Source organism: Aeromonas sp. FDAARGOS 1417 (assembly GCF_019046985.1).
In the GTDB taxonomy this organism is placed as follows: domain Bacteria; phylum Pseudomonadota; class Gammaproteobacteria; order Enterobacterales; family Aeromonadaceae; genus Aeromonas; species Aeromonas veronii.
In genome coordinates, this window is record NZ_CP077221.1 from 346,029 (window position 1) to 1,268,774 (window position 922,746).

A 922,746-nucleotide genomic window follows, 5' to 3' on the forward strand; every position below is an offset into this window, starting at 1 on the left:
TCGGTGGCGGTTGCCACCGAAAAGGCGACCAAAATGTTGGGTAGGGTAGGGCTCTCCCATCGCTTGAACCACCGTCCCTCCGAGCTTTCTGGTGGCGAACGTCAACGTGTAGCGATCGCCCGGGCGCTGGTCAACGAACCGAGCTTGGTGCTGGCGGATGAGCCCACCGGTAATCTGGATCACGCCAGTGCCACCGCGGTGTACGAACTGCTGTGTGAACTGAATCGTGAACTGGGCACTGCGTTTGTGGTGGTGACTCACGACTTGAGCCTGGCGGCCAAGCTCCATCGCCGGGTGACCCTGGTGAGCGGCGTGATGGCGGAGGTTGCCTGATGTTCAAACCGCTGCCCCTCTTTTTGGGCCTGCGTTACAGCCGCTCCCGCCGTCGCAACGGGTTTATCGCCTTTATCTCTGCCTCTTCTCTGATCGGTATCGCCCTCGGGGTGATGGCGCTGATCCTGGGCCTCTCCGCCATGAACGGTTTTGAGCGGGAGCTTAAAGATCGGGTGCTCTCGGTCGTGCCGCAAGGTGAGCTGGACGCCGTCGAGCGGCCGCTGCCGGATTGGCCACGTCTGCGTGACTACCTGCTGGCCCAGCCGGGCGTTGAGGCGGCCGCGCCGGTCATTCGCCTCAATGGCCTGCTGGAGCATGGCTCTGCCCTCAAGGGGGTGCAACTGCGCGCCGTGCTGCCTGAACTGGAAGCCAATCTGTCGGATGCCGGCAAATACATGACGGGCCGTGGTCTGCGTGAGCTGCAACCGGGTGAACGTGGGGTGATCCTTGGCAAGACCATCGCCGACAAGCTGGGGGTCAAGGTGGGGGATTCGGTCGCCCTGCTGCTGCCGCAAGGGGGTGATCAGGCGGGGATCAAGAATCCTCGGCGCGAAGCCCTGACCGTGGTGGGGCTGCTGGAGATCGGTGGTCAGCTCGACGGTCTGCTCGGCTTTATGCATCTGGCCGATGCGCAAGCGATCACCGGCATGGGCAGCGGCGTGGAGGGCTTCAGCCTACGGGTGAGCGATGTGCTCAAGGCGCAATCCATCACCGTAGCCGCCGCGCAGCAGTTCCCTCATCACGTCTATATCCGCAGCTGGATGAACAGCCAGGGCTACCTCTATCAGGACATCCAGATGGTGCGTACCGTCATGTATGTGGTGATGCTGATGGTGGTGGCAGTGGCCTGCTTCAACATCGTCTCCACTCTGGTGATGGCGGTGAACGAGAAGCGCAGCGAAATCGCCATCCTGAAGACCATGGGGGCGAGCCCCGGCCAGATCCGGCTCACCTTCGTCATTCAGGGGATGGTCAACGGCGTGGCCGGTGCCCTGCTCGGCGCCCTGCTGGGTGGTCTGCTCTCCAGCAAGCTGACCCAGATCCTGAGCGTTGTCGAAAAGCTCATCGGTCACCGCTTCCTCAATCCGGATATCTACTTTATCGACTTTTTGCCGACCGAGTTGCATATGCAGGATCTACTCATCGTGACGGGCGCCGCCATCCTGATGAGCCTGGTGGCGACCCTCTATCCCGCCTGGCGGGCGAGCGGTCTGGTACCCTCCCGCGAGCTGGGTCACTGATGCGTTGCATCTAATGCGCAATAAAGAACGAAGGGCCCGCTGGTGCAAACCGGCGGGCCCTTCTGTTTTCAGGTCATGTAGACTGGCTTAGTGAGCGTTAAGCTCATCGAGTGGCAGGGAGAAGCTGGCTACGAAGGTGTCGATAAAGTAGCGCATCTCATCGCTCATCCGGGCTGCCAGCATGGCTTCAAGGCGCTTGCGAGCCGGTTCGAACTCCCGGTTGCCCGCGTTGATCTCCTCCAGACACTTGGTATAGGCGCAGAGTGTGTCGGCATCCTTGACCAGCCTGGCCAGCCCGTCATCCTGGGCTGCCGAATCGAGCAGGGGGCGAAAGTCCTCCACCAGTTCCGGCGGCAGCATGCCAAGTAGACGCTGCTCGGCGGCCAGTTCTATCTTCTTGTACTCGCGGGCAATTTCGGGGTTGAAGTATTTGACCGGGGTAGGCAGATCGCCGGTCAGCACTTCACTGCTGTCGTGGTAGAGGGCCATCACGGCGGCGCGGTCGGCATTCACGCTGCCGCCAAACAGCCGGTTTTTGATGATGCCGAGGGCATGGGCCACCATGGCCACCTGCAGGCTGTGCTCGGCGATGTTTTCCGGCTGGATGTTGCGCATCAGGGGCCAGCGGTAGATGAGTTTCATGCGGGCGAGATTGGCAAAAAAATGGCTGGGTAACATGATGGCCTCAACAAAAGAGAATAGAAAAGGGCAGACCCTAGTCTGCCCTTTTTTTCGTTGCAGGGCAGCGTCTGCCCGCGCATTTCCCGTGTTTAGCGGATATAGCGGCCCGATTCCGCCTCCTGGTTGGTCACAATCATCTGGCCGATAGGAGCCAGACTGATGAGTGCCAGCTTGAGGTGCTGGATACCGAACGGGATACCGATAATGGTTACGAAGCAGGCCAGCGCGGAAGCGATGTGGCCGATGGCCAGCCAGACACCGATCAGCACAAACCAGAGGATATTGCCAATCAGTCCCAGAGTGCCGGTGCCGATATCGCTCTGGCCGGTCATGGTCTTGCGATTGACCGCCTGCTTGCCAAACGGGAAGAAGGTAAAGGTGCCGATCACGAAGCAGGCACGTCCCCAGGGGATGCCGACCAGCGAGATAAAGCAGACAAGACCGGCCAGCCACCAGGCCAGGCCCATAAAGACACCTCCCAGTACAAACCAGAGCAGATTGAACAAGAAGCGGAAAAAGGCCATGTGAGTGACTCCAGATCATCAATTTGGTTGCCACCATAACGAGGGAGGGGTAGGGACGCAATGGTTGATTGGTTCAATCGTCATTTGGCTGGTCAAATTGAGTCGCCGCCCGCAACGGTGGGCTGTTTTTCGGCGAAAGATGGGCAATAAAGCGGCGTTCGGATGAAAAAAGGTGAGCAAACGCAAAATTATTGCCATCGGATAGTTGAAGTCTGGCACCTCTCTCCCCATATAAAGGGCAGTTTTGCACGAATTGTGCTTGCGCGCCGCTCAATGTGGGGGATGTGTAGCTCGACTCGACCAAAGTGCGCCGCTATAATGCCGCGTCATATTTTCTCATCACAAAGACATATCGTTGTCTTTATAAACAGGAAGACTCCGGGCTTTGCCCAGGGGCAATAAAGGGTCAGCACACAGTGCTGAGTTGAACGAGGTAGAAGAATGCAAGTTTCTGTAGAGACAACCCAGGGTCTGGAACGCCGTCTTACCATCACTGTACCGGCCGCTACCGTAGACGCCGCTGTGCGTAAAGAATTGAATGGCCTGGCCAAAACTCGTCGCATCGACGGTTTCCGTCCTGGCAAGGCTCCGGTTGCCATCATCAAGAAGATGTTCGGCGCCATGGCTCACGCCCGCGTTGCTGATGAAATGATGCAGAGCAACTTCATCAAAGCCATCATCGAAAACAAATTGAGCCCGGCCGGTGCCCCGACCATGGATCCGAAAGAGATCAAAGAAGGTCAGGATTTCGAATTCACCGCCACTTTCGAAGTGTATCCGGAGTTCGAAGTTGCAGGTCTTGAGACCATCAAGGTCGAGAAGCCGGTTGCGACCGTGAAGGATGAAGATCTGGCCAACATGATCGACACCCTGCGCAAGCAGCACGCTACCTGGGCTGATGCCGATGTTGCCGCTGCCAATGGCATGCGTGTGACCATGGACTTCGTCGGTTCCATCGACGGTGAAGAGTTCGACGGCGGCAAAGCTGAAGGCTTCAACCTGGTGCTGGGCGCTGGCCGCATGATCCCGGGCTTCGAAGACGCCATCCTGGGCAAGAAAGCGGGCGACGAGTTCACCATCGAAGTGACCTTCCCGGCTGATTACCACGCTGAAAACCTGAAAGGCAAAGAAGCCAAGTTCGCTTCCAAGCTGATCAAGGTTGAAGAGCAGATCCTGCCTGAGCTGACCGAAGAGTTCGTGAAGCGTTTCGGTATCGAAAGCGGTTCTGTTGAAGAGCTGAAAGCTGAAGTGCGCAAGAACATGGAGCGCGAACTGGCTCAAGCCCTGAAAAACAGCGTGAAAGAGCAGGTTCTGAACGGTCTGGTTGAAGCCAACCAAATCGACCTGCCGAAAGCAGCTGTTGCTCAAGAGATCGACGCACTGCGTCAGCAGGCTCTGCAGCGCTTCGGTGGTTTCCAGGGCGGTAACGCTCCCGAGCTGCCGGCTGAACTGTTCCAGGCTCAAGCCGAGCGTCGTGTACGCGTAGGCCTGCTGCTGGGTGACGTGATCCGCACCAACGAGATCAAGGCTGACGATGCCCGTGTAAACAGCATCATCGAGTCCATGGCGACTGCCTACGAAGATCCGAAGGAAGTGATCGAGTACTACCAGAAGAACGAACAGATGCTGAACGGCGTTCGTAACCTGGCAGTAGAAGATCAAGCCATCGACCTGATCCTGTCCAAAGCGCAAGTGACCGAAAAAGAAGTTGCCTTTGACGAAGTGATCAACAAGTCTGGCGCCGCTGCCTAAGAACATTTGACTTAAGGTCAAGACTGTTAAGTATAATGGCTCGTGTGATCTCCACTCGGGCCATTTTATTTTAGGGACAATGCCTTATGTACAAGAACTATAACGATATGACCGATTCTCCCAGCAATGCGCTGGTCCCCATCGTGGTCGAACAGACTGCCAAGGGTGAACGTTCCTACGATATTTACTCCCGTCTGCTGAAAGAGCGGGTGATCTTCCTGACTGGTCAGGTTGAAGATCACATGGCCAATCTGGTGGTTGCCCAGTTGCTGTTCCTCGAGTCCGAGAATCCGGACAAGGACATCTATATCTACATCAACTCACCGGGTGGTTCGGTGACTGCGGGCATGTCCATCTATGACACCATGCAGTTCATCAAGCCGGATGTCAGCACTGTGTGCATGGGGCAGGCCTGCTCCATGGGTGCCTTCCTGCTGGCTGGCGGTGCCAAGGGCAAGCGTTTCTGCCTGCCTAATGCCCGCGTGATGATCCACCAGCCGCTGGGTGGCTTCCAGGGGCAGGCATCTGATATCCAGATCCATGCCCAAGAGATCCTGAAGATCAAAAATACCCTGAACGAGCGCCTGGCGTTCCACACCGGTCAGGACATGGCTACCATCGAGCGTGACACCGACCGCGACAACTTCATGTCCGCCGAGCAGGCTGTGGCCTATGGTCTGGTAGACGGTGTCCTGAGCCAGCGTAGCTGAGCAGGGTGTCCCGGTCTGTTGTAAACTCAACAGGCCGATCCATCCTCTATTGATAAAACGAGGTTGCTGAATGACAGAGAAACGCAAGGGTGAGGGCGATAAGCTGCTCTACTGCTCTTTTTGCGGCAAAAGCCAGCATGAAGTGCGCAAGCTGATCGCTGGCCCTTCCGTCTACATATGTGATGAGTGCGTCGAGCTGTGCAACGACATCATCCGCGAAGAGATCCGCGAGATCTCGCCCAAGCGCGATGGTAACGAGCTGCCGACCCCTCATCAGATCCGCGCTCATCTCGATGACTATGTGATCGGGCAGGAGTACGCCAAGAAGGTGTTGGCCGTTGCCGTCTACAACCACTACAAGCGTCTGCGCAACAGCGGCGAAAACAGTGGTGTGGAGCTCGGCAAATCCAACATTCTGCTGATTGGCCCGACCGGTAGCGGTAAAACCCTGCTGGCCGAGACTCTGGCTCGTCTGCTGGATGTGCCGTTTACCATGGCCGATGCGACCACTCTGACCGAAGCCGGTTATGTGGGCGAGGACGTGGAGAACATCATCCAGAAGCTGCTGCAAAAGTGCGACTACGACGTGGAGAAGGCCCAGCGTGGCATCGTCTATATCGACGAGATCGACAAGATCTCCCGCAAGTCGGACAACCCCTCCATCACCCGGGATGTCTCCGGGGAAGGGGTACAGCAGGCACTGCTCAAGCTGATCGAAGGGACCATCGCTTCCGTGCCGCCGCAAGGTGGTCGCAAGCATCCGCAGCAGGAGTTCTTGCAGGTTGATACCTCCAAGATCCTCTTCATCTGTGGCGGTGCTTTTGCCGGTCTGGACAAGGTGATCGAGCAGCGTTCCGTGAAGGGAACCGGTATCGGTTTTGGCGCCGAGGTGAAATCCAAGGATGCCAAGGCCACCCTGAGCGAAACCTTCGCCAAGGTGGAGCCGGAAGATCTGATCAAATATGGTCTGATCCCCGAGTTCATCGGCCGTCTGCCGGTGGTCGCGACCCTGACCGAGCTGGACGAGTCTGCCCTTATCCAGATCCTGAAAGAGCCGAAAAACGCGCTGACCAAACAGTACGCTGCGTTGTTCGATCTGGAAGGGGTTGAGCTGGAGTTCCGTGACGACGCGCTCAACGCCATTGCCCGCAAGGCGATGGAGCGTAAAACCGGTGCTCGTGGTCTGCGTTCCATCGTGGAAGCCGTGCTGCTGGATACCATGTATGACCTGCCTTCTCTGGAAGGGGTCAGCAAGGTGGTGATCGACGAAACCGTGATCAAAGGGGACTCCGCGCCCTTGATGATCTACGAAAATCCCGAGACCCAGGCTGCTGCATCAGAGTAAATGTCTGATTTTTAATCAAATGGAAGGGGCTTTTTGCCCCTTTCATGCTTTTTACGGTTTCGGCGATTGAATCTCATCTCAGCGCCCCCATATACTCAGCCAAGCGCTTTGCCAACGGTATAACAAGCCGAGAGGACATATATGAACCTAGAGCGTTCAGAACGCATCGAGATTCCCGTCCTGCCTCTTCGTGACGTGGTGGTTTATCCCCACATGGTCATTCCACTCTTTGTGGGGCGGGAAAAATCCATTCGCTGTCTGGAAGCGGCCATGGAGCAGGACAAGAAAGTTCTGCTGGTGGCCCAGAAGGATGCGTCAACCGATGAGCCAACGGTGGAGGAGATCTTCACCGTCGGGACAGTGGCCAATATTCTGCAGATGCTCAAGCTGCCGGACGGCACCGTCAAGGTGCTGGTAGAGGGTGGGCAGCGTGCCCGCCTGGAGCGGATGATCGACGACAAGGATTTCTTTGTCTGCGAGGCTCAGTACATCCCCTCCCAAGCCATTGAGGAGAAGGATCAGGAAGTACTGGTTCGCTCCGCCATTGGCCAGTTTGAAGGCTATATCAAGCTCAACAAGAAGATCCCGCCCGAGGTACTGACCTCGATCTCGGCGATCGACGATGCTGCGCGTCTGGCTGACACCATGGCGGCCCATATGCCGCTCAAGCTGGAAGACAAGCAGAAGGTGCTGGAGATCGTCTCGGTTTCCGAGCGCATCGAATTCCTGATGGCGATGATGGAGTCGGAAATTGACCTGCTGCAGGTCGAGAAGCGCATCCGTACTCGCGTCAAGAAGCAGATGGAAAAGAGTCAGCGCGAGTATTACCTCAACGAGCAGATGAAGGCCATCCAGAAAGAGCTGGGTGAGCTGGAAGATAGCCCGGATGAGTTTGAAGCCCTCAATCGCAAGATTGAAGAGGCTGGCATGCCGGAAGATGCCCGTGAAAAGGCCCAGGCCGAGCTTGCCAAGCTGAAGATGATGTCTCCCATGTCCGCCGAGGCTACCGTGGTTCGCAGCTATGTGGACTGGATGGTACAGGTGCCGTGGAAGGCGCGCTCCAAGGTCAAGAAAGACCTTGGCAAGGCGCAAGAGGTGCTGGATGCCGATCACTATGGCCTCGAGAAGGTCAAGGATCGCATCCTCGAATATCTGGCGGTACAGGCACGGGTGAACAAGCTCAAGGGCCCCATCCTCTGTCTGGTTGGGCCTCCCGGTGTGGGCAAGACCTCGCTGGGCCAATCCATCGCCAAGGCGACCGGCCGCAAATATGTGCGGATGGCTCTGGGTGGGGTGCGTGACGAAGCGGAGATCCGTGGTCACCGCCGTACCTATATCGGTTCCATGCCCGGCAAGCTCATCCAGAAGATGGCGAAAGTCGGCGTCAAGAACCCGCTGTTCCTGCTCGACGAGATCGACAAGATGAGCTCGGACATGCGTGGCGATCCCGCATCCGCCTTGCTGGAAGTGCTGGATCCGGAACAGAACAACAGCTTCAACGATCATTATTTGGAAGTGGATTATGACCTGTCGGACGTGATGTTCGTGGCCACCTCCAACTCCATGAACATTCCGGGTCCGTTGCTGGACCGGATGGAAGTGATCCGTCTCTCCGGTTACACCGAAGATGAGAAGCTCAACATTGCCAAGCAGCATCTGGTTGCCAAGCAGATCCAGCGCAACGGCCTGAAAGAGTCCGAGATCACCATCGAAGATTCTGCCCTGGTCGGAGTGATCCGCTACTACACCCGCGAGGCGGGGGTGCGGAGTCTGGAGCGCGAGATCTCCAAGATTTGTCGCAAGGCGGTCAAGCGCATCCTGCTGGACAAGAGCATCAAGCATGTTCAGGTCAATCAGGAGAACCTCAAGGAGTTCCTCGGGGTGCAGCGTTTCGATTACGGCAAGGCCACCGACCAGAATCAAGTGGGTCAGGTGTGTGGTCTGGCGTGGACCGAAGTGGGGGGCGATCTGCTCACCATCGAGACCACCAACATGCCGGGCAAGGGCAAGCTCACTTATACCGGTTCCCTCGGTGACGTAATGCAGGAGTCGATCCAGGCGGCCATGACGGTCGTACGAGCCCGTGCCGAGAAGCTGCGCATCAACGCCGACTTCTACGAGAAGCGCGATATCCACGTGCACGTACCGGAAGGGGCCACCCCGAAAGATGGTCCGAGCGCCGGTATCGCCATGTGTACCGCCCTGGTCTCCAGCTTGACCGGTAATCCGGTTCGTGCTGATGTGGCGATGACAGGGGAGATCACCTTGCGCGGCGAAGTGCTGCCCATCGGTGGTCTCAAGGAGAAGTTGCTGGCAGCCCATCGTGGCGGCATCAAGCGAGTGCTTATTCCGAAAGAGAACGAGCGTGACCTTGAGGAGATCCCGGCAAACGTCAAACAAGACCTTGAAATTTATCCGGTTCGCTGGATTGACGAGGTGCTGGAATTGGCGTTGCAGGACAATCCACAGGGGTTTGAGCGCGTTTCTGTCGTGTAAATGTTGATGCGCCGCAAATTTGGCGCATTCGGCGGGTGGTTAAGGCTTGCATGCGCCCGATAACGGAAGTAGCCTTGACCACCGATCGGGTACTCGTGATGAGTCGCAATGCGTTGTGTGGCGCGGGTTTGCGCCAGATTGTCACTTGCAACTGATCAGGAGGCTTGCTATAAAACCTCCACTTGTTGTGGCCAGGGAAATCAGCGCCGCAGCGGTGTTTGATAAAAGGGGAATATAAGAGTGAATAAATCTCAACTGATTGACAAGATTGCAGACGGTGCCGATATCTCCAAAGCTGCCGCTGGCCGTGCGTTGGATGCCTTCATTGATGCTGTTGGTGAAGCGCTGAAAGAGGGTGACCAGGTTGCTCTGGTTGGTTTCGGTACTTTCGCTGTACGCGAGCGTGCTGCCCGTTCAGGCCGTAACCCGCAGACTGGCGCGACCATCGAAATCGCTGCTGGTAAAGTTCCTGCCTTCAAAGCCGGTAAGGCCCTGAAAGACGCTGTTAACTAAGTCGGTCGCTGATATCCGTCGGCTACCGTCCTTGGTCGCAGACCAGACAAGTTAGAGAGTCTTCTCTCATACTGATTGACCAAGGCGCATCGCAATCGGTGCGCCTTTTTATTGTTTACGCCCATCGAGTTCGGGAGCATAAGTACAAACATGATGTTGGATAAACTACGCGAAGGGGCGCAGGGCAAGGTAGCCAAGGTTATCTTGGGCCTGATCATCCTCTCCTTTGCCTTGGCTGGTGTAGGTAGTTACCTGAACGGCCCGGCCCGTACCGCCCCCGCCACCGTCAATGGCACCGAGATCAGTGCTGCGGCACTGGAAAATGCCTACCGTAACGAGCGCGCCCGCATGGAATCCCAGATGGGAGAGGCATTCAGCCAGCTGGCCGCGAACCCCGATTACATGAAACAGTTCCGTCGCGGTGTGCTGGATCGCCTGATCGATCAGGCTCTGCTGGACAGCAAGGCCCGTGAACTGGGTCTGCGTATCAGTGACGAACAGATCAAGCAAGCCATCGTGGCCATGCCGGAGTTTGCCGAAAACGGCAAGTTCAACAATGACCGCTATCTGCAACTGATCCGTCGTGCTGGCATGACTCCCGAAATGTTCCGTGACTCCCTGCGTCAGGACATGGTGCGTCAACAGTTGATGAGCGCCCTGCTGGGCACCGAATTCTCCCTCAAGGGTGAAGCGGAGCAGCTCGACAAGCTCTACAACCAGACTCGCGATCTGCGTCTGGTGCGTCTGGCTGCCGCCAACTACATGGCTGACGTTCAGGTCTCCGACAACGAGCTGGAGCAGTACTACAAGACCAATGGCGCCCGTTTCATGAACGACGAGCAAGTCAAGGTCGACTATCTGCTGCTGGACGCCGCCAACCTCGCCAAGGATATCAAGGTCACCGAGCAGGATGCCCAGGATTACTACGATCAGCACCAGGATCTGTTCCAGCGTGCCGAGCGTCGCCACGTGGCTCACATCCTGATCCCGTTTGGCAAGGATGAGAAAGCGGCCGAGCAGAAAGCAGAAGCCGTGCTGGCCAAAGCCAAGGCGGGCGATGATTTCGCTGCGCTGGCCAAGGCTGACTCTTCCGATACCTTCTCTGCCAAAAAAGGCGGCGAGCTGGACTGGTTCGAGAAAGGGGTGATGGAGCCGGCCTTCGAGAAAGCCGCGTTCGCCCTGAACAAGGCTGGCGATCTCTCCGGCGTGGTGAAGAGCCCGTTCGGTTTCCACATCATCAAGCTGCTGGGGGTTGAAGCAGCCCAGACCAAGCCGTTTGCCGATGTGAAAGAAGAGACCATCACTCGTCTGCAAGCTGACAAGGCCAAGGAGAAGTTCTTCGCCGAGCAGCAGAAGATGGCTGACAACAGCTTCGAAAACCCGGACTCGCTGGATCTGACCGCTGATGCCATGGGGATGAAGGTTCAATCTTCCGATTTCTTCACCCAGGCGACTGCTCCGGCTCCGCTGAACGATCCCAAGGTGCTCTCTGTTGCGTTCTCCGAACAGCTGCGCGATGACAATACCAACTCCGATGTGATCGAGCTGGCTGACGGCAAGGCGCTGGTGCTGCACATCACTGGTCACAAGCCCAAAGCGGTCAAGCCGCTGGCCGAGGTGAAAGAGCAGGTGATTGCCGCCATCAAGCATGACAAGGCCAGTGAAGTGGCCCGTGGCAAGGCCCAGGGCCTGCTGGACAAGCTGAAAGTCGGTGAGAGCATCACAGCCGATCTGACTGCACTCGGTCTGAAAGTGGAGACCCACCAAGGGGTTGCCCGCTTCGATCGCGAGCTGGATCAGAACCTGATTGCCCAGGCGTTCACACTGCCCCATCCGATCGACGGCAAGCCGAGCGTGGCTCTGGTTGCCGAGACCAATGGCGACCGTGTTGTGGTTGCGCTGGACAAGGTCAACGTCCCTGCCGCCGCATCCGGCATGGCCGCCATGCTGCAAGCTCAGCTGGGTCAGGGCAAAGCCCAGGTGGATTACAAGTCTCTGATCGACGAGCTGCGCAAAGCAGCCAAGATCGAGTACTTCACCAGTGTGGAAGCGACCGTCGAGTAATCGGCACTGCGCAACCCATTGAAAACGGCTCCTTGATGGAGCCGTTTTTTTATCTGTGGGCAAAAGAGGGGGATACTCAAGCTCTGCTCTCTGCTCTCTGCTCTCTGCTCTCTGCTCTCTGCTCTCTGCTCTCTGCTCTCTGCTCTCTGCTCTCTGCTCTCTGCTCTCTGCTCTGTGGCGTGTAGTCACACCACTGCTATATGCCATCTCAGTCGTCTAAATACGGGATATAAAAAAACCGGCACCTGAGTGCCGGTTTTGCATTGCGCACTTGCGCAGGAGCGGGGTTATACCACGCCCTGGGTGCGCAGGTAATCCTCGTAGGTGCCGCCGAAGTCGCGGATACCATCTTCGGTCAGTTCCAGGATACGGGTCGCCAGAGATGAGACGAACTCGCGGTCGTGGGAGACGAAGATCAGGGTCCCCTGGTAGAGCTCCAGTGCCATGTTCAAGGATTCGATGGATTCCATGTCCAGGTGGTTGGTCGGCTCATCCATGATCAGGATATTGGGGCGCTGCATCATCAGCTTGCCGAACAGCATGCGACCCTGTTCACCACCGGAGAGCACCTTGACCGGCTTCTTGATGTCGTCCTGAGAGAAGAGCAGACGGCCCAGTATGGAGCGTACAGCCTGCTCGTCTTCGTTCTCCTGTTTCCACTGGGCCATCCAGTCGAACACGTTGAGATCAGTGTCGAAGTCTTCGGCGTGATCCTGAGCGTAGTAACCGATCTGGGCGTTCTCGGACCACTTGATGGTGCCGGTATCCGGTGCCAGTGCGCCGACAAGGGTCTTGATCAGGGTGGACTTACCGATACCGTTGGTACCCAGAATGGCGACCTTCTCGCCCACTTCCATCATCATGTTGAGGCCCTTGAACAGGGGTGCCTCGCCATAACCCTTGGATACACCTTCCACTTCCAGGATGTTGCGATAGAGCTTTTTGTCCTGCTCGAAGCGGATGAATGGGTTCTGGCGGCTGGAGACCTTGACGTCCTCAATCTTGATCTTGTCGATCTGCTTGAGACGAGAGGTCGCCTGACGGGACTTGGAGGCGTTGGCGCTGAAACGGGAGACGAAGGATTGCAGATCGGCGATCTGGGCCTTCTTCTTGGCGTTGTCAGCCAGCAGGCGCTCGCGCGCCTGGGTGGCGGCCAGCATGTAGTCGTCGTAGTTGCCTGGGTAAACGCGCAGCTCGCCGTAGTCCAGATCCGCCATGTGGGTACAGACGGAGTTCAGGAAGTGACGGTCGTGAGAGATGATGATCATGGTGCTTTCACGTTCGTTGAGCACCTGCTCCAGCCAGCGAATGGTGTTGATGTCCAGGTTGTTGGTCGGTTCGTCCAGCAGCAGGATGTCAGGGTTGGAGAAGAGGGCCTGTGCCAGCAGCACCCGCAGTTTCCAGCCTGGGGCCACTTCGCTCATCGGGCCGTTGTGTTGCTCGAGCGGAATGCCGACACCCAGCAGCAGCTCGCCTGCACGTGCTTCGGCGGTGTAGCCGTCATACTCGGCAACCAGACCTTCCAGCTCGGCGGCCTTCATATAGTCTTCGTCGGTGGCTTCGAGGTTGGCGTAGATGGCATCGCGCTCGGCGATGGCTGCCCACAGCTCGGTGTGACCCATCATGACCACGTCCAGTACGCGCATCTCTTCGTAGGCGAACTGATCCTGACGCAGCTTACCGATGCGCTCGTTGACGTCCAGGCTCACATTACCGCCAGTGGGCTCCAGATCACCACCGAGGATCTTCATAAAGGTGGACTTGCCACAGCCGTTGGCGCCGATAAGGCCATAGCGGTTGCCGCCGCCAAACTTGACGTTGATGTTCTCAAACAGCGGCTTGGCGCCGAACTGCATGGTGATGTTGTTGCTACTTAACAAGGTATGTGTCCCGATTGGTCTGTCAAATGGCGCGCATTATGGCACAGATCCCCCGAAAGTTTTAGCGAGAAGTGTGATCTTGATCGGGGCAAGCGGGGCGTGCAGCCGATTGATGGGCAATAAAAAAAGCCGGCATGAAGCCGGCTTGGAAGTATGAACTTGATCTGTTAGTGGGAGGTGGCGCCAGAGGCACCCAGCCCGGTTTGGGAGCGAACGAACTGCGGCAGGAACTTGGCGTGTTCGTCGGCGGCGTTCTGGGAGCTGTCAGTGATGGAGAAGAACCAGATCCCGACGAAGGCCAACCCCATGGAGAAGAGGGCAGGGTATTCGTAGGGGAAGATGGCCTGGGCATGGCCCAGCACTTTCACCCACACGGTCGGGCCCAGGATCATCAGGGTTACGGCGCTCACCAGTCCCAGCCAGCCACCGTAGACGGCGCCACGGGTGGTCAGGCGTGACCAGAACATGGAGAGGAACAGCACCGGGAAGTTGCAGCTGGCGGCGATTGAGAAAGCCAGACCCACCATGAAGGCGATGTTCTGCTTCTCGAACAGGATCCCCAGACCAATGGCAACTACGCCCAGCACCAGAGTCGTCATCTTGGAGACACGCAGTTCATCGGTCTCGTTAGCCTTGCCCTTCTTCAACACGCTGGCATAGAGGTCATGGGAGACCGCAGAGGCACCGGCCAGGGTCAATCCGGCAACTACCGCCAGAATGGTGGCAAATGCCACGGCGGAGATGAAGCCGAGGAACAGGCTGCCACCGACCGCATTGGCCAGATGGACTGCCGCCATGTTGGTGCCGCCCAGCAGGGCGCCGGTGGCGTCCTTGAAGGCAGGGTTGGTGCTCACCAGCAAGATGGCGCCAAAGCCGATGATGAAGGTGAGGATGTAGAAGTAGCCGATAAAGCCGGTGGCGTAGAACACCGATTTACGCGCCTCTTTGGCATCGCTCACGGTGAAGAAACGCATCAGGATATGGGGCAGACCGGCGGTACCGAACATCAATGCCAGACCGAGCGAGATGGCGGAGATGGGGTCAGCAACCAGGCCACCTGGGCTCATGATGGCGATCCCTTTCTCGTGCACCTTGACCGCTTCGCTAAACAGGGCACCGATATCGAAGTTGACCGATTTCATGACCATGATGGCCATGAAGCTGGCACCGGAGAGCAGCATCACTGCCTTGATGATCTGCACCCAGGTAGTGGCCAGCATGCCGCCAAACAGCACGTAGAGCACCATCAGGATACCGACCAGCACCACGGCCACATGGTATTGCAGGCCAAACAGCAGCTCGATCAGTTTGCCGGCACCGACCATCTGGGCGATCAGGTAGAGGGCGACCACCACCAGCGAACCACAGGCGGAGAGGGTACGCACTTCAGTCTGCTTGAGACGATAGGAGGCGACATCGGCAAAGGTATATTTGCCGAGGTTGCGCAGCCGCTCGGCGATCAGGAACAGAATGATGGGCCAGCCCACCAGAAAACCGATGGAGTAAATCAGGCCATCGTAGCCGGAGGTGTAGACCAGCGCGGAGATCCCGAGGAAGGAGGCGGCGGACATATAGTCACCGGCGATGGCCAGACCGTTCTGGAAGCCGGTGATACGGCCACCGGCCGCATAGTAGTCGGAAGCCGAGCGGTTGCGCTTGGAGGCCCAATAGGTGATGAACAGGGTGGCGGCCACAAAGACCACGAACATCACGATGGCCGATACATTGAGGGGTTGGCGTTGTACCTCGCCGGTCAGCGCATCCGCTGCCAGCAGGGGGGAGGAGGCCAGTGAGGCCAACAGCAGCCACTTGCCTTTCATGCTTTTTGCGCTCATGACTGCACTCCCTTGAGGATCTTCTGATTCAGCTCGTCAAACTCGCCGTTTGCCCGAAACACATAGATGCCGGTCAACACGAAGGAGGAGAGGATCAGTCCCACCCCGACCGGAATGCCACGGGTAACGGTTGTGCTGTCGCTGAGCGGGGTGCCCAGCCAACCGGGGGCAAAGGCGATGAGCAGAATAAACGCCAGGTAGAGTCCCAGCATCAGAGCCGAGAGGGCCCAGGCAAAACGCTGGCGCTTGGCGACCAGCTCCTGGAAGTTGGGATCTTGCTGGATCCTCAGATAGCTTTGCTGTTCCATTGCAGTTCTCCATGACATGAGTGTCAGCGGTGGATGGGGTAACCCCGACGAGCAGGGGATCTGCTCATGTAAGCAAAATGTGAATTAAATGTTATTTGTCGACAATTAGACTTTGGGATAAGCCAGCGGCGAGCCGCAGGTCAGGCGCAGGTAGATGAGCGCGGCCGTGGTGGCATCGGCAAGGGCATCATGGGCGGGCAGGGAGGGGAGGGCCAAGTGACGGCAGATGGCATTCAAGTGGAGGTCAATGGCCGCATCGGGATAGCGGCGATAGAGGTGGTCGTGATAGAGCTGGCTCACCTCGATCCCTCGCTGGGGCAGGGTCAACCCCCACAATTTCTGGCAGGCGAGATTGAGAATACGCAGATCGTAGGCGATGTGATAGCCCACCAGTTCACGGGGGCCGATAAAGTGAAGCAGCAGGCGCAGCGCGGCTTCCAGCTCCATTCCCTGTTGCAGATCCTGATGGCGCAGACAGTGGATCACCACAGATTGGCTGGTCAGGCTGGCCGGTGGCTGTACCTTGATGGCGAGGGCCTCGCCGGTCAGCAGCCGGTTGCCCTGAATGCGCACCGCCCCGATGGAGACGATCTCGGCCTGCTCGGGATCGAGACTAGTGGTCTCGAAATCGAGGGCGATCCGTTCATCTTCCGGTGGGGTGGCAAAGAGCGGCGCGAAATCGCCCGTTCGGAACGCACGGCCATACCAGTAGCGTCGAACGCGGCTCAACATGGCTATTGTCTCAGACGAAAGTGCAAGGTGAGCCACTGCTGGAACTTCTTCACCTGATGCAGCGCCTGACGCAACAGATCCCGCTCGCTGTGGCTAAGCTCGCTTGTCTGCACCCGACTATTGCCCCCCTTGAGCTGGCTGCGCAGCCTAAGCCGGATAAAGAGCCGGAACGCCTCTGCCAGATTGCTGCCATAGTCGGCACTGAGCCGATCGGCGGCCACCAGTGCGTCGATACGCCCCAGGGTCGAGGTCTCCAGAATGCCTGCCTCAAGGGCCAACATGCGGATGCCGTGCACCAGCGGGAACAGGCCACCCCGTTTCAGATCCAGCCCTTCCGGTGGCTGTTCCAGCCGGCCAAAGAGGGTGAGCGGGGCATGAAAGGCCACTGCCGGTCGCACCATCTCCGCCAGCAGATCCCGTCTGTCTGCCAACTGCTCGCGCAGCGCTCTGGCAACCGGCAGATGGAGCTGTCGATCCCCCGCGATTGGGTGAGCATCGGCCAGGGTGGCGAGCCACAGCAGCTCATCCTCTTTTGCCGTGGTGCAGGCGCTGGCAATAGCGCTTTGCCACTCGCAGCCTGTTTTTACCCAGGCCGGATTGTTCACCATCACCTGCCCGGGGCAGAGGGGGTAGCCGAGGCGCTCCAGCAGGGCGCTGAATTCGGCCAGATCGGCTGTCTGGGTGGGCCATGTCAGCCCCTCTGGCAGGATCAGGGCGTTGTCCTGATCGGTTTTGAGGATCTGCTCGCCGCGCCCCTCCGAGCCCAGCATCAACAGGCAGATTCTATCCTGCACCTCGGGGGGGATCACCAGCGCAAAGGCTTTGGCGATCAGCTGTTCGTTGATGGTGGCGATCAGCTTCATCAAAAAGGCGGTGTGGATCCCTTGGGCAAACAGCGAGCGGGTCAATTGTTGCTGCTCGCGGGCGACCGCCTCTAGTGCCGGCAGGCTGTCGGCGCGGGCGATACGCAACGTCAGCACGTGGGAGTGGGTCGAGAAGAGCCCGAGCACCTGGGTCAGTTGCAAGATGCCCGCTACCTCGTTGCCGCGCCACACCACCAGTCGCTTGATGCGATGGCGGGTCATCAGCAGCAGGGCATCAAACAGATAGCTCTCCAGCAGCAGACCAATCAGCGGGGTAGGGGTCAGCACCGAGAGGGGGGCCGTCAGCGGCAATCCCTTGAGGGTCAGGGCATGGAGCAAGGTCTTGCGGGTTGCCAGCGTGAGGGAGCCGTCGTGGGCCGGGTAGAGCAGGCAATCGGTCCCCTTGCTCACCATGGCTTCGGTCGCCGCCAGCAGTGACAGCTTGCTGTCGACGATAAGCGGTGCCTGCAGGTGGCCGGGTTCGATGCGGGTCAGGATAAATTCCGCCAGATTCTTCTGACCCAGTTGTTCGCGTTGCTCCTGCTGGCGCTGGCGTTCGGCCAGATTGGCGGTGAAGTAGCTGGCAAACTGCGGATCCTGCTCACAGAGCGCCAGAAAGGTGTGGCGAGGGATGAGCTGACAGAGGCTATCTTCCAGCGCGGTGAAGCGGTGGCGGCAGCGGCCATCAAACTGGGCGCGCACATCGAACAGATCATCAACCCCGTAATCACCAAAATGGTGGTGAGGGGCAGACTCTTCCACCGCCCCCTTGATGATGAGATAGAGGCCGGGAGGCTCGTCCCCCTCTTTTAGCAGCAGCTCCCCGGCCCGAAAATAGCAGAGCGAGAGGTGACGGGAGAGCCGCTCGCGCGCCTCCTCGCCCAGTCGGTCGAACGGTGGTCTGGCAAAATTGAACAGGGTTGACATGACAGCGTCCTCTGCTGGCTTGCGGCACTCATGCAGCTCCCAGTGTGACAAAGGGAGGGGGAGGCGACCAGCCGACTTTAGTCTCAGCTGTACCGCCTGTTCACACTCTGATAACGTAGTGGTATGACCAGTGAGTCAGTTTCAGGGATCAAGGAGAGGACAAGGGAGATGGAAAAACCAAGGATCAAGTGCGAGATCCACGACGGGATTGCCGAAGTGATGCTGACGCGGGGGGACAAACTCAATGCGCTGGACAGAGCCATGTTCAGCGCCATCGACGAGACGCTGACGCAGCTCGCCCGGCACAAGGGGCTGCGGGCGGTGATCCTGCACGGCGAGGGGCGGGCCTTCTGCGCCGGGCTGGATGTGAAATCCATGCTGAGACAGCCGGTGGCGGCGCTCGATATTCTCAAGCGTGAAGCAGACGAAGCGACCAATCTAGCCCAGCGGGTCGCCTATGGCTGGCATCAGCTGCCGGTGCCGGTGATTGCGGTGACCCAGGGAGTCTGTTTTGGCGGTGGTCTGCAGATTGCGCTCGGCGCCGATTTTCGCTTCAGCACCCCCGATTGCCGCTTCTCGGTGATGGAGATCAAGTGGGGCATCATCCCCGATATGAGCGGCAGCGTCACCATGCGCAATCTGATGGGAGTGGATACCGCCATGGAGCTGGCCATGAGCGGGCGCGAACTGGATGCCGTCGAGGCCAAATCTCTCGGGATGGTGAGCCGGGTCTGCGCCGATCCGCTGGTGGAGGCGCGGGAGTTTGCCCGCACCCTGATCACCAAGTCGCCCGATGCGCTGGCGGGGATCAAGCAGCTCTACAGCCAGGCCTGGGCCCGCAGTGACGAGGCGATGCTCAAAGAGGAGACCCGGCTACAAAAGCAGATCCTGGGGCGACCCAATCAGTGGCGGGCCACCCTTAACAGCCTGTTTCGTTGGCGGCTGTCCTTCGGGCCGCGCCGCAATCCGCTCTGACTGCGAGCGGCACGAGCGATCTACGGTCTGCCCGACTACTTGGGTGGCCTGCAGTCGGCTTTGCTTAACCAGGATGCCACCCTGTTTCGGCGCAAATACTTCCTCAACGGCGCCCACATGGGCTTCATCTTCTACGCCACCGACCCGAATATGGGCGACGACACCGAGGAGGAGATGAAGGAGATGATTGCGAGCAGCAAGGGGGTGGGGAACTTCCGCTCCATGTTCGTCAACATCCCGGACGGCAAGCCCGATGGTATCAAGTTGATCCCGGTGGGGGATATCGCCACCAAGGACGAGTTTGCGGCTATCAAGGGGATCACCGCCCAGGATGTATTGACCAGCCATCGCTTCCCGGCGGCGCTGGCCGGTATCATCCCGACCAATGGCGGGGGCGGGCTCGGGGATCCCGAGAAGTACGATGCCACCTATGCCCGCAACGAGGTGCTGCCGCTCTGCGAGCTGGTTCAGGATGCCATCAACAGCGCGGGACTCCCTCGCTCCCTTTGGGCCGATTTTCGGGAGAATATCAGTTCGACTGTATAAACAAACAGTGTTTGCTGTGGCAAGATAGGCTGTTGATTTGGATAGAAAAGGGGGCGTAATGCGGGTTTATTGCAAAGTGTGTGGCCAGCGGGGCCGCATTACCAAGACCAACCGACTGAGCGATGATGTCTCGGATCTCTACTGCCAGTGCACTGACGCAGAATGCGGCCACAGCTGGGTGGCCACCCTGTCGTTCGCTCACACCCTAAGCCCCTCGGCCAAGACCACCAACCAGCTGGTACTGAGCTTGATGGGATCGCTAACGCCAGAGGGGCGGCAGCTGGTGCTGCAAGGATTGAATGGATCGTAACAAGATGGATTTAAGTGCCGCAGACGCATGACATCATTCATCGAATATCTATTAGTTGTCAGGACTGACAGGGCAAGCAACATAAGCGAGTATTGTTACAAGGACCTTATGTGCCGCGAAATATCGTAAATAAGTCCCCACCACCTATGTATGAAGTTTTGTTTTTCCTAGCGTTCAAGCCCGCTTAGGTGGGCTCCCCCCATGGCTGTCTGTTGCGAGCGTCCAGTGCTCACCAGAGGTTCATAGTGGTAGGGTTGGCCAGCCCAGCCCTTCATCACCTAGCGCGCAGTCAAGGCCCAGTTTCGCCAGCCCGCTTTATGTGTGGAAAATCACGCTGGTGAATTATGGAGGGCAGGGAACGGTTCCCACGTTAAGAACTGGCCACACACTTGGACCCTGATCCTGTTTGTTATCCCTCACTTTCTGTCAGAGCCTTTATTGTTTAATAAGATATCTCTGTTTGGGTTGCAAAGTCATTCTTGTTCAGTGTTATATCGTTGTTGTATATCTTAATAAAAGTAACTTCGAACAAAATTTTTCTGGTGAGGGTGGTTGTCATTTGGTACCATTTGGAGTAGTTTTAATTAAATATTATGCGAGATGGTTAAGTTAGGAGACTATATTCTATTTATAAGTTCAATTAATTATGAAATATAAGGAAAGGTGTATTATATACATCATCATTTTTATGAATGCGCTAAAGATAGTCAGGTTTTATTTTGAGACCATTGATTATTCTTCTCATTTTTATTAAAAAAGGGTGGCGGAGTGAAAATACAACAACTCTATGAGCAGATTTATAGAGAACTACTCAAGGTATACCCAGAAAAACCTTGGCTAAAAATAATGTCAAAAATGTCAGCAGACAAAAATATCGCAATCAATAAATATGGCGAGAGAATTATAGCCTATGGATTATATCTATGGGAAAGTAAACGCTTTCATAGGTGCGATCAATATGAAAAAAATGCAATTGCGGAAGCGTTTTTTTATAGTGCAAAATTCTTGGAATTATATGTAAAAATGTCCGCTAGTGAACAGGGTATATTAAAGCCGAGATTTGGTTCTGCCATTAAAGAGTCAGAGGACATGAGGGCGTTAATATTCGAAGTTTTCACAAATCACTATCTAGTCAAACTCGGATACTCAGTTGAAAACATGGATATGAGCGGTTCTGGTGATACATATGATTATTTGGTAAGAAAAAATGGCCATGAGGTTCAAGTAGAATGCAAGTCATTTTCTTATGATAAAGGACTAAATATTAGTGCTGACGAAGCGCAGAAGTTAAGCGCTCTTATTTTGGAGCGAGGATTAAATCCCAAGCAACCAACTAAAAATGCAGTCACATTTGTTACCGTTGGACTTTTAGTCGAATTTCCAGAAGAAAAATGTGAACAAGATCTGTTGTTGGATGAAATATTTCATTGTCTAGAGGATAAATGTTTTTGTTCAGACAAAATCACATTGTACACTGAGACTTTTGAACATGTGGAAAACATTGATGAAAATGAGTGCTGGGAAAAACTGAAAAATAATGGTGATGAGATTGAATTGGCCTTTTCTATTTCAGAGCCCGTAGGTGAAAATAGTAGGGTGGCATTGAGCATTACTGCTAATTTAAAAAAATCTTTACTTCGCGAGTTTGAGAATAAATGTAAGGATGTTACAAAGAGACAATTTAAAGTTGATAGGCCGGGGGTGATTTTTGTTCATATTTCACATATAGATACATATAGAGCGTTAAAATCCAGCACACAATTTGAAAATAAAATAAAAAATATTTTTTCTCAGTCACACATATATGGTTTACTTTTGGTGTCTAATATCGGCGCTCTAACGCAGAAGGACTATCCTTTTTTTTACATAGCACCATGTTTAAAATTCTATAAAAATGAGGCTAGTACATTTAATAACATTGCGCTCTCATTTAAAAATGGATAATTGTGGCACTATAGGACAAATCCCTCAACTAAAAAGATATAGATAACTATATATTATTCGTTAGTTATTCCTAAGGTTATGGGGGAATTCAATAACGTTCAATATAATAGCGAGGGCCTATGGGCCTATGGGCCTATGGGCCTATGGGCCTATGGGCGGATGCGGTGGCACAGGCCACCGTATTCTGTTTGTCCTGTAGCATCCCCACCCATTGGTTGGTCGAGTTGGCTGGCCAGCGTTGCTGGAGAATGCAGGTCACCCGATTATCTAAGCGGCGATACTCTTCTCGGCTTACGGTCTGTTTGCTGTTCATGTCCACTCCTCGCTGTAGTCGTTCTGTCCTTGTAGCCATTCCTGAGTATCCAATCCCTCCAGCACCCGCCACATCTCCGACTGATATGGCTCCGGCAGCATCTCGATCCAGCGGTGTGCCCCGGCGTGGCCTTGTGCTTGGTAGACCTCTCTGCACAGCTCAACCAGCATCGGCCAGTCCGGATCCCCTTCCGGTACAGCATACTCATCCGGCTGGCCCTGTTCGGCTGGCTGTAGTTCCTCCAGCTGCAAATCCGGCTCACTTGGGAGTGCGCAGCCTGACTGCAGCTGGCCGTTTTCAAGCCAGAGGGTGTAACCATCTATCCTTACGCTGGCCCCAGCCCGCAAACGGTCTATAGAGAAGGGTGACAACCCCCATTGTTCCCTCATGATCTGGTCTGTGAAGGCATCAGGATCCGGCCGCGTACAGTTATTGTCAGAGCTCCAAGGTGCCGGGCTGTCGCCCGTCTTAACCCCAATCCCCCTCGCTGCAGCCTCGGCGGCTTTCCTGGCTTCATGGGTGCCGGCAGGCACAATTTCCCACCCTTGCAGTCGGGTCTTGATGCCAAGGCGAGCGGAGGTAATGCCCATCAGGCGCTTGATGTCTTCGCCATAGCTGTTGGCCTGCTCCTCGATAAGGTGGGCCAGTTTGATGGGATGTTCGGCGCGGGTCGCCAGTGCGCCACCCATGGCGTGCAGGTAGCAGCGAAAGATGCCGTTATCTGCGGCAAAGCGGGCTGCCTCAAAGCGCGGGTCTTGCAGCACGGGCTTGGGTGGGCCAACCAGATCGGCATGCTTCTTGGCGTTGCTGATGCGGCGCAGCTCGCGCCATACCCCGACCGGCGCGCCGCCGATCTGCTGGAAGGTGCGAATGCCCCACCAACTGGCCCAGGCCACTGCATGCAGGGCGCCCTCATCGGCAGCGGTGCCGGCCTCTTCGTCATCGTCCAGGTAGGCGCCGTCGATGTTCTTGGCAATGTATTTGGCGATATAGCCCGCGGCATCCCCCTTGGCCGGGTCTATCTCCTTCCAGTCAAAGCGGGGTGTAAAGTCGGTAAAGGGTGGGGCGCCCTTGATATCCCGTACCAGCTCGTCGTGGTCATCGGTCAGGGCATAGCGTTGCAGGATGCCGATCACCCGGTTGCGATCTTCCGGGCGCATAAATAGCAGCAGGTGCCAGTGCGGGGTGCCGTCGTGGTGAGCCTCGCAAACGCGAAATCCATAAACGGGGGCGTTCCACCGTTTGAGGGCGGCCACTTGATATTTCATCAGACGATGACCTATGCCCACTTTGCACCGGATTATCTGAATGATGCGGTCCGCTTTAACCCGCTGGAAAACCATCTTAAACCAGCTTGTTCTCCCCTGGGAATGGGCAGAAAAAAGTGTCCACATTTTGCCAATTTTGGTGTCTTTTCACGTCCCAAAGTGTCCCCTTTTGTGGCACTTAACTCCTTGATTTAAATCTGACTAGTTGAAATTAAAGAAATAAAAATGGCAGCCGAGGCTGCCATTTTTATTGATGTCTTATGTCGTTCTGGTTCAGGAGGTCTTGCGATCCTGATCCGGTTCGAACTGATGGCCTGATTTCTCCCGCTCCAGGTTCTCTTCGGAGCGTTTGCCCACCCAGTAATCGGCGTTCTTGATGCCGAGCTTCTCCGGGTGGAATACGGGGTCAATCCCTTGTGCCTGCTGCGCTTCATAATCCTTCAGACAGGTGAAGGCGGTCTTTTGCAGCAGCAGAATGGCGATGATGTTGAGCCAGGCCATCAGGCCAACCCCGATATCACCCATGCCCCACGCCAGATCTGCAGTCTTGACGGTGCCGTAGACAGTGGCAGCCATCAGCGCAATCTTCAGCAAGAAGGTGAGCCAGGGGCGATTTATCTTGCGGTTGATGTAGGCGATGTTGGTTTCGGCGATGTAGTAGTAGGCAACGATGGTGGTGAACGCGAAGAAGAACAGCGCGATGGCCACGAAAATGCTGCCAAAGCCCGGCATCATGCTCTCCATGGCGGTCTGCACATAGCCCGGGCCTGCTGCGATACCGGCAATACCCGTGTAGATGGCGGCGCCGTCCGGCCCTTGTACGTTATAGAGGCCGGTGATCAGCAGCATAAAGCCGGTGGCAGAGCAGACGAACAGGGTGTCGATATAGACGGAGAACGCCTGCACCAGACCCTGCTTGGCCGGGTGGCTCACTGCCGCAGCAGAGGAGGCGTGCGGCCCGGTACCCTGACCGGCTTCGTTGGAGTAGACCCCGCGTTTTACCCCCCACATGATGGCCAGACCAAGAATGGCACCGAAACCGGCATCCAGACCGAAGGCGCTCTTCCAGATCAGCAGGATCACGCCCGGCAACTGGCCGATATTGAGGGCGATGATGACGCAAGCCACGATGATGTAGCCCAGCGCCATAAAGGGCACCACGGTACTGGCGAAGCTGGCGATACGCTTGACGCCGCCGAAGATAATAAAGCCGAGCAGCAGCGCCAGACCGGCGGCGGTGACGTTCGGATCGATATTAAAGGCGGTCTGCAGGCTAGAGCCGATGGAGTTGGCCTGCACGCCCGGCAGCAGCACGCCGCAGGCGAAGACGGTAGCGATGGCAAAGGTCCAGGCGTACCACTTCATGCCAAGCCCTTTCTCGATGTAGAAGGCCGGGCCGCCGCGGTATTCACCGTTGATCTTCTCTTTGTAAACCTGACCCAGGGTGGACTCCACGAAGGCGGAGCTGGCGCCGAGGAAGGCGACCATCCACATCCAGAACAGGGCGCCCGGGCCACCGAAGGTGATGGCGGTGGCCACACCGGCGATGTTACCGGTACCCACGCGACCGGCCAGGGTCATGGCCAGCGCCTGGAAGGAGGAGACACCGGCATCGGTGCTCTTGCCATCAAACATCAGGCGCACCATCTCTTTGATATGACGCAGTTGCAAAAAACGGGTGCGCAGGGAGAAGTAAAGACCGACCCCCAGACACAGGTAGATGAGCGCAGGGCTCCAGATTACACCATTGATGGCATTGACGATTTCATTCATGTACAACAACTCCTTTGTTGTGTTTGTGGCGCTGTCTTGGCGAGATCTTGGCCTCGCTCTCTGTCACTGTTTTCGGCCCTGTTTGTTAACAATCCAGTTAACAAATGAGCGCGAGGTTGAGGGGTTAAGCAGAGCGCAAACACGCGCCATGCATGGCTTGTAACATATCGAGTTGTATCGGTGCTTCCCAGCGAAAAATGTTGTCTTGTTGCAAATTTGTGAATTGACAAGGGTGGGGGGATAATGGCAGGCAGCGTTTTCTATGAGTAAAGATGAGATCCTCCTTGTTGATCTGCGCCAGACAATGTGACGGGCGTAACACAATGGAAAGCAAACATGAGGCCAACAATGAAAATTGACCCTGACACTTTGACGATCCGTCCCCCTGAGGCCGACGACGGGAGCGCCATCGCCCACCTGTTCACCCAATTGGGGTATCCTGCCGAAGCGATGGCGCGGGCCGCAGGTTGCACCCAGCTGGAGCTATCCAGCAGTCTCAAGCGCGAGGCGGCCCACCGTTTCTATCTGGCGCAGGATTATCAGGAGCGGCCGAAACGGTTCGTCAAACTGCTGTAACCTGTTTTTTGCATCAAAAGAAGGAGTAAGCGTGCTGGGATGGTTCAAATGGCTGGGTGGTCGCCCGCAAACGCCCATGAGTGAGGATGAGTTGGCGCTGTGGCGTCAGGCGCTGGCAGCAGTGCCCATCTTGCAAGGGCTCAGCGATGCCGAGCAGACGACGCTTATCGGCTTGGGGCAACAGCTGCTCAAGCGCAAGACCCTGACCCTGATCGGGGTCGAGCTCAGCCGCCGTCAACAGGCGGTGCTGGCGTTGCAGGCGGCGTTGCCCATTCTTCATCTCGGTATCGACTGGTATCGCGGTTTTCACGAAATCATCATCATTCCCGAGCCCGTCACCCGGCGCCAGGAAGTACAGGATGAGTTCGGGCTGGTGAGCGAGTTTGAAGAGGAGAACGCCGGCGAATCCTGGCCGCAAGGGCCGCTGGTGCTGGCCTGGAGCGAGCTGCAGCAAGATGGCGACTGGGACGGCTTTAATCTGGTGATCCACGAGCTGGCCCACAAGCTCGATATGCTGGGCGGTGAGGCGGACGGTGCGCCGCCGTTGCCGGGGCAGATGAGCAGCCAGCTGTGGCAACAGGCCTTTCAGAGCGCCTTCGATACGCTCTGCCAGCAGCTCGACCGGGACGAAGTGACCGATATCGATCCCTATGCTGCAGAACATCCCGCCGAATTTTTTGCCGTCAGCTGCGAGTGCTTCTTTACCGATCCGCTCCGGCTGCAGCAGGTCTATCCCGACGTATACCGGCAAATGAGCCAGTTCTTTAGCCAGGATCCAGCACTGCGTTTCCCCGTGACCCGCTTGCTGGCGGGGGAGGCGGACGCCGGGTCACTTACCTGATAACCGATCGGTTGAATGGTTATTCGAAATAGCAAAAAGGCACCCGAGGGTGCCTTTTTCACAATCTGAGTGGCTTGCCTATCAGGCAGCGGCTTTCAGCTGTACTGCGGCGGCTTTCTTGTGATCGCCGATCGGCATTACGGTGCGGCCGAACTGCTCGTTGATCACGGTGGCCATGGCCAGGTAGATGGCGCTGGCGCCACAGATGATGCCTTCGAAACCGGCGATGGTGCCGATCAGGGTGCTGCCGGTGAAGTCACGGGCGGCCAGCAGGAAGAACAGCACGGTCAGGGAGGCGAACACGAACTGCTTGGCGCGCGGGTAGTTGATGGTGCCAACCAGCATGAACAGGGTGAACATGCCCCACATCAGCAGATACCAGCCCATGTAGGCGTGCGGAGTGGCTTCGGCCAGACCCATGGTCGGCATGATCAGCAGGAACACCAGGCTCAGCCAGAACAGGCCGTAGGAGGTGAACGCGGTCACACCGAAGGTGTTGCCACGCTTGTACTCCATGATGCCAGCGATGATCTGGGCGATGCCGCCGTAGCACAGGCCCATGGCCAGGATCATGGCGCTGATGGGGAAGAAACCTGCGTTATGGATGTTCAGCAGGATGGTGGTCATACCGAAACCCATCAGACCCAGAGGGGCAGGGTTGGCCAATTTTTCGCTCACGTGGCGTTCTCCAAAAATAGAGGTGGGGGTTAACAAAAGACGCGCGATTTTAGGCAGGCTGTGGCGCGCCCGCAAGGGGGCAAGGGGGATAAATCGTAAAAAAACTACGTGATTATTTGCATCAGTGGCCAAATGCTCACCAAGACAGGCTGTTTGGTGAGCAAAAGGTGTCAAAATAGTTGAGGGGTTGTATTTTTCTTACGCTTTTGCGCAGTGCGGCGGCCTTACTGATCCAGTGTCAGGATCACTTTGGCTTCCTTGTCCTCTTCCTTGACCTGGCTGTCGAGCACGAACAGCCGCTCCGGGGCGATCCCCTGGCTGTCGACCAGAAACTCCTTGGTATTTTGCGCCCGGCGCATGGCGAGATTGCGCAGGGATTTGGCAGTGATGAGCTGCTGATCCCGCAGCAGGATCACCGCCTGGGCCCGCAGTGCCGCGCTCTCTTCATCCAGATGGAGGCGATCGGCCAGATCTTCCAGATCTTCGCCAAAGCGCTCTTCATAGGCCTGGGCCAGCGCCTCTTGCAGGGCGGGGTCCTGTTCCAGCAGGTCGAGATCCGCCTGATTGCCGGTGAGCTTGGCCAGTACCCGTTCCAGCTTTTGCCGTTGCAGGATGGGGCGCTCCTCGTTGAAGTTGACCTTGCCGCGAATGTTCATGCTGAGCTTGGGTCTATCCTTGAGGGCCTGCGCCAGCTTGACCAGTTTCTCCTGCTGGGTGGGGGTGAGATCGGGATCCCCCGGCAGGAAGGGGAGCTCGTCGAGATCTTCGGTGCCATCGGCCAGCGAGGCGAGCAGGGAGAAGGGGGAGGTGATCGCCTTGCTCAGGGTGTTGCCCAGCACATCCCAGAAGATATTGCCGATGCTGAAGTCTGGTTGATCGAGATCGCCCTTCACCTTGAGGTTCATCTGTATCACCCCGTTGGCATCGCTCAGCAGGGCGATGGCCAGCCCCAGCGGCAGATCTTTGGCCTGATCGCTCTTGATCTTCTCGCCCAGTTGCAGCTTCTTGATGGTGATGTCGTTATCCCCCTCCAGCCGGTTGCCCTCCAGCTTGTAGTGCAGCTTCATGGAGAGCTGCCCCTTGTCGATGGCATAACCGGCATAGGTGCCCGAATAGGGGGTGAAGGTGGTGAGCTCCAGATTGTGGAAGGCCACCGCGATGTCGAGGATCGGGTTGGCCACCAGCAGGTTGGTGCCGCCGCGAATGGTCACCGGCGCATAGCGATCCACCTTGCCGTTGAAGGCGAGATCGGAGCGTTGCCCCGGAATATTGCTGATATGGCGACTTTGGCCGCCCAGCGAGGCGATATCGGCCACGAAATCCTGACTCAGGCTGCGATCGGCAAAGCGCAGGTTGCCCTGCTCGGTGCGCAGCTGATCGATGGTGAAACGAAAATCGGGAGCCTTGCTGCCGGTCGCCGCTTGAGTACTTTTGGTTGCCGCCGGTTGTGGCAACAGCAGCTGTTGCAGGTTGGTGGTGCCATCTTCGTTGATCTCGATGCGGGCGAAGGGCTTGTTCAGGGCAATGTCCTTGATCCGCATCTGCTGGCTGATGCCGTCGTACGTCAGACCGGTGAGAGCCAGGGTGTTGAACTCCAGCAGCCGCTGATTGTCTGCCCGATCGACCACCTTGAGCCCGTTGACATCGAGCCCCCCCTGCAGGGTCAGCTTGCTCAGGTCTCCCTGGGCGGTGGTGGCGAGATCAAGGCGGGTCTTGCTGCTCAGCAGCCCGTTTTGCACCTTGATACGCACCAGATCGGCCAGATAGGGCTGTGCCAGCGTGAGGGGCAGCCCCTGCTGGTTGATGTCGCCGCTTAAGGTGAAAGGAGTCAGGGTCAGTTGGCCATCAAAGGCGAGGGGGCTGCTCTGGTTGAAATGGGTGGCCAGAGTCAGTTTGCTCGGTTGCTCCCCCTTGCTGCCCAGTGGCCCCAGCGCCAGCTTGAGGCCGGAGAGCTGGCGTGCCTGCGGTTTGCCGCTGCTCGATTCGGTGAGGGTGAGATCGCCCTTGTCGATAAGGATCTGCTTGATCTGCCACTGCCAGGGTTTGTCTGGCACCTGTTTCTTGCCGTTACCGGCTGTCTTTGCTTGTTGTGCCGATTTGGGCGCCGCATTGCTGGCCACCTCGTTTGCGGCGTTGGCTTCTTTGACGGGCTTGGCGGGGGCCTGTTCAATCAGCAAGTCAGCCAGATCCAGTTCCTGCTGTGGGTTGAGGGTGGCCTTGAGCAGGGGCTGTTGCAGGGTCACCTTGCCGATCTGGAGCGACTGTTTCTGGCTATCGACCGCCAGATCGCTAAGGGCCAACTGGCCGAAGCGGGCAAATTCGTCGCCCTTGTGTTTTTTAAGCTGCCAGTTGTCCAGCGTCAGCTTGCCTTTGGACAATTGCCACAGCACTCCTTGCTTGCCCTCTTTAAGCTGGTACTCCACCTCTGCATTGGCGTGGCCCTTGGCCAGATCCAGCTTGAGATAGGGTGCCCAGAGCGGGGCGAAGGGTTTCAGGTCGACCTGTTTGAGGCTCGCTTTGCCCTGACCCATGCCGCTCATCACATCGAGTTTGCCGTGGGCAGCGAGGCTGCTTTTGCCGTTGATGGCGGCGTTCAGCTGATAGGCGGTCGGGTGATTTGCCTCGGTGCGCAGGTTATCGAGCTTGAGGGTCATTTTCTCCAGATTGAGAGGCGGCAACCAGCCGGGTTCGCTCTCCTTGCGCTGATCCTGATAGCGCACATGCCCGTCAGTGACATTGACGCTGGCAATATCGACCAGCAGCGGGGCGCTGGCTGTTTCGGGCTCGGGGGAGGGGGCTGGGGCGAGCAGGGTGGCCAGCGCATCGGTCAGGTTGAGTCGAACATCTCCTTTTTTATCTGTCAGCCGTTGCAGCAGCACCACGGGTTTGGTCAGGGTGACGGTGGAAAGCACGACCCCTCTCTGCTGCCAGCTGGCTTGCAGGTTTGGGGTGATAAAGAGCTGCTCAAAACCGATGATGGGCTGCTGCTTGGCATCGAGCAGGGCAGTCGCGCCGAGGGTGAGAGAAGGGTTGCGCAGCCCTACGTCAATCTCTCCCAGCGTCAGTTGCAGGCCATAGTGCTCAGCCAGCCAGCCGGGCAGATAGCGCTGGACCAGACGGGGGGTTTGCCACAGCAGCAGGGTCATCAGGATAAGAAACAGCAGGAAAGCGTAGGCAAGGTAGCGCAGCAAGCGGAGCTTGGGGGACGCGGGCTCGGTGGTGTTCATTTGGTGCACTCCCATTTGGTTCCCGCCATGGTACAGAAAAGCTGGATAGTAATCATGGGGTTGCGTGCTGTTGTACGCCGTACTTTGTCCAAAGGCGATCCAGTTCACCCTGTTGTTGCAGCGCTGCCAGCCACTGTTCCAGCTGGGCAGGGGTAATGGGGGCCTCAGGGTGAAGGATGGCGCGGTGTTGATACTGTTGATCCCATTTTTGCGAGATCAGCAGCTGGTCGGCTGTGTCGGGATTGGCCTGCAGATACTGGTTAAGGTAGGAAACGTTGAGAATGGCTACCTCGCCGCGCCCTTTGAGTAGCGCTTGCAGGGCGCTGACGTTGTCTTTGACCAGGGTGATATTGAGCTTGCGCTGCAGGTAGAGGGGATCGGCATTGAACTGGCCGACGCCGTAGTGATAGCCGGTCACCCCGATGAGGTGATGGCTGGCAGGATCGTCAAAAAAACGCTGATCCCGGCCCGCTTTGTTCAGGGCCACATAGACCTCGCCACCACCGAGGAAGGGTGCTGTCATCTTGAATTTATCGGTGTCCCAGCCCCACTTGGTGTCTTCAAACAACATCAGCGAGAAACGGCCCAGATCGAGCGCCTTGTAACGGTTGGCGGCCGAGGTGGGGACAAAGACGAAGGTCACCTCTTTCTGTACGGCATTGAGCTGGTCGATAAGCTCCAGGGTCAGTCCTTCATAGCGGGAATCGGGGAGTTTGACCACGAAGGGGGCATAGGGGTATCCACCAACCTTGATGAGGGGATGGCTCCAGCCAGAGAGGCTGAACAAGAGCAAAAACCAGCACCAATATCTCATGGGATCCCCAGGGCAAAAGCTTGCTCCCAGATTCGGTTAATCTGCGCCAGTTTTCAAGCTGTTAAGGGAATTAACACAGCGCTGTTCGGCGGCTTCCAGCTCGGCCATCACCATCTGGATATCCTCCAGTTGCTGGCGCAGGGCGCCGCGTTTTGCCTCGATCAGCTGGATCATGGAGTGGAGCTGGGTTTTGCTCGATTTGTCGGTGTCGTACATATCGAACAGCTCGCGGATCTCGGCCAAGCTAAACCCCAGCCGTTTGCCGCGCAGGGTCAATTTGAGCCGGATCTTGTCCCGGTGGCTGTAGATGCGGGTTTGCCCCTCCCGCAGCGGGGTGAGCAGCCCCTCATCCTCGTAGTAGCGGATGGTGCGCGGCGTGACATCGAATTCGTGGGCCAGCTCCGAAATGCTGTAGGTGATCTCCTTGCCGGGCAGGGAACGGGACATGGTCATGACTCCTGTTGCTGGGCGTGTGGCTGGCAGAGGCGGGCACGCAGCCGCTCGGCATTGGCGTGCAGGGCCTGACCGACCCGCGAGCCGTTGGGGCGAGCGAGCTGCTCGCTCACCCACTGGCCGGTGGCCGCCAGTTTGTCGAGATCCACCCCCGTTGTCATGCCAAGGCCGTGCAGCAGGTAGACCACCTCTTCTGACGCCACATTGCCGGAGGCGCCCGGGGCATAGGGGCAGCCGCCAAGGCCCGCTACCGAGCAGTCGATGGTGCGAATGCCGCGCTCCAGCGCGGGTAGCAGGTTGGCCAACCCCTGGCCGTAGGTGTCGTGAAAATGGACCGCGAGTCGCCCCGCCGGGATCTCGTGCAGCACCGCATCCAGCATGGGCGCCACCGTGCCCGGGGTGCCAACGCCTATGGTGTCCCCCAGCGAAATTTCGTGGCAGCCGAGATCCAGCAGTTGCTCGGCCATGGCAGCGACCCGTTTCGGGCGGGTCGGGCCATCGAACGGGCAGGCGATGACGGTGGAGAGGTAGCCGCGCACCTTGATGCCGAGTCGGTGCGCCTCCTGTACCAAGGGGGCGAAGCGCACCAGCGACTCCTCCACGCTGATGCCGATATTGGCGCGGGTAAAACCGTCGGAGCAGGCGGTGAAGAGGCCAATCTCATCGGCGCGGGCGGCAATGGCTGCCTGCAAGCCTTGCAGATTGGGCACCAGAGCGCCGTAACGGGTTGAGCCCTTGCGCGGCAGTGCCTCGAACAGCGCTGCGGAGTCCGCCATCTGCGGCACTTTTTTGGCAGAGACAAAGGCACCCACCTCGATGCGTTGCAGGCCGCTGTCGGTAAGGCGCTGGATCAGCTCCAGCCGCTGTACCAGGGAGAGGGGCGCAGCTTCATTTTGCAGGCCATCTCGCGGCCCCATCTCCACCAGACTGACCCTGTCGTCACGGACGTCCTGTGATCGGTTCATGGGTGTTCCTCCTGTGAAGCAGTCTCTTCGGCAAAGCGCACCAGCACGGTTCCCTGGCTTACCTGTTCGCCCTGTTTGCACTGTAGGGCTTCAATTACCCCGTCCCGCTCTGCACGCAACTGGTGTTCCATCTTCATCGCCTCCAGCACCAGCAGGGGTTGCCCCTTGCTGACTGTTTGCCCCTGCTCGATCAGCACGGCTACCACTATGCCGTGCATCGGGGCGATGGCGCCCTGCGCCTTCTCGTTTGCCTGCTCATGGTGGTGGCTGTGCTGCCGATCATCGGCCGCGAAGCGGATGCGCTGGCCCCCCAGGGTCATGAGGAAGGTTGCCTCCGGGCCTGCGACCGTCTGAATGGGGATCTGTTGCCAGCAGCCACCCTGCTGCAGCCAGATATTATCGCCACCTCTCTGGTAGCAATGAGTCTCCCCTTGCCACTCAAACTGGCCGCCATGATCGTTAAGGGTCAATACCCGGTGCTCATCACCGATGCGCACCGCCGCTGTCCAGCAGCGATCCGGCCCTAGCCGAAATCCGCAGGCTTGTTGCCAGGGGGAGGTGCCCGCAGGGCGGCTCGCCAGCCAGAGGGCGGCCAGCGGCCAAGCGAGATCAGGAATGGGCCGTGCTGTGGTGGGAATGGGCCACTGGGTATGGTGGCCCATGGCCAGGACGTCAGGCTCTTCACACAGGCGCAGCAAGAGCGCGCCGTTGTGCACCAGCGGGCCGAGATCCAGCGCAGCCAGCGCATCGGCAAGTTTGGCGAACGCCTCGGTGCGGCTCTGGCCGTGGGCGATCAGCTTGGCGATCATGGGATCGTAATAGGGGCTGACCTCATCGCCAGCGGTGACGCCAGTGTCGATGCGCACGCCAACGGGCCAGTGGAGCCAGTGGATAGGCCCGCTGGCAGGCAAAAAACCGGCCGCCACATCCTCGGCGTAGAGGCGCGCCTCCACCGCATGGCCGCGCAGCACCACTTCCTCCTGAGTGAGTGGCAGTGACTTGCCCTCGGCCACGGCCAGCTGCCAGGCCACCAGATCCTGCCCGGTCACCGCTTCGGTGACCGGATGCTCTACCTGCAGCCGGGTGTTCATCTCCATAAAGAAGAACTCATCCTTGCAGAGCAGGAACTCGATGGTGCCAGCCCCCTGATAGTGGATGGCCTTGGCTGCGGCCACGGCTGCCTCCCCCATGGCGCGGCGCAGAGCCGGAGGGATGTCGGGGGCGGGCGCCTCTTCGATCACCTTCTGATGGCGTCGCTGCAAGGAGCAGTCCCTGTCCCCAAGATAGATGGCGTTGCCGAGGCTATCGGCAAAGACCTGTACTTCCACATGGCGAGCTTGGGGCAGATAGCGCTCCAGCAGCACCAGATCGTTACCAAAGGCGGCCTTGGCTTCCCGTTTGACTGCCGACAGCGACTCGTCAAAGTCGGCCAGCTGATCGACCCGGCGCATCCCCTTGCCACCGCCGCCACTGGCCGCCTTGATAAGTAGCGGGAAGCCAATCTGGCTCGCCTGATCGCGCAAGAAGTCCGGTCGTTGATCCGTGCCGTGATAGCCGGGCAGCACAGGAACACCGGCTGCCTGCATCAGCGCCTTGGCGCCCGATTTGTCGCCCATGGCGAGAATGGCGGCGCCGCTTGGGCCGACAAAGCGCAGGCCGCGCTGTTCGCAGGCGGTGGCAAAATCGCTGTTTTCCGACAGAAAGCCGTAACCGGGATGGATGGCATCGGCGCGCGCCTCTTTGGCAATCTTCAGCACCTTGCCGGTGTCGAGATAGCTCTCTCTGGCCGGTGCGGGCCCCAGATGCCAGGCCTCATCGGCCAGACGGGTGTGCATGGCATGGGCGTCGGCATCGGAGTAGAGGGCGATGGTGTGAATGCCGAGGCGTTTCGCCGTTTTGATGATGCGCACGGCGATTTCGCCGCGATTGGCAATCAGCAGACGTTTAATCGGGGTGTGATAGTTCATGTCTCATCCTTGAAACGGGGACGCCAAGCGGGAGGGCGTTTGTCAAAGAAGGCCTGCATCCCCTCCTGTGCTTCGAGCCCCACCCGAACCCGGGCGATGGTCTCGACGGTTTTCTCTTCGTGCAGGCGGGAAGGATGGGCCTCTATCGCCGCCAGCAGTCGTTTGGTCTCTTTCATCGCCTCCGGCCCGTTGCGGCACAGACGAAGGGCCTGCGCCCGTCCCTCCGCTAGCAGTTGATCCGGCTTGCAGAGTTGATGTGCCACATTGAGCCGACAGGCGGTGATGGCATCGAACGGCTCGGCAGTGAGCATGTAGCGGCGCGCCTGACGCATTCCCATGGCACGTACCACGTAGGGGCTGATCACCGCAGGCACTAGCCCGAGGCTTACCTCTGAGAGGCAGAAGCGGGCATCGTCGCTGGCCAGCACCAGATCGCAGGCACAGATGAGCCCCAGCGCCCCGCCATAGGCGGCCCCTTGTACCAGTGCCACCGTGGGGAAGGGGAGCTCGTCGAGGGTCTGCATCAGCCGCGCCAGTACCCGGGCATCTTCGCGATTGTGCTCAAAATCGGCGTGGGCCAGATTGCGCATCCAGTTGAGATCGGCACCCGCGCAAAAGTGTTTGCCCTCTGCCCGCAGCAGCAGGGCGTGGGGGCGTTCGGCAAGATCATGACCATGGAGATGGGCCAGATCATCGAGGCAGTCGAGCAGCCCCAGCATCAGGTCGGCATCAAAGGCGTTGTGGCGGGCCGGGCGCGACAGCACCAGCTCGGCCAGCGGGCCGTGCCGCTCCAGCCGAAACGGGGTCTGTGTTGAAGAGCCAAGTGCTGAGGAAGTAAGTGGATCTGACATGGGTTTGCTCCTTACATCCGGAAGATGCCGTACTGCTCGGGGTCAATGCGGGCACCCTGACAGGCGGCGAGCGCCAGCGCTAGCACGGTGCGGCTCTGGGCCGGATCGATAACACCGTCATCCCAGAGGCGGGCGCTGGCGTAGTAGGGGTGACCCTGGCGCTCATACTGCTCGATCACCGGGGCACGGATGGCGGCCGCCTCCTGCTCGCTCAAATCCTTGTCCTCGGCAGTCAGCTTGTCGCGACGCACCTGCACCAGCACTCCGGCAGCTTGTTCGCCACCCATGACAGAGATACGGCTGTTGGGCCAGCTAAAGAGAAAATCGGGCTCATAAGCGCGGCCACACATGCCGTAGTTGCCAGCGCCAAAGCTGCCGCCGACGATCAGGGTGATCTTGGGCACCCGGCTGCAGGCCACTGCTGTGACCAGCTTGGCGCCGTGCTTGGCGATCCCCTCTTTTTCTGCGCTACTCCCCACCATAAAGCCGGTGATGTTCTGCAAAAAGAGCAGCGGGATGGCACGCCGGTTACAGAGTTGGATAAAGTGGGCCCCCTTCTGGGCACTGTCGCTGTGCAGCACGCCGTTGTTGGCGAGGATACCCACTTCCATGCCGCAAATACGGGCAAAGCCGGTCACCAGTGTGGTGCCGAACAGCGCCTTGAACTCGTCAAAGTCAGAGCCATCCACCAGTCGGGCAATCAGTTCGCGGGCGTCGTAAGGGCGTTTGAGACTGGTGCCCACCAGACCGTAGAGCTCCTCGATCGGGTAGCAGGGGGGCTCGTAGCCGGGGCTGCTCTCTATCGGCTCGTTACCCAGATGAGTAACCAGCGTGCGGGCGATGGCCAGCGCGTGGGCATCGTCACGGGCCATATGATCAGCAACGCCGGAGTGGGCGCAGTGCACCTCGGCGCCGCCGAGGGCTTCTGCGCTGATCTCCTCGCCGGTGGCGGCCTTGACCAGCGGCGGGCCGGCCAGAAAGATGGTGGCCTGCTCCCTGACCATGATCGATTCATCAGCCATGGCGGGCACGTAGGCGCCGCCTGCGGTACAGAGCCCCATCACCACCGCCAGCTGTGGGATGTTCTGAGCCGACATGCGGGCCTGGTTGTAGAAGATGCGGCCAAAGTGATCCCGGTCGGGGAACACCTCATCCTGCATCGGCAAGAAGGCGCCACCGGAATCCACCAGATAGAGGCAGGGGAGGCGCAGCCGCTCGGCGATGGCCTGGGCGCGCAGGTGTTTTTTCACCGTGAGCGGGTAGTAGGTGCCGCCCTTCACGGTGGCGTCGTTTACCACCAGCATGCAGAGCCTGCCCGAGACCCGGCCGATGCCGGTGATGATACCGGCGGCGGGCACCGGCTCGTCATAGACCTGCCAGCCAGCCAGTGCCGACAGTTCGAGAAACGGGGAGCCCGGGTCCAGCAGCTGATTGATGCGCTCGCGGGGCAGCAGCTTGCCACGGGCCTGATGGCGGGCGTTGTTGGCCGCGCCGCCCCCTAGCGCGATCTCGGCAATGCGGGCGTGGAGATCGTCGACCAGCCCCTGCATGGCGGCCCGATTGGCCGCATATTCCGGGCTCGCCGTGTCGAGGCGGGAGTGGATACGACTCATGCATTTTCTCCCATCAGCTCGCGGCCGATGAGCCAGCGGCGGATCTCCGAGGTGCCGGCGCCGATCTCGTAGAGTTTGGCGTCCCGCAGCAGGCGGCCTGTGGGGTATTCGTTGATGTAACCGTTGCCGCCGAGCAGCTGGATAGCGTCGAGGGCCATCTGGGTGGCGTTTTCGGCGGCAAACAGGATGGCTGCGGCGCAATCTTTACGGCTGGTGCGACCCTGATCGCAGGCGCTCGCCACCGAGTAGACCAGCGCCCGGCTGCTGGCGAGGCGGGTATACATGTCGGCGAGCTTGCCCTGCACCAGCTGGAACTCGCCGATGGCTTGACCAAACTGCTTGCGCTCACGCACATAGGGCAGCACTACATCCATGCAGGCCTGCATGATGCCAAGGGGGCCCGCAGCCAGCACCACCCGCTCGTAATCGAGCCCGCTCATCAGCACCTTGACCCCGCCGTGCAGGGTGCCCAGCAGGTTTTCCTGCGGCACTCGGCAGTTGTCGAACACCAGCTCGCAGGTGCTGGAGCCGCGCATCCCCAGCTTGTCGAGCTTCTGCGCGGTAGAAAAACCGGGAGTGCCGGCTTCAACGATAAAGGCAGAAATTCCTTTGGGGCCTGCACTGGCATCTGTCTTGGCATAGATGACGAAGGTGTCGGCATCCGGGCCGTTGGTGATCCACATCTTGTTGCCGTTCAGCACGAAGTGATCGCCCTCGCGCTCCGCGGTCAGGCGCATGCTGACCACATCGGACCCGGCTCCCGGCTCGCTCATGGCCAGTGCCCCCACATGCTCGCCGCTCACCAGCGGGGGGAGGTAGCGTGCTTTCTGCTCCGGCGTGCCGTGGCGGTGGATCTGGTTGATGCAGAGATTGGAGTGGGCGCCGTAGGAGAGGCCGACCGAAGCGCTGGCGCGGCTTACCTGTTCCATCACCAGCACGTGGGCCTGATAGCCGAGGTTCACCCCGTCATACTCCTCCGCCACCGTGATGCCGTGCAGCCCCAGTTCACCCATCCGGGGCCAGAGATCACGGGGAAAGGCGTTGCTCTGATCGATCTCGCTGGCGCGCGGGGCGATCACTTTCTGGCAGAAGGCCGCAACCTGTTCGGTCAGGGCATTCAGGGTCTCATCCATCTGCATCCATGCTCTCCTTGCGGATATGACAATCGGGTAGGAAGGTGGGTTCGACCGGCTGACTCGGCGTTACGGCTGGCAGTGGTCGGTCCATTTTGTACTTCACTTCTGCCACAAGTTTACGTTAGCGTAAACGTAAATCAATTGTTAATCTGTTGTGTGTCGATAAAGCCGTGGTAGTGAAAGCGTCATCAGCTACCACGACAACAGCGCTATAGTGGCAGATCCGAATGACGCAGCGTGTGGGCGCTGCGTCATAAAGCGCTAACTCAGGAAAATAAGCGCGGGGCAACAAGGGAGAGAACGACAAGATGGATTTTACCCTGACCGATGATCAACAGGCGTATGTGGAGGCGGCCGCCGCCTTTGCCGATGAGGCGCTCAAACCCCATGCCGCTCGCTGGGACAAGGAGCATGAGTTTCCGATCCCGACCATCAAGCAGGCGGCCGGGCTAGGTTTTTGTGGCCTCTATACCCCGGAGCAGTTTGGCGGATTGGGGCTACCTCGCCTCGATGCGAGCCTCATCTTCGAGCGCCTCGCCATGGGGTGTACCTCGACCACGGCGTATTTGACCATCCACAACATGGTGAGCTGGATGCTGGGTAGCTGGTTGCCCACCGAGGTTGCCAAGGAGTGGGTGCCCAAACTGGCCAGCGGCGAGCTGCTGGGCTCCTATTGCCTCACCGAACCGGGGGCAGGCTCAGATGCGGCGGCACTCAAGACCCGGGCGGTGCGCGAGGGTGACAGCTACCTCATCGAGGGGACCAAGGTCTTTATCTCGGCGGCAGGCTGCAGCGATGTGCTGGTGGTGATGGCCCGTACCGGTGGTGAAGGTGCGAAGGGGATCTCTGCCTTTATGGTGCCGGCTAATGCCCCCGGCGTGAGCTATGGCAAGGCAGAAGAGAAGATGGGCTGGAACAGCCAGCCGACCCGTGAGGTTGTCTTTAATGGGGTTCGCATTCCTGCCTGCTATCGGTTGGGCGAAGAAGGGGAAGGGTTCAAGTTCGCCATGCAGGCCCTCGATGGGGGGCGCATCAATATTGCCACCTGTTCGGTGGGCACCGCCCAGCAGGCGCTGGACGATGCGCTGGCTTATGTGCAGCAGCGCCAGCAATTTGGTCACCCGATCAGCGAATTCCAGAGCGTGCAGTTTCGCCTGGCCGATATGGCGACCGAGCTGGCTGCCGCCCGTTTGCTGGTACGTCAGGCCGCCGACAAGCTGGATCGCGGGGCACCGGACAAGAGTGCCTGGTGTGCCATGGCCAAGCGTTTTGCTACCGATGTGGGTTATCGAATCTGTGATGAGGCTCTGCAACTCTTTGGCGGCTATGGTTATATCCGCGAGTATCCGCTCGAGCGCTATCTGCGCGATACCCGGGTACACCGCATTCTGGAGGGCACCAACGAGGTGATGCGACTCATCATCGCGCGCCGCCTGCTGGCCGATCCCGGTTTGTCGCTGGGCTAACCGGTGGTCGCATCAAGGGTGTGTTGCCTGCCACCCGATTTGCACCATGCCATGCCGGTTTCGGCTTTGTGAGCCAGCCACAGGTTGGTGTCATTCAAGCCTGTCATCATGGCGGCAGCTTCATCGACAAGGACAATGTTATGACAAGGATCAGACTCGAATATCATGGCCACGTGGCCTATATCACCCTCGACCATCCCCCTGCCAACACCTGGACCCTTGCCAGCCTGCAGGCCTTTTTGCAGATGATGGTGGAGCTCGACAGTCGTCCCGACGTGGTGGCGCTGGTGATCCGTGGTGCGGGCGACAAATTTTTCTGCGCCGGTGCCGACCTCAATATGTTTGTCGAGGGGAATGTCGAGCTGGCCCGTGAAGTAGCCGAGGCCTTTGGCAAGGCCTTCGAGGCGCTGGCCCGTTTTCACGGCGTCAGTATCGCCGCCATCAATGGTTATGCCATGGGCGGTGGCCTGGAAGTGGCGCTGGCCTGTGATATCCGCATCGCCGAGCAGCAGGCGTTGCTGGGACTGCCGGAAGCCTCGGTGGGCTTGCTTCCCTGTGCCGGTGGCACCCAGCGCCTGACCGAGCTGGTGGGGCCGGGCTGGGCCAAGCGGATGATCCTCTGCGGTGAGAAGGTGAGTGCCTCGCTGGCCTACGAGATGGGGCTGGTGGAGGAGGTGGTGAAAACCGGTCAGGCGTGGGAGGCGGCGCACCAGATGGCCCATCTGGTGGAGCGCCAGAGCCCGAGCGCCCTGCGCGCCTGCAAAACCCTGATCAATCAGGGGCGCAGTGGCCCACGGGATGCCGCCTTGCCCCTTGAGCGAGCGCTGTTTCTCGATCTCTTTAGCGATGCCAATCAGCGTGAAGGGGTGGCCGCCTTCCTGGAGAAACGCTTACCGCGCTGGCAATATGGCCCAACAGAATAAATCCATATGGAGCTGTTTATGAGTGCGCCGGTCAAGGTTAGCTGTTATCCCACCGAAGATGGTCATCAGGTCGGGGTGTTGACCCTCGACAGCCCTGCGTCTCTCAACGCATTGAGCCTGCCGATGATCCAGATCCTGCAACAGACGCTGACCCGTTGGGAGCAGGATCCCGCCATCGTCTGTGTGCTGCTGCAGGGGGCGGGTGAGAAGGCATTTTGTGCCGGTGGCGATATCCGCTCCTTCTATTACCGCAAGCAGGAGGCGAGCGGATCGGAACTGTTCGAATATGCCCGCGACTTTTTCGAGCAGGAGTACCGGCTCGACCACCACATCCACTCTTACCGCAAGCCCCTGATCTGCGTGGCGGACGGTATCTGCATGGGGGGCGGCATTGGCCTGTTTGCCGGTGCCGATTTTCGGGTGGTGACCGAAAAGAGCCTGTTCGCCATGCCGGAGGTGACCATAGGCCTCTACCCCGACGTGGGGGCAAGCTGGTTTTTAAGCAGAATGCCGGGGCGGCTGGGGCTCTGGCTTGGTCTGACTGGCGCCCGCTTCAACGGGAGTGATGCCATCGGTATTGGGCTGGCGGATCACGCCATCGCCAGTGGCGAGCGCAGTGCGCTGTTGTCACGCCTCGCCGTACTCGACTGGGCTGGCAGTGGTGAGCCCCGTGAGCAGATCGACCTGCTGCTCAGGGGATTGCACCGTGAGGTAGCGGCCCGGTTGCCAGCGCCTGTATTGCTGCCCCATCAACAGAGGATCGGTGCCCTGCTGGCGGGGCGCACGCTGCAAGGGGTATTGGCGCGGTTGTTCGAGGCTCAGTTCGATGAACAGGAGACGGTACTCCAGCAGGCGCAGCAGCTCTGCCGCACCGGCAGCCCCATCAGCCGCGCCATTTTGTGGCGTCAATATTGGCAGGCTCGCCGCAACTCACTGGCAGAGGTATTTGCCGAGGAGCTGACCCTCTCGGTCAACTGCGTGCTGAAGGGGGATTTTGTGGAAGGGGTGCGGGCACTGCTGATCGACAAGGATAAAGATCCCCGCTGGCAACAGTTGCCACCGGAGGGGGAGTGGCTGAATGAGTTCTATCGCTGGCCGCAGGGGCGCAATCCGTTGGCCTGCAAGGAATAACATCTTGGCAACCGGCGGAAGCCGCCATCAGCAACGCAAGGAGCAAGCGGGATGACAAGGATAGGGTTTATCGGGCTCGGCAACATGGGGGGCCCCATGGCGGCCAATCTGGCCAGGGCCGGGCACAGGGTGCAGGTGTTTGATCTGGTTGCCCAAAACATTGAGCGCGCTATCGCCGCTGGCTGCATCGCCGCGGGGGATGCCCGTGAGGCGGTGACCGGCTGCGAGGTGGTGATCAGCATGCTACCTGCGGGGGAGCATGTGCGCGACCTTTGGTTGTCTGAGGGGCAGGATCTGCTGGCAGCCCTGCCGGTTGGTGCACTGGTGATCGACTGCTCCACCATAGATGTCGACTCTGCCCGTCAGGTCGGGGAGGCGGCCCGCGCACGCGGTTTGCGCTTTATTGATGCCCCCGTATCGGGCGGTGTCGCCGGTGCGGCCGCCGGGACGCTCACCTTTATCGTTGGCGGCAACGCGGCGGATTTCGAGGCGGCGAAACCTCTGCTCGCCTGCATGGGTCAGAACCTGTTTCACGCCGGGGCGCTGGGTGCCGGGCAGATCGCCAAGATGTGCAACAACATGCTGCTTGCGATCCATATGGCGGGCACTGCCGAGGCGCTGGCCCTCGGGGTGAAGGAGGGGCTGGATCCCGCCGTGCTCTCCACCATCATGGGCAAGAGCTCCGGCAACAACTGGAGTCTGGAGCGCTACAACCCCTGGCCCGGGGTGATGGAGAATGTCCCTGCCGCCCGCAACTATCAGGGGGGCTTTATGACCCGTTTGATGGTGAAAGATTTGGGATTGGCCATGGCGCTGGCCGAGCATGGCCACAGCGCTGTGCCGATGGGGGCGCTAGCCCGCAACCTGTTCAACCTGCATGCCGCTCAGGGGCAGGGGAGCCGCGATTTCTCCAGCATCGTCGAACTCTATCTGGATAAACAGGATCCCGCCTGACGGGCCACCTCTCTTCAAGGCATCTCTCTTCGACCAGCTACAAGGAGCATTGATGGATATCAAAGATAAGGTCATCGTTATTACCGGCGCTGGACGTGGCTTGGGACGGGCCATTGCGCTGGCCCTGGGCGCACAGGGGGCGACGCTGGCACTGCTCGACATCAATCGCGCAGATCTGGAGGCGACCGTAGATCTGGTGCGCAGTCAGAATGGTCAGTGCGATCAAGATAGCCAGTGCGAGCTGTTTGTCTGCAATGTGGCGAGCGAAGCCGAGGTTGAGTTGGTTTTTGCTGGCATCAAGGAGCGTTTTGGCGTGCTGCACGGTCTTATCAACTGCGCCGGCATTTTGCGCGATGGCATGCTGATCAAGGTGAAAGAGGGTGAGCTGGTGGAGAAGATGACGCTGGCCCAGTGGCAGAGCGTGATTGACGTCAACCTCACTGGTACCTTCCTCTGCGGTCGCGAGGGGGCGGCGCTGATGGCGCAAGGGGGGCAGGGGGGCGTCATCATCAACATCTCTTCCATTGCCCGCGCCGGCAATATCGGCCAGAGCAACTATGCCGCCAGCAAGGCGGGAGTTGCCTCGCTGGTGGTGACCTGGGCGCGGGAGTTGGCGCGCCATGGCATTCGGGTTATGGGGATTGCCCCCGGGGTGTTTGCCACCGACATGACGGCGGCGATGAAGCCAGAGGCGATGGCGCGGATGCAGCAGGCCATTCCGGTCGGCACCCTTGGCGAGGCGCAACAGCTGGCCGAGACGGTGAGCTTTATTTTTGCCAACGACTATCTGTCGGGAAGGATGATAGAACTGGATGGCGGTTTGCGTTTATAGGGATTTACATAATGGGCCCCGGTGTTTCCACCGGGGCTTTTTTATGCAGATTATTTATACAGAGAGTGCCTGAATGGCAATGCATAGGAACCATGCGAGTCAGGTTGTGTTGGCAGAAAAATGAGAAATATCAATGGGTCTTGGTTAATTTGAGCCAGCTCACAGGCCATATGGGTCAGTGCTGTAAAATTGCGCGCGGTCAAGGCGGTGCATGATTGACGAGACGAGGGATTGCGGTCGGAATAGTCATGCAATATAGTTGCCGCCTTTTTCACGGGGTCAGGATTCCCAGCCCCTCCCATATTGCGCGCAGTATGAATACGGACGCTCTGCCGCCGCCTAAATAAACAGGATTGAAATGGACAAGAAACTAGGGCTGGGCGCCCTCATTTCGCTGGTGATCGGCTCCATGGTCGGCGCCGGGGTCTTCAGTCTGCCACAAAACATTGCTGCGCATGCCAGTGCCGGGGCGGTCGCCCTGGGTTGGGCCATCACCGGTCTTGGCATGATCTGTCTCGCGCTGGTCTATCAGAACCTCTCCATGCGCCGCCCCGATCTCGATGGCGGTATCTTCAGCTATGCCAAGGCCGGTTTCGGCGATTTCATCGGTTTCAACGCCGCCTGGGGTTACTGGCTCTGCCAACTGCTGGCCAACGTCTCCTACGCCATCGTAGTGTTTAGCGCCCTGAGCTACTTCTTCGATACGCCGGACAACGTCATCTTCGGTGACGGCAATACGCCGGTGGCCATCACGCTGGCCTCCATCCTGATCTGGTCGGTGCATGCGCTGGTGCTGCGCGGGGTACAGGTTGCTGCACTGGTGAATATCGTCACTACCATCGCCAAGATGGTGCCGCTCATCGTCTTCTGTGTTGCGATCCTGCTGGCCTTCAACATGGATACCTTCACTCTGGATATCTGGGGCCAGAACAACATGGAGCTGGGCTCCGTGATGGATCAGGTCAAGTCCACCATGAAGGTGACCCTCTGGGTCTTTATCGGGATTGAAGGGGCCGTGGTGGTCTCTGCCCGTGCCCGTCATCGCAAGGATGTGGGCCGAGCTACCGTGCTGGCGTTGCTCGGCGCCCTGACGCTTTACGTGATGGTGACCCTGTTCTCGCTGGGTGTCATGAGCCAGCCGCAACTGGCGGCGCTCAAGAACCCTTCGACCGCCATGATCCTCGAAGCCGTAGTCGGCCCCTGGGGCGCCTGGCTTATCAACATCGGTCTGGTGGTGTCGGTGATGGGGGCTCTGCTCAGCTGGACCGTGCTGGCCGCTGAAGTGCCCTACATCGCAGGCAAGACCGGCGTGTTCCCGGGCTGGTTTGCCAAGGAGAACAAGAACGGCTCGCCGCAGGTGTCCCTCTGGTGCTCCACCTGTCTGGTGCAGATCTTCCTGATCATCATCTACTTCCAGAGCAGCACCTATCTGGCGCTGGTCAACATCGCAACCTCGGCGGCGCTGGTGCCTTACGTCTTTTCGGGCGCTTATGGCCTGAAGCTGGCATTGAAAGGGGAGACCTATCAGGGTCAACCCCATCAGCGCAAACGTGACCTGCTGCTGGCCCTGGTGGCGACGGTTTACGGCTGCTGGCTGGTCTACGCAGCCGGTGTGGAGTACCTGTTGCTGGTGGCGCTGCTCTACAGCCCGGGCATCTTCATCTACTGGAAGGCGCGTCAGCATCACGGTCTGCGCGGCCTTAACCGGTTGGAGCAGGGGATGACGGCGGCCCTGCTCGGCTGTGCCGTGCTGGCCTTCTACAAGGTGATGGACGGTACCATTCCACTGCACTAACCGGCACAATGAAGAGATGGCCCTCGCGCCATCTCTTTTTTTTTCATGCAGATATCCACTGTTGCCCGGCCGTGTTGGCCAGTTTTTGTTTAACACAGGAATTTTTATGCTGTTTATGGGTTACCTCCTGCTGGGCGCCTTTGCCGGTATGCTGGCGGGACTGTTCGGGATCGGCGGCGGTCTTATCATTGTCCCCGTGCTGGTCATGACCTTTCGCGCCCAGGGCATCGACCCTGAAATCATTACCCATCTGGCCCTCGGCACCTCGTTGCCCACCATGATCTTTACCGGATTCAGTTCGCTGCGGGCCCACCGGGAGGCGGGCGCCGTCGATTGGGTGATGATCCGCCGACTCGGCGCCGGCATGCTGATCGGGGGCTGGCTTGGCGGCATGACCGCCAATCTGCTCAGCACCAGCACCCTCAATATCATCATCGGTTGTTTCGCCTGGAGCATGGCGCTACAGATGGGGCTTAACCTTAAACCCAAAGCGGAGCGCCATATGCCGGGGCCGCTCGGCACAGGCATTGCCGGTACCATCATTGGCTGGATGTCAGCCCTGTTTGGTATTGGCGGTGGCTCGCTCACGGTCCCTTATCTGAGCTGGAACTCGGTGCCAATGCGCAATGCGGTAGCGGCCTCTGCAGCCTGCAGCATGCCCATCGCGCTGGCGGGGAGCCTCAGCTACCTCTATGCGGGTTGGGGTCATGCCGATCTGCCCGAGTGGAGTGTGGGCTACATCTATCTGCCCGCCCTGCTGGGCATTGTGCTGACCAGTACCCAGTTCGCACGCCTTGGCGCCAAGCTGGCACACCGCCTGTCACCCACACGCCTCAAGCAGGCCTTTGCCCTGCTGATGCTGCTGGTGGGGGCGAAATTTATGCTGTTTAGCTGATTCATTCGGCAGATTGTTGAAAAATAAGGCAAACGATCTGTTGGAGGGTAGAAAGCCGTTGCATTGAACGCCCAGTTTGCCTATTCTCCTCGCCGGTGGTCCTATTGGTCCTCTCGCATTGATAACCCGTCGACCTGGTCAGGACCGGAAGGTAGCAGCCAAGGCGGGGGACTCGAGTGCCGGGATGTGGCTGGTAGGGCCACCACTTGTTTCTGCTATTCTGTCGTCTAAATCATAAGTTGACATATCCAAAGCATAAGCTGACATGATCTTGCATCATAAGCTGACATAGCCTAAACCTGTAGTAAAGTAACAACAGGTTGGTGGTGTGTTATGTACCGTCGGCATCTCAAGCACTCCCGCGTCAAAAACCTCTTCAAGTTCGTCAGCGCTAAAATGAACTGTAGTGGTCTAATCATCCCGGACACCATTTTAGGTGGTACAGTCGCCACCATGACCTGAGGTGTTCAATGACAAGATTACGTCGCTCATTTACTGCCGAATTCAAACTCGAAGCCGCATCCCTGGTACTCGACCAGGGATACTCTGTCCCTGAAGCCAGCCGTTCACTGGATGTCGGTGAAACCGTACTGCGTCGCTGGGTTCAGCAGCTCCAATCCGAACGCTGCGGCACAACCCCAATCAGCAAAGCACTGACTCCGGAGCAGCAGAAAATTCAGGAGCTGGAAGCCCGCATCAACCAGCTCGAACGTGAAAAGGACATACTAAAAAAGGCTACTGCTCTCTTGATGGCGGACGAGTTCACACGTACGCGCTGATAGACCGATTAAGGGAGCAAGCCCCCATCACTCTGGTCTGCTGCGCTTTCGATGTTCCCACCTCCTGTTTTTACGATTATCTGGCTCGCAGGCGGACGATTAACCGTGAACGTATGCAACAGCGCTGTGAGTTGCGCCGTTTGTTCAAAGAAAGCCGGAACTCAGCGGGCAGCCGCGCCTTGATGTCGATGATGCGGGAGTTGGGGTATCAGATTGGTCGATTCAAAGTACGTAACCTGATGAAGGAAGCCGGTCTGGTATCCAAGCAACCGGGCGCTCATCGCTATCAGGTCGCTCGGTCTGAACGACCGGACATTCCCAATCTGCTGGCCCGCGAATTTGATGTCCAGCAACCCAATCAGGTGTGGTGTGGCGATATCACCTACGTCTGGGCAGGTGGTCGTTGGCGTTACCTGGCAGCGATTCTTGACCTGTACACCCGGCGGGTCGTGGGCTGGGGGATGTCTGATAAGCCTGATGCAGAGCTGGCCATCAAAGCACTTGAGATGGCGTATCAGCAACGAGGTTGTCCGTCAGGCGTGCTGTTTCACTCTGACCAGGGCAGCCAATATGGCAGCCGGGCATTTCGGCAACGACTGTGGCGCTATCGCATGACCCAGAGCATGAGTCGGCGTGGCAACTGCTGGGATAACGCCCCGATGGAGCGACTGTTCAGGAGCCTGAAGTCAGAGTGGCTTCCGGCTATGGGATATATGAGCTTGCGAGAGGCGAAGCGGGATATCAGTTATTACCTGATGGATTACTACAACTGGCGGCGTCCACATCACCACAATGACGGGATACCGCCAGCAAAAGCCGAGGTTCGGCCTAACCAAGTGTCCGGATTTAGTTGACCACTACAAACAGAGCTTTCTCCAGAACCTCAGATGCCGACATCAGTTTGTCGTCAAGGCTGTATTGATCGCTTTTAAGTCGCTTACCAGTTGGCTCATGAAACTCCAAGAAGGAAGACTCATACCTCAACAGAGTTCGTTCTGATGTGAGCAGTGCCTCATGAATTGCCACATCTCGTCCTGATACACGCTCAAGGCTAAAATGAGCAGCTAAGACTTCGCATTGATCTTCGCTAAGCAGGGCTCCAGATGTTGCGTTGAGCGCCGCCTCGATCACATCCTGCCCACCAATGGACACCTTGAAATCACTTGGTGGCAATGAAGATCCGGAAGGAATTGATGGCGCAATGGCTAGCAAGGCGTTGGGATAACCAGAAATAGTGCCGAATAGCCCTGCCACTGCATCACGCAAGACGTTTTTAGCGTCAAGGGCTTGAGTGTATCCGTTGCGTAGTTTTCGACTACCGAATGGTCCTTTTTTGAATCCAGTTGCCGTTAACACCGCCTATAACGGGCTGTTTGTATCCCTTAGCTTCAATGACAAGCGTAGTTGTGCCAGAGAAGACTACAACATCAACCTGACGCCCATTAACGTTGAAGTTTGCGAATATGCAGGCCCATTTAGAGCCTTTTTCTAGAGCGTTGTAAACGGCAGCCAAAACCTCGCGATCCGAGGCGTGTTCGATGCGTTCACCGAGGAAGAGACGAATGTTGTTTCTTTCGTGCCGTGTTGTGCCCATTAGTTTGGATCATCCATCAGATTTCCGACTTCGTAGTCAATATTTTGGTATTCCGAGCAGTTGCTCTTGTCTGGGGCTTGTAAAGGGTGCCAAACAATACACAACGAAGTTCGCTGAGATGCGTCCGGCCTTGAGTAGCCCTGTCCCGTGAAGAACGAGTCCATAGCCCGCGCTTAAAGCAGCCCTTGCTAAGATGCCACGGTGGAGCGGAATACTTCTGTGAAGTGCGATGGAAAATCACGTAGGATCACTTCGATGTCATCCGGATACTGCCTGATCAACTTGCGGGCACCATTTCTGGATCTAGCAGACTCCCAGATCATCCCCTCTGATAAGGCCTGTGCAATCACTCGTTCCGAAAATCCTGCCTCGTAATACGAGATGCTGTCTTGATCTGGAAGCCCGTACTTCAGCCTCTTCTGTAGAAGGTCAAGGTGGCCCGTGAGCGACTTTCCTAGCTCTTCCGTCGTCCGTGCAACGAACGACTCTTTGACCGACGCAAGCAACAACGAAAATTCAAAACCAAAGGTCTGCTCACAAAGATCAACAACCAAATCCAAATCGAACGATTTTTTGTACTTTCCGTATGAATATGAGGTGTCTAGTAGATTGAGTTCTTGCAGAAGAGTTGCGAAGGAGCGACCAGCCAGCCATCCATCGGCCAACGCTTTGAGTGCACCCTCAGGCACGGTATCAATCAGTCGTTTTTCAGAAGATAGTTGGGCCAAAAGGGGCCACAGCAGATCAAACAAGTCATCTGCCGATTTCGATACCCCAATCGCACTCTCGTTCTCAATCACCCAAGCTTCAACTACCAAGGCCTGGTCGATTCCCAAGAGTGTGCGCCCGAAGCGATGCTGGTCTTCCGTATTGGGAACACGTACTTCGATGCGCCGTGCCACGGATTCAAATATCCCCGCCAACAGCGCCTGTTGTTCTTGGTCCGCAAGAGAAAACGCCAACGTTTCGCTTGCCAAATCCTTCGCGTTGGCAATGAAATTCTCGGTATCGACATCGCTGCGATAGGTCATCAAGAAACTTTCAATGGCCTCGACAATCTTCTTTTTGGCGCTGAGCTGCTCTCGCAACGATCCAACGGAGAACTTCTTGCTTTGAAGCTCGGTAGATATGTTTCCGATCGCCTCATACAGCTCCTCCCAATTATCGACGATCATAGTCGCGAACTCGGCTTGCCCAACGTTCGTGTTCCCGTCTCGTTTTTCATTGGATCGAAGAGCGAAAGTAGCGTGCTTCCAGTTGGTTCGGCGTTGTCGGGGTTGATCAGATTGACGGAGTTACTCCAGCGACGTGATTCTGTATCTCGCTCATCGTACAGGCGGTGGTCTGTGAAGATCACGGTGCCTTCACCATATATCCCCGCGCGTCCGGCGCGACCCATCAGGTTATGAAAATCTCGCGCCTTAATAAGCTCACGGCCCTGCATGGCGCTCGTCACAAGTAAATATCGGATAGGGAGGTTGACGCCCTGCGCAAGGGTTGAAGTGCACACGATCAATCGAATGAGCCGCTGCCGCATCGCGTATTCGATTGCAACCCGAATCCCTTGCGGTGTATTTCCATGGTGGGCAAAGATCCCGAGGGCAGCGCCCTTCGTCAGATAAGCGTCGGCACCAAAGTTCTTTGAGTAGAGGTTTACGAAGCGTCTAATTTCCTCAGGGTCGCTGTGCGCTGATGGCGGCTCTAGTGAAATTCCGCGCCGGAACGTTTGTTCGACCGCATCTCTCACGATTTTTGCTGCGGAGGCCTTTCGGCCCGCATAAATCGCGACACCTCCATTTTTCAGAAGGCGTAAGCCAAGGTACAACGCGATAGAGCCGCTTTCTTTTGTCGGGAAGTATCGGTCCGTCTTTTCTCTGGGAAGACGTGGCTGCAGCTCTGGAATGATGACGCGGGGAACGAAAAAAACCTGCTCGCTGTCGGACGCGACATTGAATTGAAGCTGGCCATCTCTGCCCTGAGGGAGGCTTGCAAACGCGATCAGTCGCCTGGCTTGCAAGGACTTGTCGGAAACTACCCTTGACTTATCCTTGAGGAGCTATTTGGCAACTACTGCCGCGTTCTGTATGACTGCAGAGATCAGTACGCTCTGGGCCGAGTCAGGCAACAGCCTTTTGATTGAGGTTAGTAATAGTTCGTAAGTCACGCCACGCGTGCCGGTGTCGAACTGGTGTCCCTCGTCATAAACCACGAGACCGGTCCTCTGAACGATGTCGGGTTCCTGCCGCAGGGTGTAGAGGAGCTTCTCCGGTGTTAGCACAACAACCTGGGGTGCCGACTCGATCGACACGTCGAAGATATCGAACTCGATGTCCGGTTGCAGCGCGTCGCTCAATTGGTTGACGTTGTATCCATCGTCCCTGAATGCTCTTTCAAGGTCGCTAGCTATCTCTTGGCACAGAGCGCGGAACGGTGCGATGACCAAGGCCAGTTTGGTCCTCGCAGACAAGAATGCCGACCGAATGACAAGTTCGGTTGCCCTGGACTTCCCGGCGCTTGTAGGCATCTGAACTACACCCGATTGTCCCTTGTAGAGGCCGGCATCGCCTACCATCCGTTGGGACGGCCACATCTCTTTGATTGACGTGGGCCGAGATAGGTAGGGCCGCCAGTTGTTTCCGCTCAGTTCACTGTATTGCGGTAGCAAGGTCCAAGCCGAATTTGCGATGCGTGTCGCGCTTATCGCGCCGAGCAAATCCGCCATCAGCAGTTCGTGCGCAGAAGCGTTGGCATAAGACCAATTGCGCAACTTCCTGATCGCTGCGGTAGCCCTGTCACCCCCGCCACCGGTCTTGAAGTGATCGCCTAGCGCACCAAGAAGGTCTGCCACATAGGACGAATTATCAATGTTGCCTGTCTGGTCCCATGGTTTGTCCATAGCGGTCTTTGCAGCAAGAGCCAGCGGGTCGCTTTCAGGGCTTGCGAGCTGCGAGAGCTTGGATATCTGCACCGCAGCATTCCCTGGCACGTCACCGAGGTAGAAGCCTGCCGCGGCTAACAAGCGCAGGTTGAAAGAGAGATCCTGGTTGAGTAGCGAATCATCAAACGCTTGAAGAACCTGGGCCGAGAAGATGACCTCGTCGCGTGTCGTGCGCGCGTCGCCTTCCGCGCCAATAGCCTTTGCTACGGTTTCAGACGCAAAGTCGCCCACGGTTCCGACGGCCATGGGAAACTGCATCTCCAGGTCCAGCCCTTCTGGAAGCGCAATATGATCGTCTTCTGGCACACCATACTCGTACATCTTGCCCTTCGAGAGCGTGATCGCTGCTGCGAAACGAGTGCGTCGTTCAGGCTTCATTGGCAGCCCTTTCATAGAGGGTATGAACAAACGCCATCAGCGTTGCGGAATGCACAACTACCAGCATGAGGTTGTCCACGTTTTCATGTCCCGTGCAGTCGGTCTTCGATATCTGGTCAGAGTCGTAGACGCTGGAGCAAAAGATGGCCGCTGCTCCGGACATCCGGAGGTAGGGCACCTCAATTCCATCTTGGAACCGCTCCACTCGGTCCGCGCCTTCATCGTCCGCCCGCGCAATGAGGCGACGTTTCATCGCATTGAGCGACTCTGATATCCGGTACACGTCTTTGGCTGAGTCGTTGACCGCATCTTGCAATCGTGCCTTCGCCTTTTTTCCGCTGAGCTGCGCTTTGGACTCGAAGGAAATCAGGGTATCCTTTTTGGACGGTTTGGAAGGACCAACTCCGCCGAATTTAAACCCGAGCACATCGGTGCCTTTCGGCGACTCATTTCGTACCAGCTTGTCATCGTAGCGAGTACGTGGTGTCCAAAAGCTCAATTGACTCTCAATAAGATCACAGATCAAAATTTCTGCGAAGTCTCCAGAGCGCGTAGCTGGTCCAAAGTCATCTAATTTGTCCGGGAAAACCAAGTCCGTCAAATACTGTGCTCGTGACTTCCTAGTTCCTTTCCTCAGGCGATCAATCTGGGCGTCGAGGCAGTAGTGCTCACGAAAGTGTTTTGCCCACATCGTGAGCGCCGGGCTGTCAGTGTGGTCGACGTTGAGTTCATACACAGCAATTGCAATGCCATCCGCTGTTTGAACTTTGGCTCCGGTTTTCTTTAGCCATGTGGTATGTGTTGTGGTCTTTGTCATTCCTGCTCTTCTCTTCTGTCTCCGTTCTGCAAGCAATCTAGGTCACAGTACAATCAGGTCATCGTTAGCAAACATTTGCCTCTGGTGGGAAACGTTCATTCATCGTCGTTTCCAGTGGTTCCGTCGAGTTCCTGTAGAACCTGTTCTAGAAGTTGCTTGGTCTCGCGAGAACTTTCGCCGGTATACGCCAACGTCAGTAGCGTGAGCGGGTGAACTTCCATCACTTCGCACAGTTATTTTCCTCTAAACTGGCTCGAACACAGGCAAGTGATTGCGATGAAATTGCTCTATGCCGAACTGGCGCAAGGTCTCCAGCCAACGTTCGGCGACCGTGCGGCCAACCTTAAGCTCTAGCGCGGCCTCACGCAGTAACAAGAACTCGGTACGCAGTGTGGTCGGCATAATGCCGGGGTCATCGGTATTAACCAGCACGCGCACTGGACCTCGGCGCAGGCCGTAAAGGTTGGCCGCAGCGCCGTGTTCCAGCATCGATTCGTCCGGCGGATACCAACGAAAAATCGGGTGTTCGGCGTGTGACTGTAATCGGGCGATATAGACATTGGAGGTCGGATTGGCTTCGATGATCAGCCCCAGCTTGTCGTATTCAGTCAGTAGCCAGTCCTGCAGCGCGTGCATAAAATCCAGCTCAGCTGGGGTGTCCACATCTTCTAGAATCCCTCCATCAGCCTTGCGACCAACTTTGGTACTCCCTTTGGGCACAAACCCGACATGGGCCGACGCTTCGTCACCCATGCGCACAATCACAAGAGGTGCTTCTGTAACCTTAGACAGCCATGTATGCCGAGCCTGATACAGCTGGCTGGCCAATGAGAGTTGCTCGTTCAATTCTTGATGATCTGGCAAAGCGGACAGCTCGCGCGAATCGACCGGCCAGGCACCACTCAAAGACTTCAGACGGAAATGGCAATTACGCCGCAAATACCAAGCCTGATAGAGATCGTTCGGAGTGGCATCACGCAAAGAGGCATGCTCGAAATTTGCTAGCGGATCTATAGACTCATTGCAGTTATCATCGGCCATCAAGTCCGGCACCTGCCACCAGGTCGACCAGCGCCAGAAACGGGCAATACGCCGCTCGAACAAAGGCAATACCTGCTGCGCCAGCGGCAGTACGCCGCTCAGAACACTGGCGTGATGCCACAGCCAGACCAGATTATCCAGATGCTCATCGAGTGGCAGCATCATTTCACCCTGTCCTGCGGCCCACTGTTTCGGCACGATGCCGAGTGCCAGTGCATGTCCCAATCGATCGCCTTCGCGCATCTCACAAAAGCGTACCGTCTCATCGATATGGCGCATGCCCGATGCCGGATGGGCATAATCCTCACCAGCATGAATACTCAGGTGAAAACCAGTGCTGGCACGTTCGCCATCCGACTGTGGCTTGAAGCCGCTACGCAACCAACGTAGCACCGGCGCAAACCACTCGATCTTCAGCGCGTTTTCATCCCCCGCCACATCCAGCCCACGGAACCACCTGGCGGGCTGAAAATGGAAATTGGGGTTCAGCGTGCCCCCAAGTAATTTAGGGATTGCCCAACTGGATGCACGACACTGAGTCTCCATTACCAATTCAGCCTCTTGCCACAACTTTTTGCTGTTTGGTTTAGAGCGCTGGTTTTGGTTGTGGGGTTGTGATCGCGAGAAATGGCCACAGAATTGCCAGCGTTCCATCGCTTGTATGCTGGCTAGGGTCTTGCCATCCAAAGGAATTTCATGCTCACCAAAAATAAATGGCGGTGGCGGTAATTGCAGTTTGGCTTTTTCCACCAGTTCCGTAGCAATCTTTGTAGCAAACTTCTCATTAAATAATGGTTTAATCCCATTAGGGGCCTTGTCATCAAACGAAGTGAGGTTGCTTTTGACTTCAGCTACATCATTCGCGCCAGACCAGACTATTCCGACCTTATGTGCATCTCCACCTGTTGGACTAACACCTTTCTTAAAAGCTGAATTTGAATACTGTTCAACAAAACGAGTCAATCCTTGCCCATCCATGATAAGGCCGCGGCGTAACTGGTTAACATTTTGCCAGAAACATAAAATGGCTGATCGTTTTTTAGGATTGGTAGTTTGTTGCAAATAGCAACGACACAAATAGATATAAAGCCACAGCCAACGATTCGAATGCTGTTTGCCCATAGCATTTGCAAATTCACCCAGCAACCAATCGGCGCTGCCAACACTGGCCGTACGTTGGCTATCTTGTAGCGAAGGTAAATCTGGCCAGTGACCCTTTGCATCAATAGGGTCTGTCGCTAGTTCATGAATAACAGTCCAATCCAAATTTTGGTTCAGCAATAAAACCAACAAGCGACGGGCTTGTTTTAATAACGGGGGTAAGGAGTTTACCCGTTCATTCTGCTTTTTCTCTTTATTGGATAAAGTCTCAAATATCCTAGCGTCCAGAATGGCACTATCTGCCGAAATGCCCCCCCAATGCACATGGCCCTCGGCAAACGGCAGCGAGGGGTTGCCCGGGGGGGCGAAAAAGGCGGTTTGGGCCGAGACAACGCGACGAATATCATGAGCGTCAGGGCGTGGAATCTCGTCTAGCCACTGCGCCAAGTGCCAACCGGCAAGTAGCGTCGGATCAAGTCCCGCAGCAAGACGCACATACGCCTGCACCTCCCCCTCGCGGTAGCAGAGCAAATCGCCATTGCGCTGCAATAGCCGCTGTTGCAGCTCGTCCAGCCAAGGCAGGGCGGGGGTCAACAGCAAATGTCCATCGAGCATCCGTCCCATCAACTGGCGTACATCGGTCAGCCGGTGCTCGCGCGGATAACGCGCCTCCACCCTCTCTACCAGCAAATGGTAGAAGTCTGCTTGCAGCTGATGCCAACGATCAGACTCCAGCTCGTTGGCAGGCTTTAGTAAGTTGTTCCACAGCCATGCAGCCAACTCTTTATCGCCGAAAAAACACTCGGCGGCATGTTCAGTTAGGGTGCGATGGAGCATCAGGATTGCTCAGAAAATTTTTGCTTGATTGCATTCGCCAGAGTCTTTGCATCTGCTTTTTTATAAAGTTTAATCATCTCTTTCAGCAAAGAGTCACATTCAGGTTTACTCATACTACCTAATGCCTCTTTGATTTTTTTTGTAGTGAGCAGCTTTGGGACCGGGTCTATACTTAATTTCCGACACAACCATTCTTTCGAGCCTCCATCCTGAGATTTTCCTGATGGATTGGGAAGTAAAAAATCAACACCCATTGGCTGATGAATATTAACAGCCTCATCAATCCATTTTTTTAACGGGTGCTTCGATAACACAATACTTACCGAATTCAAAGAATTATCATTATCAAAGGCATCCAACAATGGTTTGATATTGACATTAAATTGATCATTGTTTGTGTAATTATTTAATTTTTCCGGATTGATATTGGTCGTAGCTATCACATTAGGCAAGCCAAACAGTTCCCCTTTTTCAAAGCTACCAAAGGCAAACCAGGTCGCGTAGAAAGCATACGCAGCCATGTTTAGCGCCCAATCTATATCTTTAATAAAACCAGGAAATTTATTGCCACTCGCTAGCTGGCTGTAGACCTTATTAAATACCTTGTAAACCAGCCACGGGGATAGTTCAATTCTATCAACGCTATGAGTTTGACGCCATGAATTAATTTCTTCGCAGAGCGTACGGATCAATTCACTAGAATCATGACCGTCAACAGAATCTGCTTCCGCAAAGTGATCCTCGCTAGTACTAGCCGCCGCATCCATCAATTTAGCTGTAGTATCCATTAATATTGTTTTGGTTGGAGCCAATGCAGCAGCAGAAAAGAAAGGTGCACGACTCAATATGGCATGAATAGCTTCTTGCGAGAGCGGGCCAGAAATACTAGCAATAATTAGTTCAAAAATTCGCCCAATATTGAGCAGCATAGTCTGCTTTGCATTGGTATAGAAATTATACTGCGCCAGCAAATCAATTAAAAAAATTGCCTTTTTTTTCTTTTCATCATCCAGATTATCTATCGTGAGCTGATTAATTTCCTTGGCATAATCCCACTTCTTACTTGAATTAACACCAATTTCGGCAAGAGGATATGGCAAAATAGTTTTTTGTGATTTGATGCCTGACAGCCATTCCTCCGGCAAGCGCTTTGCCAAAGATATCGCCCACGCAGAAAGGTCGTTCGCCTTGTCGAAAAGCTCAAAGGTGGCAGCTGCCTGCGTTAATGGTTGGAATAATGGGGTATCGAAAATGCTGCCACGTTGGTTGGATGACTGAGAGGTCACAACCATTTTCCAATGCTGTTTGGCCATAAGTAACAGATAAACAGCGCCGGCCTTTGGTTCATAGCAAAAATAATCTGCCAGCCGCTGAACCATGGAATCTCTGTTCGATGATGCCATAACATCTTGTTGAGGCAGCATTTGCCAATTTTTGCGAACATCTAGCTCGCTGTTCACTGAACGAATTGATTCTGGCAATTGAGGAATGAAGTCACTGCAATGCCTCACTAGCTGCGTTAAAGCGCGAATGGACGGTATCGGCAACGTCAACTGACTACCTTCTAACCTATTCACAGGCCCAGCCAGAAAAATCTCCAACCAAGCAATAAAATTGCGCAGCGGCATCACTTCGGTTTGTTGACCATTACGCAAGTAGATATCGCTCTGTTGCCAATATTTGCCAACTGACGGCATAGTCAAACGGCGCGGGAACGGCAAGATCTTGCGCTGATACTCTGCCGCCAACTCTATAGCTATTCCATAGGCCTCTTGGCGACGATAACTGGAATCTTTGGTCAGGCGGCCATGGAAATCACGCCAAGTCACATCGTTGTAAAGCTCACGGTCGCCACAGACGATGGGCAAAACATGAGGCGTGGCCAGATAGCGCCGTACGATTTCAAGATTTTCAAAGGCACGATTCAACGAGGTATCGACGTCGTCAATCGGCAGGATCAGCAACTGTTTGCCTAGCAAGCCAAGCACTTCACGGAAGAAATCCTGCACGCAGTCGGCCAACTGCTTATTGCTGTACATGGCGCGTACCTTGTCCATGCCGTGACGGTCTTGTTGTGTTTCGACCGATTCTAGCGACTGAGCGAGTTTATCCAGCGTCTGGTTCAGGCTGCGAGCTTTGTTGGGTTCTTTTCTTTGTGCTTCTTTCACCTCGTTGTCGTGCAGCACGGCGGCGACGATGATGTGCAAAAATAGCGATTCGCCATTTTCCAGCAAGGTCGGGTCTACCGGGTCGAGGATATGAACTTTGTTAAGGATGTCCTTGTGCTTATCCTGAGCCAGATAGCTTTTCAGGTTGACCAATACGGCCGTTTTACCGGTACCGCGCGCACCGTCTATCGAGATGGCGTTATGTTCGCGCAGCTCATTCAGTGATCTTCCTTTGGCTGCGTCAGCCTTCTTCACAGCGTCAATAATCATCTGCGCCAGCGGTTCGTACACTTCCGCGCGTGGCAACAGGGTATTGGCGTCTGGCAAGACGGCGGATTCTCCGGCATTAAGGGGGATATATCGCTTGTTGTGGCTCATGATCGGTACCTAGCTAGCGGCTAGCGGATTTCTATAGGGCAAAGTAGGGACTCATACTATCACGATAAATACAAAATCCATTTACCATGGCAGGTGCAACTTTGAAACTTATGCGAGCTTTGTGTTCTCGGTGGAACGGAAGCTTAAAGATGCTGCGAACAATTCCCTGATGTGAGCTAGAACGTCATGTATCGCTTCAAACAGCTCATTGGATCTAAGTTGATCTTGCACAGCTACAACGTCCAAGTTGGGATATCTTGGCTGGGGTGCTAGTAATGAACAGTAGTCTTGGTCTACCCGGTCGACAGCCGATCAACTAAGAAGCAACAGAGGGTTGGGGAACTGCTATCCAGCCTTGGAGTTGATCAACAACGCCTCAAGCACGGTGAATGTGAAACAGGTAATTGCACGTGAATCTTTAGATTTGGATTGTTTTCTGTGTAGTAAAATTACTAACCAAGATGATGCAGTAGGGAGACGAGTGTTTCTCTATGTCAGCTTATGGTTCATTTTTATGTCAACTTATGGGTGAAAATCGGCTTGTAAAATATTGATTTTATTGTGGTCTTTATGTCAGTTTATGGTTATAACGACATATTCAATAAGTTACAGCTAATAGCCCCCCTTCAGACCTCTTGGTAATCCACTTTGTGTGGATGAATCAGGAGTCTTCTCTGTGAATCTCTGGCTCAGTCCTCAAGGTATCTGGTACTACCGCAAGGTGACAGTGCTCCCCTGTGGTCGCCGCAAAGACATCAAGAAATCTCTCCGTACTCGGGACAGTGCCCCCCTGAGCCCTATTCACTCTTCGCTGATTACTGGTGGCTTTATCGATTTCGTGCAGGAAAGGGCAGGGGGACGTTTGTTCCCTGAGTTACCTCATCGACAAGACGGTTACAGTCATCTTTGGGGGCAGTTGTTAGTCGTCATCGCCCGGTAGACATAGACTTCCATAGCCTGCGTTATACCGTGGTGGCAATAGAGTTAACGTATCAAGGTGTACCGCTTCAGTATGCGGTGGCGATCTTGGGGCATACCAATGATGCCATCAGTGAGCGAAAATTCGATCAATGTTATATCCTTGATGGCTTTTTATTACAGGGTAAATAACTACCGGACTATCAATGTCGTGACTCCGCCACTCTGATGCAGTTACGGCCGGATGATTTGGCGGTATAGAGCGCAGCATCAGCCAGTTTTACCAGTTCAGATGGCTGCCAGTGACTCGATGGTCTGAGGCAGGCAACACCCATGCTAACGGTCACCAGACCGGTGGCATTTCGTGCGTGTGGCTGCGCGAGTGCAAAAATCAGCCGCTGGATATGTTGGGCAATTTCATAGGCGGATTGACGCTCGACATGTGGCAACAGGATGACAAATTCCTCTCCGCCGTAGCGAGCCACCAACTCCCCCGAGCGGCGCCCGGATTGCGCCAGGGTATGGGCCAGCAATCGAAGGCACTCGTCACCGGCAACGTGGCCATAGAGGTCGTTGAACTGCTTGAAATGATCGATGTCGAGCATGATGAGCGCAATCGGCATCTCTGTCTGAATACAGTGCTCCCAGGCTTGGTTCAATGAGTTGTCGAACAGACGACGGTTGCCGATATTGGTTAGCCCGTCGGTATTGCTGAGCGCTTCCAGTTTCCGGTTCGCTTCCGCCAGCTCCCTGGTTCTGAGCTCGATAATGAGTTCCAGCTCATGTTGGCGCTCCTCCAGACTGGTCATCGGGTAAATTTCGCTTTCCCGAGCCGCACTGTAAGGGATGGAGATACTGCTGTGAGCAATTTTCCACGCCATGGCTTCGTGTCGAAAAATCAATACCAGTCTGGCGGTTCTGCGGGAGAGGATAGGTTCTGATTTCGGTAGATGGATATGAAAGAAGGCGGTGACCGCCACCACATCAGCGGCCAGATCTTGCAGGGTTACATCGAGTATTTCCAGGCGGATCCTGCCCGGGATCTGGGCAAAATCGCGGCGGGTTATCCGGATCCACTCATCCCTATCGGTAACCAGAACATCACTGCTGCCGGCAAAACCGCTGAAATTGTCGCTAAACCGCGTGGTGAGCCGATCATCCCGTGATGAATACAGCTCGATGTACTCATCAAACAGTGAGCGGATCAACTGTTCCCGTTCAGTGGTCATTGCGCTGGGCCCATGTGAAGTGGTCACGTTTTTCAAACGTTCGATTGAACTATAGTCAATTATGTCATTTTAATTGGCTATCTACCTTGATTTTTCTCGTTTTTTTGTTCAATTCCCGCACTTGGCAAGTGTCCGTAGGGCCAGCCAGAATCAAGGCTCCATGGCGTGGTTATCAGAGGCAGTCAGGGGGAGGCTTCTCTCTGCAACGGCGGCCGCTGCGGGCTGCATTTCACGAGCTGAGCAGGGCTGTCAACGAGTTCGATCAGGCAAGGTAGTGGCTGGAGCCACTGCTCGGCTGATGATTAACACGCTTATCGTTTGTCATGTTCATCGTCATCCCAACTCATTTTTTGGGGTTGCCATTGAACAAGAATAATTATCATCTATATCGATGGAGATGGATATTTACGCTCTGGTTAATTACGCAGGGTGACGTGAAGGTAAATAGTGTGAAGGTGGGCGGTAACATCTGTAACTGGGTGAGCGAATGCATCGCGAGTTAAATATGATCACTATGTTTCAGGCAGCCTTCCACCTTGCCTTTTCTCTCACCATTAATTTGAATGCAGATTCACGATGATGCGTAAACATATCCGTGAGTGCGATATTTTACTCACCCGCATCCAAGACAATAAAGAGTGGGGGGGAGCGTATTGATATGCATACCTCGGCGGCATCTTTTCATTAAGCGGTGTTAAACGGCAGGGAGGCCAAGCGGGGTTGTGCTGTATGGGCTCGCAGTAGAGCGTGTCGCACTGAAATGCAAACTGAAACCAAGCGACATGCAGGTAAATCGTGCCGTGCAGGCCGTGCTTGCTACCGTTGGCAGCTGGCCGTGAGACCGCTCTGGTGTGGAGAGGCAAGTCAGGAGGTTGTCCCGTGGATGACTGTATGGAATATGCAATGGAATGAGTAAAGATATATTCAATGGAACATTTATTGTTGTGGGGAATTATTGTGAAATGAGCGGTATAGTCAAGATTTCAATCATGTTAATTTGGCTCACAGTGAAAGAGAGGATATGCGGTGATTAATTATTTAATATCCAATTAAGTTCATAAAATTTACGGGGATGCCAAATATCTCTTTAGGGGTAATTAATTTCATTTGTGATGTGGCTCGCTATGAAAATAGGGGGAAGCCGGTCGAAATTGATAGAGATCAATACTGCAGGGTGGGTGAGTCCTTAGCATTTCCGCTATTAAGCATTTATCAAACAAGTGCTCACTACGGGAATAAGAAGAATGGTCGAGGATAATTTTTTATCGGCTCATGGGATTAATCGCCGTGATTTTATGAAATTGTGTGCCGGGATGGCCGCAACCCTGGGATTAAGTCAGCATGCCGTAGCCAAGATGGCCACTGCGCTCACCAGCCCCGAACGGCCGCCGGTGATCTGGATTGGGGCGCAGGAGTGCACCGGTTGTACCGAATCGCTGCTGCGGGCCACCCACCCCACCATCGAGAACCTGATCCTCAACACCATTTCGCTGGAGTACCACGAGGTGCTCTCGGCGGCCTTTGGTCATCAGGCGGAAGAGAACAAGCACAACGCCATCAAGCGCTATAAAGGCAAGTATGTGCTGGTGGTGGATGGCTCCATTCCGCTCAAAGATGGTGGCGTCTACTGCATGGTGGCCGGTGAGCCTATCGTCGACCATATTCGCCGTGCTGCCGCCGACGCGGCTGCGGTGATCACCATCGGCTCCTGCGCCGCCTGGGGCGGTGTGCCTGCCAGCGGTGGCAACCCGACCGGCGCGGTCAGTCTGGAAGAGGCGCTGGGCAATATCAGCACCCCGATCATCAATATCCCGGGCTGCCCGCCCAATCCCCACAACTTCCTCACCACGGTTGCCTACTACATCACCTACGGCAAGCTGCCGGCGCTGGATAGCAAGAAGCGTCCGCTGTTTGCCTATGAGCGGCTGATCCACGAGAACTGCGAGCGTCGTCCGCACTTCGACGCAGGGCGTTTTGCCAAGGAGTTTGGCGATGAGGGTCACCGTCAGGGTTGGTGTCTCTACCATCTGGGCTGCAAAGGGCCGGAGACCTATGGCAACTGCTCGACCCTGGAGTTCTGCGATGTGGGCGGCGGCATCTGGCCGGTCGGCATCGGTCACCCCTGTTATGGCTGCAACGAGCAGGGGGTCGGTTTTAGCAAGGGGATCTTCCAGCTCGCCAAGGTCGAGAACCCGACCCCGCGGGTGGATAAACCAGATGTGAAGATCCAGGAGGGGGGCTATACCTCGCCCACCGCGACTGGCCTTATTGGTGGCGCCCTCGGGGTGCTGGTAGGGGTGAGTCTGATGACGGTGCGTGAACTCGGTCGCCAGCAGAAGCGCCACGAAGCCGGGCAGCACCCATCACGGGAGGAGTAACCGTGAACAGACGAAACTTCCTCAAATTTGCCTCCGTCGGTGCACTGGCGGCGGGCACAGCCGTACCCGGCACCGCACTGGCGGCGGCCAAGAACAAGCCGCCCATTCCCAGCGCGCTCGGCATGCTCTACGACTCTACCCTCTGCGTCGGCTGTCAGGCCTGTGTGGCGGAGTGTCAGCGCCTCAACGGCAATCCGGCCAATCCAGCCGGGGCGCAAACCTGGTCCAACAACGACAAGCTGACCCCCTACACCAACAACATCATTCAGGTGTGGAAGAGCGGCACTGGCGAGCACAAGGATCAGCTGGTGGATGGCTACGCCTACATCAAGAAGCAGTGCATGCACTGTGTCGATCCCAACTGCGTCTCTGTCTGCCCGGTGCAGGCCCTTAAAAAAGATCCCAAGACAGGCATCGTTCACTACGACCCGAGCGTCTGCACCGGTTGCCGTTACTGCATGGTGGGCTGCCCGTTCGACGTGCCCAAATATGACTATGACAACCCGCTGGGGGCGATCCACAAGTGCGAGCTCTGCAACCAGAAAGGGCTGGAGCGGATTGATCAGGGCAAGTTGCCCGGCTGCGTCGAGGTGTGCCCCACCGGCGCCGTCATCTTCGGCACCCGCGAGGAGCTGATGGCCGAGGCCAAGCGTCGTCTGCTGGCGACTCCGGGCAGCGAATATGCCTATCCGCGCCAGACCCTCTCTGCCAACGACCCTTACCTGCACGAGGTGCCCAACTACCAGCCTTACGTCTATGGCGAGAAAGAGGGGGGCGGCACCCAGGTGCTGGTGCTGGCCGGGGTGCCCTATACCAAGCTCGACATGCCCGATCTGCCGGAGCTCTCCTCCGGTGCCCGCTCCGAGCATATCCAGCACACCCTCTACAAGGGGATGGTGCTGCCCATGGTGGTGCTGACCGGCCTCTCGGTGCTCATTCGCCGCAACACCAAGAATGGTCACGATCATCATCACGATGATGGCCATGATCAGGGGAGTGCGCAGATCAAGGGTCAGGGCACCACAAAGGGAGGCAAGGATCATGAGTAACCACAAGGCGTATCCCCTCGGCGGCAAGCTGGTCAGCTGGCCTGTGCTGGTGCTGGCCCCCTTTGCCGTGCTGTGCGGCATGTTGATCTTGAAACGCCTCGTCTTCGGGCTGGGTTCGGTCACCGATTTGAATGGCGGCTACCCCTGGGGGCTCTGGATCTCGTTCGATCTCTTGATCGGTACCGGTTTCGCCTGCGGCGGCTGGGCGCTGGCCTGGGCTGTCTATGTGTTCAACCGGGGCGAGTATCACCCGTTGGTGCGACCGGCCCTGCTGGCGAGCCTGTTCGGCTACTCGCTGGGCGGTCTCTCCATCACCATCGACGTGGGGCGTTACTGGAACCTGCCGTACTTCTACCTGCCCGGTCACTTCAACACCTCCTCGGTGCTGTTCGAGACGGCGGTCTGCATGACCATCTATATCGGGGTGATGGCGCTGGAGTTTGCGCCCGTGCTGCTGGAGAAGTTCGGCTGGAAGGCGTCACTCATTCGCCTCAACAAGATCATGTTCTTCGTGCTGGCGCTGGGGGCTCTGCTGCCCACCATGCACCAATCCTCGATGGGGTCGTTGATGATCGTCGCGGGGGAGAAGATCCATCCGCTCTGGCAAAGTTACGAGCTGTTACCGGTCTTCTCTTTGCTCACCGCCTTTATCATGGGTTTCTCCATCGTGGTGTTCGAGGGATCTCTGGTGCAGGCGGGATTGGCGGGGCGGGGCCCCAACGAGAAGTCGCTCTTCTACAAGCTGACCCAGGTGATCGATATCTTCCTGATCCTGTTTGTGGCGCTGCGCTTTGCCGAGATCGTCATCCACGACAAGTCGGAGTATCTCTCCGAGTTCAATCGCTTCTCCATCATGTTCTGGAGCGAGATTGCGCTGATGATCTTCCCGCTGCTGGTGTTCCACTGGGACAAGAGCCGCCGGGATTCGCGCATGTTGTTCCTGGGGGCCCTCAGCATGCTGCTGGGCGCCGCCCTCTGGCGACTGGATTACTCCCTGCTCGCCTTCAACCCCGGCAATGGCTACCACTACTTCCCCTCTGCGGAGGAGGTGCTGATCTCTCTGGGCTTTGTTGCCATCGAGGTGTGTGCCTATTTGCTGTTGATCCGGCTGCTGCCGGTACTGCCATCACTTGAACGTGTTCACCAAGATTATCAGGCCCGAGGGAAAGCCAACGTATGAGCCAACGTATCACCATAGACCCCATCACCCGCATTGAGGGGCACCTGCGTATCGACTGCGAAATCGAAGGCGGTAAAGTGACCAAAGCCTGGTCGTCCGGCACCATGTGGCGCGGGATGGAGGAGATCGTCAAGGGCAACGACCCGCGCGATGCCTGGATGATAGTGCAGCGCATTTGCGGGGTATGTACCTCCATTCACGCCATCGCCTCGGTGCGGGCTGTGGAGAATGCCATCGGCGCCAAGGTGCCGGTCAACGCCCAGTTTATCCGCAACCTCATCATCGCGGCCCACAACATCCACGATCACATCGTCCACTTCTATCAGCTCTCCGCGCTGGACTGGGTGGACATCACCGCGGCCCTTGAGGCCAATCCGCAAAAAGCGGCGGACATGCTCAAGGGTGTATCAACCTGGTCCCTCAACAGTGCCGATGAACTGACCAAGGTGCAGGACAAGATCCGCGCGCTGGTGGCGAGCGGCCAGCTCGGCATCTTTGCCAACGGTTACTGGGGTCACAAGGAGATGAAGCTGAGCCCGGAGGTAAACCTCATCGCCGTGGCCCACTACCTGCAGGCACTGGAGTGCCAGCGCGATGCCAACCGCATTGTCGCCATTCTGGGGGGCAAGAGCCCGCACATCCAGAATCTGGCGGTGGGCGGCGTGGCCAACCCCATCAATCTGGATGCGCCGAGCGTGCTCAACCTCGAGCGGCTGCTCTATGTGAAGAGCTTTATCGACCGGCTCGGCGAGTTTATCGAGCAGGTCTACAAGGTGGATGCCGCCATCATCGCCGCTCACTACCCCGAGTGGCTGACACTGGGGCAGGGGGCCAAGCACTACCTGAGCGTGCCGGAGCTCCCCACCGACGCCAACGGTGGCAGCTTCCTGATGCCGGGTGGCTATATCGAGAATGGCAATCTGGCAGGTTATCGCCCCATCGAGAGCCATCAGGACGCCTGGCTGATGGACGGTATTGCCGAGAGCAACAAGCACGCCTGGTACAAGGATGACGAGCCCCTCAAGCCGTGGGAGGGCAAAACCGAGCCCAACTACACCGGCTGGCAGGATGACGGCAAATACTCCTGGGTCAAATCCCCCACCTTCTACGGCAAGGTGGTGGAGGTGGGGCCGCTCGCAGACCTCTTGGTCAAGCTGGCCGCCAAACACCCGGAGACGGTGGCGCATTTCGATCAGCTGAACGGCATCTACAAGGCGCTCACCGGCTCTGCCATCAAGACCGAACAGCTGCACTCCACCATGGGCCGCATCATCGGTCGCGCGGTGCGCTGCTGCGTGCTCAAAGACACCCTGGCGCACCAGTGGAAGGCGCTGGTGGACAACATCGGCAAGGGGGACACCACCGCCTACATCAAGGCGGAGATCCCGGCGGATAAAGAGTTTCGCGGAGTGGGCTTTGAAGAGGCACCACGCGGCATGCTCTCCCACTGGATCGTCATCAAGGGCGGCAAGATCGAGAACTATCAGGCGGTGGTGCCATCGACCTGGAACTCGGGCCCGCGCAACTTCAATGACGAGCCCGGCCCCTACGAGCAGGCGCTGGTGGGCACCCCGGTGGCGGATCCCGCCAAACCGCTGGAAGTGGTGCGCACCATCCACTCGTTCGACCCCTGCATGTCCTGTGCGGTCCACGTGGTGGATACCCAGAATGGCGAAACAACTCAGGTGAAGGTGTTGTGATGAACATCCTGATCCTGGGCGTCGGCAACCTGCTCTTGAGCGATGAGGCGGTGGGGGTGCGCATTGTCGAGGCGCTGGGGCGCAACTACCGTTTCGCCCCCGGCATCGAGCTGCTCGATGGCGGTACCGCCGGCATGGAGCTGCTCGAAGCGATGGCCAGTCGCGACCACATCATTCTGGCGGATGCGGTGCGCAGCGGTAATCCGCCGGGCACCGTAGTGACTCTGAAAGATGAGGAGATCCCGACCCTGTTTGGCCGCAAGATCTCCCCCCATCAGCTGGGGCTGGCGGACGTGCTCTCGGCGTTGCATATGACGGGGGAGTCGCCAAAGCGGCTCACTCTGATCGGGGTCGAGCCCGAATCCCTCGAACCGCGTATCGGCCTCACCCCTGAGGTGGCGGCTGCCATGGGGGAGGCGACGGATCGGATTTTGACCCTGCTGGCCAGTGTCGGTGCCCCCGCCATCCCGCTCTCTGAGCAGGAGAAAGCTGAACAAGCGCGGGAGGGCCTATGGCGCAGTCCCATTTAAGCGAGGCTGAGAGAGTGCTGGAGAGAGTACCGGAGACGGCACAGGAGTTTGCCGGTTTTGCCACCAATCCCGCGCCCTTGCTGGTGGCCCAGTACGAGCGGATCGCTAGGGAAGAGATGCAAGGACTGCCCTTCTATCACGCCAGCATGCCAATCGTTGCGGAGTGCGTGCTGTTTGAAGGTCAGTGGCTCGGCTGTGTGCTCACCCCCTGGATGCTGAGCGTGGTGGTGCTGCCGGGGCCGGATCAGCTTTGGCCGGTGCGCAGCAGCGATCGACTCGCCCTGCAGCTCCCTTGCGGCAACATGACCTTTATGGTGGGTGAATTGCCAGAAAGTGGCCAGTTGCTGGCCTGCTCCCTGATGTCGCCGCTCGAACCCCATCTCGGTGCCGGGGAGGGGCGCTCACTGGTGAGCAGCACCCTCAAGATGCTGCTCTCCTTGCCGGTGCAGCAAGGGGCTGGCGGCGTGGATCTGGGCCGCAGACGGCTATTCGGTGCCCGGCGCGGTCAACAGGCATAGTCGCTAGGTTTCACGCGAAATCAAGTTTAGAATAGGGGGCCATTTTGGCCCCTCACTCCCATGTTCAGACACGCATTGCGCCTCTTTTTTGAGTGATGATCCGTGAGTGGTACAAAACAAGAAGGAGCCCCATGACTGTTTCTCGCAATTCCCTTCGCCATTACGCCAGATCCAGCGCTACCGCCCTGTTGACCCTGCTGCTGGGCACCGTTTCTCACGCGGCGCTGGCCGCTGCCCAACCTGTGCCTGCCGAGCTCAAGCTCGCCATCGGAGCCGAACCCACCGAGGGGTTTGACCCTCTGCTTGGCTGGAGCCACGGCAGCTACCTGCTGCTGCACAGCCCGCTGCTCAAGCAGAACGCCGATCTCAGCTGGCAAAACGTGCTCACCCAAGCGGTGACCCCGAGCAAGGATGGCAAGGGGTGGCTCATTACCCTCAAGCCTGACCTGAAATTCTCCAACGGCGCGCCGCTCACCGCCGAGGATGTGGCCTTTACCTACAACAGCGCGGCCAAAGGTGGCGGCAAGATCGACATGGGCAACTTTGTCTCGGCCAAGGTGCTCTCGCCCACCGAGGTTGCCATCACCCTGAGTGCCCCCCAGAGCACCTTCGTCAACGTGCTGGGCTCGCTCGGTATCGTGTCGAAGCAGGATTACGACGCAAAAGCGTATGCCCAAAAGCCGGTCGGTGCCGGCCCCTACCGGCTGGTGAGCTTCCTGCCCGGCCAGCAACTGGTGGTAGAGGCAAACCCCTATTACGCCGGCGGCAACAATGACTTCAAACGGCTGGTGTTTGTCTTTATCGATGAAGAGAGCGCCTATGCCGCCGCCCAGAGCAGCCAGCTCGATGTGGTGCGCATTGCCCCGTCACTGGCGCCCACCGTGCCTGCTTCCCTCAAGCTCTGGGTGCGGCCGAGCGTGGAGAACCGCGGCATCGTCTTCCCCATTCCGCCTGCGGGCGGCAAGGATGCCAAGGGTTATCCCATCGGCAACGACGTGACCTCGGACGTGGCGGTGCGCCGCGCCATCAACTACGCCATAGATCGCAAGCTGCTGGCCGACCAGCTGCTGGAAGGGCACGCTATCCCCGCCTACAGCGCGGTAGAAGGGTTGCCATGGCTGAACAAAGCCACCGCTTTCAAGGACGGGGATGCGGCCCACGCCAACGCCCTGCTCGACGAGGCAGGCTGGAAGATGGGCAGTGACGGCATTCGCCACAAGGGCAATCTGCGCGCCGCCTTTACCCTCTGGTACACCAGTGGCGACAGCACCCGCCGGGATTTGGCGGAAGCGGTGCGGGCCATGCTCAAACCCATTGGCCTCGAAGTGAGCCTCAAGTCCGGCAGCTGGGAGCAGGTGGAGCGGGAGATGCACGCCAACCCGGTGCTGATGGGGTGGGGGAGTCTGGATCCCATGGAGCTCTATCACCACTACCAGAGCGGCTCCGGTGGCGTGGAGTTCTACAACCCGGGCTACTACAGCAACCCTGTGGTGGATGGCCACCTCAAGCAGGCGCTGGATGCCCCGAACTGGCAGGCGGCCGTGCCGTTCTGGCAGCAGGTGGAGTGGGATGGCAAGACCGGCGCCGGAGTGCAGGGAGATGCCGCCTGGGCCTGGCTGCTCAACGTGCAGCATACCTATCTCGCCAACCGCTGCATCGACCTTGGCAAGGGGGCGCCGGAAATTCACGGTAGCTGGTCCCTGCTCAACAACCTGCAGGATTGGCGGTGGACGTGCCGCTAAGTTCGCCCTTGAGTCATTCAGGTTCTCTGTTGCTAAAAGCCCTGCTGCGTCTGGCAGGGCTGTTATGTCTGGTCTCGGTCGCCACCTTTGTGCTGCTGAGTTACTCCCCCATCGACCCCATCAAGGCCTATATCGGGAGCGATCTGCTCCATGTGCCGCCGGAGCAGTACGCCCGCATCGCCGCTCGCTGGGGGCTGGATCAACCGCTCTGGCTGCGCTACTGGCACTGGTTTACCCAAGTGCTGCAGGGGGATCTCGGTTACTCCATGCTCTACAACGCGCCTGTGGGTGAAGTCATAGGCCAGCGCTTTGCTGCCTCTTTCCTGCTGCTGGCGGGCGCCTGGCTGCTCTCCGGCTTTTTCGGGATTTTGCTGGGCCTCTGCGCCGGTCGCTATCTCAACCGCTGGTCGGATCGCCTGATTTGCCGTTTTGCCTACCTGCTTGCCTCTCTGCCCACCTTCTGGGTCGGCCTGTTGCTGCTGGCGCTGTTTGCGGTGCACTGGCCGCTACTGCCAGTCTGCTGTGCCTGGACGCCGGGGCTTGCTGCCGATGAAGCGGACTGGTTGATGCGATTGCGCCATCTGTTGCTGCCGGTGGCTACCTTGGCGCTGCTCGGGCTTGGCAATATTGCCCTGCACACCCGAGCGCGGGTGGCCGAGGTGCTGGAGAGCGACTTTATCCGCTACGCCCGCGCTCAGGGGGATGGCGGCTGGCCCATGCTGCGTTTTCATGTGCTGCGCCACGCCCTGACCCCGGCGCTCTGCCTGCAGTTTGCCTCACTCGGTGAGTTGATTGGCGGATCGCTGTTGGCGGAGAAGGTCTTCTCCTATCCGGGGCTCGGCCAGGCCACCGTGGATGCGGGGCTGCGGGGCGATATCCCCCTGCTGATGGGCATAGTGCTCTTCTGCACCCTGCTGGTCTTTATTGGCAACACGGTGGCCAGTTTGCTGCTGGCCCGCATCAATCGGGGTTGGGAGGGGGAGCATGCTGTTTAATCCGTTTCCCTCCATACTGCGGCTGGTTTTTGCCCTGCTCGGATTGGCACTGCTGGCCACTTACGGCTGGAGCCTCTCTCATCAGGATGTGCCGATGGATCTGCTGGCCCGCCAGCAGCCACCCTCGTTGGTCCACTGGTTTGGCACCGATCAGATGGGGCGGGATCTCTGGTTGCGGGCCTTTCAGGGCTCCCTCACCAGTCTGGAGTTGGGTATCAGCACGGCGCTCTGTAGCGGGCTGCTGGCCATGGTGGCGGCAAGCGTGTCGCTCATTCACCCCAGATGTGATGTGGCGGTGCGGCTGCTCATCGACGCCATGCTGGCGCTACCCCATATGCTGCTGCTGATTTTGATCTGCTTTACCGTGGGGGGCGGTATGCGCGGGGTGATCCTGGCGGTGGCCCTCACTCACTGGCCCAAGCTGGCGCTCATTCTTTGCGCAGAAGCGCGGCGGATCGCCTGCAGCGACTATGTGGTGCTGGCCCGTTGTCAGGGGATGGGGGCGCTGCGTCGCTGGCGCATCCACCTGCTGCCGGGGCTGTTGCCCCAGTGGTTTATCGGCACCTTGCTGATGTTTCCCCATGCGGTGCTGCACAGCGCGGCCTTGAGCTTTCTCGGCTTTGGTCTGGCGGCCCACGAGGCCTCCCTTGGCCTGCTGCTGGCCGATGCGCTGCGTTATCTGGCCGGTGGCGGCTGGTGGCTGGCCCTCTTCCCGGGGCTGATGTTGCTGCTGCTGGTCCTGCTGTTTGATCAGGCTACCCGCGCTCTGCAACAGCTGCTGTGGCACAGGAGTGAACCATGCTGAGTTTTGATCAGGTGACCATAGAGGCGGCCCACTATTCCTGGCTGGGGCGGCGCAGCTGGCAGGCTTTGCTGACCGATATCAGCCTGCAACTGGCGCCGGGGGAGATAGTGGCGCTGGTGGGGGGGAGCGGCGAGGGCAAGAGCCTGCTGCTGCAAAGCGCCCTGACATTGCTGCCGGACAATCTGCGAATGCGCGGCACCCTCTCCCTCGATGGCGTGCCCCTGTGCGACGCCAGCCGGGCCCGTCTGCGCGGCCACACCCTCTGTTATGTGCCGCAGGGGGTGAGTGCCCTCAATCCGCTGCTGACGGTGGAGCGCCAGCTGGGGCGGGCGGCACGCCTCTGCGGCCAGAGCGGTTCTCGCGAGCGGCTCGGCGAGCAACTGCTGCGCTACCAGTTGCCCGCGACCACCTTGGACAGATTCCCGCGCCAGCTCTCCGGCGGCATGGCCAAGCGCATTCTGGCCTGCACTGCAGCCCTCGGCGGCGCCCGTTACATTCTGGCAGACGAGATCACCGCCTGGCTCGACGAGGAGCTGGCCTGTCTGCTGCTCGTTCAGCTGCGTGAATTGGCCAATCAGGGCAGCGGTATCCTCTGGGTCACCCACGATCTGGCGCTGGCGGCCCGCTTTGCCGATCGCATAGTCGCGCTCCATCAGGGCCAAGTGAGCGATACCTTGAGCAGCCTCCATCTGCGCCAGGGGCAGGGGAGCGAGATGCTCCGTGCCCACTGGCAGGCGCTGCCGGAGTTCAATGCGCTTTTCTCTGTGCCGGAGGTTTCCTGATGTTTGAAGTACGAAATCTCACCATCGCCCAGGGGGAACGTCCCCTCTGGCAGGGGTTATCGCTGACGGTGAAAGCGGGCGAACGGCTCGGCATCTCCGCCCCGAGCGGCCATGGCAAGACCACCCTGGGGCGGGTATTGGCGAGTTGGCAACCGGTTGGGGCCGGCGGGCAGATCCTGCTGGATGGGCAGCCGGTGCCTGCACAGGTAAAAGGTTATAACCCCATCCAGCTGGTGCCCCAGCACCCGGAGCTCACCTTCAATCCCTATCGCACCACCGGCCAGGCGTTGTGGGACGTATGGCGCCCCGATGAGGCCATGCTGGCCCGCTTTATGGTCAAGCCTGAATGGCTCGGTCGTAAACCAGGTCAACTCTCCGGTGGCGAGCTGGCCCGCATCGCGCTGCTGCGCGCCCTCGATCCCCGCACCCGGTTGCTTGTCGCCGATGAGGTGACCGCCCAGCTGGATCCGCAAATCCAGCGCCAACTCTGGCGGGAGTTGATGCGTGAGTGCGAGCAGCGCGGGCTTGGCATGGTGATATTCAGTCACCAGCAGGCGCTACTGGGCCAGATCTGCCATCGGGTGCTGCGCTTTGGTGAGGTGCCTGCGGAGCAGGAGGCGATGGCTCGTAGCGTGGCCTGAGGATTGGCTTCCCCCTCATCCCCAGCCCTTCTCCCGCAAGGGGAGAAGGGGGCAGACGGTGCCATCTCGCCACGCTCGGGGTTTGGGAAACTGGGCGGGTTGTTATGCCCACAGACTTTCTGGGTGGGGGCGAATATTTCGAGCATATTGCCAGCATCCACGCATAGGTTTCCCTTTCCCTGTTGAGACAGAAGAGAAGAATGCGATATCCACCAACCGGTTCCCTCTCCCTGGGGAGAGGGCCAGGGTGAGGGGACGCGAGTATGAAACGCTGGCCATTCTGTAAAGAGAGAGCCGTTGGCAAAGTGCGCAGATAAAGAGAGGGAGGCATCAGCCTCCCTTTTTTGTTTGCTACCGTTATCAACGGCATTTAACCGGTTGATCTCAAGCACTGGCCAGCCAGTTGAGCCAGGCATCCATCCCTTCACCGGTAGTGGCGCTGACCTGGATCACCTGAATATAGGGGTTGACCCGTTTGGCGTTCTCGATGCAGCGGGCCATGTCAAAGCTGACGTAGGGCAGCAGATCGATCTTGTTGATCACCATCAGCTGGGCGGCGGCGAACATGTCCGGGTATTTCAGCGGCTTCTCTTCCCCCTCGGTGACGGAGAGGATCGCCACCTTGTACTTCTCGCCGAGATCGAAGCTGGCGGGGCAGACCAGATTGCCGACGTTCTCGATAAAGAGGATGCCCCCTTCATTGGCGGGCAGCTGGTGGCAGGCGTCGTGAACCATTTTTGCGTCAAGATGGCAGCCCTTGCCGGTGTTGATCTGCACGGCAGGAACGCCGGTGGCACGGATACGATCCGCGTCGGCACTGGTCTGCTGATCCCCTTCGATCACCGCGCAGGGGCGCTTGTCGGCCAGCTGGCGCAGGGTTTCGCACAGCAAGGTGGTCTTGCCTGAACCCGGGCTAGAGACCAGATTCAGCACCAGCTGGGCTGCTTCGTCGAAGTGTTCGCGGTTGTGGGCCGCCAGCGCATTGTTCTTGGCCAGCACATCCATCTCGATGGCGATCAGCTGACGCTGCCCCATGCCGGGCACCGACAATCCCGCTTCCCCTTTGCCATAGTGCAGATCACCCTGCTGATGGTCATGGTCATGGTCATGGTCATGGTCATGGTCATGGTCATGGCTGTGGTCATGTGGATGAGCGTGGGAATGCCCGTGGTCATGGGAATGGCCATGATGATGTGGGTGGGCATGATCATGATGATGGTCATGGGGGTGATCATTACCCTCTGCACTCATGGGGGCCCGGACGCCGTGGTAGTGGTGATGGACATCCCCCTGATGGTGATAGTGGTGGTGAATGATCAGGGTGCGCGGCGCACTCTGCTCGTGGTCATGATGGTGATGGGCGTCATGAGCATGATGATGGTCGTGCTCATGACCATGTTCATGATGATGTTCATGTTCGTGATGATGCTCATGGCCGGCGATCCGCGCCTGGCCGCATCCGCATACGCTACACATATCAACTTACCTCGATGTCGGTGATGCGCAGGCTATCACCCTGCGCGACTCGTAATTTGTATCCGCCACACTCGGGACAGGCCTGCCCGCGCTCGGTGAGGGTGACCGTCTGGTTGCAGTCGTAACACCAGGCCTCTGCCGCCTGATGCTGAAAGTGCAGCTGGGCGCCCTCGACGGCGGTGCCCTTGGCGGCCGCCTCGAAACAGAACGCTATGGTGTCCGGGTCAACGCAGGAGAAGCTGCCGACCTCGAGCCAGAGGGCGGTCACCTTGTTAAAGCCCCGCTGGGTGGCCTGTTCGGCCGCCAGATCGATGGCGGCCATGGCCAGAGACATTTCGTGCATGGTGGCTCCTTAACCGATATGGGGAGGAGCAGTGACTCCTCGCTGTAATTGACGGAACGGCATGGCCGCTCAACAGATCCGCGGCAGCAGCTCCCCTTGCGGCAGCTCCAGATAGCGGCGGCTGCCCCAGGGGTTGTTGAGGATCACCTTGTGGCGATCGCTCGCCTGCACCAAGCCGATCTGGCTGGCGGCGGGGTTGAATTGCCGCAAGATACCCAGCGCGTCCTGTGCCTGTCCGGCAGGCAGGGCCAGCACCATGGTTCCCTCGTTGGCGAGATCATGGGGCTCGAAGCCATAGAGCTCGCACAGGCCACGCACCGGATCGCACACCGGAATGGCGGACTCCTCCAGCTCGATGGCCACCTGGGAGGCGCTGCTCCACTCGTTGAGCACGGCGGCAAGGCCACCGCGGGTGGCATCGCGCAGGGCGTGGGGGGTAATACCCGCTTTTAGCAGCGCTTCTACCTGCGGCCAGAGGGTGGTGCAGTCGCTTTTCAGATCAGATCCCAACTGCAGGGCGTCGCGGGCCATCAGGATGCAGGCGCCGTGGCTGCCGATATCCCGCGACACCAGAATGGCGTCACCGGCCTTGAGGTTGCGTACCGAGATGCCCCGGCTTTGCTCAGGCAGCGGGAAGGTGCCGACCCCGCTGGTGTTGATAAAGATCTTGTCAGCTGCCCCCTTGGGCACCACCTTGGTGTCGCCGCAGACGATGCGGGCGCCGCTCTTGGCAAGCTCAGTGGCCATCGATTCGACGATGCGGGCAAGATCGGCGTAGGGGAACCCCTCCTCGATGATAAAGCTGGCGCTCAGATACTCGGGCTTGGCCCCCATCATGGCGAGATCGTTGACCGTGCCGGCGATGGCCAGTTTGCCGATATCGCCCCCCTCAAAGAAGAGCGGCGAGACGGTAAAGCTGTCGGTGGTGAAGGCGATGGGCCCCTCTACCGGCAACAGGGCTGCATCTTCACCGCGCAGCAGGATCTCGTTGCCAAAGTGGCGAAAGAAGAGCTGATTGATCAGCTGGTTCATCTCGACACCGCCGCCGCCGTGGCTAAGTTGGATTTCTCTCATCGTTCCTGGATCCCCATATATCGGTAGTAGGCATTGCAGGCCCCTTCGGAGCTGACCATGCAGCTGCCCATGGGCTGGGTCGGGGTGCAGCCCCGGCCAAAGACTTTGCACTGGTTAGGCTTGGCAAGGCCGCGCAGGATATCGGCGCACTGGCACGCCTTGTGGTCATCGATGGGGGTCTGATTGAGCGCGAAGTGACGCTCCGCATCGCGCTTGGCAAAGGCATCGCGCAGGCGCAGGGCCGAGGCGTTGATATCCCCCAGACCCCGCCAGCGAAAGTGCTCGCGGGTCTCGAAAAAGCGCTCGACCAGCCGCTGGGCGGCTTTATTGCCGCTGGCGGTGACGGCGCGGCTGTATTGCACCTCCAGCGCGTAGCGACCCTCCACCTTCTGGCGCACCATCATCAAGAGCGCCTCCATCACATCCACCGGCTCGAAGCCGCTCACCACCACAGGTACCTGATAGCGATCGACGATGGGCAGGTAGATATCGGCGCCGGTGATGACGCTGACGTGAGAGGGGCCGATAAAGGCGTTCACCTTGGCCACCCCGTCGGCCATCACCGCATGAATGGCGGGGGGCACCAGCACATGGTTGATATGAAACAAGAGGTTCTCGACCCCTTGCTCTTCAGCCGCAGCCAGCAAGGCGGCGGTCATGGGGGTGGAGGTCTCGAAACCGATGGCGAAGAAGACCACGGTTTTCTCAGGGTTCTCACGGGCGATACGCAGGGCATCGAGGGGGTCATAGACCGGGCGGATATCGCTCCCCTTGGCGCGCTGCTGGGCCAGCGTGCCTTTGGAGCCAGGCACCCGGATCATGTCCCCCAGGGTGACCAGAATGACATTCGGTTGACTCGCCAGCTCGATGGCCTGATCGATGCGCTCTTTGGGCATGATGCAGACCGGGCAGCCGGGGCCGTGAACGAACTCGATGCTGGTTGGCAGCAGCTGGTGCAGGCCGTACTTCATGATGGTGTGGGTATGGCCGCCACACACCTCCATCACCCGCAGCGGCTCGGGCAAATCCTTGGCCAGTTCTGTAATTTGGGCGGCGAGGGCACGGATCACCTCGGGCTGGCGAAAGCCCTGAAAGAGATCATTCAAGGTCAGCATGGCAAGATATCCTGTTTGGGCATCAGGGCCACCATCTGGCGGAAGCTCTCGAGGCTGGCCTGCGCCTCTTCCTGGTCAATCTTGCTCATCACAAAGCCGATATGGAGCAGCACATAGTCGCCAATGTTGAGAGGCTCTTCGAGCAGCATGCAGCTGACGCGCCGCTGCACTCCCAGGGTGTCGACGGTGACGCAGTTATCTTCGGGGTGCAGCTGCACCACCTGAGAGGGGATGGATAGACACATGAATTTCAGGACTCCGACAAGGTGGCACAACCGGTGGTGACAGGCTGATGCGTGGCAAGATGGTGGATGGCAAACCAGAGCTGACCGGCGGCGATGCCACCGTCATTGAGCGGCAGGGTTTCGCTGGTCAATACCTGCCGCCCCGCCGCTTTGAGCGCGGGCACCAGCTGGTCCATCAGCACCCGGTTTTGAAAGACGCCGCCCCCGAGCGCCACCGGATAGCCGGGGAAGCGTTCGGCAAGGGCGATGACCAGATTGCTGATGGCGCGGATAAAACCGGCGGCCAGGCTGGCGGTGGCGGTGCCTTTTCTCTGCTCGCTGACAAGGGTATGGATCAGCTCGGCCCACTGGATCTGCAGTGGTCCCTCTGTTGATTGGCTGAGATCAAAGGCGAGGGGGAAGGGCAATTCATCGGGGGCCAGCTGCAAGGCGGCTGCCTCCAGCAGGAGTCCCGCTTCGCCCTCGTAATCGGGGGTATCGATCACCCCCAAGAGCGCCGCCACCGCATCGAACAGCCGACCGATGGAGCTGGTGTAAGGGGCGTTGCGACCGAGATGCCAGAGCTGGTGCAGATTGCTGATCAGCTTAAGGGGCAGTTGCTTGATCAACGGAATATCGAGGGCGCTGATCTGCTCAGGGCTGTACGATTCAAACAGCAGCCCCAGCAGCTGACGTATCGGCTCGCGGATGGCCGCTTCGCCGCCGATCAGCTTGAAGGGGGCAAGGTGGGCAACCCGCTCAAATCCCTGAACGTCTGCGATCAGCAGCTCGCCACCCCAGAGGGTGCCGTCATCCCCAAGGCCGGTGCCATCGAAGGCAACACCCAGCACCGGGCCCGTGATGTCGTGCTCGGCCATCACCCCCAGCAGGTGGGCGTGATGGTGCTGCACCTCGAGGTGGGTCGCACCCTGATCGCGGCAGTAATTCTTGGCCCACTGATGGCTGAGGTAGCCCGGGTGGCGATCCGAGACCAGAACTTCGGGGTTGAGATCGTAGAGCTCGCGAAAGGTGGCCAGGGTCTGCTCGAAGTGCTCCTGCATCGGCAGGCTGTGCAGATCGCCGATATAGGGGCTGTAGATGCGTTGGCGACCGAAGGCGAGCGCCAGCTGGTTCTTCTGCTGCGCCCCGACCGCCAGCAGCGGCACCTTGACCGCCTCTTGCAGGCTGGGGGTGCAGGGGGCATAACCCCGGGCCAGCCGCAACGTCTGGCGCCGCCCGCCTGCCCACTGCACCAGACTGTCGTCGCACGGGTGCAGGATGGGGCGGTTGTGATCCAGGATGCCGTCAATCTCGCTGCCGAGTTCCCTGACCACCGCCTCGCAGTCGATAAGGATTGGGCTGCCGCGACCATTGGCGCTGGTGGCCACCAGCGGCATGGCACAGACGTCCAGCAGCAACTGGTGCAGCGGGGTATAGGGGAGCATGATCCCAAGGTAGGGGATGCCGGGGGCGATCCCCTCCGCCAGCGGCGCGGTTGCAAGTAGGGATTCTGAGAGCCGATCATCGTTAATGCGCTTGCGCAGCAAGGTGATGGGTCTGGCCTGAGAGGCGAGCAGCTTCCACTCTGCTTCGCAGCCGGTGACATGCAGTTTGGCCTCGGCAAGGGAGCCCATCATCACCGCCAGCGGCTTGCGTTCGCGCCGTTTGAGCATTCGTAATCTGGCAACACTCTGTTCATTGCGGGCATCACATATCAGGTGATAACCCCCCATCCCCTTGACCGCAATCAGCGCCCCCGCCTGCAGGGCGCTGGCAGCGGCCTGCAGGGCATCCTCGCGCTCGGCCAGGGCATCGCCGAGGCCGCTGCGCCAGGTCAGATGCGGCCCGCACTCGGGGCAGCTCACCGGCTGGGCGTGGTAGCGTCTGTCCAGCGGGTCTTCATAGGCCGCAGCGCAGCGCGGGCACATGGCAAAGCCCGCCATGGCGGTGTGGGGGCGGTCGTAGGGGAGGCTGCGGATGATGGTGTAGCGCGGGCCGCAGTGGGTGCAGTTGGTAAATGGGTAGTGGTGGTGGCGATCTGCGGGATTGGCCACGTCCGTGGCGCACGCCTCGCACATTCCCTGATCCGGCGAGATGGCGACCGTGGCGGCGCTCTGCTGCTGGCTCGCTTTAATTCGAAACTGGCCATGAAATTGGCCATCGAAGTCGGGATCATGAGCGAGGGGCAGTTCCCGCTCGCTGAAGTGATCGATACGGCTAAGCGGCGGCGCTAATTCCCGCAGTTCGCAGGCAAAGCTGGCGAGCTGCTCAGGCGATCCTTCGGCGCCAATAGTGACGCCGTTGGCATCGTTCAACACATAACCGGCAAGGCCATGGCGCAGCGCCAGCCCATAGACGAAGGGGCGAAAGCCGACCCCTTGTACGATGCCGTCGATATGAAATTCGCGGCGCAGCCGGTTGGCCACAGGATTGGAAGAGGCAGAGGGGGCGATGGTGGCGCTCATGCCGACTCCATCTCATCTTGAGTCTGCGGCAAACGCAGCACCCGGCGCTCATTCTCCTCGCGCCGCACCCAGCCATCCATCTCCATGCGCAGGCAGAACGGAATGGCGTATTTGCGCGACAAACCGGTGATCTCCTTGAGGGATGCCATGTCGATCAGATCTCCCACCTGCTGGCCCGCCAGCACGGCGGCGACCATCTGGTTGTAAAGCACTGCGTCGTAGTAGATGGGGCCATCGAGCTGCACCAGATACTTGAGTCGCGCCAGGTTGCGCAGCTGCTTTTGCAACGCGCCTTTTTGCTGCAAGCCCTGTTGCAGGGCGACGGGCAGCTTGCGGGTGATAAAGGGATCCAGCTCCACGCCGCCGGGGCCCAGTTTACCGGGCTCGTAACCCTCCTTGCCTTGATCTCGCACCACCTTGAGTACCAGCTGCGCCTCTTCCCCCAAATCATCTTCCGACTCGCCGCTGCCCGGCTGCCACTTGTCATGGTGCAGGCGAATGTGCTGCTCGCTCTTGAGCTGCTGGAGCAGGGCCTGAGTGACCGGCAGGGCGATGCCAAAGCGGGTCGCCAGCTCGGCGGCGCTCAGCGGTTCGTTTGCCAAGGTAGCGAGCAGCTGGTCGCGGCTTTGGGCCAGCCAGCAGTTATCCAGCAGCCACTCACCGAGGGGGGTGACCTGCTCTGGCTGCTGGTCAAAGCGGCTGGCCAGCACATAGCCGTTGAGCCCCAGTTGTAGGGTGGCTGGGTTGTAGTGCTCGAGCTCATCTGGCAGCTCACCCAGTAGGGCGTGCAGCGCCTTGCGTCTGGCGGGATGGATGTCGCCGCACCAGACTATGCGGGCGCCGTGCAGCAGTTCGCTGCTGCCGTGGCGAATGATGGCGAGCGGCTGGCCAAAGAAGCAGGGGATGGGGCTGGTAAAGATCAGCCGCGCCAGCCGGGTATCCTTGATCGGCACAAAACGGGCCCGCCCATGCCAGCTGCCGAGGGCCACCTCGACCTCCTTGTTGTGCAGAGAGGGGCGTAGCGCCTTGTCTCTCAAGCTCTCGGCGTTGAGTCGCACGATAAGGTGGGTGGCCGCCTCGCACTGACCGGCGGCGCTGGTGAGGCAGTGACCGCGTGCCACCTCCTTGTGAGGCACTTTTTTAAGTCCCACCGCCACCCGGCAGACGGCGCCGATCTCGTCGACGCTCTGGTGATAGGCCTGCAGGGAGCGCACCTGCACCTCCCGATCGGCGGGGTAGAGGCGCAGCTTGTCCCCCACCCTGAGGCTGCCCTGTTGCAAGGTTCCGGTGAGCACGGTACCGGTGCCATTGGCGGTAAAGACTCTGTCTACATACAGTCGCGGGGCGCTCTGCTCGCGGGCAGCGTGTGAGGCCGGCAGATCGGCAAGCTGGCGCACGATGGCGGTGTGCAGGGCAGTCATATTCTCGCCGGTTTTGGCGCTGACGCTGACGATATCGGGCACCATGCCGCTCTCGTCCATCACCCGCTCCAGCAGGCTCTCTTCCAACAGCAAAAGCTCGTCGGGGGAGACCAGATCGCACTTGTTGATGCAGACCAGGAGGCGCGGCACCCCCATCGCCTTGAGCAGGCGCAGGTGATCGCCGGTCATCGGCATCCACCCCTCGTCGGCGGCAATGACCAGCAGCACCAGATCCAGACTCCAGAGCCCCGCCACCATATTGCGGATATAGCGCTCGTGGCCGGGCACGTCGATGACACCTATGGTGTTGCCCTGACCGTCATCGAAGTGGGCAAAGCCGAGATCCTGGGTCATGCCGATGGCCTGCTCATGGGCGCGGGCCGTGGTGATGCCGGTGAGGGCCTTGATCAGCAGGGTCTTGCCGTGATCCACGTGGCCGGCAAGACCGATAACGGCGCGATAGGGGGTCATGGGATCAGGGCTCCTCGGTCGCATTTGTTGCATTGAACGGGGCGGGCCGCAGCAATTCCTTGAGTTGGGCGATCAGCAGTTCCATTTCGGTCGGCAGCAGGGTGGCCATATTGAGCAGCACCTTCTGCTGGCGCACGGTGGCGATGACCGGCACTGGCAGTTCGCGCAAATCGTCGAGCAGCTGCTGAGCCGGGCGCGGGTCGGTGCATTCGAGCGCAGGGGCCGGGTAGAACTCATCCGGCAGGGTGCCGCCGCCCACCACCAGCTGGGCGGGGACCGGCACAAAACAACCGGGCAGGGCGGCCATCAGCTGATCGGCTCTTGCCTCCATGGCGGCCGGGTTGCTCAAAGTCCGTTGGGCGATACCCTCGCCGACGGGAGATTTGTTGAGCTTGTGGATGAGCAGCCGTTCGAGCAGGGAGTAGACGATGCGGCTCGGGCGGAAGGTACGCATCATGGGGTGTTTTTCCAGCCGCTTGATAAGATCGCTGCGGCCACTGATGATGCCCGATTGCGGGCCGCCCAAGAGCTTGTCGCCTGAGTAGCAGACCAGATCTGCCCCCGCCTTGATGTACTGGCGCACCGAGGTTTCATCCGGCGCAAACTCTTCGGTGGTCAAGCCGGAGCCCTGATCCACCGCCAGCACTACATGTTCGGGCAGGGCGCGGGCCACCTCGCCGATATCGGGGGATTCGGTAAAGCCGCGAATGGCGAAATTGGATCTGTGCACCATCAGCACCAGCGCGGTCTGATCGGTGATGGCATCGAGGTAATCCTTGGCGGTAGTGATATTGGTGGTGCCCACCTCCACCAGTTTGGCACCGGAGAGCGCCAGAATATCGGGGATGCGAAAGCCGCCGCCAATCTGGATCTGCTCGCCGCGCGAGACGATCACCTCGCGCCCCTTGGCCACCTCCTGCAGCAGCAAAAAGAGCGAAGCGGCGTTGTTGTTGACCACCAGCGAATCCTCAGCCTGGGTGAGGCAACCGAGCAGGGGAGCGATCAGCCCCTTGCGCCCGCCGCGTTTGCCGGTGGCGAGATCCAGCTCCAGATTGTTGTAGCCGATGTTGAGGTCACGCACCTCGTCCCACAGTTCGTGACTTAATGGCGAGCGCCCCAGATTGGTATGCACCAGGGTGCCGGTGGCGTTGATCACTCGGGTCTGACGCTGGCGCAACTGCTGCCGGCAGCGTTTGGCAATCAGCGCCTCGATCTGCTCGGGGGCGACGCCATGCTGGCGAAAATATTCGCTCTGGCGCAGTTCGCTGAGGGTGTCGCGCACCGCCTGAGTCACCAGCGGGCGGCTCAGCGCCTCGATAAACCCGGCGAGAAAAGGTTGTTGCAGCAGCTGTTCTACTTGTGGCAGACAGCGGGTTTGTTGCTGGCCGGGCTGTTGCTGTGAATCTGGCAGTGAATCGTCGGCAGCCTGACCTGATGCGGGCTGGCGGTGGGGGATGGCTGGCGCGTGAGACGAGTTCGGCATGGGATTACCAGTGCAGTGCGTGGGTTCGGGATGCGCACCGGTTTGCCGATAGAGAGGCCGAGCTGACGGGTTATGGCAGTGCTGGCGATTTGCGGATGAGTGCAAACTGGATGCATCAATGAGCGGGTATAAATTAATGCTGCATCGATGCTGATAAATTAATTTTTGGCCAGCGAGATAACCTGAGTTCGGATTATATTGGCAAGCGGCAAGCACCTTTTTTAAGGTATTACTTCAAACATATTGAACAAACAATGGAAATAACATTCAGGCCGAAAAATTCAGCGGGAGAGTATTTGTTCAATAGATAAATTTGGCGGAAGAGGCAGGAATCGAACCTGCCAAAGCCTTCTCGGCTCACATCGGTTTTGAAGACCGAGGAGGCCACCAGACCCCATCAACTTCCGTAACGGCCGCCATTTTGTGGCAAATTTCTGTGACTGGCAACGCTTTTTTTGTCATAAAAAAGCGAGAGTTAGCGATTTTTTGAAAAAATCAAAGAACCTTGTTTTATATCAAGTTCAGCACAATTAGCCCGATGTTTTTAATTTAACATCGGGCCTCGATCACATTGCTGGAACCGTCGGTCAATAACGGTCTTTAACAACTCGATAAATAGTTATCGCTCGGCGTTGGCAATATTCCAGCTGTCCAGTTTATCTATTAACAAGCCGGTATCTTTGGCTGCATCAAGATGCTGATAAAGATAATCCATCGCCTCGCTCACCATCTCGGTCATCGGGAAGGAGAACGCCATGATGGCCGGTTGTACCCCGACAAAGATCACTTCGGGGACAAAGGTCTTGAGCTCGTCGATCAGGAAATTGAGCGGCATATTGTGGGTCGAGAAGATAAACATCTCGGCGATGGTCTCGGGGGGGATCACCTGCAGGGTTCCCGCCTTCTCGCCGATCTCGGCGGCATCCACCAGCACCACCCGCTCAGGTTGCAGCTCCCGCACCTTGTAGACCACATTTTCCGGCGCGATGCCGCCGTCGATATGGATCCAGCCGGGCAGGGGGGCGGCCTGCAGCTTGTCGGCGAGATAGGGGCCGGCACCGTCGTCCCCCATCATGGCATTGCCCACGGTCAACACGAGATTGCAGCCCATCAGCGGCTCCTTACCATCAGGTACATATGGGGGTCGTTAAAGAGGGCGGTGAGCTGATCCATAAAGGTGTTGGTCCAGCCCAGCTCCTGCTCATCGAGCAGATTGTCGGCTTTGCGCAGTCGGTCGAAGGCGCAGGCCAGCATATGGCAGTGCTCGCGATAGATGGTGATCTCGCCAAAGGTGAGAAATCCCTCCATCTTGCGGCGCGCTTCACTTCCCTCTGGCAGCTTGGCCACCCAGTCGCGATAACCGATCAGCGAGCAGACCAGGTCTGCTCGCAGGCAATCGACGATGCCGAGGTGATGGCCGATGGCGAGGCTGTAGTACATCACCTCCCTGGCCTCTTTCGGCACGTCGAACTGCTCGTCGACGAACTTGCGCGAGAGGCGGTAGAAAAAAACCTCGTCAGCCATGTACCGCCTCTCCCTTGCCGGCCGCCCGGTTGAGGCAGGCGTTTGCGAGGTTGTTGACGATCTCCGAGAGACGCGGATCGTCGTGCTGATCGAGGTAGCTCTGGATGCGCAGATCCACATCCTGCTGGGTCGCCCCTTCGAGCAGGGCCATGAATTCGTCGGCAATGATCCGCCCCTGACGATAACCGGCCATGCGGCGCGCTTCGCGCTCGATCATCACCCGGATTTCATTGGGGATGCCGGTGTGGCGCAGCTCGACCCGCTCACCCGGTTGCACCTCGTGGCTGGTGGCTTTGAGTTTCTGCTCAAGCAGACCGAGCGCCACGGCAAAGCCGTAGATGGTGGCCGCCGGTGTCGGAGGGCAGCCGGGGATATAGACATCCACCGGCACGATCTTGTCGGTGCCGCCCCAGACGCAGTAGAGGTCGTGGAAGATGCCACCGTCACAGCCGCAGGCGCCGTAGGCAATGCAGATCTTGGGATCGGGTGCCGCCTCGTAGGCGCGCAGGGCGGGTACCCGCATCGCCCGGGTTACCGCGCCGGTAAAGAGCAGGATGTCGGCGTGGCGGGGGGAGGCGACCACCTTGATGCCGAAACGCTCGGCATCGAACAGCGGGGTGATGGTGGCGAAGATCTCGATCTCGCAGGCGTTGCAGCCGCCGCAATCGACCCGGTAGACATAGGCCGAGCGGCGAATGTCTTTGAGCAGGGTCTTCTTGAGTTTGGTGATCTCGGGATCCTGTGCCAGCGGCACGGCGCGGGTATGGGCATGGCCGACAACCGGTTCTATGCCTTTGATCTTGCTCATCACATCCACTCCTGTTGTGTGGCTATCGGTGTGATCAGGGCCGAGTCAGGCTGGCTCAGCATGCTCTGTTTTCGTTTGCAGTCGGGGCAGTGGTGCAGCCACTCCGGGGTGCTCAGCGGTGTGCCCGCCTGCTTGAGGGTGTCCTCCACCAGCGCCACCAGCTTGCTCGGGGCAAAGTAGGTGCCGCACAGGGTGCAGGGGGCCAGCGCGAAGCGGGCCTCCTCATAGAGATCGGCCTTGTTGGTTACCGCCAGTTCGAACTCGGGGGAGAGGGCGATGGCGCGGGTCGGGCAGACCTCTTCGCAGCGGCCGCAGAAGATGCAGCGCGCCATGGAGATCTCCCAGCGCCGTTCGCCGGTCTCCATGTCCACTTCCATCACCAGCGCATTGGCCGGGCAGGCCTTGGTGCAGGCGGCGCAGGCGATGCACTGATCCGCCTGATATTTGGGTTTGCCGCGAAAATCCCGGTTCACCTCGTAAGGGGCGAAGGGGTACTTGGCGGTCGGGGTGCCAGCCTTGAGGATGGTCTTGAACAGCTTGATCATGATGACCCCTTATTTCAGCGGAGAGTTTTTGCGATCGATGCCGTAGCGCTCGATCTCCTTGTAGGAGACCACGGTGGATTTGCCCTTCTTGGGGTCGACCAGGGTGACCCGGTCGGTACAGGAGTAGCAGGGATCCAGACTGCCGATGATGAGCGGTGCATCGGCCACGGTATTGCCGCGCAGCATGTAGCGCAGAGCAGGCCAGTTGGCGTAGGTGGCGGCGCGGCAGCGCCAGCGGAACAGCTTCTGGTTGTCTCCGGTCATGCTCCAGTGGACGTTCTCGCCGCGAGGCGCCTCGGTAAAGCCCAGCGCAAACTTGCCCGGCTGGTAGGTGAACCCTTCGGTCAAAAGCGGCCCCTCCGGCAGGTGCTCAAGACCAAACTCAATCATGTCGAGGGAGTCGTAGAGCTCGTGGATCCGTACCAGCACCCGGGATTGCACATCGCAACCCGCCTTGGTCTGGATCTCCATCGGCAGCTCGCGGTAACCGGCAAAGTCGTGAACCCGGCGCACGTCACGCTTGAAGCCGCTCGCCCGCACCATGGGGCCGACGCAGCTGAAATCGCGGGCAATCTGCGGGTCGAGCTTGCCGATACCGATGAGGCGGGAGGAGATGTTGGCGGTATCCAGCAGCATGGCCACCAGGGGTTTGAGCTCATCACGCAGCTCACGCACCAGCTGGGCACCCTTGATGCGATCTTCCTTGAAGATGTCGCGGCGCACCCCGCCAATCAGGTTGAGACCGTAGGTCTTGCGGGCGCCGGTCAGCAGCTCGGCCAAGGTCATGGATTTCTCCCGCACCCGGAAGAACTGCATGAAGCCGGTGTCGAAACCGGTGAAGTGGCTCGACAGGCCGATGTTGAGGATATGGCTGTGCAGGCGCTCCACTTCCAGCAGCACGGCGCGGATCATCTTGGCCCGCTCGGGCACCGGAATGCCCATGGCGTTCTCTACCGAGGTGGTGTAGGCGACGCTGTGGGTAAATCCGCAGATGCCGCAGACCCGGTCGGTCAGAAACGCCACTTCGTTGTAGCCCATGCGGGTTTCAGCCAGCTTCTCCATGCCGCGATGGACATAAAAGAGGCGGTAGTCGGCATCAATGATGTCTTCGCCATCGACGAACAGACGAAAGTGGCCCGGTTCGTCCGAGGTGATGTGCAGCGGGCCGACCGGAACGATGCGGTTGGCATCACTGCCCAATTCGTTGACGAAGGGGTAGGTCTCGGTGTCGGTGGTGGGCATCGGGCGCTGGCGATAATCCATGGCGTCCTTGCGCAGGGGGTGGATATCCTCCGGCCAGTCGTCCGGCAGTACCAGACGGCGTTCGTCCGGCAGGCCGATGGCGCGCAGGCCGTACATGTCGCGGATCTCCCGCTCGCCCCACACCGCCGCCGGAATGGTCGGGGTGATGGAGGGGTACTCCTGGGTATCGGCATCCACCAGCACCTTGACGGTGATCCAGCACTTGGTGTCGCCCTCCATGGAGAAGACGTGGTAGACGGCGAAGTGGCCGTTGAGGCTGCGCTCGTCATTGGCAAAGGAGAGCGGAAGCCAGCCCCCCAGCTGATGGAAGATCAGGCTGGCCGTTTCGACCAGACTGGTGGGCTTGACGGTGATTGTGGCCTGATCGGCGGTTTGCCACTCCTCGTCGACGATGGCGTGGGGCAGTTGGGCTCGCACCTGCTGGATGTAGTCGCAGCCGATGCGATCCGAAATGGCGATGGTCATGCAGTTCTCACTTTAATGTTCGGGAATGAGCATTCACAAATGATGAAATCGGAAAAAATTGCTGTGCTGGCGGGCATGATTCAGATCCCGACCAGATAGGCGAGTAGCGCCAGCAGGGCCAGCCCCAAGCCGTAGCGGGTGAGCTTGTGGGTGCGCACGAACTGGGTGCGGGCCATGGCGTTTTCGATGATGCCGGCCAGAAAAAAGGCCACCAGCAGCTTGCAGGCGAGGATCAGCGCCGCGCCGATGAGCGCCGGCAGACTCCAGTTGGCCGCCTTGCCAAAGGGGAGGAAAATCACCAGAAAGAGCTGCACCACCACCAGTTGCTTGAGGCCGATGGAGAGCTTGAGCAGGGCGAGGCCCGCACCGGAATACTCGGTGAGCGGCCCCTCCTGCAGCTCCTGCTCGGCTTCGGCGCAGTCAAAGGGCAGCTTGCCCATCTCGACAAACACCGCGAAGGCGCAAGCGGCACCGGCCAGCAGGGTGGCGATGGGCGCGGCCAGTGGCTGGGTCGCCACATAGCGGCTGATATTGCCCAGATCCGAGCTGCCCACCATCATCGCCATGATGAAGCAGGCGAGCACCAGAATGGGCTCCACCAGAATGCCCAGCGTCAACTCGCGGCGGGCACCGATCCCTGCAAACATGCTGCCGCTGTCGAGCCCCGAGAGGGAGAAGAAGAAGCGGAAGATGGCGAACAGATAGATGTCGGTGATGAGATCCCCGGCGATGGGGAAGGGGGACTCATGAGTCAGGGTCGGCAGCGCCATCCCCACCAGCAAGAGGGCGGCGATGAGCAGCGCAGGCATCAGGTTGAAGATGATGCCGGCAGGTTCGGGAGTTACCTCCTGGCGGCGCAGGAGCTTGGCGATATCCCGGTAATCCTGCAGCAGGCCCGGCCCCTGACGGGAGTGCATCTTGGCCCGCAGCACCCGGTTGAAACCGGTGGCGAGCGGCGCCAGCGCCAGCATGGCGATGGCCTGGGTCAGGGCGAGGGCAACCATGCCCCAGCTCGGCATTTCAAGAACAGGCATATCAGACTCCTACAGCCATCAGGATAAAGAGCGCCAGCACAACGCCATTTATTAAAGAGAGCAGCGGCCAGCCGGTGTTGCCGTTGGTATCGCTCACCCCGTGCAGGGCGCTGGCCAGATCGAGCTGGGGCTGCTTGCGATAGAGCGGCGCGCAGAGTTGGCGCAAGGTGTGGGTGACACCGCCGGAGGTGAGGCTCATGCGCTCCTCATAGGCGTAACCACAAGCCCACGGGGTGCCAGCGTGACGACGACCCAGCTTGGGGCCCTTGAAGATGGCCAGTACCAGCAACGGGATGAGGAACAGACCCAGCAAGGTGATGGCGATAACGGGCGGGGAGAGGATCGCTTGTGAGCTGTCGAGTGGCAGCAGGGTGGCGCCGGTGGCGACACTCATCTGGCTGGCAACGAGTGCCTGACCATAGCTGGCGATATGGGGGGCAATCCAGGGGGCGCCCAGACCCAGCACCAGACAGACGGCGGCCAGCAGCAGGGTGCCAGCCACCATGGCGCCCGGCACTTCGCGGGCGTGGCTCGCGTGTTCGCTGCGCGGGGCGCCGCAGAAGCAGATGCCGTACACCTTGACGAAACACATCACCGCCATGGCGCCGGTCACCGCCAGCATCACTACCGCGAGCGGCGCGACGACCGAGGTGCCGAGTTTGGTCATGGAGAGCAGCGACTGATAGATAAACCACTCGCTGACAAAGCCGTTGAGGGGCGGCAGCGCCGAGATGGCCATGGCACCGATGAGGAACGCCAGCGCGGTCCAGGGCATCAGTTTGGCCAGCCCCCCCATCTTGTCCATATCACGGGTGTGCAGACGGAACATCACAGAGCCGGTGCCCATAAAGAGCAGGCTCTTGAAGATGGCGTGGTTGAGCAAGTGATAAAGCGCGCCGAGTAGCCCCAGCACCACCAGTGCCGGTTGCTGGTTGGCGATGCCGATCATGCCGATGCCCATCCCCATCAGGATGATGCCGATGTTCTCCACCGTGTGGTAGGCGAGCAGCCGCTTGAGGTCATGCTCGGCCAGCGCAAACAGCACCCCGAGCACCGCCGAACAGGCACCGAAGATCAGCACCACATAGCCCCACCAGAGCTGGCTGGCGCCGAGAAAATCGATACTGACCCGCAAGATGCCAAAGAGACCCAGCTTCACCATGACGCCGGACATCAGCGCCGAGATATGGGAAGGGGCGACGGGCTCGGCCACCGGCAGCCAGCCGTGCAGCGGCACGAAACCGGCGCGCAGGCCAAAGCCGCAGAAGCTGAGTAGGAACACCAGGGATGCCAATACGCCCGCCAGATGATGCTCACGCAGCGCGGCGAACTCCAGCGAGCCGCTTTCGCGGCAGAGCAGCCAGAAGGCGATCAGCACCAGTGCCATGCCGATATGGTTCATCACCAGATAGAGACGGCTCTGTTTGGCGGCCTCGGGGTTGGTCTTGACCAGCCAGTAGGTGGTGAGGGTCACCAGCTCGTAGCAGAGCAAGAAACCGAGCGCATTGTCGGCCAGTACCATGCCCACCATGGCAAACAGGAAGAGGTTCATCAGCGCGCCGATGGCCACATCCCCCTTGCCCTGATATTCGCGGATATAGGCAAAGGAGTAGAGGGCGACGGCGACGCCGACGGTGCTAATCACCAGCAGCATCAGCGCGGAGAGCATATCGAGGTGCACTGAGCCCAGCAGCCAGAGCTGGCCATCGACGGGGGCGCCTTGAGCAAAGATCTGGATGGCGGCGACCAGACCCGCGAGTGAGCCCAGCAGGGCAAAGCCACTGTTGAGGCGGTTGGCCAGTGCGGGCAGCTTTTGCAGGAGCAAACCGGCGGCAGCGCCCAGCAAAAAGAGCAGGAGCGTAGCCATAACAAGGGGGGACAACATCAGCGAACTCCCTCTGTGGTGGATAAATCGGATACAGGGAGCGCCGTGGCGGGCGCCGAGAAGGCAGAAGCCCCTTGCGGGTTGGTGTCGGCCGCTTGCTGGCGACGGATACGGGCGGCGCGTTCGGTGTCGCCGTCATTGACCAGCTTCAGTGCCTGGGAGGGGCAGGCTCCGACACAGGCCGGGCCATCGGCGCGAAACTCGCACAGGTCGCACTTGACGGCGATGCTGCGCACCCCCGGCTCCCAGCTCAGCAGATCCTCGCCAAAGCAGCGCAGGCCGGCAGAGGTGGAGGGGTTGCTGGAGCGGATGGAGCAGGGGATATAGGTGTCGTAACTGGTGGCTACGGCCACCGGACGGCTGCCGCCGCTCTGGATGGCGCCAAAGGGACAGGCCACGGCGCAGAGATTGCAGCCGATGCAGAGCGACTCGTTGAGTTGCACGCAATCGCCGGTTTGGCGAATTGCCTCGACCGGGCACACCTTGATGCAGGGGGCATCGTCACAGTGACGGCACTGAACCGGCATGGTCGCCTGCTCGTGTCGCATAACGGTTAAACGGGGGGCTTGCTGCAAACCTTGTGCCTTGTGTACCTCGCTGCAGGCCGCCATACAGGTGCCACAGCCGATACAAAGCTTGGGGTCAGCGATAACGAAGCGGTTCATAGCCTACCTTGTCGTGTCGCGAACGGAGAAAGTAGGGGCAGGTTGGCAAGATACGGGCCAGATTGGTTTTTGCAGCGAAATTGGTCTTAAGTTTCTGTTTTTAAATAAATAAAAATCTGTATGCAGTCGAGTTGAAGCGCTGATGTGACTGTCGAACTGTGACGTTCGTCACTTGTGACGAAGCCGCTGGGAGGGTTCGTCACCCCCGAACAACGGCGTCGACACGGCTGAATGCGGGGTCGTGATACGGGGAGAAAGGGTGACTCGTCTGCGGTAGGTAGTAGGTTGCACAGTGTAGTAATCAAAGGGATGGAGCAACGGTTCCATCCCTGCATTTTGCTTTTCCGCCATAGGCGCTCTGGTTTGCTAGCGATGATATGACCGGGGGCTAGTCCGGGCTGATCACCTCGGCATCCTTCACCTGAGCCCGGCAGAAGTGGATAAAGTGGCGCAGGGAGGTGGAGTGGTACTTCTGCTTGTGCCAGATAAGGGAGAGCTGGCGCGGGAAGCGGCGGGAGAGGGGCAGGGCGATCAGCCGCCCATCTGCCAGGCGATCCGAGGCTGCCAGCCGGGAGATAAAGGAGATGCCAAGCCCCTTCTCCACCGCCAGCATCACCGCCTCCAGGGTGTTGAGTTCAAGCCCTGGTTGCCAGCGGGGCAGCTCGGGCTGGATCTGCTGGATAAATTGCTCGCGGCTGCCCGATTGTGCTTCACGCAATACCCAGGTTTCGCCCCCCAGTCGGGAGAGGGAGAGCTCCTTCTTGCTGGCAAGCGGGTGACCGGGTGGCGCCACCACCAGCATCTCGTCCTGCAGCCAGGGTTCGGCGAGCAGGTCGGGGTGGTGGTTCTCCCCCTCGATCAGTGCCATATCCAGCTCGAAGTTGGCCAGCGCATGACAGAGCAGGTGAGTGTTGTTGATGGTCACCTTGGGGGGGAGTCCCAGCTCCTGTTTGCTGCTGGCGAGCAGGGTGGGGAGCAGGTAGTTGCCGATGGTCTGGCTGGCACCAAGGCGAAGCTGGCCGCTCGGCTCGGCATCGGGACTGAACAGGTTCTCGATATCCTGCATCCGGGTCAGCAGCTCTTCGGCGGCCGGTTGCAACAGGCGCCCCTCGTTGTTGAGCTGCAATCTGGGGTGAATGCGGTCAAACAGCGGGGTGGAGAGCTGGCGCTCCAGCTCCTGCAGCGACTGGGAGACGGCCCCCTTGCTCAGGCAGAGCTCGTTGGCGGCAAGGCCAAGGTTTCCATAGCGGGCAATGGTGGCGAACACTTTCAGCTGCTGCAGGGTCAGTTTCATCGTGTTTGGTTTTCCTGAATGATTGATTTAATTCATTTAGATATCGTAAACGATAAGGGACCATTATCCTATCGCCATAGTCATCAATAGAAAGGTGTCATCATGATCGCAAGAACCCGTAAATCACTGGCTGCCGCCCCAACCCCAATGGCGGGTCTGGCGCTGGGCATCGCCAGCCTTGGTTGGTGTTGGGAAAATGCCGGTCACTTCGATGGCCGGATGCAACTGCTGGGCGCTGCCATTGCGGCTGTGCTGCTGGTGATCCTGACCTTCAAGTTTCTGCTTCACCCCCGCCTGCTGTTGCAGGATCTCGCTCACCCCGTGGTGGGCAGTGTGGTACCGACCTATGCCATGGGCACCATGGTGGTCTCCAAAGCGCTGGGTATGATTGCGCCGCAAGCGGGCGAGGCCCTCTGGCTGTTTGCCGTGGCGGTTCACCTGCTGTTCCTGGCCACCTTTATCTGGCATCGCGCCAAAGAGTTTGAAATTCACCACATGGTGCCGAGCTGGTTCGTGCCGCCAGTAGGCATCATCGTGGCTGACGTCGCCTTCCCGGGGGGTCAGTTTGCCCCGCTGGCCAACGGTCTGCTCTGGTTCGGGATCATCTGCTATGGCCTGATGCTGCCGCTGATGCTCTATCGCCTGATCTTCAGCCATGAAGTGCCGGATGCCGCCAAACCGACCATCGCCATTCTGGCTGCCCCTGCCAGTCTCTCTCTGGCCGGTTACCTGACCGTCAGCCAGGAGCCGTCACTGCTGCTGGTGGCCGTGCTGTTGGGGATCGCCATCCTGATGACCGGCATCATCTATCTGGCCTTCATCAAACTGCTGCGTCTGCCCTTCTCGCCGGGTTATGCCGCCTTCACCTTCCCGCTGGTGATCGGTGCCACCGCTCTGTTCAAAGTGGCCCATTTGGTTGAAGGGTTTGCGCAAGGCAGTCACTACGTCGAGCAGATCAGACTGCTGGCCCACTTCGAGCTGGGGGTGGCTACCGTCATCGTCGGGTATGTGGCACTGCGTTACCTGATGTTTTTTCTGCCGCAGCGTGATACAGAAATGAACAACGGCATGGCCCGCCAGGGTGCTCACCGTTAAGTCTTGAAGAAGATGTGACATCGGGAAATGGATAAGCAGTGCGCTCCGAGAGCGACGGGATAAACGACCAGTCATACGATGGATGGACAAAGAGCCTCCACCCTGGTTGTGTAACGAGCAAAATGCCCCGCAGTGCGGGGCATTTTTTTATGGTTTTTTGATGTGGCGCCCGTGGCGGGCTATTTGCCATGGATTTAACTGGTATTACCTGTCAGGACGACTACAATGCAGCACCACTTTTTCGCTCGACCCCAATACATGTCGTCCCAAGATCCCGTATTTGACTCCTCCTTTGAAGCCCGTTTTCTGCATCCCCGCTACTGGTTCAGCTGGCTGGCGCTCGGTGTGCTGATGCTGCTCGCCTTTGTGCCGGTGCGATTGCGCGACCGTTTGGCCGAAGCCTTGGCACCGCTGGTGTTTCGTATCTCGAAAAAACAGATCTATATCGCCAGAACCAATCTGGAGATCTGCTTCCCGGACAAGAGCCCGGAAGAGCGGGATGCCATTGCACTGACCTCGATCCGGGTCGGCCTCAAGAGTCTGTTGGGATTTGGCGAGTTCACCATGCGCAGTCAGCGTTATCTGATGAGCCGGATGCAGGTGATCGGTTGGGAGCATATCGAGGCGGAGCGGGCGGCCGGCCGTCCGGTGATCCTGGTGGTGCCCCATACCTGGCCGGTGGATGCCGCCGGTTACTGCTTCACCCAGCGCGGGGTGCCGATGTGCACCATGATGAAACGGGCGCGCAATCCGGTGTTTGATTGGCACCTCAACCGTGCACGAGCCAAGAACGGTTGCCGCGTCTATGAGCGCAGCGCCGGGATCAAGGCGGTGATCAGGACCATCAAGAGCGGTCGCAGCTTCTTCTATCTGCCGGATCAGGATCATGGCCGCGAGAAGAGCATCTTCGCCCCCTTCTTTGGCTATCCCAAAGCGACCCTGCCTGCCTTGCCCCGTCTGGTGCAGGTCAGTGGCGCCAAGGCGGTGCCGCTGCTCGCCTGCTATGACGAAGAGAACCACTGCTACCGACTGGAGATTGAGGCACCGTTCGACAACTATCCCACCGAGGATGTGATGGCCGATACCTGTCGCATGAACGACATGGTGCAACAGCAGCTGATGCGCCATCCGGGCCAGTACATGTGGTTCCTCAAGATCTTCGATACCCGTCAGGATCAGGAGGGGCGGGATGGCCTTTACGAGGCGGGGATCCAGCGGATCCGCAAGGGATTGTCGCCCCACGGTTGACACAGAATTTGGATTGATTGAAATGGCCCCAGGTGGGCCATTTTTTATGATAACTAGTCTGATCAGTGCCTTGCGGGTCGATGGCCAGCCTCCCCAGGGTAGAAAAAAATGTCAGGATAACTACAATAACCGTTTGTTTTTGATGACTTGATGGCCGCCATGTCTGCGTTAGATCCGGTATTTGATACCTCATTTCATAGCCGCCTGCTGCATCCCAAATGGTGGGGCAGCTGGTGTGCGCTGGGCCTGCTCTCCCTGCTGGCATTTATCCCCGCGAGATTGAGGGATCGCTTTGCCGATCTGGTTTCGCCGACCCTGCTGCGTTTTTCGAAAAAGCAGGCCTATATCGCCGATACCAACCTCAAGATCTGCTTTCCCGAGCTGGATGCCGCTGCACGGCAGGCGCTGCTGCTCAAATCGATCCGGGTCGGGCTCAAGACCTTTATGGGCTTTGGCGAGCTCAGCTGGCGCAGCAAGGCGCGGCTGACCCGCCGCATCAAGGTCACCGGCTGGGAGCATGTGCAAGCGGAGCAGGCTGCAGGCCGCCCGGTGATCCTGGTGGTGCCTCATACCTGGGCGGTCGACATGATTGGCCGCTACTTCTCCATGATGGGCATCGAGATGTGCACCATGATGAAGAGCCCGAAAGATCAGGTGTTCGACTGGTACATCAACCGCGAGCGGGCCAAAGGGGGCAAGGTCTATGAGCGCAGCGCCGGGATCAAACCGGCGATCAAGTCGATCCGCGCCGGTGCCAGTTTTTTTTACCTGCCGGATCAGGATCACGGCCGCGAGGCGAGCGTGTTTGTTCCCTTCTTTGGCCGCCCCAAGGCAACCCTGCCAGCCTTGCCCAAGCTGGTGAAACTGACTGGCGCCAGGGCCGTGCCCATCTTCGCCAGCTATGACGAGGATGCGGGACGATATCTGCTGGAGATTGAGCCGCCGTTTGACCCTTATCCCACCGCCGATCTGCTGGCAGACGTCAATGCCATGAACCGGGTGGTGGAGATGCAGGTGGCCCGCCATCCCGAGCAGTACATGTGGTTTCTCAAGATCTTCGAAACCCTGGAGCATCAGGAGGGGGATGACGGTCTCTATGAAGCGGGGATCCAGCGTATTCGTCAGGGCTTGCCGCCCGAACCTTGAAAATTGGCCCGCTTGCGGGCCATTTTTGTTGGCACAGGCGCCTTTCGTATTTGGTCTGCTGCTGGTGGTTTTTAAGGCGAACGGGTGGACAAAAACAGCGCAAACAGGGGATAACAGGGTGTCTTATGAAAGGGAGAGGCAGGTGAGCGTGCGCGGAGCTATCTTCGAGAGCGGAAATAGGGTAAAAGGGCGGCCATGAAAATTCCAAATCGAATCCAACCTCTGGTTGATGACGGCCTGGTCGATGAGGTCGTCAGCCGGTTGATGAGCGGCAAAGAGGCCGACGTCTATGTGGTGCGCTGCGGCGACGAGATCCGCTGCGCCAAAGTCTATAAAGAGGCGTCCAAGCGCAGCTTCAAGCAGGCCGTGGTCTATCAGGAGGGGCGCAAGGTGCGTAACAGCCGCAGCGCTCGCGCCATGGAGAAGGGCTCCAAGTACGGCCGCAAACAGCATGAAGAGGTGTGGCAGAACACCGAGGTCGACGCCCTGTTCAAGCTGGCGGCGGCCGGTGTGCGGGTGCCACAGCCCTATGTCTGCCTCGATGGTGTCCTCTTGATGGAACTTATCACCGATGAGGATGGCAATGTCGCGCCGCGCCTCAACGATGTGGCGCTTACCCCCGAGCAGGCGGTCATCGACCATGCCAAGGTGATCCGTTACGTGGTGCGGATGCTCTGCGCCGGTCTTATCCACGGCGATCTCTCCGAGTTCAATGTGCTGGTGGATGAACAGGGCCCGGTCATCATCGACCTGCCCCAGGTGGTGGATGCCGCCGCCAACAACCAGGCCAAGGCGATGCTGGAGCGGGACGTCAACAACATGCGCAACTACTACGGCATGTATGCCCCCGAACTGCTCAAGACCCGTTATGCCCAGGAGATGTGGGCGCTGTTTGAAGATGGCAAGCTCACCCCCGAGAGCGAGCTGACCGGCCACTTTGAAGAGAGCCGCGCCGCCATCGATCTCGATTCGGTGCTGCAGGAGATTGAGAGCGCCGAGGAGGAGGCCTATGCCCGTCAGGCCCGGATGAAGGCGGAGCAGGAAGACAGCTACTAACGGTCTTGCCACGTCCGCAAAAAGAGCGCCTTCGGGGCGCTCTTTTTATTACTGCTGCGGCTATGGTCGGCTGGGGCAGGGGGCTAGCTGATACATCTCCAGCCAGTTGCGATCCCCCGGATGGAAGTGCCGCCCCAGCAACACGCCACCGGCTGCCGTAATGACCTTGCGGGAGGCCAGATTATCCTGGTCACAGCAGATCAGCACCGGCGCTGCCAGCACCTGTTGTTGTACCCAGCGTAGCAGCACGATCGCGGCCCCTTCGCCACGGTGAGAGGGGCGGGTTTCGTAACCGATATGACCCAGCCACTGGCGGGTTGCCTCATTGTCACCGTGACGAAGACGCAGGGTGGCGATGATCTCCTCGCCATCGAGGGCAAAATAGGTGGTGGTCGGCAGGTATCCACTGGGCAAGTTGCGCCCTTTGGCGTGATCCAGCAGGCTCTGTAGCCAGCCGTCCGGGTCAAATTGTGCCACCTGATAGAGCGGCTGTCCGTCTTTGGCGCATTCGGTGACATAGCGCCGGTAAGCCGGGGCATCTGCCAGCCTAGCCGGTCGGCACTGCAGAGCGAGCGCTGCGCTCATGACAGGAGCGCACAGGGCGGCAGCGGTTGCGGCTCGTTGTGGTGGAGCTCCTGCACGCAGGCCCGTTGCCTTCCAGCCTGTTTGGCGGCGTAAAGAGCCTGATCCGCTCGTAGGTAGGCCGCTTCAAACCCCTCGTCAGGGTGCAGCGAGGTGAGGCCGATGCTGAGGCTGATGGGGCCACCGGCCAGCGCCCGGGTCGCCTCGGCGATCTGCTGTTGCAGACTGTGGCAGTAGTCGGGCAGGGTCTGCGGGTCCGCCATCAGCAGCAGGGCCAGCTCATCGCCACCAAGCCGACCGGCCATGCCCTCGGAAGGCAGGGTATTGGCGATCACCCGACCCACGGCCCGCAGCATGGCATCACCGGCGGGGTGGCCGTGGCGGTCGTTGATCTGCTTGAAGTTGTCCAGATCGATCAGCAGCAGCTGGCTAGGGCTAGCCATCTCGCGGGCACGCAGGGCAACCTGGCGTTCGAAATAGTGGCGGCTGAACAGGCCAGTCAGCTCGTCCTGATTGGCGCGCCGCTCCAGCTTGCGCTGGGTGACCAGCAGGGCTTGCTGTTGGCGGGTGTGGACCAGGCTCAGCAGCAGATAACTGCGGGCGATGGTAAAGAGCAGGCTGAGCAGGATCACAGGCCCGAGCAGCGGGTCGGTGAAGGAGTTGGCCGCCAGCTCCGGCTGCCAGAGATGTTTGGCGATCCGCAGCAGTTGTAACAGCAGTTGCAGGCCGAGCAGCAGAATGGCAAAGCGCAGCACCCGATAGACGGGGGCCAGCCGCTGGTAGCGCCAGAGCTGCCAGATAAGCAGCGCAATCTGCAGCGAGAGCACGCCGGAGAGCACGATGATCCGGCTATGCACATCAAAGAGGGGTTGCTGCAGGGCGGTCAGGGCAAACAGGACGAAACCGCCGAGGGTAACGGCGGGCAGCAGCCAGCCCAGTTGGTCGGCTTCACGGCGAAAGAAGTGGCGCATACCCCGTTCATAGAGCAGGGTGGTCGACATCAACAGCAGGTTGGTGCAGAGAATATTGGCAAGGGATGCATTTCCCTCAAGGGGGCGCAGCAGCAGGCAGCAAAAAGCCCCCGCGATAACCAGTTCCCCCGCTGACCAGTAGATCAATGCCCTGATCTGGCGATGGGTGTGCCACATGGCGGCGAAAATGGTGGCGACCCCCACATGTGACAGCGTGACGAACAGCACCAGACTCAACAACTGGGCCGAGGAAAACAGACTTGGCATCAAGGGGCTCTCTGGGAAGTCACCTGTGAACGAACAGGCGATGGGGTATCGCCCGCTGGCAGTGGCCGATCACAACATGAATCCAACCTATTATCAATGGGTTAAATGGCCGAATGTGCTCACCTCCGACTTCTTGCACGATGGCAACTGCTGACTCGATTTATCAGAGCGCAAGAGGGCATTTTATTGTCTTGTCAGTCAATTTCGCTGCGTGAAAGGTGGTTGTGTTGGCGGCAGGGTGAACCCAACCGCCAGACGTCGTGCTAATCGCAGGTTGCAGCAGGCAAGCGCATTACGATGGCCTCCCTGTCCAGATGGGTCAGCAGACGGCGCACGTCGTCGAGGCGGATGATCAGAGTAGCGGTGTTGACCAGCGGATGGCACTGCACCTGTTCGGCCTGCCAGATGGCCTCGTCCACCACCAGCTCTACCGCTTTTTCCCTGTCGCGCACCATGGCGAGCAGGGTCACCGATCCCGGGGTAAGGCCGAGCACCGCATCGAGCCGCTCGGGGGAGCCAAAGCTCAGCCGCTTGACGCCGAGCATGGCTGCCAGCGCCTTGAGATCGACCCGGCGCTCCTCCGGACTCACCACCAGAAACAGCCGCTCGCTTTTCGGATCGCGCAAAAAGAGGTTCTTGGTCTTGGCGGCGGGCAGGTCGGGCAGCAGCCTGCTCGCTTCCTCACAGGTAAACACCGGGGGATGGTCAAAGCGCTGGTAGGGGATAGCCAGCTGATCCAACAGGGAATAGATTGCCACAAAGACTCCTTTCGTCGGCGAAGAGTGGTAAGAACGGGATGGGCGGGAATAACGACCGGATCGAGCTTACCAGTTTGACTCTCGCCTCGCAGCCAGCGTGACGATTGCGAGCAGGCACTGTATGAACGTACAATAGTCCCATTCTCGGACAGCCCCTTTACGCTTCATGACTGCAACCCAGCCCACCGTACCCGCCACTCCGCCCCTCGACGGTTTTATCCTGACCCGCCACGGTCGGGACGTGCGCGGTCGCAACGGGCAGCCTGCAACCACCGAAATCGTGATGTGGCTCTGGAGCGCGCAGGGGCCGGTGCGGGTGGTGGTGCCGGGGCAGGAGCCGGTGTTCTTTTTGCCACAGAGCCACATGGTAGAAGCCGCCGAGCTGTTCAAAGGGGCCGGGGTGAGCGGGCGGTTTCGCCGCCTGCCGATGCACACCTTCGACGGTCGCCCTGTGGTGGGCTGCTATTTCACTACCCTGAGCGCCTTTCACCGCGCCATCGAACTGCTGCTCATTCGCGGACTGGAGCACTTCGAGGCGGATATCCGGCTGCCGGAGCGGTTTCTGATGGAGCGTTTCATCACCGCTGGCGTGCGCTTTGATGGCCGGGCGGTAAAAAAGGGGGGCAAGCAGGGCTACTGGGAGGTGAACGAGGCGCGCTGCGCGCCGCAGGCGGTGACGCCAACCCTCTCCTGGGTGTCGCTGGATGTGGAGTGCGCCATGGACGGGGCCCTCTTCTCGGTCGGTCTTTATAGCGAGCAGGATGCGCGGGTCATCATGATTGGCACCCCGGAAGCGGATGCCGAGAGCTGGGGCACCCAGGTCCAGTGGGTAGAGGACGAGAGCGCCCTGCTGAGTGCGCTGGAGAGCTGGTTCAGCCTGCATGACCCTGATCTGGTCATCGGCTGGAACGTGGTCAATTTTGATTTTCGCCTGCTGCTACGCCGCGCCGAGCTTAACAAGCGGCGGCTGCGGCTCGGGCGGGGGCGCGAGCTCTGTTTCTGGCGCTCGTCACGGGGCGATCCCCAGACCGGTAACGTCATTATCCCCGGACGCATGGTGCTCGATGGCATCGATACCCTGAAAAGCGCCACCTGGCAGTTTGCCAGCTACAGCCTGGATGCGGTGGCGAGCGAACTGCTCGGCCGTGGCAAGGATATCGCGGACGTGGCCAATCGGGGGGAGAAGATCACCGAGCTGTTCCACTCCGACAAGGAGGCGCTGGCCCGCTACAACCTGGAAGATTGCAAGCTGGTGTGGGAGATCTTTGACTACTGCCACCTCATCCCTTTTGTCATTGAACGCGCCTCCCTCACCGGCCTTGAGCTGGACAGGGTAGGGGGCTCGGTGGCGGCCTTTACCAACCTCTATCTGCCGCGGCTGCATCGTGGCGGCTACGTGGCCCCCAATCTGCCGGCCGACGGTGGGCTAGCAAGCCCCGGCGGCTATGTGATGGACTCCAAACCCGGTCTCTATCGCCACGTGCTGGTACTCGATTTCAAGAGCCTCTACCCCAGCATCATCCGCACCTTCTGCATCGACCCCATGGGGCTCATCGAGGGGCTGCTGCATCCCGAGCACGCCATTCCGGGCTTTCGCGGTGCCATGTTTTCCCGCGAGCGGCACTTTTTGCCGGATCTCATCGCTACCTTGTGGGCGGCGCGGGATCGGGCCAAGGCCGCCAGCAACAAGGCGCTCTCCCAGGCCATCAAGATCATCATGAACTCTTTCTACGGCGTGCTGGGGTCGGGGGGCTGCCGTTTCTATGATCCGCGCCTGGCCTCATCTATCACCCTACGTGGCCACAGCATCATGCAGCAGACCCGCGAGTGGATTGAAGAGAAGGGGTTCGAGGTGATCTATGGCGATACTGACTCCACCTTTGTCCATCTGGGGCGCGAGACCAGCCCCGATGAGGCGGACGAGATCGGCCAGCGACTGGCTCAAATGATCAACGATAACTGGGCTGCACTGATCAGGCGCGAGTTCGGCCTGCCGAGTTATCTCGAGATCCAGTACGAGACCCACTATCGCCGCTTTCTGATGCCCACCATCCGCGGGCTGGAGAAGGGCAGCAAGAAGCGCTATGCGGGGCTGGTTGGCAAGGCCAGTGAGGGGAGTGAACAGCTGGTGTTCAAGGGGCTCGAATCGGTGCGCACCGACTGGACCATGCTGGCCAAGCAGTTTCAGACCCGCCTCTACGAGCTGGTGTTTCACGATGAAGATCCCAGCGGCTATGTGCGCACCATGGTGGATGAGACCCGCGCCGGTCGCCACGACGATCTGCTCATCTACCGCAAACGGCTACGCCAGAAGCTCGAAGAGTATCAGAAGAATGTGCCGCCCCATGTGCGGGCGGCGCGGCTGGCCGATGAGGAGAACCTGCGCCGTGGTCTGCCCCAGCGCTATCAGCATCGGGGCGCCATCGCCTATCTGATGACCCTTAATGGCCCCGAGCCGCTGGAGTACAGGCGCAGTGCCATCGATTACGAACACTACATAGACAAGCAGTTGCGGCCCATTGCCGATGCCATCCTGCCCTTTATCGGCGAGTCGTTCGACCGGATCTGTGGTCAGCAGCTGGATCTTTTCTGATTGGTGCAAGATGGCACTTTACTTCCCATAAATACTGTATAAAAATACAGTTATAAATAATGGAGAAGTTTCCTATGCGTCTTGAAATCATCATCGACAGAAAACATCAGATCCCGACCTCGACCATGGAGGCGCTGCGTCAGGAGCTGCTCAAGCAGCTTGGCGAAAAATTCCCCGACATCCATGTGCGGGTCGCGCCGGGCAGTGCCATGGCCCTGACCGTCAGCCGTGCCAGCAAGGAAGACAAAGAGCTGGCCGAAGCCATGGTGCAGGAGGTGTGGGAGAACGCCGAGAGCTGGATGCCGGAAGAGAACGTCGCCTCCTGATCCCGCACGGTCAGTGGATAACTCGGACGTTGGATAAATGGGTTGTGGATAAACGTGCATGCCCGCTAATGCACTGCTGATACCCATACAACAAAAACGCAGCCAGGTGGCTGCGTTTTTGTTGGTGATGAGTTCGCGATGGCTTGTCTGGCTCTGGGTTGAGCCATGCCGTTACAACCCTGCCCAGCTTTTCAGGCTCTGCTGTTGCACCCGGCGATTGGCTTCGCGGATCTCCCCTTTGGCACGCAGATCGGCCAGTGCGATAGGCAGTGCGGCGCGGATCTCGTCACTGCTCATTCCGGCTTTGATGGCCGGGTGATAGGCTATCTTGAGCAGCACATAGTCCAGCCCGGTCAAAAAGCTGTCGATGCTGTTGTCATTGAAGATGGAGGGAAACACCTTGTCCGAGTCGTTGGGCAGCCCCATCACCTGGGTGAACTCCTCCACCACGCAGTCGAGAAAGCGTCCCTTGGCCCGGCTGTAGTCTACCGGAATGATGATGGTGGCACGGCTGATCTCGTGTTTCGCATTGGTTGCGAAGTTGGCAAGGCAGAGCCCCTCCTTGAGCGCCATCTTGACCGATGGATCGCCCCCCATGGTGCGGTTGGCCCAGCTCTTCATCTTGCTGTAGTCGGTCATGATCAGGGTGAGGTTGGGCTTTGCGGCCACCATGCTGATGGGGTGGCCGGTGATGCGGGCCAGATGGGCTGCCTGTACCTTCACCACGTCGGCCTGCAGCGGCTTGTCACCCGACTCGTTGATAAGTTGCAGCCGGATCGGCTGCTGCCAGCGGGCAAAACGGGTCTGCCTGGCTTCGCCATACTCCCGCTCCATGGCGATGGCCATAAAGCTCTCGACCAGATAGCTGTCGCTCTGCCAGCGCTCATCGGCACGGGCGCTGTGGCCCGCGAGCAGAATCAGCAGGGCCAGCAGCCCGCGTAACGTGAAGCGGGGATAGTCAGCGCGGCCCAAGCTGGCCATTACCAAAGTGGCAATAAAGCGGGTGGCACCAAAGGGGATGGCGGCAAATGGCATGTTTCCTCCCTGAAACGGTTGTCAGCCTAGCGGTTGGCCTTGTCGATATCGCGCCAGGTGAGCCAGAGCCTGAGATCAAACTCCAGTTGATGATAGTCGGGCTCCATATGTTGGCAGAGCTGATAGAAGCTCTTGTTGTGATCCTTCTCTTTGATATGGGCCAGCTCGTGCGCAACGATCATCTTGAGAAAGGGGGCGGGTGCCTCCTTGAACAGGGCGGCGATGCGGATCTCGTTCTTGGCCTTGAGCTTGCTGCCCTGCACCCGGCTGACGTAGGTGTGCAGGCCGAGGGCATCCTTGATCACGTTGATCTTGCCATCGAACACCACCTTTGACAGGGGCGCCGAGCTCTTGAGGTAGCGGTTCTTCAGCTCCATGGTGTAGGCGAGCAGCGCCTTGTCGCTCTGGATCTGGTGGCTCTCCGGATAGCGTTTGGCCAGCATCTCCCCCAGCTTGCCCGCCGCAATCAGCTGTTGTACCTGTGCCTTGAGGGGGTCTGGATAGCCGCCCAGATAAGTCAGTTCCGCCATGGTGTCACTCGTTACATCAAAAAGAGCGTCATTGTAGTTATCTCGGGCGGGCTTGCCTACTGCGGGCCGCTGCTGCAAGGGGTTCTGGCGCAAGAAAAAGGGCGGCCATTGCAACAATGGCCGCCCTGCGGGGCGTATTGACGATCAGCGTCGGCGATAGAGACCCGGATCCACCTCTTCGTAGTGGCTGGTCAGGTATTGATAGAAGGCGAGATGGGAAGGGGTGCTCGGTTTTTTCAGCTCCTCGCTCACCCGATCCGGCTTGGCGATGATGAACTTCGGATTCTGGCGCTGGATATCGGCCAGCACTCGCTCGCGCACGTCATAGGGCGGATTGACGTTGGCAAAGAAGAGGTAGGCGGACGCTGGCTGGCGATCGGTCCAGAGATAATATTGCGGCTGGATGCCATCGACCCAGATCTTGTCGCTCGGGACTGTCTCGGCCTTGATGCGATCAACCCGTACCTGCGCGGCCGGATTGAAAGGGCGACCCTTGAGGGTGCCTTCCCAGGCGTTGTTGATCATCAGCAGCAGCATGGCCAGCGTTGCCAGCCAGGGGGTGGCACTGCGCACATCCCAGGCGCGCCACAGGGGGATGAGGATCAGCACCGGCAGCGCCCACAGCAGGCTGGTGCCGAGCACCTCGTTGACCCGCTCGAGGGACCACTCCTTGGTGCTCCAGCCAAAGGCGAGCTGCTGGGCCAGCAGCCAGCTGGCGGTGAGCACCACCAGCGAGATGCAGAGCAGCCCGATGGCATCTGCCTGCTGTTCGCTGCGATCCAGCAATACCGCCAGCGGCAGCACCGCCAGTTGCAGATAGAGCACGTCATAGTGATCGAACACATGGCCGGAGACCGAGTTGGCGATCAGGGTAAACAGCACCCCAAACAGGGTCGCCAGCAGGGCGGGCAGATACCACTCCTGACGGCGGCTCAACATTAGAATGATGAAGGCGGGCAGCAGCATGATAAGGCCGGTGCGCAGCAGGCCGACGGCGCCCACCATGGGGGAGAAGCCGTTGCCATAGCTCCCCTCGAAGAAGATGTCGAAGGCGTAGTATTTGAAGGCCGCCAGCAGATCATGCTGCTGGAAGTAGGCATAAAGCGGGCCGCCAATCAGCGCCAGTCCCAGCAGGCTGGAGATGAGCAGCAAGATGGCGTCACGCCACTTCTCATGCAGACACCAGTGGTAGAACAGCACCAGATACCAGGCCCCCCAGAAGGCGCCGTTGTTGGTGCGCATCCAGGCCACGATGGCGAAGGTGAGGGCCGCAACCAGCGCCGGCCACCAGCGAAATCCCTTGTCCAGCAGCAGGGTAATGAAGGCCCACTGGGCGATGAGGGCGAGGTGGAAGGTCCAGTCCTCGGTCATGTTGCCGTAGTAGTAACGGGTGCCGTAGAGAGCCAGCACCGCCAGCATGGCGCCAAGGCGCGCCTTGAACGAGAGTCCGAGCTGGGCAAAGGCCTGCCAGCTGGCCAGCAATCCGAGCCAGCAGAGCCCCCACTCCAGTGTCCAGATCCCGACAAATCCCCCCATTCGATAACCCAGCGCGTCGAGAGCGAAGATCATCGGCCCCTTGATGTCGATCATGTCGCGATAGAGCACGCCACCTTCGCTCCACATCTTGCCCATCACCGCGAACAGCGAGGCATCAAAGCCCGGCGCCATGGAGTGGAAGAGCGGGTTGCGCAGACAGAAGAGCAGCGCCAGCAAGGCGGTCAGCAGCACAATGGCTGGCTTGATACCCGGGTTGACGCGAGGGGGAGTGAAACGGATGGAGTGATTCATGAAGTCGCCTGTTCCTGCAGCTGGTCTTGAAAGCGGGCCTATCTTGCCGAGCTAGTGAGTGCGATGCAATGGGGCAGGCCCGTGTGGGGCAAATATTCTCGAAAAAGCCCGGTTCTTGCAGGGAACCGGGCGCTGGCTGCGGCAATATTGGCCGTCAGGGGGATGTGGCAAAGCATCCCTCCGATATCAACTGAAGTACTCAACCAGGGGCGGCTGCGCTTCCAGTGTCGGCAGGTGACGGGCCCAGCGGATAAAGGCGTCGGCCAAGGTGATACCGAGCTCCTGATTGTGCTGGGTCAGGGTGCGCGCCAGTGCGGTGTAACCCTCCTTGCCGGAGGCGGTATAGGCGCTCGACACCCCGCGATAGACCTGTTCGGCATTGACCGCTTGCCACTTGCCGGGGGCGGCTTCCCACTCCAGTCGGGTGATGCGCTGACCCTTGGGCCGATCGGCCTGATAGGTGAATCGCACCCCTGCGGTGTAGGGGAAGCTGCCGTTGCCATTGCCGACCACGCCGTTGTTGGTGGCGTTGTCGATGGCATTCTCCAGCGCCTCCGCCAACTCGTGACCGTGCACCCGATAGAGGGTGAGGGGAATGGCAAACGGCAGCAGGCGACCGGCGATATCTGCTTCGCTCAGGGGGCCCGGCTCCAGCGAGCAGCGCACGCCGCCAGCATTGTGCAGGGCAAAGTCCACCTCGCCTACCTGTTCACGGGCGGCGGTCAGCATGGCGCGGGCCACCAGCGGGGCGAGCTGGCTGCCGTGGGGCAGGGTGGCATCCGGCAGTCGCTGATGGGGCAGGGGGGCCACCAGTCGGGTGACGATGCGCTGGCTCATGGTTTCAATCTCCGGCCGGTAGCGTTTGGCCAGATGTTGCTCCAGTTGTGGGTCCGGCTCGCAGAAGGTGAGCCCGACAGGTGGCGTGGAGGCAAATGGCCAGGGCTGCCAGGGGAGCCACTCCAGCTGACCCTGACTCTGCACGACGCGGCCCGCCTCATCGAAGGTGAGCTCGCAGACACCGAGGCAGAGGGCGCTGTGGCCAGCATGCAAAATGGCCACCCCGTTGTTCATCAGCGGATAGCTGCCTTCACTTGGCAGACCCAGCGGCGCGAGATCCCCCAGCAGGCTGTGGGTATGGCCACCGATGATGAGGCTGAGCTCGGGGAAGCGCTCGGCCAGCAGCTTGTCCTGATCCAGCCCGAGGTGGCTCAGCAGCACGATATGGTGGATCCCTTCGCGCCTGATCTCCTGCAACACTTTAGTGAGGGTCTCGGCGACCGCGTGGAAACGGGTGTGGGGATCCGGGTTGGCGATGGCAGCCATCTGGGCGAGGGTGATGCCGAGCAGCGCAAAGGGAACGCCGTCGATCACCCGACGGTGCCAGGGCTGATGGGCGTCGTAGAGGTGGGGAATATCCCACAGTCCGAGGGCTGTGTCGGCAGGCTCCTGACTGTTGTCCAGATTGGCGGCCAGCACCGGAAAATCGAGCTGGCGCAAGAACTCCACCAACGGGCCATTGCCCAGATCGAACTCATGGTTGCCAAGTACCATGGCATCGGGGGCCAGCATGGCGAGCAGGTCGGCGTTGGCGCGCCCTTTGAAGCGGTTGAAATAGAGAGAGCCCTGAAAGGAGTCGCCACCGTGCAGAAACAGAAAACGCTGGCCGGCTGCTGTGGCTTTGGCACGCAGTTGGGTCAGTCGGGCCAGGATCCGGGCATAACCGCCGCACTGGGTGCGCCACTGGCCTTCACCGGCAGGGGAGAAGCTCATGGGCGCGCCATCGAAGTGGGAATGGCAATCACTGAAATGGGCAAGTTGAACCGTAATACTCATCTCGGTCCTCCTTAGGGGGAAAATGAGCACCGAGTCTACTGCAAAGGGGGGGGAGGATACCAGCCCGGCAGGGTGCCGGGCTGGTCAGCGATCAGGCGGGTACCATGATCTGGGTGGCGACGATCACCACCAGCAGGCCGACGGCGACCGGCATACTGGTGCGCTTGACCACCTCAAACGGCGAGAGCTTGCCCATCCCGGCACAGGCGACCACCACCCCGGAGACCGGAGAAATGGTGCGACCCAGGTTGGAGGCTTGCAGCATCGGGATTACCAGATAGGCCGGGTTGATGCCAAGGCTGCTGGCCAGATTGGGGATCAGCTCTACGAAGGCGTAGAAGGGAGCATTGCCCGAGCCGGTGGTGAAGGCGGCCAGGGTGGTGATCACCACCAGTGACAGCATCATGATCAGACCACCCGAACCGAGATCCTGCGCGTGAGCCAGCAGGGTGTCGATAAAGCCGATGGTCATCAGACCCTGGGCGAAGACACCGGCACCGACCAGCAGCATGACCACACCGGCAAAGGCATCAGCCATGTTGCGCCAGCAGACCTGCAGACCGTCCAGCAGCTCCTTGCCATTGCGGATACGCACAAGTTCCAGCAGGCTGGCCAGCACCATGCACATGACGATGATGGTGACGATATCCAGCTGCGGACCCCATTTGCCGTCAAACACCAGCACCCCGATGATGGGGGTAAAGGGCAGGATGGCGTAAAAGGCAGGCGCAGTCGTCACCAGGTCACCCGGGGCGACCGGCTCGTTGTGCTCACCGGATTTTTGATCAAGGTAGCGCTGCCAGAAGAAGTGGGTCACCGCCATACAGGCGATCGCCACCAGCGAGATGGGCAGGGTCAGCTTGAAGGCAAAATCCAGCAGCGGCATGTTGGCGGCCTGGGCGGCCATCACCACGTCCCCTGAGGTCGGTGCCAGAATAATGGCGGCTGGCGAGGCGCACACGGCTGCAGCCGCGCCACGGGAGATCCCCATGTTGACCATCAGCGGAAACAGGGTTGCCATCAACAGCACGCCGAGGCCGGTAGCGGAGCTGACCGCCAGCGACATGGCGCAGGCCACCAGATAGGCAGCCACCAGCAGGATATAGGGGGACTTGATGATGCCGAGCGGTTTGCTGGCCAGCTTGACCAGAATGGTGTTGGCACCGATGTGGCTCATGTAGCCGGCGAAGCCGCACAGCACCATGATCAGCATCCCCAGTCCACCGCCACGGTCATTGAGCAGGAAGCGGACGTATTCGAAGATATCGGTTGCGATATAACCGGTGCTGACCACCTTGCTCGGTAGTACCGGCTTGCCCATCATGGCGGTGATGACCAGCAGCAGCAAGCCGCCGCTCAGCAGCACCCCGGTCGCGGAGTATCCTTTGAAAATGGCACGGCCCACCACCAGGGTGACCAGGGTGCCAACGATGAGTTCCAGCATATGTTGCCTTCTGATTGGATGAGAGTGGAGGGAGTCTATTCCGATAGGGGTAGAGTGGCGACTGGAAACAGGATGTTGTGTGAGCTAAATCAACGTTTAACCCCATGAACAGAATTAAAGAAAGGTAAAGGTACTTTACCCAGCGGGTTTGGCTGCCTACCCTTGCCAGCCTTGGTTGTCTTTTGAGGCTTTTATATGGCGATTGGTGACTTTTTAGGCATTAAACGCTCTATTTTCCTTCTTGCGATGCTATTTTCACCTACTTGCGTGTTTGCAGTAACCAATGACGGTTTTCATCAAACCGGTCCTCATCAGGCGGTCGCCATGCGGCGTCTCATGGCTCCTCACTCTTACGGCGTACTGGTGGTTGCCGAGGGGAACAGACCCCGTTTTGCCGCGCTGGCATCCAAAACCACGGAAGCAAGCTGCCTGGCCCGTCATGCCATCCGGGTAGATGGGGTCGCGCTGCTGGTCACTCCGAGATTCTATGCCAGAGAGGGAAAACGGGGACTTTGCGAGCTGTGGCTCAATGAGGGGGCAGATCAGGACTTTTTTGCCAACCGCCTTAAAAATGATCATTTTATTCAGATAGATGGTCATGACATCAATGTGAAAAACTATCACCTCGACTGGCAGCGCATCAGCCGTCATGCTCAATAAAAATACAGTTTTGGCCTTGTGCCATACTCTGCTCACGCAAGCTGTGAGCGTGCTCTGATTTCTGGGTGCATCATTGTATTGCGCCGCCTCGTCGTCACACATAGGCTATACCCGTCATCTGTGTGGCGGTGGGGTTCACCAAGGTTGGTACTCCGCCCGTGCAATCAAGGAAGGTAGTCTGGCATGGTCAGCAAGGTTTATGGAGTAGTGGGGGTCGGGTTGTTGCTGTTGCCCCTGATGAGTCAGGCTCAGCCGAGCCGGCCGCAAGTGGTGCCAGAGTCCCGCATCAATGTCCGTTTTTATGAGGTCAATGCAACCAGTCCGGAGCAGCTTGCCCGGGCGATTGCCCAGAGTGCTCCCAAGGTGAATGGCAAGCCCGTACTCGGCAAGGCGAGTTATCAGGTGGACTGGCAGCTGGATACCGAGCAGTTGCCGGGGCGATGCCAGCTCAACCGGGTGACGGTGACCACCAACGCCACCGTGCTGCTGCCCCGCTGGCGTCAGAGCGCGAACAGTAACGATCCTGCCCGCCAGCGCTGGGGGCGGCTGCTCTCCAGCATGTTTGACTACGAATCCCGCTTCAAGGAGATGGTGCTGCAAGGGGCCAATCAGGTGGGCGGGGCGATTGCGGGATTACCCAGTCATGCAGATTGCCAGGCGCTGCGCTATGCCGCGTGGGCAGCAGGTAGTGGCGAGCTGAACAAGATTAAGGGACGGCTCGACGGATTCCAGCGTCAGACAGGTTACGGCGAACAGCTTGGGGTGCACTGGCCCAAGTGAGCGCTATCTCAAGACGCAATATCCAGCATCGCACGATTTGATAAATAGAATGGCCGCCTGATGGGCGGCCATTCTATTTGTTTGCAGAGTCCGGTTCAGACTAGCGCTTTGCCCTTGAGCAGCTTGCGTACCCAGTAACGGGCAGGGTGGAGCGCTTCCAGCAGATCGGCGGCCAGCGGCAGGGGCTCGCCGCAGATCTCGCTGGCGAGCAGCTCGCCACAGAGCGGCGCCGAGCAGAGACCCCGAGAACCGAGCGCCCCCAGCACATAGAGGCCGGGGTGAAGGGGGAGTGGCTGGACGTTGTGTTGATCATGCTGCAGCTGCGCATAGTGATCCGCCAGACCTTGCAATCTGGCCACTGGCCCTACCACCGGCAGGTGATCCCGACTGGCACAACGAACCCCTACGCGTGCCTCGTTGTCACTCACATCCACCTCGGCGGGCCAGGTTTGCTCCGGCAGGCAGACTTGCAACCGCACCTGATTCAGGATTTGCTCCTCGGCACGTAATTCAAGGCTGCTCTGGTTGCGGCCATAACTGGCGCCGATGCAGTGTTGATCGTTGTGCATCGGCGTGAGGTAGCCATCGTAGCAGAGCACTGTGCTGAGCTGACGCAAGCTGGCCGTGGTCGGCACATGGCTCACCTGACCGCGCACCGGATAGAGGGGCAGCTCGGCAAAGGGGAGCAATGTTGGCAACTGGTGACCGGCAGCGACCACCAGATTGGGAGCCTGCCAGTGGCGGCCATCCTGGCTTTCTACTTGCCAGCCATCGGCCTGCTCGGCAATGGCGACTACCTCGGTGTTGAACACCACCTCCAGCAGGCCGCTGGCTTGTGCTTCTTTGATAGCGGCGCGGGTGAGATCGGCCGGACAGAGCCAGCCCCCCAGCGGGTAACTGACGCCGCTGTGGCCGCAGGGCAGGCCGACTACTTGTTCTACTTCCGCTGTCGATAGGGGTTGCATCAGTTCGGACGGGAAGGGGCCCTGACTCATCTTGGCCAGCTTGGCTGCCGATTTGTCGTCATAACCGAGCTGGGTTACCCCGCACAGTGCAAAAGCGATGGGGTGGCGTTCGGCTAACGCCAGCAGCCGTTGGCGGGCATAGCCAAAGGCGAGCGAATAGAAGCGTGACAGCGCATCGTGCTCGCCGTTAAGCAGTGGATAGAGGGCTCCTTGGCGGTTGCCCGAGGCGCCGGTGGCCGGTTCGCCATCTGCACACAGCAACGTCACCTTGCGACCCCGCTCCACCAGAGAGAGCGCCGTCATGGCCGAGGCGATGCCGCCGCCAATGATCACCACCTCGCCAGCGCGTCCGGAAGGACGGGCATACCAGGGGACTATGGTCTGCTGCGGCTGCTTGTCGGTGCGATCCCCCACCAGCATCTCCCGCTTGCTACCGTGGCCCTTCACCTTCTTCATGGCAAAACCGGCGGCAATCAGGCCACGACGGACAAAGCCGGCACAGGTAAAGGTGGCGATGGAGCAATCGGGACGGGCGAGGCGAGCGAGACCATCAAACAGCTCCTGTGTCCACATCTCTGGGTTCTTGGCCGGGGAGAAACCATCCAGATACCAGGCGTCCACCAGACCTTCTGCCCGGTGAGGCACCTGCGGCAGCATATCCTTGATGTCGCCAAACCAGAGATCGAGGCGAATGCGGCCACCCGCAAAATGCAGGCGGTGGCAACCGGAAACCGGCAGCGGCCATTGGGCGACAAGATCCTGACTCAAGTGGCCAAGTTCAGGCCAGGCGGCCAGCGCCTTGCGCAGATCGTCTTGGGTCAGGGGGTATTTCTCGAAACTGATGAAGTGCAGACGGGAGCCGTTACCGGATTGGGGCGCCTGTTCCAGGAAGGCTTGCATTGTCGCCAGAAAGTTAAGACCTGTGCCGAAACCTGTTTCACCTATCACGAAACTGTCACTATCGTGGTGCGAAAATCGCGCAGGTAGCCGGTTTTGCTGCAAAAAGACGTAGCGGGTTTCACTTAGACCGTTATCATTGGAAAAGTACACATCCCCGAAGTCACTGGAGACAGGAGTTCCCGCTTCATTCCAGTCCAATCGGGCATGATGTAAGGATGTTTGACTCACGTTTTCCTCGGCTCGCGTCACAAAATCGCGGGCATTCTACGTGAAAGCAGACCAGTTTGGCAGCCGAAAGCGGGTAGACTTGGCGCCAGTTTTTCCAGACGAGATGAATTAATGAGAAGAGCAGTGATCACCGGTATCGGCGTCATCTCCAGTATCGGCAACAACAAGGAAGAAGTGCTGGCCTCCCTGAAAGCAGGTAAATCCGGCATCACCTATTCCGAGCAGTTCGAGCAGCACAACCTGCGCAGCCGTGTCTGGGGTAACATCAAACTCGATCCGTCTGAACTGATCGACCGTAAAGTCATGCGTTTCATGGGCGACGCTGCGGCCTACGCCTACCTCTCCATGCAGCAGGCCATTGAAGATGCCGGTCTGGCGGAAGATCAGGTCTCCAACGAGCGTACCGGCCTGGTGGTCGGTTCAGGTGGTGCCTCCGGCAAGAACACCTCGGAATCTGTGGACATCGCCCGTGAGAAAGGGGTCAAGCGTGTGGGCCCTTACATGGTGCCGCGCACCATGTCTTCCACCACCTCTGCTTGCCTCGCGACCCCGTTCCAAATCAAGGGTGTCAACTACTCCATCAGCTCCGCCTGCGCCACCTCTGCGCACTGCATCGGTCACGCACTTGAGCTGATCCAGCTTGGCAAACAGGATGTGGTCTTCGCCGGTGGCGGTGAAGAGCTGGACTGGTCCTCTACCATCCAGTTTGACGCCATGGGCGCCCTCTCCACCAAGTACAACGACACGCCGGAAAAAGCGTCCCGTACCTATGATGCGAACCGCGATGGTTTCGTTATCTCCGGTGGCGGCGGCATTCTGGTGATCGAAGAGCTGGAACATGCGCTGGCCCGTGGTGCTCACATCTATGCCGAGCTGACCGGTTACGGTGCTACCTCCGATGGCTATGACATGGTCGCGCCGAGCGGTGAAGGCGCGGTGCGTTGCATGAAGATGGCGATGCAGGGTGTGGGCAAGGTTGATTACATCAACACCCACGGCACCTCCACTCCGGTCGGTGATACCAAAGAGCTGGAAGCTATCCAGACTCTGTTTGGCGCCAACGGTCCCAAGATCTCTGCCACCAAGGCGATGACTGGTCATGCGCTGGGCGCTGCGGGCGTGCACGAGGCTGTCTACTCCCTGCTGATGATGGAACACGGCTTTATCGCCCCCAGCATCAACATCGAGACCCTGGACGAGAAAGCCGAAGGCCTGCCCATCGTGCGCGAGTACGAAGCGGCCGAACTCAACACCGTCATGTCCAACAGCTTCGGCTTTGGCGGTACCAACGCCTCCCTGGTGTTCAGCAAGTTCAAAGCTTGATCATCCGGTTGATATGAAAAAAGCGCCTCAGGGCGCTTTTTTTGTCTTCGGGATCTGCCATCACTCATTGCAGAGCAGAGCAGAGCAGAGCAGAGCAGAGCAGAGCAGAGCAGAGCAGAGCAGAGGCCATTGTGGAATAGGAAGAGTGGGTTAGTGGCAGATTTCAGCGCAGATGGTGGGGGAGGTGACGCCACACCAATGAGCCGGATCTACATCTCTTTAGTGGAGTCGATAGCAAGAAGGGAGCCTGAGGCTCCCTTCTTTGTTAGCGGTAATGTGATGGCTGTTGGCTAGAACCAGAAGCCTATAATAAAGGAGCCCGCCAGGGTCAGCATCACGTTGGCCACCGCATAGGTACCGGCATATCCGAGCGCCGGAATGGAGCTGTTGGCTGCCTCGTTGACCACATCCATCGCCGGGGCACAAGTACGGGCACCTGTGATGGCACCGAGCAGCAGCGCCGGGTTCATCTTGAGCACCCAGACCCCGAACAGATAGCCTACCAGCACCGGCAAGGTGGTCACCAGCATGCCGGAGAAGAGCACTACCGTACCTACCTCGCTGAGGTGGTCGAGGATGCCGCCACCGGCTTTCAGGCCCGTGCTCACCATAAAGACCGCCAGACCGAGATCCTTGGCCAATCTGAGCGCGCCGGGCGGCACATAGCCGACCGTCGGGTGGTTGGCCCGCAGGTAACCCATCAGAATGCCTGCCAGCAGCAGGCCGACGGCGTTGCCGAGACCGAATTCGATCTGACCGAACACCAGCGAAACGGAGCCGATCAGCAGGCCGAGTACGAAGAAGGTGGTGAAGGCCACCAGATCCGTGGTCTGGCTGTGGATGCTGATAAAGCCGATCTTGTTGGCCAGCAGTTTGACCCGCTGTTTCTCGCCACTGATCTGCAGCACGTCGCCCTTTTGCAACATGATGTTGCGATCGAACGGCATCTCGATCTGGGAGCGCACCACCCGGTTGAGGAAGCACCCTTTCTCGGTGAGGTTGAGCTCCACCAGATGGCGGCCGACCACGGAGTCATTCTTTACCACTATCTCTTCGGTGACGATCTGCAGGTCGAGCAGGTTGCGGTCGAACACCTCTTTACCGTTGCGGTAGTTGACGTCCAGCTTCTCGTGGCTCTCGGGATAGCCCACCAGAGCGATCTCATCCCCTTCCTGAATAACGGCATCGCCATCGGGACTGGCCAGAATGCCGTTGCGGCGGATCCGCTCTACATAGCAGCCGGTATGGGGATAGATGCCGGTCTCCCGCAGGGTACGGCCACCGATCCAGGCTGCCAGTTCGGGGCCCACCCGATAGGCGCGGATGATGGGCAGATAGGTCTTGCGACTCTCGCTGTCGGAGAGACCCCGCTCACGGGCAATTTTTTGCGCTTCGGTATTGAGGTCGAGGCGTGCCAGTGAGGGGAGGTAGCGCACCACCAGCATCAGGCCCACCAGACCCACCAGATAGGTCAGGGCGTAGCCGATGCCCATATTGTCCAGCACCGCCTGCATATCAGTTTGATGGGGCAGGTTGAGCAGACCGCTACGCAAGGCATCCTGGGCACCCACCAGCGCCGGGGTCGAGGTGAGGGAACCCGCCAGGATCCCCGCCGCCATGCCCGGCCCCAGATTGAAGAACTTGGCCAGTCCCACCGTCAGCAGCAGGGCGGTCAGCAAGATCACCAGAGTCAGGGTGATGTAGTGGATGCCGTCGCGCAGGAAGACGCTGAAGAAGTGAGGGCCCGCTTCGATCCCCACACAGAAGATGAACAGCATAAAGCCGACGTTTTCAGTGGTGGCTGCAAATTCGAAGCCCATCTGGCCGAACAGCAGGGCGGTAAACAGCACACCTATGGTGTTGCCAATCTGAAAGTTGCCAATTCGAACCTTGCCAAGCAGCAGGCCGAAGGCCAATACCACGAACAGCAGCAGGGAGTCGCTTTGATGTAGCAGTGTCACGAAATCTATGGTCATGCCCGGAAAAACCGAGGAAAAAAGTGGGGTCGATATTGTGCCGGATCTATCCCCAATAAAGAAGCGCAAGGGAGCGATTAATCGGACGTTATCGGACGCTATTTGTGGAGCCGGCGGCGTGATAGGGAGACAAGCGGATGAAATCTGGCAATTTTTGCTGTAACCGCCGTTGTCAATTAGTGAAATCTGCTGCCCGCGACCGAAGTGCTCTGGCGCAGGCCGATTTTTTAGATTCTGCTGTCCCGCTGCTTGGCGGGGATCAGTTTCAGCAGATTCAACCGATGGCCGCCATGGTGGATAGAGGGGCAAGTCAGCTTGATATTTGCCCGTTCGCCCACGGGAAAAGGGTTGGCAAAAAGATGCTTCTGAAAAGTGCCAATAGAGCCTGTCACCCCGCTGTTCCTGAGGGGGCAAAAAACAGCATAAAATCAGGTTGGCCAGCAAAATGACTCTTTGCCGGAGGCCATCAAGGGCAATCCCGCGTCCTGACAGGGCTTGCTGCACTTACCCACAGAATCTGTGGATAACCCTGTTCATGAAACTTGTTCATCGCCCTGAAAGCCGCACCAGCACTGGGATGCAAGGGCTGTTCAAAAAATACCAGAAGAAAAATGTTTGTATAAAAATCAAATAGTTAGGTGCGACAGGAGAAAACTCTGTCGAGTCGGGACGGGTAACAAAAGGGAGCGTCAGCAGCAAGAAGGATCTTGTGCATTAAAATTGGCAGGAGAGGGCACTAAAGTGGATAACTTGCACCGAGATGGTGAGGAATTGGCTCCCCCGACTGGACTTGAACCAGTGACATACGGATTAACAGTCCGCCGTTCTACCGACTGAACTACGGGGGAACATCAGGCAAGGAGGAGCATCATACAGAAGGTGTCCTGGGTGGTCAAGCCATTCGCGGTATGATGGCACGGGTGTACCGCTGCCAGCCCCTCGGTTACACTGCTCCTCTGCTGTTTTGTGTCGGGAGTGTTCATGAGCAAATTGTTCAAGTTAGCCAGCCAGTTTCAACCCGCCGGGGATCAGCCCACGGCGATTGCCCAACTGCTGGATGGCATCGAGTCGGGGCTGGCCCATCAGACCCTGCTCGGGGTGACCGGTTCGGGCAAGACCTTCACCATGGCCAACGTCATCGCCACCCTGAACCGCCCGACCATGATCCTGGCTCCCAACAAGACCCTGGCCGCCCAGCTCTATGGCGAGATGAAGGAGTTCTTCCCCGACAATGCGGTGGAGTATTTCGTCTCCTACTACGACTACTACCAGCCCGAAGCCTATGTGCCGACCACCGACACCTTTATAGAGAAGGATGCCTCGATCAACGATCACATCGAGCAGATGCGATTGTCCGCCACCAAGGCGCTGCTGGAGCGGCGCGACGTGGTGATCGTTGCTTCGGTGTCGGCCATCTATGGTCTGGGGGATCCCCAAGCTTATCTGAGCATGATGCTGCATCTCAAAGTGGGGGATGTGATTAACCAGCGGGATATCCTGCGCCGTCTCGCCGAGCTGCAGTACACCCGCAACGACATGGCGTTTCAACGCGGTACTTTCCGGGTGCGCGGTGAAGTGATCGACATCTACCCTGCCGAATCGGACAAGCTGGCCTTGCGGGTAGAACTCTTTGATGAAGAGGTGGAGCGCCTCTCCCAGTTCGACCCGCTGACCGGCGCCATCGAGCAGACGGTGGTGCGCTATACCATCTACCCCAAGACCCACTACGCTACACCGCGGGAGACCATTCTGGGGGCTATCGAGCATATCAAGGAGGAGCTGCGCAGTCGCCGCGAGCAGCTGTTGTCCCTCAACAAGCTGGTGGAGGAGCAGCGCATCAGCCAGCGTACCCAGTTCGACATGGAGATGATGCAGGAGCTGGGTTACTGCTCCGGCATAGAGAACTACAGCCGCTACCTCTCCGGCCGTGCGCCGGGGGAGCCGCCGCCCACCCTGTTTGATTACCTGCCGGGGGACGGCCTGCTCATCATCGATGAGTCCCACGTCACGGTGCCGCAGATTGGCGCCATGTTCAAAGGGGACCGCTCCCGCAAGGAGACCCTGGTGGAGTACGGCTTCCGGCTCCCCTCGGCGCTCGACAACCGGCCGCTCAAGTTCGACGAATTTGAAGCGCTGATGCCGCAGACGGTGTTTGTCTCGGCGACTCCCGGCCCCTACGAGCTGGAGAAGTCCGGCGGCGATGTGGTGCAGCAGGTGGTGCGCCCAACCGGCCTGCTCGATCCGGAGATCGAGGTGCGTCCTGTGACCACTCAGGTGGACGATCTGCTTTCCGAGATCCGCAAGCGGGTCGCCGTCGAGGAGCGGGTGCTGGTTACTACCCTGACCAAGCGGATGGCGGAAGACTTGACCGAGTATCTGGCGGAGCACGACGTCAAGGTGCGCTACCTCCACTCCGATATTGATACGGTCGAACGGGTGGAGATCATCCGCGATCTGCGCCTTGGCAAGTTCGATGTGCTGGTGGGTATCAACCTGCTGCGGGAAGGCCTCGACATGCCGGAGGTGTCGCTGGTGGCGATTCTGGATGCGGATAAAGAGGGCTTCCTGCGTTCGACCCGCTCGCTGATCCAGACCATCGGCCGGGCGGCGCGTAACCTCAACGGCAAGGTCATTCTCTACGGCGATACCATCACCAACTCGATGAAGGTAGCCATTGAGGAGACCGAGCGGCGCCGCGCCTTGCAGCATGCCCATAACCTCAAGCATGGCATCACCCCCAAAGGGCTCAATAAGTCCATTGGTGATGTGATGGACATGGGCGGCAGCCGCACGGCAGGCAAACCTGGCAAGGGGATGCGCAAGGCGGCCGAGCCGCAAGGGGAGTACCATGTCCGCTCTGCCAGCGAGATTGCCAAAGAGATCAAGCGGATGGAGGAACAGATGTTCCAACATGCCCGGGATCTGGAGTTCGAACAGGCGGCAGCACTGCGGGATCAGATCCAGCAGTTGCGCAGCGAGTTGATCGAGTCATGAGCCGCAAACGCTGGCTGATTTGGCAACGACTTCGTCGTCTCTATCAGGGCTTTCGCCATCCCGGTACCCCTTGGTGGGCGAGGGGCCTGGTGATCCTTATCCTGCTCTATGGCATCAGTCCGGTGGATCTTATCCCCGACGTGGTGCCCTTGCTGGGTTGGTTCGATGATGTGACCCTGCTGCTTGTGTTGCTATGGGGTTGGGAGCGTTGTCTTCCCCCTGCAGTGCGCAGCGAGCTGGAACAGGCCTCCTAGTTCACCTTTTCAACACCACGCTCGGTATCTCTCTTTGTGCTCCCACCCTCGAAGGAAGCGGAAAAACGGTTTCATTTGAAGGTGGGCGCTGCGGGATGAAAAAGAGGCAGGCCCGGTGATTGTCGCCCGGATGGCATTGGCGTAGACTCCACGCCGTTCACTTTATGGGTATGGAAAAAATGGATCTGATCCTCTTTGCAATCGACTTTATCCTGCACGTTGACGTGCATTTGAAAGAGCTGTTCGAGAACTATGGCGTTTGGGTTTACGCCATCCTGTTTCTCATCATCTTCTGTGAAACCGGGTTGGTAGTGACGCCGTTCCTGCCGGGTGACTCCCTGCTGTTTGCCGCCGGTGCGCTTACCGTGGGCAGCGTGCTGGACGTCCATACCCTGGCGGCCGTGCTGATCATCGCTGCCGTGCTGGGCAACGTGGTCAACTACACCATTGGTCACTTCTTCGGCGAGCAATTGTTCCGCAACCCGGACTCCAAAATCTTCCGCCGCGACTATCTGGAGAAGACCCACGCCTTCTATGCCAAGCATGGTGGCAAGACCATCATCATCACCCGCTTCCTGCCCATCGTGCGTACCTTTGCGCCGTTTGTGGCAGGGATGGGGGCCATGACCTATCCGCGCTTCCTGGCGTTCAACCTGGTTGGCGGCCTGCTGTGGGTACTCTCCTTCGTCTATGCCGGCCACTTCTTTGGCAATCTGCCGGTGGTGCGTCATAACTTTACCCTGCTGATCTTCGGCATCATCGGTATCTCCCTGTTGCCCATGGTAATTGGCGCGGTCAAGGCCAAGATGAGCACGGCCAAGGCGTAACCAGAAATACGGTCAGCCAGAACGAGAAAGGGGGAGCCATGATGGCTCCCCCTTTTTATCTCCAAGCGGGTATGACACTCAGTTGCAGCAACGCCCTTTCACCAGATTGCCGATGGCCACCACGGTGAAGACCAACAGGTAAGCGGCGAAGATGACAACCAGCCACTGGGGCATGGAGTAACCGAAGAACTGCCAGGTGATCTGGGCACAATCCCCTTCCGGCATAAAAAGCCAGGGGAGCCACTGATCGAGCGGAGCCCAGCTCGGGAAGTCGGCAAACGGGCTGCAGACGTTGAACGGGGAGGGGTTGACCTGATAGTCCACATGCTTGAGGGCCAGCTGGAAGCCGCGGAAGGCACTGTAGCCCCATAGCAACATGGCACTCCAGCGAACATACCACTTATCCGGCGCCACCATGCCGAGCAGACCAGCGGCCAGCACACCCAGGGTCGCCAACCGTTCGTAAACGCACATCACGCACGGGGAGAGGCCCAGCACATGCTGGAAGAAGAGGGCACACAACTCAAGGAACAGGGCTGATGCTGCCAACAGACCCCAGGCCAGCCGATGGGCGACGATACGGCGGAGAAACTCGATCATCTCATTGATCTCTCAGAAAAAACAGTGGCTGAATTAGAGCAGAGCGGGGCAGAAAAGAAAAGGGCCCTGAAAGGGCCCTCGGGTTCAGTTGCTGCGGATTAATGCAGCGCCGGCTGTACCGCTGGCAGCGCACTCTCCATCACCAGCCATCCGTGCTGATAGAACCACTCGGTGGCAGGACCAAGCAGCAATTCGACAGAGAAAAAGCCGATCAGCCCCAGCACCAGGGTGTAGGGCAGCGCCATCCAGACCATGCGGCCATAGGAGAGACGCAGCAGCGGCGCCAATGCCGAAGTGAGCATAAACAGGAAGGCGGCCTGACCATTGGGGGTGGCGACCGACGGCAGGTTGGTACCTGTGTTGATGGCTACCGCCAGCAGATCGAACTGGGCGCGGTCGATGGCACCATTGAGCATGGCCGTCTTCACCTCATTGATGTAGACAGTGCCGACAAAGACGTTGTCACTGACCATGGAGAGCACCCCGTTGGCCAAATAGAAGAGGGCCAGCTGGTTCTCCGGTTTGGCTGCCAGTACCAGCTGGATCACCGGCTTGAACAGCTGCTGATCGATGATGACGGCGACCACGCTGAAGAAGACCGCCAGCAGGGCGGTGAAGGGGAGTGCCTCCTGGAAGGCTTTACCCAGCGAGTGCTCCTCGGTGATCCCGGTCAGGGAGGTGGCCAGCACGATAACCGAGAGGCCAATCAGGCCAACGGCTGCCAGGTGCATGGCCAGGCCGACAATCAGCCAGATCGCAATCAATGCCTGAACGATCAGCTTGGCCTTGTCTTGGGGGCTGCGTTTTGCCTCTTCGTAGCGGTTGTACTCCTCCATGATGGCGCGCACCGTGTCCGGCAGGCGGGCGCCATAGCCAAACCAGCGGAACTGCTCCACCAGCACGCAGGTCAGCAGACCGCAGATAAAGACGGGGACGGTGACGGGGGACATGCGAATGGCAAATTCAGCGAAGTTCCAGCTGGCTTGCTCGCCGATGATGAGGTTTTGCGGCTCGCCCACTAGGGTGCAGACACCACCCAGCGCGGTACCGATGGCGGCATGCATCATCAGGCTGCGCAGGAAGGCACGAAAATCGTCGAGATCCTGGCGATTGAGCTCGGCGACTTCCTTATCATCGGTATGGTCATGGCTGTGACCAAACTCCTTGCCGGACGAGACCTTGTGATAGATGGCATAGAAACCGGTGGCAACACTGATCACCACGGCAATCACGGTCAGGGCATCGAGAAAAGCCGACAGGAAGGCGGAGACCAGACAGAAGGAGAGGGAGAGCAGGATCTTGGAGCGTACACCGATTAGCAACTTGGTGAAGACATAGAGCAGCAGCTGCTTCATGAAATAGATGCCTGCCACCATGAACACCAGCAACAGCAGCACCTCGATATTGGCGACCAGCTCGTGTTTGACCTGATCGGCGGAGGTCATGCCGATCAACACGGCTTCGATCGCGAGCAGACCACCCGGTTGCAGAGGGTAGCACTTGAGGGCCATGGCCAGGGTGAAGATAAACTCAACGACAAGTAACCAGCCCGCAATGAAAGGATCAAGGTGGAAGGCGATCGGATTGATCACCAGAAATAGCAAGATGGCGCTTTTATACCACTGTGGTGCATTGCCCAAGAAGTTCTTGGCGAATGCCTGCCCTAGGCTTATTGGCATGATAATGGGTCTCAACTTTGTTGTTAGGATCTGCTTCTATGCAGTCAAGGATGATTCGACCTGTGCCTCCGGATGTTGGCCTTTATCTGTCTGATTCCTCGTGATTTTAATCAAAAAGCGTGACGATTATAAATGATAGCCGATGGATCTCTGCCCATCTGTCTGTTTTATAACCACCTTGTCGGGGTTGGCTGGCTCCCTCGTGGCGATTAGATACATATTCCCAACACTATATTTGCCATATGTGAGCAGAGGACTGACCTTATGCTTGCCAGCCATCATCGCTTTGATATCATTCGTCAGCCTTTTTACGCATTACAACAGAGTCAATTCATGGTTATAAAAGCGCAGAGCCCAGCTGGGTTTGCCGAGGAATACATCATCGAGTCCATCTGGAACAATCGCTTTCCTCCCGGATCTATTCTGCCCGCCGAGCGTGAATTATCCGAGTTGATCGGGGTGACGCGGACTACCTTGCGCGAAGTGCTGCAGCGACTGGCCCGTGATGGCTGGTTGACCATACAGCATGGCAAGCCGACCAAGGTGAACAATTTCTGGGAAACCTCCGGCCTCAATATTCTGGAGACGTTGGCTCGTCTGGATCAGGACAAAGTACCTGATCTGATAGCTCAGCTGCTCTCCGCCCGTACCCATATCTGCACCATCTTTATCCGCGGGGCGATCCGCCACAATCCGGAACAGGCCGCCGAGATCCTGCGTGGCGCCGATGGGGTCGAGAACAACGCCCAGGCTTATGCCGAGTTCGATTATCGCCTGCACCACCAGCTGGCGTTTGCTTCCGGCAATCCGATCTACGCTTTGATCCTGAACGGTTTCAAAGGGTTGTACAGCCGGGTCGGCAGCTACTACTTCTCCGACAAGCAGGCCCGCGAGACCGCAGACGCCTACTACAAGACCCTGCTCAATCTGGCGGAGACCAAGAACCACGAAGCCGTGTTCATGACGGTGCGTCAGTACGGTATCGAGTCCGGCAAGCTGTGGACCCGCCTGCGTCAGGACATGCCAAGCGATCTGTGCGACAACTGATCCCTTGCCTGTGCTGTCCAAGAAACGCGCCATCCGGCGCGTTTTTTTATTCTGCCGTGTTTGTGTCTATCCTTGATTGGTGGTGGTAATTGCTTGAACTGCATGGATATTTGGCCAAAAAGCTTGATCCAGCGCAAATGAACCCTGCATTTATCACTTTGGTGGCATAGGACCCAACCGCTGATTGAGGTCAAATGGAGGCATCAAGAGCGGAGCCAATATCCGCCAGAAGGAACACACCTTTCACCGGATGAAGGACACAACAATGAGTCTTCTTGAACACACCATCTGGACAGTACTGGGATATGGGGCCATGCCCTTTATCTTTCTGAGCGGATTCGTGGCGGTGGCAGTGACCTGTTGCATGCTGCTGAATGCGTTCGGGGTACAGTCCGCCGAGAAGTGAGTCGCTTCTCCATGCCGCCAAATGCCAGTCTTCGGACTGGCATTTGTTTTTTGTGTCTTTTAAAGCACTTATCCCGGCAGGGAAGGGGAAATCTTTGGTCAGGATGGTCGAACCTGCCGCCGATTTTGATTACACTGGCGCCCGTATTTCCCACTCACCCTTCTCTTATCAGGTGTTCAAGGTTTTCTATGGCTCTCAAGGCAACCGTATTCAAGGCCCAGATCAGTTTGTCTGATATGGATCGCAATCTGTATCAGGACTTCTCCCTCACGCTGGCGCGCCACCCCTCCGAAACCGATGAGCGGATGATGATCCGGCTGGCGGCCTTTGCCTGGCACGCTGCCGAGCGACTGGAATTCACCAAGGGATTGAGCGCCGATGATGAACCCGAGCTCTGGTGCAAGAACTACTCGGACGAAATAGAGCTCTGGATCGAGCTGGGCCAACCCGATGAAAAACGGCTGAAAAAGGCCTGTAACCGCGCCCGTCAGGTGGTGCTCTATCTCTACGGTGGTCGTGGCACCAGCGTTTGGTGGAAGCAGAACCAGGGCAAGCTGAGCCAGCATGACAACCTCAGCATCATCGAACTCTCCGACAGCCAGACTCTGCCGCTCACCGCCATGGTCGAGCGTACCATGCAGCTCACTTGCACCATTTCCGATGGTCAGCTCTGGGTCAGTAACGGCGCACTGGAAGTGACGCTGGATCCGGTAGTGCTGATGGGCAAACCGGCCCGCGAACTGTAACGGACGCCGCCCATGTTCAGCGCCCTGCTCAATATCGTCATTCCGGTGTTCGGTGTGGTCGGGCTCGGCGCCCTCTATGGTCGATTGCGACCGGGGGCCGCGCTCGGTTACGTCAATCGGGCCAATATCGAGCTGTTTACCCCGGCGCTGGTCTTCTCCGCGCTGGTCAAGTATCCGCTGGCGCTGGCGGAGCATATGCCGCTGATTGCGGCGGGGGCGCTGGTTATTCTGTTACCCGGTCTGCTGCTCGCACTGCTCAAACTCAAAGGAATTGAGCGGGCAGCCCTGATCTTGCCCGCCATGTTCCGAAATACCGGCAATCTTGGTATCCCCTTGATGGTGCTGGCGTTTGGCGAGCAGCAACTGGGGGCCATCGTGATCCTCTTTGTGCTCTCCAATCTGCTGCACTTCTCGGTCGGTATGTTTATTCTCTCGGCCAATACCTCCCGCTGGCTGTGGCTGCGCAGCCCTGTGTTGTGGGCCGCACTGGCCGGTTTGCTGGTGGCCAACCTGCACATTACGCTGCCGGAATATGTGGTGACCACGGCCTCGCTGCTCGGCCAGATCTCGGTGCCCCTGATGCTCTTTGCGCTGGGCATTCGCCTGATGGAGGGAGAGCTCGATCACCTGGGCCTCGCGCTCAAGTGCAACCTGCTCTATCTGCTGGCGGGGGGATTGTCGCTACTGCTGGCGATCTGGCTGTTGCCCCTCAAGACGGAGTGGATCCCGCTGTTGATGTTGTCGGTTTCCTTGCCACCTGCGGTCTTGAATTACATGCTCTGCGAGCAGTATCACTGTCAGCCGGACAAGGTGGCCAGTATCGTGCTCGGCGGTAATGCCCTCTCCGTGCTGGTGATCCCGCTGGCGGTCTGGTTGGCACTTCATCTGCCCGGCTAAGCCAGATTGCATCGGTGCGGCGGTGCAACTCACTGTTCAATTGCTTGATCGAACCAAGTCACAGTAGTTCGCATCTCATCCATGTCATCTCTATTCATCATTGCCTCCGTGATATATCTGTCGTCCCCCTATCCAACCCTGAGCCCCGGGCCTAACGGCGACAGCTATAGTATGAAAAAGAGCTGACTGACACTGTTTAACCAATGCCAGTGAGGGAAACCGGATGGGCACAAGTGAGCAATCTGATCCTGTGGGGCAGGCAAAATCGCGCTATGACCCGGCATTGCCTACCGGTTATGACTGGCGCAGACACCGCCGTTTTATCCTCAGTGGCGGTGGTTACAAGGCAGAATGCAGCCGTCGCAACTGGTTTTTGGAGTTGCTCAACCCGGTGCCCTATGTGGTAGTGCGCGACATAGCCATCGGCGGCATCGGTATTCTGGGGGCCATACGGTTGAAAGAGGGGGATGAGCTGGTGATTGCCATTCCCTCTGGCGAGAAACTGCGCGGTCTGGTCGTGAGATCCCAGCCAGACCCACTCTTTCCCAAACTCTATCGCACCGGTATTCGTCTGCATCGTTATCCAACGGCCGAGCTGTTTGCCCGCTGGCAAAGTTACATTCAGCCGCAAGATAAAGCGGATTTCGACCATGAGTGCCAAGTCTTGAAACAGGTACGCGGCGCGTGAGCCAGATGCCATTTCAGTGGCTGTTTTCCCCACCTTCAGCATGATTTGTCGATGGATTCCGCAGATCAGCAGGCTTGGCTGTCCCGAGTGGTTTATCTTGCTGCATGTGTTTTCATCTTCATGTTTTTATTGAATTTTATCTGTGCCTCTGAAGTCACGGAGGATACGGATCATTTTCCCTTTTCGTGATCCCCCCCGAAGTAGTTCCCCCTGATATCCCTTAGTATCTGGCCAGCATGACTCCCTTTCGGGGGAGGATAACAAGAACAAAAAGGAATGATGGATGAGATCCGTGAGCAACCAGTGTCTGTTGATGCAGATCCAGCCGACCATCTTGCGCTTTGCCAAGATGCTGGCGAGTGTGCTGCAGCTTGAGGTCGAAATTGTGGATGCCGATATGGTTCGGGTGGCTGGCACCGGGCCCTATGGCAAGTTCTTCGGACGTCAGCTGGAGGGCGACTCCCGCCTGCTGCGCTATGTGATTGATAACCAGCGGGAGAAGATCGTTACCCACACCAGCGATGATCCGGTGTGTGACGGTTGTACCTGCAAGGAGAGCTGCCGTGAGCGCGCCTTCCTCGGGGTGCCCATCATGGTGGACGAGCGCTGCATCGGCGTGATCAGTCTGGTGGCCTTCAGCGACGAGCAGCAGGCGCGCCTCAACAACAATCTGCAGGATGTGTGCGACTATGTGCGCCACATTTCCACCATCTTTGTGGCCAAGTTGCTCGATTCGCGCGGGTTGTCGGACGGGGTCAACAAGGTGTTCCTCAATCTGATGACCAACATGGATCAGGGCTGCCTGCTGCTCGATGACAAGAGTCAACTGCTCTACGCCAACGAGGCGGCGCTCCATCATCTGGGTTGCCAGCAGGAACAGCTGCAGGGGCGCGAAGTGGGGATCCGCCCGCTCACCTTCACCCAACAGGGGCTGAGTGGTCATCTTCAGCACATCATCACCTTTGAAGGTCGTCAGGAGCTGATCATCGGCCAGCTACATCATGTGCAGGGGCAGCAGCTCTTTCTGATGGCCTTTCACCAGTCACACTCCGGTCAGGTTCAGGAGCCGGATCCGGATGTGCGGATCGATCAGCTGATCGGCGAGAGCAAGCCGATGCGCACCCTCAAGCGACTGCTGCACCGCATCGCCCAGAGCCCCTCCAGCGTGCTGATTTGTGGCGAGAGCGGCACCGGTAAAGAGGTGGTGGCCCGCGCTGTCCATCGCCTGAGTCCCCGTCAGGACAAGCCTTTTATTGCCATCAACTGTGCCGCCATTCCCGAACAACTGCTGGAGAGCGAGCTGTTTGGCTATGTGAAGGGCTCCTTTACCGGTGCTTCCAGCGGTGGCAAGCAGGGCCTGATCCAGGCAGCCCATCAGGGCACCCTGTTCCTTGACGAGATTGGCGACATGCCGCTCACCATGCAGGCCAAGCTGCTGCGGGTGCTGGAGCTGCGGGAGGTGACCCCCATCGGGGCCAGCCGACCGGTGCCGGTGGATATTCGCATCATCGCCGCCACTCACCAGCATCTCGATCAATACATCGCCGAGGGGAAGTTTCGTGAAGATCTCTACTACCGCATCAACGTCATCCCCCTCAACCTGCCGCCACTGCGGGAGCGGGAAGGGGACGTGGAGCTGCTGACCCACTACTTTCTCAACCTGCACACCAGCCGCATTGGCATCGTCTATCCCGGTCTGGCACCCGAGGTGATGGCGCTGCTCAAGGGGTATCGCTGGCCGGGCAACGTGCGCGAGCTCAGCAACCTCATCGAATATCTGGTCAACGTCAGCCAGGCGGGCGAGGTGATTGACGCCAGCCTGCTGCCCCCCAACATCATCCGCAATCAGGAGCCCCATCGTGTGGCGGCCCAGTCGATCCCGGTGACCAATCTGGATGCGGCGTTCAATGTGCCTGCCACAGCTCCACTCGCCGCCACGCCGGAGAAACTGCCTGAGCCCGTTCCGGGTGAGAGCGGCCTTGAGAGCATGGAAAAACAGATGATAGAAGAGACCCTGCAGCGGCTTGGCAACAAAAAACTGGCCGCACAGGCGCTGGGGATTGGGATTGCCACCCTCTATCGCAAGATAAAGAAGTACGAGATTGCCGTGCAGAGCTGAGGCGCTGGCGGCATCTATCCGGCCCGTGTCGTTTATCAGACGACACGGGCTTTTTATGGGAACAAGGCTCTGCGCCATTGCCGAATTGTGCTGAACGGATTGGCGGGGCAGGGGAGTGGCTAAATGGCAGAATGCAAAAAGCCCGCTCGATGAGCGGGCTTTTTTAATCTGGTGCGTCCTAGTGGATTCGAACCACCGACCCCCACCATGTCAAGGTGATGCTCTAACCAGCTGAGCTAAGGACGCAGGGTGCGCAATGCGACTTTTATTTCTTTATGCAGAAGTGGTGGGTTTAATTGGATTCGAACCAACGACCCCTACCATGTCAAGGTAGTGCTCTAACCAACTGAGCTATAAACCCACATCTGGAATATCTGCAAAGTTTTGAAACTGAATGGTGCGTCCTAGTGGATTCGAACCACCGACCCCCACCATGTCAAGGTGATGCTCTAACCAGCTGAGCTAAGGACGCATAATCAGTATTCTGTAATGGTGCGTCCTAGTGGATTCGAACCACCGACCCCCACCATGTCAAGGTGGTGCTCTAACCAGCTGAGCTAAGGACGCATCACAGAAAGGTGGTGGGTTTAATTGGATTCGAACCAACGACCCCTACCATGTCAAGGTAGTGCTCTAACCAACTGAGCTATAAACCCACTTTCTCACGCCAGCGCTGCTGACGTGGTCGGCATACTACCCATGCCCCCCAAGGCTGTCAACAGGCCATATGCACAAAGGAGACTGTTTGCCCAGTTCTTGCGCAGCCTGTTGATTTTGCAGGCGAGTTGTCGCTTGCCAAGCCCTGTTACTGGGCTCGCGACAGGCTAGTGCAGGCCTCCGGAGTGGCAAAACGGCCATAGATGTAGCGCAATCTCGCCCCCAGCATCAGGGCCGCACTGGTGAGGCCGACGATAAAGCCGATCCAGAAACCCTGCGGCCCCATCCGTGGCACCAGCCAGTCGGTGAGACCCAGGATCATGCCGGTGGGCAGCCCCAGTCCCCAGTAGGCGACGATGGTGACGTAGAAGATCGCCTGGGTATCCTTGTAACCGCGCAGCGCGGCGGCCGCGACCACCTGCACCGAGTCGGAGATTTGATAGATGGCGGCGAAGAACAGCAAAATGGCCGCCAGGACGATCACCTGCTGATCATCGGTATAGATGGAGGCGATCTGTTCGCGCAGCAGCACCGTCATGGCCGCAGTGGCAGCAGCGATGGCCATCCCCAGCATCAAGCCGGTGCGAGCAGCTACCCGGGCGTGATGGGGCTGCCCTTCACCGATGCTGTGGCCAACCCGGATGGTGACACCCACCCCGATGGAGAGGGGCAGCATAAACACCAGGCTGGAGAAGTTCAGCGCAATCTGGTGACTCGCCACCGTCTCGGCACCGAAGGGGGCCAGCATCAGGGCCACCACGGTAAACAGGGTCACCTCGCAGAAGATCGCCATGGCGATGGGGAAGCCCAAGCGAAACAGTCGCCAGATCCGGCTGCCGTTGGGGCGAGCCAGCTGGGAGAAGAGGTGGATCTCGGTGAAGTGACGTGAGAGCTTCACATAGAGGATCATCGCCAGCAGCATGGCCCACAGCACGATTGCCGTGGCCACGCCACAACCCACCCCGCCCAGTTTCGGCATGCCGAAGTGGCCGTGAATGAAGATGTAGTTGGCGGGAATATTGACCGCCAGCCCGACAAAGCCGATCACCATGGTGGGCATGGTGTGGGAGAGCCCCTCACTGAAGTTGCGCAGCACCTGGAACAGCACGAACGCAGGCAGACCCCACAGGATGGCATGCAGATAGCCAGTGGTCTTGGCCGCCATTACCGGCTCCACATCCATGAACTGCAACGCCAGCGGGCTGTAATAAAGCGCAATCATCGCCAGCGGGGTGACGATCAGAGCCAGCCAGAAACCCTGATGAACGGCCGGGCGAATTGCCTCTCGTTTACGGGCGCCATTGAGCTGGGAGACGATGGGGGTGAGCGCCATGATGATCCCCTGCACCAGCAGGATCACCGGTAGCCAGAAGCTGGACGCCACCGACACGGCGGCCAGATCGACCGCACTCACCTGACCCGCCATCACGGTATCGACGAAGTTCATGGCGACCTGGGCGACCTGGGCGACCAGAATGGGGCTGGCTAGACGGACGAGCTGCTTCGCCTCGGACCAATAACGTTGCACTGACACCTCCGAGTGGATCAGATAAGAGTAAAAAAGAGCGGAAATCGGGAAGAGCCTTTGCACTTTCGGACGAAAGTGCAAAGGGTGGGGGAGGCATTCTAGCCTGAAATTCAGCCAGGACGAAATAGTTGCCACCCCAAGGGGCAGGATCAGGCGTCTTCGTGATCGCTGATCAGCAGGTTGGCGGCAGCATAGGCAGCCTGTTCACGCAGCTCGGCGGGTACCCGCTCATCGGCGGCGACCGCGTTGAGGGCGCGGATAGTAGCGGCGATGGCGTTTGGCACATAGCCCTGCTCGCCGGAGCCAATCTGGTTATAGGCGATACGGATCGCTTCACAGCACTCATAAACCATCATGATTTGCTTCCTTGAAAGTAAAAAGGCGAGCAAATATAGCGGTTTTGCTCCCATTTTGTCAGTCTCGCGGTTGTAATTTGCGGCAAGCCCGTTAGTTTGGTTACCCCCTTTTCCTGTTTCGGCCTCTTTGATGCTGTTCTCTTCGCGCAACTCACTGGCGATCTTTCTGACGCTGTTTGCACTTCTCGCCCTGACGCTTAAGGATGGCGCGGACAAATATCTGGTACTCCATGGCTACTCCGTGATGGAGATGGTCTGGTTTCGCTTCTTTGTTCCTTTCCTCGGTCTGCTGCTGTTGTTGCCAAGGCGCACCATGTCGGCGCTGCTGGCGGTGGATCGCTGGCTATTGTTGCGCTCGCTGCTGTTTCTGGTCTGTGCGCTGGTCTCGGTGATTGCGCTGGCCCATGTGCCGCTCAACGTCTACACCATCATTTGCCAGCTCGGTTCGCTGGCCTTCGTGGTGGCGGGCGTGCTCTTTTTCAGGGAGCGTCTGACCCGGGCCAAGGTGGCGGCCGTGCTGTTGGGGTTGTTTGGCGTGCTGGTGGTGACCCATCCCGACGGGGGCGACGCGAACCTCTACTATCTGCTGCCACTGGTCATTGTACTGGCCAACACCGGCTACAACCTCATCACCAAGCTGGTGGATCCACGTTTGACCACCCTCGATATCCTGATCGTCACCTGCTTCATGCTGGGGATGGTGGCAATGGTCGCACTCTGCTGGCAGCCTGCATTGTGGCGCTTCCCTGGGCTTGCCGACTGGCCCTATCTGCTGGCGCTACCGGTGGTGACCTTGCTCTCCCAATATTGCCTTATCAAGGCGATGCAGTATGCGCAGGCCTCTACTCTGGCGCCCTTCTTCTATTTCCAGATCTTTTTTTCTACCCTCTGCGGCTATCTGATGTTTGGTGAAATGCCGACCCTCAGTAGTATGGCGGGGTGTCTACTCATTGTGCTGGCTGGCATAGTGGTCATCCATTCCCAGCGCCGGGCTCGTGTGCTGGCGCGGTCTGAGGCGGCGGAGCAGGTGTGACAGTTTGTACGAAACGAATTGTGTAAAAACGGATTATGTAAAAGAAGCGGCCACAGGCCGCGATAAAAAACAGAGCGTGTTACCAGAAACAAAGAGGTGATGATGTTTACCGGAATTGTGCAAGGTGTGGCCGAGCTGGTCGCCATGGAAGAGAGTGCTTCATTTCGTACCCACGTGATCCGCATGCCCAGCCGGGAGTGGGGGGAAGGGCTGGCCCTCGGCGCCTCAGTCGCTCACAACGGCTGCTGCCTGACCGTTACCCGGGTCGAGGGGGAGCTGGTCAGCTTCGATCTGATGCAGGAGACCCTGCGCCTGACCAACCTCGGCAAGCTGCAGGTGGGGGACAAGGTCAATGTGGAGCGGGCTGCCCGCTTTGGTGACGAGATCGGCGGTCATGCCATGTCAGGCCATATCATCGGCATGGCAGAGGTTACCTCGGTGATCGACACCCCCAACAACCGTCAGGTGTGGTATCGCCTTGCTCCCGAGCTGATGAAATATGTGCTGACCAAGGGGTACATCGGCATCGACGGCATCAGCCTGACCATCGGCGAGGTGCGCGAGCGGGAGTTTTGCGTCCACCTGATCCCCGAGACCCTGGCCCGCACCAACCTGGGTTGGGTCAAGGCTGGCTGGCAGACCAATATCGAGATCGATCCCCAGACTCAGGCCATCGTCGATACGGTGGAGCGGGTACTGGCGGCGCGCACGGGTAACTGAAAGGAAACGGCTCGGTGTCAATCCCCCCATAAACAAGGGCCTGCAGTGTGCAGGCCCTTGTTATTTACATGGTGAAAATATCCACTCAACTTTCTATGGCTCGCAGTCACAACATCTGCTCAGCTCTTTGCGACTTGCAGGCAAAACAGTTGCTCGGCCTTTTGTGACTCGTAATCAAAACAGTTGCTCGTCGTCTGCATCCACAAACAGCTGCAAGCAGTCGCGGGTTTCGTCGCGGTGAAGCCGCAGGTGGATCGGATTGCAACAGGCCATGCAATCTTCGTAAAACTCCTGATCACCTTGGCTGGCATCCAGCTCGACTCGGGTATGGTGGCCACAGTGAGGGCAGACGATGCGCTTGCTGGTGTACTCGATCATGATAACCTCCTCGGGCCCTGAGGCCGCCTTTCTACCCTGATTCTAGTCGGGCTGCTGGGGGTTAACCGCGAGCAAACGCACGTTTATGACAGAGATCAAGCCTGAGGGATGGCAAGGTGAAACCGGCTGGACTGGTCGTGTGCGATAAGCACAATCCGGTTGTGATTGACGGGTGAAAAGAGGGGAATTGTCAACGGTTGTTTGGCAATAACAGGGGGCTGGAGCCCCCTGCGGATATGAGAACGCGAGCGCAGCAAGGCGCCGATAGGCGCTATTTGACCCAGCTGGCCAACATGTCGGCATTGAGTTCGGCCAGCGAGCCGAGCTGGTAGTTGGCGATGGCCAAGCGTGGGTCGCCCACTAAAGCGGGATCCGGCACGATCAGCGCTGTCATGGAGGCCGCCTTGGCCGCCAGCAGGCCGGTAAAGCTGTCTTCGATGGCCAGACAATGAACCGGCTCTACCCCCAGTTTCTCGGCGGCGTGGATATAGACATCCGGGTGCGGTTTGCCGAAACGCTCCACCTCTGCGGAGTGCACCGCCATAAAGCGATCGCGAATGCCGAGTTTGCCGAGCACCGCTTCTACCATCGCAAAGGGGGAAGAGGTGGCCAGACCCACTTTCAGGCCGCGGGCCTCGATAAGGTCGAGCGCCTCCAGCACACCGGCTTTGGCCTCACCTTCGGAGAGGATCAGGGCGTTGACCCGATCCAGAATGCGCTGTACCACCTCTTCCTGAGTTGGGCCGCTCCACGGGCGCAGGCGATACCAGTGGGCAACCAGCTGATCGATGCGCACGCCGATGGTCGATTCACAATCCTCGACGGTGTGGGGGTGACCCAGTTCGGAGAAAACGGCGATCTGGGCCCGTTGCCAAAAGGGTTCCGAGTCGATCAGAACACCATCCATATCGAAGATCACGGCAGCTAACATCTTGTACTCCTGACAAATTTGAAGAGGAGATTATAAGCCTGACGGGGAAATGCAAAAGGGGCATTGCCATGCCCCTTGCGCCCGATCACATCGGCAAACGTTTGTTTTGTTATGGCAAAAAAGCCCTTAGAACAGTACATCGACCTTGGCGGCCACGGCTTTGGCTTTCTCTACCGCATCTTGGCAATCCTCTGCGCGGGCCAGCGCCACGCCAAGACGGCGGCGACCGGCGATCTCCGGCTTGCCAAATAGCCGCAGCTGGGCGCCCGGCACCAGCGCCAATGCCTCACCAATTCCCTGATAGCGGATATCCTGGCTGTGCCCTTCGCGCAGTACCACGGCAGAGGCGCTCGGCCCGTACTGGGTGATGGTGCCGACCGGCAGCCCCAGAATGGCGCGCACGTGCAGGGCGAACTCGGAGAGATCTTGCGAGATCAGGGTTACCATGCCGGTATCGTGGGGACGCGGCGATACTTCGCTGAACCACACCTCATCGCCCCTGATAAAGAGCTCGACTCCGAACAGGCCGTAACCACCGAGCGCCTCGACCACCTTGGCCGCTACCTCTTTGGAGCGGGCCAGCGCCAGTTCGCTCATCACCTGTGGCTGCCAGGATTCACGGTAGTCGCCATCTTCCTGCCGGTGGCCGATAGGGTCGCAGAAGTGAATGCCATCGACGGCGCGTACCGTGAGCAGGGTGATCTCGTACTCAAAGGGAACGAAGCCCTCGACGATCACCTTGCCACGACCGGCGCGGCCACCCTCCTGGGCGTAGGTCCAGCTCTCATCCAGCTTGGCGAGATCGCGCAGCACGCTCTGTCCCTTGCCGGACGAACTCATCACAGGTTTCACCACGCAGGGCAGGCCGATGGCTTCAACTGCGGCGACAAACTCCTCCTTGCTCTGGGCAAAGCGGTAGGGGGAGGTGGGCAGACCCAGCGTCTCGGCGGCGAGGCGGCGGATCCCTTCCCGGTTCATGGTGAGCTGGGTAGCGCGGGCGTTGGGCACTACCTTGACCCCTTCTTGCTCAAGGGCAGCCAGCGTATCGGTGGCGATGGCCTCGATCTCGGGGATGATGAGGTCGGGTTTGATCTCGGCAACCAGGGCACGCAGGGCGTTGCCATCGAGCATGTCCAGCACGTGGGCAGCGTGCGCCACCTGCATGGCGGGGGCATTGGGGTAGCGGTCGGCGGCGATCACTTCGATCCCGAAGCGTTGCAACTCGATGGCGACCTCCTTGCCAAGTTCGCCGGAGCCCAGCAGCAGGGCACGGGTGGCGCCGGGGCGGGTTGCGGTTCCAAACATACGATCTCTCCTGATGTCGATGGTCATTATTGATGATCGCTATTACACAAATAGCGGACAAAAAAAGAGGCACGCATGGCGTACCTCAGGAAACGGGTTTGTGAGCGCGCTGCTCCAAATGGGTCAGCAAGGTAATGGCGCCAATGATGATAGCGGCGCCAAGCCACAGACGGCCGGGGGGCGCCCAGCCAAATACCAGCCAGCCCGCTAGCACGTTCATCGGCAGCTTGGCAAAATCGAAAGGTTGTACGAAGGAGGCCTCCGCCACGCTGTAGGCGCGCGCGATGGACATCTGGGCCAGTGCCGTCAATACGCCGGAAGCGGCTACCAGCAGCCACTGGCTCTCGCTTGGCCACTGCCACTCCGGTAGGGCCAGCATGACGTTGAACGGGGTACTGAAGATAAGCAGATACACCACTATGGTGTGGGATGATTCGTTGGCCGCCTGATAGCGTACCATCAGGGAGTAGCCGGCCCAGAACAGCGCCGCTGCCACCGGCAGCAGAGATGCCCAGTTGAACTCGTCAGTCCAGGGGGCGAGGATCAGCATGGCGCCGGCAAAGCCCGCCAGGGTGGCCAGAATGCGGGGGCGGCTCACCTGCTCCTTGAGCAGCAGGGCGGAGCCCAGGGTGGCAAACAGCGGTGAGGTCATCAGCAGGGCGATCCCCTGCCAGATGGGGACGGGGTACGCCAGTGCCCAGAGCCAGAGCTGGATGCCGATCACCGCCAGCAATACCCGCAACAGGTGCAACCGGAACTGATTGGTCATCAGGGATTGGCGCAGGCCATGGCGGACCAGCCAGGGCAGCAGGCAGATCAGGGCGATCAGGTATTGATGGAAAGCGACCTGAGTCGATGGGAGGCCAAGCTTGAAGCTGACATACTGGCTCAGGCTGTTGACGGCGGCGAAGCAGAGTCCTGCCACCATCATCCAGACTGCACCGGCCAAAGGAGAGTGCCTGCGCGAGGGTATCATGGGATCCGGGTCGCTGGAAAAAAGTGCGGCGGATCATAACGGCAATCGTTTGTTCTGCCAAGGGTTGAAGCGCGGTCGCAAGGCTGGCTGGCGAGGAAGTGGCATTGCATCAAAAAATTTGAACAAGTTGAGCATCTATTTTCGCTATCAGCAAATAAGCACAATGTTTAGAGTGACCTCCATCGACAGCAACGCTGTTCAACCGACAACCAAATGGAGTTTCACCATGGCCAATATCCTCGTACTCAAATCCAGCATCCTGGGTCAATATTCCCAATCCAACGCCCTGATCGACGGCTTCCTGGCTGACCATCAGGATGATGTCGTCACCGTGCGTGATCTGGCAGCACTCAACCTGCCGGTGCTGGATGGCGAGCTGGCCTCCGGCCTGCGCGGTGGTGATAACCTCAATGAGCGTCAGTTGGCGGTGATCGCCCAGTCCGACGAGCTGATCGCCGAACTCAAAGCGAGCGACTTGGTGGTAATTGCGGCCCCCATGTACAACTTCAACATCCCGACCCAGCTGAAAAACTGGATCGATCTGGTGGCTCGCGCTGGCGTCACCTTCCGCTATACCGAGACCGGTCCGGTCGGTATGGTTGAAAATACCCGTGCGCTGGTGATCAGCCCCCGTGGCGGCATGCACGTTGGCAGCGCCACCGATCTGGTCACTCCCTACATGCGTACCGTGCTCAGTTTCATCGGTATCAAAGAGGTAGATTTCATCTACGCCGAAGGGATGGGAATGGGTCCGGATGCCCAGAGCAAGGGGATGGAAGCGGCCAAAGCGCAGCTTGAGGCTCTGGCTATCTAAGGGCTCTCTCTATAAGGGCTATCTATCCCGTCAGGGGTTATCTCTCTCTAGGGGTTGCCCCGCGAGATACAAGAACGCAGCCATCAGGCTGCGTTTGTTTTTGGGCTAGATATGATTGCGACAGATGTTGCTGCTACAGAGAGTATCGCGGCAAGCGGTCGGTATAGACGCTCTGGCGGAGTCACTACTCCATCATAAAGCGGCGACAACCGCGTACCAGCAGCAGCGCCACCGCGACCAGCAGGCCAAGCAAGAGGGTGGTCAGCCACTGTTCGGTACTTTGCGGCAAGTGGGGCGTGAAGAGGCTGATCATCAACAGGGTACAGAGCGTGATCAACAGGCTCTGTCGGGTCATCAATATCATGGGGTCATCCTTGGTTTGCTCACCTGAAACGATTTTAATGCCCTCTTGTGACAGGGTGATGTATCCGTGCATCACTCTGTTGGGGCTCTTCAGACCATATCAGGTTTTTACCGCAGAGCCAGCGCCATCACTGGCGCTGTGATCCCGATCCCGCTAGCTCTCTTTATCTGAACTGTTTCTGCGCTGGCTGGTAGTGAAAATCGCCGCTGGCGAGCCGCGCTTCCAGTGCAGCCTGATCGATCTCCTGCGCCTTGCAGAGATCATCCAGATCGTCATAGCGATCACGCAGCTGCATATTGACGACGCTCAGCAGCATGTTGATGTCCATGGTGGCGAACTTTTTCAAATCCATGATTATTTCTCCCGATCCAGTGATTGCAGCTGCTCGATGGCGGCGCTGACGCTGTGCAGATGCTGGCGGATCGCCTCGCGGGATTCGCTCGGCAGATAGTCGGTCAGGGTGTGTTGCCAGCTGCCCGCTTCACTCTTGAGCTGCAGGAAGAGGGCGAGCCCGGCATTGGTGAGGGAGACCAGGCTGATGCGTTTGTCCTGCTCGCTGCTCTCGGTAAAGATGATCCCTTTTTCGACCAGACGGCGGATCTCGCGGGAGATGCGCACCTTGTCCATGCCGCTCGCCTCGACCAGCTCTTTCTGGCTGATGGGGTAGTTGGGGCCGAGCACCATCATCAGGCGCCATTGCGGCACGGTCAGCTGGTAGCGCTGTTCATAAAACTGTTCGAAGGTATCCCGTAGCATCTCGGCGGCATGTACCAACTGATAGGGCGGGTAGTGAGCGAGTAACGCTATGATTTTTGACATATTACACCCTGCTGTGACGGCTGCATCAGATGCAGTTTCTTTTGATACTTTGACATTGATGATACGAAACTCAAGCTGATTTGTCTGACCCGGTTGCGATGAAATGTGCGGTGGCGCACGCCCTCAAGGAAAAACCGGGTCTGACCGACGGGATTTTAAGCCAACGCTGTTCAGCCTTTACGCAACCAGATGAGGGCGTTCTGCTTGAGCCAGGCCTCGCGAGTGTGGATAGCGTAGAGCGCGGCCTCGTCGCGGCTGCCCGCTTGCCAGCTTTGTGGCTCCTGTTTGGGCAGCTTGCGCTGACCCAGCAGGCAGGCCGGAATGTGCGGATTGGCCTCGATGGCGACCAGCAGATGGGGCTTGGCTGCCTCGGCACCCTCGGTGGCAAAGACCATCAGCGCCTTGTTGTAGAGCAACCAGCTGGAAGCTTCATCAAAGCGCACCAGCAGGGCGGCCAGCGTCTGCCAATCCCCTTGCAGTGCATAGAGGGTGGAGAGGTTGTAGCGGCAACCCAGCTCATCGGCCACGCAGAGTGTCAGCAGCGCCAGATACTCCGCTTTGGCCTCGCCCAGCTTGCCAAGGCGCAGCAGGCAGTCGGCGCGGCCGGCTCTGGCAGCCAGCAGAGGACGCAGCTCGGGGGCACTCCAGCCGTGGCCGGCGATTTGCTGCCAGAAGACTTCATCAAACAGCGGAGTGGCATCGGCGATGATCTTCTCGAACCAGCCGAGGCGGGCCTGATGATCGCGGCTGCTGTCGGCCAGTTCGAACCAGGTCTGCCACTGTTGGGCCTGCTCGCCATTGAGGGCCACATCAGCGCTGGGGGCGGCCTGGTACTGGTCGAGGTTGAGCAACTGGTTGAGGGCGGTTTTCATATTCTGGCGCTGTCGTTTGCAGAACTCGACAAAGGGGAGTTCGCTGGCGGCAGCGCTATAGAGCATCTGGGCCATCTGCTTGTCGCGAAACAGGCTCAGCTCGGCGGCCAGACTGAAGCGGTACTGGGTGGTCGGGTCGTTCAAATCCTTCGGCTTGGGCCAGGTGGCAAAACCCATGCTGAAGCCATAACACCATTGACCGAGGGGGTGGCTCTGTTCGAACACCTGCTCGGGGTTATCGCTGGGCAGGCGGCACTGGCTGGGCAGGGCCAGCTGGGCGTTGTCGGCTTGGGATTCCAGCTCGGCGATCAGGTGGTTGAGGGCTTCTGCGCTTTTTTCATCCAACTCGGCATCCTGTTCCAGCAGACCAACCAGCGGGCGTTGCCAGTCAGGGCTTTCCGGCCCCACCAGACGAGCACAGAGAAAACCGTGCAGGGCCGGGTAGGTCATGTCCTGATCGCTGTGGCTCTGGATCCATTGATTAAGATGGCGGGTACGAGTGGATGGGTTCATCGACAGTTCCTCTGGATTTGAACAGCCGCGAAGTCTACCTAAAAGTGGGGTTATTTGCAGCAAATGGCCGCCTGTTTGGCGATTTAATCACCATTGGCGGATAAGATAGGGGCGAAAGGGCGGCTCGTGGTGGCTTGGGGACTAGGCCGGATCACCGCTCTTGAGGTAACATGCGCGCCCATAGGGGCCATGTTCAGTTGGCCCATCCGGGTAATGAAAAAAGAGAGCACCATGATACAGATTGGCAAGATGAACACCCTCACCGTTGTTGAACTCGAAGACCGTGGCGCCTGGCTTGCGGCCGATGAGTACGGTGAACTGCTGCTGCCCAAGCGTCAACTGCCGGAAGGGGTGAAAGAGGGGGATAGCGTGCAGGTCTTCCTCTATCTGGATGCCGATTGCGAGCCGGTGATCACCACCGACAAGCCATTTGCCATGGTGGACGAATTTGCCGGTCTGAAAGTGGTCAATGCCAACAAGATTGGTGCCTTCCTCGACTGGGGCATGAAAAAGGATCTGTTTGTGCCCAGCCGCGAGCAGAACAAGCCGATGCAGGTGGGCCACGTTTATCTGGTGCGTCTGCAACTGGATAACGAAGGGCGCATGGTCGGCACCAGCCGCATCGAGCGTTTCCTGACCCCGGCCGGCAGCAACTTCAAGGTTGGTGACGAAGTGACCGCGCTACCGGGGGAGCACTCGCCCCTTGGCATCAAGGTGATCGTCAACGGTCAGTATCCCGGCATGCTGTTCAAGAACGAAGTGTTTGGCCGAGTGATGACCGGTCGGCCGCAAACCGCCTGGGTCAAGCAGGTGCGCGAGGATGGCAAGCTCGACCTGACCCTGCAAAAGCCGGGTCTTGCGCGGGTTGATGACGCTGGTGAGCGCATTCTGAGCCGGATGAAAAAGCAGGGCGGCAGTCTGGCGGTGGGTGACAAGAGCGAACCCGAGCTCATCTACAAGCTGTTCAGCATGAGCAAGGGTACCTTCAAGAAGGCGATCGGCGGCCTCTACAAGCAGGGCAAGATCGTCATCGAAGATAACGCCATCACTCTGGTGGCCACAGAGACCGACTCGGCCGTGGATAGCGAATAAGATGCCGAGTCCCTGTGTTGGCCTCTGCAAGGCGAAAGACGGGCTTTGCCTTGGTTGTGGCCGCACCCTGAGCGAGATCGGCCACTGGTCGGCGATGGATAGCAAGGCCCAGCTGGCGGTGATGGCCGAGCTGAATGGCTCGAAAAGCACCCACCGCTGCCCGGGTTGTGGTGAACCGGCCTATTGCGCCGTCTCTGCCGGTCAGACCATTGCGCAGTGCTGGTGCAGCCAGTTGCCGGTATTGCCGATGCAGGAGGCCAGCGCTTGCTGGTGCCGCCGCTGTCTGGCCAAAGCCATCGCGGCGCAGGATTAGCAGAGAACAGCAATAAGAGTGCACAGAAACAAGAAAGGCGCCGATGGCGCCTTTTTTATGCCTGCTGCTGGCGATGCCAGCGCACATGGACTTGATCTTCGGTCAGCAGACGGGGCAGCAGGAAGGTGGCGAAGATCACCTCAAACTCATCCTGATGATCCAGTAAACCGACCCACACTTCGACCCAGCGCTCCATATCGACCGGCTCACCCAGCTCGGTCGACCAGTCGGCATTGGGCAGGGTCGCCTCCACGGCGCCACGCTGCTCAAACTCCAGGGTGATGTCGACTATTTGTTCGGGGGCCAGCATATCGGCGGCCTGCTCAAGAAACTGATCATAGGCCCATTCGACCAGCTGATCCGGGGTACGCTGTTCCATGAAATCACTCCAGATACATCGAGGTTCGCTACTGTAACAATTATTGACTGTGGCGGCCAGACCAGTACGCCGGGCGTGGCTGGCCTGTCCAAGTTGCCGTTGGGGGAGTATGGTTAAGGCGCGGATCATCTGGCAGGGAGTGAGGGGATGAAGCAGCGGGGACGGCGGCAACAGATCAAGCGACGGCGCGAGGCCTGGTGGTGGCACTATCTGCCGCTTCACCGCGAGACGGTGGGCGGCCATCTGGGCCCACCGGAGAAACCCGATGAGCCCTGAGGGTCAGTCGGCCTGATGCACCCGATTGAGGGTGATCTGGCCCAGTTGCCCCATTTGGCGGCGGATCCAGACCGAGCGCTTCTGCACATAGGGTGAAGGGGGCTTGACCCGATAACGCCACGGATTGGGCAGGGCGGCGGCCAGCAGGGATGACTCGTAGCGGGTCAAGCGGCTGGCCGGTTTGCCAAAGTAGGTGCGGGCGGCGGCTTCGGCGCCATAGATGCCGGGGCCGAACTCCACGATATTGAGATAGACCTCGAGAATGCGGGCCTTGTCCCAGCCCAGCTCCATCAGCAGGGTAAACCAGGCCTCCAGCCCCTTGCGCAGGAAGCTGCGATCACTCCACATAAAGAGGTTCTTGGCGGTCTGCTGGCTGAGGGTGCTGGCACCGCGCACCCGTTCGCTGTGCTGGTTGTGCTTGAGGGCCGCGTTGATGGCATCCATGTCAAAGCCGTTGTGATCGGCAAAGCGCTGATCCTCGGCGGCAATCACCGCCAGTTGCAGCTCCTTGGAGATGGACTCCAGATCTACCCATTGATGGCGCACCTGGGTGATCTTGGCGGGCGGAAAGAGGGCCCGCTCGATACGCCAGCTCCACATCGGCGGATCGATAAAACGTAGCAAGGCGACCGAGCCGACCGAGCAGAGCAGCCCGGCCAGCGCGATCTTGCCTGCCCACCTCAACACCCGGCGCCCAAACGATGCAGATGCGCGCACTGGGGCCACGGCGTCAGGGCCAGACTCCCACTGATAGTGGCTGGGATCATCGGGATCCGGAATTATTGGGGCAGCCATTCGATGTGGCAGAACTTCTCGTCAACACGGCGGGAGAGCAGCATGCGGGCAAACAGATGCTCATACTCTTGTTCTTCATTGCCAAGGCCAACCCAGATTTCGGCATAGTCGGTATCGCTCACCGCAAATCCCACGTCCGCTTCCCAGTCATCGGCCGGGTCGGTTTCGGCCAGCAGGCCGCGGTCGTTGAACTCCTGATTGAAGCGGGCGATCTCCTGCTCCGGCAGGTTGTCAGAGGCCAGCTCCATAAAGAGTTCGAGGGCGGTATCGAGCAGTTCCTCGACGCTGTGCATTTCGTCATTCATAGACATAAGCGGTCTGTTCCAGAAAAGAGAAAAAGGTGCCAGCGCAGATCACTGCCTGCGGGGCGGCGCTATTCTAGCGGTCGGCAGGCCCCTTGGCGAGATGAGGCGAGCCGCTGTGACCTGTTTTTGTGCCAATAAAAAACCGGATCCAGTGACAGGATCCGGTCTTCATTGGGGGAAGGGGTCACGCATAGGGCGTCAGCTCATCCCTTCTTGTCATCGGCGAAGGTGATGTTGAGCTCCAGTACCGACAGCTCATCACTCTTCTGATCCAGTTGGACGGTTATCTTCTCCGGATCAATGTTGACGTATTTGCGGATCACATCGAGGATGTCCTGCTTGAGCTGGGGCAGGTAATCCGGCCCCCCTCTGGATGAACGCTCGTGAGCAACAATGATCTGCAACCGCTCTTTGGCCAGTTGTGCGGTGTTCTGTTTCTTGTTGGAACGAAAATAATCCAATAATGACATGTTTAACTCCCGAACAGTCGGCTAAAGAAGCCCTTCTTCTCTTCTTCCAGAAAACGAAATTCCTTGGCATCGCCCAGCAGGCGGGACACCGCATCTTCGTAGGCCTGACCGGCATCGGACTCCTTGTCCAGAATAACCGGTTCGCCGGAGTTGGAGGCGCGCAGCACCGCCTGGGACTCCGGGATCACCCCGAGCAGCGGGATGGCCAGGATCTCCTGCACATCCTGCACGCTCAGCATGTCGCCGCGGTTGACGCGGGTCGGGCAGTAGCGGGTCAGCAGCAGGTGCTCCTTGATGGGGTCTTCGCCACGCTCGGCGCGACGGGACTTGGAGGCCAGGATGCCAAGGATGCGGTCGGAGTCACGCACAGAAGAGACTTCCGGGTTGGTGGTGACGATCGCTTCATCGGCAAAATAGAGTGCCATCAGTGCGCCCGCCTCGATCCCCGCCGGGGAGTCGCAGACGATGTAATCGAACTTCATCTCCGCCAGCTGATCCAGGATCTTCTCGACCCCCTCACGGGTGAGGGCATCTTTGTCCCGGGTCTGGGAGGCGGGCAGGATAAACAGATTTTCCGAGCGTTTGTCCTTGATCAGCGCCTGATTGAGGTTTGCTTCCCCATTGATGACGTTGACGAAGTCATACACCACGCGCCGCTCGCAGCCCATGATGAGATCCAGGTTTCTCAGACCGATGTCAAAGTCAATGACCACTGTCTTGTGACCACGCTGGGCTAAGCCGGTGCTCAGGGCCGCACTGGTTGTGGTCTTGCCAACGCCACCTTTACCCGATGTAACGACTATGATTCGCGCCATTCTCGCTTCCTTGTAACTCTATTTGATACGGTCTATTCGGAGTTGTTCGTTGTCCAGCCGGACGTGTACCGGTTGCTGGATCAGGCCTGCCGGCAATGCATCGCTCAGCTGGAATGTGCCCGCGATGGAGAGCAGCTCGGCCTGTAATTGCTGGCAATAGATCCGGGCCTGGGTGTTTCCCCGGGCACCGGCAATGGCTCTGCCACGCAGGGTGCCATAAATATGAATGCTGTCGTCGGCGAGCACTTCAGCTCCCGGACTGACGGACCCCAGCACCACCAGCGAGGTGCCGGCGGCGTAAATCTGCTGGCCGGAACGAACCGGTCCCACATGTACCTTGCTCGGGATCAAGGGGGCGGGTTCGGGCTCGGGAACCACCTCAGGGGCGGCTGGCGCGGGGGCAGGCTCGGGTTCCGGTTCGCTCTTGCGACTCTTGCCCGAGGCCATCACGGCCAGTCCCACCGCCTTGGCGGCTGTCTTCATCTCTTCACTGCGCGCCCCCGTGATGCCGACCAGCACAAACTCTTCGGACTCCACCAGCTCCTTGAGCTGTTCGAAATCGGGAATATGTTCCAGTCGGGAAACATTGATCACCAGCGGCGCACAATTAAAAAAGTAAGGTGCCTGGGCCACTTTTTCGGCCAACAACTGACGTATCCGCTCAGGCTCGCCATCGCTGATATGCAACACAGAAATAGTGAAGGTGGTCCCTTTCAATTCGTTATCGCGCTCAACCATGAATCTTCCCCGAGGCAGAGATGCTAATCCGTTATTGTTATTCAATTCCTGATGTTATAGTTTGCCCCCATCAGAGGCAATAAACTCGTCGGATTATATCAATTTCCATGTTGTGTGCAGTCTATAAAAGTCGCAAAAAAGCCGAGACCTACCTTTTTGTTGAAAAAAGAGAGGATTTTTCCCGCGTTCCCGAGCCACTGCTGAGCGCATTCGGGCGTCCCGAGCTGGTGCTGATGACCAAGCTGGATCCGGCCAAGCCCTTGGGATTGGCTGATGTCGGCAAGGTGATGGCCGCGCTGACCAACCAGGGCTTCTACCTGCAGGTACCGCCGCCCCCCGAGAATTTGCTGGAGCAGCACAAGGCCAGCCTGAAACAGCCATCCTGAATATCCAGCCCCGTTGTGTGTTCTGCCCAGCGGGGCTAATTCTTTGTGACTCTGCATGACGCATTCCGGCCCCGGTGAGGTGGCCTGCGATAATCCCGTGACAGGATCTGGCCAAATTAAACCCTCCCTTTGGTGATATTCACTTTTCGCTGTTTAAATAGAAAGTCAATCTGCTCCCAACACCATATCCTCAACCTTTGCTGGCGCTCACAAAAATAGCGAGTGGCGCGTACTCATATCCGCCATTTCAACGGCTATTGGCCCATTCATCGATTATTTTCAGCCCCTTCTTTGGGCGCTTTTTGGGCCTCCACTGCTCGATGCGTTTTACATCAAATAGGGCGTAAAGAGGGCGGTGATAACTGTACTAAAACCAGTTTGCGCGATGCGCTGTGGCCAAAATGATGAGCTAACCCCCTGTTTGTGTACTTGATTGTTTGCCCTGATCACGAAGGTGCAACACAGATGGCTATCAGCATGTAATTCGCAAGGGAGAGCGGTAACCGCATTTTGCCAAACAAGGGTATACCCAAAGTGGAGGGGATTGAGCTAAGGGACCATCTCGATATCGATTAGTTGTGAAATTGTGACTGGGGCAAGATAGCAGGTACAGGTTTCGTGTAGGGGCGTAATGTCCCTTTCAATGCATTGAGAAGAGTGAATCAAGGCATGTTATTAGAGAGGCATTTAGATAAGGCAATCAGCATTGCTGTGGCGTAGCAGGGACATATCAGCGACGCCCTACAGTGAAATGGTCGGTATGTCGATATAAGTGCCCGGCATCCCATTCGGGAATAAAAAAGGCGGGATATCCCGCCTTTGTTCAGATAAGGGTCGCAACCCCTATTTATTCGCAAGCAACCTGCATCACCTTGATGGCCAGACCGCCACGGGAGGTTTCACGGTACTTGGAGTCCATGTCCTTGCCGGTGATGTACATGGTCTCGATCACCTTGTCCAGGGAGACGCGCGGCTTGGAGGTACGACGCAGGGCCATACGGGAGGCGTTGACTGCCTTCATGGCTGCGATGGCGTTACGCTCGATGCAAGGCACCTGTACCTGACCGGCAACCGGATCACAGGTCAGACCCAGGTTGTGCTCCATGCCGATCTCGGCAGCTTCGCAGACGTGCTCCGGGCTACCGCCCATCAGCTCGGTCAGACCGGCAGCGGCCATGGAGCAGGAGACACCCACTTCACCCTGACAGCCCACTTCGGCGCCGGAGATGGAGGCGTTCATCTTATAGAGGATGCCGACGGCACCGGCAGCCAGATAGAAACGGGTGTACTCGTCGCGGCCAACCGGCTGTATGAACTTGTCGTAGTAGGCCAGTACGGCCGGGATGATACCAGCAGCGCCGTTGGTCGGGGCAGTGACCACGCGGCCACCGGCAGCGTTCTCTTCACTCACGGCCAGAGCGAACATGTTGACCCAGTCAACGATGTTCATCGGATCGCTCGAAAGGTTCTCGTTGGTGTTGAGCTGACGGTAGAGCGGCGCGGCACGACGGGGTACGCGCAGCGGGCCGGAGAGTACGCCTTCGGTACGGCAGCCGCGCTCGATACCTTCACGCATGGTGTTCCAGATCTTGCCGAACTTCTTGTAGATCTCTTCCGGAGTGTTGAAGCACTTCTCGTTTTCCATCATCAGGGCAGAGATGGAGAGACCGGTCTGGCTGCAATGGGCAACCAGCTCAGCGGCGCTTTTGAACGGATAGCGTACGGACATGTCGCCGCTGTCAGCCTTGCCGAAGTTCTCTTCGTCAACGATGAAGCCACCACCGATGGAGTAGTAGGTCTTGCTGTAAACCACTTCATCTTCAATCAGGGCAGTCAGCTTCATGCCGTTTTCGTGCAGCGGCAGGGCTTCGTCGTGGAATACCATGGCGTCACGCGGGAAGCTGACGGTGTGGCAGTGCAGGCCGATCGGCAGGCGCTCGGTCTGCTCAACACGGGAGATAAACTCGGGGATGGCATCGATATCGACATTTTCCGGCAGGTTGCCAGCCAGGCCCATGATGATGGCGGTGTCGGTATGGTGGCCTTTGCCAGTCCAGGAGAGGGAGCCGTAGACGTCGACATTGATCCGGGTTACATCGCGGATCTTGCCGCCCGCGCGCAGCTCGTCAACAAACTGTTTGGCCGCTTTCATCGGGCCAACAGTGTGGGAAGAAGAGGGGCCTACACCGATTTTGAAGATATCAAAAACGCTGATCATGTCACTATTACCTCAGGGTAGAAGGGGGCGGCATGCCCACTCACAGAAATTTGGGAGATCCATGGAACGCGCTTGTCAGCGCAGGTCACAGAACCAGATAACCGTAGTGTAACGGCTCCAGACCTAAAAAAAGTTGAAATAGATCTATTTTTGTTGAATCTGAGGCGCGAGTATAAAATTTATTTTTGTGCTTATCCATTTTGTTAAGCGTTTGCCCATAAAAATACCCGGCGATGCCGGGCATTTAGGAACCAAATGGAGTCATTTGCCGTTTTTTAACATTCGGTAATGTTAACGGCGAGGCCGCCACGGGCCGTCTCCTTGTATTTGGTCTTCATGTCGTTGCCGGTCTCCCACATGGTCTTGATCACTTTGTCGAGCGACACCTTGTGCTCACCGGTGCCGCGCAGGGCGAGGCGGGCGGCATTGATCGCCTTGACCGCCCCCATGGCGTTGCGCTCGATGCAGGGCACCTGCACCAGTCCGCCGATGGGATCGCAGGTGAGGCCGAGATTGTGCTCCATGCCTATTTCGGCGGCGTTCTCCACCATGGCCGGGCTGCCCCCCAGCAGTTCGGTCAGCGCGCCAGCCGCCATGGAGCAGGCGACACCCACTTCCCCCTGACAGCCCACTTCGGCGCCGGAGAGGGAGGCGTTCTTCTTATATAAGATGCCGATGGCAGCCGCGGTGAGGAAGTAGCGGATCAGCGTCTCGTCATCCACCTTGTGCACGAAGCGATCGTAGTAGTGCAGCACGGCGGGGATGATGCCCGCAGCGCCATTGGTGGGGGCGGTCACCACCCGGCCACCGGCGGCGTTCTCTTCATTGACGGCCAGCGCAAACAGGTCGACCCACTCCATCACCATCAGCGGATCCTTGTTGAAGTTGGTCTCGCAGCTGAGCTGGCGGAACAGCCCCGGGGCGCGGCGCCGTACCTTGAGGCCGCCCGGCAGCACCCCTTCGCTTTTGCAGCCTCGCTCGACGCAGCCCTGCATCGCCTGCCAGATCTTGCGCAGCCCCGCTTTTATCTGCTCATCGCTGCGAAATACCCGCTCATTGGCGAGGATAAGTCCCGAGATGGAGAGGCCGCTCTCCTGACAGTGGGCCAGCAGTTGGGCGCCGCTGTCAAACGGGTAGGGGACTGGGTGCTCGGCATCAGACTTGGCAGCCTCTTCTTTGGCCGTAGCAAAGTGGCTCTCTTCAATGATGAAGCCGCCCCCGATGGAGTAGTAGGTCTGGCTGAAGCGCAGGTTTTCCTCTTTATCAAAGGCCCGCAGAGTCATGCCATTGGTGTGGGCCGGCAGGGTTTTGCGGCGGTTGAAGATGATGGCACCGGTGCGGGGAAAATGGCTTGGTTGCTCGCCTGCCAACTGCAGGCTCTGCTCCTTTTCCACTCGAGCCAGAATGGCGGGAATCACATCGATATCGACCGATTCCGGTTCAAAGCCCGATAACCCCAGAATGATCGCCTTGCCGGTACCGTGCCCTTTGCCGGTCTGGCCCAGCGAGCCGTAACACTCCACTTCGACCCGCGTGACCAGTGGCAGATGCCCTTGCAGCTTGAGCTGCTGGACGAAGGCGTAAGAGGCACGCATGGGGCCGACGGTATGGGAAGAGGAGGGGCCAATTCCGATGGAAAACAGGTCAAACACGCTGATCATGACATCAATCCGGTGATGGTTTATGTCTGTTTATTCTAGGATTTTTGCCATGGATAGGAAGCGGGGATGTGCGGTGCTGTGACATGGACACAGATAATGGGGCTGGGGGGACCAAGAAAGTTGAAGGGGCTGATCCCCTTCAACCGGCCTGATCAGTCGAGAAATTCGCACAGGTAGGCGGTGGGGGTTTTCACTTCCAGTTTGAAGGAGGAGTGACCGGCCACCAGGAAGGATTCACCCTGGCTGTAGGTGTGCCACTCATCTTCATCAGCCAGCTGGATGGTGAGGGCGCCCTTGATCACTGTCATCCGTTCGGGGGCGGCGGTGTTGAACAGGTAGTCACCGGCGTTCATCACCCCGACGGTTGATTTCTCGCCTTTTTGTTCGAAACCGATGGATTTTACATTTCCGTCGAAATACTCGTTAACTTTCAGCATCTTTACATCCCTGTGTGTACGTTTGTGCAGCCAAACTAGCACAATCTTTTGCCAGTTGTCATGGGGGATGAGGTAAAAATCGCCGAGACCGCTTTGAATCTTCACTTTTTCGCAAACTTATTAATAGCCAAGGTTAATGATTTGCTGATTTAAAACAGCAATTAAATGTGAGATAACACGCGCAAACAGGGGAATGGGCAGCCGCTCATTCCCCTGTTTGGTTAATTGCACTGGGAAAAGTGTGAATTTTGCTACATAAAGGAACATATTGTGTTAACTAAAGGACTCATTAAAAACATCGGCTTCCAGGTTGTGGTCGCCATGGTACTGGGCGCAGTGGTCGGCGCGTTCATGGGTGAACAAGCCACCGTGTTTGCACCGCTCGGTACCCTGTTTATCCAGCTGATCAAGATGCTGGTGATCCCGCTGGTGGCGGTTGCCATCCTCTCCGGCGCCGCCAATCTGGGCGCCAGCCCGGCTGCGGGCAAGATCGGTGCGGCTACGCTGGCCTTCTTCCTCGTGACCTCAGCGTTGGCCGTGTTGCTGGCGCTGGTGATGGGGCAGATCTTCAAGCCGGGTGTCGGGGTCGATTTCGCTTCCGTTGCCTCCATGTTTGGCGGTGACTATGCCGATAAAGGGGCGTTGCCGGATGCAGTCGCCACCTTGCTTGGCATGATCCCCACCAACGTCTTCAACTCCCTCAACGAAGCGAACATCCTGCAGATCCTGGTGTTCTGCATGTTCCTCGGCATTGCGCTGGCCAAACAGCCGCGCGAGCGGGCCAAGCCACTGGTCGATGGGCTCAATACCCTGGTGGATGCCTTCGTCTGGATGATCAACAAGGTGATGATCATCGCGCCGCTCGGGGTGTTCGGTCTGATGGCGGAAGCCATCGGTACCTATGGCTTCGATGTGCTGACCCTGGTACTCAAGCTGTTCGTGGTCTATGTGGCTGCCATCCTCATCTTCGGCTTCGTGGTCTATCCGCTGCTGGTGATGATGTTCTCCAACACGCCGGTGATGAAGTACCTCTCTGCCATGAAGAAGCCGCAGATCGTGGCCTTCTCCACCGCCTCTTCCATGGCGACCCTGCCGGTCAATATGGAGACCTGCGAGCATGATCTGAAAGTGACCAACGCGACCGCCTCCTTCGTGTTGCCGCTGGGTGCGACCATCAACATGAGCGGCAACGCCATCTATTACGGTCTGGTCGCCATCTTCTTCGCGCAGGTTTACAACATCGATCTGAGCGTCGGTGCCTGGGCGGCCATCATTGTGACCTCCACTCTGGGCGCGATCGGTCAGGCCGGTGTGCCGGGCCCAAGCTTCCTGGTGGTTGCCGTGCTGCTGGCGGCCGGGATCCCCATCGAAGGGTTGCCGCTGCTGTTTGCGCTGGATCGACTGTTCGACATGATCCGCACCTCCCTCAATATCACCGGCGATGCGGCCTGTGCTGTCATTGTTGACCGCTTTAGCCCGGAATATGACCCAGAGCGCTGGAACAAGGCATAATTGCTTTGAGCTGGGCTGAGATATAACAGCCCTAAGCTGACACTGCGTAACGCGAGCCCCTGCCATGATGGCGGGGGCTTTTTTATATCTGCCGGACAAGTATCAGAGCAAAGGTGTGCACAAGAGATTGCTGACAGATTTAGCTGTGTTGAATGGAGAGTACAGGAGGGGAAAACATCAGTTGTGGGCATGGGCCGTATGGCGTCAACCGGCCTGTTGTAGATGCCGGGGTAGGGGATTGTCAAACGGCGGGTAACAAAAAGGGGAGCCTCGCTCCCCTCGGATATGATTTGCTGCTGGTTCTACTCCATCAGGCCATATGGTTAAACCATCCTGGTTACACCCTTGTGGCGAAAGAAACAGCGTCAACGTGATGAAATCATATCTATGTTGACCATCTCGGCATTATTGCTGAAAAGCGCCAGTTGGTGGCGATTAAACAGACATGGCAAAGAGGGTCGGTCCGGATTGATGCCTCTCTATCCGGCTCAGAACTGTGACAGTGAGGGCAGAGAGACAGCAACCAGGGTGAAAAACACCGTGAAAACGGCAGTAACGACAAACTCTTTCATTTTTCTCTCCCTAAGTTGTTGGTTGATGTAGTCAAGATACCATAACAAGGGGGTAAAACAAGGTGTAAGTTGATAAAATAGCTGCTTTATGTGCGTGGTTGGTTGAGATGGCTATTTTTGTCATATTGAGATGATTTTATCACCTGCTATTGTATGTTAGGCATTCAAGATTCTGTTTTTATGGTTATTTCATTTAAATTCAATTGGTTGGTGAGCTGTTGGCTGGTTTGGTGAAGGGTTTCGTATGGAGCTCAAGTGGCGTTTTATAAGTTTTCACCCTCGTAATAGTGTCATTGAGGCCATAAAAAGTGCGCAAGGCAATGACTTGACGATTCCTGACGTAGATAGCCCATCCAAAAGAAGTCTATGGAGAGAGTCTGGTTGCCAACTCTTGTCACACCATCACTTTATCAGTCCAGAGTCTCCGCATTTTTACAGCAATACACTGGGTTCATAGGGAGGAGAGCCGTGCATCGGGGGATACAGTGTGGCAGATGGCTGTTTTATCACCGCCAATTTTCCCGTCGGCCTCGGAATAGACATGGCCGCAGCAAGAGTGAGATGCGCAATAGAGCAGAGGCGTACTCTCTGGCTGGGCTGGGCTGGGCTGGGCTGGGCTGGGCTGGGCTGGGCGCGAGTAGCGATCCGCGTGGCCGGTGCATCTGCGTGAGTCATGTGAGTGCAATACGAGTGCAGCGCCGGAGCATGGTTGGGTAAGATATCTGAATCCCTTCTACAAGATTGAGATATAAAAAGCGGTGTATGACGAGGAGGCTGAACAAGCTCGTTTCAGGGTCGACAGAGCGCAGTTCAACGCAATCCGGTTCGCAGTGATAAAACATCCACGACGATACCGGAACTCTGTTCGTAGGCTGATGCCGGTTGGTGTGAGGAGGGGAAGGTTTGTAGTGGTCTAATCATCCCGGACACCATTTTAGGTGGTACAGTCGCCACCATGACCTGAGGTGTTCAATGACAAGATTACGTCGCTCATTTACTGCCGAATTCAAACTCGAAGCCGCATCCCTGGTACTCGACCAGGGATACTCTGTCCCTGAAGCCAGCCGTTCACTGGATGTCGGTGAAACCGTACTGCGTCGCTGGGTTCAGCAGCTCCAATCCGAACGCTGCGGCACAACCCCAATCAGCAAAGCACTGACTCCGGAGCAGCAGAAAATTCAGGAGCTGGAAGCCCGCATCAACCAGCTCGAACGTGAAAAGGACATACTAAAAAAGGCTACTGCTCTCTTGATGGCGGACGAGTTCACACGTACGCGCTGATAGACCGATTAAGGGAGCAAGCCCCCATCACTCTGGTCTGCTGCGCTTTCGATGTTCCCACCTCCTGTTTTTACGATTATCTGGCTCGCAGGCGGACGATTAACCGTGAACGTATGCAACAGCGCTGTGAGTTGCGCCGTTTGTTCAAAGAAAGCCGGAACTCAGCGGGCAGCCGCGCCTTGATGTCGATGATGCGGGAGTTGGGGTATCAGATTGGTCGATTCAAAGTACGTAACCTGATGAAGGAAGCCGGTCTGGTATCCAAGCAACCGGGCGCTCATCGCTATCAGGTCGCTCGGTCTGAACGACCGGACATTCCCAATCTGCTGGCCCGCGAATTTGATGTCCAGCAACCCAATCAGGTGTGGTGTGGCGATATCACCTACGTCTGGGCAGGTGGTCGTTGGCGTTACCTGGCAGCGATTCTTGACCTGTACACCCGGCGGGTCGTGGGCTGGGGGATGTCTGATAAGCCTGATGCAGAGCTGGCCATCAAAGCACTTGAGATGGCGTATCAGCAACGAGGTTGTCCGTCAGGCGTGCTGTTTCACTCTGACCAGGGCAGCCAATATGGCAGCCGGGCATTTCGGCAACGACTGTGGCGCTATCGCATGACCCAGAGCATGAGTCGGCGTGGCAACTGCTGGGATAACGCCCCGATGGAGCGACTGTTCAGGAGCCTGAAGTCAGAGTGGCTCCCGGCTATGGGATATATGAGCTTGCGAGAGGCGAAGCGGGATATCAGTTATTACCTGATGGATTACTACAACTGGCGGCGTCCACATCACCACAATGACGGGATACCGCCAGCAAAAGCCGAGGTTCGGCCTAACCAAGTGTCCGGATTTAGTTGACCACTACAGTTAGTAATCTGTCCGATGGCGCAAGGCTTGGGGATCAGGCAACCCATATGGTGAGGGCCACACAGCGTACCGATGCCCCCGTTTTTGTAAAATATTAAAAAACCCTCCGATGGAGGGTTTTTGTCATCAACAGCCGGTAAAAAGCCGCTTGGCTTAGAACAGGGTGGTGGAGAGGTTGTACAGCTCCTGATCGAACGGACGCTTCATGTTCTCGATGCAGTCGATGATGTCGTGGTGTACCAGCTCGTTGCGCTGGATACCGACGCAACGACCACCGTGACCAGCCAGCAGCTGCTCAACGGCGTAAGCACCCATACGGCTGGACATGATGCGGTCACGGGCAGTCGGGGCACCGCCACGCTGGATGTGGCCCAGGATGGTGGCGCGGGTTTCACGACCGGTCAGGGCTTCGATGTCTTTAGCCAGTGCGTTCACGTCGGTTACGTGCTCACAGATGGTGATAATGGCGTGCTTCTTGCCCTTGGCTTCGCCTTCCTTGATCTGCTTGAGCAGCTTCTCTTTGTCGAAGGCCACTTCCGGCACGATCACATATTCGGCACCACCGGCAACGGCGGCAGACATGGCCAGATCGCCACAGTGGCGACCCATGATCTCGACCACTGAGATACGGTGGTGGGAACTGCAGGTGTCGCGCAGGCGGTCGATGGCGTCAACCACCACGTTCAGGGCAGTATCAAAGCCGATGGTGAAGTCGGTACCGGCGATGTCGTTGTCGATGGTGCCCGGCAGGCCGATGCAGGGGAAACCCTCTTCGGTCAGCTTCTTGGCACCCATGTAGGAGCCGTCACCACCGATGACGACCAGCGCATCGATACCGTGCTTTTTCAGGTTTTCGATCGCTTCGGCGCGCACTGCGGGGTCTTTGAAGGCAGGGAAACGGGCGGAGCCGAGGAAAGTACCACCACGGTTCACCACGTCGGAGACGCTGTGACGCTCCAGCTTGACGATGCGATCCTGGTGCAGACCGAGGTAGCCATCATAAATACCGTAAACTTCCAGGCCATGATGCAAACCGGCGCGAACCACGGCGCGAATGGCTGCGTTCATACCCGGTGCGTCGCCACCACTGGTCAAAACACCAATACGTTTGATTTGTTTGGTCATGAGTGCCTCTGGATCTGAGTTGTCAAATACGAATGTTTAAATAGACAAGCCACTTTTACTATATCGGCTTTCATATGGGATGCGGGGGCCACCATAGGAAAAGCGATACAAGAGAGGGGACGAGCCCCTCTCTTTGCCGTAATCAGCGATTACTTGGCAGCGCCAGCGATGATCTGGGAGAAGTCGTCCACTTTCAGGGACGCACCACCGACCAGGCCACCGTCGATGTCCGGCTGACCGAACAGGTCGGCAGCAGTGGCGCCAGTGACGGAACCGCCGTACAGGATCTGTACTTTGGCAGCAACGGCGGCATCAAAACCGGCCAGGTACTGACGGATGTGAGCGTGAACGGACTGAGCGATCTCCGGAGTGGCAGTCTTGCCAGTACCGATGGCCCATACCGGCTCGTAAGCGATAACGGCGTTGTTGAAGGAGGCGATGCCGCAACGGTCGATAACGGCTTTCAGCTGGGTCTCAACCACGTTCTTGGTCACGCCGGCTTCGAACTGCTCCAGAGTTTCACCGATGCACAGAACCGGGATCAGGCCGCCTTTCTGAATGGCTTCGTACTTGGCAGCAACCACGTCGTCACTCTCTGCGTGCAGGGTACGACGCTCGCTGTGGCCAACCAGAGAGTAGGTGCAACCAAAGGCTTTCAGCATGGAGGGGGCGTTTTCGCCGGTGAAGGCACCAGACTCGTGAACGTCAGCGTTCTGGGCACCGTAGGCAATCTTGCTGCCAGCGGTCAGTTGCTCAACCAGACCCAAAAAGATAACCGGCGGGCAGACGGCGACTTGCACAGAAGGATGAGCGGCAGCAGCCGGGGTCAGTCCTTTGATCAGAGCTTCAACAGAAGCCTTGGTGCCGTTCAGTTTCCAGTTACCCATTACCAGGTGCTGTCTCATCTTGTATATCTCCTAGGCATTTGATTGCGCGACATTATATGAATTGAACCGAGCCCAAGATAGCTGACCCGGCGGCAAATGACGTAATTTTTTTTCGCTTTCCTGATCCAAATCAGGAATGAAACGCTTGATCGCTCATTCGTTAACCTGCCCCCGCAAGCGAGCCCACCATACCCCAATCCATTCGTGGATAGCAGCTTCGGAATACATCAGATAACGCCCTTTGGGTAAATAACTGTAGAGGGGCTGGGGTACCTGGCTCTGCTTGGCGGTGTAATCGGTGGGGGCCGGCACGGCATTGAGTCCCTGACCCTGATAGAGGGCCATGGCGCGTGGCAGGTGGGTGGCAGAACTGACCAGCGCCACCTCTTTTCCTTTCATATGGCGGCTGATACTGACCGCCTCATCATGAGTGTCTTTGTTGTTTTCAAACAACGTCATCCGCGAACGGGGTATGCCGAGGCTTTCGGCCATCCGGGCATTGACCTCGGCATTGGAGAGGGTATCCCCCGACACATAGCCGGAGAGCACCAGCTCGGCGTCGGGATAGGCCTGGGCAAGGCGAACCCCCTCTAGAGTCCGTGCCAGCGAGATATTGTTTTGCCAGGAGCGCTCGGGCACCGCCGGGTCGCTGACATGGCAGTTGCCGAGCACCACGATGGCCTCGATGTTGGGATGCTGGCTCACCTCGAACGGCGGGTAGGTCTGCTCCAGCCCGCGGGCCAGTTCATAGCTCACCGGCCGCATCCCCATCAGCGCCACAATGAGCAGCGAGAGGGTGGCCAGCAGCTTGCCGGTTTTCTGAAATCGGGTGAACCAGAGCAGCAGCAGGGCGACCAGCAGCAGGGAGAGGGAGAAGGGGAGCGGCATCAACAGCTGACCCAGCCACTTTTTGAGCACAAACACGACAGACACTTCCTTGAGTTTTCAGCAAATTCGGGATGTGACAGAATACCTCTCTTTTTTGGGATGGCCACAACCCTGTGGCGCTAATGTTGAGTTTCTCCTTGAAGCACGATCAGAGTTTTGACGGGCGCGCCGACAAGTTCGCCCGCAACATTTACGACTCCACCAAGGGGCGCATCCGCACCACCATTGTCTGGAGCGACATCGAAGCCTGCCTGGCCCGCCTTGGCAACCGACCGCTGCGCATCCTCGATGCAGGGGGCGGTTTTGGCTATTTCGCCCAGAAGCTGGCGGCCATGGGCCATCAGGTAGAGCTGTGCGATCTGTCAGCAGAAATGCTGGAGCTGGCTCGCAGCCAGATCGCCGAGAAGGGACTGGAAGACAAAATTCGTCTCATCCATTGCCCCATTCAGGATCTGAAGCAACACGTGACCGGGACCTTTGATCTGGTGCTCTGCCATGCGGTGCTGGAGTGGCTCGCCGAGCCGCGCCAGACCTTGCTGGGTCTGTTCCCTTTCGTCAATGCCGGGGGCATACTGTCGCTGCTTTTCTACAACCGTCATGGTTTGCTGTTCCAGAGCCTGGTGGTGGGCAATTTTGACTATGTGCGCCTTGGTCTTCGCAAGAAGCGCCAGACTGCGCTTACGCCCACCAATCCCCAATTGCCGGAGCAGGTCTATGACTGGATTGGTCGCGGGGGGCTGCGCATCATCGGCAAGACCGGAGTGCGGGTGATCCACGACTATATGCGTCACAAGCAGGATCAGGTGGAGAAGTTCGACGATCTGCTGGCCATGGAGCAGCAATATTGCCGTCAGGAGCCTTTTGTCGCCCTCGGTCGCTATATCCATGTGATGGCCCAGAAGCCGGCCAGCTGATTGCTCGCGGTTCACTTAAATGTGAACCATGTTTTCGATGCTACCGGATGTAGCCGCGCGCACGATTTTGCGCCCAATACAACAACGAGATGACAACATCATGATGAGTACATCCCGTACCCTGCCAGAGCGTTCTTTGCCGGAGCTAGTAGGGTGGGTCAGGCAGGAGGGGTTGGCGTTGAGCCTGCCGACCGACCGGCTGGCCTTTCTGATTGCAATCAAGACGCTATCCGAAGATGAGTCGGACCTGTCGGAAGCGGCGCTGCACGATGCCTTTGGCTATGTCAGCAGCGCCTTCGGCCAGATGGACGAGACCCTCACCGGTCGCGCCAACAACGCCATCAACGATCTCATTCGCCAGCAGCTGCTGTCGCGCTTCAATACCGACATGGTGGCGGGGGAGAGCCTCTACCGCCTGTCTCGCTTGGGGGTGAGCATTGTCGACTTCTTTATGGATCAGCGTCAGGTTGACTCCATCAAGCTCTCCATTCTGCTCGAACACCTGGCTGCCGAGCTCGACACCGCCCGCAAGGCGGCGCTCGAGACCAACACCCGCGAGCAGTGGGATGCGGAGGTGCTACCGCGCCTCACCTTCTCGCTGGAAGAGACCCTAGGGCGCATCGATCTCACCCAGCGCGCCATGGATGAGCAGCAGAATCAGGTCAAAAGCGAAATCGCGGCCCTGCTGACCCAGAACTGGGTCGATGCCATTCACAGCTGCGAAAAACTGCTGCACGAAACCGGCCAGACCCTGCGCGAGCTGCAGGATACCCTGGACGCTGCCGGCCACCGCCTGCAGGCGGGGCTGCTCAACATTCAGGAAGCGGCGCAGGGGCGCGACGATCTGTTCCACGTCGAGGAGCTGACTCACGCCTTGCAGGGGCGGCTGGATGTGATCACCAGCTGGGGTCAGCAGTGCATCGAGCTCTGGTCCCGCTACGACAGGCACGTCCACAAATTTATCCGCAACGCCATCGATATGGACAAGAACCGCGCCTTCAGCCAGCGGCTGCGCGAGTCCATTCGCAACTTCGAGCAGCACAACTGGCAGCTGCGGGTGGCCGAAGAGCCCCGTCTGCTGGAGCTGCGCGATGAAACCATCGCCATCCACGACGAGGAGGTGACCGGTGAGGTGCCACTCGAGATGGAGTACGTCGAGATGGTGGACATCAACCAGGAGCTGGCCGAGCGGATCGAGCGCTATCTGGCCCGCTACCCCGAGCAGGGCCAGCAGCTGGATCTGGCCGATGTGCTGCGGGAATACCTGCTGGACTACCCGGCCCATGCCCACTTCGATGTGGCGCGTCTTCTGATCGACCAGGCCGTGCGCCTGGGCCATGCCAGCGGCGAGCGCGAACTTCATCGCCAACCCGCATGGAAACCCATTAACCAAGCTGGATCCAAGGTTCAGGCCTATGTCATTGATCAATACTGAGTTTCCCTTGCCGCTGCGGCTTGCAGAGGCGATTGCCAACCCCTTGTTTCCGCGCATCGACACCGCCTTGCGCTCCGGTCGTCACATCAGTGCCGACGAGTTCGAGCAGCACTCGGCGCTGGTCGAATATCACAGCGAGCTGGAGATCTTCTACGGCCGCTATCAGGTGGAGCTGATCAAGGCGCCGGAAGGCTTCTTCTATCTGCGCCCGCGCCCGAGCTCCGACATCGGCACCACTGTGCTCTCCGAGCTCGATATGCTGGTGGGCAAGGTGCTCTGCTACCTCTACCTGAGCCCGGATCGTCTGGCTTCCGAAGGGGTATTCGCTATGGCCGAGCTGCAGGAGGAGGTGCTGAGCCTCGCCGACGAGAAGCAACTGCTGCGGATGGTCAACAGCCGCTCTGGCGGTACCGATCTCGACAAGAAGAAGTTGCTCGAAAAGATCCGCACCTCCATGCGCCGTCTGCGTCGCCTTGGCATGATCACCGCCCTTGGCAACGGGGATAAATTCCGGGTCAATGAATCGGTGTTCCGTTTTGCCGCGGATGTGCGCTCCGATGAAGATCCGCGCGCCGTCCAGCTGCGGATGATCCAGGAGGGTGAAGCCATCTTCCACGACGACGAAATGCCGAGCAGCGACTCGCTCTTTGATGACATCGAGGCGGATCTCGATGAAGAACAACTGGATCTGGAGGTATAACCGGTGCGAGGCAAGTTCAAATCCCTGACCATGGTCAACTGGAACGGCTTCTTTGCCCGGACCTTCGATCTCGACCAGCTGGTCACTACCCTTTCCGGCGGCAACGGCGCGGGCAAGTCCACCACCATGGCGGCCTTTATCGCGGCGCTCATCCCCGACCAGTCGCTGCTTCACTTCCGCAATACTACGGAAGCGGGATCGAGCAGCGCCTCCCGTGACAAGGGGCTCTACGGCAAGCTGCAGCGCGGTCACTGCTATTCCCTGCTGGAAGTGATGAATAGCCGCGAACAGCGGATCTGGGTCGGCGTTCACCTTGAGCAGGTGGCCAACCGTGACAACAAGGTCAACATCACTCCGTTTGCGCTGGTGGATGTGCCGGAAAATCTGGCGCCGACCGATCTGCTGTTGGAGAAGCTTGATGGCGGCAAGGGGCGGGTGCGCGCCTTTACCGATCTGAAAGGGGCGGCCGCCGAGCTGGGGGCGCTGAAAGTCGCCAAATTCAATACGGTGACCGACTATCACAACTTCATGTTCGAGTTCGGCATCACCCCGAAGAAGCTGCGTGATCAAAAAGATCGCGGCAAGTTCTACCGCCTGATCGAAGCCTCCCTCTACGGCGGCATCTCCTCGTCCATCAGCCGTTCCCTGCGCGAATACCTGCTGCCGGAGAACTCCGGGGTGCGCAAGGCGTTTGCAGACATGGAGGCGGCCATCTATGAAAACCGCCGCACGCTGGAGGCCATCAAGGAGACGCAAGGTCAGCGGGATCTGTTCAAGAACCTGATCACCGAAACCACCCACTATGTGGCGGCTGACTATGTGCGCAACGCCGCCGAGAAGAGCCGCCTCTCCGAGCTGGCCCTCAAGGCGCGCCAGGAGCTGGCCGACAAGCGCCGCATTCTGGCCGAAGAGAAACAGCGCGCCATCTATCTGGCCGACGAGGTGGAGCAACTCACCAACCGCGAAAAACTGCTGACCGACGAGCTGGAGTCTGCCTCTGAGCATCTGGCCAAGGTGATGGCGGCCGTCAGCTTGCAGAAGAAGATCGAGATGTACCGCGCCGATCTGGCGGATCTCTCTGACAAACTCGAGCAGCAGCAGGCGGTAGTGGAAGAGATCCACAGCCAGCTGCTGGAGGTGGAAGAGCGCAAGGAGCTGGCGCAGGCAGAAGTAGACAGCCTCAAGACCCAGCTGGCCGACTACCAGCAGGCGCTCGATATCCAGCAGACCCGCGCCATCCAGTACCGTCAGGCGGTGCAGGCCCTCGATGCTGCCCGCGAGCAGTGCGAGCTGCCGGGGCTCACCGCCGAACAGGCGAGCGACACCCTGCATCAGTTCCGTAGCGCCGAGCAGAGCCTCACCAGCCGGGTGCTGGGGGCCGAGCAGCAGCTGGCGCTGGCCAAGGCGGCAGTGGCCGAGCACGAAGCGGCGCTGGCGCTGCTGCTCAGCATCGCTCCGGAAACAGTGCGCGAGGCCGCCTGGCCCACCGCGCAGGCGCTGCTCAAGCGTCACATCGAAGACAAGGCTCGCATCGCGCAGGGTCAGGGGCTGCGCGCCGCGCTGGCTCGCCTCGAGAAAGAGAGCGAAAGCCAGAAGAGTCTCTTCAAGCTGCGCGATGAGCTGCAGCAGGCCTCCGGCCAGCTGATTGCCAGCAGCGATGAGCTGGAGATCTTCCTCGAAGCCCAGCGTACCCGTCAGGAGGAGCTCTCCGAGCAGCAAGCCGAGGTGAATCAGCGCCGTGCCAGCCTCGAACATCAGGGCACCCAGCTGGGTCGCGATATTGCGGAGCTCACCAAGCTGGCGCCGCGCTGGCTCAAATCCTTTGAAAAACTCGAGCAGCTGCGTGAGCAGAGCGGTCTGCCGCTGACTACCGCCGAAGAGCTTTCGGCCGGTATGCAGACAGTGCTCGACAAGGAGCGCGAGTTCGAGCAGGAGAGCAACCGCATCGCGGCGCAGAAACAGGCGCTGGAGCTGCAAATTCGCAACCTGCAGCTGGGGGCTGGCGAGGCGGATCCCCGTCTTGCCCGCATCGCCGAGCAGGTGGGGGGCGTGCTGCTCTCCGATGTCTACGACGATATCTCCATCGACGATGCCCCTTACTACTCCGCGCTCTACGGCCCGGCTCGCAGCGCTCTGGTAGTGCTCGACCTTGAAGGCGCCATCGAGCGGCTGAAAAAGCTGGAGGATTGCCCGGAAGATATCTACCTGATTCAGGGCAACCCCGACTCCTTTGACGAGGATCTGGTGGAAGCGGACGAGCTGGGGGACGCCGTGCTGGTGCGCACCAGCAAGCGTCAGGTACGCTTCTCCCGCTATCCCGAGCTGCCGCTGTTTGGTCGCGCCGCCCGGGAAAAACGGATCGAGCAACTTGATCTTGAACGCGAAGGGCTGATCGAGGGTTACGCCAAGGCGGCCTTCGAGCAGCAGAAGTACCACCGTCTCTACGGTCACTTCCGCGACTTTATCGGCCAGCATCTGGATATCGCCTTCCGCCCCGACCCCGAAGCCGAAGTGCAGGCCAAACAGGCCGAGCTGCGCGCGCTGCAAGGTGCCATCGGTGAGTGCGACAAGCAGCTGAGTGATGCCAAAGCGGCCGCCGCCCAGCTGACCCGCCATATCCAGCTGGTGCAGGGGATGCTGCCCTTTGCCCACCTGTTTGCCGAGACTGATCTGGCGGCCCGCCTCGAGGCGGCTCACGCCGATGTGGAAGCGCTGAAACAGGCCGAAGCCTTTATCGCCAAACACGGTAAGTCGCTGGAAAAACTGGAAACCATGGTGCAGGTGCTGCGTCAGGATCCGCAGGATCTTGCGGCGCTGCAGGCAGCTTACGATGAGGTGAGCGACCTGCTGGCCGAGCAGAAGCGACGTTGTTATGCCCTCGATCAGCTGGTGGCCCGTCTGCCGCACTTTGCTTATCAGGATGCGCAAGACCTGCTGGGCAAGGCGTCCGAGATGAGCGAGCGACTCAAAGAGAAGCTGAAAGCGGCCGAGCTTGCCGCCCGCACCGCCGGCGAGCAGCACAAGCAGATTGCCCAGCGTCACACCGAGGCGTTGCAACTGCGCACCGCCCTCAACTCCAGCGTCGAGGCCAAGCGCCAGACCCTGACCGAGTTCGAGCAGGAGCTGGCGGCCATGGGCCTGACCCTCTCTGACGATATGGAAGAGAAGGCGCGCGCCCACAAGAAAGAGATTGAAGAGCTGCTGATCCGCACCCGTTCCCGTCGCACCAGCGCCGAGGCCCAGTTACAGGTAACCAAGCGCGAGATTGAATCCCTCGGCGGTCGTCTCAAGCTGGAAGGCAAGGATTATTACAGCGCCCGTAAATCCCTGGTGGGTCACAAGGCGAGCTGGTCGCGGGTGGTGCGGCTGGCGCGGGAGACCGACGTCGAGAAGCGCCTCAACAAGCGCGAGCTGGCGTACCTCGACAGCGACGAGCTGCGCTCCATGTCGGACAAGGCCCTCGGCGCCCTGCGGGTGGCGGTGGCACACGACGAGGCCCTGCGCGATGCGCTGCGTCTCTCCGAGGGCAACCGCAGCACCGAGCAGAAGGTCGCCTTCTACGTGCAGGTCTACCGTTACCTTAAAGATCGCATCCGCAACGACATCATCCGCTCCGATGACCCGGTGGAGGCGATCGAGGAGATGGAGATCGAGCTGGCGCGTCTGGCAGACGAGCTCAAGCAGCGGGAAACCCATCTGTCGCTCTCCTCCCACGAGGTGGCGGCCAAGATCACCAACATCATCCGCCGCGAGCAGAACCGCATCCGGGTGCTCAACCAGGGCTTGCAGAACATCGCCTTCGGTCTGGTGCGCGGGGTGCGCCTCAACGTCAATATCCGCGAGGCTCACACCCGTCTGCTGACGGCGCTGGCCGATCAAACCGCCATGCACAACGACCTGTTCGCTGACAAGGAGCTCAGCTTCTCCGAGGCGATGGCCAAGCTGTTCCAGCGCCTGAACCCGCAAGTAGAGCAGGGGGATCGCAGCTATCAGGTGATGGGCGACGTGCTGCTCGACTATCGCAACTATCTGGAGCTGGAGATCGAGGTGCAGCGCGGGGCCGATGGCTGGCTGCGTGCCGAGAGCGGTGCGCTCTCTACCGGTGAGGCGATCGGTACCGGTCAGGCCATCCTGCTGATGGTGCTGATCAGCTGGGAGGAGGAGTCCCGCCGTCTGCGCGGCAAGGATATCGCCCCCTGCCGTCTGTTGTTCCTCGACGAAGCGGCCCGTCTGGATGGCAAATCCATCGCCACCCTGTTCGAGCTGTGCGAGCGGCAGGATATGCAACTGCTTATCGCGGCGCCCGAGAACATCAGTCCCGAGAAGGGCACCACCTACAAGCTCATCCGCAAGGTACAGGGCAAGCACGAGCATGTGCATGTGGTAGGCCTGCGCGGCTTCGGCTTTGCCGATGACAAGCTGATTGCCTGAGAAGTCTCTGGCCCATCCGACACGGGATGACCGGTAACTAGTTGAAAGGGAGGCATTTGCCTCCCTTTTTACATGGAAGATATGGCAAAGTAGCCGCACCGTCGCTGCTGCCTGACAACAAGGCGAGTAACATGGTGAGTGCCTTGGAGCTATGGCAAGGTGAGAGCTCCCGCCTACAAGCGTGTCGCCAACGTCACCGGCCGTATCGAAGAAGAAAAATAGCGCAGAGTGGAAAGAAGAAGAGAGGAGAGGGGAAAGGTGCAACATATCCAGAAAGGGCTGCTGTTATCTCTTTGCCTGCTGCTGGCGGCATGTAGTAGCCGTTATGACGAGAGTCACGGCGGCAGCTGGCGCGGCTATAGCGAGACCGGCTATGCCAGCTATTATGCCGACCGTTATCATGGCAAAAAGACCGCCAGCGGCGAGCGCTATCGCAACAACCTCAATAGCGCCGCCCATATGGAATTGCCCTTTGGCGCCATGGTGCGGGTTACCAACCTCGCCAATGGCAAGAGTGTAGTGGTCAAGGTCAATGACCGCGGCGCCTTTAAAAGCGGGCGTATTATCGATCTCTCCAAATCAGCCTTTAGCGCCATCGGCAATATTCGCGACGGGATTATCAAAGTAAAGATAGAGGTGCTCTAGGCTGGGTGAACCTGTTTATACACGAAAATGGATGTTGATGAATGATATTGGAAGGCTGACATCGACCAGTCAGCCTTACGGTAGATAAAGATATAATATTGATATGGATCAATGTTTAATTCAGCTAAAAATGGATTTGTTATCAATGGAAAAAATCGATGGTCTTGATTGATATTTATTTTAGCCTATCTCGCCTGTTCGGCCTTACTATATGGCAAACGGAGGGATTAGTGATGATTATCTATGGTAAATATGGTGGTGCAGCGCTGAGAGCTGTTCATCTGATGGTACAGAATAATTACGGTCATGTCACCGCCTGGGATATGGCTATTGCTGAAGCATTTGGTGATGATATCAGCACAGGAAAATTTAAAAATAATCCAAAGGTAACTTTTCTGACTCTTTGCAGTCTTGGTTGTATCAGTTGCATCATGCCAGTTCATTATGTAGCTGCGACCAAAACCAGAGCATATGTGTTGGCTGCCATTGATTTATTGTCACACAAGGATATTACCAAACCGATTAATCCCGAGCAGTTATGGCTGGAAGTGATCTCGGCCTGTAAGAGCGGCAAGCTTGTGAAGCATAACAATCAGATGGATGTCATTCTGACACTTTGGTATGCCGGTGTGCTCAATCCCGAGTGGGATAGGGATGCCATCAGGATAGATTATCGACGAATATAAAAAAGCCAAGGTAATGAATACCTTGGCCATGAAACATCAATTGGTTTTGGTCAAGGATGCACTATCGGAGTGTGCGAATGGCTTGCCATACACCATCAGGTTGGTGGTTTGACTGTATTTGAGGAGATTTTTCTCTGAGAAGTCCAGAGTCATCGAGAAATCCGTGGTGGAATCATTAATGGTCATATAATTGCTTTCCGCAATACCGCGCTTGCCCGTCTTGAACTCGATTTTGTTACCCGCTTTGCCTTCAGTGACCACACAGACTGCACGAGGTATACAGTATGAGTTGTAAACAAGCTGATTGGTCTTGTCATAAATCAGATAACCGCGTTGGTCATGAAATTTCCCATTATCACTTTTTCTGAATACTTCCTGCTTGTAATACATGGCTACCAGATATTGTTCACTGGCATTTTTAGCATCGGCAGCCGGTTCAAAAGTAATGACTTCGTAAAAGGGTTCCACTGCCGGCCCCCCTTTGCCAACTTTGCTACCCTCCTGGCCGGGTGCTACATCTACACCACCAGTATCGGTGCTTTTCCATGTGCCAGCCAACTGAGCTAATGGACCAAAATCCAGACCGTTGATAATAGTGCTGGACTCTGCGTGAGCGAGCGTGGCACAGGTAATTAATGCTATGGGTAAGATAACTTTATTCATTGTGATAACTCCATCACTAATAATGACTTGCGAATAATATGTTCAGCAAAGTAATTGTTATAACGGACCAAGGATGTGGTCAATGATATTGAGTGATGGTGGTTCGTTTTTGTGAGGTATGATTTGCTTTTCCGTGGCTAAATAAATTGAATTTGATATAAGACAATGTTGTATTTTTTCATCGCGCTTCCTCAGATATATCGTGATAGAGATAAAGGATCATTGACATGATGCGATGATCATTATGTCTCCGGCGTGAATATTTCACTCAGCCCCATCAATTGAAGGCGATAGCCACTAACTCTGCGGCACCCTGACCCCTTTATCGAGATAGAGGCTACTGTAGTGGGCGCGGTGGGTGACAAACATCACCTGATGGCGGCTGCCGTCGGAGAGGATAAGGAAATCGCCCGCCTGAGCGGGGCTCTGCAAGGTGATCTCCTTCTCGGGGGCGGTCAGGCGATCGACATCATCCTTGAAGGTGAGGGTGTAAGAGAACATATGGCGCTCCACTGCTGGCTCATATCAAACACTCCGTTGAAGGTAGTTGCTGGCATGGACACGCGCGGCGCCCGATTGGCGCTGTTAGACCAAATAGCTGAGATGGGAAAGCGCGTGGTTTCAGTCGGGCTGTTTTGCTGAGGTGTGCTTGAGGCGTTTACATTAAGGCCATCGGTATCAAAACGATGGTAAAGGGGCGAAAGGGGGATGAAAAAACCGCCAGCTGGCGGTTTCTCTTATGCGATGGGCCCTACTTCAGGGCCTTCTTCAGCTTCTTGATCTTGCCTTCATGCTTGGCAATTTTCTCAAGACGAGCGGCGATCTTCTTCTTGATCTCTTTCTTGCATACTTTGGCCATAGGTGGCGCTCCTTTGCAGTGGGGACACATCAGGTGTCAGTGTGGGTCTTCCCTTTGACGTCCCAGAGTGCCACAGGGATACCTTGTGAACCAACACTCTGTTGCTTTAATAGCCACTCGCTATAACTGTAAGGGGCTGAGCCAGCGCAGCAGTTGCTGGCCAACCTGTGGGCTGGCCAGCAGGGCCATATGGCTGGTGCGATAGACAATCAGGGTATGGGCAGGAAGAAAAGCCAGCTGATGGCGCGCTTCGTTGTGCTGACCGAGGGCGCTGCGTAGCGGCACCAGTCCATCGCCAATCAGCCGGTCGGCCAGCAGGCTGCGCTTGGTGGCAGTGGTCGCGGCGATGGCATAACAGTTGACGCTGCAGGGCAAGGGGAGTGGAACGCGGGAATCGCGCAAGGGCACGGCGGGGTCGGGTTGGGCCACTTCGTCGATCACCTTGCCGTGGCGCAGATCCTTGATGCCAATACTGCGCAGCCGCGCTAGCCTGACGAAGGGCTCGCTGTAGGCGGTGGCGGGCAGCAACTGCTCCAGCCAGTGACCGGCATGTTCGAGCGGCGCGCCGTGGTGTGGTGTGCCGAGAAATATCAGGTTGGCAAGGTGCGCAGGCCAGGTGAGCCAGGCCACGTCGGCATGGTGGCAGGCGCTGCGGGCAACCAGTCCGCCCATGCTGTAGCCCATTATCGTTATCTCTTTGAGCTCTCCCGGCCAGTGGGCGAGCAACTGCTCCAGCAACAGGGCAAGTTGCTGCCCGTTTTGTACGATGGGCAGGCCCGAGTTGTAGCGCAGGTAAAGAGGCTGATAGCCAAGCGCGTTGGCAAGTTGCTCCCCGTGATTGACCGGCTTGCCTTGATGCTCGGTCTGCCACTGCAGATCGTTCATGCAGAGGCCATGGATCATCAGCAGCACCCGTCCCTCGCGGGGTAGATCCTTTGGCATCGCCTGCCAATCGAGGGGCTTGCCCCGATAGCGCAGGGTCATGGGGGTGGCGAGGGCATTGTGGTGCTCGACCAGCTTGTCCCCCAATACGCCGTTGAGGGTGGCGATCAGGGCTGCACGTTTCGGGGTTTCGGGGATCTGGTGGGGCGGCGGAGTGGCTGGCAGGCGGCTGAGCAGATGGTTGATGCCGCTGCTTAGGTTGTTGGCGGTGCCATGTACCCCCTTGTAGACCAGCCCGGTGATCCCGGCTGTTTTTCCCTCATCCCGTCCCTTGAGCCCCATACCGCTCAGTACCGCCTGATGTACCGCTTCGGTGATCTCTACCGCGGCGGGCAGCGCCAGAGTCAGCAGTTGCGCCAGCTCGCGGATATCCGAAAGATGCCAGGAAGAGGATGGCGAGGGGTCTGTGGCGTCGGTCATGGCAAGCCCTTGTGAAAGCGGGTATCGCGTTGTCGTGCCGCGAAGAGCGCAGCGTATCTCTATATCAAACCAGCTTGCGCCCTTTGTGGCGGGTTTACCAGTAACGGGCCATGCATGGCGGGGCTGATAAGAACCGCTTGCGAAGCCGGTCACGGTAATGACAGGGAAAATCACCTCTACTTCGTCATATGAAGCCACATGGAGAGGTGATGATGTCGCTGTTTGATGAGGTGCGGGTACAGGATTTGTGTGCACGGTTGTTCGATAGCCAGAACGGAAAGGGCTGCTCCCTTGAGAGTCGGCATGGCCGCGAGTTGAAGGATCTGTTGCAGGCAGTAGCCGGGATCACGCCGGTTGGCCGAGGTGCTCATTATGTGTTGACCGACGCGGGGCGGACTTTTCTGACCGGACAACTGGCTCGGGCAGCGCCCCCCGAACCGGACAAACGTAAGCAGCTGCGACGTCTGGGAGTGAGTTTGCCTGCACGGCTTAATCAGGCCTGCTTTTATGCCCTCTGGCATGGGGATAGCAAGCATCCGCGGTCAGCACCCCTTGCAGCGCCAATGCTTGCGGACTTGACGCTCACGCAGGATGAGGTGATCCGCATCCGTACCCTCGAACCGTTCTCGCTGGTCGATCGGCAGGGTCAGCAGCACGATATGACGGCAATGATGGTGCTGCTGGGGGAGTTGGCGTTGCCGGAGCGGACTCTGGGCACGCTGGCGGCCATCGGCTGGCAAGGGGAGCGGGTCATTACGGTGGAGAACAAGGGAGCCTTTGTCGACTACCCGCTGCAACCCGGGCAACTGCTGCTTTTTGCCCCCGGTCGCAATACCACCCTGGCCAAACAGCTGATCCCGCTGCTGCCTGCGGGCGTGCAGTGGGCCCATTTCGGTGATCTCGATCAACGAGGTATCGATATTGCCATCGAGCTGGCGCGCGAGCTAAATCGACCGGCCATGCTCTGGCTTCCCTGTGAGTTGCAACCTTATCTGGATCACTATGCCCGTCCGGTACGCACCTTTGCGACGGACAGTGGCAAGGTGCCCTGGCGTGTGACGATGCAGGCTGATCAGGTCGATGGTCATGGCGCGTCGGCAGGCATTCCCTGGCTCGATAGACTGATCACAGACGGGACTTGGCTGGAACAGGAGGTATTGATTCTGGCCCCTCACTGGCGGAGCTGGTCATTGGAAGAGATAGGCAATCAGGTGTGAAACGGGGAGCTCGCGCTCCCCGTCATTTCGTGGTCAGCTGCTTACTTGGCGTTGATGGGCCCCTTGGTGCCGGCATCATTATCGACCCAGCCATCTTCACCCTTGATGCGGCGATCCCCCTGAATGGTGTAGATGACCATGCCATCCTTGAACACCAGCGCGCCATCGGATTTCTTGGCATTGACCTTCTTGTCGTTGACCCACACCTGATCCTTGCCATCGATGCGGATATTGGCCACGGTGGCGCCGGTTTGGGGGAAGGTGGCGATCCAGTTGCCCGCATAGGGGCTGCTGCTGGTTGCCGCGACCGGAACATTGCCAACACCGGCAGCTGCGTTCTCAGCCTTGGTTTTGTTGATATCGCAGCCATTAAGCTCGCTCACCTGAGTGCAGCCCGAGCGCTCCAGCTTCTGCTCATAGCTCAGATTCAGACCGCCCTCCGCGGCCGGGGCGGCCGTGCCAAATCCCGCCTTGGCATTTTCCGCTTTGGTTTTGTGAATGTCACAGCCCTGCGCCTCGGTAACCTGGGTACAACCGGATCGCTCCAGCTGCTCGGCATATTTGGCACTGATGGCGTGGGCTGGGGCTATACCGAGCAGGGTCAGGGTGATGAGCAGAGCACAGCATTCCTGGACATAGATAATCCCTCAAAGATGTAAGTCATGCAGGTTCTTCCGCGCAGTTGCGGTCGTGAACATCGGCCTCTTCTGAGCATCCGAGGCAGATGCGCAGCTGGCGTATTCACGTTAGCACCTTGGGCCAACCGCGCCCAGCGATGTGGCCGGAAGATAAGGCGAGAGGTGATACGGGAGTGCAGGGGGGGCGAGATAGCAGCCGTGTCAACGCTGGAGAGATCATTCCAAGAGAAAAGGTGTTGCGGGAATTATCATAATGATAACGACAGCCCCGCTGATATCATTTCAGCCCTTGAAACTGACCTTTGATGATAATTCTCACCGATGCCGAGATATCGTCTCTGATTATTATCACCTTGCTATTTTTTGGCTTGGCTGAACCGCTCATCTTTTTATTGAATAAACGGCTGAAATAGCCGCTGATTTTGTGGGTGGCATCACACACTTTCGCCATTTATTAATATCTGCCTGCATTTTATTGGTTTGGCACGGTTATTGATTGCCTCATATCGACGCTAACCGACGCGCTCACCCACAACCGGGATGCTGGTGACATCGTGAGTGAAAGGGGAGCTATCCATATCTCATCCAATGATTGGGGCGAACGATGAAAGCAGTTAACGAATTAATCAAAGAGATCAGAGCACTCAAATCCAACCTGCATGAAAAAGATTTTCTGCTGACTTGGGAGCAAACGCCCCAGGAGCTGGAGCTGGTATTGAAACTGGCCGAATCCCTCAAGACCCTGCGCGCCGAAAATATCTGCACCAAACTGTTTAACAGCGGGCTCGGTATCTCGGTTTTCCGCGATAACTCCACCCGAACCCGCTTCTCTTACGCCTCTGCCCTGAACCTGCTCGGTCTGGCCCAGCAGGATCTGGATGAGGGCAAATCCCAGATCGCCCACGGTGAGACCGTCCGTGAAACCGCCAACATGATCTCCTTCTGCGCCGATGCCATCGGGATCCGTGACGACATGTTCCTCGGTGCCGGCAACGCCTATATGCGCGAAGTGGGCGCCGCATTGGATGAAGGATTCGAGAAGGGCGTACTGCCCCAGCGTCCGGCGCTGGTCAACCTGCAGTGCGACATTGATCACCCGACCCAGTCGATGGCTGATCTCGCCTGGTTGCAGGAGCACTTCGGCAGCCTGGAGAGCCTCAAGGGCAAGAAGATTGCGATGACCTGGGCTTACTCCCCCAGCTACGGCAAGCCGCTCTCCGTGCCCCAGGGCATCATAGGTCTGATGACACGCTTTGGGATGGACGTGACCCTGGCCCATCCGGAAGGGTATGACCTGATCCCGGACGTGATCGAAGTGGCCAAAGAGAATGCCAAGGCCTCCGGCGGCAGCTTCCGTCAGGTCACCTCCATGGAAGAGGCGTTCAAAGATGCCGATATCGTCTATCCCAAGTCCTGGGCTCCCTACAAGGTGATGGAGCAGCGCACCGAGTTGCTGCGCGCTAATGACCACGCCGGCCTCAAGGAGTTGGAGAAACATTGCCTTGAGCAGAACGCCAAGCACAAAGATTGGCACTGCACCGAGGAGATGATGACGCTCACCAAGGGTGGCGAAGCGCTCTATATGCACTGCCTGCCGGCCGATATTTCCGGAGTCTCCTGCAAAGAGGGCGAAGTAACCGAAGGTGTATTCGAGAAATACCGTATCGCCACTTACAAAGAGGCGAGCTGGAAGCCCTATATTATCGCCGCCATGATCATGGCCCGTAAATTCTCCGCCCCGGCAGAAACCCTGGAAAATCTGATTAAAGAGGCGCAAAAGCGGGTGAAATAAATAACGGCAGGGCAGGGTGAAGATTCATCCTGCCCACACTGTCGAACCCATTATTTTGAGTTTTCTCTCCGTGGTATCTGAATAACGGATCTCCCGGCGAGGCAGCTCTTTGTCAGGTAACGCCTAGTGAGGTAAGCATGTCCCAATTTTCGCTGAAGATGGATATTGCCGATAACCGCTTTTTTACCGCCGAGCCATCTCCGCTGTTTTCTCGCGCCGAAGCACAAAAGGCTCGCGCTTTTCATAAAAAACTGGCCGGTTATGAACCGACCCCATTGTGCGACCTGAAAGATCTGGCCGCCTATGTCGGGGTGAAAAATATATTGGTCAAAGACGAGTCAAAGCGCTTTGGCCTCAATGCCTTCAAGATGCTGGGTGGCGTTTATGCCATCGCCAACCTGCTCTGTGAAAAATACGGGGTGGCCATCGAGGATTTCTCCTTCGATCTCATCAAACGCACCATCAAGGAGCCGATGACTTTCGCCACCACCACAGATGGCAACCACGGTCGTGGCGTCGCCTGGGCCGCCAAGCAGGTGGGCCAGCATGCTGTGGTCTACATGCCCAAGGGCTCCGCCCAGGAGCGGGTTGACCACATTCTCAATCTCGGTGCCGAGTGCATCGTCACCGACATGAACTACGACGACACCGTGCGTCTCACCATGAAGATGGCCGAAGAGCGCGGTTGGCACATAGTGCAGGACACCGCCTGGGAGGGGTACACCAAGATCCCGACCTGGATCATGCAGGGTTACTCCACTCTGGCCGACGAAGCGGTCGAGCAGATGCAGGATATGGGCATCAAGCAGCCGACCCACGTGCTGCTGCAGGCAGGGGTCGGGGCGCTGGCGGGCGGGGTGCTCGGTTATCTGGTGGACTGCTTCGGGGCGAAAAACCTGCACAGTATCGTGGTCGAGCCGGATCAGGCCGACTGCATCTATCGATCCGGCGTGGCGGGGGAGATGGTCAACGTGGGGGGCGACATGCGCACCATCATGGCCGGTCTCGCCTGTGGCGAACCCAACCCCCTCGGCTGGCCGCTGCTCAGAAGCTGCACCACCCAGTTCATCTCCTGTCACGACAAGGTGTCGGCGCTGGGCATGCGGGTGCTTGGCAACCCCCTTGGCAATGACCCCCGAATCATCTCCGGCGAATCCGGCTCGGTCGGTACCGGTGTGTTGGCGGCAGTGCGTCACCACCCGGATCGCGCGGCGCTGATGGCGCGCCTCGGGCTGGATAGCAACTCGGTCGTACTCATCATCAACACCGAAGGGGACACCGATGTGACCCACTACCGGGAAGTGGTGTGGGAAGGCAAACATCCTGCCTGCGATTAACCCCGGCTGTGAGTAAGCCCTGCGAGAGCAGAGACACGAATTGAAGAACTGATCGCGCCTCGCCAACGGGGCGCGGTAACGGGCACAGGGCGCTGCCGATGAACAGGCCGCGCACTCTCAGTTGTTATGGAGAATCACAATGAGCAAGCAAATTCCGTTTGAAATGGTGTTGGAGAAGGCCTACCAGTACAAGGCCGAGATGAGTCAGTTCCTGCGCGACATGATCGCCATCCCGAGCGAGAGCTGCGATGAAGAGCGCGTCGTACTGCGCATCAAGCAAGAGATGGAAAAAGTCGGCTTTGACAAGGTCGAGATTGACCCTATGGGCAACGTGCTGGGTTATATCGGCCACGGCCCGCACCTGATCGCCATGGATGCCCACATCGATACCGTGGGCGTTGGCAACATGGCCAACTGGAAGTTCGACCCCTATGAGGGGATGGAAGATCACGAGATCATCGGTGGCCGTGGCGCCTCCGATCAGGAAGGGGGCATGGCCTCCATGGTCTACGCGGGCAAGATCATCAAGGATCTGGGGTTGGAAGATCAGTACACCCTGCTGGTGACCGGTACCGTGCAGGAGGAGGATTGCGACGGTCTCTGCTGGCAGTACATCATCGAGCAGAGCAAGATCCGCCCCGAGTTTGTGGTCAGTACCGAACCCACCGACTGCCAGATCTACCGTGGCCAACGCGGCCGCATGGAGATCCGTGTGGAAGTGCAGGGGGTCAGTTGCCACGGCTCTGCGCCGGAGCGCGGTGACAACGCCATCTTCAAGATGGGCCCGATCCTCGGCGAATTGCAGGAGCTGAGCCACAACCTTGGCAACGACGACTTCCTCGGCAAGGGTACCCTGACCGTCTCCGAGATCTTCTTCACTTCGCCAAGCCGCTGCGCCGTGGCGGATAGCTGCGCCGTCTCCATCGACCGTCGCCTGACCTGGGGCGAGACCTGGCAAGGGGCGCTCGACGAGATCCGTGCCCTGCCAGCGGTGCAAGCCGCCGGTGCCGAGGTCTCCATGTATCAGTACGACCGTCCGGCCTACACCGGTCTGGTCTACCCGACCGAGTGCTACTTCCCGACCTGGAAGGTGGAAGAGGATCACATCACCGTCAAAACCCTCTCCAAGGCTTATCGCGAGCTGTTCAACAAGGAGCCGGTAGTGGACAAGTGGACCTTCTCGACCAACGGGGTCTCCATCATGGGTCGCCACGGTATTCCGGTCATCGGTTTTGGCCCGGGTAAAGAGCCGGAGGCCCACGCACCGAACGAGAAGACCTGGAAAGAGCATCTGGTCAAGTGCGCCGCCATGTACGCCGTGATCCCCATGCTCTATCTGGCCGAGCTGGACAAGTAAGGGGACTGCCGGGTGGTGACTGCCATCGCCGCCCAGCTGTTGAAAGTGCCCCGTCTCCATTGAGGCGGGGCCTTGCTGTTTGAAGGCAAAAAGCATTCGAGGTGGTGGGGATGAAACGGCTGATCAAAAACGGTGTGTTGGTCGATGCGCAGGGTGAATATCGTCAGGATCTGCTGATCGAAAACGGGGTGATCCGCGCCCGTGCCGCCGATATCCAGCCCGATGGCGAAACCGAGGTGATCGATGCCAGCGGCTGCTATGTGATGCCAGGTGGCATCGATGTCCACACCCACTTCAACATCGATGTGGGGATTGCCCGCAGTTGCGATGACTTTTTCAGCGGTACCCGTGCCGCCGCCTGTGGTGGCACCACCACCATCATCGACCACATGGGATTTGGCCCGGCGGGGTGCAATCTGCATCACCAGCTGGCCCGCTATCACGATTACGCCGCCGATCAGGCGGTGATCGACTACAGCTTTCACGGCGTGATCCAGCATGTGGATGACGCCATCCTTAATGAGATGGCCGCCATGGTGCAGGAGGAGGGGATCAGTAGCTTCAAGCTCTATCTCACCTACCAGTACAAGCTGGGGGACCATGACGTGCTGCGCGCCTTGGCCCGCCTCAAAGAGGTGGGGGCGCTCGCCACCGTCCATCCCGAGAATGATGCCGCCATCGCGGCGCGCCGGGCGGCCCTATTGGCCGCCGGTCACCATGAGCCCTGGTATCACCCGCAAAGTCGCCCGCTGGAGTGCGAGGCGGAGGCGATCGCCCGGATGATCAATCTGGCGGGGCTCGCTGGCAATGCGCCGCTCTATATCGTCCACCTTTCAAACGGACTGGGGCTGGAGTATCTGAAACTGGCGCGCCGTCAGGGCCAACCGGTCTGGGTGGAGACCTGCCCGCAATATCTGCTTTTGGATGATTCCTGCTACTACCGGGAGAACGGGGTCGACTATCTGCTCAGCCCGCCGCTGCGTGGGCGCAGCGAGCAGGACAAGCTGTGGGTCGGCATCGCTGCGGGCGACATCGACACGGTGGCGACCGATCACTGCAACTTCTCCCACGCTCAGCGCATGACCCTCTCGGGCGGCGATTTCAGCCGCTGCCCCAACGGCTTGCCCGGGGTCGAGAACCGGATGTTGCTGCTGTTTGCTCACGGGGTGCTCGGCGGGCGCATCTCGCCGTCGCGCTTTGTGGCCCTCACCAGCGCCAATTCGGCACGCCTGTTTGGCCTCTGGCCGCGCAAGGGCAACTTGCAAGCGGGGTCTGATGCCGATCTGGTGCTGATGGATCCCCGTGGCGAGACCCTGATCCGCCATGCCGCGCTGCATGACAACGGTGACTACAGCCCCTACGAGGGGATGCGTTGTCCCGGCCAGATCAGGATGACCCTCAGTCGCGGCGAGATAGTCGCTCGCGACGGCGAGTTTCTGGGGCGGCGTGGCCACGGCCGTTTTCTGGCCAGAGCACCCTTTGATCCACTGCTGGGCGAAGCGGTCAGAGAACAGCAATTAGCACAGTGATAGACAGAACAACCGAGTCGGTATGACACCGGCCCACCTTTATCATCGGAGAGCACAAGATGAAACAGCGTATCGTACTGGCCCTGGGGGGCAATGCTCTGGGCAATAACCTGCCCGAGCAGATGAAGGCGGTGCAGAGCACGGCGGGCACTATCGCCGACCTTATCGCCCAAGGGCACGAGGTGGTGGTCACCCACGGCAACGGGCCGCAGGTGGGGATGATCCAGCAGGCGTTCGAAGTGGCGGCCCGCCACGAGCCAAAATCCCCCCATCTGCCGATGTCGGTCTGCGTGGCCCTGAGTCAGGGCTACATCGGTTATGACCTGCAAAATGCTTTGCGCGAAGCCCTGCTGGAACGCGGCATCCACAAGCCGGTTGCTACTCTGGTGACCCAGGTGGAGGTGGATAAAAACGATCCCGCCTTCCTTGACCCGAGCAAGCCCATCGGCGGCTTCTTCAGCAAGGAGGAGGCCGAGGCGCTGATGGCCAAGGGCGAGCGGCTCAAAGAGGACGCCGGTCGCGGCTATCGCCGGGTGGTCGCATCTCCCAAACCCATCGACATCATTGAGAAGGAGACCGTCTCTGCCATGCTGGCCGCCGGTCAGGTGGTGATCACCGTCGGTGGCGGCGGCATTCCGGTGCTGCGCGAAGGTAATCACCTGCGCGGTGCCAGCGCGGTGATCGACAAGGATTGGGCCAGTGCCAAGCTGGCGGAGCTCATCGATGCCGACATGTTGATCATCCTCACCGCGGTGGAGAAGGTTGCCATCAACTTCGGCAAGCCCGATGTGCAGTGGCTCGATACCCTGAGCGTCGCCGATGCCAACAGCTTTATCGCCCAAGGGCAGTTTGCCAAGGGATCCATGTTGCCCAAGGTGGAGGCGGCGCTCTCGTTTGCGACGTCCATGCCGGGACGCAAATCCCTCATCACCCTGTTGGAGAAGGCCGCCGAGGGGATCGCTGGCAAGACCGGTACCGTGATCAGCCTGTAATCATGCGTACTGATCCACAGGGGCATCCGGCCCCTGACAGAGTGTGGAGCCTTGGCTCCACACTCTGTTTTATTGGGATGGCGGTGACGGATCATCACTGTCGATCGTGTTCTGCAGGCCAGATGAACCGCTCTGTGCGAGTGGTAATGGGGCTAGTTGGAGTGGCAGCCGGTTTTTGTGGATGGCAGAAACCTGTAGAGGCCGATACCAGCGAGCAAACCAATCATCGCCAGCAGCAGCCAGATGACTGTGGTGGGGCGGCTGCCTGCGTCCCCCAGCATAAAACCGATGAGCAGGTTGCCAAAGAGCGCCATGCAGCCGCCAGCGCTGGCATAGAAGCCGTAGTAGCTGCCGAGCTGCTCGGGAGGGGCGTAGCGGGGTAGTTGGGCGGCAAAGAGCGGGAAGCAGAGAATGGATCCGAGCGATAGCAGGGCTACCTGCGTCAACACGCCTGCCGTCGGCCAAGGTGCCAGCAGCGGTAGAGCCAGGTAGCTCAAGCCCATTATCCCGATACCCAACCCCATGGCGAGCGGTACCCCAAGGCGCTGCTCTACCAGACGGGAGGCTGGTAGCTGGAGCAGGACGCCGATCACCGCCGAGAGGGTAAAGACGCCGCCGAGCAGGTGGGTGGCATCCGGCAGACTCTGGATATGGGCGGGCAGGGCGAGATAGAGCTGGTGGAACAGGATCTGGTAGCTGCCCGCCAGCAGGGTAAACACGATAAAAGGGCGCTGGCGCACTATCTCTCTCCATTGGCGCAAAATGGCGCCACGCGGACTCTGGTGGCTCACCGGGCGTTTGGGCAGCACCCGGTATTGCAGCACGCCGAGCAGGGCGAACAGACTCGCCGCCAACAAGCCGGTCAGGGTATAGCTCTGCTGGGTCAGTGTCAGTCCGACCAGGGGCCCGAGCAGCATGCCCGCCTCGCTGGCGAGATTGTGCAGGGCAAAGGCGCGCTGACGCTGGCTCGGGTTGTGGCATTCGCTGGCAAGATACGCCTGGGCGCAAGGGGTGAACAGGGCCCCCGCAAAGCCGGTGAGGGCGGCGGCCAGCAGCAGGATGGGCAGGGACTCGGCCCAGCCGAGCAACACGAAGCCTATGGAGCGCACCAGGCAGCCCCAAACGATGGCGGGGTGATAGCCGATGCGATCCCCAAGGGTGCCTCCCAAGAGAAAGAGCCCCTGCTGGCTGAAGACCCGCATCCCCATGACCAGGCCACATGCCCAACCGGCGAGACCCAGCCCGCTACCCATGTGCTGGGCGAGGAAGGGCATCATCATGTAGAAGCCGAGGTTGAAGGCCAGCCCGTTGGTGATAAGCAGGCGGGCAGCCGGGCTCATGCCCTGCCAGTCCCGCCAGTAGGAGGCGCCGTTCATGTGCGCCTCCCGCCAGCGCGTGGGTAGGTGGTTGCAGGGGGGGCGCAGCGCTGTGTCATGGGGCCTTTCGCACGGTTCTGAGGAAGGGGATGCCGCTCTGATCATGGCTTATCTCCACCGGCACATGGTAGAGGCGCTCGATGAGGGCCGCGTCGAGCACCTGGGCGGGGGTGCCGAAGGCCTGTAGATCGCCCCCTGCCAGCACGATCAGCTGATCGGCAAATTGGGCTGCGAGGTTGAGATCGTGCAGCACCACCAGGGTGATCCACTGCTGCTCGCGGGTCTGCTGACACAGGTGCTCCATCAGTTGCATCTGGTGGTGCAGATCCAGGGCGCTGACCGGCTCGTCCAGCATCATGATGCGGGGATCGCGCAGCAGCACCTGGGCAAACAGCACCATCTGCCGCTGGCCGCCGCTCAAGGAGTAGAGGGGGCGATCCGCCAGATGGGCGATACCAAGGGCCTGCAAGGCGCGGCCCGCCGCCAGGATGTCCTCGTCCGCCAGACGCATGGAGAGGCTGTCGAGGCGCCCCAGCACCACCACTTCGATGACGCTCAAGTCCAGCTCCAGCTGGATGTTCTGGGGCATGTAGCCAAACTGCTGGCGCCACTTGGCCTGCGTCATCTGGCGGGCACTCTGGCCCCCCAGGCGGATATCGCCGCCATCCGGGGTCAGTTCACCAAACAGGGTGCGCATCAAGGAGGTCTTGCCGGTCCCGTTCGGGCCGATGATCACGTGGACTTGACCCGGATGCAGGGTGAGGTTGAGCTCTCGCAGCAGGGTCTGCTGGCCGAGGGAGAGGGAGAGTCGGGATATTTCAAGCACGTTTACGCCCCCTGCCGAGGATCAACCAGATGAAGAAGGGCACGCCAATCAGAGCGGTGACGATGCCGATGGGAAAGAGGGCCCCCGGAATAATGGACTTGGAGAGCACCGAGGCCGCCGAGAGCATGCAGGCGCCGCACAGGGCCGAGAGCGGGATCAGAAAGCGCTGATCTTCCCCCACCAGCATGCGAGCGATATGGGGAGCCACTAGGCCAACGAAGCCGATGACACCGACGAAACTGGTGGCGGTGGCGGTGAGCAGGGCGACCAGGATCAGGGTCTTCATGCGCAGCTTGTCCACGTTGACCCCGAGGCTGCGGGCGCGGGCTTCCCCCAGACGCAGGCTGGTGAGGGCCCAGGCATCCCGGTAGATGAGCAGGGTGCAGATCAGGGTGACGGCGGCGGTGATGATCAGGGAGTCCCAGGTGGTGCGCATCAGGCTGCCAAACAGCCAGAACAGGATCTGCTGGTTGAGTTCGGGGGAGGAGAGAAACTGCAGCAGGGAGAGCAGGGACTGGAACAGGAACAGCAGGGCGATGCCCGCCAGGATCAGGGTCTGGCTGCTGACATGGCGCATCATGGCAAGGCCAAATAAAAGGCTCGCAGCAAACATGCAGAGGATGAAGGCGCCAGCCGGAATGGCCACAAGAGGAGGGAGTCCAAGACCGCCGGTATAGAGCGCCAGTGCGGCACCGAGCCCCGCTGCGGCAGCGAGCCCCAGGGTGTAGGGGCTGGCCAGCGGATTGTCCAGCAGAGTCTGCATCTGGACGCCGCCAAGGCCCAGCGCCGCACCGACCACCAGCGCCATCAGGGCGATGGGCAGGCGCATGTCATGGACTATGGTGCGGGTCATGGGATCGGCCTGGGCGGGGGCGAGCAGGGCATCGACCACTTCGCCCAGTGGCAGCAGGGAGGGGCCGGTGGCGATGTCGAGCACCAGGGTAATGCACAGCACCAGGGTGAGCAGCAGGAGCCAGTGCCCACGACGGCGCTCCCGTTGCCGCTGGCGGGCGAGGGTCTGCTGCAGGGCAGCCAAATCATTCATGATGACAATCCTGAAACGGGCGCCATGAGAGGCGCCCACAAGGGTGAAAGAGGGATGAAGAGGGCTTTGCCTAGATAGGCAAAGCCCGAACGACCGGATTCAGTTTGCGTCACCCTGCTTGATGCCCAGCATAAAGGTGCCCTGGGGGCGGATGGGCAGATAGCGCTGGTAGAAGCCCTGATAGGTGGCCAGGGGATCGAGATCCTGGAACAGATCCGGGTAGAGGGCCTTGGCCATGAACTCGATGAGAGCTGCATCCATGATGCTGCGGGTTGCGCCGTGATAGACCGCATAGAGGCGTTCCTGCTGCACCGCGGGCAGCTCGCTCCAGCCCGGACGGGCGGCAAAGCCCTGTAGACGCTGGCGCACCGTCTCTGCCGACACATCCTGGCCGACCTGCATCGCCTCTGCGCTGCTCACGCTCTCGTAGCCCGCCATCAGGATGACCTCGGGTTTGCTCGCCAGCAGTTGCTCAGGATGGATGGGACCCCAGCGCTCGACGAAGGGAGCCGCGACGTTGTCACCCCCGGCCAGCAGGGCCATCGCGCCCCACATGTCCTTGCCATAGGTGTAGCTGTATTCGGCAGGTCCCTTGTCGCCCAGCTCGATATAGACCCGAGGGGGCTGGCGCTTCGCGTTGGCAACGCGGGAGGTGATGATGTCAATCTTGGTCTTGTATTCGTCGGCCATCTGTTGGGCACGAGCTTCCTGACCTGTCACCTTGCCCAGCAGCAAGGTGCTCGCCATGTGGCGCTCTAGGGTCTGGGCGTTGTAGTCGATGACCACCACCGGGATCCCAGCCTGTTCGAAGCGTGGCAGATCCGGGCCGAGAGCCTCATATTGCCACTTCGCCAGGATCAGCAAATCGGGCTTGACCGCCAGGGTCTTCTCGATGGAGAAGCTCTGATCCTGCACATTGCCAAGGTCAGGCACCTTGGCCAGTTGCGGCAGGCTGGCGACATAGAGCGACCAGATGGCAGGGCGGGACTTGACGAACCAGCCACGGGACATGCCCACCAGCCGATCGGCGCCGCCTTCACCAGCCACGGCCAGATAATCCTCGGGATAGAAACCGAGCACGATACGGCTGGCCGGTAGGCTGAGGGAGACCTTGCGGCCCATCACATCTTCTACTTCAACCGGGGGATTTGCCTGCGCCATCCAGCTCATCAGGGCGAGCTGACCGAGCAGCAGCAACTTTGCCAGGGGGTGACGAAACATCTTGTGAAAACCTTGAACGGATTTTGGGGTGAGAAGTATTAGCATTTGCGTTTAGTGATGGCAATCGATTTTACCAAGGGTCAGATAAGGGACGTATATAGCGTATTAGTCGTTCGAGGCCCACCTTGGCAAGGTTCTTCGTCAACGCCCCTCTTCAGGGGGCGTGCACGTTTGGGCTGTCGGCCCCCACAAGAGTAAGATGGTCCTTTTCGGGGCTGGTTAGCCCGGCATGCAGGCGCACAGGCGCCAAAAAGGCAGAGTAATGAGCACAAAGATCAATATGGCGGCGCTGGTGGGATTGATCCTGCTCACCGCCATCTGGAGTTACAGCTGGATCGTAATGAAGCAGGTGATGCTCTACGCGGGGGCGTTCGAGTTCACCGCCGTGCGCTGCTTGTGCGGTTCATTGGTGTTGTTGCTGGTGCTGGCCCTGCGTGGCCGCCGTTATCTTAAACCCACCCCGTTTCGCTATACCCTCGCCATCGCCCTGTTCCAGACCTGCGGCATGGTGGGGTTGGCCCAGTGGGCGCTGATCAGCGGCGGGGCGGGCAAGGTGGCTATTCTGAGCTACACCATGCCGTTCTGGGTGGTGATCTTCGCGGCGCTCTTTCTCGGCGAGCGGATGCGCAAGCTCCACTATCTGGCGGTCGGGGTGGCGGCCTGCGGGTTGCTGTTGGTGATCCAGCCCTGGCTGCTGCATCTTGAGTCCCTCAAGAGTGCGCTCTTGGCAATCCTCTCCGGCATCTGCTGGGGGATCAGCGCCATCATCGCCAAGCGGATGTATGCCCGCCACCCTTCGGTGGATCTGATGTCCCTCACCACCTGGCAGATGATCTACGCCACCCTGGTGATGACGCTGGTGGCGGCGCTGGTGCCGGAGCGCCCCATCGACTGGCAACCCTACGTGATGGGGGCGCTGGCCTATAGCGCCATCTTCGCCACCGCCATCGCCTGGAGTCTCTGGCTGTTTGTGCTGAAAAAGCTGCCTGCGGGGATTGCCAGCCTCAGCACCCTGGCGGTGCCGGTGACCGGTGTGCTGCTCTCCTGGTGGCTGCTTGGGGAAAATCCGGGGCCGGTGGAGGGGAGCGGCATCGCCCTTATCGTACTGGCGTTGTTGGTGATTAGCCGCAAGGGCAAGCGCTCCGTGGTATCGGTGGCGGGGGAGACCCGCATCAAGCACGGCTGAGCCGATTGCCAGCGAAGAGATAAAAAGGGCCCGCCATCATGGCGGGCCCTTCTGGTTTTAAGAACACTCTCTTATCTGCGCTGGGCCAGATGCATCATGGCTTCCAGCACGGCGCCGCCGATGGCGCGTGCCTTGTCAGAGACGGTGGTGGCATCGGCGCGCTCGCCACGCGGGTCGATATCGCCAATCTTGAAGCCGACTGGCACCTCGATGCCATCGCTGAGCAGCCCCCGCACCATGCCAGAGAGCGGCGCGATAATGGGGGCATCCCCTACATAGGCGATCACATCTCCCTCCTGCACCAGATCGCCGAGCTTGATAAGGCTCTTCATCACCCCGGGGGCGGGGGCGCGCACCACCCGGCGGGCGGAGTGCCCCTCGATCACCCCGGGAATGCCGGTATTGGGCTGGGCGGGGCCCTGATAGATGACCCGGCCCAGATGGTGGCCACGGTTGGTCTCGATCACCGCATCGCAGTCGCGCCCCGCCTCAAAGCCCGGGCCAAGGGCGACCGTAATGGGGGCCATCTCCTTGTGGGTGCCGAGGTTCTGCTTGGCGAGGATGGCATCCACCAGATAGCGGGGTTTGAGCTCGGCGAGGGTGGCGCAGTCGGGGTCAACCAGCAGCGGAATGATGCCCCGATCCAGCTGCTCGAACGCCTGCTCGACGCTCTCGACCCGCTTGGCGCGCACACCCTCGACACTGGTTTCACCGTCGAACATCCCCTGGGCGAAGGCGACGGTGCGGCGGATCACCGTGGGCTTGTCGAGATCCAGCATCACCACCTTGAAGCCGGCATTGTGCAGTCGCAGCGCCACCCCGGTGGCGATATCGCCTGATCCACGCATCACCACCAGCTGATCCCGCTTGAGGCGCACATCATCCTGCATCAGTCCACCCGCTTTGCCATTTTTCACCTGCAGCAGCTCGGCGAGGATGCTGATGGCGATCTCCTCGGGGGTTTCGGCACCTATGTTGTAACCGATGGGGGCGTGCAGCTGCTGCAGTTGGGTCTGGCTCACCCCTTGCTGGCGCAGCGCCTGGGTGAAGGTCTGTACCTTGCGCTTGCTGGCGAGCAGCCCCAGATAGGCGAGGGGGCGGTTGATGAGCCGCTCCAGCGCCTCCTTGTCCTGATGGTTGGTGGCGATGATGACGAAGTTGGCGGGCTCGATGGCCAGTTTATCGATCACCGCGCTGATGGTATCGGCCTGCACCAGATGGGTACCGGCGGGGAAGAGGTCAGGGTTGAGGCTCCCCTCGAAGCAATCCCCTACATGGACATCAAAGCCGAGCGGCGCCGCAGCATGGGCCACAGCCCGGTTGACGTGGCCGGCGCCGATCAGTACCAGACGGGGGCGCAGGCCATAGACATCGATATAGACCGACATGGCGCCGCCACAATCCGACCCGACCGCATGTTCGCCGTTGCGCGCCATCCGGCCGTGGAAGATGCGCGGCTTGCGCTCGACAATGGCGGCCATCGCTTCCTCGATCACCAGCCGCTCGATCATGCCGCCGCCGATGGTGCCGAGGATCTGGCCATCGGCCATCACCAGCATCTGGGCCTGATGACGGGGGGTGGAGCCACGGCTCTCGATGATCTGCGCCATGGCAAAGGGAGTGTTCTCCTGTTCCAGTCGGGCTGCGTGTGAAAACAGATTCATAAGGTACCTCTTCTTATCCTTAAACCATCATGGGCGAGGCGGCTGAGCCTCATCCTGAGCGAAGTAACCGAGTGCGTGGCGAATGGGCTGTGGCTCGCGAACCGCCCCCTGCCAGATGGCATGGATCTCGGGGTGGCGGCTATGCAGCTTTATCAATTCATCGAGCCATGACGCCTCATTTTGATAATCCCCATTGATAAACCAGATCCGGCGCGCCCTGGCCGGGGTGCCCTTGAACAGCCCCTCGGGGTGGGAGAGCAGCTGGTGAAACAGGGCCAAGTCGAGGGGGTCACCGGCCTCTATCCCGCACAGGGCCTGAAGCTCTGCCCAGCGGTGGATCTGCTGCGGGTCGGCCTTGGCCCCCACCATGGCGCCGCCCGTCAGGGCGATCACCCAATCACTGCTTTGGGGAATGCAAGGTTCGTGCAAAGCGGGCACTTTCAATAACTTGTGATGGGCGCCATCCGCTTCGACCAGGATCAGATCGAAGCGCTGCTGCCCCTTGATGAGATCAATCTGTTGGGGCGTGGGGCCCGCCACCTTTCCAGTGCGCTCGTCGAGATGGCTGAACAGGGCAACCAGCGCCGGGCCATCCGGTAGCGTCTGACAGCGGGTAAGTTGACGAACGGGATCCGTCTCGATAATCAATTCCCGATAGTGTGACGGGGCAGGCAGAAACATCCGGGTGGTGGTGGTAATTAGCACCCTTTTACCCTGTTGATAAAAATATTCCGCCAGCCAAAACAGGGTGCTGGTTTTTCCACCGGCGCCGCAGAGGCTAATTAAGGTGGTATGGCTATCAATATTTTTGGTGAGCGAGTTTAATAGTGGATCTATATCTGGAAATGCGACAGCAACAACGTGTGGTAGCGACATAATGACGACCAAAATAAATATCGAAGGGAGTAGAAAACAACGTTGCCAGGAACAAGTGCAGTGTGACTGTATAATAACGGCGGCGGGTTTATCTTCCCGAATGGGTACCTGGAAAATGATGCTACCTTATTGCCAGGGGACAATGCTTGATGCAAGTCTCAAAAATGCCCTGGTTTTTTGTCAGCGCGTTATTCTGGTGGTGGGCCATCGTGGCGAGGAACTTCAAGCGCGCTACGGATCACGGCCGGATATTGTTGTCGTCCACAACCCCGACTATCGGCAGGGGCTGGGCAGCTCCATCCGCTGCGCCCTGGCGGCCAGCGATGCTGACTACCTCTTTATCAGCCACGGGGATCTCCCCTGTATCCCGCGTGATGTCTATCAACAGCTCTGGCAGGCACGGGGCTGTGAGACACTCTTTCCCACCTGGCTGGGGGAGGCGGGCCATCCGGTGTTGCTGCCAAAATCCCTTGCCCGCGAGCTGGCAGCAGCCCCGGTGCAGCCGTCGGTACGGCGCTGGTTGCAAGGGCATCCGCACCGTATGGTGCCCGTCGACAGCGCCGCCATCCTGTTTGATGTGGATACCCCGGAGCGCTATCAGGCGCTGCTGGGTGGCATTCTTGAAAATGAGAGCGAGCCCACGAAATAACCCAGTTTAAAAAGATAACGGGGAGATAAATGGCGTATCAAAGTGATATTTCTCGCACTTGATCTGATAGGGCGAGTTCTTTTTGAACTGCTCGTTAAGTAAATTTCAGAGTGATTGATAACTACTCGCAATACCCATAATGGTGGCATCGTAAATTCTCTCCATTAATTGGAGCTGCTTCACGCTTTCACCCTAAAAAATAGTTTTGTAACTCGTTTTGTAACTGTAGTGGCCTGATTGTTGCTCTTCTCCTTGCCAAGGGGGAACACCCGTGCGGGATACCCCATTTATTCATGCTGCCAATGGGCAGAACAGCTGCAAGGAGATAGCCATGGGCGATATTATGCGACCCGTTCCGTTCAAGAATCTGCTGATCCGTATTTTCGCGGAATATAAAGAGAGTGAGAGCATTTTCGGTATTCCCGCCGCGCAATTCTATCGCAAGCAGGACGAGCGCAAGATCAAGGTGTTCGGTGAAACCTGCGAGACCCCCATTGGCCCGGCAGCTGGCCCCCATACCCAGTTGGCCCAGAATATCGTCACCTCCTGGCTGACCGGCGGGCGCTTTATCGAGCTCAAGACGGTGCAGATCCTGGACCGTCTCGAACTGGAAAAGCCCTGCATCGATGCCGAAGACGAGTGCTTCAACACCGAGTGGTCTACCGAGTTCACCCTGCCCAAGGCATTCGACGAGTACCTGAAGGCCTGGTTTGCCCTCTATCTGCTGGAGGAGGTGTTTGACCCGCGTCTCGACGGGGAGGCCAAGTCCTTCATCTTCAACATGAGCGTGGGGTACAACCTCGATGGCATCAAACAGCCGCCGATGCAGCAGTTTATCCACAGCCTGATGGATGCAAGCCAAAGTCCGAAGTTTGCCGAGTACCAGCAAGTGCTGCGCGAGCTGGTGGCCGATGAGCAGTTTATCGCCGAGCTGGGACTGGGTGCCCGCCGCGATCGCCTGCAACAGCTGGTGGAGCGCATCCCGGCCAATCTGGTTCACGGCGTCACCCTCTCTACCATGCACGGCTGCCCGCCCAACGAGATTGAGGCCATCTGCCGCTACATGCTGGAAGAGAAGGGACTCAACACCTTCGTCAAACTGAACCCGACCCTGCTGGGCTACCCGCGGGTGCGCGAGATCCTCGACACTTGCGGCTTTGATTACATTGGTCTGAGCGAAGAGTCGTTCGATCACGACCTCAAGCTGGATCAGGCCAAGGCGATGCTGACCAGATTGATGGCGCTGGGGGCCGAGAAGGGGCTCACCTTCGGGGTCAAGCTGACCAACACCCTGGGCACCATCAACCGCAAAGGGGCGCTGCCCGGCGATGAGATGTACATGTCCGGCCGTGCGCTGTTCCCGCTCTCCATCAACGTGGCGGCCGTGCTGTCTCGCGCCTTCGATGGCAAGCTGCCCATCTCCTACTCCGGTGGTGCCAGCAAGTTCAACATCGCCGAAATATTTGAGACCGGCATTCGTCCCATCACCATGGCCACCGACCTGCTCAAACCGGGTGGCTACCTGCGCCAGATTGAGTGTCTCAAAGAGATCGATGCCTCCGACAGTTGGGGCATGAGTCAGGTGGATGTGGCCAAGCTGGAAGCGCTTGCCGCCAAGGCCCTCACCATGGATTACACCCAGAAGGAGTGGAAGTCCGAGGATCGCATCGAAGTGGGCGGTGGTCTGCCGCTGACCGACTGCTACGTGGCACCCTGCGTCACCGCCTGCGCCGTGCATCAGGATATCCCCGAGTACATTCGCCTGATGGGCGAGGGGGAGTATGTGGCAGCCCTTGAGCTGATTTATCAGCGCAACGCCTTGCCCGCCATCACCGGCCATATCTGCGATCACCAGTGCCAGTACAACTGTACTCGTCTGGATTACGACAGCGCGCTCAATATCCGTGAGCTGAAAAAGGTGGCGCTGGAGCGCGGCTGGGAAGGGTACAAGGCCCGCTGGCACAAACCGGCAGGCAGTGGTGACAAGCACCCGGTTGCGGTTATTGGTGCCGGCCCCGCCGGTCTCTCCGCCGGTTACTTTCTGGCCCGTGCCGGTCATCCGGTCACCGTGTTCGAGCGCGAAGCGGATGCCGGTGGCGTGGTCAAACACATCATCCCCGAGTTCCGCATCCCGGCCGAGCTTATCCAGCACGACATCGACTTTGTCGCCGCCCACGGGGTCAAGTTCGAGTTTGGTTGCGATCCGGCGCTCACCGTCGACAAGCTGCACGCCCAGGGCTTTACCTATGTCTTCGTCGGCATCGGCGCCGACAAGAATGGCGGCATGCGCCTAGAAGGGGGACATGATCGGGTCTACAAGTCCTTCAACTTCCTGCGCAGCTTCAATCAGGGCAAACCGCTGCCGCTGGGCCGCCATGTGGCGGTGATCGGCGCCGGTAACACCGCCATGGACTGTGCCCGCGCTGCCCTCAAGGTGCCCGGTGTCAGCGATGTGACCGTTATCTACCGCCGCAGCGAAAAAGAGATGCCCGCCTATCGCGAGGAGGTTCTGGAAGCGGTGGAGGATGGGGTACGTTTCTGCTTCCTCACCAATCCGGAGCGCTTTGACAAAGATGGTAAGCTCACCGTGCGGATGATGGCGCTGGGGGATCCTGACGAGCAGGGCCGCCGCCGTCCGGTGCCCACCGAGCAGACCGAAGTGATGCAGATGGATGCGCTGATCACCGCCATCGGCGAGCAGCCTGATTGCGAAGTATTGAAAGCGATGGGCATTCCCCTTGGCAGCGATGGCTGGCCCGAGGTGGATAGCCAGACTGGCGAAACCAGCCGTCGCAACGTCTTCCTCATCGGTGACGTGCAGAGCGGCCCGTCCTCCATCGTCGGTGCCATCGGTGGCGCCCGCCGCGCCGCGGATCTGGTGCTATCTCGCGAGCATATCGCCAGCCAGCAGAGTGAAGTGACCATCCAGCCGTCGGGCAAGGATGAGATCTACCGCCGCAAGGGGAGCATCGCTGTCACCCTGGTCGACAAGAACGAGCGTGATGCCTTCGTGGCGCAAGAGGCGCACCGTTGCCTCGAGTGCAACTACCTCTGCAGCAAGTGCGTGGATGTCTGCCCCAACCGGGCCAACATCGCCATCCCGGTACCGGGCTTCAAAGACCAGTTCCAGACCCTGCACTTGGATGCCTACTGCAACGAATGTGGCAACTGCGCCCAGTTCTGCCCGTGGCAGGGCAAGCCCTATCAGGACAAGGTCACCATCTTCAGCCTGCCCGAGGATTTCGACAACAGCCGCAACCCTGGTTTCTATCTGGCGGATGGTGGCGAACTGCGGGTGCGTCAGGATGGCGAGACCTATCGCCTGACCATCGATGCCCAGAGCCGGATCAAGGATGCGCCAGCGGCCCTTGGCGACATGTGCCGCATCATCAGCCATGTCCACGCTCATCACCACTACCTGCTGGGGGCCGTCGAGGCCTGAACGAACAACGAATAAGCGAAGGAGCAAACCATGTTTATTCTGAAGAACGTCACCGCCGTCCAGCTTGAGCCGACCCGGGTGCTGGAAGGGGTGGATATCGCCATCGAAGGCACCCTTATCAAAGCGGTGGGGCCCAATCTGCGGGCCCTCTACCCGGAGGCCAACTATCGGGAGATGGGGGGCAAGCTGGTGATGCCGGGCATCGTCTGTGCCCACAACCACTTCTACTCCGGCCTGTCGCGGGGGATCATGGCCAATATCGCCCCCTGCCCGGATTTTATCTCCACCCTGAAAAACCTCTGGTGGCGGCTCGATCGGGCGCTCGATGAGGAGTCCCTCTACTACAGCGGCCTCATCTGCTCGCTGGAAGCGATCAAAAGCGGTTGCAGTGCGGTGATCGACCACCACGCCTCGCCCAACTTCATCAAGGGCTCGTTGAATGTATTGCGCAGAGGGTTTGTGGAGGTGGGCCTGCGCGGCATGACCTGCTTCGAAACCACGGATCGCAACGGCGGTCTCGCCGAGCTGCAGGCCGGGGTAGAGGAGAACATCCTGTTCGCCCAACAGATCGATGCGGCCAAGGCCAAGGGGAACGAACCCTATCTGGTGGAGGCTCATATCGGTGCCCACGCCCCCTTCACCGTCCCCGACGAGGGGCTGGCCATGCTGCGCGAAGCGGTGCAGGTCACCGGTCGCGGCCTGCATATCCATGTGGCGGAAGACAGATACGACATGGCCCACGGTCATCACCACCATGGCAAGGAGCCCATCGCCCGGCTGGACGAGTTTGGCCTTATCGACAGCAAGTCGCTTGTCGCTCACGGCATCTACCTGAGCCCGGCCGACATCGAGCTGCTCAACAGCCGCGATGCCTTCCTGGTGCATAACGCCCGCTCCAACATGAACAACCATGTGGGCTACAACATGCACCTGCCGGAGTATCGCAATCTGGCGCTTGGCACCGATGGTATCGGCTCCGACATGCTCGAAGAGCTCAAGTTTGCCTACTTCAAACATAAGGATGCCGGTGGTGCCCTGTGGCCCGACAGCTTTGCCCGGTTCCTGTGGAACGGCAACACCTTGCTGGAGCGCAACTTCGGCGCCAAATTTGGCCGCCTGGAGCCGGGCTACAAGGCCGACCTCACCATTTGCGACTACGGCGCACCGACCCCGCTGGCGCCGCGCAACCTCGGTGGCCATCTCGCCTTCGGCATGGGATCTGCCTGCGTCAACAGCGTGATGGTGGAGGGGCGCATGGTCTATCAGGATCGCGAGTTCGCCTTTGACGTCGCGCCCATTTACGAGCAGGCCAGCAAGGTGGCGAGCCGCCTGTGGCAACGGATGGATCAGCTGGCCTAAGGCCACCTTCCACAGTTTTGGACCGGATTGCCCGCCCTGTGGATTTTCCCGGCGGCGGGCAGCAAGAGTAAGGACGACACATGATTGAGCAATTCTTCCGACCCGAGCAACTGGGTCAGGCTTTGGAACTCAAGGCCAGTTTCGGCAACGACGCCGTCTACATGGGGGGCGGCAGCAAGCTTAACGCCGCTCCGACTCGCACCGACAAGAAGGTCGCTATCTCACTGGACAAGCTGGGACTGAACCAGATAGAGCAACAGCATGGCCAGCTCCATATCGGCGCCACCGTCACCCTGCAGACCCTGAAAGATGATCCCCGTACCCCGGCCGCCCTGTGCGACGCGTTGGGGTTTGTCTACTCCCGCCATCTGCGCAATCAGGCCACCCTCGGCGGCGAACTTGCCTGCCAACAGCAGGATTCCCCCTTGCTGCCGGTGCTGCTGGTACTCGAAGCGGTGGTGGTGCTGGAGAACAACCTGCTGCAACCCATCGACGCCTATCTGGCGGGGCAGCGCAATGCCCTGGTGCTGGGGATTGTGCTGCCGGAGCCTGAACTGCGCTGCGCCACTCGCCGCATCAGCCGCAACGCCGATGGCTTGGCGGTAATGACCGCCGCCGTGGCCCTTGACAGCATTGGCGAGATGCGGGTGGCCGTCGCTGGCGTCACCCCGCAGCCGATGCGCCTGCGTGATCTGGAGCGCCGCGAACTGCACGATGCCGCGCTGGAGGCCGCCGTAAGCGAGCTGATTGCGCCCCGTGAAGATCTGGCGGGCAGCATAAGTTACAAGCGGTATATCACCGGCGTATTGGTGGCGGATCTGCTGGTGGATTGCCAGCAGCAGGAGGTGCAAGCATGATGGAACTCAACTTTACCCTGAACGGTGCCCTGCGCACCGTCATCTGCAAGGCCGGTGACAATGCCCAGCGGGTGCTGTTCAACCAATGCCGGATGCACTCGGTGCGCAACAGTGACGACGGCTTCGGTTTTGCCGGCTCCGACGCCATTCTCTTCAATGGCAAGGTGATCAACGCCTCCCTGCTGATCGCCGCCCAGCTGGATGGAGCAGACGTGCGCACCGCCGAGTCGCTGGGCAGCTGGAACCAGCTCAGTCTGGTACAGCAGGCAATGGTGGATGTGGGCGTGGTGCAGTCCGGCTACAACGATCCGGCCGCCGCGCTCATCGTCACCGACCTGCTTGATCGCCACCCCGAGCCTACCCGTGATCAAATCGACGATGCCCTCTCGGGCCTGTTTCACCGCGATGGCGGTTATCAGCAGTTTTATCAGGCCATCGAGCTTGCCTGTTCACGGATGAAGGATCCCGATTACCTGTGCCAGATCGCCCCCGAGTTTCGCGACGATTTGCGCCATATCGGCAAGAGCTGTCCAAAAGTGGACGCCGCCAAGATGGTGCAGGCCAAGCCCTGCTACGTGGAGGATCGAGTTACTGAAGATGCGCTGATCATCAAGATGCTGCGCAGTCCCCATCCCCATGCGGTGATCACCAAACTCGATGTGAGCCGCGCGCAAGCGCTGCCGGGCGTCGTGCATGTCATCACCCACCTCAACTGCCCGGATGTGTTTTACACCCCGGGTGGTCAGAGTGCGCCCGAGCCGTCACCGCTCGATCGCCGCATGTTCAGCCGCAAGGTGCGCCACGTAGGTGACAGGGTCGCCGCCGTGGTGGCCGAGAGCGAAGCGGTCGCGCTGGCGGCGCTGAAACTCATCGAGGTCGAGTATCAGGTGTTGCCTGCGGTCATGAATATCGATGAGGCGATGGCCCCCAATGCCCCGCTGGTCCACGACGAACCCATCATCTACATGGCCGGTGCGCCTGCGGATCTCGAGCAGCAGAACGCCTGCTCGGTACGCCGTGGCGACGAGCACATGATCATCAACTTCCCCATCGGCTCTCGCCCGCACGAGAACCTGGCCGCCAGCGTCCATGGCCAGATCGGTGATGTGGCAAAAGGCTTTGCCGAGGCGGACGAGATCGTCGAACGGACATACGAATCGACCCAGGCCCAGCAGTGCCCGACCGAACCGCACATCTGCTTTACCTACATGGATGGCGATCGTCTGGTTATTCACGCCTCCACCCAGGTGCCGTGGCACGTGCGCCGTCAGGTCGCGCGCATTGTGGGCCTCAAGCAGCATCAGGTGCATGTGATCAAGGAGCGGGTAGGGGGCGGCTTTGGCTCCAAGCAGGATATCCTGCTGGAAGAGGTGTGCGCCTGGGCGACCAAGGTCACCGGCCGTCCCGTCACCTTCCGCTATACCCGTGAAGAGGAGTTCATCAGCAACACCTCCCGCCACGTGGCCAAGGTAAAGGTGAAAGTGGGGGCTAAAAAAGATGGCACCATCACCGCCATCGACATGGATTTTCGCGCCAACACCGGCCCTTACGGCAACCACTCATTGACGGTGCCGAGCAACGGCCCGGCGCTCTCCCTGCCGCTCTATCCGTGCGACAACGTGCGCTTTACCGTCAACACCTACTACAGCAACATCTGTCCGACCGGGGCCTATCAGGGTTACGGCGCGCCCAAGGGCAACTTTGCCCTGACCATGGCCATTGCCGAGCTGGCCGAGAAACTGGGCATCGATCAGCTCGACATGGTGGAGCACAACCGAGTGCACGAAGGGGACATCCTCAAGGTGCTGGGTGCCATCGGCGAGGGCAAGATGCCTACCTCTGTGCCCCATGCGGCCAGCTGTGCCCTCGAACCCATCCTCAAACAGGGTCGCGAACTGATTGCCTGGGATAGCCCCAAACCCGCCGACGGGGATTGGCGCATCGGCCGTGGCGTCGCCATCATCATGCAAAAATCGGGGATCCCGGATATCGATCAGGCCAACTGCATGGTCAAGCTGGAATCGGACGGCACCTTTATCGTCCACTCCGGTGGCGCCGATATCGGCACCGGCCTCGATACCGTGGTGGCCAAGCTGACCGCCGAGGTGCTCGGTTGCCCGCTCAGCGATGTGCATGTGATCTCTGGTGACACCGACCATGCCCTGTTCGACAAGGGGGCTTACGCCTCGTCCGGTACCTGCTTCTCCGGCAATGCGGCCAAGATGGCGGCCGAGAACCTCAAGGCGAAGATCCTGTTCCACGGCGCCGCCATGCTGGGTGAGCCGGTGGAGGATGTGGAGCTTGTTCATCCGGGCATAGTGCGCGGCAAGCAGGGGGAGGTGAGCCTCGCCAAGCTGGCCCACAAGGCGGAGACAGGTACCGGCTTCGGCATTCTGGTGGGCACCGCCAGCTATATCACCTCGGAACTCGCCTTCCCGTATGGCGCCAACTTCGCCGAGGTGGCGGTCAACGTCAGAACCGGCGAGATCCGTCTCGACAAGTTCTACGCCCTGCTCGACTGCGGTACCCCCATCAACCCGGAGCTGGCCCTCGGCCAGATCTACGGGGCGACCATGCGGGCCATCGGCCACACCATGACCGAAGAGATCTGCTACGACAGCAAGGGCATCCCGCTCACCCGGGATCTGAAGAGCTATGGTGCGCCCAAGATTGGCGACATTCCCCGCGACTTCCGGGCCTTCCTGGTACCGAGTGATGACAAGGTTGGCCCCTACGGCGCCAAGTCCATCTCGGAGATCGGGGTGAACGGCGCGGCACCGGCCATTGCCACCGCCATCCACGACGCCTGCGGTGTCTGGCTGCGCAAGTGGCACTTCACGCCGGAGCAGATCCTGCGCGAACTGGGCAAGCTGGAGCAAAAAGTGTCGGCATAACAAAAGAAAAGGTGAGGGGCGGGCGCCAGCTCGCCCCCAGCGCCTGACGGCGGAATGAGTACTCCGCCTACATTCTGTGTGATGGGACAAACACGATGTCTAAAACAACACGCAAGCACTCGGATCTCATTTACGAGCTGGAAGACAAACCCCCGTTTTATCAAACCCTGATGGGCGCAGTGACCCATCTGCTGGCCATTTTTGTCCCCATGGTGACCCCGGCGCTGATCGTCGGTGGCGCCCTGGGCCTATCCACCGAGATCACCGCCTATCTGGTCTCCATGGCGATGATCGCCTCCGGTATCGGCACCTGGTTGCAGGTGAACCGTTATGGCCCCATCGGTTCGGGGCTGCTCTCCATCCAGTCGGTCAACTTCTCCTTCGTGACCGTGATGATCGCGCTCGGCGGCGCCATGAAAAAAGATGGCATCCACGAGGAGCTGATCGTCTCGACCCTGCTCGGGGTCTCCTTTGTTGGTGCCTTTCTGGTGATGGGCTCCTCCTTCGTGCTGCCCTACCTCAAGCGGGTGATCACTCCGACCGTGAGTGGGGTAGTGGTTTTGATGATTGGTCTTAGCCTTATCAAGGTAGGGATCATCGACTTTGGCGGCGGTTTCTCCGCCATGAGCAGCGGCACCTTTGGCAAATACGAGCACATCGGGCTGGGGCTGCTGGTGCTCTGCGTCATCGTCGCCTTCAACTGCAGCCGAAGTCCGCTGCTGCGGATGAGCGGCATTGCCATCGGCCTGATGGTGGGCTATGCGGTGGCCCTGATGCTCGGCATGGTGGATTTCTCCGCCCTTGAGAACCTGCCGCTTATTACGGTACCGATCCCGTTCAAGTACGGTTTCTCCTTCGACTTTCACGCCTTTATGCTGGCGGGCACCATCTATCTGTTGAGCGTGCTGGAGGCGGTGGGGGACATCACCGCCACCGCCATGGTTTCCCACCGGGATATTCAGGGCCCCGAGTTTCAAAAGCGGCTCTCCGGCGGCGTACTGGCGGACGGTCTGGTATCGGTGATCGCCTCGGCCCTCGGCTCTTTGCCACTCACCACCTTTGCCCAGAACAACGGGGTGATCCAGATGACCGGGGTGGCCTCGCGCCATGTGGGCAAGTTTATCGCCGTCATCTTGGTGCTGCTGGGGCTCTTCCCCGTAGTAGGGCGCTTCTTTACCACCATACCGTCACCTGTGATGGGGGGCGCCATGGTCATCATGTTCTCCATGATCGCCATCGCCGGTGGTCGCATCATCATCAGCCACGGTTTCGATCGGCGGGAGACCCTGATCGTCGCCACCTCGCTGGGTCTTGGGCTCGGGGTCTCCTATGACCCGAACGTCTTCAAGGTGCTGCCGGCGGGTATCTACATGCTGGTGGAGAATCCCATCTGCGCCGGCGGCATCACCGCCATCATCATGAATCTGGTGCTGCCGCAAAGCCGCAAACGCAAGGCGGCCGTCAGGGATGCCGAGGCGGTGGAGGTGATCCAGCTGAGCGACAAGCCGGATGTGATCTTTACCGCCCGCAGTGCAGGCCAGCCATCGGCCAGCAAGGGGGAGGGTTCACCAGAGCCAGTGCCCGGGCAGGCGGTGGCGCCACAAGTGGAACGGATCTGACGGTTAAACCGGCAAAAAACGTCAACAGAACAAGAAAAACAGGGAAACGGTTATGAAAAACGACAACTCTGTCAAAGCGGTACGCGGCAGCTTCTTCGACATCACCCGGGTGGTGGATCAGCCCGAGGAGATTGAGTCCAACGCCCGTCTTATCGAGGATGGTCTGCTGATCATTCGCAACGGCTGCATCGACTGGTTCGGTGAGTGGGAGGAGGGGAAGGATCGCATTCCGGCCGAGGTGCGGGTGCGCGATTATCGCGGCAAGATGATAGTGCCTGGCTTTGTCGACACCCACATTCACTATCCCCAGAGCGAGATGGTGGGGGCCTATGGCGAGCAACTGCTGGAGTGGCTCAACCGCCACACCTTCCCGGCCGAGCGGCGTTACAACGATCTCGAGTATGCCCGCGAGATGTCCACCTTCTTTATCAAGCAGCTGCTGCGCAACGGCACCACCACGGCGCTGGTGTTCGGCACCGTTCACCCCGAGTCGGTGGATGCGCTGTTCGAGGCGGCCAGCCGCATCAATATGCGGATGATCGCGGGCAAAGTGATGATGGATCGCAATGCCCCCGATTATCTGCTCGATACCGCCGAGAGCAGCTATGTGCAGAGCAAGCAGCTTATCGAGCGCTGGCACGGCAATGGTCGACTGCTCTATGCCATCACACCACGATTTGCACCCACTTCGACACCCGAGCAGCTGGCGATGGCGCGGCGACTGCGCGAAGAGTTTCCCACCACCTATCTGCACACCCATCTGTGCGAGAACAAGGACGAGATCGCCTGGGTCAAATCCCTCTTCCCGGCGCACAAGGGTTATCTCGATGTCTATCACCAGCATGGGCTCACCGGCCACAACTGCGTCTTTGCCCACTGCGTCCATCTGGAAGAGCAGGAGTGGGATTGCCTGAAGGAGACCGGCTCCACCATCGCCTTCTGCCCCACATCGAATCTTTATCTGGGCAGCGGCCTGTTCAAGCTGCACAAGGCGTGGCGCAAGCAGGTGAAGGTGGGGATGGGCACCGACATCGGCGCCGGCACCACCTTCAACATGCTGCAGACCCTCAACGAGGCCTACAAGGTGATGCAACTGCAGGGCGAGCGGCTCTCCGCCTATCAGGCCTTCTATCTGGCGACCCTGGGCGGCGCCCATTCGCTGGGGCTGGATGAGAAGATCGGCAGCTTTGCGGTGGGCAAGGAGGCGGACTTCGTGGTGCTCGACCCGGTCGCCACCCCGCTGCAGCAGCTGCGTTATGACAACTCCACCACCCTGCGGGACAAGCTCTTTGTGTTGCTGACCCTGGGGGATGACAGATCCATCTACCGCACCTATGTGGATGGCCAACTGGTGCATGAACGGGGGTAGGGGCTGGAGTGGGCTGACGCGGCGCAGCCCCAACGAATACGGCGGCTGGCGTGCCCCACAGGGGCGCCAGTCTTGCCGCACCACAGGGGATCTCCCCGCATAGAACGTGAAATGGCCCGGTTTTTTTGACCAGCAAGGCAAACGTTTGAGTCAAGGCTGCCTGCCCTGGTCTGTCTGTCGCATCTTCTGCCACCATCGCCTGTTTTTCACCAGACAGGCGCTCGGCAGACCCGCAGATCCTGTCGCCATTTCGTCATGGAACATTCAGGCGCGTGTGAAGGAGTTGGGTATGACCCAAGCAAACAGCAGGACAAACAGCGTGGAACAGCTGGCCAATGATGACGCCAGCCAGAGCGCACGAAAGCAACAGCCGCTCACGGCTCTTGATCGCTACTTTATGATCAGCGAGCGGGGCAGCAACGTCAGACAGGAAATTCTGGCGGGCCTCACCACCTTCCTTGCCATGGTCTACTCGGTGATCGTGGTGCCAAGTATGCTCGGCAAGGCGGGCTTTCCTCCCGGCGCCGTGTTTGTCGCCACCTGTCTGGTGGCGGGGTTCGGTTCGCTCTTGATGGGGCTCTGGGCCAAGTTGCCGATGGCCATCGGCTGCGCTATTTCCCTCACGGCGTTTACTGCCTTCAGTCTGGTGCTGGGGCAGCAGATCCCCATTCCGGTGGCGTTGGGCGCCGTCTTCCTGATGGGGGTGCTGTTTACCGCCATCTCGGTGACCGGGGTGCGTAGCTGGATCCTCGACAACCTGCCGATGGGGATTGCCCACGGTACCGGCATCGGGATCGGTCTCTTTCTGCTGCTTATCGCTGCCAACGGGGTGGGGCTGGTGATCAAGAACCCGCTCGAGGGGTTGCCGGTGGCGCTGGGGGCCTTCACCTCGATGCCGGTCATCATGTCCCTGATCGGCCTTGCGGTGATCTTCGGGCTGGAGAAGCTGAGAGTACCGGGGGGGATCCTGCTGGTGATCATCGCCATCTCCATCTTCGGCCTGATTTTCGATCCGGCGGTGAAGTATCAGGGGCTGTTCGCCCTGCCTAGCCTCTCGGACGATCAGGGCAAGTCCCTCATCTTCAGTCTGGATATCATGGGGGCGCTCTCGCCGCTGGTGTTGCCCAGCGTGCTGGCGCTGGTGATGACGGCGGTATTTGATGCCACCGGCACCATCCGGGCGGTCGCGGGGCAGGCCAACCTGCTCGATAAAGATGGTCACATCATCAACAGCGGCAAGGCGCTCAGTGCCGACTCGGTCAGCAGCATCTTCTCCAGTCTGGTGGGGGCTGCCCCGGCTGCCGTCTATATCGAATCGGCAGCAGGCACGGCGGCGGGGGGCAAAACCGGCCTGACCGCGACTGTGGTCGGCGGCCTGTTCCTGCTGATGCTGTTCCTCTCGCCGCTCTCCTATCTGGTGCCGGCCTATGCCACCGCACCGGCCCTGATGTACGTGGGGCTCTTGATGCTGAGCAACGTCACCAAGCTCGATTTCGATGACTTTGTCGGGGCCATGTCCGGGCTGGTATGCGCCGTCTTTATCGTACTCACCTGCAATATCGTCACCGGCATCATGCTCGGCTTCAGCTCGCTGGTGATCGGCCGCATCTGCTCCAAGGAGTGGCACAAGCTCAACGTCGGCACCGTGGTCATCGCCCTGGCGCTGGTGCTCTTTTATGCTGGGGGGTGGGCTATTTAGGGATAACCCGCCCGTTTGGGGTCGCTCTGGCGGCCCCATTTTTATGCCTGTTATTTTTAGCCCGCCCACGCAGGCATCACGCCTTGGTCTTCTCCGTAGTTGGGGCGCATCGCGATACCATTTTGATAAATCCCCCTACCAGATTGATAGGCTCCCACCCTTGCTCTCCTCGCTCTGCCGCTTTTTTCACCGCTGATGTGCCCCGTTTGCTCAGGGGCTGCCCCTGGCTTGTCGCTAAAGCGGGCTAGATGGGATCCCCTTCACACTTCTCCCCATTCTTCTGACGATGGCGGGAAACAGGCGCATATCTTGCTGTTTTTTATGCCGGTTCCAGATTTTTCCATTCGAAAAAGGACTTGCATATGTCCATAGGATTACCGCTCAAGCGGGTGGATGCCGAGGCCAAGGTGACCGGCAGCGCCCGCTATACCGATGACAACATCATGCTCGGGATGCGCCACGCCAAGTATGTGCGCAGCAATATCGCCCACGGCAAGGTGCTTGCCATCGATGCGACCGAGGCGCTGGCCCTGCACGGGGTCGAAGCCGTGTTTACCCATGAGGATGTGCCCACCACCTGTTTTCGCACCGCCGGTCACGCCTGGTCTCTCGATGAGGCCAAACGGGATGTGAAAGACCGCCGTCTGCTCACCGACCATGTACGCCACTTTGGCGATGGGGTCGCCATAGTCGTGGCCCGTGATCCGCTGGTGGCCGAGAAGGCTGCCGCGCTGGTCAAGGTGACTTACGAACCGCTGCCGGTGATGACGGATGCCGAAAGTGCGCTGGCCGAGGGGGCCTATCCCATCCACCCGAGCGGCAATCTGCTGCGCCAAAGCCAGCTTCGCGCCAATGACCCGGAGCAGGTCATTGCGGCGGCCGATCTGCAGTTTCAGGGGCACTACCGGACGCCGGTGGTGCAGCACTGCCATCTGGAGACGGTGACCTGCTACGCCTACATGGATCAACCGGACCACATCATCGTCGTCAGCAGCACCCAGATCCCCCAGATAGTGCGCAGCCGGGTCGCCAAATCTCTCGGCCTGCCCTGGTCGAGCGTGCGGGTGATCAAGCCCTATATGGGCGGCGGCTTTGGCAACAAGCAGGATGTGCTGGAAGAGCCGATGGCCGCGTTTCTGAGCTACAAGCTTGGCGGTGTGCCGGTCAAGGTGACCCTGAGCCGGGAGGAGTGCTTTTTTGCCTCCCGCACCCGCCACGGCTTTGCCATCGATGGCAAGATAGGCCTCAACCGCGATGGCACCCTCAAGGGCTATCAGCTCGACGTGCTCTCCAACACCGGCGGCTATGCCTCTCACGGCCACTCCATCGCCAGCGCCGGGGGCAACAAGATCAGCTACCTCTATCCGCGCAGCGCCTTCGGTTATGACGCCAAAACCTTCTACAGCAACCTGCCTACCGCCGGTGCCATGCGCGGTTACGGCGCGCCGCAGGCGATTTTTGCCCTCGAGTGCATGCTGGACGATGCCTGCGCTGAACTCGGGTTAGACCCGCTCGATGTGCGGATCGCCAACGTGGCGCGGGAAGGGGATGTCAATCAGGTCAACCAGAAGACCATCTACAGCGCCGGGTTGCCGGACTGCCTGCTGCGTGGCCGTGAGATGTTCGAGTGGGATCGGCTCAAGGCCGAATGCTTGGCACAGGATCCTGCCAGCCGGGTGCGGCGCGGCATTGGGGTGGCCTGTTTCAGTTACGGCTCCAACACCTATCCGGTGGGGGTCGAAATTGCTGGCGCACGCATGCTGCTCAATCAGGATGGCACCGTCAATCTGCAGATCGGCGCCACCGAGATAGGGCAGGGATCGGATACCGTCTTTGCCCAGATGGCAGCCCAGACGTTGGGCATTCCGTTTGAGCAGATCCGGGTCATTTCGACTCAGGATACCGACATCACCGCCTACGATCCGGGTTCTTTCGCCTCGCGCCAGAGCTATGTGGCGGCTCCAGCAATCCATCAGGCGGCGCTGCAGCTGCGGGCCCGCATTTTGTCGCTGGCGGCCCAACTCTGCCATCAGGATGTAGGATCGCTGACCCTGATCGACGGCTACGTGGTGCTGGCCGGTGCGCCGGAGAAGGTGTTGATCAGCGTCGCCGAGGTGTCGGTCAACGCCTACTACCACCTCACCATCGGCGGTCAGATCACCTCCGAGGTCTCCCACAAGACCACCACCAACCCGCCCAGTTTCGGCTGTACCTTTGTCGATCTCAGCGTTGATATCGATCTCTGCAAGGTGACCATCAATCGCATCATCAACCTGCACGATGCGGGCAAGATCCTCAATCCACAGCTGGCGGAGGGGCAGGTGCACGGCGGCATGGGGATGGGGATCGGCTGGTCCCTGTTCGAGGAGATGATCATCGACGCCAAAACCGGCGTGGTGCGCAACCCCAACCTGCTCGACTACAAGTTCCCTACCATGCTGGATTTGCCCGAACTTGAATGCGACTTCGTGCAGACCTACGAGCCCCAGTCGGTCTATGGCCACAAATCCCTGGGGGAACCGCCCATTATCTCGCCGGGCCCGGCCATCCGTAACGCCATTCGCATGGCGACCGGGGTGGCCATCAACGAGCTGCCCATCACCCCCAAAACCCTGTTCCGGGAGTTTGTCGCGGCGGGTTTGATTGGCGAGGGATCAGGGGAGGAGCAACACCATGTTTGATATTGCCCGTTACTACAAGGCGCACAGCGTGGCCGAGGCGGTCGCCCTGCGTCAGGCTGATCCCGAGGCGCGTCTCTTGGCCGGTGGCACCGATGTGATGATCCAGCTGCATCACCTCAACGCCGCCTATCGCCATATCGTTGATATTCACGACTTGCCCGAACTCAAAGGGGTGTGCGAGTTGCCTGATGGGTCGATCCGCATCGGCTCCGGCACCACCTTTACCGAGCTCATCGAAAACGAGCTGGTGCAGCGCCGCCTGCCAATGCTGGCCGAAGCCTCTGCCACCATCGCCGGCCCGCAGATCCGCAACGTCGCCACCTATGGCGGCAACATCTGCAACGGCGCCACCAGTGCCGACTCGGCGGCGCCTACTGTCGCGCTGGAAGCAGAGCTGGAAATCGCCGGGCCCAATGGTACGCGCCGCATCCCCATCGCCGGTTTTCACACCGGCCCCGGCAAGGTTGCGCTGCAACCGGCGGAGATCCTGGTGGCGTTTCACTTTGCCCTGGACTCGCACCCCCATGTGGGCTCCCACTACTTCAAATACGCCATGCGCGATGCCATGGATATCGCCACCATCGGCTGCGCCGCCTACTGCCAGATTGAGGATGGGCACTTCAAGAGTTTGCGGCTGGCCTACGGGGTTGCGGCCCCGACCCCGGTGCGCACGCCTCACGCGGAAGCGGCGGCCGAAGGGCAACCCCTGACTCGCGCCACACTGGCAGCGATTGCCGAGGCGGTGGTGGCCGATGTGGCGCCGCGATCCTCCTGGCGGGCAGAGAAGGAGTTTCGCCTGCACCTTATCAAAACCCTGGCGCAGCGGGTGGTCGCCTGCGCAGTCGAACGTGCCGGAGGCAAGATCCTATGATGCAACCGCAAAGCTGTCCCGCCGTGGAGATCCAGTGCGAGATCAACGGCAAGCCTTACTCCTATGCAGTGCCGCCCACCATGTCGCTGCTCCACTTCCTGCGCGGGCAGGGGCTTATCAGTGTGAAAGAGGGGTGCAGTGTCGGTGAGTGCGGCGCCTGTACCGTGCGGGTGAATGGTACGGCTATCGACAGCTGCCTCTATCTGGCGGTGTGGGCCGATGGCAAATCCATTCGTACCGTGGAGGGGGAACGCAAAGGCAATGAGCTCTCCGACGTGCAGCAGGCCTTTATCGACGAGGGGGCGGTGCAGTGCGGTTTTTGCACCCCGGGCCTCGTGATGGCGAGTGCGGCCTTGCTCGACAAGACCGAACGCCGTCCGCTGACTGAGACGGAGATCCGCCGCGGCCTTTCAGGTAACCTCTGTCGCTGTACCGGGTATCAGAACGTGGTGCGGGCGGTGAAGAAGTGCTGCAAGGGTTGAGCCGCCGTTTGCCCCTGAGGTGACGAAAGCCGCGTAACAAGCGATAAACCAAAGGCCCGTCTCGCAAGAGGCGGGCCTTCACTCTTTGTCAGTAACCGAGGTGATTACCCTTTTTGCGGTTCGATCACCAATTTGCCATCCTTGACCGGAATGGTGGCACCGGGGGCTTGCTTCATGCGGATCACCCCCTCCTGACCTGCGAGGCGATAGGTCACGTCATAACCTATGGTGTTGACGCTAGTATCCTGCACGGTTTTGCAGCGCTGTTCGGTGGTGGTGTAGGTATCCCCCGCCTGCATATTGCCCTGCACCTGATTGCCGGCATAGCCACCCGCGACCGCCCCGGCTGCGGTGGCCACCTTCTTGCCGCTGCCGCCGCCAAACTGGTGGCCAACCACGCCACCCAGCGCCGCGCCAACCACTGTGCCGAGGATCTTGTGCTCATCCTGTACCGGCTTGCGGTGGGTCACGGTGACGTTGCGACACTCCTGTCGGGGAGTCTTGATGGTCTCGGTGATCGGCTTGCTGGCGATCACCTCGGCAAAGGTGGGTTGGGGTGTAAAGAGGGAGCCGCTGGCCGCCGCCGAGAGTGCCAGGGCCGAGGCGATGCCAATACCGATACCTGTCATCATGGTTCTGTTCATTTTATGGTTCTCCTGCATACCCATACGGGCTGTTCCAATCTGGCGCCATCTTGTCATAACCGGTTGGCCGGACAAGGCGAGGGGGATGGGCTTGCGACAGGCACTGGCAAGGTCAAAAAATAGCCACCATGAAAAAGTGTCTGGCTTTGGCGACAACGGACTAAAAGTGACCAGTTTCCGACGCATGGCGGGCTTTGCTTTTGTGATAAGGGGCAATTCGAGTCGCAATTTGCAAGGCGGGCGGTGAGCAGAATGCCAGAGTGGCAAAGTGCTGACGGGGACAGGTCAAGGGAGGTCTTGAACAAGGGCTCTGTTCGTTGAGATGGCCACGCAAGTGGTTGAGAAATGGCTCCAGCCCCATCGGATGTTGGCCGATAAGAGATCACGGCAAGCATTTTGCTTTGATTGGGTGAAGCAGAGGGTGAACGGGTCGGCAGACAACGGCGTAAGACCTGAAATGAAGATGTTCACCCGAGATCACCGGATCAACGAGGGGGAGATATGTCAATGTTACCCAGCTGGATCACCCCGGCCATCCAGGCCAACATCATCACGGTGCAGCAGGCCGAACGTCTGCTCTCATCCCTCTACCGACCTCTGGCCGAGCAGGGAGAGGAGCTTCCCGCCGATATCGCCGACATCAGCCTTAAACTCTACTGCTTCCGCCAGCAGGGGCGGGTACGCCACTAAGGCTGACAAAAGAACACCCCGCGCCAGGCACGGGGTGTTGTCACTCATGTATCACAGGCCCATCAGGCCAACATCACTTGCGCCACCAGCATCAGGGCGCCAAATCCCAGCACAAAGCCCACCATGGGCAGCACGAACTTGACCCACTTGTTGAACTGGATGCCGAGCATCTGCAAAGTGACCAGCACCAGTCCGGTGGGGGCCAGGAACAGCATGGCGTATTGCCCCCAGTTGTAGGCCGACACCACGATATAGCGAGGGATCATCACGGTATCCGCCAGCGGCGCCATGATGGGCATGGAGAGCACCGCGAGCCCCGAGGATGAGGGCACCACCAGCCCCAAGAGGGTGAACACCAGCATCTGCGCCACCGCGAATACGGCGCCATGCATGCCGGAGACCAGATCGGAGGCGTAGGCCAGAATAGTGTCCGAGATCATCCCCTGATCCAGTACCAGATTGACCCCCCGCGCCAGCCCGATGATGAGGGAGACGGCCACCAGCTCCGACGCCCCCTGAGTAAAGGCCTCGACCGCCTCTTTCTCTTTGAGACCCGAGATAAAAATGATGATGATGGCGATGGTCAGGAAGGAGGCCGCCATCTGCGGAAACCACCAACCGGCCATGGAGACGCCCCACACCATCAGCGGGAAGGCGAGGATAAACAGGGTCAGAATGATCTTGCGGCGCAGGGTGAAGGGCACCCCTTCGTCCATAGAGCCCTCTTTGAGAAAACGGGCGCGAAAACTCTCTCTGTCCTCATAGGTGTAGGAGAAGGCCGGGTTGGCCTTGATCTTCTTGCAGTACCAGTAGAGATAACCGATCACCACCAGGGTACCCACCAGACAGCCAATGGCGCGAAAGATCAGCCCCTCGGTAAAGGGAATGCCGGCGGCATTGGAGGCGATTACCACCGAGAAGGGATTGATGGTGGAGAAGGTGGTGCCCATGGAGGCGGCGAGGAAGATGGCCCCTACGCAGACGATGGAGTCATAGCCGAGCGCCAGAAAGATGGGCACCAGTATGGGGTAGAAGGCGACCGCCTCTTCCTCCAGTCCGCAGGTGGTGCCTCCCAGCGCCATTACGAAGCAGACCAGCGCCACAAACAGGAACTCGTTGCCCCGGGTCTTGCGCGACAACGCCACCAGCCCTGCACTGAAGGCACCTGTCTTGTTGATGACGCCGATCAGCCCCCCGAGCACCAGAATAAAGACGATGATATCCGCCCCCTCTATGGTGCCCTTGACCATGCTGACTGCCACGTCACCGAGCCCCTTGGGCGCTTGCTCCAGCCGTGCATAGGTGCCGGGAATGGCGATGGGCTTGCGGATGGTGCCGTTGGTAAATTGCTCTACCGCAATATTGATATTGAGTTTTGCCAGGGCATCCTGGGTTGCGGGAAGTCGGCTTATTTCCCCCTGTGGGCTATTGACCATCAGGCTTTCACTGGCCGGATTATAAGAGAGTTTGGCATAGGCGCCCGCCGGAATTATCCAGGTCAGCGCAATGGCCAGCAACATAATAAGAAACAGAATGGTAAATGCAGTAGGGAATTGTCTGCGTGGTGTGGTATTCGGCACGGCACACATAAAATGCTCCTTGATAAAGCAGGTTTGGGCTCGGCGGAATATCGGGTCGATAGGGTTTCTGCGTCATACATCCAAGGTACGCAAATTCACTGTGTATTGCGTAGTGATTGGCGAGAAATCTGGCCTGATATTGAACATCCGGTGGATTGTTTCACGTTGTAACCGTAACCCGTGTGCGGCTGGATGAACATGGTGCCATGCTCGCTTTATGGGATGGCTCACAAAATTTATTTTCCATGGATTTAACAGCTGATATGAAATAAAAGTTATTATGCAATAACTATTTCAGTTTTCGATTAACGTGAGTTGCCTTAAATAAATGCCATGAAAATAGTGCGCGCCGAGATGAATGGAGTGGCATATAAAGCAGTTTTGACGGAATAATATTCCACTATCGTCATTTTTCGTTTTTCGCCAAAAAAAGCCTGTGAAAAAAATGGCACGCTTTCCAGTAACGAAATATTTTTTGCAACGAAAACAGGGGCCCCTGTTGGCAGGCGGCAGCTCCTGTCTAAGACGTTTTGCTAATACCTGCCGCTGCAGGCTCGCTGTTAGGCTGTCATCCCCATAAGAGACCAGTGACGGGCAGGATGCCCATGTCGCTTGCTGATCTCTGAATCATCCCGAAACTGCCCGTTTTGTGCCACCTGTGAGGAAGGAACCCGATGACAGTGCAGAACATCTATGAGCGCGACCTTGCCAAAACCGCCGCCAATTTCCAGGCCCTGACCCCCATCAGCTTTTTGGGGCGGGCGGAGCGGGTCTATCCCGACTATCCGGCGCTGATCCACGGCCCGCTGCGCCAGAGCTGGGGCGAGACCGCCCGCCGTTGCCGCCAGCTTGCCTCGGCCCTGCGGCTTCGCGGTATCGGGGAGGGGGATACCGTCTCCATCGTTGCGCCCAATATCCCGGCGATGTTTGAAGCACACTTCGGGGTGCCCATGAGTGGCGCTGTGCTCAACACCATCAATACCCGGCTCGATGCAGAGTCGATGGCCTTTATCTTCCAGCATGCCCAGAGCAAGGTGGTGCTGGTGGACAGGGAGTTCGGCTGTGTGGTGCGTAAGGCGCTGGATCTGCTGGAGTGCCAACCGCTGGTCATCGCCATCGACGATCCCCTCTACCGGGAAGGGGCGCTTGTCAGTGAACTGACCTATGAGGCCTTTATTGCCACTGGTAACGGCGATGAGCCCGGCTGGCTGCCGCAAGATGAGTGGCAGGCCATCTCCCTTAACTACACCTCCGGCACCACTGGCAATCCCAAGGGGGTGGTCTATCACCATCGCGGCGCCCACCTCAACGCCATCAACAATGTGCTCTCCTGGGAGCTGCCCAAACATCCCGTCTATCTCTGGACCTTGCCGATGTTTCACTGCAACGGCTGGTGTTTCCCCTGGACGCTGGCGGCCACCGCTGGGGTGAGTATCTGCCTGCGTCATGTGCAGGCCGCCGCCATTTATGAGGCGCTGCACGAGCACAAGGTGAGCCATTTTTGTGCGGCGCCCATCGTGCTCAATATGCTCAATAATGCCGATCCGGCGCTCAAGCAGGGGCTGGATCACCCCATCAAGGTGATGACCGCTGGCGCTGCGCCCCCCGCCACCGTGATCGCCGGGATGGAGGCGATGGGGATCGCCGTGACCCACGTCTATGGCCTGACCGAAACCTATGGCCCTTGCGTGTTGTGCGAGCCGCAAAGAAGCTGGCAGGGGCAGGATGCTACGGCGCTGTCGCGCCTCAAGGCGCGGCAGGGGGTTGCGTCGCCTCTGCAGGGGGAGATGCGGGTCATCAATCCGGTCAGCGGCGAGCCGGTTGCCAAGGATGGCAAAACCATGGGGGAGATAGTGCTGCGCGGTAATGTGGTGATGAAGGGCTATCTGAAAAATCCGGCGGCCAGCGCTGAGGCGATGGCGGAGGGGTGGTTTCGCAGTGGCGATCTGGCGGTATGGCACCCGGATGGTTATGTGGAGATCAAGGACAGATCCAAGGACATCATCATCTCCGGCGGGGAGAATATCTCCAGTCTGGAGGTGGAGGACGTGCTCTATCGCCATCCCGATGTGGACGAAGCTGCGGTGATCGCCATGCCCGATGAGAAGTGGGGGGAGGTACCCTGCGCCTTCGTGAAACTGAAAGAGGGGCGAGAGACTACCCAGGCGGAGTTGATCGCCTTTTGCCGGGAGCAGATGGCCCACTTCAAGGCCCCCAAACGCATCATCTTCACCCCGCTGCCGAAAACCTCGACCGGCAAGGTGCAAAAATTCGTGCTGCGCAAACAGCTGGGGTAGCAGTCTGTTCATAAGGATCCAGCACAGACTTTCATAGAAGGGAGAAACGAGGGAGCATGGAGGGCTGCTGGCCCTCCCGTTGTATGGCTAGGGGGTCTTGCAGGCGACGCAGTTGCGGCCGCTCTGTTTGGCCTGATAGAGCATCTGATCGGCGCGGGCATAGAGGCTCTCCATCAGCTCCCCTTCGCCATTTTCCACCAGTCCGGCGCTGATGGTGATAACCAGCTTATCCCCATCGGGCAGGGGCAGCGGGCTTTGCATCACCTGCAGGCGCAGCCGCTCGGCCAGAGATGCGGCGGCCAAGAGGGTGGTGTTGGGCAGCAAGATGGCAAACTCGTCACCGCCGATGCGGGCCAGCACATCTTCGCTGCGCAGCACCGACTGCATCACCCTGCCAAGATGCACCAGCGCGCTATCCCCAAGGGGATGACCGAAGCGATCGTTAATGCACTTGAACTGATCCACATCCAGCACCATCAGCACCGAGGTAAGGTGGTGGCGCATGTCCAGACTGAGGTTCTTCTCGCACAGTTCGAAAAAGAAACGGCGGTTGTAGAGACCGGTGAGGCCATCGCGCACCGACTGCTGGTGCAGCTGCTCCTTGAGCTGGTGCAGTTCGGTAATGTCGGAGGAGATACCGATCAGGGTCGGGGTGCCATCCCCCAGCAGAAAGGGCACCTTGACCGACCAATAGTAGTGCTGATTTCCCTCGGGATCGGTCAGCATCTCTTCCCCGGCTTGTAGCTCGCCGGTTTCGAATACCCGATTGTCCAGCCGCCACAGCTGGCAGGCGCTGGCCGCGGGGATCACCTCGTCATCGCGCCGGTTGATGATCTGCTCGGCAGGAAGGCCCAGCAGATCGGCGACCTTTTGGTTGACGTAGAGAAAGCGGTGCAGGCTGTCCTTCATATAGATATGGGCATCCACGTTGGCGAGGATGATTTCCAGCAGCTGATGCTGCTCGGCTATGCGGGCCTCAATCAGCTTGTGTTCGGTGATATCGGTGGAGATGCCGCACAGGCCGATCAGGTTGCCATCCTTGTCATGGATGGGCTTTTTAACGGTCCAGTAGCAGCGCTTTTCCCCGGTGGATTTGAGGTAGTTGATCTCCTCCTGGGCGATGGCGAGTTGCTGCTCCAGTACCAACCGGTCGTTGCGTTGAATGGTGTCGGAGAATTCGAGATCAAAAAAGGCCCGATCATCCTGCCCCTGCAACTCGGCGAGGGTGCAGCCAAAGAGATCCAGCACCGCCTGATTGGCATAGGTGTAACGGCCCGCCAGATCCTTGGTAAACATGTAGGCGTCCGTCTCGTTGAAGATGGCTTTGAGGTGATCCAGCTCATGCTGTAACTGGATAGAGAAGGGTTCATCCTTCATGGGGCTAGCCATCCTTGGGTCGCTACGATGGGTCGGTTGAACAAGACGCGCAACAGAGATCAACAGCTTTAAATAAAGCACCGAACAGGTCAGGTTTCGTGTTTATTTCCGCAAGTTCTGCGCCATGTCACACGATTGTCATCGTTGGTGTGGTCAAAGGAAATCGACTGAGTCTGTGGCTGTGCAGATCACCCTGTTTCCCCCTTTATCGGCCCAGCATTATTGGTTAGCAGCAGAGAAATTAATCGGCAATCAAATACGCCACCCCGAGCGGCAGAAAGGGCAACAAACAGGTCTTTAATCAAACTATTTTCACTGTGCCCCTGATATCATCCTCAGCAACGCAATATGGAGAGATACGAGATGGCAGTGGCACCGTTTAATTGGGATGACGCAGTTCAGTGGGACGGGCCGGGGGCCATTGCGGGTAGCGAAGAGATCTTGAGTGCTGATCGGCTGGATCGCGCCCGCTATGCCGAGTTTCTGACCAACTACCTCGCTGCCGAAGGCAAGCAGCGCAATTATGTGCTCAACCTCAATGCCGAATGGGGGGCAGGGAAAACCTGGTTTATCAAGCGCTGGTATATGGAGCTGAAAGCGCACTATCCCACCGTCTATATCGATGCCTGGCAGCAGGACTTTTCCGACGATCCTTTATTGACGGTTATTTCGTCGATTATCGACCAGTTAAAAATGATTGCGGGAAAAGAAAACCCGATTCCAGAAGGAATGCGTCAGCGGCTGCTTGGATTATTTAAGGTCGGCGGCAAACTGGCATTGAAAGCGGCAATCAAGAAGGCTGGATTGGAAGAAGATGATTTTTCGCTGGAAGAGGATGATGCCAATCAGCTGGTCGATGCCTTATGCAATAATCAGAAAGAGCGTTATGAATCTATCCAGTATCTTAAACAAGAGATCCGGCAATGGGTGGAAGGGGCTGTTGGTTTAAGTGAAGGAGAGCTGGATTATCCCGCATTTATTTTGATAGATGAGCTTGATCGTTGTCGTCCTTCCTATGCGGTAGAGATGCTGGAGACTATCAAGCATATATTCGACATTCCTAAAATTGTTTTTGTATTGGCAACAGATACCGAGCAGTTGCAGCATGCTATCAAGGTAATTTATGGGGAAGGATTTCATGCCTCTGCTTATCTAAGACGTTTTTTCAGGCGGCAATTTGCATTAAAGGAAATATCAAAAGCATCATTCATTGAAAGCTACATGACTCTTGATGATGCATCATGTGAGCACCTTTTCCCAAGATTTAAAACAATAAGCGAATTCTCATTGTTGCTATCCGTGCTCGCAGATGCCTTTGGTCTTCAGCTTAGAGATATTGAGCAATACATAGACAAAGTAAAGGCGGCAATATCAAACTTCAGTGATGATTTTGATTTAGTGATTTTTTCCATACTTCTTTTAGCCAAAGAGCATGAGCCTGACTTATATAGGCAGATAGTGAATTTAGAACTATCACTTCGAAATGATCAGAAAAAGCCAATATCTAATGTTGGGTTTTACGAACGATTTAAAGTGAATAGTATATTATGTTTTAACTTACCTTCAGAGAGTAATGGGGGCGAGTTTTTAAACGTTGCAATAAGTATATCTAAATATACAGGCTGTTTCTTTTACTCTATAAGGAATAAAGCACAATTAGTCGCAGAAAGGAACGCAATTGCAATAGGTGGGGTGTTAGGTCAACATTATATAGATACATTCACTATTGCTAGCAAAGAAGAGACATTATTGGCTTATCACTTGGCAAATCAGAGTGTCAATATTCATGATTATCAAGATCTTGTTGAGTTAGCATGCAATTTAAAATAGAAATGGGCATAAGCCCATTTCTAAACATGAATATTATTTTTGATGCCGCTTATAAAGCCGCTGAACGACATCCTGTAATCCCAGCCCCTCGTTTTGCAGCAGCACGGTCAGGTGGTAGAGCAGATCGGCGGATTCGTTGATGAGCTCCTCCCGATCCTTGGCCATGGCGGCCAGCGCCACTTCCACACCTTCCTCACCGACCTTCTGGGCGATGCGCTTGGTCCCTTTGCCGTAGAGGCTGGCGGTGTAGCTGGTGGCCGGATCGGCCCCTTTGCGGGCGGCCAGCACCTGCTCCAGCTCTGCCAGAAAACCGAGCGGTGGCAGCGGGTGGCCGTTAAAGCAGGAGGTTGTGCCCTTGTGGCAGGTGGGGCCGACGGGGTTGGCGGCAATCAGCAGGGAATCCTGATCGCAGTCGGTGCTGATGGCCACGAGTTGGAGCACATTGCCCGAGCTTTCACCCTTGGTCCAGAGCCGCTGTTTGCTGCGGCTAAAGAAGGTGACCTGACCGGTGGTCTGGGTCTTTTCCAGTGCCTCACGAGTCATAAAGCCCTGCATCAGCACCTCGCCACTGGCGGCATGCTGGACGATGGCGGGGATCATGCCATCGCATTTTTCCCAGTCGAGCTGTTCAATTAATAAGTTGGAATTATGCACGGGTATCGGCTCCTCTATTATCAGACCGGCACTCAGGGCGGGGGATCATGGCGCATTTACATTTTTCCCAATCGAGCTGCTCGGCAAGAGGGCGCGCGCTGGCGGTTGTTTGTGCATTTTCAGAGAAGTTATTCACGGATGGCGACTCCTTCGGTTTTCAGCCAGCGTTTCAATTCGGGAATGGGGATAAGGCCCTTGTGGAACACAGAGGCGGCCAGCGCCCCGTCCACATCGGCGAGGGTAAAGGCATCGCGAAAGTGCGCCATGGCACCCGCGCCGCCGGAGGCAATCAGCGGCACCTTGCAGACGCTGCGCACCAGCTTGAGCTGCTCGAGATCATAACCCTGACGCATGCCGTCCTGATTCATCACGTTCAGCACGATTTCGCCCGCGCCGCGTTTTTGCACCTCCTGCACCCAATCGATGGTGTGCCAGGCGGTAGTGCGGGTGCGACTCTCGTCGCCGGTAAACTGTTTGACCTGATAGTGGCACGTGTCGGCGTCGAAGTAGGAGTCAATGCCCACCACCACGCACTGCACGCCAAAGCGCTCGGCCAGTCGGCTGATAAGGGTCGGATCGGCCAGCGCCGGAGAGTTGATGGAGACCTTGTCGGCGCCAAATTCGAGGATCTGGCGGGCATCCTCCACGCTCTTGATGCCACCGGCGACGCAGAAGGGGATGTCGATCACCTCCGCTACCCGGCTCACCCAGCTCTTGTCTACCACCCGGGCATCGCTGGAGGCGGTGATGTCATAGAACACCAGCTCGTCAGCGCCCTCTTCGGCGTAGCGGCGCGCCAGCTCGACAATGCCGCCCATCACCTCGTGGTTGCGAAATTGCACCCCTTTGACCACCACGCCATCTTTTACGTCGAGGCAGGGGATAATGCGTCTTGCCAGCATCAGTTGCCTCCTGTGGTATCGGCTGCGGGGGCTTGCCAGCAGGCGATGGCGTCACCTACCGAGAACTTGCCCTCCAGCAGGGCGCGGCCAAGGATGATCCCTTTGACGCCGGAGCCCTTGAGCGCCTCGATATCTGCGATGCCGCCAATGCCGCCAGAGGCTTGAAAGGCGACGCTCGGGTAGCGGGCGCAGAGATCCCGATAGAGCTCGACGTTGGTGCCAGCCAGGGTGCCGTCACGGCTGATGTCGGTACAGAGCACATGCTTGAGCCCGGCGGGGAGGAAGCGCTCGATCAGCGCCTCGATGGTCACACCGCTGTTCTCCTGCCAGCCTGCCACAGCGATATGGCGATTGCCCTGCTCATCGATATTGACGTCCAGCGCCAGCACGATCTGCTCGGGGCCATATTTCTCCATCCAGCTGGCCACCAGATCCGGGGATTTGACGGCGGTGGAGCCAATCACCACCCGGCTGGCACCGGCGGCCAGCAGATCTGCCACATCCTGCTCGGTACGCACGCCGCCGCCGACCTGCACCGGTGCTTCGGTGGCCGACAGCAGCTGGGTCAGCAGGGGGAGCTGGCGCGCCTTGGCATCCTTGGCACCGTCCAGATCCACCAGATGGAGCTGCACCGCCCCCTGGGAGACATATTCATCGAAGCGGGCTTGCGGGCTGCTGCTGTATTCGGTCTTCTGGTCGTAGTCCCCCTGATAGAGGCGAACCACCTGACCGTTGATAAGGTCAATTGCGGGAATGATCATTCATAGCTCCAGAAAATTTTGCAGCAAACGGGAACCGGCTGCGCCTGAACGCTCCGGGTGGAATTGGGCGCCAAAGAAGTTGTCACGGGCGACAATCGCGGTAAAAGGCTTGCCGTAGTCGCAGGTCGCCAGCGTCGCTTCGGTTACCTCCAGCGCATAGGAGTGCACGAAGTAGAAGTAGCTGCCGCTCGGGATCCCCTTGAGCAGAGGATGGCTCTCATCATGCTCAATCTGATTCCAGCCCATATGGGGCAGGCGCAGATTGTCCACCACCATCAGCCGGATCTTGCCCGGCACTATGCCAAGGCAGTCGATAAGCCGCGCTGACGAGTCATCCGTACCCATGCTCTCTTCGGAGGCCTCCGCCAGCATCTGCATGCCGAGACAAAAGCCCAGCAGCGGCTGCTTGGCGGCGCGAATAAGGGGCACCAGCCCCCGTTCGTTGAGGTTTTTCATGGCGGCCACCGCGGTGCCGACACCGGGCAGGATCAGCTTGTCCGCCTGCTCGATATCGGCCGCCTGGCTGGAGACCAGCGGCCGCACGCCGAGGCGCTCGAACGCCATTCTGACCGAGGCCAGATTGGCGCAGCCGGTATCGATAATGACCAGCTTCTGCTTGCTCACATCCATCACAGCACTCCCTTGCTGGAGGGAAGTTCGCTCCCTTCCACCCGAATGGCCTGACGCAGGGCGCGGCCAAAGCCTTTGAACAGCGCCTCCACTTGATGGTGGGTGTTGCCGCTGCCCACCTTCATCTGCAGTGTGATGGCCATGGCATCCGACAGCGAGCGGAAGAAGTGGGGCACCATCTCGGTGGCCATCTCGCCCACGTTGTCGCGACCAAAGCCGCTCGGGCAGTCAAATACGAAGTAGGGGCGACCGCTGAGATCCAGCGCTGTGCTCACCTCCTGCTCGGTCAGCGGGCGCGCATCGATCACCGCCTGTACCTCGTCCATCGCCAGCACAAAGCCGAAACGGCCGATGCCGCGCTTGTTGCCAAGGGCCTGACGCAGCGCCTGACCCAGCGCCAGCCCCACATCTTCCACCGTGTGGTGATCGTCGATATGCAGATCACCGCTGACGTTCAGCTTGAGCTGGAAACCGGCGTGGGTCGCTATCTGATCCAGCATGTGATCAAAAAAGCCGATACCGGTGGAGATCTGGTTGCCGCCGCTCTTGTCTAAGTCCAGCGCCACCTGAATGCGGGTCTCCTTGGTGTAACGCTCCACCGAGGCCGCACGCCCTTTGGACAGCAGCTGATCACGGATGGCGAGCCAGTCGTGATCCTGCGGGTGGTAGCGAATACCGCCAATGCCCATATTCTCGGCAAGCTGCAGATCGGTCTGGCGATCGCCAATCACGAAGGAGTTGGCAAAGTCGATACGACCGGAGGCGAGGTACTCCTTTACCAGCCCGAGGTGAGGCTTGCGGCAGCTGCAGCCGTCGGTAGGGAAGTGCGGGCAGATCAGCACCTGTTCCCACTTCACCCCTTGCGATTCAAACAGGTGCATCATCAGGTCGTGGGGTGGCTGGAAGTTCTCCAGCGGCAGGCTGGCGGTGCCCAGCCCATCCTGATTGGTCACCATCACCAGCGCGTAGCCAGCGGCCTGCAACTCGCGCAGCACCGGAATGACCATGGGCTCGAAGCGTAGCTTGGCGAGGCTATCTACCTGCTTGTCGGTCACCGGCTCTTCAATCAGGGTGCCGTCGCGGTCGATAAACAAAAACGGGGTCTTCATCGCTACATCCTTGTCTTACAAAGTGGGAGAGGGCAGATCACGCAGTACCGCCAGCACGGCATCCATCTCGCCCTGATAGCCGATGGTGACGCGAATGCTGTTGTCCAGACCCGGCTTGCTGGAGAAATCCCGCAGTATGATGCCGGCGGCCTTCATGGCAGCAAAGACGGCGGCGCCATCCACAAAGCGCACCAGCACGAAGTTGCCCTTGTCTTCGAATACTTCCTTCACGCAGGCAAGCGTTGTCAGCTCTGCCTTGAAAGCGGCTTTTTGCTTGTTGAGCTCTACCACTCGCTCGCGCATCAGCTCCAGCCCCATGGGGGAGAGGGCCTGCGCCGCGATCTGGGCGATGGGCTCGGGGATGGGATAGGGGGCGATCACCTTGGCCAGCATAGCGATCACCTCGGGGCTTGCCAGCGTAAAGCCGCAGCGGATCCCCGCCAGGGCAAAGGCTTTGGAGAGGGTGCGGGTCACCACAAGATTGGGGAAGCGGGTCAGCAGGTCCACCACGGACGCATCAGGACAGAACTCGATATAGGCCTCGTCCACCACCACGATGGCGCGATCCCGCGCTTTCTCCAGCAGGGCGATAAGGCCGTCGCGCCCCACCAGATCCCCGGTGGGGTTGTTGGGGGAGCAGAGAAACACCAGTTTCACGTCGGACAGGCGATCGGCGATGGCGGGCCAGTCCGGTTGGCGGCTGGCGGTCAGCGGCTGTTCGACGATGCCAACGCCACAGGTCTCGGCGCTGATGGCGTACATGCCGTAGGTGGGCGGGCAGATGAGGATCTGATCTTCACCCGCTTCGCAGAAGGTGCGAATAAGCAGCTCGATGGCCTCGTCGGCGCCACGGCTCACCAGCACCTGATCGGGATTGACTCCAGCGTAGGCGGCATAGCCGTTCACCACCTCGGCCGGTTGGCACTCGGGGTAGCGGTTGAGGCGGCTTCCCTCGATGGTGAAGGGATAGGCCAGTGGCGCCTCGTTGGCATTGAGCCAGACGTGGCCCTTGCCGCCGATGCGGCGGGCGGATTGATAGGGGGTGAGGGCCCGCACCACGCGGCGCGCCAGGTTGGCAATGCTCATGACAAATCCTTCTGCTGTGCTGTTGGTTGGGGCGCGGCGGCCAGGGCGTTCAATCTCAGCGTCACGGCGTTCTTGTGGCCATCGAGCCCCTCGGCCTGGGCGATGCGCTCGACGATGGGGCCAAGGCCCTGAATGCCGCGCTCGCTCAGTTCCTGCACCGTGTAGCGGCGCTGATAATCCGCGAGACCAAGGCTGGAACAGGTGCGGGCATAGCCATAGGTAGGCAGAGTGTGGTTGGTGCCGCTGGCGTAATCGCCGACTGACTCGGGGGTCCATGCTCCCAGAAAGATGGAACCGGCATTCTCAAGCTGGTCCAGCAGCTCGCGGGGTGCGCGGGTCTGAACGATCAGGTGCTCCGGCGCGTAGGCGTTGGAGATGGCACATGCCTCGGCCAGATCGTCACAGAGGATCACCAGACTGCTGCCGAGCGCCTGGGCGGCGATATCGCGGCGGCTCAGCTTGGCCAGCTGGCTCTTGATTTCCCCTGCGATGGCATCGGCCAGCAGCGGCGAGGTGGTCACCAGCACTACCTGACTGTCTGGGCCATGCTCGGCCTGGGAGAGCAGATCCGCCGCCACGAAGGCCGGGTTGGCGCTCTCGTCGGCAATCACTAGCACCTCGGAGGGGCCGGCGGGCATGTCGATGGCGGCGCCGCGCCAGTCGCGGGATACCTGCCCCTTGGCTTCGGTCACATAGGCGTTGCCCGGGCCGAAGATCTTGTCCACCTTGGGGATGCTCTCGGTGCCGTAAGCCATGGCGGCGATGGCCTGGGCGCCGCCGATGGCGAACACCTTCTCGACGCCGCAGGCGCGGGCGGCAAACAGGATCTCGTCGCTCGCCGGAGACGGGGTGCAGAGCACCACTTCACGGCAACCGGCGATAGCTGCTGGAATGGCCAGCATCATCACGGTGGAGGGGAGCGGCGCGCTGCCCCCCGGCACATAGAGGCCGACCCGGCTGATGGGCTGGGTGCGCAGCTCGCACACCACCCCGGGCTGGGTTTCCACCCGCACCACCGGCTGCAGTTGTGCGGCGTGGAAGGTGCGAATATTGGCAATGGCCGCTTCGATGGCATTTTTGATCTCGTCATCCAGCCGCGCACAGGCGGCTTCAATCTCATCTTCGCTGACGCGCAACTGCTCACGGGGGGCGCGCTCGAAGCGCAGGCTCAGCTCGCGCAGGGCCTCATCGCCACGGCTGCGCACCGCGGCGATGATATCCCGCACCACGAGGCCGATATCGGCCTCGTCACTCAAGGCCGGTCGGGTCAGCACGTCGGCTTGCTGGGCGGGGGAGAGGGTCTTCCAGATCAGGGTCTGCATGATGTCCCTTCCTTATTCCATCATTTTTTCGATGGGCAGCACCAGAATGGAGCTGGCACCCAGAGCCTTGAGCTGCTCCATGGTCTCCCAGAATAGGGTCTCGCTGGAGACGACGTGCAGCGCCACCTGATTGGTGTCACCGGCCAGTTGCATGATGGTGGGGCGCTCGGCACCCGGCAGCAGATCGGTGATGGCATCGAGCTTGTCTTTGGGGGCGTGCAGCATGATGTACTTGCTCTCGCGGGCCTGCTGCATCCCCTGAATGCGGGGCAGCAGTTTGTCGATGAGCTTCTGCTTGGCATCGGACAAGGGGTTGGGGGCCTGTACCAGTACCGCCTTGGAGCGGTAGATCACCTCCACCTCTTTGAGGCCATTGGCTTCCAGGGTCGCGCCGGTGGAGACCAGATCGCAGATGGCATCGGCCAGACCCGCACGGGGGGCCACTTCCACCGAGCCGCCCAGCATCACGCTCTTGAAGCCAAGACCCTTTTCATCAAAGAAGCGTTTGAGCAGCCCGGGGTAGGAGGTGGCGATGCGCTTGCCGGCAAGGCTCGCTGGCCCTGTGTAGGTCACATCTTCCGGCACCGCCAGCGAGAGGCGGCAGCCACCAAAGTCCAGCTGCTTGAGGGTTTTGACCTCGAAGGGGAGGCCTTGGGAGGCACGAATAAGCTGCACCTCTTCCAGCACGTTCTCGCCGATGATGCCAAGGTCGACCACCCCTTCCATCACCAGACCCGGGATATCGTCATCACGCACCCGCAGGATATCGATGGGCATGTTCTCGACATGGGCGATGAGGCGCTGCTCGCGCAGGTTGATTTTCAGGCCACAGCTCTTGAACAGGGCCTGGGAGTCCTGGCTCAGACGACCGGACTTTTGCATGGCGATACGCAGACGTTGTGTTTCCATTTGCTCGATTTCCTTCTAGTCAAAAACGAAAAAACCCTCGGAAGTGTGTGCTTCCGAGGGTTTATGAATCTTGCGGTCCTTTTGGAAGTCACCAGTTAAGTGTCTTCCAGCAGTCAACCTCCTGAAAGACTAGTCGGGATGATGATGGTGGTGATGAGTCTTCAGGGTGGTGAACTTCATGTAATCAATCCTTTACAAAATAAGATGTCGTAATTGACGCCTGATTTAAACTACCTGCCTTGACAGAAAATGCAACCCGAAATTGTGATTTGATCGATTTAAGTGGCGAAAACGGTTTTCTGGTCGATAACTAGACAATAACCCTGCAGGAGTCGCCATCATGCCCAGCCAGGACCTGTTGTTCCCCATTTTGCCCCGGGCACCCGCCGCGCCCGGCAGCGAAGAGATCAAGCGGGAAGTGAACCAGATCAGCAAGAAGCATCAGCTGCGCAAGACCAGCACTGACAACAGTGACTCCCAGCAGCGCCAGCAGGCGTATAGCACGCCCGCCAAGCGTGATCAGCCCAAGGTAGAGGAGGACGATCACAAGCCGGACCCCGAGCATCAGATCGATCTGTTCGTCTAGGCAGATTATCTGTCCCGCTTTTGCCGCGCTTTTGGCATAATGGCCGCTTTTGCTGCGGGACGCCCTTTTGACCATCCAGACCCTGTTCAAGCCAGATGGCCCTCTGGCCAGCCATATCGACGGTTTCAAAGCCCGCGCTCCCCAACTGGAGATGGCCGAAGCGGTCGCGCGCGCCATCAAGAGTGGTGGCCGTCTGCTGGTGGAGGCAGGAACCGGTACCGGCAAGACCTACGCCTATCTGGTCCCTGCGCTGGAATCCGGCAAGCGGGTGGTGATCAGCACCGGCTCCAAGAACCTGCAGGAGCAGCTCTTCTATCGGGATCTCCCGACCATCACAGGGGCGCTCTCCTACACCCCGCCGGTGGCCCTGCTCAAAGGGCGCAGCAACTATCTCTGCATCGAGCGGATGAACCGGCTCTTGAGCGAATCCCATCTGCAAAAGCCTGAAATCCTGAACGATCTGGTGAAGGTCAAATCCTGGTCCACCGCCACCGATAACGGCGATGTGGGGGATATTCCGGGATTGCAGGAGAACGCTGAGATCCTCGCCCACGTCACCAGCACCAACGATAACTGTCTCGGTCGCGACTGCCCCTATTACGACGACTGCCATCTGGTGGTGGCCCGACGCCGCGCCATGGATGCCCAGGTGGTGGTGATCAACCACCACCTATTCTTCGCCGATATGGCGGTGAAAGACACCGGATTTGGCGAGTTGGTGCCGGAGGCGCAAGTCTATGTCTTTGACGAGGCACACCAGCTGCCGGAGATCGCCACCAACTACTTCGGCAAATCGGTGGGCAGCCGAACGATTCAGGATCTGGCGCAGGATATCCAGCTGGCCTATCGGGCAGAGGCCCACGACATGGCCCAGCTCGGCAAGGCGGCGGACCGGCTCGCTATCGCCAGTCAGGACTTGCGTCTCGCCTTCGGGGTGGATGGCGGTCGCGGCAATACCCGCGACATGCTGCGCCAGCCGCTTTGGGGTCAGGCCTTGGCTCGTCTTAACGATGCCATCGGGCTTTGCTACGAGGTGCTGAAACTGGCTCTCGGCCGTGGCGAGCAGCTGGATCACGCCTTCGAGCGCATCAGTGAACTGCGCACCCGCCTGGGTGAAGTGCTGGCGGTCAACCAGACCGGTTTCTCCTACTGGTACGACTGCTCACGGCTTCATTTCACCCTCAATCTGACGCCGCTGTCGGTGGCCGAGCGATTCAGTGCCGAGGTGCAAAGACCGGAAGTAGCCTGGGTCTTCACCTCCGCCACCCTGACGGTGGATATGCGTTTTGATCACTTCAAAGCCGAGCTGGGGCTGGCGGGCAGCGCCGAGCTGATCCTCGACAGTCCGTTCGACTATGGCGAGCAGGCGCGGCTCTGTGTGCCCCGTTATCTGCCGGAACCCAACGCCTTTGGCCGTGGCGAGCAGCTGGCCAATCTGATGATCCCGCTTATCAACAAGACACCGGGGGGCTGTTTCTTCCTCTGCACCAGCCATCAGGTGATGCGTCAGGTGGCCGAGGTGCTGCGCCGGGAGATTGGCCGCACCGTCTTGTTGCAGGGGGAGGACAACAAGCAGCGGTTGCTCAAGGAGTTTGTCGAGAATGGCCGCGCCGTGCTGGTGGCGACCAGCAGCTTCTGGGAGGGGATCGACGTGCGAGGGGCGGCGTTGTCGTGTGTTATCATCGACAAGCTGCCGTTTGCCAGCCCCGATGATCCGCTGCTCAAGGCGCGGGTGGATGATTGCAAGCTCAAGGGGGGGGATCCCTTCGCCGAGCTGCAGTTGCCCAAGGCGGTGATTGCCCTCAAACAGGGGGTGGGGCGGCTTATTCGTGATCGCAGTGATCACGGCGTGCTGGTGATCTGTGATCCCCGAATGGTCAACAAACCTTACGGCGCCACCTTTATCAAGAGTCTGCCCGCCATCCCTCGTACCCGGGAGTTGGGAACGCTGGGGAGCTTTTTCGATCGCGGTGAATAAGTTTGCCGCCAGCTAACAGATTTGAACAACGGGTGAGCATATCTCGCTTGCCGGTTATGTAATTGACTGATTTTATAGAGATTGGAAAGCATGAACGAGTTGAAGATCCTGGCCGTAGATACCGCCACCGAAGCCTGCTCCGCCGCCTTGCTGGTGGGTGACAAGCTGTTCTCCCGCTGGGAGGAGGCGCCACGGGATCACACCCGAAAAATCCTGCCCATGGTTCAGGCTGTGTTAGAGGATGCCGGGATAAGTTTGAGTGACCTCGATGCCATCGCGTTCGGCCGCGGCCCGGGCTCCTTTACCGGCGTGCGGATCGGCATCAGTGTGGCGCAAGGTTTGGCGTTTGGCGCGGGAGTGCCGCTGATTGGCATCTCGACCCTGGCCGCCATGGCGCAAGGCGCCTATCGACTGGATGGCGCCGAGCAGGTGCTGACCGCCATCGATGCGCGGATGAACGAGGTCTATTTCGGCCGCTATGAGCTCATTGATGGCCGCATGCAGCTGGTGGGGGACGAGGTGGTGAGCGAACCCGCGGCACTGGTTGACGCCCGTGGCAAGATGGAGGGGCGTGTGACCTGCGTCGGCACCGGTTTTGAAACCTATGGCGAGACCCTGAGTGGTTTGGCCGATGAGCTGGCGGTGAGCCAGGTACGTTTCCCGGCGGCAGAGGACATGCTGCCGCTGGCCCGCGCCGCCTGGCTGGCGGGGGAGGCGGTGCCTGTGGAGCAGGCGACGCCGGTCTATTTGCGTGACAAGGTGACCTGGAAAAAACTGCCGGGTCGCGAATAAGGGCAGGAGCGCTGACAGCATGTCGCTCTTGCCGCTCATCAGCTGCAACACCAGCGGGTGGCCCCGACGGGCCACGCCGGCAACAGGAGAGTGACATGATGCGTAATACCAAGAGCGACATGATGAAACGCACTATGGTGGTCGGGGCGCTGGCCCTGCTGCTCGGGGCCTGCAGCTCGGTCCCCAAAGAGCTGGCCTATGAGCCCGAAAACCAGCTGGTGGCCTATCAAGTTGCCCTTGGCGGGATGGAGGGCAAACCTGCCCGCTGGAGCGGCGTTATCTCGGCGGTGCATAACAAGGCGGATCAGAGCGTCATTGAAGTGGTCTATCTGCCGCTCAAGTCCAACGGTGTGCCAGAGCAGACCGAGCAGAGCCCGGGCCGTTTTCTGGCCATCATGAAGGGTTTTGTCGATCCGACCCTCTACGCCAAGGGGCGCAGCCTGACGGTGCTTGGCACCATAGGCAAACCGGTTGATAGCCAGATTGGCGAGCACAAGTACCGCTTCTCTGTGCTCAATGTGACGGGCAGCAAGCTGTGGCCGCCAGTCAAGGAGGTGGAGGTGCGCTATATGGACCCCTACTTCTACGACCCCTTCTATGATCCCTTCTGGCCGAGACGGCCGCTGCGTCGCTAAGGCTTGCCATGATCAACAGCATCAAAAGCACCATGCACGAGCGGCTGCTCACCTTGGTAGATGGGCGGCGGGTAGCCCTGCTGGATAACCAGTCTGCGGAGCATGATCAGCAGGGCAAACCTCTGCTGATCGCCTTGCATGGCTGGCTCGACAACAGTGCCAGCTTCTTGCCGCTGGCGCCGCATCTGGGGGATTTTCACCTCATCTGTGTCGATCTGCCGGGACATGGTCACTCCGATCACAAAACCAACCCTTATGTCTTTGTCGACTGGCTGGACGATCTCTACCAGATCGTGCAGGCGGCAGGGTGGGCACGCTTCACTCTGCTCGGTCACTCCCTCGGGGCGTTGATCGCCTCGGCCTATGCCGGAGTATTTCCCGAGCAGGTGGAGCGGTTGATCATGCTGGAGGGGCTGGGGCCGCTGAGCCAACCCGATGAGGAGGTACCTGCCCAGCTGCGACGTGCGATTTTAAACCGCAGTCGCACCCGGGAGCGCAGTGCCAACGGCTTTGCCTCCATCGATGAGGCTGTCGCCGCCCGTTGCAAAGTGGCGGATATCACGCCGCAGTCGGCGCGTCTTATCTGTGAACGGCAGCTTGAAGAGCGGGCAGGGCGCTGGCACTGGCGCAGCGACCCCCGTTTGCGGGATCTGTCGCCCCTGAGAATGAGCGAAGGACAGGCTCGTGCATTGATGGCGGCTATCTGCTGTCCGGTGCTGTTGATTCAGGGGGAGCAGGGCTTTGCTGCGCTTGAAGCCCAATGGCAGGCCCGTCAGGATGCCTTCCAGCAGATCGAGCGGGTCATATTGGGTGGAAACCACCATTTTCATATGGAAAATTCGGTTGATACGGCCGTTTGTATCGTAAAGTTTTGTCAAGTTCGGTAGAATCGCCAGCTTTCAATAATTCCAGGTTTGTTTTCTCCCTCACATTTTTCTGTTGTTAATTTGCTGTTAATTGATGTTGCGCTGTGTAAATATGTGCGGCATTAGAGCATCAGCTTAAAACAACCGATTAAAATGGATGTGAACCGGGACGGAGGCAACAAAGTGAGCGCACAGGTGCTAGTTATGCAGGAGAAGTTTGTGGAAAAAGTCTGGCTGAAACGTTATCCGGAAGGGGTCCCTGCCGAGATCAATCCAGACCAATACAGCTCCCTGGTCGAGATGTTCGAGTCCTCGGTAACCCAGTTTGCCGATCAGCCCGCCTTCGTCAACATGGGCCAAACCATCACCTACCGCCGGCTGGAAGAGCAGTCCCGCGCCTTTGCTGCCTACCTGCAAAACGAGCTGAAGCTGGAGAAAGGGGATCGGGTTGCGGTGATGATGCCGAACCTGCTCCAATACCCCATCGCCGTGTTCGGCATCCTGCGCGCCGGCATGATCGTGGTCAACGTCAACCCGCTCTATACCCCGCGTGAGCTGGAGCACCAGCTCAAAGATTCCGGTGCCAAGGCCATCGTCATCGTCTCCAACTTCGCCCATACCCTGGAAAAAGTGGTCTACGACACCCCGATCAAGCACGTTATCCTGACCCGGATGGGGGACAATCTGGGGCTGGCCAAGGGCACCCTGGTCAACTTCGTGGTCAAGTACGTCAAGAAGCTGGTGCCGAAATACAATCTGCCCCACGCCACCACCATGCGTCAGGCCCTCTCCAAGGGGCGTTTCCTGCAGTACATCAAACCGGAGATCACCAACGACGATCTCGCCTTCCTGCAGTACACCGGCGGCACCACCGGTCTCTCCAAAGGGGCCATGCTGACCCATCGCAACATGATTGCCAACGTCGAGCAGTGCCTCGGCGTCTACGGCCCCATGCTGGAGCGTGGCAAGGAGTTCGTGGTCACCGCGCTGCCGCTCTACCACGTTTTTGCCCTGACCGTGAACTGCCTGCTGTTTATGCGTATCGGCGGTTACAACCTGCTGATCAGCAACCCGCGCGACATCCCGGGCTTTGTCAAAGAGATCAAGAAGTACCCCTTTACCTGCATTACCGGCGTGAACACCCTGTTCAATGCGCTGGTCAACAATGAAGAGTTTCAGGGGATCGCCTTTGACAAGCTCAAGCTGACCATCGGTGGCGGCATGGCGGTGCAGCGCGCGGTCGCTGAGAAGTGGAAGACACTGACCGACACCCCGCTGCTGGAAGGCTATGGCCTGACCGAGTGTTCGCCACTGGTGAGCGTCTGCCCCTACGATCTGACCGATTACAACGGCTCCATCGGTCTGCCGGTCTGCTCTACCGAGATCCGGCTGGTGGATGACAACGGTCAGGTGATCCACGCCCTCGGCACCCCGGGCGAGATGCAGGTGCGCGGCCCGCAGGTGATGGTGGGCTACTGGCAGCGTCCCGAGGCGACCGCCGAAGTGATGCAGGATGGCTGGCTCTGTACCGGTGATATCGCGGTGTGCGACGAACAGGGCTTCTTCAAGATCGTTGACCGCAAGAAGGACATGATCCTGGTCTCCGGTTTCAACGTCTATCCGAACGAGATCGAAGATGTCGTTGCCCTGCACCCGAAAGTGCTGGAAGTGGCCGCCGTCGGTGTGCCACACAAGGTCTCCGGCGAGTTGGTGAAGATCTTTGTGGTCAAGAAAGATGCAAAATTGCAGGAGGACGAGATTATTGCCCACTGCCGCAAACATCTGACTGCCTATAAGGTGCCGAAACTGGTAGAATTTCGTGACGAACTTCCCAAGACCAATGTGGGCAAGATCCTGCGCCGCGTACTGCGCGACGAGGAGATTGCCAAGCAATAACCGGACAGCGGCTGCAGAATCTTCTGCAAACCAGCACCGTCGTTATGCAGAACCGTGGGTCATCCCACGGTTTTTTCTTTTTGGCCCTGATCAACCGCGCAGGCACAGATGCACTATCAACTTATCACTCAGCAAGACGAACTTGAGCAGTATCTCGCTTCTCTGGCCGACGTTCCCCTGGCTATCGATACTGAATTCGTTCGCACCCGTACCTACTATCCCCAGCTTGGCCTGTTCCAGATCTATGACGGCGAGCATCTGGCGCTGCTGGATCCGCTTACCCTGGATCTCTCCGCCCTCTGGCAACGACTGGGCAGGGAAGGGCAGATCGCCATCCTGCACGCCTCTGGCGAAGATCTGGAGCTTATCCAGCATCAGGCGGGCCACCTGCCCAACCAGATGCACGATACCCAGCTGGCTACTGCCTTTCTCGGTTACGGCGTCTCGGTCGGCTTTGGTGCGCTGGTGAATGAATTCCTCGGTGTCGAGCTGGAAAAAGATCAGGCGCGCACCGACTGGCTGGCCCGCCCGCTTACGCCGCGTCAGCTCGAATACGCGGCGGCGGATGTCTTCTACCTGATGCCGCTCTACGAGAAGGTGATGGCCAAACTGCGGGAAAGCGGCAAGTTTGCCTGGTTCGAGCAGGAGTGCCAGAACCACTCTGCCCGCAAGACTCAGGGTAGCGATCCCCGTCAGGCCTATCTCGATATCGTCAACGCCTGGCAACTGGGGCGCCGCGAGCTCGCCATTCTGCGCGAATTGGCCGCCTGGCGCCAGCAAGAGGCGGTGCGCCGCGATCTGGCCCTCAACTTCGTGGTCAAAGAGCTGCACCTGTTCAAGGTGGCAGAGCGTCGTCCTGCCTCCCTGCGGGATCTCAACGAGCTCGGCCTCTCGCCCATCGAGATCAAGATCCACGGCAAGCGGATGCTCGATATTGTCGCCAAGGCGCAGCAGAGCGATCCTGACAGTTGGCCGGAGCCCATTCGCCGGCTGGTGGACTTTCCCCAGTACAAGGCCGAGCTCAAGCGCATCAAGGCCATGGTGGAAGAGAAGGCCAAGGCGAGCAATATTCCGCCCGAGCTGATTGCCAGCAAGAAGATCATCCACCAGTACTTCACCTGGAGCTGGCGGATGAACGACGAAGAGCGGGCCCGCAGCGACAAGCCGATGCTGCTGCAAGGGTGGCGTCATGAGCTGGTCGGTCACCTGCTGGCACAATAAGCCACCAGACGGTTGCACCTATAAATCAATCCTCACCCTCGGGTGGGGATTTTTTATTGGACGAAAGCTAGAAATGGGTTCGCCGATCGAGGGGGGTATTGCGGTACCATATTCCAGTCAATCCACCGTATCTACTGGATAGGAAACAGGAAAATGCAATTTATCCCCAATGGCCCCGATATTCCCAATGAGCTGCTGCATGCCCATGAAGAGGGACGTGTGTTGTTTTTTTGTGGGGCGGGCATTTCCTATCCAGCGGGTTTGCCTGGATTCGGTGAGCTCGTTATTAGGATGTCAAAGCATGCAGGCGAGCCATTAGATAGGTCTGAGCAAGACATGGTCACACAGGGTGGATTTGATCGCGCAATCGGACATTATGAGAAGCGCATTCAAGGCGGGAGAGCTGCGGTACGTCGTGGTTTACCATCCTGCCTGACTGCTGATTTATCAAAGCCACGAGCTCTCACTACTCATCTTGCTTTGCTGACTCTTGGCAAGGATAAAAAAGATAACCTGAAACTCGTTACCACTAACTTCGATACCTTGTTTGAAAAGGCGGGGAAATCACCGATAACCATTCATCAGGCCCCACCCTCCCGATCCCGTTGGAATGGAGTGGTGCATTTGCACGGACGTATGCCAGATTCAGCCTCAGAAGAAGACCTTGATCAGCTGATCTTGTCTGATGGCGATTTTGGACAGGCATATCTTACTGAAGGTTGGGCAGCTCGGTTTGTCGCTGGCCTATTCAGAGATTACACACTCTGTTTTGTCGGTTACAGCATTGATGATCCTGTATTGCGATATATGACCGCCGCCCATGCATTGGATGGTTCACGGAAGATTTTTGCTTTTGCATCCTATAAACGTGATGAATTGGATATCACGAAGCAGAAATGGCAAGACAAACATGTCATCCCCATTATGTATGACGATGTAAATTATCATCGCATGTTACATCAGACTTTGCATGTATGGGCATCTATATATCGTGATGGTGTAAGGGGCAAGGAGCGATTAGTTGCTCGGTATGCATATAAGCAACCCAATCAGAGTTCGTCACAAAACGACTTTGTTAGTCGAATGCGATGGGCTTTAGCCGATCCATCAGGCTTGCCCGCCAAATGCTTTGCCCAGCTTAATCCGACTCCATCACTGGACTGGCTTGATGTATTTACCAGCAAATGTTTTGGTCACAATGATTTAACATGTTTTGGTGTGCAACCGCAGGGTAAAATAAATGAAAGCTTGAGCTTTAGCTTGCTACAACATCCTGCTTCCTATATGTCTGCGCCAGCCATGAGTGTGGTTACAAATGGCTTGTCAGGCGATTGGGATGAAGTGATGCCACCTTTGGCATATTGGCTTACTCGCCACTTGGGGAACCCAAAATTACTACTTTGGTTTGTCTCAAATGGAGGTCAATTGCATAGACGATGGCGGAGGTTAGTGGAAAATGCCTTATCCCGCTTTGATTCAATGATGTGTGACGATCAGTTTATCGAAATTGACGAAGTCAAGGATCAGTCACAGTATGCAATTCCAGACCCTATGATGCGCACCTTGTGGCGTCTGTTGCTGCTTGGTCGGATAAAGTGTTCAGATTGTGATAGAAATATTTTTCAGTGGATGTCGCGCTTGGGAAGAGAACCATCAAATGTGATGTTACGTTTGGAATTGCGGGAGTTACTTGCGCCTAAAATAGCGTTGAGAAAACCATATAATTTAAGTAGTAACAAAACGGACCAAGAACCAATAAATGTTCGGGATCGGGTAGATTGGGAACTCGTGCTTGCCGCAGATAATGTGAGATATGTGATTTCACATGATGTAAATAATCAACAATGGAAAACAGCCTTACCTTATTTTCTGGACGAACTCCAACAACTGCTCCGCGATGCACTGGATCTGCAGCGTGAACTGAATGATGCCAGCGAGTATCGAGACTTTTCTTATTTGGCACTGCCTTCCATTGCTCTATATGACTCCCATAGTGGTCATTATGACTGGCTTGTTCTTGTTGAATTACTGCGCGAAGCTTGGTTAATGGTACTGAAAAGTGATCGAGTACAAGCAATCAATATTGCGCAATCTTGGTTCTCTTTACCTTATCCCCTCTTTAAACGTTTAGCCTTATTTGCAGCCAGCCAGGATGACTGCATCTCATCTGAACTGTGGTCGGAATGGCTACGCTCTGATAATGGACGGTGGCTTTGGGCCAGCGATACTGAGTCCGAGATGTTAAACTTATTTGAAGCGCAAGGAAAGTTACTGACAGGAAATGCTCAAGCACAGCTGGAGGCGGCTATTTTGGCCGGGCCACCATCTGAGTTGGAATCAACACGAATATATATCGAACACTCCATTTGGCAGCTATTGGCAAAGTTGAATGATTCAGGGCTTGTGTTGGGAAAAGAGGCAGCAGAACACTTCGCCATACTATCCAACCTTCATCCCGAATGGGGGGCAGAGGAAAGTAACGGCTTCGCTAGTGATCGCGGAGATGATGATATTGTTCCCCGAAAGCGTAAGTTATTGGTCGACTGGATGAAGCAACAATCATCTGGAAGGATGGATTCTTATCGAGATGGATGGCGTGATGTGTGCCGCACCCGTTTCTTTCACACCCTGCTAGCTCTGTATGACCTTTCGCAAGAGGGGGAGTGGCCTGTCGACCGATGGCGAGTCGCTCTGCAATGTTGGTCTGATGAAAAAATGCTGCTTCGTTCATGGCGATTCGTTGCTCCATTAGTGCTAACAATGCCCGAGCCTGTGTTGCTACAAATAATCCATGCAGTAACTTGGTGGATAGAGAGGGCAAGCACCCAAGAGCATAACGACAAATCCATCATTGCCATTTGTCGTCGTATATTGGTGCTTCCAATGGAGGTCGATGCTGGGAGTCGTACCATTCGTAATGGAATTGAGGTTGATGATCCACTTGGTTCTGCCATTAACCATCCCGTTGGGCATATTACTCAAGCATTATTGAACCAGTGGTTTAAACAGCAGCTGAACGATAATGACGGACTGCCTGCCGATTTGGCTCCAATATTTACAGAGTTATGTGATACCACTGTTGCGGTATTTCGTCATGGTCGCATAGTACTCTGTTCTCGATTGATTACATTTTTCCGTGTGGATCAAGAATGGACGACTCAAATCCTGTTGCCTCTGCTCGATTGGGAGAATCAAGCTGATGCCAATGCATATTGGCAGGGTTTTCTCTGGTCACCCCGTCTTTACCTTCCTTTATTAATGGCCTTTAAACCACATTTGCTCGCCTGTGCTGGCCATTACAATCAACTGGGCGAACACAGTCAGCAATTCGCAACATTTATGACGTATGGCGCCTTAGCACAAGCTGATGGTTATAAACCAGAAGAGTTCCGTGCAGCGATTGAAGTGATGCCACCTGAGGGATTCCAAAGTGTTTTGCATGCACTGGTTCAAGCGCTTGATGGCGCGGGTGAGCAGCGTGAGGAGTACTGGATAAACCGAGCCAAGCCTTTTTGGCAAAATATCTGGCCTAAATCCAACGCATTCTTCACGAGTAAAATCGCTGAAACTTTGGCCAGATTGGTCATTGCCGCTCGCGGTGAGTTTCCGGATGCATTAGCGACAGTTCATGCTGGATTACAGCCGATTCAAAACACTCATTACGTTATACACCTTTTGCATCAATCAGGCTTATGCAAACAATTCCCTACACATGCATTGTCTTTGCTGAACGCTATTATCGCTGAGCCGCAGTGGGTATCAGACGAGTTGAGTTTATGTCTGACAGCGATTGTGCAAAGCGATCCGCTTCTTGAGGAAAATCGTGATTACCAGAGGCTTCTCGGTGTCGTCCGGATAAAGACATTGTGAGTGATACGCACCAGGGGATTGCAGCGTAACGAATTGAAAAGGCAGCGGCTAATACCGCTGCCTTTTTTGATCACCAGATAGGCTGGGTCAGGTAGGGGTTGCTCACCTTCTCGCGACCGAAGGTGGAGCTGGGGCCGTGGCCCGGGATAAAGACGATTTCGTCACCCAGCGGCAGCAGGGTCTCGGTGATCGACTTGATCAGCGTACAGTGATCCCCACGGGGAAAGTCGGTGCGGCCGATGCTGCCGGCAAACAGCACATCGCCAACCCAGGCGAGTTTTTCGGCCTGACTCAGCAGCACGATATGGCCCGGGGTGTGGCCGGGGCAGAAGTAGACATCCAGCTCGCACTGGCCAAGCTGCACCTTGTCACCCTGCTCAAGCCAGCGATCCGGCGTGAAGGCGGGGGTATGGGCGAAGCCGAACATCTGGCTCTGCTGGGGCAGCATGTCGAGCCAGAAGGCGTCCTCCTTGTGGGGACCGGTAATGGCGACGCCGGTCTTTTCCCTCAGCTCGGCGGCGGCACCCACATGATCCAGATGACCGTGGGTCAGCAGTATGTGGGTCAGGGTCAGGCCGCGCTTGGCGATGGCGGCCAGCAGTTTGTCCGCTTCGCCGCCCGGATCGATCAGGGCCGCCTGATGGGTCTCGTCACACCAGATGAGGGAGCAGTTCTGGGCGAACTGGGTGACCGGGATCACCTCGAATTTCAACATAGAGTTCCTCTCTTGGGATGGGTCAGCCGCGCAGTGCGCTGGCATGCTGCTCGGCGAAATAGTCGAGGCAGGCCTGCTTGTCACCGCGAAACACGATGCGCTCCTGCTTGTTGCCAAGCTGGTAGAGATACATGGGATCGTAGTAGCGGGTCAGCAGCAAGGTGATCCAGGCCAGATGCAGCCCGGTATCGCCGCTCTTTTCCTGCTCGGTGAGGGCGGTCTGCATCAGGGTATCCAGCTCGCGGTGGGCCAGATCGCCGAGGCGGCGCTTGAGGCGGGCCAACGCATCGGTGAGGTAGGCGGCAAACAGCGGCCATCCCTCTTCCTGGCCATACATGGCTTGATAGCGCAGCCAGAGATCGTGCACGTAATCTTCGCGGATCTGCTCGGCGCGATCGATCTGCGGTACATCTACCACCACCAGCGGTGCCTGACTCATGGCCTCATGGAGGGAGAGGGGCAGGCAGCAGCGGCCAATCAGGCGGCTCTCGTCCTCGACCACGAAGGCATGCTCGCCCTGATGGCGGCGCTTGAGCAGTTCGATGGCCATGTTGTTTTCAAAGTTGATGTTGCTGGGCTGGCCGCCGGGCAGCTGACCAAACGACGAGCCCCTGTGATGGGCGTGTCCTTCCAGATCGAGCGCTTGGGCCACGTGGTCCAGCATATGGGTCTTGCCGGAGCCGGTCATGCCGGTCAGTACAGTCCAGCGGCACTCGGCAGAGGCCTTGTCCTGGGTGTCGATCAGGAAGCGGCGCAGCTCCTTGTAGCCACCGGCGACGCGGGGGCGAGTCACCCCCGCTTCAGCCAGCCACTGTTGTACAGTTTGCGAGCGCAGGCCGCCGCGAAAGCAGTAGAGCAGGGCATCGGGCTGCTTGCGCAACTGCGCCAGCCAGCCTTCGAGTCGTTCGGCACGTACTGCTCCCCCCACCAGCTTGTGTCCAAGCTCAATGGCGGCGGCCTGACCCTGCTTCTTGAAGCAGGTCCCCACCTGGGCGCGCTCATCGTCTGTCATCAAGGGCAGGCTGGTCGAGCAGGGGAAGGCCCCCTCCTTGAACTCGATGGGGGCGCGCACATCAATCAACGGTACATCGCCTAAAAAAATCTGGGCGTAGTCCGTGGCCAGTGGCAATTCACTCATTGGACAATCTCGATAAAGCGGGAGCCCTCAAGGGGCTTGATCTGACCGATGGGCGAGAGTTCTAGCCCAGCTTCTTGTGCGATGGCGAGCAGCTCGGCTTCGCTCTCTTTACCCACGGCGACCAGCAGGCCGCCGCTGGTTTGCGGGTCGCACATGATGTTGCGGGTGCGATCGTCCATGGCATCCAGCTTGTGGCCGTAGGAGTCGTGGTTGCGCAGGGTACCGCCCGGTACGCAGCCCTCGGCGAGGTAGTAATCCACCTCATCCAGCAGCGGCAGCGCCTTGAAGTCGAGGCGGGCGCTGACGCCAGATCCTTCACACATCTCCAGCAGATGACCGGCCAGACCAAAACCGGTCACGTCGGTCATGGCGTGGACACCCGGCAGCTCGGCAAAACGCTGGCCAATCTTGTTGAGGGTGCACATGGCGTTGGGGGCCAGCTGCTCGTGTTCAGGCTTGAGCTTGCCCTTCTTCTGGGCGGTGGTGAGGATACCGATACCGAGGGGCTTGGTCAGATAGAGGGTGTCACCCACCTTGGCGGTGTCGTTCTGCTTGATGGCGTCCAGGGGCACGATACCGGTGACCGCAAGGCCGAAGATGGGCTCGGGGGCATCGATACTGTGACCACCGGCCAGCGAAATGCCCGCTTCGTGGCACACCTGACGGCCGCCGTCGATCACCTGCTGGGCCACTTCGGCGGGCAGGGTATTGATGGGCCAGCCGAGGATGGCGATGGCAACGATGGGCTTGCCACCCATGGCGTAGATATCGCTGATGGCATTGGTGGCGGCAATGCGGCCAAAGGTGAAGGGGTCATCGACGATGGGCATGAAGAAGTCGGTGGTGGAGACAATGCCCTGACCGTTGCCGATATCGACCACGGCCGCGTCATCCTTGCTGCTGTTGCCAACGATCAGGGTCGGGTCGTTGAAGCCCGGGATCTGGCTCTTGAGGATGGTGTCGAGTACCTTGGGAGAAATTTTGCAGCCGCAGCCAGCGCCGTGGCTGTATTGGGTCAGACGAATGGAAGACATACTTACCCCTTTTATTTGCAAACAGAGCAGAGGCTCTGTGGAGCCGTCTTGGTCAATGGGCGGCCTTGTAGAGAGGAAGACAAGAAGCCGCAAATATGGGTGGCCTCGGTGCCAACAGGGGCAGCGATGACTGGCAGTTATGAAGGACCGCCAGGCCGGACGGGGAAGAAAAGGGCGACAAGGTGCGCCAGCGCAGCCCCGCCAAGGGCCACAGGACGGGGCATTATGCCACATTTGCCCCTTGGGGTTCGAACAGGAATTCACATAAACAGCAGGGAATTGCCCGCACTTGCCTGTCATCTGTCTGGATCCGGCGCTGACTGATTGATTGAAGTACAGATGCAGCAAAAAGAACGCCAAAGAGACCAAAAGCATGCAACCGCCGATCTACAACAGGAGAGCTTGGTGACCACCACATTTTTGGTTAACCACCCCATCACCACGGCGCAGTTTGCGGCGTTGTTGGCGCAGACCTCGCTGGGGGCGAGACGGCCGCTGGACCATCCGGCCATCCTGCAGGGCATGCTGGATAACGCCAATTTGCTGATCACCGCCTGGCAGGGCGAGACCCTGGTCGGTGTGGCCCGCTCGGTGACCGATTTTCATTTTTGCTGCTACCTCTCGGATCTGGCGGTGGCCGAGTCGGTGCAGGGGCTGGGGATTGGCAAAGCCCTTATTCGCGAGACGTTTTTGCAATTGCAGCCGGGCTGCAAGCTGATCCTGCTGGCCGCGCCGCAGGCGGTGGCGTACTACCCCAAGCTTGGATTTAGCCAGCACCCGAGTGCCTGGGTGATGAGCGGTCTGGATGAACTGGTGCTGGATGAGTTGGCATAAGCCCGTCAACTCATCCAGACAGGGCGAGATTAATTTATCCGGCTTGCTCCAGCGCCGGTTGCCGTGACTTGCCCCAGCGGCGCAGGCGCCGTTGCAGTGGCCGCTCCAGCAGGTTGTAGCTCAGCGACGAGAGCCCGATCAGCACCGCCAGCATCAGCAAGGTGGCCACCACCCCCAGCAGCGGGTTGGTCTGGCCATACCACCACTCGGTGAGCCCTGGCGCCAGATAGTGGATGAGCTCGCAGCCGGTGAGCAGGACCAGCGCATGGAGCAGGTAGATGGAGTAGGAGAGATCCCCCAGCCAGTTGGTGAAGCGGTTATCCAAAAGGCGCAGCAGCGGGCTCTGGCGCTCCCCCTGGGCGGCGGCAATCCAGATCAACAGCACGTAGGAGCTGATCAGCAGCAGGGTCAGCTGCGGCGTCATGGCGAACTGCATCAGCGCGAAGGGCAGCACAAAGGCGATCAAGAGCGGCAGATCATGCTTCATCATGGGCGAGCTTTTCGCGGCCTTCACCCTCGGCAGCAGCCAGAGGCCGAGCACAAACTCACTCACCCCGCGTCCCACTGCAAGCGCGCCGCTGGTGACATCCAGGGTGCCGCGACTGTGCACGATAAAGGCCAGCACCGTCAGCGCCAGCAGGGGGGCGAGATGGCTCCAGCGACTGCGGGTGACCGCCAGCGGAATCAGCAGCGGGAACAGCAGGTAGCTGATCCACTCCACGCTGAGCGACCAGGCGGCGAAGTTCCAGGTCAGCCCGTGATCGGTCACCACCTGCAGCAGCAGGAAGGCACTCGGCAGCGCCTCGGCCGGGGTGAAGGGGGAGCCGAAGGGGGGCATCCCTTCCCACTCCCACATCTTGAACAAGGGGCCGGCGTAGAAGCCCACCCCGTGCTGCGCCTTGTAAAGCTCCCAGCCGACCAGCAGCAGCAGGGTCACCAGATAGAGGGGGTAGACGCGGGTCAGCCGCAGCCAGAGAAAGCGGCCATAACCGATAGTGCGGGGAGTGCGGGTGAAACCCTCCCCATAGACATGGGCCAGCACCACGCCGCTCAAAATAAAGAACAGGTCGACCCAGAGGTAGCCGTTCTCGATGAGTTGGGTGTGGCCTGCGATCGACTCCATCCACTGGGGAAAGAGCAGCAAGCGGGCATGGAACAGCACCACCATCAGGGCAGCGATGCCCCGCAGCGGCGTTAACAGCGGCAATGATTGATTCATATCGGGATCCCTTGTGATGTTCAGCTTGGCCTGACATCGGTTTTTGTTGTTGTACCGTCCATCAATCCTGATGGGTCGGTTGCCCCGGCTTGGCTGCCGCAGGCGGGATCACACTACGGAAAAGAGAGTCATACGGATGTGATTTAAATCATAAATGTGCAGTTATTGTGCAAAGTAATTTAAACAGAGAAGAAGTGGGGCGCTGGCAGGGAAAGAGGAGGAGAGGAAACACCAATAAAGCAGAGAGGGGGAATCGGGGCGAGCCTCAGGCACCATACGATGCAAAGCAATAAGGCCCACAAGGGGCCTGATTGATCACAAGGGGAGGGTGGTTGCCGATCAGCGGGCGCGTACCACCAGTCCCTTGAGGTAGAAGCCTTCCGGATAGGCGGTACCGATGGGGTGATCGGAGGCCTGGGAGAGCAGCTCCAGGATCTGGGCATCGCGACCGGCATCAAGCGCCGCATCGGCGACGATCTTCTGGAACAGGCTCTGCTCCATCAGGCCGGAGCAGGAGTAGGTCAGCAGCACGCCACCCGGCGCCAGCAGCTGGAACGCCAGCATGTTGATGTCCTTGTAGCCTCGGCAGGCACCCAGCAACTGGGCCTTGCTCTCGGCGAATTTGGGCGGATCCAGCACGATGACATCGAACTTCTCGCCCTTCTCGCGGTATTCACGCAGCAGCTTGAATACGTCGTGACGGACAAACTGGGTGTTGCTGGTATCCAGCCCGTTCAGCTCGGCGTTCTGGCGGGCGATATCCAGCGCATTCTGGGAGAGATCGACGTTGACCACTTCCTTGGCGCCGCCCTTGAGGGCATAAACGCCAAAACCGCCGGTGTAGCAGAAGCAGTTGAGCACCCGCTTGCCTTCGGTGTACTTGGCGGCAGCCTGACGGTTGTCACGCTGATCCAGATAGAAACCGGTTTTGTGGCCGTTGCGAATGTCTACCAGGATCTTGACGCCACCGTTCTCCTCGATGACCACCGGCTCGTTCGGGGTCTCGCCATAAATGACGCCGGTGCGCTCTTTCAGCCCTTCCTTCTTGCGTACCGCCACGTCGGAGCGCTCATAGATGCTGCACTCGGGGTAGAGGGTACGCAGTGCTTGGGTGATCAGCTCACGCTGGAACTCGGCACCGGCAGAGAGGATCTGGCACACCAGAAAATCGGCATAACGGTCGATGGTTAGACCCGGCAGGCCGTCGGATTCGGCGGCGCAGAGGCGATAGCCGGTGAGACCCTGACGCTTGATCAGCGGATCGCGAGACTCTTGAGCATATTTGAGGCGACGGATAAAGAAGTCGAGATCGACGGTCTCATCCTTGTCGAAGGTCCAGACTCGGGCTCGGATCTGGGAGCTGCCTGACCAAGCGCCACGGGCGAGCCACTTGCCATCGTTGGCATAGATCTCGACGGTATCGCCGTCAATGGGGTTGCCCTGAACCCGCTCAATCCCCTTGGAGAAGATCCAGGGGTGGCGACGCAGCAGGGATTTTTCGCGGCCTTTGACGAGATAGATGGAAGCGCTCATGGATGTTTGCCGATGGTAGAAAGAAAAGGGGCCACATTCTATGTGCAATAGTGCGGCTAAGCCAGCCTTTGCTGGTATATGGCAGAGTGACGAATTGTACGTCTGGACAACGCCCGAGTGTTGCATATGCAAGATTTGCAGAATCTCAATGTTGGCGTTTCACGCTGTTTATCTTATATGTCACAGTTGGTTGTGCTTTTTTTTTGTTCAGCGCTGGTCGCTATATGTGCACAATGTAGCCAATAAAGCGTTTTAACCTTACTTTATAGTGATTTTCGCTAAAGAGTCATTTGATGATGTCGATAGTGGGGAAGACCATTTTGAATCTTTCCTGTATCGAGCTGTCCATGTTCCTCTCCATCGCTACCAATATTTCTGCCCTCAATGCTTCTCGCCATCTTGGTCAATCATCCAACACGCTGGATTCGGTATATCGACGACTCTCATCCGGCTTGCGCATCAACAGTGCCGCTGATGATGCAGCAGGCTTGCAGATCAGTAATCGCCTCACCAGTGAAGTGAACGGGATCAACACCGCTATTCGCAACGCCAATGATGGGATCTCGGTGATCAACATCGCCGATGGGGCGCTTGATGAGTCGGTGAACCTGATGCAGCGGATGCGCACCCTGGCACTGCAGTCGGGAAGCGGTGCCAATACAGCAGAGGATCGCGTAGCCCTGAATGCTGAGTTCAAGCAACTGCAGTTGGAGATGGACCGGATTGCCACAGGTACCCGGTTTGCCGGACAGGACCTGCTGGCGGGGAGTTACGAAGGTATCTTCTTGGTCGGTGCCTATGCAGGACAGAATACCGTCATTACCGATCTCAATGCCCAGACCAAAAATCTGGGGGAGATGGAGTGGCGAGCGCGCAGTCCGGCAGGAAGCAAGCCTGGGGCGTATGACATTGCTGATCTCAAGCTTTCATCTCAGCCTATCACCCTTAATGGCGTCACTTTTGACAAGGACTATTCAACCCTGGAAGCGTTCGTGGCAGATATTAATGGCACCACCTTTCCCAATAATCAGGGGCCGGTACAAGCGCAACAACTGCCATTTTCAGTCGCCTCCGCGGTCGATTTATCCGCATTACCCTCCTATATCGATGTGGCGGGTCACTCTGTGGATTTGACCACAGGCATTGATATGACCGGATGGGATCCGGTCAATCCGACAGCAAAAAATAGTGCCATCATGGCAACCGTGGTTCAACGCATCAACAGTACTGCGCAATCGGCAGGTCTGGGTTTTTATGTGAGTGCCTCCAACAACAGCAATCCCGCCAGCAATGCATTGACCATGCATAGCGCTCAGGGCAACAGCCTTGCGCTGGCCAATGGCACAACCCCCCCTCCGCAACCAGCACCACCGGCGCCTCCGGTGATCAGTAGTTCCTCTCTGAGCTCTCTGTTACCCGATGTTACATCGACGACGTATATCGGTCAGATGGAGCTGCGCTCATCAGGCGACAAGTATTCCAATATTGATATGCAGGGAGCGAGCTTGCATGCGCTTGGCTTTTATCAAGAGGACAAGAAGAAATATACCGTTGATAATATTGATGTTCTTAGTGAAGACAACGCCAGCAGGGCCATCAAAACCCTGGATGTGGGTATGAAACAGCTGGGTGTTCAGCGTTCTCGGCTCGGGGCCCAAGCCAACGCGCTGGATTCACGGGTACGCAATCTGGCCAATGCCAATGAGAACCTCAGCGCTGCCCGTTCAAGGATCCGGGACGCCGACATGGCGGTAGAATCGGCGCGTTTGGTCAGCACTCAAATCTTGCAGCAGGCGAGTGCTTCGATTTTGAGTCAGGCAAACAGTCGCCCCAATGCGGCCCTGAGTTTGCTGCAATCCTGAGCGGGGCTGCCAGCCAGCATAGCAATTGGTCGCTATCATTCATGGTCACTATCCATACAGACAAAGAGGCCACCCAATGGGTGGCCTCTTTTCTTATTGCTTCTTGTTGCCGGATGCTATTCGGCAGCGTCAGAGAGTGATCCCCTTGAGTGCCTGGGTCAGTTCGCTGGCGGTGGCTTTAAGCCCCTGCGTACCGGCTACCGAGGCGCTGGCAGACTCCTCCACCTGCGCCGCTTCATGGCGCACCTGATCCAGATTGTGGGTGATCTCGGCGGCGACCGAGCTCTGCTCTTCGCTCGAGGTGGCGATCTGGGTGCTCATCTCTAGCACCGCATCGCTGTGGTTGCTCAGCTTTTCGATATCGAGCCCCACTTCGCTGATGAGCTGCTGGCTGCTGGCGGCGCGCCCCACGGTTTTCTCCATGATCTCGTTCAGCGCGCCGGTACCGGTCTGCAGCTCTTCGATCATCTGCTGGATCTCCACCGTCGCCTGCTGGGTACGGCTGGCGAGGGTACGCACTTCATCAGCTACCACCGCAAAGCCGCGACCCTGCTCACCGGCCCGTGCCGCTTCGATAGCGGCGTTGAGGGCCAACAAGTTGGTCTGCTGGGAGATAGCGTTGATGACGTTGATCACCTCGTTGATCCGGTTGGCGTTGTGGGTGAGCCGCTCGACCGCGCCGGAGGCGTTGCCAATTTCGTCGGCCAGGGTGCGGATCGCTTCGATGGTGCGGGCTACCCGGTTGGCGCCATTGGCTGCCTCTTCGCTCGACTGGCGGGTTTGTTGCAGGGTGTCGTTGGCATTGCGCGCCACTTCGCGAATGGCGGCTGACATCTGCTCCATGGCAGTGGCCAGCGAATCCATGTGCTGGCGCTGGGAACGCGCCATGGTCTCGCCTTCGCGTGCATGGTCACGAAACTCATCGGCGGCCATGGTCAGCGCTTCGGCAGACTCCTCCACCAGTTTGACGATCTGGTGCTGGCGGTCGGTAAAGCGGTCGATGCTACCCGCCAGGGTGGAGAACTCGTCCCGCACCGGGAAGAAGTTGAGTCGGAAGGTGAGATCCCCGTCCGCCACGGTTTGCAGCGCCTTGTTGGTGGAGTAGAGCGCACCGGAGACAAAGGTCATCATGTAGTGGATCACCAGCGCCATCAGGGCGGCCAGCGCGCCGATCAGGAGCAGGGTCGAGCCCTGACCCTCCCACATGGAGAGGTTGCCGGTATCGAGATCACCGGTGACGTAGCCCGCCTGACCCGCTGGCGCGCTAAAGAGGTAGTGATCTCCTTGCTGCTGCAACCCGCTGCTGCCTTGCCGGGTCAGACGCAGATCAGCAGGCAACACCAGAGTGGGCTGCTGGCTGACCAGCTGCGCCGTGGTTTCGACCCGTTGTTGCAACTGCGCTACCCGCAGGGAGATCTCCTGCTGATGGCTGGCTGCCAGCATATACCAGCTGAGAAAGGCGATGATGAAGAGAGGTAACCAGAACGCGATATGGAATTTTTCACTGATGGTGAGGTGAATGAGATAGCGGTCAACCCACCGGAATTTAACTTCTTTCATAATGGAGCTGCATCCTGCAGAGATAGAGTGTCGGGCACATTATCGTCTCGGGAATTTTTTTCTTAAGCGGAAGGTGTGAGAAATGGGAGAGCAATCGTTTGTCATTCGGGTTTGGGGGCAGGTGCAGGGGGTGGGATTTCGCTATTTCACCCGTGAGCGGGCGCTGCAACTGGGTTTGCGGGGCCATGCCTACAACCTGGAGGATGGCTCGGTGGAGATCCTCATCAGCGGCCCCGCGCAGGGGGTGCAGATGATGCTGGGTTGGCTGGAGCATGGCCCGCGCACCGCTCGGGTGACCCGGATGGAGTATGAAGAGGCGCTGCCGCCCACTGGTCAGGGCTTTCACACCAACTGAAGGGGCGGAGACGAGATGGACGCGGACAAGGAAGGTCTGTTGCTGACTCAGGCAACAAGCTGGGTCGCCCGTTATCAGGAGGCGGCGCGGGCGGTGCGCGAAGAGGCCAGCGAACCGGCCGTGCATGGCTACCGTATCGCGGCGCGCCGCTTGCTGGCACTCCTCGCCCTGTGGCGGCCACTCACCTATCATCCCGAGCTGGAGCGGCGTCTGCTGCGCTCGGTCGGGCGGCTTTCAGCGCTGCGGGATGCTCAGGTCTACGCCGAGCGTTTTGGCAAGCCGCCTGCCAGCACGGGCAATACTCATAAATCTGCCTGTCGCGTACCCCTGTTGTCACGGCGACTGGCCCGCTGGCTCGCGGCGGTGGTGCAGGTGCAGGATGCGCGGGCATTGGCGTTCTTCTATCAGCAGCATCTGGCCCTGCGCCTTGATGAGGCGCAGAGCGCTCTCGATGAACCTATTCCCTGCGTCGAGAAATCTGCCGGTTCCCGTCAGCAACAGTTGCGCCGCTGGCATCGGCTGCGCCTCGAGATCAAGCAGGCCCGTTATGGCGTGGAACTGTTGCTGGATCTGGGGAGTGGGGATCCCGGTTGGTTGAGCACCCTGACTCACTGGCAGGAGCGACTCGGCCAGTTGCAGGATTGGCGTCAATGGCGGCGGAGGTTGCGAGCAGAGCAGGGGAACACCTGCAAGCAGATGAAACTGCGGCAGCAGTTGAAGGGGAAGATCACCACCCGATTGCGTCAACTGGACTGCCAGCAGGCGGAGCTGGTGGCGCTCAAACTGGCGATGCAGGCAGGCCACAACATGGATGACATGGCAAGTCGGGTGGTCAGGTATTCAGAACAAAATGTATCGCCCGCGAATCCCGGTGGTGGATAGCCCCGAGACCGCAATCTGCGGACGTCATCCGCGACCAGCATCTACAAAAACTATCCAGGCCAAACAGGTGAGACAAAAAAGAGAGGCCGTTTGGCCTCTCTTCTCTATCTGGCTGTGGTCGCAGTCAGCGATACGCTTACTTGACGCGCATACCCGGCTGGGCGCCTTCCTGCGGCTCCAGGATCCAGAGATCCTTGCCGCCCGGGCCTGCAGCCAGCACCATGCCTTCGGACATGCCGAAACGCATCTTGCGCGGCGCCAGGTTGGCCACCATGACGGTCAGCTTGCCTTCCAGATCTTCCGGGTTGTAGGCGGACTTGATACCGGCAAACACCTGACGGGTCTCGCCGCCGATATCCAGTTGCAGCTTGAGCAGCTTCTCGGCTTCCGGTACCGCTTCGGCCTTCTTGATCAGCGCGACGCGCAGGTCAATCTTGGCAAAATCGTCATAGGTGATGGTTTCGCTGATGGGGTCATCAGCCAGCGGGCCGGTCACTTTCGGTGCCTGCTCCTTGGCCAGGTCTTCCTTGGATGCCTCGATCATGGCTTCAATCTTCGCCGGCTCGATGCGGGAGAAGAGGGCCTTGAACGGCGCAACGGTGTGATCGACCAGCGGCATCTCGATGCCATCCCAGCTGAGGGTTTCGGCCAGGAAGGCTTCGGCACGTTCGGCCAGCAGCGGCATGACGGGCTTGAGGTAAGCCATCAGCACGCGGAACAGGTTGATGCCGACGGAGCAGACAGCTTGCAGCTCAGCATCAGCGCCTTCCTGCTTGGCGATAACCCAGGGAGCCTTGTCGTCCACGTAGCGGTTGGCCTTGTCGGCCAGCGCCATGATTTCGCGGATGGCGCGGCTGAATTCGCGGCTCTCATAGGCTTCCGCAATGGCGGTACGGGCGTTGGCGAACTCGGCGTAGAGCTCGGGTTCGGCGCAGGTGGCAGCCAGCTTGCCGCCAAAGCGCTTGGCGATAAAGCCGGCGTTGCGGGAGGCAAGGTTGACCAGCTTGTTGACCACGTCGGCGTTGACGCGCTGCACGAAATCTTCGAGGTTCAGGTCCAGATCATCGATGCGGCTGTTGAGCTTGGCGGCGTAGTAGTAACGCAGGCACTCCGGATCAAGGTGGTTCAGGTAGGTAGATGCCTTGATAAAGGTGCCCTTGGACTTGGACATCTTGGCGCCGTTGACGGTTACATAGCCGTGCACGTTGACCTTGGTCGGCTTGCGGAAGTTGGCACCTTCCAGCATGGACGGCCAGAACAGGCAGTGGAAGTAGGCGATGTCCTTGCCGATGAAGTGGTAGAGCTCGGCGTCGGAGTCCGCTTTCCAGTAGCTGTCAAAGTCGATGTCGCCACGCTTGTTGCACAGGTTCTTGAAGGAAGCCATGTAACCGATGGGGGCATCCAGCCAGACGTAGAAGTACTTGCCCGGGGCGCCGGGAATTTCGAAACCGAAGTAGGGGGCGTCGCGGGTGATGTCCCACTGCTGCAGGCCGCTCTCGAACCACTCCTGCATCTTGTTGGCCATCTCTTCCTGAATGGCGCCGGAGCCGCGCACCCACTCAGAGAGCCATTTTTCAAACTGCGGCAGGTCGAAGAAGAAGTGCTCGGAGTCCTTCATTACCGGAGTTGCGCCGGAGACAGCAGATTTCGGTTCTATCAGCTCGGTCGGGCTGTAGGTAGCGCCGCAGCTGTCGCAGTTGTCGCCATACTGCTCCGGAGACTTGCACTTGGGGCAGGTCCCCTTGACGAAACGGTCCGGCAGGAACATGGATTTTTCCGGATCGAACAGCTGGGAGATGGTGCGGCTCTTGATAAAACCACCATTTTTCAGACGGCCATAGATCAGCTCCGCCAGCTCGCGGTTCTCGTCGCTGTGGGTGGAGTGATAGTTGTCAAAGCTGATGTTGAACCCGGCGAAATCGGCCTGGTGCTCCTTGGAGACAGCGGCAATCATCTCTTCCGGGGTGATCCCCATCTGCTGTGCCTTGAGCATGATCGGGGTGCCGTGGGCATCATCGGCACAGATGAAGTGCACCTGATGACCGCGCATTCGCTGATAACGAACCCAGATATCGGCCTGGATGTGTTCCAGCATGTGGCCAAGATGGATGGAGCCATTGGCATAGGGGAGGGCGCAGGTTACCAGCATTTTACGAGGATCAGTTGCCATATTACGTTCTTGATGTGCTTGTTGGGATGATAGAGTGCCGTGCATGTTACCCGAATTAGGGGTAGCCTGCCTAGGGTTGTGGCTGTGCCAACCTTGGCAGCACCTGCTGTTACGATGGCAGGCAAGCCACTGATTTGTGTGCGGTAACCGTTCACCTCAAGATAATGACAAGATAATGAGGAGTTAATGGTGATTGATTCAGTAAAACAGATCCTCGCCGAATTTAAGCCAGCAGGCTGGCACAAGAATCTGGTGGATGCCGGATTCGTTCGCGAGATCATCAATCAGGGTCAGGGGCTTACTATCCGGTTGGTATTGCCGTTTGCCGGTCTCTCGCTGCTCGATCAGCTCAAAGAGAACTACGATGCCAGGCTGAGCAGCGCCACCGGCGCCGCCCGCATCGACTGGGCATTGGAGATTGACGTCGCCAGCATGCCGAGGGCGCAGGGCCTCAATGCCGTGCAGGGCATTCGCAACATCATCGTGGTCGCTTCCGGCAAGGGGGGGGTGGGCAAATCCACCACCGCGGTCAACTTGGCGCTGGCCCTGCAAAAAGAGGGGGCGCGGGTCGCTATTCTCGATGCCGATATCTATGGCCCTTCCATTCCCACCATGATGGGCACCCTCACAGAGCGCCCGGTCAGCCATGACGGCAAGCTGATGGAGCCGGTGATGGCCTGCGGCCTCAAGAGCAACAGTATCGGCTATCTGGTCTCCGAGCAGGATGCCACCATCTGGCGTGGCCCGATGGCGAGCAAGGCGCTGGCGCAGATCCTTCACGAGACCCGCTGGGGCGAGGTGGATTATCTGGTGGTAGACATGCCGCCGGGCACTGGCGATATCCAGCTCACCATGGCCCAACAGGTGCCGACGTCGGCGGCAGTGATCGTCACCACCCCGCAAGATGTGGCGCTGGCCGATGCCCGCAAGGGGATCGCTATGTTCAACAAGGTCAATGTGCCGGTGCTTGGCATCATCGAGAACATGAGTTACCACGTTTGCAGCGCCTGTGGTCATCATGAGCCGCTGTTCGGTACCGGTGGCGGTCAGAAGATGGCAGAGCAGTATCAAGTGGCGCTGCTTGGCCAGTTGCCGCTGCACATCGACATCCGCCAACACATGGATGATGGCTGTCCGACGGTGTTCGGCGCACCGGAAGGAAGCCTGGCTCAGGCCTATTTGAAGCTGGCACGCAGGGTAGGGGCTGAACTCTTTTTCAGCGCAAAACCGATTGCGACCCCCCTCTATGCCATGGCGCTGGATGAATAATCGGCGGTCGGTCACTTGAAAGGGAATTGAGGGTGGGCATGACCCACCCTTTTTTATATAATGGATCGGTTTAAACCATCCCCACTGCTCTTCTCTTTTAGGTATTTGTCATGTCTGATACTCAACATTCGTGTGTGATCATCGGTATTGCGGGCGCATCTGCGTCTGGCAAAAGTCTTATAGCCCAGACCATTTATGAAGAGCTGGTGGCCGAACTGGGCGCAGGTCAGATTGGTGTGATCACCGAAGATTGCTACTACCGTGATCAGACCCACCTGACCATGGAAGAGCGGGTCAAGACCAACTATGACCACCCCAACGCGCTGGATCACGACTTGCTGGTACAGCATTTGAGCCAGCTGGTCAAAGGTGACGCGGTTGCCATTCCCCAGTACTCCTACACCGAACACACACGGATGAACGAAGTGACCCCGTTTGCGCCGCGCCGGGTGATCATTCTGGAAGGGATCCTGCTGCTGACCGACAGCCGTCTGCGGGATCTGATGGATGCCTCCATCTTTATGGATACCCCGCTCGACATCTGCCTGCTGCGCCGTCTGGTGCGTGATGTGCAAGAGCGTGGCCGTACCATGGACTCCGTGCTCAAGCAGTACCAGAAGACGGTACGTCCGATGTTCCTGCAGTTTATCGAGCCGTCCAAACAGTATGCCGATGTGATCGTGCCCCGTGGTGGCAAGAACCGCATCGCCATTGACATGCTCAAGGCGCGTATTCGCCACATGTTGATTGGTTAAGATGAAACAAGCCGGGTGATGCCCGGCTTTTTTAAAAGCACAATTTGTCAGGAGAGTCGCCCAATGCGTCTGTGTGATACCGATATTGAACGCCATCTGGATGAAGGCAAGATCGTCATTGAGCCACGGCCCGGGGTAGAGCGGATCAGTGGTGTCAGTGTCGATGTGCTGCTGGGTAACGAGTTTCGGGTGTTTCGCGATCATACCGCGCCCTATATCGACCTGAGCGGCCCGAGCAGCGAGATGGCCGATGCCATCGATCGGGTGATGAGTGACGAGATCCATATCCCCGATGGCGAAGCCTTCTATCTGCACCCGGGTCAGTTGGCGCTGGCGGTGACCTACGAATCCGTTACTCTGCCTGCCGATATCGTTGGCTGGCTGGATGGCCGCTCTTCACTGGCGCGCCTGGGTTTGATGGTGCACGTGACGGCGCACCGCATCGATCCGGGTTGGTCCGGTCGCATCGTGCTGGAGTTCTACAATGGCGGCAAACTGCCGCTGGCGTTGCGTCCGAAGATGAAGATCGGCGCCTTGAACTTCGAGATGCTCTCCGGCGTCGCGGCCCGTCCCTACAACAAGCGGGAAAATGCCAAGTACAAGAGCCAACAGGGCGCCGTTGCCAGTCGTATCAATCAGGACTGATAACTGGCAACACGGCAACGATTCAAGGGAGCACAAAGTGCTCCCTTTTTGCATCTGGAATCAAACGGATATGGGGTTGATGGTGCTGGTCGGATGAGATTGGCAGGGCAGGGACATTTTATCACCACTTCTGCCTGCTTTTCTGTCATAAAAACGTCATAAAAATGAAATTATTGGCTTAATTGTCAGCTATTTTTGCCCTTTCCCGCAATCATTGATGGCTTTAATTAATCGATGGCAAGCCGCATGAGGACTGGCTCTAGGATATTTTTTTCCAAAAAGCTCTTTTTTTTTATGGCTGAAATATTTCAATGGTGGCTATGGTGTTGGCCGCCATCTGGCATAATCCGCCGCAACTCATAAACAGGCTTTTTTTTATGTTTGAAATGTTTAGTGGTTTGGGTTTGTGGTGGTCAATCGGTTTGGTATTGGCCGTTTTTTTTGTGCTTGCCTATGAATTTATCAACGGCTTTCACGATACCGCCAACGCGGTAGCAACGGTTATCTATACCAAGGCGATGCCAGCTCACCTGGCGGTCGTTGCATCGGGGATCTTCAACTTTTTTGGTGTCATGTTCGGCGGTCTGGGTGTGGCCTATGCCATTGTCCATCTGCTGCCCATCGACCTGCTGCTTGGGATGGACTCCACCCAAGGGTTGATCATGGTCTTCTCCTTGCTGTTTTCCGCCATCGTGTGGAACTTGGGCACCTGGTTCTTCGGGATCCCGGCCTCCAGTTCACATACCTTGATCGGTTCCATTCTGGGGGTAGGCGGCGCCTATGCCTGGATCACCCATAAACCGGTGACAGAAGGGATCAACGTGGGCAAAGCGATCGACATCATGCTTTCCCTCATCATCTCTCCCACCATCGGCTTCATCATCGCTGCGCTGCTGCTGCTGGCGATGAAGCGCATCTGGACCAGCAACAAGATCCACAAAACACCGGAAGAGCGTCAGCTGGTGGATGGCAAGAAGCACCCGCCATTCTGGGCGCGTCTGACCTTGGTGGCCTCGGCCATGGGCGTCAGCTTCGTGCACGGCTCCAACGATGGCCAGAAGGGTATCGGTCTGGTGATGCTGGTGCTGATCTGTATGGCGCCTGCCTATTTCGCACTGGACATGAACAGCCGCGCCTATGATCTGGACCGGACCCAGGATGCCAACCAGCGCATCATGGAGATCTACCAGCGCAACCAGTCCGCCCTCTCTGGCGTCATCAACTTCTCTGCACCGGCAACGGCTCAGGAAGAGCTGATGACTCACTGCTCCGCCGATGGCGTGCTGCAGGCGATGGCCACCCTGGATGCCCGTCTGGGTGCCGTGCGTACTTATGATCAGATGAGCCTGACCGACCGCCGCGAAGTGCGTCGTCTGCTGCTCTGTATCGATGACACCGCCCGCAAGGCTGCCAAGCTGCCGCTGCCAGCCAAGGAGCTGACCGATCTGGCCAAATGGCGCAAGGATCTGACCGCGACCGCTGAATACGCACCGACCTGGGTGATCGTCTCCATCGCGCTGGCGCTCGGTTGCGGCACCATGGTGGGCTGGCGTCGTATCGTCCATACCGTGGGCGAGAAGATCGGCACCACCGGCATGACCTACAGCCAGGGCATTGCGGCCCAGATCACGGCTGCTACCTCCATCGGGGTTGCCAGTCTGACCGGTATGCCGGTATCGACCACCCACATTCTCTCCTCTGCGGTGGCGGGTACCATGGTGGCCAACAAGTCAGGCCTGCAAAGCCAGACCATCAAGACCATCCTGATGGCCTGGGTGCTTACCCTGCCGCTGACCATGTTGCTCTCCGGCGGCCTGTTTATCGTCAGCCACCATCTGTTTGGCGGATAACATCGTTACCTTTCTAAGGGCCTGCGGGCCCTTTTTTCATATCTACGATTTGATCACCTCTGGTTTTCTAAACACTCTTTTGCTGAAAAATAAACAGCTTTTCAATCTCTACCGGCGGCGGTAGTGGTCAACTAAATCCGGACACTTGGTTAGGCCAAACCTCGGCTTTTGCTGGTGGTATCTCGTTACTGGGAGCCACTCTGACTTCAGGCTTCTGAACAATCGCTCCATCGGGGCGTTATCCCAGCAGTTTCTGGGTCATACGATAGCGCCACCGTCGTTGTCGAAATGCTCGGCTGCCATATTGGCTGCCCTGGTCAGAGTGAAATAGCACACCGGATGGGCAACCCCGCTGCTGATAGGCCATCTCCAGTGCTTTGATTGCCAATTCTGCATCAGGTTTATCAGACATCGCCCACCCCACGACCCGCTAGGTGTGCAGGTCAAGCACCGCTGCCAGGTAATGCCAACGACCACCTGCCCAGACGTAGGTGATATCGCTACACCACACTTGATTGGGTTGCTGGACATCAAATTCGCGGGCCAGCAGATTGGGAATGTCCGGTCGTTCAGACCGTGCCACCTTATAACGGTGTGCGCCCGGCTGTTTGGATACCAGCCCGGCTTCTTTCATCAGGTTACGTACTTTGAATCGACCAATCTGATACCCCAACTTCCGCATCATCGACATCAAGGCGCGGCTGCCCGCTGAGTTCCGGCTTTCTTTGAACAACCGGCGCAACTCACAGCGCTGCTGCATGCGCTCACGGTTAATCGCCCGCCTGCGGGCCAGATAGTCGTAAAAACAAGAAGTGGGCACATCGAAAGCGCAGCAGACCAGGGTGATGGGGGCTTGCTCTCTTAATTGGTTTGGTGGCGACTGTACCACCGAAAATGGTGCCCGGGATGATTATACCAAACAGCATCAACCGCCAAGTCTGCCTCATGAATGGCTTCATTGAATTTAATCCTTAAAAAGGTTATCCGAATAACTCCCTCATATGCCAACAAACAAGAGTCTAAACTAACAATATCAATTGGCATGATGCTGAACATAAACGCTTTCAATAGGTACTCTCGGGGATATTCAAAGCGCAAGCACGAGTGGGATCTGGGAACAGCAAAAAACAAATAACAGAGGGAGGGCGTGACTCTCGCCGAGGGGCTCGTTGGAGTTATAAGAGGATAGGGAAGAGAGAAATAAAAAAGCCACACCGGTTGGTGTGGCTTTGTTTAGGGGGCAACCCGGGTTGCTTAGGGGCGACCGGCCGGGCAGGTGGCCACGCTGACGGCGGCTGTGCTGCCACCATGACGACCTGATGTGCTCACTTCGTTGCGTACCAGCGGCGGGTAGTTAACCGGCTCACGAGCAGGCAGGGCAGGGGCTTCGGCAGGGGTTGCCATCGGCGCGGATGCTTTGCGGGCACGAGCCAGCAGGCCGGCACCGTGAGATACCTGTTTGGTAACGACCGGAGTCTCTTCCACTACAACCGCAGCCACGGCAGCCGGGGTTTCGATGACAGCAGCAGGAGTTTGTGTTTCAACGACAGCGGCGACAGGTGCGGCTTCCACGACTGGGGCTGTTACGGCTGGTGTTTCTTCAACAACCGGAGCCGTTTCAACCATGGTGGCGGTGACCACTTCGGCAGCCGGCGAAGCTACAACAGCAACTTCTGGCTCTGCTGCAACCACGACTTCTGCAACAGCTACAACAACCGGGCTAGCGATCACATCGGCTTGAGTTGCTTCGACCTGGGCAGCAGCCTGCTCGGCAGCTTCTTCAGCAACGGCTTCGACAACCACATGTTCGGTCAGCGCAGCAGAAGCTTGCAGGGCAGCAGCGACGGCTTCAGCGCTCGGGATGGTAACAACAGGCACTACCGGCTCTTCAACCTGCGCTTTGGCAATATCTGCCTGGGCGGCGGTAGTCAGAGTAGGCTCAGCTTGTTGCTCTTCATCACGCTGGCTACGTGCTTCTTCATTAATACGCTTGCGACGTTGGCCTTCGATGCGCTGGCTGCGCGGAGTACGGCGTGAACGGCGCTGGCCTTCACTCTGCTCTTCCTGCTCGTTACCCACGGTGGCATCGATCACTTCAGCTTGCGCTGGTACTTCTTCAACCGGCAGGGCAGGGGTGTCAGCAGCGGCGACATCGACGCGGATCTGCTTGCGCAGTTGGCGACGTTCGCGGCGCTCGGCCACTTTCAGCTCTTTCTCCTGACGTGGCTGGACGGCAGCTGCATCAACGGTGTCTACCGCGTCAACAACGACTTCGGCGCGCGGCTCACGGGGAGCACGAGGTTCACGGGCAGGACGTGGCGCACGTTCCTGCCGCGGTTCGCGAGGCTCGCGCTCCTGACGGGGTTCACGTTCCATGCGCTGTTCGCTACGCACTTCGCCACGAGCTTCACGCTCCTGACGAGGCTCGCGCTCTTTACGTGGACGGCGATTGCGGTTTTCACCAGCTTCGCGGTTGCCAACTTCACGCTTCTCGCCTGCTTCCGCATTGTTGCGGTTGCCACGATTGTCGTCACGACGAGGACGCTGACCACGGCCACGGCCTTCTTCGCGCTGGTGACGTTGACCTTCATCCTTGCGTGCTTCACGAGCTGCAGGTTTCTCGGCGGGCGCTTTCACATCGGCAGGGGCTGCATCGCTGCTGAACAGGCCGGTAATGCCTTTGATCAGCTTGCTGAAGAAGCCGGCTTCGGTAGGGGCCGCAGTAACGGGAGCCGCCGGCTGTTGCGGCGCAACAGGGGCAGGTTGTGTCGGTTGGGCAAAGCCTTGCAGCAGCGGTTGCTCACGCTCGATCACCTGAGCTTGCTTCGGTTGGTAGACCGGCTTGGCAATCTCGGTTTTCAGCTCGTAGCTGGCCGCTTCCGGGATCTCGTTCTGACGAATGCGAGTCACTTCGTAGTGCGGGGTTTCCAGATGCTGGTTCGGAATGATGTAAACACGCACATCATTGCGCTGTTCCAGACTGGCGATGGCGGCACGCTTCTCGTTAAGCAGATAGGCGGCAACATCCACCGGCACCTGGCCGTGAACCTGCTCGGTGTTGTCCTTCATGGCCTCTTCTTCGATGAGACGCAGGATGGACAGGGCGAGGGATTCGTTGTCACGGATCACGCCTTGACCCTGGCAACGGGGGCAGATATGGCTGCTGGACTCGTTGAGGGAGGGGCGCAGACGCTGGCGAGACATCTCCAGCAGACCGAAACGGGAGATCCGGCCAAGCTGGATGCGGGCACGATCCTGATGCACCGCTTCACGCAGACGGTTTTCCACTTCGCGCTGATGGCGAACCGGGGTCATGTCGATGAAGTCGATTACGATCAGGCCACCCAGGTCGCGCAGACGCAATTGACGGGCAATTTCGTCGGCCGCTTCCAGGTTGGTTTGCAGCGCAGTCTCTTCGATATCGCCGCCCTTGGTGGCGCGGGAGGAGTTGATATCGATGGAAGTCAGTGCTTCGGTCGGATCGATAACGATGCTGCCGCCGGAGGGGAGGCGCACTTCACGCTGGAAGGCTGATTCAATCTGGCTCTCAATCTGGAAGTGGTTGAACAGGGCAACTTCACCCTTGTACAGCTTCACACGGTTGAGGAAATCGGGACGTACCAGCTCGATATGGGCCTTGGCGCGTTCGAAAATCACCGGATTGTCGATCAGGATCTCGCCCACATCGCGACGCAGATAGTCACGGATGGCACGCACGATGACGTTGCTTTCCTGGTGGATCAGCACCGGCGCGGCACGCTCCTGAGAGGCCTTGTGGATGGAGTCCCAGTGGTTGAGCAGAACGTTCAAATCCCACTCCAGCTCTTCCGGAGACTTGCCCACACCGGCGGTGCGCACGATCAGGCCCATGCCTTCCGGCACGGTCAATCCGCTCAGTGCTTCTTTCAGTTCAGTCCGCTCATCACCCTCGATGCGGCGGGAGATACCACCGGCACGGGGGTTGTTGGGCATCAGTACCAGGTAGCTACCTGCCAGGCTGATAAAGGTGGTGAGGGCTGCACCCTTGGTGCCACGCTCTTCCTTGTCGATCTGGACGATAACTTCCTGACCTTCGCGGACCACTTCTTTGATGTTGGGACGACCCTGATAGGAGTAACCGGAGGGGAAGTAATTGCGGGCGATCTCCTTCAACGGCAGGAAACCGTGGCGCTCGGCGCCGTAGTCGACAAAAGCAGCTTCAAGGCTGGGTTCTACGCGGGTGATCTTACCCTTGTAAATGTTCGCTTTCTTCTGCTCGTGTCCCGGACTTTCAATATCCAAATCGTAGAGCTGTTGTCCGTCAACCAGCGCTACGCGCAACTCCTCTTCTTGAGTTGCGTTGATAAGCATTCTTTTCATTGAGTTCTCATTATTGTGTCATTTTGATTTCCTCCATCTGGGTCCTGCCAGCGCCGGCCTCGGGTCTTCAGCATACTGGGGCAACCTCCCGGTTGGGGTATGCATGAGGCGCAAACTAAGGGCGTTCTGGTCATCACTTCTCGAGAAGGAATGAATAAGGATGCCGAAATGGAGACAAATAAACGGTGATGTTTGTGTTCTCCATGCGTTGTACCTCGCACCCGGGAACCGTCATGTTCTTGTATACACGGTGTTTCGGGATTGGGTGGCATACTTTTTGGCCACTTAGTACAAGGCTTGAACACAATGACAAAACCTTGTTTATTATCCCATTTAAACCTCTTTTATAGCAAGGCGCCATTTTTCAACAAACCATGCAGCCAAGGGGCGCGGGCAGTGTTAAAATCCGCGCCATGACACAGATACAACAACAAGTGCAGCTGCTCACCATCGAAGCTGAGCATGACGGGCAGCGCATCGACAATTTTCTCAAGACTCAGCTAAAGGGCGTCCCCAAGAGCCTGATCTATCGCATCCTTCGTAAAGGCGAAGTGCGAGTAAACAAAAAGCGCATCAAACCGGAGTACAAACTCTGCGCAGGCGATGAGGTGCGGGTGCCCCCCGTGCGCGTTGCCGAGAAGAATGAGCTGCCTTCGGCAAACCTCGGGGTTATCCAGCGTCTGGAGAGCCAGATCCTGTTTGAAGACGATGCCATGATCGTGCTGAACAAGCCCTCCGGCATGGCAGTACACGGTGGCAGCGGCCTGAGCTTTGGCGTTATCGAGGGGCTGCGCGCACTGCGTCCGGAAGCCCGCTTCCTCGAACTGGTTCATCGACTGGATCGTGACACCTCTGGGGTATTGCTGGTTGCCAAAAAACGCAGCGCCCTGCGCAGCCTGCATGAGCAGTTGCGCGTCAAGACCATGCGCAAACAGTATCTGGCGCTGGTGCGTGGCAAGTGGCAGGCTCACGTCAAGGTGGTTAATGCGCCGCTGCGCAAAAACGATCTGCAATCCGGTGAACGGGTGGTGCGGGTCAGTGCGGATGGCAAGCCATCGGAAACACGGTTCCGCATCGTGCGTCAATTTGCCGAAGCGACCCTGGTCGAATGTAGCCCCATCACGGGCCGTACCCACCAGATCCGCGTGCATACCCTGCATGCCGGTCATCCGATCGCCTGTGACGATAAGTACGGTGAAGCGGCGTTTGACGAGAAAATGCGCAGCCAAGGGCTGAAACGGCTCTTTTTGCATGCCTGGAAGCTCAGCTTCACCCATCCGGCCGATGGTCGCGAGATGCAGGTAGAAGCACCGCTGGCACCTGAACTCGACAACTTCCTCAACGGCTTGCCACGCTGATGCAGGATATCCGGCTCGCCATTTTCGATTGGGACGGTACCCTGATGGATTCGGTGGGCCGGATTGTGGCCTGTGTGCAGGGGGCCGCCAGAGATTGTGAGCTGGCGGTTCCTGCTCCAGCCCAGATCCGGCAGATCATCGGATTGAGCCTCGATGTCGCCATGTCCCGCCTGTTCCCTTTGCGTAGCGACAGTGGCACCGCCATTGATGAGCGCCAGATTACCATGCTCATCGATCGCTATCGTCATCACTATCTGCACGACACCACCCCCAGCCCGCTGTTTTCCGGGGCAGGGGAGCTGCTGCATGACTGGCAGTCACGGGGGCTGCAACTGGCCGTCGCTACCGGCAAATCGCGCCGTGGGCTGGATCGGGTATTGGATGAGACCGGGCTGCACCCGTTGTTTGTGACCAGTCGTGGGGCCGATGAGGCTCGCTCCAAGCCTGATCCGCTGATGCTTGAGCAGATCCTGGACGAGCTGAGGCTGTCACCCCGGCAGGCGGTAATGATCGGCGACTCTGTTCACGATATGGCGATGGCCGAGGCGATCGCCATGCCGCGTATTGGTGTCACCTGGGGGGTGGATAGCCGCGATGCCCTCAGTCGTCACGGGCCAGTGGCGGTGGTGGATTCTATGGCGGCTCTTCGCGGGCTGTTATAGACGCCTCTCTTTAAGAGACGTCGATCTGATTGATAACAGAAGCCCGGTCTATTGACCGGGCTTTTTATATGCTCGATCTAGCTTATCTATTCGTCCGCGATCAGGGCAGGGCAATACCGTGGCGCTCCAGCAGCTCGATCAGGCCGATCAGCGGCAGACCGATCAAGGCGTTAGGATCGCGCCCTTCCAGCCCCTTGAACAGCACGATCCCCATCCCTTCGCATTTGAAACTGCCCGCACAATCGAGGGGCAGTTCAGCCTCTACATAGCGGCGAATGGCTGATTCGTCGAGATCGCGAAAGTGGACCGTAAACGGTTCAATCAATTGATGACTCTCATTGGTTGCAGCGTTAAGTACGCACAGCCCGGTGTAAAAGGTGACGCTGCGACCTTGAGCCGCCATCAGCTGGGCGATGGCATTGTCGATGGTGCCCGGTTTGCCGAGGATGTGATTATTGCAGACACACACCTGATCAGATCCGATGATCAAGCCGTGATCACGATGTTGGGCGACAGCATCAGCCTTGGCACGAGCCAGTCTGGCCACCAGCGCCTCGGCGGATTCGCCAGCCAGCGGGCGTTCATCCACATCGGGCGCGGCACATTCAAAGGGGAGGCCGAGCTTCTCCAGCAGGGCTTTGCGATAGCGAGAAGTTGAGGCGAGGATCAGATTCTGTGGCATAATCGAGTTACCGATGAAAGCAAGTACCGGCATTCTAGGGACTTGTGACGTTAAAATCATCGGCGGTAAGGACTTTTTCCTTTGACTATCAGTTGTTGGACCTATATTATTCGCGCCCTATGCAAAAGGTGAAGTTGCCCGTTAAGGTTGATCCAGTCCGTAGTGCCTTGAAGCTGCTCGATTACATCGGGATAGTGGAAAAGTCGCAGATGCCCAGGCTGGAGGAATCAACCGCTGGCTTGCAGAGTGATATCGATGTATCACTGCACTTTGGCAAAGATGTCCAGAAGTTGACCGTTATGAAAGGCACTGCCCATGCCAAGGTTGACCTGGTTTGCCAACGTTGCGGAGAGACATTCGAACACCTCTGTGAAGCTGAATTTATCTACACTCCGCTGTTCGAAAGAACAAACGAGGAAGAACTGCCGGAAGCTTATGAGCCCATTGAGTTGGACGAAAACGGCGAGATAGATCTTCATCAAATCCTGGAGGATGAACTCATCCTCTCGTTGCCTCAAGTCGCAATGCATTCTCTGGATGCATGCCCGAGAGGAAACATGGAGATGACCTGGGGTGAAATCGAACCTGCTGATGAGCGGCCGAATCCCTTTGCAGTTCTTGAAGAGCTTAAACGTAAGTGAATTTAGGAGTTAGCCTACAATGGCCGTACAACAGAACCGTAAAACCCGTGCCAAGCGTGGCATGCGTCGTTCCCACGATGCGCTGACCACCGCTGCCCTGACTGTTGATCAGACCAGTGGCGAAATTCATCGTCGTCACCACGTGACTGCCGATGGTTTCTACCGCGGTAAAAAGGTAATCGCTTAAGGATTGCCTTTGTCTACGCAAACTGTCGCGCTAGACATCATGGGGGGAGATATTGGCCCCTCGGAAACAGTGCCTGCCGCCGTGCAGGCACTGTCTCTTTTACCCCAGCTAAAACTGATCCTGGTCGGCGACCAGCACCAGACCTCTTCTTTGCTGCAGCAACATGGCTTGCTGAATCATCCCCGTGTTCGTTTCGTACATGCATCCCAAGTGGTTGGCATGGGTGATAAACCGATCGTGGCGTTGCGAACTCTGAAAGACTCCTCCATGCGGGTGGTACTCAATTTGGTGAAAGCCGGTGAGGCCGATGCCTGCGTCAGTGCCGGCAATACCGGTGCGTTGATGGCGATGGCCAAGTGCGTGCTCAAATCCTTGCCCGGGGTCGATAGGCCGGCACTCATCAAGGCGCTGCCGACATTGAGCGGCAAACGTACCGTGATGCTGGATCTCGGTGCCAACGTCAGTTGCGATGCGGATACCTTGCTTCAATTTGCCGTGATGGGCTCCGTGGTAGCCGAGAAAGTCGAAGGCATCGCTTCTCCTCGTGTTGCCTTGCTCAACATCGGGGAAGAGGAGATCAAGGGGAACGATCTGGTGCGTCACAGTGCCGAACTGTTGCGCCAGTGCAACGCGCTCAACTATGTCGGTTTCATTGAAGGGGATCGCATCTTCAGCGGCGAGTGTGATGTGATCGTCTGCGACGGTTTTGTTGGCAATGTCGCCCTCAAAACGGCCGAGGGGGTAGTGCGGATGATGGCTCAGCTGGCCGGATATCCCCGCAAGAAGCGCACTTTTCTTGGCCGGATCGCCGGATTTATGTTCAAACGGCGTTTTTCTTACCTGAACCCCGACCAGTATAACGGGGCAAGTCTGTTAGGATTGCGCGGCATTGTGGTAAAAAGTCATGGGCGGGCCGAACGGCGCGCTCTGTGTAATGCGATCCTGCTGGCCGCACAAGAGGCCAAACATCAACTTCCACTGCAAATAGCAGATCGCCTTGAAGCTGTCTTCTCTGACAGGGATCTATAAGAACTCTATGCATAGCAAAATTCTGGGTACTGGCAGCTACCTGCCGAGTTCAGTGCGTACCAACGCCGATCTCGAGCAGATGGTTGAGACCAGTGATGAGTGGATCGTGGAACGCACCGGTATCCGTGAGCGCCGTATTGCCGGTGCTGACGAGACCGTTGCTACCCTCTCTTACCAGGCCGCCCTGCGTGCCCTGGATGCAGCAGGTCTGACCGCTGCCGATCTCGATATGATAGTGCTGGCCACCACCAGTGCTGAAAATGCCTTCCCGGCTGCTGCCTGCGAGCTGCAGGGGCTGCTCGGCGTACCGGGCATTCCTGCCTTTGACGTGGCTGCAGCCTGCGCAGGTTTCACCTACGCGCTCTCCATTGCCGATCAGTTCGTCAAATCCGGCGCCGCCCGCCATGTGCTGGTTGTCGGGGCCGATGTGCTCTCCCGCATGTGCGATCCGCAAGATCGCGGCACCATCATCCTGTTTGGTGATGGGGCAGGGGCCGTGATTGTCGGTGCCAGCGAGACGCCGGGCATCCTCTCTACCCATCTCCATGCCGATGGCCGTTATGGCGAGCTGCTCAAGCTGCCGCACCCTCGTCGCGGCATGCCGGGTGCCGAGCTCGAAGCCTACATGTACATGAAAGGCAACGATGTCTTCAAGGTCGCGGTCACCCGTCTGAGCGAGATCGTCACCGAAACGTTGGCCGCTGCCGGTATCGAACCGAGCGAGCTGGATTGGCTGGTGCCTCATCAGGCCAACTTCCGCATTATCAGTGCCACCGCCAAGAAGCTCGGTATGAGCCTCGATAAAGTGGTACTGACCCTCGACAAGCACGGCAACACTTCTGCTGCGTCCGTCCCTGTTGCCTTCGATGAAGGGGTGCGGGATGGCCGGATCAAACCGGGTCAGCTGGTACTGCTGGAAGCCTTTGGCGGCGGTTTTGCCTGGGGCTCGGCGCTGGTTCGCCTCTGATCTTCGGCGGGATGGTGCGCCCATCATCCCGTCACCGATTTCATTTTTGTCTTATCTAAAAGGAATCAATGATGACCCAATTTGCCATTGCCTTCCCGGGACAAGGTTCCCAGTCCGTTGGCATGCTGGCCGAGCTGGCCGAACAACATGCCGTGATCAAGGAGACCTTCGCCGAGGCGAGTCAGGTGCTGGGTTATGACCTGTTTGCCCTGGTGATGGATGGTCCGGTTGAAGATCTGAACAAAACCTGGCGCACCCAGCCTGCACTGCTGACTGCCTCTGTCGCCCTGTGGCGCCTGTGGCAACAGCAGGGTGGGGCAACCCCTGTCGTCATGGCGGGTCACAGCCTGGGTGAGTATTCCGCGCTGGTTTGCAGCGGCGCACTCGATTTTGCCGATGCGGTCAAACTGGTCGAGCTGCGTGGTCTGGCCATGCAGGAAGCGGTACCGGAAGGCACCGGCGCCATGGCGGCCATCATCGGTCTGGATAACGAATCCATCGCCGCCAATTGCGAAAAAGCGGCAGAAGGGCAGGTGGTCTCTCCGGTTAACTTCAACTCCCCGGGCCAGGTGGTTATCGCCGGTCACAAAGAGGCCGTTGAGCGAGCCAACGTGCTGATGAAAGAGTCGGGCGCCAAGCGTGCACTGCCGCTGCCGGTCTCCGTGCCATCTCACTGTGCGCTGATGAAACCTGCTGCAGAAAAACTGGCAGCTGCGCTGGACGGGATCGAGATCAAGGTTCCAACCATCGCGGTCATCAATAATGTCGACGTATCCTGTGAACAGGACCCGGCCGCTATCAAGCAAGCGCTGGTACGTCAGCTGTTCAGCCCGGTTCGTTGGACCGAGACTGTCGAGCGGATGGCCAATGAGGGGGTTACCCTCGAGATCGAGATGGGACCGGGCAAAGTGTTGACCGGGCTCGCCAAGCGCATCGATAAACGCGTGGAAGGTATTCACGCCAACGATGCAGCCTCTTTTGAGCAGGCGCTGGCCCAGATCAAGTAAACAGGAGCAAGTGATGAGTTTTACCGATAAGGTTGTGTTGGTGACCGGTGCCAGTCGTGGCATCGGACGTGCGATTGCCGAAACATTTGCGGCCCGTGGCGCAAAAGTGGTCGGTACGGCGACCAGCGAGAGCGGAGCCGAGGCGATCAGCGCCTATCTGGGCGACCATGGTTGCGGCATGGCACTCAACGTGACCAGCCAGGAATCCATCGAAGCCGTTTTCGCCGCCATAAAGGCGCGCTTTGGCGACATCGACATCCTGATCAACAACGCGGGGATCACCCGTGACAACCTGTTGATGCGGATGAAAGATGACGAGTGGAACGAGATCATCGATACCAATCTGACCTCGCTTTACCGTCTGAGCAAACCTGTGTTGCGTGCCATGATGAAGAAACGTCACGGTCGCATCATCAGCATTGGCTCCGTGGTGGGAACCATGGGCAACGCCGGTCAGGTCAACTATGCTGCCGCCAAGGCCGGTCTGGTTGGTTTTACCAAATCGTTGGCGCGGGAAGTGGCATCCCGTGGTATCACAGTGAACGCGGTTGCTCCCGGTTTCATCGAAACCGACATGACCCGTGCCCTGAATGACGATCAACGTGCCGGCATCATGAGCCAGGTGCCTGCCGCCCGTTTGGGTGATCCAAAAGAAATTGCCGCAGCTGTGGTATTCTTGGCTTCTGATGAAGCAGCCTATATCACCGGCGAAACCCTGCATGTTAATGGCGGGATGTACATGGTGTAATCAATTTGTCGTGAGATCTGTTCAAATTTGCGATAGTACGCCGAAGTTTGGCACATTTCGTGGTTTGACCAGCGGCAAGCTACTTGCAAACTCACGTCAATTGAATAAACTACCCCAACCAGACGCAAATAGCGTATTTTTAAAGGAAAATTCAGGTCATGAGCAACATCGAAGAACGCGTAAAGAAAATCATCATCGAACAACTGGGTGTTAAAGAGGAAGACGTTAAGAACGCTGCCTCCTTCGTCGACGACCTGGGCGCTGACTCTTTGGATACCGTTGAACTGGTAATGGCGCTGGAAGAAGAATTCGATACCGAAATTCCTGATGAAGAAGCCGAGAAGATCACCACTGTTCAAGCGGCTATCGACTACATCACCGCTAATCAGGAATAAGTTCCTGTTCTGAAAGAAGCGGCCCAAGGGCCGCTTCTTTTGTATCTGTTCCTTTTCAAAACACCTCTCGGAGACTACCTCAGTGTCAAAACGCAGAGTCGTGGTGACCGGCTTGGGGATGCTTTCCCCGGTGGGTAACACTGCCGAATCCAGCTGGCAAGCACTGCTCAACGGGCAGAGCGGCATTTCCCTAATCGAACACTTTGATGCCAGCGAGTTTGCAACCCGCTTCGCAGGCTTGGTCAAGGATTTCGATCCCGAGCAATACGGTATCAACCGTAAAGACGCTCGCAAGATGGATCTCTTCATTCAATACGGCATCGCGGCCGGTATGCAGGCGCTGGATGATTCCGGCCTGACCATCAATGAAGAGAATGCCGAACGTGTCGGCGTGGCGATTGGCTCCGGTATCGGCGGTCTGGGTCTGATTGAACAGAACCACGAAAGCCTGGTCAACGGCGGCCCGCGCAAGATCAGCCCCTTCTTCGTTCCGTCCACCATCATCAATATGGTGTCCGGTCATCTCTCTATCATGAAAGGTCTGCAAGGGCCGAACATCGCCGTGACTACCGCCTGTACCACTGGAACCCATGCCATCGGCATGGCGGGTCGGATGATCGCTTACGGTGATGCCGACGTGATGGTCGCCGGCGGTGCCGAGAAAGCCTCCACTGCGATGGGGATGGGTGGTTTTGCTGCCGCCAAGGCACTCTCCAACCGTAACGACGAGCCGCAAAAAGCGAGCCGTCCGTGGGATAAAGATCGCGATGGTTTCGTGCTGGGCGACGGTGCCGGTGTACTGGTGCTGGAAGAGTATGAACACGCCAAGGCCCGTGGCGCCAAGATCTACGCCGAGCTGGTCGGTTTTGGCATGAGCGGTGACGCGTACCACATGACTGCGCCTCCCGCAGATGGCAACGGTGGTGCTCGTGCCATGAAAAATGCCATCAAGGATGCGGGCATTGCCCCCGAGCAGATTGGTTACATCAACGCGCACGGTACCTCCACCCCGCTGGGTGATGTGGCCGAGCTGCGTGGTATGAAGTCGGTGTTTGGTGAGCATGCAAAATCCCTGATGGTGAGCTCCACCAAGTCCATGACCGGGCACCTGCTGGGTGCCGCCGGCGCTATCGAGGCGATCATCACTGTGTTGGCCCTGCGTGATCAGGTGGCTCCGCCGACCATCAACCTGGATAACCCGGATGATGAGTGCGATCTGGATCTGGTGCCTCATGTGGCCAAGCCAGGCAGCTTCGAGTACGCCCTTTCCAACTCGTTTGGTTTTGGCGGCACCAATGGCTCACTGATCTTCAAACGCGTATAATTTGCCGCAGGGCAAAGACACAGGCCCGATACTGCCGGTATCGGGCCTTTTTTATCGGAGGGATCCCTTTGCTTATCAATGGCATGAAGCTTGATACCATCTCGGCCCATGATCGGGGGCTGGCTTATGGTGACGGTCATTTCACCACCATGGCGGTCAGGGAGGGTCGCGTGTTGCAGTGGCCTGCGCATCTGGCACGGTTGCAGCTGGCCAACAACCGGCTGGGATTGGTTGAACCGGACTGGGATCTCCTGACCCGGGAGGTTGAAGAGATGGTGGCCGAGCAGCCACAATGCGTGGCCAAGGTGATCCTGACCCGCGGCGAGGGGGGGCGGGGCTATGACGGCAGCGGATGTCAGCACACAACCCGGATGGTCACTCTGGCCCCATTTCCGACTCACTATGGCCAGTGGCAACAGGAGGGGATCGAGATGGTGGTGTGCCGCCAGCGGATCGGTGATGCCCCCATGCTGGCCGGGCTTAAAACCTTGAATCGTCTGGAGCAGGTATTGCTGAAAAGCGAACTTGTCAGCCGAAATGCAGTCGAAGGGATAGTGCTTAACAGTCGTGGTTTTCTGATTGAAGGGGTCAGTGCCAATCTGTTTTGGCGTCGGGGCAAGACGGTGTTTACGCCCGATCTCGCCCGCGGTGGTGTCGATGGCATCATGCGTCGCCAGGTGATGGCGATGTTGAAACAGATGAGTATTGAGTTGCGTGTGGTAGAGGCTCCGCTGGAGTCACTATGGCAGGCGGAAGAGGTGTGGCTCACCAATACCCTTATGGGGGTCGTGCCGGTCAATGGCATCGAGGATATTCACTATCCCCCAGCGGTATTGAGTCGCCGTTTACAGGAGCGTTTGGTCATTGAAGTTTAATCGGCTTTACACCCTGCTCGCGGGGGCGGCACTGACGGTAGCCGCTGCCGGGGGCTATGTACATTACAAATGGCAACAGGTAGAGACGCTCACCAACAAGGGGCCGACCCGGCTCTTTACGGTGGAGAAGGGCGCCCATGCGGCGCGCCTCATTGCCGAACTGGGTGAGGGGGAAACCAGCCCCTGGGCGGTGCGGCTCTGGCTGCGCAGCCATCCCGAACTGGTGGCCATCAAATCGGGCACCTATGAAATCAAGGAAGGGGCCCCTCTCAAGGAGACCCTTTCTCTGTTCGCATCGGGCAAGGAGTTTCACTTCAGCCTCACCTTCGTCGAAGGTTCCCGTTTCGAGGATTGGCAGAAGCAGCTCTCCAGTGCCCCATACCTTGAGCGATTGACCGTCGAGCAATCCGAAGCCGACCTGGCGCAGGAGCTCGGCATCGAGAATGGCAAGCTGGAGGGGTGGTTCCTGCCGGAAACCTATGCCTATACCACCCATGCCAGCGATCTCTCGATCCTGCGTCGCGCCCATCAGGATATGGAGACTTTCCTGCAGCAGAGCTGGGAGAAACGTCAGGCCAACCTGCCTTACAAAACGCCCTATGAGGCGTTGATCATGGCTTCCATCATAGAGAAAGAGACCGGCCAGCCGGACGAGCGGGCGCAGATCGCCTCGGTGTTTGTCAATCGACTACGTCTGGGCATGAAGTTGCAAACCGATCCCACCGTCATTTACGGGGTGAAGGATCGCTACGATGGCAACATTCGCCGCAGCGATCTGACCGACAAGAATCCCTACAACACCTATGTGATCGACGGCCTGCCGCCCACGCCTATTGCCATGCCGGGCAAGGCCTCCATCGAAGCTGCGCTTAACCCCAAATCGACCGACTATCTCTATTTTGTCGCCAAGGGGGGCGGTGCCCACTATTTCTCCAAGACCCTCGACGAACATAATCGGGCGGTTCGCGAATACATATTGAAGAAACCCTAATGTCTAAATTTATTGTGATCGAAGGATTGGAAGGGGCAGGGAAGAGCTCGGCCGTGCGTTATGTGACCGACTATCTGCAGCGCCACGGCATCAACCGGATCGAGTGCACCCGCGAGCCGGGTGGTACGCCACTGGCCGAGCGGATGCGGGCCATCGTCAAAGAGGTGCACGACGAGCGCCTCACCATCGAGGCGGAATTGCTGCTGATGTATGCCTCCCGGGTACAACTGGTGGAGACACGCATCAAACCCGCACTGGCCGATGGTGTCTGGGTGGTGGGGGATCGCCACGATCTCTCCTCCCAGGCCTATCAGGGTGGCGGCCGTGGTATCGATGCCCAGCTTATCGGAGCCATCAAGCAGGCGGTGCTCGGCAACTTCAAGCCGGATCTCACCCTCTATCTCGATATCGATCCTGCCCTTGGCTTGCAGCGCGCCCGCCATCGCGGCGAGCTGGATCGCATCGAACTGGAGCAACTGAGCTTCTTCGAGCGTACCCGAACTCGTTATCTCGAACTGGCCGCCAAGGATGATTCAATTGTGGTGATCGATGCGGCGCAAACGCCGGAACAGGTCAAAGCTGCCATCGAGTGTGCATTGGATCACTATCTGTCGAACGAGCCGCTATGTATCCCTGGCTGATCCCTGACTGGCATGCCCTGAGCCAGACGGCCCAGTCCGGTCGTCTCGGCCACGCCTGGTTGTTGTTGGGCGATCCCGGTCTTGGCAAGGAGCAACTGGCCGAGCGGCTGGCGCGTTTACACCTTTGCCAGCAACCGGATCGCGGAGAGCCGTGCGGTCAGTGCCACTCCTGCCAGCTGTTTGACAAGGGTAACCACCCGGATCTCGGCACCATAACTCGCGACAACAAGACTATCGGGGTCGAGGCCATTCGCGAGATCTGCACCCGGCTGCAGGGCTCTGCCCAGCTCGGCCGTGGCAAGGTGGTGATCATTCCAGATGCGGAGCGGATGACCGAATCGGCGGCCAACGCCCTGCTGAAAACCCTGGAAGAGCCGGCCGGCGACAGCTTGCTGTTGCTGATCGCCTCCCAGGTTTCCCGGTTGCTTCCCACCATTCTCAGTCGCTGTCACAAACATGTCTGTCAGTTGCCTGCGGAAGGGGAAACAGTACGCTGGTTGGCCGAACAGGGTCATCAGGCCACTCTGGCTCAGGTGCGGATCTGTCAGGGGGCCCCGCTGCGGGTACTCGACTATATCGAGCAGCAACAGGACGGTACTCGCCGCGAACTGCTGGAACAGTTTGTCGCCCTGAGTCAAAGTCCGGTCAAGGCGACGGCATTGTGCAGCCAGCTTGGTCAGGAGACGCAGGTCAGGTTGCACTGGTTGCAGCTCTTCTTGTGCGATGCCCTGAAAACCCAGGCCGGATGTGGTCACCATCAGCTGGCAATGCCTGATCTGGCCATCTTGAGTCAACGGTTGGCGGAGCAGCACTCCAGCGAAAAACTGTTGGCAGCAGAACAAGATCTGGTTGCCCTGAAAGCGGGATGCCAGCCGGGTCAGCTCTCCAATCCCACCATCCATCTGATGAACTGGCTCAGTCGCTGGTTATAAGTACCGACAAGCAGAAAGGTTTTATATGTTACTCGTTGATTCCCACTGTCATCTCGATCGCCTCAGCTATGGCAGCAAGCAGACCAGCATGGCTGATGTACTGGCCAAGGCCGCGAAACTGGACGTGGGATATTTTCTCTGTGTCAGTGTGACTCAGACACAGTTCCCGACCATGCTCGAGGCGATCGCCCCCTATCCCCAGGTATTTGCCTCTTGCGGGGTACACCCGCTCAATCAGGAACCCGGGGTGGATGCAGCCTTGTTGCTGACACAGGCTGCGGACGAAAGAGTGATCGCCATCGGCGAAACCGGTCTCGATTACTTTTACTCGCCCGAGAACAAGGAAGTTCAGCAAGCCTCTTTCCGCGAACATATCCGGGTTGCTCGCGCGCTGAACAAGCCGCTGATCATCCATACCCGCGATGCCCAGCAAGATACCTTGCAGATCATGCGTGAAGAGGGCGCTAATCAGGTTGGCGGTGTGCTGCACTGCTTCACTGAATCCCTCGAAATGGCAGAAGCAGCAATGGCGATGGGGTTCTATATATCCATCTCCGGGATCGCCACCTTCAAAAATGCGTCTGCATTGCAAGAGGTGGTCAAGGCTCTGCCCCTCGACAGATTGCTGGTCGAAACCGACTCGCCCTATCTTGCCCCCGTACCGCATCGGGGGAGGGAGAACGAACCCGCCTTTGTGCGAGACGTTGCGCAGTTTATTGCCGATCTGCGTCAGATTCCGCTTAATGAATTGGCAGAAGCCACCAGCCGGAATTTCTTTGAACTATTCAAACTGGCGAAAAAATAATCCCCAAGCCCCGTTGCTCGGGGCTTTTATATTTCAAATACCAAGCTGATTACCCACCTGAATATAAACACCGAGCTGCGTTATCTCTCACATCATCCTGCCAATTTTACTTTTTCGCTTCTGCTAAACTGGGTCGAATGATATTCCTATGTTTCCTTTATTCAGTGTGGTCAAAGGGTATTGAAATAAGATGTTCTAAGTATCGATAATATTCATTATCGATACTTGATGTATGAGAAGGATCCTGTAAGATCCTCTCAAACTTCATATGAATCATAGAGTTCCGTGGCATATCCATCCTTGTCCAATCCAGCTCATCAGTCACTGCAGACTGTTTTCGATGCACAGCTAAATAGTCGGGCACGCCGCTTTTTACGCAGTGCAAAAGCGGATTCCACCCTCAATGCCTATCAGGCGGATACCCGTATTTTTGTCTTCTGGTGTCAATTGCACGGGCTGGATCCGCTACAAACGACCCATCACGACATCATGAATTTTCTCGCTGATCAGGCCGACGGCGTATTGGCCGACTGGATATGGCTGGATAAAGAGGAAGGGAAGGGAGAACTGCGTAATGGCGAGCCTCGTAAACCGGCAACCCTGGTGAGACGGCTGGCGGGGATCCGTTATGCCTTCAAGCAGAAAGGCATTCACCCCACGCCCACCGAACATCCCGAAATCAAGGAGATGATGCGCGGTATTGTCAGGTTGGGGGATAACCGTAAACGCAAAACCGGCGCCCTGACGCTGCAACCATTGACCCAGGTGCTGGATGGCATCGACACCCATGATCTGGCGGGCTTGCGTGATTACACCCTGCTGCTCTTGATGTTCAGTGGCGCCTTGCGCCGCTCGGAAGCAGCTCGAATTGAGGTGAGCGATCTCGATTTTGTGGGGCAGGGGCTCCGCCTTCGCCTCAAACCGAGCAAACATCAGCTGCATGAAACCGAGATCGCCCTGATCCCGGGCAAACACTATTGCCCCGTGTCGGCACTGCAAAAATGGCTACACAAAAGCCGGATCAGCGAGGGGCCGCTGTTTCGGCGCATGAACCGCTGGGGCCAATTGATGGCTGAACCACTCGGCCCCCAGGGCATCAATCTGATGATCAAGCGGCGAACAGGCCAAACCATAGACGATCTCTACGTCAGTGGCCACAGCCTGCGCCGTGGATTTATCACCTCGGCGGTGACTGCCGGCAAACCGATGAACAAGATCATAGAAGTCACTCGCCACAAGGATATGCGAACCCTGCAGGAGTACTTCGATGATGCCCATAAATTCTCCGATCATGCCCTTGATGGCTTGCTTTGATACAACTGCGTCACTTCATTTTTTATGTTAAATGATATCTTGTTGATCTGATGATATATTTGCCGTACAGCCAGCAGCCCAAAGGGGAAGGGCCATCTTCCAATGGATAATGGCATTTAATGAGAGATAACAAATCCGAAAATGGAACATCGCAAGGACATATGAGCCAAGAAATGACAGTGCGTGAAGAGCAAGAGGCGGTGTCCCAAAACAATGCCGAGCGGCAGCGCCAACATGTAAAACGCAAGCAGGAGACCCATACCCGGCTGCAATGCTGGATCAGCAATCGCCACGCCGAACGATTGGCCGCACTGGGTCTTCATCTCGAAGACAGTCAGGCATCACTCATCGAGCAGGCGATCGATCTGCTCTACCAACATGAGCTGGGTAGAGAACCTCCGTTTGAAAACAGAGTCGCCACACAGGTCGAAGAGACCGTTGAATAGACACAAGAGTGAAGTAACAGCGATACGTGAAGAGATAAAAAAAGCCAGGTACGAATTCCTTGTACCTGGCATAGGGGAATTGGCTCCTTGCAGAGCCGTGCGCTAACTGGTGTTCGGATTGCCTTAAGCTTAGACAAGGCTCAAGGCTTTTCAAGATCCGAAGAAAAGTTCAACCAGAGTGTGGGTATTTCAGACTCGTTCAAGTGCTTATGCACCGAACGGCCCTACGTATTGAACAGATTGTTGTCACGCACCAGCTCGCGGGGGAGGGCATTCTTGACCCGACTACCCACCCATTTCCCCATCCCCAGGGTATGTCCCTGATAGCGGACGATCACCTCGCCAGTGCCCGCATCCTGTTCTGGCCAGACGTCCCGCCCCATCATGAATTCCCGCGCATTGGCGCTATCAAGCTCAACCACGCCCTTGCTCGCTTTATCGCCATAGGCCAGTGCCCACTCATGAGTGAGGCGATAACCTTTCTTGAAGGTCTCGGCCAACTTGATGCCGATGCGATCGAAGCGCAGCTTGCCCTGCACCTGATCAAACAGCTGGGGGAAGAGCCAGATCTCGTCATTGCGGCCAAACAGTTGACCCTGCGGTGCCACCCCGAAGTTGGCTTCGATCTCGCGCAACATGGGTTCCGCCTCTTTGGCAGGAAGCGGCGCAAAAGGGAATTTACCCAGCTTGCCAGGCTTGAACATGGTGTTGGGCACCGAGTGATGCTTGCGCAATCTGGCGACGAAAAAGCCTTCACTATCGAAGATCTGGGGCCAAACGTGCAGGTATCCTTCGTATGTACAGGCCTGCTCTGCATGGGGGAACAGGTCTGCCAGCGAGTCAAAACTCAAGGCATCGCCAAACTTGTCCAGCAGGGATTGACAGACCGCCTGATTCTCCTGTTCACTCAAGGTACAGGTGGAGTAGACCAGTACGCCACCCGGTTTCAAGGCATGGAAGGCACTCTCCAGCAGCCCCTGCTGCACCGCCGCGATCTCGTCGATGCTCTCGATACTCCAGTTGCGCAGTGCATCTTCATCCTTGCGCACCGTACCTTCACCGGAGCAGGGGGCATCGAGCAGGATGGCGTCGAAGGTCTCCGGCAACCACTGGCCAAATACCTTGGCATCAAAATGGGTCATACCTACATTGGTCACGCCGCAGCGCTGGATATTGGCGCTAAGCACTTTCAACCGGCTGCTGGAAAACTCGTTGGCAACCAGCATTCCCTGATTGTTCATCAGAGCCGCGATCTGGGTGGTCTTGGAGCCGGGGGCCGCCGCCGCATCCAGCAACATGCCATCCGCTTTGATCTTGTCGCTGGCAAAGAGTGCCGTCACCGGCAGCATGGAGCTCGCTTCCTGAATGTAGAAGAGCCCGCTCAAGTGCTCGGCGGTGTTGCCAAGGGGGACAGTTTCATCGCTGCGGGTCAGCCAGAAGCCGGTATCACACCAGGGCACAGGGTCGAGCTGCCAACCCAGTGGCTCCATCAGGGCGACGAAATCCGAGACGGCGATCTTCAAGGTGTTGACCCGAATGCTGCGGCGCAGCGGACGTCGACAACTGGCCAAAAAGTCTTCCATCGAGAGATGGGCCGGCATGATGGCCGCAATGTGGCGTAAAAAGTAATCGGGAAGGAAGGTGTTGTCGTGCACTGTGCCGTCTCGTTGACCGAAAAAGAGGGGCGATATCCTACCACAAGGCTAAGAATATTCTGAATCTGAACCCTATCAACAGGCATCGGAATATAAAAAGCCCGGCACTGTGCCGGGCTTGGATGAGATACAAAGGGAAGAGATCAGGGCTGGATACGAGGGCTCCACTCCAGCCACTCTTTCTCGGCCTTGCCGTAGAGCGGATAGCTGTGTCCTGCCTTGACGGTGGGACCCATCTCTTTCTCCGGCGTATTGAAAGCAATGCCGCCGGCCAGCAGGCTCTGCAACGTCTCCACTTCGATAGTGCCGCCGGTCAGCCCGATATCCGCCTTGACCCCGGAGACATTCCAGAAACGGGAGTTGGCTCGCACCAGATGGGCATACTCCTGATCCACGTTAACGTCGATCACCACCTCGCTGCCATCCCGAGCCAGCGCCACCTTGGTGACACTGCCCACCACCATCTTGCGAAACAGCAGCGGACTGCCGACGCTCAGGCCATTGACGGAGGGGCTCTTGAGGGTCAGGGCCAGACCCAGAGGACCGGTCTGACTCAAAGGGAAAAGCTCTTTGCCAGCGCCTTTACCGGGTTGTGCTTCTACAAACGCCCCCTTGATCAGGGTATCGAGGTGAGCGACACCGCCCAGCCCCAGCTTGGCCTGCACCAGAGTAAAGCGGGCGCCGGACTGCAGGAAACGCTCGGCATAGTGGCCATCGAGTTCCGCCTTGAAGATCACCTGACCCAGTGACGGCTCCAGCTCGATCGCTTCAATTTTGCCGATATCGACCCCACGATAGCGGATCGGGCTGCCAATCCCGAGCCCCGGGTTACTCTCTGCCACCAGTGACAGCTGGCGCACTTTGGCCTTGGCTTGCTCCCTGGAATCGAACAGTTGATGACTGCTGCGGCCATTGGCCAACCGATCGAACTCGATGGCACCGCGCAGCAAGGTACCGAGGTTGCCCACCTTGACCTGCACCCCATCGACCCGCACCTTGGTGTCGATGGCCGGTTTTTTCCAGAACTGGGGTTGCTGGGCGAGGAGGGGAGCATAGACCCCATCAATCTCGAGTTCGATCTCGACCCCCTCTTTGGCGGCGCGCAGCTGTTTGACCTTGCCCGCTTCCAGCCCCAGATAGAGCACAGGTGAGCCAATACCGATGCCATCGGCCTGATCTGCCTTGAGCAACCAGCGCTGGGGCTTGGCATCACGGGTGCCGAGCAGTGCCAGCTCCTGACTCGGGTAGAGACGGTTAATCCGTTCGCCACTGCTGGCTTGTACCAGCTTGATCCCGCCCCCCAACCAGGCACTGGCCGGACTGGTTTCTACTTTGATGCCGCTCAGATCGGCATCGATCTGCAACGGGGCGGCGCGATAGAAACGGGCACGGTTGAGCAGATGGCCATAGTTCGGCGCCATCACCAGCTCGACGCTGGCATTGCCGCGCGCATCCAGGGTGAGCTGGCTGATGCGGCCCACCTGCAATCCCTTGTACCAGACAGGGGCATCCTGATTGAGCCCCGCCAGATCGTCAGCCTGCAGCGTCACCTTGGTGCCGCTTTGGGGGGCGCGATCGGTCAGGGTCATCTTCTGTACCGGTTTGCCCGCTACATAGTCGAGGCGAATGGCCGGGCCGGAGAGCAGGCGATCTGCATGCTGCACGCCGGTCGCGGAGAGGGAGACGCTCTCCCACACCAGTTGACTCTTGTCGGTAATGCGGTAAGCCTGCTCCGGGTTGATCAGCGCCGTCACCACCCGGCCTTTGTCGGTGAGACGAATGGGGTCGATACGACCGATCTCGATCCCCTCATAGAGGATGGGCATCCCCTCCTTGACCGGGAGATCGCCAGCCGCAATGTCGATACGCTCGCCACGCGCCGCTTCCGCCAGCCCTTTATAGAGGACGAAAGTCTGTCCCTTCTCCGGCTCCGGTGAATCTTTGGGCGAGTCAAAGGCAATGCCGCCGCTCAGGATGGAGGTAAGGCTGCCAGCCTCCACGCTCACCCCGGCCAGACTGAAGGAACCCTTGATACCGCTGATATTCCAGAAGCGGGTATCGGCTTTGACCAGATGTTCGAAACGCGGCTCGATCACCAGATCCAGAATGACTTTCTGGTTGTCCTGACCCAGGCGGGTATTGATGACGCTGCCCACCTCGATACCGCGGAAATAGAGCTTGGCGCCAATCCCCACCGAGCCCAGCGAATCGGCGGTCAGGTGCAGCATCCGCCCCTGAGCCTGATAGCCGGGGGGAGGGCCCTCCAGTGCATCAAAGGTCTCCTCCAGCGGATTGCTTTCACGCCCCGGTTGCAGGTTGATGTAGTTGCCGGAGACCAGGGTATCGAGTCCGGAGATCTCGGTGAGCGACGCTTTGGGGCTCACCAACCAGAAGTCGGATCCCTTGCGGATCAGCGGTCTGGCACGGCTGTCAATCTTGGCCATCACCGCAATCTTGCGGCCATCTTCAGCCAGCTCCAGCTCTTGCACCACGCCGATAGCCACCCCCTGATAACGCACCTGGGTTTTACCCGGCAAGATGCCGTTGCCCTGGGCGAAGTTGATCTGGATAAGCTGGCCACGGCTCAATACCTGCTGATAGAGAAAGCCACCCGCCAGCAGCAGGGCTATCAGGGGTAACAGCCAGACCGGCGATAACCAGCGACGCTTTTCGATGACGGGTTCAGACCCGATCATAGTGACTCCTTATTGGCTGGATTAAACAGCACATCAGACAAAAACAGAGAAATCATCAACGGGCCGCCTTGTCCCACAGTAAACGGGTATCGAGCATGCGGGCCGACATCATGGTCAGCACCACCACACCGGCAAAGGCGGTGGCCCCCGGGCCTGCGCGGACACTCAGCAGCACACCCCGATCGACCAGTGCCACCATCAGCGAAATCACGAACAAGTCCAGCATTGACCAGCGACCGATGAAATCGATCACCCGATACGTCACCAGCTGGCGCTTGCGCCGCACCGGCTTGGCCCGCTGCAATTGCCAGCAGATCCAGCCCAGACCCAATATTTTGCCCACCGGCACCAGTATGCTGGCGGTGAGGACTATGGTGGCAATCCCGCTCATTTTGCTGCGATAGAGCATCATGATACCGCTGAAGATGGTATCTGACTGCAGCAACCCCTTGTTGTAGAAATGGGTAATGGGCAACAGATTGGCAGGCAGCAACATGAAGGTGGCGAGCGCCAGCAAGCCCCACGACCAGGCGAGGGAGTGGTGAATGCGCACCTGCAATTTGCTGCTGCAACGGGGGCAGACTGCCCCGGCTTGATAACGCACCAGCAGACCGCAGGTATGGCAGCGGCAGAGCCCCATCTCACGGGCGCTGGTCATGTTCCGGCTCCTTTAACGGGATCCGCGCCCAGTAGGGGGCGGGGTCAAACAGGATCAGCAGGGTCATGTTGAGCAGCATCAGAATACCGAGGCTGAGCAAGCCGCCACCGAGGCGCACATCGGCGATGTCGATCAGTTTGAACAGGGCAACCAGCAGGCTGACGATATAGACCTCCAGCATGGCCCAGTGGCGAAACACCTCGACCAGCTTCAAGGTGACGGGAAGAATGTGCCAACGTTTGGCCAGACCCGAAGCCAGCACAAAGATCCCCGCCAATAACCCCACCGGCGCCAACACGGCGCACCAGAGCACCAGGCTGGCTACCCACCATTCACCTTCGCCAAACAGTACCAGGATACCGCGCAGCAGGTCGGCGTCGGTGTTGACCCCCGCCAGCCGCAGATAGATCAGCGGCTCAAAAAATGCGGAGGGCAGCAGCAGAAATCCGGTGATGGTCAGGGCCATCAACTGGGAGGGACGAAAGGCATAACGGCCATAGAGATGCTGGTGACATCGCGGGCAGTGGGCATGGCGACGCAGCGGCAGCGCTTTGCGCTGGATCAGCAAGTCGCACGCCGGACAGACAATCACGGAACCGGGCTCCATCATACAATTCAACCTGTTGAAGGAATTGGTGAAATTTACCCTAAAACCGGTTTCCTGTCTTGCCTGCGGCCGGAATGTTACGAAAGTATAATTGACGTTAACGTAAACGTGATATTAGATAGCCAGACTAGACAGGTGAAAGGAGTCATGATGTCCAGTTTGCCCCCCTCGGCAGGCCTGCGCTTTCGCACCGCCCTTGCCAATGAACATCCCCTGCAGATCGTCGGCACCATCAATGCCTATATGGCGCTGATGGCCGAACGCAGCGGCTTTCAAGCTCTTTATCTCTCCGGCGCCGGAGTGGCCAATGCCTCCTACGGCTTGCCGGATCTCGGCATGACCTCCCTCAACGATGTGCTGATCGATGCCGAGCGGATCACCGCCGTAACCCGTGTGCCGCTACTGGTCGATATCGATACCGGCTGGGGCGGGGCATTCAATATCGCCCGCACCATTCGCGCGTTCGAGCGGGCCGGGGTTGCCGCCGTGCACATGGAAGATCAGGTGGCCCAAAAGCGCTGTGGTCATCGTCCCAACAAGGCAGTGGTCACGCTTGAGGAGATGTGCGATCGCATCAAGGCCGCAGTGGATGCCCGTGAGAATAGCGAGTTCGTCATCATGGCCCGCACCGATGCACTGGCGGTGGAGGGGATGGAGTCTGCTCTTGAACGCACCGCTGCCTATGTGGCCGCCGGGGCCGACATGATCTTCGCCGAGGCGGTGACCGAGCTTGCCCAGTACGACCAGTTCAAGCAGGCGGCCAAAGTGCCGATCCTCGCCAACATGACCGAGTTCGGCAAAACCGAGCTGTTTGACAAAGAGCTACTGGCCGCCCACGGGGTCGACATGGTGCTCTACCCCTTGAGTGCCAACCGGGCCGCCAATCAGGCCGCCCTCAACGTCTATCACCATATTCGCCAGGATGGCCATCAAAGGGCCGTCGTGGAGACCATGCAGACCCGGGAGTCGCTCTACGACTTCCTCGGATATCACCACTACGAGCAGACACTGGATCGTCTGTTTACAGCCAAGGAATAGGAGGCAGCTTATGGGACAGCAAAAACCGTTGGGTGGGGCAGGTCTGCGCGGGCAGAGTGCGGGGGAGACCAGTATCTGCACAGTAGGCAAGAGTGGCACCGGTCTTACTTATCGCGGCTATGACATCAAGGAGCTGGCCGATAGCGCCCAGTTCGAAGAGGTCGCCTATCTGCTGCTCAAGGGGGAGTTGCCCGGTGAGCAGCAGCTTGACGCCTACAAGCGCGAGCTGCGCCGCCTGCGCAGCTTGCCCCAGCCGCTGCTGGAAGTGCTGGAGCGGATTCCCGCCGATGCCCATCCCATGGATGTGCTGCGCACCGGCTGCTCCATGCTTGGCGATCTGGAGCCGGAAGATGGTTTCGAGCACGAACACGAAGTGGCGGATCGGCTGCTGGCCGCCTTTCCGGGCATTCTGATCTACTGGTACAAGTTCAGTCACGAGGGCGTTCGCATCGCCCTCGACAGCGACGAGGAGTGTATCGGTGGCCACTTTCTGGCGCTGCTGCACCAGAAGGCACCGAGCGAGCTGGAGCGGCGGGTGATGCATGTCTCTCTCATCCTCTACGCCGAGCATGAGTTCAACGCCTCCACCTTTGCGGCGCGGGTCTGCGCCTCAACCCTTTCCGACATGTTTTCCTGCATCACCGCCGCCATCGGTACCCTGCGCGGCCCGCTCCACGGCGGAGCCAACGAGGCGGCCATGGCGATGATTGAAGATTGGCAGGATGAAGCGCAGGCAAGGCGCGAACTGCTGGCCAAGCTGGCGGCCAAGGAGAAGATCATGGGCTTTGGCCACGCCATCTACCGCACTTCTGATCCGCGCAACGTCATCATCAAGGAGTGGTCGGCCAAGCTTGCCGAGGCGGTGGGGGATGATCGCCTCTATCGCGTCTCCTGCGAGGCGGAGAAGGTGATGTGGGAGGAGAAAGAGCTCTTTCCCAACGCCGACTTCTTCCACGCCAGCACCTATCACTACATGGGGATCCCGACCAAGCTGTTCACCCCCATCTTCGTCTGCTCGCGGGTCAGCGGCTGGTGCGCCCACGTGATGGAGCAGCGCGAGCACAACCGGATCATCCGCCCGAGCGCCGATTATGTCGGCCCGGCCCCCCGTCACTTTGTCTCTCTACAACAACGATAAGGAAATCACGATGTCCGCCAACGTCGACGTCAACCACAGACCAGACCCTGATCAGGTGCTGGTCGATATTGCCGATTATGTCTGCAACCACCCAATTACCAGCGAGGCGGCCCTCGACACTGCCCGCTACTGCCTGATGGACACGCTCGGCTGTGGCCTATTGGCCCTGCGTTTCCCCGAGTGCACCAAGCACCTTGGCCCCATCGTCCCCGGCACGCTCGTACCCCACGGTGCCCGGGTGCCCGGCACCCAGCTCTGCCTCGACCCGGTCAAGGCGGCCTGGGATATCGGCGCCATCATCCGCTGGCTCGATTACAACGACACCTGGCTGGCCGCCGAGTGGGGTCACCCATCCGATAATCTGGGGGGCATTCTGGCCACTGCCGACTGGCTCTCCCGTACTCGCGTGGCCGAGGGCAAGGCGCCGCTCACCATGGCCGATGTGCTGGTGGCCATGGTCAAAGCCCACGAAATTCAGGGTGTGCTGGCGCTGGAGAACTCCTTCAACCGGGTTGGTCTCGATCACGTGGTTCTGGTCAAGGTCGCCAGCACCGCCGTGGTGACTCACATGCTGGGGGGCACCCGCGATCAGATGATCGATGCGGTCTCCCAGGCCTGGGTCGATGGTCAGAGCCTGCGTACCTACCGCCATGCCCCCAATGCGGGTTCCCGCAAGAGCTGGGCGGCGGGGGATGCCACCTCGCGCGCGGTGCGCCTCGCCCTTATCACCATGAGTGGCGAGATGGGCTATCCAGGCGTACTGAGCGCGCCCAAGTGGGGTTTCTACGACGTGCTGTTCAAGGGCAATCAGTTCGCCCTGCATCAGGGGTACGGTAGCTATGTGATGGAGAACGTGCTGTTCAAGATCTCCTATCCCGCCGAGTTCCACGCCCAGACAGCTGTGGAGTGCGCCATGAAGCTGCACGCTCAGGTGAAGGGTCGGCTGGATGAGATTGACCGCATCGAACTCACCACCCATGAGTCGGCCATTCGCATCATCAGCAAGGTGGGTGCCCTCAACAACCCGGCCGATCGGGATCACTGCCTGCAGTACATGGTGGCAGTGCCGCTGATCTTCGGTCGCCTGATCGCCGAAGATTACGAGGACGATGTCGCCGCCGATCCCCGCATCGACGTGTTACGCGGCAAGATGGTGGTGCAGGAGGATAAACGCTACAGCCGCGAATATCTGGAGGCGGACAAGCGATCCATTGCCAACGCCATCCAGATCTTCTTCAAGGACGGCACTCACACCGCCAAGGTGGAGGTGGAGTACCCGGTCGGCCATCGTCGCCGTCGGGAGGAGGGGATCCCGCTGCTGGTGGAGAAATTCCAGCACAATCTGGCCACCCGCTTCCCGGCCAAACGGGTCAACGACATTCTGGCCCTCTGTCAGGATGGGCCGCGCCTTGCCGCCACCCCGGTACACGCATTTATGGATCTGCTGGTGATCTGACCGATATCTACCGGCAAACAGTGATAAACGAAAAGCGGGCTCATCGGCCCGCTTTGTTATTCTGGCGGCTTATCCCTCGATAAGCATCACCCCAGCGCACTGCTGTCGTCGTTAAAAAGCGCCGTCATGATGGCCGTTTCGCGACTGGCGATGGTTTCGAGAAACTCGTTGGCACGCCCCATCTGATGACACACCTGATAACCACGCTCGACAAAGGAGAAGAGCTCGCCAAGCCCAGCCAGATAGGCGGGCCCTGACACCAGCTTGAGGGTTGCCCCCAGCAGTGGCTTTCTCGCCAATCTGTCCAGCGTCATCCCAAGCTCGCTCACCAATGCAATCTGATGTTCACGGCGCGCCTGTTCACCCACGGCACGATAGGCGATGGTGTAGTGGTCCGGCGTGATGGGATCAATGCCATCAATGCGCCGCAGCGCCACCACCATCAGGTAGTCCAGCTCCTCGGAGAGGGCATCAAGCTCGATCGCTTGCGCCAGCACCTTGAGGCCGGACTCCGGCAACAGCCGCTCGGCGGTTGGCATCACCCGCATCACGTCCGCATCGCGGCGGGCACAATCCCCCGGGCCATAGAGATCGGTCAGGAAAAACTCGGCGGCAGGGCCATAGCGGTCACTCTCCAGCAGATCACGATGGGTTCGCCCCAACCGGTCGGCCTGCCACTGGCGTAGCCGATCCCGATCCTGCTGATCTTCCGGGTGGGCACGCATCTGCTCGCGCAAGGCTGCAACCCGCTTGAGCTGGCGGTAGAGCCGACCCAGGGTGCTATCGTCGTCGTGGGCATGTTCTTGATGCGTCATCTACAGCTCTCTGGCCTTGGGCCCATTGATGGGGATTGGGTGATACGAAGATACAAGTGAATGAAAAACAAGCAGCTTTTGCTGACCGTTCCGTGACAAGTGTAGCGCGCACGGGGGAGGGAATAAATGCCATGTCCCGCTGATGGCCTGCATCCCTCTCGACTCTGTTAAGTGAGTCCCATTTATGTGAACCATCCTTTCATTTGTTGTGAACATGTGTTTAATATCAATAACTAACTTATGACCCAGAGTAACGACCATGTTCTTCAACTCGCTCGCTGGCAGCAGCGCACTCTCTATCATCCAGATCAGCCGTCAGCATCCGCTGGGACTGGCCGCCGCCCGGATCGCGGCCGAAGCCATCGCTGCGGACATGAGCGAGAGCTATCAACTCGATTGCGAATGGGCAGATGAAGAGGAGACCGAGCTTCGTTTTCGCGGCTCAGGGGTACATGGCACTCTCACCCTGGACGATGAAACCTTGGAACTGGAAGTGCATCTTGGTTTGATGCTGTTGCCGGTACGCAGCGTACTGGAGCAAGAGATCCTCGATTATGTCGACAATCGCTTACCTTGCCCCAAACGTGTTTGAAACTCTTCGTTGCACTGGTTTTAAATAAACCAGCTGTAAACGATGGCTGTTTGAAATAAGTTGGCAAGCCATATGGTTTGTCAGATTTATTATCCAGCGAGGTCTTGATTCTATTTGTCAGTAATCTTTCATCTTTATTTCATATTTCGGGTCGGCACTCATTAAAGTCATTCTGATTGCATCAAGTCTTCATCCGGATATGAGGACAGGAGCAATTTGCCGTCTCGGTAAATTCATTTTGTAGGGAAACAACCATGCCACTGAGTGAATTTATCTCCTGCGTCGATACCGCCTGGTTACGCATGGACAGACCCAACAACCTGATGCAGATCATCGGTGTCCTGATGTTTGAAGGAGAGCTTGATGAAGCGCGTCTGCGGGCCGGATTGCGCCACACCATTTCGGTGCAACCCCGCTTCCACCAGCGGGCCGTGCTGGAGGGGGGATCCTACTACTGGCGCCATGATCCCGATTTCGATCTCGATCAGCACCTCAAGCGAGTGATCCTGCCGGGTGAAGCGGGCAAGCTGGAGCTGGAGAAGCTGGTGGCCGATCTCGCCTCGACGCCGCTCAACCACCAGCGCCCCCTGTGGGATATGCACCTGACCGACACGTCGCTGGGTGGGCAAGCGCTGGTGGTGCGCATTCACCACGCCATGGGCGACGGCTTCTCGCTGGTGCGGGCCATGCTGACCATGATGGATAACACCCCGGAAGGGGCGCCGCGACTACCGTCACCGGAGCCACTGGATGACAGCGATGACGAGGATGAGGAGGATTGCCATCAGGGCAGCCGTTTGGTGCGGGCCGGCCTCAAGCTGACCGGTAGCCTCTGGTCCAAATATGTCGAAGTGGTCACCCATCCCACCAAGGCGGTGGATTACCTCAAGACCGGGCGGGATGTGGCGAGCGAGCTGTGCAATATCGCCACCCTTGGTGATGATTCACCCTGCCGCCTGCGTGGCAAGACCACCAGCACCAAGCGGGTGGCCTGGTCGGAGCAAATTGATCTGCCGGATATCAAGGCAGTGGGCAAGGTTCTGGGCTGCTCGGTCAACGATCTGCTGATCGCCGCCACCGCAGGGGCGTTTCGCCACTACCTGCAGGAGAAGGGGGATGATGCCAACAAGGTCAAGATCCGCGCCCTGGTGCCAGTCAATATGCGAGCACCGGACGATGAGGGGGCTCTTGGCAACCGCTTCGGGCTGGTGGCCCTGGACTTGCCACTGGATGTTGAACACCCGTTGCAGCGGCTCTATACCGTACGTGACCGGATGCAGGCGCTGCGCACCTCGCTGCAACCCGTGGTAGTGCTCAACCTGTTACATGCCCTTGGCATGGCCCCCAATGCGGTGCAACAGCAGGCTGTCGAGCTGCTCACGGCCAAGGCCAGCGCGGTGATCACCAATGTGCCTGGCCCGCAGCAGACCCTCTATCTGGCTGGAGCAAAATTGCGTCAGCCGCTGTTCTGGGTGCCGCAATCGGGGGATATCGGCGTCGGCGTCTCCATCCTCTCTTACGATCACAAGGTGCAACTGGGCCTAATCACCGACAAGAAGCTGGTACCGGATCCGGATCGGGTGGTCGAGCGGTTTGCGGTGGAGTTCGAGCAACTGCTATTGCTGGTGCTGATGGAGCCGGAGCTGTTGTTTGACCCCAACGGACTGGATGCGCTGCTCGGTTGAGCGTGCACTTGAGCGACCAGTGACGGCGTAGCCAGCCGGTCTGCCCCCATCATAAAAGAGGCCAACCCGCGGGTTGGCCTCTTGTTTTGTTGTCTATCCGTGGCAAGAGTGGCGGTTAATCCGCCAGCTCTTCGCGCGCAGCCTCCACATCGAGGCGCTCCATGGCATCCATGGGTTCGCACTCGGCCGCTTCAGCATAGAGGGCTTCGGCTGCTTTCAGGCGGCTCTTGCCGTGCAGCATCACCTGAGCGTTGGCGTACTCCATGCGAGCGATAGCCGATTCGGGGATCAGCGCCAGCGCCTCCTTGAAATGACGCTCGGACTCCTCCTTCTTGGCGCCATAGGTGAGGCCGCCGATCATGGCCCCCAACTTGTCGACGATCTCGGCGTGCCAGGCGCCAAAGGCAATATGGGCCTCGGCGTGATCTGGCGACAGCTCCAGCGCCTTCTCAAGGCTTGCCTTGATCTTGTCGCCAATTCCTTGCGAGAGGGCCTTGGAGATGGAGATCACCTGGCTGTAGCGCCCGAGGGCCAGAGCGTGGAAATACCAGGCGTTGGCGTTCTTGGGTTGGCGCTTTTGCAGCTTCTCGGCATGGCTGGCCGCCCGCTCGAAGGCGGCGCGCTTGGCATACTTGTCTTCCAGCAGATAGCTGGCGTGGATCACCAGCGCCTTGTTTGCCACATTGAGGCCCGCCTCACCGGCCGCTTCGCCAAGGGCGACGGCCCGGGCAAAATCCCCGGCATGATAGGCCCGCCAGGCATCCTGTACCTGCTCATCCTCGGGCCAGGGTTCGGCATCCCCCTGATGGAGACGCTCCCAGTTGTCCGCCAGCTTCTGGCCAGTATACTCATAGGCCGCATCCGCGTAGGGGAAGGGGACAAATTCGAGTTGTGAAGTGGTCATGCTTGTTCTCCCTGTAGCATGTGAATCAAACCTTGTCGGTGTAGTGGTGGGCGAGGGCGCCCAGATGAGCGCGGGCATCGGCCCGCAAATAGGGTGCGACCAGTTGCATCACCTGAAAGACGCCGAGGGCGATATCGGCGTCCGCCTTGGGGTGCAGTGCCCGCTGGTAAGAGATCCAGAATGTGCCCACCAGCGCCACATTGGCTGCCAGCGTGCGCATCTGTTGCGTCGTGCCCTCCATCAGCCCGACCGTTTGCAGATGGTTGCAAATGGCGATGGCGGTCTGCTCCTTGCGGCGCAGCAGGGCGGAAAAGCGCTGTTCCACCTGATGATAACCACTCATCAGGGTCGCGATATCGTAGTAGAGGAAACGGTACTGCCAGATGGCTTCAAACATCAGGTGGAGAAAGAGCCAGATATCTTCGGGCTCATCGGACGGGGTGCTGACCGCCTCCAGCAGGCGATCCATCTGCTGTTCAAATTCGCAGAACAGGGCGTTGACGATCTCCTCCTTGTTGTGGAAGTGGTAGTAGAGATTGCCCTGGCTGATCTCCATCTCGGCCGCAATGGCCGAGGTGGTGACGCTGGGTTCCCCTTGTCGATTGAAGCAGGCGAGGGCAGTGGTCAGGATCCGCTCCCGGGTACGACGTTTGGGTTTGCGATCCATGCTACTCCTTTGGTGATGAACGGCGCACGCCGTGGCGATAGCGTTTGGCAAGCCAGTGCTGCAACTGCTCCAGCGACTTGTCGAGGGCGGCGACCGAGCCAATGCCGGGGGCCAGCAGGGTGCGATCTTCATCGGCCAGCGCGGCCAGATTGAGCTCGAGGCCATGCTTGGCCAGCACCGGCGCCAGCTCGTTACGACGCTGCCAGAGATCGCGGCGGGTATGCTGGTAAGCGTGCTCGCAGAGACGGCGGCGATCCCGATAACTGAACACATTGGTGAAGAACATCTCGCCATCGGCAGAAGAGGGCTCAAACAGCAGGGCGTCAGCGTCGGGATATTGGTGTTTGTAGCGATCCATCCCCACATGCATGCGGGAGTGGATGATGGCGCGAAAGGTTTGGGCCAGTACCACCGGCAGACCGCTGTCCACCAGATTGGTCGGCGCGCCGGCGGCCATGTCCGCATCATAGGGAACCAGCGGATTGATGCAGAACACCAGATCCGCCCCCTCTTCCAGCGCTACCGAAGCGTGCAGAGTCTTGATCAGCGCCCCGTCCACATAGTAACGACCGTTGATCAATGAAGGGGGAAAGAGGCCGGGCAGGGCGGCCGACGCCTGTACCGCCGCCGAGATAGGCACGTCATCGAGCCCCGGGCTGCCGAAGGCGACCGGATGGCCGGTATCGAGTTCGGTGGCGACCACAAACAGTCGACTGCGCAGCTGGCGAAAATCGTTGCTGCGGCCGGGACGAGAAAAAAACTGGGTCAGGGTGCGATCCACCCCGCGGTTGTCGAACAGTCCGGTCGGAATGGCCTTGGAGAGTCCCTGCAGCGATTCAAACAGGCTGCGCTTCCAGGGCGCCGCCAGATAGTAGGTCAGGCTCTGCCACGCCAGTGGCGGGATCGAGGTCAGGCGGTCGGCATATTCACGAAAGGCGGGTCGCAGCAAGGTAGCCGGGTCAAACATCTCCCCCGAATCATCGCTGAGCAGGATCCGCACCAGCTTAGCCGGCGAGATGCCGTTGGCCAGCGCCGATGCCACCACGGCCCCCGAACTGACGCCAACATAGATATCGGCATGGTCAAGGCGCAGGCCGTTGATGCTGTCAGAGAGGGCTGCGCAGGCACCGATCTCGTAGATGCCGCCGAGCGGCCCGCCGCCAGCAAGGGCAATTGCGATGGTACTCATAGCGTTGCCTCCCTATCCATGACATTCACCATGACAAGACCGGCCCAGCGCAGGGCATGGGCCGGTATCAATCACCTTCCGTCACCGCGAGGGATCAGGGCAGGACGCTCTCTGCTTTGGCCTTCACCTCTTTCACCGCGTCTTCAGCGGCGGAGAGGAGATCGGCGGCCTGCTCAACCACGGCCTCTTTAGCCTTGGCTACCGGCGCCTTCTTTACCGGAGGCTTGCGGGCAGCGGGCTTTTTGGCGGCAGCCGGTTTGGCTTCTGCGGCCGGGGCTTCCTCTTCCTGTGCATCCAGCAGTTGCTGGACCACATCGGTCAGCTCGGCCATGCGCTTGGAGAGCTTGTCGATATCCTTGCGGGTCGGAATGCCGAGGCTGGCCACAGCGCGGGCCACGCGATCTTCAAACACCTGCTCCAGACGACCCCAGGTATTGGCGGTCTTGTCGGTCACAGCGGCAATCTTCTCATCTGCGCTCTGACGGGTTTTTGCCTGCAGCGCTTCACCTTCCTGCACCAGGGCTTCAAAGATCTTGCCACCCTCTTCCTGCGCCTTGGCATAGGCACCCAGACCCGCCAACCAGATCTGCTGGGTGGACTCCTTGATGGTGGAGGTGAGTTGGTTGTCGGTCACTGACCCTGCCAGCGCTTTCAATTTCTTAGCCATGATCTTCTCCTTGAATAACGACAGTTAAATGTAATGGCGACAACGAAACTGCAATCGGGTTGTGGCATTACTGATTTTTCAACTTCAGTCTAGGGAGAAAAAATAGAGGGTTCTACCTAATAACGGAACAGGCACACCACCGAAATTAGGGTTTGCTCACGAACCGACAATCAAATTGCGGATTCCCATATGAATCGTGATATATCTAACAACCTAGTAACACCCTAATCAGTAGCAGGATTCTCTTTATGAACTATTTCATTACTGGCGGTAGTGGTTTTATCGGGCGTCGATTGATCAAAAAGTTATTCCAACAGCATCCCGACTGTATCGTCTATTTTCTGATGCGCGCCTCTCATCAGGATAAATTGCCGGAGTTATTTGCATTCTGGAATGTGGATGAATCGCGCGCAGTCCCGGTTTTTGGCGACATGACGCAACCGCTGCTGGGGGTATCGGTCGAGATGCAGGAGCAGTTGATCGGCAAGATCGAGCATTTTTTCCATCTCGCGGCCATCTATGACCTCAACGCCAAGGCAGGGATCCAGCAGCAGGTCAACACCGAAGGGACCCGTCAGGCTGTTCAACTTGCCGAGCGGCTAGGGGCAGGGCAGTTCCACCACTGCAGCTCCATCGCTGCAGCGGGCCTGTTTGACGGTCTGTTTCGCGAGGACATGTTCGATGAGGCCGAACACCTCGACATGCCTTACTTCCAGACCAAGCACGAAGCGGAAGGGATTGTGCGAAACGAGTGCACCATTCCGTGGCGAGTCTATCGACCGGGGATCGTTGTCGGTGACTCCAATACCGGCGAGATGGACAAGATTGACGGCCCTTACTACTTCTTCAAGACCATCCAGAAGCTGCGTCGCCTGCTGCCGCCCTGGATGCCCGCCATCGGGGTTGAGGGCGGGCGCATCAACATAGTGCCTGTCAACTTTGTGGTCGATGCCATGGTGCATATTGCCCATCAGGAGGGAGAGGAGAACAAAACCTTCCACCTGACCGACCCCAACCCGATGCGGGTCGGCGACATGCTGAGCACCTTCTCCCGCGCCGCCCATGCGCCGGAGCCTGCGATCCGCATCAATGCCTCTCTCTTTAATTTCATTCCCCGCCACCTGACCGCCATGCTGATGACCATGGCGCCGGTGCGCCGCATCCGCGATGCCGCCATCGCCGATCTGGGTCTGCCCAAGGATGTGTTCCGCCTTATCAGCTATCCCACCCGTTTCGACAGTCGCGAAACCCAGCGGGTACTGAAAGGGACAGGCATCGAAGTGCCACCGCTGCACAGCTACGCCTGGCGGCTGTGGGATTACTGGGAGCGCCACCTCGACCCGGAGCTCTTCATCGATCGCTCCCTGCGTGGTCGGGTAGAAGGCAAGGTGGTGCTGGTGACCGGGGCCACCTCAGGCATTGGCCGTGCAACCGCGCGCAAGCTGGCGGGGGCGGGGGCCAACGTCGTTACCATTGCCCGCGACGAGCAGAAGATTGCCGAGACTAAAGCCGAGTTTGCCGAGCTGGGGCTGACCATCGAGATCTATCAGGGGGATCTCTCCAATCTGGCTCAGGCCGAGGAGATCACCGCTCGCATCGTGGCCGATCACGGCGGCGTCGATATTCTGGTCAACAATGCCGGCCGCTCCATCCGTCGCTCCATCGAGGACTCCTTCGATCGCTTCCACGATCTGGAGCGCACCATGCAGCTCAACTACTTTGGTGCGCTCAAGGTGATCATGGGAGTACTGCCCACCATGATCGAGAAGAAAAAAGGGCACATCATCAACATCTCCTCCATCGGGGTGTTGACCAATGCGCCGCGCTTCTCCGCCTATGTTGCCTCCAAGTCGGCCCTCGATGCCTGGGTGCGTACCGCCGCCTCCGAGTTTGCCGATAAAGGGGTGAGCTTCTCCATCATCAATATGCCGCTGGTGAAAACGCCGATGGTCGCACCGACCAAGGTCTATGAGCAGGTACCGATGATGACGCCGGAAGAGGCTGCCGATCTGGTGTGCGATACCATCATCAACAAGCATGTTCGTCTGGCCACTCGCCTCGGGGTATTTGGTCAGGTGGTTCACGCTCTGGCGCCGCGTGTCGCTCAGGTCATCATGAACACCAGCTTCCGCACCTTTGCTGATCCCAAGGATGGCGACAAGTCCAAGGCCACTGCCGATCAGGTTGCCGTCTCGACCCTGATCAAGGGGATCCACTTCTAACCTGATGATGGGATAAAGAGATCAACAGGGGCCTGAGCAATCAGGCCCCTGTTTTATTTGGAATAACAGTTGAAGGACGAATAAGGAGGGTCAGACTCGGGACAGCAGATCAAGCAGCAGATCTGTCGTACGACGGGAGTAAAGCAGAGAGAGATGACCAATGGCAGGCAACTCGATATCTTCCATTCCCGCCAATCGTTGCCTCTCCTGCGGCATCACCACATTGTCGTGACTGGTGCGCACCGAGATGCCGGGCACGCAAAGCGGCACAGAGGCAAAACGCTGCAACCAGCCGGAACCGGGCTCCATCTCGCGGGCATTGGCTCCAAGCCCAAGGGCGGCCAGCTGACTGCCCTGATGAGGCGTAGCCAGGGTGATCAGACGTGCGACCTTGTCACCACCATGGATAGCCAGATAGTCGCGGCAGACTAGCCCGCCCATACTGTGGCCGACCAGCACCAGCTTGTCAGCCCCGGTCTGCGCCAGCACATCGTCAATCCGGGTGGCCAGCAGCGGCACCATCTCATCGATATGACCAAATGGTGGCATCAAGGTAATGGTGGCGACCACATGGCCTGCGGTCTCCAGTCGGGTGCGCTGGGTACGCCAGATCCCGCGACTGCAACCGTAACCATGCACCAACAATACGGGGCGCTGGCATGGACGCAGCCGATCGGGTGCCATCAGCAAAGGCTCAAACGGTAACAACCAGGTGAAGGTGTAAAGGTAGGCCAGCATCTCCTGCGCCATCATCTTCACCCTGCGCCAGGGGCCGATAGCCGGGGAGGGGTAGAAGCGGGTAAACAGCCAGCTGCCGAGTACCACCAGACAACGCAACCCAAGCAGGGCAAACACGACAAACAGCAGGGTCAGCAACCAGGGGAGTCCCACGACCAAGTGGGCGATACTCCCGAGGAGCAGCACCTCTACCATCAGCAGGATAAACAGGTGTCGTACGATCGTCATAAGGCCATGATCCGACCAGTCAGGCGTGGAAGTCAAATGGCACTTTGAGACAGCTTGATCCAGCGCGGCTTTTGTCGCTAAACCCCGGCGAACTCTTTTCCGGAGAGGTTATTTGCAATACTGTATATCCATACATATACTCTATCCATCATCACCAAGAGGAGGCCATCATGGCTGTCGAGATCAAATATGTGGTTGTTCGTGGGGGAGTGGAAAAAATGACCTTTGCCAGCAAAAAAGAGGCCGATGCCTATGACAAGCTGCTGGATACGGCCGATGAGTTGATGACCCTGTTGGCTGGCGCCCCGATCGAGCTGGCCCCAGAGCAGCAAGAGAGTCTGGCATTCTACCTGGCAGAACAACGCGATGTGCTGCAAACCCTGCTGCGCGGCGGCAAGGTTCAAGCAGGCACGAAAGAGGAAGAGGCCCCAGCAGCCAAGCGCAAGGAGAAGCCACTAAAGCAGGTGGCCTGATTGCACAGACCTGCTATTTCTCGGGATAAACAGCTCGCTTCATTCACTTCATTTGCATTTAAAACCATTTTTACGGCTATTTACCCCGAGAATTTTCTAACAACGGTGCATATCCAATGCATAACTGAATAGCGTGCACCACTGAGCAACATCAGTCAGATCTATGAGGAAATAATGAGCAAACAGTGGAGAGAACGTTATCCAGATCGCTCCTGGTGACCTTAATCAGCAACAACAAGAGGCAGTACCAATCCCAATAGAAGCCGCATTCATGTATCACGAGCCCTTTTCTAGCAACTCGGCTCACAGGCTCATATCGACTCATCTCAGCATCAACAAGCAACACCATGACTCAACAACCATTATCCTTGCCGCCAGCCATGCCGCTGTTTGACAGCCTTATCTATCTGGAGGCCGGTAACCCACAGGTCAATCAGTACCTTGCCAACCTCAGCCTCAACGATGTACCCGATGCCGGTCTGGTTTACGAACTGGCGGTCGATTGGCTGCTGGAGCAGCGCAACAGCGAAAACAACTACAAAACATATCGCAGCGAACTGACCACTTTTTTGCACTGGTGCTTTCGCGAGGCGGCCATCAGCCCGAAAGATCTCACTCGCCGCATCATGATCCGCTATCTCGACTACTGTCAGTCCCCCCCTGACGAGTTGATCGCCTATCGCAACGTGGCGCAGTTTATCCTCGACAAGGAGTGGGGGGAGCGGTTGCCCAATCCGCAATGGCGACCGTTTCTCGGCAAGCGGGAGCTGGGCCGCACCTTGCCCTATCGTCTTAGCGAGCAGGCGATGAAGACCAAGCTCGCCATCCTGTCGGCCTTCTTCCAGTTCCTGATCCAGGATGAGTACATGGACAGGAATCCCGCTCAGCTACTGCAGCGGGTCAAACGGCCGCAACAGCAGGAGACCGATGATCAGGTGCAGGCCTTCAGCGAGTTGCAGTGGTCATACGTGATGCAAGCTGCCGATACCCTTGCCAACGACCATCCGGAGCAGCATGAGCGCAGCCGTTTTCTCACCATTCTGATGTACGCCTGCTATCTGCGGATCTCTGAGGTTGCTGCCCGGCCGGGCTTTACACCTGTGATGGGGCAGTTCAGGCGGGATCGCAAAACCGGCGTCTGGGGCTACTTTATTCCGCAAAGCAAAGGGGGTAAACGGCGTACCGTAGCGGTATCCCAAGCGCTGTTGGCGGCACTCGAACGCTACCGCCGTTTCCTCGGTCTCTCTCCCTTGCCGACACCGGATGAACAGACGCCACTGTTCGTTCGTCATAAAGCGGCAGCCCACGGCCGCGAGCAGGGCGAGCTAAACGCCAATCTCGGTATTCGCCAGTTACGGGATTTGATCATGGTGATCATCGGTAAAGGCGCAGAATTGGCAGAGCAGGATGGATTTGTCCAGGATGCAGCCGAAATGCGGCAACTCTCTCCCCATGCGATCCGCCATACCGGGATCACCCATGACATCAACCTGCATGGGAGACCGCTTTCCCACGTACAGGCCGATGCAGGGCATGACAGCATCGACACCACTTCGAAATACCTGCACACCAGCAATAGTGAACGACATGAGAGCGCCCAGCAAAAGCCGCTGGACCGATTGAACCAACATATGAGAGATAACATTCACAAGAACTAACAAACAACGTGACATGACCCTGATTTGTATTGACTGCTCTTAGAACACAGAATGGCTTGTTTGGGATGTCATAGAAGTTGGTGCGGCGATGTTGTACTTCTCTGGATGGCAATCGGTTCAGGAAATATTTTTGGCTCACATGGATGATTCAGAACAGGCTCCTTGCCATCTGCGGCATACATATTTATCCCGTAGCAGAGAAGCAAAAAACGGAATTGTTTGCTGAAACACCGAGAACACCCGATGCCGAAAGCTAAGTAACATGCCGGAAGCAGTCATATTCGGTTGAACAGCGCCTTGTTATCACACTTGCATATCCAGTCATCATTGGTGATATTGATATCAATATTAACAAGATACCAAGGAGCGGGTATGCAAGTGGCAGTGGTGGAAAAGACCTTCAGGATCGTTGGCAAAGGGTCTCTCATAGCCCAGTTCACCTTTATCTCTTCAGGCACGCTGCATATCTGGTTTCCGGATGTGGGCCTGCAGATGGAGGCCCACTGCAAAGAGTTGCGTATCGAAGATTGCACCATTATCTATACCAATGGCCTCCATCACGGCCAGCCCCGAGCACTCTGGTCCTTAACCCTCCATCCCGATGATATGAACGAGCTCAAACGCATATTGCAGCAGTTCAACAGCAACCTCTACTTGACCTGCCAGCCATCCACATTGGCCATCGCCAAACGTGCCTTGAATATGAATTGACCCAACTTCCAAAATGAAATGGCGAATACTCTTCAAGCCGAATAAGCCGTGACGATTTAAGGGGAGGGGAGTCTATCGCGATAGTCGGCATTTTTTATGGCTGTTTTACAAGAAGGAGTATCAATATTTCCAGAGAGAGACCTCTCAAGTAGGGGACAGATATTTCTAAGAATATTCATTGTAATAACGAGGATTATAACTGTGAAAATCAAACATAATGTTCAATAAGTGAGGGGGATTCCGCACAACGTCTTGATTTAATAGTGGACTCTTGTCTCAAAATGGGACATTTCGGTGATGTGGGGCAGGGCGGTTGACTGTGTTATTCTGTTGTCGCTGCAAGAGCATCTGCAGGGGGAATCAACCAGATATCGTCCTTCTGCTTTGGGCAGTCAGATCGCTGGAGGTCTGTGTGTAGCCTCGATCCTGATCGATTTCCGAACCTTTAAGCTAAGGAAAAGCTGCGGGCTACTGCTTTCAACAAGCCTTGTTATCTCTCACAATGATGCCGATAACCCTATTTATCGGCATTTCCATCATGTTGATCACTTGAATCCGTACTTCTTTATCACCATCTTCACTTTGCCTATTAATTCCTCAGGGAGAAACCTCGAAATGGCATATAACATCGGTGATGTGGTTTATCTGAACAGCGGCAGTCCATATATGACTGTCACGTACCTGAATCCTCGGGAAGACGAAGTGCATTGCAAGTGGTTCTTCAATGGCCAGCAGTGCCATGGAAATTACCCATCCGCAGCACTAACGCTAAAATCAGAAGATACAGAGGCTGAGGCGGGATCGGTTAAGTTGTGGGATTAATGCAATCTCAGATTTCTTTCCCATAATCTGGACCCCAATCTATTTCACCTGGTGACGTGGCATTGGGGTCACACTGAGCCAACAGTTCTTCCAGCGTGTAGCGCGGCTGACCATTCAGTTTTACGCGAGCACGTTCTACATCATCCAACGCAGCTTTCGGCAGCGCCGGATCACCATCTTCAAGAGCTGCCTGCAGATAGGCAACCATGTCGGCCTCGGTGGCCAAGGCGTCAGCCACATCAAAACGGCTCCATTGCTCAGTTCTCTTCATTCCGTCCTCCTGCATCCGTCATTGCGCATAATGTCTGGTGGTTATGTTGAGTGGTTTTTCCCCTGCGACAATCCCGAAGGGGCAGGGGAACGCGACTAGGCAGGAACGTGGGCCCGCTTGCGGGCATCGTTTCAACACCGGAGCGCCCGTAACATAACCCGCATTATGCGAAATCTTTTTGTCTTAGTTACTTTAATGCTTGTGCATTTTGTAACCGTTGCTATACTAATTAAAGCAACAGTGACAAAAAGGAACTTCGTCATGGACTACAAGCAATACATCGCAGACCTTCGTACCCGGTACAACAGCCTCCTTGCTGCTATTAAGCAGCCCGACCTCTACGGTATTATTGAGTCTCTTGAGGCTCTTGGTATGACACCAGCTGACTTGCCTCTTGATGAGCCTGTGTGGCCTTCCAGAGCTATTCCTCTGCGTCGTGCTATCGAGGCTCTTATGATTGAGGCCGACATGGAAGCCGATAAATTGGAGAAGCAGTTGGTCTCTATGCCTCCAAAGCCATCTCAGCCTGTTTTCATTCCATCACTGCATGATTCCGCTAAGGTCTTGCGCGATGGTCTTGAACGGATTACCGCCAAGAACGACGCGATGATTGCCGATACGTTGGCCCGTCGTGCATCCCTCTCACCAGTAACCGCTCTGGCCGAGCCACAAACAGAGGTAACAGTGACTAAAAGAAAAGCGCCCACTAAAAAGCCCAAGCAGGAAGATTTGGCAACAGTTACCGAAACAGTCCAAGAATCGCAACCCGTCGAGCCTGTTGAATTGGTAACAGTTACACAAGTTGAGCCTCAACCCGAGCAGGCCAAGCCGAAACGCCCCCGGGGGAGACCTACTTTAGGTGATCGCCCCATGACTTCAGCTGAAAAGCAGGCCGCTTATCGTGCCCGCCATAAGATGAAAAAAGTAACTGTCACCTTTGACCGTTCTGATGCTGATGAGCTGCTTACCTATATGACCGCTGTTGCAAGTGGCATCACTTTTCCCCTTGATAAACAACTTGCTACACGGCTCCGTGATGCCTGTCAGTCGGCTTGGGTTGTTCAGCTTGTTTCTGATGCTACGTCATCCACCGATGCATAACGGTTACGTAATCAGGGGCGCAAGCCCCTACAAGCCGCCCACTGCTGCCCGTGTTGGCCACCACCGTTTCGCGGCGGAACACGCCCATCTGTCCCAGAGACTGGGACACCCCCCTTCCTGCTAAACCGGTCTTTAATGCCCGGGAACGTAGGCCACCCTCGTGTCCTCGTGTCGTAGACAAAAGACTGTCGACTTCTTGCACCTCTTTAGGCATTAAAAAACCCCAGCCATGGGGCAGGGGTCTTTTGGGGCCTCTCGGAGTCCGGGGGCCAGTAACACCCGGACTTTACCGCACTAACCTGCGGTAACCTCTGATCTACTTCGCTTTCTTTTTGTTTATGTAGGCTATGTAATCCTCTTCCTTGATTTCCTGTAAACCCTTCAAAATCAATAGCTTGAGAACTTCCGTATCCTTCAGGCTTGTTTTGGTCGCGACGACGGCCTTGACCGTCTCGGTCTCCACCTTCCTCCACGTGTTGTCATCGATGTGTTTAGTCGGCATGGGTCAACTCTTTGTTACTTCTATCAACTGGATATTCATAGTTTAACCCTCTTTGAATCTTAGAAATGATATTTCTTGACAACTTAGAACTTGGATTCTAAGGTTCTCACATTATCCTAATTTCTGAGAAAATTAGATGTTTTTCGACTGGCTGACCATAGAACAGGATTTCGGGTTTCAGCTGCCGCTTCTGGATGGCAACGCTTATGCCCGTCTTGTGATAGAGGAGGGGGAGGTTGTGGAAACTGGTTCTTTGACCGCTCCGGCGTTCTCTCACAAAGGCTCCTTTTGCGACAGCGTTCTGATTAAGGTGAACGGGTCGTCTATTCGCATGTCTGGCAACCCCTCCCGCTGGGGCCGCCTCGAGAACTTGTGGGGCTACCGCTCCATTGATGCGATGGTCTGCGTTTACAACTCAATCCTGAGGGATATTTATGGTAACTGTGACCGAATCCCGCAATTCAGCAAGTGCACCAAGCTGTATTATGCGCAAGGCTCTGCCTGTGAAGTCATCGGGGCCGATGGTGCTATTATTCGAGAACTACACGTTACTGAAAATATTTCTGTCGGTGCTTCTAACGAGCGCGATTATATTAGCGGCTTGTCCACTCTTCGTTATCGCCACTCTATTCCTAGACTTCATCCGGATGGTAATTCAGTAGACTGGTTATCGAAACAGGGTAACGCCTCTCTTATTTACCCAACGGTCTATAATAAGGCTTATGAAATGGAGTTGCACTCCCTTGGCAAAATTGCTCGTGCCTTTGGTGATGATTCCGAGGAAGTGCGCCAACTCTTGAACGTTATTGGTTATTGCCGCTCTGTCGGCCTCGTCCGCTTCGAACTGAAATTAAAAAACAGATATCTGCAACGCAACAACATGCAATATTGGGGACTGTCTGATTACAGCCCACTCGAATCGTTAATGAGCGAATTTATTAATATCGACCAAAAGCTGAGCGTGACATCTATGGACTTTGAAACTATATCCGAGCGTCTTTTGACTATGGGCATTGTGGATAATACCCGTGCCGCTAATACCACTGCACTCCATGCACTTCAATGGATGCATGGCCAGACATTTGATTTTAAAAAGCGAGCCATTCAAACTCATCGCGCCAGACTTCGCCACCTCGGCATTGATATTGCCACCAAATGCAATATCTCTAAGTTCAGCCCGATATTTGTTACTGCTCGTCGCGAGGTCAAATCTAATATTGCCGTTCCGCCGAGCTGGTATGTAATGCCGCAAACTCAATTGAGGGCCGTAGCATGAAATATTGCATCTGCTGCCACCTCCCGATAATCGGTAACGGTGACTATTTCTGCAATCGCAAATCCTGCGTTGATATTCGGGCCGCTGCCGAACGTCAACGCCATATAGATGAGCACGGTAAATTCATTCTCCAGTATGAGACCTATGACGCAACAACTGAGGTGCTGCGCTTTGAGTATGCTGGCGAACGGGATTACCACGCTGATTTAATCCGCGAACAGGTCGTTGAACTGTTCGGAATCAACCCTGACGGCTCGACCGTTGAATACCGCCAATAAAGGACTGCACCTATGAAAATCGAAATCGCTAACGTGAACGTGCGCAATCAGTCTGGCACCTCCCAGCGTACCGGAAAGGCCTACAGCATGAACAAGCAAGAAGCCTACCTGCACTTGGACGGCCAGCCTTACCCGGTTCGCTTCGAGTTCAACCTGCCGGACGGCGCACAGCCCTATCAGAAAGGGTTCTACACCGTCACCGATAAGTCTTTCATCGTTGACCGTTTTGGATCACTCGGCGTCTCTGGCCAGCTCGAACTGCTGCCCATCGCCGTTGGCCAGCAGGTCAAGGTTGCCTAATTAAAGCAACAGTTACCTGTTCCCTCGCCCATGGTCAGGGTAGGGGACTTAACCAACCCAATAGGGAGATACGACCATGAAAAAACAAGCTACTGCACTGCTGAAGAAACTGGGCGCTACTGCTGTTATCGCTACTGCCTCCGTTCCCGCGTTCGCCGCTGAAGGTGATATCGATGTAAGCGCCGTAACCGGCGTTATCGCCAAGGTTGGTGTCGCTGCTGGTCTCATCGGTGTCGCCGTTCTCGGCGTGATGGCGGCCATCAAGGGTTACAAGATGGTTCGTGGCGCAATGTAACTCAGTGGGGGTGTTGTATGTCTTACCAGTACAAAGGCGTCTGTTATAACACCCCCGAGTCTACATTGGCGGCCATGGCCGCTGACATGTCGGGGGTCGGGACTGACCAGAACGGCAATCCCGCCCCTTACTTCACTCGAGTCGAAGGCTCAACCCTCAAGACAGTATCCAGCACTGGATCAGTTGTAGTTTCCACTCCAGAGCTTATTTCCTGCCAACAGCTCAATGCATATCAAGCCTCGGCTATTTGTTTGGCCATTGGCGTTGTTTGGGCTATCGCTTGGGCCTATCGCACTCTCGCAACCTCTTTGCACGCAGGGAGCGAAATATGACACCCGAGGCCGTATACGTGTCGATAGCAATACTCGGCATGTTCTTTATATTGTTCACAACGAGGTGAATATGTTTACCAAATATAAGGCGGCCTTATTTATTATCGCCGCCTCATTTTCATCTATATCGAACGCTGCATATACGACCATGACAATCGAAGGCGTTAAGCAGGCAAATGGCGTTTGGACTGCTGCCGGTGTAATGGATTCTGCTGGTTTTGTTCGCACGACTGGCGCCGTTACTGTATATGGCACAACTCGCAATCTACCCGTTAAAATGGCCGTTAATCGTGCTATTGCATCATCATCTCTTAAAACTGTTGCGGGAAGGCTTGGCCCTTATGGAATAGCCGCTCTCGGCGCTATGGAAGTTTACGATTATTTCAATTCCAATAACGCAGTTCCTTGTGATGGCGATACAAAATTTTGTTTTCCTGTTGACCCTTCTCTTATTGACCCAACTTACACATATGGAAAATATTACGACATAACTATGTCTGGTGTCGGTAACGCAACGGGCAGTAGCGTTACTCAAGCGTGTACCAATGTTGCGTCCATGTCTTCAGGAATATATAAGATGGACTTTACTAGTTATAATCCATCAACTTCCCGCTGTTATTTCACAAAGGCGAACGGCACGTCTACAAATGGTTATGTTTATATTAGGTCGTGCCCTCCTGCATCAACTCTCGATTCATGCCTTTACCCAATCAACCCCAAAGACCCTAAGCCTGTTTATTACTCCGATTCTGATTTTTTGAATCTGCCAGACCCCTCTTGGCCTGTTCTTTCTGACGGTTATTCCCATATTCCGCAACTTGGCAACCCCCCTATTTCATCCACCGACTTCACTCCTTTTTCCGAGTGGATGGGTGACCCTTATTTCAAAGATGGTAACTGGTGGCGTGACCGTATGGATATATCCCCATCTAGCACAACATCCTCTCCGACTCGTGTGAAAATTGATATTGGCCCCGTTAAGATTGTCGGCGCTACCAATCCTGAAATCGTCCCAGATACTGGCCCCGCTGGCGGCACTGGTGGCGCTCCGCAACCTGAGAAAGAGAAGCCAACCTTCTGTGAAGCTAACCCTATGTCGATAGCTTGTGCCGAGATGGGGGAACTCAAGGATGAGAAGCTTGAGGTCGAGGAGCGGCCCGTTGATGTTTCCTATACCCCTTGGGGTTCCTCAACGTCACAATGCCCTGCTGATAAGGTCATTCCCCTTTGGGAAGATCAATCCTTCACCATCTCTTATTCGCCGGTCTGCCAGTTCGCCAGCCTGCTGCGTCCTTTGGTCATCGCGCTGGCCTTGCTTGCTGCCGGTTTTATCGTTGCTGGAGTTACCCGTAAGGGTGGGGGTGATGCATGAATATCGCTGCATGGTTGTTGTCTATTGCTGGCCCGATAGTCACTCGCGTTCTGATACAGCTCGGCATTGGCGTGGTTAGCTATGCCGCTGTTATTACTGCCGTGAACAGCTTGATATCGAGCGCTCGCGGTAACTACAACAACATCCCGACCGATATCGCCTCGATCTTTGCTATCGCTGGTTTCAATGATGCGTTCGGCATCATCGTGGCGGCCATCGCGGCTCGCTTATCTGTTCAAGTGTGGAAGAGGTTCCAAATCAAATGATCACTCTAATCACAGGTGTTCCAGGTGGCGGTAAAACGCTCTATACCGTCCATGAAATCCTTCAGCCTGAGTCCAAGGCGGGTCGCCAACTCTTCGTTGATGGTATCCCCGAACTGGTGATACCTCACGAGGTAGCCCCTGATCTACTCGAGTGGCCTGACTGGGCACCTCATGGTGCTCACATTATCGTTGATGAGGCCCAACGCATTTGGCGGCCAGAGGCATCCGCTAAGACGCCACACCGCTCCATTGCCGAGTTCGAGACGCATCGTCACCGTGGCCTCGACTTCACTCTCATCACGCAGCATCCGAACCTGATCCATGCGAACATTCGCCGCCTTGTTGGGCGGCATATCCACCTTCGTAGAACTGCGTTCGGTGTCATTGCTTACGAGTGGTCTGAGTGCAAAACCAGCCCCGATACAGCTTGGAAATCTGCTGTTACTAAACTCCGGTGGAAGCATCCCAAGAGCAGCTTTGGCCTCTACAAGAGCGCCAGTATTCACCAGCAGGTGAAATTCCGTATCCCCAAGGCCGTCTGGTTTATAGCCATTCCTGTTCTTTTGTCTCCGTTACTTATTTGGGGTCTCTATAAGGTCTTTACTCAAGGTTTCGCACCTCCAGTTCCCAATACTTCAACGGCTAAGGCTGCACCTGCGTCCAGTTCGCCGTTCTCTATGACATCAGCACCCGCGCAGCCGGTTTCGCAGCAACAGGGCGCTCCTGTGGCCGTTGCGTCGACACCCAAGCCAGAGAAAGAGGTCGATATTCGTGAGTCGTTCATCCCAAGGGTCTATGGCGAGCCCAACACCGCGCCGGCCTATGACCATCTGCGCACTGTTGTAGTCATGCCGGTTGTTGCTGCCTGCATTGCTGATGCTGATCGTTGCATGTGCTATACGCAGCAAATGACCAAGGTCGACATGCCAGAGGCCCAATGCCGTGAGCGAGTCGCACGTGGTGAGTTCGACCCGTACCGCGATGTGGCGAAGCCACGCGAGGTGCGGGGCGAACTACCCAACACGACGCCACACACGGAAACATAGGGGCTCCCGTTATCTCTCATATCAACCCTGATGCCGATAAATCTACTTATCGGCATCTGTCTTTCTGGTCCCTGGCCAACTGGGTGATTGCGCATAATGTCTGGTGGTTATGTTGAGTGGTTTTTCCCCTGCGACAATCCCGAAGGGGCAGGGGAACGCGACTAGGCAGGAACGTGGGCCCGCTTGCGGGCATCGTTTCAACACCGGAGCGCCCGTAACATAACCCGCATTATGCGAAATCTTTTTGTCTTAGTTACTTTAATGCTTGTGCATTTTGTAACCGTTGCTATACTAATTAAAGCAACAGTGACAAAAAGGAACTTCGTCATGGACTACAAGCAATACATCGCAGACCTTCGTACCCGGTACAACAGCCTCCTTGCTGCTATTAAGCAGCCCGACCTCTACGGTATTATTGAGTCTCTTGAGGCTCTTGGTATGACACCAGCTGACTTGCCTCTTGATGAGCCTGTGTGGCCTTCCAGAGCTATTCCTCTGCGTCGTGCTATCGAGGCTCTTATGATTGAGGCCGACATGGAAGCCGATAAATTGGAGAAGCAGTTGGTCTCTATGCCTCCAAAGCCATCTCAGCCTGTTTTCATTCCATCACTGCATGATTCCGCTAAGGTCTTGCGCGATGGTCTTGAACGGATTACCGCCAAGAACGACGCGATGATTGCCGATACGTTGGCCCGTCGTGCATCCCTCTCACCAGTAACCGCTCTGGCCGAGCCACAAACAGAGGTAACAGTGACTAAAAGAAAAGCGCCCACTAAAAAGCCCAAGCAGGAAGATTTGGCAACAGTTACCGAAACAGTCCAAGAATCGCAACCCGTCGAGCCTGTTGAATTGGTAACAGTTACACAAGTTGAGCCTCAACCCGAGCAGGCCAAGCCGAAACGCCCCCGGGGGAGACCTACTTTAGGTGATCGCCCCATGACTTCAGCTGAAAAGCAGGCCGCTTATCGTGCCCGCCATAAGATGAAAAAAGTAACTGTCACCTTTGACCGTTCTGATGCTGATGAGCTGCTTACCTATATGACCGCTGTTGCAAGTGGCATCACTTTTCCCCTTGATAAACAACTTGCTACACGGCTCCGTGATGCCTGTCAGTCGGCTTGGGTTGTTCAGCTTGTTTCTGATGCTACGTCATCCACCGATGCATAACGGTTACGTAATCAGGGGCGCAAGCCCCTACAAGCCGCCCACTGCTGCCCGTGTTGGCCACCACCGTTTCGCGGCGGAACACGCCCATCTGTCCCAGAGACTGGGACACCCCCCTTCCTGCTAAACCGGTCTTTAATGCCCGGGAACGTAGGCCACCCTCGTGTCCTCGTGTCGTAGACAAAAGACTGTCGACTTCTTGCACCTCTTTAGGCATTAAAAAACCCCAGCCATGGGGCAGGGGTCTTTTGGGGCCTCTCGGAGTCCGGGGGCCAGTAACACCCGGACTTTACCGCACTAACCTGCGGTAACCTCTGATCTACTTCGCTTTCTTTTTGTTTATGTAGGCTATGTAATCCTCTTCCTTGATTTCCTGTAAACCCTTCAAAATCAATAGCTTGAGAACTTCCGTATCCTTCAGGCTTGTTTTGGTCGCGACGACGGCCTTGACCGTCTCGGTCTCCACCTTCCTCCACGTGTTGTCATCGATGTGTTTAGTCGGCATGGGTCAACTCTTTGTTACTTCTATCAACTGGATATTCATAGTTTAACCCTCTTTGAATCTTAGAAATGATATTTCTTGACAACTTAGAACTTGGATTCTAAGGTTCTCACATTATCCTAATTTCTGAGAAAATTAGATGTTTTTCGACTGGCTGACCATAGAACAGGATTTCGGGTTTCAGCTGCCGCTTCTGGATGGCAACGCTTATGCCCGTCTTGTGATAGAGGAGGGGGAGGTTGTGGAAACTGGTTCTTTGACCGCTCCGGCGTTCTCTCACAAAGGCTCCTTTTGCGACAGCGTTCTGATTAAGGTGAACGGGTCGTCTATTCGCATGTCTGGCAACCCCTCCCGCTGGGGCCGCCTCGAGAACTTGTGGGGCTACCGCTCCATTGATGCGATGGTCTGCGTTTACAACTCAATCCTGAGGGATATTTATGGTAACTGTGACCGAATCCCGCAATTCAGCAAGTGCACCAAGCTGTATTATGCGCAAGGCTCTGCCTGTGAAGTCATCGGGGCCGATGGTGCTATTATTCGAGAACTACACGTTACTGAAAATATTTCTGTCGGTGCTTCTAACGAGCGCGATTATATTAGCGGCTTGTCCACTCTTCGTTATCGCCACTCTATTCCTAGACTTCATCCGGATGGTAATTCAGTAGACTGGTTATCGAAACAGGGTAACGCCTCTCTTATTTACCCAACGGTCTATAATAAGGCTTATGAAATGGAGTTGCACTCCCTTGGCAAAATTGCTCGTGCCTTTGGTGATGATTCCGAGGAAGTGCGCCAACTCTTGAACGTTATTGGTTATTGCCGCTCTGTCGGCCTCGTCCGCTTCGAACTGAAATTAAAAAACAGATATCTGCAACGCAACAACATGCAATATTGGGGACTGTCTGATTACAGCCCACTCGAATCGTTAATGAGCGAATTTATTAATATCGACCAAAAGCTGAGCGTGACATCTATGGACTTTGAAACTATATCCGAGCGTCTTTTGACTATGGGCATTGTGGATAATACCCGTGCCGCTAATACCACTGCACTCCATGCACTTCAATGGATGCATGGCCAGACATTTGATTTTAAAAAGCGAGCCATTCAAACTCATCGCGCCAGACTTCGCCACCTCGGCATTGATATTGCCACCAAATGCAATATCTCTAAGTTCAGCCCGATATTTGTTACTGCTCGTCGCGAGGTCAAATCTAATATTGCCGTTCCGCCGAGCTGGTATGTAATGCCGCAAACTCAATTGAGGGCCGTAGCATGAAATATTGCATCTGCTGCCACCTCCCGATAATCGGTAACGGTGACTATTTCTGCAATCGCAAATCCTGCGTTGATATTCGGGCCGCTGCCGAACGTCAACGCCATATAGATGAGCACGGTAAATTCATTCTCCAGTATGAGACCTATGACGCAACAACTGAGGTGCTGCGCTTTGAGTATGCTGGCGAACGGGATTACCACGCTGATTTAATCCGCGAACAGGTCGTTGAACTGTTCGGAATCAACCCTGACGGCTCGACCGTTGAATACCGCCAATAAAGGACTGCACCTATGAAAATCGAAATCGCTAACGTGAACGTGCGCAATCAGTCTGGCACCTCCCAGCGTACCGGAAAGGCCTACAGCATGAACAAGCAAGAAGCCTACCTGCACTTGGACGGCCAGCCTTACCCGGTTCGCTTCGAGTTCAACCTGCCGGACGGCGCACAGCCCTATCAGAAAGGGTTCTACACCGTCACCGATAAGTCTTTCATCGTTGACCGTTTTGGATCACTCGGCGTCTCTGGCCAGCTCGAACTGCTGCCCATCGCCGTTGGCCAGCAGGTCAAGGTTGCCTAATTAAAGCAACAGTTACCTGTTCCCTCGCCCATGGTCAGGGTAGGGGACTTAACCAACCCAATAGGGAGATACGACCATGAAAAAACAAGCTACTGCACTGCTGAAGAAACTGGGCGCTACTGCTGTTATCGCTACTGCCTCCGTTCCCGCGTTCGCCGCTGAAGGTGATATCGATGTAAGCGCCGTAACCGGCGTTATCGCCAAGGTTGGTGTCGCTGCTGGTCTCATCGGTGTCGCCGTTCTCGGCGTGATGGCGGCCATCAAGGGTTACAAGATGGTTCGTGGCGCAATGTAACTCAGTGGGGGTGTTGTATGTCTTACCAGTACAAAGGCGTCTGTTATAACACCCCCGAGTCTACATTGGCGGCCATGGCCGCTGACATGTCGGGGGTCGGGACTGACCAGAACGGCAATCCCGCCCCTTACTTCACTCGAGTCGAAGGCTCAACCCTCAAGACAGTATCCAGCACTGGATCAGTTGTAGTTTCCACTCCAGAGCTTATTTCCTGCCAACAGCTCAATGCATATCAAGCCTCGGCTATTTGTTTGGCCATTGGCGTTGTTTGGGCTATCGCTTGGGCCTATCGCACTCTCGCAACCTCTTTGCACGCAGGGAGCGAAATATGACACCCGAGGCCGTATACGTGTCGATAGCAATACTCGGCATGTTCTTTATATTGTTCACAACGAGGTGAATATGTTTACCAAATATAAGGCGGCCTTATTTATTATCGCCGCCTCATTTTCATCTATATCGAACGCTGCATATACGACCATGACAATCGAAGGCGTTAAGCAGGCAAATGGCGTTTGGACTGCTGCCGGTGTAATGGATTCTGCTGGTTTTGTTCGCACGACTGGCGCCGTTACTGTATATGGCACAACTCGCAATCTACCCGTTAAAATGGCCGTTAATCGTGCTATTGCATCATCATCTCTTAAAACTGTTGCGGGAAGGCTTGGCCCTTATGGAATAGCCGCTCTCGGCGCTATGGAAGTTTACGATTATTTCAATTCCAATAACGCAGTTCCTTGTGATGGCGATACAAAATTTTGTTTTCCTGTTGACCCTTCTCTTATTGACCCAACTTACACATATGGAAAATATTACGACATAACTATGTCTGGTGTCGGTAACGCAACGGGCAGTAGCGTTACTCAAGCGTGTACCAATGTTGCGTCCATGTCTTCAGGAATATATAAGATGGACTTTACTAGTTATAATCCATCAACTTCCCGCTGTTATTTCACAAAGGCGAACGGCACGTCTACAAATGGTTATGTTTATATTAGGTCGTGCCCTCCTGCATCAACTCTCGATTCATGCCTTTACCCAATCAACCCCAAAGACCCTAAGCCTGTTTATTACTCCGATTCTGATTTTTTGAATCTGCCAGACCCCTCTTGGCCTGTTCTTTCTGACGGTTATTCCCATATTCCGCAACTTGGCAACCCCCCTATTTCATCCACCGACTTCACTCCTTTTTCCGAGTGGATGGGTGACCCTTATTTCAAAGATGGTAACTGGTGGCGTGACCGTATGGATATATCCCCATCTAGCACAACATCCTCTCCGACTCGTGTGAAAATTGATATTGGCCCCGTTAAGATTGTCGGCGCTACCAATCCTGAAATCGTCCCAGATACTGGCCCCGCTGGCGGCACTGGTGGCGCTCCGCAACCTGAGAAAGAGAAGCCAACCTTCTGTGAAGCTAACCCTATGTCGATAGCTTGTGCCGAGATGGGGGAACTCAAGGATGAGAAGCTTGAGGTCGAGGAGCGGCCCGTTGATGTTTCCTATACCCCTTGGGGTTCCTCAACGTCACAATGCCCTGCTGATAAGGTCATTCCCCTTTGGGAAGATCAATCCTTCACCATCTCTTATTCGCCGGTCTGCCAGTTCGCCAGCCTGCTGCGTCCTTTGGTCATCGCGCTGGCCTTGCTTGCTGCCGGTTTTATCGTTGCTGGAGTTACCCGTAAGGGTGGGGGTGATGCATGAATATCGCTGCATGGTTGTTGTCTATTGCTGGCCCGATAGTCACTCGCGTTCTGATACAGCTCGGCATTGGCGTGGTTAGCTATGCCGCTGTTATTACTGCCGTGAACAGCTTGATATCGAGCGCTCGCGGTAACTACAACAACATCCCGACCGATATCGCCTCGATCTTTGCTATCGCTGGTTTCAATGATGCGTTCGGCATCATCGTGGCGGCCATCGCGGCTCGCTTATCTGTTCAAGTGTGGAAGAGGTTCCAAATCAAATGATCACTCTAATCACAGGTGTTCCAGGTGGCGGTAAAACGCTCTATACCGTCCATGAAATCCTTCAGCCTGAGTCCAAGGCGGGTCGCCAACTCTTCGTTGATGGTATCCCCGAACTGGTGATACCTCACGAGGTAGCCCCTGATCTACTCGAGTGGCCTGACTGGGCACCTCATGGTGCTCACATTATCGTTGATGAGGCCCAACGCATTTGGCGGCCAGAGGCATCCGCTAAGACGCCACACCGCTCCATTGCCGAGTTCGAGACGCATCGTCACCGTGGCCTCGACTTCACTCTCATCACGCAGCATCCGAACCTGATCCATGCGAACATTCGCCGCCTTGTTGGGCGGCATATCCACCTTCGTAGAACTGCGTTCGGTGTCATTGCTTACGAGTGGTCTGAGTGCAAAACCAGCCCCGATACAGCTTGGAAATCTGCTGTTACTAAACTCCGGTGGAAGCATCCCAAGAGCAGCTTTGGCCTCTACAAGAGCGCCAGTATTCACCAGCAGGTGAAATTCCGTATCCCCAAGGCCGTCTGGTTTATAGCCATTCCTGTTCTTTTGTCTCCGTTACTTATTTGGGGTCTCTATAAGGTCTTTACTCAAGGTTTCGCACCTCCAGTTCCCAATACTTCAACGGCTAAGGCTGCACCTGCGTCCAGTTCGCCGTTCTCTATGACATCAGCACCCGCGCAGCCGGTTTCGCAGCAACAGGGCGCTCCTGTGGCCGTTGCGTCGACACCCAAGCCAGAGAAAGAGGTCGATATTCGTGAGTCGTTCATCCCAAGGGTCTATGGCGAGCCCAACACCGCGCCGGCCTATGACCATCTGCGCACTGTTGTAGTCATGCCGGTTGTTGCTGCCTGCATTGCTGATGCTGATCGTTGCATGTGCTATACGCAGCAAATGACCAAGGTCGACATGCCAGAGGCCCAATGCCGTGAGCGAGTCGCACGTGGTGAGTTCGACCCGTACCGCGATGTGGCGAAGCCACGCGAGGTGCGGGGCGAACTACCCAACACGACGCCACACACGGAAACATAGGGGCTCCCGTTATCTCTCATATCAACCCTGATGCCGATAAATCTACTTATCGGCATCTGTCTTTCTGGTCCCTGGCCAACTGGGTGATTGCGCATAATGTCTGGTGGTTATGTTGAGTGGTTTTTCCCCTGCGACAATCCCGAAGGGGCAGGGGAACGCGACTAGGCAGGAACGTGGGCCCGCTTGCGGGCATCGTTTCAACACCGGAGCGCCCGTAACATAACCCGCATTATGCGAAATCTTTTTGTCTTAGTTACTTTAATGCTTGTGCATTTTGTAACCGTTGCTATACTAATTAAAGCAACAGTGACAAAAAGGAACTTCGTCATGGACTACAAGCAATACATCGCAGACCTTCGTACCCGGTACAACAGCCTCCTTGCTGCTATTAAGCAGCCCGACCTCTACGGTATTATTGAGTCTCTTGAGGCTCTTGGTATGACACCAGCTGACTTGCCTCTTGATGAGCCTGTGTGGCCTTCCAGAGCTATTCCTCTGCGTCGTGCTATCGAGGCTCTTATGATTGAGGCCGACATGGAAGCCGATAAATTGGAGAAGCAGTTGGTCTCTATGCCTCCAAAGCCATCTCAGCCTGTTTTCATTCCATCACTGCATGATTCCGCTAAGGTCTTGCGCGATGGTCTTGAACGGATTACCGCCAAGAACGACGCGATGATTGCCGATACGTTGGCCCGTCGTGCATCCCTCTCACCAGTAACCGCTCTGGCCGAGCCACAAACAGAGGTAACAGTGACTAAAAGAAAAGCGCCCACTAAAAAGCCCAAGCAGGAAGATTTGGCAACAGTTACCGAAACAGTCCAAGAATCGCAACCCGTCGAGCCTGTTGAATTGGTAACAGTTACACAAGTTGAGCCTCAACCCGAGCAGGCCAAGCCGAAACGCCCCCGGGGGAGACCTACTTTAGGTGATCGCCCCATGACTTCAGCTGAAAAGCAGGCCGCTTATCGTGCCCGCCATAAGATGAAAAAAGTAACTGTCACCTTTGACCGTTCTGATGCTGATGAGCTGCTTACCTATATGACCGCTGTTGCAAGTGGCATCACTTTTCCCCTTGATAAACAACTTGCTACACGGCTCCGTGATGCCTGTCAGTCGGCTTGGGTTGTTCAGCTTGTTTCTGATGCTACGTCATCCACCGATGCATAACGGTTACGTAATCAGGGGCGCAAGCCCCTACAAGCCGCCCACTGCTGCCCGTGTTGGCCACCACCGTTTCGCGGCGGAACACGCCCATCTGTCCCAGAGACTGGGACACCCCCCTTCCTGCTAAACCGGTCTTTAATGCCCGGGAACGTAGGCCACCCTCGTGTCCTCGTGTCGTAGACAAAAGACTGTCGACTTCTTGCACCTCTTTAGGCATTAAAAAACCCCAGCCATGGGGCAGGGGTCTTTTGGGGCCTCTCGGAGTCCGGGGGCCAGTAACACCCGGACTTTACCGCACTAACCTGCGGTAACCTCTGATCTACTTCGCTTTCTTTTTGTTTATGTAGGCTATGTAATCCTCTTCCTTGATTTCCTGTAAACCCTTCAAAATCAATAGCTTGAGAACTTCCGTATCCTTCAGGCTTGTTTTGGTCGCGACGACGGCCTTGACCGTCTCGGTCTCCACCTTCCTCCACGTGTTGTCATCGATGTGTTTAGTCGGCATGGGTCAACTCTTTGTTACTTCTATCAACTGGATATTCATAGTTTAACCCTCTTTGAATCTTAGAAATGATATTTCTTGACAACTTAGAACTTGGATTCTAAGGTTCTCACATTATCCTAATTTCTGAGAAAATTAGATGTTTTTCGACTGGCTGACCATAGAACAGGATTTCGGGTTTCAGCTGCCGCTTCTGGATGGCAACGCTTATGCCCGTCTTGTGATAGAGGAGGGGGAGGTTGTGGAAACTGGTTCTTTGACCGCTCCGGCGTTCTCTCACAAAGGCTCCTTTTGCGACAGCGTTCTGATTAAGGTGAACGGGTCGTCTATTCGCATGTCTGGCAACCCCTCCCGCTGGGGCCGCCTCGAGAACTTGTGGGGCTACCGCTCCATTGATGCGATGGTCTGCGTTTACAACTCAATCCTGAGGGATATTTATGGTAACTGTGACCGAATCCCGCAATTCAGCAAGTGCACCAAGCTGTATTATGCGCAAGGCTCTGCCTGTGAAGTCATCGGGGCCGATGGTGCTATTATTCGAGAACTACACGTTACTGAAAATATTTCTGTCGGTGCTTCTAACGAGCGCGATTATATTAGCGGCTTGTCCACTCTTCGTTATCGCCACTCTATTCCTAGACTTCATCCGGATGGTAATTCAGTAGACTGGTTATCGAAACAGGGTAACGCCTCTCTTATTTACCCAACGGTCTATAATAAGGCTTATGAAATGGAGTTGCACTCCCTTGGCAAAATTGCTCGTGCCTTTGGTGATGATTCCGAGGAAGTGCGCCAACTCTTGAACGTTATTGGTTATTGCCGCTCTGTCGGCCTCGTCCGCTTCGAACTGAAATTAAAAAACAGATATCTGCAACGCAACAACATGCAATATTGGGGACTGTCTGATTACAGCCCACTCGAATCGTTAATGAGCGAATTTATTAATATCGACCAAAAGCTGAGCGTGACATCTATGGACTTTGAAACTATATCCGAGCGTCTTTTGACTATGGGCATTGTGGATAATACCCGTGCCGCTAATACCACTGCACTCCATGCACTTCAATGGATGCATGGCCAGACATTTGATTTTAAAAAGCGAGCCATTCAAACTCATCGCGCCAGACTTCGCCACCTCGGCATTGATATTGCCACCAAATGCAATATCTCTAAGTTCAGCCCGATATTTGTTACTGCTCGTCGCGAGGTCAAATCTAATATTGCCGTTCCGCCGAGCTGGTATGTAATGCCGCAAACTCAATTGAGGGCCGTAGCATGAAATATTGCATCTGCTGCCACCTCCCGATAATCGGTAACGGTGACTATTTCTGCAATCGCAAATCCTGCGTTGATATTCGGGCCGCTGCCGAACGTCAACGCCATATAGATGAGCACGGTAAATTCATTCTCCAGTATGAGACCTATGACGCAACAACTGAGGTGCTGCGCTTTGAGTATGCTGGCGAACGGGATTACCACGCTGATTTAATCCGCGAACAGGTCGTTGAACTGTTCGGAATCAACCCTGACGGCTCGACCGTTGAATACCGCCAATAAAGGACTGCACCTATGAAAATCGAAATCGCTAACGTGAACGTGCGCAATCAGTCTGGCACCTCCCAGCGTACCGGAAAGGCCTACAGCATGAACAAGCAAGAAGCCTACCTGCACTTGGACGGCCAGCCTTACCCGGTTCGCTTCGAGTTCAACCTGCCGGACGGCGCACAGCCCTATCAGAAAGGGTTCTACACCGTCACCGATAAGTCTTTCATCGTTGACCGTTTTGGATCACTCGGCGTCTCTGGCCAGCTCGAACTGCTGCCCATCGCCGTTGGCCAGCAGGTCAAGGTTGCCTAATTAAAGCAACAGTTACCTGTTCCCTCGCCCATGGTCAGGGTAGGGGACTTAACCAACCCAATAGGGAGATACGACCATGAAAAAACAAGCTACTGCACTGCTGAAGAAACTGGGCGCTACTGCTGTTATCGCTACTGCCTCCGTTCCCGCGTTCGCCGCTGAAGGTGATATCGATGTAAGCGCCGTAACCGGCGTTATCGCCAAGGTTGGTGTCGCTGCTGGTCTCATCGGTGTCGCCGTTCTCGGCGTGATGGCGGCCATCAAGGGTTACAAGATGGTTCGTGGCGCAATGTAACTCAGTGGGGGTGTTGTATGTCTTACCAGTACAAAGGCGTCTGTTATAACACCCCCGAGTCTACATTGGCGGCCATGGCCGCTGACATGTCGGGGGTCGGGACTGACCAGAACGGCAATCCCGCCCCTTACTTCACTCGAGTCGAAGGCTCAACCCTCAAGACAGTATCCAGCACTGGATCAGTTGTAGTTTCCACTCCAGAGCTTATTTCCTGCCAACAGCTCAATGCATATCAAGCCTCGGCTATTTGTTTGGCCATTGGCGTTGTTTGGGCTATCGCTTGGGCCTATCGCACTCTCGCAACCTCTTTGCACGCAGGGAGCGAAATATGACACCCGAGGCCGTATACGTGTCGATAGCAATACTCGGCATGTTCTTTATATTGTTCACAACGAGGTGAATATGTTTACCAAATATAAGGCGGCCTTATTTATTATCGCCGCCTCATTTTCATCTATATCGAACGCTGCATATACGACCATGACAATCGAAGGCGTTAAGCAGGCAAATGGCGTTTGGACTGCTGCCGGTGTAATGGATTCTGCTGGTTTTGTTCGCACGACTGGCGCCGTTACTGTATATGGCACAACTCGCAATCTACCCGTTAAAATGGCCGTTAATCGTGCTATTGCATCATCATCTCTTAAAACTGTTGCGGGAAGGCTTGGCCCTTATGGAATAGCCGCTCTCGGCGCTATGGAAGTTTACGATTATTTCAATTCCAATAACGCAGTTCCTTGTGATGGCGATACAAAATTTTGTTTTCCTGTTGACCCTTCTCTTATTGACCCAACTTACACATATGGAAAATATTACGACATAACTATGTCTGGTGTCGGTAACGCAACGGGCAGTAGCGTTACTCAAGCGTGTACCAATGTTGCGTCCATGTCTTCAGGAATATATAAGATGGACTTTACTAGTTATAATCCATCAACTTCCCGCTGTTATTTCACAAAGGCGAACGGCACGTCTACAAATGGTTATGTTTATATTAGGTCGTGCCCTCCTGCATCAACTCTCGATTCATGCCTTTACCCAATCAACCCCAAAGACCCTAAGCCTGTTTATTACTCCGATTCTGATTTTTTGAATCTGCCAGACCCCTCTTGGCCTGTTCTTTCTGACGGTTATTCCCATATTCCGCAACTTGGCAACCCCCCTATTTCATCCACCGACTTCACTCCTTTTTCCGAGTGGATGGGTGACCCTTATTTCAAAGATGGTAACTGGTGGCGTGACCGTATGGATATATCCCCATCTAGCACAACATCCTCTCCGACTCGTGTGAAAATTGATATTGGCCCCGTTAAGATTGTCGGCGCTACCAATCCTGAAATCGTCCCAGATACTGGCCCCGCTGGCGGCACTGGTGGCGCTCCGCAACCTGAGAAAGAGAAGCCAACCTTCTGTGAAGCTAACCCTATGTCGATAGCTTGTGCCGAGATGGGGGAACTCAAGGATGAGAAGCTTGAGGTCGAGGAGCGGCCCGTTGATGTTTCCTATACCCCTTGGGGTTCCTCAACGTCACAATGCCCTGCTGATAAGGTCATTCCCCTTTGGGAAGATCAATCCTTCACCATCTCTTATTCGCCGGTCTGCCAGTTCGCCAGCCTGCTGCGTCCTTTGGTCATCGCGCTGGCCTTGCTTGCTGCCGGTTTTATCGTTGCTGGAGTTACCCGTAAGGGTGGGGGTGATGCATGAATATCGCTGCATGGTTGTTGTCTATTGCTGGCCCGATAGTCACTCGCGTTCTGATACAGCTCGGCATTGGCGTGGTTAGCTATGCCGCTGTTATTACTGCCGTGAACAGCTTGATATCGAGCGCTCGCGGTAACTACAACAACATCCCGACCGATATCGCCTCGATCTTTGCTATCGCTGGTTTCAATGATGCGTTCGGCATCATCGTGGCGGCCATCGCGGCTCGCTTATCTGTTCAAGTGTGGAAGAGGTTCCAAATCAAATGATCACTCTAATCACAGGTGTTCCAGGTGGCGGTAAAACGCTCTATACCGTCCATGAAATCCTTCAGCCTGAGTCCAAGGCGGGTCGCCAACTCTTCGTTGATGGTATCCCCGAACTGGTGATACCTCACGAGGTAGCCCCTGATCTACTCGAGTGGCCTGACTGGGCACCTCATGGTGCTCACATTATCGTTGATGAGGCCCAACGCATTTGGCGGCCAGAGGCATCCGCTAAGACGCCACACCGCTCCATTGCCGAGTTCGAGACGCATCGTCACCGTGGCCTCGACTTCACTCTCATCACGCAGCATCCGAACCTGATCCATGCGAACATTCGCCGCCTTGTTGGGCGGCATATCCACCTTCGTAGAACTGCGTTCGGTGTCATTGCTTACGAGTGGTCTGAGTGCAAAACCAGCCCCGATACAGCTTGGAAATCTGCTGTTACTAAACTCCGGTGGAAGCATCCCAAGAGCAGCTTTGGCCTCTACAAGAGCGCCAGTATTCACCAGCAGGTGAAATTCCGTATCCCCAAGGCCGTCTGGTTTATAGCCATTCCTGTTCTTTTGTCTCCGTTACTTATTTGGGGTCTCTATAAGGTCTTTACTCAAGGTTTCGCACCTCCAGTTCCCAATACTTCAACGGCTAAGGCTGCACCTGCGTCCAGTTCGCCGTTCTCTATGACATCAGCACCCGCGCAGCCGGTTTCGCAGCAACAGGGCGCTCCTGTGGCCGTTGCGTCGACACCCAAGCCAGAGAAAGAGGTCGATATTCGTGAGTCGTTCATCCCAAGGGTCTATGGCGAGCCCAACACCGCGCCGGCCTATGACCATCTGCGCACTGTTGTAGTCATGCCGGTTGTTGCTGCCTGCATTGCTGATGCTGATCGTTGCATGTGCTATACGCAGCAAATGACCAAGGTCGACATGCCAGAGGCCCAATGCCGTGAGCGAGTCGCACGTGGTGAGTTCGACCCGTACCGCGATGTGGCGAAGCCACGCGAGGTGCGGGGCGAACTACCCAACACGACGCCACACACGGAAACATAGGGGCTCCCGTTATCTCTCATATCAACCCTGATGCCGATAAATCTACTTATCGGCATCTGTCTTTCTGGTCCCTGGCCAACTGGGTGATTGCGCATAATGTCTGGTGGTTATGTTGAGTGGTTTTTCCCCTGCGACAATCCCGAAGGGGCAGGGGAACGCGACTAGGCAGGAACGTGGGCCCGCTTGCGGGCATCGTTTCAACACCGGAGCGCCCGTAACATAACCCGCATTATGCGAAATCTTTTTGTCTTAGTTACTTTAATGCTTGTGCATTTTGTAACCGTTGCTATACTAATTAAAGCAACAGTGACAAAAAGGAACTTCGTCATGGACTACAAGCAATACATCGCAGACCTTCGTACCCGGTACAACAGCCTCCTTGCTGCTATTAAGCAGCCCGACCTCTACGGTATTATTGAGTCTCTTGAGGCTCTTGGTATGACACCAGCTGACTTGCCTCTTGATGAGCCTGTGTGGCCTTCCAGAGCTATTCCTCTGCGTCGTGCTATCGAGGCTCTTATGATTGAGGCCGACATGGAAGCCGATAAATTGGAGAAGCAGTTGGTCTCTATGCCTCCAAAGCCATCTCAGCCTGTTTTCATTCCATCACTGCATGATTCCGCTAAGGTCTTGCGCGATGGTCTTGAACGGATTACCGCCAAGAACGACGCGATGATTGCCGATACGTTGGCCCGTCGTGCATCCCTCTCACCAGTAACCGCTCTGGCCGAGCCACAAACAGAGGTAACAGTGACTAAAAGAAAAGCGCCCACTAAAAAGCCCAAGCAGGAAGATTTGGCAACAGTTACCGAAACAGTCCAAGAATCGCAACCCGTCGAGCCTGTTGAATTGGTAACAGTTACACAAGTTGAGCCTCAACCCGAGCAGGCCAAGCCGAAACGCCCCCGGGGGAGACCTACTTTAGGTGATCGCCCCATGACTTCAGCTGAAAAGCAGGCCGCTTATCGTGCCCGCCATAAGATGAAAAAAGTAACTGTCACCTTTGACCGTTCTGATGCTGATGAGCTGCTTACCTATATGACCGCTGTTGCAAGTGGCATCACTTTTCCCCTTGATAAACAACTTGCTACACGGCTCCGTGATGCCTGTCAGTCGGCTTGGGTTGTTCAGCTTGTTTCTGATGCTACGTCATCCACCGATGCATAACGGTTACGTAATCAGGGGCGCAAGCCCCTACAAGCCGCCCACTGCTGCCCGTGTTGGCCACCACCGTTTCGCGGCGGAACACGCCCATCTGTCCCAGAGACTGGGACACCCCCCTTCCTGCTAAACCGGTCTTTAATGCCCGGGAACGTAGGCCACCCTCGTGTCCTCGTGTCGTAGACAAAAGACTGTCGACTTCTTGCACCTCTTTAGGCATTAAAAAACCCCAGCCATGGGGCAGGGGTCTTTTGGGGCCTCTCGGAGTCCGGGGGCCAGTAACACCCGGACTTTACCGCACTAACCTGCGGTAACCTCTGATCTACTTCGCTTTCTTTTTGTTTATGTAGGCTATGTAATCCTCTTCCTTGATTTCCTGTAAACCCTTCAAAATCAATAGCTTGAGAACTTCCGTATCCTTCAGGCTTGTTTTGGTCGCGACGACGGCCTTGACCGTCTCGGTCTCCACCTTCCTCCACGTGTTGTCATCGATGTGTTTAGTCGGCATGGGTCAACTCTTTGTTACTTCTATCAACTGGATATTCATAGTTTAACCCTCTTTGAATCTTAGAAATGATATTTCTTGACAACTTAGAACTTGGATTCTAAGGTTCTCACATTATCCTAATTTCTGAGAAAATTAGATGTTTTTCGACTGGCTGACCATAGAACAGGATTTCGGGTTTCAGCTGCCGCTTCTGGATGGCAACGCTTATGCCCGTCTTGTGATAGAGGAGGGGGAGGTTGTGGAAACTGGTTCTTTGACCGCTCCGGCGTTCTCTCACAAAGGCTCCTTTTGCGACAGCGTTCTGATTAAGGTGAACGGGTCGTCTATTCGCATGTCTGGCAACCCCTCCCGCTGGGGCCGCCTCGAGAACTTGTGGGGCTACCGCTCCATTGATGCGATGGTCTGCGTTTACAACTCAATCCTGAGGGATATTTATGGTAACTGTGACCGAATCCCGCAATTCAGCAAGTGCACCAAGCTGTATTATGCGCAAGGCTCTGCCTGTGAAGTCATCGGGGCCGATGGTGCTATTATTCGAGAACTACACGTTACTGAAAATATTTCTGTCGGTGCTTCTAACGAGCGCGATTATATTAGCGGCTTGTCCACTCTTCGTTATCGCCACTCTATTCCTAGACTTCATCCGGATGGTAATTCAGTAGACTGGTTATCGAAACAGGGTAACGCCTCTCTTATTTACCCAACGGTCTATAATAAGGCTTATGAAATGGAGTTGCACTCCCTTGGCAAAATTGCTCGTGCCTTTGGTGATGATTCCGAGGAAGTGCGCCAACTCTTGAACGTTATTGGTTATTGCCGCTCTGTCGGCCTCGTCCGCTTCGAACTGAAATTAAAAAACAGATATCTGCAACGCAACAACATGCAATATTGGGGACTGTCTGATTACAGCCCACTCGAATCGTTAATGAGCGAATTTATTAATATCGACCAAAAGCTGAGCGTGACATCTATGGACTTTGAAACTATATCCGAGCGTCTTTTGACTATGGGCATTGTGGATAATACCCGTGCCGCTAATACCACTGCACTCCATGCACTTCAATGGATGCATGGCCAGACATTTGATTTTAAAAAGCGAGCCATTCAAACTCATCGCGCCAGACTTCGCCACCTCGGCATTGATATTGCCACCAAATGCAATATCTCTAAGTTCAGCCCGATATTTGTTACTGCTCGTCGCGAGGTCAAATCTAATATTGCCGTTCCGCCGAGCTGGTATGTAATGCCGCAAACTCAATTGAGGGCCGTAGCATGAAATATTGCATCTGCTGCCACCTCCCGATAATCGGTAACGGTGACTATTTCTGCAATCGCAAATCCTGCGTTGATATTCGGGCCGCTGCCGAACGTCAACGCCATATAGATGAGCACGGTAAATTCATTCTCCAGTATGAGACCTATGACGCAACAACTGAGGTGCTGCGCTTTGAGTATGCTGGCGAACGGGATTACCACGCTGATTTAATCCGCGAACAGGTCGTTGAACTGTTCGGAATCAACCCTGACGGCTCGACCGTTGAATACCGCCAATAAAGGACTGCACCTATGAAAATCGAAATCGCTAACGTGAACGTGCGCAATCAGTCTGGCACCTCCCAGCGTACCGGAAAGGCCTACAGCATGAACAAGCAAGAAGCCTACCTGCACTTGGACGGCCAGCCTTACCCGGTTCGCTTCGAGTTCAACCTGCCGGACGGCGCACAGCCCTATCAGAAAGGGTTCTACACCGTCACCGATAAGTCTTTCATCGTTGACCGTTTTGGATCACTCGGCGTCTCTGGCCAGCTCGAACTGCTGCCCATCGCCGTTGGCCAGCAGGTCAAGGTTGCCTAATTAAAGCAACAGTTACCTGTTCCCTCGCCCATGGTCAGGGTAGGGGACTTAACCAACCCAATAGGGAGATACGACCATGAAAAAACAAGCTACTGCACTGCTGAAGAAACTGGGCGCTACTGCTGTTATCGCTACTGCCTCCGTTCCCGCGTTCGCCGCTGAAGGTGATATCGATGTAAGCGCCGTAACCGGCGTTATCGCCAAGGTTGGTGTCGCTGCTGGTCTCATCGGTGTCGCCGTTCTCGGCGTGATGGCGGCCATCAAGGGTTACAAGATGGTTCGTGGCGCAATGTAACTCAGTGGGGGTGTTGTATGTCTTACCAGTACAAAGGCGTCTGTTATAACACCCCCGAGTCTACATTGGCGGCCATGGCCGCTGACATGTCGGGGGTCGGGACTGACCAGAACGGCAATCCCGCCCCTTACTTCACTCGAGTCGAAGGCTCAACCCTCAAGACAGTATCCAGCACTGGATCAGTTGTAGTTTCCACTCCAGAGCTTATTTCCTGCCAACAGCTCAATGCATATCAAGCCTCGGCTATTTGTTTGGCCATTGGCGTTGTTTGGGCTATCGCTTGGGCCTATCGCACTCTCGCAACCTCTTTGCACGCAGGGAGCGAAATATGACACCCGAGGCCGTATACGTGTCGATAGCAATACTCGGCATGTTCTTTATATTGTTCACAACGAGGTGAATATGTTTACCAAATATAAGGCGGCCTTATTTATTATCGCCGCCTCATTTTCATCTATATCGAACGCTGCATATACGACCATGACAATCGAAGGCGTTAAGCAGGCAAATGGCGTTTGGACTGCTGCCGGTGTAATGGATTCTGCTGGTTTTGTTCGCACGACTGGCGCCGTTACTGTATATGGCACAACTCGCAATCTACCCGTTAAAATGGCCGTTAATCGTGCTATTGCATCATCATCTCTTAAAACTGTTGCGGGAAGGCTTGGCCCTTATGGAATAGCCGCTCTCGGCGCTATGGAAGTTTACGATTATTTCAATTCCAATAACGCAGTTCCTTGTGATGGCGATACAAAATTTTGTTTTCCTGTTGACCCTTCTCTTATTGACCCAACTTACACATATGGAAAATATTACGACATAACTATGTCTGGTGTCGGTAACGCAACGGGCAGTAGCGTTACTCAAGCGTGTACCAATGTTGCGTCCATGTCTTCAGGAATATATAAGATGGACTTTACTAGTTATAATCCATCAACTTCCCGCTGTTATTTCACAAAGGCGAACGGCACGTCTACAAATGGTTATGTTTATATTAGGTCGTGCCCTCCTGCATCAACTCTCGATTCATGCCTTTACCCAATCAACCCCAAAGACCCTAAGCCTGTTTATTACTCCGATTCTGATTTTTTGAATCTGCCAGACCCCTCTTGGCCTGTTCTTTCTGACGGTTATTCCCATATTCCGCAACTTGGCAACCCCCCTATTTCATCCACCGACTTCACTCCTTTTTCCGAGTGGATGGGTGACCCTTATTTCAAAGATGGTAACTGGTGGCGTGACCGTATGGATATATCCCCATCTAGCACAACATCCTCTCCGACTCGTGTGAAAATTGATATTGGCCCCGTTAAGATTGTCGGCGCTACCAATCCTGAAATCGTCCCAGATACTGGCCCCGCTGGCGGCACTGGTGGCGCTCCGCAACCTGAGAAAGAGAAGCCAACCTTCTGTGAAGCTAACCCTATGTCGATAGCTTGTGCCGAGATGGGGGAACTCAAGGATGAGAAGCTTGAGGTCGAGGAGCGGCCCGTTGATGTTTCCTATACCCCTTGGGGTTCCTCAACGTCACAATGCCCTGCTGATAAGGTCATTCCCCTTTGGGAAGATCAATCCTTCACCATCTCTTATTCGCCGGTCTGCCAGTTCGCCAGCCTGCTGCGTCCTTTGGTCATCGCGCTGGCCTTGCTTGCTGCCGGTTTTATCGTTGCTGGAGTTACCCGTAAGGGTGGGGGTGATGCATGAATATCGCTGCATGGTTGTTGTCTATTGCTGGCCCGATAGTCACTCGCGTTCTGATACAGCTCGGCATTGGCGTGGTTAGCTATGCCGCTGTTATTACTGCCGTGAACAGCTTGATATCGAGCGCTCGCGGTAACTACAACAACATCCCGACCGATATCGCCTCGATCTTTGCTATCGCTGGTTTCAATGATGCGTTCGGCATCATCGTGGCGGCCATCGCGGCTCGCTTATCTGTTCAAGTGTGGAAGAGGTTCCAAATCAAATGATCACTCTAATCACAGGTGTTCCAGGTGGCGGTAAAACGCTCTATACCGTCCATGAAATCCTTCAGCCTGAGTCCAAGGCGGGTCGCCAACTCTTCGTTGATGGTATCCCCGAACTGGTGATACCTCACGAGGTAGCCCCTGATCTACTCGAGTGGCCTGACTGGGCACCTCATGGTGCTCACATTATCGTTGATGAGGCCCAACGCATTTGGCGGCCAGAGGCATCCGCTAAGACGCCACACCGCTCCATTGCCGAGTTCGAGACGCATCGTCACCGTGGCCTCGACTTCACTCTCATCACGCAGCATCCGAACCTGATCCATGCGAACATTCGCCGCCTTGTTGGGCGGCATATCCACCTTCGTAGAACTGCGTTCGGTGTCATTGCTTACGAGTGGTCTGAGTGCAAAACCAGCCCCGATACAGCTTGGAAATCTGCTGTTACTAAACTCCGGTGGAAGCATCCCAAGAGCAGCTTTGGCCTCTACAAGAGCGCCAGTATTCACCAGCAGGTGAAATTCCGTATCCCCAAGGCCGTCTGGTTTATAGCCATTCCTGTTCTTTTGTCTCCGTTACTTATTTGGGGTCTCTATAAGGTCTTTACTCAAGGTTTCGCACCTCCAGTTCCCAATACTTCAACGGCTAAGGCTGCACCTGCGTCCAGTTCGCCGTTCTCTATGACATCAGCACCCGCGCAGCCGGTTTCGCAGCAACAGGGCGCTCCTGTGGCCGTTGCGTCGACACCCAAGCCAGAGAAAGAGGTCGATATTCGTGAGTCGTTCATCCCAAGGGTCTATGGCGAGCCCAACACCGCGCCGGCCTATGACCATCTGCGCACTGTTGTAGTCATGCCGGTTGTTGCTGCCTGCATTGCTGATGCTGATCGTTGCATGTGCTATACGCAGCAAATGACCAAGGTCGACATGCCAGAGGCCCAATGCCGTGAGCGAGTCGCACGTGGTGAGTTCGACCCGTACCGCGATGTGGCGAAGCCACGCGAGGTGCGGGGCGAACTACCCAACACGACGCCACACACGGAAACATAGGGGCTCCCGTTATCTCTCATATCAACCCTGATGCCGATAAATCTACTTATCGGCATCTGTCTTTCTGGTCCCTGGCCAACTGGGTGATTGCGCATAATGTATATTATGTTAAATTAAGTATCTTGTTTCCTGTCACCACTTATTGAACTGTGTATAATGGCAACAATTGATCCTATCTTCGACCGGATGTCTTAAGTGGCTGAATTAACATCAGAACAATTAAAACCCGCTTTTGCGATTGAACAGTTCCCCAAGCTTAGCGAGCTTGAACCTATCCCCTTTGCTGCGCTGCAACCCAGAGCCATTTCCGGCATCAAACGTCTTGCCAGTTTTGATGGTGACTGTCCGGTCATGCTGCTCAACGGGTTTCCCGGTGCAGATTACGAAGGCGTTTGCCAGACGCTGATTGCCGACTCCAATGGCAAGGATGGTGACCTGTTTGATCTCTGCTACACCGAGAATCTGAACAACCCCTACAAGCCTATCTGGCTGCGCCTGCAACCGGGCACCGGCGTCGAATTTTGCGAAATGGTTGGCGAGCTGCTCAAGCTGTTGAGCCACCATCTCGATGCCGAACGCATCGTGACCCGCATCATGCGCAAGCAGAACAATGATCCGAAAATCGATGATTTCCTCTCCGATCTGGCGGCTCACGTGGCATTGGGTCTGGAGTTCCAGCACCCCATTCTGATCAACCTGCTGATCCACCACGAAGCGCAGGAAGCGCCGGTAATTTATGGCCGTGATCTCAACTGGGATACCCTGTTTGGCTCCATCAACTACCAGACCGAGCAAGGCTCTGTGTATGCCAACCAGCACCTGTTGGAGCCTGGCTTGCTGCGCGAAGCCAACGGCGGCTACCTCATTTTGCAACTGGACGAGCTGCTGGATCAGCCGCACCTCTGGTTCAAACTGAAAAATGCCATGCAAAAAGGCGAGCTGGACTGGAACGCCTATCAGGAAGGGAAAACTCTGACCCCCTTCTTCGCGCCTGAAGCGACCCCCATCAAGCTCAAGCTGATCCTGGTCGGTGACCGACTCGACGTGGCCGAGTTCCAGATGCTGGATCGCGATATGTCCGAGCGCATCTTCCTGCGCGCGGATCTGGTGTCAGAGGTGAATATTGAAGAGGATCTGCAGGAATTTCTGCAGTACCTGGCCTGGCTGCGCCAGCGCTGGAGCCTGCTGGACTTCACGCCAGCCGCCCTCGCCGCCCTTTGTCGTCATGCCAGCCGCCTCTGTGACCATCAGGAGTGGTTGTCGCTCTCCGAAGTGCAACTCTCCGCCATCATGCGGATGGCTGACAGTCTGGCCCGGGAGCTGGAATCTGATGTGGTCACCGACGAGCATATTCGCGGCGCACTGGAAGAGCAGGATTACCGCCTCAACTATCTGGTTGAGCAGTCCGATCAGGGGGTTATCGACGGCCAGATCCTGCTGCAAACCGATGGCGAAGAGATTGGCCAGATCAACGGCCTGTCTGTCATTCAGGTCTCCGGTCACCCTTATGACTTCGGCGAGCCGGTGCGCCTCACCGCGACCGTACACCTTGGTGATGGCGATGTGGCGGATATCGAGCGCAAAGCGGAGCTGGCCGGTCATATCCACGCCAAGGCGATGATGATTATCCACGGCTATCTCTCCAACAAATTTGGTGCAGAGAACCCCTCCCCCCTGTCGGCCAATCTGGTGTTCGAGCAGTCTTACCACGAAATTGATGGCGACAGCGCCTCCCTGACCGGCTTGTGTGCCCTGCTCTCTGCCCTCGCCCGCCAGCCTATCTATCAGCACTTCGCCGTGACCGGTGCGGTCGATCAGTTTGGCAATGTGCAGGCCGTTGGTGGCGTGAACGAGAAGATTGAAGGCTTCTTCCGGGTGTGCAAAATCCACGGCATCACCGGCAAGCAAGGGATCATTTTGCCGGGCACCAACATCCAGCAGCTGAACCTCTCTGACGAGGTGATTGCGGCGGTTGAAGCGGGCCAGTTCCACATCCACCCGGTGGATCATGTGGAAGAGGCCATCGAGTTGCTCACAGGCTGTGTCGCCGGTGAGCCTGATATGCCCGATACCCTGTTTGGCCGTATTCAGGAGCGGTTGGACGAGTTGAACGGCTCCACTGCCAAAGTCGGACTGCTGCAATCCCTGCTGGGGCGCCTGTTTGGCCGCTGATGAAGTGATCGGAGTTGTTTAGCGAACAACTGTAAGCTAAATTGGCCCGGCTTTGACCCATTTGAAGGAAATACCGCGTGACCGTAGACAATACCACCATGGAAGCCCGCCTTTCCCTGTGCGAACAGGGCAAGAACTCTTTTACCCGTGAAGAGCTGCTGGCTTGCAGCCGTGGCGAACTGTTTGGTGAGGGTAACAGTCAGCTGCCTGCCCCCAACATGTTGATGATGGACCGCATCGTCAAGATCAATGACAACGGCGGCGAACACGGCAAGGGCGAGATCCTCGCTGAGCTCGACATTACTCCGGATCTCTGGTTCTTCGATTGCCACTTCCCGGGTGATCCTGTGATGCCTGGCTGTCTCGGTCTGGACGCCATGTGGCAGCTGGTTGGCTTCTTCCTGGGCTGGAAAGGTGGCCCCGGCAAGGGTCGTGCTCTGGGCGTAGGTGAAGTGAAATTCACCGGCCAGATCCTGCCGACTGCCAAGAAAGTGACCTACAAGATCACCTTCAAGCGCGTCATCAACCGCAAGCTGGTGATGGGAATTGCTGATGGTGTGGTCGAAGTCGACGGCCGTCCGATCTACAGCGCCACCGACCTGAAAGTGGGCCTGTTCAAAGATACCACCGCATTCTGATCTCTCTGATTGGTGGTAAAACAGCACTAACGCAAAGGGGCCACAACGGCCCCTTTCCTTTTGTAATGAGTGATGAAGTACCTGCTACTTCATGAAGAGGCCTGAGCCCCGCCCTTCCATGGCGTCACGCCAACCACCAAGCCAATGCCCTCGGGCATCCAGGCATTGATACGGACACGCTTCTTTCTGTTTGCCGACCACGCCAGCCTGATAACCACGAGCACGAGCTCTTTCCAGACGGTCCCGCTTCTGTCTCTTCATCATCTACGACCCTCTTCGTGGAACAAAAAAAGCGACCAATTCTGCATCGGTCGCTTTCATCTTTACTCCTGCGAGCGCACTCGGTCAAACAAAAACTTCCACCCTAACCGGGCTATGTGACACAAGGCACTGAACTGGATTAAGTTTTAATTACAGGGAACTTACTCCTGATTTTTGAGTCCTTCCAGCTCTTCCCAGCGAGCAAATGCCTGTTCCAGCGCGGCTTCAGCGGCATTGAGCGCATCCAGTTTCGGCTGGGTTTTATCTGCCGGCAGCGAGAAGAACCCAGGCTGGTTGATCTCGCTTTGCAGCGCATCCAGCTCGGCTTCCAGCTGTTCGAGACGAGCGGGCAACCCTTCCAGTTCAAGCTGCAGCTTGTAGGAGAGCTTCTTGCTCTTCTTCGGCGCTTCTGGCGCGGCGGCAACGACCGGCTCCGGGGCCTTAACCGCTGCACTCTTAGCCTGTTGTTGAGCGTTCTGCTGTTCGCGGGTCGCCATCATGTCGGCGTAACCACCCACGTAATCGCTGATGCGGCCATCCCCTTCAAACAGCCAGCAGCCGGTCACTGTGTTGTCGATGAAGCGACGATCGTGACTGACCAGCAGCAGGGTGCCGGGGTAGTCGGAAAGCAGCTCTTCGAGCAGCTCCAGGGTTTCCACATCCAGATCGTTGGTCGGTTCATCGAGGATCAGCAGGTTGCTGGGCTTGAGGAACAGCTTGGCCAGCAGCAGCCGGTTCTTCTCGCCACCGGAGAGCGCCTTGACCGGGGTACGGGCCCGCTTGGGCTCGAACAGGAAGTCCTGCAGGTAACCGAGGATATGACGGGAGCGGCCACGCACCATCACCTCCTGCTTGCCTTCCCCGACGTTGTCCACCACTGTCTGCTCGGGATCGAGCTGCTCGCGGTACTGATCGAAGTAGGCCACTTCCAGATTGGTGCCCTGACGTACCGAGCCACGAGTGGCATCTAGCTGGCCCAGCAACAGCTTGATCAGGGTCGACTTGCCGCAACCGTTGGGGCCGACCAGCGCAATCTTGTCGCCACGCAGCACCTGCAGATCCAGCCCCTCGAACAGGGTGCGATCACCAAAGTCGAGCCCCAGCCCTTCCGCCTCAAATACCAGCTTGCCGGAGCGGCTCGCCTCGTCGAGTTGCAGCTTGGCTTTGCCCTGCAGTTCACGACGCTGGGTACGCTCCATGCGCATCGCCTTGAGGGCGCGCACCCGGCCTTCGTTACGGGTACGGCGAGCCTTGATACCCTGACGAACCCATACCTCTTCCTGGGCCAGCTTGCGGTCGAACTCGGCATTTTTGAGCTCCTCGACCCGTAACCACTCCTCTTTGCCCTGCTGGTACTCGTCATAGTTACCCGGCCAGGAGGTGATCACGCCGCGATCCAGATCGATGATCCGGGTAGCCAGCTTGTGGATGAACTCCCGATCGTGAGAGATAAAGACGATGGCGCCGCGAAAATCCTTGAGGAACTCTTCCAGCCAGTTGATGGCCTCGATATCCAGGTGGTTGGTCGGCTCATCGAGCAGCAACAAGTCGGGATCGCAAGCCAGCGCACGGGCCAGCGCCACTTTGCGCAGCCAGCCACCGGAGAGGCTATCGAGGGTCACGTCAGGATCCAGCCCCAGCAGGGTCAACACCTGACTGATACGGGTCTCGAACTGCCAGCCGTTCTGATAGTCGAGCTGTTCTTGCAACTCGCTCATCCTGCGAATGTTGGCGTCTGACGGATCGCTAGCCAGCTCCATGGAGATGTGGTGGTACTGCTTGAGCAGTTCCCCCACCCCCGCCAGCCCTTCGGCGGCATAGTCAAACACCGTCAGCTCGCTGGAGGCCGGTGGATCCTGCTCAAGGCGGGTCACTTTCAAATCTTGTTGCAGCACCAGACGCCCGTCGTCCAGCGGCAATTCACTTGCAATGACCTTCATCAGGGTGGACTTGCCCGCCCCGTTGCGGCCAACCAGACAGAGGCGCTCGCCCCGCTCGATGGTCAATTCGGCATTGTCGAGCAGCGGGAAATCACTGAACGACAGACATGCGCCGTGCAATGTTAAAAGAGCCATGTGTGTTCCTTATTTCATATGAAAAAAACGGGCAGCAGACTGGGTCTGCCCCCGTTTTATCGTCAAATCACTCTCACCCCTGACGGGCGGCCCAGCTTTTGAGCTCGGCCAGCGTGAAGGGCCAGCCGAGCTCGCGGCCCGCCTCGTCACACAGCACAGGAATGCGCACCCGATAGGCGGCAAGCCACTGCTCATCATCCATGATGTCGCACTGGCGGGTGGTAGCGGCAAGGCCTGCCTCCTCCACCAGCGCCCAGGCCTGCTCGCACAGGTGGCAACCGTCGGTATGAAACAGGGTCAGCATCACGCCTCGCCTTGCTCCGGCGCATGGGTGATGATCCAGCAGTTGTGGATGTGCTGGTTACGTTCGAAATCCTTCGGTCGCGTCTTCTGGGTGATGTTCTGGGCCTTGAGACCAGTGGCCTCTAGACCGGCCAGATCCATCTTGAAGTGACGCTTGTTGTTGGAGAAGACCAGAGTGCCGTCCGCCGCCAGCAGGCGCTTCAGGTGCTGCATCAGCAACAGGTGATCGCGCTGTACGTCGAAGCTCTCGTCCATCCGCTTGGAGTTGGAGAAGGTGGGCGGATCGATAAAGATGAGGTCGTACTGCTCATCGGCTTCAGACAACCACTTCAGGCAATCGGCCTGCACAAACTTGTGCTGACGGCCCACCAGCGAGTTGAGACGCATGTTGTCCTGCGCCCAGTTCAGGTAGGTGTGGGACATGTCGACTGTGGTGGTCTCGCTGGCACCGCCAAGACCTGCGTGCACGGTGGCACTGCCGGTATAGGCAAACAGGTTCAGGAAGCGCTTGCCCTTCGCCATCTGGCCCAGCATGCGGCGAGTCTGACGATGGTCGAGGAACAGGCCGGTATCCAGATAGTCGTAGAGGTTGACCCACAGCCGGGCGCCGTACTCCTGCACTTCCATCCGGTGCTGCTCTTCAGAGAGCTTCTGATACTGCTGTTTCCCTTCCTGACGCTCGCGCACCTTCAGGATCACCTTCTCGCCATCCATGCCGGTCACCTTGATGGCGGCCTGAACCATGTCGAGCAGACGCTGACGGGTCTTCTGGGCGGGGATGTCCTTGGGCGCGGCATACTCCTGCACCACCAGATAGTCCTGATAGCGGTCGATGGCAGCGTTGTATTCCGGCAAGTCGGCATCGTAGATGCGATAGCAATCGATGCCCTCTTTGTGGGCCCATTTCTCGAGGGTTTTCAGATTCTTGCGCAGACGGTTGGCAAAGTCCTGTGCGACCTCTTTTTGGGAAGCCACGGAGTCCAGTGCGATCTGGTAGTTACGCAGCTGACACTCGAGGGCGCCGTTGAACAGGCGATATTGCTTGTCGGCGCGCAGGCGCAGACAGCTAAGCAGCTCGGGCGATGCGGAAAGAATGGAGACTTTCCAACCCTGGAAGCTGCGACGCAGGGCATCGCCGAGGGCCTGGTGGACTTCCAGCAGCGCCGGGAATTCGCCAAGACGCTCGCCGTAAGGCGGGTTGGAGATCAGCATACCGACCTGGCGGGCCTCCCCTTGACCTTCTTCCCCTTCAACAGGGGCAGGCATCGGCAGCGGGTTTTCCAGCTTGGTGACGTCGGCCAGCTTGAAGGTGATGAGGTGGGCCACACCGGCTGCTTTGGCGTTATCACGGGCTTTGAGCAGCACACGCTGGTCGGCATCACAACCAAATAGTTTTACTTCACAGCGCTGCATGCCGCGTTTGGCGCGCACTTGCGCTTCCATCATCAGGCTCTGCCACAGCTCGCTATCGTGCTGCAGCCAGCGATCGAAACCGAAGCGCTCGCGGCGCAGCGCCGGCGCCATGTCGGCGGCGATAAAGGCCGCTTCAATCAGCAAGGTACCGGAACCGCACATCGGGTCCATCATGGGCTCACCGGCCCAGCCACTACGGGCAATCATGGCGCAGGCCAGGTTCTCTTTGAGGGGTGCTTCACCGGTGCCTTGACGATAGAAACGCTGGTGCAACGCCGGGCCTGACAAGTCCAGCGTGATATTGGCCTTGCCCTTGCCCAAGTGCGCCATGATACGGATATCAGGCGACTTTTTGTCCACGTCCGGACGCACGTGACCGCGCTTGGTGAAGCGGTCGACGATGGCATCCTTGATCTTCAGCGCGCCATATTGGGTATTGCGAATGGCAGGGTTGGTACCGGTAAAGTCCACCGCGATGGTAGAGGTACCGGAGAAGTGCTCTTCCCAGGGAATGGTGTGGGCGCCCAGATAGAGATCCAGATCGTCGTTCATCTGGAATTCGGAGAGCACCAGCACGATGCGGGAAGCAAAACGGCTCCACAGGCAGGCCTTGTAGCCAATCGCCAGTTCGCCTTTGAAGTGGACGCCAGCCACGGTCTCACGGACCTGCTCTGCGCCCAAGGTGGTCAGCTCGTCGGCCAACAGGTTTTCCAGCCCCTTGGGGCAGGTTGCAAAAAATTCTTTCATCACGCTCACGGGGAACCCATAAAAATAGTGCCGCATTATACCTCATCAGGCGGGCTGGAGCATGCAAAAGTCGGCGCAAACAGCAGGATGGAAACAGATTGGTAGACAGAGAGAAAGGCAAGAGACCCCATGACTACCCGATGGCGAGATCATGGGGCCAGACATCATTTAGCGGATCACTTCATACGAGCCTTGAAACGGGGATTGCTTTTGCAAATCACGAACAATTTGCCGCGGCGGCGCACCAACTGACAATCGGGATGACGCGCCCGTGCGGATTTGAGTGAACAGACGACCTGCATTCAGGACTCCTTCTTGCTTGAAAATGCGCCAAAGCGCTTGTTGAAACGGGCCACACTCCCCTCACTCGATACCTGCTTCTGCTTGCCGGTATAGAACGAGTGCGACTGGCTGGAAACATCGAGCGACACATAGGGATACTCCTTCCCATCTTGCCACGTATAGCGGCGATCGCTCTTGATGGTTGACCCGACCAGGAAAAAGGCATCTGCTGCCGTGTCATGGAACAGCACCAAACGATAATCCGGATGAATATGAGGCTTCATGGCAACTCCATTTTGTTATGTTATAACAGAATGTAAGTGAGAATAGCTCTCGTTTCAAGCATAAAATGTCGTATGTAGAAAATCGCTGCAGTGAGTGATGTGTTGATAGCGAGATGAAGGCACTACGCAAGCAGAACGAAACTAGAGGGAGGCACCATGCTTACAGCACGGAATACCAAGATACTGCGTGGGTCAGAACACAAGGTGCAAGTGGATGTAACAAGCCTCAAGAGACGCTGGATCACAACCATGAAGATCAATCAGAATGAGCCAGATGTTCGCGGATCAATGAAGTATCAGAAACGAGGCGCTATTGAGGTGACCACAGTAAAAACAGGCAACGGTGTAATCACAGAGATAAAACAATTGATGAAAATATATCAACTGACCTGACGATATTGCTCGGTCACGGTAATACGCGGTTTCATCCGGTTATTCATCACCTTGATCACCCCGAAACGTGGCAGAGTTTTACTGGTGGTCAATACCAGATCGGCTGTGAGGTTCAAACAGACGCTGGCCTGATCCCCTGTCTCAATGACCATAAATTCGCCGTTGCCATGGGGTGTATTCATCAGGACCAGATCACCATTTCGCGGGATCACTTGTGGATGCTGTTCACTAAAAAACCAGCTTTGCGGCATCAGGGGTTTATAAAAGCGACTGACCGCGATGGCATTAAGCACCAACTGAACCTGATGAGGAATACTCCACTCAAGTTCGGCCGCTTTATCCATCAACTGATAATAGAGGGCTGCATCATCGACACAAAAAGGCTGGGCTGCAAACGAACTGGGCACCAATTGTCGCCCTTTATACTCGGTCGCAAATAACATGTTATCAGACAGGTCCAACATCAGACGGTCACTCTGGGCATCATAGTGCCATTGCCAGCTATCGGTCGGTTGGATAAACATGTTGGAGCCCTTACTTGATAATTACCAGTTGACTTTATTCCATATGCAGGAAATCAGCAACGTCAAATAAAGGGCTCCTCCATCTATTTCTTAAATATTGGTCACAATCTCTTTGACCAGCCCCGGCCCTTTATAAATAAAGCCGCTATAAATTTGTACCAGACTGGCACCAGCAGCCAATTTTTCACGGGCGGCCATGGCACTATCAATACCACCCACCCCGATAATTGGCAGAGCACCATTGAGCGCCTTGGCCAGATGGCGGATCACCTCGGTACTCTTGTGCTGCAGCGGACGACCACTCAGGCCACCCGCTTCACCGGCGTGGGGCATGTCATAAATCATCTCGCGCTCGAGGGTAGTATTGGTGGCGATAACCCCATCAATACCATTCCGTACCAGCGACGCAGCCACCTGATCTATTTCTTCAAGGCTTAAATCCGGGGCAATTTTAACCGCCAGCGGCACATACTTTTTATATTGGGCGGCCAGCTCTTGCTGACGCACCTTGAGGGCGGCCAGCAATTCATCCAGCGCCTCGCCATATTGCAGTGAACGCAAACCCGGGGTGTTGGGGGAAGAGATATTGACGGCAATATAACCGGCATGATCATAAACCTTGTCCATGCAGATCAGATAATCATCCTTGCCCTGTTCGATGGGAGTATCTTTGTTCTTGCCGATATTGATGCCGATGACCCCCTGATATTTGGCCTCTTTTACCTTGGCCACCAGATGATCCACCCCCTTGTTGTTGAATCCCATCCGGTTGATGATCCCCTCTGCCGGAATAACCCGGAACAGGCGCGGCTTGTCATTGCCGCTCTGGGGTCTGGGGGTGACGGTACCGACCTCGATAAAGCCAAATCCCATGGCGCCCAGCGCATCAATGCACTCACCATCTTTATCCAGACCTGCCGCCAATCCCACCGGATTGGCAAAAGAAAGCCCCATGACAGTGACGGGGCGTTTCGGCAAATTCTGGCGGAAGAAACAATCGAGTGGCGTACCGAGAAGGCGGGGCAAATATTTCATGGAGAGATCGTGAGCCTGTTCCGGATTGAGTTTGAACAGGAAATGCCTGGCGATGGGGTACAACATCTTTGCTCCTTAAAGAAAGCCCCGGCAACTGGCCGGGGCTTTGGGTGTAATGTCGGTGTCATGCCTTAATCTGGCAATTAAAGTGCCCGACAATTCAACTGGAGCAGGTTCAACTCTCGCAAGGCCACCGAGAACTTGGCGAACTCGTGGGTACTGGTGGTCTTGAAGTCGGCCAACATGTGGGTCCAACGAGACAAGAGTTGCTCATGCTCCGAAATCCAGTCGGCCAGTATGGTAGCGCATTCTCCCTGATCTTTGCACCCTTCCAGTACCACAGAAGTGAGACTGCGTTGCTGCCAGTCAAGATCTTCGCGGAAGGAGGCTCGCGCCATCGCCTGCCAGTGGTTGCCGACCGGCTGATGGTTAATCTGGTCGAGGAACCAGTGCAGATCCAGTTTGGCTCCGAGGCGATAGTAAACGTTGGCGGCACGCAGGATATCGGTCTTGTGCTCCGCGGCAATTTGCGCCAGATCCAGGCTTGAGAAGAGGCTGCTCATATGGGCGACCTGACGGGCAATGGCCTCCGGCACCTGTTTCTCCATCCACTTGGCAACAGCCTGACGATGCTCGGCCACTTCGCTCTCATCCATCACCTCGTAGAGGTGCTTCCCTAAGGTCTCGAACGCCGGACGGAAGAAGGCGATGTTCACGCTGATGCTCCAGCTGCGATTGCGGGCACGCAGGAACCAGCGGGTGGCACGGCGCACAATCCGGCGGCTGTAGAACATCAGCTCGAGCTGAGTCTGAGCATCAACCAGGTTGTCGCACCCTTCGATATCGCGCCACAGCTGGTTCATACCAAACACTTCGCGGGCCATGGCGAAGCAGCAGGCAACTTCCGCCACCGAGGCACCGGTCTCGTCCTTCATCCGGCTGGCGAAGTTGAGCCCCATGTCGTTAACCAACATATTGGCCACCCGGGTAGCGATGATCTCGCCGCGTAGCGGGTGATCGGCCAGCTGGGCACCAAATTGCTGCTGCACCTTGGCCGGGAAGCTGGTGACCAGCATGTTGGCGAGGAAGGGCTCGTCGGTCACTTCCGGGCAGTTGAGCTGCTCTTTCAACACCATCTTGCCGTAGGCCACCAGCACTGCCAGTTCGGGGCGGGTCAGTCCCTGCCCTGCAGCCATCCGCTCTGAAAGATCCTCGTCAGAGGGGAGGAACTCGAGCGCACGATCGAGCTTGCCTTCCCGCTCCAGTCCCTGAATAAAGCGCTGCTGCTCTTTCAGTTGTTCAGAGCCGCGGAAGCTGGTGACCGAGATGGACTGGGACTGGCGATAGGCGTTGGTGATCACGATCTGCGCCACATCGTCGGTCATCTCATACAGCATCTGGTTGCGCTGCTTGAGTGTCAGATCCCCTGCCGCCACCAATTGGTTGAGCAGGATCTTGATGTTCACCTCGTTGTCGGAGCAATCCACCCCGCCCACGTTGTCGGTAAAATCGGTATTGATGCGACCGCCCTGACTGGCGTACTCCACCCGACCGAGCTGGGTGAAGCCGAGGTTGCCCCCCTCACCCACGATACGGGCCCGCAGATCGCGACCATTGACTCGCAGTGCGTCGTTGCTGCGATCGCCCACTTCCCCATCGCTCTCGCGAGCGCTCTTCACGTAGGTGCCGATGCCGCCGTTCCACAGCAGATCGACATTGAGGCAAAGCAGTGCCTTGATCAGCTCGTTCGGCGCCATGCTGGCCTGGTCGGTGCCGAGTAGTGTCTGCATCTCGGGGCTCAGCTTGATGGACTTGGCCGAGCGCAGGAAGATGCCGCCCCCTTGTGATATCAGCTCGCGGTTGTAGTCATCCCAGCTGGAACCCGGCAGATCGAACAGGCGCTGGCGTTCGACAAAGCTCTTGGCCGCATCCGGGGTCGGGTCAACGAAGATGTGCATGTGGTTGAACGCGCCCACCAGCCTGGTGTGCTCGGAGAGCAGCATGCCGTTGCCGAACACGTCGCCGGCCATGTCCCCAATCCCCACGCAAGTGAAGTCGGTGGTCTGGCAGTTGACGCCAATTTCACGAAAATGCCGTTTGACCGACTCCCAGGCACCACGGGCGGTGATGCCCATCTTCTTGTGGTCGTAACCGACCGAGCCGCCGGAGGCGAACGCATCGCCGAGCCAGTGGCCGTATTCGAGGCTTATTTCGTTGGCGATGTCGGAGAAGGTCGCCGTGCCCTTGTCGGCGGCGACCACCAGGTAGTAGTCATCCTCGTCGTGACGCACCACGGATGTCGGCGGGATCACCTCGCCGCCGATGATGTTGTCTGTCACATCGAGCAGGCCGCGAATAAACAGGCGATAACAGGCCTTTCCCTCCTCCTGAATGACGGCGCGGGTTGCCCCCACCGGCATCTGTTTGCAGTAGAAACCGCCCTTGGCCCCCACCGGCACGATGACGGTGTTCTTCACCTGCTGGGCTTTCACCAAACCCAATACCTCGGTGCGGAAGTCCTCTTTTCGATCGGACCAGCGCAGGCCACCACGGGCCACCTTGCCCCAGCGCAGATGCACCCCTTCCACTCGCGGTGAGTAGACGAAGATCTCGAATTTCGGCAGCGGCAGCGGCATGTCGGTGATGCTGGACGGCGCCAGTTTGAAGGATATGTAGGGCTTGATGTTGCCCGCCTTGTCCAGCTGGTAGTAGTTGGTGCGCAGGGTAGCGTCAATCATCTCCACATAGCGGCGAATGATACGATCGTCATCCAGGTTGGCCACCTGATCCAGCTTGGCGGCAAGCTCCTCGTGCAGCTTGGCGGATGCCTTGGCATCTTGCGATGGCACCTTGGCGTCCTGTTTACCGGCAGGATCCAGGCGCTGTTCGAACAGGGTAAACAGCAGCTGGGCGATATCAGGGTAACGGGTCAGGGTCTCTTCGATATAGGACTGGCTGAAGGATACACCGGTCTGGCGCATGTATTTGGCATAGGCGCGCAGCACCGACACCTGGCGGCCGGTGAGACCCGCCCCCAATACCAGCCGGTTGAAGCCGTCATCTTCCAACTGCTTGTTCCAGATGGCGGCAAACGCCTGCTGGAAGCGCTGTTGGCTCTGGGCCAGATCAAAGGGCTGCTCGCCATGCAGCAGCATGGAGAAGTCGAGGATCCAGAACAGATCACCGCCCGGAGTGCGTACCTGATACGGGGTCTCGCCGATCACCCGCAGCCCCATGTTCTCCAGCATCGGCAGCACATCGGAGAGGTGAATGGGCTCGGTGCGATGGAACAGCTTGAGCCGTACCCGACGGTCATTCTCCTCCTCCTGCGCGCGGTAGAACAGCATGCCCAGCGGCTCGGCTTCGCTCAGGTTATCGAGCGCCATGATATCGGCCACGGCCGAGCCAGGCAGCACATCTTCTTTGTAAGCGCGAGGGAATGCAGTGCTGAAACGGCGGCGCAACTCGTTACCACGGGCCTCGCCATAATGGGAAAGCAGCACGGAGTCGAGTCTGTCGTCCCAGCTGCGGGCCGCTTCAATCAGGTTGTTCTGTACTTCGTTCACATCCACATCCACGTTGTTGTTGTTGACCCGCACTATGTAGTGGGTCCGCGCCAGCACGCCTTCGGTGAAGTAGACGTTGAACTCCACCTCTTCATTGCTGCCAAAATATTTCTGCAAAATTTGCTGGGTCTTGATACGCAGCGCTGTGTTGTAGCGCTCCTTGGTGACATAGACCATGCAAGAGAAGAAACGACCATAGACATCCCGGCGCACGAATAGCCGCAGCATGTCACGCTCCTGCATCTCCAGCACCCCAAGACCGGTGGCCAACAGCTCCTCTTCACGAGCCTGGATCAGTTCGTCACGGGGATAGGTTTCCAATACATTGAGCAGCGCCTTGTAGGCGTGGGAGCCCTTCTCGTGACCGGAGGCGGCCATGATGCGCTCGAGACGATGGCTGATGAGCGGGATCTGGGTCGCGCTGGTGTTGTAGATGGAAGATGCATAGAGGCCGATGAAGCGATCTTCCCCGATCACCTTGCCATGCTCGTCGAAGCGCTTGATGCCGATGTAATCCACATAAGCCGGACGGTGCACCCGGGACTTGCTGTTGGATTTGGTGAGGATCAGCAGGTCAGAACTCAGAGCAGCGTGACGGGCGCTGGCCGGCATGTTGCCAAGGCGCTGACCCACCACCTTGATGGAGTTCTTCATCAGCCCCAGGCTGGAGCTCGCCTGCGGCAGGATCTCGTGATCCCCCTCCACCGCCTTGACGTCGTAACGGCGATAGCCCATCAGGGTAAAGTTGTGGGCAGCCACCCATTTGAGGAAAGCAACGCAGGAGGCCACCTCCTCCTTGCTGACCGGGTGCTTGCGCTTGGGCAGTTCGTCGATGATCTCATTGAGCTTGGCCAGCATGGGCTGCCAGTCGCCCACGGCAAGCGCCACTTCACCGGCCACCGAGTTGAGCTCGGCAGCCAGCGCGGCCATCTGCTCCTCGCTGGTGAGGTGATCGATCTCGATAAGGAACGCCGTTTCAACCGAGGTCTGCCCGTCGGTGTTGTCGAGTTCCAGAATGGCGTCAATCTTGCCATCCGCACCGCGAATGAGGTGCAGCGGTTGGTGCAGCATCATGTGGGCGGTGATATTGAGCCGTTTAAGCGCCATCCGGATGGAGTCGACCAGGAAGGGGGAGTCCTGCAGGATCACCTCGACGATGGTATGGGGCGATTGCCAGCCGTGACGGGTCAGCTCGGGATTGTAGACCCGGATGTAGGGATCGATACCGCTGCGCTGATTGAGGGCATTCCACAGACTCAGGGCCGCGCCATAGAGATCGCTGTCATTGCGATCGTGCAGGTCGGAGCTCGCCATGTTGCCGTAGAACTTGGCAACGAAGCGCTCGACCAAAGAGGCACTGTTTTTGGGCAACTTCTGATGGATCAGACTGAGAACGTTTTCGAGCAGAACTGAGGTAGGGGCGTCTTTCAATGCCATTTTTATATTCCTTATCGGACGACATTAACCACCGACGCAGAGGCAACCACCCTGGTTACCCGCTGGTGCAGAGTTGTTGCGAAGTGTAATGGCTTGGATAAGGGAAGGCGAGGAAAGGTGCTAACGAGATGTTAAAAACAAGGTGCAGATCACGGCTTAAACTGTGAGAAATTTTGCAAATAACCAAAAATACAGAAATTCCCACTACCTTTGTGCCAGTTTACCGGATAGATAGTGACGTAAAGCAGATAAACAGTCGGTAATCTGTTCGATTTTTGTTAATTTATGCGTTCGAGACTGATAAAGCGGTAATCGTCCTGGGTTTTCAGCCGAAAATAGCCATGCACACCATTGATGGCGACAAAGGGGCGTATTTTTTCTATGCCAAGTTCCAGGGTCAATCCCTGTTCGCTGCGCACCACTAGCCGTCTGGCATGGCCCTGATACATCAGCATCACCTCGTCACTGCTCAATGAGAGCCGAAAAGTAAACTGCTTCACACTTGCTCCTGATCACACGACAAATCACACAATGGGGGCAGGCGCATTCACGCCCCTGCCCCGTCGACACTTACTGCTGCAGTGCCTTGCTGACCTTCTCGAACAGATCCCGTGCCAACCCCTCAAGGTTGGCAAGACGGGTCAGCTCGGCGCGGATCAGGGCCTTGCGCGCCTCATCCAATCGCTTGAACTGGATAAGCGGCGTGATGAGGCGGGAAGCGACCTGCGGGTTGACCTCGTTGAGCTCGATCAACAGATCGGTCAGGAAACGGTAACCGCTGCCATCCACCGCATGGAACTGCACCTGATTGCTCATGGCGAAGCTGCCGATCAGCGCCCGCAGCCGGTTCGGGTTGCGAATACTGAAAGTGGGGTGATTCATCGCCTGTTTCACTTCGCTCAGTACATCGGCAGCCGGTTTGCTGCCAATCAGCCGCAGCCAGTTGTCCAGCACCAGTCCATCCTTGGCCCACTTGCCTTCAAAGTCGGCCAGCAGCGCAGCGCGGCATGGCAACAGATAACCGTTGGCCACCTGCAGCGCCGCCAGAGTGTCGGTCATGTTGTCGGCAGTTGCATACTGCTCGCGCACCAGCGCATCGGCATGCTCCGCATCCAGCGCCGCCAGATAACCGAGCACTACCCCTTTGAGGGCTCGCTTGGCCATATCGGCGTGCACCACCTGATAACCATTCAGACGCAGGCTCTGATAGGTCGCCGACAAGCGCGCGCCAAAGGCCTCGGCAAGACGGGTGTGGATCGCGTCGCGTACCTGATGGATGGCATCGATATCGGCCACCTCGAACAGCTCGGCCAGGGTCGCCTCACCGGGCAGCGCCAGGATCTCCGCCTTGAGGGCCAAATCAAGATCGCTGTCGTCAAGAATGGCGACGAAGGCGGCCAGCAGGGCTTGGGATAGCTCAACCCCCTGCCCGTGCTGGACCCGCGCCGCGCCGTCGATGACCGCTTTGTTGATCAGCATCTGGGCCGCATCCCAGCGGGCAAACTCGTTGCGGGCAAAGCGCATCAGGAAGGCGAGCGCTTCATCGCTGTAGTCATAGTGCAGCTTGACCGGCGCGGAAAAGTCCCGCAGCAGGGAGGGAACCGGCTTGACCGGCACCCGATCGAATTCGAAGGTCTGCTCCGCTTCCAGCACGTCGAGCACGTTGCCGATGGCCTTGCCCTGATACTGCAACGGGATAACGGCACCCTGCTCGTCATAGAGCTCGATGTCGAGAGGGATATGCAGCGGCAGCTTTTGCGGTTGATCCTGAGTCGGCGGGGTGTGCTGGCTCACATGTAGACGGTAAACACCGCTCGCGGCATCGTACTCGTCGGTCACGGTCAGCTCGGGGGTGCCGGACTGGCTGTACCAGCGACGGAAACGACCGAGATCCACACCGGAAGCATCCTCCATCGCCTGCACGAAATCATCACAAGTAGCGGCCGAGCCGTCGTGACGCTCGAAGTAGAGACGCATACCAGCCTGGAAGGCTTCTTCCCCCAGCAGGGTGTGCATCATGCGGATCACTTCCGACCCCTTCTCGTAGACGGTGAGGGTGTAGAAGTTGTTCATCTCGATCACCACATCCGGGCGGATCGGGTGCGCCATGGGGCCGGCATCTTCGGCAAACTGCGGGCCACGCACGGTACGCACGTTGTTGATGCGGTTGACGCCGCGGGAGCCAAGATCGGAGGAGAACTCCTGATCCCGGAACACTGTCAGCCCCTCTTTCAGGCTGAGCTGGAACCAGTCACGACAGGTGACGCGGTTGCCGGTCCAGTTGTGGAAATATTCGTGACCGATCACCCGTTCGATACCGTGGTAGTCGCCATCGGTAGCGGTGGCCGGATTGGCCAGCACGAACTTGGAGTTGAAGATGTTGAGCCCCTTGTTCTCCATGGCGCCCATGTTGAAGAAGTCAACCGCAACGATCATGTAGATGTCGAGATCATACTCGAGGCCAAAACGCTGTTCGTCCCAGCGCATGGAGTTGATGAGACTCTCCATGGCAAAACCGGCGCGATCGAGGTTGCCCTTGTCGACGAAGATCTCGAGGGCCACCTTGCGGCCGCTCTTGGTGGTGTAGTGGCTGCGCTCCACATCGAAATCACCGGCCACCAGCGCAAACAGGTAGCTCGGTTTGGGGAAAGGATCCTGCCACTGCACGAAGTGACGGCCGCCATCCAGATCACCGCTGTCGACCTTGTTGCCATTGGAGAGCAGGAAGGGGAACTGGGCTTTGTCGGCGGTAATGCGGGTGCTGTAGCGCGCCAGAATGTCGGGGCGGTCCAGATAATAGGTAATGCGGCGAAAGCCCTCCGCTTCACACTGGGTACAGTAGGCATCACCCGATTTGTAGAGCCCTTCCAGCGCGGTGTTGGCGGCCGGATCCAGCAGAGTGACAATGGTCAGCACACATTCGGCCGGCAGGTTGAACAGGGTCAGAGTGCTCTCGCCTTGCTCGTAGTGGTCACAGGGAATGCTATCAATGGCAACGCTCTTGAGGGTCAGCTGCTCACCATCGAGGATCAGCGGCGCATTGTGCTCACCGTTGCGACGAATGCGGGTGATGGCGGTGACCTGGGTCAGTGGCTCCTGCAGTTGGAAATCGAGGTCGATGGTGTCGATCCAGTAGAGCGGCGCCTGATAATCTTGGCGATATTTGGCCGTCATGGCCTGGGAGTGATCGGTCATTATTGTCTGCTTCCACGCTTGTTAAAGGCGAGAAAGAGGCTGTCACAACCAACTGGCGGGGTCAAACAATTTGCATTACGTCAGATACGCCAGACAAAAAGAAAGGGCGACCGCAGTCGCCCTTGTGCATTACAGGTCGCCTTGTCAGCTGCGTTTGCTGACCTTGGCCAGGTCCGCCGTGATATTGGCCGCTTCGATGAGATACTCATCGGGCGCTTCGAAATCAGCGGGCAGTTCATCCAGACTCTTCACCGCCGGCTTGCCAAGACGTGCCAGACGCTCGTTGGTACGTTTGAGCGCTTTCTCATCCTGTTTCGCCTGCTCTGCAACACGCTCCGCCTCGTTGAGGGAGACCGACTTCTTGTCTTTCTCCTCCTTGTAGTCGGCGATGTCCTGCATCACATAGGCAAACTCGGGATCCTTGGCGATCCGGGCATCGTGCGCCGCCTGCAACTTGGGCAGCACGCTGGCGAAGTTGCCGAGTTTCTCGTAGTTGGCGGAGGCAATCTTGTCCCACGGCAACGCATTGAACTCACGGCTTTCGCCCGTCTCTTCCGGAGCAACCGGTGTCGGGAAGCTGATATCCGGCGCAACGCCCTTGTTCTGGGTGCTGCCACCGTCGATCCGGTAGAACTTGGCGATGGTGTACTGCACGTGACCGAGCGGCTGCTCGTAGAAGTCATAGACCTTGGCGAGACTGCGATGCTGCTGCACCGTCCCCTTGCCGAACGAGTTTTCACCCAGAATCAACGCGCGGCCATAATCCTGCATGGCGGCAGCGAAGATCTCGGAGGCCGAGGCACTGTAGCGGTCGATCATCACCGACATGGGGCCGCCGTAGTAGACGTTGCCATCGTCATCGCCATTGACCGTGATACGGCCCATGTGATCACGAATTTGCACCACGGGACCGCTGGCAAAGAAGAGACCGCTCAGGGCGGAAGCTTCGGTCAGGGCGCCGCCGCCGTTACCGCGCAGATCGATGATCAGACCATCGATCTTCTTCTTGTTCAGGCTGGAGAGCTCCTTGATCACGTCGTCATGCAGATTGACGTAGAAACTCGGGATCTCGATGACGCCAATCTTCTTGCCTTCGGCGTTAATCACCTTGGACTTGGCAGCTCGGTCTTCAAGGCGCACCTTGTCGCGGGTCAGCTCAATCTGCTCGGTTTTGGCGGTTGCGCCCTTGCCACGCTGGATCTCCAGCTTGACCTTGCTCCCCTTGGGCCCCTTGATGAGCTCAACCACGTCATCAAGACGCCAGCCGATCACATCGACAATCTTGCCATCTTCCTGCCCTACCCCGGTGATCTTGTCATCGGGTTTGAGGTGGTTGGATTTGGCAGCCGGGCCACCGGGCACCAAAGAACGGATGACGGTAAAGTCATCTTCCGCCTGCAACACGGCACCAATCCCCTCGAGCGAGAGGTTCATCTCGGTGTTGAAACGATCGGCACTGCGTGGTGAGAGGTAACTGGTGTGCGGTTCGATGGCGCGAGCGAAGGAGTTCATGAAGAGCTGGAAGACATCTTCGCTCTCGGTCTGGGACATCCGCTTGATGGCGTTGTTGTAACGCTTGCCAAGCAGCTCCTTGATCTCGGGCCACTCCTTGCCACTGAGCTTGAGGCTCAGAGCATCGAACTTGACCCGCTGACGCCACAGCTCGTTGAGCTCTGCTTCATCTTTGGGCCAAGCCGCCCCTTCCCGATCAAACACATAGTTGTCGGTCTGGGTAAAATCGAAAGGAGTATCAAGCAGTTTGAGGGCGTATTCGAACCGCTCATAACGCCGCTGCTGACTCAGGTTGAACATCTCGTAGGCGGGAGCCAGACGGCCTCTTTCGAGGTCGGTGTCAAAACCGTTACGGTACTTTTCAAAACGGCTGATATCAGAGGCCAAAAACAGGTTGCGGCTGTAGTCCAGATTCTCCAGATATTTATCGAAAATCACGGAGGAAAAGGCATCGTCCAGCTTGAACTGTTTGTAGTGCGAGCGGGTAAACAGATTGGTAATTCGCTTGCTGGCCGTAGCATGTTGGCTCTCTTGAGCCAACACAGGCAAATCACTCTCCTTGAGCACCGGCTCGATGGCCTGTGCAAGCCCGGCAAGCGCCAGGCTACAGGCAACGAGGGAAAAACGAATTACGCCATGCTTCAACATTTGTCTCCTTAGAGAACCAAGTGCTCTGATTTGACCCGCACCATCATGCCGGTCTGCAGTTGGACCTGTACATCGTCCTTGGTTACTTCCTTGATGGTTGCCGGAACCGGGAATTTACCCATAACGACGCGCACATCCTGGCCCACTTTCAGCGTAGCGGCATCCACTTTAACCAGCGGAGCATCAGCGACCGGTGCCTTGGCGGCAGCTTTCGGCTTGGCAGCTACATCAGCTTTCTCGGTTTTGCGCACAGCAGGACGACGGGGCTTCTTGGCCTTCTCATCCTTCTCTTTGGTATTGGTACGACGGCTGGCGAATACGCGCTCTTTGCTCTCTTTCAGAGCTTGCTTGGCGTGCTCGATGTGCTCTTCGGTCAGCAGCTCGCCCGGGTTGCCATCCAGATCAACGCGAGCCTGGCCAGCTTTGAGACCGTGCAGGTAGCGCCAGCTGGAGGTGTATTGACGCAGTGCGGAACGCAGCATGGTCTTGGAGACTCTGGCATCGTCAGCAAGACGCTCGGCCAAATCCTGGAAGATGCCAATCTTGAGCGGCTTGGCCTCTCCTTCAGCAACGAAGCAGGCCGGGAATTTCTCGACCAGGTAGGCAACGATCTCTTTACTGTTCTTCAGCTTCTCAGTGTTTTCCATGTATAACCTTGGCTTTCATATAAACGCACGGGCACGTCCCGAGCACAACAAAGGCCCCATTATAGAGAGCTTGGGGCCTTTTGCGAACCATCTAGCAATGACTTAGAGCATGCTTTCCAAAATTTGCACCGTTTCTTCGAGGCCAATCCGGTCTTCCTGGTCGAAACGGTTAAAAATCGGACTGTCGATATCGAGTACCCCGATGATCTCGCCACCACGGCGCAGCGGGATCACGATTTCCGAGTTGCTCGCGCCATCGCAAGCGATGTGACCGTCGAACTGGTGGACATCGTCAATGAGCTGGGTTCTCCCCTCTGCCACTGCCGTACCACACACCCCGCGGCCGACCGGGATCCGCACGCAGGCAGGTTTGCCCTGAAATGGCCCCAATACCAGGGTCTCACCCTGCAACAGATAAAAACCGACCCAGTTGATCTCCGCCAGCTCCTGATTAAGCAGTGCGGAGAGGTTGGCCAGATTGGCAATCAGATCGGTTTCCCCCTCCAGCAGCGCCTTGGCCTGCTGGTTGAGGGTGCGATAAAACGGTTGTTTTTCAATCATGATTAAATGAACTTCACTCCCTGATGGTTTGGGGAAGGTAACGCCTGGCCGGGAAATTTCAAATATTTTTTCCACTCCCCACCTCTTGCGCCATTATTCCCGGGCAACGGAAAGCGCCAATTGCTGGCGTTGACCATTACTCCACTCGATATTTAACAACCAGATCATGACGGGTGATGTACAGCTCCCCACCTGGGTCACCCCCTGCCACTCTCCGTCTATTTCTTCAAAGCTCACCGGAATGGTGCCCATAAACATATCTTTGCCTTCGAGTGTCGCTTTCACCGGCTTGATGGCCGGATCGCCGCCGGTAATAGCGATGGCAAAGTCATGTTCGGCGCGCAGCGGTAATTCCTTGATGGCGACCGTCAGCGGCTTGTCACCAATCAGCGCGCTGCAAGGTGTGTGGGAAAGATCACAAATCTGATCTTTTTTCTGGTCAGCAGAGACGCTGTTATCGGCCGAAAACCAGGTGCGATAAGCCATCAGCGCCAATAACAGCGCCAATACCAGTACGAGGTGCAAAACTTTACGTGCGGTAAGTCTCTCTTTCATCAAAAACAGCCCGATTAAGATGCAATTAAAATAGTTTTTTGTGATCTCGAACAAGGTAAAAAACTGCCATATCGAGACCGGACGGAGCCAAATATATCACTGTTTATACTGTTATTTTACCTGTCACTTCAGTATCATTCCCATGCAGTTTTCATTTAGCCATCTTTTGCTTTTCCTTTCGTTAACAGCTGTTAACAACTGGTCGGCGGTGGCTGATGAAGCCAGTCCGGTTCTCCGGATACAAAACCAAACAACAGCAGCATCGGAAGCGGAATATAACGATGAGCCATACAACTAACCATCCTGAGTACAACTACACCGTTGTTCGCCAGTTTACCGTCATGACGATTGTCTGGGGAATTGTCGGCATGTCGGTTGGCGTACTGATCGCAGCCCAGTTGATCTGGCCTGCCCTCAACTTCGAGACCCCGTGGCTGACTTACAGTCGTCTGCGGCCCCTCCATACCAACGCAGTGATCTTCGCCTTCGGCGTCAGTGCACTGATGGCCACCTCCTTCTACGTGGTGCAGCGCACCTGTCAAACCAGACTGTTTGGTGGCCCGCTGGCAACCTTCGTCTTCTGGGGCTGGCAAGCAATCATCCTCTCTGCCGCCATCTCTCTGCCGCTGGGTTACACCTCCGCCAAAGAGTATGCCGAGCTGGAGTGGCCGATTGATATCGCCATCACTGTGGTATGGGTCGCCTATGCCATCGTCTTCTTCGGCACCCTGATGAAGCGCACCACCTCCCACATCTATGTGGCCAACTGGTTCTTCGGCGCCTTCATCATCACCGTTGCGGTGCTGCACATTGTCAACAACATGGAAGTGCCGCTCTCCGGCATGAAGTCCTACTCCATGTACTCCGGCGCCATGGACGCCATGGTGCAGTGGTGGTATGGCCACAACGCGGTAGGCTTCCTGCTGACCGCCGGCTTCCTGGGGATGATGTACTACTTCGTGCCCAAGCAGGCCGGTCGTCCGGTTTACTCCTATCGCCTCTCAATCGTGCACTTCTGGGCGTTGATCTCCCTCTATATCTGGGCCGGTCCGCACCACCTGCACTACACCGCACTGCCAGACTGGGCTCAGTCGCTGGGCATGGTTATGTCCCTGATCCTGTTCGTACCCTCCTGGGGCGGCATGATCAACGGCATCATGACCCTCTCCGGTGCCTGGCACAAACTGCGTTATGACCCCATCCTGCGCTTCCTGATCGTCTCTCTCTCTTTCTACGGCATGTCGACCTTCGAAGGCCCGATGATGGCGATCAAAACCGTTAACGCCCTCTCCCACTACACCGACTGGACCGTCGGTCACGTGCACTCCGGTGCGCTGGGTTGGGTTGCCATGGTCTCCATCGGTGCTGTCTATCACCTGATCCCGAACCTGTTCGGCCAGGGCCGGATGTACAGCGTCAAACTGATCAACGTTCACTTCTGGCTGGCGACCGTGGGCACCGTGCTCTACATCGTTGCCATGTGGATTTCAGGCGTGATGCAGGGCCTGATGTGGCGTGCAGTCAACGAAGACGGCACCCTGACCTACAGCTTCGTTGAAGCGCTGCAGGCATCCTATCCCTTCTATTTCGTGCGCTTCCTGGGTGGCTGCTTCTTCGTCACCGGCATGTTGCTGATGGCTTACAACGCCTATCGCACCATCACTGCGCCCAAAGGTTCTCTGGAACCTGTCGCCCAGCCAGCATGATTGAAGAGGTCAACCCATGAGCAACAATAACCGTCACGAAATATTTGAAAAAAGCGTTCCCATGCTGGTGGTCGGCATCATCTTCGCCATCAGTCTGGGGGGCCTGGTTGAAATCACCCCGCTGTTCTTCCAGAAGCAAACCACCGAGCCGGTGGAGGGCCTCAAGCCCTACACCGCTCTGCAGATGGAAGGACGCGACATCTTCATTCGCGAAGGCTGCACCAACTGCCACAGCCAGATGATCCGTCCGTTCCGTGCCGAAACCGAGCGTTACGGTCACTACTCGGTCGCCGGTGAGAGCGTCTGGGAGCACCCCTTCCTGTGGGGTTCCAAGCGTACAGGTCCGGATCTGGCCCGTGTCGGTGGCCGCTACTCCGACGAGTGGCACAAGGTTCACCTGATCAACCCGCGCGATGTGGTACCGGAATCCAACATGCCCGCCTACCCCTGGCTTGATACCAATGTGCTGACCGGCGAGATGACCGCCAAGAAGCTGGCGCTGTTCCGCGATCACTTCGGTGTGCCCTATACCGACGCCGATATTCAGGGTGCTGGCGAAGCCGTCAAGGGCAAAACCGAGCTGGATGCGCTGGTGGCCTATCTGCAATCACTGGGTCATGCCCTGAAATAAGGAGGCGAAAATGGACTACGGCACATTTCGCGGTCTGTATACCCTGCTGTTGATGGCCATCATGATTGGCATCATCGTCTGGGCCTACAGCAAACGCCGCAAGACCTCTTTCGACGAGGCTGCCAATCTGGTTTTTGCCGATGATGAGCAACCCAGTGCTGATAAAAAGAACGCAGGAGCGAAACAATAATGAGCACTCTGTTTAGCATTTTTGTGACTGTCATCAGTCTGGGAACCATCCTCGGCTGCTTCTTGCTGCTGATGTGGTGCCGCAAGGACAAGATGGGTGTTGAAGAAGGCAAATCGATGGGTCACTCCTTCGATGGCATCGAGGAGATCAACAACCCGCTGCCGAAGTGGTGGACTTACATGTTCCTCTTCTTCATCGTCACCGGTCTGGTCTATCTGGTCGCCTTCCCGGGGCTTGGCAACTTCAAAGGCCTGCTGGGCTGGCAAAGTTCCAACCAGGACGTGCGCTCGCTGGCCGAGTCCAAGGCTGCAACCGAATCGGCCAAGGCCGAAGGTCGCGCGGTGGAGTACGACCGCGAGGTCGCCAAGGCTGACGAGATCTACGGCGCCAAGTTCCGTGAACTCACCTACGAAGCGGATGGCAAAACCTATCGAGCCATCACCGAGATCGCCAAGGATCCGGAAGCCCTGAAAGTGGGTCAGCGTCTGTTCCTGCAGAACTGCTCCCAGTGCCACGGCTCCGATGCCCGTGGTGGCCGCGGCTTCCCGAACCTGACCGACAGCGAATGGCAATGGGGCGGCCAGCCTGATCAAATCAAGACCACCATCATGGGCGGTCGTCAGGGGATCATGGCTGCCTGGGGTGAAATCCTCGGCAAAGATGGCGTTCAGGAAGTGGCCTCCTATGTACTGAGCCTCTCCGGTCGCAAGGTCGACCTGGTGGAAGCGAAGAAAGGTGAAGCACGCTTCGCCATCTGCGCAGCTTGCCACGGTGCCGATGCCAAGGGCGGTATTGCCGTCGGTGCGCCAGATCTGACCAACAACACCTGGCTCTACGGTGGCTCCCGCGAAGTGGTGGTGCAAACCATCACCCACGGTCGTCACGGCGTGATGCCAGCCTGGAAAGACATTCTGGGTGAGGACAAGGTTCACCTGCTGGCCTCCTACGTTTACAGCCTGTCTCATCAACAGTCTGCCAAATAAGGTTCGCCCGTAACGTTGTAACATGTGATAAACACGTGATTACACAGCAAAAAGCCTCGACTCCTCGAGGCTTTTTGTTATCTTGTGTTGCGTAAAAACCATCTTCCACGTTAATCATTCGTTTCATGGCAGTAGCAATCATGACCCAACCTCTATCCAAACCGTGGTATCGCCAATTCTGGCCTTGGTTTATCATCGCCCTCCCCACTGCCGCCGTTGTCGGCAGTATCGCCACCGCCATCATCGCCAGCAAGGATGGGGTCAATCTGGTGGCCGAGGACTATTACAAACAAGGGAAAGAGATCAATCAGGACTTGAGCAAGTTTGACCGCTCCGAAGCGCTCAATATCCGCTTTGGACTGGAGGTTGACGGCAACGAGCTGACCCTCAAACCCATCAGCGGCGATATTCCTGCCGGGCAAGCTCTCTATCTCTCATTGTTCCACCCGACCTTGGCCGGTCAGGACAGCGAACACATGATCACCGCCGATGCGAGCGGCACCTATCGCCTCCATTTCGACAAGCCGCTGGTCGGCAAGTGGCACATTCGGGTCGATGCCTTCGATCACCAGTGGCGATTGCAAGAGACCGTCCAGCTGCCCACCCTGGCCCCTGTCGAACTCGACCCGAAAGGACGCTAAGCCATGACCGGCTGTTCTCACTGTGGCGAGCCGGTTCTCGCCAGCGCCCCTGCTGCTTGCATTCTGCATTCTGCATTCAGGGGGGCATAACGCATGACTCCCTGTTTTCACTGTGGCGAGCCGGTACCCGCCAATAGTGGCTATTCCCTCGAGATAAAGGGGATTGTTCGCCCCATGTGCTGCCCCGGTTGTCAGGCTGTGGCAGAGACCATCATGGAGTGCGGCCTCGCCAGTTACTACGATCACCGCACCGCCCCCGGTACCAAGGGCGATCTGGTGCCCGAAGAGCTGGCCGCCCTCAACCACTACGATCTGGCAGAAGTGCAACAGGAGTTTGTCACCGACAGCGGTACCCTTCGCGAAATCCAGCTGACAGTAGAAGGGCTCACCTGCGCCGCCTGTGCCTGGCTTATCGAACGCCACCTGATGACCCTTGGCGGCCTGCGCTACATCAATGTCAACACCACCACCCACCGGGCCCGCATCAAGTGGGATCCGGACCAGCTCTCCCTGAGTGACATTCTCAAGGGATTTGCCCAGATCGGCTATCGCGCCTATCCGTTCCAGACCCATCAACAGGAGGCGCTCTACGCCAAAGAGGTGCGCAGCTATATGTTCCGGCTGGCACTGGCAGGGCTTGGCTCAATGCAGGTGATGATGTGCGCCGTGGCCCTCTATATGGACCTCTTCATCAGTGTTGAAGATGAGTTCATGGTCTACTTCAAGTGGATAAGCCTGCTGCTCTCCACCCCTATCATGATCTACTCGGCCCAACCCTTTTACGTGGGTGCCTGGCGCAGCCTGAAACAGGGTCACCTGTCGATGGATGTGTCAGTGTCGCTGGCGCTGATCGGGGCTTTTATCGCTTCCATGTGGGCCACAGTGTTCAATACCGGTGAGGTCTATTACGACTCCATCACCATGTTCGTCTTCTTCCTGCTGCTAGGGCGCTTTCTCGAGTTGCGGGCCCGGCGCAAGGCGTCGGAATCGAGCTCCAACCTGGCGCGACTGGTGCCCATCATGGCGACCCGCATCGATGATGAAGGGGAGCATGAGGTAGCGGCCAAGACGTTGCAGGTCGGCGATCGGGTACGGGTGCTGGCCGGAGCAACCTTGCCGGCGGACGGCATCATTGTCGAAGGGCAAGCCAGCCTCAACGAATCCATGCTGACCGGTGAACAGCTGCCCCTGCTCAAACAGCCAGGCGATCAGGTCTATGCTGGCACCATCAACACGGATGCCCCGCTGCAGATCCGGGTCAGCCACCGTATCGAAGAGTCGCGGATCGCCCAGATCATGCGGCTACAGGATCACGCTCTCGACGACAAGCCGGCCATCGCCCAGATGGCGGATCAACTGTCGCGCCACTTTATTCTGGTGCTGCTGATCATTGCCGCGGCGGTCTGGACCTTCTGGCACTTCCACCAACCGGAACAGGCATTCTGGATCGCGCTGGCCGTGCTGGTGGCCACCTGCCCCTGCGCCCTGTCGCTGGCAACGCCGACAGCGCTGACCTCGGCGACCGCCAATCTGACCCGCAACGGCATCCTGCTGCGCCGTGGCCATGTGCTGGATATATTGACCAAGGCTAACCGGATTGTGATGGACAAGACTGGCACGCTCACCACAGGTGAGATCAGTCTGACAGGCACCACCACCTTGGCAGAGATGGACAAGACGCAATGCCTCGCCATCGCCCGGGCCATGGAGGCGCAATCCGAACACCCGATTGCCCGCGCCTTCCGGCTACCTGCCGACAGTATCAGTGTGCTGCCATCCGCCCGCGAGATCACCCCGGTCATCGGTCACGGCATAACAGCGCTGGTGGATGGCGTACGCTACCGCATCGGCAGTGCCCGCTGGCTTGGGCTGGATCCGGCGCAAGAGCGCGGCCGCGGTCTGGCTATCTATCTGGCCAACGAGCAGCAGGTATTGGCCCGCTTCAATCTGGAAGATACCCTGCGCCCCGATGCCAGGGCGCTGATCGCGGCATTCAAGGCGGCAGGTCTGCAAACTACCGTGCTGACTGGTGACAGCTCTCTGCAAGCAGACGAGATTGCCCGCGAGCTGGGCGTGGATGAGCTGGTCAAGGGGGTCTCACCCGATGGCAAGCTGGCCTACCTCAAGGCCCGGGAAGCCCAGGGGGATATCAGCATCATGGTGGGCGATGGCATCAACGACGCGCCGGTACTGGCTGGCGCTCACGCCTCGTTTGCCATGGCTGGTGGCACCGATCTGGCGAAAAACAGCGCTGATGCCATCCTGCTGGCCGATGACCTGAGCCGACTGCTCGAGGCCAGAGGGCTGGCAATGCGTACCCGCAAGATCATCATCGAGAACTTCGCCTGGTCCATCGGTTACAACCTGCTGGTGCTGCCGCTGGCAGCCTGCGGCTGGCTGCCCCCCTATCTGGCGGCGGCGGGCATGTCGCTCAGTTCACTCATCGTGGTAACCAACTCCATGCGCCTCAACCGATGAGGCTGGTGGCGGAAAATAGCTGAAAATGTGGCCTGCCTCCGATGCAGGCCACATTTCTAATTGATAGCGGCTGGCCCTCTGCCCGAACAGGGTTACCATAGGGGACGCTTGCCAAGGATGAACGCCAAGGTACCTCTCATGAATATAATTTTTGTCCTGATCCCCATCGCTATCCTGTTTGTGATCATCGCTGGAGTCGTCTTCTTCTGGGCCATTCGCTCCGAACAGTTTGAAGATCTCGATCGCCAGGGTTCCAACATCCTGTTTGACGAAGAACAACCCACCCACAAACCCTCAAAGCCTGCTGACCATGACCCACAGCCTTGATCTGGCCGGCGCCCTGCTGGTCGGACTGGCAGGCTCCGCCCATTGTATCGGCATGTGCGGGGGTGTCTCCGCCGCGCTCTCCATGGCGATCCCCGCCAACAAGCAGCACTTTTGGGGGCGGCTCGCCTATCTGCTCAACTACAACCTCGGCCGGATCCTGAGCTATGTCATTGCAGGTGCACTGGTTGGCGGCCTGCTCGCCACCACCAGTGAGCTTGGCGCTGGCAAACACGCTATTGCCGGCTTACGCTTGGTGGCAGCGTTATTGATGATTGCGCTTGGTCTCTATCTGGCGGGCTGGTGGCAAGGGATCTTGCTGCTGGAGCGGCTCGGCGCCAGACTTTGGCCCCGTATCAAACCGCTGGCGGGCAAATTTATCCCCTTCACCTCACCTGTGCAGGCACTGCCCTTTGGCATGGTGTGGGGTTGGCTGCCCTGCGGGCTGGTCTACTCCATGCTGACCTGGAGCGCTGCGGCGGGTTCGGCCAGTGGCGGGGCGCTCATCATGCTCTTTTTTGGCCTCGGCACCCTGCCCACCTTGTTCGCGCTCGGGGGACTCGCTGATCGCCTGAGATACTGGCTCACCCTGCGCAGTTTGCGCCTTGGCGGGGCCCTGCTGCTCATTTTGTTCGGGGTGCATACCTTCTGGATTGGCATTGCGTCCTTTTGAAACCCTATCCAAAACGGATGAGTTGATGGTAAACTTGTTTGATATAAATCAATTATTCGTATGAGCCTATGATCCCGGAAAAGAAACCTGGCAGACGTATCCAGAGCGGTGGCTGTGCAATTCATTGCCAGGATTGCAGCATCAGTCAGCTCTGTATTCCCTTCACTCTGAACGACAACGAGCTTGATCAGCTTGACAGCATTATCGAGCGCAAGAAGCCGATCCAGAAGGGTGAAGAGCTGTTCAAGGCTGGCGATGAGTTCAAATCGCTCTATGCCATCCGTTCCGGGACCATCAAGTCTTACACCATCACCGAGCAAGGGGATGAGCAGATCACTGCGTTCCACCTCGCTGGCGATCTGGTCGGTTTTGATGCCATCAACAAGCAGGCCCACCCCTCCTTCGCCCAGGCGCTGGAAACGGCCATGGTGTGCGAGATCCCGTTTGAAGTGCTGGATGATCTCTCCGGCAAGATGCCCAAACTGCGCCAGCAGATCATGCGTCTGATGAGCAGCGAAATCATGGGCGATCAGGAGATGATCCTGCTGCTCTCCAAGAAGAATGCCGAAGAGCGCCTAGCCGCCTTCCTGCACAATCTGTCGGTACGCTTCTCCGAGCGCGGTTTCTCCGCCAAGGAGTTCCGTCTCTCCATGACCCGTGGTGACATTGGCAACTATCTGGGGCTGACCGTTGAGACCATCAGTCGTCTGCTCGGCCGTTTCCAGAAGTCCGGTCTCATCAGCGTCAAAGGCAAATACATTACCGTGCTGGATCAGGTCGCCCTTGGCATGATGGCCGGTGCTACTCGCCCGCCCTGCGGCTGATTTTTCCGCTTACCCTACCGTTTTTTTTCTGCTTTCCCTGCCGGATCCTTTCCTCTGGAATGTGATCCGGTACGTTCCCCATACCCTCCTCCTGCGCTAAGCTGTAATGGCTAAGATTCTGCTGTCATTGGACTTTTCCAAGGAGGAGAAGATGGTCAAATATCAGAATATTCTGGTGGTTATCAATCCAGAAGAGGAGCGTCAAATCGCCCTCGAACGGGCAGTCAAAGTCGCCGAGCTGGACGAAAACGCCCATCTGACCCTGCTGCTCACCATCTATGACTTCTCGTATGAAATGACTGCCATGCTCTCGGTGGACGAGCGGCAAGAGATGCGCGACGGCGTCATTTCACAGCGACGTGAGTGGCTGGACGAGATCCTGACCCCCTATCGGGCACAGGGGATCGAGTGCGAAGTGAAAGTAGTCTGGCACAATCGCCCCTTCGAGTGTGTCATTCAGGAAGTGCTGGAGCAGAGCCACGATCTGGTGGTCAAAGCCACTCACCACCACAGCTTCCTGCAAACCTTCATCTTCACCCCCACCGACTGGCACCTGCTGCGCAAATGCCCCTGTCCGGTGCTGCTGGTCAAGGAGGGTCACTGGCAACGGGGCGGCAACATCATCGCCGCCATCAACTGCTCCAGCGACGATCCGGATCAGAAACTGCTCAACGAACGGATCACCCAGGAGGGGAGCGACATCGCCGAGCTGCTGGGCTCCAACCTCTATCTGGTCAACACCTACCCGGGCACCCCGGTCAACGTGGCCATCGAGCTGCCGGAGTTTGACCCCAACGCCTACAACGAAGCGATCCGCAAACACCACGAAAGCCTGCTGCTCAGCCATGCCGACAAGTTCGGGATCGGTCATCTCTGGACCCGGGTAGCAGAGGGGCTACCGGAAGAGGTGTTGCCGGATATGGCCGAAGAGCTCAAGGCAACCTTGATGATCATGGGCTGCGTCGGCCGTACCGGGCTTTCTGCAGCTTTGCTCGGCAATACCGCCGAACATGTGATTGACCGCCTCTCCTGCGACATCCTGATCCTCAAACCGGCGGACTACAGCTGCCCGGTCGACAGCCGTCGCAATCAATCATAAGGTGCCTGGCACCTTGCCCTCCCCCGGGACATGGCTATAATAACGCGCTTATTTGTGTCCCGGGTTTTACGAGCATGCTAGAAGAGCTGAACGCCAAAGAAAAATACAGTTTTAACAAACTGCAGAAGCGCCTGCGGCGCAACGTGGGTCAGGCCATTGCCGACTTCAACATGATTGAAGAGGGCGACAAGGTCATGGTCTGCCTCTCCGGCGGCAAGGACAGCTTCGGTATGCTCGACATACTGATGAGCCTCAAAGCCAGTGCCCCCATCCATTTCGATCTGGTTGCCGTCAACCTGGATCAGAAGCAGCCCGGTTTCCCCGAGCATGTGCTGCCCGAGTATCTGGATTCCCTCGGCATCGAGTACAAGATCGTCGAGGAAGATACCTACTCCATCGTCAAAGAGAAGGTACCGGAAGGCAAAACCACCTGCTCCCTCTGCTCACGGCTGCGCCGCGGTATTCTCTACCGCACCGCCCAGGAGCTGGGTTGCACCAAGATTGCCCTTGGCCACCACCGCGACGACATCCTCGAGACCCTGTTCCTCAACATGTTCTACGGTGGCAAGCTCAAGTCCATGCCGCCCAAGCTGGTGAGCGACGATGGCAAGAACGTGGTGATCCGCCCGCTGGCCTACTGCAAAGAGAAGGATCTGATCCGCTACGCCGACGTCAAAGCCTTCCCCATCATTCCGTGCAACCTGTGCGGCTCGCAGGAGAACCTGCAGCGTCAGGCCATCAAACAGATGATGCAGGATTGGGATCGCCGCTTCCCCGGTCGTATCGAGACCATGTTCACCGCCATTCAGGACGTGATCCCGAGCCACCTGCTCGACCACAAGCTGTTTGACTTCAAGAGCATCAACCGCGACTCCGGCATCATCGATGGTGGCGACAAGGCGTTTGATCCGCCCGAGATGCCAAAGGCGCCGCTGCTGGACATCGACGAGATGGACATGCTGGATGTGATTGAAGTGCGCTAAGCCGCGCTCACAGGGCAAAACGCCACGCAATAAAAAAGGAGCGATGATCGCTCCTTTTTTGCTTTCTTTATCTGCCTGTTACCAACGTGACAACACCATCGGCATCAGCCCTTGTGCAACCAGGGGGTCAGTCGCAGCACGTCACCCTGCAGGCGCAGTTGCCCGGCGGCGAACGCGGCCAGTTGCTCATTGCTCAGCAGCAGGTGGCCTTCCTGCCAGGGCAGCGCCTCCTGACGGGCGCCATCAATCAGATAGGCGGTGCCGCTCTGCTGCACCAGGGTAATGCGTACCCCTTCCATCTTCGGCAGGAAGTGCTTGCCGACCATGCCCGCCATCTTGTCGAGCAGCGACTGCATCTGCTGCTGACGGGCCGCCAGCTCGGCCAGCGGCAGCTCGGGGCCATTTGGTGCGTCGGCCATCACCTGTACCATCATATCGCAAGTGGCGTGCTCTTCTTTCAGGCCGACGGTCACGATCCCCTTGTCGAGGTTGAGATCCTCATCAAAAGGCAGGCGCAGTTCGCTATCGACCGTTACCTCGCCCGCCACTTCCTTGCTGTCGGTTGCAACCCGGGCAAAGGTGAGGCCACAGCGCTGACCATTTTGCGGATCGGTCAGATAAAACCCCAGTCTGGCGTGACCAAACTCCCCTTTGGCAAAGGTCTTCATCTGGCTGTAGAAGGTGCTGTATTGCAGATCCAGCACCGGCTCAGCCAGCGCCAGCCCTGGCAGCAAGAGCGTGGCCAGCAGACTCTGGCGCAAAACCTTGGTCACTCCATATCGACGGGTCATTCAACGTCCTTTTGCATCATGCATTGAAATGGTTGGGGCCTTCTGTCACCTCGTTAACCTCTACCCCCACCCCGCAGAGATCCCGATAGAGGATCCCCTTGCAGTTGAAATAGAGCGGTGCCACCCAGATAAGCCCCAACCCCATAGGGATCAGAGCTAGGAAGAAGAGCGCGGTCATCACGCCGTGAAACAGCACAATGCTGGGCCAGCCGCGCGCAAAGAGCTTGAGAGAGACCAGAATGGCCTGGGGCGGCGTCAGGCCACGCTCCAGCACCAGTGGGACGGTAAAGAGCAGCCCCATGCCGATCAGGGCCGAGGGAATGAAAGAGAGCACGGCGGGCAAACCCAGCAGATCGAACAGCGGGCCAAACAGGCTGGTGAGCAGACTGCCAAGCAGGCTCAACATGCCGAGGCGTACAAAGTGGCGGAAGAAGTCGAACACCTGGTTGGCACGGGCACGCACCCCGACCGACTGTTGCAACCCCAGCATATCGAGGGAGCTGGTCATGGGGGCCATCACCACCGTCATCAGCAGGCTCAGCACCATGGCCACATTCATCTGGTTGTCATCCCCCAGATAGGGCAACAGCAGCACATTGCTAAGCAGGATCCAGATCGCCGTCACCCCGACAATCGCCAGCAGCAGGCCAAATCCGGTACGGCGGGTCTGTTGCCATCCCTCCTGGATGACCCCTTTCAGATCAAGGCGGTAGCCCTGGTTCAGAGACTGCTCAAGGGAGCCGCCAATACGCATTTTATTACTCAATTGACTATCCAATATCGAAAACGACCAAATCAGGTGGCACATTATAGCGATTTGGTCTGCTATTCGTAGCCGTTTTTCCTGCGCACTTGCGGCTAATTCGGGCCAAAAAGCCTTTAATTTCATGTGTCGGCTGCATAGAATGCGGCCCTCTTTCAACACGATGGCCACTGGCTGGGGTGAGACTGGCGGATGATGAACAATCCACAGGTAATTGTCGCGCTGAACAAGATCAGCAAAAAATACGATGGCAAGGTGATCCTGAGTGACCTTGACCTTGAAATCTATGACGGTGAATTTCTTACCCTGCTGGGCCCTTCCGGCTGTGGCAAGACCACCCTGCTGCGCCTGCTGGCCGGGCTCGAATCGGTCGATGGTGGCTCCATCCATCTGGCCGGTGACGAGATCACCCATATCCCCGCCGAACACAGGCACATCAACACCGTGTTCCAGAGCTATGCGCTCTTCCCCCATATGACGGTGTTTGAAAACGTCGCCTTTGGCCTCGAGATGCAGAAAGTACCGGCCAGCGAGATCCGCCAGCGGGTCGAGGAGACCCTCGCCATGGTGCAGCTCACCGAGCTGGCCAACCGCCGCCCGGATCAGCTCTCCGGCGGTCAGCAACAACGGGTCGCCATTGCCCGCGCCGTGGTCAACAAGCCACGCCTGCTGCTACTCGACGAATCCCTCTCGGCGCTCGACTACAAGCTGCGCAAGCAGATGCAGAGCGAGCTCAAGGCGCTGCAGCGTCGCCTTGGCATCACCTTTGTCTTCGTTACCCATGATCAGGAAGAGGCGCTCACCATGTCTGATCGCATCCTGGTGATGGAGGGGGGCAAGATCATCCAGCGCGGCACCCCGCGCGATATCTACGAATCGCCAGCAAACCTGTTCGTGGCCCGCTTTATCGGCGAGATCAACGTGATGGATGGCAAGCTGATCAGCCAGCGCGAGCCCGGAATCTGGCAAGCGGAGGTAGAGGGGCGCGAATGCCTGCTCCATACCGCCTTGCCGTTCCAGCCAGACGACAAGGTGCTGGTGCTGCTGCGCCCGGAAGATCTGCGCATTCTCGATCAGGATGACGATCAAAGTGGCGCGCTGCGGGGCAATATCCGCGAGCGTAACTACAAGGGGGCGACGCTGGATTCGGTGATCGAACTCGAAAGTGGCAAACAGCTGCTTATCTCCGAGTTCTTCGACGAAGATGACCCCGACTTTGACTATCGCCTGGGTCAGGAGGTGGCGATCCACTGGGTCGACAGTTGGGAGGTGGTGCTGCCCTATGAGCCTCACTAATCTGCGGGTACCGCACAGCTTTGCCCACAACGGCTTTCGCAACGGGGCCATTGCGCTGATCCTGGGCTGGCTGACGCTGTTTGTCTTCCTGCCCAACCTGATGATCATCGGCGTCAGCTTCCTGACCCGTGATGAGTCCGAGCTTATCGCGCCGCTCTTTACCCTGAGCAACTATGGCCGCCTGCTGGACCCGCTCTATTTTGAGGTGCTGCTCCACTCCCTCTGGCTGGCGCTGCTCGCTACAAGCATCTGCCTGCTGGTGGGTTACCCCTTTGCCTGGCTGCTGGCCCATCTGCCAGCGCGTGTCCGCCCGCTGCTGCTGTTTCTGGTGGTGGTGCCGTTCTGGACCAACTCCCTCATTCGTACCTATGCCCTGAAAGTGCTGCTCGGCACCCGGGGGCTGATCAATGGCTGGCTGCTGGATCTGGGGCTTATCGAGCGACCGCTGCAGATGATGTATACCGAGGTGGCCGTCATCATCGGGCTGGTCTATGTGCTGCTCCCCTTTATGGTGCTGCCGCTCTACTCCAGCATCGAGAAGCTGGATGGCCGTTTGCTGGAGGCGGCGCGAGATCTCGGCGCCAACGGCTGGCAGCGGCTGGTACGGATCATTCTGCCCCTCACCCTGCCCGGCATCATCGCCGGTTGTCTGCTGGTGTTCCTGCCCGCCATGGGGATGTTCTACGTCTCCGACTTGCTGGGGGGCGCCAAACACCTGCTGATCGGCAACCTGATCAAGACCCAGTTCCTCAACAGCCGTGACTGGCCCTTTGGCGCCGCCATCAGCGTGATGCTGACGGTGCTGATGGCGCTGTTAGTCTACTGCTACTGGCGGGCGGGCAAGCTGCTCAGCAAGAAGGGGGAGCTGGCATGATGCGCGCACTGAAAGCTCTGTTTCTGCTGCTGGTGTTTGGCTATCTCTATGTGCCCATCGGGGTGCTGATCGCCAACTCCTTCAACCTGTCGAAATATGGTATCGACTGGCGCGGCTTTACCCTGGGCTGGTATGAGAAGCTGTTTGCCAGCGCCAGCCTGATGCAGGCGGCCCAGCACTCCCTGACCATCGCCGCCCTCACCGCCACCGCAGCCACCCTGATCGGCACCCTCACCGCCGTGGCGCTGTTTCGCTATCGCTTTCGCGGCAAGCAATACGTGAGCGGCATGCTGTTTGTGGTGATGATGTCCCCCGATATCGTGATGGCCATTTCGCTGCTGACCCTGTTTGTGGTGACCGGCATTGCGCTGGGCTTCTGGTCGCTGATGATCGCCCACATCACCTTCTGTCTGCCGTTCGTGGTGATCACCGTCTACTCGCGGCTGTGCGGTTTTGATGTGCGGATGCTGGAGGCAGCGCGGGACCTGGGGGCTGGCGAGTGGATCATCCTGCGCCGCATCATATTGCCGCTGGCGCTGCCGGCGGTGATGGCGGGCTGGCTGCTCTCCTTTACCCTGTCGCTGGACGACGTGGTGGTGAGCTCCTTTGTGACCGGCCCGGCCTACGAGATCCTGCCGCTCAAGATCTACTCCATGGTCAAGGTGGGGGTCTCCCCCGAGGTCAACGCCCTGGCCACCCTGATGCTGGTCGCCTCCCTCGGGATGGTGCTGCTGGCGCAACTGTTACTGCGTAAACGGCAGGGTTGACCCTGCCCGTTTCGTCCCCGCCACCTTTGGCGAACTCTGTCACGGTGGGCCGCAAGGCCCCATAACCCCAAGGAGTTGTTGATGACAATCCAACACAAGGCCGGCGCCCTGCTGGCAGCCGCCCTCACCCTCACCACCCCGCTGCTGAGCCAGAGCGCTCACGCGGCCGATGACAAGGTGGTCTACTTCTACAACTGGTCGGAATATGTGCCGGACGGCCTGCTGGAACAGTTCCAGCAAGAGACCGGCATCAAGGTGATCTACTCCACCTACGAATCCAACGAGACCCTCTACGCCAAACTGAAAACCCATGGCGACGGCTATGACGTGGTCGTGCCCAGCACCTACTTCATCTCGAAAATGGCCAAAGAGGGAATGCTGCAGCCGCTGGATCGCGCCCAACTGCCCAACTTCAAGCACCTCGACCCTACCCTGCTCAACCACGAGTACGACCCGGACAACCGCTACTCCATCCCCTATATCTGGGGCGCAACCGGGATCGGCACCAACACCGATATCATCGAACAGCCGGTTACCAGCTGGAAGCAGCTCTGGGCACCGGAGTGGAAAGAGAGCCTGCTGCTGATGGACGATGCCCGCGAGGTGTTCCATATCGCGCTTGTGCAGCTGGGTTACAGCCCCAACACCCAGGACAAGGCGCAAATTGCCGAAGCGTTCGAATACCTGAAAAAGCTGATGCCCAACGTCAAGGCGTTCAACTCCGACAACCCGGCCGACCCCTTTATCGCCGGTGAGGTCAATATCGGTATGCTGTGGAACGGCTCGGCCTACGGTGCCCAGCGCGAATACCCCTCCATCCAGATGACCTACCCCGAAGAAGGTGCCGTGCTCTGGATGGACAACCTTGCCATCCCGGCCAAGGCCAAGCATGTGAAAGAGGCCCACGCCCTGATCAACTTCCTGATGCGCCCCGATGTGGCCGCCAAGGTGGCCGAGGCAATCGGCTACCCCACCCCGGTCAAGGATGCCATTCCCCTGCTCACCCCGGCGTTTCGCAATAACCCCATGGTCTTCCCGAGCGACGAGATCAAGCGCAAAGGCGAGTTCCAGTCCGATGTGGGTGATGCCTCCCGCCTCTACGAGCAGTACTTCCTGCAGCTGAAAGCCATGGTGGCCAAAGCCGGTTAAGTCGGCGGTTAATCCACCCTTATGGGCTTAATGAATAAAGGGGGCAATATTTGCCCCCTTCTCTTTTTAACCACCTGTACAATTTCTCCGCTCAACAATCGTTGACACAGGGAAGTACGGGACGTTGGTTAACTTCAAAACTTGTTAAGCTAGCCCACAACCCTTGTAGCCCTACCTGCCAGCCTGCTTCAGAGCAAATTTGAAGGGATAGCTGCGGTGGATATGGGCCATTCCGATCAGATTCAGAGTTGCCCCATTGAGTAGATATGGGCAAAATAGGTGCATTTATGAGGAATGGCGTGGAAGTGTTTTCGAAACCGCGAACGTCCTATTACGCTTCGATAATCGAACCTACGGCCCTGACCTCTATTAATTGTGAGTATATTATTGAGGATATATGAATATTGACAAATTAGTTTTATCTAGTGAAGGTCAAGAATTTTTATTATCTATTTCACCTGACTGGCCAATGATTATCACTACGGGATTAATTGGTATTGGAAGTATATTTACATCTATTGTAGTGGGGCGTATAAGTAAACAAAATCAACAGTCACAAAATCTAGCCAAAAAAGCTGAGTTGCGCCAAGTATGGATCACAGAGCTAAGAGACTATATTTCTCAATTTGTAAGTTTGGCAGCAACAATTAGAGTTAGACGCAATATAGACAGTCACTTCTCATCTAGTGATGATTTTTACGAATATCATACACAGTTAATTGCATCAAGAACCCGTATACATCTAATGCTCGATGCTAACAAAGAGTACACTAAAATTATCAAGGCATTAATTCTTGACCTTTATAAAGAAGCAGTTACGGATGATGGTGTTATAGAAAATGTTGGCGCATACCTAAAGGCTCTTGAAGAACAGTCTCAAATAGTGCTAGAAAAAGCATGGTCAGATATTAAATCAGAACTAACATAATATTCAGATGCATAAAAATGAACAGTCAACTAGTAATGTACTCACTCACACGATAGTATCGTATAAAAATACACTATTATTTACACATTTAAGAGTCATTGCATTTAAAAGAGTATTAATCCCTTAAATTGTTGATTAGAACAATAAATCTTATAGCCTTGACTGATAGGCTCAAGGTATTGAGAACAACAAGACGGCCAGAGTCGATTAATTCTGCGCTTTTTCATTACCCCTTAGGGGTGTAGATTGGTTGGGGGCAAACGTTGCCCCCTCTCTTTTTTCATGACTGCCCGTAGTGCTCCGCGAAGCAATCTTTCGCCGATATCGCGGGTGGCCTGAGCCAATCAGGAGTATTCATGTCCGATCTGACCCTCTATTTCGCTCCCGGCACCTGTGCCATGGCCGTGCAGATTGCCCTGCTGGAAGCGAATGCCCTGTTTCAACCCCGTCTCGTCAACCTCGCCGCAGGGGAGCAGCGTGACCCTGCGTATCTTGCCATCAACCCCAAAGGGCGGGTGCCTGCCCTGATCACCGAGCAGGGCACCCTGACCGAGACCCCGGCCCTGCTGCTCTATGTGGCGCAGCGCTTCCCCGCAGCCAAGCTGGCGCCGCTGGACAACCCGTTCCTGCTGGCCCGCATGCAGGAGGTCAACAGCTTCCTCGCCTCCACCGTGCATGTCTCCCACGCCCACGGTCGCCGTGGTAGCCGCTGGGCCGATGACGAGCAGGCCATTGCCGCCATGCAGCAGAAAGTCGCCAGCAATATGCGCGATGGCTTTGCCCAGATTGAGCAGCACTATCTGGCCGGTCCCTGGGTACTGGGCGAGCAGTTCAGCGTGGCGGACATCTATCTGTTCGTGGTCGCGGGCTGGCTGAAAAGCGATGGGGTCGAGATCAGTGAATTCCCCAAGGTTGCCGATCATTATCAGCGCATGCTGAGCCGTCCGGCGGTCGCCAAGGCACTGGCCAACTAACCATAAAATCAATAGTTCGATAAATAACAAGGGTGTCAGGGCTCTGCTGACACCCTTCCGGCCTCCTCCCCTGCACTTCTTCTCCCGCCTTTGAGATCGTTTTCACATTTCCGTGGTTTTGCCGTGGCCCTTCCCCGGTAAAAAGCCTATCTTTGCGCCATGACGCAACCGGTTGCGTAACCGGTTGCCTAGCGGTTCACAGATTGACGGGCCAAGGCCTGATGAGGTGCTGTATGAAACGAGGCGTACTGCTCAATGCTCCCCTGAGTGCTCTGGTGGCACAGATGGGCCACACCGACGAGATCACCGTCTGCGATGCAGGCTTGCCCATTCCGGCAGGTCCGGAGCGGATCGATCTGGCGCTGATGGCGGGGACACCCAGTCTTGAAACCGTACTGACCGCCCTGCTCACCGATCTGGTGGTGGAGAAGGTGATCATGGCGAGCGAGATCAAGCAGATCAGCCCCGCCGCCCATCAGGCGCTGGTCGATCAGCTTGAAGCCCACGCAGCCGCCCAGGGCAAGCCTATCGCCATCGAATACTGCCTGCATGAGGAGTTCAAAACCCGCTCCCGTCAGAGCAAGGCCATCGTGCGCAGCGGCGAGGTGACTCCCTACGCCAACCTGATCCTCTGCGCCGGTGTGGCGTTCTGACACTCTTCAAAGAAGGCCTCTTCAAGGAAGCTGCAAATGAGCACAACCTCCCCCCTATCACCCATTCTGGAGCTGACCGGGATCGTCAAGACCTTCCCCGGTGTGCGCGCCCTCGACGAAGCGGGTCTGCGGGTCTATCCGGGCCAGGTGATGGCCCTGCTCGGTGAAAATGGCGCCGGCAAATCCACCCTGATGAAGGTGCTGACCGGCATCTATCAGGCCGATGCGGGCAGCGTCAGCTACCGCGGCCAGCCGGTCCACTTCAAGGGCCCCCGCGACTCTCAGGATCAGGGGATCAGCATCATCCATCAGGAGCTGAACCTGCTGCCGGAGTTGTCGATTGCCGCCAACATCTTCCTCGGTCGCGAACCGCGCACCCGTTTTGGCAGCATCAACCACAAACAGCTTCGCAAGCGGGCAAGCGGCCTGCTGGCGCGACTTGGCGTCAAGCATGGCCCAGATACCCGGCTCGGGGATCTCTCCATCGGCGAACAGCAGATGGTGGAGATTGCCAAGGCGCTGTCGTTCGATGCCAGCGTCATCATCATGGACGAACCCACCGATGCGCTGACCGATACCGAGACAGAGCAGCTGTTCAAGGTTATCCGCGAGCTGCGTGAGCAAGGTTGCGGCATCGTCTATATCTCCCACCGCCTCAAGGAGATCTTCGAGATCTGCGATCGGGTCACAGTACTGCGCGATGGCAAGTGGATCGGCGAGAAGGCGGTGAGCGACCTGGATGAAGACAAGATCATCGAGATGATGGTGGGTCGCCGGCTGGAAGAGCAGTATCCGCGTCTTGAGCGCGAGCTTGGCCCCGTCAGCCTGCAGGTGAAAGATCTGGCCGGTCCCGGCGTGCGCGGGGTGAATTTCTCCCTGCGTCAGGGGGAAATTCTGGGCTTTAGCGGCCTGATGGGCTCCGGCCGTACCGAGCTGATGAAGCTTATCTATGGCGCCAACCCCATCAGCGCCGGTGAAGTGGCAGTGGACGGTCATGCTCTGGTGCCCAAAAGCCCGGCCGACGGGTTGGCCGCAGGCATCGCCTATATCTCCGAAGATCGCAAGGGGGATGGGCTGGTGCTGGAGCTGTCGGTGCGCGAAAACATGAGTCTGTGCGCCCTCGACGAGTTCATCAGCAACGGCAAGATTGACGGCAAGGCCGAACGGCAGGCGGTGAGCGACTATGTGCGTCTGTTCAACATCAAGACCCCGAGTCAGGATCAGCTGATCAAGCTGCTCTCCGGCGGCAACCAGCAGAAGGTGGCCATCGCCAAGGGACTGCTGACCCGGCCCAAGGTACTGATCCTCGACGAGCCGACCCGCGGCGTCGACGTGGGGGCGAAAAAGGAAATTTATCAGCTGATCAACCAGTTCAAGAAGGAGGGGATGAGCATCATTCTGGTCTCCTCCGAGATGCCGGAAGTGCTCGGCATGAGTGATCGCATCATGGTGATGCACGAAGGGCGCATCAGCGCAGAGTTCAACACCCGCGATGCCAATCAGGAGAAGCTGATGGCGGCGGCAGTCGGTAAACAGTGGCAAGCAGAGCAAGAGGCATCCCAATGACAACCCAAACCCTTTCCCGCCGTGGCGTCATGAGCAAGGCGTGGTGGATCGAGAACAAATCCCTGGTCGCGCTGCTGGTCCTGATTGGTGTGGTCTCCTTTCTGAGCCCCAACTTCTTCACCGCCGACAACCTGCTCAACATCCTGCGACAGACCTCGGTCAACGCCATCATGGCGGTCGGCATGACGCTGGTTATCCTCACCGCCGGTATCGATCTGTCGGTCGGCTCGGTACTGGCCCTGTGCGGCGCGCTGGCCGCGACCATGGTCGCCATGGAGCTGCCGATCTGGCTGGTGGTGCCCCTCACTCTGGGTGCCGGTGCTCTGCTTGGCGGCGTCAGCGGCCTCATCATTGCCAAGGGCAAGGTACAGGCATTTATCGCCACCCTGGTCACCATGACCGCTCTGCGCGGCATCACCATGGTCTATACCGAGGGTCGCCCCATCTCCACCGGTTTCAGTGACGGCGCCGATCACTTCGCCTGGCTCGGTACCGGTTACCTGTTCGGTCTGCCGGTGCCCATCTGGCTGATGGCCATCGTCTTCCTGCTCGCCTGGTTCATGCTCAACCACACCCGTCTCGGTCGCTACATCTACGCGCTGGGTGGCAACGAATCTGCTACCCGCCTCTCCGGCATCAATGTGGATCGGGTGAAGCTGGCGGTGTATGGTCTGTGCGGCGCGCTCTCGGCACTGGCAGGGCTTATCGTTACCTCTCGCCTCTCCTCTGCCCAGCCGACAGCGGGCATGGGTTACGAGCTGGATGCCATCGCCGCGGTGGTGCTGGGTGGTACCAGCCTGATGGGCGGCAAGGGCCGTATCATGGGTACCCTGATCGGTGCCTTGATCATCGGCTTCCTGAACAACGCCCTCAACCTGCTCGACGTATCCTCCTATTACCAGATGATCGCCAAGGCCAGCGTGATCTTGCTTGCCGTGATGATCGATAACAAAAGCAATCGTTGATAAGACAAGCCACACACAAGGAATGAAATGATGAAAAAGCTCAATACCCTGCTCGCTGCCGCCATCATGTCCGTGCTGGGCACCGCCCATGCCGCCGATCAAACCCTGGCAATGGTGGTTTCCACCCTCAATAACCCCTTCTTCGTCACCATGAAAGAGGGTGCCGAAGCCAAAGCCAAGGAGCTTGGCTACGAGCTGGTGGTACTGGACTCCCAGAATGACCCGGCCAAAGAGCTCTCCAACATGGAAGATCTCACCGTACGCAAGGTCGGTGCCATTCTGATCAACCCCACCGACTCCGAAGCGGTGGGCAACGCCATTCGTCTGGCCAACCGCGCCAGCATTCCGGTACTGACCCTGGACCGCGGCGCTGCGCAGGGTGAGGTCAAGGCCCACATTGCCTCCGACAACGTGGCGGGCGGCAAGCTGGCCGGTGACTTTATCACCGAGAAACTGGGTACCGGTGCCAAGGTGATCCAGCTGGAAGGGATTGCCGGTACCTCCGCCGCCCGCGACCGTGGCGAAGGTTTTGCCCTGGCCGTGGCGGCCAACAAGCTGCAGGTACTGGCTTCCCAGCCTGCCGACTTTGACCGCACCAAGGGTCTGAACGTCATGGAAAACCTGCTGGCGGCCCATCCGACCGTACAGGCTGTGTTCGCCCAGAACGACGAGATGGCGCTGGGTGCCATCCGCGCGGTGCAGGCTGCCGGGAAAGAGGTAATGATCGTCGGCTTCGACGGCACTGACGATGGCAAAGCCGCCGTAGCCAAGGGTAAACTGGCCGCCACCGTGGCCCAGCAACCTGCCCTGATTGGTGCCATCGGCGTCGAGACTGCCGACAAGGTGCTCAAAGGTCAGCCGGTAGAGAAATCCATCCCGGTACCGCTGCAAGTAGTCAGCAAGTAAGTTCTCGAGGGGAGGTTCGCCTCCCCTTTTCCCTCTCGTTCAGGTGCCTCCCGGCTTGGGCTCACGCCATCACAGTGTTCAAGCCAAGATGCATCAGGAGTAGTCAACATGAATCGTCTCGTCGTTCTGGGCAGTGTCAATGCAGACCATGTGCTGCGCGTTCCCCACTTTCCTCGCCCGGGTGAAACCCTGACCGGCCACAGCTATCAGGTGGTCCCCGGTGGCAAGGGGGCTAATCAGGCGGTTGCGGCCGCCCGCCTTGGCGCCCCCGTCTCCTTTATCGCCCGCATCGGTGATGACGCCATCGGCCACCAGATGAAAACCGGCTTTGCCAAAGATGGCATCGACGTCAGCGCCGTCGAACTCGATCCCAAGCTCCCGACCGGTATCGCCATCATCTATGTGAGCGATGAGGGGGAGAACAGCATAGGTATCTCCGCCGAGGCGAACGGTGCCATCACCCCTGCGGTGGTGCAGTGCCACGAAGCGATGATCGCCGACGCCCACACCCTGCTGTTGCAGCTGGAAGTACCGCTCGAGAGCGTCCATGAAGCTGCACGCCTGGCTCGCGCCAACGGCACCCGGGTGGTGCTCAACCCCGCCCCTGCCCGCCCGCTCTCAAGCGAACTGCTGGCGCTGGTCGACCTTATCACCCCCAACCAGACTGAAGCCGAGTTGTTGACCGGCGTCAAAGTCACCGATGAAGCGAGCGCCCGCGAGGCGGCCGCCCGCTTCCACCAGATGGGCATTGCGGATGTGATGATCACCCTGGGGTCGCAGGGGGTCTATTGCAGCAACGCACAGCAGCAACAACTCATCCCGGGCTTTCGGGTCAAGGCGGTGGATACCACAGCCGCGGGCGATACCTTCAACGGCGCCCTGCTGGCGGCGGAACTGGCGGGTGCCGATTTCCACAGCGCGGTGCGCTTTGCCCACGGGGCGGCGGCGCTCTCCGTCACCCGCTTCGGCGCCCAGAGCTCCATCCCGAGCAAGCAGGAGGTCGACTCCTTCCTGCTTGAGCAGACTGCGCAGGGGCACTGATGGCCAATATCAAGGAGGTGGCGGCGCTGGCGGGGGTCTCCACCACAACCGTCTCCCACGTCATCAACGAGACCCGTTTCGTGGCCGAGGAGACCCGCGAGCGGGTCTTTGCGGCCATGCGCGAGCTCAACTATGCCCCGAGTCTGGTGGCCCGCAGCCTCAAGGTGAAGGAGACCAACAGTATCGGCATGCTGGTCACCACCTCCAGCAACCCCTTCTTTGCCGAAGTGGTGCGCGGGGTGGAGCGTTACTGCTTCGAGCAGGGCTACAACCTGATGCTGGGCAACACCGAAGGTCAGGCGGAAACCGCTCTCTCCTACCTCAAGATGATGCTGCGCAAGCGGGTCGATGGCCTGCTCATCATGTGTAGCGAAGGCCAACAAGAGGTGTTCAACCAGCTCGACTGGCTCAAGAGCCTGCCGGTGGTGGTGATGGATTGGGGGCTGGTCAGCGAAGATGTGGATCTTATCGCCGACAACTCCTTCCACGGCGGTTATCTCGCAACCCGCCATCTGATTGAGCTGGGCCATACCGCCATCGGCTGCATCACAGGCCCCCACAGCCGCGCCCCCGCCAACCAGCGCCAAGCTGGCTTTGAGCAGGCGTTGCAGGAGGCAGGTCTTACGCTCAATCAAGGGTGGATCCAGGAGGGTGATTTTGACTGCGCCAGCGGCCATCAGGCGATGACTCGTCTGCTAGCATTGCCCGAGCGTCCCACCGCCCTCTTTGTCTGTAACGACATGATGGCTATGGGGGCCATCAGTGCCGCCCATCAGGCGGGGCTGGTGATCCCGAGGGATATCTCCATCGTCGGCTATGACAATGTGGCGCTGGCCGAATTTATGTCGCCGCCGCTCACCACCGTCAACCAGCCCAAAGAGGAGCTGGGACGCCTCGCCGTCACCCGCCTGCTGGCGCGGATCAACGGCGAAGCGGTGGAGAATCACCTGATCACTGTCGACCCGGACCTGGTGATCAGACAATCTTGCGCGCCCCGCCCCTGATTTTCAGGGGAAACAAAAGAACAAGGCGACCCCAAGGTCGCCTTGTTTCATTCTGTCTCTTACCGGTGCAATACCGCTTTTTGCCCTCAGGCCAGCGACCTTGTCTCCCTGGCCGCCAGCACTTGCAGTGGCACCAGCCCCAATCGTCTGGCCAGAGGTTGCAGCAACTCGCCATCTTCATCACCCTGCGGCAGCCAGTAGCGGACAGGCCAGCCGGCTGCCAGCTGCGCCGCGGTGGTACTGCCAATCTCTCTGAGCGCCAGAGTACAACCCTGCTGGCGCAATCCCGCCAGCAAGACACCATCCGGCTGCAGCATCGGCACCAGCAACACCAGCGGCGTGCGGGAAGACCCCGGCAGATAGGCCAGTAGATGGGTCAGTTGGGCCTGGTTGTCGAGCGGGACCAGCAGTGCTCGACCATCGGCATACTGCGCCTCGTGCGTTTGCAGCACCCGGGCCAACACGGGCCCCAGCACACCGCACTCCTGCAGCCAGCGCATGTGGCAGGGTACTCCCTGCTCACGCCACTCAAGCGCCAATTGCCACATGTCGTTGCCCTGCCCATCCGTCAGCGCCTGCAATGCCACTCGCAGCGGTGCAGGCTCGCGCCCCGCCAGCCACTCTCGCAGCTGATGAAGCTGCTGCTGACTCAACTGCAACTGCTGCAGCATGGCGGGCTCAAACCAGCTGATCGCCCCCTCCTGGCTACGCTTGGCCTGGTTGAGGGCCAGGATGGCCTGATCCAGCAGCCGGGCGGCATCCTGTTGCTGCGCCTTGGCGACCCCGAGCCGACAGGCCAGATCGAAGCTGCACTCCCGGGTCACGAACTCGAAATGGAGCAGATCCACCAGCTCATGAATGGCGGTTTCCAGCGCATCATCTGCCTTGGTCAGCACCACGGCAAATTCGTCACCACCGAGCCGGTAAGCGTGGCTGCCATGGGCCTGTTGCAGCTTGTTGGCCACCATCTGCAACAACCGATCACCGACCTGATAACCCAGCAGATCATTGACCTGCTTGAAGCGCTTGAGATCGAGCACCACCAGGGCGCTCACATCATCGGCATGCAGAGCGCGAGAGAGCTGCTCCTGCAGGGCACGGCGGTTGCCAAGCTGGGTCAGGGGATCGAGCAGGGCAAGCCGACGGTTCGCCAGATTGGCGCGAATAAGGGCTGCGACCAGAGCGCCACCGGTCAGCAACAGGATCAGTTGCCAGATCTGCAGCCAGAACAGGCTGTTGCGGATCTGGCTGACCGAATGCTCCCGCTCCTGGCCGGAGAGGATCTGATCCCCTATCTGTTCGACGAGACGGGTCTGGCTGGCGATCGCCTCCTGCAAGCGGGCAAGCTCAACCCCCTCGCGCAGCGCACCAGCCTCCATCTGGGGTTCGAGCTGCTTGATCTGCTCGAACAGGGTGGCCAGCACCTTGCCGAGCCCGTGCCGCTGGCGCATCTCGGCGGTCTCGCTGCTGATGAGGAAGATGTCGAGCCGGTTCCACAGCAGATCGTAATCAAGGCTCAGGGTCTCCATCGACAGTCTGCCAGCCCGATAGAGCTGCAGATCGTAGAGGAAACGCTGGGATTCGAGCATTACCTGGCTGATGTTCCAGTGGACATTGCGGTAGAAAGTGTCGACCAGCTGCTCCTGCCGATACTGCAGATAGAGGCTGCTGCCCGACGAGAGCAGGAACAGCAGCGACACCGCAACCAACAGCAGATTTTGGCGGGATAGCCCCATCAATCGATGATCTCGATGCGGGTCACCTGCCACACCATGCAGTTGTGAATGGCTGGCACGTCCAGCTTGGGATAGGTGGTGAACGGGATGAGCAGCCAGAGCGGTCCCTTGTTGCGCCGGGTCAGCGGTTTGCCGTCCTCCTGACGCACCAGGGTCAGCGGCACGCCGTCGAACAGGGCCAGATCCACCACCTGCTGATAGCCGTTGAGGGCCGAGACGGCGATCTTGCGGGCACCCGGGATCCCTTGCGCCGCCAGCACGGCTGACAGGGTCGGCCCGCGATAGTGGTGGGCGCCCTGAGTCCAGGGGGTAGTCGTAGTGAATTCGGTCTGTGGCAAGGCGGAGAGAGCCGCCTCATCGAGGGTCACCTGCTGGCCATCTGGCAGTACCAGGGTCATCAGGGGGATGGAGGCCGATGCGCTGGCACTGGCCAGCATCAGGAGAAAAAAAGCGATCCATTGCTTTACTGCGGTCATGGTAATTTGCGCCAACTGCGTCCCATTTTTTAAATGGTTGCCAGTGTGGCGATTTCACCGAACCATTGCAACTGTCCCGTCGCACAGTCGCTCAGGGACCACGCATCTCCATCCAGTTGTGCCCCTCGACTTGCCTCGGTTGATGAATGCCGCACGCCTCCAGCAACTCATCGACATAGGCGGGCACCAGCAGGGAGGCTGGGCCATAGCGTTTTTCGTCAAACTGGCTGCCCACTTCGCTCGGCTCGAGATTGAGCTCGATGGTGTGCGCCCCGTTCAATCCCGCTTCATGGACAAACCCGGCGGCCGGATAGACAGCGCCAGAGGTGCCGATGGAGATAAAGAGATCGCACTGGGCAAGCGCGCTGTAGATGCGATCCAGCCCGAGCGGCATTTCGCCAAACCAGACCACATGGGGACGCATCGGCTGGGGAAACTGGCAGCAGGAGCAGAGCTCGTCCTGATGGAGATCACCGCGCCACTCGATCACCTGACCGGACTCGGGGCAGCGGGCCTTGAGCAGCTCGCCGTGCATATGGATAAGGTTCTTGCTGCCAGCGCTCTCGTGCAGATTGTCGATGTTCTGGGTGACCAGGGTGACTGTGCCGGGCAGCAGTCGCTCGAGGCGGGCCAGCGCATAGTGGGCCGGATTGGGATGAACCTGGGGCTGTTGCAGCTGTTTGCGGCGGGAGTTGTAAAAGCGCAGCACCAGTTCGGGATCCCGGGCATACCCATCGGGGGTCGCCACATCCTCGACCTTGTGCTCTTCCCACAAACCGTCGCAGGCACGAAAAGTCTTGATGCCGGATTCGGCAGAGATCCCCGCGCCGGTCAGGATCACGATATGTTTGTATGACTGCGCCATAAGCTGCTCCGTCTATCCCCGCACAATAAATGTGACCTTAGCACAGGGAAAAAAGTGTCACTATTCGCCCTTGGTCTTAAGCGGCACCGCTGGCGGTGCGGGCAACCAGGCATCCAGTACCGACAGATCCAGCCTGACAAAGACCATCTCCCGTCCGGTCACCAGGGTCAGCGGCAAGCCAAGGCGCTTGAGCAGGGTCAGCATGGGCCGGTTCTGGGCCAGCACTTCCGCCGTCCACTCCCGGATCCCGTCCACCCTGGCCAGCAGTGCCAGCGCCAGCAGAATCCGCCTCCCCGCCCCCTTGTGCTGAAAGTGATCCGCTACGATGCAAGAAAACTCCGCCCGATCGGGATGAAGGCGGCGGCGGATTGATTGCGCCTGAGCCAGCGGCTCACCAGCCAGATCGGTCAGTAGCAGCGAGATCTGTTGTTCGGGATGGTAATTGAGAAATTGGGCCACCTGTTCCGGTGGCGGCGTCCGTTTCGGACGCATAAAGCGCAGATAGATGCTCTCTTCACTCAATGCATCGTAAGCGGCCAGCATGCGGGCAGGCGCCACACCATGCAGCTCGCGCAGCAGGCAAGGCACCCCGGAGACCTCCATAGCCAGTGGCAGTGCGGCCCGGGAAACCGGATGAGGCCAGCCATCCAGCCCTTTGCCAAGGCGCTCCCGGTGCATGGGCCAGCAGAGGTAGCGCGGCATGGCTTACCAGCGCCCCGTCATACCGCGCTCTCGCCACACTTCGACGTCGAGCAGGTTGTAAGGATCATCCAGATAGACGGCGATCCCCAGCTCCCGAACCCGGGCCATAAAGCGTCCCAGCAGGGAGTCACCGGTCAAGGACTCCATCTCCGGCAAGATCCCCTGCCCCAGCAGCAAGGCTTGCAGCGGCAAACGCTCCAGCAGATCGAATGGCAGATGCTGGCTGTTATCGAGCAGCAGCGCCAGCTTGCTCCCCGCCAGACTGGCTTGCAGCACCAGCGCGAAGCGATCGGCATTGCCGAGCAGGTGGTCACGACGGTGGATCAGCAGGGTCAGTTCGGCTGGGGTGCGCGACTGCTCCGTCAGCCAATCCTTGAGCGCCTCCCAGCGGCTGGGCAAGCCTGTCACCGCCAGCCAGACCGGATGAGGGGTCGCGGGACTGGAGAGCAGCCCTAGCTGACCCTGCACCTCCCCCTGCCACCGGCGGATGGAGCGGCGCTGGCCGCTCAAGCGCTGCTGACGCAGCGGGCCCAGATAGAGTCGACGCAGCAACCTGAGCAGCTCGTCGCAATCAAGCGGCTTGGCCAGCGCCGCCAGAATATTGAAACCGGCATCGTGCAGCAGGCGGCGGGCACCGTCGATCAGCGTCTGCTCATGGGCCGAGAGCAGCACGATGGGCAGCCCGGCCTCCTGCAACTGGGGCTGGTTCATCAGCAGACTGATGGCATCTTGCTCCACCAGACTGAGATCGCACACCAGCAGGCTGATGTCGCCCGCCGACAATGCCGCAAGGCAGGCCGATTCATCCTGTACCCACTGACAGGGGAGCCCCAACCCGGCGATGGTCTGTTGCAGTTGCATCCCCTGAAACGGGTGATCCTCGAGCAGCAGCACCTTGTTAGCGGCCAGCCAGTTGCACCAGTTACGGTAACTGGCGGCAAGCCCCCCCAGCCAATCCTCGCCGATAGCGTAGATCCCCTCATGCTGCTGCAACTGGGGGAAGTAGTCCGCCTGCTGATGAGCGGCAGGGTCGTAAAGGGCAATGGCACCGGCCGCAAATAGCCCTTCCCACTGCCAGCAGGCATCCGGTCGGGTACGGTGCAGCGTGACATAGGAGGGCAATGTCATGGTGCTGGCCAACTCATGGGCGGTGCTGTCGAGGGCATAGAGCACAATGGGGCAAAATCCTGCCGCCTCATGCTCTTCCGAATCGAGCAACGCCAGTAATTCTTCATCAGTGATGATCATCTTGAGCCCTCTTTGAAAACTGCTGGCTGAACTCATCCAGTGCCCGGTTCAATCTGGCTTGCAGCATCGGATGGGGCGCCTGTTGCCACTCTTCAATGACCGCCACCAACGCAGTCGCCCCTACCATTCTGGCGGCCCCCTTCAACTTGTGTAAAGCAGCATTCACGCCAACTTCATCTTCTTCTGTGCTGCAGCGCTCAAGTTCGGCCAAATCATCACGGGTAGCCTTCAGATAAAGGGCGGCCAGTTCATCGGTCAGCAGCGAGGCAACCGGTGTCGGGGCGACAACATTGCTCCCCTCTTTGGCAATATGGCGCAGCAAGGTCGCCAGCTCCTTGAGGGCGACCGGCTTGTCCAGATGGCCATCGCAACCGCAGGATTGCAGCTCCCTTGCCGCCTGATCACTGAGATCTGCGGTGATCACATAGACCGGCAGACGGGCCCAACGAGCGGATTGGCGCAATTGCCTGCACAGCTCGGCCCCGTTCATCACCGGCATCTGCAGATCGGTCAGCACAAAATCCACCTCCTGCTGCGCCAGCATCTCCAGCGCCAGCTGCCCGTTGGCGGCAGTGATAACGCTGGCACCAAGTTGCCCCAGTTGCAGGCTGATCAGCTCGCGATTGACATCGTGATCTTCAACCAGCAGAACCCGCATGCCAAGCCCGGGCTGGGTGCCTGCGACCGGTTGATCCGGGGTCAGCCGTGGCTGCAGCAGGGTGATGATGGTCCCGGGCACCCAGGACTCCCCTTGCCAGGCCCAATAGTAGAGCCCCTTCTCGTCCACCTCCGCTTGCAGCGTATCAACGGCGTTGCTGACGGTGGCGATCCCCAAGCGACTGAGCCAGGGCGACAGCGCTTGCGCCTCATCATGGGGTAAAGAGAGTGCCAGCTGCCGCACATTGGGCAGCCAGTCCGGCTCCTGCTGCACCCGCTTCAGGGGCAGCTCGCAGTAGAAGCGGCTACCGCCACCAACACGCCCCTCGACATCGATAAGCCCACCCATCTGCTCGATCAGCTGCTTGCAGATCGCCAGACCAAGACCGGTGCCCGGCGCCCGCAGCTGGCCTTCAACGGCAAACTGCTCGAATGGCATAAAGAGCGTGGTGCGCATCTTGGCGGTGATCCCCGGTCCCTGATCATCCACACCAAAGCGCAAGGTCGATGCGACCACCTCGGCCCACAGCACCACTTCCCCACGCAGGCTGAACTTGATGGCATTGGAGAGCAGGTTGTGGAGCACTTGCCGTACCCGGTGAGGGTCGAGGGTCTGCAGGGCTGGCAGAGCCGGATCCAACTTAAGGCGCAGTTGCAATCCCTTGGCCCGCGCCTTGGTCCAGTGCACTGCCGCCACGTGCTCACACAGCTCGGCAAAATCGGTGGGTTGCGGCGAGAGGGAGAGTTTGCTGTTCTCGTTGCGGCTAAAGTCGAGCACATCGTTGAGCAGGCCGAGCAGCTCATCCCCCGCCTGACGCACCCGCGCCAGCGCAGAGTCTTGCTCTCTCGACAAAGGAGTGCTGGCCAGCCACTCCAGCAAGCCGAGCATGGCGTTCATCGGCGTGCGGATCTCGTGGCTGATGGCGGCCAGAAAGCGCCCCTTGGCCAGCACTGCCTGTTGCGCCTGCTCATGGGAGTGCTGCAATGCCTGATCCTGCTCGACCCTGGCAGTGGCATCCTGCATCACCGCATAAATTCGCCACCCCTGCGGCTGACTGCGGCCACGGCCATAGAGCTGCAACCAGCGCAGACCCTTGGTCGGATGGTGGTAGCGCATGGTGAATGCGAAGGGTTTGCCAGCCTGCAACATGGCGAACATCTCACGGCGTACCCGGCGGCGATCCTCGCGCTCCAGCATAATGAGCACCCGTTTGGGCTCACGACGGATCTGCTGACTCGCCAGCCCCAGCAGCTCGTAACAGCCCCGGCTGATAAACTCGATCCCCCCCACCCGTCCCCGCTCGAACATAAACTGCAGCACCACGCCGGGCACGGTATTGGTCAGGGCGCGCAGGCGGCGCTCTGCCTGACGCAGAAAACGGGCCTGCTCACGCAGCACACTGATATCCGACAGGGCGATGAGATCGGTGGCAGGTGCCTGCTTGTCCAGCCGCAGCGGATGCTGGGCATAGGCGAAGACCTGATCCCCCAGCACCAACTCCCCTTCACTCCTCTGAGGCTGTACCGGCGGCAACATCAACTGCTGCGAATAGCGCAGGGCCAGACGTCGCCCCTGTTTATTGGATTTGATCACCTTGCCCTGGCTATTGCGCAAATAGACGGGCACCGGCAACGCCTGAAACATGGTTTCCCGCAGCTCGCTCTCGATGGCCAGCGCCTTCTCGGCGGCGTGACGCTGGGCCACCTCCCGTGCCAGTTGCTGGCGGGAGCGCCAGATCCCGCCGATGACGATACCGCTGATCAGCAGTGCCATGGCGATGGAGCCAAACCAGGCGGCGTAGCTCACGCCAGGCTGCTGCACGACGAGCAAGCGGCGCCAGCGCTGGTTTAGTTCATCGATCTGGGTGCTGGTCAGTGCCATCAGGTTGCGATCCATCACCCCGGCCAGTTCGGTCTGACTCTTGTTGATGGCAAAGCCAAGGCTGAAGCGATCTTCCAGCTCCTCGATATCGAGCCCTTCCAGCAAGTTGGTACGCTGGGGATATTGCAGCTGGTATAGCTCGCTCAGCATGGCGTCAGCCTTGCCCTGTTTGATCGCTGCCAGCCCCTGCTCGATGCCGTCGGTGCGAAGCCACTCCTGATCACCGAGCAGGGCGAGCAAGGAGGGATCGTAGAGGGATTCCGGTACCAGAATACGCTGCCGCTTGAGTTGGGTAATGCGATCGGCAGCCAGCTTGCGCTTGCTGATCAAGGCAAACCGGTTGGTGGAGATCGTCCGGCTGAAAATGAACTGATCCGTCAATGCCGGGGATTCCGGCAAGCCGGCCATCATGTCTGCCTCACCACGGCGCAGCTTTTCTACGGCCTCCGCCTTGCTGGCGGCAAGCACTAGCTTGTATTTCAGCCCGGTCTCCTGGGTGACCCAGCGCAGCACATCCGCGCTCCACCCTTTCGCCTCCCCCAGATCATTGACGCCGCTATAGGGCATCAACTCGGGATTGACCACCAGGCGAATGGTGCGCCCGCGGCCGGATAACCAGGCCTGCTCGGTATCGCTGAAGTGGGGCTGGTTGACATATAGCGACCCCTGATCGAGATAACGGGCCAGATCGGTATAGATAGTACCGGCCGGCATATGACGGATCAGGGTGTCCACCAGATTGGCCAACTCCGGCTGATCACGCATCATCAAGCGATAGCTGATGATCCGATCCTCACCAAACAGGCGGCGCAGGCGCAAACCATCGGCAGGAAACTCGCGCATCAGATAGCGCAGTTGCAGATAGTCCCCCAGATAGGCATCACCCTTGCCACTTTGCAGCGCGTCGTAGACCTTCTCTCCGCTTTTTAGGGAAATAATGTGCGCCTGAGGATAGAGCTCGTGCAACAGGCGGGCAGAGTCTGCCACCGAGTAGACCAGAAAGCGGGCCTGTTTTAGATTTTCACCCTTGTAGAGGATGGCGGCATCGGTCTCCATCATCGGACGGCTTAACCGCATGCCCTCCACGGCCTTCTTGCGGGTTCCAACATAGGGAATGATGTCGCAGTCACCCTCTGCGAGCCCGTTGCGCAATGTCTGCCAATCGGGCAACTCTTTGAGCACAAGCGGAATCGGGAACAGCTCCTGCAACCGGGCGAGGCGATCCTTGAGCAGTCCCCCCTCGGTCATCAGGTATGGTGGAGGAAGCGTCGCAGGATAGCAGAGCGAGAGCTGACTCAGTGAATTTACATAAGCTTGGGTCGCCGGCGCCAACGGCAGCACTGTGGTCTGCAAAGGCTTGGCGTGCAATGGCAGTGCCAGTACGGCACCCAGAAGAAAAACGGGGAATTTGGTCATCTGAAAACAAAAGCCAGGCATCTGCCTGGCTTTTTATCACTCGTTGGGTTCAACATTTTCTACCCTGGCCTTGAGCTTCTGGCCAGGCCGGAAGGTCACCACGCGGCGGGCGCTGATAGGAATATCCTCGCCCGTCTTGGGGTTGCGTCCGGGACGCTGATTCTTCTCACGAAGGTCAAAGTTACCGAAGCCTGAAATCTTGACTTGTTCACCACGCTCAAGCGCCTGTCGGATTTCCTCAAAGAAGGCTTCCACCATATCTTTGGCTTCACGCTTGCTCATCCCGAGCTGGGTGAACAGGTGCTCTGCAATGTCGGCTTTGGTAAGCGCCATAGATCAATCCCTCAAGGATGCATTCAACTCTTCACCAAGGGCCCGCACGACATTGTCTACGGTCTCGGCAATCTCTTTCTCCTCCAGGGTGCGCTGGGTGTCTTGCAATACAAGACTGATGGCCAGGCTCTTCTTGTCCTCTGCCATACCAGCCCCCTGGTATACGTCAAACAAGTTTATTCCAACTACCTGATTTCCGCCAACTTTTTTAATTACCGCAAGCACATCACCTGCCAGAACCTGACGATCGACCACGACGGCGATGTCGCGACGGTTCGCCGGGAACTTGGAAACTTCGGCAGCCACAGGCACCTTGGCCGGGGTCAGCTTGTCCAGCTCCAGCTCAAACATCACCGCGCGGCTCTTGAGGCCCAGCTTCTTCTCGAGGCTCGGGTGGATCACGCCGATGTGGCCGATGATCTCGCCATTACGCAGGATGGCTGCGCTCTGGCCCGGGTGCAGGGCGCTGTGCTCGGTACGCTCGAAGGTAAAGGTGGCCCCTTCGGCGGTCAAATCCAGCACCGCTTCCAGATCCCCTTTCAAATCAAAGAAGTCGGCTGCGCGGGTTTTGATGTCCCAGTGCTCGTCGCTCTGGTTGCCAGTGATGATACCGGCCAGCATCGGCTCCTGACGGATGCCATTCTCGGCGCTTTCATCCTTGATGAAACGCAGACCCTGTTCAAACAGACGCACACGCGGCTGCTGACGGTTCTGGTTGTAAACGACGGCCTGCACCAGACCCGGGAACAGAGAGACACGCATGGCGGACATCTCGACCGAGATCGGGTTCGGCAGTACGATGGCATCGCTCTGCGGGAACAGGGTTTGCTGGGTCTTGGGATCGACGAAGCTGTAGGTGATCGCTTCCTGGAAACCGCGGTCAACCAGCAGGTCGCGCACGCGCTTCAAGGTCACCTGCCCTTCTGCCTGCTCCACCATCGCCAGAGAGGCGGCGGGTTTCAGGTTCGGGATGTTGTTGTAGCCGTAGATGCGAGCCACTTCCTCGATGAGGTCTTCCTCGATGGCGATATCGAAACGCCAGGAGGGTGCCAGCGCAGTCCAACCGTCAGCATCCACAGTCACCTGCATGCCAAGGCGAGTCAGGATCTCGACCACCTGAGCGTCAGCCACGCTGATACCGATCACCTTGTCGAGCTTGCTGCGACGCAGCTTGATGGGGGCCGCTTTCGGCAGATGGGCATCGGATTTGACCTCGATGACCGGACCCGCTTCGCCGCCGCAGATATCCAGCAGCAGGCGAGTTGCACGGTCCATCACCTTGGCTTGCAGCTGCGGATCCACCCCGCGCTCGAAGCGATGGGAAGAGTCGGTGTGCAGACCGTAAGCACGGGCACGGCCGGTGATGGAGAGCGGCGCGAAGAAGGCGCACTCCAGCAGGATGTCGGTGGTCGTCTCGGATACACCGGTGCGGTTGCCGCCGAAGATACCGGCCATGCAGGCAGGACCTTTGGCATCGGCAATCACCAAAGTGGTCTCTTTGAGCTTCACTTCGTTGCCGTCGAGCAGGGTCATCGGCTCATCGGTGTGGGCGCGACGCACCACCAGTTCCCCTTCCAGGGTAGCCAGATCGAAGGCGTGCATCGGCTGACCGTATTCCAACAGCAGGTAGTTGGTGATGTCGACAATGGCGTCGATGGAGCGGATACCACCACGGCGCAGCTTCTCTTGCATCCAAAGCGGGCTCTGGGCCTGCAGGTTCAGCCCCTTGATGACGCGACCCAGATAACGGGGGCAATCAGCTGGTGCTTCAACCCGGATCGGGAAAGTTGCATCAATGGTGGCAACAGCCGGCGTCCAGGTCGGCTCGACCACGTCCACGCTGTTGAGCACGCCGATTTCTCGGGCCAGACCGGCGATACCGAGGCAATCGGCACGGTTCGGAGTCAGATCCACATCGATGGATACGTCGTTTAGATTGAGGTAGTCGCGAATATCGGTACCGATGGGGGCATCGGCCGGCAGCTCGATGATGCCATCGGCTTCAACGTCGATACCCAGCTCACTGAAAGAGCAGAGCATGCCATGGGACGGCTGGCCACGCAGCTTGGCTTTCTTGATGGTGAAATCACCCGGCAGGGTCGCCCCTACTTTGGCCACACACACTTTCAAGCCCTGACGGCAGTTCGGCGCGCCACAGACGATGTCCAGCAGCTCGGCTTCACCCACGTTGACCTTGGTCACCCGCAGCTTGTCGGCGTCAGGATGCTGGGCGCACTCGACCACTTCACCCACGACCACATTGTTGAACTGGCCAGCCACCGCTTCCACGGCGTCCACTTCCAGACCGGCCATGGTGATCTGCTCGGCCAGCGCATTGTCACTCAACTCGGTGCGGACCCACTCCATCACCCAGGATTTACTGAATTTCATGTTCTCTCGCCCTTACTTGAACTGCTTGAGGAAGCGCAGGTCGTTTTCGAAGAAGGCACGCAGGTCGTTGACCCCGTAACGCAGCATGGTCAGGCGCTCAACGCCCATGCCGAAGGCAAAGCCGGAGTATTTTTCCGGATCGATACCGACCGAACGCAGTACGTTCGGGTGCACCATGCCGCAACCCAGCACTTCCAGCCACTTGCCGTTCTTGCCCATCACGTCTACTTCGGCGCTCGGCTCGGTGAACGGGAAGTAGGAAGGACGGAAGCGAATGGTCAGGTCTTCCTCGAAGTAGTTACGCAGGAAGTCGTGCAGAATGCCCTTCAGCTCGGTAAAGCTGGCATGCTCGTCAACCAGCAGACCTTCAACCTGATGGAACATCGGGGTGTGGGTCATGTCGTAGTCGTTACGATAGACGCGGCCCGGTGCAATGATGCGGATCGGCGGCTGCTGATGTTCCATGGTGCGGATCTGCACGCCCGAGGTGTGGGTACGCAGCATCAGATCAGGATTGAAGTAGAAGGTATCGTGATCGGTACGCGCCGGGTGATGAGCCGGAATGTTCAGCGCATCAAAGTTGTGGAAGCCATCTTCAATCTCGGGACCACGGGCAACCTTGAAGCCCATCTCGCCAAACAGGCGCTCGATGCGCTCGATGGTGCGGGTTACCGGGTGCAGACCGCCATTCTCGATACGACGGCCCGGCAGGCTTACGTCGATGGTCTCGGCTGCCAGCTTCTGGTTCAGCACAGCAACTTCGAGCGCTTCACGACGCTCGTTTAGCGCATCCTGAACCTGCTGTTTGGCCTGGTTGATCACGGCGCCCGCGGCGGGACGCTCTTCGGCAGACAAGGCACCCAGGCCCTTCATCTGCTCGGTAAAAAAGCCCTTTTTACCCAGATATTTGACCCGGATTTCGTCGAGGGTAGCGATATCGCTCACGCCCTCAATTTCGGCTCTGGCTTGGCCGACTACTTCTTCAAGCTGTTGCATGTCTTCCTCGTCACCACTCCCGGTACAGGAGCCTTTAGGCTAAATAAGGTCAAGGGGGGAATAATACAAAAAAAGCCCCTTCGCTGACCATAGCTAAGGTTGGCTTTTCTCCCTACAAATCATTTTGTTATATCAAGCGAGTCTTATCGGTTCACCGTAACTCCTGAAATAATGGAACAAACATCTAGTTTGTTGGCATATAAGCTATTTGTAGAACAGGTCATCTCGCACATATCACCTTGTGTGGAGAAATATGCAGCTCGTGTAAAACAGTGGACAGAATATGGGCGGGAGAAAGGAAAAAGTAATGTAAAACAGAGAGTTATAGATACAAAAAAGGAGGCCTGAGCCTCCTTTTAGCGTTTATAACAGAACTGGATTAAACCAGAGCTGCTTTAGCTTTTTCAACCAGGGCGGTGAAAGCCATTTTGTCGTGAACGGCGATATCGGACAGGATCTTGCGATCGATCTCGATAGAAGCCTTCTTCAGACCGTTGATCAGACGGCTGTAGGACAGACCGTTCTGACGGGCTGCAGCGTTGATACGCGCAATCCACAGCTGACGGAACTGACGCTTTTTCTGGCGACGGTCACGGTAGGCATACTGACCAGCTTTGGTTACCGCTTGTACCGCTACGCGGTAAACACGGGAACGGGCACCGTAGTAACCTTTGGCGGCTTTCATTACTTTCTTGTGACGAGCTCGAGCAGTCACACCACGTTTAACTCTTGGCATTTTTCACATCCCCCCTTATGCGTACGGCAGACAAGCGACAACACGTTTGTGGTCGGCAGCAGAAACCATGAATTTCGGTCCCAGCTGACGCTTACGCTTGCTGCTCTTCTTGGTCAGGATGTGACGCAGGTGGTTGTGCTTGCACTTGAAGCGACCCGAGCCAGTCTTTTTGAAGCGCTTTGCAGCACCCCGGTTGGTTTTCATCTTCGGCATTTCATACTCCGCATTGTGAGTGACAACAAAATCGCAAGGCGAACCAACTCATGGGGCGAGCCCCATGAGTCAATTTCTTGTGGGCCTTAAGATTTCTTCTTAGGTGCGAGGACCATCACAGCTTGACGGCCTTCGACTTTCGGGAACGACTCGACTACGGCCAACTCTTCCAGATCGTTCTTGACGCGCTCCAAAACCTTGATACCAAGATCCTGATGGGCCATTTCACGACCACGGAAGCGCAGGGTGACCTTAGCCTTGTCCCCGTCTTCCAGAAAGCGAACCAGGTTGCGTAGTTTTACCTGATAGTCGCCTTCGTCAGTGCCAGGACGGAATTTGATTTCCTTGACCTGGACGACTTTCTGCTTTTTCTTCTGTTCTTTGGTTGTTTTGCTCTTTTCGTAGAGGAATTTGCCGTAATCCATGATCCGGCAAACGGGCGGCTCAGCATTTGGACTGATCTCTACCAGATCAACTCCGGCCTCTGCGGCCAAGTTCAGAGCATCCTGAATGGAGGTGATGCCAATGGCTTCACCATCCAGACCAGTCAGACGAACTTCTTTCAGACGGATCTCTTCATTGATCCGGTGAGCGCGGGCTTGCGGTTGCTTGCCCAGTTTTTTTCCGCCTTTTATAGCTTATTCCTCCACTTTCTTTTGTCCGCGGGTCTGAACTTCCTGGGTCAACAGAGCGATGAACTCTTCAACAGGATAAGTGCCCAGGTCAGCCCCTTTACGAGTCCGTACTGCAATCTTACCGGCTTCAACTTCTTTATCGCCGCAGACCAGCATGAAAGGTACTCGCTTCAAAGTATGCTCGCGGATTTTAAAGCCAATCTTCTCATTTCTCAAGTCCGCTTTTGCGCGAAGGCCCGCATCATTCAATGCTTTGGCTACTTTCACCGCATAATCGGCCTGATTGTCCGTGATATTCATGACCACAGCCTGAGTCGGTGCCAACCAGGTCGGGAACAGACCGGCGTACTCTTCAGTCAGAATACCGATGAAGCGTTCGATAGAACCTAGGATGGCCCGGTGGATCATCACAGGTACATGGCGATCGTTGTTTTCGCCCACATAAGTGGCACCCAGACGACCAGGCAGGGCAAAGTCGAGCTGCACGGTACCACATTGCCACGCACGATCAAGGCAATCGTGCAGGGTAAATTCAATCTTGGGACCGTAGAACGCCCCTTCACCCGGCTGCAGATCGTACTTCAGACCGTTGAGCTCCAGCGCTTCGGCCAGCGCTTTCTCGGCGCGATCCCACATCTCGTCGGAGCCGATACGCTGCTCGGGACGAGTGGAGAGCTTGACCACGATGTTCTCGAAGCCAAAGGTACCGTAGACGTCATAGACCATACGAATACAGCCGGAGACCTCTTCCATGATCTGCTCTTCGGTACAGAAGATGTGAGCGTCATCCTGAGTGAAGCCGCGCACCCGCATCAGACCGTGCAGGGAACCGGACGGCTCGTTGCGGTGGCAGGAACCAAACTCGGCCATACGCAGCGGCAGATCGCGGTAGGACTTCAGACCCTGGTTGAAGATCTGGACGTGACCCGGGCAGTTCATCGGCTTGATGGCGTACTCGCGGTTTTCGGACTGGGTGGTGAACATGGCCTGGGCGTATTTCTCCCAGTGACCTGAACGCTCCCACAGGACGCGGTCCATCATGAACGGACCTTTCACTTCCTGATAGTCGTACTCTTTGAGCTTGCCGCGGATAAAGGTTTCCAGCTCACGGAAGATGGTCCAGCCATCGTTGTGCCAGAACACCATACCGGGTGCTTCTTCCTGCATGTGATACAGGTCGAGCTGCTTGCCGATCTTGCGGTGGTCGCGCTTGGCGGCTTCTTCCAGGCGCTGCAGATAGGCCTTGAGCTGCTTCTTGTCAGCCCAGGCGGTACCGTAGATACGCTGCAGCATCTTGTTGTTGGAGTCGCCACGCCAGTAGGCGCCGGACATCTTCAGCAGTTTGAAGTGGTGGCAGTGACGCATGTTGGGCACGTGCGGGCCGCGACACATGTCGATGTACTCTTCGTGATGATAGAGACCAGGCTGGTCATCACGGGCAATGTTCTGATCCAGGATTTCGACTTTGTAAGACTCGCCGCGCGCCTCGAATACATCGCGCGCTTCTTGCCAGGAGACTTTCTTCTTGATGACGTCGTAATCTTTGGCTACCAGCGCCAGCATGCGCTCTTCCAGGGCAGCCAGATCTTCATCGGTCAGGGTACGGTCAAGATCAACGTCATAGTAGAAGCCGTTATCGATGACAGGACCGATGGCCATCTTGGTCTGGGGCCAGAGTTGCTTGATAGCATGACCCAGCAAGTGGGCGCAGGAGTGGCGCAGGATGTCCAGACCTTCTTCGTCTTTGGCGGTGATGATGGCCAGCGCAGCATCGGCTTCGATCAGCTCGCACGCATCTACCAGTTCACCGTTTACCCGACCGGCAATGCACGCCTTGGCGAGACCGGGACCGATGTCCGCAGCCACATCCATGACGGAAACAGAGTGGGCAAATTGACGTTGGCTGCCGTCAGGCAGAGTAATGATTGGCATTATGTGTTTCCTTATACAGTGGTGACCCCTACCAAAGGTCACATGCGGGATGGAAAAGAGATTCAAAAAGGTGATGTTTTGGTTCTCCACAGCACTTTGCGAAGACGGCCTGACACGTAAACCACATGTCTAACGTGACAAACCAAGCCAAAACGATCCCATGCTACCAGAAGTCGGGCGTGCTGTATCGGATTTGCAGATATTTTCTACAGTCAAATGAGTCGCCTGCCGACTATTCACCAAGCAGGGGTTGCCAGTTGAAGTTAAAGGTACTACTCCCCTCCTCGCCCAGCGCCAGCTCTTGCAGCACCTGAAGCGCCAGCTTGTTGCCCTTTTGTGCCGCCTGATAGAGCCACTGTTTCGCCTGAGGCAGATCGACCCTGCCGCTGACCCCCATCAGATGAAGGACGCCGACTTTCAGCATGGCCGGGACATCACCATTGCGGGCTGCCTGATCCATCCAGTGAAAGGCTTGGCGCAGATCTCGCTTGACCCCGACACCGCGCAGATAGAGCTCTGCCAGCCGATATTGGCCGAAGGGATCCCCTGCCAGCGCCGACTGGCGATAGAGGCTGATGGCCTGGTGGATATCCTGCTCGCTCCCCTGCCCCACTTCATGGCTCCAGCCCATCAAGGCTTGCGCCCTAGGTTGCCCTTGCGCCGCCAGTGGCGACCAGATCCGGGTCGCCTCATCAAAGTGACCGGTACGCCAGGCACGGTTGGCGGCAGCCATCTCCTGCTCGGTGGAGAGCGGAAGCAGACGCCAGATAACCAGCGCAAACAGACCGATGAACAGCCAGCGGGAAGTGGTGGGGCTCATGATGATTTCCGTGATCCAGTTCTCATTTCGTCTATGTAAACGAAATGTAGCGTTGCGATCAAGAAAGAGATCCCTACGACAACCCTTTTTGCACCCGGTCGATCAGCAGTTGTTGTCATTTATCCGGCTCACCTGCAAAATAACTGTATGTATAAACAGTGTCGGTGCACACCATGGCAGGACGAGGCAGCCCCCTCAATATCGATCACCGTTTTAGCGGCCCCCTTGTCGAAGCGATCGATGACGGCTGGCAATCGTCCAATTGGGATGCCGCTTTCACTCCTTCTGTGCCTGGCACCGAGGTGCGGGAGATCGATGCACGCAGCATCATCAGCTACAACAGCTCGCCGGATGTCCCCTTTGGTCGCTCCATCAACCCCTATCAGGGGTGCGAACACGGCTGCATCTACTGCTATGCCAGACCCAGCCATGCCTATCTGGAGCTCTCCCCCGGTCTCGATTTCGAGAGCAAGCTGTTTGCCAAACGCAATACAGCCGACCTGCTGCGCCGGGAGTTTGCCAAACCGGCCTATCAGCCACAGACCATCTTCATTGGCGCCAATACCGACCCCTATCAGCCCATCGAGCAGCGCTATCGCCTCACCCGGCAGTTGCTGGAAGTGATGCTGGCCCACCGCCACCCGGTCGGCCTCATTACCAAGAGCGCCATGATCTTGCGCGACCTCGATCTGTTGACCGAGCTGGCCAGAGAGGGACTGTGTCAGGTGATGGTGTCGGTGACGACCTTGAACGAAACCCTGCGCCGACAGCTGGAGCCCCGCGCCAGCACGGGTGCAGGCCGCTTGAAAGTGATCGAGAAGCTGGCCAACGCTGGCGTGCAGGTGGGGGTACTGGCCGCCCCCATGATCCCGCGGCTCAATGAACCGGAGCTGGAGCAGATCATCAAATCGGCTGCCGAGGCAGGCGCCAGCTGCGCCGATTACATCCTGCTGCGCCTGCCCCACGAGCTGGTGCCGCTATTTGGGGACTGGCTCGATACCCACTATCCGGGCCAGAAGGAGGCTATTTTGAATCAGTTGCGAGCCAGCCGCGGTGGCGGGCTCAACAGTACCGCCTTCGGTACCCGCATGCGCGGTGAGGGGCACTTTGCCGATCTGCTGGCCCAGCGCTTTCGCCTCATCAGCAAGCGCCTTGATCTGGGCAAACGTCATATTCAGCTCAGGCTGGATGGGTTTATCCGCCCCGGGGAGCAGCTGTCGCTCTTCTAATCCCCCTGCTCACGCCCTTCACACATCAGGCGTGCCAAGAGGTTGAGAGGAAGGCCTGCCGCAACACATCCTGTGGAAACCCCGCTTTTCATAATTTTCCAACGAAGTAGCCATGTCGCGACAAGAAAGCGCTACCCGATAAAGAGAGGGCTAACGCCTTAGCCTGCGCGCTGCTCCCGACCCTGTTGCACCATTTCAACCGGCAGCCGCGAGGGTTCATGGGCCACTTCGTGCTCATCCTCTTCATACAGCGGCACCTCTGATTCGCCCCATACCCGGCTCCACCAAATTTCCCACGTGATCCAACTGGTCATATGCAGCTCCTGACGGTGAAGGTGATAGCAACAACGCACCACTCGCCCGGCAGGATAGCGACTGGGAATGACAGGAAAATGACAAAAAAATCACTTGTAAAAAGGCAGCTGATGGCGGCAAGGAAAAGCCGAAACAGTTCACATATTCGGCGAAATCATCCTGAAAGCGGTCACAAATCCGCAGGTTGTGGATTGCAGCCCACCCTGTTCCCGCCAAAGCTGGCTTGCCCATTCAGGCATCTATAAAAACAGGGACACAATAATGAAACACACAGCGGGAATATGGGCGATCGCAGGTATGCTGATCGCCCCCTTGGCGCACGCCGACGTCATACTGCACGCCTTCAACTGGAAGTACAGTGAAGTGACCGCCAAAGCCGACCTTATCAAGTCGGCCGGTTACAAACAGGTACTCATCTCGCCGCCTCTCAAGTCCTCCGGCAACGAGTGGTGGGCTCGTTACCAGCCGCAGGATCTGCGCCTTGTCGACTCACCCCTTGGCAACAAGCAGGATCTCGAGCAGCTGATCGCCGCCATGAAGGCGCGAGGTATCGCCGTCTATGCCGATGTGGTGCTCAACCACATGGCCAACGAAAGCTGGAAACGCAGCGATCTCAACTATCCCGGCAACGAGCTGCTGCAAAGCTACGCCAGCAACCCAGCCTATTTCGAGCGCCAGAAACTGTTTGGCGATCTCGGGCAAAACTTCCTCTCCGGTCAGGATTTTCATCCCGAAGGGTGCATTAGCGACTGGAGCGATCCGGGTCATGTCCAGTATTGGCGACTCTGTGGTGGTGCCGGTGACAAGGGGCTGCCGGATCTGGATCCCAACAACTGGGTGGTCAGCCAGCAACAGGCCTATCTCAAGGCGCTCAAGGGGATGGGGATCAAGGGTTTTCGGGTCGATGCGGTCAAACACATGAGCGATTACCAGATCAATGCTGTGTTCACCCCCGAGATCAAACAGGGAATGCACGTGTTTGGCGAGGTGATCACCACAGGAGGGGCAGGCAGCACCGATTACGAGCGCTTCCTCAAACCCTACCTCGACAGCAGCGGCCAGGGAGCCTATGACTTTCCGCTATTTGCCTCCCTGCGTGGTGCGTTCAGTTACGGTGGCAGCATGAACCTGCTGGCGGATCCGGGCGCCTATGGTCAGGCGCTACCGGGCAATCGCGCCGTCACCTTTGCCGTGACCCACGACATCCCCACCAACGACGGCTTCCGCTATCAGATCTTAAGCCAGACTGACGAGAAGCTGGCCTATGCCTACCTGCTCGGCCGCGATGGTGGCTCGCCGCTGATCTACTCCGATCATGGCGAAACCCGTGACAAAGATGGCTTACGCTGGCAGGACTACTACCTGCGCACCGATCTCAAGGGGATGATCCGCTTCCACAATGCGGTGCAGGCCCAACCCATGCAGCTGGTCGGCAGCGGTGACTGCTTCGTGCTGTTCAAACGGGGCAAACAGGGGCTGGTCGGCATCAACAAGTGCGACTATGAGCAGGAGTATTGGCTCGATACAGCCAAGTTCGAGATGAACTGGTATCGCAACTATCGTGACGTGCTCGACCAAGGTGCCGTGGTCAATGTGCAGAGCCAGTGGTTACGGGTCGCCATTCCCGCCCGCAGCGCCAGAATGTGGCTGCAGGAGTGAGCCAGCCGTAAGAGCAGCGTAGAGTCATAAAATGCAGACAAATAAAAAGAGCGACCACCTGGGTCGCTCTTTTTGATCAGAGACGTTACTCGGGTAACGGGTGACGATTACTCGTCGCCCGCTTCCTCTGCATCGACTGCATCAGTGCCAGTCGCGGTATCGGTACCTTCAGATACCTCACCGTCAACGGCCAGCGCGTCGTTCTCGTCTTCGTCGCTCTCGGCAATGCGCTGCAGGCCAACCACGGTCTCGTCTTCACCGGTACGGATCAGACGGACACCGCCGGTGTTACGGCCAATGACGCTCACCTCGGCAACACGGGTACGCACCAGGGTACCGCCGTTGGTGATCAGCATGATCTGGTCGGTATCTTCGACCTGGATCGCATCGATCACCTTGCCATTACGCTCATCCACCTTGATGGAGATAACGCCCTGGGTACCACGGCTCTTGGTCGGGTATTCGGCCAACGCAGTCCGCTTGCCGTAACCGTTCTCGGTGGCGGTGAGGATGGCACCTTCGCCGCGTGGAACGATGAGGGAAACCACCTTGTCGCCGGCGCCCAGCTTGATGCCGCGTACACCGGCGGCGGTACGACCCATGGGACGCACGCCCTTGAAGGTGCCCTTGCTTTCGGTGCCTTCGCCGTTGTCGCTGCCATCATCGTCATTGCCAGCATCGTCGTCGGTTTCGACCTCATCGCTGACATCGGCATCAGCGCGACCGCTGCCTTCGGCGAAGCGAACGACTTTGCCCGCGTCGGAGAAGAGCATGATCTCGTTGCTGCCGTCGGTGATATCCACCCCGATCAGCTCATCGCCCTCTTTGAGGTTGATGGCGCGGATACCGGAGGAGAGCGGACGGCTGAAGTCAGAGAGGCTGGTCTTCTTCACGGTACCGTTGGCGGTGGCGAAGAACACATACTTCTCGGCGTCATATTCCTTCACCGGCAGGATAGCGGTGATACGCTCACCCTCTTCCAGCGGCAGCAGGTTGATGATCGGACGACCACGGGCGCCACGGGACGCTTCCGGCAGCTGGTAAACCTTGAGCCAGTAGACCTTGCCACGGGTAGAGAAGCACAGAATGGTGTCGTGGGTGTTGGCCACCAGCAGACGCTCCACAAAGTCCTCTTCCTTGATCCGGGTGGCCGACTTGCCACGACCACCACGGCGCTGGGCCTCGTAGTCGGAGAGCGGCTGATACTTCACATAGCCCTGGTGAGACAGGGTAACCACCACGTCTTCCGGGGTGATCAGATCTTCGATGTTGATCTCGGCACTGGACATGCTGATCTCGGTGCGACGCTCGTCGCCATACTGCTCACGCACAGCCAGCAGTTCATCGCGGATCACTTCCATCAGACGAGCCGGGCTCGCCAGGATGTGCAGCAGCTCGGCGATCAGATCCAGCAGAGATTGGTACTCTTCCAGGATCTTCTCGTGCTCGAGGCCAGTCAGCTTGTGCAGACGCAGGTCAAGGATGGCCTGGGCTTGCTGTTCGGTCAGGAAGTATTGACCTTCACGGATACCGAACTCGGGCTCCAGCCACTCTGGCCGTGCCGCGTCGTCGCCCGCTTTTTCCAGCATGGCGGCCACGTTGCCGAGTTCCCAGCCCTTGGCAACCAGGCCCGCTTTCGCGTCGGCCGGGGTCGCGCTGTGACGGATCAGCTCGATGATGGGATCAATGTTGGCCAGCGCAACTGCCAGACCTTCCAAAATGTGCGCCCGATCCCGCGCCTTGCGCAGTTCGAACACGGTCCGGCGAGTCACCACTTCACGGCGGTGCAGCAGGAACGCATCCAGGATCTCTTTAAGGTTCATCACCTTGGGCTGGTTGTTATCGAGCGCCACCATGTTGATGCCGAACGTGGTCTGCATCTGGGTGTGCTTGTAGAGATTGTTCAGCACAATCTCGCCGGACTCGCCGCGCTTGATCTCGATAACGATGCGCATGCCGTCTTTGTCAGACTCATCGCGCAGGGCACTGATGCCCTCGATCTTCTTCTCTTTGACCAGCTCGGCGATCTTCTCGATCAGTCGAGCCTTGTTCACCTGATAGGGGATCTCGTGAACGATGATGGTCTCGCGACTGGTCTTCTCGTCCACTTCCACTTCAGCTTTGGCCCGCACATAGATGGAGCCACGACCGGTACGGTACGCCTGCACGATGCCGGAACGACCGTTGATAATGCCGCCGGTGGGGAAATCCGGGCCGGTGATGTAGGTCATCAGCTCGTCAATGGTGAGGTCGCCGTTTTCGATCAGCGCCAGGCAGCCATTGACAATCTCGGTGAGGTTGTGAGGCGGAATGTTGGTCGCCATGCCCACCGCGATACCGGAGGAGCCGTTGACCAGCAGGTTGGGAACCTTGGTAGGCATGACAGCCGGGATCATCTCGGTGCCGTCATAGTTCGGCACCCAGTCCACGGTCTCTTTGTCCAGATCAGCCAGCAGCTCGTGGGAGATGCGGGCCATCCGCACTTCGGTATAACGCATCGCCGCGGCGCTGTCGCCGTCGACTGAACCGAAGTTGCCCTGACCATCGACCAGCATGTAACGCATGGAGAAATCCTGCGCCATCCGAACAATGGTGTCATACACAGCGCTATCGCCGTGCGGGTGATATTTACCGATTACGTCACCGACCACACGGGCCGATTTTTTATAGGGCTTGTTCCAGTCGTTCCCCAACTCGTTCATAGCAAACAGAACGCGGCGGTGAACCGGTTTCAAGCCATCACGCACATCCGGCAGAGCTCGTCCTACGATCACGCTCATGGCGTAATCAAGATAGGAACTCTTGAGCTCTTCTTCGATGTTGACCGGCGTGATCTCTCTGGCCAGATCGCTCATAGAAAGCCTTATCCCTAATTAGTTGTTCTTTGGCTTAAACAGCGCGACATGGTAACACACTGAGCCAAATACCTTAAGCCACAAATCGGGTATCAGATCGGGCTGGTGTGACAAAGTCCGTCCGTTATAATGCCCGCCAGGACAATAGATTGCGCCCATGACTCAGAAGCGGGCGCCCTGCCACAGGATCTTCGAAAAATGAACAGTGATGCCAATGTCGATCTGACAGAAATCGCCAAGTTTGAAGCCATCGCCTCCCGCTGGTGGGACATGGAAGGTGAATTCAAACCCCTGCATCAAATCAATCCGGTACGCCTTGACTGGATCACCGACAAAAGTGGCGGTCTGTTTGGCAAGCGCATTCTCGATATCGGATGTGGTGGCGGTATTCTCTCCGAGAGCATGACCCGCCGTGGTGCCAGGGTCACCGGCATCGACATGGGCAAGGAGCCCCTCGGCGTCGCCCGCCTGCACGCTCTGGAGCAGGGTGTCGAGCTAGAATATCGCCAGATCACTGCCGAAGCACACGCTGAAGAAGCCCCCGGCCAGTATGACGTGGTCACCTGCATGGAGATGCTCGAGCATGTGCCGGATCCCGCCTCCGTGCTGCGCGCCATCGCCACCTTGGTGCGCCCGGGCGGCCGGGTGTTCGTCTCCACCATCAACCGCAACCCCAAATCTTATCTGATGATGATCATCGGGGCCGAATACCTGATGAAGATGGTGCCCAAGGGTACCCACGATCACAAAAAATTCATCACCCCGGCCGAACTGTGTCGCATGGGTGAAGCAGCTGGCCTGCTGGTGCGGGATATGAGCGGCGTCCACTACGCCCCCCTCACCAACCAGTTCAAGCTCGGCAAAAATGTCGACGTCAACTATATGGTGGAGTTTGTCCGCCCGGAGCACGGCTGATGAACGCCTCTCGCCCTCTTCCCCTGCGCGGTGTGCTGTTCGATCTGGATGGCACCCTGCTCGACACAGCCCCGGATCTGGGTGCCGCCGTCAACCACGTGCTGATCAGCGAAGGCTTTGCGCCGCTCTCTGACGACATCATTCGTCAGACCACCTCCCACGGAGCGCTCGGGCTGCTGAAAGCGAGCCTCGGCGATGAACTGCTTGAAGAGCTGGGGGCCACGCGCCTGCGCAATGCCCTGCTCGACTACTACGCGGCCAATCTCTGCGTTGGTACCCGCCCCTATGAGGGAATGGTGGATCTTATCGAGTGGCTCGACGAGAAACAGCTCCCCTGGGGCATCGTCACCAACAAGCCGGGCTTTCTCACCGAGCCACTGCTGGCAGCCCTGCCAGAGCTTGCCAGCTGCGGCGTCACTGTCAGTGCCGATACCCTGCCGGTACGCAAGCCCGACCCCGCCCCCATGTTCTTTGCTTGTGAGAAGCTGGGGGTCGAAGCAGCTCACTGCCTCTATGTGGGGGATCATGTGCGGGATATCGAAGCGGGCCGCAACGCCGGCATGCGCACCGCGGTCGCTGGCTGGGGCTATCTCAATAATGAGGAAGATCCCGCCCAGTGGGGCGCCGATCTGCACTTTGATACCGTGCAAGCCCTGCACCACTGGCTGCGCTATGAGTTGACGGCCAAGGCGTAACGCGCAGCCTTACCGGCTGATATGCGATAACGGGGCGAAGAGACTCTTCGCCCCTTGCATCTCTTCCTTTACGCTCCTGCGCCCTGCGCCACCATCACGCCTCTATATCATGGATAATAAAGGCAGCTTTCTGCCTGTTGGATACCCATTTGACAAGCTCGCAGCCGTCACAAAGCGGCCACAAACCACCGTCATCTGATGCAAAGCCCTTGCCACGCTGAGCCCGCGGCTGCGACAACTGGACAGCTTTTGACCCTTGTTGCATAAGGGATAATCAGCCGCCGTTTGCTAGTAAAAAGCCCCCCGTTTCGCAAGCAAAAAAAGTTATTTAAATTTTCCATCTTCGATCGGGATACTTGCATTTAGCGGAGCGGACGAATGAAAACCCGCTCACTGTGAGCGGTCACTAACTGAAGGGGCAAGACTCACAATTTATCCACAGCTCGTCACTTATCCACACATTGCAATGGCGGGCTGACCTCACTATCTTGTAGCTCGAACTTAAAATAACACTACATCTTGTGATTCATCGCACAATCTCTACCCAACTCCCGTACACCGCCGGAGCTTGGGTGGCGCCATTGTGCGATGGTTTTTCGGGAATCAACTGAAGGTCATCAGCCAATGAACTTGTTTGTGACGAAGCGTAACGGACACAAAGAACCCATCGATCTGGATAAAATTCACCGTGTGCTGGACTGGGCCGCCGAAGGGCTCGACAACGTGTCGGTCTCCCAGGTAGAGCTCAAATCCCACATCCAGTTCTATGACGGTATCCGTACCGCTGACATTCACGAAACCATCATCAAGGCGACGGCTGACCTCATCTCCGAGCAGACCCCGGACTACCAGTACATGGCAGCCCGTCTGGCCATCTTCCACCTGCGCAAGAAGGCCTACGGCCAGTTCGAACCGCCCCACCTCTACCAGCACGTGGCTCGTCTGGTGGACATGGGCAAGTACGACAAGCACCTGCTGGAAGACTACACCCAGGCCGAATTCGAAGAGCTGAACACCCATCTGGATCACTGGCGCGACATGGATTTCTCCTACGCGGCAGTCAAACAGCTGGAAGGCAAATATCTGGTCCAGAACCGCGTTACCGGCGAGATCTACGAGAGCCCGCAATTCCTCTATATGCTGGTTGCGGCCTGCCTCTTCTCCAAGTATCCGAAAGATACCCGTCTGGACTACATCAAGCGCTTCTATGATGCAGTCTCGACCTTCAAGATCTCCCTGCCGACCCCGATCATGAGCGGCGTGCGCACCCCGACCCGTCAGTTCAGCTCCTGCGTACTGATCGAATGCGATGACAGCCTGGATTCCATCAACGCCACCGCTAGCTCCATCGTGCGTTACGTTTCCCAGCGCGCCGGTATCGGCATCAACGCCGGTCGCATCCGCGGCCTGGGCAGCCCTATCCGTGGCGGCGAAGCGTTCCACACCGGTTGCATTCCTTTCTACAAATACTTCCAGACTGCCGTGAAGTGCTGCTCCCAGGGCGGCGTGCGCGGCGGTGCGGCCACCCTGTTCTACCCGCTGTGGCACACCGAAGTGGAAAGCCTGCTGGTACTGAAGAACAACCGCGGCGTGGAAGAGAACCGTGTTCGTCACATGGACTACGGCGTGCAGATCAACAAGCTGATGTACCAGCGCCTCATCAAGGGCGGTGACATCACTCTGTTCTCCCCGTCTGATGCGCCGGGTCTGTACGATGCCTTCTTTGCCGATCAGGACAAGTTCGAAGAGCTCTACGTCAAGTACGAGCAGGATCCGGCCATTCGCAAGAAGACCCTGAAAGCGGTAGACCTCTTCTCCCTGATGATGCAGGAGCGTGCCGGTACCGGTCGCATCTACATCCAGAACGTCGATCACTGCAACACCCACAGCCCGTTCGACCCGAGCGTGGCGCCGGTACGCCAGTCCAACCTCTGCCTCGAGATTGCGCTGCCGACCAAGCCGCTCAACAACATCGACGACGAGAGTGGCGAGATCGCCCTGTGCACCCTCTCCGCCTTCAACCTCGGTGCCATCGAGAAGCTGGAAGATCTGGAAGAGATGGCCGATCTGGCCGTGCGTGCCCTCGACGCCCTGCTCGACTATCAGGACTACCCGATTGCCGCCGCCAAGAAGGGCAGCATGGGTCGTCGCACCCTGGGGATCGGCGTCATCAACTACGCCTACTACCTGGCCAAAAACGGTGCCCGTTACTCCGACGGCTCCGGTCTGGCACTGACCCACCGTACCTTCGAGGCCATTCAATACTACCTGCTGAAAGCCTCCGTGCAGTTGGCCCGCGAGTTCGGCCCCTGCCCGCTGTTTGGCGAGACCACCTATGCCCAGGGCATTCTGCCGATCGACACCTACAAGAAGGATCTGGATGCACTGTGCAACGAGCCGCTGCATCTGGATTGGGAAAGCCTGCGCGAAGAGATCAAATCCGTGGGCTTGCGCAACTCCACCCTGACCGCCCTGATGCCGAGCGAGACCTCCAGCCAGATCTCCAACGCCACCAACGGCATCGAGCCGCCGCGCGGTCTGGTGTCGGTCAAGGCCTCCAAAGACGGCATTCTCAAACAGGTGGTGCCCGAGTATGATCGCCTGAAAGATCAATACGAATTGCTCTGGAAGCAACCGAGCGTTGACGGCTACCTGCAGCTGGTCGGTATCATGCAGAAGTTTGTGGATCAGGCGATCTCCGCCAACACCAACTACGACCCTGCCCGTTTCGAAGGCAACAAGGTCCCGATGAAACAGCTGCTCAAGGACTTGCTGACCGCCTACAAATACGGCCTCAAGACCCTGTACTATCACAACACCCGTGATGGTGCAGACGATGCCCAGACCGACCTGCAAGATGACGGTTGCGCTGGCGGGGCTTGCAAAATCTAAGTCACGGCAAGAACTGATAACCGGGCGGGAGCGACAAGCTCCCGCTCTCCTGTTTTCTCTATTCACATATTCTGGTAACCATGGCCTATTCAACTTTCTGCCAAACCCAAAACGACCAGCTCAAAGAGCCGATGTTTTTTGGCCAATCGGTCAACGTAGCCCGTTATGATCAACAAAAGCACGAAGTGTTCGAGCGGCTGATCGAGAAGCAGCTCTCCTTCTTCTGGCGCCCGGAAGAGGTGGATGTCTCCCGTGATCGCATCGACTATCAGGCCCTGCCGCCCCACGAGCAGCACATCTTCATCTCCAACCTGAAGTACCAGACCCTGCTGGACTCCATTCAGGGCCGCAGCCCCAACGTGGCGCTGCTGCCGCTGGTCTCCATTCCGGAGCTGGAAACCTGGATTGAGACCTGGGCCTTCTCCGAGACCATCCACTCTCGCTCCTACACCCACATCATCCGCAATATCGTCAACACCCCCGCCCAGGTGTTCGACGACATCGTGACCAACGAGCAGATCTTGAAGCGCGCCGGCTCCATCAGCCACTTCTACGACGACCTGATCGAAGCGACCGCCCTCTACAACCTGCATGGTGAAGGGACCCACACCGTCGCGGGCCGCGAGGTGACCATCACCTTACGCGAACTCAAGAAGAAGCTCTATCTGTGCTTGATGAGCGTCAACGCGCTGGAAGCAATCCGCTTCTACGTCAGCTTCGCCTGCTCCTTTGCCTTCGCCGAGCGTGAACTGATGGAAGGCAACGCCAAGATCATCAAGATGATCGCCCGCGACGAAGCGCTGCATCTCACCGGCACCCAACACATGCTGAACCTGATGCGCACCGGCCAGGATGACCCAGAGATGGCCGAGATCGCCGCCGAGTGCGAACAGGCCTGCTTCGAGATCTTCAAGGAAGCGGCCATTCAGGAGAAAGAGTGGGCCGAGTACCTGTTCCAGGACGGCTCCATGATCGGCTTGAACAAGGACATCCTCTGCCAGTATGTGGAGTACATCACCAACCTGCGCATGAGCGCAGTCGGCCTGCAGCCAGCCTTTGCCGGCACCAAGCAAAACCCGATCCCCTGGATCAACACCTGGCTGTCATCCGACAACGTGCAGGTCGCCCCGCAAGAGGTAGAGGTCAGCTCCTATCTGGTCGGTCAGATCGACAGCGAAGTCAATGCCGACGACCTGGGTGATTTCGAGCTGTGAGTGACGCCACCAACACGCTGACCCCTGCCCCGCACGCACCTGCCGAACAGCATGCGGTCGTGGCACCACGGGTACATACCCGGGATGGTGCCGTTCTGCACGCCCATCCCGGCGAAAGCGTGTTGGAGACCCTGGAGCGCCATGGTCATCATGTGGAGTTCCAGTGTCGCAGCGGCTATTGCGGCGCCTGCCGCACTCCGCTGATGGCTGGCAAGGTGCACTACCCCAATGTGCCGCTGGCATTCGTCGCCCAGGGGGAGTGCCTCCCCTGCTGCTGCAAACCGGTCGGCGCCATCCGGCTGGATATCCAGAAGAGCTGACGCAGCCACCAGCTGCCACTCTCACAAAATAGAAAGCCGCCGGAGCAATCCGGCGGCTTTTTTTGTCTCTTCACTTTGCTCGGGCGCTCGATAACAGACGCCCAACCCCTCAGAGGATTACAACCAAGGGGCGGCAGTCGGCCCGTGGTGCAGGCCCAACTTCCAGACCCGGCCAAAGTGCTTGTAGTGACCAGCGGCGACACCGGCCTTCTCACCCATACCGTGGTAGAGATCGAGGTGCCCCTTCTTCACTGCCCCGCCCACATCCAGCGCAATCAACAAGCGCAGCTGGTGCTTGCCGGTCCAGTTGCCCTCTTTATCGAGCAGGGGGACTTCGGCGAGGATCGGGGTACCCATCGGCAGCAAGGTCTTGTCGGCAGCAACAGCCGCCATCGGCAGCAGCGGGATACCGGCCGCGCCGATCACATCATTAGTAGGGCGGCGCTCGAAGAAGACATAGGAGGGATTCTGCTCCACCAGCTCCTTGACGCTCTCCTCCGGCTGGCGGTTGGCCCACTCCTTGATGGCCTTCATCGACATCTGCTCTTTGGGCACTTCACCGCGATCGATTAACACCCGGCCGATACTGACGTAACCGTGACCGTTCTTGCCGCTGTAGCCCAGATATTGCAGCCGATCGTCATCCCCGTAGTGGACAAAGCCGGAGCCCTGCACATCCATCAGGAAGTTGTCGATGAGGGATTTGCTGTAACCCAGCTCCAGCCCGCGGTTGGCCAAGGCCCCCTGATGGATCTCGGCCCGGGTCGGACAGCGACCGCCACATTTGGGCATGGCATAGATGGGGTATTTGTACTTGGCATCCGGGCGGTGGCGCACCTCCAGCACCGGCGAGTAGTAACCGGTAAAGAGCACGTTACCCATGCGATCGGCGCCGCCCAGCTGGGCCAGGCTGATACCATAACGGGTGATGTCGGCAGGATTGCCACCGCCCGCCACCCAGCGGGAGAGCTGATGATAGAGCTCGCCATAACGGCGGGTCATCTTGCCGGAGCGCTCCAATACCAGTCTGCTTTGCGGGCCAAATTTGCTGTAGTCGGCACGCGCACGGCTATTGACTCGCTCCACCCTCACCAGATCCTCTGGCAAGGTTCCGTCCAGATACTGCTTGCCCAGATTTTCCGGCACCTCGCAGTTAAGAAAGCATCTGTTGTCGGTCTGTTTTTTGGGCACTTCTGCTTTGTCAGAGTTGCCCGCACAACCGGCCAGTCCCAGCACTGCGGCGGTCAGCCAGTACGCGTGTTTGTTCATATGTCCTCATATAACGCCAAGAGCCATGCTCGGCGGGGAAGATGCCAAATTTGCAGGGGGAAAGCAAACGACATCAATCACTTGAAGCAGGATTTCTCCAAAGGGGATCCGCTGGGTTATAACAAGGTGACAGGATGTGCGAGGTGATGGATGGAACAGCTCGAAATATTCCCGCTGCAGAGCCCCTGCATCGGGGTCTGCGAAGTGAACAACAAAGGCTACTGCAAGGGGTGCCTGCGCAATCGCGAAGAGCGTTTCAACTGGCTCACCATGACCCCTGCCCAGCAACAAGAGGTGATGCGCCTGTGCCGCAACCGCAAGGCGCGGGTCGACGCCGCCCGCCGCAAGGCACAGGAAGGCGCTCCCAGTGAACTGCAAGCACAGCCCGGCTGGGATTTTTAAACTCAGCCTACCTGCAATCCCCACCTCACAACTCACCTATATCACCGGCAAAACAAAAAGCGGCACGCAGGCCGCTCTTGGTTATGACGTGTTGCCGGGTGGCAAGGCTTATGCCGTGGCCAGCTTGGCCTGCTCTTCGCCGCGTTTGAGCATGGCGTAGGAGACACCGGTCAGCAGCGAGCCTGCGGCAATGGCAACGATATACATCATGACGTTGCTGATGGCGTGCGGGATGAACAGCACGAACAGACCGCCGTGGGGTGCCATCAGCTCGCAGCCGAACAGCATGGAGAGCGCACCGGTCAGGGCGCCGCCAACCATGCAGGCCGGGATAACGCGCATCGGATCCTTGGCGGCAAACGGAATGGCCCCCTCGGAGATAAAGCACAGACCCAGCACAAAGGAGGCTTTGCCCGCTTCCTGCTCCGCCTTGATGAACTTGGTGCGGGCCAGGAAGGTGGCGATCCCCATCCCCAGTGCCGGCACCATACCAGCGGCCATCACCGCAGCCATCGGGGCATAGGTTTTGGAGGCCAGCAGGCCGACACCGAAGGCGTAAGCCGCCTTGTTGACCGGGCCGCCCATGTCGAAGCACATCATGGCGCCGATGATGACACCCAGCAGCACGGCGTTGGCAGAACCCATGTTGTTGAGGAACTCGGTCATGGCATTCATGATGCCAGCCACCGGGCCACCCACCACGTAGATCATCACAAGACCGGTAAACAGGCTGGCAAAGAGCGGAATGATCAGGATGGGCTTGAGCGCTTCCAGGGTAGTCGGCAGGCGCACCTTGTCGCTCAGGTACTTGGCGCTGTAACCGGCCAGGAAACCGGCCACGATGCCGCCAAGGAAACCGGCGCCCAGCGAGCTTGCCAGCATACCGCCGATCATGCCGGGAGCGAGACCCGGGCGGTCAGCGATGGAGTAGGCAATGTAACCAGCCAGCACCGGGATCATCAGGGCGAAGGCGGAGCCACCACCGATCTTCATCAGGGCGGCGGCCAGAGTGCCTTCCACCTTGAACGCCTCGATACCGAACACGAACGAGAGCGCGATGATAAGGCCGCCCGCCACCACCATCGGCAGCATGAAGGAGACCCCGGTCAACAGGTGCTTGTAGGGGCCTGCCTTCTCCTCTTTCTTGGGCTGGCTGGCACCGCTGTGGCGATAGGTTTTCGCCTCACTCCAAGCCTTGTCCAGCTCGGCGCGGGTTTTCTTCAGCGCAGCGCCCGTGCTGGTGCGATAGACCGGCTTACCGTCAAAACGGGCCATGTCCACCTCGATGTCGGTGGCGAGGAATACCAGATCGGCAGCGGCAATCTCCTCGGCGGTCAGGGCATTCTGGGCACCGACCGAGCCTTGGGTCTCGACGCGGACCTGATAACCCAGCTGTTTGGCCATGCTCTCCAGCGCTTCTGCCGACATAAAGGTGTGGGCAACGCCAGTCGGGCACGCTGTCACTGCCACGATGCGCTTGCCAGCGGCGGCGGGTTTAACTGCTGCGGGAGCGGCTTGATGACGATAGATGCTGGCACCGCTGGTGGCAGCTTCCAGCAAGGCAGCCGGATCCTGCAGGGCGAGATCCATGCTGCCCTGATAGACTCGCTTGCCATCATAGGCGGCGAGATCCACCGGGGCACTGGCGACAACCAGCACCAGATCGGCGGCGGTAATCTGCTCCTTGCTCGGTACTTGGCGGGGCTGCATGCTGGAGCCGACGTCGAGGGTGAGTTCCCAGCCAGCCAGTTTGGCCTGCTGTTCTATCCGTTTTGCAGCGAGAAAGCTGGTGGCAATGCCCGCCGGGCAAGCCGTAACCAAGATTGCTTTCATTGGGCATCTCCTGAGTTTTCCATTGAAGGGGTATTGCATTGAACAGGTGCCAGCTCATCCAGAGGCTGTACGCACACCTGTTCAAGTAAGGGGTTGAGCACACTGATATCGTTAAAGCCTACCGCCACCTGACTGACCGCCAAGGCCGAGACGGCGGTGGCCAGTCGCAGGGTCTGCTCCGGCGTCCAGCCAAGGCTCAGACCATGGGCGAGACCGGCCACCAGGGAGTCGCCAGCACCCACAGTGCTGACCACCTGCATCCGCGGTGGAATAGCCTGCCAGACGGCATCCGGGGCAAACCAGATAAGGCCGTCGGCGCCGTTGGATATGACCACGTTGGGGATGCCGCTTGCCTGCAGCGCGCGGGCACACTCGGCCTGCTCGCTCAGCGTCTTGATGGGGCGACCCGCCCATTGGCTCAGCTCCTCCAGATTGGGTTTGACCAGGGTCGGCGCCGCCTTGATCCCTTCGCTTAAAGCCGCACCGCTGCAATCGAAGATCACCTGCTTGCCCTTGGCCTTGAGCAGGCGGATCAGATGGGCGCAGTAATCGGGGGCCACCCCTTTGGGCAGGCTGCCCGCCAGCACGAACCACTCGGCGTGAGGTGCCAATTGATCGATGGCCTGCTCCAGCGCGCTCACCTCCCCTTGCTGGATGGTGAGCCCCGGCAGGTTGAGATCGGTAACCCGACCAGACTGCTCGGAGATCTTGACGTTGATGCGGGTGCTGCCAGCGACACGGACAAAGTGATCATCCAACGCCCGCTCAGCAAACAGGGAGACAAAGCTCTGTTCATTGTCAGCGCCCAGCCAGCCGGTGACGCCTACCTCGCGCCCCAAATCCTTGAGCACCATGGCGACGTTGATCCCCTTGCCCGCCGCACGCAGGTTGGCCTCGTTCACCAGATTCACCTCGCCAAGGCTCATCGCCTCGAGACGAGTAGTGAGATCAAGGGCGGGGTTGAGGGTAATGGTGACAATCTTCATCAATGCGCCCCCTCGCCGAGACCAGCGGCGATCGCCTCACCGATCCCCTTGAGGGCCGCTTCGGCATCTGCCCCTTCGGCGCGAAATGCCAGACGGTGACCGCACTTGACCCCAAGGCCGATCACCTTCATCAGGCTCTTGGCGGAGACCGCCTCGCCGCTGCCATCCAGATTGGCAACCCGGATGTCGGATGCAAACTCTTTGGCCACCTTGACCAGCATGGCACCGGGACGAGCGTGCAGGCCGTGGGGGTTGATGATGGTGAAGGTTTCGGCAAGACCGCTCGCAGGCCCCGCCTGCAACATGGCCAGCCCCTCGCCGCTGGCCAGCGTCGCCAGCTGACCAGCGGCCGCCAGTTTGGCCAGATTCTCCAGTTGCGGCAGATGGCCGCTATCTGCGGCGCATAGCAGCAGCATGGCGTTGATCGGCAGATCCCCTGCGCGAAGTTCGCTGCTCGGGGTGGCCAGCACCCAGCCAGTCTGGGCCGATGCTGTTTGCTGAACATTGGCGCGGGCCAGCCAGACGCCCTCGCCCAGATAGGCCGGTTCGCTTGCCAGCAGGGCGCTTACCATGGCGGCATCGCCCCAACCGGCGGATTTGGCGCGGGCGGCCGCCCCCAGCAACAGTTGGTCACGATCATCGGCCGGGAAATCGGCCAGGGTCAGGTATTGCACCTCTTTGGCGGCAGTGGCGCCGGTCAGGATATTGATGATGGTGTCGGCGTCGGTGGCCTCTTTGAGCTGGGCTGCCGCCTGCTCGTCACCCAGCACATGGGTGAGCTGGCGCAAAATGCCCAGATGCTCGTCTGACTTGGCGGCGATACCGATGGCTACATAGGCGATCTGCCCCTCGTCCCACTCGATGCCATGGGGGAACTGGGCCACCATGACGCCGGTGCTCTTCACCAGATGACGGGTATCGGTGGTGCCGTGGGGAATGGCGATGCCGCTGCCAAGGTAGGTGGCATGCTGCGCTTCACGGGCCAGCATGCCATCGACATAGCCCGCCTCCACCAGACCGGCCTCGGTCAGTTTGCCTGCCAACAGGGCAATCGCCTCGGCCTTGGTCGCCACCGACTGCCCCAGCAAGATCTGCTCTCGCGCCAACTTCAACATAGAGACTCTCCATCAGGTTCCGGCCGCGCCGGTACGTCACAATTGAACATTCGGATAACTCGCCAGCTGACAATAGACCCGAACACGGTTCACTGTGATCGGGGCCCGATTTTCAGGCCACTGGGTCTCTTCGTTGCTGACAGGCTGAATCGTTTCACTTACACTCAGACTGAATCGTTTCAGCGAATTGATCAAGTACCTACAAAGAGTGCTTTTCAATGATATGATCCCGCGCACACTTTTCGGTGCCCTCACCCGGCAGTGACCGTGGGCCTTGCAACTCAAACAGAGCCAATATGATGAAACTGGATGAAATCGCCGCCCTCGCCGGTGTCTCGCGCACCACGGCAAGCTATGTGATCAATGGCAAGGCCGACCAATACCGCATCAGTCAGGCCACCCGCGACAAGGTGATGGCCGTTGTCACCGCCCATAACTATCAGCCGGACAGCCGCGCCGCCTCCCTGCGTGGCGGCCAGACCAAGACTCTGGGCTTTATCCTGCCCGACCTTGAGAACGCCAGTTATGCCAAGCTGGCCAAACGGCTGGAACAGGGGGCCCGGGCGCAGGGCTATCAGCTGCTGATCGTCTGCTCGGAAGATGATCCCGCCACAGAAAAAGAGCTGGCCCAGATGCTGGTGAGCCGCCATGTGGATGCCCTGCTGGTAGCCAGCTGCCTGCCGCCGGACGACCCCTTCTACGGTAAATTGCAAGCGCAGGGCAGCCAGATCCTCGCCATCGACCGGGCCATGGCCGCCGACAAGTTTGTCACCGTCGCCAGTGAAAACGAGAAGGCGAGCTTTGATCTCACCCGCTCCCTGCTCACCCCGACCCTGCGCCATATCGCCTTGATCACCGCGCTGCCATTGTTGACGATCAGTGTGCAGCGTAAAGCCGGTTTCGAACAGGCGGTCGCCAGTCACAGCGCGGCTCGCCACCTGTGCGAGGGGGATCACTTCTCCCGCCTTGAGGGGTATCGCCTGATCAAAGATCTGCACCAGCGGCTGGGTCAGCTGCCCGAGGCGCTGATCACCACTTCCTATATCCTGATGGAGGGGGTGCTCGATTACTTGCTGGAGTTAGAGCTGGAACAAGAGACCGATATGAGCCAGCTCGCCATGGCCACCTTCGGGGATGATCGGTTGCTCGACTTCCTCCCCTTTGGCATCAACTCTCTGCCCCAGCAGCACGATGCACTGGCCAGCCAGGCGCTGGAGCTGGCACTCAAGGCGGTGAACGGCGAATACCAGAGCGGCCTGCACTATGTAAGCCGCACCCTCAAGCGCCGTCGCTAACCTGACCGCAGCAGACCCGATTTGCTGTCAATGGGTGGGTAAAGCGAACAGATGACAATAAGGCTGCCAGCATCGGCAGCCTTATTGTTTTCCCCCACAACCCTACCCGCCCGCTTGGCTTTCTCTACCACCTGACCAACTAAACAACCGGCCTCCACACTCCTTTCACCCCGCAACTAAACGCCAACGCCACGACAAGGCACTCCCCCATCCGTGCTGCAACCACTTCGCTGACCTGTATCAATGAGCCACTGCCAGTCATTTTTTCGGTGCTTTTTTCTGCAATTAGCTACCACTGTCATCATTTATTTCCACTTGTTGCCACAAGCCAGTACAAAATCCGTATAAAAGGGGTTGTTTCCGCTATTTTGATCCGCTAACGTGGCAACCATCTTTTACAACTGACAGGTTTTAGGTACAGATGTTCCCGTTCCGATATTGCTAGCCTCCGGCCCTATCACCGGAGGCACCTTCTGATAACGCCAATTGGCCCCCTCTTGTTGACGTCAATGCTGACATCGCCTGTTTGCACTGACACCGCTACGTTCGGATGGATAACATGAATACCAAAACCCTGGGTTGTACCCTGTTGATTGCCGGCACCACTATAGGCGCCGGCATGCTGGCCCTGCCGCTGGCCTCCTCCTCCCTCGGCGGCCCCGCCACCCTGATGTTGATGGTCGGCCTCTGGGCTCTGATGGCCTTCACCGCCATGCTGCAAGTAGAGGCAAGCCTGAACACCGGCAAGTGGTACCTGCACCAGCTGGCGGATCATCTGCTCGGCCCCTGGGGCAAGCGCATCGCCTCCTTCTGTATCCTGATGCTGTTCTACTCGCTGGCCTCCGCCTACATCAGCGGCGGCAGCAGCCTGCTGGCACAGGCGCTGGCCGATGCGGGCATGCCCCTCAGCCAGGAGCAGGCCGCCTGGGCCTTTACTCTGCTGTTTGGCGGCATGGTCTGTGTCGGTACCCGCTCGGTGGATTACCTCAACCGGCTGATGTTCACCGTCAAACTGGTGATCATGGTGGTGGTGCTGGCGTTGCTGCTGCCCCGCACCGAAGGGCAGCATCTGCTCTCGATGCCGCTGGGTCAGGGCCTGTTGCTGGCGGGCCTGCCGGTCATCTTCACCTCGTTCGGCTTTCACGGCTCCATTCCGAGTGTGATGCTTTACCTCGGTGACTGCCCCAAGCAGTTGCGTCGGGTCTTTGTCTGGGGCTCAGCCCTGCCGCTGATCCTCTACGTGCTGTGGCAGGTGGCGATCCTCGGTCTGCTCGGCCAGCAAGCCCTGCTGCAAACCGGCGGCGCGCTGGACAGCCTGCTGGCCAACGTCGGCAAGCTGGTGAGCTGGCCCGCGTTTAATCAGGCGATGCACCTGTTTGCCGATCTGGCGCTCGCCACCTCCTTCCTCGGGGTGACGCTGGGGCTGTTCGACTTTATGGCCAAGGTGACCCGCCGCAAGGACAACTGGCAGGGCCGCACCCAGACCGGCCTCATCACCTTCGTGCCGCCATTGCTGTTTGCCCTCTACTTCCCGCAGGGCTTTATCATGGCCCTCGGCTACGCAGCCATTGCGCTGGCGATCCTGGCGGTACTGCTGCCGGTGGCGCTGGTATGGCAGAGCCGCAAACAGGCACCTGCCCACCACTACCGCGCCCCAGGTGGCGTAGTGGCGCTTGGAGTGGCCGCCGCCATGGGCTTACTGATTGTCGGCGTACAGGTCAGCGTCAGTATGGGGCTGCTGCCCGCGCTATAGCCCTCGCCGATAGGTAATTCCCAAACAACAAAGCCCCGCCAATCTGATTGGCGGGGCTTTGTGTTGGTGAGATCGTTAAAAAGTGCATGTTAATCTTCAAAGGGTTAAGATACCTAAAAATAATCGCTAGTAATATCTCCCACCAAGTTGATTTACTAGCTGCTCCTTCGATATCGCTTTGCCCATACCTTTTTTACTCTCTGGATCAAATTGTAATAGCAGCCAAACTAAATCCGTTCCAAAATCAAAATAAACTGGTTTCGTAGCTTGAGACCACTTAGCAAATATCTTACTGCGACCATGCCATCTCAACATACGTAGAGAAGTATCTTCTGTATGAGCTGCACCAACACTCAAACCAAAATTTATTCTATCGAAATCATTTTTGCAACCATCTACTATCCAAATCATTTTATTATAAAACGTCTCTCTTAAACGAGCTTCCTCGTCTTTTATCGAATAGCTCTGCATTTCAATAACCACACCATTAGTAAACACATCTGCGATATGTTTCTCATTAGTGATCGGTTGGCTGAATACTATTTCCTGTGACTCTACTGGAAAATAACTTTTCCATTTTCGATGCCATTCTCCCTCATTTTCCCACCAAGGGTCACAGTTTACTTTTGATTTATGAGCCCAATGATGCACTTTGAAACGACCACATTTTGCAATTGTTTCACTTCCACAACAGATGCATATACCTAACCCACCTTTAAATGCCTCTTTTTTAACATGGTCTACAATTGCAAATTTCATAGTGCCTCTTATTTATTCAGACCAAAATAGATGGCCAAAAAAAAGCATATTTACCCATCCCATTTAAATAAAATCCCACCTACTTATCTCACCATGAAAAACTGACCTCCATTAATATCAGGATAAAAGCAACCACATAGAATCGCCTCATGTAAGCAATATTAAGTTATATTAATATTGATACAACCATCCGATACAACTCACTTGTTTTTCATGACTCTGGATAGGAGTCGTGTGTACATACAGGGTATCAAACGCAAACCAATTTAGTGAGCATAAAGTTATCTACAGCTCTGATTTAAACCTGTTTTTTGATGGAGATCAGCTTTATGATACTAACGAAATGAAAGAATAATATTTAGTTCGCTGATGCAGATACAACTTATATCCACCTCTAGATGCACTCATACATGTAACTCTCTCGCCCCCCATCTGTCGAACAAACAACACACGCCATCTAACCATCCCCCAAACCTTCAGCTATATACCGACCTTTTTACTACCCAACCCTGAATAATCAGTTCAAAAACCGTTCATGCCCCTTCGCTACACTGCCCGCTCGTTTATCGCTATCAGGAGTCTTAAAACAATGATGTTGCACCTCAAGAAGAGCACCCTTGCCCTTGCCCTCGTCCTGCTTGCCGCCAGCGGCGCACTTAGCGCCGCCGAAATCGCCAACAACAATATTACCGAGGCGGAGATCAAGGCCGCGCAGGATGGTTGGGGCGCGGCGCTTATCAAGATCAGCGATGACTATCGCGCCGGTGGGATTGAGCGCGCCAAGGCGACCGCCGAAGCGGTGCTCGACAGCGCCTATGGTTACCAGCAGGGGCCGGTGCTGTTCAAGCCGACCCTTGCCGGTGGCGAGCAGACCTTTCGCACCAACCGCGAGGGGGCGCTGGCCTACTTTGTCGGCAACAACAGCGCCTACCCCACCGACAAAGGGTTCGCCCTGAAAAACTGGCAGAGCTATCGCTATGACAATGCCGCCGTCTATATCAACGGCGACATGGCGCTGACCATGGGCAAGGTGCATCTGGTGGATCGCGACAACAAGGAAACTACAGTCGACAAGACCTGGGGTTTCAAGAAGGGGGATGATGGCAAGGTGCGTATCGTGCTACACCACTCCTCCCTCCCTTACGAGGGGTAATGACGGGGCGCAGCCCACCATCAACACGGTCAAAATACAGCCCTGCCACCTCGGCAGGGCTGTTTGTTTTGCGCCTGCGCTTGGCCGATGGCGAGTGAGTGGATGACGGTCGTGCTAAGGCAGTTTGCTGCTACTCTCAAGGCAAGCCATTGAGATGCCGAGCAATATCGCGTCTCTGAACACCAGCAACTCGATATCATCGCACCGGGAGCCAGATACCATGACCATACTGCCTGTTTACGCGGCCCTGCTCGCTCTGCTGTTTGTGTTGCTGAGCATTCGAACCATTCGCACCCGCCATAGCCGCAAGGTAGCGCTGGGGCATGGGGATGACCCCGCCATGTTGCGCGCCATGCGGGTACACGCCAACTTTGCCGAGTATGTCCCCCTAGCCCTGCTGCTGATCTATTTCGTCGAAACCGGCAGCCATGCCCCCTGGCTGGTTCATTTGCTGGGGAGTGCCTTGCTGCTTGGCCGCCTCTGCCATGCATTTGGCATGAGCCGCACGCCGGAGAACTTCCGTTATCGAGTGGCGGGAATGGGGCTGACCTTCACGGTGATCCTGGTGAGCGCGGCCCATATCCTGCTCACGGCGCTGCTCCCCTGACCCGGCCGTCACGAATAGCTGGCGAAGCGGTCTGGCAGCCATCCCCATCGGCTATTCTTCACTGCACAGATAGTCGCAACAGTGCTGCTTAAACAAGCCCGATTCAGGAGTACGATATGAAGTGGATTGGCTGGTTACTGCTTGTCGGGCTGACTCCCGTTGCCCACGCAACCCCGCTAAAGCTGGCGGCAGCGGTCGAACACACTGCGATATTGCGCCCTTTTATTCATGACTGGTTTGGCCGGGCCGGCATCGACTTTCAGTTGATCCCCTGCACCTATGCCCGCTGCGAAAAGTTGATTGAGGCAGACCATGCCATCGATGGCGATATGGCCCGGATCAAGGGCTTTGATCAGACCTATCCCCACTTGCTGCAGATCGGTGCCCCCATCTCGGAGGCGGCGATTTATGGTCAGCCAAGGGATAACCCGAGCTGGCCCCCTGCCGAGGGTACCGTGATTGGCTGCCTGCGTGGCATCCAGTGGTGCGAACGCTTCCTCGGCAACTATCAGGTCATCTGGTTGAACGATGAGAAGCAAGGGCTTGCCCAACTGTATCGAGGCAAAGTGGATTGGCTCATCAAGATGCGCCCCGCCTCTCAACCTGCACTGGCGTCCCCCTGGCAGAAGATCACCAAAGAGCAGGTCTTTCTCTACCTCGATAAAAAGCACCGCGCGGAAATTGCGGCCCTGCTCAAGGTACAGCTGGCGTTTATCAATAACGGCCGCTGGCTGGCGATGCAAAAGCAGTACCTCTCCGCCATCTAGCGTTGCTCTCGCTGCACCACACAGTGCCGATTGTATGGCTGAAAAAACAAAAAGCCCTGCCAGATTGGCAGGGCTTTTTCAGTCAACCGCATAGCTGGGGAGTCAAGCTCCCGAGCCGCTTACTGGTTGTGAGTAGAGCGACGTGGACGACGGGCCTGAGCCGGTTTGCCGGCACCATCAGCCGGACGCTGACCACCTTGCGGCTTGGGCTTGCCACCGTTACCGGTACGTGCACCACCCGCATTGCCATTGGAGGCGGAACGACCGGCACCTTGACGCTGGCCTTGACCTTGCGGACGCGGCGCACGGCGCTGCTCGCTCGGATCACGAGGCTCTTTGCGCAGCGGCGCGCCGATACCACGGGCGATGTTGTCGAGGGTCTCGCGGGAGGCTTCGAAACCGGCTACCTGCTCGCACGGAATGTTCTGCTTGGTCAGACGCTCGATCGCCTTGATAAGCTTCCCTTCATCTGCAGCCACCAGCGAGATGGCGTGACCGGCGGCACCGGCACGGCCGGTACGACCGATACGGTGCACGTAATCTTCCGCCACGTTGGGCAACTCGAAGTTGACCACTTGCGGCAGCTTGTCGATGTCAAGACCACGGGCGGCGATGTCGGTCGCCACCAGCACCTTGACGCTACCATCCTTGAAACCGGCCAGTGCGCGAGTACGGGCACCCTGGCTCTTGTTGCCGTGGATGGCGGCGGCGCTGACGCCGTTCTTGTCGAGGGTCTCGGCAACACGGTTGGCCATGTGCTTGGTACGGGTGAACACCAGTACCTGCTGCCAGTTGTTGCTGGTGACCAGATGACTCAGCAGCGCGATCTTGTTGGCCTTGTCGCACGGGTGCACCAGCTGCTCGATACGCTCGGCGGTGCTGTTGCGCGGGGCGACTTCAATGACAGCCGGGTTATCCAGCAGGCCAGTGGCCAGTTCGCGGATCTCGTCGGCGAAAGTGGCGGAGAAGAGCAGGTTCTGGCGCTTCTTCGGCATCAGGGCCAGGATGCGGCGGATGTCGCGGATAAAGCCCATGTCGAGCATGCGGTCCGCTTCGTCCAGGACCAGGATCTCCACTTCGTCGAACTTGACGGCGTTCTGGTTGTAGAGATCCATCAGGCGGCCAGGACAGGCCACCAGCACGTCCAGACCACGGCGAGTCGCCATCATCTGCGGATTGATGCTGACGCCGCCGAACACGACGTGGCTGCGCATCGGCAGGTGTTTGCCGTAGTTACGCACGCTCTCGCCCACCTGGGCGGCCAGCTCGCGAGTCGGGGTCAGCACCAGCGCACGAATGCGGTTCGGAGAAACCTTGCGCTTGCTCTCCATCAGACGTTGCAGCATCGGCAGGGTAAAGCCTGCGGTCTTGCCGGTCCCTGTTTGGGCCGCCGCCATCAGATCGCGGCCAGCCAGAACGGCGGGGATCGCTTGCAGCTGAATGGGAGACGGGGTGTCGTAGCCTTGTTCGGCAACGGCACGCAACAAGGGTTCGGCCAGACCGAGGGAAGTAAAACTCATAATTACCTGCTAGAGATAGGGGCGCCGGGGATTTGTGGTGGGGCTCCTCTGCTGAGCCGATGCCATCTCACAAGATCTGGGCCTATTGAGAAAACAACGATTTCCCCGGGGAGCAGAGCAAAGGGGAAAGAATAGAGGCGCAGTCTAACGGAGTTGTCCGGGATAAACGAGAAAAATGTGATGCTCCTCCCAGCACGAACAGAAAATCCCCCTCCTGCCCCCCGAATAATCCCGTTGATTGATGTCGCACGCACCACACTATTAACTGGCAACACAATATCTGCTCTCGCAGGCATGACTCGCGGGGCAAAAGCACGGGATAGAAGAACACAATAACGAGGTTTAGCTATGACCACGCCATATCGTCCCCGCGGCAGCTGGCAGGCAAGGATTGGCCTGCTGCTTCTGCTGCTAAGCCCTGCACTGCAGGCCAGTCAGACCCTGACCGTGGCCTGGAGTCACTGGCCCCCCTTTAGCCAAATCAACAACCGGGGTGAGCTGGATGGGCTGGATGTCAGCCTGACCCGCCAGATCCTCACCCAGGCTGGCTTTGCCCCCAAGTTTCGCGAACTTCCCTGGGCGCGGGCACTGCATCTGGTAGAACACGATCAGCTGGATGTGGCGATGGCCGCACTCCCCCTGCCGGAGCGCCAGAGCTATGCCCGCTTCTCGACCCCCTACCGTCAGAGTGCCTATGTGCTGCTGAGCAATGACCCTATCCCGGGCCATCAGGATCGTTGGGCGCAGCTCGATAATCTGTCCGCGTTGTGCAACGAGAAAGGGCTCAAGATAGGCAAGTTGCGCGGCACCCGCCCCATGCATCAGATGGATAGCTGCCCGGCGCTTAAAATGGCGACCGAATACAACGCCGATGAGCGGATGATCGATCTGCTGCTGGCTCGCCGCCTCGATGGCATCATCATGGAGTGGCAATATGCCCGCTACCGGCTGGCCCAACTGGGGGCCGAAGAGTTTATCAGCTGCCAGCTGTTGCTACACCACCAGCCGGTCAGTCTGATGTTTGCCAAAAACAGCGTGAGCGAAGAACAGATCCTCAAAGTCAACGAGGCCATTCATGCCTTGCCCAAACCCCACAACAAGTTCTCACCCCCCAGGTGTCGCCTCAATGCCGATCCGGGCGCCGCAGATCTGCTGACCCGCACTCTCCGCAAGCAATGATAGGATAAGCCGCCACCTGAAATAGCAAAGGCGACCCGAAGGTCGCCTTTTTGGTATTGTCGAACTTGTTCCCCAAACAGGCAACGATCAGTCGATGAGCAGCTACAGCGATCAGCGCAGCTGCGGGGTATGGGTCAACACCCCCTGGTTCTGGGCACGATGGCGCAGCAGGTGATCCATCAACACCAGCGCCAGCATGGCTTCGGCGATGGGTACGGCGCGAATGCCGACACAAGGATCGTGACGACCCTTGGTGATCATCTCGATGGCCTCGCCTTCGGTATTGATGGTCTTGCCCGGCACAGTGATGCTGGAAGTCGGTTTGAGCGCCATGCTTACCACGATATCCTGACCTGACGAGATCCCACCCAGAATGCCGCCCGCATGGTTGCTGGCAAAGCCCGCCGGGGTCATCTCGTCACGATGCTCGGAACCTTTTTGCTCCACTACCGCAAAACCATCGCCGATCTCCACCCCTTTCACCGCATTGATACCCATCATGGCATGGGCGATATCGGCGTCGAGGCGATCAAACACCGGCTCACCCAGGCCCACCGGCACATTGCGCGCAATGACCTGCACCTTGGCACCGATACTGTTGCCCTCTTTTTTCAGGTCACGCATGTATTGATCAAGCTCTTCCAGCTTGCCCGCATCGGGGAAGAAGAAGGGATTCTGCTCAATCTGCGCCACATCGAACGCCTCGGCCTTGATGGGGCCGAGCTGGGAGAGAAAACCGGTGATCTCAATGCCGTGCACCTGTTTCAGGTACTTCTTGGCGATCGCCCCCGCCGCTACCCGCATCGCGGTCTCGCGTGCCGAGGAGCGACCACCGCCGCGATAGTCCCGCTGACCATACTTCTGGTGGTAGGTGTAGTCAGCGTGACCCGGCCGGAACAGATCCTTGATATCGGAGTAATCCTTGGAGCGCTGATCGGTATTCTCGATCAAGAGCCCGATGGAGGTGCCGGTGGTCTTGCCCTCGAACACCCCGGAGAGGATCTTCACCTCGTCCGGCTCGCGGCGCGGCGTGGTGTAGCGGGAAGTGCCCGGCTTGCGCCGATCCAGATCCCCCTGCAGATCCGCTTCGCTGATCTCCAGCCCCGGCGGGCAACCATCGACCACGGCGCCCAGCGCCAGGCCGTGGCTCTCGCCAAAGGTAGTGACCCGAAAGAGTTGACCAAAACTGTTCCCTGCCATGCGCGCTCCTGCTTAGTTCTTGTAGATGGCGAAATGATCCTGATACTGCACCAGCTCTTCACGGGTCATCACAAAGACGCCGTGACCGCCGTTTTCGAATTCAACCCAGGTAAAGGGGATCTCGGGGAACTGGGCTTCCAGATGGATCATGCTGTTGCCTACTTCAACCACCAGCACACCGTTATCCTTGAGGAAATCGGCGGCATGGGCCAGCAGACGCTTGGTCAGCTTGAGACCATCGGAACCGGACGCCAGCGCCAGCTCGGGCTCGTGACGGAACTCGTCCGGCAGATCCGACATATCTTCGGAGTCCACATAGGGCGGGTTGGAGACGATGAGATCGTACTTGTCGCCCGCCGGCAGATCGCGGAACAGATCGGAGCGGATCGGAATGACCTGCTGCTCCAGCCCGTGATCGTTGATATTGCGCTCGGCCACGTTCAGCGCATCAATGCTGATATCGATGGCATCGACTTCCGCTTCCGGGAACTCGTGGGCCATGATGATGGCGATGCAACCTGAGCCGGTGCACAAGTCCATGATCCGGGTCGGTTCATGTTTGAGGAAGGGCGCGAAACGGTTGGCCACCATCTCCGCAATGGGGGAACGGGGAATGAGCACCCGCTCGTCCACGTAGAACTCCCAACCGGCATACCAGGCCTTGTTGGTCAGATAGGCGGCCGGTACCCGCTCCTGTACCCGGCGGATAATCAGCTCGGCGATACGGTGACGCTCGCTGCTGGTGAGACGGGAGTGGCGCATGGCCGGGTCTACATCCGGTGGCAGATGTAACGCGGGCAGTACCAGCTGCACAGCTTCATCCCAGGCGTTGTCGGTTCCATGACCGTAAAAAATCCCGGCGTCGTTGAAACGACTCATGGCCCAACGCAACATGTCCTGGATGGTGTGCATCTCGGCAACCACCTCATCGATAAATATCTTGTCCAAATCCACCTCCAAGTCGAGTAATATCCGGCCCGAGCCCCGTTTACGTTGCGGGCAAGACGCATACCTAATACATGAGCATCTGATGAAAAAAACGCCCTCACCGACAGACGAGGAAACCCTGCTGTTCCGCGATGCGATAAAAGGTACCCGGAAAATCAAGCAAGATACCATAAGGGCCGAGTTACGCCCGGTCAAGCAGAAACGCGAATTGCGCGAAACCCGCGAAAAGCTTGGGGTTGACCACTATTTCAGCGATGAGTATCAGCCCCATCTCGACGATGATGGGCCGACCCGTTACGTGCGGGAAGATGTGTCAAAATTTGAGCTGAAAAAGCTCAAGCGGGGCATTTATCCGCCGGAGATCTACCTGGATCTGCACGGCATGAACCAGCAGCAGGCAAAACAGGAGCTGGCGGCCCTGCTCACCCTCTGCCAAAAAGAGAACATTCACGTCGCCTCGGTGATGCACGGCATCGGCAAACATATTCTCAAGCAGCGCATTCCCAGCTGGCTAGCCCAGCACCCCAATGTGCGCGCCTTCCATCAGGCCCCCCGCGAATGGGGCGGCGACAGCGCCATTCTGGTCTTGCTGGATATCGAAGAGTAGTTAGCCAAACGACCACACTATACTGAATATCAATACGTTATTCGCCGTGGAGGTCGCATGTTTACACAGGGTTCCCATGCCGACATAAAGTCATCTCTCGACGCCATCGGCGCCGCCGTGGCGGTGTTCAGCCTCGACAAGGATGATCACTTTGTGCTGGTCTCTGCCAACGATACCTTTGCCAAGGCGTTCGAGCTGGATGTCCTTGGCAGCATTGGCAAACAGCTGAGCGAGATGTTTCCCCGCTACATCACCAATACCATCGAGCCGCCAATGCACGAATGTGTGCGCATGCAGACCGGGCTCGAGAGCGAGCTGCCCATCGACAGCCTCTCGCGTACCAGTTGGTGGCGCTTTATTCTCTCCCCCATCATCCCCGAGCAGGCACGGATCAACCGGATCATCGTCACCGCCATCGATATCACCGCCAGGATGCAGCTGGAAGAGGCGCTCACCACCAGTCGCCGTCGCTTCGAGGCAGTGGTCAACTCCGCCTATGACGGCATCATCAGTGTCAGCAGCGAATCGCGCATCGAGCTTATCAATACCGCCGCCTGCGAAATGTTCGGGATCGACGAGAGCTATCTCGGCAAGCGGCTGGAAACCCTGCTGCCACAGCGTTTTCGCGCCAATCACGAAACCTATTTCAAAGCCTTCAGCAGCTCCCCCATCAATTCGCGCCCGATGCATGCCCGCGCCTCGGTGATGGGTCTGCGCCGAGACGGCAGCGAATTTCCGCTGGAGGTGACCATCGCCAAGATCAATCTGGGCCCGACCACCGAGATGACCGCCATCTTGCGGGATATCTCTGAGCGAGCCCGACTGGTGGAGGAGTTGAAGGTCGCCGCCACCACGGATCCCCTGACCGGCATTGCCAACCGGCGCCGCTTCAACGAGCTGGTCAACGCCGAGATGCAGCGCTGCCAGCGTTTCGGCCACACCATGAGCCTGCTGCTGATCGATATCGACCACTTCAAGGAAGTCAACGATACCTTTGGCCATCAACAGGGGGATTTGGCGATCCTGAGTCTGGTGAAACGGATCAGCAAACAGCTGCGGGAGGTGGACATGCTGGGTCGCTGGGGTGGCGAAGAGTTTATCGTACTGCTACCGGAAACCTCCCTCGAGCTCGCCTGGGCCAGCGCCGAGCGGATCAGGCTCGCCATCGAATCCCAGCACCATGCACTGGACGGGGCTCTTGAGATCTCCCTCACCATCAGTATCGGGATCAGTGCCAGCAAGGGCAGCCATGACACTGTAGAGAAGATGGTCAGACGAGCCGACACCGCCCTCTATCTGGCCAAAAAGCAGGGACGCAACTGCTGCCGCAAAGAGGAGCCGGAGCCGACCTGATGGCGCACGCCCCTGCTCTCTGGTGACACTGCTAACCTGTGCCGCAGAGATAGCCAACCGCAGCGAACACAAAAAGCGGCGCTACTCTCTCCGGTAGCGCTTTTTTCGTCCTATTTTTGGTGCACTCTTCAATCACAACCATCAAGGGGACGGCTAAAGCGCAGTGGGCCGCCATCAGCCAGAGAGAGCCTCACCGACAGCATGCCGCCGTTGGGCAATTGCCACTCGAAGAAGTCATCAAAACTGGCCATCGTTACAGCGCGGATCACCTTGGCGACCACACCGTGCGCCACCAGCAATACCCGCTCCCCTTGCATGGTCGGCATGGTCGAAGCAAGTTCCGTGAGTCCCTGCGAGACCCGGGCAATCACCTCATCAATGGTCTCACCACCGGGAGGAGCTTCAGCCCAGCGCCGAGTGATATTGCGCGCCCACAGTTCGGGATAGCGTGTTCTTGCCTCTACCTGCGTTAACCCTTCAAACAGGCCGACATCCCGCTCACGAAAGGCTGGCACAAGTTCCACAGGCAATCCCAACTGACGAGACAAGATGGCAGCGCTCTCCCTTGTTCGCAGCAGGGGAGATGCCAGCAACCGATCGAACGGCTGCTGTGCCACAGCCACCTTCTCAGCCAGACAAAAGATCTGGCGCACGCCATCGTCATTGAGCCCGATATCCAGCGAGCCTTGATAGCGCCCTTCCGCATTGGCCTGCGTCTCAGCATGGCGGATAACCACCAGTTCCATGGTGCACTCCTCTTTCCTGCTATCTGCTTAGTGATTAAACCGCATGCGACTTCCCATTTGGATAACGAGACGACAATCCCCATTCATCTGCGCACCTTAACGATTCTTTAAAATCGAGCAAGATTACCTCGCTCCCAGTGAAAATAATCCGCTGAACTACATACTCTCATCCGTAAACGAATAGATACATATGACTTTTACATCCAATATGTTCATTTCTCACTCTGTGAAATAAATAGCGAGCCGAGTGATGCCATGAATTGATAGAAGGAAAGAATAAACACCCTCATAATAAATACGAGAGGGATGGAGTCATGGGTGTGCTCTTCGAACCCATCGTTTAGCAAAACATCACACAATCTTTTTTGAATATTACTAAGCCCAGCCATCAATAAAGTTTGATATGGACCGTTTACGTCACTTTAATCGGGAAAGAAAAGCTGGCTGGGAAATATAGTTCCCCCTCCAGATTGATGGATCTTTTTTCAATCGCTGCCACATATTATCTCATACCATAAAAATATATAAAAAGGGGGCCAAGCCCCCTCTCCTTATCAATCAATGGATGGACTGTCTCTTTATTGGGTCGTCACCAACGCCCAGGGGCCACCTTTAGCGGGATCATCCCCTTGCGTCCACCATTTGGCCTGATAGACGGCGCCCTTGTAGCTCACCTTGCTGCCAGCGGTATAGACCTTGCTGGCCTCCCAGGCAGGCTTGCCATCAACGGGCGGGTCAACCGGATCGACCGGAGCGGGATCGAGCTTGGCGACGATCCGCACTTTCGGCCAGCTGGCGTGGGACCCGTAGAAGTTGGTCACACACTTCTCGTAATCACCCGGCACCAGCGCGGAATAGGCGGTCTGGAAGCCCACCAGCTCGCACTCAAAGGAGTAACCGCCCGGACGATCCGGGTAGTATTTCCAGTTGCCGTCCCAGTTGGTGTAAAGCACGTCGGTGGCGCCGTTGAGATTGAGGCTGCCATAGGGGGTCTGCTGCCAGCAGGTGTTCTTCTCATCCGCCTTGATCGGGATCTGGTAGTGGTTGGCCAGCCCTTCCCAGTAGCGAATTCGATTGACCGGCTGCCCCTTGTCCTTGTTCTGTTCACCACACTCGATACCACCGTTGATGACGTTGATGGTGGTGCCAAAACCATAGCCGATACCAGCGTCAGCTTCCCGTTTGGAGGGTACCCAGGTACGATCAATCACGTGCAACATGGCCGGTTTCGGGGCCTGCGGGGTGAGGAAGAACCAGATGGCAGAAGCGAGGTTGAGCCAGGAGTCCGCCACCAGCCCCGGGTTGTTGAGCAGCACGGAGGCATCGCCATCGAACATCGCCTCGGAGAAGGCACCGTAGTTGAAGTGGTAGGAGAGCTGCTTGGCGCCGCGGCCGAAGTACCCCTGACCCGTGCTGCAAGGCCACTTCTTGTTCTGCCAGTCGTTCTGGCCACAGCCGGTGGTATAGCCGGTCTGTCCCTCTGACCAGCCCATCTCCCGCACATGCACCAGCGCCTGTTGCCACTCTTCCAGCCCCAGCGGGTTATCAGAGACGTTCTCCTTGGCAATATGGCCCCCCGTCTCCTGAGAGAAGTGCGCAAAGGCCGTCACAATGGATTTTTTACAGATCGCATCAGAGTCGCGACCGTCGGTATATTCGCCACAGAACGCAGGGAATTTACCGATGGCTCGCAAGAAGCGGACATAAGTATATTCCGGCGCTGCCATCTGGGTTAAATATTCCCATTCAGATTGGGGAAATACCCGTTCAACCCGTTTTACGTTGTCAGGATTGCTTGCCAGACCCGGTTCAATGGCATCAACGATTTTATTGGACCGGGTGGCCAATGCCTTGGCCCATATTGCATACATGGGATTAGCCGTCTTGACTTTTTCCACGGCGGCCAGATCCGGGGCCGCAATCACATATCCTCCAGCATTTTGCGGATCGGGTTGAATATTCATGGCTGCACTCATTGCGGCATAGCTTGGCAATGCGCAGGCGGCAGCGATTAGCCAGGCACAACGCTTGGGTTTGAACATGTTTATCGTCCTTGTTTGAATTAATGCGTTCCAAGAGTAGGTGTTTCAACAACTAAATTCACGATGAGAATTAAGAAATAAGCAGAATTTGTGAGCCATTTCACCTTGTGATATTCAGTGCAGCTGAAACAAAGAAAAAGAACCCAAACGAAAACGTCACAGCGTGATCTTTCGCCCATTTTTAGAACAGTTGAGACGGCCGGGTGGCATGCCATACGGTCATTGTTTGTGATGAAAAAAATGGCTGACAGGCTCAACCTGTCAGCCATCATCAATGTTCAAGAAAAATGCTCAAAATAGCCGGATGTCAGGCACGCACGGCACGGATCAGGATATTGCGCGGGGTCATGGGTTTGGCACAGAACTCCCCCACTTCGACCCGATAGCCCTGCTCTTGCAAAAAGAGCGCGCGATCCAGCGCCAGCCAGATCTCGAGGGGACGGCGAAACAGGTGGCGCACCAGCTCCATGCGGGCGACATCACCAAAGCGGCGCTCCCCGTGTTCCAACCAGGCGGGGTAGTCCAGCCCGGCGGGCAGCACAATCCCTTTGCGTTCAGCAGCCCAAACGCAGAATGCCTCAAACGTGCCGGTCAGCAGGCTCTTTTGCATATTGGGCACCGGCAGATACTCATCCACACCGCGCACCTGACGCTGCAGGCAGTCAAACCCGAGCCGCCACACCACTTCCTGCTCGCGCAGGCGGGCGATCCGCGCACCGCCAGTCACCGTCTCCTGTAGCGGCAACTTGAGATCCGCCTTGCTCAACACCAGCTCGCTGGCGCTGGCCGCGGCTGACAGCGGGCGATAGTGGCTGGTACGGATCAGGTGGTAACAACAGGGAGAGATGGTCACGCCGCTGGCACTGCGCTCGGCCACCCGCTCCAGCAGATGGGTGTGAAGCTCGCCACACGCATGGAGTGCCATAGCGTGATGTTCGGGGGCGATCAGCGCCGCCGACTCGGGGGCAAAAGCATCGGCGCAGGTAAAGGTCATATTGGCGCCATCCCGCTCGGCCAGCAGCCGACCTTCGTCACAAAGCTGCTCTTGCAACTCCAGACTGAGGATCGGAGCCTGTCGATGAAGTGACACCAGCCGCCCAAGATGCCCCTTGCCGGCACACCACTCCAGATAGGGGCCCTGATGGGCCGGCAAACAGGCGGTGAACGACTCGATCTGAGCCTGCTTGCGCCCCGGCATATGCAGCGCCATCTCCTTGCTGCAGGTGATGGGCTCAGGGGTAAACAGGGCAAGCTGGCTGAGTTGCTGCAGCTCGGCTCCCTCGGCAATCCAGGGGGCAAGCAGACTGCTGAGTGCATCCATATCCGCATCGAGCTCCGCCAACTGGGCAAGGGTCAGCCCATTGAGCAGTGCCGCCAGTTCGGGCGCCTCATCGACAAAGGCCATGGTCAGATGATGATATGGCTGATATTGCCACCAGCGCCGGTAGCGGGTGAGCAGTCGATCCAGTTGTTGAAAACGTTGAGCCAGCACGATGCCCCTGCCTTGCAGTCAAAAAGGAGGCTCATTCTAGCGATCCCGCTTCAAATTGCACTCTCAATACCAAACGATCAGCGCCGCGCAACAGCACAGCCAACCTTGTGAGCCAGGGCAGACCTGACAAAGGGCGGGGTTTTATGCTATATTCCGCCCCCTCTTTCACGCGCCCCGCCCAACGCGGGACGCTTTACACTAGCTATGGGACCAACAACATGACCATCAACGCCATTCTGCAAGCGCGCGCGGGCGCCAAGTGTGAACTGTGCAGCGCCGAGCAGGCGCTGACCGCCTTCGTGGTGCCTCACTCCCCCGCCAGCGACGATGATCACAGCGTTGCTATCTGTGACACCTGCCGTGGTCAGCTGGAACAACCGGATACCCTGGTGGTGAACCACTGGCGTTGCCTGAGTGACAGCATGTGGAGCCAGGTGCCTGCGGTGCAGGTGATGGCATGGCGCCAGCTCAAAGCACTCTCCGGCAAGGGTGAAGTATGGGCTCAGGATCTGCTGGACATGATGTACATGGAAGACGAAGCCAAGGCTTGGGCTGAAGCTGGTATTGCTGACGAAGATGACGACAGCGTACCGACCGTTGACTCCAACGGAGCCGTGCTGCAAGAGGGCGACTCCGTCACCCTGATCAAGGATCTGGACGTGAAAGGCGCCGGTTTCACCGCCAAGCGCGGCACCCTGGTCAAGGGCATCCGTCTGACCAACAACCCGCTCCATATCGAAGGCAAGGTCAACGGCGTGCAGATCGTGCTGGTTGCCGCCTACCTGAAAAAGGCCTAAGCCAGGGGCGATTGCTCTGCTGTCTGCTGCCAGAGCACAAGCACAACGAAAAAGGATGGCGTCACGCCATCCTTTTTTATACCCGCTTGCCGCAAACGGCCAACTTGAGCCCATAACTGGCCAGCCAAAGCAAAAAGGCGCATCCGGATGGACGCGCCTTCTTTACAGGGCCGATACCGTTAACCGGCAGCGGAAACGGTCACTCAGGAGGAGAGCTTGCCATCCAGCTCGGCAATCTTGGCCGACCAGTAGGCCGGGCCGGTTTCGTGGATGTTGTTGCCTTCGGAATCGACCGCAACGGTCACCGGCATATCTTCCACTTCAAACTCGTAGATCGCTTCCATGCCGAGATCGGCAAAGGCCACAACGCGGGCCTTCTTGATGGCCTTGGCCACCAAATAGGCGGCGCCGCCCACCGCCATCAGATAGACGGCCTTGTGCTGCTTGATGCTCTCGACGGTTTTCGGGCCCCGCTCGGATTTGCCGATCATGCCGATAAGGCCGGTTTCACCCAGCATCATGTCGGTGAACTTGTCCATACGGGTGGAGGTGGTGGGGCCTGCCGGACCAACCACTTCGTCGTGAACCGCATCGACCGGGCCAACGTAATAGATGAAGCGGTTGGTGAAATCGACCCCTTCAGGCAGCCCTTCGCCATTTTTCAGCATGTCGGCGATACGCTTGTGGGCGGCGTCGCGACCGGTGAGGATCTTGCCGGAGAGCAGCACGGTATCACCGCTCTTCCAGCTGGCCAGCTCGGCCTTGGTGATGCCATCGACGTTGACGCGGCGCACGTTGCCACCCGCTTCACGGGTGATCTCCGGCCAGTCACTCAGTTTCGGCGGCGTCAGTTCGGCAGGGCCTGAACCATCCAGCTCGAAGTGAACGTGGCGGGTCGCGGCGCAGTTGGGGATCATCACCACCGGCTTGGAGGCGGCGTGAGTCGGCGCAGATTTCACCTTCACATCCAGCACGGTAGTAAGGCCGCCCAACCCCTGGGCACCGATCCCCAGCTTGTTGACCTTGTCGTAGAGCTCGACCCGCAGCTTCTCTTCAGTGGTTTGCGGGCCACGGGCGATCAGCTCCTGAATGTCGATGTGCTCCATCAGGGCCTCTTTGGCCAGTACCGCCGCTTTCTCGGCGGTACCGCCGATGCCGATGCCCAGCATGCCGGGCGGGCACCAGCCAGCACCCATGGTCGGCACGGTTTTCAGTACCCACTCGACGATATCGTCAGAGGGGTTGAGCATCACCATCTTGGATTTGTTCTCGGAGCCGCCGCCTTTGGCCGCGATGCTCACTTCCACCTTGTTGCCGGGGATCATGTCGATATGGACCACGGCAGGGGCGTTGTCTTTGGTGTTTTTGCGACTGCCGGCCGGATCGGCCAGCACGGAGGCGCGCAGCGGGTTGTCAGGATTGGTGTAGGCACGACGGGTTCCTTCATCCACCATCTCCTGCACAGTCATGTCGCTGTCCCACTGGACTTGCATGCCAATCTTGACGAAACAGGTCACGATGCCGGTGTCCTGGCAGAGCGGACGATGACCTTCGGCGGACATGCGGGAGTTGATCAGGATCTGGGCCAGCGCATCTTTGGCGGCCGGGTTGGCCTCACGGTCATACGCCGCTTTGGCAGCCTGAACAAAATCCAACGGGTGGTAATAGGAGATGTACTGGAGGGCATCTGCGATAGAATCGATGAAATCCTGTTTTTTTATAATGCTCATATCATCCTCACTGGTCCTTGTCTCTGCCACGGAGCAGGGCAAGGGCTTCCATATGATGGGCCGTGCTGACGTGCTGGCTAAAAACTATCAACCAGCAAAAAACGAACGACACGGCAGTTTTTTCTTAAGTCACCGACACCTATGATACGCTTGCCCACCAGCACCGACTAGGGTTCGGGAACCAAACTGTTGCCTGTGTAACATAAAATGACGCCAACACTTCATATCCATCATCTAGACCATAGTGCTGAACTCCATCAGCTTTTTGCCCGCCTGCAACATCAGCCGTGGGCCATGTTGCTGGAATCGGCGGGGCCACTCGGCGCCGATAACGGCTTTGATATCATCACTGCCGATCCGCTGGCGACCCTCGAAACCCGTGGCCAGGTTACCACTCTGCGTGTCGGGGTGAATATCAGCAAACACAGCGAAGATCCCCTCGCCCTGCTGGCCCATACCCAGCAACAGTTGCTGGGGGAGCTGGAACTGTGCGCCACTCACCTGCCCTTTATTGGCGGCGCCCTCGGCCTGTTTGGCTATGATCTGGGCCGTCGCTTCGAGCGACTGCCAGTGCAGGCCGCCGCCGATATCGCGGTTCCGGACATGGCGGTAGGTATCTACGACTGGGCGCTGCTGCGCAATGTGGCGACCGGCGACTGGCAGCTGGTGCACTGGGGGGATGAAGCAGGCCTTGCCAACCGGCTGGCCTGGCTTGAACAGCAGCAGGCCAAACCGGCCCCCGCTTTTGCCTTGCTGGGGTCGTGGCAGAGCAATATGAGCCGCGCCGAGTATGGCGAGAAGTTTGCACGCATTCAGGCATACCTCGCCGCGGGGGATTGCTACCAGATCAACCTGACCCAACGTTTCAGCGCCCCCTATCAGGGGGATGAGTGGCAGGCCTATTGCCTGCTGGCAACCGCCAACAAGGCCCCCTTCTCAGCCTTTATCCGCCTGCCGGAGAGCGCGCTGCTGAGCCTCTCCCCCGAGCGGTTCCTGCTGCTTGATGGCCGCTATATCGAAACCAAACCCATCAAGGGCACTCGTCCGCGCCACCCTGATCCGGCCATCGATCGGCAAGTCGCGCTGGAGCTGGCGCAGGCGGACAAGGACAGATCAGAGAATCTGATGATCGTTGATCTGCTGCGCAACGATATAGGTCGGGTCAGCCGGCCTGGCTCGGTCAGCGTGCCTCATCTCTTTGCGGTGGAGTCGTTTCCAGCGGTACATCATCTGGTCTCCACCATCCATGGTGAGCTGGATGCACGCTGGCAAGGGGTCGATCTACTGCGGGCCTGTTTCCCGGGTGGCTCCATCACAGGCGCCCCCAAGATCCGCGCCATGGAGATCATTGAAGAGCTGGAGCCCCAGCGCCGCAATGCCTATTGCGGCAGCATCGGCTACCTCAGCCAGCATGGCCGAATGGACACCAGCATCTGCATTCGCACTTTGATCGCCGAAGCGGGTCGCCTGCACTGCTGGGCCGGTGGCGGCATCATCGCCGACTCCGACGCCGACAGCGAATATCAGGAGACCTATGACAAGGTCGCCCGCATCCTGCCACCGCTGTCGGCGCTGTAACCCTCCCCACTGTCTGGCCAACGCACAGGAGAGCTCCCCGCCATGGATCGCCACGAACTGCTGACCCGCTTCCAGTTGCAGCAACCCGCCCCGGCCCATCGCCTCGCCATCGGCGGGCTCAGTCCGGCGGCGGTGTTGATCCCGGTGGTGATGCGCGATGAGGGGCTCAGCGTGTTATTGACCCGGCGCAGCCCCCGGCTGCGCCATCATGGGGGACAGATCAGCTTCCCCGGCGGGCGACAGGATCCCGGCGACGAAAACCTGATTGCCACGGCACTGCGGGAGACCGAAGAGGAGCTCGGCATTCCGGCCCGGCTGATCGAGGTGATCGGCACCCTCAACCCGCTCAATACGGTGTCACGATTCGAGGTACTGCCGGTGCTGGGGCTGCTCGATGGCAACTATCCCCTCATCCTGAGTCCGGATGAGGTGGATCACTCCTTCGAAGTGCCGCTGACCCATCTGCTGGATCGACGCAACCACATCCCCCTGACCCTTTCCAGAGGGGGGAAAGCACACACCATCTACTGGATCCCCTGGCAACAGCACTTTATCTGGGGGGCTACCGCCAGCATGATCAACCAGCTAGCCCAGCATCTCGCAAAATAACAATTTACCTACATTTGGCTGAGCGATATTTAATCATTAACACTAAAATAACGTGCCAATTGATAAACAATAATTGAATTTTTCTTGTTTTGATCACATTTCCATAAGAAAGTGCGGTTTTTCGTGCCGTAAAGATGAATTTGATCAACATTTTTGATTAGAAAAACCGTATCCTTGCGCCGACTTAATAAGAACCACACATTCGGGGTGAGATAGATGTCAAACACAGTCACTGGCACGCAGGGAGTTGCGGCGTCAACAGAGCAAGGGATCCGCTCTACTCAAACCACTCGTTGGGAAAAACGCGACTCTACCTGGGTCATCAGTTTGTTCGGGACCGCGGTTGGCGCGGGGATCCTGTTCCTGCCGATCAACGCGGGTATGGGCGGTTTCTGGCCGCTGGTCGTCATGGCGCTGCTGGTAGGTCCCATGACCTATCTGGCCCACCGTGGCCTGGCCCGCTTCGTGCTCTCCTCCAAAAAGCCAAATGCAGACATCACCGAAGTGGTGGAAGAGCACTTTGGCGTGGGTGCCGGTAAATTAATCACCCTGCTCTACTTCTTCGCCATCTACCCCATCGTGCTGATCTACGGCGTGGGTATCACCAACACCGTCGAAAGCTTTATGGTCAACCAGCTGCAGATGAGTGCCCCGCCGCGCTGGATCCTCTCCATCGTGCTGATCATGGGCATGATGTCGGTGATGCTGGCCGGTGAAAAGCTGATGCTGAAAGTGACCGAGCTGCTGGTTTATCCGCTGATCGCCATTCTGGCCGGTATCTCTTTGTACCTCATTCCGGACTGGACCGGTGCCGCGCTGGAGCAAGTGCCCTCTGCCAAGGATTTCGCCACGACCCTGTGGCTGACCATCCCGGTACTGGTCTTCTCCTTCAACCACAGCCCAGCCATTTCCAGCTTCTCCCTGGCCCAGCGCCGCGACCACGGTGATCAGGCTGTCGAGAAGGCCGATGCCATCCTCAAGCGTACCGCCATGGTGCTGCTGGGCTTCGTGATGTTCTTCGTCTTCTCCTGCGTCATGAGCCTGACACCGGCCCAGCTGGCAGAAGCCAAGGCCCAGAACATCGCCGTGCTCTCCTATCTGGCCAACCAGCATGCCAGCCCCATCATCTCCTACTTCGGTCCGCTGGTTGCGTTCGTGGCCATTGTCTCCTCCTTCTTCGGCCACTATCTGGGTGCCCGTGAAGGTCTGAAAGGGATGATCGTGCAGAACATGCGCAAGTCCGGCAAAGAGCCGAACGCCAAGAAAGTCGAGATGTTCATCATCGCCTTCTTCATCCTGACCCTGTGGGGCACTGCCATTGCCAACCCTTCCATCCTGGGCATGATTGAATCCTTGGGCGGCCCGATCATCGCTACCATCCTGTTCATCATGCCGATGTACGCCATCAAGCGTGTACCGGCCATGGCGAAGTATCAGGGCCATATCAGCAACGTATTTGTCGCTGTGATGGGGATGATCGCCATCTCCGCCATCCTCTATCAGCTGGTCGGTTAATCCCCCACCTGCCACTGATAACAAAAAGCCAGCCGAACAGTCGGCTGGCTTTTTTATCTCTGCAATCTCTGCATCCGCGATTGCCCTGCTCTCTCCTTATTACTCCCCCCACCTTGTTGGATATCTGCATGCTCACCAGCACCATGACTGAGCACGTCGGGTATCAACATGACCCCTCATGCCCGCAGCTCAGTATCGCCAACACGTTTACTCCCCCTCACCAAACCATGATGGTGTGTCTGATAGGACGGGTTCATCTGCCGCAGCCAGCCACCTCCATTCTTCTTTGATGCTGTGATGCTGTGATGCTGTGATGCTGTGATGCTGTGATGCTGTGATGCTGTGATGCTGTGATGCTGTGATGCTGTGATTATCTTGAAGAGCTGGGGTAAGCCATAGCAATCGGCTCTTGGCAGAGCAGGCAAAAATGTGTGACGCACAACAGAAGGAGGAAGCACGACTCAAAGGGATAAAGATAAGGCAGCACCCTGGACAAGGGCGACAGAATGTCCGGCACATCAGCCAATGAGATTGACCAAAGAGGAAAAGAGAGCAAAGCCGACAATAAAAAGCGCCCTCCGAAGAGGGCGCAAGTGTGTTGCGAAATTGAGCGTTGCTGAATCAGGCTTCGCGGCTCGGTACCGGAGCCACATCCAGCAGGGTTTCATCTTCAGCCATGCAAGCTGCGGCGGTGAACAACACGTCGGTGGAGCTGTTAAGGGCAGTCTCGGCAGAATCCTGAAGTACGCCGATGATAAAGCCGACGGCTACTACCTGCATGGCGATATCGTTGCTGATACCAAACAGACTGCAGGCCAACGGGATCAGCAGCAAAGAGCCACCGGCGACACCGGACGCGCCACAGGCACTGACGGTGGCAACCACAGAGAGCAGCACGGCCGTTGCCATGTCCACTTCCATCCCCAGGGTATGTACCGCCGCCATGGCGAGCACAGTGATGGTGATGGCCGCACCTGCCATGTTGATGGTGGCACCCAGCGGGATGGAGACCGCGTAGGTATCTTTGGGCAGGCGCAGTTTTTCACACAGCGCCATGTTGACCGGAATGTTGGCGGCAGAGCTGCGGGTAAAGAAGGCGGTCACGCCGCTCTCTTTGAGGCAGGTCAGCACCAGCGGATAGGGGTTGCGCTTGATCTTCCAGAAGACGATCAACGGGTTGACCACAAAGGCGATAAACAGCATGCAGCCGATCAGCACCACCAGCAGTTGGGCATAGCCAAACAGGGCATCGAAGCCGGTTTCTGCCAGCGTGGAGGCAACCAGACCCAAGATCCCGAGCGGAGCACAGCGGATCACCGCTTTCACGATGGCGGAGACACCGTGAGACAGATCAGTGATGAGCGCCTTGGTGCTCTCGTTGGCATGGCGCATGGCGATACCCAGACCGATGGCCCACGCCAGGATCCCGATATAGTTGGCATCCATCAACGCCTTGACCGGGTTGGTCACCACGTTGAACAGCAGGGTCTGCAGCACCTCGGTGATCCCGCCTGGCGGGGTGATCTCGGCAGTATTGGCCACCAGATGGAGGTTGGAGGGGAACAGGAAGCTGGCAATCACCGCGACCACGGCCGCAGAGAAGGTACCAAAAAGGTAGAGCGCCAGCAGCGGGCGAATATTGGTCTTCTGGCCCTGCTTGTGACCAATGATGGCCGCCATCACCAGTACGAATACCAGCAGCGGGGCTACCGCTTTCAGTGCACCAACGAACAGACTGCCGAGCAGACCTGCCGTTTTCGCCCACTCGGGCGCAAACAGTGCCAGCAAGATACCGAATACCAGACCAACCAGGATCTGGCTGACCAGACTGGTGCTATTGACCAGCCGAAGGAGGGGGTGTTGTTGTGTCATCAAAAAAGTCCCTAAGCACCGTAGTGCATGAATCATGAGTCCTGTCTGCAACCACCCATCGGGAGACCCCTGTCGCCCGAATGTGGTGTCTGTGGCCAGCCTTCTGTCGGGCCGATCCGCCAGTCACCGGATTGCATGACGGAATATCCCATTCGCCATCTTTTTTTTCCAGAGACTCACCAAAAAATATCCCGTTTCCATCACAAAAAACCGCAACAAAACCTTAACCACAGCGCAACCACCCATTTTTGTACGTTTTATCGACACTCTCTGCCCTTGCCCTCACGACCATTCCTGTGTCATCCGTGACCGGCGTCGCTGTGCTATCATCCCCCATTTGCCGCGGAGCTTTGCCATGATCCCATCCCTGCTCAACCAATATTTTGGTTTCTCCGCACTCAGACCTGGTCAGGAGGCGGTGATCAGCCGGGTGCTGGTAGGTCAGAGTGCCGCCGCCATCTTTCCCACCGGCTCCGGCAAGTCGCTCTGTTATCAACTGCCTGCCCTCGCCCTGCCTCACCTGACCCTGGTGATCTCGCCGCTGCTGGCGCTGATGCACGATCAACTCGCCTTCCTTAAAAGCAAGGGAATAAGCGCCGCAACCCTCGACTCGAGCCAGAGCCCGGAGGAGAGCCGACGAGTGATGCAACAGGCGCTGGATGGCCAACTCAAGATCCTGATGATTTCGGTGGAACGGCTCAAAAACGAGCGTTTTCGCCGCTTTATCCAGCAAGTGCCGCTCTCGCTGCTGGTCGTCGATGAGGCGCACTGTATCTCGGAGTGGGGCCACAACTTTCGCCCCGACTACCTCAAGCTGCCGAGCTATCGCCATGACCTGAAGATCCCGCAAGTGCTGCTGCTGACGGCCACCGCCACACCGGCGGTTATTCAGGATATGCAGACCAAATTCGGCATCGCGCCGGAGGGGGTCGTGGTCACCGGTTTCTATCGCCCCAATCTTGATCTGGCAGTCATTCCCCGGTCGCCCGATGCGCGGGATAGCTGGCTCGCGCAGGAGTTGGCCAACGATCCGGCGGCCCCCACCATCGTCTACGTCACCTTGCAACACACCGCAGAAGCCTGTGCCGAGCAACTGATTAGAGAAGGGATCAACGCCCGCGCCTATCATGCCGGACTCGACTCGGCGCTGCGCAGTCAGATCCAGCACGACTTCATGGCGGGCAAGGTGGATTGCATCGTCGCCACCATCGCCTTTGGCATGGGGATCGACAAAGCGGATATCCGGCGGGTCATTCACTACGATCTGCCCAAATCCATCGAGAACTACAGCCAGGAAATTGGCCGCGCCGGGCGGGATGGCCAGCCATCGCGCTGTATCGTGCTGGCCAACCAGAGCCAACTGCCGGTGCTGGAGAACTTCGTCTATGGCGATACGCCGGATTTGAGTGCCATCCTCCAGCTCCTTGCCATCATCAAGCAGAGCGGGAACGAGTGGGAATTCACCCTGCTGCGCCTCTCCAACGACACCAATATCCGCCAGTTGCCCCTTAAAACCCTGCTGGTCTATCTGGAGATGGCGGGCATCATCACCCCGGCCTACAGCTACTACGCAGATTACCGCTTCAAGTTTGTGCTGGATAAAGGCGAGATAGTGAGCCGCTTCAATCCGGAACGCCGTCAGTTTCTGGAGCAGCTGTTCGCCTGTGCCCCGCAAGCGCGCAGCTGGTGCACCATGGACTTTGACGCCCTCTGGCAGGGCTATCAGGGGGAGCGGCAGCGGGCCGTTGCGGCGCTCGACTACCTGCAGCAGCAAGGCTGGATCGAGCTTGAAAGCAAACAGATGACCGAGGTCTACCGGATCACCCGTCAGGGGTGGGACAGCGAGCAGGAAGCAAATGCCCTGCACGCCCTGTTCCTGCAAAAAGAGCAGAGCGAGCTGGCAAGACTGCAAGGCATGCTCGACTTTTTCACCTCAAGTGAGTGCCTGAGTCACCGCCTCGCCCGCTATTTTGCCGATGAGGTGGCGCCGGTTCATTGTGGCCACTGTTCGGTTTGTCGTGGCGAGGTAGCACATCTCCCTCCCCTGCCCCAACTGGCCATGCCAAACGAGGCGGGGATCCGCGCCTGGTGCGATCCGCTCATTGCCAAGACAGGTTCGGTGGATGCTCGTGTTCTGGCCCGCTTCTTGTGTGGTATCGCCACACCGCTGACCAGCCGGGTCAAAGCCAAATCGCTGGCGGGTGCAGGCCAGTTGGCCGCCCACCCGTTTGCCTGCGTCCTGGCGGCAGTGCAACAAGCCTACCCTTGCTAGATGAGTGCTGGCGGCGTCAATAGCCACCAGCAGAAACAAGCGTTTACAGACGCAGAAAAAGAAGACCCTCGCGGTTGCGAGGGTCAAGCCAACGGAAACGTGCTTAAACAGAGCTTGGTGAGGCAACAGTCAACTCTCTTGCTAAAGCGTCTTGCTGCTCACACATCGCCAATCTAGGGCACTCAAAATGTAGCGTCAATGTAAAAATTAGAGCTAAAACTCCAAAAAAAGTGATTTACGTTGACGTTCACGTAATGACATTCTCATCCATAACCCCGCCAACCCGCAGCCCCATTGCCTTTCGTCAAACCCCTTAATCTTTTCGCAATAAGTTCCCTCTTTCCCATAAACATTTATTTTTTATGTCTTTGACATTTACCTCACTATCGTGGCAAAAATAATTTAACAGTCAGTAACATAGCGGTGTTGTTGACTGACCCTCCCCGCACAAGGATCGGGCAGGTTTCTTCAGAATTTAACCTATCAACCGTGATGGATTACTGGAGTCTGTTGACTAGGCTTTAAAAGCGCACAACACAAAAGCAGTCATCCACTTTTTTCAGGGTAAGCGACTATAACGAGGGCAAAGTTATGGGCATATTCGAGCATTACCAACAGCGATATGAAAAAGCGAGAGAAGAGGAATATACCATCCAGGAGTTCCTGGATATGTGTAAGCAGGACAAAGCCTGCTACGCCTCCGCAGCCGAACGTCTGCTGACCGCCATTGGTGAGCCGGAGATGGTAGACACCTCAGCCAACCCCAGACTGAGCCGACTCTTCTCCAACCGCGTCGTGGCACGCTATCCCGCCTTCAAGGATTTCTACGGGATGGAAGAGGCCATCGAACAGATCGTCTCCTACCTCAAACACTCCGCCCAAGGGCTGGAGGAGAAGAAACAGATCCTCTATCTGCTGGGCCCCGTTGGCGGCGGTAAATCCTCGCTGGCAGAGAAACTCAAATCCCTGATGCAGAAGGTGCCCATCTATCGCATCAAGGGCTCACCGGTCAACGATCACCCCTTCTGCCTGTTCGATATCGAAGAGGATGGGGAGATCCTGGAAAAAGAGTACGGCATCCCGCGCCGTTACCTGCGTCCCATCATGTCCCCCTGGGTGGCCAAACGCCTGCACGAGTTTGGCGGCGACATCACCAAGTTCAAGGTGGAGAAGGTCAACCCCTCCATCCTCGATCAGATTGCCATCGCCAAAACGGAACCGGGCGATGACAACAACCAGGATATCTCCTCACTGGTCGGCAAGGTCGACATCCGCATGCTGGAGCACTTCGCCCAGGATGATGCCGATGCTTACTCCTACTCAGGTGCGCTGTGCAAGGCGAACCAAGGGGTGATGGAATTTGTTGAGATGTTCAAAGCGCCCATCAAGGTGCTGCACCCGCTGCTGACTGCAACTCAGGAGGGGAACTACAACGGTACCGAAGGGCTCTCAGCCCTCCCCTTTGACGGCATTCTGCTGGCCCACTCCAACGAATCCGAGTGGCAGCAGTTCCGCAACAACAAGAACAACGAAGCTTTCCTCGACCGGGTATACATCGTCAAGGTGCCTTACTGCCTGCGCGTCTCCGAAGAGGTGAAGATCTACGAGAAACTGCTGATCAACAGCGAATTGACCGAGGCCAAATGCGCCCCGGGCACCCTCGAGCTGCTGGGACAGTTCTCGGTACTGTCACGGCTGAAAGAGCCGGAAAACTCCAGCATCTACTCCAAGATGCGGGTCTATGATGGCGAGAGCCTGAAAGACACCGATCCCAAGGCGAAGAGCTATCAGGAGTATCGCGACTACGCCGGTGTGGACGAGGGGATGAATGGTCTTTCTACCCGTTTTGCGTTCAAGATCCTCTCCCGCGTCTTCAACTTCGACCACGCGGAAGTGGCTGCCAACCCGGTGCACCTCTTCTATGTACTGGAGCAGCAGATCGAGCGCGAGCAGTTCCCGCAAGAGCTGCACGATCGCTACCTTGAGTTCATCAAGGGCTATCTGACCCCGCGTTATGTGGAGTTCATCGGCAAGGAGATCCAGACCGCCTATCTCGAGTCCTACTCCGAGTACGGTCAGAACATCTTCGATCGCTACGTCACCTACGCCGACTTCTGGATCCAGGATCAGGAATACCGTGACCCCGAAACCGGCCAGCTGTTTGACAGAGCATCCCTCAACAGCGAGCTGGAGAAGATCGAAAAACCCGCCGGGATCAGCAACCCGAAAGATTTCCGCAACGAAATCGTCAACTTCGTGCTGCGTGCCCGGGCCAACAATGCAGGCCGTAACCCCAACTGGACCAGTTACGAGAAGCTGCGCACCGTGATCGAGAAGAAGATGTTCTCCAACACGGAAGAGCTGCTGCCGGTTATCTCCTTCAACAGCAAAACCTCGGCCGAGGAGCAGAAGAAGCACGATAACTTTGTCGAGCGGATGATGGAGAAAGGCTACACCCGCAAACAGGTGCGACTGCTCTCCGAATGGTATCTCAGGGTACGCAAGTCATCCTGACCCTGACTGTTCAAGGGGGAGTTATGGCGCATTTTATCGACCGCAGGCTCAACGGCAAAAACAAAAGCGCTGTCAATCGGCAGCGCTTCATCCGCCGCTACAAGAAGCAGATAAAACAAGCGGTCTCGGATGCTGTCTCCAAGCGCAGCATTCAGGACGTAGACAAGGGCGAGAGCATCAGCATCCCGACCAAGGATATCGGCGAGCCCCATTTTCATCAGGGGCACGGTGGTAAACGGGAGATGGTGCATCCCGGCAATGACCAGTTCGTCTCCGGCGACAAGATTGACCGTCCCAAAGGAGGAGGCGGCGGACAGGGTTCCGGCGAGGGACAGGCATCCAATCAGGGGGAAGGGGCCGATGATTTCGTGTTCCAGATCTCCAAGGATGAGTATCTCGATCTGCTGTTTGAAGATCTGGAGCTGCCCAGGCTGCAGAAAACCCAGCTCAATCAGCTGATGGAAGTCAAAACCTACCGTGCTGGCTACACCTCAAACGGGGTGCCCGCCAACATCAACGTGGTGCGTTCCCTGCAAAATTCGCTGGCACGGCGCATGGCGCTGCAAGCAGGCAAGAAACGCCAATTGCATGAACTGGAAGATCGGCTGGCCCTGCTGGCCACCGATCCCAACGAACACTTTGCCGAGATCGCCCTGCTCGAGAAGGAGATCAGGGAGCTGAAACGACGGATCGATGCGGTGCCGTTTATCGACACCTTCGATCTCAAGTTCAACAACTTCGTCAAACGACCCGTCCCTTCCAGTCAGGCGGTGATGTTCTGTCTGATGGACGTCTCGGGCTCCATGGATCAGGCCACCAAGGAGATGGCCAAGCGTTTCTATATCCTGCTCTATCTGTTCCTCAGCCGGACCTACAAGAACGTTGAGGTGGTCTACATCCGCCACCACACCCAGGCCAAGGAGGTGGACGAGCACGAGTTTTTCTACTCCCAGGAGACAGGCGGCACCATCGTCTCCAGCGCCCTCAAGATGATGAATGACATCATCAACGAGCGTTACCCCGCCAACCAGTGGAACATCTATGCGGCGCAGGCGTCGGATGGTGACAACTGGGCTGATGACTCACCGCAATGCAGGGAGATCCTGGCGCGGGACATCATGCCAAGGGTGCGGTACTACTCCTACATCGAGATCACTACCCGTGCCCACCAGACCCTGTGGCACGAATATGAGTCGGTAGCCAGCCAGTTCCCCCACTTTGCGATGGAGCACATTCGCAAGGTCGAGGATATCTATCCGGTGTTCCGCGAGCTGTTCAAGAAACAAGCGGCGTGAGGAGGTCACATGATCGAAACAGAAAAACGTGTAGCGCCACTGGATGACGGACCAGACTGGAACTTCGATCTGCTGGAGACCTATCACCAGGAGATCGCCCGGGTCGCCCGTTTCTACAAACTGGATACCTACCCCAACCAGATCGAGGTGATCACCGCCGAGCAGATGATGGATGCTTACTCCAGCGTTGGCATGCCCATCGGCTACCAGCACTGGTCGTTCGGCAAGCGCTTTATCCATACCGAGCGCAACTACAAGCGCGGCCAGATGGGGCTGGCCTACGAGATCGTCATCAACTCCGATCCCTGCATCGCCTACCTGATGGAGGAGAACACCATGCCGATGCAGGCGCTGGTGATGGCCCACGCCTGCTACGGTCATAACTCCTTCTTCAAGAACAACTACCTGTTCAAGGCCTGGACCGATGCCTCATCCATCATCGACTACCTGCTGTTTGCCAAGAACTACATCACCCAGTGTGAAGAGAAGCATGGCATTGAGGCGGTGGAACAACTGCTCGACTCCTGCCATGCCCTGATGAACTTCGGGGTGGATCGCTACAAGCGTCCCCAGAAGATCTCGATGGCAGAGGAGAAGCGGCGTCAGAAGGCGCGGGAAGATTATCTGCAGACTCAGGTCAACGAGCTATGGCGAACCCTGCCCAAGCAGCATAAAGCCGCTGGTGTGGAGGACAGGCGCTACCCCGCCGAACCCCAGGAGAACATTCTCTACTTTATCGAGAAAAATGCCCCCTTGCTGGAGCCCTGGCAGCGGGAAGTGGTGCGCATCGTGCGCAAGATAAGCCAGTATTTCTATCCGCAAAAGCAGACTCAGGTGATGAACGAGGGGTGGGCCACCTTCTGGCACTACACCATCCTCAATCACCTCTATGACGAGGGCAAGCTGAGCGATCGCTTCATGATGGAGGTGCTGCATAGCCACACCAACGTGGTTTATCAACCGGCTTACAACAGCCGCTACTACTCGGGGATCAACCCTTATGCGCTGGGGTTTGCCATGTTTACCGACCTGCGCCGCATCTGCGAGAACCCGACCGAGGAAGATAGATACTGGTTCCCCGACTATGCCGGCAGCAACTGGGTCGACACCCTCCACTTTGCCATGCAGAACTTCAAGGACGAGAGCTTTATCAGCCAGTTCTTAAGCCCGAAAGTGATGCGGGATATGAAGCTGTTCGCTATTGATGACGACGATCTGAAGAACTATCTGAAGGTCTCCGCCATCCACAATGACGAGGGGTACCGTCAGGTGCGCAATACCCTGTCGGCCCAATACAACCTCAGCAATCTGGAGCCCAATATTCAGGTCTACAACGTCGCCGTGAAGGGGGATCGCTCCCTCACCCTGCGCTATGTGCCCCACAACCGCATTCCCCTTGGCGACTCTCGCCATGAGGTGCTCAAGCACCTCCATCAACTGTGGGGATTCGATGTGGTGCTGGAGCAGGATAACGGCGAGCTGCCGCCCGATATCATCGGCCGCTGCCCGGAGCGCAAACCGGGGATCTGACCCGTGACGTGATATCTCGACGGCCCACTTCGGTGGGCCGTTTTTTAATCGGTTGCTTCTGCCAGCATGAGCGCAGCCCAAGCCGTACAACCCGAACAAGCCACAACATAGAAAGAGGCCCGCATGGTGTGCGGGCCTCTTTGCCTTGCGGTCACTCTGCTGCGATTATCAGTAGAAGGTCTGCTGCTCTGCGGCCATCGCCTTGAGGCGGGCGCAGGGTGTAAACCGGTCGCCGTGGCGCTTCTGGTAATACTCCAGACGGCCAACCAGATGATCGATCCCGAGCGTGTCCATATAACGGAACGGGCCGCCAAGGAAAGGCGGGAAACCGATGCCGAAGATGGCGCCGATATCACCATCACGGGCCGACGCCACCACACCGCTATCCAGCGCCATCGCCGCTTCGTTGAGCATCAGCAGCACGCAGCGCTCGGCGATCTCCTGACGGGCCAGCTTGGCAGAAGGCTTGATGCCGAGCACGCCATAGACGCTCTCGTCCACCGTCTTCTTTCCCTCTTTGCCAGTCAGCTTGTTGCGCGGTGCCGCCTTGCCATAGAGGTAGAAGCCCTTGCCGTTCTTGCGTCCCTTGCGATCATTTTGCAGCAGTTTGTCGAACGCCTTGGGCGCCTGGAACTGCTCGCCGCCCAGCTCTTTCTCGAGAATGGGGGAGATCTTGGCACCCACATCGATCCCAACCTCATCGAGCAAGGTGATGGGGCCAACCGGGAAGCCAAAGTCCAGCAGCGCGCTATCCAGCACCTCCACCGGCTCCCCTTCCAGCACCAGTCTTGCCGCCTCATTCATGTAGGGCGCCAGGATGCGGTTGACGTAGAAACCGGCTTCGTCCTTCACCACGATGGGCGTTTTGCCCTGGGCGCGGGCAAAAGCCAGGGTGGTAGCGACCGTCTCGGCACTGGTGCCAGCGTGGGGGATGATCTCCGCCAGCGGCATCTTGTCCACCGGGCTGAAGTAGTGCAGCCCCACGACTCGCTCCGGATGCGCCGCCTCTGCCGCAATCTGGTTGATGGGCAAGGAGGAGGTGTTGGAGGCAAACACTGTGTGTTCACCGCACTCACGCTCCACGTCCTTCACCATCTGGTGTTTGAGATTGAGATCTTCAAACACCGCCTCCACCACCATGTCCACCCGGTGAAAACCGGAGTAATCGAGGGTGCCGGTCAACAGGCTCATCTGCTTTTCCAGCTCGCTGCGCAAAATGTGACGGCGCTTGAGCTTCTTGGCCAGAATGTCATAGCTGTAGCGCATGGCATTGCCGATCCCGGCGCTTGCCACATCCTTGATCCGCACCGGCACACCCGCCTTGGTGGCAGTGACAAATGCGATGCCGCCCCCCATCAGACCACCGCCCAGCACGGCGGCATGGGCCACCTTGCGCGGCTCGGCCCCCTGATAGGTGACCTCTTTCTTCATCTCGGTGGTGGCAAAGAAGATGGAACGCAGGGCGGCAGACTCAGCCGTCATCACCAGCTCGCCAAAGTGACGGGATTCGGCAGCCAGACCTGCCTTCATTCCCTCCTCCACGCCAATGCGCACAACGTCCAGGATCCGCTCCAGCGCCGGGTAGTTGCCACGGGTCTTGGCTTTCACCCCCTTGCTGGCCTGATCGAACAGCACCTTGCGACCCAGTTTGTTAGTCTCCAGCACCTTGCCCTGCAGATCCCGTTTCAGCTGATGGCGCGGTTTGCCCTTCTTGGCCAGCTTGATGGCAGCATCCAGCAAGATTGACAGCGGCACCACATCGTCCACCAGCCCCAATTTCTTGGCCTGTTTGGCACGAACCTGCTTGCCGGTCAGCATCAGATCCAGCGCCTTGGCCACCCCGATAAGGCGCGGCAGACGCTGGGTACCGCCAGAGCCCGGCAGTAGGCCGAGCTGCACTTCCGGCAATCCCAGCACAGATTTGCCATGATCGGTCACCACCCGACCATGACAGGCCAGCGCCAGCTCCAGCCCGCCACCGAGGCAGGGGCCGTGAATGGCGGCGATCACCGGAATAGTCAGCCCCTCGATCTCGGCAAAAATCTCCTGCCCTTCTCGTGACAGGGTCTCGGCATCCTTGGCACTGGTGCAGGCGGCAAGCATGGTGATGTCAGCGCCGGCAATGAAGGAGTCCTTTTTACCGGAGGTGATCACCAGCCCGATCAAATCCTTGTTGCGTTTCACTTCGGCCAGCACGGTGCGGATATCCTCCACAAAGGCGGCCTTCAGGGTATTCATGCTCTCGCCCGGCACATCCATGGTGAGGATGCCGATGCCATCTTTGCGAACATCCAGGGAAAAAGTCTTAGCGCTCATCATTCAACCTCCAACACCATAGCCACGCCCAATCCACCCGCCGCGCAGGCGGTGTTGAGCCCCAATCCCCCGCCGCGACGACGCAGCTCGTGCAGGGTCTGGGTGATCATCCGCGCACCGGTCGCGGCAAAGGGGTGGCCATAGGCCAGCGAACCGCCGAGGACGTTGAACTTCTCCATGTCCACCTCGCCGATGGCCTGATCGCGGCCCAGCTTGTCACGGGCAAACTCGTGGCTGGCAAACATCTTGAGGTTGGCCAGCGTCTGGGCGGCAAAGGCTTCGTGCATGTCGATCAGGGTCAGATCGCTGAGCGTGATACCGGCTCTGTCCAGCGCCAGCGGCGTAGCGTAGGAGGGCCCCATCAGCATGTCTTGCCAGACATCGATGGCCGAGAAGGCGAAGCTGCGGATATAGCCAAGCGGTTCGAGGCCCAGCTCTTTCGCCCGACCTTCGCGCATCAACAGCACGGCAGCGGCGCCATCGGTCAGCGGGGTGGCATTGGCAGCAGTGACTGTGCCATGGACTCGGTCAAACACCGGCTTGAGCTTGGCGTAGCTCGCGAGATCCGAGCTTTCACGGATATTGTTGTCCCGCTCGAGCGGCGACTTGTAAGGCGGTACATGAGCGGTAAACACCTCACCGCTGAGCTTGCCATCGGCCCAAGCCTGCGCGGCCAGGGTGTGGGAGCGGTGCGCCAGCGCATCTTGCGCCTCGCGGCTGATCTGGTGGCTCTTGGCCATCTGCTCAGCGGTCTGCCCCATGGAGAGGCCGGTCGAATATTCCGCCACAGCGGGCGGCACCGGCAGCAGATCCTTGACGCGCAGCTGACGCAGAATATTGAAGCGCTGCTGCAGATTGCGCGCCTTGTTGAGATCCACCAGGGCGCGGGCCAGCTTCTTGCTCACCCCGATAGGCAGCACGGAGGAGGAGTCGGCGCCGCCGGCGATGGCGATGTCTACAGTCCCCGCCATGATGGATTCGGTGACGTTGGCCACCGCCTGAAAACTGGTGGCGCAGGCGCGAGAGACGCTATAGGCATCGGTATTGACGCTCATGCCGGTACCGAGCACGATCTCGCGGGCAATATTGGGGGCTTCCGGCATCTGTACCACCTGGCCAAACACCAGCTGGTCGATAAGCTTGGGATCGAGATCGGTACGGGCAAGCATCTCGCTCACCACCAGTTTGCCGAGATCGACTGCAGGCACGCCATGAAAGGCGGTGGCCTGCTTGGCAAAGGGGGTACGCAGCCCCGCCACGACGGCAATCCGTTCGCCCTGGCGAGTCGTCAGTTTCAATGGCTGTTTCATCCTGGCTCCTTGGTTTAAAAGGCAGAGGTCTGACCTCATTGCGCCACATCTTAACAATCCAATCACAAGTTTCATACAGCTGATTGAAACTAAATTAAGCGCGGCAAGGCCCCTTTGCTCGCCCTTGGGAAGCAACTGGAGTATAAAAAGATCAACTTCCATAAAAACAACGGGTTTATCGCATGGCAGCGGCCGAGTTCAGAGCACTTAGGGACTATCTTGGCAGTCAGATCCTGGGGCAGGAGGAGCTAATAGAAGGGCTCCTGATTGCCCTGTTATGTGAAGGACATGTGTTAATCGAAGGGGCCCCCGGGCTGGCCAAAACCCGCGCCGTCAAGGCGCTCGCTGGCGCCGTCGAAGGGCGCTTTGCCCGTATCCAGTTTACCCCCGACCTACTTCCTGCCGATCTCACCGGCAGCGAGGTGTTTCACCCGCAGGATGCCAGTTTTGTTTTCCAGCCAGGCCCCCTCTTCAACCATCTGGTGCTGGCAGACGAGATCAACCGGGCGCCAGCCAAGGTACAATCAGCGCTGCTGGAAGCCATGGCCGAACACCAGATCACCGTGGGCAAAAAGAGCTGGCGGCTGCCACCTCTCTTTATGGTCGCCGCCACCCAGAATCCTATCGAGCAGGAGGGAACCTATCCCCTGCCGGAGGCGCAGCTCGACCGCTTTCTGCTCAAGTTGATGGTGGATTACCCGAGCCCCACGATGGAGCTCGCCATCTTGCAGCTCAACGCCAGCGGCGAACAGCTTGGCGCGGCATCAGTGACCCTGAGTCAGACCAGCTTGCAGCGTGCCCGCAGCGACGTGCTGGCGGTAACCATGCAAAGCCGACTGGAGCACTATCTGGTGGAGCTGGTCTGCGCCACTCGCCCGGGCAGCGGCCTGTGCCCAGCCCTTGAGCCATTGATTGCCGTGGGAGCCAGCCCTCGGGCTACGCTGGGGCTGGCTCGCTCCGCCCGTGCCCGAGCCTGGCTCGCCGGACGTGATTATGTGCTGCCGGAAGATATCCAGCTGCAAGCCTATCCGGTGCTGCGCCACCGCCTTATTCCCAGCTATCAGGCACTGGCCGACAATCTGGATAACGATATCCTGATCGCCCAACTGCTGGATCAGGTGCCATGTCCCTAACGCCGGACCTCCATCCCGATATCGCCCTGTCGCTGCCACGGCTGCTCAATATCCGGCTCTGGGCCAAGGCCAAGAAGCCACCTCACGCAGGCAGAAGCAGCAGCGAACGCGGCAAACCGGGCCGATCTCCCGGACTCACGTTTCGGGAGCTGCGCGCCTATCAGGCTGGTGACGAGGTACGCCATATCGACTGGCGAGTGACCGCACGCCTCGGTCGTCCCTATACCCGCCTCTATAGCGAGGAGCTCGATCAGGCGCACTGGCTGCTGCTCGATCTCTCTCCCGCCATGTATTTCGGCTCCACACTACAGCTCAAGGCGCGTCTGGGGTGCGAGCTGGCAGCAGCCTTGATCTGGCAAGGGGAGAAGCAGCACAACACCCTGATCTGCCTCGGGCTTATCCCCCATCACCAGAGCCAGCGCGGCAGCGTGCTGCCCCTGCTCGAATCCCTCTGCCATCACTACCAGCAAGGGCTGGCACGTCGGCCCCTTTCTCACTCGCTAGCCGACATCTTGTCCGGCGTGAAGTTGCCTCACGGAGCCAAGCTGACGATCATCACCGACCACAGACCCTGCGAGTCGACGCTCTGTCAGCAGTTGCAGCTGCTCTCGCGGCGCCACGATATTCACTATTGGCAGATCCGCGATCCCCTCGAGGCAGCCCTTCCCCAAGGCGGCCAGCTACCGGTGGCCATCGATCGGCCAGGCCAGCACTATCAGGGCTGGCTGGATGGGGGCCATGACGGTTTCTCCCAGCGCTACCGGCATGTCGCCGAGAAGCAACTAGCCCACGGCAAGCAGTTGCTGTTGCCATTGGTGCAGCGCCTCTATCTGCTCGATAACAGCCAGACGCTGCAACAGCAGTGGCAGGAGGGGTTATGTCATCAGGGATGAGCTCGCCCGCCGAACTCGACAGCGCCAGTCCCGCCTCCGAGGCCATCACTCCGCCGCTGGCCGCCCTGATGCGAGACATCCACCCGGGGCCGGATCTGATTGAACAGAGTCTTGACCCCAGAGTGCAGGCGCTATTGTGGCTATTGATCACAGGTCTATTGCTGCTGCTGATCGTCCTGATTGCCCGCAGGGTGATACGTTACCGCCGCTGGTGTCGTCAGCTGGAGGGAGATCCGGCACTGCTGGTGGCACGCATACAGGAGGCCCTGCGTCATGAAGCACTGCAACGTTGGCCCGAGGCGCGCCAGCTGCAGGGAGAGGCGTGGCTCGCCTTCGTTGATCGTCACGGGGGCAGCAATTTTAGCCAGTTTTCGTCTCACTGGAGCAGTTGGCTCTATGGCAGCCAGAACCCGACTCGCGAGCAGTGCGAACAGCTTCGGCAACATTATCGCCGCTGGGGTCAGACCCTCTTCTTGCAACGATCTCCCCGCTCGGGGCGTAAAGCCGCGCGGAGGCATCCATGACCCTGGCCTGGCCCTGGTTTGCGCTGGCGCTGGTGCTGCCCTTGCTGGTGCGCTTCGGCTTGCCGCCCCTGCGCCGCGGCTATTTGGCTCACCCCGGGTTTGCGCTGCTGCGCCCTCACGCCGGATTGCCACTCTGGCGCGCCATGCTGCTCTGGTGTGCCCTTATCCTCGCCCTCTGCCGCCCCCAGTGGTGGGGGGAACCGGTGATCCAATATGAAGGGAGTCGAGATCTGCTGCTGGCGGTGGATCTGTCAGACAGCATGCGCACCCCTGATATGCTCGATAACGGCGAGCAGCAAGCACGGCTAACGGCGGTGCGCCAGCAGATCAAGACGCTGATCGCCAAACGGGCCGGAGACAGGGTGGGCCTCATTGTCTTTGCCGATCACGCCTACCTGCTCTCTCCCCTCACTCAGGAGATCCCGGCGCTGTTGACCTTGAGCGACGAGCTCGATTTTGATCTGGTCGGCCGAACCACCGCCCTTGGCGAAGCCATCCAGCTGGCACGTCAGCATGGAGATCCGGGTCGCCCCACCGCCCTGCTGCTGGTCACTGATGGCCGCAATACCGCAGGCAATGCCGACCCGCAGCAAGAGGCCAAACTCGCCGCAGCGCAGGGAATAAGGATCTACACGCTGGGGGTCGGGGCCGATCCCGATACCTTTATCCAACCCTACGATGAGGCGGGCAGCGGTCAGGCCGATCCCAGCAGCGAACTGGACGAGCCGCTCCTGAAAGAGCTGGCCGAGACAGGCCAGGGGCGTTACTTTCGGGCACGCACCCAGAGCGATCTCGATGCCATCAACGCGACTCTCAATGCCCTTGAACCTGCCCCCATGCCGATTGCCCAGTACCAGCCGGTGATCGAGCTCTACCCCTGGCCGTTGGCACTGCTTTGTGGCTTGCTGCTTCTGCCATCAGGGCACGGCAGGCTGGAGTTTCGCAAGGTGCGTAGCTGGCTGGCACGAGGCGCGCACAGATGGAGTTGATCTTGCTCCGTCCCCTGTGGCTGATCGCACTCATCCCCTGGCTCTGGCAAGGGTGGCACCGTCGTCGCCAGCCCCCGCTGATCGCACCTGCGATGCAGGCTTATCTGCTGCCAGCCTCTCGTCCTCAACGTCCCTGGCTCTGGCTGGCAACCCTGCCCGTCATTTTGGCCCTGAGCGGACCGGCACTGCGCGATGAGCTGCAACAGCAGCCTGCGGCACCGCTCGATATCTGGCTGCTGGACTTGTCACGCTCGATGACCGCCACCGATCTCAAACCGGATCGGGCGACCCGGGTCAGATGGCAGTTGCAGCAGCTGCTGAGCCGCGCCAAGGGCGAGCGCATTGCGCTGATCCTCTACGCAGGCGACGCCTACCTCGCCATGCCGCCAACTCGGGATCATCAGGCCCTTTCGCTGCTGCTGCCAGACTTGCGCCCCGATATCATGCCGCTGCAGGGCAGCAACCCGGCACGGGCGGTGGAACTTGCCATGAAGCAGCTGGCCCCTGGAGAACAAGCGCGTCTACTGCTGATCACCGATGACCTCACCCAGAATCAGATGACCCAAATCGCCGCCCTGTGGCCCTGCCAGCAACGCCTGCTTTGCCGCGACACCCAGTCGGCACGCCTCGATATTCTGCTTGCTAGCAGTGGTCAACCGGCCCCCATGCCCGCCACTCCGGCCAATGAGTTGGGGTTTGCCACCCGCATGCCCGCGCAGTTGCCCGCCCCCGATAGTCAGGCCATTGCCGCTCTGGCCAATCGTCTCGGTGGTGAGCTGCAGTGGCTTGGCAGCGACGCACCCCGCTTTGCACCGCTGCCCACCACGACCTCGGCCCTCACCCCGGCGCCATTGGATCTTGGCCCCTGGTTGCTGATCCCCTTGTTACCGCTCGCCTTGCTGGCCAGAGTCGGCGCCCGGTTGATGATCGCACTGATGGTGGGAGCGCAGTTGCTTGCGACACAAGATCTGCAAGCAGCAGAGCGGGCGGATCTGCAAGCGATGCAGGCTTATCAAGAGGGGGATTTTCAGCGGGCAGCCCGCACCTTCAACGATCCAGTCTGGCGCGGCAACGCCTGGTATCGGGCCGGAGCCTACCGGCAAGCGATCGCAGCCTATCAGGAAGCAGCGAGTGCCACTGCCCACTACAACCGCGGCAATGCCCTGCTGCAACTGGGGGAGTTTGCCGCCGCCAAAGAGGCCTATCTGGCCGCTCTGGCGCTCGAACCCGGCCATGAAGATGCGCTCTATAACCTCTCTCTGTTACAGGGCGCAGCGGCGGCTGCTCCCGATACCAGCAACAGCAAGCAACCCGAACCATCGGCTGAACAGCAGGCAGCAGCAATGCCCTTGCCACCCTCCCCCCCGGTGTTGCTGCTGGAGCAGCGGCTGCGCAAAGAGGCGCTGCGCCGGGATCTGATCAAGGTGGAGGAGCCCTGGTGACGCGGGCAGGATGGGGGCTGTTGCTCGCACTGGCGACTCCACTTTGCTGGGCCTTGCCCCCACGGGCAGAGCTGCTGCCGGGGGCCGACCCCAGCGATTGGCTGCTGATCATCGAAGCGGATGGCGAGCGCCAGAGCAGCGAACTGGAGATCACCCCCCTACTGCGCCAGTTTGCAGTGGGCAGAGTGACCATGAGCCGGGTCACCACCCCGGTACAACAACTGACTCGCTGGCAGATCCCGCTGCACCAGAGCGACTCACCCGCTAATACAAAGGTGGTGATTGCACCGCTCAAACTCGGAAATGAGTTTACCCCCTCGCTCACCCTGCCATTGAGAGAGGCGAAAGCGGCGGCGCTGCCGCAACCCGCAGCCCCCTCGCCCCTCGAGATGCAGGCCAGCCTTGATCATCAGGGCCCGCTCTATCCCGGCCAGCCGGTGATCTACCGGCTGACACTCTGGCTGCCTACCAGCATGCAAAACCCGGCCCTGAGCGAGCTTAGTTCTGCCCACTTCGCCATCCGTCGCCTCGGTAGCGACGAGTGGATCGCACCCGCTCAGGCAGGTCTGCCCGGCAGGCTCACCCGCAGTTGGCTCGTTCAGGCAAAAGCGCCTGGGCTCTGGCACCTCGACTCGCCCCGCTTGCAGGGGCAGCTCACGCAGCAAGGGGGCAAGCCACAACGGCTCTCGGCCCGCGCGGCACCACTCGAGGTTCGGGTCGACAAAGCCCCTGCCACGCCGGTCGCCACCAGGCTAACCCTGAACCAGCGCCTTGAACCGGCCACCAAGGGAGAAGTGGGTGAACCGCTGATCCGGATCCTCACCCTGACCATGGAGAATGGTGACAGCGGCCAGATCCAGCTTGCCCCCCTGATGGCCCATCAGCTGCCAAACGGCATACAGGCACATCCCGATGGCGAGCAACAGCAGGAGCGTTACCGAGATGGCAAGCTTCTGTTTGAGCGACAGTGGCGCCAGACTCTGGTCGCGGAGCAGAGCGGCGACTATCAGCTGCCCCCCATCGATCTGCCCTGGTTTAATACCCAAAGCGGCCGGATTGAGCAGGCCAGCCTGCCCGCCATCTCACTGACGTTTAATGCAGCGACAAGTTCGCAACCTGATGATCAGCGCCCGCAAATGGCGCTGCGAGAGAGCATTTGGTGGGTCGTGCTGGCTCTGGCGCTGCGTGCGCTGTGGCGCCACTGGCCCCGCTGGCGCGCCTTCTATCAACTGCAACATGCCCTTGCCCAACACCAGCCGGATGCCAGTCGCAAGGCGCTGATCAAGTGGGCGACCTTGCGCTGGCAGGTCTCCTATTATCAATTAGGCCAGTTGCCCGACGCTGGGCATAATCGGCTCGGCAATGCGCTCGCCGCACTCGAGCGAGCTTGTTTTGCACGACCCTCTTCTGTCCCGCCCATCGAGTGGTGCGCTCTGGCGCGTACCCTCAGGGCTGATGAAACGGACGGTATTGCGTACCTGATTTACCTGCTGGCGCACGGGAGTTCCCGCTCCCGCCGCCACGCCCCCTGACAAGGATTGCCCAATGGCACTGCTGTTTTTTAGAAAAAAACGTGCTCAGCAGCATATTGGTGGAAATGATCCGGCCACTTCGCCGGTCTCTGATCCCATGGCTGACAAACAAACCAAATTTGAAGCACTGGTTCATGCGCTGCATGGCGATCTCTACCGGTATGCCTACTGGCTGACCCGGGATCCCAACGTAGCGGAAGATCTGGTGCAAGAGACCTTCCTGCGTGCCTGGAAGGCTATCGACACCCTGCAGGATGACAAGGCGGCCAAAGGGTGGCTGATCACCATCCTCAGACGGGAAAACGCCCGCCGCTTTGAACGCAAACAGCTGGAGCTGGTGGATCTCGACGATCACCCTCAACCCCAGCACGATGCACTGCACAGCGAACAGGAGATGGAGAACGAGTGGTTGCACCGTCACATCGCCCGGTTGCCCGAGGAGTATCAGGAGCCACTGCTGCTGCAAGTCGTGGGAGGATTCAATGGTGAGGAGATTGCCGAGATGCTCGGCCTCAACAAGAACACCGTCATGACTCGACTGTTTCGCGCCCGCAACCAGATCAAGGAGGCAATGGAACAGAAGAACCAAGCAAGAGGACACGGACATGGATGAACTCGAATTTCGCCGCAACGCCATGACCCAGCCCAACGATCAACAAACGGACTTTCTCAAAACCGCTGAAGCAAGCCAGGCTAATCGGAACTACCTCGACGAGATGAAGCAGTTCGACAGAAGCCTCAAGCGTGCCATGCAGGTAGAGGTCCCCGCCGGACTGGCCGAGCGGATCCTGCTCAGGCAAGCCATGCTGCAAGACAGTGACGCGCCAGATGATATGCCGCCATCCCGCCCCCTTGGTACAGAGCCAGTCAAGATCCGGACATCGACATCCTGGCGCCAGATCGCCCTGGCTGCATCGGTCGCCTTCCTGCTGGGAATGAGCACCCGCTGGATCACGCTGCCAGAGACGGCTCCTGCGGCCCTCTCCCTCGCACAGGTGGCGATGGCTCATGTCTATGGCGAAGAACCCTTTATTGAAGGTGTCGATGAGCAGGTCAATCTGCATAACATCAATGCCAAGATGGAGAAGTATGGCGCCACCTTGAGCGGAATGGATGGGCTCAAGGTGACCTATGTCAATCACTGCTCGTTTTATCAGGGACCGGCCTTGCACATGGTGATCCAGGGAAAGATGGGGCCAGTCACCCTCTTTTTAGTGCCCAAACATGTTCCATTAACCCTGCAACAGGCCACCTTTGAAGATGGCACCCTCAAAGGGGAGATAGTCCAGCTCAAAGGCGCCAATATGGTACTGATTGGCGAGATGAAAGAGCCACTTGCCCCCGTTGCCAACGCCCTGCAGTCACGTCTGCAGTGGGACATTTAACATCGCTGGTTAACAACCTCAGAGCCATCCTCAATAGCAGGTGGCGGTCACGAGCCGCTGCCTGTTCCCCCCCTGATTACTCCCCTTTGTCACTCATTTGCCTCAAGATTTCGAAAAATTGACAAAATTATTTTTGTGACGGAGATCGGCAATCCAGGTCAATATTCCGCCTTTAGACCGTGAAAATGATGAATTAAACAGCATGTTAAAACAAATGATTAACACATCGATCACTTTTATGTATTCTGCTGTCACTGGTCTGATTTCTTACCTCCTACCAGATCCATAGAATCACGCCAGAATTGATTGGGAAGAAGCTGAAATAAAAACGGATTTTGTCGAGGTTTGCATTGAACGTGCAGCCAATATCGGCAAAAAAATCTGCCTACAAGAGAGAACACCATGACGACAACTATTTTCAAGAAGAGCCTGATTGCCGCCACCATCGCGCTGGCCACCGGTCAAGTCCATGCCGCGGCATTCCAGTTGAACGAGCACTCGGCCTCTGGTCTGGGTCGCGCCTATGCAGGTGAAGCCGCTATTGCCGACAACGCCTCCGTTCTGGCCCGTAACCCGGCCGCCATGACCACCTTCGACAAGATGGCAGTTTCTGTCTCTGGCACCTACATCAAACCGGATGTGGATGTGGATGGCAAAATTGGAGGGGTTCTCCCAGCCAGCGAAAGTGGCATTGCGCCAGCGGCTTTCGTCCCAGCCTCTTACTTTATTCAACCACTGAATGACCAGTGGGCATGGGGTATCGGCCTATTTTCAAATTATGGCCTATCTACCGAATATTCTGAGACATTCAATGCAGGTTCAGCCGCTGGTAATACAGAGCTGGTCACCTTCAATATCAACCCTAATATTGCCTATCGTATCAACCAGCAGTTCAGTATTGGCGCAGGCATTAACGCTGTTTATGGTGCTGCTGAGCTCAACCGTTTTGCTGGCTACAACCTAAACGGGCTCCCGAAAGATACTAATGTTGCGCACCTTAAAGGTGACACATGGGGCTTCGGGTGGAACGTTGGTACACTCTATGAGGTCAACGAAAATCACCGTTTTGCTCTGACTTATCGCTCACAAGTGGATATGAGCTTTGACGGTGATTTTCAGGGAGCGACTGCCGGTATAGCTGGCCTCCAAAATGGCAAGCCTGTATTTAAAACTGTAGACGGCAACCTAAAGCTGGATTTGCCAGCTCAGGCTGAATTTGCCGGATATCACCGTCTGAATCAGCAATTTGCCGTCCACTACTCAGTTAACTGGACTGACTGGAGTGCGTTTGAAGAACTGAAAGCAACCAGCAGTGGCTGTAAAGATGGCGCAATTGTTGGTCAATGCTTGCAAAAACCAGAGAATTTTAAAGACTCCCTCCGTTATTCCATCGGTGGCACTTGGTATATCAATCCAGCTTGGGAAGCACGTCTGGGCTTTGCCTATGACAATAGTCCGATCGAAGCTGAGTACCGTAGCCTGAGCATCCCCGACTCAGACCGTATCTGGTATAGCGCAGGAGCCACCTATCATATCAACACAGATATGAGTGTTGACTTCGGTATGGCCTATCTGGATGGCAAAGAGGTTGACGTCAATGAAGGCCTGCCGAAACATGACAGTACCACTCGCTGGCAAGGCACTTCCCACGGCAACGCCTTCCTGGCCTCTGCCCAGTTCAACATGAAGTTCTGATTATTGATAGAATTGAAAGAGCGCCGTCAGGCGCTCTTTTTTTGTCCTAAGTAGCCATTTCAGCGCACACATGTAGCACACACCTGTTTATTTTTCTTTTTTAATCAAGCTATTAGAGTGCATCCTTTCAGCATTTAATCTTGTTTTATCCAGATACTGGTCATTACCGTTGCCTTACTGGTCATACCATATAAAATCCTGCCTTCATTCATATGACCTATTGAACCTTCGGGTAACAGCAAGGATTTTGCCATGCATCCCATCATCAAACCGTCCGCCATCGCCCTGTTGGTGATCGCGGGTCAGACTCATGCCGCCGGGTTCCAGCTGGCTGAACAGTCCGCTACAGGACTGGGACGCGCCTTTGCCGGTGAGGCCGCCATCGCGGATAACGCCAGTGTGCTCTCCCGCAATGCAGCAGCCATGACCCGCTTCGATCAGATGGCGCTCTCTGGCGGAGTCATCTATGTCAGTCCTGACGTCAATATTGAAGGCAACACCCGCTTGCCGACCAAAGCCGGTATCGTCACCTCCGATGCCAGTGCACACGATATCGCCGCCACAGCCTGGGTACCCAACGCCTATCTCATCATTCCACTCAACGAGCAGTGGCGACTCGGCTTCTCGGCAACCTCTTACTACGGCCTTGGCGTCAAGATGCCGGATAACTACAGCGCGGGACACTTTGGCAATGTCTCCGATATCAAGACCATGGATCTGGGTACCTCACTCGCCTATCGCATCAATGAGATGTGGTCAATTGGTGCCGGGATCTCTGCTATTCAGGGCGAAGGCGAAGTCGGTGGCACCTTCCCTTCTCGCAACCTGATCGCAAAACATTTGCAAGGGGATGGCTGGGCATGGGGCTGGAATGTCGGCACCTTGCTGGAGTTGTCCGAACAAACCCGCATTGGCCTATCCTACCGTCACGATGTCACTTTGACCCTCTCGGGAGATGCTATCGTGGGCCGACCCAATGCAGATGGCTCCGTTACCGAGATCAGAGATACCGGCAGTCTGGATCTGCCGTTGCCAGCGACGGCAGAGTTGGCGGCATTCCATCAGCTGACTGACAAGCTGGCTCTCCACGGCAGCCTGAACTGGACCAACTGGAGCAAATTCGTTCAGTTGGAAGCTGATCTCAACAATTTGCAGAACATGCACATCAAGGACGAGCACTGGGAAGATAGCTGGCGCTACGCCATCGGTATGACCTATCAAGTCACTCCCAATTGGCAACTGCGCTCCGGTGTGGCCTATGACGCCAGCCCGGTGCCAGCCGATCGTCGTACCATCTCCATCCCGGACGCCGATCGGCTCTGGTACAGCCTGGGAATGGGGTATCAATTCACGCCCAACCTGACCGTGGATCTGGGGCTGACTCTGATCGATGGCAAAAAGGTGGATGTCACTGAAAAAATGGAGCTGCAACCGGGTAATCCGATGACGACCTCCACCTTCCAGGGCACTTCCGAAGGGGATGCCTGGCTGGCTGGTGCACAATTGAGCTATCTCTTCTAAATTCCTTCCCTGCAAAAAACGCTATGCCAATTATTGCCTTACTCAATAAGGTGAACACTGGCATAGTGTTCTGCAACACCATAAAATCAACCCAGTACCTTTACTGGAGCAAGGCATGTATTCCTACGTAGCAAGACAGCCGATCCTCGACAGAGACCTCAAAACTCATGCCTATGAGCTGCTCTTTCGCGATAGTCTGAATAATGTCTTCCCGAGCATCTCCTCCCAACAGGCGACGTCACGCCTGGTGGTCGAACAGTTTCTGCAACAAAATATCGATCAGCTGTTGGGGGGCCGCCCCTGCTTTATCAACTTCCCCCACTCACTGCTGCTGGAGGGATTGGCAGAGTGCCTGCCGCCCGAAAAAGTGGTGATTGAGATCCTGGAAGATTCCCCACCGGATGATGCCCTGCTGGAAAAGGTGAAACAGCTGCACAAGCTGGGATATCAGCTGGCACTCGATGACTTCACCATGTCACCGGATTGGGAGCGCTTCCTCCCCTTTATCCACATCATCAAGTTTGATCTTCGTGCCACCCCACTGATGCAGATCAAGGTGTTTATCCAGCGGCATCAGACGCTGGGGCTCACCTATCTGGCGGAAAAAGTAGAGGACAAGGCGGAGTTCGAGCGGGTCAAACAGCTGGGGATCCAGCTGTTCCAGGGCTTTTTCTTCAGTCGACCCGAGATGGTCAAGCAAGCCACCATGGAGCCGGCGCAAGTCGTGGTGATGCAGTTGCTCAACGTGGTCAACGAGGCAGAGCCTGATATCAACAAGATTGAGCAGCTACTCGGTCAGGATATCTCCCTCTCTCTCAAGCTGTTGCGCTATGTCAACCATCTCAAAGGTCACACCAACCCTATTTCGTCATTTCGCCAGGCTGCCATCTATCTGGGCAACACCCAGCTAAAGCGCTTTGTCTCGCTGGTAGCCGCGACCAGCGCCGGCAAGGGCAAGAGCGCCGAGCTCTACCAGATGTCGATGATCCGCGCCCGATTCTGTGAACTGCTGGCTCATGCCCACGCCCCGAGCCAGCAGGCACAACAGGCCTTTATCACCGGTCTCTTCTCCCTGCTGGATGTACTGATGGAGCAGCCGATGGACAAACTGCTCGGCACTATCCCTCTTATCGACGATATTCGGCTGGCGCTGCTGGAGCGCAAAGGCAATCTGGGTTTCTACCTCGCGTTTTGTGAAGATTACGAGAGCGCCAACTGGTCACGGGTAACGGCCAGAACAGCCCGCCTGGGGCTGAGCGAGGATAAGGTGAGTCACCTCTATCTGGCCGCCACCACCTGGGTCACGGAACAACTACTGGCGATGGAAGCCACCAATTAATTCGTTTCGTCATTCACTTCGACCGCGATAGCGGTCGCCTCCCCGCCCCCGATACAGAGCGCGGCCACGCCTCGCCGCAAACCCCGTTGCCGCAGCGCGGCAATCAGCGTCACCAGAATGCGTGCGCCACTCGCCCCCAGCGGATGACCGAGTGCACAGGCCCCTCCATGCACATTGACCTTGTGATGAGGGATGCCGACCCCGCTCATGGCCAGCATGGTGACCATGGCGAAGGCCTCGTTGATCTCAAAGAGATCCACCTCTTCCACCGACCATGCCAGACGCGCCAGCAAGCGTGAAATGGCGCCAATGGGCGCAGAGGTAAACTCGGCGGGCAATGCTGCATGGCTCTGATAACCGACGATCCGTGCCAGCACTGGTATCTGCCAGGCTTGCGCCGTGGTGCCATCCATCAATATCAGCGCCGCCGCACCGTCCGAGATAGAGCTCGAATTTGCTGCCGTAATGGTACCCTCCTTGCCAAACGCTGGCTTCAGGGTAGGGATCTTCTCCGGTCTGCCCTTGCCGGGTTGTTCGTCTTCGGCCAGCAACAAGCGTTCACTGCGATAAACGCTTGTCAGCTCGGATGCAAACGCGCCGGCTTGCTGCGCATCGCGGGCACGCTGCAACGACGCAAGAGCAAACTCATCCATGGCACTGCGGGTCAAACCGGCCAGATCGGCACTTCGCTGGGCATGTATCCCCATCAGCTGGCCATCATAGGCATCTTGCAAACCGTCGAGGAATAGGTGGTCCAGCACCTTTTGATGCCCCATCCGAAAGCCGCTGCGGGCATTATCCAGCAGATAGGGGGCACGGCTCATGCTCTCCATCCCCCCCGCGACCACCACCCTGTTGTCACCAAGGCGGATGGTATCCGCCGCCAGCATCACTGCTTTCATGCCGGATCCGCACACCTTGTTGACTGTGGTAGCAGGCGCACTATCTGGCAACCCTGCTTTCAACAACGCCTGCCGGGCTGGCGCTTGCCCCACGCCCGCCGCCAGCACATTGCCCATAAACACTTCATCGACCTGCTCCGGACGCAGCCCGCTTTGCTGTAGTGCCGCCTCGATGGCACAGGCTCCCAACTCAGGCGCAGTCACCTCTGCCAATGCCCCCTGAAACGCCCCCATCGGAGTCCGTTTTGCCGCCACAATTGCAATATCCATTTGCCTGCCTCTGTTTGTTACATGGCCATAACATAGGGGTTCTGACGCAATGGAACAAGAGTTGCAGTGCAGTTTACGTTTAGGTAAGGTGCAGACAGGATTTAGTTCGCCAAGAAGTCTGTATGAACAACAAGGATGAAGGACGGCGCTTCAGCATCAGTGAGCTGGCCCGGGAATTTGATATTACGACGCGCAGTATCCGCTTTTATGAGGATCAGGGGTTACTCAATCCCGCCCGAGAGGGACAAACCCGCATTTACAGCAAGCAGGATCGGGTTCGCCTCAAGCTCACCCTGCGCGGCAAGCGGCTCGGATTCAGCCTCGCCGAGATCCGCGAGCTGTTTGATCTCTATGATGCCGACAAGAGCAGCCGCACCCAGTTACAGACCATGCTGGGACTGGTTGAGGAAAAACGGGAGACACTGCAACAGCAGATGGAAGATATCAGGATGGTACTGCTGGAGCTTGATGCCGCCGAGCAGCGTTGCCAACAAGCCCTTAGCCAGCTGGGATAACCGCCTTGCTGGCTTATCAGGTAAGTCCCTTCAGCCTGCTCACAAGATGCCAGATAGCAAAAAGCCACTCCTGAGAGTGGCTTTTCTTCAACCTGACGGTTCGCTATTAAACGCGAACGAAGTCCAGGTGGATCAGCTTGTAACGTACCGGGTGACGCTGGATAGCTTTCACTTTTACGTTAACTTCTTCACCGTTGATAACCAGAGTCAGTACAGACTCATAGAATTCCGGCTTCTCTTGAGCCAGGATCATTTTCTTGTGGTCAACAGTGATGGACAGAGCTTCTTTACCTGCACCGTAAACGATGGCAGGAACTTGGTCAGCTTGACGCAGGCGGCGGCTCGCACCTTTCCCCAGGTCAGAACGGACTTCAGCTTGGAATACGAAAGACATAGTATGTATCTCTTTTGGATGAATTTATGGTGCTAACTGCGACCGGTCAACACCTCGCAAAACGAGCGCGAATACTACCACGGGCCAACTTCGGATACAAGGTACCGACTCTGTATTTAGCGCCCCTGCTCCAACCGGGCGAACTGCTGCTGACGCTGGGCCGGGCTCAGGGCATCAAACCGCGCCAGGGTCTCGGCGCGCGGGCAGTAGAGACCCTCCCCCGTTCTGACTCGAATGCTCTTGCCAAGCCGCGGCTGATTCTCTGCCACCAGCGCCAGCAAATAGCTGTAGGTATCGCCTCCCCGGGCACTGGATAACTGGTTGGCAATGCGCCACAGGGTCTCCCCTGCTGCGACCTGATGACACACAGTTTGTGGAGCGCCGGCCGCAGGAGCCGAGAGGGTAAGCATGGCATCACTGCCTGCGGATAAGCTAGCCGTGTGGCTGGCGAGCGCCATATCGGCGCTCGCTACTCCCTCATTTCCTTGGGTACCACTCATCCCCGCTGTGCGAAAGGTCACCCCCAGCTGAGCCAGTAGAGGTTCGCTCTCGTCGGGGTCGCTGGGTATATCAACACCACCGAACGCGTCTTGGGGTGTACGGAACTCGGCGATAAAGGGCGCGACAGGTTGCGCGTGATAATCAGGGGAACCACTCCCCTGCTGCACGATTGCACCAGCCGCAACAGCCTGCCCGGGGGCGACCCCGTAAGCCATCTCGTCGATGCGCCGCAGTCTTGCCAGATAGGTTTTGGAGAGCTGAGCCTCACCCTCGAACAGATCGAAAGGGGGGACCAGCCGGGCGGGAAAGAGGATCTGCCAGCGACCGTGCTTTTGCTTTTGGGCCAGCGGCGGAAACTGATTGCCACGCCAAGCCACAAACATCGCAGGCGGCGTGCGCGCCAGCGGGTAATATTCCGGGTTCAACTGCACCCAGGTTTGTTCCGCGATGGGTTGATAACCGCTGATCACCACCTGCGCCACACTCAACCAGCTCCCCAGCATCCTTGCCTCCCTGACTTGCGGTTTGAAGGGAGCCAGCTGACTGGCAACCCCTTCTCATTACGCTCTATCTTGCTGTTAAAACAGTTAGATAGCAGCTTAGCACTGAGCGATGGCGTTAAGCACCCGTTTATCGGAGACCGGATAAGGGGTCCCCAGATTCTGGGCAAAGAACGACACCCGCAGCTCCTCAATCATCCAGCGGATATTGACCACCTCGGCCGGGATCCGCTGGGATTTGGGGATCTTGGCGAGCAGCGCCTTGTACTCCGACTCCACGCTGTGCACTTTGAGCATGTAGACCCGATCCCGGTTGGGATCGATGGCGAGCTTCTCCAGGCGACGCTCGATGGCCCGCAGATAGCGCAGCAAATCAGGCAACCGCTGCCAGCCGGTCTCGGTGACAAAACCTTTGTGAATAAGGTTGCCGAGCTGCTGCTGGATATCGGACATGGCAAAGGCGGTATCGAGCTGCATCTTGCCCTTGAGCCGCTTCTTGATCTCATGGGACAGCGTCAGCACGGCCTCCACCTGCTTGGCCACCTCCACTACCGCATCGTTGAGCTCGGCGCGGACAAACTCCTTGAGCGCCTCGAAGCCGGCCTCGTCCCAAGCCAGCCCGCCATGCTGCTCGATCAGCTTGTCGCAGCCACAGGCGATACAGTCATCAATCAGCTCCGCCACCTTGCCAAACGGGTTGAAATAGAGCCCGAGCTTGGCCTTGTTGGGCAGCTTCTCCTGCAGATACTTGATGGGAGATGGCACGTTGAGCAGCACCAGCCGGCGCTGACCGGCCCACATCAGCTGCTGCTGCACCACCGGACTCTCCACCAGCTGAATGGCGACCGAATCCTTCTCGTCTACCAACGCCGGATAGGCCTTCACCTCGAAGCCGCCGCGCTTCTGGCTGTACTCCTGGGGCAACTCGCCAAAGCTCCACAGGGTGAGACCGGACTGCTCGATATCATCATCCGCCACTTGCGACAGGGTCTCCTGCACCCTGCCACGCAGGGACTCTTTCAATGCCTCCAGATCTTTGCCTTCCGCTACCTTCTTGTGCTTGTCGTCCACCACCCGGAAGGTGAGTTTCAGGTGATCGGGTACCGCATTCCAATCCCAGGATTCTCGGGGCACGGTCACGCCGGTCATGCGGCGCAGTTGGCGCTCCATTTCGTCCAACAGCGGCCCCTGCTCGGGATTGAGGGTGGCAAGCAGCGCATCGGCATAGTTCGGCGCCGGCACGAAGTTCTTGCGCATCGGCTTGGGCATCGACTTGATAAGGGCCACCAACAGCTCATGGCGCAGCCCGGGGATCAACCACTCGAACCCCTTCACCTCCACCTGATTCAGGAGCGGAAGCGGAATATGCAGGGTCACACCATCCGCCGCCTCACCCGGCTCGAACTGATAGGTCAACTTGAGCTTGAGGCGCCCCTGCTGCCAGAAGTTGGGGTAGTCAAGATCGCTGATGTGGGCGGCATCTCCCTTCATCAGCATCTCTTTTTCGAAGTTGAGCAGCTCGGGATCCTGCTTTTGCGCCTCTTTCCACCACTTGTCGAAGTGGCGGGCGGAGATCACCTCCTCCGGCAAACGGGCATCGTAGAAGCGGAACAAGTCCTCGTCATCCACCAGGATGTCGCGCCGACGGGACTTGTGCTCCAGCGCCTCCACCTCGGCCAGGAGCTTGCGGTTATCACTGAAGAAGCGGTGACGGGTCTCGAAATCCCCCTCCACCAAGGCGCGGCGGATAAACAGCTCGCGGCACAGCGCCGGATCGATACGGCTGAAGTTGATGGTGCGCTCGTTGACCAGGGTCAGACCATAGAGGGTCACCTTCTCCTTGGCCATTACAGCGCCGTTTTTCTTCGACCAATGTGGGTCGCTGTGGTGCAGCTTGATGAGGTGGCCTGCCAGCGGCTCCACCCACTCGGGCTCAATCTTGGCATTGATGCGAGCGTAGAGGCGCGAGGTCTCCACCAATTCTGCGGCCATCACCCACTTGGGCGGCTTCTTGAACAGACCCGAGGCCGGGAACAGGTGGAAACGGCCGTTGCGGGCGCCAAGGAACTCGGGCTTTTCCAGATCCTTGTTGCCGATATGGCTCAAGAGGCCGGTCAGCAGGGCACAGTGCACCGTCTTGAAATCCGCCGGTTCATGGTTGACTTTAAAACCCAGCTCCTTGACCGTCTGCCGAAGCTGGAAATGGATGTCCTGCCATTCGCGCACCCGCAGGTAGGAGAGAAACTCCTTCTGGCACATGCGGCGGAATGGATTGCTGCCAAGGGCATCCTGCTGCTCTTTCAGGTAGTTCCACAGATTGACGAAGGCGAGGAAGTCGGAATCCTTGTCCTCAAAGCGCCTGTGTTGCTCGTCGGCGGCCTGCTTCTTCTCCATGGGCCGCTCGCGGGGATCCTGAATGCTGAGGGCAGCGGTGATCACCATCACCTCGCTCAGGCAGCCAGTCTGCGCCGCGCTGATCACCATCTTCGCCAGACGCAGATCAAGGGGGATGCGAGAGAGCTGGCGACCGGTCTCGGTCAGCTGCAGTTTGGCTTCTCGATCGCCGGTGGCAGGCAATTCCCTCACCGCCTCCAGTTCTTTGAGCAGGGTCAAGCCATCCTTGATATGGCGGGACTCAGGCGGCTCGACAAAGGGGAACGCCTCCATGTTGCCAAGGCCGAGCGCCAGCATCTGCAGGATGACGGAAGCCAGGTTGGTGCGCAGGATCTCGGGGTCGGTGAAGGCGGGGCGGCCGTTGAAATCCTCCTCGGAGTAGAGACGGATACAGATGCCGTCCGCCACCCGTCCGCAACGCCCTTTACGCTGGTTGGCGCTGGCTTGGGAAACCGGCTCGATGGGCAGGCGCTGCACCTTGGTACGCCAGGAGTAGCGGCTGATACGGGCGGTGCCCGGATCGATGACGTAACGAATGCCAGGCACCGTCAGCGAGGTCTCCGCCACGTTGGTGGCGAGCACGATGCGCCGTCCGGCATGTTGCTGGAACACCTTGTTCTGCTCGGCGTTGGAGAGGCGAGCGTAGAGCGGCAGCACCTCGGTATCGCGCAGGTTGAGTTTGCGCAGGGCATCGGCGGTATCGCGGATCTCCCGCTCGCCGTTCATGAAGATGAGGATGTCCCCCAGCCCTTCGCGAGCCAGCTCTTCCACCGCATCGAAGATGCCCTGCAGTTCGTCGCGCTCTTCCAGCCCTTCGCTCTTGTCACTGCTTTTTTTATCAACAAATAGTGGACGGTAGCGCACCTCCACCGGATAAGTGCGGCCGGAGACCTCGATCACCGGCGCCTTGTTGAAATGGCGGGAGAAACGCTGCGGGTCGATAGTGGCCGAGGTGATGATCACCTTGAGATCCGGGCGTTTTGGTAGCAGCTGTTTGAGATAGCCCAGAATGAAGTCGATATTGAGGCTGCGCTCGTGGGCCTCATCGATGATGATGGTATCGTACTGGGTCAGCATCCGGTCATTCTGGATCTCCGCCAGCAGGATACCGTCGGTCATCAGCTTGATGTGGGTCTGCTCGCTCACCTGATCGGTAAAGCGCACCTTGTAACCCACGTAGTGGCCAAGCTCGGACTCCATCTCCTCGGCAATACGGGCCGCGACGGTGCGGGCTGCCAAACGGCGTGGCTGGGTGTGGCCGATAAAGCCCTTCACTCCACGCCCGAGCGCCAGACAGATCTTGGGGATCTGGGTGGTTTTGCCCGAGCCAGTTTCCCCTGCAATGATCACCACTTGATGTTCTTGAATGGCCTTGGCGATCTCAGCCTGCTTCTGGCTGACCGGCAGGTTGTCCGGATAGGTGACCTTGGGCACTCCGGCCAGACGGGTTTGATAGCGCGCTTGCGCGGCATCCAGATCGGCGGCGATGGTCTCCAGCACGGCTGCCTGTTTGACTTCAGGCAGCTTCTTGACCCCGTGCAGACGGCTGGACAGGCGGCGGGCGTCGAGATTCATGCAGGCAGAGAGACGGCGGCGCAGCGCCTCGATAGAGAGAGACAAGGTACGAATTCCTTAAATAGGTGCCCAAAGGGGCCATATCGATTAGCTGCGAGCGATCCTAAAGAGCGAGCGGGAACGGTGCAAGCCTTAACGTAGCGTTATATATGGGAAGACAGAGAGATTGGCCGATCCTCAAACATGACAAAACAATCATTGTAAGATGGCATAACATGAATAAATCGCAGTATATGAAATAGCCAAGGCAAGCCGAAGCTTGCCTTGGGAGAGAGAAAAACAGGGTTAACCGTGGGTGTGATGGACAAAACAGGTGGTGAGCTGGGCGTGAATGGCCTGCATGACATTGTGACGATTGATGACACCGAGCAGACGCCCCTCCTCCACTACCGGATAGATCTTCGGCTTTTGCCCCATCATCATCTCCGCCAGACTCAAAATGCTGGTATCGGGACCCACCGACAACACCTCCTTGCGCATCACATCCTTGACCTGCGCCACCTGTTCGCAGTGATAGGCCTCCTTAAGCAGCACTGCAATGCAATCCTGCTCGGAGATCCAGCCAATCAGATGGCCCTGCCCATCCACCACCGGGCCACCGAGCTGATGACTGTTCAGAAATTTCTCGACCGCAGCTTGCACCATCATGTCGGCAGTGAAGGTGATGGGTCTGCTCTGCATATAATCCTTGGCTTTTAGCGATTCCATATCTGCTCCCCTACGGTAGTCCATCAAGCTGGCGTCTTGTGCCGGTACCGGCACCATGCTCGGCTTGTTCCAAGCATAGCTGGCTCGCAGCAGTATGAGTCAGCGGCCAGCCTCTCCCTCAATGGATGGCATGATCCGGCTCGCGATCCGGAATGGCTGCCATCATCATCTGCGGCAGGTGATCGGCCAGCACCGCCACTACAGCGGGATCGACCCGCCCCTGATCCGCCAGTTGCTGCATAAAGGTCAATGCGTCACGGGCAGGCAGGCCGCGCCGATAAGGTCTGTCCTGCACCATTGCCTGAAAAATATCGGCGACCCGCAGGATCCGCGCTTCGAGCGCCATGGCGGATGCCGGCAGGTGGAACGGATAGCCCTCCCCGTCAGGCTCCTCATGGTGATAGGCCGCCCAACAGGCAATCTCTTCAAACCCTTCGATATGGCGCAGGATCTGGTAAGTCTCGAAGCTGTGGGTATTGATGATGGCCCGCTCCTCTTTCGTCAGACTGGCAGGCTTGTCGAGGATCTCGTCCGGCACCCTGAGCTTGCCCAAATCGTGCAGCAAACCGGCGATCTCCAGCATGTCACAATGGATGGCACTGACTCCCATCTGCTCGGCCAATGCCCGAGACAGCCTGCTCACACCGAGTGAATGCGTCATCGTGAATGGGCTTTTGGCGTCAACAATGCCGGAGAAGATCTGCGCCAGCGCTTTTAGCTCCCCGTTGAAGGTCAGGCAAGGCTCCCGCACCTGCAGCATCTCCAGCATGTAATCATTGATGGAGCGAGCTTCCAGCTGCAGCCAGAATGCCTCAGAGCGAGACGCCTTGAGGAAGGCATCCACCAGCTCGGGGGCAAAGAACTCGTCACGGAAATCCTGCAGGCGTGCGCGGATCTCGTTGGTATTCATCAACAATGAACCATCGCCATAGTAGGGCGCCGCCAACGCATCGCAGCGATCCACCAGAAAGATAAGGTTGGCCTGACGGGCTACATTGGGGTCCACATCGGCCATCTCGCGCAACAGGTGCCAGTGGGTATGGTGATAACGGATAGGCAGGGCCAGCGGGGCCAGCAAACGGAAATCCTTGAGCAGCTGATATCCCACCTCGCAGTGGCGCTGGGAGGACTCCCAATCGAACTCGCTGACCAGATGGTGATGGGTGATGGTCGAGGAGACACCGATATCATGCAGCACCCCCAACTCGAACAGCAGACAGCGTTCGGCCTCACTCATCCCCAGCTCCCGGCTGCACTCGGCAGCCATAATCCCGACCCGTTTACCGTGGGCCACATCGCCAATGCCCACCAGATCCAGCGAGGCTGACAGGGCATACACCACCTGCCTTAGATCCACTTGCAACGAAAAGGGGGCTGTGCCCTGCGCTCTGTCCATGATCCGGGTCCCATGCGATGTTGTCGTATCAAATTGGCGCTGTTTTATGCTTTTCCTTCTATCAACTTAGTCAATAGCCGAGCCTTTTACCTTGTTTTTATAGGCATTTATGAACCTGCGCACCTTGAAAAGACAAAGATCACAGCTGGATTTATTTGGCCGCTCCCATTCAAGTCACATTTATCCGTTCAAAAATATGCGAGCAGACTTTTTAAGTCTCGCGTAGAAGTTGTGAAGTGTCTAGGGAACTGAGAGCATCCAAACCCGCTGCTCCCGTGCTCTACACCACCAAATCATCCGGCCGTAACTGCATCAGAGTGGCGGAGTCACCCAGCCTTCCGCAACCAGTCTGCCCATAAGTCCCTCATACGCCCCCATCCTCCCCACGGGGAAGCACTGCGCGCTAACCATGCACGGCAAGGCTCAACGCATCCCATCGCAACATACCTTCCCACTGATCCAGTGTGCTTTGATAGGTATCCGCCGCGTTGTAATGGACCATGGCATGCAGGCGGGCATGATGGCCAAGTCGCTTGACCACGTCGGGCATGGCATTGAGGCTGGCCAGCACCCGCGCCAGATCGCCGGGATCGTTTGGCTGATATTTGCGGCAATTCACGTCATCGGTGAGGTGTCGATCCCACCAGGCGCCATCGGCCGGGATCACTACGCATAATCCTGCCGCCATGGCCTCCAGAATGGAGAGGCCAAACGGTTCCTGATGACTGGTGGAGACAAAAATGCCGCATTGAGATCGGATCTCGTCAAGATTGGCGGGGTTGGCATACCAGTGCGTGTCTGGCAGCTGTGGCTGAGGCTGGCTGCAGGGTTGCAGCGTGCCCTTGGGTTGCAGATAGCACACCATCAGCTCGGGGCGAGCGTCAGGGATCATTTGATGGGCGGCCAGCATGGTCTCCAGCCCCTTCCAGCGCAGCAACGAGGCCGCCCACAAAATACGAGGCCCCCCCAGGGTCGCTTTGGGCCAATCAATCTCGCTCAAACCATTGGTAAATGGCTGCCAGTGTGACGGGAACTCGGTCTCGCCAAGCCGGGCCAGCAATGCCGCCAGGGAGCTGCGAGTTGATTCGAGATAAAACACAAAATTCGCCCGTTGCAAGGCCCTGGCAGAGAGCCCCGAGCACCCCACAGGGCCATGGATCAGCTGAACCACCCGGCACCTCAACCAGCGGGCCGCCCAGTAACAGCAGAGATCCACTCCCGGCCCGGACGCCGCCACCAGGCACTTCACCTCCCCCAGACGCAACACCAACCAGAGGATCAGCAAGGTCTGCCACCCCTGTTTGAGCAGATAGCCGATGCCGGACTCCCGCCCCTTCAATATGTGGGGCAGCCAAAGAGGATGATGCTGACAACGGGACCAGGAGTCGGGATCCTGGGTCAACACATGGCATGTGAGCCCGGGCATTCGCTTGGCCAACTCATCGAGCAGCACTTCGGTCGCAACCTTGGAGCCACCGCGAAACGGGATGGGATCCACAACGATGACCTTTCCGAACACCGTCTCAGTTTGCATGCTCATCTTGCTGCTCCCTTACTCTGGCACCTTGCGGCGGCCAAACCCCAGTTGCACTTTTTGCGCCACTTTTGCCATCCCACTTGCCAGCATATTGCGCCCTCTGGCAAAGAGTCGTTGCCCCGCCCAATGAATGAGTGGTCGGAAGGGTGTGGAGGCCGTGGCGTGCCAACGACCAGCCAGCGCGGCGTCCCACACCGCCGTGACTCCGTCAACATAGCGCGCCACAGTGAACAACTGTGCGGCACGCAACTGAGCGGCCCGCCCCATTTCACATCGGCGCTGCGGATTGCTCAATTGCCGCCAGTGATCAGCCATCTCGGCCCAATCCCCCGGGGTTGCCAGCAAACCGGTCACCCCCTCTTCCACAACTTCGGGGATGCCGCCCACTCGGTAGGCACTGACCGGGAGCCCCAACATGCCCGCCTCCGCCAACGTCAGACCAAACACCTCCTCACGGGCTCCGGAGACCAGCAGATCCACCCCGCCTCGCAAGATAGCGGCACTGTCTGGTCGCTCGCCGAGAAAGTGGACCCGCTCGGCCACCCCGAGCTCGACAGCCAACGCCATCAATGCTTCCCGCTCCGGACCGCTGCCAATGATCAGCAACTGAGCCTCCTCCCCCGATGCCATCAGGGCAGCCAGCGAGCGGATCAGCAGATCAATCCCCTTGCGTTTGATCAATGATCCGACGGTTGCGATGATCATATCCCCCGGTGGCAAGCCCAGCATGCCGACGACCGGCCAGTGAGCACCGCCATTCAGGCGAGCGGCATCCACCCCGTTGGGTACCCGGATCAACCGATCGGCCGCGCAGCCATCCTGGCGCCAACCGGTCAACACCGGCTCGCTCACCCCGATCAGCACGCTTGCCTGATGAACCCGCAGGCTGAATCTGTCTCTGGGCTGGTAACGGGCATGGAGGTGGCACACCAGCGGTACCTGCAACGCCCGACAGACCCCAACCAGCCACTGACAAGGGGCCGCGCTGTTTGCATGCACCAGCCCAATCTGCCGCTCGGTGATGAGCTCTCTGGCTCGCCGGGAGAGGCACCGATGGGCCGCAAGATCAAAACGGGGCGCCTGCCATCCCAGCAGCAGGCTGAACGGCTCGACCATGGTTTCTACCCCGAGGGTGGCCGCCTCTGCCGCCAGCGTCGGGCTATTGCACCAGAGCAACGGCGTAAACCGGCTGCGATCGAAGTGGGCCAGCAGATCCAGCAGGCAGCGTTCGCTGCCGCGGATCCAGTCCTCTCCGTAGTGAACCAGCAAAACAGGGGTTGCGTTCATCCTCTTGCTCCCTTTGGTGGCACTGCCGGCAACCGGGTTGCCTCCTGATGCTCCTCAGCGGTGGCCTTCACCTCTGTGGCCGCCTGCTGCACGTACTTGATGGCGGCGACGGCCAACGCCAACTCCAGATAGATGGGCCAGGTAAACCCCTGGGTCAGGAAGGATCCCGAAATCACAAACCCCACCATGCTGGCCATCACCCCCTGCATCGCCGTGATCACTGCAGGAGGCATGCCAGCAAGCTGGCAACGCCAGCAACTGCGCAGGGTCACCGTCACCATGCCGATAAACAGCGCCAGCCCGACAAAGCCGGTTTCAGCCAGCACCCCGAACCAGGTGGAGTGCACCGCATGATTGAGTCCATCCCAATGGGGGCTGTAGAAGAAGTAGTTGTAATAGAAATTGGACAAGCCCACCCCCACCAGCGGATGGCCCAGCGCCATGCCCCAGGCCGCTTGCCAGGCGTAGATCCGCCCCATGGCCGAGGCATCGACCCCACTCTCGGCGGCACCGCCAGATGCCCGGTCGCTGATCCCGGCAGCGGCAAACAGCACCACCAGCGCGACCATCCCCATCGAGATCAACAGGGTTTTCGACTTCACCCGCTGCCAGGCAAACAGGCCGCTGACCGCACACACGCCAAGCAAGCCGCCGCGGCTCTGAGTGGCGATAATGGCGGCCGCAGTCAGCGCAAAGCCGAGCCCACCCAGTAAACGCCCCCCCACCCCATTGCCCTGATTGAGCAGCAAGCTCAGCGAAAAACCGGCAGGAAAGAGCAGCACCAGCGCCAGATCGTTGGGATCCCCCAGCACAGAGCCCAGCTCGCGCCCTATGGTCACCCGGGAGCCCTCCACCAGCCCGATCCCGCTCGCCTTGTTGTAGAGGGCCACCAGCGCCACCAGACAGCCCGCCACAACAAAGGTGCGCACCGCCAGCGCAAAATCCCCCGGAGTGCGCACCAGCCAGGCGGTGGCCAGGGTCATCAGATAGATCTTGCTGTAGCTGCCGGTCCAGGTGGCGATCGCCTCGCCCCGGTTGCTGGCAAACAGCACACCGATGGAGACCATCACAAAGAAGGCCGTCAGCCAGCTCAGGGCTGGACTCCAGTAGGGCTTGATCCGGCCGGTCAGCAAAATGTGCCAGACCAGCGCGCCGATGGCTGCCAGCGAGAAGAGCAGCGGGATCTTGAGGGGATAGAGCTGGGGGAACACCTCATGCAGCCGAAAGAAGGAGAAGGTGACAAACCCCAGCACCATCAAGAAGGGCCAGCGCAGGGCAAACCAGATGGCGGGAATGGCAAGACCGAGCACCGGTAGCAGCAAGGGATGGGGCAGCCGCCACCATAGCAGGGCCAGCACCAGACAGATGGCGCTTGCCCAGATGGCTGGCGTTAGACGAGCCATGATCCTGCCCACCATTGGCCGAGCCAGACCATCGCCAGCGCCCCAAGCGAACTGGCCCAGAGGGTGGAAAGGCGATACGGCAGCGGCAGCAACCGCTGGCTCACCAGATAAAAGGCCAGCGCCCGCACCAGATAGACCAGCAGCAGGGTCCAGATCACCCCGGCAACCCCGAAGGGGGGGATGGCGAGCAGAAAGCCTGCGACCCCAAGAGCGCTGCAGCCCAGATTGATCACCATCTGGGCATTGCTCTTCTCGCCGCTGAAGCAGCCGACATTGAGCAAGTCCGAAACATTGCGCACCGCCATACCCAGCACCAGCAGCGGAATATAGGCGATCGCCCCGTGATAGCTCTCCGGGGTCAGCCAGCGAATAAGCAAGGGGGCGGTAAGCCCGACAATCCCCGCGGTGACAAACCCCAGCACCGACCCCATCACGCTGTAGTGGGCATTGAGTCGCAATCCATCCGGCTCGCGCAGCAGCATGAAACGGCGGGGATACCACCAGAGGGCAAAGGGTTGCAGCAACAACCCCACCGCCAGCGCCAGCTTGCCCGCCACCGCGTAGTAAGCGAGCAGCGCCTCCCCCACCACATCGGCCAGCAACCAGCGATCCAGTCCGCTCAGGGCAAAGCCTGCCAGCCCGCTCACCACCAGGGGCAATCCATAGCGCAGCAGCGGTCGATAGTGCTGCCAGTCAAAGCGGATCCCGCTATCTCGCCACTGCCAGAGGCTCAGCAGCAGTGCCAGTGCAACACAGGTCAGGGTGCCGGAGGCCAGCACCCCGCTCACACCCCAGCCGAGCCAGAGCCACCAGCCGGTCAGCACCGACTGGATCACCGCCTTGCCTGCGGTCGCCACGAAAAAGAGCCGCGCCTGATTGCGCATCCGCAGCCATGCCAGCGGCACGCCGATCACCCCTTCAAACGGCAGGGCGCAGAGCACCCAGCGCACATCCGCAAGGCGGGTTTCCACCGGCAGCCAGGCTTGCACCAGAGGTGCCAAGAGCCAGAGCAGCACCAGACTGGCCAGGGCGATCAGCCAGACCAGACCAAACATGCGGGCCACCACCTGCTGGCGCTCCTGCTCATCTTTCGCCAATCCGGCAAAGCGGTAGAGGGCATCCACCAGCCCGAAGCCCAAAATAAGGGAACCCAGATTGATGAGGGTGAGCAGCACCTCCAGCTGGCCGTATTCGCGAGGCAGCAGCTGATGGGTCAGCACCGGCAGCATCAGCAGGGAGATCCCCTTCATCAAGAGCAAGCCACCGGCGTAATAGAGCATGGCAATCTGGTTCACACCAAGTTTCATAGGGCCTCCCAGCCACCCGAAGCATCCTGCTCCGGGTCAGCTACCGCTAATGCAAAGCCCACGCCACTCACTCCCGCCCTGAAGCGATAGTCCCTCTGTGCGGCTTAACCGGCCTGAACAAGCCCAGAATGAGACTGGCATTTGCGTTTTGCACAACGCTGGCTGCAAATTGCACCGACCGGCGCAATCTGCCCCTCCTCTTAGCCCCATTTGGCCCGATCTAGCTGGGGTCGTCCTGTTGGCCCGATCCCTGCTTTCTGCATAGCGAGCAACGGACTGCACCAGAGGGAGAGGCCGCCATGAACACCATCAACCTGCACCGGATGAAAAGCTGGGCCAAACAGGGGGAGACGCCACTGGCCCGCCGGGTATGGCGACTGGCCAAAAGTGCCCGCCACTGGTCATGCCCAGTGATCCCTCCCCTGCACCGGCTGCTTTATCGGCTCTATCTGCTGGGCAGCAACGCGCTGGCGACCCTGACCCGCACCCTCTGGTGGACCCCCTTGTTTCAATCTCGCCTCACGGCCCCCGCCCCGCGCCTCTATCTCTATGGCGGCATCCCCTATATCAGCGGTCCGGTCACCATCGAGATCGGTGCCGACTGCCGCCTCAGCGCCGCCATGACCATCAGCGGCCGGGCATCGAGCCAGACACCAAGGCTGGTGATTGGCCGCAATGTCGGCATTGGCTGGCAGACCACCCTGGCGGTGGGCAGCAAGATAGTGCTGGGGGATAACGTCCGGATTGCTGGCCGTGCTTTTCTGGCGGGGTACCCGGGGCATCCCGTCAATGCCCGCGATCGCGCTCTTGGCAAACCGGATCGCGATGAACAGGTGGGGGCCATTGTGCTGGAGCAGGATGTCTGGCTAGGCACCGGGGTGATGGTGATGGCCGGTGTCACCATAGGCGCCGGTACCATTGTCGCCGCAGGCAGCGTCGTCACCCGGGATCTGCCTGCAGGTGTGCTGGCAGCGGGTGTACCGGCTACCGTACTGCGCCCGTTGCAGCCACAAGATCACAGCGACCTCGCACACGCTTCGGAGACCTTTGCATGAAACCACACTCACTGCCGCAACTGGTGGTATTGGGAGAGGATTGGGGCCAGCACCCCTCCAGCACCCAACACCTGATCAAGCGTCTGTTGCCCGATTATCAAGTGCTCTGGGTCAACTCCATCGGCATGCGTTGCCCCCGCTTTACCCTTCATGATCTCACCCGCATCGTCCGCAAACTGGGGGCGGTGCTGCGCGGCGCGCGCCAGGCTGGCGGCCAGTCGGTTGCGCCATCAGAGGTCAGCAGCCCCCGGGTTCTGCCGCCGCTCGCCTTGCCGCTGCCGGGTAGTCGGCTGGCGGGCAAGATCAATGGCCACTGGCTGGCGGCGCAGATCCGGCGTCAGCTGCCCGAGCTGGATCGCCCCCTGCTCTGGATCTCCCTGCCCAGCGCCGTCGATCTGATTGGCAAGCTCGAAGAGCGGGCGGTGATCTACTACTGCGGCGATGACTTCTCAGCGCTGGCGGGGGTGGATCATCAAGCCATCGCCCACTGCGAGGCCCGACTGGTGGAAAAAGCCGATCTCATTCTGGCCGCAAGCCCCGCGCTGGCCAGCCGCTTTCCCCCCCATAAAACCCGGCTCCTCAGCCACGGGGTGGATCTCGAGCTGTTTATGCCCCCCAGAGAGCGCCCGGCGGATCTCCCCTCCGGCCGTCCGATTGCCGGATTTTACGGCAGCCTGAGCGACTGGATTGATATTTCCCTTCTGGCAGAGACGGCCGCCGCCCTGCCCCACTGGGATCTGGTGCTGATTGGCCCGGTCCAGACCGATATCTCCCCCCTCAAGGGGCTCCCCAATATCCATCTGCTGGGGCCCCGTCCCCATCACACGCTGGCGGCCTATGCCCAGCACTGGCAGGTGAGCCTGCTGCCCTTTGTCGACAACGCCCAGATCCGTGCCTGCAATCCGTTGAAATTGCGCGAATATCTGGCCGCAGGGCGACCCATCGTCAGCACCGATTTTCCGGCCCTCGATGGCTATCGGGATCAGATCCAGCTCCCCCACGATGGGGAGAGCCTGGCCCAGGCCATCAATCGGGCCGCCTTTGATCAATCCAATCCGGGCTGGTTTCAGGAGAGTGGCTGGGAGGGGCTCACCCACAGCGAAGGGCGCCACACGCGCCAACAGCAGGTGGCCCTGCAAAGCTGGGATCACAAGGCTGCCGAGCTGAACAACTGGTTGAAGGGGCTGCCCGGATGAGCAAAGGGCTCTGGCTGGTTATCCTGCTCTGCGCCAATGCAGCAATGGCCACCACCCGGCTGGAGGGGCTGACCCCGCTGCCCCTGACTGGTAACCAGACACCCCAGCGGCTCGATCTGAGCACCCACAACTGGCCAATAGGCAGCGATGATGAACTGGTGATCGAGGGCCATAACCCCAGCGCCCACCCGCAAACCCTGATCCTGCGTATCGACGACGAGGCCTCGGTCAACTACCGCAGCCGGGTCAATCTGGAGCGGATTGTCGCACCCGGCCCCTTCACCCAGCGCTTTGCCTTGAGCGAGTGGCGCACCAGCCAACCCAGAGCGCTGGCGTTGGACAAACTCACCAAGCTCTATCTCTTTATGGCCGATAACGCCCCCTCCACGACCATTCACCGCTGGTACTGGGTGCCCGGTCTGACCCTGCCTAAGGGCACCATTGCGCTGGATCTGGGGGCCTCCACCGCCCCCCGCTTTACCGGCTTTGAGCCCCTGAGCCCGGGGGATCCCCGGCTGCTTGGCCATCCCACCCCCATCTTGCGCCCCTCCGGCGATGCCCTGGTGCGCGATGGGCTGCGCAATCTGGATGGCGTACGGCTGGAGGTCGCCAAAGGACGCTACCAGCTCACCCTCTGGCTCGATGATCCCGGCGAGTGGGAGTACCTCCCCCACCCCTTCGAGCGCAGCGTGCTGGTCAATGGCGAGCCCATCTGGGCCGAGCAGTGGCAACCGCAGGAGTGGCTAAAGCAGCGCTATCTGGCGGGACAATCGCGCGAAGCACTGCCAAACCCGGATCCCTGGCAGCTGTTCGGGGCACGACAGGGCGGCCCGGTCCATGTCACCCTAAACCACCCAGGCGGCCCGCTCACTATCACATTGGTGGGCCACTCACCGGATGCCAAATACCTGGCAGGGCTACTGCTTGCCCCCTATCCGGCCCCCACCAGCAAAGAGGCTCTCCCAAATAGTGGAAAAGATCTCGCCGTATTGGCCGACGCTACCGCAAGCGTGCTGACCAAGCAGCGCCAGCTGTTTTTGGAAAAGTGGACTCTGGCCCCCTATTCCCCAGCCCCAGCTGCGCAGCAATTGATCCTCACGCCGATTACGGATGCCGCCCCCACCCTGCAGATCGCTCCGCTATCTGCGGCCGATGCGTTGCAGCAGGCTGCGCAACCCGTGCTGGCCGCCCGTGGCAGCCAGCTGTTGCTGGAGTTTGCCATCCACGCCGCCACCGACGATCCGGCCCCCTTGCTGGTGATCCAGCCCCCTGAGCAGGCAGGATCGCCACTGGCGCTGACCCCCTATTACGGCAAGTGGCATCTGATTCGCCCGCAGGCGAGTGGCACCCTGTTGGCTCCCTCGGATCAGGAACTGGTCGAGGGGGTCGCCGGGCTCACCCTGCTGGCAGGGGTACCTCGGCGTCTGGTGTTGCAGATCACCATCCCCCGCGATGCGCCTGCCGGTCGCTATCTCGGCAATATTCAGCTGCTGAGCCAACAGCAACTGGTGCAGTTGCCACTAACTATCGAGGTGCTACCGCTGACCCTGCCCGCGGCCAGCAAGCCGGTCGGCATCTATGTCGAAGCGCCCCCCTATCTGAACTGGCTGAGCCCCGACCCCGAGGCGCTAAAAGAGCAGATCGCCGCGGCCAGTCGCTGCGATCTGGAGCGGCTCGCCAAACTCGGGATCAGCGGCCTCTCGCCCGCCCTGCCACAGGATGAAGCGGGGATGCGGGAGATCATGGGAGAGGCGGCCGGGCTCGGCTTTGTGCCGCCCCTGCTGGCCTATACCCCGCTCAAGCGCTGGGGGAGCGACCCTGCCAGCCAGCTCGAACAGTGGCAGGCGCGGCAACAGGGGCTGACCACTAGCGGCTTGCCCCCGCTGGCATGGAGCTTGTTTGATGAGCCGGATCTCGCCACCCTGCCCGCCATCACCACCCTGGCGCGGGAGATGAAACGGCGGGATCCGGCGGTGATCCGCGCAGGTCACTTCAACCACCCGGGTCAGGCTGGTCTGCTGGCAGAGGTGGAGATTGCCCTGATCAACGCAGGCTTTGGCGCCGACAAGAGCGATGTGGCGCGAGTGCGCCAGCACAAGGTCACCCCCTGGTTTTACAATCTGGGCACCCCGAGAGCCGCCGGGTTTTACCTGTGGCAAAGCGGCGCCGAAGGCTATTTGCAGTGGCATGGCCGCATGCCGACCGCCCTGCCTTATGACCCCACCGACGGGCGGGAGAGCGACTTTATGCTGCTCGGCCCGCAAGCCTGCGAGGCGCACCGCCTCTCTCACGATCTGTTACTGTTGCAGCAAGCCATCGAGGATCTGCGCTGGCTCGCCTGGCTGGAGCAGGAGGCCAGCTATCAGGTGGAAGCCGCCCTGCTGCTGGAGCGCCTGCGGGATCAGCTGCCGACCCGCTGGCAGGTGGCAGAGCAACTGCCCTCTGCCGCCTGGATCCAGTGGCGCCGCGAGATTGAACAACTGGCCAAGGGATTGAAAACATTGCAAACTGGTGCCAACTCATCCTCCTGAAGTGACTGCGTATGGCCAACCAGACTCCCCGCTCCACAGCCAAAGACAGCGCCCTGCGCTGCCTGTTGCCCCTTATGTTGCCGCTGCTGCTCCTCACCGGTTGTGCCCGTCAGGAGCCGGTCAATGAGACCCTGCCGATCCTCAACCAGTTGCGGGAACAGCAAATGGCCGAACAACCCCAGTTGCAACTGCAGTACCAGCAAGCGGAGACACAACTGCCAGCGGATCAGGAGCAGCAGTTGCATCAGTTTTTAGGCCGCAAGGATCCGGCCCGGATTGCCCTGGTAAGCGGCCCCGGGCTGCAAACCGACATGCTGGAGAGTGCGCGGATAGCGAGCGTGCGACTGACCGCCCTCACCCGTTTGCTGGGATCTCGCGCCATTGAGCTGGAGCCCCGCTATGACCCCATGCTGGCCCCCAATACCTTGCTGATCCGCATCCTGCCAAACGGTGAATCGGGGTCGGTCACCCCAGCGGCGGCGCAATAAGGCCGAGGCAGGTGGTCGGCAAGGCCACCCGATAGAGGGGATAAGGGGTCAGCCCCCACAATTTGCGCCAACCCTGGGTCAGACGGTAAGAGAGCAGCGGCGGGCTCTGGTGCTGCTCGCCTAAAAACATCACCCCTTGGCTCATCCCTTCACCCGCCAGCGTCACTGACATCGCCTCGCTATCCGGTGCCACCAGCATGGCCTGCAGCAGGCCGTCACAGCGGGGATGGGCCAGCTGATAGCTGACATAGGTGCCGCCTAATACCGGCGTGGCCACCCGCAAGCGCCAGCCCAACTGGACCAGCTCCATTAGCATGGGTTTGGCCCCCTCGTTAACTGCCCGGTTCTGATAACGCCAGCCCATGGCGGCAGCACTGAGCAGCGCCACCAGCAACAGCAGCAGATATCCCCTAGATAGATGCATCACGGCGCCCCCGGATAAAGAGGATGGTCATCACCAGCAACATGATGGCCCACTGGTAGAGCTGGGCCAGCGAGCCGGTATGCAGCCAGCCATACCAGCGCAGATCCAGGCTCATCAGCACCAACCGCAGCTGATTGGCCCCGATATAGAGCAGGCAAACCAGCAGCAACATGGGCCACTGCCGGTAGAGGGGCCGATCCGGCGCCAGCCAGCAGCAAGAGACCAGCCAGGAGAGCACCACCAGATAGAGTTGAGAAAACGAGGAGCAGCCCTTGAGCACGATCAGCGCATGGCCCCCCAACCGCTCGATGCGATTGCCATCAAGGCGAGTCTCCCAGCCCAGCAGCTGCAACCACTGGCCCACACCCCAGGCATCGAGCGCCAGCACAGGGCCGGAGAGCAGGGCAAACACCTGCTGCCCCCACAACACCGCCACGGTAAAGGCGAGCACAATCTGCAACACCGCCCGCTCATCGCCACTCTGATGACGGCGCCATAGCGAGGCCACCAGCAACAGACAGGCCAGCGCCTTGCAACTGGCGCTGGGGATCAGGATCAGCAGGATAAAGAGGGCGAGCGCCAGTGGATGCGGACGCCAGCTCGGTGCAACCCGCGATGCAATTTGCCACCAGATAGCAATCAGCAACACCACCAGCAGGTTGAAGTGGCCCATATTGAGCCACACCATGCCCCACTGATTGGCCAAACCAAGTAGCAGCCAGTTGGGTGCCCACTGCCAGGGACGGATCTCCATCGCAACTCCTGCCGGTTATCAGCGCTTTTGACCGCTGTCGCAAGTTCCATGCCTGCCCGACCTCACCCGGATCAAGCCAAGTCAGAGGATTCGCCAAAGCTGGCACGCTTTATTCATTCCACCCTGCTGGCACTAGCGCCAGGGAGAAGGAGTGAGCAATGAAACTCAAACCGTTGGCAGGGCTGCTGGGGATGTTGTTGGTAACCTCCCCCGCATACGCCTTGACCGAAGTCGATACCGAACTGCAACTGCTGATGGATGTGTCGGGCAGCGTCAGTTCATCGGAATTCAATCTGCAATTACAGGGGTATGTGGACGCCTTTTACAGTCAGGATGTACAGAGCGCCATCCTCGACACCAGTGGCGACAAGCTGGGATCCATTGCGGTACAGATGGTGATGTGGAGCGGCTCGACCCAGCAGAGCGTGATGACCGACTGGTTCCACCTCTACGACATGACCTCCATCAACAACTTCGCCGCCACCCTGGATGCCCTGGTACGCCCCTATGCGGGGATGACGGCCCCCGGTTCGGCCATGGCTTTTGGTGCCCAGCAGTTTGATACCAACAACTACACCGCCGCCCGCCAGGTGATGGATGTGTCAGGTGACGGTATCCAGAACAACGGGCTGGATACCTCCACCGTGCGGGATCAACTGCTCGCCTCCGGCATCGACACCATCAACGGCATCACCATAGGTCAGGACTACGCCGATGGGGTGCTACAAGAGTGGTATGTGGAGAACGTGGCGGGCGGTCAGGATGCGTTTGTGATCAATGCCACCACCTTCGCCGACTTTGGCAATGCGCTGGAGCTCAAACTGGCGGCCGAAATTGAGGGGGGCATTATTCCGGAAGGGGCACTGGCCGCCCCCATCGAGGAGATCCCGCTGGCCGCCCAGCTGCTTCTCGGTATGCCACTACTACTGGCCTGGCGCTATCAACGCCGATCTCAAGGCCGTCCGCAGCAAGCCAACTGGCAACAAACGCCAGCCATCGGCTAGTTAATCACCCCGTGTGTTGCGATTAGGGAGCTACGGCTCCCTGATTTTTTGCCGTAACCATGGCTTTCGGCAGAGGCTGCACAACTTTTGGTTTGAATACCACCCGTATTCTGTCAGCTAACTCAGCACCGTAGGTTCGATTAGCGAAGCGTAATCGGACGTTCGCGGCCTTTCTTTTAACTCGCCAAAACGCTCATATGGCCACTTCTGCGCCCCGACATTCACTCTCTAGCTGACACAGGTCGGGACGTACTTGCCACATTGGCGGGGAGTGTCACCGCGATCGTCCGATTACGCCTACCGGCTAATCGAACCTACGAGCTACTAGCAAATTTTGTTTTGGTTATCTTTTGCTCTTCGATCCCCAAGAGAATGTTCCTTCTACTGTGTCGCTTCAGTTTGATTGTTTAGATGTTGGTGATTTTCTCTTATTGAACTCATCTGGACATGATTGGACTATCTTGAATTGATAAATAGACAAAGCATAGATAAGTCTATGTAATAAATGCTCTAATTTTTTTATTTCATCTTCCTCCAGATAAAGAGCCTCTCTGAATCGCGCGATAGGCATTCTTACGTCATGGTCATCAAAAAGTTTAATGGAATAAGTTCGATACTCCATTTCCTCCTCATCAGAGTGACTTACTACTTTATCTCTTAATCTTATCATCTTATTTTTCAGCTCTAATTCCTCTGTAGAGAATTCGAACCCTATCAATGATAAGTCTAATTCCTCTCGACCTCTTCCTACTTTGAAAGGCCGAGCAAATGAAACAATTAAGGTAGTTTCAAAACATTTTAATCGCCTAAGGTCTATATGGCTGCATTTTTTGTCATACTCACACTCTTGCATTAGAAAAGTCACAGCAGATAATGCTTGTTGAAAATCCCATCCTGAATAGATAATTCTGTGTGAAATTGAACTAACTTCATTACTCATGCTACCTCCTATACAAAAGCCTATTCAACATAACAAAAACACTTTTAATTAAAAACAAAAAAACCATAATGAAGTTTGTATTTTAACTCCTCTATGATGGTTGCTGTCAAATGTTGATCAACTTCATTCTGTCAGCGTTTTTAATAAAAATAGTTGCATCATCCTCAGAGAGCAACTCTAGAGCCATATACTGTATACCAATTTCTGATAATTTACTTTTCTGCCCAATTAGATAGGCAGCTCTACGATCGACCCTAGTATCAAAAAGGCTCTGGATATAGGGAGGTGTAGCTGATGAAAAAACTGTTCTAAAAAGTGACAAATCGAAAACAATGTCATCGATCTCAATCCATGAATGTCCATCCCATTGAGAGAATACGCATTTATTCGTTAATAACGGTTTTATTGGTTGATGCGAAAAAACTGTAAATCCAGCAACGGATAAACTACCAGTGACAAATTTTGCGTCCACTGACAAGTGGTCTTGTATCATTGCGGATAAAACTGCACTCATGTACAAGCAACTTCCACTTACCAACTTGAAATTTTCTGTGATATTTTCAGCCATATATGAAATTTCTCTAACCAACTCACCTCGCGTCATTTGAACCCCAAACTTGCTGAACACTTAGAAATAGGTAGCGTAGGACCGTAGGTTCGATTATCGAAGCGTAATCGGATGTTCGCGGCCTTTCTGAAATATATCTATTTCACTCGCCCACACCCTCCCATCTTGCCACGTTAGCGGAGAGTGTCATTGTGAGTGAATGATTATATCAGCCGGATTATCGAACATGTGAACTATAAAATCAATTCTATTTCATAGTAGATAATGATACGTTCTTCTCATCATTGAATAGCGTTCCAATAAGTAGCTTCCATATTTTAATTTACCCTCGTAACTTTTAAAAGATTGAGTTATTTTAGGGTGTTCCCCTAGAAAAATAGAAAACTCTCTATCCAGTTCGAAACTTATATTGTTTTTATAAAAACGATAGAAATCCGATGGTAAATCAATCAGTTTATAGCCACCCGAATCAAGAATGATCGCCAAATAACATTTTGGCATTTTCACCATTTTATCTAAGTATTCAACACCGTACACAGCACACCGCTTATACGGTAAGAAATATGCATAGAGATAGCTAATTTTTGAATATGAAATATCAAGGTTAACACTTGGCCCGTTTGGTTCAAGTGATATTCCCAAGTCATCATTCTGAGTAGTCTGAAAGCCATACTCATCACTATCAATAAGACCAAAATAGGAATTACGGTCAAATTCCAAGGCACCTCTAAATCTAGGGCCATTAACAAGAACAATATGATTTATTTTAATGTGAACATCCTTTTTATTCCTCACGGAAATAGAAACCCCATTGTTTAACCTCTTAATCATTACTTTTATTGATGGCCTCTTTTTATAAAACCAAAATGCGATGGGCAACAAGACACAAGATATAGAAACGATTAGCCCTATATATTCAACCAAGTTAGCGTAGTCTGTCATTCAACTCCACCTTGCACATATAACCACAAAACACAAGCAACTTAATATCATACTTTTTTAGCTTGCATTCTGATTTATAGTTATTTATAAATACCTTATGAAGGACTCACTTTTAACACCGGATAAAAAAACAGTCATGGAATCGAATTGGAATATGTTACCAAACCACATATTTATAAACACTTCTGAATGCTGAACTGTGAACGGCGCCAACCATATCAAATAACGTAACTGCCCCAAAAGCTAACAAAGCCATATAAAAAGGCCTCATTACGAGGCCTAATCAGACATATTCAGATTCAGGCTGATAGCCCGCTTTTACGGCAATCACCTCGGCTCCGGTGACAAGGGCAGCACCTGCCCATCCAGCGCCTGATCACTGTTGGATGGATAGTCCGGCACCGGCTCGCAGTAGGGAATCCGGCTTAGCACCGGCGCCTTGACCAGGGCGGCCAGCTGATCGGAGCGGCGCAGGCTGGCATCCGCCAGTTCGGCCACCAGCGCCAGACCGCAGCCCAGCCCCAACCCGCCAACAATGCCCGCCAGCAGAAACAGCCAGAGCGGGTAGTTGCTCGGCTTGCTGGGGGCAAAGGGTTTGTCGATCACCTTGATCCGCTCCCCCTGCTCGAAGTTGCCCAGATCGCCGGTCACCTTGGCCTTCTCATAGCGCAGCAGCAAATCCTGATAGAGGGTGCGCTTGACCGCCAGATCCCGCTCCAGCTCGGCGAGCTGGCGCTCGGTATCTCCCTGGGAGTCGACCACCTTGTCCAGCCCATCGAGCTGGCTCTTCAAGCCGGCGGCGTTTTGCTCCGCCTCCGTCAACTGCGTCTGGGCCAACTGCCACTCGGGCCCGCGCGCCATATCCGGTTGGGATTTGAGCTGCTCGAACTCCTGCTGCAACTGGTCAATCTGATAGCGCAGACTCTGTACCTTGCTGTGCTCGTCGCTGTAGCGGGCCCGCAGCAACACCAGCTCGGTGCGCATCAGCTGCAGCTTCTCATCCAGCTGGCGGGCCAGCTGGCTCTCCTGCCCCAGCGATAGCTGATCGACCCGGGCCTTGGCCTGCTGCAAGGTGATCAGGCTCTCGGCGTAACGCTCCTGCAAGCCATAGAGACGGGCGACGTTGGTACTCTGCTGCTGGGGCAAGGCGCTGGCATGCTCCCGTTTAAAATCGGCGAGCAGCTGCTCGGCCGCTTGCAGTTCGCTGCGGCGGCTGTCGAGCTGGCTTTGCAGGAAACGTTCGGACGATTCCGCCGACTGACGCCCCTTGCTGAGCAGGTTGAAGAAAAAGCGCCGCGAAATGGCTTCGAGCAAACCGGCGCTGTTGGCCGCCGAATCCGCTTTTACCTTTATCTCGATCACCTCATCGCCGATCAGCCGCAAAGAGACGGCACTCGAGAGCCAGTCCATGATGGCATCGCGCTGAGCTGGCGGGGTCTCGTCATTGACCAGACCGCGATCCCGCGCTACCCCGTCCAGCACATAACGGCTGCGCAGCAGGGCTTCGAGCACCGCAAAGCGATCCTTGAGACTCTCCTGAGTGATCAGATCCTTGAGTGTCGGGGTCTGGTTGGCATCTTGCGGCACCATAAAGGTGGTGCGGCTCTCATACTCCTTGGGGGTGAGCAGGCCGACCGTCACACCCACCAGCGGCATCACCAGCACCGGGATAACCAGCAGATAGCGACGGCGCCAGGCGGCAAAGAGAATGATGTAGAGGTTGTAATAGAACTGGACAGGCATGGCATCACTCCCTGAGAAAAGCCCTCCCCCCGCACGATGCAAAGGCAGTGCCACCAGAGGTGGCTGATCCCCTCTGTGAGCAGATCGCAAGAGTGGTACAAGATTCGCATTCTCCCGCTATCCGGGGTGTCACCCCTTCCCTTGCCGGAGCGCGAACCATGTTGTCATCAACCCCGTCGCACAGACCCCATCCCCGCGGGAGCGCCAGCGCCCAGCCCGTCGTACAACCTGTTCTGCAACCTGTCGTTCAAATAGTGCAGCACCTGCAGCCGGGCGGGCTGGAGACCATGGTGCTCAACCTCACGCAGGCGAGCCCTGCCGAGCAGCCGGTGCATATCATCTCCCTCGAAGGGCACAAAGGGGATGTACTAAGGGCGTGGCCCGCCCTGCATCCCTTTGCTGGCAATATTCACTGTCTGGAAAAGCCCGCAGGCTGGTCGCTGGCAACCCTCTGGCGGCTCACCCGACTGCTGCGCCAACTCAAGCCAGCCGCGGTACATACCCACCATCTTGGGCCCATGCTCTATGGCGGTCTGGCCAGTCGGCTGGCCCGGGTGCCCACCCTGATCCACACAGAGCACGATGCCTGGTATCTCGATGATCCCCATCAGCGCACGCTGGCCCTGTGGGGGCTGCGCGTCTTCAAACCCATTCTGGTGGCCGATGCCACGCCGGTGGCCAACCAGCTGCTGGCCAAGTTGGGCCAGCTGTCGCCAACCGTGATCCCCAACGGCATCGATGAGCAGCGTTTTGCCCCGGGCGCCGCCGCCCTCGCCCGTCAGGAGATGGGGCTGCCACAAGGGGTCAAGTTGATTGGCTGCGCCGCCCGCCTTGAGTCGGTCAAGGGTCACACCTTGCTGCTGGAGGCGATCCGCGCCCTGCCGGAGGAGGTGCATCTTGCGTTGGCAGGGGTCGGCAGTTTGCAAAATGCGTTGCAACAACAGTGTCAGCAACTGGGGATCGCCCATCGGGTCCATTTTCTCGGGCTGGTCGAAAACATGCCGCGCTTCTATCAGGGGCTGGATCTCTTCTGCCTCCCCTCACTGGCGGAGGGGATGCCGCTTTGCGTGCTGGAAGCACAGGCGTGCGGGGTGCCGGTGGTGATGAGCGATGTGGGGGCGGCCAGAGAGATCGTCTGTCAGGCCAGCGGCCATATCCTGTCGGAGCGGGATCCCGGCCGCCTTGCCCAGCTTCTGGCACAAGGGTTGCTGCAGTGCCATAGCCTGCGTGCCGTCACCCGTGAGTTTGTGTGCAAGCAAAGCAGCTTGAGCCGGATGGCTCATGCCTATCAGCAGCTATACAGCCGCTGATCAAGCAACCCGATGACCAGAGGAGCATCCCATGGAATGGATCATGATCGTGTTCTGGCTGTGCGCTGTACTGGTGGTCTACCACCATGTCGGCTATCCCCTGCTGCTCAAATTCGGTGGTCGGCAGGCGCGCAAGGTAGCCAATCCGCCCCGCCCTCTGGATCGAGGGTTCAAAACAGACGCCACCGATGAGGCGCTGCCGACCATCACCCTGCTGATGCCGGTTTATAACGAGGCGGCGACCATCGCGGCCAAGCTGCAAAACCTCGCCAGCCTCGATTACCCCGCCGACAAGCTGTGGGTGCATGTGCATTTCGACGGCTGCAGCGACAACAGTTACCCCATTGCGCTAAGCCAGCTCGGTGATCCCGCCCTGCAGCAGTTGCAGATCAGGCTGTTTGATCACCCCCGCAATCGCGGCAAGGTCGCCGTGCTCAACGAGGCCATGACCCGGGTGCACAGCGATCTGGTGGCCCTCACCGATGTCTCGGCCCTGCTGCCCATCGACAGCCTGCTGCTGGCGGTCGCCCATTTTGCCGATCCCAAGGTAGGGGTGGTCGGGGAGGCGTACCGCTTCTGGCAACCGGGCTCCCAGGGCGAGGAGAGTTACTGGCACTATCAAAGCCAGATCAAGCTCTGCGAATCGGCCCTTGGCGGCATGCTGGGGGCCCACGGGGCCTTTTACATGATGCGCCGAGAGTGCCTCACCCCGCTGGCTGCCGATACCATCAACGACGATTTCATCCTGCCGATGCAGGCCATCGCCAAGGGGTATCGGGCTGTCTATGACAATCGCTGCGCGGCACTGGAGCTGGAAGTTTCCAATGCCGCGCTGGAGGCGACACGGCGCAAGCGGATCGGGGCTGGCAACACCCAGCAGCTGCTGCGGTTACTGCCCCTGCTGCACCCCAAGTTCGGCTGGGTTGCCTTCAACTTTGCCAGTGGCAAGGGGCTGCGGGTGTTGATGCCGCTCTGCCTGACCCTGCTGTGGCTCTGCGCCATCCCGCTGGCCACCCAATCCCTGCTGTTTCAACTGCTGCTGGGGCTGCAACTGCTGGGGTATCTGCTGGTCATCCTGATCCAGCTGACCCCTGTGCACCCCTGGCCCAATCTGTTTCGCAAGATCCACTATCTGGTACTCGGACACTGGTACAACGGCATGGGCACCCTGCGCTACTGCCTGCGAGCCCCCATACGTTTCATGTCACAGGAGAAAGCCGTATGACACACCCCATTCCAAGATTGACCCTGGTGGTCAAACGCAGCATGGATCTGCTCGGTGCCACTCTTGGCCTGCTGCTGACGCTGCCGTTGTGGCCGCTGATCATGCTGGCCATCCGGCTCGATAGCCCGGGGCCTGTGTTCTTTCGTCAGCTGCGGATCGGGCGCAGCCACGCCACCCATACCGAGCTCTTTTTCATGATCAAGTTTCGCACCATGCGCGCCGACGCCGAGGCGGCCACCGGGCCGGTCTGGTGTGGCAAGGGGGACAGCCGGATCACCCGCAGCGGCGACTTTCTGCGCAAAACCCGGCTCGATGAGCTGCCGCAGTTTATCAATGTGCTCAAGGGGGAGATGTCGCTGATCGGCCCCCGTCCGGAGCGACCCGGGATCGCCAACCGGCTGGAAGATGCGGTGCCGTACTTTATCGAACGCACCTATGAAGTGGCCCCCGGCATTACCGGTCTGGCGCAGGTCAACCAGGGTTACGACGAGTCGCTGGATGATGTGCGCAGCAAGCTGGCGTTCGATCTGGCCTACTCGGTCGCCCTGCTCCACCCCTGGCGTTGGCTGGTGCAGGATGTGCATATCATCGGCAAGACGATCGCCATCATGGTTGGCAAGAAGGGGCGCTAATCCCGCCGCACCCACCTCAACCACATCTCAACGCCCATCAGGCCATTGTTACTGCAATGGCCTTTTTTGTGGCGCATCCTTGTGGCAAATCAACGTTGATCACCTAGAAGTCAGCGATCTGATCGCCATCATCTGGCCCCATCCATCCAAAGGCCTGATGCCAGTTTGACCAACACTAGAAACCCAAGCGTTGCGTGATCACAGAAGCAATCCGCCCCCTGCTCGCCATAACACCGGCACATAAAAAACGAGTGGCCAGCGGCAACTCGTTTTGACAGTTTTCCCTTGGTGATTCAGGCGCCGTAGACGGCCAGAATATCGGTCACTCTGTTGCTCACACTGTAACCCCTGGCTATGGTGTTGCGCGCCGCCTGACTCATTTTGCTGCGCACCACCCCATCGCTGCGCAGCCAGTAGTTGACCAGCTCCGCCATATCCCGCACATGGCCGGGCTCCACCAGCCAGCCATTGGATTTATGGTCGATCAGATTGACCAGCCCCCCCACCGCAAAGGTACAAACCGGTATGCCGTGAGCCATCGCCTCCAGGGCCACCAGCGGCAACCCTTCAAAGCGGGAGGTGATGCAGAGCAGGTCGATGTTGTGCCACTCATTGGCCATGTTCTGGAAACCATGAAGCTGGACGCGATCACCATACTGCTGCAACAAGGCACTTTTCATGGGGCCATCCCCGTAGAGATGAAACGCCCCATCCGGGCAGAAGGCGGCCAGCTGGCAGAACACCTCCGGCCCCTTTTCCGGCGAGAGGCGGCCGACAAAGGCAATCCGGTTGCCAGTTACCGATGCCGGTGTCGCAGGCATGGGGACAAAGTTGCTGATCACCGTGCTTGGCACAGGCAATTTGCGAGCGATGGGCTCGCTCACTGCAATACACTTCGCAAAACGCGCTGTAGTGCGATCCAGCCAGCTGTAAAACTTCAGCAAACCTTCCCCGTCATCCCCACTGTGAAAGGTCGAAACCACCGATTTACCGGTGAACCAGGCCGTCAGCCGCCCCAGCACCCCGGCCTTGTAGCCGTGGGTATGGATCAGCACAGAAGCAGGCTGGCGAGCCAGACGGCGCATAAAATCGCGGCTGTTTTGGCACACCTCGTAGGGCAAGCCCTGTTGTTTGAGCAGGGTCGTAAAGGGGGTCATGCCGTGGTTGCTCACCAGCACTATGGTGGGGCGAAATCCCCTGGCCAGCAGATCGTTGGCGAGATGGATAATGTGAACTTCTATTCCACCGACCTGACGTGCATCGATGGCCAGCCAGATCTGCTGCATGGGTAACATAAGGCCCTCCTCCCGTGGCTCCATGCCACCTGAAATGAGGCGCTGCATAGAGCGGGCCAGTCAGGCAAAGAGGGGCAGGATCAGGCGCCGGGACAGGCGACCAGCAGGAGGGTCATGTCATCGAGGGCGGCATCATTGATGCGCTCATCAAACCAGCGGGCAATGCGATGAGCCAGTTGCTCAAGACCGGGCCCCGAAGTCAGGCAGATCTCTTTTAGCTGCGACTCCCAGCGCTGGCGCTCTTCTGCGTCACGGCTATCGAGCAGGCCGTCGGTCCAGAACAGCAGGATCTCGCCGGGCTTGAGCTGACGCTCATTGGTCACGAAGTGGGGATCCGGGCGCAAACCGGGCAAGGGGCCGGTCACGCCGACCTGACGGATGGTACCGGGCCCGACCAGCCAGGGCGCCGGGTGGCCCGCGCTGGCCCACTGCACCCGCCCCTCGTTGCCGAGTTCAATGCAGAGGGTGGTGAGCAGGGTAGCCCCCAATAACGGATCACTGTGAACCGCATTGGACAAGATGGTCAGCAAACGGGCGGGGGCGCGCTCCAGATCGTGCGCCGTCAGCAAGCCGCGCAGATAACCGGCATAGGCATGGGCAAAAAACTTGGCTTCCGCATCGTGGCCCATCACATCCCCGAGCCACAGCACCCGATCCTTGACCAGCAGAAAGTCCCCGCCCCCCACGGTGGCCGCGCGGGTTTGCAACGCCAGCTGGTATCCCCCTATCGAGGTGGCGGGCAATAACGGGCGCAGCGCCGAGGTCATGCGCTGATCCAGCTGTTCGCCCCATTGCGACTTGAGTTGCTCAGAGCGTTGCAGCACCCGCGAAACCGCCAGCAACAGGTCCTGCTTGGTGATGGGCTTGACCAGAAAGTCATCGATCCCCAGCGCCCCCGCCCGACTCTGGGTCCACTGATCCTGATGACCGGTCAGGAAGATAAAGGGCACCCCCTTCATCTTGGGATCCTTCATCAACTGCTGGCGCAGCCCAAAGCCATCGATCCCTTCCATCTCGATATCGGAGAGCACCAGCGCGGGAGGTTGCTTCCCGAGCGCCAGCAGGGCGGCATGGGAGTCGGCATAACTTTCAACCCGGTAGTGCTCATGGAGATAGGCGGTGAGCAGGGCACGCATCACCTTGTCATCGTCGATCACCGCGAGCACCGGCAGTTGGTTGACCGGGCCCTGCTGGCGAAGGGTCACGCGATTGCGCTCACCGTCGCGAGAGAAGTGCACCTCGGCAAACAGCTGGTGCACCAGCGCCAGCCCGTATCCCCCCTCCTGCAGCTCATCGGGTAACGGCGCGCTGGCAAGACCGGGTTGCGGGCCACCATCATCCTCCAGTATCAGACTCAAACCCGTTTCATCCTCTTTCAGCGTGAGCCAGAGCCGGGTCGCGGGAGGAGCTGTGTGTTTGACGCTATTGGTAGCCAGCTCACTGAAACAGAGCAGCCAGTTGGCTTGATCCTTTGGGGAGACCTGAAACAGGGAGAGCCCCTGTGCCAGCCGGTTGCGCAGTTCGCGCACCGCCTGCAGGGTTGCCGGAGCAGATCGCAACCAGTCATCCATATCGGGCCTCCATTAGCGGGCGATCAGATCCGGAAATTCAGCAAGGCGCTGCGCCGACACCAGCGCTTGAGCCATTCGGTCACCCGGTTGCTGGGCAGCCGGTTGAGTTCGCGCAGGATCTCGCTGGCCAGCCCCGGGTTGAGCTTGTCGTTATAGACAGCGCCAATCAGATTGGCCTCGGCACGGGTCAGTTTATCCACCGCACTTTGTACCACGGTCGTCGGCGTCACTCCCGCCAGCACCACCAGCAGCGCCCCTTCACAGGCCCCACACACCTGATCGGCCGGAATATTGCCCCGATTGAGGGCGGTGAGCGGCGAGGTATCGAAGATCACCACATCGTAGTGCTCGAGCCAGCGAACCAGCAATTGGCGCAAGGTATCCTTGTTGCGAAAAGCCATCAGATCCTTGCCCGGCGCCGGGAGCAGGGACAACGACCGGCCAGTGGCCACCGGCTCGGGCACATCATTGGGCCCCCAGGCAACCGCCGTGGCGCGGCCGGGGTGATAGAGATTGAGATCCACCAGCAGGGTGCGCAGCCCATCCGCTTCCGAGCGCCTTGCCAGCGCATCGCAGATGGAGCTCACCCCCTCTCCCCCTTCCGACGAGGTGACCGCCAGCGAGCGGATCCCCCGGGCGACCGTCGCCGCATAGAGGGATTCGAGCTCCAGATATTGAATGGGGATGCTCATATCAAAGCGTCCCGACCAGGGCCACCACCGAGATCGTGGTCAAAATGTCGCGCATGCCATCCATGAAGATGGCCCAGTTACTGCTCTTGCTGTCAGGGATAAAGACTGTGTCCCCTGCGCGCAGCACCGGCAACTGGCTAAAGTCGGGCTCTTTGGCAAAGCCGTCGAGATCGAAGCTGCGGGCCTGATCCCCCTGACCACTGGTGGCCATGTTGATCACCACAATCTTCTTGATATAGGCGCTGCTGGTCGGGCCCCCCGCCTCGGCCAGCAGATCCAGCAGGGTCATGGAAGAGTCAAAGCGGTAGCGACCCGGGCGGGCGATCGCTCCCAGCACCCGAATGGTGTTCTCCTTTGGCTCATCGAGCCAGGGACGATTCTTCTCCGGCAGGTAGATGGAGTCGCCGGGCAGCACCTTGGGCAGCAAGGTTTCATCGCCGGTTTCAAAGTAGAGGGCAAGATCGAGCTTGCTGACCCGCGCCGTGCTGCCACTGCGATGGGCGATACGCACATTGCGCAGATCCGCCGCCGCAGTCGGACCATCGGCGGCCGACAGGATGTCGATAAAGCCCATCTGCTCATTGAAGGCATAGCGACCGGGCGCCCCGACCTGACCGAAGATGTAAATGGAACTGTCCGGTGACTGGCGCACCCACTGGGACTTGTTGTCACTGGGATCGGTGGGCAGCTCGGGGATCATGATGGTGAATCCGGCCCGGATCTTCGGCAGGCTGGCCAGCGCCCCCCCCTGATGGAGAAACTTGTCGAGATCAAACAGGGTTGGCGTGGCCTGCCCCCCTTCGGCGGTCAGGATCTGCACCTTGGCGATATCGGCCCGCTCGTTGGGGCCACCAGCGTGGGCGATCAGATCCAGCAGCGACATCTCGTCAGACCATTCATAGCGGCCCGGGATCCGCACCGCCCCCATCACCATCACCGCCCGTCCGGGGGCCACTTTTAACCAGGATTTCTCGTTGATATCGGTCTTTTCCGGCACAAAAATGGCATCACCGGGTTTGACTTGGGGAAGCGCCTTTTGCATCCCTTCGGTATAGGCCTGCAAGTCGATGGGTTCGATCGTGCCATCGGTGCGCAGCAAACGGATCTGGCGACTCTCGGCATAGCGGGTCGGGCCGCCGGCATTGGCCAGAATATCGAGGAAGGAGTCCCCTTCCCGCCCCTCATAGGCGCCAGGTTTGAACACCTCGCCCATGATGTAGATGGTGCGCGCCCCCCGTTTTATCTGCTCTTCATCCTTGGGCACGAAGATGGTGGCGCCCGGTGCCAGATTGGGCAGCAACTTGTTGTTGCCGGAGTCGAGATAGGCTTTGAGATCGAACAGTTCGGGGGCATCACCATTGATCACCCGGATCCGCTCCACCCCGGCAAAGCGGGTCACCCCACCGGCTCGCATCAGCAGATCCACGATGGAGTTGCCGCTCTTGAAACTGAAGGCGCCGGGGCTGTTGACCTCGCCAAACACCTTGATCGCCTTGCCGGTATCGCCATCCCCGCCTGCCGCCAGGGTTGCCGCATCAAAATCAATCTGCACGTTGCCGATCAAAGGGGATGCTGGCACGAACACCACATCAAGGGATTGCAATGGCGGCAACACGCTGGCATCGCCGGTATCGAGATAACGCTTGTAGTCGAAGCTAGATACCGTGCTGCCGCGCCGCACCTGCATGTTGTTGAGCTGGGCACCGGGTACCAACCCGCCAGCGGCATCGAGGGCCATCTGCACGTTGCCATCGGGCGCCAGATCATAACTGCCGGGTTTTTTGACATAGCCCATCACGCTGATCAGCAGCCGCTTCTCCAGCAAGGTGACGGTCAATTGAGAGAGGTTGTTGTAAACAGGTTTGAGGGCGGTGCGGATCAGCTCATCCGCCTGTTGCAGGGTCTTCCCCCCCACCACTAGGTTGCCGACTTCAGGCAGTGCAATCTCCCCCTGCTTGTTGATCTGGAAAGGCTGATCAAAAGCCGGCTCACCGGGTTGCACTATGGCCAACCGATCACCGGGAGCCAACAAGGTGGAGGCCAGTAACGGGCAGGTGAACAACAGCAAGAGAACACAGATCAATCCTTCGAGAGCACCCCGTTTCATAGACATCCTTTTCGTCTGTTACGTCTGCCCCCATTGGCGTAAGGGGAGCCCTGACCAATCAGCACGACAGCCATCCGCTGTTGTCTGTTGCAGCCGCAAACGTACTTGTTGTAGTGATTGTGCCAACACGGTCTGACGCCAGGCTACATCCGACCAGAGCCGTCCGTGCATATCCCGTTCGATATCAATACGTTGAGATTGTAGTCGTTTCAACTCCGCAGGCATACACCCCTGCAGACTCGCTTGCTTTAATTCCGTCAGCTGCAAGTCGAGTTCCTTCTGACGCTCATCATAACGAGACCAGACCCGCCGTTCATCCTCATTGACCGGAATACGGGTGGGTCTTGCCTCGGCCATGCCGCCATATCCCTCCGGCGGCCACTGCGCACAACCCGACAGCAGAATGGACGATAGCATGATACCAAAGCGTTTCATGATGCAGCGGCCATCATGCCACGTGAACGCATATAGGCCTTGATGCTCTCATGGCAGGGGATCACCCGGTCGATATGCAGCATCTCCAGCAGGTCATGGGGTTGACCGGGTCCGCAGACAAGGGCCATCTGATGCCCGTTCATAATCAATCTTTTATAGAGAAATACCAAGGCTCCGATCCCCGACGAGTCGATAAAATGAACATCGCTGATATCGGCCAGGATATCTCCCGGGTGGGTCGAGAGGGTTTCAAACAACGGGCGGAGCTCACTGACGGCCATCGCGTCAAACTCGTTTTCCAGTACCACTACCTGGATATCATTAAGGGTGTAAGTCATGCTTTCCATCGCTAGCTCCTTGTCGATTCTCAGACTATTTGCTGTCACGGCATTCAGCACGTTGCAAATGTTATGCCGGGCAGTGCCACGGCACTTGTTCTCCAAATGATACTCTTTGCGCCTTATTCGCCGACACCCACTCCTCGTTTTGATTGCCAAATTGCAATTGACCTCCCCCGCACGTTGCAAACTGCAATTCACCTTCGCCGAGATCGCTAGATAAGAGGCTAAATGGCTGATAATTCAAGCCCATTAGACCGGGCCCGATTATTGCTTGCCTTTGGACACACTTCACAAGCCACCGTTGGCTCGGCCCCCATGCCGCCATTTTCCAGGAAGGAGAGATCATGAAAGCAGGCCTTTACATCGCACCACTGTTGGCAGCCCTTTGCGGCACCGCATACGCAGCCCCCTCCCCTGACAGCGCCGTGTTGAAGGTTGAAGGCGCCATCAGCAGCCCCACTCATCAGGCTCTGGCCCTGTGGGACAGCGCCATGCTGGATCAACTGCCGGTACACGAAATCAAAACCCATACCCCCTGGTATGACGAAGCCAAGACTTTTCGCGGCCCGCTGCTGCAAGATGTATTGGCCAAGGTCGGGGCAACCGGCAAACAGCTCACCATTACCGCGCTCAATGACTACTCGGTACAGGTGCCGACAAGCGATGCCGAGCAGTATCGGGTCATCCTCGCCCGCACGATCAATGGCAAGCCACTGTCGGTGCGTGACAAAGGGCCGCTGTTCCTTGTCTATCCGTTTGATCAATATCCCGAACTGCAAAACAAGCTCTATTACGGTCGGGCTATCTGGCAGATCAGCGCGATAAAAGTGGAGTAGATCCCATCATGCGTTCCATGGCGGCCAGTCAACGTTTCTTGTTTGTGGTGCTTTGTGTGCTGCTCCTTGCCTTTGCCGGTATTGGTACCATCCAGTACCGGCAATTTCAGGATCTGCAGCGCAGTACCAGCCAGGGCGAAGACAACGTGATGTGGAACTATTTCCAGCTCTATAACGAAGCGCTGCGTTTTCAAAGCTCGCTGCTCCATGAGTCGCAACCGACCTTCCAGCTCAGATACGATATTCTGGTCAGCCGCATGGATCTGGTGCTGGAGAGCAAGGATCGCAGCCTGCTTCAGCAAACAGAGATCTACCAGCAGGCAAGCAAAGCCATTCGATCCTACATCTCTCTGGCGGATATCTGGCTCGGGCCGGAAGCCACCAAGCCGCTGGACAATCTTGCCCATCAGGAACTGCGCCAACAGCTTGCCTCCCTGCTCCCCCTGCTCCATCAGCTGACTCTGGAGGTGAACCAGCAGGCGACCCTGTTTGATGTGGCGCGTCGCGACAGCGTGAGGGAGCAGATCATCACGACGACACTCATCGCGACCCTGCAATTTGCGCTGCTCTTTGTGCTCGCCCTGCTGATCTGGCGGCAAATGAATATCTCGTTTCTGCAACACAAACTGATGCAGCAGCTCAATGACAAACTGCTGCGGGCAAATCAGGCGGCAGAGGCAGGCACAAGAGCCAAAAGCAGCTTTTTGGCCAACATGAGCCATGAAATTCGCACCCCCATGAATGGCATTCTCGGCATGCTCTCACTGCTGGCCGACCGGGATATGGATCCGAGGGAGCGAGACTATCTGGAGACGGCGCGGGAATCGGCAAACCATCTGCTCGGTCTGCTTAACGACATTCTGGATGTATCCAAGCTGGAAGAGGGCAAGATCGAGCTGCAACTGGCCCCCCATCACTTGCCCCAGCTGCTGGAGGATATCCGTGCCCTGATGCAGAGCAACTGCGATGCAAAAGGGATCAAACTGACCCTGACTGTTGCCCCTGATACGCCGGAGTGGTTGATGATCGACCCGCTGAGAGTGCGCCAGATCCTCTTCAATCTGGTGAGCAATGCCATCAAGTTCACCCATCAGGGGGAAGTAAAGATCCACGTTGCTAGCACCCTGTTGGAGCAGGATCGCCACTCGATACGCATCTCGATCCAGGACACAGGGATCGGCATGAGCAAAAGTCAGTTAAAGAACCTGTTTCAACGTTTCGCTCAGGCGGATGTCTCGATCACCCGCCAATATGGCGGATCGGGCCTGGGACTTGAAATATCCCGTAACCTCGCACGCCTGATGGGCGGCGATATCTCGGTAGAGAGCAGCGAGGGACATGGCAGTACTTTTACCTACATCTGGCCCGCCAGAGCCACGACCCCCTCGATTGTTTGCCTGCCGTCCAAGCCGCTGGATCAGGAGAGCTATCGCATCTTGCTGGTTGATGACAATGCCACCAACCGCAAGGTGATCGGCGCCATGCTCGACTCCGTGGGCCATCAGGTCACACTGGCCGTTCAGGGAGAAGAGGCGTTGGAGAAACTGGGTCACACCGAATTTGATCTGGTGTTGATGGATGTCCAGATGCCAGTGATGGATGGCCTGGTGGCCACCACCCGGATCCGCACCTCCCAGATGCCTTGGGCAGATATCCCCATCATCGCCCTGACGGCGGATGCGATGCCGGAATCCAAGCAATACTATCTCTCCCATGGCATGAACGGGTATATCACCAAGCCCATCAATAAAGAGACGCTTGTCATGGAAATAAATAAACTGTTGTCTAAATATTTAATAATACATAACTACGTAAATTCAGATAATAAGTGCAATGCTCATGGTGCATAGGCGAGAGGTCGTAGTGGTCAACTAAATCCGGACACTTGGTTAGGCCGTTCTTCGGCTTTTGCTGGCTGTATCCCGTCATTGCGGCAATGTGGACGCCGCCAGTTGTAGTAATCCATCAGGTAATAACTGATATCTCGTTTCGCTGCTCGCAATCTCATATATCCCATAGCCGGGAGCCACTCTGACTTCAGGCTCCTGAACAGTCGCTCCATCGGGGCGTTATCCCAGCAGTTGCCACGCCGACTCATGCTCTGGGTCATGCGATAGCGCCACAGTCGTTGCCGAAATGCCCGGCTGCCATATTGGCTGCCCTGGTCAGAGTGAAACAGCACGCCTGACGGACAACCTCGTTGCTGATACGCCATCTCAAGTGCTTTGATGGCCAGCTCTGCATCAGGCTTATCAGACATCCCCCAGCCCACGACCCGCCGGGTGTACAGGTCAAGAATCGCTGCCAGGTAACGCCAACGACCACCTGCCCAGACGTAGGTGATATCGCCACACCACACCTGATTGGGTTGCTGGACATCAAATTCGCGGGCCAGCAGATTGGGAATGTCCGGTCGTTCAGACCGAGCGACCTGATAGCGATGAGCGCCCGGTTGCTTGGATACCAGACCGGCTTCCTTCATCAGGTTACGTACTTTGAATCGACCAATCTGATACCCCAACTCCCGCATCATCGACATCAAGGCGCGGCTGCCCGCTGAGTTCCGGCTTTCTTTGAACAAACGGCGCAACTCACAGCGCTGTTGCATACGTTCACGGTTAATCGTCCGCCTGCGAGCCAGATAATCGTAAAAACAGGAGGTGGGAACATCGAAAGCGCAGCAGACCAGAGTGATGGGGGCTTGCTCCCTTAATCGGTCTATCAGCGCGTACGTGTGAACTCGTCCGCCATCAAGAGAGCAGTAGCCTTTTTTAGTATGTCCTTTTCACGTTCGAGCTGGTTGATGCGGGCTTCCAGCTCCTGAATTTTCTGCTGCTCCGGAGTCAGTGCTTTGCTGATTGGGGTTGTGCCGCAGCGTTCGGATTGGAGCTGCTGAACCCAGCGACGCAGTACGGTTTCACCGACATCCAGTGAACGGCTGGCTTCAGGGACAGAGTATCCCTGGTCGAGTACCAGGGATGCGGCTTCGAGTTTGAATTCGGCAGTAAATGAGCGACGTAATCTTGTCATTGAACACCTCAGGTCATGGTGGCGACTGTACCACCTAAAATGGTGTCCGGGATGATTAGACCACTACAGTCCTGACTTGTTTCCCATCACGCATATGACGCACTTGGAAGGTGATCAGCCCTTTAGGTGACACCCTTATGCCAAGCCCATCACCGTCAGTGACTTCGCTCTGGCCGGAGTATGGTTTACCATGGACGCCTCGCAGCCAGCTGTCTATCTGTAATTGCCATAGCTCACCCAATAAAATTTTGTACTAACAAAATACCATGTTTTGTACTTTGAGTTGTACTAATTGGATGGTGAACATAGGCAGACAGACACAAACAGCAAAGAATTTATTGGGTGCTCAGACAAAGCTGAACACATCATTAAGAACCATATAATCAGAAGCTTAGGCGATAAAACAAGAACACATGAGCACACCCAAGAACCAAACAACACAGCCAACATTCTACTTTCACGACTACGAAACCTTTGGCATCAACCCCGCCAAGGACAGGCCGTCGCAGTTTGCCGGTATTCGTACCGATGCGGATTTCAACATCATTGGCGAGCCGCTGGCCATCTACTGCAAGCCGCCGGCGGACTATCTGCCGGATCCGGAGGCGTGCCTGATTACCGGTATCACGCCGCAAAAGGCGATGAAGGATGGGCTGTGCGAGGCGGATTTCATTCGCCAGATCCACGAGCAATTCGCCACGCCGAATACCTGTGTGCTTGGCTACAACAGCATCCGCTTCGATGATGAAGTGACCCGCTACACCCTCTATCGCAACTTCTATGACCCCTATGCCTACAGCTGGCAAAACGGCAACTCCCGCTGGGACATTCTCGACATGCTGCGGGCCTGCTATGCCCTGCGGCCGGAGGGGATCGAGTGGGCCTTTGACGATGAAGGAAAACCGAGTTTCAGACTTGAAAAGCTGACGGTCGCCAACGGCGTTACTCACGCCAATGCCCACGATGCACTCTCGGACGTGCTGGCCACCATCGAGATGGCCAAGCTGGTGAAAAAAGCCCAACCCAAGCTGTTTGGTTATCTCTTTGATCTGCGTAACAAAAACAAGGTGAAGGCGCTGATTGACGTGGTGACCATGAAGCCGCTGGTGCATGTCTCCGGCATGTTCTCCCCCTGGCAGGGTTGTGCAAGCTGGGTCTCGCCGCTCGCCTGGCACCCCACCAATCAGAACGCGGTGATCATGGTGGATCTGACCCGTGACCCCACCCCGCTTATCGAGCTCACCAGCGAGGAGATCCGCGAGCGCCTCTATACCAAAAAAGAGGAGCTGGGGGATCTGGCGGGCATTCCGGTGAAGCTGGTGCACATCAACAAGTGCCCGGTACTGGCGCCGGCCGCCACCCTGACCGCGGAGCGCGCCGACGAGCTCGGCATCGATCGGGAGCAGTGCCGCAAGAGCCTGGATCTGCTGCGCGCCCATCCCGAGGTGCGGGAAAAACTGGTGGAAGTGTTCAATCAGGAGTTCGCCGGCAGCAATGAGAGCGACCCCGATACCCAGCTTTACGCCGGATTCTTTGGCCATGGCGACAAGTCCACCATGGATCTGGTGCGTGCCACCCCCGCGGATCTGCTGGGTGAGCGGGAGTTCGCCTTTACCGACTCCCGGCTGCCGGAGATGCTGTTCCGCTACCGCGCCCGCAACTGGCCACACACCTTGAGCGAAGCAGAGCAGAAACGCTGGCGCCTGCACTGCAGCGACTACTTCAGCCGCCGTCTGCCGGACTATGTGCCCCGTCTCGAGGCGCTGGCCGAGCAGAACCAGAGTAACGAACGGAACTTTGCGATTCTAAAGAGTCTCTACCACTATCTGGAAGATTTATGAGTTGTGAGTAGTTTCACAATAAATCCTTCCCGCCCATCCCCTTCTTCAGGTCATAATGACGAAGGGGATTTCCCCAAAAACCAATATCTTGCAACATCCTGAGCGGATGTCTCCCAAGCAAGAGATCTCTTTGGCCGAACGGAAGCCATTTGCTGATGCCTCGTCACCACGCACTGCTCGGATTACTGGCCCTGCTGCCGCTGGCAGCCAACGCCGCATACCGGTTCGATGTGCCGGATTATCTTGCTCGCCTGCCCGAGCAGACCTATCGCATCGTAGAACAGAACTTCAATTCCCTTTATCAGCAGACTGATTTCACTCCCCTGATCACCAACAGCTACTTCAACGGCTCCCATCTCTACAAGTTTGTCGGGGTACCGCTGGCCATCAGCGCACAGTCAGGTTTCCAGCTGGAGGTGTTTGGTCAGGTCTATAACCGCGCTTCGCAAGCCTATATGCACCTGAGCGAGGACATGTCCCTCTATCGGGTGATGCGGGTCGATCTGATGGGGAACCCCAATGATCAGCTAGCTATCGGTTTTGGTCTGGGGGTGCCCATCACCCCGTTGCTAACCCTCAAGGCGATCGCCTCCGGCAGTGATATCCCGGGCTATGGCTCAGCCAAATACGCCGTCGGTTTTGAGTGGCGTTACTGATAGCAGCTGGTTGAAACAATTCAGGCTCCGTAATGGAGCCTGAATTGTTTATGGTGAGGCTGTGATCAGGCGTAGCGGATCACCCGCCCTTCGCCCCCTTGCAGGGTCACGGTTGTGCCGACTGCCTGCCCCTGCCAAAAATCGGTTCCCCCTTCCGGCAGCAGAAACTCCTGTGGTTGCTCCTCCCAGTTGAACAAGCAGAGCAGAGTACCCCCCTCGGGCAGCCCCACTTCACCGCAGGCAAAGTCCATCGACTCGAAACGGGCCGAGGGTGCCCGGGCGGCGCAGAGCGCCAGCAACTTGCACAGTTGCGCAGCCTGCTCCTCATCGAGATCTTGCAGCCGATCACCGGCCAGCATCATGCCACCGCTCGCCACCAGTGCAGCCAGATGGAAACTGTATTCAGCTTTACTTGCCTGCTGGCTCGGTAAATCCCGCAGGCAAATGCAGTCGGGGTCGAGTGCCCAGAGCTTGTCGTTCTGCCAGGCACGGCAGAAGGCCTCGCGAGCGATCTGGCGATAGCGATGACCACTGCGCTCCACATCATCGCTCACCCGCATGCCGTGCACCAGCCCGAGGCTTGGCCAGATGGGGGCGTTGCAACCGAGCAGGAAAGCGCCTTCACCAGCACCGCGCAGGATGGCCACCATACCGCGTCGATAAGCTTCAACCCGGGTGGCGGCCGGATCGTGGAAACGGCCACCGTGGATGGCCCCCCAGAAGTTGGCATCGAGCTTGAAGTAGTGGATTCCCCACTGCTCGCGCAAGGTACGGAACACCTGTTCAAGGTGCGCTTGCACCTCGGGGTGGGTGCCGTCCAGCACATACCAGGGGGTGCAGCGCCAACCGCCATAGGTGACCCGCTCGGAGGGGAGCGGCAGGCCGTCATCCCCCTTCACAAACCAGTCTGGGTGCTCCTGAAACACCTGTGAACCGGGCTCTGCAATAAAAGGAGCGACCCAGAGGGCGGGCTCGCAGCCAGCCTGTTTGATCTCGGCAGCCAGTGAAGCAACGCCTTGCTCGAACTTGGCCGATGGTGTGAGCCAATCGCCCATTTTGGCCTGATAGCCGTCGTCGATCTGCACATAACGCAGGGCCGGGAAACGCTCGGCACGCACCTGCAGGTTCTCGCGAATATCGGCAGCGCTCACCTCGGCGTAGTAGTGATACCAGGAGCACCAGCCGCTCGGGCGCTCACTCACCTTGCTGATCAGCGAGCCATGTTCGACCTCGATCAGCCGTGCCAGCTCGGCCAGCAGATCCTCGCGCTCCGCTCCTTCGAGGCAGATCAGCGCCTCGCTCTGCCAGTGCTCACCGGCCGCGAATTCCCGCCCTTCGCAATTCATCAGGATCTGCAAGCGACCATCGGGATAGAGGCGAAACTCCCCGCCAAAACGGTGGCAGCTGGCAAAGGCGAGCAGCAGCCACCCCTTGCCATGCTCCACCAGCAACAGGTTGTGAATGGTGTGATAGCCATTGTCATCAGTGATGCGATAAACGCTGGCATCGGGACAACGGCCGACATATTGCGGTGATTGCCAGCAACCCATGGTCTGGGCCAGCATCTGGAATCCTTCGCCATAGATGGCGCTCTCCACCGGCAGGCCAAGCTTGCCGTCAAACAGCACCCAGCGCTCAACCGGAGTGGCATCAGAACCGGTGTTGTCGAGTCGCACCCGGCACAGGGGCCCCTCCCACTGACGAGTTTGCAGCAGATGGGGTGGCAACGCAGTATCGTTCGCCAGCTGGCGAACTCGGGACAAGAGGGATGTCATCACTACTCCTTGTAGTTCGAAAAGGGTTCTATCAGGCACTTTTCAAAAAATGCCAATCAAATCAGCTTCAAACGAACTGATTTCAGTTGTTATTGTTTTAATGCCGCGACCCGGCCTCTCTGGTAAACTGCGATTTTCTTCCCAGTCGATGAGGTTCACGTGATCGCGCAACGCGCCTTGCTGTACTTTCGTGACTTTTTGGTCATCGTCGCCTGCCTGCTGGCAGGTAAATCCGTGGCAGCCATCCTGCCTTTCGCCTTTCCCGGCAGCATCATCGGCATGCTGCTGCTGTTCGTGCTGCTCTCCCTGCAACTGATCAAGCTGCACTGGGTCGAGCTGGGGGCAGGCTTGCTGCTGCGCCACATGGGCGTGCTGTTCGTGCCGGTTGCGGTCGGACTGGTGGCCTGGCTTGAGCCCCTGCGCCAATCCTTCGGCGTCATCATGCTCTGCATCGTGCTCGGGATCGTGCTGATCCTCGCCACCGTCGGTCGGCTCTACCAGAGGATGAACAAATGATCTTCTGGCTCGCCATTCCCTTAACGCTCGCGCTCTATTTCGCCACTCGCGCCCTCTATCGCCGTCTGCCCTGGCCCATCATCAACCCTGTGCTGGTGCCGACCGCGGTGATCATCGGCCTGCTGCTCTGGTTTGATCTGCCCCTTGAGCAGTACGAGCGCGGCAGCAGCCCCATTACCATGCTGCTGGAGCCCGCCGTGGTGGCGCTGGCGCTGCCGCTCTATCAGCAGGCGCGCCAGATCCAGGCCAAGCTCAAGCCCATCCTAATCTGTACCCTCGCCTCCGTCTTGATCTCGGTGTGCACAACCCTGCTGATCGGTCATTTTATGGGCACAGATCCGGCGCTGCTCGCCTCATTGGCGACCAAATCCATCACCACCCCGCTCGCCATGAGCGTCAGCCAGTCCATCGGCGGCATTCCCGCCATCGCGGCCGCCGTTGTTGTTGTGGTGGGAATTGTCGGCGCCCTGATCGGCTACCCGCTGCTCAAACTGCTGAAAGTGACCGACCCGGAAGCCCAAGGGCTCGCCATGGGGGCCTGTGCCCACGCCATCGGCACCGCCACCTCCGCCGAGAAGGGGATCACCCAGGGCGCCTTTGCATCGCTCGCCATGGTGGTGTGCGGTATCCTCACCGCTGCCGTCGCCCCGCTGCTGTTTGCCATCTATCACTGGCTGATCTGATCACCCCATTGACCACCTGTTGACCATTCCGAGGGGCCTGCTGGCCTCTCGGGGTGCGACCTGCCGCACAATTTGCACAAGACAAACGTTTCCATTACCATCCCCCTCCGTTTGCCCATCAGGGCGTGAGCCTGCTCACACATTTACCCGAGCTTGCTCCCTACAATGGCCGCCCAATTGGCCTTTGAGGACACACTATGCATCCCCGTTTTGCCAAGCCATTCGATACCCTCTCTGCCCCGCTCAAAGCAGCCGTGCAGCCCATGCTGGATAGTGCCGACTTCAACGCCCGCTTCACGCCGGAGCAAGTCGCCACCCTGAAAGCCGCCACAGGTCTCGATGATCGCGCCCTGCGCCTCGCCCTGTTGCCGCTGGCTGCTGCCTGCTCGGTGGCGCCCATCTCCAAGTTTTATGTCGGTGCCATCGCCTGTGGCCTGAGTGGCACCTGGTACTTCGGTGCCAACATGGAGTTTGCAGGGCAAGGTCTGTTCCACTCGGTCCACGCCGAGCAGTCCGCCATTTCCAACGCCTGGCTGGGTGGCGAGACCGGGATCAGCGAAATCACCGTCAACTACACCCCCTGTGGCCACTGCCGTCAGTTCATGAACGAGCTGAGCACCGCCAAGATCCTGAAAGTCTCTCTGCCCGATGACTTGAGCGCCCTGCAATCCTTCCTGCCCCACTCGTTTGGCCCGGCGGATCTCGACATCACAGATGCGCTGATGAGCCCGCAGGATCACGCAGAGCTTGAGCTTCAAAGCGAAGACCCGCTGTGGCAGGCCGCGCTGGCCGCCGCCCGTCAAAGCTACGCCCCCTACAGTCAGGGCTATGCCGCGGTGGCGCTGCAGTTTGCCGATGGTCGCATCTTCTCTGGCCGCTACGCCGAGAACGCCGCCTTCAACCCCAGCCTGCCGCCGATGCAGATGGCCTGCGCCCATGCGGTGCTTAACGGCGAAGATCTCGCCACCATCCGCCGCGCCGTGCTGCTGGAGAACAAAAACGGCCAGATCAGCCAGCGTGACTCCGCCCAGTCCACCCTCAAGGCGCTGGGCTCCGTCGAGCTGGAGTATCAGGCGGTCTGATCCCGGCTTTGCGTCGATAAACGAAAGCCCCCGCACCTTGGTGCGGGGGCTTTTTTACTGGGCCGTTTAACCGGGAGCGACCGGTGATCTGCACAGTTTGGCGCGGTTGATCACCCCGTCTGACCGGTTGCTGATCAGACCGGTTTTAGCCGCGAAGTGAAGTGGCGCAGCAGCGGCGGCTCGTAGTCAAAGGTGAGTCCGCGAATGTCGCTGGCCCGCGCTTTCACCGCGATCAGGCAGTCGGCCACATAGTCCATGTGATCCCGGGTGTAGACCCGGCGTGGAATGGTGAGGCGCAACAGCTCGAAGTCCGCCGCCTCCTGCTTGCCGGTGGCGGGATCGCGCCCCAGCAACAGGGAGCCAATCTCCACCCCGCGCACGCCCCCTTCCAGATAGAGCTCGCAGGCGAGCGCATGGGCCGGAAACTGCTCGGCCGGAATATGGGGCAGCAGCTTCTTGGCATCCACAAAGACCGCATGACCGCCGGTGGGGGTCTGGATCGGGATCCCCGCCTCGGCCAGCCGCCCACCCAGATAAGCCACCTGACTGATGCGATAGGTGAGATACTCCTCATCCATCCCCTCCCGCAGGCCAATGGCAAGCGCCGCCATGTCCCGTCCGGCGAGGCCACCGTAGGTGACAAACCCCTCCATCGCCACACAGCGCACCTGCACGGCTCGAAACAGGTCGAGATCTTCCTTGAAGCAGCAGAGCCCGCCGATATTGACCAGCCCATCCTTCTTGGCCGACATGGTGAAGATGTCCCCCAGCGCAAACATCTGGCGCACTATCTCCTTGATGCTGCACTTGGCATAGGCCGGATCCCGCTCCTTGATAAACCAGGCATTCTCGGCAAAGCGGGCGGCGTCGATCACCACCGGAATCTGCTGACGACGGGCCAACTCGGAGACCGCCTCCATATTGGCCATGGAGACCGGATGGCCACCGGCGCTGTTGCAGGTCACCGTGATGATGATGCCGGCCACGTTGTCGGCCCCCAGGGTTTCGATGGTATCGGTCAGGCGAGGAAGGTCAAAATCCCCCTTCCAGGCGTAGGGGGCCGTGGTGTCGAGGGCTTTCGGGGTGAGCAGGTTGATGGCCCGCGCGCCGGCCAACTCCACGTGGGCCTTGGTGGTATCGAAGTGATAGTTGGAGATAAAGACCGGCGCCTTGCCCTTGCAGCGCTTGACCAGCTCGGGGAAGAGGATCTGCTCGGCCCCGCGCCCCTGGTGGGTGGGCATCACATGCTGGTAGCCAAAAATCTCGCGTACCGCGCGCTCCAGCTCGACAAAGTTGCGGCTGCCCGCATAGGCCTCATCCCCCATCATGATGCCGGCCCACTGACGATCGGACATGGCACCGGTACCGCTGTCGGTCAGCAGATCGATATAGACATCCTCGGCCAGCAGCAGGAAGGGGTTCCAGCCAGCGGCCTCGAGGGCGGCACGGCGCTCGGCGCCAGTGGTCTGTTTGATGGGCTCGACCATCTTGATACGAAACGGCTCGGGTATACGACGCATAAAAGACTCCTCACCGGCGCTGGGCCAGTGTGTTTGAAATCTGGATTGGCAAAGAGGCCGGGGCGATCAGGGTCGTCCGGCTGACAAATTCAAACGGCGGGTGCCGCCAATCAGCAGTGAGGAAAGTCGAAGGTGAGAATGGGATCCCGGGTATACCAGTGGGCGAGCAGGCAAGCTGCCCGGGGCGTAGCTGTCATGATTGGCATCACTCCCCTCCATATCGGTTGTAGACAGTCGGTGGCCAACAAGATCCATTGATGGATGCTGCCAACGGGCAGCCTCGCCACGTTAACGGCTGGTTAATTGGCAAACAAGGGGCGCACCGACGGGCTGTGCGCCCGCTCACAAAGTGGGCGTCTGCGCGGCAAACCGGCTACGAGGTTGATCCGCCCGCGCCCGCGCTTCGTTATTCTCCCTACCCACACGCCACATCCCCCATCAGCCAAGGCCGTAAACCATCATGCATCGCAAACCCCATCTGCCCGAGAAAATCTGCCCCGTCTGCCTGCGCCCCTTCAGCTGGCGGCGCAAGTGGGCGCGCAGCTGGGAGGAGGTTCGCTACTGCAGCGAGCGTTGTCGCCACGCTCGTCACAGCAGCCAGCAACCTGAGGGGGAGCGAGTCTGATGGAGCTGCGCCTTGTTCTCGGCGATCAGCTAAACGCCGGTCACAGCTGGTTTCGCACCCCGGATCCGGCAATCTGCTATCTGATGGCGGAGCTCCGCCAAGAGACCGACTACTGCCGCCACCACCGTCAGAAGGTGCTGTCCTTCTTTGCCGCCATGCGCGCCTTCGCAGCGGCCCTCACCCAAGCGGGCTACCGCGTCTGTTACCTGACCCTTGATGAGAGCGCCCGCTGGCCCGATTTGCCCGGCTTGCTGGAGGCTCAACTCGAAGCACATCAGGCCGACAGCTTTGCCTGGCAGAGCCCGGACGAGTGGCGCCTCGCCAGCCAGTTGAAAAGCTGGGCGGCGGATCTTGTCATCCCTGCCACCGAGGTGGAGAGCGAACATTTTCTCACCCCCCGCGATGGCTGGCAGCGCTATCCTCACAGCCGGATGGAGTTCTTCTACCGCGCCCTGCGAAAACAATACAGGGTGTTGCTCGATGAGCGCGGCCAACCCCTTGGCGGGCGCTGGAACTTCGATGACGAGAACCGCGCCAAATTGCCGGCGAGCCAGCCAATCCCGGCGCCCCTCACCTTTGCCAACGAGGTGAGCGAGATTGACGCCATGCTGACCCGCCACGGGGTCAGCACCATCGGCGAGGCAGATGCCAGCAGCCTGCCGTGGCCCATCACAAGGCGCCAGAGTCGCGAGCTGCTGGCCCATTTTCTGGCGCACTGCCTGCCGCACTTTGGCCGCTATCAGGATGCCCTGAGCGAGCGCGGCTGGAGTCTGTTTCACAGCCGTCTGTCGTTTTCCCTCAACAGCAAAATGCTTCATCCGCTTGAGGTGATCCGGGCCGCCGAGACCCACTGGCAGGCCAATCAGGTCACTATCACGTTGGCGCAGGTGGAGGGTTTTATCCGCCAGATCCTCGGCTGGCGCGAGTTTGTTCGCGCCCTCTACTGGGAGAAGATGCCCGACTACAAGCAGACCAATTTTCTCGGGGCCAACCGGCCGCTGCCCGGTTTCTTCTGGAGTGGCGAAACCAGGATGGCCTGCGTGCGCCACGCCATTCGCCAGTCTCTTGAGCATGGCTACGCCCACCATATCCAGCGGCTAATGGTGACCGGCAACTTTGCCCTGCTGGCGGGGATCCATCCTGACGAGGTGGATCAGTGGTATCTCGGCATCTATGTGGATGCCATCGAGTGGGTGGAGCTGCCCAACACCCGCGGCATGAGCCAGTTTGCCGATGGCGGCCTGATGGGCAGCAAGCCCTACGCCAGCAGCGGCGCCTATCTCGAACGGATGGGCCACTACTGCAAGGGGTGCCACTATCAGGTCAAAGCCCGCCACGGCGACGGAAGTTGCCCCTTCAACAGCCTCTACTGGCACTTTCTTTGGCGCAATCGGGACAAACTTGGCAGCAACCCTCGCCTCGCCCTGCCCTATGCCAACTGGGATGGCCAAGCCGCAGAACAACAGCAGGCCATTCTGGCAACAGCAGAGCAGTACCTGATCAAGCTGGAGCAGTTGTAAGCGGGCCATACCCCCTGACACTGCCCTGAAAACAGCGCAGCGATTTACGCTGGCAATCAGGCGCGTCATCGCACCAAACACCAGCCTGTGACAGGCAAGCAGACGGAGATCCCAATCCTGCGCAGAGCGGTTGAATATCCTGTGGCGGCTGATTATGGTGGTGGCCACATCAGGAGATCAGTCAAGGAAAGACGATATGGAGATAGTGGTTCTCGGTGGCGGCGTAATTGGGGTAACCAGCGCCTGGTATCTGGCCAAAGCGGGTCACAAAGTAACCCTGCTGGAGCGACAAGGTGGCGTCGCCCTTGAAACCAGCCATGCCAACGCCGGGCAGATATCCCCGGGTTATGCGGCACCCTGGGCGGCCCCCGGCATCCCCCTCAAGGCCGCCAAGTGGATGCTGCAAAAGCATGCCCCCTTCACCGTGCGCCCCACTGCCGACCCCTTCCAGCTACGCTGGATGCTCAGAATGCTCGCCAACTGCACCCCGACCGCCTATGCCACCAACAAGGGGCGCATGGTGCGTCTGGCCGAATACAGCCGCGACTGCATGAAGCGGCTGCGCGACGAGCTCAACATCGATTACGAAGGGCGCCAGCTCGGCACCCTGCAGCTGTTTCGCAGCCAATCCCAGCTCGATGCCAGTCAGCGCGATATCGAGGTGCTGGAGGAGTATGGCGTCCCTTACCAGTCGCTGGATGCCAGCGGCTGCGAAGCGGCAGAGCCTGCGCTGGCGCGGGTGCGCGGCAAAATCGTCGGCGGCTTGCGTCTGCCCGGCGACGAGACCGGCGACTGCTTCCGCTTCACCAAGGCCCTTGCCCTTGAAGCCGAGAAGCTCGGGGTCAAGTTCGTCTTCAACTGCGACATCGACGAGATTGAGCAAGCCCGCGGCCACGCCGTGGCGGTGCGGGCGGGCGAGCAGCGCTATCGCGCCGATGCCATCGTCTGTGCGCTCGGCAGCTATGCCACCGGCTTTTTGCGGCCGCTGTTGCGCCCGCTCGGGCTGGAGCTGCCTGTCTATCCGGTCAAGGGCTACTCCCTCACCCTGCCGATGATCAACGCCGAGGCCGCGCCGCGCAGTACCGTGCTCGACGAGACCTACAAGGTGGCCATCACCCGTTTCGACGAGCGGATCCGGGTCGGCGGCATGGCGGAGCTGTCGGGCTACAACCTCGCCTTGAATCCGAGACGCCACGACACTCTGGCAATGGTGGTCGGCGATCTCTTTCCCGAGGGGGGCGATATCAGCCAAGCCGAGTTCTGGACCGGCCTGCGTCCCATGACGCCGGACGGCACCCCGCTGGTGGGGCCAAGCCCCATTCCCGGTCTCTGGCTCAATACCGGCCACGGCACCCTGGGCTGGACCATGGCGGCCGGTTCGGGTCAGCTGTTGTGCGATCTTATCAGCGGCAGCGAACCCGCCATCAGCGATGAGGGGCTCACTCTGGCCCGTTACGGCTAGACGCCCAAGCTGTCGGGCTGTTTCACTCGCCAACTACGCCCTCAGACCACAGCAGAGGACGTTCTCGACCGCTTTATTGACAGGCCACCGCCATAAACGGTGGCCTTTTCGTCTGATGTTGACCTTCTCCCTCCCCGTCTACCTGAGCGGTGCTCTGGCTGCCGGTTAATGCAGCAAACGGCACAGAATATTGCGCAATTCGACTTGCGCAAGCCGCCACAATCCGTAATGTGGATAGACGCATTTTTCGCAGCGCATATTTTTTAAATAGCCTGTAAACCGCTTGTAAACAGGCGTCGCCAGACAAGGGGTTACGGGTGTCACCGCGAGTTTCTTTAGCAGCAATCCAGGGTAGGACATTATGAAAAAAGTAGGTTTGGTCGGTTGGCGTGGCATGGTGGGATCGGTTCTGATGAGCCGGATGCAGGAAGAGCAGGATTTCGCCCATATTCAACCCACATTCTTCACCACCTCCCAGGCCGGTGAGGCCGCTCCCAACTTCGGCGTCGATGCCGGTACTCTGCAAGACGCCTTCGATATCGAGGCGCTGGTCAAGCAGGATATCATCATCACCGCGCAAGGCGGCGACTACACCAAGGATGTCTATCCGCGCCTGAAAGCCGCTGGCTGGCAGGGTTACTGGATTGACGCCGCCTCCTCCCTGCGGATGGAGAAAGACGCCGTCATCATTCTGGATCCGGTCAACGGCGACGTCATCGAGCAGGCCCTGAACGATGGCATCAAGACCTTCGTTGGCGGCAACTGCACCGTCAGCCTGATGCTGCTGGCCCTCGGCGGCCTGTTCAAGGCCGATCTGGTGGAGTGGGTGAGCGTGGCCACCTATCAGGCTGCCTCCGGTGGCGGTGCCCGTCATATGCGCGAGCTGGTGACACAGATGGGGATGCTGCGCGACGAAGTGGCGGTCGAGCTGGCAGACCCTGCCTCCGCCATCCTCGACATCGAGCGCAAGATCACCGAGAAGACCCGCTCCGGCACCCTGCCGGTGGACAACTTCGGCGTACCGCTGGCCGGTGGCCTTATCCCCTGGATCGATACCAAGCTCGACAACGGCCAGAGCCGTGAAGAGTGGAAGGGTCAGGCCGAGACCAACAAGATTTTGGGTATCGAGAACGCCGTCATTCCAGTGGATGGTCTGTGCGTGCGGATCGGCGCCCTGCGCTGCCACAGCCAGGCGTTCACCATCAAGCTGAAAAAGGATGTGCCGCTGGCGGAGATCGAAGCGCTGCTGGCTGCCCACAACGACTGGGTGAAAGTGATCCCCAACGATCGCGACATCACCGCTCGCGAGCTGACTCCAGCGGCCGTTACCGGCACCCTCAGCATTTCGGTGGGCCGTCTGCGCAAACTCAATATGGGCCCTGAGTATCTGGCCGCCTTTACCGTGGGTGACCAGCTGCTGTGGGGCGCCGCCGAGCCGCTGCGCCGCATGCTGCGTATCCTGCTGGCGCGCTAATCCGCCACAGCAGCAGAGACAACAAGGGCGGGGAGTCACACTCCCCGCCCTTTTTTATTGCCTGTTTTTATGAGCCGTTTAACGGGTTCACGGCCTTGCCATTACTTGAGCAGAATGCGCTGGCAGCCGCTGTAGATCTCGGCCCGCCCGGGGCGGCAAAAGCCCACCAGCGTCAGCCCGGTCTGCTCGGCTCGCTCGACCGCGAGCTCGGTAGCGGCCGAGATGGCGAGCAAGATCTCCACCCCGGCGCTGGCGCACTTTTGCACCATCTCGAAACTGGCGCGGCTGGTCACCAGAATGGCGCCGTCACGGCGACCCGTGCGGCACAGATGGCCCACCAGCTTGTCCAGCGCAATATGGCGCCCCACATCCTCGCGGATGGCGAGAATATTGCCCTCCCCGTCCAGATGCACAGCCGCATGGGTGGCGCCGGTGCGCTGGCCCAGCAGCTGGAGCGGGCGCAGTGCGCTCAATACCTTGTCGATATGGCCCACCGCCAGACGCTGACTATCGGGCAGCAGTGGCTGGGTGCGGATCACCTGCTCCAGACTCTCGCTGCCGCAGATGCCACAACCGGTGCGCCCCGCCAGGGTGCGCCGCTTCTCTTTGAGGCGATGGACGCAGCGGTTGGCCAGGGTGATATGCAGCTCAATCCCCTGACAGCCATCGATCTGCTCGATGTCGTGGATATCGAGCAGGCTGTCGATAATCCCCTCGGATAGCGAAAACCCGATGGCGAAATCCTCCAGATCGGAGGCCGAGCACATCATCACGCTGTGGGCGATGCCGTTGTAGACCAGCGCCACCGGCGTCTCGGAGGGGAGCGCCATTTCGCTGTCGCAGGTCAGTGTATCGGCGCGGTAGTGCACCACCTCGCGGTGGATGGCGCAGCGGGCCAGTTCGTTCTGCGCCTCCAGCTCAAGTAGCTCTCTCATGGTGCGACCCCGTCAATGATCTCGGGATCTCTGGCCGAAATGCCGAGCCGCTTCATTTTCGAAAGCAAGGTGGTGCGCTTCATACCGAGGCGGTTGGCCGCCCCCCGCTCGCCAGCGACGATGCCGTTGCAGTCACGCAGGGCGGCGATGATCGCCTCGCGCTCATCGGTCGGCCCCTCCTCGGCAAAGAGCGGCGTGGCGGGCTCGTCATAGACCAGGGTCTCAATCTTGTGATAACCCTTGAGTGGCATCAGCTCATCAGGCGAGAGGTTGAGCACATGGCCGCGGGTCATCACCACGGCGCGCTCGATGACGTTCTCCAGCTCGCGGATATTGCCGTACCAGGGCAGCGACACCAGCATTTTCATGGCATCGGCGGGGATCGAGGTGATGGTGCGGCGCATCCGCTTCGCAATCTTCTTGATAAAGAAATTGACCAGCAGCGGAATATCTTCACGCCGCTCCCGCAGCGGCGGCAGCTCGATGGGAAAGACGTTGAGGCGGTAGTAGAGATCGCTTCTGAAACGCTTGTTCTTGACCATGGTGAGCAGATCGCAGTTGGTGGCGGCCACCAGCCGCACATCCACTGCGATGGGGTTGCTGTTGCCGACCCGCTCCAGCTCGTGCTCCTGCAATACCCGCAAGAGTTTGGGCTGCAAGTCCAGCGGCATATCCCCCACTTCGTCGAGGAACAGGGTGCCCTTGTGGGCCCGCTCGAAGCGGCCGATGCGCTGGGTGAGGGCGCCGGTAAAGGCCCCCTTCTCGTGGCCAAAGAGATCGCTCTCGATAAGGCCGGTGGGAATGGCGGCGCAGTTCACCTTTACCATCTCGTGGTCGTGGCGGGCACTCAGGGCGTGAATGGCCTGGGCGATCAGCTCCTTGCCGGTGCCGGTCTCGCCGAGGATCAGCACGGTGCTGTCGCTCTCGGCCACCAGCCGCACCTTCTCCAGCACGCTCTCCATCACCGCGCTCTGGTAGATGATGTGGGGGAACTCCCCCTGCATCTGCGGCTCGTTGATGCGAATGGTCTTCTCTTTTGCGCCGTTGGTGTTGGAGATCTCCTGCTGCGCCTGCACGTTGTTCATGGCAATCGCCGTGCGCGCCGCCACCTGCTCCAGCAAGGAGATATCGATATCGGCAAAAAAGTCGGCGTTGGGGTGCGAGAGGATCAACACCCCCAGCAGGTTGCCCCGATAGCGCAGCGGCAAAATGCAGGAGCTGTCGGCCTCGGGCGGCAGGATCTGGGAGGTAAAACGGCAGCGATTGCTGCAACCGTGACCGTGTTCGCGATAGACAAAAAACGGCTCGCTGTGGCCAAGGGCCCCCTGCAGGCACTTCTTTTCAAAACAGGAGTGATCGATGATGCCCGGCTGATCGCTCTGGTGCTGATTGACCAGATAGCTCTTGAAGCTGTCGGAGGTGGCGTTGTATTCGGCCAGACACAAGCTGCTGATGCCGAAGTGGTGGTGCAGGATGGCAAACAGGCTCTTGGGCAGCTCGGCGATGCGCACCAGTTTGATCACCGCGTTGGTCACATCCACCAGAATTTTGCAGCTGTCGCGCTCAAGGCGCAGGGAGTTGGCCTGCTCCAGAGTGCGCTCCTTGTCGAGCACGTTCTCCAGCGCAATGGCGATAATGGCCGCCAGCTGGGTCAGCTTGGCGAGGGTCTCCATGGTGAAGCTGTCGAGCTGGGTGTTGATAAACTCGACCCCGCCAAGGTGGCTGCGGGCAGTGGTGATGGGGAGCTGGCAGTAGGAGCGCAGCCCCCCGTAGACCCCTTCGCGATCCAGCGCCGGGCAGCGATTCTCAAAGCGGGCGGCAGCGAGAATGATGGCCTGTTCCGGGGTCTCTTTGGTAGGACGGGGGGAGAGGTGAAGCTCTGCCTTGGGGCAGACCAGATGCTTTGGGCCGGAATGTCCCATGAAGTAGAAGATGGCCTCCTCGTCCGCACCCATGTTGAGGATCAGGTTGACCCGGGTTACGCCGCCGAAGCTGGCATCTATCTTGTTGAGTTTGTGGATAAAATCATCGAGCGTCACGGCCGACAGGAGGGATTTGGAGAGCAGGAGAAAACCGTCGTCCCAGATGGGAGAGATCTCGTCCAGGGGGATGGCACTCACATTTAGCATTGCGGCCTCACGTTATATCGATTTAGTCACCAGTCAGGCTGTCCATGCCATCGCATCACGACAAGCACTCGTCACCAAAATAAATAGCCGCAGCCCGTAAAAGCGGCTGCCAATAAGAAAAGCGGTGACGGAAATTGTCGCATGTTGCAATTCCAGAGTTGTTATTAACGAACGACAACAAAAAGTAACATCGTTATCGGGGGATATATTGGAATGGCGACTCATCATAGATGAGCTCAAATTTCATTACAATCCGATTCAATATATCTGATGGCCATATTTAACCGGTTATTTCATCAGTTCTTGATCTCAATTAAGGCGCCTGAAAAGTGGGCCGCCGTCAACTGTCAGATCTGCCCTTTCCTCTTCGCTGGCTGCGGGTTTCAAGATGGCGTTTGCTGCCCATCCATCGGCAATTTACGAGGTGATGATCCGGCTGTGGCAGCACTTCAGGCCACCGAAGATAAAGAGGGCCGACAAGCTCTGGAAGGCCATCAGCAGCCAGCTGGCGTTGTCGGCAAGCTCGGCGGCGACGCTCTGGTGAGTGAGGTAGATCAGCAGGGTGATCGCCCCCAGCAGCAGGCCGTTGATCAAGGTGGTGGAGATAAACCCGATCAGCCAGGCACTGGAAATACTCAAGGCAGAAAATACGCTGCTCATGGCGAGCCTTGCTGCCATAAAACAGCCGAAAAAACCGAAGCCCAGCAGAAATATCATCTCGTCGCGCCAAATATAGCAACCTATTCCCAGCAATATCGCCGCCAGATAGGTGCCAATATAGAAAAGTCCGAATAAGCGACCAATTTCATGTTGCATCATTTACTCCCCTTTTTTTGGGTAATAAAAGGGTGCCCGACTCGATAAATCCGAGTCGGGTTCCCTTATTTGTGCAGAACCTCTTTTTTAGGGCGATCAGCCCTTGGCTGCGCTGCGCAATTTCGCCTTGAGCGCGCTGTATTCAGTCTGGACGTACACTTCCGCCTCAGGCTGATTGTCGATGCGCTCGATCTTCACCGCGCAGTACTTGTACTCCGGCGTGTGGGAGACGGGATCGACGTGCTCGATGGTGAGCTCGTTGCAGGCCCCGATCCACCACTGGTAGGTCATGTAGACCACCCCGGCGTTGACCCGGTCGTTGTAGTTGGCCCGGGTGATCACCTTGCCACGGCGCGACGAGATCCAGACCAGCGCCTGATCCTTCACCCCAAGCTTTTTGGCATCGCTCGGGTGGATCTGCACATAGCCCGGCTCATCGGCCAGGGTTTGCAGCGCCGAGCAGTTGCCGGTCATGGAGCGGCAGGAGTAGTGACCTACCTCGCGCACGGTGGAGAGCACCAGCGGGTACTCGGCACAGGGCTGCTCCAGCGGCGGCCGCCACTCGGAGGCGATCAGCTGACCCTTGCCGCTCGGGGTGGTGAACACGTTCCCCTCGAACAGAGTGCTGGTGCCCGGGTGATCCTCGGTCGGGCAAGGCCACTGCACGCTCTTGAGATCGGCCATCTTGTCGTAGCTGACCCCGGCATAGAGCGGGCAGAGCGCGCGCATCTCGTCCCAGATCTCTTCGGTGTTGTGGTACTCCATGGGATAACCCATGGCGGTCGCCATCAACGAGAAGATGGCCCAGTCCGGTTTCACGTTCTCAGGGGGCGTCACTGCCTTGTAGAAGCGCTGGAAGCCGCGATCCGCCGAGCTATAGACCCCTTCGTGCTCGCCCCAACTGGTGGCGGGCAGAATGACGTCGGCCATCTCGGCGGTCTGGGTCATGAAGATATCCTGCACGATCACCAGCTCCATCCCCGCCAGGGTACGGCGGAACTGACCGAGATCGGCCTCGGTCTGGGCCGGATCTTCCCCGAAGATGTAGAAGGCCTTGCACTTGCCCTCCTCCACCTTGTGGCCAAGCTCCGTCAGGCGATAGCCGGGCTTTTGGGAGAGCGACTCCACGCCCCACGCCTTGGCGAACTTGGCGCTGATGGCGGGATCGGCCACCGACTGATAGCCCGGGAACTGGTGGGGCAGCATCCCCATGTCACAGGTGCCCTGCACGTTGTTCTGACCGCGCACCGGCCCGCAACCGGTACCGCGACGACCAAAGTTGCCGGTCAGCAGCGCCAGACCCGCCAGCCCCTTTACCACGTCTACCGCCTGACCGTACTGGGTCACCCCCATGCCCCACAGGATCATGGACGCAGGCGACTCGGCGTAGGTGCGAATGGCGGCGCGGATATCGGCGGCTTTCAGGCCAGTGATCCCCTCCACATATTCCGGGGTGTACTTGGCCACCGTCGCCTTGAAGGTCTCGAACCCTTCGGTGTAGTTGGCGACAAATGCCTTGTTGTAGAGCCCTTCATTGATCAACACGTTGGCGAAGGCGTTAACCAGCGCCATGTTGGAACCGTTTTTGAGCGGCAGCCACTGATCGGCGATACGGGCGGTCTCCACCATGCGGGGATCACACACAATCACCTTGGCCCCGTTTGCCTTCGCCTTGAGGATATGGCGGGCGACAATGGGGTGAGAGTCAGCAGCGTTGTAACCAAACACCAGCAGGCACTTGGTCTCTTGAATTTCGGGAATGGCGTTGCTCATGGCGCCGTTGCCTACAGTTGTCTCCAGACCGGAGACTGAGGGTGCGTGTCACACCCTCGCGCAGTGGTCGACGTTGTTCGTCCCAATCACCGCACGGGCAAATTTCTGCATCACATAGTTGGCTTCATTGCCGGGGCCACGGGCAGAGCCGGTGGTCATGATGGCGTCCGGGCCATATTTCGCCTTGATGGCAGAGAGTCGGCTGCTGGCGAACGCGATCGCTTCATCCCAGGAGACGGCCTCGAATTTGCCACCGCGCTCGCGGCGGATCATCGGGCTCTTGAGACGGGGGGTCAGCAGGTTGGTATCGTTCAAAAAATCCCAACCGTAATAGCCCTTGAGGCAGAGCTGCCCCTCGTTGGTCCGGCCGTTGGCGCCTTCGGCCCCCACCACCTTGTCGTTTTCAACCAGCAGGTTGATTTTGCAACCGGTGCCGCAATAGGGGCACACGGTAATGACTTTTTTCATGACTCACACTCTTGTTTGTTAACGAAAAACGGCTCGGCAAGCCCGCTCACACCCGCGCTGGCATCGCCAGCAGTGCCTCGGCACTGGCCAGCTGTTTCTGCCGGTTCAGGGTTTCAAGATGCTCCGGCGTGACCAGCCGCAGCGCCTGGGTCGGACACACCTCGACACAGGCCGGGCCCGCCTCGCGGTGACGGCAGAGATCGCACTTGAGCGCCTGCGCCTTGGTCTGCGGACGCTTGAAGAGCGGATCGCCAGCGGGTGCCACCTCTTTGAGCACCACCGCCATGGCGCCGTAAGGACAGGCCACCACGCAGGACTTGCAGCCGATGCAGCGCTCCTGCAACACCTTGACGCAGCCATCCTCACTGACGATGGCATTGTTCGGGCAGGCCATGGCGCACGGCTTGTCTTCACACTGGCGGCAGAGCACCGGCGTGGTCACCTTGCTGCCCACGATCACCTTCAGGCGCGGCTGAAAGTAGCTGTCCCTGGAGACCAGATGTCCATCCTCGATGGCAAGATGCAGGCCGCCCTCCCGCTCAAGGGTCCCGCTGCAAGACCCTGACTGGTGTGAAACGGCGCAGGCCACCTCACAGGTACGACACCCAATACAGAGACTGGGATCTGCAATCACGAAGCTGTTCATAGAGAGGGATCCTAAATGGTTCGTTACACCGGGCCGCCCGCCGACAGGCAAAGAGGCGGCCAGCCCCCCACAAAGCATTTATCAGACCAAAACGGGCCAAAGGTGCGATAAAAATTTACAAACAACTGAAAATAAAGGAGTAATCAGAAAGAGAAGCGTGCTGAATGCCACCTCTGACGAGGGTGACGACGGGCTGGGAAGTGTGATCGACACGACAAAAGTGACGAGCTCGACACCGGCTGACCAGCCTCTGCCCCAGCCGCGTGACGGAGCCGTTCAGAGGAGTTGGCAGCCAGGATCGGCCGCCCCAAACCGGACAAGCGGAGGGACGAAATCCCGGGAGAAAAGCCATACCAAGGGCCAAAAATGGGCTGTGCAGCACGCCAAAGCCGCTTGAGGCGATGACAAGTTGTTTGGTTTTGCTATCGAGCTGGCAGACAATCATCAAGTCAAACCGAACAAAAGTGGGCCGATTATTGACTGATTTGTTGAGCCAGAGCCGGTTTTAGGCCCCTGCCCCTTCAGTTTTCTATCCCTCCGGTTAATATGTGCCAGTTGGCAACCTAGCTTCATAGGAGACACATGCAATGTTTTCACTGAGAAAATATGAAAAAGTTCCTATCGCAATATCTTATTTTCATTTCTTCAAAATTAAATCATTAAATTAGTTCAGCTAAATAAAAAGGAATTTCATTATGTCACAACCATATACCTCCGAAACTTTTAATTATAAAGAAGGTGATTTAAAGTCATCTTTTGCTCTTGCGCTAAAAAACATCACAAAGTTCGGCGACACTGATATATTCCCATTTCCTTATGAAACCAGAATGTTCTCTGACATATTTAGTACAACTATTGAGTCACTTGAGCAAACACATTCAAAATTCAAAGAAAGATTAAATGAATGCCCACCAGTAAACATAAGTACATGTTCGACGGTTGGTTATAATGGTTATCGTTGGGCAACACAAATAGACCCTTATTGGAATGCATATTTCCTTGGCATAGTTCTCTTCATAAGCAATAAAATTGAAAAAGAACGAGTTCCTAACGACAATGTTTATTCCTATCGCATTTTACCAGACTTTAGTAAAGGTTCTATATTTGATAAAGACATTAACTGGAGAAAATTCCAAGAAGACAGTCTTGAGCTTGCCAAAAATGACCCATCAATAAACTATGTATTGACGTGTGATATCGCTGATTTTTACACGAGAATATATCACCATCGTTTAGAAAATGCTTTAGATAGAATAAATCCCAAAAAAGATATCTCTTCCAAAATAAAAAAGCTAATTCAAACATTTTCAGGAACCAATTCTTATGGCCTGCCTGTTGGAGGGCCTGCAGCACGAATATTGGCTGAACTCGCCTTGGATTCATTAGACCATATACTATTAATTAATGGCGTTAGGTATAAAAGATATGTAGATGATTTTTTGATTTTTTGTAAGACCAAAGAAGAGGCTCATTCTATTCTTACATTAATCAGTAGAAAGTTGATGGAAAATGAAGGGCTAACCCTTCAAAAACATAAAACAAATATTTTATCAAAAGATGAATTCACCTCATTGACAAATACTAAATTACAGGGTTTGGATGAAGATGAGGGGTCATCTATGAAAGCCAAATTTATGAGTCTTCCAATAAGGTTTGACCCTTACTCAGAAAATGCATATGAACAATACGATAAAGTAAAAGAGTCTCTCCGAGATTTTGACTTATTGGGCATGTTAAGTAATGAATTACAGAAATCAAAGATCAACCAACCTTTTAGCAAGCAGCTAGTTAGGGCTTTTGCAGCAACTAATGATAAAGTTTTATCGAATGCATTTAATATTATTTTTGATGGCATTAATGAGTTATACCCAATATATAATACTATCATGCAAGTAACAGCAACTAACTGGGGACGTTTTAACGCTGAGACCCAAGAAAAGATTTGGTCAAAACTCATTGAATTAATTAAAACTGACTCTTTCATTTTAAAGACGGAACTCAACTTGGCATACACCGTCAAAGTATTCGCTAAACAAAACAGTGTACAAGGACAAACTATACTATCCGAAATATACAAGTCAAACACCGATAGCATTCTTATTAAACTTGCAATTACCCAGGCAATGGCAAAATGGAATACACATTACTGGCTATCGGAACTCAGAAGAACCTTCTCAACCATGACAACATGGCAAAGAAGACTATTTATTGTTACCTCTTACTTACTAGGTGATGAGGGAAAACATTGGCGTGACCACAACAAGGATAAATTTAATTTTATCGACTCACTTTACAGCGAATGGGGAGCGTTAAGAAAAACCAGTAGAAACTTGGAGGAAGCGCTATGATCTCTGAAGCTACATTTGCCAAAAAGTACACTTCTTTTTGGAATGAAACGTTACCAAACTCGAAAAACTATGTCCGATTAATCAATGGAGGCCTGCTGCAACCAATCTATGAACCCTTCCCCCCAGCAGAAAGGAAAAACAATACGGCATTAGTAAACGTACTATTTTTTAACATGTTCAGACATGCAAGTAATAACAGACTGAATTTTGACATTTTTAACAATCCGTCTTTTTTTGAAAGTTTAGATTTCATTCAACTACAAGACGCATCTATTAAATACTTATCAAAATTTAGCTATGGTAATGATTGTGATTTGCCATTATCAAACATTGAAAAAAGACAAACTCTTCAACTTTTTCAAGCTATCTATTCTAGATACATGCTCAGCCGCAAGAAATATATAGATGATAATATTACATTGATTATAGATCCCGTGTTCGACGGCTGTGGATTTGTCAATGAGTCAACTGGTGATTTTTTATATGGAAATACTCTAGTTGAAATAAAGTCAGGGGAGCGCAGTTTTAATGCTATAGATGTCAGGCAAGTTCTTACATACCTAACACTAAATCACTTTTCAAAAAAACCATTCAAAATTGATAAGATTGAATTATTTAATCCAAGAATGGGCATATCATTTTCAGAAAGTGTAGAGAGCTTTTGTAAAAATCTAAGTGCATTGAGTAGTCAAGAACTTTTTTCTGAAATCGAAAAGTTCATAGTTGAAAATAATTTCATTGAAGTATATGGCACTTGATTTATCAGCCATATTTTCGGTAGGGTGCAATAAGCGAAGCGCATTGCACCTCTTGCCTTTTTTAATATTTGGTGCAATTCACTTCGTTCATTGCACCCTACGATTACATTTTAATGGAGTAAGATTTGATGAATATAAAAATCCATAATGAACATAAAGATGACATTTTCAATGTTCTTGTTGATAACCTTAGACAATTTAACTTTGATAAAATGGGTGAGGAACGCTCCCAACCTTTAATTGTTGCCATTCATGACGATAATGACGAAGTTGTCGGTGGCATTGCCGGACGAACTATTTATCATCAACTGTTGATCGAAGTGCTTTGGGTACACAATGACAAGAGAGGACAGGGGCTTGGCATTCAATTAATGGAGATTGCTGAACGCGAGGCAAAAAAACGGGGATGTATCGCTGCTCAAGTCGACACCCTCTCATTTCAGGCACCCAAATTTTATGAAAAAATGGGATTTAAAATAGTCGGTAAAGTGAGCGGCGTTAAAAATAGTCCTGACCGCTACTTTTTATTGAAGCACTATCATGGAGAGTAATAATTACCGTAGGGTGCAATAAGCGCAGCGCATTGCACCTCTTGCCTATTTTAATACTTGGTGCAATTCACTTCGTTCATTGCACCGTACATTTTTCTCCTTTAGCAAATAAAGACTCCATTGCTACCCAGCGCCCTCCCCTTTACCATCCCGCCAGCAATTAATTAGTCACTATTTTATCGTCTATTTTTCACTCACCTCGGTAAAAAATAGTGGCCAAACCACTTCGCTAGATAAAACAAACAGTTGCCTACGTCATTGTGGTCCATTTCAATCGCCGGATAATTAATTCTCTTACTCAAATTGAACTTTTGATTATTTATAACTGAGCATAGTCCCGCAAAGTGTGTGTCATTATAAGCTTAATGACAGATGAACAGACTGTGTTCCATGACAAGCAGATCACTATTCCGTTAGCGCCCTTTCCCATCGCAATCCATTAATTCTCTCCCGATTAAATATCACGACTCTCTTGGTAGGTCGGGCAGCTGTGCGTTGGCAAACGTGTAAACATCAAACTGACAAGATGAACTCATGAACTGTGATAAACAACAAGCCACTCCCGGCGTTATGCTGGCGGCGATTGGCGTAGTCTATGGCGATATCGGCACCAGCCCGCTCTATACCTTGCGCGAGTGCCTGTCAGGTCAATTCGGATTCGGCGTCGAGCCGGCCTCCATTCTCGGCTTTCTCTCGCTGATCTTCTGGCTGCTGATCCTGGTGGTGTCGGTCAAGTACCTCTCCTTTGTGATGCGGGCCGACAACGCCGGCGAGGGTGGCATTCTCACCCTGATGTCGCTGGCGACCCGCAACGCCTCCACCCGCTGGACGCCACTGCTGATCATCCTCGGCCTGATTGGTGGCAGCTTCTTCTATGGCGAGGTGGTGATCACCCCGGCGATGTCGGTGATGTCGGCCATCGAGGGGCTGAGCATTCTCACCCCCGCCCTCGACCCCTATATCGTCACCCTCTCGGTGCTGGTGCTGACCCTGCTGTTCGCCATCCAGAAACATGGCACCGCCATGGTGGGCAAGCTGTTTGCCCCCATCATGCTGATCTGGTTTATGACGCTGGCGGTGCTGGGGCTGCGCGGCATCATCCACAACCCCGAGGTGCTGGGTGCGCTCAACCCCATCTGGGCGGTGCGCTTCTTTGTCCAGTACCAGACCACCTCCTTCTTTGCCCTCGGCGCCGTGGTGCTGGCCATCACCGGGGTGGAGGCGCTCTACGCGGATATGGGCCATTTTGGCAAGAATCCCATTCGCCTCGCCTGGTTTATCGTGGTACTGCCCTCCCTGGTGCTCAACTACTTCGGTCAGGGGGCGCTGCTGCTGAGCAACCCCGCCGCCATTGCCAACCCCTTCTTCCTGCTCGCCCCGAAATGGGCGCTGGTGCCGCTGCTGCTGCTGGCAACCATGGCGACGGTGATCGCCTCCCAGGCGGTGATCTCCGGGGTCTTTTCGCTGACCCGGCAGGCGGTGCGGCTCGGTTATCTCTCCCCCATTCGCATCGTTCATACCTCCGAGCAGGAGTCCGGCCAGATCTATATTCCGGTCATCAACTGGATGCTCTATATCTCGGTGGTGATCGTCATCATGAGCTTCGAGCACTCCAGCAATCTGGCGGCGGCCTACGGCATCGCGGTGACCGGCACCATGGTGCTCACCTCCATCCTCTCCTGCTCGGTGGCCAAGAACAGCTGGCACTGGAACAAGTATCTGGTGGCCATCCTGTTTGCCGCGCTGCTCTGTATCGACGTGCCGCTGTTTGCCGCCAACCTCGCCAAGATCTTCTCCGGCGGCTGGCTGCCGCTCACCCTGGGCGCTGTGATGTTCACCGTGATGACCAGCTGGAAGAGCGAGCGTTTCCAGCTTATTCGCCGCCTGAACGAGCACGGCAACTCCCTTGAGCCGATGATCGCCTCGCTGGAGAAATCCCCGCCGACCCGGGTGGCTGGTACTGCGGTCTATATGTCGCGGGTGGTCAATGTGATCCCCCATGCGCTCCTGCACAACCTCAAGCACAACAAGGTACTGCACGAGCGGATCATCCTGCTCACCCTGCGGGTGGAAGAGGTGCCCTACGTCCACAATGTACGCCGGGTCTGCATCGAGCAGCTCTCCCCCACCTTCTGGCGGGTAGTGGCAAGCTACGGCTGGCGCGAGACCCCGAACGTGGAGGAGATCTTCCACCGCTGCAACGCCGAGGGGCTGAGCTGCCGGATGATGGAAACCTCGTTCTTTATGGCCCACGAGTCGCTCATCATGAAAGACCGCCCCTGGTATCTCTATCTGCGCGGCAAGCTCTTTATGCTGTTGCAGCGCAACGCCCTGCGGGCGCCGGATCAGTTCGAGATCCCGCCCAACCGGGTTATCGAGCTGGGTTCGCAGGTGGATATCTGATGGCGGGTTGATGGCCTCTTGATGGCATTGAAAACCTCAGCAAATAGAGAGGGAGGCATTGGCCTCCCTCTTCTTTTCCGTTAACCCCGATTACCGCCCCCTCATCCCCAACCCTTCTCCCGCAAGGGGAGAAGGGAGCAAACCAGTGCAGTTGATTGTGAAACAGTTTTTAGGAAACCTGATGCGCGTTCACCAGTTGCAAGGCATTGAAATGACGATGTAAACAGCCCCTCATGGCCCGCAGCAGTGCAGAGGTAACGCAGACAAAGCTTGCAGAGCCGAGCAATGAGCTCGAGTACAGCGGGCGGGAGCCGGGCATTGCTCCAGATAGTGATTAGCATTGATAATGGTCATAGGCTTCGCGTGTGTTGATTGTGTTTAGCGATAAAATCAGATCACCATCGAAGCCTTTTTTACATCTATTTCAATTGGTTGCCGCTAAAGATCCGGAACATGAAGCCATGATAGGGATTCTGGGTGTGGCAGTTGTTTGGTTTTACTATCACAGCTCGCTGACTATCACTTCACCAGACTGCGCAACCAGCTGATCTCCTCGCCCCAGATGGACTCGTCTATGGTCTCGAGGATCAGCGGAATGCGATCGAAGCGATCATCATTCATGATGTGGTGGAATACCGCCTCTCCCAGATTGCCCTCCCGCAAGCTGTGGTGGCGATCGACCCGGCTGCCGAAGGTGCACTTGGCGCCGTTGATATGCATCCCCTTGAGATAGTGAAAACCCACCGTACGGTCGAACTCGGCAAAGACGGCAGCGCAACTCTCTGCGGTGCGCAGATCGTAGCCGGCGGCAAAGGCGTGGCAGGTATCGAAACAGATCCCGACACGGCTCTTGTCCTCCACCCCTTCGATGATGGTGGCAAGGTGCTCGAACGACCAGCCGAGGTTGGTCCCCTGCCCGGCGGTATTCTCGATCACCGCCGTCACCCCTGCACTGCGCTCCAGCGCCCAGTTGATCGACTCGCTCACCAACTTGAGGCTGGCCGCCTCAGGGATCTGCTTGAGATGGCTACCGGGGTGGAAGTTCAGATAGCAAAGCCCCAGCTGCTCGCAGCGTTTCATCTCGTCGAGAAACGCATCGCGGGATTTGGCCAGACCATCGGGATCCGGGTGGCCCAGATTGATGAGATAGCTGTCGTGGGGCAGGATCTGCTCCGGCAGAAAACCGGCCTTGTCACAAGCCGCCTTGAAGGCACGGATGGTGGCATCCGACAAGGGGGCCGCCTGCCACTGACGTTGATTCTTGGTAAAGAGGGCAAACGCGTTGGCCCCGATGGCCTGGGCGCGGGCGATGGTATTCTCCACCCCGCCGGCCGCACTGACGTGGGCTCCGATATATTTCATACAATCTCCTCGATACGGCAAGCCGCCATTATGCCGATCCCGCCCGGCCACGCCAAACCGGGATATCCGATAGCGGGTATCGACAAATAGTGCCGCCTATACAAGGCGCTGCGTTTCATGGCGTAATCGGCCTTCGCTGTGGCAACCTCTCCCCAGAAGGGATAGTTAGAGCCCGCCCACGCCAGCATGGCGCCCATAAAAAACGCAACGTATCGCCTGAGCAATAACGCTGCGTCTTTGGGTCTCTCGGCCGTCCCCCTTGCCGTGGCCCGAATGGCCAGCGACAAGGGAGCAAGAATGCGCGGGGAGAGTCGTCTTAGAAGGGCATCTTGAAGCCTGGCGGTAGTTGCATGCCACCGGTCAGTTCGCCCATCTTGGCCTTGTTCTGCTCTTCCACACGACGCACGGCATCGTTGCAAGCGGCGGCAACCAGATCTTCCAGCAACTCCTTGTCATCTTCCATCAGGGAGGGGTCGATCTCGATACGACGGACGCTGTGGCTACCGGTCATGGTGACCTTGACCATGCCTGCACCGGCTTCACCGGTCACTTCCATCTGAGCCAGCTGCTCCTGCGCCTTCTGCATACGCTCTTGCATCTGTTGGGCCTGTTTCATCAGGTTCCCCATTCCACCTTTACCAAACATATGTCGTCTCTCGTCTTGAAATCCGGCATCCAGCGCCGGGCTGTGGGCTTGTCTGTCCTAGATGGGGACAGCCAAACTGCTTTTCAACCGGAAGCGAGCTCCCGGCCACGGAATTTAGCGGTTGAGGGGCTCGATGCTCTCGTGATGGAGCACGGCACCAAACCGCTGAACTAAAAACTGTACGTTGGGATCCTGCTCCAGATCCCGGGTCACTTGCTCGCGCACCCCGAGATAAAGGCGATGCTCGATCTCGAGGGGGGTCTCCTGGTCAGGCACCACACCGAGCGTCACCTCGACCTGCACCGGTTGACCCAGCGCTGGTCCAATGATCTCGGCCAGATCGGCGCGCGCCTTGTCGCTCACCAGATGGCGCTGCTCGGGCTTGAGAGTTAGCAGTACCTTGTCCCCTTCCCGCGTCATCACCGAGTTGATGGCCAACTGGCGCAGCCGCCCTCCCACCTGAGTGTGGGCGATCAACTCGGCCCAAGCATCGCCGCAACCATTGAGTAGCGAGGAGGGGATAAGGCGAGTCGCCTCCCCCTCTTGCGGCTCGCTGTTGCTTTCGAGCTCATCCCAGTCGATGGTCTCCATCACTGGCTGAGGGGGTTCATCCTGCGTCACAGGGGCAGCAGCCACTGCCGTGCTTGCAACGGGCGGCTGGGTCGCAGGGGCGAGCGTCACCGCAGGCGCCGCAGCACTGCGTTCACCGGGTCGATAGCTCGGCTGCCCGTCGAGATCCCAAGGTGGCAGATCGGTTGGCTGGGCCGGTGCCGTGACAGGGGCGTGGCTCATCACCTGAGTCTGCTCGGCAAAGCCCTGATTGAGGTACTCCTCGTAATCGCCGTTATCAACCTGCGGCTCGTAACCGTCGCCATAGAGATCCACCGGTGGCAGATCATCATAGTGTCCCATCGTCGCCATCCCCTGCCCGGCCGGTTGGCTGACAGAGACTGGCTGTTGGGTGACGGCCGGAGCAGCAGCGGGCGCGACAGGACGAGCTGGCGCAACCGGCACCGCGCGCGGCGCGGGCGCCGCCGGGGCATCTTGACCACGCTGGCGGCTGCGCAGCATGTTTCGCTTGCCAAGCAGACTCTGCATGCTCGATACCGCTGAAACAGCTTCAGGAGCGGTAACCAGCGCGGTTGTCGGCTCGAGCGTAGGCTCGAAGGGGGCGGTCAGCGGCTCGCCACGGGAATAGTCGGTATCGGCTGCGGCAGACTCTCGCTCATCAGCATCTGCGGGCTGTGCAGCCGAGTGCGCAGACACATCGGGCTGCACATGGGGTAACGCGGGCTCGGGTTGATACCCCATGCCCGCAGCTTCACGCAGCAGCTCATCCTGCTGGCTGAACAGCTCGGCGGCTTGCGCCTCCTCCTCGCTGTCGGCGGGGTTGCCGATGTCATCCGTCATCGCAGGCAGGGAGACATCAACCGCGGGCACTGCACAGGTAGCAACAGGGCTGGCTAGCGGTGCAGGCACGGCGCCGCTGATCGGTGCCACTGCGGCCGATTCAGCGGCCGGGCGCTTTCCCGGCAAAGAGGCAACCGAAGTAGCGCAGCTCGCCGCACTGCTCGTCATTGACGGGGGCAGCGCGGTGAGGCTGGCCGGATGCAGGGCATCGCGCCTTGGGGAGAAGGCGAGCATCCGCAGGCAGGTCATCTCCAGCGCAGTGCGGCCATCGGGGGCCCAGGGCAGATCTTTACGGCCACCCAGCACGATCTGGTAGCAGAGCTGCACCTCTTCCGGGCTCATCGCCTTGGCCAGTTGCAGCAGGGAATCAGCATCCGCCCCCTGTTCCTGTACGCTGGCAGGCAGCAGCTGCGCCATGGCGATGCGATGGAGCAAGCCTTCCAGCTCGGCGTGGAGCTGATCAAAATCGGGGCCCAGGGTGGCGATCTCAGTGATCTTGGCCATGGTCGCGGGAGCATCTTGCCGCAAAATGGCTTCCAGCAGCTGGTGCAGATGGCGGTGATCGAGCGTGCCCAGCATCGCCAGCACGCTGTCGAGGCGCACGCTGCCGTTACCGTGGGCCAGCGCCTGATCGGTCAGGCTCAGGGCATCGCGCATACTGCCGTCGGCGGCTTTGGCCAGTGCCAGCAGGGCGCGCGGCTCAAACGGCTGCCCCTCCTGATCCAGCACCCATTCGAGCTGCTTGGCAATCTGGGTCTGATCCAGACTCTTCAGATGAAACTGCAGGCAGCGCGAGAGAATGGTAATGGGCAACTTCTGCGGATCCGTGGTGGCCAGCAGAAACTTCACATAGGGGGGCGGCTCTTCCAGGGTTTTCAGCAGCGCGTTGAAGCTGTGGCGCGACAACATGTGCACTTCATCGATAAGGTAGACCTTGAAGCGGCCACGGGCCGGGCGGTACTGCACGTTGTCGAGCAGCTCGCGGGTATCTTCCACCTTGGTGCGGGATGCCGCGTCAATCTCTAGCAGGTCGACAAAGTTGCCCTTATCGATCTCGCGGCAGGTATCGCAGACACCGCATGGGTGGCTGCTGATTCCCTGCTCGCAGTTGAGGCTCTTGGCCAGAATACGGGCGATGGTGGTCTTGCCGACCCCACGGGTACCGCTCAGCAGATAGGCGTGATGCAGCCGTCCCTGATCCAGGGCGTTGGTCAAGGCGGTCAGCACATGTTGCTGGCCTACCACTTGTTCAAACGTATGGGGGCGCCATTTACGCGCCAGAACCTGATAGCTCATAAATCCATCATGCAGGGAAGACAGGGCATTGAGGCCGGATGCTAACACAAATGGCGGGCTGGCTGTATCGGCTATCGGTCAGAGCGGGAGGGATCGCTTGATTTTCAAACCGATGCCCGCACGGGCACCGGTTCAATGCAGGCCCGATGCAGAGGATCGGGCCGAAGAGGTATTACTCGCCGGCCAGCTCGACCAGTGAGACCACCTTGATGCCAGCGGCAGTCAGGCGGGCATCGCCACCCAGAGACGGCAGGGAGATGATGAAGGCCGCATCGGCCACTTCACCACCTGCGCGGCGGATCAGCTTGACGGTCGCATCGACGGTACCACCGGTCGCCAGCAGATCGTCCACGACCAGCACTTTGTCACCGGGCACGATGGCATCGGTGTGCAGTTGCAGGGTGTCAGTGCCGTACTCGAGGGCATAGGACTCCTCGATCACTTCGCGCGGCAGCTTGCCCGGCTTGCGAACCGGCACGAAGCCCAGCCCCATGGCATAGGCAACCGGCGCGCCAAAGATGAAGCCGCGGGCTTCGGTGCCAACAATCTTGGTGATCCCTTGATCACGATAATGATTGGCCAGCAGATCGATGGTGGCCTTGAAGGCCTCAGCGTTCTCGATCAGGCTGGTGATGTCACGAAACAGAATGCCCGGCTTCGGATAGTCGGGAATGGTCTTGATGCTTGCTTCGATAAATTTCAGGGTTTCCGGATTCATGTGTTGACCGCTTATTTTTGACCCAGGGGTGGCCATTTTTTCTCAATTCCCTTCTGCGGGAAATAAAAAAGCCTGTCACGCAAAAATGACAGGCCGACTCCATAGCATTATTGCTGCAATAGCTTAGGGACTTCACTTCACCATTGCAACTGGCTCCAGCACCGGCAGGCGCATTAACCAGGTGAGCAGGATCACCATTATGACAACCAGCAGCCCCTTGACCCACAGCAGTGGCACCACCGCCAGCGACACCGAGAAAGTGAGCAAAATGAAGATAATGGCGCGCCGTCTGGCCTGACGACGAATACCGCGATACTGCTGCCAATCCACGATGGGCGGGCCAAACCAGGGATGGGTCAGCAACCAGCGATGAAAACGGGGCGACGAGCGGGCAAACAGGGCTGCGGCCAGCAACATGAAGGGGGTAGTCGGCAACAGGGGCAGCACAATGCCCACAATACCGGTGGCAAATGCCAGCCACCCGAGCGCCATCAGACACCAACGCTTCATTCCTTCTCCTTGCGTGATTTATCTCCCTCTAGCCTAACAGAGTTTGAGCGGGTGCTGACAGCGGGCCGCAACCCCACTACAATCTGCGCTCTTTTTTCTTGCCACTCTCGTCGGAAAGCCGTTATGCGCGTTATTTTGGCCCCCATGCAGGGGGTACTGGATCACCTGATGCGGGAGGTTCTCACCTCCGTCAATGATTACGATCTCTGCGTGAGCGAGTTTATCCGGGTCGTCGATCAGCTGCTGCCCGCCAAGGTGTTCTACCGCCTCTGCCCTGAACTGCTGCAAGATGGTAAAACCCGCGCAGGCACCCCGGTGCGGGTACAACTGCTGGGGCAACACCCCGAGTGGCTGGCCGAGAACGCCCTGCGCGCCATCGAGCTGGGCTCCCCCGGCGTCGATCTCAACTTCGGCTGTCCCGCCCCTACGGTCAACAAGAGCAAGGGCGGTGCGGTGCTGCTCAAAGAGCCCGAGACCATCTACCGCATCGTCAAGGCGGTGCGCGAGGCGGTGCCTGCCCATCTGCCGGTGAGCGCCAAAATTCGCCTCGGTTACGACGACAAGGATCTCTATCTGGAGAACGCTCAGGCGGTCTTCCAGGGGGGCGCCAACGAGCTGGCCGTTCATGCCCGCACCAAGCGCGAAGGCTACAAGGCACCCGCCCACTGGGAGTATGTGGATGCCATTCGCCGCGCCCTGCCCATCCCCGTCACCGCCAACGGCGAGATTTGGGATCACAAAGATGCCCTCGCCTGCGCCAGGGTCTCGGGTTGCGATGCCCTGATGGTCGGGCGCGGCGCCATCTCCCTGCCCAATCTGGCCAACGTGATGAAAACCGGCTGCCCGCACATGAGCTGGGCCGAGGTGCTGCAGTTGATGGTGAGCTATACCGAGCAGGATCTGGCCAGCGAAAAAGCCGACTACTACCCCAGCCGCATCAAACAGTGGTTCAGCTATCTCAAGCGGGAATATCCCGAAGCGGACCTGCTGTTTCAGGAGATCCGGGTGCTCAAAGAGACGGATCCGATCCGCGATGCACTGCTGCAAGCAGCCAAAAGCCACAGCTAACCACGTTTAACTTGACGCATATCATCTTGATAAAGTTATCGGATCCCTATACTGCCCCGAATCTGTCGTCTGTCCTGTGGGGGATAATGTGTGTGAAATGACGCAAGCACAGTTGACTGTCTGGCGTAATCGCCTGCTGTCAGACTGGGCCCAAGTAAGAGAAACGCTGATCGGTCAGCTTAAAGCCTGCCGCCGTGACGAATGGGCCGAACAGGTCGGTCACTGCGAGCAGGATCAACTGGTGGAACTGACCAGCCGGCTGGATCTGCCGAAAGTAGAGCAGAGCGTGGCCCGCCTCAAGCGGATCGATGCGGCACTCTGCCAGATGGATCTCGGCCTCTATGGCCTCTGCTCCGATTGTGAAGAGCCGCTTTCCATCGAACAGCTGGAACAGGATCCGACCCTGCAACGCTGCCCGCGCTGTGAAACCCGCTATCGCAAGGGATTCCACGCCCACGAACTGTGAGGGATGCACATCTGTGCATCCGCTCAACCCTCAGCACTGGTTACTCCGTCGTTCCTGTCCAATACTCACCGTATCAGCCTGTTCGAGGGTATGCGTTGTGTACAGACTCTTGTTGTTATGGTGTTTGTGTTGCCAGGCTACGGCACAGGAGTCATTGGTCGTGGGCTGGGTCGACTGGCAGCCCTTCAGTTATCGCAATGAACAGCAACAGCTCCGCGGACTGGATGTGGAGCTACTCAATGCCATCTTCCTGCGGGCCGGTTATCAGGCCAAATTCAATGAAATGCCCTGGGCTCGCGTGCTGCACGAGCTGAAATTCGGCACGGTTCAGCTGACCATGTCAGCCAATATCACCGCCGAGCGGCAGCAATATGCCCGCTTCAGCCACCCCTATCGGGAAGAGGAGACGGCCATCATCATCCGTCGGCAAGATGTCGAACGCTGGCGCGGGATCACTACCCTCGAGCAGTTGATCAACACCCCCGACTTCCATATCGGGGTGCTCAAGGGCTTTGATTACGGCAATACCTTCCGCCAGTTGATGGCAAGGCACGAGCTGCAGCCTCGCTTGCAGATGCGCCTGCGGCTGGATCAGCTGCTGAAGATGTTGCAAGGGGGACGGATCCAGGGGTTTATTCTGGATCCCCACGGACTGCAGGGGTGGCAGGGTAAGGATGAAGCGCAGGATCAGCTGCATACCCTGCTGCGTATCGAAGTCACGCCGGTTCACCTGATGCTGAGCAAAGAGAGCACTACTGAGGCGCAACTGCAGCGGATCAATCAGGCTATCGATCAATTGAAACAGAGTCCCGACTATCAGCAGATCCTCGATCGCTATCAGTTCAGATCCCTGCATTCACAGGAAAACACTCATAAGTAAGGGGAGCATCAGCTCCCCTTACTGTCTCAAGCAAACCCAATCCTGTCTCAAACAACCCTGGTTGCAACTTGCCAGGACATTTTGGTCACCGATAACGTGATGGGTTAAACCTGGCTATCAGCGTCCCAGCACAATGTCGGCAAGGTGGGCGAAGTGGTGGATTTCGTGGGTGGCATCGCACTCGCCCGTTTGCCGCGCCGGGTTGTACCAGCAGGTTGCCAGCCCCTGCGCCGCCGCCCCGGCAATATCGGTTTTCGGATTATCCCCCACCATCAGCACCCGCGCAGGATCCGGCTGCCCCATCAGGGAGAGGGTGTGCTGGAAAATAGCTGGCGCCGGCTTGGTCACCCGGATCTCGTCGGAGATCACCAGCGGCTCGAACCACTCGCTCCAGCCCAGTTTGCCGAGCCGTCCCCGCTGAGGCACGCTGAAACCATTGGTGATAATCCCCATCCGCACCTTGCTGCGCAGCTGCTGCAGGGTCTCGACCACCCCTTCGAGAGGCATGCTAAGGGAAATGATTTGCTGCAGAAAGGTGTTGTTCATCGCCATGGGATCGGCGGCAACCTGCTGGGCAAAGAGGGAGAAGCGGGTCTGCTGCAACGCCGTTGCATCGATCTCGCCATCGTTGTACTGCTGCCAGAGCCCGTGGTTGAGGGCGTGGTACTGCGCCATGCTGGCGTCATCAGCCTGTACACCATAGATCTGCAGGGTGTGCGTCAGCGCAGAGGCGACCGGAAAATCGAGCAGGGTTTCATCCAAATCGAACAGCACCCAGTCATAGCTTGGTTGTTTCACAGAAATCCTTGTTATCATTCAGATTGTTCAGAGGCTTGGCGACCAACTCTGCCAAGCGGGCTGGCCAGCAGATCCAGCGTGAGGCGCACGCCAAAGCCGGTCACTTCGCTGGAGACCACCCCATTGCCCCCCTTGTTGCGAAAACCGCTCAGGTCGAAGTGCAGCCAGGGGGTCTGCTCGGGCACGAAGTGGGCGAGGAAACGGGCCGCATCAATGTGATCCGGCGAACTGCCCGGCGCACACTGCAACAGATCGGCCCACTCGCTCTCGATATTGTCGTCGTAATCGTCATCAAGCGGGAAGGGCCAGATCCGCTCACCGCTGCGCTGACCCAGATTGACCAGCGATGCCATCCATTCGCTGCGATTGGTAAAGACGCCGCTGTAGCGGCTACCCAGCGCCCGTTTGCAGGCCCCGGTCAGGGTCGCGTAATCGAGCAGCAGATCTGGGGTATCCTGCACCGCCATCGCCAGGGTGTCGGCCAATACCATTCGCCCTTCGGCATCGGTATCGACCACCTCGATGGAGGTGCCATTGATGGCAGTCACCACCTCGCCGGGACGATAGGCATGAGGGCCGATATGGTTCTCGGCAATGGCCAGCCAGCAGTGCACCTCGTAAGGCAACTGGGCTCGACTTATGGCGTAGAGGGTGCCGAGCGCCACTGCACTGCCCCCCATGTCCAGATGCATGCCATACATGCTGCCGGAGACCTTGAGGTTGTAACCGCCAGAGTCGTGGCAGATCCCCTTGCCCACCAACGCAATGCGACGCACCGGTTTGGGTGGATAGTAGCTGAGCTTGACCATGGCTCCCTGATTGTCTTCCGAGCCACGAGCAACAGCCAGAAACGCCCCCGCCCCCAGCTCGGCTAGCTGCGCCTGATCATAGTGATGGCACTGCCACCCCTCATCTTGCGCCAGCTTGCTGACAAACTCGCGATAGCTGGCGGCCGTCAGCTCGGAGGCAGGCAACACCGCCAGATGGCGAGCCAGTCCGTTGCCCCCCGCTTCGCTGTAGAGGCGCGCCAAGTCCAGCACCACCGCGGGTGAAACCTTGATCTGCTGGTAGCTCCAGCTGCTTTCACTGCGGCGCTTGCTGGTGGGCAACGAAATATTGGCGGCAAGCAGGGCCGACAACATCACTTCGGCCAGTATCACTCGCTCGGAGGGAGAAAAACCTTCCAGATGCAGCCCGAGGCGCTCCACATTAAGCCCAGAAAGAGGAGCAATCCAGCCTCTGATCTGTTTATAGAGGCGGTGATCCCGCGTCACACTGCTGGCCACAAACATCACCTGCAACAGGGTATTGCCATGCATCAGGGTAAAGGGCGCTTTTTTCCCCAGCGCAAGCTGGGTCTGGAGACCCGCAAGGGCGGGCAGCGAAAGCAAGGACTCCTTCTGCTCTTCGGCGATCAGCAGCAGTTGCAACGGCAGCCCTTGGGCAAGGGCTTCGGCCAGCGTGGCATCCCGGCTTTCAATAGCAGGAGGAAGATAGGTGAAGGGAGTGATCACAGGCGCGTGCCTCATCCATGAAGAGATACCTGATGATACCCAACAAATGGTTGATACGACCAGTTTTGGTCTTGAAAAAGCGTCAGAAATAGCAGCAATCACCAGATGGTGACGAGCATCAAGAAGGATTGTTCAATGATTGGCGATACAGGAAGGGAACGTTCAGAAAGTTGGTTGCGGGGGCCGGATTTGAACCGACGACCTTCGGGTTATGAGCCCGACGAGCTACCGAGCTGCTCCACCCCGCGTCCGAATTGTCACCCTCAAGCCGAGCAGTAGCTTGGTGGCGTTTGTCTGCTTTCGACTGTTTACACAATCGCAAGCTGACGAAAAGTTGGTTGCGGGGGCCGGATTTGAACCGACGACCTTCGGGTTATGAGCCCGACGAGCTACCGAGCTGCTCCACCCCGCGTCCGAATTGTCACCCTCAAGCCGAGCAGTAGCTTGGTGGTGTTTCTCTGCTTTCGACTGTTTACACAATCGCAAGCTGACGAAAAAGTTGGTTGCGGGGGCCGGATTTGAACCGACGACCTTCGGGTTATGAGCCCGACGAGCTACCGAGCTGCTCCACCCCGCGTCCGAATTGTCACCCTCAAGCCGAGCAGTAGCTTGATGGCGTTTGTCTGCTTTCGACTGTTCACACAATCGCAAGCTGACGAAAAAGTTGGTTGCGGGGGCCGGATTTGAACCGACGACCTTCGGGTTATGAGCCCGACGAGCTACCGAGCTGCTCCACCCCGCGTCCGAATTGTCACCCTCAAGCCGAGCAGTAGCTTGGTGGCGTTTGTCTGCTTTCGACTGTTTACACAATCGCAAGCTGACGAAAAAGTTGGTTGCGGGGGCCGGATTTGAACCGACGACCTTCGGGTTATGAGCCCGACGAGCTACCGAGCTGCTCCACCCCGCGTCCGAATTGTCACCCTCAAGCCGAGCAGTAGCTTGGTGGCGTTTGTCTGCTTTCGACTGTTCACACAATCGCAAGCTGACGAAAAAGTTGGTTGCGGGGGCCGGATTTGAACCGACGACCTTCGGGTTATGAGCCCGACGAGCTACCGAGCTGCTCCACCCCGCGTCCGAATTTTTTCTCGAAGTGGCCGAGCAGTAGCCAGTTCGATTTCTCCTTTCCCACCAACCGGTTACACCGGCTTGACTGGTCAGGATCTCAGATGGTTGCGGGGGCCAGATTTGAACTGACGACCTTCGGGTTATGAGCCCGACGAGCTACCGGGCTGCTCCACCCCGCGTCTGAGGTCGCCAATAATAGGCGCCAGCGCACAGATTGCAAGTAAATATCTCAAAAAAAGTTTATTCGTAGATTAATCGGACAAATAGTGCGGTCATTAGCAGCATCATGCTGTTTTTTCAGGCAATCGAGTCCTTGCCAGGCATCCGGCACTACACTCAATAAGGTGAACACTCCTCATTTTGGGTAGGTAGAATATGCGCATCTCCGCCGGTCACTGCCGTCAGTTGGGGGCCACACCCGACAGTAACGGCGTCAACTTCGCGATCTGGGCACGCCTCGCCAGCCGGGTCGAACTGCTGCTCTTCGCAAGCGCAGACGATGCGACCCCCGAGGTGATCCCCCTCTCCCCGCGCCTCAACCGCACCGCCTACTACTGGCATATCCATGTGGAAGGGATCTCGGTCGGGCAACGTTACGCCTATCGCATTCAGGGCCCGTGGCGCCCATATGGCGGCACCCGCTTCGATGCCGAGAAGGTGTTGCTCGACCCATACGGCCGCAGCATCGAGCTTGGCGCCAATTACGATCGATGGGCGGCGGCCCGTCCAGGCAGCAATCTGGCTTGTTGCGCCAAGAACAAGGTGGTCGATACTCGCCACTACGACTGGGAAGGAGACAAACTGCCCGCTCACTCCCTTTCCCGCTCGGTGATCTACGAATTGCATCTGGGGGGCTTTACCAAGTCCCCGAGCTCCGGAGTCGATCCGGCGCTGCGTGGCACCTATCTCGGATTGATTGAGAAGATCCCCTACCTGCAATCTCTCGGTGTCACCGCCGTCGAGCTGCTGCCGGTGTTCCAGTTCGATCCTCAGGATGCGCCCAAAGGACTCTCCAACTACTGGGGTTACAGCCCCATGTCCTTTTTCGCCCCCCACGCCCAATACGCCTGCGGCGATGATCCGCTGACCGAATTTCGCGACATGGTCAAGGCGCTGCACAAGGCCAATATCGAGGTGATCCTGGACGTGGTTTACAACCACACCGCCGAAGGGGGTGATGATGGCCCCACCTTCTCGTTTCGCGGCATCGACAACGAGGCCTACTACATCCTCGACAACAACCAGAAGGACACCAACTATTCGGGCTGCGGCAACACCTTCAACGGCGCCCATCCGGTGGTGCTGCGGATGATCATGGACAGCCTCCACTTCTGGCGTCAGGAGATGCACGTCGATGGCTTTCGGTTTGATCTGGCCGCCATTCTGTCGCGGGATGAATCGGGTCAGCCGCAGGCCAATGCGCCAACCTTGCGCACCATAGATACCGACCCCAATATCGCCGACATCAAGCTGATTGCCGAAGCCTGGGACGCGGGGGGGCTCTATCAGGTGGGGTCACTGGCCGGCGCCCGCTGGCGTGAGTGGAACGGCCAGTTCCGGGATGATGTGCGCCGCTTCCTGCGCGGGGATGACAACAGCGTCACCGCCTTTGTCGAGCGGCTGTGCGGCAGTCCCGACATCTACCACTATCACCACGCCGATCCCGAGAAAAGCATCAACTTCGTTACCTGCCACGACGGTTTTACCCTGTGGGACTGGGCCAGTTACAACAGCAAACACAACGAGGCCAACGGGGAGGAGAACCGTGACGGCTGCGATCACAACTTCAGCTGGAACCACGGCCATGAAGGGGTAACGGAAGATCCCCAGATCAACGCCCTGCGGATGCGCCAGGCCAAAAACATGATGGTAGCGACCCTGCTCTCGGTGGGCTCCCCCATGCTGCTGATGGGGGATGAGCTGCTGCGCACCCAGCGGGGCAACAACAACGGCTACTGCCAGGACAATGCCACCTGCTGGATGAACTGGCTGCCCAATGCCCGCAGTCAGGAGATGTTCCGCTTTATGAAGGAGCTGATCCAATACCGCAAACACCTGTTCCAGCGCCCGGAGCAGGAGAGCATGCCGCTGTCACTCACCGAGATCCTGCGCCACAGCGAGATCTGCTGGCACGGGGTCAACGCCGGGCAACCGGATTTCAGTCCCCACTCCCACGCCATCGCCATGTCGGCCCTGTCGAGCGAGACCAAGCTGGCGCTCTATGTGCTGTTCAACGCCTACTGGGAGCCCCTCACCTTCAACCTGCCGAGCCCGCCAAAGGGGGTCGGCGGCTACTGGCGGCGGATCCTCGATACCGCCCTCCCCTCGCCGCAAGATATCTGCACCTTCGGCATGCCGCTGGAGGGATTGACCCGGGAGTATCTCGCCCAACCGCGCAGCAGCTGCCTCTTTATCTGCGGGGCCGACGATTTCTATTGATCGATAGCTGCTAATTGATTGCTGTTAATTGATAGTAGCGATACCTGCAAGCCAGATATGCAAAAGCCCCGAGTGTTGGCTCGGGGCTTGCTCCTTTCAGCGCCAGTGTCAGATCAGCTGGTGCAACACACTGGTAGCGGCGATCTGGGCGATCAGCAGGCCACACAGGGAGGTGGAGACCACCACTGGCGCGGTATCACGCTGCAAGTAGAGCGGGCTGAACCAGAGCAGCAGGGAGGCCACCAGCAGCGCTGCTTGGGTCACCACCGCCGGGATCAGGGCATCGAGATTGGCCTCACCCCCTTGCCAGCCCACCAGCACTGCCAGCCAGACAAGGCTGGCCATCGCCCCCACCAGACCGGCCAGCGGCAACAGGGTGTTGAATGCCTTGAGGCGGTGACGAGCCCGCAGCAGCATCAGGTGGGCAAAGGCCGCCCCCAGCATCGCCATCTGCAGCAGACCGCTCACCCAGCCCTGCAGTTGCAGCAGCCCGATGCCATAGAGAGCGAGCGGCAACGCCGGTAGCCAGAGCTGTGTCGAGGGGACTGAACGCTTGCCCTCCAGCCGTGACTGGGCCAGTGACAAGCCAACCCCGAGCACCAGCGCGGCCCCACCACTCCAGATGAGCCAGCTGGCCGCCTTGGCTTCCACCGCCAGCATCAGAGAGAGCGCGGTAATGACCCAGATGGAGAAGAGCTGCTGAGTGATGCGCGCGCGCTGGCCAGGGCAGATATCACCGCGCCACAGCACGATACCGAGGGCGATCAGGGCGCCAAGCGCCATCAATCCGGTGAGGGGAAAGAGCCAAAAAGGGAGTTGGACGAACACGACGCCTCCAGCAGTAAAGATTCGAGGTGCGCCACCGGGGCGCCAGAGAGGGGCGAGTATACCCAAACCGGCGGCTATCCCCAATCGCGACAAACAATCGTGGGCAAACAATCCGGGGCAATTTGCCGCCAGCACAGCCCACCTTGAGGGGCGCCCTGCTGGCAGCCATATCCATAGTGACGGGATGCAGCGCTGGCTTTAGCCCTGACCGCGGGCCAGCGCCACCACCCGGGCAAACATCTGGCGGATCACCGGCGGAATATGCTCGGCGCCGAGCCGCTCCGCCTCTTCCACCACCGCCAGCGCCATTCCCGGCTTGCTGCGGTGATGGATCGCCTTGTTGATGATGTGACTGGCGCTCCACATGGCGCGCCCGCCCACCCCGGCCTCGCGACGAAACACAGCTTCAAAACCGTTGTGATAGAGGTAGTGCTCGATGTCGGCGGCAGGGAGCTGGGTCAGTCGGTCCCGCTCCCGCTCTCCCTTGAGCTGGCCCCGGGCCGAGGTGGCATACTTGAGCCCCGCCTCGTCGCCATCGGTCAGCAGGTGCCACTCGATGCCAAAATCCCGCGCCACCTTGATCAGCGGCGACTGGCCGCACTGGGCAAACTCGATGATCCGCACCCCCTCGGCCCGCAAACTGTAACCGCAGATCTGCGCCAGCTCGGAGAGCAGCCAGATCTCGGTCTCCCCCTCCACCAGCAGCCAGCAACGGGCAAACAGCGACATGGGGCGGTTAATCCGCACGTGGAAGGCGATCTTGCGCAGATCGTCGCTGCTGTAACGCTCGCCCCCCAGCTGATGACAGAGGATATCCTGCTGACGGCGCACCAGCCGCCGCACCTGATTGAGCGGCAGGGAGGAGAGCAAGTCCCCCGAGTTGGTGGTGAGCAGCTTCTGACCCGGCAGTTGTTCCAGCAGCCCCCACGCCAGCGCCAGCATGGTCGGATGCAGCCGGCTCTCCGGATCCTCCAGGATCATGATGGGACGGGCCCCCTCCTCCAGTTCGCGGTTGCCCCGCGCTTGCAGCAGAGTAGCTGCCATCCCCGCCATCGCCAGCTGCAGCGCGCGGTTATCGGCGCGGCGCAGCAGGGTATGCAGGTTGCCCGGATTGCGCAATGTCATGGGGCGATTGATGATGTCGCGCTGACTGCGTGGCTTGTTCTTGATGGGGGCCAGGGCGTTGAAGTAGTGATCCATCAGCTGGCGCACCGCCTGCAACGCCTCTTTGAGCTCCGGTTCGCCGATCCGCTGGGGTTCGTCGATCAGCTTGTCCGCCAGCTCGCTCAGGCGATGCTCGGAGAGATCTCCCCACTGCAATGTCTCCACCCCGTTGCGAGCGGTACGGGCGTCCCGCAGCCGGAACACCGGGTTCATGGTGATGAGCATGCAGACCAGCTCGTGGGTATTGGCGATGGGCAAGCTCTTGCCTACCCCGTCGAGAAAGTCGTGAATGGTGAGCACAGAGCCATCCGCCTGCATCTCGGCGCTGGCGCGATAGTGAATGCGGTGGAATTTGTCCTTGTGCAGCACCCAGGAGGGGCAAAGACGGGCCAGCCGACGGGAGTGCTGACACATCTGGGGTCTGTGCTCACTGAAGGTGAGCACCAGTTGCAGGTGGCGCGCCGGGGCCAATTCGGGATCTTCCGGTTGGTGAAAATCCTCAGCGGTGAACTGATAGGGCTCGGCATCCTGCCCCAGCAGACACCAGAGGGCGCGCAGCAGGCTCGATTTACCCCAGGTATTCTCACCGATCAGCACAGTGGTCTGATCCAGCCCGAGCGACAGGCGATTTATACCGCGAAAACCTTTGACTTCAATACGTTCCAGAAACATCCAGCCGTGTCCACATCATTGTGATGGGGCAATAGTGGCAAAGTTACCGGAAAAATCCTATCGCAGGCGGGGCTTTTTCAACGTGAACTGTGAGGCACTGCAGGTTCGGGAGGGGTCACAACAGCGGTGCGATCTTGCGGGGCATTCCAGTGGCTGAACCAGAGATGACGGGTACGGATTTGACGTTTGCGATAATTCAATGGGCATTCCTTTCAATGGATAAGTGGTAGAGAGTACACCTCTTTTGCCCAAAGTCTCAGGGTTATCTGTGACGGGAAGATGACAATTGTGCCCGCCACTGCCCCGGCGTCAAACCAAACGCCTCGCGAAAACGATTACCGAAATGGGCCTGGGAAGAGAAGCCACACTGACTGGCGATGCTGGCCAGCGGCTCGGGGCCAGCCAACAGCTGCTTGGCCCGTTTGAGCCGCAGCCCCAGCAGATAGCGGTGGGGCGGGCAGCCGAGACTCTGGCCGAACATGCGGGCAAAGTGATACTCGCTCAGCCCCGCCTGCTGGGCCAGCTCTGCCAGCGTGACCGAATCGGCCAGATGGGCCTGCAGATACTCCTGCACCCGTTTGATCACCACGGGCGCCAGCCCGCCGCGCAGAGGCGGCAGACCGGGAGCCTCCTCGGTGTGGTAGCGATAGGCGTGGAGGATCAACATCCAGGCGCCGTGGGAGAGTGCCAACCGATCGACCCCGTGCTGCCACTGAAGCTGCATCAACTGGCGCTGCACTAGTCCGGCCGCCTGAGGATCGTCGATAAAGGTCTTGTCCACCAGTTGCAGGTGGCGCCCCTCCTTGTCACACACCTCCTCGGCGATACGGGTGAGGTGAGCCGGGGTGAAGTAGAGATGAAAGAAGCGAAACTCTTCGCGCACCAACCACTCGGATCTGTGGTGATCCGGCATGATGCACACCTTGCCGGTGCCACCGTGACCACCGGGCCCATCGAGTCGCTCGGTCTGCTCGCCTCCTTGCAGATAGACGCTCAGGGTGTGGTGGCCCGGCTTGTGATAGCGGGTCTGGTCATAGCAGTTGCGCCAACTGGCGACGCCAAGCCCGGGTTCGAGCCAGCAGGCGTCTTCCAGCCGGGCGCCGGTGCTGACCAGTGCATCAAATACCCCTGCTGTTTTCATTCTCCCCTGCCACCTGTTCCGGTTATGTGTACGGGTTATCTCGCTGCTATCCATCTTACCGACCGCGCCCGCAGATGACAGCGCAGGGCGATGAAAAACCGCAAGATGGTGCAATCCTGCCATCAGGGCTCGCCCCATAGTGGGTCATCTCTCCCTGACTCACCGGAACTGTGATGAATCTGATGCTCTATCTTGCCACCGTGCTTATCTGGGGCAGCACCTGGATTGCCATCGCCTGGCAACTTGGCCCCATTCCCATCGAGGTATCGGTTCTCTACCGCTTCCTGCTGGCAGCGGTTGCGCTGTTTGCACTGCTCACCGCCAGCGGCCGCTTTCCGCGCCTCCCCTGGCACGGCCAGCGTTACGCAGCACTGCTCGGTGCCCTGCTCTTTTCCACCAACTTTCTCTGCTTCTACCACGCCACCCGTTATATCCCGAGCGGCATGTCGGCAGTGATCTTCGCCAGTGCCAGCATCTTCAACGGCCTCAACCTCTGGCTGTTCGAGAGCAAGCGCCCCACCCTGCGCTGGTTGCAAGGCTCCTTGCTGGGACTCTTTGGCACCCTGTTACTGTTCTGGCCGGTGCTGGCGGATGCGCAATTGGGTGCAAACGGCTGGAAGGGGCTGCTGCTCGCCTGCGGCGGCACCCTCTGCTTTTCGCTGGGCAATCTGGTCTCGGCCCGGGGCCAGCGCCACGGCTACCACGTACTGCAACTGGTGCCATGGGGCATGGTTTACGGCGTGGTGCTGTTGCTGGGCTGGGTCATATTGCTAGGCCAACAGCTGGTGGTGCCGACCGATGGCCACTATCTGGCGGCCATGGTCTACCTCGCCCTGTTTGGCTCGGTGATCGCCTTTACCGCCTATCTGACGCTGGTGGGGCGCATCGGTGCCAGCAAGGCCTCCTACGCCACCGTGCTCTTTCCATTGGTGGCGCTTACCCTCTCCACCTTCTATGAAGGCTTTGTCTGGCAGCCGGTCTCGGTGGCCGGAGTGGTGATCAGCCTCATCGGCAATCTGGTGATCTTCGCGCCGCCCTTAAGTGAATGGCGCATTCGACCGGCCAAGGCAGCAAACGACCCTTGCTCCTGAGCCAGTCAGCCCCTAAGGTAGCGCCATTCGATAGGCATGATGGCGACACAAGAGGGCGAGATGTTACTGGAAGGGCTGGAGACGCTGAGCCTGCTGGCGAGTGAAGGAACCATGGCCAAGGTGGCCAGTCGCCTCTATATCAGCCAGTCGGCGGTGAGCAAGCGGATTGCCCAGCTGGAGCAGCGCCTTGGCAAGAAGTTGATCGAGCCGGAGGGGCGCCAGATCCGCCTCACCCAGCAGGCAAAGGAGCTGCTGGAACGAGTGGCCCCGAGCTTGGCCGAAATGAAGGGGGTGCTGGCCGATAGTCAGGATCTGGCGGATCAGAGCCCCCTCCCCATCGCCTGCTCCGAAACCCTGCTGGCCGGTTATCTCGCCCACTTCATGCGCGACTATCTGGAGCGCGATCCCCACCTTGCCCTCTCTACCCACCACACCCCGGTCATTCTGGCGCGGGTGCGCAGCGGTGATGCCCTGCTCGGCATCTGCGCCGGTCGGCTCCCACCCGGCCATGGCCTCGGCGCCGATCTGCTGCTTGAGGAGCCCTTTTATCTGGTGGGCGAAACGCAGCAGAGCCTGCCACCAGCCAGCGCAGAAAGCAGGCGCAAGATCCTCACCATGGATCTGGAGAACCCCTCCAACCGCTACCTGCGCGAACCGCTGGCTAATTTGGGGCTGGAGCCCGCCATGGAGCTCGACTCCTATCTGGCGCTCATCGAACTCGCCAAGGCAGGCATTGGCCCTGTGCTGCTCCCCGCTGGCCTGCTGGGGCTGGTGGGAGAACAGGGGGAGATGGCCCGCCCACTGCCCGGACTGGGCCGCCCCCTTCATCTGGTCTACCGACCAAACAGCCTAAAGCGCGAGCGGATCTCCAGGCTGGTGAGCGCCCTGCACCAACACTTTCGCCACCGCAGCGTCACACCGCGCTAGCGCTGTAAAACACCAGATATGACAACGGGGCCCAAGGGCCCCGTTAACAATTGCGATGCGGCAAGCAAGGCGCACATCAGATCCAGGCAAACAGCTCGGGATACTGGCTCCAGACCAGCTTGGCAGACATCAGCAAGGAGACGGTCACCAGTAGCGGCTTGATCAGCTTCACTCCTTTTTTCAGCACCATCTTGGAGCCGAAGCGCGCGCCGATAAACTGCCCCAGCGCCATGCAAAAACCAACACTCCACACCACCTTGCCACCGAGCGCAAAAAACAGCAGGGAGGCAATATTCGAGGTGAAGTTGAGCAGCTTGGTATGGGCGGTGGCGCGCGCCATGCCAAAGCCCGCCAGCGCCACGAAACCGATGGCAAAAAACGAACCTGTGCCCGGCCCGAAGAAGCCGTCATAAAAGCCGACACCGCCCCCCACCAGCAGCGCAAACAGCATGGGAGTCAGACGGCGGGAGCTCTCGGCATCGCTTACCCGCGGCGAGAAGTAGAAGTAGCAGGCAAAAGCCATCAGCAGGAAAGGGAGCAGGCGCTCGAGAATGGCCGCGTCTATGGTCTGCACCGCCAGCGTGCCGATGGCCGCACCGATAAAGGTGCAGATCACCGCAGGCCAGATCATGGCCCACTCCAGCAGCCCCTTGCGAGCATAGAACCAGGTGGCAGAGAAGGAGCCAAAACTGCTCTGCAGCTTGTTGGTGCCGAGCACCAGCGCGGGGGGCATGCCGGTGGCAAGCAACGCTGGCACCGTCAGCAGGCCACCGCCACCGGCGATGGCATCGATAAAGCCGGCGACAAGCGCTACACCGAACAGGGCAAACAGGGTAACCAGTTCCAATTCCATCCATAGACCTCACGAGAGTGGGTTGCCCGAAGGAGCAACCGGAGCTAACCAAAGCGACGTTGTGCGGGGGGGCACAGGCTGTTCGCTATCCTAGCGGGCCACTGACCATGAATCTAACGAAACAGTGGCAGACAATTAATTCCTGATTTTCATTAATTTGAGTTGCCTCAACCCTCAGAAGGCCTGTTAGCAAGCCGTTGAAGCGACGTTCGCTTCCTTGATGGCTGCCAGCGCCTCACAGAGATGCTTCTCATCGGCACCGGGGAAACGGCTGACCCGCCCGGCCATGTAGCGGCTGCTGAACAGATTGAACCAGTGCTGCAGTGCCTGCCCCGCCTTGAGCTCTCCCGCCACTTCCAGCACGCAGGCCGCCACTTCGGCGGTGCAGAGGTGCTCATCGCAGTTGGCGACCCGCATGCCGTAGGTAGAAAGCGTATCGGGTTTGATGGCGAGCACCGGAAAACCGTCGAGATAGGGGCTCTTGTTGAACATCTTGCGCGCCTCCGGCCAGGTGCCATCGAGCAGGATAAAGAGCGCTTTTTTCCCCGGTGCCAGCGTCACCTCGCCGGTCAGGCGGGCAGGCTCCTTCTCGCAAGCGGGAAAGACTACATAGGGCTGCCAGGCGGGATCGGCCAGCAGGGCCAGCAGCTCGGGATGGGGCTGGGTGCGCGACCAGAGAAACGCCCAGGTGGTATCCGGCAACACATCGGCGATCAGGCGACCGGTGTTGGAGGGCTTCATCGGCTCGCTGTCATACATCAGCAGGCAGAAACCGGCCTCCGCTTTGAGCTCGGGGCGCCACTCACAGGCACACCAATCCTCGCGCAGCTGACAGGCCGGACAGCGGGCCAGGGTGCCGCCACGGGCAAGAAACGGTCGGGTAGAGATACTCTTGCGCCAGGCCCGCAGGCGGTTGACGGCGTGATCAGGTACAGGCTTCATCTAGGTTCACAACTGGAGTCAAAACAGGAACGGCAGCGGTGCCAGCAAGTCACGGCACCACAGGGCGCGATAACAGGGGGGCAGCCGGAAAAGCGCAAGATTGTACCGAGTTACGCGCTGGCGGAACAGCAATCCGTGCCCCTTTCGCCAGACGCAGTGCCAACCTCTCTTGCCTTACGACTCCTGACAGCTGCGCAGCAGCTCCAGCAACAGGCTGCCATCGCGCAGTGCCTTGTGCACCTGCACCGAAGTGGGCTTGGTGGGATCTTCGTAGAAGTGGGTGGATTCAATCTGCAGCCGCACAAGATATTCGGCGGGCAACTGGCTGGCCAGCGACTGGTGCAGCATGGGGAACAGCAACCGATCGGCACGGGTGATTTCCCCCCCCAGCAGCAGCTTGCCCGGATTGAGCAGGCAGATGAGATTGGAGAGTACCTTGGAGAGACGACCCGCCGCTTGATGGAGAATATCCTGACAAAGGCTGTTGCCTGCCAGCGCCAGCTCGCACAGCTCGCGGATGGTGACGCTCTCGGGCAAGTCGTGCTCCTGCATCCGCTCGCGCAGATCCCGGTATTGCGCCTCCAGCGCCTGATTGGTCACCAGGGTGCAGGCACAGCCAAAGCCGCCGCAGTAGCAGCGCTGGCCATAGGGTTCGAGCTGCAGGTGGCTGAGATCTCCGAGCAGCGCATTTTCGCTCTCGATAAGCTGGCCATTGACCACCATGCCGACCCCGATGTCGTTGTGGACAAACACCAGCACCGCATCGGCGCAATTCTTGGCAGCCCCCCACTCCCGCTCGGCCTGGATCCAGGTGCGCACGTCACCGCTCACCAGCACAGGTACCGAGAACGCCTGTTGCAGAGTCGGGCCAAGGGGCCAGTTGCGCAGATCGTAGAAGGGGAAGTGCTTGACCATGCCGGAGTGGCGCTCTACCTGACCCGGCAGACAGAGGGCGATACAGGCCAGACTGAGGGACTTTCTCGGCAAAAACACCTTGATGGCGTGTACCAGACTGCCCAGCAGATCGGCGCGCTCCTCCTCGGTAAAGAGGTGGCGCTGGCGAGCCAGCGAACGGCCGGAAAAGTCAAACAGCGCCATATCCACGTAGCCACGGCCGAGACGCATGGAGAGAAACTGGAAGCGGCGTTCGTTGATGCGCAGCAAGGTCTGACGACGGCCGCGCCCCACTGAACTTTCACCACAGGTGACCACCAGACCCCCATCGAGCAGTTCCCTGGTGATCTTGGTGATACTGGCTGGCGAGAGACCGGTCAGGCGGGAGAGATCGGTGCGCGACAGCTCCTTGTGCTCTTCCAGGCTGGCATAGACCAGGCCGTAGTTGAGCTGCCGGATCAAATCGATACTACCTTTCACGATCTCATTCATAGGGTATGTGGCAAAGGCTGAAAAAAAGAGGCTGGCAATTTTCACACATTATTGGTCAATCCCCAAATAAAGTGCGGCCTGAACCGGGGGTCAGGCCGCATCTTGTGGTGGCCGTCACGGACCATTGCAAGATCAATAACGGAATTGCGACACCAGTTTGCGCAATTTGTCACCGGTACTGGCCAGATCGCGGGTGGTGCTGTTGGATTCCACCGCCGCGCTGGTCAGCTCGCTGACAATCTGCTGAATGGCCACCAGGTTCTTGTTGATCTCCTCGGAGACCGCGTGCTGCTCCTCGGCGGCGGTGGCGATCTGGATGTTCATGTCGTTGATGGTACTGACCGCCATCACCATGCTGTCGAGGGAGCTGGCGATATGGCTCGCCTCCTGCACCGTCTCCTGGCTGCGATCCTCGCTCGCCTGCATCACCTCCACCGCCTGCTTCACCCCGCCCTGCAGACGTTGCAGCATCTCGTTGATCTCCTTGGTGCTCTGTTGGGTACGACCGGCCAGCGAACGCACTTCGTCCGCCACCACCGCAAAGCCGCGTCCCTGCTCACCGGCGCGGGCCGCCTCAATGGCGGCGTTCAGCGCCAGCAGGTTGGTCTGTTCGGCAATGCCGCGAATGACCTCCACCACCGAGCCAATCTTGGCGGTCTCTTGCGCCAATTGCTCGATAACGCCGGAGGCGGTATGCACCTCCCCCACCAGCCGGTTGATACTGTTGATGGCCCCGCTCACCACCCCTCGAGCGGCGTCCGATTCACGGGCCGCATCGCTGGTTGCCGTCGCGGCATTGGAGGCACTGGCCGCCACCTCCTGTGCAGTGGAGCTCATCTCGGTAACCGCTGTGACCACCTGATCGGTCTCGCGACTGTGACCCTGCATCTGATGGTCATAGTGCTCGCTCAGATGGTGCAACTTGTCGACCGCGCTAAAGAGGTGGTTGCTGGTCTCGCCCACCTGACTCACCACCGACTGGATCCGCTCGACAAAGCGGTTGAAAGCGCTGGCCAGCTGGCCAATCTCGTCCTGACTCTGCACCTTGAGGCGCTGGGTCAGATCCCCGTCGCCGTTGGCGATATCGTTCAATGCCAGTACCGCATCCGCCAGCGGCTTGGTGACCCGGTTGCCCACAATAACGGTCGCCGCCAGGGTGATACCGAGGATCAGCAGGATCACCAGCACACTGCTCTGCAACGAGGCATGCATGTTGCTCTCGCGCTCTGCCCGCAAGGCCGCCAGCTCGTTGTCGATATCATCGATATAAAAACCGGTGCCAATGGCCCACTGATATTTGTCCAGCACCAGAGTAAAGGCCAGTTTGGGAGCATCGCGACCGATAGAGGGCTTGGCCGTCCAGTATTCGGTAAAACCATCCCCCTGACGGGCCGACTTGAGGATCTCCTGGATCAGCAACTTGCCCTTGGCATCCTTGTCGTTCCAGCGGTTTTTTCCCTCCAGCTCGGTACGCACCGGCAGCAGTATGGTGTTGCCCTCAAAGTCATAGACAAAGAAGTAACCGTCACTGCTGTAACGCAGCGGCCTGAGCAACTCTTTGACCTTTTGACGATTTTCCGGTGAATCCGGCAGAGAATACACGGCATCGACAGCGGTTTTGGCCATCATGATGTAACTGCTGAGCAGCGCTTTACGCTCCTTGATGGCATTTTCCCTCGCCACCACCAGATCAGACTCCAGATCGCGCTTGGAGACCATGTAGTTACTGAGATTGACCACCAGGGCCATCAGCAGCACGGGTACTGCACCCAGTAACAGGATTTTCTGCTTTAGCGTCATCTTTCACATCCTTGCAGCTGTTTTTATTGGAATTCCTTGCTTACTCATCAGTATAGGTGCTGGCAGGGCGAGCCCAGCTTTCGTTACAATTCCCTTAAACAAATCGGCCAGAACGTGAAAATCATGAATCTTTGTCCTTGCGGCTCAACCCTTTCTCTCGAATTGTGCTGTGGCTCACGTCACAGTGGCGCTGTGGCTGACACCCCGGAACAGCTGATGCGCTCTCGCTACAGCGCTTTTGTGCTCGGTCTGGGGGAGTATCTGGTCCATAGCTGGCACCCGGCCCACCTTGGCGGTCTCACCGCCGAAGAGCTTTCACGCATCGACACCCGCTGGGATGGTCTCGAGATCATCGCCAGCCAGGGCGACCCGGAGGATGAAACCGGGATGGTGGAGTTCAAAGCCTGGTTTCTGGAAGGGGATGAGCGTCACTGCCTCCATGAGCGTTCTCGCTTCGTGCGTTATCAGGGCCGCTGGGTCTACACCGAGGGAGAGCAGGATCCAGCCCCCCTCAAGGCAGGACGCAACGATCCCTGCCCCTGTGGCAGCGGCAAAAAGCACAAGAAGTGCTGCGGCTGACCCATCACACCCCCACCAGACTCGTCAAACAGTGACAAGGGGCATCCGATGCCCCTTTTTTGTGTCTGCCATTCGCCACCAGCCCATTAACCGCTGCGATAACAAGCGTGACAAATGTCACATAATGCTCATTAACGCGCGAGCAAATGAGCGTTTGCGAGCGCAAATTTGGCCCATATCAAACATTTCCACTCAGAAGTAGGCCACACTGGCCTCATCTGGAAGAGATGAGACGGGCAACAATGAAAAGAATAACTACACAAGTCGTCATCATAGGCGGCGGTGCCACAGGGGCCGGCATCATGCGCGATTGCGCACTGCGCGGTATCGACTGCATCCTGCTCGAGCGCGATGATATCGCCGCCGGCACCACCGGCCGCAACCACGGCCTGCTCCACTCCGGTGCCCGCTACGCGGTGACGGATCAGGAGTCCGCCCGCGAATGCATCCAGGAAAACCGCATCCTCAAGCGAATTGCCAGCCACTGTGTCGAAGACACGGGCGGCCTCTTCCTCACCCTGCCGGAAGATGACATCAATTTCCAAACCACCTTTATGGATGCCTGCGCCCTGGCCGGTATCGAAACCCGCCAGCTCGATCCCGGTGAAGCCCTGCGCATGGAGCCCAACGCCAACCCGGCGATGATCGGCGCCATCCATGTACCGGATGGTACGGTCGACCCGTTCCGCCTCGCCGCAGCCAACGTGCTGGACGCAAAAGAGCATGGCGCCCGCATTTTCACCCACTGCAAGGTGCTGGGGCTGCTCCGCACTCAGGATCGGGTGCACGGGGTCAAGGCCATCAACACCCGCACCGGCGAAGCGTTCGAGGTGGAGTGTCAGGAGGTGATCAACGCCGCCGGCATCTGGGGCCAGCAAATTTGCGAATACGCCGATCTCGGCATCCGCATGTTCCCGGCCAAGGGCTCCCTGCTCATCATGGATTACCGCATCAACCAGTTGGTGCTCAACCGCGCCCGCAAACCGGCGGATGCGGACATTCTGGTGCCGGGCGACACCATCTCCCTCATCGGCACCACCTCGAGTCGCATCGATTACAACAAGATTGACCAGCTCACCGTCGAACCCGAAGAGGTCGAAGTGTTGCTGCGCGAGGGGATCAAGCTCGCCCCCATCATGGCCCGCACCCGTCTGCTGCGCGCCTACGCCGGGGTGCGCCCGCTGGTGGCGGTGGACGGTGACGACACCGGCCGCAACATCAGCCGCGGTATCGTGCTGCTGGATCACGCCGAGCGGGATGGTCTCAAGGGCTTCAACACTATCACCGGCGGCAAGCTGATGACCTACCGCCTGATGGCTGAGTGGGCCACCGATCTGCTGGCCAAGAAACTCGATAACAGCAAGCCCTGCCAGACCGCCGAACTGAGCCTGCCCGGCTCGCGGGATCCGGAAAAGGTCTCCGCTCCCGGTCTCTCGGTGCCGGTCGAAGGCTCAGCCCAATACCGCCACGGCGAGCGGGTCATTGCCTTCTTCCGTGACAATCCCAAGGCCAACGCTCTCATCTGCGAGTGCGAAATGGTCACCGCAGGCGAAATCGAATACGCCCTGCGCGAGCTGGATGTGGACAACCTCATCGATCTGCGCCGCCGCACCCGTCTTGGCATGGGCCCCTGTCAGGGCGAGCTGTGTGCCTATCGCGCCGCCGGTCTGATGCAGGAGTATGGCAAGGCTGACGGCCGTCAGGCCTGCGTCATGCTGCGCCAGTTCCTGGAGGAGCGTTACAAGGGAACCCGCCCCGTCCTGTGGGGCGATGCCCTGCGCGAGGCCGAGTTCACCTACTGGATCTACGAAGGGCTGTTTGGCCTGGGGGAATGGACGGCGCCACAGCTGGTCGCCGATACCCCACGCGACCCAACCAGCGAGACCACTCACAAGGAGAGCCGTCATGAAGTTTGACAATATCGTTATCGGCGGTGGTATGGCGGGACTCTCGGCTGCCCTGCGGCTGGTGGAGGCAGGACAGAAGACCCTGCTGATGGCCTCAGGCCAGAGTGCCCTGCACTTCTCCTCCGGCTCGGTCGACCTGCTGGAGAGCGAGGGGGATCCCCGCGCCGCCCTGCCCGCCTTTATGGCGGCCCATCCGGATCACCCCTACAGCAAAGTAGGAATGCAAAATATCGAAGCGAGTCTGGCCGATCTGCAGCGCCACTGCGCCGAGCAGGGATTGCCGCTGGTGCGCCACGACACCAATCACCAGCGCCTGACTCCCATCGGTACCCTAAAGCGCACCTGGCTCTCCCCCGATACTTGTGCCTGCGTCACCGATGCGCCGATCCCGGATGTACTGCTGCTGGCCACCCTCGAGGGCTTTCGCGACTTTCATCCAGCACTGGCGGCGGCCAATCTGGCGACCCATCCGCGTTTTGCCCACTGCCGCATTCTGACTGGCGAAATCCGCCTGCCCCAGCTGGCGGAATTCAGCCGCAATCCCCACGAGTTTCGCTCAGCCGATATCGCCCGTCTGTGTGACAAACACCATCTGGTGGCCGATCTGGCCCGCGAGATCAGCCGCATGGTGCAGGAGAGCGGCGTACCCGGCTGCCGCCATATCGTGCTGCCCGCCTGCCTTTCGCTGGGGCTGGTTGGCCCGCGTCTGGCGGAGCTGGAACAGCGTACCGGCTGCACCATCAAGGAGGTGGCCACCATGCCGCCGTCACTGATCGGCATGCGGATGCAGGAGGCGCTCAAGCGCCGCTTTATGGCCCTTGGCGGCACCTTCCTCACCAGCGAGCGGGTGCTGGGCGCCCGCTACGAAGGTGACCGGGTAGTCGGCGTACATACCCAGAATGGCGATGATCAGCTGTTCGAGGCGGACAACTTCGTGCTCGCCTCCGGCAGCTTCTTTAGCCGCGGGCTGGAATCCCGTCTGCGTGGCATTCGCGAGCCCATCTTCGATGCCGATGTGCTGAGTCTGGAGGAGCGTGACGCCTGGGCCGGTCGCCGCCTGTTCGACCACCACCCCTTCATGGGCTTCGGAGTCAAGACCGACGACAAGCTCAGAGTGCTGCGTGGCGGCAAGCCGCTCGCCAACCTCTATGGCGCGGGCAGTGTCTTGGCCCATTACGACCCAATTCGTGAAGGTTCCGGCTCCGGCGTTGCCGTTGCCACCGGCTGGCAGGCTGCCGGCCATATTCTGGGCGCGGCCCAATGATGATTTTGTCCCATATCCCGTGCCTTCACACCCTACGGGAGGAGAACTGACATGCTACTGGATCACGCCAACCAAACTTTCGATCAGTGCATCAAATGCACCGTCTGTACCGCCTACTGCCCGGTGGCCAAGGCCAACCCCGCCTACCCCGGCCCGAAACAAGCGGGCCCGGATGGGGAGCGACTGCGGATCAAGAGCCCCGAGCTGTTCGATAGCGCCCTCAAGCACTGCACCAACTGCAAACGCTGTGAAGTGGCCTGCCCGAGCGGGGTGCGCATCGGCGACATCATCGCCAAGGCCAAGCATCAATACAGCGGTTTCAAACCGGGGATCCGCGAGTTCGTGCTCTCCCACACCGATCTGATGGGCAGCATGTCTACCCTGATGGCGCCGGTGGTCAACTTCACCACCGGCCTCAAGCCGATGAAACTGGTGCTGGACAAGGCGCTGGGGGTCTCATCCCACCGCGACCTGCCCAAATACTCTCAGGGCACCTTCCGCGGCTGGTACAAGAAGCAAAAAGAAGCTCAGGCTCGTTATGAGCGCCAAATCGCCTACTTCCACGGCTGCTACGTCAACTACAACCACCCGCAGCTTGGCAAGGAGCTGGTGCAGGTGCTCAACGCCATGAACATCGGTGTGCAGTTGCTTGAGCGGGAGAAGTGCTGCGGCGTACCACTGATTGCCAACGGCTTCATGGACAAGGCCAAGCAGCAGGCGGCCTTCAACATCAAGCAGATGGAGAACTCCCTGCTGGGTAACGAGATGCCGCTGCTGGCTACCTCCTCCACCTGCGGCTTCACCCTGCGCGATGAATACCCCCACCTGCTGGAGCAGGACAACCACAAGGTGCGGGATCGCATCTCGCTGGTGACCCGCTTCCTGTGGAACGAGTTCTACAAGGGCAACAAACCGGCGATGAAGCCGCTCAATCTGCACATCGCCTACCACACCCCCTGCCACATGGAAAAAATGGGGGGCGTCATCTACACCCTCGAATTGCTGCGCGCCATTCCCGGGGTCAAGGTAACGGTACTGGAGTCCCAGTGCTGCGGCATCGCTGGCACCTACGGCTTCAAGTCGGAGAACTACCAGACCAGCCAGACCATCGGCGAGGGGCTATTTGATCAAATCAACCGCCTCTCCCCCGATCTGGTGATCACCGATTGCGAGACCTGCAAATGGCAGATCGAGATGAGCACCAGCTTCCGCTGTGAACATCCGATCCACCTGTTGGCCCAGGCGTTGGCCTGAATCCCCCCGGCCCTTGCGGCCGTATAAAAATAATCCACGCAGAGATAAACAAAGAGCCGGCAATTGCCGGCTCTTCTTTTTTACGCTTCACACACGCTATCAGGGGTGCTGGATGATCAGGCTATGTTGATCTTCCAGCATGCTCTGCAGGATATCGTGGGACGAGGTGCTGGTGAGATTCCAGCTACTCAAATCCACATCCTTCAGGGTGATCTGCTGGGTCACATGACCATCCCCGGCTGGCGCCACCGAGAGATTCACATCGCTCAGGCCATTGCTCCCCGTCGTCACCGAGGCTGAGAGATGCTTGAGCAGATCATCGACACCATTGCCAGTGACCCCTTGCAGCATATCAGCCAGATCGATCTTGTCCCCCTGTTCCGGATGGAAGTCGGTGATGGTATCGACGGCGGGCTGCCCCTGACTCCCCTCATCCCCGAGCTGCCAGACGAAGAGATCGCTGCCAGCCCCGCCGGTGAGGATGTCGTTGCCATGCCCCCCCAATAGACGGTCATCGCCGGAGGAACCAAACAGCCAATCCCCCTGATCGGAACCGACCAGCTCATGACCACTCTGGCCGTGCACCGTAATGGTCTCAAGGGGCGTGCTGACGGTTGAACCGCCGACACTCGACTCGGCACTGATCCCCAGCACATGGTCACCGTCGCCAAAACCGCTGAAGTAGAGCGGAACCGAGTGATCGGCCGGGATCAGCCAGTCGCCATTGCCATCAGCATGACCGACGCTCTGACCATGCTCGTCCTGCACCTGCGCCCCATTCAGGCCGCTGATGCGGATGGAGAGCTCGCCGGTGGCCGGGTTGACCACGCTGGCGTTGATGCCAAGGGGGATAACGGCCCCCTGCAAGGCATGGAACGCATGCTGATCCACCGTCAGACCCGGCATATCCGGCTCGGGAGTGACCGTGATGGTCACCTGATCGGTGTCGCTCAGCGGGCCACCCGCACCAGTGTTGCCCTGATCGGAGGTAGTGACGGTAAGGGTATCCTCTCCCCAGAAATCTTTGGCCGGTTCATAGTGCAGGTTGCTTGCCAGCAACTGGTTGAGATCAGCCAGCGACCCCACCAGAGTGATCTCGCTGGTACCCGCCCCCTGCACCATCACGGCACCGGTTGCACCCAGCAAGGTCAGCACACCATGCTCGACCCGCAGCACCATGGAGACAGGCGCACTGCCTGCATCCACATCCTTCACGCTGACGCCGGAGAGCGACAGAGAGCCATCCTCTTTGACCGTCATGCTGCCAGGCAGCTGATTGACCGGGGCATCATTGACCGGCTGCACGTCGATGGGCAGCACATCGGTATCGCTGAGTGCCCCGCCACTACCCGTGTTCCCCTGATCGTTGGTGACCATGGTCAGGGCGTCATTGCCGTAAAAATCACTGTTGCCCTGATAAGTGACCCCACCAGAGAGCAAGGCATTGAGATCGGCCAGCGTGCCGGTCAGCACCAGCGAACCGGTGCCGTTGCCGACCACCGTCACGCCGCTGCCAGCAGGCAGCATCAGGGTGCCATGCTCCACCGACAGGGTGATCTTGATGGGACTGTTGCCTGCATCCACATCTTTCACCTGCAAACCGTGGATGACAAAAGGCTGATCTTCCTGCGCGACCTGAGGGGTCGTTGGCAATACGTTGATTGGCGCATCGTTGACCGGGCTTACATCCACATGGATGGTGTCATTGACCTCGGGGCCAAGGGCGCCGTTATCGAGGCTCTGGGCGGTGATCTTGAGATCCAGTGCACCGTTGGCATCATTGGTCACCAGCTCGACCGCACCCAGCTTGCCGCCCTCGGTAGTGACCTGCCAGCGACCGCCACCCAGATCAACAACCGTCCCAGCCACGCCATTTGGCAAGCGGATCTCGGCACCAGCAGGCACCCCTTCGATGGTGACCCGCACCTGCTCGGGCTTGTTCTCATGCACATTACCCGCACTGCCGCCGGTTGGCTGGTTATCCCGGGTCTCCAGCCCCAGATCCAGAGTAATCACATCCCCTTCGGTACCGCTCGCCTGACCCTGAATGTCGGCGATAAGGGCATCCCCCACCGGATTGACGGTGACGGTAAAGCTGCCACTGGTTTCGAGCGGAATGGTGAGCCCCTTGTCGAGGGTAAAGGCGCTCAGCGACAGCTCCACGGTGCCGCTGAAATCAGCTGGCGGGATCAGGGTCAGCTTGGAGAAATCGGTCCCCACCGGGATCTGCCAGACGCCGCCGCCATTGTTGACCGCCGGAGCCGACAGGGTGAAGCCATCCGGTACCCCCTTGATCTGCAGCGCGACGATCTGCTCCGAGCCATCGTTATCGATTAGGGTTGCGCCAAATCCGGCAAGGTTGACCGTGCCATCCTCGCTCCCCGTGACGCTGTGCACCGAAAGCTGGGCCGGATCGTTGACCGGTCTCACCTCAAAGCCGACCTGGCCGCTCCAGCTGCCGCTGTCAGTCACCTGTTGGCCGCCGACCAGCGCGGTATCGACGATATCGACCTTGATGTCGAGCGGTACCTGACCGCTGAAATGCTCTTTGGGCACAAACACCAAATCCTTAAGTGCCGCCATATCACTCACAACCAGAATGTTAACCGGCTTGCCACTGCCATCGAGGAAGTAACCATATTTCGCATCCACCGTGATGGTGACCCGCTCAACGGTTTCGAGGCCGCCGCCCGCGATGGAGGGGCTGATATCGGCCAGTTTGACCGATAAGTCGAGGTGAATGTGGGTATCTTCCAGATTGTCCGGCTGTCCGTCATGGTTGGTGTCCTGCACAGTCAGTGTCAGTTCCGGGTGCTCGCCACGACCACCATTCACATCGACCACGGGGGCCACATCGACCCTAACCGTGCTGCTGTCAACCTTGATGTCGCCACTGGCGGTATCGGTATTCACCACCTTCACCTCGATATTGAGCGAGCCGGCAAAGTCCTGTGGCAAACTAAGGGTCAGCCCTTCCAGGCCCGCCAGTGACGGCGGCACCTTGATGACGTACTCACCGGTCGAGATGTTGTACTCGGCCCCGCTGATGGTGACGCCCGCCGGCAATCCCTTGAGGACAATGGTCACCTCGTCGCTTGCCTGGTCGGCGGCGCCGATATGGATCACGCCTTTGAGCTGCTGACCAAAATCAACCCGGACATCCTCCTTGCCCACCAGCACGGCGTTGTCGTCGATATCGACGGTCGCCGCCGGCGTCTTGGGCGTCACTGGCTTGTTTTCAAATTCGGCACTGGTTTCCAGGCTCACTTTGACATGGGCACTGGCATCGCCATCATCGCCCCGGTCGATCACCATGGCATCGATGCGGATCGGTTGAACCTTGCCGACAAACCCGTCCGGCGCATGCAGCTTGAAGCTGCCGAGGTTGCCCGCCGGCACGATCCAGCTGCCGTTACCGTTGTTGATACCGCCAACCACCACGAACTGATCGCCTGCACCACCGTTCAACACCGGCAGGTTGATCACCAGATAGTCGATCTCCTCCACGCTCGAGGGATCGAGGTCGGTAAAGATGAAGCGTCCAGTCAGGTCTATATCAGCACCGCTCTGCCCCACGAGAGCTCCACCGCTCTGGGTCAGCACGCCATCGGGCTCCACCACGGCCTGGATATCGACATGCAGATTGCCATCGATCACCTTCTCGGCCACCGCGCCCGAATCCACATCGTGCTGGGTCACGGTAACATGGCTCTGGATAGTGGTATCCCGATCGCTATCCTCCGGTGCCTTCACCAGCAGCTGGCCGCCTTTGAGCAGACTGTCGAGCTGGGCGGCTGTCAGGGTGACCTTGCCACTGACCACGGCCAGCTGACTCTCAACACCGCCGACTCGCAGCCAGATCTGGTAGCCATCCTCCACCCCGGAGAGGCTCAGCGCCGTGACTTTCTCGGCGCCGTCAGTAAGGGTCGGATGCCAGTCCAGCACGGTGAACTGATCTTCCAGGCCATGACTGGTCTTGCTGTAGTCGGTGGCGTCAATCTCCGGCTCCACCTTGATATGCAGCGGCACATCGAAGCTCTTGTGATCACCATCGTTCTCGGTCACCACCACCTTGGCAACAAGATGCAGATCCGCCGTGCTGTTGTGGGGCGGCTGGATAAGCAGATTGCCAAAATCGGAGACATTGACCTGATAGGTTGGCTTGCCATGGGCATCGAGCCCGGCAAAGGTGAGGGTCAGATCCTTGCCGCTGGCATCAAAGACCCGGGCCCCTTCCGGCAGCCCTTGCAGCACCACGTTGAGGCTCTCGGAAGTGTCGTGCGGGGTATCGACCCACTCGCCCGAGGTGAGGGTAAAGTTGAGCGGCGCCCGCCCATCTTCACCCACTGTGATGGCATAGCCTGTCCCTTCGGCCTCCCAGCCGGTATTGCCAAGCTCGAAATGGGGCTGATCCACCACCCCCACCAGATCCACATGAAGGGTCTGGGAGCCGGTCTCCTTCTCGTTCACCACGATGTGGGTCTGGCCATTGGCATCGGTCAAGGTCGCCGTGTCTTTCACCACCCCCTTGATGGTCAGATCGAAATCGACGTTGCTGTTTTTCGGCGGTTGCAGCTTGAGTTCGCCAATCCGATCAAAAGGAACCTCATAGTAACCGGCTATGTTCTGTGCAACGGCGGAACCACCCAGCAACAAGGTTGCACCGTCAGGCAGGCCACTGATGCGGACAAACATCTGCTCGGAGCCATCGAGTTTGTCACCCAGATGAGCAAGGGCAATCTTGCTGCCCAGATCGAGCAGGGTGTCTTCCTTGCCCTGAATGTCACGCACGGTGAGCTTGGCGTCATCGGCCACCGGATTGACATTGATCACCAGATCAATTTTGTCTCCCTGCGCCGTACCCTGACCCTGAGCGATCGGGTTCTTCTCGGTGCTGATCGGCGTCACCGACAGCTTGATGTCACCACTGAAATCCTTGCCCGGAACAACAGTCACCTTGTTGATGTCGCCAGCAGCCACCGTATAGAGGCCGTTTGCCCCCGGGGTAAGCACCTTGCCGTTCAGGGTAAGCGTCCCCTGACCCGACTCCCACTTGATCTGGTAGCTCAGTGTTTCGGAGCCATCGATGTCGGTGAGAGTGGCCTTCACATTGAGAGCGATGCCAGTGCTGTCTTCATTGGTGGTGTAGTGCTGATTTGTGCTCGCTCCATCCCAGAGTGGCTTGTCGGCAATACCTTGCACCGTGATGTCCAGATTGCCGGTGAGCACCGGGGGCTTGCTCCCCTCGGTGACGCCCACCTGCAACTGCACCGGGAAGCGCAGCGGATTGCCACCGAGGTCGTAGTTCGAGTAGTCGTGGTTAGGCACGAAGGTGACACCGGTGAGCTGGAACTTGTCGTTGGTGTTGGCCACCGCCACCATGGCCTCAGGCGGCACCTGATACCAGGTCTTGCCACCCAGGGTAATGGTGGTCAGCGCGACACCGTTGAAATAGAAGGTTCCCTGGGCATTGGCAGGTACCTGGATAAGCAGCTGCTCCACATGCTCGCCCCGATCGAAATCCCCCACATCCAGATTCATGGTAATGGGGATCCCCTGGCTAGGATCGGTTGCTCCGGCATCCTCCTGGCCGGTGACGGCGCTCACGCTGAGCGTGCCAGCCTCGTCCCGGATGGTCAGGGTCAGGATGCCATCATCGCTATCCCCGTCGCCGTCCACCAGGTGGAACGTGATCTGCTGTATCAGGTTGCTATTGCTGTGATTGATACCCGACTTGGCGGTAAAGCTGTAGTTACCCTCTGCATTGATAACCAAAGTGCCGATGAGTTGTCCTGTGCCATCTGTTACCGAGATGGTGGTATTGCCCGTTGCGGCGATGGGGTGCTCGGTGCCATTGATGGTGACCGATTTCACTACTGCATCGTCCGCCCCCTCACTGGCGGTGGCCAGCAGATCGCCGGTCACTTTCGCTCCTTCATTCAGGGTCTTGTTCGCATCCACGGCGACGGGCACATCATCCTGCACGCTCACATGACCAATCACTTCTGCGCTGAGGTCTCCATCACTGTCCCGCGCCTGTAACGGCAGCTGGATATCCAGCAGATCCTTGCCCTGGGCCCTGTGATCCAGATTGCCGATGAGCTCGAAGGTGTAGCGGCCGGAGACATCCAACGTCAGCTTGAAGATGAGCTTGCCTGCGCTGTCCTTGCCAAGATAGACACCCGGCTGGCTATCGGCGCCAATGGTGACAACCTTGCCCCCCGACGTGAGGGTGTTGAGGGCGTTGAAACGGGCCACATCCAATTGCAGAGAAGCCACCCGGTCGCTCCCGGCGGCAATCGCCACCTGACCGATGGCAACTTCTCCCCTGCCTGAGGGACTTGTGCCACTATGCTGGCCACTGCCCCCATTGAGATCCGACTCCTTGACGGTGACCCCCTCGATAGATGTGATCACGGGATTGTCAGCATCGGTGATCACCGCAGTGGTACTGCCAGTGATCACGCTGCCATCGCTGTCGGTTACCTTGATTGGCAAGGTCAGGTTGAGTTTGTTATCCGCCCCGTGATCCAGGTTGGTATGCACAGTCACCTGATAACCGATCTCTGCGCTGGTGTGAGCGGCGATGGTGGCAGGGACAGTGGGGATAGATACCGTCATCACTACCAGACCGCCACTGGTCACCGCCTGGAAGGTGTGACCATCGGTGCCAACCGCTTTCCAGGTCAGGGTTTCGCCGTTATGGGTGATGGGCTTGCCATTTGCATCCATCACCTGACCAGCAAAGGTCAAACGCACATCGGTCACCGGATCCGAGTCAGCTTTGATGGTGATCTTGCCGCTGGCTTGCTGATCATCCGCCGTCTGGTTATTGGCGGCGCCATCGAAGCGCCCTTCATTGAGGGTCACTCCGGTCAGGGTGAGGGTCGGTTTCCCCCCTTCCCCAATCTGGATATTGAGGGTGCCGCTGGTGCTGTCGTTGTTACCGCCCGCCTTGTCGTAATCGTTGACGATCACCTTGATGGGCAGGTCGGTCACGGCGTTGGCGCCCTGATGAAGCCCCTGATAGAGGGTGACCTGATAGTCAAACCCGTTTTTGCCCGCCTGATCGAGGCTGCCAATCAGCTTGACCTCGAACACCTCGACCCGCTGGCCATCCACCATCACATAACCCTTGAGCAGCTGGCTACCGGGGATGGCGGAGTCCCCATCAACCAGCTCGTATTTGACGGGCTGGCCAAGTGCAGTGAGCGCCGGTTGCTGGCTGCCATCGGCAAACACCACCTCCACCACCCGATCCGACCCGGCTTGCACATCGAAGTGACCGGTTTGACTCAAGCTGTTGCTGCCGGTGAGGTTCCCCTCATCCAGGGTCACACCGGTGCCTGGGATAAAGCTCGGCGCCTTGCCATCCGCAATGGTGAGCGGCAGCGTGGTACCGATGCGATCGCCATCCTTGTCAGCCAGGGTGACGGCAAGCGGCAGGTTGAGGGATTCACTCCCCTTGTGATCCAGCTCGCCGCTCAGGGTGACCTTGGCGGTGACGCTCCAGTTACCGTTGTTATCGACCAGGCTCAGCTCGGCGCGCAGCACCACCTGGCCACCGGCGGCTCCGACCAGCTGGCCGGTTGCGGGATCGATGGTGAAAGTAACCGGGTTGCCGTGGCTGGTGAGTCCGGTCAGGGTGCTCTGAATAGCGGCGATATCAAAGCCGAGGGAGTTGGGGTCAAGGGCATCGCTGCCGTGCGCGACCGAGAAACTCATGGTGCTGACCGCGGCAGCCTCCCCTTGTGCCATCTCGGTGATGGTGGTGCCGGTCACGGCAGCGATGGTCGGATTGGCGCCATCACCCACCGCCACGGTAATAGTGGAGGAGACCTTGTCACCATCGCTGTCGAGCAGGGTAAAGCCCGCCTTGAGCAGGCTGTCGGCACTGCCCTGATCCAGCGGTTGATGGAGGGTGAAGCTGTATTTGCCATCGTTACCGAGGGTCAGCTCAAACACCAGCTTGCCATCTGGGGTACGTCCCTCGATAAGATGGTCAGCCACCGTGATGGTCACGGCCTGCTTGCCCGAGGTGAACCCTTGCAGCCCCGGCTGATTGGCATCGAAAGTGATGCTGGTCAGCGGATCGCTGCCCGCAGTGATAGTCAGATCGCCGTTAAGGGTCTGGCCCTGCTGCCAGTTGCTATCTTCGGTGAGCGTGAGGGAGACAGGATTAACCTGCGGCAAGGCACCGTCGGTAATGGTGATATTGAGGGTACCGAGATTGCTCTTGTCGCCGTCAAAATCTGAGCCCTGTACCTTCAGGCCAAGATTGAGGCTGTTGGTCGCTTCCGGCTCGTCAAACACCCCTGTCAGGGAGACGTTGTATTTGCCATCCAGCCCGATGGTAACGGTGAGGATTGCCTTGCCCTGCCAATCCTTGACGGTCAGCTGGTTGTCTTGAACCTCATAACTCGTCGCCTTGCCCTGGCTGGTGAGCCCCGCCAACGCCGGTTGGCTCGCCTCAAAGTTGAGGGAGACCAGACGATCGCTCCCCACCGCCACCGGCAGCTGACCATCGATGCTCTGGTTGCCCCCCTCTTGCAGGGCGACGCCTTTATCGAGACCGAGCACAGGATCTGCACTATCACTCACCGTGATGGTAGCGGTTCCCTGATTTTTGCTGCCGTCGCTGTCGGTGACTTCTACCGGCAAAGTCAGGTTGAGTTTGTTATCCGCCCCATGATCCAGGTTGGTATGCACCGTCACCTGATAACCGATCTCTGCGCTGGTATGAGCGGCGATGGTGGCAGGGACAGTGGGGATAGATACCGTCATCACTAGCAGACCACCACTGGTCACCGCCTGGAAGGTGTGGCCATCGGTGCCAACCGCTTTCCAAGTCAGGGTTTCGCCATTATGGGTGATGGGCTTGCCGCTGGCATCCATAACCTGACCGGAGAGGGTCAGTCGCACATCGGTCACCGGATCTGAGTCAGCCTTGATGGTGATCTTGCCGCTCGTCTGCTGGTCATCAGTGGTCGAGTTAGCGCCATCGAAGCGCCCTTCATTGAGGGTTACATCGGTCAGGGTCAGGGTTGGTTTCTCCCCTTCCCCAATCTGGATATTGAGGGTGCCGCTGGTGCTGTCGTTGTTACCACCCGCCTTGTCGTAATCGTTGACGATCACCTTGATGGGCAGCTCGGTCACGGCGTTGCCGCCCTGATGAAGCCCCTGATAGAGGGTGACCTGATAGTCAAACCCGTTCTTGCCAGCCTGATCGAGGCTGCCAATCAGCTTGACCTCGAACACCTCGACCCGCTGGCTATCCACCATCACATAACCCTTGATCAGCTGGCTACCCGGGATCTGCGGGCCACCATCCACCAGCTCGTACTGCACCGGTTTACCCAATGCGGTCAGCGCAGGCTGTTCGCTGCCATCGGCAAAGGCCACCTCGACTACCCGATCCGACCCGGCTTGCACGTCAAAGTGACCGGTTTGACTCAGGCTGTTGCTGCCGGTGAGGTTCCCCTCATCCAGGGACACGCCTTTGCCCGGAATAAAGCCCGGTGCCTTGCCATCCGCAATGGTGAGCGGCAGCGTGGTACCAATGCGATCGCCATCCTTATCGGCCAGGGTGACGGCAAGCGGCAGGTTGAGGGATTCACTCCCCTTGTGATCCAGCTCGCCGCTCAGGGTGACCTTGGCGGTGACGCTCCAGTTACCGTTGTTATCGACCAGGCTCAGCTCGGCGCGCAGCACCACCTGGCCACCGGCGGCTCCGACCAGCTGGCCGGTTGCGGGATCGATGGTGAAAGTAACCGGGTTGCCGTGGCTGGTGAGTCCGGTCAGGGTGCTCTGAATAGCGGCGATATCAAAGCCGAGGGAGTTGGGGTCAAGGGCATCGCTGCCGTGCGCGACCGAGAAACTCATGGTGCTGACCGCGGCAGCCTCCCCTTGTGCCATCTCGGTGATGGTGGTGCCGGTCACGGCAGCGATGGTCGGATTGGCGCCATCACCCACCGCCACGGTAATAGTGGAGGAGACCTTGTCACCATCGCTGTCGAGCAGGGTAAAGCCCGCCTTGAGCAGGCTGTCGGCACTGCCCTGATCCAGCGGTTGATGGAGGGTAAAGCTGTATTTGCCATCGTTACCGAGGGTCAGCTCAAACACCAGCTTGCCATCTGGGGTACGTCCCTCGATAAGATGGTCAGCCACCGTGATGGTCACGGCCTGCTTGCCCGAGGTGAACCCTTGCAGCCCCGGCTGATTGGCATCGAAAGTGATGCTGGTCAGCGGATCGCTGCCCGCAGTGATAGTCAGATCGCCGTTAAGGGTCTGGCCCTGCTGCCAGTTGCTATCTTCGGTGAGCGTGAGGGAGACAGGATTAACCTGCGGCAAGGCACCGTCGGTAATGGTGATATTGAGGGTACCGAGATTGCTCTTGTCGCCGTCAAAATCTGAGCCCTGTACCTTCAGGCCAAGATTGAGGCTGTTGGTCGCTTCCGGCTCGTCAAACACCCCTGTCAGGGAGACGTTGTATTTGCCATCCAGCCCGATGGTAACGGTGAGGATTGCCTTGCCCTGCCAATCCTTGACGGTCAGCTGGTTGTCTTGAACCTCATAACTCGTCGCCTTGCCCTGGCTGGTGAGCCCCGCCAACGCCGGTTGGCTCGCCTCAAAGTTGAGGGAGACCAGACGATCGCTCCCCACCGCCACCGGCAGCTGACCATCGATGCTCTGGTTGCCCCCCTCTTGCAGGGCGACGCCTTTATCGAGACCGAGCACAGGATCTGCACTATCACTCACCGTGATGGTAGCGGTTCCCTGATTTTTGCTGCCATCGCTGTCGGTGACTTCTACCGGCAAAGTCAGGTTGAGTTTGTTATCCGCCCCATGATCCAGGTTGGTATGCACCGTCACCTGATAACCTATCTCTGCGCTGGTGTGAGCGGCGATGCTGGCGGGGACGGTCGGGATGGAGACCGTCATCACAACCAGACCGCCACTGGTCACCGCCTGGAAGGTGTGACCATCAGTGCCAACCGCTTTCCAGGTCAGGGTTTCGCCATTATGGGTGATGGGCTTGCCGCTGGTATCCATGACCTGACCGAAGAGGGTCAGCCGCACATCGGTCACCGGATCCGAGTCGGCCTTGATGGTGATCTTTCCGCTCGTCTGCTGGTCATCAGTGGCAGAATTGGCGCCATCGAAGCGCCCTTCATTGAGGGTTACATCGGTCAGGGTCAGGGTCGGTTTCTCCCCTTCCCCAATCTGAATATTGAGGGTGCCGCTGGTGCTGTCGTTGTTGCCGCCCGCCTTGTCGTAGTCGTTGACGATCACCTTGATGGGCAGCTCGATCACGGCGTTGGCGCCCTGATGAAGCCCCTGATAAAGGGTGACCTGATAGTCAAACCCGTTCTTGCCCGCCTGATCGAGGCTGCCAACCAGCTTGACCTCGAACACCTCGACCCGCTGGCCATCCACCATCACATAGCCCTTGAGCAGCTGGCTGCCGGGGATCTGCGGGTCACCATCCACCAGCTCGTACTGCACCGGTTTACCCAATGCGGTCAGCGCAGGCTGTTCGCTGCCATCGGCAAAGGCCACCTCGACCACCCGATCCGACCCGGCTTGCACATCGAAGTGACCGGTTTGGCTCAGGCTGTTGCTGCCGGTGAGGCCCCCCTCATCCAGGGTTACACCGGTGCCCGGGATAAAGCTCGGTGCCTTACCATCCACGATGGTGAGCGGCAGCGTGGTACCGATGCGATCGCCATCCTTATCGGCCAGGGTGACGGCCAGCGGCAGGTTGAGGGATTCACTCCCCTTGTGATCCAGCTCGCCGCTCAGGGTGACCTTGGCGGTGACGCTCCAGTTACCGTTGTTATCGACCAGGCTGAGCTCGGCGCGCAGCACCACCTGGCCACCGGCGGTTCCGACCAGCTGGCCGGTTGTGGGATCAACGGCGAAAGTGACCGGGTTACCGTGGCTGGTGAGTCCGGTCAGGGTGCTCTGAATAGCGGCGATATCAAAGCCGAGGGATGCTGGGTCAAGGGCATCACTGCCGTGCGCGACCGAGAAACTCATGGTGCTGACGGCAGCCGTCTCCCCTTGCGCCATCTCGGTGATGGTGGTACCGGTCACGGCAGAGATGGTCGGATTGGCACCATCACCCACCGCCACGGTAATAGTGGAGGAGACCTTGTCACCATCGCTGTCGAGCAGGGTAAAGCCCGCCTTGAGCAGGCTGTCGGCACTGCCCTGATCCAGCGGTTGATGGAGGGTGAAACTGTATTTGCCATCGTTACCGAGGGTCAGTTCAAACACCAGCTTGCCATCTAGGGTACGCCCCTCGATAAGATGGTCAGCCACCGTGATGGTCACGGCCTGCTTGCCCGAGGTGAACCCTTGCAGCCCCGGCTGATTGGCATCGAAAGTGATGCTGGCCAGCGGATCGCTGCCAGCCGTGATAGTCAGATCACCGTCAAGGGTCTGGCCTTGCTGCCAGTTGCTATCTTCGGTGAGCGTGAGGGAGACAGGGTCTACCTGCGGCAAGGCACCGTCGGTAATGGTGATATTGAGAGTGCCGAGGTTGCTCTTGTCGCCGTCAAAATCTGAACCCTGTACCTTCAGGCCAAGGTTGAGGCTGTTGGTCGCTTCCGGCTCGTCAAACACCCCTGTCAGGGAGACGTTGTATTTGCCATCCAGCCCGATGGTAACGGTGAGGATTGCCTTGCCCTGCCAATCCTTGACGGTCAGCTGGTTGTCTTGAACCTCATAACTCGTCGCCTTGCCCTGGCTGGTGAGCCCCGCCAACGCCGGTTGGCTCGCCTCAAAGTTGAGGGAGACCAGACGATCGCTCCCCACCGCCACCGGCAGCTGACCATCGATGCTCTGGTTGCCCCCCTCTTGCAGCGAGACGCCCTTGTCGATGCCCAATGCGGGATCACTGCCATCATTGACGGTCAGGGTCAGGTTGGCGCTGGTGCTGTCGCCATCGATCTCGTTGGCGCTTACCTGCAAACCGAGGGAAAGCGTGTCGCTGCCCTGATGATCGAGCGGGCCGGTGAGGGTGACCACCACCCGCCCAGCCAGATCGCTGCCCTGCTGCTGCGCATTCAATTCGGCGCGCAGCACCTCCACCCGTTGGCCACTGCCATCCAGGTAGTAACCCACCAAGGTGCGATCATCGGCAAATTCAAAGGTCAGCGGATGACCATCGCTGGCAAGACCCGAGCCGTTGAGGGTAGTCAGGGTACTGTTCTGATTACTGAACACCAGCGAATCCACCAGCAGAGGATCGGCGGTGTGTTTGACCACAAAGCTGCTCTCGCCCACCACGGCGGCGCCGTTGGTAAAGGCATCTTCGGTCAGAGGAATGGCCGGGATCTCGAAACTGGGCGGATTGCTGTCCACCAGATTGATCACCAGCGGCGCCTTCACCAGATCGCCGTCGCTGTCTCGATATTCGAGGTTGAACGGCAGGCGCAACACGTCCTGACCGTGATCCAGGCTTTGACTCCAGACGATGCGATAGCTGCCGTCATTGTTGAGGGTCAGGGTGAAGACAGTCGCCCCACCGGCACTGGCGGTCAGGGTCTGACCGTTGATGGTGTAGCCAAGGGGCGCGCCATGGCTGACGAGCCCCAGCCCTTCCAAGGCACTCTGATCAGCGGCGAACTGGACTTGCAGATTGCCATCCTGACCGGCACCGGTATTGAGGCTACCGGTCGCGGAGATCGGGCCACCGGCCAATCCGGCTTCGGAGAGCGTCAGGGTTTCGCTCTGACCTATCAGCGGTGCCCCATCGCTGGCGCTGTTGCCCGCCAGATCGGTGACACTGGCACGCACTTCAAAGGATTGATTGATACCGGAGAGATCAAGACCTGATACCTGCCAGCGGCCATCGGCCCCCACCTGTGCCGAGGTGGTCAACAACGGCTGGCCATTGCTGTCGACCAGAGTGATGATGACACTCTGACCCGCCTCCACATTGCTGGTGGAACCGCTCAGGGTGGCGCTGCTGTTGCCAAACAGGGCTGCGGTATCGAGATCATCGATGTCGATGAAGGCCTGGGTATCGACATTGATAACGAGGGTATCGCTGGCGCGGTTGCCGGCAATATCCACGGAATTGACCTGAAACTGGTACTGGCCATCGGCCAGGGTCTGCGGCAGCTGATATTGCCAGTTACCGGCGGCATCCACCGTCAGGACGGCGAGCACGCTGCCGCCAAGGCTCAGGGTTACGGTGGCACCGGGCTCCCCCTTTCCTTGCAGCAGCGGGGTATTGTCGCGGGTCAGATCATCGATCTGGCTGGCGCCGGTGTCGCTCTCATCGGCGAGATCGAGGGTAATGGTGGTGATGGTATCTAGCAGAGTCTGTCCGGTATCGCTGGCGTTGTTGCCCGCCTGATCCTGGGTATTGGCCACAATCTGCAACGGGCCATCCACCAACTTGCCGGTCACATCGCCAAAATTGGCTTCCCACACCAGGCCGGGCAGTACCACAGTCGTCACCGTCAGTGAATTGCCCGCCTGATCGATAAGGGTGACGGTGACTGGCTGGCCTACCTCCACATCATCCACCACACCACGAATGATGACGCCAGCCGCTTCATCGGCGTTGATAATGTTGTCGCTGGTTTGGGGTTCGGTGATGGTGATGGCAGCAAAGAAATCGCGCTCTTCGGAAAACAGCAGCTCATCGTCAACAGGTTGCACCGCATGGTCGGTATCAAAACCGGCCTCGGCCAGGGTGGCGTCATTGGTACGATCGACCACCACAAATCCACCCGAGCTGGAACCGGCTACACCACCGATATTACCGGCAGCGGCTGCATTGCCGGCGGCGGTCTCCTGGAACAATTCGGTCGGGTCAATCCCCTGACGGATCGCCTCCTGCAACGAGGCCAGTTCCGGATCGGCCGGTTGCCCATCAGCAGCAGGTGTGGCGGGCTCAGGTTTGGCGGCCATATCTTGCTCACCAGCAGGCTCACTGCCCGGCTCGGCTAGTTGAAAGTGGCCCCCTTGGGCAGTTTGCAGGCGGTCCCCCGGCTGCAATGCCATCCCCACCTTTGCTCGTATGACAGATCCATCTGCACTGATGACAAACACGGAGCCCTCGAGTTGAGAGATCACCGTGGACTTTTCAATTTGCAACTCAGCCATACAACCTCCAGCAAAACCTTAACCACCAACATCAGTACCTACAGGGTACTTGTCTGTTCAATAATCATACCGCACCAGACTAAGTGGGTCTTTTCGCTATTTTCGACAATGATTGCCATAAAATGGCCATAACTTACAAGATTGTGCATCTAACAGGCCTTTTTAAATGAAATGAGATTTGGATGACCCCAATCGCATCACCTTTATTAACAGGTCTATCAGACTCCATGTGACTATTTCTGTCGTTTGACGATAAATCCACTGCAGCTTCAATAAATGGATCATAATCCCAAGGTCAAAAGCTCACACCACAACACCGAGAATTTGCATATTGAGTCAATTATTAGCATAAGTCATTGCCAGAATCTGTGAACAATACGGCAGCAATCAGGATCAGCAGCAAAAAGTGCCAGTACGTAGCTGTACCGTTCAAACTCCTGCCATCGAACGCTCGGCAGTTAACAAGAAGTTGAGTTTCCATAAAATTTAATCCAGATCTCATTTCAGCAATCAATCCTGTGCACCAATTGATCTGGCACAACTCTCCCTCCGATAAATCATCATTAAATTTACCTATTTGTTAGGGTAACCCTCTAGCAATCATATATTGCGCGGTTTTATTCACCCGCAAGCGAATGTCTGCCCACCCCGCCCGACGGGGGGAAGATCCACACCAAGATGGAACGGGTCAGACGAGACCAAAACATTTATCTGGGAGTGATAAACGTGGGTTCACAACACAGGCATATCAAACTGGGCCTCGCCGCCCTGCTGCTGACCAGCTGGCTTGGTGCAAGCGGCTGGGCACTGGCTGATGACGCAACCACCAAGGGCAAGATAGAGGCGCGCAGCGAGCTGTTCGCCAAGGATCACGCCGATCAGTTCACCAGCTGGCAAGCCACCAGCGAAAGCAAGGAACGCACCGATGCGCTGGCGGAAGATCCCAATATGGTGGTGCTGTGGGGCGGTTACCCCTTCGCCAAGGATTACAACAAACCGCGTGGCCACTTCTATGCGCTGACCGACGTGCGGGAAACCCTGCGTACCGGCGCCCCCAAGACCGCCGAAGATGGTCCGCTGCCGATGGCCTGCTGGAGCTGTAAAGGCCCGGACGTGGCCCGCGTCATCGACGAGAAGGGTGAGGATGGCTACTTCAAAGGGATGTGGGCCAAGGGCGGGCCGGAAGTAGTCAACACCATCGGCTGCGCCGACTGCCACGACACCGCCTCGAAGGAGTTCAAGGAGGGTAAACCTGCCCTGCACCTCTCCCGTCCCTATGCCGATCGGGCCATGACCGCCATCGGCAAGCCATTCAAGGAGCAGGGGCGCTTTGATCAGCAGTCCCAGGTGTGCGGCCAGTGCCACGTGGAGTATTACTTCAGCGGCCCCACCAAGGCGGTCAAATTCCCCTGGGACAAGGGCACCACGGTTGAGCAGATGGAGGCCTATTACGATGAAATCGGCTTTGCCGACTGGACCCATGCCCTCTCCAAAACCCCCATGCTCAAAGCCCAGCACCCCGAGTACGAAACCTGGCGCGCCGGCATTCACGGCCAGAACAACGTCGCCTGTGTCGACTGCCACATGCCCAAGGTGCAGAACGAGCAGGGCAAGGTCTACACGGATCACAAAGTGGGGAACCCCTTCGATCGCTTCGAGCAGACCTGCCGCAACTGCCACACCCAGAGCAAGGAGATGCTGCAAGGGATCGTCAAGCAGCGCAAAGAGGCGGTAATCGAAACCAAGCTGAAGGTCGAGAAGCAGCTGGTACACGCCCACTTTGAAGCCAAGGCGGCCTGGGATGCCGGCGCCACCGAGGCAGAGATGAAGGATATTCTGCAGGACATCCGTCACGCCCAGTGGCGCTGGGACTACGCCATCGCCTCCCACGGAGTGCAGATGCACGCCCCCGAAGTGGCCCTCAAGGTACTTGGCAGCGCGCTGGATAAAGCCGCTGACGCCCGCACCAAGCTGGCGCGCCTGTTGGCCAGCAAGGGGATCAGCCACGAGATCGCCATCCCCGACATCTCTACCAAGGAGAAAGCGCAAGCCGCCCTTGGCATGGATATGAAGCAGTTCAACAGCGACAAGGCCCAGTTCCTCAAGACCACGGTCCCCGCCTGGGATGCCGAGGCCAAAGCGGCCGGACGGCTGGCACAGTAACGGCGCCTGCGGGCCCGGCCAGACCAGGCCCGCAGCGGATGGAGGCTTCCTATGGGTGATTTAACGATGGATTTTTTACGACTGATGCTGATGGCAGCCATGTTGCTCACCAGCCTGCAGGATCAGGCGGCCGAGCCGGCAGCAGCCCCTGTTCCAGCTACACATGAGGTGGAATTTTTACGCAATCCCGACAAGGCCTGCACCGACTGTCACAAGGAGCAGAGCGAAGGGATGCACGGCAAGCATGGTCAGGCGACCAATCCCAACAACCTTAAACCGGTGACCTGCACCAACTGCCACGGCCAGCCCTCCCCCCAGCACAGGGAAGGGGTCAAGGATGTGATGCGCTTTAGCCACAGCCTGAAGGATAAAGAGGGCATCAAGCTTTATCCCATCAGCGAGCAGAACGGGGTCTGCATGAGCTGCCACGAGCCCAAAGAGCTTCGCGAGGCACTCTGGGCCCACGACGTGCACGCCACCAAGCTCACCTGCACCAGCTGCCACCAGTTGCACCCGGCCAAGGAGCCCATGGTGGGGATCCCGGAAAAATCCCGCATCAAGCTCTGCGTCGACTGCCACAGCAAGCAGCATGAGGCCAGCAAGGCCCGGCAGGAGCAGTCCAAACCGGCTACCGGCAAGGAGGCCTCATGAGCTGCTCTCGCCGTGACTTTATGGCGGGGATGAGCGCGGGGGCCCTTATCATGATGACGGGGACTGCTCGTGCCAACACCCGCTCCCTTGCCACCCCCCTCGCCCGCAGCCAGACCATCGATGGGATCCGCTATGGCATGATCCACGATGAGACGGCCTGCATCGGCTGCACCGCCTGCATGGATGCCTGCCGGGAGGTCAACAAAGTGCCGGAAGGGGTCTCGCGCCTCGAGATCATCCGTTCAGGTCCCATCGGTGAATTTCCCGACGCCGAGTACCGCTTCTTTCGCAAGTCCTGCCAGCACTGCGACAACGCCCCCTGCGTGCATGTCTGCCCCACCGGCGCCTCCCATATCCGCAAGGAGGATGGCATCGTCGATGTCGACGCGGATCTCTGCGTCGGCTGCATGTATTGTCTGGCCGCCTGCCCCTATCAGGTGCGCTTTATCAACCCGGTCACCCGGGTGGCGGACAAGTGCGACTTTTGCCGCAAGACCAACCTGGCGGCGGGCAAGGAGCCCGCCTGTGTCGAATCTTGCCCCACCAAGGCGCTGGTGTTCGGCAATCTGGATGACCCGGACAGCCCCATCGCCCAACGGCTGGTGAAGGAGACCACCTATCGCTACAAGCAGGCACTCGGCACCTCGCCCAAGATGTACCGCGTGCCCAAAGGGGAGATAACGTCATGACGATGCAAGCGGCATTTCACTTCCCTTCCCTCGTGTGGGGATTTGTCCGATCGCCATCTACCGCAGTAACAGAAGGAGGAATGGATCATGTTGCATGACGCATTTCACTTCTCCTCTCTGGTGTGGGACTGGCCCATCGCTATCTATCTCTTTCTGCTCGGCATCTCCGCCGGGGCCACCACCCTCTCGGTGCTGCTGCGCCGCAAGGGGGCAGGCAGCGAGAGCGGCATCATCAAGGCGACCGCCATTCTGGCGCCAGCGAGCGTGATATTGGGGCTGCTGATCCTTATCTTCCATCTGGCCCGCCCCTGGACCTTCTGGAAGCTGATGTTCCACTACCAGTTCGACTCAGTGATGTCGATGGGGGTCATGCTGTTTCAGCTCTATATGGCGGTGCTGTTCGCCTGGCTAGCGGTGGTGTTTCGCGCCGAGATCGAGACCCTGCGCCACCGGTTGCTGAAAGAGAAGCTCGCTTTTGTGGATGGGCTGATTGGCTGGCTTGCCCGCATCGAGCGGCTGCTGGTCCCGCTGTTGCTGCTGCTCGCCGTGCTGCTGGGGGCCTACACCGGCTTTCTGCTCTCGGCGCTCAAGACCTATCCGCTGTTGAACAACCCGGTGCTGCCGGTGCTGTTTCTGGTCTCGGGCATCAGCTCTGGCATCGCCTCCACCATCTTGCTGGCGGTGACGTTCTTCAAGGAGAACCATCACAGCCAGGGGGTGAGCTTTGTGCATCGCTTCGAGCGACCCGTGCTGGCGGTGGAGGTGTTGCTGCTGGTCTGCTTCTTTACCGGCCTCTACTTCGGTGGCGGCCAGAAAGAGGTGGCGATGTGGGCGGCCATCGGCAGCGGTTTCTGGGCTCAGGTGTTCTGGCTCGGGGTGGTGGGCATCGGCATGCTGCTGCCCCAGCTGCTGGCTCTGCTGACCCCGGCGCCCCTGCGGGAGCGAAACGGCCATCTGGTGCTGGTCTGCAGCCTGACTCTGGTGGGGATCCTGCTGCTGCGCTACTTCGTGCTATACGCCGGCCAAATGACGGTCGTATAACGGTATGATCACCAGCGCCAGCCGCCCTCGGGTGACTGGCGCTTATTTGTTGCGATGAATTGTTGCTAGGAATGTGGATGTTATCCCCCAGCGCCGGTACGGTGCAGACGCTGCGGCATAACATAGACGAATGATTGACTGGAGGTTGTGTGCTGGCGGAGCTTGGCTATCTCTCACTGTTGCTGGCGACCGGGCTCGCCCTACTGCAAGGGCTGCTGCCCTGGCTGGGATTACGGCTCGCCTCCCCGACTCTGCTGCGCAGCGCAGCGCCGCTGGCGCTGATCAATGCCATCCTGCTATTGGCCTCCCTGCTGCTGCTCGCCAGCTGCTTTGGCCAGGATGATTTCACCGTCAGCTATGTGGCCCAGCACGCCAACAGTGCCCTGCCGCTGGGCTTCAAGCTGGCGGCGGTATGGGGCGGCCATGAAGGCTCCATGCTCTTTTTCGTTTTTGCGCTGGGGCTGTGGGGCGCCTTGGTGGCCCTTTGCTCCAAGCGGGTCGATCCGCTGATCACAGCCCGGGTATTGGCCATCATGGGACTGATCGTCGGGCTGTTCGGCCTCTATACCCTGATCTTCTCCAGCCCGTTTGACCGCCAATTCCCGGGGCCGCTGGAGGGGCGCGATCTCAACCCCATGCTGCAGGACATTGGCCTCATCATCCACCCCCCCCTGCTCTATCTCGGTTACGTCGGCTTTGTCGTCAACTTTGCCTTCGCCATGGCGGCGCTGCACTCGGGCAGGCTCGATGGCGCCGTGGCCCACTGGAGCCGCCCTTGGGCGCTCGGCTCCTGGGTGTTTCTCACCGCCGGCATCGTGCTAGGTTCCTGGTGGGCCTATTACGAGCTCGGCTGGGGCGGCTGGTGGTTCTGGGATCCGGTGGAAAATGCCTCCCTCTTGCCCTGGCTGCTGGGCACCGCCCTGCTGCACGCCCTGATTGTCTGCGAGAAGCGCGGCGCCTACGGCCACGCCGTGCTGTTGCTCTCCATCTTCACCTTCGCCTTGAGCCTGCTCGGCACCTTCGTGGTGCGCTCCGGGATACTCACCTCGGTGCACGCCTTTGCGGTGGACCCCAGCCGCGGCCTCACCCTCTTGTTGCTGCTCGGTTTGCTATTGACCTGCGCCCTCACCCTGTTTGCCCTGCGGGCGGACATTCGCGCCCCCTATGCCCGCTTTGGCTTGCAGTCAAAAGAGGGGCTGCTCGGCGCCGCCATCCTGCTGCTCTGCGTGGCCTGCGCCAGCGTGCTGCTCGGCACCTTCTACCCCATGGTGTTCCAGTCGCTTCATCTGGGTTCGCTCTCGGTGGGCGCCCCCTATTTCAATACCATCTTCGTGCCGCTGGCCCTCTGCCTGATGGCGCTGATGACCCAGCTGCCGCGCCTGCGCTGGCAGCAGCTTGCGGCACATTCCCGACTAAACGCTTTGTTGCCACCGCTGTTTGGCCTGCTTAGCGGCGGGCTCATTAGCCTTGCCTATCTGGAACAGGGATCGTTTTCCGGTAGCTGGATTGGCATCCTCGCCAATATTGTGAGCCTCTGGCTGATGGCCAGCCTGTTGCTCCCGCTCTTGCAACCGACGTCGCTGCGCGAGTTCACCCTCAATCGGTTCGGCAGTTTGCTGGCCCACCTCGGGGTGGCGGTGTGCGCCCTTGGCATCGCGCAGGTGAGTGACCACAGTCAGGAGGGGGGCACTGTGCTAAGTGCCAACCAGCCCTACCAGCTCGGCGCGTTCGAATTTCGCTATGAGGGGCGCGAGCCGGTGATCTGCCCCAACTATACCGCCGAGCGGATCACGCTTAGCGTGCACAAGAACGGTAAAGAGGTGGCGCGGCTGACACCGGAGCGGCGCCACTACAGCGTGCGTACCATGAACATGAACGAGCCGGGCATCGCGTGGGGAATGCTCGGCGATCTCTACGTGGTGCTGGGTGAGAAGATGGGGCCAGATGCCTATGCCATGCGGCTGCACTACAAGCCGCTGGTGCGCTGGATCTGGCTCGGCGGCCTGTTGATGATGGCGGGCGGCCCCCTGCGTCTGCTCGCCCGTCGCCCCTTGCTTGCCTCTCGTTCCGTTGCGGTTGGCACCTCCCGTCCCCGGCTCGAACAGGAGGCGTTATGAGATCCCGCCTGCGCCTCTTTCTTCCCCTGCTCCTTACTCTGGGCCTCGGCACCCTGCTCTGGCTCGGCCTTGACAACAATCCCTACAGCCAGGATGAGGCGACGCTCGGGCGCACCCTGCCTGTGTGGCAGAGCGACAATCTGCTGGATGGGAGTCGGATCCAGACCGCCAGCCTCAAAGGTGAGCCCTTTGTGCTTAACGTCTGGGCCAGCTGGTGCGTCAACTGCCGCGCCGAGCATCCGCTGATCAGCGAGCTCGCGGGCACAGTGTCCCTCTACGGTCTCAACTACCGGGACAAGGGGGATGCGGCCCGCGCTTGGCTTATCCAGGCGGGCAACCCCTATCGCGCGATACTGGCCGACCCTGACGGCAAACTGGCCCTTGAGCTCGGCGTCTACGGCACGCCGGAAACCTATCTGTTTGATGCCGATGGTGCCCTGCTCGCCCGCCATACCGGCGAACTCACCAAAGGGATCTGGCAACGTCAGTTTGCCCCCCTGCTCGACCAGGCGCGAACTGACGCGCAAATGAAGGCCGCCACTACTGCACCAGCTATTGCGCCGTCTATTGCAACATCAGCTCGGGAGACACAGCCATGATGCGCCGTTCTCTTGCCCGCGCCCTGCTGGCTCTCGGCATGCTGCTGAGTGCAACTGCATATTCCAGCGGGGTCGATACCTATCAGTTTCGCCACCCCGAGCTGCAAAATCGGGCGCAAGAGCTAGCCCGCGCCCTGCGCTGCCCCCAGTGCCAGAACCAGAATCTGGTGGAGTCCAATTCCCCCATCGCGCGGGATCTGCGGCTAGAGGTCTACCGCTGGGTGGACGAGGGGCAGAGCGATGAACAGGTGATCGCCCGCATGACAGAGCGCTTCGGCGATTTCGTCCGCTACGATCCCCCCTTCAAGGCCAGCACGGCGCTGCTGTGGGGCGGTCCCCTGCTGCTGTTGGGGCTGGCGCTGTTGACCCTGTTTCGCCGCCTGACGCGCACAAAGGCGCAACCCATCCCTGTCGTTAAGGCCATCGTTGAGGCCCCCCCTCAACCCGCCGCCGATCCGCGCAGCGAATTGAATTTGCTGATCATGCACGGGGAGCAAGCAGGCCTCTCCCCCGACCAACCACTCTACAGGGAGCTGAGCGCCGCCCGCCTGGCCAGCGCTATCCCGGCTGCTGAGCTGACCCTGCGTGCGCAACTGGCCAGCCAGCATGACAATCGCGGCCGCAATAACCGGCACGGGCGGGCCTTGTTGCTGCTTGGCCTCCTGGCCATCGCGGCTGTTGCCGCTGGCTATCTCAGCACCGGCCGCTATCAGGCATGGCAGGATTATGCATCCCGTCCCGATCCGCTGGCGGGGTTGAGCCCGCGGGATCTGCAGGACAAGGAGCTAGGGAGTCTGCATCAGAAACTTCAGCGCAACCCCGCCGATCTCGACAGCTGGGCGGCGCTCGGCCAGCTCTATCTCTATCGGGGCGAATATGACAACGCCCTGCTCGCCTACCAGCGTCTCGCTCTGCTGGAGGGGGGCGCCAGCGCGGCGACTCAAGCCGCCCAAGCCACCGTGCTCTACTATCAGGCGGGCCAGCAGCTGACTCCCGAGGCAACCCGCCTGCTGGAGAGCGCCCTCAAGCAGGACGCGGGGGAAGTGAGCGCCCTGATGCTGCTCGCCTCCGATCACTTCCTGCATGGTCGCTACAGTCAGGCCATTGCGCTGTGGCAGCAACTGCTCGATGGCGAGCGCCCTCGCATCAATCGGGCCGCGCTGATCGAGGCGATCCAGACGGCAAGCATAATGAGGGGCTGACCGCCTCCAGTCACTTTGGCCCTCCCCGTCGGCACAGACCTGTGCCGACCGTAAAATCACTTGCCACTCTGACTCGTCCGCCAAACAATACGGCTCTCTTTGGCCAACCTCTGGAGTCACATCATGATCCCCATTCGCTGCAAGGCCGTCTCTGGCGTTGCCCTCACCACTGTCGATGGCGAAACCAGATTGCTGGTGATGAAACGGGTCAAGGGGGGCTTCTGGTGCCATGTGGCGGGCACGGTGGAGGCGGGTGAAACCGGCTGGCAGACCATTATTCGGGAGTTTGGCGAAGAGACGGGGATCAGGGTCACCGAACTCTACAACGGCCAGTATCTGGAACAGTTTTACGAGGCGAGCTTGAATACGGTGGAGGTGGTGCCGGTCTTTGTGATCTATTGCCCGCCCAATCAGGCGGTGATCCTCAACGACGAGCACACCGAATATCTCTGGTGTTCCCTGGCCGAGGCCAAGGCGCTGGTGAGTTTCCCCGGCCAGAAGGCACTCTACGACCATATCTGGCACCATTTTGTCGACAACGCCCCCTCTCCCCTGATGCGGGTCGATATCCGCTGACCGCGCACGGCTTCCCCCTGTAAATGCAACACGCCCCCGGATGGGGGCGTGTTGTATCTAAAGCCAGCCAAGCGCTTTTGTTAGACCAAGCAGATGGCCTACGGCCGCTCGCCAGCGGCCAGACGGCGGTTGATATCGGCGATAACCGGGGCGATATCCGCCAGAGTGTCGATGACATAGTGAGCCCCCGCCGCCCGCAGTTTGGCCTCGGCCGGTGCGCGCCGGGCGGCGCTCTCCGCCTCGCTCATGGCGGCAAACTCGTCCCAAGTGGCACCAAATTCGTTGCCAGAAACCGACAATCCCACCGTCCACATGCCCGCGTTAAGCCCTTCGCTGATACCCGGCACGGCGTCATCCACCTTGATGCAGCGATGCACCGCGCTCACTCCCAGCTCAATTACGTTGGCCAGCGCCATCCAGGGACCGGGGCGACCACCAGCCTTTAGATCGTCGGTGGCGACCCAGTGATCCGGGCGGTAGCCGTGATCGGCCGCAGCAGGTACCAGCGCCTCCATCACAGGACGGGGATAACCGGAGCAGGAGCCGATTTTCATCCCCTGCACCCGCAGAGCGTCCAGCACCGGCAACACGCCGGGGATCGGGTCGGCGAAGCGGGTCACCGCGGCAATCTGCAGCGGCATAAAGGTGTGATAGAGGTGGTCCACCTCGGCGTGGCTCATGGGGTGGCCGAAGCGAGCCTGCCAGCGCGCATCCACCGAAGGCAGACGGCCCAGCGCGGCGATATGATCCCACTTGCCAAGGCCCATAGGCTGGCGTGCTTCGTCCAGGGTCACGGGAAAGTCATAGGCGCGGGCAAAGGCCTCGACGAAGATGGAGGTGGGGGCGAAGGAGCCGAAATCGACGACGGTGCCAGCCCAGTCGAGGATCAGCGCCTCCACGTCGGTGGTCGGGTGGATGGCAATCTGCAAGTCAGTCATGGTGATGTTCCTGTTTCGGGGAAAATGCGATCTCGCCAAGGGCGCGATCGAGAATGGAAATGGCGCGCACCAGATCGGCGCGGGCGATATTGAGCGGTGGCGAGAGCTGGATGACGTTCCCTTGGGAGACCTTGAAGCTGAGCCCCAGCTCCAGACAGCGGTAGAGCAGCCGCTCGGCGGCCTGGCTATTGCGGGCACGACTCTGGTGATCGACCACCAGATCGAGCGCCCAAAGCATACCGATACCGCGCACCTGCCCGATCAGCGGGTGACGTTCGGCCAACTTGCCGAGCTCGGCCGCCATAAAACGGCCATCCTCCTGCGCTTTTGCCAGCAACCCCTCTTCGCGGATGGTAGCGATGGTCGCGAGGGCCGCCGCGCAGCCTATAGGGCTCTTCTCGTGGGTGTAGTGACCGAGCGAAATAGCTGCGGCCTGATTGAAACGGTCGCGGGTGATGAGCGCGGCAAACGGCACCACACCGCCCCCCAACCCCTTGCCCAGACAAATGATGTCAGGCTCGATGCCGAACTCTTCAAAGCTGAACCAGTGGCCGGTGCGGCCCAGGGCATTGGGGATCTCGTCGACGATCAGCAACACCTTGTGGCGATCGCAGATCTCCCGCACCCGCTGCCAGTAGGCTTTCGAGGGCACCTGTACATCGGTGTTGCGGATGGGCTCGGCGATAAAGGCGCCTATTCCTCCCTCCTTCTCGATGACGTACTCCAGATAATCGGCGTAGTGCAGGTCATCCCCCTCCCCGCGGTACCAGACACCGCGATAACGGGTGGGCGGCGGGATGCGCTCCACTCCGGCCATCAGTGGGCCCATACCGGCGCGAAAACAGGCTTCACCGCCGACCGAGATGGCATCGAGAGAGGCGCCGTGAAAGGCATCCCACAGGGACACCACCTTGCTGTTGCCGGTGATGAAACGGGCAAGCTTCAGGGCAATCCCCACCACCTCGCTGCCGCCGGGGGCGAACAGCACCCGGTTGAGATCGCCGGGAGCCAGTTCAGCCAGGGTGCGGGCACAGTCGATGGCAACCTGATGGGTGTAGCGGCGGGGCGCGAACGGCAGATCGGCGAGTTGCTGCTGCACCGCGGCCACCACCCTGGGGTGACCATGACCCAGCTGATGAACGCTGTTGCCGTGAAAATCGAGGTAACGCTTGCCCGATACGCTGGTCAACCAGCTCCCCTGCGCCCCCTCGATCAAATCCAGACAGGGGGTGGAGAGTGCCTGATGGAGAAAGTAGCGGCTATCCTCCGCCAATCCCGCCTGCACCGCCTCGCTCTGGTCAGCCCACCAACGCGCCCGCCCCTCGCCAAGGTTGATATCCCCTTCGCTATCGGCGCGGCCGCTGCCGTGCAGCTTATGGTCATGCAAATCGCGGCCACGCAGATCACGACCCTGAGCCAGCATGCTGGTCATCGCGCGTCCCCTTGCCAGTAGCAGGCGCTGGCCATGGCGGCGAGCAGAGCGTGCACCCGCCCCGGGGTCACATCACCGATATTGCCGATGCGGAAGCAATCGGCCTGGGAGACCTTGCCCGGGTAGATAACAAAACCCTGTGCCTTGAGCCGCTGGTAGAAGTCGGCGAAGCGGTAATCAGGGTGGGTCGGAGAGTAGAAGGCGGTGATGATGGGAGATTGCCACTGTTCTGGCAGCAGTGGCGCAAAGCCGAGGGCAGCCATCCCCGCCACCAGGGTGCGCTGATTTTCACTGTAACGCTGATGGCGGGCGGCGATGCCCCCCTCCTCGTCCAGCTCGCGCAGCGCCTGGGCAAAGGCGAGCACGGTATGGGTGGGCGAGGTAAAGCGCCACTTGCCCCCCTGCTGCTCCATGGTCTGCCACTGGGCATGCAGGTCGAGGGAGACCGAGCGGGCACGACCGGCGCAGGCCGCCAGCGCAGCGCGGCGGGCGATGACGAAGCCAAAGCCCGGTACCCCCTGAATGCACTTGTTGGCCGAGCTGATGAGAAACTCGATGCCAAGGTGTCCCATGTCGATGGGTATACCGCCAAAGCTGCTCATGGCATCGACGATCAGGCGGATGCCGCGGCGCTGGCAGAGCTCAGCTACCTCATCGAGCGGATTGAGCATGCCGGTGGTGGTCTCGCAGTGCACCATGGCCAGATGGGTGATCTCGGGGTGGCGCGCCAGCATCGCCTCGATGGCGGCGGGCTCCGGGCGGGTGGTCTCGCCGCAGTCCAGCTCATGGTGACGCAGGCCAAGGCAGCGGGCCATCTCCCCCATGCGGGCGCCGTAGGCGCCGTTGTTGATGATCAGCAGACACTCATCGACGCCTATCGCCGAGCCCAGCACGCTCTCCACCACATAGCTGCCACTCCCCTGCAGCAGCACGGCGCTGTAGTCACTTTCATATTCAGGGCCAGTGGCGAGGCGCACCAGCTCGCGGCGGATGGGCTCCACCACGCCCTGGTTGTAGTCCGCATCCCAGGTACAGCTGTCTTGCAGCATGGCGGCGCGCACCGTGGCGGTGGTCGAGAGGGGGCCCGGGGTCAGCAGCAGGTAATCGACGGCGGCAGGGGCCGCAGGAATATGGGTCATGACTTCGCTCCTTTTGGTATATACCAGAATGAGCGCATTGTGGGTAACTGCCCCGCCAAGGTCAAAGGGGTGGGGCTACGTGCAACAAAAAATTCATTTTCAGCGCCGGGATCGCGATAATCTAGGAAGCCTGAACAGCAGGGGCGATACTGGTATCTACCAACGCATGTTGATGTTGCCGTGTAACGACCGGGCAGATGTCCTGCCCTGTGCCCAGCCCATTGCCCAACTCATTGCACAACTTATTGCAAAACCAGGGATTTTCATGAGCAAACCGCAATATCTGCAGATCAAGGATGCCCTAGCCAACCAGATCCTGGCCGGGGGTCTGGCTCCCAACGACAAGCTCCCCTCCGAGCGGCTGCTGGGGGAACTCTATGGCACCACAAGGGTCACCATTCGCGAGGCACTGGTTCAGCTGGAGGCAAACGGCCTTATCTATCGGGAGGATCGCCGCGGCTGGTTCGTCACCCCGCCGCGCTTTCGCTTGAACCCCAGACGCACCTCCAACTTTCACCAGATAGTGCGGGAGCAAGGGGGTGAGCCGCGTACCAAGCTGCTGGAGAAAAGCCGCCAGGCGGTGCCGCCCGCGTTGATAGCACAACTGCAGCTCAAGCCGTTCGACAGCCTCTTTTTGCTCAAGCGACTGCGCTACGCCAACGGGCGTGCCATCTGCTACTGCGAGAACCACTGCCTGCCAGAGCGGGTGCCCGGCCTGCTGGAGCTGGATCTCAACGGCAGTCTGACCGAGATCTACCAGGCCCATTACGATCTCCACTACGCCCGCATGCAGGTGCGCTTCTTCCCCACCGCCCTGCCGGACGAGGTGGCCAAGGCGCTGGGGGCCACCGCCGGTCTGCCCGCCCTGCGCCTCGAGCGACTCAACTTCGATCAGCACGGCCGGGTGCTCGACTTCGATCTGGAGTACTGGCGCCACGACAGTCTGGAGATCGAGGTGGATACCCAAGATTAGTCACGGACAAATCAGGAAAGGCAAAACGTCACGGGGCTGTCACGGTCACGTCATAAAGATCCCCTAGCCTCTCTCTCGACCAATCTGGTTTATACCAAACCAATTTAACTGGAGAAGAGGATGAAACAGGGAACCCATCTGCTGGCCGCCGCCGTGCTGGCTGCCATGACAGCCCCGGCACTGGCCGCGACCGATCTCACCGTCTACACCGCCTTCGAACCGGAGCAGCTCAACGAGCTGAAAACCGCGTTCGAGCGCCAGCATCCGGATATCAACATCAAATGGGTGCGTGACTCCACCGGCGTGGTCACCGCCCGCTTGCTGGCAGAAAAAGCCCAGCCCAAAGCGGATGTGGTGTGGGGACTGGCCGCCACCAGCCTGATGCAGCTCGATCAGCAGCAGATGCTCAATGCCTATGCACCGAAAGGACTGGAGAAGCTCGACAGCCGCTTTCGCGACAGCAAGGCTGAGCCGCACTGGATCGGTCTGGACGCCTTCTTCAGCGCCATCTGCTTCAACAAGGTAGAGGCGGAAAAACAGGGGATCCCGGCCCCCACCAGCTGGGCCGACCTCACCAAGCCCATCTACAAGGGCAAGGTGATCATGCCCAACCCCAGCTCCTCCGGCACCGGTTACCTGAGCGTTGCTGGCTGGCTGCAGACCATGGGCGAGCAGCAGGGCTGGCAATTCATGAACGGCCTGCACCAGAACATCGACCGTTACACCCACTCGGGCTCCGCCCCCTGCAAGCTGGCCGCCAGCGGTGAAACGGTGATCGGTATCTCCTTCGACTTCCCGGCTACCAGCCTCAAGGCCAAGGGTGCCCCCATCGAGGTGGTGTTCCCGAAAGAGGGGTCGGGCTGGGATATGGAAGCTGCCGCCATCATCAAGGGCACCCCCAAGCTGGAAGCCGCCAAACAGCTGCTCGACTTTGCCGCCACCGAACAGGCCAACGCCCTCTACAACAAGTCGTTCGCCGTGGTCGCCATTCCCGATGTAGCCCAACCGAGAGCGGGCTATCCGGCAGATATCAAAGGCCAGATGATCGACAACGACTTTAGCTGGGCCGCCCGCGAGCGCAACGCCATCCTGGCCCAGTGGAGCGCCAGCTTCGACGGCAAGACCGAAGCCAAACAGTAAGCGTGAAGGGCGGCGGTTTGTTCACGCCAGACACACCGCTGCCAATAAACTGCCAGTCGAAGGCCAACAGCTGTTGGCCTTCGCTTTTTGGTTTTAACTTCCCGAGTGTGTAGTGCCTTCAATTAGCGATGCTTAGTCCATTCGCACAGTGCCCAGCCACTTGCTGGCGACCCGATCTCATTTGACTGTCATCAAGCTGTCATCCCCCGATCACCTGACCGTCACACTTCACCCGCAAACTGGTATATACCAAATCAGTAGCGAGTCGAACCATGACCCAGCCCTATCTGGACATTCAACATCTCAACAAGCAGTTCGGTGCTTTTCAGGCCCTTAAAGGGATCTCTCTGACCATTGAGCCGGGGGAGTTTATCTGCTTTCTCGGCCCCTCCGGCTGCGGCAAAACCACCCTGCTCAGAGCCATCGCCGGCTTGGATCTGCCGGACAGCGGCGAGATCTGGCAAGGAGGGCGCAATATCTCTCGCCTGCCGCCCCAGGAGCGCGATTTTGGCATCGTGTTTCAGTCCTATGCTCTCTTCCCCAACTTGACGGTGGCCCAGAACATCGCCTTCGGCCTTGAAAATCAGGGGTTGGCGCGGGATCTCATCAAGGAGCGGGTGGACCACTGGCTGGGGCTGGTGGATCTCACTGCCCAGTCCCACAAATACCCGAGCCAGATCTCCGGCGGCCAGCAGCAGCGGGTGGCGCTGGCCCGGGCGCTCGCCCTCTCCCCCGGACTGTTGTTGCTGGACGAACCTCTCAGCGCGCTGGATGCGCTGGTGCGCACCCATCTTCGCAGCGAGATCCGCGCCCTGCAGCAGCGCCTTGGCATCACCACCATCATGGTGACCCACGATCAGGAAGAGGCGCTGACCATGGCCGACCGCATCGTGGTGATGGAGGGCGGCCGCATCGTGCAGGTGGGCACCCCGCAGGAGATCTACCACCAGCCTGCCAGCCGCTTCGTGGCAAGCTTCGTCGGCACCATGAACTTCCTCGAGACGCTGGTGCTGAGCCCCACTCAGGTGCGCCTCAACGAACAACCGCTGACACTTGCCAACCAGGCCGCTGCCGGCAGCAAATTGCAGGTGGCGATCCGCCCCGAGGCGATCACCCTGAGTGCGCCGAGCGAGCCGTATCTTGGCCAACATGGCGTTGAAGCAACCATCGATCAGGTGGAGTTTCTCGGCGCCGCCCAGCGCCTTATCTGCACCGCCGACACCTATTTGGGCCCGCAGCAGATCCTGGTGGAGCGCCCGACCCACGAGCTGCCCCGCCACGAACAGGGTGGCTGGCGCAGCGGCATGCGCTGCTCGCTGCACTGGCCCGCCGGGGCGATGCAACTGCTTGAAGGAGAGCGCCCATGACAGCCCCCCTTGCGACCTCTTCCCTGTTGCCGCCAGCGACAGCCCGGCAAGACTCTCGTTGGCAGCGGATCTGTCGCGGCTGGAGCCGGGATCAGCTGCTGCAACTGATCCTGCTGGTGCTCGGCATCGCCCTGCTCACCGGCGGCTTGCTGCTGCCGCTGCTCACCATGTTGCAAAAGAGCCTGCAGGATGAGAACGGCGTCTGGGTGGGCCTTGCCAACTTCAGCGCCTACTTCGACTCCCCTCATCTGGGGCGCACCATCGGCAATACCCTCTGGCTCGGGGTGCTGATCACCGCGCTGGTGGTGACCATCGCCTTCGGCTACGCCTATGCCCTCACCCGCACCTGCATGCCGGGCAAGCCCCTGTTTCGCCTCATCGGTTTGATCCCGCTGTTGATGCCCTCCCTGTTGCCCGCCATCAGTCTGGTCTACTGGTTTGGCAATCAGGGGATCGCCAAGGGGTTGCTTGGCGGCGAGAGCATCTACGGCCCCATCGGCATCGTCATTGGCCTTGGCTTCTGGTGCTTCCCCCACGCCCTGATGATCCTTATCACGGCGCTCGGTCAGAGCGATGCCCGCCTCTATGAAGCCTCCCGGGTGCTCGGCAGCAGCGGCTGGCGCACCTTTGTCACCGTCACCCTGCCTACCGCCCGTTATGGCCTGCTCAGCGCCGCCATCGCCGTCTTCACCCTCACCATCTGCGACTTCGGGGTTGCCAAGGTGATTGGCGGCCAGTACAGCGTGCTGGCCACCGATATCTACCGGCAGGTGATCGGGATGCAGAACTTCTCCCTCGGCGCCGTTGCCAGCGTCACCCTGCTGCTGCCGGCGCTCTTGAGCTTTGCCCTGGAGCACAGAGTGCGCAGCAAGATGCAGGAGCAGAGCAGCACCAAGGCGGTGCCCTATCAGCCCAAACCCCATCGGCTGCGGGATCTGCTGGCGCTCGGCTGGTGTACCCTCTGGGCCCTGCTGTTTCTGGCACTGGTGGGGATGGCGGTTTACGGCTCTCTGGTGCAGTTCTGGCCCTATAACCTCGGGCTGACGCTCGATCACTACGCCTTTGACAGCAACAGCGTCTATGGCTGGCAGCCCTTTACCAACACCTTGCAGCTGGGCCTCTATACCGCGCTGATCGGCACCGTGCTGGTGATGGTGCTGGCCTGGGCGCAGGAGAAGGGGCGCCACTTTGCGCCGCTGCGCCAGCTGTTGCATCTGCTTGCCATGCTGTCGCTGGCGGTGCCCGGCATGGTGCTGGGGCTCGGTTACATCTTCTTTTTCAACGGCAATCCGCTCTTTGGCAGCCTATACGGCACCCTGCCGCTGATGGTGCTCTCCTGCGTCATCCACTACTACACGGTGGGCCATATGACGGCGCTGACCAGCCTCAAGCAGTTGCCCAAGGAGCTGGAGCTGGTGGCCATCTCATTGCGCATTCCGCTCTGGAAGGCGTTCTGGCGAGTCACCCTACCCGCCTCACTGCCCGCACTGCTGGAGATCTTCATTTACCTGTTCGTCAACGCCATGACCACCACCTCGGCGGTGATCTTCCTCTACTCGAGCGACAGCGTGCTCGCCTCCATCGCCGTGCTCAACATGGAGGATTCCGGCGATACCGCCGCGGCCGCCGCCATGGCCACCCTGATCCTGCTGGCCGCCGCCACCGTCAAGCTGCTCCAGCTCTTTTTGAGCCGCGCCCTGCTGGATCGCACCCAGCGCTGGCGCCACCAATAACCTTATCGAGGAGTCATCATGTCCACTCTCCCCTTCTGGCTAGCCGAAGCGCTCGCCGCCGAACAACCCGCGCCGCCCACGCCCCTAGTCGGCAACCACGAGGCCGATGTCTGCATCGTCGGCGGCGGCTTTACCGGGCTGTGGAGCGCCATCGCCCTTAAACAGGCCGAGCCACACTTGCGCATCCTGGTGCTGGAGAAAGATCGCTGCGGCGGCGGCGCCTCCGGGCGCAACGGCGGCTGCCTGCTCACCTGGTCGGCCAAATACCTGACCTTAAAGCGTCTCTTTGGGGAAGAGCAGGCCGCCTGGCTGGTACAAAGATCCGAGCAGGCGGTGCACGAGATCGCCCGCTTCTGCGAAACGCACAACATAGAAGCGGAGCTGAGGGTCGAGGGCACCTGCTACACCGCCACCAGCGAGGCCCAGCGCGGCCTGATGGAGCCGGTATTGCAGGAACTCAAGCGAGCTGGCCTTAACCAGTGGCAGGCGATTGAAGAGGGTGAACTGGCGAGCCAGAGCGGCTCCCACGTTCATCTGGAGGGGCTCTACAGCCCCCACGCGGGTTCGGTGCAACCGGCACTGCTGGTGCGCGGCCTGCTGCGGGTGGCGCGGGAACTGGGGGTCGAGGTCTATGAACACACCCCCATGCGGCGCCTTGAGGCGGGCCAGCCTGCGCGGGTGCAAACGCCACAGGGCGAGGTGCGTGCCCGCAAGGTGGTGCTGGCCCTCAACAGCGCCATGGTGCAGCACTTTCGCGAGTTTCGCCGCAGCATAGTACTGGTCTCCTCCGATATGGTGATAACCGACCCCGCACCGGATGCACTGGCTGCCCAGCAACTTGCGCACGGCCGCTCCGTGGTGGATGGCCGCACCTTTGTCCACTACTACCGCTCCACCCCGCAAGGGCGGCTGATGCTAGGCAAGGGGGGCAACACCTTCGCCTTTGCCAACCGCCATCTGGCCGAGTTCGATGCCCCCAGCCGTTATCTTGCCCCCCTTACCCGCACCCTGCGCCGCTTCTTTCCGGCGCTCAAAGAGGTGCCCATCGCCGCCAGCTGGTGCGGCGCCTCCGACCGCTCGGTAGATGGCCTCCCCTTCTTCGGGCACTGGCGAGGGCAGCCCAATATCGTCTATGGCCTCGGCTACTCCGGCAACGGGGTGGCGCAGAGCTGGATCGGCGGCCAGATCCTGGCGGCCCTAGTGAGAGACGAGGTGCGGGAGGAGGACAAGCCGTGGCGCGACTGCACGCTGGTCAGCGGCCCGCGCGGCTACTTCCCGCCCGAGCCCTTTCGCTGGCTGGGCGCCATGGCGGTGCGCAACGCCATCCGGCGCAAAGAGCGGGCGGAAGATGAGAACCGCCCGGTGGCCTGGTATGACAAACAGCTGGCCAAACTTGCCGATGCGGCGGGCAAGGCGGATAAATAGCCCGGCGATAACGGGCAACCATTTCCCATACTGTTTCGCCCCACACCCTATTTCTTGAAAATGCCGACCCGAGGGTCGGCATTTTTACAGGTGAAATCTGAGGGAGCATTATCGCCAAGCGTGATCCGCTGATGGGCCCCAGCGGCGGCAGGGTTGAGATAGCGTGATGTGTAGGTTGGCGCAGAGCGTAGCGAAGCCCAACAGGCGAGCATGACTGTGCCAACCAGAACGGGATAAACAAGGATGTGGCTGAACCATAAAACAGATTTACAAACATATTTCACGGTAAACGTTGGGCTTCACTTCGTTCAGCACCAACCTACCCTTTTTAGCCCAACATACGAGATGGTTGACATGATCGAACGTGATGATGTTAATTCACGGGATTTTATTTGCCTGGAAACAGGGAAACTTCCGTGGTGAATCACAGTATCGACTCGAACAATACGCTATCAAGCGCAGGCTTCTTGTAGCCTAATAACCATTCAATACGAATAACCAATCACGGTAAACTCTCTCAATCAGGTAGGCCAAATGTCACCCATCCAGCGACCTACCTTTTCAACCATTTTATACAACCGCGTGCCATACCATGATGGTCGTTTCCCAGTGACCGTGGGTTGATTTATGTATTGCGTTGAAGCCTTGCTGACGATAGAAGTCAACGTTATGTGTTTCGCACTGCAAGTAGAGTGTCGCAACACCGCGGGAAACGGCCATATCCTTGGCGACATTAATCATTTTTTTGGCGATGCCTTTTCTGCGGTGCGGCGCTGGAACATATATACCACCAACCCAGAATTCATATTCAGGGTAGTTTTTATTTTCCTGGATTTTCAGTTCCAATGTTCCAACCTGTTCGCTATCGTCATGCGCGACCAGGCTAAATGGGATATTTCTATTCAAGGCTTTGACTTCAACCTTTTTACGTACCATCTCTTTCGTAACGCCGGGCACCTGAGAGGCCCACTCATCGAAATACCAGCCAACTATCGTCGATACATCATGCGGATGATCCGCAAGCAATGAAATTTCCATATATCCCCAGTGACAAGATACAAAATATTATTAGATTCTCGATAATGAATTATGATGTCAAATCATTAGAAATAAAAATGCCGCCCGAAAGGGCGGCATTTTGCTATCTGAGATAACAGGCTAACTTACCAGCCGGTCACTTCGCGCAGGGCCTTGCCGATATCGGCCAGGGAGCGGACGGTTTTCACGCCAGCATCTTCCAGCGCGGCAAACTTCTCGGCGGCAGTACCCTTGCCACCCGAGATGATGGCGCCAGCGTGGCCCATCCGCTTGCCGGGAGGGGCAGTAACACCGGCGATATAGGAGACCACCGGCTTGGTGACGTGGGCCTTGATATAGGCGGCAGCGTCTTCCTCGGCGTTGCCGCCGATCTCGCCGATCATCACGATCGCTTCGGTCTGCGGGTCGTTCTGGAACATCTCCAGAATGTCGATAAAGTTGGAGCCCGGGATGGGGTCGCCACCGATACCGACGCAGGTGGACTGGCCAAAGCCCTCGTCAGTGGTCTGCTTAACCGCTTCGTAGGTCAGGGTGCCGGAGCGGGAGACGATGCCCACCTTGCCCGGCTTGTGAATGTGGCCCGGCATGATGCCGATCTTGCACTCACCCGGGGTGATAACGCCCGGGCAGTTGGGGCCGATCATCCGCACGCCGGTCTCTTGCAGCTTCACTTTGACGTCCAGCATATCCAGAGTCGGGATGCCTTCGGTGATGGTGACGATGAGCTTGATGCCCGCGTCGATCGCTTCCAGGATGGCATCCTTGCAGAACGGCGCCGGAACATAGATGACGGAGGCGGTGGCGCCGGTCGCTTCGACCGCGTCACGGACAGTGTTGAACACCGGCAGACCCAGATGGGTGGTGCCGCCCTTGCCGGGGGAGACGCCGCCCACCAGCTGGGTACCATAGGAGAGCGCCTGCTCGGAGTGGAAAGTCCCCTGACCGCCGGTAAAGCCCTGGCAGATGACTCGGGTGTCCTTGTTGATCAGTACGCTCATCAGTTGGCCTCCGCTGCTTTGACGACTTGCTGCGCGGCATCGGTCAGACTCTTGGCCGCAATGATGTTGAGGCCGCTCTCGGCCAGCTTGATACCACCCAGCTCGGCGTTGTTGCCTTCCAGACGGACCACGACGGGCACCTTGACCCCCACTTCCTTGACCGCACCTATGATGCCTTCCGCGATCATGTCGCAGCGCACGATGCCGCCGAAGATGTTGACCAGCACCGCTTTGACGTTGCTGTCGGAGAGGATGATCTTGAACGCCTCGGTTACGCGCTCCTTGGTGGCGCCGCCGCCGACGTCAAGGAAGTTGGCCGGCTTGCCGCCGTGCAGGTTGACGATGTCCATGGTGCCCATGGCCAGACCCGCGCCGTTGACCATGCAGCCGATATTGCCATCGAGGGCCACATAGTTGAGCTCCCACTGGGCGGCGTGCGCTTCGCGGGGGTCATCTTGTGACGGGTCGTGCATCTCGCGCAGCTTGGGCTGACGATACAGTGCGTTGGCATCGATGTTGATCTTGCCATCCAGGCAGTGCAGGTTGCCCTGCGCGGTGATCACCAGCGGGTTGATCTCCAGCAGCGCGAAATCGCAATCCAGGAACATCTGGCCCAGACCCATGAAGATCTTGGTGAACTGTTTGATCTGATCGCCGACCAGACCCAGTTTGAAGGCCAGTTCGCGGGCCTGATAGGGCTGCGGGCCAACCAGCGGGTCCAGGGTGGCCTTGTGGATCAGATGGGGGGTTTCGTGGGCGATCTTCTCGATATCCACGCCACCTTCGGTTGAGGCCATGAAGACCACACGGCGCGAACCACGGTCAACCACGGCGCCCAGGTAGAGCTCTTTGGCGATGTCGGTGCAAGATTCCACCAGGATCTTGGTGACCGGCTGGCCGTTGGCATCGGTCTGGTAGGTCACCAGATTTTTGCCAAGCCAGTTTTGGGCAAAAGCACGGATCTCATCCTTGCTCTTGGCCACTTTCACGCCGCCCGCTTTACCGCGGCCACCGGCGTGTACCTGGCATTTGACGACCCAGGTATTGCCGCCAATCTTGTCGGCCGCTTCGGCCGCTTCTTGTGGGGTAGCACAGGCATAACCTTCGGAGACCGGCAGGCCATACTCGGCAAACAGCTGTTTTGCCTGATATTCATGCAGATTCATAGATGCTCTATCCGTGTTGTAGGTATTTCCGTCCGGGGCTGGTGTTTCTCAATCCCCTGTGAATGGGGGCCTGGGCGGCCCCTCGTTATCTTTCAATCGCTCGGGTATTACTCAAACGTCCAGCAGCACACTCAGCTCGGGGCGCAAACCCCTTGCCCGGGTGCCACAGGCTTAGACGTCCAGCAACAGACGGGTCGGGTCTTCCAGCAGCTCCTTGACGGAGACCAGGAAGCCTACCGATTCGCGTCCGTCGATGAGACGGTGATCGTAGGAGAGCGCCAGATACATCATCGGCAGGATCTCGACCTTGCCGTCAACGGCCATCGGGCGATCCTGGATCTTGTGCATGCCCAGAATGGCGCTCTGGGGCGGGTTGATGATCGGGGTGGACATCAGGGAGCCGAACACGCCACCGTTGGTGATGGTGAAGTTGCCGCCAGTCAGTTCATCCACCGTCAGCTTGCCGTCACGGCCCTTGCCCGCCAGATCCTTGATGGCCTTCTCGATGTCCGCCAGGCTCATGTTGTCGCAGTCGCGCAGCACCGGCGTCACCAGACCACGGGGGGTAGAGACGGCGATGCTGACGTCGAAGTAGTTGTGGTAAACCACGTCATCGCCATCGAGCGCCGCGTTCACTTCCGGATAGCGCTTGAGGGACTCCACTACCGCCTTCACGTAGAAGGACATGAAGCCGAGCTTGATGCCGTGCTTCTTCTCGAAGATCTCGCCGTACTGCTTGCGCAGATCCATGATGGGCTTCATGTTGACCTCGTTGAAGGTGGTCAGCATGGCGGTGGTGTTTTTCGCTTCCAGCAGACGCTCGGCAATGCGCTTGCGCAGACGGGTCATCGGTACCCGCTTGTCGGTACGACCACCCAGCGGGGCAACCTTGGCTGCCGGGGCTGCAGTTGCGACCGGTGCGGCTACCGCAGACTGGCTCTTGGCCTTGATGAAGGCTTCCACATCATCCTTGGTGATGCGACCACCCTTGCCGGTACCGGTCAGCTTGGTCACGTCGATATCGTGCTCACCAATCAGGCGGCGCACCGAGGGGCTCAAGCCATCGGCACCATCATCGGCAACCGCTTCAGCGGGTTTCTCTTTGGTCTCTTCACCGGCCACCGGAGCGGCGGTGAGGATGGCAATCAGTTGACGGGACAACACGGTCGCCCCTTCCCCTTGCAGAATATCCCCCAGCACACCGGCTTGCGGTGCCGGCACTTCCAGCACCACCTTGTCGGTCTCGATGTCGACCAGCACTTCGTCACGGGCGACCAGATCGCCCGGTTTTTTGTGCCAGGTGGCGATAGTGGCATCGGCCACTGATTCCGGCAGATCCGGTACCTTGATTTCGATAGTCATCCAATCAGTTCCTTTTTACTTCTATGCCAGAGGCTTTACAGGGTAAGGGCATCTTCCACCAAGGCTTTTTGCTGCTTGGCGTGGACAGACATATAACCGACGGCCGGTGAGGCTGACGCGGGGCGACCGGCATAACGCAGGGTGGCTCCGGCTGGCAGCACGCCATCGTAGTGGTGACGGGTGCAGTACCAGGCGCCCTGGTTCTGCGGCTCTTCCTGACACCAGACAAAGTCGGTGACGTGGCTGTAATCGGCCAGAATGGCGCGCACTTCCTCTTCCGGGAAGGGGTAGAGCTGCTCAATTCGCACCAGTGCCACATCTTGCTGCTCGGCCTTGCGACGGGCATCGAGCAAGTCGTAGTAGACCTTGCCGGAGCAGAAGACCACCCGCTTGACCGCTTTCGGATCCAGCGCATCGATCTCGCCGATGGCGTTCTGGAAGGTTCCTTCCGCCAGCTCTTCGAGCTTGCTCACCGCCAGCGGATGGCGCAGCAGGGATTTGGGCGTCATGACGATCAGCGGACGGCGCATCGGGCGCACAACCTGACGACGCAGCATATGGAACACCTGCGCCGGGGTAGAGGGCACGCACACCTGCATGTTGTGCTGGGCACACATCTGCAGATAACGCTCCAGACGGGCGGAGGAGTGCTCCGGGCCCTGCCCCTCGTAACCGTGCGGCAGCAACATGGTCAGGCCGCACATCCGGCCCCACTTCTGCTCACCGGAGGAGAGGAACTGATCCACCACTACCTGAGCACAGTTGGCGAAGTCGCCGAACTGGGCTTCCCAGATGGTGAGGCCAGCCGGCTCGGCGCTGGCGTAGCCATATTCAAAGGCCAGTACCGCGTTCTCGGTCAGCACAGAGTCATACACCTCGAACGGGCCTTGCTCGTCGTGCAGGTTGCACAGCGGGGTATAGGTGCTGGCATCGGTCTGGCTGTGCAGCACGGCGTGGCGGTGGAAGAAGGTGCCACGGCCGGAGTCTTCACCGGTAAAGCGGATGCGGGACCCCTTGTCCACCAGAGTGGCGTAGGCCAGGGTCTCGGCAAAGCCCCAATCCACCAGCTTCTCGCCCGCGGCCATCAGACGGCGGTCTTCGTAAATTTTCTCGACCTGACGCTGCAGCACGTGGGTCGCCGGATACTGGCTCACCCGCTCGCCGAGGCTCTTGAGGTGATCCATCGGCACGGCACTCTCATAGGCCATGTTCCAGTCGTGGCCCAGATAAGGGGTCCAGTCGACGGAGTGTAGCTCCATCGGCCGCCACTCCTTGCTCACCCGTTCGCCGCGATCCAGCGCTTCACGATACTCGTTGACCAGTTCGGTCGCCCGTTCCTGAGCGAGGCTCCCCTCGGCCACCAGCTGATCGGCGTAGATCTTGCGCGGGGTCGGGTGCTGCTTGATCTTCTGGTACATCAGCGGCTGGGTCGCGCTCGGCTCGTCCGCTTCGTTGTGACCGTGACGACGGTAGCAAACCAGTTCGATCACCACGTCGCGTTTGAAGGTGTTGCGGTAATCCAAGGCAATCTGGGTCACCAGCACCACGGCTTCCGGATCATCCCCGTTGACGTGCAGCACCGGCGCCTGCACCGCCTTGGCGATGTCGGTGCAATATTCGGTGGAGCGCAGGTCACGGATATAGGAGGTGGTGAAACCAACCTGGTTGTTGATGACGATGCGCACCGTCCCGCCGACACCATAGGCACGGGTCTGGGACATGTTGAAGGTCTCGGCCACCACGCCCTGACCGGCCATGGCCGAGTCACCGTGAATGGTGATGGGCAACACGCTGGAGCCATCCTTGTCACCGCGACGATCCATACGGGCACGGACCGAGCCGATGACCACAGGGTTGACGATCTCGAGGTGAGAGGGGTTGAACGCCAGCGCAAGGTGGACGTTGCCACCCGGGGTGGCGAAGTCGGAGGAGAAGCCCATGTGGTACTTCACATCACCGGTACCCCAGGATTCGCCGTGCTTGCCGGCAAACTCGTCGAACAGGTCCTGAGCGCGCTTGCCCAGCACGTTGATCAGCACGTTGAGACGACCGCGGTGGGCCATACCGATAACGGCCTCTTTGCAGCCCTGCTCACCGGCGCGACGGATCAGCTCCTTGAGCATGGGGATCATGGCGTCGCCACCTTCCAGCGAGAAGCGCTTGGCTCCCGGGAACTTGGCGCCCAGATATTTCTCCAGCCCTTCGGCGGCGGTCAGGCTCTCGAGGAAACGGGTCTTCTCTTCGAGGGTGTAGCTCCCCTTCCCTTCAATGGATTCGAGACGCTGTTGCAGCCAGCGCTTCTCTTCCGTGGAGGTGAGGTGCATGTAGTCGGCGCCGATGGAGCCGCAGTAGGTCTTCTTCAGCGAGGCGTAGAGGTCGGAGAGCACCATGGTCTCGCGACCGATGGCGTAGGAGCCCACATTGAAGGTGGCCTCCATATCTGCGCCCTGCAGGTTGTGGAACGCAGGATCCAGTTCGGCAACGGTTTCACGCTGCCACAGGCCCAGCGGGTCCAGATTGGCATTCTGGTGACCACGGAAACGGAAGGCGTTGATCAGCTGCAATACCCGCACCTGCTTGGCATCCACTTGCGGATCGGAGACGGGAGCACTGTAGCGAGAGGGATCCTTGGCCAGACGACGGAAATAATCGCGGACCTGGGAGTGGGGTTGTTCAACCGCATGGCCATTGACCTGGGGCAGCTCGCTAAACAGGCTGCGCCACTCGTCGGACACGGAGTCAGGATTTTCCAGGAAGGATTCGTACAAATCCTCTATATAGCTTGCATTCGCACCAGCCAGGTGAGATGACTCCAACCAGGCCTTCATCACGCCGTTATGCATTTCTATCCCTTGTACTTCTTGTTACTGCTGCGCAGCTTGTAGGGGTCAAATAGCCATCCTGCCACGGGTGGGATGGCTATCCAGAGGTCGGGCCAGCACGCGGCCGGCCCTGATACTAAACAGCCCGATTGAGCAACATCGACTTGATCTGACCAATCGCCTTGGTCGGGTTCAAGCCTTTCGGACAGACGTTCACGCAGTTCATGATGCCATGGCAGCGGAACACGCTGAATGCGTCGTCCAGATTCCCCAGTCGTTCGGTGGTCGCGGTGTCGCGGCTGTCAGCCAGCCAGCGGTAGGCGGCGAGCAGCCCGGCCGGACCGATGAACTTGTCGGGATTCCACCAGAAGGAGGGGCACGAAGTGGAGCAGCAGGCACAGAGAATGCACTCGTACAGGCCGTCAAGCTTGGCGCGCTCTTCGGGGGATTGCAGGTGCTCACGCACCGGCGGCAACTTGTCATCATTGATGAGGAAGGGTTTGACCTTCTCCCACTGGGTGTAGAACTGGGTCATGTCGATCACCAGATCACGGATCACCGGCAGGCCGGGCAAGGGGCGGATAACGACGTTATTGCCCTTCTTCAGCAGGTCGGAGAGCGGGGTGATACAGGCAAGACCGTTCTTGCCATTCATGTTGAGACCGTCTGATCCACAGACCCCTTCGCGGCAAGAGCGGCGGAAGGCGAGCGTGGGATCCAGCTCTTTCAACTGGATCAGTGCGTCGAGCACCATCATGTCGGAACCTTCAGGAATATCAAGACGATATTCCTTCATATGGGGGACGTTATCAACATCCGGATTGTATCTGTAGACAGAGAATGTGACGTTCATAGGGCTGGCTCCGCAATCAGTAAGTCCGGACCTTGGGCGGGAACGCCTCACGGGTCTTGGGTGACATGTTGACAGCGCGACGGGTCATGGACTCGGTGTCTGGATGATAGAGGCTGTGGCACAGCCAGTTCTCATCGTCGCGATCCGGGAAGTCGAAGCGGCAGTGAGCACCGCGACTCTCGGTACGGAAGTTGGCGGCAACCGCCGTGGCAAACGCCGTCTCCATCAGGTTGTCCAGCTCCAGGCACTCGATGCGCTGGGTGTTGAACTCTTTGGAGGTGTCATCCAGACGGGCTGACTTGAGGCGCTCGCGGATAACTTTGAGCTCGGCCAACCCTTCTGCCATCGCCGCACCTTCGCGGAATACGGAGAAGTTGTTCTGCATGCAGCGCTGCAGGTCTTTGCGGATCTGCACCGGGTCTTCCCCGTCACGGCAATTTTCCCAGCGGTTGAAGCGGGCCAGTGCGGCATCCAGATCCGACTCGGAAGCATCACGACCGTGCTCCATCTCGCCCAGGGTGTTGACCAGATGCATGCCGGCAGCGCGGCCGAACACCACCAGGTCCAGCAGGGAGTTGCCACCCAGACGGTTGGCGCCGTGCACGGAGACGCAGGCAATCTCGCCCACCGCAAACAGACCGACCACCGGTACATCGTTGCCGTTCTTGTCCTGGGTCAGGCACTGGCCATTCACGTTGGTCGGCACGCCGCCCATCATGTAGTGGCAGGTCGGGATGATCGGGATCGGCTCTTTGACCGGATCCACGTGGGCGAAGGTGCGAGAGAGCTCGCAGATCCCCGGCAGACGGGATTCCAGCACCTCTTTGCCGAGGTGATCCAGCTTGAGCTTGATGTGCGGTCCCCAGGGACCATCGCAGCCACGGCCTTCACGGATCTCGATCATGATGGAGCGGGCCACCACGTCGCGACCGGCCAAGTCCTTGGCGTTTGGCGCGTAACGCTCCATGAAGCGCTCGCCATCTTTATTGAGCAGATAGCCGCCTTCACCACGGCAGCCTTCGGTTACCAGCACCCCTGCCCCGGCGATGCCGGTCGGGTGGAACTGCCACATCTCCATATCCTGCACGCCGACGCCGGCACGCAGCGCCATGCCGACACCGTCACCTGTATTGATGTGGGCGTTGGTGGTGGACTGGTAGATACGACCGGCACCGCCAGTCGCCAGCACGGTGGCCTTGGCCTTGAAGTAGACCACTTCACCGCTCTCCATATCGATGGCGGTACAACCCACCACATGGCCATCCTGGTTTTTCACCAGATCCAGCGCATACCACTCGGAGAAGACGGTGGTCTTGTTCTTGACGTTTTGTTGGTAAAGGGTGTGCAGCAGGGCGTGACCGGTACGGTCGGCGGCCGCTGCGGTACGAGCAGCCTGCTCGCCACCGAAATTCTTGGACTGACCACCAAACGGACGCTGGTAGACAGACCCGTTGTCGAAACGGGAGAAGGGCAGCCCCATGTTCTCCAGCTCATAGATAGCCTCGGGGCCGGTTTTGCACATGTACTCGATGGCTTCCTGATCACCGATGTAATCGGAACCTTTTACCGTGTCATACATATGCCACTGCCAGTTGTCATCATGGGCATTGCCCAGCGCAACCGTGATCCCGCCCTGAGCGGAAACAGTGTGAGAACGGGTTGGAAAAACCTTGGACAACAGAGCGCAGCTCTTGCCGGACTGGGCAATCTGCAGCGCGGCGCGCATACCGGCACCACCGGCACCAATCACCACCGCATCAAATTCACGAGTTGGAATAGTCACCTTACACACCCCACAGCACGACGAAACCCGTCATCAGATAGACAAACAGCACCACGACCAAGGCAAATTGCAGCGCCCCGCGCAGCCCTACCGGCTTGATATAGTCAGTCAGCACCTGCCACAGACCAATCCAGGCGTGGATCAGTACGCAGAGCAGGGTCAACAGGGTGAATACTTTGGTGAATGTTTTGGCGAAGAAGCCTGCCCACACCTCGTAGGTGATGTCGTTGAACGCGACAAAGCCCACCAGATAGAGGACATAACAGGTCATGATGAGGGCGGTGGCGCGGATCAGGATGTAATCATGAACGCCGCTGCGCCCGAAGGTTGCAGAATTGGTTACCATACAAGCACTCCCGCCAATACAGCCAGGATCGCGGTGATCACGAAGGCCACGCGGGCGCTCTGATTGCCGGATTCCAGCTCTTCCCAATAGCCCATATCCATGACCAGATGACGCAAGCCGCCCACAATGTGGTATGCCAGCGCAGTCAGGATCCCCCACAGCACGAGTTTGACCAGGAAGTTGTCCATGATGGCAACCACGGTTGCAAACCCTTCGGGAGAGGCGAGTGAAGTACCAAGCATCCACAGCAAGATGCCCAGTGCAACAAAGGTAATGACCCCTGAAACACGGTGCAGGATGGATGCAATGGCAGTGACAGGAAAGCTGATCGTCTGTAGGTCGAGGTTGACCGGTCTCTGTTTGTTTTTCACGCTTGCCCACTCAGCTCCATTGAGCACGTTAGTTATTGTTTTAACTCACACTTGAGGGCACGGAATGGTGATTGTTGGTTTTTTGTTACCAAAACACTCTGAAAAAGCCAAAACGCGAGTTTTCGGTTTCACATCAGGCTTTGCCAAAGCGTTTCAAACACCCGCAGCCATGACCCACGTGGCGCAGTATATCGGCGGCCTTAACCGAAGACAATCAATTAGCTACAAAGAAAACACAAAACCGCAAACTCGATCGCATATTTAATTTAACATTTCATTAATGCCATTAATGGGGTTCCAGCAAAATTGACATTGATAAGGAACTCTGTTTCAAATAAGGCGCTCCAGCCACTTCGGTATGGGTAACAACCTTTGCCAGCGTCATAAAAGTCGTAATAGAGTAGGACTGGAACCAAATTATAAAGAGCAAAGGAGACGTGCTATGGCTGATAAGATAGCCACCCTACACCTGCCCGGAAAAGATCCGGTCGAACTGCCGATCCTCTCCGGCACCATCGGCCCGGATGTCATCGATGTCAGAAAATTGGGATCACAGGGGTATTTCACCTTTGACCCCGGTTTTATGGCCACCGGTTCTTGCAAATCTGCCATTACCTACATTGACGGGGATCAGGGTGTCTTGCTGCACCGTGGTTACCCCATCGCCCAGTTGGCCACTCAGGCCACCTATCTGGAAGTCTGCTATATCCTGCTGTACGGCGAAGCGCCGACCAAGGCCCAATATGCCGAATTCGAACGCCTGGTCACCCGCCACACCATGGTGCACGAGCAGATCGCCTTCTTCTTCCGCGGCTTCCGTCGCGACTCCCACCCCATGGCCATCATGTGCGGTGTAGTCAGCGCCCTCTCCGCCTTCTATCACGATGCCCTCGACATCAACAACGAGCAGCATCGCGAGATCTGTGCCTTCCGTCTGCTCTCCAAGATGCCGACTCTGGCCGCCATGTGTTACAAGTACTCCATCGGCCAGCCGTTCATGCAGCCGCGTAACGCCCTCTCCTATGCCGGTAACTTCCTGCACATGATGTTTGGCGTGCCGACCGAAGAGTACAAGGTCAACCCCATCGTTGAACGCGCCATGGATCGTATCTTTACCCTCCATGCGGATCACGAGCAGAACGCCTCCACCTCCACCGTTCGTCTGGCTGGCTCCTCCGGTGCCAACCCGTTCGCCTGTATCGCCGCGGGGATCGCCTCCCTGTGGGGACCGGCCCACGGTGGTGCCAACGAAGCCTGCCTGCGCATGCTGGAAGAGATCGGCTCGGTGGATCGCATCCCCGAGTACATCGCCAAGGCCAAGGACAAGAATGATCCGTTCCGTCTGATGGGCTTCGGTCACCGCGTCTACAAGAACCACGACCCTCGTGCCACTGTGATGCGCGAAACCTGCCACGAAGTACTCACTGAACTGCAGATCAAGGATCCGCTGCTGGATGTGGCCATGGAGCTGGAGCGCATTGCGCTCTCCGACCCCTACTTCGTCGAGAAGAAACTCTACCCGAACGTGGACTTCTACTCCGGCATCATCATGAAGGCGATCGGCATCCCGATGAGCATGTTCACCGTGATCTTCGCCATCTCCCGCACCATTGGCTGGATTGCCCACTGGAACGAGTTCCACTCAGACCCGGACAGCAAGATTGGTCGTCCACGCCAGCTCTACGTGGGCCACCCGCTGCGCGAGTTCACTCCGCTCGAGCAACGCTAACCACTGCGCTGATATGGTTTGTTACAAAGGCGGTCATTGACCGCCTTTTTGTTTGCCGCTCTAATGCCCCCTTTCGCGTTAAGGAGTCCATTATGAAACCACTGTTTATCAGCGCAGCCTTGCTGCTGACCGCCTGCCAGAGCGCCCCCGCCCCGTCACAGGGGGAGACCCTCTATATCAACAGCCAGCTGGTCGATTGCGTCGGAGTTGGCCCGATGCAGTGCATGCAGGTTCGCAGCGATGAGCAGCAGCCCTGGACGCTGTTCTACCAAAATATTGAAGGTTTCCAGTTCGAGCCTGGCTATCGCTACCAGCTCACAGTCAGCAAGGAGCAGCTCACCGATGTGCCGGCCGATGCCCCCTCCGTGCGCTATCAGCTGATCAAGGTGGTGAACAAGGTCGCCAGCAAGTAACAAACACGATCAAAAAACGGGGGATGGCTGATGCCATCCCCCCGTTGGTTTATGGGTACTGCGCCTCATCAGGCACGATCAGGTCGGCGCCAGCGCCATATGCAGCAGCGGATAGGGCTTGCCCTGACCATCCAGCGGCGAACGACCCGTCACGGTGAATCCCATCTTCAGATAGAAGCCCACCGCCTGTTCGTTCTGCTCGTTGACGTCAACTTGCGTCGCGCCGCCCTGCGTGATGGCATGTGCCACCAGCAAACGCCCCACGCCACTGCCGCGCGCCTCGGGAGCCACAAACAGCATCTCCAGCTTGCCCTCGTACACTCCGCTAAAACCCGTAATCAGCCCCTCTTCTGTACGGGCACTGTGCAGTGTCACCGCATCGAAGTAGTGCTCCAGAATAAGCGGTTTAAGCGCGAGGATCTCGGCCTCGGGCAGGAAGTGGTGGGTCGCCCGCACAGAGGCCTCCCACAGCTCGATCAGGGCCGGATAATCGGCCCGGGATACCGGAACAATCGTCATGAAATGACTCGATATGATAACCAGCGGGAAGAGACATCTTCCCACTGGCAACGGTGATTAGCGCGCCTGCACCGCCTGCAGCAGCACCGACATATCAGCGCCAAAGTTGCGGCTGCGGATCGCTTCGCGAATATCCGCTTCGCTATAACGGCTGCCCGGATAGACCACTACGCAGGAGATGTCGCCCGGTTTGAGGAAGTGGGTCTCGCCAAACGGGGTATAGCGGGTGGCACCGATACTGATGAGCGCATGGGGAGGATGTCCCGCCTGCGCCAGCAGTCCCTGAATGTGCTCCGCCGGCCCCTCATCCTGCTGATGATTGAACTTGTCGATGGCCCAGTCGAGCAGCTTGCCGTGGAAGTAGCTGTAGTCGATGGCGGCGCTGTCTACCCCGTAGGCGTGCAGCTCACCGTCCCGCTCCAGATAGCAGGCGATACGATAGTCATCGAGTTCGCAACCGGCGGCAAAACCGGAAAGCGGCAGCAGCTTGGCCGCCAGCCCCTTGCTCTCTTCGCCCCAGTTCTTCTTCTCGCTGATCTTCTTGGCGTTGGGACGGCGGATGGAGCAGTCGTTATAGGCACCAAAGGCGCGGGGATGGATCGCCACCACCTGCTTGCCGGCATACTCCAGCTCGCACCAGAGGGCCACTTCCGGCTCGATCTGCACCTTCTCGTCACCGCTGACCGCCGCTTCCGGCAGGAAGATCGCCTTGTCGCTCAACGGGAATACCCCGAGCTGACCCGGATGGCCCGGCACAAAGAAGGGAAAGAGCGCCTTGGGCGCCGTGGTATCGCGCACGACTACCGCTACGAAATCCGACGCTTCACCCGCCTGCTCCAGATGACCGGCGAAATTGCCCGCGACCCCGAGTCCGATAAATTTGCTCTCTGCTACTATCTGCATCTTGCTCACCTGCATCTTGCCCACGCAAGGTAGCAGGCCCGTCGCCCACTACCGCTAAAGTGGCAAGATTAAACCACAAGGGCCCCGCCTTCGCCCAGTCCGGTCCTGTCGTGATGTGCGCCAGTCCGCTTTTTTAGAGACGAGAAAGCTGTGGCGAACCAGCCATTGCGCACTCATTCAGCTACGCGGTCACCGCGCTGGAAACAGTGCGTTTCCGGCCTATCCTCTCTTTCTCCTTGGGACTCAACTTCATCTTTGTTAGGCTGCCGGCATGCAAAACAACTGTGCGCTTGAGTGCGCCACAGCTCATCACGGCAACCCCATTGGAGAGAAAACAGATGATCGACAAACTCGCCTGGCTCACTTTTAAAGATCAGCAGCTGCTCTGCGCCCGCTCCCACGGCAAGGACATCTATTACATCCCGGGCGGCAAGCGGGAACCGGGCGAGAGCGACGAGGCGGCTCTGATCCGCGAGATTGAAGAGGAGCTGGCTGTCACCCTGCAACCCGATACCCTGCGCTTTGTCTGCGAGTTCAGCGCTCAGGCCGATGGCAAACCGGCAGGAGTCGAGGTGCGACTGCGCTGCTACACCGGCGAAGCGAGCGGCACCCCGATCGCCTCGGCAGAAATTGCCGAGCTGCGCTGGCTCGACAGCTCTCACCTCGATGAGCTCTCCCCCGTCTCCCGCCTGCTGTTTACCTGGCTGGTTGAGCAGGAGCTGATCCGCTGACAAGCCGTACTCGCGGCAAGCATACGTACCCACCTCATATGAACCAACGGTGGCAATCAGCCACATAGCAACGCAACGACAAGGATGTCAGATGAACATTGTGGAAGTTAAGAGCGCAGCAACCTACCAAAGTGCGCTCATCACCCTGCTGCAAGATTGTGTCGATAGCGGCGCCTCGGTCGGTTTTTTACCGCCGCTGACCACGGAGGAATCTACCCGCTACTGGCAAGGAGTTGAAGCGGATCTAGCGGCAGGTCACCGAAAGCTGTGGCTTGCCCTTGAGCAACAACAGCTCGTGGGAGCGGTTCAGCTCGCGCTCTGTGGCAAGGCCAACGGTCGCCACCGGGCCGAAGTGGAAAAATTGATGGTACTGCAAACGGCGAGAGGTAAAGGTGTCGGTCGTGCGCTGATGCAGGCCTTGGAACAAGGCGCCCATGCCGCGGGCCGTTCGCTGCTGGTGCTGGATACTCGCGCCGGTGATGTGGCCTCCCACCTCTATCGTCAACTCGGCTATCTGGACGCGGGCCAGATCCCGAGCTTTGCACGCAACGCCGATGGCTCCCTTGCTGCGACCGTCATCTTCTACAAACCGCTCTGACCATCCCCTATCCCTTATCCAAATACAGCAGGGCCGCACCAAGCGGCCCTGCTTGTTGCCAGCGTGACTGTTTGTTGCAGCAGTATGGCTTGCGACGGATTGCCACGATACGGCCATTGCGCCTGTATGCCTCAACACCGCCAATCGCCGCCCCAAAATACAGCCAAACAAACAGAAAGATTAATTAATGATTAAAACGCCCCCCTTTTCTTCTTCATCTATTGCTTCATCAGGCGTATCGTGAGAGACCCATTTGATAATCAAATCTATGTTGTTCACTGCCTTGAGGAATAATGGATGCCCACTTTGCCCCGTACAGTTACCTCCCCCAAAAAGTTCATCATCGGTCAACACCTTCTCCTGCAACTCCATGAGCACGTTAAAGATTTTGGTGACTATGCGTTGCTCATCAGCGATGAGTTCATTCTGGAGCGGGTACGGGAAGAAGCTTTGGCGGGGCTCCTGCAGGCAGGCCTCAGGGGAGTGGTCGACAAGTTTCGCTATGAATGCACAGAACAGGAGATCCACCGCCTGACCCACCTTGCAGAGCAATATGGTGCGAACGTGATTGTCGGGATCGGCGGCGGCAAGACGCTGGATGTCGCCAAGGCCGTGGCCTTCTATCTGCGCCGTCCGGTTGTGCTATTCCCGACGATTGCCTCCACGGACGCCCCCTGCACGGCACTGGCGGTGATCTATAACCAGGCGGGTGAATTTGAGCGCTATCTGTTCCTGCCGCAAAATCCGGACGTGGTGCTGGCTGACACGGCCATCATTGCCGCCGCCCCTCCCCGCTTCTTTTCCGCAGGCGTTGGTGATGCCCTGGCCACCTATTTCGAGGCGCGCGCCTGCTATCGGTCGGACGGGCTCAATCTGGTCGGCAAGCGCCCTTCACGCACTGGCCTTGGTCTGGCAAAGCTCTGTTACGAGCTGCTTGGTGAGAACATCGAGCTGGCCATGGATGCGATACGCCACCATGTCTCGACCCCGGCGCTGGAGCAGGTTATCGAGGCCACCATCTACCTCAGCGGGGTCGGTGCAGAAGCCGGTGGACTGGCCGCAGCTCATGCCGTCAACAACGGCATGTCACTGATCGCGGAGCTCCATCGCGCCCAGCATGGCGAGAAGGTAATCTTCGGCCTGCTGACCCAACTCGTGCTTGAGCGCGCCCCGCAACATGAACTTGATGAAGTGTTTCGCATCATCGACTGTGCAGGTCTGCCCATGACGCTGCAAGAGCTGGGGCTCACCCACTTTGATGAAAGCGAGTGGCGCAAGGTGGCGCAGCTGGCCTGCGATCCCCTCGATACCATGGGCAACATGCCGATGACAGTGAGTGAACAGGATGTCTACGCCGCCATGGTAGCGGCCAATGCCATGGCTGAGCGTTATCGCCTCCGCCATCCCCGCATCTGATTGCTTGCCGCACTAAATAGGCAAACAGTGAAAAGGCTTGCCCATTGGCAAGCCTTTTTCATCTGCATCCCACCCCCTTGTCGGGATAGACGAAAGTCCGCGTTGACTCAGGGCAGTTTCACCGCTCGCACTGCAACCTCTGGCAGGGCGAAGGCATCTTGCGCAGCGATGAGTTGCAGCTCGTAAGCCTGCTGGCGCCAGGTCTCCTGCAGCACCGCATCCACCGAGGCGTTGGTGCGCTCGAACGCGCTGACCGCATCGTGACCGGCCAGCAAATTGGCCAGCATCAGGGCGCTGATAAGATCGCCCACCCCCACCGGCTGGCGGGCAAAGTCATAGAGCGGACGGGCAATCAGATAATCCCCTTGCGGGGTGGCCAGCAGCATCTCGAAGCGGCTGGAGTCCTGCGCCGCACGACCGAGATGCTTGACCAGCACCAGCTTGACGCCGCGGGCCAGCAGCTGATGGGCAGCCGCGCGGGTCTGATCCAGATCAGCCAGATGGGTATCACAGAGGGTCTCCAGCTCCAGCAGGTTGGGGGCCATCATGTCGGCCACCGGCAGCGCCTGCTCGGTCAGGAAACGGGTGACGCCGGGGGCAACGATGCACCCCTTCTCCGGGTGACCCATCACAGGGTCGCAGAAGTAGATGGCATCGGGGTTGGCCGCCTTGACGGCGTTGACCACGGTCAGGATCTCGTCCCCCTGCTCGGCGGAGCCAAGGTAGCCGCTCAGCACGGCGTCACACTGGCTCAACACCTCGATATTGCCCAATCCTTTCACCAGCGCACTGATATGACCCGCCGGCATCGCCATTCCCTGCCACCCCTGGGCATATTGGGTGTGGTTGGAAAACTGCACCGTGTTGATGGGCCATACATCCATACCGAGGCGGCGCATGGGGAAGACGGCCGCGCTGTTGCCGGCACAACCAAAGACCACGTGGGACTGAATAGAGAGAACGGATTTCATCGGGAATACCACAGCAAAGGATCAGCAAGGTGGGCAATATATCGGATGAAGATAACGATGCGCCACCTTGGCGCGGGATGAACAGGCAATTTCCTGACTAAAGACAGGTTTTTTGCGCCATTTGGCCCGCGTCGACAGGATGAGCGGCGCCATGATCCGCCGCGTCACCGTCCATCACATGCCGTTGTGCTCAACGCCATGACGAGCAAAGTGATAGACCCATCCCTCATCACACGGCATGTCACTGGGTGGCGAAATCAGCTCAGGCAATACCGTCACCTTGCCACCAGCGGCATATTGCAGCGCCATCAGGGCGCAGAGCGCCGCATCATAGCGATCAGTGCCGACCAGCACATCCGCAGGCAGCTGCGCCGCCAGCTCGGGCCGTGCCGGGGAGGCCTTGCCGCCCACTTTGGCCAATGCCGGATAGACCTCCAGCACGGCGCGACTGGCCTTCGGGGCAACGGTCGGCACCAGTTGCAGATCCGAGAGTCGCGGCAGCATGGAGAGCGCCAGGGTCGCATTGTTACCGAGCCGGTCGAAGGTGGCCGAGAGCGGCTTCTTGCCGTACTGCTGATACAACCAGCGCTCGCAGTCACGATAGGCGTAGGGGTTGTCTATCTCCCGCTCGGGAGCGGCGCAGCTATGTGGCTGGCCGTTGAGCAGATCCCGCAAGGCGCGGGGAAAGGCGAGCGGCGCATCGATACCGAGCGCCAGTTGCGGGCAGGCTTCTACCTGCATCAGGGTCAGCTCGTTTTGCAGGGCCGGACGCAACAGGGCGGCCAGATCCGGCGCCACCCGCGAGCTCAGGCGAAACAGCGGCGACACCCCGAGCCAGTGCAGGCGGTTGGATTCGGCCTGCCAGCCCACCACAGCCACCGCCTGGGCACTGCCCTGCCAGCCACGCACATCCCAGCCGATCCCGATTGCACTCATTTGCCCTGCCGTCATCAATTACCTCTGTTCGCCTATCACAAGTTGCAAGAGGCACAGGGTAATCAGCAGAGGCCCTTAACGCAAAGCGAACTGCCTTGGTCAGAATGATTTCTGGAAGTTCACCAGCGGCAGAATGGGGAACACGCCGTTGGCGGCATAGTTGGCCAGCCCGATCTGCAAGCCGTCGAGGTGCTTGGTCGCATTGATAAAGCCAATCTGGAAGGTGGTACGCTCGGCATAGTTGACGAAGCCGATGTTGGCCAGCGCATTGCCCTTGGCGATATTGACCGCCCCCCAGTTGAGCCCCTGTACGTTATTGGTCAGGTTGACCAGCCCCAGATTGACGCCGGTATCCTGCCCTTCGTGCCAGTTGATGGCATTGATGGCGACCCCGCCAAACTGGTGGCGCACCCGACCGGCACCGAGGAAGATCCCGAGCTGCAGGCCGCTGAACTGATCCACATCGGAGAGGGCGAAGATCGGCAGATCAATGCCCTTCACCTGACCGGTCCGACCGTAGAGCAGCGATGCGCGCGCCCCTTCCACCTGATGGGACGCGGGCAAATTGACCCCTGGCAGCGAGACCTGCACCGGAGTACTGGCCTGCGCGACACCGCACAGAGTAAGGGTGCTGCACACCAGCAGCAGGCGGGAGAGTGTCATGGGAAGTTCCTTGGGCCATTGAGAGTGACCCGATCCTAACAGTCAGGGGCGAGTGTGGGCACACCAGCAGGGACGAGGTGCGTCACGATACGTCACGGTTGGCCCTCTCACCTCTCCATCAGGACTTGCGAAAGCGCCAACTCAAGAACAATCGGCCACTTTTTCACAGCGAGTAGTCCCTCTTCCTTTCTTTGCCTGAGCGAACTGCCTAAAATAGTCGCCCTGCTGTATCCGGCATTCATCCATCTAGAGGATTTCCCATGGAGACGTTTCTGCTCGAAGGTCACCCCTTCGTTGCCTTGTGTGACCTTATCAAACATCAGGGGTGGGCCGATTGTGGCGGCGCCGCCAAAGCCCTCGTTGCCGAAGGGCTGGTCGAGGTGGACGGTCAGGTGGAGACCCGCAAGCGCTGCAAGATCGTGGCCGAACAGGTGGTCAACTTCAACGGCATGAAGGTCGTGGTGAAAGAGGGCGTCAGCCCGGAGCTTGGCTAACCCCGTCTCGGGGAGCCACTCTCCGGCAACCCGCTAGCTGGCCTTGATCGACAGGGTCAGCACAAAACGCGCCATCGCCTCATCCCCGTTCAATGACGGACAAGTGGCCACCACCTGGATGGGGCGATTGATGCGCTGACCGCTTGCCAGCGATTCGTCGATCATGGCGTCAATCTCCTCCCCCGCTGCGCAGTCGAACTGCACATCCCCCTCCGGTCGTTTCAAAAACTCCCCCTGCACATCCTTGAAGGCGAAGTGCACCTTCTTGCGCCGCTGCCGCCCCTTCTCCATCACCAGCAGACCTCCTACCAGATCGGCGCCGGTCGCCAGCGCGCCAAAATACATGCTGCCCAGGTGGTTGCGGGTACGCCAGCCAAGGGGAATGCGAATGCGCAGCGCCTTGGCGTTCATCTCTTCGATGATCGGGGCACAAAACCCGATGACGGGAATATAGCGCCAGGCAAACAGCCGAAGTGCCAGATTGGCTTTGAAGCGTTGCAAATCCATATGCGAACTGATCCGATGAGTTAATGTAAACAACATGTTGCCTGCATCTGCGCCATTCGACAAGCACAGGGATCACGGTTACGACCTTTGCCCAACGCAAAAAAACAGAGGGAACCGCACCGGTTCCCTCTTTTCGCTCATGTCGCTGTTACAGCAAATGTGCCGATCAGGCGCGCTTCTCTTCGAGCCAGGCCCCCTGACTCTGCATCTCGAACAGCTGGGCATAGTGACCGCCGAGGGCCATCAACTCACCATGGGTACCCCGCTCATTCACCTGACCGCGGGAGAGCAGCAGGATCTCGTCCGCATCGACGATGGTCGAGAGGCGGTGGGCGATGGCGATGGTGGTGCGGCCACGACGGGCGGCAGAGATCGCCTGCGACAGCGCCAACTCGGTCTGGGAGTCCACGCTGGCCGTCGCTTCATCCAGAATGAGGATACGCGGATCTCCCACCAGTGCACGGGCAAAGGAGAGCAGTTGCCGCTGACCGGCGGAGAGGTTCTTGCCACCCTCCTCCATCAGGGTGTTGATCCCCTGTGGCAAGCTGCGCACAAACTCTGCCAACTGCACCTCGCTCAGCGCCTGCCAGAGCCGCGCGTCATCTATGCCGGCGCGGCCGAGACGCAGGTTCTCCGCCAGAGTGCCGACGAAGATAAAGGGATCCTGCTGCACCAACCCGATGCTGCGGCGCACCGCCGCCAGCGACAGGGTATCCAGTGCGTGATCATCGAAGCGGATCTGCCCCTGATCCAGCGGATAGAAGCCCATCAGCAAGCTGATGATGGTGGACTTGCCGCTGCCGGTATGGCCCACCAGCGCCAGCATCTGGCCCGGTTTTGCGGAAAAACTGACCTCCCGCAGCACCTGCTGCTCACCATCGTAGGAGAAGCTCACCCGCTCGAAACTGACCCGCCCTTCCAGCGGGCGCAGCTCGCCCTCGGTGCTCTCGCGGGTTTCATCGAGCAGGGCAAAGACCCGCTCCCCCGCCACCATCGCCTGCTGCAGCTGGTTAAGCTGGTTGGTCATCTCGATGAGCGGCTCGATCATCCGCCCCAGATAGCTGATAAAGGCGTAGAGCACCCCCACCTGAATGGCACCCGCGTGGCTCAGTCCCTCGTGGGCGAACAGCGCCAACAGGCCAATCAGTACCATCATGTAGAAGAGATCGATGAGCGGGCGCAGCAAAATGCCGTTGATCTTGAGGCTCTTGATCCGTGCCGACCAGTGCTGCTGGTTCACCTCGGCAAAAGCGTTGGCAAAGTGGCGCTCCTGCACCATCGCCTGAATGACCGGCATCCCCTGCAGCGACTCGTTGAGGCGGCTGTTGATGTCGGAGAGCAGGCTGCGAGTCGCTCGCACCACCGGCACACTCAGTTTCTGGTAGAGCCACATCACCCCGCCCACGGCGGGCAGCAGCAGGGAGCAGACCAGCATCAGCCGCAGATCCAGCAGCGCCATCGAGATGAGGATGCCGCACAACAGCACCACCTTTTGCACCAGCAAGCCGATCACCTGCACATAGAGGTTCATGATCGCCTCGGTGTCGTTGGTGATGCGGGAAATCAGCGAGCCGGAGCGATGCTTGTCAAAGTAGCGGGCCGGCAACCGGATCGCGGTGGCAAATACCTGCTCGCGCAGGGTTTGCACCACCGCCTGGGCGATGCGGTTAAAGCGCAGGGATTGCAAATAGAAGCCCGCCGCCGAGAGCACCTGCAAACCCAGATAGCCCGCCGCAATCAGGGCTATGGTGGGCAGCACGATATTGCGAGGCGCCAGATAGTCATCGATAAAGAGCTTGATCAGCAGCGGCCCGGCCACTTCGGCGCCGGTGGCAAGCAGCAAACAGATCCCCGCCTGAATAAGCCAGCGAGGATACTGGGCGCAGTAGGCGAGCAGTCGTTTAATGGTCGGATTCACAGGCTCTCCTCCACCGCTTCTTCGAGACGCTGGTAACGCACCATATCTGCGTACCAGCCATTGTGCGCCATCAGGGCACCGTGATGACCTCGCTCGCTAATGGCCCCCTGCTCCAACACCAGGATCTCGTCAGCCTGCTCCACCGCCGTCATGCGATGGCTGACCAGGATCAGGGTGCGACGATGGGCTTTGAGAGCGTGCAGAATTTGCTGCTCGGTGTGGGCATCCACCGCCGAGAGCGCATCATCGAGCACCAGAATGGGCGCCTCCAGCAGCAGGGCGCGGGCAATGGCCAGCCGCTGTTTCTGGCCGCCGGAGAGGGTCACCCCTTTCTCCCCCACCTCGGTCTCATAGCCCTTGGGGAAACGCACGATATCATCGTGGACACAGGCAATGCGTGCCACCCGTTCGACCTCCTCGCGGCTCGCATCGGGTTTGCCCAGGGCGATATTGGCGGCGATAGTGGTGGAAAACAGGAATGGCTCCTGTGGCACATAGGCAAACTGGCTGCGCAGTGTGGCGAGCGGCAACTGGTCAATCGGTACGCCCCCCATGGCTATCGAACCGTGAGTCGGATTGGCAAGGCGCATCAGCAGCTTGAGCAGGGAACTCTTGCCTGCCCCGGTGCGCCCCACCACCCCGAGCATCCCCCCTTGCTTGAGGGTAACGTCGATATCCGCAAGCAGGGTGCGCTGCTCGAGTCGATAGCTCACCCCTTTGATCTGCAAAGGAAAGGCAGAGGTAAACGCGGCCGGCTGGGCGGGCTCTTCGATATCGCTGCGCTCCCCCAGCAGGCTTTCGATACGGGAGTAGGCGGCGCTGCCCCGCTCGATGATGTTGAACAGCCAGGCGATGGCAAACATCGGCCAGATCAGCTGGCCGAGGTACATGGTGAAGCTGGTGAGCTCACCCAGGGTCAACTCATCGCGCAGCACCAGCACACTGCCCCCCGCCACCGCGAGGAAGTAGGAACAACCGATACAGAGATAGATGACCGGATCGAATTTGGCATCGATGCGGGCCACCGCCATATTGCGCTCCCCCGCCTGTTTGGTCAGCTCGGCAAAGCCCTCATCTTCCAGCGATTCAACCGCATAGGATTTCAGCACCCGCACGCCGGAAAGGGCCTCCTGGGTCTTGTTGTTGAGCTTGGAGAAGGCCCCTTGCGCCGCCTTGAACTGGGTGTAGATCTGGGTGCCGAAGCGGTTCATGAAATAGGCCATCACCGGCAGCGGCAGCAAGGAGACCAGCGTCAACTGCCAGGAGTACTGGCTGCACATGATGGAGAGCACCAATACCCCGACCATGATGGAGTCCACCAGAGTCAGCACCCCTTCGCCAGCGGTCATCTCCACCGCCTGAATGTCATTGGTGGCATGGGCCATCAAATCGCCAGTACGGTGGCGCTGATAAAAATCGGGGCTCATCCGGGTGAAATGGCTGAAAAGGCGATTGCGCAACACATAGGCCAGACGGTAAGAGGCACCGAACAGCATCACCCGCCAGACGTAGCGCAGCAGATAAATCAGCACACCCAGACCAAACAGCCCCGCCAGATAGCGCATCAAGGTACCATTGTCGAGACCGCCCTTGGTGATGCCATCCACCACCCAGCCCACCACTTTGGGCGGAATAACGGTCAACAGGGCCACCATCAGCAGCAGGGAGATGGCAGCCAGATAACGGGGCCACTGCTCCTTGAAAAACCAGCTCAATCGTAGAAATACGCTCACACCACCAACCTTTAGCGCTCTCTGCCCGTGACCGCTCCAAGGAGCGGCCATCAGAGAAGCCACGCAGAAATAGAAGAATGAAAACAATCGCCTCCGGCTGGAGGCGATTCGAACGAAAGCTCATCATATCCCGAACCGGGATGGTTGAGAATAATTACTATTTAATTCACTGTGACATGCGATCATCACCTGATGAATAGGGATTATACGAATTTTCATGCTGCTCACCGGTCAACAGGAAGTGTGACACCTCTTCCCGGGTCTGGCTGAACACCTGTTGCAACTGCTCCAGATCTGTCTCGCTCAGCACCTCGTTTTGCCGCAGGCGCCACTCCAGCTCGCCAGCCACCAATTGCAGACGGGACGCCGAGATATTGGCAGACACTCCCTTGAGGGTGTGCAGTAGCTTGCTGGCCACCTCGGGCTGCTGACGGCGCAGGGCGGAGCGGATCTCCCACAGATCGTCCTTGTGCTCCGACATGAACAGCTTGAACAGGATCTGCAATGCCTCCTTATCCTGCTCCAGCCGCTTGAGGGCATCCTGCAGATCGAGGATCCCGATCATATCCGGCGGTTTAACCTCCATGATCCCCGCCTGCTCCACCCCTTGCGGCTTTACCCACTGCAGCAGGTTGTTGTAGAGATCCAGCTTGCTCACCGGCTTGGTGACATAACCATTCATCCCCACCCCCAGACAACGCTCCTTGTCACCGGGCATGGCACTGGCGGTGAGGGCAATGATGGGCACATCGTGTTTGTCGACCATCTTGCGGATCTGGCGGGTGGCATCGAGTCCGTCCAACACCGGCATCTGCAAATCCATCAGGATCACGTCAAAAGGCTGCTCGGCGACCCGCTCCACCGCCTCCCGACCATTGCTGACCACACACACTACCGCATCGACGCGCCGCAGATATTCGATGATGAGCTGCTGATTGACCCGGTTGTCTTCCGCCAACAGCACTCGGGTGCCCTGCAACAGAGATTTGAAGTGTTGCTGATCCCCCTGAGCCTCGGCCTTGCGCAGGTTGAGTTCGTAGGAGCTGCCGTTGAGCAGCTCGTCCACCTTGGCCAGCAGGGCATTTTCGGTCATCGGTTTGGGCAGAAAATGGGTCAGCCCCATGCTGTCCATCCGGGCGTGCAGCCCCTCTCTGGCCCAGGCACTGATCATCAGGATGGGGATCCGCCGCCACTGGCTGTGCTGATACATCTCCAGCGCCAGATCGAGCCCATCCTCCTGACCCATGCGCCAGTCGAGGATCGCCAACCGCAGATTCGGTCCCTCTTCACGGAGCAGCTGACGGGCACGGGAAAGGGAGTTGACCGGCAGCACCCGCACTCCCGCCCGAGTCAGAATGTCCCGGGCCAGATCCAGCACCAGTTCGTTGTCATCCATCACCATCACCAGCGGCTGGTTCTCGAAGAAGACTTTCCGTCCAGCCACTCCGTAGACCGCCTGCGCCATCGGGATATCGAACTTGAACAGAGAGCCGACGCCAGGCTTGCTCTCTACGGTGATCCGCCCCCCCATCAGCTCCACCAGACGCTGGGAGATATTGAGCCCAAGACCCGAGCCGCCATATTTTCGGGTATTGCCCGCCTCCAGCTGGGTAAACGCCTGAAACAGTTGGGTCTGCTTCTCTTCGGCAATGCCGATTCCGGTATCGCGCACACTGAAGCGGATCCGCATTGGGTGAGGATTGGCCAGCTCGATGCAGACTTCGACTTCACCGCGTTCGGTAAACTTGATGGCGTTGTTCACCAGATTGACCAGTACTTGCCCCAATCGTAGGGGATCTCCACGCAAGAAGACCGGTACCTCCGGTGACTTGCGAATAACCACCTCCACGTGCTTGCGCTCCGCCAGATCGGCAAACATGCCCGCCAGCGAATCGAGCTGCTCGCTGAGATCGAAGTCGATCTCCTCCAACGTCAGCTTGCCGGACTCCACCTTGGTCAAATCAAGGATGTCGTTGATCAGCAGCAGCAGGGTATCGGATGAGGATTTGATCTTGCCCAGATAGTCCCGCTGTTGTTGATCCAGTTCAGTCTGCAGTGCCAGCGAGCTAAAACCTATGATGGCATTCATGGGGGTGCGGATCTCGTGGCTCATGTTGGCCAGAAAATCGCTTTTGGCCTGGGCCAGCAAGCCGGTCTGGCGCGACAGTTCGCTCAGCTTCTGGTTACGGCGCCACAGGGTGAAGGCCACCAGCGCAAAGCAGATCAAAGCTCCGCACAGCACCATCAGATAAAAGCGATTCATCAAAGAGGAGGCGCGCTCCAGCTTGTCGAGTTTCCAGCGCACCAAACTCTCGATCACATGCATGTCGATGAGCTGGTAACGCAAGGTGTGATAGGCCATCACCTGCTGGCTCATCTCCTTGCTCAGGCGGATCAGGGTCGCGATCTCCGGCAAGTTGCCATAACGGGATTGCAACTGCTGTTGCAGCTGATCCAGCGTAGTCTGTTCACGTTTGTCCCAACTGCGCTGCAGATAGTTGCTCAGTTGCGCCAACTCCTCCAGGTCGCGATGAAGCGCACTGTCTGACGGGCTTATCCCCCGCACCTTTTTAATCTGGGCCTGCAGGGGCGCATTGAGATACTCGATAGCCATCTCAATGGCATGAAGCCTGGCCAGCGCCATCAGATAGGTGTCCATGTCCTCAAGCAGTGACTGGGAAAGGTCGTCTTGCACCAGCTCGGGATCGCTTCTGACTTCCCGTACAAAACCGTCAAGGGTGATGGATAACTGGTTCAGGCGCTGCTGGACATTACTGTCATTGGCCTGCTCCCGCCCAAGCAGATAGACGGTATCGGCGTTGATCCGGTTCAGCACCACCTCGGCCGCGTCATTCAGGTCGTGGGCCTGTTGCTGCTGACTGAGCGACTGCCAGCAGTAGCCCGAAAAGGCGAGCAGCAAGGCAACGATCAGCCCTGGCACAGCACGGTTTTTCCGTGATCCTTTATTCATCCCGTCTCGACTCTCATCTGGTGGTCGCTGAATTATCCGGTTAGGCAATGAACCCTGGGGGAATTATCCACTCCCGCTGGGCACTGTGTTACCGTTATTGCTCTGATATTTCGCTATTGTTTCGCGATTGCTTCATTCTGGCTTCTCATCATATCCCCGGCCAGCGCTGATTTAGAAGGAACCAATTATGTCATTTATCACTACTTATTGTAGCCACTGCTTTACCAGGAACCGCCTGCCCGTTACCCATATCGATACATCTGCCAAATGCGGGCGCTGCAAAGCCCTCCTGTTCAGCCAGACCCCTTGCCTCGGGAAGGCGGATAACTTCGATACCCTGATCAACTCAGATATCCCGGTCGTGGTCGATTTCTGGGCCAGCTGGTGCGGCCCCTGCCAGCAGTTTGCTCCGGTATTTCATGAGGTTGCCCATGAACTCGAACCACGGATGCGCTTTGTCAAAGTCGATACCGAGCAGCAGAGCACCATTGCCGCCCGTTACGCCATTCGCAGCATCCCCACCCTGATGGTCTTCAAACAGGGCAAACTGGTGAACCAGATAAATGGCTCCTTGCCCAAGAGCATGTTCAAGCAATGGCTGGAACAGTTCATGGATGTTTGATTTATATTTCGCACATGTTTTATTTATGTGTTCATTTCCTCATTTTTATCAATGAGTATGTGAGTAGAGGCTGATTTTCAACATGTGAGTCTGTTTCAAACAAGTGAATGGATGTAATCTCGGCAACACAAAAACAACCATAAATTAACCGAGAGAACATTATGCACACATCAGCTGTACCCTCTGCTCCATCTCGCTGGCTGGACATCAAATCAGGGATCGTCATCCTGGATGTTTTGCTACTTTGTGCCATGCTCGCCTGGCTCCCGTTTGACCCCATGGTCAACAAGGGGCTGGGCATTCTGGTCTTTATCGCCATCCTCTGGCTGACCGAAGCACTGCACGTCACCATCACCGCGCTGCTGGTACCTCTGCTGGCTACCGTGCTCGGGGTGTTTGACATGAGCAAATCCCTCACCGATTTTGCCAACCCGATCCTGTTCCTCTTTTTTGGCGGTTTCGCCCTCGCGGCAGCCCTCTCAAAACAGGGACTGGATACCCTGATGGCAGGCAAGGTGATGCACCTGGCCAATGGTCATCTAGGTTGGGGCGTCATCCTGCTCTTTACCATCACAGCCGCCATGTCGATGTGGATCAGCAACACCGCTACCACCGCCATGATGCTGCCACTGGCGATCGGTATGCTGGCACGCCTCGATAGCAAAAAAGAGCGCGCCACCTTCGTCTTCGTATTGCTGGGGATCGCCTACAGCGCCAGTATCGGCGGCATCGGTACCCTGGTGGGTAGCCCACCCAACGCCATCGCAGCCGCCCAGATGGGGATTGGCTTCACTGACTGGATGAAATTCGGTGTTCCAGTCGTGCTGATCCTGATGCCCTGCGGCATTGCCCTGCTCTATCTGGTAACCCGCCCGCGTCTCAGCCACCGCGTCGAGATCCAGGATGTCACCATCAACTGGACCCGCGAGCGTAAAGTGACGCTGGCAATCTTCCTGACCACCGTTGTGCTCTGGATCGGCTCACAACCCATCTCCAACGCCTTTGGCGGTATTCCGCAACTCGACACCCTGATTGCCATGGGTGCCATCGTAGCCATCGTGGTCAGCCGTGTCGCCAGCTGGGATGACGTCAACCAGAACACAGACTGGGGCGTGCTGATGCTGTTTGGCGGCGGTCTGACCCTGAGCGCCATTCTCAAGGCCACTGGTACCAGCGCATTCCTGGCCAGCCATTTGTCGGCCGTGCTCTCCAACGCCAACATTTTTGTTGTGTTGCTTATGCTGGCCGCCTTCGTGGTGTTCCTGACCGAGCTGGTCTCCAACACCGCCACCGCCGCACTGTTGGTTCCCCTGTTTGCCGGTGTCGCCGAGGCGCTGGGGGTATCACCTGTGGTGATGTCGGTGTTGATCGCTATCGGTGCCTCCTGTGCCTTTATGCTGCCGGTCGCCACGCCGCCCAATGCCATCGTCTTTGCCAGTGGCCACATCCGCCAAAGGGAGATGATGAAAGCCGGTATGGCTCTGAACGTGGTCTTTACCGTGCTGCTCGCCCTGCTGGCCTACTTCGTTGGCGATATCCTCTGATCCAACTCCCCCCAATAAACAAAAACCCCCGCATTGCGGGGGTTTTCTCATTTATGAATCCGATTAGCCGATGCTGCAGGCCTTCAGATCCCAGATCCGATCCACATAGTCCTGAATAGAGCGGTCGGAGTTGAACTTGCCCATGGTGGCCGAGTTGATGATGGCCTTCTTCGCCCACAGTGCCGGATCCCGATACCAGGTATCGATCAGCTTGTGTGCATCCGAGTAGGACTGGAAGTCCGCCAGGGTCAGGTAAGGGTCTCCCCCTTCCAGCAAGGAGCGCTTGATGGAGGCCAGCTCACCCGGACGACCCGGCGTGAAGTAGTCGGTATCAAACCAGTCCAGCACGGCTTTGAGCTCGGAGTTGGCATAGTAGAAGTCGTAAGGGTTGTAACCGCGCGCCTTCAGCGATTTCACTTCGTCCACGTTCAGACCGAAGATGGCACAGTTTTCGGCACCCGCCTCTTCAGCGATCTCGATGTTGGCTCCATCCAGCGTCCCGATGGTGATTGCACCGTTGAGTGCCATCTTCATGTTGCCGGTACCGGATGCTTCATAACCTGCAGTGGAGATCTGCTCGGAGACATCTGCTGCCGGGATCAGCTTCTCGGCCAGACTCACACGATAGTTCGGCATGAACACCACTTTCAGCTTGCCCTGGATACGAGCATCGTTATTGACCCGATCCGCCAGCTTGTTGATGGCATAGATGATGTCTTTGGCCAGCTTGTAACCGGGCGCCGCTTTGGAGCCGAAGATAAACACGCGTGGGTGCATGTCATAGTCCGGGTTGGCCAGCAGACGACGATAGAGTGCCATGATGTGAATAAGGTTCAGCTGCTGGCGCTTGTACTCGTGCAGACGCTTGATCTGAACGTCAAAGATCGCCTCGGCACTGACATCGATACCAGTTTCGTCTTTGATGACCTTGACCAGCTTCTCTTTGTTGTGACGCTTGATGGTCATGAACTGCTGCTGGAACGCCTTGTCGTCGGCAAACTTCACCACGCCACGCAGTTTGTCCAGTTGCAGCGGCCACTCCTTGCCCACTACTTCGTTGTAGAGGCCAGCCAGTTCCGGGTTGCACGCCAGCAGCCAGCGACGCGGGGTCACCCCGTTGGTCACGTTGCACATTTTTTCCGGCCACAGCTCGGCATACTCGGGGAAGAGATCTTCCTTCACCAGCTTGGAGTGGATCTCGGCCACACCGTTCACTTTGGAGGAACCGATCACGCACAGGTTGCCCATGCGAACCTTGCGTACATCACCCTCTTCGATGATGGAGAGCTTGGCTTTGATAGCATCGTTGCCCGGCCACTTGGGCTCCACCAACTCGTTCAGGAAACGGGCGTTGATCTCGTAAATCACCTCCAGATGGCGAGGCAGTACTTTCTCGAACAGGCTGACCGACCACTTCTCCAACGCTTCCGGCAGCAGAGTGTGGTTGGTATAAGAGAAGACCTGATAGCAGATAGCCCAAGCGGCATCCCAGTTCAGATCTTCCTCGTCAACCAGCACCCGCATCAGTTCCGGGATGGCGACAGTCGGGTGAGTATCGTTGAGCTGAATGGCAATTTGCGCGGCAAAGTTGCTGAAGTCACTGCCATGGACCCGCTTGTAGCGGCGCATGATGTCCTTGATGGAGCAAGCACAGAAGAAGTACTGCTGGATCAGACGCAGCTCTTTACCGGCATCGGTCTCATCGTTCGGATACAGCACCTTGGAGATGGTCTCGGCCTGGGCTTTCTCAGCCTGGGAGTCGATGTAACCACCGGCGTTGAACACGTCCCAGTCGAAAAACTCGGAGGCGCGGGATTCCCACAAACGCAGGATGTTGACGGTGTGACCGCCAAAACCGACTACCGGAATATCCCAAGGCACCCCTTTAATCTTGCGACCGGCGTGCCATACCTTCTTCAGGCCGCCATTGTCACCAAACACGGTCTCGACGTAGCCATAGAGCGGCACTTCTTGCACCGACTCGGGGCGGCAGATCTCCCAGGGGTTGCCATATTCACGCCAAGAGTCCGGACGCTCGATCTGGCGGCCATCCTGGATTTCCTGACGGAACAGACCGTGTTCGTAGTGGATACCGTAACCAACCGCCGGATAGTTCAGAGTGGCCAGCGAGTCGATAAAGCAGGCAGCCAGACGACCCAGGCCGCCGTTGCCAAGTGCCATGTCCGGCTCTTGTTCGCACAGGTCGGTCAGTTCCAGACCGAGTTCGCCCAGCGCCTCTTCGCAAGTCTTGTAGAGGGAGAGGTTGTGCAGGTTGTTGGAAGTCAATCGTCCCATCAGGAATTCAGCAGAGAGATAGTGAATCGCACGAGTATCTTTCTTGAAATGAGTCTGCTGAGTGCGGGTCAGGCGCTCGTACACCTGTTCATTGACAGCCGCCGCAGTGGCTTTCCACCACGCTTCGGGAGAGGCTTTCTGTTCGCTTGTTCCCAAGGTAGAACGCAGGTGACGCACGATACTCGCCTTGAGCTGATCTTTATCCAGTTGGAGATCCTGGTCTGTCTTCTTCTTGGTAGCCATAAACCATATTCCTTCGTTACAAATAAAATTGTTATCCCGCTTGCGGGACCGGCGCTGTTGTTATCTCAAAATATGTACCGGCGTGAGAATACTAACTAAAGCGGCAGAATTAAAAGTTAACGCAAGTCACACTTTAACCGATAAAAACAGCCTGAAAAGCTTGAAAACCCTTTCCTTTAATTGATCGTACAAAAACAAACATTCCCTTTATTATCATAAGCTTAACGAAACAATAAAAATATTCTGTCATGAATAGGTTTTCAGAGATTGCCAAGCCTTGAAAATCTCTGAAAATAGGCAACAAGACGGCACATTGAAACCGGTTTCAATGTGCCTGAAAAATTACCGTATAAATATGAAGCAATCATTGCACCCTTAAAGATGTGCCTTGAACTGATTACTCAATGGATCGTAATGGTACCCAATCTGATCCAGACGCCCTGCCAACTGCTCTTCACTCATATCGTAATAGGCCAGCAACTCCTCCAACCCGTCACACTCAAGCCTTAGCTTCTCATTGATGATGCCCAGCAAGATGTTGGCATCAAGACGTTGCAAGGTACTGATATCCATGGCGGCACCTCCTGTAAATGACCTGTATAACCATGGGCGGTTACGCAAGGTTTGTCCATAGTACGAAAAACACCCAGTCTGTTTTATATTAAATAGTCTTTAAAAACATAATCTTACTAACGACACATGCCAACGCCATCACATTATTCAGCAAAAACACCTTGTCACTGCCACAGGATAGAACTACTGTATGCACATACAGCTTGGATATTCATACAGGAACCCCATATATGAACCAGCCCCTGCACCCACAGCCCTTTGCGATGAATCGTGTCATGAGCAAGCCTTGGCCAACCAGAACCGCCTGCAAAGCGGAGTTGGCTCATTATGGCGTGACTATCCAGTCTGATGATCAGTTTCTGAGCGAGCTGACAAAGCTTGGGGAGGCTCATACCGGCTGGATCTTGTTGATCGCCCCGCCTGGACGCCCCACAGTCAGCCGTCTGGAAGAGCGAGGTATCGATCCCAAGAGAGTGCTGGTGGTACATAGCCCCAAAATCAAGAACTGGCAGCAAACCCTGGAGCGCAGTCTGGGCAATGGTCACTGCGCCGCCGTATTTACCTGGCTACCCGAGCAGATCGAGCTGGATCACGTCAAGCTGCAGCGACTGGGACAGCAATCTGGCGTACTCACCCGCTTCTTTGGCGCGAAACGGACTAACCTCGGCACACCTCTGCTGGCCTATGCAGAGCAAGATATCTATCTAAATCACTAAGTTAAAATTTGGCCCATTCTTGGGCATGGCTGCAACGACAAAGCCATTGCCATCATTACTCAGTAAAATCCCAGCAAAATGAAAAGCGCCTGCATTGCTGCAGGCGCTTTTCATTGAAGGCCAAGCAGGCCACTTGGCCCCTCTACGCTTTCACGCAAGATTACTCTTCGGGGCAAGGAGCCAGCACTACCCGGCGGCGACCCATCACCACCGGACGCACCAGCAGCTGTGCCAGCAAGACACCCAGCAGGGTCAGACCGCCCCCGATCAGGTGATAGCTGGTCAACCGCTCACCCAGCAGGGTGATGGCGAGGCCAGCCGTCATCACCGGCAGCAGGTTCATAAAGATGGCGGTACGGTTGGCACCGAGCAGGGCAATACCCTGCATCCAGAGCCAGGGCGAGAGCGCCGAAGTGGGGATACCGGCATAGAGGATCAGCCACAGGGCCCGGCCATCCGGCCACTGGCCATCCACCAGCAAAAAGAAGGGCGTCAGGATCACCACACTGCAGATCACCTGACCGTAGAGCAACGACCAGTTGTCGAGCCCCAGATCCCACTTCTTGAGCAGCACACTGTAAAGGGCGTAAGTTCCCGCCGAAATCAGCATATAGACAGAGCCGATATGAATGCCTTGGGTAAACAGCCGGGTCGGATCCCCCTGCCCCAGCAAGATAGACAAGCCAAGGAGGGAAAGCAGCGCCCCCAGCACAGCGCCCCAGGTGGGCCGCTCGCGCAGCAGCCAGATACTGAACAGCACGGTCAGCAGCGGCGTCAGTCCCATCATCAACCCCATCTCGGTAGCCCCCAGCGTTTGCGCCGCGTAGTACCCAAAAGTCTGGTTGAGCACCATGCCCAGCGAGGCCAACATGGCGATCTGCCAAAGGCCAGCGCGCAGACGGGCACGCGCACGCCATACCCGACGGGCCAGAAACGGACTTAATACCAGCGCAGCCACCACCCAGCGCGACCAGGCCAAGGCTGCGGGAGACAAAACACCAACCGCCAGTTTGCTGACGATGCCATTGCCAGCCCAGATGGCAATGCAGGAAAAGGGAAACAGAAAGGCAAGGGGCATGAGCAGATCCAGACCGAAGAGACAACAGCGGGCCAGTATAGGGGGCGATGGGAGATAAACAAAGGTGTGGGCCTGAACAGCCACATGGTGAACGCCAGTCGCCAGAAACAAATATGCCCGCAAAAGTGCGGGCATATCAGTGCAGAAACAGGTTCAGAAGCGCATCACGCGGCATCCATGTGCAGTCTGGAGATCAGCTCGTTGACCTCGGTGACTGTCTGGCGATGGGGAATATCCGCCGGATTCGGCATCAGCAACAAACCGGATTGGAAATCAAACCGCCCCCGACCATGGATGTAAATCCGACCTTTAAAGAAGGTTTTGACATGCTTTGCCACCATCAGTGGCAGGTACTTCTTGAACACTCTCATCGTTTGCAACCTCTTGCAGTTGTATCCGTATGACAGCAGCTTCTGCGAATTAATTCCGTAAAATATTTATAAAAATCCGGAAAACTCGCCCATCTCTTCCCAAAAAATTCAATCTATAACTTTTTATTAACTTTTAGCCTATTGTATGCGGCCCTTCGAGCCAGAGCAAGGCTCCTTTGCCATCGTGCCACTCGATACAAGCGATCCCCGAGGTAGCAAACATGGGTGCTCCTGCGGCCGGGCAGAGGCTTTGCACCAGATAACCCACCAGCGGCAGATGGCTGACCATCAGGATCTGGTCATGTTGCTGCGCCAGGGTGGTGAGGTAGCTGGCCACGAAAGCGGGATCACCGTAAGGGGTAATGTCGCCACTCTCTTCAACGGCTGCTGCGTCAGGTAATTCACTGCATATGGCTTGCCAGGTCTGGCGTGCCCGCAGATAGTTGCTGTGGATCACCCGATCCAGCGGGCCAATCAGCTGAGGCGCCAGCCAGCGGGCCATCTGGATAGACTCTTCAATACCCTGCTCGGTCAATGGACGCTGTTCATCTGTTTTCGCATTCATGCCAGCCTGGCCATGACGCATGATATAGATCTTCATTACAACCTCGCCCAACGGGCCTGTTTGATAGCCGGGGGATCTTACCCCGCCACGGGTGTGGAAACAATTGCGCTACCTCTCAGAAAAGGGTTTGCCTGACGGGATAGCGGGGTCGATAATCATGTTTAAATTCAAATAAATCCAACGTGAGTCACACGCCAATGAGCCCATATGCCAGTCCCAATGACCATCGGCAATACCATTTTCTGGAGCTGGCCAACCGGCTCAGGGTCTTGTTGATTTGTGATCCTGACACCGACAAATCCGCCGCCTCGCTGGCGGTCAATACCGGCCATTTTGACGATCCCGCCGACCGGCAGGGAATGGCCCATTTTCTGGAGCACATGCTGTTTCTCGGCACCTGCACCTACCCCAAGCCTGGTGAGTACCAGCAATTTATGAGCCGTCATGGCGGCAGCAACAACGCCTGGACCGGTACCGAGTTCACCAACTTCTTCTTCGAGATCGACAACGGCTTCTTTGAAGCGGGGCTGGATCGCTTCTCCCAGTTCTTTATCTGCCCCACCTTTGATCCTGAGTGGGTGGACAAGGAGCGCAACGCGGTCGACTCCGAGTATCGCCTCAAGCTGCAGGACGACATGCGCCGCAGCTATCAGGTGCATAAAGAGACGGTCAACCCGGCGCACCCCTTCTCCAAGTTCTCGGTGGGCAACCTCGATACCCTGGCCGATCTACCGGGACGGGATCTGCGCTCCGACCTTATCCGTTTTTACGAAAGCCGCTACAGCGCGGATCGCATGGCGCTGGTGATGATCTCGCCGGAATCCATCGATACCCAGTTGCAATGGTGCTGTCGCTACTTTGCTCCCATTTTGAATCGCAATTTGGGAACCCCGACCCTCACCATGCCGCTCTACCGGCTCGATGATCTCGGCGTACGCATCCACATCAACCCGGTCAAGGAGACCCGCAAGCTGTCGCTGAGCTTCCCCTTGCCCAATGTGGACGAGTTTTACGACAAAAAACCCCTCACCTTCCTGAGTCATCTGATTGGCTACGAGGGGGATGGCAGCCTGCTCTCCCTGCTCAAGGCGAAAGGGTGGGTCAATCAGCTCTCGGCGGGCGGTGGCATCAGCGGCGCCAATTTCAAGGATTTTGGCGTCAACTTCGGCCTCACCCCTCTGGGCCTTGAGCATGTGGACGACATCCTCGCCGCCCTGTTTGGCTATCTGAAACTGATTGGCCGCGAAGGGCTGCAGAGCTGGCGCTATGACGAGAAGCGCACCGTGCTCGAATCGGCGTTCCGCTTTCAGGAGCGCGGCCGCCCCCTCGATACGGTGTCGGGGTTGGTGCTCAACCTCTTTAGCTACAAACCTGAGGATCTGCTCTACGGCGACTACATGATGCGCGAATATGACGAGGGGCTGATCCGCCGCTTCCTCGCCAAGCTCACCCCGCACAATTTGCGTATCACCATCACTGCGCCGGAAGTGGCGACCGATCGGCTGGCCCGCTGGTATCAGACCCCCTACAGCGTGACGACCATTACCGAGGCCGAGAAAATTCACTGGCAGCAGAGCGAACCGGATCCGGCGCTGGCGCTGCCCAAGCCCAACCCCTTTATCAGCAGTAGACTCGATCCGCGCACTCCCGAGCTTGCCGCCGACATGCCCGCCTGTCTTATCGATCGCCCCGGTTTTCGCCTCTGGCACCTTCATGAGCACCTGTTCAGCGTGCCCAAGGGCAATCTCTATATCTCCATCGACAGCGAACATGCGGTCAAAAATCCGCGCAATATCGCCATGGCGCGCCTCGCCGTGGAGCTGTTGGCCGACCACCTCAACGCCCTCACCTATCCGGCGGAGCTGGCGGGGCTGGGCTACCAGATCTATGCCCATCAGGGGGGCTTTACCATCAACCTGAGCGGTTTTGCCGACAAGCAGCCGCTGTTGCTCGACATGATCCTCGGCAACCGCACCCTGGGGTATCCGGATCCGGGTCGCTTCGCCGAGATCAAAGAGCAGCTCATTCGCAACTGGGACAACCAGTCCAAGGCGCGCCCCATCTCCCAACTCTTTAACCAGCTCACCAGTTTGCTGCAACCCAACAACCCTCCGTTCGAGCAGTTGCTGCGCCACCTGCGCACCGTCGAGCTGGAAGAGATGCCCGGCTTCGTGGCCCAGCTGTTTAGCGAGGTGCATGTCGAGGCGCTGGTACACGGCGACTGGACTGCCGCCGAAGCGCTGGAGCTGGCCGCCCTGATGGAGCGTCACCTGAGCGATATCAATGGCACCAGCAGCAAGCCGAGCGGCGAGACCCGCCGCCCGCTTATCTCCATTCAGGACAGGGGCACCCTTATTCGCGAGCAGGGTTGTGATCACGAAGACTCGGCACTGCTGGTCTACTACCAGTCCCGCACCACCCGGGCGCGGGATCTCGCCTGCTTTACCTTGGCGAACCACATCATGTCCTCCACCTTCTTCCACGAGCTGCGCACCCGCCAGCAACTGGGGTATGTGGTGGGTGCCGGCAACCTGCCCCTCAATCGCCATCCGGGGCTGATCTTCTATATCCAGTCACCGGTGGCGGGGCCGCAGATCCTGCTCGATGCGGTGGAGGAGTTTATCGACCTCTTCCCGCTCGCCATGCTCGAATTTACCGAGCAGCAGTGGCAAGAGAGCAAGGCGGGGCTGCAAGCCCAGCTGAGCGAGCGGGATGCCAACCTGCGCAGTCGCGGCCAGCGGCTGTGGGTCAGCATCGGCAACAAGGATCTGGGGTTTGATCAGCGGGAACGGGTCTGCGACGAGGTGGGCAAGTTGAGCCGCGCCGATCTGGTGCGCTTTATCACCCAACTGCGTTCGCGCACCTCCGATCGGCTGATCCTCTGCAGCTATGGTCAGGGGCACGAACATGACGAGCGGATCACCGGCCAGTTTATCGACGATCCACGGGCATTTCGGCTCAATGCCGCCACCTTCGAGGCCTGAGCAGGCCTCGACATCCCCCGTTTTTCCTGCCCACCGCAAATCGCAGACAATAAAAAGCCGACCCATCAGGGTCGGCTGGAAAAACCATAACAATTGCGACCAAAGCCGCCAAAAGTGAACATGAGCGTGAAAATCAGACACTGAGTTGCTGATCAGCAAGCGGGAAAGACCCGATACTCGCTTTGCAATGCCAACAGTGATTGAGAAACAGCCTCATATTAGGCACTCCCCCCGCCAGTCACGTTGATCTACGTCAAAGGAGGTAGCGAAGAGCGCGTAGCCCGATGATTTGTCGGCGCAGATCACCCTTTGCCCGCACGTTAGCTGCCCATTAACCCCGGCGAACCAGCCGGTAGGCCACCTCATCGAAGTAGGAGAGCTGACCAGACAGCACCCGTGGGTGATCCACCTCGGCGGCGCGCCCCAGCACCTCGATACGAAAATCGCGCTCGAACAGCGCCCGAACCTCCATCTCACCCACCGAAAAGGGGGGCTGACTCTGCTGCTCCGGCTGATATTCGAGGGTCACCAGCAGGATCTGGCCACCGGTCTCGACCAGTGAACTGATCAGGGCCGCATACTGGCGGCGCATCTCGGTCGGCAGGGCGATCAGCGCCGCGCGGTCATAGACCAGCCGGTAACGGCGACCCAACTCGGGGGCGGCGAAAAAATCCCCCTGAAAAATGCGCAGGCTGTCCACCTGATGGCATTGATAAGGGCCCACTTCGCTGACGGTCGCGGCGAGCTGGTTTTCACTGAAGAACTGGCTGACGGCAAGGCTCGATAACTCGAAACCGTCGACCGGATGACCCTGAGCGCTCAGCCAGAGCATGTCGCGGGACTTGCCGCACAGGGGAACCAGCACCGGCTCGTCCGCTTGCTGGGCCGACCACCAGGATTGCAGCCAGTGGTTGAAGTCCGCCTGATGAAAGCCAATCCGGTTCTCTTCCCAACGCTGATGCCAAAACGCAGCTTCCATCGTTATTACCCTTCTGTACTAAAGATGCCTCAATATCACAACTTAACCGGCACCGCGCAACCCTCTGCTCTCCCCTTTTTGCCGCGCAGCCTCTGCCTGTTATCAGGTGAATAACGAGGCGTCCCCTTGCCGCGCGCCTCGCTGTCGCAATGGGCGCTATTGGCTGCGTTTATGACGGACAAGACATACCAACCCATGCAAATACGTCATGCATTGATAGCCATTAATGAAAGAAGGGAATAACGTTGGCAGGCCAACCGTGCCTGCCAACGCCAGAAAGATCACGACAGCGTGGCGCGAGCGGCCGCCAGCTGGCGCTCGATATAAGCAAAATCGGGGCGTTCGGCGGGGAGTTGCGAGAGGCAGGCCGCTTTGAGCTGATGCAACCCATCAAGCGGTAAGTCTTGCGTATCGCAATGGGCCAACAGCTCTTCCAGCAGGCAACCAAAGGCGCGCACTTCCAAACGCTCAAGTCCTACGGCCCGCTCGCGGTTGCTGCGCCCATACAAAGAGGCGGCGCCAAAATCCCCCAGCAGGGCGCGAGCCGGTGCGTCAGACCCACGGGCAAACAGGATATTGTGACCGTAGAGATCCCCGTGCATGATGCCCGCGCGGTGCAGATGGCCCGCCACCGAGGCGATGCCGTGGGCCATCGCCAGCGCATCCGGCACACTCAGATGCAGCCCCTCGGGATAGACATCGCGGGTGCAGGAGTCCAGGCTCGGCGGTCCGGCCAGATTGGCAAAGGCCGGGTCGATCAGCTCCATCACCAGCGCCGGAATACCGGAGGGGTGATCCGCCACCTTGCCTATCACCTTGATAAGGTTGGGATGAGTGCCCGCCGCTAGCGACGCCGCCATCTCACAGCGAGGCAATCCATCGCTGGTCACCGCCCCCTTGAACAGCTTGACCGCAACCTGACTGGCATCGGCTCTGCCGCTCGCCTGAGTCACTTCATCAGCAGGATTACCCACAAGGGTGGCGCGATGGATAACGCCGGATGCCCCCTGACCCAGCAGCTCGCCCAACGCCAGCGTCTCCCAGGCAAGGGGAGCGACATGGGCATCATCGATGGCCCGCGCCTCCTCCCCTTCACTAAAGGGGTTGCCGGAGTAGGCAAGCCATGAAAGGCGAGGCAGCGAGAGCAGCCACTCGGGGAAGCGTTCGATGCGGTTGGCGGCGATGCGCAGCAACTCCAGCTTGCGGCAGTTGGCAAGGCTCGTCGGCAGCTCGCGCAGGCGGTTGCCCGCCAGCATCAACTTTTGCAGGGCGTCGCACTGGCCCAGCTCATCAGGCAGCCGCTCAATTGCGTTATCGGTCAGGATCAACCAGCGCAACCCCGCAGGCAGCGCCTTGGCCGAGACGGTAGCAATCCGGTTGGCCTTAAAGCCCACCATGGTGAGCGCCGGGCAGCGCCCCAGCACCTCGGGCAGCTCGGTAAAGCGATTCTCGGAGCAGAAGATGATGCGCAGTTTGCCAAACCCGGCCAGCTCGTCGGGGAGCGTGCTTAGCTGGTTACCGGTCAAATCCAGCACCTCCAGCGTCTCTTTCAGGCTCAAAATCTCGGGGGGGAAAACCGCAAGGTTTTCAGAGAGCTTCAGATGGCGGGCACCGCACAGTTCACCTGCGCGCAGCTGTTCCAGAGTATGCATAACCGTTTCTCAATCCTGATGATCTGCCTGATGACGTAGCCAGCCATCAGCGCGCGCCGAACCCGGGTCCGGCGATTTTAAAGGGGGGCATTATAAAGAATTCGGGGCGCAGTTCTCCCCTTTTGTTGCCACGAAGGCCTGTATCGACATGTAGCAAAACAAGTTGGAGAGAAAGAGAGCAAGATTCGGGTCGTCCCGGCGAGGAGTGGTTGCCATAGTGGGAGTCAAACCCAAGTCGGTTGGAACCTATTGGAGTTCCAACCCACAGCCAACCCTGTGAGCCACTTAGCTGGCGCACAACACACCTGCGAGGGAACTGCCATGTCATTACTGTCCACCAAGGTCGCCATCATCACCGGCGCCAGCTCCGGCATCGGTCGTGCCAGCGCCATCCTGTTTGCCCGCGAAGGGGCCTGCGTCGTCGTCGGCGCCCGCCGCCAGCCCGAACTGGATCTGCTGGTGGAGGAGATCCGCCATGAGGGGGGCCAAGCGGTGAGTCTGGCGGGAGATGTGAAAAGCGAGAGTTACGCCCGCGCTCTTGTTGATCTCGCGTTAACCCGTTTCGGCGGGCTTGATATCGCCTTCAACAACGCAGGTACCACAGGCACGCCGGGCAGCGTAGAGGAGCTTGAGCTGACGCAGTGGCAGGAAATTCTGGATACCAACCTCACCAGCGCCTTTGTGGGAGCCAAGTACCAGATCCCCGCCATGCAGGCTCGCGGCGGTGGCTCGCTTATTTTTACCTCTACCTTTGTCGGCCATACCCTGGGATTGCCCGGCATGGCGGCCTATGCGGCGAGCAAGGCGGGCCTCATTGGCTTGACCCGGGTGCTGGCCGCCGAGTATGGGGCACAAGGGATTCGGGTCAACGCCCTGCTGCCGGGGGGGACCGACACACCTATGGGGCGGGCTTTTGCCAATACGCCAGAGAGTCTCGCCTTTGTGCAGAATATGCATGCCCTCAAACGGCTGGCCCAACCGGAGGAGATCGCCCGCTCGGCCCTTTATCTCGCGTCCGATGCATCCAGCTTTACCACCGGCATTGCCCTGCTGGCCGATGGTGGGGTATCAATTTGTCGTACATGACGTTGTCGCCCCCAAGATCCTGCGACCGAAACCTTATCGTGAGAGCGCCTTATGTCTGATTACGCCCGCATCGCCGATGCCATCCGTTTTATCGCAAGTCAGGTGGAGCGTCAGCCCACTCTGGACGAGATAGCGGCGCACGTTCACTTAAGTCCCTTTCACTTCCAGCGGCTGTTCAGCCGCTGGGCCGGAGTGACGCCCAAACGCTATCTGCAGGTGCTGACCCTGGAGCGGGCCAAGGCGCTGTTGCAGGAGTCGCGCCCGCTGCTTGAGGTGGCCGATACCCTGGGCCTTAGCAGCGGATCGCGACTCTACGATCACTTCGTGCAGCTCGAAGCGGTAACACCGGGCGAGTACAAGCAGCGCGGGGCCGGGCTGGTTATCGATCACGGGGTGCACGACACCCCCTTCGGTCAGGCATTCGTCGCCCTGACCCCGCGGGGGGTGTGCAACTTTTCGTTTCTCGATGAAAAGGCCCCAGAGGCGCCGCTGGCCGCCCTCGCCCACAGCTGGCCCGAAGCGGAGCTGCGGGAGGCGCCATCACGCACCCAGAACGTCATCAACACCATGTTCGATGGCAGCAAGGCGCCGGATCGCCCCATCTCCTTGCACGTGAGCGGCACCAACTTTCAGATCAGCGTCTGGCGGGCGCTGCTGCAGATCCCGCCCGCCAAGGTGGTGAGCTACGCCCAGGTGGCAAGCGCCGTCGGCAACCCCAAAGCCGCCCGCGCCGTGGGTCTGGCGGTGGGCGCCAACCCCGTCGCCTTGATGATCCCCTGCCACAGAGTCATTCAGCAAAACGGCAAACTCGGCGGCTATCACTGGGGCGAGACCCGCAAACAGGCAATACACGCCTGGGAAGCGGCGAGGTATGAGTAAACGTGGCCTTTTTCTGCTCGCCCGATGGGGGAGAAACAGAACTGTTGGTGGTGAGTCAGCAAACAATCAGACAGCGCCAGACAAGCGTGCGGCGATATAAAGCACACAAATAGCGGTGCAATTTCATTGCACCCTACGACACTCTAAATAGCGGAGGAATACCCCAGCCAGATTAACATTTCTCTGTTGAAGTAAGAGTTTCAATACGATCTTGATGTGATAGACAAACGTCAATTCCGTACTCAGTCAACTTGTAGCTAAAATATTCATTACCATTAAAATCAGAACTATTTAATTTTTCGATCATACCTGAACGGGTGAGTTTTATTATAGCTAAGTTGATTTTTGCCGAACTTAAATCATATTTAGTAAAACGGTTATACAAATCCCAACTAACGCAACCTTCAACATCTGAGTTTACAGACTCAAGCAACACAGACAATGTGATCATATCTGTGTCGGTGAGCGTTGCTAATTGAGCATTTACATCAATGCGTGGTTTTTCCTGAACAGAATCAAGTTCAAGCAAACCTTGTGCTTTGAAAGCTCGTTTGATTTGTGTAGCGGAATAATTGAGAGATGACGCTAAGTCTTCGTCACTTCTGTTTGCATCAAAATCAGTTGGCGTAATACCTAGAAGATCACTTGGGAAATGCAAGTCAACGCCACGTGGTTTTACAATAAAACACCGGTTCTTTCCAATTGCACCAATAAACAAACCAAGTTCAAAAACAACATTATCTCTTACAACATACTTTTCTCTAGATCTGATAATTGTCAGATCATCAGGAGAGAAAATAAAAATAGAGAAATCCACAGACTTAGCTTTTGAAATCAAGTCATCAAGAGCGTTACTCGAAATATTAAATGTACCATTCCGCCATATTGTAACTTCTGCATCAAACTCTAAGTTTTCAGCAATTGCATCTGCTATAGGTAGGCTTTCAACAGATGAACCGATAAATACTCTTGGCTTTCTCATTGTTTCTCCAATCTTTTGTTAAAACTATCCAGAAAAAGCTGGAACGAAGTTAATAATTTATTAAATGTTATTTATTGAAATATTTCTCTAATACATTACCTGATGCCTCATCAACTCTGCAGTTGAATCCCGCAAAATTTCCTACCCATAATGGAGATTCACTTGTAATGTAAGTGTAGGCATCAACAGCACCTTGACTAATATCTGATGCCCGCCAAATAAAACTCCCTGCACGAGCATAACAAAATAGGTTTCTAGCCGGGCTATTTCGCTCAAAGGCCATCCAGTCATATATGACAAAAACGTGTTCGTTAATCAGTGATGCACTGAGGACTGGATATTCGCCTTTAAAGCGAACACCATCACCTTCGATCCAATTTTCATGCACTGTAAGCTTCATGTGACCTCTAATGGCGATTAGATGGGAAGCGGTACAGGTCAGTTTACTGAGCTTGCCATATAACTCTGCGGCTACTCTAGCTTGACATAAAAAGGCTGTTACCGAACCAGTATGCTAGCGAGCAAGGAAGATAAGAAAAAGTGTGAGATGACAATTTCCTGAGCAAGATCAACAAATTAATTAACAAGTACAAATACCGACCTCATAGCTGCGCTACTGGATCGTAGATAAAGAAAAGACGCCCTAAGGCGTCTTTTCTTTTATCTGGAGTCTGAAGCAAACCGGTTAGGAGATTTCCCCCTCCCCACCCTGCCCATAACCCTATCAGATCGGGGTGATGGAGGTGATATGGGCCGAGCCATCTAGAGACTGGAAGATCTGCACCACGGCTTCGCCATGGATCGGTTTGGCAAGCGGCACAGTGCTCTTGCACTTGAAGCGGTAGTTGGTGCCAGCCACCACTTGAGTGGAGACTTCAAAGGGTACGTACTGCACCCCGACAAATCCTTTCAGCGCCTGATCAAATAACGCCTGATCCTCGGCGGTCAGCTTGTGATATGCGGTCCATCCACCCACCAACACTGCTTGTTCTGACATATCAAACTCTCCGTGCTCTATGATCCCGACTCGTTTGGCCGTTCGGGCTGCGCCCCGTTGATTCAAGTGGTTTCCGGTCTCCACCGGGGTGTCATCACTGCCGGTTGGCGCGATAACGATGGGCAAATTTGCGCAGCTATCTGCAACTGGACCAGCCCTCCCCCCAGCCACGAGCCGCTGCTGACAGCGGGCTCAATTGACATGAGAGAGCCTAGTGCGGGATGGCAAAAATGCCCCTGTCATATATGACAGAGGCAAGGTGGCAAAAAAGCTGCTCGAAAAAAGAAGATGTATGGCGCAAACGATTGAGAAAAGAAAAGACGCCTCAAGGGCGTCTTTTTGCATTTTTATGCTCGATGGGCAGAAGAGCGCGAGCCGCTTATTCCCATTCGATAGTTGCGGGCGGCTTGCCGGAAACGTCGTACACCACGCGGGAGATACCGTTGATCTCGTTGATGATGCGGTTCGACACGTGACCGAGGAAGTCGTACGGCAGATGTGCCCAGTGGGCGGTCATAAAGTCGATGGTTTCGACGGCGCGAAGCGCAATGACCCAGTCATATTTGCGACCGTCGCCCATGACGCCAACGGAGCGCACCGGCAGGAACACGGCGAACGCCTGGCTGACCTGGTTGTAGAGGTCGGCTTTGCGCAGCTCTTCGATAAAGACTGCATCGGCGCGGCGCAGAATATCGCAGTACTCTTTCTTCACTTCACCAAGGACGCGCACGCCCAGACCCGGGCCCGGGAACGGGTGACGGTAGAGCATGTCGTAGGGCAGACCCAGCTCGAGGCCGACGCGGCGCACTTCGTCTTTGAACAGTTCGCGCAGCGGCTCGACCAGACCCATCTTCATCTCTTCCGGCAGGCCGCCGACGTTGTGGTGAGACTTGATGACGTGGGCTTTGCCGGTCTTGCTGGCAGCGGATTCGATAACGTCCGGATAGATGGTGCCTTGCGCCAGCCACTTGGCGTTTTTCAGCTTTTTCGCTTCATCATCAAACACTTCAACGAAGACGCGGCCGATGATCTTGCGCTTGGCTTCCGGCTCGTCAACACCGGCCAAGGCAGAGAGGAAGCGCTCTTCCGCTTCAACCTTGATGATGTTCAGACCAAAGTGGTCACCAAACATCTCCATCACCTGCTCGCCTTCGTTCAGACGCAGCAGGCCGTTGTCCACGAAGACGCAGGTCAGGCGATCGCCGATGGCGCGGTGCACCAGCATGGCGACCACGGAGGAGTCGACACCGCCGGAGAGGCCGAGGATCACTTCATCGTCACCCACCTGCTCGCGGATGCGGGCAACGGCGTCGTCGATGATGGTGGCCGGGGTCCAGAGGCATTCGCAGCCACAGATGTCTTTGACGAAGTGCTCCAGCATGCGGGCACCCTGACGGGTGTGGGTCACTTCCGGGTGGAACTGCACACCGTAGAAGCGTTTGGCTTCATTGGCCATGGCCGCGTGGGGGCAGGTCGGGGTCTGGGCGATGGTGGTGAAGTCGGCCGGAATGGTGGTGACCTTGTCACCGTGGCTCATCCAGACATCCAGCAGGGCATTGCCGTTGTCGGCGATGGCATCTTCGATGTTGCGCAGCAGCGCACTACTCTTGCCAGCTTCGCCCAGCACTTCCACCTTGGCGTAACCGAATTCACGCTCGGTAGAGGATTGCACCTTGCCACCCAGCTGCTCGGCCATGGTCTGCATGCCGTAGCAGATACCGAACACAGGGACACCGGCGTTGAACACATACTCGGGGGCGCGCGGGCTGCCCGCTTCGGTGACGGACTCGGGGCCGCCGGAGAGAATGATGCCGCTCGGATTGAATTCGCGGATCTGCTCTTCGGTTACGTCCCAGGCCCACAGTTCGCAGTAAACGCCGATTTCGCGCACGCGGCGGGCGATCAGCTGGGTGTACTGGGAACCGAAGTCGAGGATAAGGATACGGTGCTGGTGAATGTCTTTAGTCATTTTATTCCTGCATCAGGCTGATGTTGTCACAAAGGGCATGGGATAAAAAAAGGTGGAAAAACGGGGCGCAGGGCCCCGTTTTATCAGCCCATCCGATAGTTGGGGGCTTCTTTGGTAATGGTCACATCGTGGACGTGGGACTCTTTCATCCCGGCGCCGGAGATGCGCACGAACTCTGCCTTGGTGCGCATGTCGTCGATGGTGGCGCTGCCGGTCAGGCCCATGGAGGAGCGCAGGCCGCCCATCTGCTGATGGATGATCTCTTTGAGGCGGCCCTTGTACGGCACGCGGCCTTCGATGCCTTCCGGCACCAGCTTGTCGGCGGCGTTGTCGGTCTGGAAGTAGCGGTCGCTGGAGCCTTTGGACATGGCGCCCAGGGAACCCATACCACGGTAGGATTTGAAGGAGCGACCCTGATAGAGCTCGATCTCGCCCGGCGCTTCTTCAGTACCGGCGAACATGGAACCTACCATGACGCAGCTGGCGCCCGCGGCAATGGCCTTGGCGATGTCGCCGGAGAAGCGGATACCGCCATCGGCAATCACCGGAATACCGGTGCCTTCCAGCGCGTCAACGGCGTCGGAGATGGCGGTGATCTGGGGCACGCCCACGCCGGTCACGATACGGGTAGTACAGATGGAGCCCGGGCCGATACCGACCTTGACCGCATTGACACCTGCAGCAGCCAGCGCCTTGGCGCCCGCGGCGGTCGCCACGTTGCCACCGATGATCTGCAGATCCGGATAGGCGTCGCGAGTGGCCTTGATGCGATCCAGCACGCCCTGGGAGTGGCCGTGGGAGGAGTCGATCAGCAGCACGTCTACACCGGCTTCCACCAGCGCAGCGACGCGCTCTTCGTTGCCGGCACCGGCACCGACCGCAGCACCGACTCGCAGACGACCCTTGTCATCTTTACAGGCGTGGGGCTTGCGCTCGGCTTTCTGGAAATCTTTAACGGTGATCATGCCCTTGAGTTTGAAGTCGCCGTTCACCACCAGCACTTTTTCGATACGGTGCTTTTGCATCAGGGCAACCACCTCTTCACGAGGGGCCCCTTCACGCACGGTGACCAGACGATCTTTCTGGGTCATGATCTGTTCAACGGTCTGGGAGAGGTCAATCACGAAGCGCACGTCACGGCCGGTGATGATACCGACCAGCTGATTGCCGTCAGTCACCACGGGGTAACCGGCGAAGCCGTTCTTGTGGCTCAGCTCCTTGATTTGGGCGATGGTCATGTCAGGGCGCACGGTGACGGGGTCAGTGACCACGCCGCTCTCGTACTTCTTGACCTTGCGCACTTCGGCAGCCTGCTGCTCGATGGACATGTTCTTGTGGATAAAGCCGATACCGCCTTCCTGGGCCAATGCGATAGCCAGACGGGCTTCGGTCACTGTGTCCATGGCAGCGGAGATCATCGGGATGTTCAAGCTGATGGCGGAGGTCAGCTTGGTACGCAGATCGGCAGTATTGGGAAGAACTTCGGAGTGGGCGGGAACCAACAGTACATCGTCGAAGGTTAACGCTTCTTTGGCAATCCTGAGCATGGCAATATCTCACCGTTGAGGAAGTGGGGGTGTAAAATATTGCCGACGAAGTTTACTCACGCATTGGTCACTGGTAAAGAAGTTTTTTGAATTTTTTATGGCATAGCCCTCTTTTAGGCGGCCAAAACGCCAAAAAACCAAGATTATCAGTACGAAAAGCGCCATTTCGGGGCAAAAGAGTTGGCTAACCGGTGATTTATGCAAAACCGGTAGGTGCCGACGCAGCGCAACCCCCATGCAAAGAGATGATCGACAGGGGCTCAGGGGGCAAGCGGCCTCTGACCACCCTCCCCTTGTTTTGTGTCCTTGTATTGTCTCTTGCCCTCGCGGCGACCACTCGCACCGGTATCATTCTCTTCTCAATCTCCTTTGCTCGGGCTGGATAATAAATTTCGCCCGCTGCCAATATATATTTTCTGGCACAACAAGGGTTGCCTATCTTTATTATTTTCGCCCCACCATCCGCAGCAAGGTATTATCTTTATCCAGCAGATGATGTTTCAACGCCCCGACAATGTGCACCAGCAAAAATGCCAGCATGATATATGGCAAATATATATGGCCTGTGTGAGCAAGATCCCGAACGGATTCACTGAATGGAATCACATTGGCAGGATCATGGATATCTGGATTCATCGGAATAATAGACCAGCCAAATATCGCAACACCTCGGCCAGCCGCTGCGGAATAACAGAGACCGGACACCGGAATAAGCAGCGTTGAAATCAGCAAACCCCAGTGGATCGCCCTGGCTGCCAATGCCTCGTAAACAGGATATTGACGCACAGGCTCAGGCCACCCTTTAACAAGGCGGAGAATGGCACGGGGCAGGATCAAGATCAGTGCAATCACCCCCAGAGATTTATGCAGCGCATAGAGATCCCATATTTCAAATTTCACCATCAGATAACCGACAAGGGTCAGGCCAATCATCAGCAAGGCAACCGACCAGTGCAGCAAACGGGTCGTCAAACTTAAGTGGATTGAGGGATTCATAAGCTACTCCAAACAGGGGGCGAGTGAACGCTGGTCAAGATGGTGGCGCCGTGAATATCAGCGGGACAAGAGATATCAACGGCGTCGAGGCAAGCCGCGACTTGGCCAGATGCGGGCAAGCGCGAGGGCTTTGTCGGGAGCCATACTGCCTGCCCGGATAAACGGCAGCGTTTCCAATCTTGCTTTTCTGCTGCTGGCGCCGCCTGCTTAACGCCCTCCCCCTGTTTCGGGTTAAGATAGCGGCCATCGTTTTATCCCGGCCCCGCCGGAGCAGACCACAGGTACGCCTTTGAACCGATTTACCCCATCCAATGCGGCGAGCGGCCGCGAGCAGCAGGTCTTTACCGTCACCCGCCTCAACAGCGCCGTGCGCATGATCCTGGAGCAGGATCTGGGGCTGGTGTGGCTGACCGGCGAGCTATCCAATCTGGCGATGCCAAGCTCCGGCCACTGGTACTTCTCCCTCAAGGACATGTCAGCTCAGGTGCGCTGCGCCATGTTCAAGGGCAACAACCGGCGGGTGGCGTTTCGCCCGCAGGATGGCATGCAGGTGCTGGTGCAGGCGCGGGTCTCCCTCTATGAGCCGCGCGGCGACTACCAGTTGATCATCGAGTCGATGCAACCCGCAGGCGACGGCGTGCTGGCGCTGCGTTTTGAAGAGCTCAAGCGCCACCTCGGTGCCGAGGGGCTGTTTGACGAGAGCCGCAAGCGGCCGCTGCCCCGTGAACCACGGGCGGTGGGCCTTATCACCTCCGCCACCGGCGCCGCCCTGCACGATATGCTGACGGTGCTCAAACGGCGTGCGCCGGATCTGCCGGTCTTTATCTACCCGACTCAGGTGCAGGGGAGCGCCGCCATCAGCCAGATCGTCGCAGCGATCGCCAAAGCGAACCAGCGCGCCGAGGTGGATGTGCTGATCGTCGGCCGTGGTGGTGGCTCCCTCGAAGATCTCTGGTGCTTTAACGAAGAGGCGGTGGCGCGCGCTATTGCCCACTCAGCCATTCCGGTGGTGAGCGCGGTGGGCCACGAGGTGGATGTCACCATCAGCGACTTTGCCGCCGACTTGCGCGCCCCTACCCCGTCGGCTGCCGCCGAGCTGGTGGCGCCAGACAATCAGGCCCGCATCCAGCGCCTCGCCCACCTCAAGCAGCGACTGCTGCAGGCGATGAGTCGCCAGCAGACCGCCGCCCGCCACGATTTCATCCTGCTGCAAAAGCGGCTCGACCATCAGGATCCGAAACGGCGGCTGGAACAGCAGTCCCAGCGACTCGACGAACTCTCCACCCGTTTGCAACAGCTATTGCGCCAGCGGCTGCATCAGGGAGAGCGGCGCCTCACCAACCTTGAGCTGCGCCTGCAGAGCAAGAGTCCGGAGCGCCTCTTGGCAGCTGGCAAGCGCCGCCACCAGCTGGCCGAGGAGCGGCTCCATGCCCTGATTGCCAAGCGGCAAGACCTTGCTAGTCACCGCCTCGCCATGCTCACCGCCCGCCTCGACGGGGTAAGCCCGCTTGCCACTCTGGGGCGTGGCTACTCCATCACCCGCACTGCGCGTGGTGAGGTCATTAGCCGCGCCGATCAGGTCAACAATGGCGATCAGCTCATCACCACTCTGGCGCAAGGGAGCCTGCAGGTACGGGTCGAGGGCATTAAGCCGTAACTCGTTCTTTTGAGCCACAACCGGGAACCGCACCTCGCAGGCAACCTGTCGCCTCGTTCAAGCCGATATAACCTGTATGGAGATGGTATTCACCTGACAGTTGCCCACAAAAGGGAGTGTATTGCTCGCAGAGTGAGACTGCAAAACCCGAGGAACATCATGAAAGATCACGCGCAATCATCAATGCAGAGGAATGACCAACCTTCAGGCTCGAGTGACATACTTCATGAATACAGTGTCTCCTTTCTAGGGAGAATGGTTATGGCGGCGTTGTTTCCCAAATCAGCTAAAAAGTCATGACTTCCCCAGCCCCAGGTGACCGTTACACTCGGGGCTTTCTGACTGGCAGACCAAGCCTGTTCAGTTTGTTTATCGCACTCACATACGCCATCACTTCCCCTACCTGACCGTTGTATGTGCGCAGACTGATTTTGCCCATCATTAACTGCTTGAACCGATACATCGCCGTCTCTGCCAGCGAGCGCCGGTGATACCCCAATATCTTCTTCCAGTGCGCCAGCCCTTCCTTGCGCATCACCAGCACCGCCTCATTTCTTGGGTGTCCCTTTTTCCAGAGCCCTGCATTCTTGCGAGGCGGGATACAGGCTGTCGCCCCTTTGCACGAGATAAGCTGATGGCTGGCTTTGCTGTCGTAGGCGCCATCCGCATAAACATGTCCCAGCTTGCGCCGCAGTGGGTTGAGCAAGGTGGGCAGCACCTCGGCATCATGGACATTTTCCAACGACACTTCCGCCGCCACAATATCGTGGGTCACCGGGTCTACCGCCAGATGCAACTTGCGCCACACTCGCCGCTTCTCGGCGCCGTGTTTTCTGACTTTCCACTCGCCTTCGCCAAACACCTTCAGCCTGGTTGAATCGATAACTAGGTCGGTAATGCCTTCCTTTGGGGGCTGTCGATAAGCCACTGTCACCGTGCGAGCGCGCTTGCTTACGCAGCTATAGTCCGGTGCGCACAACGGCACATTCATCAACTCGAACAGGGAGTCGAGTAGTCCCTGAGTGGCCCGCAGAGTGAGGTTGAAAATCCCCTTGAGCATCAAAGGTATAAATGGTCTGGTCGGTGTAGAGCTGGCTGCGGCCCCGCCGTCCGTGATGGTCGTGGTGAAACCAGTTGTTCATGGCCTCGGCATCAACCCAGAAGGTGAGTGAACCACGGTTAGTCAATGATTTGTTGTATTAAGGCCAGTTGGTGATGGGATGAAGCGATATACCCATGATGCAGACTTGAAGAGGATGGTGGTGATCAGATCACCAAGTCCTCAGTTAGTTCCATTCAAGCGGCATCGATTTGGGAAACAACGCCAATCTGAGCATTTTAACTTTTGCTCCCGCCTCCACTGCCAACACCTCAATGCCGCCATTTGTTGTGAACACGTAGGCATTGTCGCCGCACCTCAATCAGGTGCGAAATGTCAGATATAAAAAATCCCCGCCGATTGGCGGGGATTTTTATTGGGTTCTGCTTCATCCCGCGAGCGGGAGAGCACGCTTAGCTGGCCTTGCGCAGGATCTGCTCAAGGTAGTCGGCGAAGCGGTGACCGTGATGCTCCAGCAGTTTCGGGAACATGGAGATGGAGGTCATGCCCGGGAAGGTGTTGATTTCATTCAGCAGGATCTCCCCCTCCTCGGTCAGGAAGAAGTCGATGCGCGAGAGATGGGTCAGTTTCAGCTGACGGAACGCTTTGAGGGCATACTCGTGGATCGCATCGGCCTGCGCCTGGGTCAGCCCCTCGGCACGCAGTGCCGTCTCGGTATGGCTGGCGCTGCTGTACTTCTCTTCATAGCTGTAGAACTTGTCCTGCGGCACGCAGATCTCGCCCGGATAAGTCGCCACCAGCTCGTCACCGTACTGGTAGACTGCCACTTCCAGCTCGCGCGGCTTGACCGCTTTCTCGATCAGTACCTGTTCGGAGTAACCGAAGGCATCGGCAATACTTTTTACCAGATCCGCTTCGTTGCTAGCGGAGTAGCAGCCAACGGAAGAGCCCTGGGAAGCGGCCTTGATAAAGACCTTGCCCCACTTGGCCAGCGCGGCTTTGGCCTCGGCAAGCGCCGCCTCATTTTGCTCGGTCAGGAACAGGTATGGGGTGTTGGGAATGCCGATGGCGGAGAGCCACAGCTTGGTGCTGATCTTGTTGAAGCAGATCTTGCTCGCCTCGGCATCGCAACCGAGATAAGGCAATCCGGCCAGCTCGAGGAAGGATTGCAGATCGCCGGTCTCACCCGGGTAGCCATGGATGCAGGGCACCACGTAATCCACCGGACGGGCCACGCTGTCAAACGAAAGCAGCTTGTCGAGCCCCAGCTTGCACTCGCGGCCATCGGCACTGAGCCAGCGATCGGCGAACATCTCGACGCGGGTCACTTCGACACCGGGCAGAAGGCCCAGTTGTTGCTCGAGGAAATTGGCGCTGCGCAGAGAAACTTCGTGCTCGGAGCCACCGCCGCCGCACAGCAGCAAGACATGCATGTTCTTCATTAGATGTGATCCCTTGGGAAAAGCGGCCTCGTCATGACCATTTGATAAGCCAACCACCATAAAAACCGGACGAAGCCAGATACGAACATAAGTGCGCGCCAGTGTAGCAAGGGAGATCAACCCTTGTCAGCTGATGGGAGACCCATGACCCCACTTCTTGCAGTGAAAAGTCTCCCCTGTGTCAAAATCGGGACACATTGCCCCTCAGCGCGGGGGATCGACCCTTCCCATGCCGTTGCCATTGACCCGAAACCAGCCGGCAATGCTGTAGCGCTCCTGATTGGCAGGCAGCACCTCGTGGGGAAACTCCTCGGAGAGAAACATGACCAGCCGCCCCCCCTTGGGGCTCACATCCATCAGAAACTGCTCCTTGTCGTCATACATGCGCAGCACTCCCCCCGCTTCGGGCAGCCAGTCGTTGTTGAGGTAAAACACGGTGGTAAGACGGCGGTTGGAGCGACCGGCAAAGGCATCCCGATGGGTGGCGTAAAAATCCCCGCTGCGATAGCGGGCGAAGTGGGCCTCGTAGTCGAACAATCCCAGCATCAGCATCCGGTTGGCGGCAAGACGCAGGGACTCCATCCGGGCGAGGTAGTCAGCCACCGGCGCACCGAGGGAGGGCTCCAGCCAGTGGATCTGGTCACGGCGAATGTCGGGATTGCCCTGATGCAGGGCGTCACGGCCGATCCCGGCCGGTTGCCATTCGCCTGGCAAACAGGCTTTGAGGGCATCCACCTCGGCGGCAGTCAAAAAATCATCCACTATCACCCATCCCCGGGTGTAAATGGCATCCATGGCAGCTTGATAGTCCAAGATTGGCTCACAATGAGTGGAAAGAGGGCGCTTTGTAGCGACTTACCGGCAAAGTCACAAACCGGTTTGCTTCTCTTGAGAAGTCCCAACATCAATACGCGAGTTGCTGCCCGCCTCCCCGCATTTTTGTCGCCAGTTGTGATCCCGCTCCGCCAACAGGCGTATTGGCTGTCGAAACTGTGATGGCCCTTGCAATCGGTACGAAGAGACGCCGCGGCCTCCTTGCGGTACCAAGAGCCAACCGATACCGTAGCCGCATCGCCATGTTGCTGTTCATCCGGCGCTTGTCTCTGTCACCGACCGAACTACTCACGGCACAGCCCGCGCATCACCCACGAAAGGATCTTCTCATGCCTCTGCCCGATCTCACTTTGCAACGACTGGATGGTACCCCCTACCCGCTGACTCAACTGGCGGGCAAGGTGGTGCTGGTGGTCAATGTGGCCAGTCGCTGCGGCTTTACTCCCCAATATGAAGGGCTGGAAACGCTCTATCGGGAGCTCGGCCCCAAGGGGCTGGTGATTTTGTGCTTCCCCTGCAACCAGTTTGGCAATCAGGAGCCGGGGGATGCGGACGAGATCGCCCGCTTCTGCTCCCTCGACTATCCGGTCACCTTCCCCATCATGGCCAAGTGCGATGTCAATGGTGAGCATGCCCACCCCTTCTATCAGTGGCTCAAGCAACAGAAACCGGGCTTTCTTGGGCTGGAAAACGTCAAATGGAACTTCACCAAGTTCCTGATCGACCGCGATGGCAATGTGGTAGAGCGTTTCGCCCCCCAGGCCAAACCGGAGAGTCTGGCCGAGCAGATCCGGGAGATACTCTGACTCTCCTGAGCCGTTTTACGCCACTGCGTTGAACGATTGTGTGGCGGCCGGTGCGACAGCTACTGCGCAGCGGCCGCTCTTTTGCTATATTACGGCCCCACTATCTTTTCCATATCGTGGCTAGCCCCAACATGCTGGCTGCCCGTTGAGCCAAAGGCTCATCTCAGGAGTTTCTCTCGAACATGTCATTCAACGAACTGGGTCTGTCTCCGCATATTCTGCGGGCCGTCAAGGAGCTGGGTTACGAACAGCCAACCCCCATCCAGCAGCAAGCGATTCCGGCCATTCTGGCCGGTCAGGATGTGCTCGGCGGCGCTCAGACAGGCACAGGCAAAACGGCCGGTTTCACCCTGCCGATGTTGCAGCGTCTGCTGGCCAACCACGGTCGTGGCCGTCGTCAGGTGCGCGCACTGGTACTGACCCCGACCCGCGAACTGGCGGCCCAGGTGGGCGAAAGCATCATCAAGTATGCCCACCACCTGCCGTTCAAGACTCTGATCGCCTATGGCGGTGTCAGCATCAAGCCCAATCTGGACGCCATCAAGCTGGGGGTGGACATTCTGGTCGCCACCCCGGGCCGTCTGCTGGATCTGCTGACCCAGGGCGCTCTAACCCTGAGCCAGCTCGAAGTGCTGGTGCTGGATGAAGCGGACCGCATGCTCGACATGGGCTTTATCGTCGACATCCGCCGCATCATGAAGGCGCTGCCTGCAGAGCGGCAAACCCTGCTCTTCTCTGCCACCTTCTCAAACGACATCAAGGCGCTGGCGGATGATCTGCTGAACGACCCCACCCTGATCGAGGTGGACCCCAGCAATACTGCCGCCGAGCAGGTGACCCAGCGCATCATTCAGGTGGATCGGGAACGCCGCCGCGAGCTGCTCTCCCATATGATTGGCCGTGGCAACTGGCAACGGGTACTGGTGTTTGTTCGCACCAAGCAGATCGCCGACCGCCTCGCCCAGCAGATGCAAAAAGATGGTCTAAATACCGTGGCGATCCATGGTGACAAGAGCCAGGGTGCCCGCAACCGGGCGCTGGCCGATTTTCGCAGTGGCGAGGTGCGGGTGCTGGTAGCGACCGATATCGCCGCCCGCGGTCTCGATATCGATCAACTGCCCTACGTGATCAACTTTGAACTGCCCCAAATGGCGGAGGATTACATCCACCGTATCGGCCGTACCGGCCGCGCCGGTCGTGGCGGCGAGGCCATCTCGCTGGTCAGCCAGGACGAGCTGGGTCAGCTCAAGGCTATCGAAGCCCTGATCGGCCAATCCCTGACCGTGGAGATCCTGGAAGGATATGAGCCAAGCGGCAAGCCGAGTCGCCAGACTCTGCCCGGCAGCAAGCCGGTGCAGAACCCGCCTCGGGCTCGCGGTCATGCCAACGCCAAGAGCAGCAATGCCAAGGGCAAGCCAGCCGCTGGCAAAGGCAAGGGTGACGCCAGCAAAAAACCGGCCCAGTCTCCTCAAAACAAGTCCCGCAAGCGCGAAGTAGTGGGCGAGGATATCGGCTTTGCACCGATGCGCCGCTTGCCCAAAGCAATGCGCGACAGCTATCAGGAGAGCAGCGACGAGTAAGCTCGCGCGACGCTAACTGCCAAGCCAAAAGAGGGAGCCTGCAAGGCTCCCTCTTTCGTTATGGATCGCACGGAGTCGTGCAAGTGCTCCGTGCAAATGCTCCGCTCAGGCTCAAACCAGCGAATGGCGCACCGCGGCGGTACCATGGCTGGGCGGCGCTGAACCATCTAGCGGATTGAGCTGCAAGAACTCGAACAAGCCAGCCTGCATATTGACGTTCCAGAAGCGTCCGGCGAGGGTGAGTTGCAACCGTGTGCTCTCGATCTCGGCCAGCCCGTGCTGCTGCCAGGCGGCAAAAAGCGGCATCAGATGGGCCAGCAAAGGCGCTGGCAGACGATCCAGCGCCAGCACGCCACTGTCGAGAGCTCCACGCAGCAGACCGTCCATCCTTGCATTGGGATTGCGTCCCATCACCATTCCGGGCGCCCGCTTGCCACTGGCCAGCGCGTCGTGCCAGGGGGCCAGATCCCGTCCATACATCAAGCCATGGCCAAGAATGCTGCCCCCAGCACCGGCACCAAAGGGGAGGATCTCCGCACCGCGCTTGGCCATCTGGTTATAACGACTCTGCTCGGCCGGGCTGCGCCGCCAGTGACTGCAAGAGAGACGCTCCCAGCCGTGAGCTTCCAGTTGCGCCCCGCCATAGGCATACATGGCCGCCCGCTGCTGGCCATCGGCGAGCCAATCCAGGGTGCCCTTCTCCTGCGCCCGCTCCAGATTTGTGCCCTGCATGGCGATGAGCTGGTAGAGATCGACCCCGTGTACACCACTCGCCATCACATCGCGGATATCCTGCTGCCACACGGCATCATCCTGACCGGGCAGACCAAAGATGAGATCCGCCACGATCACAGCCGCATCATCCCGGGTCAGATCACCCAGACGGGTCAGCAGCGTCTCCCTGTCATCGAAACGGGCCGCCTGCTGACGCACCCGGGTATCAAAGCTCTGCACCCCGAAGGAGAAGCGGTTAAAGCCCCCCGCCAGCGCCACCTGCCATTTCTCATCATCAAAGCCGTTGAGGCGCCCCTCCAGCGTCACCTCGGCATCGGCCGACAACGGAAAACGGCGGATCACGGCGGCCAGAATGGCCAGCTCGTCGGCGCTCATGTCGGTCGGCGTACCGCCCCCTACATAGACGGCTGAAAACGGCATGCTCTGCGCCAGCGGGGTGTCAGCCGCCTGCGCAAGAGAGGTACAGAGGGCGTTGACATAGCGGTTGATCCGCGCCGGATTGGCGCCATTTTCAAAGAAATTGCAGAAGCTGCAGCGCTTTCGGCAAAACGGAATATGGATGTAGAGGGCACGCTCCTCAGCTTCACTCTCTCGCTGCCACCAGCTCTGCCAGCCAGCCTCATCCAGCGGGAAGGGGCGCATCCCTCCCCGACTGGCGTGAGCCGAGGTCTTGGCGCTAAAAGCAAACTTGAGGGGATCCGGCGTGGCAATACCGGTCATGGAAGGGGTCAGATTCATGATGGTCACTATTATCAGCAAATAATGACAATGATAACGATTATCGTTACTGGCAATTTGTTCTGGATCAACCCGAGGAGCAGCCCCCCTCCCGAAAGGCATTTTGGCAACCTGCATTACCGATCTGCTTAACAGATTATTTACTCAAGAGTGGTTATCGTGTGCCGATAGAGAACCATCTCCCGCCGTTTCTTCGTCTACGATCAAGATGATACGGGATCACATAACAACACCAAGCGCATGGAACTTGCCCAAAATGCATAACCTCTCCTTGAACTGGAAAATATTCCTCCCTCTTGCGCTGGTCATCAGCACCACCTTTGGCCTCTGCTTCGAACTCTCCGCCTGGCTGCAACGGGATCTCGCCATCCGGCTGGCAGAGGAGAAAGTTGAGAGCATGGCCAACACCTATATGGATCAGGTGAACGTGCTGATGATGACAGGTGGCATGGCCAACCGGCAGATAGTGCAGACCAAACTCAAGAGTGAAGCGGGCATCGTTGAGGCCCGTCTGGTGCGCGCACCAGCAGTAAGCAACCTGTTTGGCCCAGGTCATCCGGATCAGAAAGCGCAGGATCCCCTCGATGAGCGAGCCATCAATCAGGGCGAAGCCATTCTGGAGCAGCAGGACAACCGGCTCACCCTGATCAAACCGTTCAAAGCCTACAAGGAGTATCGCGGCACCCAGTGCCTCACCTGTCATCAGGTCAATGAGGGGACCGTGATGGGGGCTGTGCGGATCAGTTATGACCTCAGCCACACCTTCGGCGAGATCCGCCACAACAACCTGATCCTGAGCGGCAGCCTGGCCGCCGTCTTTAGCCTCGGCTTCGGCTTGCTCTGGTGGGTATTGCAACGCTACGTGAAACACCCTCTGCGCCAGCTGCAGCTCACCATGATCCGGATGGCCAAAGAGCGCGACCTCGCCCTCCCCCTAGTCAATCACAGCCGGGATGAACTGGGCCAGATGACCCGTGCCGTCAATGACATGGTGCAGGGATTCCGCCACAGCCTGCAGGAGGTGGAAGGGGCAACCCACCAGCTCTATCAGGAGTCGAACCAGATCCGTCAGGTGGCGACCCAGACCGAAAACTCGGCCCGTCAACAAGAGGGGATGACCACCCAGGTCGCCGCCGCTGTCAGCGAACTGGCCGCCAGCTCTCATGAAGTGCGCGAACATGCCCGCCACAGCGCCGAGCTCTCCGCCCTCACCAATCAAGATGCCGCTGACACCAGTCGCCTCGCCCAGCACTCCATCACCGATATGGGCGAGATGTCGGCAGAGATCGATCGGGTGGACCAGGTGATCCAGCAACTCGATAGCCGCTGCCTGGCGGTTGACGGTGTGCTCGAGGTGATCAAGGGGATTGCCGATCAGACCAACCTGCTGGCCCTCAACGCTGCGATTGAAGCGGCCCGGGCTGGTGAGCAAGGCCGTGGCTTTGCGGTGGTAGCCGATGAAGTGCGGGCCCTCTCCAACCGTAGCCGCGCCGCCAGCGAGGAGATCTCCCAGATGATCGCCGCCCTGCAAAATGAGGCCCAGAGCGCAGTTACGGTGATCGGGGATGCAAAAAGCAAAGCCGATGAGAGCATCAGCAAGACCGAAGCGACCCTGGCAGCCATGCAGAACATCATCGAGCGCATCGCCCGCATCAACGACCTCAACGCCCAGATGGCGCAGTCGGCCGAAGAGCAGGACAGGGTCTGCCATGAGGTAGACAGCTCGGTGAGCGATATTCGCAACACCTCCAACGACACCCTGGGTCAGGCGCACGCCGCCAACCTCGCCAGCATTCAGTTGGTGGAGCAGTGTCAGAAACTGGAGGCGCTGCTGAAAACCTACCGTTGGTAATCCGCTTCACCAACGAAAAAGCGCGACCCGAGGGTCGCGCTTTTGCTTTATGGATTCGATTTGGCCGAACGGCAGCGTTGCTGTTCCAGCGGCGCGTTGACGATTAACAGCGCCGCCAGGATAGCTTTAACGGGCGTTACGGGTTGCGACGGCATCCGCCAGGTTGCGCAGCAACACTTCGGTATCAGCCCAGCCGATGCAGGCATCTGTGATGCTCTGACCGACGGTGAGTTCACACCCTTCCACCAGATCCTGACGCCCTTCCACCAGATGGCTCTCCACCATCACCCCAAACACCGCCTTGCTGCCGGCACGCAGCTGACCGGCTACATCTTCAGCCACCACCATCTGGTTCTTGAACTGTTTGCTGCTGTTGGCGTGACTAAAGTCGATCATCACCTTCTGTGGCAGACCGGCCTTCTCCAGCCCCTTCACAACTTCGCTGACATGGGCGGCGCTGTAGTTCGGCTCACGACCACCACGCAGGATGATGTGACAGTCCGGGTTGCCGCGGGTCGCCACGATGGCGGAGTGACCGTATTTGGTGACCGACAGGAAGTGGTGCGGCGCACTGGCAGCGCCAATGGCATCGATGGCAACCTTGATGGTGCCGTCAGTGCCGTTCTTGAAGCCCACCGGACAGGAGAGGCCGGAGGCCAGCTCGCGGTGTACTTGGGATTCAGTGGTACGGGCACCGATAGCGCCCCAGGTCATCAGATCCGCCACATATTGCGGGGTGATCATGTCGAGGAACTCGGAGGCAGTTGGCAGCCCCATGTCGTTGAGATCCAGCAACAGCTTGCGACCAATGCGCAGACCGTCGTTGATCTTGCAGCTATTGTCGAGGTACGGATCGTTGATCAGCCCCTTCCAGCCCACTGTGGTGCGCGGTTTTTCGAAGTAGACCCGCATCACGATCTCCAGCTGACCTTTCAGCTCGTCGCGCAACGCCTTGAGGCGCTTGCCGTACTCCAGCGCGGCAACCGGATCATGGATGGAGCAAGGACCAATCACCACCAGCAGACGATCATCTTCGCCAGCCAGGATATTGTGAATGGCCTGACGGGATTCAAAAACGGTGGACGAGGCCACCTCGGTAGCCGGAAACTTCTCAAGCACTGCAACCGGGGGTAATAACTCTTTGATTTCACTGATACGAACGTCGTCGGTTTGATGCTGCATGACAAGGCTTCCTGCTAGATGACTGCGATTAGGAAATCTCAACATAGCCCGCGACAGGGCATGTGTAAATAGGAAATTACAGCAATTACAAAACTATTTTATATGGCAATCTTGCAAGTTATTGAAATGATGCTAGGCGAAATGGAAGTGCGGATGAGGAAGGCAAAAAGGCCCGCTCAGCGCGGGCCCGAAGCGTCGGTGATGACGGGTTTGTCAGTGATCAGCCACGCTGGCTGATACTGGCCAGCTTGTCGAAGTAATCCGGGAAGGTCTTCGACGTGCACTTGGGATCATTGATGGTGACCGGAGTATCCGACAACGCCACCAGCGAGAAGCACATGGCGATACGGTGATCGTTGTAGGTATCGATCTCGGCATGCTTGAGCTGGGTCGGCGGGGTCACGGTGATGAAGTCATGCCCCTCCTCCACTTCGACGCCCAGCTTGTGCAGCTCAGTCGCCATGGCGTGCAGACGGTCGGTCTCTTTCACCCGCCAGTTGTAGATATTGCGAATGGAGGTCGGCCCCTCGGCAAACAGCGCGGCAACCGCGATGGTCATGGCCGCATCGGGAATATGGTTCATGTCCATATCCACTCCGTGCAGCGGCGCCTGCTCCGCCTCGATGAAATCATCACCCCAGGTGATGCGCGCGCCCATCTTCTCCAGCACGTCGGCGAAGTGAATATCACCCTGAATGCTGTGCTTGCCGATACCAGTAACCCGTACCTTGCCCTTGATGGCACCCGCCGCGAGGAAGTAGGAGGCGCTGGAGGCATCCCCTTCCACCAGAAAGTCACCCGGGCTGATGTAGGTCTGGTTGCCCTTGATGTAGAACAGCTTGTAGTTGTCGTGCTCGATGACCACCCCGAACTGCTTCATGATGTGCAGAGTGATGTCGATGTAAGGCTTGGAGACCAGCTCCCCCTTGATGTGGATCCGGGTATCACCGGCCGCCATTGGCGCCGCCATCAAAAACGCGGTAAGGAACTGGCTGGAAACGGAACCATCGACGTGCACATCGCCGCCCCACAGCCCCTTGGCATCCACCACCAGCGGCGGATAACCATCGTGTTTCAGGTACTGGATATGGGCACCCGCTTCACGCAGGGCATCCACCAGATGGCCGATGGGACGCTCTTCCATGCGCGGCTCGCCGCCCAGGGTATATTCACCGGAGCCGAGGCACAGGGCGGCGCACAGCGGTCGCATGGCGGTACCGGCGTTGCCGAGGAACAGATTGACCGGCTCTTTCACCGCAAAGCTGCGACCCAGACCCTGCACGGTACACTCAGTCTTGTCGGCGGAGAGCTTGTACTTGACCCCGAGCTGGGTCAGCGCAGCCAGCATATGACGAATGTCATCGCTGTCGAGCAGGTTGGTCAGACGGGTGGTGCCACGAGCCAGCGCCGCCAACAGCAGCGCACGGTTAGAGACACTCTTGGAGCCGGGCAGATTGACCTCACCGGCCACACGAGAAATGGGTTCCAAACGCAACGAATTCATAGACTTCCTGTGCTATCTCAAAAATAAACGCCTGTCCGGACGTTAACAGCCTGCGTCCCGCTCGGCAAGGGCACTTTCAGGGGAAATCGCACGGCAAACGCCAGCGCGCTGGTTCTGTTGAAAAAAAGACGCCGGGGTATCCCCGGCGTCTTGAATCACTGCAATAGCTGGAAGCGGCTCACGGGTTGTCACGAGAGGCCACCAGCAAACACATAGGGGCTCTGTTCTCAGCCGTTGCGCTTGGCAAAGCCATCCATAAAGCTGACCAGGGCCTTCACTCCCTCCAGCGGCATGGCGTTGTAGATGCTGGCGCGCATGCCACCGACGATGCGGTGTCCTTTGAGGGCCAGCAGACCAGCCGCTTCCGATTCGGCCAGGAACTGCTTGTCCAGCTCGGCATTTTTCAGCTGGAACGGGATGTTCATCCGCGAACGGCAGCTGACATCCACCTGATTGCCATAGAAGCTCGACTGATCGAGATAGTCATAGAGGAAGTCGGCCTTCTCCTTGTTGCGCGCTTCCATCGCCTCGAGGCCACCCTGTTCTTTCAGCCACTCGAACACCAAACCGGCCAGATACCAGGCGTAGGTGGGCGGCGTGTTGAACATGGAGTCGTTCTTTGCAGTGAGCTTGTAGTCAAAAATCGAGGGGACATCGGCTCTGGCCTGATCCAGCAGGTCATCGCGCACGATGGCGATGGCAAGCCCGGACGGGCCGATATTTTTCTGGGCACCGGCATAGATGATGCCAAAGCGGCTCACATCGAGAGGACGGGAGAGGATGGTGGAGGAGAGATCTGCTACCAGCGGCACCTCGCCGGTGGCCGGGATGTCAAACATCTCGATGCCATCAATGGTTTCGTTCGGGCAGTAGTGAACGTAAGCCGCATCGGCGCGAAACGCCGGGGTCGGCAGCAGGTGGGAGATCCCCTGCTCGTTCTTGGCAACCCCCTGGAAGGTCTGGATATCGCCATACTTTTTGGCTTCATCCACCGCGCTCTGGGACCAGACGCCGGTCAGCAGGAAGTCCGCTTTCTTGTTGGCGCCGCCCAGCAGGTTCATGGGCACGGCGGAGAACTGACCGCGGCCGCCACCGTGCATGAAGAGCACCTTGTAGTTGTCCGGCACCGCCAGCAGCTCACGCAGATCCGCTTCGGCCTTCTCGGCAACCGCCATGTAGGGCTTGCCGCGATGGGAAAGCTCCATGACCGAGGCTCCCAGCCCCTGAAAATTACAAAATTCGCGCTGGGCGCGCTCCATGACTTCAACCGGCAGCATGGCGGGGCCGGCGCAGAAGTTGTAAATCTGTTTGCTCATGACGCTTTCCGTGAGTGGATGAGAGTAATCGATGACTTGTCAGGTTTTACACAAGAGCAGCCAGCGGATCAAAGGCTTTTTGGGAGCTGGCTCAACCTTTTACCGTCACTCTGCCTCCCCCTTGCAGTAGAAAAAGCCCTGAACGGGTCAGGGCTTGCAGGGAACATGCACAGAAATGGCGGGCAGAGCGCATAAACGACCACAGCCCAGCCATTTCTGACAAATTTACAGTTTGGCGGTGAGCTCCGGCAGCAGAGTGAAGAGATCCCCCACCAGCCCGTAGTCCGCCACCTGAAAGATGGGGGCATCGCTGTCCTTGTTGATGGCCACGATCACCTTCGACTCCTTCATCCCCGCCAGATGCTGGATGGCGCCCGAAATACCGACCGCGATATAGAGCTCGGGTGCCACCACCTTGCCGGTCTGCCCCACTTGCAGATCGTTGGCGACATATCCCGCATCAACAGCGGCCCGCGATGCCCCCACGGCACCGCCCAGCTTGTCGGCCAGCGCTTCTATCAAAGCAAACTGCGCCTTGGAGCCCAGAGCCCGGCCACCGGAGACAACCACCCGGGCGGCTGTCAATTCGGGCCTGCTGGAGCGCACCGCTCGGCGCTCGACCAGCCGGGTACGGCCTGCGAATTCGGGCACGGCCAAGTGCTCGATGAGAGCCTGCCCGCCCGTCGCCGCCTTGGCAAACGCGGTGGCCCGCACCGTCATCACCTTGACGGGCGCCGAGCTTGCCACTCTGGCAATGGCATTGCCCGCATAGATGGGGCGCAGGAAGGTGTCGCTGCTCTCGATAGCCGTCACCTCGGAGAGCATCTCCACCCCGAGCCGAGCCGCCACCTGTGGCAGCAACGCCTTGCCCATGGCACTCGCCGCCATCAGGCAGTGGCTGTAACCTTCGCACCAGCTGGCCAGCAGCTTGTCCACCCCATCCAGCAGCCCGTCAGCCAAGCGGGGATGTTCGGCAAGCAACACCTTGTCGACACCGCCAAGGGCAGCCGCCTGTTCACCCGCCTCGGTCAGTCCCTGCCCGAGCAACAGCAGGTCAACCTGACCGCCGATGGAGACGGCGGCGGTCACCAGTTGTGCCACGTTGTCGGCCAGATGGCCCTGATGATGTTCGGCAATGATCAGCACGATCATGGCAGCACCTTCGCTTCGTGTTTGAGTTTGTCCACCAGCTCGTCCACCGAGCCCACCTTGATCCCGGCGCTGCGGGCTGGCGGCGCCATCACCCCGAGCAAACGGGTCTGGTTGGCCACCTCAACGGCGAGTGTCGAGAACGGAGCGCTATCAAGCGGCTTGCGCTTGGCCTTCATGATGTTGGGCAGCGAAGCAAAGCGCGGTTCATTCAAACGCAGATCGGCGCTTACCACCGCAGGCAACGGCATGCCCAGGGTCTCGAGGCCACCGTCGATTTCGCGAGTCACCAGCAGTTCTCCCGCTTCCACCTTGAGGGCGGACGCGCAGGTCGCCAGCGGCCAATCATTGAGGGCAGCCAGCATCTGGGCCACCTGATTGTTGTCTGAATCGATGGACTGCTTGCCGAGCAGCACCAGATCCGGCTGCTCCTGCTCACACACCTTGTGCAAGGCGCGGGCGACAGTCAGCGGGGCAAGCGTCTCATCGGTGACACTCTCACCGGTTATATAGTGCAGCGCCCGATCCGCCCCCAGCGCCAGCCCATGGCGCAGTTGCTCGGCGGCAGCGTCAGGGCCGAAGGTCACCACCACCAGCTCGCTGGCGATACCCGCTTCCCGCAGCCTGACCCCCTCCTCCACCGCAATTTCACAAAAGGGGTTGATCCCCATCTTCACATTGGCGAGCTCCACGTCGGAGCCGTCTCCCTTCACCCGGATCTTGACGTTGTAGTCGACTACCCGTTTGATCGCGACCAGCAGCTTCATGGGGTCATGCCTCGTCTCTTTGGATTGAATTCATTAGTGTGCCTCTGCGTTTGTTGCAGTACGCTCTTCCCTGATTTTTTGCTTTTTCTTGCTCAGTTTTGCTTACAACTGCTTTACGTTTACGTAAACTACCAGCATTACCCTAGGCCAACCAGAGCGCAGAGGCAAGATGGAACGGGAAGCAATGGAATTTGATGTCGTCATCGTCGGCGGCGGTCCGGCGGGGCTCAGTGCAGCCATCGCCCTGAAACAGCAGGATGCCACTCTCTCTGTCTGTCTGCTGGAGAAGGGAGCGGAAATTGGCGCCCATCTGCTCTCCGGCGCCCTGTTTGATCCCGTCGCCTTGCAAGAGCTGCTGCCGGATTGCTGGCTACAAGCGCCACTCGGGGTGCCGGTCAGCGACGATCAGGTTCATCTGCTGCAAAGCGAGCAACGCTCCCTGCAACTCCCCGCCTGGGCGGTGCCGCCCCGGATGCACAATCAGTGTTGCCATGTGGTCAGTCTGGGCAATCTCTGCCGCTGGCTCGGCCAACAGGCGGAAAAACTGGGAGTCGAAATATACCCGGGATTTACCGCCAGCGAACTTATCATGGAAGCGGGCCGGGTCAAGGGGGTCATCACCGGCGATCTGGGGCTGGATCGGGCGGGCAATCCGAAAGCAGATCATGTGCCCGGCATGGCACTGCTCGGTCGCTACACCCTCTTTGCCGAAGGGGCCCGCGGTCATCTCGGCAAGCAGCTGATCGCCGACTTCAACCTGGCAAGCCCTGCCCAGCCCCAGCACTATGCCATCGGCTTCAAGGAGCTGTGGCAACTGCCTGCAGGGCAAGGCAAAGCGGGACAGGTGCTGCACGGCAGTGGCTGGCCCCTTGGCAAGCAGGGGGGCGGCAATAGCCACGGTGGCTTCTATCTCTATCACATGGAGGGGGATCAGGTGGCAGTCGGGCTGATTGTCGATCTCAACTACCAGAATCCCTGGCTCAGCCCGTTTGACGAATTCCAGCGCCTCAAGCATCACCCGCTTATCGCTGGCGTGTTGCAAGATGGGGAGCGCATCAGCTATGGCGCCCGCGCCATCACCAAGGGGGGCTGGCACGCCCTGCCCCGCATGCACTTCCCGGGCGGCCTGCTGATCGGCTGCGATGCCGGCACCCTCGACTTTTCCCGCATCAAGGGGATCCACACCGCCATGAAATCGGGAATGCTGGCGGCAAAAACCGTCGCGATGGCCCTGCGGGGGGGCGATGAGGGAGGCCGGGATCTGGCCCAGTATGGTGACGAGCTGCAACAGAGCTGGCTGGCCCGCGAGCTCAAGGCGGCGCGCAACTTCGGCGCGGCGCTTCACCGCTATGGTCCCTGGTTGGGCGGTGCCTTCAACTGGCTGGAGCAACGGCTATTTGGCGCAAGCTCGCCCTTCAAGCTGCTCGATAAGGCTCACGACTACCGTCAGCTGCGCGTGGCCAGCCGCTGCGAGCCCATCCATTATCCCAAACCCGATGGCAAGCTGAGCTTTGACAAGCTCTCGTCTGTGTATCTGGCCAACACCAGCCACGACGAGGATCAGCCTTGTCACCTCAAGCTGCAGGACGAGCGCATTCCGGTCGAGGTCAATCTGCCCACCTGGGCAGAACCCGCTCAACGCTACTGCCCGGCAGGGGTGTTTGAAGTGCTGGAAATGGAAGGCGCGGCCAAACTGCAGATCAACGCCGCCAACTGTATCCACTGCAAAACCTGCGATATCAAGGACCCCAGTCAAAACATTATCTGGACGCCGCCACAGGGGGGCTCCGGGCCCAATTATCCGAATATGTGATGAAGCGGGGTAGCGGCAACAAGCAGCCCCAGCTAGCCCTCCCCCAGCCAAAGGCTGGGTTCTACCCCGCATAGCCACTCAGGTGATCCGACCTCGCTGTTTTTTTGAACAAACAAGCTGAATCCCTGATGAATAGCCCCTGACAAGCGCGGCCCGCCCCTGTATAGTTCGCCGCATTCAGGTTTTCCATCGGCCCGATCTGCTTATCCACGGGATCGCCTTCTGCAGCGATCTAAGGCCGCATGACCTGTGCAACCATCCCTGATTACCCATGACTTTTTAAGGGGGGACAGATGATCACCGCCTACATTCTCAATAACAAGGTGCTGGACATAGTCACGCTCGGGCCTGACGACATAGTACCTGACAACACGGTCTGGCTGGATGCCTACAAGCCGGACACGGCAGAGCGAGAATGGTTGACGGGCCTGTTCCTGGAAGAGGTCCCCGACAAGGAAGAGCTCGACGACATCGAAGCATCCGCCCGTTTTTACTGGGATACCGATGGTCTGCACATTCACTCCCTGTTTCCCCAGCGGATCGGTCGTGACACCAAGGGTGTCCACGTCTCCTTTACCCTGCGCAACAACCTGCTGATCAGCATTCGTGAAGATGACATCGGGCTGGTGCGCCTGCTGCGTCACTATATGCGCCAGGATCGGCTGGAGGTGGAGGATGCCCTTGACATCCTCCTGGAGGTGCAGAACCTCAAGGTGGAGTACCTCTCCGACCTTATCGAAGATGGTTACAAGACCTTGGAAAACACCGCCGATCAGATCTTCGAGCCGGATCAGATCAACCCCATGCTGAAAGAGTTGATGGCACAGGAAGAGGCCAACGGCCAGATCCGTCTCTCTCTGCACGATACCCGCCGCGCCCTGCGTTTCCTCAAACGCAGCCTGCGCCAGCGCATGAGCCTTGAGCAGAACAAGTGGATCGACGAGATGCTGCACGACGTGGAATCTCTCTTGCCCCACACCCAGTTCCTGTTCGACAAGATCAACTTCCAGCTGGAGGCCTCCATGGGGGTGACCAATCTGGAGCAGAACAAGGTGATCAAGATCTTCTCGGTAGCCGCCGTGATCTTCCTGCCGCCGACCCTGATCGCCAGTATCTACGGCATGAACTTCGGCCGCATGCCGGAGCTCGCCTGGGAGTATGGTTATCCCATGTCACTGGTGCTGATGGTGATGTCATCGCTCGGCACCGGCCTCTTCTTCAAGCGCAAAGGCTGGCTGTAACGCCGCCGACGCGCGCTGCGATATCTGAAGAAACGGATTGGGGGGCATGGCCCCCCGATTAATTTGCACCACACCCAACGCCTTGCAAAGGACGCTTCGTCGCCCCATATCCCCTTCATCACTCAATTCAAGTGGATAACGGGCAACCATGACCCTCTACCCCGAACACCGATATGACGATCACGGCCAGTTGCGCCCGCCTCTCTGGTTCTGGCCCATCGCCCTGTTGCTGACCCGCTCGGTCTGGCTCTTTCTGATGGCGGGAGTGACCCGCGAGAGCGGCAGCGAGATCCTGACCCTCTTTTATCCGGACAAGGTCACCCTCTACATCAGCCTGCTGACCGACGTGCCCGCCATCCTGGCGTTGCTCGCCTGCGGGGGCACCTATCAGCAGACCCAGAGCATTCGCGCCAGACTCCGGCGCCACAGCCCGCTGCTGCTGCTCTGCTCTGCCGTCAGCGGCCTGCTGATGCAGTTGCACAGCCTCAATCTGCAGAAGTGGTCATTCAGCTGGCCCACCGCACTGGTGCTGGTCGCCAGCCTCTGGGCGCTCTGGTATCTGCTGCGCAGTCGCCAGCTACGGGAATATGCCGCAGATCAGCCCCACTGACGGGGCTGACACCTATTGACGAGTGACCCGGATCTGCAGGGTCTGGCGCTCGATCTGGCTGCCTCGCCCGCCCTGTAGCTGGGTGCCGAGGCTACTCCCCTGATCCGCTGAGCTGGTCGAGAGCTCCCCCACCGTCAGCCACTGGCCCGGGGCCCCGCTCACCTCGGTGGCACTCTGCCCACGATTGATGGTGCCCTGATCCAGCCTCGCCTGCTCGCTGCTCAGCGCAATCTGCACCCGATCGCCAATCAAGGTAGCCGTGGCATAGAGGCCGTTCACCAGCGGCATCATCCCCACCACGGCGCCCCCGTTCCACTGATAGAAGGTGACCGGCTGATAGGAGCCCATCTGCAGCAGCACGGGACGGCCCGACAGCCCGCGCACCTGCCAGCTGTCGTTCTGGCTGCGCTGGTACTGCCGGGCGTTGCCATCGAGCAGCCACTGCCGCTTGGCCTCGTCGCGACTGATTGAGCCCCCCAGTTGCTGACCGCTGGCGACACCATCGACCCGCCACTCGATAAGCAGGCTTTGCGGTGGCTGGTTGATCTGCGCCAGCGTGGCTTCGGCCTCCTGCAGCTGGGCTGGCGTCCCGCTCAGCACCAACTGATTCCCCATGGCACTCACCCCAAGCTGGGGATAGATCTCCTTGAGGGTCTGCACCGCCGCCTGCGCCTCGAAGACCGGGATCACTTTCACCTCGGCCCACAGCAACGGGCTCCACAGTCCCATCATGCAGCCAAGCCACAGCAGCGCCCTGCGGCCAACCTTGCCCATCCGAACCATTACGCTCTCCTCGTTCTCTGTGCTCTTCTCGTTCTCTGCTCTCTTCACTCTGCTTAAGTCGTAGACCTGCGCCCGCAGCCAACAGCTCAGCCCTATTCCGCTCACTCGTCGATGATGAACCCGGCGGTTGCCAAAAAACAATCGGGAATGCAACAACTCCGTGATTTCCCACGGTATGAGGCTCTCATTCCACGCCCGTTATCGCGTAAGATAGCGCCATCATAGTTGCCCAAGCGGAATCCATCATGTTGAAACAGCTGTTGTTACTCCCCCTCGCCCTGCTGCTGGGGGCCTGCTCCCTGACCCAGTACAACGTCAGCGAGGCCGAAATCAACCAGTACCTCAAAGATCAGGTCTCTTTTGAAAAACAGCTGGGGATCCCCGGCATCATGTCGAGCAAGATCCGTCTGGACGAGATGCAGAGCCGTATCGGCCGCAAACAAGCAGATCGCATCGAGCTGGACGCCGCTGGCGACCTGCAGGTTAGCAGCCCCCTTGGCAGCCAGCAGATGAAGATCCGCTTTGCCCTGAGTGCCCGTCCGGACTATGTGGCCGAGCAGGGCGCCATCTATCTGCGCGACCTTGAACTGGTCTCGGTCAAGACCGAGCCGGCCGATATCGGGGCTGCCCTCACCCCGCTGCTACCCACCTTCAATCAGTCGCTCTCCCTGTTCTTGTCGCAGACCCCGGTCTATCGCCTCGACAGCAGCCGCAAGAACGAAGCCAGGATCAAGGAGAAGGTCGAAGCCCTCAAGGTGGAGCCTGGCCGTCTGGTCATCCCGTTCAAACTGCTCTGATCCCCACCGCACTGGCACTTTCAGCGCAATAAACAGATAACCGTCCTCTTCGACAGCGCACATCCGGTTTAACGTGCAGCCGAATGGGGCGGTTTTTTACTTCTCAAGTCTCCCTCAACACAGCATAATGCAGACCATTCTCATTTAGATTCGTTATGAGAAGCGTCAATAATAAAACCAATGGTGAGAAGGGACATGAGAAAAACCGTACTGGTTCAGGCGATTGCCTGCGCACTGATCAGCGGCGCCGCACACGCTGCCGTCAAGGTCGAAGACAAGACATTCAATACCGCCGCCAACATGCTGGCCTATACCGAATTCGAGCTCTCCGGTGAGCCGCTGGCCGAAGCGCTGGGGCTGGATCTGGATGTGCTGGATGCCAACCGTGCCGATGAGCCGACCCCGTTCGACTTCGCTGCCGGCATCGAATCCTACGAATACTCCGAAGAGGCGATGTACGCCCTCAACTACCAATCCGGCATGGGTCCTCATCTGGTAAACGGGCCGCAAAACCTGGCCCGTGGCGGCACCATGGCCTCTCTGGGGCAACGGGTGTTGGCCATGGCCGACGCCGTTGGCTTCCCGGCGGATGAAGTGCCGCAGGGCATGTATCCCCTCTCCCTGCCCTACGCCTCCGCCAATCCGGAGTTTGCCCAGGCCGTCAACGCCACCCCGGTCAATGGCGACCAGATCACCATCAAGACCGCCAAAGGGACCGAGAAAACCGTCAAGACCCAGGTGCCCACCTACTTCCGCGACTACAGCACCCTGCGCTGGAGCGGCAGCGACAACCTGCTGGTGCCCGCAGCGGTGGGCGGCATCCTGCTCAAAGAGGTGATGTGGTCTCAGGATTTCCTCGGCGGTATGCACGTAGCCGAAACCGATGAAGAGGTAGAAGCCGCCTCCGCCACCATGGATCAGGATGGCAAGCACAAGCTGGGCGTCTCTGCCGCCGATGGCTTCAACGGCATGATGCTGACCGAGCAATCCATCGACAAGCTGGCCATCATGCAGAACCAGCTTGGCTTCGATGGCAAGCAACTGGGCGCCAAGATCACCCCGCAGTACGATCCGGCCAAGGGCGTTGTCTACTTCCCCCATCAGGTGAAAGTGACCGAAACCAGCAACAACGATGCCGGTGCCATCGGCAAGCTGGAGGTGGTGGATGGTTCCGCCCAGCTGCGCGATGCCTGGATGATGCTGTGGCCGCTCTCCGAGTTCTATGCCTTCAGCGATCAGCGCAGCGCCAACACCAACCAGAACCCGGCCTTCCACGCCGTGTTTGACGGCGCACCGTTTGCCGCCGCACCGGCTGCCAACAAGACCAATGACCTGGGCAAAGCGGTCGCGGGCAGCGATGCCTTCTCGCTGGCGATCAATCTCTCCAACCTCACCTTCAAGAACCTGGCTGCCCTGCACTTTGATGCCAAGGCTGGCACCCTGGTCGACAGCTGGCAGGCAGGCAAACAGGGCAAGCACGTCACCACCTTTGACGCCGCTTACGCACTGGTCGCCCTGCAGATCTTCCAGCGCGCTCAGGATGCGCTGCCGGTCGGCTACGCCGCCGGTGACAATGGCGAGCTGAACCTCAAGACCAGGCAGGGTCAGCAAGCGCTTGAGCTTATCCGCAAGCAGGCCGATTTCATCCTTGCCAACCTCAAGGGCAAAAATGGTCTGGTGCATGACGGCATCACGCTAGGTGGCAAGCTCGATGCCAGCCACTCCATCGATGCACAGTTCGCCGCCATCCGTGGTCTGACCGCTGCGTTCCTCGCTACCTCCGATGCCAAGTACCGCACCGCTGCCCGCGAGCTGTTTATCGCTGCCGACAAGGCCTACTTCAATGCCAAGGCGGGCACCTGGCTGGCGGGTAAACAGGGTGAATACACTCCCTGGACCCAGGCTGCCATCTCCGGCGCACTGCGCTCAGCCATGCTGAACCTGCGCAACGAAGGGGCCGAGAAGGCGCCCGAGCTGGAGCTGGCCAAGCTGACCGGTCAGTACGTCAGCTGGTTCCGTGGCACCGTCAACGGTGGCATGCAGATGGCCGAGTGGATCGGTGACTCCGGCGAGAACATCATCGAAGGTGCCGGCAGCGACACCGATGAAGATGGCGTACCGCAAGTGACCGCCGCCGGTGGCAAGCACGGCACCGCCATGGTGATGGCCGCCAAAGCGGTGGTTAGCGAGTAATCCTCGCCATTCACCAGCATGAAAAAGGGAGCCAAATTGGCTCCCTTTGCATTACAGCGTCTGACACAGTTTCAAGGGCCTTCCTCAAACCAGCTTGTCCAGCATCTCCTTGGTCACCAGCACAATCCCCTGCTCGGAGCGGTAGAAGCGGCGGCTATCCTCATCGGCATTCTCGCCCACCACCAGCCCATCGGGCAGCACACATCCCTTGTCCACCACCACCCGGCGCAGACGGCAACCGGCGCCAATCTCGACCCCGGGGAAGATGATGGCCTGATCCAGGGTGCAGAAGGAGTGCACCCGCACATTGGTAAAGAGCACCGAGTTGAGCACAAACGACCCGCTGACGATGGTACCGCCCGAGAACATGGAGTTGATGGTCATGCCATGCTGACCATTGCGATCCTGCACGAACTTGGCCGGTGGCGTCAGGGTCTGGCTGGTCCAGATGGGCCAGTTCTGATCGTAGATGTCGAGCTCGGGCAGCACGGAGGCGAGATCCATGTTCGCTTCCCAGAAGGAGTCCAGCGTACCCACGTCACGCCAGTAGGGCTTTTGCCCCTCGCGCGCCCCGACACAGGACATGTTGAAGGGGTGAGCAAATGCCATCCCCTCCTCCACGATGCGGGGGATCACGTCCATCCCGAAGTCGTGTTTGGAGTCCTGATTGAGAATGTCCTCCTCCAACAGTTGGTAGAGGTACTCCGCCTCGAAGATATAGATCCCCATGGAGGCCAGCGAGCGATCTTCACAACCCGGCATGGCGGGCGGATTGGCCGGTTTTTCGACGAAGGCGCGGATCTTGCGCTGCTCGTCGATATCCATGATCCCGAAGGCGGATGCCTCGGCCCGCGGCACCTCGATACAAGCGACCGTCACCTTGGCGCCAAGGCGCACATGGTCGAGCAGCATGGCAGCGTAATCCATCTTGTAGATGTGATCCCCCGCCAGCACCACCAGGTATTTGGGGCCGTAGTCGCGGATGATATCGACGTTCTGATAGATGGCATCGGCGGTGCCGCGATACCAGTGCACCTCGTCCACCCGTTGCTGGGCAGGGAGCAGGTCGATGAATTCGTTCATCTGGTAACGCAGGAAGGACCAGCCCGATTGCAGGTGACGCAGCAGGCTGTGGGATTTGTATTGGGTGACTACACCAACGCGGCGGATCCCCGAGTTGATACAGTTGGAGAGCACAAAATCAATGATCCGGAATTTGCCACCGAAATGGACGGCAGGCTTGGCGCGGTTGTCAGTCAACTGCTTCAGGCGACTACCACGTCCACCCGCCAGCACCAGTGCCATACTCTGGTTCAATAATTGTCGTGCTTTGGCACTATTTTCGGGCTCTAACAACATGATTTACCTCTGCCTTGTTTGATCTATTTTCAACTCATCTTCGCCTGTTTCGGCACCTGTGAAAGTGGTTTCACTCACATTTAACCGATCTCAATTGACCCTTTTCACCGAGTTGCGAGGAATAGCATGCTTTGCTCCGCCAGCTTGGTTAAAATTCCCCCACAAAGCAGCCACTTCAAGGATGACAAGATGGTTCACAAGCTCGGACGTACCCTCTTTCTGATCGCCACCATAGTGACCATACCCCTGCTGCTCCTGCAAGCAGTTTGGTTGGCCCTTCAGAGCACACCGCTCACATTGGCCATTATCTTGGCCACCACACTGCTTGGCATGATCCTGCTGTTGATGCTGGCCATCCGCACCATGGATGGCATGCTTCAGCATCAGGAGCTCACCTGGGTCAAGGCGATCAGAGGACGGGATCCCTCACAACTCGATGAGCCCGCTTCCCAGGAGGTGCTGCAACAGCTGCTGGAACAGTTCGAAAGCGCCGAGCAGAGCGCTCATCGCCAGCTGACCGAGCTCAGCAATCTGGCCACCACCGACGAGCTGACCCAGCTACTCAACCGCCACGCGTTTCGCCGAGACATGACAGAGTTGCTGCAGCGGGATCAGGACACCCAGACCGCGACCCTGGTGCTGATCCGTGCCACCGAGCTTGGCAAGATCAACGCCCAGCGCGGCTTCCAGTCTGGTGATGCCTACATCAAGGACATGGCGGCCCTTATCAAGCGGGTGGTAAGCCGCTTCCCGGGCAATCAGGTCTACCGCATTTCGGGGGCTGATTTCGCCGTGCTGGTGCAACCGGTGGCCAATATTCCTCCCCATCTGCTGGGGCAGGATTTGAAGGTGGCCTTCGATCACTATCAGGATCAGCACGAGCTGGAGAGCACCGGTTACTCGGGGCTGACCAAGCTCAGCAGCGGCCAGAAAATTGAAGCCGTACTGGCCAGAGCGGATCTGGCGCTGGCTCGCGCCCAGACCGAAACCATCAACGGCTGGGCCATCCAGCAGGATGACAGCGCCTCCGATCTGCAGGGCCAACACCACTGGCGCGACGTGCTGACCGAAGTGCTGGCGCAGGAGCGCCTCAGCTTTACCTATCAGCCGATCCAGCCCCTGCACCGCAGCATGCTGGCTTACAACGAGATCTACACCCGCTTCAGCGGCAATGACGGCACCGCCCTGCCCACCGACACCCTGTTTGCCATGGCGCAGCGGCTGGATATGGTGATGCGGCTGGAGCAGCTGGTCATTACCCACATCATGCGCCAGTATCGGGCCTTTGGTGCCAACCAGAGTCGCTGGGGGATCAACCTCTCCCCCAACCTGCTGCAAAACAGCGCCTTCCTGATCTGGCTTGACCGCCAGCTGCTCAAAGATCCCAATACCAGCGCCAATCTGGTGTTCGAACTGGATGAAGAGCATCTGGAACGCAACCTGACCGGCGCCAAGCGGGTGTTTGAACTGCTGCGCCGCAACGGCAGCCGCTCGGCCATCGCCAATTTTGGCAAGGGGATCGGCTCCTTTACCCTGTTTCGCGAGCTCAAGCCCGACTACATCAAGCTCGATCCTGCCCTGATCACCGGGCTGGAGCAGGATCAGACCAACCAGCAGTTCGTGCGGATGATCGTCGATGTATCGCATCGGATGGGGTGTCAGGTGATTGCAGAGGGGGTAGAACAGCTTGGCCAGAAACAGCTGCTGCAGGGGATGTACGTGGATGGTTTGCAGGGCTATCTGATCGCCCGGCCGCAACCGTTGCGACCGGATATCAGCCAGCTGGGGCTCTTTACTGAGGATGCTTCAGCTTCAAAAGGGTCAGAATGATGTCATTGAGCTGGCGATAGCGCTCCAGCTCTTTCTGATCGTACCGGGTCGCCAGCGTGGTGGGGTTGTGGCGGTTCTTGAGGTAACGGTTGATTTGCAGGCGATTGAACCCCGCCACCTGATAGACCTGGCCAAGCAGGGTATTGAGTTCATCGTGCTCCAGACCGGCTCTGGCCAGATAGTCCCCATCGGCGGGACTCTCGGTCTGGTGACTCCACTTGCCAATGCGACCACTCTCCTGCAGATAGCTGAGCCACTGTTCGATATAGAGAGGTTTACACCCCGCCAACAGGTTGAAAAAGCCCACCGCGTCGCAACGACAACCGCTCAGAAGCACGACCGCCAGCTGATCGTCATCGCACTGGAAGGTCACTGGTCCGGCTTGCGCCCAATCCAGGGCCTGCACCCGAATACTGGCCTTCTCACCCGCAGCTCCCGTTACGTCGAATACAAACATGGCGCTCCTCCCTTGGCAAAAGGTTGATGATGGACCATCCCCCTGACAGGTGCAAAGGCAAATCGGCTTTTAACTCATCAATCGGGCTATTCGACCATAAAAAAGACCGGCACCCTCACGGATGCCGGTCTTTGTCCCGATGGCCTGTGCGTTCAGGCCATCAATGGAGGCGCTTTCAGGCGTCCAGTTCAACCAGTGCCTTGGCCAGCTCGATGGGTTCGAGCTCCTGACCTTCCAGATCGGCGTTCCAGTTCGGGCCGACCAGTACATCGTCTTCATCCAGATCGTTGATCCAGATATCGAGAAACTCTTCCAGATCGATCACTTCCGGCTCGTAATCGGCCCACTCGTCGACGCAGTGCAGACGGGCGTCCTCTTCGGCAGACCAGAGCGGCATCACGTCGGCATCTTCAAATTCGGCGGAGCGGCAGACGACCCAGTCTTCCCCATAGCGCAGACCCCACACCTGACCCGACTCGCGGACTTGTTCGATAAACAGTTGGAAATTGGCGTCAAGGTTGTCGTTAAGCATGCTCATGGGATTCTCTCTTTCTTTCGGGTGCTGCGGCATTGTCGGGCGACAATACGATGGCCAAATGGTGTCGCAAAAGTGACATGGACTCAAGCATATTGGGGTTATTCCGGGAAAAAAGCCGGGATAACCCATATTTGCCTGCAAAAACGCCTCCCGATGGAGGCGTCTTGCAGATTCAGGAGATCAACGCTCCCAGTAAACCTCTTCCAGACTGTCCTCTTTCTCCGGCAAACCGCGGGAGAGACGGGGACTGCTCTGGGCCAACACCTCGTAGCTGACGCGGTTGGCGTATTTGCACACCTGGGCCAGTGAGGAGTAGGTCAGGAACTCGGAGATGTGCTTGGCGGAGTTGGGCACATTCATCCGGTGATAGGAGTTGGCCACCATGTCGTGCAGCACGGCGGAAAGGGCGCCATCCCCTGCCCCGTTGGTGTTCTTGATCTTCTCCGGGCCACCCATATACGGGGAGATGTGGGAGTAGATGCGGGCCGGTTTACGGCACTTGGCACGGGCCATCGGGCGGCTGAACTCATACATGTTGAACTCGGGGATAACGCCGGGCAGCAGGGTATGAGTGGTCTCGCGCTTGTAGTCCTCATCGGTGTAGCTCGCCATGTAGAGGCCGATGGGGCCAGCAGTACAGAGCACCATGTCGGCCCAGTCGAGCGCCTTGTCGGCAGCACCGAGCGGATCTGCGATGCCGGTCAGGGCTTCACCTTCGTCTTCGTTCATCGCCAGCACAGTCACGTTCTCGGCAATGAAGTCGCGCCACCACTGGGGGTTTTCGTCGATGACGAAACGGGTCCCCAGAGTCAGCACCACGGGAATACCGGCCTCACGGGCATAACGCACCGCGGTCATGGCCGCCTCTTTCATCGGATCACCATCGTCACCGCGTACCAGATAGGCGGTGATCACCAGAGCAGACGCCCCTTTGATCACATCCTCCGGAATATGCTGCACATCCAGCTGGTTCATCTTGCCGGCGTTGATGCCGAAGCTGCGCTCGCCGCACTCGGTAATGAAGGTGAAGCAACGGCCGATGGGGCCATCCACCGGCTGCAGATAGTCCAGATTGACGCGGGAAGAGGTGTTGCACAGATAACGGTAGGCGTAGCAGCCGATGCGAATATCCTGACTCATCACACCCAGCAGGATGGAGTGGGAATCGGCCAGCACCGAGTAGTTGTGTACCGTGTTGCCAATGGTGCCACCGGCAAACTCGCTCACCACCATGTTGTTGGCCTTGAGCTCGTCATAAATCCGTTCGGCTACATCGTCATTGATGACGACGGAGTGCCCCTTGCTCAGACCATAACGGGTCAGAAAGTCTTCATCCACATGGGCTTCGATATCAACCAGGGTCTGATCAATCCCGACCACGTAGGCTTTGCCCAGCTCGGTTAACAGGGGATTTTGCGGCACCAGGGGATCGCGTCTGTCGACAGGGAAGTAGTGTTTGGACTTGCGCTGACCGGGAAATTTCATGGCAATGTTCTGTGCTCTGGGGGAAAGAGGGGCGGGATTTTAACACAATCCGCCGCCCCGAAAAGTCGCCCTGTTTAAATAATGGAGTCAGTATAGACAAGGCCCGCAAGGAAAAACGTTTGCCTTTTCACCATAAAAAAACCACCCCGCCCGAGGTGGTTCAATAGCATACAAAGCGCCTGTTTTCAGGCGGCCGCCATGCCCTGCAACAGAGCCAGCACCGAGAAGAGGCCGAGGGCGAGCCAGAACAGCAAGGTGCCCAGAAAACGGGGCACATTGGGGGCTTTGGGGATCTGGATGCCGATGGCATGCAGGATGCGGCCAACCAGTAGCATGGCGCCACCGGCATGCAGCCAGAGCGCACCGGCACCGGAGAGCTCGCACAGCGCCATCAGCAGCAGAGTCAGCGGCACATACTCGGCAAAATTACCGTGGGCCCTGATCGCCGCCAGCAGCTCGGGGGCCTCCCCCTGCCCTATCATCACCCCGAACTGGGCGCGGCGTTTGACCACCCAGAAGGAGAGCCCCAGAAACAGCAGCCCAAGCAGGCCTGCGTAGATCAGCGTGATATGTACCATGACTCGACTCCTTGTTTGACTGACTGCCGGTCACTCATGCCAATTCGCGGCAGATGAGCGAGACCATCATCCTGATGTGGGCCTGATCGCTGTTGAGGGCCGGAATATATTCAAACCGCTCGCCACCGGCCTCCATGAAGATCTCCCGGTTCTGTACCTGAATTTCCTCGAGGGTTTCGAGGCAGTCGGCCGCAAAGGCAGGACAAATCACATCGAGCCGCTTGATGCCCGCTGCAGGCATACCGGCGATGGTCACGTCGGTGTAGGGCTTGAGCCACTCCTCCTTGCCAAAGCGGGACTGGAAGCTGGCTGTCCACTGTCCTGCCTCCAGCCCGAGCGCCTCGGCCAGCAAGCTGGCGGTATGGCGACACTGGTGACCATAGGGGTCCCCTTCGTTCTCGTAGCGCTCGGGAATGCCGTGGAACGACATCAGCAGGTGATCACCCTGACCGTGCTGCTCCCAGTGACGGCGCACGCTCATGGCCAGCGCCTGAATGTATTCGGGGTGGGCGTGATAATCACGAATGAGCCGTACCACCGGCAGATTGCGTTCTCTCTTCATCGCCTTGCCCCAGGCATCAAAGACCGAGGCGGTGGTACTGACCGAATATTGCGGATAGAGCGGCAACAGGATCACCCGGTTGACCCCTTTGGCCTTGAGCGCCTGCCAGCCATCATTCACTGACGGGGAACCATAGGTCATCGCCAGCTCCACCGGCACATCGACCCCCTCCCGCTTGAGCTCCTGCTCCAGTGCGGCGCGCTGCTGCTTGCTTATCACCATCAGCGGCGAGCCCTGCTCGGTCCAGACCTGCTGATAGAGCTTGGCCACTTTGGGCGAGCGCGTCGGCAAGATGATGAAGTGGAGCAGCGGACACCAGAGGTAACGGGGCAGGTCCACCACACGGGGATCGTGCAGGAACTGGCTGAGGAACGCTTTGACGGCAGCGGTGGTCGGTGCGGCTGGGGTACCCAGATTGACCAGCAATATTCCGGTTTTCGTGGTCACGTTAGCTTCCTGTCTATCTGTCATTATGCAAAAAGGGCCCGACAGGGCCCTTCTCTTTATTTATCTGATGGCACGGGAAAAAGTGCCGGCAGCAAAGATCAGCCCAGAATGGTGGCAAGCTGCTTGCTGACCAGATCAACCGGCTGGGTGCCGTCGATCTTGACGTAACGGGTGTGGCCCGCTTCCGCCTCTTTGCCGTAGAAACCGATCAGCGGCGCGGTCTGCTGATGATATACATCCAGACGCTTGCGTACTGTGGTCTCTTCGTCGTCGGCGCGGATCACCAGATCTTCACCGGTCACGTCATCCTTGCCTTCCACTTTCGGCGGGTTGAACACCACGTGGTAGGTACGGCCGGAGCCGGAGTGAACGCGACGGCCGCTCATGCGCTTGACGATCTCTTCGTCCGGCACATCGAACTCCAGCACGAAATCAACCACGACACCGGCGTCCTTCATGGCTTGCGCCTGGGGAATGGTGCGCGGGAAACCGTCCAACAGGAAGCCTTTGGCGCAGTCCGGCTGAGCGATGCGCTCTTTGACCAGACCGATGATGATGTCGTCAGAGACCAGCTGACCTGCGTCCATCACAGCTTTGGCTTTCAGACCGAGCTCGGTGCCCGCTTTGATCGCCGCACGCAGCATATCGCCGGTGGAGATCTGGGGAATACCGTGTTTTTCCATGATGAACTGAGCCTGGGTACCTTTGCCGGCGCCCGGAGCCCCCAACAGAACAATGCGCATACACGCTCCTATTGATTGGTTATTCAAATCTTGCGAAGGCAAAAAAGTACACGGTTTCGCCCGTTTCTACAAGGGTGAGCCACTTGAATGAGCACTTTATCACCACAATAACCGGCTGATCGAACAGGATTTCATCGCAAGGGGAAGACGCAAAAATAGCCAGGGATTCAGCATAGAGCGCCAAAAGCAGGAAGGAGGTACGGCAGAAAAAAAGATCCCGGCTCAGGGCCGGGAATTGCGCTCAAAAGTAACTACTTGTCGCTCGTAGTAGGAACAGGGCAATAGTAGTTTGCCCCCTGTGCGTCAACAACTGTCAGATGTGACAGGCAGGCCGCTATGGAACCGGAACTGCGGATCCGGCGAGCAGATTAGCTCGGCTTCCAGCTTGCCAAAGAAGGCCACCCGCTCGCTGATATCCTCCCCTGCGTACTGTTCAGCCAGGCTCAGGTAATCCTGATAGTGACGCGCTTCGGAGCGCAGCAAAGAGACGTAGAAGCGGCTCAGCTCTTCGTCCAGATGGGGCGCCAGCTTGGCAAAGCGCTCGCAGGAGCGGGCCTCGATATAGGCGCCGATGATCATCTTGTCGACTATGGTGGCCGGCTCATGGGTGCGCACATGCTGCATCAACTGATGGGCATAGCGGGAGGCCGTCACCGGCCCGTATTCGATGCCGCGGGCCTGCATGATCTCCAGCACCTGCTCGAAGTGGTGCAGCTCCTCCTGAATGAGCCGCACCATGGGAAACAGCAGCGGATTGCGTTCCAGCTCGGCAAAGACGGTGCGATCAGACTCCCCCATGCTGCGTTTGCCCAGGATCTCGGCCTTCTCCGGAATGGCATCCAGCTCGCGATAGAACTCCAGCTTGGGCAGCAGATGACGCTTGCCCTTGGGCAGGCAGTAGCGGCGCACCAGACTGTGTGCAGTGAGTGCGGCCTTGGTCTCGCAGTTGGCGTGATCGATGAGCAGGGTCGGTAAACGGGCCGGATCCCGCGCCATCTCTACCCACTCATCCGGGGTCTCGCACTGCAAAAACTGGCGCACTGGGGCTAGCAGATCATCCATCTGAACTCTCGTCTCTTAAAAGCGTATCGATCATATATATTGCCGCCTATGCTAGCGGATCCCGCTGGCCATGCCCATATCCGGCAAGATAAACGGATGTTTTTCAGACAGATACACCCTACCCCTTCTGGCGGTGCGAGGTAGAAACGACAATGGGGGCCACTGGCCCCCATCTCGCTATCCCATCCGGCAAAACCGCAAACGTTTAACTGCCTTCGTTAAAAATTTCCAGATTGCTGGTGCCTTCCTGCCATTCACGCACCGCTTTGGTGTCATCGTTGCGCAGGGCGTTGAGGTGATCCAGATAGGACTGGTCCACATCGGAGGTGACGTAGTGGCCATTGAACACCGAGGTCTCGAAGTGACGCAGATCCGGGTTGATCTCCCGCACGGCGGCTTCCAGATCTTCCAGATCCTGGAAAATCAGACCGTCAGCGCCAATCAGCTTGCACACTTCTTCCACTTCGCGACCGTGGGCGATCAGCTCGTTGGCGGTGGGCATGTCGATGCCATAGACGTTGGGGAAACGAATTTCCGGCGCCGCCGAGGCGAAGTAGACCTTGGCTGCCCCCGCTTCACGGGCCATCTGGATGATCTGCTCGGACGTGGTACCACGCACGATGGAATCATCCACCAGCAACACCTTCTTGCCCTTGAATTCGGAGCTGATGGCGTTGAGTTTGCGGCGCACTGACTTCTTGCGCTGGGTCTGGCCCGGCATGATGAAGGTACGGCCGATGTAGCGGTTCTTCACGAAGCCCTGACGGTATGGCAGATCCAGGGTGTGAGCGATCTCCAGCGCCACGTCACAGGAGGTCTCGGGGATGGGGATAACCACATCGACGTCGAGATCTTCCCACTCGCGGGCAATCTTCTGACCCAGCTTGCGACCCATGTTGAGGCGGGCAGCGTAGACCGAGACCTTGTCGATGCACGAATCGGGACGAGCGAAGTAGACGTATTCGAAGATGCAGGAGCTCATCTGCGGGTTCTCCGCACACTGCTCGGAGAAGAGCTGGCCCTGCTCGGTGATGTAGATGGCTTCACCCGGCGCAATATCCCGCACCGTTTCGAAACCGATGGCGTCGAGCGCCACGCTCTCGGAGGCGAGCATGTACTCCACCTGGCCCTGCTCGTCCTGACGACGACCGAGGATCAGTGGGCGAATGCCGTTGGGATCACGAAAACCGATGAGACCATGGCCAATCACCAGCGAGACCACCGCATAAGCACCGCGGATCTGCTGATGGGTTCTGCGCACCGCGGCGAAGATATCTTCGGGGCGCAGGGCCATCTTGTCACAGCGATCCAGCTCGTGGGCCAGCACGTTCAGCAACACTTCCGAATCGGAGGTGGTGTTGATGTGACGACGGGCGACCTTGAACTGCTGCTCCTTGAGCTCCTTGGCGTTGGTGAGGTTGCCGTTATGGGCCAGCACCATGCCGTAGGGCGAGTTCACATAAAAAGGTTGGGCTTCAGCGGCACTTGAGCTGCCTGCGGTGGGGTATCTGACATGACCTATGCCGATGTTCCCTTGCAGACGCTGCATGTGGCGCACTTCAAACACGTCCTTCACCAGGCCATTGGCCTTGCGTTGCCGGAAGTTTCCACTATCAATGGTCACGATCCCGGCGGCATCCTGTCCCCTGTGCTGCAACACCGTCAAGGCGTCGTAGAGGGCCTGATTGACGGGGGTGGTGCCAACTATACCGACAATACCACACATGTCTTTGCTACCTCGAAGTCACTATACCTGTTTAAGAAAACTGGATGAGTTCAACATGAACCCGAAAAACCACTGGATCACCGGCTTGAACTCCGGCACCAGCTTGGACGCCACCCACCAGTCGCTCTGGGAGAGGCTGGTGAAGGTATCCATGAAAAAAAGCAGGGCACTGACGATCAGCACCCCGCGAATTGCACCGAAGCAGACCCCCAGCACCCGATCGGTACCGGAGAGACCCGTCTTGTCCACCAACAGGCCCACCACATAGTTGACCACGCTGCCGAGGATCAGGGTCGCCACAAACAGCGCCGCGATGGCCAGGCCGTTGCGAACCAGCGCGTCGGAGAAGGAGGTGAAATAGACGGCGAGATCGGGATAGAAATGGCTGGCAATAAAGAAGGCGACGAACCAGGTGACAAGAGACATGGCCTCCTTGACGAAGCCGCGCACCAGGCTGATGAGAGCAGAGAAACCGACGATGCCGATGATGGCGTAATCAATCCAGACCATAGAAAAAGATGTCCTGCGAAATTGCGGCGCAGTCTAACAAAAACGATTGCGCATTGCTTGATAAAAATGTGTTAACTGTTCAAAGCGACGCCGAAAAGCCGCATTTTTTCAGCACTAAAACGGTTGAACGGCGCCAGAATGCACAACGCCATGGCAATGCCATGGCGTTGTGGTCTGCGGCGTGAACTTACCCGATGTGGGTCAGGCCACCCATGTAGGATTGCAGCACAGCCGGGATGGCGATGCGCCCATCTTCCTGCTGGTAGTTCTCCATCACGGCAACCAGGGTACGACCCACCGCCAGACCGGAGCCGTTCAGGGTGTGCAGCAGTTGCGGCTTGCCATCGATGCGCACGCGAGCTTGCATGCGGCGCGCCTGGAAGTCGGTGCAGTTGGAGACAGAGGAGATCTCGCGGTAAGTGTTCTGGGCCGGCAGCCACACTTCCAGATCGTAGGTCTTGGAGGCGCAGAAGCCCATATCACCGGTAGAGAGCGCCATCACGCGATACGGCAGCTCCAGCAGTTGCAGCACCTTCTCGGCGTGACCCACCATCTCTTCCAGTGCATCCCAGGATTTCTCCGGGTGAACCAGCTGTACCATTTCAACTTTGTCGAACTGGTGCATACGGATGAGGCCACGGGTATCACGACCGTAGGAACCGGCTTCAGAGCGGAAGCAGGGGCTGTGGGCGGTCATCTTGATCGGCAGCTCTTGGGCGTCAAAGATCTCGTCACGGGCCATGTTGGTGAGCGGCACTTCGGAGGTCGGGATCAGAGAGAACTTGCGCACCTTGCCCTCTTCTTCCCCTTCACCTTCGATACCGGTATTGAACAGGTCCTGAGCAAATTTCGGCAACTGGCCGGTGCCATAGAGGCTGTCCGGGTTCACCAGATAGGGCACGTAGCACTCGGTGTAACCGTGTTGCTGGGTGTGCAGATCCAGCATGAACTGAGCCAGGGCACGGTGCAGACGGGCAATCTGACCCTTCATCACCACGAAACGGGTACCGGAGAGTTTGACGCCGTTCTTGAAATCAACGCCCTTGGCCGCTTCGCCCAGATCGATGTGATCGCGTACCGGGAAGCTGAACTCGCGCGGGGTACCCCAGCGGCGCACTTCCACGTTGTCGTTCTCGTCACGGCCCACCGGCGTGGTCTCGCTTGGCAGGTTGGGGATGGCGTCGGCAATGGCTTTCAGCTGGGCCAGCAGGGCATCCAGCTCGACCTTGCTGGTTTCCAGCTCGTCGTTGATCTTGGTCACTTCGGCCTTGAGCGGGGCAACATCTTCACCACGACGGGCAGCTTCACCGATGGATTTGGAGCGGGCGTTGCGCTCGGCCTGCAGCTCCTGGGTACGGGACTGCAGATCCTTGCGTTTCTCTTCCAGAGCGTTGACAGCCGCTACGTCCAGAACGTAGCCACGTGTCGCCAGACGAGCGGCAGCCTCTTCGATATCGCTGCGCAGATATTTGGGATCCAGCATGGTTTACCTACTTTTTTAAAATGGGATCTGGGCCTGAGTCGTCATGACGGGCTGGGAAACAGATCCGGAAGTTAACATCGGTTGGCGCACCCCAATCGTCTTCAGAATCGGGCCTCAACAATCAGGCCTTCGAGATCAAGAAGATGGCGCAAGGCCAAGACAAGCGGGGTCAGACGGGCAGTGTAGCAGACCGCCCCCCCGCCCGAACAGGGACTATTTATGTCGTTTTTACCGACTTTGGCACGCAAACCGTCCTGCATATTCAAACGCCTGACCAATTTTCAGCCATGCGAGGTAACAAAGGGGCTATTTGCCCCGTTGCTGCGGACTTTGCCTGTCCAGTTCATGGAGGTAATCGAGCTTCTGACCAATCTGCTTTTCAAGGCCGCGATCGGTGGGCTGGTAGTACTGCTTGCCCGCCAGCTCGGGCGGGAAATACTGCTCGCCCGCAGCATAGGCGCCCGGCTCGTCATGGGCGTAGCGATACTCGGCGCCATAGCCCAGATCGCTCATCAGTTTGGTCGGCGCATTGCGCAGGTGCACCGGCACCTCGAAGTCAGGGAGGTTTTTGGCATCATGAAGCGCCGCCTTCCAGGCGGTATAGACCGCATTGCTTTTCGGGGCGCAGGCGAGATAGACGATCGCCTGGGCGATGGCCCGCTCCCCTTCCGCCGGCCCGACCCGATGGAAACAATCCCAGGCCGACAGGGCGACCTGCATGGCACGGGGATCGGCATTGCCCACATCTTCCGAGGCAATCGCCAGCAAGCGGCGGGCAATATAGAGGGGATCGCAACCGGCGCTCACCATACGGGCATACCAGTAGAGCGCCGCATCCGGCGCCGAGCCGCGAATGGATTTGTGCACCGCCGAGATGAGGTCGTAGAAGTGATCGCCCCCCTTGTCGAAGCGGGCCACATGTTCCCCCACCACGGCGGCGAGCAGGGCACTGTCGATCACCCGCGCCCCTTTGCTGTCGGTTTCGGCCATGTCGGCCAACAGCTCCAGATAGTTGAGGGATTTGCGCCCGTCCCCATCCACCGCCTTGGCCAGCGCCTCTTTGACGCCGGGGGCAAAGGTAAGCGCCGGATCATTGAGACCACGAGGATCAGTCATCGCCTGATCGAGCATGGCGAGAATATCGCTCTCCTCCAGTCGCTTGAGCAGATAGACCCGGGCTCGTGAGAGCAGTGCGTTGTTGAGTTCGAACGAGGGGTTTTCAGTGGTGGCACCGATAAAGGTGATGGTGCCATCTTCGATGTGGGGCAGGAACACATCCTGCTGGCTCTTGTTGAAGCGGTGCACCTCATCCACAAACAGGATGGTGCGCACTCCGCGCCAGCTGTTCTCCTTCGCCTTGTCGATAGCGGCACGGATCTCCTTGATACCGGAGGTGACCGCAGAGAGTCGCTCCACTTCCGCCTGACAGTAGTGAGCCATCAGCTCCGCCAGCGTGGTCTTGCCGGTACCGGGCGGCCCCCACAGGATCATCGAGTGGCAGTGACCCGCCAGAATGGCTTTGCGCAGGGGCTTGTCAGCCCCCAGGATATGTTGCTGACCGATATACTGGTCGAGGTTTTGCGGCCGCATCCGGGCCGCCAGCGGACGAAAGTCCGATGAGAAATCCAGCGACAAGTTGCTCATCTGTATTGACCACCCAACGTCACGTCACTCGCCTTTGACTGGCGCAGTGGCGAGCAATCCAACGACCGCTTGCTCATTAGCGCTGGTCGTCCAGCTCGACCCCCTTCGGGATCTTGAAGACAAATTCGTTACCCTTGAGCACCGGCTTGCGGTTGAAGCTGCTCAGGGTGAATTCACTCCACTGCCCCTGCGCCTCTTTCACATCGAAACGACTGATGTTGTCTTGTCTGTCGAAGGTGACACGGAAGGAGGCGATCAGCTCATCCTTGTTACGGCTGGTGACGGTGTAGACATCCCCCTGCTGGGTCACGTCATAGTTCTTCCAGAACTTGTCGTCATTGCCAGCGATCAGAATAAAGGGGGTGTTGAGCACCGCATCTTTCAGCTTGAGGGCGGTCACCTGCTCGACGAAGGGATCATAGACCCAGACATCTTGACCATCAGCCACGATCAGACTCTCGTCCGGCGAGGTGGTGTGCCAGTTGAAACGGTTTGGCCGCTGCACCAGCAGATCGCCGCTGGCCTTTTGCAGCTCCTTGCCCTTGCTGTCATAGACGGTTTGGGCAAATTTGGCGGAGAAGAGGCTCACCCCCGCCAGCTTCTGTTTGAGATCACTGGCCGCATCGGCCCACACCTGGCTGCTGGCCATCAGCAGCACGGTACCCATCAACAGTTGTTTTTTCATCACGCTCTTCATAAAGACGCTCTCGATAAAAGGCCACGCCCGCGGAGGGCATGGCCAGGGATAGTATGAAACGGTGAGGCTTAGTCCCGCACCGGCGGCGGTGCCAGCACGTCGCGCTGACCATTGCCACCCGGTGAGCTGACGATGCCCTGATTCTCCATCTGCTCGATGAGACGGGCTGCCCGGTTGTAACCAATCTTGAACTTGCGCTGGACGCTGGAGGTCGAGCCACGGCGGGACTCCACCACAAAAGCGACCGCTTCGTCGAACAGGGGGTCCAGCTCTTCATCGCCACCACCGCCATATTCGCCGCTGCCACTTTCGCCACCCGACTCACCGGAGAGGATCTCCTCGATGTAGTTCGGCTCGCCGCGCAGTTTCCAGTCTGCCACCACCTTGTGCACTTCGTGGTCATCGACAAAGGCACCGTGTACCCGGGTCGGGTTGGAGGTACCGGCCGGCATGTAGAGCATGTCGCCCATACCAAGCAGGGATTCAGCCCCCCCCTGATCGATGATGGTGCGCGAGTCGATCTTGCTCGATACCTGGAACGAGATACGGGTCGGGATGTTGGCCTTGATAAGACCGGTAATCACATCCACTGACGGACGCTGGGTCGCCAGAATAAGGTGAATACCGGCGGCCCGCGCCTTCTGGGCGATACGGGCGATCAGCTCTTCCACCTTCTTGCCGACGATCATCATCATGTCGGCAAATTCGTCCACCACCACCACGATGTGGGGCAGTTTCTCCAGCTCCGGCGGCATCTGATCCATGGAGTCACCCGGGCGCCACAACGGATCCAGCAGGGGTTCCCCCTCCTCGATGGCGGCCAGCACCTTGTCGTTGTAGCCCTTGAGGTTGCGCACCCCGACCGCCGACATCAGCTTGTAACGGCGTTCCATCTCGCCCACACACCAGCGCAGGGCGTTGGCGGCGTCCTTCATGTCGGTCACCACCTCGGTCAGCAGATGAGGGATCCCTTCGTAGACGGAGAGTTCCAGCATCTTGGGGTCGATCATGATGAAGCGCAGATCATCGGGGGATGACTTGTAGAGCATCGAGATGATCATGGTGTTGACCCCCACCGACTTACCGGAACCTGTGGTACCGGCCACCAGCAGGTGCGGCATCTTGGCCAGGTTCACCACCACCGGCTCGCCGGCGATGTCCTGACCCAGGCCCATGGTGAGCGGGTTGCGGCTATCGCGGAAAGCATCGCAGTCGAGGGTTTCGCGCAGGTAAACGGTCTGGCGCACCCGGTTGGGCAGCTCGATCCCCACATAGGTTTTACCCGGAATCACTTCCACCACCCTCACGCTGCTGGCAGACAAGGAGCGGGCCAGATCGCGCGAGAGGTTGGTGATCTTGCTCGCTTTCATGCCCGGCGCCAGATCCAGCTCGAAACGAGTAATAACCGGGCCCGGATAGACACCGACCACCTTGGCCTGCACGTTGTAATCGGCAAGCTTGGCCTCCACCAGACGCCCCATGCGATCCAGCTCATCCTTGCTCATCATCTGGGTCTTGGCGGGTGGACGGTCGAGCAGTTCGATACTCGGCAACGGCGGCAGCGTAGATTGCGGACGACGCTTGGGCTTGGTCGGTGCGACGGCTACCGGCGCGGCAACCTCGTCGTCCCCTTCGGCCCACGGCAGATCCAGATCGTCCTCATCATCGTCATCGGCCACAGCCAGTACCGGCTGGCGGCGCCCATTGGCAGCCGCCACCGCACGTTTAGGCTTGGCAGCCGGAGCCGGCTCATCATCTTCATCATCAAACTGGGGATCGAACTCGAAGGTATCGTCGTCGAGTTCCGGCAGCCACTCTTCGGCGGCAGCCTTCTGGTTCTTGGCCTTGGGCTTGCGAGTCCAGCTGGTGTGCGGCTCATCTTCCTCGTCATCAAACGCGATGGCCCCTACCCCGCCTTCCAGCAAGGGATCCGGCCCCTCGTTGCGGGGTTGACGCCAGCCACCGGTCAACCAGCGGCCAAGGGTGGTCGGGAAGTGGTAAACAGCGCTGACCGAACCGGTGCAGGCCGCACCGATCTGCTCGACGATGGTGAGCCAGGACCAGCCGGTAAACAGGGTAATGCCGGTTGCCACGAAGCAGAGCAGCATCAGGTTGGCCCCGACGCCGCCAAACAGCGGCACCACTGCAGAAGCGATCACATCCCCCACCAGACCACCGGCGGAGAAGTTTTGCATATCGTTGAAGTTCATGCTGGCAATGGCCGACATGCCGAGCACAGTCAGGATAAAGCCGATGATCCGCACCCCCAGGGTGAGGTAATCCACATCGAGCAGACGGCTCGGACGCCAGAACAGACTCCAGCCCAGCAGTACCACCAGCGGCGGCACCAGATAGGAGAAAGCACCAAAGGTAAACATGGTGATGTCGGCGAGCCAGGCACCGGCACTACCGGCGAGGTTCTTCACCTCCCCTTGCCAGGAGGTCTGGGACCAGCCGGGATCAGCGGGATGATAGGACAACAGGGCAAGCAGAAGATAAGCAGCCATCAGGGTGATGGCGATCAAGACGGCTTCGAAGATCCGTTGTGTACCTGATAAAGGAGTAAACAGCTTTTTATCGGCCAAACTCCGGCTCCTTTCTGAAAACATGTAATGCAGGAAATAAGGGGGCCTAGTATCCCCGAAAAGCCCATCGATTGTCAGCCAGAGCCTGATGGGACGGGGCCATATTTGCAATTATCTTTACAAGAAGAAACGAGCGGACCGGCCGCTCGTTTCTGACTGTCATGGTGTCTCATATGGAAAAGATACCACGGCATAACCTGCTTTATCGGGTGCTGATCACCAGACGACTGCTCTGCTTGACCTCTTCCATCACCACATAGGTGCGGGTGTCATTGACACCGGGCAGACGCAGCAGGGTTTCCCCCAACAGACGGCGGTAAGCCGACATGTCGCTGACTCGGGTCTTGAGCAGATAGTCGAAGTCACCGGAAACCAGATGACACTCCTGGATCTCTTCGAGTACCTGAACAGCCTTGTTGAACTGTTCAAACACATCAGGCGCCCCGCGATTGAGGGTTATCTCTACGAACACCAGCAGAGATGCGTCCAGATAATGAGGGTTCAGAATAGCGGCATATCCTTCGATATAACCTTGTCGCTCGAGGCGACGAACCCGTTCCAGACACGGTGTAGGACTCAGGCCAACTCGCTTGGACAACTCAACATTCGAAATCCTGCCATCCTTTTGCAGTTCATTAAGAATGTTGCGGTCAATCCTGTCCAAATCCTTTAGCCGACTCTTAGCTTCCATCATTTTATTCCATCCTTTGGCTATTTTTTGGTAAGAATCACCAGTCATTTTATAATTATGGTCACAAATCCTGTCAATACCTGAATATACTAGGCGCAAATGTTGATTAACATTTTGGCAACATGAAACACCAATCTATAGACGAGGGATAGCATGATTATCGGTGTACCTAAAGAGATAAAAAACCATGAATACCGCGTAGGCATGGTTCCGGCCAGTGTACGTGAACTGACAGCACGAAACCATACTGTTTTCGTCCAAAGCGGTGCCGGAAACGGCATTGGCTTCAGCGATGCAGATTATATCGCTGTTGGAGCCGAAATTTTGGCCTCTGCAGCAGAGGTTTTCGCCAAAGCCGAGATGATCGTCAAGGTCAAGGAACCTCAGCCTGTCGAATGTGCCATGCTGCGCCCGGGTCAAACCCTGTTCACCTATCTGCATCTGGCGCCAGACTTGCCCCAGACCGAAGCCCTGCTGAAAAGCGGCGCCATCTGTATCGCCTATGAAACCGTCACCGACGGCCGTGGCGGCCTGCCCCTGCTGGCCCCCATGTCGGAAGTGGCCGGACGCATGTCTATTCAGGCGGGTGCCCAAGCGCTGGAAAAATCGCGCGGTGGTAGCGGTGTGCTGCTCGGCGGCGTACCCGGTGTCGAACCGGCCAAGGTGGTGATCATCGGTGGCGGCGTGGTCGGCTCCAATGCAGCCCGCATGGCCATTGGCCTGCGCGCAGATGTGACCATCCTCGATAACAACGTCGATACCTTGCGTCGTCTCGATAACGAGTTCCAGGGAGCAGCCAAGGTAGTTTACTCCAACAGCGAGACGCTGGAGCGCCATCTGCTGGCGGCCGATCTGGTCATCGGCGGCGTGCTGGTGCCGGGTGCCACTGCGCCAAAACTTGTCAGCCGTGACCACATTGCGCGCATGAAGCCGGGTTCTGCCATCGTCGATGTGGCCATCGATCAGGGCGGCTGTGTGGAAACCTCCCACGCCACCACCCACCAGGATCCGACCTATATCGTCGATGAGGTGGTGCACTACTGTGTCGCCAACATGCCGGGGGCGGTGGCCCGCACCTCGACCGTGGCGCTCAACAATGCCACCCTCCCCTTTATCATCAAGCTGGCCCAGCAAGGGTATCGTCAGGCACTGCTGAGCGACCCCAACCTGTTGCACGGGCTCAACGTGATGGAGGGCAAGCTCACCTGCAAGGAAGTGGCCGTGGCACATGGCCTTGCCTACACGGATCCCTTGACCCTGCTGAACTGATCTGCGCTGGCCTGCGCCAGTTGGAGATGAGTGAAAATCCGCCCGCGATGGGCGGTTTTTTTATTCCTTTATTTTGCATGTCACCCCTTGTGAACACGATTAGTGCAATCGACTCACCAGCCTTTGACCCCGGATCACGAATTACCTACAATCGCGCAAACTCATCACATCCCGGAAATGACATCATGAGCCAAGTCACTCACAGCAAATTGCTGATCTTAGGGTCAGGCCCAGCTGGTTACACCGCGGCCGTCTACGCCGCCCGCGCCAACCTCAATCCCCTGCTCATCACCGGCATGCAGCAAGGGGGTCAGCTGACCACCACCACCGAAGTGGAAAACTGGCCAGGTGATCCGGAAGGGCTGACCGGCCCGGCCCTGATGGAGCGCATGAAAGAGCATGCAGAGAAGTTCGATACCCGCATCCTGTTTGATCATATCAACAGTGTCGAACTGACTCAGCGCCCGTTCCGCCTCAAGGGCGACAACGGCGAATACACCTGCGATGCCCTGATCATCGCGACCGGCGCCTCCGCAAAGTATCTGGGTCTGCCCTCCGAAGAGGCCTTCAAGGGGCGCGGCGTCTCCGCCTGTGCCACCTGTGACGGTTTCTTCTACCGCAATCAGGAAGTGGCGGTGATCGGCGGCGGCAACACCGCTGTTGAAGAAGCCTTGTATCTGGCCAACATCGCCAAGAAGGTGCACCTGATCCACCGCCGCGACGAGTTCCGGGCCGAGAAGATCCTGATCAAGCGTCTGCACGACAAAGTCGCGAGCGGCAATATCGTGCTGCACACCCACCAGACCCTGGACGAAGTGCTGGGCGATCAGATGGGGGTCACCGGTGTGCGCCTGCGCAACACTCAGGACAACAGCACCAGCGAGCTGCCGCTGATGGGCGTCTTCATCGCCATCGGCCACCAGCCCAATACCCAGATCTTCGATGGCCAGCTGGAGATGCAAAACGGCTATCTGAAGGTACGCGGCGGCCTCGACGGTTTTGCCACCCAGACCAGCATTGAAGGTGTCTTCGCTGCCGGCGATGTGGCCGACCACAACTACCGTCAGGCGATCACCTCTGCCGGTACCGGCTGCATGGCAGCCCTCGATGCCGAACGCTACCTTGACGCGCAATAAATAAGCGCAGTTGTGATATAAGGCATACCAGTCGGTATGCCTTTTTTATTTAAAGGAGTCTAATGAAACAGAAGATATTGATTGTCGAAGATAGCCTGACCATCCGCCGTATGCTGACTCAGGCCATTGCCCAGCAAACTGGCCTCGAGATTGACGCCTTCGATACCCTCGAAGGTGCCCGTCACTGCCGGGGCGAGGAGTATGTGGTCGCGCTGGTGGACCTGACCTTGCCGGATGCGCCCCGTGGCGAAGCGGTCAACGAGCTGCTGGCTCGAGGTTTGCCGGTGGTGATCCTCACTGCCGACATCAGCGAGGATAAACGTGCCGCCTGGCTGGAAACCGGCGTGCTGGACTATGTGATGAAGGATTCGCGCCACTCGCTGCAATATGCCGTCAGTCTGGTGCACCGCCTCTATCTCAACCAGTCGATCGAAGTGCTGGTGGTCGACGACTCACGCACCTCCCGTCACCGCACCATGGCCCAGTTGCGCAAGCAGTTGTTGCAGGTGCATGAGGCCAGTCATGCCCGTGAAGCGATGGCGATGCTGGAGCAACACCCGGACATCCGGCTGGCACTGGTCGACTACTATATGCCGGATATCGATGGCATCAGTCTGGTGCGGATGCTGAGAGAGCGATACAGCAAGCAGCAGCTCGCGATTATCGGGATCTCGGTCTCGGACAAACGCGGTCTCTCTGCTCGCTACCTCAAGCAAGGCGCCAACGACTTTCTCAACCAGCCGTTCGAGCCGGAAGAGCTGCAGTGTCGGGTCAGCCACAATCTGGAAGCGCTCGAGCAGTTCAACAGCATTCAGGAGTCAGCCAATCGCGACTACCTGACCGGTCTCTACAACCGGCGCTACTGGTTCAACGAAGGGCAAAAATGGTTTGAAGAGCATCAGCGCCAGCAGACGCCTCTTGCACTCTGTGTGCTCGATGTGGATCACTTCAAGCAGGTCAACGATCACTGGGGCCATGCCATCGGCGATCAACTGCTCTGCCATCTGACCCGGCTACTGACCCAGTTCTTCCCCGATGCCATGATCGCCCGGTTTGGCGGAGAGGAGTTTGCCATGATGGCGCCTCACTGTACCGTCCCCGTGTTGATCAAGCGTCTTGAAGGGCTGCGTCAGCAGCTGCGCCAGCAACCCTTGTCACCGGAAACCCCGCTCTTTGTTCGCGCCAGTTACGGCGTGATCAGCGTCGGGCGGATATCCATGGACGAGGCGCTGAGCGTAGCGGATCGGCTGCTCTATCAGGCAAAGAACACCGGTCGCGACAAGATAGTCTCTCAAGAGATAACTATCTGAATCCTCAGGGCATCAGTCCCGTGTATTACCGCCCGACAGACTTTCCGACAGGAGAGTCTGCGGGTTCCTTTCCTGCCACAGTCTCCCCATCACCATGACTATCGAAAGTCAGTAAGTCTTGTCGACCCGCACCCCATCATCGAAGTAGAGAATGCGCACCTTGTCTCCATTGGCAAAGACCATGGCGGGATCATAATCCTGGATCACGTTGATAAGGGCATTTTGCTCGTTGCGGATCAGCAGCTCCACCAACTTGTTTTCCACCACGGTTCCCCCGGACTGGTATTGCTGCGCAGCCGCAGCACCAGCGAGCGCCCCGACGGCGGTGGCGATCTCACGGCCATGACCGCCGCCAAACTGGTTGCCCAGCAGGCCGCCCAACACGGCACCACCCAGCGTCTTCCAGCCAGAGTGCTCGGACTCCAGGATCTGGCGCTGGGTAATATTGCGCACCGTTTCGACCTGACCAAACACCACCTGATTGACCGGCCGCGCGGTATTGCGCTGGTAGACCTCCGCCCCGGCGGGCGCCGTGACAAAGCAGAACAAGCTGGATACTATCAGGATAATGGCCTTCATCTATGAACCTCGTTGCCTTATGTCTCGCTATCTTACCCAACTGGATGATGAGCTTTGCTGGTTTCCCGACCCCAGCCATGCGCTGGAAGAGCCCAACGGCTTGCTGGCGATCGGCGGAGACCTCTCCCCGGCCAGATTGCTGGCAGCTTACCACAAGGGGATCTTCCCGTGGAATGAACCCCACCAGCCGACCCTGTGGTGGTCACCGGATCCCCGCGGGGTGATCCGTCCCGACCAACTCCATGTGGGACGGACACTGCAGAAGATTATCCGCCGAACCCCATTCGATATTTCCGTCAATCGCGCCTTTAATGAAGTCATTACCGCCTGCGCCGCCCCTCGTCGCACTGCCGATGGCACCTGGATCAGTCAACCCATGATCGAGGCCTACCAGCAGTTGCACCGGCTGGGTCATGCCCACTCTATCGAGATCTGGCAGGAGGGAGAGCTGCAAGCGGGACTGTATGGCCTCTCTATCGGCCGACTGTTTTGCGGTGAATCCATGTTCAGCCGGATTGATAACGGCGCCAAGCTTGCCATGGTGGCACTCTGTCGCCACTTCGCCCGCCATCGCGGCGCTCTCATCGATTGCCAGATGCAGAACCCGTTTCTGGCGACCCTGGGTATCGAGGAATGGCCACGGGCCCGTTTTCTGGCTGAGCTGGCGCGCCTTGGCCATCAACCACTGTTGGCTTCCTGCTGGCAAGAGGGGGAGATCAGCCTATGACTGAAGAAGTGATCCTTAAAGTAGGGCTGACTCCCAAGCATCCCTGCAGTTATCTGGACCATGAACAGGAGCAGTTGCTGGTGCTGATGGATCACAATCTGCTCAACGCCAACGGTTACGAGCGATTGTTGACTGCCGGTTTTCGCCGCAGTGGCAACGACATCTATCGCCCCCACTGCCCGGCGTGCCATGCCTGCCAGTCCCTTCGTATTCACAGCGAACGCTTTCGTCCCAGCCGCGGCCAGAAGCGGATCCGCCAGCTCAACAGGGATATCGAGATCGTCCTGAGCTACGATGACAAACCCGAGTATTACCTGCTCTACGAACGCTATATCCGCGAACGCCACCACGATGGCAGCATGTATCCCCCCAACCGCAGCCAGTATCGCGGTTTTCTCCATTGTGACTGGATGCCGCCACTCTATCTAGAGATGCGCAAGGAGGGCCGTCTTATCGGCGTGGCCACCACAGACCTGCTACCCCACTCCTTGAGCGCCATGTACACCTTCTTCGATCCGGATTATGCCGATCGCTCCTTGGGCACCTTTGCCATCCTCTGCCAGCTCGATCTGGCCAGGAGAACCGGGCGAAGCTGGCTCTATCTTGGCTATCTGGTAGAGGCGTGTCGCAAGATGAATTACAAACGCAATTACCTCCCTCACGAGCTGTTAATTCAGGGGGAATGGAAAAATATCGACACCAAGCCCGAGTAAACTTTACACATAGCCTTAAATCCGGCATGATCCAGCGGTTTTTTGTTGTGGCTTATCAAGAGGATTCAATGGCTAAAGAAGACAGTATTGAGATGCAGGGCACTATTCTCGAAACCCTGCCCAATACCATGTTCCGTGTGGAACTGGAGAATGGTCACGTGGTTATCGCTCATATTTCAGGCAAGATGCGCAAAAACTACATTCGTATCCTGACTGGAGACAAAGTAACGGTAGCACTGACTCCCTACGATCTCTCCAAGGGACGTATTGTTTTCCGCTCTCGCTAAGCCAGGAATTCAGCAAAAAACCCCAACCTTTCGGTTGGGGTTTTTTGTCGTTTTCTGATCACTGACGCTTAGTGGGAAACAGCTTCAACATTGACCTGAAAATCAAAGCTGAGGCTGTCATTTACCAACTCAACCTTCACAATTCCCCCGTCAACCAGTGAACCGAACAGGATCTCGTTGGCCAGGGGTTTCTTGAGGTGCTCCTGGATCACCCGCCCCATAGGTCTGGCGCCCATGGCTCTGTCATATCCCTTCTCTGCCAACCAGTGGCGGGCACGCTCGGACACCTCGAGAGAAACTCCCTTCGCATCCAGTTGAACCTGCAATTCGACAATAAACTTGTCGACCACCTGATGAATCACCGTCATATCGAGATGGTTGAACCAGATGGTGTGATCAAGCCGGTTACGAAACTCCGGACTGAAGGTCTTGTTGATCACCGCCATGGCATCGTGGCTCAAATCCTGTTGCTGGAAGCCAATCGATTTACGCTGGGTCTCCTGCACACCTGCGTTGGTAGTCATCACCAAAATCACGTTACGGAAATCCGCCTTGCGCCCGTTGTTGTCGGTCAGGGTGCCGTTGTCCATCACCTGCAACAGCAGATTGAATACGTCCGGGTGAGCTTTCTCAATTTCGTCAAGCAACACAACGGAATGAGGATGCTTGATCACCGCATCAGTCAGCAGACCACCCTGCTCAAAACCGACATAGCCGGGAGGCGCACCAATCAGACGTGAGACGGTGTGACGTTCCATGTACTCGGACATATCAAAGCGCAGCATCTCCACACCCAGCGCCTTGCCAAGCTGCTGGGTGACCTCGGTCTTGCCTACCCCGGTCGGGCCAGCGAAGAGGAAGCAACCAACCGGGCGACGCTCGTTACCCAAACCTGAACGAGAGAGGCGAATCGCATCGGTCAGCACCTCGATGGCTTTATCCTGACCAAAGACCACCATCTTCAGATTGCGCTCCAGGTTCTTCAGTACTTCTTTATCTGAAGAGGAGACTGATTTTTCCGGAATGCGGGCGATCTTGGCCACAATGGACTCAATTTCCTGCACATTGATCACTTTCTTGCGCTTGCTCGCAGGCAGCAACCGTTGACCGGCGCCTGCCTCGTCGATCACATCGATCGCCTTGTCGGGTAGGTGACGATCATTAATGTACTTGGCAGAGAGCTCGGCAGCTGCACGGATCGCCTTGGCGGTATAGCGTACGCCGTGGTGAGCTTCATAGCGACTCTTGAGCCCCATCAGGATGCGAGTGGTGTCATCGATAGTCGGCTCGACAATATCGATCTTCTGGAAGCGGCGGGCCAGCGCACGGTCTTTCTCGAAGATCTGGGCATACTCCTGATAAGTGGTGGATCCCACACAGCGGAGCAAACCATTGGAGAGCAGCGGCTTGATCAGGTTGGCTGCATCCAGCTGACCACCGGATGCCGCACCGGCACCGATGATGGTATGGATCTCGTCGATAAAGAGGATGGCCCCTTCCTGACGCTCAATCTGCTTGAGCAGTACCTTGAGGCGCTTCTCGAAATCCCCACGGTATTTGGTGCCCGCCAGCAGAGAACCCATATCCAGCGAATAGATGGTACTGCCCGCAATCACCTCGGGGACATCCCCCTTGACGATGCGATAGGCCAAGCCTTCTGCAATAGCGGTTTTGCCCACACCCGCTTCACCCACCAGCAGCGGGTTGTTCTTGCGACGACGGCAGAGCACCTGAATGGTACGATTGAGCTCCTGATCACGGCCAATCAGCGGATCGATGCGCCCTTCCAGCACCAGCTGGTTTAGGTTGGTGGCAAAACTCTCGATCTGGGCGGCCGAGACATCATCATCAGACTCGGGATTGTTATTGCTGCCGAGATCAGGCTTGCTGTCCTTGCGAACCCCGTGGGAGAGGAAATTGACGACGTCGAGACGGCTGATCTCGGCTTTTTTCAGGAAATAGGCAGCTTGTGACTCCTGCTCACTGAAGATAGCAACCAGCACGTTGGCGCCGCTGACTTCGGTATTGCCGGAGGATTGCACATGGAAGACGGCACGCTGCAACACGCGCTGGAAGCCCAGTGTCGGCTGGGTTTCCCGATCTTCATCATCGCGCGGTATGAGCGGAGTAGTTTGGGTGATGAATGCGCGGATCTCCTTGCGCATCTGCTCAACATCGGCACCACAAGAGCTCAGCGCCTCATGGGCTGAACTGTTATCCAGAAGGGCTAACAACAGGTGCTCGACGGTCATGAATTCGTGGCGCTCGTCGCGGGCCAGTTTGAAAGCCTCGTTCAGCGTCTTTTCTAGATCTTTATTCAACATAGGCACCTCCCCTAGTACAGCTACAATGTGGTGTCACACTCGCCATCAAGTCATCAGATTCAAGCCTTTTCCATAGTACAGAGCAGTGGATGTTCGTTGTTACGTGCATAGGTGTTGACCTGGACAACCTTGGTTTCGGCGATCTCTGCGGTAAACATGCCGCAGACACCCTTACCACTATAATGCACACTCAGCATGACCTGAGTCGCCTTGTCCAAATCCATACCAAAGAACTTTTGCAGCACCTCCACCACAAACTCCATGGGCGTGTAGTCATCGTTGTTCAACACAACCTTATACATGGGTGGCGGCTGCAGCTTTGTTTTCTCTGCTTCTGCAATCTCTTCATTAGCAAAGAGTTCTTTCTGCTTGCTCATAATCGCGCTTTGGTACCTCTAGATTACTACCGTCTAACACAAGGTTGTCAATAGACTTGTTAACCAGATCACATCAGCTGTTAACAACTTCTTGACTCGCTCAAAAGTTAGACTAGATTGGTTACTTGCTAATCTGTGCCCGTCTGCTATGGGCCCATGTCCCTAGTTATAAAGGGCTGGCGCAGGTTACTCAACGACTTCTGGGTAATCAATAAAAGGATGTAGAAGTATGGCAACCGGCACAGTTAAGTGGTTTAACAACGCAAAAGGATTTGGGTTTATCTGTCCGGAAGGGGGCGGTGAGGATATCTTCGCTCACTACTCCACGATTCAAATGGAGGGCTACAAGACCCTGAAAGCGGGTCAGGCTGTCAATTTTGAACTGCAACAGGGGCCGAAAGGAAATCACGCCTCTGTGATTGTGCCAAACGAAGCACAAAATATGTAAATAACACCCGTTGGATAAATAAAAAACCGGTTCCTCTCTGAGCAACCGGTTTTTTATTGTCAGATTTCTGGCGAGTCCTGCCTCCTCACGGGATCACAGGGTTATCGCCAGCCTGATCAGTCGTGATATTCACTACAGGCGATCAGGGTATTTTCCATCAGGCTGGCGACCGTCATCGGGCCCACGCCACCGGGTACCGGGGTAATGAAGGAGGCATGGCTGCGCGCCGTCTCAAACTCCACATCCCCGACCAGCGAGCCATCAGCCAGGCGATTGATGCCCACATCGATTACCAGAGCCCCCGGTTTGATCCACTCGCCCGGGATGAAGTTGGGCTTGCCGACTGCGACAACCAACAGATCGGCACGGCGTACCTGATCTTCCAGATCCCGGGTAAAGCGGTGACAGGTCGTGGTTGTGCAGCCCGCCAGCAGCAATTCGAGAGTCATGGGACGCCCCACTATGTTGGACGCTCCCACCACGACAGCATGCAGACCGTGCGTCTTCACGCCGGTGGTCTCGATCAGCGTCATGATCCCTTTCGGGGTGCAGGGGCGCAGCGCCGGAATACGTTGGGCCAGACGACCGACGTTATACGGGTGAAACCCATCTACATCCTTGTCAGGCTGGATCCGCTCCAGCACCTGAGTGGTATCAAAGTGATCCGGCAACGGCAACTGAACCAAAATGCCATCTACGTGGCTATCCGCATTCAGCTGATCAATCAGCGCCAGCAGCTCTTCCTGACTGGCAGTGGCACTCAGGTCATAGGAGCGGGAGAGAAAACCCACCTCCTCACATGCCCGGCGTTTGCTGCCGACATAGACCTGAGAGGCGGGATCCGCCCCCACCAGAATGACTGCCAGCCCAGGAGCCCGTTTCCCTGCCGCCAACCGCTGTTGGACTTGCGCCGCGACCTGGCTGCGAATCGTTTGCGCAACCTGTTTTCCATCTATGATTTTGGCAGACATCGTTCTCCACTCACCATGTGTTCAACTGCCGCGCATTGTCGCATTTTTTTAGCCGGGATGTTAGCGGCAGACGCACGCCAGACCGGTAGCGGGCAATAAGTAGGCACTTGAATTTACTGGGGGAAAAAGTCGTTGACGCTGCCCCTTACGCTTGGCTATGATGCCCGCCCGTTGCCCAGTACGACTCATGTCGATATGCTGGTCAGGGATTTTCGGTGATTAGCGCAGTCCGGTAGCGCATCTGGTTTGGGACCAGAGGGTCAAAGGTTCGAATCCTTTATCACCGACCATGTTCATCGACTCGTCCTTAAGACGTGTTGATACAAAGCGCCCTTAGCTCAGTTGGATAGAGCAACGGCCTTCTAAGCCGTGGGTCGCAGGTTCGAATCCTGCAGGGCGCGCCATTGATGTTCCCCAATCCTTCTGGATTGGCGAGCGTTGATGAAGATTTCAGTGGTGGCTGTAGCTCAGTTGGTAGAGTCCCGGATTGTGATTCCGGTTGTCGTGGGTTCGAGCCCCATCAGCCACCCCATTATTCTGTCGATAATCGCCGCAAGGTGATGTCCATCGAACTGGTGCAGCGACCTTCTGGTCAGTACCATAAAAAACCGGCCAAGGCCGGTTTTTTGTTTTTCACTCGACAGCGCCTTGCCTTGTCTGCAAGGTCATCCTCCAGCTCGATAAACGCGGCTCTGCCCATTTGTCACGATGTGCGCCTCCCCATCGATACACACAGCCACACTCCCCCACACATCAGCCTGCCCGGTTCTTTTTCTGTATTTCCCAGGCGCCATTGATATGCTGATCGCTCTTCTTCTCTCCTGCTTTCCGTTGGAGCTTTTCTATGCAACGCATTCTTTTTGTCGAAGATGATCCCGAGATTGGCCAGCTCATCAGCAGTTGGCTCGGTCGCCACGATATGGACGTGATCCTTGAGCCCAGAGGAGATCTGGCACTGGCCCGGGTCGAGGCTGAACAGCCCGACCTGGTGCTGCTCGATATCATGTTGCCGGGGCAGGATGGCATGTCCCTCTGTCGGGATCTGCGGCCGCGCTTCGACGGCCCCATCGTAATGCTCACCTCGCTGGATAGCGACATGAACCAGATCCTAAGTCTGGAGCTGGGCGCCAACGACTACATCCTTAAAACCACCCCGCCCCCCGTGCTACTGGCCAGACTGAGGGTGCAGTTTCGCCAGCACCAGCAAGCATCAACCCAACCGGCCGCCACCAGCTGCGTTCCCCAGCAGCTGCAATTTGGTCGGCTGCGGGTGGATGGCCCGGGGCGAGATGTGCGGCTCGATGGCGAGAGCATTGCTCTCTCGACCGCCGACTTTGATCTGCTGTGGGAGCTCGCCTGCCACGCGGGCCAAATCTTGAGTCGGGAAGCCCTCTTTCGCAGCTTGCGCGGCCGGGAGTACGACGGTCAGGATCGCAGCATGGATGTGGCCATCTCCCGCCTGCGCCGCAAACTGGGTGATAACCCCGACAACCCGACCCGGATCAAGACGGTGCGCCAGAAAGGCTACCTCTTCGTCCCCCACGCCTGGGAATAACCCTCATTCGGGAGCACCGCCATGCGCCGTCTCTTTATCCAGTTCTATCTGTTACTGATCGGCTGCTTCACCCTGGCCATCCTGCTGGTGGGCGTGGTCTATCAGGTGACCGCCGAACGGGCGGGTGATCGCTATCTCGAACGCATGATGCAGGGCTCTCTTGGCCTGTTGACCGGCGAGTTGGCAAGAACCCCGCCAGAGCGCTGGCCCGATCGACTGGCCGAGCAGAGCAGTCAGTTTACCCTCCCCCTCAAGATCGGCGAGCTGGTGCACCAGCCGCTGGCCAGCGAGGATCAAGCCTTTCTGGCTGCCGGCAACATTGTCATCGTCGAGGAGGATGACACCTTCCTGCAGCGCATCCCCGATACCGACCGGGTGCTGATTGTCGGCCCTGTACCCTACCTCTCCTACCTGCACGAGCTGCACTGGGTCGATGTGGGGCTGCTGCTGGTGATCGGCCTATCCCTTGGCCTGCCCATTCTTCTCTGGTTGCGTCCCCACTGGCGCGGATTGCAGCAGTTGGAGCAAACCGCACGTCGCGTAGGCGATGGGGATCTCTCCTGCCGAACCAATCTGCCACCGGGCAGCAGTCTGGCCCGGGTGGGACGCACCTTCGATCAAATGGCGACCCAATTGCAGGCCATGATTGCCAGCCGCAAGCAACTGACCGATGCCATCGCCCACGAGTTGCGCACCCCGCTGGTCCGGTTGCGCTATCGGCTTGCCATGCTCGATCCTGCCCCTGCCGAGCAGGAGCAGCAGGCGCTGGAGCGAGATCTGGGAGCGCTGGACGCCCTGATCGAAGAGATGCTCACCTATGCCAGGCTGGATAGACCCGAGCTGCCGTTGCAGCGCGACGAGCTGGAGCTCAGTCACTGGGCACAAGCGCATCTCGGCGACTGGCAAGCGCTGGCACCCGAGAAGAGGCTCACCCTCGATCTGCCGCCACGCCACATGCCCTGGTGCGGCGATCAGCGTCTGCTGACGCGCGCGGTGGAGAACCTCATCGGTAATGCCCTGCGCTACGCCGAGAGCGAGGTTACCCTCTCCATCTCGCGGCTGCAGGAGAACTATCTGCTGGAGGTGAGCGACAATGGGCCGGGGATCGATCCGGCGCTGGCGCCCCAGATCTTCGAGCCGTTCGTACGCCTTGATCAGAGCCGGGATCGTCGCACCGGCGGCACCGGACTGGGGCTGGCCATCGTGCGCAGCATTGCCCGTCATCACGGGGGGGATGTGGCGTTGCTGGCCAGTGACCACGGCGCCCGCTTCTGCCTCACCCTGCCTGTACATTTGGATACAAACCGTCACCAACCGCTCACTGAAGGGCCGCTGCAACCGTCATAGGATGACTGTCATGGAGAACGCTCCATAACATCAACCCGAATAAGGAAATTGAACATGAAAAAGATCATTCCCCTGACCCTGGCTGCCGTCTTCGCCCTCACTTCCGGTTTCACCATGGCGGCTACTCCGACCAAGACAGCCACACCGCAGGCGACCCAGACCAAGGTGGTGAAAAAACACCATAAAACCACCCACGCCAAGACCCCTGCCGTCAAAGTCGCGCCGAAAACCAAGTGATCCAACCGGTCACTGTATAACACAGAGGGAGGCTGACGCCTCCCTTTCCATCTCTTCCCGAAATTTTCCTGACGAGCGTCTCCCTCGTCCAAACCGGATCCACGACCCGGCTCCCCCTTTGCGGGAAACGGTCAATGACCACAGGAACATGGCATGTGGCGTCATCTGTTTAAATGGCTCGGCCCCTTGTGCAGTTTGCTGCTGCTCGGCACCGCACTGACCGTGCTGTATCACCTGACCCAGGCATGGCACTGGCACGATATTCGTGTGGCCATCTGGTCCCAACCCCTGCCGCGACTGGCGGGGGCCCTGTTGCTGACCCTGCTCAGTTATGGTTGCCTCTGCAGCTATGACATACTGGCGCTCCATGCGCTGGGCAAGCGCCTTCCCTGGCAACAGGTCAGCATCACCTCCTTTATCGCCTACACCTTCTCCAACACCCTGGGATTTGCCCTGCTGACCGGCACCTCGGTACGCTATCGCCTCTACTCCGCACTGGGGCTCGCCACCGGGGAAGTGGCCCGCGTGGTGCTGTTCTGCTCCATCACCTTTTTCCTCGGCCTGCTGGCGTGGGGAGGTGGCGCCCTACTGACCTGCGATGTATCACAGCTGCTGCCTGACTGGCCGCAGTGGGCAGATACCCTGCTCAGGCTGGCGGGCGTCATGGCTCTGCTGTTGGTGGCCAGCTACCTCTGCTGGCCCACACACCGTCTCTCCTGGCGGAAACACACCCTGACCCTGCCGGGCTTTCGGATACGTCTGTTGCAACTGTTGGTCGCGCTGGCCGACTGGATGGCCGCCGCCGCCATGCTGTTTGTGCTGTTGCCTGCAGATAGCGTCCCCTACCCTGTGCTGCTCAGTGCCTTCGTGCTGGCCAGCTTCCTCGGGGTACTGGCCCACGTGCCGGGCGGGATCGGCGTGTTCGAAGCGAGTATGAGCCTGCTGCTGGCCCACTACCTGCCGGCCGACAAGCTGCTCGCCTCGCTGCTGCTCTACCGCTGCATCTATTATCTGCTTCCCTTTCTCTGTGCCCTGCTGCTCTTTGCGAGTCAGGAGATGCTGCAACAAAAAGCGCGCTGGCAGCGGCTACAGGGGCTGATGAGCGCAGTGCGCGAATTTCTGCCTGCCCTTATCAGCATGGGCACCTTCGCCGCCGGCAGCCTGCTGCTCTGCTCGGGGATGATCCCGACCATGCGCAGCCACATCGAGGTGTGGCTGCAGGTGTTGCCGCTCCATCTGCTGGAGCTCTCCCACGTGCTCGGCAGCGTGAGCGGTATCCTCCTGATCCTGCTGGCGCGCAGCCTCTATCGCCGTCACGACGCCGCGTTTCGCATCACCCAGCTGCTGCTGGCTCTGGGTATCGCCTTCTCCCTGCTCAAGGGGGGTGACTGGGAGTCAGCCCTGATGCTTGGCAGCGTCCTGCTCATCATGACCCCCTGCCGCTCCCTCTTCTATCGCAAGGGGTCGCTGCTCTATCCCCAGTACACCCCGGGCTGGCTCATTTCAGTCGGCGCCGTGCTGCTGGGAGCGCTGTGGCTGCTGCTCTTCTCCTACCGTCAGGTGGAGTATGACCACGCCCTCTGGTTCCACTTCTCGCCCCACGGCGGGGCTGCCCGCGGCCTGCGCGCCATGGGGAGCGTGGTGGCCGTGCTGGCCGTGGCCGGGGTTGCCCAGCTGCTTGCGCCGCTGCGCGTGGTCGGTGAAAAACCGGACAAGGAGACGCTGGCGCGCGCCCACGAGCTGGTGGTGCGCGAAGGGGGGATCCACGGCTACCTGGCCCAGTTGCAGGACAAGTCCCTGCTGTTCCATCCCGCCGGTGACGCCTTCCTGATGTATGGCATCGAGGGCAGCAGCTGGATTGTGATGGGGGATCCGGTCGGTCGCCCCGAGCAGATCGAAGAGCTGCTCTGGCAATTTCGCGAGCGGTGCGACGAGCACGACGCCAACCCGGTCTTTTATCAGGTCTCGGCCCGCTATCTGCCACTCTATCTGGAGCTCGGGCTGATCCCCTTCAAGCTCGGTGAAGAGGCGATGGTCGATCTGGCTACCTTCGATCTGGCGGGCAGCCGCCTGCGCAACCTGCGCCAGAGCCACGCCAAGGGCAAGCGGGAAGGGTTGACCTTCGAGGTGGTCGAGGCAGGTGCCGTGGCCCCCCTGCTGCCCAGATTGCAAACCGTCTCCGATACCTGGCTGCAGAGCAAGATGGGCAAGGAGAAGGGCTTCTCGGTCGGCCGTTTCGAGCCTGACTACCTGACTTTGAGCCCGGCTGCGCTGGTATGGCACGAGGGGCAGATCGTCGGCTTTGCCAACCTCTGGGTGAGCGATAGCAAGGAGATGCTCTCCATCGATCTGATGCGCTACAGCCTGGATACCGGCACTGCCCCCATCATGGATTTTCTCTTTGTCGAACTGCTGCTGTGGGGCAAGGCGCAAGGGTACGCCAGCTTCAATCTGGGGATGGCCCCCATGTCCGGCTTCAACGATCACCCGCTCGGCAGCTACTGGGCCCGCCTTGGCAATACCCTGTTCATCCGTGGCAGCCGTTTTTACAACTTTCAGGGGCTCAGACGCTACAAGGAGAAATTTTCGCCCCGCTGGGAACCCCGCTACCTGCTCTGCAGCAGCAAGCTGGTACTGCCCAGAACCCTGACTCACCTGATCACCCTGATTAGCCGCGGCCCGTTGGGGCTGATCAAGAAATAGGAGCATGGCCAATGAGAGCCCTGATTTTGCTGTTACTCAGTCTCGTACTGCCCGTTTCATCTTTTGCGGCGCATGCCGCCCCGGTCAAGGATGACCTGAGCCTGATTGAGCTGTCGGTCAAGCAGCCATCCGACGCCCCCATGGTGGTGTTTCTCAGCGGCGATGGCGGCTGGGCGGCCCTCGACAAGGGGTTGAGCGCCCAGTTTCAGCTGCACGGCATGCCGGTCGTGGGCTGGAGCTCCCTCACCTACTACTGGAAGAAGAAAACCCCGGAGCAGGTGACCGCCGATCTGGAGCGGATCCTCGACGATTATCAAGCCCGCTGGCAGCGCCCCCGCTGGCTGCTGGTCGGCTTCTCGTTTGGTGCCGAGATTGCCCCCTTCGTCATCAACCGGTTGCCGGAGCACTATCGTCAAGGGCTGGTCGGGGCCGTGATGCTCTCCCCCTCCACCAGCTCGGATTTCGAGATCCACGTCAGCGACATGCTGACCCACAAGACACGTAGCTACCCGACCGAGCCGCAGGTGAAGACCATCCGCGATCTGCCGATGCTCTGCCTGCAAGGCGCCGATGACGATGACGGCGACCGCCTCTGTCCCCGTCTCAACCAGCCCAACGTCACCAGCATCACCCTGCCGGGAGGACACCATTTTGACGATAACTACCCCCAGCTCTATCAGGCCATCACCAAGCATCTGAACCTGCCCCCGGACCCACTGACTGTGGAGCATTAACCCGTATCACCACGGAATGCCTTTCAAGTGCCGAGCAGGGCAAATCAGCGAGCAATGAAAAGGGCCTCTCTTTCGAGAGGCCCTTGTACTGAATTGGGCGGAAACTTTAAAAGGCTCGACCAATGGATTGGCCGTGGCGTCAAGGTCACCAAGGCATTTCACTGCGATTGCCCAAGCGGCTCAGCCTGATGCGCCATCAAGAACGAAGATTCGCATTCCTATGCCAGCAACCACGCTGGAGATTGCTCCGTAAAACAAAAGCCCTGATGTTTCCATCAGGGCTTTGCAATGTGGCGGTGAGGGAGGGATTCGAACCCTCGATACGTTGCCGTATACACACTTTCCAGGCGTGCTCCTTCAGCCACTCGGACACCTCACCAAATTTTGGTCTGTGGTTTAACGTGTTCAGCCAACACGGAGTTCGCTACGCTGTTGAGCTGGAACGGGGCGTAATTTAGGGGAAAGCCCCGCCCGCGTCAACGGCTTTTTTCACCTGGCGAACCGTTCGAACACTTAATGCACAGATTCCGGTGCGACCTGGATTTCCGGCAGGTTGAGGAAGCCGGAACGTTCGCATTCGGCAACCAGTTCGTGGGTTGCGGCGATAGTGCTTTGCACGAACAGCAGGAACTGCTCGACGCTGAGTCCGGCCTTGGTAAAGACGGTGTGGCCGACAACCAGCCGCGGCAGGTTGTCATCGATGATATCGAGGAACACCTTGAGGGAGGGGTACTGCATATTGAGTCGGCCCAGTTCGGCAACCAGCGGCAGCATTGCGGAGGGGCGCACTTCCAGCTCGGAGGAGAACAGCAGGCCTTCCTCTTCCACGAAGATCCGGCTCTCCTGAATACCATCGACCGACTGCAAAGAGACAATGTGGATACCGTGACACTGGTCGCAGACATAGTGCTCGATACGAGCCTGTTGCAACCAACGCATTATCATTTCGGAGCTGGGGATATTCATCATTTCCACGACAAGATTGGGATCAAGGGGCGCAGTCTAAACCAATTTGCTATCAACAAAAAGCACGCCAACCCGATAACCCTGCGGCTCGCTTCTTTTTGGCAAGCGCTATGCATATACTCAGCCAAATCCACGATGACGCTTGCCCCACAGGGGGCCCCATGACTATCCAAGAAAAGTATCGCCTTCATCTGAAATCACTCTCGGATGAGCTGCTCACCCTGCAAAAACCCATCCGCATTCTGGATGCCATCAAATGGCCACGCCATCTGCAGGATCGCTTTCTGGCAAGCGGTGGCAGGGAGCTGCCCGCTATCGACAGGCACTTCTATGATGCCCTCCCCCTCGGCTTCGATCCGCGCAACAAGTATCTGGAGCTCAAGGAGCTGCGGGACCGGATCCGCAGAAAACTGGGGCCACAGGACGATCTTGGCCGGATCCTTCAAGAGACGGTCGATCAGTACATGGTGGTGATCGAGATGCTGCGCCAGCGCGGCCAACCCGATTTTCAGCGTTACAGCCAGCTGCTTTATGGCTCTGCCAGCGATCACCTGCGCGGGGATCGCAAGACTCTCAAGGAGCTGGGCGCCCGCCTGTGCGATATCTTCTCCCTGCCCGGCGCCCGCCATCTGGTGCGCCCCTACCCCAAGGAGTTCGAAGGAGAGGCCGCGGTCGCCAAACTGCAGGGCAAGCTGTCGAGCTACTTCAGTGACGGCACTGTGCAGGTGAAGCTGAGCGATGGCATCGTCTCCGATGCAGCGGCCGGTGGCGACTACATCAAGCTCAACTCCCACGCCCGTTTCTCCGAGCTGGACTTGCAGGTGCTGGAGGTACACGAGGGGTGGGTCCATGTCGGCACCACCCTCAACGGTCGCCAGCAGCCTTATGCCACCTGGCTGAGCGCCGGTTCACCGCGGATCACCGCCTGTCAGGAGGGGCTGGCCGTCCTGATAGAGACCCTCACCTTCAGCTCCTTTCCGGATCGGGCCAAGCGTATCTCCGATCGGGTGATGGCCATCGACATGGCCGAGCGCGGCGCCGATTTTATCGAGGTGTTTCAGCATTTCGTGCAGCAGGGCACCAGCGAGCACGACGCCTACAAGATCACCCAGCGGGTCTTTCGTGGCGGCATGGTGGGCGGCGGAGCCTGCTTTACCAAGGATCTCTCCTACGTGCGTGGCTATGTGGAGACGGTCAATTTTATCCGCAGCGCCGTGCTGGAAGGGGTGCCCGAGATCCTGCCAATGCTGTTTGTCGGCAAGGTGACGCTGGATGACATTCCGGTGCTCTATCAGCACTATCTGGAGGGGCTGATCGCCGCTCCCCGCTATTTGCCGCCGATGTTTCGCGATCTCACCGGCCTCTATGTCTGGTTCGGTTTTGCCTCCGGCATGTCACTGGTCGATATCGGCCGGGTACAGCACCATTTCCGCCAGCTATTTCAACGCCTGCCGGTGGCCGACCCCATCATTGCGCCGGTGGATATCGAGATCGACTGAACCGCAGAGAAGCAAGCAGGAAAATAAAAAGGGCGCCAGATTGGCGCCCTGCTCGACGATTCAAATATCGCAGCCGAATTACTTGTAAGCCCGACCTTCGAGATAGTGTTTGCGACAGAGCGACACATAGCGATCGTTGCCGCCGATCTCCACCTGTTCGCCATCACGCATCACCTGCCCCGCTTCGTTGACCCGGGAGTTCATGTGAGCCTTGTTGCCACACCAGCAGATGCTCTTCAGCTCTTCAAACTTGTCGGCCAGACAGAGCAGATGGTAGGAGCCCGGGAACAGCTCGCCGCGAAAATCGGTCTTGAGGCCATAGGCCATCACCGGAATATCCTGCTCATCGACGATGCGGGCCAGCTGGTAGACCTGCTCACGGGTCAGGAACTGGGCCTCGTCCACGATAAAGACATCGATATGTTTCTTCGCATGGCGCGCTTTCACCATTTCAAACAGATCGCAGCTGTCGCTGAACACGTCCACCTTCAGTTCAAGGCCAACCCGGGCACTGATCACCCCGACCCCGAAACGGTCATCGATGGCTGGCGTCATCGCCAGAGGATGCATGCCCCGCTCCAGATAGTTGAAGTGCGCCTGAATGAGCTGGGTGGATTTGCCTGAATTCATGGTGGCAAATTTGTAGTGCAGTGAAGCCATGATACTGTTCCGAAACTGAATTTATGGGGCGCATGCTAACCAAAGCCCCTGACAAAACCAAGGGGCCCGCGGGCCCCTTGCTCTATAAATGTTACGCGGTGGCCAACACTGGCCGCGCTTTGGCCTTTTTCAGGTGATAGCCGGTAAAGAGCACGAACCAGAGGGCACTGACACTGAAACCGGCCAGGCTGGAGTGCATCAAGCCCATCGCCAGGTAACCGATGGCCGCGCCGAAGGCGATGGCCAGTGCATAGGGCAGCTGGGTCATCACGTGATCGATGTGATGGCAACCGGCACCGGTGGCAGAGAGGATGCTGGTGCTGGAGATGGGTGAGCTGTGATCCCCGAACACCGAGCCAGCCAGTACCGCAGCCAGCATCGGCAGCATCAGGCTGATGTCGCTGGCGGCGGCCATGTCACCGGCCAGCGGCAGCATGATGCCGAAGGTACCCCAGCTGGTGCCGGTGGCAAACGCCATGGCACAGGAGAGGATAAAGACCACAGCAGGCAGCACTTCGATCGGCAGGTTGCCGTTAGCCAGCGAAGCCAGGTACTTGCCGGTCTCCACGTCACGCACCACGGCACCTATGGTCCAAGCAAACAGCAGGATGTTGATGGCTGGCAGCATGGCCATGACGCCCTGCGGAGCGGCCTTGATCCAGTTCTTGGCTCCCAGCTTCAGGCGCATCGCCAGACCGATGGAGACCACCAGACTGCACAGGGCACCGTAGACCAGCGAAGAGCCGACGTTGGTATTTTCGAACGAGCCGAGCACGCTGAAGGGCAGCCCTTTCTCGCTCAGCACCGCAGCACCGGAATCGATCATAAAATAGATGGTGGCGGCGGTCAGGGTCAGGATCGGCAGTACCATGTCGATCATGCCGCCGTTGCTCTCCTCCGGGCTCTCCATATCCAGACCGATGGGGCGGCCCTTGGACTCATCCCACAGCTTGCCTTCCAGCGCCCACGCTTCGTGTTGACGCATCGGGCCGATATCGAGTTGGAATGCAATCACCACCAGCACCATGATCAGGGTGAAGACGGCGTAGAGGTTCATCGGGATCATCTCGACAAATGCCGCGATGGGGCTCTGTTCAGTCAGACCGTGTGCCGCCATGATGCCGCCAACCAGAGCGATGATATAGGCGCCCCAAGAGGAGATGGGCATCAGCACGCAGACCGGCGCCGCGGTGGAGTCCAGCAGATAGGCCAATTTGGCACGGGAGATCTGGAAGCGGTCGGTCACCGGACGGCAGATGGCCCCCACCGACAGGCTGTGGAAGAAGTCATCGATAAAGAAGGCAAACACCATCATGCCAGTCAGGGCTTTGGCGCCCTTGCGGGTCTTGGCACGACGCTCGGCCCACTCGGCAAAGGCACGGGTCGCCCCGGAGACGCTCATCAGGCTGATGAGGCCACCCAGCAGCAGCATAAACAGGATCATGTTGACGTTGTCACGATTGAGCGCGCCATCGACCCAGAAGATCTTGAGCACGGTATTCAACATGTAATGCAGGGATTCGAGGGGTGAAAACTGATTGAGCAGCAAACTGCCGGTGACGATGCCCACACCAAGGGACAGCAGCACGCGGCGGGTCATGATCGCCAGCGCGACAGCCAACAGGGGGGGAAGAACGGACCAACCGGAGTCGGCGAAATGACTAATGTCCATGATCTCTTTGCACCTAAAGATTACAGGTGGAGATCTACCGAGAGGATCTAAAGAAACAAAACCTATGGGGAGGTTATACTCCTCAGCCCCTTCAGGTAGCGCTCCATAGTGGATGACTATGGCAGTCCTGCACCTATTAGATGCAGAACCAGCAGCCCGGTATGATGGCCTGGCCACTTCGGCGCTGACTCCTTTCCTTGTGCATCACAGGCATCACCCTCCGCACAAATACTCATAGGCAGCGCGCCTCTACTTAAAGGTATTCGCCGCATATTTTATCGAGATGGCAGCTTATAGCAAGTTTTTTGATTAAATAGTCACGATAAACATATCAAGGTCGAAAAATGGTAGTCAAATGATGCAACAACACCAGTTTTGACGCTATTTTCACCTGCTGCGGTTTCATTGGCATCCAATCTCCAAGCCTATTGCAGGCCATATTAAATATCTGTATTGATGTTCCCCACGGATATTATATTTAACCCGGCTTGACTTATTTAAATCACCAAGCAAGAATCAGCTGGAACATAATATTTTTCTCTGACTCGACGTGGTAACTCCTATGAATGAATTTTTAAAGGTACTGCTTAATATCCGCAGTCTGCGTGCGACCTGCCGCGAGCTTTCTCTGGAACAACTGGAAGATGCACTGGAAAAACTCTCTACTATCGTTGCTGAACGTCAGCAGGATGAAGCTGCCGAGCGTCAGTCCCGTGAAGAGCATCTGCGGAAAATTAACGAATATAGCGAAATGCTGAAAGCCGCCGGTATTGACCCGGCAGAATTGGTAAGCGCTGTCGCGACCAACCCCGGCAAATCAGAAAAATCCAAGCGGGCGCCACGTCCGGCCAAATATCGCTATCAGGATAATGGCGTAGAGAAAACCTGGACCGGCCAGGGCCGTATGCCTTCGGCTATTGCCAGCGCAGTAGCAGCAGGCAAATCACTGGAAGATTTTGCTATCTGATCTCAATCTCGTTGCTAATAAAAAACCTCGCCAAGGCGAGGTTTTTTATTATCACTTAAATGTGACATATCAGATAGCCGATTACGGGCGATCTGCTGCCTTGACCCACAGCACTTCACGATCCCCTGCCACGCAGATGAGATAGCGGGCAACGGTAAAGAACCAGTCACTCATCCGGTTCAGATAGGGCAGCACCTCGGGATTGACCCGCTCTTCCCGGCTCAATGTCAGCAGCAAGCGCTCGCAATGACGCACCAGAGTACGCACCACATGTGCTTGCGCCGCGGCACGGGAACCACCGGGCAATATAAATTGGCGCAGCGGCGGCAATGGCTCACTATAACGATCTATCTGCTGTTCAAGGCGAGTGGTCCAGGCGGCATTAACTTGCCAAATTGATTCATTCTGGGCGTCGCTGGAGAATGCCAACTCCCCCCCCAGATCAAACAACTCCTGTTGCAACAGCTGTAAATCAGCCAATAAACCGATCTCTTGCGACGGCACGTCACAAATCAGCAAGCCAATATGGGAGTTGAGCTCATCGATATAACCGTAGGTCTCGACCCTCAAATGATCCTTTGGCAACTGGATACCATCGGCCAGCCGGGTCATGCCCTTGTCGCCCTGCCTCGTATATATTCTCATACCGACATCCTGTTAATAATGGGAATAATCATGGACTCGAGTCCATTGAGTTTGATTTCGTAAGCCAGCGCCAGCGTCTGGCCCAATTTACCCGCCGGAAAACCGCTGCGCGCCATCCACACCAGATAGGGCTCGGGAATATCGATGATACGCCGCCCCTGATATTTACCGTAAGGCATCTTGTTGGTCAGAGTCAGCAGCACCTGCTCGTCGGATAGCCAATCCATATTAATCGATATCCAGATATTTATGAGTCTGGATTGAGAGTCGCCAGTTACGCGCGATACAGGTATCCATCGCCAATTGGGTGGCCCGTGGTTTCTGGCTGATCGGCTGCAAGGCAATGACCACATCAGGGCGCAGGGTAGCGGTAGCGAGCAGCGTATCCAGCTCTTCAATATGGTGCTCGGTGGCCACCGGATGCTTGATCTCGTTGGCCCGCTCCAGCGCCGAGACCAGCACAGGCTGCCCCCCTTTCATGCCAATTTTGGGGGAGACGGTCACCCAGGTCTGCTCATGGGTCTTGATCACGCTGGTGCCACTGGTTTCAATCTGCACCTGATAACCCGCCGCCAGCAGGGCTGACGAGAGTTCGTGCAGATCGTAGAGGCAGGGCTCGCCACCGGTGATCACCACATGGCGCGCCTGATAACCCAGATCGGTAAAGCTCTTGATAATCTGCGCGGTGCTGAGTTGGCTCCAGCAATCGGATTCGTTGGAGCGATCCAGCACCGCTGCCTTACCCACTTCTCGAGCCGGATCAACAACCCAGGTATGACGGGTATCGCACCAGGGGCAGCCCACCGGGCAACCCTGCAGGCGAACAAAGATGGCGGGCAGGCCGGTAAAGATGCCCTCCCCCTGGATGGTCTGAAAAATCTCGTTGATTGGGTAGTGCATCTCGATCACGGCTTGTTGCAAAAGTCGCGGATTATACCCCAAGCCACGGCAAGACGCAGGCTCACTCTGCGCTTTTCTCGCCCAACCCGGTTTTCTCAAACAGTCTGGCCATGATGCCCGCCTTGTCGGCCAGATAGTTGTTCAGACCGCGACTGCGCAGTTCACACGCAGGACACGTGCCGCAACCGTCACCGGCAATGCCGTTGTAGCAGGTCAGGGTCTGCTGGCGCACCGTGTCGAGGTGACCATAGTGATCCGCCAGTGCCCAGGTCTCGGCCTTGTCGAGCCACATCAAGGGAGTTTCAAAGCGGATGCCGCGATCCAGCCCCAGCGACACTGCCTGATTGAGGGCCTTGACGAACTCGTCACGGCAATCGGGATAGCCGGAGAAGTCGGTCTCGCAGACACCGGTGATCACAGCTTCGGCGCCCACCTGATAGGCATAGATGGAAGCCAGGGTCAGGAACAGGATATTGCGACCCGGCACGAAGGTGTTGGGCAGGCCATTATCCTGCAGCTCGCAGCTGACAGGGATGTCGTCACGGGTCAGGGCAGAGACCGCCAGCTCATTAAGCAGCGTCACATCCATCACCTTGTGGGCGGTAATCCCCAGTGCACAGCCCAGACGGCGCGCGGTGTCGATCTCTTCCCGATGGCGCTGGCCATAGTCGAAGGTGATGGCGTGTACTTCATCATACTGAGCCAATGCCTGTACCAGACAGGTGGTGCTGTCCTGACCGCCACTGAAAACCACGACTGCTTTTTTCATCTTGATAACTCCTTGAATTGTCACGCGCGGCGGCCTTCGGCAAAGTCCTGCCACTGGGTATTCAACCGGTTAAACAGGGTCAGCAAGGGCGCATAGTGCTCCGGCCTCCCCTCCCACCGGGACAAGAGGTGATAGCCCGCCTCTATGGTAGAGAGGGCATCGGGAAAGGGTTTCTTGCGAATGGCATATTGACCGGCAATGGCACCAATGCCGATACGGGGCAAGCGAGCCAGTGCCGGGTTGCTCTGCAACATGCGATAGGCTTTGCGCCAGGTGCCGTCGAGCAAGATAAAGGCGATGGACGTTTTGCCAGAGGATTCATTCTCCCGCTGTTGGCGAAGATCGGTCAGCGAAATGGCATCCTCATCCGGCCAGAGTAGATAGCAGCGACGGGAAGGATCTGCAAGCAACCCATTGAGCCACTCATCGCGGGAAAAGTCCTCCCCCACATGGATCTCGCACTGTTGCAAAGAGGCCGCCAGCAGCGCTGCAGTCCCCTTGGGATGTGCCATCTCGTTGGGGTGCTGCAAGATGTAAAGTGGCGTGTGATTGTCAACCGGCACAATATAATCGCACAGGCAGGCTTTGAGGGCTCGGGTGCAACGTGTACAGTATCGACTGTTCTTGTCGTTGGACTGTTTCATGTTGTCAGACAAATCTGGATTGCTCTGGGTTATCACGCTCTCTCTCACCAGCTTGCTACTCTTCTTTACCGTTCCCAATCTTCAGCTCTCCTTCGATCGGGCCTTGATCGCCGGGGGCGAAGGGTGGCGGATCATAACAGGCAATCTGGCTCATACCAATCTGTGGCACCTGCTGCTCAATCTGGGCGGCCTCGCCATCCTCTATAGCTTGTTTCGCGACTATCTGGGTGGGGCTCGCCTGCCGCTGCTGATGTTGCTGCTCTGGCTGGCAGTGGGCTTGGGGATCTGGTGGTGGTGCCCGCAGACCCATTGGTACATGGGGCTATCCGGCTCGCTGCATGGCCTGTTTGTCTGGGGGGCAATGCAGGATATCCGCCACGGACGCCGCACGTCGGGCTGGCTGCTGCTAGCGGGGATGGGGCTCAAGCTGGTGATGGACTTCTACAACGCAGGAGAGAGCCCGATCGCGACCCTGATCAATGCCAGGGTACACATCGGCTCTCATCTTATCGGGGCCGGTGCAGGCCTGTTGCTCGGCCTGCACCGTGTATCACTGAGTGAGCCTGTTACGCACCAACCAGCTCGGCATTGATGCTGGCCAGCATGGCGGCCGGATCGGCAGCCTGCGTAATGGGGCGACCGATAACCAGATAATCGGACCCCGCCTCGACCGCCGCTTTCGGTGTCATCACCCGGCGCTGATCCCCGGCCGCTGAACCGGTCGGGCGAATACCCGGGGTCACCAGCTTGAACTCATCACCCAGCAAGGCTTTAAGCTCATGGGCCTCGTTGGCAGAGCAGACAACCCCATCCAAGCCGGATGCCTTGGTCAAGGTAGCCAGCCGGATCACCTGCTCGGCAGGGCTCACATCCAACCCGAGGGGGATCATGTCGGACTGCTCCATGCTGGTCAGCACGGTCACGCCGATAAGCAGGGGGGCCTTGTCGCCATAAGGCCGCAGCGCCTCTTTGGCGGCACGCATCATCCGCTCACCACCACTGGCATGCACGTTGACCATCCAGACTCCGAGCTCGGCACTGGCTGCCACGGCTTTGGCAACGGTATTGGGAATATCGTGAAACTTCAGATCCAGAAAGACATCGAATCCCTTGGCCACCAGCTGACGTACAAACTGCGGGCCAAACAGGGTAAACATCTCCTTGCCTACCTTGAGACGGCACTGGGCCGGAGAGATACGTTCAACGAACGCTAAGGCATCTGCCTCGTGCTGATAATCCAGCGCTACCAGTACTTTGGGATCTTGCATCTCACATCCTATTGCTTGTTATTCACCGTCCAGACCACGGATCGGCTTGATGGAACCCCACTGGCGACAAGACGGGCACTGCCAGAACAACGAGTGAGTGGCAAAGCCGCACTGCCGACACTTGTGGGTTGACTTGATTTTTATCTGCTCGCCGACCAGCTGTTGCAGCAGTTCGAGGCTCTCCTTGGCTGGCCCCTCTTCCGCACTGGCCAGCTGAAAACCCACCAGCTGGTAAAAACCTTTCATCGACGGATGACGACGCAGCTGACGCAGCACCAGCGAACGGGCCTGGCTCAGGCCATCACGCTCTTCAACCAGCTTGGCAAGGGCCAGGGTCACGCTGACGCCGGCGTGATCTTCCACTGCCTTCTCAAGCAGCGGGATCAACGCAGGCGTGCGCCCCAACTGCTGATAGCACTCGAGCAATTTGGGCATTGCCTCGGAGGCAAAATCGATATCCTGCTCGAACACCCGCAGCAGCTCCTTGCTGGCCTGCTCATACTCCCCCTCTGCCATGGCGAGCTCAGCGAGGCGCAAACTGGCCCGGGCACATGCCGGATTGATACTGAGCGCCCGTTTGAGCTTGGCCAGCCCCTCCCCTTTATTGCCCTCACGCAGCGCGATCTCGGCTTGTTCGCAATAGAAATGGGAGATGGGGTCGGCCAGCTTCTTGCCCTGGAATTTTTGCAGACGAACCGCCACATCGATGGCCTTATCCCAATCCCGCAACTGCTGATGGATGATCAACAGCTGTGCCAGCGCCGTCTCTTCATAGTCGCTGTCGTCACACAGCTCATTCCAGAGCGCTTCCGCTCGGTCCAACAGACCAGCAGCCAAAAAGTCGCGCGCAAGCTCCTGCAAGGCAAGCTGTCGCTGCTCCCGGGTCAGCTGGCGGGTTACCAGGTTCTGGTGGATCTTGATGGCACGATCGACCTCCCCACGCTGGCGAAACAGGTTGCCGAGGGAGAGGTGTGTTTCGATGGTTTCACTGTCCACCTCAAGCAGCTGGATAAAGAGATCCACCGCCTTGTCGGATTCATCGGACAGCAAATAGTTGAGGCCCGCCACATACTGGCGGGAAAACTGGTTACTCTGTTTTTGGGTGTCCTGGCGAACACTCCTGCGACCCATGTACCAGCCATAACCGGCGGCGATGGGTAACAGCAGGAAAAGCAGTTCAAGCATTGAGGAACATTATTCCTTACCCGGTGACCGGGCCAGCTCCAACTCGCGGGATTGACGACGCATGGTGCGGTTGAGGGTGCGGTTTTGCATTTTCAGGCGCAGGAACAGCAGGCCGAATACAAGCCAGCCCAGCAAAAAACCGCCAGCGAAGAAGAAGCCCAACAGCATGGCAAGCGAAAACTCACCCTGAGCGATCAGGTAATTGAACTGAACCAGCTGGCCATTTTGTGAGCCCAGCGCCAGGGTCAGAACAAACACCAGCACCAGCGGAATGAGGGCCAAAATACGCTTCATAAGAGCTCCCTGTCAGTATCTAATGAGAGGCTGATTATCCTTAAAATCGCAGGCAGACTCTAGAGTGAATGGGAAAAGAGTTTAAGAAACAAGACGATTGGCACAGGAATCGGTGCCAAAAAGAAAAAAGGCATACCCGAGGTATGCCCATTTCTGCATTATTCAATGATGTTGACGCGCTCGCGCAACTCTTTGCCAGGTTTGAAGTGCGGGACATATTTCCCGGTCAGTTCAACCTTGTCCCCAGTCTTGGGGTTGCGGCCCACACGGGGCGCACGATAGTGCAGTGAAAAACTGCCAAATCCGCGGATTTCAATCCGGTCGCCGTTTTGCAAGGTCGACGCCATCTGCTCAAGGATCTCCTTGATGGCGGCTTCGACATCCTTGGCCGGCATATGCATGCGGCTGGCTGCCAGTTGTTCGATGAGATCTGATTTGGTCATAACGTTAAATCTCCTTCCCCGATCACATGCAATATTCATTTTGCCAGGATAAAAAAGGGCGGCGCAATGCCGCCCTTTTCTTGCATCAAGGATTACTCACCCTTGGCGGCTTTGAACGCTTCCATCATAGCATTGCTGAACACAACTTCTTCTTGTTGGTTCAGGTTATCGATAGCAACACGCTCATCAGCCTCGTCCTTAGCACGGACAGACAGGCTTACGGTGCGGTTCTTACGATCAACGCCCATGAATTTAGCTTCAACTTCGTCACCAACAGACAGCACCAGAGTGGCGTCTTCTACACGGTCACGAGCAGCGTCGGAGGCACGCAGGTAGCCTTCTACGCCATCAGCCAGTTCGATAACGGCACCTTTGGCATCAACCTCGGTAACCTTACCCTTCACGATAGCACCTTTCTTGTTGTCAGCCAGGTACTTGTTGAACGGGTCTTCTTCGATCTGCTTGACACCCAGGGAGATGCGCTCACGCTCCGGATCCACTTGCAGAACAACGGCTTCGATCTCGTCGCCTTTCTTGAATTCACGCACGGCTTCTTCGCCCTGGTTGTTCCAGGAGATGTCAGACAGGTGAACCAAGCCGTCGATGCCGCCATCCAGACCGATGAAGATACCGAAGTCAGTGATGGACTTGATCTTGCCGGAAACACGGTCGCCTTTGGCGTGAGTTTCGGCAAACAGCTGCCACGGGTTGGATTTGCACTGCTTCAGACCCAGGGAGATACGACGACGCTCTTCGTCGATGTCCAGAACCATCACGTCAACCACGTCGCCAACGTTAACAACTTTGGACGGGTGGATGTTCTTGTTGGTCCAATCCATCTCGGATACGTGTACCAGGCCTTCAACGCCTTCTTCGATTTCAACGAAGCAGCCGTAGTCGGTCAGGTTGGTCACGCGGCCAGACAGACGGGTGGTCTCCGGGTAACGTTTGGCGATAGCAACCCAGGGATCTTCGCCCAGCTGCTTCAGACCCAGGGATACACGGGTACGCTCGCGGTCGAACTTCAGAACCTTGACAGCGATCTCGTCGCCAACGTTGACGATTTCGGAAGGATGCTTAACGCGCTTCCACGCCATGTCGGTGATGTGCAGCAGGCCGTCAACACCGCCCAGATCTACGAATGCACCGTAGTCGGTCAGGTTCTTGACGATACCCTTAACTTCTTGACCTTCTTGCAGGTTAGCCAGCAGGCTTTCGCGCTCGGAGGTGTTCTCGGTCTCGATCACGGCACGACGGGAAACAACAACGTTGTTGCGCTTCTGGTCCAGTTTGATGACTTTGAACTCGAGTTCTTTGTTTTCCAGGTGAGCGGTGTCACGGATCGGACGCACGTCAACCAGAGAACCCGGCAGGAAGGCACGGATGCCGTTCAGTTCAACGGTGAAACCACCCTTGACCTTGCCGTTGATGATACCGATAACGGTAGCTTGCTCTTCGTAAGCCTTCTCAAGCTGCAGCCAGGCTTCGTGGCGCTTGGCTTTTTCGCGGGACAGCTTGGTTTCGCCGAAACCATCTTCGATAGAGTCCAGAGCCACGTCAACGGTGTCGCCGACGTTGATTTCCAGCTCGCCCATGGCGTTCTTGAATTCTTCAGCCGGGATAGCGGACTCGGATTTCAGACCGGCGTCAACCAGTACGAAACCGTTCTCGATAGCAACGACAGTACCCTTGACGATGGAACCTTGACGGGTTTCAACGGCGTTCAGGGACTCTTCAAAGAGTTGAGCAAAAGATTCGATCATTGTTTATGTCACAAATGAAACATCCACTTGCAATCCGGCACAAGCGGGGCTGTTTTAAATAATCTGCGCCATCCTTGGTGCAGACGACCGGATGTCAGCTTGCGCTGGCATCACCAAGTTGTTGCTCTGCATAGGCGAGCACTGTTGCCAGTACTTCATCTATGGTCATGGCGGTAGAGTCTACCACCAGAGCATCTTCTGCCGGTTTCAGGGGTGCAGTAGCGCGATTTCTGTCGCGATCGTCACGTTCCCGAATCTCGGTTAAAAGACGCTCAAAGTTAACATCAAAGCCCTTATCTTGCAACTGCTTATAGCGACGCTGGGCCCGTTCTTCGGCACTGGCGTCGAGGAAAATCTTCACCTCGGCCTCAGGGAAAACCACGGTCCCCATGTCACGACCATCGGCAATCAGACCTGGGGCCTGACGAAATGCACGCTGACGGCGCAGCAAGGCTTCGCGCACCCGGGGGAAGGCGGCGATTTTACTGGCAGCATTACCCACTTCTTCGGTGCGGATGGTGCGGGAGACATCTTCCCCTTCCAGGATTACCTTGACCAGATCGCCTTCTACCTGAAATTGCACATCCAGATTGGCAGCCAGCGGCACCAGTGAGGCTTCACTGTCCAGCTCTACATCGTGATGCAGGGCGGCCAGGGACAACACCCGATAGATGGCGCCCGAGTCCAGCAAGTGCCAACCCAGCTTCTCAGCAAGCAGTTGACACAAGGTGCCTTTACCTGCACCACTGGGGCCATCAATTGTCATTACGGGGGCCATCTGAGGCATAACTTCTCTCCTGCACTGTGTTGCTCCCATCCCGAAGGGGTGGGTTAATGGGCGCCGATTATACCCGAATGTGGTGAGCCTGGCAGTCATCAATCCGCACAAAGGGCCAAAACCCCGACGGACAGCTGTGCTTATATCTCATTTGGAGATTTCATTAAGCAATGCAGGGACTTGTTCTTATGGTCGTTCCTGACAAGGCGCGCTAAACTGGCCCCCTTTTTTGAGCCGTTAGTAGTAAGGAGCAACCTATGAGCAGCGTTACCCTCGTGGCCAAATCCAAATTGCCAACCCCCTGGGGCACCTTCACGCTGGTAGGTTTTCAGGAAACCGGCACAGGCAAAGACCACGCCGCACTGGTGATGGGCGACATTACCGGTGACGAGCCCGTGCTGGGCCGGATCCACTCAGAGTGCCTGACCGGCGACGCCCTGTTCAGCTTGCGTTGTGACTGCGGTTTCCAGTTGCAGGCGGCCATGGAGAATATCGCCAAAGCCGGTCGTGGCGTATTGCTGTATGTGCGTCAAGAGGGTCGTGGCATCGGCTTGCTCAACAAGATCCGCGCCTATCACCTGCAGGATCAGGGGGCCGATACCGTGGAAGCCAACGTGGCCCTTGGTTTCGCCGCCGATATGCGCGACTACACCATCTGCGCCGATATGCTCAAGCAGCTTGAGGTCAAGTCTCTCAAACTGATGACCAACAACCCGCGCAAGATGAAAGCGATGGAATCCTTCGGTATTCCGGTGGCCGAACGGGTACCGTTACAGGAAGGGCGCAATCCCCACAACGAGTTCTATCTGTCGACCAAGGCCAACAAGCTGGATCATATGCTGAAGAAGTGAGCCTGCATTGACGAATACCAGATAGTCAAACGCCTCCCGAACGGAGGCGTTTTTCTTGGGATGACCACACATCAACCCAAGCTATCTAAGTGGTACGGTCAAATTGGCCAGCAGAGCTTCAAGCTCTTCGCCAGTGCGGGCAGCACAGTATTGTTCGACCCGCTCGCGGGTCAATTGCGGCGCGAGACGTTCAATCAGATCGTAGAGATAGCCGCATAAAAATGCCCCTCTGCGCAACCCGATAGCGGCCACACCGCCTGGTAGCCAGGGCGCCGTTTTGAGCACCAGATCGCCATCGCGCTGGGGCTCCCAAGCAAAAGTTGCCATCACCCCGATGCCCATTCCTTGTCTGACATAGGTCTTGAGCACATCGCTGTCGCTCACACAGCAGGCGATCCGGCTCTCGGCATGAGCGCAATCAGTGCCATGTGCAGCAGAGAGCGCCCTTCCATCGGTCACCAATGCAAACTCCACCAGCTCGGCCGGGGTCAGCGATGTTGCTTTGGCCAACGGATGATCCTTGGGCAGCACCAAGCCCCGTTGCCACTGAAAAGAGGGGAGAATGAGCAGATCGCTCCCCTCCTCCGGTTCATCCGCCAGCAGCAGATCGGCAGCGCCATCATGCACGGCTACGCGGCACTGCGCCGCACTCCCCTGCATCACAGTTACGGCAACTTTGGGAAAGCGGGCCATAAAACCCTTGAGGATGGCGGGCAGAATATAACGGGCTTGCAGATGAGTAGCGGCAATGGTGAGGGTTCCCTGCTCCGGATGCACATGCTGCCTGGCCATCACCTTGATGGTGGCGACCTTGTCCAGCACCTCCGCGGCCACTTTGATCACGTCCCGACCGATGGGGGTGATCTGGGTCAGGTGTTTGCCGCTGCGCTCGAAGATCTGGATCCCTAGCTCATCCTCCAGCATCCGCACCTGTTTGCTGATCCCGGGCTGGGAGGTAAAGAGGCTCTCGGCGGTGGCCGACAGATTCAGCCTGTGGTTCGCCACCTCGACGATATAGCGCAATTGCTGCAATTTCATGGTGTAGCCCTCAAGCGAACCCACCGTTAATAGTAACAAACTTTCAGCAATGACCCGCCGCCATCAGGCCGGGCGCTCCTTGAGTAGGAAATCACGCAAGGCACGGTTGGCCATGGAGAGCGGATCGCCACGTCGCCACGCCACACAGAGGTCGAGGTAGATGGGCGGGTCAAAGGGCACGCCACTCAGATCCGGCTCCTCTTCCAGCACCATCCGCAAGAAGGTGGTCACCGCAAAACCTTGCCGCACCACCGCCTTGAGCAGAGGGATAAGATTGCTCTCGAAGGCGATATCGGGTTCAACGCCCAGGCTCTGGGCCAGCGCCTCCATATGCTCCCGGTGGTAAAAACCACGGCGAAACAGCGCCAGCTCCTGAGCGAAAAACTGCGAGAGGGTGACGGCCGATGCGCCACGCAAGGGGTGATCGTCCCCCACCGCCATCAACATCTCTTCGCTCAGCAGATGCGCTCCCTCGATGGCGGGGGGCAGATCACTGGTGATGAGAATGGCCAGATCGAGGGAGCCATCCACCATCCGGCTGAGCAGCTCGCGGGTACCGGCCTCCTCAACACGGATCTTGAGGCCGGGGTAGCGGTGCTTGAAGGCCATCAGACGAGGGGGGAAATAGTAGGAGCCCATCATGTAGGGGATCCCGATCCGCACTTCCCCCCGCTCCAGCCCCTTGAGCTCGGCCATCTCGGCCTCGGCCTGATGCATCTGCAGCAACAGACGCTCGGCATGGCGACAGAGCACCTCTCCCTCTGGGGTGAGCCGTACCGCCCGGTCCTGCCGATCAAACAGCCGCAACTCGAGCTGCTGCTCCAGTTTGGCAATGGCCATGCTGATGGCCGGTTGTGCCACATGCAGACTGTTGGCTGCCTTGGTAAATGAGCCGGCATCCCTGACCGCCAGCAGATAGGTGAGCTGTTTCAGATCCATGTATCAATTCATCTTATTAGATGGATAACTTAAATATATTATATTTATAACCGCAAGGACTCTACCCTGACCAAAAGTAGTCAGGACAATACGCAATGATTGAAGTTGGAAGTCGCGAGTGGATACGTGCAACCCTGGCCCTCAGCCTGGGCTCTTTTCTGGTGTTTCTGAACATCTACCAGACCCATCCCCTGTTACCCCTGATCGCCGAGGTCTTCTCGGTCAACTCCCTCTCGGCCAGCTGGACCCTGGCAGGATGCACTGCTGGCCTCGCCGCCTCCCTGCTGATCTGCGCCAGACTGGCGGATCGCCATGGCCGTCGGCAGGTCATGCTGGGTACCCTCACCCTGGCGATCCTGCTCTCACTGTTGATCCCGCTGGTTGAGCAGTTTGGCACCCTGCTGCTGCTACGCATCCTGCAGGGCGCGCTGCTGGCAGGACTGCCCGCGACCGCGATTGCCTATATGGGGGAAGAGTTCAGCAAACGGGCGCTCCTCTCGGCGGTGGGGGTCTATATTGCCGCCAACTCCCTCGGTGGCATTGCCGGTCGGGTGGTCGGCGGTCTGTTGGCGGGCTGGTTTGGCAACTGGCAGCATACCTTTCTGGGGATTGGTGTGATCAGCCTGTCACTGCTGCCGCTGGTCTTCTGGCTGCTGCCCCATCAGACCCGCTTTGTGGCGAGCGCCCCCGTTCGCGGCCAATTTGCTCGCGCCTTGCAACAACACCTGACCAATCCCTTGCTGGTAGGGGCCTATCTGATTGGCGGCCTCAACTTTATGGTGTTTCTGAACCAGTTCAGCTACCTCACCTTCTTGCTGGCCAAGCCCCCCTTCTCCTTGCCCACCCAGTGGCTCGGCATGCTGTTTCTCACCTATCTCTCGGGGACGGTGGCCTCCTCACTGAGCGGCCGCTTTGCCAACCGCTGGGGGGCACAACGCATGCTGCTGGTCGGGATCGCCCTGATGGCCCTCGGCAGTCTGTGGCTGCTGCAAGGAAGCCTGCCCGGGATCCTGAGTGGCTTGCTGATCTCCAGCTTCGGCTTTTTCCTGGCACACGCCTGCGCCAGCGCCTGGGTCGGTCATCATGTCGAACAAAACCGCGCCCTCGCCTCCTCCCTCTATCTGGTGGCCTACTATCTGGGAGCCAGTCTAGGGGGGCTTTACTTGCACCCCTTCTGGGAGCAAGGCGAGCTGGACGGTCTGGTCATGGGAATTGAACTGGTCCTCATCCTGACGGCAGGCTTGAGCCTCTGGCTCGGCCGTCTCAAGCAGCGAAGCCGATCGCCACTGCCAGCCCAGCAACCCCACCGACACGGGTAACAGGCTCAGCGCAAACAGGGTCACCCACGAGCAGATAGCGCTCTCGCAACCAAGCACCGCCAGATAACAAAAGGGGTCACACCGGTGACAATTCCGATCCGTTAGAGCTCCACATGCCCCCCCAACGCCTTCCTGCAAGCTCGCCAAAAGCTTGGCTACAAGGGCATCGAGCGGCGGTTTCACAGCACCGCCGCAGGCTGGCACCAGCAGGTCAATCACCCCAATTGGGCCAGGCTGAAACTGGTCACCGTCGATTACTTGATGTGGAACACGCCCGATACCTCGAACAGCTCCCGCCTTTGCCAAGCCCGGCACCCAGCATGGCGATCCCTCCTACCAGGATGTTCGCATACTTTGTCAGATAGAGCTAACAAGCCACCAGCTTGTTCAAGCGGTCATAGATAGCTGCGCCGTCAACGAGATTGTGCTGGCGGAAAAGCTTATCGACCACACGCCAGACCACTCGATCACCCTGTTCGACAAGGGGCTCTACTCGCTCGGCATGCTCCACGCCAGGCAAACCACCGGCAACGAGCGGCACTGGTTGCAGCCACTCAAAGAGGGGACGCAAGAAGTGACCGCTGTTGCCCGAAACGATAGAAGCCCGCTTGCTGACTCGTACTATCAACGGCAAGGAGCACCAAGTGTTGACATCGATGGTCGACCCGATGCGTTTCCCAGGGACTGACATCATCGAGCTCTACAACCATCGCAGGAAAATATAGAGCTGGGCTATCGGGAGATGAAACACAGCCTGCAGCAACACCGACTGACCCTGCGCAGCTAGGTGAAGATGGCCGCGAGCCTGAAGGGATACACGACGAGCTAGCTGAGTTTTCACATGGCGTCGGTCCATCTCATTCATGGACTGAGCTGCATGCTGCATATGTCGCCGAGGACTATCCAGAAGCGGGTCGCTGAGCTAGAGAAACAAGCGGGAGAGTTTATATTGCCGGAACGAAGGGAGCGAAGTCCCCCCCACTACGTGAAGCCAAGGCCACAGAGATATAATGTGAAAAAAATAAATTAAAACAATACCATTCAGGCTTAACTGACTGGCATTACCCACAAGACACCCTGTTCATTTGTATTCCGCGGATGTGTTGGCTCAGGCAAGGCTGGTAGCAGGCAACTGGCAGGCCACGGCTTCGCGGCGCAGCTGCTGCAAGCGGGCCAGCAGCCCGGTCTGGCCGAGCTCCGTCTCCTGAGGCGAGAGATTATCCACCAGCAGCGGATAGTGATCCGTCACCGCCTGCATCAACCAGTCGAGGCGACGCAGGGTGAGCGGGCCGCAGCTCTGGCCGCTCAGATCATCGGCCACATCGAGCCGGTGGCTGCGATACATGTCCCGCCACCAGTTGGCGACCAGCGCCTCGTCGCTCGCCAGCGCGGCGCTCCACTCCCCTTGCAGGGCGTGCAGGCGGGCCAGCACTGGCGCGCTGGCCCCTTCACGGATCAGGTGGTGGATCTCCCGTTTGACCCATTTCAGACAAAGCTCGCGCCAGTAACGAAATTGCGGCAAAGGATCGGCCGCATCGAGCCAGAGTCCGGAGAGGGTGCGGGTCTCCAGTCGCTCCGGCACATGGAACTGCGGGTCGACCAGACCGTTGGAGTTGTATTCAAAGCGGGGATCGAAGGTCCACATATAGCCAAAGTCGAACACGCAGATCTGCTCGCCGTCATCGAGCAGGTTGCCCGGGCTCGGGTCCCAGTCAAACCAGCCCCAGCGGGCCAGCTCCCCCTGCACCTCCAGCATCTGGGCCAGATTGCGTTCGTTGAGCTGATGGACCGGCACACCCCGCAACCAGGGGGAGACCAGCACACCGGCCCGCGCCGAGCCGAAGCTGGTGCAGACCACGTGGGAGAGGACGGTAGGGTGCAACTCGCGCAGCGCCTCGATTTCGCGCCGCCGCTCCAGCTCGGTCAGAAAGGCGGTCTTGCCATCGAGGTTGGCCACCAGTGAATCCTGACGGCGCCGCTTGAGGCACCAGTGATGCCCCTCCACCTTGAGGTGAAACACCTCGGCGGTGAGACCGTGGCGATAGACCTTGACCACAGCCGGATGGCTATCCTTCAGCTTGACCAGTTGGGCCAGCGGCAGCGGGCAGTCGCGCTCGCGTCCGATCCGGATCTCTTCCTTGCTCTCCAGCATGCGCAGCAATCTGGCCTGACGTGCCATCACTTTGGGATTCATACATGTACCTCCAGTCGCTATCGAGAGACTAAACAGCAGATCCCTCCCAAGCCAGTGGCAAAACCCCATGATGACGCTTTCATCACATATTCCGAACAACCCCTCGATCGGGATCACAATTTGCAAGGTTGAGCCGTAACCAAATATTCATTAAGTGGTCATTAAATTGACAAGCTGAAACAAGGCCCGCACCATCGGGTCAAACTCTATGCGGATGAACAATCTCTCCCTCACTCGCTCAAAGGATGAGCTTATATGAATCGCCCCTCCTCAGGCCGCCCCCGCGTTCTGAGTCTGCCCTCTCTGCTGCTTGCCCTGCTGGGCGGATTGCTGCTGCTGACCCTGTTGTTGCCGCTGATCAATCCCGGCAGTTGGCTGGGCCGTGCCCAGCCGCTGGTGCTGGGCCCCGCCGACAATCCGCTGGCTACCCTCACCCGCCACGCCCTGCTCTATAAAAGCGACAGCCGCGGCCTCTATCTGGTGGTACGGAGCCAGTGGCAGTTGCGAGGGCCATTGCAAGCGGGGGACAAGGTGCGGGTAGAGCTGCTCAACGACAAGGGGGAGCGGATTGACCAGCTCAGTCAGGCGGTGGATAAACGTCAGGTGTGCCGCAATAACCGCTGCTCGCTGGATCTCAACAGCACCTTGCGCGCCCCGGATGACGCGCTGGCCAGCCGCTATCAGCTGCGCATCGGTCTGCTGCTCAAGGATCGCCCCGAGAGCGGCGATTTCAGCCAGATCCTGCAAACCCTGCCGGAGCAGGGCTTCAACCTCACCTATCTGGTGGTGAGCCTGACCCTGGTGCTGGCCCTGAGCGCCGCCGTGCTCAAGACGGTGCTGCCAAAGCTGCGCCGCAGCCTGCGCTGGCGGATCATCGGCAGCCTGCTGCTCGGCAACCTCACCTTCGTGTTGCTGCACGGCTTCGTGGTGTTCAAGCTGGGGGAGTTTCTGCTCTGGTCAGGCTTTCGGCCGGAGCACTACTATCTGGCCTGGGGCAGCATGGTGCTGGGTTGGAGCCTCTGCGCGCTGGCGGGCTTCAACCTCTATATGGGGCTGGTCTTTACCGCACTTTCCGGTATAGGCCTGCTCGCCAACTTTATGAAGATCGCCATCTACGGCGTGCCGCTCGGCGGGGACGATTTTGGCAACCTGCTGGCGCTGCTGCGGATCCTGCTCGACCAGCACCCCATCCTGCCCATCTTCACCGTGTTGCTGGCACTGTTTCTCTGCTGGCGCTTTGCCCTGTCACGCTGGGTGCTGCGCACTGCCGCGGCCACCGTCGCCTTCTTTGCCCTGTGCGTGTTTGCCACCCAGACCGGCAACAAGCTGTTGGGGGCCAACATTCGCTACGTGGATCGCGCGGTCAACTACCACAGGGACATCATCCGCTCCGGCCCCGGCCTCTATCTGTTCAATCTGGTGGACGAGATGCTGCAAAGCGGCAGCGTGTTTCGCTACCCCTTGCAGATCAACGAGCTGGCCCCGCAGCTGAGCTATCCGCCCCAAGGCATCACGCCGCGCTGGGATCTGGTGATCGTGCTGCAATATGAGTCGCTCTGGCTCGACTGGAAGGGGCGGATCTGCGCCCCGGCCCCCACCCTCTCCCTGCCCGCCAGCGTGCAGCAGTGGCAAAAGACCATCCACTCCCCCACCACCGGCGGCATGACGGTACTGGCGGAGTTCGAGATGAACACCGGCCTGCCGGTGGGCTTGCTCAAGCAGGGGGTGGTGCCCTACTACTACCTCTCGCAGCAGGTGCCGGGGCTGGCCCAGAGCGCCAGACAGAGCGGCTACCAGACCCTCTTCGTCCACCCCTATGTGGAAAAATTCTGGGGCCGCGCCAAGGCAATCCCGGCGCTGGGGTATGATGAGCGCTTGTTCGACACCCGCTTTACCACCCTTGAGCACAAGGGGCTCTATATCTCCGATGATGCGCTGATCGACCACATACTCAAGCGCAGCGAACAGGATGACAAACCGCTGTTTGCCTATGCGGTCACCATGCAGGGGCACGGCCCCTTCGATGGCCCCCGCTATCAGGGGCAGGAGCGCAGCGGCGCCTGTCCGAACCAGAGCGAGAGCGACACCCAGTTACTCAACACCTATTACACAGGGGTGGTGGATGCCATGGCCTCGCTGGAGCGGCTGCTCAAGACCCTCGACCAGTCGGACAAGCGCTATCTGGTGGTGGCCTTTGGCGATCACCAGCCGTTTTTGATGTCCGCCGGCAAGGGGATTCACGGTGACAAGCCGGCACGCGATGCCACCTACCAGATCCCCATGATGGCCTTCACCCGCGCAGATGATCCCCTCAATCTGGCGACCCAGTTTGCGCCGGTACGCCAGCTCTACCAGATGGGTCAGGCCACCCGCCAGCTGCTGGCGGGGGATATCACCCCCATCGAAGAGAAGCCCCTGCTCCATCCGGTGCTGGGGGAGGAGAAAGGGTTCGACCCATCAAGCCTGGTGCCGCAGATCCGCGCCAGCTTCCGGCCCGATGCCCTGCCCTGATCACGCCCCACAAAAACAGACAAGGCCGCATCAGCGGCCTTGTTGTTGGACATTGATTTCGCCCTCATTCTGCTAGCCACCATGGCTCCAGCAAGGTGAGCTGCTGGCGGTCGAGATCAAGCGCCACCTCGATACCCAGCGGCAGCGTCAGCATGGGGTGGGTATGGGCGCAGTCAAACTCCGCCAGAATGGGGAAGTTCGGCTCCCCCACCACCTCCAGCAGGATATCGAGGGGGCGCTTGCCGCTATCCTGATCGTTGAACAACTCGTGCTTGCCGAGGATAAGACCGCCGATCCGATCAAACACCCCGCACAGCTTGAGATGGGCGAAGGATCGCTCCAGCGTCTCGGCAGATTTCAGGCTGTCCTCCAGCAGCAAAATGTCACCGCGTTCGATGGGCGGCATACAGGGAGAGCCCCAGATCCCTGCCATGGTGTTGAGGTTGCCGCCCATCAGTCTCCCCTCAACCCGGCCTGAGCCCACCGAGATCAGCCGATTGGGCTGGCACTGCTTGGCCCGGGTCTGGTTCTCCCAGTCCAGCCGTTCATCGCTCCACTTTGCCGGGGTGGGCAACGTGCAGGGGACGCCAGCTTCATCGGCCAAGTCGGCCAACGCAATCTGTAAAAAACTGGCCAGCGTCTCATCCACCAGCGGCGGCAACTCGCCAAAAGAGGCCACCAGCGCCGGGCCATAAAAGGTAACCAGGCCAGTTTGGGCATGGATGCCGAGCAGCAGCGCCGTCACATCGGAGTAGCCAACGATGATCTTGGGGTCGCGCCTCAGCGCCTCAAAATCGAGGTAGGGCAGCAGGGAGTTGGAGTTGCTGCCGCCAATCACCGACATGATGCAGCGTACTTCCGGGTCGCGAATAAGGGCATTGAGCTCCTCGGCCCGCGCGGCAATGGAGCCTGATCGCCAGTGATCCTGCTGGCCGGTGAGGCTGCCCGCCTTGAGCCTAAAGCCCTGCCCTTCAAGAAAGGCTCTGGCGCGGGCAAAACGGTTGGGAGCCCAGGCGGTCGCCGCGCTGGAGGGGGAGAAAAAAGCGATGGTATCGCCACGTTGGAGCAGCGGGGGAACCAATAACGTCATGACACACTCATCCTTGCCAATATCCAGCCATCACAGAGTCGTTGAGACTCCTACACAACCCCTTTGATCACAACGGGTTTATCACTATCGTTTAGAAATACAAAACACTTGATTCATTATTAACAGATATTCTAAACACCATCCCCTTCCTAGAATGACCTCATTGTGATGGCCAACCCCGGTTGGTTGTCAGAACGGTCGGCCTGACAGCCCGGACGTTCTCTTTCCCACTTTTTCTCTCTGACTTATCAATGAGGTGCCTGTCATGAACAAAAACGCATCCCCCAGCGCATTGGTTGTAGAAGGCGGCGCCATGCGCGGCATATTTGCCAGCGGCGTGCTGGATGCGTTTATCGAGCATGACTATCGCCCCTTTGACTTCGCCATCGGCGTCTCGGCGGGGGCCACCAACTTGCTGGCTTATCTCGCCAGCCAGCATGGCCGCAGCCACGAGATCCTGACCAAACTGGCGTGCAGCCAGCAGTTTATGGATCCCCTGCGTTTTGCCAAGGGGGGCAATCTGGTGGATATCCATTGGCTGTGGAACACCAGCTGCCGCAAGTATCCCCTCGACATTCATGCCTACCGGGAGACCGGCATCCCCTTCTATGCGGTGGTGACCAATACCCTGACCGGCAAGGCGGAGTACATCCGGGTCAAGCCGGAGAACATGAACGAGGTGCTGCCCGCCAGCTGCGCTATTCCCCTCGCCTCCCATGAGTACCCGGAGGTACACGGGGTACCGATGACAGATGGCGGGGTGGCCGACTCCATCCCGGTGATCGAGGCCTACCGCCGCGGTGCCCGTCACCTGACGGTGATCCTCTCCGAGCCGCTCGGCTATCGGCTCAAGCCGATGCCTTTCCCCTGGATGATCCGCACTCTGCTCAAGACCCGCCCCGCGCTGGCACAGGCGCTGGAGCAGCGGGATCGCAGCTACAACGAGGCGCTCGATTTTATCGCCAATCCGCCGGATGACTGCCAGATCGAGGTGATCGCCCCGGCCGACTACTTCCCCGTCTCCCGTTTTACCCGCGATATCAACAAGCTGGAGATGGGATACGTGATGGGCAAGTGCGCAGGCTATCAGGCCGCCCTGCTCAATTGATAAGGGTTTTACAGGCATGACCCGACCTGCCGCGACGCACGCGCCGCCAACACAATAACAATCGGGTCAGTTGAGCAACATGAGTCATAAAAACAGACCGTGGCGAGGCAAGCGCGGCCAGAACCGGTGCCAGACACTCTTAGCTGCTTGCTCCTCATCCCTATGCCAGGGCATCTCACCCTCATACAAGGTGTTTATTTATGTCGTTTCTTCTCACTCATCCCGCGCTGGCGCAGCTGTTCGAGCGGCTGCAGCCCGATTACCGGATCATGGCGCCCGCGGCCGAATATCGGGGCGGCCGCTTCTCCGACACCGACAACGTCACCTACCACAGCATCCGCCATCCGGCAGATCTGGTGTGGCAGGAGAAGTCCCACTTCTCCCCAAAAGAGGTGGTGCTCCCCATCACCCAGACCCTGTTCCACTTCGACAATCTGGAGCTGCGCGAATCAAAGGTGGAGGCCAAGCCCACCCTGCTGTTCTTGCGCAGCTGTGATATCCACGCTCTGCGCAGGCTGGATCAGGTCTACCTGAAAAATGGCCAGAACAGCGACGTCTACTACGCCCGGCTGCGCAGCAAGCTCAAGCTGGTGCTGCTGGAGTGCCGCGAGAGCTTCGAGAACTGCTTCTGCGTCTCCATGGGCAGCAACGAGACCCAGGACTACGCCGCCGCCATTCGTCTGAGCGATGAGGGTGCCCGCATCGAGGTAAAGGATCCCGAGCTGCTCGGCTACTTTGCCGAACTGGGCGAATCCGACGACTTCACCCCGGAATTTGTCCAGAGCAACCCGGTCAAGGTACGCACCCCGGACAGCGTCTGTGACGACCCCCAGCGGATCCGCCAGATCCTCACCGCCCATCCGGTCTGGGCCGAGTACGACAGCCGCTGCATCGGCTGCGGCCGCTGTACCACCTCCTGCCCGACCTGCAGCTGCTACAGCGTGCACGACCTCACCTATGCGGAGAACCCCAAGCAGGGCGAGCGCCGTCGCCAGTGGGCCAGCTGCATGGTGGATGGCTTCAGCGACATGGCCGGTGGCCACGGCTTTCGCACCAAGCATGGCGAGCGCCTGCGTTATCGCGCCCTGCACAAGGTCAACGACTACAAGGCCCGTCAGGGGGAGGAGCACATGTGCGTCGGCTGTGGCCGCTGCGACGATCGCTGCCCTCACTACATCTCCTTTAGCAACATCATCAACAAGATGACCGATGTGGTCGAACAGACCATCGCAGCCGACAACGCGCAGGGGGCGAACTGATATGTGCCAGTGCCAGCAAACCGCAACAGCAGAACCGCAGCAGGACGTGGTCGAAAACCGCCTGCTGCCCAAGGCCTACACCATTCTGGCCATCGAGCGCCACACCGAGCTGGAGTGGAACTTTCGGGTCTCCCGCGACTTTGATGTCCACTACGGCCAGTTTGTGGAGATCTCCCTGCCCACCGTCGGCGAAGCGCCCATCTCGGTCTCCGACTATGGCGATGGCTATGTGGATCTGTTGATCCGCAAGGTCGGCAAGGTGACCGATGCGCTGTTTGCCCTCGATGTGGGCGACAAGGTGTGGATGCGCGGCGTCCACGGCAACGGCTATCCGCTGGAGACCTACCGCAACCAGCACCTCATCGTGGTGGCGGGCGGCACCGGCGTCGCGCCGGTCAAGGGGCTGCTGCGCCGCTTCAGCAAACATCCGGAAGAGGTAAAGTCCCTCGACATGATCCTCGGCTTCAAGAACGAGCAGGCGGTGCTCTATCGCCACGAGATGCCGCTCTGGGCCGAGCAGCAGAACCTCATTGTCACCCTGGACGAGGGCAAGGAGAGCCAGCAGTTTCGCATCGGCCGGGTCACCGACTACATCGACCAGCTGGATCTCGCTGACAAGGAGGATATCCAGGTGATCGTGGTCGGCCCCCCCATCATGATCCGCTTCGTGGTGCTCGCCTTCCTCGAACGGGGCATCCCCAAGGATCGCATCTGGGTCGACTACGAACGCCGCATGGCCTGCGCCGTGGGCAAGTGTGGCCACTGCCGGATGGGCGACACCTATATCTGCGTGGATGGACCGGTCTTTCGTTTTGACCAGGCCCAGCATCTGATCGACTGAGGGAGAACACCATGAGTCTCGATATCGACATCATCAAGGCCCGCGCCAAGAACGAATACCGCCTCTCCAAGGTGCGCGGCGAAGCGATGATCAGCGTACGCATTCCCGGCGGGATCATGCCCGCCCACCTGCTGGCAGTGGCCCAGCAGATCGCCGAACAGTACGGCAACGGCTTGATCCACCTCACCACCCGCCAGAAGCTGGCGATGCCCGGCATCAAGTATCAGGACATGGACAAGGTCAATGCCGCCCTCGAGCCCTTTATCAAGGAGATCGAGGTGGAGACCTGCGGCATCGAGGTAGAGGACACAACAGCCGGTTACCAGACCATCGGCGGGCGCAACATCGTCGCCTGTCAGGGCAACACCATCTGCCAGAAGGGCAATATCGACTGCACCGGGCTGGCTCAGCGGATGGAGAAGCACCTCTACCCCAACCCCTATCACCTCAAGATGGTGATCGCCGGCTGCCCCAACGACTGCGCCAAGGCCAACATGGCCGATTTCGGCATCCTCGGCATCGCCAAGATCCACTTCAATGCCGAGCGCTGCATCGGCTGCGGCGCCTGCGTCAAGGCGTGCAGCCACCATGCGGTGGATTGCCTCGCCATCAAGCATGGCAAGGCGGTCAAGGAGGAGAGCAAGTGCATCGGTTGTGGCGAGTGCGTGCTGGCCTGCCCGACCCTGGCCTGGCAGCGGGATCCCAAGCAGCTCTACATGGTCAAGCTGGGGGGACGCACCAGCAAGAAGACCCCTCGTACCGGCAAGCTGTTCCTCAACTGGGTGACCGAAGAGGTGCTGCATGCGGTGATCAAGAACCTGTTCGAGTTCGAGGCCGAGATGCTGGATGGCAAACCCATCTACCTGCACATGGGTCACCTTATCGACCGGGCCGGTTATCACAAGTTCAAGGAGCGGGTGCTGCGCGGCGTCACCCTCAACCCGGAAGCCATGGTCGCTGACCGCATCTTCTGGGCCGAAGATCAGTACGTCGCCAACATGCACGTCAAAGCGGTGCAATAGGAAAAACCTCGTTTGGGGAAGCGTGATCAAGTGGCCGACACCGGTGGGGATCTGTCGTTGGCCCGGGCGTAGATCACCCTTCCCCTTTTTTATTCCCGTCGGGGGATCTTTCCTCCGACCATCCGGGCCGCGTCACGGCGCGCCCTGCTATCTCGCCCGGCGCGGCATTGCGAGCGGGCCAGCATCCGGAGCCTGTTATGGACTTTCTCCCTCTCTTCTGTCAGCTGCAAAACAAGCCGGTCCTGATCGTCGGCGGCGGTGAGGTGGCGGTGCGCAAGGCGCGCCTGCTGCTCGATGCCAAGGCGAAGATCACCATCAATGCCCCACATCTGGAACCCCAGCTGATGAGCTGGGCCGAGCAGGGTCGCCTGACTGTCTGCGCCGCCGATTTTCATCCCGAACTGCTCGATGGCAAGTGGCTGGTGATCGCCGCCACCAACCAGCAAGAGGTCAACCAGCAGGTCTTCAACGAAGCGAACCTGCGTCAGATCTTCTGCAATGTGGTGGACTCTCCCGCCCACTGCAGCGCCATCATGCCCGCCATCATCGACCGCTCGCCGCTGATGGTGGCCATCTCCAGCGCAGGCACGGCGCCGGTACTGAGCCGCCTGCTGCGGGAAAAACTCGAAGCCATGCTGCCGCAGCACCTCGGCCAGCTCGCGGTGCTGGCGGGCAAGCTGCGCGAGCGGGTCAAACTCATTCCGGACAAGCTGGCCCGCCGCCGCTTCTGGGAGCGGCTCTTTAGCCATGAGCGACTGGCATGCCAACTGGCCCGCGGCCAGCAGCAAGCTGCCGAACAGAGCGTCGCCGAGCTACTCGATGAGCAACCACAGAGCAAGGGAAGCGTGACCCTGGTGGGGGCTGGCCCCGGCGATGCGGGACTGCTTACCCTAAGCGGTCTGCAGCAGTTGCAGCAGGCGGATGTGGTGGTCTATGACCGGCTGGTCTCGCAGGAGGTATTGGCGCTTGTTCGCCGGGATGCCGAGCGGATCTTTGTTGGCAAGGAGGCGGGCCGCCACTGTGTGCCCCAGCAGGCGATCAACCAGCTGTTGCTGGAGCAGGCTCGCCTCGGCAAACAGGTGGTGCGGCTCAAGGGGGGCGATCCCTTTATCTTTGGCCGGGGCGGCGAGGAGCTGGAAACCCTGGCCGAGGCGGGCATCCCCTTCTCGGTGGTACCGGGCATCACGGCAGCCTCAGGCTGCGCCGCCTACAGCGGCATTCCCCTCACCCACCGCGATCATGCCCAGCGGGTGCAGTTCATCACCGGCCACGACAAGGAGGGCAATATCGCCCAGGAGTGGTCGGCGCTGGCCGCCCCACGCCAGACCCTGGTCTTCTACATGGGGCTGGCCCACGCCGCCCGCATTCAGGATGCGCTGCAAACCCACGGTATGCCCGGTCACACCCCGGTGGCGCTGGTGGAGCAAGGCACCCAGCTCAGTCAGCGGGTGGTGCGCGGCGAGCTGCAGCAGTTGGCCGAACTGGCCCGTCAGGTGAAGAGCCCGAGTCTTATCATCATCGGCTCGGTGGTCACTCTGGCCGACAAGCTGGACTGGTATGGGGAAGCCAACGCCATCCACGGCATCTAACCCCGCACGGCTATCACCCAATAGAGACAACAAAACAGAGAGCGGCCATGCCGCTCTCTGCTTTTTGCATCAATGACCCAGCCGTGGCACGGCACGTCTGTTACTCGAGCCGGATGGGGCCGGTATTCTGAACATCGCTGTCATTCCAGTCGCTCTCATCGCGAATACGCGGATCCCCTTGCAAGGTGTAGAGGATGGTGCCCTGACGAAACTGCAGCGCGCCATCGGCCCGTTTCGCCTTCACCTTGACTCCGTTGACCCACACCTGCTCCTTGCCATCCACCTGAATATTGGCCACCGTGGCGCCGGTCTCGCGGTTTTTGGCGATCCACTTGCCCTGATAGGGCGAGTCCCCCTTGGCCATCGGCAGTGCGGCGGCCTTGCCCGCCGACCAGGCGTGCACGGTGCAAAAGCCGTGGGCCCGGCGATCATGCTTGATGACGTAATCCAGAATGGGTTCGCTGGCGGGCAGATCGAAGGTGATCCCGATGACCACCTTGCCGTTTGTGGCCGAATAGGCGGCGGGCGCCAGTGTTTTCAGGGTCGCCTTCTTGCCATTGATAAAGACGTTGCCCCCTTGCGACTTGACCCGGATATCGGTGGGACAAGTGGCGCTGAAGTTGGGCTGCGCCGCGAGGGCACTGCCGGCATGGGCGGTCATGGCCAACATGACAAGGGTCAGCAGAGCAGGTTTTTGATTCATAGTGATACGCCTTCAAGAGAAGAGAACCTCGTCCGTGAGCAGTGTCGTTCCTGATGGCGGCACTCTAGCTTGACCCTCTCGGGCTACCCAGTGAAAAAAAATAAAACCGGTTAGCGGAATTATTAATAAATATAAATATTTAAAATCAATAGGTTGAGTGACAACCCCGCCAGCCGCCACGTATCAGACAGGCAATAAAAAGCCGATAACCCTGTTATCGGCTCATTGCCCATGCAGAGGCGGGTGCCCGATCAGACCACCACGGCGGTGCCACTGATGCTGACCATCAGCATGCTGCCGTTTTGCCCCACCACTTCGTAGTCGATATCGATGCCGACCACCGCATTGGCGCCAAGGGCGGCGGCACGCTCTTTCAACTCATCGAAGGCGATCTCGCGTGCACGGGCCAGCTCTTTTTCATAGGCGCCGGAGCGGCCGCCGATGATGTCGCGGATCCCGGCAAAGAGATCCTTGAAAATGTTGGCGCCGAGAATGGCTTCGCCAACCACGATGCCGCGGTATTCACGAATGGTTTTGCCTTCCAGCGTGGGGGTCGTCGAGAGGATCATCTTGAACTCCTGTGAGTAGCAGAAGGGCTCAGACTACCCCAACTGCCCGAAAATCCCAACCGGGGGGTGACCTGTACGACGCCGTCCTTAAAAATCACGACGGCCAGATAAAAAACACCGCGCACGGGGCGCGGTGTTTGTTTCAGAGGGCCATTGCCAACGGCAAGCCGTCACGGATTGTAAGAGACCACCGAGCCACTGAGGCCGGTCATCTGGGAGATCCGCCCCTGCATCCCCTGCAGTTTGGCCTTGGAGACATCCGGTCCGATAAAGACCCGGTTGAGCTGACCCTGCACCGGTGTGCGCGGCGAGGTGTGGGCAGAATAGCCCGCCGCCCGCAGCTTGCTCACCAGCGCGTTGACGCTGTCGACGTTCTTGAAGGCGCCAAGCTGAAGGATCCAGCTGCCCTGCGCCGGTGCCGCAGCAGGCGCGGGAGTGGTCGGCTGGGTCATCTTGCTTTCAATCAGATCGTCGAGGGACTTGATCTGACCCGCCTGCGGCTTGGTCGGTGCGGGCGCCTTGGCCACTTCAACCGGTTTGGCTGGCGTCGGCTTGGGTGCTGGCTTTGGCGGTTCTACCGATTTTTTGGCCACCACTTCCGGCTTGGGCTGTGGCTTGGGTTGGGCATTCTGTTGCGGCTGAACCGGTGCCGGTGCGGCAGGGGTTGTCGCCGGCTGCGCACCGTTGCCCTGACCGGCGAGGGTCATGGGGTCAGCCACCTCTTCCACTTGCCACTGCTGGGCCGCAGAGGCCTGTTGCTGGCTGGCCAGATGATCGGCTGGCAGGCTGCTGGCCGCCGAGACCTGCAGCGCAGGCTTGGCAGGCTCCAGCTCGGGGCGCAGCGGGATCTTGGCAAAGGCCTCCTCCTTTTGTGCCAGCTTGTGACCATCCAGCAAGTCCGGCAGGAAAATAACAACCAGGGCCACCAGGATGACGGTGCCCACCAGACGGTTTTGAAACTTCGAGGCCAAGTTGAATCCTACCTTTACGTAACTCAATATGCGATTTGGCTCCCCGCCCGAGGGCCGGGGAGCCGGGGTGTGGCCTAGACGGCGACACCCGCCAGAATGTCGGCGACAGTGTAAAACGAACCAAACACAATGACCATATCGTCCGGACTCGATGCGGCCAACGCTGCCTGATAAGCGGCGCTGACATCATCAAACTCCCTGGCAGGCCCCTTGCCCTCTCCCAACGCCGCAGCCAGTTGCGCAGAGGTGGCGGCGCGCGGGCCGGTGAGGCTGGCCAGATACCACTCGCCAATCAAGCCATCGAGTTCGGCAAGGGAGCCCGCCATGTCCTTGTCTTTGAGCATGCCGACCACGGCGCGGCGTACACCCGAGCAGGGCATCTTGCGCAATTGCGCTGCCAGATAGGCTGCCGAATGGGGGTTGTGGGCTACATCGACGATCACCAGCGGTGCACTTTGCAACTGCTGCATCCGGCCAGCCAGCCGGGCATTGGCCAGCCCGTCACGAATGGCGGACTCAGGCAGCGGCAAGCCGAGAGACTCCAGCGCCGCCAGCACGGTCACCGCGTTCATCAGCGGCAGCACTGGTTTTGGCAGATCCCGCCACTGGTTGAGGCCGTGATAATCCCAACCGCTCTCGTGCTCATCGCCACGAAAATCGATACCGACCTGACACAGGTTGGCGCCAAGACGCGCCGCTTCGCTCGCGATAGTCGCAGGCGGATTGGGCTCGCCACTGATGGCGGGTTTACCAGCGCGATAGACCCCAGCCTTCTCCACCGCCACAGCTTCGCGGGTATCACCCAGCCAGTCGCAGTGATCGAGGGCAATGGAGGTGATCATCGCCACATCGGACTCCACCACATTGGTGGCGTCGAGCCGACCGCCCAGTCCCACTTCCAGCAGCAGCACATCGGGGGCGGCACGGCAGAAGAGCCACAAGCCAGCCAGGGTGGCGAACTCGAAGAAGGTAAGGGCAATCTCGCCACGAGCAGCTTCCACCTCGGCAAAGGCGGCGCAGTGATCGCTGTCGGGCAGCTCTTGCCCGTTGACCCGCACCCGCTCGGTAAAGCGCAGCAGATGGGGCGAGGAGTAGACGCCGACCTTGTAGCCTGCGGCCATCAGAATGCTGGCCGCCATGGCACAGCTGGAGCCCTTGCCGTTGGTGCCCGCCACCGTGATCACCTTGAACGGTAGCTGGGTGAGACCCATGCGCCGGGCAACGGCACCGACCCGATCCAGCCCCATGTCGATATTGACCGGATGGATCTGCTCCAAATAAGAAAGCCAGTCGACAAGCGACCGGCTTTGGGATTGTTGCATGTTTGAACTCATCTTCACTCTTCGATGACGTGAGTATTCAGCATTTTGGCGAGCAGGCTGGCCAGACGGTTACGCATTTCGCGGCGATCGATGATGATATCGATGGCACCCTTTTCCAGCAGGAACTCGGAGCGCTGGAAGCCTTCCGGCAGTTTCTCGCGCACGGTCTGCTCGATAACGCGCGGGCCGGCAAAGCCGATCAGCGCCTTGGGCTCGCCCACGTTGATGTCACCCAGCATCGCCAGACTGGCAGAGACGCCACCCATGGTGGGGTCGGTCAGCACGGAGATATAGGGCAGGCCCGCCTTGGTGAGTCGGTCCAGCGCAGCACTGGTCTTGGCCATCTGCATCAGGGAGAAGAGGGCTTCCTGCATGCGAGCACCACCAGAGGCGGAGAAGCAGACCAGGCCACGGCCTTCCTTGATGCACTCCTCGACGGCACGCACGAAGCGGGCACCGACCACGGAGGCCATGGAGCCACCCATGAAGGAGAATTCGAACGAACAGGCGACAACCGGTACCCCTTTGAGGGTCCCTTTCATCACCACCAGCGCATCTTTCTCCGCCGTCTCTTTCTGAGCAGCAGACAAACGATCCTTATAGCGCTTGGAATCCTTGAATTTCAGTACATCCTGCGGCTCCAGCTCGGCACCGATCTCGGTACGACCCTGCTCATCGAGGAAGCTCTCGAGACGGGCGCGGGCGCTGATGCGCATATGATGATCACACTTGGGGCACACTTCGAGGTTGCGCTCCAACTCTGCCCGGTAGAGCACCTGTTCACAAGCACTGCACTTGGTCCACACCCCTTCCGGAATGTTGTGACGACGGGGCGCAGTGATCTTGCTCTTGGGAAGAATCTTCTCAAGCCAGCTCATGGAATTCCTTAATGCTTTTGTGCCTGACAAAACGCATCGAGCCTAGATTGTTCAATGACTTAATAGCTCGATGGCAACAAATGACGGGTCATTAAACCACAATTTTTCGGGCGCAGTTACTAAAAACTGGTCGTACCCGGTGCCGAGTCCGGCAGCCACAGCGGGCCGAGCGGCAACTGCGGTAGAGCAAACTCGGCCGGGTAATCCACGTCAACCAGATAGAGGCCACCGGCCTTGGCGGTCGGCCCGGCCAGATTGCGATCCCTAGCAGCCAGCACCTCGGCAATCCACTCCACCGGTTTGAGCCCCTGCCCCACCAGCAGCAGGGAGCCGGTGATGTTGCGCACCATATGGTGCAGGAAGGCGTTGGCCTTGATGTCGAGCACGATGTAGGGGCCGGAGCGGCTGACACACAGATGGGTCACATTGCGCCACGGGGTGTTGGATTGGCAGGCGACGGCACGGAAGGTGCTGAAGTCGTGCTCCCCCAGCAGGCTCTGGCCCGCCTGGTGCATCAACTCGGCATCGATGGTCTCGTGGTAGTGGCTGACGCCACTGCCGAGGATCGCCGGACGGTAGTTGTGGTTGTAGATGACATAGCGGTAGCGACGGGCGGTGGCGCTGAAGCGGGCGTGGAAGCTCTCGTCCACCTGCTTGACCCAGCGCACGGCGATATCCGGCGGCAGGTTGGAATTGAGCCCCAGGGTCCAAGCCCCTTCGGCACGGTTCGCCTCGGTATCGAAGTGGATCACCTGACCGGTCGCATGGACACCGGCATCGGTGCGCCCGGCACACTGGATGGAGACAGGGTGGTTGGCAATCCGGCTCAAAGCCGTCTCCAGTTCAGCCTGCACGCTGATCACTTCACGCTGACGCTGCCAGCCGAAATACCGGCTGCCGTCATATTCAATACCTAGGGCAATTCGCATGGATAAACTTGTCTTGTTGTGAAAACGCAGTGAAAGAAACGGGGCGGATTATACGCGCTCAGCCTGAAAAGTCCCACCACACGCGCAATTGGCCTGGATAGCGAGCCTGCGCGGCCATGATCCCCCATCGCAAATCGCCAAAAGAAGAGGGCAGCCTGCTGGCTGCCCCGTTTTGCTGATCCCGTGATGGGAGATGCTTTAGCCCAACCGCTTGAGTAACTTCTCGGCTTCGGCACGCTGGTGATCGCTGCCCTGCTCCGCCGCCTCTTGCAGCAGCTCGCGGGCGCTATCCTTGTCATCAATCTCGAGGTATGCACGGGCCAGATCCAGCTTGGCACCCACACCGCCGTCGTCGGCATCCACGTCAAATCCGGTGGATTCCGGCAGCACCTCGGGGAAGCCATCCAGCCCCACATCCAGCGAGAAGCCCTGATACGGCTCCTGCTCCGGCGCGGTGGCATCCGCTTCGGCCAGCAGCTTGTCGATCTCGACGTAGCCGCTCTCTTGCGCCTGCTCACGGGGTTGAACATCTGCCGGATGAGACTCCACCTCGGCGAACGCATCTTCGAAATCGGAGAGCGCCAACTCGTTGGGATCCCACTCCAGATCCAGCTCCGCTTCTTTCGCCTTGACAGGCTCAAGACCGAGCTCGGCCAGCATGGCATCCGCACTCTCGTCGGCATCCTCTGCGGCACTGAGATCAATGGCGTTATCATCTTTGCCAGCAGCAGGCTCGTCGAGGGCACTGCCGAAATCGCCGAGATCGAAGCTGGCCAGATCGTCGTCAGCGGCACCGACTTCGTCGATGGAGCTCAAATCGGGCTCGAGGTCGGCTGAGAGATCCGCATCCAGCTCGGCAAACAGGGCTGCCTGCAGCTCCTCTTCGCTCATGATCTCGTCAGCAGCCTTGGGCTTGGGGTTGAACTCACTGGCCAGATCCATGGCGGGCTCGTTGGCCAGCGCGATGGGCTCATCCAGCGAGAGATCGAGATCCGGCACCAGATCCGGGTCACGACTGGCTGGCTGGGCCGCCATCCGCTCGGGCTCAAAGCCCTGCTGCTCCATCTCGCCCTCGTCGCTGAACACCAGATCGACATCCGGCTTGGCGGCCGGCTCGTCAGGCTCCATCGGCATAAAGCCATCCGGGGTGTTGAGATCCGGCACCGGGCGCACCGGCTCGTTGTCGGTCACATCGACGCTCAGCAGATCATCAAACTCGCTCTGCTCCTGATCCATCATCATGGCGGTGGATTCGGAGAGGCTCTTCTCCTGCTCTTCCAGTTCGCGGCGGGCCCGGGCACGCAGCCACAGGGTCACCAGCGCCAAGACCAGCAGCACAGGCAGCAGAATGATCATGGCGAGGTTTAGCGGTGAGGAGAGCAGATCCATCAACCAGTTTTTCTCAGGCTCAGGCTCGGCTACCACCGGCGGGACCGGTTGGGCCTTGAGCTCGGCAATCTCTTTTTGCAGCGCCGTCTGATCCTGCAGCTGGGCCTTGAGGGTCTCCACCTCTTCGGTCAGGGATTGCAGACGCAGCTTGAGCCTGTGGTTCATCTCGGTCACCTGGCCGAGCTGGGCATTGGCATCTTCCAGTGCCAGCGCCATCTCGGTGGCCGGTTTGCCCACCGGTTTATCCAGATCGGAAGGCAGAGGCGCCGGGGTGGTGCCTTCTGCAGCGCTAGGAGCAGGTGCTACCGCCTCTTTCGGCGCTGGCTCGCTCACCTTGGCCACTTCTTTGGTTTCAGCCGCCGGTTGCGGTGCCACCACCGGGGCGGGAATGGGGGCGGCTTTCGCCACTGGCAGCGGCGCAGGCGCAGCCTTCACCGGCTCGGTCTTGGCGGCTTCAACCTTCGCGGGTTTGGCGGCAGCCGGCTTGGCGGTATGGGCCTGCTTGTCAGCCAGATATTTGGGGCTTAACCCCTTCCAGCTGGCGTTGTCGCTGCGGAACTTGGCGCGGGCCTGAGCATCAGTGATGACGCTCGCATCGGCCGCGGTCGGCAGCAGAATGCGGGATCCCACCAGAATGTGGTTGATATTGCCATCGGCAAAACTGCGGGGGTTCTTCTCGTAAATCGCCACCATGGTCTGGTAGACGCTGACCCGATTGGAGGGGCGATATTTGCTCGCCAGGCTCCAGAGGGTATCGGTCGGACGAACAGGGCCATAGCTACCGGCATTGGCAGTAACCTGACGCACCACCGGCTGGGCGGTTGCACGCACTGGTTGCGCCACGGGTCTGGCGACCGGCTGCGCCAGCGGCTGGGAATTGACGGCGGGAGGTGCGGGTTCGTCAGGGCCTTTTAGCTCGACAAAAAAAGGCTCCCGCGCCGAGTCTTCAGCCTGGACGGTGCCCAGCAGACCCAATGCGAGTAGCGTTGCCAATGTTATGCGGGAATGTCCCATATTCGTTCCTTCGTATGACGGCCCTATCACATTGAAAAATCTGGATAGTTACCCCAAAACAGTCGGTTCAATATAAATCAGGCTCGCCTGGCAAGCCAGCAGTCCGACACATTTAGCACCCAACTTGACCCTGAGTGTAGGAAAAAACTTAATCAGTTGATATCGCAACAGAATCTTGAAGTGACGGAGTGCGGCATGGGTCACACCCCGGTTTGATCACAGGACGGATGCACAGCACTCCCTGCTGCGCATCTGTGGCATCTGACCAGCCTTACAGATAGTCGCGAACCAGCAGCTCGGCAATCTGTACACTGTTGGTTGCCGCGCCCTTACGAACGTTATCGGCCACGATCCACATATTGATACCACTCGGGTGAGAAATATCCTGGCGTACCCGGCCCACCAGCACCTCATCCTTGCCGGTTGCGTCACGCACCGGGGTCGGATAGTCCCCTTCGTCATCAAACAGGGTCACACCCGGCGCATTGCGCAGCAGGTCCTTGACCTGTTCGGCATCGAGCGGCTGGTGCAGTTCGACGTGTACCGCCTCGGCGTGGCCGTAGAAGACCGGCACCCGCACGCAAGTCGGATTCACGGCAATGCTGGCATCGCCCAGGATCTTCTGGGTTTCCCATACCATCTTCATCTCTTCGCGGGTGTAGCCGTTGTCAGTGAAGCTGTCGATCTGCGGGATCAGGTTAAAGGCGATCTGTTGCGGATAGAGGGTCGGTTCCACCGGACGACCGTTGAGCAGATGAGCGGTCTGACCTGCCAGCTCGCTGACCCCCTCTTTGCCGGAGCCTGACACGGATTGATAGGTGGCCACGTTGATGCGGGCAATGCCCACTTCGTCGTGCAGCGGCTTCAAAGCCACCAGCATCTGGATGGTGGAGCAGTTGGGATTGGCGATGATGTTGCGATTGCGAAAATCGGCCAGCGCATCCGGGTTCACTTCCGGGATCACCAGCGGGATATCTTCGTCGTAACGGAAGCAGGAGGTGTTGTCGATGACGATGCAGCCGTGTTCGGCAGCAATCGGCGCCCACTTGGCAGAGACCTCGGCACCGGCGGAGAAGAGTGCGATCTGCACCTGGCTCCAGTCAAACTCCTCCACATCGAGGATCTCGAGGTTCTTGCCGCCAAAGCGCACGGTATCACCGGCGCTGCGGCTGGAAGCCAGCGGATAGAGGGTCGCTACCGGAAATTCGCGCTCTTCCAGGATCTCGATCATCGCCTGACCCACGGCGCCGCTGGCACCCAATACCGCTACGTTAAACTGCTGGCTCATTCTGTTCTCCTCTGATAATGCTGCAATGGCGCCGGGTAGCGCCATGGTCGGCAGGCGCTCGCGCTGCGAGATGACGCTGCCAGATATGGCTGAGCCGGCGCAGTAGTATCTGCGCCAGCTCAGTAAAAAATGGGGTCGAGGTAGCCAGTACGGCTCACCCCTTCCGGTTATCTTCCAACTCCTAGTCCCCGATTCAGGGGCGTGACAGCGCAAATCCCAGCTCACCCAGCGCCAGGTCAGCAAACGCCCCCTCAACCTGCAGGGAGGATAGTTCACGGCGCTCGGGATAGTGTTTGCGCTGCTCGTCAAAGCTGCCGGGCAGGCCGAGTCGGGCCCGGAAACGGGCATCATCGCGACGCACATCATAGACCAGATGCACCAGCTGCTTGATCAACGCCTGATCCGGTGCGCGGCCCGGCACCACCGCCTGCACATCGGGGGCAGACAGGAGCTTACTCAAATCCTGACGAGGCTGGCGTCCAAGCTGCTGGCAGAGCGCCTGATAGAGCATCCAGGTACCGCGGGCCTTCCCCTCCAGGCTGTAACCGGCGATATGGGGGGTGGCAATCTCGGTATGGGGCACCAACGCAGCCAGTGGCTCGGGCTCGTTCTCCCACACATCCATCACCAGTCGCAACGGCTTATCGCCCAACTGACGCGCCAGCAGGGCCCGGTTATTCCACACCTCGCCACGGGATGCGTTGATCAGGATCTGCCCGGCAGGACGCGCGGCAATCTGCTCGGCATCCAGCAGATGGTAGGTCGCATCCGGCCCTTCACGGGTAATGGGCACATGGAAGCTGACGATATCAGCCTGCAGCGCAGTGTGATAATCGACAAAACCGCCAGCGGGATTATCCCGCGCCCTGGGTGGATCGCAGCGCAGTACCCGCATGCCGAGCGCTTGGGCCTTGCCAGCCACACACTCGCCGGTATTGCCCGCGCCAATCACCGCCAGCGTCATGGCCGAGAGGTCAAGTTCGTAACGTTCCGCCAGCACCAACAGGGCGGAGAGCACATAATCCCCCACCGAATACTTGTTGCAACCGGGGGCGCTGAAGAAGGGAATATTGCGGCTTGCCAGCAACGCCTTGTCCACATGGTCGGTGCCTATGGTGGCGGTGCCGACAAACCCGAGTTTGGGGCTGGTCGCCAGCAAATCGCCGTTGACGCGGGTGACCGAACGCACCAGCAGCACATCGGCATCCAGCAGATCGCGGGCCTGCATCTGCCGTCCGGGCAAGGCGACCACCTCGCCAAATTCGGCAAACAGCTCCACGGCATGGGGCATATTCTCATCAACGACTATCTTCATCGGGCTCTCTTTGGTCACAACCGCCACGGGGGCGCCATTCTAGCGCAAAGCCGCCAGAGATTTCAGCCTGTGATGCAATCCGGCGCGAAACGGGACCACATTGCGCGGCAGCCTCTCCATCAACCCGCTAAAACAGAGGATGTCGCCACAAATGTGTAAGCAGAGGTAACAAACGTGCTGCTCGGCTTTGTCCGGGCATGTCACGGTGGCACAATGCCCCTCTTTTTTCGCGATCGCCCATACCCACCATGCCGCCACACGCTTCGTCGCTCCCAACGTCAACCGCCTCACTCACCCGCAGCCAGGTGCTTGGCTTCACTGCCCTGTTGATCCTGCCCCTGCTGCTGCTCGCCACCCTGCCCTGGCAGCCTTTTCTGACCGGCTCCCTGCAATCAGGCTGGTTATGGTGGTCATACGCCCTCACCCGCATGGTCGATCTTCCCGGGATCGGGGTCAGTGGCGCCCTCTTGCTGATGCTGACTCGCTACAAACTGAGACTGGAGTGGGCCTCCTTCATTGCGCTGGGGTGTGCACTGTCGGCCCTGCTTGCCAGCGACTGGGTGCTCAAAAGCCTGATCAAGCACCTGACCGAAGAGCCCAGACCCTATCTGCTCTGGCTGGAGAGTCAGTCGCTGATCCCGGCCATCAAGCACTTCTACGCCAGTAGCGTCGATGTGCGCAGTGAACAGGTTCACGCCGCCAGCCAGTTGCTGGCCCTGCCAGAGTGGCTCGGCCACCACTGGCAGGCCGAGGTGAACTACGCCTTCCCCTCCGGCCACAGCATCGCCGCCATCAGCCTGGCCCAGTTCTTTGGCCTTATCTGGCTGGCCCGCGCCCCCACAGGCGTCTGGCTGCTGCCGTTGTGGGCGCTGGGGGTTGGTCTGTCGCGCATGGTAATGGGAATGCACTGGCCGGTGGATGTGCTGGCCAGCGCCCTGCTGGGTACACTTACGGCGCTGATTGCCGCCCGCTGGTGGCTGCACAGATATTGAATCCGGCGCCATCTTGGCGCGGCATCCTGCGTGGGATGGGAGGACAAGCCAGCGCTTTTTTGCCATAATGCCGCCTCATTTTATCCCGACCGAGATCCCATGACCGACGCAGTTCATACCCTCAAGGGCCGTTTCCGTGGTTTTTACCCCGTCGTCATCGATGTTGAAACAGCCGGGTTCAACGCCAAGACCGATGCCCTGCTCGAAATCGCGGCTTACACCCTGAAAATGGATGAGCAGGGCTGGCTCGTTCCCGATCAGGTATTCCACTTTCATGTCGAACCCTTCGAAGGGGCCAACCTGGAGAAAGCCGCGCTGGAGTTCACCGGCATCGACCCCTACAACCCGTTGCGTGGCGCTGTCTCGGAAAAAGAGGCGCTGACCGAGATCTTCAAGGGGATCCGCAAGGGGATGAAGGAGCAGGATTGCGGCCGCGCCATCATAGTGGCCCACAACGCCACCTTTGATCACGGCTTCGTGATGGCTGCCGCCGAGCGCGCTGGCCTCAAGCGCAATCCGTTCCACCCGTTTGCCACCTTCGACACCGCTGCTCTCTCCGGATTGGCGCTGGGTCAGACCGTACTGGCCAAAGCGTGCCAGAGCGCCCGCATCCCGTTTGACAATAAAGAGGCGCACTCTGCCCTCTATGACACCGAACGCACCACAGAGCTGTTCTGTCATATCGTTAACCGCTGGAAGAGCATGGGGGGTTGGCCGCCAGCGCATCCGGATGATGACACAACCGATGCTCCTGCCGATGATGAGGGGCAAGAATAAACGGATGAAGGCTGCCACTGGCAGCCTTCGCTTTTTGGGGAAATGATTGATTGCACGGCGCACCGGAAATCGCCATCAACGTCACTATCCACCGCTGCGCACGGGATGCACGGGATGCACGGGATGCACGGGATGCACGGGATGCACGGGATGCACGGAGACAAACAGGTCACAAACCCTCATGTTGAGCAACCTTGTGCCACATGCTGCTGCGATATGCAGGGTTTGACTGATTTTTTTCTCGACATTTGTCACATTTTTCGCAAACTAACTCCCCTTCACATGACAGACAGCAATAACAAACTATAAGGAAATCAAATGAATCCAGTTGTTATCGCAGTCGGGCTGATGCTGGTGCTCAGTCTGCTGCGGATCAATGTGGTGGTCTCGCTGGCGCTGGGGGCCATTGCTGGCGGCCTGGTCGGTGGGCTGTCGTTGACCGATACCCTCACCACCTTCAGCGGTGGCCTGGGCGGTGGCGCCGAGATCGCTCTCTCCTACGCCATGTTGGGCGCCTTTGCGGTTGCCATCTCCCGCTCCGGGATCACCGACCTGCTGGCCCGCAAGGTGATCAGCCAGTTGGGCAAGGATGCCAGCTCGACCCGTATCATGTGGGTCAAAACCCTGCTGCTCTCTTCCGTGCTGGCCGTGGCGATCTCCTCCCAAAACCTGATCCCGGTTCACATCGCCTTTATTCCCATCTTGATCCCGCCGCTGCTGCATGTGATGGCGCAGATGCAGATCGACCGTCGTCAGGTGGCCTGTGTCATCACCTTTGGCCTGACAGCTACCTATATGGTGCTGCCGGTCGGCTTTGGTGGCATCTTCCTCAACAACATTCTGGCCAAGAACCTGATCGATAACGGCGTGCCCATCACTACCAGCCAGATCCCGCTGGCAATGGCCATTCCGGTCGCCGGTATGGTACTGGGCCTGCTGATTGCGGTATTCATCAGCTATCGCAAACCGCGCCAGTACGATCTGGCCAAGATCCTGGATGCCGAGCCCGAAGCGGTCGAGCTCAACCTTACCCACATCTGGGTGGCTCTGCTGGCCATTGGCGTGGCGCTGGGGCTGCAACTGATGACCAACAGCATCGTACTGGGTGCACTGGCCGGTTTTGTCATCTTCACCTGCGGCGGCGTCATCAAGTTTCGCGAAAGCCAGGATGCCTTCACTCAGGGGGTGCGGATGATGTCGCTGATCGGCTTCATCATGATCTCCGCCGCCGGTTTTGCCGCCGTGATGAAGGCAACTCACGGGGTCGACTCTCTGGTCCAGGTGGTCGCCTCCGGCATCGGCCAGCACAAAGGCATCGCCGCCTTCCTGATGCTGCTGGTAGGTCTGCTCATCACCATGGGGATCGGTTCTTCCTTCTCCACCGTGCCCATTATCGCCACCATCTATGTGCCGCTCTGTCTGCAGCTCGGCTTCTCACCGATGGCGATCATCGCCCTGGTCGGTACCGCAGGCGCGCTGGGGGATGCGGGTTCACCGGCCTCCGACTCGACGCTGGGCCCCACCTCCGGCCTCAACGCCGACGGCCAGCACGACCATATCTGGGACAGCGTGGTACCCACCTTTATTCACTACAACATCCCGCTGGTGATCTTCGGCTGGATTGCCGCCATGGTGCTCTGATAGCCCCTCGGGCTGCGAACTCTGCACGTCATAGTAAACAAAGAAGGCGACCATCAGGTCGCCTTCTTTGTTTACTCGGCTAGATAAACAACAGCACGGTAGCTTGTGGTAACGGTGAAAAGGTACCGCTCGCTAACCCAGCGCCACCTCCTGCATGATGCTCCGATTGATAAAGTAGCGATGGCAGAACAGCAAAAAGTCCTGCAGCGGCAAGGGCCTCGAGTAGAAATAGCCCTGAATTTCATCCACCCCTATGCTCAGCACCGCCTTCAGCTCATCATTGTTTTCCACCCCTTCCGCCACCACCCGCACACCGAGTTGATGAGAGAGGCTGGTGATCGCCTCGACGAACAGCGCCTGACGGGTGTCATTGTCGATGGCCGTGATAAATGAGCGGTCAATCTTGAGCTTGTCGAAATAGAGTTCCCGCAAGTAGGAGAACGATGACCAGCCGGTACCGAAATCATCAAGGGCCACCCGCACACCGATCTGACGCAGGGTATCGATGATCTGCTTGCTCAGCTCGATATCATCCAGAGCAATCGTTTCGGTCAGCTCGACGATCAGCTGTTGCAGGCTTAGCGGCCCCTCTCTCATGTTCTCATCCAACTGGGCTGCCAACCCCATAGTGAACATGGAACTCGAGAGGTTGACCGAGATCTCCAGCGGTTCAATCAAGTCGCTCGGGAAAGTGGCGAGATCATGTTGCAAGCGCCGGAAGATCCATAACCCGAGCGCCTCCCCCAGCCCGTTATCTTCCGCCAGCGAGATGATATCGAGGGGCGGAATAAACCCGTACTCCGGGTGATTCCAGCGGATCAGCACCTCAGCCCCCAGTCGCACCCTACCTTGACCACGGACAATGGGCTGATAGTAGAGGCTCAACTGCAAATTGCTGTGGTGCTGGATCAGCTCGCGCAACTCGGTCGACAAACGGCGGTTACGCAGATAGTGCTGATACATGCTGCTGGAGAAAACCACGTAACGATTCAACCTCTTGCGCTTGGCACTGTCGAGGGCGATATCGGCAAACAGCAGCATCTCCTCCGGCGTGTGTACCGGTCGCACGTACTGACTGATCCCCATAAAGACCCGCACCCGGTGGGCGGGATCAGTCGCCAAGGCGAGCCCGGCAAGTTCGTTACGCAGCTGCTCCAGAAATGGAAAGCGCAAATAGGTGGGCATAACGCCGGAAATAATGATGGCAAACTCATCGCTACCGGTGCGGGCGGCAAAGAGACCGTCAACCGATACCGCGCGGATCCGCTCGGCCAGTTGCGTCAGCAATGCATCCCCCACCTCGTAGCCCAGGCTGTCATTTACCTCCCTGAAATGGCCAAGATCCACCAGACAGACGGTCACGCTGCTGCGCCCCCCTTTATGTCCCGTCAGCTGCTTGAGGTGTTTGATCAGGGAGGCCCGGTTCGGCAAGCGGGTTAGCGCATCATTCCACGCTAGAAAGTGCTGGTGGCGCACTTCGCGAAACAGCATCAGCAGCATCACCACTGTCGCCAACATCAAGAAAGCCAGAATGAAGAAGTTCTGGATACGCGACGAGTTGAGTACTTCCCGCTGGGCAATAGCGGATGGACCGGTGAAATTTTTCACCATCACATCGCGGATGGCAACCAGATCCCGAGCCAACTCCTCGGCGAAACGAGCAAGTTCTTTCGAATCTCGCTCTCCACTGACCACGGCCTGCTCATACTTCTCGAACAGGGCCATGATCTTCCCTACCGCTTGTTCAGCACCAAAGCGAGCTCGGACCTGCTTTGCCTCTTCACCGTGCAGGAAGACATCGAGGCGGTTCCAGGCAATATCAAAACGCTTGTTCATCTCTTTCTGACTGGTCGAACCGGTGCGATAGAGAGAGAGCGCCTCATCAAAGCCACGGATTTCCAGCTCCAGCTGCGCCAACGCCCAGGCGGAGAGCTGGGTATAGCGAGTCACTGCATTGAATGCACGGTCATAGTTCCAGACCGACCAGATGGCGACCCCCAAAAAGGCAGTCACCATCAGGATCAAGCTCAGAAACTTGCCGCGCAGCATCTTATTTGCTCTCAATCGCCGTCAGTTGCCACACCATCCGGCTGTGATAGAGCTCCTTGTTCAGCTCCGGATGATCAGAGAGGGGATAGATGATCCAGAGAGGCCCCTTGTTGCGCAGGGTCAACGCCTTGCCATCCTGCTTCTCGGCCAGCAGTACCGCATATTTATCTCCATCTTCCAGCGGCACAGCCGCCCAGTAGTCATTGATGGCGACCGCCTTGACCTCCCCACTCTTGAGACCATACATCTTGACCAGATCTCGCAGCAGCACGCCACGATAGGTGTGATCCCCCTCGGTCCACGGGGTCTGGGTCTTGACATCTGTTTGAGGTAAGGCCTCAAACTCGGCCCGGGTCAACACGACCTCCCCTTTACCATTGCAACAGCCATTTCCCTTGATCTTGAGGAAGGGATCATCAGCCAACACCATGCCAGAAACAAGACAGCCGGATAACAGCAGCATCCTGCCAAGCCATCCACCCATGATAGACCTCCGTATCATACTGTTTGTTTTATTGGTTTCACTCAGCCCACCCACATGACAACGGCAGAGTCACAATGCAAAACAATGTTGCTGCAACCAGCTCACCACAACAGGCAACCAGCATCAGGCTGTACCCGAATGCCACCAAAAGCATGGCATCCTGGCTCCGAATGTCACAACTGCATCGGAAAATATTCATGCCCCTTTGGCTCACGACCTGGGTTGTGGAACAAAAATATGACCCCCACACAGGCAAACTGACGGTACAGTCCCTATCGCAGATACAAAAAAAGGCCGCTCAATGAGCGGCCTTCTTCATAACGGGATCAGCAATCAGCTTTCGCGACGCTTGCCACCGAATTTGCGATCTTTGTTGAAGCCACCTTCACGGCGCTCCCCGCTCTTGTTGAACGGACGGTCACCCTGGGGACGGCGATCCTTGTTGAAAGGACGGTCGCCACGGAACGGACGATCACCACGGGGCGGACGGCTGCTGGTGTTGCCACCGGCCGGCACTTCGGTGTAGCGGGTGATTTGCAGCGGACGCTGGCAAACACGGGCTTTCTTGATCACTTCCAGTACATCGGCGGTCATGCCTTTCGGCAGATCGACGGTGGAGAAGTCATCAGCGATGTCGATGTTGCCGATGAAGCGGCTCTCGATGTTCGCTTCGTTGGCGATGGCGCCCACGATCTGGCCCGGCTTGACACCGTGATGGGCACCCACGTCTACGCGATAGCGCTCCATCTCCACGTCCGGGTTGTCTTTCAGCGGACGCGGCTCCAGGGACGGCATGCGACGGGCAGGACGATCGCCACGGTCACCGAAGTCACGACCACCACGGTCGTTGAAGTCACGGCGCTCGAAGCCACCACGATCGTTGCCAGCGTTCAGCAGCGGATCCGGAATGGAGTCATCCAGCAGCAGCGGTTGGTCACCCTGTACCAGCTTGGCCAATGCAGCAGCCAGCTCCAGCGGATCGGCAGAATCCTCTTCGATCAGCTCGTTTACCAGGTTGTGGTAGATCTCGAGCTCTTCACCCATCATGGTTTCGCGGATGCGCTCCTTGAACTTGGCCAGACGGTGCTGGTTGATGTCCTCGGTGCTCGGCATCTTCATCGGCTCGATGGCCTGACGAGTTGCGTGCTCGATGGCGCGCAGCATGCGACGCTCGCGGGGAGCAACGAACAGGATGGCTTCGCCTTTACGACCGGCACGACCGGTACGACCGATACGGTGTACGTAAGATTCGGTGTCGTACGGAATGTCGTAGTTCACTACGTGAGTGATGCGCTCAACGTCCAGACCACGGGCGACAACGTCGGTGGCGATCAGGATATCCAGCTGGCCCTGGCGCAGCTTGTCGACGGTACGCTCACGCAGTTTCTGCGGGATGTCGCCGTGCAGCGCTTCACAGGCGTGACCACGGGCGGCCAACTTGCCAGCCAGCTCTTCGGCAGCGTTCTTGGTTCGTACGAATACCAGCAGGGCTTCGTAGGATTCCACTTCCAGCAGACGGGTCATGGCGTCCAGCTTGTGCAGACCGGTTACCTGCCAGTAACGCTGGCGAATAGTGGTAGCGGTAGCAGTCTTGGAGGCGATCTTGATCTCTTTGGGCTGCTTCAGGTGCTTCTGGGCCACGCGACGGATCTGCTCCGGCATGGTGGCAGAGAACAGGGCAACCTGACGAGTGCTCGGGCACTGCTCCATGATCCAGTCAACGTCGTCGATGAAGCCCATACGCAGCATTTCATCAGCTTCATCCAGTACCAGGGCTTTCAGGCCGGAGAGGTCCAGGTTCTTGCGACGGATCAGGTCCATCACGCGGCCCGGAGTACCAACGACAACCTGGGCACCGCGACGCAGAGCGCGGGTCTGGGTTTCGTAGGAGGCACCGCCGTAGATGGGCAGTACATGGAAATCGGGCATGTGGTGGGCGTAGCGTTGGCACGCTTCAGCCACTTGCAGCGCCAGTTCGCGGGTAGGCGCCAGCACCAGGATCTGGGTGTTGCGGTTACCAGCTTCCAGACGAGACAACAGAGGCAAGGCAAAAGCAGCGGTCTTCCCTGTACCGGTTTGCGCCTGCCCCAGCAGATCGTGTCCCGCCATCAGGTGGGGAATTGCTGCGGCCTGGATCGGTGACGGGCGCTCATAGCCCACGTCCTGCAGCGCTTTCAATACAGGCGCGGCCAGTCCAAGCTCACTAAAAAGGGGCAGTTGTTCGGTATCAGACATAGATTCTTCCAGATTAAGGCAGGCGGCTAACACCGCGGAATAGCAAAAAGGCGGCGATTATAGCGCCACTTTGTTCTGCTGTCTTGAAAAATGTGATAAGCCTCTCAAGACGTTGGCAATTATAGAGGGATCTGACGAGTATGGCTTGCTTATTTTGCACTCATAGTGCGTTATTGCAGATCACTCCTCGCTGGAGTCCTTGCCCCGCTTGTGTTTGAGCACCGCCATGGTCAGTCGGCTGGTGCACAATAAACGCTCACGTTCGTCCCGAATTTCAATCTGCCACACCTGAGTTGTTGCTCCCAGATGGAGCGGCGTGCAACGCCCGGTCACCACCCCTTCCCGTTTAGCTCGCAGATGGTTGGCATTCACCTCCAGCCCCACACAGTAGCTATCTGGCCCGACCGCCATATTGGCGGCAATCGATCCCAAGGTTTCCGCCAGCACCACAGATGCGCCGCCATGCAGCATGCCAAGGGGCTGGTGCGTACGGTGATCCACCGGCATGGTCGCTTCCAGCCAATCGGCGCCAAAAGCGGTGTAGACGATATCGAGATGGGCCATCAGGGTGTTGCGAGAGGTGGCGTTGAGCCCCTCCAGACTCATGGGTTTACGCCAGATGGGCGCAATATCGTGACTCATTGCGAGCAGACTCCTTATGTAAGCGATGAATGCGTACCGATATGAGTGAAACGCCCTCCATCTGCAAAATGGTTCGGTTATATGAGTTGTTGGTTACCGGGTGACGTGGTAACAACGCAGCCCCGACCCGGAGCTGCGTGTTACACAATCATGCCCTTAAGCGGGATGTCACCAGGGGTAGGTAACGCCGGGCCACTCGGCCCAGGGCACATCTCGCCCCGGCAAGCGGGGGTCTGGCCACTGCCACACCCTGGCGAGCCACTCGCGCAGCTGAATCTCCAGCTCCTCATCCGTGATGGGCGCCTCGGCCACCTTCCAGAAGAAGAGCTCCACCGCTACCTCTGGCAACACCGAGGGGTAGAGATAAACCCCGCCCCAAAATTGCGGCTCCCGATCCGGGCTCCATAGGCCATAGGCGAACGAGCGCTTGGCCAGAAACTCCGACTGCTGCCACTCCAGATCTCCTTCGTGCTGGCTCAGGCTGAAGTTGGCCGAGGGCCAGATATCGTTCGGGCGAAACAGCTGATGGAGCTGCTCGCGCTCGCGCAACATGGCGACAAACTCCACCACCGCCTGAGCGGGAGTGGCGGGTAACAGCAAAAAACGTGGATGCCGATAGGCCTTCGGCACCCGAAACCGCTTGGGGAACGTCAGCATCAGAGCAGCTCCAGCAGGGCTTGCAATGGATGTTTGAGCTTTTCCCCCTCCATCCGCTTGACCTGACTGCGGCACGAATAGCCAGTTGCCAGACAGCGCGCTTTGGGTAGACGGGCGAGCGGGTCGGCCCAGCTCAACCCATAGATGCCCTTGGAGTTCTCCACCTGTTTGACGTCGTGACCATAGGTGCCCGCCATACCGCAGCAACCCACAGAGACCGGCTGCAAACTGGCCCCGAAGCGGCCAAACAGGGTGCTCCAGTCACCGTGAGTGGAGGGCTTGGCGGTCTTCTCGGTGCAGTGGGCAAACAGATACCAGGGCTCGCACCCCTCCCCGCTCTTGGTCTTGTCGGTTCGAGCAGGCAACTGATCTACCGGCAGCGAGAGCAGCCACTCCTGCGGCAACAACACCTGAAAATCGCCGCGAGCCGACCCCAGCACCTTGGCATACTCGTCGCGATAGCAGAGCACCATGGCCGGATCCACCCCCACCATGGGAATGCCAAGCGCCGCCACCTTGTTGAGGAACTGGGCGCTGTTGGCCGCGGTACGGGCAAAGGCGCGCAGGAACCCCTTGATATGCTGGGGTTTACCGTTGGGTTTAAAGGGCAGCAAGTAGGGCTGGAACCCGAGCTTGCTGGCGAGTTTCACCAGGTCGCGCACCACGGGGGCGTCGTAATAACTGGTGAAGGGGTCCTGCACGATGAGCACTACCTGTTTGCGTTGCTCGGCACTCATCCGCTCCAGTCCCGGCAGATCAAAATAGCGGGCGCGGTTATCGTGCAGGCTCTCGGCAAGGGTCGGCACCGAGAGCAGCGGCACATCGACCATGCCGATGCTCTTCTCGGTCGCCTTCTGGGCCCACTCTTTTTCGAGGAAGAAGTTGACCAGCTTCGGCGCCTTGGCAAGCAACGGCGCATAGCTCTCCACCGTGCCGACGAAGTAATCCTTGGGGGCGCGCAGGTAGCGGCCATGATAAAGCTGCATAAAGCGGGCGCGAAAATCGGGGACATCCACCTTGATCGGGCACTGGCTGGTGCACGCCTTGCAGGCCAGACAGCCTGCCATCGCCTCCATCACCTCGTGGGAGAAATCATACTCGCCGCGCTGTTTGGCCCAGCTGTTGCGCACCTTGTCCACCAGCTGTTTGAAGCGCACGCCACCGGATTGCAGCGCCACCTCTTCCGCCAGCGGATCGAAGCCCTGCTCCGCCAGCTGACGCAACCATTCACGCATCAGGCCCGCCCGCCCCTTGGGGGAGTGGCGGCGATCGCGGCTGATCTTGACCGAGGGGCACATGGGGGAGTCGGTCTCGAAGGTGAAACAGAGACCGTTGCCGTTGCAATCCATGGCGCGGGTGTAGCTGGTGCGCACCGCGAGCGGGATCTGGCGGTCATATTTGCCGCGCTTGGGCCCATCCACCGACACCAGCTCGGCGCCGCTGCCATAGGGAATGCAGATCTTGCCCGGGTTGATGCGGTTGGCCGGGTCGAACGCCCCCTTGACCCGCTGCAACTCTTCCCACAACTCGCCAAAGAAGGCGGGGCTGTATTCGGAGCGAAAGCCCTTGCCATGTTCCCCCCACATCAAGCCGCCATATTTGGCAGTGAGCGCTACCACCTGATCGGAGATGCGGCGCAGCAGCACCTCCTGCTCGGGATCGCACAAATCCAGCGCCGGGCGCACGTGCAGCACACCGGCATCGACGTGGCCGAACATGCCGTAGTCGAGGCCGTGGGCATCCAGCAGGGCGCGAAACTCCATGATGAAATCGGCCAGGGATTCGGGCGGCACGGCGGTATCTTCGGTGAAGGCTACCGGCTTCTTGCGCCCTTCGGCGTTGCCCAGCAGCCCCACCGACTTCTTGCGCATGGTGTAGATGGTTTCGATGCTCGGCAGGTGGTCACACACCTGATAGCCGATGATCCCCGCCTCGCCCTTGGCCAGCAGCGCGTCGATACGGCGACAGAGCTCAGCTACCTTGGCCTTGTGTTCTGCTTCGTCGGTGTCGGCAAACTCGACGATGTTGAGTCCCTGCAGATCCTTGCCGGGCACATCTTGAATAAGTTCTTTCACCGAATGCCAGATGATGTCGGCGCGGGCCAGCCCGAGCACCCGGGAGTCCACCGTCTCCACCGAGAGAGCCTGCGCCTGCACCATAAAGGGGGCATTGCGCAGGGCGGAGGGGAAGCTGTCGTACTTGACGTTGACCAAGGTGCGGTAGCGCGGGATGGGGGTGATGTTGAGTTTGGCTTCGGTGATAAAGCCGAGAGACCCTTCAGATCCGCACAGCACCCGGCTGACATCCAGCGTGTCGGTATCGGGTTGATAGAGGTGCTTGAGATCGTAACCGGTCAGAAAGCGGTTGAGCTTGGGGAAGGTCGCCTCGATGTCGGCGCGGCGCTCCTTGCCGATGCGATAGAGGGTGCGATAGATCTCCCCTTCCCGATTCTCCAGCGCCAGCTTGTCGGTCAGTCGCTCACCGGTCAGCGGCTCGGTGGCCATGATGTTGCCATTCTCCAGCACCGCTTTGAGCCCCAGCACGTGATCCGAGGTTTTGCCGTAAACCAGTGACCCCTGCCCCGAGGCGTCGGTGTTGATCATACCGCCTAAGGTGGCGCGGTTGGAGGTGGAGAGATCAGGCGAGAAGAAGTAGCCATGGGGCTTGAGATAGGCGTTGAGCTGGTCTTTCACCACCCCAGCCTGGGCGCGCACCCACCCCTCCTCCAGATTAATTTCCATGATCTGGTTCATATAACGGGAGAGATCGACGATAATGCCGCCGCCCAATGACTGGCCATTGGTGCCGGTACCGCCACCACGAGGGAAAAAACTCAAGGAGGCGAACGCTGGCTCTGCGGCCAGCTTGAGCATTGCTGCTATGTCGTCCGCACTGCGCGGATAGAGAACCGCCTGAGGTACTACCTGATAGACGCTGTTATCCGTCGCCATCGCCAACCGGCTTGCATAAGACTTTTCGATATCACCACGAAATGCGCTGCGCTCTAGCAACTCAAGAAACTGCAGGGTTGCGGGTGACAAACTGTCCTGGTAATCGAGTCTCGGGATCATGAATCCTTGTTCCCATCCTTTGCTTGATGCCGGCACGCCGGCGACAACGACTGGCCAGCCGCCTGTCAATGGCAGTCAGGCCAGTCCGCTCACATGTGAGCGGGCAGTATATCAGCTAGAAAACCGCTTGCGCTTGGCAATATTCACCATTTGAAAGGAGGACTTTTATGGCTCACCACAGCCATGTTATCAGTACGCTGGTCACCACCGAAAAACAGGCGCTTACCCTGTCGCTGTTCGGTTGTATCACCTTTGCCATCTTCGGCATCGGCTACGGCCTCTTCGTCGGTTCCAACGCCATCATGCTCGATGGTATCTTCACCCTGTTCAGCATGGGTATGACCGGTCTCGGTCTTGTTACCGCCTATCTCGTTACCCGCCCTTCCGATGCGCGCTTCCAGTATGGCTACGCCCACTTCGAGCCCATCACCAACGTCATCAATGGCGCCATTATTCTGCTGCTCTGCCTTGGCGCCCTCTATAGCGGCATCACCACCCTGCTGGATGGCGGACGGGAGATCGATCTCGGCCACGCCCTTATCTATGCCGCCGTCTCCACCTTCTTCTGCGCCATCATCTATCGCATCGAAGCCCAGGTCGCCGAGCAGGTAGACTCCGAGCTGGTGCGGGTCGACTCCAAGGAGTGGCTGGTGGATACCCTGCTCAGCGCCACCCTGCTTATCGGTTTCGTAGTCGCCATCGGCCTTGATGCCATCGGCTACGGCCAATACAACCGCTACATAGACCCGGTGCTGGTCTCGCTGCTGGCCCTCTGCGCCACTCTCATTCCCATCAAGGTGCTCGGTCGCAACCTGCGGGAAGTGTTGAAGATCGCCCCCAAGGGGGAGGTGCCACGGCAAGTCGAGCAGGAGATCGAGGCGCTGCGCCAGCGCCATGGCATCGAGTGCTACAGCCATCTGGCCAAGAGCGGTCGCCGCTTCGATCTGGAATTGAACATTCTGGTGGCGCCGGGTCAGGAGTGGCCTGTCGAACGTCAGGATGCCCTGCGCCAGGAGCTCTGGTCTCGCCTTGGCGACACCCTGGGGGATGCCTGGCTGTCGGTCTGTTTCACCCGCGAAAAGCGCTGGTTGTAACGACCGCACGGGGGAGCGTGGCACGGCCGCCTCCCCCTGTCGCATCACAACCCCATCACGCCCCACTGACACTGCTCTTGTCAAATTGGCGCCAGCCGCTATCATCAGGGCTCATTTTTCACCCGAGGTTTTATTGCCCATCATGGACAATCCCCGAAGTTGCCCTTCGTCTCTCTCTGTCAAAGCCTATCTTTTTCTGCTTAATCAGCGCCTCTGAATAACACCTTTGCCTTGCTGTTACTGCGGCCATCTTGCGCCGTGATCACTGTTTGCTCTGTCTGTTTTTATTGAGGTCGTCACAATGGAATTGCTGCTGGATCCCCATATCTGGATCGGTCTGTTTACCCTGATCATTCTGGAAATCGTGCTGGGGATCGACAACCTGGTCTTTATCGCCATTCTGGTGAAAAAACTGCCCCCCGCCCAACGGGACAAGGCCCGCGTCATCGGCCTGTCGCTGGCCCTGCTGATGCGACTTGGGCTCTTGAGCGTCATGTCATGGCTGGTCACCCTGACCACCCCGATTTTGCACCTGTGGGATCACCCCTTCTCCGGTCGGGACCTGATCCTGATGGGGGGCGGCCTGTTCCTGCTGTTCAAGGCCACCTCCGAGCTGCATGAACGGCTGGAAGCCAAACCCCAAGATGACGGCCCGGTCGGCGCCTACGCCAGCTTCGGCGTGGTGATCGCCCAAATTTTGGTGCTCGATGCGGTCTTCTCGCTCGACTCCATCATCACTGCCGTCGGCATGGTGGAACACCTTGGCGTGATGATGGCCGCCGTGACCATCGCCATGGTGGTGATGGTGCTCGCCTCCAAGCCGCTGACCCGCTTCGTCAACGCCCACCCCACCGTGGTGGTGCTCTGTCTGAGCTTCCTGCTGATGATCGGCTTCAGCCTGGTGGCGGAAGGCTTCGGTTTCCACATTCCGAAGGGCTACCTCTACGCGGCCATCGGCTTCTCGGTGCTGATCGAGTTTTTCAACCAGCTGGCCCAGCGCAGCGCCATGCGTCACGAATCCAAACAGCCCCTGCGCGAGCGCACCACAGCCGCCATCTTCAAGCTGATGGGCAGCAAGGCCTATCAGGATCAGCCGGATGACGATCTGGATGCCCCTGCCGTAGCGCCGGTGAGCTTTGGCGAGGAGGAGCGCTATATGGTGACCGGCGTACTGTCGCTGGCCGAGCGCTCCATTCGCACCATCATGACCCCGCGCTCGGAGATGGCCTGGATCGATATCAACGACTCCAGCGACGAGATCCGCGCCCTGCTGCAGCGCGAGCCCCACAGCCTGTTCCCCATCTGTGACGGGGATCTGGACGAGGTGATCGGAGTGGTCAAGGCGCGCGACTTGCTGTTTGCCTTGAATGAAGGGCAATCTTTGAGCGAACTGGCCAAGCAGAACGATCCCATTATCGTGCCGCAGACCATCAACGTGATCCGCCTGCTGGCGGAGCTGCGCAAAGCCAAAGGGAGCCTTATTCTGGTCTCCGACGAGTTTGGCGTGATCCAGGGGCTGGTCACCACCCACGATCTGCTGGAGGCCATCGTCGGCGAGCTGCCGGATGAGGACGAAACCCCGGATATCGTGCGAGATGGCGAAGGGTGGCTGATCAACGGCAGCACCAACATCCACCATGTGGAGCAGGTGCTGGAGCACGAGGGGCTGGTGAGCGAGAGCGATGAATACGTGACCCTGGCGGGCATGCTGCTCTCCCACTTCGGCACCCTGCCCACTCCGGGTCAGCAGTTGCAACTGCAGCAACTCAACTTCGAGGTGATCGAGGTGAGCGAGCGGCGCATCGAGCGGGTGAAAGTGATGCCCGCCGCGGCTTGAGCCTGCCACCAGCAGAATACAGAAGAGGGCCAGACGGCCCTCTTTTTTATGCTTCAACTTTATGCCTCAACGCCTCTTTCCCGACGGTTTGCATTGATTGCTGCATCAAGCACAATTCTCTTGTGCAATTACCCCTCTTTTTCACAACAAGATGGCGGCATAAAGTGGCCTCACTTCCACCATGAGGAACTCAAGATGAGCCACGATCACCTGTTCTGCCCCCTGCGCCTTGGCCAGCTGCACCTTGCCAACCGCATCGTCATGCCCCCCATGACCCGCTCCCGTGCCAGTCAGCCGGGTGATGTGGCCAACGCCATGATGGCGAGCTACTACGCCCAGCGCGCCACTGCCGGCCTTATCATCAGCGAGGGCACCCAAATCGACCCCATGGGCAAGGGCTATGCCTGGACGCCGGGCATCTACAGCGCCGAGCAGATCGCTGGCTGGAAGCTTGTGACCGATGCCGTGCACGCCAAGGGGGGCTCCATCTTCGCCCAGCTCTGGCACGTGGGCCGGGTCACCCATCCGGACAACATCGGCGGCGCCCAGCCCATCTCCGCTTCAGCCCTGCCCGCAGTGGGCGTCAAGGTGTTCGTCGATAACGGCAGCGATGCGCCGGGCTTTGTCGAGACCGTCACCCCTCGCGCCATGACTCAGACCGATATCCATGCGGTGGTGGGCCAGTTTCGTCAGGCAGCTCGCAACGCCATCAGCGCCGGTTTTGACGGCATCGAGCTGCACGCCGCCAACGGCTACCTCATTAACCAGTTCCTCGACTCCGAATCCAACGCCCGCACCGACGGCTACGGCGGATCGCTGGAAAACCGGCTGCGCTTTCTCAAAGAGGTGACAGAAGCGGTTAGTAGCGAAATCGGGGCCGAACGTGTCGGGGTGCGTCTTGCGCCGCTCACCACCCTCAACGGCACCGTGGATGCCAATCCGCAGGAGACCTATCTGGCCGCCGCCCGCCTGCTGGGCCAGCTCAATGTCACCTACCTGCACATTGCCGAAGCGGACTGGGACGATGCCCCCCTGATGCCGGAGAACTTCAAGCAGGGTCTGCGCGATGCTTTCCCCAACACCCTGATCTATGCCGGCAAATATGATGGCGAGCGGGCACGCGCCGCCCTCGACGCGGGCTGGGCCGACATGATTGGCTTTGGCCGTCCCTTCGTTGCCAATCCGGATCTGCCGAACCGGCTGCGCCACGGCTATCCGCTGGCCCCCCACGATCCGGCCACCCTGTTTGGCGGTGGCGAGAAGGGGTTGACCGACTACCCCGTCTATCAGGCCGAGGACGCAACCACCAGCCGCTGATTGTCGATGGCCAACCGGCTACGTAAGGCAGGCCCCACAGGTAGGGGCCTGCCGTATTGTTGCGCATTAGCAACAGTGATATGACTGACCGAATCACTGTTGCAATGACCTCGTTGTTCTCTCCCCTCGCTTTCACAAGGAGTCATCATGAATCACACCCAAGCCTGGTGCTGGCATGCCCCCGGTGAACCGACCCAGCTTACCCTCGCCGACCTGCTCCTGGCACCACTCGCCCCTGACGAGGTACTGGTGGCAAACCGGGTTATCGCCTTCAATCCGGTGGACTGGAAGCTGATCGAATATGGCCACTCCAACTGGCAGGATGGTCAGGTGCCCGGCGTCGATGGCATGGGCACTATCGTGGCCCTCGGCGCCAACGTCAGCCATCTGCGCCCCGGTGCCCGGGTCGCCTATCACACCGACCTGCGCCACCACGGCAGCTTTGCCCGCCACACCCGGGTACCGGCCCGCGCCCTGCTGCCGGTGCCCGATGCTCTGAGCGATGAGGCGGCCGTCGCCCTGCCCTGTCCCGGCCTCACCGCCTGGCAGGCGCTGGCCAAGCTGCCGCGCCTGCACGGGGAAGCGCTGCTCATCACCGGTGCCGGCAGCAGTGTCGGCCGCTTTGCGGTGCAACTGGCCCTCCAGCAAGGAGCGCGGGTCTTTGCCAGCGCCAGTCCACGTCATCATCCGTGGCTCAAGCAGATAGGTGTGCAGGGGGTGGCCGATTATCGGGATCCCGACTGGCTGGCCGCCTTGCAGGTGGCCAACGGCAACGAGCCGTTCGAGGGGATCATCGATCTGGTCTCCAGCCAGCAGGCAGAGAGCCTGCTGCCCGCCCTTGGCTACTACGGTCACATGGTGACTGTGCTCGGGCGCATCCCGCACAATCCGCTGCCCGCCTTTGCCCATTGCCATTCGTTGCACGAGATTGCGCTGGGCGCCCAGCACGCCTTTGGCACCGACAAGCAGTGGAGCCGACTGGTGGCCGCCGGTGTCGCCATGATGGCGCAGATGGCGAGCGGCGAACTGACCCTGCCGCCGCTGGTGGTGGGCGACTTTGAGGCACTGCCTACCCTGCTCGAGCGCTTCAAGCGCGAAGGACAGGGCGAGAAGTTTCTGGTGCGAGTGGCTGAACGCTGACTTTCCCTGAGAACCACACCGACCATTGAAACGAAAGAGGCCCGCCAGTGATGACGGGCCTCTCTTTATATAGTGCATGTCATCTCGACTTCATTGGCGCCTGACTCAATGCAGGATCACCCCGTGAGTCGCGGCATAACTGCGGATCTCCCGGGTCAGGCGCGCCTTGTCGGCCAAAGAGAGCCAGCTCGCCTCCACCGCATTGAGCGACAAGCGGCAGAGCTGGCTCATGGTCGCGCCAAGGCCATCGGCCAGCGCCGCAAAGTTGGCATTCATATAGCCACCAAAGTAGGCGGGATCGTCCGAGTTGATGGTGACGCAGAGCCCCTGCTCCAGCAGCCGCAACACATTGTGCTGGGCAATATTGCCGAACACCTTGAGCCTGGTGTTGGAGAGGGGGCAGACGGTGAGCGGCAGCCGGGTATCCGCCAGATAGCGCAGCAACTCGGGATCATCGGCCGAGCGCACCCCGTGATCGATGCGGCATACCTGCAGCTCGTTGATCGCCTGCCAGATGTAGTCGGCAGGCCCCTCTTCACCTGCATGGGCCACCACCGGCAGCCCCAGCTTGCGGCAGCGGGCAAAGACCCGGGCAAACTTGGTCGGCGGATTGCCCCTCTCCCCCGAGTCGAGGCCGATGCCATGAATGCGCGACAGGAAGGGCATAGCCTCTTCCAACGTCGCAAAGGCATCCTCCTCGCTGAGGTGGCGCAAGAAGCTCATGATAAGGCGCCAGCTGATGCCAAACTCCTTCTCCCCGCTCTGCAGCGCCCGCTCGATACCGCCCAGCACAGTAGCAAAGGGGATACCGCGGGCGGTGTGGGTCTGCGGGTCAAAGAAGATCTCCACATGCACCACCTTGTCGGCAGCGCAACGCTCAAGATAGGCCCAGGTGAGGTCGAAGAAGTCCTGCTCGGTCACCAGCACGCTGGCGCCGCGATAGTAGAGGTCGAGAAAGGATTGCAGGCAGTCAAAGTCATAGGCGGCGCGCACGCTGGCCACGTCGGGCCAGGGCAATGGCACACCGTTGCGGCGGCCCAGCTCAAACATCAGCTCGGGTTCGAGGCTGCCCTCGATATGCAGGTGCAGCTCCAGTTTCGGCAGTCCGGCGATAAATTGCGCGGCGGTGAGGTGTTCGGGGGTGACTGGCTTGGGAATCGGGGTGTCCATGGCAACGGCTCCATCAGCAAAGTGATCCGGCGTCAGCCCCTCCACCAGACTGACCCGACGGCAGCTTTATTGTGCACCGAAGTGGCGAGACAGGGGAGACTTGTCATCAAACAGACTTATAATGGCGTCACAAAAATCATAAATGATTGAACATCTTAACGATTGGCGGCTCGCCTGCGCCCTGACAAGGAGTTTTCATGAAGAAGAACGTCATCTGCGATATCGACGGTGTCATCCTGCACAACAACGACCTCATCCCCGGTGCCGACCGTTTCGTCCATCGCCTGCTGGAGCAGGGTAGCAAGCTCTTGTTCCTCACCAACTACCCGGCCCAGACCCAGAAAGATCTGCAAAACCGCTTCCGCTCCGCCGGGATCGAGGTGCCGGAGGAGTGCTTCTATACCTCCGCCATGGGCACCGCCGACTTCCTCAAGCGTCAGGATGGCAAGAAGGCCTATGTGATCGGTGAAGGGGCGCTGACCCACGAGCTCTACAAGGCCGGTTTCACCATCACCGATATCGACCCGGACTTCGTGGTGGTTGGCGAGACCCGCAACTACAACTGGACCATGATGCAACAGGGGGCCAAGTTCGTCGATCAGGGGGCCCGCTTTATCGCCACCAACCCCGATACCCACGGCCCCATGATGCACCCAGCCTGCGGCGCCCTGTGCGCCCCCATCGAGCGAATGACCGGCAAGAAGCCGTTCTATGTCGGCAAGCCGAGCGCCTGGATCATCCGTGCGGCGCTCAACCGGATGGAGGCCCACTCCGACGACACCATCATCATCGGCGACAACCTGCGCACCGACATTCTGGCGGGCTTTCAGGCCGGTCTCGAGACGGTGCTGGTGCTCTCCGGGGTGAGCAAGGTCGCCGATATCGACCGCATGCCGTTTCGCCCGAACCATATTTTCGACTCCGTGGTCGACATCGATATCGTCTAATCACCACCCAAGCGTTAAACAGGGCAGGTCTCTCCTGCCCTTGCAGGATCTGTTATGGAACCCATTCTGATCGCCGTGGCCTTTGGCTGCGGCATGGTAGTCAATCTGATTGGCCTGCCCCCCCTGCTCGGCTTTCTGGCCGCCGGTTTTATCCTCAACGGTATGGGATATGAAAATACCCCCGCCCTGAGCGAGGTGGCCGATCTCGGCGTCACCCTGCTGCTGTTCACCATCGGCCTCAAGCTCAATATCAAGACCCTGATGCGGCGCGATGTGTGGGGCACCACCAGCCTGCACCTGCTGCTCTCCACCCTGCTCTTTACCGTGGTGCTGCTGGTCTGCAAGGGACTGGGGCTCCACCTCGCCCTCTCGCTGGACTGGAAACTGGCGCTGCTGCTGGGTTTTGCTCTCTCCTTCTCCAGCACCGTCTTTGCGGTCAAGGTGCTGGAAGATCGCAGCGACATGAACGCCCTCTACGCCCGCATCGCCATCGGGGTGCTGGTGATGCAGGATGTGTTCGCCGTGGCGTTTCTGGCCTTCTCCAGCGGCAAATGGCCCAGCATCTGGGCGCTCTGGGTGCTGGGATTGCCGCTGCTGCGCCCGCTGCTGTTCAAGCTCTTGGAGCGGGCCGGTCATGGCGAGCTGCAGGTGCTGTTCGGAGTCTTTCTGGCGCTGGTGGTCGGGGCTGCCGGTTTTGAAGTGGTCGGCCTCAAGCCGGATCTCGGGGCCCTCATCATCGGCATGCTGCTCGCCTCTCATCCGGCTGCGGCAGGGCTTGCCAAGGCGCTCTTCAACCTCAAAGACCTCTTTCTGGTCTGCTTTTTTCTCACCATTGGTCTCAACGGTCTGCCGACCCACGACACCATGTTGCTGGCACTGGCGCTGGTGCTGGCCCTGCCGCTCAAAAGTGTCCTCTACTATCTGGTCTACAGCGGCGCTCACCTGCGGGTGCGCACCGCGCTGCTCTCTACCCTGGCGCTCACCAACTTCTCGGAGTTTGGCCTGATCGTCGCCGCCATCGCCGCCAAGGCGGGCTGGCTCTCCCACGAGTGGCTGGTGGCAGTCTCGCTGGCACTGGCGGCGAGCTTTATGATCTCCGCCCCGCTCAATGCCCAGAGCGAGCGCATTTACCACCGCATCGGCCACTGGCTGCGGGGATTGCAGGCAAGCAACCTCCATCCGGAAGACAGGCCCATCGAGCTGGGCGATGCCGAGGTGATCATCCTCGGCATGGGGCGGATCGGTCAGGGGGCCTACTTCGAGCTGGAGAACAAATACGGCAACGTCATCCTCGGGGTGGAGAACGACAGCGAGAAGCTGCCCACCCTGCGTGCCCAGGGGATGAACGTCATCGAGGGGGATGCCACCGATACCGACTTCTGGGACAAGGTGCTGCTCTCCAATCAGGTCAATCTGGTGCTGCTGGCGATGCCCCACCACTCGGGGAATCTCTACGCCATCGAGAAGCTGCGCAGCCACGGGTTCAACGGCAAGATCGCCGCCATCGTCCGCTTCGAGGATGATATCGCCTCCCTGCAAGAACAAGGGGTGGATGCGGTGTTCAATGTCTACAACGAAGCGGGCAGCGGCTTTGCTCGCCATGTGATCCGCCGCTTGCAGCCGCTTTGAGTCGTCGGCCAGCAGCCCTTGGCAAGGAGGAACGCATCGTTTAAGTTATGCACAACCTCGTTTAATAAAGCGAACAAACGCGGGGCCGGGATGGCCCCGCTTCCTATCTGCCGCAGCCAAGGAGGCACCATGAAGACCCTCAACGACTGGATTTTGCTCGATCGCCACGAGGCGGCCCCTACCCCGCTGATGCCCGCCCCCGAGCGCATTAAAGCAGGCAATCCGAGTCAGACGGTGTGGAACCACTACTCCGACCCAAGCCAGCAGTTTCACGTGGGCTTCTGGGCTTGCGAGCCGGGCCGCTGGGCCATCCACTACACCGAGCACGAGTATTGCCAGCTGCTGGAGGGGGATGTGGTGATCCACGACAGTGAGGGCGGCCAGCTGGCCCTCAAACCCGGCGATCAATTCGTCATTCCCGCCGGCTTTGTCGGCGAGTGGGAGACCCTCACCCCCTGTCGCAAGGTCTATGTGATCTTCGAACCCGCCTCGGCTTGACGTTCACGTCACCCTGCCCCGTTGCAGCAGCCCTTATCCTGTTGATCCGCTTGACGCTTACGGCATGATTTTCTGCGGTTTTCCCGCTTGCAAAAGGTTTTTCCGCTAGGCATTGTGTCTGACGAGGAATGTAAATGGAATTTCGAGCCCAAACGTGGGGGGCTCATATAAAAATCAAGAGGATTACCGCCAATGTGTTCAATTTTCGGCATTCTGGATATCAAGTCCGATGCAGTAGCCCTGCGCAAATCGGCGCTGGAGATGTCCAAGCGACTGCGTCACCGCGGGCCTGACTGGTCCGGCGTCTACAGCTCAGACAAAGCCATTCTGGTGCACGAGCGTCTGGCCATCGTCGACCCGGGCAATGGCGCCCAGCCGCTCTACAACCCCGAGCGCACCCATGTGCTGGCGGTCAACGGCGAGATCTACAACCACAAAGAGCTGGAGAAAACCCTCAAGGTCGATTTCCAGTTCCAGACCAAATCCGACTGTGAAGTGCTGCTCGCTCTCTACAAGGAGAAGGGCCCGGCGTTTCTCGACGATCTCAACGGCATCTTTGCCTTTATCCTCTATGACGCCGAACAGGATGCCTACCTGATTGGTCGCGACCACATGGGGATCATCCCCCTCTATACCGGTCGCGATGAGCACGGCAACTTCTATGTCGCCTCCGAGATGAAGGCGCTGGTACCGGTCTGCAAGAGCGTCGAAACCTTCCCGCCGGGACACTACCTGTGGAGCAAGGATGGCGAGCTGAAACAGTGGTACAAGCGCGACTGGATGGAATACAGCTCGGTCGAGCACAACGTCAGCGACAAGGCCGAGCTGAAAGCGGCGCTGGAAGCAGCGGTCAAACGCCAGCTGATGTGCGACGTGCCTTATGGCGTGCTGCTCTCCGGCGGGCTCGATTCGTCCGTTATCTCCGCCATTACCAAGCTCTATGCGGCGCGCCGCATCGAGGACGATGGCAAGAGCGAAGCCTGGTGGCCGCAACTGCACTCCTTCGCCGTCGGTCTGGAAGGGTCGCCGGATCTCGCCGCCGCCCGCAAGGTGGCTGATCACCTCGGCACCATCCACCACCAGATCCACTTCACCGTGCAGGAGGGTCTGGATGCCCTGCGCGACGTCATCTATCACCTCGAGACCTATGACGTCACCACCATCCGCGCCTCCACGCCCATGTATCTGATGGCCCGCTACATCAAGGCGATGGGGATCAAGATGGTGCTCTCCGGCGAAGGTTCCGACGAGCTGTTCGGCGGCTACCTCTACTTCCACAAGGCGCCCAACGCTCGCGAGTTCCACGAAGAGAACGTGCGTAAGCTCGCCTCACTGCATCTCTATGACTGCCTGCGCGCCAACAAATCGATGGCAGCCTGGGGTGTGGAGGGTCGCGTGCCCTTCCTCGACAAGGAGTTCATGGATGTGGCGATGCGCCTGCAGCCGGCCGACAAGATGTGTGGCAAGGGCAAGATCGAGAAGCACATCCTGCGCGAAGCGTTCGAAGATCTGCTGCCCCACGAAGTGGCGTGGCGCCAGAAGGAGCAGTTCTCCGATGGCGTGGGCTATTCGTGGATCGACAGCCTGAAAGCCATGGTGGAACAGGAAGTGACGGATCTGATGTTCGAGGCGGCCGCATTCCGCTTCCCCATCAACACCCCGCTCACCAAGGAAGCCTACTTCTACCGCGCCATCTTCGACGAGCACTTCCCGCTGGAAGCCGCCGCCCGCACCGTGCCATACGGCAAGTCGGTCGCCTGCTCCACTCCTACCGCGCTGGAGTGGGATGCCAAGTTCAAAGAGATGGCCGACCCGTCAGGCCGCGCCGTAATGGACGTGCACCAGCAGGGCTACTGAGCCTACACACCAAACCGAGCGGATAACGTCAGATAGCAAAAAGCCCTTCACCATGGTGAAGGGCTTTTTCATCTCCCCGCTGTCACGCCCGCCAAATCACATCAGACCATCGCAGCTAGTTGATTTTTCATAAATATTTAATTTTTTTACCGAGTGACCATGCATTGACAGGAAGCGCGTCGATTGACTATGCCTGAAGGGTGATCAACAGGATCACCACGATGACAACAAGGATCGGGAGGGGGCATGGACGCTAACACTCTATCAAGGATTGGCCTGCTGACAGCACTGCTCGCCAGTCCTTCTGCAATGGCGAATGACAATATCGTGGCACTGCAGCTTGGCAGGGCCTTCAGCAATGAAAAGCTCGACATCAAGATCGCCGACGCCACATGTTCTGGCGCTGGGGAGACTCAGGCTGTCAATTTGGGCTGGGGGTACGTGCCGGAACGCTCAAGGTAGAAGATGAAGAGACCGCCAGACTGGGGGGCGGCGCCCGTATCGAATGCCAATGGGGTAACTGGGTGACCTGGCTCCCCGGCGAAATGGTCTGGCTCGATCAGTATCAATTTGGCACTCGCGGCCATGGCTACAAGGATTACGGCGGCCCCTTCCAGTTCGCCCTGGGTATCGGCCTCGGCTACGCCATCACCAAAAATTGGCTGATCGGCTATCAGTATGAGCACATGTCCAACGCATATATGTATGACAAGAACCCGGGGCTGGACAGCCATACCCTCCATATCGAGTACCGTTTTTAGCTGGACGCCCCCCACTGCAAGTGGCATAACGCGATGCAAAAAAGCCTTCACTCCCGTGAAGGCTTTTCGTTATTTCATCTCCTGATAACCGAAGGGGCAGTTACAGATAGAAGATCCCCACGATCAGGGTATGGAAGACAAAACCGACCATCAGGGGAACCGAGGTACGCTTGATCACCGCAAACGGCGTCAGCTTGGCACCGCTGGCGACGGCGATAATCACCCCGGAAACTGGCGACATGGCACGCCCCATATGGGAGGCCTGCTGCATCGGCAGGATCATGGCGGCTGTGTTGACCCCCATGCTGGCCGCAATCTGCGGGATCAGCTCGACAAAGGCGAGGAAGGGCGCATTGCCGGAGCCCATGATGATGGCGGCCGCCAGGGTGACCAGCGCGAAGACGATGGCCATGGCAAATGCAGGCAGCCCCACATGTTCGGCGCCAACAATCATGATATCGATTACCCCCAGCACCTTGATGCCGTGGGCAAAGATCCCCGCCGCCACCAGCAACCCCACCACGTTGCTGAATGCTGACCCCATGCCATTGAGGAAGTGGCTGAAACCACCGCACACCTGCTTCATGTCACGGGTTCTGGCTGCCTCGACCACCATGCTGATAAACATCGAGATCATCACGATGGTGATGACGTTGAGCTTGATGTGATCGACAAACAGGGAAGAGAAGCCCACCGCCATGATGATGGGCAGCATCGGCAAGATGGCATAAAAGCCGGGGACACCGACCTCGTTTGCCGACTCGTCCACCGCAGCGGCCCCCTGATGCTGATGCCCCTCCTGCAGATCGCAACGACGTTGCCAAAATACGTGCATCAAGCCCACCACCAGCACAGTCGCCAGCGCGGCAGGGCCCTGATAGGTGTAGACATATTCGATCACGTTGTGGCCCATTCCCACCGCATCGGTTGCACGGATGGCATCGATAGCAGTCGGGGTATAGGCCACCCCGAGGGAAGTAGCAATCACCCCGGCCGACGAGGCCGCAGAGAGGCCCAGCCCCACCATGATGGGGAACAGGGTAGCCATCAACAGTACCGCCAGACCGGTCGCCGAGGGGATCGCCAGTTGCAGCGCGCTGGCCAGCAGATAGGAGAAAAAGAGCAACACATAGGGAGAGCGCAACCGGCGCAGCGGACGAATCGCAATGCGCACCACCGCATCATTGGCACCGATATGATCCATGTAATGGGCAAAGCCCATCAGCGCCATGATCATCAGCCCCAGATCGGCCGCACGCGAACTGAAGAGATCCCGCATCACCTCCAAAGGATCGAACAGGGCCATCCCGGTGCTCTCGACCCCTTTGGGCAGCACACTCCCCCACCCTGCCAGCTGGCTTGCCACCATCAGCACCAGACCGGCGGCAAACAGCACCGGTTCGGCCCGATAGCCTTTGAGGATCAGTCTGGCCACCAGCACGATGACCAGCACTGCAATAACTACCTGAAACATGACGACTCCTTAGCGACTGAAACGGGTGTGGGTGAGCTTGATTATCTCGATCACCACGGCACTGGCCGCCTCGAGGGAGCTGACCGGCAGGTACTCGTAGATGGTGTGAAAGTTGTGGGCACCGGTGAAGAGGTTCGGGCAAGGCAATCCCTTCTGGGAGAGCACGGCACCATCATAACCACCGCGCATCGGGATGGGGTTTGGGGTGATCCCAAGGGTCTCGTAGGCGGCCAGCGCCAGTTCGATGGGATAGCGGTTCTCCCCCTGCAAGCTGTTGAAGACATTGCTGTAGCGATCGCTCAAGTGGTAACTCACGCTCTGCTCACCCCACAGGGCCTGACAGCTCTTGCCGAGGGTGTCGAGCAGGGTCATTCGTTGCTGATACCCATCCTGAGTGAAGTCGCGCACATCCAGCTTGAGCACAGTTTGGGCGCTGTTGCCCTGCATCTGCTTGACCCAGTAGTAACCCTCGCGCCCCTCGGTATATTCGGGCGCTTCGCCCCCCGGCAGCATGGCGATAAACTTGTGCGCCATCAGCAGCGAGTTCTTCAGCTTGCCCTTGGCCGACATGGGGTGGGCCGAGGCACCGTGAAAGACAAACTCCGCATCCCCCGCATTCCAGTTCTCATAGACCAGCTCGCCAATGCCGCAGCAGTCGAGGGTATAGGCGAAGTCAGCGCCAAAACGTTCGATATCGAACGCCTTGGCCCCGCGCAATCCCTGCTCCTCGTCAGGTACCAGACCAATTTTGATGGTGCCGTGGGGGATCTCCGGATGTGCCTGCAGATAGGCAACCGCATTGACGATGGCGGCGATGGCCGCCTTGTCATCGGCCCCCAGCAGGCTGGTGCCGTCGGTCACGATGATCCGATCACCGACATAGTTGGCCAGCTCGGGGAACTCGCTCAGACGCAGGGTGATCTGCTGGTCGGCATTGAGGCAGATATCGCCCCCTTCATAGGCCACTACTTGGGCATGGGTATCGTTGGTGTGTTCAGCACTGGTATCGAGATGAGCAAAGAAGGCCACGGTGGGCAGATCCCCCTCCACATTGGCAGGAAGTGTGGCGGTCAGGATGGCGTTATCCGCCACCTCCACGGTCAACCCCAGGGCGATCAGCTCCTCTGCCACCTTGTCAGCCAGCACCCGCTGCCCCGGGGAGGAGGGCATTACCCCGGCGGCGCCCGCTTCACGATTGGTGGTGGTATTGATGGCGGTGTATCCCAAAAATCTGTCGACAATATGCATTGCGGTAGTCCTGTGAGTAGTGACGGATATGATGCCGTGACGAGATCCGGCGGCGCGGTCGCCTTATTCAGAAAGCAGCCGCTTTTTTCTGCAAACAGCCGTCTGATGAAGAGATAACGCCTTGGATTAACGAGAAAAAATGAGATGGATAAAGAGAGTGCCCATCACAGTCGAATCAATGGGTAGTGATAAATAACACCGAAAGACCGCATAAAAGCTCTCAGATAACCAAAAGTGGGTAGCTGATCACGTAACCGATATGCTGAAAGGCGAAATAAAAACCTGAATGAAAGTCTCTGCTTTCGTATCGGGTAGCGAAATCCACTACCCGGGCCAGACACATTGGCGGGATGTCATAAAGGAAAAATGCCGGAGCACAGGCTCCGGCATCGATAGTGGGAAAGTGATCAGAGAAACCGATCTGCCCGGCGACCGCTCAGGCTGACCGACGATCCCCCTCGTTGGCATGATGAGTGCGTCGCGGTTAATCCTTCTTCGCCTTGTTGGCGAAGAAGATATCGGCCTGAATATCCTGGGTGCGCACCGTGAAGATCTGGTTGGTCAGATCCTCGGTCAGCGTTTCGGCCTCCTGCATCACCCGCAGATTGAAGTCGTTGAGCATGCTGTTGGCGGCAACCTTGTCGGTCTTGACCGTTTTCAGGTAGTTGGCTTCCATCTCTTTCTGCTCTTTGGCGATCTTCGCCTCCCAGCTCTGGTACGCCTGCTTCACCATGGGGGCCAGTTTGGGGTAATCGGTCATTACCAAAGTCTGCAGTTTGCGATATTTCCAATAAATGGAGTCGCTGTCGGCCTTGTCGCTGCCCATGGCATAGTGGGCCGGATAGGCTTCCAGACCGCTGTAGTAGGGAACGAAGGCGGTCAAGTCCGCCATGCCGAGTCCAACATAGGTGACCTCCCCCACCTCACGCGGCATCCACGGGCGAACCTGCATCACGTGGGACTCGTAGGTGCGGAACACACTGACAGGGCGCCACGGCTCCTGACCGTTCAACCCCTTGCTGTAGGGATCGTGCTCGGTGCCGTCATAGTGATTGCGCAGCACCGCCTTGACCTCCTCCAGCGTCATCTTCTTCTCGGGGGAGAGGGTGACCGGGAACTGGCGACCGGCATCCACCGCCTGCTTGAGCGAGGGGTTGAACATCTGCTGGATGGTCCAGACCCGCGGATCGTTATAGGTACGGTCCCGCTCGTCATCGCGGGTATAGGCTTTCGAGAAGTTGAACGCCCCCTCCTTTTGCGGATGGTAGAGCCCCTTCTCGGTGGCAAATTCGATCAGATTTTTCGATCCCATCATGTCGGGACTGGCCGGATCGTACTGCTGCAGGCGGCCCTGATTGCCGGTGGCAAAGTAGTGATTTTTCGGCAGACGCTGCGCCATCCAGTGATGGCCGGTGGCAGTCTCCAGATACCAGAGCTCGTTATCATCCACCACGGCGACACCAAATCCCTCTCCCGCGCCTATGGTCTCGATGATGTTGCCAAGCAACGAGATCGCCTCGCGGGCCGATGTGGACCGGGAGAGCAACACATCGGGAATGTCATCCTCGGTGATCCCCTTATCTTCCACATAGGGGTCAAAGGCGAGCGCTTCGGGTGAGGCAAAAATGGACTCGGTGCCGCTCACCCCGACTCCCTTCTCGTTGAACCCGGTGGCGCCGTGCAGTTGGGTCTTCCAGTTCGGTACCGTGGTATAGCGCAGGGAGTTTTTCGGCAAGGGATAGCTGAAATCATTGGCACCGTTGTGAGCCTTGGAGCTGTGCATACCGCTCTGCCCCTGCTTGGCCGGATGGATCACGAAATGCTGGGCTTTCAGGGCATCGCTGTCGGCGCTGCGGGCCACCATCATGGAGCCATCGGCGCTGGCTTCACTGCCGACCAGCAAGGTGGTACAGGCGAACGCCGACGAGAAGAGAGCAAGGTTGATGGAGAGTGCGACGACGCACTTTTTGAAGGAATGCATGAGATCTCCTTGTTGCACAGGGTGGTTGCAAATAAGCGGTGGCACGCCAGTCAACCTGCCGCTGTCACAAGGGATCTGCGCGGTGACACGGGCCGGACAGTGCGGGCCATCAAACCGTAAACACGAAAAAGAGCAGTGCGGATAAACCGTGGAAACCAGGGAGGTAGCCAAGGCCCCCTGATAGGCGACCTGTGCGCATTTCTGCTTTCCGCTGTTCCGCTGGCGTGGCGATACTAGGCCCAATCAACTGACTTAAGTGTGACTGGCAGCCCAAAACACCAACAACAAAGACTCAATCGATGCAAAATATTGATAAGTGTGACAAGTGCAGGATCCTTGGCGACATTCAGCCGTCAACACGAGGCACGCAAGGCGCATACAGAAGGGAAATAAAGAGATGAGGAGATATAACGCGCGGGATGGCGTGTTGATGCCATCCCGCGATTCAAGTCAGTAGGTCACTGCGCGTCCGGCTGATTGGCGGGGGCGGCCTTGATAAAGGCATGCAACTGCTCGCAGTTGGCGACGATGCGGCGGATGGTGGGGTAATCGTCCAGGGTCATGTCGTAGCGGCGGCCGTTGTAGACCTGAGGCACCAGCATGCAGTCGGCCAGGGTCACCTCGTTGCCGACGCAGTAGACACCGGCGGTGGTCATCAACAGCTGTTCGAGGGCGGTGAAGGTCTCGTCAATCCAGTGGCGATACCAGCGAGCCTCCTGCTCGTTGTTGGCCCTGAAGTGCTCTTCCAGATAGTTGAGTACCCGCAGATTGTTGAGCGGGTGGATATCGCAGGCGATCATGTTGACGATCTGACGCACTCGGGCCCGCGCGTCGGGGGAAGAGGGCATCAGGGAGTAGGCTGGATAGGTCTCGTCAAGGTACTCCATGATGGCGACCGACTGACCGATCTGCACATCGCCATCCACCAGAAACGGCACCAACCCTTGCGGGTTTATCCGGCGATAAGCCTTCTCGCTCTGCTCGCCTTGCCGCAAATTGATGGGATGCTGCTCGTAGGCGAGCCCCTTGAGCTGCAACACGATCCGCACCCGAAAACTTGCCGACGAACGCCAATAGCCAAACAACTGCAACATAATCTGTCCCTGCATCTTATCTGGGCCCGAAGCCCGGCAGGTGCTCACCACCTGCCTCCTTGTGTATCCGGCACCGGTTGAGGGCTCGTCGTGATCCGGACATATCCCGAATATCCTTGCCGCCAACCGGCGCTGGCCATCAACCTCCCTGACCGCTCGCTGGCACCACCTGTTGAGAGATAGTGCCAAACAGGTTTTGGCCAGAGCGATCTTCCATCGCGATCGACACTCTATCACCAAACTGCAAATAGGGGGTTATTGCTTGATCACAATCAAGAATTTCCAGCATGCGGCGCTCGGCGATGCAGGATGAACCGGCGCTGCGATCGTAGTTGGAGACGGTGCCCGAGCCGATGATGCAGCCAGCGCCAAGGGGACGGGTCTTGGCGGCATGGGCAATCAGTTCGAAGAAGCTGAAGGTCATGTCCACCCCGGCTTCTGGCGCACCAAACAGGGCACCGTTGAGGTGAGTCAGAAGCGGCAGATGCACCTTGCCATCACGCCAGTCATCGCCTAGCTCATCCGGGGTGATGGCCACCGGCGAGAAGGCGCTAGACGGCTTGGACTGAAAGAAGCCAAATCCCTTGGCGAGCTCCCCCGGAATGAGGTTGCGCAGGCTCACATCGTTGACCAGCATCAGCAGCTTGACGTGACTGGCGGCCCCCTGCTGGCTCACCCCCATCGGCACGTCGTCGGTGATGATGGCGACTTCCGACTCGAAATCGATCCCCCACTCCTCCGATCCCATGACAATCGGCCCGCGGGGAGCCAAAAAGCTGTCGGAGCCCCCCTGATACATCAGCGGATCGTGCCAGAAGCTTTCCGGCATCTCGGCGCCGCGCGCCTTGCGCACCAGCTCCACATGGTTGACATAGGCGCTGCCATCGGCCCACTGGTAGGCGCGCGGCAGCGGAGAGAGGCAAGACGCTTCGTCAAAGGGGAACGCCTCACCAACGTGGCCCTCGTTAAGCTGCTGATAAACAGCCTCCAGCCTGGGGGAAACCTCGGCCCACTCGTCGAGGGCGGCCTGCAGGGTGGGAGCAATCTCGCTCACCCGTACCGCACGGGTCAGATCCCGGCTCACTATCACCAAAGCGCCATCGCGCTTGCCATTGTTCAATGTTGCCAATTTCATAAGCGATTCCTTATTTGCCGGCAGCAGCGTCCGGGCGCTGCCAGCTGGATACATACCGGGTGTTCTCGATCCCTTCGCACAGACTGCCGACGTTCAGCGCATCGCGGGTATCTAGCATCACCGCCACCTCGTCGGTGAACTTCTTGGCATAGGCCTGCCCCGCCGCAAACGCCTTGGGATGGGGGCCGTGGGTAAAACCGGCAGGGTGGAAGGTGACCATGCCCCGCTCGATATTGTCCCGGCTGAAGAAGTCCCCTGCATGGTAGAAGAGCACTTCGTCGTAATCGTCATTGCTGTGATAGAAGGGAACCTTGAGGGCGCCGGGGTCACTCTCGATGGGGCGCGGCACGAAGGTACAAATCACGAAGCGACTCGCCACAAAGGTCGAATGAGCCGACGGCGGCAGATGGTAGCGATGGCTCATCAGCGGGCGGATATCCCGCCAGTTGAGGCGCACCACGCACAAGTCGCCGTGCCACCCTTGTGCATCCAGCGGGTTGAAGGGCCAGGTGATGACCGACACCTGATCGTGGCGCTTCACCTGCAGCGACCAGGGATTCTCATCCTGCTGGGCCAGAAAGCGTTCGTTGATGGCGGGCACATCGAGCGCAGCCGGGTCGAAGATGGCGTGATTGCCCACCAGCCCCTTGTCCGGCAGCTGGTAGCTGTCGTTGGTCGCCTCGATCATCAGGATGAACATGGGCGCGCTGGGCTCAATGCGCCACATGGTGCCGCGGGGGATCACCACGTAGTCGCCATCGCGAAGAGTCAGGTGGCCGTAATCGCAGAAGAACTCGCCGCCCCCCTCGTGAATAAAGAGCAGCTCGTCGCCATCGGCGTTGCGCACCAGAAACGGCATCGCCTCGGAGAGCCGCCAGATGCGATAGCGGCAGTGGGGGTTACTGAGAATGTCGGGAGCCACCCAGGGGGAGAGGGAACTCACCTCCTCCTGCAGGGCATTGAGGTCAAACAGCCGTGGCCGCAGCGGCCCCTCCCAACTGCTCCAGTCGGTGGGGGCATGCTTGTGGTGCATGTGGGTAGCTGGGCCGAAAAAGCCGCTTCGCCCCAGCTCGCGCTCATAGATGGCCTGTTCCGGCAGGTCGGCATGGGCCTGCCGGGAGTGGGTCCCCTCCCGATGGGGGAAGTTAATCCAGTTACGCATTGCTCGCTCCCTCTTTGCGGGCACCCTTCTCATCCTCACCGCCATCCAGCACGCCGCGGCGGATCTGGTCCAGCTCGATCGATTCAAACAGCGCCTTGAAATTGCCCTCGCCAAACCCTTCGTTGCCCTTGCGCTGGATGATCTCGAAGAAGACCGGGCCTATCACGGTATCGGTGAAGATCTGCAGCAAGATGCCATCCTTGGTGGGGGAGCCGTCGATGAGAATGCGCAGCTCTTTGAGGGCCGCCAGATCCTCCTGATGCCCCTCGACCCGGCTATTCACCTTCTCGTAGTAGGTATCGGGCGTCGGCATAAAGCCGGTACCGCGGCTGCGCAGGGTGCGGATGGTGTGGTAGATATTGCTGGAGGCCATGGCGATGTGCTGGATCCCCTCCCCCTTGTACTGGCGCAGATACTCCTCGATCTGGGACTTGTCATCCGCCGACTCGTTGATGGGGATGCGGATCTTGCCACAAGGCGCGGTCATGGCACGGGAGTGCAGCCCGGTCAGCTTGCCCTCGATATCGAAGTAGCGAATTTCACGGAAGTTGCCGATCCGCTCGTAGAAGTTGGACCAGACATCCATATTGCCGCGATGGACGTTATGGGTCAGGTGATCGATCTCCATAAGACCGGCATCCACCTCCGCCATCCGGGCCTGCCAGTCGGGGTAGAAGACAAAATCCACGTCATAAATGGAGCCCTTGTCGCCATAGCGGTCGACAAAGGAGAGCGTGCTCTCGCCGATACCGTAGATGGCGGGAATATTGAGCTCCATCGGCCCAATCTTGCCGACAAAAGGCTTGGCCCCCTTGGCGATGGCGTACTGCTGAGCTTTGCCCGCATCGCTCACCCGAAATGCCATGCCACAAACGCTCGGCCCGTGCAGGCTGGCAAACTGCTCCGCCTGGGAGTGAGGCTCGGCATTGACCACAAAGTTGATATCCCCCTGCCGGTAGAGCCAACACTGCTTGTGTTTGTGCTTGGCGACCTCGGCAAACCCAAGCGAAACGAACAGGCTCTTGAGGGCAGCAATCCCCTTGGCATCGGGGGCCGTGTACTCGACAAACTCGAAACCGTCAGTGCCTAACGGATTGATGGTATGGGTGGCGGAAGAGGTGGCATTCATCGGGCGCTCCTTGCTCTTGATTCGGTTAAAACGGATTGCAGCACCCAGCGGTGCGGCAAGTGTTAACAACTTGTTTCATTAGAAGCAGGGCGTAGCAGGAAGAGAAGAGGCGGGTTGCAGATAGTTTTTCGCAGCTGGCAGCAAAAGATGTAAATGGATTGTGACATTCAAGCCACAGCCTTGCGGGTCAAACGGTGACGACCCGCAGGACTGTCAGCTTTGGCTTACAGTTGCCAGTTTTTGATCATCAGATGGGGCAAGCAGGCCCGGGCCTTTTGCAGTCGCGTGGGCGTCGGATTGATCAACCACGCCTCTTTCCCCAACCCCAGCAGCGGCAGATCGTGCAGGCTGTCACTCAAGGCCAATTCGGCATCGAGGGCGCAAATCTCCGGCAGCAGCTTGTGCTGGCCGTGGCAATAGAAGCGCGGCATCAGGCCGCCAAAACGGTAGTGCATCTGCGAGCCAATGATCCGGTGGGGCAACTGGCCGGGCAGTTGCTGATAGAGCTGGGCTCGCACCAGCGCGCAGGGACTGGCGGAGATCACCCAGCAGCGCGCGCCCTCACTTTGCAGCAATTCGCGAGCCTGACGATACAGCCCCGGCCTGGTGCGGCAATAGGCACGCACCAGCTTGCGCCAGCCCAAAGGGGAAAGCCCCAAGGTGATGGCCCACCAGATAAGGGAGATACCGCGCCGCCGCTGGCTGGGCACCAGATAGACCAAACCACCGAGCGCAATCACTGGCAACAGCAACAACGGCCAGATCCGTCGGCGCAGGATATAGCGCAGCAGACCGGCGTGGCTGTCGCCGGGGGCCAGGGTGTCGTCAAAGTCGGCCAGGATCCAGCGCGGTGCACGTCCGTCAGGATCACGCTCTTTCGCTGAATGGATCATGGTATCAGGTGCTGGGCGCATCAGCATCAGGGCGCAAGGGCTGCGATGGCTGCCGTGAGCTCGGGAGTGACAAATTCACTCCCCACATCGGGCGGGCAGACAAAGTCGAACGGCTCGCCCGCCAGGGTAAAACTCAGTCGCCAGGCATGCAGATAGCCGCGATCGGCTGGCGTACCGCCATAGCGCTCATCCCCGAGGATGGGGGCACCGATACTTTTGAGGGCAACCCGGATCTGGTGGGTCTTGCCGGTCTGGGGCTTGATGCGATAGAGCCGCAGCCCCTCGCGCACCGACACCGAATCGAACCAGCTGATGGCAGGATTATCCAGCGTGCGCACCAGCATCCAGCTGCCGCCACGCCCCTTTTGCATATCCCCCTTCACCCAGCCCTGCTTCTTCTTGGGTTTGCGATCGGAGAGCGCCAGATACTGTTTGCTCACCTCACGGGCCGCAAAGGCCATGCTCAGCTCGCGATTCGCCTCCGTGGTGCGGGCCAGCAGCACCAAGCCGGAGGTCATCTTGTCGAGCCGGTGCACCGGATAGAGGGTCAGCCCTGTATCGGCCTTCACGCGATTGACCAGCCCCGGATTGACCGACTCACCGTCCCCCTTCTCGTCGTGCATGCCGATGCCGGGCTGCTTGTCGATAACCAGGAAAGCGGGATGCTCAAACAATATCCGGTACATAAAACCTCGGGAACTGGGGGATAAGGCACGCAGCCAACGGCTGGCGGCGCTCGGGAGTGCTGCATTCTCCCTGCTCGGCCGCCATTTGGCAAACCGGGCGGGCAGAGGATGAAAATAAAAAATGGCCCCGCCTGCAACAGGCGGAGCCATTTTCGCTCATCTTGGCAGGTCAACCCTTACACATTGCGCGGGCGCAGGTGGGCGTGCCAGCGCGCTTCCCACTTCTTGAACAGCCAGACGATGACAAAAGTGAGCAGCATATAGAGCAGCCCCGCGGTCAAAAACGCCTCGAACGGACTGTAGTAGCGGGAGTTGATGATCCGCGCCGCGCCGGTCAGATCGACGATGGTGATGATGCCCGCCACCGCCGAGCCCTGCAGCATGAAGATCACCTCGTTGCTGTAAGCCGGCAGCGCCCGACGAAACGAGTTGGGCAAAATGATCCGTGTCAGGGTCTGCCAGCGGGTCATGCCAAAGGCGTTGGCGGCCTCAATCTGGCCGCGCGGCATATTGTGTACCGCCCCGCGCACGATCTCGGCGGTATAGGCGGCGGTATTGAGGGTGAAGGCCAGCAGGGCGCAGAACCAGGCTTCGGAGAAGAGCGACCAGGCGGCACTGTTCTTCAGCCACTCCCACTGGGCGGCGCCGTAGTAGATGATAAAGAGCTGCACCAGCAGCGGGGTGCCGCGAAAGAAGTAGATATAGGCCCAGATCGGCCCCTTGATCAGCCAGTTGCGGCTATTGCGCAGGATGCCCATGGGCACCGCCAGCATCAGACCAAGGATCAGAGAGAGGGCCACCAGCCAGACGGTGGTATAGAGCCCCTCCCAGTAGGTGGGCCACTCTTTGAGAATGATTGAGAAATCCATGGCTTACCTCGTCTTCATCGTGATGTAGTGACGCTCGGCACTGGCACCGCAACGCTCACAGTAAACGGATGACTGCATTGAGTACGACATGGCTTACCTCGTCTTGATGGCATAGTGACGCTCGGCCCACTTGAGCGCCGAGGTGGAGACTGCGGTGAAGATCAGGAAGATCAGCGCCACCGCCATGTAGAAGGTGAAGGGTTGCTGGGTCGAGCCTGCCGCCAGCGAGGCTTTGCGCACCATGTCATCGAGGCCGATGATGGAGACCAGCGCGGTGGTTTTCAGCAGCACCAGCCAGTTGTTGCCAAACCCGGGCAGAGCGTGTCGCATCATCTGGGGGAAGAGGATCCGCACAAACACCTGGGTTGCCCGCATGCCAAAGGCCCGTGCTGCCTCCAGCTCGCCTTTGTCCACCGCCAGAATGGCGCCGCGAAAGGTCTCGGTCATGTAAGCGCCGAAGATAAAACCGATGGTCGCGACACCGGCCACAAAGGGGCTGATGTCGATATAGTCCGGGAGCAGGGAGACCCACTCCTGATTGGGATTACTCTCCAGTAGCCAGCTGTTGTAAGTCTCGTTGACCCAGGTGCAGATGCCGTTGATCAGCACCTGACCACCAAAGAAGAGCAGCATCATCAGCACCAGATCGGGGATGCCGCGAATGATGGTGGTGTAGCCGGTGGCGATGGCCCGGGCCCACTTGTAGGGAGAGAGTTTGGCCAGCGCCCCCAGCATCCCCAGCAGCAACGCCAGCAGCAGGGAGGCCAGCGCCACTTCCAGGGTGACCCAGGCGCCCTCCAGCAGCGAGGCTTCGTATCCTTTCAAATCAAACATATGCAGCTCCATCGCCACTGAATCTTCACGCACCTGCTAGCCAGAAGGCTCCATAGCAGTTCGAATGAAATATGTGCAGCTCCATTGCAATCAATGCGGGCCCGTAAACTCCCTCAGGGAGGTGACGGGCCCGATGACTACTGACGGGATCAACCTGTCGTTACTTGTCGTAGACGTCTTTGGACTTACTCGCCATATACGTCGAACTCGAAGTACTTGTCGTTGATTTCCTTGTACTTGCCGTTGGCACGCAGCGCCAGAATGGCGGCGTTGAATTTCTCTTTCAGATCCTTGTCAGCCTTGCGCACCGCAATACCGGCACCCTCGCCAAACCACTTGGGATCGGTCAGTTTCGGGCCGACGAATTCGAAGGCATCACCGCCCTCTTTCTTCAGCAGACCGTCGGTGATGGCGGCAGAATCGGCCAGCACATAGTCCACACGACCGGATTTCAGATCGAGATAGGCTTCATCGGCGGTGCCGTAACGCTTGATGGTGGCGTTGGGGAAGTTGTCGGTAATAAAGGTATCCATGGAGGTCGCACGCTGCACCGCGACGGACTTGCCTTCCATAAAGGCTTTGTCGAGCTGCACGTCAGTGCCCTTCTTGGCGGCGAAGCGGGCCGGAATGTGCTGGTACTTCTGGGTGAAGTCCACCTTCTTCTTGCGCTCTTCTGTGATGTCCATGGTGGCGATGATGGCGTCAAACTTGCGTGACAGCAGCGCCGGAATGATGCCGTCCCAGTCCTGCTTGACCAGGGTGCACTTCACTTTCATCTCTTCGCACAGGGCGTTGGCGATGTCGATATCAAAGCCTTTCACCTCGCCACTGGGCTCGGTCCAGGAGAAGGGGGGATAGGCACCCTCAACCCCGATCCGGACTTCTTTCCACTCCTTGGCCATCAGGCTACCGGACGCGAGGGCAGTAACTACGGCTGTCGCCAGCATCAGCTTGTTCATGTATCTCTCCTTGATAAAACAGTTGATTGGGTAACCAGGCATCCCGCCATCAGTAGATGGAGGAGATGAATTGCTTGAACCGCTCGGATTTGGGATGGGCGAAAATCTCCTTGGGGTTGCCCTCCTCTTCCACCCGCCCCTGATGCAGAAACATCACCTTGTTCGATACATCCCGGGCAAACGACATCTCGTGGGTCACCACCAGCATGGTGCGCCCCTCTTCAGCCAGCTCGCGCATCAGGCCGAGCACCTCCCCCACCAGCTCGGGATCCAGCGCCGAGGTGGGTTCATCGAACAGCATCACCTCGGGCTCTACCGCCAGCGCACGGGCAATGGCGGCCCGCTGCTGCTGACCACCAGAGAGGTGGCCGGGATAATAGTCACGCCGCTCCCAGAGTCCAACCCGGTTGAGCAGTTGCTCTGCCTTGGCCAGTGCTTCGGCGCGAGGAACCTTGAGCACCTGGATTGGCACTTCGATGATGTTCTGCATGATGGTCATGTGTGACCAGAGATTGAAACTTTGAAACACCATGGCCAGCCGGCTGCGGATCCGCTCCACCTGACGCATATCCTCGGGCAACCGCTCGCCGGCGCGGCTGGTTTTCATCCGGATCAGCTCGCCATGGAGCGAGACGGTGCCGGATGAGGGGGTTTCGAGCAGATTGATACAGCGAAGAAAGGTCGACTTCCCCGAGCCGGAGGAGCCGATAAGGGAGATCACATCCCCCTTGTGGGCGGTCATGTCGATGCCCTTGAGCACTTCGTGGGTGCCAAAATATTTGTGCAGATCACGTACTTCCAGTGCGGCAACGTCGCTCATCCATTACAACCTTGTCTGTCCCTAGACGCCGCAGGGGCGTGACTCAACCATCGTCCATTTAACAAAAAGTTAACCGATGGCAACCTTCAGCGAAAATATCACCCGGATAGTGAAAAAACAATACAGAACGAGGGTCTTCAGGGGATTCGCTCTATTTTTATTCGCTCTTTGCGTATTTTTCAGCACTTTGTTTGCATAAACAGCCGTTTCAATGGCTATTCCGATAACGCCTTTTTATACCCCAATCATATCAGTGGCAAGAGAAAAGCGTGATGTGTGCCAAACCGGCACCAAAATGGCTTTATGCACCCCCTTGCCGAGCGAAATATCGGCCCCCCGATTGGATCAACTTGATTTCATTGGTGCACTCGGGCTCGGACAGAACCTTATCAAACAGAGAGGTTGTGGCAAAAAAGTAACAATCTGCCCCCAAAAGGGCTGTTTTCGGCCATGAAAGCGAGAGATATGTGACACAGAGCCAATAAGTAATGATAAGGTGGTGTTTTTATCAGTTTTTGTGATCGAGGCCTCGATGCTGCTCAATGTGTTGCTGATCCTGTTGCCACTGGCAATCGGCTATCTGGTTCCCCTCTCCTCTGCCCGACTGATCAAGCTGGTCAACCAGAGCCTGGGCAAGATGGTCTACCTCATTCTGTTTCTGATGGGGCTCGGGCTTGCCTATGTGGAGAACCTGGGCAGCAATCTGGCGGTGATCTTCAAGGTCGCCGGGGTGATGCTGACCGCGATCACGATCTGCAACCTGCTGGCCCTCTGGTGGCTCGACAAGCGCACGCCGCCGACCCACGAGGCGAGCGATAGCAAAATGCCGAGCAAGCTGCACCTGTTGTGGGAATCCCTGCAGCTCTGCTTTGTGGTGCTCGGCGGTGTGCTGCTGGGTCTACTGGTGGATCTGCGCGCCCTGCCCATCGACAAGTGGAGTGAGTGGGCCCTGATGCTGCTGCTGTTTCTCATCGGGGTGCAGATGCGCAACTCCGGCATGCGGCTGCGCCAGATCCTGCTCAACCCCTGGGGGATGAAGATCGCCGCCACCGTCATCCTCAGCAGCTGGCTGGGCAGCCTGCTGGCGGCCCAGTTGCTGGGCATGCCCTTTGCCCATGGTCTGGCGATGAGCTCGAGCTTCGGCTGGTATTCGCTCTCCGGCATTCTGGTGGCCGACAAACTGGGGCCGGTGCTCGGTTCTGCTGCCTTTATCAACGATCTTGGGCGCGAGCTTATCGCCATTCTGATCATCCCGGTCCTGATGCGACGCCACCCCTCAGCGGCCATCGGTTACGGTGGCGCCACGGCGCTGGACTTCACCCTGCCGGTTATCCAGAAATCAGGGGGCATTCAGGTGGTGCCGGTGGCCATTGTCTCCGGCTTTATCCTGAGCCTGCTCGGCCCCATCCTGATCCTCGGGTTTCTGGCGATCTAAGCCTTATTCCCACATTGCAGATCAAAAAGCCCGACCTTGTTGTCGGGCTTTTGCTGTTTGGAGCAACCACGCTCTCGCACTGACTACGATATTGCCCGCAGCCTTATTCGCGCCACTGGCCGCCACTCATCACCCGTTCGATAGCAAACGTCCGGTCGTGCACCAGCAGCAGATCCGCATCCTGTCCGACCCCGATACGCCCCTTGCAGCCGAGCCCCAGCGCCTGCGCCGGATTGCTCGTCACCACGGCCAACGCCCTCTCCAGCGAGACACCGAGCCGGGTCGCGCGCACACACTGCAGCCACAGGCTGGCAATCTGACCACAGCGCATCTCGATTAGCCGCCCTTCGCCATCAAAGCGCGGCAGGCTGGCGTTGGCATCCGAGCTGAAGGTGATGCGATCGGCAGGCACGTTGGCAGCCAGCAGCTCGAGAAACGCATCGGCGGCAAGCCGCTCGCCATCCTCCAGCAGATCGGGAAAGCTCGAGGTGGTGAGGTCGACCCAACCTCCCGCCTTGCCCCACTCGATGGCCTCGGCAAAGAGCCAGGGGTTGCGGTTGCAGTGAGTGGGATAGAGCTGGCGCAGCGGAATGTCGGTCTCATCGCGCAGGGCCCGCAGGGGCGCCAATGCCCCCTTGCCATCCCCGACATGGAAGAAGCTGACCCCGCTCTTGCCCGCAAGCAGCCCGGCCACTCGCGCCTCGCTGGCAAGCCTGGCCAGCTCGTCGTGGGTCGGCGCACTGGATCTGTGGTCGCTGATGGCCACCTCCCCCACCCCCAATACCTCGGGGATCAGGATGATGTCCGACTCCACCGTGCCGGTCAGGGTCTTGACCGGCAGATGGTAAGAGCCGGTATACATAAAGGCGCTCACCCCGGCGGCGCGAAACTCGCGCACCTTGCCGAGCACCTGCGCGGGAGTGCGGGTCAGGCTGTCGGTGCCAAGCGCCGCCACCAGGGTAGTGACGCCGGCCTTGAGCGCCTCGCTCGCCGCCAGCTCAGGGGTGCGAAAGGCAAAGCCCCCCTCCCCGCCGCCGCCGGTGATATGGGCCAGCGGATCCACCAGCCCAGGTACCAGATAGCGGCCACGACCATCGACCCTGTGCAGCGGCCAGTTTGCGGGCACTGTCAACCCCTTGCCCATCCAGGCGATACGGCCATCGGCCACCAGCAGATCCTGCTGGCCAAGGTGGGTAGGGCTGAAGATCTCGGCCCCCTCGATCAGGGTCAACATGGCGATCCTCCTTGCACGATTGTCGCTTGCCCAATGAAAAGAGAGGGAGCAAGCTCCCTCCCCCCGTCAACCACCATATATATCGTACTTGAAGTACTTCTGGTTGATCTGCTGATAGGTGCCGTTGGCACGCAGGGCCTTGATCGCCTCGTCCAGCTTGCCCTTGAGCTCCTTATCGCTCTTGCGCACGGCGATCCCCATGCCATCACCAAACCACTGGCGATCGGTCAGGGCGGGCCCCACATAGTCGAACTTGTCGCCCCCCTCTTTGCCAAGCAGCCCCTGCTCGATGGCAGAGGCATCGGCCAGCAGGGCCAGCACCCGACCCGCCTTCAGATCGAGATAGGCCTCATCGGCATTGCCGTAGCGGACGATGGTGACATTCGAGCCAAAATTGTCGGTCAGGTACTTGTCGTGGGTGGTGGCACGCTGCACCCCGATGCGCTTGCCCGCCATGCCTTCCGGGGTCAATGTCAGCTCGGTCCCCTTGGCTGCCACAAAGCGATTGGGAATATGGGCATATTTCTCGGTGAAATCGACCTTCTGGCGCCGCTCGTCGGTGATCGACATGGCGGCGATGATGGCGTCGTATTTACGCGACAGCAGGGCCGGGATCATGCCGTCCCAATCCTGCGCCACCAACTCGCACTTGACCGCCATCTGCTGACACAGGGCGTTGGCGAGATCGATATCAAACCCCTTGATCTCGCCCGATGCATCGGTCCAGGAGAAGGGCGGGTAGGCCCCCTCCACCCCGAAACGCACGGTTTTCCACTCCTTGGCCATGGCGGGGGTGGCCAGCAGGCTGGCAACAAACAGGGCTGAGAGGGTCAGTCTGATCTTCATCTTGAGTACTCCATTACATAAAAAGCGCACAGGCGCGGACAAGGCACCGCAGGCGAATGCATGCGATGACCAAAAGCGGCAAAATCTGGATGAGCGAGATCACGCCCAAGCGGGCGTCAGTGAACTGCTCCAGGGGTTCGATCTATTCGTCGAACCACTCGGAGAGATAGAAAGGCTTGAAGTAGAAGGCCAGAAAAAAGCCTCTGGCTTTGCGCATCATGGTGGTTTGTCGCGTCCTGTGACAAAGATGGCATCACCTTAGCACGCCCGAATTTTGCCCGGCAAGAGGCAGCCGCCGGGCAGTAGCAAAATCCCGATCATGGTCAAGGCGGGCGGGATCCGTTAGGCTCGAAGCACCTTGCCATCCCATAACAGACCTACAGCGACCGATGAATTTTCTGGCCCATCTCCATCTGGCTGCCCACACCCGAAGCTCCCTCACCGGCAATCTGCTCGGCGATTTCGTCAAAGGCACGCTGCCCACGGGGCTTGCCGCCCACTTCGATGAGGGGATCTGGCTACACCGCAAAATTGACGCTTTCACCGACAACCACCCCGAGCACAAGGGGGCCGTCGCCTGTTTCGAGGCCCCCTGGCGCCGCTTTGGCGGCATAGTGGTGGATATGATCTACGACCACTGGCTGAGCCAGCATTGGGGGCTGTTCAGTACCGAACCCCTGCCCCGCTTCCTGCAACGCAGTTATGATCAGCTATTGGCCGATCACCCACGCCTGCCGGATGGACTGCCGCTTCCCCTCAAGCGGATGGCCGAGCAGAACTGGATCGCCTCCTACCGCCACAGGGAGGGGCTGGGGCAAGCGCTAAATGGCATCGGCCGCCGACTGCGCCGCCCAGTACAACTGGGAGAGGCGCTGCTGACCCTCGATGAATCGCAGTGGCAAACATGCGAGGCGGGGTTTCTGCGCTTCTATCCCGCGCTGATGGACTTTAGCCAGCAGCAACTGGCCCAATATCGGGCAGCCCAAGGGCACAGTGATCCCTCTGGATAGAGCTGCTTCCCCATAAAAAACGCCCCTTGCGGGGCGTTTGTCATCAGTTGGCTTCGTCTTTCTTTTTGCGAATGCTTAAGCCCAGTTCCCGACCACGCAGTCGGGCGTAATAGATGGTGCCGACAAAGGCGAGAGTGGTGAAGAGCAGCTCCACCACCGCCAGCCACCGCTCCCCCTCATCCGTGGTGATCAGGGTGAGGGCGTGCAGGAAATAGGGCATCAACACGAAGTTGCCCCAGGCGTGGGTGTAGGGGTTGCCCTGCACGATTCCCTTGAGAGGGAAGAGCAGCGGCACCGTCCAGATCACCGGCAGCAGCCAGGGGTTGAGGTCCGGATGGGGTGATAGCCACAGATGCCAGAGGATGACCCAACACAGCAGACCGAAGAAGCCGACCAGAGTCAGCCAACGTGCGAAGCGGGTGCTCACTTGAGGATCTCCAGCACCTGCTCCGGCGGGCGACCAATGCGGACCTGACCATTCTTGATGACAATTGGGCGCTCGATCAGCTTGGGATGCTGGTGCATGGCGCGAATAAGGGCATCACCGCTGACATCGGCCAATCCCAGCTCCTTGTAGAGATCCTCCTTGGTGCGCATCAGCTGGCGGGGATCGCTAAAACCGAGCAGAGAGAGCAGGTTGCGGATCTCATCTTCGCTCGGGGCCTGCTCCAGATAGAGCACCACATCAGGGGCGATCCCGTGCTGTTCCAGCAGGGCCAGGGTTTCGCGACTCTTGGAGCAGCGCGGATTGTGGTAGATTTGGGTCTCGCTCATGGTAACTCCCTGATTAATCGCAAGATGGGACTAGAAACGGCGCTATTGTAGGGGAAAGTGATGGTCAGGGTAAGCGGCAGTGGAAAGGAATTGAAACGAATTTGTTGGCTGATTGTGGCGGGCCTGCTGGGCGCCTGCACGCCCGCCCCCGAATTTACCGATGCAACAGGGAAGTCGGTCAGCCTGCGCCACTTTGCCGGCAAGCCGCTGCTGATCAACTACTTCGCCCCCTGGTGCGCTCCCTGCCTGCGGGAGATGCCGCGCCTCAACGGGCTGGCAGCGGAGGGCCAGATCACAGTGGTGGCCATCAACTACGACCCGACCACGCCAGCAGAGCTGGACAAGCTGGCTGCGCAGTATCACATCAAGGTGCCGCTCCTTATTGCCAATGAAGATGCCAGGCTTACCTTCCCTCGACCAAGCGGCCTGCCCACCAGCTATCTGCTTGATAGCGAGGGCAAGCTCAAGCAGACGCTGGTCGGCGAGCTCGACCAGCAGCAGATCGAGATGCTCAAGGCGACCGCCAGCGGCATGAGTCACTAGCCCATCGCTGCTATCACCGTCCCCCACATCAACGCCACCGCCATAAACAACAAGGGCGCACCATAGTGCGCCCTTGTTTGATAGGTTTCGTTAGCCCTTGAGGCTGTCGAGATCCTTCTTGGCCCGCTCCAGCTCGGTGATGCGCGCCTCCAGACGAGCCAGGGTCATCCGATCGCTGGTGGTACCGCGTGCCACGATCAGCTCGTCGATGGCCGCCTGATAATCCCCGCGCAGTGCGAGCATCTCGGCCCGCGCCATATGCAGCTCGGTCATTCTGCCCGCCTTGCGATAGGCATCGGCCAGCAGGTTCCAGGCCAGATTGTTCTCCTCATGGGCACGGGCATAAGGGTCGAGGATGGCGATGGACTTCTTGTAGTTGCCGCTCTCGAGGTAGGCGTTGCCGAGGTTGACCACCACCACTTCGTTATCCGGCATCCGGCTGCGGAACTTCTCGAGACGCGCGATGGCCTGGGCACTGCGCCCCTTGGCCAGATCGATGTCGGTCTGGGCATCGACGATAAAGAGATCTTCCGGATGACGGGCCGCCAGCTCCTGCATCAGAGTATCAGCCTCGTCGGTGCGCTTGAGCTGGATCAGCGCCAGCGCCTTGCCATAGATGGCGGCATCCTTGAGCGGGTAATCCCCCTTCTGGATCCGGCTATCGAAGTAGCTCAGCAGCCCCTGCGGGGTATCGGTACCAAAACGCACCTGAATCCGCACCTTGGCCATCCAGAAGTCGAGACTGGGCGGCAAGTCGCGGCGACCATAGCTGCCCGCCCGAGCGCGGGCCTCGCTGATCCGGGTCTCCGGCAGCGGGTGAGTGAGCAGCATCTCCGGCGGCTTGCTGGCGTAACGATATTCGGCAGCCAGTTTCTGGAAGAAGTTGGCCATCCCCATGGGATCGAAACCGGCATCATAGAGCGTCTTCATGCCGATGCGATCCGCTTCGTATTCGTTGTCGCGGGTGTAGTTGATGGCCGACTGCATGGAGAGGCCCAGCGTAGTCTGCAACGCAGCGATACCGGCAGTCGGGTTGATCACCGCCAGCGCGATGGAGCCCACCAGACCGGCCAGGGTCACCGCCGAGCTGCTCGCCTGCGCTTCCATATAACGGGCGATATGGCGCTGGGTCACGTGGGTGATTTCGTGGGCCAGTACCGAGGCCAGCTCGCTCTCGCTGTCGGCGTAGAGGAAGAGGCCGGTGTGCACCTTGACTCGCCCGCCGAGGAAGGCGGCCGCGTTGATGCTGGGATCATTGATGAGGAAGAAGGTAAACGGGAAACGCACCCCATCGGCGTTGGTCAGCAGTCGCTGACCCAGATCGTCAATGTATTGGCTCAGCACTGGATCATCGATGATCGGCAGACCCGCACGGGCAAAGCGCATAAAAGCGTTGCCGTAACGCACTTCCTGCTCGATGGGCAGGGCAGCAACCCCGGCCGTGCCGATGTCGGGAAGCTGATTGTTGGCCTCGGCATGAAACGTGGCGCCCATCAGGGAAGCCAGCAGGGGAAGCGATGCCATCAGGGGGGAAAAACGTGCCACGTTATCTCTATCTCCATCAGAAAGGGCCTCGGCAGAATACCCTTGCCCATCAAGGGCTACAAGCGTTGTTTCACGCTCTTATCACGGCCATAATAGCGGCCACCTGCCTGATGGAGCCCCCATGGAAATTCTCGACCTGACCCCCTGGCGTTGCCCCGAGCCGCTGATCCGGCTCAAGCTCTGGTTAAGGGGGGCCAAAAGCGGTCAAACCGTCACCATCCGGCTGGCCGATGCGGGCTCCCGGCAGGATATTCCGGCCTATCTGCACCGTCAGGGCCACCATGTCGAGATGCAGCAACAACCGGACAATACCCTCTCTTTGCAGTTGGTTGTCGGGGCGAAACAGCCATCTTGAGCCCCAGTGATGTAAGGATGCAGTCATGTTAGAAGTATTGAAGCGCTGGTATCAGACCCGTTTTTCCGATCCCGATGCCGTTACCCTTTTCCTGTTGCTGGTGTTCTGCTTCACCATCATCTGGCTGTTTGGCGATCTGCTGGCCCCCCTGCTGGTGGCGCTGGTAATGGCCTATCTGCTGGAGTGGCCGGTCGCCCGGCTGCAAAAAGCGGGGCTGTCGCGCACCCTGGCCACCAGCGTCATTCTGATCCTCTTTATTGCGGTAGCAGTCGCCTCCTTGCTGGGTCTTATCCCGACGCTGGTCAGTCAGGGGATCAATCTGGCCAAAGAGGCGCCGGCCATGCTGACCCACGCTCAGGATTATGTGCGCACCCTGCCGGACAAATACCCCGAGCTCATCGACGTCAGTCTGGTGGAGACCGTCATCGACAATATTCGCCAGCGCATCCTCAGTGGCGGCGAGCATCTGGTAAGCGCCTCCCTCAGTTCGCTGGTCAACGTGGTTGCCATCATGATCTACCTCATTCTGGTGCCGCTGATGGTCTTCTTTATGCTCAAAGACAAGCGGGTACTGATGGGCAGCCTGCGCCGCTTCCTGCCGCGCAACCGCACCCTGGTCAACCGGGTGTGGGTCGAGATGAACAACCAGATCATCAACTACATCCGCGGCAAGGTGATCGAGATCCTTATCGTCGGCATCGCCACCTATGTTCCCTTCGCCCTGATGGGACTGCGCTACTCGGTGCTGCTGGCTGTCGCGGTCGGCTTCTCGGTGCTGATCCCCTATATCGGCGCCGCCGTGGTGACCGTGCCGGTAGCCATGGTCGCCCTGTTCCAGTGGGGGCTCACTCCCGAGTTCGCCTGGCTGATGGTGGCCTATCTGGTCATTCAGGCCCTCGATGGCAACCTGCTGGTGCCGGTGCTCTTCTCGGAAGCGGTCAACCTCCATCCGGTGGCCATCATCATCGCCGTGCTGGTCTTCGGCGGCTTGTGGGGATTCTGGGGAGTCTTCTTCGCCATTCCCCTCGCCACCCTGGTCAAGGCGGTGATCAATGCCTGGCCAAAACGCGAAGAGATGCCCAGTGCCGCAAAATAACCAGCTTCCCCTGCAATCGTGACAACGGAGTGTCCATGACCTTTTTTCGTCAAATCAGAGCGGCAGGGCTGACGGCCCTGCTCCTCGCTGCCGCCATGCCAGCGCGTGCCGATATCGATCTTGGCGCCATGGATCTGCTCACCAGCGACAGCCCTACCAGCCCGGTGCCACAGGGCTTTGTCGTCGGAGCAGCGCTCATCGGGGGACAGGCCCGTTATGAAGCGCAGGACAACGCCCTCTACGCCATCCCCGGCTTTATCTACTTCGGCGACCAGTTCATGTTTCTGGGAGATCGGGCCCGCTACTACTTCCACAAGGATGATAACGTGGCCCTCTACGGCTATGGCCGGGTCCGTTTTGGCAATCTGGATCCCGAGGACTCTCCGGCCTTTACTGGCATGGAGCAGCGAAAATGGCAGCTGGAAGGCGGGATCGGTGGCAACATCATCACCCCCTATGCCCTGCTGACCGTGCGGGCCAACAGCGATGTCACCGGCCGCAGCAAGGGGCAGGAGCTGCTGCTGTGGGCCGACTTCCCCATCCTGCGTGACAACCTGCTGATCATGCCGGGGATGGGGCTGATGCTGCGCAGCGACAAGATGGCCAACTACTACTTCGGCGGCATCTCCGAGAGCGAGGCGACTGCCCAGCGGCCTGCTTGGGATACCGGTACCACCCTATCCCCGATGGCGGCCCTCATCACCAGTTACCGCTTCAACCCCAACTGGATTGGCATGTTTGCCATGAACTACGAATGGTATGATCGGGACATCAAAAACAGCCCCATCGTCCAGCATGACGGCGAGCTCTATGCGGGTTTTGCGCTGGGCTATATCTGGTAACGGTTATGAGTCTTGAACCGTGAGACACGACCAAACAAAAGGGAGCCCTCGGCTCCCTTTTTCACGACCATCATCAGGCTGGTAGTACAGCCTACTCAGGCGTCCAATTCAGGCTTACAGCGCCGCCAGAAACTCGGTCAGCTGCTGATTGACGAAGGCCGGATTTTCCAGCGACGAGATGTGGCCAGCCATCGGGATCTCCCTGAACGGGCAACCCAGCACCTCGGCCATCAGATAGCCCTCCAGCACCGGACGGGCCTTATCCTCGCAGCCGGTCATCACCAGCGCGGGAGTGGTGATCTCCTCCAGCCACTCGATACGATCTTCGCGGGTCACAAAGCTGCGGCCCACCGCCACCATGGCGGCAATCTTCTCGTTTGGCCAGGCGGCCAGACGCGCCTTGAAATCGGCCAGCAAGTCGGCATCGGGCTGGTTGGCAAAGAAGATAGGCGCCACCTGTTCGATGATGGGTGCAGGAATTGAACCAAGCTGCTCGATCGCAGCGAGCATGCCGAGGTAGCGCTCGCAGGTGATCTGCGGCTCGAGGCCAACGAAGCTGTCCATCAGCACCAGACCCTTAAGGCGGTTTGGCACCATGCGCGCCAGCTCAACACCCCACATGCCGCCGATGGAGAGGCCCACCAACACGAACTCGTCAACCCCGAGGGCATCGAGCAGCGCCAGGTGATCCCGCGCCAGAGTCGCCAGGGTGCAGCCACCTTCGGGGAGCAGGTCGGAATCACCGTGGCCCCACAGCTCGGGAACGATGCAGCGATAGCTGCCCTTGAGCGCCTCGATTTGCGGCGCCCACATGGCGCTGTCCCACAGATAGCTGTGACCAAACAGCAGTACCGGCCCTTGTCCTTCATCCAGATAGGCCATCCGGCGGCCCGCTATCTCCATAAAATGCTTCATGTTATCTCCTGTTGCCAGCGATGGGCGGGCAGTGTATCACGTCCCCCTTGGCAGGTGACGCCTCCCTGGTGCAAGCTGACAGTGACTCAAAGAAGTCACCCATGAAAGGATGCCAAAAGGAGAAGCCCATGGCGAAGGAGAAGAGCAAGAAGCGGCCACGTCTGGACAAGAAGTGCTACGAGCACCACCTTGCCCATCTGCAGGAGGAGCTGGTCAAGCTGCAGGAGTGGGTCAAGCAGGAGGGGTTAAAGGTAGTGGTACTGTTCGAAGGACGGGACGCCGCCGGTAAAGGGGGCGTCATCAAGGCGATCACCGAGCCGCTCAACCCCCGGGTCTGCCGGGTCACGGCGCTGCCCGCCCCCTCCGATCGGGAGCGCTCCCAGTGGTACTTTCAGCGTTATGTGGCCCACCTGCCCGCCGCTGGCGAGATGGTGCTGTTTGACCGCTCCTGGTACAACCGGGCCGGAGTCGAGCGGGTAATGGGATTTTGCAGCGACGCCGAGTATCGCGAGTTTCTGCGCGCCTGCCCCGAGTTTGAGCGGATGCTGATCCGCTCCGGCATCACCTTGATCAAATACTGGTTCTCGGTCAGCGACGAGGAGCAGGAGAAGCGCTTCAAGGAGCGGATCAACACCCCCATCAAGCGCTGGAAATTCAGCCCGATGGATTTGCAATCCCGCTCGCGCTGGGTGGAGTACTCCCGCGCCAAGGATGACATGTTCACCTACACCGACACCGAGGATTGCCCCTGGTTCGTGGTGGAGGCGGACGACAAGCGCCGTGCCCGCCTCAACTGCATCGCCCATCTGCTGAGCAAGGTGCCCTACGAGGCGATCCACTACGAGCCCATCAAACTCCCCCCCATCAAAACCGAAGGGTATGAGCGCCCGCCGCTGGCCAGCCAGACCTTTGTGCCCGATATTACCGCCGAACTCGAGGCTTAAACCGGGTTACCTTGCCTATCTGCATGTTCAAATCGCAGGCAATAAAAAGCCGGTCTGACGACCGGCAAAAAGGCATTGATTATTAAGAAAGGAAAACCAGCACAACAAAAAATCAGGTACGGATATATTTGGCGGTACGGGGGAACGCCTGCTCCTTGGCATCGAACAGGTAGCAGGCTTCGGCCGGGATACCCACGCTGTAGGTTTGACCGGTCGCCACATCCACATCCGAGGTAGCCTTGACGGTAAAGTCGTGACCATCCACATCCATATAAACGAAGGACTCGGCGCCCAGGTGCTCGGCCACCTGCACGATCCCGCTCACCTTGCTGTGTGCATGGGGGTGATCCAGCGGCATCAGATGCTCGGGGCGAATACCCAGCTCCACCTTGTCACCCACAGCACCACTGCGGGCATCAACGCGGGCACGCACGGTATCGCCAGAGGTCAACTTGACCAGGCACTCCTGCTCTCCAATCTCCAGCAACTCGCCCGCCAGGAAGTTCATCTTGGGAGAGCCGATAAAGCCCGCCACGAACTTGTTGTCCGGGTTGTGGTAGAGATCCAGCGGTGAACCGAACTGTTCCAGGTTGGTGGCAGCTTCGGCCTTGAGCGGGCTCAGCACAACAATCTTGTCGGCCAGGGTCATCGCTTCCACCTGATCGTGGGTCACGTAGATGATGGTGGAGTTAAGCTCTTTGTGCAGCTTGGCGATCTCGATCCGCATCTTGACCCGCAGCGCGGCATCCAGGTTGGAGAGCGGTTCGTCAAACAGGAACACCTGCGGCTGCTGCACGATGGAGCGACCGATGGCGACCCGCTGACGCTGACCACCGGAGAGCGCCTTGGGCTTTCTGTCCAGCAGCGGCTCAAGACCCAGGATCTCGGCGGCACGCATCACCCGCTTGTGGATGTTCTCCTTGTCCATCTTCTTGAGCTTCAGACCAAAGGCCATGTTCTCGTAGATGTTCATGTGCGGATAAAGGGCGTAGGACTGGAACACCATGCCGACGTTGCGCTCTACCGGCGGCACGTCGTTCATGTAGCGACCACCGATGGTCAGCTCACCACTGGTGATGTCTTCCAGACCCGCGATCATCCGCAGCAGGGTGGATTTACCGCAGCCGGACGGGCCGACGAAGACGATGAATTCGCCCTCCTTGATGGAGAGGTTGATGTTGCGCAGGGTGTCCTTGTGAACAGCCGGATCGTAATTTTTGCGAACGTTGTTGAGTACTACTTCAGCCATGACGAGCTCCGCTCTTGAATCTTTGCAAATCGTGATAGCGGGGGGAGTCTGCTCCCCCGGCCATAAACTTAACCTTTCACACCGCCAGCAGTCAGACCGCCAACCAACCAGCGCTGTGCCAACAGGAAGACCACAGTGATGGGGAAACCGGAGAGCACTGCAGCCGCCGCGAAATCACCCCACAGATAGTTCTGCGGATAGAGGTACTGCTGGGCCCCGACCGCCAGGGTCAGATTGTTCACATCCTGCAGCAGGATGGAGGCCATGGGCACCTCGGTAATGGAACCGATAAAGGCCAGAATAAACACTACCGCCAGGATGGGCACCGACAGGGGCAACAGGATCAGACGGAATGCCTGCCACGGGGTCGCCCCGTCGATGGCCGCCGCCTCCTCCAGGGAGGAGTCGATGGTCTCGAAGTAGCCCTTGATGGTCCAGACGTGCAGGGCAATCCCCCCCATGTACGCCAGGATCAGGCCACCGTGGGTGTTGAGACCGAGCCAGGGAATGTAGTCACCAATCTTGTTAAAGAGCGCGTAGATGGCTACCAGTGCCAGCACTGCCGGGAACATCTGGAAAATCAGCATGCCCTGCAGGATGGTGGACTTGCCACGAAAACGCAGGCGGGCAAAGGCGTAAGCACAGGTGGTGGAGAGCGTCACGATCATCAGGGCAGTGATGCCGGCGATCTTGATGGAGTTCCACAACCAGGTCAGCACCGGGAACGGCGGCGGCGTGATGCTGCCGTCGGCGTTGGTGATGGACATGCCCAGCGCCAGCTTCCAGTGATCCAGCGTCGGATTGGAGGGGATGATCTCCCCTACCGCGAAGTTACCGTTACGGAACGAGATGGCGATAACCATGATCAACGGGAAGATGATCAACGCCAGGAAGCCCCACATGACCAGGTGGGTTGCCCACACCCGGTATTTGACTGATTTGGGTTGTACGATTGCCATGTTGAAGCCTCCTTACAGCTGCTTGTCGGCTTTGGACAATTTCAGGTTGAGCAGCGCCAGCGCACCCACGATGAGGAAGATGGCTGTGGCGATGGCACTGGCCAGACCGTAGTCCTGACCACCCGATCCCTGGAACGCAATCCGGTAGGTATAACTCACCAGCAAGTCGGTGGTACCGGCCGGGGTGCTGGCGCCGATGATGTCGGGCGCACCGTTGGTCAACAACTGGATAAGCACGAAGTTGTTGAAGTTGAAGGCAAACGAGGCAATCAACAGCGGTGTCAGCGGCTTCATCAGCAGCGGCACGGTGATCTTGAAGAAGTTCTGTACCGGGCCGGCACCGTCCATGGCGGACGCTTCATAGAGATCTTCCGGAATGGCTTTGAGCAGGCCCATGCAGAGGATCATCATGTAGGGGTAGCCGAGCCAGGTGTTGACAATCAGGATCATCACCTTGGCCAGGAAGGGGTTGGTATACCAGTCCGGTTTGATGCCAAACGCCGCTTCCAGGAACATGTTGATCTCACCGAAGTTCTGGTTGAACAACCCCTTGAACACCAGGATGGAGATAAACGCCGGGATCGCATAGGGCAGGATCAACATGACCCGATAGAAACCGCGCCCCTTGAGCTCTTCCCACTGAACCAGACAGGCCAGCACCATGCCGATAGCCAAGGTGAAAGCGACAGAGCAGGTTGAGAAGATCACGGTCCAGATGAAGATCTGCAGGAAGGGTGACTGGATGCCCGGATCGGTGACGATGCGCGCGAAGTTCTTCCAACCGACGCTCACCACAAAGCCCGGAGCAATACCCTTGCCGACAAACTGACCCTGTTCGTCGATGTACTGATAGAAGCCGGTCTCGCCATTGGGCAGCATCAGCTCGCCATTCTGGGTATCACGCAGCAGGTTGCTGTCTTTGATCACCACGCCGGACTTGAGCACGGCACCATCCATCAGACGGGTGTAGTGCTGCTTCTGGGCGGCAAACTTGCGCAGGCTGCTCAGGGTCAGGTGGGTACCGCCATCCGGCAGTACCAGATCAAGGTCACTCAGGTGAGTACGATGCTCAACAATGGCGCGGATCGGTGCGGCCTTGCTGGCCGCTTCGCCAGTGAAGGGCTGCAGCTCGACCACTTGCTGGGTGTTCTGCACACGGCCCTCGCGGGACGCCAGCTCACGGGCCTTGTTGGTCATCAGGGAAACAGGTTGGCTGATAAAGGATTGATCATCCTGTGTCAGCAGCAGCTGGAACTGGCCGTTGTCGCCACCCAGCAGGGTAAAATCGAATTCACCGCCCGCCACCTTGTAGGTTTTCTTCAGGTGGTAGTCCCGCGCCTGCTCCACGGAGAGCAAGTTGGACCCCGAATAGTTGGTGAAGGCAATGCCAATGGTGTAGGCAAGAGGGAAGATGATAAACACAACCATGCCCGCAACACCCGGAAAGATGTAGCGATGGGCATAGGTCTTCTTGTTCATGAAGACATACAGACCGACGGAAACCACCACCAGATCCAGCAGCGCGAATACCCACTCGCCACTGGCGTACATCATCACGGCTGCGTAGCCGTTGAGGATGGCAACCAGGGCCGCTATGGTCCACTTAAGCCAGGTGTGCTTATCCTTCGGACCGGCATAGGACTCAACAGAAGGTACTACTTCCATGCCAATTAACCTTTATAACGCCAAGAGAGATTTGAGAGAGTGGGAGGCCATGACGGCCTCCCGGGTAGTGCGTGCTTACTGAACGATACGCTTGGCAGCGGTATCCAGAGCTTCGTCAACCCCCTGACGACCGGAGGTCACGTTCTTGAGGGCAGTTTCGAAGGAAGACCAGAAACGGCTCATCTCGGGAACGGATGGCATCGGCTCGCCAGCCTGGGCGTTCAGCATGGTGGCCTTGATGTGCGGATCGGATTCCAGGGTCTTCTGGAAGGATTTCAGCGCAACGGCACCCAGCGGCTTGTCGGCGTTAACCGGCGCCAGACCGGCATCGGTCAGCAGGTAGTTTTCCAGGAACTCGATAGCCAGATCCTTGTTCGGGCTGGCGGCGTTGATGGTGGCACCCAGTACGCCAACGAAGGCTTTGGCCGGCTTGCCGTTCAGGGTCGGCAGCGGCGCTACGCCGTACTTGATGTCGCTCTTGTCCAGGTTGCTCCAGGCCCAGGGACCGTTGATCATCATGGCCACTTCGCCCTTGTTGAACTTGGCGTCCATCACACCGTAGTCGATGCCTTTTTCCAGGTGACCGGACTTGATCATCTCGGAGATGTAGCCCACGCCCATCTTGGCACCTGCGTTGTTCACGCCGGTATCTTTGACGTCATAACCGGTAGCGGTTTTCTTGAAGGCGTAACCACCGTTGGCAGCCACCAGCGGATAGCTGAAGTACGGGGTGTCATAAGCCCACATGATGGCGCGCTTGCCGTTTTTCTTCAGAGTCTCGTCAATCTTGGCGATCTCTTCGAAGGTTTTCGGCGGCTCGGGCAGCAGGTCCTTGTTATAGATCAGGCTGACCGCTTCCATGGCAACCGGGTAGCCATAGGTTTTGCCATCAACAGTCATGGCATCCCATGCCAGCTGTTCAAATTTGCCTTTGGTGGCAGCGTTCGGCGTTACCGGAACCAGCAAACCGGCTTTGACCCACTCACCGTAACGGTCGTGAGCCCAGAAGAAGATGTCCGGGCCGTTGCCAGTGGCGGCGGCTTGCTGGAATTTCACTTCAACCTGATCCGGGTGAGCCACAGTAACCTTGATGCCGGTTTCTGCTTCAAACTTCTTACCCACTTCAGCCAGACCGTTGTATCCCTTGTCACCGTTGATCCAGATGGTCAGCTGGCCTTCATCGATGGCAGCAGTAGCAGAGCAAGCGACGCCAAGAGTGGCCAGACCGATCAGGGATGACAGCAATTTCTTTTTCATGAGCCTTTCCTTGTATTAGTTCCGCGCTGTAAGAGCATTGTGTGCGAGATGAATATTATCCCAAGCGGCAAACGGCTCACATGACGCAACTCGCATTTTTGAAATGCAATTACGTATTTCCTTCCAGAAAGTTTTGAAAACATTTTCTTATTTCAGGGAATTACGGCCATTTATCGGCTTAATTCCAGACAACCACAAAATAATAATTACCAAAATGAAATAAAATTTCATGAATGAAAGGGTTTTCACCTCAATGAAAACCCTTTCAGGTGGTTTATTTTGTTTGATTTGTTAACAAAGTACCGCGCCAGTTTCGAGGTCTGCCCGGGCGCGATAAAAAAAGAGACCCCGCCGGGGCGGAGTCTCTTTTTGCCAGAAATGACGAGTTGATCACACTCGGGAGCATGACTACGACTGGCGCAGCAGCTGATCCTTAAGATTGGGCGGCACACCCTTGATGGTCAGGGTGTCGGTCTGAGGGTCGTAAAAGATCCGGCTGTTCAACAGCTTCTGCTCAAAGCTCAGAGTCAGACCGCCGCCGGAGCCAACAAACTTGGTCAAACCACGCAGGGTAGAGCGATCCGCCGGGAAACGCTCTTCCAGCTCATACTCCTGACCGATAAAGCTGTAAAAATCGAGGTCACCGTCGCCAGGCAATTCTGCAGACAACTCCTTGATTTCGATCTCTTCACCGGCACTCGCCTGTTCGGTGCAATATTTGAAGACCTGCTTTTTATAGTCATTGCGCTCGGTCGGCTCGAGCTGACGACTGTCGCAATAATCTTCGACCGCCTGCAGCAAGCCTTTATTTTGTACCTTGGCATCCATGCCCTCGCGGGCACCCAGCAGATCCATAAAGAAGTCGCCCAGTTTGCGACCAATGCGCCCCTTGCTGAAGGTGATATAGCGGCGCGAATCCGGTTGGGTTTTCCATTCGGTCAAATCAATACGGGCCACCAGATTGAGTTTGCCGATATCCAGATACTGGATATGGCGTAATTCCAGCGCTTCGCTGACGGTGACGCTCTCCTTGCCCTCCAGCAGAGCAATCAGCAGATAATCGACCCCGACGTAGTTATATTTGGCAAACAGCAGCACCCCCTGCTCATCGAGGGCGTGCTCCACCAGCTGCTTGACCAGCATCTGGGTCACGGTGACCGAGAAGGGGACGAATTCGGTCTGCTCGTCGAGCAGCTGTTCGAGGGCGATACGAAATGCGGGTGAAGGCTGCTTGGGAGCCTCTTCACCGTCGGCCAGCTCGGCGACGGCGGCCTCGGGGTCAGCAAAGAAGCCAAAGCCCTTGCCGCCCTTGCCGTTGTAGATCCGATGCAGTTCCGCCATCAGTCCCTGTACCGCCTCATCAGGGGGCAGGGTCTGGCTGCGGGTATCGGCGTGGGGTTGACCATCGCCGCCCTGGCGCAAGGAGTGAAGAATGATCTTGTCGATATCGAGACTCATGTCACAAAGCCATAGTGTTAGCCGAAAGGGTGAAGTATTATAAGGCGCTTTGAACCGAGATGAACTGAAGATTATGCCTATCGTATCAAAGTACAATAACGAGCAATTTGACGCCCTGATGAACGACCTGATCACCGCGCTGGAAAAGCATAAAGCGCCGGTAGATCTCAGCCTTATGGTGCTTGGCAATCTGACCACCAATATCATCAACGGTATGGCACCGGCCCAGCGCCAGGCCATCACTGAAAAGTTTGTCCAGGCCCTGACCGCATCGGTCGATAATCGCCACGACGCACACTGAGTCCCCGACTCTGTTGATTTGACGTTTCTCAACGCAGATGGATCACTATGGTCGAAACCGGTAACCCCTATCGTGATAATGTCTCTCGCCTGATCACCTGGGGGCATTGGTTCTCCTTCTTCAACATTATTCTGGCCATGCTCATCGCCACCCGTTATCTGGGTGCCATCAGCTGGCCATCGACCACGCTTGGCGTGATCTATCTCGTTGTAAGCTGGATTGGCCACTTCTCGTTTCTGAGTTTTGTCACCTACCTGTTGACGATCTTCCCGCTCAGCTTCGTGCTGCCCAAGGAGAAGTCGTTGCGGTTCATCTCGGCCATCATCGCTACCCTGGCGCTGGTGCTGCTGCTGATCGACACCCAGGTATTCCGGCTGTTCAAGTTCCACCTCAACAGTCAGGTATGGCAGTTGCTGCTGGATCAGGCGCAGACCGAAGAGGGCTCAATCTGGAGCATCATCTTCGTTGCCGTGCCCACCATCTTCCTGCTGCAACTGCTGCTGTCGGCCTATGTCTGGCGCAAGATCAACAAGCGCAAGCGCCGCCAGTACGGCAATCAGGTGGGGCTGGCCCTGCTGATCTGCTTTATTCTGACCCACGTGGTCAACAGCTGGGCGGATGCGACCCTCTATCAGCCCATCACCATGCAGAGAGCCAACTTCCCCCTCTCCTACCCCATGACGGCCCGCTCCTTCTTGGCCAAACATGGCTGGCTGGATCTGGATCAGTACGAGAAGCAGGCGGCCTCCCAGGGTGATAACAGCGACAGCCGGATGCACTATCCGCTGCGCCCGCTAAACGTCAACGCCCCCCTGACTCACAACAATCTGCTGATTGTGGTGGTCGACTCATTGCGTTTTGACATGCTCAACAACATCAACATGCCCAATCTGCAGCGCTATGCGGATCAGCATCTGACGTTCCGCAATCACCTGAGTGGTGGCAACGACGACCTGATGGGCATGTTCAGCCTCTTCTACGGGTTGCCCGGTCACTACTACAAGGACATCAGCAGCGACAAGCGTCCGCCGGTGCTGTTCGACGAGATGCTGCGCCAGGATTACCAGTTCGGGCTGTTCGGCGCGATGGAAGATGCCCAGAAGTATCGCAAGAGCATCCTCGCCGGTCTGCGCAAACAGGTGTTTGTCTCCGAACAGAGTGACGATGGCAAGCTGCTGACCGACTGGCAACAGTGGCTGGAGAAGCGCTCTCCCGAGCGCCCCTGGTTCTCGCTGGTCTATCTCTCGAGCCCAGGCGACTACCAGTTGCCCGCCACCATGAAGGGGCCGTTCCAACCGGAGCTCGCCAACTTCAATCCGGCGACCGCCTATCGGGCGGAGAACCTGCAAAAACTGGAGAACCGCTACAAGAACTCGGTCTTCTATACCGACCAGTTGCTTGAGCAGATGCTGACCAAATTGCAGTCGCAGGGGATGGACAGCAACACCATCGTCGTCATCACCTCCAACCATGGCCAGGAGTTCAACGACACCCGCAGCAACAGCTGGGGCGCAGGCAGCAACTACTCACCCTATCAGGTGCAGGTACCGCTGGTACTGGCCTGGCCGGGGCGCGGCAGTGACGTTCGGGAACAACCAAGCAGCCATTTCGATCTGGCGCCGACCCTGATGCAGGGGATGCTGGGTGTGCGCAATCCGGCGCGCGATTACAGCGTTGGCCGCTCGCTGTTTGATACCAGCCCGCGCAACTGGCTGCTAGCAGGGGATCAGAACGACTTCGCCATCTATGAAGGGGAGACCATCACCCACTTCAACAAGCAGGGTGACTTCGAACTGCTGGAGCGCAACAGCTATCGCCCGATCAAGCACGGCACCCCGGATATGGGCGCCATGATCCAGGTGATGAACGAGCTGAACCGCTTCTATCGCAACCAATGAAGCCCGCGATGATGACTTGATACCATAAAATTCGCCCCGAACTCGGGGCGTTTTTCGTTGTATAGCCGGCCACGTTCACGACAGTTAGCCACCCCACCCTTGCGGGTACTTGTAGCCGACGAAACGCTTGGCTGCATAGGCTTTGAAAGCCGCCGAGTTGTAGGCCGCCGCCACATCTTTGGCAAACGGCTGATCCGCATCTGCGCTTTTCACTACCACCCAGTTGATAAAATCGTAGCTGCGCTCCAGAAACAGTCCTTCACTGAACGGGATTCCGCTGGAGGCGGCAAAATTACCGTTGATCACCGAGAAATCCACATCCTCCCGCGAGCGGGGCAACTGCGCGGCTTCCAGCAGTACCAGCTTGAGATTGTGCGGATTGTTCACCACATCAAACTCGCTCGCCTTGAGCGGGTTTATCCCCTCCTTGAGAGTGAGCCAACCAAGATCCTGCAGCATCAACAGCGCCCGCGCCTGATTGGTGGGATCGTTGGGGATGGCCACCGTGCTCCCCTTTTTCACCTTGTCGAGTGCCGCCAGCTTGCCGGAGTAGAGTCCCATCGGACCGGTTGGCACCTGGGTAATGGGCGCCAGCGACAAGCCGCGATCTTTGGCAAAACTATCCAGATAGGGTTTGTGCTGGAAGCAGTTCACATCCAGTGATCCGTCAGCCAGAGCAATATTGGGGGTCACATAGTCGGTGAACTCCACCAGCTTGACCTTGTACCCCTTGGCCTCCAGCTGCGGCTTGATGGAATCGGTCACCATGTCGGCAAAATCCCCCACCGTGGTACCAATCACGATCTCCTGTTTGGTCGGCAAGGACGCATCGGCGGCAACCGCGGAAAAAGAGAGGCTCCCGACCGCCATCGCGGCAATAAAGGTGCTGGCGCCAGCAGTGGCGCGCAAGGAAGCAGTCAAAGGAGAAGATAAGAAGGAACGAAACGGCATAGGGACTCCCTGTCAGGTACGCATCAAGCTATGGGACTGCGGCGGGGTGGCTCTCAGAGATTAAGCCCCTCAAACCGCAGCAATCTAGCCATCCAAACGGCTATTTCAATTACCATAACAGAGCCATCCACCGCCGCCAAGCAATAAACCGCTGGTTCCACCTCATCACCCTTGCTGTCACCCCCGAATGCATAGCTGCACTCACGTTGGCACGCACAACCATGCCACTCACGTTCAAGAGCGCACGAACGCCCCTCGGGATCACCCCGAATCGAGATGGCTGCGGTGAAGGAGAGTCGCGAGAGGAGTGAATTACAGATAAAAAGATCAGTAGCGAACGGTGAGAACCATTCTCAATAAAACACATAACCAGCGCCATTGGAATACCTACCATAAACCAGATCGGATTTCTTTGAACCTCATTGCGTTTTTTGAAAATGGCTCTTTTTGAACCCCTTCCACCCGTGTATAGATTTCCGTCGCACTCAGGATGGTGCGATCCAAGATGGAGTTAAAAAAATAATGAAGCAAACATCGTTAGCACTGGCGATCACAGCACTGCTGTCGACCCTGCCCAGTGCGCTCGTTCAGGCAAATGAAGGTTGTGCGCCGCTCACCGGCAAGGAGAGCGGCATGGATATCGGACGCAGCAGCACCGAGCGCTGCCTGCCAGGTGCCAATCCCCTGCAGGATCAGCAGTGGTATCTGCTCAACAGCGGCCAGGATGGATTCAGCGCCCGTGGCGGTATAGCGGGCAATGATCTCAACCTCTGGTGGGCTCATCGCACCGGCGTGCTGGGCCAGGGAGTCAATGTGGCCGTGGTGGATGATGGTCTGGCCATCGCCCATCCGGATCTGGCGGACAACGTGCGTCCGGGTTCGAAAAACGTGGTGACCGGCAGCGATGACCCGACACCGACCGATCCGGATACGGCCCACGGCACTTCGGTCTCCGGCATCATTGCGGCGGTAGACAACGCCATCGGAACCAAGGGAATTGCCCCGCGAGCCCAGCTGCAGGGGTTCAACCTGCTGGATGACAACAGCCAGCAGTTGCAGAAAGATTGGCTCTACGCCCTTGGCGACAGCGATGCCAGCCGCGACAACCGGGTGTTCAACCAGAGCTACGGCATGAGTGTGGTGGATCCCCGCTCTGCCAACTCTCTGGATCAATCCCAGCTTGATCGTCTGTTTGAACAGCAGACCCTCAAGGCGCAGGGTGCGGCCTATATCAAGGCCGCCGGCAACGGCTTCAACAAGATAGCGGCGGGCGGCTATGTGCTTAACCGCACCGGCAATGGCCCCAAATTGCCGTTTGAAAACAGCAACCTCGATCCCTCCAACAGCAACTTCTGGAACCTGGTGGTAAGCGCGCTCAACGCCGATGGCGTCAGATCCTCCTACTCCAGCGTCGGCAGCAACATCTTCCTGAGCGCGACCGGCGGCGAGTACGGTACCGACGCTCCGGCGATGGTGACCACGGATCTGCCCGGCTGCGACATGGGTTACAACCGCACCGACGATCCCAGCACCAACCGGCTGCACGGCAACCCGCAACTGGATGCCAGCTGCGACTACAACGGCGTGATGAACGGTACCTCCTCCGCCACCCCCAGCACCTCCGGCGCCATGGCGCTGCTGATGTCCGCCTACCCGGATCTGTCGGTACGTGACCTGCGGGATCTGCTGGCGCGCAGCGCAACCCGGGTCGATGCCACACAGAAACCTGTGATGGTCAGCTACACCAGCAGCACCGGCAAGGTGCGCGATGTGAAAGGGCTGGAAGGGTGGGAGCGCAATGCCGCCGGCATGTGGTTCAGCCCGACTTACGGTTTTGGTCTGATCGACGTCAACAAGGCCCTTGAGCTGGCAGCCAATCACCAGCCCCTCCCCCCTCTGGTACAACTGCCATGGCAGAAGATCAATGTCACCGGCAGTACCGCAGCCATCCCGGATGTGGGCAACAGCCCGACCAGCTCGACAACCCGCATTGCCACACCATTGACGGTAGAAGCGGTTCAGGTGATGGTGAGTCTGGATCATCAGCGCCTGCCCGATCTGCTGATCGAACTGGTCTCCCCCGCCGGCACCCGCAGCATCCTGCTGAGCCCCTTCAACAGCCTGGTCGGCCAATCTCTCGACCAGCAGCAGCTGGGCTTTGTGCGAACCAAGGGATTGCGCGACATGCGGATGCTATCCAACAAGTTCTACGGCGAATCGGCGCAAGGCACATGGCGATTGGAAGTAACCGACGTTGCTAACGGTACCCGTCAGGTCTCTCTGCTCAATCGCGAGACCCGTGAGCGTACCACCCTGACCGAGCGCAACAATCGCCAACCGGGCAAGCTGATCTCATGGTCCCTGCGGGTCCTGGGTCACGATGCCAACCGCAGCTAACACGCTAGGAGTATTACCATGAACAAACCTGTTACCTTGCTTCTGGCAACCCTGCTGGCCCCCCTCTCGGGACAGCTCTGCGCCCAGGAGTCCGTCACCATGGATGGCAAGCAGTACAGCACCATAGAGGTGAACGGCCAGACCTACCTCATTCCCGACAATGGCAGCAAGAAGCGGGTCGCCCGCAGCCTTGACAGCAAGGTCCCGCAACAGACCCTGCGCCGCGGTGACGTGTTGATGCAAGGGGCCGCTAGCCCGGAGCTGACTGTAAGCGGCACCCTGCTGGTGGAAGCTGACGATGCCAGCGCCAAGGCGCTGGCGACTCGCCACGGCCTGAACTTCAAACAGAGCAGCGGTGGTATCGCCCTGCTGGAGGCCAAACCGGGCACCGATCTCAATGCCATCGCCACCAAGCTCAAGAGCGAAGGGGTGAATGTGCAGATCGAGCTGTCGGGGGCCGAACAGCAGCCGAAATAGGTCGTGACACACAGATAACAAAGGGGGCCATCATGGCCCCCTTTCTGTGCTGCTTATTTTGATAGTGGCTTACTTGGCACCATGCTGCTCCGCCAGATAGAGCCAGGTATCGACCACGGTATCGGGGTTGAGCGACACCGAATCGATCCCCTGCTCCACCAACCAGGCGGCGAAGTCCGGATGATCAGATGGGCCCTGACCGCAGATCCCCACGTACTTGCCCGCCTTGCGCGCAGCCTGAATCGCCATCGCCAGCAGCGCCTTGACCGCCTCGTTGCGCTCGTCGAACAGGTGGGCAATCAGCCCCGAGTCCCGATCCAGCCCAAGAGTGAGCTGGGTCATGTCATTGGAGCCGATGGAGAAGCCGTCCACGTGCTCGAGGAACTTGTCTGCCAACAGGGCATTGCTCGGGATCTCGCACATCATGATCACCTTGAGCCCCCGCTCGCCACGGCGCAGACCGTTCTCGGCCAGGATGTCGATCACCTGCTCCGCCTCGCTCACGGTGCGCACGAAGGGGATCATCACCTCGACGTTGGTCAGCCCCATCACATCGCGCACCCGCTTGATCGCCTCGCACTCGAGGGCAAAACAGGGGCGGAAGCTGTCGGCGATGTAGCGCGACGCGCCACGAAAACCGATCATCGGGTTCTCTTCATGAGGCTCGTAGCCACGGCCGCCCACCAGATTGGCGTACTCGTTGGACTTGAAGTCCGACATCCGCACGATCACCCGCTCCGGCCAGAACGCAGCACCCAGAGTGGCGATCCCCTCGGTCAGCTTGGCCACGTAGAACTCCCGCGGGCTGTCGTAACCGGCGATCATCTTGGCGATGGTGGCCTGCAGCTCTGGGGTTTGCTGGTCAAACTCCAGCAGCGCCTTGGGGTGCACGCCGATCATCCGGTTGATGATGAATTCAAGGCGTGCCAGTCCTACCCCGGCATTGGGCAACTGGGCAAAGTCGAAAGCGCGGTCCGGGTTGCCGACGTTCATCATGATCTTGATGGGCAGGCGCGGCATATTGCCCACCTCGGTCACCGCCACGTCGAAGTCCAGCTCGCCGTCATAGATAAAACCGGTATCCCCTTCCGCGCAGGAGACGGTGATCCGCTGGCCCGGCTGAATATGATCCGTAGCGTTGCCACAGCCCACCACTGCCGGAATGCCCAGCTCACGGGCGATAATGGCGGCGTGACAGGTGCGCCCCCCCCGGTTGGTGACGATGGCGGAGGCCCGCTTCATGATGGGCTCCCAGTCCGGGTCGGTCATGTCGGTGACCAGCACATCGCCGGGTTGCACTTCGTCCATCTGGCTGATGGAGGAGATGACCCGCGCCGGGCCCGCGCCAATCTTGTGGCCGATGGCTCGTCCCTCGATCAGCACCTTGCCCGCTTGCTTGAGGGCAAAACGCTCGAGGGTGTTGGCCTCCTGACGGCTGCGCACGGTTTCCGGGCGCGCCTGCACGATATAGAGCTGGCCATCCTGACCATCCTTGGCCCACTCGATATCCATCAGGCGGCCATAGTGCTGCTCAATGATGAGGGCCTGTTTCGCCAGCGCCATCACCTCCTCATCGCTGATGCAGAAGCGGCTACGCTCGGCCTCATCGGTGTCGACAATCTTCACCTGACGGCCGTGACCGGCATCGTCCGAGTAGGTCATCTTGATAAGCTTGGAGCCGAGGGTCTTGCGTACCACCGCCGGGCGGCCCCCCTTGAGAGTCGGCTTGTGCACATAGAACTCATCCGGGTTGACCGCGCCCTGCACTACCATCTCGCCAAGACCATGGGCGCCGGTGATAAAGACCACGTCGTTGAAGCCGGACTCGGTATCCAGAGTAAACATCACGCCGGAGGCGGCGAGATCCGAGCGCACCATCCGCTGTACCCCGGCCGAGAGGGCAACACCCTTGTGGTCGTAGCCCTGATGCACCCGATAGGAGATGGCGCGATCGTTGAACAGGGAAGCAAACACATGCTTGACCGCCGTCATGACGGCATCGATGCCACGTACGTTGAGGAAGGTCTCCTGCTGACCGGCAAAGGAGGCGTCCGGCATATCCTCGGCGGTGGCGGAGGAGCGCACCGCAAACGAGGCCTCGATACCGGCACTCAACTTTTCATAGGCAACCCGGATAGCCTGCTCCAGCTCGGGCTGGAACGGGGCGTCGATCACCCAGTCGCGGATCTGCTGACCGGCCCGGTTGAGGGCGGCGATATCGTCCACGTCGAGATTGTCGAGCAGATGGTGGATCTTGCCGTTGAGGCCGCTTGACTCCAGAAACTCGTTAAACGCAAAGGCGGTGGTGGCAAAGCCCCCCGGCACGGATACGCCGGCGCCAGAGAGGTTGCTGATCATCTCGCCAAGGGATGCGTTCTTGCCGCCAACTCGTTCTACGTCCTGCATTCCGAGTTGTTCGTACCAGAGCACGTACTGTTGCACTTGGATGTCTCCAGGTTGGTGGGCACCGATGCCATAGCACCTCGTGCGCCCGATTTAATCGATGAGGTTATGGGTAAGTCAGGTGCGTTATTGTCTGTTTCTTTTGTTGCCAACGACCATGAAAACGTTTTCTATTGATTTTCAAAAAAATCCCCGAGCAAGCGTTGGGGATGGTCGAATGACCGGAACATTCTACAATGGCGACACAAAAAGATAACGATTCAGGTTTGCAAGCCACTTCACAACTTGGGCACAGCAGACCGGTTGACAAAACTGGTATGGTTTCGGGAGATACTTCTCACCCTTTACCCCATGCGACCCCACCCGCGGTATCACAGGAGCCCCACGTGCACACCGTATTTTATGTTTCAGACGGCACCGCCATCACCGCCGAAGTGTTCGGTCACGCGGTACTGAGCCAGTTTCCGCTGGCCTTCGAGCAGATCACTATCCCCTTTGTGGAGACACTGGAGAAAGCCCGTCAGGTACGGATGCGGATCGACGAGCAGTTTCGCCAGACCGGGGTACGCCCCATTCTGTTTCACACCATCGTCGACCCGCTGGTACGGGAAGAGGTACTGAAATCGGAGGCGTGCGGCCACGACTTTCTCAACACCTTCGTCAGCCCGCTGGAGCAGGAGCTGGGGGTAAAAGCCGAGCCCCGCCTCCACCGCACCCACGGCATGGAGAACCGCAAGCTCTATGACGATCGCATCGAGGCGGTCAACTTCGCACTGGCCAACGACGATGGCATCACCACCAAAGAGTACGATGAGGCGGACATCATCCTGATCGGGGTCTCCCGCTGCGGCAAGACCCCCACCAGCCTCTATCTGGCGCTGCAGTTCGGCATTCGCGCCGCCAACTACCCCTTTATCGAGCAGGACATGGGGATGCTGGAGCTGCCCGCCCCCCTCAAGGCCAACCGTCACAAGCTGTTTGGCCTCACCATAGCGCCGCAGCGGCTGCACGAGATCCGTAACCAGCGCCGTGCCAACAGCCGCTACTCCTCCATCGAACAGTGCGAGCAGGAGCTGGCCTGCGTGGAGCGACTGTTTCGCCAGGAGGCGATCCGCTTCCTGGATACCAGCTCCCACTCGGTGGAGGAGATCAGCGCCAAGGTCCTCGAGGCGACCGGTCTGCGCCGCCAGCTCTGTTAAGCCAGCTTGACAGCTATCGACATCAACAAAAGATAAAAATTACAGTGTCGCGGCGAAAGTCAGCTGTGGCGAACTGCAATTCACATCGATGACAGTGAAAAGCGTGGATAAAAAAGGGATAAGCACCACAAATGCTTATCCCTCTTCTTGTCGACCTTAGCGTTGTGCCCTTGTCACCTGCTGCCAGTTAGCCGCTATTCGATTCCGTTCTGCTGCGCTCGGCAAACAGCCAGCGTTCACTAACGATTGAGCTCAGGGTTGTTCATCAACCGAGCATAGAAGGCCAGCAAACCGTGGCGCAGGCGAACCCGCTCCGCCAGCCAGCCGCCAACGAGCGCCCCCGTTACCCCACCCACCAGCAACAGCGGCTGCCAGTAGTGCAGCAACTCCTGATCACCGAGTAACAGCCAACCCAGCAACATAATCGCGGCCACCAGCAACAACAGCGGACTGGCGGCAATCCCTAACCAGAGCGCCACCAGCACACTCCGGGCAACCCCTTGTTGCAGCACGCTTTCGCGCTTTCTGTACTCCAACTCCCTGCACTCTTCCCTGTACTCTCGCTTGTTTGGCATCATTTGCATCCATTTGTGGCTTGGCACCACAAAAGCACACCAACAAGACAAAATGTCAATCAAACAGAATTCGACTGCACAAACATCAACCAAAAACTACCAGCAAGCCTCTTCAGATCATGAAAAAGCTGCCTTTGGTACAAAACACGGCCATTAGAGATGGAAAATAGGTGCATTAATGGCGGATTATCACTATTCTGCTTCGGTTGCCAGCCAACACTAAAAATTGAAAATGGCATGGCGTAACGAAATAAATACAACTTTCGTCAGGTTTTGGCTACGCACTGCGGCCTGCTCAGGATGAGCCCAACACCGACCAGAGACAACAGAGACGTAAGGACAGACCCATGGATTTGAAACAAGACGGTGAGGAGCTGAAGCGCGGCCTTAAAAACCGCCACATTCAGTTGATTGCTTTGGGCGGCGCCATCGGCACCGGCCTCTTTCTGGGCATTGCCCAAACCATCAAGATGGCAGGCCCCTCGGTCCTGCTGGGGTATGCCATCGGCGGCTTTATCGCCTTCCTGATCATGCGCCAGCTCGGTGAAATGGTGGTGGAAGAGCCGGTAGCCGGTTCATTCAGCCACTTTGCCTACAAATACTGGGGTGAGTTTGCCGGTTTTGCGTCCGGCTGGAACTACTGGGTGCTCTACGTGCTGGTGAGCATGGCCGAGCTGACCGCAGTGGGCATCTACGTCCAGTACTGGTGGCCCGAGATCCCGACCTGGATGTCGGCAGCCTTCTTCTTCGTGCTGATCAACGCCATCAACCTCTCCAACGTCAAAGCGTTTGGCGAGATGGAGTTCTGGTTCGCCATCATCAAGGTGGTTGCCATCATCGGCATGATTGGCTTTGGCTGCTATCTGCTCATCTCCGGTGCCGGCGGCCCCGAGGCGAGCGTCACCAACCTGTGGGCTCAGGGCGGTTTCTTCCCCAACGGCATCAGCGGTCTGGTGATGGCGATGGCGGTGATCATGTTCTCCTTTGGCGGTCTGGAGCTGGTGGGCATTACCGCCGCGGAAGCGGACAACCCCGAGAAGAGCATTCCCAAGGCCACCAATCAGGTGATCTACCGCATCCTCATCTTCTACATCGGCGCCCTAGCTATCCTGATGTCCCTCTACCCCTGGGGTAAAGTGGTGGAAGGGGGCAGCCCGTTCGTGATGATCTTCCATGCACTGGACAGCAATCTGGTCGCCACCGTGCTCAACATCGTGGTGCTGACGGCGGCACTGTCGGTCTACAACAGCTGCGTCTACTGCAACAGCCGGATGCTGTTCGGTCTGGCCAAACAGGGCAACGGCCCGAAAGCCCTGCTCAAGACCAACAAGAGCGGCGTGCCGCTGGTTGCCCTCTCGGTCTCGGCCATCGCCACCCTGCTCTGCGTGCTGATCAACTACCTGATGCCGGGCAAAGCCTTCGGTCTACTGATGGCGCTGGTGGTCTCCGCACTGGTGATCAACTGGGCGATGATCAGCCTCGCGCACCTCAAGTTCCGCAAGGCCAAGGTCGCAGAAGGCGTCCAGCCCAAGTTCAAGGCGTTCTGGTACCCCTTCGGCAACTATCTCTGCCTCGCGTTCATGGCTGGCATCCTGGTGATCATGTATATGACCCCGGATTTCCGTATCTCGGTCGAACTGATCCCAGCCTGGCTGGTGGTACTAGGCATTGGCTTTGTCATCAAGCGCAAAGGACAAGCTCAAAGCAAGGTCGCAGCCAATCTGGGTTAATGCCCGAATCTAGCGACATCAATGCAAAACGCCGATCACATGATCGGCGTTTTTTTATTGCGCGCAGCACTACTAGCAGCCGTAGCCCTCAGGAAGGCAGCTCTTGCCTTTGATCTTGCCGATGCTCCGGGCTGTTGACGCAACACTCATCGCGGAAAAAGGCGATGATCTCCTCCAACACCGCGTATTGAGAGACGCAAAGCAGGGTGCGACTCTCCCGGTTTTGCTTCACCAGCCCCACCGAGACCAGCGCCGCGATATGGTGGCTGAGGGTGGAAGCGGGGATCGCCAGCTGCTTTTGCAGCTCACCCACCGGCAGCCCCTGCTCTCCCGCCTTGACCAGATGCTTGAAGATAAACAGCCGGGTCGGATGACCCAGCTCTTTCAATGCCTTGGCGACCTCTTCCAGTTGCATCTCTGCGCCCTCCACGAATTTGATATTTCGATAATACCAGAAATATCTTGACCGGCCACTTATTTCGATTATTTTGGAAATATAGAAACCAAGTGAGGATACGACAATGAATGAGTGGTTAACCATGCTGACCGATGCAGCCCAGATGTTCCTGTTTCTGGCTGTCGAGCTGTCGGTGCTGTTTCTGGTCATTAGCGCCGGGGTCAGCCTGATCCGCCAGAAGATCCCCGACGAGAAGATCCAGCGGATGCTGGGGGCGCGCCATGGCAAGGGCTATCTGCTCTCGGCCCTGCTCGGTGCCGTCACCCCCTTTTGCAGCTGCTCCACCATCCCCATGCTGAGAGGGCTGCTCTCGGCCAAGGCTGGCTTTGGCCCCACCCTCACCTTCCTGTTTATTTCGCCACTGCTGAACCCCATCATCGTCGGCTTGATGTGGGCCACCTTCGGCTGGAAAGTGACCCTGCTCTACGCCGTGATCGCCGCCAGCGTCTCCGTCATGGCGAGCATGCTGCTCGACAGATTGGGGTTCGAGCGCCATGTCATCGACCCCAAAGAGGCCACCCCCTCTTGCGGTAGCGGCTGTGGCCCGGCGATCCGCGCCACCACTCAAGCACATTGCAGTGACAACCAACGCAGTGCCATTCGCGCAATCAAACCCCTCAACGGGGCAGCGTGCTGCCCGGCTCCGCAACCAGAGATGGCAGAGCAGGCCACCCTCTCCTGCTGCGGCGATGGCACGGCAACCCTGACCCGTGCACCACAGCTCCCCACCGCATGGGTCCAGGCTCGCCTCGATGCCTGGCAGCAGTTCAAAGCGGTATTGCCCTTCCTGCTGCTGGGGGTGCTTATCGGCTCATTTATCTACGGCTTTATTCCGGCCGAGTGGATCGCCGCCCATGCCGGCGCCGATAACCCGCTGGCCATCCCCTTCAGCGCCATCGTCGGGATCCCGCTCTACATCCGTGCCGAGGCCGTGATCCCGCTGGCGTCGGTACTGCTGGGCAAAGGGATGGGAATGGGCGCAGTCATGGCGCTGATCATCGGCAGTGCCGGTGCCAGCCTGACCGAGGTGATCCTGCTCAAATCGATGTTCAGAACCCCGATGATTGCGGCCTTCCTTACCGTGATCCTCGGCATGGCGATCCTGATGGGCTACCTGACACAACTGTTGTTTTAAGTCGCCCATCTTTAAACAGGCAAAATGCCAAAGCAGCCGAGTGTGAAACCATCCGGCACCTCATAGACAAACGCCGATCAACTGATCGGCGTTTGTCTATTCCGTACGGCAATCAATTTGAGACAGCCAAAGGATGAGGGGTTTGCTGCTCTCCGGGCCATGTGACTTGGCCTGCCTCCCCTCACCGAACTGTGCTGTAAAAATGTGAGACCCATCCCGTCCCCACGCAGTAGCACAAGAGTTAATGTGCAACAACACAATAAATGAACATCCTCTGCCATACTCAAACGAAGTATTCCGTTACGCCGAAACCGGAGCCTGATCATGGTAACCAGCTCGCTTCACACCACAGATACCGAGGTTGAATTTGCCGACGATATCCAGTTGGTATCGACGACCGACCTCAAAGGGGACATCACCTACGCCAATCCGGCGTTTTGTCAGGTGGCAGGCTATCGCCTGGAAGAGATGTTGGGGCAGCATCACAATCTGGTGCGCCACCCCGACATGCCCAAGGCAGCGTTTGCCGATCTCTGGGCCCACCTGCAGGCAGGCAAACCATGGCGAGGCATGGTAAAAAACCGCTGCAAGGATGGTCGCTATTATTGGGTTGATGCCTATGTCACCCCGATTTATGAAGATGGCAAGATGGTGGGTTACCAATCCGTCCGCTGCCGTCCCGCCGCAGAGCACAAAGCGCGTGCCAGCAAGATGTACAAAACCCTTAAAGCCCGTGAAACCGGCTCTGCCATTCACATGGGCCTGCGTCAACTCACACCGGCCATGATGACCATCCCCCTGCTGCTCGTCAGCGTGATCAGCGCGCTCTGGCTACTCTCACCGCTGCAGGCGCTCTGGGTCATCATTCCTCTCTTGGCAGCCATCTGGTTCAATCGCCACCCTCTCTTCCTCACACCGCGATTCTTGCAGCGGCTCGAGCAGGATTACGACAGCATCAGCCGCCTTATCTTCTCGGGGGATGCCCCCCACAGCATTGCCGATTTCCATATCAAGCTCGGGCAAGCGAAGATCCGTACCGTACTCGGCCGGGTGGATGACACCACTGCTTCGCTCAATGCCATGGCCAATGACCTGCGCGGCTCCGCCTCGCTGGCCAGCCAGGATATCTCTTCGCAAGACACGCAGATCCAGCAGATTGCCACCGCCGTCACCCAGATGGCTTCGGCCGCCGAGGAGATCAACCGCAATATTCAAGACAGCAACAGCCAGATTGAAGAGGCCCGCAGCCACTGCATCACCACCAGCACCCAGCTTTCGGAAGCAGGAGAAGAGATGTCGGCGCTGGCCACCCAGGCGGAACAAGCCTTTCAGTCAGCCGTTGAGCTGGCGAGCGAGTCCGAGCGGATCGGCACCATCATGAGCGAAATTCGCGGCATTGCGGATCAAACCAACCTGCTGGCGCTCAATGCCTCCATCGAAGCCGCACGGGCAGGCGATCAGGGGCGCGGTTTTGCAGTGGTGGCGGACGAGGTTCGCAGCCTGTCGACCAGAACCCACAAGGCGACAGAGCAGATCCAGAACAGCATTGGCCATATCCAGCAAACCCTTGGGGGATGGAAAGAGATGATGCATCTCAATGTGACCAGAACCAACGCCTGCCTCGCCACCACCCGGGCAAGCACCGGCAACCTGAATCAGGTTGTGGTCGAGATAGACAAGGTCTCTGATTTTTCCAACCAGATCACCGCCGCAGCCACCGAGCAACAAGCGGTCATCGAGGAGATCAGTCGCAATATCAACCAGATATCCTCGCTCTCTCACGATAACAGTCTCAAAATCGATCACGTGAGTGAAACCAGTGCCAACTTGCAGAGCAAAGCGAGCCAGCTCAAGGACTTAAGCCGTACGTTTGGATAACAGCTGTAGTGCTCTAATCATCCCAGACACCATTTTAGGTGGTACAGTCGCCCCCATGACCTGAGGTATTCAATGACAAGTTACATCGTTCATTTACTGCCGAATTCAAACTCGACGCCGCATACCTGATGCTCGACCAGGGATATTCTGTCCCCGAAGCAAGCCGTTCACTGGATGTCGGTGAAACCGGACTTCGCCGCTAGGTTAAGCAACTGCAATCCGAACGAACCGGCACCACTCCTATCAGCAAATCGCTGACACCGGAGCAGCAGAAAATTCAAGAGCTGGAAGCTCGTATCAATCGACGCGAACGTGAAAAGGGGGTTCCGTTGACAAGTTGAATCTACAACTGCTCTCTTGATGGCGGGGTCAGTCCATGATCAGACAACTACATCTTTCAGAACAAAACTACCCGTTTGTATAACAAACCAGCATGAGGGAAGTGAGAGGGGGGGGCTAAACTTGATGGATATCCGATAAACGGCACAGGAGACACCGCGCCATGCTTCCTCCTTTTATCTATGAGAGATTGCCCAGCCTCTATCTGCTGGCAGCCATTGCCATTATTACGTTGAGTGAACAGCCCCTGCTCTGGTTTGCAGGCGCCTTGCTGTTTATCGCCGGAGCGGTGACCTGGATGATGCGCTCCAGCTACCGACGTACCGATCTGATTATCTTTCCGAGCAAACGCTGGCTGCAGCCGGAGTGGCTGTATGAAGCGCAGCCCTTCATCTGGCTGGCTGCGGGGCTGGCCATGTCACAGCTGCCCGCCCCTGCGGCACTCATCGCCTTGGTGCCCTGTCTGTGGGCCTGTCGTTGCCTCTGGGCACGGCACCATTATCGTCGCCATGCCCATGGGGTGATTGTCCACTTAAGACGGGATCCCGCCCGGCGCCGTCTGCACCGGAGCCTGCGCTGATTCGGTGCGGGCGCGTTCGATAAACGTCGCCAGATCCATCAGGGGATACCTCATCAGGCTTGGCAAGCCATCGAGATCCAGACTGTCCATCAGGTTTTTCACCTCAAGGCCCAGTTCGGTATCCCCTTCTATCTTCAGCTTGCGCTGGAAAAAGAGCGAATCCGGATCCTCTTTGCGACCGGCAATCAGGATCAGGTCGTTGGCGGTACCGCTGAAGCAGACATCGGCCTTGTCACACTCGCGAGCCACCACCAGCTGGCCATTCTGCTCACTGATAAACCAGCACAGCTCCAGATCAGAGACTTCGACTTTCAGCCACTTGTCTGCCAGAAACTCGAAATCACCATCTTCGATAGCCTCTTTGAAAACCCGGGCCAGCAAACTCTCCATCAGCTGCTTTTGCAGATTGAAGGGAACAAGCTTAAGGGGATGGCGCAAGAAGCGCGGAGCCTGTTCGACCAGGCGGCGTTGCAGTTGTTGAAACACGATAGACTCCCTTTTTTGCGCATTCAAACACAGGGAGAGTGTCAAGATCCTGTTGGAAATCAAACTTGTGCAGGGTTACCTCAAGAAGGGTAAAGCCACACAAAGCTGCCTCAGGTCAAAAAGCGGGAGTGCATGGCTGCATACAATCAGGGCTCGTTTGCCCTTCATATGCACTCTCGGAGCGTACCAATGGAATTACTCTGTCCGGCAGGCAGTTTGCCGGCACTGAAAACCGCCGTGGATAACGGGGCCGATGCCGTTTATATCGGTTTCAAGGATGACACCAATGCCCGCCACTTTGCCGGTCTCAACTTTACCGACAGCAAACTGGAGAAGGCGGTGGATTATGTGCATCAACATGCTCGCAAGCTGCATATTGCCATCAATACCTTTGCCCATCCCGGGGCCGATACTCGATGGAAACAGGCGGTTGATCGCGGGGTGGCCCTCGGCGCCGATGCGTTAATCATCGCCGATCTCGCCGTGCTGGAATATGCCAGCCGCCACTACCCCGAGATGGAACTCCATGTCTCGGTGCAGGCCAGCGCCACCAATGCCGCCGCCATTCGCTTCTATCAGCAGCAATTCAATGTTACACGGGTGGTGCTGCCCCGGGTGCTCTCCATGCATCAGGTCAAGCAACTGGCCCGCGAAACCGATGTTGGCCTTGAGGTATTCGCCTTTGGCAGCCTCTGCATCATGGCCGAGGGGCGCTGCTATCTCTCCTCCTACATGACTGGCGAGAGTCCCAACACCGTCGGCGCCTGCTCACCGGCCAAGTTCGTCCGTTGGGAAGAGACCCCGAATGGTCTCGAGTCGCGGCTCAACGAGGTGCTGATCGACCGCTATGGCCCGGGCGAAAATGCTGGCTATCCGACCCTGTGCAAGGGGCGTTTCGACGTGGATGGCCAGACCTACCACGCGCTGGAAGAGCCCACCAGTCTCAATACCCTGGGTCTCCTGCCAGAGCTGTTCAAGACTGGGATCCAGTCGGTCAAGATTGAAGGGCGCCAGCGCAGCCCCGCTTATGTGGAGCAAGTGACCCGGGTCTGGCGTGCAGCCATCGATGCCTATCAGGCCAATCCCGAGGCCTATCAGGTTAAAGCTGAGTGGGATGCCCAGCTAGCCCGCGTCTCCGAAGGTAGCCAAACTACCCTCGGCGCCTACCATCGTCAGTGGCAATAAGGAGTCCACCTATGCAATTTTCTCTCGGGCCTCTGCTCTTCTACTGGCCCAAAGCCGATACCGAATCCTTTTACCATGCCGCTGCCGACAGTCAGGCCGACATCATCTATCTGGGCGAGACGGTGTGCAGCAAGCGGCGCGAACTCAAAGTCGATGACTGGATTGCGCTGGCCCGTCAGGTCGCCAACTCCGGCAAGCAGGCGGTGCTCTCGACCCTCGCCCTTATCTCCGCCCCTTCCGAGCTCAAGGAGGTGAAGCGGCTAGTCGACAATGGCGATCTTATGGTCGAAGCCAACGATCTCGGTACGGTGCAACTCGCCTGGGAGGCTGGGATCCCCTTCGTCTGTGGCCCCGCCATCAACGCCTATAACGCCGATGTGCTGCGCATGCTGCTCAAACAGGGGATGAAACGCTGGGTCATGCCGGTGGAGCTCTCCCGTGACTGGCTGATCCAGCTCAATCAGGATCTGGGCTCCCTGCGCGACCAATTTGAGGTGGAGGTGTTTGCCTACGGCCATCTGCCGCTCGCCTACTCGGCGCGCTGCTTCACCGCCCGCTCCCTCGACAAACCGAAAGACAACTGCGAGCTCGCCTGCATCAACTACCCCACCGGACGACTGGCCAACAGCCGCGAGGGACAACGGGTGTTCAATCTCAACGGGATCCAGACCCAGTCCGGTTACTGCTACAACTTGGGTAACGAGCTGGCTGGTATGGAAGGTCTGGTGGATGTGGTCAGACTTTCACCGCAAGGGATGGAGACGCTGGAGATGGTGGCCCGCTTCAAAGCCAATCGGCAGGGCCAGGCTCCCCTCCCCTTGCAGCAAGGAAGCGACTGTAACGGCTACTGGCGCCAGATCCCCGGCATGAGCCTGGTGGAGTAAACCCGCCATTCGCCCAACAAAAAGGCCTCATCGCGAGGCCTTTTTTACCACTATCTGGCAGTAGATCAGGAGGGCTGATCACCCTTGTTACGAGCGCTCTGGGCACCTGGCGGCAAGGGCTTGCGCGCCATCAACTCCAGCTCCAGCAGCGCATAGCGGTGCTCAATGAAGTCATAGACGTTGTTAGATAAGGCCAGCTTGAAGTAGCTGATGGCTTCCTTGCGGTTGCCTTTGCCCAGCTCGAACTTGCCCAGATAGAAGTAGGTTTCACACAGGCGCTCGGCAAGCTCCCGGTTATCCTTCACCCCTTTCACCACGTTGCCCATCAGCTGGGAAGCGTTGATCTCGCCGGTATAAAGGCGAACCAGATCCCAGTTCCAGGCATCGTCATCGTACTTGTTGAGACGCTCGCGCATCCGGCTCATGGCGGCCGACGGGTCGAGTTTCTGCTCGGCTAGATAGAGCCAGATCACCCGATAGGGGTCTTCCGGCTGCGCCTCGTAGAAACGCTTCATATCGGCCGCGGCCAGTTCGGGACGGTTGCCGTAATAGAGGGCGATGCCACGGTTGAGATAGGCATAGTCATAGTCCGGCGCCAGTTCGAGGGCAGAATCGAACGCATCATAGGCTTCGTCGTAATTCTGTTGCTGTACCAGATAGACGCCGATAAAGTTGTAGGCTTCGGCGAAATCCGGCTTCTCCCGCAGGGCACGGTTGAAATCGAGCCGCGCGAGGGAACGCAGACCAACCCGATCAAACACCACGGCACGCTCATAGAACAACTCTGCCCGTTGCTCGGTGGTCAGTTCCATTTCACTGAGCATCTGCCCGAGTCGGGCGAGCGCCAGCTCACTCTGGTAGGAGACCTGCAGGGGGGTCGCCAACACCAGTGAAGCAGGCTGCGGCTTGGGAACCTTGGGGGTGTTAACCTGACTGCTACTGCTGCAACCCCACATGGGAAGCAACAACAGGATACCGAGGAGGTATCCAATCCCTTTCCTGACGTTCAATGAACACTCCGACGCTTACGCTTGACCCCACATATGGTAAAGGTCAACAGCTGCTTTGTCATGTAGCTGTGCCCCTCTACCTCAAATAAATCAGGATTCGACAGGGTATCCGGCATCGCACCAACCGCGAAAGCCGCCGTCGACGCTGATCACCTTGCGATAACCCATCTGTTGCAGGTTGTCCGCAGCCAGAATTGAGCGAAAACCACCACCACAATAGAGGTAGAGCTCGGTCTCGAGATCCGGGAACTGGGTCTCGATATCCCGCTCAATCACGCCACGACCCAGATATCGGGCTCCGGGCAGATGGCCCCTGGCCCACTCACTCTCTTCCCGCACGTCGATCAGGTGAAACGTGCGCCCTTCATCCTGCCAGCGCTTGATCTGGTGAACATCGGTTTCGGTGATGCGGGAGCGGATCCCGTCAACCAGCGCCAAAAAACGGGGATTGTGATGCATGACAAACTCCTGTTGTTTAAATCATGTGCGTCAGCAAACGACACGCAGAGATAAGAAAAGAGCGCCATGAGGCGCTCTTCACTGTTACGGCAGGATTTCCTGTTGGTCCGCACCCTCTTTCTCTACCTGGGTGGGCAGCATGTGCTCGCGCTTGACGCCGAGGAACATGGCAAACGCACTCGCCACATAGATGGAGGAGTAGGTACCGAACGCCACACCGATCACCATGGCCACGGCAAAACCGTGGATCAGCGCACCGCCCTTGAGCAGCAGCGCCAGCACCACGATAAAGGTGAGGCCGGAGGTGATGATGGTACGACTCAGGGTCTCGGTCATGGAGAGATCCAGAATGTATTCGGTATCCCCTTTACGCACCTTGCGGAAGTTCTCCCGCAAGCGGTCGAACACCACTATAGTATCGTTCAGGGAGTAACCCACCAGGGTCATCAGTGCCGCCAGTACAGTCAGGTCGAACTCGTACTGGAAGTAGGCAAAGACACCCAGCGTGATCACCACGTCGTGCACCAGGGAGAGAATGCCCCCCAGCGCCAGACGCCATTCGAAACGCACTGCCACGTAGGCCAGGATACAGAGGATGGAGGCCAGCATGGCCAGCGCACCGTCTGTCGCCAGTTCATCACCCACGGAAGGGCCGACGAACTCGACGCGTTTGAGCACTGCGCCCTCGTCGAGCTGCTTGGCCGCCGCCAGCACTTCGTTACCCTGTTGTTCTACCTTGACCCCCTCTTTCGGGGTCAGACGGAACAGCACGTCACGGCTGGAGCCAAAGTGTTGCAGGGTTGCCCCTTCAATCTTCTGTTCTTCCAGAGCGTCGTGGATCTTGTCCAGGCTCACCGACTGCTGGAACCCCACCTCGATGGTGGTACCACCGGTAAAGTCCAGACCCCAGTTCAGACCCCGATCAAACAGGAAGAACAGGGCTACCACCATCAGCACGGAAGAGAAAACCACACCCGGCTTGGCATAGCGCATAAACGGGATCGGTTTTTCAAAATGTAGAATCTGAAACATCTCTCTATCCTCAGATGGGCAGCTTGTCGATACGCCGTCCACCCCAAGCCAGGTTGATAATGGCACGGGAAACTGTGATGGCAGTAAACATGGAGGCGGTCAGACCAATGCCCAGCGTCAGGGCAAAGCCCTTGATGGCGCCGGTGCCGATACCGAACAGGATCACGCAGGTGATCAGTGAGGTCACGTTGGAGTCGGCGATGGTGGAGAATGCCCGATCAAAGCCTAGATGGATGGCTTGCTGAACACCGCGACCGTTGCGGATCTCTTCACGAATACGCTCGTAGATCAGTACGTTGGCATCCACCGCCATACCCAGCGTCAGGACGATACCGGCGATACCCGGCAGTGTCATGGTGGCCCCCGGGATCATCGACATGATGCCGACAATCAACACCAGGTTCATACAGAGCGCCAGGTTGGCAACCCAGCCGAACGCGCGGTAGTAGATCCCCATGAACAGCACGATCACCAGCATGGCCCAGCCGATGGCTTCCATACCGCTGTCGATGTTCTGTTGACCCAGGCTCGGGCCAATGGTGCGCTCTTCCACGATCTGGATCGGGGCGATCAGGGCACCGGCACGCAGCAGCAGCGCAAGGTTGTGGGCTTCGTTGGCGTTGTCGATCCCTGTGATACGGAACTGGCTGCCAAGACGCGACTGGATGGTGGCGACGTTGATCACCTCCTCCTGCTTGCGAAACTTGCGCTTGCCATCCGGACCCGGTTGACCGACCGGCTTGTACTCGATGAAGACGGTCGCCATCCCTTTACCAACGTTGTCCTTGGTAAAGTTGGCCATCTTGTTGCCACCCTGGCCATCCAGCTTGATGTTGACCTGGGGACGGCTGTACTCGTCGAAGCCGGACTGGGCACCCACGATGTGGTCACCGGTCAGGATCACCCGCTTTTGCAGCACCACGGGACGACCGTTGCGATCGTTGTAGACCTTGGAGCTGGGCGGGACACGGCCATCGGCCGCAGCCTGGATGTCGGCAGTCTCATCGACCATGTGGAATTCCAGGGTCGCGGTTGCCCCCAGGATCTCCTTGGCGCGAGCGGTATCCTGAATACCGGGCAGTTCAACGACAATGCGCTCGGCGCCTTGCTGTTGTACCAGCGGCTCGGCCACGCCCAGTTCGTTGACCCGGTTACGGATGATGGTGATGTTCTGCTCGAGGGCGTACTTCTTCACTTCCTTGATCTTGGCTTCGCTCAGACCAGCCAGCAGGATGAACTCATCCCCTTTCTGCTCGGTAGTGAAAGTCAAATCAGGGTTCTGACGACGCAGATGAGAAACGGCGCGTTCCTGATCGGCTTCGTCACGGAAGATCACCTGCACCTGATCTCCGACCCGGCGTACGCCGGAGTAACGGATCTTCTGGGTGCGCAGCTCGGAGCGGAAATCCTGCACCATCTGCTCTTGCTGCTTGGTCAGTGCTTCGGCCATGTCCACTTCCATCAGGAAGTGCACACCACCGCGCAGATCAAGACCCAGCTTCAGAGGCGCCGCACCGATGGCTTCGAGCCAGGCGGGAGTGGAAGGTGCCAGGTTGAGTGCGGTAATGAAGTTGTCGCCCAGCTTGTTGGCAACGATATCACGCGCCTTCAGCTGGTCTTCGGTGTTCTTGAAACGGATCAGGATAAAACCGTGCTCGAATGCAGCATGTTTGACCGGGATCTTGGCCGCTTCAAGGGTCTCTTTCACCAGATCAAGAGTATCTAGCTTGACTTCGGCACCACGGCTGGCAGAAACCTGCAAAGCCGGATCTTCGCCGTAAAGATTGGGGGCTGCATATAGAAAACCGATGGCGATCACCAGGATCACCATCAGGTATTTCCACAGCGGATAGCGATTCAACACGCTGTGCTCCTTGGGAGATTAAAGAGACTGGATAGAACCCTTGGGCAGAACGGCAGAGACGAAGTCCTTTTTGATGGTGACTTGAGTCTGGTCGTTCAGGGCGATCACCAGGTAATCGCTGTCTGCAGCCACTTTGGCAATTTTGCCAACCAGGCCACCGGAAGTGAGCACTTCATCACCCTTGGACAAGGAGCTCATCAGATTGCGGTGATCCTTGGCACGCTTGGCCTGGGGACGATAGATCATGAAGTAGAAAATCAGGCCGAATACGGCCAGCATGATGATCATTTCCATACCACCACCCTGTGCACCCGGTGCTGCGCCTTCTGCATACGCCTTGGAGATAATGCTCATTTAACAACCTCTTATTGATGTAGATTTAAAAAAACAAAATTATATGTTGTTGTTATTTAACGTCATTTTCAGCTAACGGAGGCACAGGCTTCCCTTGCCGACGGTAAAACTCTGTTACAAAGTCGTCTAATTTACCCTGCTCGATCGCGTCCCGCAAACCCTGCATCACACGCTGGTAATAACGCAGGTTATGAATCGTATTCAGACGGGCACCGAGGATCTCGTTGCACTTGTCCAGATGGTGCAGGTAGCTTCGGCTGTAGTTCTTGCAGGTGTAGCAATCACACTCGGCATCCAGGGTACTGGTGTCGTTGCGATGTTGGGCGTTGCGGATCTTCACCACACCATCGGTGGTGAACAGGTGGCCGTTGCGGGCGTTGCGGGTCGGCATGACGCAGTCGAACATGTCGATACCGCGGCGCACCCCTTCCACCAGATCTTCCGGCTTGCCGACACCCATCAGGTAGCGCGGCTTGTCAGCCGGAATTTTCGGGCATACGTGCTCGAGGATACGGTGCATGTCCTCTTTGGGTTCGCCCACGGCCAGACCACCGACCGCATAACCGTCGAAACCGATCTCCAGCAGCCCCTTGAGGGAGACATCCCGCAAATCTTCGTAGACCGAGCCCTGAATGATGCCGAACAGGGCGTTCTTGTTGCCCAGCGCATCAAACTTGTCGCGGGAGCGCTTGCCCCAGCGCAGGGACATCTCCATGGACTTGCGCGCTTCTTCATAAGTGGCCGGGTACGGGGTGCACTCGTCGAAGATCATCACGATGTCGGAGCCCAGATCGTACTGGATCTCCATGGACTTCTCGGGGTCGAGGAAGATCTTCTCGCCATTGATGGGGTGACGGAAGTGGACGCCCGCTTCGGTGATCTTGCGAATATGGCCCAGGCTGAACACCTGGAAACCACCGGAGTCGGTCAGGATCGGGCCCTGCCAGTTCATGAAATCGTGCAGATCGCCGTGGGCACGCATCACTTCCTGACCCGGGCGCAGCCAAAGGTGGAAGGTGTTACCCAGCAGGATCTGGGCACCGGTTTCACGCACCTCTTCCGGAGTCATCCCCTTGACGGTGCCGTACGTCCCGACCGGCATAAAGGCCGGCGTTTGTACCACACCACGTTCGAAGACCAGTTGACCGCGACGGGCACGGCCGTCAGTGGTTTTCAGTTCAAATTTCATTGCTACCTCGGCTGCGTCAGATAAACAGTCTGACAATAGGAGGGCCGCTCACGGCCCGGTAAATAAGCTGAAGCTTATGCTTCAACCTGGCGACGGGTGACGAACATGGCGTCCCCGTAGCTGAAGAAACGGTACTGTCCGGCCACGGCTGCCTGATAGGCCGCCATCACGTTGTCATAACCGGCGAAGGCGCTGACCAGCATGATCAGGGTCGACTCCGGCAGATGGAAGTTGGTGACCATGGCATCGACAATCTGGAACTGGTAACCAGGGAAGATGAAGATATCGGTGTCACTAAAGAAGGGCGCCAACGGTTTGCCCTGGGCCAGGGTGACCTTGGCCGCGCTCTCCAGCGAACGCACCGACGTGGTGCCAACGGCAATCACCCGACCACCGCGCGCACGGGTGGCCGCGATGGCATCTACCACCTCTTGCGGCACTTCCGCATATTCGGAGTGCATGTGGTGATCTTCAATCTTCTCAACCCGCACCGGCTGGAAGGTCCCCGCCCCTACATGCAGGGTGACGAAGGCCGTTTCAACCCCTTTGGCCCGAATTTTCTCAAGCAGCGGCTCATCAAAGTGCAGGCCGGCGGTCGGCGCAGCGACAGCCCCCGGTTTTTGATTGTAAACGGTCTGGTAGCGCTCCTTGTCGGCATCCTCGTCGGGACGGTCTATATAGGGGGGCAGCGGCATGTGGCCGATGGCCTCCAAAATCTCCAGCACTGGACGCGGGTCGAGGAAGTGGATCTCGAACAGGGCATCGTGGCGGGCGCGCATCTCGGCTTCGACGCCACCATCCATGATCATCCGGGTGCCGGGCTTGGGCGCCTTGGAGGCACGGACATGGGCCAGCACGCTGTGCTCGTCCAGAATGCGCTCGACCAGTACCTCCAGCTTGCCGCCGCTGGCCTTCTGGCCAAACATACGTGCCGGAATGACACGGGTGTTGTTAAATACCAGCAGGTCACCCGGATTGAGCTGATCCAGCACATCCACAAATTGACCGTGGCGCAGGGCGCCAGTTTGACCATCGAGCTGCAACAGGCGGCTGGCGGTACGCTCTGCCATCGGATAGCGGGCAATCAGCTCGTCTGGCAGATCAAAATGAAAATCGGATACTTGCATCTTTCACCTCGGGGGGAATCGGCGGCTAGTCTAGTTATCCCCATCTTCCAAGGCAACCCAAAAGACCAAAAACCCAAGAGAGACAAGGGGTAGCGAGCAATATTGAGACACACATCCGGTTAATGATTCTTTAATGTTCTGTATTGACCCTGATCATGTTTTGCCAATGGGCGCTGGGCTAGGGTGAAAGTAGATACACAAGGAGGCCCACCATGATGACCCTATCCGAAATCATGACCGAACACCCCTTCACTCTGGGTCCGTCAAACAGTGTCAAACAGGCGATGGACCTGATGCAGCAGGAGCGGATCCGCCACATTCCCATCGTCGACGAGCAGCATCACCTGCTGGGGTTGGTAACCCTCACCGATATCCTGGCCACCCGGGAATCCAAGCTGCTGCTCATCAGCCCGGAGCGGGAAGCCGAATTTACCGACAGCGTGCAACTCGACGAGATCATGACACGGCAAGTGGCGAGCGTAGATCCTCATGCCGGCATCAAGGAGGCGGCACTCTACCTGCAGCGCCACAGATATGGCTGCCTGCCGGTACTCAAAGGACGCAAGCTGATCGGCATTGTCACCGAGTCGGACTTTATTGCCGTGGCCATCAACCTGCTGGAATTGATGGAAGAGCAGGAACCACCTACCGACTTTTGATAGATTGCCATGTAATTAAATTTCAATAAAAGCGTTTTCAGCTGTCAAAATAAGCTGAAATGATGAAACACTTTCATTTTGATTGAAAAATTACACCAAATGCTTGCCTTGTGATCTGCGTCACACTATCATCCCTCTCATGCAATAGTTGCCGAGGGGGAGACGAGGGATTGTGCACCCATTATCTTCCTCTCATATGTCTGCAAGTTTGCACACCCCGTAGTTAGTCTTTGCTGTAAAGCATTTGTTTATATAGCCATTCCTTGTTTGATGACCCGGCCCTGTCGTTGCGATAGCGCCGGGATTTTTTTATCCGCGTTTTCTGCTCTCCCCCTTGTCAGCACATCCCCCATCGCTGCGAGCAACGGCCTCAACCTCCTGCGCCACCTGTTTGCACCATATGTTTGCACCACCGTTTATCTCATCGCGTCATCGTGGCCCTGCACACCCCTTCTTATGCCTTGAAAAGGCGATGTAGCGCACAGATATTGAACCACGACAAGGAGTTATCTCAGTAGGTCAGAGATATTCATGTTAGGTACAGCCATAGTGAGCTATCTAATAAGTAGATTTAAGCGATTCAAAATTGCGGCTTTTATCGATTAACGGAAGCCCCTATGATGAATCCATCGAAAGTTAAGCGCCTCGTCTGGCAAGACTCTTCAACACCAGACCGGCATATGTACATCACCAAGGAGCAATTACATGTCTACCTACATCAACGCTGAAATCAAGCCGTTCAATGCTACCGCCTACCACAATGGCAAATTCGTTCAGGTGTCTGACGCTGACCTGAAAGGCAAGTGGTCCGTGGTCTTCTTCTACCCGGCTGACTTCACCTTCGTTTGCCCGACCGAGCTGGGCGACCTGGCTGACAACTACGCTGAATTCCAGAAACTGGGCGTCGAGATCTACTCTGTCTCTACCGATACCCACTTCACTCACAAAGCATGGCACGACACCTCTGACACCATTCAGAAGATCCAGTACCCGATGATTGGTGACCCGACTGGTACCATCACCCGCAACTTCGGCGTGATGATCGAAGAAGCTGGTCTGGCTGACCGCGGTACCTTCGTGATTGACCCGCAGGGCATCATCCAGATCGTCGAGATCAACGCTGGCGGCATCGGCCGTGACGCACTGGAACTGCTGCGCAAAGTTAAAGCCGCCCAGTACGTTGCCTCCCACCCGGGTGAAGTGTGCCCGGCTAAATGGAAAGAAGGCGAAGCCACTCTGGCCCCGTCCCTGGACTTGGTAGGCAAGATCTAAGCCTCCCGCTTCCAAGACCGGCCCGCATAAGGGCCGGTCTGCTTTCCGGCATTGCCAAATAGGCCTGAAAGCAGACCGACTCACATTTAATGCCAACTCGCCATTACAAGAAGGAATTCGACCATGTTGGATACCAACCTCAAACAACAGCTGAACACCTATCTGCAGTACATCGTCAATCCCATCCAGATCAGCGTGTCCGGCAACGACAGCGACAAATCTGCAGAGCTGCTGGCACTGGCCAGCGAGATCGCCGAGATGTCCCCCAAGATCACCCAGACCTCTGGCACTGCCGTTCGCAAGCCTTCCATGAGTGTCGCGCCGCAGGGCCAAGCTCCGCGCGTTCACTTTGCCGGCATCCCCATGGGTCATGAATTTACTTCTCTGGTACTCGCCCTGCTGCAAAGCGGCGGCCACCCTTCCAAGGCCGATGCGGCCGTGCAGGAGCAGATCCGCAATCTCAAGGGTGAGTTCCACTTCGAGACCTATATCTCCCTCTCCTGCCACAACTGCCCGGACGTGGTGCAGGCCCTCAACCTGATGGCGACCCTGAACCCCGGCATCACCCACACCATGATCGACGGCGCCCTGTTCCAGGAAGAGGTCGCCGAGCGTCAAATCATGGCGGTACCGAATGTTTACCTGAACGGTCAACCGTTCAGCCAGGGCCGTATTTCACTCGAAGAGATCGTCGCCAAACTCGACACAGGTGCCGCCGAGCGCAAGGCCGCCGAGCTGAATGAGAAAGATCCCTACGATGTGCTAGTGGTAGGCGGTGGCCCGGCTGGCGCCGCAGCGGCCATCTATGCCGCTCGTAAAGGCATTCGCACTGCCATCGTTGCCGAACGTTTCGGTGGTCAGGTGATGGACACCGTCGGCATCGAGAACTTTATCTCCGTGCCCTACACCGAAGGCCCCAAGCTGGCCGCCAGCCTGGAGCAGCACGTCAAACAGTACGGCGTTGAAGTGATCACCGAGCAGCGCGCCGCCGCCATCAGCAAAGATGGATATGTGAACGTGGATCTCGCCTCTGGCGCCACCTTGAAGAGCCGTGCCGTGATCCTGGCTACCGGTGCGCGCTGGCGTGACCTGAACGTCCCGGGCGAGCTTGAGTACCGTACCAAGGGCGTGGCCTACTGCCCGCACTGCGATGGTCCCTTCTTCAAGGGCAAGCGAGTAGCTGTGATCGGTGGCGGTAACTCCGGCATCGAGGCAGCGATCGACTTGGCTGGCATCGTCGAGCATGTGACTGTGGTGGAGTTCGCCGACACCCTGCGAGCCGATGAAGTGCTGCAGAAGAAGGCTCGCTCCATGGGCAATATCGACATCATCATGAGCGCTCGCACCACCGAAGTGATCGGTGATGGCAGCAAGGTGGTCGGTATGGACTACGAAGATCGAACCACAGGCGAGATCAAACACCTGGCGGTGGCTGGTATCTTCGTCCAGATCGGCCTGGTACCGAACACCGAGTTCCTGAAAGGGAGCGAGATTGCCCTGACCCGCTTTGGCGAGATCGAGATCGATACCAAGGGCGCGACCTCCCTGCCCGGCGTCTACGCCGCAGGGGACGCCACCACGGTACCGTTCAAGCAGATCATCATCTCCATGGGTGCTGGCGCCACCGCCGCACTGGGTGCGTTTGATTACCTCATCCGCAACCCGGCGCCGGAAGCGACCAAAGCTGATGCTGTGACCGCCTGATAAAACCAGCGCAACAAAAAGCCGACGCTCGATTAAGTAAACACGAGCGTCGGCTTTTTTATATCTGCATCGATGCGCAATAAAAACCCCGCAGCAAATGGCGGGGTTGTTCATGACTGGACTTAAACGACGGGCATCACTCCAGCAAGAAAACAGCCTCGATATTATCACTTACCGTGATCTGCTGTTGTTGATAGCTGTTGTCCGCCATATCCGGCGCGGGAGCAGCCATCGCCATGGCCTGCACCACCTTCAGGTTGCGGCTGTAGGCGGTAATGGGTGAAGCATTGCGGTACTCCACACTGTAGACCTTGCCAAGCTTCATCCCGAACGCCTTGGCCAGAGATTCAGCCTTGGTTTTGGCATCCTCAACTGCATTCAGACGGGCCTGCTCCTTGATGACCTGCGGCGACTTCAACCCGTACTCAATCTGGGATACGGACTCCAGCCCGGCTTTGAGGGCGGTATCCATCAGGGGGCTCAATTTATCCAGTTGATAGAGTTTGACAGCCAATTGCCGCTGGGCACGGTATCCCAGCAATACCGGCTTCTTGTTCTCGCCATACTGATATTCCGGCGAGACCATCAGGTTGCCAGCCTCAACATCGCTGCGCTTGATCCCCAACCCTTCCAGTTGGCTGAAAAAGGCTGCGACCTTGGTATCGACCTGCTGCTTGGCCTTGAGGCCTTGCTTATCCAGTGCACTCACCGCCACATTGAGGGTGAGCATATCGGGTTCGGTCTTTTGCTCGGCATAACCGCTCACCACCAGATGGGGCGCTTGCGGCACTTCAATCGCCAGCAGCGGAGCACTGACAACCAGAGCGGAAAGAGTAAGAAGGGGACGCCACATAGAAAAAAACCTCAATCGGAAAGATTGAGGTCATTATGCCCGCGCAGTTACGGGATTCATATATCATGCAAGGGGGGGAGCTGATCCAGTATCTGATTGGTCAGATCGAGACTAATGGTGACCATGCTGCCGGGATCCTGGCTCTGGTTTGCCATATCCAGCGCAGGAGCTGCTCCACAGACCAACACCTCATCATCGAAATGGAACGAGTCCCACGACAGAACGTGTCCTTGCACCGCCTGTCCGATATTGGTGCCACCACTATCCTCCTCCATCGCAGACCAAGGGATGGTATCAGATGGCCCTAGCAAATCTTGCAACAACGGAGAGTGAAAACTGGCCAGCGGATACTCTTGCTGCCCCTGATGATGGCCAACCAGAATCATGTTATGGGCAGACTCGGTATCCATGACCGGCACATAAGTGATAGAGGCCGTAGCGAAGTCAACATAGAGCGAGCCCGCTACATCACCGGCCTCATTCTCAATCTCCATCCCATCCAGCCGATCCCCCGCGATCGAGGCCTGATAGCCAAACTGGCCTGCGCAGGTAATGTTCCCCTGCCCATCCCAGCTATAACGGATGCCATCAATGTCGACCCAGTTGAATGACTGCATGATTACCCCTCTCCTCTACTGCCGCTATCTTATCCATCCCCTTAGGGAAAAAACAGGGGCCAGGTATTACCCGGCCCCCTTGGCTGGTTACGGATCAACCTTGAGGTTGCCTTGGTTCAACAGGTCCTGAATGATTTGCTGGTCAGTCCGTGTCGAATTGGCCGTCAGTTCCACATTATCAAAGAAGATGCTGTGAGTCGTGGTACCACTCCCCGAACCATCCAGATCGATCGTCAAGGTCGATTTATTCACTCCCGGACCTGATGCAAAGTTCAGATACTGATCCAAGGATGCTGCATTGGCATGCTCGCCATTGAGCAGTTCGCTCAGATCCAGTACATCCCCGTTGGCCCCCCTCGTGAAGTCCATGATGGTGTCGGTACCACCGGCATCTCCCGCCTGCCATTTGAAGGTATCCTTGCCAGAACTGCCTGTCAGGGTGTCATTGCCCGTGCCACCTATCAGCAGGTCGTCACCACCGCCTCCTATCAAGGTGTCATTGCCGGCCAAGCCGCTGAGGATATTGGCACTGCCATCACCTGTCAGAGTGTCACCAAACATCGAGCCGACCAAGTTCTCTATGTTGCTCAGGCTGTCGCTGCCAGCGCCAACGGTGGCTTGGTTGTTGCCATTGACCATCACAGTGACGCCGACGCCACCTGTGATGTCGATGTAACTGGCAGTGTCGTTGCCAGCACCACCGTTCAAGGTATCGTTGCCTGCGCCGCCGACGAGGATGTCGTTACCATCTCCACCGCTCAACCCATCGTTGCCGCCACCACCGAGCAGGATGTCATTGCCGGCATTGCCGTCGAGCGTCTCATCGCCAGATCCACCAATCAGGATCTCGTCGAGATAGCTCCCGGTGAGCGTCCCGCTCTGCACATACACAAACACCTTGGCAGTATCCGAGGTAGTGCTGTTGGTGTAGTTGAACGATCCCTGGTAAGTGCGGGGAGTGATATTGTCCAAGTTATCATCGAAGGTCACCGAACCCGCATTGTCGGTCACCGTGCCACTGACCGCGCCAGAGACCCCCGTGATCGTCTGGGTAGCCGCCAGCGGCCCCGTATCGTTGACCAGCAGCGCCCAATCCGGGATGATAGCGGGATTCTGATTGGTAATGATGAAGTCATCACGCACCACAGTAGGGCCGATCGCTGGATTGACGATGATGGACAAGGTGCTGGATGCTGTATCCCCATCGTTATCGATCACGCTGTAGCCAAAGCTCTGATTGATACCACCGACCGGTATGGATGATGGCGGAGTATAGGTATATACACCGTTGTCCATGTCCACCTTGAGGATGCCCCCGGCGATCGTAATGGACCATTCGTTGGTCGTCGTATTAAAGGTACCGGCTGCAGTGTTTGAGCTAGCTGAGTCTGTCTTCTGGTTGTAGGTGTAAGTAACACCTGCAACTGTGATGGCACTGATCCAGCCACCGTCAGCACCGGTACTCGCTGTTACCCCATCGATCAGTTGTCCGGACAGGGGAGGCGCCACAACAGTGCTGAGCAGCGTGGCGGCTAGCTGGCTGAAGTCTGTCACCACCACGGCTGTGGTGTTCGCTCCGCTGACCCCGTTGTAGGCGATCGGATCGAGCGTCGATTGAGTGGCGCCAGACCCCATCCCGAGCGCAAACGAGTTAATGTTGTTCGCCGTCAGGAAATCAGCCCAATCCTTCGCCTCTCCACTCAGCGTCACCCCGTCACCACTAATCCCATCTCCTCCCCCCAGAGAATTATCGCCGTCTGGAACCGATGCATCACTGCCGCTCAGCTCATTACGGTTTGGCAGGCCATCGGACATGAAATAAGAGATATTCTGCGCGCCAACGAGTCTGCCACTGTCACCAAAGGCCTTGATTGCCTCGTTTAGTGCGTCATCGTAGTTGGTTGCATTAGTCGGTGAGAGGCCAAGAATGATCGTCTTCGCCTCATCGGCAGTGACCCAGACACCTGTCACGTTGGCAGCAGAGGTGGCAAAGGTGATGATGTTGACCATCACGTTGCCATAGGCATCATACTTGTCGAGCAGTTCCAGTGCTGACTTCTGCATGACCTGCATTCTGGTCATGCCTTGATACCCCGATGGATCGCCCATACTGCCGGAGATATCGAGGATCAACATCAGGTTGGTATTTTGAACCTGAGTGGCCTGACCGGCATTAGTCACTGCATTCACCATCGGGGCATCATCGCTGATGACCACCTGGAGATTACCGGTGCCAACATCCCCCGTCGCATCCGTGGCAGACACCACGAACAGCGGGCCGTTAACCGTGTCATCATCACCCTGCACGCTGTGCGTGAGCGCATTGTCCTTGAGCGTGTAGGTGTAGTTCACCGTGTACAGACCCCCGCTCGGACCGGTCACCCCGGTCACGACCAGCGTACCCTGTGTATTGTCTACCAGCATCTGGCTGCCGCCGCTGGCCAGGTTGTAAATCCCGCCACCAATGGTCAGTGCAGTGAGGTTCTCACCTTGCGTGTTGACGGTGAAACTGCCGGTGAATATCTCGGTGTCACCTGCCGAACCCGAACCGGCCGGCTCGCCCCCACGGACCGGCAGACCCTCTTCATCCACCGTCGCATTGCCGATGGTCAGCACCGGTGTGCGAGTATCCTGGCCGATGTTGATGGTCAGGGTCGCCGGATCCGTGTCGTTGTCACCATCTTTGAGGGTGTAGGTGAACACGTCCGTTGCCCCAACCGGCACCGAGGCCGCGGTCAGCGTGTAGCTGTACTCGCCATCCAGACCCATGGTCAGGTTGCCATACTGCCCCCTCACCGTGAAGCCGCCCGATGGGTTATTGTCGGTGCTGCCATTGAAGCCGACGACCTGGCTGACTGCCGCATCGTCCGCCCCCTTGACATCAGCTCCCGCACCACTAGTTCCACCCGTGGTACCCAGCCCTGTAATCACATTGCCGGTGACGGCTGTGAATACGCCCTCCGTCGCACTATCGGCATCATCATTGGCACTCGGCGTATCATCCACGATGCGCACGACCAGCTGGTCGCTGGCACTGGTGCCACCCACCCCGTTCACGGTCACTCCCACCACGTCCGTCAGGGTGGTGTCATTCGCTGGTTGCGTGTGTGTCTGCGCCGCATTGAGTGTGTAGCTGTAGGTGATCGTCGCGCTCTTGTCCCCATCGGCGCTGCTGTAACCAATCACCTTGAGGGTGCCTTCCCCCGTGTTGATCCCTGCCGACGGCGCACCGACCGAGAAGGTCTTGAGCGTCGCCACCGAGAAGGTCACGCCACCAATCACCACCTCCTTGATCCCATCGCTGGCCGAGACCTGGAAGCTGTCGCTATCGGTTTCACTGTTGCCCGCAGCGGCCGAACCATCCGGGTTCAGACCCGCTTCATAAACCGTCGAATCCGCCCCCTCTGCCGCCACCGTCACCTTGGCCGTATCATTCGCACCCTGAATGGTGATCGTCAGCTTGGCCGGACTGGTGTCACCGTCCGCATCACGAATGAAGTAGGTCAGGTCGACACTCTTGAGGTCATTTGCACCCAGTGCTTGTACCGCAGCACTGGCGTTGTTCAGGGTAAAGCTGTACGCCCCGGTCACATCATCCAGCACCAGTGTGCCATATTGCGCCAACTCGGCCTTGGCCGCCGCGTTGGCGTCCCACACCACGTAGTCTGCTCCCTTGCCATCGGCACCAAACACATCGTCGCTACCATCGGTCAGCACATTGCCGCTAACCGCCAGCGTACCGTCTTCTGTCACCGCAACCGGGCCATCATTCACCGCCTTCGGCACATCGTCGATGATGGCGATCGTCAGGTTGCCGCTGTCTGTGCTGCCACCCACTCCGTTCACGGTCACTCCCACCACGTCCGTCAGGGTGGTGTCATTCGCTGGTTGCGTGTGTGTCTGCGCCGCATTGAGTGTGTAGCTGTAGGTGATCGTCGCGCTCTTGTCCCCGTCGGCGCTGCTGTAACCAATCACCTTGAGGGTGCCTTCCCCCGTGTTGATCCCTGCCGACGGCGCACCGACCGAGAAGGTCTTGAGCGTCGCCACCGAGAAGGTCACGCCACCAATCACCACCTCCTTGATCCCATCGCTGGCCGAGACCTGGAAGCTGTCGCTATCGGTTTCACTGTTGCCCGCAGCGGCCGAACCATCCGGGTTCAGACCCGCTTCATAAACCGTCGAATCCGCCCCCTCTGCCGCCACCGTCACCTTGGCCGTATCATTCGCCCCCTGAATGGTGATCGTCAGCTTGGCCGGACTGGTGTCACCGTCCGCATCACGAATGAAGTAGGTCAGGTCGACACTCTTGAGGTCATTTGCACCCAGTGCTTGTACCGCAGCACTGGCGTTGTTCAGGGTAAAGCTGTACGCCCCGGTCACATCATCCAGCACCAGTGTGCCATATTGCGCCAACTCGGCCTTGGCCGCCGCGTTGGCGTCCCACACCACGTAGTCTGCTCCCTTGCCATCGGCACCAAACACATCGTCGCTACCATCGGTCAGCACATTGCCGCTAACCGCCAGCGTACCGTCTTCTGTCACCGCAATCGGGCCATCATTCACCGCCTTCGGCACATCGTCGATGATGGCGATCGTCAGGTTGCCGCTGTCTGTGCTGCCACCCACCCCGTTCACGGTCACTCCCACCACGTCCGTCAGGGTGGTGTCATTCGCTGATTGCGTGTGTGTCTGCGCCGCATTGAGTGTGTAGCTGTAGGTGATCGTCGCGCTCTTGTCCCCGTCGGCGCTGCTGTAACCAATCACCTTGAGGGTGCCTTCCCCCGTGTTGATCCCTGCCGACGGCGCACCGACCGAGAAGGTCTTGAGCGTCGCCACCGAGAAGGTCACGCCACCAATCACCACCTCCTTGATCCCATCGCTGGCCGAGACCTGGAAGCTGTCGCTATCGGTTTCACTGTTGCCCGCAGCGGCCGAACCATCCGGGTTCAGACCCGCTTCATAAACCGTCGAATCCGCCCCCTCTGCCGCCACCGTCACCTTGGCCGTATCATTCGCCCCCTGAATGGTGATCGTCAGCTTGGCCGGACTGGTGTCACCGTCCGCATCACGAATGAAGTAGGTCAGGTCGACACTCTTGAGGTCATTTGCACCCAGTGCTTGTACCGCAGCACTGGCGTTGTTCAGGGTAAAGCTGTACGCCCCGGTCACATCATCCAGCACCAGTGTGCCATATTGCGCCAACTCGGCCTTGGCCGCCGCGTTGGCGTCCCACACCACGTAGTCTGCTCCCTTGCCATCGGCACCAAACACATCGTCGCTACCATCGGTCAGCACATTGCCGCTAACCGCCAGCGTACCGTCTTCTGTCACCGCAATCGGGCCATCATTCACCGCCTTCGGCACATCGTCGATGATGGCGATCGTCAGGTTGCCGCTGTCTGTGCTGCCACCCACCCCGTTCACGGTCACTCCCACCACGTCCGTCAGGGTGGTGTCATTCGCTGATTGCGTGTGTGTCTGCGCCGCATTGAGTGTGTAGCTGTAGGTGATCGTCGCGCTCTTGTCCCCGTCGGCGCTGCTGTAACCAATCACCTTGAGGGTGCCTTCCCCCGTGTTGATCCCTGCCGACGGCGCACCGACCGAGAAGGTCTTGAGCGTCGCCACCGAGAAGGTCACGCCACCAATCACCACCTCCTTGATCCCATCGCTGGCCGAGACCTGGAAGCTGTCGCTATCGGTTTCACTGTTGCCCGCAGCGGCCGAACCATCCGGGTTCAGACCCGCTTCATAAACCGTCGAATCCGCCCCCTCTGCCGCCACCGTCACCTTGGCCGTATCATTCGCCCCCTGAATGGTGATCGTCAGCTTGGCCGGACTGGTGTCACCGTCCGCATCACGAATGAAGTAGGTCAGGTCGACACTCTTGAGGTCATTTGCACCCAGTGCTTGTACCGCAGCACTGGCGTTGTTCAGGGTAAAGCTGTACGCCCCGGTCACATCATCCAGCACCAGTGTGCCATATTGCGCCAACTCGGCCTTGGCCGCCGCGTTGGCGTCCCACACCACGTAGTCTGCTCCCTTGCCATCGGCACCAAACACATCGTCGCTACCATCGGTCAGCACATTGCCGCTAACCGCCAGCGTACCGTCTTCTGTCACCGCAACCGGGCCATCATTCACCGCCTTCGGCACATCGTCGATGATGGCGATCGTCAGGTTGCCGCTGTCTGTGCTGCCACCCACCCCGTTCACGGTCACTCCCACCACGTCCATCAGGGTGGTGTCATTCGCTGATTGCGTGTGTGTCTGCGCCGCATTGAGTGTGTAGCTGTAGGTGATCGTCGCGCTCTTGTCCCCGTCGGCGCTGCTGTAACCAATCACCTTGAGGGTGCCTTCCCCCGTGTTGATCCCTGCCGACGGCGCACCGACCGAGAAGGTCTTGAGCGTCGCCACCGAGAAGGTCACGCCACCAATCACCACCTCCTTGATCCCATCGCTGGCCGAGACCTGGAAGCTGTCGCTATCGGTTTCACTGTTGCCCGCAGCGGCCGAACCATCCGGGTTCAGACCCGCTTCATAAACCGTCGAATCCGCCCCCTCTGCCGCCACCGTCACCTTGGCCGTATCATTCGCCCCCTGAATGGTGATCGTCAGCTTGGCCGGACTGGTGTCACCGTCCGCATCACGAATGAAGTAGGTCAGGTCGACACTCTTGAGGTCATTTGCACCCAGTGCTTGTACCGCAGCACTGGCGTTGTTCAGGGTAAAGCTGTACGCCCCGGTCACATCATCCAGCACCAGTGTGCCATATTGCGCCAACTCGGCCTTGGCCGCCGCGTTGGCGTCCCACACCACGTAGTCTGCTCCCTTGCCATCGGCACCAAACACATCGTCGCTACCATCGGTCAGCACATTGCCGCTAACCGCCAGCGTACCGTCTTCTGTCACCGCAACCGGGCCATCATTCACCGCCTTCGGCACATCGTCGATGATGGCGATCGTCAGGTTGCCGCTGTCTGTGCTGCCACCCACCCCGTTCACGGTCACTCCCACCACGTCCATCAGGGTGGTGTCATTCGCTGATTGCGTGTGTGTCTGCGCCGCATTGAGTGTGTAGCTGTAGGTGATCGTCGCGCTCTTGTCCCCGTCGGCGCTGCTGTAACCAATCACCTTGAGGGTGCCTTCCCCCGTGTTGATCCCTGCCGACGGCGCACCGACCGAGAAGGTCTTGAGCGTCGCCACCGAGAAGGTCACGCCACCAATCACCACCTCCTTGATCCCATCGCTGGCCGAGACCTGGAAGCTGTCGCTATCGGTTTCACTGTTGCCCGCAGCGGCCGAACCATCCGGGTTCAGACCCGCTTCATAAACCGTCGAATCCGCCCCCTCTGCCGCCACCGTCACCTTGGCCGTATCATTCGCCCCCTGAATGGTGATCGTCAGCTTGGCCGGACTGGTGTCACCGTCCGCATCACGAATGAAGTAGGTCAGGTCGACACTCTTGAGGTCATTTGCACCCAGTGCTTGTACCGCAGCACTGGCGTTGTTCAGGGTAAAGCTGTACGCCCCGGTCACATCATCCAGCACCAGTGTGCCATATTGCGCCAACTCGGCCTTGGCCGCCGCGTTGGCGTCCCACACCACGTAGTCTGCTCCCTTGCCATCGGCACCAAACACATCGTCGCTACCATCGGTCAGCACATTGCCGCTAACCGCCAGCGTACCGTCTTCTGTCACCGCAACCGGGCCATCATTCACCGCCTTCGGCACATCGTCGATGATGGCGATCGTCAGGTTGCCGCTGTCTGTGCTGCCACCCACTCCGTTCACGGTCACTCCCACCACGTCCGTCAGGGTGGTGTCATTCGCTGGTTGCGTGTGTGTCTGCGCCGCATTGAGTGTGTAGCTGTAGGTGATCGTCGCGCTCTTGTCCCCGTCGGCGCTGCTGTAACCAATCACCTTGAGGGTGCCTTCCCCCGTGTTGATCCCTGCCGACGGCGCACCGACCGAGAAGGTCTTGAGCGTCGCCACCGAGAAGGTCACGCCACCAATCACCACCTCCTTGATCCCATCGCTGGCCGAGACCTGGAAGCTGTCGCTATCGGTTTCACTGTTGCCCGCAGCGGCCGAACCATCCGGGTTCAGACCCGCTTCATAAACCGTCGAATCCGCCCCCTCTGCCGCCACCGTCACCTTGGCCGTATCATTCGCCCCCTGAATGGTGATCGTCAGCTTGGCCGGACTGGTGTCACCGTCCGCATCACGAATGAAGTAGGTCAGGTCGACACTCTTGAGGTCATTTGCACCCAGTGCTTGTACCGCAGCACTGGCGTTGTTCAGGGTAAAGCTGTACGCCCCGGTCACATCATCCAGCACCAGTGTGCCATATTGCGCCAACTCGGCCTTGGCCGCCGCGTTGGCGTCCCACACCACGTAGTCTGCTCCCTTGCCATCGGCACCAAACACATCGTCGCTACCATCGGTCAGCACATTGCCGCTAACCGCCAGCGTACCGTCTTCTGTCACCGCAACCGGGCCATCATTCACCGCCTTCGGCACATCGTCGATGATGGCGATCGTCAGGTTGCCGCTGTCTGTGCTGCCACCCACCCCGTTCACGGTCACTCCCACCACGTCCGTCAGGGTGGTGTCATTCGCTGGTTGCGTGTGTGTCTGCGCCGCATTGAGTGTGTAGCTGTAGGTGATCGTCGCGCTCTTGTCCCCGTCGGCGCTGCTGTAACCAATCACCTTGAGGGTGCCTTCCCCCGTGTTGATCCCTGCCGACGGCGCACCGACCGAGAAGGTCTTGAGCGTCGCCACCGAGAAGGTCACGCCACCAATCACCACCTCCTTGATCCCATCGCTGGCCGAGACCTGGAAGCTGTCGCTATCGGTTTCACTGTTGCCCGCAGCGGCCGAACCATCCGGGTTCAGACCCGCTTCATAAACCGTCGAATCCGCCCCCTCTGCCGCCACCGTCACCTTGGCCGTATCATTCGCACCCTGAATGGTGATCGTCAGCTTGGCCGGACTGGTGTCACCGTCCGCATCACGAATGAAGTAGGTCAGGTCGACACTCTTGAGGTCATTTGCACCCAGTGCTTGTACCGCAGCACTGGCGTTGTTCAGGGTAAAGCTGTACGCCCCGGTCACATCATCCAGCACCAGTGTGCCATATTGCGCCAACTCGGCCTTGGCCGCCGCGTTGGCGTCCCACACCACGTAGTCTGCTCCCTTGCCATCGGCACCAAACACATCGTCGCTACCATCGGTCAGCACATTGCCGCTGACCGCCAGCGTACCGTCTTCTGTCACCGCAATCGGGCCATCATTCACCGCCTTCGGCACATCGTCGATGATGGCGATCGTCAGGTTGCCGCTGTCTGTGCTGCCACCCACCCCGTTCACGGTCACTCCCACCACGTCCGTCAGGGTGGTGTCATTCGCTGGTTGCGTGTGTGTCTGCGCCGCATTGAGTGTGTAGCTGTAGGTGATCGTCGCGCTCTTGTCCCCGTCGGCGCTGCTGTAACCAATCACCTTGAGGGTGCCTTCCCCCGTGTTGATCCCTGCCGACGGCGCACCGACCGAGAAGGTCTTGAGCGTCGCCACCGAGAAGGTCACGCCACCAATCACCACCTCCTTGATCCCATCGCTGGCCGAGACCTGGAAGCTGTCGCTATCGGTTTCACTGTTGCCCGCAGCGGCCGAACCATCCGGGTTCAGACCCGCTTCATAAACCGTCGAATCCGCCCCCTCTGCCGCCACCGTCACCTTGGCCGTATCATTCGCCCCCTGAATGGTGATCGTCAGCTTGGCCGGACTGGTGTCACCGTCCGCATCACGAATGAAGTAGGTCAGGTCGACACTCTTGAGGTCATTTGCACCCAGTGCTTGTACCGCAGCACTGGCGTTGTTCAGGGTAAAGCTGTACGCCCCGGTCACATCATCCAGCACCAGTGTGCCATATTGCGCCAACTCGGCCTTGGCCGCCGCGTTGGCGTCCCACACCACGTAGTCTGCTCCCTTGCCATCGGCACCAAACACATCGTCGCTACCATCGGTCAGCACATTGCCGCTGACCGCCAGCGTACCGTCTTCTGTCACCGCAATCGGGCCATCATTCACCGCCTTCGGCACATCGTCGATGATGGCGATCGTCAGGTTGCCGCTGTCTGTGCTGCCACCCACCCCGTTCACGGTCACTCCCACCACGTCCGTCAGGGTGGTGTCATTCGCTGGTTGCGTGTGTGTCTGCGCCGCATTGAGTGTGTAGCTGTAGGTGATCGTCGCGCTCTTGTCCCCGTCGGCGCTGCTGTAACCAATCACCTTGAGGGTGCCTTCCCCCGTGTTGATCCCTGCCGACGGCGCACCGACCGAGAAGGTCTTGAGCGTCGCCACCGAGAAGGTCACGCCACCAATCACCACCTCCTTGATCCCATCGCTGGCCGAGACCTGGAAGCTGTCGCTATCGGTTTCACTGTTGCCCGCAGCGGCCGAACCATCCGGGTTCAGACCCGCTTCATAAACCGTCGAATCCGCCCCCTCTGCCGCCACCGTCACCTTGGCCGTATCATTCGCCCCCTGAATGGTGATCGTCAGCTTGGCGATGCTCTCATCACCATCCGCATCCTTCATGGTGTACCAAACGTCGTAGCTCTGGTTGAACGAGGACGTCAATGCCTGGGTCGCCGCACGGCTGTTGTCCAGCGTATAACTCCAGGCGCCAGTGGTCGGGTTTTGAGTAAAGACACCGTAGGTGGCCAACGCACTGACCGCAGCACTGTTGTCATGCCCGGTAGCACTCCAGCCAACAAACGCCGCCAGCATATCGGCACCAGATGTATCATTGCCCAGCACATTGCCACTCAGGCTACCCGCCGCATCTTCGGTGACAGAACCACCCTCGTCGTTGGTGGCGGTCGGCACATCATCTTCCACATTGATGGCAAAACTCCCTGCAGGGAAGCCACCTGTCAGTGGGTCTCCGTCACCATCGGTGGCGGCCAGTACGCCAGAGAAGTCGATGCCCACGCCTGCCAGTTGTTCACCGTCATCACCATCCGCTGTCGGATGGTCCAACTGACCACTCAAGGTAAAGCTGTAGCTGCCGCCAGCTCCTACAGTCAGGGTAAAGATCGGCACACCACCCGCACTGGCTGTCAGCACATTGCCCGCCACGCTGTAGCTCAGCGCCACACCGCCACTGGTCAGCCCCTGTCCCACCAGACTACTGACATCACTGCCCAGACCAAAGCTGCCTGCCCCATCGGCACCAAAGTTGACCAGCGCATTAAGGGTGCCAGCCAGCCCTGTTGCGCTCACACTCTGGTCAGCCCCTTCGCTGTTGCCGCCGGGCAGCGCATCTTCGTGCACCAAACCGCGCACGAATTGTTCCTCCCCACCAGCCAGAGTGGGGGTGTCATCCAAAATGGTAACGTCAAGGGTATCGCTGACCGTGTCCCCATCGCTATCGATCAGTACAACGCTGAAACTTTCGCTTAGGGAGGTGTCATTGACGGGTCTTGTATGATTTTCATTATCGCCAAGGGTATAGCTGTAACTAACTTGTCCTGCACCGGTCACAGGGTTGTAGGTCACCGCGGTGATGGTCAGTGCATTTCCTAATGGGCTGATAATGGACTGTGGAAATGATGCGCCTAACTGGCCATTGGTGATTAATGTAACGCCAGCCAAAGTCAAACTCTGGACACCGTCAGGCGCATTGAAGGTAAATCCCCCACTTTGAGTCAGAGCTGCTGCGTTGGGATCCGAACCATCCGCTAAATTGGTATCGCTGACTTGTACCTCACCCCCTTCCCGAGCCAGCCCTGCAAGACCTACTTCTTCATCTACCGGGGTAATGGAGACAACAAGTGTCGATGTCACTGTGTCCTGGCCATCAGTCACCTGATAATTCACCGGGGGAACGGCGCCATCATAGTTAGGGGCCGGAGCAAAGGTATAGCTTCCATCCGGATTGATGATCAGCGTGCCCACACCGGTAATGGTGGCAGCAACACCGGCAGGCACTCCGATATTAATCCCCCAGTCATAGGAAACAATGCTGGCATCTACCGGGCCATCCGGGTTGGAGCTGTTAACCAAAAGATCACCACTAACAGGGTTATCCTCAGCTATAGAAACGACTTCGCTCTCATCCAACAAGATATTAGTGACGGGATCAGGTTCCAACAGTGGTTCCGCCACTTGCTCAGTGTTGATAAAGGGTTCAGCCTGATAGGTGGTGTCAAAACCGGCCTCGGCAATGGTCGCATCACCAGTTCGATCAATTGTGACGAAACCACCATTACCACTGGTCCCTGCAACCCCACCAATACCGCCACCACCACCGGCCGCTGGTGCCCCACCAGCAGCAGAAGCCTCAAAGTTTTGAGTCGGGTCAACACCCTGCAGAATCGATTCTTGCAATGCGGCAATATCTGAAGGAGCGCCTTCCTGGCTGGCAGCCACTTGCGGTTGAGCAGGTTCAGCGGACTCGGAACCTGCCGGTACATCCGATGCAGGAGTATCGTCATAAGGGGAAAGAGCCAGCTTGGCGTCATCAGCTATGGCCAATTTTGCTCCGGGTTGGAGAATTTCCCCTTTTTGCAGAGGACGGCTGCTTCCATCAGCCAGCACAATCTCCACATTGCCTTCTATAGCTGAGACAACCACGGACTTGTCGATGATTTGGGTACGCATATCCATTGCTCCAAGGTGACAGATCTTGATGTCTACACCGTAGAAGGAGATAGCGCGCTGTTCCGTTGCAAAAAAGCGTACGTTCGAGAGGAATTCAACAAATGGACGGAAAAAAATCGAAGAGTTGGAATTTCTTAATACAAATCAGAACCCTAGACACAGCCCCATTCAAGGCTGACCTTGAGTTGGTTATAGAAAAATGGCGAAAAGTGAAGTGACCGGTATAAAAAAGGCCCCTATCGGGGCCATTTCCAGCATTTAATTCAAGACAATGGGAAGGCGGGATGAACAAATCCCTGATAACCATCGATATGCAACTTGGAAAGCAGTTCCACTTGATGTTGATCTTCGACTCGGGTTGCAATGGTCGTCACATCGGCATTGTGCGCAGCGCGACATACTGCAGCCAGGAATGAGGTGTCTGCCCCCGGCTCCATGACCTGACTGGTATAACCGTGATCGACCTTGACATAAGCTGGCGACAACTCCTCCAGATAGCCCAGAGACTGGAAGTGACGACCATAGTGGTCAACCCCCCACTGGAAACCATGAGCTTGCAAGGTGCTAACCAACGCAGCCACGTTGTCTTTATGTTTCATGATGGCAGCTTCAGGTATTTCAAATAACAACCGCTCTTTGAGCTCTGCATGCTCGGTCAGATAGCGCGTCAGCCAGGTTAAAAATTCATCCGAGCAGAGCGAGCCAGCAGTGATGTTGATCGCCAGTACCAGATCAGACTGTTTTTGCAGTAATGGAACGCAAGCATCAAGCACCGCTTGGTCAAACTCGCCACCCAATTTGAACTGTTCAATTGCGGGCAAGAACTGACCGGCAAAATAATCTGTGCCATCCCGAGAGATAGAAGCAAACAGCTCGGCATGCAATCTTGCTCCATTATCAAACCGGCAAGCTGGTTGAGCTTTGAAGCGCCAAAGTTGTCGTGAAATTGCATCTTGTACCAGATCTCGCCAGGCCAAACGCCCCATCAAAGCTTGCTCGGTACCCCCTTCCATCACCACAGCACCACGGCGTTCATTGCGCGCCTTGCCAAGCGCATTATCGGCTTTGGTCAACAAGGCAGAGAGATCATCATTGCCATCACGACCGGCAATACCAATGACGGAGAGCGCATCCCCTTCGCCCATTGGATTCACCACCAGATCTGCAATGCGGCTATTAATCACTTCAGCCAGCTCTTTTAGCTGAGTCAGATCGTCAGTTGGACAGAGCAGCGCATATTCCGTCGCGGAGATCCGTGCCAAGGCTGCGCCATCCCACCCTTTTAATTGCTCTTTCAAAGCCTGAGCTATCGATTTGACCATGTTGTCACGGGCAGCAAAGCCTTCATCGCGATAGATATCATCCAGCATGTCGACCGCAACCAGCATAACGCCACCTTGTCCAGCCTCCGCGATCCATGCGTTTACCTGACCCACAAAATAGGCTCGGTTGCCAAGCCCCGATACGGCATCGACATAAACCCGCTCGCGCAATTTCTCGGCCTCATCGGCTTGCTCTTTGAACTGCAACGCCAACTTGCTTGAGAGGGTGTTGATCGCCTGAACGACCTGCTTCAATTCATGGGTTTTAGGCTCCGGGATCGTATGACCGAAATGGTGCAGCTCGATCTCGACGGCTTGATCACAGATCTGTTTGAGTGGCTTGAGCAAGTAGTTGAGTGCTCTCATCAACAAAATGGTGGTGATCAAAAAGCCGACCAGAAACCAGCTCGCCAGCTCGCTCATCCCCCGCCACAACTCGTAATAAGCCTGACCGGGGTGACCCACTACTTTTAATTTTCCAAGCTGCAACCAGCCAGACGTCAGAATGGACTCGTTGGACACCTCAGGAAACAGTCCCAAATTTACAAACCACCGCGGTACCCCCTGAATATTGTTGGTATTTTCCTGCTCGATGACATCCTTTGATGCCAGTAAATCCAAGCGAACCAATCGATAATAGCCACCATCAAAAATGGCCTGGATCACCGACTCGGCACCGACCTTGTCACCGTTTTCCAGATAGGGGGTGAGCGCAAGCCCCAGCGAGGTTGCCGTATTGATGACCGTTGTTTCCTGTTGCTGCGCAAGATAAGTGCGGGTTGAATTGAATTGCACCCAGTATGTGGCCGCAAATAACAATCCAAACAGCAGCAGCATGGTGGCTAATAACTGTCGATAGAGCGTCATAGGTTAATCATCCAAATTCACCACTGGCCGAGCCAATCGCCCCGAGGTCATGCGATTGCGTAAATCATTCCATAATCCCAAGCGGGATGATTGACCAGCCAGTTCCCCTTGGCCTCGTGCCTTCATCAACCACAAGTGACTACCATTAAAACTGTAAATAGGCACCAGATCACGCCGCTGTGTGGCAGGGCGAATCGAGCCTATCAAATTATCCAAAATAACCGGAACGGAAGAGGGTGTCTCATAATATGCCACCACCATGTGAAACTGGTTGTAATCAAGAGCCTTTACGTACACCATCCGCATTTTATCATCCGGGATCCCAAGTTCGAGCAGCGTAGAGTATTTGGCGATACTGAAATCCTCACAATCTCCCCCAGCGGCTCCCAAAAATTCTAGCGGGGTTGCCCAATAATCCTTTTTGCGCCACAACTTGATATCGTCAATAAAACGCATCCGATTGAAAAAATTATTTACCCGCTCAAGCTTTTTTTCTTCGCTAAGGGCCCTGCCCTTCGTCTCCATGACCAGCATACGCCAACTGGTTACACGCTTGCCGGCTCTGGCGCCATAGGTCTGCTCCGCCCGTTTGATCAAGTTGAGATCTTCCTGTGGCAGAGGCTGACTGGCACAGAGCAGAAGTGAGAAGGGTAACAGCAGGATCCATAAGGAGTGGCGCAAAGCGCGTAGCGATCGGTATCTCCATTCATTGAGAAGATAACACCATCTGCTACTGCTACCGGTACCACGCTGGAGTGTCACGTCATATTCCTGCTGCATTATTACTGCTGCACTCCTCAAAGCTCGTACAACAACCTGCGTTAGCCAAACATGGTGACTGCCAGCAGCAGTCACCATGTTGGCGTTCATGATCCCTACGGGATCATGAACAAACGGTTATTGCCTGGCCTGCCATTCAGCGGGTTGTTTGACGCTAAATGCATTGAGCAGACTGCCTGTCGCGTTGAGAATGCGATAGTCCGCCAGCAGTGCATCATACTCGGCAGTGATATAGCTGCGACGTGCCTCGAACAGTTCGTTCTCGGTGTTCAATACGTCCAGCAATGTCCGTTGACCCAACCCAAACTGCTTCTTGTACGCCTGTACGGTGTCATAGCTGGCGTCAACATGCTCTTTCAGGAAGGTCTTTTGCTTGGCCAGCGACTCTTTCGCGTTCCAGGCCAGACGAGTGCCTTCCTCTACTTGGCGGAACGCATTCAAATGAATGTCTTTCGCCTGAGAGTAGAGCGCCGATGTTGCATTGCTCTCTGCAACATCAGAACCGCCACGGAACAGGTTGTAACGCATCCGCACCATTGCGGTCAGATCATCGTTGCGCCCTTTGACCGCATCGATATCCTCATTCCAGTTCTGATCGACCTCGAATGTCACATTGGGGTAGAAACCGGATTTGGCACCTTCATGTTGATACTTGGCCGCTTCAATATCCTGCAGTGAAGAGAGCAGGGTCGGGTGGACTTCGGTCGCCGTTTTCAGCGCACTATCGAGGCTAGCCGGGATAAGCTCGGTATTGGGAACCGGCTGTACCAGATCTTTTGGTACCTCGTTCACGACACGAATAAATTCACTCTCTGCGTCGCGATAGTTGTTTTCAGCAGCGGCCTGATTTGAATAGGCCCGGGCAACACGACCTTCAATCTGGGTCTGATCCGCAGTAGAGCCAAGCCCTGAATCAGTCCGCTTGCTGATGTCGCTGCGGATCTGTTCGTGGGTTTCCAGGTTCTGTTTGGAGAGTTCCAGGATCTCCTGCTGGCGCAGCATATTGAGGTAGACCTCAGCCACCCGCAGCGCGGTGTTTTCTGCTTCGGAGATCATCGCCAGACGCTGGGCATTGGCTTCAGCTTCGGTTCTGGAGACGTTGTTGCTGACATCAAAGCCATCAAACAACATTTGTCGCAGACTGAGTCCAGCCTCTTTGCGAGTCATGGAATCATCAATATTGCTGTTGGCGCTGGCAGCGCGGGTAGAAGGGCTGTCAGTTTTTTCATAGCCTACGCCGCCACGCAGATCGATCGTAGGATAATAGCCACCCTTGGCTCCATCATGCTGATAGAGTCGTGCCTGATACAGATCAAACGCTTCCTTTATCTTGGGATGCGTAGCAAGTGTCTGTGCCACCGACTCTTCCAGAGTCTGGGCCTGACCCAAACTCGGGATCAGGATGCAGCCACTGACCAGCATGGCAACAATCGTTTTTTTCATGTTATCTCCAGTCATGTTTTGTTTTTAGATTGTTGGCTTATCGTTCTCTCAGTGCCGACTGCTTTGCCCGTAAAATCGGCTTAAGCAAATAGTCTAGGACACTTTTTTTACCAGTAATGATATCAGCACTGGCTAACATACCGGGGATGATGGGAAGTGCGTTAAGCTCATCGCCCAAGTAACTCTTCTCTGTTCGAACCCGAACCAGATAAAAGGAGTTCCCCTCCTCATCCTGGATCGAATCCGCACTTATCTGTTCAACCTTGCCATGCAATCCTCCATAGATTGTAAAGTCGTAGGCAGTAATTTTGACGATGGCATCCAGCCCCGGTCGCAGGAAGGCGATATCTTTCGGTGACACCTTGGCTTCTACCAGCAAGGTATCCTCAAGCGGCACAATCTCCATCAAATCCATGCCGGGCTGAACCACGCCGCCCAGGGTGTTGATCTTGAGTTTCTTGATGGTGCCCTTGAGCGGAGCAATCACGCTGGTCCGGTCGACCCTGTCTCGCAAGCCAACCTGCCCTTCTGACAACTGGCCAAGCCGCCCCTGTTTCTCATTCAGTTCAGTCTGGGAGTCAGCTCTGAACTTCAGCGCAATATCATTACGCTTGGAGATGGTCTCACGCAGTACCGAATTGAGTTTTGGGATCAGCAGACGGTTGCTCTCCAGCTCCCCCTGCATCTCGTTGACCTGCCGCTCCAGCTTAATTAGCTCCACTTGAGGCACTATACCTTCTTTCGCCAACGGACGGCTAATATTCAGTTCCTGTCTGGCCAAATCAACACTGCGATTCACGGTGCGGATCTTGGCATTTAGTTCAATCAGCTCCTGCTCTTTCTGTTCGATTTGCTGACCAAGAATATAGAGCTGGTTTTTCAGGTTATTGAGGCGATCCCGCTGTACAGACCGCTCACGGTGTGCGTATTCGGCAAAGACGGTTTCATAACCATCGGGAAACTGGATTGGCGCTTCGCCTACCACGACCTGCTCACGCCACCCCAGTGCCGGGTCGTTTTTCACCTCGACGCTGGCCATCTCGGCGCGCAGACGGGCCACATCCCCCTTGAGGGTGACGACCTCTTGCTCCCGTTCTCTAAAGTCGGAGCGGAAACGGGTGTCATCAATACGCAGCAGCGGCTGCCCCTTTTCGACGATGTCCCCCTCTTTGACGAAGATCTCTTTGACGATCCCCCCTTCCAGGTTCTGGATCACCTGCAGCTGACGGGACGGAATAACTTTGCCCTGACCCACGGTGACTTCATCCAGTTCGGCCCAGGCCGCCCAGACGATGGCACTCATGAAAAAGAGGAAACAGCACCACAACAGGATGCGAGCTCCGGTCGGCGTGGTCAGCAGTACAGCTGCCGCGCCGTCATCGACAAACTCCAAATGCTCGGGTGCTGGCAATACCTCGCCGGAAGGCGTCTTTTTGCTGCGCTTGAACCAGTCCATGAGCCCCTTAACCATGGGACACCTCCTGCACGCGCACCTTGCCTTCCTTCAACTGCTGTAACACCACCTCTTTGGGGCCATCAGCAACGATCTGCCCCTGCTCGATGACGATCACTCGCGATGCCACATCCAGCATCGAGGTTTTGTGAGTGATGAGGATCAATGTGGTTTCCGGGCCCAGTCTGGCGAGCTCTTGCTTAACCTGCATCTCGGACTGGTTGTCCATGTTGGAGGTCGGCTCATCCATCACCAGAATGGGGGGATCATTGAGCAGGGCGCGTGCCAGCAGGATCGACTGACGCTGGCCACCGGATAGCTGACGGCCACCCTCGCCTATCTGCCGATCTAGCCCGTTAGGATCCCGGTTGGTAAAGTTGGTGACACCCGCCCGCTTGGCTGCACGCAAGACTCTCACATCATCCACCAGCGGATTACCCAGCATGATGTTGTCCCGCACCGATCCAAAAAAGAGAATGACATCTTGCGGAACACAACCGATATTGCGACGGATCACCGCAGGCGGCAGTTGATCAAGTTCAAAACCGTCGATACGTACCGAACCATCGGTCGGTCGATACAGTCCCATCAACAGCTTCTCGAGGGTCGTTTTACCCGCCCCAATCCGGCCGATAATCGCCACCTTTTCGCCCGGCTGAATGCGCAAATTGATATTGTGCAGGGTGCTGGTTTCCATTCCCGGATATTTGAAGGAGACATTCTCGAATTCAATTCGACCGGCAATCACCGGATGATGGATATATTGCTTGCCCTCCTCCTGCTCACCCGGGGTTTGCATGATTTTTTCCAGAATATCCAGAGCTGACTTGGCCTGGTTATAACGGGTCGACAATACGGAGAGCTGCACCATGGGCGCAATGGCGCGGCTGGAGAGCATCACGGCGGCAATCATGCCCCCCATGGTGACCAAACCTTCGGAGATCTGGTAAACACCGACGATCACCAGACCGACCGTCACCACCTGCTGGATATAGCTGGCCAGCGAGGACATGGAGTTGGTAATGCGGCGGGTCTGTACGCCCCAGGTGGAAATATGGGAGACGGCCTGCTCCCAGCGATGCTGGAACATGCTCTCGGCGCCGAAAATCTTGACGGTTTCCAGCCCGGAAATACTTTCAATCAGGTTGGCGTTCTTCTGGGACGCAAGGCGTGAACCCTCTTCGATGGACTGCTTGAGGGGCTCTTGAATATATAAGCTGTAGGCGATGAGGATCAGCATGGCGACGATGGGAACCACCACCATTACGCCTGCAAACATCCAGATAATAAAAAGGAAGAAGACGGCAAAAGGGAGATCGATAAGAGTAGAAACCGTTGCGGAGGTGAAAAACTCCCGCACCGATTCAAATTCCTGCAGATGTTTGGCGAACGCGCCAGTGGAAGCGGGACGAGACTCCATCCTCATGCCCATCACCTTGGCGAAAATTTTGGCGGACAGTAACACATCAGACTTTTTGCCAGCGATATCAATAAAGTAACTGCGCAACTGCCGCATCACAAAATCGAAGGTAAAGACCACCATGGCCCCGACCGCCAGCACCCAGAGCGAATCAAACGCCAGATTGGGCACAATCTTGTCATAGACGTTCATGGTGAAAAGAGGGCTGGCGATGGCAAACAGGTTGATCAGAATGGAGGCGATCAGCACATCGCGATAGATGCCGCGGGATTCGAACAAGGTGCTCCAGAACCAGTGGCCATCACGGGTTTCCAGCACCTTGGGCGAGCGTTCGTCAAACTTGAACTGCTTCTTCACGTAGAAGAGGCGTCCCAGATACTCATCACCCAACTGGGCTGCGGTCAGCCATTGCGCGGCATCACCGGCCTGCGGGAAAATCACTTTCCCCTGGCTGCGATCTTCGTTCCACTCCAGCAAAATGCAGGCGCCACCACTGCGCATCTGCAATACACAAGGCAGCAGCAAGGGAGAGATATCAGCCAGTGGCTGGATCACTTCACGGGCGGATAACCCGCCACGCTCGGCAGCACGGCAAAAGAGTGCGGTAGTCAGGCGTCCGGAGACCAGTGGCAACCCGGTCGTCAGGGCATCCTGACTGTTGGGCACACCATAAAAACGGGTCAAGAAGACCAGACACTCCAATAACTCATCAATACGACTTGTTTCTGCTTGCATAGCATCCTGTCACTGCATAAATGAGGTAGATAAGAGCGTTCATCGCTCATATTTCCCTGCTGTAGCCACGCTAAAACCGAGTGGCCTTCCCGCTGATGAGACTGATCAGGGGATAAACCTGTCCAGATAGATCGCGACACTCATCGCCAATTTCCCGGCACAGCAGCAATGGCGGCATGATTCGTTATTGGTAAAAATAATCGGCTCATCAACACCATGCTAACACTGCAATCAGGGTGAATGTCGGAGTTAATTGATAATGACATTTATTATGGCGCACCACTATATCAACCGGCACGTACCAAAACTATAGTTTAGGGTATGAAGTTTTTTATATAACCCTATGTTTTACGTGAAAATAATAATCTGGCGCTCAATTATAGGTCAGGAAGTATGAAGGGTCTGCCCAACGCGTGACCTTGCGGGCCATTCAATGAGAGTGCTTTGGCAATGTCCGCCATGGCCGTCCAGCGATTTTCACACCAGGCTGGCGCCAACAGGGTTGGACGGCGCGCGGAGGCCGAAATCCGGTGATACACCACCTCGGGCGGCGTGTGCTGGATCATGGCAACGGCCGCTTCCACATACTGCTCCAGCGTCAATACCTCAAGCCGACCCGCCTGCCACGCTTTGCCCAGAGTACTACCCTCAACAACATGAAGCGGATGCAACTTGATCCCCTCAACACCGGTCTCAACGATGCGATGCAGGGTATCGAGGCTGTCCATCGGCACTTCGCCTGGCAGGCCGACGATCAGATGAGCACATACCTTGATGCCGCGCTGATGGGCACGTCTTACTGCATCTTCATAGGCGGCATAACCATGGCCGCGGTTGATCCGTTGCAGGGTCTTGTCATTGGCACTTTGCAGCCCGAGCTCCAGCCACACCTCGTAACCCCGGGCCTGATAGCCCGCCAACAGATCCAGCACCGCATCCGGCACGCAATCGGGACGAGTGCCCACACAGAGCCCCACCATATCGCTCACTGACAGCGCCTCTTCATACATCCGCTGCAGATATTCGACTTCGGCATAGGTACTGGTATAGGCCTGAAAGTAGGCAAGATAGCGCTTGGCACGGGTGACTTCGTCCCGGCGAGCCAGCAGTTGTTGCATCACGGAGAGTTGCTGAGCCGACTCGTCAGCAAAAGAGGATACGTTGCAGAAGGTGCAGCCACCACGGCCCAGGGTGCCGTCACGGTTCGGGCAGGTGAAGGCCCCGTGGATGGAGAGTTTGTGGATCTTCTGACCATGACGCTGCTTGAGATCCTGACCGAATGTATTGACGAGTTCGTGTAACTGCATGACACCTCCGCTAAAGGAGCGCCATTGTACGAGCTTGCGCAAAACAGGGGCTGAGCTGGATCAAGCTAGCGGAGAGGGTAAAACATATAAATACCCGACCAATTTTGAATAAATATAGAGAAAAAGCGCAAAAAAAGGATTTTTACAGTTCTTTGACGATTCAAACAGTAAACATCCATATGAAAATGAGACCTGATAACCCACTGTTGAACAATGAAAAATCCAAAGAGACCCGACAGCACACAATTGCAAGCATGGGATATTGAAAATGTGATCCCTTCCGCTGTCGGCCACATCGGGTTGGTAAAATTACTACATTCGCCCATCGTCGCCGAGCGCACCATTGAGCCCGCCAATGGCGATATATTTAACCAACAAAATCAAACTACACAGAATAAACACTCCATAACTGCGAGCGAATCCCCCTAACCCGACATTTTGTTATGCGAATGTAACCATGAAGACAAACCTGACCTGCGATTGACCTCGCCAGAAAATCCCATTAGTTTGGAGATTCGCCACGTCAGGCAGACGGAACCACAAGAGCCAATCGCAATTTATGCAGTCAGGTGATGACTGTGCGATACAAGGCCGAGCAAGGGAGAAATGCAATGTCACTATATGATCCAAAGCTGGAGAGGGATAACTGTGGCTTCGGCCTGTTGGCCCACATGGAAGGGGAAGCCAGCCACAAGCTTGTCCGTCTCGCGATGTCAGCATTGGCTCGCATGCAGCACCGCGGCGGGATCTCCGCCGATGGCAAGACCGGCGATGGTTGCGGTCTGCTGCTGCAAAAACCGGACAGCTTCTTCAGAGCTGTCGCCGAGGAGAAGGGATGGCACCTTGGCCGCAACTATGCGGTCGGCATGCTGTTTCTCAACCCTGACCCCGTATTGGCCCAGCAGACCCGCGACATCATCGACGAAGAGCTGGAAAAAGAGACCCTGAGTCTGGTCGGCTGGCGCAAGGTGCCCGTCGATACCAACGTACTCGGTACCATCGCCAAAGCCTCCCTGCCCAGCATTGAACAGGTCTTTGTCAACGCCCCGCCCGGCTGGGTCGACAAGGATCTCGAACGCCGTCTCTATATCGTGCGCCGCCGCATCGAAAAGCGCGTCAACGACGACTACTTCTATGTGGTCAGCCTCTCCAACCTGGTCACCGTCTATAAAGGGCTGTGCATGCCGGTGGACTTGCCGCGCTTCTATCTGGATCTCGCCGACATCCGTATGCAGGCGGCCATCTGCGTCTTCCACCAGCGTTTCTCCACCAACACCAGCCCGCGCTGGCCGCTGGCCCAGCCGTTCCGCTATCTGGCCCACAACGGCGAGATCAACACCATCGCCGGCAACCGCCAGTGGGCCAAGGCACGCAGTTACAAGTTTGCGACGCCGCTCATTCCCGATTTGCAGGAAGCGGCTCCCTTCGTCAACACCACGGGGTCGGATTCCTCCAGTCTCGACAACATGCTGGATCTCTTCCTCGCCGGTGGCATGGACCTGTTCCGCGCCATGCGCCTGTTGATCCCGCCAGCATGGCAAAAACATCCGAACATGGATGACGACCTGCGCGCCTTCTACGACTTCAACTCCATGCACATGGAGCCGTGGGACGGCCCCGCCGGTATCGTCATGACCGACGGCCGCTACGCCACCTGCGCACTAGATCGCAACGGCCTGCGTCCGGCCCGCTACGTCATCACCAAGGACAAGTTCATCACCCTCGCCTCCGAAGTTGGCACCTGGGACTACACCCCGGACGAAGTGCTGGAGAAGGGCCGGGTCGGCCCGGGCGAGCTGTTCGTGGTGGATACCAGCAACGGCAAGGTGTGGACCAGCTTCGAGATCGATGACGATCTCAAGACCCGCCACACCTACAAACAGTGGATGGACAAACATTGCCGCCGACTGGTCCCCTTCGAGCAGATGGACGACAGCCAGACCGGTAGCCGCGAGTTCTCCGATGACCAGCTGAAAACCTATCAGAAGTTGTTTGGCTACTCCTTCGAGGAGCTGGATCAGATCATCCGGGTTCTCGGTGAAAATGGTCAGGAAGCGGTGGGCTCCATGGGGGATGATACCCCGATGGCGGTGCTCTCCTCCGGCCCGCGTACCCTCTATGACTACTTCCGCCAGATGTTTGCCCAGGTGACCAACCCGCCCATCGATCCGCTGCGGGAAAACCACGTGATGTCACTGGCCACCTGTATCGGTCGCGAGCAGAACGTCTTCAACGAGACCTTCGGCCACGCCCACCGGGTGCTGTTCCAGTCACCGATCCTGCTCTACTCCGATTTCCACCAGCTGCTGGCACTGGAGGGAGAGTACTACCGGCACAAGGTGATCAGCCTCAACTTCAAGCCCGAAGAGGGGCTGGAAGCGGCCATCGTGCGCATCTGCGAGGAGGCAAAAACCGCCGCAAAGAGTGGCACCGTGCTGCTGGTGCTGTCTGATCGCGATATCAGCGCCGACACCCTGCCGATCCCGGCCGCCATGGCGGTGGGTGCGGTGCAGCGTACTCTGGTGGACAACAACCTGCGCTGCGACGCCAACATTCTGGTGGAGACTGCAAGCTGCCGCGATCCGCACCACTTCTCGGTGCTGCTGGGCTTTGGCGCGACCGCCATCTACCCCTATCTCGCCTACGAAACCCTGGCCAAACAGGTTGAAGAGAGCGTGCTCACCATGTCCCTGCGCCAGGCCATGGTCAACTACCGCAACGGCATCAACAAGGGGCTCTACAAGGTGATGTCCAAGATGGGCATCAGCACGGTCGCCAGCTACCGCTGCTCCCAACTGTTCGAAGCGGTGGGTCTTGCCAAAGCCGTGGTCGATACCTGCTTCCGCGGCGTATCGAGCCGTATTCAGGGTGCCGATTTTGCCGATATCCAGCAGGATCAGCACAATCTGGCCCGTCAGGCCTGGCTGGTGCGCAAGCCCCTCCCCCATGGCGGCCTGCTCAAGTTCGTCCACGGCGGCGAGTACCACACCTACAACCCGGACGTGGTACAGACCCTGCAAACCGCGGTGCGCTCCGGCAACTATGCCGATTACAAAGAGTACGCCCGCCTGGTGAACGAGCGCCCGGTTGCCACCCTGCGCGATCTGCTTGCCCTGAAGAAGGTCGACAATCCGGTCGCGCTGGATCAGGTTGAGCCAGCCGACAAGCTGTTCCCCCGCTTCGACTCCGCCGCCATGTCCATCGGCGCCCTCGGCCCTGAGGCCCACGAGGCGCTGGCTGTTGCCATGAACCGCCTCGGCGGTCAAAGCAACTCCGGCGAAGGCGGCGAAGATCCCAAGCGCTTCGGTACCGAGAAAAACTCCCGCATCAAGCAGGTGGCTTCCGGCCGATTCGGTGTCACCCCCCACTACCTGATGAACGCCGATGTAGTGCAGATCAAGGTGGCGCAGGGTGCCAAGCCCGGCGAAGGTGGCCAACTGCCCGGTGACAAGGTCACCGCCCAGATCGCCCAGCTGCGTTATTCCGTGCCCGGCGTGACCCTGATCTCGCCGCCGCCGCACCACGACATCTACTCCATCGAGGATCTGGCCCAGCTCATCTTCGACATCAAGCAGATCAACCCGAGCTGTCTGGTGTCGGTGAAACTGGTCTCCGAGCCTGGCGTCGGCACCATCGCCTGCGGCGTGGCCAAGGCCTATGCCGACTTCATCACCATCTCCGGTTATGACGGCGGCACTGGCGCGAGCCCCCTTACCTCGGTCAAATATGCCGGCTCCCCGTGGGAACTGGGTCTGGCTGAAACCCAGCAGGCGCTGGTCGCCAACGGTCTGCGCCACAAGGTGCGGCTGCAGGTGGATGGTGGTCTCAAGACCGGTCTCGACATCATCAAGGCGGCCATCCTCGGCGCCGAGAGCTTCGGTTTTGGCACAGGCCCCATGGTGGCACTCGGTTGCAAATACCTGCGTATTTGCCACCTGAACAACTGCGCCACCGGCGTTGCCACTCAGGATGAGAAGCTGCGTCGCGAGCACTTCACCGGCCTGCCGGAGATGGTGATGAACTACTTCAAGTTCATCGCCGAGGAGACCCGCGAGCTGATGGCCCAGCTTGGCGTCACCCAGCTGACCGACCTGATTGGCCGCACCGATCTGCTGGAAGCCCTGCCCGGCCTCACCGCCCGTCAGGCCAAGCTGGATCTCTCCGGTATTCTGGCCCGTCCGGTGGCACCGGCAGGTTCCAGCCTGTTCAGCCAGCAGCACAACCCAACCTTCGACAAGGGGCCGCTCAACCTGAAAATGGTGGAGGATCTGCTGGAGGCGGTGGAAACCTCAAGCGGCGGCGAGTTCCGCTACGAAATTCGCAACACCGACCGCTCGGTGGGTGCGCGTCTGTCCGGCGAAATCGTCAAACGGCACGGCAACCAGGGGATGGCGGCCGATCCGGTCAAGGTGCACTTCAACGGCACCGCAGGCCAGAGCTTCGGCGTCTGGAACGCGGGTGGCCTTGAGATGATCCTCACCGGTGACGCCAACGACTATGTGGGCAAGGGGATGACCGGCGGCAAGCTGGTGATCAAGCCCCATGTCGGCGTGGCGTTCAAGTCCCATGAAGCTGCCATCATCGGCAACACCTGCCTCTACGGTGCCACCGGCGGCAAACTCTACGCCGCAGGCACTGCCGGCGAGCGTTTCGCGGTGCGCAATTCCGGCGCCCTGGCGGTAGTCGAGGGAATTGGCGACAACGGTTGTGAATACATGACCGGCGGCATCGTCACCGTGCTCGGTCAGACCGGCGTCAACTTCGCGGCAGGCATGACCGGCGGCTTTGCCTACGTGCTCGACGAGTGCGGCAACTTCGCCAAGCGCACCAACCCCGAGCTGGTGGAACTGCTGGACGTGGCGGATCTCGCCATCCATCAGGAGCACCTGCGCGGCATCATCACGGCGCACCTCAATGAGACCGGCAGCTCGCGCGCCGAGGAGATCCTGGCCAACTTCGACTCCTATGTGCCCAAGTTCAGGCTGATCAAACCCAAGTCCAGCGACGTGAAATCGCTGCTGGGTCACACCAGCCGTTCCAGTGCAGAACTCAGAATCCAGGCGCAATAAGGAGGGAACCCTATGAGCCAGAACGTATTTCAGTTTATCGATGTCCAGCGGGTTGACCCGCCCAAGAAGCCGCTCAAGATCCGCAAAATCCAGTTTGTGGAGATCTACGAGTCCTTCAATCAGCCGCAGGTACAGATGCAGGCGGATCGCTGCCTCGAGTGCGGCAACCCCTACTGCGAGTGGAAGTGTCCGGTTCACAACTACATCCCCAACTGGCTGAAACTGGCCAAAGAGGGGCGCATTCTGGAGGCGGTGGAGCTCTCCCACCAGACCAACAGCCTGCCGGAAGTGTGCGGTCGGGTCTGCCCGCAGGATCGTCTGTGCGAGGGCTCCTGCACCCTCAACGATCGCTTCGGCGCGGTGACCATCGGCAACATCGAAAAATACATCACCGACAAGGCGTTCGAGATGGGCTGGAAGCCCGATCTCTCGAACGTGGTCAAGACCGGCAAGCGGGTCGCCGTCATCGGCGCCGGCCCAGCGGGTCTCGCCTGTGCCGATGTGCTGGCACGCAACGGCGTCACCCCGGTGGTGTTTGACAAGTATCCGGAGATCGGTGGCCTGCTCACTTTCGGTATCCCCTCCTTCAAGCTGGAAAAAGAGGTGATGCAGCGTCGCCGCGAGATCTTCCAGGGGATGGGCGTGGAGTTTCGTCTCGAGACCGAGGTGGGCAAGGACATCACCTTCGCCGACCTGCTCGGCGAGTTCGATGCGGTCTTCCTCGGGGTCGGTACCTACAAGTACATGAAGGGCGGCTTTGCCAACGAAGAGGCGCCGGGAGTCTATGACGCCCTGCCCTACCTCATCGCCAACGCCAACCGCTTGCTGGGGTTCGAGAAGGCGCAAGCCGACTACATCGACTTCGCCGGCAAGCAGGTGGTGGTGCTGGGCGGCGGCGATACCGCCATGGACTGTGTACGTACCGCCATCCGTCAGGGGGCTGACAAGGTGATCTGCGCCTATCGCCGCGACGAGGAGAACATGCCGGGCTCCAAGCGGGAGGTGAAAAACGCCCGCGAAGAGGGGGTTGAATTCATGTTCAACCTGCAGCCGGTGGCGGTCGAGCTGGATGCCAACGGCCGCACCGTCGGCATCAAGGTGGTGAGCACCGAGCTGGGTGAACCCGATGCCAATGGCCGCCGCAATCCGGTGGTCATCGAGGGCTCCGAGCAGGTGTTGGCCGCCGATGCGGTAGTGATGGCGTTTGGCTTCCAGCCTAACCCCCAGCCCTGGATGGCGGAGTTCGGCATCGAGCTCGACAACCGGGATCGCATCAAGGCCCGCGAGCAGGCGGAATATGCCTTCCAGACCAGCAATCCCAAGGTGTTCGCCGGTGGCGACGCGGTACGCGGCTCCGATCTGGTGGTGACCGCCATCTACGAAGGGCGCAAAGCGGCCGAAGGGATCATGGACTATCTGGCGGTCTGATCCGACCTACCAAGCCCCTGATGCACTTTCACATTCAGCCCCGCCAATGCGGGGCTGATTTTTTGCAGCTATCCACCTCCTACAAACGCACCACCAGCCACTCCCCCTTGCCGACCGGCACCAGCGAGGTGGCAAAGGCCGGATCCTGCGCGACCTCGTTCATCCACTCCACCATCTCGCTGCGATGGGAGATGGCGTTATCAACCACCAGCAGGCCACGGGGTGCCAGCAGGCGGCGGATCTGCGGCCACCATGCCCGGTAGTGCTGACGATCCGAATCGAGGAAGATGAGCTGATAGCCGGCTTGCGGCAAGGTCGATAACAGCTCACTCGCATCCCCTGCCAGCAAGGTTACCCAGGGGGCCAACCCTGACCTCTGAAAGTTGTCATGGGCCAGCACACGCTTATCCTCATCCAGCTCAATGGTGGTAACGTGCCCCTCCAGCCGACGCACAGCTTCTGCCAGCCAGAGTGTGGAGTAACCATTGGAGGTGCCAATCTCCAGCACCGCCTGCGCCCCACGGGTCTGCACCAGCACTGACAGCAACTCCCCCGTGTCGCGGGTGATATTGAGCAGCTTGCGGTGGCGGGCCTGCTGCATGCTGTCATTGCGCTCGCCAAGCTGCTCCAGCTGGCGTTTTAACTGTTCCAGTTCCATCGATATCCCTTTCGTCCTTGCCCAAAACCATTAGCCACGCATCTAAGCTTGGCATTTGGGAGTCAAATGATTGCTTTCAACCGCCATTCACACCACAAAGGATGAGAAAAGGACAACCATTTGAGGCAGAATTTGTGACGTCTATCTGTTACACTTCGCGCCCGCCATTTTCCGGCTCACTCTCTGACTTGATGTCAGGCGCAGCCGTCGGTGGTTACAACCTCCGTCTCGCTCATGCCGAGCTAACCAAGCCAAACACAGCCCAGCTGGAACACAGGAACCCATTATGAGATTTGAATCGTTCGATTTTGCCCCCGAGATTTTGCGTGCTGTCTCAGATTGCGGTTATCAGGAGATGACCCCTGTGCAGCAGCAAGCGATCCCGGCCATTCGCCGTGGCCGCGATGTGCTGGCCAGCGCCCAGACCGGTACCGGCAAGACCGCCGCCTTCGCCCTGCCCATCTTGCAGCGTCTGGTAGACAATCCGGCGCCGGTCCAGCCTTCCAACGCCCGAGTGCTGATCCTGACCCCGACCCGCGAGTTGGCGGCTCAGGTGGCGAGCAACATCAATGACTTCGCCAAGTATCTCGATATCACCACCATCACCATCGTCGGCGGTGGCAAGCAGGACGTGCAGGCCAAGAAGCTCAAAGCGGGCGCTCACATCATTGTGGCCACCCCGGGCCGTCTGCTGGAGCACCTCACCGCCTGCAACCTCAGCCTCTCCGGCGTCGAGTGTCTGGTGATGGATGAAGCGGATCGCATCCTCGACATGGGCTTCAGTGCCGATGTGCAGAAGATCCTGCAAGCGGTCAACAAGACCCGTCAAAACCTGCTCTTCTCCGCCACCTTCTCCGACGCGGTGAAGAAGCTGGCCAACCTGATGCTGGACAGACCGCAGATCGTCAGCGTCAACAAGCAGAACTCCACCGCCGACACCGTCAGCCACACCGTCTATCCGGTCGAGCAGAAGCGCAAGCGTGAGCTGCTCTCCGAGCTGATTGGCAAGCAGAACTGGCAGCAGGTGCTGGTGTTCGCCAGTACCCGCGAGAGCTGTGATGTGCTGGTCGAGGAGCTGAACCTCGACGGCATCAAGTCCGCCGTTGTCCATGGCGAGAAGGCCCAGGGCAACCGTCGCCGCGCCCTGCGCGAATTCATGGAAGGCAAGGTACGGGTACTGGTCGCCACCGAAGTGGCCGCCCGTGGTCTGGACATTCCGGATCTGGAATACGTGGTCAACTATGATCTGCCGTTCCTGGCGGAAGATTACGTGCACCGCATCGGCCGTACCGGTCGTGCCGGCAAGCGCGGCATGGCCATCTCCTTCGTCAGCCGTGAAGAGGAGCGCACCCTGCTGGAGATCGAGGCCCTGATCGGCCAGAAGATCCGTCGCATCATGGTGCCGGGCTATGAGGTGAGCAGCCGTGACGAGCTGATCAAACAGCTGCAAGAGCGTCGTCGCTTCGGCAAGCGCCCGCAGCGTGAAGATAACGCCGTAGCCCAGGTGATGGCCGAAGCCAAGCTGCAGGGTCAGCGCCTCAAGCGTCTGGCCGCCGCCAAGAAGCCCCGTCAGCCGAAATAAGGCGGGCAGTTGCTCTATTGAACCGCAAAGGCGCCACTGGCGCCTTTGCTATCTCTGTCATCGGTGTTGACCTGTGGTGGTCAACTCAAGGATTGCTTATGACCTCTCCGACCTACAATCAGGCCCTGCTCGAGATGGCCACCCAGAGCCTGGCCGAACTGGCCCGCACCGCCGAACAAAAGGCGGGCAAGCGCACTCCAGCCCAAGAGAGCCACTTTCTCTGCACCTGGATGGCCGACTCCCTCAAGGAGAAGCGCTTCTCCCGTCTGGTGATGGAAGATTTGAAAGCTTGGGTGCAGCTTGGCCGCACTCTGGGTGCGGGCGCCGATCTCAAGGGATTGCTGGAGCGCATCGCCTTCCAATACCAGTGCGCCATGACCAATCCGCAGCAATTGGGAGCCAAGCTGGCTGCCCTGCTGGAGGAGCTCTCAGCGGCAGGCTGGCTGGTGCTGACCGAGAGCGAAGTGAACGCCAAGCTGCGCCTGCAATCGGGCGGTCAGCCGAGTCTGGTGGTAAGCCATAGCGAATATGAAGGCCATATCGAGGACGGTGAGCTTGTCAAACCCCTCACCCTCTATGTGCGCGGTGACGAGAAGGTGCTGGCCGAGGCGGCCTTCAAGCACGGCCTGCTGCTGAGCCAGGGCAACAAGAAGACCACCCTGATCAAACACCACAAGGCCTACCGGCTGATGCCGGACAACGCCCAACCGGCGCTGGCACTGCTGAGCGAGGCCCGCCAGAGCGCCTGATCCCGCCGGTTTTCAACAATAAAAACGGCAGACCCTTGTGCAGGATCTGCCGTTTTTTATTGTTCGATGTTTGATGATGAGGTTGGGTAGTCGTTTAGCGGATCTTGATGCCAATCTGACCCGCGTCACACCACTCGAACATCACCTCCTCGCTCTTGCCGCAGCAACTGCCACCACAGACCCGGCTTTCACGCTTGATGACCCGCCCCTTGCGCATCCAGACGCCGAGCATGGCCTCCACCGCATCTTCCGAGGTGTGGAAGTGGCGAGCCAGATCACGCCGGCTCACCTTCTGCTGCGCAGCGAGGTAATCCCCCAGCTCGCGCAGGATCATAAGGTCACCACCTTGCGGGCGACGATGTCACCGTGACGGCGACCGGCCCACCAGAGCAGTACCAGAGAGAGGCCGTAGCTGACGATCCAGAACAGGCTCTGCTCCGGGTGAGCGGCAAAGGTCGCGACCTGATAGAAGAGGGTCGCGCACATAAAGGCCATATAGTTGCACCATACCGCCGTCATTAGCGCCCACTGACGACCGGTTTCCCGCACCAGCGCGCCCATGGCGGCGGCGCAAGGCATGTAGAGCAGCACGAACAATAGGTAGGCAAAGGCACCGGCCGCCCCGTCGAAGTGGGTCTGCATGTTGCCGTAGGTGGAGACATCGACCTCCTGCGCCTCGGCGGCAGCTTTCTGGTCGTCAAGGTTGCCAACATCAAGCCCCATGGGGTCGCTCGGGTTGATCTCCGCCAGATTGGCCGCCACGGCATCGATCGCTTCGTGGAAACTGGCCACCAGCGAGAACTCGCTCTCCTCCTCTTCACCACCACCACCGGCGTAGAGGCTGTTGAGGGTACCGACCACTGCCTCTTTGGCGAAGATACCGGTGACGATACCGACCGTGGCCTGCCAGTTGTCATCGCGTACACCTATGGGGTGCAGCACCGGGGTCACCGCCTGGCTGATTTTGCTCAGGACCGAGCTCTCCTGCTCCTGATGGCCAAAGCTGCCATCGGTACCCAGGGAGTTAAGCACGCTCAGCACGGCGACCACCAGTACGATGGTTTTACCGGCGCCAAAGACGAAGGATTTGAGCTTCTGCCAGGTCTTGATGGCAACGTTGACCGGACGCGGCCACTCGTAATCCGGCATCTCCATCAGCATGGAGTCGCTCTTGCCCGGCAGCAGGGTGCTGCGCAGCAACAGGCCGGTGAGCACCGCCACCAGAATGCCGATGAGGTAGAGACCGAACACCAGGTTCTGGCCAGACTCGGGGAAGAAAGCAACCGCAAACAGGGCGTAAACCGGCAGACGGGCACCGCACGACATGAAAGGGGCCATGGCGGAGGTCATCAGCCGCTCCCGCTCGGAGTTGAGGGTACGGGTCGCCATCACTGAGGGGACGGTACAGCCAAAGCCCATCAGCATCGGCACGAACGCCTTGCCCGGCAGGCCGAGGCGGCGCATCAGGGCATCCACCACGAAGGCGGCACGGGCCAGATAGCCTGAACTCTCCAGCACCGCGAGGAACAGATAGAGGCAGCCAATCACCGGAATAAAGGTGGCGACGGTCTGCAAGCCGACCCCGAAGCCATCAGCCAGAATGGCGCCCAGCCACTCGGGGGCATTGACCAGTCCCAGCAGGTGGTGCACCCCATCGACAAACAGGGCGCCGCCCATGATGTCGAAGAAATCGATAAAGGCGCTGCCGACGTTGATGGCAAACAGGAACATCAGGTACATGACAAACAGGAAGAAGGGGATGCCAATCCAGCGATTGAGCAGCACCCGATCCAGCCACTCGCTCTGGGCCTCGGTGAGCTTGCCCTTCTGCTGACGAGCCTGTTGTACCCACTGGTGGATATGGCCGTAGCGAATATCCGCCAGTTGCAGGTCGATATCCTGTCCCTGATGGGCGCGAGCCACTACATTGGCGGCGGCCGCCTGCTGACCGGGCAGCAGGGTCTCCTGCATCACCGCATCCTCTTCCAGCAGGCGCAGGGCGCGGCCACGGGTAGTGAGGTGATGCGGGGCGAGCAGGGTCTCCAGCTCCGCCAGATCGGTTTCAAGCACGTGGCCGTAATCGAGCTGCAAGGCGGCTTGCGGCTGACCGATAAACTGGCGGATCTGCTGCTTGAAGGCGGCAACCTGCTTGCTGTTGTGGGCAGAGAGGGCCACCACCGGGCAGCCGAGGGATTTGCCGAGCTTGCTCTCGTCGATGACGATGCGGCGCTTTTGCAGGATATCCAGCTTGTTGAGCACCACCACCATGGGCAGGCCCAGTTCGCGCAGTTGCAGCGTGAGGTAGAGGGAGCGCTCCAGATTGGCGGCGTCGATGACGTTGAGCAGCAGGTCGGGTTGTTGGCCCTGGGCAAAGCGGCTGGCGATCTGCTCGTCCAGACTGCCATCCTGACTGGCCAGGCTATAGATGCCGGGCAGATCCATCAGCTTGAAGTGATGCTCACCCGCGCTGAACTCACCCATCTTCTTGTCGACGGTGACACCACTCCAGTTGCCTACCTGCTGGCGGGCGCCGGTCAGGGCGTTGAACAGGGAGGTCTTGCCGCTATTGGGGTTACCTACCGTTACCAGGGAATAATTCATACCAGCTCTACCTCTATTTTCTTCTGAACCCGCCGCGTGCGTGTGGCAAGCCGCTTTGCAGGTTCGACTTCTTGTCTCTGAACCGCTCCCGGTGACGTTTCTTGACCGGAGCGGTAGCCGAGCAGGGGGTTATACCGGCTCGACTTCTATTTGCTGGGCCAGACTCTTTTGCATGGAGAGACAGATCCCCTGGCACTGGATCTGGAGCGGGTCCCCCAAGGGGGCGGAGCGCAGATAGATGACTTCAGTCTGGGGCAACAGGCCCATCACCATCAGTTTGCGGCGCAGCGGCCGGGCGAGCTGATTCATATTCTTGATGCGAGCACTCTGTCCCGGTGACAACTGCGTGAGTACCATGACTGACTCCTGAAGTTAAACAATAATAATTCGCTTTTACTTGGGGCATTATAAGCTGTGTCTTCAACTTTTATTTGAGTAAAATCAAACTCCGCTTAGCTAACCCATAAAGTATTGCCATGAGTCACGACAACAACAGCCGCCTCGTTTACAGCACAGATGGCGGCATGATCAAGGAGCAGAGCGCTCCCCAATCCGCCTCCCCCTTCCCCACCGACGGCACCGTGCGCATTCGCCGCGAGACCAAGGGGCGCAAGGGTGCCGGGGTGATCACCATTCATGGCGTACCCGCCGAACAGCAAAAATCCCTGGCCACCCTGCTCAAGAAAAAGTGCGGCACCGGAGGCGGTATCAAGGAGGGAGTGATCGAGATCCAGGGGGATAAACGGGACCTGATCAAAACCGAGCTGGAGAAAGCCGGTTTCAGCGTCAAGCTGGTGGGTGGCTGATCCCCTTGTCACTCATGCGGTTTTTCCCTAGAATGCCCGCTCCCATCGAGGGGGAGTAGTCTCGCACGCCGGTGCCATTGATTGCATGAATACCGGTTTGCGACCCTGATCAACATACTTGGTGCCAACTCACCATGGTCAGGGTGATCCATGCCAGCCATGGATTTGACAAGACCTTTGACGGGCCAGTGCCAATACCGGGGACGGATGGCGCAGGCTTGTCTTTGGTTTATAACAATTCCGTCCCCCGGTCATTTTTATGGAAGCCTTGTTAACCTCAACCCTCAGCGTCGCTATTGCCGAAATCGGCGATAAAACCCAGCTGTTGGCGTTGCTGCTCATCTGCCGTTTTCGCAAGCCCTGGCCCATCATCGCCGGCATGCTGGCGGCTACCCTGCTCAACCATGCGGGCGCTGCCTGGATTGGTGAGTTCATCAGCCGCTGGCTCGATCCCAAGATAATGACTTGGCTGGTCGCCATCGCCTTTATCGCCATGGCTATCTGGATTTTGGTGCCGGACAAGATGGATGACGAGGAGAGCTCGCTGGATAAATACGGCCCCTTTATGGCCACCTTCGTGCTCTTCTTTATTGCCGAGATTGGCGACAAGACCCAGATTGCCACCGTGCTACTGGCCGCCAAATATGACTCGCTGGTACAGGTCATTACCGGGACCACCCTCGGCATGATGCTGGCCAACGTGCCTGTGGTGCTGATCGGCAAGCTGGGGGCAGACAAGCTGCCGCTCAAGGGGATCCGCATCGCCTGCGCCATCCTCTTCGTCGGCCTCGGGGTGAGCACTCTGATCTTTGCCTGATCGCCTTTTCCGCTGACCAAGCCCTCCCCTGTGGAGGGCTTTTTTGTTTGCAGCTTTGTCTATTGCGTAATCCGCTGTCGCAACCACCAGCCGTAGAGCCAAGGGGCAGTGCACGGTTGCGGGTGCCTCATGCCATAATGGGGCAAACCTCGTGGAGTCCCCCCATGCACAACGTATCAAGAGAGACGCTTCTCGAATGGGTCAAACAGGGACGGCTGGCGCCAGAGAAGCTGGCGGACGCCCTGACCCTCGCCGATCTTCCCCCCCATCCGGCGCGCTGGCAGTGGCTGTTTGACCGGCTGCTGCTCTGGCTCGGTGCCCTCTGCATCGGGGCTGGCCTCATCTTCTTCGTCGCCTTCAACTGGCAAGAGCTGGGCCGGGTCTCCCGCCTCGCCCTGCTGGAGGCACCGCTGCTCGCCATGCTGCTTCTGCTGTGGCGAAAACCGCTGGGGGATACCCCCCGTCAGGCACTGCTGCTCGCTATCGCCCTCAATATCGGCGCCCTACTGGCGCTGGTGGGTCAAACCTACCAGACCGGCGCCGATCCTTGGCAGCTGTTCGCCACCTGGGCGCTGATGCTGGTGCCACTGGCGCTATTTGGCCAAAGTCCCCTGCTCTGGACCTTAAGCTGGCTGCTCGGCCAGCTGGCGCTGGTGCTCTACTGGCGGCTCGGTTTGTTCACCTTCTTCTTTACCTTCGATGAAGAGGGATTGGGCTGGTGCCTTACCCTGCTCAACGCCGCCCTCTGGGGTCTGCTTCTGCTGGCGCCAAACCGCTGGCGCCTGATGCCAAGCTGGCTGGCGGGTCTGGCCGCAGGTCTGGGGGCCACCCTGCTCACCCTGCTGGCGCTGTTTGATGCCGCCTCCCCGCTGGTGTGGCCGCTCTGGCTTGGCTGGCTCGCTGCGGCCTATGCCCTTTGGCACCACAGATTTATCGCCGGACTCGCCATGGGGTGCCTCAGCCTGATTGCCGTCATCCTCGCGGCACTGGGCAAGTGGATGGAGCCCGACATCAACGGCTTCTTGCTGCTGAGCCTGATTGCCATCGGCCTTTCGGTCACCGCCGCCCGCTGGCTGCAACAACAACGGAGGTCTCATGAGTGATCTGACCCTTTGGCAAGCGCTGCAACAGGCCAATCTGGTGGAGGGGGAGATGCCCCGTGACACCCAGCCCCACTGGTCGAGCCGCTTTCTGCTCGGGCTGGTGGGCTGGATTGCCGCCCTGTTCCTGCTCTTTTTCCTGTTTCTCACCTTCGAACAGCTGACCCGCGAGGCCAACAGCGCCCTGCTGCTGGGGGCCGTGATGCTGGCGGGGGCCTACGCCCTTAATCGCAGCCAAAGCGGCGATCTCTGGGATCAGTTCGTGCTGGCCCTCACCCTGGCGGCCGATGCCTGGCTGCTCTATGGCCTGCTCGATCAGCTTGATCTCCATCACACCCTGCTCTGGTTTGGGTTGTGCCTGCTCTCCCTTGCCATCGCCGTGCTGTTCGATCACTGGCTGGTGCGGCTGTTTCACAGCGTGGCGGCGGCCCTGCTGCTCACCCTTGGCCTCGCCTGCCTCGGGCTGCAACTGCTGGCCCTCCCGCTGGTGATGGCGGCCATTACCTTCTGCTGGCTGCGGGCAGATAGGGATCCAGAGCGCCACCAGCTCTACCACTCCATCACGCTGGGGCTCGCCCTCTCCCTGCTGGTGCTGGGCCGTCTGCACCATCCGCTGTGGGATGGCGGCAGCAGCGTGCTGGACGAACTGGGGCTTTCTCGCCTGCCGCTCTGGCTCAATCCCCTGCTCTGCGCCGCCCTGCTGCTGGCGGTGATGGTGAAACTCAAGCTCCCCCTGCTGTTTGGCCTGCCGCTGGTGCTGATCAGCGCCATCATCCCCGGCATGGGGGCGGGCGCACTGGTGCTGATCCTCGGCTTCTATGCCGGCAGTCTGGGGCTGATGACCCTCTCGGCCCTGCTGCTGCTCGGCTATGGCTCGCTCTATTACTACGATCTGGGGCTCACCCTGATGACCAAATCCTGGCTGCTGCTGGGCTCCGGCATCCTGCTGCTGGGGGCCCGCCAGCTGCTCACCACCTTTGCGGCAAGGAGCGACTCATGAAACCTGTGACCCGACAGCTCGCCCTGTTGCTGAGCGGCCTCGCCATCCTGGCAGGCATCAATGCCACCGTCTGGCGCTATGAGCACGCCATGAGCAGCGGCGAAGTGGTGCTGCTGCGGCTCGCTCCGGTCGATCCCCGTTCCCTGATGCAGGGGGATTACATGCGGCTCAACTATGAAATTGCCCGCGAGCTAACCAGCCGCGACGCCCGTGCGACTCAAAACAAGGGCATCGACACCCTGGTGATCCGCCTCGATGCCCATCAGGTGGCCACTCTGGTGGCCGATGGCAAACCGGATCGGCTCGCCAGCGATGAGCGGCTATTGCAGGTGCACCAGAGCGAGCGGCAGTGGCAGATCGGCCCCGATGCCTACTTCTTTGAAGAGGGCACGGGGGAGCAGTACGAAGCGGCCCGCTACGGCGAGTTCCGGCTGCAAGCGGATGGCAAGACCCTGCTGGTAGGGCTGCGGGATGAGGCCTACCAGCCCATCGGGCAGATCCGCGCCCGCTGGTAACGGCAGTGAGTGGCTATTTACTCTGTTCATGGTCACACTCAAGAGAAGGTTGATCGCTAAGGATGTTCCCAATGAGGATATGGCTGATCTGTCATCTGTTGCTGCTCTGCTGGGCCTCGACGGCCCGGGCTGATCTGGGCAAGCTCGAGTACCTCACCGAAGAGTACCCCCCCTACAACTACAGCGATCCGCAAGGCCAGCCCACCGGCCTTGCGGTCGATCTGCTGCAGATGATCTGGCAACACAGCGGCGTGCCCCCCCAGCCGGTGCGCATCCTGCCCTGGGCGCGAGGTTATTACTTGCTAACCCAGAAGCCCAACGTGGTGCTCTTCTCCACCGCCCGCACCCAGGCGCGGGAGGATCTCTTCAAGTGGGTCTGCCCCATCGGCTACTCGGAGTACATACTGCTGGGCCGCAAAGCGCAGAACATCACCCTGACCGCCTTCGATCAGATGAGCCAGTACAAGATCAGCGCGGTGCGTTCGGACGCCGCCGAGCAGTTGCTGCTCAACAACGGCATGGATGACAACAACATCATCCCGGCCAACCGCCTGTCACAGGGGTTGAAGATGCTGCTCTCCGGCCGCGCCGACCTGCTCGCCACCAGCAAGCTGGCGGGATATGACGCCATCCGCGAACTGAAGCTGAGCAGCGACGACTTCAACGTGGCCATGGTGCTGAGCGCAGAGCAGCTCTGCTACGCCTTCAGCCGTCAGGTGCCCGACAGCGAGATCACCCTCTTTCAGCAGGGCCTGACCCGCGCCCTCGCCTCGGAAGAGTTTCGCAAATTGCAGGCCAAATACCTGCCGGTGCGCTGAGTACTCACTCACCCAATGGGCAGCGGTTCGCTGCCCATTTTATTGATGAAAGATGCAATAGAGGTGGCTAGCTATTCCCGCCGCAAGCAGTCAAACTGGGCTACATGGTTGATTGCGAAGGATCTTTCCCGTGCGGACATGGCACCTACCTCATCTGCTACTGCTCTTGTGGGCCACCTTCGCGCAGGCCGATCCGGGCAAACTCGAGTATCTGAGCGAAATCTCTCCCCCGTTTAATTTCAGCGACCAGCAAGGGATGCCAACCGGATTGTCGGTGGAGCTGATGCAGCTTATCTGGAAAGCGCGCGGCGTGTCGCCCCAGCCAATCCGCATTATGCCCTGGGCCCGGGGCTACAACCTGCTGCAACAAAAACCCAATGTGGTGCTGTTTGCCACCGCCCGCACCCCGCAGCGGGAAGCACTCTTCAAGTGGGCCTGCCCCATCGATCACTCGGAATTTGTGCTGCTGGGGCGCAAGGCGGACAACATCACCCTCGGCTCCGTGGCCGAGATCAGCCACTACAAGGTCGGCGTGGTGCGCTCCACCGTCTCCAAACAGCTGCTGCTCGAACGCGGTATCGATGAGCGCCAGCTGATGCTGGCCAACCGCCTCACCCAGGCTGCCAAAATGCTCACCTCAGGTCGCGCCGATCTCTTTGCGACCAACAAGCTGGCAGGCTATCAAACCCTGCAACAACTGGGCTTCAAGCCGGATGACTTTCATGTCGCCTTCGTGCTGGATGCCAGACCGCTCTGCTACGCCTTCAGCCGTCAGGTGCCCGACAGCGAGGTCGCCCTCTTTCAGCAGGCGCTGACCCACGTCGTCGCCTCAGCGGATTTCTCAGCCCTGCAAGCCAAATACCTGCCGCTGCGATAACGCCCTGATCGCCGTCGACATAGGGCTCGGGATGGGACTGTGCACCCGTGCTTTTTTGCCAAACATGCTCCATCGCCTTGGCGAAATCGGTCAGCTTGGTCACACTTGAGCAGATATTCCCTTGATCAGGATGGCAAAAATGAAACCATGGATTGGATTGGCCGGGGCGCTGCTGGCCACCCTCGCACAGGCGAGTCCTGAGCTCGGCAAACTGCACTACATCACCGAAGAGTACAAACCCTACAACTACGCCGATGCCAGCGGCGCCCCCACCGGCCTCGCGGTCGAGCTGCTGCAACTGGTATGGAAAAAGACCAACACGCCGGCGCAGCCCATCACCATCATGCCGTGGGCGCGCGGTTACTACCTGCTGACCCAAAAGCCCAATGCGGTACTCTTCTCCACCGCCCGCACCCAGGCGCGGGACCCCCTGTTCAAGTGGGCCTGCCCCATCGGGTATGCCGAGATCGTGCTGGTAGGGCTGGCCGATCGCAATATCACCATCACCAAGCTCGACGATGCCAAGGCGTTCAATATCGGGGCGGTACGGGCCGATGTGGGGGAGCAACTGCTGCTCAACAACGGCTTTGACGAGACCAAACTGATGGCCGCCAACCGGCTGGCACAGGCGCTCAAGATGCTCACCTCAGGCCGGGTCGATCTGGTCTCCACCAACAAGACCACCATGGAGCAGCTGATCGTCGAACAAAAACTCGACCCCGTCCGCTTCAAGGAGCAGTGGGTACTTAGCTCGGAGCAGTTCTGCTTCGCCTTCAGCCATCCGGTAAGCGACGAGCTGGTCAAGGAGTTCCAGACCGGCTTGACCCAGGTGCTGGCGAGCAGCGAATACCCGCTGCTGCACAGCAAATACTTCCCAACCCCCGCCGCCAAATAGCGACGTCGAACGCCAACAACAAGGGGCCCATCAAGGGCCCCTTCGCTTTTTACCGTTTGCGCTTCCCTCTTTTTACCGCGGCGTCACCCCACCGCCCTGCCAGCTCCAAGCCCGACAACCAACAACTAATCACTAATTAATAAAAGTTTGTGCCAGCGCAAAAAATCACTCTTTTCTGATAGTTAGCTCATCAAAACCATAGATAAGACCACTCTGGCTCCGTAATATGGCGACGGGCGTCTGTTGACCCCTTTTCCGAGATCAATGGTCAACGGCGCAATCTGGTAGCGAGAGTCAGGGGCGGTAGCGACTTTAGCGTAGGGTCGATTAGCGAAGCGTAATCGTCCGCGGTAACCGTCCCTTCTCCCCATGTGGAAGAGGGCTAGGGTGAGGGATCGGTAACGTCTTTGCCCTGCAACAGGGTATTGCCATGGCTTCGCCAGTAGGGTCGATTAGCGAAGCGTAATCGTCCGCGGTAACCGTCCCCTCTCCCCTTGCGGGAGAGGGTTAGGGTGAGGGGGTCGGTAACGTCATTGCATAGCGGAATATCGCCGTCTAATTGGCATGGATTCGCCATGCAGGACACGAGGACTCCGTCCTCGACGGGGTTTCGCCGCCGCTGCGCGGCTTGGCGAGTGACTTTTCTTTGCGTGGCCAAAGAAAAGTCACCAATCGAGCGGCCACCCCCACTTGTTCGCCCTCCTACGGCGGGTTCCCTCGGTTCAGGCAAAAGGTCTGGCGGAACGACGCAGACGGTACATCCCTGTACCGCCTGCGTCTGCGCCGTCGTCCATGACGGCGCTCCTGACCTTGTGCCCTCACCTCGGCGAACAACAGGGGGGCAACACCCAACCCGCAACACCGAGGCCGGTAAACAGACGTAGGGTGCAATAAGCGCAGCGCATTGCACCGCGGTAACATTCCCCGGCCTATTCAGGGCAAAGATCGGGCGGGTTGTTAGCTCAGAGCCACCCCTCGCCCACCCCATGGCGAGATCAGATTGTCTCTCCTATGCATATGCAACAAGCACCATCGATATGGTCGCATCGATGAAAAAATCATGGTGAATGCAACAGCAAGCGGCACAGATATCTATCGGGAGACGGTTTTATATTGAAGGCCCGACAGTGAGTATTTCACCGAAATAACACCTTATTTCTCGAACGTCCGATTACGCTTCGCTAATCGAACCTACAGCCTTTACTAAAATTGAAAGTAAAAGCATAATTAAATATATTTACAAATAAGTTTAACCTCCACATAAAAATAAATTCTTACACATATAAAAATGAGTGAATATATATGATAGTTTTTTATCACAAAGGGACTAATTGGAGAACATCCCCTTCTATACTTCCATCTGAAAGTGACATGCTCGCCTTATCATTTAATAACTGGGATGACTATGGCATTAGCACAACGTTAAATGCGACCTTGTACATTGACAAAAAGTCAGCTTTAGATTTTTCATTAAAATTATTAATTGAAGATGATGACTACTCACCCAAAAAACTTAATGAACTTTGTGATAATGGATGGAATGGTTTTTTCCCAATACCAAAACTAAATTATGTGTCCGTACCTAGCGATATCGATTTTTATCATGTTCTAATCGCCAAAATCGGTTTCGATGATACAAAAGAGTTGTTAATGTTAATTAGAGATGCTGGGTATCTGGTTAACGCAATAAAAGATAGTAATGCAATGCGCCTTACATTACATGATAATTTTAGTACATCCCTACTCCGGGAAGCAGGTGCAAGAAAGTCTTTTCAGGATGGTTGGAAACTATTAGATAATGTTCAATCATCAATTCGAGACTTTACACTGAATACAATTAATAAAAATGGGATTATAGAGCCAATATCATTTCATTTTAATTCTGAACATCTTCCATACGATATAAATGTATTGATAGGTGAAAATGGCATAGGAAAATCATTTACACTAAAAACTTTAGTAGAATATTGGCTGGGTGTTGATAGTGGAAGTAAGAGAACTCTGGATGCTACTAATCACACTCCATTTGACCATTATCCTAACATATCAAAGTTCATATTAATTTCCTACAGTCCATTCGAAGAATTTACAATAGATTTATCCAACACGGACCTAAAAGACAAAGATGCATATAAATACTTTGGCTTCAGACAGATAAATACTGATGCGGCCGGTAATGAAAGAATTGGTATAAGTAGGAATTTACCAGCCCGAAATTCGGTAAGCTCAATAATAAAATCCATTGAGGATGATCATGAGTTTGGTTTTATACATAACTGGACAAGTAAATTCGATACCATCTCCTCTGTATTGAAAAGCGCAATAGATTTTGATTTTATTGCACTTGAATTGTCAGAGGATGCAGCATGGAAGTCTAATCCAGCACTTGTAACGCTACATATAGAAAGTAACAACAAATATTATTTACCCATAAACAACGCCTCATTTAATACATACAAGATGTTTCAGGTAGATATCAACGACATAATTAACCATCAGACCGGCGTTGTATTTATTAAAGATAAGCATAAAATTGAAATCAGCTCTGGGCAAAGATTATTCTGCTATATCGTCATAAATGTTGTCGGTCAAATTAGAAAGGATAGTTTAATTGTAATCGATGAACCAGAGCTGTTTTTACATCCGACCTTAGAAATTGAATTCATATCATTACTTAAAACAGTTTTAAAAGCATTTAACTCAAAAGCTATTTTAGCAACTCATTCTTTAGCAATGGCAAGAGAAGTTCCTGCTAAGTGCATTCATGTATATCGGCAGCATAACGGAAGAGTAGAGATTGATCATCCCCCATTTGAAACATTTGGTGGTGATATGCAAAGAATATCATCTTATGTTTTTGGAGATAGTTCGATCACCAAGCCATTTGACCTATGGGTTGAAGAAAAACTACGTCTATATAACGACCCCAAAGATTTAATTAATTTGTTAGGTCAGGAATTAAACGAAGAAATGCTAATGAAGATATTGAATGCAGGTGGCAACAATGGTATCTAGAGTTAATATTCCAGAAGATGACTCAATAGATATAGTGAGGAGAACCCTGAATGAAAAAAAGCATCACCGAGATTTTTATGACCTTATCACAAATGACTTGGTTAACCAAGTGAGATTATATCAGGAGTTAGGTGGTGACCCGACTTCAATCCAACCAATGAACTTAAGAAAATATACAGATAACGATGAAGACGCAGAAAAAAGAAAACATTCATTAATTGGTTTGTATTCACCAAAAGAAAATAAGCTTCCTTATCTCCAACTAGAAAAGATCAGAAAACATAATGGTCTTGTGGTATGCCCAAGCTGTGGTGAACCAGGAAGGCCAAGAACATTAGATCATTATCTTCCAAAGGATAAATTCCCAGAATTCTCTATCAACCTGCTCAACCTAACCCCAATGTGTGACTGGTGTCAAGGCGAGAAACTTACTGAGTATATAACACCAGATGGAAGAAAAAGATATATACACCCTTATTTCGATGACATAGATAGGCCTTTATTTAATATAGTCTTCACCCCGCCTTACCGCGCACCATTGATAGCTGTCGTAGTTCGTGATGACATACCACAAGAACTTAGAGAACTTATAACTCTCCACTTGGAAGGGATAAACTTCATAACACGTTTTAAAGAGTTTTTTAAAACTAGGTATATAAGCATACTCCGTAAATCTCATATCTGTCGCCAGCCAAAATCCACTTTCAGCATAATGGCTAGCCTCGAACTACTTTTAGACATGGAAATTGATAAATCCATTAATTCTTGGGATGCAATACTGTATCGCTCTATTCTTAATGACCATCAACTCATGCAATATCTAGAACAGGGAGAGCTTCCAGAAAATTTATAATAAAACACGTTCAAGGGAAAATATTATCTATAAAAACCGCAGCCTTGAGCTGCGGTTTTTATTTCTATTCCCCAAATACGCGTTGATCAAACCCAAACCTATTTACCCTCACTTGCTCTGCCCTCCCCTTTCAGCGAAAGGCAGTCAACATGCACGCTAAAGTCACGGGCGGGCACGGTATTGGTTCCCCCTGCAAACCGCCGAGTCGAGTTCAACGGGTCAGGAGTGCTATCAGGGATGATGGCGCAGCCGCAACCGGCATAGGGGCCAAATCGGATCAGGGCGAGCACTGCTCGCCCCCGATTTGGCGCGAGAACAAGGATGTTCGAAGCGGGCTTTGGCCGCAGCCATGGATGGCGAAGGCCAAAGTGCCGTCTGCGGCGCTCCGTCCGACCCGTTGGACGAGACGAGGGAACCCGCGAAGCGGGCGGTTTGCCGGGGAGAAGACTTTTGGTGTTATTTGCCAAAGAGAGCGGTCTTTCAAAAGTCACTCGCCCCAGCCCGAAGGGCGGGCGAAACCCCTTCGAGGGCAAGGCCCTCGCGTCCTGCATGGCAAAGCCATGCCAATCAGGAGAGAGGGAAAGTGTCAGCCCTCCGGCAGACCACAAAAAAACCGCAGCCCCAGGGCTGCGGTTTTTTATTGGCTCAACCTGTTGGCACCAGACGCCAACAAGGCCCACCGACCTTAGGCACGGCGCCAGCTGGTCTTGCCGGCACTGTCTTCCAGCACGATACCCATCTCGGTGAGACGGTTGCGGGCGGCATCCGCCGCGGCCCAGTTCTTGTCGGCACGGGCCTGATTGCGCTCGGCGATCAGGCGCTCGATTTCGGCAACTTCTTCGTCCGCTTCGTCACCCTTGAGGAAAGCCTCGGGGTCTTGCTGCAGGATGCCGAGCACGGCGCCCAGCTCGCGCAGACGGGCGCCCAGCGCGGCGGCTACGGCCATATCTTCACCCTTCTGGCGGTTGATCTCGCGCACCAGATCGAACAGGGCGGAGTAGGCTTCCGGGGTGTTGAAGTCGTCGTCCATCGCATCAACGAAGCGCGCTACCTGCTCGTCACCACCGGCAGCCGCGGCTACCGGCAGATCGCGCAGGGCGGTGTACATGCGCTCCAGCGCGGCGCGGGCTTGCTTGAGGTTATCTTCCGAATAGTTGAGCTGGCTGCGGTAGTGGCCAGACATCAGGAAGTAACGGACGGTTTCGGCGTCGTAGTGGGCCAGCACGTCGCGGATGGTGAAGAAGTTGCCAAGGGATTTGGACATTTTCTCTTTATCCACCATCACCATGCCGCTGTGCATCCAGGTGTTGACGTAGTCGCCACCGTGGGCGCAGCAGGACTGGGCAATTTCGTTCTCGTGGTGCGGGAACTGCAGATCGGAGCCGCCGCCGTGGATGTCGAAGTGGTTGCCAAGGTGCTTGGAGTTCATGGCGGAGCACTCGATGTGCCAGCCAGGACGGCCCGGGCCCCAGGGGCTTTCCCAGGTTGGCTCGCCGGGCTTGGACATCTTCCACAGCACGAAGTCGAGCGGGTTGCGCTTGGCATCGACCACGTCAACGCGGGCACCGGCTTGCAGTTGTTCCAGATCCTGGCCGGAGAGCTTGCCGTAGTCGGCATAGGATTCGACGATAAACATCACATCGCCGTTATCCGCCACGTAGGCGTGCTCTTTTTCCAGCAGGGATTGCACCAGCTCGATGATCTCTTCGATGTGCTGGGTGGCGCGCGGTTCGATATCAGGGCGCACCATGCCGAGGGCATCGAAGTCGGCGTGCATGTCGCCAATCAGACGCTCGGTCAGCTCGTCGCAGGTCACTTGGGTCTCGGCGGCACGCTTGATGATCTTGTCATCCACGTCGGTGATGTTGCGCACGTAGGTGAGGTCATAACCGGCGTAACGCAGGTAGCGAGCGACCACATCAAAAGCGACGAAGGTGCGGCCGTGGCCGATATGACAGTGATCGTAGATGGTGACACCACACACATACATGCCCACCTTGCCCGGGTGGATAGGTTTGAATTCTTCTTTTTGACGAGTGAGTGTGTTGTATATCTTCAGCATCTTCTAACCACTGCCTGTGAGTAAAATGGTTGGTCATAATACCCCGTTCGGGGGCAGAAAACGAGGCAGAAAAGCGGGCCAATCCCGCCTGCCAGCACGGTTACGGCGCCAGAGAGACTATGCCGCCAGCCCCTGATGGGCTAGAATTGCCACCACTTTATGCCATACACCTGCGGGCACTTCGTCGCCCGCATCAAATGAAAGGACATATCATGGTCACTCTGCACACCAATCACGGCGACATCACCCTCACCCTGAACGCTGAAAAAGCCCCGGAAACCGTGGCCAACTTCCTGCAATACTGCCGTGACGGTCACTACGACAACACCATTTTCCACCGCGTCATCGACGGCTTCATGATCCAGGGCGGCGGCTATGCTCCGGGCTTTGAAGAGAAAGACACCCGCGCTCCCATCAAGAACGAAGCGGCCAACGGCCTGTCCAACAAGATCGGCACCATCGCCATGGCCCGCACCATGGAGCCGCACTCTGCCAGCGCCCAGTTCTTCATCAACGTGAACAACAACGACTTCCTCGACTTCAAATCCGCCACCACCCAGGGCTTTGGCTACTGCGTATTCGGTGAAGTGACCGCCGGTATGGACGTGGTCAACAAGATCAAGGGCGTCAAGACCGGTAACTACGGCCGCATCCACCAGGACGTGCCGGTAGAAGACGTGGTGATCACCAAGGTGACCCTTGCTGACTGATCTCTGCCGACTCGGCACTGACAAAACTGCGGCCCCGGCCGCAGTTTTTCCATCTGCCTCCCCCACAGCCAGTCCGAACTGGCGCCGCCTCGACTATCTGGCCCACGGCAACCCGCGTCAGCGCTCGGCCCATGCCCTGCTCACCGCCGGTGTGTGGGATGAGCTGGCCGCGCAGTGCGCCGATCTGGCGCTGGTAAGCACGCTGGCCATCGGCCTCGATCGGCCGGGCAGCGATCTCGATATTCTCTGCCAGCATCCCGATCCTGCGGCGTTTGCCGCTACTTTTGCAGAGCAAGGTTGGCAGGCGAGCGACAAGGGCGGCAATATCTGGCTGCTGGAGCGCACCTTTTCCTGTCTCGACCAGAGCTGTGCTGTTAGCGGTTGCGATCAAAGCGAAGCCAGCTGGCCGCTGGAGCTCTACGTCACCCCAGCTCCCATCGAGACGCTGAATGGCTGGCGCCACCTCACCCTGATGGCGGCCCTGCTCGAGCGGTTTGGCGATGCTTTCTACCGTGAAGTGCTGCGCCTGCGCCTTGAAGAGGGTCTGAAAGGAGAAGCAGCCATGTGCCGGTTGCTGGGGCTGGCGGGCGATCCTTATGAAGCGCTGCTGACGCTGGAGGGACGCAATCTGGCCGAGCTGTCATGGCAGCCGCCATCCCGTGACGATATCCATACCTCAACTGGCACGATGGCGCCCGCCGCGCACGATTCGTCCCCTGTTGTGTCTACTATCTCTGCCACCCCTGTTTGCCCTGTTTCGACCGAGAGCCCGACCCCCACATCATGAGCACCCTTTTTATCAGTGACATTCACCTCTCTGCCCAGCGGCCCGATATGACCGCGGCACTGGTGCGCTTTCTCGAGCACGACGCCCCCAGCGCCGATGCCCTCTATGTGCTGGGGGATCTCTTCGAATTCTGGATTGGCGATGATGACCCCAATCCGCTTCATCAACAGATGGCCGATGCCTTTTTGGCCCTGAGCCAGCAGAACGTGCCCATCTACTTTATCCACGGCAACCGTGACTTTCTGCTGGGGCAACAGTTTGCCAAGCGCGCGGGGATGACATTGCTGGGGGATCCTTGCGTTATCGACCTCTATGGGGAGCGGGTAGTGCTGAGCCACGGCGATCTGCTCTGCACCCTGGATGAGGGGTATCAGAAGTTTCGCCGCATCACCCAGCTCAAATGGCTGCGCTGGCTGTTCCTGCGTCTGCCGCTCGCCCGCCGTCAGGCCATCGCCTGCAAGATGCGCGGCCAAAGCCAGATGGAAAATGCCCACAAGAGCCAGATCATCATGGATGTGACGCCCGCAGCGGTGGACGACACCCTGCGCGCCCACGACTGCCGGATGATGATCCACGGCCACACCCACAGACCCGCCATCCACGACTTCACCCTCGATGGCCACCCCGCCCGCCGCATCGTGCTGGGAGACTGGTTCGAGCAAGGCTCGGTGCTGGTCTGCCGCCCAGGCGAACAGCGGCTGGAAATGCGGGCGCTGGCAGAGGCTTGATAGCCCGTCAGTCCGGTTGACCCACAAAAACGCCCCATCATCCCCACCATCGTTCGCGCCATCCGGTTCACAGCGCATCAGGCGCGAGCGAATAAGTGGCGATTGCTCACAGATCAGCAAAGCAAACCTGCACTCCTCCTTCAGTCCCCGGGTTGTGTGAACTCCGTCACCTTGCCCCTTGCCAATTGAGAGGATGATGGCGCTCAGGCAGAAATGTCTTTCTCGCCAGCTATTTCAACAAGTTGAGGTTTATATGCCTGACAGCAATGCGGTCGCTCACCCGTTCGATGCCAAGAAGATCAATGTCAACGATCCCTATGAGATGAAGCAGTGGGTCAAAATGTTCGAGTGCACCGAAGTCCAGCTCAAACGGGCGGTCAAGGCAGTCGGCACCTCAGGCAAGGCGATCCGAAAACACCTCAAAAAGTGAGGGCACAACCCCGTCACAGACCAAGCCTAGCTCGCGGGGCTTTTCTCATCTTGACCTTTACGTGAGCCATCCCCGCCCCTGTTTGGCGGCGCACATACCGCCATTCAACCGCTCATAACCGGACTGTGCAGCCCGACCAGCGCCGGCCGCAGTCCGACAGCTTGTGACCAGCCAGCACCGTCTGGCCCTTCGCATCCCGGCATCCCTGCCTATAATGCGGGCTCAAACACACAGAGAGGATTAATCCATGGGCTTTATCACCTGGATCGTATTGGGACTGTTGGTGGGTATTCTGGCGAAGTGGATCATGCCGGGTCGCGACGGTGGTGGCTTCTTTATGACTGCCCTGCTGGGGATTGTCGGTGCCATGGTTGGCGGCTATGTGGGTACCCTGCTGGGGCTGGGCTCGGTGACCGGTTTCAATATCCCGAGCATCGCGCTGGCGACCGTGGGCGCCCTTATCGTCCTGTTTGTCTTCAACAAGATCCGCAGCTGACCCCCAACGCCATCTATGTGTAGATAAACAGGGCACCGCGAGGTGCCCTCTCTTTTTTTATCGCCCTCACGATGTTGCCAACGGCAAGATCAGCCTCACCAGCAAGCCACCCAGCTGGGTGGCCGGCAGCAACACCACCTCGCCGTGGTGATAGTGGGCGATATCGCGTACCAGCGCCAGACCAAGCCCCGCTCCCGGCTGTTCGCTCCCCTGCTCGAGGCGCTGGAACGGCTGCCAGACTCGCTCCGCCAGCTCGGGGGCGATGCCGGGACCGCTATCCTCTACCTCCAGCCAGATCTGCCCGTTGCTTCGCACCACCCGCGCCGTCACGGTGCCATGGGGCGGGGTGTATTTGATGGCGTTGTCGAGCAGGTTGGCGCAAAGCTCCCCGAGCAGCAGCGGCTCCCCCGCCACCATGATGGCGGACTCCTCCCCTTCGTAACCGAGATCGATCCCCTTGCTCCGCGCCTGCGCCAACCGTGACAAACAGGCCTGCTGCACCAGCGCCGTCAACTCCATGGGCTCACGCTGGCGCAGCCCGGAGCACTCGTCCGATTTGAGCCGGGCCAGCAACAGTAACCGTTCGGTCAGGGCGATGGTGTGATCGAGCCGCACGGCCATGGCATCGAGGCTTTCGCTCATCAGGGCCGGATCGCCACTGCCGCGCGCAACCTCCACCTGGGTTTTCAAAATGGTGAGCGGGGTGCGCAGTTGATGGGCGGCATCGGCGCTAAAGCGCTCCTGCCGGGCCACCAGCTGGCGTAATCGGGCCAGCTGGCGGTTGAACGCCTGCACCAGCGGCCGGGTCTCCTGCCAGGGGAGCAGGTCGGGTAAGGCGGCAAGATTGGCGGCGTCGCGGCGCAAGATCTCCCGCGACAAACGGCGCATCGGAGTGAGCAGCCGTTTGAGCAACAGATAAGCGAGCAGCAGGGTGAGCACCACCAGCGCCCCCTGGGTCAGCAGGGCCGACCAGAGCAACTGCTCCGCCAACTGCTGGCGACCGAGCAGGGTTTCCGCCACCGTGATGCGGGCCATGCCGTTGACGCCCCCCTCGCCTACCGGTTGCAGCAGCATCACGGCACGGATCGGTGCCTCCTGATAGAGCCCGTCGTAGAAGTAGGCGAGCGCCGGATAGCGGTCGGTCAGGGGCGTACCGACGGGCATGGGGGGCAAGTCGTCAAAGCCGGAGATGACCCTATCGTCGATGCTTCGCACCTGATAGAAGAGGCGATCGCGCATGTTGCGCTCGAAGCTGTCGAGCACCACATAGGGCACATCCACCCTGAGGCTGCCCTCGGCTGCCGTCAGCCGCTCGGCAACGGTGCGGGCCGAGGCGAGCAGGGTACGATCATAGGCCGAGGTGGCCGCCGCCAGTGCGCCGTAGTAGCTGTACCAGGCCGAGGCGGCCCAGAGGATCAGCAGTGGGCCCCCCAGAAACAGCAGCAGTTGATGGAGCAGGGAGCGACTAATGGGAAGCCTCCGGCGCCGCTTCCAGCAGATAGCCGAGACCGCGCAGGGTGGTGATCACCACCCCGCTGCCCACCAGCTTTTTGCGCAGCCGGTGGATATAGAGATCGATGCTGTCGAGCCCTACCTCGTCATCGAGGTTGAACACCTGCTCGAACAGCTGCCCCTTGGCGACCGGCCGCCCATGGCGATACATCAGCGCTGTCAGCAGCGCCAGTTCGCGCGGAGTCAGGGCAAGGCGGGCATCGGCCAGCAGAAAATAGCCGTCGGGGTGCAGGGTCAGGCGCCCCAGCCGCAGCTCGGCACCACCGCTTTCGCTGCGCCGCAGCAGGGCTCGCAACCGGGCATCCAGCTCCCCCAGATCGAACGGCTTGGCCAGATAGTCATCGGCTCCGGCATTGAGACCGCAGATCCGCTCCTCCACCGCGCCGCGGGCGGTGAGCAGCAGCACCGGCACCCCCTGCCCCCGACTTCGCAACCGGCCGAGTACCGCCAGCCCGTCGAGCTTGGGCATCTCGATATCGAGCACCGCCAGCGCGTACTGTTCGTGGCGCAGCAGGTGGTCAGCCTGAGCTCCGTCAGCCACCCAATCCACCGCGAAACCGGCGCTGGTGAGTGCCCGCGACAGCCAGTGGGCCAGTTCGTGATTATCTTCTGCCAACAGCAAGCGCATCCCTCTCCCCTTGCTCCTAACCGCAGCATTCAGCCGCACTGCTTCAACTGCATCCCTTCGTCACTGCCATTGCGGGAGAAGGTGCGATCAGGGTCACACTCCCGGCTCTTGGTCAGCGATTGAAAGGTGAATGAAAGGTTGTTGTTTTAACAATTTCGCATCACTTCGTCTATCGACGGAGTCACACCCAGGAAAAACAACGACAAGATGGAGCACACAACCATGAAGCAACGCACACGTCATGCCCTCGCCCTGCTGACCCTGCTCGGCGCCCAGCCACTGCAGGCGGCCGAAAGTGCCGCGACCCCGAGCCGTACCGAATGCATCGCACCGGCCAAACCGGGCGGTGGTTTCGATCTCACCTGCAAGCTGCTGCAGGTGAGCCTGCAGGAGACCGGCACCATCGACAAGCCGATGCGGGTCACCTACATGCCGGGCGGGGTCGGCGCCGTGGCCTACAACGCCATCGTGGCCCAGCGCCCCGCCGAGGCGGGGACCGTGGTCGCCTTCTCCGGTGGCTCCCTGCTCAACCTCTCACAGGGGAAATTTGGCCGTTACGGGGTGGACGATGTGCGCTGGCTGGCGGCGGTGGGCACCGATTACGGCATGATCGCGGTGCGCCACGATGCCCCCTATCAGAACCTCAAGGAGCTGGTGAGCGCTATGGAGCGCGATCCCAACAGTGTGGTGATCGGGGCAGGTGCCTCCATCGGCAGTCAGGACTGGATGAAGACGGCGCTGCTGGCCAAACAGGCCGGGGTTGACCCCCACAAGATGCGCTACGTCGCCTTTGAAGGGGGTGGCGAGCCGGTCACCGCGCTGCTTGGCAACCATGTGCAGGCGGTCTCCGGCGATCTGAGCGAGATGGTGCCCTATATCGGCGGCGACAAACTGCGGGTGCTGGCGGTGTTCTCAGCCGAGCGGCTGCCCGGCAAGCTGGCCACCATCCCCACCGCCAAGGAACAGGGTTATGACCTGGTGTGGCCGGTGATCCGCGGCTTCTATGTCGGCCCCAAGGTAAGCGACAGCGAATACCAGTGGTGGAAGCAGACCTTCGATCAGCTGGTGAAGACCGACACCTTCAAGGCGCAGCGGGATCTACGCGGCCTGTTCGAGTTTGACCTCACCGGCGAGGCGCTCGACAGCTACGTCAAGGAGCAGGTGGCGCAATATCGCGAGCAGGCCAAAGCCTTCGGTCTGGCCAAATAGGAGCCGCAGCCATGAGCGATCGCATCTTCGCCGCCATCTGGCTGCTGCTCTGTCTGGCAGGCGCCGCCATCGCCTGGCAGATCCAGAGCGAATACAGCTATGAGCCGCTGGGGCCGCGCCCCTTCCCGCTCGGCATCATCGGCCTGATGGCGCTCTGCGCCCTGTTGCTGCTGCGCCGCCAGCCGGACACCGTCAGCTGGCCGCCGCTGCGTACCCTGCGCCACCTCGCCATCATGGTGGTGGCGCTGGCCGGGTACGGTGCCAGCTTCGAGTGGCTGGGCTTTCCGCTGGCCACCACCCTGCTCACCTTTGTTCTGGGGCGCCTGTTTGGCGCCTCTGCCAAAGCCGCCCTGCTCTCCGGCGTCGTCGGCGGTCTGGTGCTCTATCTCGCCTTCGACCGGCTGCTGGATGTCACCCTGCCCCTCGGCGTCTGGTTCTCTTAAGGAGTCAATATGGATACCTGGATGTACCTATCCCAGGGCTTTGCGGTGGCACTCACCCCGGAGAATCTGGTGATTGCCCTCATCGGCTGCTTTGTCGGCACCGTGGTCGGCCTGCTACCGGGCCTTGGCCCCATCAACGGGGTCGCCATCCTGTTGCCGCTGGCTTTTGCCCTGAAACTGCCCCCCGAATCGGCGCTCATTCTGCTCGCCACCGTCTATATCGGTTGTGAGTATGGCGGGCGGATCTCCTCTATCCTGCTCAACGTGCCGGGGGATGCCGCTGCCATCATGACCGCGCTGGATGGCTACCCCATGGCCCAGCAGGGCAAGGCGGGAGTGGCCCTCTCCATCTCGGCGGTCAGCTCCTTTGTCGGCTCCATGCTCGCCATCGGCGGGATCATTCTGTTCGCCCCGGCGCTGGCGCGCTGGTCCCTCGCCTTCGGCCCGGCGGAGTATTTCGCCCTGATGGTGTTCGCCATCGCCTGCCTTGGCAGCATGATGAGCCAGAACCTGCTCAAATCCTTTATGGCGGCGCTGATTGGGCTGGGGCTCGCCACCGTCGGGGTGGATGCCAACACCGGCGTCTATCGCTTCACCTTCGACAGCGTTCACCTCTCGGACGGGGTGCAGTTTATCGTGGTGGTAATCGGCCTCTTCTCGGTGAGCGAGATCCTGCTGATGCTGGAACACACCAGCGGTGGCGGCAAGCTGGTGCGCACCACCGGGCGGATGCTGTTCAACTTCAAGGAGCTGGTCCATTGCACCGGCACCATGTTGCGCTCCTCCACCATCGGCTTCTTCGTCGGCATTCTGCCCGGCGCCGGTGCCACCATCGCCAGTGCTATCACCTATATGACCGAGAAGCGACTGGCGGGGCCCAATGCCAAATTCGGCGAGGGGGACATTCGCGGCGTGGCCGCACCGGAGGCGGCCAACAACGCCTCAGCCTGTGGCTCCTTTATCCCCATGCTGACCCTGGGGGTGCCGGGTTCGGGCACCACAGCGGTGATGATGGGGGCGCTGACCCTCTATAACATCACCCCCGGCCCCACCATGTTCACCGAACAGCCCGATGTGGTGTGGGGACTGATCGCCGCCCTCTTGCTGGCCAACGTCATGCTGCTGGTGATGAACATCCCCATGGTGGGGCTCTTTACCCGCATGCTCTCCATCCCGCTCTGGTTTTTGGTGCCCGCCATCGCCAGCGTCTCGGCGGTGGGAGTCTATGCGGTGCACAGCACCACCTTCGATCTACTGCTGATGGTGGCCCTCGGGGTCTTTGGCTACCTGCTGCGCAAGATGCACTTCCCCATGTCACCGCTCATTCTGGGTTTCGTGCTGGGTGAAATGCTGGAGCAGAACCTGCGCCGCGCCCTCTCCATCAGCAATGGCGACACCGCCATCCTGTGGAGCAGCGGCATCAGCCAGACCCTGCTGGTACTGGCCATTGCAGTGATCACCCTGCCCCCGCTGGTACGCCTGCTGCGCCGCCGCAAAGCCGATCCGCTGATCCCGGACGCACGCCCGGAGCAGGGTGCCTGACCTGATAAGACAGAGATGACGGGTTTATTGATACAAAAGGGCGAGATCTGAACGATCTCGCCCTTTTTACAGACCGCATCCATCTGTCACTAACGGTATAAAAACACCCAATATATCAACGCTAATCGCCCCGCGTTCCCTGTGTAGTGGTCTAATCATCCCGGACACCATTTTAGGTGGTACAGTCGCCACCATGACCTGAGGTGTTCAATGACAAGATTACGTCGCTCATTTACTGCCGAATTCAAACTCGAAGCCGCATCCCTGGTACTCGACCAGGGATACTCTGTCCCTGAAGCCAGCCGTTCACTGGATGTCGGTGAAACCGTACTGCGTCGCTGGGTTCAGCAGCTCCAATCCGAACGCTGCGGCACAACCCCAATCAGCAAAGCACTGACTCCGGAGCAGCAGAAAATTCAGGAGCTGGAAGCCCGCATCAACCAGCTCGAACGTGAAAAGGACATACTAAAAAAGGCTACTGCTCTCTTGATGGCGGACGAGTTCACACGTACGCGCTGATAGACCGATTAAGGGAGCAAGCCCCCATCACTCTGGTCTGCTGCGCTTTCGATGTTCCCACCTCCTGTTTTTACGATTATCTGGCTCGCAGGCGGACGATTAACCGTGAACGTATGCAACAGCGCTGTGAGTTGCGCCGTTTGTTCAAAGAAAGCCGGAACTCAGCGGGCAGCCGCGCCTTGATGTCGATGATGCGGGAGTTGGGGTATCAGATTGGTCGATTCAAAGTACGTAACCTGATGAAGGAAGCCGGTCTGGTATCCAAGCAACCGGGCGCTCATCGCTATCAGGTCGCTCGGTCTGAACGACCGGACATTCCCAATCTGCTGGCCCGCGAATTTGATGTCCAGCAACCCAATCAGGTGTGGTGTGGCGATATCACCTACGTCTGGGCAGGTGGTCGTTGGCGTTACCTGGCAGCGATTCTTGACCTGTACACCCGGCGGGTCGTGGGCTGGGGGATGTCTGATAAGCCTGATGCAGAGCTGGCCATCAAAGCACTTGAGATGGCGTATCAGCAACGAGGTTGTCCGTCAGGCGTGCTGTTTCACTCTGACCAGGGCAGCCAATATGGCAGCCGGGCATTTCGGCAACGACTGTGGCGCTATCGCATGACCCAGAGCATGAGTCGGCGTGGCAACTGCTGGGATAACGCCCCGATGGAGCGACTGTTCAGGAGCCTGAAGTCAGAGTGGCTCCCGGCTATGGGATATATGAGCTTGCGAGAGGCGAAGCGGGATATCAGTTATTACCTGATGGATTACTACAACTGGCGGCGTCCACATCACCACAATGACGGGATACCGCCAGCAAAAGCCGAGGTTCGGCCTAACCAAGTGTCCGGATTTAGTTGACCACTACAAGCTGACCCGCCCAGTCTGGATGGCGTAACGCATGACGGAACTGATCCGTTGCAGCACCCGCCCAGCAGTTTCAGTCGCTCCCCTCGCCTCTATCTTGCGCAGAGCATCCAACATGATCGGCGCTGTTAGTTCTGCTACCGGAACTAGCCCCAGGTCGGGAAAGGCATCCACTTCCAAAGACTCGATCACCCGCTTGGCATGGCCTGGGCTCCAGCGAGCTAGCTGACACTGGTGCCACTCCCTGGCAATGACCTCAAAGCTGTTCTCGCTGGCGAGTCGGTTGGCCACCTTGCTCTGCTTACGGGCAAGACTGGGGTCGATACCGTCTGCCAGTTGCCTGCGCGCCTCCTCTCGCTTAGCCCTCGCCTCTTTCAAGGAAACCTCTGGGTAGACCCCTAGAGCTAGCACCTTCTCCTTTCCAGCAAAGCGGAACTTGAGGCGCCAGTACTTCCCCGACGAAGTTATAAGTAAAAAGAGGCCCTTTTCATCAGACAGCTTCTGCTGCTTACCAGTGAACTTGGCTTGTCGAGCTGCGGTATCAGATAGCGGCATGGGGGTATCTCCCGATTCAATTGGGGGTACATGACAGACGCTGGGGGTATAAGCCTCTACCTCACAGGCCAGGAATGGCGCGGGATTGCGGGCATCTGGGGGTACTTTTTACCCCAGTAGGAACATGTACCCCCAAAAGTACCCCCAAACTCGGGGGGATGTCATGAGGCCTTATGATACGACGAGAGACAACAAAAAACCCGCAAAGCCTTTAGCTATGCGGGTTTATGGTATGTCTTGAGACTGTATGAAACTATAGTTTGGTGCCGAGGCCGGAATCGAAGATGACGCCCCAAAGCCTCTAAAATCAACGAATGCGCATTATAAAAAACTCATCGTATACCTATCCGTATACCAATAATATTTTAGTACCACCGCCCTGCTGCATATTCCGGCCGATCATGAACACCGATTCCGGTTCAACGTGAACACTTTACCTCTCATTTCCTGAGACAGTCTTCAACAGTCAAGGTGGCAGTTGCTTCGTAGACTACCGAGAAATCAAGCCCGGAAAATATCCACCTTCGTTTCTAAGCACTTGCGTAAACTCAAATCATGTGTGCCCACTTCAAACCAACCACTTGGTTTCTGGAAAAAATCCAGTCCTCGACCAATCTTGATGACCCACCCATTGTCGATGCGGATCTCCCGATCGTGCATGTTCGGATTGAGTTTCACTTCCAGTTCCACATCAAGCTCCAAAAGGCTCTGCTTCAATTCGTCGAGTTTTTGTTGGATATCGACCAGCTGCGTATTGTCATCGTATCCGGTAACAAGGTTGATTTTCTTCACTGTCCCAGCTTTCAAAATACATTCACAAAAGCGAACGAAATTCTGGATCTGGTGCTGAAGCCGAACATAGGGTTCTTCAATGACGACAGCCTTAGCCCCTTGTAGATAAGGGCCAATGATCGACTCATAACTATGTCCCATATCCCCATACATGATTGTGAAATGGCGTTCGATCAATTCATCAGGCACAACGACAGAGGATATCGGTTCATCTTGGATTGCAGGTAACTCTTGTCTAACCTCTGTCGCCACGTTACGTTCATGTGCACTCTTGTCGTTGAGTTTCCGCCGCAAAGGCTGCTGTGTTGCTGAAGCATCTTTCGACTCAGGGCAATAGACAATCACCTCTTGCCCCAGCGCATTAAGGAATGAGAGATCGATGCGCGCAAACTCATCATCGGGTTTGCGTTTATTCATCTGTTCTTTCACGCGTCGACGGCACTCGACCGCATAGGAAACATATTCTTCGAATTCCTGATCGGTCGGAGAACCAGTCGGGTGCAGAATTTTCAGGAAGGCACAAACGGTTTTTTTGATGCCTTTTTCATCACGGCCTTCAACACTCTTGCCTAGACGGATCCGCTTGCTGACCTCTTCATATCGATTGGTATGCTTGAACTGGTAGTGGAATGCTTCCGCCAGGTAGTCGGTAATGAACCCGTAGCAGTTGGTTAGAAACTCACTACTGTTCTTGGGCATTTCCCAACCAGGTATATAGGCTGCAAATCGATCCATGATGGCGAGGTCAAACTCTGCAGGTAATGGCTGGAAAAGATCATGTTCGGCCGAGTTAACTACTTGGCTGATAGAAAGGTCGAAGTTGCCAACAAAGCTAAGACTGGCATCAGCGATCACTTCTGCGCCGCGTGAAAAGCGTCCATTCGCCATGAAATCCTTCATGATCTGAATAGTGTCTGGATCTTTGACTTTGATGCCGCCAACCTCATCAAACGCTACCGTGTCCCAAAAACCTACCAACCCAACCTTACGACGTGCGTTGTTGTAGAACAGTGCCGACTTAGTCGCCTGTCCACCAGAAATAAGTGTGGCGTAGGGGGAAAATTCACTGAAGAAATACGACTTTCCAGTGCCTCGTGGCCCAAGCTCAATGTAGTTGTAATTAGGCTCAACGAGTGCCGCTAGGCGCGCAATAAAATGCATGCAAACACGCTTTGAGAGCTTTGTCGGCTCCAGGCCAACGGTACGCAGGATCACCGCGATCCATTCATCACGGGTGAACTTCATTCGACCTTCACAATATCGGTCAAAATCAAAGCGGCTGATCTGGATGGGACGTAAGTCCTCAATGTAAAACGCGTAGTCGTCTTCCTCGATGGCGTTATGTGCCAACGTTACTTCAGCCCAAATCCCCCCTTCCAGCAAACGGTCATTGTCTCGATAAAATTTATCACCGATAGCGATACGCTGTGAGTTGAAGTTTTCCAATGAGGCCCAATGGCGCTTTTCTTTCTCGACATACCGCACATGAACCTTGTCGATAAAGCGATGCTTGCCCTTGGTTGCAACCTTTGACTGCGCGGCATTGGCCTCGTCAGGTTTTACATAATTGTCTTGCAGGCTGGCTAGTACCGCCTCCATACCTGCATCCATTTCTGCTTGATCGTCACTCGCACAAAAGCGCGCAAGCAGGAACTCCAACACAAATGTCGGAACGTTAGTTCCCTTCTTGATTCGATGGAGTAGATCCTTGCGCAACACCTTGCCATCAAAGGTATCAGTCAGCTTTTGGTCAAGTTCATTCATCATTTTTACACCGCATAGTCCGTTTCTAGGTCAAGTTGGCAATACACTGCATAAGTTGTTGGATGCAAAGCCTTTACCTTGAATTTACCTTCGAAATCCATGTGCATCCTGAGTGTGACTTGAACCTTGTCACCGGGCGTCAAAGATAATGTTCCTGTGGCCGGGTTGACAACGCCTCCCGCTTTAGCCTCGCCCACTACATCACCCTTTTTATTGTGGGCTTCCAGCAAAATTTCAAAATTGTTTTCAATCGAAAACATATCTGTTGTTTCAATTGCAAGATCGATGACGGGCATACGAGTAGTAATTGCCTTGGCACCGTTTTTGTAGCTCATCGCTACTGAGGCTTTCTGAAGAGCAGGCTGATTGGATGCTTTTAACTGCATCGTTATCACCGGCACAACGCACTCTTGAAGCGAAATACCGCCGTGATAATAGAGCAAGCTACTACGGTAAGCCGCCAGTGAATATGGCGCTGCTAACTTGGCAAAATCGCCCCGTATACCCATCTTCTCAGCTGAGATAACCAAGTGGTTCCCATCGCCAGCACCGTCACCCAGTGCGCACCGGTCATGAATGCCAATCCAGTTGCCAGCTGGCTTGCTGCAAACATCGCCCGCACCTGCGTGGGTGTTCATGAAGAAGCCGTGATCGGTCGCAATCACTACCTCGTGAAAACCTCGCTCTTTCAACTTATGGATAGCGACCCGAATACGCTTCAGCGCATTGGTAATCTCAGCAGGCGCAGTGTCGGGGTGATTTTCAAAGTGGCTATCTATCTCAACCGCGCGCAACACTAGCAAGTCGGTTTCAGGGGAAATATCGAAACGTCCGCGAACAAAGTCTTCTAGGCGCCCCTCTTCGAAACGTTGGCCGTACTTTTTATTAAGCACATCCATACGCTGAGCGACTGTGCCCACCGCCTGATCACCCAACATTGGTAGCAGACAATGTTCATCGTTCTTGATACGAAGTTGCTGCCCAGCACCTGGCAACAAACTCGCCATGCCGACAGGCGTGATACTCGGTAGCTGCGCCATGGCAGCTTGAATTTCAACTTGTCCGTCTTCCAACAATTGTCGCTCTAGCGCCACACCTAATTCGTAGCGCAGCGCATCGATCATGAAGTACGCCACCTTGTGGCCGTTCTTTTGCAACTTAGGCGCGACGATGCAGTCGAACACATCAGCATTCGATAGCTGTCCAGCTAGCGGCCAGCCGCTTTGCTGCACATGCCGGGTAAAGATCAGCTGCACCTTCTCGGCCAGTTTGCCATACTGCTTGCGCACTTGCTGTTTGACCGGCGTCATGATGCTTTGCGTATCTTGCCAGTCGAAATCACCCACAGCCTGCTCGAACTCGCGATGTAAGCGATCAACCTCACGCAGGTTGCTCACATAAAAGGCCACCAGCATATCAAGATTACGAGCGTTATCAGAAAGTTGCCGCTCCATGTCATCACAGGTTTGCAGCAACTCAGCAGCAGATCGAATCAAATCCCACTGGGCACGGCTCTCGCCTTTGCCTGTCCACACCGACTGCTGTCGGTGTTCTGAGATACTCATTACCAGGTCAATGTCATCGCGTAAAATACCGTTGATAGCACGGCTCAAAAATGTGCGCTCTTCAAACGGGAACGTATCTCGATTCCCCAAATCAGACCAACCATCAAAATAGCTGACCAGATTGAAATCCCTCTCAATTTCCTCTGCGCGTTCAATATAGGTAGTCTGGGTACGGCGATCATTACGCAGCCGCTCGCACAAGTCTTCAATCAAAGGTTTGGCATGTACCTCGGCTCGAGGCACATCATTCAAGTTGGCAGGCAAGTTACCAGGCAAATCAAATACAAACTCGCTGAACAAGACAAAACGCCACAACTCATTGGCCACAGAGTCCCATGTCTTGCCCCGGGTCTTCAATGTCAGCCCCATGCTATTGCGGAGCAAATCACGCGCCTCTGTCACCCAGCTATCGCTGCCTTTCAATGCGGCCTGCTGTGCATCGTTTGGCACAAGCAGCGCAAACAGAATGTCCCGGGCGGACTCGACTGCCAGTAGCGCACGCAAGTTGGGCCAGCCCAAGCCGCCGCCAATCGCGTCCACCACTGCAAAACTAGGTGAAGCATCCTGCTCGAAGATAGCCCGTATCGCCGTGGTATGATCTGGCTTCGCCTTCAGGCAAAGGCTTTGAAAGCTGTCACCATCCCCTTCAGGGAAAATTGCTCCCGCTGCAGCGATGGGAGCGAATGGATCAGTTTGCCGTTCTTCATCGCTTTCGGGCGCTTTTGCTGGCACATAAACCAAGATTCCAGCGAGCTGCCGATCGATCACCTCACGCAGACCCTGCATGGCAGCAACCCGACTATCAATACTGCTCTTTGATGCATCTACAACCAGCAGCTTTTCGTCGGCTAAACCGTTACAGACGCCTTGGTAATAGCCTGCGGGGTCATATACAACGAGGCTACCGGCTTTCTGCAACCGAGGCCGCAATATTTTGTCCTGGATAAATTCAGCAATACTCATGCGTTAGCTCCCGCTTTCTTTTTTCCACGCGTTTTCTTGGGCGCCTTCTCTGGCTCGATGTACAAATCTTCCAGCCCATGGGCGATGGCAAGGGATTTGTCTGTCTTGCACTTCTCGCGCACGCGCTCTGGCCAGTAGGTCATGGCCAGGTGCGCCCAGTCGTAGTTGCCTTTCTCCAGCTTGGCCCAGGTGTCTTTCAACACTTTTTGCCAGGGCTTATGGCGGAATAGCGACCAGAGCGGCGCAGCGGTGATTTGCACACCGTCGTCGTGGTTGGGTTGGTAGGTCGGTGCGAGCTTGAGCAAGGTGTCGCGCAGGTCGGTGAGCTCTTGCTCAAAGGTTTGCAGCGCCTCAAATTGCTTTTCCTCATCACGTGAACGACCGCTGCCCTTGATACGCAACTCTGCGCACTCACGGCTGACTTGTGTCAGCTTGCCGTTGGGGCCATCGAGGAAATCATTCACCGCTGTAAACAGCGTCTGATTATTCAAGGATGGGTAATAGACCCACAGCGTATAACTGCCGGACGCCGTGCTCAGCGGCCAGTAGATGGGCGCTTTGCGGCGACTCTTGGAATAGCGTTGCAAATGGAAGGCGAAGAAATCCTTGCGCAGCCAGCGGCGCACATCGTCCGGCACAGCAACATCTACGCGGGTAAGCACTTCTTCAACCAAGCGAGCCAAATCGTGGGGATGCCCCTTGTCGTCAACCAAAATGCCAGCATGCGCATGGAAGGGCTCAGCGCCATCGGGCAGCATGCCTGGGCTTTTAGCTGGTAGCGGATCGAAGGGTTCTGGCTCGGCGGGTGCTGCGCGCTCACCAGTGGCCAAGCGCCAGTCGAAGCGGCCAAAGGCCACGCCGACGGCCCAGCTCAATAAGTCGGCCGTTTTATCGATGGGTGAAGCGCTGCCATCTTCATCACCCTCGTCATCTGTGTCGATTTCGGCATTTCCTTCATTGGCTGCCCCCTGGCTGCCCTGCATAGCGGCGCGGTCAGACTCGTTAAAGCCGTAGAGATCGAAGGTGATAGCATCTATCTCAGCCTGGATACGCCGTAACTCAGCTTCGATAGTGGGCGGATTGTAATCGCCTAAGCAGGCACGCAGCACCGCAGGTAACGTGAAAGCGTGGGAAGTTTCTTCGATGGTGTCCAGTGTGCGTTTGAGTGACCAGGAGCGACGAGCCAAATCAGCGAGCATGGCTTGCTGCTCAATGTTCAGGTCTGGGATTGGTGTCTTTTGAATTATGCCAACTTCGTAGGAACCAAACGCCATTTGCAGGGACACCAGCAGGCCAAAGGCTTGACTGTTTACTAGGGCGAGCAATGCTAATAGGGTGTCGTGCGCATCATCAGCCACAAAGGCTGCCGGGCCTTTGTCGGCAAAGATGCAGCCCTGGGGCATAGCACGAAGGCTGAGGCCTCCTTGCGTCCGCCTAGGCCAAGTGAGTCCCGGTCTAAGGTAGTTACATTCGCGGTGGAGTACCCAGTCTGCATTTCCGTTCAAATATGGAAACTTCTTACACGCTTCAGCCTCGATTTCGATTCCTTCGGATACCCAATTCACCAGCAGGTAAATGTCGGCGTAAAAGCGTGAGAAACTGCCACCCTTTGCAAAGGGAAGCCAACCAGAAGCAGGGCGGGAAGTCGCAAAATCCTTTTCTCTTTCCCACCATATTCTCAAGTATCTAAAATCATTATTGGTTGAAAGCGCTCGTTGCGCTTGCCGTCCGTTATCACCAAGCGCAGGCAAGTTTTGAAAGAGTTCTCTCACTGCCTCACTCACCCAATACGCAAACGGTGCCCCCGGCACCGCGCGAAATGTTTCCGGCGCGACTTTAAATACCCGTGTATCGGGATCTCCAGCACGTAAGGCGGTGCAACTGGCCAGCAGGTTAGTGGCTTTATCTTTATCCGTCAGCAGGCGCAAAAATTTCGTCATGCTTGTTTCTCCAACACATAGGCGGCGGCTTCCACCATCGCATCATCCATCACGCCATAACCGAGGTCCGCCATAACCTCAGGGCGGGCAAGGCCTAATACCACTTCTTCACGCCATTTCTGATAGCTAGAAATGAAAAAACAGGTGCGCGAGGTGATAGCACCAAGACGTCCACCACTGCGTAGTAGTTCCAGCCCACGCTCTACCATGATGGCAAGCAGGTCGTTTTTGCTTCGTGGATAGGCTTTAGTAAGTTGATCCTTGGTGTTTGAAGCCAGCGCGCCAAAAGGCGGGTTCATCACTACCACATCGAACATTTCGCGACACAGATCAATGAGGCGCAATCCTTGTAGCGCATCTTGAGCAAATAGACGCCCTTGGTAGGTCGATTTCGCGGACTGGGCAAATTCAGTTAGTTCAGCGCACAGGCGCGCCTCAGCTTGTTGCCAGCTTGCCTGCTCCTGCGCGGCAAACAGGCCTGTGCCCTTGCCCACATAGACTTGGCTAATCAGATTCGGTAGCTCGCGCTCGACCTGGAGCAGCACGCCCATCTCCGGTAAGCCCTTTAGTAGCTGCAGCGTCTTTTCGAACAGTTCGGCATCGCGTTGATCGAGGTTGGCGGCAAACTGTTGGCGCAATTCACGTTCAGCGGGTGGTGCAATGGCAGCTACCACATGGCCTTGACCAATACACGGGCGATCTTTGGCTTTCACGTTGGTATCATGCCAAGCACGCTGCGCCCGTAGCCACAGCGCCAAGGTGGCGATCTGCGCAGCACGCGGGTCAATGTCCACGCCGTAGATGTTGTATTCGATAATCAGACGTGGCACATCGCGCGCAAAAGCGGCTTCGTCCTCATAAGTCTGGCTCAGTGGCTTAAGTGCAGCTTGGGGATGGGTCGAGACATCGAGCGAACCTGGGCCATGTTGCAGTTCCCAGGCCCAGGCTTCACGGTAAATCTCAAGGAACAGATCGAAGGCATACAGGCCAAAGTGCATAGAACCGCAGGCCGGGTCCAGCAGCTTCAGGGTGCGCGGGTCGCGCAGTTTGATAGCTGCTTGCGGTTGCTCATCAGGCTTGGCCAGCAAGTATTGGCAGCGGTCCAGCAGTTCTGTTTGTCCGCCCGTAGCGTTGAACCAGAGCCGCCCCAGCGTGTTATCGACCAAAAACTCCACCACGTAGCGCGGCGTAAAGAACTGGTTGCGTACAGCAAGCTCGCGGCTATTGCGTGGAGCCTGGCTGGCATCACGCATAGCTTTGCGCTCTTCTTTGGAGTTGAAATATTGGTAAATCCAACCGATGGTTTCGTCTGCCGCCCAGAGAGGTTCAATCTCAAAGTGGTTCAGTTCATCCAGCAGCGCACGCAGGGCGGTCTCACGCGGGAACAGCAAACCGTTGGCAGCATAGCGATCAAATAGAGCGGGCAGCTCTTGCGCCAGCTCGTCGAACACGCTGAACAGATAAACCTGATATGACTGACCGGTTTCACCCAGCGCCGTACCGGCAATGCGACTATAGAGCTGGTAGCCACGCGATTGGTAGCCTTTGCTGAGCGACTCGAAAAGTTGTCCACGCGCTTCCATCATCAACAATGCCGCTAAGCGGTTGAGCACGGTAAAGGCTTGCTCGCGCACCATACGGTCGAGCACAGCAATGCGATGATTGGTGTCGTCGGCATCTGCGCCCAGGTAGTGCGCCAGGGTTTGGCGCAGCACTTCGGCCGTGTGACGCTGGCGGTCGTCTAGATGGCTGAGTCGGGCCATGGGCGTCACTTCACCGGTGTTGGGGTCCAGGCCGTAGGTCTGCTGAAGCTGGATACTGAATTCGTCAGATAGCAGGGCGCGGCAACTGTTAACCAGCTTTTGCAAACGCCCACGGGTAGATTGATCAAAAGCCATGCTTATGCGTCCCCCTCTTCCTGCAATTCGAGCTTGAGCGCAAACTCATGGGCATATCTCAGTTCACCACGCAGTTGTTGCAGTTGCGAGATCAGGGCATCTAGATCATTCAATGACGTAATCTTTGTCTTCGCTTTGAATTGACGCTGCACAATGGGTTTTGGCTCATGTGCCTCTTCCGGTTGTGTCGTTTCTGCTTCTAACTCTTCCCTGATGCGCTGTTGCCCCAAGCGCTCGATGCGATGCTTGAGCGATTGCACTTGGGATTGCAGTTCGTAGTCCTTGTTGAGCATGGTGGTGAGGCCCGCCAAGTCTGGGGCCACGTCTACAATCAGGCGCTCAAGGTTGCCCAGCAGTTCGGTTTGCTCTTGCTGGGTGAGCTTGATCCATTCCGGCACGCGCTTGAGGTCAACCTCGGCCTCTTTGATGCGTGTTTTAAGCAGGTCTTGCATCGCAATCACCGTATCGCGAATGCGGGCACGAATGGTGGTGAGGCTGGTGCTGAAATCGGCCGCAAAACGATAGAAATCAGCCTGCTGCAGGCGCTCCTCAATCAGGCTGAGCGCCTCAGCCAACTCTTCTTTCAGCTTGGCCAGCAAGGCCACGTTCGGCAGGCTAGCAATGGCCGTGCAGTGCTGACGCAGATCGCGCAGCGTTTGCTCCAGGCCTTGCTCCAACTTGAGTTTGACTTCGGCCGCCCATTTGAGATTTTCGAACAGCTCGGACTGCTCATTGCCCAAGCGGCGTGGCGCATCCGACGCATCGGTAAGCAGGACGTCGTTAATCTCGTGTGTGAGATCTTGCAGGCGTTTTACTCCCGGCAGGCTCAGGGCACGCAGCTTCTCCGTGAGCGGGCCATATTGGTGCTGCAGTTGCGGAAAGAGCTTGGTGGTGACCTTGCTGATATCGTCTTCCAACGGCACGACGGTGTCGCCCGTGAGTTCGGTCAACCGGATTGCTGCGCGTGCGAGTACGTCGTTTGACGGACGGTCGCCGCCGCGCAGCGAAATGCCGATGCTCTTGAAGGTGTTGTTGGTCTTGATAGCGTCGATGGCTTGCTGGCCGTTGACGGTCACTTCGCGCCCCGCCACCTTGAGCTTGATCTCACCAGCCAGCAGCATGGCTGCCACCAGATAGCGCAGGGTGTCTGCTGACCATCCAAAAGGCGCATCAGCAAAGACGTCGGTCAGGCGTTTGCCGTCCACGGTGCCATTGCGATCGATGTAATCACGGATGCTGATCATGGCCAGGTGGTCGGTGCGAATGCTATGCCGCCCGCTTTGGGTTTGCACAAGGTTCAGCGGATCGAGCGCACTGGTGATGCCTGACAAATTACCGACCCGGAGGAATTTCTCGGCGAGTTCGGTTCCAGCGCGCACCGGTGCTTCTGCATAGCGATCGAATACTTGTTCGGCGACTTCGCTCAGGTGCTTACGCGCGGCATCCAGCAATTCGGTTGCCAGCGTATCCACTGCAACAACCTGGCCTCGGAAGATGAACGAGCCTTGCAACAGACTGCGCTGGATCTGCGCCCTCAGTTTGGTGCTGAGGTGCTCGGCACGGTCGGCTTGGCCGTTGCAGTATTCGCGGATCTCTTGATCCGGATCGCTGCGGTAGCGGTTGGCGATTTCTCGGCAGCGGTGGATGTCGGCCGTCAGTTCATCCATTTCCGGCGTGGTGCGACCCACCAGATAGATGTTGAACTTGGACGAGTTGTGACGCGATTCGTCAGTGAGACGGGTACGAGCGTTATCGATTTCTTTGGGGTCGACCAGCTCTACAATGGTTTGGATCTGATTGCGCTCACCCGCCAACGATGCGGGCACGTTGCCAGCCGATTGCGCCTTGAGCCCGGTAGAGACGGCGTAGGAGCCGTGCAACTGGGTAGCCGGCAGTGGTGCATAAACACTGGTTAATGCTTCATTGACGATGCGCCGCAGCTCAACACCGCGAAGGGCAACTTGGCTGCGTTCTTGCTCAATGTCGTTAAGCTTTTCGCTGAAGAAGCAAAGGTTGCCGTCTTGTTCGCCAAAGGGAACGATGGGGTCGTTGATTAGCTCTTCAACCGCTTTGGCCACCGCATCTGCTTGAGATGCCCCGGAGATGCTGGCGTGCATCAGGCTGGTGACGTTTTGCCGGGTGATAGGCAGGTTGCCCAAGATTTGCAGAACAGCGACGGTCTTGGCGATGTTTTGATGCAGCTCGGAATCCGAAAAGCGGATTTTGGTGGCTTTCTCGACCGATGCGTGCAAGGTGGCGAAAGCGCGTTTAATGTCTTTATCCAGTGCATCAAACAGCGTCACTGTAGTAACTAACCAGCCAACCTCTTGCTCTGCTACGGCTGGCTTGCTCTCTGTGCCGTCGATCAGAATGTCTTGTACCACCTTGATCGCCGAGCGCAAGCCAATGCCCCCCGTAGACTTAGCCAGTGCACCGAGCAAGTGCAGCAGGATGTCGAAGTGCGCAGGCAGGAACGGGTAGAGATCGACAAAGGCCTTGCGATCGAAGTCGACGCCATAGACACGTGCATCGACCAGCTTGGTGTTCTGACGCAGCTGTTGACCATACTGATCAAACAACCCGCCCAATTGGCTTTCAGCTACTGACGATTTGCCCAACAACCGCGTATAGCAAATTTCCTTGATGTCGTTGGATTCAAGGGCGATTTGGATCGGGAAGCGGTCGTTGAGTTTGAAAAGCTCGGGCGAATTGAGAGCGGCCTTTGCGTCATCCGCCGTGAGCGTTTGCTGCGCCGTACCGACGATCCAGACCTTGCCATCGCCGATGTTTTTCAGGTTCTTCGCCAAACCATCGAGGTTTAGGATCAGATTGGGCCGTGGGCCAACGTACTGACCCACTTCATCGATGATGAAGATGATGTATTCCTTGCCCGATGCCTCGCGGGCAATTTCCAGCATTTCACGCACACGGTCGTTTTCGAACACGACGATTTCACTGGATTCAGTCGTGAACGAGGTGGGCGTCTTGAAAAGCGTGGGGTACAGCTTATGCGCGATCTCAGGGATGAGACTATCGACCACCAACTCGTCATTGCGGTAGTTGTTCCAGTCTTCACCGCCCGCAGCTTCTTTGAATGCGTCTAGGAATTCGTTGTAGCGGCCTTCCTTCTTAAGCCTGCGTTCCAGCGCAGCAACTTTAAGATTGCGCGAATAGCCCGCCCATTGCAGCACCTTGTAGAAAAGGACCGTTGACACCTCTTCCATGGTCGCACCTGCGACCTGTTCGCTGGCCAGGTCCAACATCAGCACTGCAGCCGGAAAGCGCTTGGCTACGTTTGACAGCAATGATTTGGTTTGCTGACGCTTCAGGCGATCTTGGAGATGCTGAATAAATGGAACACCATCAATAGTGATGCTGTCATCAAATGCCAACCCCAGATACTTGGTAAACGAGCTCTTACCGGAGCCATAGAAGCCTGACACCCAGACGCCGACTTCATTTTCGCCACCAATATCCATGGCGGCTTCCATTTTGAGCAGGAGATTCTCGAACTGCTGGTCGATGCTGTCGGTGACCACATATTCGGAGATTTCCGATTTCAGGCGCGCCTCTTGTGACACGCCATAGGTAATGACCTTTTCAATGCTGCGATTGATGTTCTTGCTGGGGTCGAAGAGTTTTTTGATCGTCATGTTTTACCTCAATGATTAGCCGCCGACGTGGACAGAGCGGTAGTTGCCATCGTCGGGGTAGAACCCCAGGAATTTGAGTCGGGTCTTGCCGGTGCGCACACCAGGGTAGAAGAACACCGTGGGCACATGGAACTTGCCTTGCAACTTGCCTTCGATGACACCGATGCGTGTGTAGGGATGCAGCGCCTCAAGATCGGTGACTAGCAAAATGGCCTTAGGCTTGCCCTCAAGCGTGGCCAGCTTGGCTTCGATGCGTGCCTGTAATGCGCCGTTGCTGATGGCATTGGCGAGCGACGCATTGGTCTTGCTCCATGCCAATGGTGCCTTCTGATCGGCCGCAAGCCAGATCTTGCGAAGTGGAGCCTTCTCGATAATGTCAGCAACATGTTCGGCGATCGAAAAGGTCTCTACCTCCCAACCTTCATTGCGCAGCCTATGCACCCACGCGGGGGTTTCACGCTTTACATTGAGGATCTGATTGGGCGGGAAAACCAAGTAGAAAATGGGCTCAAAGCTGGCATGGCCAAACTCGCGCCCTTGCTTGATTCGCTCCATCAACTCATTGAAATCAGCTTTGAGCGATGACATCGATCAGTTCCTCCATGCTTTTATAGGTCCACCCGATATGCACGACATCAGAGGCGGCCTGAAATATGAGCAGGCCTTGTAATGACAGACGCTTGAATTGATCACGGACGTCGGCACGTTCCAGCCCGAAGAGATCCCAGTCGGAGCTTGAAACAATTTGGTTGTCGCCGAGACCACTGAACTTCAAGTCGTAGGCCAAGTAGGCTGCGACCTTTGGCAAGATGCGATACGCAGCAATCGAGCGCTGGTTGCGGCCTGTGGTGGTGAGCAATCCATAGTCGGCGCAACAGCCCATCAAATACGAGGCATTGCGCTTTACCGTGATGTCCGACCATGGCGCTTTGGTTTTGCCTTCCCGGACATTGTGTGTAATGAATTCATGCGCATCTTCCAGTTGAAGATCATTTCGGCCAGCTGCGTATCTGGGCCAATAAACCTCTCGCACAAAGTCAGCTAATAGAAGATTGGCGCGTGCAGTGTAGAGGAAGAACAATTGATTCAGCTCGGAGGATGTGAAGCGACCCACCAAGGTTTTGAGGCGTAAAGCAACATATGGGTCACGCAGGTAACGTGGTGCAAAGCACTCTACGATGATATTGCGTAGTCGCCGCGCAGTGACCAAAGGAAAGCGGCCGGATGTCAGTGCAGCCTCATGTAACTGTGATGCATTCATTCCAGGTTGATAAACCTGAAGCAGCTGCCTAGTTTCGTCTAAAAGTCCCAACCCCGCGGATAGCTGGGTAGTGTAAAGCTGCTGATTCACTCAGCCTCCCGAATGTAGGGGAACGTCTGGATTCCGGAGGTGAAGGCGGCACAATAAAAGCCCGCAGCACGTTGTAATTCGGCACTGATGTCTTGACTCATCAGCCCCAGTGACACGGGGCCTGGCGATGCGGATTCTGTTTTTTTTGCCAATTCAGTCAAGCGTGTCAGCGCAAACTCACGACTTACCAATCTAGCTTGCACTGCTTGAACGAAAGTGATGTCGTTCAGAGCGTCAGCAGAAGCTTGCTCTAACCCAAGCGGCAAACGAAATAGGTGATAGATACGGCCAACACCAATGACCTCGTCGTGAACCTTAGCTGCCGCCGCAGTTGACCCCTGGTATTGGGCAAGAAACAGAGAACGGTTAAATATTGGAGCCAAAAAAGCAGCAGCTGTAGCACCAAAGAATTGGCTGCCCCACCAATTAGCTTGGTCGTGCTCCCCTAGGTAGCCAACCAGAACCCGTAGTTCTGCGATTGTTTTTGCGATGGTATTCATCAAAGATCCTATATCGATTTTCAACGGTGCCGCTAGGCTGAACTGCTATAAGTTGCAGTTGTATCGCCCAGACTGGGCTCTTTGCACAAATGAACTCAAGAGAAACCCGCGCATTCTAGCGTTCAAGAATATTTTGTTCCTGAAACGTTAAAGTGGATCACCTGACAAATCAAAGAGATGACGATGTTAACATAAAGAGTTTCTGTCAATCAGTAACGAAATGAACAGCAAGCCGCGTTCAAAATTGACCAAGGTTAACAGGTTAATTTTCGCAGGTCCTGTAGGATCTCACGACGCAACCAATTCGGCTCGCGCGCCCGGCCAGCTCCCGCCCGGTATTGCAAGAGGTGGTAGCGTTACCTTGTGCGGTTGTTAGGCCTGCGCTCTGCACCCACTGCGCCCATCTGCAGATCCATACAACCCCACCCTAGCCCTGATCCAGCGCATCGAAGCATTTGAGGAACATGCTGTTCGGTATCATCCCGTTCAGAGCTGCATCTCGACTATGTTGGGTGGATTCACAAACGTGACTGTCGATTTCACCTGCATGCTCCCGTGGTTAACGCCCGAATTTTCTCGCCGCCCCCCATCGCCGTACTTCTTGGGGGCCAGCTTTGCGGCTAGCCATTTACGAGCATCGATCTGCAGGCGGGCACGAGCAATCACATCATGGTTAACTTTTACGTTCCCGTTGGCGTCGAGGAAGGTGTCATTGCTGCCGTCATCGGCGATTTGGAGGATCTCGTCGGCCAGTTTGTCGGCCAGATCCTCGCGCGCACACACGTACTGGTCCCTAAATTCTACGTAGCGTTCATCAGCCAACCAGCGCATCACCATGGATTTGGACGGCATACCCGGACGAGCCAACACTGCGCGTAGACTCACCCCATCAGCAATGGCGCTACATATGGCCTCCCCCAACTCGTTCGTGTATGCGCTCCGACGGCCTCTTGTTACCGGCTTGGGATTCGACGTATTGGTTTCCACCGTGGAAACCTGAGGAGTGACAACTGGGATCATAACTTGAGTTGTAGAATCCACGTGTTCTGCGCCACTTATAGGCGCCGTAGGCATAGCTGAAGATGAGGCAGCGTTAACAGGTGTTGTGACTCTTGACCATTTGTGCGTCTTGGCCCGCTTGTTAATGGCGGTATGTGAAATGCCGTGCTCTATCGCTATCTGGCGAACACTCTGGCGGCCAGCACAGTACGCAAATTCGATACTGTGCCAGTCTGGGGAATCTGTTGAATGCATAGGGGAATAGATCATAGGCGACCAGTATTTCCGAGGAGGCAAGTAGGTATCCAGCCCTACAGGGGGAGCCCCGTCAGTGCAAACGCAGCTGTGTGTGGCAAGAAGTTGTCTGTGATAGTCACTTGGTCACTGTTTTGATAAACATCCCGCCATCATTGGGCTAGCAGCTAGTGACCATGATTTTTCATGGTCTCTGGGAGTCACTCACATCACTCTTTTGGGCACTGCTTTCACTGATCCACTCATTGCGTCATCTCCCATCTGCCATCCATCAAGAAGCATCAGGGCAGTGACCCAGTGACAAACAGTGACCATGAATCAATGTTGGTCACTGCATCCCAACCCGTGCAGGACCAGACATTCACACAGTAAAGTGACTCAGTGACTATGAAATGGGGTATTCCCCCTCCCCTCAAGTTAGAAAAAAAGGCCCCGCAAGGAGCCTTCTTGTCACCACCGTTCGGCCTCATTAAGTAATGTCGGCCTACAGGGCCCGCGGAAGGTACTCCTCTGCCAGTTCGGTGAGTGCAACATTGGTTTGAGTTTGGCCATTGGTCTTGCGCGTCTTGTACTCCGCGCCCAGCTCCTTTGCAGCCTGTTTAACGGCTTTGCTGAATGAATTAAGCGAGAGTGGGCGGTTCAAGCCGTGGTACTCCAGATAAGCCAGGTAGAGGTGATACAGGAATTTTCTCGGCTCCTTCATCACGGCGACATTTCCCCCCATACAGAACCCTTGCGGCTCAGCCAGAAACGCCAAGGTGGCGCAAAAGTCGAGTACGTGGTCAGCCTCGCGTTTCACCGCCAGTGCATCAGCACCATCCCGTTGCTCCTCCAGCAGACGCTTGGCCAGGTCAGGGTCGGCAAACCGGGTCAGCAGATGGCGAATGATCACCGGTAACTCAGCAGCAATCTTGTCGCCAAGCGCCCCATCCCGATCAGCCGATGCCACCACTCGTCCGAAGTGGAAGATCACCCGGCGACGAGCGATCCCCCCATTGCGCTCGTTAAACACCATCGGCACGTTGTTGGTGGCCAGCAACACAGCTGGGATCCGAGTGCTGAAAATCGCCTTACCTTTAGGGTTGACCGATACTTTATCGCCACCAGTGATCGCCTTGAGCACGTGGCCATCGCCAACGTACGAAGGTTGGTCCGGCAACAAGATCAGGCGTTTGTCCCAGACATTCTCCAGACCAAAGTTGCTCTCGAGCAGTTTCATCGAGCTACTGCCCACGTTTTCTTGGCCAACCAGCAGCTCGCACAGACCTGCCATGACCGATTTGCCACTGCCGCCTTCCCCCGTCACCTCCAGGAACAACTGCCAGTCGTAGCGATTCGCCAGCACCATGAACAGCGCCGCGTTAATGCGATCCATCTTGGCCGCATCATTGTCGGTTGCGTAGCTCAGCCACTTCATGAAGTGGGGGGCACAATGCGCCAGGGTTTCCCCCACCAGCGGCTCGCTGTACTCGATCCCGTTGTGAGTCAGCAAACCATCGACGAGGGAATGCGGGCGAAACGCGCGGAGCACTAAGTCATAGACCCCATTGGCAAAACCAATCAGGTTGAGCGCCGGACGCGGTATCTCATCAAGGCCCAGTTTCATGGTATCCACAGCAGTGTTGATTATCCGGGCACTGTGTTTGGCGCCTTGCTGCTTAAACATTGCCGTCATACAGCGCGCAAGCACCGCATCCGGCATCGACTCCCACAGGCTGCCGGTGTAACGGTACACCTGGCTCGTGTCGACATTGATGGCCAGGGTTCCCAGACTAGAAACCAGTGCCTCCCCGCGCTGGCAGGCACTCATCTGATCCAGCATCAGCGCCGCGTCGTCCTGCTCAGGGCGCAGAGAAACAACATTAGCCGCCAGCAGAGAACCTGTTTTTTGGCTGCCCTTCTTATCGGCCAACAGCTTACTTTTAGGCGGGGCTTGGCGTGGCTCCTGTATCCCCTTCTGGTGCGCACTGGCAATAGTCGCCTTGACCTCCTGTACCGATTGGCCAGACGCCATGCCAGCAGCAAACAACTGACGCTCAGCGTCGGCGTGGCAGATCTCTCCACCAGCGACCAGTTGCGCCACCCCCAGCGCCTCCCGGTTGAGCGTCTCGTTCCGGCTCCCCATCGGCGCGCTGACAATCGCCTCACAGGCACTCGTCAACGCTCTCTCTCCATAGCGGCTGGTCTCTGCGGAGCTGACCATGGGGGCAATCACCTTTGGCTCATGTTTGGGCTTGGTGATCCACCCCAACAAGATGGCAGGAGCCTCCGGCAGAGCGGCCAGTTGGGGGATGGTATCGCCGCGCAGCACCTTACCGGCTTTGATGTAGATCAGCTGATTGCCGGTCTTTACATCTACGCCGGCCAGTCCATTCGCGTTGTTGACGCTCTGCTTCAAGCTGGCAAGGTCTACCCCTGCTGGCAAGCGGAACAGCCAGTGATACGAACCGTCAGGCAGGGTGTCGGTGAGCATCCGGTACTGGATCGGGAGCGTCTGATTGGGCAATCCGAGCATCGCCAGCAGATCCCTGGGGTGCGGCGCCTCGGGTACCTTGTTACCGTCCAGGTCCAGCAGGACCATTTCATCCAAGCGAACACCAAACAGGGTGTCATCCTCACGCACCATGGAGGACGGGTAGCGCTGCTCATTGCCATAGGGTTTCGGGTTGCCGTTGTCCTGATACGGAATGACAGCGTGACCGTTGGCCTCGATATTTGCAGCCTTGGCTTGCAGGGTTGCGTTCATACCGTACCCCCTACCACGCGCAGCATGGCACGCTTGTGATCGAACAGTGACACGCCGTCATCGTTCTCATAGGCTTCCTGAAGGCGGTGCATTTCCTCGATGCGCGCGCTGTTGGTGCTAGGGGAAGCACCATACAGGGCGAACTGGCCACAAATAACATCCCTGCTAATTATCCCCGACTTTGCGCGGCACAGGCTTTTGCTTGCCAGCGAGCGCGCAGGTGCTACGCTCTCAGCGCTAGGTTTAATTATCTGGCCAATATCAAACATGCTAACCGAAGAGGCCGCCGTACCATGGCGGCTCTTTTTTGCGTAATTGGTGACTGTCATCCTCGCCTCCTTACGCCTCACGGCTCTTCTGGATCTGGGCGATGAGCCATGCTTCCAACTCCTCTTCAATCCAACCAACGGCTTTTGCGCCGATGGACACCGGTTTGGGAAAGGTCGGGTCATAAACATTGGGGTACTTCGGATTGGGACGCATTTTGGCGTAGATGGTAGAGCGGGACAGCCCGGTGCGGGCTTCAACCTCATTACGGCGAATAATGGTCAGAGTGGGTTTGCTTTCTTTAGCCATGTTAGTCATTCCCTGTCATGTACTGGAACGAAATGCACCAGCATGGCTCCTTATTTTTATCATTTCGTCACCAATTCCTAACCCTACAGGGGGAAACCCCGTCAGAGACGCACTTGACAAGGGAAATTAAATGGCGAGTAGGTGTGGATGACTTCCTGGAACAGCAACGAAATCTGCTGTTGAACGGCGGAACCGGGACGGGTCAAACCCACCTGGCATCGCCTTGGGATGCAATGCTGAGGGCCGGGTCAAGCGAGTGCGTTTCTATACAGTGGTGTACTGGTCAGCGAACTGGAGCAGGAAAAGGTGGCAGGCAACGCCGGGCTGCTTGCCATTCGGTTGGTCAATGTCGATGCAGTGATTCTGGGCAAACTGAGCTATCTGCCGTTTGCCGAAAGCGGAGGCGCTCTGCAGTTTCACCTGATCAGCAAGCTGCGCAAGCGCACCAGCCCGCTCCTGACCTCCAACCTGGCCTTCAGCAAGTGGAGAAGATGACAACGGTGATGCTGGATAGTATCATGTGAGTTTATCGAGACAGGCAACGACGCCTATCGCTTCAAACAGAGGATGAAATCAGCCAGCTAACCCTGGTCAATGTTGGACGCTGATCCCTGGTCATTTTTCGATGCTGATTGACAACCCGATCCGTCTATACAGACAGACTGTTTGGCAAGTGAATTACATTGCTCTCCAACCCTGTAAATTCATGGGGTGGCACATAGTGATGCTTGCAACAGTCCAGCCAGTCAGCCCACCATTGCACCATCTGTTGCCGCTGGGTGATAAATTCGGCCCGATGAATGTAAGCCGCCCGCACACCGTTACGCTCCTTATGGCTCATCTGCCGTTCAATGGCATCCGCACTCCATTGGCCTGATTCAAGCAACGCGCTGCAGGCCATCGCCCGGAAGCCATGACCGCATACCTCCACCTTGGTGTCATAACCCAGGCGGCGCAAGGCACTATTCACGGTGTTTTCACTCATGGGTTTTGATACATCATGGTCACCGGCAAATACCAGATCAAAACGCCCGGTCAAAGGGCGGATCGCCTCAATGATGGCCAGTGCCTGGCGTGACAACGGCACAAAGTGCGGTTCTCGCATCTTGGCACCACGATGTGAATGTTTAACCCCTTCAATGGGATCGCGGGACGCCGGGATCGTCCAGATTGCTCGCTCGATATCGAGCTCATCCCAGCGCATGAAGCGCAATTCACTCGAACGGACAAAGGTTAACAAGGTGAATTTCACCGCCATCTTGGTCAGCAGACGTCCCGAATAACTATCGAGACGACGCACCAGCTCGGGAATATCCTGCAGCGGCAGCGCGGGATGATGCTGGACTTTGCGAACCGACAACGCCCCCGTCAAATCAGCGGCAGGATTGGCCTCAATCAAATCAGTTCGCATTGCATAACTCATTATGCCATTGATGTGTTGCCGCACTCGTCCTGCCAAATCAAGCGCATTTCGCTGCTCTATCTTACGCAGTGGAACAAGCAGGTCACGAGTCTTGAGTTCGGCAACGGGGCAATGGCCAATCAATGGAAACACGTCTTTTTCAAGCCGGGTCAAGATGCGTGAAGCGTGATCGGAGGACCACTTGCCAGCATTATTTGCATGCCATTCACGGGCAACAGCCTCAAAACTATTCACTTGTTTGCGGGTAATGTCGTTACGCACCTGCTGCTTATGGACGACAGGGTCAATACCCTTGGCCAACAAATTTCGTGCGGCAGCGTGTTTGGCACGGGCCTCCGTCAACGACAGGATGGGGTAATCACCAAACGCCATCAGCCCGGCCTTACCATCAGGCTTAGTGAACTTGAAGCGCCACGAACGGGTACCGTTCTTTTTGACCAATAAGTGCAAGCCATTCCCATCGAACAGGGAATAGTCTTTTTCTCGCGGGCGGGCATTGCGACACTCGGTATCAGACAAGGGTCTGGTGGTTCGCGGCATTGGTATACGACTCCTTTATCGAATCGATGTATACCTAAGCGTATACCAATTTATAGCGGATGTGTTAGGAATGACTCGGAATGTTCTGGACGTAAAAAAACCCAGAGACGTTGAATTCACTGGGTTTTTTGAACTTTTTCGGAATACTTTGGAAGTATTAATGGTGCCCGAGGCCGGAATCGAACCGGCACGACGCGAACGTCGAGGGATTTTAAATCAAAGAGATTCGTTTGCATCTCATTGCATGAAATAGCAAGTAGATGGAGCGAGTAACACCGTAAGTTCGCAGCAAATCGCACCCCGTCATAGAACATCGCATACCGCTTATCACAGAATTCGCAAAGATACGCCGCCGTGTTGGTCTTGCCCCCGATCTGATAATCTGAGCCTTCGCATTTGCAATCGTTTCAGTCGGAGTCCCCCATGGCAGCCTATTCCCCTCCCTTCACCCTGACCCACGCCATGTTGAGCCGGGTGGCGGAGATCGCAGAATTGGTGGGGCAATGGCGCTCGACGCAGAGCTCGCAAGTGCCCATGCTGCGCCGGGAAAACCGGATCCGCACCATCCAGGCATCCCTGGCTATCGAGCACAACACCCTGAGCCTGGATCAAGTCACGGCAGTGATCGACGGCAAACCTGTACTGGGATTACCCCGTGAGATCCAGGAGGTGCGCAATGCCTTTGCCGCTTATGAAGCAATGTCGGCTTGGGCCCCTACCTCTTCTGCGGATTTGCTCAGGGCCCATGGACGCTTGATGCACGGGTTATGCGACGATGCAGGACAATGGCGTAGCAGTGGGGTCGGCATCTATCGGGGTGAGCAATTAGTGCATATGGCTCCCCCCGCGACTCAGGTTCCACGCCTGATGGAACAACTGATGCAATGGTTGGCAGAAACAGAGGCCCATCCCTTGATCGCCTCTTGTGCCTTGCACTACGAGTTGGAGTTTATACACCCCTTTTCCGATGGAAATGGCCGTATGGGACGCTTGTGGCAAACGGTGATTTTGAGCCGTTGGCAACCTGTGATGGCCTTCCTGCCGGTGGAAGCGATCATCAAAGAGCGCCAAGAGCACTACTACCACCAATTAAGTCAGGCCGACAGGCTTAGTGACTGCACCGATTTTATTCTGTTTCTGCTAGAGGCGCTTCGAGATGCGTTGGCCGAAGCGATTGCCGCACAGCCGACATCTCAGCCCACCTCGCCAGAAAAAGTGAGGGTAGAAACGCCGGTAGAAATGAAGGTAGAAATGCGGGCAAAAACACCGGATGCAGTGTTGGCGCTCTTGGCGAGCGAGCCTGCCCTGACCCTTAAACAATTAGCCGAGCGGATAGGCAGATCGACCAGCACGGTGGAGCGAGCGGCGGCGGCGTTGGTTAAGGCGGGACGATTACGTTTTGTTGGTCCGCGAAAGGGGGGGCATTGGGAAGTGTTGTCATAGGACGGCCACCGAGTGTGTTACTACCGCCGCCCAGCTTCCGGGTCGCATCAGTAAACATACAACCAGCCAAGTAAACCCAAGCGCAACGAACCCCATTTGCGCACAAAGGGGACGCAGTAACTCTCTGTTTTATCTCACTAACACCACAAGGTGTAAGATCTCCATTGGGGATAATCAGATACTGTGATACTTGCCCCACATCCCAATGGATAGACTCCTATAGGTCAGCTAACCTGACCTCACCACATCCCCAAAAAGACGCATGAAATGGAATTCTCGTCGCTCGCGGTATCTGTTCTGGCAACTACTGGCTTGTTCTTGTGCCCAATATTCTTATCTGTCGGGATCATCTTGTTAATAAGAAAAAGGCTTCGCTCACATAGGGTCAGCCCGTTGACCGCCGACCTGCTCAGGCCTGCGGGTCACACCCTGCAACAGCAAATCCAGGATCTGCAGATAGACCTCTTTTCCCAAATGCTATTCACGCCATTGACCATGATGATGATCGGGTTCTACCTCTTGTTACAGAGCTACATCGATAAGAGAGCTATGAGCACGACTGTGATGCTGATTTCCGGGGTCGTTATGCTGGGCCTCTTTATCTATGGCACAACCAAAACTTACAAAATGGCCAACAAGGTTCAACACCTCAAGCTGGGTTACTCCTGTGAACTGGCAGTGGGTCAGGAGCTGGACCAAATCGTTAGGCCCCAACAGCACCCCTATCGGGTTTACCACGATATCCCGTTTGATGGATTCAATATCGACCATTTGATCATCTGCCCTAACGGGGTCTTTGTCATCGAGACCAAAGGCCGCTCCAAACCCATCAACAATGGAGAAAAACAGTTCAAGGTTCGGGTCGAAAATGATGCGCTTCACTTCCCAAACCATGTTGAAAAAGCGCCGCTCGAACAGGTCCGCCGTAACGTCACCACTGTGCGTAACTGGCTCAACAGTGCAACTGGGACCGAAGTCCCGGTAGGTGGCGTTCTGGTTCTACCTGGCTGGTTTGTGGATTTACGCCAGAAGATCACCTTCCCCTACATCGTCAGTGCCGCTGCACTTCCCAAACAACTCCCCCAATTTAGAGCTGGCTCACTTGAACTGGCTCAGATCCAGGCCATCGCGCACCAGGTAGAGCAAAAAGTACGGGACGTTGCCAAGGCTGGCTAAGAGATCTTCATTGCCGACTGATACGCCATCAGTCAGCAAACTTATCCCTCCACCCTTGAATGCCCCTCAGTTTGAAGCTCTTGGGGTATAGAGGAATACAGGGAGATTCGCAGCGATGAAATTGAAGTCACCCATTGCAGGCAAAAAGCCAGCGGCGCTATTGTACTAATTCTTTTTTGCACAAGGAGTGTGCTCGATGTCTATCTCGCCCATGGATCTCGCAACTTATTACGGTGTCGATGACATTCCTGCTGCCCTATCGATAGGCGATAACCTCCATAGTTTGCTCGTAGCCATATTCAGGAATGAGCCTCTGACTTCGCCCCGCTACGACATTCTAGCCAGCTACGATCTCAACGCCTTGAGGGGCTTTATCAACGGCGATATGACTCTCCCTGAGTTCAGACGCCAATCTGCGGTAGAACAGGAGCAGCGCCGTTCTAAACCTCTTTACTATAAGGGCCGAAAGATTGTGCATCGCTACCAACCTTCAATCACGAAGCCCTTAGCTGCTCAGCCAGACGACAAAGCTAATATAGAGAAGACCAGTCAAAATCCCACTTGGGATTACCTGCAGAAGTTCCGGATCAAAAATGGTCTGGCCGATGGCCAGAATTCTGTGTCCCTCCCCCCGCATGAACTGGCCAAACAATTCTGGGTGGATGATATCACCAGTGCGATCACGGGCGGTGCCAGGTTGCACAGCCTCCTTGTCGCTGCCGGACAAGGCGCGACGATATCAGCAGCAAACAGACAATTTCTCTTGAACAGGGGGTTGAATACCTTGCTGTGCTTCTTGACCGGCGACCTCTCCCAAGAGCAGTTCGACCAAAAAGGGAAAGCAGAACAGGAGCAACGAAACGAGCTTGCGCAACAGAAACAACGCGAGATCGCCGCTCAGAAGGCCGCAGATGAAGAACGTTATAAAGCCGAGCAGAAAGCCCGAAGTGTGCGACTTGAGGCTGAGCGGATTCAGCGTGAGAGTGACCCCAAGTACATCGCACGGATGAAGAACCAAGCACTCAGGGAGAAGTATGGTGTCACTGGATATGTCGAATCACATCACCTCAAACAGCTCATGGCAATCCTTCTCAAGCTGGATGCAGGTACACGGCTACTGGAGACTGAAACCATCTGGCTCAAGAGCAATGGCCGTGAGTACGAGACAAAGGAGATTCTGCATAGCTACAACCGACTCGAAGCTGATCACTGGCTAGCGGAGTACCGCAACAGCAAGAACCCATGGAGTGCAGTCAATGCCAGCGGACACTTGCGTAAATGCGCAGCATCGAATGAGGCGATTGCGCTGCTGAGTGCCATCCCAGCCAAGCGGCAGGTTCAGCCTAAGCTGAAATCCGCCATTCTCACCACTCATGGTGGCGCGATGCGTGACCATGGCGAACATGCTGCCGCATTGAACATGGGTGCTGAAGCTCACCGCCTTCAACCCAACAACTTTCGCCCCTGCACACTACTTGGTGCAGTCTGTATCGAGCTTGGCAACATTAGTGAGGGACATGAGTGGTATTGCAAGGCGGAAGCCAGAGGCGCTGGCCGTGACAGCATTATGTCGGATGTCAGGTCGCTTCTTACCCGGATGACAGCCGATAAGCGTGAAGCAGTTATCGCAGAGCTGTTGCGCATTCATCCCGAACAGTATCGATGGCTAACTAAGTGGCGTCAGGCCAAGGCGTAACTGACATTATTGCTAGCAAACTGAAAGTGAATCGCTACCCGTTACTGAGAATGGACTGGATGTGTTTAGAACACTGGTAGCGATTCACCCTTTTTATTAAGCCAGCTTCGCCATTGTCGAGAAGATGCCTTCAGTGGTCGAATCGATTTCGCTTTGCAGCAACTCATCAATCCGGCGCGATTGGATTTCGCGATTCACACCAAACAAATCCATCTTATCCAGCAGGTGCATGACCAAAGAAGTGACGACAGCAGTCAACATGGATGAAGCAATGATCGCAAGCCACTCTGGCATGCCAGAACTGCTTAGCCATGATTCAATGGCAAGAGAGGCAAAGATGGATAGTGAGCCCGCGAACAGCTTCAGCAGGGCATCGCCTTTCTGTGTCGACGTAGTTTTCTCATCCCGCAAGATAGGAATAGCGCTCATCAATATCTTGAACCCTTCCTTCACCAGTCGCATGACTTGCTTGAAGACACCAACAAAGCAATTAAGAATGCCTTCCATTAGCATCGAAAGGAAGTTCTTAAAAAAGCCCAGCGCGGCATCTTTGAGCAACGGAAGTGCATGAGACCACAGGTGGTCTTTCATTCTCCCCAAGCGGATCTTAAGGGCTTCCGAAAAGCTGTCGGCCCCAACCCCCTCCTCGATACCATTCTTGATACAATCGCTCAGCTCATAGTAGATGGGCTTTATCGCGAATATGATCACGTTGCCTAGCGCATAGTGACTGGATGCATTGGCCGCATCCTTCCCTAGCGTGATCTGCACTTCGTTGTCGAAGAGAACGTTTTTGGCTACGGTCACATTGGTTTTAGTATCAATAGCTTGTTGTGCCTTATCCATCGCCTCGATCTGGTTTTGCCGGGTTTTCCTATCTTCATCGCTAAGTTTGTGCTTTTTGTTTTTGAACTGGACATACCCTTGGTCTAATTCAGCCTGCAACTCATCCCGCGTTTTGTCGAACTTGCCGATATTAGAGCCGGCGTTGTTTTGCTTGCTGGTGACGGCATAGTTTTCATCAATGTTGATGATGGTTTTGATGTCGTCCAGATGTAGCGCCTTATTGCTCTTTAGCGAGTTGCAAATCTCAGCACAAGAAACGATGTGATCCGTTTCAGCATAACGATCACTTCTTCCCTCACTATTGGCCTGAGCTTTTGTCAGGAAAATGTCCTTTCCGTCGTACTCATCTTTGGCACGATAATCGCCATTAAAATGAGCCTCCTTCTTGGCTTTCATCTTTTTACCATCACGCATCAAGAGTTCTTCATCTTTGCGCGTCATGGATCCGCCATTGAAGCTCGAATGACTGCCGAACTCCGCAATGTTGTCCCGCTCATTCAGGTTTTCGGTATAGCTATCTACCATTGGGCTACTGTTTGCAGCATTCGCATAGGTAAACACCTTGCACTCCTGATACAGGCGGGAGGCAGTTAGCCCCTGCTTGGTGCCCATCTTGAAAGCCCGCATAACACCGTCGAACAAGCTGAGGAAGACAGGCTCCAATATTTTTTCGATGGCACTGCCTGTGTTCAGGCTATCCAGAAGAGCCTGAGCCTCTCTTTGAGTAGCTATGGCATCCGTGTCTTCAAGCTGGTTACTGAAGGCTTTTGCCGAATCAGCACCTTCAATGAAAGCCTGATCAACCGGGGTGTCTAAAAACTCCACCATCGTTGAAGGCGATGCAAGCGCTCTTGGGGTCTGTACATCTCTGGCTTGACGCATCTTTTCCAGACGGTCTAAATGTTGATTTTTAGTTGTCATATCGCGCCGACTCCCATTACGCTGCTGCCAGCTTGTTCCAGATCTCAACAAACTCAACATCAGCTTTAGTCGGGTTTTCTTCAATACTCGCCATGATGTCAACGATTTCGGTGAACATTCGCTTGTGATGCGGCTTATCAAAGCCCTTTTCTCTGATGAGCGACCAGACCGTTCTCAAGTTTGGCGGGGTGAGTGTCATTTCCCTGACTTGATCTTGGACGTGTTTGGATCGCGTTTGCACCTTGCCAATGCCGAACACCAAGTCTTCCAAGGCTTCGACCTTGTAGACTGGCAATGACCCATTAGCGCGGGCACAGCTAATGCCGACTGCATAGGCGCAAATGATGAGATCATCACGCTTGCTCGCTTCTTCAGTCATCGCCTTGATGCTTTGATGTAACTGAGCAAGTTTGGCAGCATATAGAGCTTTCCCCTTTTCTTTCCCTTTTTCCTCCCCCTTTTTATAGCCATCGGCATGACCTTCTTTTTTGCCAGATTCTTTGCCTGCAAAATACGTCATTAAGATTGCCGCAACCCCCCCGACTCCTGCCGCTATTCTTCCAAAGCTCATTGGCCGCTCCCTCTTGTTGCCATTATTATGAATGGTGAATAGTCTGCCATAACAATATAGCTAGCTGTAATCCCCCCACTGCGAGGCGTTGATGCGATAAACCTACTGGATTTGACATTACATGAGTAGGTAGCGGGATCACAATCACAGGAATTCTGGCGTATTCTTCGCACCAAGCGAAGTGGGTGTGTGCTCCTATTCAATCCAACCCTCTTTCGGTATCTCCCTCAGTGGCAAGATACCGGTATCGCAGTTAAGTGGCTCAATAGCATCAACTCCGCCCCATCTCTGGGCAAGCAGCAACAACCTCACCGAACGGGCCTTCCTGGCCCGCTCAACCGCTTCTCGCCGGTTGATAACAAAACCCCTCTACTGATGACAAAAACCCATCGCCGATGATGGGTTTTGCGAAAAACTGCCTGCCAGCCAATTCGTCACGCCGTGTCGCGGCCTGTTTGGATAATCCACGACACGGTAATTCCCTTTGTTTGATGGTATGCACGAACACGACAAGATTGCTCAGCGCCTCGGTATGCTCCTCACCCGCCTCTACAGCGGTGAGAAGCTGCACCTGAGTGATCTGGCCACCGAGTACAACGTCACCGTGCGCACCCTGCAGCGGGATTTCAATCAACGCCTCAGTTATCTACCGATAGAGCACCGCAACCAGCAATACTGGCTGGATCCTGGGTTTCTCAATCACAAGAACGATGGAAAGGTACGAAAGCTGGCCGAGCAATTGGGCATCACCGACTTGTTCCCCCGCGCCAGTGAACATCGTCTGGGTCAACTACTGGACAGAGGCAATCCAAGTCTCTTCTCCATCAAGGGGTTCGATGGTCAATCAGCTGACTCACTCATTCACCAGATACCGGTATTAGAGCAGGCGCTGACTCACCATCTGCAATGCTGGCTCATCACCAAAGACCAGCGCAAGCAACTGTTTAGCCCCTATCAGCTCGTCAATTACAAGGGCACCTGGCACTTGGTCGGCGTCAGCGAGGGGCGATTGCAAGCCTATCCGCTGAGCCACATCGCGCTGGTTGAGCTATCGCAACAGACCTTTACCCGTGATGCTCTGATTCAGCGGCAAATAGATACCGATCCGACACTCTGGCGCTCCGGCATGATTGAGGTGCTACTCAAAGCCAGTGCCTCTATCGCCATCAACTTTCAGCACCGCCCGTTGTTGCCCGAACAGGAGATTGTCAAAACCCTGGATGATGGTTCGCTGTTATTGAGCAGTCGTGTGCTCGATGCCAACCAAATTCTGCCTGTCATCAAATCCTGGATGCCGGGGCTCACCGTGATCTCACCCGGTTTTATCCATGAGCAGATCGTCCGTGATTTACGCCATCTATTGACCCTGATGAGTCAGGCTCCACCCTGACCCATTTGTGACAAAGATCCCAGTTTATACATCTGGCGACAGCGCCTGACATGCCACGACACCACCTGTCGCCGCTGTTTCACATTGTCGTCAACCATCCCGCAGTCGATATCCAAGGAGTAATGCATGAACACCATCAGCCTACAAAAAGTGTCCGACAACACTCTTTGCTCCACCAGTCCCTATGAGCCACTCTTCGATCATGTCGCCGCCCATTTGCAAGCCCAGGGCGGCACGTTAAAAACCATCGAGCGCACCCAAGGCAGGATCGAAGCCGCATGGAAATATGGCTTTAACCCTTTCGGTATGCGCATCACCGTGAATTTCGCCTCCCAAGGCGATGAGACCATCCAGCTCACCCTCAATGGCTCGTTTGTCGATGCCATCGATACCTTCGGCGCTGCACAGAAGAAAGCCAGGGCAATCACGGATGAACTGCTGAAGCCTATCGATATCGCGGCATGGCCGATTAAAAAGGGGGCAGCATCCTCCCAGCAACCCTCTGCCGCGACCACTCCGCCACAGGCACCGCTAAACGGCGCAAACGCCGTTGCGCACCGTGGCAAGCGCAAGGGGCTCACCGCAGTGCTCGCATTCTTGGGCGGCGGCATTGGTCTGCATAAGTTCTACACCGGGAACTGGGGGTGGGGGCTTATCTACCTCGTGCTCTGCACCACCGGCCTTCCCCTGATCTTGTCCGTGATCGAGTTCATCCGTGTTTTGTGCCTGACGCAGGAGGAGTTTGACCGGCGCTATAACTACCGCCCCATATCCGCGTTTTCATGGGTGTGGTGAGGAGCGCCTTGTATGAACATAAAAACTGCTGTCGGTTTACTGATGCTCTGCTCGACAGGCGCTTATGCTGGCGTACTCAGCCTGCTGGATGTGGCAACCCTCAAGGAAAGCGAGCTGGAGATGTGCCCGAACATCTCCGTCGAGAAGATGGTCAACAGCTTTTTCGAAGACCCCGAGTGGATCGGTGGGAAAGCAGCGGATGGTCGGAAATTGGTGAATGTCAGCGGCACCATCACCTATGCCAGTCAGCCCGCACGGGCCATGGTGCAGGTCTGGATGCAAGATGATGGTTTTTCTGTGGAGGCGCTGGAGATTAACGGGCGACCACAGCCAGAGGGGATGCTGGATCTGCTGCTAGAGAAAATGTGCCAGAGCGCCAGAGGCGCTGACCATACCGGGGATCCACAGCAGCAAGCCGTGGCGCTGCCGTTCACGGGAACCCGGTACTTCAACTTCGGAGGTGAAAATGGGATTCAACAATCCATCACTATCGCCCCCAACGGACGCGTCACATTGAGATCCCATGGTGCGACCTCTGTCTCAGTCGATTATCAGGGCACGTATGAAAACCCACTGCTGACCCCGGCGGGTAACTACCGCGTTCATGCCGACAAGATATATGTCACCGACGAAGGCGGAGACTTCCCTGCCCCATCAGAGTGCGAAGTCATCGTGTGCGAGACAGAACTGTCTGCACCTTGATGCACTGAAGCCGAAACACAACGAAAAGTTCGGTGAATAGAAACTCATAAATCAGAGGCTAATCAACATTTTATAGCCGTACACCGAGATAAAATTATCACGATGATAACGGACCATGCTCTGGGCGTTATCGCATACCAATAATAAACGGGAAACTAACAATGAAGAAAACCCCCTTGGCCATGATGTTGATGGCTACTTTATCAGGCTGTGGCGGTGGTGGTAGCGACGGTGGAAACACGGATAGTCCAACCCCACCGAGTGCCTCCTTGGCGATGTCAGGAAAGGCGATTGATGGATACATTCAAGGCGCGACCGTCTATCTCGATCTCAATTTCAACCGTCAGTGGGATGATGGTGAACCCAAGACAACCACCAATGATGCCGGGGATTATCGGCTGGAGCTGCCGATAGACCTGCAAACCTGCGCTCAATATGCCCCCTTGGTGGTCGATGTACCGGTGGATGCCGTGGACCAGGATCTTGGCCCGGTGACAGAAGCCTATCAGATGGTCCTTCCTCCCACCTTTGCCCCCATCACCAAAGATGATGCCTACCATGTGACACCGCTGACCACGGTGCTCTGGAGCAGTGTAGAAAGTGAGCTGGCAGCCCAATCACAGACGACTTGCCGGACCGTCATGGCGAACCGGCAAAAACAGGAGCAGTTGATCGCCTCGATGAAACAGGCCGTCAGCCGTGTTGTCAGTCACTACAACATCTCTGAGCAGAAGCTGTATGCGGACTTCATCGCCAGCGGTGATAGCGAGACAGCCACGCTGGCCCAGGAGATCGTGCGCGGCTTGCAGCAGTCTTTTACCGAGACAGAAACCTTGAAACGGGAAAACCCGGACGCCAACTTTGTCTATGTCGATTACCACAAGGGGGATAGTCGCGACCACAACAATGCCTATCCGGATGCTTGGTATCGTGAAATCCAGTTGCAAGGGGCAGCCCAAAGCAGCACCGAGCTGGTGAAGGTGAGCGATGATTTCGCGCAAATTATCAAGACCATCATCTACGGTGAAGAGCGCCAAGTGACAGGCAATAACTACACCTACACAACCCGCTACGACTTTGAGTCGCGCCATGGGGACAACACCCCCTATAGCTGTGACATCAAGGAGACCCTCTCGGCCCGCTCAAACGCCAAGACGTACACACTGGTGAATCTGGCCGAAGCATCGGCAGAGAGCTTCAACGACTGTGCTCCTGACGATATGGCGGCAGCGATCACCCACCGTTACACCACCATCAGCTATGACGCCAACGATCTGAGTTACGTCACCCAGTTCATCTATAACCGGCAGGCGGGCGCATTTAGCTTCCTGAACGACTGGGTAGGTCTGGAAGGGCAGCTATCCACCCTGAATATGGGTGAGCTCACTGCGGCTCTCGAAGCCCTCCCCTATCAGTATGACGAACCATCCCAAGATCCTGATGCGGCTAGCTGGGTCAAGAGCATGACGGCCAGTGAAAATGGCAATACCATCAGAACCAGTTACGACAGCAACGGCCTCTATCAGAAGCAGACAACCTATGCGGACGGTACTCATAGCCTGGAATGTGGCACGGACGGCATAAACTGGGGAACCTGTCAGTAATCCGGCACCATAGAGCAGAAAACACAGAGGCCAGGGCCGGGCGGTACTGGCCTCTTTATCACACAACTTAGCTAAAACGGAACGGTCCTGACTGATGGCTGAGCCACATCTCCTGATCCAGCTTCAATCGCCCATATGAAAATCCATCATCCTGCGCAACACGCGTGAAATGCGCATTGCCGACTGTACGTAACCATCTGATTTATTGACGAAGAAGTAATAGGTGTGACAGCGCCATTGGGGATACACTGAATCGCCCCTGTACTCTAGACACATCCCATTCATCATGGTGGCGGGTTTAGAAATCTGCCGGGCTCAGCTGAGCATGGTCATGTAGTGGTAAACGTTATATGAATATGGAGAAGATGTGGAAAAGTTAGCCCGGAGATTAGCCGCGATTGATGAGTTGGAAACTTGGAAGCTACATTGTCATGGGTATAGTGCTCAAGATAAACAGTCGGCTTTTGAGCGTGCCCAACCTCTCTGGGTGAAGCGCAAGGTCTCAGAGGGTACTCTATATCTACATCCGGATGTTATTGCTGAACTTAGAGGGCAAGATTGGGTCCCAAATGACCTTCAGAAACGCATGATATGGGCAAGCCTGTTAGCCTCCGCTGAAGGAACCACCAGCAGGGAGCGTTTTAAAACAATCAAAGCATGCATACTAAAAAAGTATGGTCGTGATTGGTGGGAAGATGTTTACCGCCGTCAAAAACGCGCATTTGCGGCCAAAGAGCGTATCCGTAAGCAATCTGCATCCAATGGGCCTGCTGTTAATATGCTCATCGCAAATACACTCTTGTTCGGTGAAGCTGCCAGAGATCAAGTTAAGACGGCGTTGAGTATGATACCTAAGGACTAAAAGTAGTCACTCCCCTCGCCCTCCTACATTCCGATCCCCTGAAATACTCAACCTGAGAAGACTGAGATGGCACGCTACGTGACAAAGCTCTCAATTCTTGATTTTGGCCTTTGGTAACTTGATGCTTACTTAAGCTTAAGCCTTATCAGCATCAAACTGCTCCACAATTGACCTGTCGTTATGATAAAAACGTAAATTTGATCCGTTCCATTATCGTGATTGGCAATTAAAAAGGTTGTTCGCCCCGATGAGGCGGTAGTATATTGCTAGAGACATTTTTAAACCCTCTTATCACTTGATAATTAAGATACATATATGGCAAAAGAAAAATACGGTTTAATACCACACAATGATAAAGACGTTTTATCTTTTAAAGCTATGTACGGAGAAAGTGTTTTAGAAGAGCTATTTTTAAATGCGGATAAGAAATTACCTAAGAGTAATAACTTAGGTCTCAAAGAACTACAAAAGCCTAGCACTCTTCAATTTACAACTGTTGATGACATTGAGCTTATTTTCAACTTCCAGCAGTATCTGAGTAAAAAACTACGTAGCAAAATAAATAACTATCGACACAAAGAAACCGCTTTTCAAAATACTTTTGAGCATTTGATGGCGCTCTCAGAAAGCAATGAAAACCTCCCTATAGATACCTCTGTTATTGAGGATATAGTAGTCCAACTACAATCGCTTGCTCACCCCTCTCCCCAAAGGGTAAATTTCCACGGCATCATTGATGGAAAACATATTGGTAGTAAGCTCGATATATTGAAGATGTCGAATGACATTAACAATTCTGCACGTGACATCGCGACAAAACTGATTTCCCTGACAAATGAAGTATATCAATATCCGGATAGGTATACGCTTGTTGGAACATCGACTGAGTTCCTGTCACATCTAGCCAACCTTCTTTTAATTTATTTCCCTCTGGATATTACTGAACAATGGTTAGAGTTTGAAAAGAATGCTCGGCATCATCCTGAAAAAAACACTCCCGATGATTTATTTATGGCAATCGGGACTAAAGTCTCAATGGAGTTTGGATGTTATCATCATATAGTCAAGACATTCCTCACCGCAGCCTATCTCATATTATTACACATTGAAGAGATATTCCCAGTAAAGGAACGTAGCAGGACATTATCCCCTGATGAATACATATTTTTTACACATAATCGCAGAACATTCGGAGAAGGAAAGACAAATAAATTAATGTCGATACCAATTTACTATAGGAATATTACCTACAAGATTTGGCTATACTATTGGCAACACTCTCAACCAAAATTTAAAAATGCTACCCCTGATACAATCGACGAACTACACGTGACTGGTCCGGAAATGATTATGGCGCTTGCCGAAGCGTTTCCTTATACGCGGATGGAATTCGATGGAAAATCCAGCGCAGATGACTTGGCTTCCAGGCGAAATCTTATTTCTGATATATACAAATACTCATCACTCGTTGACCACTACTTCAAGCACGAGGGCTGATGCTTTGACCAGCATGCATCACGCATGAGATAGTTCAAACCACGCATTGATTACTGTTACCTCCCCACTATCAGGAGGTAACAGTCATGCCCATCATCCCCCTACACTTCACTCGTAAAACCCTTGATGCCCTTCCTCCCCCTGCGAACGGGAAGCAGCAGGAGTACAAGGACGTAACGCATCCTCAACTTCGGGTCATGCGTTACCCTTCATCACTCTCTTTTCTGTTCAAGACCACCCATCGCTACCAGCCGATCTGTGAAACGCTTGGCACGTATCCATACATGTCGATCCAGGATGCTCGTAGCGCTGTTTATGAGCGAATGCAGGCACTCCAAAGCGGCACTTACTCGCTAGGCAAGAACAAACGGCTCGATGAGGTCTATCAAACCCTTTACCTCACCGACCTCAAGCTGAACAAACGTAATACGGCATCTGAGTTGTATAAGGTGAAGAAGTATATCCTGCCTCGCTTTGGCGACAGTAAGATCGGAAAAATCGAGCGGCAGGACATTGAATCGTTCAAGCTCGACCTCTGTGCTCATCTCCAGCCATCCAGCGTAAACAAGATCCTCGCCGCCCTCTCCCGCATGTTCACGCTGTCGGTCGAACATGGCTATCTAGCTTCTAGCCCCATGAACGGGATAAAGAGACTCAAAGAAAACAACCAGCGTCACCGAGTCCTCACCACGGATGAACGTCAGGGGTTTATCACGGCATGCCATGCGCTACAAACACCTGGGGCCAACTCCTTGTTGCTTTCCCTCTATACAGGGATGCGGATCGGTGAAGTGCTCTCGATCAAGAATTCGAACGTTCATCTTGATGCTGGTTATCTCGTCCTTCCCCTCACCAAAAACGGCCAACAGCACGTTGTACCGTTATCGACGTCAGCCATCGCAACGATTAGAGAGCAGCAGACAGCGTTCGGCATTCAAGACTACTTATTTTTCTCTCCTAACCGGGCCAATGCACCTTTAGCGTATCCGCGCCATGCCTTCGAACGAGTCTGTAAACATGCGGGGATCCAAGGTCTATGTATTCACGATTTGCGCCGCAGCTTTGCCACCACCTTGCTCCAGGAAACCGGTGATCTGGCCTTGGCGGCCCAGACACTCAACCACAACTCCCTTGAGACGACACGGCTATACGCAAGATATCAGGTCAACGAGCTCATCGAAAAAATCAACGTCACACAGGCTAGTTGGAGCAGCGTGCATGACAGATGAGATTTTCTGTTCTCGATTTTTGGGACAGTAGCTCCAGTCGAACGAACAGCACAAACGAGAGGAAGCAATGGACGAAGACAAAATGATCACTCGAAGCGAGTTGGCCCAGCGGTGGCGAGTCAGCAAGAGCTGGGTGGACAAGCAGATGGTCATCGCCCCTGAGACGTTACCCCCGTTTGTAACCATCGGTCGGCAGACCCGCTTCCCCATCCAGGAAGTCATCCGCTGGGAAAATGAACGGCTTTCTCGGCTTACTAACTGATAAGAAGGTAAACATTATGGCAATGCAAAGCACTACCCAAGCTCAAACCAACAAAACTTCTTCGTTCGTGCGTTGTGGCACCAACCTGTTGAAACTCAGCGCCCTCACACGGTGCCAAGTACTGCCGACACAGGGTGATGATGGCTCCTACTACCTCAATATCTGGCAACAAAATAACCCACTGCAGGCGGCGGCTGGGGTGAAGTTTGATACGGAAGAAGACGCTCTGGCTGAGATGACCCAATTGTGTAAACAAGTTCAGCGCCAAACCAAACGCAACCTGCTCGTGCTTGCCAACGGCTTCGTCGACATTGAATGGGTTGATCGTGTGGTTTCCATCGATAAGAACGAGACGTTGCTCATCGGCCTGTTTAACGAATCTCCTCAGGTACAACCCCATTGGCTTGTGTTCAAGACCGAAGAAGAACGCAGCGCTTGCTTAGACACCATCACAGCCCGGCTGCTCTAAGACATCTAGCCAATCAACTGTAACAAAAGGGCCTGAGGGCCCTTCTTCAATTTCTGAGGCCAGAAAAAATGAGCAACTTGGCTATCCCCCTCGGTCTGTACGACATGGATTATGACCATGTCATGCGTGAAGGCAAAGTCATCACCAAGCCTGCCGATACCAGCAATACGCCCCTATCTACTGATGTGACAATCGACTTGTTTGCTACGGCAGCATCACCGTTGGATGCTGTTCTCGCTTCTATCTGTGAGTCCCCCTTACTCAACAACGGCAAACTGGTTACCGCAGACGGATCCTCGATTGCTGACGACACGCAAATCCCCGGCTACCTGTTGTCAGCACAGGAGAATTCAACCAACAAGGCACTGCGGTTACGCACCCAGCATTATCTCAAGCCTGGGGAGACAGTGGTTCCCGCAAAAGGTGAAGGGATCCATATAGGCATAGACAGCGAATACGTATACAACCCCAAGACAATGCACAACGACATTCTCTCCTACCAGTTCTTTGCCAAAACTGAAAAGGGGGAGCACGCAGACATCATTTATCCCGCCTCTTCGAAGAAATCTGACCGACTGAGCTTTGAACGATTTATCAGCCACATCATTATTGAATGTAAAGCGAAGGGGCTAATCACAGAATGGCCCAAGCACGTCTTTGTGTATGCTCATTTCCTAAGAGCAGACCTTGCCTCGTTTGGCGACTTCTGGCGGTTCAAAACTCAGGTTAATGGCATTCGCCGAACAGTGGCATCAGTAAACAATGCCTATGGCATCGATCTTGAGAACATCTTGCACCGTCAAGCTAAACCGGCCCCGCTGATTTTGCGAGACAAGCAGCGTAAAGCCCAACGAACCTTGATCACCTTTGTCGACACTATGCTACACACCCCAGGTGGTGCTGGTCTTGCAGCCGTTGGTGAACTCATTGGCTTACCAAAATTGTCCCTCCCTGCGGATCACTCCATTGATCGCATGGATGAACTACTCGCCGGCAACAAGGTAGCCTTTGAAGCTTATGCCCTGCGCGATGCCGAAATCGCAGTCAAATATGGCCTACGACTCCATGAATTCGCTAAGACACTGGGGCTTTCATCCCTGCCAAAGACGATTGGCGGCTGTGCCACATCGGTGTTCCTGAAACATCTGCGCGAAACGGGCCAAGACCGGGATCAGCTATTTGGAACCCATGAGGTGGTGCAAACTGGATGGAACAAAAATGCATCCAGACCTGTGACTAAGACGATTCGGGAGATGACCCCTGCTGCAAAGCTATTCGAGAGTCTTGCCATCGATTGCTACCACGGTGGACGGAATGAATGCTTTTGGGGTGGCCCGACCCCACTATCGCTCTTCAACGATTTTGACCTCAGCGGAGCCTATACCACAGGGCTCGTTGACCTTTTTCCCCTTGATTATGAGCGAGGGCGAATGACCACGAACACAGCCGACTTCTGTGGCCATGTCTTTGGTCTTGCTCGCGTTAAATTTAGATTTCCAGACGGGACTCGTTATCCCAGCCTACCGGTGCGTACTGAAATTGGCCTGTTGTTTCCCCTCACTGGTGAATCTTTCTGTACCGCACCAGAGATCGAGGTCGCACTCCGCATGGGTTGCCAGATTGAGATACATCAAGGTGTCATCATCCCTTGGGCAGATACGACGCAGCGCCTGTTTGAGCCCTTTGTCTCGCAGGTTCGGGAAAAACGCCAATCGTATGTGAAGAAATCCTTCGAAGAGCTGCTTTGGAAAGAAATTGGTAACTCTCTCTATGGCAAGCTGGCGCAAGGTCTGAGGGGGAAGTCTGCCTTCGATACATCCAGTGGATTGAGCAAGCCTATTGAGCGCTCAGCCATCACCAACGCATTCTTTGCCGCGCATACGACCGGCCTGATCCGTGCCGTACTCGGAGAAGTCTTGGCTACCATCCCCGCTCACCGAACGGTGGTGAGCGTCACGACGGATGGCTTCCTCACCGATGCAACCTATGACGAACTTGTGCTGACTGGCCCGATATGCAGCAGGTTTCAAGCGTTGGGTGAACGACTGGATGGCCCTGGCTTTCGGATGCTGGAGCAAAAACATCAGGTTAAACAGGTCATCGCGATGAAGACTCGTGGTCAACTTACTCCCGAAGGCGTTGAGGGTCAGCCCCAGATCCTGGCCAAGGCTGGGGTTAAGCCCCCCTGCACTAAGGAGCTGCATCAGGCGTACATGCTTGACCTGTATCTGAATCGTACCCCCGGCCAAAAAGTCGATAGTGACCATTTAATATCTACGACTGAAATGTGGATCAATGAACGCGATCTTGTCTCCGTGAGCAGGTCAAAGACCCTGAATCTTGAGTTCGACTTCAAGCGGCAACCCATGCTGCCATCAATGCAGAGTGTGCTAGACACCGAGCATATTTGCTTTGATACACGCCCCTGGCCGACGGTAGCAGCCGCTATGGAGCAACGTGTGGTATTCGATAACTGGCGGCGAACGAACTGCCTGAAGACCCTCAATGACTGGGAGAGCTGGGAGGATTACTTCGTCTGCAAGACGTCGATAAAAGGATTGCCAATGCGTGTGACGGATGAAGGTTCGCTTGGCATCCTAAAGCGGGTTTTCCTGCGTGCTTATACCCAGTCCGCTTTCGGTATGACGAAAACGATGGGGTACGATGAGCTGGCCGAATGGCTGACCATCAATGGCTGCCCAACCAGTGTTGATGACTGTAAGTCCGCCAAACGCGCCAAGCTGGTCGGGCAGTGTGTACCGGTGACGACGCGCACCGTCCGCCTGGTGCGGGTGATCCTGCAAGAGTGCCCAGGGTTAGAGCTGGGGGCTCTGTTCAAGCCGGAGGACATGCCACTGCTCCAAGGCCGGTTGAACAACCCCAAGACCGAGATAGCGCAAATCACGCAGGATGCGCCGAGTCATGAAGTGATAACCGACTGATTGATATAGCAATATCTGGCTGGTGTAATAAGGTAATTGGGGAAGCAACTATATATGTTGCGTCCCCCTTCTCTTTACGTCGCACTGTTATGATGGGAATACGCTTAGCTACGGTGAATAGAACCTGTAATAGAGAACTTCTCGGTTGTTCCATCTGTACGATTGACCCAAAAACACTTGGTGCCAAAATCAGCAGAACGAACACTGAAACTAGCAATTCCAGGCCCAATTTTTAAAGCTGCATTTGGATGATTCTCCAATGCTGCTCGCAAAACAACTGAATCTTCTGTACTAACTCGATCACCCAGATCATATCTGTGGAGCATATCTTTTAGATATGCGACAGCATCTCCCCTTCTATCAAAATGCATAGGACCAAGACAGATTGGTTTAGCAGGCATATAATCTCCACTCCTTGGTTATCAGTTTGTTTATCTCTGGCTAATGAGAATTTCACGTACTTCACGAATAATGATGGCTGGAATATCCATTGATTGGAACTGATCCAGACGCTCAGAAATCCAAGTAATACATCCCTCTTTACTGAGGTCGTCTCGGGCAATTTTCTCGTATAAAGCTACAGCGCTCATACGAGAGAGGCCAAGCTCCATGAGCGAGAGAAGAGTCCTCGACGAGACACCAAACTCAAGCTGCGTTCCGATATCCAAACCGTCGTCAATCAGATCCTCACGGCCAATCTCTCGTAGATGCAGATGCAATACATCCATATACGCTGAAAGGTATTTTGGTGCTTTAAACCGGGCTATTTGCTCCACCAATTCCATCGTACTGCGAATTAACTCAGGAAGACTGAAAGTCCTACCAACCTCTTGGTGCCAATCGATACTGTCACGGATAATTCTAGCCAACGAGTATCCCTTTAACCATTTGACAACAATCAATGCGTACAATCTGATGCGAGATACAGGAGTAAACGCAAGAAACAAGTGTTCGTTGACTCTCCCCATAATAGTAATGAATCGGTCATAGCTGTCGTTGCTCGCAACTTCAGCAGGGAGCAAGTTTTCAACATCACCAGTGTAAGCACGAAAAGCGTCAAGAAGGCGCTGAAGGCCAATAGCATTAACCCCAGGATGTCGAGCGGCTAATTCGACACTGATTTCGATCTGCTTTGCTATAGTTCCTAACACATGGTCGAGATTAGCAATAGATTCAGCGTTATGACGTTTCGCGAGGTTAGCCGCTGATATTGAGCCAAGTCGCATGAAGGTTGTGAGCAGATAAGCACCAACCTGCTCAAATTTATCTTTGTCCTCGATACTGGAGAGATCCGTAAGTCCGCGTTTGGATAGATAGTCAGCCATGTCATCGCCAAGCTCAAGAACTGCGTCGCTTTCACGCTTAATGGGATAGCGTGCACGACCAGGAACTCCTGTAGGCCACGCTTGCTTGTCTTCTGGGTCAATGCAAATGATGTTTCCTTGGAACTCATCCCCCCATCGGCCTGCACGACCAGCCAAGTTCCAGAAATCGTGCGGTTCCATAGGATGCCCTTTTCCTTTACGCGGTCCGCGCACAACAATTGTCCGACAGGACAAATTCACGCCTTCTATCAATGTGGAGGTGCAAACTAGGAATCGTATCTTTCCTGACCGGAATAAACGCTCTATCTCTAGTCTGAGCAGTGATGGCATGTTGCCATAGTGGAACGCCACTCCGAGCTCAACAAGTGGTGCCAGGCGGAAGTCCTGATGCACTCCTTTGCGAGCAAGCTCAGCAAGCTGGGAAAGCTCCGAATCAACGAACTCAATTTTTGGTAAGAGCTGACTGATTAAGTCCGCGACCTCTTCTGCATCTCCAGCGCCGTTGGCATAAACGAGAGTTCCACCTCTTTCGCCTACAGCTGCTGCGATAAATGCAAGGCGCTTTTTGAGTCCCGACGGAGTGCTCGCTAGCTGAAGAGTCCCTATTGGAAGCGTTGAGCTGTGCTGTTGAAGAGTCAGTGCCCACAACTTTGATTTCCGTGGTACCTGAGATGCGACCATCAGATTCTGAAGAACTGTGGAGGAGTCACTATCGACAGTGACAGTCTGCACTCCATGAGGCGCGTCCGTGAGTAGCTCTCCCGGGTTCTGAGTAGCCGGGCTTATAAATACAGCTTTAAGTTTTGGATTGCCACGGGTCGCTCGTTCTATTGCATCCTGCAAGATCACGCCGCGCTGGTTGTCACCAATCTTGTGTGCCTCGTCCACGATAAGCAGGTCTATTGAAAGCTCGTTACCAAGTACATTAGCGAGAAGGTGCATTCTTTCTTGTGTGAATACGAGAATTACTCGTGCACCTCCAGTGCGAGCAGCTCTGTATTTAGCCGGTAGTGGAAGGGACGACACCTCGATCAGCCCGGAATTACCAAGCATGCTCTTGAGGTTAGTCTCGATTTCTGAAACCAGTGCCCGAGTAGGAGCAAGGTAGACTGCGACACAGGCTTCACCCGCGACTACTTGATCAATAAGCCATTGAAGCACTAGAAACGTCTTGCCAGAAGCCGTAGGCGCAGATGCCGAAAGCCAGCGTTCTCCTACCGAATTAGTCCAGAAACGTTGCTGAAAATCGTTTACTTGCAACCAAGATCCACTCGATTGTACTAGGATGGAGCGATCCATTTCGCGACGCTGAGCCTCAAGACGTAACGCAACGCCAAGCCGCCCATTGAGGTCAGCGGCAACCAATTTACGATCCATAGCTAACGTAATTGCCCGAAAATTAGAGAGTTTGCCCATCAGGACAGCCCCCGCATCTTTGAGTGCCCAATCTTCAGCCAAACAGACAGCAGCAGTTGCGATTCGAAGTGCGGCTTCTTGATCAACCCTTTGCTCAGAGCGCGCAAGGATGCTACCAGCGAGCAACAACCTAGACCAATCAATAGAGGCTGTAGACAAATCCGAGGCATCCGGTATCAGATTATCGAGCTCCTTGCGCACAGTGAGAAGCGTAATAGAATCGAGGTCATCTCGAACACCTTCTTTAAGAAGCCATGATTGAAGATCTGCTAGGCTCATGATTCCTTCATCCCCATCGCCTTGAGGAAGGCTGAACGAAATCCTTCGGCCGACGGTAGAGGAACACAAAGAAACTCGATCTCCATCTGTTCGAGCCTCTCTACTTTCAGCCTTCTGTCAATACTCTTACTCCAATCGTTAAGTGCAATACGGGATGCCTCTACAATCTCCTCTGCAACCGCCTTCACACTGTCTTTCGGATAGAACGAGGCATCAAAGCCTACAAGGGCTATGCCACAATATTGCACCCGCTTAGACATCGCCGAGGACTTGTCAAAATACCTCCTGAGAGCATTCGTGAGTTCTGGGTTACTGAGATCAGCCTTGTCACTGAGGAGCATCAGATCGCGTTCTCGTCCAGCATCTTCATGTTCAGGCTCCACCAAAAATGGGGCGAGGGAAGATAGACAATCGCGAATAGCATCGCTTGCATCTCCGTAGATTTTGGACTCTCCCCAATAAAGTTTTAAAGTCCCTTCATCTGTAACCCCCGCATATACCCCATCTGCACCGTGATAGTGCATACGTGAGTCAGTTTTGAGATCCATCTTGCATATAATTTGTGGCAACTTAAGGAAGCGTTCGGCCAGGAGAAACAACAGCATCTCGCCCCCTTCTCCAGTATTTGCTAAATCGGTAAAAGAACGTTTTGCCCGCTCGATTAGTTCAGCAACCGCCTCAGTGCTATTGAATTTAGCATCACGTAATTTTGCATCAGCAAGTTTGGAGCGAGGGATCGCATAATCAACCACAGCATTTCGCATAAACTCCGCTAGTCGATGCGGTTGAACACGGCCATTACCATCAACCGTAAGACAATGACAATGAATCTTAACCGAATGCCCCTCAATGGATACATTCCTCACCACAGGTGTCAGATGAACCTCAATCGCTTCTGGGTTACCAGTAAGAGCTGACTCTAGAGCTGAAGATGTGATAGTCGACAAGATTTTTCAGACCTCTGGATGTAGTAAGCACAAATGAATGATACGTAAGAGTCCTACCATATCACTGCGTTAGGCTGATTAACATTTGATGTCATCACACTATGAGTGGTTGTTCGAATTTTCTTGGTTGCCGACATACAGGGTGGCAAAAACGCTTTCGGGCTGACTACGCAAATCATCCCTGTTGCGGAAGAGAAATTGTCTATAACCTACTGATACTTAATGTAAAATATGCTTGGTGGAATAGCGCTATTGGGGATACATACATATCTGTCTTTCTCCCTCCTCGCCGATGACAAAAAAACAAGCCTCCCAGCCACAGGCCGGGGGATACTTGTTTTTTTTTGGGGGGGGGGGGTGGCTGAGAGAGACACCTGAAACAGACGAAGGATGGACTAACCTACTGAGCCGCTGACCGGTTTCGAGTTGGGTTAGTCCATGGCTCCTTGCCCTACATGGAAAGGTAAACTCGGCAACGCCACCGCCAGTACCAAACCGCCGCTGGTTCCTGTTCCTCTCCTGTCCGGTGCGACGGTTACGCAGCCACTGAGACGGTAAACACACCCATGTGGTAGTAACTGACGAAGTTCGACTCCCACATCGTATAAAGCTCCCTAGCCGACGCTGGTCCCATCTGGCCGTAACGGAGCAGGTAGTATTCTTCGCTCAAAAAGTTGAAGTCGATCTCTTTGACCAACTCCGCCATCTCCTCCGGCCCCTGATAGCTAAAGTCCGTCACGTAATCGAACTGCCACTGGTCTTTACGCTTTAGCAGCCGTATTTCTACCGGATGAAAGCCGCCACGAACCGGGCCGTAATCCGGGTCTCGGAAGTTGAAGACCAGACTAGATTTTCCCTTCAGCACCATTCCAGATCTAACCAGTTCCTGATCCAGAATACTCATAAATGCCTGACTGACAGGCAGGGTAAAATCGCCCGCAAATGGGATCATCATAATCACCTCAGATTGGTTGTTTGGGGGGCTCCCCCTTGGACAGGTGAGTGCTATGCAGGGGTTATTCGATGGTAGAAGTTACGGTACAGAGCTCATTGGTTAGCGAACCCAAGCGCTCAAGGTAATCAGGCACCAGTTCGTGCAGCATCGGATTGCCGTCTGCCTTCTGGACCAATTTCAGCCCGTCCGAGCGCAGAATGGCTGATAAGAATCCGGCGTTATTGGCACTGCCACCTTTAAACAGTCGCTTCATAACGCTGGATTTAAACGGCTTGTCTGCGGGCAAGGAGCGCAACACATCGTCAATCGCCGACAGCGCAATCCACTCCTTGCTATGCAGACCTCCACCCTGATTGCCGGTGATTTTCAGGAACAGCTCGCCACTCTCTTCATGACGACCGATGGCATAGAAAATCAGCCCTTCTGATCTGGTACTGAGTTTCTCGGCGGTATGGTTGAGCAAGGTGAGTATGGGTGCAGGGCCGCCGGGCACGGAGTCTGCGGTGTCGCCGGGTCCAGGCCTGGCCTTGTCGGCGTCAGCCGCAAGGGCTGGCGAGAGAGGCTCGGCGCAGCCGCTTGCTCCGGATGTGAGAGGGCTCTCGTCGGCTGGCGTGGTGCTGGCAGGTTTACGGGTCTCTTCAACGCGGTTTTTACGGGGTCTTGTCATGATAGTTTCCTTACAACGTCGTTAGATAACCGGAGATTGCGATCTCCAGATCATCGGTAGATGGGTCATAGATAAAGGGTCATAGAAAACGCGATAGCGTGACAGGACCGACTCCATCACTGTCACAGTGATCTCATTCGGTCCTTGGCGGATTGACGGTGGTGTGACTTAACCGGCAGTGCGGCTAATGCCGAGGTGATGACCGATAAGTCATCCAGATAACCGGCAAATGGAATGGGATCTGGTACCACGTCGAACGGGTTTACCAGATAAGCCAGCGCACCGATGATGAGCGCATAGCACCAGACCGGCAGATCGCCATCCGTGAGCAGGACATACAACAGTACGGCCTTCTCCAGCAGCTCCTTAATCCCCTTGATCTCTTTTAACTTGCGCATGATGTCGCTATGACTGGGATTACTCATGGTGCATCCCCTCCAGGGTGGTGATCAGCGGAGCATCTGGGTGGATCAGCAGGTAAATCCCAGCACCCTCATCGTTGAGAATGGCCAGCAACAGACGCCAATCTTCGGATATGGCGAACTCTTGCTCCGGGTAACGCAAACCGAACATCACCTGATTCTGGGTATGCTGTGGCATGGCCTGGAACTCATTCACCGAGTCCGTCATCTCGATAATGACCAGACTACAACCGGTCGTGTCCCAGAATGCCCTCGCCTCCTCTACTGATGAAAAGGGCTCGATAATTTGCTCCATGACCGAAACATGGAGTGCCGGGTAGGCCGCGAGCAATGACTCCTCCGGCCATTCCATACAAGTTTTCATCGTTTTTCTCTCCAACAAAAAGGCCCTTAAGCTCAGATGAACTTAAGGGCCTGGGAACTGTGAAATGTGGACCAACAGCCTATGTAACCGCGCTGTCTGGTTATTAATATCTGTTTATAAACAATACCTTTTCGGTCACTCCGCCTGGATCATAGACGAGAGACCTTCGCTGATATTGCGACTGCGCTCAGAGGTCAGCTTTGCATACCGCTGGGAGGATTGAATGCTGGCGTGGGCTAGTTGTGCCTTGACGTCATACAGGCTGTATTGCCCGGAAGAGACCAAGGCACTGGCGACCGAATGGCGAGCTGTATGGAAGCAGACCTCATCAAGGTCTTCGATACCGGCTTTCTGCAACACCCGTTCATAGGCGCATCTGGGTTCACCGATGGGCTTGCCCTGACAGCGAATATGCTGGCTCGCGAATACATAGGGATTACCGGCTATTCTGGGGAGCTTCTCCAGAATATCGATAGCCAATGTGCTCAGGTAAATGATCCGGCTCTTGCCATTCTTGGTTAGGGGTACGAACAGCGTCTTATCCTCCCAGTTCACATGTTCCCATTTAGCGAGTAACACCTCTGATTTTCTTGCCCCCGTCAGGTAGAGCATCGCGATGAAGCTGCCTGCGGCTTGATTGCGATCCTGCAATGCCACCTCAATGACCCGTTTCATCTCTTCAATCGATAGGAAACGCGTCCTGGCATTGTCCTCCTTCAACAACTTGATCTTGGCCGCCTCGTTGGTGTCCAGAATGCCCCAGCGCACCGCATAGCTGCCCATGGTCTTTAACTGGGCCAATACCCTGTTGGCGGTACTCGGCGCGTAGGCCGTCTGCTGAGGGTTGTTAGGGTGAACCATCTCCGATTGCAACTGCAGGACATCCATCGCCTTGAGTTGCCGGTAACGCATGGCACCAAAGCGTGGCTCGATATTGTGTTTAAACCGCTGAATGTCGCTGCTGATCGACCGTTTACCGATGGTCTTGAGGTGCGGCAAAAAGGTCTGCCAGAAGAACTCCGAAAGGGTGGGCTCGGTTTTGTAGCTATCCCGCTCTGCTACCGGGTCGATACCGTCTGCCAGCATCGCCTTGTACTTGCGGGCAATGGTCCTGGCTTGGCTCACATCGATATCGCCGAATCGTCCCAAAGCGATGCTGCGCTTCTTGCCCTGGAGGGTATAGCGCAGTAGGAAACGCTTACTGCCCTGGCTTTTTCCTGACAAGAGTTTTAAGCCGATGACCTCTGTATCGGAGAACTCCAGTTCAGTAGCGCCTGCGTCTCGTTGTTGTGCGGGCAAAGCCTTGATGGCTGCATTGGTAAAGCGAAATTTGGTCTGCATAGATACCTCCGATGATGGGTTAGATCATGGGATTAATATCTGTTTCAAAGGGGGTTCAATGCGGGTTTGGGAGGGGTGAAGACGAAGGGGTAACGGTGAGCTGCACTTGCTTCAGCACCAGAAACAGACCCCGGAAAGGCCCGGAGCGCAGGCTAACCACGTGTCCTTGGTTATGTTGGGACGAAGCGCAGGTTGTTCGCAACGAGTAGCAGGAAGTAGTAAGTCGCTTAGACAAGAAATGGACAAGAAAGGAAAACTGACAGAGGGAAAACGCTGGGGAGCAGAAACAAAAACGACGCAATGAAGCGTCGTATCTGTTTAATCTGTAAGGCTTTTTTCTTCAATTTTAATGGTGCCCGAGGCCGGAATCGAACCGGCACGACGCGAACGTCGAGGGATTTTAAATCCCTTGTGTCTACCGATTTCACCACTCGGGCACCGCAATCGGTATCAAGCTCGCGTGGCGGGCTTGTCAATATGGAGGCACGTTCCGGAGTCGAACCGGACTAAACGGATTTGCAATCCGCTGCATAACCGCTTTGCTAACGCGCCATGCAAAAGAGAGTTGGCTCTCGATTGTCTGAATTTGGAGCGGGAAACGAGACTCGAACTCGCGACCCCGACCTTGGCAAGGTCGTGCTCTACCAACTGAGCTATTCCCGCATTGGTCTGGCTGACTGCCTGACTACGAGGACGCATTCTAGCGATGTTCCTCGCCCAGTCAACCAGAAATGTTTAATACCCTGATCGTTCGGGCATTTTTTGCCCTTTCTGAACAGTTTTAGCGCCTTTGGCCGTTTCCTACCTCAAATCAGCGGAAACCTCACCTTGCGGCGCAAGTGACTCACAGGTTGGCGTGGTGGGTCAAATCGCCCCAGGCGGCCTTCATGTACTGGAACATCGACCAGAAGGTGAGCACAGTGGCAACATAGAGCAGCACGTAGGCGAGCCACACCATCCAGACGTTGTATTGCCAAATCAGACCGGTGAGCGACACCATCTGGATCATGGTCTTCCACTTGCCAATCCAGCTGACCGCCACCGAGGAGCGTTTGCCGAGCTCGGCCATCCACTCACGCAGGGCGGAGATGATGATCTCGCGGCCAATCATGGTCATGGCGGGGATGGTCACCCAGATGGTGTTGTAGTGTTCGACGATAACCACCAGTGCGGCGGCGACCATGATCTTGTCGGCAACCGGGTCAAGGAAGGCACCAAAGGCGGTGGACTGATTGAGCTTGCGAGCCAGATAGCCATCAAACCAGTCGGTGGCAGCGGCCAGAATAAAGACGATGGCGGCAGCCAGATAGGACCATTGATAAGGCAGATAGAACAGGATGACGAAGACGGGAATGAGCAAAATCCGGAAAAACGTCAACAGGTTAGGTATGTTTGTCATTATTTTCAGCCACTTCTTGTACGTCGCTACATAGTGCGCCAAAGCCGATTTGCGATGCAACCGCACTGGCGCCCGTCTTGGTCTTTTTAATCCATCAATCTTCTCAAAATGCGAGGGCCATTATGGCATTTACGGCCCCCCCGCGTCACGGCTCTTGTGCATCAAGGAGTTAGCGATTTTGCCATGCCGCTAACCCTGCTCAGGCGCTGTGCAAGCCATCGTGGATGGTCTGGGCCAGCTCCTGACTGATGCCGGGTACCTTGGCCAGTTCATCCACGCTCGCCTTTTTGACCTCCTGCAGGCCGCCCAGATATTTGAGCAGCGCCTGCCGCCGCTTTGGCCCCACCCCCGGAATATCCTCCAGCGTGCTGCTGGTGCGGGCCTTGGCCCGTCTGGCACGGTGGCCGGTAATGGCAAAACGGTGGGATTCATCGCGAATATGCTGAATAAGGTGCAAAGCGGGCATATCTGCCGGCAAATGCAGCTCTTCGTGGCTCTCCCCCATGATGAGAGTTTCCAACCCCGCCTTGCGGGTGACCCCCTTGGCAATCCCCACCAGCAGCGGATATTTACCGCCGAGAAACTCCAGCTGACGGGCCAGGATCTCTTCGGCGCGACGCAACTGACCGAGGCCACCGTCAATAAACAGCACGTCCGGCACCTTGTCCGGCTCCTGCTGCTTGCCAAAGCGGCGCTCCAGCGCTTGCTCCATCGCCGCGTAGTCATCACCGCCAGTGATACCGTCGATATTGAAACGACGATATTCCGATGAGAGCGGCCCCTCCCGGTTGAACACCACGCAAGAGGCCACGGTGCGCTCCCCCATGGTGTGGGAGATATCGAAACACTCCATGCGGGCGATGGGGCGCTCCAGCTCCAGCAGCTCTTCCAGCTGGTCGTAGCGGGCGGTGATGGTGCTCTTGTGAGCCAGCCGCGAGCGCAGCGCCGTCTCGGCGTTGATAGAGGCGAGCTTGATAAAGCGGGCCCGTTCGGCGCGGGTACGGCTCACCACCCGCACCTT

The 922,746-nt window shown here is 58.0% G+C and carries 775 protein-coding genes, 21 tRNA genes, 1 other RNA gene, 11 pseudogenes, 1 riboswitch and 1 other annotated feature (2 of these 810 running past the window's edge); of the genes and pseudogenes, 396 read left to right on the forward strand and 412 right to left on the reverse strand.

What is annotated here, in order from left to right:
• A protein-coding gene (gene lolD / locus I6L47_RS01510) for a lipoprotein-releasing ABC transporter ATP-binding protein LolD (RefSeq protein ID WP_005336988.1) crosses the window boundary here: on the forward strand, positions 1–333 show its end. It extends 366 nt beyond the left edge of the window; only the last 333 of its 699 coding nucleotides appear in the window; its start codon lies beyond the left edge, outside the window; the stop codon is at positions 331–333.
• Complete coding sequence (gene lolE / locus I6L47_RS01515; protein ID WP_216948480.1) at positions 333–1,574, forward strand: lipoprotein-releasing ABC transporter permease subunit LolE; 1,242 nt, start codon at positions 333–335, stop codon at positions 1,572–1,574. Before lolD ends, lolE begins: the two co-directional genes overlap by 1 nt.
• Before the next feature lie 87 nt (positions 1,575–1,661).
• Here the strand turns inward: lolE and yfbR are convergent, their stop codons facing one another.
• Together yfbR and I6L47_RS01525 are read right to left on the reverse strand one after the other, a co-directional pair.
• Positions 1,662–2,252, reverse strand: coding sequence for a 5'-deoxynucleotidase (gene yfbR, locus I6L47_RS01520; protein ID WP_216948481.1), 591 nt, complete (start codon positions 2,250–2,252; stop codon positions 1,662–1,664).
• 92 nt (positions 2,253–2,344) lie between these two features.
• The gene (locus I6L47_RS01525; protein ID WP_005336982.1) at positions 2,345–2,779 is read right to left on the reverse strand and encodes a YccF domain-containing protein; all 435 of its coding nucleotides are present in this window, start codon (positions 2,777–2,779) and stop codon (positions 2,345–2,347) included.
• Between the two features lie 441 nt (positions 2,780–3,220).
• Here I6L47_RS01525 and tig point away from each other — a divergent pair, with 441 nt between their 5' ends.
• The 7 genes from tig to I6L47_RS01560 all read left to right on the forward strand — a co-directional run bounded on the left by tig (position 3,221) and on the right by I6L47_RS01560 (position 11,844).
• On the forward strand, positions 3,221–4,531 hold the full coding sequence (gene tig / locus I6L47_RS01530) for a trigger factor (protein WP_005345092.1): 1,311 nt from the start codon (positions 3,221–3,223) through the stop codon (positions 4,529–4,531).
• An 86-nt stretch (positions 4,532–4,617) separates the two neighbouring features.
• Positions 4,618–5,241 (forward strand): ATP-dependent Clp endopeptidase proteolytic subunit ClpP, encoded by a 624-nt coding sequence (gene clpP, locus I6L47_RS01535; RefSeq protein WP_005336979.1) that lies wholly within the window; start codon positions 4,618–4,620, stop codon positions 5,239–5,241.
• 70 nt (positions 5,242–5,311) lie between these two features.
• Entirely contained in the window at positions 5,312–6,586 is a 1,275-nt protein-coding gene (gene clpX, locus I6L47_RS01540; RefSeq protein ID WP_005336977.1) for an ATP-dependent protease ATP-binding subunit ClpX, read from the forward strand.
• A 141-nt stretch (positions 6,587–6,727) separates the two neighbouring features.
• Positions 6,728–9,082, forward strand: a complete 2,355-nt coding sequence (gene lon / locus I6L47_RS01545; RefSeq protein WP_005336976.1) for an endopeptidase La — start codon at positions 6,728–6,730, stop codon at positions 9,080–9,082.
• A gap of 240 nt (positions 9,083–9,322) precedes the next feature.
• Positions 9,323–9,595, forward strand: coding sequence for a nucleoid-associated protein HU-beta (hupB, locus tag I6L47_RS01550; protein WP_005315375.1), 273 nt, complete (start codon positions 9,323–9,325; stop codon positions 9,593–9,595).
• A gap of 150 nt (positions 9,596–9,745) precedes the next feature.
• Positions 9,746–11,659 (forward strand): peptidylprolyl isomerase, encoded by a 1,914-nt coding sequence (gene ppiD, locus I6L47_RS01555; protein WP_216948482.1) that lies wholly within the window; start codon positions 9,746–9,748, stop codon positions 11,657–11,659.
• Positions 11,660–11,694: 35 nt separating this feature from the next.
• A complete protein-coding gene (locus tag I6L47_RS01560) occupies positions 11,695–11,844 on the forward strand; it encodes a hypothetical protein (RefSeq protein ID WP_216948483.1) in 150 nt (49 codons plus the stop codon).
• Between the two features lie 102 nt (positions 11,845–11,946).
• Here I6L47_RS01560 and I6L47_RS01565 read toward each other — a convergent pair whose 3' ends face one another.
• The 5 genes from I6L47_RS01565 to I6L47_RS01585 all read right to left on the reverse strand — a co-directional run bounded on the left by I6L47_RS01565 (position 11,947) and on the right by I6L47_RS01585 (position 18,204).
• Complete coding sequence (locus tag I6L47_RS01565) at positions 11,947–13,539, reverse strand: ABC-F family ATPase (protein ID WP_216948484.1); 1,593 nt, start codon at positions 13,537–13,539, stop codon at positions 11,947–11,949.
• Between the two features lie 167 nt (positions 13,540–13,706).
• Positions 13,707–15,359 carry a cation acetate symporter gene (locus I6L47_RS01570; protein ID WP_026035062.1) on the reverse strand — a complete coding sequence of 551 codons (1,653 nt, stop codon included), beginning with the start codon at positions 15,357–15,359 and terminating at the stop codon, positions 13,707–13,709.
• 11 nt (positions 15,360–15,370) lie between these two features.
• The gene (locus I6L47_RS01575; protein WP_005336970.1) at positions 15,371–15,682 is read right to left on the reverse strand and encodes a DUF485 domain-containing protein; all 312 of its coding nucleotides are present in this window, start codon (positions 15,680–15,682) and stop codon (positions 15,371–15,373) included.
• A 105-nt stretch (positions 15,683–15,787) separates the two neighbouring features.
• Positions 15,788–16,414: a 3'-5' exonuclease gene (locus I6L47_RS01580; RefSeq protein WP_216948485.1), complete on the reverse strand. Its 627-nt coding sequence runs from the start codon at positions 16,412–16,414 to the stop codon at positions 15,788–15,790.
• Between the two features lie 2 nt (positions 16,415–16,416).
• Positions 16,417–18,204 (reverse strand): putative nucleotidyltransferase substrate binding domain-containing protein, encoded by a 1,788-nt coding sequence (locus tag I6L47_RS01585; protein ID WP_216948486.1) that lies wholly within the window; start codon positions 18,202–18,204, stop codon positions 16,417–16,419.
• A 168-nt stretch (positions 18,205–18,372) separates the two neighbouring features.
• On the opposite strand from I6L47_RS01585, the gene I6L47_RS01590 reads away from it, so the two are divergent.
• The 4 genes and pseudogenes from I6L47_RS01590 (at position 18,373) to I6L47_RS01605 (ending at position 21,979) form a co-directional block, all read left to right on the forward strand.
• Positions 18,373–19,179: a crotonase/enoyl-CoA hydratase family protein gene (locus tag I6L47_RS01590; RefSeq protein WP_216948487.1), complete on the forward strand. Its 807-nt coding sequence runs from the start codon at positions 18,373–18,375 to the stop codon at positions 19,177–19,179.
• A gap of 18 nt (positions 19,180–19,197) precedes the next feature.
• Positions 19,198–19,725: pseudogene (locus tag I6L47_RS01595) on the forward strand (phage portal protein); the annotation flags it as partial.
• 58 nt (positions 19,726–19,783) lie between these two features.
• Entirely contained in the window at positions 19,784–20,035 is a 252-nt protein-coding gene (locus I6L47_RS01600; protein ID WP_048207742.1) for an ogr/Delta-like zinc finger family protein, read from the forward strand.
• Between the two features lie 768 nt (positions 20,036–20,803).
• Complete coding sequence (locus tag I6L47_RS01605; RefSeq protein ID WP_216948488.1) at positions 20,804–21,979, forward strand: hypothetical protein; 1,176 nt, start codon at positions 20,804–20,806, stop codon at positions 21,977–21,979.
• A 309-nt stretch (positions 21,980–22,288) separates the two neighbouring features.
• Here the strand turns inward: I6L47_RS01605 and I6L47_RS01610 are convergent.
• Together I6L47_RS01610 and I6L47_RS01615 are read right to left on the reverse strand one after the other, a co-directional pair.
• A pseudogene (locus I6L47_RS01610) lies at positions 22,289–23,545 on the reverse strand (replication endonuclease); the annotation flags it as partial.
• A gap of 288 nt (positions 23,546–23,833) precedes the next feature.
• Positions 23,834–25,333, reverse strand: coding sequence for a sodium:alanine symporter family protein (locus I6L47_RS01615; protein WP_005360093.1), 1,500 nt, complete (start codon positions 25,331–25,333; stop codon positions 23,834–23,836).
• 348 nt (positions 25,334–25,681) lie between these two features.
• Between I6L47_RS01615 and I6L47_RS01620 the strand changes: the two genes are divergently transcribed.
• Positions 25,682–25,909: a hypothetical protein gene (locus I6L47_RS01620; protein ID WP_216948489.1), complete on the forward strand. Its 228-nt coding sequence runs from the start codon at positions 25,682–25,684 to the stop codon at positions 25,907–25,909.
• Positions 25,910–25,985: 76 nt separating this feature from the next.
• Positions 25,986–26,750: a zinc-dependent peptidase gene (locus tag I6L47_RS01625; RefSeq protein WP_254204847.1), complete on the forward strand. Its 765-nt coding sequence runs from the start codon at positions 25,986–25,988 to the stop codon at positions 26,748–26,750.
• A gap of 81 nt (positions 26,751–26,831) precedes the next feature.
• Here the strand turns inward: I6L47_RS01625 and I6L47_RS01630 are convergent, their stop codons facing one another.
• From I6L47_RS01630 to I6L47_RS01670, 9 genes are all read right to left on the reverse strand, one after another.
• Positions 26,832–27,428 carry a GPR1/FUN34/YaaH family transporter gene (locus I6L47_RS01630; protein WP_005336948.1) on the reverse strand — a complete coding sequence of 199 codons (597 nt, stop codon included), beginning with the start codon at positions 27,426–27,428 and terminating at the stop codon, positions 26,832–26,834.
• 224 nt (positions 27,429–27,652) lie between these two features.
• Complete coding sequence (locus I6L47_RS01635) at positions 27,653–30,655, reverse strand: DUF748 domain-containing protein (protein ID WP_216948491.1); 3,003 nt, start codon at positions 30,653–30,655, stop codon at positions 27,653–27,655.
• A gap of 52 nt (positions 30,656–30,707) precedes the next feature.
• Entirely contained in the window at positions 30,708–31,469 is a 762-nt protein-coding gene (locus I6L47_RS01640; RefSeq protein ID WP_216948492.1) for an ABC transporter substrate-binding protein, read from the reverse strand.
• 36 nt (positions 31,470–31,505) lie between these two features.
• Complete coding sequence (locus I6L47_RS01645; RefSeq protein WP_005336945.1) at positions 31,506–31,916, reverse strand: MerR family DNA-binding transcriptional regulator; 411 nt, start codon at positions 31,914–31,916, stop codon at positions 31,506–31,508.
• 2 nt (positions 31,917–31,918) lie between these two features.
• Entirely contained in the window at positions 31,919–32,887 is a 969-nt protein-coding gene (locus I6L47_RS01650) for a hydroxymethylglutaryl-CoA lyase (protein ID WP_216948493.1), read from the reverse strand.
• On the reverse strand, positions 32,884–34,854 hold the full coding sequence (locus tag I6L47_RS01655) for a biotin carboxylase N-terminal domain-containing protein (protein ID WP_216948494.1): 1,971 nt from the start codon (positions 34,852–34,854) through the stop codon (positions 32,884–32,886). Before I6L47_RS01655 ends, I6L47_RS01650 begins: the two co-directional genes overlap by 4 nt.
• Entirely contained in the window at positions 34,851–35,705 is an 855-nt protein-coding gene (locus I6L47_RS01660; RefSeq protein ID WP_216948495.1) for an enoyl-CoA hydratase-related protein, read from the reverse strand. The genes I6L47_RS01655 and I6L47_RS01660 overlap by 4 nt, the downstream gene beginning before the upstream one ends.
• Before the next feature lie 11 nt (positions 35,706–35,716).
• Positions 35,717–37,318 (reverse strand): carboxyl transferase domain-containing protein, encoded by a 1,602-nt coding sequence (locus I6L47_RS01665; protein ID WP_216948496.1) that lies wholly within the window; start codon positions 37,316–37,318, stop codon positions 35,717–35,719.
• On the reverse strand, positions 37,315–38,457 hold the full coding sequence (locus tag I6L47_RS01670) for an isovaleryl-CoA dehydrogenase (protein WP_216948497.1): 1,143 nt from the start codon (positions 38,455–38,457) through the stop codon (positions 37,315–37,317). Before I6L47_RS01670 ends, I6L47_RS01665 begins: the two co-directional genes overlap by 4 nt.
• Before the next feature lie 305 nt (positions 38,458–38,762).
• On the opposite strand from I6L47_RS01670, the gene I6L47_RS01675 reads away from it, so the two are divergent.
• The 9 genes from I6L47_RS01675 to I6L47_RS01715 all read left to right on the forward strand — a co-directional run bounded on the left by I6L47_RS01675 (position 38,763) and on the right by I6L47_RS01715 (position 48,083).
• On the forward strand, positions 38,763–39,920 hold the full coding sequence (locus tag I6L47_RS01675; RefSeq protein WP_216948498.1) for an acyl-CoA dehydrogenase family protein: 1,158 nt from the start codon (positions 38,763–38,765) through the stop codon (positions 39,918–39,920).
• Between the two features lie 140 nt (positions 39,921–40,060).
• The gene (locus I6L47_RS01680) at positions 40,061–40,843 is read left to right on the forward strand and encodes an enoyl-CoA hydratase (protein ID WP_005345131.1); all 783 of its coding nucleotides are present in this window, start codon (positions 40,061–40,063) and stop codon (positions 40,841–40,843) included.
• An 18-nt stretch (positions 40,844–40,861) separates the two neighbouring features.
• Positions 40,862–41,974 (forward strand): enoyl-CoA hydratase/isomerase family protein, encoded by a 1,113-nt coding sequence (locus I6L47_RS01685; RefSeq protein ID WP_216948499.1) that lies wholly within the window; start codon positions 40,862–40,864, stop codon positions 41,972–41,974.
• Between the two features lie 51 nt (positions 41,975–42,025).
• Entirely contained in the window at positions 42,026–42,928 is a 903-nt protein-coding gene (gene mmsB / locus I6L47_RS01690) for a 3-hydroxyisobutyrate dehydrogenase (protein WP_216948500.1), read from the forward strand.
• A 52-nt stretch (positions 42,929–42,980) separates the two neighbouring features.
• Entirely contained in the window at positions 42,981–43,760 is a 780-nt protein-coding gene (locus tag I6L47_RS01695) for an SDR family oxidoreductase (RefSeq protein ID WP_216948501.1), read from the forward strand.
• 358 nt (positions 43,761–44,118) lie between these two features.
• A complete protein-coding gene (gene arcD / locus I6L47_RS01700; protein ID WP_005336921.1) occupies positions 44,119–45,555 on the forward strand; it encodes an arginine-ornithine antiporter in 1,437 nt (478 codons plus the stop codon).
• Positions 45,556–45,661: 106 nt separating this feature from the next.
• Complete coding sequence (locus I6L47_RS01705; RefSeq protein WP_216948502.1) at positions 45,662–46,450, forward strand: sulfite exporter TauE/SafE family protein; 789 nt, start codon at positions 45,662–45,664, stop codon at positions 46,448–46,450.
• A 102-nt stretch (positions 46,451–46,552) separates the two neighbouring features.
• An RNA gene (ffs, locus tag I6L47_RS01710) (signal recognition particle sRNA small type) lies at positions 46,553–46,649 on the forward strand.
• Positions 46,650–46,920: 271 nt separating this feature from the next.
• A protein-coding gene (locus I6L47_RS01715) for an IS3 family transposase (RefSeq protein ID WP_216947903.1) occupies positions 46,921–48,083 on the forward strand; the annotation gives its coding sequence in 2 pieces (ribosomal slippage) (positions 46,921–47,176 and positions 47,176–48,083; 1,164 coding nt in all).
• On the opposite strand, the gene I6L47_RS01720 is transcribed toward I6L47_RS01715, so the two are convergent.
• The 9 genes and pseudogenes from I6L47_RS01720 to rdrA all read right to left on the reverse strand — a co-directional run bounded on the left by I6L47_RS01720 (position 48,076) and on the right by rdrA (position 58,481).
• On the reverse strand, positions 48,076–48,585 hold the full coding sequence (locus I6L47_RS01720) for a hypothetical protein (protein WP_216948503.1): 510 nt from the start codon (positions 48,583–48,585) through the stop codon (positions 48,076–48,078). The two genes, I6L47_RS01715 and I6L47_RS01720, sit on opposite strands and share 8 nt — an antisense overlap.
• Positions 48,545–48,823, reverse strand: a complete 279-nt coding sequence (locus I6L47_RS22635) for a nuclease-related domain-containing protein (protein WP_216948504.1) — start codon at positions 48,821–48,823, stop codon at positions 48,545–48,547. Before I6L47_RS22635 ends, I6L47_RS01720 begins: the two co-directional genes overlap by 41 nt.
• A 188-nt stretch (positions 48,824–49,011) precedes the next feature.
• Entirely contained in the window at positions 49,012–49,998 is a 987-nt protein-coding gene (locus tag I6L47_RS01730) for a hypothetical protein (RefSeq protein ID WP_216948505.1), read from the reverse strand.
• Positions 49,995–50,840, reverse strand: a complete 846-nt coding sequence (locus tag I6L47_RS01735) for a helicase-related protein (RefSeq protein ID WP_216948506.1) — start codon at positions 50,838–50,840, stop codon at positions 49,995–49,997. The genes I6L47_RS01730 and I6L47_RS01735 overlap by 4 nt, the downstream gene beginning before the upstream one ends.
• 39 nt (positions 50,841–50,879) lie before the next feature.
• Positions 50,880–52,139 carry a DEAD/DEAH box helicase gene (locus tag I6L47_RS01740; protein ID WP_216948507.1) on the reverse strand — a complete coding sequence of 420 codons (1,260 nt, stop codon included), beginning with the start codon at positions 52,137–52,139 and terminating at the stop codon, positions 50,880–50,882.
• A complete protein-coding gene (locus I6L47_RS01745; RefSeq protein WP_216948508.1) occupies positions 52,129–52,956 on the reverse strand; it encodes a Hachiman antiphage defense system protein HamA in 828 nt (275 codons plus the stop codon). The genes I6L47_RS01740 and I6L47_RS01745 overlap by 11 nt, the downstream gene beginning before the upstream one ends.
• Before the next feature lie 95 nt (positions 52,957–53,051).
• Positions 53,052–53,189: pseudogene (locus I6L47_RS22395) on the reverse strand (XRE family transcriptional regulator); the annotation flags it as partial.
• Positions 53,190–53,199: 10 nt separating this feature from the next.
• On the reverse strand, positions 53,200–55,935 hold the full coding sequence (rdrB, locus tag I6L47_RS01750) for an antiviral RADAR system adenosine deaminase RdrB (protein WP_216948509.1): 2,736 nt from the start codon (positions 55,933–55,935) through the stop codon (positions 53,200–53,202).
• A complete protein-coding gene (gene rdrA, locus I6L47_RS01755) occupies positions 55,935–58,481 on the reverse strand; it encodes an antiviral RADAR system adenosine triphosphatase RdrA (protein ID WP_216948510.1) in 2,547 nt (848 codons plus the stop codon). Before rdrA ends, rdrB begins: the two co-directional genes overlap by 1 nt.
• Positions 58,482–58,667: 186 nt before the next feature.
• On the opposite strand from rdrA, the pseudogene I6L47_RS01760 reads away from it, so the two are divergent.
• Positions 58,668–58,801, forward strand: a pseudogene (locus tag I6L47_RS01760) (IS5/IS1182 family transposase); the annotation flags it as partial.
• 801 nt (positions 58,802–59,602) lie between these two features.
• On the opposite strand, the gene I6L47_RS01765 reads toward I6L47_RS01760, so the two are convergent.
• Entirely contained in the window at positions 59,603–60,628 is a 1,026-nt protein-coding gene (locus I6L47_RS01765) for a diguanylate cyclase (protein ID WP_216948511.1), read from the reverse strand.
• A 1,244-nt stretch (positions 60,629–61,872) separates the two neighbouring features.
• On the opposite strand from I6L47_RS01765, the gene hybO reads away from it, so the two are divergent.
• The 11 genes from hybO (at position 61,873) to I6L47_RS01820 (ending at position 72,948) form a co-directional block, all read left to right on the forward strand.
• Positions 61,873–63,006 carry a hydrogenase 2 small subunit gene (gene hybO / locus I6L47_RS01770; protein WP_216948512.1) on the forward strand — a complete coding sequence of 378 codons (1,134 nt, stop codon included), beginning with the start codon at positions 61,873–61,875 and terminating at the stop codon, positions 63,004–63,006.
• 2 nt (positions 63,007–63,008) lie between these two features.
• The gene (gene hybA, locus I6L47_RS01775) at positions 63,009–64,055 is read left to right on the forward strand and encodes a hydrogenase 2 operon protein HybA (protein WP_216948513.1); all 1,047 of its coding nucleotides are present in this window, start codon (positions 63,009–63,011) and stop codon (positions 64,053–64,055) included.
• A complete protein-coding gene (gene hybB / locus I6L47_RS01780; RefSeq protein ID WP_021230238.1) occupies positions 64,048–65,235 on the forward strand; it encodes a Ni/Fe-hydrogenase cytochrome b subunit in 1,188 nt (395 codons plus the stop codon). The genes hybA and hybB overlap by 8 nt, the downstream gene beginning before the upstream one ends.
• Positions 65,232–66,935, forward strand: a complete 1,704-nt coding sequence (gene hybC, locus I6L47_RS01785) for a hydrogenase 2 large subunit (RefSeq protein ID WP_216948514.1) — start codon at positions 65,232–65,234, stop codon at positions 66,933–66,935. The genes hybB and hybC overlap by 4 nt, the downstream gene beginning before the upstream one ends.
• Positions 66,935–67,465, forward strand: a complete 531-nt coding sequence (locus tag I6L47_RS01790; RefSeq protein ID WP_216948515.1) for a HyaD/HybD family hydrogenase maturation endopeptidase — start codon at positions 66,935–66,937, stop codon at positions 67,463–67,465. Before hybC ends, I6L47_RS01790 begins: the two co-directional genes overlap by 1 nt.
• Positions 67,447–67,983 carry a hydrogenase-2 assembly chaperone gene (gene hybE / locus I6L47_RS01795; RefSeq protein ID WP_216948516.1) on the forward strand — a complete coding sequence of 179 codons (537 nt, stop codon included), beginning with the start codon at positions 67,447–67,449 and terminating at the stop codon, positions 67,981–67,983. Before I6L47_RS01790 ends, hybE begins: the two co-directional genes overlap by 19 nt.
• Before the next feature lie 131 nt (positions 67,984–68,114).
• Positions 68,115–69,725 carry an ABC transporter substrate-binding protein gene (locus I6L47_RS01800; RefSeq protein ID WP_216948517.1) on the forward strand — a complete coding sequence of 537 codons (1,611 nt, stop codon included), beginning with the start codon at positions 68,115–68,117 and terminating at the stop codon, positions 69,723–69,725.
• A complete protein-coding gene (locus tag I6L47_RS01805) occupies positions 69,710–70,720 on the forward strand; it encodes an ABC transporter permease (protein ID WP_216948518.1) in 1,011 nt (336 codons plus the stop codon). The genes I6L47_RS01800 and I6L47_RS01805 overlap by 16 nt, the downstream gene beginning before the upstream one ends.
• On the forward strand, positions 70,710–71,525 hold the full coding sequence (locus tag I6L47_RS01810) for an ABC transporter permease (protein ID WP_216948519.1): 816 nt from the start codon (positions 70,710–70,712) through the stop codon (positions 71,523–71,525). The genes I6L47_RS01805 and I6L47_RS01810 overlap by 11 nt, the downstream gene beginning before the upstream one ends.
• Complete coding sequence (locus tag I6L47_RS01815) at positions 71,519–72,307, forward strand: ATP-binding cassette domain-containing protein (protein WP_216948520.1); 789 nt, start codon at positions 71,519–71,521, stop codon at positions 72,305–72,307. Before I6L47_RS01810 ends, I6L47_RS01815 begins: the two co-directional genes overlap by 7 nt.
• Positions 72,307–72,948, forward strand: a complete 642-nt coding sequence (locus I6L47_RS01820; protein WP_216948521.1) for an ATP-binding cassette domain-containing protein — start codon at positions 72,307–72,309, stop codon at positions 72,946–72,948. Before I6L47_RS01815 ends, I6L47_RS01820 begins: the two co-directional genes overlap by 1 nt.
• Positions 72,949–73,332: 384 nt before the next feature.
• Here the strand turns inward: I6L47_RS01820 and hypB are convergent, their stop codons facing one another.
• The gene (gene hypB, locus I6L47_RS01825) at positions 73,333–74,199 is read right to left on the reverse strand and encodes a hydrogenase nickel incorporation protein HypB (protein WP_216949296.1); all 867 of its coding nucleotides are present in this window, start codon (positions 74,197–74,199) and stop codon (positions 73,333–73,335) included.
• On the opposite strand from hypB, the gene I6L47_RS22400 reads away from it, so the two are divergent.
• Positions 74,080–74,448 (forward strand): hypothetical protein, encoded by a 369-nt coding sequence (locus tag I6L47_RS22400; protein WP_254204797.1) that lies wholly within the window; start codon positions 74,080–74,082, stop codon positions 74,446–74,448. The genes hypB and I6L47_RS22400 overlap by 120 nt on opposite strands.
• Here the strand turns inward: I6L47_RS22400 and hypA are convergent.
• From hypA to I6L47_RS01910, 17 genes are all read right to left on the reverse strand, one after another.
• The gene (gene hypA / locus I6L47_RS01830; protein WP_005301911.1) at positions 74,426–74,767 is read right to left on the reverse strand and encodes a hydrogenase maturation nickel metallochaperone HypA; all 342 of its coding nucleotides are present in this window, start codon (positions 74,765–74,767) and stop codon (positions 74,426–74,428) included. The genes I6L47_RS22400 and hypA overlap by 23 nt on opposite strands.
• A 69-nt stretch (positions 74,768–74,836) precedes the next feature.
• The gene (gene hypE / locus I6L47_RS01835; protein WP_216948522.1) at positions 74,837–75,841 is read right to left on the reverse strand and encodes a hydrogenase expression/formation protein HypE; all 1,005 of its coding nucleotides are present in this window, start codon (positions 75,839–75,841) and stop codon (positions 74,837–74,839) included.
• The gene (gene hypD / locus I6L47_RS01840) at positions 75,838–76,956 is read right to left on the reverse strand and encodes a hydrogenase formation protein HypD (RefSeq protein WP_216948523.1); all 1,119 of its coding nucleotides are present in this window, start codon (positions 76,954–76,956) and stop codon (positions 75,838–75,840) included. Before hypD ends, hypE begins: the two co-directional genes overlap by 4 nt.
• The gene (locus tag I6L47_RS01845) at positions 76,950–77,201 is read right to left on the reverse strand and encodes a HypC/HybG/HupF family hydrogenase formation chaperone (protein WP_005333341.1); all 252 of its coding nucleotides are present in this window, start codon (positions 77,199–77,201) and stop codon (positions 76,950–76,952) included. Before I6L47_RS01845 ends, hypD begins: the two co-directional genes overlap by 7 nt.
• A 5-nt stretch (positions 77,202–77,206) precedes the next feature.
• On the reverse strand, positions 77,207–79,645 hold the full coding sequence (gene hypF / locus I6L47_RS01850; protein WP_216948524.1) for a carbamoyltransferase HypF: 2,439 nt from the start codon (positions 79,643–79,645) through the stop codon (positions 77,207–77,209).
• A complete protein-coding gene (gene selB / locus I6L47_RS01855) occupies positions 79,642–81,537 on the reverse strand; it encodes a selenocysteine-specific translation elongation factor (protein ID WP_216948525.1) in 1,896 nt (631 codons plus the stop codon). Before selB ends, hypF begins: the two co-directional genes overlap by 4 nt.
• Before the next feature lie 4 nt (positions 81,538–81,541).
• On the reverse strand, positions 81,542–83,020 hold the full coding sequence (selA, locus tag I6L47_RS01860) for an L-seryl-tRNA(Sec) selenium transferase (RefSeq protein WP_216948526.1): 1,479 nt from the start codon (positions 83,018–83,020) through the stop codon (positions 81,542–81,544).
• 314 nt (positions 83,021–83,334) lie between these two features.
• Positions 83,335–83,426 (reverse strand) — tRNA-Sec (locus tag I6L47_RS01865).
• Between the two features lie 213 nt (positions 83,427–83,639).
• Positions 83,640–84,131, reverse strand: coding sequence for a hydrogenase maturation peptidase HycI (gene hycI / locus I6L47_RS01870; RefSeq protein ID WP_216948527.1), 492 nt, complete (start codon positions 84,129–84,131; stop codon positions 83,640–83,642).
• On the reverse strand, positions 84,131–84,544 hold the full coding sequence (locus I6L47_RS01875; protein WP_216948528.1) for a formate hydrogenlyase maturation HycH family protein: 414 nt from the start codon (positions 84,542–84,544) through the stop codon (positions 84,131–84,133). Before I6L47_RS01875 ends, hycI begins: the two co-directional genes overlap by 1 nt.
• The gene (locus I6L47_RS01880; protein ID WP_005333324.1) at positions 84,537–85,352 is read right to left on the reverse strand and encodes an NADH-quinone oxidoreductase subunit B family protein; all 816 of its coding nucleotides are present in this window, start codon (positions 85,350–85,352) and stop codon (positions 84,537–84,539) included. Before I6L47_RS01880 ends, I6L47_RS01875 begins: the two co-directional genes overlap by 8 nt.
• Positions 85,352–85,897, reverse strand: coding sequence for a formate hydrogenlyase complex iron-sulfur subunit (locus tag I6L47_RS01885; protein ID WP_216948529.1), 546 nt, complete (start codon positions 85,895–85,897; stop codon positions 85,352–85,354). Before I6L47_RS01885 ends, I6L47_RS01880 begins: the two co-directional genes overlap by 1 nt.
• Before the next feature lie 9 nt (positions 85,898–85,906).
• The gene (locus I6L47_RS01890; protein ID WP_017784116.1) at positions 85,907–87,625 is read right to left on the reverse strand and encodes an NADH-quinone oxidoreductase subunit C; all 1,719 of its coding nucleotides are present in this window, start codon (positions 87,623–87,625) and stop codon (positions 85,907–85,909) included.
• Between the two features lie 80 nt (positions 87,626–87,705).
• Positions 87,706–88,659, reverse strand: coding sequence for a respiratory chain complex I subunit 1 family protein (locus I6L47_RS01895; protein ID WP_216948530.1), 954 nt, complete (start codon positions 88,657–88,659; stop codon positions 87,706–87,708).
• A 1-nt stretch (position 88,660) separates the two neighbouring features.
• On the reverse strand, positions 88,661–90,544 hold the full coding sequence (gene hyfB / locus I6L47_RS01900; RefSeq protein WP_216948531.1) for a hydrogenase 4 subunit B: 1,884 nt from the start codon (positions 90,542–90,544) through the stop codon (positions 88,661–88,663).
• The gene (locus I6L47_RS01905; RefSeq protein ID WP_213389514.1) at positions 90,544–91,209 is read right to left on the reverse strand and encodes a 4Fe-4S dicluster domain-containing protein; all 666 of its coding nucleotides are present in this window, start codon (positions 91,207–91,209) and stop codon (positions 90,544–90,546) included. The genes hyfB and I6L47_RS01905 overlap by 1 nt, the downstream gene beginning before the upstream one ends.
• A gap of 388 nt (positions 91,210–91,597) precedes the next feature.
• Positions 91,598–92,503, reverse strand: coding sequence for a LysR substrate-binding domain-containing protein (locus I6L47_RS01910; protein ID WP_216948532.1), 906 nt, complete (start codon positions 92,501–92,503; stop codon positions 91,598–91,600).
• 102 nt (positions 92,504–92,605) lie between these two features.
• Between I6L47_RS01910 and I6L47_RS01915 the strand changes: the two genes are divergently transcribed.
• The 4 genes from I6L47_RS01915 to I6L47_RS01930 all read left to right on the forward strand — a co-directional run bounded on the left by I6L47_RS01915 (position 92,606) and on the right by I6L47_RS01930 (position 97,048).
• Positions 92,606–93,598 carry a TDT family transporter gene (locus I6L47_RS01915; RefSeq protein WP_005333439.1) on the forward strand — a complete coding sequence of 331 codons (993 nt, stop codon included), beginning with the start codon at positions 92,606–92,608 and terminating at the stop codon, positions 93,596–93,598.
• A gap of 258 nt (positions 93,599–93,856) precedes the next feature.
• Positions 93,857–94,846, forward strand: coding sequence for a lauroyl-Kdo(2)-lipid IV(A) myristoyltransferase (gene lpxM, locus I6L47_RS01920; RefSeq protein WP_216948533.1), 990 nt, complete (start codon positions 93,857–93,859; stop codon positions 94,844–94,846).
• Positions 94,847–94,996: 150 nt separating this feature from the next.
• Positions 94,997–95,992, forward strand: coding sequence for a lauroyl-Kdo(2)-lipid IV(A) myristoyltransferase (locus tag I6L47_RS01925; protein WP_216948534.1), 996 nt, complete (start codon positions 94,997–94,999; stop codon positions 95,990–95,992).
• A 195-nt stretch (positions 95,993–96,187) separates the two neighbouring features.
• Positions 96,188–97,048 carry a PA4780 family RIO1-like protein kinase gene (locus I6L47_RS01930; protein ID WP_107684862.1) on the forward strand — a complete coding sequence of 287 codons (861 nt, stop codon included), beginning with the start codon at positions 96,188–96,190 and terminating at the stop codon, positions 97,046–97,048.
• 60 nt (positions 97,049–97,108) lie between these two features.
• Here the strand turns inward: I6L47_RS01930 and I6L47_RS01935 are convergent, their stop codons facing one another.
• The 3 genes from I6L47_RS01935 to I6L47_RS01945 form a co-directional block, all read right to left on the reverse strand.
• Positions 97,109–97,633 (reverse strand): GNAT family N-acetyltransferase, encoded by a 525-nt coding sequence (locus I6L47_RS01935; RefSeq protein ID WP_118853765.1) that lies wholly within the window; start codon positions 97,631–97,633, stop codon positions 97,109–97,111.
• Complete coding sequence (locus I6L47_RS01940) at positions 97,630–98,868, reverse strand: GGDEF domain-containing protein (protein WP_118853766.1); 1,239 nt, start codon at positions 98,866–98,868, stop codon at positions 97,630–97,632. The genes I6L47_RS01935 and I6L47_RS01940 overlap by 4 nt, the downstream gene beginning before the upstream one ends.
• A gap of 263 nt (positions 98,869–99,131) precedes the next feature.
• Positions 99,132–99,626, reverse strand: a complete 495-nt coding sequence (locus I6L47_RS01945) for a prolyl-tRNA synthetase associated domain-containing protein (RefSeq protein ID WP_216948535.1) — start codon at positions 99,624–99,626, stop codon at positions 99,132–99,134.
• A gap of 166 nt (positions 99,627–99,792) precedes the next feature.
• On the opposite strand from I6L47_RS01945, the gene I6L47_RS01950 reads away from it, so the two are divergent.
• Entirely contained in the window at positions 99,793–102,219 is a 2,427-nt protein-coding gene (locus I6L47_RS01950) for a DNA polymerase II (RefSeq protein WP_216948536.1), read from the forward strand.
• A gap of 74 nt (positions 102,220–102,293) precedes the next feature.
• On the forward strand, positions 102,294–102,545 hold the full coding sequence (locus I6L47_RS01955) for a DinI family protein (RefSeq protein ID WP_005333426.1): 252 nt from the start codon (positions 102,294–102,296) through the stop codon (positions 102,543–102,545).
• 171 nt (positions 102,546–102,716) lie between these two features.
• On the opposite strand, the gene I6L47_RS01960 is transcribed toward I6L47_RS01955, so the two are convergent.
• The 5 genes from I6L47_RS01960 to dcuC (I6L47_RS01980) all read right to left on the reverse strand — a co-directional run bounded on the left by I6L47_RS01960 (position 102,717) and on the right by dcuC (I6L47_RS01980) (position 109,175).
• Entirely contained in the window at positions 102,717–103,580 is an 864-nt protein-coding gene (locus I6L47_RS01960) for a DUF2927 domain-containing protein (RefSeq protein ID WP_108612334.1), read from the reverse strand.
• A 26-nt stretch (positions 103,581–103,606) separates the two neighbouring features.
• On the reverse strand, positions 103,607–104,110 hold the full coding sequence (locus tag I6L47_RS01965; protein WP_108612333.1) for a M48 family metallopeptidase: 504 nt from the start codon (positions 104,108–104,110) through the stop codon (positions 103,607–103,609).
• Between the two features lie 144 nt (positions 104,111–104,254).
• Positions 104,255–105,898 carry a hypothetical protein gene (locus I6L47_RS01970; protein ID WP_216948537.1) on the reverse strand — a complete coding sequence of 548 codons (1,644 nt, stop codon included), beginning with the start codon at positions 105,896–105,898 and terminating at the stop codon, positions 104,255–104,257.
• A 186-nt stretch (positions 105,899–106,084) separates the two neighbouring features.
• Positions 106,085–107,731: a bifunctional UDP-sugar hydrolase/5'-nucleotidase gene (locus I6L47_RS01975; protein ID WP_216948538.1), complete on the reverse strand. Its 1,647-nt coding sequence runs from the start codon at positions 107,729–107,731 to the stop codon at positions 106,085–106,087.
• 91 nt (positions 107,732–107,822) lie between these two features.
• Entirely contained in the window at positions 107,823–109,175 is a 1,353-nt protein-coding gene (gene dcuC, locus I6L47_RS01980) for an anaerobic C4-dicarboxylate transporter DcuC (protein ID WP_005336914.1), read from the reverse strand.
• 195 nt (positions 109,176–109,370) lie between these two features.
• Here dcuC (I6L47_RS01980) and I6L47_RS01985 point away from each other — a divergent pair, with 195 nt between their 5' ends.
• Together I6L47_RS01985 and I6L47_RS01990 are read left to right on the forward strand one after the other, a co-directional pair.
• Positions 109,371–109,835, forward strand: coding sequence for a hypothetical protein (locus tag I6L47_RS01985; RefSeq protein ID WP_216948539.1), 465 nt, complete (start codon positions 109,371–109,373; stop codon positions 109,833–109,835).
• A gap of 183 nt (positions 109,836–110,018) precedes the next feature.
• A complete protein-coding gene (locus I6L47_RS01990) occupies positions 110,019–110,615 on the forward strand; it encodes a DUF922 domain-containing protein (protein ID WP_216948540.1) in 597 nt (198 codons plus the stop codon).
• Between the two features lie 95 nt (positions 110,616–110,710).
• On the opposite strand, the gene mnmC is transcribed toward I6L47_RS01990, so the two are convergent.
• Positions 110,711–112,729, reverse strand: a complete 2,019-nt coding sequence (gene mnmC / locus I6L47_RS01995) for a bifunctional tRNA (5-methylaminomethyl-2-thiouridine)(34)-methyltransferase MnmD/FAD-dependent 5-carboxymethylaminomethyl-2-thiouridine(34) oxidoreductase MnmC (RefSeq protein WP_216948541.1) — start codon at positions 112,727–112,729, stop codon at positions 110,711–110,713.
• Between the two features lie 90 nt (positions 112,730–112,819).
• Here mnmC and fabB point away from each other — a divergent pair, with 90 nt between their 5' ends.
• Positions 112,820–114,031, forward strand: coding sequence for a beta-ketoacyl-ACP synthase I (gene fabB / locus I6L47_RS02000; RefSeq protein WP_005336905.1), 1,212 nt, complete (start codon positions 112,820–112,822; stop codon positions 114,029–114,031).
• A gap of 290 nt (positions 114,032–114,321) precedes the next feature.
• On the opposite strand, the gene I6L47_RS02005 is transcribed toward fabB, so the two are convergent.
• Positions 114,322–116,007, reverse strand: a complete 1,686-nt coding sequence (locus I6L47_RS02005) for an aspartate:alanine antiporter (RefSeq protein ID WP_005336899.1) — start codon at positions 116,005–116,007, stop codon at positions 114,322–114,324.
• Positions 116,008–116,144: 137 nt separating this feature from the next.
• Between I6L47_RS02005 and I6L47_RS02010 the strand changes: the two genes are divergently transcribed.
• Positions 116,145–116,456: a hypothetical protein gene (locus tag I6L47_RS02010; RefSeq protein ID WP_216948542.1), complete on the forward strand. Its 312-nt coding sequence runs from the start codon at positions 116,145–116,147 to the stop codon at positions 116,454–116,456.
• 323 nt (positions 116,457–116,779) lie between these two features.
• Here I6L47_RS02010 and I6L47_RS02015 read toward each other — a convergent pair.
• Positions 116,780–116,855 (reverse strand) — tRNA-Asn (locus I6L47_RS02015).
• Between the two features lie 133 nt (positions 116,856–116,988).
• Here I6L47_RS02015 and uvrB point away from each other — a divergent pair.
• From uvrB to I6L47_RS02030, 3 genes are all read left to right on the forward strand, one after another.
• Positions 116,989–119,001 carry an excinuclease ABC subunit UvrB gene (uvrB, locus tag I6L47_RS02020; protein ID WP_005336898.1) on the forward strand — a complete coding sequence of 671 codons (2,013 nt, stop codon included), beginning with the start codon at positions 116,989–116,991 and terminating at the stop codon, positions 118,999–119,001.
• Positions 118,998–119,255 carry a YkvA family protein gene (locus tag I6L47_RS02025; protein ID WP_043820318.1) on the forward strand — a complete coding sequence of 86 codons (258 nt, stop codon included), beginning with the start codon at positions 118,998–119,000 and terminating at the stop codon, positions 119,253–119,255. The genes uvrB and I6L47_RS02025 overlap by 4 nt, the downstream gene beginning before the upstream one ends.
• 179 nt (positions 119,256–119,434) lie before the next feature.
• Positions 119,435–120,082 carry a DedA family protein gene (locus I6L47_RS02030; protein WP_041202713.1) on the forward strand — a complete coding sequence of 216 codons (648 nt, stop codon included), beginning with the start codon at positions 119,435–119,437 and terminating at the stop codon, positions 120,080–120,082.
• A 78-nt stretch (positions 120,083–120,160) separates the two neighbouring features.
• On the opposite strand, the gene dsbB is transcribed toward I6L47_RS02030, so the two are convergent.
• Both dsbB and nhaB read right to left on the reverse strand, forming a co-directional pair.
• Positions 120,161–120,682, reverse strand: a complete 522-nt coding sequence (gene dsbB / locus I6L47_RS02035; protein ID WP_216948543.1) for a disulfide bond formation protein DsbB — start codon at positions 120,680–120,682, stop codon at positions 120,161–120,163.
• A 98-nt stretch (positions 120,683–120,780) separates the two neighbouring features.
• Positions 120,781–122,361 carry a Na(+)/H(+) antiporter NhaB gene (gene nhaB / locus I6L47_RS02040; protein WP_139433035.1) on the reverse strand — a complete coding sequence of 527 codons (1,581 nt, stop codon included), beginning with the start codon at positions 122,359–122,361 and terminating at the stop codon, positions 120,781–120,783.
• Between the two features lie 333 nt (positions 122,362–122,694).
• Here nhaB and fadR point away from each other — a divergent pair, with 333 nt between their 5' ends.
• The 6 genes from fadR (at position 122,695) to I6L47_RS02070 (ending at position 128,264) form a co-directional block, all read left to right on the forward strand.
• Positions 122,695–123,408 (forward strand): fatty acid metabolism transcriptional regulator FadR, encoded by a 714-nt coding sequence (gene fadR, locus I6L47_RS02045; protein ID WP_026034983.1) that lies wholly within the window; start codon positions 122,695–122,697, stop codon positions 123,406–123,408.
• A gap of 265 nt (positions 123,409–123,673) precedes the next feature.
• Positions 123,674–123,814: a TIGR02808 family protein gene (locus I6L47_RS02050; protein WP_005345965.1), complete on the forward strand. Its 141-nt coding sequence runs from the start codon at positions 123,674–123,676 to the stop codon at positions 123,812–123,814.
• A gap of 188 nt (positions 123,815–124,002) precedes the next feature.
• A complete protein-coding gene (locus tag I6L47_RS02055; RefSeq protein ID WP_005336887.1) occupies positions 124,003–124,560 on the forward strand; it encodes a YaeQ family protein in 558 nt (185 codons plus the stop codon).
• 12 nt (positions 124,561–124,572) lie between these two features.
• Positions 124,573–125,457, forward strand: a complete 885-nt coding sequence (locus tag I6L47_RS02060; protein ID WP_005360972.1) for an AEC family transporter — start codon at positions 124,573–124,575, stop codon at positions 125,455–125,457.
• 223 nt (positions 125,458–125,680) lie between these two features.
• Positions 125,681–126,145, forward strand: coding sequence for a hypothetical protein (locus I6L47_RS02065; RefSeq protein ID WP_021229454.1), 465 nt, complete (start codon positions 125,681–125,683; stop codon positions 126,143–126,145).
• A 283-nt stretch (positions 126,146–126,428) separates the two neighbouring features.
• Positions 126,429–128,264 (forward strand): sigma 54-interacting transcriptional regulator, encoded by a 1,836-nt coding sequence (locus tag I6L47_RS02070; protein WP_216948544.1) that lies wholly within the window; start codon positions 126,429–126,431, stop codon positions 128,262–128,264.
• 169 nt (positions 128,265–128,433) lie between these two features.
• Here I6L47_RS02070 and I6L47_RS02075 read toward each other — a convergent pair.
• The 7 genes from I6L47_RS02075 to I6L47_RS02105 form a co-directional block, all read right to left on the reverse strand.
• Positions 128,434–128,510: transfer RNA gene (locus I6L47_RS02075), tRNA-Val, on the reverse strand.
• Positions 128,511–128,548: 38 nt separating this feature from the next.
• Positions 128,549–128,625, reverse strand: a tRNA-Val gene (locus tag I6L47_RS02080).
• Between the two features lie 34 nt (positions 128,626–128,659).
• Positions 128,660–128,736: transfer RNA gene (locus I6L47_RS02085), tRNA-Val, on the reverse strand.
• 18 nt (positions 128,737–128,754) lie between these two features.
• A tRNA-Val gene (locus I6L47_RS02090) sits at positions 128,755–128,831 on the reverse strand.
• A 12-nt stretch (positions 128,832–128,843) separates the two neighbouring features.
• A tRNA-Val gene (locus I6L47_RS02095) sits at positions 128,844–128,920 on the reverse strand.
• Between the two features lie 149 nt (positions 128,921–129,069).
• Positions 129,070–130,449 (reverse strand): MATE family efflux transporter, encoded by a 1,380-nt coding sequence (locus I6L47_RS02100; RefSeq protein ID WP_216948545.1) that lies wholly within the window; start codon positions 130,447–130,449, stop codon positions 129,070–129,072.
• Positions 130,450–130,598: 149 nt separating this feature from the next.
• Positions 130,599–130,805 carry a YaeP family protein gene (locus I6L47_RS02105; protein WP_005336882.1) on the reverse strand — a complete coding sequence of 69 codons (207 nt, stop codon included), beginning with the start codon at positions 130,803–130,805 and terminating at the stop codon, positions 130,599–130,601.
• Positions 130,806–130,935: 130 nt separating this feature from the next.
• Here I6L47_RS02105 and I6L47_RS02110 point away from each other — a divergent pair, with 130 nt between their 5' ends.
• Positions 130,936–131,838 carry a DMT family transporter gene (locus I6L47_RS02110; protein WP_216948546.1) on the forward strand — a complete coding sequence of 301 codons (903 nt, stop codon included), beginning with the start codon at positions 130,936–130,938 and terminating at the stop codon, positions 131,836–131,838.
• A gap of 102 nt (positions 131,839–131,940) precedes the next feature.
• The gene (locus I6L47_RS02115; RefSeq protein WP_216949297.1) at positions 131,941–132,558 is read left to right on the forward strand and encodes a riboflavin synthase subunit alpha; all 618 of its coding nucleotides are present in this window, start codon (positions 131,941–131,943) and stop codon (positions 132,556–132,558) included.
• Between the two features lie 174 nt (positions 132,559–132,732).
• On the opposite strand, the gene I6L47_RS02120 is transcribed toward I6L47_RS02115, so the two are convergent.
• The 4 genes from I6L47_RS02120 to I6L47_RS02135 form a co-directional block, all read right to left on the reverse strand.
• Complete coding sequence (locus I6L47_RS02120; RefSeq protein ID WP_203116857.1) at positions 132,733–132,936, reverse strand: CPXCG motif-containing cysteine-rich protein; 204 nt, start codon at positions 132,934–132,936, stop codon at positions 132,733–132,735.
• A gap of 271 nt (positions 132,937–133,207) precedes the next feature.
• A complete protein-coding gene (hxpB, locus tag I6L47_RS02125) occupies positions 133,208–133,867 on the reverse strand; it encodes a hexitol phosphatase HxpB (RefSeq protein ID WP_216948547.1) in 660 nt (219 codons plus the stop codon).
• Positions 133,868–133,993: 126 nt separating this feature from the next.
• Positions 133,994–135,172: a formate-dependent phosphoribosylglycinamide formyltransferase gene (gene purT / locus I6L47_RS02130; RefSeq protein ID WP_216948548.1), complete on the reverse strand. Its 1,179-nt coding sequence runs from the start codon at positions 135,170–135,172 to the stop codon at positions 133,994–133,996.
• A gap of 85 nt (positions 135,173–135,257) precedes the next feature.
• Entirely contained in the window at positions 135,258–136,148 is an 891-nt protein-coding gene (locus I6L47_RS02135; RefSeq protein ID WP_064338043.1) for a DMT family transporter, read from the reverse strand.
• Between the two features lie 226 nt (positions 136,149–136,374).
• Between I6L47_RS02135 and I6L47_RS02140 the strand changes: the two genes are divergently transcribed.
• On the forward strand, positions 136,375–136,962 hold the full coding sequence (locus I6L47_RS02140) for an FMN-dependent NADH-azoreductase (protein ID WP_216948549.1): 588 nt from the start codon (positions 136,375–136,377) through the stop codon (positions 136,960–136,962).
• Positions 136,963–137,146: 184 nt separating this feature from the next.
• On the opposite strand, the gene I6L47_RS02145 is transcribed toward I6L47_RS02140, so the two are convergent.
• The 4 genes from I6L47_RS02145 to I6L47_RS02160 all read right to left on the reverse strand — a co-directional run bounded on the left by I6L47_RS02145 (position 137,147) and on the right by I6L47_RS02160 (position 139,530).
• Positions 137,147–137,326, reverse strand: a complete 180-nt coding sequence (locus I6L47_RS02145) for a hypothetical protein (RefSeq protein ID WP_005336860.1) — start codon at positions 137,324–137,326, stop codon at positions 137,147–137,149.
• A gap of 163 nt (positions 137,327–137,489) precedes the next feature.
• Positions 137,490–137,678 (reverse strand): DUF4250 domain-containing protein, encoded by a 189-nt coding sequence (locus I6L47_RS02150; RefSeq protein ID WP_019445848.1) that lies wholly within the window; start codon positions 137,676–137,678, stop codon positions 137,490–137,492.
• A 2-nt stretch (positions 137,679–137,680) separates the two neighbouring features.
• Positions 137,681–138,145, reverse strand: coding sequence for a MarR family winged helix-turn-helix transcriptional regulator (locus I6L47_RS02155; RefSeq protein WP_005336856.1), 465 nt, complete (start codon positions 138,143–138,145; stop codon positions 137,681–137,683).
• A 170-nt stretch (positions 138,146–138,315) separates the two neighbouring features.
• Entirely contained in the window at positions 138,316–139,530 is a 1,215-nt protein-coding gene (locus tag I6L47_RS02160) for a UPF0149 family protein (protein ID WP_216948550.1), read from the reverse strand.
• 231 nt (positions 139,531–139,761) lie between these two features.
• On the opposite strand from I6L47_RS02160, the gene I6L47_RS02165 reads away from it, so the two are divergent.
• Entirely contained in the window at positions 139,762–140,622 is an 861-nt protein-coding gene (locus I6L47_RS02165; RefSeq protein ID WP_005336853.1) for a S1 RNA-binding domain-containing protein, read from the forward strand.
• A gap of 1 nt (position 140,623) precedes the next feature.
• A complete protein-coding gene (locus I6L47_RS02170) occupies positions 140,624–140,935 on the forward strand; it encodes a DUF1289 domain-containing protein (RefSeq protein ID WP_021229998.1) in 312 nt (103 codons plus the stop codon).
• Positions 140,936–140,990: 55 nt separating this feature from the next.
• On the opposite strand, the gene I6L47_RS02175 is transcribed toward I6L47_RS02170, so the two are convergent.
• Positions 140,991–141,314 carry an HI1450 family dsDNA-mimic protein gene (locus tag I6L47_RS02175; RefSeq protein WP_005336851.1) on the reverse strand — a complete coding sequence of 108 codons (324 nt, stop codon included), beginning with the start codon at positions 141,312–141,314 and terminating at the stop codon, positions 140,991–140,993.
• A 147-nt stretch (positions 141,315–141,461) separates the two neighbouring features.
• Between I6L47_RS02175 and I6L47_RS22580 the strand changes: the two genes are divergently transcribed.
• Positions 141,462–141,590, forward strand: coding sequence for a hypothetical protein (locus tag I6L47_RS22580; protein WP_019445852.1), 129 nt, complete (start codon positions 141,462–141,464; stop codon positions 141,588–141,590).
• A 3-nt stretch (positions 141,591–141,593) separates the two neighbouring features.
• Here the strand turns inward: I6L47_RS22580 and mtgA are convergent, their stop codons facing one another.
• The 5 genes from mtgA to minC all read right to left on the reverse strand — a co-directional run bounded on the left by mtgA (position 141,594) and on the right by minC (position 144,713).
• Positions 141,594–142,385 carry a monofunctional biosynthetic peptidoglycan transglycosylase gene (gene mtgA / locus I6L47_RS02180; protein ID WP_162517549.1) on the reverse strand — a complete coding sequence of 264 codons (792 nt, stop codon included), beginning with the start codon at positions 142,383–142,385 and terminating at the stop codon, positions 141,594–141,596.
• A complete protein-coding gene (locus I6L47_RS02185; protein WP_005352317.1) occupies positions 142,370–142,696 on the reverse strand; it encodes an HI1450 family dsDNA-mimic protein in 327 nt (108 codons plus the stop codon). Before I6L47_RS02185 ends, mtgA begins: the two co-directional genes overlap by 16 nt.
• Positions 142,697–142,893: 197 nt before the next feature.
• Positions 142,894–143,160 carry a cell division topological specificity factor MinE gene (gene minE, locus I6L47_RS02190; protein WP_005336848.1) on the reverse strand — a complete coding sequence of 89 codons (267 nt, stop codon included), beginning with the start codon at positions 143,158–143,160 and terminating at the stop codon, positions 142,894–142,896.
• Between the two features lie 2 nt (positions 143,161–143,162).
• Complete coding sequence (gene minD, locus I6L47_RS02195; protein WP_005336847.1) at positions 143,163–143,975, reverse strand: septum site-determining protein MinD; 813 nt, start codon at positions 143,973–143,975, stop codon at positions 143,163–143,165.
• An 18-nt stretch (positions 143,976–143,993) separates the two neighbouring features.
• Entirely contained in the window at positions 143,994–144,713 is a 720-nt protein-coding gene (gene minC, locus I6L47_RS02200) for a septum site-determining protein MinC (protein WP_013723728.1), read from the reverse strand.
• A gap of 107 nt (positions 144,714–144,820) precedes the next feature.
• Here minC and I6L47_RS02205 point away from each other — a divergent pair, with 107 nt between their 5' ends.
• The gene (locus I6L47_RS02205) at positions 144,821–145,099 is read left to right on the forward strand and encodes a YcgL domain-containing protein (RefSeq protein ID WP_042080846.1); all 279 of its coding nucleotides are present in this window, start codon (positions 144,821–144,823) and stop codon (positions 145,097–145,099) included.
• An 847-nt stretch (positions 145,100–145,946) separates the two neighbouring features.
• Here I6L47_RS02205 and I6L47_RS02210 read toward each other — a convergent pair.
• The 3 genes from I6L47_RS02210 to I6L47_RS02220 all read right to left on the reverse strand — a co-directional run bounded on the left by I6L47_RS02210 (position 145,947) and on the right by I6L47_RS02220 (position 149,415).
• Positions 145,947–147,317: an L-serine ammonia-lyase gene (locus I6L47_RS02210; RefSeq protein WP_005336844.1), complete on the reverse strand. Its 1,371-nt coding sequence runs from the start codon at positions 147,315–147,317 to the stop codon at positions 145,947–145,949.
• A 275-nt stretch (positions 147,318–147,592) separates the two neighbouring features.
• Positions 147,593–148,978, reverse strand: a complete 1,386-nt coding sequence (locus I6L47_RS02215; protein WP_216948551.1) for an L-serine ammonia-lyase — start codon at positions 148,976–148,978, stop codon at positions 147,593–147,595.
• 152 nt (positions 148,979–149,130) lie between these two features.
• Positions 149,131–149,415, reverse strand: coding sequence for a pyrimidine/purine nucleoside phosphorylase (locus I6L47_RS02220; RefSeq protein WP_005336842.1), 285 nt, complete (start codon positions 149,413–149,415; stop codon positions 149,131–149,133).
• Positions 149,416–149,685: 270 nt separating this feature from the next.
• On the opposite strand from I6L47_RS02220, the gene I6L47_RS02225 reads away from it, so the two are divergent.
• Positions 149,686–150,927: a dicarboxylate/amino acid:cation symporter gene (locus I6L47_RS02225; RefSeq protein ID WP_005360943.1), complete on the forward strand. Its 1,242-nt coding sequence runs from the start codon at positions 149,686–149,688 to the stop codon at positions 150,925–150,927.
• 1,544 nt (positions 150,928–152,471) lie between these two features.
• Positions 152,472–153,634 (forward strand): IS3 family transposase gene (locus I6L47_RS02230; RefSeq protein ID WP_216947903.1). Its coding sequence is split into 2 segments (ribosomal slippage): positions 152,472–152,727 and positions 152,727–153,634, totalling 1,164 coding nucleotides; the frame shifts between segments, so codons are not numbered across the junction.
• A gap of 162 nt (positions 153,635–153,796) precedes the next feature.
• On the opposite strand, the gene pfkA is transcribed toward I6L47_RS02230, so the two are convergent.
• From pfkA to elyC, 3 genes are all read right to left on the reverse strand, one after another.
• Positions 153,797–154,768, reverse strand: a complete 972-nt coding sequence (pfkA, locus tag I6L47_RS02235; RefSeq protein ID WP_005336840.1) for a 6-phosphofructokinase — start codon at positions 154,766–154,768, stop codon at positions 153,797–153,799.
• A gap of 149 nt (positions 154,769–154,917) precedes the next feature.
• Complete coding sequence (gene tpiA, locus I6L47_RS02240) at positions 154,918–155,673, reverse strand: triose-phosphate isomerase (protein ID WP_120414341.1); 756 nt, start codon at positions 155,671–155,673, stop codon at positions 154,918–154,920.
• A 135-nt stretch (positions 155,674–155,808) separates the two neighbouring features.
• Complete coding sequence (elyC, locus tag I6L47_RS02245) at positions 155,809–156,579, reverse strand: envelope biogenesis factor ElyC (RefSeq protein ID WP_216948552.1); 771 nt, start codon at positions 156,577–156,579, stop codon at positions 155,809–155,811.
• A gap of 101 nt (positions 156,580–156,680) precedes the next feature.
• Here elyC and cmoM point away from each other — a divergent pair, with 101 nt between their 5' ends.
• The 6 genes from cmoM to I6L47_RS02275 all read left to right on the forward strand — a co-directional run bounded on the left by cmoM (position 156,681) and on the right by I6L47_RS02275 (position 165,354).
• The gene (gene cmoM, locus I6L47_RS02250) at positions 156,681–157,457 is read left to right on the forward strand and encodes a tRNA uridine 5-oxyacetic acid(34) methyltransferase CmoM (RefSeq protein WP_031227571.1); all 777 of its coding nucleotides are present in this window, start codon (positions 156,681–156,683) and stop codon (positions 157,455–157,457) included.
• A 100-nt stretch (positions 157,458–157,557) separates the two neighbouring features.
• The gene (gene mukF, locus I6L47_RS02255) at positions 157,558–158,892 is read left to right on the forward strand and encodes a chromosome partition protein MukF (protein ID WP_005345760.1); all 1,335 of its coding nucleotides are present in this window, start codon (positions 157,558–157,560) and stop codon (positions 158,890–158,892) included.
• The gene (mukE, locus tag I6L47_RS02260) at positions 158,873–159,592 is read left to right on the forward strand and encodes a chromosome partition protein MukE (protein ID WP_005345759.1); all 720 of its coding nucleotides are present in this window, start codon (positions 158,873–158,875) and stop codon (positions 159,590–159,592) included. The genes mukF and mukE overlap by 20 nt, the downstream gene beginning before the upstream one ends.
• Before the next feature lie 3 nt (positions 159,593–159,595).
• Positions 159,596–164,023, forward strand: a complete 4,428-nt coding sequence (gene mukB, locus I6L47_RS02265; RefSeq protein ID WP_216948553.1) for a chromosome partition protein MukB — start codon at positions 159,596–159,598, stop codon at positions 164,021–164,023.
• Positions 164,024–164,281: 258 nt separating this feature from the next.
• Complete coding sequence (locus I6L47_RS02270) at positions 164,282–164,668, forward strand: septal ring lytic transglycosylase RlpA family protein (RefSeq protein ID WP_216948554.1); 387 nt, start codon at positions 164,282–164,284, stop codon at positions 164,666–164,668.
• Between the two features lie 158 nt (positions 164,669–164,826).
• Positions 164,827–165,354 carry a hypothetical protein gene (locus I6L47_RS02275; RefSeq protein ID WP_254204799.1) on the forward strand — a complete coding sequence of 176 codons (528 nt, stop codon included), beginning with the start codon at positions 164,827–164,829 and terminating at the stop codon, positions 165,352–165,354.
• Positions 165,355–165,390: 36 nt separating this feature from the next.
• Here the strand turns inward: I6L47_RS02275 and I6L47_RS02280 are convergent, their stop codons facing one another.
• From I6L47_RS02280 to I6L47_RS02290, 3 genes are all read right to left on the reverse strand, one after another.
• Entirely contained in the window at positions 165,391–166,017 is a 627-nt protein-coding gene (locus I6L47_RS02280; protein ID WP_216948555.1) for a heme-binding beta-barrel domain-containing protein, read from the reverse strand.
• A gap of 297 nt (positions 166,018–166,314) precedes the next feature.
• A complete protein-coding gene (locus I6L47_RS02285) occupies positions 166,315–166,518 on the reverse strand; it encodes a hypothetical protein (protein ID WP_216948556.1) in 204 nt (67 codons plus the stop codon).
• 478 nt (positions 166,519–166,996) lie between these two features.
• Entirely contained in the window at positions 166,997–168,238 is a 1,242-nt protein-coding gene (locus I6L47_RS02290; RefSeq protein WP_216948557.1) for a triacylglycerol lipase, read from the reverse strand.
• 212 nt (positions 168,239–168,450) lie between these two features.
• On the opposite strand from I6L47_RS02290, the gene I6L47_RS02295 reads away from it, so the two are divergent.
• A complete protein-coding gene (locus I6L47_RS02295) occupies positions 168,451–169,455 on the forward strand; it encodes a Wadjet anti-phage system protein JetD domain-containing protein (RefSeq protein WP_216949299.1) in 1,005 nt (334 codons plus the stop codon).
• 41 nt (positions 169,456–169,496) lie between these two features.
• Here I6L47_RS02295 and I6L47_RS22405 read toward each other — a convergent pair whose 3' ends face one another.
• Complete coding sequence (locus I6L47_RS22405; protein WP_254204800.1) at positions 169,497–169,838, reverse strand: hypothetical protein; 342 nt, start codon at positions 169,836–169,838, stop codon at positions 169,497–169,499.
• Between the two features lie 859 nt (positions 169,839–170,697).
• Between I6L47_RS22405 and ygeW the strand changes: the two genes are divergently transcribed.
• From ygeW to arcC, 5 genes are all read left to right on the forward strand, one after another.
• Complete coding sequence (gene ygeW / locus I6L47_RS02305) at positions 170,698–171,885, forward strand: knotted carbamoyltransferase YgeW (RefSeq protein ID WP_201946419.1); 1,188 nt, start codon at positions 170,698–170,700, stop codon at positions 171,883–171,885.
• A 137-nt stretch (positions 171,886–172,022) separates the two neighbouring features.
• Positions 172,023–173,222 carry a diaminopropionate ammonia-lyase gene (gene dpaL, locus I6L47_RS02310; protein WP_216948558.1) on the forward strand — a complete coding sequence of 400 codons (1,200 nt, stop codon included), beginning with the start codon at positions 172,023–172,025 and terminating at the stop codon, positions 173,220–173,222.
• Positions 173,223–173,361: 139 nt separating this feature from the next.
• Positions 173,362–174,579, forward strand: coding sequence for a YgeY family selenium metabolism-linked hydrolase (locus I6L47_RS02315; protein WP_101530615.1), 1,218 nt, complete (start codon positions 173,362–173,364; stop codon positions 174,577–174,579).
• 110 nt (positions 174,580–174,689) lie between these two features.
• Positions 174,690–176,108, forward strand: coding sequence for a dihydropyrimidinase (gene hydA / locus I6L47_RS02320; RefSeq protein WP_216948559.1), 1,419 nt, complete (start codon positions 174,690–174,692; stop codon positions 176,106–176,108).
• Between the two features lie 59 nt (positions 176,109–176,167).
• Complete coding sequence (gene arcC, locus I6L47_RS02325) at positions 176,168–177,100, forward strand: carbamate kinase (protein ID WP_064338024.1); 933 nt, start codon at positions 176,168–176,170, stop codon at positions 177,098–177,100.
• Positions 177,101–177,252: 152 nt separating this feature from the next.
• Here the strand turns inward: arcC and I6L47_RS02330 are convergent, their stop codons facing one another.
• The 4 genes from I6L47_RS02330 to I6L47_RS02345 form a co-directional block, all read right to left on the reverse strand.
• Complete coding sequence (locus I6L47_RS02330) at positions 177,253–178,476, reverse strand: MFS transporter (protein ID WP_216948560.1); 1,224 nt, start codon at positions 178,474–178,476, stop codon at positions 177,253–177,255.
• Between the two features lie 55 nt (positions 178,477–178,531).
• Positions 178,532–179,302: an ABC transporter ATP-binding protein gene (locus I6L47_RS02335; protein WP_216948561.1), complete on the reverse strand. Its 771-nt coding sequence runs from the start codon at positions 179,300–179,302 to the stop codon at positions 178,532–178,534.
• Complete coding sequence (locus tag I6L47_RS02340; RefSeq protein ID WP_216948562.1) at positions 179,295–180,347, reverse strand: iron ABC transporter permease; 1,053 nt, start codon at positions 180,345–180,347, stop codon at positions 179,295–179,297. The genes I6L47_RS02335 and I6L47_RS02340 overlap by 8 nt, the downstream gene beginning before the upstream one ends.
• Positions 180,348–180,446: 99 nt before the next feature.
• Positions 180,447–181,568 (reverse strand): ABC transporter substrate-binding protein, encoded by a 1,122-nt coding sequence (locus I6L47_RS02345; RefSeq protein WP_216948563.1) that lies wholly within the window; start codon positions 181,566–181,568, stop codon positions 180,447–180,449.
• Positions 181,569–181,830: 262 nt separating this feature from the next.
• On the opposite strand from I6L47_RS02345, the gene I6L47_RS02350 reads away from it, so the two are divergent.
• Complete coding sequence (locus I6L47_RS02350) at positions 181,831–182,754, forward strand: DMT family transporter (protein WP_216948564.1); 924 nt, start codon at positions 181,831–181,833, stop codon at positions 182,752–182,754.
• A 71-nt stretch (positions 182,755–182,825) separates the two neighbouring features.
• Here I6L47_RS02350 and yqeB read toward each other — a convergent pair whose 3' ends face one another.
• Together yqeB and yqeC are read right to left on the reverse strand one after the other, a co-directional pair.
• Positions 182,826–184,418 (reverse strand): selenium-dependent molybdenum cofactor biosynthesis protein YqeB, encoded by a 1,593-nt coding sequence (gene yqeB, locus I6L47_RS02355; RefSeq protein WP_216948565.1) that lies wholly within the window; start codon positions 184,416–184,418, stop codon positions 182,826–182,828.
• Positions 184,419–184,445: 27 nt separating this feature from the next.
• The gene (gene yqeC / locus I6L47_RS02360; RefSeq protein WP_216948566.1) at positions 184,446–185,294 is read right to left on the reverse strand and encodes a selenium cofactor biosynthesis protein YqeC; all 849 of its coding nucleotides are present in this window, start codon (positions 185,292–185,294) and stop codon (positions 184,446–184,448) included.
• Between the two features lie 118 nt (positions 185,295–185,412).
• On the opposite strand from yqeC, the gene I6L47_RS02365 reads away from it, so the two are divergent.
• The 11 genes from I6L47_RS02365 to xdhC all read left to right on the forward strand — a co-directional run bounded on the left by I6L47_RS02365 (position 185,413) and on the right by xdhC (position 203,216).
• Positions 185,413–185,943 (forward strand): NTP transferase domain-containing protein, encoded by a 531-nt coding sequence (locus tag I6L47_RS02365; RefSeq protein ID WP_254204849.1) that lies wholly within the window; start codon positions 185,413–185,415, stop codon positions 185,941–185,943.
• 331 nt (positions 185,944–186,274) lie between these two features.
• Positions 186,275–189,385 carry a putative selenate reductase subunit YgfK gene (ygfK, locus tag I6L47_RS02370; protein ID WP_216948568.1) on the forward strand — a complete coding sequence of 1,037 codons (3,111 nt, stop codon included), beginning with the start codon at positions 186,275–186,277 and terminating at the stop codon, positions 189,383–189,385.
• 30 nt (positions 189,386–189,415) lie between these two features.
• Positions 189,416–190,744, forward strand: coding sequence for a putative aminohydrolase SsnA (gene ssnA, locus I6L47_RS02375; protein WP_216948569.1), 1,329 nt, complete (start codon positions 189,416–189,418; stop codon positions 190,742–190,744).
• Positions 190,745–190,824: 80 nt separating this feature from the next.
• Complete coding sequence (ygfM, locus tag I6L47_RS02380; RefSeq protein WP_216948570.1) at positions 190,825–191,601, forward strand: molybdopterin-dependent oxidoreductase FAD-binding subunit; 777 nt, start codon at positions 190,825–190,827, stop codon at positions 191,599–191,601.
• Positions 191,598–194,495, forward strand: a complete 2,898-nt coding sequence (locus I6L47_RS02385; protein WP_216948571.1) for a molybdopterin-dependent oxidoreductase Mo/Fe-S-binding subunit — start codon at positions 191,598–191,600, stop codon at positions 194,493–194,495. The genes ygfM and I6L47_RS02385 overlap by 4 nt, the downstream gene beginning before the upstream one ends.
• A gap of 95 nt (positions 194,496–194,590) precedes the next feature.
• On the forward strand, positions 194,591–196,114 hold the full coding sequence (locus I6L47_RS02390; protein ID WP_040069821.1) for a nucleobase:cation symporter-2 family protein: 1,524 nt from the start codon (positions 194,591–194,593) through the stop codon (positions 196,112–196,114).
• A 52-nt stretch (positions 196,115–196,166) separates the two neighbouring features.
• Positions 196,167–197,483 (forward strand): guanine deaminase, encoded by a 1,317-nt coding sequence (guaD, locus tag I6L47_RS02395; RefSeq protein ID WP_005336781.1) that lies wholly within the window; start codon positions 196,167–196,169, stop codon positions 197,481–197,483.
• A 397-nt stretch (positions 197,484–197,880) separates the two neighbouring features.
• Positions 197,881–199,182, forward strand: coding sequence for an NCS2 family permease (locus I6L47_RS02400; protein WP_254204850.1), 1,302 nt, complete (start codon positions 197,881–197,883; stop codon positions 199,180–199,182).
• 362 nt (positions 199,183–199,544) lie between these two features.
• Positions 199,545–201,863, forward strand: a complete 2,319-nt coding sequence (gene xdhA, locus I6L47_RS02405) for a xanthine dehydrogenase molybdenum-binding subunit XdhA (RefSeq protein ID WP_216948572.1) — start codon at positions 199,545–199,547, stop codon at positions 201,861–201,863.
• Positions 201,856–202,734, forward strand: coding sequence for a xanthine dehydrogenase FAD-binding subunit XdhB (gene xdhB / locus I6L47_RS02410; protein WP_216948573.1), 879 nt, complete (start codon positions 201,856–201,858; stop codon positions 202,732–202,734). The genes xdhA and xdhB overlap by 8 nt, the downstream gene beginning before the upstream one ends.
• Complete coding sequence (gene xdhC, locus I6L47_RS02415) at positions 202,731–203,216, forward strand: xanthine dehydrogenase iron sulfur-binding subunit XdhC (RefSeq protein WP_216948574.1); 486 nt, start codon at positions 202,731–202,733, stop codon at positions 203,214–203,216. The genes xdhB and xdhC overlap by 4 nt, the downstream gene beginning before the upstream one ends.
• A 104-nt stretch (positions 203,217–203,320) precedes the next feature.
• Here the strand turns inward: xdhC and I6L47_RS02420 are convergent, their stop codons facing one another.
• Positions 203,321–203,860, reverse strand: coding sequence for a glycine zipper 2TM domain-containing protein (locus tag I6L47_RS02420; protein WP_254204802.1), 540 nt, complete (start codon positions 203,858–203,860; stop codon positions 203,321–203,323).
• A 501-nt stretch (positions 203,861–204,361) separates the two neighbouring features.
• Between I6L47_RS02420 and I6L47_RS02425 the strand changes: the two genes are divergently transcribed.
• Complete coding sequence (locus I6L47_RS02425; RefSeq protein ID WP_005345660.1) at positions 204,362–204,550, forward strand: hypothetical protein; 189 nt, start codon at positions 204,362–204,364, stop codon at positions 204,548–204,550.
• A 62-nt stretch (positions 204,551–204,612) separates the two neighbouring features.
• Here the strand turns inward: I6L47_RS02425 and I6L47_RS02430 are convergent, their stop codons facing one another.
• The gene (locus I6L47_RS02430) at positions 204,613–206,139 is read right to left on the reverse strand and encodes a YfcC family protein (protein ID WP_201910884.1); all 1,527 of its coding nucleotides are present in this window, start codon (positions 206,137–206,139) and stop codon (positions 204,613–204,615) included.
• A gap of 665 nt (positions 206,140–206,804) precedes the next feature.
• On the opposite strand from I6L47_RS02430, the gene I6L47_RS02435 reads away from it, so the two are divergent.
• Positions 206,805–208,427 (forward strand): acyl-CoA synthetase, encoded by a 1,623-nt coding sequence (locus tag I6L47_RS02435; protein ID WP_216948575.1) that lies wholly within the window; start codon positions 206,805–206,807, stop codon positions 208,425–208,427.
• 87 nt (positions 208,428–208,514) lie between these two features.
• Here I6L47_RS02435 and I6L47_RS02440 read toward each other — a convergent pair whose 3' ends face one another.
• On the reverse strand, positions 208,515–209,804 hold the full coding sequence (locus tag I6L47_RS02440) for a sensor domain-containing diguanylate cyclase (RefSeq protein ID WP_216948576.1): 1,290 nt from the start codon (positions 209,802–209,804) through the stop codon (positions 208,515–208,517).
• Positions 209,805–210,167: 363 nt separating this feature from the next.
• Here I6L47_RS02440 and I6L47_RS02445 point away from each other — a divergent pair, with 363 nt between their 5' ends.
• The gene (locus I6L47_RS02445) at positions 210,168–211,634 is read left to right on the forward strand and encodes a P-loop NTPase fold protein (protein WP_216948577.1); all 1,467 of its coding nucleotides are present in this window, start codon (positions 210,168–210,170) and stop codon (positions 211,632–211,634) included.
• A gap of 33 nt (positions 211,635–211,667) precedes the next feature.
• On the opposite strand, the gene hisIE is transcribed toward I6L47_RS02445, so the two are convergent.
• The 8 genes from hisIE to hisG all read right to left on the reverse strand — a co-directional run bounded on the left by hisIE (position 211,668) and on the right by hisG (position 219,007).
• Positions 211,668–212,234, reverse strand: a complete 567-nt coding sequence (gene hisIE, locus I6L47_RS02450) for a bifunctional phosphoribosyl-AMP cyclohydrolase/phosphoribosyl-ATP diphosphatase HisIE (protein ID WP_254204852.1) — start codon at positions 212,232–212,234, stop codon at positions 211,668–211,670.
• Between the two features lie 182 nt (positions 212,235–212,416).
• Positions 212,417–213,190, reverse strand: coding sequence for an imidazole glycerol phosphate synthase subunit HisF (gene hisF, locus I6L47_RS02455; RefSeq protein ID WP_216948578.1), 774 nt, complete (start codon positions 213,188–213,190; stop codon positions 212,417–212,419).
• On the reverse strand, positions 213,190–213,951 hold the full coding sequence (hisA, locus tag I6L47_RS02460) for a 1-(5-phosphoribosyl)-5-[(5-phosphoribosylamino)methylideneamino]imidazole-4-carboxamide isomerase (RefSeq protein ID WP_058056833.1): 762 nt from the start codon (positions 213,949–213,951) through the stop codon (positions 213,190–213,192). Before hisA ends, hisF begins: the two co-directional genes overlap by 1 nt.
• Entirely contained in the window at positions 213,952–214,581 is a 630-nt protein-coding gene (gene hisH / locus I6L47_RS02465) for an imidazole glycerol phosphate synthase subunit HisH (protein ID WP_216948579.1), read from the reverse strand. It abuts the gene before it with no gap.
• The gene (gene hisB / locus I6L47_RS02470; RefSeq protein WP_216948580.1) at positions 214,581–215,690 is read right to left on the reverse strand and encodes a bifunctional histidinol-phosphatase/imidazoleglycerol-phosphate dehydratase HisB; all 1,110 of its coding nucleotides are present in this window, start codon (positions 215,688–215,690) and stop codon (positions 214,581–214,583) included. The genes hisH and hisB overlap by 1 nt, the downstream gene beginning before the upstream one ends.
• A 15-nt stretch (positions 215,691–215,705) precedes the next feature.
• Complete coding sequence (hisC, locus tag I6L47_RS02475) at positions 215,706–216,776, reverse strand: histidinol-phosphate transaminase (RefSeq protein ID WP_209298580.1); 1,071 nt, start codon at positions 216,774–216,776, stop codon at positions 215,706–215,708.
• The gene (hisD, locus tag I6L47_RS02480) at positions 216,773–218,098 is read right to left on the reverse strand and encodes a histidinol dehydrogenase (protein ID WP_216948581.1); all 1,326 of its coding nucleotides are present in this window, start codon (positions 218,096–218,098) and stop codon (positions 216,773–216,775) included. Before hisD ends, hisC begins: the two co-directional genes overlap by 4 nt.
• 12 nt (positions 218,099–218,110) lie before the next feature.
• Positions 218,111–219,007 (reverse strand): ATP phosphoribosyltransferase, encoded by an 897-nt coding sequence (hisG, locus tag I6L47_RS02485; protein ID WP_127005645.1) that lies wholly within the window; start codon positions 219,005–219,007, stop codon positions 218,111–218,113.
• A gap of 29 nt (positions 219,008–219,036) precedes the next feature.
• Positions 219,037–219,161 (reverse strand) — a sequence feature (His leader region).
• Between the two features lie 186 nt (positions 219,162–219,347).
• Between hisG and I6L47_RS02490 the strand changes: the two genes are divergently transcribed.
• From I6L47_RS02490 to dsr1, 8 genes are all read left to right on the forward strand, one after another.
• Positions 219,348–219,593, forward strand: a complete 246-nt coding sequence (locus I6L47_RS02490) for a hypothetical protein (protein WP_179903859.1) — start codon at positions 219,348–219,350, stop codon at positions 219,591–219,593.
• A gap of 67 nt (positions 219,594–219,660) precedes the next feature.
• Positions 219,661–221,571, forward strand: a complete 1,911-nt coding sequence (locus I6L47_RS02495) for an ATP-dependent DNA helicase (protein WP_058056828.1) — start codon at positions 219,661–219,663, stop codon at positions 221,569–221,571.
• Between the two features lie 90 nt (positions 221,572–221,661).
• The gene (gene tsaB, locus I6L47_RS02500) at positions 221,662–222,363 is read left to right on the forward strand and encodes a tRNA (adenosine(37)-N6)-threonylcarbamoyltransferase complex dimerization subunit type 1 TsaB (RefSeq protein WP_216948582.1); all 702 of its coding nucleotides are present in this window, start codon (positions 221,662–221,664) and stop codon (positions 222,361–222,363) included.
• Positions 222,364–222,482: 119 nt separating this feature from the next.
• Positions 222,483–222,998 (forward strand): Slp family lipoprotein, encoded by a 516-nt coding sequence (locus I6L47_RS02505; RefSeq protein ID WP_159159284.1) that lies wholly within the window; start codon positions 222,483–222,485, stop codon positions 222,996–222,998.
• Between the two features lie 8 nt (positions 222,999–223,006).
• Complete coding sequence (locus I6L47_RS02510) at positions 223,007–223,885, forward strand: alpha/beta fold hydrolase (protein ID WP_216948583.1); 879 nt, start codon at positions 223,007–223,009, stop codon at positions 223,883–223,885.
• Between the two features lie 198 nt (positions 223,886–224,083).
• Complete coding sequence (gene fadD / locus I6L47_RS02515; protein WP_085942148.1) at positions 224,084–225,760, forward strand: long-chain-fatty-acid--CoA ligase FadD; 1,677 nt, start codon at positions 224,084–224,086, stop codon at positions 225,758–225,760.
• 108 nt (positions 225,761–225,868) lie between these two features.
• Positions 225,869–226,981, forward strand: a complete 1,113-nt coding sequence (rnd, locus tag I6L47_RS02520; RefSeq protein WP_058059758.1) for a ribonuclease D — start codon at positions 225,869–225,871, stop codon at positions 226,979–226,981.
• A gap of 153 nt (positions 226,982–227,134) precedes the next feature.
• A complete protein-coding gene (gene dsr1, locus I6L47_RS02525; RefSeq protein ID WP_216948584.1) occupies positions 227,135–230,851 on the forward strand; it encodes an anti-phage defense-associated sirtuin Dsr1 in 3,717 nt (1,238 codons plus the stop codon).
• Between the two features lie 70 nt (positions 230,852–230,921).
• Here the strand turns inward: dsr1 and I6L47_RS02530 are convergent, their stop codons facing one another.
• The 3 genes from I6L47_RS02530 to selD are packed head-to-tail and all read right to left on the reverse strand — an operon-like array spanning position 230,922 to position 233,738.
• Positions 230,922–231,566, reverse strand: a complete 645-nt coding sequence (locus tag I6L47_RS02530) for an MBL fold metallo-hydrolase (protein ID WP_216948585.1) — start codon at positions 231,564–231,566, stop codon at positions 230,922–230,924.
• A gap of 22 nt (positions 231,567–231,588) precedes the next feature.
• A complete protein-coding gene (gene mnmH, locus I6L47_RS02535; RefSeq protein ID WP_216948586.1) occupies positions 231,589–232,704 on the reverse strand; it encodes a tRNA 2-selenouridine(34) synthase MnmH in 1,116 nt (371 codons plus the stop codon).
• Positions 232,701–233,738, reverse strand: coding sequence for a selenide, water dikinase SelD (gene selD / locus I6L47_RS02540; RefSeq protein WP_216948587.1), 1,038 nt, complete (start codon positions 233,736–233,738; stop codon positions 232,701–232,703). Before selD ends, mnmH begins: the two co-directional genes overlap by 4 nt.
• Before the next feature lie 405 nt (positions 233,739–234,143).
• Here selD and I6L47_RS02545 point away from each other — a divergent pair, with 405 nt between their 5' ends.
• Positions 234,144–234,572 carry a GNAT family N-acetyltransferase gene (locus I6L47_RS02545; RefSeq protein WP_216948588.1) on the forward strand — a complete coding sequence of 143 codons (429 nt, stop codon included), beginning with the start codon at positions 234,144–234,146 and terminating at the stop codon, positions 234,570–234,572.
• Between the two features lie 34 nt (positions 234,573–234,606).
• On the opposite strand, the gene I6L47_RS02550 is transcribed toward I6L47_RS02545, so the two are convergent.
• Both I6L47_RS02550 and I6L47_RS02555 read right to left on the reverse strand, forming a co-directional pair.
• On the reverse strand, positions 234,607–235,791 hold the full coding sequence (locus tag I6L47_RS02550; protein ID WP_216948589.1) for an acyltransferase: 1,185 nt from the start codon (positions 235,789–235,791) through the stop codon (positions 234,607–234,609).
• Positions 235,792–236,130: 339 nt separating this feature from the next.
• A complete protein-coding gene (locus tag I6L47_RS02555) occupies positions 236,131–237,324 on the reverse strand; it encodes a class I SAM-dependent methyltransferase (RefSeq protein WP_005336736.1) in 1,194 nt (397 codons plus the stop codon).
• A 293-nt stretch (positions 237,325–237,617) separates the two neighbouring features.
• Between I6L47_RS02555 and I6L47_RS22585 the strand changes: the two genes are divergently transcribed.
• Positions 237,618–239,186 carry a flagellin gene (locus tag I6L47_RS22585; protein WP_216948590.1) on the forward strand — a complete coding sequence of 523 codons (1,569 nt, stop codon included), beginning with the start codon at positions 237,618–237,620 and terminating at the stop codon, positions 239,184–239,186.
• A 129-nt stretch (positions 239,187–239,315) separates the two neighbouring features.
• Here I6L47_RS22585 and I6L47_RS02565 read toward each other — a convergent pair whose 3' ends face one another.
• Positions 239,316–240,746 (reverse strand): methyl-accepting chemotaxis protein, encoded by a 1,431-nt coding sequence (locus I6L47_RS02565; protein ID WP_216948591.1) that lies wholly within the window; start codon positions 240,744–240,746, stop codon positions 239,316–239,318.
• Between the two features lie 82 nt (positions 240,747–240,828).
• On the opposite strand from I6L47_RS02565, the gene I6L47_RS02570 reads away from it, so the two are divergent.
• Both I6L47_RS02570 and I6L47_RS02575 read left to right on the forward strand, forming a co-directional pair.
• Complete coding sequence (locus tag I6L47_RS02570) at positions 240,829–241,101, forward strand: acylphosphatase (protein ID WP_005345583.1); 273 nt, start codon at positions 240,829–240,831, stop codon at positions 241,099–241,101.
• Positions 241,102–241,116: 15 nt separating this feature from the next.
• Entirely contained in the window at positions 241,117–241,983 is an 867-nt protein-coding gene (locus I6L47_RS02575; protein ID WP_216948592.1) for a CHAD domain-containing protein, read from the forward strand.
• A gap of 136 nt (positions 241,984–242,119) precedes the next feature.
• On the opposite strand, the gene metG is transcribed toward I6L47_RS02575, so the two are convergent.
• Positions 242,120–244,153 (reverse strand): methionine--tRNA ligase, encoded by a 2,034-nt coding sequence (gene metG, locus I6L47_RS02580; RefSeq protein WP_216948593.1) that lies wholly within the window; start codon positions 244,151–244,153, stop codon positions 242,120–242,122.
• 186 nt (positions 244,154–244,339) lie between these two features.
• On the opposite strand from metG, the gene apbC reads away from it, so the two are divergent.
• From apbC to I6L47_RS02600, 4 genes are all read left to right on the forward strand, one after another.
• Positions 244,340–245,422, forward strand: a complete 1,083-nt coding sequence (gene apbC, locus I6L47_RS02585; RefSeq protein ID WP_216948594.1) for an iron-sulfur cluster carrier protein ApbC — start codon at positions 244,340–244,342, stop codon at positions 245,420–245,422.
• 110 nt (positions 245,423–245,532) lie between these two features.
• Positions 245,533–246,177, forward strand: coding sequence for a uridine kinase (udk, locus tag I6L47_RS02590; protein WP_005352133.1), 645 nt, complete (start codon positions 245,533–245,535; stop codon positions 246,175–246,177).
• Positions 246,178–246,240: 63 nt separating this feature from the next.
• Positions 246,241–246,822 (forward strand): dCTP deaminase, encoded by a 582-nt coding sequence (gene dcd / locus I6L47_RS02595; RefSeq protein WP_005336719.1) that lies wholly within the window; start codon positions 246,241–246,243, stop codon positions 246,820–246,822.
• A gap of 377 nt (positions 246,823–247,199) precedes the next feature.
• Positions 247,200–248,672, forward strand: coding sequence for an inorganic phosphate transporter (locus I6L47_RS02600; RefSeq protein ID WP_047439689.1), 1,473 nt, complete (start codon positions 247,200–247,202; stop codon positions 248,670–248,672).
• A 127-nt stretch (positions 248,673–248,799) separates the two neighbouring features.
• Here I6L47_RS02600 and I6L47_RS02605 read toward each other — a convergent pair.
• A pseudogene (locus tag I6L47_RS02605) lies at positions 248,800–249,567 on the reverse strand (IS3 family transposase); the annotation flags it as partial.
• Positions 249,568–249,926: 359 nt separating this feature from the next.
• Complete coding sequence (gene rne, locus I6L47_RS02610; RefSeq protein ID WP_216948595.1) at positions 249,927–253,031, reverse strand: ribonuclease E; 3,105 nt, start codon at positions 253,029–253,031, stop codon at positions 249,927–249,929.
• Between the two features lie 413 nt (positions 253,032–253,444).
• On the opposite strand from rne, the gene rluC reads away from it, so the two are divergent.
• Both rluC and I6L47_RS02620 read left to right on the forward strand, forming a co-directional pair.
• Entirely contained in the window at positions 253,445–254,389 is a 945-nt protein-coding gene (gene rluC, locus I6L47_RS02615; protein ID WP_005351815.1) for a 23S rRNA pseudouridine(955/2504/2580) synthase RluC, read from the forward strand.
• Positions 254,389–255,051 (forward strand): HAD-IA family hydrolase, encoded by a 663-nt coding sequence (locus I6L47_RS02620; protein WP_216948596.1) that lies wholly within the window; start codon positions 254,389–254,391, stop codon positions 255,049–255,051. Before rluC ends, I6L47_RS02620 begins: the two co-directional genes overlap by 1 nt.
• 100 nt (positions 255,052–255,151) lie before the next feature.
• Here the strand turns inward: I6L47_RS02620 and I6L47_RS02625 are convergent, their stop codons facing one another.
• Positions 255,152–255,733 (reverse strand): nucleoside triphosphate pyrophosphatase, encoded by a 582-nt coding sequence (locus I6L47_RS02625; RefSeq protein ID WP_031227593.1) that lies wholly within the window; start codon positions 255,731–255,733, stop codon positions 255,152–255,154.
• Positions 255,734–255,852: 119 nt separating this feature from the next.
• Here I6L47_RS02625 and yceD point away from each other — a divergent pair, with 119 nt between their 5' ends.
• From yceD to I6L47_RS02700, 15 genes are all read left to right on the forward strand, one after another.
• Positions 255,853–256,374: a 23S rRNA accumulation protein YceD gene (yceD, locus tag I6L47_RS02630; RefSeq protein WP_013723766.1), complete on the forward strand. Its 522-nt coding sequence runs from the start codon at positions 255,853–255,855 to the stop codon at positions 256,372–256,374.
• Between the two features lie 19 nt (positions 256,375–256,393).
• On the forward strand, positions 256,394–256,561 hold the full coding sequence (gene rpmF, locus I6L47_RS02635) for a 50S ribosomal protein L32 (RefSeq protein WP_005300935.1): 168 nt from the start codon (positions 256,394–256,396) through the stop codon (positions 256,559–256,561).
• A 9-nt stretch (positions 256,562–256,570) separates the two neighbouring features.
• Complete coding sequence (gene plsX, locus I6L47_RS02640; RefSeq protein WP_041207723.1) at positions 256,571–257,590, forward strand: phosphate acyltransferase PlsX; 1,020 nt, start codon at positions 256,571–256,573, stop codon at positions 257,588–257,590.
• 7 nt (positions 257,591–257,597) lie between these two features.
• A complete protein-coding gene (locus I6L47_RS02645; RefSeq protein ID WP_040065495.1) occupies positions 257,598–258,557 on the forward strand; it encodes a beta-ketoacyl-ACP synthase III in 960 nt (319 codons plus the stop codon).
• A gap of 71 nt (positions 258,558–258,628) precedes the next feature.
• Complete coding sequence (gene fabD, locus I6L47_RS02650; RefSeq protein ID WP_216949304.1) at positions 258,629–259,564, forward strand: ACP S-malonyltransferase; 936 nt, start codon at positions 258,629–258,631, stop codon at positions 259,562–259,564.
• Between the two features lie 13 nt (positions 259,565–259,577).
• Positions 259,578–260,312 carry a 3-oxoacyl-ACP reductase FabG gene (fabG, locus tag I6L47_RS02655; protein WP_042062908.1) on the forward strand — a complete coding sequence of 245 codons (735 nt, stop codon included), beginning with the start codon at positions 259,578–259,580 and terminating at the stop codon, positions 260,310–260,312.
• 158 nt (positions 260,313–260,470) lie between these two features.
• Complete coding sequence (gene acpP, locus I6L47_RS02660) at positions 260,471–260,707, forward strand: acyl carrier protein (protein ID WP_005300909.1); 237 nt, start codon at positions 260,471–260,473, stop codon at positions 260,705–260,707.
• A gap of 82 nt (positions 260,708–260,789) precedes the next feature.
• Entirely contained in the window at positions 260,790–262,031 is a 1,242-nt protein-coding gene (gene fabF / locus I6L47_RS02665; protein ID WP_005360452.1) for a beta-ketoacyl-ACP synthase II, read from the forward strand.
• Positions 262,032–262,099: 68 nt separating this feature from the next.
• Positions 262,100–262,906: an aminodeoxychorismate lyase gene (pabC, locus tag I6L47_RS02670; RefSeq protein ID WP_216948597.1), complete on the forward strand. Its 807-nt coding sequence runs from the start codon at positions 262,100–262,102 to the stop codon at positions 262,904–262,906.
• Complete coding sequence (gene mltG, locus I6L47_RS02675) at positions 262,896–263,897, forward strand: endolytic transglycosylase MltG (RefSeq protein WP_005333156.1); 1,002 nt, start codon at positions 262,896–262,898, stop codon at positions 263,895–263,897. Before pabC ends, mltG begins: the two co-directional genes overlap by 11 nt.
• The gene (gene tmk / locus I6L47_RS02680) at positions 263,897–264,538 is read left to right on the forward strand and encodes a dTMP kinase (protein WP_144713191.1); all 642 of its coding nucleotides are present in this window, start codon (positions 263,897–263,899) and stop codon (positions 264,536–264,538) included. The genes mltG and tmk overlap by 1 nt, the downstream gene beginning before the upstream one ends.
• Positions 264,523–265,470 (forward strand): DNA polymerase III subunit delta', encoded by a 948-nt coding sequence (holB, locus tag I6L47_RS02685; protein WP_216948598.1) that lies wholly within the window; start codon positions 264,523–264,525, stop codon positions 265,468–265,470. Before tmk ends, holB begins: the two co-directional genes overlap by 16 nt.
• Before the next feature lie 25 nt (positions 265,471–265,495).
• The gene (locus I6L47_RS02690) at positions 265,496–266,275 is read left to right on the forward strand and encodes a TatD family hydrolase (RefSeq protein WP_216948599.1); all 780 of its coding nucleotides are present in this window, start codon (positions 265,496–265,498) and stop codon (positions 266,273–266,275) included.
• Positions 266,276–266,560: 285 nt separating this feature from the next.
• The gene (locus I6L47_RS02695; protein WP_254204803.1) at positions 266,561–267,589 is read left to right on the forward strand and encodes a site-specific integrase; all 1,029 of its coding nucleotides are present in this window, start codon (positions 266,561–266,563) and stop codon (positions 267,587–267,589) included.
• A gap of 161 nt (positions 267,590–267,750) precedes the next feature.
• On the forward strand, positions 267,751–268,035 hold the full coding sequence (locus I6L47_RS02700) for a RepB family protein (RefSeq protein WP_216948600.1): 285 nt from the start codon (positions 267,751–267,753) through the stop codon (positions 268,033–268,035).
• Positions 268,036–268,259: 224 nt separating this feature from the next.
• Here the strand turns inward: I6L47_RS02700 and rsmF are convergent, their stop codons facing one another.
• From rsmF to I6L47_RS02720, 4 genes are all read right to left on the reverse strand, one after another.
• Positions 268,260–269,690, reverse strand: a complete 1,431-nt coding sequence (rsmF, locus tag I6L47_RS02705; RefSeq protein ID WP_216948601.1) for a 16S rRNA (cytosine(1407)-C(5))-methyltransferase RsmF — start codon at positions 269,688–269,690, stop codon at positions 268,260–268,262.
• A gap of 143 nt (positions 269,691–269,833) precedes the next feature.
• A complete protein-coding gene (locus tag I6L47_RS02710) occupies positions 269,834–272,386 on the reverse strand; it encodes an MlaD family protein (RefSeq protein WP_216948602.1) in 2,553 nt (850 codons plus the stop codon).
• A gap of 55 nt (positions 272,387–272,441) precedes the next feature.
• Positions 272,442–273,044 (reverse strand): paraquat-inducible protein A, encoded by a 603-nt coding sequence (locus I6L47_RS02715; RefSeq protein WP_216948603.1) that lies wholly within the window; start codon positions 273,042–273,044, stop codon positions 272,442–272,444.
• Positions 273,028–273,654, reverse strand: a complete 627-nt coding sequence (locus tag I6L47_RS02720; protein WP_005345516.1) for a paraquat-inducible protein A — start codon at positions 273,652–273,654, stop codon at positions 273,028–273,030. Before I6L47_RS02720 ends, I6L47_RS02715 begins: the two co-directional genes overlap by 17 nt.
• A 147-nt stretch (positions 273,655–273,801) precedes the next feature.
• Here I6L47_RS02720 and prpB point away from each other — a divergent pair, with 147 nt between their 5' ends.
• Genes prpB through I6L47_RS02735 form a run of 3 tightly spaced genes read left to right on the forward strand, consistent with a single transcriptional unit; the run spans position 273,802 to position 277,283 of the window.
• Positions 273,802–274,689, forward strand: coding sequence for a methylisocitrate lyase (prpB, locus tag I6L47_RS02725; protein WP_216949306.1), 888 nt, complete (start codon positions 273,802–273,804; stop codon positions 274,687–274,689).
• A 10-nt stretch (positions 274,690–274,699) separates the two neighbouring features.
• Positions 274,700–275,827 carry a 2-methylcitrate synthase gene (gene prpC, locus I6L47_RS02730; RefSeq protein WP_216948604.1) on the forward strand — a complete coding sequence of 376 codons (1,128 nt, stop codon included), beginning with the start codon at positions 274,700–274,702 and terminating at the stop codon, positions 275,825–275,827.
• A 10-nt stretch (positions 275,828–275,837) separates the two neighbouring features.
• A complete protein-coding gene (locus I6L47_RS02735; protein ID WP_216948605.1) occupies positions 275,838–277,283 on the forward strand; it encodes a bifunctional 2-methylcitrate dehydratase/aconitate hydratase in 1,446 nt (481 codons plus the stop codon).
• A gap of 86 nt (positions 277,284–277,369) precedes the next feature.
• Here the strand turns inward: I6L47_RS02735 and I6L47_RS02740 are convergent, their stop codons facing one another.
• The gene (locus I6L47_RS02740; RefSeq protein ID WP_216948606.1) at positions 277,370–278,098 is read right to left on the reverse strand and encodes a hypothetical protein; all 729 of its coding nucleotides are present in this window, start codon (positions 278,096–278,098) and stop codon (positions 277,370–277,372) included.
• A gap of 259 nt (positions 278,099–278,357) precedes the next feature.
• Between I6L47_RS02740 and I6L47_RS02745 the strand changes: the two genes are divergently transcribed.
• Positions 278,358–278,690 carry a polyhydroxyalkanoic acid system family protein gene (locus I6L47_RS02745; RefSeq protein ID WP_216948607.1) on the forward strand — a complete coding sequence of 111 codons (333 nt, stop codon included), beginning with the start codon at positions 278,358–278,360 and terminating at the stop codon, positions 278,688–278,690.
• 254 nt (positions 278,691–278,944) lie between these two features.
• The gene (locus I6L47_RS02750; RefSeq protein WP_216948608.1) at positions 278,945–280,375 is read left to right on the forward strand and encodes a wax ester/triacylglycerol synthase family O-acyltransferase; all 1,431 of its coding nucleotides are present in this window, start codon (positions 278,945–278,947) and stop codon (positions 280,373–280,375) included.
• A gap of 115 nt (positions 280,376–280,490) precedes the next feature.
• Here I6L47_RS02750 and I6L47_RS02755 read toward each other — a convergent pair whose 3' ends face one another.
• The 4 genes from I6L47_RS02755 to I6L47_RS02770 all read right to left on the reverse strand — a co-directional run bounded on the left by I6L47_RS02755 (position 280,491) and on the right by I6L47_RS02770 (position 283,802).
• Positions 280,491–281,279 (reverse strand): hypothetical protein, encoded by a 789-nt coding sequence (locus I6L47_RS02755; protein WP_216948609.1) that lies wholly within the window; start codon positions 281,277–281,279, stop codon positions 280,491–280,493.
• 25 nt (positions 281,280–281,304) lie between these two features.
• The gene (locus I6L47_RS02760) at positions 281,305–281,946 is read right to left on the reverse strand and encodes a TetR/AcrR family transcriptional regulator (protein ID WP_021230121.1); all 642 of its coding nucleotides are present in this window, start codon (positions 281,944–281,946) and stop codon (positions 281,305–281,307) included.
• Position 281,947: 1 nt separating this feature from the next.
• On the reverse strand, positions 281,948–283,135 hold the full coding sequence (locus tag I6L47_RS02765; RefSeq protein WP_005360486.1) for a patatin-like phospholipase family protein: 1,188 nt from the start codon (positions 283,133–283,135) through the stop codon (positions 281,948–281,950).
• A gap of 94 nt (positions 283,136–283,229) precedes the next feature.
• Complete coding sequence (locus tag I6L47_RS02770; RefSeq protein ID WP_005333118.1) at positions 283,230–283,802, reverse strand: phasin family protein; 573 nt, start codon at positions 283,800–283,802, stop codon at positions 283,230–283,232.
• A 248-nt stretch (positions 283,803–284,050) separates the two neighbouring features.
• Here I6L47_RS02770 and I6L47_RS02775 point away from each other — a divergent pair, with 248 nt between their 5' ends.
• Complete coding sequence (locus tag I6L47_RS02775) at positions 284,051–286,024, forward strand: SDR family oxidoreductase (protein WP_216948610.1); 1,974 nt, start codon at positions 284,051–284,053, stop codon at positions 286,022–286,024.
• A 90-nt stretch (positions 286,025–286,114) separates the two neighbouring features.
• On the opposite strand, the gene I6L47_RS02780 is transcribed toward I6L47_RS02775, so the two are convergent.
• On the reverse strand, positions 286,115–286,990 hold the full coding sequence (locus tag I6L47_RS02780) for a triacylglycerol lipase (RefSeq protein ID WP_216948611.1): 876 nt from the start codon (positions 286,988–286,990) through the stop codon (positions 286,115–286,117).
• A 170-nt stretch (positions 286,991–287,160) separates the two neighbouring features.
• Here I6L47_RS02780 and I6L47_RS02785 point away from each other — a divergent pair, with 170 nt between their 5' ends.
• The 4 genes from I6L47_RS02785 (at position 287,161) to I6L47_RS02800 (ending at position 290,654) form a co-directional block, all read left to right on the forward strand.
• A complete protein-coding gene (locus tag I6L47_RS02785) occupies positions 287,161–287,463 on the forward strand; it encodes a YebG family protein (protein WP_005333111.1) in 303 nt (100 codons plus the stop codon).
• Positions 287,464–287,843: 380 nt separating this feature from the next.
• On the forward strand, positions 287,844–289,121 hold the full coding sequence (locus I6L47_RS02790; RefSeq protein WP_216949307.1) for a site-specific integrase: 1,278 nt from the start codon (positions 287,844–287,846) through the stop codon (positions 289,119–289,121).
• Positions 289,122–289,493: 372 nt separating this feature from the next.
• A complete protein-coding gene (locus tag I6L47_RS02795; protein WP_216948612.1) occupies positions 289,494–289,832 on the forward strand; it encodes a hypothetical protein in 339 nt (112 codons plus the stop codon).
• 330 nt (positions 289,833–290,162) lie between these two features.
• Complete coding sequence (locus I6L47_RS02800) at positions 290,163–290,654, forward strand: YodC family protein (protein ID WP_216948613.1); 492 nt, start codon at positions 290,163–290,165, stop codon at positions 290,652–290,654.
• A gap of 7 nt (positions 290,655–290,661) precedes the next feature.
• Here I6L47_RS02800 and I6L47_RS02805 read toward each other — a convergent pair whose 3' ends face one another.
• On the reverse strand, positions 290,662–290,925 hold the full coding sequence (locus tag I6L47_RS02805) for a hypothetical protein (protein WP_216948614.1): 264 nt from the start codon (positions 290,923–290,925) through the stop codon (positions 290,662–290,664).
• Between the two features lie 261 nt (positions 290,926–291,186).
• Between I6L47_RS02805 and I6L47_RS02810 the strand changes: the two genes are divergently transcribed.
• On the forward strand, positions 291,187–292,026 hold the full coding sequence (locus I6L47_RS02810) for a hypothetical protein (RefSeq protein ID WP_216948615.1): 840 nt from the start codon (positions 291,187–291,189) through the stop codon (positions 292,024–292,026).
• A 316-nt stretch (positions 292,027–292,342) separates the two neighbouring features.
• Here I6L47_RS02810 and I6L47_RS02815 read toward each other — a convergent pair whose 3' ends face one another.
• Positions 292,343–292,528: a hypothetical protein gene (locus tag I6L47_RS02815; protein ID WP_216948616.1), complete on the reverse strand. Its 186-nt coding sequence runs from the start codon at positions 292,526–292,528 to the stop codon at positions 292,343–292,345.
• Between the two features lie 136 nt (positions 292,529–292,664).
• Here I6L47_RS02815 and I6L47_RS22420 point away from each other — a divergent pair, with 136 nt between their 5' ends.
• From I6L47_RS22420 to I6L47_RS02855, 8 genes are all read left to right on the forward strand, one after another.
• On the forward strand, positions 292,665–293,804 hold the full coding sequence (locus I6L47_RS22420; RefSeq protein WP_254204805.1) for a phage/plasmid replication protein: 1,140 nt from the start codon (positions 292,665–292,667) through the stop codon (positions 293,802–293,804).
• Positions 293,801–294,082 (forward strand): hypothetical protein, encoded by a 282-nt coding sequence (locus tag I6L47_RS02825; protein ID WP_216948617.1) that lies wholly within the window; start codon positions 293,801–293,803, stop codon positions 294,080–294,082. Before I6L47_RS22420 ends, I6L47_RS02825 begins: the two co-directional genes overlap by 4 nt.
• 12 nt (positions 294,083–294,094) lie before the next feature.
• A complete protein-coding gene (locus tag I6L47_RS02830) occupies positions 294,095–294,382 on the forward strand; it encodes a single-stranded DNA-binding protein (RefSeq protein ID WP_216948618.1) in 288 nt (95 codons plus the stop codon).
• Between the two features lie 76 nt (positions 294,383–294,458).
• Complete coding sequence (locus I6L47_RS02835; RefSeq protein WP_216948619.1) at positions 294,459–294,677, forward strand: major capsid protein; 219 nt, start codon at positions 294,459–294,461, stop codon at positions 294,675–294,677.
• Positions 294,678–295,079: 402 nt separating this feature from the next.
• Entirely contained in the window at positions 295,080–296,381 is a 1,302-nt protein-coding gene (locus I6L47_RS02840; protein WP_216948620.1) for a virulence factor TspB C-terminal domain-related protein, read from the forward strand.
• Entirely contained in the window at positions 296,378–296,647 is a 270-nt protein-coding gene (locus I6L47_RS02845) for a DUF2523 domain-containing protein (RefSeq protein ID WP_216948621.1), read from the forward strand. Before I6L47_RS02840 ends, I6L47_RS02845 begins: the two co-directional genes overlap by 4 nt.
• Positions 296,644–297,693, forward strand: a complete 1,050-nt coding sequence (locus tag I6L47_RS02850; RefSeq protein WP_216948622.1) for a zonular occludens toxin family protein — start codon at positions 296,644–296,646, stop codon at positions 297,691–297,693. The genes I6L47_RS02845 and I6L47_RS02850 overlap by 4 nt, the downstream gene beginning before the upstream one ends.
• A gap of 327 nt (positions 297,694–298,020) precedes the next feature.
• The gene (locus I6L47_RS02855) at positions 298,021–298,860 is read left to right on the forward strand and encodes a hypothetical protein (protein WP_216948615.1); all 840 of its coding nucleotides are present in this window, start codon (positions 298,021–298,023) and stop codon (positions 298,858–298,860) included.
• Positions 298,861–299,176: 316 nt separating this feature from the next.
• Here the strand turns inward: I6L47_RS02855 and I6L47_RS02860 are convergent, their stop codons facing one another.
• On the reverse strand, positions 299,177–299,362 hold the full coding sequence (locus I6L47_RS02860; protein ID WP_216948616.1) for a hypothetical protein: 186 nt from the start codon (positions 299,360–299,362) through the stop codon (positions 299,177–299,179).
• A 136-nt stretch (positions 299,363–299,498) separates the two neighbouring features.
• Between I6L47_RS02860 and I6L47_RS22425 the strand changes: the two genes are divergently transcribed.
• From I6L47_RS22425 to I6L47_RS02900, 8 genes are all read left to right on the forward strand, one after another.
• Positions 299,499–300,638 (forward strand): phage/plasmid replication protein, encoded by a 1,140-nt coding sequence (locus I6L47_RS22425; RefSeq protein WP_254204805.1) that lies wholly within the window; start codon positions 299,499–299,501, stop codon positions 300,636–300,638.
• On the forward strand, positions 300,635–300,916 hold the full coding sequence (locus I6L47_RS02870; protein WP_216948617.1) for a hypothetical protein: 282 nt from the start codon (positions 300,635–300,637) through the stop codon (positions 300,914–300,916). The genes I6L47_RS22425 and I6L47_RS02870 overlap by 4 nt, the downstream gene beginning before the upstream one ends.
• Positions 300,917–300,928: 12 nt before the next feature.
• Positions 300,929–301,216 (forward strand): single-stranded DNA-binding protein, encoded by a 288-nt coding sequence (locus tag I6L47_RS02875; RefSeq protein ID WP_216948618.1) that lies wholly within the window; start codon positions 300,929–300,931, stop codon positions 301,214–301,216.
• A 76-nt stretch (positions 301,217–301,292) separates the two neighbouring features.
• Positions 301,293–301,511 (forward strand): major capsid protein, encoded by a 219-nt coding sequence (locus tag I6L47_RS02880; RefSeq protein WP_216948619.1) that lies wholly within the window; start codon positions 301,293–301,295, stop codon positions 301,509–301,511.
• Between the two features lie 402 nt (positions 301,512–301,913).
• The gene (locus I6L47_RS02885) at positions 301,914–303,215 is read left to right on the forward strand and encodes a virulence factor TspB C-terminal domain-related protein (protein WP_216948620.1); all 1,302 of its coding nucleotides are present in this window, start codon (positions 301,914–301,916) and stop codon (positions 303,213–303,215) included.
• Positions 303,212–303,481: a DUF2523 domain-containing protein gene (locus I6L47_RS02890; protein WP_216948621.1), complete on the forward strand. Its 270-nt coding sequence runs from the start codon at positions 303,212–303,214 to the stop codon at positions 303,479–303,481. The genes I6L47_RS02885 and I6L47_RS02890 overlap by 4 nt, the downstream gene beginning before the upstream one ends.
• On the forward strand, positions 303,478–304,527 hold the full coding sequence (locus tag I6L47_RS02895; protein ID WP_216948622.1) for a zonular occludens toxin family protein: 1,050 nt from the start codon (positions 303,478–303,480) through the stop codon (positions 304,525–304,527). Before I6L47_RS02890 ends, I6L47_RS02895 begins: the two co-directional genes overlap by 4 nt.
• A gap of 327 nt (positions 304,528–304,854) precedes the next feature.
• Entirely contained in the window at positions 304,855–305,694 is an 840-nt protein-coding gene (locus I6L47_RS02900) for a hypothetical protein (protein ID WP_216948615.1), read from the forward strand.
• A 316-nt stretch (positions 305,695–306,010) separates the two neighbouring features.
• Here the strand turns inward: I6L47_RS02900 and I6L47_RS02905 are convergent, their stop codons facing one another.
• Complete coding sequence (locus tag I6L47_RS02905) at positions 306,011–306,196, reverse strand: hypothetical protein (RefSeq protein WP_216948616.1); 186 nt, start codon at positions 306,194–306,196, stop codon at positions 306,011–306,013.
• Positions 306,197–306,332: 136 nt separating this feature from the next.
• Between I6L47_RS02905 and I6L47_RS22430 the strand changes: the two genes are divergently transcribed.
• From I6L47_RS22430 to I6L47_RS02945, 8 genes are all read left to right on the forward strand, one after another.
• Positions 306,333–307,472, forward strand: coding sequence for a phage/plasmid replication protein (locus I6L47_RS22430; protein ID WP_254204805.1), 1,140 nt, complete (start codon positions 306,333–306,335; stop codon positions 307,470–307,472).
• Positions 307,469–307,750 carry a hypothetical protein gene (locus I6L47_RS02915; protein WP_216948617.1) on the forward strand — a complete coding sequence of 94 codons (282 nt, stop codon included), beginning with the start codon at positions 307,469–307,471 and terminating at the stop codon, positions 307,748–307,750. The genes I6L47_RS22430 and I6L47_RS02915 overlap by 4 nt, the downstream gene beginning before the upstream one ends.
• Before the next feature lie 12 nt (positions 307,751–307,762).
• Positions 307,763–308,050, forward strand: a complete 288-nt coding sequence (locus I6L47_RS02920) for a single-stranded DNA-binding protein (RefSeq protein WP_216948618.1) — start codon at positions 307,763–307,765, stop codon at positions 308,048–308,050.
• A gap of 76 nt (positions 308,051–308,126) precedes the next feature.
• Positions 308,127–308,345: a major capsid protein gene (locus I6L47_RS02925; protein ID WP_216948619.1), complete on the forward strand. Its 219-nt coding sequence runs from the start codon at positions 308,127–308,129 to the stop codon at positions 308,343–308,345.
• A 402-nt stretch (positions 308,346–308,747) separates the two neighbouring features.
• Positions 308,748–310,049 carry a virulence factor TspB C-terminal domain-related protein gene (locus I6L47_RS02930; protein WP_216948620.1) on the forward strand — a complete coding sequence of 434 codons (1,302 nt, stop codon included), beginning with the start codon at positions 308,748–308,750 and terminating at the stop codon, positions 310,047–310,049.
• A complete protein-coding gene (locus tag I6L47_RS02935; protein ID WP_216948621.1) occupies positions 310,046–310,315 on the forward strand; it encodes a DUF2523 domain-containing protein in 270 nt (89 codons plus the stop codon). Before I6L47_RS02930 ends, I6L47_RS02935 begins: the two co-directional genes overlap by 4 nt.
• Positions 310,312–311,361, forward strand: a complete 1,050-nt coding sequence (locus I6L47_RS02940) for a zonular occludens toxin family protein (RefSeq protein ID WP_216948622.1) — start codon at positions 310,312–310,314, stop codon at positions 311,359–311,361. Before I6L47_RS02935 ends, I6L47_RS02940 begins: the two co-directional genes overlap by 4 nt.
• 327 nt (positions 311,362–311,688) lie before the next feature.
• A complete protein-coding gene (locus I6L47_RS02945; RefSeq protein ID WP_216948615.1) occupies positions 311,689–312,528 on the forward strand; it encodes a hypothetical protein in 840 nt (279 codons plus the stop codon).
• Positions 312,529–312,844: 316 nt separating this feature from the next.
• Here the strand turns inward: I6L47_RS02945 and I6L47_RS02950 are convergent, their stop codons facing one another.
• Entirely contained in the window at positions 312,845–313,030 is a 186-nt protein-coding gene (locus I6L47_RS02950; protein ID WP_216948616.1) for a hypothetical protein, read from the reverse strand.
• Positions 313,031–313,166: 136 nt separating this feature from the next.
• Between I6L47_RS02950 and I6L47_RS22435 the strand changes: the two genes are divergently transcribed.
• The 9 genes from I6L47_RS22435 (at position 313,167) to fabA (ending at position 321,005) form a co-directional block, all read left to right on the forward strand.
• Positions 313,167–314,306 carry a phage/plasmid replication protein gene (locus tag I6L47_RS22435; RefSeq protein WP_254204805.1) on the forward strand — a complete coding sequence of 380 codons (1,140 nt, stop codon included), beginning with the start codon at positions 313,167–313,169 and terminating at the stop codon, positions 314,304–314,306.
• Positions 314,303–314,584 carry a hypothetical protein gene (locus I6L47_RS02960; protein ID WP_216948617.1) on the forward strand — a complete coding sequence of 94 codons (282 nt, stop codon included), beginning with the start codon at positions 314,303–314,305 and terminating at the stop codon, positions 314,582–314,584. The genes I6L47_RS22435 and I6L47_RS02960 overlap by 4 nt, the downstream gene beginning before the upstream one ends.
• 12 nt (positions 314,585–314,596) lie before the next feature.
• On the forward strand, positions 314,597–314,884 hold the full coding sequence (locus tag I6L47_RS02965; RefSeq protein WP_216948618.1) for a single-stranded DNA-binding protein: 288 nt from the start codon (positions 314,597–314,599) through the stop codon (positions 314,882–314,884).
• Positions 314,885–314,960: 76 nt separating this feature from the next.
• On the forward strand, positions 314,961–315,179 hold the full coding sequence (locus I6L47_RS02970; protein WP_216948619.1) for a major capsid protein: 219 nt from the start codon (positions 314,961–314,963) through the stop codon (positions 315,177–315,179).
• A 402-nt stretch (positions 315,180–315,581) separates the two neighbouring features.
• Positions 315,582–316,883, forward strand: a complete 1,302-nt coding sequence (locus I6L47_RS02975) for a virulence factor TspB C-terminal domain-related protein (protein ID WP_216948620.1) — start codon at positions 315,582–315,584, stop codon at positions 316,881–316,883.
• Positions 316,880–317,149, forward strand: a complete 270-nt coding sequence (locus I6L47_RS02980) for a DUF2523 domain-containing protein (protein WP_216948621.1) — start codon at positions 316,880–316,882, stop codon at positions 317,147–317,149. The genes I6L47_RS02975 and I6L47_RS02980 overlap by 4 nt, the downstream gene beginning before the upstream one ends.
• Positions 317,146–318,195, forward strand: a complete 1,050-nt coding sequence (locus I6L47_RS02985) for a zonular occludens toxin family protein (RefSeq protein ID WP_216948622.1) — start codon at positions 317,146–317,148, stop codon at positions 318,193–318,195. The genes I6L47_RS02980 and I6L47_RS02985 overlap by 4 nt, the downstream gene beginning before the upstream one ends.
• 195 nt (positions 318,196–318,390) lie before the next feature.
• Entirely contained in the window at positions 318,391–320,367 is a 1,977-nt protein-coding gene (locus I6L47_RS02990) for a Lon protease family protein (RefSeq protein ID WP_005336580.1), read from the forward strand.
• Positions 320,368–320,465: 98 nt separating this feature from the next.
• Positions 320,466–321,005 carry a 3-hydroxyacyl-[acyl-carrier-protein] dehydratase FabA gene (gene fabA / locus I6L47_RS02995; RefSeq protein ID WP_196783564.1) on the forward strand — a complete coding sequence of 180 codons (540 nt, stop codon included), beginning with the start codon at positions 320,466–320,468 and terminating at the stop codon, positions 321,003–321,005.
• Positions 321,006–321,089: 84 nt separating this feature from the next.
• Here fabA and rmf read toward each other — a convergent pair whose 3' ends face one another.
• The 6 genes from rmf to I6L47_RS03025 all read right to left on the reverse strand — a co-directional run bounded on the left by rmf (position 321,090) and on the right by I6L47_RS03025 (position 326,370).
• The gene (gene rmf, locus I6L47_RS03000; RefSeq protein WP_010674759.1) at positions 321,090–321,266 is read right to left on the reverse strand and encodes a ribosome modulation factor; all 177 of its coding nucleotides are present in this window, start codon (positions 321,264–321,266) and stop codon (positions 321,090–321,092) included.
• Positions 321,267–321,427: 161 nt separating this feature from the next.
• Positions 321,428–323,341 (reverse strand): ABC transporter ATP-binding protein, encoded by a 1,914-nt coding sequence (locus I6L47_RS03005; RefSeq protein WP_216948623.1) that lies wholly within the window; start codon positions 323,339–323,341, stop codon positions 321,428–321,430.
• A gap of 73 nt (positions 323,342–323,414) precedes the next feature.
• The gene (locus I6L47_RS03010; RefSeq protein WP_088868955.1) at positions 323,415–323,645 is read right to left on the reverse strand and encodes a glutaredoxin family protein; all 231 of its coding nucleotides are present in this window, start codon (positions 323,643–323,645) and stop codon (positions 323,415–323,417) included.
• A complete protein-coding gene (rlmKL, locus tag I6L47_RS03015; protein ID WP_216948624.1) occupies positions 323,645–325,840 on the reverse strand; it encodes a bifunctional 23S rRNA (guanine(2069)-N(7))-methyltransferase RlmK/23S rRNA (guanine(2445)-N(2))-methyltransferase RlmL in 2,196 nt (731 codons plus the stop codon). Before rlmKL ends, I6L47_RS03010 begins: the two co-directional genes overlap by 1 nt.
• Positions 325,841–325,980: 140 nt before the next feature.
• Positions 325,981–326,106: a type B 50S ribosomal protein L36 gene (gene ykgO, locus I6L47_RS03020; RefSeq protein ID WP_005336596.1), complete on the reverse strand. Its 126-nt coding sequence runs from the start codon at positions 326,104–326,106 to the stop codon at positions 325,981–325,983.
• On the reverse strand, positions 326,107–326,370 hold the full coding sequence (locus I6L47_RS03025) for a type B 50S ribosomal protein L31 (RefSeq protein ID WP_005336598.1): 264 nt from the start codon (positions 326,368–326,370) through the stop codon (positions 326,107–326,109). It lies immediately after the preceding gene.
• Between the two features lie 249 nt (positions 326,371–326,619).
• Here I6L47_RS03025 and I6L47_RS22440 point away from each other — a divergent pair, with 249 nt between their 5' ends.
• The gene (locus tag I6L47_RS22440; RefSeq protein ID WP_254204806.1) at positions 326,620–326,763 is read left to right on the forward strand and encodes a hypothetical protein; all 144 of its coding nucleotides are present in this window, start codon (positions 326,620–326,622) and stop codon (positions 326,761–326,763) included.
• Here the strand turns inward: I6L47_RS22440 and I6L47_RS03035 are convergent.
• The 9 genes from I6L47_RS03035 to I6L47_RS03075 all read right to left on the reverse strand — a co-directional run bounded on the left by I6L47_RS03035 (position 326,751) and on the right by I6L47_RS03075 (position 340,443).
• Positions 326,751–327,287: a cell division protein ZapC gene (locus I6L47_RS03035; protein WP_216948626.1), complete on the reverse strand. Its 537-nt coding sequence runs from the start codon at positions 327,285–327,287 to the stop codon at positions 326,751–326,753. The two genes, I6L47_RS22440 and I6L47_RS03035, sit on opposite strands and share 13 nt — an antisense overlap.
• A 90-nt stretch (positions 327,288–327,377) precedes the next feature.
• Positions 327,378–328,388 (reverse strand): quinone-dependent dihydroorotate dehydrogenase, encoded by a 1,011-nt coding sequence (pyrD, locus tag I6L47_RS03040; protein WP_005336601.1) that lies wholly within the window; start codon positions 328,386–328,388, stop codon positions 327,378–327,380.
• Positions 328,389–328,465: 77 nt separating this feature from the next.
• Positions 328,466–333,325 (reverse strand): NAD-glutamate dehydrogenase, encoded by a 4,860-nt coding sequence (locus tag I6L47_RS03045; protein ID WP_216948627.1) that lies wholly within the window; start codon positions 333,323–333,325, stop codon positions 328,466–328,468.
• 278 nt (positions 333,326–333,603) lie between these two features.
• A complete protein-coding gene (locus I6L47_RS03050) occupies positions 333,604–333,825 on the reverse strand; it encodes a DUF2835 domain-containing protein (protein ID WP_033136823.1) in 222 nt (73 codons plus the stop codon).
• Between the two features lie 70 nt (positions 333,826–333,895).
• Entirely contained in the window at positions 333,896–336,520 is a 2,625-nt protein-coding gene (pepN, locus tag I6L47_RS03055) for an aminopeptidase N (RefSeq protein ID WP_216948628.1), read from the reverse strand.
• A 144-nt stretch (positions 336,521–336,664) separates the two neighbouring features.
• A complete protein-coding gene (gene prc / locus I6L47_RS03060) occupies positions 336,665–338,680 on the reverse strand; it encodes a carboxy terminal-processing peptidase (RefSeq protein WP_005351922.1) in 2,016 nt (671 codons plus the stop codon).
• An 8-nt stretch (positions 338,681–338,688) separates the two neighbouring features.
• A complete protein-coding gene (gene proQ / locus I6L47_RS03065; protein WP_005351923.1) occupies positions 338,689–339,327 on the reverse strand; it encodes an RNA chaperone ProQ in 639 nt (212 codons plus the stop codon).
• A 102-nt stretch (positions 339,328–339,429) separates the two neighbouring features.
• Positions 339,430–339,888 carry a GAF domain-containing protein gene (locus I6L47_RS03070; RefSeq protein WP_216948629.1) on the reverse strand — a complete coding sequence of 153 codons (459 nt, stop codon included), beginning with the start codon at positions 339,886–339,888 and terminating at the stop codon, positions 339,430–339,432.
• Between the two features lie 93 nt (positions 339,889–339,981).
• Positions 339,982–340,443, reverse strand: coding sequence for a hypothetical protein (locus tag I6L47_RS03075; RefSeq protein ID WP_216949309.1), 462 nt, complete (start codon positions 340,441–340,443; stop codon positions 339,982–339,984).
• A 281-nt stretch (positions 340,444–340,724) separates the two neighbouring features.
• Between I6L47_RS03075 and ccoN the strand changes: the two genes are divergently transcribed.
• From ccoN to ttcA, 11 genes are all read left to right on the forward strand, one after another.
• Positions 340,725–342,149, forward strand: a complete 1,425-nt coding sequence (ccoN, locus tag I6L47_RS03080; protein WP_005336616.1) for a cytochrome-c oxidase, cbb3-type subunit I — start codon at positions 340,725–340,727, stop codon at positions 342,147–342,149.
• Positions 342,150–342,165: 16 nt separating this feature from the next.
• The gene (gene ccoO, locus I6L47_RS03085; RefSeq protein WP_005336618.1) at positions 342,166–342,780 is read left to right on the forward strand and encodes a cytochrome-c oxidase, cbb3-type subunit II; all 615 of its coding nucleotides are present in this window, start codon (positions 342,166–342,168) and stop codon (positions 342,778–342,780) included.
• Between the two features lie 10 nt (positions 342,781–342,790).
• Positions 342,791–342,970, forward strand: a complete 180-nt coding sequence (locus I6L47_RS03090) for a cbb3-type cytochrome c oxidase subunit 3 (RefSeq protein WP_120414282.1) — start codon at positions 342,791–342,793, stop codon at positions 342,968–342,970.
• On the forward strand, positions 342,970–343,953 hold the full coding sequence (gene ccoP, locus I6L47_RS03095; RefSeq protein WP_005336622.1) for a cytochrome-c oxidase, cbb3-type subunit III: 984 nt from the start codon (positions 342,970–342,972) through the stop codon (positions 343,951–343,953). The genes I6L47_RS03090 and ccoP overlap by 1 nt, the downstream gene beginning before the upstream one ends.
• Positions 343,954–344,093: 140 nt before the next feature.
• On the forward strand, positions 344,094–344,594 hold the full coding sequence (locus I6L47_RS03100) for a FixH family protein (protein WP_005345427.1): 501 nt from the start codon (positions 344,094–344,096) through the stop codon (positions 344,592–344,594).
• A 93-nt stretch (positions 344,595–344,687) separates the two neighbouring features.
• A complete protein-coding gene (locus I6L47_RS03105; RefSeq protein WP_216948630.1) occupies positions 344,688–347,072 on the forward strand; it encodes a heavy metal translocating P-type ATPase in 2,385 nt (794 codons plus the stop codon).
• A gap of 138 nt (positions 347,073–347,210) precedes the next feature.
• Positions 347,211–347,399, forward strand: coding sequence for a cbb3-type cytochrome oxidase assembly protein CcoS (gene ccoS / locus I6L47_RS03110; RefSeq protein ID WP_216948631.1), 189 nt, complete (start codon positions 347,211–347,213; stop codon positions 347,397–347,399).
• Positions 347,383–348,069 carry a sulfite exporter TauE/SafE family protein gene (locus I6L47_RS03115; protein WP_216948632.1) on the forward strand — a complete coding sequence of 229 codons (687 nt, stop codon included), beginning with the start codon at positions 347,383–347,385 and terminating at the stop codon, positions 348,067–348,069. The genes ccoS and I6L47_RS03115 overlap by 17 nt, the downstream gene beginning before the upstream one ends.
• Before the next feature lie 68 nt (positions 348,070–348,137).
• Entirely contained in the window at positions 348,138–348,893 is a 756-nt protein-coding gene (locus I6L47_RS03120) for an FNR family transcription factor (protein WP_005351934.1), read from the forward strand.
• Positions 348,894–349,044: 151 nt separating this feature from the next.
• Entirely contained in the window at positions 349,045–349,992 is a 948-nt protein-coding gene (uspE, locus tag I6L47_RS03125; RefSeq protein ID WP_216948633.1) for a universal stress protein UspE, read from the forward strand.
• 74 nt (positions 349,993–350,066) lie between these two features.
• Positions 350,067–350,975, forward strand: coding sequence for a tRNA 2-thiocytidine(32) synthetase TtcA (ttcA, locus tag I6L47_RS03130; protein WP_005336634.1), 909 nt, complete (start codon positions 350,067–350,069; stop codon positions 350,973–350,975).
• 104 nt (positions 350,976–351,079) lie between these two features.
• On the opposite strand, the gene I6L47_RS03135 is transcribed toward ttcA, so the two are convergent.
• Together I6L47_RS03135 and I6L47_RS03140 are read right to left on the reverse strand one after the other, a co-directional pair.
• On the reverse strand, positions 351,080–351,766 hold the full coding sequence (locus I6L47_RS03135; protein ID WP_216948634.1) for a DUF2987 domain-containing protein: 687 nt from the start codon (positions 351,764–351,766) through the stop codon (positions 351,080–351,082).
• Between the two features lie 16 nt (positions 351,767–351,782).
• The gene (locus tag I6L47_RS03140; protein WP_181363584.1) at positions 351,783–352,520 is read right to left on the reverse strand and encodes a hypothetical protein; all 738 of its coding nucleotides are present in this window, start codon (positions 352,518–352,520) and stop codon (positions 351,783–351,785) included.
• 201 nt (positions 352,521–352,721) lie between these two features.
• Here I6L47_RS03140 and potA point away from each other — a divergent pair, with 201 nt between their 5' ends.
• The 12 genes from potA to I6L47_RS03200 all read left to right on the forward strand — a co-directional run bounded on the left by potA (position 352,722) and on the right by I6L47_RS03200 (position 364,652).
• On the forward strand, positions 352,722–353,825 hold the full coding sequence (potA, locus tag I6L47_RS03145) for a spermidine/putrescine ABC transporter ATP-binding protein PotA (RefSeq protein WP_201989421.1): 1,104 nt from the start codon (positions 352,722–352,724) through the stop codon (positions 353,823–353,825).
• Positions 353,812–354,699: a spermidine/putrescine ABC transporter permease PotB gene (gene potB, locus I6L47_RS03150; protein ID WP_069554837.1), complete on the forward strand. Its 888-nt coding sequence runs from the start codon at positions 353,812–353,814 to the stop codon at positions 354,697–354,699. The genes potA and potB overlap by 14 nt, the downstream gene beginning before the upstream one ends.
• Positions 354,696–355,466 carry a spermidine/putrescine ABC transporter permease PotC gene (gene potC, locus I6L47_RS03155; protein ID WP_216948635.1) on the forward strand — a complete coding sequence of 257 codons (771 nt, stop codon included), beginning with the start codon at positions 354,696–354,698 and terminating at the stop codon, positions 355,464–355,466. Before potB ends, potC begins: the two co-directional genes overlap by 4 nt.
• A gap of 81 nt (positions 355,467–355,547) precedes the next feature.
• Positions 355,548–356,615, forward strand: a complete 1,068-nt coding sequence (locus I6L47_RS03160) for an extracellular solute-binding protein (protein ID WP_005345409.1) — start codon at positions 355,548–355,550, stop codon at positions 356,613–356,615.
• 397 nt (positions 356,616–357,012) lie between these two features.
• Positions 357,013–357,543 carry a hypothetical protein gene (locus I6L47_RS03165; RefSeq protein ID WP_216948636.1) on the forward strand — a complete coding sequence of 177 codons (531 nt, stop codon included), beginning with the start codon at positions 357,013–357,015 and terminating at the stop codon, positions 357,541–357,543.
• A 356-nt stretch (positions 357,544–357,899) separates the two neighbouring features.
• The gene (locus tag I6L47_RS03170; protein ID WP_216948637.1) at positions 357,900–358,517 is read left to right on the forward strand and encodes a glutathione S-transferase family protein; all 618 of its coding nucleotides are present in this window, start codon (positions 357,900–357,902) and stop codon (positions 358,515–358,517) included.
• 233 nt (positions 358,518–358,750) lie between these two features.
• Positions 358,751–359,170, forward strand: coding sequence for a D-ribose pyranase (rbsD, locus tag I6L47_RS03175; RefSeq protein ID WP_058052594.1), 420 nt, complete (start codon positions 358,751–358,753; stop codon positions 359,168–359,170).
• Positions 359,171–359,206: 36 nt separating this feature from the next.
• A complete protein-coding gene (gene rbsA / locus I6L47_RS03180; protein WP_216948638.1) occupies positions 359,207–360,736 on the forward strand; it encodes a ribose ABC transporter ATP-binding protein RbsA in 1,530 nt (509 codons plus the stop codon).
• Positions 360,733–361,701, forward strand: coding sequence for a ribose ABC transporter permease (rbsC, locus tag I6L47_RS03185; RefSeq protein WP_005336670.1), 969 nt, complete (start codon positions 360,733–360,735; stop codon positions 361,699–361,701). Before rbsA ends, rbsC begins: the two co-directional genes overlap by 4 nt.
• A 30-nt stretch (positions 361,702–361,731) precedes the next feature.
• Positions 361,732–362,607: a ribose ABC transporter substrate-binding protein RbsB gene (gene rbsB, locus I6L47_RS03190; protein WP_005336672.1), complete on the forward strand. Its 876-nt coding sequence runs from the start codon at positions 361,732–361,734 to the stop codon at positions 362,605–362,607.
• A 108-nt stretch (positions 362,608–362,715) separates the two neighbouring features.
• On the forward strand, positions 362,716–363,648 hold the full coding sequence (gene rbsK, locus I6L47_RS03195; RefSeq protein ID WP_216948639.1) for a ribokinase: 933 nt from the start codon (positions 362,716–362,718) through the stop codon (positions 363,646–363,648).
• The gene (locus I6L47_RS03200; RefSeq protein ID WP_216948640.1) at positions 363,648–364,652 is read left to right on the forward strand and encodes a substrate-binding domain-containing protein; all 1,005 of its coding nucleotides are present in this window, start codon (positions 363,648–363,650) and stop codon (positions 364,650–364,652) included. The genes rbsK and I6L47_RS03200 overlap by 1 nt, the downstream gene beginning before the upstream one ends.
• A gap of 86 nt (positions 364,653–364,738) precedes the next feature.
• Here I6L47_RS03200 and I6L47_RS03205 read toward each other — a convergent pair whose 3' ends face one another.
• From I6L47_RS03205 to I6L47_RS03270, 14 genes are all read right to left on the reverse strand, one after another.
• Positions 364,739–366,388: a diguanylate cyclase gene (locus I6L47_RS03205; protein WP_216948641.1), complete on the reverse strand. Its 1,650-nt coding sequence runs from the start codon at positions 366,386–366,388 to the stop codon at positions 364,739–364,741.
• Positions 366,388–366,864, reverse strand: coding sequence for a hypothetical protein (locus I6L47_RS03210; protein WP_216948642.1), 477 nt, complete (start codon positions 366,862–366,864; stop codon positions 366,388–366,390). The genes I6L47_RS03205 and I6L47_RS03210 overlap by 1 nt, the downstream gene beginning before the upstream one ends.
• A gap of 91 nt (positions 366,865–366,955) precedes the next feature.
• Positions 366,956–367,729 carry a Sir2 family NAD+-dependent deacetylase gene (cobB, locus tag I6L47_RS03215; RefSeq protein ID WP_216948643.1) on the reverse strand — a complete coding sequence of 258 codons (774 nt, stop codon included), beginning with the start codon at positions 367,727–367,729 and terminating at the stop codon, positions 366,956–366,958.
• 60 nt (positions 367,730–367,789) lie between these two features.
• A complete protein-coding gene (locus tag I6L47_RS03220; protein ID WP_216948644.1) occupies positions 367,790–368,431 on the reverse strand; it encodes a GNAT family N-acetyltransferase in 642 nt (213 codons plus the stop codon).
• 3 nt (positions 368,432–368,434) lie between these two features.
• The gene (locus I6L47_RS03225) at positions 368,435–369,679 is read right to left on the reverse strand and encodes a response regulator (protein ID WP_216948645.1); all 1,245 of its coding nucleotides are present in this window, start codon (positions 369,677–369,679) and stop codon (positions 368,435–368,437) included.
• A complete protein-coding gene (locus tag I6L47_RS03230) occupies positions 369,666–373,655 on the reverse strand; it encodes a transporter substrate-binding domain-containing protein (RefSeq protein WP_216948646.1) in 3,990 nt (1,329 codons plus the stop codon). The genes I6L47_RS03225 and I6L47_RS03230 overlap by 14 nt, the downstream gene beginning before the upstream one ends.
• A gap of 15 nt (positions 373,656–373,670) precedes the next feature.
• A complete protein-coding gene (gene ihfA / locus I6L47_RS03235) occupies positions 373,671–373,967 on the reverse strand; it encodes an integration host factor subunit alpha (protein WP_005300715.1) in 297 nt (98 codons plus the stop codon).
• A 3-nt stretch (positions 373,968–373,970) separates the two neighbouring features.
• Entirely contained in the window at positions 373,971–376,358 is a 2,388-nt protein-coding gene (pheT, locus tag I6L47_RS03240; RefSeq protein ID WP_216948647.1) for a phenylalanine--tRNA ligase subunit beta, read from the reverse strand.
• Positions 376,359–376,370: 12 nt separating this feature from the next.
• Positions 376,371–377,354: a phenylalanine--tRNA ligase subunit alpha gene (pheS, locus tag I6L47_RS03245; protein WP_005336686.1), complete on the reverse strand. Its 984-nt coding sequence runs from the start codon at positions 377,352–377,354 to the stop codon at positions 376,371–376,373.
• Positions 377,355–377,733: 379 nt separating this feature from the next.
• Positions 377,734–378,090 carry a 50S ribosomal protein L20 gene (gene rplT, locus I6L47_RS03250; protein ID WP_005336687.1) on the reverse strand — a complete coding sequence of 119 codons (357 nt, stop codon included), beginning with the start codon at positions 378,088–378,090 and terminating at the stop codon, positions 377,734–377,736.
• A 15-nt stretch (positions 378,091–378,105) separates the two neighbouring features.
• Positions 378,106–378,303, reverse strand: a complete 198-nt coding sequence (gene rpmI / locus I6L47_RS03255) for a 50S ribosomal protein L35 (protein ID WP_005336688.1) — start codon at positions 378,301–378,303, stop codon at positions 378,106–378,108.
• Positions 378,304–378,389: 86 nt separating this feature from the next.
• Positions 378,390–378,920 (reverse strand): translation initiation factor IF-3, encoded by a 531-nt coding sequence (gene infC, locus I6L47_RS03260; protein WP_196783562.1) that lies wholly within the window; start codon positions 378,918–378,920, stop codon positions 378,390–378,392.
• A gap of 21 nt (positions 378,921–378,941) precedes the next feature.
• Complete coding sequence (thrS, locus tag I6L47_RS03265; protein ID WP_005336690.1) at positions 378,942–380,870, reverse strand: threonine--tRNA ligase; 1,929 nt, start codon at positions 380,868–380,870, stop codon at positions 378,942–378,944.
• Positions 380,871–381,102: 232 nt separating this feature from the next.
• Positions 381,103–381,690, reverse strand: coding sequence for a tetratricopeptide repeat protein (locus I6L47_RS03270; RefSeq protein WP_216948648.1), 588 nt, complete (start codon positions 381,688–381,690; stop codon positions 381,103–381,105).
• 173 nt (positions 381,691–381,863) lie between these two features.
• On the opposite strand from I6L47_RS03270, the gene I6L47_RS03275 reads away from it, so the two are divergent.
• On the forward strand, positions 381,864–382,919 hold the full coding sequence (locus tag I6L47_RS03275) for a PA0069 family radical SAM protein (protein ID WP_216948649.1): 1,056 nt from the start codon (positions 381,864–381,866) through the stop codon (positions 382,917–382,919).
• A gap of 158 nt (positions 382,920–383,077) precedes the next feature.
• Here the strand turns inward: I6L47_RS03275 and I6L47_RS03280 are convergent, their stop codons facing one another.
• On the reverse strand, positions 383,078–383,233 hold the full coding sequence (locus tag I6L47_RS03280) for a hypothetical protein (protein WP_216948650.1): 156 nt from the start codon (positions 383,231–383,233) through the stop codon (positions 383,078–383,080).
• 262 nt (positions 383,234–383,495) lie between these two features.
• Here I6L47_RS03280 and I6L47_RS03285 point away from each other — a divergent pair, with 262 nt between their 5' ends.
• Positions 383,496–384,893, forward strand: a complete 1,398-nt coding sequence (locus I6L47_RS03285) for an alpha-amylase family protein (RefSeq protein ID WP_254204808.1) — start codon at positions 383,496–383,498, stop codon at positions 384,891–384,893.
• Between the two features lie 107 nt (positions 384,894–385,000).
• On the opposite strand, the gene gyrA is transcribed toward I6L47_RS03285, so the two are convergent.
• The gene (gene gyrA / locus I6L47_RS03290; RefSeq protein WP_216948651.1) at positions 385,001–387,748 is read right to left on the reverse strand and encodes a DNA topoisomerase (ATP-hydrolyzing) subunit A; all 2,748 of its coding nucleotides are present in this window, start codon (positions 387,746–387,748) and stop codon (positions 385,001–385,003) included.
• Positions 387,749–387,946: 198 nt separating this feature from the next.
• Between gyrA and ubiG the strand changes: the two genes are divergently transcribed.
• The 5 genes from ubiG (at position 387,947) to yfaE (ending at position 393,784) form a co-directional block, all read left to right on the forward strand.
• The gene (gene ubiG / locus I6L47_RS03295; RefSeq protein ID WP_216948652.1) at positions 387,947–388,663 is read left to right on the forward strand and encodes a bifunctional 2-polyprenyl-6-hydroxyphenol methylase/3-demethylubiquinol 3-O-methyltransferase UbiG; all 717 of its coding nucleotides are present in this window, start codon (positions 387,947–387,949) and stop codon (positions 388,661–388,663) included.
• Positions 388,663–389,358: an HAD family hydrolase gene (locus tag I6L47_RS03300; protein ID WP_216948653.1), complete on the forward strand. Its 696-nt coding sequence runs from the start codon at positions 388,663–388,665 to the stop codon at positions 389,356–389,358. The genes ubiG and I6L47_RS03300 overlap by 1 nt, the downstream gene beginning before the upstream one ends.
• A 624-nt stretch (positions 389,359–389,982) precedes the next feature.
• Positions 389,983–392,250 carry a class 1a ribonucleoside-diphosphate reductase subunit alpha gene (gene nrdA / locus I6L47_RS03305; protein WP_019838757.1) on the forward strand — a complete coding sequence of 756 codons (2,268 nt, stop codon included), beginning with the start codon at positions 389,983–389,985 and terminating at the stop codon, positions 392,248–392,250.
• An 80-nt stretch (positions 392,251–392,330) separates the two neighbouring features.
• Positions 392,331–393,464: a class Ia ribonucleoside-diphosphate reductase subunit beta gene (gene nrdB / locus I6L47_RS03310; protein ID WP_005336708.1), complete on the forward strand. Its 1,134-nt coding sequence runs from the start codon at positions 392,331–392,333 to the stop codon at positions 393,462–393,464.
• Complete coding sequence (gene yfaE, locus I6L47_RS03315) at positions 393,461–393,784, forward strand: class I ribonucleotide reductase maintenance protein YfaE (protein ID WP_021230069.1); 324 nt, start codon at positions 393,461–393,463, stop codon at positions 393,782–393,784. The genes nrdB and yfaE overlap by 4 nt, the downstream gene beginning before the upstream one ends.
• A 117-nt stretch (positions 393,785–393,901) precedes the next feature.
• Here the strand turns inward: yfaE and mltA are convergent, their stop codons facing one another.
• Positions 393,902–395,053, reverse strand: coding sequence for a murein transglycosylase A (mltA, locus tag I6L47_RS03320; protein ID WP_064337973.1), 1,152 nt, complete (start codon positions 395,051–395,053; stop codon positions 393,902–393,904).
• A 150-nt stretch (positions 395,054–395,203) separates the two neighbouring features.
• Between mltA and I6L47_RS03325 the strand changes: the two genes are divergently transcribed.
• The gene (locus I6L47_RS03325; RefSeq protein ID WP_042053709.1) at positions 395,204–395,455 is read left to right on the forward strand and encodes a DUF1289 domain-containing protein; all 252 of its coding nucleotides are present in this window, start codon (positions 395,204–395,206) and stop codon (positions 395,453–395,455) included.
• A 108-nt stretch (positions 395,456–395,563) separates the two neighbouring features.
• Here I6L47_RS03325 and fruA read toward each other — a convergent pair whose 3' ends face one another.
• The 3 genes from fruA to fruB are packed head-to-tail and all read right to left on the reverse strand — an operon-like array spanning position 395,564 to position 399,389.
• Positions 395,564–397,288 carry a PTS fructose transporter subunit IIBC gene (fruA, locus tag I6L47_RS03330; RefSeq protein ID WP_216948654.1) on the reverse strand — a complete coding sequence of 575 codons (1,725 nt, stop codon included), beginning with the start codon at positions 397,286–397,288 and terminating at the stop codon, positions 395,564–395,566.
• The gene (gene pfkB, locus I6L47_RS03335) at positions 397,285–398,274 is read right to left on the reverse strand and encodes a 1-phosphofructokinase (protein WP_216948655.1); all 990 of its coding nucleotides are present in this window, start codon (positions 398,272–398,274) and stop codon (positions 397,285–397,287) included. The genes fruA and pfkB overlap by 4 nt, the downstream gene beginning before the upstream one ends.
• The gene (gene fruB / locus I6L47_RS03340; RefSeq protein WP_216948656.1) at positions 398,274–399,389 is read right to left on the reverse strand and encodes a fused PTS fructose transporter subunit IIA/HPr protein; all 1,116 of its coding nucleotides are present in this window, start codon (positions 399,387–399,389) and stop codon (positions 398,274–398,276) included. Before fruB ends, pfkB begins: the two co-directional genes overlap by 1 nt.
• Positions 399,390–399,685: 296 nt before the next feature.
• Between fruB and cra the strand changes: the two genes are divergently transcribed.
• Complete coding sequence (gene cra / locus I6L47_RS03345; RefSeq protein WP_216948657.1) at positions 399,686–400,684, forward strand: catabolite repressor/activator; 999 nt, start codon at positions 399,686–399,688, stop codon at positions 400,682–400,684.
• A 559-nt stretch (positions 400,685–401,243) separates the two neighbouring features.
• Positions 401,244–402,437 carry an aromatic amino acid transport family protein gene (locus tag I6L47_RS03350; protein WP_216948658.1) on the forward strand — a complete coding sequence of 398 codons (1,194 nt, stop codon included), beginning with the start codon at positions 401,244–401,246 and terminating at the stop codon, positions 402,435–402,437.
• A gap of 126 nt (positions 402,438–402,563) precedes the next feature.
• Here I6L47_RS03350 and I6L47_RS03355 read toward each other — a convergent pair whose 3' ends face one another.
• Positions 402,564–403,196: a competence protein CoiA gene (locus I6L47_RS03355; RefSeq protein ID WP_216948659.1), complete on the reverse strand. Its 633-nt coding sequence runs from the start codon at positions 403,194–403,196 to the stop codon at positions 402,564–402,566.
• Between the two features lie 589 nt (positions 403,197–403,785).
• On the opposite strand from I6L47_RS03355, the gene I6L47_RS03360 reads away from it, so the two are divergent.
• The 3 genes from I6L47_RS03360 to I6L47_RS03370 all read left to right on the forward strand — a co-directional run bounded on the left by I6L47_RS03360 (position 403,786) and on the right by I6L47_RS03370 (position 405,723).
• Positions 403,786–404,349 carry a hypothetical protein gene (locus I6L47_RS03360; RefSeq protein ID WP_216948660.1) on the forward strand — a complete coding sequence of 188 codons (564 nt, stop codon included), beginning with the start codon at positions 403,786–403,788 and terminating at the stop codon, positions 404,347–404,349.
• Positions 404,350–404,569: 220 nt separating this feature from the next.
• On the forward strand, positions 404,570–404,956 hold the full coding sequence (locus tag I6L47_RS03365) for an MAPEG family protein (RefSeq protein ID WP_203119111.1): 387 nt from the start codon (positions 404,570–404,572) through the stop codon (positions 404,954–404,956).
• 116 nt (positions 404,957–405,072) lie between these two features.
• Complete coding sequence (locus I6L47_RS03370) at positions 405,073–405,723, forward strand: hypothetical protein (protein WP_216948661.1); 651 nt, start codon at positions 405,073–405,075, stop codon at positions 405,721–405,723.
• Between the two features lie 119 nt (positions 405,724–405,842).
• Here the strand turns inward: I6L47_RS03370 and I6L47_RS03375 are convergent, their stop codons facing one another.
• Entirely contained in the window at positions 405,843–407,243 is a 1,401-nt protein-coding gene (locus tag I6L47_RS03375) for a DEAD/DEAH box helicase (protein WP_216948662.1), read from the reverse strand.
• A 348-nt stretch (positions 407,244–407,591) separates the two neighbouring features.
• On the opposite strand from I6L47_RS03375, the gene I6L47_RS03380 reads away from it, so the two are divergent.
• Entirely contained in the window at positions 407,592–408,422 is an 831-nt protein-coding gene (locus tag I6L47_RS03380; protein WP_160880736.1) for an ABC transporter substrate-binding protein, read from the forward strand.
• Positions 408,423–408,533: 111 nt separating this feature from the next.
• Here I6L47_RS03380 and aroC read toward each other — a convergent pair whose 3' ends face one another.
• Complete coding sequence (aroC, locus tag I6L47_RS03385; RefSeq protein WP_127005564.1) at positions 408,534–409,622, reverse strand: chorismate synthase; 1,089 nt, start codon at positions 409,620–409,622, stop codon at positions 408,534–408,536.
• 12 nt (positions 409,623–409,634) lie between these two features.
• Positions 409,635–410,570 carry a 50S ribosomal protein L3 N(5)-glutamine methyltransferase gene (gene prmB, locus I6L47_RS03390; protein ID WP_005345333.1) on the reverse strand — a complete coding sequence of 312 codons (936 nt, stop codon included), beginning with the start codon at positions 410,568–410,570 and terminating at the stop codon, positions 409,635–409,637.
• Positions 410,571–410,652: 82 nt separating this feature from the next.
• Between prmB and smrB the strand changes: the two genes are divergently transcribed.
• Both smrB and I6L47_RS03400 read left to right on the forward strand, forming a co-directional pair.
• Positions 410,653–411,177 carry an endonuclease SmrB gene (gene smrB, locus I6L47_RS03395; protein ID WP_005333198.1) on the forward strand — a complete coding sequence of 175 codons (525 nt, stop codon included), beginning with the start codon at positions 410,653–410,655 and terminating at the stop codon, positions 411,175–411,177.
• 57 nt (positions 411,178–411,234) lie between these two features.
• Positions 411,235–412,530, forward strand: a complete 1,296-nt coding sequence (locus I6L47_RS03400) for a diguanylate cyclase (protein ID WP_042083013.1) — start codon at positions 411,235–411,237, stop codon at positions 412,528–412,530.
• Positions 412,531–412,658: 128 nt separating this feature from the next.
• On the opposite strand, the gene I6L47_RS03405 is transcribed toward I6L47_RS03400, so the two are convergent.
• The 3 genes and pseudogenes from I6L47_RS03405 to I6L47_RS03415 form a co-directional block, all read right to left on the reverse strand.
• Positions 412,659–413,276 carry a histidine phosphatase family protein gene (locus tag I6L47_RS03405; protein ID WP_216948663.1) on the reverse strand — a complete coding sequence of 206 codons (618 nt, stop codon included), beginning with the start codon at positions 413,274–413,276 and terminating at the stop codon, positions 412,659–412,661.
• Between the two features lie 578 nt (positions 413,277–413,854).
• The gene (locus tag I6L47_RS03410; protein ID WP_216948664.1) at positions 413,855–415,318 is read right to left on the reverse strand and encodes a chitinase; all 1,464 of its coding nucleotides are present in this window, start codon (positions 415,316–415,318) and stop codon (positions 413,855–413,857) included.
• 307 nt (positions 415,319–415,625) lie between these two features.
• A pseudogene (locus I6L47_RS03415) lies at positions 415,626–416,845 on the reverse strand (methyltransferase).
• 183 nt (positions 416,846–417,028) lie between these two features.
• Between I6L47_RS03415 and I6L47_RS03420 the strand changes: the two are divergent.
• Positions 417,029–417,607 carry an alkylphosphonate utilization protein gene (locus I6L47_RS03420; protein ID WP_005333203.1) on the forward strand — a complete coding sequence of 193 codons (579 nt, stop codon included), beginning with the start codon at positions 417,029–417,031 and terminating at the stop codon, positions 417,605–417,607.
• A 203-nt stretch (positions 417,608–417,810) separates the two neighbouring features.
• Here I6L47_RS03420 and I6L47_RS03425 read toward each other — a convergent pair whose 3' ends face one another.
• Positions 417,811–419,337 carry a fumarate hydratase gene (locus I6L47_RS03425; RefSeq protein ID WP_216948666.1) on the reverse strand — a complete coding sequence of 509 codons (1,527 nt, stop codon included), beginning with the start codon at positions 419,335–419,337 and terminating at the stop codon, positions 417,811–417,813.
• Positions 419,338–419,631: 294 nt separating this feature from the next.
• Between I6L47_RS03425 and pabB the strand changes: the two genes are divergently transcribed.
• From pabB to I6L47_RS03440, 3 genes are all read left to right on the forward strand, one after another.
• A complete protein-coding gene (gene pabB, locus I6L47_RS03430; RefSeq protein WP_254204854.1) occupies positions 419,632–420,915 on the forward strand; it encodes an aminodeoxychorismate synthase component I in 1,284 nt (427 codons plus the stop codon).
• A gap of 42 nt (positions 420,916–420,957) precedes the next feature.
• Positions 420,958–421,524 (forward strand): CoA pyrophosphatase, encoded by a 567-nt coding sequence (locus I6L47_RS03435; RefSeq protein WP_216948668.1) that lies wholly within the window; start codon positions 420,958–420,960, stop codon positions 421,522–421,524.
• Positions 421,525–421,740: 216 nt separating this feature from the next.
• Entirely contained in the window at positions 421,741–423,039 is a 1,299-nt protein-coding gene (locus I6L47_RS03440) for a serine/threonine transporter (protein WP_005351750.1), read from the forward strand.
• Positions 423,040–423,660: 621 nt separating this feature from the next.
• Here I6L47_RS03440 and sstT read toward each other — a convergent pair.
• A complete protein-coding gene (gene sstT, locus I6L47_RS03445; protein ID WP_005345324.1) occupies positions 423,661–424,911 on the reverse strand; it encodes a serine/threonine transporter SstT in 1,251 nt (416 codons plus the stop codon).
• 355 nt (positions 424,912–425,266) lie between these two features.
• Here sstT and I6L47_RS03450 point away from each other — a divergent pair, with 355 nt between their 5' ends.
• The 4 genes from I6L47_RS03450 (at position 425,267) to I6L47_RS03465 (ending at position 432,522) form a co-directional block, all read left to right on the forward strand.
• Complete coding sequence (locus tag I6L47_RS03450) at positions 425,267–427,183, forward strand: ATP-dependent DNA helicase RecQ (RefSeq protein WP_216948669.1); 1,917 nt, start codon at positions 425,267–425,269, stop codon at positions 427,181–427,183.
• 591 nt (positions 427,184–427,774) lie between these two features.
• Positions 427,775–429,697 carry a PrkA family serine protein kinase gene (locus tag I6L47_RS03455; protein WP_005333223.1) on the forward strand — a complete coding sequence of 641 codons (1,923 nt, stop codon included), beginning with the start codon at positions 427,775–427,777 and terminating at the stop codon, positions 429,695–429,697.
• 23 nt (positions 429,698–429,720) lie between these two features.
• Complete coding sequence (locus I6L47_RS03460; RefSeq protein ID WP_005360363.1) at positions 429,721–430,992, forward strand: YeaH/YhbH family protein; 1,272 nt, start codon at positions 429,721–429,723, stop codon at positions 430,990–430,992.
• Positions 430,993–431,001: 9 nt separating this feature from the next.
• Positions 431,002–432,522, forward strand: coding sequence for a SpoVR family protein (locus I6L47_RS03465; RefSeq protein ID WP_040065652.1), 1,521 nt, complete (start codon positions 431,002–431,004; stop codon positions 432,520–432,522).
• A 168-nt stretch (positions 432,523–432,690) separates the two neighbouring features.
• Here the strand turns inward: I6L47_RS03465 and fadJ are convergent, their stop codons facing one another.
• Both fadJ and fadI read right to left on the reverse strand, forming a co-directional pair.
• Positions 432,691–434,838, reverse strand: a complete 2,148-nt coding sequence (fadJ, locus tag I6L47_RS03470; RefSeq protein ID WP_216949311.1) for a fatty acid oxidation complex subunit alpha FadJ — start codon at positions 434,836–434,838, stop codon at positions 432,691–432,693.
• Entirely contained in the window at positions 434,838–436,148 is a 1,311-nt protein-coding gene (fadI, locus tag I6L47_RS03475) for an acetyl-CoA C-acyltransferase FadI (protein WP_069526868.1), read from the reverse strand. Before fadI ends, fadJ begins: the two co-directional genes overlap by 1 nt.
• Before the next feature lie 182 nt (positions 436,149–436,330).
• Between fadI and I6L47_RS03480 the strand changes: the two genes are divergently transcribed.
• From I6L47_RS03480 to I6L47_RS03530, 11 genes are all read left to right on the forward strand, one after another.
• Positions 436,331–437,281, forward strand: coding sequence for a MoxR family ATPase (locus I6L47_RS03480; RefSeq protein ID WP_216948670.1), 951 nt, complete (start codon positions 436,331–436,333; stop codon positions 437,279–437,281).
• Complete coding sequence (locus I6L47_RS03485; RefSeq protein WP_216948671.1) at positions 437,272–438,174, forward strand: DUF58 domain-containing protein; 903 nt, start codon at positions 437,272–437,274, stop codon at positions 438,172–438,174. The genes I6L47_RS03480 and I6L47_RS03485 overlap by 10 nt, the downstream gene beginning before the upstream one ends.
• Positions 438,159–438,698: a DUF4381 domain-containing protein gene (locus I6L47_RS03490; protein ID WP_216948672.1), complete on the forward strand. Its 540-nt coding sequence runs from the start codon at positions 438,159–438,161 to the stop codon at positions 438,696–438,698. Before I6L47_RS03485 ends, I6L47_RS03490 begins: the two co-directional genes overlap by 16 nt.
• On the forward strand, positions 438,695–439,687 hold the full coding sequence (locus I6L47_RS03495) for a VWA domain-containing protein (RefSeq protein ID WP_216948673.1): 993 nt from the start codon (positions 438,695–438,697) through the stop codon (positions 439,685–439,687). The genes I6L47_RS03490 and I6L47_RS03495 overlap by 4 nt, the downstream gene beginning before the upstream one ends.
• Positions 439,678–441,129, forward strand: coding sequence for a VWA domain-containing protein (locus I6L47_RS03500; protein ID WP_216948674.1), 1,452 nt, complete (start codon positions 439,678–439,680; stop codon positions 441,127–441,129). Before I6L47_RS03495 ends, I6L47_RS03500 begins: the two co-directional genes overlap by 10 nt.
• Positions 441,130–441,149: 20 nt before the next feature.
• Positions 441,150–442,661 carry a BatD family protein gene (locus I6L47_RS03505; protein ID WP_216949312.1) on the forward strand — a complete coding sequence of 504 codons (1,512 nt, stop codon included), beginning with the start codon at positions 441,150–441,152 and terminating at the stop codon, positions 442,659–442,661.
• 13 nt (positions 442,662–442,674) lie between these two features.
• Entirely contained in the window at positions 442,675–443,274 is a 600-nt protein-coding gene (locus tag I6L47_RS03510; RefSeq protein ID WP_167569770.1) for a sigma-70 family RNA polymerase sigma factor, read from the forward strand.
• The gene (locus I6L47_RS03515; RefSeq protein ID WP_108542626.1) at positions 443,267–444,046 is read left to right on the forward strand and encodes a DUF3379 domain-containing protein; all 780 of its coding nucleotides are present in this window, start codon (positions 443,267–443,269) and stop codon (positions 444,044–444,046) included. Before I6L47_RS03510 ends, I6L47_RS03515 begins: the two co-directional genes overlap by 8 nt.
• Positions 444,047–444,448: 402 nt before the next feature.
• Positions 444,449–445,741 (forward strand): outer membrane protein transport protein, encoded by a 1,293-nt coding sequence (locus I6L47_RS03520; RefSeq protein WP_216948675.1) that lies wholly within the window; start codon positions 444,449–444,451, stop codon positions 445,739–445,741.
• A 252-nt stretch (positions 445,742–445,993) separates the two neighbouring features.
• Positions 445,994–447,262, forward strand: a complete 1,269-nt coding sequence (locus tag I6L47_RS03525) for an outer membrane protein transport protein (protein ID WP_103251970.1) — start codon at positions 445,994–445,996, stop codon at positions 447,260–447,262.
• A gap of 115 nt (positions 447,263–447,377) precedes the next feature.
• Positions 447,378–448,601 carry an EAL and HDOD domain-containing protein gene (locus I6L47_RS03530; protein WP_005333249.1) on the forward strand — a complete coding sequence of 408 codons (1,224 nt, stop codon included), beginning with the start codon at positions 447,378–447,380 and terminating at the stop codon, positions 448,599–448,601.
• Here the strand turns inward: I6L47_RS03530 and I6L47_RS03535 are convergent.
• On the reverse strand, positions 448,598–449,773 hold the full coding sequence (locus I6L47_RS03535) for a thiolase family protein (protein ID WP_216948676.1): 1,176 nt from the start codon (positions 449,771–449,773) through the stop codon (positions 448,598–448,600). The two genes, I6L47_RS03530 and I6L47_RS03535, sit on opposite strands and share 4 nt — an antisense overlap.
• A 122-nt stretch (positions 449,774–449,895) precedes the next feature.
• Between I6L47_RS03535 and I6L47_RS03540 the strand changes: the two genes are divergently transcribed.
• Positions 449,896–450,288, forward strand: coding sequence for a MerR family DNA-binding transcriptional regulator (locus I6L47_RS03540; RefSeq protein WP_005360322.1), 393 nt, complete (start codon positions 449,896–449,898; stop codon positions 450,286–450,288).
• A gap of 106 nt (positions 450,289–450,394) precedes the next feature.
• Here I6L47_RS03540 and rplY read toward each other — a convergent pair whose 3' ends face one another.
• The 9 genes from rplY to I6L47_RS03585 all read right to left on the reverse strand — a co-directional run bounded on the left by rplY (position 450,395) and on the right by I6L47_RS03585 (position 463,290).
• Positions 450,395–450,682: a 50S ribosomal protein L25 gene (gene rplY, locus I6L47_RS03545; protein ID WP_005333252.1), complete on the reverse strand. Its 288-nt coding sequence runs from the start codon at positions 450,680–450,682 to the stop codon at positions 450,395–450,397.
• Between the two features lie 116 nt (positions 450,683–450,798).
• A complete protein-coding gene (locus I6L47_RS03550) occupies positions 450,799–451,686 on the reverse strand; it encodes a hypothetical protein (RefSeq protein ID WP_216948677.1) in 888 nt (295 codons plus the stop codon).
• A 96-nt stretch (positions 451,687–451,782) separates the two neighbouring features.
• Positions 451,783–455,697, reverse strand: a complete 3,915-nt coding sequence (gene hrpA / locus I6L47_RS03555) for an ATP-dependent RNA helicase HrpA (protein WP_216948678.1) — start codon at positions 455,695–455,697, stop codon at positions 451,783–451,785.
• A 240-nt stretch (positions 455,698–455,937) separates the two neighbouring features.
• Positions 455,938–456,360, reverse strand: coding sequence for a CBS domain-containing protein (locus tag I6L47_RS03560; RefSeq protein ID WP_005333273.1), 423 nt, complete (start codon positions 456,358–456,360; stop codon positions 455,938–455,940).
• 118 nt (positions 456,361–456,478) lie between these two features.
• Entirely contained in the window at positions 456,479–457,756 is a 1,278-nt protein-coding gene (locus tag I6L47_RS03565) for an HD-GYP domain-containing protein (protein WP_216948679.1), read from the reverse strand.
• A 403-nt stretch (positions 457,757–458,159) separates the two neighbouring features.
• The gene (locus I6L47_RS03570) at positions 458,160–459,296 is read right to left on the reverse strand and encodes a glycosyltransferase family 4 protein (protein WP_216948680.1); all 1,137 of its coding nucleotides are present in this window, start codon (positions 459,294–459,296) and stop codon (positions 458,160–458,162) included.
• 12 nt (positions 459,297–459,308) lie between these two features.
• Positions 459,309–460,580 carry a glycosyltransferase family 4 protein gene (locus I6L47_RS03575; RefSeq protein WP_216948681.1) on the reverse strand — a complete coding sequence of 424 codons (1,272 nt, stop codon included), beginning with the start codon at positions 460,578–460,580 and terminating at the stop codon, positions 459,309–459,311.
• The gene (locus I6L47_RS03580; protein ID WP_216948682.1) at positions 460,577–461,983 is read right to left on the reverse strand and encodes an O-antigen ligase family protein; all 1,407 of its coding nucleotides are present in this window, start codon (positions 461,981–461,983) and stop codon (positions 460,577–460,579) included. The genes I6L47_RS03575 and I6L47_RS03580 overlap by 4 nt, the downstream gene beginning before the upstream one ends.
• Positions 461,971–463,290, reverse strand: coding sequence for a lipopolysaccharide biosynthesis protein (locus I6L47_RS03585; RefSeq protein ID WP_136501736.1), 1,320 nt, complete (start codon positions 463,288–463,290; stop codon positions 461,971–461,973). Before I6L47_RS03585 ends, I6L47_RS03580 begins: the two co-directional genes overlap by 13 nt.
• A 299-nt stretch (positions 463,291–463,589) precedes the next feature.
• On the opposite strand from I6L47_RS03585, the gene I6L47_RS03590 reads away from it, so the two are divergent.
• The 4 genes from I6L47_RS03590 to I6L47_RS03605 are packed head-to-tail and all read left to right on the forward strand — an operon-like array spanning position 463,590 to position 468,560.
• Entirely contained in the window at positions 463,590–464,345 is a 756-nt protein-coding gene (locus I6L47_RS03590) for an acyltransferase (RefSeq protein WP_040069217.1), read from the forward strand.
• Positions 464,342–465,541, forward strand: coding sequence for a glycosyltransferase (locus I6L47_RS03595; RefSeq protein WP_216948683.1), 1,200 nt, complete (start codon positions 464,342–464,344; stop codon positions 465,539–465,541). The genes I6L47_RS03590 and I6L47_RS03595 overlap by 4 nt, the downstream gene beginning before the upstream one ends.
• Positions 465,538–468,072, forward strand: a complete 2,535-nt coding sequence (locus tag I6L47_RS03600; RefSeq protein ID WP_216948684.1) for a hypothetical protein — start codon at positions 465,538–465,540, stop codon at positions 468,070–468,072. Before I6L47_RS03595 ends, I6L47_RS03600 begins: the two co-directional genes overlap by 4 nt.
• Before the next feature lie 11 nt (positions 468,073–468,083).
• Positions 468,084–468,560: a hypothetical protein gene (locus I6L47_RS03605; RefSeq protein WP_216948685.1), complete on the forward strand. Its 477-nt coding sequence runs from the start codon at positions 468,084–468,086 to the stop codon at positions 468,558–468,560.
• On the opposite strand, the gene I6L47_RS03610 is transcribed toward I6L47_RS03605, so the two are convergent.
• Both I6L47_RS03610 and I6L47_RS03615 read right to left on the reverse strand, forming a co-directional pair.
• Positions 468,538–468,984, reverse strand: coding sequence for a hypothetical protein (locus I6L47_RS03610; protein WP_216948686.1), 447 nt, complete (start codon positions 468,982–468,984; stop codon positions 468,538–468,540). The genes I6L47_RS03605 and I6L47_RS03610 overlap by 23 nt on opposite strands.
• A complete protein-coding gene (locus I6L47_RS03615) occupies positions 468,971–469,738 on the reverse strand; it encodes a hypothetical protein (protein WP_100645977.1) in 768 nt (255 codons plus the stop codon). Before I6L47_RS03615 ends, I6L47_RS03610 begins: the two co-directional genes overlap by 14 nt.
• A gap of 158 nt (positions 469,739–469,896) precedes the next feature.
• Here I6L47_RS03615 and I6L47_RS03620 point away from each other — a divergent pair, with 158 nt between their 5' ends.
• Positions 469,897–470,742: a DUF1194 domain-containing protein gene (locus tag I6L47_RS03620; protein WP_139463360.1), complete on the forward strand. Its 846-nt coding sequence runs from the start codon at positions 469,897–469,899 to the stop codon at positions 470,740–470,742.
• Between the two features lie 394 nt (positions 470,743–471,136).
• On the opposite strand, the gene I6L47_RS03625 is transcribed toward I6L47_RS03620, so the two are convergent.
• The 4 genes from I6L47_RS03625 to I6L47_RS03640 form a co-directional block, all read right to left on the reverse strand.
• Complete coding sequence (locus tag I6L47_RS03625; RefSeq protein WP_216948687.1) at positions 471,137–471,682, reverse strand: hypothetical protein; 546 nt, start codon at positions 471,680–471,682, stop codon at positions 471,137–471,139.
• A 106-nt stretch (positions 471,683–471,788) separates the two neighbouring features.
• Positions 471,789–472,250 carry a hypothetical protein gene (locus tag I6L47_RS03630; protein WP_216948688.1) on the reverse strand — a complete coding sequence of 154 codons (462 nt, stop codon included), beginning with the start codon at positions 472,248–472,250 and terminating at the stop codon, positions 471,789–471,791.
• A gap of 252 nt (positions 472,251–472,502) precedes the next feature.
• A complete protein-coding gene (locus I6L47_RS03635; RefSeq protein ID WP_216948689.1) occupies positions 472,503–473,192 on the reverse strand; it encodes a hypothetical protein in 690 nt (229 codons plus the stop codon).
• Positions 473,193–473,519: 327 nt separating this feature from the next.
• Positions 473,520–474,935: a GNVR domain-containing protein gene (locus tag I6L47_RS03640; protein ID WP_216948690.1), complete on the reverse strand. Its 1,416-nt coding sequence runs from the start codon at positions 474,933–474,935 to the stop codon at positions 473,520–473,522.
• 158 nt (positions 474,936–475,093) lie between these two features.
• Between I6L47_RS03640 and I6L47_RS03645 the strand changes: the two genes are divergently transcribed.
• From I6L47_RS03645 to I6L47_RS03655, 3 genes are read left to right on the forward strand one after another with little or no spacing between them, the layout of a single operon-like run.
• Positions 475,094–476,245: a glycosyltransferase gene (locus I6L47_RS03645; protein ID WP_216948691.1), complete on the forward strand. Its 1,152-nt coding sequence runs from the start codon at positions 475,094–475,096 to the stop codon at positions 476,243–476,245.
• A 31-nt stretch (positions 476,246–476,276) separates the two neighbouring features.
• Positions 476,277–477,470 (forward strand): glycosyltransferase family 2 protein, encoded by a 1,194-nt coding sequence (locus I6L47_RS03650; protein ID WP_069527365.1) that lies wholly within the window; start codon positions 476,277–476,279, stop codon positions 477,468–477,470.
• Positions 477,467–478,102, forward strand: coding sequence for a sugar transferase (locus I6L47_RS03655; RefSeq protein ID WP_005333398.1), 636 nt, complete (start codon positions 477,467–477,469; stop codon positions 478,100–478,102). Before I6L47_RS03650 ends, I6L47_RS03655 begins: the two co-directional genes overlap by 4 nt.
• Before the next feature lie 293 nt (positions 478,103–478,395).
• Here the strand turns inward: I6L47_RS03655 and I6L47_RS03660 are convergent, their stop codons facing one another.
• The 6 genes from I6L47_RS03660 to I6L47_RS03685 form a co-directional block, all read right to left on the reverse strand.
• Positions 478,396–479,397, reverse strand: coding sequence for a glycosyltransferase family 4 protein (locus tag I6L47_RS03660; protein ID WP_216948692.1), 1,002 nt, complete (start codon positions 479,395–479,397; stop codon positions 478,396–478,398).
• Positions 479,398–479,477: 80 nt separating this feature from the next.
• Positions 479,478–480,968, reverse strand: coding sequence for a SpoIIE family protein phosphatase (locus tag I6L47_RS03665; protein WP_216948693.1), 1,491 nt, complete (start codon positions 480,966–480,968; stop codon positions 479,478–479,480).
• Positions 480,969–480,991: 23 nt separating this feature from the next.
• Positions 480,992–481,660, reverse strand: a complete 669-nt coding sequence (locus I6L47_RS03670; RefSeq protein WP_005360129.1) for a tyrosine-protein kinase family protein — start codon at positions 481,658–481,660, stop codon at positions 480,992–480,994.
• Between the two features lies 1 nt (position 481,661).
• Positions 481,662–483,767 (reverse strand): SLBB domain-containing protein, encoded by a 2,106-nt coding sequence (locus I6L47_RS03675; protein ID WP_005351417.1) that lies wholly within the window; start codon positions 483,765–483,767, stop codon positions 481,662–481,664.
• A gap of 18 nt (positions 483,768–483,785) precedes the next feature.
• Positions 483,786–484,202: a hypothetical protein gene (locus I6L47_RS03680; RefSeq protein ID WP_216948694.1), complete on the reverse strand. Its 417-nt coding sequence runs from the start codon at positions 484,200–484,202 to the stop codon at positions 483,786–483,788.
• A complete protein-coding gene (locus tag I6L47_RS03685) occupies positions 484,199–484,549 on the reverse strand; it encodes an STAS domain-containing protein (protein WP_005333409.1) in 351 nt (116 codons plus the stop codon). Before I6L47_RS03685 ends, I6L47_RS03680 begins: the two co-directional genes overlap by 4 nt.
• A gap of 338 nt (positions 484,550–484,887) precedes the next feature.
• On the opposite strand from I6L47_RS03685, the gene I6L47_RS03690 reads away from it, so the two are divergent.
• The gene (locus I6L47_RS03690) at positions 484,888–485,379 is read left to right on the forward strand and encodes a molybdopterin-dependent oxidoreductase (protein ID WP_005351410.1); all 492 of its coding nucleotides are present in this window, start codon (positions 484,888–484,890) and stop codon (positions 485,377–485,379) included.
• 8 nt (positions 485,380–485,387) lie between these two features.
• On the forward strand, positions 485,388–487,229 hold the full coding sequence (locus I6L47_RS03695) for an ATP-binding protein (RefSeq protein WP_254204811.1): 1,842 nt from the start codon (positions 485,388–485,390) through the stop codon (positions 487,227–487,229).
• 17 nt (positions 487,230–487,246) lie between these two features.
• Here I6L47_RS03695 and I6L47_RS03700 read toward each other — a convergent pair.
• Positions 487,247–488,409, reverse strand: a protein-coding gene (locus I6L47_RS03700; protein ID WP_216948695.1) for an IS3 family transposase whose coding sequence is annotated in 2 segments (ribosomal slippage) — positions 487,247–488,154 and positions 488,154–488,409 — 1,164 coding nt in all. Because the reading frame shifts where the segments join, the coding sequence is not laid out codon by codon here.
• 413 nt (positions 488,410–488,822) lie between these two features.
• Between I6L47_RS03700 and sbcB the strand changes: the two genes are divergently transcribed.
• Complete coding sequence (gene sbcB, locus I6L47_RS03705; RefSeq protein WP_216948696.1) at positions 488,823–490,250, forward strand: exodeoxyribonuclease I; 1,428 nt, start codon at positions 488,823–488,825, stop codon at positions 490,248–490,250.
• A 155-nt stretch (positions 490,251–490,405) separates the two neighbouring features.
• The gene (locus I6L47_RS03710; RefSeq protein ID WP_005333277.1) at positions 490,406–490,906 is read left to right on the forward strand and encodes a hypothetical protein; all 501 of its coding nucleotides are present in this window, start codon (positions 490,406–490,408) and stop codon (positions 490,904–490,906) included.
• A gap of 65 nt (positions 490,907–490,971) precedes the next feature.
• Here the strand turns inward: I6L47_RS03710 and I6L47_RS03715 are convergent, their stop codons facing one another.
• Positions 490,972–492,681 (reverse strand): alpha-galactosidase, encoded by a 1,710-nt coding sequence (locus tag I6L47_RS03715; protein WP_216948697.1) that lies wholly within the window; start codon positions 492,679–492,681, stop codon positions 490,972–490,974.
• 159 nt (positions 492,682–492,840) lie between these two features.
• Between I6L47_RS03715 and I6L47_RS03720 the strand changes: the two genes are divergently transcribed.
• The 3 genes from I6L47_RS03720 to cdd all read left to right on the forward strand — a co-directional run bounded on the left by I6L47_RS03720 (position 492,841) and on the right by cdd (position 494,962).
• A complete protein-coding gene (locus tag I6L47_RS03720; RefSeq protein WP_144713015.1) occupies positions 492,841–493,197 on the forward strand; it encodes a CidA/LrgA family protein in 357 nt (118 codons plus the stop codon).
• Positions 493,194–493,880, forward strand: a complete 687-nt coding sequence (locus I6L47_RS03725) for an LrgB family protein (RefSeq protein WP_005333281.1) — start codon at positions 493,194–493,196, stop codon at positions 493,878–493,880. The genes I6L47_RS03720 and I6L47_RS03725 overlap by 4 nt, the downstream gene beginning before the upstream one ends.
• A gap of 197 nt (positions 493,881–494,077) precedes the next feature.
• A complete protein-coding gene (cdd, locus tag I6L47_RS03730) occupies positions 494,078–494,962 on the forward strand; it encodes a cytidine deaminase (RefSeq protein WP_005333283.1) in 885 nt (294 codons plus the stop codon).
• 134 nt (positions 494,963–495,096) lie between these two features.
• Here cdd and I6L47_RS03735 read toward each other — a convergent pair whose 3' ends face one another.
• Positions 495,097–496,482 (reverse strand): tryptophanase, encoded by a 1,386-nt coding sequence (locus I6L47_RS03735; RefSeq protein WP_216948698.1) that lies wholly within the window; start codon positions 496,480–496,482, stop codon positions 495,097–495,099.
• 460 nt (positions 496,483–496,942) lie between these two features.
• Between I6L47_RS03735 and I6L47_RS03740 the strand changes: the two genes are divergently transcribed.
• The 4 genes from I6L47_RS03740 to asd all read left to right on the forward strand — a co-directional run bounded on the left by I6L47_RS03740 (position 496,943) and on the right by asd (position 501,563).
• A complete protein-coding gene (locus tag I6L47_RS03740; RefSeq protein WP_139462686.1) occupies positions 496,943–497,107 on the forward strand; it encodes a DUF2256 domain-containing protein in 165 nt (54 codons plus the stop codon).
• Complete coding sequence (locus tag I6L47_RS03745) at positions 497,107–498,627, forward strand: cryptochrome/photolyase family protein (protein ID WP_216948699.1); 1,521 nt, start codon at positions 497,107–497,109, stop codon at positions 498,625–498,627. Before I6L47_RS03740 ends, I6L47_RS03745 begins: the two co-directional genes overlap by 1 nt.
• Positions 498,628–498,823: 196 nt before the next feature.
• On the forward strand, positions 498,824–500,089 hold the full coding sequence (locus I6L47_RS03750) for a D-amino acid dehydrogenase (RefSeq protein ID WP_216948700.1): 1,266 nt from the start codon (positions 498,824–498,826) through the stop codon (positions 500,087–500,089).
• A 361-nt stretch (positions 500,090–500,450) separates the two neighbouring features.
• Positions 500,451–501,563: an aspartate-semialdehyde dehydrogenase gene (asd, locus tag I6L47_RS03755; RefSeq protein ID WP_216948701.1), complete on the forward strand. Its 1,113-nt coding sequence runs from the start codon at positions 500,451–500,453 to the stop codon at positions 501,561–501,563.
• Positions 501,564–501,664: 101 nt separating this feature from the next.
• Here asd and fdhD read toward each other — a convergent pair whose 3' ends face one another.
• The 5 genes from fdhD to I6L47_RS03780 all read right to left on the reverse strand — a co-directional run bounded on the left by fdhD (position 501,665) and on the right by I6L47_RS03780 (position 508,330).
• The gene (fdhD, locus tag I6L47_RS03760) at positions 501,665–502,498 is read right to left on the reverse strand and encodes a formate dehydrogenase accessory sulfurtransferase FdhD (RefSeq protein WP_216948702.1); all 834 of its coding nucleotides are present in this window, start codon (positions 502,496–502,498) and stop codon (positions 501,665–501,667) included.
• Entirely contained in the window at positions 502,495–504,627 is a 2,133-nt protein-coding gene (locus I6L47_RS03765) for a sigma 54-interacting transcriptional regulator (RefSeq protein WP_159163512.1), read from the reverse strand. The genes fdhD and I6L47_RS03765 overlap by 4 nt, the downstream gene beginning before the upstream one ends.
• A gap of 417 nt (positions 504,628–505,044) precedes the next feature.
• Positions 505,045–505,287: a hypothetical protein gene (locus I6L47_RS22445; RefSeq protein ID WP_254204812.1), complete on the reverse strand. Its 243-nt coding sequence runs from the start codon at positions 505,285–505,287 to the stop codon at positions 505,045–505,047.
• Between the two features lie 252 nt (positions 505,288–505,539).
• The gene (gene fdhF / locus I6L47_RS03775; RefSeq protein WP_139435270.1) at positions 505,540–507,684 is read right to left on the reverse strand and encodes a formate dehydrogenase subunit alpha; all 2,145 of its coding nucleotides are present in this window, start codon (positions 507,682–507,684) and stop codon (positions 505,540–505,542) included.
• Between the two features lie 46 nt (positions 507,685–507,730).
• Positions 507,731–508,330 carry a 4Fe-4S dicluster domain-containing protein gene (locus I6L47_RS03780; protein ID WP_216948703.1) on the reverse strand — a complete coding sequence of 200 codons (600 nt, stop codon included), beginning with the start codon at positions 508,328–508,330 and terminating at the stop codon, positions 507,731–507,733.
• Positions 508,331–509,025: 695 nt separating this feature from the next.
• On the opposite strand from I6L47_RS03780, the gene I6L47_RS03785 reads away from it, so the two are divergent.
• From I6L47_RS03785 to kup, 4 genes are all read left to right on the forward strand, one after another.
• Positions 509,026–510,678 (forward strand): RNA-directed DNA polymerase, encoded by a 1,653-nt coding sequence (locus I6L47_RS03785; protein ID WP_216948704.1) that lies wholly within the window; start codon positions 509,026–509,028, stop codon positions 510,676–510,678.
• Positions 510,675–511,436 carry a hypothetical protein gene (locus tag I6L47_RS03790; protein ID WP_201957201.1) on the forward strand — a complete coding sequence of 254 codons (762 nt, stop codon included), beginning with the start codon at positions 510,675–510,677 and terminating at the stop codon, positions 511,434–511,436. The genes I6L47_RS03785 and I6L47_RS03790 overlap by 4 nt, the downstream gene beginning before the upstream one ends.
• 128 nt (positions 511,437–511,564) lie before the next feature.
• Entirely contained in the window at positions 511,565–511,987 is a 423-nt protein-coding gene (locus I6L47_RS03795; protein ID WP_058057622.1) for a GNAT family N-acetyltransferase, read from the forward strand.
• A gap of 534 nt (positions 511,988–512,521) precedes the next feature.
• A complete protein-coding gene (kup, locus tag I6L47_RS03800; RefSeq protein WP_216948705.1) occupies positions 512,522–514,390 on the forward strand; it encodes a low affinity potassium transporter Kup in 1,869 nt (622 codons plus the stop codon).
• A 172-nt stretch (positions 514,391–514,562) separates the two neighbouring features.
• Here the strand turns inward: kup and I6L47_RS03805 are convergent.
• The 6 genes and pseudogenes from I6L47_RS03805 to I6L47_RS03830 all read right to left on the reverse strand — a co-directional run.
• Positions 514,563–514,744: pseudogene (locus I6L47_RS03805) on the reverse strand (IS4 family transposase); the annotation flags it as partial.
• Positions 514,745–514,909: 165 nt separating this feature from the next.
• Positions 514,910–515,752, reverse strand: coding sequence for a deoxyribonuclease IV (gene nfo, locus I6L47_RS03810; protein WP_216948706.1), 843 nt, complete (start codon positions 515,750–515,752; stop codon positions 514,910–514,912).
• A 316-nt stretch (positions 515,753–516,068) separates the two neighbouring features.
• A complete protein-coding gene (locus I6L47_RS03815; RefSeq protein WP_005333445.1) occupies positions 516,069–516,398 on the reverse strand; it encodes a YbaB/EbfC family nucleoid-associated protein in 330 nt (109 codons plus the stop codon).
• A 114-nt stretch (positions 516,399–516,512) separates the two neighbouring features.
• Positions 516,513–519,104 (reverse strand): DNA polymerase III subunit gamma/tau, encoded by a 2,592-nt coding sequence (gene dnaX / locus I6L47_RS03820; protein WP_216948707.1) that lies wholly within the window; start codon positions 519,102–519,104, stop codon positions 516,513–516,515.
• Between the two features lie 172 nt (positions 519,105–519,276).
• Entirely contained in the window at positions 519,277–519,822 is a 546-nt protein-coding gene (gene apt, locus I6L47_RS03825) for an adenine phosphoribosyltransferase (RefSeq protein WP_005352403.1), read from the reverse strand.
• 132 nt (positions 519,823–519,954) lie between these two features.
• Positions 519,955–520,332, reverse strand: coding sequence for a YbaN family protein (locus I6L47_RS03830; protein WP_005352406.1), 378 nt, complete (start codon positions 520,330–520,332; stop codon positions 519,955–519,957).
• Positions 520,333–520,455: 123 nt separating this feature from the next.
• On the opposite strand from I6L47_RS03830, the gene dusC reads away from it, so the two are divergent.
• The 3 genes from dusC to I6L47_RS03845 all read left to right on the forward strand — a co-directional run bounded on the left by dusC (position 520,456) and on the right by I6L47_RS03845 (position 522,746).
• Complete coding sequence (gene dusC, locus I6L47_RS03835; RefSeq protein ID WP_005352409.1) at positions 520,456–521,400, forward strand: tRNA dihydrouridine(16) synthase DusC; 945 nt, start codon at positions 520,456–520,458, stop codon at positions 521,398–521,400.
• 97 nt (positions 521,401–521,497) lie between these two features.
• Positions 521,498–521,866 carry a hypothetical protein gene (locus tag I6L47_RS03840; RefSeq protein WP_005333451.1) on the forward strand — a complete coding sequence of 123 codons (369 nt, stop codon included), beginning with the start codon at positions 521,498–521,500 and terminating at the stop codon, positions 521,864–521,866.
• Between the two features lie 160 nt (positions 521,867–522,026).
• A complete protein-coding gene (locus tag I6L47_RS03845; protein ID WP_216948708.1) occupies positions 522,027–522,746 on the forward strand; it encodes an ABC transporter substrate-binding protein in 720 nt (239 codons plus the stop codon).
• A gap of 117 nt (positions 522,747–522,863) precedes the next feature.
• On the opposite strand, the gene yjjG is transcribed toward I6L47_RS03845, so the two are convergent.
• From yjjG to I6L47_RS03890, 9 genes are all read right to left on the reverse strand, one after another.
• Positions 522,864–523,544: a pyrimidine 5'-nucleotidase gene (gene yjjG, locus I6L47_RS03850; RefSeq protein WP_216948709.1), complete on the reverse strand. Its 681-nt coding sequence runs from the start codon at positions 523,542–523,544 to the stop codon at positions 522,864–522,866.
• Positions 523,545–523,558: 14 nt separating this feature from the next.
• On the reverse strand, positions 523,559–525,058 hold the full coding sequence (locus I6L47_RS03855) for a leucyl aminopeptidase family protein (RefSeq protein WP_216949314.1): 1,500 nt from the start codon (positions 525,056–525,058) through the stop codon (positions 523,559–523,561).
• 171 nt (positions 525,059–525,229) lie between these two features.
• Positions 525,230–525,306, reverse strand: a tRNA-Met gene (locus I6L47_RS03860).
• Positions 525,307–525,393: 87 nt separating this feature from the next.
• A tRNA-Met gene (locus tag I6L47_RS03865) sits at positions 525,394–525,470 on the reverse strand.
• 88 nt (positions 525,471–525,558) lie between these two features.
• A tRNA-Met gene (locus tag I6L47_RS03870) sits at positions 525,559–525,635 on the reverse strand.
• Positions 525,636–525,723: 88 nt separating this feature from the next.
• A tRNA-Met gene (locus tag I6L47_RS03875) sits at positions 525,724–525,800 on the reverse strand.
• A gap of 88 nt (positions 525,801–525,888) precedes the next feature.
• A tRNA-Met gene (locus I6L47_RS03880) sits at positions 525,889–525,965 on the reverse strand.
• Positions 525,966–526,053: 88 nt separating this feature from the next.
• Positions 526,054–526,130: transfer RNA gene (locus tag I6L47_RS03885), tRNA-Met, on the reverse strand.
• Positions 526,131–526,225: 95 nt separating this feature from the next.
• Positions 526,226–526,302 (reverse strand) — tRNA-Met (locus I6L47_RS03890).
• Positions 526,303–526,498: 196 nt separating this feature from the next.
• Here I6L47_RS03890 and glgX point away from each other — a divergent pair.
• Positions 526,499–528,562, forward strand: a complete 2,064-nt coding sequence (gene glgX, locus I6L47_RS03895) for a glycogen debranching protein GlgX (RefSeq protein ID WP_058058466.1) — start codon at positions 526,499–526,501, stop codon at positions 528,560–528,562.
• Between the two features lie 108 nt (positions 528,563–528,670).
• Here glgX and I6L47_RS03900 read toward each other — a convergent pair whose 3' ends face one another.
• The 3 genes from I6L47_RS03900 to I6L47_RS03910 all read right to left on the reverse strand — a co-directional run bounded on the left by I6L47_RS03900 (position 528,671) and on the right by I6L47_RS03910 (position 532,367).
• Positions 528,671–529,390, reverse strand: a complete 720-nt coding sequence (locus I6L47_RS03900) for a hypothetical protein (protein WP_216948710.1) — start codon at positions 529,388–529,390, stop codon at positions 528,671–528,673.
• Positions 529,391–529,588: 198 nt separating this feature from the next.
• Complete coding sequence (locus I6L47_RS03905; RefSeq protein WP_047439493.1) at positions 529,589–531,226, reverse strand: ATP-dependent endonuclease; 1,638 nt, start codon at positions 531,224–531,226, stop codon at positions 529,589–529,591.
• Positions 531,227–531,488: 262 nt separating this feature from the next.
• The gene (locus I6L47_RS03910) at positions 531,489–532,367 is read right to left on the reverse strand and encodes a helix-turn-helix domain-containing protein (protein WP_216948711.1); all 879 of its coding nucleotides are present in this window, start codon (positions 532,365–532,367) and stop codon (positions 531,489–531,491) included.
• Positions 532,368–532,540: 173 nt separating this feature from the next.
• Here I6L47_RS03910 and I6L47_RS03915 point away from each other — a divergent pair, with 173 nt between their 5' ends.
• Both I6L47_RS03915 and I6L47_RS03920 read left to right on the forward strand, forming a co-directional pair.
• Complete coding sequence (locus tag I6L47_RS03915; RefSeq protein ID WP_216948712.1) at positions 532,541–533,458, forward strand: DMT family transporter; 918 nt, start codon at positions 532,541–532,543, stop codon at positions 533,456–533,458.
• A 60-nt stretch (positions 533,459–533,518) separates the two neighbouring features.
• Entirely contained in the window at positions 533,519–534,385 is an 867-nt protein-coding gene (locus I6L47_RS03920; RefSeq protein WP_216948713.1) for a LysR family transcriptional regulator, read from the forward strand.
• Between the two features lie 76 nt (positions 534,386–534,461).
• Here I6L47_RS03920 and I6L47_RS03925 read toward each other — a convergent pair whose 3' ends face one another.
• The 4 genes from I6L47_RS03925 to I6L47_RS03940 all read right to left on the reverse strand — a co-directional run bounded on the left by I6L47_RS03925 (position 534,462) and on the right by I6L47_RS03940 (position 539,366).
• Positions 534,462–535,238 carry a TSUP family transporter gene (locus tag I6L47_RS03925; protein ID WP_005333472.1) on the reverse strand — a complete coding sequence of 259 codons (777 nt, stop codon included), beginning with the start codon at positions 535,236–535,238 and terminating at the stop codon, positions 534,462–534,464.
• A gap of 186 nt (positions 535,239–535,424) precedes the next feature.
• Positions 535,425–536,180 (reverse strand): tRNA-uridine aminocarboxypropyltransferase, encoded by a 756-nt coding sequence (locus I6L47_RS03930; protein ID WP_216948714.1) that lies wholly within the window; start codon positions 536,178–536,180, stop codon positions 535,425–535,427.
• A gap of 174 nt (positions 536,181–536,354) precedes the next feature.
• Positions 536,355–537,566, reverse strand: a complete 1,212-nt coding sequence (locus I6L47_RS03935; RefSeq protein ID WP_005333476.1) for an ROK family transcriptional regulator — start codon at positions 537,564–537,566, stop codon at positions 536,355–536,357.
• Positions 537,567–537,698: 132 nt separating this feature from the next.
• On the reverse strand, positions 537,699–539,366 hold the full coding sequence (locus tag I6L47_RS03940) for a methyl-accepting chemotaxis protein (protein ID WP_005352447.1): 1,668 nt from the start codon (positions 539,364–539,366) through the stop codon (positions 537,699–537,701).
• 123 nt (positions 539,367–539,489) lie between these two features.
• Between I6L47_RS03940 and I6L47_RS03945 the strand changes: the two genes are divergently transcribed.
• From I6L47_RS03945 to glpC, 4 genes are all read left to right on the forward strand, one after another.
• Positions 539,490–539,945: a YchJ family protein gene (locus I6L47_RS03945; RefSeq protein WP_216948715.1), complete on the forward strand. Its 456-nt coding sequence runs from the start codon at positions 539,490–539,492 to the stop codon at positions 539,943–539,945.
• 242 nt (positions 539,946–540,187) lie between these two features.
• Positions 540,188–541,861, forward strand: coding sequence for an anaerobic glycerol-3-phosphate dehydrogenase subunit A (gene glpA, locus I6L47_RS03950; protein ID WP_216948716.1), 1,674 nt, complete (start codon positions 540,188–540,190; stop codon positions 541,859–541,861).
• On the forward strand, positions 541,851–543,116 hold the full coding sequence (glpB, locus tag I6L47_RS03955; RefSeq protein ID WP_139732243.1) for a glycerol-3-phosphate dehydrogenase subunit GlpB: 1,266 nt from the start codon (positions 541,851–541,853) through the stop codon (positions 543,114–543,116). The genes glpA and glpB overlap by 11 nt, the downstream gene beginning before the upstream one ends.
• Positions 543,117–543,167: 51 nt before the next feature.
• Positions 543,168–544,370 (forward strand): anaerobic glycerol-3-phosphate dehydrogenase subunit GlpC, encoded by a 1,203-nt coding sequence (gene glpC, locus I6L47_RS03960; protein WP_040069181.1) that lies wholly within the window; start codon positions 543,168–543,170, stop codon positions 544,368–544,370.
• Positions 544,371–544,469: 99 nt separating this feature from the next.
• On the opposite strand, the gene I6L47_RS22450 is transcribed toward glpC, so the two are convergent.
• A complete protein-coding gene (locus I6L47_RS22450; protein ID WP_254204814.1) occupies positions 544,470–559,493 on the reverse strand; it encodes a retention module-containing protein in 15,024 nt (5,007 codons plus the stop codon).
• 720 nt (positions 559,494–560,213) lie between these two features.
• On the opposite strand from I6L47_RS22450, the gene nrfA reads away from it, so the two are divergent.
• From nrfA to I6L47_RS04010, 8 genes are all read left to right on the forward strand, one after another.
• Positions 560,214–561,656 carry an ammonia-forming nitrite reductase cytochrome c552 subunit gene (nrfA, locus tag I6L47_RS03975; protein WP_139463324.1) on the forward strand — a complete coding sequence of 481 codons (1,443 nt, stop codon included), beginning with the start codon at positions 560,214–560,216 and terminating at the stop codon, positions 561,654–561,656.
• A gap of 51 nt (positions 561,657–561,707) precedes the next feature.
• Positions 561,708–562,307 (forward strand): cytochrome c nitrite reductase pentaheme subunit, encoded by a 600-nt coding sequence (nrfB, locus tag I6L47_RS03980; protein ID WP_216948717.1) that lies wholly within the window; start codon positions 561,708–561,710, stop codon positions 562,305–562,307.
• Positions 562,304–562,996 carry a cytochrome c nitrite reductase Fe-S protein gene (nrfC, locus tag I6L47_RS03985; protein WP_216948718.1) on the forward strand — a complete coding sequence of 231 codons (693 nt, stop codon included), beginning with the start codon at positions 562,304–562,306 and terminating at the stop codon, positions 562,994–562,996. Before nrfB ends, nrfC begins: the two co-directional genes overlap by 4 nt.
• An 87-nt stretch (positions 562,997–563,083) precedes the next feature.
• Positions 563,084–564,037 (forward strand): cytochrome c nitrite reductase subunit NrfD, encoded by a 954-nt coding sequence (gene nrfD, locus I6L47_RS03990; protein ID WP_216948719.1) that lies wholly within the window; start codon positions 563,084–563,086, stop codon positions 564,035–564,037.
• A gap of 149 nt (positions 564,038–564,186) precedes the next feature.
• Positions 564,187–566,154 carry a heme lyase NrfEFG subunit NrfE gene (nrfE, locus tag I6L47_RS03995; protein WP_216948720.1) on the forward strand — a complete coding sequence of 656 codons (1,968 nt, stop codon included), beginning with the start codon at positions 564,187–564,189 and terminating at the stop codon, positions 566,152–566,154.
• Entirely contained in the window at positions 566,151–566,753 is a 603-nt protein-coding gene (locus I6L47_RS04000; protein ID WP_216948721.1) for a DsbE family thiol:disulfide interchange protein, read from the forward strand. Before nrfE ends, I6L47_RS04000 begins: the two co-directional genes overlap by 4 nt.
• The gene (gene nrfF, locus I6L47_RS04005) at positions 566,750–567,955 is read left to right on the forward strand and encodes a heme lyase NrfEFG subunit NrfF (protein WP_216948722.1); all 1,206 of its coding nucleotides are present in this window, start codon (positions 566,750–566,752) and stop codon (positions 567,953–567,955) included. Before I6L47_RS04000 ends, nrfF begins: the two co-directional genes overlap by 4 nt.
• A 123-nt stretch (positions 567,956–568,078) precedes the next feature.
• Positions 568,079–568,531: an NUDIX pyrophosphatase gene (locus tag I6L47_RS04010; protein ID WP_216948723.1), complete on the forward strand. Its 453-nt coding sequence runs from the start codon at positions 568,079–568,081 to the stop codon at positions 568,529–568,531.
• Between the two features lie 98 nt (positions 568,532–568,629).
• On the opposite strand, the gene phnX is transcribed toward I6L47_RS04010, so the two are convergent.
• The 3 genes from phnX to phnW are packed head-to-tail and all read right to left on the reverse strand — an operon-like array spanning position 568,630 to position 572,040.
• A complete protein-coding gene (gene phnX / locus I6L47_RS04015; protein WP_216948724.1) occupies positions 568,630–569,469 on the reverse strand; it encodes a phosphonoacetaldehyde hydrolase in 840 nt (279 codons plus the stop codon).
• The gene (locus tag I6L47_RS04020) at positions 569,462–570,901 is read right to left on the reverse strand and encodes an aspartate aminotransferase family protein (RefSeq protein WP_216948725.1); all 1,440 of its coding nucleotides are present in this window, start codon (positions 570,899–570,901) and stop codon (positions 569,462–569,464) included. Before I6L47_RS04020 ends, phnX begins: the two co-directional genes overlap by 8 nt.
• The gene (gene phnW / locus I6L47_RS04025) at positions 570,898–572,040 is read right to left on the reverse strand and encodes a 2-aminoethylphosphonate--pyruvate transaminase (RefSeq protein ID WP_216948726.1); all 1,143 of its coding nucleotides are present in this window, start codon (positions 572,038–572,040) and stop codon (positions 570,898–570,900) included. Before phnW ends, I6L47_RS04020 begins: the two co-directional genes overlap by 4 nt.
• Positions 572,041–572,305: 265 nt before the next feature.
• Between phnW and phnR the strand changes: the two genes are divergently transcribed.
• The 5 genes from phnR (at position 572,306) to I6L47_RS04050 (ending at position 578,678) form a co-directional block, all read left to right on the forward strand.
• Entirely contained in the window at positions 572,306–573,013 is a 708-nt protein-coding gene (gene phnR / locus I6L47_RS04030; protein WP_167556589.1) for a phosphonate utilization transcriptional regulator PhnR, read from the forward strand.
• 120 nt (positions 573,014–573,133) lie between these two features.
• Positions 573,134–574,153 carry a putative 2-aminoethylphosphonate ABC transporter substrate-binding protein gene (locus I6L47_RS04035; protein WP_043824248.1) on the forward strand — a complete coding sequence of 340 codons (1,020 nt, stop codon included), beginning with the start codon at positions 573,134–573,136 and terminating at the stop codon, positions 574,151–574,153.
• 272 nt (positions 574,154–574,425) lie between these two features.
• A complete protein-coding gene (locus I6L47_RS04040; protein ID WP_216948727.1) occupies positions 574,426–575,520 on the forward strand; it encodes a putative 2-aminoethylphosphonate ABC transporter ATP-binding protein in 1,095 nt (364 codons plus the stop codon).
• On the forward strand, positions 575,517–577,253 hold the full coding sequence (locus I6L47_RS04045; protein ID WP_216948728.1) for a putative 2-aminoethylphosphonate ABC transporter permease subunit: 1,737 nt from the start codon (positions 575,517–575,519) through the stop codon (positions 577,251–577,253). The genes I6L47_RS04040 and I6L47_RS04045 overlap by 4 nt, the downstream gene beginning before the upstream one ends.
• Positions 577,254–577,271: 18 nt before the next feature.
• Positions 577,272–578,678 (forward strand): FAD-dependent oxidoreductase, encoded by a 1,407-nt coding sequence (locus I6L47_RS04050; RefSeq protein ID WP_216948729.1) that lies wholly within the window; start codon positions 577,272–577,274, stop codon positions 578,676–578,678.
• A gap of 570 nt (positions 578,679–579,248) precedes the next feature.
• Here I6L47_RS04050 and I6L47_RS04055 read toward each other — a convergent pair.
• The 9 genes from I6L47_RS04055 to sdhC all read right to left on the reverse strand — a co-directional run bounded on the left by I6L47_RS04055 (position 579,249) and on the right by sdhC (position 589,417).
• Positions 579,249–579,716, reverse strand: a complete 468-nt coding sequence (locus tag I6L47_RS04055; protein ID WP_216948730.1) for a GNAT family N-acetyltransferase — start codon at positions 579,714–579,716, stop codon at positions 579,249–579,251.
• 125 nt (positions 579,717–579,841) lie between these two features.
• Positions 579,842–580,714, reverse strand: coding sequence for a succinate--CoA ligase subunit alpha (gene sucD / locus I6L47_RS04060; RefSeq protein ID WP_005333542.1), 873 nt, complete (start codon positions 580,712–580,714; stop codon positions 579,842–579,844).
• Entirely contained in the window at positions 580,714–581,880 is a 1,167-nt protein-coding gene (gene sucC / locus I6L47_RS04065; protein ID WP_005346090.1) for an ADP-forming succinate--CoA ligase subunit beta, read from the reverse strand. The genes sucD and sucC overlap by 1 nt, the downstream gene beginning before the upstream one ends.
• A gap of 171 nt (positions 581,881–582,051) precedes the next feature.
• The gene (gene odhB / locus I6L47_RS04070) at positions 582,052–583,242 is read right to left on the reverse strand and encodes a 2-oxoglutarate dehydrogenase complex dihydrolipoyllysine-residue succinyltransferase (RefSeq protein WP_216948731.1); all 1,191 of its coding nucleotides are present in this window, start codon (positions 583,240–583,242) and stop codon (positions 582,052–582,054) included.
• A gap of 35 nt (positions 583,243–583,277) precedes the next feature.
• Positions 583,278–586,085, reverse strand: coding sequence for a 2-oxoglutarate dehydrogenase E1 component (gene sucA, locus I6L47_RS04075; RefSeq protein WP_005333548.1), 2,808 nt, complete (start codon positions 586,083–586,085; stop codon positions 583,278–583,280).
• A 115-nt stretch (positions 586,086–586,200) separates the two neighbouring features.
• Entirely contained in the window at positions 586,201–586,917 is a 717-nt protein-coding gene (locus I6L47_RS04080; RefSeq protein WP_005333549.1) for a succinate dehydrogenase iron-sulfur subunit, read from the reverse strand.
• Between the two features lie 16 nt (positions 586,918–586,933).
• The gene (sdhA, locus tag I6L47_RS04085; RefSeq protein ID WP_013723668.1) at positions 586,934–588,700 is read right to left on the reverse strand and encodes a succinate dehydrogenase flavoprotein subunit; all 1,767 of its coding nucleotides are present in this window, start codon (positions 588,698–588,700) and stop codon (positions 586,934–586,936) included.
• 1 nt (position 588,701) lies between these two features.
• Positions 588,702–589,046: a succinate dehydrogenase, hydrophobic membrane anchor protein gene (gene sdhD, locus I6L47_RS04090; RefSeq protein ID WP_005333558.1), complete on the reverse strand. Its 345-nt coding sequence runs from the start codon at positions 589,044–589,046 to the stop codon at positions 588,702–588,704.
• Positions 589,040–589,417 carry a succinate dehydrogenase cytochrome b556 subunit gene (gene sdhC / locus I6L47_RS04095; protein WP_021231296.1) on the reverse strand — a complete coding sequence of 126 codons (378 nt, stop codon included), beginning with the start codon at positions 589,415–589,417 and terminating at the stop codon, positions 589,040–589,042. The genes sdhD and sdhC overlap by 7 nt, the downstream gene beginning before the upstream one ends.
• Before the next feature lie 442 nt (positions 589,418–589,859).
• Between sdhC and I6L47_RS04100 the strand changes: the two genes are divergently transcribed.
• On the forward strand, positions 589,860–591,146 hold the full coding sequence (locus I6L47_RS04100) for a citrate synthase (RefSeq protein ID WP_005333572.1): 1,287 nt from the start codon (positions 589,860–589,862) through the stop codon (positions 591,144–591,146).
• A 92-nt stretch (positions 591,147–591,238) separates the two neighbouring features.
• Entirely contained in the window at positions 591,239–591,559 is a 321-nt protein-coding gene (locus I6L47_RS04105) for a DUF4377 domain-containing protein (RefSeq protein ID WP_005352532.1), read from the forward strand.
• Between the two features lie 78 nt (positions 591,560–591,637).
• Here I6L47_RS04105 and I6L47_RS04110 read toward each other — a convergent pair whose 3' ends face one another.
• Positions 591,638–592,078, reverse strand: coding sequence for an acetyltransferase (locus I6L47_RS04110; RefSeq protein ID WP_216948732.1), 441 nt, complete (start codon positions 592,076–592,078; stop codon positions 591,638–591,640).
• A gap of 57 nt (positions 592,079–592,135) precedes the next feature.
• The gene (locus I6L47_RS04115) at positions 592,136–592,981 is read right to left on the reverse strand and encodes a DUF5718 family protein (protein ID WP_216948733.1); all 846 of its coding nucleotides are present in this window, start codon (positions 592,979–592,981) and stop codon (positions 592,136–592,138) included.
• Positions 592,982–593,319: 338 nt separating this feature from the next.
• On the opposite strand from I6L47_RS04115, the gene I6L47_RS04120 reads away from it, so the two are divergent.
• The 3 genes from I6L47_RS04120 (at position 593,320) to I6L47_RS04130 (ending at position 595,726) form a co-directional block, all read left to right on the forward strand.
• Positions 593,320–593,712: an NUDIX domain-containing protein gene (locus I6L47_RS04120; protein ID WP_127006563.1), complete on the forward strand. Its 393-nt coding sequence runs from the start codon at positions 593,320–593,322 to the stop codon at positions 593,710–593,712.
• A 91-nt stretch (positions 593,713–593,803) separates the two neighbouring features.
• Positions 593,804–594,310: a GNAT family N-acetyltransferase gene (locus tag I6L47_RS04125; protein WP_216948734.1), complete on the forward strand. Its 507-nt coding sequence runs from the start codon at positions 593,804–593,806 to the stop codon at positions 594,308–594,310.
• Between the two features lie 297 nt (positions 594,311–594,607).
• The gene (locus tag I6L47_RS04130; protein ID WP_216948735.1) at positions 594,608–595,726 is read left to right on the forward strand and encodes a glycerol dehydrogenase; all 1,119 of its coding nucleotides are present in this window, start codon (positions 594,608–594,610) and stop codon (positions 595,724–595,726) included.
• 107 nt (positions 595,727–595,833) lie between these two features.
• On the opposite strand, the gene pdxY is transcribed toward I6L47_RS04130, so the two are convergent.
• From pdxY to I6L47_RS04145, 3 genes are all read right to left on the reverse strand, one after another.
• Positions 595,834–596,697 carry a pyridoxal kinase PdxY gene (pdxY, locus tag I6L47_RS04135; protein ID WP_019446110.1) on the reverse strand — a complete coding sequence of 288 codons (864 nt, stop codon included), beginning with the start codon at positions 596,695–596,697 and terminating at the stop codon, positions 595,834–595,836.
• Between the two features lie 174 nt (positions 596,698–596,871).
• The gene (locus I6L47_RS04140) at positions 596,872–597,648 is read right to left on the reverse strand and encodes a DUF429 domain-containing protein (RefSeq protein ID WP_216948736.1); all 777 of its coding nucleotides are present in this window, start codon (positions 597,646–597,648) and stop codon (positions 596,872–596,874) included.
• Between the two features lie 84 nt (positions 597,649–597,732).
• Complete coding sequence (locus I6L47_RS04145; protein WP_216948737.1) at positions 597,733–598,296, reverse strand: phaC PHA synthase; 564 nt, start codon at positions 598,294–598,296, stop codon at positions 597,733–597,735.
• Positions 598,297–598,556: 260 nt separating this feature from the next.
• Here I6L47_RS04145 and ybcJ point away from each other — a divergent pair, with 260 nt between their 5' ends.
• The gene (gene ybcJ / locus I6L47_RS04150; RefSeq protein ID WP_206899712.1) at positions 598,557–598,790 is read left to right on the forward strand and encodes a ribosome-associated protein YbcJ; all 234 of its coding nucleotides are present in this window, start codon (positions 598,557–598,559) and stop codon (positions 598,788–598,790) included.
• A 33-nt stretch (positions 598,791–598,823) separates the two neighbouring features.
• Here ybcJ and I6L47_RS04155 read toward each other — a convergent pair whose 3' ends face one another.
• The 4 genes from I6L47_RS04155 to I6L47_RS04170 all read right to left on the reverse strand — a co-directional run bounded on the left by I6L47_RS04155 (position 598,824) and on the right by I6L47_RS04170 (position 605,919).
• Positions 598,824–599,297: a DUF4442 domain-containing protein gene (locus tag I6L47_RS04155; RefSeq protein WP_019446113.1), complete on the reverse strand. Its 474-nt coding sequence runs from the start codon at positions 599,295–599,297 to the stop codon at positions 598,824–598,826.
• A 166-nt stretch (positions 599,298–599,463) separates the two neighbouring features.
• On the reverse strand, positions 599,464–601,215 hold the full coding sequence (locus tag I6L47_RS04160; protein WP_216948738.1) for an ABC transporter transmembrane domain-containing protein: 1,752 nt from the start codon (positions 601,213–601,215) through the stop codon (positions 599,464–599,466).
• On the reverse strand, positions 601,212–602,948 hold the full coding sequence (locus I6L47_RS04165; protein ID WP_216948739.1) for an ABC transporter transmembrane domain-containing protein: 1,737 nt from the start codon (positions 602,946–602,948) through the stop codon (positions 601,212–601,214). The genes I6L47_RS04160 and I6L47_RS04165 overlap by 4 nt, the downstream gene beginning before the upstream one ends.
• Before the next feature lie 166 nt (positions 602,949–603,114).
• Positions 603,115–605,919: a response regulator gene (locus I6L47_RS04170; protein ID WP_216948740.1), complete on the reverse strand. Its 2,805-nt coding sequence runs from the start codon at positions 605,917–605,919 to the stop codon at positions 603,115–603,117.
• Between the two features lie 187 nt (positions 605,920–606,106).
• Here I6L47_RS04170 and trxC point away from each other — a divergent pair, with 187 nt between their 5' ends.
• Together trxC and I6L47_RS04180 are read left to right on the forward strand one after the other, a co-directional pair.
• The gene (trxC, locus tag I6L47_RS04175; RefSeq protein ID WP_047438874.1) at positions 606,107–606,541 is read left to right on the forward strand and encodes a thioredoxin TrxC; all 435 of its coding nucleotides are present in this window, start codon (positions 606,107–606,109) and stop codon (positions 606,539–606,541) included.
• A gap of 161 nt (positions 606,542–606,702) precedes the next feature.
• Positions 606,703–608,085: a DASS family sodium-coupled anion symporter gene (locus I6L47_RS04180; RefSeq protein WP_005333606.1), complete on the forward strand. Its 1,383-nt coding sequence runs from the start codon at positions 606,703–606,705 to the stop codon at positions 608,083–608,085.
• Positions 608,086–608,148: 63 nt separating this feature from the next.
• Here I6L47_RS04180 and I6L47_RS04185 read toward each other — a convergent pair whose 3' ends face one another.
• Together I6L47_RS04185 and I6L47_RS04190 are read right to left on the reverse strand one after the other, a co-directional pair.
• Positions 608,149–610,623, reverse strand: coding sequence for a glycogen/starch/alpha-glucan phosphorylase (locus I6L47_RS04185; protein ID WP_129503901.1), 2,475 nt, complete (start codon positions 610,621–610,623; stop codon positions 608,149–608,151).
• Positions 610,624–610,998: 375 nt separating this feature from the next.
• The gene (locus I6L47_RS04190) at positions 610,999–611,196 is read right to left on the reverse strand and encodes a DUF4250 domain-containing protein (protein WP_005333612.1); all 198 of its coding nucleotides are present in this window, start codon (positions 611,194–611,196) and stop codon (positions 610,999–611,001) included.
• A gap of 230 nt (positions 611,197–611,426) precedes the next feature.
• On the opposite strand from I6L47_RS04190, the gene I6L47_RS04195 reads away from it, so the two are divergent.
• Positions 611,427–611,912 carry a cell division inhibitor gene (locus I6L47_RS04195; protein WP_139399333.1) on the forward strand — a complete coding sequence of 162 codons (486 nt, stop codon included), beginning with the start codon at positions 611,427–611,429 and terminating at the stop codon, positions 611,910–611,912.
• Positions 611,913–612,072: 160 nt separating this feature from the next.
• On the opposite strand, the gene I6L47_RS04200 is transcribed toward I6L47_RS04195, so the two are convergent.
• The 3 genes from I6L47_RS04200 to sixA form a co-directional block, all read right to left on the reverse strand.
• The gene (locus I6L47_RS04200; protein ID WP_124929302.1) at positions 612,073–612,990 is read right to left on the reverse strand and encodes a DMT family transporter; all 918 of its coding nucleotides are present in this window, start codon (positions 612,988–612,990) and stop codon (positions 612,073–612,075) included.
• A 164-nt stretch (positions 612,991–613,154) separates the two neighbouring features.
• Positions 613,155–613,361 carry a DUF1107 domain-containing protein gene (locus tag I6L47_RS04205; RefSeq protein WP_005336998.1) on the reverse strand — a complete coding sequence of 69 codons (207 nt, stop codon included), beginning with the start codon at positions 613,359–613,361 and terminating at the stop codon, positions 613,155–613,157.
• A gap of 133 nt (positions 613,362–613,494) precedes the next feature.
• Entirely contained in the window at positions 613,495–613,962 is a 468-nt protein-coding gene (gene sixA, locus I6L47_RS04210; protein WP_005351311.1) for a phosphohistidine phosphatase SixA, read from the reverse strand.
• 161 nt (positions 613,963–614,123) lie between these two features.
• Here sixA and I6L47_RS04215 point away from each other — a divergent pair, with 161 nt between their 5' ends.
• On the forward strand, positions 614,124–616,910 hold the full coding sequence (locus I6L47_RS04215; protein WP_216948741.1) for an insulinase family protein: 2,787 nt from the start codon (positions 614,124–614,126) through the stop codon (positions 616,908–616,910).
• Positions 616,911–617,241: 331 nt separating this feature from the next.
• Here the strand turns inward: I6L47_RS04215 and I6L47_RS04220 are convergent, their stop codons facing one another.
• Positions 617,242–617,889, reverse strand: coding sequence for a thiopurine S-methyltransferase (locus I6L47_RS04220; protein ID WP_216948742.1), 648 nt, complete (start codon positions 617,887–617,889; stop codon positions 617,242–617,244).
• Between the two features lie 281 nt (positions 617,890–618,170).
• The gene (locus I6L47_RS04225) at positions 618,171–619,541 is read right to left on the reverse strand and encodes a leucine-rich repeat-containing protein kinase family protein (RefSeq protein ID WP_216948743.1); all 1,371 of its coding nucleotides are present in this window, start codon (positions 619,539–619,541) and stop codon (positions 618,171–618,173) included.
• A gap of 321 nt (positions 619,542–619,862) precedes the next feature.
• Between I6L47_RS04225 and I6L47_RS04230 the strand changes: the two genes are divergently transcribed.
• Both I6L47_RS04230 and I6L47_RS04235 read left to right on the forward strand, forming a co-directional pair.
• Positions 619,863–620,627 (forward strand): SDR family oxidoreductase, encoded by a 765-nt coding sequence (locus tag I6L47_RS04230; RefSeq protein ID WP_216948744.1) that lies wholly within the window; start codon positions 619,863–619,865, stop codon positions 620,625–620,627.
• A gap of 51 nt (positions 620,628–620,678) precedes the next feature.
• A complete protein-coding gene (locus I6L47_RS04235; protein WP_216948745.1) occupies positions 620,679–621,506 on the forward strand; it encodes a bifunctional transcriptional activator/DNA repair enzyme AdaA in 828 nt (275 codons plus the stop codon).
• A 172-nt stretch (positions 621,507–621,678) separates the two neighbouring features.
• Here I6L47_RS04235 and I6L47_RS04240 read toward each other — a convergent pair whose 3' ends face one another.
• The 6 genes from I6L47_RS04240 to I6L47_RS04265 all read right to left on the reverse strand — a co-directional run bounded on the left by I6L47_RS04240 (position 621,679) and on the right by I6L47_RS04265 (position 627,997).
• Positions 621,679–622,488 carry a TIR domain-containing protein gene (locus I6L47_RS04240; RefSeq protein ID WP_158113126.1) on the reverse strand — a complete coding sequence of 270 codons (810 nt, stop codon included), beginning with the start codon at positions 622,486–622,488 and terminating at the stop codon, positions 621,679–621,681.
• A gap of 67 nt (positions 622,489–622,555) precedes the next feature.
• Complete coding sequence (locus I6L47_RS04245) at positions 622,556–622,888, reverse strand: hypothetical protein (RefSeq protein ID WP_158113127.1); 333 nt, start codon at positions 622,886–622,888, stop codon at positions 622,556–622,558.
• A gap of 324 nt (positions 622,889–623,212) precedes the next feature.
• On the reverse strand, positions 623,213–623,485 hold the full coding sequence (locus I6L47_RS04250; RefSeq protein WP_216948746.1) for a hypothetical protein: 273 nt from the start codon (positions 623,483–623,485) through the stop codon (positions 623,213–623,215).
• Between the two features lie 379 nt (positions 623,486–623,864).
• A complete protein-coding gene (guaA, locus tag I6L47_RS04255) occupies positions 623,865–625,454 on the reverse strand; it encodes a glutamine-hydrolyzing GMP synthase (protein WP_040066364.1) in 1,590 nt (529 codons plus the stop codon).
• Positions 625,455–625,537: 83 nt separating this feature from the next.
• Positions 625,538–627,001, reverse strand: a complete 1,464-nt coding sequence (gene guaB, locus I6L47_RS04260) for an IMP dehydrogenase (protein WP_005345006.1) — start codon at positions 626,999–627,001, stop codon at positions 625,538–625,540.
• Positions 627,002–627,445: 444 nt separating this feature from the next.
• The gene (locus tag I6L47_RS04265; protein WP_216948747.1) at positions 627,446–627,997 is read right to left on the reverse strand and encodes a cytochrome b; all 552 of its coding nucleotides are present in this window, start codon (positions 627,995–627,997) and stop codon (positions 627,446–627,448) included.
• A 289-nt stretch (positions 627,998–628,286) separates the two neighbouring features.
• Here I6L47_RS04265 and xseA point away from each other — a divergent pair, with 289 nt between their 5' ends.
• Positions 628,287–629,654, forward strand: coding sequence for an exodeoxyribonuclease VII large subunit (xseA, locus tag I6L47_RS04270; RefSeq protein WP_216948748.1), 1,368 nt, complete (start codon positions 628,287–628,289; stop codon positions 629,652–629,654).
• 322 nt (positions 629,655–629,976) lie between these two features.
• Here the strand turns inward: xseA and I6L47_RS04275 are convergent.
• From I6L47_RS04275 to I6L47_RS04285, 3 genes and pseudogenes are all read right to left on the reverse strand, one after another.
• A pseudogene (locus I6L47_RS04275) lies at positions 629,977–630,841 on the reverse strand (IS5 family transposase).
• A 325-nt stretch (positions 630,842–631,166) separates the two neighbouring features.
• A complete protein-coding gene (locus I6L47_RS04280) occupies positions 631,167–632,156 on the reverse strand; it encodes a D-alanine--D-alanine ligase (RefSeq protein WP_216948749.1) in 990 nt (329 codons plus the stop codon).
• 204 nt (positions 632,157–632,360) lie between these two features.
• A complete protein-coding gene (locus I6L47_RS04285) occupies positions 632,361–632,969 on the reverse strand; it encodes a 2OG-Fe(II) oxygenase (protein WP_019445550.1) in 609 nt (202 codons plus the stop codon).
• A gap of 350 nt (positions 632,970–633,319) precedes the next feature.
• Between I6L47_RS04285 and I6L47_RS04290 the strand changes: the two genes are divergently transcribed.
• The gene (locus I6L47_RS04290; RefSeq protein WP_216948750.1) at positions 633,320–633,796 is read left to right on the forward strand and encodes a glutathione peroxidase; all 477 of its coding nucleotides are present in this window, start codon (positions 633,320–633,322) and stop codon (positions 633,794–633,796) included.
• Between the two features lie 182 nt (positions 633,797–633,978).
• Entirely contained in the window at positions 633,979–635,376 is a 1,398-nt protein-coding gene (locus I6L47_RS04295; protein ID WP_216948751.1) for a DEAD/DEAH box helicase, read from the forward strand.
• Between the two features lie 111 nt (positions 635,377–635,487).
• Here I6L47_RS04295 and hutW read toward each other — a convergent pair whose 3' ends face one another.
• Positions 635,488–636,849: a heme anaerobic degradation radical SAM methyltransferase ChuW/HutW gene (hutW, locus tag I6L47_RS04300; RefSeq protein WP_216948752.1), complete on the reverse strand. Its 1,362-nt coding sequence runs from the start codon at positions 636,847–636,849 to the stop codon at positions 635,488–635,490.
• A 256-nt stretch (positions 636,850–637,105) separates the two neighbouring features.
• Here hutW and I6L47_RS04305 point away from each other — a divergent pair, with 256 nt between their 5' ends.
• Positions 637,106–638,701: a methyl-accepting chemotaxis protein gene (locus I6L47_RS04305; protein ID WP_216948753.1), complete on the forward strand. Its 1,596-nt coding sequence runs from the start codon at positions 637,106–637,108 to the stop codon at positions 638,699–638,701.
• 126 nt (positions 638,702–638,827) lie between these two features.
• On the opposite strand, the gene aroG is transcribed toward I6L47_RS04305, so the two are convergent.
• From aroG to I6L47_RS04330, 5 genes are all read right to left on the reverse strand, one after another.
• Positions 638,828–639,883, reverse strand: a complete 1,056-nt coding sequence (aroG, locus tag I6L47_RS04310) for a 3-deoxy-7-phosphoheptulonate synthase AroG (RefSeq protein ID WP_216948754.1) — start codon at positions 639,881–639,883, stop codon at positions 638,828–638,830.
• Positions 639,884–640,103: 220 nt separating this feature from the next.
• Positions 640,104–641,387 carry a 3-phosphoshikimate 1-carboxyvinyltransferase gene (gene aroA / locus I6L47_RS04315; protein WP_005337049.1) on the reverse strand — a complete coding sequence of 428 codons (1,284 nt, stop codon included), beginning with the start codon at positions 641,385–641,387 and terminating at the stop codon, positions 640,104–640,106.
• Between the two features lie 227 nt (positions 641,388–641,614).
• Entirely contained in the window at positions 641,615–642,703 is a 1,089-nt protein-coding gene (serC, locus tag I6L47_RS04320; protein WP_120414429.1) for a 3-phosphoserine/phosphohydroxythreonine transaminase, read from the reverse strand.
• A gap of 225 nt (positions 642,704–642,928) precedes the next feature.
• Positions 642,929–643,855, reverse strand: a complete 927-nt coding sequence (locus I6L47_RS04325) for an electron transfer flavoprotein subunit alpha/FixB family protein (protein ID WP_216948755.1) — start codon at positions 643,853–643,855, stop codon at positions 642,929–642,931.
• Positions 643,852–644,619 (reverse strand): electron transfer flavoprotein subunit beta/FixA family protein, encoded by a 768-nt coding sequence (locus tag I6L47_RS04330; protein ID WP_216948756.1) that lies wholly within the window; start codon positions 644,617–644,619, stop codon positions 643,852–643,854. Before I6L47_RS04330 ends, I6L47_RS04325 begins: the two co-directional genes overlap by 4 nt.
• 169 nt (positions 644,620–644,788) lie before the next feature.
• On the opposite strand from I6L47_RS04330, the gene I6L47_RS04335 reads away from it, so the two are divergent.
• The 3 genes from I6L47_RS04335 to I6L47_RS04345 all read left to right on the forward strand — a co-directional run bounded on the left by I6L47_RS04335 (position 644,789) and on the right by I6L47_RS04345 (position 648,283).
• Entirely contained in the window at positions 644,789–646,432 is a 1,644-nt protein-coding gene (locus I6L47_RS04335; protein ID WP_216948757.1) for an electron transfer flavoprotein-ubiquinone oxidoreductase, read from the forward strand.
• A gap of 293 nt (positions 646,433–646,725) precedes the next feature.
• Positions 646,726–647,673 carry a magnesium/cobalt transporter CorA gene (gene corA / locus I6L47_RS04340; RefSeq protein ID WP_005337059.1) on the forward strand — a complete coding sequence of 316 codons (948 nt, stop codon included), beginning with the start codon at positions 646,726–646,728 and terminating at the stop codon, positions 647,671–647,673.
• Positions 647,674–647,821: 148 nt separating this feature from the next.
• Entirely contained in the window at positions 647,822–648,283 is a 462-nt protein-coding gene (locus I6L47_RS04345) for a DUF2919 domain-containing protein (RefSeq protein ID WP_216948758.1), read from the forward strand.
• A 12-nt stretch (positions 648,284–648,295) separates the two neighbouring features.
• On the opposite strand, the gene I6L47_RS04350 is transcribed toward I6L47_RS04345, so the two are convergent.
• On the reverse strand, positions 648,296–649,066 hold the full coding sequence (locus tag I6L47_RS04350) for a hypothetical protein (protein ID WP_216949315.1): 771 nt from the start codon (positions 649,064–649,066) through the stop codon (positions 648,296–648,298).
• 245 nt (positions 649,067–649,311) lie between these two features.
• Here I6L47_RS04350 and I6L47_RS04355 point away from each other — a divergent pair, with 245 nt between their 5' ends.
• Positions 649,312–649,863 carry a lipoprotein gene (locus I6L47_RS04355; protein ID WP_216948759.1) on the forward strand — a complete coding sequence of 184 codons (552 nt, stop codon included), beginning with the start codon at positions 649,312–649,314 and terminating at the stop codon, positions 649,861–649,863.
• Positions 649,864–650,058: 195 nt separating this feature from the next.
• On the forward strand, positions 650,059–652,056 hold the full coding sequence (locus I6L47_RS04360; RefSeq protein ID WP_216948760.1) for a hypothetical protein: 1,998 nt from the start codon (positions 650,059–650,061) through the stop codon (positions 652,054–652,056).
• 84 nt (positions 652,057–652,140) lie between these two features.
• On the opposite strand, the gene glgC is transcribed toward I6L47_RS04360, so the two are convergent.
• Positions 652,141–653,415: a glucose-1-phosphate adenylyltransferase gene (glgC, locus tag I6L47_RS04365; RefSeq protein WP_108613211.1), complete on the reverse strand. Its 1,275-nt coding sequence runs from the start codon at positions 653,413–653,415 to the stop codon at positions 652,141–652,143.
• 189 nt (positions 653,416–653,604) lie between these two features.
• Here glgC and I6L47_RS04370 point away from each other — a divergent pair, with 189 nt between their 5' ends.
• A complete protein-coding gene (locus I6L47_RS04370; protein ID WP_031227665.1) occupies positions 653,605–655,245 on the forward strand; it encodes an EAL domain-containing protein in 1,641 nt (546 codons plus the stop codon).
• Here the strand turns inward: I6L47_RS04370 and I6L47_RS04375 are convergent.
• The 9 genes from I6L47_RS04375 to I6L47_RS04415 form a co-directional block, all read right to left on the reverse strand.
• A complete protein-coding gene (locus I6L47_RS04375; RefSeq protein WP_042055706.1) occupies positions 655,208–655,702 on the reverse strand; it encodes a hypothetical protein in 495 nt (164 codons plus the stop codon). The genes I6L47_RS04370 and I6L47_RS04375 overlap by 38 nt on opposite strands.
• Positions 655,703–655,877: 175 nt before the next feature.
• Entirely contained in the window at positions 655,878–656,240 is a 363-nt protein-coding gene (locus I6L47_RS04380; protein WP_005337077.1) for a DUF2750 domain-containing protein, read from the reverse strand.
• Positions 656,241–656,420: 180 nt separating this feature from the next.
• The gene (locus I6L47_RS04385) at positions 656,421–657,725 is read right to left on the reverse strand and encodes an inosine/guanosine kinase (protein WP_005337079.1); all 1,305 of its coding nucleotides are present in this window, start codon (positions 657,723–657,725) and stop codon (positions 656,421–656,423) included.
• Positions 657,726–657,910: 185 nt separating this feature from the next.
• Positions 657,911–658,303, reverse strand: a complete 393-nt coding sequence (locus I6L47_RS04390) for an MAPEG family protein (RefSeq protein ID WP_005359993.1) — start codon at positions 658,301–658,303, stop codon at positions 657,911–657,913.
• Positions 658,304–658,337: 34 nt separating this feature from the next.
• Positions 658,338–659,312, reverse strand: a complete 975-nt coding sequence (gene hemH, locus I6L47_RS04395) for a ferrochelatase (RefSeq protein WP_042080404.1) — start codon at positions 659,310–659,312, stop codon at positions 658,338–658,340.
• A 98-nt stretch (positions 659,313–659,410) separates the two neighbouring features.
• Positions 659,411–660,055, reverse strand: coding sequence for an adenylate kinase (gene adk / locus I6L47_RS04400; RefSeq protein ID WP_005337083.1), 645 nt, complete (start codon positions 660,053–660,055; stop codon positions 659,411–659,413).
• Positions 660,056–660,358: 303 nt separating this feature from the next.
• Positions 660,359–661,117, reverse strand: coding sequence for a tRNA-(ms[2]io[6]A)-hydroxylase (locus I6L47_RS04405; protein ID WP_216948761.1), 759 nt, complete (start codon positions 661,115–661,117; stop codon positions 660,359–660,361).
• Between the two features lie 205 nt (positions 661,118–661,322).
• Positions 661,323–662,843: an amidophosphoribosyltransferase gene (gene purF / locus I6L47_RS04410; protein ID WP_005351229.1), complete on the reverse strand. Its 1,521-nt coding sequence runs from the start codon at positions 662,841–662,843 to the stop codon at positions 661,323–661,325.
• Positions 662,844–662,864: 21 nt separating this feature from the next.
• The gene (locus I6L47_RS04415) at positions 662,865–663,353 is read right to left on the reverse strand and encodes a CvpA family protein (RefSeq protein WP_005337086.1); all 489 of its coding nucleotides are present in this window, start codon (positions 663,351–663,353) and stop codon (positions 662,865–662,867) included.
• An 8-nt stretch (positions 663,354–663,361) separates the two neighbouring features.
• On the opposite strand from I6L47_RS04415, the gene I6L47_RS04420 reads away from it, so the two are divergent.
• Positions 663,362–663,538: a hypothetical protein gene (locus I6L47_RS04420; RefSeq protein ID WP_162519556.1), complete on the forward strand. Its 177-nt coding sequence runs from the start codon at positions 663,362–663,364 to the stop codon at positions 663,536–663,538.
• Between the two features lie 2 nt (positions 663,539–663,540).
• Here I6L47_RS04420 and serS read toward each other — a convergent pair whose 3' ends face one another.
• From serS to lrp, 5 genes are all read right to left on the reverse strand, one after another.
• Complete coding sequence (gene serS / locus I6L47_RS04425; protein ID WP_216948762.1) at positions 663,541–664,836, reverse strand: serine--tRNA ligase; 1,296 nt, start codon at positions 664,834–664,836, stop codon at positions 663,541–663,543.
• Between the two features lie 306 nt (positions 664,837–665,142).
• Positions 665,143–666,480, reverse strand: a complete 1,338-nt coding sequence (locus I6L47_RS04430; RefSeq protein WP_216948763.1) for a replication-associated recombination protein A — start codon at positions 666,478–666,480, stop codon at positions 665,143–665,145.
• Positions 666,481–666,556: 76 nt separating this feature from the next.
• A complete protein-coding gene (lolA, locus tag I6L47_RS04435) occupies positions 666,557–667,165 on the reverse strand; it encodes an outer membrane lipoprotein chaperone LolA (protein ID WP_041202312.1) in 609 nt (202 codons plus the stop codon).
• Positions 667,166–667,245: 80 nt separating this feature from the next.
• Positions 667,246–669,762 (reverse strand): DNA translocase FtsK, encoded by a 2,517-nt coding sequence (locus I6L47_RS04440; RefSeq protein WP_302056615.1) that lies wholly within the window; start codon positions 669,760–669,762, stop codon positions 667,246–667,248.
• A gap of 202 nt (positions 669,763–669,964) precedes the next feature.
• On the reverse strand, positions 669,965–670,456 hold the full coding sequence (gene lrp / locus I6L47_RS04445; protein ID WP_005300047.1) for a leucine-responsive transcriptional regulator Lrp: 492 nt from the start codon (positions 670,454–670,456) through the stop codon (positions 669,965–669,967).
• Positions 670,457–670,606: 150 nt separating this feature from the next.
• Here lrp and ald point away from each other — a divergent pair, with 150 nt between their 5' ends.
• From ald to I6L47_RS04460, 3 genes are all read left to right on the forward strand, one after another.
• Complete coding sequence (gene ald / locus I6L47_RS04450) at positions 670,607–671,722, forward strand: alanine dehydrogenase (protein WP_058059143.1); 1,116 nt, start codon at positions 670,607–670,609, stop codon at positions 671,720–671,722.
• 185 nt (positions 671,723–671,907) lie between these two features.
• A complete protein-coding gene (trxB, locus tag I6L47_RS04455) occupies positions 671,908–672,858 on the forward strand; it encodes a thioredoxin-disulfide reductase (protein WP_019445530.1) in 951 nt (316 codons plus the stop codon).
• A gap of 62 nt (positions 672,859–672,920) precedes the next feature.
• On the forward strand, positions 672,921–674,168 hold the full coding sequence (locus I6L47_RS04460; RefSeq protein WP_216948765.1) for a diguanylate cyclase: 1,248 nt from the start codon (positions 672,921–672,923) through the stop codon (positions 674,166–674,168).
• A gap of 108 nt (positions 674,169–674,276) precedes the next feature.
• Here the strand turns inward: I6L47_RS04460 and I6L47_RS04465 are convergent, their stop codons facing one another.
• Positions 674,277–674,747, reverse strand: a complete 471-nt coding sequence (locus I6L47_RS04465; RefSeq protein ID WP_005359981.1) for a glycine zipper 2TM domain-containing protein — start codon at positions 674,745–674,747, stop codon at positions 674,277–674,279.
• 19 nt (positions 674,748–674,766) lie between these two features.
• On the opposite strand from I6L47_RS04465, the gene aat reads away from it, so the two are divergent.
• From aat to infA, 3 genes are all read left to right on the forward strand, one after another.
• On the forward strand, positions 674,767–675,474 hold the full coding sequence (gene aat, locus I6L47_RS04470) for a leucyl/phenylalanyl-tRNA--protein transferase (RefSeq protein ID WP_019445527.1): 708 nt from the start codon (positions 674,767–674,769) through the stop codon (positions 675,472–675,474).
• Positions 675,471–676,187, forward strand: coding sequence for an arginyltransferase (locus I6L47_RS04475; protein ID WP_019445526.1), 717 nt, complete (start codon positions 675,471–675,473; stop codon positions 676,185–676,187). The genes aat and I6L47_RS04475 overlap by 4 nt, the downstream gene beginning before the upstream one ends.
• 68 nt (positions 676,188–676,255) lie before the next feature.
• Positions 676,256–676,474 carry a translation initiation factor IF-1 gene (gene infA, locus I6L47_RS04480; protein ID WP_005300033.1) on the forward strand — a complete coding sequence of 73 codons (219 nt, stop codon included), beginning with the start codon at positions 676,256–676,258 and terminating at the stop codon, positions 676,472–676,474.
• A 68-nt stretch (positions 676,475–676,542) separates the two neighbouring features.
• Here infA and clpA read toward each other — a convergent pair whose 3' ends face one another.
• Both clpA and clpS read right to left on the reverse strand, forming a co-directional pair.
• Entirely contained in the window at positions 676,543–678,798 is a 2,256-nt protein-coding gene (gene clpA / locus I6L47_RS04485) for an ATP-dependent Clp protease ATP-binding subunit ClpA (RefSeq protein WP_005337110.1), read from the reverse strand.
• Positions 678,799–678,857: 59 nt separating this feature from the next.
• Positions 678,858–679,175: an ATP-dependent Clp protease adapter ClpS gene (gene clpS, locus I6L47_RS04490; protein ID WP_005337111.1), complete on the reverse strand. Its 318-nt coding sequence runs from the start codon at positions 679,173–679,175 to the stop codon at positions 678,858–678,860.
• Between the two features lie 229 nt (positions 679,176–679,404).
• On the opposite strand from clpS, the gene cspD reads away from it, so the two are divergent.
• On the forward strand, positions 679,405–679,623 hold the full coding sequence (gene cspD, locus I6L47_RS04495; protein WP_005300025.1) for a cold shock-like protein CspD: 219 nt from the start codon (positions 679,405–679,407) through the stop codon (positions 679,621–679,623).
• A 116-nt stretch (positions 679,624–679,739) separates the two neighbouring features.
• Here the strand turns inward: cspD and folD are convergent, their stop codons facing one another.
• Entirely contained in the window at positions 679,740–680,594 is an 855-nt protein-coding gene (gene folD / locus I6L47_RS04500; RefSeq protein ID WP_005346435.1) for a bifunctional methylenetetrahydrofolate dehydrogenase/methenyltetrahydrofolate cyclohydrolase FolD, read from the reverse strand.
• Positions 680,595–680,807: 213 nt separating this feature from the next.
• On the opposite strand from folD, the gene I6L47_RS04505 reads away from it, so the two are divergent.
• The 8 genes from I6L47_RS04505 to I6L47_RS04540 all read left to right on the forward strand — a co-directional run bounded on the left by I6L47_RS04505 (position 680,808) and on the right by I6L47_RS04540 (position 687,170).
• A tRNA-Pro gene (locus tag I6L47_RS04505) sits at positions 680,808–680,884 on the forward strand.
• Positions 680,885–680,921: 37 nt separating this feature from the next.
• Positions 680,922–680,998: transfer RNA gene (locus I6L47_RS04510), tRNA-Arg, on the forward strand.
• Between the two features lie 52 nt (positions 680,999–681,050).
• Positions 681,051–681,126 (forward strand) — tRNA-His (locus tag I6L47_RS04515).
• A gap of 312 nt (positions 681,127–681,438) precedes the next feature.
• The gene (rstA, locus tag I6L47_RS04520; RefSeq protein ID WP_216948766.1) at positions 681,439–682,149 is read left to right on the forward strand and encodes a two-component system response regulator RstA; all 711 of its coding nucleotides are present in this window, start codon (positions 681,439–681,441) and stop codon (positions 682,147–682,149) included.
• 21 nt (positions 682,150–682,170) lie between these two features.
• The gene (rstB, locus tag I6L47_RS04525) at positions 682,171–683,496 is read left to right on the forward strand and encodes a two-component system sensor histidine kinase RstB (protein ID WP_216948767.1); all 1,326 of its coding nucleotides are present in this window, start codon (positions 682,171–682,173) and stop codon (positions 683,494–683,496) included.
• A 54-nt stretch (positions 683,497–683,550) separates the two neighbouring features.
• A complete protein-coding gene (locus I6L47_RS04530; RefSeq protein WP_076494658.1) occupies positions 683,551–683,733 on the forward strand; it encodes a hypothetical protein in 183 nt (60 codons plus the stop codon).
• A 153-nt stretch (positions 683,734–683,886) separates the two neighbouring features.
• The gene (gene mprF / locus I6L47_RS04535; RefSeq protein ID WP_216948768.1) at positions 683,887–686,436 is read left to right on the forward strand and encodes a bifunctional lysylphosphatidylglycerol flippase/synthetase MprF; all 2,550 of its coding nucleotides are present in this window, start codon (positions 683,887–683,889) and stop codon (positions 686,434–686,436) included.
• An 11-nt stretch (positions 686,437–686,447) separates the two neighbouring features.
• Positions 686,448–687,170 carry a virulence factor gene (locus I6L47_RS04540; RefSeq protein WP_216948769.1) on the forward strand — a complete coding sequence of 241 codons (723 nt, stop codon included), beginning with the start codon at positions 686,448–686,450 and terminating at the stop codon, positions 687,168–687,170.
• A gap of 291 nt (positions 687,171–687,461) precedes the next feature.
• Here I6L47_RS04540 and I6L47_RS04545 read toward each other — a convergent pair.
• Both I6L47_RS04545 and I6L47_RS04550 read right to left on the reverse strand, forming a co-directional pair.
• A tRNA-Ser gene (locus I6L47_RS04545) sits at positions 687,462–687,549 on the reverse strand.
• Between the two features lie 134 nt (positions 687,550–687,683).
• The gene (locus tag I6L47_RS04550) at positions 687,684–688,139 is read right to left on the reverse strand and encodes a YbjN domain-containing protein (RefSeq protein WP_005337119.1); all 456 of its coding nucleotides are present in this window, start codon (positions 688,137–688,139) and stop codon (positions 687,684–687,686) included.
• 158 nt (positions 688,140–688,297) lie between these two features.
• On the opposite strand from I6L47_RS04550, the gene I6L47_RS04555 reads away from it, so the two are divergent.
• Positions 688,298–689,635: a flavohemoglobin expression-modulating QEGLA motif protein gene (locus I6L47_RS04555; RefSeq protein ID WP_005337120.1), complete on the forward strand. Its 1,338-nt coding sequence runs from the start codon at positions 688,298–688,300 to the stop codon at positions 689,633–689,635.
• A 78-nt stretch (positions 689,636–689,713) separates the two neighbouring features.
• Here the strand turns inward: I6L47_RS04555 and I6L47_RS04560 are convergent, their stop codons facing one another.
• Together I6L47_RS04560 and I6L47_RS04565 are read right to left on the reverse strand one after the other, a co-directional pair.
• The gene (locus I6L47_RS04560) at positions 689,714–690,295 is read right to left on the reverse strand and encodes a thymidine kinase (protein WP_005351181.1); all 582 of its coding nucleotides are present in this window, start codon (positions 690,293–690,295) and stop codon (positions 689,714–689,716) included.
• 91 nt (positions 690,296–690,386) lie between these two features.
• Positions 690,387–691,967 carry a Na+/H+ antiporter NhaC family protein gene (locus I6L47_RS04565; RefSeq protein WP_005359896.1) on the reverse strand — a complete coding sequence of 527 codons (1,581 nt, stop codon included), beginning with the start codon at positions 691,965–691,967 and terminating at the stop codon, positions 690,387–690,389.
• An 88-nt stretch (positions 691,968–692,055) separates the two neighbouring features.
• Positions 692,056–692,227: riboswitch (Lysine riboswitch) on the reverse strand.
• A 302-nt stretch (positions 692,228–692,529) separates the two neighbouring features.
• On the opposite strand from I6L47_RS04565, the gene I6L47_RS04570 reads away from it, so the two are divergent.
• A complete protein-coding gene (locus tag I6L47_RS04570; RefSeq protein WP_216948770.1) occupies positions 692,530–692,934 on the forward strand; it encodes an H-NS family nucleoid-associated regulatory protein in 405 nt (134 codons plus the stop codon).
• A gap of 81 nt (positions 692,935–693,015) precedes the next feature.
• Here the strand turns inward: I6L47_RS04570 and I6L47_RS04575 are convergent, their stop codons facing one another.
• The 5 genes from I6L47_RS04575 to I6L47_RS04595 all read right to left on the reverse strand — a co-directional run bounded on the left by I6L47_RS04575 (position 693,016) and on the right by I6L47_RS04595 (position 695,892).
• Entirely contained in the window at positions 693,016–693,579 is a 564-nt protein-coding gene (locus tag I6L47_RS04575; protein WP_216948771.1) for a cob(I)yrinic acid a,c-diamide adenosyltransferase, read from the reverse strand.
• Positions 693,576–693,806 (reverse strand): DUF3820 family protein, encoded by a 231-nt coding sequence (locus I6L47_RS04580; protein WP_005337126.1) that lies wholly within the window; start codon positions 693,804–693,806, stop codon positions 693,576–693,578. Before I6L47_RS04580 ends, I6L47_RS04575 begins: the two co-directional genes overlap by 4 nt.
• Before the next feature lies 1 nt (position 693,807).
• Positions 693,808–694,479, reverse strand: coding sequence for a 7-carboxy-7-deazaguanine synthase QueE (queE, locus tag I6L47_RS04585; RefSeq protein ID WP_216948772.1), 672 nt, complete (start codon positions 694,477–694,479; stop codon positions 693,808–693,810).
• A 61-nt stretch (positions 694,480–694,540) separates the two neighbouring features.
• Positions 694,541–695,248, reverse strand: a complete 708-nt coding sequence (gene queC / locus I6L47_RS04590; RefSeq protein WP_206899780.1) for a 7-cyano-7-deazaguanine synthase QueC — start codon at positions 695,246–695,248, stop codon at positions 694,541–694,543.
• Between the two features lie 20 nt (positions 695,249–695,268).
• Positions 695,269–695,892, reverse strand: a complete 624-nt coding sequence (locus I6L47_RS04595) for a tRNA-uridine aminocarboxypropyltransferase (RefSeq protein ID WP_216948773.1) — start codon at positions 695,890–695,892, stop codon at positions 695,269–695,271.
• On the opposite strand from I6L47_RS04595, the gene rrtA reads away from it, so the two are divergent.
• Entirely contained in the window at positions 695,891–696,484 is a 594-nt protein-coding gene (gene rrtA / locus I6L47_RS04600; protein WP_216948774.1) for a rhombosortase, read from the forward strand. The two genes, I6L47_RS04595 and rrtA, sit on opposite strands and share 2 nt — an antisense overlap.
• On the opposite strand, the gene pyrF is transcribed toward rrtA, so the two are convergent.
• The 6 genes from pyrF to cmk form a co-directional block, all read right to left on the reverse strand.
• Positions 696,459–697,160, reverse strand: a complete 702-nt coding sequence (pyrF, locus tag I6L47_RS04605; RefSeq protein ID WP_216948775.1) for an orotidine-5'-phosphate decarboxylase — start codon at positions 697,158–697,160, stop codon at positions 696,459–696,461. The two genes, rrtA and pyrF, sit on opposite strands and share 26 nt — an antisense overlap.
• Before the next feature lie 18 nt (positions 697,161–697,178).
• Positions 697,179–698,345, reverse strand: coding sequence for a lipopolysaccharide assembly protein LapB (gene lapB / locus I6L47_RS04610; RefSeq protein WP_005346478.1), 1,167 nt, complete (start codon positions 698,343–698,345; stop codon positions 697,179–697,181).
• A 9-nt stretch (positions 698,346–698,354) separates the two neighbouring features.
• A complete protein-coding gene (locus I6L47_RS04615) occupies positions 698,355–698,639 on the reverse strand; it encodes a LapA family protein (protein WP_005337143.1) in 285 nt (94 codons plus the stop codon).
• Positions 698,640–698,797: 158 nt separating this feature from the next.
• Positions 698,798–699,082 (reverse strand): integration host factor subunit beta, encoded by a 285-nt coding sequence (gene ihfB, locus I6L47_RS04620; protein ID WP_005299934.1) that lies wholly within the window; start codon positions 699,080–699,082, stop codon positions 698,798–698,800.
• Between the two features lie 92 nt (positions 699,083–699,174).
• Entirely contained in the window at positions 699,175–700,845 is a 1,671-nt protein-coding gene (gene rpsA, locus I6L47_RS04625; protein ID WP_005337148.1) for a 30S ribosomal protein S1, read from the reverse strand.
• 94 nt (positions 700,846–700,939) lie between these two features.
• The gene (gene cmk / locus I6L47_RS04630; protein ID WP_019444698.1) at positions 700,940–701,632 is read right to left on the reverse strand and encodes a (d)CMP kinase; all 693 of its coding nucleotides are present in this window, start codon (positions 701,630–701,632) and stop codon (positions 700,940–700,942) included.
• 248 nt (positions 701,633–701,880) lie between these two features.
• On the opposite strand from cmk, the gene ribA reads away from it, so the two are divergent.
• Positions 701,881–702,474 (forward strand): GTP cyclohydrolase II, encoded by a 594-nt coding sequence (gene ribA / locus I6L47_RS04635; protein ID WP_005351157.1) that lies wholly within the window; start codon positions 701,881–701,883, stop codon positions 702,472–702,474.
• An 81-nt stretch (positions 702,475–702,555) separates the two neighbouring features.
• On the opposite strand, the gene I6L47_RS04640 is transcribed toward ribA, so the two are convergent.
• Both I6L47_RS04640 and I6L47_RS04645 read right to left on the reverse strand, forming a co-directional pair.
• Positions 702,556–703,512, reverse strand: coding sequence for a LysR substrate-binding domain-containing protein (locus I6L47_RS04640; RefSeq protein WP_216948776.1), 957 nt, complete (start codon positions 703,510–703,512; stop codon positions 702,556–702,558).
• Between the two features lie 63 nt (positions 703,513–703,575).
• Positions 703,576–704,451, reverse strand: coding sequence for a LysR family transcriptional regulator (locus I6L47_RS04645; protein ID WP_216948777.1), 876 nt, complete (start codon positions 704,449–704,451; stop codon positions 703,576–703,578).
• Positions 704,452–704,546: 95 nt separating this feature from the next.
• On the opposite strand from I6L47_RS04645, the gene I6L47_RS04650 reads away from it, so the two are divergent.
• Both I6L47_RS04650 and I6L47_RS04655 read left to right on the forward strand, forming a co-directional pair.
• Entirely contained in the window at positions 704,547–705,770 is a 1,224-nt protein-coding gene (locus I6L47_RS04650) for an MFS transporter (protein ID WP_216948778.1), read from the forward strand.
• A gap of 120 nt (positions 705,771–705,890) precedes the next feature.
• Positions 705,891–706,800 (forward strand): annotated as a pseudogene (locus tag I6L47_RS04655) (transposase); the annotation flags it as partial.
• Positions 706,801–706,878: 78 nt separating this feature from the next.
• Here I6L47_RS04655 and I6L47_RS04660 read toward each other — a convergent pair.
• Complete coding sequence (locus I6L47_RS04660) at positions 706,879–707,964, reverse strand: hypothetical protein (RefSeq protein ID WP_100645625.1); 1,086 nt, start codon at positions 707,962–707,964, stop codon at positions 706,879–706,881.
• A gap of 255 nt (positions 707,965–708,219) precedes the next feature.
• On the opposite strand from I6L47_RS04660, the gene I6L47_RS04665 reads away from it, so the two are divergent.
• Positions 708,220–710,475 carry an LTA synthase family protein gene (locus I6L47_RS04665; RefSeq protein WP_216948779.1) on the forward strand — a complete coding sequence of 752 codons (2,256 nt, stop codon included), beginning with the start codon at positions 708,220–708,222 and terminating at the stop codon, positions 710,473–710,475.
• 64 nt (positions 710,476–710,539) lie between these two features.
• Here I6L47_RS04665 and I6L47_RS04670 read toward each other — a convergent pair whose 3' ends face one another.
• On the reverse strand, positions 710,540–711,565 hold the full coding sequence (locus I6L47_RS04670; RefSeq protein ID WP_216948780.1) for a S66 peptidase family protein: 1,026 nt from the start codon (positions 711,563–711,565) through the stop codon (positions 710,540–710,542).
• Between the two features lie 265 nt (positions 711,566–711,830).
• On the opposite strand from I6L47_RS04670, the gene I6L47_RS04675 reads away from it, so the two are divergent.
• From I6L47_RS04675 to cysG, 5 genes are all read left to right on the forward strand, one after another.
• Positions 711,831–712,673: a patatin family protein gene (locus I6L47_RS04675; RefSeq protein ID WP_042080448.1), complete on the forward strand. Its 843-nt coding sequence runs from the start codon at positions 711,831–711,833 to the stop codon at positions 712,671–712,673.
• 200 nt (positions 712,674–712,873) lie between these two features.
• Positions 712,874–713,932: an anaerobic sulfite reductase subunit AsrA gene (gene asrA / locus I6L47_RS04680; RefSeq protein ID WP_216948781.1), complete on the forward strand. Its 1,059-nt coding sequence runs from the start codon at positions 712,874–712,876 to the stop codon at positions 713,930–713,932.
• A gap of 1 nt (position 713,933) precedes the next feature.
• Positions 713,934–714,773 (forward strand): anaerobic sulfite reductase subunit AsrB, encoded by an 840-nt coding sequence (asrB, locus tag I6L47_RS04685; protein WP_216948782.1) that lies wholly within the window; start codon positions 713,934–713,936, stop codon positions 714,771–714,773.
• Positions 714,774–714,784: 11 nt separating this feature from the next.
• Positions 714,785–715,795, forward strand: coding sequence for a sulfite reductase subunit C (asrC, locus tag I6L47_RS04690; protein WP_040066440.1), 1,011 nt, complete (start codon positions 714,785–714,787; stop codon positions 715,793–715,795).
• Positions 715,796–715,992: 197 nt separating this feature from the next.
• Positions 715,993–717,384, forward strand: a complete 1,392-nt coding sequence (gene cysG, locus I6L47_RS04695; protein ID WP_216948783.1) for a siroheme synthase CysG — start codon at positions 715,993–715,995, stop codon at positions 717,382–717,384.
• Between the two features lie 100 nt (positions 717,385–717,484).
• Here cysG and I6L47_RS04700 read toward each other — a convergent pair whose 3' ends face one another.
• The 9 genes from I6L47_RS04700 to I6L47_RS04740 all read right to left on the reverse strand — a co-directional run bounded on the left by I6L47_RS04700 (position 717,485) and on the right by I6L47_RS04740 (position 727,762).
• Positions 717,485–718,087 carry a hypothetical protein gene (locus tag I6L47_RS04700; RefSeq protein ID WP_216948784.1) on the reverse strand — a complete coding sequence of 201 codons (603 nt, stop codon included), beginning with the start codon at positions 718,085–718,087 and terminating at the stop codon, positions 717,485–717,487.
• A 251-nt stretch (positions 718,088–718,338) separates the two neighbouring features.
• Positions 718,339–718,656 (reverse strand): heavy metal-binding domain-containing protein, encoded by a 318-nt coding sequence (locus tag I6L47_RS04705; protein WP_005333757.1) that lies wholly within the window; start codon positions 718,654–718,656, stop codon positions 718,339–718,341.
• A 170-nt stretch (positions 718,657–718,826) separates the two neighbouring features.
• Positions 718,827–719,627: a cell division protein DedD gene (dedD, locus tag I6L47_RS04710; RefSeq protein ID WP_216948785.1), complete on the reverse strand. Its 801-nt coding sequence runs from the start codon at positions 719,625–719,627 to the stop codon at positions 718,827–718,829.
• 74 nt (positions 719,628–719,701) lie between these two features.
• Positions 719,702–720,961, reverse strand: coding sequence for a bifunctional tetrahydrofolate synthase/dihydrofolate synthase (folC, locus tag I6L47_RS04715; RefSeq protein ID WP_216948786.1), 1,260 nt, complete (start codon positions 720,959–720,961; stop codon positions 719,702–719,704).
• A 2-nt stretch (positions 720,962–720,963) separates the two neighbouring features.
• A complete protein-coding gene (accD, locus tag I6L47_RS04720; RefSeq protein WP_005333765.1) occupies positions 720,964–721,827 on the reverse strand; it encodes an acetyl-CoA carboxylase, carboxyltransferase subunit beta in 864 nt (287 codons plus the stop codon).
• Between the two features lie 119 nt (positions 721,828–721,946).
• On the reverse strand, positions 721,947–722,756 hold the full coding sequence (gene truA / locus I6L47_RS04725) for a tRNA pseudouridine(38-40) synthase TruA (RefSeq protein ID WP_075113053.1): 810 nt from the start codon (positions 722,754–722,756) through the stop codon (positions 721,947–721,949).
• 198 nt (positions 722,757–722,954) lie between these two features.
• Entirely contained in the window at positions 722,955–725,159 is a 2,205-nt protein-coding gene (locus tag I6L47_RS04730; RefSeq protein WP_216948787.1) for a FimV/HubP family polar landmark protein, read from the reverse strand.
• Positions 725,160–725,430: 271 nt separating this feature from the next.
• Positions 725,431–726,447: an aspartate-semialdehyde dehydrogenase gene (locus tag I6L47_RS04735; RefSeq protein ID WP_005344937.1), complete on the reverse strand. Its 1,017-nt coding sequence runs from the start codon at positions 726,445–726,447 to the stop codon at positions 725,431–725,433.
• 193 nt (positions 726,448–726,640) lie between these two features.
• Positions 726,641–727,762, reverse strand: a complete 1,122-nt coding sequence (locus tag I6L47_RS04740; RefSeq protein ID WP_216948788.1) for a 4-phosphoerythronate dehydrogenase — start codon at positions 727,760–727,762, stop codon at positions 726,641–726,643.
• 248 nt (positions 727,763–728,010) lie between these two features.
• On the opposite strand from I6L47_RS04740, the gene I6L47_RS04745 reads away from it, so the two are divergent.
• The 3 genes from I6L47_RS04745 to I6L47_RS04755 all read left to right on the forward strand — a co-directional run bounded on the left by I6L47_RS04745 (position 728,011) and on the right by I6L47_RS04755 (position 731,172).
• Entirely contained in the window at positions 728,011–728,754 is a 744-nt protein-coding gene (locus I6L47_RS04745; RefSeq protein ID WP_139495365.1) for a phosphatase PAP2 family protein, read from the forward strand.
• 99 nt (positions 728,755–728,853) lie between these two features.
• On the forward strand, positions 728,854–729,531 hold the full coding sequence (gene rnt, locus I6L47_RS04750) for a ribonuclease T (protein WP_005333780.1): 678 nt from the start codon (positions 728,854–728,856) through the stop codon (positions 729,529–729,531).
• Positions 729,532–729,849: 318 nt separating this feature from the next.
• Entirely contained in the window at positions 729,850–731,172 is a 1,323-nt protein-coding gene (locus I6L47_RS04755) for a Na+/H+ antiporter family protein (RefSeq protein WP_005344933.1), read from the forward strand.
• Positions 731,173–731,304: 132 nt separating this feature from the next.
• Here I6L47_RS04755 and I6L47_RS04760 read toward each other — a convergent pair whose 3' ends face one another.
• The 6 genes from I6L47_RS04760 to I6L47_RS04785 all read right to left on the reverse strand — a co-directional run bounded on the left by I6L47_RS04760 (position 731,305) and on the right by I6L47_RS04785 (position 740,310).
• The gene (locus I6L47_RS04760; protein ID WP_216948789.1) at positions 731,305–733,221 is read right to left on the reverse strand and encodes a bifunctional diguanylate cyclase/phosphodiesterase; all 1,917 of its coding nucleotides are present in this window, start codon (positions 733,219–733,221) and stop codon (positions 731,305–731,307) included.
• A gap of 1 nt (position 733,222) precedes the next feature.
• A complete protein-coding gene (locus tag I6L47_RS04765; protein ID WP_216948790.1) occupies positions 733,223–733,705 on the reverse strand; it encodes a molybdopterin-dependent oxidoreductase in 483 nt (160 codons plus the stop codon).
• A 333-nt stretch (positions 733,706–734,038) separates the two neighbouring features.
• Entirely contained in the window at positions 734,039–735,940 is a 1,902-nt protein-coding gene (locus tag I6L47_RS04770) for a DEAD/DEAH box helicase (RefSeq protein WP_005337260.1), read from the reverse strand.
• Positions 735,941–736,120: 180 nt separating this feature from the next.
• Complete coding sequence (locus I6L47_RS04775) at positions 736,121–736,582, reverse strand: hotdog fold thioesterase (protein WP_005352771.1); 462 nt, start codon at positions 736,580–736,582, stop codon at positions 736,121–736,123.
• Positions 736,583–736,750: 168 nt separating this feature from the next.
• Positions 736,751–737,239: a hypothetical protein gene (locus tag I6L47_RS04780; protein ID WP_216948791.1), complete on the reverse strand. Its 489-nt coding sequence runs from the start codon at positions 737,237–737,239 to the stop codon at positions 736,751–736,753.
• Positions 737,239–740,310, reverse strand: coding sequence for an FAD-binding and (Fe-S)-binding domain-containing protein (locus tag I6L47_RS04785; protein ID WP_216948792.1), 3,072 nt, complete (start codon positions 740,308–740,310; stop codon positions 737,239–737,241). Before I6L47_RS04785 ends, I6L47_RS04780 begins: the two co-directional genes overlap by 1 nt.
• Positions 740,311–740,477: 167 nt before the next feature.
• Here I6L47_RS04785 and I6L47_RS04790 point away from each other — a divergent pair, with 167 nt between their 5' ends.
• The 4 genes from I6L47_RS04790 to I6L47_RS04805 all read left to right on the forward strand — a co-directional run bounded on the left by I6L47_RS04790 (position 740,478) and on the right by I6L47_RS04805 (position 745,698).
• Positions 740,478–741,404, forward strand: a complete 927-nt coding sequence (locus I6L47_RS04790) for a cation diffusion facilitator family transporter (RefSeq protein ID WP_216948793.1) — start codon at positions 740,478–740,480, stop codon at positions 741,402–741,404.
• Positions 741,405–741,705: 301 nt separating this feature from the next.
• On the forward strand, positions 741,706–743,241 hold the full coding sequence (locus I6L47_RS04795; RefSeq protein WP_058056661.1) for a TerC family protein: 1,536 nt from the start codon (positions 741,706–741,708) through the stop codon (positions 743,239–743,241).
• 195 nt (positions 743,242–743,436) lie between these two features.
• Positions 743,437–744,558 (forward strand): alkene reductase, encoded by a 1,122-nt coding sequence (locus I6L47_RS04800; protein ID WP_216948794.1) that lies wholly within the window; start codon positions 743,437–743,439, stop codon positions 744,556–744,558.
• A gap of 147 nt (positions 744,559–744,705) precedes the next feature.
• Entirely contained in the window at positions 744,706–745,698 is a 993-nt protein-coding gene (locus tag I6L47_RS04805) for an alcohol dehydrogenase catalytic domain-containing protein (protein WP_216948795.1), read from the forward strand.
• A gap of 105 nt (positions 745,699–745,803) precedes the next feature.
• On the opposite strand, the gene I6L47_RS04810 is transcribed toward I6L47_RS04805, so the two are convergent.
• The gene (locus I6L47_RS04810; protein ID WP_216948796.1) at positions 745,804–746,868 is read right to left on the reverse strand and encodes an adenosine deaminase; all 1,065 of its coding nucleotides are present in this window, start codon (positions 746,866–746,868) and stop codon (positions 745,804–745,806) included.
• Between the two features lie 197 nt (positions 746,869–747,065).
• Between I6L47_RS04810 and I6L47_RS04815 the strand changes: the two genes are divergently transcribed.
• From I6L47_RS04815 to I6L47_RS04835, 5 genes and pseudogenes are all read left to right on the forward strand, one after another.
• A complete protein-coding gene (locus I6L47_RS04815) occupies positions 747,066–747,815 on the forward strand; it encodes an HAD-IIA family hydrolase (protein ID WP_005337281.1) in 750 nt (249 codons plus the stop codon).
• 54 nt (positions 747,816–747,869) lie between these two features.
• On the forward strand, positions 747,870–749,444 hold the full coding sequence (locus I6L47_RS04820; RefSeq protein ID WP_005352794.1) for a cation:proton antiporter family protein: 1,575 nt from the start codon (positions 747,870–747,872) through the stop codon (positions 749,442–749,444).
• 129 nt (positions 749,445–749,573) lie between these two features.
• A complete protein-coding gene (locus I6L47_RS04825) occupies positions 749,574–749,942 on the forward strand; it encodes a cupin domain-containing protein (protein WP_216948797.1) in 369 nt (122 codons plus the stop codon).
• Between the two features lie 192 nt (positions 749,943–750,134).
• Positions 750,135–751,799 (forward strand): asparagine synthase B, encoded by a 1,665-nt coding sequence (gene asnB / locus I6L47_RS04830; protein WP_216948798.1) that lies wholly within the window; start codon positions 750,135–750,137, stop codon positions 751,797–751,799.
• A 246-nt stretch (positions 751,800–752,045) separates the two neighbouring features.
• Positions 752,046–752,560: pseudogene (locus I6L47_RS04835) on the forward strand (acyloxyacyl hydrolase).
• 100 nt (positions 752,561–752,660) lie between these two features.
• On the opposite strand, the gene dcuC (I6L47_RS04840) reads toward I6L47_RS04835, so the two are convergent.
• The 13 genes from dcuC (I6L47_RS04840) to I6L47_RS04900 form a co-directional block, all read right to left on the reverse strand.
• A complete protein-coding gene (gene dcuC / locus I6L47_RS04840; protein WP_216948799.1) occupies positions 752,661–754,034 on the reverse strand; it encodes a C4-dicarboxylate transporter DcuC in 1,374 nt (457 codons plus the stop codon).
• Positions 754,035–754,043: 9 nt separating this feature from the next.
• Positions 754,044–755,282 (reverse strand): peptidase T, encoded by a 1,239-nt coding sequence (gene pepT, locus I6L47_RS04845; protein ID WP_216948800.1) that lies wholly within the window; start codon positions 755,280–755,282, stop codon positions 754,044–754,046.
• Between the two features lie 484 nt (positions 755,283–755,766).
• Positions 755,767–757,263, reverse strand: a complete 1,497-nt coding sequence (locus I6L47_RS04850; protein WP_216948801.1) for a C69 family dipeptidase — start codon at positions 757,261–757,263, stop codon at positions 755,767–755,769.
• Between the two features lie 458 nt (positions 757,264–757,721).
• Positions 757,722–758,357, reverse strand: coding sequence for a maleylacetoacetate isomerase (gene maiA / locus I6L47_RS04855; protein ID WP_216948802.1), 636 nt, complete (start codon positions 758,355–758,357; stop codon positions 757,722–757,724).
• 139 nt (positions 758,358–758,496) lie between these two features.
• Entirely contained in the window at positions 758,497–759,492 is a 996-nt protein-coding gene (locus I6L47_RS04860) for a fumarylacetoacetate hydrolase family protein (protein ID WP_103251546.1), read from the reverse strand.
• Positions 759,493–759,502: 10 nt separating this feature from the next.
• Positions 759,503–760,654 carry a homogentisate 1,2-dioxygenase gene (locus tag I6L47_RS04865; RefSeq protein ID WP_064341988.1) on the reverse strand — a complete coding sequence of 384 codons (1,152 nt, stop codon included), beginning with the start codon at positions 760,652–760,654 and terminating at the stop codon, positions 759,503–759,505.
• A complete protein-coding gene (gene hppD / locus I6L47_RS04870) occupies positions 760,647–761,783 on the reverse strand; it encodes a 4-hydroxyphenylpyruvate dioxygenase (protein WP_064341989.1) in 1,137 nt (378 codons plus the stop codon). The genes I6L47_RS04865 and hppD overlap by 8 nt, the downstream gene beginning before the upstream one ends.
• A gap of 224 nt (positions 761,784–762,007) precedes the next feature.
• Positions 762,008–762,676: an HAD family hydrolase gene (locus I6L47_RS04875; protein ID WP_216948803.1), complete on the reverse strand. Its 669-nt coding sequence runs from the start codon at positions 762,674–762,676 to the stop codon at positions 762,008–762,010.
• A gap of 26 nt (positions 762,677–762,702) precedes the next feature.
• Entirely contained in the window at positions 762,703–763,362 is a 660-nt protein-coding gene (locus tag I6L47_RS04880) for a TIGR01621 family pseudouridine synthase (RefSeq protein ID WP_139462179.1), read from the reverse strand.
• Positions 763,363–763,538: 176 nt separating this feature from the next.
• Positions 763,539–764,231, reverse strand: a complete 693-nt coding sequence (locus I6L47_RS04885) for an ABC transporter permease (protein ID WP_005337302.1) — start codon at positions 764,229–764,231, stop codon at positions 763,539–763,541.
• Between the two features lie 93 nt (positions 764,232–764,324).
• Entirely contained in the window at positions 764,325–765,065 is a 741-nt protein-coding gene (locus I6L47_RS04890) for an ABC transporter permease (RefSeq protein WP_005352911.1), read from the reverse strand.
• Positions 765,066–765,250: 185 nt separating this feature from the next.
• On the reverse strand, positions 765,251–766,024 hold the full coding sequence (locus I6L47_RS04895; RefSeq protein ID WP_005337307.1) for an ABC transporter substrate-binding protein: 774 nt from the start codon (positions 766,022–766,024) through the stop codon (positions 765,251–765,253).
• Positions 766,025–766,073: 49 nt separating this feature from the next.
• On the reverse strand, positions 766,074–766,844 hold the full coding sequence (locus tag I6L47_RS04900) for an ABC transporter ATP-binding protein (protein ID WP_005337310.1): 771 nt from the start codon (positions 766,842–766,844) through the stop codon (positions 766,074–766,076).
• Positions 766,845–767,376: 532 nt separating this feature from the next.
• On the opposite strand from I6L47_RS04900, the gene I6L47_RS04905 reads away from it, so the two are divergent.
• Positions 767,377–768,279, forward strand: a complete 903-nt coding sequence (locus tag I6L47_RS04905; protein WP_100647227.1) for a lysine exporter LysO family protein — start codon at positions 767,377–767,379, stop codon at positions 768,277–768,279.
• A 103-nt stretch (positions 768,280–768,382) separates the two neighbouring features.
• Here I6L47_RS04905 and iadA read toward each other — a convergent pair whose 3' ends face one another.
• Complete coding sequence (gene iadA, locus I6L47_RS04910; RefSeq protein ID WP_216948804.1) at positions 768,383–769,513, reverse strand: beta-aspartyl-peptidase; 1,131 nt, start codon at positions 769,511–769,513, stop codon at positions 768,383–768,385.
• A gap of 66 nt (positions 769,514–769,579) precedes the next feature.
• Positions 769,580–770,359: an ABC transporter substrate-binding protein gene (locus I6L47_RS04915; RefSeq protein ID WP_026034932.1), complete on the reverse strand. Its 780-nt coding sequence runs from the start codon at positions 770,357–770,359 to the stop codon at positions 769,580–769,582.
• Positions 770,360–770,748: 389 nt separating this feature from the next.
• On the opposite strand from I6L47_RS04915, the gene I6L47_RS04920 reads away from it, so the two are divergent.
• Entirely contained in the window at positions 770,749–771,369 is a 621-nt protein-coding gene (locus I6L47_RS04920) for an ACP phosphodiesterase (RefSeq protein ID WP_216948805.1), read from the forward strand.
• Positions 771,370–771,412: 43 nt separating this feature from the next.
• Here I6L47_RS04920 and I6L47_RS04925 read toward each other — a convergent pair whose 3' ends face one another.
• Complete coding sequence (locus I6L47_RS04925; RefSeq protein WP_103251542.1) at positions 771,413–771,796, reverse strand: DUF2069 domain-containing protein; 384 nt, start codon at positions 771,794–771,796, stop codon at positions 771,413–771,415.
• Positions 771,793–772,143, reverse strand: coding sequence for an arsenate reductase (glutaredoxin) (gene arsC, locus I6L47_RS04930; RefSeq protein ID WP_216948806.1), 351 nt, complete (start codon positions 772,141–772,143; stop codon positions 771,793–771,795). Before arsC ends, I6L47_RS04925 begins: the two co-directional genes overlap by 4 nt.
• Positions 772,144–772,203: 60 nt before the next feature.
• Here arsC and I6L47_RS04935 point away from each other — a divergent pair, with 60 nt between their 5' ends.
• A complete protein-coding gene (locus tag I6L47_RS04935) occupies positions 772,204–772,686 on the forward strand; it encodes a TlpA disulfide reductase family protein (protein ID WP_216948807.1) in 483 nt (160 codons plus the stop codon).
• Positions 772,687–772,776: 90 nt separating this feature from the next.
• Here the strand turns inward: I6L47_RS04935 and I6L47_RS04940 are convergent, their stop codons facing one another.
• Positions 772,777–774,231, reverse strand: coding sequence for a M48 family metalloprotease (locus tag I6L47_RS04940; protein ID WP_367949184.1), 1,455 nt, complete (start codon positions 774,229–774,231; stop codon positions 772,777–772,779).
• Between the two features lie 121 nt (positions 774,232–774,352).
• On the opposite strand from I6L47_RS04940, the gene I6L47_RS04945 reads away from it, so the two are divergent.
• The 3 genes from I6L47_RS04945 to I6L47_RS04955 are packed head-to-tail and all read left to right on the forward strand — an operon-like array spanning position 774,353 to position 776,524.
• On the forward strand, positions 774,353–774,586 hold the full coding sequence (locus tag I6L47_RS04945; protein WP_005361432.1) for a sulfurtransferase TusA family protein: 234 nt from the start codon (positions 774,353–774,355) through the stop codon (positions 774,584–774,586).
• Positions 774,587–774,611: 25 nt separating this feature from the next.
• A complete protein-coding gene (locus tag I6L47_RS04950; RefSeq protein WP_005352935.1) occupies positions 774,612–775,682 on the forward strand; it encodes an AI-2E family transporter in 1,071 nt (356 codons plus the stop codon).
• 35 nt (positions 775,683–775,717) lie between these two features.
• Positions 775,718–776,524, forward strand: a complete 807-nt coding sequence (locus tag I6L47_RS04955; RefSeq protein ID WP_216948808.1) for a MipA/OmpV family protein — start codon at positions 775,718–775,720, stop codon at positions 776,522–776,524.
• Positions 776,525–776,638: 114 nt separating this feature from the next.
• On the opposite strand, the gene I6L47_RS04960 is transcribed toward I6L47_RS04955, so the two are convergent.
• Positions 776,639–777,439, reverse strand: a complete 801-nt coding sequence (locus I6L47_RS04960; RefSeq protein ID WP_216948809.1) for an alpha/beta fold hydrolase — start codon at positions 777,437–777,439, stop codon at positions 776,639–776,641.
• A 128-nt stretch (positions 777,440–777,567) separates the two neighbouring features.
• Between I6L47_RS04960 and ppk2 the strand changes: the two genes are divergently transcribed.
• Positions 777,568–778,383 (forward strand): polyphosphate kinase 2, encoded by an 816-nt coding sequence (ppk2, locus tag I6L47_RS04965; RefSeq protein ID WP_005361444.1) that lies wholly within the window; start codon positions 777,568–777,570, stop codon positions 778,381–778,383.
• A gap of 112 nt (positions 778,384–778,495) precedes the next feature.
• On the opposite strand, the gene I6L47_RS04970 is transcribed toward ppk2, so the two are convergent.
• From I6L47_RS04970 to yejK, 5 genes are all read right to left on the reverse strand, one after another.
• Entirely contained in the window at positions 778,496–779,632 is a 1,137-nt protein-coding gene (locus I6L47_RS04970; RefSeq protein WP_005333867.1) for an ABC transporter ATP-binding protein, read from the reverse strand.
• 68 nt (positions 779,633–779,700) lie between these two features.
• The gene (malG, locus tag I6L47_RS04975; protein WP_005333868.1) at positions 779,701–780,591 is read right to left on the reverse strand and encodes a maltose ABC transporter permease MalG; all 891 of its coding nucleotides are present in this window, start codon (positions 780,589–780,591) and stop codon (positions 779,701–779,703) included.
• A gap of 12 nt (positions 780,592–780,603) precedes the next feature.
• The gene (gene malF / locus I6L47_RS04980; protein WP_005333870.1) at positions 780,604–782,256 is read right to left on the reverse strand and encodes a maltose ABC transporter permease MalF; all 1,653 of its coding nucleotides are present in this window, start codon (positions 782,254–782,256) and stop codon (positions 780,604–780,606) included.
• A gap of 75 nt (positions 782,257–782,331) precedes the next feature.
• On the reverse strand, positions 782,332–783,513 hold the full coding sequence (gene malE, locus I6L47_RS04985) for a maltose/maltodextrin ABC transporter substrate-binding protein MalE (RefSeq protein ID WP_216948810.1): 1,182 nt from the start codon (positions 783,511–783,513) through the stop codon (positions 782,332–782,334).
• A 408-nt stretch (positions 783,514–783,921) separates the two neighbouring features.
• A complete protein-coding gene (yejK, locus tag I6L47_RS04990) occupies positions 783,922–784,971 on the reverse strand; it encodes a nucleoid-associated protein YejK (protein ID WP_005333872.1) in 1,050 nt (349 codons plus the stop codon).
• Between the two features lie 73 nt (positions 784,972–785,044).
• On the opposite strand from yejK, the gene I6L47_RS04995 reads away from it, so the two are divergent.
• Positions 785,045–785,272 carry a YejL family protein gene (locus I6L47_RS04995; protein WP_005333874.1) on the forward strand — a complete coding sequence of 76 codons (228 nt, stop codon included), beginning with the start codon at positions 785,045–785,047 and terminating at the stop codon, positions 785,270–785,272.
• Between the two features lie 47 nt (positions 785,273–785,319).
• Positions 785,320–787,170, forward strand: coding sequence for a DUF3413 domain-containing protein (locus I6L47_RS05000; RefSeq protein ID WP_042053125.1), 1,851 nt, complete (start codon positions 785,320–785,322; stop codon positions 787,168–787,170).
• Between the two features lie 84 nt (positions 787,171–787,254).
• Here I6L47_RS05000 and I6L47_RS05005 read toward each other — a convergent pair whose 3' ends face one another.
• Entirely contained in the window at positions 787,255–788,040 is a 786-nt protein-coding gene (locus tag I6L47_RS05005) for a MetQ/NlpA family ABC transporter substrate-binding protein (protein WP_199415714.1), read from the reverse strand.
• 603 nt (positions 788,041–788,643) lie between these two features.
• Here I6L47_RS05005 and I6L47_RS05010 point away from each other — a divergent pair.
• Positions 788,644–790,518 carry a S8 family serine peptidase gene (locus I6L47_RS05010; protein WP_021229061.1) on the forward strand — a complete coding sequence of 625 codons (1,875 nt, stop codon included), beginning with the start codon at positions 788,644–788,646 and terminating at the stop codon, positions 790,516–790,518.
• A gap of 18 nt (positions 790,519–790,536) precedes the next feature.
• Entirely contained in the window at positions 790,537–790,995 is a 459-nt protein-coding gene (locus tag I6L47_RS05015; RefSeq protein ID WP_058056145.1) for a hypothetical protein, read from the forward strand.
• 69 nt (positions 790,996–791,064) lie between these two features.
• Here I6L47_RS05015 and ppsA read toward each other — a convergent pair whose 3' ends face one another.
• Positions 791,065–793,437: a phosphoenolpyruvate synthase gene (gene ppsA / locus I6L47_RS05020; RefSeq protein WP_216948811.1), complete on the reverse strand. Its 2,373-nt coding sequence runs from the start codon at positions 793,435–793,437 to the stop codon at positions 791,065–791,067.
• 347 nt (positions 793,438–793,784) lie between these two features.
• Here ppsA and I6L47_RS05025 point away from each other — a divergent pair, with 347 nt between their 5' ends.
• Complete coding sequence (locus I6L47_RS05025) at positions 793,785–794,597, forward strand: pyruvate, water dikinase regulatory protein (RefSeq protein ID WP_005344832.1); 813 nt, start codon at positions 793,785–793,787, stop codon at positions 794,595–794,597.
• Positions 794,598–794,836: 239 nt separating this feature from the next.
• On the opposite strand, the gene I6L47_RS05030 is transcribed toward I6L47_RS05025, so the two are convergent.
• A complete protein-coding gene (locus tag I6L47_RS05030; RefSeq protein ID WP_216949317.1) occupies positions 794,837–795,172 on the reverse strand; it encodes a hypothetical protein in 336 nt (111 codons plus the stop codon).
• A 347-nt stretch (positions 795,173–795,519) separates the two neighbouring features.
• Here I6L47_RS05030 and I6L47_RS05035 point away from each other — a divergent pair, with 347 nt between their 5' ends.
• Positions 795,520–796,902 (forward strand): amino acid permease, encoded by a 1,383-nt coding sequence (locus I6L47_RS05035; RefSeq protein WP_064342003.1) that lies wholly within the window; start codon positions 795,520–795,522, stop codon positions 796,900–796,902.
• Between the two features lie 88 nt (positions 796,903–796,990).
• Here I6L47_RS05035 and I6L47_RS05040 read toward each other — a convergent pair whose 3' ends face one another.
• Entirely contained in the window at positions 796,991–797,317 is a 327-nt protein-coding gene (locus tag I6L47_RS05040) for a helix-turn-helix transcriptional regulator (RefSeq protein ID WP_005344826.1), read from the reverse strand.
• Between the two features lie 106 nt (positions 797,318–797,423).
• Between I6L47_RS05040 and I6L47_RS05045 the strand changes: the two genes are divergently transcribed.
• From I6L47_RS05045 to I6L47_RS05060, 4 genes and pseudogenes are all read left to right on the forward strand, one after another.
• On the forward strand, positions 797,424–798,494 hold the full coding sequence (locus I6L47_RS05045) for a permease (RefSeq protein WP_216948812.1): 1,071 nt from the start codon (positions 797,424–797,426) through the stop codon (positions 798,492–798,494).
• Positions 798,495–798,818: 324 nt separating this feature from the next.
• A complete protein-coding gene (locus I6L47_RS05050; protein ID WP_216948813.1) occupies positions 798,819–800,372 on the forward strand; it encodes a PAS domain-containing methyl-accepting chemotaxis protein in 1,554 nt (517 codons plus the stop codon).
• A gap of 128 nt (positions 800,373–800,500) precedes the next feature.
• Positions 800,501–800,692, forward strand: a pseudogene (locus tag I6L47_RS05055) (transposase); the annotation flags it as partial.
• A 182-nt stretch (positions 800,693–800,874) separates the two neighbouring features.
• On the forward strand, positions 800,875–801,291 hold the full coding sequence (locus tag I6L47_RS05060; RefSeq protein WP_005351023.1) for a hypothetical protein: 417 nt from the start codon (positions 800,875–800,877) through the stop codon (positions 801,289–801,291).
• On the opposite strand, the gene I6L47_RS05065 is transcribed toward I6L47_RS05060, so the two are convergent.
• Positions 801,244–801,777, reverse strand: a complete 534-nt coding sequence (locus I6L47_RS05065; RefSeq protein ID WP_100653987.1) for an SCP2 domain-containing protein — start codon at positions 801,775–801,777, stop codon at positions 801,244–801,246. The genes I6L47_RS05060 and I6L47_RS05065 overlap by 48 nt on opposite strands.
• A 189-nt stretch (positions 801,778–801,966) precedes the next feature.
• On the opposite strand from I6L47_RS05065, the gene I6L47_RS05070 reads away from it, so the two are divergent.
• Both I6L47_RS05070 and I6L47_RS05075 read left to right on the forward strand, forming a co-directional pair.
• Positions 801,967–802,962, forward strand: coding sequence for a peptidase U32 family protein (locus tag I6L47_RS05070; protein ID WP_216948814.1), 996 nt, complete (start codon positions 801,967–801,969; stop codon positions 802,960–802,962).
• Between the two features lie 11 nt (positions 802,963–802,973).
• On the forward strand, positions 802,974–803,846 hold the full coding sequence (locus I6L47_RS05075) for a U32 family peptidase (protein WP_216948815.1): 873 nt from the start codon (positions 802,974–802,976) through the stop codon (positions 803,844–803,846).
• Positions 803,847–803,911: 65 nt separating this feature from the next.
• Here I6L47_RS05075 and nlpI read toward each other — a convergent pair whose 3' ends face one another.
• From nlpI to queA, 7 genes are all read right to left on the reverse strand, one after another.
• Positions 803,912–804,856 (reverse strand): lipoprotein NlpI, encoded by a 945-nt coding sequence (gene nlpI, locus I6L47_RS05080; protein WP_005351017.1) that lies wholly within the window; start codon positions 804,854–804,856, stop codon positions 803,912–803,914.
• Positions 804,857–804,946: 90 nt separating this feature from the next.
• The gene (locus tag I6L47_RS05085) at positions 804,947–805,315 is read right to left on the reverse strand and encodes a rhodanese-like domain-containing protein (RefSeq protein ID WP_005351016.1); all 369 of its coding nucleotides are present in this window, start codon (positions 805,313–805,315) and stop codon (positions 804,947–804,949) included.
• A gap of 84 nt (positions 805,316–805,399) precedes the next feature.
• Positions 805,400–806,347 carry a protein translocase subunit SecF gene (gene secF / locus I6L47_RS05090; RefSeq protein ID WP_005337322.1) on the reverse strand — a complete coding sequence of 316 codons (948 nt, stop codon included), beginning with the start codon at positions 806,345–806,347 and terminating at the stop codon, positions 805,400–805,402.
• Between the two features lie 10 nt (positions 806,348–806,357).
• Positions 806,358–808,211, reverse strand: coding sequence for a protein translocase subunit SecD (gene secD, locus I6L47_RS05095; protein ID WP_005337324.1), 1,854 nt, complete (start codon positions 808,209–808,211; stop codon positions 806,358–806,360).
• A gap of 18 nt (positions 808,212–808,229) precedes the next feature.
• Positions 808,230–808,565 (reverse strand): preprotein translocase subunit YajC, encoded by a 336-nt coding sequence (yajC, locus tag I6L47_RS05100; protein WP_005337327.1) that lies wholly within the window; start codon positions 808,563–808,565, stop codon positions 808,230–808,232.
• Between the two features lie 52 nt (positions 808,566–808,617).
• Positions 808,618–809,754, reverse strand: coding sequence for a tRNA guanosine(34) transglycosylase Tgt (tgt, locus tag I6L47_RS05105; protein ID WP_005337329.1), 1,137 nt, complete (start codon positions 809,752–809,754; stop codon positions 808,618–808,620).
• Positions 809,755–809,828: 74 nt separating this feature from the next.
• The gene (queA, locus tag I6L47_RS05110; RefSeq protein ID WP_005344678.1) at positions 809,829–810,881 is read right to left on the reverse strand and encodes a tRNA preQ1(34) S-adenosylmethionine ribosyltransferase-isomerase QueA; all 1,053 of its coding nucleotides are present in this window, start codon (positions 810,879–810,881) and stop codon (positions 809,829–809,831) included.
• A 212-nt stretch (positions 810,882–811,093) separates the two neighbouring features.
• On the opposite strand from queA, the gene I6L47_RS05115 reads away from it, so the two are divergent.
• The 3 genes from I6L47_RS05115 (at position 811,094) to ahpF (ending at position 814,516) form a co-directional block, all read left to right on the forward strand.
• Complete coding sequence (locus I6L47_RS05115; RefSeq protein ID WP_013723842.1) at positions 811,094–811,540, forward strand: CBS domain-containing protein; 447 nt, start codon at positions 811,094–811,096, stop codon at positions 811,538–811,540.
• 705 nt (positions 811,541–812,245) lie between these two features.
• Entirely contained in the window at positions 812,246–812,812 is a 567-nt protein-coding gene (ahpC, locus tag I6L47_RS05120) for an alkyl hydroperoxide reductase subunit C (protein WP_157160996.1), read from the forward strand.
• 123 nt (positions 812,813–812,935) lie between these two features.
• Positions 812,936–814,516: an alkyl hydroperoxide reductase subunit F gene (gene ahpF, locus I6L47_RS05125; RefSeq protein WP_216948816.1), complete on the forward strand. Its 1,581-nt coding sequence runs from the start codon at positions 812,936–812,938 to the stop codon at positions 814,514–814,516.
• A gap of 136 nt (positions 814,517–814,652) precedes the next feature.
• On the opposite strand, the gene I6L47_RS05130 is transcribed toward ahpF, so the two are convergent.
• The 9 genes from I6L47_RS05130 to I6L47_RS05170 all read right to left on the reverse strand — a co-directional run bounded on the left by I6L47_RS05130 (position 814,653) and on the right by I6L47_RS05170 (position 837,976).
• On the reverse strand, positions 814,653–815,369 hold the full coding sequence (locus I6L47_RS05130; protein ID WP_021229694.1) for an SIMPL domain-containing protein: 717 nt from the start codon (positions 815,367–815,369) through the stop codon (positions 814,653–814,655).
• A gap of 56 nt (positions 815,370–815,425) precedes the next feature.
• On the reverse strand, positions 815,426–815,986 hold the full coding sequence (locus tag I6L47_RS05135) for a hypothetical protein (RefSeq protein WP_005337339.1): 561 nt from the start codon (positions 815,984–815,986) through the stop codon (positions 815,426–815,428).
• Between the two features lie 87 nt (positions 815,987–816,073).
• A complete protein-coding gene (locus I6L47_RS05140; RefSeq protein ID WP_254204820.1) occupies positions 816,074–828,649 on the reverse strand; it encodes a retention module-containing protein in 12,576 nt (4,191 codons plus the stop codon).
• 263 nt (positions 828,650–828,912) lie between these two features.
• A complete protein-coding gene (locus I6L47_RS05145; protein WP_216948818.1) occupies positions 828,913–830,838 on the reverse strand; it encodes an EAL domain-containing protein in 1,926 nt (641 codons plus the stop codon).
• A 3-nt stretch (positions 830,839–830,841) separates the two neighbouring features.
• Positions 830,842–831,600, reverse strand: coding sequence for a transglutaminase-like cysteine peptidase (locus I6L47_RS05150; protein ID WP_254204855.1), 759 nt, complete (start codon positions 831,598–831,600; stop codon positions 830,842–830,844).
• Positions 831,601–831,735: 135 nt separating this feature from the next.
• The gene (locus tag I6L47_RS05155; protein ID WP_043819337.1) at positions 831,736–833,061 is read right to left on the reverse strand and encodes a TolC family outer membrane protein; all 1,326 of its coding nucleotides are present in this window, start codon (positions 833,059–833,061) and stop codon (positions 831,736–831,738) included.
• A gap of 37 nt (positions 833,062–833,098) precedes the next feature.
• Positions 833,099–834,532: an HlyD family type I secretion periplasmic adaptor subunit gene (locus I6L47_RS05160; protein ID WP_005350982.1), complete on the reverse strand. Its 1,434-nt coding sequence runs from the start codon at positions 834,530–834,532 to the stop codon at positions 833,099–833,101.
• On the reverse strand, positions 834,525–836,669 hold the full coding sequence (locus I6L47_RS05165) for a type I secretion system permease/ATPase (RefSeq protein ID WP_216948819.1): 2,145 nt from the start codon (positions 836,667–836,669) through the stop codon (positions 834,525–834,527). Before I6L47_RS05165 ends, I6L47_RS05160 begins: the two co-directional genes overlap by 8 nt.
• Before the next feature lie 377 nt (positions 836,670–837,046).
• Positions 837,047–837,976: a TIGR01212 family radical SAM protein gene (locus I6L47_RS05170; protein ID WP_216948820.1), complete on the reverse strand. Its 930-nt coding sequence runs from the start codon at positions 837,974–837,976 to the stop codon at positions 837,047–837,049.
• A gap of 611 nt (positions 837,977–838,587) precedes the next feature.
• Between I6L47_RS05170 and gltB the strand changes: the two genes are divergently transcribed.
• Complete coding sequence (gene gltB / locus I6L47_RS05175) at positions 838,588–843,045, forward strand: glutamate synthase large subunit (RefSeq protein WP_216948821.1); 4,458 nt, start codon at positions 838,588–838,590, stop codon at positions 843,043–843,045.
• A gap of 12 nt (positions 843,046–843,057) precedes the next feature.
• Entirely contained in the window at positions 843,058–844,473 is a 1,416-nt protein-coding gene (locus I6L47_RS05180; protein WP_042056188.1) for an FAD-dependent oxidoreductase, read from the forward strand.
• Between the two features lie 79 nt (positions 844,474–844,552).
• Here I6L47_RS05180 and I6L47_RS05185 read toward each other — a convergent pair whose 3' ends face one another.
• Positions 844,553–845,131 carry an O-methyltransferase gene (locus I6L47_RS05185; RefSeq protein WP_216948822.1) on the reverse strand — a complete coding sequence of 193 codons (579 nt, stop codon included), beginning with the start codon at positions 845,129–845,131 and terminating at the stop codon, positions 844,553–844,555.
• Between the two features lie 286 nt (positions 845,132–845,417).
• On the opposite strand from I6L47_RS05185, the gene I6L47_RS05190 reads away from it, so the two are divergent.
• Both I6L47_RS05190 and I6L47_RS05195 read left to right on the forward strand, forming a co-directional pair.
• The gene (locus I6L47_RS05190) at positions 845,418–846,713 is read left to right on the forward strand and encodes a DEAD/DEAH box helicase (RefSeq protein ID WP_005337380.1); all 1,296 of its coding nucleotides are present in this window, start codon (positions 845,418–845,420) and stop codon (positions 846,711–846,713) included.
• 98 nt (positions 846,714–846,811) lie between these two features.
• The gene (locus I6L47_RS05195) at positions 846,812–847,462 is read left to right on the forward strand and encodes a DUF2913 family protein (RefSeq protein WP_216948823.1); all 651 of its coding nucleotides are present in this window, start codon (positions 846,812–846,814) and stop codon (positions 847,460–847,462) included.
• Between the two features lie 94 nt (positions 847,463–847,556).
• On the opposite strand, the gene I6L47_RS05200 is transcribed toward I6L47_RS05195, so the two are convergent.
• The 3 genes from I6L47_RS05200 to I6L47_RS05210 all read right to left on the reverse strand — a co-directional run bounded on the left by I6L47_RS05200 (position 847,557) and on the right by I6L47_RS05210 (position 850,420).
• Positions 847,557–847,796: a FeoC-like transcriptional regulator gene (locus I6L47_RS05200; RefSeq protein ID WP_005350974.1), complete on the reverse strand. Its 240-nt coding sequence runs from the start codon at positions 847,794–847,796 to the stop codon at positions 847,557–847,559.
• Positions 847,793–850,063, reverse strand: a complete 2,271-nt coding sequence (feoB, locus tag I6L47_RS05205; RefSeq protein WP_216948824.1) for a Fe(2+) transporter permease subunit FeoB — start codon at positions 850,061–850,063, stop codon at positions 847,793–847,795. The genes I6L47_RS05200 and feoB overlap by 4 nt, the downstream gene beginning before the upstream one ends.
• Positions 850,064–850,192: 129 nt before the next feature.
• Positions 850,193–850,420, reverse strand: coding sequence for a FeoA family protein (locus I6L47_RS05210; protein ID WP_005337384.1), 228 nt, complete (start codon positions 850,418–850,420; stop codon positions 850,193–850,195).
• Positions 850,421–850,539: 119 nt separating this feature from the next.
• On the opposite strand from I6L47_RS05210, the gene I6L47_RS05215 reads away from it, so the two are divergent.
• The 10 genes from I6L47_RS05215 (at position 850,540) to I6L47_RS05260 (ending at position 860,759) form a co-directional block, all read left to right on the forward strand.
• Positions 850,540–850,869 carry a translation initiation factor gene (locus I6L47_RS05215; protein ID WP_005350971.1) on the forward strand — a complete coding sequence of 110 codons (330 nt, stop codon included), beginning with the start codon at positions 850,540–850,542 and terminating at the stop codon, positions 850,867–850,869.
• 259 nt (positions 850,870–851,128) lie between these two features.
• Positions 851,129–851,686: a TMEM165/GDT1 family protein gene (locus I6L47_RS05220; RefSeq protein ID WP_005337386.1), complete on the forward strand. Its 558-nt coding sequence runs from the start codon at positions 851,129–851,131 to the stop codon at positions 851,684–851,686.
• Positions 851,687–851,850: 164 nt separating this feature from the next.
• Positions 851,851–852,789, forward strand: a complete 939-nt coding sequence (locus I6L47_RS05225) for a DUF2157 domain-containing protein (RefSeq protein ID WP_216948825.1) — start codon at positions 851,851–851,853, stop codon at positions 852,787–852,789.
• Positions 852,782–853,786, forward strand: a complete 1,005-nt coding sequence (locus tag I6L47_RS05230) for a DUF4401 domain-containing protein (RefSeq protein ID WP_216948826.1) — start codon at positions 852,782–852,784, stop codon at positions 853,784–853,786. The genes I6L47_RS05225 and I6L47_RS05230 overlap by 8 nt, the downstream gene beginning before the upstream one ends.
• Positions 853,783–854,301 (forward strand): GDYXXLXY domain-containing protein, encoded by a 519-nt coding sequence (locus I6L47_RS05235; RefSeq protein WP_216948827.1) that lies wholly within the window; start codon positions 853,783–853,785, stop codon positions 854,299–854,301. The genes I6L47_RS05230 and I6L47_RS05235 overlap by 4 nt, the downstream gene beginning before the upstream one ends.
• A gap of 71 nt (positions 854,302–854,372) precedes the next feature.
• Complete coding sequence (locus I6L47_RS05240) at positions 854,373–855,119, forward strand: ABC transporter substrate-binding protein (protein ID WP_216948828.1); 747 nt, start codon at positions 854,373–854,375, stop codon at positions 855,117–855,119.
• Positions 855,120–855,249: 130 nt separating this feature from the next.
• Positions 855,250–855,996, forward strand: coding sequence for an ABC transporter substrate-binding protein (locus I6L47_RS05245; protein ID WP_108612546.1), 747 nt, complete (start codon positions 855,250–855,252; stop codon positions 855,994–855,996).
• Positions 855,997–856,135: 139 nt separating this feature from the next.
• On the forward strand, positions 856,136–856,891 hold the full coding sequence (locus I6L47_RS05250; protein ID WP_216948829.1) for an ABC transporter substrate-binding protein: 756 nt from the start codon (positions 856,136–856,138) through the stop codon (positions 856,889–856,891).
• Between the two features lie 1,302 nt (positions 856,892–858,193).
• Positions 858,194–859,906 (forward strand): AAA family ATPase, encoded by a 1,713-nt coding sequence (locus tag I6L47_RS05255; protein ID WP_216948830.1) that lies wholly within the window; start codon positions 858,194–858,196, stop codon positions 859,904–859,906.
• Positions 859,887–860,759, forward strand: a complete 873-nt coding sequence (locus tag I6L47_RS05260; protein WP_216948831.1) for a hypothetical protein — start codon at positions 859,887–859,889, stop codon at positions 860,757–860,759. Before I6L47_RS05255 ends, I6L47_RS05260 begins: the two co-directional genes overlap by 20 nt.
• Positions 860,760–861,444: 685 nt before the next feature.
• On the opposite strand, the gene cysS is transcribed toward I6L47_RS05260, so the two are convergent.
• Positions 861,445–862,821 (reverse strand): cysteine--tRNA ligase, encoded by a 1,377-nt coding sequence (gene cysS, locus I6L47_RS05265; protein ID WP_139441825.1) that lies wholly within the window; start codon positions 862,819–862,821, stop codon positions 861,445–861,447.
• A 212-nt stretch (positions 862,822–863,033) separates the two neighbouring features.
• Here cysS and I6L47_RS05270 point away from each other — a divergent pair, with 212 nt between their 5' ends.
• From I6L47_RS05270 to I6L47_RS05290, 5 genes are all read left to right on the forward strand, one after another.
• Positions 863,034–863,531: a peptidylprolyl isomerase gene (locus I6L47_RS05270; protein ID WP_005337417.1), complete on the forward strand. Its 498-nt coding sequence runs from the start codon at positions 863,034–863,036 to the stop codon at positions 863,529–863,531.
• The gene (locus tag I6L47_RS05275; protein WP_216948832.1) at positions 863,521–864,318 is read left to right on the forward strand and encodes a DUF4269 domain-containing protein; all 798 of its coding nucleotides are present in this window, start codon (positions 863,521–863,523) and stop codon (positions 864,316–864,318) included. Before I6L47_RS05270 ends, I6L47_RS05275 begins: the two co-directional genes overlap by 11 nt.
• A complete protein-coding gene (gene lpxH, locus I6L47_RS05280) occupies positions 864,315–865,046 on the forward strand; it encodes a UDP-2,3-diacylglucosamine diphosphatase (protein ID WP_216948833.1) in 732 nt (243 codons plus the stop codon). The genes I6L47_RS05275 and lpxH overlap by 4 nt, the downstream gene beginning before the upstream one ends.
• Before the next feature lie 253 nt (positions 865,047–865,299).
• Positions 865,300–865,476: a DUF3606 domain-containing protein gene (locus I6L47_RS05285; protein WP_021229425.1), complete on the forward strand. Its 177-nt coding sequence runs from the start codon at positions 865,300–865,302 to the stop codon at positions 865,474–865,476.
• 247 nt (positions 865,477–865,723) lie between these two features.
• Complete coding sequence (locus tag I6L47_RS05290) at positions 865,724–865,972, forward strand: GlsB/YeaQ/YmgE family stress response membrane protein (RefSeq protein WP_005359720.1); 249 nt, start codon at positions 865,724–865,726, stop codon at positions 865,970–865,972.
• 66 nt (positions 865,973–866,038) lie between these two features.
• On the opposite strand, the gene I6L47_RS05295 is transcribed toward I6L47_RS05290, so the two are convergent.
• Both I6L47_RS05295 and tctD read right to left on the reverse strand, forming a co-directional pair.
• Positions 866,039–867,442, reverse strand: a complete 1,404-nt coding sequence (locus I6L47_RS05295) for a sensor histidine kinase (protein WP_367949202.1) — start codon at positions 867,440–867,442, stop codon at positions 866,039–866,041.
• Positions 867,438–868,112, reverse strand: a complete 675-nt coding sequence (gene tctD / locus I6L47_RS05300; RefSeq protein ID WP_005350926.1) for a transcriptional regulator TctD — start codon at positions 868,110–868,112, stop codon at positions 867,438–867,440. Before tctD ends, I6L47_RS05295 begins: the two co-directional genes overlap by 5 nt.
• Before the next feature lie 222 nt (positions 868,113–868,334).
• Here tctD and I6L47_RS05305 point away from each other — a divergent pair, with 222 nt between their 5' ends.
• The 4 genes from I6L47_RS05305 (at position 868,335) to I6L47_RS05320 (ending at position 872,679) form a co-directional block, all read left to right on the forward strand.
• Positions 868,335–869,321 carry a tripartite tricarboxylate transporter substrate binding protein gene (locus I6L47_RS05305; protein WP_216948834.1) on the forward strand — a complete coding sequence of 329 codons (987 nt, stop codon included), beginning with the start codon at positions 868,335–868,337 and terminating at the stop codon, positions 869,319–869,321.
• An 11-nt stretch (positions 869,322–869,332) separates the two neighbouring features.
• Positions 869,333–869,764: a tripartite tricarboxylate transporter TctB family protein gene (locus tag I6L47_RS05310; protein ID WP_005350923.1), complete on the forward strand. Its 432-nt coding sequence runs from the start codon at positions 869,333–869,335 to the stop codon at positions 869,762–869,764.
• A gap of 9 nt (positions 869,765–869,773) precedes the next feature.
• Complete coding sequence (locus tag I6L47_RS05315) at positions 869,774–871,306, forward strand: tripartite tricarboxylate transporter permease (RefSeq protein ID WP_216948835.1); 1,533 nt, start codon at positions 869,774–869,776, stop codon at positions 871,304–871,306.
• Between the two features lie 210 nt (positions 871,307–871,516).
• Positions 871,517–872,679 (forward strand): IS3 family transposase gene (locus tag I6L47_RS05320; protein WP_216947903.1). Its coding sequence is split into 2 segments (ribosomal slippage): positions 871,517–871,772 and positions 871,772–872,679, totalling 1,164 coding nucleotides; the frame shifts between segments, so codons are not numbered across the junction.
• A gap of 3 nt (positions 872,680–872,682) precedes the next feature.
• Here I6L47_RS05320 and I6L47_RS05325 read toward each other — a convergent pair.
• The 13 genes from I6L47_RS05325 to I6L47_RS05385 form a co-directional block, all read right to left on the reverse strand.
• Positions 872,683–873,240, reverse strand: coding sequence for an integrase arm-type DNA-binding domain-containing protein (locus I6L47_RS05325; protein WP_254204821.1), 558 nt, complete (start codon positions 873,238–873,240; stop codon positions 872,683–872,685).
• A gap of 501 nt (positions 873,241–873,741) precedes the next feature.
• Complete coding sequence (brxL, locus tag I6L47_RS05330) at positions 873,742–875,799, reverse strand: BREX system Lon protease-like protein BrxL (protein ID WP_216948836.1); 2,058 nt, start codon at positions 875,797–875,799, stop codon at positions 873,742–873,744.
• Between the two features lie 2 nt (positions 875,800–875,801).
• Entirely contained in the window at positions 875,802–878,324 is a 2,523-nt protein-coding gene (locus I6L47_RS05335) for a PglZ domain-containing protein (RefSeq protein WP_216948837.1), read from the reverse strand.
• Positions 878,321–880,264: a hypothetical protein gene (locus I6L47_RS05340; RefSeq protein WP_216948838.1), complete on the reverse strand. Its 1,944-nt coding sequence runs from the start codon at positions 880,262–880,264 to the stop codon at positions 878,321–878,323. Before I6L47_RS05340 ends, I6L47_RS05335 begins: the two co-directional genes overlap by 4 nt.
• Entirely contained in the window at positions 880,261–882,162 is a 1,902-nt protein-coding gene (locus I6L47_RS05345; RefSeq protein ID WP_216948839.1) for a hypothetical protein, read from the reverse strand. The genes I6L47_RS05340 and I6L47_RS05345 overlap by 4 nt, the downstream gene beginning before the upstream one ends.
• A gap of 2 nt (positions 882,163–882,164) precedes the next feature.
• A complete protein-coding gene (brxC, locus tag I6L47_RS05350; RefSeq protein ID WP_216948840.1) occupies positions 882,165–885,815 on the reverse strand; it encodes a BREX system P-loop protein BrxC in 3,651 nt (1,216 codons plus the stop codon).
• 15 nt (positions 885,816–885,830) lie between these two features.
• Entirely contained in the window at positions 885,831–886,403 is a 573-nt protein-coding gene (locus I6L47_RS05355) for a BREX protein BrxB domain-containing protein (RefSeq protein WP_100653504.1), read from the reverse strand.
• Positions 886,384–887,166, reverse strand: coding sequence for a BrxA family protein (locus I6L47_RS05360; RefSeq protein ID WP_100653503.1), 783 nt, complete (start codon positions 887,164–887,166; stop codon positions 886,384–886,386). The genes I6L47_RS05355 and I6L47_RS05360 overlap by 20 nt, the downstream gene beginning before the upstream one ends.
• Positions 887,163–887,666: a BrxE family protein gene (locus tag I6L47_RS05365; RefSeq protein WP_100653502.1), complete on the reverse strand. Its 504-nt coding sequence runs from the start codon at positions 887,664–887,666 to the stop codon at positions 887,163–887,165. Before I6L47_RS05365 ends, I6L47_RS05360 begins: the two co-directional genes overlap by 4 nt.
• A 486-nt stretch (positions 887,667–888,152) precedes the next feature.
• A complete protein-coding gene (locus I6L47_RS05370; protein ID WP_254204822.1) occupies positions 888,153–888,653 on the reverse strand; it encodes a terminase in 501 nt (166 codons plus the stop codon).
• 751 nt (positions 888,654–889,404) lie between these two features.
• A complete protein-coding gene (locus I6L47_RS05375) occupies positions 889,405–891,666 on the reverse strand; it encodes a DUF5906 domain-containing protein (protein WP_216948841.1) in 2,262 nt (753 codons plus the stop codon).
• Positions 891,663–891,995 carry a hypothetical protein gene (locus I6L47_RS05380; RefSeq protein ID WP_005350908.1) on the reverse strand — a complete coding sequence of 111 codons (333 nt, stop codon included), beginning with the start codon at positions 891,993–891,995 and terminating at the stop codon, positions 891,663–891,665. Before I6L47_RS05380 ends, I6L47_RS05375 begins: the two co-directional genes overlap by 4 nt.
• 10 nt (positions 891,996–892,005) lie before the next feature.
• Positions 892,006–892,242 (reverse strand): AlpA family transcriptional regulator, encoded by a 237-nt coding sequence (locus I6L47_RS05385; protein ID WP_041980245.1) that lies wholly within the window; start codon positions 892,240–892,242, stop codon positions 892,006–892,008.
• A 306-nt stretch (positions 892,243–892,548) separates the two neighbouring features.
• Here I6L47_RS05385 and I6L47_RS05390 point away from each other — a divergent pair, with 306 nt between their 5' ends.
• Positions 892,549–892,737: an ATP-binding protein gene (locus tag I6L47_RS05390; RefSeq protein ID WP_254204823.1), complete on the forward strand. Its 189-nt coding sequence runs from the start codon at positions 892,549–892,551 to the stop codon at positions 892,735–892,737.
• Between the two features lie 154 nt (positions 892,738–892,891).
• On the opposite strand, the gene I6L47_RS05395 is transcribed toward I6L47_RS05390, so the two are convergent.
• Positions 892,892–894,205, reverse strand: coding sequence for an integrase arm-type DNA-binding domain-containing protein (locus tag I6L47_RS05395; RefSeq protein WP_005350905.1), 1,314 nt, complete (start codon positions 894,203–894,205; stop codon positions 892,892–892,894).
• A gap of 423 nt (positions 894,206–894,628) precedes the next feature.
• On the opposite strand from I6L47_RS05395, the gene I6L47_RS05400 reads away from it, so the two are divergent.
• From I6L47_RS05400 to I6L47_RS05410, 3 genes are all read left to right on the forward strand, one after another.
• Positions 894,629–895,648, forward strand: coding sequence for a Fic family protein (locus I6L47_RS05400; protein WP_216948842.1), 1,020 nt, complete (start codon positions 894,629–894,631; stop codon positions 895,646–895,648).
• A gap of 393 nt (positions 895,649–896,041) precedes the next feature.
• Entirely contained in the window at positions 896,042–896,824 is a 783-nt protein-coding gene (locus I6L47_RS05405) for a nuclease-related domain-containing protein (RefSeq protein WP_234932820.1), read from the forward strand.
• Positions 896,825–897,020: 196 nt separating this feature from the next.
• On the forward strand, positions 897,021–898,520 hold the full coding sequence (locus I6L47_RS05410) for a hypothetical protein (RefSeq protein ID WP_254204824.1): 1,500 nt from the start codon (positions 897,021–897,023) through the stop codon (positions 898,518–898,520).
• A gap of 96 nt (positions 898,521–898,616) precedes the next feature.
• On the opposite strand, the gene I6L47_RS05415 is transcribed toward I6L47_RS05410, so the two are convergent.
• Positions 898,617–900,287, reverse strand: coding sequence for a hypothetical protein (locus I6L47_RS05415; protein ID WP_216948843.1), 1,671 nt, complete (start codon positions 900,285–900,287; stop codon positions 898,617–898,619).
• A gap of 16 nt (positions 900,288–900,303) precedes the next feature.
• A complete protein-coding gene (locus tag I6L47_RS05420) occupies positions 900,304–900,858 on the reverse strand; it encodes a hypothetical protein (protein WP_216948844.1) in 555 nt (184 codons plus the stop codon).
• A 484-nt stretch (positions 900,859–901,342) separates the two neighbouring features.
• Between I6L47_RS05420 and I6L47_RS05425 the strand changes: the two genes are divergently transcribed.
• The 10 genes from I6L47_RS05425 to I6L47_RS05470 all read left to right on the forward strand — a co-directional run bounded on the left by I6L47_RS05425 (position 901,343) and on the right by I6L47_RS05470 (position 912,610).
• Entirely contained in the window at positions 901,343–902,248 is a 906-nt protein-coding gene (locus I6L47_RS05425) for a YafY family protein (protein ID WP_216948845.1), read from the forward strand.
• A gap of 126 nt (positions 902,249–902,374) precedes the next feature.
• Positions 902,375–903,043, forward strand: coding sequence for a TM2 domain-containing protein (locus I6L47_RS05430; RefSeq protein ID WP_216948846.1), 669 nt, complete (start codon positions 902,375–902,377; stop codon positions 903,041–903,043).
• A gap of 12 nt (positions 903,044–903,055) precedes the next feature.
• Positions 903,056–903,745, forward strand: a complete 690-nt coding sequence (locus tag I6L47_RS05435) for a hypothetical protein (protein ID WP_216948847.1) — start codon at positions 903,056–903,058, stop codon at positions 903,743–903,745.
• A gap of 161 nt (positions 903,746–903,906) precedes the next feature.
• Positions 903,907–905,349: a hypothetical protein gene (locus I6L47_RS05440; RefSeq protein WP_216948848.1), complete on the forward strand. Its 1,443-nt coding sequence runs from the start codon at positions 903,907–903,909 to the stop codon at positions 905,347–905,349.
• 367 nt (positions 905,350–905,716) lie between these two features.
• Entirely contained in the window at positions 905,717–906,211 is a 495-nt protein-coding gene (locus I6L47_RS05445; RefSeq protein WP_216948849.1) for a hypothetical protein, read from the forward strand.
• A gap of 315 nt (positions 906,212–906,526) precedes the next feature.
• On the forward strand, positions 906,527–907,708 hold the full coding sequence (locus I6L47_RS05450) for a hypothetical protein (RefSeq protein ID WP_216948850.1): 1,182 nt from the start codon (positions 906,527–906,529) through the stop codon (positions 907,706–907,708).
• Between the two features lie 86 nt (positions 907,709–907,794).
• On the forward strand, positions 907,795–908,937 hold the full coding sequence (locus tag I6L47_RS05455; RefSeq protein ID WP_052224742.1) for a site-specific integrase: 1,143 nt from the start codon (positions 907,795–907,797) through the stop codon (positions 908,935–908,937).
• A 67-nt stretch (positions 908,938–909,004) separates the two neighbouring features.
• Positions 909,005–909,199 carry a hypothetical protein gene (locus I6L47_RS05460; protein ID WP_042656103.1) on the forward strand — a complete coding sequence of 65 codons (195 nt, stop codon included), beginning with the start codon at positions 909,005–909,007 and terminating at the stop codon, positions 909,197–909,199.
• A gap of 16 nt (positions 909,200–909,215) precedes the next feature.
• Positions 909,216–909,668, forward strand: a complete 453-nt coding sequence (locus I6L47_RS05465) for a hypothetical protein (RefSeq protein WP_042878399.1) — start codon at positions 909,216–909,218, stop codon at positions 909,666–909,668.
• A gap of 68 nt (positions 909,669–909,736) precedes the next feature.
• A complete protein-coding gene (locus I6L47_RS05470; protein WP_197055466.1) occupies positions 909,737–912,610 on the forward strand; it encodes a hypothetical protein in 2,874 nt (957 codons plus the stop codon).
• A gap of 104 nt (positions 912,611–912,714) precedes the next feature.
• On the opposite strand, the gene I6L47_RS05475 is transcribed toward I6L47_RS05470, so the two are convergent.
• The 13 genes from I6L47_RS05475 to uvrC all read right to left on the reverse strand — a co-directional run.
• Positions 912,715–913,011, reverse strand: a complete 297-nt coding sequence (locus I6L47_RS05475; protein ID WP_081999306.1) for a DCL family protein — start codon at positions 913,009–913,011, stop codon at positions 912,715–912,717.
• Positions 913,012–913,041: 30 nt separating this feature from the next.
• A complete protein-coding gene (locus I6L47_RS05480) occupies positions 913,042–915,630 on the reverse strand; it encodes a DEAD/DEAH box helicase (RefSeq protein WP_042878402.1) in 2,589 nt (862 codons plus the stop codon).
• Positions 915,627–916,577, reverse strand: a complete 951-nt coding sequence (locus I6L47_RS05485; RefSeq protein ID WP_042878404.1) for a DUF1837 domain-containing protein — start codon at positions 916,575–916,577, stop codon at positions 915,627–915,629. The genes I6L47_RS05480 and I6L47_RS05485 overlap by 4 nt, the downstream gene beginning before the upstream one ends.
• A 535-nt stretch (positions 916,578–917,112) precedes the next feature.
• A complete protein-coding gene (locus I6L47_RS05490) occupies positions 917,113–917,532 on the reverse strand; it encodes a DUF2787 family protein (protein WP_216948851.1) in 420 nt (139 codons plus the stop codon).
• A 61-nt stretch (positions 917,533–917,593) separates the two neighbouring features.
• Positions 917,594–918,199 (reverse strand): hypothetical protein, encoded by a 606-nt coding sequence (locus I6L47_RS05495; RefSeq protein ID WP_163150118.1) that lies wholly within the window; start codon positions 918,197–918,199, stop codon positions 917,594–917,596.
• 122 nt (positions 918,200–918,321) lie between these two features.
• Positions 918,322–918,624 carry a YkvA family protein gene (locus I6L47_RS05500; protein ID WP_025201450.1) on the reverse strand — a complete coding sequence of 101 codons (303 nt, stop codon included), beginning with the start codon at positions 918,622–918,624 and terminating at the stop codon, positions 918,322–918,324.
• Positions 918,617–918,985, reverse strand: coding sequence for a hypothetical protein (locus I6L47_RS05505; protein ID WP_216948852.1), 369 nt, complete (start codon positions 918,983–918,985; stop codon positions 918,617–918,619). Before I6L47_RS05505 ends, I6L47_RS05500 begins: the two co-directional genes overlap by 8 nt.
• Positions 918,986–919,120: 135 nt before the next feature.
• Complete coding sequence (locus I6L47_RS05510; protein WP_216948853.1) at positions 919,121–920,326, reverse strand: site-specific integrase; 1,206 nt, start codon at positions 920,324–920,326, stop codon at positions 919,121–919,123.
• A 350-nt stretch (positions 920,327–920,676) separates the two neighbouring features.
• A tRNA-Leu gene (locus tag I6L47_RS05515) sits at positions 920,677–920,763 on the reverse strand.
• A gap of 41 nt (positions 920,764–920,804) precedes the next feature.
• Positions 920,805–920,878 (reverse strand) — tRNA-Cys (locus I6L47_RS05520).
• 35 nt (positions 920,879–920,913) lie between these two features.
• Positions 920,914–920,989: transfer RNA gene (locus I6L47_RS05525), tRNA-Gly, on the reverse strand.
• Between the two features lie 181 nt (positions 920,990–921,170).
• Positions 921,171–921,725, reverse strand: a complete 555-nt coding sequence (gene pgsA / locus I6L47_RS05530) for a CDP-diacylglycerol--glycerol-3-phosphate 3-phosphatidyltransferase (RefSeq protein ID WP_216948854.1) — start codon at positions 921,723–921,725, stop codon at positions 921,171–921,173.
• Between the two features lie 199 nt (positions 921,726–921,924).
• Positions 921,925–922,746 carry the final stretch of an excinuclease ABC subunit UvrC gene (uvrC, locus tag I6L47_RS05535; protein WP_216948855.1) on the reverse strand. The gene runs 1,032 nt beyond the window's last position, so 822 of the gene's 1,854 nt are visible here — the last part of the coding sequence; the start codon falls outside the window, past its right edge — the gene reads right to left on this strand; it ends in the stop codon at positions 921,925–921,927.

Coding starts and splice junctions, on each gene's coding strand:
- lolE (WP_216948480.1), top strand. CDS start 333: ATGTTCAAACCGCTGCCCCTCTTTTTGGGCCTGCGTTACAGCCGCTCC.
- yfbR (WP_216948481.1), bottom strand. CDS start 2,252: ATGTTACCCAGCCATTTTTTTGCCAATCTCGCCCGCATGAAACTCATC.
- I6L47_RS01525 (WP_005336982.1), bottom strand. CDS start 2,779: ATGGCCTTTTTCCGCTTCTTGTTCAATCTGCTCTGGTTTGTACTGGGA.
- tig (WP_005345092.1), top strand. CDS start 3,221: ATGCAAGTTTCTGTAGAGACAACCCAGGGTCTGGAACGCCGTCTTACC.
- clpP (WP_005336979.1), top strand. CDS start 4,618: ATGTACAAGAACTATAACGATATGACCGATTCTCCCAGCAATGCGCTG.
- clpX (WP_005336977.1), top strand. CDS start 5,312: ATGACAGAGAAACGCAAGGGTGAGGGCGATAAGCTGCTCTACTGCTCT.
- lon (WP_005336976.1), top strand. CDS start 6,728: ATGAACCTAGAGCGTTCAGAACGCATCGAGATTCCCGTCCTGCCTCTT.
- ppiD (WP_216948482.1), top strand. CDS start 9,746: ATGATGTTGGATAAACTACGCGAAGGGGCGCAGGGCAAGGTAGCCAAG.
- I6L47_RS01560 (WP_216948483.1), top strand. CDS start 11,695: ATGGAGCCGTTTTTTTATCTGTGGGCAAAAGAGGGGGATACTCAAGCT.
- I6L47_RS01570 (WP_026035062.1), bottom strand. CDS start 15,359: ATGAAAGGCAAGTGGCTGCTGTTGGCCTCACTGGCCTCCTCCCCCCTG.
- I6L47_RS01575 (WP_005336970.1), bottom strand. CDS start 15,682: ATGGAACAGCAAAGCTATCTGAGGATCCAGCAAGATCCCAACTTCCAG.
- I6L47_RS01580 (WP_216948485.1), bottom strand. CDS start 16,414: ATGTTGAGCCGCGTTCGACGCTACTGGTATGGCCGTGCGTTCCGAACG.
- I6L47_RS01585 (WP_216948486.1), bottom strand. CDS start 18,204: ATGTCAACCCTGTTCAATTTTGCCAGACCACCGTTCGACCGACTGGGC.
- I6L47_RS01590 (WP_216948487.1), top strand. CDS start 18,373: ATGGAAAAACCAAGGATCAAGTGCGAGATCCACGACGGGATTGCCGAA.
- I6L47_RS01600 (WP_048207742.1), top strand. CDS start 19,784: ATGCGGGTTTATTGCAAAGTGTGTGGCCAGCGGGGCCGCATTACCAAG.
- I6L47_RS01615 (WP_005360093.1), bottom strand. CDS start 25,333: ATGAATGAAATCGTCAATGCCATCAATGGTGTAATCTGGAGCCCTGCG.
- I6L47_RS01620 (WP_216948489.1), top strand. CDS start 25,682: ATGAAAATTGACCCTGACACTTTGACGATCCGTCCCCCTGAGGCCGAC.
- I6L47_RS01625 (WP_254204847.1), top strand. CDS start 25,986: ATGAGTGAGGATGAGTTGGCGCTGTGGCGTCAGGCGCTGGCAGCAGTG.
- I6L47_RS01635 (WP_216948491.1), bottom strand. CDS start 30,655: ATGAACACCACCGAGCCCGCGTCCCCCAAGCTCCGCTTGCTGCGCTAC.
- I6L47_RS01640 (WP_216948492.1), bottom strand. CDS start 31,469: ATGAGATATTGGTGCTGGTTTTTGCTCTTGTTCAGCCTCTCTGGCTGG.
- I6L47_RS01645 (WP_005336945.1), bottom strand. CDS start 31,916: ATGTCCCGTTCCCTGCCCGGCAAGGAGATCACCTACAGCATTTCGGAG.
- I6L47_RS01650 (WP_216948493.1), bottom strand. CDS start 32,887: ATGAACCGATCACAGGACGTCCGTGACGACAGGGTCAGTCTGGTGGAG.
- I6L47_RS01655 (WP_216948494.1), bottom strand. CDS start 34,854: ATGAACTATCACACCCCGATTAAACGTCTGCTGATTGCCAATCGCGGC.
- I6L47_RS01660 (WP_216948495.1), bottom strand. CDS start 35,705: ATGTCAGATCCACTTACTTCCTCAGCACTTGGCTCTTCAACACAGACC.
- I6L47_RS01665 (WP_216948496.1), bottom strand. CDS start 37,318: ATGAGTCGTATCCACTCCCGCCTCGACACGGCGAGCCCGGAATATGCG.
- I6L47_RS01670 (WP_216948497.1), bottom strand. CDS start 38,457: ATGCAGATGGATGAGACCCTGAATGCCCTGACCGAACAGGTTGCGGCC.
- I6L47_RS01675 (WP_216948498.1), top strand. CDS start 38,763: ATGGATTTTACCCTGACCGATGATCAACAGGCGTATGTGGAGGCGGCC.
- I6L47_RS01680 (WP_005345131.1), top strand. CDS start 40,061: ATGACAAGGATCAGACTCGAATATCATGGCCACGTGGCCTATATCACC.
- I6L47_RS01685 (WP_216948499.1), top strand. CDS start 40,862: ATGAGTGCGCCGGTCAAGGTTAGCTGTTATCCCACCGAAGATGGTCAT.
- mmsB (WP_216948500.1), top strand. CDS start 42,026: ATGACAAGGATAGGGTTTATCGGGCTCGGCAACATGGGGGGCCCCATG.
- I6L47_RS01695 (WP_216948501.1), top strand. CDS start 42,981: ATGGATATCAAAGATAAGGTCATCGTTATTACCGGCGCTGGACGTGGC.
- arcD (WP_005336921.1), top strand. CDS start 44,119: ATGGACAAGAAACTAGGGCTGGGCGCCCTCATTTCGCTGGTGATCGGC.
- I6L47_RS01705 (WP_216948502.1), top strand. CDS start 45,662: ATGCTGTTTATGGGTTACCTCCTGCTGGGCGCCTTTGCCGGTATGCTG.
- I6L47_RS22635 (WP_216948504.1), bottom strand. CDS start 48,823: ATGGGCACAACACGGCACGAAAGAAACAACATTCGTCTCTTCCTCGGT.
- I6L47_RS01730 (WP_216948505.1), bottom strand. CDS start 49,998: ATGATCGTCGATAATTGGGAGGAGCTGTATGAGGCGATCGGAAACATA.
- I6L47_RS01740 (WP_216948507.1), bottom strand. CDS start 52,139: ATGAAGCCTGAACGACGCACTCGTTTCGCAGCAGCGATCACGCTCTCG.
- I6L47_RS01745 (WP_216948508.1), bottom strand. CDS start 52,956: ATGACAAAGACCACAACACATACCACATGGCTAAAGAAAACCGGAGCC.
- rdrB (WP_216948509.1), bottom strand. CDS start 55,935: ATGCTCCATCGCACCCTAACTGAACATGCCGCCGAGTGTTTTTTCGGC.
- rdrA (WP_216948510.1), bottom strand. CDS start 58,481: ATGAGCCACAACAAGCGATATATCCCCCTTAATGCCGGAGAATCCGCC.
- I6L47_RS01765 (WP_216948511.1), bottom strand. CDS start 60,628: ATGACCACTGAACGGGAACAGTTGATCCGCTCACTGTTTGATGAGTAC.
- hybO (WP_216948512.1), top strand. CDS start 61,873: ATGGTCGAGGATAATTTTTTATCGGCTCATGGGATTAATCGCCGTGAT.
- hybB (WP_021230238.1), top strand. CDS start 64,048: ATGAGTAACCACAAGGCGTATCCCCTCGGCGGCAAGCTGGTCAGCTGG.
- hybC (WP_216948514.1), top strand. CDS start 65,232: ATGAGCCAACGTATCACCATAGACCCCATCACCCGCATTGAGGGGCAC.
- I6L47_RS01790 (WP_216948515.1), top strand. CDS start 66,935: ATGAACATCCTGATCCTGGGCGTCGGCAACCTGCTCTTGAGCGATGAG.
- hybE (WP_216948516.1), top strand. CDS start 67,447: ATGGCGCAGTCCCATTTAAGCGAGGCTGAGAGAGTGCTGGAGAGAGTA.
- I6L47_RS01800 (WP_216948517.1), top strand. CDS start 68,115: ATGACTGTTTCTCGCAATTCCCTTCGCCATTACGCCAGATCCAGCGCT.
- I6L47_RS01810 (WP_216948519.1), top strand. CDS start 70,710: ATGCTGTTTAATCCGTTTCCCTCCATACTGCGGCTGGTTTTTGCCCTG.
- I6L47_RS01815 (WP_216948520.1), top strand. CDS start 71,519: ATGCTGAGTTTTGATCAGGTGACCATAGAGGCGGCCCACTATTCCTGG.
- I6L47_RS01820 (WP_216948521.1), top strand. CDS start 72,307: ATGTTTGAAGTACGAAATCTCACCATCGCCCAGGGGGAACGTCCCCTC.
- I6L47_RS22400 (WP_254204797.1), top strand. CDS start 74,080: ATGGCTGTGGTCATGTGGATGAGCGTGGGAATGCCCGTGGTCATGGGA.
- hypB (WP_216949296.1), bottom strand. CDS start 74,199: ATGAGTGCAGAGGGTAATGATCACCCCCATGACCATCATCATGATCAT.
- hypA (WP_005301911.1), bottom strand. CDS start 74,767: ATGCACGAAATGTCTCTGGCCATGGCCGCCATCGATCTGGCGGCCGAA.
- hypE (WP_216948522.1), bottom strand. CDS start 75,841: ATGAGAGAAATCCAACTTAGCCACGGCGGCGGCGGTGTCGAGATGAAC.
- hypD (WP_216948523.1), bottom strand. CDS start 76,956: ATGCTGACCTTGAATGATCTCTTTCAGGGCTTTCGCCAGCCCGAGGTG.
- I6L47_RS01845 (WP_005333341.1), bottom strand. CDS start 77,201: ATGTGTCTATCCATCCCCTCTCAGGTGGTGCAGCTGCACCCCGAAGAT.
- hypF (WP_216948524.1), bottom strand. CDS start 79,645: ATGAGCGCCACCATCGCCCCCTCTGCCTCTTCCAATCCTGTGGCCAAC.
- selB (WP_216948525.1), bottom strand. CDS start 81,537: ATGACCCCCTATCGCGCCGTTATCGGTCTTGCCGGCCACGTGGATCAC.
- selA (WP_216948526.1), bottom strand. CDS start 83,020: ATGCCGAACTCGTCTCACGCGCCAGCCATCCCCCACCGCCAGCCCGCA.
- hycI (WP_216948527.1), bottom strand. CDS start 84,131: ATGGGCTGCAATCTCGTGTTGACCGTGGGCAATGCCATGATGGGGGAC.
- I6L47_RS01875 (WP_216948528.1), bottom strand. CDS start 84,544: ATGGCTGACGAGGTTTTTTTCTACCGCCTCTCGCGCAAGTTCGTCGAC.
- I6L47_RS01880 (WP_005333324.1), bottom strand. CDS start 85,352: ATGAGCAAGATCAAAGGCATAGAACCGGTTGTCGGCCATGCCCATACC.
- I6L47_RS01885 (WP_216948529.1), bottom strand. CDS start 85,897: ATGATCAAGCTGTTCAAGACCATCCTCAAGGCTGGCACCCCGACCGCC.
- I6L47_RS01890 (WP_017784116.1), bottom strand. CDS start 87,625: ATGACCATCGCCATTTCGGATCGCATCGGCTGCGACTACATCCAGCAG.
- I6L47_RS01895 (WP_216948530.1), bottom strand. CDS start 88,659: ATGCCTGTTCTTGAAATGCCGAGCTGGGGCATGGTTGCCCTCGCCCTG.
- hyfB (WP_216948531.1), bottom strand. CDS start 90,544: ATGTTGTCCCCCCTTGTTATGGCTACGCTCCTGCTCTTTTTGCTGGGC.
- I6L47_RS01905 (WP_213389514.1), bottom strand. CDS start 91,209: ATGAACCGCTTCGTTATCGCTGACCCCAAGCTTTGTATCGGCTGTGGC.
- I6L47_RS01910 (WP_216948532.1), bottom strand. CDS start 92,503: ATGAAACTGACCCTGCAGCAGCTGAAAGTGTTCGCCACCATTGCCCGC.
- I6L47_RS01915 (WP_005333439.1), top strand. CDS start 92,606: ATGATCGCAAGAACCCGTAAATCACTGGCTGCCGCCCCAACCCCAATG.
- lpxM (WP_216948533.1), top strand. CDS start 93,857: ATGTCGTCCCAAGATCCCGTATTTGACTCCTCCTTTGAAGCCCGTTTT.
- I6L47_RS01925 (WP_216948534.1), top strand. CDS start 94,997: ATGGCCGCCATGTCTGCGTTAGATCCGGTATTTGATACCTCATTTCAT.
- I6L47_RS01930 (WP_107684862.1), top strand. CDS start 96,188: ATGAAAATTCCAAATCGAATCCAACCTCTGGTTGATGACGGCCTGGTC.
- I6L47_RS01935 (WP_118853765.1), bottom strand. CDS start 97,633: ATGAGCGCAGCGCTCGCTCTGCAGTGCCGACCGGCTAGGCTGGCAGAT.
- I6L47_RS01940 (WP_118853766.1), bottom strand. CDS start 98,868: ATGCCAAGTCTGTTTTCCTCGGCCCAGTTGTTGAGTCTGGTGCTGTTC.
- I6L47_RS01950 (WP_216948536.1), top strand. CDS start 99,793: ATGACTGCAACCCAGCCCACCGTACCCGCCACTCCGCCCCTCGACGGT.
- I6L47_RS01955 (WP_005333426.1), top strand. CDS start 102,294: ATGCGTCTTGAAATCATCATCGACAGAAAACATCAGATCCCGACCTCG.
- I6L47_RS01960 (WP_108612334.1), bottom strand. CDS start 103,580: ATGCCATTTGCCGCCATCCCCTTTGGTGCCACCCGCTTTATTGCCACT.
- I6L47_RS01965 (WP_108612333.1), bottom strand. CDS start 104,110: ATGGCGGAACTGACTTATCTGGGCGGCTATCCAGACCCCCTCAAGGCA.
- I6L47_RS01970 (WP_216948537.1), bottom strand. CDS start 105,898: ATGAATCACTCCATCCGTTTCACTCCCCCTCGCGTCAACCCGGGTATC.
- I6L47_RS01975 (WP_216948538.1), bottom strand. CDS start 107,731: ATGAGTATTACGGTTCAACTTGCCCATTTCAGTGATTGCCATTCCCAC.
- dcuC (WP_005336914.1), bottom strand. CDS start 109,175: ATGCTGGAACTCATCGTTGGCACCCTGGTCACCCTGGTGGTGGGCCGT.
- I6L47_RS01985 (WP_216948539.1), top strand. CDS start 109,371: ATGGCGATTGGTGACTTTTTAGGCATTAAACGCTCTATTTTCCTTCTT.
- I6L47_RS01990 (WP_216948540.1), top strand. CDS start 110,019: ATGGTCAGCAAGGTTTATGGAGTAGTGGGGGTCGGGTTGTTGCTGTTG.
- fabB (WP_005336905.1), top strand. CDS start 112,820: ATGAGAAGAGCAGTGATCACCGGTATCGGCGTCATCTCCAGTATCGGC.
- I6L47_RS02005 (WP_005336899.1), bottom strand. CDS start 116,007: ATGACCATAGATTTCGTGACACTGCTACATCAAAGCGACTCCCTGCTG.
- I6L47_RS02010 (WP_216948542.1), top strand. CDS start 116,145: ATGAAATCTGGCAATTTTTGCTGTAACCGCCGTTGTCAATTAGTGAAA.
- uvrB (WP_005336898.1), top strand. CDS start 116,989: ATGAGCAAATTGTTCAAGTTAGCCAGCCAGTTTCAACCCGCCGGGGAT.
- I6L47_RS02025 (WP_043820318.1), top strand. CDS start 118,998: ATGAGCCGCAAACGCTGGCTGATTTGGCAACGACTTCGTCGTCTCTAT.
- I6L47_RS02030 (WP_041202713.1), top strand. CDS start 119,435: ATGGATCTGATCCTCTTTGCAATCGACTTTATCCTGCACGTTGACGTG.
- dsbB (WP_216948543.1), bottom strand. CDS start 120,682: ATGATCGAGTTTCTCCGCCGTATCGTCGCCCATCGGCTGGCCTGGGGT.
- nhaB (WP_139433035.1), bottom strand. CDS start 122,361: ATGCCAATAAGCCTAGGGCAGGCATTCGCCAAGAACTTCTTGGGCAAT.
- fadR (WP_026034983.1), top strand. CDS start 122,695: ATGGTTATAAAAGCGCAGAGCCCAGCTGGGTTTGCCGAGGAATACATC.
- I6L47_RS02050 (WP_005345965.1), top strand. CDS start 123,674: ATGAGTCTTCTTGAACACACCATCTGGACAGTACTGGGATATGGGGCC.
- I6L47_RS02055 (WP_005336887.1), top strand. CDS start 124,003: ATGGCTCTCAAGGCAACCGTATTCAAGGCCCAGATCAGTTTGTCTGAT.
- I6L47_RS02060 (WP_005360972.1), top strand. CDS start 124,573: ATGTTCAGCGCCCTGCTCAATATCGTCATTCCGGTGTTCGGTGTGGTC.
- I6L47_RS02065 (WP_021229454.1), top strand. CDS start 125,681: ATGGGCACAAGTGAGCAATCTGATCCTGTGGGGCAGGCAAAATCGCGC.
- I6L47_RS02070 (WP_216948544.1), top strand. CDS start 126,429: ATGAGATCCGTGAGCAACCAGTGTCTGTTGATGCAGATCCAGCCGACC.
- I6L47_RS02105 (WP_005336882.1), bottom strand. CDS start 130,805: ATGATGGTTTATGAGTGCTGTGAAGCGATCCGTATCGCCTATAACCAG.
- I6L47_RS02110 (WP_216948546.1), top strand. CDS start 130,936: ATGCTGTTCTCTTCGCGCAACTCACTGGCGATCTTTCTGACGCTGTTT.
- I6L47_RS02115 (WP_216949297.1), top strand. CDS start 131,941: ATGTTTACCGGAATTGTGCAAGGTGTGGCCGAGCTGGTCGCCATGGAA.
- I6L47_RS02120 (WP_203116857.1), bottom strand. CDS start 132,936: ATGATCGAGTACACCAGCAAGCGCATCGTCTGCCCTCACTGTGGCCAC.
- hxpB (WP_216948547.1), bottom strand. CDS start 133,867: ATGTTAGCTGCCGTGATCTTCGATATGGATGGTGTTCTGATCGACTCG.
- purT (WP_216948548.1), bottom strand. CDS start 135,172: ATGTTTGGAACCGCAACCCGCCCCGGCGCCACCCGTGCCCTGCTGCTG.
- I6L47_RS02135 (WP_064338043.1), bottom strand. CDS start 136,148: ATGATACCCTCGCGCAGGCACTCTCCTTTGGCCGGTGCAGTCTGGATG.
- I6L47_RS02140 (WP_216948549.1), top strand. CDS start 136,375: ATGGCCAATATCCTCGTACTCAAATCCAGCATCCTGGGTCAATATTCC.
- I6L47_RS02145 (WP_005336860.1), bottom strand. CDS start 137,326: ATGATATTGATGACCCGACAGAGCCTGTTGATCACGCTCTGTACCCTG.
- I6L47_RS02150 (WP_019445848.1), bottom strand. CDS start 137,678: ATGGATTTGAAAAAGTTCGCCACCATGGACATCAACATGCTGCTGAGC.
- I6L47_RS02155 (WP_005336856.1), bottom strand. CDS start 138,145: ATGTCAAAAATCATAGCGTTACTCGCTCACTACCCGCCCTATCAGTTG.
- I6L47_RS02160 (WP_216948550.1), bottom strand. CDS start 139,530: ATGAACCCATCCACTCGTACCCGCCATCTTAATCAATGGATCCAGAGC.
- I6L47_RS02165 (WP_005336853.1), top strand. CDS start 139,762: ATGATACAGATTGGCAAGATGAACACCCTCACCGTTGTTGAACTCGAA.
- I6L47_RS02170 (WP_021229998.1), top strand. CDS start 140,624: ATGCCGAGTCCCTGTGTTGGCCTCTGCAAGGCGAAAGACGGGCTTTGC.
- I6L47_RS02175 (WP_005336851.1), bottom strand. CDS start 141,314: ATGGAACAGCGTACCCCGGATCAGCTGGTCGAATGGGCCTATGATCAG.
- I6L47_RS22580 (WP_019445852.1), top strand. CDS start 141,462: ATGAAGCAGCGGGGACGGCGGCAACAGATCAAGCGACGGCGCGAGGCC.
- mtgA (WP_162517549.1), bottom strand. CDS start 142,385: ATGGCTGCCCCAATAATTCCGGATCCCGATGATCCCAGCCACTATCAG.
- I6L47_RS02185 (WP_005352317.1), bottom strand. CDS start 142,696: ATGTCTATGAATGACGAAATGCACAGCGTCGAGGAACTGCTCGATACC.
- minE (WP_005336848.1), bottom strand. CDS start 143,160: ATGTCATTATTGGATTATTTTCGTTCCAACAAGAAACAGAACACCGCA.
- minD (WP_005336847.1), bottom strand. CDS start 143,975: ATGGCGCGAATCATAGTCGTTACATCGGGTAAAGGTGGCGTTGGCAAG.
- minC (WP_013723728.1), bottom strand. CDS start 144,713: ATGGTTGAGCGCGATAACGAATTGAAAGGGACCACCTTCACTATTTCT.
- I6L47_RS02205 (WP_042080846.1), top strand. CDS start 144,821: ATGTTGTGTGCAGTCTATAAAAGTCGCAAAAAAGCCGAGACCTACCTT.
- I6L47_RS02210 (WP_005336844.1), bottom strand. CDS start 147,317: ATGATCAGCGTTTTTGATATCTTCAAAATCGGTGTAGGCCCCTCTTCT.
- I6L47_RS02215 (WP_216948551.1), bottom strand. CDS start 148,978: ATGATCAGCGTGTTTGACCTGTTTTCCATCGGAATTGGCCCCTCCTCT.
- I6L47_RS02220 (WP_005336842.1), bottom strand. CDS start 149,415: ATGCTGAAAGTTAACGAGTATTTCGACGGAAATGTAAAATCCATCGGT.
- pfkA (WP_005336840.1), bottom strand. CDS start 154,768: ATGACCAAACAAATCAAACGTATTGGTGTTTTGACCAGTGGTGGCGAC.
- tpiA (WP_120414341.1), bottom strand. CDS start 155,673: ATGAGACAGCACCTGGTAATGGGTAACTGGAAACTGAACGGCACCAAG.
- mukF (WP_005345760.1), top strand. CDS start 157,558: ATGATGAGTACATCCCGTACCCTGCCAGAGCGTTCTTTGCCGGAGCTA.
- mukE (WP_005345759.1), top strand. CDS start 158,873: ATGTCATTGATCAATACTGAGTTTCCCTTGCCGCTGCGGCTTGCAGAG.
- I6L47_RS02275 (WP_254204799.1), top strand. CDS start 164,827: ATGGTCTTGATTGATATTTATTTTAGCCTATCTCGCCTGTTCGGCCTT.
- I6L47_RS02280 (WP_216948555.1), bottom strand. CDS start 166,017: ATGAATAAAGTTATCTTACCCATAGCATTAATTACCTGTGCCACGCTC.
- I6L47_RS02285 (WP_216948556.1), bottom strand. CDS start 166,518: ATGTTCTCTTACACCCTCACCTTCAAGGATGATGTCGATCGCCTGACC.
- I6L47_RS02290 (WP_216948557.1), bottom strand. CDS start 168,238: ATGACCGACGCCACAGACCCCTCGCCATCCTCTTCCTGGCATCTTTCG.
- I6L47_RS02295 (WP_216949299.1), top strand. CDS start 168,451: ATGTCGCTGTTTGATGAGGTGCGGGTACAGGATTTGTGTGCACGGTTG.
- ygeW (WP_201946419.1), top strand. CDS start 170,698: ATGAAAGCAGTTAACGAATTAATCAAAGAGATCAGAGCACTCAAATCC.
- dpaL (WP_216948558.1), top strand. CDS start 172,023: ATGTCCCAATTTTCGCTGAAGATGGATATTGCCGATAACCGCTTTTTT.
- I6L47_RS02315 (WP_101530615.1), top strand. CDS start 173,362: ATGAGCAAGCAAATTCCGTTTGAAATGGTGTTGGAGAAGGCCTACCAG.
- hydA (WP_216948559.1), top strand. CDS start 174,690: ATGAAACGGCTGATCAAAAACGGTGTGTTGGTCGATGCGCAGGGTGAA.
- arcC (WP_064338024.1), top strand. CDS start 176,168: ATGAAACAGCGTATCGTACTGGCCCTGGGGGGCAATGCTCTGGGCAAT.
- I6L47_RS02330 (WP_216948560.1), bottom strand. CDS start 178,476: ATGAACGGCGCCTCCTACTGGCGGGACTGGCAGGGCATGAGCCCGGCT.
- I6L47_RS02340 (WP_216948562.1), bottom strand. CDS start 180,347: ATGAATGATTTGGCTGCCCTGCAGCAGACCCTCGCCCGCCAGCGGCAA.
- I6L47_RS02345 (WP_216948563.1), bottom strand. CDS start 181,568: ATGTTTCGTCACCCCCTGGCAAAGTTGCTGCTGCTCGGTCAGCTCGCC.
- I6L47_RS02350 (WP_216948564.1), top strand. CDS start 181,831: ATGAGCACAAAGATCAATATGGCGGCGCTGGTGGGATTGATCCTGCTC.
- yqeB (WP_216948565.1), bottom strand. CDS start 184,418: ATGAATCTGTTTTCACACGCAGCCCGACTGGAACAGGAGAACACTCCC.
- yqeC (WP_216948566.1), bottom strand. CDS start 185,294: ATGTCGCTACCACACGTTGTTGCTGTCGCATTTCCAGATATAGATCCA.
- I6L47_RS02365 (WP_254204849.1), top strand. CDS start 185,413: ATGCTACCTTATTGCCAGGGGACAATGCTTGATGCAAGTCTCAAAAAT.
- ygfK (WP_216948568.1), top strand. CDS start 186,275: ATGGGCGATATTATGCGACCCGTTCCGTTCAAGAATCTGCTGATCCGT.
- ssnA (WP_216948569.1), top strand. CDS start 189,416: ATGTTTATTCTGAAGAACGTCACCGCCGTCCAGCTTGAGCCGACCCGG.
- ygfM (WP_216948570.1), top strand. CDS start 190,825: ATGATTGAGCAATTCTTCCGACCCGAGCAACTGGGTCAGGCTTTGGAA.
- I6L47_RS02385 (WP_216948571.1), top strand. CDS start 191,598: ATGATGGAACTCAACTTTACCCTGAACGGTGCCCTGCGCACCGTCATC.
- I6L47_RS02390 (WP_040069821.1), top strand. CDS start 194,591: ATGTCTAAAACAACACGCAAGCACTCGGATCTCATTTACGAGCTGGAA.
- guaD (WP_005336781.1), top strand. CDS start 196,167: ATGAAAAACGACAACTCTGTCAAAGCGGTACGCGGCAGCTTCTTCGAC.
- I6L47_RS02400 (WP_254204850.1), top strand. CDS start 197,881: ATGATCAGCGAGCGGGGCAGCAACGTCAGACAGGAAATTCTGGCGGGC.
- xdhA (WP_216948572.1), top strand. CDS start 199,545: ATGTCCATAGGATTACCGCTCAAGCGGGTGGATGCCGAGGCCAAGGTG.
- xdhB (WP_216948573.1), top strand. CDS start 201,856: ATGTTTGATATTGCCCGTTACTACAAGGCGCACAGCGTGGCCGAGGCG.
- xdhC (WP_216948574.1), top strand. CDS start 202,731: ATGATGCAACCGCAAAGCTGTCCCGCCGTGGAGATCCAGTGCGAGATC.
- I6L47_RS02420 (WP_254204802.1), bottom strand. CDS start 203,860: ATGAACAGAACCATGATGACAGGTATCGGTATTGGCATCGCCTCGGCC.
- I6L47_RS02425 (WP_005345660.1), top strand. CDS start 204,362: ATGTCAATGTTACCCAGCTGGATCACCCCGGCCATCCAGGCCAACATC.
- I6L47_RS02430 (WP_201910884.1), bottom strand. CDS start 206,139: ATGTGTGCCGTGCCGAATACCACACCACGCAGACAATTCCCTACTGCA.
- I6L47_RS02435 (WP_216948575.1), top strand. CDS start 206,805: ATGACAGTGCAGAACATCTATGAGCGCGACCTTGCCAAAACCGCCGCC.
- I6L47_RS02440 (WP_216948576.1), bottom strand. CDS start 209,804: ATGAAGGATGAACCCTTCTCTATCCAGTTACAGCATGAGCTGGATCAC.
- I6L47_RS02445 (WP_216948577.1), top strand. CDS start 210,168: ATGGCAGTGGCACCGTTTAATTGGGATGACGCAGTTCAGTGGGACGGG.
- hisIE (WP_254204852.1), bottom strand. CDS start 212,234: ATGATCCCCGCCATCGTCCAGCATGCCGCCAGTGGCGAGGTGCTGATG.
- hisF (WP_216948578.1), bottom strand. CDS start 213,190: ATGCTGGCAAGACGCATTATCCCCTGCCTCGACGTAAAAGATGGCGTG.
- hisA (WP_058056833.1), bottom strand. CDS start 213,951: ATGATCATTCCCGCAATTGACCTTATCAACGGTCAGGTGGTTCGCCTC.
- hisH (WP_216948579.1), bottom strand. CDS start 214,581: ATGGATGTGAGCAAGCAGAAGCTGGTCATTATCGATACCGGCTGCGCC.
- hisB (WP_216948580.1), bottom strand. CDS start 215,690: ATGAAGACCCCGTTTTTGTTTATCGACCGCGACGGCACCCTGATTGAA.
- hisC (WP_209298580.1), bottom strand. CDS start 216,776: ATGAGCATTGCCAACCTGGCGCGCCGCGTGGTGCGGGCCCTCACCCCC.
- hisD (WP_216948581.1), bottom strand. CDS start 218,098: ATGCAGACCCTGATCTGGAAGACCCTCTCCCCCGCCCAGCAAGCCGAC.
- hisG (WP_127005645.1), bottom strand. CDS start 219,007: ATGGAAACACAACGTCTGCGTATCGCCATGCAAAAGTCCGGTCGTCTG.
- I6L47_RS02490 (WP_179903859.1), top strand. CDS start 219,348: ATGCCCAGCCAGGACCTGTTGTTCCCCATTTTGCCCCGGGCACCCGCC.
- tsaB (WP_216948582.1), top strand. CDS start 221,662: ATGAACGAGTTGAAGATCCTGGCCGTAGATACCGCCACCGAAGCCTGC.
- I6L47_RS02505 (WP_159159284.1), top strand. CDS start 222,483: ATGATGAAACGCACTATGGTGGTCGGGGCGCTGGCCCTGCTGCTCGGG.
- I6L47_RS02510 (WP_216948583.1), top strand. CDS start 223,007: ATGATCAACAGCATCAAAAGCACCATGCACGAGCGGCTGCTCACCTTG.
- rnd (WP_058059758.1), top strand. CDS start 225,869: ATGCACTATCAACTTATCACTCAGCAAGACGAACTTGAGCAGTATCTC.
- dsr1 (WP_216948584.1), top strand. CDS start 227,135: ATGCAATTTATCCCCAATGGCCCCGATATTCCCAATGAGCTGCTGCAT.
- I6L47_RS02530 (WP_216948585.1), bottom strand. CDS start 231,566: ATGTTGAAATTCGAGGTGATCCCGGTCACCCAGTTCGCCCAGAACTGC.
- mnmH (WP_216948586.1), bottom strand. CDS start 232,704: ATGAGTGAATTGCCACTGGCCACGGACTACGCCCAGATTTTTTTAGGC.
- selD (WP_216948587.1), bottom strand. CDS start 233,738: ATGTCTTCCATTCGTCTGACCCAATACAGCCACGGCGCTGGCTGCGGC.
- I6L47_RS02550 (WP_216948589.1), bottom strand. CDS start 235,791: ATGAATCAATCATTGCCGCTGTTAACGCCGCTGCGGGGCATCGCTGCC.
- I6L47_RS02555 (WP_005336736.1), bottom strand. CDS start 237,324: ATGAGCGCTTCCATCTATCTCGTCAAAGGCCGCGAAAAATCCCTGCTG.
- I6L47_RS22585 (WP_216948590.1), top strand. CDS start 237,618: ATGATGTCGATAGTGGGGAAGACCATTTTGAATCTTTCCTGTATCGAG.
- I6L47_RS02565 (WP_216948591.1), bottom strand. CDS start 240,746: ATGAAAGAAGTTAAATTCCGGTGGGTTGACCGCTATCTCATTCACCTC.
- I6L47_RS02570 (WP_005345583.1), top strand. CDS start 240,829: ATGGGAGAGCAATCGTTTGTCATTCGGGTTTGGGGGCAGGTGCAGGGG.
- I6L47_RS02575 (WP_216948592.1), top strand. CDS start 241,117: ATGGACGCGGACAAGGAAGGTCTGTTGCTGACTCAGGCAACAAGCTGG.
- metG (WP_216948593.1), bottom strand. CDS start 244,153: ATGGCAACTGATCCTCGTAAAATGCTGGTAACCTGCGCCCTCCCCTAT.
- apbC (WP_216948594.1), top strand. CDS start 244,340: ATGGTGATTGATTCAGTAAAACAGATCCTCGCCGAATTTAAGCCAGCA.
- udk (WP_005352133.1), top strand. CDS start 245,533: ATGTCTGATACTCAACATTCGTGTGTGATCATCGGTATTGCGGGCGCA.
- dcd (WP_005336719.1), top strand. CDS start 246,241: ATGCGTCTGTGTGATACCGATATTGAACGCCATCTGGATGAAGGCAAG.
- I6L47_RS02600 (WP_047439689.1), top strand. CDS start 247,200: ATGTTTGAAATGTTTAGTGGTTTGGGTTTGTGGTGGTCAATCGGTTTG.
- rne (WP_216948595.1), bottom strand. CDS start 253,031: ATGAAAAGAATGCTTATCAACGCAACTCAAGAAGAGGAGTTGCGCGTA.
- rluC (WP_005351815.1), top strand. CDS start 253,445: ATGACACAGATACAACAACAAGTGCAGCTGCTCACCATCGAAGCTGAG.
- I6L47_RS02620 (WP_216948596.1), top strand. CDS start 254,389: ATGCAGGATATCCGGCTCGCCATTTTCGATTGGGACGGTACCCTGATG.
- I6L47_RS02625 (WP_031227593.1), bottom strand. CDS start 255,733: ATGCCACAGAATCTGATCCTCGCCTCAACTTCTCGCTATCGCAAAGCC.
- yceD (WP_013723766.1), top strand. CDS start 255,853: ATGCAAAAGGTGAAGTTGCCCGTTAAGGTTGATCCAGTCCGTAGTGCC.
- rpmF (WP_005300935.1), top strand. CDS start 256,394: ATGGCCGTACAACAGAACCGTAAAACCCGTGCCAAGCGTGGCATGCGT.
- I6L47_RS02645 (WP_040065495.1), top strand. CDS start 257,598: ATGCATAGCAAAATTCTGGGTACTGGCAGCTACCTGCCGAGTTCAGTG.
- fabD (WP_216949304.1), top strand. CDS start 258,629: ATGACCCAATTTGCCATTGCCTTCCCGGGACAAGGTTCCCAGTCCGTT.
- fabG (WP_042062908.1), top strand. CDS start 259,578: ATGAGTTTTACCGATAAGGTTGTGTTGGTGACCGGTGCCAGTCGTGGC.
- acpP (WP_005300909.1), top strand. CDS start 260,471: ATGAGCAACATCGAAGAACGCGTAAAGAAAATCATCATCGAACAACTG.
- tmk (WP_144713191.1), top strand. CDS start 263,897: ATGTCTAAATTTATTGTGATCGAAGGATTGGAAGGGGCAGGGAAGAGC.
- holB (WP_216948598.1), top strand. CDS start 264,523: ATGTATCCCTGGCTGATCCCTGACTGGCATGCCCTGAGCCAGACGGCC.
- I6L47_RS02690 (WP_216948599.1), top strand. CDS start 265,496: ATGTTACTCGTTGATTCCCACTGTCATCTCGATCGCCTCAGCTATGGC.
- I6L47_RS02700 (WP_216948600.1), top strand. CDS start 267,751: ATGAGCCAAGAAATGACAGTGCGTGAAGAGCAAGAGGCGGTGTCCCAA.
- I6L47_RS02710 (WP_216948602.1), bottom strand. CDS start 272,386: ATGATCGGGTCTGAACCCGTCATCGAAAAGCGTCGCTGGTTATCGCCG.
- I6L47_RS02715 (WP_216948603.1), bottom strand. CDS start 273,044: ATGACCAGCGCCCGTGAGATGGGGCTCTGCCGCTGCCATACCTGCGGT.
- I6L47_RS02720 (WP_005345516.1), bottom strand. CDS start 273,654: ATGATGGAGCCCGGTTCCGTGATTGTCTGTCCGGCGTGCGACTTGCTG.
- prpB (WP_216949306.1), top strand. CDS start 273,802: ATGTCCAGTTTGCCCCCCTCGGCAGGCCTGCGCTTTCGCACCGCCCTT.
- prpC (WP_216948604.1), top strand. CDS start 274,700: ATGGGACAGCAAAAACCGTTGGGTGGGGCAGGTCTGCGCGGGCAGAGT.
- I6L47_RS02735 (WP_216948605.1), top strand. CDS start 275,838: ATGTCCGCCAACGTCGACGTCAACCACAGACCAGACCCTGATCAGGTG.
- I6L47_RS02740 (WP_216948606.1), bottom strand. CDS start 278,098: ATGACGCATCAAGAACATGCCCACGACGACGATAGCACCCTGGGTCGG.
- I6L47_RS02745 (WP_216948607.1), top strand. CDS start 278,358: ATGTTCTTCAACTCGCTCGCTGGCAGCAGCGCACTCTCTATCATCCAG.
- I6L47_RS02750 (WP_216948608.1), top strand. CDS start 278,945: ATGCCACTGAGTGAATTTATCTCCTGCGTCGATACCGCCTGGTTACGC.
- I6L47_RS02755 (WP_216948609.1), bottom strand. CDS start 281,279: ATGACCACTTCACAACTCGAATTTGTCCCCTTCCCCTACGCGGATGCG.
- I6L47_RS02760 (WP_021230121.1), bottom strand. CDS start 281,946: ATGGATCGCAAACCCAAACGTCGTACCCGGGAGCGGATCCTGACCACT.
- I6L47_RS02765 (WP_005360486.1), bottom strand. CDS start 283,135: ATGAGTACCATCGCAATTGCCCTTGCTGGCGGCGGGCCGCTCGGCGGC.
- I6L47_RS02770 (WP_005333118.1), bottom strand. CDS start 283,802: ATGGCTAAGAAATTGAAAGCGCTGGCAGGGTCAGTGACCGACAACCAA.
- I6L47_RS02775 (WP_216948610.1), top strand. CDS start 284,051: ATGAACTATTTCATTACTGGCGGTAGTGGTTTTATCGGGCGTCGATTG.
- I6L47_RS02780 (WP_216948611.1), bottom strand. CDS start 286,990: ATGACGATCGTACGACACCTGTTTATCCTGCTGATGGTAGAGGTGCTG.
- I6L47_RS02785 (WP_005333111.1), top strand. CDS start 287,161: ATGGCTGTCGAGATCAAATATGTGGTTGTTCGTGGGGGAGTGGAAAAA.
- I6L47_RS02790 (WP_216949307.1), top strand. CDS start 287,844: ATGCCGCTGTTTGACAGCCTTATCTATCTGGAGGCCGGTAACCCACAG.
- I6L47_RS02795 (WP_216948612.1), top strand. CDS start 289,494: ATGCAAGTGGCAGTGGTGGAAAAGACCTTCAGGATCGTTGGCAAAGGG.
- I6L47_RS02805 (WP_216948614.1), bottom strand. CDS start 290,925: ATGAAGAGAACTGAGCAATGGAGCCGTTTTGATGTGGCTGACGCCTTG.
- I6L47_RS02810 (WP_216948615.1), top strand. CDS start 291,187: ATGGACTACAAGCAATACATCGCAGACCTTCGTACCCGGTACAACAGC.
- I6L47_RS02815 (WP_216948616.1), bottom strand. CDS start 292,528: ATGCCGACTAAACACATCGATGACAACACGTGGAGGAAGGTGGAGACC.
- I6L47_RS22420 (WP_254204805.1), top strand. CDS start 292,665: ATGTTTTTCGACTGGCTGACCATAGAACAGGATTTCGGGTTTCAGCTG.
- I6L47_RS02825 (WP_216948617.1), top strand. CDS start 293,801: ATGAAATATTGCATCTGCTGCCACCTCCCGATAATCGGTAACGGTGAC.
- I6L47_RS02830 (WP_216948618.1), top strand. CDS start 294,095: ATGAAAATCGAAATCGCTAACGTGAACGTGCGCAATCAGTCTGGCACC.
- I6L47_RS02835 (WP_216948619.1), top strand. CDS start 294,459: ATGAAAAAACAAGCTACTGCACTGCTGAAGAAACTGGGCGCTACTGCT.
- I6L47_RS02840 (WP_216948620.1), top strand. CDS start 295,080: ATGTTTACCAAATATAAGGCGGCCTTATTTATTATCGCCGCCTCATTT.
- I6L47_RS02845 (WP_216948621.1), top strand. CDS start 296,378: ATGAATATCGCTGCATGGTTGTTGTCTATTGCTGGCCCGATAGTCACT.
- I6L47_RS02850 (WP_216948622.1), top strand. CDS start 296,644: ATGATCACTCTAATCACAGGTGTTCCAGGTGGCGGTAAAACGCTCTAT.
- I6L47_RS02855 (WP_216948615.1), top strand. CDS start 298,021: ATGGACTACAAGCAATACATCGCAGACCTTCGTACCCGGTACAACAGC.
- I6L47_RS02860 (WP_216948616.1), bottom strand. CDS start 299,362: ATGCCGACTAAACACATCGATGACAACACGTGGAGGAAGGTGGAGACC.
- I6L47_RS22425 (WP_254204805.1), top strand. CDS start 299,499: ATGTTTTTCGACTGGCTGACCATAGAACAGGATTTCGGGTTTCAGCTG.
- I6L47_RS02870 (WP_216948617.1), top strand. CDS start 300,635: ATGAAATATTGCATCTGCTGCCACCTCCCGATAATCGGTAACGGTGAC.
- I6L47_RS02875 (WP_216948618.1), top strand. CDS start 300,929: ATGAAAATCGAAATCGCTAACGTGAACGTGCGCAATCAGTCTGGCACC.
- I6L47_RS02880 (WP_216948619.1), top strand. CDS start 301,293: ATGAAAAAACAAGCTACTGCACTGCTGAAGAAACTGGGCGCTACTGCT.
- I6L47_RS02885 (WP_216948620.1), top strand. CDS start 301,914: ATGTTTACCAAATATAAGGCGGCCTTATTTATTATCGCCGCCTCATTT.
- I6L47_RS02890 (WP_216948621.1), top strand. CDS start 303,212: ATGAATATCGCTGCATGGTTGTTGTCTATTGCTGGCCCGATAGTCACT.
- I6L47_RS02895 (WP_216948622.1), top strand. CDS start 303,478: ATGATCACTCTAATCACAGGTGTTCCAGGTGGCGGTAAAACGCTCTAT.
- I6L47_RS02900 (WP_216948615.1), top strand. CDS start 304,855: ATGGACTACAAGCAATACATCGCAGACCTTCGTACCCGGTACAACAGC.
- I6L47_RS02905 (WP_216948616.1), bottom strand. CDS start 306,196: ATGCCGACTAAACACATCGATGACAACACGTGGAGGAAGGTGGAGACC.
- I6L47_RS22430 (WP_254204805.1), top strand. CDS start 306,333: ATGTTTTTCGACTGGCTGACCATAGAACAGGATTTCGGGTTTCAGCTG.
- I6L47_RS02915 (WP_216948617.1), top strand. CDS start 307,469: ATGAAATATTGCATCTGCTGCCACCTCCCGATAATCGGTAACGGTGAC.
- I6L47_RS02920 (WP_216948618.1), top strand. CDS start 307,763: ATGAAAATCGAAATCGCTAACGTGAACGTGCGCAATCAGTCTGGCACC.
- I6L47_RS02925 (WP_216948619.1), top strand. CDS start 308,127: ATGAAAAAACAAGCTACTGCACTGCTGAAGAAACTGGGCGCTACTGCT.
- I6L47_RS02930 (WP_216948620.1), top strand. CDS start 308,748: ATGTTTACCAAATATAAGGCGGCCTTATTTATTATCGCCGCCTCATTT.
- I6L47_RS02935 (WP_216948621.1), top strand. CDS start 310,046: ATGAATATCGCTGCATGGTTGTTGTCTATTGCTGGCCCGATAGTCACT.
- I6L47_RS02940 (WP_216948622.1), top strand. CDS start 310,312: ATGATCACTCTAATCACAGGTGTTCCAGGTGGCGGTAAAACGCTCTAT.
- I6L47_RS02945 (WP_216948615.1), top strand. CDS start 311,689: ATGGACTACAAGCAATACATCGCAGACCTTCGTACCCGGTACAACAGC.
- I6L47_RS02950 (WP_216948616.1), bottom strand. CDS start 313,030: ATGCCGACTAAACACATCGATGACAACACGTGGAGGAAGGTGGAGACC.
- I6L47_RS22435 (WP_254204805.1), top strand. CDS start 313,167: ATGTTTTTCGACTGGCTGACCATAGAACAGGATTTCGGGTTTCAGCTG.
- I6L47_RS02960 (WP_216948617.1), top strand. CDS start 314,303: ATGAAATATTGCATCTGCTGCCACCTCCCGATAATCGGTAACGGTGAC.
- I6L47_RS02965 (WP_216948618.1), top strand. CDS start 314,597: ATGAAAATCGAAATCGCTAACGTGAACGTGCGCAATCAGTCTGGCACC.
- I6L47_RS02970 (WP_216948619.1), top strand. CDS start 314,961: ATGAAAAAACAAGCTACTGCACTGCTGAAGAAACTGGGCGCTACTGCT.
- I6L47_RS02975 (WP_216948620.1), top strand. CDS start 315,582: ATGTTTACCAAATATAAGGCGGCCTTATTTATTATCGCCGCCTCATTT.
- I6L47_RS02980 (WP_216948621.1), top strand. CDS start 316,880: ATGAATATCGCTGCATGGTTGTTGTCTATTGCTGGCCCGATAGTCACT.
- I6L47_RS02985 (WP_216948622.1), top strand. CDS start 317,146: ATGATCACTCTAATCACAGGTGTTCCAGGTGGCGGTAAAACGCTCTAT.
- fabA (WP_196783564.1), top strand. CDS start 320,466: ATGGAAGCCCGCCTTTCCCTGTGCGAACAGGGCAAGAACTCTTTTACC.
- rmf (WP_010674759.1), bottom strand. CDS start 321,266: ATGAAGAGACAGAAGCGGGACCGTCTGGAAAGAGCTCGTGCTCGTGGT.
- I6L47_RS03005 (WP_216948623.1), bottom strand. CDS start 323,341: ATGGCTCTTTTAACATTGCACGGCGCATGTCTGTCGTTCAGTGATTTC.
- I6L47_RS03010 (WP_088868955.1), bottom strand. CDS start 323,645: ATGCTGACCCTGTTTCATACCGACGGTTGCCACCTGTGCGAGCAGGCC.
- rlmKL (WP_216948624.1), bottom strand. CDS start 325,840: ATGCGGCACTATTTTTATGGGTTCCCCGTGAGCGTGATGAAAGAATTT.
- ykgO (WP_005336596.1), bottom strand. CDS start 326,106: ATGCAGGTCGTCTGTTCACTCAAATCCGCACGGGCGCGTCATCCCGAT.
- I6L47_RS03025 (WP_005336598.1), bottom strand. CDS start 326,370: ATGAAGCCTCATATTCATCCGGATTATCGTTTGGTGCTGTTCCATGAC.
- I6L47_RS22440 (WP_254204806.1), top strand. CDS start 326,620: ATGAAGATCAATCAGAATGAGCCAGATGTTCGCGGATCAATGAAGTAT.
- I6L47_RS03035 (WP_216948626.1), bottom strand. CDS start 327,287: ATGTTTATCCAACCGACCGATAGCTGGCAATGGCACTATGATGCCCAG.
- pyrD (WP_005336601.1), bottom strand. CDS start 328,388: ATGTTGTACCCCATCGCCAGGCATTTCCTGTTCAAACTCAATCCGGAA.
- I6L47_RS03045 (WP_216948627.1), bottom strand. CDS start 333,325: ATGGCATTGAAAGACGCCCCTACCTCAGTTCTGCTCGAAAACGTTCTC.
- pepN (WP_216948628.1), bottom strand. CDS start 336,520: ATGACCGATCACTCCCAGGCCATGACGGCCAAATATCGCCAAGATTAT.
- prc (WP_005351922.1), bottom strand. CDS start 338,680: ATGTTGAAGCATGGCGTAATTCGTTTTTCCCTCGTTGCCTGTAGCCTG.
- proQ (WP_005351923.1), bottom strand. CDS start 339,327: ATGGAAAACACTGAGAAGCTGAAGAACAGTAAAGAGATCGTTGCCTAC.
- I6L47_RS03070 (WP_216948629.1), bottom strand. CDS start 339,888: ATGATTGAAAAACAACCGTTTTATCGCACCCTCAACCAGCAGGCCAAG.
- I6L47_RS03075 (WP_216949309.1), bottom strand. CDS start 340,443: ATGAAAGAGAGACTTACCGCACGTAAAGTTTTGCACCTCGTACTGGTA.
- ccoN (WP_005336616.1), top strand. CDS start 340,725: ATGAGCCATACAACTAACCATCCTGAGTACAACTACACCGTTGTTCGC.
- ccoO (WP_005336618.1), top strand. CDS start 342,166: ATGAGCAACAATAACCGTCACGAAATATTTGAAAAAAGCGTTCCCATG.
- I6L47_RS03090 (WP_120414282.1), top strand. CDS start 342,791: ATGGACTACGGCACATTTCGCGGTCTGTATACCCTGCTGTTGATGGCC.
- ccoP (WP_005336622.1), top strand. CDS start 342,970: ATGAGCACTCTGTTTAGCATTTTTGTGACTGTCATCAGTCTGGGAACC.
- I6L47_RS03100 (WP_005345427.1), top strand. CDS start 344,094: ATGACCCAACCTCTATCCAAACCGTGGTATCGCCAATTCTGGCCTTGG.
- I6L47_RS03105 (WP_216948630.1), top strand. CDS start 344,688: ATGACTCCCTGTTTTCACTGTGGCGAGCCGGTACCCGCCAATAGTGGC.
- ccoS (WP_216948631.1), top strand. CDS start 347,211: ATGAATATAATTTTTGTCCTGATCCCCATCGCTATCCTGTTTGTGATC.
- I6L47_RS03115 (WP_216948632.1), top strand. CDS start 347,383: ATGACCCACAGCCTTGATCTGGCCGGCGCCCTGCTGGTCGGACTGGCA.
- I6L47_RS03120 (WP_005351934.1), top strand. CDS start 348,138: ATGATCCCGGAAAAGAAACCTGGCAGACGTATCCAGAGCGGTGGCTGT.
- uspE (WP_216948633.1), top strand. CDS start 349,045: ATGGTCAAATATCAGAATATTCTGGTGGTTATCAATCCAGAAGAGGAG.
- ttcA (WP_005336634.1), top strand. CDS start 350,067: ATGCTAGAAGAGCTGAACGCCAAAGAAAAATACAGTTTTAACAAACTG.
- I6L47_RS03135 (WP_216948634.1), bottom strand. CDS start 351,766: ATGACCCGTCGATATGGAGTGACCAAGGTTTTGCGCCAGAGTCTGCTG.
- I6L47_RS03140 (WP_181363584.1), bottom strand. CDS start 352,520: ATGCGTATTGGCGGCTCCCTTGAGCAGTCTCTGAACCAGGGCTACCGC.
- potA (WP_201989421.1), top strand. CDS start 352,722: ATGATGAACAATCCACAGGTAATTGTCGCGCTGAACAAGATCAGCAAA.
- potB (WP_069554837.1), top strand. CDS start 353,812: ATGAGCCTCACTAATCTGCGGGTACCGCACAGCTTTGCCCACAACGGC.
- potC (WP_216948635.1), top strand. CDS start 354,696: ATGATGCGCGCACTGAAAGCTCTGTTTCTGCTGCTGGTGTTTGGCTAT.
- I6L47_RS03160 (WP_005345409.1), top strand. CDS start 355,548: ATGACAATCCAACACAAGGCCGGCGCCCTGCTGGCAGCCGCCCTCACC.
- I6L47_RS03165 (WP_216948636.1), top strand. CDS start 357,013: ATGAATATTGACAAATTAGTTTTATCTAGTGAAGGTCAAGAATTTTTA.
- I6L47_RS03170 (WP_216948637.1), top strand. CDS start 357,900: ATGTCCGATCTGACCCTCTATTTCGCTCCCGGCACCTGTGCCATGGCC.
- rbsD (WP_058052594.1), top strand. CDS start 358,751: ATGAAACGAGGCGTACTGCTCAATGCTCCCCTGAGTGCTCTGGTGGCA.
- rbsA (WP_216948638.1), top strand. CDS start 359,207: ATGAGCACAACCTCCCCCCTATCACCCATTCTGGAGCTGACCGGGATC.
- rbsC (WP_005336670.1), top strand. CDS start 360,733: ATGACAACCCAAACCCTTTCCCGCCGTGGCGTCATGAGCAAGGCGTGG.
- rbsB (WP_005336672.1), top strand. CDS start 361,732: ATGAAAAAGCTCAATACCCTGCTCGCTGCCGCCATCATGTCCGTGCTG.
- rbsK (WP_216948639.1), top strand. CDS start 362,716: ATGAATCGTCTCGTCGTTCTGGGCAGTGTCAATGCAGACCATGTGCTG.
- I6L47_RS03200 (WP_216948640.1), top strand. CDS start 363,648: ATGGCCAATATCAAGGAGGTGGCGGCGCTGGCGGGGGTCTCCACCACA.
- I6L47_RS03205 (WP_216948641.1), bottom strand. CDS start 366,388: ATGGGGCTATCCCGCCAAAATCTGCTGTTGGTTGCGGTGTCGCTGCTG.
- I6L47_RS03210 (WP_216948642.1), bottom strand. CDS start 366,864: ATGACCGCAGTAAAGCAATGGATCGCTTTTTTTCTCCTGATGCTGGCC.
- cobB (WP_216948643.1), bottom strand. CDS start 367,729: ATGGCGCAGTCATACAAACATATCGTGATCCTGACCGGCGCGGGGATC.
- I6L47_RS03220 (WP_216948644.1), bottom strand. CDS start 368,431: ATGCCGCGCTACCTCTGCTGGCCCATGCACCGGGAGCGCCTTGGCAAA.
- I6L47_RS03225 (WP_216948645.1), bottom strand. CDS start 369,679: ATGATCATCACTGATGAAGAATTACTGGCGTTGCTCGATTCGGAAGAG.
- I6L47_RS03230 (WP_216948646.1), bottom strand. CDS start 373,655: ATGCCTGGCTTTTGTTTTCAGATGACCAAATTCCCCGTTTTTCTTCTG.
- ihfA (WP_005300715.1), bottom strand. CDS start 373,967: ATGGCGCTTACCAAAGCCGACATTGCAGAGCACCTGTTCACCCAGCTC.
- pheT (WP_216948647.1), bottom strand. CDS start 376,358: ATGAAATTCAGTAAATCCTGGGTGATGGAGTGGGTCCGCACCGAGTTG.
- pheS (WP_005336686.1), bottom strand. CDS start 377,354: ATGCAACAGCTTGAAGAAGTAGTCGGCCAAGCCAGAGCCGAAATTGAG.
- rplT (WP_005336687.1), bottom strand. CDS start 378,090: ATGCCAAGAGTTAAACGTGGTGTGACTGCTCGAGCTCGTCACAAGAAA.
- rpmI (WP_005336688.1), bottom strand. CDS start 378,303: ATGCCGAAGATGAAAACCAACCGGGGTGCTGCAAAGCGCTTCAAAAAG.
- thrS (WP_005336690.1), bottom strand. CDS start 380,870: ATGCCAATCATTACTCTGCCTGACGGCAGCCAACGTCAATTTGCCCAC.
- I6L47_RS03270 (WP_216948648.1), bottom strand. CDS start 381,690: ATGAGCCCCACCACTTCCCGCTGGCTGTTCATCGGTCTGTTTGCGCTG.
- I6L47_RS03275 (WP_216948649.1), top strand. CDS start 381,864: ATGGCAGGACGAGGCAGCCCCCTCAATATCGATCACCGTTTTAGCGGC.
- I6L47_RS03280 (WP_216948650.1), bottom strand. CDS start 383,233: ATGACCAGTTGGATCACGTGGGAAATTTGGTGGAGCCGGGTATGGGGC.
- I6L47_RS03285 (WP_254204808.1), top strand. CDS start 383,496: ATGAAACACACAGCGGGAATATGGGCGATCGCAGGTATGCTGATCGCC.
- gyrA (WP_216948651.1), bottom strand. CDS start 387,748: ATGAGCGATCTGGCCAGAGAGATCACGCCGGTCAACATCGAAGAAGAG.
- ubiG (WP_216948652.1), top strand. CDS start 387,947: ATGAACAGTGATGCCAATGTCGATCTGACAGAAATCGCCAAGTTTGAA.
- I6L47_RS03300 (WP_216948653.1), top strand. CDS start 388,663: ATGAACGCCTCTCGCCCTCTTCCCCTGCGCGGTGTGCTGTTCGATCTG.
- nrdA (WP_019838757.1), top strand. CDS start 389,983: ATGAACTTGTTTGTGACGAAGCGTAACGGACACAAAGAACCCATCGAT.
- nrdB (WP_005336708.1), top strand. CDS start 392,331: ATGGCCTATTCAACTTTCTGCCAAACCCAAAACGACCAGCTCAAAGAG.
- mltA (WP_064337973.1), bottom strand. CDS start 395,053: ATGAACAAACACGCGTACTGGCTGACCGCCGCAGTGCTGGGACTGGCC.
- I6L47_RS03325 (WP_042053709.1), top strand. CDS start 395,204: ATGGAACAGCTCGAAATATTCCCGCTGCAGAGCCCCTGCATCGGGGTC.
- fruA (WP_216948654.1), bottom strand. CDS start 397,288: ATGAAAGCAATCTTGGTTACGGCTTGCCCGGCGGGCATTGCCACCAGC.
- pfkB (WP_216948655.1), bottom strand. CDS start 398,274: ATGAAGATTGTCACCATTACCCTCAACCCCGCCCTTGATCTCACTACT.
- fruB (WP_216948656.1), bottom strand. CDS start 399,389: ATGTTGAAGTTGGCGCGAGAGCAGATCTTGCTGGGGCAGTCGGTGGCG.
- cra (WP_216948657.1), top strand. CDS start 399,686: ATGATGAAACTGGATGAAATCGCCGCCCTCGCCGGTGTCTCGCGCACC.
- I6L47_RS03350 (WP_216948658.1), top strand. CDS start 401,244: ATGAATACCAAAACCCTGGGTTGTACCCTGTTGATTGCCGGCACCACT.
- I6L47_RS03355 (WP_216948659.1), bottom strand. CDS start 403,196: ATGAAATTTGCAATTGTAGACCATGTTAAAAAAGAGGCATTTAAAGGT.
- I6L47_RS03360 (WP_216948660.1), top strand. CDS start 403,786: ATGATGTTGCACCTCAAGAAGAGCACCCTTGCCCTTGCCCTCGTCCTG.
- I6L47_RS03365 (WP_203119111.1), top strand. CDS start 404,570: ATGACCATACTGCCTGTTTACGCGGCCCTGCTCGCTCTGCTGTTTGTG.
- I6L47_RS03370 (WP_216948661.1), top strand. CDS start 405,073: ATGAAGTGGATTGGCTGGTTACTGCTTGTCGGGCTGACTCCCGTTGCC.
- I6L47_RS03375 (WP_216948662.1), bottom strand. CDS start 407,243: ATGAGTTTTACTTCCCTCGGTCTGGCCGAACCCTTGTTGCGTGCCGTT.
- I6L47_RS03380 (WP_160880736.1), top strand. CDS start 407,592: ATGACCACGCCATATCGTCCCCGCGGCAGCTGGCAGGCAAGGATTGGC.
- aroC (WP_127005564.1), bottom strand. CDS start 409,622: ATGGCAGGGAACAGTTTTGGTCAACTCTTTCGGGTCACTACCTTTGGC.
- smrB (WP_005333198.1), top strand. CDS start 410,653: ATGAAAAAAACGCCCTCACCGACAGACGAGGAAACCCTGCTGTTCCGC.
- I6L47_RS03400 (WP_042083013.1), top strand. CDS start 411,235: ATGTTTACACAGGGTTCCCATGCCGACATAAAGTCATCTCTCGACGCC.
- I6L47_RS03405 (WP_216948663.1), bottom strand. CDS start 413,276: ATGGAACTGGTGGTTATCCGCCATGCTGAGACGCAGGCCAATGCGGAA.
- I6L47_RS03410 (WP_216948664.1), bottom strand. CDS start 415,318: ATGTTCAAACCCAAGCGTTGTGCCTGGCTAATCGCTGCCGCCTGCGCA.
- I6L47_RS03420 (WP_005333203.1), top strand. CDS start 417,029: ATGACCATCAACGCCATTCTGCAAGCGCGCGCGGGCGCCAAGTGTGAA.
- I6L47_RS03425 (WP_216948666.1), bottom strand. CDS start 419,337: ATGAGCATTATAAAAAAACAGGATTTCATCGATTCTATCGCAGATGCC.
- pabB (WP_254204854.1), top strand. CDS start 419,632: ATGTTGCTGGAATCGGCGGGGCCACTCGGCGCCGATAACGGCTTTGAT.
- I6L47_RS03435 (WP_216948668.1), top strand. CDS start 420,958: ATGGATCGCCACGAACTGCTGACCCGCTTCCAGTTGCAGCAACCCGCC.
- I6L47_RS03440 (WP_005351750.1), top strand. CDS start 421,741: ATGTCAAACACAGTCACTGGCACGCAGGGAGTTGCGGCGTCAACAGAG.
- sstT (WP_005345324.1), bottom strand. CDS start 424,911: ATGACACAACAACACCCCCTCCTTCGGCTGGTCAATAGCACCAGTCTG.
- I6L47_RS03450 (WP_216948669.1), top strand. CDS start 425,267: ATGATCCCATCCCTGCTCAACCAATATTTTGGTTTCTCCGCACTCAGA.
- I6L47_RS03455 (WP_005333223.1), top strand. CDS start 427,775: ATGGGCATATTCGAGCATTACCAACAGCGATATGAAAAAGCGAGAGAA.
- I6L47_RS03460 (WP_005360363.1), top strand. CDS start 429,721: ATGGCGCATTTTATCGACCGCAGGCTCAACGGCAAAAACAAAAGCGCT.
- I6L47_RS03465 (WP_040065652.1), top strand. CDS start 431,002: ATGATCGAAACAGAAAAACGTGTAGCGCCACTGGATGACGGACCAGAC.
- fadJ (WP_216949311.1), bottom strand. CDS start 434,838: ATGAGCGCTAAGACTTTTTCCCTGGATGTTCGCAAAGATGGCATCGGC.
- fadI (WP_069526868.1), bottom strand. CDS start 436,148: ATGAAACAGCCATTGAAACTGACGACTCGCCAGGGCGAACGGATTGCC.
- I6L47_RS03480 (WP_216948670.1), top strand. CDS start 436,331: ATGGCAGCGGCCGAGTTCAGAGCACTTAGGGACTATCTTGGCAGTCAG.
- I6L47_RS03485 (WP_216948671.1), top strand. CDS start 437,272: ATGTCCCTAACGCCGGACCTCCATCCCGATATCGCCCTGTCGCTGCCA.
- I6L47_RS03490 (WP_216948672.1), top strand. CDS start 438,159: ATGTCATCAGGGATGAGCTCGCCCGCCGAACTCGACAGCGCCAGTCCC.
- I6L47_RS03495 (WP_216948673.1), top strand. CDS start 438,695: ATGACCCTGGCCTGGCCCTGGTTTGCGCTGGCGCTGGTGCTGCCCTTG.
- I6L47_RS03500 (WP_216948674.1), top strand. CDS start 439,678: ATGGAGTTGATCTTGCTCCGTCCCCTGTGGCTGATCGCACTCATCCCC.
- I6L47_RS03510 (WP_167569770.1), top strand. CDS start 442,675: ATGGCACTGCTGTTTTTTAGAAAAAAACGTGCTCAGCAGCATATTGGT.
- I6L47_RS03515 (WP_108542626.1), top strand. CDS start 443,267: ATGGATGAACTCGAATTTCGCCGCAACGCCATGACCCAGCCCAACGAT.
- I6L47_RS03520 (WP_216948675.1), top strand. CDS start 444,449: ATGACGACAACTATTTTCAAGAAGAGCCTGATTGCCGCCACCATCGCG.
- I6L47_RS03525 (WP_103251970.1), top strand. CDS start 445,994: ATGCATCCCATCATCAAACCGTCCGCCATCGCCCTGTTGGTGATCGCG.
- I6L47_RS03530 (WP_005333249.1), top strand. CDS start 447,378: ATGTATTCCTACGTAGCAAGACAGCCGATCCTCGACAGAGACCTCAAA.
- I6L47_RS03535 (WP_216948676.1), bottom strand. CDS start 449,773: ATGGATATTGCAATTGTGGCGGCAAAACGGACTCCGATGGGGGCGTTT.
- I6L47_RS03540 (WP_005360322.1), top strand. CDS start 449,896: ATGAACAACAAGGATGAAGGACGGCGCTTCAGCATCAGTGAGCTGGCC.
- rplY (WP_005333252.1), bottom strand. CDS start 450,682: ATGTCTTTCGTATTCCAAGCTGAAGTCCGTTCTGACCTGGGGAAAGGT.
- I6L47_RS03550 (WP_216948677.1), bottom strand. CDS start 451,686: ATGCTGGGGAGCTGGTTGAGTGTGGCGCAGGTGGTGATCAGCGGTTAT.
- I6L47_RS03560 (WP_005333273.1), bottom strand. CDS start 456,360: ATGGAATCGCTAAAAGCCAAGGATTATATGCAGAGCAGACCCATCACC.
- I6L47_RS03565 (WP_216948679.1), bottom strand. CDS start 457,756: ATGGACAGAGCGCAGGGCACAGCCCCCTTTTCGTTGCAAGTGGATCTA.
- I6L47_RS03570 (WP_216948680.1), bottom strand. CDS start 459,296: ATGAGCATGCAAACTGAGACGGTGTTCGGAAAGGTCATCGTTGTGGAT.
- I6L47_RS03575 (WP_216948681.1), bottom strand. CDS start 460,580: ATGAACGCAACCCCTGTTTTGCTGGTTCACTACGGAGAGGACTGGATC.
- I6L47_RS03580 (WP_216948682.1), bottom strand. CDS start 461,983: ATGGCTCGTCTAACGCCAGCCATCTGGGCAAGCGCCATCTGTCTGGTG.
- I6L47_RS03585 (WP_136501736.1), bottom strand. CDS start 463,290: ATGAAACTTGGTGTGAACCAGATTGCCATGCTCTATTACGCCGGTGGC.
- I6L47_RS03590 (WP_040069217.1), top strand. CDS start 463,590: ATGAACACCATCAACCTGCACCGGATGAAAAGCTGGGCCAAACAGGGG.
- I6L47_RS03595 (WP_216948683.1), top strand. CDS start 464,342: ATGAAACCACACTCACTGCCGCAACTGGTGGTATTGGGAGAGGATTGG.
- I6L47_RS03600 (WP_216948684.1), top strand. CDS start 465,538: ATGAGCAAAGGGCTCTGGCTGGTTATCCTGCTCTGCGCCAATGCAGCA.
- I6L47_RS03605 (WP_216948685.1), top strand. CDS start 468,084: ATGGCCAACCAGACTCCCCGCTCCACAGCCAAAGACAGCGCCCTGCGC.
- I6L47_RS03610 (WP_216948686.1), bottom strand. CDS start 468,984: ATGCATCTATCTAGGGGATATCTGCTGCTGTTGCTGGTGGCGCTGCTC.
- I6L47_RS03615 (WP_100645977.1), bottom strand. CDS start 469,738: ATGGAGATCCGTCCCTGGCAGTGGGCACCCAACTGGCTGCTACTTGGT.
- I6L47_RS03620 (WP_139463360.1), top strand. CDS start 469,897: ATGAAACTCAAACCGTTGGCAGGGCTGCTGGGGATGTTGTTGGTAACC.
- I6L47_RS03625 (WP_216948687.1), bottom strand. CDS start 471,682: ATGAGTAATGAAGTTAGTTCAATTTCACACAGAATTATCTATTCAGGA.
- I6L47_RS03630 (WP_216948688.1), bottom strand. CDS start 472,250: ATGGCTGAAAATATCACAGAAAATTTCAAGTTGGTAAGTGGAAGTTGC.
- I6L47_RS03635 (WP_216948689.1), bottom strand. CDS start 473,192: ATGACAGACTACGCTAACTTGGTTGAATATATAGGGCTAATCGTTTCT.
- I6L47_RS03640 (WP_216948690.1), bottom strand. CDS start 474,935: ATGCCTGTCCAGTTCTATTACAACCTCTACATCATTCTCTTTGCCGCC.
- I6L47_RS03645 (WP_216948691.1), top strand. CDS start 475,094: ATGTTGTCATCAACCCCGTCGCACAGACCCCATCCCCGCGGGAGCGCC.
- I6L47_RS03650 (WP_069527365.1), top strand. CDS start 476,277: ATGGAATGGATCATGATCGTGTTCTGGCTGTGCGCTGTACTGGTGGTC.
- I6L47_RS03655 (WP_005333398.1), top strand. CDS start 477,467: ATGACACACCCCATTCCAAGATTGACCCTGGTGGTCAAACGCAGCATG.
- I6L47_RS03660 (WP_216948692.1), bottom strand. CDS start 479,397: ATGTTACCCATGCAGCAGATCTGGCTGGCCATCGATGCACGTCAGGTC.
- I6L47_RS03665 (WP_216948693.1), bottom strand. CDS start 480,968: ATGGATGACTGGTTGCGATCTGCTCCGGCAACCCTGCAGGCGGTGCGC.
- I6L47_RS03670 (WP_005360129.1), bottom strand. CDS start 481,660: ATGAGCATCCCCATTCAATATCTGGAGCTCGAATCCCTCTATGCGGCG.
- I6L47_RS03675 (WP_005351417.1), bottom strand. CDS start 483,767: ATGAAACGGGGTGCTCTCGAAGGATTGATCTGTGTTCTCTTGCTGTTG.
- I6L47_RS03680 (WP_216948694.1), bottom strand. CDS start 484,202: ATGAAACGCTTTGGTATCATGCTATCGTCCATTCTGCTGTCGGGTTGT.
- I6L47_RS03685 (WP_005333409.1), bottom strand. CDS start 484,549: ATGGAAAGCATGACTTACACCCTTAATGATATCCAGGTAGTGGTACTG.
- I6L47_RS03690 (WP_005351410.1), top strand. CDS start 484,888: ATGAAAGCAGGCCTTTACATCGCACCACTGTTGGCAGCCCTTTGCGGC.
- I6L47_RS03695 (WP_254204811.1), top strand. CDS start 485,388: ATGCGTTCCATGGCGGCCAGTCAACGTTTCTTGTTTGTGGTGCTTTGT.
- sbcB (WP_216948696.1), top strand. CDS start 488,823: ATGAGCACACCCAAGAACCAAACAACACAGCCAACATTCTACTTTCAC.
- I6L47_RS03710 (WP_005333277.1), top strand. CDS start 490,406: ATGCCTCGTCACCACGCACTGCTCGGATTACTGGCCCTGCTGCCGCTG.
- I6L47_RS03715 (WP_216948697.1), bottom strand. CDS start 492,681: ATGACATCCCTCTTGTCCCGAGTTCGCCAGCTGGCGAACGATACTGCG.
- I6L47_RS03725 (WP_005333281.1), top strand. CDS start 493,194: ATGATCTTCTGGCTCGCCATTCCCTTAACGCTCGCGCTCTATTTCGCC.
- cdd (WP_005333283.1), top strand. CDS start 494,078: ATGCATCCCCGTTTTGCCAAGCCATTCGATACCCTCTCTGCCCCGCTC.
- I6L47_RS03735 (WP_216948698.1), bottom strand. CDS start 496,482: ATGCGTCGTATACCCGAGCCGTTTCGTATCAAGATGGTCGAGCCCATC.
- I6L47_RS03740 (WP_139462686.1), top strand. CDS start 496,943: ATGCATCGCAAACCCCATCTGCCCGAGAAAATCTGCCCCGTCTGCCTG.
- I6L47_RS03745 (WP_216948699.1), top strand. CDS start 497,107: ATGGAGCTGCGCCTTGTTCTCGGCGATCAGCTAAACGCCGGTCACAGC.
- I6L47_RS03750 (WP_216948700.1), top strand. CDS start 498,824: ATGGAGATAGTGGTTCTCGGTGGCGGCGTAATTGGGGTAACCAGCGCC.
- asd (WP_216948701.1), top strand. CDS start 500,451: ATGAAAAAAGTAGGTTTGGTCGGTTGGCGTGGCATGGTGGGATCGGTT.
- fdhD (WP_216948702.1), bottom strand. CDS start 502,498: ATGAGAGAGCTACTTGAGCTGGAGGCGCAGAACGAACTGGCCCGCTGC.
- I6L47_RS03765 (WP_159163512.1), bottom strand. CDS start 504,627: ATGCTAAATGTGAGTGCCATCCCCCTGGACGAGATCTCTCCCATCTGG.
- I6L47_RS22445 (WP_254204812.1), bottom strand. CDS start 505,287: ATGAGCAGCGTATTTTCTGCCTTGAGTATTTCCAGTGCCTGGCTGATC.
- I6L47_RS03780 (WP_216948703.1), bottom strand. CDS start 508,330: ATGAACAGCTTCGTGATTGCAGATCCCAGTCTCTGTATTGGGTGTCGT.
- I6L47_RS03785 (WP_216948704.1), top strand. CDS start 509,026: ATGTCACAACCATATACCTCCGAAACTTTTAATTATAAAGAAGGTGAT.
- I6L47_RS03790 (WP_201957201.1), top strand. CDS start 510,675: ATGATCTCTGAAGCTACATTTGCCAAAAAGTACACTTCTTTTTGGAAT.
- I6L47_RS03795 (WP_058057622.1), top strand. CDS start 511,565: ATGAATATAAAAATCCATAATGAACATAAAGATGACATTTTCAATGTT.
- kup (WP_216948705.1), top strand. CDS start 512,522: ATGAACTGTGATAAACAACAAGCCACTCCCGGCGTTATGCTGGCGGCG.
- nfo (WP_216948706.1), bottom strand. CDS start 515,752: ATGAAATATATCGGAGCCCACGTCAGTGCGGCCGGCGGGGTGGAGAAT.
- I6L47_RS03815 (WP_005333445.1), bottom strand. CDS start 516,398: ATGTTTGGTAAAGGTGGAATGGGGAACCTGATGAAACAGGCCCAACAG.
- dnaX (WP_216948707.1), bottom strand. CDS start 519,104: ATGAGCTATCAGGTTCTGGCGCGTAAATGGCGCCCCCATACGTTTGAA.
- apt (WP_005352403.1), bottom strand. CDS start 519,822: ATGAATCCGGAAACCCTGAAATTTATCGAAGCAAGCATCAAGACCATT.
- I6L47_RS03830 (WP_005352406.1), bottom strand. CDS start 520,332: ATGAAGCGTTGGTGTCTGATGGCGCTCGGGTGGCTGGCATTTGCCACC.
- dusC (WP_005352409.1), top strand. CDS start 520,456: ATGCGCGTTATTTTGGCCCCCATGCAGGGGGTACTGGATCACCTGATG.
- I6L47_RS03840 (WP_005333451.1), top strand. CDS start 521,498: ATGACGCAAGCACAGTTGACTGTCTGGCGTAATCGCCTGCTGTCAGAC.
- glgX (WP_058058466.1), top strand. CDS start 526,499: ATGCGCATCTCCGCCGGTCACTGCCGTCAGTTGGGGGCCACACCCGAC.
- I6L47_RS03905 (WP_047439493.1), bottom strand. CDS start 531,226: ATGTTTCTGGAACGTATTGAAGTCAAAGGTTTTCGCGGTATAAATCGC.
- I6L47_RS03910 (WP_216948711.1), bottom strand. CDS start 532,367: ATGAAAACAGCAGGGGTATTTGATGCACTGGTCAGCACCGGCGCCCGG.
- I6L47_RS03915 (WP_216948712.1), top strand. CDS start 532,541: ATGAATCTGATGCTCTATCTTGCCACCGTGCTTATCTGGGGCAGCACC.
- I6L47_RS03920 (WP_216948713.1), top strand. CDS start 533,519: ATGTTACTGGAAGGGCTGGAGACGCTGAGCCTGCTGGCGAGTGAAGGA.
- I6L47_RS03925 (WP_005333472.1), bottom strand. CDS start 535,238: ATGGAATTGGAACTGGTTACCCTGTTTGCCCTGTTCGGTGTAGCGCTT.
- I6L47_RS03930 (WP_216948714.1), bottom strand. CDS start 536,180: ATGAAGCCTGTACCTGATCACGCCGTCAACCGCCTGCGGGCCTGGCGC.
- I6L47_RS03935 (WP_005333476.1), bottom strand. CDS start 537,566: ATGAATGAGATCGTGAAAGGTAGTATCGATTTGATCCGGCAGCTCAAC.
- I6L47_RS03940 (WP_005352447.1), bottom strand. CDS start 539,366: ATGACGCTAAAGCAGAAAATCCTGTTACTGGGTGCAGTACCCGTGCTG.
- I6L47_RS03945 (WP_216948715.1), top strand. CDS start 539,490: ATGAATCTTTGTCCTTGCGGCTCAACCCTTTCTCTCGAATTGTGCTGT.
- glpA (WP_216948716.1), top strand. CDS start 540,188: ATGAAAAGAATAACTACACAAGTCGTCATCATAGGCGGCGGTGCCACA.
- glpB (WP_139732243.1), top strand. CDS start 541,851: ATGAAGTTTGACAATATCGTTATCGGCGGTGGTATGGCGGGACTCTCG.
- glpC (WP_040069181.1), top strand. CDS start 543,168: ATGCTACTGGATCACGCCAACCAAACTTTCGATCAGTGCATCAAATGC.
- I6L47_RS22450 (WP_254204814.1), bottom strand. CDS start 559,493: ATGGCTGAGTTGCAAATTGAAAAGTCCACGGTGATCTCTCAACTCGAG.
- nrfB (WP_216948717.1), top strand. CDS start 561,708: ATGGGTGATTTAACGATGGATTTTTTACGACTGATGCTGATGGCAGCC.
- nrfC (WP_216948718.1), top strand. CDS start 562,304: ATGAGCTGCTCTCGCCGTGACTTTATGGCGGGGATGAGCGCGGGGGCC.
- nrfD (WP_216948719.1), top strand. CDS start 563,084: ATGTTGCATGACGCATTTCACTTCTCCTCTCTGGTGTGGGACTGGCCC.
- I6L47_RS04000 (WP_216948721.1), top strand. CDS start 566,151: ATGAGATCCCGCCTGCGCCTCTTTCTTCCCCTGCTCCTTACTCTGGGC.
- nrfF (WP_216948722.1), top strand. CDS start 566,750: ATGATGCGCCGTTCTCTTGCCCGCGCCCTGCTGGCTCTCGGCATGCTG.
- I6L47_RS04010 (WP_216948723.1), top strand. CDS start 568,079: ATGATCCCCATTCGCTGCAAGGCCGTCTCTGGCGTTGCCCTCACCACT.
- phnX (WP_216948724.1), bottom strand. CDS start 569,469: ATGACTGACTTGCAGATTGCCATCCACCCGACCACCGACGTGGAGGCG.
- I6L47_RS04020 (WP_216948725.1), bottom strand. CDS start 570,901: ATGACCAGCATGCTGGCTCAGGGTCGTGATCTGCGTGGCCGCGATTTG.
- phnW (WP_216948726.1), bottom strand. CDS start 572,040: ATGACCCATATTCCTGCGGCCCCTGCCGCCGTCGATTACCTGCTGCTG.
- phnR (WP_167556589.1), top strand. CDS start 572,306: ATGAGCAAACCGCAATATCTGCAGATCAAGGATGCCCTAGCCAACCAG.
- I6L47_RS04035 (WP_043824248.1), top strand. CDS start 573,134: ATGAAACAGGGAACCCATCTGCTGGCCGCCGCCGTGCTGGCTGCCATG.
- I6L47_RS04040 (WP_216948727.1), top strand. CDS start 574,426: ATGACCCAGCCCTATCTGGACATTCAACATCTCAACAAGCAGTTCGGT.
- I6L47_RS04045 (WP_216948728.1), top strand. CDS start 575,517: ATGACAGCCCCCCTTGCGACCTCTTCCCTGTTGCCGCCAGCGACAGCC.
- I6L47_RS04050 (WP_216948729.1), top strand. CDS start 577,272: ATGTCCACTCTCCCCTTCTGGCTAGCCGAAGCGCTCGCCGCCGAACAA.
- I6L47_RS04055 (WP_216948730.1), bottom strand. CDS start 579,716: ATGGAAATTTCATTGCTTGCGGATCATCCGCATGATGTATCGACGATA.
- sucD (WP_005333542.1), bottom strand. CDS start 580,714: ATGAGCGTACTGATCAACAAGGACACCCGAGTCATCTGCCAGGGCTTT.
- sucC (WP_005346090.1), bottom strand. CDS start 581,880: ATGAATCTGCATGAATATCAGGCAAAACAGCTGTTTGCCGAGTATGGC.
- odhB (WP_216948731.1), bottom strand. CDS start 583,242: ATGACTATCGAAATCAAGGTACCGGATCTGCCGGAATCAGTGGCCGAT.
- sucA (WP_005333548.1), bottom strand. CDS start 586,085: ATGCATAACGGCGTGATGAAGGCCTGGTTGGAGTCATCTCACCTGGCT.
- I6L47_RS04080 (WP_005333549.1), bottom strand. CDS start 586,917: ATGAACGTCACATTCTCTGTCTACAGATACAATCCGGATGTTGATAAC.
- sdhD (WP_005333558.1), bottom strand. CDS start 589,046: ATGGTAACCAATTCTGCAACCTTCGGGCGCAGCGGCGTTCATGATTAC.
- I6L47_RS04100 (WP_005333572.1), top strand. CDS start 589,860: ATGGCTGATAAGATAGCCACCCTACACCTGCCCGGAAAAGATCCGGTC.
- I6L47_RS04105 (WP_005352532.1), top strand. CDS start 591,239: ATGAAACCACTGTTTATCAGCGCAGCCTTGCTGCTGACCGCCTGCCAG.
- I6L47_RS04110 (WP_216948732.1), bottom strand. CDS start 592,078: ATGACGATTGTTCCGGTATCCCGGGCCGATTATCCGGCCCTGATCGAG.
- I6L47_RS04115 (WP_216948733.1), bottom strand. CDS start 592,981: ATGCAGATAGTAGCAGAGAGCAAATTTATCGGACTCGGGGTCGCGGGC.
- I6L47_RS04120 (WP_127006563.1), top strand. CDS start 593,320: ATGATCGACAAACTCGCCTGGCTCACTTTTAAAGATCAGCAGCTGCTC.
- I6L47_RS04125 (WP_216948734.1), top strand. CDS start 593,804: ATGAACATTGTGGAAGTTAAGAGCGCAGCAACCTACCAAAGTGCGCTC.
- I6L47_RS04130 (WP_216948735.1), top strand. CDS start 594,608: ATGCCCACTTTGCCCCGTACAGTTACCTCCCCCAAAAAGTTCATCATC.
- pdxY (WP_019446110.1), bottom strand. CDS start 596,697: ATGAAATCCGTTCTCTCTATTCAGTCCCACGTGGTCTTTGGTTGTGCC.
- I6L47_RS04140 (WP_216948736.1), bottom strand. CDS start 597,648: ATGACGGCAGGGCAAATGAGTGCAATCGGGATCGGCTGGGATGTGCGT.
- I6L47_RS04145 (WP_216948737.1), bottom strand. CDS start 598,296: ATGACACTCTCCCGCCTGCTGCTGGTGTGCAGCACCCTTACTCTGTGC.
- ybcJ (WP_206899712.1), top strand. CDS start 598,557: ATGGAGACGTTTCTGCTCGAAGGTCACCCCTTCGTTGCCTTGTGTGAC.
- I6L47_RS04155 (WP_019446113.1), bottom strand. CDS start 599,297: ATGGATTTGCAACGCTTCAAAGCCAATCTGGCACTTCGGCTGTTTGCC.
- I6L47_RS04170 (WP_216948740.1), bottom strand. CDS start 605,919: ATGAATAAAGGATCACGGAAAAACCGTGCTGTGCCAGGGCTGATCGTT.
- trxC (WP_047438874.1), top strand. CDS start 606,107: ATGTCATTTATCACTACTTATTGTAGCCACTGCTTTACCAGGAACCGC.
- I6L47_RS04180 (WP_005333606.1), top strand. CDS start 606,703: ATGCACACATCAGCTGTACCCTCTGCTCCATCTCGCTGGCTGGACATC.
- I6L47_RS04185 (WP_129503901.1), bottom strand. CDS start 610,623: ATGGCTACCAAGAAGAAGACAGACCAGGATCTCCAACTGGATAAAGAT.
- I6L47_RS04190 (WP_005333612.1), bottom strand. CDS start 611,196: ATGGATATCAGTACCTTGCAACGTCTTGATGCCAACATCTTGCTGGGC.
- I6L47_RS04195 (WP_139399333.1), top strand. CDS start 611,427: ATGAACCAGCCCCTGCACCCACAGCCCTTTGCGATGAATCGTGTCATG.
- I6L47_RS04200 (WP_124929302.1), bottom strand. CDS start 612,990: ATGCCCCTTGCCTTTCTGTTTCCCTTTTCCTGCATTGCCATCTGGGCT.
- I6L47_RS04205 (WP_005336998.1), bottom strand. CDS start 613,361: ATGAGAGTGTTCAAGAAGTACCTGCCACTGATGGTGGCAAAGCATGTC.
- sixA (WP_005351311.1), bottom strand. CDS start 613,962: ATGAAGATCTATATCATGCGTCATGGCCAGGCTGGCATGAATGCGAAA.
- I6L47_RS04215 (WP_216948741.1), top strand. CDS start 614,124: ATGAGCCCATATGCCAGTCCCAATGACCATCGGCAATACCATTTTCTG.
- I6L47_RS04220 (WP_216948742.1), bottom strand. CDS start 617,889: ATGGAAGCTGCGTTTTGGCATCAGCGTTGGGAAGAGAACCGGATTGGC.
- I6L47_RS04225 (WP_216948743.1), bottom strand. CDS start 619,541: ATGCATACTCTGGAACAGCTGCGCGCAGGTGAACTGTGCGGTGCCCGC.
- I6L47_RS04230 (WP_216948744.1), top strand. CDS start 619,863: ATGTCATTACTGTCCACCAAGGTCGCCATCATCACCGGCGCCAGCTCC.
- I6L47_RS04235 (WP_216948745.1), top strand. CDS start 620,679: ATGTCTGATTACGCCCGCATCGCCGATGCCATCCGTTTTATCGCAAGT.
- I6L47_RS04240 (WP_158113126.1), bottom strand. CDS start 622,488: ATGAGAAAGCCAAGAGTATTTATCGGTTCATCTGTTGAAAGCCTACCT.
- I6L47_RS04245 (WP_158113127.1), bottom strand. CDS start 622,888: ATGAAGCTTACAGTGCATGAAAATTGGATCGAAGGTGATGGTGTTCGC.
- I6L47_RS04250 (WP_216948746.1), bottom strand. CDS start 623,485: ATGTCAGAACAAGCAGTGTTGGTGGGTGGATGGACCGCATATCACAAG.
- guaA (WP_040066364.1), bottom strand. CDS start 625,454: ATGACTAAAGACATTCACCAGCACCGTATCCTTATCCTCGACTTCGGT.
- guaB (WP_005345006.1), bottom strand. CDS start 627,001: ATGCTCAGGATTGCCAAAGAAGCGTTAACCTTCGACGATGTACTGTTG.
- I6L47_RS04265 (WP_216948747.1), bottom strand. CDS start 627,997: ATGAATCCCTCAATCCACTTAAGTTTGACGACCCGTTTGCTGCACTGG.
- I6L47_RS04280 (WP_216948749.1), bottom strand. CDS start 632,156: ATGAAGAACATGCATGTCTTGCTGCTGTGCGGCGGCGGTGGCTCCGAG.
- I6L47_RS04290 (WP_216948750.1), top strand. CDS start 633,320: ATGCCTCTGCCCGATCTCACTTTGCAACGACTGGATGGTACCCCCTAC.
- I6L47_RS04295 (WP_216948751.1), top strand. CDS start 633,979: ATGTCATTCAACGAACTGGGTCTGTCTCCGCATATTCTGCGGGCCGTC.
- hutW (WP_216948752.1), bottom strand. CDS start 636,849: ATGAATCTGACCCCTTCCATGACCGGTATTGCCACGCCGGATCCCCTC.
- I6L47_RS04305 (WP_216948753.1), top strand. CDS start 637,106: ATGCATAACCTCTCCTTGAACTGGAAAATATTCCTCCCTCTTGCGCTG.
- aroG (WP_216948754.1), bottom strand. CDS start 639,883: ATGCAGCATCAAACCGACGACGTTCGTATCAGTGAAATCAAAGAGTTA.
- aroA (WP_005337049.1), bottom strand. CDS start 641,387: ATGAATTCGTTGCGTTTGGAACCCATTTCTCGTGTGGCCGGTGAGGTC.
- serC (WP_120414429.1), bottom strand. CDS start 642,703: ATGAGCAAACAGATTTACAACTTCTGCGCCGGCCCCGCCATGCTGCCG.
- I6L47_RS04325 (WP_216948755.1), bottom strand. CDS start 643,855: ATGATCGTGCTGATCATTGCCGAACATCATCAGGGCCATCTGGCCGAC.
- I6L47_RS04330 (WP_216948756.1), bottom strand. CDS start 644,619: ATGAAGCTGCTGGTCGCGATCAAACGGGTAGTCGACTACAACGTCAAG.
- I6L47_RS04335 (WP_216948757.1), top strand. CDS start 644,789: ATGGAACGGGAAGCAATGGAATTTGATGTCGTCATCGTCGGCGGCGGT.
- corA (WP_005337059.1), top strand. CDS start 646,726: ATGATCACCGCCTACATTCTCAATAACAAGGTGCTGGACATAGTCACG.
- I6L47_RS04345 (WP_216948758.1), top strand. CDS start 647,822: ATGACCCTCTACCCCGAACACCGATATGACGATCACGGCCAGTTGCGC.
- I6L47_RS04350 (WP_216949315.1), bottom strand. CDS start 649,066: ATGGTTCGGATGGGCAAGGTTGGCCGCAGGGCGCTGCTGTGGCTTGGC.
- I6L47_RS04355 (WP_216948759.1), top strand. CDS start 649,312: ATGTTGAAACAGCTGTTGTTACTCCCCCTCGCCCTGCTGCTGGGGGCC.
- I6L47_RS04360 (WP_216948760.1), top strand. CDS start 650,059: ATGAGAAAAACCGTACTGGTTCAGGCGATTGCCTGCGCACTGATCAGC.
- glgC (WP_108613211.1), bottom strand. CDS start 653,415: ATGTTGTTAGAGCCCGAAAATAGTGCCAAAGCACGACAATTATTGAAC.
- I6L47_RS04370 (WP_031227665.1), top strand. CDS start 653,605: ATGGTTCACAAGCTCGGACGTACCCTCTTTCTGATCGCCACCATAGTG.
- I6L47_RS04375 (WP_042055706.1), bottom strand. CDS start 655,702: ATGTTTGTATTCGACGTAACGGGAGCTGCGGGTGAGAAGGCCAGTATT.
- I6L47_RS04380 (WP_005337077.1), bottom strand. CDS start 656,240: ATGAGCATGCTTAACGACAACCTTGACGCCAATTTCCAACTGTTTATC.
- I6L47_RS04385 (WP_005337079.1), bottom strand. CDS start 657,725: ATGAAATTTCCCGGTCAGCGCAAGTCCAAACACTACTTCCCTGTCGAC.
- I6L47_RS04390 (WP_005359993.1), bottom strand. CDS start 658,303: ATGGTACATATCACGCTGATCTACGCAGGCCTGCTTGGGCTGCTGTTT.
- adk (WP_005337083.1), bottom strand. CDS start 660,055: ATGCGCATTGTTCTGTTGGGGGCTCCGGGCGCCGGCAAAGGTACCCAG.
- I6L47_RS04405 (WP_216948761.1), bottom strand. CDS start 661,117: ATGGATGATCTGCTAGCCCCAGTGCGCCAGTTTTTGCAGTGCGAGACC.
- purF (WP_005351229.1), bottom strand. CDS start 662,843: ATGTGTGGTATTGTCGGTATAGTTGGCACCACCCCCGTCAATCAGGCC.
- I6L47_RS04415 (WP_005337086.1), bottom strand. CDS start 663,353: ATGGTCTGGATTGATTACGCCATCATCGGCATCGTCGGTTTCTCTGCT.
- I6L47_RS04420 (WP_162519556.1), top strand. CDS start 663,362: ATGTCCTGCGAAATTGCGGCGCAGTCTAACAAAAACGATTGCGCATTG.
- serS (WP_216948762.1), bottom strand. CDS start 664,836: ATGCTGGATCCCAAATATCTGCGCAGCGATATCGAAGAGGCTGCCGCT.
- I6L47_RS04430 (WP_216948763.1), bottom strand. CDS start 666,480: ATGAGCAACTTGTCGCTGGATTTCTCATCGGACTTTCGTCCGCTGGCG.
- lolA (WP_041202312.1), bottom strand. CDS start 667,165: ATGAAAAAACAACTGTTGATGGGTACCGTGCTGCTGATGGCCAGCAGC.
- lrp (WP_005300047.1), bottom strand. CDS start 670,456: ATGATGGAAGCTAAGAGTCGGCTAAAGGATTTGGACAGGATTGACCGC.
- ald (WP_058059143.1), top strand. CDS start 670,607: ATGATTATCGGTGTACCTAAAGAGATAAAAAACCATGAATACCGCGTA.
- trxB (WP_019445530.1), top strand. CDS start 671,908: ATGAGCCAAGTCACTCACAGCAAATTGCTGATCTTAGGGTCAGGCCCA.
- I6L47_RS04460 (WP_216948765.1), top strand. CDS start 672,921: ATGAAACAGAAGATATTGATTGTCGAAGATAGCCTGACCATCCGCCGT.
- I6L47_RS04465 (WP_005359981.1), bottom strand. CDS start 674,747: ATGAAGGCCATTATCCTGATAGTATCCAGCTTGTTCTGCTTTGTCACG.
- aat (WP_019445527.1), top strand. CDS start 674,767: ATGTCTCGCTATCTTACCCAACTGGATGATGAGCTTTGCTGGTTTCCC.
- I6L47_RS04475 (WP_019445526.1), top strand. CDS start 675,471: ATGACTGAAGAAGTGATCCTTAAAGTAGGGCTGACTCCCAAGCATCCC.
- infA (WP_005300033.1), top strand. CDS start 676,256: ATGGCTAAAGAAGACAGTATTGAGATGCAGGGCACTATTCTCGAAACC.
- clpA (WP_005337110.1), bottom strand. CDS start 678,798: ATGTTGAATAAAGATCTAGAAAAGACGCTGAACGAGGCTTTCAAACTG.
- clpS (WP_005337111.1), bottom strand. CDS start 679,175: ATGAGCAAGCAGAAAGAACTCTTTGCTAATGAAGAGATTGCAGAAGCA.
- cspD (WP_005300025.1), top strand. CDS start 679,405: ATGGCAACCGGCACAGTTAAGTGGTTTAACAACGCAAAAGGATTTGGG.
- folD (WP_005346435.1), bottom strand. CDS start 680,594: ATGTCTGCCAAAATCATAGATGGAAAACAGGTTGCGCAAACGATTCGC.
- rstA (WP_216948766.1), top strand. CDS start 681,439: ATGCAACGCATTCTTTTTGTCGAAGATGATCCCGAGATTGGCCAGCTC.
- rstB (WP_216948767.1), top strand. CDS start 682,171: ATGCGCCGTCTCTTTATCCAGTTCTATCTGTTACTGATCGGCTGCTTC.
- I6L47_RS04530 (WP_076494658.1), top strand. CDS start 683,551: ATGAAAAAGATCATTCCCCTGACCCTGGCTGCCGTCTTCGCCCTCACT.
- mprF (WP_216948768.1), top strand. CDS start 683,887: ATGTGGCGTCATCTGTTTAAATGGCTCGGCCCCTTGTGCAGTTTGCTG.
- I6L47_RS04540 (WP_216948769.1), top strand. CDS start 686,448: ATGAGAGCCCTGATTTTGCTGTTACTCAGTCTCGTACTGCCCGTTTCA.
- I6L47_RS04550 (WP_005337119.1), bottom strand. CDS start 688,139: ATGATGAATATCCCCAGCTCCGAAATGATAATGCGTTGGTTGCAACAG.
- I6L47_RS04555 (WP_005337120.1), top strand. CDS start 688,298: ATGACTATCCAAGAAAAGTATCGCCTTCATCTGAAATCACTCTCGGAT.
- I6L47_RS04560 (WP_005351181.1), bottom strand. CDS start 690,295: ATGGCTTCACTGCACTACAAATTTGCCACCATGAATTCAGGCAAATCC.
- I6L47_RS04565 (WP_005359896.1), bottom strand. CDS start 691,967: ATGGACATTAGTCATTTCGCCGACTCCGGTTGGTCCGTTCTTCCCCCC.
- I6L47_RS04570 (WP_216948770.1), top strand. CDS start 692,530: ATGAATGAATTTTTAAAGGTACTGCTTAATATCCGCAGTCTGCGTGCG.
- I6L47_RS04575 (WP_216948771.1), bottom strand. CDS start 693,579: ATGAGAATATATACGAGGCAGGGCGACAAGGGCATGACCCGGCTGGCC.
- I6L47_RS04580 (WP_005337126.1), bottom strand. CDS start 693,806: ATGGATTGGCTATCCGACGAGCAGGTGCTGCTGACTCTGACCAACAAG.
- queE (WP_216948772.1), bottom strand. CDS start 694,479: ATGCACTACCCAATCAACGAGATTTTTCAGACCATCCAGGGGGAGGGC.
- queC (WP_206899780.1), bottom strand. CDS start 695,248: ATGAAAAAAGCAGTCGTGGTTTTCAGTGGCGGTCAGGACAGCACCACC.
- rrtA (WP_216948774.1), top strand. CDS start 695,891: ATGTTGTCAGACAAATCTGGATTGCTCTGGGTTATCACGCTCTCTCTC.
- I6L47_RS04595 (WP_216948773.1), bottom strand. CDS start 695,892: ATGAAACAGTCCAACGACAAGAACAGTCGATACTGTACACGTTGCACC.
- pyrF (WP_216948775.1), bottom strand. CDS start 697,160: ATGCAAGATCCCAAAGTACTGGTAGCGCTGGATTATCAGCACGAGGCA.
- lapB (WP_005346478.1), bottom strand. CDS start 698,345: ATGCTTGAACTGCTTTTCCTGCTGTTACCCATCGCCGCCGGTTATGGC.
- I6L47_RS04615 (WP_005337143.1), bottom strand. CDS start 698,639: ATGAAGCGTATTTTGGCCCTCATTCCGCTGGTGCTGGTGTTTGTTCTG.
- ihfB (WP_005299934.1), bottom strand. CDS start 699,082: ATGACCAAATCAGATCTCATCGAACAACTGGCAGCCAGCCGCATGCAT.
- rpsA (WP_005337148.1), bottom strand. CDS start 700,845: ATGATCGAATCTTTTGCTCAACTCTTTGAAGAGTCCCTGAACGCCGTT.
- cmk (WP_019444698.1), bottom strand. CDS start 701,632: ATGCCTCAGATGGCCCCCGTAATGACAATTGATGGCCCCAGTGGTGCA.
- ribA (WP_005351157.1), top strand. CDS start 701,881: ATGAGCAGCGTTACCCTCGTGGCCAAATCCAAATTGCCAACCCCCTGG.
- I6L47_RS04640 (WP_216948776.1), bottom strand. CDS start 703,512: ATGAAATTGCAGCAATTGCGCTATATCGTCGAGGTGGCGAACCACAGG.
- I6L47_RS04645 (WP_216948777.1), bottom strand. CDS start 704,451: ATGGATCTGAAACAGCTCACCTATCTGCTGGCGGTCAGGGATGCCGGC.
- I6L47_RS04650 (WP_216948778.1), top strand. CDS start 704,547: ATGATTGAAGTTGGAAGTCGCGAGTGGATACGTGCAACCCTGGCCCTC.
- I6L47_RS04660 (WP_100645625.1), bottom strand. CDS start 707,964: ATGAATCCCAAAGTGATGGCACGTCAGGCCAGATTGCTGCGCATGCTG.
- I6L47_RS04665 (WP_216948779.1), top strand. CDS start 708,220: ATGAATCGCCCCTCCTCAGGCCGCCCCCGCGTTCTGAGTCTGCCCTCT.
- I6L47_RS04670 (WP_216948780.1), bottom strand. CDS start 711,565: ATGACGTTATTGGTTCCCCCGCTGCTCCAACGTGGCGATACCATCGCT.
- I6L47_RS04675 (WP_042080448.1), top strand. CDS start 711,831: ATGAACAAAAACGCATCCCCCAGCGCATTGGTTGTAGAAGGCGGCGCC.
- asrA (WP_216948781.1), top strand. CDS start 712,874: ATGTCGTTTCTTCTCACTCATCCCGCGCTGGCGCAGCTGTTCGAGCGG.
- asrB (WP_216948782.1), top strand. CDS start 713,934: ATGTGCCAGTGCCAGCAAACCGCAACAGCAGAACCGCAGCAGGACGTG.
- asrC (WP_040066440.1), top strand. CDS start 714,785: ATGAGTCTCGATATCGACATCATCAAGGCCCGCGCCAAGAACGAATAC.
- cysG (WP_216948783.1), top strand. CDS start 715,993: ATGGACTTTCTCCCTCTCTTCTGTCAGCTGCAAAACAAGCCGGTCCTG.
- I6L47_RS04700 (WP_216948784.1), bottom strand. CDS start 718,087: ATGAATCAAAAACCTGCTCTGCTGACCCTTGTCATGTTGGCCATGACC.
- I6L47_RS04705 (WP_005333757.1), bottom strand. CDS start 718,656: ATGATCCTCTCGACGACCCCCACGCTGGAAGGCAAAACCATTCGTGAA.
- folC (WP_216948786.1), bottom strand. CDS start 720,961: ATGAGTTCAAACATGCAACAATCCCAAAGCCGGTCGCTTGTCGACTGG.
- accD (WP_005333765.1), bottom strand. CDS start 721,827: ATGAGCTGGCTTGAGAAGATTCTTCCCAAGAGCAAGATCACTGCGCCC.
- truA (WP_075113053.1), bottom strand. CDS start 722,756: ATGCGAATTGCCCTAGGTATTGAATATGACGGCAGCCGGTATTTCGGC.
- I6L47_RS04730 (WP_216948787.1), bottom strand. CDS start 725,159: ATGGGACATTCCCGCATAACATTGGCAACGCTACTCGCATTGGGTCTG.
- I6L47_RS04735 (WP_005344937.1), bottom strand. CDS start 726,447: ATGAGCCAGCAGTTTAACGTAGCGGTATTGGGTGCCAGCGGCGCCGTG.
- I6L47_RS04740 (WP_216948788.1), bottom strand. CDS start 727,762: ATGAAGATAGTCGTTGATGAGAATATGCCCCATGCCGTGGAGCTGTTT.
- I6L47_RS04745 (WP_139495365.1), top strand. CDS start 728,011: ATGCCGCCACACGCTTCGTCGCTCCCAACGTCAACCGCCTCACTCACC.
- rnt (WP_005333780.1), top strand. CDS start 728,854: ATGACCGACGCAGTTCATACCCTCAAGGGCCGTTTCCGTGGTTTTTAC.
- I6L47_RS04755 (WP_005344933.1), top strand. CDS start 729,850: ATGAATCCAGTTGTTATCGCAGTCGGGCTGATGCTGGTGCTCAGTCTG.
- I6L47_RS04760 (WP_216948789.1), bottom strand. CDS start 733,221: ATGCTGCGCGGCAAGTTTCTGAGCTTGATCCTGATGGTGACTGCCTTT.
- I6L47_RS04765 (WP_216948790.1), bottom strand. CDS start 733,705: ATGGGTGGATGGCTTGGCAGGATGCTGCTGTTATCCGGCTGTCTTGTT.
- I6L47_RS04770 (WP_005337260.1), bottom strand. CDS start 735,940: ATGTCTGATACCGAACAACTGCCCCTTTTTAGTGAGCTTGGACTGGCC.
- I6L47_RS04775 (WP_005352771.1), bottom strand. CDS start 736,582: ATGAGTCACGATATTGCGCCCATCTGGCGTAAACCCATGAGTCTGGAG.
- I6L47_RS04780 (WP_216948791.1), bottom strand. CDS start 737,239: ATGCTGACGTTCCCCAAGCGGTTTCGGGTGCCGAAGGCCTATCGGCAT.
- I6L47_RS04785 (WP_216948792.1), bottom strand. CDS start 740,310: ATGATCCCGAGACTCGATTACCAGGACAGTTTGTCACCCGCAACCCTG.
- I6L47_RS04790 (WP_216948793.1), top strand. CDS start 740,478: ATGGCTCACCACAGCCATGTTATCAGTACGCTGGTCACCACCGAAAAA.
- I6L47_RS04795 (WP_058056661.1), top strand. CDS start 741,706: ATGGAATTGCTGCTGGATCCCCATATCTGGATCGGTCTGTTTACCCTG.
- I6L47_RS04800 (WP_216948794.1), top strand. CDS start 743,437: ATGAGCCACGATCACCTGTTCTGCCCCCTGCGCCTTGGCCAGCTGCAC.
- I6L47_RS04805 (WP_216948795.1), top strand. CDS start 744,706: ATGAATCACACCCAAGCCTGGTGCTGGCATGCCCCCGGTGAACCGACC.
- I6L47_RS04810 (WP_216948796.1), bottom strand. CDS start 746,868: ATGGACACCCCGATTCCCAAGCCAGTCACCCCCGAACACCTCACCGCC.
- I6L47_RS04815 (WP_005337281.1), top strand. CDS start 747,066: ATGAAGAAGAACGTCATCTGCGATATCGACGGTGTCATCCTGCACAAC.
- I6L47_RS04820 (WP_005352794.1), top strand. CDS start 747,870: ATGGAACCCATTCTGATCGCCGTGGCCTTTGGCTGCGGCATGGTAGTC.
- I6L47_RS04825 (WP_216948797.1), top strand. CDS start 749,574: ATGAAGACCCTCAACGACTGGATTTTGCTCGATCGCCACGAGGCGGCC.
- asnB (WP_216948798.1), top strand. CDS start 750,135: ATGTGTTCAATTTTCGGCATTCTGGATATCAAGTCCGATGCAGTAGCC.
- dcuC (WP_216948799.1), bottom strand. CDS start 754,034: ATGTTTCAGGTAGTTATTGCAGTGCTGGTCATCGTGCTGGTGGCCAGA.
- pepT (WP_216948800.1), bottom strand. CDS start 755,282: ATGCATATTGTCGACAGATTTTTGGGATACACCGCCATCAATACCACC.
- I6L47_RS04850 (WP_216948801.1), bottom strand. CDS start 757,263: ATGCATTCCTTCAAAAAGTGCGTCGTCGCACTCTCCATCAACCTTGCT.
- maiA (WP_216948802.1), bottom strand. CDS start 758,357: ATGTTGCAGTTGTTTGGCTATTGGCGTTCGTCGGCAAGTTTTCGGGTG.
- I6L47_RS04860 (WP_103251546.1), bottom strand. CDS start 759,492: ATGAAATTGGCAACATTGAACAATGGCAAGCGCGATGGCGCTTTGGTG.
- I6L47_RS04865 (WP_064341988.1), bottom strand. CDS start 760,654: ATGCGTAACTGGATTAACTTCCCCCATCGGGAGGGGACCCACTCCCGG.
- hppD (WP_064341989.1), bottom strand. CDS start 761,783: ATGAATGCCACCTCTTCCGCCACCCATACCATCAATCCGTTAGGCACT.
- I6L47_RS04875 (WP_216948803.1), bottom strand. CDS start 762,676: ATGATCCATTCAGCGAAAGAGCGTGATCCTGACGGACGTGCACCGCGC.
- I6L47_RS04880 (WP_139462179.1), bottom strand. CDS start 763,362: ATGTACCGGATATTGTTTGAGCATCCCGCTTTCCTGGTTATCGACAAG.
- I6L47_RS04885 (WP_005337302.1), bottom strand. CDS start 764,231: ATGGATTTCTCAATCATTCTCAAAGAGTGGCCCACCTACTGGGAGGGG.
- I6L47_RS04890 (WP_005352911.1), bottom strand. CDS start 765,065: ATGTTTGATTTGAAAGGATACGAAGCCTCGCTGCTGGAGGGCGCCTGG.
- I6L47_RS04895 (WP_005337307.1), bottom strand. CDS start 766,024: ATGAACAAGCTGATGCTGGCGACAGCCGTAGTTACTGCCCTCGCGTCC.
- I6L47_RS04900 (WP_005337310.1), bottom strand. CDS start 766,844: ATGAGCGACGTTGCCGCACTGGAAGTACGTGATCTGCACAAATATTTT.
- I6L47_RS04905 (WP_100647227.1), top strand. CDS start 767,377: ATGCTGCTCAATGTGTTGCTGATCCTGTTGCCACTGGCAATCGGCTAT.
- iadA (WP_216948804.1), bottom strand. CDS start 769,513: ATGTTGACCCTGATCGAGGGGGCCGAGATCTTCAGCCCTACCCACCTT.
- I6L47_RS04915 (WP_026034932.1), bottom strand. CDS start 770,359: ATGAAGATCAGACTGACCCTCTCAGCCCTGTTTGTTGCCAGCCTGCTG.
- I6L47_RS04920 (WP_216948805.1), top strand. CDS start 770,749: ATGAATTTTCTGGCCCATCTCCATCTGGCTGCCCACACCCGAAGCTCC.
- arsC (WP_216948806.1), bottom strand. CDS start 772,143: ATGAGCGAGACCCAAATCTACCACAATCCGCGCTGCTCCAAGAGTCGC.
- I6L47_RS04935 (WP_216948807.1), top strand. CDS start 772,204: ATGGTCAGGGTAAGCGGCAGTGGAAAGGAATTGAAACGAATTTGTTGG.
- I6L47_RS04945 (WP_005361432.1), top strand. CDS start 774,353: ATGGAAATTCTCGACCTGACCCCCTGGCGTTGCCCCGAGCCGCTGATC.
- I6L47_RS04950 (WP_005352935.1), top strand. CDS start 774,612: ATGTTAGAAGTATTGAAGCGCTGGTATCAGACCCGTTTTTCCGATCCC.
- I6L47_RS04955 (WP_216948808.1), top strand. CDS start 775,718: ATGACCTTTTTTCGTCAAATCAGAGCGGCAGGGCTGACGGCCCTGCTC.
- I6L47_RS04960 (WP_216948809.1), bottom strand. CDS start 777,439: ATGAAGCATTTTATGGAGATAGCGGGCCGCCGGATGGCCTATCTGGAT.
- ppk2 (WP_005361444.1), top strand. CDS start 777,568: ATGGCGAAGGAGAAGAGCAAGAAGCGGCCACGTCTGGACAAGAAGTGC.
- I6L47_RS04970 (WP_005333867.1), bottom strand. CDS start 779,632: ATGGCTGAAGTAGTACTCAACAACGTTCGCAAAAATTACGATCCGGCT.
- malG (WP_005333868.1), bottom strand. CDS start 780,591: ATGGCAATCGTACAACCCAAATCAGTCAAATACCGGGTGTGGGCAACC.
- malF (WP_005333870.1), bottom strand. CDS start 782,256: ATGGAAGTAGTACCTTCTGTTGAGTCCTATGCCGGTCCGAAGGATAAG.
- malE (WP_216948810.1), bottom strand. CDS start 783,513: ATGAAAAAGAAATTGCTGTCATCCCTGATCGGTCTGGCCACTCTTGGC.
- yejK (WP_005333872.1), bottom strand. CDS start 784,971: ATGAGTCTCGATATCGACAAGATCATTCTTCACTCCTTGCGCCAGGGC.
- I6L47_RS04995 (WP_005333874.1), top strand. CDS start 785,045: ATGCCTATCGTATCAAAGTACAATAACGAGCAATTTGACGCCCTGATG.
- I6L47_RS05000 (WP_042053125.1), top strand. CDS start 785,320: ATGGTCGAAACCGGTAACCCCTATCGTGATAATGTCTCTCGCCTGATC.
- I6L47_RS05005 (WP_199415714.1), bottom strand. CDS start 788,040: ATGGCGGTCGGGAGCCTCTCTTTTTCCGCGGTTGCCGCCGATGCGTCC.
- I6L47_RS05010 (WP_021229061.1), top strand. CDS start 788,644: ATGAAGCAAACATCGTTAGCACTGGCGATCACAGCACTGCTGTCGACC.
- I6L47_RS05015 (WP_058056145.1), top strand. CDS start 790,537: ATGAACAAACCTGTTACCTTGCTTCTGGCAACCCTGCTGGCCCCCCTC.
- I6L47_RS05030 (WP_216949317.1), bottom strand. CDS start 795,172: ATGCCAAACAAGCGAGAGTACAGGGAAGAGTGCAGGGAGTTGGAGTAC.
- I6L47_RS05035 (WP_064342003.1), top strand. CDS start 795,520: ATGGATTTGAAACAAGACGGTGAGGAGCTGAAGCGCGGCCTTAAAAAC.
- I6L47_RS05040 (WP_005344826.1), bottom strand. CDS start 797,317: ATGCAACTGGAAGAGGTCGCCAAGGCATTGAAAGAGCTGGGTCATCCG.
- I6L47_RS05045 (WP_216948812.1), top strand. CDS start 797,424: ATGAATGAGTGGTTAACCATGCTGACCGATGCAGCCCAGATGTTCCTG.
- I6L47_RS05050 (WP_216948813.1), top strand. CDS start 798,819: ATGGTAACCAGCTCGCTTCACACCACAGATACCGAGGTTGAATTTGCC.
- I6L47_RS05060 (WP_005351023.1), top strand. CDS start 800,875: ATGCTTCCTCCTTTTATCTATGAGAGATTGCCCAGCCTCTATCTGCTG.
- I6L47_RS05070 (WP_216948814.1), top strand. CDS start 801,967: ATGGAATTACTCTGTCCGGCAGGCAGTTTGCCGGCACTGAAAACCGCC.
- I6L47_RS05075 (WP_216948815.1), top strand. CDS start 802,974: ATGCAATTTTCTCTCGGGCCTCTGCTCTTCTACTGGCCCAAAGCCGAT.
- I6L47_RS05085 (WP_005351016.1), bottom strand. CDS start 805,315: ATGCATCACAATCCCCGTTTTTTGGCGCTGGTTGACGGGATCCGCTCC.
- secF (WP_005337322.1), bottom strand. CDS start 806,347: ATGTTTCAGATTCTACATTTTGAAAAACCGATCCCGTTTATGCGCTAT.
- yajC (WP_005337327.1), bottom strand. CDS start 808,565: ATGAGCATTATCTCCAAGGCGTATGCAGAAGGCGCAGCACCGGGTGCA.
- tgt (WP_005337329.1), bottom strand. CDS start 809,754: ATGAAATTTGAACTGAAAACCACTGACGGCCGTGCCCGTCGCGGTCAA.
- queA (WP_005344678.1), bottom strand. CDS start 810,881: ATGCAAGTATCCGATTTTCATTTTGATCTGCCAGACGAGCTGATTGCC.
- I6L47_RS05115 (WP_013723842.1), top strand. CDS start 811,094: ATGATGACCCTATCCGAAATCATGACCGAACACCCCTTCACTCTGGGT.
- ahpC (WP_157160996.1), top strand. CDS start 812,246: ATGTCTACCTACATCAACGCTGAAATCAAGCCGTTCAATGCTACCGCC.
- ahpF (WP_216948816.1), top strand. CDS start 812,936: ATGTTGGATACCAACCTCAAACAACAGCTGAACACCTATCTGCAGTAC.
- I6L47_RS05130 (WP_021229694.1), bottom strand. CDS start 815,369: ATGTGGCGTCCCCTTCTTACTCTTTCCGCTCTGGTTGTCAGTGCTCCG.
- I6L47_RS05135 (WP_005337339.1), bottom strand. CDS start 815,986: ATGCAGTCATTCAACTGGGTCGACATTGATGGCATCCGTTATAGCTGG.
- I6L47_RS05140 (WP_254204820.1), bottom strand. CDS start 828,649: ATGCGTACCCAAATCATCGACAAGTCCGTGGTTGTCTCAGCTATAGAA.
- I6L47_RS05145 (WP_216948818.1), bottom strand. CDS start 830,838: ATGACGCTCTATCGACAGTTATTAGCCACCATGCTGCTGCTGTTTGGA.
- I6L47_RS05155 (WP_043819337.1), bottom strand. CDS start 833,061: ATGAAAAAAACGATTGTTGCCATGCTGGTCAGTGGCTGCATCCTGATC.
- I6L47_RS05160 (WP_005350982.1), bottom strand. CDS start 834,532: ATGGTTAAGGGGCTCATGGACTGGTTCAAGCGCAGCAAAAAGACGCCT.
- I6L47_RS05165 (WP_216948819.1), bottom strand. CDS start 836,669: ATGCAAGCAGAAACAAGTCGTATTGATGAGTTATTGGAGTGTCTGGTC.
- I6L47_RS05170 (WP_216948820.1), bottom strand. CDS start 837,976: ATGCAGTTACACGAACTCGTCAATACATTCGGTCAGGATCTCAAGCAG.
- gltB (WP_216948821.1), top strand. CDS start 838,588: ATGTCACTATATGATCCAAAGCTGGAGAGGGATAACTGTGGCTTCGGC.
- I6L47_RS05180 (WP_042056188.1), top strand. CDS start 843,058: ATGAGCCAGAACGTATTTCAGTTTATCGATGTCCAGCGGGTTGACCCG.
- I6L47_RS05185 (WP_216948822.1), bottom strand. CDS start 845,131: ATGGAACTGGAACAGTTAAAACGCCAGCTGGAGCAGCTTGGCGAGCGC.
- I6L47_RS05190 (WP_005337380.1), top strand. CDS start 845,418: ATGAGATTTGAATCGTTCGATTTTGCCCCCGAGATTTTGCGTGCTGTC.
- I6L47_RS05195 (WP_216948823.1), top strand. CDS start 846,812: ATGACCTCTCCGACCTACAATCAGGCCCTGCTCGAGATGGCCACCCAG.
- I6L47_RS05200 (WP_005350974.1), bottom strand. CDS start 847,796: ATGATCCTGCGCGAGCTGGGGGATTACCTCGCTGCGCAGCAGAAGGTG.
- feoB (WP_216948824.1), bottom strand. CDS start 850,063: ATGAATTATTCCCTGGTAACGGTAGGTAACCCCAATAGCGGCAAGACC.
- I6L47_RS05210 (WP_005337384.1), bottom strand. CDS start 850,420: ATGGTACTCACGCAGTTGTCACCGGGACAGAGTGCTCGCATCAAGAAT.
- I6L47_RS05215 (WP_005350971.1), top strand. CDS start 850,540: ATGAGTCACGACAACAACAGCCGCCTCGTTTACAGCACAGATGGCGGC.
- I6L47_RS05220 (WP_005337386.1), top strand. CDS start 851,129: ATGGAAGCCTTGTTAACCTCAACCCTCAGCGTCGCTATTGCCGAAATC.
- I6L47_RS05225 (WP_216948825.1), top strand. CDS start 851,851: ATGCACAACGTATCAAGAGAGACGCTTCTCGAATGGGTCAAACAGGGA.
- I6L47_RS05230 (WP_216948826.1), top strand. CDS start 852,782: ATGAGTGATCTGACCCTTTGGCAAGCGCTGCAACAGGCCAATCTGGTG.
- I6L47_RS05235 (WP_216948827.1), top strand. CDS start 853,783: ATGAAACCTGTGACCCGACAGCTCGCCCTGTTGCTGAGCGGCCTCGCC.
- I6L47_RS05240 (WP_216948828.1), top strand. CDS start 854,373: ATGAGGATATGGCTGATCTGTCATCTGTTGCTGCTCTGCTGGGCCTCG.
- I6L47_RS05250 (WP_216948829.1), top strand. CDS start 856,136: ATGAAACCATGGATTGGATTGGCCGGGGCGCTGCTGGCCACCCTCGCA.
- I6L47_RS05255 (WP_216948830.1), top strand. CDS start 858,194: ATGATAGTTTTTTATCACAAAGGGACTAATTGGAGAACATCCCCTTCT.
- cysS (WP_139441825.1), bottom strand. CDS start 862,821: ATGCTGAAGATATACAACACACTCACTCGTCAAAAAGAAGAATTCAAA.
- I6L47_RS05270 (WP_005337417.1), top strand. CDS start 863,034: ATGGTCACTCTGCACACCAATCACGGCGACATCACCCTCACCCTGAAC.
- lpxH (WP_216948833.1), top strand. CDS start 864,315: ATGAGCACCCTTTTTATCAGTGACATTCACCTCTCTGCCCAGCGGCCC.
- I6L47_RS05285 (WP_021229425.1), top strand. CDS start 865,300: ATGCCTGACAGCAATGCGGTCGCTCACCCGTTCGATGCCAAGAAGATC.
- I6L47_RS05290 (WP_005359720.1), top strand. CDS start 865,724: ATGGGCTTTATCACCTGGATCGTATTGGGACTGTTGGTGGGTATTCTG.
- tctD (WP_005350926.1), bottom strand. CDS start 868,112: ATGCGCTTGCTGTTGGCAGAAGATAATCACGAACTGGCCCACTGGCTG.
- I6L47_RS05305 (WP_216948834.1), top strand. CDS start 868,335: ATGAAGCAACGCACACGTCATGCCCTCGCCCTGCTGACCCTGCTCGGC.
- I6L47_RS05310 (WP_005350923.1), top strand. CDS start 869,333: ATGAGCGATCGCATCTTCGCCGCCATCTGGCTGCTGCTCTGTCTGGCA.
- I6L47_RS05315 (WP_216948835.1), top strand. CDS start 869,774: ATGGATACCTGGATGTACCTATCCCAGGGCTTTGCGGTGGCACTCACC.
- I6L47_RS05325 (WP_254204821.1), bottom strand. CDS start 873,240: ATGCCGCTATCTGATACCGCAGCTCGACAAGCCAAGTTCACTGGTAAG.
- brxL (WP_216948836.1), bottom strand. CDS start 875,799: ATGATGAATGAACTTGACCAAAAGCTGACTGATACCTTTGATGGCAAG.
- I6L47_RS05335 (WP_216948837.1), bottom strand. CDS start 878,324: ATGAGTATTGCTGAATTTATCCAGGACAAAATATTGCGGCCTCGGTTG.
- I6L47_RS05340 (WP_216948838.1), bottom strand. CDS start 880,264: ATGACGAAATTTTTGCGCCTGCTGACGGATAAAGATAAAGCCACTAAC.
- I6L47_RS05345 (WP_216948839.1), bottom strand. CDS start 882,162: ATGGCTTTTGATCAATCTACCCGTGGGCGTTTGCAAAAGCTGGTTAAC.
- brxC (WP_216948840.1), bottom strand. CDS start 885,815: ATGACGATCAAAAAACTCTTCGACCCCAGCAAGAACATCAATCGCAGC.
- I6L47_RS05355 (WP_100653504.1), bottom strand. CDS start 886,403: ATGTCATCGCTCAAAGCTGATTTCAATGAGTTGATGGAGCGAATCAAG.
- I6L47_RS05365 (WP_100653502.1), bottom strand. CDS start 887,666: ATGAATACCATCGCAAAAACAATCGCAGAACTACGGGTTCTGGTTGGC.
- I6L47_RS05375 (WP_216948841.1), bottom strand. CDS start 891,666: ATGAACGCAACCCTGCAAGCCAAGGCTGCAAATATCGAGGCCAACGGT.
- I6L47_RS05380 (WP_005350908.1), bottom strand. CDS start 891,995: ATGACAGTCACCAATTACGCAAAAAAGAGCCGCCATGGTACGGCGGCC.
- I6L47_RS05385 (WP_041980245.1), bottom strand. CDS start 892,242: ATGGCTAAAGAAAGCAAACCCACTCTGACCATTATTCGCCGTAATGAG.
- I6L47_RS05395 (WP_005350905.1), bottom strand. CDS start 894,205: ATGCCGCGAACCACCAGACCCTTGTCTGATACCGAGTGTCGCAATGCC.
- I6L47_RS05400 (WP_216948842.1), top strand. CDS start 894,629: ATGGCAGCCTATTCCCCTCCCTTCACCCTGACCCACGCCATGTTGAGC.
- I6L47_RS05410 (WP_254204824.1), top strand. CDS start 897,021: ATGTCTATCTCGCCCATGGATCTCGCAACTTATTACGGTGTCGATGAC.
- I6L47_RS05415 (WP_216948843.1), bottom strand. CDS start 900,287: ATGACAACTAAAAATCAACATTTAGACCGTCTGGAAAAGATGCGTCAA.
- I6L47_RS05420 (WP_216948844.1), bottom strand. CDS start 900,858: ATGAGCTTTGGAAGAATAGCGGCAGGAGTCGGGGGGGTTGCGGCAATC.
- I6L47_RS05430 (WP_216948846.1), top strand. CDS start 902,375: ATGAACACCATCAGCCTACAAAAAGTGTCCGACAACACTCTTTGCTCC.
- I6L47_RS05435 (WP_216948847.1), top strand. CDS start 903,056: ATGAACATAAAAACTGCTGTCGGTTTACTGATGCTCTGCTCGACAGGC.
- I6L47_RS05440 (WP_216948848.1), top strand. CDS start 903,907: ATGAAGAAAACCCCCTTGGCCATGATGTTGATGGCTACTTTATCAGGC.
- I6L47_RS05450 (WP_216948850.1), top strand. CDS start 906,527: ATGGCAAAAGAAAAATACGGTTTAATACCACACAATGATAAAGACGTT.
- I6L47_RS05455 (WP_052224742.1), top strand. CDS start 907,795: ATGCCCATCATCCCCCTACACTTCACTCGTAAAACCCTTGATGCCCTT.
- I6L47_RS05460 (WP_042656103.1), top strand. CDS start 909,005: ATGGACGAAGACAAAATGATCACTCGAAGCGAGTTGGCCCAGCGGTGG.
- I6L47_RS05465 (WP_042878399.1), top strand. CDS start 909,216: ATGGCAATGCAAAGCACTACCCAAGCTCAAACCAACAAAACTTCTTCG.
- I6L47_RS05470 (WP_197055466.1), top strand. CDS start 909,737: ATGAGCAACTTGGCTATCCCCCTCGGTCTGTACGACATGGATTATGAC.
- I6L47_RS05475 (WP_081999306.1), bottom strand. CDS start 913,011: ATGCCTGCTAAACCAATCTGTCTTGGTCCTATGCATTTTGATAGAAGG.
- I6L47_RS05480 (WP_042878402.1), bottom strand. CDS start 915,630: ATGAGCCTAGCAGATCTTCAATCATGGCTTCTTAAAGAAGGTGTTCGA.
- I6L47_RS05490 (WP_216948851.1), bottom strand. CDS start 917,532: ATGATGATCCCATTTGCGGGCGATTTTACCCTGCCTGTCAGTCAGGCA.
- I6L47_RS05495 (WP_163150118.1), bottom strand. CDS start 918,199: ATGACAAGACCCCGTAAAAACCGCGTTGAAGAGACCCGTAAACCTGCC.
- I6L47_RS05500 (WP_025201450.1), bottom strand. CDS start 918,624: ATGAGTAATCCCAGTCATAGCGACATCATGCGCAAGTTAAAAGAGATC.
- I6L47_RS05505 (WP_216948852.1), bottom strand. CDS start 918,985: ATGAAAACTTGTATGGAATGGCCGGAGGAGTCATTGCTCGCGGCCTAC.
- I6L47_RS05510 (WP_216948853.1), bottom strand. CDS start 920,326: ATGCAGACCAAATTTCGCTTTACCAATGCAGCCATCAAGGCTTTGCCC.
- pgsA (WP_216948854.1), bottom strand. CDS start 921,725: ATGACAAACATACCTAACCTGTTGACGTTTTTCCGGATTTTGCTCATT.